This is a genomic window from Serratia sp. NGAS9 (genome assembly GCF_009905295.1).
GTDB classification, from domain to species: domain Bacteria; phylum Pseudomonadota; class Gammaproteobacteria; order Enterobacterales; family Enterobacteriaceae; genus Serratia; species Serratia bockelmannii.
In genome coordinates this window covers 1088041-1997880 of sequence record NZ_CP047605.1, presented here as the reverse complement: position 1 = coordinate 1997880, position 909840 = coordinate 1088041, and the positions used below count along the sequence as shown (strand labels likewise).

The 909840-nt window shown below is 58.6% G+C and carries 885 protein-coding genes, 21 tRNA genes, 7 other RNA genes, 4 pseudogenes, 2 riboswitches and 1 other annotated feature (2 of these 920 cut by a window edge); of the genes and pseudogenes, 408 read left to right on the top strand and 509 right to left on the bottom strand.

Annotated elements, in window-relative coordinates; all coding sequences use genetic code 11:
- Nucleotides 1–46, bottom strand: the start of a protein-coding gene (locus tag GUC32_RS09685; RefSeq protein WP_025302471.1) for a hypothetical protein. Its footprint begins 473 nt before the window's first position; 46 of the gene's 519 nt are visible here — the first part of the coding sequence; the start codon lies at nt 44–46; its stop codon lies off the left edge, out of view.
- 236 nt (nt 47–282) lie between these two features.
- Here GUC32_RS09685 and metQ point away from each other — a divergent pair, with 236 nt between their 5' ends.
- A complete protein-coding gene (metQ, locus tag GUC32_RS09680; RefSeq protein WP_141969388.1) occupies nt 283–1098 on the top strand; it encodes a methionine ABC transporter substrate-binding lipoprotein MetQ in 816 nt (271 codons plus the stop codon).
- A gap of 46 nt (nt 1099–1144) precedes the next feature.
- Here the strand turns inward: metQ and GUC32_RS09675 are convergent, their stop codons facing one another.
- The 5 genes from GUC32_RS09675 to GUC32_RS09655 form a co-directional block, all read right to left on the bottom strand.
- A complete protein-coding gene (locus GUC32_RS09675; protein WP_369435699.1) occupies nt 1145–1909 on the bottom strand; it encodes an SDR family oxidoreductase in 765 nt (254 codons plus the stop codon).
- A gap of 139 nt (nt 1910–2048) precedes the next feature.
- On the bottom strand, nt 2049–2969 hold the full coding sequence (locus tag GUC32_RS09670) for a sugar ABC transporter substrate-binding protein (RefSeq protein ID WP_043141597.1): 921 nt from the start codon (nt 2967–2969) through the stop codon (nt 2049–2051).
- A gap of 65 nt (nt 2970–3034) precedes the next feature.
- A complete protein-coding gene (locus GUC32_RS09665) occupies nt 3035–4075 on the bottom strand; it encodes an ABC transporter permease (RefSeq protein ID WP_049204184.1) in 1041 nt (346 codons plus the stop codon).
- A gap of 15 nt (nt 4076–4090) precedes the next feature.
- Nucleotides 4091–5575: a sugar ABC transporter ATP-binding protein gene (locus GUC32_RS09660; RefSeq protein ID WP_025302466.1), complete on the bottom strand. Its 1485-nt coding sequence runs from the start codon at nt 5573–5575 to the stop codon at nt 4091–4093.
- Nucleotides 5576–5650: 75 nt separating this feature from the next.
- Nucleotides 5651–6580, bottom strand: a complete 930-nt coding sequence (locus tag GUC32_RS09655) for a sugar ABC transporter substrate-binding protein (protein WP_141969395.1) — start codon at nt 6578–6580, stop codon at nt 5651–5653.
- A 484-nt stretch (nt 6581–7064) separates the two neighbouring features.
- Between GUC32_RS09655 and GUC32_RS09650 the strand changes: the two genes are divergently transcribed.
- From GUC32_RS09650 to dcuR, 3 genes are all read left to right on the top strand, one after another.
- Entirely contained in the window at nt 7065–7907 is an 843-nt protein-coding gene (locus GUC32_RS09650; protein ID WP_173888617.1) for a class I fructose-bisphosphate aldolase, read from the top strand.
- A 125-nt stretch (nt 7908–8032) separates the two neighbouring features.
- Nucleotides 8033–9646 (top strand): sensor histidine kinase, encoded by a 1614-nt coding sequence (locus GUC32_RS09645; protein ID WP_369435698.1) that lies wholly within the window; start codon nt 8033–8035, stop codon nt 9644–9646.
- The gene (gene dcuR / locus GUC32_RS09640; RefSeq protein ID WP_033642727.1) at nt 9639–10358 is read left to right on the top strand and encodes a two-component system response regulator DcuR; all 720 of its coding nucleotides are present in this window, start codon (nt 9639–9641) and stop codon (nt 10356–10358) included. The genes GUC32_RS09645 and dcuR overlap by 8 nt, the downstream gene beginning before the upstream one ends.
- Before the next feature lie 37 nt (nt 10359–10395).
- Here dcuR and GUC32_RS09635 read toward each other — a convergent pair whose 3' ends face one another.
- From GUC32_RS09635 to fabV, 6 genes are all read right to left on the bottom strand, one after another.
- Nucleotides 10396–10731 carry a hypothetical protein gene (locus GUC32_RS09635; RefSeq protein ID WP_160204183.1) on the bottom strand — a complete coding sequence of 112 codons (336 nt, stop codon included), beginning with the start codon at nt 10729–10731 and terminating at the stop codon, nt 10396–10398.
- 33 nt (nt 10732–10764) lie between these two features.
- Nucleotides 10765–11190 (bottom strand): hypothetical protein, encoded by a 426-nt coding sequence (locus GUC32_RS09630; RefSeq protein ID WP_050440156.1) that lies wholly within the window; start codon nt 11188–11190, stop codon nt 10765–10767.
- A 61-nt stretch (nt 11191–11251) separates the two neighbouring features.
- Entirely contained in the window at nt 11252–11551 is a 300-nt protein-coding gene (locus GUC32_RS09625; RefSeq protein WP_033642724.1) for a hypothetical protein, read from the bottom strand.
- Between the two features lie 637 nt (nt 11552–12188).
- Nucleotides 12189–12404, bottom strand: a complete 216-nt coding sequence (locus GUC32_RS09620) for a helix-turn-helix transcriptional regulator (protein ID WP_025302459.1) — start codon at nt 12402–12404, stop codon at nt 12189–12191.
- Between the two features lie 7 nt (nt 12405–12411).
- The gene (locus GUC32_RS09615; protein WP_033642723.1) at nt 12412–12975 is read right to left on the bottom strand and encodes a DUF2975 domain-containing protein; all 564 of its coding nucleotides are present in this window, start codon (nt 12973–12975) and stop codon (nt 12412–12414) included.
- A gap of 157 nt (nt 12976–13132) precedes the next feature.
- The gene (fabV, locus tag GUC32_RS09610; RefSeq protein WP_025302456.1) at nt 13133–14332 is read right to left on the bottom strand and encodes an enoyl-ACP reductase FabV; all 1200 of its coding nucleotides are present in this window, start codon (nt 14330–14332) and stop codon (nt 13133–13135) included.
- 200 nt (nt 14333–14532) lie between these two features.
- Here fabV and GUC32_RS09605 point away from each other — a divergent pair, with 200 nt between their 5' ends.
- On the top strand, nt 14533–15369 hold the full coding sequence (locus tag GUC32_RS09605) for an aminoglycoside phosphotransferase family protein (RefSeq protein WP_369435697.1): 837 nt from the start codon (nt 14533–14535) through the stop codon (nt 15367–15369).
- Nucleotides 15370–15407: 38 nt separating this feature from the next.
- On the opposite strand, the gene GUC32_RS09600 is transcribed toward GUC32_RS09605, so the two are convergent.
- The 4 genes from GUC32_RS09600 to GUC32_RS09585 all read right to left on the bottom strand — a co-directional run bounded on the left by GUC32_RS09600 (nt 15408) and on the right by GUC32_RS09585 (nt 19646).
- The gene (locus tag GUC32_RS09600) at nt 15408–15758 is read right to left on the bottom strand and encodes a DUF4377 domain-containing protein (protein WP_025302454.1); all 351 of its coding nucleotides are present in this window, start codon (nt 15756–15758) and stop codon (nt 15408–15410) included.
- Nucleotides 15759–15893: 135 nt separating this feature from the next.
- A complete protein-coding gene (locus tag GUC32_RS09595; protein WP_197828404.1) occupies nt 15894–16313 on the bottom strand; it encodes a hypothetical protein in 420 nt (139 codons plus the stop codon).
- A 365-nt stretch (nt 16314–16678) separates the two neighbouring features.
- Nucleotides 16679–17911, bottom strand: a complete 1233-nt coding sequence (locus tag GUC32_RS09590) for a hypothetical protein (RefSeq protein ID WP_164067610.1) — start codon at nt 17909–17911, stop codon at nt 16679–16681.
- Between the two features lie 676 nt (nt 17912–18587).
- Nucleotides 18588–19646 carry an acyltransferase family protein gene (locus GUC32_RS09585; protein ID WP_369435696.1) on the bottom strand — a complete coding sequence of 353 codons (1059 nt, stop codon included), beginning with the start codon at nt 19644–19646 and terminating at the stop codon, nt 18588–18590.
- Between the two features lie 77 nt (nt 19647–19723).
- Here GUC32_RS09585 and GUC32_RS09580 point away from each other — a divergent pair.
- A pseudogene (locus tag GUC32_RS09580) lies at nt 19724–19915 on the top strand (tyrosine-type recombinase/integrase); the annotation flags it as partial.
- Between the two features lie 352 nt (nt 19916–20267).
- Here GUC32_RS09580 and GUC32_RS09575 read toward each other — a convergent pair.
- The 4 genes from GUC32_RS09575 to ftnA all read right to left on the bottom strand — a co-directional run bounded on the left by GUC32_RS09575 (nt 20268) and on the right by ftnA (nt 22789).
- Nucleotides 20268–20609, bottom strand: a complete 342-nt coding sequence (locus GUC32_RS09575; RefSeq protein ID WP_025302452.1) for a YebY family protein — start codon at nt 20607–20609, stop codon at nt 20268–20270.
- A gap of 69 nt (nt 20610–20678) precedes the next feature.
- Complete coding sequence (gene copD, locus GUC32_RS09570) at nt 20679–21560, bottom strand: copper homeostasis membrane protein CopD (RefSeq protein ID WP_025302451.1); 882 nt, start codon at nt 21558–21560, stop codon at nt 20679–20681.
- Nucleotides 21561–21562: 2 nt separating this feature from the next.
- Nucleotides 21563–21946: a CopC domain-containing protein YobA gene (gene yobA / locus GUC32_RS09565; RefSeq protein ID WP_025302450.1), complete on the bottom strand. Its 384-nt coding sequence runs from the start codon at nt 21944–21946 to the stop codon at nt 21563–21565.
- A 324-nt stretch (nt 21947–22270) separates the two neighbouring features.
- Nucleotides 22271–22789 (bottom strand): non-heme ferritin, encoded by a 519-nt coding sequence (ftnA, locus tag GUC32_RS09560; protein WP_369435695.1) that lies wholly within the window; start codon nt 22787–22789, stop codon nt 22271–22273.
- Between the two features lie 344 nt (nt 22790–23133).
- Here ftnA and GUC32_RS09555 point away from each other — a divergent pair, with 344 nt between their 5' ends.
- A complete protein-coding gene (locus GUC32_RS09555; RefSeq protein ID WP_043141621.1) occupies nt 23134–23364 on the top strand; it encodes a DNA polymerase III subunit theta in 231 nt (76 codons plus the stop codon).
- Nucleotides 23365–23394: 30 nt separating this feature from the next.
- Here the strand turns inward: GUC32_RS09555 and pip are convergent, their stop codons facing one another.
- Both pip and GUC32_RS09545 read right to left on the bottom strand, forming a co-directional pair.
- Nucleotides 23395–24348 (bottom strand): prolyl aminopeptidase, encoded by a 954-nt coding sequence (gene pip / locus GUC32_RS09550; protein ID WP_025302447.1) that lies wholly within the window; start codon nt 24346–24348, stop codon nt 23395–23397.
- Between the two features lie 156 nt (nt 24349–24504).
- On the bottom strand, nt 24505–24900 hold the full coding sequence (locus GUC32_RS09545; RefSeq protein ID WP_049203470.1) for a RidA family protein: 396 nt from the start codon (nt 24898–24900) through the stop codon (nt 24505–24507).
- A gap of 148 nt (nt 24901–25048) precedes the next feature.
- On the opposite strand from GUC32_RS09545, the gene GUC32_RS09540 reads away from it, so the two are divergent.
- Nucleotides 25049–25945, top strand: coding sequence for a LysR family transcriptional regulator (locus GUC32_RS09540; protein ID WP_043141627.1), 897 nt, complete (start codon nt 25049–25051; stop codon nt 25943–25945).
- Between the two features lie 4 nt (nt 25946–25949).
- Here the strand turns inward: GUC32_RS09540 and dksA are convergent, their stop codons facing one another.
- Complete coding sequence (gene dksA, locus GUC32_RS09535; RefSeq protein ID WP_049203468.1) at nt 25950–26375, bottom strand: RNA polymerase-binding protein DksA; 426 nt, start codon at nt 26373–26375, stop codon at nt 25950–25952.
- Between the two features lie 369 nt (nt 26376–26744).
- Here dksA and GUC32_RS09530 point away from each other — a divergent pair, with 369 nt between their 5' ends.
- Nucleotides 26745–27491 (top strand): carbon-nitrogen hydrolase family protein, encoded by a 747-nt coding sequence (locus GUC32_RS09530; protein WP_049209422.1) that lies wholly within the window; start codon nt 26745–26747, stop codon nt 27489–27491.
- Nucleotides 27492–27517: 26 nt separating this feature from the next.
- The gene (gene exoX / locus GUC32_RS09525) at nt 27518–28186 is read left to right on the top strand and encodes an exodeoxyribonuclease X (RefSeq protein ID WP_004928833.1); all 669 of its coding nucleotides are present in this window, start codon (nt 27518–27520) and stop codon (nt 28184–28186) included.
- Between the two features lie 35 nt (nt 28187–28221).
- On the opposite strand, the gene GUC32_RS09520 is transcribed toward exoX, so the two are convergent.
- From GUC32_RS09520 to GUC32_RS09495, 6 genes are all read right to left on the bottom strand, one after another.
- Entirely contained in the window at nt 28222–30255 is a 2034-nt protein-coding gene (locus tag GUC32_RS09520) for a S9 family peptidase (protein WP_049209421.1), read from the bottom strand.
- A 68-nt stretch (nt 30256–30323) separates the two neighbouring features.
- Nucleotides 30324–30977 carry a tellurite resistance TerB family protein gene (locus GUC32_RS09515; protein WP_346421572.1) on the bottom strand — a complete coding sequence of 218 codons (654 nt, stop codon included), beginning with the start codon at nt 30975–30977 and terminating at the stop codon, nt 30324–30326.
- A gap of 158 nt (nt 30978–31135) precedes the next feature.
- The gene (locus GUC32_RS09510) at nt 31136–31714 is read right to left on the bottom strand and encodes a molecular chaperone (RefSeq protein WP_048322934.1); all 579 of its coding nucleotides are present in this window, start codon (nt 31712–31714) and stop codon (nt 31136–31138) included.
- A 42-nt stretch (nt 31715–31756) separates the two neighbouring features.
- On the bottom strand, nt 31757–32494 hold the full coding sequence (locus GUC32_RS09505; protein WP_025302439.1) for a phosphatase: 738 nt from the start codon (nt 32492–32494) through the stop codon (nt 31757–31759).
- A gap of 90 nt (nt 32495–32584) precedes the next feature.
- Nucleotides 32585–33526 (bottom strand): glyoxylate/hydroxypyruvate reductase GhrA, encoded by a 942-nt coding sequence (gene ghrA, locus GUC32_RS09500; protein WP_043141640.1) that lies wholly within the window; start codon nt 33524–33526, stop codon nt 32585–32587.
- Between the two features lie 126 nt (nt 33527–33652).
- Nucleotides 33653–35119 (bottom strand): peptide MFS transporter, encoded by a 1467-nt coding sequence (locus tag GUC32_RS09495; protein WP_049203463.1) that lies wholly within the window; start codon nt 35117–35119, stop codon nt 33653–33655.
- Nucleotides 35120–35566: 447 nt separating this feature from the next.
- Here GUC32_RS09495 and GUC32_RS09490 point away from each other — a divergent pair.
- The 5 genes from GUC32_RS09490 (at nt 35567) to GUC32_RS09470 (ending at nt 37346) form a co-directional block, all read left to right on the top strand.
- Nucleotides 35567–35656: transfer RNA gene (locus tag GUC32_RS09490), tRNA-Ser, on the top strand.
- Nucleotides 35657–36018: 362 nt separating this feature from the next.
- Nucleotides 36019–36108, top strand: a tRNA-Ser gene (locus tag GUC32_RS09485).
- Nucleotides 36109–36154: 46 nt separating this feature from the next.
- A non-coding RNA gene (locus GUC32_RS09480) (RtT sRNA) lies at nt 36155–36274 on the top strand.
- Between the two features lie 46 nt (nt 36275–36320).
- Nucleotides 36321–36440: non-coding RNA, RtT sRNA (locus GUC32_RS09475), on the top strand.
- A 219-nt stretch (nt 36441–36659) separates the two neighbouring features.
- Nucleotides 36660–37346 carry an FRG domain-containing protein gene (locus tag GUC32_RS09470; protein ID WP_089196927.1) on the top strand — a complete coding sequence of 229 codons (687 nt, stop codon included), beginning with the start codon at nt 36660–36662 and terminating at the stop codon, nt 37344–37346.
- Between the two features lie 108 nt (nt 37347–37454).
- On the opposite strand, the gene GUC32_RS09465 is transcribed toward GUC32_RS09470, so the two are convergent.
- Nucleotides 37455–37811: a helix-turn-helix domain-containing protein gene (locus GUC32_RS09465; RefSeq protein WP_025302436.1), complete on the bottom strand. Its 357-nt coding sequence runs from the start codon at nt 37809–37811 to the stop codon at nt 37455–37457.
- Between the two features lie 299 nt (nt 37812–38110).
- Between GUC32_RS09465 and sdeA the strand changes: the two genes are divergently transcribed.
- Both sdeA and sdeB read left to right on the top strand, forming a co-directional pair.
- Nucleotides 38111–39298, top strand: a complete 1188-nt coding sequence (gene sdeA, locus GUC32_RS09460) for a multidrug efflux RND transporter periplasmic adaptor subunit SdeA (RefSeq protein WP_043141656.1) — start codon at nt 38111–38113, stop codon at nt 39296–39298.
- A 24-nt stretch (nt 39299–39322) separates the two neighbouring features.
- Nucleotides 39323–42466 carry a multidrug efflux RND transporter permease subunit SdeB gene (gene sdeB / locus GUC32_RS09455; RefSeq protein WP_043141659.1) on the top strand — a complete coding sequence of 1048 codons (3144 nt, stop codon included), beginning with the start codon at nt 39323–39325 and terminating at the stop codon, nt 42464–42466.
- A gap of 65 nt (nt 42467–42531) precedes the next feature.
- Here the strand turns inward: sdeB and GUC32_RS09450 are convergent, their stop codons facing one another.
- The 9 genes from GUC32_RS09450 to hinT all read right to left on the bottom strand — a co-directional run bounded on the left by GUC32_RS09450 (nt 42532) and on the right by hinT (nt 49702).
- Nucleotides 42532–43011 carry an Rrf2 family transcriptional regulator gene (locus GUC32_RS09450; RefSeq protein WP_025302433.1) on the bottom strand — a complete coding sequence of 160 codons (480 nt, stop codon included), beginning with the start codon at nt 43009–43011 and terminating at the stop codon, nt 42532–42534.
- A gap of 264 nt (nt 43012–43275) precedes the next feature.
- Nucleotides 43276–43812, bottom strand: a complete 537-nt coding sequence (locus tag GUC32_RS09445) for a glycine zipper 2TM domain-containing protein (protein WP_167325016.1) — start codon at nt 43810–43812, stop codon at nt 43276–43278.
- Nucleotides 43813–44169: 357 nt separating this feature from the next.
- On the bottom strand, nt 44170–45474 hold the full coding sequence (locus GUC32_RS09440) for an NAD(P)/FAD-dependent oxidoreductase (protein ID WP_004928794.1): 1305 nt from the start codon (nt 45472–45474) through the stop codon (nt 44170–44172).
- Between the two features lie 332 nt (nt 45475–45806).
- Nucleotides 45807–46349: an alpha/beta hydrolase YcfP gene (gene ycfP / locus GUC32_RS09435; RefSeq protein WP_015377468.1), complete on the bottom strand. Its 543-nt coding sequence runs from the start codon at nt 46347–46349 to the stop codon at nt 45807–45809.
- Between the two features lie 79 nt (nt 46350–46428).
- The gene (gene nagZ, locus GUC32_RS09430) at nt 46429–47448 is read right to left on the bottom strand and encodes a beta-N-acetylhexosaminidase (RefSeq protein ID WP_043141667.1); all 1020 of its coding nucleotides are present in this window, start codon (nt 47446–47448) and stop codon (nt 46429–46431) included.
- 38 nt (nt 47449–47486) lie between these two features.
- The gene (gene thiK, locus GUC32_RS09425; RefSeq protein WP_060432874.1) at nt 47487–48353 is read right to left on the bottom strand and encodes a thiamine kinase; all 867 of its coding nucleotides are present in this window, start codon (nt 48351–48353) and stop codon (nt 47487–47489) included.
- Nucleotides 48334–48924 carry a penicillin-binding protein activator LpoB gene (gene lpoB, locus GUC32_RS09420; RefSeq protein ID WP_025302429.1) on the bottom strand — a complete coding sequence of 197 codons (591 nt, stop codon included), beginning with the start codon at nt 48922–48924 and terminating at the stop codon, nt 48334–48336. Before lpoB ends, thiK begins: the two co-directional genes overlap by 20 nt.
- 26 nt (nt 48925–48950) lie before the next feature.
- The gene (locus tag GUC32_RS09415; protein WP_369435694.1) at nt 48951–49340 is read right to left on the bottom strand and encodes a YcfL family protein; all 390 of its coding nucleotides are present in this window, start codon (nt 49338–49340) and stop codon (nt 48951–48953) included.
- Nucleotides 49341–49351: 11 nt separating this feature from the next.
- On the bottom strand, nt 49352–49702 hold the full coding sequence (hinT, locus tag GUC32_RS09410; protein WP_004928776.1) for a purine nucleoside phosphoramidase: 351 nt from the start codon (nt 49700–49702) through the stop codon (nt 49352–49354).
- A gap of 221 nt (nt 49703–49923) precedes the next feature.
- On the opposite strand from hinT, the gene GUC32_RS09405 reads away from it, so the two are divergent.
- Nucleotides 49924–50829 (top strand): transporter substrate-binding domain-containing protein, encoded by a 906-nt coding sequence (locus tag GUC32_RS09405; RefSeq protein WP_025302427.1) that lies wholly within the window; start codon nt 49924–49926, stop codon nt 50827–50829.
- Here GUC32_RS09405 and GUC32_RS09400 read toward each other — a convergent pair.
- Nucleotides 50826–51203 (bottom strand): helix-turn-helix domain-containing protein, encoded by a 378-nt coding sequence (locus GUC32_RS09400; protein WP_072271517.1) that lies wholly within the window; start codon nt 51201–51203, stop codon nt 50826–50828. The genes GUC32_RS09405 and GUC32_RS09400 overlap by 4 nt on opposite strands.
- 99 nt (nt 51204–51302) lie before the next feature.
- Between GUC32_RS09400 and GUC32_RS09395 the strand changes: the two genes are divergently transcribed.
- On the top strand, nt 51303–52052 hold the full coding sequence (locus tag GUC32_RS09395) for an SDR family oxidoreductase (protein ID WP_043141680.1): 750 nt from the start codon (nt 51303–51305) through the stop codon (nt 52050–52052).
- 51 nt (nt 52053–52103) lie between these two features.
- Here GUC32_RS09395 and GUC32_RS09390 read toward each other — a convergent pair whose 3' ends face one another.
- Nucleotides 52104–52622, bottom strand: coding sequence for a DUF4440 domain-containing protein (locus GUC32_RS09390; RefSeq protein WP_025302424.1), 519 nt, complete (start codon nt 52620–52622; stop codon nt 52104–52106).
- 158 nt (nt 52623–52780) lie between these two features.
- Between GUC32_RS09390 and GUC32_RS09385 the strand changes: the two genes are divergently transcribed.
- Nucleotides 52781–53704: a LysR family transcriptional regulator gene (locus GUC32_RS09385; RefSeq protein WP_369435693.1), complete on the top strand. Its 924-nt coding sequence runs from the start codon at nt 52781–52783 to the stop codon at nt 53702–53704.
- Here the strand turns inward: GUC32_RS09385 and GUC32_RS09380 are convergent.
- Nucleotides 53696–55000 (bottom strand): Nramp family divalent metal transporter, encoded by a 1305-nt coding sequence (locus tag GUC32_RS09380; protein ID WP_369435692.1) that lies wholly within the window; start codon nt 54998–55000, stop codon nt 53696–53698. The two genes, GUC32_RS09385 and GUC32_RS09380, sit on opposite strands and share 9 nt — an antisense overlap.
- Nucleotides 55001–55230: 230 nt before the next feature.
- On the opposite strand from GUC32_RS09380, the gene mntR reads away from it, so the two are divergent.
- The gene (mntR, locus tag GUC32_RS09375) at nt 55231–55701 is read left to right on the top strand and encodes a manganese-binding transcriptional regulator MntR (protein WP_060447392.1); all 471 of its coding nucleotides are present in this window, start codon (nt 55231–55233) and stop codon (nt 55699–55701) included.
- 14 nt (nt 55702–55715) lie between these two features.
- The gene (locus tag GUC32_RS09370) at nt 55716–56081 is read left to right on the top strand and encodes a DUF4180 domain-containing protein (protein ID WP_089180771.1); all 366 of its coding nucleotides are present in this window, start codon (nt 55716–55718) and stop codon (nt 56079–56081) included.
- A 56-nt stretch (nt 56082–56137) separates the two neighbouring features.
- On the opposite strand, the gene ptsG is transcribed toward GUC32_RS09370, so the two are convergent.
- The 14 genes from ptsG to yceD all read right to left on the bottom strand — a co-directional run bounded on the left by ptsG (nt 56138) and on the right by yceD (nt 68448).
- On the bottom strand, nt 56138–57571 hold the full coding sequence (ptsG, locus tag GUC32_RS09365) for a PTS glucose transporter subunit IIBC (RefSeq protein WP_141997763.1): 1434 nt from the start codon (nt 57569–57571) through the stop codon (nt 56138–56140).
- 343 nt (nt 57572–57914) lie between these two features.
- Entirely contained in the window at nt 57915–58691 is a 777-nt protein-coding gene (locus tag GUC32_RS09360; protein WP_043141693.1) for a metal-dependent hydrolase, read from the bottom strand.
- Nucleotides 58692–58710: 19 nt separating this feature from the next.
- Nucleotides 58711–59718 carry a DNA polymerase III subunit delta' gene (holB, locus tag GUC32_RS09355; RefSeq protein ID WP_025302416.1) on the bottom strand — a complete coding sequence of 336 codons (1008 nt, stop codon included), beginning with the start codon at nt 59716–59718 and terminating at the stop codon, nt 58711–58713.
- The gene (gene tmk / locus GUC32_RS09350; protein WP_025302415.1) at nt 59718–60356 is read right to left on the bottom strand and encodes a dTMP kinase; all 639 of its coding nucleotides are present in this window, start codon (nt 60354–60356) and stop codon (nt 59718–59720) included. Before tmk ends, holB begins: the two co-directional genes overlap by 1 nt.
- Nucleotides 60346–61371, bottom strand: coding sequence for an endolytic transglycosylase MltG (gene mltG / locus GUC32_RS09345; RefSeq protein ID WP_043141697.1), 1026 nt, complete (start codon nt 61369–61371; stop codon nt 60346–60348). The genes tmk and mltG overlap by 11 nt, the downstream gene beginning before the upstream one ends.
- Before the next feature lie 13 nt (nt 61372–61384).
- Nucleotides 61385–62182 carry an aminodeoxychorismate lyase gene (gene pabC / locus GUC32_RS09340; protein WP_025302413.1) on the bottom strand — a complete coding sequence of 266 codons (798 nt, stop codon included), beginning with the start codon at nt 62180–62182 and terminating at the stop codon, nt 61385–61387.
- A 145-nt stretch (nt 62183–62327) separates the two neighbouring features.
- Nucleotides 62328–63569 carry a beta-ketoacyl-ACP synthase II gene (fabF, locus tag GUC32_RS09335; RefSeq protein ID WP_060432867.1) on the bottom strand — a complete coding sequence of 414 codons (1242 nt, stop codon included), beginning with the start codon at nt 63567–63569 and terminating at the stop codon, nt 62328–62330.
- A gap of 82 nt (nt 63570–63651) precedes the next feature.
- The gene (acpP, locus tag GUC32_RS09330) at nt 63652–63888 is read right to left on the bottom strand and encodes an acyl carrier protein (RefSeq protein ID WP_004719003.1); all 237 of its coding nucleotides are present in this window, start codon (nt 63886–63888) and stop codon (nt 63652–63654) included.
- Nucleotides 63889–64042: 154 nt separating this feature from the next.
- Nucleotides 64043–64777 (bottom strand): 3-oxoacyl-ACP reductase FabG, encoded by a 735-nt coding sequence (gene fabG, locus GUC32_RS09325; RefSeq protein ID WP_016928193.1) that lies wholly within the window; start codon nt 64775–64777, stop codon nt 64043–64045.
- Between the two features lie 11 nt (nt 64778–64788).
- Nucleotides 64789–65718, bottom strand: coding sequence for an ACP S-malonyltransferase (gene fabD / locus GUC32_RS09320; RefSeq protein WP_049208450.1), 930 nt, complete (start codon nt 65716–65718; stop codon nt 64789–64791).
- Nucleotides 65719–65736: 18 nt separating this feature from the next.
- Nucleotides 65737–66690, bottom strand: coding sequence for a beta-ketoacyl-ACP synthase III (locus GUC32_RS09315; protein WP_025302411.1), 954 nt, complete (start codon nt 66688–66690; stop codon nt 65737–65739).
- Nucleotides 66691–66696: 6 nt separating this feature from the next.
- Nucleotides 66697–67731: a phosphate acyltransferase PlsX gene (plsX, locus tag GUC32_RS09310; RefSeq protein ID WP_025302410.1), complete on the bottom strand. Its 1035-nt coding sequence runs from the start codon at nt 67729–67731 to the stop codon at nt 66697–66699.
- Between the two features lie 11 nt (nt 67732–67742).
- The gene (rpmF, locus tag GUC32_RS09305; RefSeq protein ID WP_004927778.1) at nt 67743–67910 is read right to left on the bottom strand and encodes a 50S ribosomal protein L32; all 168 of its coding nucleotides are present in this window, start codon (nt 67908–67910) and stop codon (nt 67743–67745) included.
- A 16-nt stretch (nt 67911–67926) separates the two neighbouring features.
- Nucleotides 67927–68448, bottom strand: coding sequence for a 23S rRNA accumulation protein YceD (yceD, locus tag GUC32_RS09300; RefSeq protein WP_004927780.1), 522 nt, complete (start codon nt 68446–68448; stop codon nt 67927–67929).
- Nucleotides 68449–68589: 141 nt separating this feature from the next.
- Between yceD and GUC32_RS09295 the strand changes: the two genes are divergently transcribed.
- The gene (locus GUC32_RS09295) at nt 68590–69171 is read left to right on the top strand and encodes a nucleoside triphosphate pyrophosphatase (protein ID WP_141997760.1); all 582 of its coding nucleotides are present in this window, start codon (nt 68590–68592) and stop codon (nt 69169–69171) included.
- A gap of 6 nt (nt 69172–69177) precedes the next feature.
- Here GUC32_RS09295 and rluC read toward each other — a convergent pair whose 3' ends face one another.
- Nucleotides 69178–70137, bottom strand: a complete 960-nt coding sequence (gene rluC, locus GUC32_RS09290; RefSeq protein ID WP_025302408.1) for a 23S rRNA pseudouridine(955/2504/2580) synthase RluC — start codon at nt 70135–70137, stop codon at nt 69178–69180.
- 552 nt (nt 70138–70689) lie between these two features.
- Between rluC and rne the strand changes: the two genes are divergently transcribed.
- Nucleotides 70690–74070 (top strand): ribonuclease E, encoded by a 3381-nt coding sequence (gene rne, locus GUC32_RS09285; RefSeq protein WP_369435691.1) that lies wholly within the window; start codon nt 70690–70692, stop codon nt 74068–74070.
- A gap of 60 nt (nt 74071–74130) precedes the next feature.
- On the opposite strand, the gene GUC32_RS09280 is transcribed toward rne, so the two are convergent.
- Entirely contained in the window at nt 74131–74418 is a 288-nt protein-coding gene (locus GUC32_RS09280; protein ID WP_025302406.1) for a putative quinol monooxygenase, read from the bottom strand.
- Between the two features lie 213 nt (nt 74419–74631).
- Here GUC32_RS09280 and pyrC point away from each other — a divergent pair, with 213 nt between their 5' ends.
- The 8 genes from pyrC to GUC32_RS09240 all read left to right on the top strand — a co-directional run bounded on the left by pyrC (nt 74632) and on the right by GUC32_RS09240 (nt 80204).
- Nucleotides 74632–75678, top strand: coding sequence for a dihydroorotase (gene pyrC, locus GUC32_RS09275; RefSeq protein ID WP_043141719.1), 1047 nt, complete (start codon nt 74632–74634; stop codon nt 75676–75678).
- A gap of 75 nt (nt 75679–75753) precedes the next feature.
- Nucleotides 75754–75993, top strand: a complete 240-nt coding sequence (gene dinI, locus GUC32_RS09270) for a DNA damage-inducible protein I (RefSeq protein ID WP_043141722.1) — start codon at nt 75754–75756, stop codon at nt 75991–75993.
- 130 nt (nt 75994–76123) lie between these two features.
- Nucleotides 76124–76402, top strand: a complete 279-nt coding sequence (locus tag GUC32_RS09265) for a hypothetical protein (RefSeq protein ID WP_004927809.1) — start codon at nt 76124–76126, stop codon at nt 76400–76402.
- A 201-nt stretch (nt 76403–76603) separates the two neighbouring features.
- Nucleotides 76604–76858, top strand: a complete 255-nt coding sequence (gene bssS, locus GUC32_RS09260) for a biofilm formation regulator BssS (RefSeq protein ID WP_004927812.1) — start codon at nt 76604–76606, stop codon at nt 76856–76858.
- A 140-nt stretch (nt 76859–76998) separates the two neighbouring features.
- Nucleotides 76999–78114 (top strand): N-methyl-L-tryptophan oxidase, encoded by a 1116-nt coding sequence (solA, locus tag GUC32_RS09255; protein ID WP_049295373.1) that lies wholly within the window; start codon nt 76999–77001, stop codon nt 78112–78114.
- A 216-nt stretch (nt 78115–78330) separates the two neighbouring features.
- Complete coding sequence (locus GUC32_RS09250) at nt 78331–78957, top strand: LuxR C-terminal-related transcriptional regulator (RefSeq protein WP_025302402.1); 627 nt, start codon at nt 78331–78333, stop codon at nt 78955–78957.
- Nucleotides 78958–79079: 122 nt separating this feature from the next.
- Entirely contained in the window at nt 79080–79196 is a 117-nt protein-coding gene (locus GUC32_RS09245) for a DUF2770 family protein (protein WP_004927822.1), read from the top strand.
- 3 nt (nt 79197–79199) lie between these two features.
- Nucleotides 79200–80204: a zinc-dependent alcohol dehydrogenase family protein gene (locus GUC32_RS09240; protein WP_193402868.1), complete on the top strand. Its 1005-nt coding sequence runs from the start codon at nt 79200–79202 to the stop codon at nt 80202–80204.
- On the opposite strand, the gene GUC32_RS09235 is transcribed toward GUC32_RS09240, so the two are convergent.
- Nucleotides 80152–81210 (bottom strand): AI-2E family transporter, encoded by a 1059-nt coding sequence (locus GUC32_RS09235; RefSeq protein WP_151428778.1) that lies wholly within the window; start codon nt 81208–81210, stop codon nt 80152–80154. The genes GUC32_RS09240 and GUC32_RS09235 overlap by 53 nt on opposite strands.
- 442 nt (nt 81211–81652) lie before the next feature.
- Here GUC32_RS09235 and GUC32_RS09230 point away from each other — a divergent pair, with 442 nt between their 5' ends.
- Both GUC32_RS09230 and GUC32_RS09225 read left to right on the top strand, forming a co-directional pair.
- Nucleotides 81653–82207 carry a cytochrome b gene (locus GUC32_RS09230; RefSeq protein WP_004927830.1) on the top strand — a complete coding sequence of 185 codons (555 nt, stop codon included), beginning with the start codon at nt 81653–81655 and terminating at the stop codon, nt 82205–82207.
- Between the two features lie 23 nt (nt 82208–82230).
- Nucleotides 82231–82809, top strand: a complete 579-nt coding sequence (locus tag GUC32_RS09225; protein WP_060443335.1) for a YceI family protein — start codon at nt 82231–82233, stop codon at nt 82807–82809.
- Nucleotides 82810–82856: 47 nt separating this feature from the next.
- Here the strand turns inward: GUC32_RS09225 and GUC32_RS09220 are convergent, their stop codons facing one another.
- Nucleotides 82857–83924 (bottom strand): rhodanese-related sulfurtransferase, encoded by a 1068-nt coding sequence (locus tag GUC32_RS09220; protein ID WP_025302399.1) that lies wholly within the window; start codon nt 83922–83924, stop codon nt 82857–82859.
- Between the two features lie 119 nt (nt 83925–84043).
- Entirely contained in the window at nt 84044–84199 is a 156-nt protein-coding gene (locus GUC32_RS09215) for a histidine kinase (RefSeq protein ID WP_225735595.1), read from the bottom strand.
- 264 nt (nt 84200–84463) lie between these two features.
- Between GUC32_RS09215 and GUC32_RS09210 the strand changes: the two genes are divergently transcribed.
- From GUC32_RS09210 to GUC32_RS09195, 4 genes are all read left to right on the top strand, one after another.
- The gene (locus GUC32_RS09210; RefSeq protein WP_025302397.1) at nt 84464–85384 is read left to right on the top strand and encodes a Kdo(2)-lipid IV(A) acyltransferase; all 921 of its coding nucleotides are present in this window, start codon (nt 84464–84466) and stop codon (nt 85382–85384) included.
- A 101-nt stretch (nt 85385–85485) separates the two neighbouring features.
- Entirely contained in the window at nt 85486–85770 is a 285-nt protein-coding gene (locus GUC32_RS09205) for a YciI family protein (RefSeq protein WP_025302396.1), read from the top strand.
- A 199-nt stretch (nt 85771–85969) separates the two neighbouring features.
- A complete protein-coding gene (gene mdtG, locus GUC32_RS09200; RefSeq protein ID WP_025302395.1) occupies nt 85970–87208 on the top strand; it encodes a multidrug efflux MFS transporter MdtG in 1239 nt (412 codons plus the stop codon).
- 475 nt (nt 87209–87683) lie between these two features.
- The gene (locus tag GUC32_RS09195) at nt 87684–89237 is read left to right on the top strand and encodes a peptide MFS transporter (RefSeq protein WP_043141745.1); all 1554 of its coding nucleotides are present in this window, start codon (nt 87684–87686) and stop codon (nt 89235–89237) included.
- Between the two features lie 49 nt (nt 89238–89286).
- Here the strand turns inward: GUC32_RS09195 and GUC32_RS09190 are convergent, their stop codons facing one another.
- From GUC32_RS09190 to GUC32_RS09175, 4 genes are read right to left on the bottom strand one after another with little or no spacing between them, the layout of a single operon-like run.
- Nucleotides 89287–89685, bottom strand: coding sequence for a VOC family protein (locus GUC32_RS09190; protein ID WP_025302393.1), 399 nt, complete (start codon nt 89683–89685; stop codon nt 89287–89289).
- A complete protein-coding gene (locus GUC32_RS09185; protein ID WP_369435690.1) occupies nt 89676–90104 on the bottom strand; it encodes a DUF6691 family protein in 429 nt (142 codons plus the stop codon). The genes GUC32_RS09190 and GUC32_RS09185 overlap by 10 nt, the downstream gene beginning before the upstream one ends.
- A gap of 2 nt (nt 90105–90106) precedes the next feature.
- On the bottom strand, nt 90107–90541 hold the full coding sequence (locus GUC32_RS09180) for a YeeE/YedE family protein (protein WP_049208439.1): 435 nt from the start codon (nt 90539–90541) through the stop codon (nt 90107–90109).
- Nucleotides 90531–90848: a helix-turn-helix transcriptional regulator gene (locus GUC32_RS09175; protein ID WP_033638023.1), complete on the bottom strand. Its 318-nt coding sequence runs from the start codon at nt 90846–90848 to the stop codon at nt 90531–90533. Before GUC32_RS09175 ends, GUC32_RS09180 begins: the two co-directional genes overlap by 11 nt.
- A gap of 136 nt (nt 90849–90984) precedes the next feature.
- Between GUC32_RS09175 and GUC32_RS09170 the strand changes: the two genes are divergently transcribed.
- On the top strand, nt 90985–91785 hold the full coding sequence (locus tag GUC32_RS09170) for a helix-turn-helix transcriptional regulator (protein ID WP_167325007.1): 801 nt from the start codon (nt 90985–90987) through the stop codon (nt 91783–91785).
- On the opposite strand, the gene leuA is transcribed toward GUC32_RS09170, so the two are convergent.
- Nucleotides 91736–93424: a 2-isopropylmalate synthase gene (gene leuA / locus GUC32_RS09165; protein ID WP_197826294.1), complete on the bottom strand. Its 1689-nt coding sequence runs from the start codon at nt 93422–93424 to the stop codon at nt 91736–91738. The genes GUC32_RS09170 and leuA overlap by 50 nt on opposite strands.
- 210 nt (nt 93425–93634) lie before the next feature.
- Between leuA and GUC32_RS09160 the strand changes: the two genes are divergently transcribed.
- Both GUC32_RS09160 and GUC32_RS09155 read left to right on the top strand, forming a co-directional pair.
- On the top strand, nt 93635–94012 hold the full coding sequence (locus GUC32_RS09160) for a MysB family protein (RefSeq protein WP_043141761.1): 378 nt from the start codon (nt 93635–93637) through the stop codon (nt 94010–94012).
- Nucleotides 94013–94045: 33 nt separating this feature from the next.
- The gene (locus GUC32_RS09155) at nt 94046–94591 is read left to right on the top strand and encodes a GNAT family N-acetyltransferase (RefSeq protein ID WP_025302387.1); all 546 of its coding nucleotides are present in this window, start codon (nt 94046–94048) and stop codon (nt 94589–94591) included.
- Nucleotides 94592–94597: 6 nt separating this feature from the next.
- On the opposite strand, the gene GUC32_RS09150 is transcribed toward GUC32_RS09155, so the two are convergent.
- The 3 genes from GUC32_RS09150 to mdoG all read right to left on the bottom strand — a co-directional run bounded on the left by GUC32_RS09150 (nt 94598) and on the right by mdoG (nt 99126).
- Nucleotides 94598–94843 (bottom strand): YceK/YidQ family lipoprotein, encoded by a 246-nt coding sequence (locus GUC32_RS09150; RefSeq protein WP_025302386.1) that lies wholly within the window; start codon nt 94841–94843, stop codon nt 94598–94600.
- 163 nt (nt 94844–95006) lie between these two features.
- Nucleotides 95007–97565: a glucans biosynthesis glucosyltransferase MdoH gene (mdoH, locus tag GUC32_RS09145; RefSeq protein WP_025302385.1), complete on the bottom strand. Its 2559-nt coding sequence runs from the start codon at nt 97563–97565 to the stop codon at nt 95007–95009.
- Nucleotides 97558–99126, bottom strand: a complete 1569-nt coding sequence (mdoG, locus tag GUC32_RS09140) for a glucans biosynthesis protein MdoG (RefSeq protein WP_025302384.1) — start codon at nt 99124–99126, stop codon at nt 97558–97560. Before mdoG ends, mdoH begins: the two co-directional genes overlap by 8 nt.
- Before the next feature lie 259 nt (nt 99127–99385).
- Here mdoG and mdoC point away from each other — a divergent pair, with 259 nt between their 5' ends.
- From mdoC to GUC32_RS09120, 4 genes are all read left to right on the top strand, one after another.
- On the top strand, nt 99386–100516 hold the full coding sequence (gene mdoC, locus GUC32_RS09135) for a glucans biosynthesis protein MdoC (protein ID WP_043141764.1): 1131 nt from the start codon (nt 99386–99388) through the stop codon (nt 100514–100516).
- A gap of 303 nt (nt 100517–100819) precedes the next feature.
- Nucleotides 100820–101044 carry a hypothetical protein gene (locus GUC32_RS09130; RefSeq protein ID WP_033633376.1) on the top strand — a complete coding sequence of 75 codons (225 nt, stop codon included), beginning with the start codon at nt 100820–100822 and terminating at the stop codon, nt 101042–101044.
- A 281-nt stretch (nt 101045–101325) separates the two neighbouring features.
- A complete protein-coding gene (locus GUC32_RS09125; RefSeq protein WP_015377414.1) occupies nt 101326–103047 on the top strand; it encodes a potassium/proton antiporter in 1722 nt (573 codons plus the stop codon).
- A gap of 248 nt (nt 103048–103295) precedes the next feature.
- Entirely contained in the window at nt 103296–103424 is a 129-nt protein-coding gene (locus GUC32_RS09120) for a hypothetical protein (protein ID WP_016928228.1), read from the top strand.
- Between the two features lie 62 nt (nt 103425–103486).
- Here GUC32_RS09120 and GUC32_RS09115 read toward each other — a convergent pair whose 3' ends face one another.
- The 5 genes from GUC32_RS09115 to cho all read right to left on the bottom strand — a co-directional run bounded on the left by GUC32_RS09115 (nt 103487) and on the right by cho (nt 105856).
- Nucleotides 103487–103618 (bottom strand): hypothetical protein, encoded by a 132-nt coding sequence (locus GUC32_RS09115; RefSeq protein WP_256376330.1) that lies wholly within the window; start codon nt 103616–103618, stop codon nt 103487–103489.
- 69 nt (nt 103619–103687) lie between these two features.
- Nucleotides 103688–104191, bottom strand: coding sequence for a YlaC family protein (locus GUC32_RS09110; protein ID WP_043141770.1), 504 nt, complete (start codon nt 104189–104191; stop codon nt 103688–103690).
- A gap of 123 nt (nt 104192–104314) precedes the next feature.
- Nucleotides 104315–104614 carry a sigma-S stabilization anti-adapter protein IraP gene (locus GUC32_RS09105; RefSeq protein WP_025302380.1) on the bottom strand — a complete coding sequence of 100 codons (300 nt, stop codon included), beginning with the start codon at nt 104612–104614 and terminating at the stop codon, nt 104315–104317.
- 184 nt (nt 104615–104798) lie between these two features.
- Nucleotides 104799–104895 (bottom strand) — tRNA-OTHER (locus tag GUC32_RS09100).
- Nucleotides 104896–105007: 112 nt separating this feature from the next.
- The gene (cho, locus tag GUC32_RS09095) at nt 105008–105856 is read right to left on the bottom strand and encodes an excinuclease Cho (protein WP_049208464.1); all 849 of its coding nucleotides are present in this window, start codon (nt 105854–105856) and stop codon (nt 105008–105010) included.
- Between the two features lie 216 nt (nt 105857–106072).
- Here cho and GUC32_RS09090 point away from each other — a divergent pair, with 216 nt between their 5' ends.
- The 8 genes from GUC32_RS09090 to GUC32_RS09055 all read left to right on the top strand — a co-directional run bounded on the left by GUC32_RS09090 (nt 106073) and on the right by GUC32_RS09055 (nt 115935).
- Nucleotides 106073–107278, top strand: coding sequence for an efflux RND transporter periplasmic adaptor subunit (locus tag GUC32_RS09090; protein ID WP_080271250.1), 1206 nt, complete (start codon nt 106073–106075; stop codon nt 107276–107278).
- On the top strand, nt 107275–109212 hold the full coding sequence (locus tag GUC32_RS09085; RefSeq protein ID WP_369435689.1) for a MacB family efflux pump subunit: 1938 nt from the start codon (nt 107275–107277) through the stop codon (nt 109210–109212). Before GUC32_RS09090 ends, GUC32_RS09085 begins: the two co-directional genes overlap by 4 nt.
- A gap of 3 nt (nt 109213–109215) precedes the next feature.
- Nucleotides 109216–110583 (top strand): TolC family protein, encoded by a 1368-nt coding sequence (locus GUC32_RS09080; protein ID WP_038629170.1) that lies wholly within the window; start codon nt 109216–109218, stop codon nt 110581–110583.
- Between the two features lie 414 nt (nt 110584–110997).
- Nucleotides 110998–112500, top strand: a complete 1503-nt coding sequence (gene proP / locus GUC32_RS09075; protein WP_025302375.1) for a glycine betaine/L-proline transporter ProP — start codon at nt 110998–111000, stop codon at nt 112498–112500.
- Nucleotides 112501–112599: 99 nt separating this feature from the next.
- The gene (locus GUC32_RS09070) at nt 112600–113526 is read left to right on the top strand and encodes a LysR family transcriptional regulator (protein WP_025302374.1); all 927 of its coding nucleotides are present in this window, start codon (nt 112600–112602) and stop codon (nt 113524–113526) included.
- Nucleotides 113527–113636: 110 nt separating this feature from the next.
- Nucleotides 113637–115265, top strand: coding sequence for a GMC family oxidoreductase (locus GUC32_RS09065; RefSeq protein WP_025302373.1), 1629 nt, complete (start codon nt 113637–113639; stop codon nt 115263–115265).
- A gap of 169 nt (nt 115266–115434) precedes the next feature.
- Nucleotides 115435–115563, top strand: a complete 129-nt coding sequence (locus GUC32_RS09060; protein ID WP_256376329.1) for a hypothetical protein — start codon at nt 115435–115437, stop codon at nt 115561–115563.
- Between the two features lie 102 nt (nt 115564–115665).
- On the top strand, nt 115666–115935 hold the full coding sequence (locus GUC32_RS09055) for a hypothetical protein (RefSeq protein WP_025302371.1): 270 nt from the start codon (nt 115666–115668) through the stop codon (nt 115933–115935).
- Between the two features lie 67 nt (nt 115936–116002).
- Here the strand turns inward: GUC32_RS09055 and GUC32_RS09050 are convergent, their stop codons facing one another.
- The 3 genes from GUC32_RS09050 to GUC32_RS09040 form a co-directional block, all read right to left on the bottom strand.
- Entirely contained in the window at nt 116003–116554 is a 552-nt protein-coding gene (locus GUC32_RS09050; protein ID WP_025302370.1) for a hypothetical protein, read from the bottom strand.
- Nucleotides 116520–116801 carry a hypothetical protein gene (locus tag GUC32_RS09045; protein WP_025302369.1) on the bottom strand — a complete coding sequence of 94 codons (282 nt, stop codon included), beginning with the start codon at nt 116799–116801 and terminating at the stop codon, nt 116520–116522. The genes GUC32_RS09050 and GUC32_RS09045 overlap by 35 nt, the downstream gene beginning before the upstream one ends.
- Nucleotides 116802–116941: 140 nt before the next feature.
- The gene (locus GUC32_RS09040) at nt 116942–117394 is read right to left on the bottom strand and encodes a PaaI family thioesterase (RefSeq protein ID WP_025302368.1); all 453 of its coding nucleotides are present in this window, start codon (nt 117392–117394) and stop codon (nt 116942–116944) included.
- Between the two features lie 237 nt (nt 117395–117631).
- Here GUC32_RS09040 and GUC32_RS09035 point away from each other — a divergent pair, with 237 nt between their 5' ends.
- Nucleotides 117632–118972 carry an anaerobic C4-dicarboxylate transporter gene (locus GUC32_RS09035; RefSeq protein ID WP_025302367.1) on the top strand — a complete coding sequence of 447 codons (1341 nt, stop codon included), beginning with the start codon at nt 117632–117634 and terminating at the stop codon, nt 118970–118972.
- A gap of 176 nt (nt 118973–119148) precedes the next feature.
- On the opposite strand, the gene GUC32_RS09030 is transcribed toward GUC32_RS09035, so the two are convergent.
- The 3 genes from GUC32_RS09030 to GUC32_RS09020 form a co-directional block, all read right to left on the bottom strand.
- Nucleotides 119149–119234: transfer RNA gene (locus tag GUC32_RS09030), tRNA-Leu, on the bottom strand.
- A 10-nt stretch (nt 119235–119244) separates the two neighbouring features.
- A tRNA-Cys gene (locus tag GUC32_RS09025) sits at nt 119245–119318 on the bottom strand.
- 539 nt (nt 119319–119857) lie between these two features.
- Nucleotides 119858–120760 carry a LysR family transcriptional regulator gene (locus GUC32_RS09020; protein WP_149570397.1) on the bottom strand — a complete coding sequence of 301 codons (903 nt, stop codon included), beginning with the start codon at nt 120758–120760 and terminating at the stop codon, nt 119858–119860.
- A gap of 104 nt (nt 120761–120864) precedes the next feature.
- On the opposite strand from GUC32_RS09020, the gene GUC32_RS09015 reads away from it, so the two are divergent.
- Nucleotides 120865–122052: an isochorismatase family protein gene (locus GUC32_RS09015; protein ID WP_369435688.1), complete on the top strand. Its 1188-nt coding sequence runs from the start codon at nt 120865–120867 to the stop codon at nt 122050–122052.
- Between the two features lie 1003 nt (nt 122053–123055).
- Here GUC32_RS09015 and GUC32_RS09010 read toward each other — a convergent pair.
- From GUC32_RS09010 to uvrY, 4 genes are all read right to left on the bottom strand, one after another.
- A tRNA-Gly gene (locus GUC32_RS09010) sits at nt 123056–123131 on the bottom strand.
- Between the two features lie 144 nt (nt 123132–123275).
- Nucleotides 123276–123824: a CDP-diacylglycerol--glycerol-3-phosphate 3-phosphatidyltransferase gene (pgsA, locus tag GUC32_RS09005; protein WP_004927937.1), complete on the bottom strand. Its 549-nt coding sequence runs from the start codon at nt 123822–123824 to the stop codon at nt 123276–123278.
- 58 nt (nt 123825–123882) lie between these two features.
- Nucleotides 123883–125715 (bottom strand): excinuclease ABC subunit UvrC, encoded by a 1833-nt coding sequence (gene uvrC / locus GUC32_RS09000; RefSeq protein WP_025302361.1) that lies wholly within the window; start codon nt 125713–125715, stop codon nt 123883–123885.
- Nucleotides 125708–126364 carry a UvrY/SirA/GacA family response regulator transcription factor gene (uvrY, locus tag GUC32_RS08995; RefSeq protein ID WP_004927947.1) on the bottom strand — a complete coding sequence of 219 codons (657 nt, stop codon included), beginning with the start codon at nt 126362–126364 and terminating at the stop codon, nt 125708–125710. The genes uvrC and uvrY overlap by 8 nt, the downstream gene beginning before the upstream one ends.
- Before the next feature lie 702 nt (nt 126365–127066).
- On the opposite strand from uvrY, the gene GUC32_RS08990 reads away from it, so the two are divergent.
- Together GUC32_RS08990 and GUC32_RS08985 are read left to right on the top strand one after the other, a co-directional pair.
- Nucleotides 127067–127291, top strand: coding sequence for a DUF2594 family protein (locus GUC32_RS08990; protein ID WP_004927950.1), 225 nt, complete (start codon nt 127067–127069; stop codon nt 127289–127291).
- 121 nt (nt 127292–127412) lie between these two features.
- Nucleotides 127413–127754 (top strand): GlpM family protein, encoded by a 342-nt coding sequence (locus GUC32_RS08985; RefSeq protein WP_025302360.1) that lies wholly within the window; start codon nt 127413–127415, stop codon nt 127752–127754.
- A 17-nt stretch (nt 127755–127771) separates the two neighbouring features.
- On the opposite strand, the gene GUC32_RS08980 is transcribed toward GUC32_RS08985, so the two are convergent.
- Nucleotides 127772–128203, bottom strand: coding sequence for a hypothetical protein (locus GUC32_RS08980; RefSeq protein WP_025302359.1), 432 nt, complete (start codon nt 128201–128203; stop codon nt 127772–127774).
- A 170-nt stretch (nt 128204–128373) separates the two neighbouring features.
- Nucleotides 128374–128688, bottom strand: coding sequence for a hypothetical protein (locus GUC32_RS08975; RefSeq protein WP_033633390.1), 315 nt, complete (start codon nt 128686–128688; stop codon nt 128374–128376).
- A gap of 542 nt (nt 128689–129230) precedes the next feature.
- Here GUC32_RS08975 and GUC32_RS08970 point away from each other — a divergent pair.
- The gene (locus tag GUC32_RS08970; RefSeq protein WP_025302358.1) at nt 129231–129590 is read left to right on the top strand and encodes a hypothetical protein; all 360 of its coding nucleotides are present in this window, start codon (nt 129231–129233) and stop codon (nt 129588–129590) included.
- Between the two features lie 40 nt (nt 129591–129630).
- On the opposite strand, the gene GUC32_RS08965 is transcribed toward GUC32_RS08970, so the two are convergent.
- Genes GUC32_RS08965 through GUC32_RS08950 form a run of 4 tightly spaced genes read right to left on the bottom strand, consistent with a single transcriptional unit; the run spans nt 129631 to nt 133220 of the window.
- Nucleotides 129631–130899 (bottom strand): FAD/NAD(P)-binding oxidoreductase, encoded by a 1269-nt coding sequence (locus tag GUC32_RS08965; protein WP_025302357.1) that lies wholly within the window; start codon nt 130897–130899, stop codon nt 129631–129633.
- On the bottom strand, nt 130892–131152 hold the full coding sequence (locus tag GUC32_RS08960; RefSeq protein ID WP_025302356.1) for a (2Fe-2S)-binding protein: 261 nt from the start codon (nt 131150–131152) through the stop codon (nt 130892–130894). The genes GUC32_RS08965 and GUC32_RS08960 overlap by 8 nt, the downstream gene beginning before the upstream one ends.
- A complete protein-coding gene (locus tag GUC32_RS08955; RefSeq protein WP_369435687.1) occupies nt 131149–132273 on the bottom strand; it encodes an NAD(P)/FAD-dependent oxidoreductase in 1125 nt (374 codons plus the stop codon). The genes GUC32_RS08960 and GUC32_RS08955 overlap by 4 nt, the downstream gene beginning before the upstream one ends.
- Complete coding sequence (locus GUC32_RS08950) at nt 132273–133220, bottom strand: 4-hydroxyproline epimerase (RefSeq protein WP_238969226.1); 948 nt, start codon at nt 133218–133220, stop codon at nt 132273–132275. Before GUC32_RS08950 ends, GUC32_RS08955 begins: the two co-directional genes overlap by 1 nt.
- Nucleotides 133221–133609: 389 nt before the next feature.
- Here GUC32_RS08950 and GUC32_RS08945 point away from each other — a divergent pair, with 389 nt between their 5' ends.
- The 5 genes from GUC32_RS08945 to GUC32_RS08925 all read left to right on the top strand — a co-directional run bounded on the left by GUC32_RS08945 (nt 133610) and on the right by GUC32_RS08925 (nt 139907).
- Entirely contained in the window at nt 133610–134464 is an 855-nt protein-coding gene (locus GUC32_RS08945; RefSeq protein WP_025302353.1) for an AraC family transcriptional regulator, read from the top strand.
- 208 nt (nt 134465–134672) lie between these two features.
- Entirely contained in the window at nt 134673–135593 is a 921-nt protein-coding gene (locus tag GUC32_RS08940; RefSeq protein ID WP_043141796.1) for a dihydrodipicolinate synthase family protein, read from the top strand.
- 54 nt (nt 135594–135647) lie between these two features.
- Nucleotides 135648–137264: an aldehyde dehydrogenase (NADP(+)) gene (locus GUC32_RS08935; RefSeq protein ID WP_099817372.1), complete on the top strand. Its 1617-nt coding sequence runs from the start codon at nt 135648–135650 to the stop codon at nt 137262–137264.
- Between the two features lie 44 nt (nt 137265–137308).
- On the top strand, nt 137309–138874 hold the full coding sequence (locus tag GUC32_RS08930) for an APC family permease (protein ID WP_025302350.1): 1566 nt from the start codon (nt 137309–137311) through the stop codon (nt 138872–138874).
- A 19-nt stretch (nt 138875–138893) separates the two neighbouring features.
- Complete coding sequence (locus tag GUC32_RS08925; protein ID WP_025302349.1) at nt 138894–139907, top strand: Ldh family oxidoreductase; 1014 nt, start codon at nt 138894–138896, stop codon at nt 139905–139907.
- Nucleotides 139908–139952: 45 nt separating this feature from the next.
- Here the strand turns inward: GUC32_RS08925 and GUC32_RS08920 are convergent, their stop codons facing one another.
- The 3 genes from GUC32_RS08920 to GUC32_RS08910 all read right to left on the bottom strand — a co-directional run bounded on the left by GUC32_RS08920 (nt 139953) and on the right by GUC32_RS08910 (nt 142136).
- Nucleotides 139953–140633 (bottom strand): hypothetical protein, encoded by a 681-nt coding sequence (locus GUC32_RS08920; protein WP_025302348.1) that lies wholly within the window; start codon nt 140631–140633, stop codon nt 139953–139955.
- A 177-nt stretch (nt 140634–140810) separates the two neighbouring features.
- Nucleotides 140811–141239 (bottom strand): universal stress protein, encoded by a 429-nt coding sequence (locus GUC32_RS08915; RefSeq protein ID WP_025302347.1) that lies wholly within the window; start codon nt 141237–141239, stop codon nt 140811–140813.
- A 180-nt stretch (nt 141240–141419) separates the two neighbouring features.
- A complete protein-coding gene (locus GUC32_RS08910) occupies nt 141420–142136 on the bottom strand; it encodes a LuxR family transcriptional regulator (RefSeq protein ID WP_025302346.1) in 717 nt (238 codons plus the stop codon).
- Between the two features lie 334 nt (nt 142137–142470).
- On the opposite strand from GUC32_RS08910, the gene GUC32_RS08905 reads away from it, so the two are divergent.
- The 7 genes from GUC32_RS08905 to GUC32_RS08875 all read left to right on the top strand — a co-directional run bounded on the left by GUC32_RS08905 (nt 142471) and on the right by GUC32_RS08875 (nt 149563).
- Nucleotides 142471–144000, top strand: coding sequence for a 3-hydroxyacyl-CoA dehydrogenase NAD-binding domain-containing protein (locus GUC32_RS08905; protein ID WP_148123305.1), 1530 nt, complete (start codon nt 142471–142473; stop codon nt 143998–144000).
- Nucleotides 144001–144009: 9 nt separating this feature from the next.
- Nucleotides 144010–145221 carry an acetyl-CoA C-acyltransferase gene (locus GUC32_RS08900; RefSeq protein WP_346419679.1) on the top strand — a complete coding sequence of 404 codons (1212 nt, stop codon included), beginning with the start codon at nt 144010–144012 and terminating at the stop codon, nt 145219–145221.
- A gap of 15 nt (nt 145222–145236) precedes the next feature.
- Nucleotides 145237–146448 carry a 5-aminolevulinate synthase gene (gene hemA / locus GUC32_RS08895; protein ID WP_015377390.1) on the top strand — a complete coding sequence of 404 codons (1212 nt, stop codon included), beginning with the start codon at nt 145237–145239 and terminating at the stop codon, nt 146446–146448.
- Entirely contained in the window at nt 146445–147617 is a 1173-nt protein-coding gene (locus GUC32_RS08890; RefSeq protein ID WP_043141814.1) for an MFS transporter, read from the top strand. Before hemA ends, GUC32_RS08890 begins: the two co-directional genes overlap by 4 nt.
- A complete protein-coding gene (locus tag GUC32_RS08885) occupies nt 147610–148329 on the top strand; it encodes an enoyl-CoA hydratase-related protein (RefSeq protein ID WP_025302341.1) in 720 nt (239 codons plus the stop codon). Before GUC32_RS08890 ends, GUC32_RS08885 begins: the two co-directional genes overlap by 8 nt.
- 123 nt (nt 148330–148452) lie before the next feature.
- Entirely contained in the window at nt 148453–149019 is a 567-nt protein-coding gene (locus GUC32_RS08880; protein ID WP_049204278.1) for a GNAT family N-acetyltransferase, read from the top strand.
- Nucleotides 149003–149563 carry a hypothetical protein gene (locus tag GUC32_RS08875; protein ID WP_151428768.1) on the top strand — a complete coding sequence of 187 codons (561 nt, stop codon included), beginning with the start codon at nt 149003–149005 and terminating at the stop codon, nt 149561–149563. The genes GUC32_RS08880 and GUC32_RS08875 overlap by 17 nt, the downstream gene beginning before the upstream one ends.
- Before the next feature lie 111 nt (nt 149564–149674).
- On the opposite strand, the gene GUC32_RS08870 is transcribed toward GUC32_RS08875, so the two are convergent.
- Complete coding sequence (locus GUC32_RS08870) at nt 149675–149977, bottom strand: putative quinol monooxygenase (RefSeq protein WP_025302338.1); 303 nt, start codon at nt 149975–149977, stop codon at nt 149675–149677.
- Between the two features lie 384 nt (nt 149978–150361).
- On the opposite strand from GUC32_RS08870, the gene GUC32_RS08865 reads away from it, so the two are divergent.
- Nucleotides 150362–151675 (top strand): MFS transporter, encoded by a 1314-nt coding sequence (locus GUC32_RS08865; RefSeq protein WP_369435686.1) that lies wholly within the window; start codon nt 150362–150364, stop codon nt 151673–151675.
- A 74-nt stretch (nt 151676–151749) separates the two neighbouring features.
- On the top strand, nt 151750–152253 hold the full coding sequence (locus tag GUC32_RS08860) for a DedA family protein (RefSeq protein ID WP_025302336.1): 504 nt from the start codon (nt 151750–151752) through the stop codon (nt 152251–152253).
- Nucleotides 152254–152473: 220 nt separating this feature from the next.
- Here GUC32_RS08860 and GUC32_RS08855 read toward each other — a convergent pair.
- Nucleotides 152474–152549, bottom strand: a tRNA-Lys gene (locus tag GUC32_RS08855).
- A gap of 349 nt (nt 152550–152898) precedes the next feature.
- Between GUC32_RS08855 and cycA the strand changes: the two genes are divergently transcribed.
- Complete coding sequence (gene cycA / locus GUC32_RS08850) at nt 152899–154299, top strand: D-serine/D-alanine/glycine transporter (RefSeq protein WP_043141829.1); 1401 nt, start codon at nt 152899–152901, stop codon at nt 154297–154299.
- 48 nt (nt 154300–154347) lie between these two features.
- Here the strand turns inward: cycA and GUC32_RS08845 are convergent, their stop codons facing one another.
- The gene (locus GUC32_RS08845; RefSeq protein WP_025302334.1) at nt 154348–155271 is read right to left on the bottom strand and encodes a DMT family transporter; all 924 of its coding nucleotides are present in this window, start codon (nt 155269–155271) and stop codon (nt 154348–154350) included.
- A gap of 67 nt (nt 155272–155338) precedes the next feature.
- On the opposite strand from GUC32_RS08845, the gene GUC32_RS08840 reads away from it, so the two are divergent.
- Both GUC32_RS08840 and GUC32_RS08835 read left to right on the top strand, forming a co-directional pair.
- On the top strand, nt 155339–155914 hold the full coding sequence (locus tag GUC32_RS08840; protein WP_025302333.1) for a helix-turn-helix domain-containing protein: 576 nt from the start codon (nt 155339–155341) through the stop codon (nt 155912–155914).
- A 128-nt stretch (nt 155915–156042) separates the two neighbouring features.
- A complete protein-coding gene (locus tag GUC32_RS08835; RefSeq protein WP_369435685.1) occupies nt 156043–156516 on the top strand; it encodes a helix-turn-helix domain-containing protein in 474 nt (157 codons plus the stop codon).
- On the opposite strand, the gene GUC32_RS08830 is transcribed toward GUC32_RS08835, so the two are convergent.
- Nucleotides 156500–157423: a LysR family transcriptional regulator gene (locus GUC32_RS08830; protein WP_043141837.1), complete on the bottom strand. Its 924-nt coding sequence runs from the start codon at nt 157421–157423 to the stop codon at nt 156500–156502. The genes GUC32_RS08835 and GUC32_RS08830 overlap by 17 nt on opposite strands.
- A 68-nt stretch (nt 157424–157491) precedes the next feature.
- On the opposite strand from GUC32_RS08830, the gene GUC32_RS08825 reads away from it, so the two are divergent.
- From GUC32_RS08825 to GUC32_RS08810, 4 genes are all read left to right on the top strand, one after another.
- On the top strand, nt 157492–158109 hold the full coding sequence (locus GUC32_RS08825; RefSeq protein WP_369435684.1) for a LysE family translocator: 618 nt from the start codon (nt 157492–157494) through the stop codon (nt 158107–158109).
- A gap of 78 nt (nt 158110–158187) precedes the next feature.
- Nucleotides 158188–158787 carry an NAD(P)H:quinone oxidoreductase gene (gene wrbA / locus GUC32_RS08820; protein WP_025302329.1) on the top strand — a complete coding sequence of 200 codons (600 nt, stop codon included), beginning with the start codon at nt 158188–158190 and terminating at the stop codon, nt 158785–158787.
- A gap of 236 nt (nt 158788–159023) precedes the next feature.
- Nucleotides 159024–159338, top strand: coding sequence for a hypothetical protein (locus tag GUC32_RS08815; RefSeq protein ID WP_016928271.1), 315 nt, complete (start codon nt 159024–159026; stop codon nt 159336–159338).
- A gap of 192 nt (nt 159339–159530) precedes the next feature.
- The gene (locus tag GUC32_RS08810) at nt 159531–160331 is read left to right on the top strand and encodes a DNA/RNA non-specific endonuclease (RefSeq protein WP_015377376.1); all 801 of its coding nucleotides are present in this window, start codon (nt 159531–159533) and stop codon (nt 160329–160331) included.
- Between the two features lie 49 nt (nt 160332–160380).
- Here the strand turns inward: GUC32_RS08810 and GUC32_RS08805 are convergent, their stop codons facing one another.
- Both GUC32_RS08805 and GUC32_RS08800 read right to left on the bottom strand, forming a co-directional pair.
- Nucleotides 160381–163461 carry a MexW/MexI family multidrug efflux RND transporter permease subunit gene (locus tag GUC32_RS08805; protein ID WP_281041557.1) on the bottom strand — a complete coding sequence of 1027 codons (3081 nt, stop codon included), beginning with the start codon at nt 163459–163461 and terminating at the stop codon, nt 160381–160383.
- A 10-nt stretch (nt 163462–163471) separates the two neighbouring features.
- Complete coding sequence (locus tag GUC32_RS08800; RefSeq protein ID WP_025302327.1) at nt 163472–164557, bottom strand: efflux RND transporter periplasmic adaptor subunit; 1086 nt, start codon at nt 164555–164557, stop codon at nt 163472–163474.
- Between the two features lie 145 nt (nt 164558–164702).
- Between GUC32_RS08800 and soxR the strand changes: the two genes are divergently transcribed.
- Nucleotides 164703–165176: a redox-sensitive transcriptional activator SoxR gene (gene soxR / locus GUC32_RS08795; RefSeq protein WP_025302326.1), complete on the top strand. Its 474-nt coding sequence runs from the start codon at nt 164703–164705 to the stop codon at nt 165174–165176.
- Nucleotides 165177–165223: 47 nt separating this feature from the next.
- Here the strand turns inward: soxR and GUC32_RS08790 are convergent, their stop codons facing one another.
- The 8 genes from GUC32_RS08790 to GUC32_RS08755 all read right to left on the bottom strand — a co-directional run bounded on the left by GUC32_RS08790 (nt 165224) and on the right by GUC32_RS08755 (nt 172774).
- Nucleotides 165224–165739 (bottom strand): LuxR family transcriptional regulator, encoded by a 516-nt coding sequence (locus GUC32_RS08790; protein WP_197538605.1) that lies wholly within the window; start codon nt 165737–165739, stop codon nt 165224–165226.
- 91 nt (nt 165740–165830) lie between these two features.
- Nucleotides 165831–166355 carry a hypothetical protein gene (locus GUC32_RS08785; protein WP_025302324.1) on the bottom strand — a complete coding sequence of 175 codons (525 nt, stop codon included), beginning with the start codon at nt 166353–166355 and terminating at the stop codon, nt 165831–165833.
- Between the two features lie 136 nt (nt 166356–166491).
- Nucleotides 166492–167556, bottom strand: coding sequence for a fimbrial protein (locus GUC32_RS08780; RefSeq protein ID WP_025302323.1), 1065 nt, complete (start codon nt 167554–167556; stop codon nt 166492–166494).
- A 14-nt stretch (nt 167557–167570) separates the two neighbouring features.
- On the bottom strand, nt 167571–170066 hold the full coding sequence (locus tag GUC32_RS08775) for a fimbria/pilus outer membrane usher protein (protein WP_025302322.1): 2496 nt from the start codon (nt 170064–170066) through the stop codon (nt 167571–167573).
- 14 nt (nt 170067–170080) lie between these two features.
- Nucleotides 170081–170776 (bottom strand): molecular chaperone, encoded by a 696-nt coding sequence (locus tag GUC32_RS08770; protein WP_089180750.1) that lies wholly within the window; start codon nt 170774–170776, stop codon nt 170081–170083.
- Nucleotides 170777–170830: 54 nt separating this feature from the next.
- Entirely contained in the window at nt 170831–171415 is a 585-nt protein-coding gene (locus GUC32_RS08765; RefSeq protein ID WP_025302320.1) for a fimbrial protein, read from the bottom strand.
- Nucleotides 171416–172245: 830 nt separating this feature from the next.
- Nucleotides 172246–172458, bottom strand: a complete 213-nt coding sequence (locus GUC32_RS08760; RefSeq protein ID WP_025302319.1) for a hypothetical protein — start codon at nt 172456–172458, stop codon at nt 172246–172248.
- A 228-nt stretch (nt 172459–172686) separates the two neighbouring features.
- A tRNA-Ser gene (locus GUC32_RS08755) sits at nt 172687–172774 on the bottom strand.
- Between the two features lie 228 nt (nt 172775–173002).
- Between GUC32_RS08755 and yccA the strand changes: the two genes are divergently transcribed.
- Together yccA and tusE are read left to right on the top strand one after the other, a co-directional pair.
- The gene (gene yccA, locus GUC32_RS08750; protein ID WP_004928091.1) at nt 173003–173662 is read left to right on the top strand and encodes an FtsH protease modulator YccA; all 660 of its coding nucleotides are present in this window, start codon (nt 173003–173005) and stop codon (nt 173660–173662) included.
- A 111-nt stretch (nt 173663–173773) separates the two neighbouring features.
- Nucleotides 173774–174103: a sulfurtransferase TusE gene (gene tusE / locus GUC32_RS08745; protein WP_004928095.1), complete on the top strand. Its 330-nt coding sequence runs from the start codon at nt 173774–173776 to the stop codon at nt 174101–174103.
- Between the two features lie 34 nt (nt 174104–174137).
- On the opposite strand, the gene yccX is transcribed toward tusE, so the two are convergent.
- The 3 genes from yccX to GUC32_RS08730 form a co-directional block, all read right to left on the bottom strand.
- Nucleotides 174138–174416, bottom strand: a complete 279-nt coding sequence (yccX, locus tag GUC32_RS08740) for an acylphosphatase (protein ID WP_060432835.1) — start codon at nt 174414–174416, stop codon at nt 174138–174140.
- A gap of 158 nt (nt 174417–174574) precedes the next feature.
- Nucleotides 174575–175537 (bottom strand): acyltransferase family protein, encoded by a 963-nt coding sequence (locus tag GUC32_RS08735; RefSeq protein WP_260515224.1) that lies wholly within the window; start codon nt 175535–175537, stop codon nt 174575–174577.
- A 365-nt stretch (nt 175538–175902) separates the two neighbouring features.
- Nucleotides 175903–176283 carry a hypothetical protein gene (locus GUC32_RS08730; RefSeq protein WP_197770820.1) on the bottom strand — a complete coding sequence of 127 codons (381 nt, stop codon included), beginning with the start codon at nt 176281–176283 and terminating at the stop codon, nt 175903–175905.
- A gap of 379 nt (nt 176284–176662) precedes the next feature.
- On the opposite strand from GUC32_RS08730, the gene rlmI reads away from it, so the two are divergent.
- Both rlmI and hspQ read left to right on the top strand, forming a co-directional pair.
- Nucleotides 176663–177847 carry a 23S rRNA (cytosine(1962)-C(5))-methyltransferase RlmI gene (gene rlmI / locus GUC32_RS08725; RefSeq protein WP_197770821.1) on the top strand — a complete coding sequence of 395 codons (1185 nt, stop codon included), beginning with the start codon at nt 176663–176665 and terminating at the stop codon, nt 177845–177847.
- Between the two features lie 60 nt (nt 177848–177907).
- On the top strand, nt 177908–178225 hold the full coding sequence (gene hspQ / locus GUC32_RS08720) for a heat shock protein HspQ (protein WP_004928104.1): 318 nt from the start codon (nt 177908–177910) through the stop codon (nt 178223–178225).
- Between the two features lie 60 nt (nt 178226–178285).
- On the opposite strand, the gene GUC32_RS08715 is transcribed toward hspQ, so the two are convergent.
- Nucleotides 178286–178699, bottom strand: a complete 414-nt coding sequence (locus GUC32_RS08715; RefSeq protein ID WP_025302316.1) for a CoA-binding protein — start codon at nt 178697–178699, stop codon at nt 178286–178288.
- A gap of 256 nt (nt 178700–178955) precedes the next feature.
- Here GUC32_RS08715 and GUC32_RS08710 point away from each other — a divergent pair, with 256 nt between their 5' ends.
- Complete coding sequence (locus tag GUC32_RS08710) at nt 178956–179621, top strand: DUF2057 family protein (RefSeq protein ID WP_025302315.1); 666 nt, start codon at nt 178956–178958, stop codon at nt 179619–179621.
- Between the two features lie 123 nt (nt 179622–179744).
- Entirely contained in the window at nt 179745–180203 is a 459-nt protein-coding gene (locus GUC32_RS08705) for a methylglyoxal synthase (RefSeq protein ID WP_016928284.1), read from the top strand.
- A gap of 33 nt (nt 180204–180236) precedes the next feature.
- Here the strand turns inward: GUC32_RS08705 and helD are convergent, their stop codons facing one another.
- Nucleotides 180237–182291 (bottom strand): DNA helicase IV, encoded by a 2055-nt coding sequence (gene helD, locus GUC32_RS08700; protein WP_049208049.1) that lies wholly within the window; start codon nt 182289–182291, stop codon nt 180237–180239.
- Between the two features lie 166 nt (nt 182292–182457).
- Between helD and GUC32_RS08695 the strand changes: the two genes are divergently transcribed.
- A complete protein-coding gene (locus tag GUC32_RS08695) occupies nt 182458–182910 on the top strand; it encodes a YccF domain-containing protein (protein ID WP_025302313.1) in 453 nt (150 codons plus the stop codon).
- A gap of 26 nt (nt 182911–182936) precedes the next feature.
- The gene (yccS, locus tag GUC32_RS08690; protein WP_197818979.1) at nt 182937–185072 is read left to right on the top strand and encodes a YccS family putative transporter; all 2136 of its coding nucleotides are present in this window, start codon (nt 182937–182939) and stop codon (nt 185070–185072) included.
- A 4-nt stretch (nt 185073–185076) separates the two neighbouring features.
- Here the strand turns inward: yccS and GUC32_RS08685 are convergent, their stop codons facing one another.
- A complete protein-coding gene (locus tag GUC32_RS08685) occupies nt 185077–185733 on the bottom strand; it encodes a TfoX/Sxy family DNA transformation protein (RefSeq protein ID WP_369435683.1) in 657 nt (218 codons plus the stop codon).
- A 229-nt stretch (nt 185734–185962) separates the two neighbouring features.
- On the opposite strand from GUC32_RS08685, the gene sulA reads away from it, so the two are divergent.
- Together sulA and ompA are read left to right on the top strand one after the other, a co-directional pair.
- On the top strand, nt 185963–186469 hold the full coding sequence (sulA, locus tag GUC32_RS08680) for an SOS-induced cell division inhibitor SulA (RefSeq protein ID WP_025302310.1): 507 nt from the start codon (nt 185963–185965) through the stop codon (nt 186467–186469).
- 356 nt (nt 186470–186825) lie between these two features.
- Nucleotides 186826–187905, top strand: a complete 1080-nt coding sequence (ompA, locus tag GUC32_RS08675; protein ID WP_015377358.1) for a porin OmpA — start codon at nt 186826–186828, stop codon at nt 187903–187905.
- Between the two features lie 102 nt (nt 187906–188007).
- Here ompA and matP read toward each other — a convergent pair whose 3' ends face one another.
- Nucleotides 188008–188466 (bottom strand): macrodomain Ter protein MatP, encoded by a 459-nt coding sequence (gene matP, locus GUC32_RS08670; RefSeq protein ID WP_004928138.1) that lies wholly within the window; start codon nt 188464–188466, stop codon nt 188008–188010.
- A gap of 210 nt (nt 188467–188676) precedes the next feature.
- Between matP and GUC32_RS08665 the strand changes: the two genes are divergently transcribed.
- From GUC32_RS08665 to fabF (GUC32_RS08650), 4 genes are all read left to right on the top strand, one after another.
- Entirely contained in the window at nt 188677–190425 is a 1749-nt protein-coding gene (locus GUC32_RS08665; RefSeq protein WP_162495999.1) for a Lon protease family protein, read from the top strand.
- A gap of 68 nt (nt 190426–190493) precedes the next feature.
- Nucleotides 190494–191012, top strand: a complete 519-nt coding sequence (fabA, locus tag GUC32_RS08660; RefSeq protein ID WP_004928144.1) for a bifunctional 3-hydroxydecanoyl-ACP dehydratase/trans-2-decenoyl-ACP isomerase — start codon at nt 190494–190496, stop codon at nt 191010–191012.
- A gap of 400 nt (nt 191013–191412) precedes the next feature.
- Nucleotides 191413–191940 (top strand): helix-turn-helix domain-containing protein, encoded by a 528-nt coding sequence (locus tag GUC32_RS08655; protein WP_025302308.1) that lies wholly within the window; start codon nt 191413–191415, stop codon nt 191938–191940.
- Nucleotides 191937–193214 (top strand): beta-ketoacyl-ACP synthase II, encoded by a 1278-nt coding sequence (gene fabF, locus GUC32_RS08650; RefSeq protein ID WP_025302307.1) that lies wholly within the window; start codon nt 191937–191939, stop codon nt 193212–193214. Before GUC32_RS08655 ends, fabF (GUC32_RS08650) begins: the two co-directional genes overlap by 4 nt.
- A gap of 64 nt (nt 193215–193278) precedes the next feature.
- Here fabF (GUC32_RS08650) and rmf read toward each other — a convergent pair whose 3' ends face one another.
- From rmf to rlmKL, 6 genes are all read right to left on the bottom strand, one after another.
- Nucleotides 193279–193449, bottom strand: a complete 171-nt coding sequence (rmf, locus tag GUC32_RS08645) for a ribosome modulation factor (protein ID WP_004928150.1) — start codon at nt 193447–193449, stop codon at nt 193279–193281.
- 270 nt (nt 193450–193719) lie between these two features.
- Nucleotides 193720–194280, bottom strand: coding sequence for a membrane integrity-associated transporter subunit PqiC (gene pqiC / locus GUC32_RS08640; RefSeq protein WP_043137613.1), 561 nt, complete (start codon nt 194278–194280; stop codon nt 193720–193722).
- Entirely contained in the window at nt 194277–195923 is a 1647-nt protein-coding gene (gene pqiB / locus GUC32_RS08635; protein ID WP_369435682.1) for an intermembrane transport protein PqiB, read from the bottom strand. Before pqiB ends, pqiC begins: the two co-directional genes overlap by 4 nt.
- Nucleotides 195910–197154: a membrane integrity-associated transporter subunit PqiA gene (gene pqiA, locus GUC32_RS08630; protein ID WP_260677722.1), complete on the bottom strand. Its 1245-nt coding sequence runs from the start codon at nt 197152–197154 to the stop codon at nt 195910–195912. The genes pqiB and pqiA overlap by 14 nt, the downstream gene beginning before the upstream one ends.
- Before the next feature lie 145 nt (nt 197155–197299).
- A complete protein-coding gene (locus tag GUC32_RS08625; protein WP_060421706.1) occupies nt 197300–199204 on the bottom strand; it encodes an ABC transporter ATP-binding protein in 1905 nt (634 codons plus the stop codon).
- Between the two features lie 5 nt (nt 199205–199209).
- Nucleotides 199210–201336, bottom strand: coding sequence for a bifunctional 23S rRNA (guanine(2069)-N(7))-methyltransferase RlmK/23S rRNA (guanine(2445)-N(2))-methyltransferase RlmL (gene rlmKL, locus GUC32_RS08620; RefSeq protein WP_025302302.1), 2127 nt, complete (start codon nt 201334–201336; stop codon nt 199210–199212).
- Between the two features lie 103 nt (nt 201337–201439).
- Here rlmKL and GUC32_RS08615 point away from each other — a divergent pair, with 103 nt between their 5' ends.
- Nucleotides 201440–202543: a YcbX family protein gene (locus GUC32_RS08615; RefSeq protein ID WP_016928298.1), complete on the top strand. Its 1104-nt coding sequence runs from the start codon at nt 201440–201442 to the stop codon at nt 202541–202543.
- A 6-nt stretch (nt 202544–202549) separates the two neighbouring features.
- Here GUC32_RS08615 and GUC32_RS08610 read toward each other — a convergent pair whose 3' ends face one another.
- Complete coding sequence (locus tag GUC32_RS08610) at nt 202550–203098, bottom strand: cell division protein ZapC (protein WP_004928171.1); 549 nt, start codon at nt 203096–203098, stop codon at nt 202550–202552.
- A 176-nt stretch (nt 203099–203274) separates the two neighbouring features.
- Nucleotides 203275–204285, bottom strand: coding sequence for a quinone-dependent dihydroorotate dehydrogenase (pyrD, locus tag GUC32_RS08605; RefSeq protein ID WP_019454516.1), 1011 nt, complete (start codon nt 204283–204285; stop codon nt 203275–203277).
- 258 nt (nt 204286–204543) lie between these two features.
- Between pyrD and ssuE the strand changes: the two genes are divergently transcribed.
- From ssuE to ssuB, 5 genes are read left to right on the top strand one after another with little or no spacing between them, the layout of a single operon-like run.
- Nucleotides 204544–205122, top strand: a complete 579-nt coding sequence (gene ssuE / locus GUC32_RS08600; RefSeq protein ID WP_043137622.1) for an NADPH-dependent FMN reductase — start codon at nt 204544–204546, stop codon at nt 205120–205122.
- Between the two features lie 24 nt (nt 205123–205146).
- Nucleotides 205147–206112 (top strand): sulfonate ABC transporter substrate-binding protein, encoded by a 966-nt coding sequence (locus GUC32_RS08595; protein WP_369435681.1) that lies wholly within the window; start codon nt 205147–205149, stop codon nt 206110–206112.
- A 19-nt stretch (nt 206113–206131) separates the two neighbouring features.
- Nucleotides 206132–207280: an FMNH2-dependent alkanesulfonate monooxygenase gene (gene ssuD / locus GUC32_RS08590; RefSeq protein WP_060447461.1), complete on the top strand. Its 1149-nt coding sequence runs from the start codon at nt 206132–206134 to the stop codon at nt 207278–207280.
- Between the two features lie 11 nt (nt 207281–207291).
- A complete protein-coding gene (gene ssuC, locus GUC32_RS08585; RefSeq protein WP_049204257.1) occupies nt 207292–208086 on the top strand; it encodes an aliphatic sulfonate ABC transporter permease SsuC in 795 nt (264 codons plus the stop codon).
- Entirely contained in the window at nt 208083–208856 is a 774-nt protein-coding gene (gene ssuB, locus GUC32_RS08580) for an aliphatic sulfonates ABC transporter ATP-binding protein (RefSeq protein WP_025302296.1), read from the top strand. The genes ssuC and ssuB overlap by 4 nt, the downstream gene beginning before the upstream one ends.
- Nucleotides 208857–208908: 52 nt before the next feature.
- On the opposite strand, the gene pepN is transcribed toward ssuB, so the two are convergent.
- The gene (gene pepN, locus GUC32_RS08575; protein WP_049208033.1) at nt 208909–211527 is read right to left on the bottom strand and encodes an aminopeptidase N; all 2619 of its coding nucleotides are present in this window, start codon (nt 211525–211527) and stop codon (nt 208909–208911) included.
- A 337-nt stretch (nt 211528–211864) separates the two neighbouring features.
- Between pepN and GUC32_RS08570 the strand changes: the two genes are divergently transcribed.
- Entirely contained in the window at nt 211865–213565 is a 1701-nt protein-coding gene (locus GUC32_RS08570) for a GGDEF domain-containing protein (protein ID WP_025302294.1), read from the top strand.
- A 255-nt stretch (nt 213566–213820) separates the two neighbouring features.
- A complete protein-coding gene (pncB, locus tag GUC32_RS08565; protein WP_369435680.1) occupies nt 213821–215026 on the top strand; it encodes a nicotinate phosphoribosyltransferase in 1206 nt (401 codons plus the stop codon).
- A gap of 124 nt (nt 215027–215150) precedes the next feature.
- On the opposite strand, the gene tnpA (GUC32_RS08560) is transcribed toward pncB, so the two are convergent.
- Nucleotides 215151–215609 carry an IS200/IS605-like element IS1541B family transposase gene (gene tnpA / locus GUC32_RS08560; protein WP_141997679.1) on the bottom strand — a complete coding sequence of 153 codons (459 nt, stop codon included), beginning with the start codon at nt 215607–215609 and terminating at the stop codon, nt 215151–215153.
- A gap of 339 nt (nt 215610–215948) precedes the next feature.
- Between tnpA (GUC32_RS08560) and asnS the strand changes: the two genes are divergently transcribed.
- The 3 genes from asnS (at nt 215949) to GUC32_RS08545 (ending at nt 220213) form a co-directional block, all read left to right on the top strand.
- On the top strand, nt 215949–217349 hold the full coding sequence (gene asnS, locus GUC32_RS08555; protein ID WP_004928205.1) for an asparagine--tRNA ligase: 1401 nt from the start codon (nt 215949–215951) through the stop codon (nt 217347–217349).
- A 301-nt stretch (nt 217350–217650) separates the two neighbouring features.
- Nucleotides 217651–218778 (top strand): porin OmpC, encoded by a 1128-nt coding sequence (gene ompC, locus GUC32_RS08550; RefSeq protein WP_025302292.1) that lies wholly within the window; start codon nt 217651–217653, stop codon nt 218776–218778.
- 244 nt (nt 218779–219022) lie between these two features.
- Entirely contained in the window at nt 219023–220213 is a 1191-nt protein-coding gene (locus tag GUC32_RS08545) for an amino acid aminotransferase (protein ID WP_049204255.1), read from the top strand.
- A gap of 77 nt (nt 220214–220290) precedes the next feature.
- Here the strand turns inward: GUC32_RS08545 and GUC32_RS08540 are convergent, their stop codons facing one another.
- The 7 genes from GUC32_RS08540 to cmoM all read right to left on the bottom strand — a co-directional run bounded on the left by GUC32_RS08540 (nt 220291) and on the right by cmoM (nt 231019).
- The gene (locus GUC32_RS08540) at nt 220291–220938 is read right to left on the bottom strand and encodes an MBL fold metallo-hydrolase (RefSeq protein ID WP_025302290.1); all 648 of its coding nucleotides are present in this window, start codon (nt 220936–220938) and stop codon (nt 220291–220293) included.
- Between the two features lie 64 nt (nt 220939–221002).
- Nucleotides 221003–221551, bottom strand: coding sequence for a YcbK family protein (locus GUC32_RS08535; protein WP_025302289.1), 549 nt, complete (start codon nt 221549–221551; stop codon nt 221003–221005).
- A gap of 180 nt (nt 221552–221731) precedes the next feature.
- Nucleotides 221732–223540: a L,D-transpeptidase gene (ldtD, locus tag GUC32_RS08530; RefSeq protein WP_197818971.1), complete on the bottom strand. Its 1809-nt coding sequence runs from the start codon at nt 223538–223540 to the stop codon at nt 221732–221734.
- A gap of 220 nt (nt 223541–223760) precedes the next feature.
- On the bottom strand, nt 223761–228209 hold the full coding sequence (mukB, locus tag GUC32_RS08525; protein ID WP_025302287.1) for a chromosome partition protein MukB: 4449 nt from the start codon (nt 228207–228209) through the stop codon (nt 223761–223763).
- Entirely contained in the window at nt 228206–228934 is a 729-nt protein-coding gene (gene mukE, locus GUC32_RS08520; RefSeq protein ID WP_004928226.1) for a chromosome partition protein MukE, read from the bottom strand. The genes mukB and mukE overlap by 4 nt, the downstream gene beginning before the upstream one ends.
- Nucleotides 228915–230237 (bottom strand): chromosome partition protein MukF, encoded by a 1323-nt coding sequence (gene mukF / locus GUC32_RS08515; RefSeq protein WP_004928228.1) that lies wholly within the window; start codon nt 230235–230237, stop codon nt 228915–228917. The genes mukE and mukF overlap by 20 nt, the downstream gene beginning before the upstream one ends.
- Nucleotides 230234–231019 carry a tRNA uridine 5-oxyacetic acid(34) methyltransferase CmoM gene (gene cmoM, locus GUC32_RS08510; protein ID WP_025302286.1) on the bottom strand — a complete coding sequence of 262 codons (786 nt, stop codon included), beginning with the start codon at nt 231017–231019 and terminating at the stop codon, nt 230234–230236. The genes mukF and cmoM overlap by 4 nt, the downstream gene beginning before the upstream one ends.
- A 151-nt stretch (nt 231020–231170) precedes the next feature.
- Here cmoM and elyC point away from each other — a divergent pair, with 151 nt between their 5' ends.
- On the top strand, nt 231171–231944 hold the full coding sequence (elyC, locus tag GUC32_RS08505) for an envelope biogenesis factor ElyC (protein WP_025302285.1): 774 nt from the start codon (nt 231171–231173) through the stop codon (nt 231942–231944).
- Nucleotides 231945–231951: 7 nt separating this feature from the next.
- On the opposite strand, the gene GUC32_RS08500 is transcribed toward elyC, so the two are convergent.
- From GUC32_RS08500 to GUC32_RS08475, 6 genes are all read right to left on the bottom strand, one after another.
- Entirely contained in the window at nt 231952–232848 is an 897-nt protein-coding gene (locus GUC32_RS08500; RefSeq protein WP_025302284.1) for a YcbJ family phosphotransferase, read from the bottom strand.
- A gap of 149 nt (nt 232849–232997) precedes the next feature.
- Entirely contained in the window at nt 232998–233747 is a 750-nt protein-coding gene (kdsB, locus tag GUC32_RS08495; protein ID WP_043137652.1) for a 3-deoxy-manno-octulosonate cytidylyltransferase, read from the bottom strand.
- Entirely contained in the window at nt 233744–233926 is a 183-nt protein-coding gene (locus GUC32_RS08490; protein ID WP_004928237.1) for a Trm112 family protein, read from the bottom strand. Before GUC32_RS08490 ends, kdsB begins: the two co-directional genes overlap by 4 nt.
- A 296-nt stretch (nt 233927–234222) precedes the next feature.
- A complete protein-coding gene (locus GUC32_RS08485) occupies nt 234223–235449 on the bottom strand; it encodes a winged helix-turn-helix domain-containing protein (RefSeq protein ID WP_049204253.1) in 1227 nt (408 codons plus the stop codon).
- Nucleotides 235450–235562: 113 nt separating this feature from the next.
- Nucleotides 235563–235784 (bottom strand): cold-shock protein, encoded by a 222-nt coding sequence (locus tag GUC32_RS08480; protein ID WP_004928241.1) that lies wholly within the window; start codon nt 235782–235784, stop codon nt 235563–235565.
- Between the two features lie 222 nt (nt 235785–236006).
- Nucleotides 236007–236216 (bottom strand): cold shock domain-containing protein, encoded by a 210-nt coding sequence (locus GUC32_RS08475; RefSeq protein WP_004928244.1) that lies wholly within the window; start codon nt 236214–236216, stop codon nt 236007–236009.
- A 525-nt stretch (nt 236217–236741) separates the two neighbouring features.
- Here GUC32_RS08475 and GUC32_RS08470 point away from each other — a divergent pair.
- Nucleotides 236742–238148 (top strand): VOC family protein, encoded by a 1407-nt coding sequence (locus GUC32_RS08470; RefSeq protein ID WP_167324981.1) that lies wholly within the window; start codon nt 236742–236744, stop codon nt 238146–238148.
- A gap of 2 nt (nt 238149–238150) precedes the next feature.
- On the opposite strand, the gene lpxK is transcribed toward GUC32_RS08470, so the two are convergent.
- The 9 genes from lpxK to ansB all read right to left on the bottom strand — a co-directional run bounded on the left by lpxK (nt 238151) and on the right by ansB (nt 250454).
- Nucleotides 238151–239131, bottom strand: a complete 981-nt coding sequence (gene lpxK / locus GUC32_RS08465) for a tetraacyldisaccharide 4'-kinase (RefSeq protein WP_060447467.1) — start codon at nt 239129–239131, stop codon at nt 238151–238153.
- Nucleotides 239131–240879, bottom strand: coding sequence for a lipid A ABC transporter ATP-binding protein/permease MsbA (gene msbA / locus GUC32_RS08460; protein WP_025302279.1), 1749 nt, complete (start codon nt 240877–240879; stop codon nt 239131–239133). The genes lpxK and msbA overlap by 1 nt, the downstream gene beginning before the upstream one ends.
- Nucleotides 240880–240914: 35 nt before the next feature.
- Nucleotides 240915–243146: a ComEC family protein gene (locus tag GUC32_RS08455; RefSeq protein ID WP_369435775.1), complete on the bottom strand. Its 2232-nt coding sequence runs from the start codon at nt 243144–243146 to the stop codon at nt 240915–240917.
- A gap of 315 nt (nt 243147–243461) precedes the next feature.
- Entirely contained in the window at nt 243462–243746 is a 285-nt protein-coding gene (gene ihfB / locus GUC32_RS08450) for an integration host factor subunit beta (RefSeq protein ID WP_004928264.1), read from the bottom strand.
- A gap of 62 nt (nt 243747–243808) precedes the next feature.
- Complete coding sequence (gene rpsA / locus GUC32_RS08445; RefSeq protein ID WP_004928267.1) at nt 243809–245482, bottom strand: 30S ribosomal protein S1; 1674 nt, start codon at nt 245480–245482, stop codon at nt 243809–243811.
- Between the two features lie 184 nt (nt 245483–245666).
- Nucleotides 245667–246356 carry a (d)CMP kinase gene (cmk, locus tag GUC32_RS08440; RefSeq protein WP_028127992.1) on the bottom strand — a complete coding sequence of 230 codons (690 nt, stop codon included), beginning with the start codon at nt 246354–246356 and terminating at the stop codon, nt 245667–245669.
- A 262-nt stretch (nt 246357–246618) separates the two neighbouring features.
- A complete protein-coding gene (gene aroA, locus GUC32_RS08435) occupies nt 246619–247905 on the bottom strand; it encodes a 3-phosphoshikimate 1-carboxyvinyltransferase (protein WP_369435679.1) in 1287 nt (428 codons plus the stop codon).
- A gap of 114 nt (nt 247906–248019) precedes the next feature.
- Nucleotides 248020–249105: a 3-phosphoserine/phosphohydroxythreonine transaminase gene (serC, locus tag GUC32_RS08430; RefSeq protein ID WP_033633446.1), complete on the bottom strand. Its 1086-nt coding sequence runs from the start codon at nt 249103–249105 to the stop codon at nt 248020–248022.
- 302 nt (nt 249106–249407) lie between these two features.
- Nucleotides 249408–250454 (bottom strand): L-asparaginase 2, encoded by a 1047-nt coding sequence (ansB, locus tag GUC32_RS08425; protein ID WP_043137688.1) that lies wholly within the window; start codon nt 250452–250454, stop codon nt 249408–249410.
- Nucleotides 250455–250602: 148 nt separating this feature from the next.
- Between ansB and ycaO the strand changes: the two genes are divergently transcribed.
- The 4 genes from ycaO to pflA all read left to right on the top strand — a co-directional run bounded on the left by ycaO (nt 250603) and on the right by pflA (nt 257045).
- On the top strand, nt 250603–252366 hold the full coding sequence (gene ycaO / locus GUC32_RS08420; RefSeq protein ID WP_043137692.1) for a 30S ribosomal protein S12 methylthiotransferase accessory factor YcaO: 1764 nt from the start codon (nt 250603–250605) through the stop codon (nt 252364–252366).
- A 460-nt stretch (nt 252367–252826) separates the two neighbouring features.
- The gene (focA, locus tag GUC32_RS08415) at nt 252827–253687 is read left to right on the top strand and encodes a formate transporter FocA (RefSeq protein WP_019454548.1); all 861 of its coding nucleotides are present in this window, start codon (nt 252827–252829) and stop codon (nt 253685–253687) included.
- A 54-nt stretch (nt 253688–253741) separates the two neighbouring features.
- Nucleotides 253742–256024 (top strand): formate C-acetyltransferase, encoded by a 2283-nt coding sequence (gene pflB / locus GUC32_RS08410; RefSeq protein WP_049208015.1) that lies wholly within the window; start codon nt 253742–253744, stop codon nt 256022–256024.
- Between the two features lie 280 nt (nt 256025–256304).
- The gene (gene pflA, locus GUC32_RS08405) at nt 256305–257045 is read left to right on the top strand and encodes a pyruvate formate lyase 1-activating protein (RefSeq protein WP_016928325.1); all 741 of its coding nucleotides are present in this window, start codon (nt 256305–256307) and stop codon (nt 257043–257045) included.
- Nucleotides 257046–257094: 49 nt separating this feature from the next.
- Here the strand turns inward: pflA and GUC32_RS08400 are convergent, their stop codons facing one another.
- Entirely contained in the window at nt 257095–258246 is a 1152-nt protein-coding gene (locus GUC32_RS08400; protein ID WP_004928291.1) for an MFS transporter, read from the bottom strand.
- Nucleotides 258247–258409: 163 nt separating this feature from the next.
- Here GUC32_RS08400 and GUC32_RS08395 point away from each other — a divergent pair, with 163 nt between their 5' ends.
- Nucleotides 258410–258775: a DUF1801 domain-containing protein gene (locus tag GUC32_RS08395; protein WP_025302271.1), complete on the top strand. Its 366-nt coding sequence runs from the start codon at nt 258410–258412 to the stop codon at nt 258773–258775.
- Nucleotides 258776–258826: 51 nt separating this feature from the next.
- Here GUC32_RS08395 and serS read toward each other — a convergent pair whose 3' ends face one another.
- The 5 genes from serS to lrp form a co-directional block, all read right to left on the bottom strand.
- Nucleotides 258827–260119 carry a serine--tRNA ligase gene (serS, locus tag GUC32_RS08390; protein ID WP_025302270.1) on the bottom strand — a complete coding sequence of 431 codons (1293 nt, stop codon included), beginning with the start codon at nt 260117–260119 and terminating at the stop codon, nt 258827–258829.
- Between the two features lie 109 nt (nt 260120–260228).
- The gene (locus GUC32_RS08385; RefSeq protein ID WP_049208098.1) at nt 260229–261515 is read right to left on the bottom strand and encodes a replication-associated recombination protein A; all 1287 of its coding nucleotides are present in this window, start codon (nt 261513–261515) and stop codon (nt 260229–260231) included.
- Between the two features lie 67 nt (nt 261516–261582).
- Nucleotides 261583–262194 (bottom strand): outer membrane lipoprotein chaperone LolA, encoded by a 612-nt coding sequence (gene lolA / locus GUC32_RS08380; RefSeq protein WP_004928303.1) that lies wholly within the window; start codon nt 262192–262194, stop codon nt 261583–261585.
- A gap of 197 nt (nt 262195–262391) precedes the next feature.
- Nucleotides 262392–266051: a DNA translocase FtsK 4TM domain-containing protein gene (locus GUC32_RS08375; RefSeq protein WP_369435678.1), complete on the bottom strand. Its 3660-nt coding sequence runs from the start codon at nt 266049–266051 to the stop codon at nt 262392–262394.
- Nucleotides 266052–266171: 120 nt separating this feature from the next.
- The gene (lrp, locus tag GUC32_RS08370) at nt 266172–266666 is read right to left on the bottom strand and encodes a leucine-responsive transcriptional regulator Lrp (protein ID WP_004928318.1); all 495 of its coding nucleotides are present in this window, start codon (nt 266664–266666) and stop codon (nt 266172–266174) included.
- A gap of 654 nt (nt 266667–267320) precedes the next feature.
- Here lrp and trxB point away from each other — a divergent pair.
- The 7 genes from trxB to infA all read left to right on the top strand — a co-directional run bounded on the left by trxB (nt 267321) and on the right by infA (nt 274728).
- Complete coding sequence (gene trxB, locus GUC32_RS08365; protein ID WP_049204246.1) at nt 267321–268292, top strand: thioredoxin-disulfide reductase; 972 nt, start codon at nt 267321–267323, stop codon at nt 268290–268292.
- Between the two features lie 74 nt (nt 268293–268366).
- Nucleotides 268367–269254, top strand: coding sequence for a LysR family transcriptional regulator (locus tag GUC32_RS08360; protein ID WP_060432812.1), 888 nt, complete (start codon nt 268367–268369; stop codon nt 269252–269254).
- 93 nt (nt 269255–269347) lie between these two features.
- Entirely contained in the window at nt 269348–269965 is a 618-nt protein-coding gene (gene gstA / locus GUC32_RS08355) for a glutathione transferase GstA (RefSeq protein ID WP_099817602.1), read from the top strand.
- Between the two features lie 175 nt (nt 269966–270140).
- A complete protein-coding gene (gene cydD, locus GUC32_RS08350) occupies nt 270141–271907 on the top strand; it encodes a cysteine/glutathione ABC transporter permease/ATP-binding protein CydD (RefSeq protein ID WP_049208004.1) in 1767 nt (588 codons plus the stop codon).
- Between the two features lie 2 nt (nt 271908–271909).
- Nucleotides 271910–273649, top strand: a complete 1740-nt coding sequence (gene cydC / locus GUC32_RS08345) for a cysteine/glutathione ABC transporter ATP-binding protein/permease CydC (protein WP_043137717.1) — start codon at nt 271910–271912, stop codon at nt 273647–273649.
- Between the two features lie 29 nt (nt 273650–273678).
- Complete coding sequence (gene aat, locus GUC32_RS08340) at nt 273679–274404, top strand: leucyl/phenylalanyl-tRNA--protein transferase (protein WP_060432809.1); 726 nt, start codon at nt 273679–273681, stop codon at nt 274402–274404.
- Between the two features lie 105 nt (nt 274405–274509).
- Nucleotides 274510–274728, top strand: a complete 219-nt coding sequence (gene infA, locus GUC32_RS08335; protein ID WP_002211347.1) for a translation initiation factor IF-1 — start codon at nt 274510–274512, stop codon at nt 274726–274728.
- A gap of 206 nt (nt 274729–274934) precedes the next feature.
- Here the strand turns inward: infA and clpA are convergent, their stop codons facing one another.
- Both clpA and clpS read right to left on the bottom strand, forming a co-directional pair.
- Nucleotides 274935–277214 carry an ATP-dependent Clp protease ATP-binding subunit ClpA gene (clpA, locus tag GUC32_RS08330; RefSeq protein ID WP_025302261.1) on the bottom strand — a complete coding sequence of 760 codons (2280 nt, stop codon included), beginning with the start codon at nt 277212–277214 and terminating at the stop codon, nt 274935–274937.
- 27 nt (nt 277215–277241) lie between these two features.
- On the bottom strand, nt 277242–277562 hold the full coding sequence (clpS, locus tag GUC32_RS08325; RefSeq protein WP_004928347.1) for an ATP-dependent Clp protease adapter ClpS: 321 nt from the start codon (nt 277560–277562) through the stop codon (nt 277242–277244).
- A gap of 355 nt (nt 277563–277917) precedes the next feature.
- Between clpS and cspD the strand changes: the two genes are divergently transcribed.
- Complete coding sequence (gene cspD, locus GUC32_RS08320) at nt 277918–278139, top strand: cold shock-like protein CspD (RefSeq protein ID WP_004928349.1); 222 nt, start codon at nt 277918–277920, stop codon at nt 278137–278139.
- Between the two features lie 87 nt (nt 278140–278226).
- Here cspD and macB read toward each other — a convergent pair whose 3' ends face one another.
- Entirely contained in the window at nt 278227–280173 is a 1947-nt protein-coding gene (gene macB, locus GUC32_RS08315) for a macrolide ABC transporter ATP-binding protein/permease MacB (RefSeq protein WP_099817605.1), read from the bottom strand.
- Nucleotides 280173–281240, bottom strand: a complete 1068-nt coding sequence (gene macA / locus GUC32_RS08310; RefSeq protein WP_237651463.1) for a macrolide transporter subunit MacA — start codon at nt 281238–281240, stop codon at nt 280173–280175. Before macA ends, macB begins: the two co-directional genes overlap by 1 nt.
- Before the next feature lie 242 nt (nt 281241–281482).
- Here macA and GUC32_RS08305 point away from each other — a divergent pair, with 242 nt between their 5' ends.
- Nucleotides 281483–282436: a VirK/YbjX family protein gene (locus tag GUC32_RS08305; protein ID WP_369435677.1), complete on the top strand. Its 954-nt coding sequence runs from the start codon at nt 281483–281485 to the stop codon at nt 282434–282436.
- A 14-nt stretch (nt 282437–282450) separates the two neighbouring features.
- Here GUC32_RS08305 and GUC32_RS08300 read toward each other — a convergent pair whose 3' ends face one another.
- Nucleotides 282451–284109, bottom strand: coding sequence for an ATP-dependent endonuclease (locus GUC32_RS08300; protein ID WP_033650660.1), 1659 nt, complete (start codon nt 284107–284109; stop codon nt 282451–282453).
- Nucleotides 284110–284296: 187 nt separating this feature from the next.
- Between GUC32_RS08300 and GUC32_RS08295 the strand changes: the two genes are divergently transcribed.
- The 5 genes from GUC32_RS08295 (at nt 284297) to ltaE (ending at nt 291097) form a co-directional block, all read left to right on the top strand.
- Nucleotides 284297–285193: a lysine exporter LysO family protein gene (locus tag GUC32_RS08295; RefSeq protein ID WP_033642544.1), complete on the top strand. Its 897-nt coding sequence runs from the start codon at nt 284297–284299 to the stop codon at nt 285191–285193.
- A gap of 181 nt (nt 285194–285374) precedes the next feature.
- On the top strand, nt 285375–287024 hold the full coding sequence (hcp, locus tag GUC32_RS08290) for a hydroxylamine reductase (protein WP_089180732.1): 1650 nt from the start codon (nt 285375–285377) through the stop codon (nt 287022–287024).
- Nucleotides 287025–287080: 56 nt separating this feature from the next.
- Nucleotides 287081–288082: an NADH oxidoreductase gene (gene hcr, locus GUC32_RS08285; protein WP_060447481.1), complete on the top strand. Its 1002-nt coding sequence runs from the start codon at nt 287081–287083 to the stop codon at nt 288080–288082.
- 199 nt (nt 288083–288281) lie between these two features.
- Entirely contained in the window at nt 288282–290003 is a 1722-nt protein-coding gene (poxB, locus tag GUC32_RS08280; protein ID WP_025302253.1) for a ubiquinone-dependent pyruvate dehydrogenase, read from the top strand.
- Nucleotides 290004–290080: 77 nt separating this feature from the next.
- Nucleotides 290081–291097, top strand: a complete 1017-nt coding sequence (gene ltaE / locus GUC32_RS08275) for a low-specificity L-threonine aldolase (protein WP_164062691.1) — start codon at nt 290081–290083, stop codon at nt 291095–291097.
- A 29-nt stretch (nt 291098–291126) separates the two neighbouring features.
- On the opposite strand, the gene GUC32_RS08270 is transcribed toward ltaE, so the two are convergent.
- Nucleotides 291127–291822, bottom strand: coding sequence for an N-acetylmannosamine-6-phosphate 2-epimerase (locus GUC32_RS08270; RefSeq protein ID WP_369435676.1), 696 nt, complete (start codon nt 291820–291822; stop codon nt 291127–291129).
- Nucleotides 291819–293375, bottom strand: coding sequence for a PTS transporter subunit EIIC (locus tag GUC32_RS08265; RefSeq protein WP_369435675.1), 1557 nt, complete (start codon nt 293373–293375; stop codon nt 291819–291821). Before GUC32_RS08265 ends, GUC32_RS08270 begins: the two co-directional genes overlap by 4 nt.
- A 167-nt stretch (nt 293376–293542) precedes the next feature.
- Between GUC32_RS08265 and GUC32_RS08260 the strand changes: the two genes are divergently transcribed.
- Entirely contained in the window at nt 293543–294370 is an 828-nt protein-coding gene (locus GUC32_RS08260) for a MurR/RpiR family transcriptional regulator (RefSeq protein ID WP_197822795.1), read from the top strand.
- On the opposite strand, the gene GUC32_RS08255 is transcribed toward GUC32_RS08260, so the two are convergent.
- The gene (locus GUC32_RS08255) at nt 294371–294718 is read right to left on the bottom strand and encodes a DUF1294 domain-containing protein (RefSeq protein WP_043137745.1); all 348 of its coding nucleotides are present in this window, start codon (nt 294716–294718) and stop codon (nt 294371–294373) included.
- Nucleotides 294719–294868: 150 nt separating this feature from the next.
- Between GUC32_RS08255 and GUC32_RS08250 the strand changes: the two genes are divergently transcribed.
- Nucleotides 294869–296308: a DUF2867 domain-containing protein gene (locus tag GUC32_RS08250; protein WP_025302247.1), complete on the top strand. Its 1440-nt coding sequence runs from the start codon at nt 294869–294871 to the stop codon at nt 296306–296308.
- Nucleotides 296309–296466: 158 nt separating this feature from the next.
- Nucleotides 296467–297477, top strand: coding sequence for an NAD(P)-dependent oxidoreductase (locus GUC32_RS08245; RefSeq protein ID WP_004928393.1), 1011 nt, complete (start codon nt 296467–296469; stop codon nt 297475–297477).
- Here the strand turns inward: GUC32_RS08245 and GUC32_RS08240 are convergent, their stop codons facing one another.
- Complete coding sequence (locus GUC32_RS08240) at nt 297478–298314, bottom strand: N-acetylmuramoyl-L-alanine amidase (RefSeq protein WP_049205968.1); 837 nt, start codon at nt 298312–298314, stop codon at nt 297478–297480.
- Between the two features lie 185 nt (nt 298315–298499).
- Here GUC32_RS08240 and GUC32_RS08235 point away from each other — a divergent pair, with 185 nt between their 5' ends.
- Nucleotides 298500–300014 carry a DUF3300 domain-containing protein gene (locus tag GUC32_RS08235; RefSeq protein WP_369435674.1) on the top strand — a complete coding sequence of 505 codons (1515 nt, stop codon included), beginning with the start codon at nt 298500–298502 and terminating at the stop codon, nt 300012–300014.
- 49 nt (nt 300015–300063) lie between these two features.
- Here GUC32_RS08235 and GUC32_RS08230 read toward each other — a convergent pair whose 3' ends face one another.
- Entirely contained in the window at nt 300064–300387 is a 324-nt protein-coding gene (locus GUC32_RS08230) for a heavy metal-binding domain-containing protein (protein WP_004928400.1), read from the bottom strand.
- A 159-nt stretch (nt 300388–300546) separates the two neighbouring features.
- Between GUC32_RS08230 and GUC32_RS08225 the strand changes: the two genes are divergently transcribed.
- The 6 genes from GUC32_RS08225 to artJ (GUC32_RS08200) all read left to right on the top strand — a co-directional run bounded on the left by GUC32_RS08225 (nt 300547) and on the right by artJ (GUC32_RS08200) (nt 305174).
- A complete protein-coding gene (locus GUC32_RS08225) occupies nt 300547–301089 on the top strand; it encodes a lipoprotein (protein ID WP_049205965.1) in 543 nt (180 codons plus the stop codon).
- A 264-nt stretch (nt 301090–301353) separates the two neighbouring features.
- Nucleotides 301354–302082, top strand: a complete 729-nt coding sequence (gene artP / locus GUC32_RS08220) for an arginine ABC transporter ATP-binding protein ArtP (RefSeq protein ID WP_311272044.1) — start codon at nt 301354–301356, stop codon at nt 302080–302082.
- Nucleotides 302083–302114: 32 nt separating this feature from the next.
- The gene (gene artJ / locus GUC32_RS08215; RefSeq protein ID WP_311271877.1) at nt 302115–302846 is read left to right on the top strand and encodes an arginine ABC transporter substrate-binding protein; all 732 of its coding nucleotides are present in this window, start codon (nt 302115–302117) and stop codon (nt 302844–302846) included.
- 9 nt (nt 302847–302855) lie between these two features.
- Entirely contained in the window at nt 302856–303572 is a 717-nt protein-coding gene (gene artQ / locus GUC32_RS08210; RefSeq protein WP_025159684.1) for an arginine ABC transporter permease ArtQ, read from the top strand.
- Complete coding sequence (artM, locus tag GUC32_RS08205) at nt 303572–304240, top strand: arginine ABC transporter permease ArtM (protein ID WP_025302241.1); 669 nt, start codon at nt 303572–303574, stop codon at nt 304238–304240. Before artQ ends, artM begins: the two co-directional genes overlap by 1 nt.
- 199 nt (nt 304241–304439) lie before the next feature.
- The gene (artJ, locus tag GUC32_RS08200; RefSeq protein WP_015377297.1) at nt 304440–305174 is read left to right on the top strand and encodes an arginine ABC transporter substrate-binding protein; all 735 of its coding nucleotides are present in this window, start codon (nt 304440–304442) and stop codon (nt 305172–305174) included.
- 32 nt (nt 305175–305206) lie between these two features.
- Here artJ (GUC32_RS08200) and rlmC read toward each other — a convergent pair whose 3' ends face one another.
- From rlmC to GUC32_RS08155, 9 genes are all read right to left on the bottom strand, one after another.
- Nucleotides 305207–306337 carry a 23S rRNA (uracil(747)-C(5))-methyltransferase RlmC gene (rlmC, locus tag GUC32_RS08195; RefSeq protein WP_049207976.1) on the bottom strand — a complete coding sequence of 377 codons (1131 nt, stop codon included), beginning with the start codon at nt 306335–306337 and terminating at the stop codon, nt 305207–305209.
- A gap of 69 nt (nt 306338–306406) precedes the next feature.
- Nucleotides 306407–306886, bottom strand: a complete 480-nt coding sequence (locus tag GUC32_RS08190; protein ID WP_049205956.1) for a YbjO family protein — start codon at nt 306884–306886, stop codon at nt 306407–306409.
- Between the two features lie 104 nt (nt 306887–306990).
- Complete coding sequence (potI, locus tag GUC32_RS08185; RefSeq protein WP_151428723.1) at nt 306991–307836, bottom strand: putrescine ABC transporter permease PotI; 846 nt, start codon at nt 307834–307836, stop codon at nt 306991–306993.
- Nucleotides 307833–308795, bottom strand: coding sequence for a putrescine ABC transporter permease PotH (gene potH / locus GUC32_RS08180; RefSeq protein ID WP_038629107.1), 963 nt, complete (start codon nt 308793–308795; stop codon nt 307833–307835). The genes potI and potH overlap by 4 nt, the downstream gene beginning before the upstream one ends.
- 24 nt (nt 308796–308819) lie before the next feature.
- Nucleotides 308820–309953, bottom strand: coding sequence for a putrescine ABC transporter ATP-binding subunit PotG (potG, locus tag GUC32_RS08175; RefSeq protein ID WP_043137773.1), 1134 nt, complete (start codon nt 309951–309953; stop codon nt 308820–308822).
- 122 nt (nt 309954–310075) lie between these two features.
- Nucleotides 310076–311185 carry a spermidine/putrescine ABC transporter substrate-binding protein PotF gene (gene potF / locus GUC32_RS08170; protein ID WP_043137777.1) on the bottom strand — a complete coding sequence of 370 codons (1110 nt, stop codon included), beginning with the start codon at nt 311183–311185 and terminating at the stop codon, nt 310076–310078.
- Nucleotides 311186–311591: 406 nt separating this feature from the next.
- Nucleotides 311592–312071 (bottom strand): YbjN domain-containing protein, encoded by a 480-nt coding sequence (locus tag GUC32_RS08165; protein ID WP_004938666.1) that lies wholly within the window; start codon nt 312069–312071, stop codon nt 311592–311594.
- Between the two features lie 136 nt (nt 312072–312207).
- A complete protein-coding gene (rimK, locus tag GUC32_RS08160; protein ID WP_025302234.1) occupies nt 312208–313110 on the bottom strand; it encodes a 30S ribosomal protein S6--L-glutamate ligase in 903 nt (300 codons plus the stop codon).
- 54 nt (nt 313111–313164) lie between these two features.
- Nucleotides 313165–313479, bottom strand: a complete 315-nt coding sequence (locus GUC32_RS08155) for a YbjC family protein (RefSeq protein WP_025302233.1) — start codon at nt 313477–313479, stop codon at nt 313165–313167.
- Nucleotides 313480–313709: 230 nt separating this feature from the next.
- Here GUC32_RS08155 and GUC32_RS08150 point away from each other — a divergent pair, with 230 nt between their 5' ends.
- Entirely contained in the window at nt 313710–313973 is a 264-nt protein-coding gene (locus tag GUC32_RS08150) for a GrxA family glutaredoxin (RefSeq protein WP_004938676.1), read from the top strand.
- 39 nt (nt 313974–314012) lie between these two features.
- On the opposite strand, the gene GUC32_RS08145 is transcribed toward GUC32_RS08150, so the two are convergent.
- The gene (locus GUC32_RS08145) at nt 314013–314402 is read right to left on the bottom strand and encodes an inner membrane protein YbjM (RefSeq protein WP_025302232.1); all 390 of its coding nucleotides are present in this window, start codon (nt 314400–314402) and stop codon (nt 314013–314015) included.
- Nucleotides 314403–314696: 294 nt separating this feature from the next.
- On the opposite strand from GUC32_RS08145, the gene GUC32_RS08140 reads away from it, so the two are divergent.
- Nucleotides 314697–316385, top strand: a complete 1689-nt coding sequence (locus GUC32_RS08140) for an aspartate:alanine antiporter (RefSeq protein WP_025302231.1) — start codon at nt 314697–314699, stop codon at nt 316383–316385.
- 292 nt (nt 316386–316677) lie between these two features.
- On the opposite strand, the gene GUC32_RS08135 is transcribed toward GUC32_RS08140, so the two are convergent.
- The 14 genes from GUC32_RS08135 to GUC32_RS08070 all read right to left on the bottom strand — a co-directional run bounded on the left by GUC32_RS08135 (nt 316678) and on the right by GUC32_RS08070 (nt 329441).
- Nucleotides 316678–316896: a DNA-binding transcriptional regulator gene (locus tag GUC32_RS08135; protein ID WP_369435673.1), complete on the bottom strand. Its 219-nt coding sequence runs from the start codon at nt 316894–316896 to the stop codon at nt 316678–316680.
- A 99-nt stretch (nt 316897–316995) separates the two neighbouring features.
- Nucleotides 316996–318144, bottom strand: coding sequence for a phage late control D family protein (locus GUC32_RS08130; RefSeq protein WP_369435672.1), 1149 nt, complete (start codon nt 318142–318144; stop codon nt 316996–316998).
- Entirely contained in the window at nt 318141–318617 is a 477-nt protein-coding gene (locus GUC32_RS08125) for a phage tail protein (protein WP_346402119.1), read from the bottom strand. The genes GUC32_RS08130 and GUC32_RS08125 overlap by 4 nt, the downstream gene beginning before the upstream one ends.
- Nucleotides 318617–321466 carry a phage tail tape measure protein gene (locus GUC32_RS08120; RefSeq protein WP_369435671.1) on the bottom strand — a complete coding sequence of 950 codons (2850 nt, stop codon included), beginning with the start codon at nt 321464–321466 and terminating at the stop codon, nt 318617–318619. The genes GUC32_RS08125 and GUC32_RS08120 overlap by 1 nt, the downstream gene beginning before the upstream one ends.
- Nucleotides 321459–321581 (bottom strand): GpE family phage tail protein, encoded by a 123-nt coding sequence (locus tag GUC32_RS08115; protein ID WP_026142543.1) that lies wholly within the window; start codon nt 321579–321581, stop codon nt 321459–321461. The genes GUC32_RS08120 and GUC32_RS08115 overlap by 8 nt, the downstream gene beginning before the upstream one ends.
- Nucleotides 321582–321613: 32 nt before the next feature.
- Complete coding sequence (locus tag GUC32_RS08110) at nt 321614–321895, bottom strand: phage tail assembly protein (protein ID WP_046687834.1); 282 nt, start codon at nt 321893–321895, stop codon at nt 321614–321616.
- 53 nt (nt 321896–321948) lie between these two features.
- A complete protein-coding gene (locus GUC32_RS08105) occupies nt 321949–322458 on the bottom strand; it encodes a phage major tail tube protein (protein WP_023447563.1) in 510 nt (169 codons plus the stop codon).
- 15 nt (nt 322459–322473) lie between these two features.
- A complete protein-coding gene (locus GUC32_RS08100) occupies nt 322474–323643 on the bottom strand; it encodes a phage tail sheath protein (RefSeq protein WP_086556876.1) in 1170 nt (389 codons plus the stop codon).
- 276 nt (nt 323644–323919) lie between these two features.
- Nucleotides 323920–324441, bottom strand: coding sequence for a tail fiber assembly protein (locus GUC32_RS08095; RefSeq protein WP_265260405.1), 522 nt, complete (start codon nt 324439–324441; stop codon nt 323920–323922).
- A 1-nt stretch (nt 324442) separates the two neighbouring features.
- Complete coding sequence (locus tag GUC32_RS08090; RefSeq protein WP_369435670.1) at nt 324443–327016, bottom strand: phage tail protein; 2574 nt, start codon at nt 327014–327016, stop codon at nt 324443–324445.
- Nucleotides 327017–327025: 9 nt separating this feature from the next.
- Nucleotides 327026–327559: a phage tail protein I gene (locus GUC32_RS08085; RefSeq protein ID WP_015379109.1), complete on the bottom strand. Its 534-nt coding sequence runs from the start codon at nt 327557–327559 to the stop codon at nt 327026–327028.
- Nucleotides 327552–328460 carry a baseplate assembly protein gene (locus GUC32_RS08080; protein WP_033649046.1) on the bottom strand — a complete coding sequence of 303 codons (909 nt, stop codon included), beginning with the start codon at nt 328458–328460 and terminating at the stop codon, nt 327552–327554. The genes GUC32_RS08085 and GUC32_RS08080 overlap by 8 nt, the downstream gene beginning before the upstream one ends.
- 4 nt (nt 328461–328464) lie before the next feature.
- The gene (locus tag GUC32_RS08075; protein ID WP_033639346.1) at nt 328465–328815 is read right to left on the bottom strand and encodes a GPW/gp25 family protein; all 351 of its coding nucleotides are present in this window, start codon (nt 328813–328815) and stop codon (nt 328465–328467) included.
- Nucleotides 328812–329441, bottom strand: coding sequence for a phage baseplate assembly protein V (locus GUC32_RS08070; RefSeq protein ID WP_346402100.1), 630 nt, complete (start codon nt 329439–329441; stop codon nt 328812–328814). Before GUC32_RS08070 ends, GUC32_RS08075 begins: the two co-directional genes overlap by 4 nt.
- Before the next feature lie 115 nt (nt 329442–329556).
- Between GUC32_RS08070 and GUC32_RS08065 the strand changes: the two genes are divergently transcribed.
- Nucleotides 329557–330360, top strand: a complete 804-nt coding sequence (locus tag GUC32_RS08065) for a hypothetical protein (protein ID WP_346402099.1) — start codon at nt 329557–329559, stop codon at nt 330358–330360.
- Here the strand turns inward: GUC32_RS08065 and GUC32_RS08060 are convergent.
- The 11 genes from GUC32_RS08060 to GUC32_RS08010 form a co-directional block, all read right to left on the bottom strand.
- Nucleotides 330332–330784, bottom strand: coding sequence for a phage virion morphogenesis protein (locus GUC32_RS08060; RefSeq protein WP_369435669.1), 453 nt, complete (start codon nt 330782–330784; stop codon nt 330332–330334). The genes GUC32_RS08065 and GUC32_RS08060 overlap by 29 nt on opposite strands.
- A complete protein-coding gene (locus GUC32_RS08055) occupies nt 330771–331244 on the bottom strand; it encodes a phage tail protein (RefSeq protein ID WP_369435668.1) in 474 nt (157 codons plus the stop codon). The genes GUC32_RS08060 and GUC32_RS08055 overlap by 14 nt, the downstream gene beginning before the upstream one ends.
- Nucleotides 331216–331446: an Rz1-like lysis system protein LysC gene (gene lysC, locus GUC32_RS08050; protein WP_245398307.1), complete on the bottom strand. Its 231-nt coding sequence runs from the start codon at nt 331444–331446 to the stop codon at nt 331216–331218. Before lysC ends, GUC32_RS08055 begins: the two co-directional genes overlap by 29 nt.
- Complete coding sequence (gene lysB, locus GUC32_RS08045) at nt 331340–331768, bottom strand: Rz-like lysis system protein LysB (protein ID WP_369435667.1); 429 nt, start codon at nt 331766–331768, stop codon at nt 331340–331342. Before lysB ends, lysC begins: the two co-directional genes overlap by 107 nt.
- Nucleotides 331765–332277 (bottom strand): lysozyme, encoded by a 513-nt coding sequence (locus GUC32_RS08040; RefSeq protein WP_369435666.1) that lies wholly within the window; start codon nt 332275–332277, stop codon nt 331765–331767. Before GUC32_RS08040 ends, lysB begins: the two co-directional genes overlap by 4 nt.
- Nucleotides 332261–332470, bottom strand: a complete 210-nt coding sequence (locus GUC32_RS08035) for an HP1 family phage holin (protein WP_015379117.1) — start codon at nt 332468–332470, stop codon at nt 332261–332263. The genes GUC32_RS08040 and GUC32_RS08035 overlap by 17 nt, the downstream gene beginning before the upstream one ends.
- 2 nt (nt 332471–332472) lie before the next feature.
- Nucleotides 332473–332676 carry a tail protein X gene (locus GUC32_RS08030; RefSeq protein WP_015379118.1) on the bottom strand — a complete coding sequence of 68 codons (204 nt, stop codon included), beginning with the start codon at nt 332674–332676 and terminating at the stop codon, nt 332473–332475.
- Nucleotides 332676–333164: a head completion/stabilization protein gene (locus GUC32_RS08025; protein ID WP_369435665.1), complete on the bottom strand. Its 489-nt coding sequence runs from the start codon at nt 333162–333164 to the stop codon at nt 332676–332678. Before GUC32_RS08025 ends, GUC32_RS08030 begins: the two co-directional genes overlap by 1 nt.
- 93 nt (nt 333165–333257) lie before the next feature.
- The gene (locus tag GUC32_RS08020) at nt 333258–333917 is read right to left on the bottom strand and encodes a terminase endonuclease subunit (RefSeq protein WP_369435664.1); all 660 of its coding nucleotides are present in this window, start codon (nt 333915–333917) and stop codon (nt 333258–333260) included.
- A 2-nt stretch (nt 333918–333919) separates the two neighbouring features.
- A complete protein-coding gene (locus tag GUC32_RS08015) occupies nt 333920–335104 on the bottom strand; it encodes a phage major capsid protein, P2 family (RefSeq protein WP_369435663.1) in 1185 nt (394 codons plus the stop codon).
- Between the two features lie 42 nt (nt 335105–335146).
- Nucleotides 335147–335962: a GPO family capsid scaffolding protein gene (locus GUC32_RS08010; RefSeq protein ID WP_369435662.1), complete on the bottom strand. Its 816-nt coding sequence runs from the start codon at nt 335960–335962 to the stop codon at nt 335147–335149.
- Between the two features lie 142 nt (nt 335963–336104).
- On the opposite strand from GUC32_RS08010, the gene GUC32_RS08005 reads away from it, so the two are divergent.
- Both GUC32_RS08005 and GUC32_RS08000 read left to right on the top strand, forming a co-directional pair.
- Entirely contained in the window at nt 336105–337877 is a 1773-nt protein-coding gene (locus tag GUC32_RS08005) for a terminase ATPase subunit family protein (protein ID WP_369435661.1), read from the top strand.
- Nucleotides 337877–338905 carry a phage portal protein gene (locus GUC32_RS08000; RefSeq protein ID WP_369435660.1) on the top strand — a complete coding sequence of 343 codons (1029 nt, stop codon included), beginning with the start codon at nt 337877–337879 and terminating at the stop codon, nt 338903–338905. The genes GUC32_RS08005 and GUC32_RS08000 overlap by 1 nt, the downstream gene beginning before the upstream one ends.
- A gap of 46 nt (nt 338906–338951) precedes the next feature.
- Here GUC32_RS08000 and GUC32_RS07995 read toward each other — a convergent pair whose 3' ends face one another.
- Both GUC32_RS07995 and GUC32_RS07990 read right to left on the bottom strand, forming a co-directional pair.
- Nucleotides 338952–339740 carry an MAE_28990/MAE_18760 family HEPN-like nuclease gene (locus GUC32_RS07995; protein ID WP_369435659.1) on the bottom strand — a complete coding sequence of 263 codons (789 nt, stop codon included), beginning with the start codon at nt 339738–339740 and terminating at the stop codon, nt 338952–338954.
- A gap of 4 nt (nt 339741–339744) precedes the next feature.
- Nucleotides 339745–340890, bottom strand: a complete 1146-nt coding sequence (locus GUC32_RS07990; RefSeq protein ID WP_369435658.1) for a DUF262 domain-containing protein — start codon at nt 340888–340890, stop codon at nt 339745–339747.
- A 663-nt stretch (nt 340891–341553) separates the two neighbouring features.
- Here GUC32_RS07990 and GUC32_RS07985 point away from each other — a divergent pair.
- The 3 genes from GUC32_RS07985 to GUC32_RS07975 are packed head-to-tail and all read left to right on the top strand — an operon-like array spanning nt 341554 to nt 343272.
- Nucleotides 341554–342228 (top strand): hypothetical protein, encoded by a 675-nt coding sequence (locus GUC32_RS07985; RefSeq protein WP_351006028.1) that lies wholly within the window; start codon nt 341554–341556, stop codon nt 342226–342228.
- Nucleotides 342229–342244: 16 nt separating this feature from the next.
- Nucleotides 342245–342685 (top strand): DUF488 family protein, encoded by a 441-nt coding sequence (locus tag GUC32_RS07980; RefSeq protein ID WP_117187412.1) that lies wholly within the window; start codon nt 342245–342247, stop codon nt 342683–342685.
- Nucleotides 342682–343272 (top strand): DUF4326 domain-containing protein, encoded by a 591-nt coding sequence (locus GUC32_RS07975; protein ID WP_369435657.1) that lies wholly within the window; start codon nt 342682–342684, stop codon nt 343270–343272. Before GUC32_RS07980 ends, GUC32_RS07975 begins: the two co-directional genes overlap by 4 nt.
- A gap of 199 nt (nt 343273–343471) precedes the next feature.
- Here GUC32_RS07975 and GUC32_RS07970 read toward each other — a convergent pair whose 3' ends face one another.
- The 8 genes from GUC32_RS07970 to GUC32_RS07935 form a co-directional block, all read right to left on the bottom strand.
- Nucleotides 343472–343669 carry a hypothetical protein gene (locus GUC32_RS07970; protein ID WP_060442994.1) on the bottom strand — a complete coding sequence of 66 codons (198 nt, stop codon included), beginning with the start codon at nt 343667–343669 and terminating at the stop codon, nt 343472–343474.
- A gap of 47 nt (nt 343670–343716) precedes the next feature.
- A complete protein-coding gene (locus GUC32_RS07965; RefSeq protein WP_258922549.1) occupies nt 343717–343908 on the bottom strand; it encodes a hypothetical protein in 192 nt (63 codons plus the stop codon).
- Between the two features lie 71 nt (nt 343909–343979).
- Nucleotides 343980–346196, bottom strand: a complete 2217-nt coding sequence (locus GUC32_RS07960) for a replication endonuclease (protein WP_369435656.1) — start codon at nt 346194–346196, stop codon at nt 343980–343982.
- The gene (locus GUC32_RS07955) at nt 346193–346474 is read right to left on the bottom strand and encodes a DUF5405 family protein (RefSeq protein WP_130018831.1); all 282 of its coding nucleotides are present in this window, start codon (nt 346472–346474) and stop codon (nt 346193–346195) included. Before GUC32_RS07955 ends, GUC32_RS07960 begins: the two co-directional genes overlap by 4 nt.
- A gap of 122 nt (nt 346475–346596) precedes the next feature.
- Nucleotides 346597–346821, bottom strand: coding sequence for a TraR/DksA family transcriptional regulator (locus tag GUC32_RS07950; RefSeq protein WP_197667054.1), 225 nt, complete (start codon nt 346819–346821; stop codon nt 346597–346599).
- A complete protein-coding gene (locus GUC32_RS07945; protein ID WP_369435655.1) occupies nt 346821–347063 on the bottom strand; it encodes a DUF2732 family protein in 243 nt (80 codons plus the stop codon). Before GUC32_RS07945 ends, GUC32_RS07950 begins: the two co-directional genes overlap by 1 nt.
- A gap of 63 nt (nt 347064–347126) precedes the next feature.
- Nucleotides 347127–347429 (bottom strand): hypothetical protein, encoded by a 303-nt coding sequence (locus tag GUC32_RS07940; RefSeq protein ID WP_130018834.1) that lies wholly within the window; start codon nt 347427–347429, stop codon nt 347127–347129.
- 11 nt (nt 347430–347440) lie between these two features.
- Nucleotides 347441–347620, bottom strand: a complete 180-nt coding sequence (locus GUC32_RS07935; RefSeq protein WP_130018835.1) for a phage filamentation protein Fil family protein — start codon at nt 347618–347620, stop codon at nt 347441–347443.
- A 146-nt stretch (nt 347621–347766) separates the two neighbouring features.
- On the opposite strand from GUC32_RS07935, the gene GUC32_RS07930 reads away from it, so the two are divergent.
- Nucleotides 347767–347955, top strand: a complete 189-nt coding sequence (locus tag GUC32_RS07930) for a hypothetical protein (protein WP_037432527.1) — start codon at nt 347767–347769, stop codon at nt 347953–347955.
- A 27-nt stretch (nt 347956–347982) separates the two neighbouring features.
- Here the strand turns inward: GUC32_RS07930 and GUC32_RS07925 are convergent, their stop codons facing one another.
- From GUC32_RS07925 to GUC32_RS07915, 3 genes are read right to left on the bottom strand one after another with little or no spacing between them, the layout of a single operon-like run.
- Complete coding sequence (locus GUC32_RS07925; RefSeq protein WP_369435654.1) at nt 347983–348183, bottom strand: hypothetical protein; 201 nt, start codon at nt 348181–348183, stop codon at nt 347983–347985.
- A gap of 17 nt (nt 348184–348200) precedes the next feature.
- Nucleotides 348201–348710, bottom strand: a complete 510-nt coding sequence (locus tag GUC32_RS07920) for a phage regulatory CII family protein (protein WP_130018836.1) — start codon at nt 348708–348710, stop codon at nt 348201–348203.
- A gap of 29 nt (nt 348711–348739) precedes the next feature.
- On the bottom strand, nt 348740–348970 hold the full coding sequence (locus GUC32_RS07915; protein ID WP_130018837.1) for a regulator: 231 nt from the start codon (nt 348968–348970) through the stop codon (nt 348740–348742).
- Nucleotides 348971–349111: 141 nt separating this feature from the next.
- Here GUC32_RS07915 and GUC32_RS07910 point away from each other — a divergent pair, with 141 nt between their 5' ends.
- The 3 genes from GUC32_RS07910 (at nt 349112) to GUC32_RS07900 (ending at nt 352183) form a co-directional block, all read left to right on the top strand.
- On the top strand, nt 349112–349684 hold the full coding sequence (locus GUC32_RS07910) for a phage repressor protein CI (RefSeq protein WP_130018838.1): 573 nt from the start codon (nt 349112–349114) through the stop codon (nt 349682–349684).
- Nucleotides 349685–349713: 29 nt separating this feature from the next.
- Complete coding sequence (locus GUC32_RS07905) at nt 349714–351057, top strand: P-loop NTPase fold protein (RefSeq protein WP_369435653.1); 1344 nt, start codon at nt 349714–349716, stop codon at nt 351055–351057.
- 91 nt (nt 351058–351148) lie between these two features.
- Nucleotides 351149–352183, top strand: a complete 1035-nt coding sequence (locus GUC32_RS07900) for a tyrosine-type recombinase/integrase (RefSeq protein WP_130017511.1) — start codon at nt 351149–351151, stop codon at nt 352181–352183.
- A 407-nt stretch (nt 352184–352590) separates the two neighbouring features.
- On the opposite strand, the gene GUC32_RS07895 is transcribed toward GUC32_RS07900, so the two are convergent.
- From GUC32_RS07895 to eco, 4 genes and pseudogenes are all read right to left on the bottom strand, one after another.
- Nucleotides 352591–353334, bottom strand: coding sequence for an ankyrin repeat domain-containing protein (locus tag GUC32_RS07895; RefSeq protein ID WP_369435652.1), 744 nt, complete (start codon nt 353332–353334; stop codon nt 352591–352593).
- A gap of 89 nt (nt 353335–353423) precedes the next feature.
- Nucleotides 353424–354197, bottom strand: a complete 774-nt coding sequence (locus GUC32_RS07890; protein WP_025302229.1) for an ankyrin repeat domain-containing protein — start codon at nt 354195–354197, stop codon at nt 353424–353426.
- A pseudogene (locus GUC32_RS07885) lies at nt 354194–355674 on the bottom strand (phospholipase). Before GUC32_RS07885 ends, GUC32_RS07890 begins: the two are co-directional and overlap by 4 nt.
- Before the next feature lie 402 nt (nt 355675–356076).
- Nucleotides 356077–356589 carry a serine protease inhibitor ecotin gene (gene eco, locus GUC32_RS07880; RefSeq protein ID WP_033642514.1) on the bottom strand — a complete coding sequence of 171 codons (513 nt, stop codon included), beginning with the start codon at nt 356587–356589 and terminating at the stop codon, nt 356077–356079.
- A 291-nt stretch (nt 356590–356880) separates the two neighbouring features.
- On the opposite strand from eco, the gene GUC32_RS07875 reads away from it, so the two are divergent.
- Both GUC32_RS07875 and ybjG read left to right on the top strand, forming a co-directional pair.
- Nucleotides 356881–357615, top strand: a complete 735-nt coding sequence (locus GUC32_RS07875) for a phosphatase PAP2 family protein (protein ID WP_049205939.1) — start codon at nt 356881–356883, stop codon at nt 357613–357615.
- Nucleotides 357616–357620: 5 nt separating this feature from the next.
- The gene (gene ybjG, locus GUC32_RS07870) at nt 357621–358226 is read left to right on the top strand and encodes an undecaprenyl-diphosphate phosphatase (RefSeq protein WP_025302225.1); all 606 of its coding nucleotides are present in this window, start codon (nt 357621–357623) and stop codon (nt 358224–358226) included.
- Between the two features lie 36 nt (nt 358227–358262).
- Here ybjG and GUC32_RS07865 read toward each other — a convergent pair whose 3' ends face one another.
- The gene (locus GUC32_RS07865; RefSeq protein ID WP_089180724.1) at nt 358263–359096 is read right to left on the bottom strand and encodes a hypothetical protein; all 834 of its coding nucleotides are present in this window, start codon (nt 359094–359096) and stop codon (nt 358263–358265) included.
- 213 nt (nt 359097–359309) lie between these two features.
- Between GUC32_RS07865 and deoC the strand changes: the two genes are divergently transcribed.
- From deoC to GUC32_RS07845, 4 genes are all read left to right on the top strand, one after another.
- The gene (gene deoC, locus GUC32_RS07860; protein ID WP_025302223.1) at nt 359310–359990 is read left to right on the top strand and encodes a deoxyribose-phosphate aldolase; all 681 of its coding nucleotides are present in this window, start codon (nt 359310–359312) and stop codon (nt 359988–359990) included.
- Between the two features lie 152 nt (nt 359991–360142).
- Nucleotides 360143–360907 carry a DNA-binding transcriptional repressor DeoR gene (deoR, locus tag GUC32_RS07855; RefSeq protein ID WP_025302222.1) on the top strand — a complete coding sequence of 255 codons (765 nt, stop codon included), beginning with the start codon at nt 360143–360145 and terminating at the stop codon, nt 360905–360907.
- 979 nt (nt 360908–361886) lie between these two features.
- Nucleotides 361887–363185: an HAAAP family serine/threonine permease gene (locus GUC32_RS07850; protein ID WP_004938697.1), complete on the top strand. Its 1299-nt coding sequence runs from the start codon at nt 361887–361889 to the stop codon at nt 363183–363185.
- A 93-nt stretch (nt 363186–363278) separates the two neighbouring features.
- The gene (locus GUC32_RS07845) at nt 363279–364646 is read left to right on the top strand and encodes an L-serine ammonia-lyase (protein WP_025302221.1); all 1368 of its coding nucleotides are present in this window, start codon (nt 363279–363281) and stop codon (nt 364644–364646) included.
- Nucleotides 364647–364700: 54 nt separating this feature from the next.
- Here GUC32_RS07845 and GUC32_RS07840 read toward each other — a convergent pair whose 3' ends face one another.
- The 9 genes from GUC32_RS07840 to GUC32_RS07800 all read right to left on the bottom strand — a co-directional run bounded on the left by GUC32_RS07840 (nt 364701) and on the right by GUC32_RS07800 (nt 373074).
- Nucleotides 364701–365366: a helix-turn-helix transcriptional regulator gene (locus tag GUC32_RS07840; protein WP_049295312.1), complete on the bottom strand. Its 666-nt coding sequence runs from the start codon at nt 365364–365366 to the stop codon at nt 364701–364703.
- Entirely contained in the window at nt 365363–366751 is a 1389-nt protein-coding gene (locus GUC32_RS07835) for an FKBP-type peptidyl-prolyl cis-trans isomerase N-terminal domain-containing protein (protein ID WP_193403096.1), read from the bottom strand. Before GUC32_RS07835 ends, GUC32_RS07840 begins: the two co-directional genes overlap by 4 nt.
- Nucleotides 366748–367170, bottom strand: a complete 423-nt coding sequence (locus tag GUC32_RS07830) for a hypothetical protein (protein WP_060447509.1) — start codon at nt 367168–367170, stop codon at nt 366748–366750. The genes GUC32_RS07835 and GUC32_RS07830 overlap by 4 nt, the downstream gene beginning before the upstream one ends.
- A 24-nt stretch (nt 367171–367194) precedes the next feature.
- Entirely contained in the window at nt 367195–367749 is a 555-nt protein-coding gene (locus GUC32_RS07825) for a fimbrial protein (RefSeq protein WP_060447510.1), read from the bottom strand.
- 50 nt (nt 367750–367799) lie between these two features.
- On the bottom strand, nt 367800–368438 hold the full coding sequence (locus GUC32_RS07820) for a fimbrial protein (protein WP_038629099.1): 639 nt from the start codon (nt 368436–368438) through the stop codon (nt 367800–367802).
- A gap of 71 nt (nt 368439–368509) precedes the next feature.
- Nucleotides 368510–369259, bottom strand: a complete 750-nt coding sequence (locus GUC32_RS07815) for a fimbria/pilus periplasmic chaperone (RefSeq protein ID WP_089180519.1) — start codon at nt 369257–369259, stop codon at nt 368510–368512.
- Between the two features lie 96 nt (nt 369260–369355).
- Nucleotides 369356–371890: an outer membrane usher protein gene (locus GUC32_RS07810; RefSeq protein WP_369435651.1), complete on the bottom strand. Its 2535-nt coding sequence runs from the start codon at nt 371888–371890 to the stop codon at nt 369356–369358.
- Between the two features lie 47 nt (nt 371891–371937).
- On the bottom strand, nt 371938–372474 hold the full coding sequence (locus tag GUC32_RS07805; RefSeq protein ID WP_025302213.1) for a fimbrial protein: 537 nt from the start codon (nt 372472–372474) through the stop codon (nt 371938–371940).
- 78 nt (nt 372475–372552) lie between these two features.
- The gene (locus GUC32_RS07800) at nt 372553–373074 is read right to left on the bottom strand and encodes a fimbrial protein (protein ID WP_142590598.1); all 522 of its coding nucleotides are present in this window, start codon (nt 373072–373074) and stop codon (nt 372553–372555) included.
- Nucleotides 373075–373739: 665 nt separating this feature from the next.
- Here GUC32_RS07800 and GUC32_RS07795 point away from each other — a divergent pair.
- The 3 genes from GUC32_RS07795 to GUC32_RS07785 all read left to right on the top strand — a co-directional run bounded on the left by GUC32_RS07795 (nt 373740) and on the right by GUC32_RS07785 (nt 375634).
- On the top strand, nt 373740–374072 hold the full coding sequence (locus GUC32_RS07795; protein WP_025302211.1) for a hypothetical protein: 333 nt from the start codon (nt 373740–373742) through the stop codon (nt 374070–374072).
- A 187-nt stretch (nt 374073–374259) separates the two neighbouring features.
- On the top strand, nt 374260–375123 hold the full coding sequence (locus tag GUC32_RS07790) for a fimbrial protein (RefSeq protein WP_230203387.1): 864 nt from the start codon (nt 374260–374262) through the stop codon (nt 375121–375123).
- Between the two features lie 19 nt (nt 375124–375142).
- Complete coding sequence (locus GUC32_RS07785) at nt 375143–375634, top strand: fimbrial protein (RefSeq protein WP_225735588.1); 492 nt, start codon at nt 375143–375145, stop codon at nt 375632–375634.
- 97 nt (nt 375635–375731) lie between these two features.
- On the opposite strand, the gene GUC32_RS07780 is transcribed toward GUC32_RS07785, so the two are convergent.
- Nucleotides 375732–376937, bottom strand: a complete 1206-nt coding sequence (locus tag GUC32_RS07780; RefSeq protein WP_043137823.1) for a serine hydrolase — start codon at nt 376935–376937, stop codon at nt 375732–375734.
- 466 nt (nt 376938–377403) lie between these two features.
- Between GUC32_RS07780 and GUC32_RS07775 the strand changes: the two genes are divergently transcribed.
- Both GUC32_RS07775 and GUC32_RS07770 read left to right on the top strand, forming a co-directional pair.
- Nucleotides 377404–378771: a cystathionine beta-synthase gene (locus GUC32_RS07775; protein WP_127146385.1), complete on the top strand. Its 1368-nt coding sequence runs from the start codon at nt 377404–377406 to the stop codon at nt 378769–378771.
- A gap of 12 nt (nt 378772–378783) precedes the next feature.
- Nucleotides 378784–379929 carry a PLP-dependent aspartate aminotransferase family protein gene (locus tag GUC32_RS07770; RefSeq protein WP_025302206.1) on the top strand — a complete coding sequence of 382 codons (1146 nt, stop codon included), beginning with the start codon at nt 378784–378786 and terminating at the stop codon, nt 379927–379929.
- A gap of 59 nt (nt 379930–379988) precedes the next feature.
- Here GUC32_RS07770 and GUC32_RS07765 read toward each other — a convergent pair whose 3' ends face one another.
- Nucleotides 379989–381011 (bottom strand): isopenicillin N synthase family oxygenase, encoded by a 1023-nt coding sequence (locus GUC32_RS07765; RefSeq protein ID WP_164100086.1) that lies wholly within the window; start codon nt 381009–381011, stop codon nt 379989–379991.
- On the bottom strand, nt 380956–381192 hold the full coding sequence (locus GUC32_RS07760; protein WP_072008235.1) for a hypothetical protein: 237 nt from the start codon (nt 381190–381192) through the stop codon (nt 380956–380958). Before GUC32_RS07760 ends, GUC32_RS07765 begins: the two co-directional genes overlap by 56 nt.
- Before the next feature lie 107 nt (nt 381193–381299).
- On the opposite strand from GUC32_RS07760, the gene GUC32_RS07755 reads away from it, so the two are divergent.
- Together GUC32_RS07755 and GUC32_RS07750 are read left to right on the top strand one after the other, a co-directional pair.
- Nucleotides 381300–381956: an HAD family phosphatase gene (locus GUC32_RS07755; protein ID WP_025302204.1), complete on the top strand. Its 657-nt coding sequence runs from the start codon at nt 381300–381302 to the stop codon at nt 381954–381956.
- Nucleotides 381957–382045: 89 nt separating this feature from the next.
- Nucleotides 382046–382666: a glutathione S-transferase family protein gene (locus GUC32_RS07750; protein ID WP_043137833.1), complete on the top strand. Its 621-nt coding sequence runs from the start codon at nt 382046–382048 to the stop codon at nt 382664–382666.
- Nucleotides 382667–382679: 13 nt separating this feature from the next.
- On the opposite strand, the gene GUC32_RS07745 is transcribed toward GUC32_RS07750, so the two are convergent.
- Nucleotides 382680–383780 carry a PQQ-dependent sugar dehydrogenase gene (locus tag GUC32_RS07745; RefSeq protein ID WP_197837512.1) on the bottom strand — a complete coding sequence of 367 codons (1101 nt, stop codon included), beginning with the start codon at nt 383778–383780 and terminating at the stop codon, nt 382680–382682.
- 130 nt (nt 383781–383910) lie between these two features.
- Between GUC32_RS07745 and GUC32_RS07740 the strand changes: the two genes are divergently transcribed.
- Both GUC32_RS07740 and GUC32_RS07735 read left to right on the top strand, forming a co-directional pair.
- Complete coding sequence (locus tag GUC32_RS07740; RefSeq protein WP_025302201.1) at nt 383911–384330, top strand: GNAT family N-acetyltransferase; 420 nt, start codon at nt 383911–383913, stop codon at nt 384328–384330.
- Between the two features lie 11 nt (nt 384331–384341).
- Entirely contained in the window at nt 384342–385325 is a 984-nt protein-coding gene (locus tag GUC32_RS07735; protein ID WP_025302200.1) for a magnesium and cobalt transport protein CorA, read from the top strand.
- A gap of 74 nt (nt 385326–385399) precedes the next feature.
- Here GUC32_RS07735 and GUC32_RS07730 read toward each other — a convergent pair whose 3' ends face one another.
- From GUC32_RS07730 to speB, 4 genes are all read right to left on the bottom strand, one after another.
- Nucleotides 385400–386212, bottom strand: coding sequence for a nitrilase-related carbon-nitrogen hydrolase (locus GUC32_RS07730; RefSeq protein ID WP_149570447.1), 813 nt, complete (start codon nt 386210–386212; stop codon nt 385400–385402).
- A complete protein-coding gene (locus tag GUC32_RS07725) occupies nt 386209–387636 on the bottom strand; it encodes a cytosine permease (protein WP_369435650.1) in 1428 nt (475 codons plus the stop codon). Before GUC32_RS07725 ends, GUC32_RS07730 begins: the two co-directional genes overlap by 4 nt.
- A gap of 16 nt (nt 387637–387652) precedes the next feature.
- Nucleotides 387653–389038 (bottom strand): sodium:solute symporter, encoded by a 1386-nt coding sequence (locus GUC32_RS07720; RefSeq protein ID WP_369435649.1) that lies wholly within the window; start codon nt 389036–389038, stop codon nt 387653–387655.
- A 77-nt stretch (nt 389039–389115) separates the two neighbouring features.
- The gene (speB, locus tag GUC32_RS07715; protein WP_043137848.1) at nt 389116–390048 is read right to left on the bottom strand and encodes an agmatinase; all 933 of its coding nucleotides are present in this window, start codon (nt 390046–390048) and stop codon (nt 389116–389118) included.
- A gap of 249 nt (nt 390049–390297) precedes the next feature.
- Between speB and GUC32_RS07710 the strand changes: the two genes are divergently transcribed.
- Nucleotides 390298–391203 carry a LysR family transcriptional regulator gene (locus GUC32_RS07710; RefSeq protein ID WP_025302195.1) on the top strand — a complete coding sequence of 302 codons (906 nt, stop codon included), beginning with the start codon at nt 390298–390300 and terminating at the stop codon, nt 391201–391203.
- Here GUC32_RS07710 and GUC32_RS07705 read toward each other — a convergent pair.
- Nucleotides 391194–392384, bottom strand: coding sequence for an MFS transporter (locus tag GUC32_RS07705; RefSeq protein WP_025302194.1), 1191 nt, complete (start codon nt 392382–392384; stop codon nt 391194–391196). The two genes, GUC32_RS07710 and GUC32_RS07705, sit on opposite strands and share 10 nt — an antisense overlap.
- A 137-nt stretch (nt 392385–392521) precedes the next feature.
- Here GUC32_RS07705 and GUC32_RS07700 point away from each other — a divergent pair, with 137 nt between their 5' ends.
- Nucleotides 392522–393406: a LysR family transcriptional regulator gene (locus tag GUC32_RS07700; RefSeq protein ID WP_346419498.1), complete on the top strand. Its 885-nt coding sequence runs from the start codon at nt 392522–392524 to the stop codon at nt 393404–393406.
- Between the two features lie 15 nt (nt 393407–393421).
- On the opposite strand, the gene GUC32_RS07695 is transcribed toward GUC32_RS07700, so the two are convergent.
- A complete protein-coding gene (locus GUC32_RS07695; protein WP_043137858.1) occupies nt 393422–394246 on the bottom strand; it encodes an SDR family oxidoreductase in 825 nt (274 codons plus the stop codon).
- A gap of 229 nt (nt 394247–394475) precedes the next feature.
- On the opposite strand from GUC32_RS07695, the gene hisL reads away from it, so the two are divergent.
- The 9 genes from hisL (at nt 394476) to hisIE (ending at nt 401762) form a co-directional block, all read left to right on the top strand.
- Entirely contained in the window at nt 394476–394523 is a 48-nt protein-coding gene (hisL, locus tag GUC32_RS07690) for a his operon leader peptide (protein WP_100396937.1), read from the top strand.
- Nucleotides 394499–394625, top strand: a sequence feature (His leader region). It overlaps the preceding gene by 25 nt.
- A 71-nt stretch (nt 394626–394696) precedes the next feature.
- Complete coding sequence (gene hisG, locus GUC32_RS07685; RefSeq protein WP_015377256.1) at nt 394697–395596, top strand: ATP phosphoribosyltransferase; 900 nt, start codon at nt 394697–394699, stop codon at nt 395594–395596.
- A gap of 4 nt (nt 395597–395600) precedes the next feature.
- Nucleotides 395601–396908, top strand: a complete 1308-nt coding sequence (gene hisD / locus GUC32_RS07680; RefSeq protein WP_089180715.1) for a histidinol dehydrogenase — start codon at nt 395601–395603, stop codon at nt 396906–396908.
- A complete protein-coding gene (gene hisC, locus GUC32_RS07675) occupies nt 396905–397993 on the top strand; it encodes a histidinol-phosphate transaminase (protein ID WP_033640854.1) in 1089 nt (362 codons plus the stop codon). The genes hisD and hisC overlap by 4 nt, the downstream gene beginning before the upstream one ends.
- The gene (gene hisB, locus GUC32_RS07670; protein WP_015377254.1) at nt 397990–399057 is read left to right on the top strand and encodes a bifunctional histidinol-phosphatase/imidazoleglycerol-phosphate dehydratase HisB; all 1068 of its coding nucleotides are present in this window, start codon (nt 397990–397992) and stop codon (nt 399055–399057) included. Before hisC ends, hisB begins: the two co-directional genes overlap by 4 nt.
- Nucleotides 399057–399647 (top strand): imidazole glycerol phosphate synthase subunit HisH, encoded by a 591-nt coding sequence (gene hisH, locus GUC32_RS07665; RefSeq protein ID WP_049205880.1) that lies wholly within the window; start codon nt 399057–399059, stop codon nt 399645–399647. The genes hisB and hisH overlap by 1 nt, the downstream gene beginning before the upstream one ends.
- 5 nt (nt 399648–399652) lie before the next feature.
- A complete protein-coding gene (gene hisA, locus GUC32_RS07660) occupies nt 399653–400390 on the top strand; it encodes a 1-(5-phosphoribosyl)-5-[(5-phosphoribosylamino)methylideneamino]imidazole-4-carboxamide isomerase (protein WP_025302188.1) in 738 nt (245 codons plus the stop codon).
- Entirely contained in the window at nt 400372–401148 is a 777-nt protein-coding gene (hisF, locus tag GUC32_RS07655; RefSeq protein WP_033637764.1) for an imidazole glycerol phosphate synthase subunit HisF, read from the top strand. Before hisA ends, hisF begins: the two co-directional genes overlap by 19 nt.
- On the top strand, nt 401142–401762 hold the full coding sequence (gene hisIE, locus GUC32_RS07650; protein ID WP_015377251.1) for a bifunctional phosphoribosyl-AMP cyclohydrolase/phosphoribosyl-ATP diphosphatase HisIE: 621 nt from the start codon (nt 401142–401144) through the stop codon (nt 401760–401762). The genes hisF and hisIE overlap by 7 nt, the downstream gene beginning before the upstream one ends.
- A 73-nt stretch (nt 401763–401835) precedes the next feature.
- Here hisIE and gndA read toward each other — a convergent pair whose 3' ends face one another.
- The 30 genes from gndA to galU form a co-directional block, all read right to left on the bottom strand.
- Nucleotides 401836–403242, bottom strand: coding sequence for an NADP-dependent phosphogluconate dehydrogenase (gene gndA, locus GUC32_RS07645; RefSeq protein ID WP_025302186.1), 1407 nt, complete (start codon nt 403240–403242; stop codon nt 401836–401838).
- Nucleotides 403243–403463: 221 nt separating this feature from the next.
- Nucleotides 403464–406838, bottom strand: coding sequence for a hypothetical protein (locus GUC32_RS07640; protein WP_197770845.1), 3375 nt, complete (start codon nt 406836–406838; stop codon nt 403464–403466).
- 8 nt (nt 406839–406846) lie between these two features.
- Nucleotides 406847–408163, bottom strand: coding sequence for an ABC transporter ATP-binding protein (locus GUC32_RS07635; RefSeq protein ID WP_049205871.1), 1317 nt, complete (start codon nt 408161–408163; stop codon nt 406847–406849).
- Entirely contained in the window at nt 408153–408986 is an 834-nt protein-coding gene (locus GUC32_RS07630) for an ABC transporter permease (RefSeq protein WP_049205867.1), read from the bottom strand. Before GUC32_RS07630 ends, GUC32_RS07635 begins: the two co-directional genes overlap by 11 nt.
- Nucleotides 408987–409107: 121 nt before the next feature.
- Nucleotides 409108–409950 carry a glycosyltransferase family 2 protein gene (locus GUC32_RS07625; RefSeq protein ID WP_369435648.1) on the bottom strand — a complete coding sequence of 281 codons (843 nt, stop codon included), beginning with the start codon at nt 409948–409950 and terminating at the stop codon, nt 409108–409110.
- Between the two features lie 166 nt (nt 409951–410116).
- Nucleotides 410117–410977 (bottom strand): dTDP-4-dehydrorhamnose reductase, encoded by an 861-nt coding sequence (rfbD, locus tag GUC32_RS07620; protein ID WP_049205861.1) that lies wholly within the window; start codon nt 410975–410977, stop codon nt 410117–410119.
- Complete coding sequence (gene rfbC, locus GUC32_RS07615) at nt 410977–411510, bottom strand: dTDP-4-dehydrorhamnose 3,5-epimerase (protein ID WP_049205859.1); 534 nt, start codon at nt 411508–411510, stop codon at nt 410977–410979. Before rfbC ends, rfbD begins: the two co-directional genes overlap by 1 nt.
- A gap of 371 nt (nt 411511–411881) precedes the next feature.
- A complete protein-coding gene (gene galE, locus GUC32_RS07610; RefSeq protein WP_049205858.1) occupies nt 411882–412901 on the bottom strand; it encodes a UDP-glucose 4-epimerase GalE in 1020 nt (339 codons plus the stop codon).
- Between the two features lie 371 nt (nt 412902–413272).
- On the bottom strand, nt 413273–414646 hold the full coding sequence (gene cpsG, locus GUC32_RS07605) for a phosphomannomutase CpsG (protein ID WP_043142826.1): 1374 nt from the start codon (nt 414644–414646) through the stop codon (nt 413273–413275).
- A 12-nt stretch (nt 414647–414658) separates the two neighbouring features.
- Complete coding sequence (locus GUC32_RS07600) at nt 414659–416083, bottom strand: mannose-1-phosphate guanylyltransferase/mannose-6-phosphate isomerase (RefSeq protein ID WP_043142822.1); 1425 nt, start codon at nt 416081–416083, stop codon at nt 414659–414661.
- Between the two features lie 274 nt (nt 416084–416357).
- Nucleotides 416358–417734: a TolC family outer membrane protein gene (locus tag GUC32_RS07595; RefSeq protein ID WP_025302177.1), complete on the bottom strand. Its 1377-nt coding sequence runs from the start codon at nt 417732–417734 to the stop codon at nt 416358–416360.
- Between the two features lie 2 nt (nt 417735–417736).
- Nucleotides 417737–419068: an HlyD family type I secretion periplasmic adaptor subunit gene (locus GUC32_RS07590; RefSeq protein ID WP_025302176.1), complete on the bottom strand. Its 1332-nt coding sequence runs from the start codon at nt 419066–419068 to the stop codon at nt 417737–417739.
- 52 nt (nt 419069–419120) lie between these two features.
- The gene (locus GUC32_RS07585) at nt 419121–420893 is read right to left on the bottom strand and encodes a type I secretion system permease/ATPase (RefSeq protein ID WP_369435647.1); all 1773 of its coding nucleotides are present in this window, start codon (nt 420891–420893) and stop codon (nt 419121–419123) included.
- A gap of 390 nt (nt 420894–421283) precedes the next feature.
- Nucleotides 421284–424289, bottom strand: coding sequence for a DUF4214 domain-containing protein (locus GUC32_RS07580; protein ID WP_197812788.1), 3006 nt, complete (start codon nt 424287–424289; stop codon nt 421284–421286).
- Nucleotides 424290–425657: 1368 nt separating this feature from the next.
- Nucleotides 425658–427487: a hypothetical protein gene (locus GUC32_RS07575; RefSeq protein ID WP_197823930.1), complete on the bottom strand. Its 1830-nt coding sequence runs from the start codon at nt 427485–427487 to the stop codon at nt 425658–425660.
- A gap of 67 nt (nt 427488–427554) precedes the next feature.
- Nucleotides 427555–428721 carry a hypothetical protein gene (locus GUC32_RS07570; protein WP_197823929.1) on the bottom strand — a complete coding sequence of 389 codons (1167 nt, stop codon included), beginning with the start codon at nt 428719–428721 and terminating at the stop codon, nt 427555–427557.
- A gap of 56 nt (nt 428722–428777) precedes the next feature.
- Nucleotides 428778–430172 (bottom strand): undecaprenyl-phosphate glucose phosphotransferase, encoded by a 1395-nt coding sequence (gene wcaJ / locus GUC32_RS07565; RefSeq protein WP_049205980.1) that lies wholly within the window; start codon nt 430170–430172, stop codon nt 428778–428780.
- 156 nt (nt 430173–430328) lie between these two features.
- Entirely contained in the window at nt 430329–431423 is a 1095-nt protein-coding gene (locus GUC32_RS07560; protein ID WP_080287164.1) for a glycosyltransferase, read from the bottom strand.
- A gap of 21 nt (nt 431424–431444) precedes the next feature.
- Nucleotides 431445–432494: a glycosyltransferase family 1 protein gene (locus GUC32_RS07555; RefSeq protein WP_049205847.1), complete on the bottom strand. Its 1050-nt coding sequence runs from the start codon at nt 432492–432494 to the stop codon at nt 431445–431447.
- A 55-nt stretch (nt 432495–432549) separates the two neighbouring features.
- Nucleotides 432550–433668 carry a glycosyltransferase gene (locus tag GUC32_RS07550; RefSeq protein ID WP_235211398.1) on the bottom strand — a complete coding sequence of 373 codons (1119 nt, stop codon included), beginning with the start codon at nt 433666–433668 and terminating at the stop codon, nt 432550–432552.
- A gap of 43 nt (nt 433669–433711) precedes the next feature.
- Nucleotides 433712–434728, bottom strand: a complete 1017-nt coding sequence (locus GUC32_RS07545; protein WP_049205843.1) for a polysialyltransferase family glycosyltransferase — start codon at nt 434726–434728, stop codon at nt 433712–433714.
- Nucleotides 434729–434780: 52 nt separating this feature from the next.
- The gene (locus GUC32_RS07540) at nt 434781–435287 is read right to left on the bottom strand and encodes a DapH/DapD/GlmU-related protein (RefSeq protein ID WP_072008281.1); all 507 of its coding nucleotides are present in this window, start codon (nt 435285–435287) and stop codon (nt 434781–434783) included.
- Nucleotides 435284–436522 carry an oligosaccharide flippase family protein gene (locus GUC32_RS07535; protein ID WP_043143733.1) on the bottom strand — a complete coding sequence of 413 codons (1239 nt, stop codon included), beginning with the start codon at nt 436520–436522 and terminating at the stop codon, nt 435284–435286. Before GUC32_RS07535 ends, GUC32_RS07540 begins: the two co-directional genes overlap by 4 nt.
- Complete coding sequence (locus tag GUC32_RS07530; protein ID WP_049205839.1) at nt 436523–438763, bottom strand: N-acetylneuraminate synthase family protein; 2241 nt, start codon at nt 438761–438763, stop codon at nt 436523–436525.
- 3 nt (nt 438764–438766) lie between these two features.
- Nucleotides 438767–439456 carry an acylneuraminate cytidylyltransferase family protein gene (locus tag GUC32_RS07525; RefSeq protein WP_043142452.1) on the bottom strand — a complete coding sequence of 230 codons (690 nt, stop codon included), beginning with the start codon at nt 439454–439456 and terminating at the stop codon, nt 438767–438769.
- Nucleotides 439457–439546: 90 nt separating this feature from the next.
- Complete coding sequence (gene wzc, locus GUC32_RS07520; protein WP_049205834.1) at nt 439547–441700, bottom strand: tyrosine-protein kinase Wzc; 2154 nt, start codon at nt 441698–441700, stop codon at nt 439547–439549.
- Between the two features lie 12 nt (nt 441701–441712).
- Nucleotides 441713–442147 (bottom strand): protein tyrosine phosphatase, encoded by a 435-nt coding sequence (locus GUC32_RS07515; RefSeq protein ID WP_072008271.1) that lies wholly within the window; start codon nt 442145–442147, stop codon nt 441713–441715.
- 10 nt (nt 442148–442157) lie between these two features.
- Nucleotides 442158–443294, bottom strand: coding sequence for a polysaccharide export protein (locus tag GUC32_RS07510; RefSeq protein WP_043142459.1), 1137 nt, complete (start codon nt 443292–443294; stop codon nt 442158–442160).
- A gap of 415 nt (nt 443295–443709) precedes the next feature.
- Complete coding sequence (locus GUC32_RS07505; protein WP_043142447.1) at nt 443710–444612, bottom strand: sugar phosphate nucleotidyltransferase; 903 nt, start codon at nt 444610–444612, stop codon at nt 443710–443712.
- Between the two features lie 53 nt (nt 444613–444665).
- Nucleotides 444666–445562, bottom strand: a complete 897-nt coding sequence (galU, locus tag GUC32_RS07500; RefSeq protein ID WP_049205978.1) for a UTP--glucose-1-phosphate uridylyltransferase GalU — start codon at nt 445560–445562, stop codon at nt 444666–444668.
- Between the two features lie 609 nt (nt 445563–446171).
- On the opposite strand from galU, the gene GUC32_RS07495 reads away from it, so the two are divergent.
- Nucleotides 446172–447755, top strand: a complete 1584-nt coding sequence (locus GUC32_RS07495; protein WP_025302162.1) for a TerC family protein — start codon at nt 446172–446174, stop codon at nt 447753–447755.
- Nucleotides 447756–447786: 31 nt separating this feature from the next.
- On the opposite strand, the gene dcuC is transcribed toward GUC32_RS07495, so the two are convergent.
- The 4 genes from dcuC to udk all read right to left on the bottom strand — a co-directional run bounded on the left by dcuC (nt 447787) and on the right by udk (nt 452537).
- Nucleotides 447787–449139, bottom strand: coding sequence for an anaerobic C4-dicarboxylate transporter DcuC (dcuC, locus tag GUC32_RS07490; RefSeq protein ID WP_099817592.1), 1353 nt, complete (start codon nt 449137–449139; stop codon nt 447787–447789).
- Nucleotides 449140–449311: 172 nt separating this feature from the next.
- On the bottom strand, nt 449312–451144 hold the full coding sequence (asmA, locus tag GUC32_RS07485; RefSeq protein WP_151429150.1) for an outer membrane assembly protein AsmA: 1833 nt from the start codon (nt 451142–451144) through the stop codon (nt 449312–449314).
- A 44-nt stretch (nt 451145–451188) separates the two neighbouring features.
- Nucleotides 451189–451770 (bottom strand): dCTP deaminase, encoded by a 582-nt coding sequence (gene dcd, locus GUC32_RS07480; protein WP_019454407.1) that lies wholly within the window; start codon nt 451768–451770, stop codon nt 451189–451191.
- 125 nt (nt 451771–451895) lie between these two features.
- On the bottom strand, nt 451896–452537 hold the full coding sequence (gene udk, locus GUC32_RS07475) for a uridine kinase (RefSeq protein WP_004938922.1): 642 nt from the start codon (nt 452535–452537) through the stop codon (nt 451896–451898).
- A gap of 230 nt (nt 452538–452767) precedes the next feature.
- Between udk and GUC32_RS07470 the strand changes: the two genes are divergently transcribed.
- Entirely contained in the window at nt 452768–453397 is a 630-nt protein-coding gene (locus GUC32_RS07470; protein WP_025302159.1) for a phosphatase PAP2 family protein, read from the top strand.
- A 44-nt stretch (nt 453398–453441) separates the two neighbouring features.
- On the opposite strand, the gene apbC is transcribed toward GUC32_RS07470, so the two are convergent.
- The gene (gene apbC, locus GUC32_RS07465) at nt 453442–454554 is read right to left on the bottom strand and encodes an iron-sulfur cluster carrier protein ApbC (RefSeq protein WP_043142439.1); all 1113 of its coding nucleotides are present in this window, start codon (nt 454552–454554) and stop codon (nt 453442–453444) included.
- Between the two features lie 159 nt (nt 454555–454713).
- On the opposite strand from apbC, the gene metG reads away from it, so the two are divergent.
- From metG to sanA, 8 genes are all read left to right on the top strand, one after another.
- Nucleotides 454714–456741, top strand: a complete 2028-nt coding sequence (gene metG / locus GUC32_RS07460) for a methionine--tRNA ligase (protein WP_043142437.1) — start codon at nt 454714–454716, stop codon at nt 456739–456741.
- 221 nt (nt 456742–456962) lie between these two features.
- Nucleotides 456963–458030: a sugar ABC transporter substrate-binding protein gene (locus GUC32_RS07455; protein ID WP_043142433.1), complete on the top strand. Its 1068-nt coding sequence runs from the start codon at nt 456963–456965 to the stop codon at nt 458028–458030.
- Between the two features lie 131 nt (nt 458031–458161).
- Nucleotides 458162–459373, top strand: coding sequence for an MFS transporter (locus GUC32_RS07450; protein ID WP_025302155.1), 1212 nt, complete (start codon nt 458162–458164; stop codon nt 459371–459373).
- 138 nt (nt 459374–459511) lie between these two features.
- Entirely contained in the window at nt 459512–459919 is a 408-nt protein-coding gene (locus tag GUC32_RS07445) for a CidA/LrgA family protein (RefSeq protein WP_025302154.1), read from the top strand.
- Nucleotides 459916–460611 (top strand): CidB/LrgB family autolysis modulator, encoded by a 696-nt coding sequence (locus tag GUC32_RS07440; RefSeq protein ID WP_019454415.1) that lies wholly within the window; start codon nt 459916–459918, stop codon nt 460609–460611. The genes GUC32_RS07445 and GUC32_RS07440 overlap by 4 nt, the downstream gene beginning before the upstream one ends.
- 137 nt (nt 460612–460748) lie before the next feature.
- Entirely contained in the window at nt 460749–461633 is an 885-nt protein-coding gene (gene cdd, locus GUC32_RS07435; protein ID WP_025302152.1) for a cytidine deaminase, read from the top strand.
- A 221-nt stretch (nt 461634–461854) separates the two neighbouring features.
- Nucleotides 461855–463552, top strand: coding sequence for an NAD-dependent malic enzyme (locus GUC32_RS07430; protein ID WP_025302151.1), 1698 nt, complete (start codon nt 461855–461857; stop codon nt 463550–463552).
- 169 nt (nt 463553–463721) lie between these two features.
- On the top strand, nt 463722–464465 hold the full coding sequence (gene sanA, locus GUC32_RS07425; RefSeq protein ID WP_004938948.1) for an outer membrane permeability protein SanA: 744 nt from the start codon (nt 463722–463724) through the stop codon (nt 464463–464465).
- Between the two features lie 126 nt (nt 464466–464591).
- On the opposite strand, the gene GUC32_RS07420 is transcribed toward sanA, so the two are convergent.
- The 8 genes from GUC32_RS07420 to GUC32_RS07385 form a co-directional block, all read right to left on the bottom strand.
- On the bottom strand, nt 464592–464984 hold the full coding sequence (locus GUC32_RS07420) for a tautomerase family protein (protein ID WP_043142430.1): 393 nt from the start codon (nt 464982–464984) through the stop codon (nt 464592–464594).
- Between the two features lie 235 nt (nt 464985–465219).
- On the bottom strand, nt 465220–466230 hold the full coding sequence (gene mglC / locus GUC32_RS07415) for a galactose/methyl galactoside ABC transporter permease MglC (RefSeq protein ID WP_004938953.1): 1011 nt from the start codon (nt 466228–466230) through the stop codon (nt 465220–465222).
- A gap of 11 nt (nt 466231–466241) precedes the next feature.
- Nucleotides 466242–467750, bottom strand: coding sequence for a galactose/methyl galactoside ABC transporter ATP-binding protein MglA (mglA, locus tag GUC32_RS07410; RefSeq protein ID WP_004938959.1), 1509 nt, complete (start codon nt 467748–467750; stop codon nt 466242–466244).
- Nucleotides 467751–467849: 99 nt separating this feature from the next.
- A complete protein-coding gene (gene mglB, locus GUC32_RS07405; protein WP_025302149.1) occupies nt 467850–468842 on the bottom strand; it encodes a galactose/glucose ABC transporter substrate-binding protein MglB in 993 nt (330 codons plus the stop codon).
- Between the two features lie 264 nt (nt 468843–469106).
- Nucleotides 469107–470144: an HTH-type transcriptional regulator GalS gene (galS, locus tag GUC32_RS07400; RefSeq protein WP_049205814.1), complete on the bottom strand. Its 1038-nt coding sequence runs from the start codon at nt 470142–470144 to the stop codon at nt 469107–469109.
- A gap of 126 nt (nt 470145–470270) precedes the next feature.
- The gene (gene yeiB, locus GUC32_RS07395; protein ID WP_049208870.1) at nt 470271–471443 is read right to left on the bottom strand and encodes a DUF418 domain-containing protein YeiB; all 1173 of its coding nucleotides are present in this window, start codon (nt 471441–471443) and stop codon (nt 470271–470273) included.
- A gap of 79 nt (nt 471444–471522) precedes the next feature.
- On the bottom strand, nt 471523–472188 hold the full coding sequence (gene folE, locus GUC32_RS07390) for a GTP cyclohydrolase I FolE (protein ID WP_004938969.1): 666 nt from the start codon (nt 472186–472188) through the stop codon (nt 471523–471525).
- A gap of 243 nt (nt 472189–472431) precedes the next feature.
- On the bottom strand, nt 472432–473589 hold the full coding sequence (locus GUC32_RS07385) for a YbfB/YjiJ family MFS transporter (protein ID WP_369435646.1): 1158 nt from the start codon (nt 473587–473589) through the stop codon (nt 472432–472434).
- 105 nt (nt 473590–473694) lie between these two features.
- Here GUC32_RS07385 and GUC32_RS07380 point away from each other — a divergent pair, with 105 nt between their 5' ends.
- Genes GUC32_RS07380 through fghA form a run of 3 tightly spaced genes read left to right on the top strand, consistent with a single transcriptional unit; the run spans nt 473695 to nt 476627 of the window.
- Nucleotides 473695–474615 (top strand): LysR family transcriptional regulator, encoded by a 921-nt coding sequence (locus GUC32_RS07380; RefSeq protein WP_025302145.1) that lies wholly within the window; start codon nt 473695–473697, stop codon nt 474613–474615.
- A 30-nt stretch (nt 474616–474645) separates the two neighbouring features.
- The gene (locus GUC32_RS07375) at nt 474646–475770 is read left to right on the top strand and encodes an S-(hydroxymethyl)glutathione dehydrogenase/class III alcohol dehydrogenase (RefSeq protein WP_043142415.1); all 1125 of its coding nucleotides are present in this window, start codon (nt 474646–474648) and stop codon (nt 475768–475770) included.
- A gap of 14 nt (nt 475771–475784) precedes the next feature.
- Complete coding sequence (gene fghA / locus GUC32_RS07370) at nt 475785–476627, top strand: S-formylglutathione hydrolase (RefSeq protein ID WP_015377214.1); 843 nt, start codon at nt 475785–475787, stop codon at nt 476625–476627.
- 39 nt (nt 476628–476666) lie between these two features.
- Here fghA and GUC32_RS07365 read toward each other — a convergent pair whose 3' ends face one another.
- The 8 genes from GUC32_RS07365 to GUC32_RS07330 all read right to left on the bottom strand — a co-directional run bounded on the left by GUC32_RS07365 (nt 476667) and on the right by GUC32_RS07330 (nt 484496).
- Entirely contained in the window at nt 476667–476975 is a 309-nt protein-coding gene (locus tag GUC32_RS07365) for a CcdB family protein (protein ID WP_025302144.1), read from the bottom strand.
- A 2-nt stretch (nt 476976–476977) separates the two neighbouring features.
- Nucleotides 476978–477214: a type II toxin-antitoxin system CcdA family antitoxin gene (locus GUC32_RS07360; protein WP_025302143.1), complete on the bottom strand. Its 237-nt coding sequence runs from the start codon at nt 477212–477214 to the stop codon at nt 476978–476980.
- Between the two features lie 87 nt (nt 477215–477301).
- A complete protein-coding gene (gsiD, locus tag GUC32_RS07355) occupies nt 477302–478210 on the bottom strand; it encodes a glutathione ABC transporter permease GsiD (RefSeq protein WP_169540348.1) in 909 nt (302 codons plus the stop codon).
- Between the two features lie 9 nt (nt 478211–478219).
- On the bottom strand, nt 478220–479140 hold the full coding sequence (gsiC, locus tag GUC32_RS07350; protein WP_025302141.1) for a glutathione ABC transporter permease GsiC: 921 nt from the start codon (nt 479138–479140) through the stop codon (nt 478220–478222).
- A 52-nt stretch (nt 479141–479192) separates the two neighbouring features.
- Nucleotides 479193–480728, bottom strand: a complete 1536-nt coding sequence (gene gsiB / locus GUC32_RS07345; RefSeq protein ID WP_025302140.1) for a glutathione ABC transporter substrate-binding protein GsiB — start codon at nt 480726–480728, stop codon at nt 479193–479195.
- 23 nt (nt 480729–480751) lie between these two features.
- Complete coding sequence (locus tag GUC32_RS07340; protein ID WP_369435645.1) at nt 480752–482626, bottom strand: dipeptide ABC transporter ATP-binding protein; 1875 nt, start codon at nt 482624–482626, stop codon at nt 480752–480754.
- 19 nt (nt 482627–482645) lie between these two features.
- The gene (locus GUC32_RS07335) at nt 482646–483602 is read right to left on the bottom strand and encodes an isoaspartyl peptidase/L-asparaginase family protein (protein ID WP_025302138.1); all 957 of its coding nucleotides are present in this window, start codon (nt 483600–483602) and stop codon (nt 482646–482648) included.
- A gap of 357 nt (nt 483603–483959) precedes the next feature.
- Entirely contained in the window at nt 483960–484496 is a 537-nt protein-coding gene (locus GUC32_RS07330) for a DUF924 family protein (protein WP_038629078.1), read from the bottom strand.
- A 157-nt stretch (nt 484497–484653) separates the two neighbouring features.
- Between GUC32_RS07330 and moeA the strand changes: the two genes are divergently transcribed.
- Together moeA and moeB are read left to right on the top strand one after the other, a co-directional pair.
- On the top strand, nt 484654–485892 hold the full coding sequence (gene moeA / locus GUC32_RS07325) for a molybdopterin molybdotransferase MoeA (protein WP_369435644.1): 1239 nt from the start codon (nt 484654–484656) through the stop codon (nt 485890–485892).
- A gap of 2 nt (nt 485893–485894) precedes the next feature.
- Nucleotides 485895–486650: a molybdopterin-synthase adenylyltransferase MoeB gene (gene moeB, locus GUC32_RS07320; RefSeq protein WP_049295269.1), complete on the top strand. Its 756-nt coding sequence runs from the start codon at nt 485895–485897 to the stop codon at nt 486648–486650.
- A gap of 51 nt (nt 486651–486701) precedes the next feature.
- Here the strand turns inward: moeB and GUC32_RS07315 are convergent, their stop codons facing one another.
- The gene (locus tag GUC32_RS07315; protein WP_025302134.1) at nt 486702–488294 is read right to left on the bottom strand and encodes an ABC-F family ATPase; all 1593 of its coding nucleotides are present in this window, start codon (nt 488292–488294) and stop codon (nt 486702–486704) included.
- Between the two features lie 181 nt (nt 488295–488475).
- Between GUC32_RS07315 and GUC32_RS07310 the strand changes: the two genes are divergently transcribed.
- The 5 genes from GUC32_RS07310 to GUC32_RS07290 all read left to right on the top strand — a co-directional run bounded on the left by GUC32_RS07310 (nt 488476) and on the right by GUC32_RS07290 (nt 493604).
- Nucleotides 488476–488943 (top strand): hypothetical protein, encoded by a 468-nt coding sequence (locus tag GUC32_RS07310; RefSeq protein WP_235614436.1) that lies wholly within the window; start codon nt 488476–488478, stop codon nt 488941–488943.
- A gap of 172 nt (nt 488944–489115) precedes the next feature.
- Nucleotides 489116–489331, top strand: a complete 216-nt coding sequence (locus tag GUC32_RS07305) for a hypothetical protein (RefSeq protein ID WP_369435643.1) — start codon at nt 489116–489118, stop codon at nt 489329–489331.
- 771 nt (nt 489332–490102) lie between these two features.
- Nucleotides 490103–491212 carry a hypothetical protein gene (locus tag GUC32_RS07300; RefSeq protein ID WP_369435642.1) on the top strand — a complete coding sequence of 370 codons (1110 nt, stop codon included), beginning with the start codon at nt 490103–490105 and terminating at the stop codon, nt 491210–491212.
- Nucleotides 491209–491682, top strand: coding sequence for a three component ABC system middle component (locus tag GUC32_RS07295; protein ID WP_369435641.1), 474 nt, complete (start codon nt 491209–491211; stop codon nt 491680–491682). Before GUC32_RS07300 ends, GUC32_RS07295 begins: the two co-directional genes overlap by 4 nt.
- Entirely contained in the window at nt 491682–493604 is a 1923-nt protein-coding gene (locus GUC32_RS07290; protein WP_089195684.1) for a DUF3732 domain-containing protein, read from the top strand. The genes GUC32_RS07295 and GUC32_RS07290 overlap by 1 nt, the downstream gene beginning before the upstream one ends.
- Before the next feature lie 173 nt (nt 493605–493777).
- Here GUC32_RS07290 and GUC32_RS07285 read toward each other — a convergent pair whose 3' ends face one another.
- A complete protein-coding gene (locus GUC32_RS07285) occupies nt 493778–494689 on the bottom strand; it encodes a S9 family peptidase (RefSeq protein WP_089195683.1) in 912 nt (303 codons plus the stop codon).
- Between the two features lie 91 nt (nt 494690–494780).
- Between GUC32_RS07285 and GUC32_RS07280 the strand changes: the two genes are divergently transcribed.
- Nucleotides 494781–495212 carry a hypothetical protein gene (locus GUC32_RS07280; protein ID WP_025302130.1) on the top strand — a complete coding sequence of 144 codons (432 nt, stop codon included), beginning with the start codon at nt 494781–494783 and terminating at the stop codon, nt 495210–495212.
- Here GUC32_RS07280 and cynR read toward each other — a convergent pair.
- Nucleotides 495136–496086 (bottom strand): transcriptional regulator CynR, encoded by a 951-nt coding sequence (gene cynR, locus GUC32_RS07275; RefSeq protein WP_025302129.1) that lies wholly within the window; start codon nt 496084–496086, stop codon nt 495136–495138. The genes GUC32_RS07280 and cynR overlap by 77 nt on opposite strands.
- Nucleotides 496087–496200: 114 nt before the next feature.
- Here cynR and GUC32_RS07270 point away from each other — a divergent pair, with 114 nt between their 5' ends.
- The 4 genes from GUC32_RS07270 (at nt 496201) to GUC32_RS07255 (ending at nt 498404) form a co-directional block, all read left to right on the top strand.
- A complete protein-coding gene (locus GUC32_RS07270) occupies nt 496201–496854 on the top strand; it encodes a carbonic anhydrase (protein ID WP_025302128.1) in 654 nt (217 codons plus the stop codon).
- A 19-nt stretch (nt 496855–496873) separates the two neighbouring features.
- Nucleotides 496874–497344, top strand: coding sequence for a cyanase (cynS, locus tag GUC32_RS07265; RefSeq protein ID WP_025302127.1), 471 nt, complete (start codon nt 496874–496876; stop codon nt 497342–497344).
- A gap of 233 nt (nt 497345–497577) precedes the next feature.
- Nucleotides 497578–497835, top strand: coding sequence for a YjhX family toxin (locus GUC32_RS07260; RefSeq protein ID WP_004939031.1), 258 nt, complete (start codon nt 497578–497580; stop codon nt 497833–497835).
- Nucleotides 497836–497897: 62 nt separating this feature from the next.
- Nucleotides 497898–498404, top strand: coding sequence for a GNAT family N-acetyltransferase (locus GUC32_RS07255; RefSeq protein ID WP_141997597.1), 507 nt, complete (start codon nt 497898–497900; stop codon nt 498402–498404).
- 32 nt (nt 498405–498436) lie between these two features.
- Here the strand turns inward: GUC32_RS07255 and GUC32_RS07250 are convergent, their stop codons facing one another.
- The gene (locus GUC32_RS07250; protein WP_369435640.1) at nt 498437–498934 is read right to left on the bottom strand and encodes an AAA family ATPase; all 498 of its coding nucleotides are present in this window, start codon (nt 498932–498934) and stop codon (nt 498437–498439) included.
- 168 nt (nt 498935–499102) lie between these two features.
- Nucleotides 499103–499999, bottom strand: a complete 897-nt coding sequence (locus GUC32_RS07245; protein WP_273830460.1) for a LysR family transcriptional regulator — start codon at nt 499997–499999, stop codon at nt 499103–499105.
- A 132-nt stretch (nt 500000–500131) separates the two neighbouring features.
- Here GUC32_RS07245 and GUC32_RS07240 point away from each other — a divergent pair, with 132 nt between their 5' ends.
- The gene (locus GUC32_RS07240) at nt 500132–500863 is read left to right on the top strand and encodes an isochorismatase family protein (protein WP_025302123.1); all 732 of its coding nucleotides are present in this window, start codon (nt 500132–500134) and stop codon (nt 500861–500863) included.
- Between the two features lie 32 nt (nt 500864–500895).
- On the opposite strand, the gene GUC32_RS07235 is transcribed toward GUC32_RS07240, so the two are convergent.
- The gene (locus GUC32_RS07235) at nt 500896–501243 is read right to left on the bottom strand and encodes an antibiotic biosynthesis monooxygenase (protein ID WP_025302122.1); all 348 of its coding nucleotides are present in this window, start codon (nt 501241–501243) and stop codon (nt 500896–500898) included.
- 174 nt (nt 501244–501417) lie between these two features.
- Here GUC32_RS07235 and GUC32_RS07230 point away from each other — a divergent pair, with 174 nt between their 5' ends.
- The 5 genes from GUC32_RS07230 (at nt 501418) to GUC32_RS07210 (ending at nt 507147) form a co-directional block, all read left to right on the top strand.
- Nucleotides 501418–502101, top strand: a complete 684-nt coding sequence (locus GUC32_RS07230; RefSeq protein ID WP_049203424.1) for a helix-turn-helix transcriptional regulator — start codon at nt 501418–501420, stop codon at nt 502099–502101.
- 74 nt (nt 502102–502175) lie between these two features.
- Nucleotides 502176–502883 (top strand): glutathione S-transferase N-terminal domain-containing protein, encoded by a 708-nt coding sequence (locus GUC32_RS07225; protein WP_025302120.1) that lies wholly within the window; start codon nt 502176–502178, stop codon nt 502881–502883.
- A 130-nt stretch (nt 502884–503013) separates the two neighbouring features.
- A complete protein-coding gene (gene phoA / locus GUC32_RS07220; RefSeq protein ID WP_025302119.1) occupies nt 503014–504441 on the top strand; it encodes an alkaline phosphatase in 1428 nt (475 codons plus the stop codon).
- 461 nt (nt 504442–504902) lie between these two features.
- Nucleotides 504903–506483: a malate dehydrogenase (quinone) gene (gene mqo / locus GUC32_RS07215; protein WP_025302118.1), complete on the top strand. Its 1581-nt coding sequence runs from the start codon at nt 504903–504905 to the stop codon at nt 506481–506483.
- Between the two features lie 205 nt (nt 506484–506688).
- Entirely contained in the window at nt 506689–507147 is a 459-nt protein-coding gene (locus GUC32_RS07210; protein WP_025302117.1) for a helix-turn-helix domain-containing protein, read from the top strand.
- Nucleotides 507148–507222: 75 nt separating this feature from the next.
- On the opposite strand, the gene GUC32_RS07205 is transcribed toward GUC32_RS07210, so the two are convergent.
- From GUC32_RS07205 to GUC32_RS07190, 4 genes are read right to left on the bottom strand one after another with little or no spacing between them, the layout of a single operon-like run.
- Complete coding sequence (locus GUC32_RS07205) at nt 507223–508296, bottom strand: fimbrial protein (RefSeq protein ID WP_050505126.1); 1074 nt, start codon at nt 508294–508296, stop codon at nt 507223–507225.
- 8 nt (nt 508297–508304) lie between these two features.
- Nucleotides 508305–510899, bottom strand: coding sequence for a fimbria/pilus outer membrane usher protein (locus GUC32_RS07200; protein ID WP_043137171.1), 2595 nt, complete (start codon nt 510897–510899; stop codon nt 508305–508307).
- 12 nt (nt 510900–510911) lie between these two features.
- Nucleotides 510912–511598 carry a molecular chaperone gene (locus GUC32_RS07195; RefSeq protein WP_033650575.1) on the bottom strand — a complete coding sequence of 229 codons (687 nt, stop codon included), beginning with the start codon at nt 511596–511598 and terminating at the stop codon, nt 510912–510914.
- A gap of 48 nt (nt 511599–511646) precedes the next feature.
- On the bottom strand, nt 511647–512189 hold the full coding sequence (locus GUC32_RS07190) for a fimbrial protein (RefSeq protein WP_033647475.1): 543 nt from the start codon (nt 512187–512189) through the stop codon (nt 511647–511649).
- Between the two features lie 514 nt (nt 512190–512703).
- Between GUC32_RS07190 and GUC32_RS07185 the strand changes: the two genes are divergently transcribed.
- The 3 genes from GUC32_RS07185 to GUC32_RS07175 all read left to right on the top strand — a co-directional run bounded on the left by GUC32_RS07185 (nt 512704) and on the right by GUC32_RS07175 (nt 515844).
- Entirely contained in the window at nt 512704–513420 is a 717-nt protein-coding gene (locus tag GUC32_RS07185) for an EAL domain-containing protein (protein WP_016928483.1), read from the top strand.
- A gap of 21 nt (nt 513421–513441) precedes the next feature.
- On the top strand, nt 513442–514032 hold the full coding sequence (locus GUC32_RS07180; RefSeq protein ID WP_004939094.1) for a LuxR family transcriptional regulator: 591 nt from the start codon (nt 513442–513444) through the stop codon (nt 514030–514032).
- 186 nt (nt 514033–514218) lie between these two features.
- Nucleotides 514219–515844, top strand: coding sequence for an FMN-binding glutamate synthase family protein (locus GUC32_RS07175; protein WP_313246187.1), 1626 nt, complete (start codon nt 514219–514221; stop codon nt 515842–515844).
- 109 nt (nt 515845–515953) lie between these two features.
- Here the strand turns inward: GUC32_RS07175 and betA are convergent, their stop codons facing one another.
- The 3 genes from betA to betI form a co-directional block, all read right to left on the bottom strand.
- Entirely contained in the window at nt 515954–517621 is a 1668-nt protein-coding gene (betA, locus tag GUC32_RS07170) for a choline dehydrogenase (protein ID WP_049295261.1), read from the bottom strand.
- A gap of 134 nt (nt 517622–517755) precedes the next feature.
- Nucleotides 517756–519228 carry a betaine-aldehyde dehydrogenase gene (gene betB, locus GUC32_RS07165; RefSeq protein ID WP_025302110.1) on the bottom strand — a complete coding sequence of 491 codons (1473 nt, stop codon included), beginning with the start codon at nt 519226–519228 and terminating at the stop codon, nt 517756–517758.
- 14 nt (nt 519229–519242) lie between these two features.
- Nucleotides 519243–519845 (bottom strand): transcriptional regulator BetI, encoded by a 603-nt coding sequence (gene betI / locus GUC32_RS07160; RefSeq protein ID WP_025302109.1) that lies wholly within the window; start codon nt 519843–519845, stop codon nt 519243–519245.
- A gap of 400 nt (nt 519846–520245) precedes the next feature.
- Between betI and GUC32_RS07155 the strand changes: the two genes are divergently transcribed.
- Complete coding sequence (locus tag GUC32_RS07155) at nt 520246–522285, top strand: choline transporter (RefSeq protein ID WP_004939112.1); 2040 nt, start codon at nt 520246–520248, stop codon at nt 522283–522285.
- A gap of 44 nt (nt 522286–522329) precedes the next feature.
- On the opposite strand, the gene GUC32_RS07150 is transcribed toward GUC32_RS07155, so the two are convergent.
- From GUC32_RS07150 to GUC32_RS07135, 4 genes are read right to left on the bottom strand one after another with little or no spacing between them, the layout of a single operon-like run.
- The gene (locus tag GUC32_RS07150; protein ID WP_049203419.1) at nt 522330–522800 is read right to left on the bottom strand and encodes a YkgB family protein; all 471 of its coding nucleotides are present in this window, start codon (nt 522798–522800) and stop codon (nt 522330–522332) included.
- Nucleotides 522801–522851: 51 nt separating this feature from the next.
- Nucleotides 522852–523142 carry a pentapeptide MXKDX repeat protein gene (locus GUC32_RS07145; protein WP_049203418.1) on the bottom strand — a complete coding sequence of 97 codons (291 nt, stop codon included), beginning with the start codon at nt 523140–523142 and terminating at the stop codon, nt 522852–522854.
- 59 nt (nt 523143–523201) lie between these two features.
- Nucleotides 523202–523978 (bottom strand): molybdopterin-dependent oxidoreductase, encoded by a 777-nt coding sequence (locus GUC32_RS07140; protein ID WP_049295259.1) that lies wholly within the window; start codon nt 523976–523978, stop codon nt 523202–523204.
- 10 nt (nt 523979–523988) lie between these two features.
- Nucleotides 523989–524600 carry a cytochrome b/b6 domain-containing protein gene (locus GUC32_RS07135; protein WP_099816781.1) on the bottom strand — a complete coding sequence of 204 codons (612 nt, stop codon included), beginning with the start codon at nt 524598–524600 and terminating at the stop codon, nt 523989–523991.
- 150 nt (nt 524601–524750) lie between these two features.
- On the opposite strand from GUC32_RS07135, the gene GUC32_RS07130 reads away from it, so the two are divergent.
- Together GUC32_RS07130 and GUC32_RS07125 are read left to right on the top strand one after the other, a co-directional pair.
- A complete protein-coding gene (locus GUC32_RS07130; RefSeq protein ID WP_369435639.1) occupies nt 524751–525464 on the top strand; it encodes a winged helix-turn-helix domain-containing protein in 714 nt (237 codons plus the stop codon).
- Between the two features lie 3 nt (nt 525465–525467).
- Complete coding sequence (locus GUC32_RS07125; protein ID WP_149570218.1) at nt 525468–526934, top strand: ATP-binding protein; 1467 nt, start codon at nt 525468–525470, stop codon at nt 526932–526934.
- Between the two features lie 13 nt (nt 526935–526947).
- Here the strand turns inward: GUC32_RS07125 and GUC32_RS07120 are convergent, their stop codons facing one another.
- Together GUC32_RS07120 and GUC32_RS07115 are read right to left on the bottom strand one after the other, a co-directional pair.
- Nucleotides 526948–528366 (bottom strand): heavy metal sensor histidine kinase, encoded by a 1419-nt coding sequence (locus tag GUC32_RS07120; RefSeq protein ID WP_369435638.1) that lies wholly within the window; start codon nt 528364–528366, stop codon nt 526948–526950.
- Nucleotides 528363–529034 (bottom strand): heavy metal response regulator transcription factor, encoded by a 672-nt coding sequence (locus GUC32_RS07115; RefSeq protein WP_021504273.1) that lies wholly within the window; start codon nt 529032–529034, stop codon nt 528363–528365. Before GUC32_RS07115 ends, GUC32_RS07120 begins: the two co-directional genes overlap by 4 nt.
- Nucleotides 529035–529174: 140 nt before the next feature.
- Here GUC32_RS07115 and GUC32_RS07110 point away from each other — a divergent pair, with 140 nt between their 5' ends.
- The 4 genes from GUC32_RS07110 to GUC32_RS07095 all read left to right on the top strand — a co-directional run bounded on the left by GUC32_RS07110 (nt 529175) and on the right by GUC32_RS07095 (nt 531554).
- Nucleotides 529175–529801 carry a hypothetical protein gene (locus tag GUC32_RS07110; RefSeq protein WP_025302101.1) on the top strand — a complete coding sequence of 209 codons (627 nt, stop codon included), beginning with the start codon at nt 529175–529177 and terminating at the stop codon, nt 529799–529801.
- A gap of 13 nt (nt 529802–529814) precedes the next feature.
- Nucleotides 529815–530420, top strand: a complete 606-nt coding sequence (locus tag GUC32_RS07105) for a cytochrome b/b6 domain-containing protein (RefSeq protein WP_049203409.1) — start codon at nt 529815–529817, stop codon at nt 530418–530420.
- Nucleotides 530413–531180, top strand: coding sequence for a molybdopterin-dependent oxidoreductase (locus GUC32_RS07100; RefSeq protein ID WP_049203406.1), 768 nt, complete (start codon nt 530413–530415; stop codon nt 531178–531180). Before GUC32_RS07105 ends, GUC32_RS07100 begins: the two co-directional genes overlap by 8 nt.
- A 179-nt stretch (nt 531181–531359) precedes the next feature.
- Nucleotides 531360–531554, top strand: coding sequence for a hypothetical protein (locus tag GUC32_RS07095; protein ID WP_154219752.1), 195 nt, complete (start codon nt 531360–531362; stop codon nt 531552–531554).
- A 13-nt stretch (nt 531555–531567) separates the two neighbouring features.
- On the opposite strand, the gene ygbI is transcribed toward GUC32_RS07095, so the two are convergent.
- Entirely contained in the window at nt 531568–532338 is a 771-nt protein-coding gene (ygbI, locus tag GUC32_RS07090; RefSeq protein WP_025302098.1) for a DNA-binding transcriptional repressor YgbI, read from the bottom strand.
- 283 nt (nt 532339–532621) lie between these two features.
- On the opposite strand from ygbI, the gene ltnD reads away from it, so the two are divergent.
- From ltnD to GUC32_RS07060, 6 genes are all read left to right on the top strand, one after another.
- The gene (ltnD, locus tag GUC32_RS07085; protein WP_049203403.1) at nt 532622–533536 is read left to right on the top strand and encodes an L-threonate dehydrogenase; all 915 of its coding nucleotides are present in this window, start codon (nt 532622–532624) and stop codon (nt 533534–533536) included.
- On the top strand, nt 533536–534795 hold the full coding sequence (gene otnK, locus GUC32_RS07080; protein ID WP_080352616.1) for a 3-oxo-tetronate kinase: 1260 nt from the start codon (nt 533536–533538) through the stop codon (nt 534793–534795). Before ltnD ends, otnK begins: the two co-directional genes overlap by 1 nt.
- A gap of 2 nt (nt 534796–534797) precedes the next feature.
- Entirely contained in the window at nt 534798–535424 is a 627-nt protein-coding gene (locus tag GUC32_RS07075) for an aldolase (protein WP_049203439.1), read from the top strand.
- Nucleotides 535425–535427: 3 nt separating this feature from the next.
- Nucleotides 535428–536204, top strand: coding sequence for a 2-oxo-tetronate isomerase (gene otnI, locus GUC32_RS07070; RefSeq protein WP_025302094.1), 777 nt, complete (start codon nt 535428–535430; stop codon nt 536202–536204).
- A 106-nt stretch (nt 536205–536310) separates the two neighbouring features.
- Nucleotides 536311–537681, top strand: coding sequence for a GntP family transporter (locus GUC32_RS07065; protein WP_049295251.1), 1371 nt, complete (start codon nt 536311–536313; stop codon nt 537679–537681).
- A gap of 63 nt (nt 537682–537744) precedes the next feature.
- Complete coding sequence (locus GUC32_RS07060; RefSeq protein WP_025302092.1) at nt 537745–538275, top strand: GNAT family N-acetyltransferase; 531 nt, start codon at nt 537745–537747, stop codon at nt 538273–538275.
- 4 nt (nt 538276–538279) lie between these two features.
- Here the strand turns inward: GUC32_RS07060 and GUC32_RS07055 are convergent, their stop codons facing one another.
- The gene (locus GUC32_RS07055) at nt 538280–539152 is read right to left on the bottom strand and encodes a LysR family transcriptional regulator (RefSeq protein WP_369435637.1); all 873 of its coding nucleotides are present in this window, start codon (nt 539150–539152) and stop codon (nt 538280–538282) included.
- Between the two features lie 91 nt (nt 539153–539243).
- Here GUC32_RS07055 and GUC32_RS07050 point away from each other — a divergent pair, with 91 nt between their 5' ends.
- On the top strand, nt 539244–540227 hold the full coding sequence (locus tag GUC32_RS07050) for a nitrilase family protein (protein WP_025302090.1): 984 nt from the start codon (nt 539244–539246) through the stop codon (nt 540225–540227).
- Between the two features lie 86 nt (nt 540228–540313).
- Here GUC32_RS07050 and ompX read toward each other — a convergent pair whose 3' ends face one another.
- Nucleotides 540314–540832: an outer membrane protein OmpX gene (gene ompX, locus GUC32_RS07045; RefSeq protein ID WP_019454480.1), complete on the bottom strand. Its 519-nt coding sequence runs from the start codon at nt 540830–540832 to the stop codon at nt 540314–540316.
- Nucleotides 540833–541232: 400 nt separating this feature from the next.
- Here ompX and rhtA point away from each other — a divergent pair, with 400 nt between their 5' ends.
- A complete protein-coding gene (gene rhtA / locus GUC32_RS07040; RefSeq protein WP_025302089.1) occupies nt 541233–542120 on the top strand; it encodes a threonine/homoserine exporter RhtA in 888 nt (295 codons plus the stop codon).
- Between the two features lie 132 nt (nt 542121–542252).
- Nucleotides 542253–542720 (top strand): N-acetylneuraminate anomerase, encoded by a 468-nt coding sequence (nanQ, locus tag GUC32_RS07035; RefSeq protein ID WP_060432710.1) that lies wholly within the window; start codon nt 542253–542255, stop codon nt 542718–542720.
- Here nanQ and GUC32_RS07030 read toward each other — a convergent pair.
- Nucleotides 542702–543253 carry a shikimate kinase gene (locus GUC32_RS07030; protein ID WP_025302087.1) on the bottom strand — a complete coding sequence of 184 codons (552 nt, stop codon included), beginning with the start codon at nt 543251–543253 and terminating at the stop codon, nt 542702–542704. The two genes, nanQ and GUC32_RS07030, sit on opposite strands and share 19 nt — an antisense overlap.
- Before the next feature lie 356 nt (nt 543254–543609).
- Between GUC32_RS07030 and dps the strand changes: the two genes are divergently transcribed.
- From dps to ybiO, 6 genes are all read left to right on the top strand, one after another.
- A complete protein-coding gene (dps, locus tag GUC32_RS07025) occupies nt 543610–544113 on the top strand; it encodes a DNA starvation/stationary phase protection protein Dps (protein ID WP_025302086.1) in 504 nt (167 codons plus the stop codon).
- 142 nt (nt 544114–544255) lie between these two features.
- Complete coding sequence (locus GUC32_RS07020) at nt 544256–544522, top strand: DksA/TraR family C4-type zinc finger protein (protein ID WP_025302085.1); 267 nt, start codon at nt 544256–544258, stop codon at nt 544520–544522.
- A gap of 338 nt (nt 544523–544860) precedes the next feature.
- On the top strand, nt 544861–545604 hold the full coding sequence (gene glnH, locus GUC32_RS07015) for a glutamine ABC transporter substrate-binding protein GlnH (RefSeq protein ID WP_004939223.1): 744 nt from the start codon (nt 544861–544863) through the stop codon (nt 545602–545604).
- Between the two features lie 103 nt (nt 545605–545707).
- A complete protein-coding gene (gene glnP / locus GUC32_RS07010) occupies nt 545708–546367 on the top strand; it encodes a glutamine ABC transporter permease GlnP (protein ID WP_019454487.1) in 660 nt (219 codons plus the stop codon).
- Entirely contained in the window at nt 546364–547086 is a 723-nt protein-coding gene (gene glnQ / locus GUC32_RS07005) for a glutamine ABC transporter ATP-binding protein GlnQ (RefSeq protein ID WP_004939230.1), read from the top strand. Before glnP ends, glnQ begins: the two co-directional genes overlap by 4 nt.
- A 153-nt stretch (nt 547087–547239) precedes the next feature.
- Nucleotides 547240–549459 carry a mechanosensitive channel protein gene (gene ybiO, locus GUC32_RS07000; protein ID WP_053085973.1) on the top strand — a complete coding sequence of 740 codons (2220 nt, stop codon included), beginning with the start codon at nt 547240–547242 and terminating at the stop codon, nt 549457–549459.
- Nucleotides 549460–549461: 2 nt separating this feature from the next.
- Here the strand turns inward: ybiO and GUC32_RS06995 are convergent, their stop codons facing one another.
- The 5 genes from GUC32_RS06995 to rlmF form a co-directional block, all read right to left on the bottom strand.
- Nucleotides 549462–550472, bottom strand: a complete 1011-nt coding sequence (locus tag GUC32_RS06995; protein WP_350430524.1) for a S9 family peptidase — start codon at nt 550470–550472, stop codon at nt 549462–549464.
- On the bottom strand, nt 550460–551098 hold the full coding sequence (locus tag GUC32_RS06990) for a GNAT family N-acetyltransferase (protein WP_049295249.1): 639 nt from the start codon (nt 551096–551098) through the stop codon (nt 550460–550462). The genes GUC32_RS06995 and GUC32_RS06990 overlap by 13 nt, the downstream gene beginning before the upstream one ends.
- An 11-nt stretch (nt 551099–551109) precedes the next feature.
- Nucleotides 551110–551679 carry a TetR/AcrR family transcriptional regulator gene (locus GUC32_RS06985; RefSeq protein ID WP_025302081.1) on the bottom strand — a complete coding sequence of 190 codons (570 nt, stop codon included), beginning with the start codon at nt 551677–551679 and terminating at the stop codon, nt 551110–551112.
- A gap of 182 nt (nt 551680–551861) precedes the next feature.
- Complete coding sequence (locus GUC32_RS06980) at nt 551862–553166, bottom strand: PAS domain-containing methyl-accepting chemotaxis protein (RefSeq protein WP_043137084.1); 1305 nt, start codon at nt 553164–553166, stop codon at nt 551862–551864.
- Between the two features lie 294 nt (nt 553167–553460).
- The gene (gene rlmF, locus GUC32_RS06975) at nt 553461–554426 is read right to left on the bottom strand and encodes a 23S rRNA (adenine(1618)-N(6))-methyltransferase RlmF (RefSeq protein ID WP_167325058.1); all 966 of its coding nucleotides are present in this window, start codon (nt 554424–554426) and stop codon (nt 553461–553463) included.
- 118 nt (nt 554427–554544) lie between these two features.
- On the opposite strand from rlmF, the gene GUC32_RS06970 reads away from it, so the two are divergent.
- The 3 genes from GUC32_RS06970 to GUC32_RS06960 all read left to right on the top strand — a co-directional run bounded on the left by GUC32_RS06970 (nt 554545) and on the right by GUC32_RS06960 (nt 556524).
- Nucleotides 554545–555174, top strand: coding sequence for a flavin reductase family protein (locus GUC32_RS06970; RefSeq protein WP_043137081.1), 630 nt, complete (start codon nt 554545–554547; stop codon nt 555172–555174).
- A 167-nt stretch (nt 555175–555341) separates the two neighbouring features.
- Nucleotides 555342–555602, top strand: coding sequence for a YdgH/BhsA/McbA-like domain containing protein (locus GUC32_RS06965; RefSeq protein WP_025302077.1), 261 nt, complete (start codon nt 555342–555344; stop codon nt 555600–555602).
- Between the two features lie 286 nt (nt 555603–555888).
- Nucleotides 555889–556524 carry a carbonic anhydrase gene (locus GUC32_RS06960; RefSeq protein ID WP_025302076.1) on the top strand — a complete coding sequence of 212 codons (636 nt, stop codon included), beginning with the start codon at nt 555889–555891 and terminating at the stop codon, nt 556522–556524.
- Between the two features lie 63 nt (nt 556525–556587).
- On the opposite strand, the gene GUC32_RS06955 is transcribed toward GUC32_RS06960, so the two are convergent.
- Genes GUC32_RS06955 through GUC32_RS06940 form a run of 4 tightly spaced genes read right to left on the bottom strand, consistent with a single transcriptional unit; the run spans nt 556588 to nt 561600 of the window.
- On the bottom strand, nt 556588–558444 hold the full coding sequence (locus tag GUC32_RS06955) for a M3 family metallopeptidase (protein WP_350430525.1): 1857 nt from the start codon (nt 558442–558444) through the stop codon (nt 556588–556590).
- 46 nt (nt 558445–558490) lie between these two features.
- On the bottom strand, nt 558491–559450 hold the full coding sequence (gene ybiB, locus GUC32_RS06950; RefSeq protein ID WP_167324949.1) for a DNA-binding protein YbiB: 960 nt from the start codon (nt 559448–559450) through the stop codon (nt 558491–558493).
- A gap of 38 nt (nt 559451–559488) precedes the next feature.
- Complete coding sequence (locus tag GUC32_RS06945) at nt 559489–560118, bottom strand: FMN-binding negative transcriptional regulator (protein WP_260515353.1); 630 nt, start codon at nt 560116–560118, stop codon at nt 559489–559491.
- A 57-nt stretch (nt 560119–560175) separates the two neighbouring features.
- A complete protein-coding gene (locus GUC32_RS06940) occupies nt 560176–561600 on the bottom strand; it encodes an MFS transporter (protein ID WP_350430526.1) in 1425 nt (474 codons plus the stop codon).
- Nucleotides 561601–561699: 99 nt separating this feature from the next.
- On the opposite strand from GUC32_RS06940, the gene GUC32_RS06935 reads away from it, so the two are divergent.
- Nucleotides 561700–562539: a helix-turn-helix transcriptional regulator gene (locus tag GUC32_RS06935; RefSeq protein ID WP_164068356.1), complete on the top strand. Its 840-nt coding sequence runs from the start codon at nt 561700–561702 to the stop codon at nt 562537–562539.
- On the opposite strand, the gene GUC32_RS06930 is transcribed toward GUC32_RS06935, so the two are convergent.
- The 4 genes from GUC32_RS06930 to prpB form a co-directional block, all read right to left on the bottom strand.
- Nucleotides 562536–563165 carry a LysE family translocator gene (locus GUC32_RS06930; RefSeq protein ID WP_025302070.1) on the bottom strand — a complete coding sequence of 210 codons (630 nt, stop codon included), beginning with the start codon at nt 563163–563165 and terminating at the stop codon, nt 562536–562538. The two genes, GUC32_RS06935 and GUC32_RS06930, sit on opposite strands and share 4 nt — an antisense overlap.
- A gap of 79 nt (nt 563166–563244) precedes the next feature.
- Nucleotides 563245–564696, bottom strand: coding sequence for a bifunctional 2-methylcitrate dehydratase/aconitate hydratase (locus GUC32_RS06925; protein ID WP_369435774.1), 1452 nt, complete (start codon nt 564694–564696; stop codon nt 563245–563247).
- 50 nt (nt 564697–564746) lie between these two features.
- The gene (prpC, locus tag GUC32_RS06920) at nt 564747–565910 is read right to left on the bottom strand and encodes a 2-methylcitrate synthase (RefSeq protein ID WP_049203923.1); all 1164 of its coding nucleotides are present in this window, start codon (nt 565908–565910) and stop codon (nt 564747–564749) included.
- A gap of 33 nt (nt 565911–565943) precedes the next feature.
- Nucleotides 565944–566834, bottom strand: coding sequence for a methylisocitrate lyase (gene prpB / locus GUC32_RS06915; RefSeq protein WP_043137053.1), 891 nt, complete (start codon nt 566832–566834; stop codon nt 565944–565946).
- Nucleotides 566835–567079: 245 nt separating this feature from the next.
- Between prpB and prpR the strand changes: the two genes are divergently transcribed.
- Nucleotides 567080–568681, top strand: a complete 1602-nt coding sequence (prpR, locus tag GUC32_RS06910) for a propionate catabolism operon regulatory protein PrpR (protein WP_025302066.1) — start codon at nt 567080–567082, stop codon at nt 568679–568681.
- 3 nt (nt 568682–568684) lie between these two features.
- Here prpR and GUC32_RS06905 read toward each other — a convergent pair whose 3' ends face one another.
- Entirely contained in the window at nt 568685–569593 is a 909-nt protein-coding gene (locus GUC32_RS06905; protein WP_197770463.1) for a DMT family transporter, read from the bottom strand.
- 136 nt (nt 569594–569729) lie between these two features.
- Here GUC32_RS06905 and GUC32_RS06900 point away from each other — a divergent pair, with 136 nt between their 5' ends.
- The gene (locus tag GUC32_RS06900) at nt 569730–570164 is read left to right on the top strand and encodes an Lrp/AsnC family transcriptional regulator (protein ID WP_025302064.1); all 435 of its coding nucleotides are present in this window, start codon (nt 569730–569732) and stop codon (nt 570162–570164) included.
- Here the strand turns inward: GUC32_RS06900 and dinG are convergent, their stop codons facing one another.
- From dinG to GUC32_RS06880, 4 genes are all read right to left on the bottom strand, one after another.
- Nucleotides 570165–572363: an ATP-dependent DNA helicase DinG gene (gene dinG, locus GUC32_RS06895; protein WP_025302063.1), complete on the bottom strand. Its 2199-nt coding sequence runs from the start codon at nt 572361–572363 to the stop codon at nt 570165–570167.
- 66 nt (nt 572364–572429) lie between these two features.
- Nucleotides 572430–572822 (bottom strand): tautomerase family protein, encoded by a 393-nt coding sequence (locus GUC32_RS06890; protein ID WP_025302062.1) that lies wholly within the window; start codon nt 572820–572822, stop codon nt 572430–572432.
- Entirely contained in the window at nt 572812–573144 is a 333-nt protein-coding gene (locus tag GUC32_RS06885) for a carboxymuconolactone decarboxylase family protein (RefSeq protein WP_025302061.1), read from the bottom strand. The genes GUC32_RS06890 and GUC32_RS06885 overlap by 11 nt, the downstream gene beginning before the upstream one ends.
- A 124-nt stretch (nt 573145–573268) precedes the next feature.
- Nucleotides 573269–573925, bottom strand: a complete 657-nt coding sequence (locus GUC32_RS06880; protein ID WP_025302060.1) for a glutathione S-transferase family protein — start codon at nt 573923–573925, stop codon at nt 573269–573271.
- A 241-nt stretch (nt 573926–574166) separates the two neighbouring features.
- On the opposite strand from GUC32_RS06880, the gene ompC (GUC32_RS06875) reads away from it, so the two are divergent.
- The 3 genes from ompC (GUC32_RS06875) to GUC32_RS06865 all read left to right on the top strand — a co-directional run bounded on the left by ompC (GUC32_RS06875) (nt 574167) and on the right by GUC32_RS06865 (nt 577143).
- The gene (gene ompC / locus GUC32_RS06875; RefSeq protein WP_025302059.1) at nt 574167–575264 is read left to right on the top strand and encodes a porin OmpC; all 1098 of its coding nucleotides are present in this window, start codon (nt 574167–574169) and stop codon (nt 575262–575264) included.
- 179 nt (nt 575265–575443) lie between these two features.
- The gene (locus tag GUC32_RS06870) at nt 575444–576295 is read left to right on the top strand and encodes an N-acetyltransferase family protein (protein ID WP_369435636.1); all 852 of its coding nucleotides are present in this window, start codon (nt 575444–575446) and stop codon (nt 576293–576295) included.
- Between the two features lie 17 nt (nt 576296–576312).
- Entirely contained in the window at nt 576313–577143 is an 831-nt protein-coding gene (locus tag GUC32_RS06865) for a 5'-nucleotidase, lipoprotein e(P4) family (RefSeq protein WP_025302057.1), read from the top strand.
- 3 nt (nt 577144–577146) lie between these two features.
- On the opposite strand, the gene GUC32_RS06860 is transcribed toward GUC32_RS06865, so the two are convergent.
- From GUC32_RS06860 to GUC32_RS06835, 6 genes are all read right to left on the bottom strand, one after another.
- Nucleotides 577147–577665: a GNAT family N-acetyltransferase gene (locus GUC32_RS06860; RefSeq protein WP_043137032.1), complete on the bottom strand. Its 519-nt coding sequence runs from the start codon at nt 577663–577665 to the stop codon at nt 577147–577149.
- Between the two features lie 2 nt (nt 577666–577667).
- Nucleotides 577668–578237 carry a helix-turn-helix domain-containing protein gene (locus GUC32_RS06855; protein ID WP_369435635.1) on the bottom strand — a complete coding sequence of 190 codons (570 nt, stop codon included), beginning with the start codon at nt 578235–578237 and terminating at the stop codon, nt 577668–577670.
- A gap of 69 nt (nt 578238–578306) precedes the next feature.
- A complete protein-coding gene (locus GUC32_RS06850) occupies nt 578307–578618 on the bottom strand; it encodes an AzlD domain-containing protein (RefSeq protein WP_043137027.1) in 312 nt (103 codons plus the stop codon).
- On the bottom strand, nt 578615–579325 hold the full coding sequence (locus GUC32_RS06845; protein ID WP_043137025.1) for an AzlC family ABC transporter permease: 711 nt from the start codon (nt 579323–579325) through the stop codon (nt 578615–578617). The genes GUC32_RS06850 and GUC32_RS06845 overlap by 4 nt, the downstream gene beginning before the upstream one ends.
- A 71-nt stretch (nt 579326–579396) precedes the next feature.
- Nucleotides 579397–580245 carry an AraC family transcriptional regulator gene (locus GUC32_RS06840; RefSeq protein ID WP_369435634.1) on the bottom strand — a complete coding sequence of 283 codons (849 nt, stop codon included), beginning with the start codon at nt 580243–580245 and terminating at the stop codon, nt 579397–579399.
- 30 nt (nt 580246–580275) lie between these two features.
- On the bottom strand, nt 580276–581730 hold the full coding sequence (locus GUC32_RS06835; protein ID WP_025302051.1) for an MFS transporter: 1455 nt from the start codon (nt 581728–581730) through the stop codon (nt 580276–580278).
- 103 nt (nt 581731–581833) lie between these two features.
- Between GUC32_RS06835 and GUC32_RS06830 the strand changes: the two genes are divergently transcribed.
- The 4 genes from GUC32_RS06830 (at nt 581834) to GUC32_RS06815 (ending at nt 584472) form a co-directional block, all read left to right on the top strand.
- Nucleotides 581834–582487: a metalloregulator ArsR/SmtB family transcription factor gene (locus GUC32_RS06830; RefSeq protein ID WP_025302050.1), complete on the top strand. Its 654-nt coding sequence runs from the start codon at nt 581834–581836 to the stop codon at nt 582485–582487.
- A gap of 176 nt (nt 582488–582663) precedes the next feature.
- Complete coding sequence (locus tag GUC32_RS06825) at nt 582664–583158, top strand: DUF2878 domain-containing protein (RefSeq protein WP_025302049.1); 495 nt, start codon at nt 582664–582666, stop codon at nt 583156–583158.
- A gap of 110 nt (nt 583159–583268) precedes the next feature.
- Nucleotides 583269–584192 carry a drug/metabolite exporter YedA gene (yedA, locus tag GUC32_RS06820; RefSeq protein WP_025302048.1) on the top strand — a complete coding sequence of 308 codons (924 nt, stop codon included), beginning with the start codon at nt 583269–583271 and terminating at the stop codon, nt 584190–584192.
- Between the two features lie 103 nt (nt 584193–584295).
- The gene (locus tag GUC32_RS06815; protein WP_162837922.1) at nt 584296–584472 is read left to right on the top strand and encodes a hypothetical protein; all 177 of its coding nucleotides are present in this window, start codon (nt 584296–584298) and stop codon (nt 584470–584472) included.
- On the opposite strand, the gene GUC32_RS06810 is transcribed toward GUC32_RS06815, so the two are convergent.
- Complete coding sequence (locus tag GUC32_RS06810; RefSeq protein ID WP_025302047.1) at nt 584460–585371, bottom strand: LysR family transcriptional regulator; 912 nt, start codon at nt 585369–585371, stop codon at nt 584460–584462. The two genes, GUC32_RS06815 and GUC32_RS06810, sit on opposite strands and share 13 nt — an antisense overlap.
- 134 nt (nt 585372–585505) lie before the next feature.
- Between GUC32_RS06810 and GUC32_RS06805 the strand changes: the two genes are divergently transcribed.
- Nucleotides 585506–586225, top strand: coding sequence for an SDR family oxidoreductase (locus GUC32_RS06805; RefSeq protein ID WP_043137011.1), 720 nt, complete (start codon nt 585506–585508; stop codon nt 586223–586225).
- Between the two features lie 6 nt (nt 586226–586231).
- Here the strand turns inward: GUC32_RS06805 and GUC32_RS06800 are convergent, their stop codons facing one another.
- The 9 genes from GUC32_RS06800 to GUC32_RS06760 form a co-directional block, all read right to left on the bottom strand.
- Complete coding sequence (locus tag GUC32_RS06800) at nt 586232–586993, bottom strand: phosphate/phosphite/phosphonate ABC transporter substrate-binding protein (protein ID WP_080271245.1); 762 nt, start codon at nt 586991–586993, stop codon at nt 586232–586234.
- A gap of 28 nt (nt 586994–587021) precedes the next feature.
- Entirely contained in the window at nt 587022–587795 is a 774-nt protein-coding gene (locus GUC32_RS06795; RefSeq protein ID WP_043137004.1) for an ABC transporter permease, read from the bottom strand.
- Nucleotides 587792–588727 (bottom strand): ABC transporter ATP-binding protein, encoded by a 936-nt coding sequence (locus tag GUC32_RS06790; protein WP_049208912.1) that lies wholly within the window; start codon nt 588725–588727, stop codon nt 587792–587794. The genes GUC32_RS06795 and GUC32_RS06790 overlap by 4 nt, the downstream gene beginning before the upstream one ends.
- Nucleotides 588724–589884, bottom strand: a complete 1161-nt coding sequence (locus GUC32_RS06785) for an ABC transporter permease (RefSeq protein WP_369435633.1) — start codon at nt 589882–589884, stop codon at nt 588724–588726. The genes GUC32_RS06790 and GUC32_RS06785 overlap by 4 nt, the downstream gene beginning before the upstream one ends.
- 61 nt (nt 589885–589945) lie before the next feature.
- The gene (locus GUC32_RS06780) at nt 589946–590875 is read right to left on the bottom strand and encodes an ABC transporter substrate-binding protein (protein WP_025302041.1); all 930 of its coding nucleotides are present in this window, start codon (nt 590873–590875) and stop codon (nt 589946–589948) included.
- 40 nt (nt 590876–590915) lie between these two features.
- Nucleotides 590916–591947 carry a fatty acid desaturase gene (locus tag GUC32_RS06775; protein ID WP_197823915.1) on the bottom strand — a complete coding sequence of 344 codons (1032 nt, stop codon included), beginning with the start codon at nt 591945–591947 and terminating at the stop codon, nt 590916–590918.
- 89 nt (nt 591948–592036) lie between these two features.
- Entirely contained in the window at nt 592037–592513 is a 477-nt protein-coding gene (locus tag GUC32_RS06770; protein ID WP_043136993.1) for an OsmC family protein, read from the bottom strand.
- A gap of 140 nt (nt 592514–592653) precedes the next feature.
- Complete coding sequence (locus tag GUC32_RS06765) at nt 592654–593028, bottom strand: cell envelope integrity TolA C-terminal domain-containing protein (RefSeq protein ID WP_049208916.1); 375 nt, start codon at nt 593026–593028, stop codon at nt 592654–592656.
- A 41-nt stretch (nt 593029–593069) separates the two neighbouring features.
- Entirely contained in the window at nt 593070–593981 is a 912-nt protein-coding gene (locus GUC32_RS06760; protein WP_025302038.1) for a LysR substrate-binding domain-containing protein, read from the bottom strand.
- Between the two features lie 140 nt (nt 593982–594121).
- Between GUC32_RS06760 and GUC32_RS06755 the strand changes: the two genes are divergently transcribed.
- From GUC32_RS06755 to GUC32_RS06745, 3 genes are read left to right on the top strand one after another with little or no spacing between them, the layout of a single operon-like run.
- A complete protein-coding gene (locus GUC32_RS06755) occupies nt 594122–594766 on the top strand; it encodes a hydrolase (protein ID WP_004939390.1) in 645 nt (214 codons plus the stop codon).
- Nucleotides 594767–594814: 48 nt separating this feature from the next.
- Entirely contained in the window at nt 594815–595360 is a 546-nt protein-coding gene (locus GUC32_RS06750) for an antibiotic biosynthesis monooxygenase (protein ID WP_043136985.1), read from the top strand.
- Between the two features lie 21 nt (nt 595361–595381).
- On the top strand, nt 595382–597253 hold the full coding sequence (locus tag GUC32_RS06745) for an amidohydrolase (protein WP_369435632.1): 1872 nt from the start codon (nt 595382–595384) through the stop codon (nt 597251–597253).
- A 101-nt stretch (nt 597254–597354) separates the two neighbouring features.
- Here the strand turns inward: GUC32_RS06745 and GUC32_RS06740 are convergent, their stop codons facing one another.
- From GUC32_RS06740 to GUC32_RS06730, 3 genes are all read right to left on the bottom strand, one after another.
- Nucleotides 597355–598485, bottom strand: a complete 1131-nt coding sequence (locus tag GUC32_RS06740; protein WP_043136982.1) for a Gfo/Idh/MocA family protein — start codon at nt 598483–598485, stop codon at nt 597355–597357.
- Nucleotides 598486–598713: 228 nt separating this feature from the next.
- A complete protein-coding gene (locus GUC32_RS06735) occupies nt 598714–599337 on the bottom strand; it encodes a glutathione S-transferase family protein (RefSeq protein ID WP_025302034.1) in 624 nt (207 codons plus the stop codon).
- Between the two features lie 15 nt (nt 599338–599352).
- Complete coding sequence (locus tag GUC32_RS06730) at nt 599353–599535, bottom strand: DUF1127 domain-containing protein (protein WP_016928567.1); 183 nt, start codon at nt 599533–599535, stop codon at nt 599353–599355.
- Nucleotides 599536–599715: 180 nt separating this feature from the next.
- Between GUC32_RS06730 and GUC32_RS06725 the strand changes: the two genes are divergently transcribed.
- The 3 genes from GUC32_RS06725 to GUC32_RS06715 all read left to right on the top strand — a co-directional run bounded on the left by GUC32_RS06725 (nt 599716) and on the right by GUC32_RS06715 (nt 602921).
- Nucleotides 599716–601152 carry a PLP-dependent aminotransferase family protein gene (locus GUC32_RS06725; RefSeq protein WP_025302033.1) on the top strand — a complete coding sequence of 479 codons (1437 nt, stop codon included), beginning with the start codon at nt 599716–599718 and terminating at the stop codon, nt 601150–601152.
- A gap of 81 nt (nt 601153–601233) precedes the next feature.
- Nucleotides 601234–602259: an AraC family transcriptional regulator gene (locus GUC32_RS06720; protein WP_369435631.1), complete on the top strand. Its 1026-nt coding sequence runs from the start codon at nt 601234–601236 to the stop codon at nt 602257–602259.
- Nucleotides 602256–602921, top strand: coding sequence for an epimerase (locus GUC32_RS06715; RefSeq protein ID WP_089195648.1), 666 nt, complete (start codon nt 602256–602258; stop codon nt 602919–602921). Before GUC32_RS06720 ends, GUC32_RS06715 begins: the two co-directional genes overlap by 4 nt.
- A gap of 7 nt (nt 602922–602928) precedes the next feature.
- On the opposite strand, the gene GUC32_RS06710 is transcribed toward GUC32_RS06715, so the two are convergent.
- Nucleotides 602929–603354, bottom strand: coding sequence for an NUDIX hydrolase (locus GUC32_RS06710; protein ID WP_369435630.1), 426 nt, complete (start codon nt 603352–603354; stop codon nt 602929–602931).
- Nucleotides 603355–603460: 106 nt separating this feature from the next.
- On the opposite strand from GUC32_RS06710, the gene sseA reads away from it, so the two are divergent.
- Complete coding sequence (sseA, locus tag GUC32_RS06705) at nt 603461–604306, top strand: 3-mercaptopyruvate sulfurtransferase (protein ID WP_151429122.1); 846 nt, start codon at nt 603461–603463, stop codon at nt 604304–604306.
- Here the strand turns inward: sseA and GUC32_RS06700 are convergent.
- Nucleotides 604303–605172 (bottom strand): LysR substrate-binding domain-containing protein, encoded by an 870-nt coding sequence (locus GUC32_RS06700; protein ID WP_025302028.1) that lies wholly within the window; start codon nt 605170–605172, stop codon nt 604303–604305. The two genes, sseA and GUC32_RS06700, sit on opposite strands and share 4 nt — an antisense overlap.
- A 105-nt stretch (nt 605173–605277) precedes the next feature.
- Between GUC32_RS06700 and GUC32_RS06695 the strand changes: the two are divergent.
- The 3 genes and pseudogenes from GUC32_RS06695 to GUC32_RS06685 form a co-directional block, all read left to right on the top strand.
- Nucleotides 605278–605427: pseudogene (locus GUC32_RS06695) on the top strand (DUF4865 family protein); the annotation flags it as partial.
- 398 nt (nt 605428–605825) lie between these two features.
- Complete coding sequence (locus GUC32_RS06690) at nt 605826–606032, top strand: hypothetical protein (RefSeq protein WP_072269808.1); 207 nt, start codon at nt 605826–605828, stop codon at nt 606030–606032.
- A 15-nt stretch (nt 606033–606047) separates the two neighbouring features.
- Nucleotides 606048–606335 carry a colicin Z C-terminal domain-related protein gene (locus tag GUC32_RS06685; protein WP_072269807.1) on the top strand — a complete coding sequence of 96 codons (288 nt, stop codon included), beginning with the start codon at nt 606048–606050 and terminating at the stop codon, nt 606333–606335.
- Between the two features lie 45 nt (nt 606336–606380).
- On the opposite strand, the gene GUC32_RS06680 is transcribed toward GUC32_RS06685, so the two are convergent.
- The gene (locus tag GUC32_RS06680) at nt 606381–606779 is read right to left on the bottom strand and encodes a hypothetical protein (protein WP_049203899.1); all 399 of its coding nucleotides are present in this window, start codon (nt 606777–606779) and stop codon (nt 606381–606383) included.
- Nucleotides 606780–607066: 287 nt separating this feature from the next.
- Between GUC32_RS06680 and GUC32_RS06675 the strand changes: the two are divergent.
- The 5 genes and pseudogenes from GUC32_RS06675 to GUC32_RS06655 all read left to right on the top strand — a co-directional run.
- Nucleotides 607067–607375: pseudogene (locus tag GUC32_RS06675) on the top strand (DUF4865 family protein); the annotation flags it as partial.
- A 76-nt stretch (nt 607376–607451) separates the two neighbouring features.
- Nucleotides 607452–608687, top strand: a complete 1236-nt coding sequence (locus GUC32_RS06670) for an FAD-dependent oxidoreductase (RefSeq protein ID WP_369435629.1) — start codon at nt 607452–607454, stop codon at nt 608685–608687.
- 68 nt (nt 608688–608755) lie between these two features.
- Nucleotides 608756–609016 carry a type II toxin-antitoxin system Phd/YefM family antitoxin gene (locus GUC32_RS06665; RefSeq protein ID WP_016928576.1) on the top strand — a complete coding sequence of 87 codons (261 nt, stop codon included), beginning with the start codon at nt 608756–608758 and terminating at the stop codon, nt 609014–609016.
- A gap of 1 nt (nt 609017) precedes the next feature.
- Entirely contained in the window at nt 609018–609323 is a 306-nt protein-coding gene (locus GUC32_RS06660) for a type II toxin-antitoxin system RelE/ParE family toxin (RefSeq protein ID WP_028127915.1), read from the top strand.
- 24 nt (nt 609324–609347) lie between these two features.
- Nucleotides 609348–609860 carry a GNAT family N-acetyltransferase gene (locus GUC32_RS06655; protein WP_151429119.1) on the top strand — a complete coding sequence of 171 codons (513 nt, stop codon included), beginning with the start codon at nt 609348–609350 and terminating at the stop codon, nt 609858–609860.
- A gap of 22 nt (nt 609861–609882) precedes the next feature.
- On the opposite strand, the gene GUC32_RS06650 is transcribed toward GUC32_RS06655, so the two are convergent.
- On the bottom strand, nt 609883–610395 hold the full coding sequence (locus GUC32_RS06650; RefSeq protein ID WP_004939438.1) for a DUF2165 family protein: 513 nt from the start codon (nt 610393–610395) through the stop codon (nt 609883–609885).
- Between the two features lie 134 nt (nt 610396–610529).
- Between GUC32_RS06650 and GUC32_RS06645 the strand changes: the two genes are divergently transcribed.
- Together GUC32_RS06645 and GUC32_RS06640 are read left to right on the top strand one after the other, a co-directional pair.
- Nucleotides 610530–610793 (top strand): type II toxin-antitoxin system ParD family antitoxin, encoded by a 264-nt coding sequence (locus tag GUC32_RS06645; protein ID WP_004939442.1) that lies wholly within the window; start codon nt 610530–610532, stop codon nt 610791–610793.
- A complete protein-coding gene (locus GUC32_RS06640) occupies nt 610778–611077 on the top strand; it encodes a type II toxin-antitoxin system RelE/ParE family toxin (RefSeq protein ID WP_049295232.1) in 300 nt (99 codons plus the stop codon). Before GUC32_RS06645 ends, GUC32_RS06640 begins: the two co-directional genes overlap by 16 nt.
- Before the next feature lie 7 nt (nt 611078–611084).
- Here the strand turns inward: GUC32_RS06640 and urtE are convergent, their stop codons facing one another.
- From urtE to trpS, 15 genes are all read right to left on the bottom strand, one after another.
- Nucleotides 611085–611783 (bottom strand): urea ABC transporter ATP-binding subunit UrtE, encoded by a 699-nt coding sequence (gene urtE, locus GUC32_RS06635; protein WP_046686646.1) that lies wholly within the window; start codon nt 611781–611783, stop codon nt 611085–611087.
- A gap of 12 nt (nt 611784–611795) precedes the next feature.
- A complete protein-coding gene (urtD, locus tag GUC32_RS06630) occupies nt 611796–612602 on the bottom strand; it encodes an urea ABC transporter ATP-binding protein UrtD (RefSeq protein ID WP_015377102.1) in 807 nt (268 codons plus the stop codon).
- Nucleotides 612599–613675 (bottom strand): urea ABC transporter permease subunit UrtC, encoded by a 1077-nt coding sequence (gene urtC / locus GUC32_RS06625; protein WP_025302022.1) that lies wholly within the window; start codon nt 613673–613675, stop codon nt 612599–612601. The genes urtD and urtC overlap by 4 nt, the downstream gene beginning before the upstream one ends.
- Nucleotides 613675–615255, bottom strand: a complete 1581-nt coding sequence (gene urtB / locus GUC32_RS06620; protein WP_319869005.1) for an urea ABC transporter permease subunit UrtB — start codon at nt 615253–615255, stop codon at nt 613675–613677. The genes urtC and urtB overlap by 1 nt, the downstream gene beginning before the upstream one ends.
- A gap of 56 nt (nt 615256–615311) precedes the next feature.
- Entirely contained in the window at nt 615312–616580 is a 1269-nt protein-coding gene (urtA, locus tag GUC32_RS06615; protein WP_025302020.1) for an urea ABC transporter substrate-binding protein, read from the bottom strand.
- Nucleotides 616581–616615: 35 nt separating this feature from the next.
- Nucleotides 616616–617326, bottom strand: coding sequence for a GntR family transcriptional regulator (locus GUC32_RS06610; RefSeq protein ID WP_265527268.1), 711 nt, complete (start codon nt 617324–617326; stop codon nt 616616–616618).
- Between the two features lie 14 nt (nt 617327–617340).
- Entirely contained in the window at nt 617341–620961 is a 3621-nt protein-coding gene (gene uca / locus GUC32_RS06605; RefSeq protein WP_369435628.1) for an urea carboxylase, read from the bottom strand.
- A gap of 2 nt (nt 620962–620963) precedes the next feature.
- Nucleotides 620964–622793: an allophanate hydrolase gene (gene atzF, locus GUC32_RS06600; protein ID WP_261439050.1), complete on the bottom strand. Its 1830-nt coding sequence runs from the start codon at nt 622791–622793 to the stop codon at nt 620964–620966.
- A gap of 253 nt (nt 622794–623046) precedes the next feature.
- Entirely contained in the window at nt 623047–626190 is a 3144-nt protein-coding gene (locus tag GUC32_RS06595) for a right-handed parallel beta-helix repeat-containing protein (protein ID WP_261439051.1), read from the bottom strand.
- A gap of 188 nt (nt 626191–626378) precedes the next feature.
- A complete protein-coding gene (locus GUC32_RS06590) occupies nt 626379–626843 on the bottom strand; it encodes a DUF1456 family protein (protein ID WP_004939471.1) in 465 nt (154 codons plus the stop codon).
- A gap of 232 nt (nt 626844–627075) precedes the next feature.
- Nucleotides 627076–627975, bottom strand: coding sequence for a phosphonate ABC transporter, permease protein PhnE (gene phnE, locus GUC32_RS06585; RefSeq protein WP_025302015.1), 900 nt, complete (start codon nt 627973–627975; stop codon nt 627076–627078).
- Nucleotides 627972–628835 carry a phosphonate ABC transporter, permease protein PhnE gene (phnE, locus tag GUC32_RS06580; RefSeq protein WP_369435627.1) on the bottom strand — a complete coding sequence of 288 codons (864 nt, stop codon included), beginning with the start codon at nt 628833–628835 and terminating at the stop codon, nt 627972–627974. The genes phnE (GUC32_RS06585) and phnE (GUC32_RS06580) overlap by 4 nt, the downstream gene beginning before the upstream one ends.
- Before the next feature lie 78 nt (nt 628836–628913).
- Entirely contained in the window at nt 628914–629846 is a 933-nt protein-coding gene (gene phnD / locus GUC32_RS06575) for a phosphonate ABC transporter substrate-binding protein (protein WP_025302014.1), read from the bottom strand.
- A gap of 47 nt (nt 629847–629893) precedes the next feature.
- On the bottom strand, nt 629894–630727 hold the full coding sequence (gene phnC, locus GUC32_RS06570; protein ID WP_019454697.1) for a phosphonate ABC transporter ATP-binding protein: 834 nt from the start codon (nt 630725–630727) through the stop codon (nt 629894–629896).
- Between the two features lie 117 nt (nt 630728–630844).
- Nucleotides 630845–631852 carry a tryptophan--tRNA ligase gene (trpS, locus tag GUC32_RS06565; protein ID WP_369435626.1) on the bottom strand — a complete coding sequence of 336 codons (1008 nt, stop codon included), beginning with the start codon at nt 631850–631852 and terminating at the stop codon, nt 630845–630847.
- Nucleotides 631853–632142: 290 nt separating this feature from the next.
- Here trpS and GUC32_RS06560 point away from each other — a divergent pair, with 290 nt between their 5' ends.
- Nucleotides 632143–633018: an NAD(P)-dependent oxidoreductase gene (locus tag GUC32_RS06560; protein ID WP_369435773.1), complete on the top strand. Its 876-nt coding sequence runs from the start codon at nt 632143–632145 to the stop codon at nt 633016–633018.
- Between the two features lie 32 nt (nt 633019–633050).
- On the opposite strand, the gene GUC32_RS06555 is transcribed toward GUC32_RS06560, so the two are convergent.
- From GUC32_RS06555 to GUC32_RS06545, 3 genes are all read right to left on the bottom strand, one after another.
- The gene (locus tag GUC32_RS06555) at nt 633051–633578 is read right to left on the bottom strand and encodes a cysteine hydrolase family protein (protein ID WP_043136914.1); all 528 of its coding nucleotides are present in this window, start codon (nt 633576–633578) and stop codon (nt 633051–633053) included.
- Nucleotides 633579–633603: 25 nt separating this feature from the next.
- Nucleotides 633604–634707 (bottom strand): suppressor of fused domain protein, encoded by a 1104-nt coding sequence (locus GUC32_RS06550; RefSeq protein WP_025302009.1) that lies wholly within the window; start codon nt 634705–634707, stop codon nt 633604–633606.
- A 163-nt stretch (nt 634708–634870) separates the two neighbouring features.
- A complete protein-coding gene (locus tag GUC32_RS06545; RefSeq protein WP_033652666.1) occupies nt 634871–635743 on the bottom strand; it encodes an oxygenase MpaB family protein in 873 nt (290 codons plus the stop codon).
- 242 nt (nt 635744–635985) lie between these two features.
- Between GUC32_RS06545 and GUC32_RS06540 the strand changes: the two genes are divergently transcribed.
- From GUC32_RS06540 to GUC32_RS06525, 4 genes are all read left to right on the top strand, one after another.
- The gene (locus GUC32_RS06540) at nt 635986–636429 is read left to right on the top strand and encodes an acetyltransferase (RefSeq protein ID WP_016928596.1); all 444 of its coding nucleotides are present in this window, start codon (nt 635986–635988) and stop codon (nt 636427–636429) included.
- A gap of 262 nt (nt 636430–636691) precedes the next feature.
- Nucleotides 636692–637717, top strand: coding sequence for a methionine ABC transporter ATP-binding protein (locus GUC32_RS06535; protein WP_025302007.1), 1026 nt, complete (start codon nt 636692–636694; stop codon nt 637715–637717).
- The gene (locus GUC32_RS06530) at nt 637710–638378 is read left to right on the top strand and encodes a methionine ABC transporter permease (protein ID WP_004939505.1); all 669 of its coding nucleotides are present in this window, start codon (nt 637710–637712) and stop codon (nt 638376–638378) included. Before GUC32_RS06535 ends, GUC32_RS06530 begins: the two co-directional genes overlap by 8 nt.
- A gap of 19 nt (nt 638379–638397) precedes the next feature.
- Nucleotides 638398–639216, top strand: coding sequence for a MetQ/NlpA family ABC transporter substrate-binding protein (locus GUC32_RS06525; RefSeq protein WP_043136906.1), 819 nt, complete (start codon nt 638398–638400; stop codon nt 639214–639216).
- Nucleotides 639217–639251: 35 nt separating this feature from the next.
- Here GUC32_RS06525 and GUC32_RS06520 read toward each other — a convergent pair whose 3' ends face one another.
- Nucleotides 639252–639896 (bottom strand): TetR/AcrR family transcriptional regulator, encoded by a 645-nt coding sequence (locus tag GUC32_RS06520; RefSeq protein WP_049203879.1) that lies wholly within the window; start codon nt 639894–639896, stop codon nt 639252–639254.
- A 176-nt stretch (nt 639897–640072) separates the two neighbouring features.
- Between GUC32_RS06520 and GUC32_RS06515 the strand changes: the two genes are divergently transcribed.
- The 3 genes from GUC32_RS06515 to dapF all read left to right on the top strand — a co-directional run bounded on the left by GUC32_RS06515 (nt 640073) and on the right by dapF (nt 641808).
- Nucleotides 640073–640330 (top strand): DUF1471 domain-containing protein, encoded by a 258-nt coding sequence (locus GUC32_RS06515; RefSeq protein WP_033637578.1) that lies wholly within the window; start codon nt 640073–640075, stop codon nt 640328–640330.
- Between the two features lie 192 nt (nt 640331–640522).
- Entirely contained in the window at nt 640523–640780 is a 258-nt protein-coding gene (locus tag GUC32_RS06510; protein ID WP_016928601.1) for a YdgH/BhsA/McbA-like domain containing protein, read from the top strand.
- A gap of 113 nt (nt 640781–640893) precedes the next feature.
- Nucleotides 640894–641808 (top strand): diaminopimelate epimerase, encoded by a 915-nt coding sequence (gene dapF / locus GUC32_RS06505; RefSeq protein ID WP_369435625.1) that lies wholly within the window; start codon nt 640894–640896, stop codon nt 641806–641808.
- Here the strand turns inward: dapF and GUC32_RS06500 are convergent.
- Both GUC32_RS06500 and GUC32_RS06495 read right to left on the bottom strand, forming a co-directional pair.
- The gene (locus GUC32_RS06500; protein WP_043136891.1) at nt 641744–643042 is read right to left on the bottom strand and encodes an SLC13 family permease; all 1299 of its coding nucleotides are present in this window, start codon (nt 643040–643042) and stop codon (nt 641744–641746) included. The genes dapF and GUC32_RS06500 overlap by 65 nt on opposite strands.
- Nucleotides 643043–643126: 84 nt before the next feature.
- On the bottom strand, nt 643127–644032 hold the full coding sequence (locus tag GUC32_RS06495; RefSeq protein WP_043136888.1) for a helix-turn-helix domain-containing GNAT family N-acetyltransferase: 906 nt from the start codon (nt 644030–644032) through the stop codon (nt 643127–643129).
- 480 nt (nt 644033–644512) lie between these two features.
- On the opposite strand from GUC32_RS06495, the gene GUC32_RS06490 reads away from it, so the two are divergent.
- From GUC32_RS06490 to GUC32_RS06470, 5 genes are all read left to right on the top strand, one after another.
- Nucleotides 644513–645184 carry a CsgG/HfaB family protein gene (locus GUC32_RS06490; RefSeq protein ID WP_016928605.1) on the top strand — a complete coding sequence of 224 codons (672 nt, stop codon included), beginning with the start codon at nt 644513–644515 and terminating at the stop codon, nt 645182–645184.
- 18 nt (nt 645185–645202) lie between these two features.
- A complete protein-coding gene (locus GUC32_RS06485) occupies nt 645203–645559 on the top strand; it encodes a DUF4810 domain-containing protein (RefSeq protein WP_369435624.1) in 357 nt (118 codons plus the stop codon).
- Entirely contained in the window at nt 645556–646212 is a 657-nt protein-coding gene (locus GUC32_RS06480; protein WP_089180664.1) for a DUF799 domain-containing protein, read from the top strand. Before GUC32_RS06485 ends, GUC32_RS06480 begins: the two co-directional genes overlap by 4 nt.
- Before the next feature lie 112 nt (nt 646213–646324).
- Nucleotides 646325–647815 carry an alpha-amylase gene (amyA, locus tag GUC32_RS06475; protein WP_197819315.1) on the top strand — a complete coding sequence of 497 codons (1491 nt, stop codon included), beginning with the start codon at nt 646325–646327 and terminating at the stop codon, nt 647813–647815.
- Between the two features lie 120 nt (nt 647816–647935).
- Nucleotides 647936–648784 carry a PA4780 family RIO1-like protein kinase gene (locus GUC32_RS06470; protein ID WP_025302000.1) on the top strand — a complete coding sequence of 283 codons (849 nt, stop codon included), beginning with the start codon at nt 647936–647938 and terminating at the stop codon, nt 648782–648784.
- Between the two features lie 9 nt (nt 648785–648793).
- On the opposite strand, the gene GUC32_RS06465 is transcribed toward GUC32_RS06470, so the two are convergent.
- On the bottom strand, nt 648794–649012 hold the full coding sequence (locus GUC32_RS06465; RefSeq protein ID WP_025301999.1) for a hypothetical protein: 219 nt from the start codon (nt 649010–649012) through the stop codon (nt 648794–648796).
- 69 nt (nt 649013–649081) lie between these two features.
- Here GUC32_RS06465 and GUC32_RS06460 point away from each other — a divergent pair, with 69 nt between their 5' ends.
- Nucleotides 649082–649909: an AraC family transcriptional regulator gene (locus GUC32_RS06460; protein WP_025301998.1), complete on the top strand. Its 828-nt coding sequence runs from the start codon at nt 649082–649084 to the stop codon at nt 649907–649909.
- On the opposite strand, the gene GUC32_RS06455 is transcribed toward GUC32_RS06460, so the two are convergent.
- The 3 genes from GUC32_RS06455 to lsrG form a co-directional block, all read right to left on the bottom strand.
- Nucleotides 649885–650475, bottom strand: coding sequence for a LysE family translocator (locus tag GUC32_RS06455; RefSeq protein WP_043136876.1), 591 nt, complete (start codon nt 650473–650475; stop codon nt 649885–649887). The genes GUC32_RS06460 and GUC32_RS06455 overlap by 25 nt on opposite strands.
- 83 nt (nt 650476–650558) lie before the next feature.
- Nucleotides 650559–651464: an EamA family transporter gene (locus GUC32_RS06450; RefSeq protein ID WP_025301996.1), complete on the bottom strand. Its 906-nt coding sequence runs from the start codon at nt 651462–651464 to the stop codon at nt 650559–650561.
- 87 nt (nt 651465–651551) lie between these two features.
- Nucleotides 651552–651845, bottom strand: a complete 294-nt coding sequence (lsrG, locus tag GUC32_RS06445) for a (4S)-4-hydroxy-5-phosphonooxypentane-2,3-dione isomerase (protein WP_369435623.1) — start codon at nt 651843–651845, stop codon at nt 651552–651554.
- A 193-nt stretch (nt 651846–652038) separates the two neighbouring features.
- Here lsrG and lsrK point away from each other — a divergent pair, with 193 nt between their 5' ends.
- The 6 genes from lsrK (at nt 652039) to GUC32_RS06415 (ending at nt 657589) form a co-directional block, all read left to right on the top strand.
- Nucleotides 652039–653604, top strand: coding sequence for an autoinducer-2 kinase (gene lsrK, locus GUC32_RS06440; RefSeq protein ID WP_025301994.1), 1566 nt, complete (start codon nt 652039–652041; stop codon nt 653602–653604).
- Between the two features lie 220 nt (nt 653605–653824).
- The gene (locus GUC32_RS06435) at nt 653825–655009 is read left to right on the top strand and encodes an MFS transporter (protein WP_089180663.1); all 1185 of its coding nucleotides are present in this window, start codon (nt 653825–653827) and stop codon (nt 655007–655009) included.
- 59 nt (nt 655010–655068) lie between these two features.
- Nucleotides 655069–655986: a LysR family transcriptional regulator gene (locus GUC32_RS06430; RefSeq protein WP_043136865.1), complete on the top strand. Its 918-nt coding sequence runs from the start codon at nt 655069–655071 to the stop codon at nt 655984–655986.
- Nucleotides 655987–656040: 54 nt separating this feature from the next.
- Complete coding sequence (yajD, locus tag GUC32_RS06425) at nt 656041–656382, top strand: HNH nuclease YajD (RefSeq protein ID WP_004939576.1); 342 nt, start codon at nt 656041–656043, stop codon at nt 656380–656382.
- Between the two features lie 272 nt (nt 656383–656654).
- Nucleotides 656655–657290, top strand: coding sequence for an AAA family ATPase (locus GUC32_RS06420; RefSeq protein WP_025301991.1), 636 nt, complete (start codon nt 656655–656657; stop codon nt 657288–657290).
- On the top strand, nt 657287–657589 hold the full coding sequence (locus GUC32_RS06415) for a hypothetical protein (RefSeq protein WP_025301990.1): 303 nt from the start codon (nt 657287–657289) through the stop codon (nt 657587–657589). The genes GUC32_RS06420 and GUC32_RS06415 overlap by 4 nt, the downstream gene beginning before the upstream one ends.
- A 38-nt stretch (nt 657590–657627) precedes the next feature.
- On the opposite strand, the gene GUC32_RS06410 is transcribed toward GUC32_RS06415, so the two are convergent.
- From GUC32_RS06410 to GUC32_RS06390, 5 genes are all read right to left on the bottom strand, one after another.
- On the bottom strand, nt 657628–659871 hold the full coding sequence (locus tag GUC32_RS06410; protein ID WP_369435622.1) for a molybdopterin cofactor-binding domain-containing protein: 2244 nt from the start codon (nt 659869–659871) through the stop codon (nt 657628–657630).
- Nucleotides 659872–659873: 2 nt separating this feature from the next.
- Nucleotides 659874–660326, bottom strand: a complete 453-nt coding sequence (locus GUC32_RS06405; protein WP_043136855.1) for a (2Fe-2S)-binding protein — start codon at nt 660324–660326, stop codon at nt 659874–659876.
- 16 nt (nt 660327–660342) lie between these two features.
- The gene (locus tag GUC32_RS06400; protein ID WP_369435621.1) at nt 660343–661674 is read right to left on the bottom strand and encodes a cytochrome c; all 1332 of its coding nucleotides are present in this window, start codon (nt 661672–661674) and stop codon (nt 660343–660345) included.
- A complete protein-coding gene (locus GUC32_RS06395) occupies nt 661671–662195 on the bottom strand; it encodes a MarR family winged helix-turn-helix transcriptional regulator (RefSeq protein WP_273830483.1) in 525 nt (174 codons plus the stop codon). Before GUC32_RS06395 ends, GUC32_RS06400 begins: the two co-directional genes overlap by 4 nt.
- A gap of 168 nt (nt 662196–662363) precedes the next feature.
- Complete coding sequence (locus tag GUC32_RS06390) at nt 662364–663119, bottom strand: CDP-diacylglycerol diphosphatase (protein WP_043136850.1); 756 nt, start codon at nt 663117–663119, stop codon at nt 662364–662366.
- Nucleotides 663120–663357: 238 nt separating this feature from the next.
- On the opposite strand from GUC32_RS06390, the gene GUC32_RS06385 reads away from it, so the two are divergent.
- Entirely contained in the window at nt 663358–664158 is an 801-nt protein-coding gene (locus GUC32_RS06385; RefSeq protein ID WP_080350744.1) for an alpha/beta fold hydrolase, read from the top strand.
- A gap of 28 nt (nt 664159–664186) precedes the next feature.
- Here the strand turns inward: GUC32_RS06385 and GUC32_RS06380 are convergent, their stop codons facing one another.
- The 8 genes from GUC32_RS06380 to GUC32_RS06345 form a co-directional block, all read right to left on the bottom strand.
- A complete protein-coding gene (locus tag GUC32_RS06380; protein WP_025301983.1) occupies nt 664187–664912 on the bottom strand; it encodes a substrate-binding domain-containing protein in 726 nt (241 codons plus the stop codon).
- Complete coding sequence (locus GUC32_RS06375) at nt 664905–665684, bottom strand: ABC transporter ATP-binding protein (protein WP_369435620.1); 780 nt, start codon at nt 665682–665684, stop codon at nt 664905–664907. The genes GUC32_RS06380 and GUC32_RS06375 overlap by 8 nt, the downstream gene beginning before the upstream one ends.
- A complete protein-coding gene (locus tag GUC32_RS06370) occupies nt 665677–666678 on the bottom strand; it encodes an iron ABC transporter permease (protein WP_049295215.1) in 1002 nt (333 codons plus the stop codon). The genes GUC32_RS06375 and GUC32_RS06370 overlap by 8 nt, the downstream gene beginning before the upstream one ends.
- Complete coding sequence (locus tag GUC32_RS06365; protein ID WP_025301980.1) at nt 666675–667724, bottom strand: ABC transporter substrate-binding protein; 1050 nt, start codon at nt 667722–667724, stop codon at nt 666675–666677. The genes GUC32_RS06370 and GUC32_RS06365 overlap by 4 nt, the downstream gene beginning before the upstream one ends.
- Before the next feature lie 186 nt (nt 667725–667910).
- The gene (locus GUC32_RS06360) at nt 667911–668303 is read right to left on the bottom strand and encodes a hypothetical protein (protein WP_369435619.1); all 393 of its coding nucleotides are present in this window, start codon (nt 668301–668303) and stop codon (nt 667911–667913) included.
- Between the two features lie 971 nt (nt 668304–669274).
- The gene (locus GUC32_RS06355) at nt 669275–670198 is read right to left on the bottom strand and encodes a haloacid dehalogenase-like hydrolase (RefSeq protein WP_369435618.1); all 924 of its coding nucleotides are present in this window, start codon (nt 670196–670198) and stop codon (nt 669275–669277) included.
- A 75-nt stretch (nt 670199–670273) separates the two neighbouring features.
- Entirely contained in the window at nt 670274–672571 is a 2298-nt protein-coding gene (bglX, locus tag GUC32_RS06350; protein ID WP_089195635.1) for a beta-glucosidase BglX, read from the bottom strand.
- A gap of 112 nt (nt 672572–672683) precedes the next feature.
- Nucleotides 672684–673604 (bottom strand): LysR substrate-binding domain-containing protein, encoded by a 921-nt coding sequence (locus GUC32_RS06345; protein WP_049208943.1) that lies wholly within the window; start codon nt 673602–673604, stop codon nt 672684–672686.
- A gap of 118 nt (nt 673605–673722) precedes the next feature.
- On the opposite strand from GUC32_RS06345, the gene GUC32_RS06340 reads away from it, so the two are divergent.
- Together GUC32_RS06340 and GUC32_RS06335 are read left to right on the top strand one after the other, a co-directional pair.
- Entirely contained in the window at nt 673723–674877 is a 1155-nt protein-coding gene (locus GUC32_RS06340; protein ID WP_369435617.1) for a methionine aminotransferase, read from the top strand.
- 34 nt (nt 674878–674911) lie between these two features.
- The gene (locus GUC32_RS06335) at nt 674912–675691 is read left to right on the top strand and encodes an ABC transporter substrate-binding protein (protein WP_033633826.1); all 780 of its coding nucleotides are present in this window, start codon (nt 674912–674914) and stop codon (nt 675689–675691) included.
- Nucleotides 675692–675725: 34 nt separating this feature from the next.
- On the opposite strand, the gene ddlA is transcribed toward GUC32_RS06335, so the two are convergent.
- Complete coding sequence (gene ddlA, locus GUC32_RS06330) at nt 675726–676829, bottom strand: D-alanine--D-alanine ligase (RefSeq protein WP_015377061.1); 1104 nt, start codon at nt 676827–676829, stop codon at nt 675726–675728.
- Nucleotides 676830–676998: 169 nt separating this feature from the next.
- On the opposite strand from ddlA, the gene GUC32_RS06325 reads away from it, so the two are divergent.
- The 5 genes from GUC32_RS06325 to GUC32_RS06305 all read left to right on the top strand — a co-directional run bounded on the left by GUC32_RS06325 (nt 676999) and on the right by GUC32_RS06305 (nt 682008).
- Complete coding sequence (locus GUC32_RS06325) at nt 676999–677202, top strand: ParD-like family protein (RefSeq protein WP_006324220.1); 204 nt, start codon at nt 676999–677001, stop codon at nt 677200–677202.
- Entirely contained in the window at nt 677199–677993 is a 795-nt protein-coding gene (gene map / locus GUC32_RS06320; protein WP_311271907.1) for a type I methionyl aminopeptidase, read from the top strand. Before GUC32_RS06325 ends, map begins: the two co-directional genes overlap by 4 nt.
- 125 nt (nt 677994–678118) lie before the next feature.
- Complete coding sequence (dld, locus tag GUC32_RS06315) at nt 678119–679825, top strand: D-lactate dehydrogenase (protein WP_043136819.1); 1707 nt, start codon at nt 678119–678121, stop codon at nt 679823–679825.
- Nucleotides 679826–680053: 228 nt separating this feature from the next.
- Nucleotides 680054–680479, top strand: a complete 426-nt coding sequence (locus GUC32_RS06310) for a PAS domain-containing protein (protein ID WP_023447580.1) — start codon at nt 680054–680056, stop codon at nt 680477–680479.
- A gap of 5 nt (nt 680480–680484) precedes the next feature.
- Nucleotides 680485–682008, top strand: a complete 1524-nt coding sequence (locus GUC32_RS06305; RefSeq protein ID WP_025301972.1) for a sulfite reductase flavoprotein subunit alpha — start codon at nt 680485–680487, stop codon at nt 682006–682008.
- A 13-nt stretch (nt 682009–682021) separates the two neighbouring features.
- Here GUC32_RS06305 and GUC32_RS06300 read toward each other — a convergent pair whose 3' ends face one another.
- From GUC32_RS06300 to GUC32_RS06290, 3 genes are read right to left on the bottom strand one after another with little or no spacing between them, the layout of a single operon-like run.
- Entirely contained in the window at nt 682022–683029 is a 1008-nt protein-coding gene (locus GUC32_RS06300) for an iron ABC transporter permease (RefSeq protein WP_060432641.1), read from the bottom strand.
- A complete protein-coding gene (locus GUC32_RS06295) occupies nt 683026–683982 on the bottom strand; it encodes an ABC transporter substrate-binding protein (protein WP_025301970.1) in 957 nt (318 codons plus the stop codon). Before GUC32_RS06295 ends, GUC32_RS06300 begins: the two co-directional genes overlap by 4 nt.
- A gap of 16 nt (nt 683983–683998) precedes the next feature.
- Nucleotides 683999–684715 carry an ABC transporter ATP-binding protein gene (locus tag GUC32_RS06290; protein WP_049203840.1) on the bottom strand — a complete coding sequence of 239 codons (717 nt, stop codon included), beginning with the start codon at nt 684713–684715 and terminating at the stop codon, nt 683999–684001.
- A gap of 600 nt (nt 684716–685315) precedes the next feature.
- On the opposite strand from GUC32_RS06290, the gene GUC32_RS06285 reads away from it, so the two are divergent.
- The gene (locus tag GUC32_RS06285) at nt 685316–686167 is read left to right on the top strand and encodes a DMT family transporter (RefSeq protein ID WP_323712106.1); all 852 of its coding nucleotides are present in this window, start codon (nt 685316–685318) and stop codon (nt 686165–686167) included.
- A gap of 53 nt (nt 686168–686220) precedes the next feature.
- Here the strand turns inward: GUC32_RS06285 and GUC32_RS06280 are convergent, their stop codons facing one another.
- Nucleotides 686221–686811, bottom strand: a complete 591-nt coding sequence (locus GUC32_RS06280; protein ID WP_019453944.1) for a Yip1 family protein — start codon at nt 686809–686811, stop codon at nt 686221–686223.
- Between the two features lie 205 nt (nt 686812–687016).
- On the opposite strand from GUC32_RS06280, the gene GUC32_RS06275 reads away from it, so the two are divergent.
- From GUC32_RS06275 to GUC32_RS06245, 7 genes are all read left to right on the top strand, one after another.
- Nucleotides 687017–687484: an acyltransferase gene (locus tag GUC32_RS06275; RefSeq protein ID WP_099816722.1), complete on the top strand. Its 468-nt coding sequence runs from the start codon at nt 687017–687019 to the stop codon at nt 687482–687484.
- Nucleotides 687484–688026, top strand: coding sequence for a GNAT family N-acetyltransferase (locus tag GUC32_RS06270; protein WP_043136785.1), 543 nt, complete (start codon nt 687484–687486; stop codon nt 688024–688026). The genes GUC32_RS06275 and GUC32_RS06270 overlap by 1 nt, the downstream gene beginning before the upstream one ends.
- Nucleotides 688027–688130: 104 nt before the next feature.
- On the top strand, nt 688131–688982 hold the full coding sequence (locus GUC32_RS06265; protein ID WP_049208950.1) for a DUF1460 domain-containing protein: 852 nt from the start codon (nt 688131–688133) through the stop codon (nt 688980–688982).
- Between the two features lie 129 nt (nt 688983–689111).
- Nucleotides 689112–689924 (top strand): MetQ/NlpA family lipoprotein, encoded by an 813-nt coding sequence (locus GUC32_RS06260; RefSeq protein ID WP_025301963.1) that lies wholly within the window; start codon nt 689112–689114, stop codon nt 689922–689924.
- Nucleotides 689925–690076: 152 nt separating this feature from the next.
- Entirely contained in the window at nt 690077–690526 is a 450-nt protein-coding gene (locus GUC32_RS06255; RefSeq protein WP_049208951.1) for a type II toxin-antitoxin system PemK/MazF family toxin, read from the top strand.
- Nucleotides 690527–690759: 233 nt separating this feature from the next.
- On the top strand, nt 690760–691785 hold the full coding sequence (locus GUC32_RS06250) for a MerR family transcriptional regulator (protein WP_025301962.1): 1026 nt from the start codon (nt 690760–690762) through the stop codon (nt 691783–691785).
- Between the two features lie 112 nt (nt 691786–691897).
- Nucleotides 691898–692437: a GNAT family N-acetyltransferase gene (locus tag GUC32_RS06245; protein ID WP_025301961.1), complete on the top strand. Its 540-nt coding sequence runs from the start codon at nt 691898–691900 to the stop codon at nt 692435–692437.
- 229 nt (nt 692438–692666) lie between these two features.
- On the opposite strand, the gene GUC32_RS06240 is transcribed toward GUC32_RS06245, so the two are convergent.
- The 5 genes from GUC32_RS06240 to GUC32_RS06220 all read right to left on the bottom strand — a co-directional run bounded on the left by GUC32_RS06240 (nt 692667) and on the right by GUC32_RS06220 (nt 697256).
- Nucleotides 692667–693587 carry a DUF808 domain-containing protein gene (locus GUC32_RS06240; protein ID WP_025301960.1) on the bottom strand — a complete coding sequence of 307 codons (921 nt, stop codon included), beginning with the start codon at nt 693585–693587 and terminating at the stop codon, nt 692667–692669.
- Between the two features lie 121 nt (nt 693588–693708).
- Nucleotides 693709–694626 carry an AEC family transporter gene (locus GUC32_RS06235; protein ID WP_025301959.1) on the bottom strand — a complete coding sequence of 306 codons (918 nt, stop codon included), beginning with the start codon at nt 694624–694626 and terminating at the stop codon, nt 693709–693711.
- Nucleotides 694627–694637: 11 nt separating this feature from the next.
- The gene (locus GUC32_RS06230) at nt 694638–695423 is read right to left on the bottom strand and encodes a TauD/TfdA family dioxygenase (RefSeq protein WP_204275824.1); all 786 of its coding nucleotides are present in this window, start codon (nt 695421–695423) and stop codon (nt 694638–694640) included.
- Nucleotides 695424–695826: 403 nt separating this feature from the next.
- Nucleotides 695827–696732 (bottom strand): alpha/beta fold hydrolase, encoded by a 906-nt coding sequence (locus tag GUC32_RS06225; RefSeq protein WP_311271911.1) that lies wholly within the window; start codon nt 696730–696732, stop codon nt 695827–695829.
- A 119-nt stretch (nt 696733–696851) separates the two neighbouring features.
- Nucleotides 696852–697256, bottom strand: a complete 405-nt coding sequence (locus tag GUC32_RS06220; RefSeq protein ID WP_049203833.1) for a VOC family protein — start codon at nt 697254–697256, stop codon at nt 696852–696854.
- A 76-nt stretch (nt 697257–697332) separates the two neighbouring features.
- On the opposite strand from GUC32_RS06220, the gene GUC32_RS06215 reads away from it, so the two are divergent.
- Entirely contained in the window at nt 697333–697788 is a 456-nt protein-coding gene (locus GUC32_RS06215) for a GNAT family N-acetyltransferase (protein ID WP_016928647.1), read from the top strand.
- Nucleotides 697789–697822: 34 nt separating this feature from the next.
- Here GUC32_RS06215 and pbpG read toward each other — a convergent pair whose 3' ends face one another.
- The 3 genes from pbpG to GUC32_RS06200 form a co-directional block, all read right to left on the bottom strand.
- Nucleotides 697823–698752, bottom strand: coding sequence for a D-alanyl-D-alanine endopeptidase (gene pbpG / locus GUC32_RS06210; protein ID WP_025301951.1), 930 nt, complete (start codon nt 698750–698752; stop codon nt 697823–697825).
- Nucleotides 698753–698903: 151 nt separating this feature from the next.
- Complete coding sequence (locus GUC32_RS06205) at nt 698904–700007, bottom strand: adenosylhomocysteinase (protein WP_369435616.1); 1104 nt, start codon at nt 700005–700007, stop codon at nt 698904–698906.
- Between the two features lie 44 nt (nt 700008–700051).
- Complete coding sequence (locus tag GUC32_RS06200; protein WP_197826219.1) at nt 700052–700996, bottom strand: GlxA family transcriptional regulator; 945 nt, start codon at nt 700994–700996, stop codon at nt 700052–700054.
- 91 nt (nt 700997–701087) lie between these two features.
- Here GUC32_RS06200 and GUC32_RS06195 point away from each other — a divergent pair, with 91 nt between their 5' ends.
- The gene (locus GUC32_RS06195; RefSeq protein ID WP_025301948.1) at nt 701088–701765 is read left to right on the top strand and encodes a DJ-1/PfpI family protein; all 678 of its coding nucleotides are present in this window, start codon (nt 701088–701090) and stop codon (nt 701763–701765) included.
- A 50-nt stretch (nt 701766–701815) separates the two neighbouring features.
- Nucleotides 701816–702379, top strand: a complete 564-nt coding sequence (locus tag GUC32_RS06190; protein WP_025301947.1) for a DedA family protein — start codon at nt 701816–701818, stop codon at nt 702377–702379.
- Between the two features lie 16 nt (nt 702380–702395).
- Here GUC32_RS06190 and GUC32_RS06185 read toward each other — a convergent pair whose 3' ends face one another.
- Nucleotides 702396–703289 carry a LysR family transcriptional regulator gene (locus GUC32_RS06185; RefSeq protein ID WP_025301946.1) on the bottom strand — a complete coding sequence of 298 codons (894 nt, stop codon included), beginning with the start codon at nt 703287–703289 and terminating at the stop codon, nt 702396–702398.
- A 112-nt stretch (nt 703290–703401) separates the two neighbouring features.
- Here GUC32_RS06185 and GUC32_RS06180 point away from each other — a divergent pair, with 112 nt between their 5' ends.
- Both GUC32_RS06180 and ansP read left to right on the top strand, forming a co-directional pair.
- Nucleotides 703402–703839, top strand: coding sequence for a PACE efflux transporter (locus GUC32_RS06180; RefSeq protein WP_004939694.1), 438 nt, complete (start codon nt 703402–703404; stop codon nt 703837–703839).
- Nucleotides 703840–704276: 437 nt separating this feature from the next.
- The gene (gene ansP, locus GUC32_RS06175) at nt 704277–705743 is read left to right on the top strand and encodes an L-asparagine permease (protein WP_025301945.1); all 1467 of its coding nucleotides are present in this window, start codon (nt 704277–704279) and stop codon (nt 705741–705743) included.
- Between the two features lie 37 nt (nt 705744–705780).
- Here ansP and GUC32_RS06170 read toward each other — a convergent pair whose 3' ends face one another.
- Nucleotides 705781–706560, bottom strand: coding sequence for a 2OG-Fe(II) oxygenase (locus GUC32_RS06170; protein ID WP_025301944.1), 780 nt, complete (start codon nt 706558–706560; stop codon nt 705781–705783).
- A 116-nt stretch (nt 706561–706676) separates the two neighbouring features.
- On the opposite strand from GUC32_RS06170, the gene GUC32_RS06165 reads away from it, so the two are divergent.
- Complete coding sequence (locus tag GUC32_RS06165) at nt 706677–707576, top strand: LysR substrate-binding domain-containing protein (RefSeq protein WP_197758569.1); 900 nt, start codon at nt 706677–706679, stop codon at nt 707574–707576.
- 197 nt (nt 707577–707773) lie between these two features.
- Nucleotides 707774–709594: a hypothetical protein gene (locus GUC32_RS06160; RefSeq protein ID WP_369435615.1), complete on the top strand. Its 1821-nt coding sequence runs from the start codon at nt 707774–707776 to the stop codon at nt 709592–709594.
- A 32-nt stretch (nt 709595–709626) separates the two neighbouring features.
- Here the strand turns inward: GUC32_RS06160 and GUC32_RS06155 are convergent, their stop codons facing one another.
- Nucleotides 709627–710379: an SDR family NAD(P)-dependent oxidoreductase gene (locus GUC32_RS06155; RefSeq protein ID WP_060447604.1), complete on the bottom strand. Its 753-nt coding sequence runs from the start codon at nt 710377–710379 to the stop codon at nt 709627–709629.
- 151 nt (nt 710380–710530) lie between these two features.
- Between GUC32_RS06155 and GUC32_RS06150 the strand changes: the two genes are divergently transcribed.
- From GUC32_RS06150 to GUC32_RS06115, 8 genes are all read left to right on the top strand, one after another.
- Nucleotides 710531–711295: an arylamine N-acetyltransferase gene (locus GUC32_RS06150; RefSeq protein ID WP_369435614.1), complete on the top strand. Its 765-nt coding sequence runs from the start codon at nt 710531–710533 to the stop codon at nt 711293–711295.
- Nucleotides 711296–711417: 122 nt separating this feature from the next.
- Nucleotides 711418–712047 (top strand): response regulator transcription factor, encoded by a 630-nt coding sequence (locus GUC32_RS06145; RefSeq protein WP_049203928.1) that lies wholly within the window; start codon nt 711418–711420, stop codon nt 712045–712047.
- On the top strand, nt 712047–713588 hold the full coding sequence (locus GUC32_RS06140; protein ID WP_049203816.1) for an MASE1 domain-containing protein: 1542 nt from the start codon (nt 712047–712049) through the stop codon (nt 713586–713588). Before GUC32_RS06145 ends, GUC32_RS06140 begins: the two co-directional genes overlap by 1 nt.
- Nucleotides 713589–713672: 84 nt before the next feature.
- Nucleotides 713673–714977, top strand: coding sequence for an MFS transporter family glucose-6-phosphate receptor UhpC (gene uhpC / locus GUC32_RS06135; RefSeq protein WP_127146444.1), 1305 nt, complete (start codon nt 713673–713675; stop codon nt 714975–714977).
- Nucleotides 714974–716005 carry an ABC transporter substrate-binding protein gene (locus tag GUC32_RS06130; protein WP_043136733.1) on the top strand — a complete coding sequence of 344 codons (1032 nt, stop codon included), beginning with the start codon at nt 714974–714976 and terminating at the stop codon, nt 716003–716005. The genes uhpC and GUC32_RS06130 overlap by 4 nt, the downstream gene beginning before the upstream one ends.
- A gap of 67 nt (nt 716006–716072) precedes the next feature.
- Nucleotides 716073–718151: an iron ABC transporter permease gene (locus GUC32_RS06125; RefSeq protein ID WP_141997499.1), complete on the top strand. Its 2079-nt coding sequence runs from the start codon at nt 716073–716075 to the stop codon at nt 718149–718151.
- A gap of 11 nt (nt 718152–718162) precedes the next feature.
- The gene (gene fbpC / locus GUC32_RS06120; RefSeq protein ID WP_060432622.1) at nt 718163–719209 is read left to right on the top strand and encodes a ferric ABC transporter ATP-binding protein; all 1047 of its coding nucleotides are present in this window, start codon (nt 718163–718165) and stop codon (nt 719207–719209) included.
- A gap of 247 nt (nt 719210–719456) precedes the next feature.
- Nucleotides 719457–719723 (top strand): hypothetical protein, encoded by a 267-nt coding sequence (locus GUC32_RS06115; RefSeq protein ID WP_369435613.1) that lies wholly within the window; start codon nt 719457–719459, stop codon nt 719721–719723.
- A 41-nt stretch (nt 719724–719764) separates the two neighbouring features.
- Here the strand turns inward: GUC32_RS06115 and dusC are convergent, their stop codons facing one another.
- The 4 genes from dusC to rhlE form a co-directional block, all read right to left on the bottom strand.
- Nucleotides 719765–720697, bottom strand: a complete 933-nt coding sequence (dusC, locus tag GUC32_RS06110; RefSeq protein ID WP_127146446.1) for a tRNA dihydrouridine(16) synthase DusC — start codon at nt 720695–720697, stop codon at nt 719765–719767.
- Nucleotides 720698–720781: 84 nt separating this feature from the next.
- Nucleotides 720782–721741, bottom strand: coding sequence for a D-2-hydroxyacid dehydrogenase family protein (locus tag GUC32_RS06105; RefSeq protein WP_043136722.1), 960 nt, complete (start codon nt 721739–721741; stop codon nt 720782–720784).
- Between the two features lie 175 nt (nt 721742–721916).
- On the bottom strand, nt 721917–722375 hold the full coding sequence (tnpA, locus tag GUC32_RS06100) for an IS200/IS605-like element IS1541B family transposase (protein ID WP_141997679.1): 459 nt from the start codon (nt 722373–722375) through the stop codon (nt 721917–721919).
- 189 nt (nt 722376–722564) lie between these two features.
- Nucleotides 722565–723944: an ATP-dependent RNA helicase RhlE gene (rhlE, locus tag GUC32_RS06095; RefSeq protein WP_025301932.1), complete on the bottom strand. Its 1380-nt coding sequence runs from the start codon at nt 723942–723944 to the stop codon at nt 722565–722567.
- A 297-nt stretch (nt 723945–724241) separates the two neighbouring features.
- On the opposite strand from rhlE, the gene cecR reads away from it, so the two are divergent.
- The 5 genes from cecR to GUC32_RS06070 are packed head-to-tail and all read left to right on the top strand — an operon-like array spanning nt 724242 to nt 729960.
- Nucleotides 724242–724940 carry a transcriptional regulator CecR gene (cecR, locus tag GUC32_RS06090; RefSeq protein ID WP_049203806.1) on the top strand — a complete coding sequence of 233 codons (699 nt, stop codon included), beginning with the start codon at nt 724242–724244 and terminating at the stop codon, nt 724938–724940.
- Nucleotides 724941–724958: 18 nt separating this feature from the next.
- Nucleotides 724959–725945 carry a secretion protein HlyD gene (hlyD, locus tag GUC32_RS06085; protein WP_089195622.1) on the top strand — a complete coding sequence of 329 codons (987 nt, stop codon included), beginning with the start codon at nt 724959–724961 and terminating at the stop codon, nt 725943–725945.
- A gap of 8 nt (nt 725946–725953) precedes the next feature.
- Nucleotides 725954–727690 carry an ATP-binding cassette domain-containing protein gene (locus GUC32_RS06080; RefSeq protein WP_369435612.1) on the top strand — a complete coding sequence of 579 codons (1737 nt, stop codon included), beginning with the start codon at nt 725954–725956 and terminating at the stop codon, nt 727688–727690.
- Entirely contained in the window at nt 727687–728841 is a 1155-nt protein-coding gene (locus GUC32_RS06075; protein ID WP_197823895.1) for an ABC transporter permease, read from the top strand. The genes GUC32_RS06080 and GUC32_RS06075 overlap by 4 nt, the downstream gene beginning before the upstream one ends.
- A gap of 12 nt (nt 728842–728853) precedes the next feature.
- Nucleotides 728854–729960 carry an ABC transporter permease gene (locus GUC32_RS06070; protein WP_049208965.1) on the top strand — a complete coding sequence of 369 codons (1107 nt, stop codon included), beginning with the start codon at nt 728854–728856 and terminating at the stop codon, nt 729958–729960.
- Between the two features lie 70 nt (nt 729961–730030).
- Here the strand turns inward: GUC32_RS06070 and GUC32_RS06065 are convergent, their stop codons facing one another.
- The 6 genes from GUC32_RS06065 to moaA all read right to left on the bottom strand — a co-directional run bounded on the left by GUC32_RS06065 (nt 730031) and on the right by moaA (nt 733593).
- Nucleotides 730031–730741: a Bax inhibitor-1/YccA family protein gene (locus tag GUC32_RS06065; protein WP_033637508.1), complete on the bottom strand. Its 711-nt coding sequence runs from the start codon at nt 730739–730741 to the stop codon at nt 730031–730033.
- A 130-nt stretch (nt 730742–730871) separates the two neighbouring features.
- Nucleotides 730872–731339, bottom strand: a complete 468-nt coding sequence (moaE, locus tag GUC32_RS06060; RefSeq protein ID WP_004939764.1) for a molybdopterin synthase catalytic subunit MoaE — start codon at nt 731337–731339, stop codon at nt 730872–730874.
- Nucleotides 731340–731341: 2 nt separating this feature from the next.
- Nucleotides 731342–731587 (bottom strand): molybdopterin synthase sulfur carrier subunit, encoded by a 246-nt coding sequence (gene moaD / locus GUC32_RS06055; RefSeq protein WP_004939768.1) that lies wholly within the window; start codon nt 731585–731587, stop codon nt 731342–731344.
- Nucleotides 731584–732063, bottom strand: a complete 480-nt coding sequence (gene moaC, locus GUC32_RS06050; RefSeq protein WP_048794855.1) for a cyclic pyranopterin monophosphate synthase MoaC — start codon at nt 732061–732063, stop codon at nt 731584–731586. The genes moaD and moaC overlap by 4 nt, the downstream gene beginning before the upstream one ends.
- 3 nt (nt 732064–732066) lie before the next feature.
- Nucleotides 732067–732582, bottom strand: a complete 516-nt coding sequence (gene moaB, locus GUC32_RS06045; protein ID WP_025301928.1) for a molybdenum cofactor biosynthesis protein B — start codon at nt 732580–732582, stop codon at nt 732067–732069.
- 24 nt (nt 732583–732606) lie between these two features.
- A complete protein-coding gene (moaA, locus tag GUC32_RS06040) occupies nt 732607–733593 on the bottom strand; it encodes a GTP 3',8-cyclase MoaA (RefSeq protein ID WP_025301927.1) in 987 nt (328 codons plus the stop codon).
- Nucleotides 733580–733724, bottom strand: a riboswitch (molybdenum cofactor riboswitch). (Overlaps the previous gene by 14 nt.)
- A gap of 260 nt (nt 733725–733984) precedes the next feature.
- On the opposite strand from moaA, the gene yvcK reads away from it, so the two are divergent.
- The gene (gene yvcK, locus GUC32_RS06035) at nt 733985–734902 is read left to right on the top strand and encodes a uridine diphosphate-N-acetylglucosamine-binding protein YvcK (protein WP_025301926.1); all 918 of its coding nucleotides are present in this window, start codon (nt 733985–733987) and stop codon (nt 734900–734902) included.
- Nucleotides 734903–734908: 6 nt separating this feature from the next.
- Here yvcK and GUC32_RS06030 read toward each other — a convergent pair whose 3' ends face one another.
- The 3 genes from GUC32_RS06030 to GUC32_RS06020 form a co-directional block, all read right to left on the bottom strand.
- Nucleotides 734909–735175 (bottom strand): VF530 family DNA-binding protein, encoded by a 267-nt coding sequence (locus tag GUC32_RS06030; protein ID WP_043136696.1) that lies wholly within the window; start codon nt 735173–735175, stop codon nt 734909–734911.
- A gap of 100 nt (nt 735176–735275) precedes the next feature.
- Nucleotides 735276–737288: an excinuclease ABC subunit UvrB gene (gene uvrB / locus GUC32_RS06025; RefSeq protein ID WP_043136693.1), complete on the bottom strand. Its 2013-nt coding sequence runs from the start codon at nt 737286–737288 to the stop codon at nt 735276–735278.
- A gap of 531 nt (nt 737289–737819) precedes the next feature.
- Nucleotides 737820–737942 (bottom strand): hypothetical protein, encoded by a 123-nt coding sequence (locus tag GUC32_RS06020; protein ID WP_255703093.1) that lies wholly within the window; start codon nt 737940–737942, stop codon nt 737820–737822.
- Nucleotides 737943–738400: 458 nt separating this feature from the next.
- Between GUC32_RS06020 and GUC32_RS06015 the strand changes: the two genes are divergently transcribed.
- Nucleotides 738401–739123 (top strand): ATP-binding cassette domain-containing protein, encoded by a 723-nt coding sequence (locus tag GUC32_RS06015; RefSeq protein ID WP_164062875.1) that lies wholly within the window; start codon nt 738401–738403, stop codon nt 739121–739123.
- A gap of 26 nt (nt 739124–739149) precedes the next feature.
- Here GUC32_RS06015 and bioD read toward each other — a convergent pair whose 3' ends face one another.
- From bioD to bioB, 4 genes are read right to left on the bottom strand one after another with little or no spacing between them, the layout of a single operon-like run.
- Entirely contained in the window at nt 739150–739824 is a 675-nt protein-coding gene (bioD, locus tag GUC32_RS06010; RefSeq protein ID WP_043136683.1) for a dethiobiotin synthase, read from the bottom strand.
- The gene (bioC, locus tag GUC32_RS06005) at nt 739817–740584 is read right to left on the bottom strand and encodes a malonyl-ACP O-methyltransferase BioC (RefSeq protein WP_043136679.1); all 768 of its coding nucleotides are present in this window, start codon (nt 740582–740584) and stop codon (nt 739817–739819) included. Before bioC ends, bioD begins: the two co-directional genes overlap by 8 nt.
- A complete protein-coding gene (gene bioF, locus GUC32_RS06000) occupies nt 740568–741719 on the bottom strand; it encodes an 8-amino-7-oxononanoate synthase (RefSeq protein ID WP_043136675.1) in 1152 nt (383 codons plus the stop codon). Before bioF ends, bioC begins: the two co-directional genes overlap by 17 nt.
- On the bottom strand, nt 741719–742756 hold the full coding sequence (gene bioB / locus GUC32_RS05995) for a biotin synthase BioB (protein WP_025301918.1): 1038 nt from the start codon (nt 742754–742756) through the stop codon (nt 741719–741721). The genes bioF and bioB overlap by 1 nt, the downstream gene beginning before the upstream one ends.
- Nucleotides 742757–742844: 88 nt before the next feature.
- On the opposite strand from bioB, the gene bioA reads away from it, so the two are divergent.
- Nucleotides 742845–744119: an adenosylmethionine--8-amino-7-oxononanoate transaminase gene (gene bioA, locus GUC32_RS05990; protein WP_025301917.1), complete on the top strand. Its 1275-nt coding sequence runs from the start codon at nt 742845–742847 to the stop codon at nt 744117–744119.
- 4 nt (nt 744120–744123) lie between these two features.
- Here the strand turns inward: bioA and GUC32_RS05985 are convergent, their stop codons facing one another.
- Together GUC32_RS05985 and GUC32_RS05980 are read right to left on the bottom strand one after the other, a co-directional pair.
- Complete coding sequence (locus GUC32_RS05985; RefSeq protein ID WP_025301916.1) at nt 744124–744525, bottom strand: YkvA family protein; 402 nt, start codon at nt 744523–744525, stop codon at nt 744124–744126.
- Nucleotides 744526–744527: 2 nt separating this feature from the next.
- Nucleotides 744528–744803 (bottom strand): metal/formaldehyde-sensitive transcriptional repressor, encoded by a 276-nt coding sequence (locus GUC32_RS05980; RefSeq protein WP_025301915.1) that lies wholly within the window; start codon nt 744801–744803, stop codon nt 744528–744530.
- A gap of 78 nt (nt 744804–744881) precedes the next feature.
- On the opposite strand from GUC32_RS05980, the gene dmeF reads away from it, so the two are divergent.
- Nucleotides 744882–745850, top strand: coding sequence for a CDF family Co(II)/Ni(II) efflux transporter DmeF (dmeF, locus tag GUC32_RS05975; RefSeq protein WP_369435611.1), 969 nt, complete (start codon nt 744882–744884; stop codon nt 745848–745850).
- Between the two features lie 32 nt (nt 745851–745882).
- Nucleotides 745883–746365, top strand: a complete 483-nt coding sequence (locus GUC32_RS05970; protein ID WP_369435610.1) for a kinase inhibitor — start codon at nt 745883–745885, stop codon at nt 746363–746365.
- Nucleotides 746366–746432: 67 nt separating this feature from the next.
- Here the strand turns inward: GUC32_RS05970 and pgl are convergent, their stop codons facing one another.
- Nucleotides 746433–747428 (bottom strand): 6-phosphogluconolactonase, encoded by a 996-nt coding sequence (gene pgl, locus GUC32_RS05965; RefSeq protein ID WP_025301912.1) that lies wholly within the window; start codon nt 747426–747428, stop codon nt 746433–746435.
- Nucleotides 747429–747606: 178 nt separating this feature from the next.
- Between pgl and GUC32_RS05960 the strand changes: the two genes are divergently transcribed.
- On the top strand, nt 747607–748425 hold the full coding sequence (locus GUC32_RS05960; protein ID WP_043137190.1) for a pyridoxal phosphatase: 819 nt from the start codon (nt 747607–747609) through the stop codon (nt 748423–748425).
- Nucleotides 748426–748456: 31 nt separating this feature from the next.
- Here GUC32_RS05960 and modC read toward each other — a convergent pair whose 3' ends face one another.
- From modC to GUC32_RS05910, 10 genes are all read right to left on the bottom strand, one after another.
- On the bottom strand, nt 748457–749524 hold the full coding sequence (modC, locus tag GUC32_RS05955) for a molybdenum ABC transporter ATP-binding protein ModC (RefSeq protein ID WP_049203786.1): 1068 nt from the start codon (nt 749522–749524) through the stop codon (nt 748457–748459).
- Entirely contained in the window at nt 749525–750214 is a 690-nt protein-coding gene (modB, locus tag GUC32_RS05950; RefSeq protein WP_015377003.1) for a molybdate ABC transporter permease subunit, read from the bottom strand.
- The gene (gene modA / locus GUC32_RS05945) at nt 750211–750984 is read right to left on the bottom strand and encodes a molybdate ABC transporter substrate-binding protein (RefSeq protein WP_197835229.1); all 774 of its coding nucleotides are present in this window, start codon (nt 750982–750984) and stop codon (nt 750211–750213) included. The genes modB and modA overlap by 4 nt, the downstream gene beginning before the upstream one ends.
- 158 nt (nt 750985–751142) lie before the next feature.
- Complete coding sequence (locus GUC32_RS05940; RefSeq protein ID WP_004939813.1) at nt 751143–751292, bottom strand: AcrZ family multidrug efflux pump-associated protein; 150 nt, start codon at nt 751290–751292, stop codon at nt 751143–751145.
- Between the two features lie 146 nt (nt 751293–751438).
- Nucleotides 751439–752227, bottom strand: coding sequence for an ABC transporter ATP-binding protein (locus GUC32_RS05935; RefSeq protein WP_089180642.1), 789 nt, complete (start codon nt 752225–752227; stop codon nt 751439–751441).
- Entirely contained in the window at nt 752224–752871 is a 648-nt protein-coding gene (locus tag GUC32_RS05930) for a FecCD family ABC transporter permease (RefSeq protein WP_369435609.1), read from the bottom strand. Before GUC32_RS05930 ends, GUC32_RS05935 begins: the two co-directional genes overlap by 4 nt.
- Nucleotides 752823–753248 (bottom strand): iron chelate uptake ABC transporter family permease subunit, encoded by a 426-nt coding sequence (locus GUC32_RS05925; RefSeq protein WP_369435608.1) that lies wholly within the window; start codon nt 753246–753248, stop codon nt 752823–752825. The genes GUC32_RS05930 and GUC32_RS05925 overlap by 49 nt, the downstream gene beginning before the upstream one ends.
- A 1-nt stretch (nt 753249) precedes the next feature.
- A complete protein-coding gene (locus tag GUC32_RS05920; protein WP_049208977.1) occupies nt 753250–754005 on the bottom strand; it encodes a trans-aconitate 2-methyltransferase in 756 nt (251 codons plus the stop codon).
- Between the two features lies 1 nt (nt 754006).
- Nucleotides 754007–755002, bottom strand: a complete 996-nt coding sequence (locus GUC32_RS05915; RefSeq protein WP_369435607.1) for an ABC transporter substrate-binding protein — start codon at nt 755000–755002, stop codon at nt 754007–754009.
- Between the two features lie 4 nt (nt 755003–755006).
- Nucleotides 755007–757169, bottom strand: a complete 2163-nt coding sequence (locus GUC32_RS05910) for a TonB-dependent siderophore receptor (protein WP_369435606.1) — start codon at nt 757167–757169, stop codon at nt 755007–755009.
- Nucleotides 757170–757357: 188 nt separating this feature from the next.
- On the opposite strand from GUC32_RS05910, the gene modE reads away from it, so the two are divergent.
- The 9 genes from modE to gpmA all read left to right on the top strand — a co-directional run bounded on the left by modE (nt 757358) and on the right by gpmA (nt 766415).
- Nucleotides 757358–758149, top strand: coding sequence for a molybdenum-dependent transcriptional regulator (modE, locus tag GUC32_RS05905; RefSeq protein WP_043136636.1), 792 nt, complete (start codon nt 757358–757360; stop codon nt 758147–758149).
- Nucleotides 758150–758239: 90 nt separating this feature from the next.
- Nucleotides 758240–759727: a molybdate ABC transporter ATP-binding protein ModF gene (modF, locus tag GUC32_RS05900; protein WP_351164407.1), complete on the top strand. Its 1488-nt coding sequence runs from the start codon at nt 758240–758242 to the stop codon at nt 759725–759727.
- Between the two features lie 95 nt (nt 759728–759822).
- Complete coding sequence (locus GUC32_RS05895) at nt 759823–760395, top strand: cysteine hydrolase family protein (RefSeq protein WP_049208980.1); 573 nt, start codon at nt 759823–759825, stop codon at nt 760393–760395.
- 167 nt (nt 760396–760562) lie between these two features.
- Complete coding sequence (locus tag GUC32_RS05890) at nt 760563–761381, top strand: CPBP family intramembrane glutamic endopeptidase (protein ID WP_025301900.1); 819 nt, start codon at nt 760563–760565, stop codon at nt 761379–761381.
- 283 nt (nt 761382–761664) lie between these two features.
- Nucleotides 761665–762717: a galactose-1-phosphate uridylyltransferase gene (gene galT / locus GUC32_RS05885; protein ID WP_060432606.1), complete on the top strand. Its 1053-nt coding sequence runs from the start codon at nt 761665–761667 to the stop codon at nt 762715–762717.
- On the top strand, nt 762714–763865 hold the full coding sequence (gene galK, locus GUC32_RS05880) for a galactokinase (RefSeq protein WP_025301898.1): 1152 nt from the start codon (nt 762714–762716) through the stop codon (nt 763863–763865). Before galT ends, galK begins: the two co-directional genes overlap by 4 nt.
- A complete protein-coding gene (gene galM, locus GUC32_RS05875) occupies nt 763859–764902 on the top strand; it encodes a galactose-1-epimerase (RefSeq protein ID WP_369435605.1) in 1044 nt (347 codons plus the stop codon). Before galK ends, galM begins: the two co-directional genes overlap by 7 nt.
- A 197-nt stretch (nt 764903–765099) precedes the next feature.
- On the top strand, nt 765100–765447 hold the full coding sequence (locus GUC32_RS05870; protein WP_025301896.1) for a PsiF family protein: 348 nt from the start codon (nt 765100–765102) through the stop codon (nt 765445–765447).
- Between the two features lie 215 nt (nt 765448–765662).
- Nucleotides 765663–766415: a 2,3-diphosphoglycerate-dependent phosphoglycerate mutase gene (gene gpmA / locus GUC32_RS05865; protein ID WP_004939834.1), complete on the top strand. Its 753-nt coding sequence runs from the start codon at nt 765663–765665 to the stop codon at nt 766413–766415.
- A 49-nt stretch (nt 766416–766464) separates the two neighbouring features.
- Here the strand turns inward: gpmA and GUC32_RS05860 are convergent, their stop codons facing one another.
- The 3 genes from GUC32_RS05860 to aroG form a co-directional block, all read right to left on the bottom strand.
- A complete protein-coding gene (locus GUC32_RS05860; protein ID WP_197819334.1) occupies nt 766465–767508 on the bottom strand; it encodes a M48 family metallopeptidase in 1044 nt (347 codons plus the stop codon).
- Between the two features lie 7 nt (nt 767509–767515).
- Nucleotides 767516–768706 (bottom strand): YjgN family protein, encoded by a 1191-nt coding sequence (locus GUC32_RS05855; protein ID WP_025301894.1) that lies wholly within the window; start codon nt 768704–768706, stop codon nt 767516–767518.
- 257 nt (nt 768707–768963) lie between these two features.
- A complete protein-coding gene (gene aroG / locus GUC32_RS05850; protein WP_025301893.1) occupies nt 768964–770016 on the bottom strand; it encodes a 3-deoxy-7-phosphoheptulonate synthase AroG in 1053 nt (350 codons plus the stop codon).
- Between the two features lie 212 nt (nt 770017–770228).
- On the opposite strand from aroG, the gene GUC32_RS05845 reads away from it, so the two are divergent.
- Genes GUC32_RS05845 through zitB form a run of 3 tightly spaced genes read left to right on the top strand, consistent with a single transcriptional unit; the run spans nt 770229 to nt 774993 of the window.
- Entirely contained in the window at nt 770229–770834 is a 606-nt protein-coding gene (locus tag GUC32_RS05845) for a response regulator transcription factor (RefSeq protein ID WP_025301892.1), read from the top strand.
- Nucleotides 770831–774031: a transporter substrate-binding domain-containing protein gene (locus GUC32_RS05840; protein WP_025301891.1), complete on the top strand. Its 3201-nt coding sequence runs from the start codon at nt 770831–770833 to the stop codon at nt 774029–774031. Before GUC32_RS05845 ends, GUC32_RS05840 begins: the two co-directional genes overlap by 4 nt.
- Complete coding sequence (gene zitB / locus GUC32_RS05835; protein WP_025301890.1) at nt 774031–774993, top strand: CDF family zinc transporter ZitB; 963 nt, start codon at nt 774031–774033, stop codon at nt 774991–774993. The genes GUC32_RS05840 and zitB overlap by 1 nt, the downstream gene beginning before the upstream one ends.
- Nucleotides 774994–775028: 35 nt before the next feature.
- Here zitB and pnuC read toward each other — a convergent pair whose 3' ends face one another.
- The 24 genes from pnuC to cydA all read right to left on the bottom strand — a co-directional run bounded on the left by pnuC (nt 775029) and on the right by cydA (nt 787893).
- Nucleotides 775029–775754, bottom strand: a complete 726-nt coding sequence (pnuC, locus tag GUC32_RS05830) for a nicotinamide riboside transporter PnuC (protein WP_060432602.1) — start codon at nt 775752–775754, stop codon at nt 775029–775031.
- Nucleotides 775755–775774: 20 nt separating this feature from the next.
- Nucleotides 775775–776836 carry a quinolinate synthase NadA gene (gene nadA, locus GUC32_RS05825; RefSeq protein WP_015376982.1) on the bottom strand — a complete coding sequence of 354 codons (1062 nt, stop codon included), beginning with the start codon at nt 776834–776836 and terminating at the stop codon, nt 775775–775777.
- 324 nt (nt 776837–777160) lie between these two features.
- Nucleotides 777161–777285, bottom strand: a non-coding RNA gene (locus tag GUC32_RS05820) — RtT sRNA.
- 75 nt (nt 777286–777360) lie between these two features.
- A non-coding RNA gene (locus GUC32_RS05815) (RtT sRNA) lies at nt 777361–777485 on the bottom strand.
- Nucleotides 777486–777560: 75 nt separating this feature from the next.
- A non-coding RNA gene (locus GUC32_RS05810) (RtT sRNA) lies at nt 777561–777685 on the bottom strand.
- A gap of 76 nt (nt 777686–777761) precedes the next feature.
- A tRNA-Lys gene (locus tag GUC32_RS05805) sits at nt 777762–777837 on the bottom strand.
- A 6-nt stretch (nt 777838–777843) separates the two neighbouring features.
- Nucleotides 777844–777919 (bottom strand) — tRNA-Val (locus tag GUC32_RS05800).
- 35 nt (nt 777920–777954) lie between these two features.
- Nucleotides 777955–778090, bottom strand: a non-coding RNA gene (locus GUC32_RS05795) — RtT sRNA.
- 69 nt (nt 778091–778159) lie between these two features.
- Nucleotides 778160–778235: transfer RNA gene (locus tag GUC32_RS05790), tRNA-Lys, on the bottom strand.
- Between the two features lie 151 nt (nt 778236–778386).
- Nucleotides 778387–778511, bottom strand: a non-coding RNA gene (locus tag GUC32_RS05785) — RtT sRNA.
- 15 nt (nt 778512–778526) lie between these two features.
- Nucleotides 778527–778602: transfer RNA gene (locus GUC32_RS05780), tRNA-Lys, on the bottom strand.
- Between the two features lie 7 nt (nt 778603–778609).
- Nucleotides 778610–778685 (bottom strand) — tRNA-Val (locus tag GUC32_RS05775).
- A 29-nt stretch (nt 778686–778714) separates the two neighbouring features.
- Nucleotides 778715–778790 (bottom strand) — tRNA-Lys (locus GUC32_RS05770).
- A 178-nt stretch (nt 778791–778968) separates the two neighbouring features.
- On the bottom strand, nt 778969–779763 hold the full coding sequence (cpoB, locus tag GUC32_RS05765; protein WP_149570307.1) for a cell division protein CpoB: 795 nt from the start codon (nt 779761–779763) through the stop codon (nt 778969–778971).
- Nucleotides 779764–779772: 9 nt separating this feature from the next.
- Nucleotides 779773–780282 (bottom strand): peptidoglycan-associated lipoprotein Pal, encoded by a 510-nt coding sequence (gene pal / locus GUC32_RS05760; protein ID WP_025160033.1) that lies wholly within the window; start codon nt 780280–780282, stop codon nt 779773–779775.
- Between the two features lie 44 nt (nt 780283–780326).
- Nucleotides 780327–781619 (bottom strand): Tol-Pal system beta propeller repeat protein TolB, encoded by a 1293-nt coding sequence (gene tolB / locus GUC32_RS05755; RefSeq protein ID WP_004939856.1) that lies wholly within the window; start codon nt 781617–781619, stop codon nt 780327–780329.
- Between the two features lie 136 nt (nt 781620–781755).
- Nucleotides 781756–783006: a cell envelope integrity protein TolA gene (gene tolA / locus GUC32_RS05750; protein WP_369435604.1), complete on the bottom strand. Its 1251-nt coding sequence runs from the start codon at nt 783004–783006 to the stop codon at nt 781756–781758.
- Between the two features lie 81 nt (nt 783007–783087).
- Entirely contained in the window at nt 783088–783516 is a 429-nt protein-coding gene (gene tolR, locus GUC32_RS05745; protein ID WP_004939859.1) for a colicin uptake protein TolR, read from the bottom strand.
- A 12-nt stretch (nt 783517–783528) separates the two neighbouring features.
- Complete coding sequence (gene tolQ / locus GUC32_RS05740) at nt 783529–784212, bottom strand: Tol-Pal system protein TolQ (RefSeq protein ID WP_004939862.1); 684 nt, start codon at nt 784210–784212, stop codon at nt 783529–783531.
- Nucleotides 784209–784613, bottom strand: a complete 405-nt coding sequence (gene ybgC, locus GUC32_RS05735; protein ID WP_004939863.1) for a tol-pal system-associated acyl-CoA thioesterase — start codon at nt 784611–784613, stop codon at nt 784209–784211. The genes tolQ and ybgC overlap by 4 nt, the downstream gene beginning before the upstream one ends.
- Before the next feature lie 130 nt (nt 784614–784743).
- Complete coding sequence (gene ybgE, locus GUC32_RS05730) at nt 784744–785040, bottom strand: cyd operon protein YbgE (protein ID WP_025301885.1); 297 nt, start codon at nt 785038–785040, stop codon at nt 784744–784746.
- Complete coding sequence (gene cydX / locus GUC32_RS05725; protein WP_004939868.1) at nt 785040–785153, bottom strand: cytochrome bd-I oxidase subunit CydX; 114 nt, start codon at nt 785151–785153, stop codon at nt 785040–785042. Before cydX ends, ybgE begins: the two co-directional genes overlap by 1 nt.
- Nucleotides 785154–785170: 17 nt before the next feature.
- A complete protein-coding gene (cydB, locus tag GUC32_RS05720) occupies nt 785171–786310 on the bottom strand; it encodes a cytochrome d ubiquinol oxidase subunit II (protein WP_019454033.1) in 1140 nt (379 codons plus the stop codon).
- A gap of 14 nt (nt 786311–786324) precedes the next feature.
- Nucleotides 786325–787893 (bottom strand): cytochrome ubiquinol oxidase subunit I, encoded by a 1569-nt coding sequence (gene cydA / locus GUC32_RS05715; RefSeq protein WP_019454034.1) that lies wholly within the window; start codon nt 787891–787893, stop codon nt 786325–786327.
- Nucleotides 787894–788576: 683 nt separating this feature from the next.
- Between cydA and GUC32_RS05710 the strand changes: the two genes are divergently transcribed.
- Complete coding sequence (locus GUC32_RS05710; RefSeq protein WP_369435603.1) at nt 788577–790475, top strand: bifunctional UDP-sugar hydrolase/5'-nucleotidase; 1899 nt, start codon at nt 788577–788579, stop codon at nt 790473–790475.
- 72 nt (nt 790476–790547) lie between these two features.
- Here GUC32_RS05710 and sucD read toward each other — a convergent pair whose 3' ends face one another.
- From sucD to sdhC, 8 genes are all read right to left on the bottom strand, one after another.
- Complete coding sequence (sucD, locus tag GUC32_RS05705; RefSeq protein WP_004939878.1) at nt 790548–791420, bottom strand: succinate--CoA ligase subunit alpha; 873 nt, start codon at nt 791418–791420, stop codon at nt 790548–790550.
- Nucleotides 791420–792586 (bottom strand): ADP-forming succinate--CoA ligase subunit beta, encoded by a 1167-nt coding sequence (sucC, locus tag GUC32_RS05700; protein WP_025301883.1) that lies wholly within the window; start codon nt 792584–792586, stop codon nt 791420–791422. The genes sucD and sucC overlap by 1 nt, the downstream gene beginning before the upstream one ends.
- Nucleotides 792587–792708: 122 nt before the next feature.
- Nucleotides 792709–793926: a 2-oxoglutarate dehydrogenase complex dihydrolipoyllysine-residue succinyltransferase gene (gene odhB, locus GUC32_RS05695; RefSeq protein WP_060447623.1), complete on the bottom strand. Its 1218-nt coding sequence runs from the start codon at nt 793924–793926 to the stop codon at nt 792709–792711.
- Between the two features lie 63 nt (nt 793927–793989).
- Nucleotides 793990–796797 carry a 2-oxoglutarate dehydrogenase E1 component gene (gene sucA, locus GUC32_RS05690; RefSeq protein WP_025301881.1) on the bottom strand — a complete coding sequence of 936 codons (2808 nt, stop codon included), beginning with the start codon at nt 796795–796797 and terminating at the stop codon, nt 793990–793992.
- 275 nt (nt 796798–797072) lie between these two features.
- Nucleotides 797073–797789, bottom strand: a complete 717-nt coding sequence (locus tag GUC32_RS05685) for a succinate dehydrogenase iron-sulfur subunit (RefSeq protein WP_025301880.1) — start codon at nt 797787–797789, stop codon at nt 797073–797075.
- A 16-nt stretch (nt 797790–797805) separates the two neighbouring features.
- On the bottom strand, nt 797806–799572 hold the full coding sequence (gene sdhA / locus GUC32_RS05680) for a succinate dehydrogenase flavoprotein subunit (RefSeq protein WP_015376974.1): 1767 nt from the start codon (nt 799570–799572) through the stop codon (nt 797806–797808).
- Nucleotides 799573–799920 (bottom strand): succinate dehydrogenase membrane anchor subunit, encoded by a 348-nt coding sequence (sdhD, locus tag GUC32_RS05675; RefSeq protein ID WP_004939891.1) that lies wholly within the window; start codon nt 799918–799920, stop codon nt 799573–799575.
- Nucleotides 799914–800303 carry a succinate dehydrogenase cytochrome b556 subunit gene (sdhC, locus tag GUC32_RS05670; protein ID WP_004939893.1) on the bottom strand — a complete coding sequence of 130 codons (390 nt, stop codon included), beginning with the start codon at nt 800301–800303 and terminating at the stop codon, nt 799914–799916. Before sdhC ends, sdhD begins: the two co-directional genes overlap by 7 nt.
- A 729-nt stretch (nt 800304–801032) precedes the next feature.
- On the opposite strand from sdhC, the gene GUC32_RS05665 reads away from it, so the two are divergent.
- Nucleotides 801033–802325, top strand: coding sequence for a citrate synthase (locus tag GUC32_RS05665; protein ID WP_016928730.1), 1293 nt, complete (start codon nt 801033–801035; stop codon nt 802323–802325).
- Nucleotides 802326–802382: 57 nt separating this feature from the next.
- Here GUC32_RS05665 and nei read toward each other — a convergent pair whose 3' ends face one another.
- From nei to GUC32_RS05605, 12 genes are all read right to left on the bottom strand, one after another.
- Complete coding sequence (gene nei / locus GUC32_RS05660) at nt 802383–803174, bottom strand: endonuclease VIII (RefSeq protein ID WP_089180628.1); 792 nt, start codon at nt 803172–803174, stop codon at nt 802383–802385.
- Nucleotides 803175–803228: 54 nt separating this feature from the next.
- The gene (pcp, locus tag GUC32_RS05655) at nt 803229–803873 is read right to left on the bottom strand and encodes a pyroglutamyl-peptidase I (RefSeq protein ID WP_016928732.1); all 645 of its coding nucleotides are present in this window, start codon (nt 803871–803873) and stop codon (nt 803229–803231) included.
- A gap of 8 nt (nt 803874–803881) precedes the next feature.
- Nucleotides 803882–804901, bottom strand: coding sequence for a DUF979 domain-containing protein (locus GUC32_RS05650; protein ID WP_033641071.1), 1020 nt, complete (start codon nt 804899–804901; stop codon nt 803882–803884).
- Nucleotides 804898–805629, bottom strand: a complete 732-nt coding sequence (locus GUC32_RS05645) for a DUF969 domain-containing protein (RefSeq protein ID WP_049205779.1) — start codon at nt 805627–805629, stop codon at nt 804898–804900. Before GUC32_RS05645 ends, GUC32_RS05650 begins: the two co-directional genes overlap by 4 nt.
- A gap of 62 nt (nt 805630–805691) precedes the next feature.
- Nucleotides 805692–806432, bottom strand: coding sequence for a 5-oxoprolinase subunit PxpA (gene pxpA / locus GUC32_RS05640; RefSeq protein ID WP_025301876.1), 741 nt, complete (start codon nt 806430–806432; stop codon nt 805692–805694).
- The gene (pxpC, locus tag GUC32_RS05635) at nt 806422–807354 is read right to left on the bottom strand and encodes a 5-oxoprolinase subunit PxpC (RefSeq protein WP_369435602.1); all 933 of its coding nucleotides are present in this window, start codon (nt 807352–807354) and stop codon (nt 806422–806424) included. Before pxpC ends, pxpA begins: the two co-directional genes overlap by 11 nt.
- Nucleotides 807348–808004 (bottom strand): 5-oxoprolinase subunit PxpB, encoded by a 657-nt coding sequence (pxpB, locus tag GUC32_RS05630; protein ID WP_025301874.1) that lies wholly within the window; start codon nt 808002–808004, stop codon nt 807348–807350. Before pxpB ends, pxpC begins: the two co-directional genes overlap by 7 nt.
- A gap of 159 nt (nt 808005–808163) precedes the next feature.
- Nucleotides 808164–808907 carry a type 2 GTP cyclohydrolase I gene (locus tag GUC32_RS05625; RefSeq protein WP_025301873.1) on the bottom strand — a complete coding sequence of 248 codons (744 nt, stop codon included), beginning with the start codon at nt 808905–808907 and terminating at the stop codon, nt 808164–808166.
- 18 nt (nt 808908–808925) lie between these two features.
- The gene (locus tag GUC32_RS05620) at nt 808926–809906 is read right to left on the bottom strand and encodes an MBL fold metallo-hydrolase (protein ID WP_025301872.1); all 981 of its coding nucleotides are present in this window, start codon (nt 809904–809906) and stop codon (nt 808926–808928) included.
- A gap of 22 nt (nt 809907–809928) precedes the next feature.
- Nucleotides 809929–811359 (bottom strand): deoxyribodipyrimidine photo-lyase, encoded by a 1431-nt coding sequence (gene phrB, locus GUC32_RS05615; RefSeq protein WP_369435601.1) that lies wholly within the window; start codon nt 811357–811359, stop codon nt 809929–809931.
- 15 nt (nt 811360–811374) lie between these two features.
- Nucleotides 811375–812331, bottom strand: coding sequence for a DUF523 and DUF1722 domain-containing protein (locus tag GUC32_RS05610; protein WP_049208639.1), 957 nt, complete (start codon nt 812329–812331; stop codon nt 811375–811377).
- 142 nt (nt 812332–812473) lie between these two features.
- A complete protein-coding gene (locus GUC32_RS05605) occupies nt 812474–812683 on the bottom strand; it encodes a YbfA family protein (protein ID WP_004939916.1) in 210 nt (69 codons plus the stop codon).
- A gap of 441 nt (nt 812684–813124) precedes the next feature.
- On the opposite strand from GUC32_RS05605, the gene GUC32_RS05600 reads away from it, so the two are divergent.
- The 6 genes from GUC32_RS05600 (at nt 813125) to kdpE (ending at nt 821062) form a co-directional block, all read left to right on the top strand.
- A complete protein-coding gene (locus GUC32_RS05600) occupies nt 813125–813214 on the top strand; it encodes a K(+)-transporting ATPase subunit F (RefSeq protein WP_369435600.1) in 90 nt (29 codons plus the stop codon).
- The gene (gene kdpA, locus GUC32_RS05595; protein ID WP_099816694.1) at nt 813214–814902 is read left to right on the top strand and encodes a potassium-transporting ATPase subunit KdpA; all 1689 of its coding nucleotides are present in this window, start codon (nt 813214–813216) and stop codon (nt 814900–814902) included. The genes GUC32_RS05600 and kdpA overlap by 1 nt, the downstream gene beginning before the upstream one ends.
- A 26-nt stretch (nt 814903–814928) precedes the next feature.
- The gene (kdpB, locus tag GUC32_RS05590; protein ID WP_060432596.1) at nt 814929–816998 is read left to right on the top strand and encodes a potassium-transporting ATPase subunit KdpB; all 2070 of its coding nucleotides are present in this window, start codon (nt 814929–814931) and stop codon (nt 816996–816998) included.
- Nucleotides 816999–817016: 18 nt separating this feature from the next.
- Nucleotides 817017–817586, top strand: a complete 570-nt coding sequence (gene kdpC / locus GUC32_RS05585; RefSeq protein WP_025301867.1) for a potassium-transporting ATPase subunit KdpC — start codon at nt 817017–817019, stop codon at nt 817584–817586.
- 73 nt (nt 817587–817659) lie between these two features.
- A complete protein-coding gene (gene kdpD / locus GUC32_RS05580) occupies nt 817660–820356 on the top strand; it encodes a two-component system sensor histidine kinase KdpD (protein WP_369435599.1) in 2697 nt (898 codons plus the stop codon).
- A gap of 16 nt (nt 820357–820372) precedes the next feature.
- Nucleotides 820373–821062 (top strand): two-component system response regulator KdpE, encoded by a 690-nt coding sequence (gene kdpE / locus GUC32_RS05575; RefSeq protein ID WP_016928747.1) that lies wholly within the window; start codon nt 820373–820375, stop codon nt 821060–821062.
- A 27-nt stretch (nt 821063–821089) separates the two neighbouring features.
- On the opposite strand, the gene GUC32_RS05570 is transcribed toward kdpE, so the two are convergent.
- From GUC32_RS05570 to seqA, 4 genes are all read right to left on the bottom strand, one after another.
- Nucleotides 821090–821389: a DUF3861 domain-containing protein gene (locus GUC32_RS05570; protein WP_004939927.1), complete on the bottom strand. Its 300-nt coding sequence runs from the start codon at nt 821387–821389 to the stop codon at nt 821090–821092.
- Nucleotides 821389–822030 (bottom strand): PadR family transcriptional regulator, encoded by a 642-nt coding sequence (locus GUC32_RS05565; protein ID WP_025301865.1) that lies wholly within the window; start codon nt 822028–822030, stop codon nt 821389–821391. The genes GUC32_RS05570 and GUC32_RS05565 overlap by 1 nt, the downstream gene beginning before the upstream one ends.
- A gap of 190 nt (nt 822031–822220) precedes the next feature.
- Entirely contained in the window at nt 822221–823864 is a 1644-nt protein-coding gene (gene pgm / locus GUC32_RS05560; RefSeq protein ID WP_016928750.1) for a phosphoglucomutase (alpha-D-glucose-1,6-bisphosphate-dependent), read from the bottom strand.
- A 77-nt stretch (nt 823865–823941) separates the two neighbouring features.
- Nucleotides 823942–824484: a replication initiation negative regulator SeqA gene (seqA, locus tag GUC32_RS05555; RefSeq protein ID WP_025301864.1), complete on the bottom strand. Its 543-nt coding sequence runs from the start codon at nt 824482–824484 to the stop codon at nt 823942–823944.
- A 224-nt stretch (nt 824485–824708) separates the two neighbouring features.
- Between seqA and ybfF the strand changes: the two genes are divergently transcribed.
- The 4 genes from ybfF to fur all read left to right on the top strand — a co-directional run bounded on the left by ybfF (nt 824709) and on the right by fur (nt 827606).
- The gene (gene ybfF, locus GUC32_RS05550) at nt 824709–825482 is read left to right on the top strand and encodes an esterase (RefSeq protein WP_025301863.1); all 774 of its coding nucleotides are present in this window, start codon (nt 824709–824711) and stop codon (nt 825480–825482) included.
- Between the two features lie 256 nt (nt 825483–825738).
- Nucleotides 825739–826026 (top strand): LexA regulated protein, encoded by a 288-nt coding sequence (ybfE, locus tag GUC32_RS05545; RefSeq protein ID WP_004939936.1) that lies wholly within the window; start codon nt 825739–825741, stop codon nt 826024–826026.
- Between the two features lie 264 nt (nt 826027–826290).
- On the top strand, nt 826291–826830 hold the full coding sequence (gene fldA, locus GUC32_RS05540) for a flavodoxin FldA (protein ID WP_025301862.1): 540 nt from the start codon (nt 826291–826293) through the stop codon (nt 826828–826830).
- Nucleotides 826831–827159: 329 nt separating this feature from the next.
- Complete coding sequence (fur, locus tag GUC32_RS05535) at nt 827160–827606, top strand: ferric iron uptake transcriptional regulator (RefSeq protein ID WP_019454058.1); 447 nt, start codon at nt 827160–827162, stop codon at nt 827604–827606.
- A gap of 246 nt (nt 827607–827852) precedes the next feature.
- On the opposite strand, the gene GUC32_RS05530 is transcribed toward fur, so the two are convergent.
- The 5 genes from GUC32_RS05530 to nagE form a co-directional block, all read right to left on the bottom strand.
- On the bottom strand, nt 827853–830510 hold the full coding sequence (locus GUC32_RS05530; protein ID WP_369435598.1) for a beta-N-acetylhexosaminidase: 2658 nt from the start codon (nt 830508–830510) through the stop codon (nt 827853–827855).
- 13 nt (nt 830511–830523) lie between these two features.
- On the bottom strand, nt 830524–830850 hold the full coding sequence (chiQ, locus tag GUC32_RS05525; protein ID WP_025301860.1) for a ChiQ/YbfN family lipoprotein: 327 nt from the start codon (nt 830848–830850) through the stop codon (nt 830524–830526).
- A gap of 45 nt (nt 830851–830895) precedes the next feature.
- Nucleotides 830896–832299 carry an OprD family outer membrane porin gene (locus tag GUC32_RS05520; RefSeq protein WP_148123189.1) on the bottom strand — a complete coding sequence of 468 codons (1404 nt, stop codon included), beginning with the start codon at nt 832297–832299 and terminating at the stop codon, nt 830896–830898.
- A 577-nt stretch (nt 832300–832876) separates the two neighbouring features.
- Nucleotides 832877–834541, bottom strand: a complete 1665-nt coding sequence (gene glnS, locus GUC32_RS05515) for a glutamine--tRNA ligase (RefSeq protein ID WP_025301858.1) — start codon at nt 834539–834541, stop codon at nt 832877–832879.
- Nucleotides 834542–834781: 240 nt separating this feature from the next.
- Entirely contained in the window at nt 834782–836818 is a 2037-nt protein-coding gene (gene nagE / locus GUC32_RS05510) for an N-acetylglucosamine-specific PTS transporter subunit IIBC (RefSeq protein WP_025301857.1), read from the bottom strand.
- Nucleotides 836819–837152: 334 nt separating this feature from the next.
- Here nagE and nagB point away from each other — a divergent pair, with 334 nt between their 5' ends.
- From nagB to GUC32_RS05450, 12 genes are all read left to right on the top strand, one after another.
- Nucleotides 837153–837953, top strand: coding sequence for a glucosamine-6-phosphate deaminase (gene nagB / locus GUC32_RS05505; protein WP_004939952.1), 801 nt, complete (start codon nt 837153–837155; stop codon nt 837951–837953).
- Between the two features lie 18 nt (nt 837954–837971).
- Entirely contained in the window at nt 837972–839111 is a 1140-nt protein-coding gene (nagA, locus tag GUC32_RS05500) for an N-acetylglucosamine-6-phosphate deacetylase (protein WP_049208648.1), read from the top strand.
- 27 nt (nt 839112–839138) lie between these two features.
- Nucleotides 839139–840359: an N-acetylglucosamine repressor gene (locus GUC32_RS05495; RefSeq protein ID WP_004939956.1), complete on the top strand. Its 1221-nt coding sequence runs from the start codon at nt 839139–839141 to the stop codon at nt 840357–840359.
- A 67-nt stretch (nt 840360–840426) separates the two neighbouring features.
- Nucleotides 840427–841179: an HAD-IIA family hydrolase gene (locus GUC32_RS05490; RefSeq protein WP_369435597.1), complete on the top strand. Its 753-nt coding sequence runs from the start codon at nt 840427–840429 to the stop codon at nt 841177–841179.
- 190 nt (nt 841180–841369) lie between these two features.
- Nucleotides 841370–842812, top strand: coding sequence for a glycosyl hydrolase family 18 protein (locus tag GUC32_RS05485; RefSeq protein WP_060447626.1), 1443 nt, complete (start codon nt 841370–841372; stop codon nt 842810–842812).
- A 283-nt stretch (nt 842813–843095) separates the two neighbouring features.
- Nucleotides 843096–844760: an asparagine synthase B gene (asnB, locus tag GUC32_RS05480; protein ID WP_004939961.1), complete on the top strand. Its 1665-nt coding sequence runs from the start codon at nt 843096–843098 to the stop codon at nt 844758–844760.
- 218 nt (nt 844761–844978) lie between these two features.
- Nucleotides 844979–845055: transfer RNA gene (locus GUC32_RS05475), tRNA-Met, on the top strand.
- Nucleotides 845056–845071: 16 nt separating this feature from the next.
- Nucleotides 845072–845156: transfer RNA gene (locus GUC32_RS05470), tRNA-Leu, on the top strand.
- Between the two features lie 30 nt (nt 845157–845186).
- Nucleotides 845187–845261 (top strand) — tRNA-Gln (locus tag GUC32_RS05465).
- A 44-nt stretch (nt 845262–845305) separates the two neighbouring features.
- Nucleotides 845306–845380 (top strand) — tRNA-Gln (locus GUC32_RS05460).
- 41 nt (nt 845381–845421) lie between these two features.
- Nucleotides 845422–845498 (top strand) — tRNA-Met (locus tag GUC32_RS05455).
- A 4-nt stretch (nt 845499–845502) separates the two neighbouring features.
- Nucleotides 845503–845577: transfer RNA gene (locus GUC32_RS05450), tRNA-Gln, on the top strand.
- Between the two features lie 87 nt (nt 845578–845664).
- Here the strand turns inward: GUC32_RS05450 and ubiF are convergent.
- The gene (gene ubiF, locus GUC32_RS05445) at nt 845665–846846 is read right to left on the bottom strand and encodes a 3-demethoxyubiquinol 3-hydroxylase (RefSeq protein ID WP_147823475.1); all 1182 of its coding nucleotides are present in this window, start codon (nt 846844–846846) and stop codon (nt 845665–845667) included.
- Between the two features lie 197 nt (nt 846847–847043).
- Between ubiF and miaB the strand changes: the two genes are divergently transcribed.
- The 12 genes from miaB to GUC32_RS05385 all read left to right on the top strand — a co-directional run bounded on the left by miaB (nt 847044) and on the right by GUC32_RS05385 (nt 858727).
- Entirely contained in the window at nt 847044–848468 is a 1425-nt protein-coding gene (gene miaB / locus GUC32_RS05440; RefSeq protein ID WP_025301853.1) for a tRNA (N6-isopentenyl adenosine(37)-C2)-methylthiotransferase MiaB, read from the top strand.
- Nucleotides 848469–848587: 119 nt separating this feature from the next.
- On the top strand, nt 848588–848923 hold the full coding sequence (locus GUC32_RS05435; protein ID WP_004939967.1) for a zinc ribbon domain-containing protein YjdM: 336 nt from the start codon (nt 848588–848590) through the stop codon (nt 848921–848923).
- Between the two features lie 234 nt (nt 848924–849157).
- Entirely contained in the window at nt 849158–850213 is a 1056-nt protein-coding gene (locus tag GUC32_RS05430) for a PhoH family protein (RefSeq protein ID WP_025301852.1), read from the top strand.
- Nucleotides 850210–850683 carry an rRNA maturation RNase YbeY gene (gene ybeY / locus GUC32_RS05425; protein WP_016928766.1) on the top strand — a complete coding sequence of 158 codons (474 nt, stop codon included), beginning with the start codon at nt 850210–850212 and terminating at the stop codon, nt 850681–850683. Before GUC32_RS05430 ends, ybeY begins: the two co-directional genes overlap by 4 nt.
- A gap of 85 nt (nt 850684–850768) precedes the next feature.
- The gene (corC, locus tag GUC32_RS05420) at nt 850769–851647 is read left to right on the top strand and encodes a CNNM family magnesium/cobalt transport protein CorC (protein ID WP_025301851.1); all 879 of its coding nucleotides are present in this window, start codon (nt 850769–850771) and stop codon (nt 851645–851647) included.
- Between the two features lie 7 nt (nt 851648–851654).
- The gene (lnt, locus tag GUC32_RS05415; RefSeq protein ID WP_369435596.1) at nt 851655–853184 is read left to right on the top strand and encodes an apolipoprotein N-acyltransferase; all 1530 of its coding nucleotides are present in this window, start codon (nt 851655–851657) and stop codon (nt 853182–853184) included.
- A gap of 392 nt (nt 853185–853576) precedes the next feature.
- Nucleotides 853577–854473 (top strand): amino acid ABC transporter substrate-binding protein, encoded by an 897-nt coding sequence (locus GUC32_RS05410; protein WP_025301849.1) that lies wholly within the window; start codon nt 853577–853579, stop codon nt 854471–854473.
- Between the two features lie 213 nt (nt 854474–854686).
- The gene (locus tag GUC32_RS05405) at nt 854687–855427 is read left to right on the top strand and encodes an amino acid ABC transporter permease (RefSeq protein ID WP_019454074.1); all 741 of its coding nucleotides are present in this window, start codon (nt 854687–854689) and stop codon (nt 855425–855427) included.
- The gene (gene gltK, locus GUC32_RS05400) at nt 855427–856101 is read left to right on the top strand and encodes a glutamate/aspartate ABC transporter permease GltK (protein WP_025301848.1); all 675 of its coding nucleotides are present in this window, start codon (nt 855427–855429) and stop codon (nt 856099–856101) included. The genes GUC32_RS05405 and gltK overlap by 1 nt, the downstream gene beginning before the upstream one ends.
- On the top strand, nt 856101–856826 hold the full coding sequence (locus GUC32_RS05395) for an amino acid ABC transporter ATP-binding protein (protein ID WP_025301847.1): 726 nt from the start codon (nt 856101–856103) through the stop codon (nt 856824–856826). The genes gltK and GUC32_RS05395 overlap by 1 nt, the downstream gene beginning before the upstream one ends.
- A gap of 115 nt (nt 856827–856941) precedes the next feature.
- Nucleotides 856942–857874 carry a pyrimidine-specific ribonucleoside hydrolase RihA gene (rihA, locus tag GUC32_RS05390; protein ID WP_369435595.1) on the top strand — a complete coding sequence of 311 codons (933 nt, stop codon included), beginning with the start codon at nt 856942–856944 and terminating at the stop codon, nt 857872–857874.
- A 148-nt stretch (nt 857875–858022) separates the two neighbouring features.
- The gene (locus GUC32_RS05385) at nt 858023–858727 is read left to right on the top strand and encodes an FMN-dependent NADH-azoreductase (RefSeq protein ID WP_049206176.1); all 705 of its coding nucleotides are present in this window, start codon (nt 858023–858025) and stop codon (nt 858725–858727) included.
- Nucleotides 858728–858767: 40 nt separating this feature from the next.
- Here the strand turns inward: GUC32_RS05385 and GUC32_RS05380 are convergent, their stop codons facing one another.
- A complete protein-coding gene (locus tag GUC32_RS05380; protein ID WP_025301844.1) occupies nt 858768–859250 on the bottom strand; it encodes a zinc ribbon-containing protein in 483 nt (160 codons plus the stop codon).
- Nucleotides 859251–859535: 285 nt separating this feature from the next.
- On the opposite strand from GUC32_RS05380, the gene leuS reads away from it, so the two are divergent.
- From leuS to lipA, 13 genes are all read left to right on the top strand, one after another.
- Nucleotides 859536–862118 carry a leucine--tRNA ligase gene (gene leuS / locus GUC32_RS05375; protein WP_141970419.1) on the top strand — a complete coding sequence of 861 codons (2583 nt, stop codon included), beginning with the start codon at nt 859536–859538 and terminating at the stop codon, nt 862116–862118.
- A gap of 14 nt (nt 862119–862132) precedes the next feature.
- Nucleotides 862133–862693, top strand: a complete 561-nt coding sequence (gene lptE / locus GUC32_RS05370) for an LPS assembly lipoprotein LptE (RefSeq protein ID WP_049242706.1) — start codon at nt 862133–862135, stop codon at nt 862691–862693.
- Nucleotides 862690–863724 carry a DNA polymerase III subunit delta gene (gene holA, locus GUC32_RS05365; RefSeq protein WP_033651150.1) on the top strand — a complete coding sequence of 345 codons (1035 nt, stop codon included), beginning with the start codon at nt 862690–862692 and terminating at the stop codon, nt 863722–863724. The genes lptE and holA overlap by 4 nt, the downstream gene beginning before the upstream one ends.
- Entirely contained in the window at nt 863714–864376 is a 663-nt protein-coding gene (gene nadD / locus GUC32_RS05360; RefSeq protein ID WP_049295160.1) for a nicotinate-nucleotide adenylyltransferase, read from the top strand. Before holA ends, nadD begins: the two co-directional genes overlap by 11 nt.
- Before the next feature lie 194 nt (nt 864377–864570).
- A complete protein-coding gene (gene rsfS / locus GUC32_RS05355) occupies nt 864571–864888 on the top strand; it encodes a ribosome silencing factor (RefSeq protein WP_025301839.1) in 318 nt (105 codons plus the stop codon).
- 3 nt (nt 864889–864891) lie between these two features.
- Nucleotides 864892–865362 (top strand): 23S rRNA (pseudouridine(1915)-N(3))-methyltransferase RlmH, encoded by a 471-nt coding sequence (gene rlmH / locus GUC32_RS05350; RefSeq protein ID WP_004940002.1) that lies wholly within the window; start codon nt 864892–864894, stop codon nt 865360–865362.
- A 38-nt stretch (nt 865363–865400) separates the two neighbouring features.
- On the top strand, nt 865401–867296 hold the full coding sequence (gene mrdA / locus GUC32_RS05345) for a peptidoglycan DD-transpeptidase MrdA (RefSeq protein ID WP_025301838.1): 1896 nt from the start codon (nt 865401–865403) through the stop codon (nt 867294–867296).
- Nucleotides 867297–867304: 8 nt separating this feature from the next.
- Entirely contained in the window at nt 867305–868417 is a 1113-nt protein-coding gene (gene mrdB, locus GUC32_RS05340; protein WP_004940006.1) for a peptidoglycan glycosyltransferase MrdB, read from the top strand.
- 10 nt (nt 868418–868427) lie between these two features.
- The gene (gene rlpA, locus GUC32_RS05335) at nt 868428–869513 is read left to right on the top strand and encodes an endolytic peptidoglycan transglycosylase RlpA (RefSeq protein ID WP_369435594.1); all 1086 of its coding nucleotides are present in this window, start codon (nt 868428–868430) and stop codon (nt 869511–869513) included.
- 180 nt (nt 869514–869693) lie between these two features.
- Nucleotides 869694–870905 (top strand): D-alanyl-D-alanine carboxypeptidase DacA, encoded by a 1212-nt coding sequence (gene dacA / locus GUC32_RS05330; RefSeq protein WP_004940010.1) that lies wholly within the window; start codon nt 869694–869696, stop codon nt 870903–870905.
- Nucleotides 870906–871009: 104 nt separating this feature from the next.
- Nucleotides 871010–871276: a DUF493 family protein YbeD gene (ybeD, locus tag GUC32_RS05325; RefSeq protein ID WP_004940012.1), complete on the top strand. Its 267-nt coding sequence runs from the start codon at nt 871010–871012 to the stop codon at nt 871274–871276.
- A gap of 134 nt (nt 871277–871410) precedes the next feature.
- Nucleotides 871411–872079 (top strand): lipoyl(octanoyl) transferase LipB, encoded by a 669-nt coding sequence (gene lipB, locus GUC32_RS05320; protein WP_301479755.1) that lies wholly within the window; start codon nt 871411–871413, stop codon nt 872077–872079.
- A complete protein-coding gene (lipA, locus tag GUC32_RS05315; RefSeq protein ID WP_025301835.1) occupies nt 872072–873037 on the top strand; it encodes a lipoyl synthase in 966 nt (321 codons plus the stop codon). Before lipB ends, lipA begins: the two co-directional genes overlap by 8 nt.
- Nucleotides 873038–873130: 93 nt before the next feature.
- Here lipA and tatA read toward each other — a convergent pair whose 3' ends face one another.
- Complete coding sequence (tatA, locus tag GUC32_RS05310; RefSeq protein WP_025301834.1) at nt 873131–873346, bottom strand: Sec-independent protein translocase subunit TatA; 216 nt, start codon at nt 873344–873346, stop codon at nt 873131–873133.
- Nucleotides 873347–873564: 218 nt separating this feature from the next.
- Between tatA and GUC32_RS05305 the strand changes: the two genes are divergently transcribed.
- On the top strand, nt 873565–874632 hold the full coding sequence (locus GUC32_RS05305) for a diguanylate cyclase (RefSeq protein WP_049206181.1): 1068 nt from the start codon (nt 873565–873567) through the stop codon (nt 874630–874632).
- A 1-nt stretch (nt 874633) separates the two neighbouring features.
- Here the strand turns inward: GUC32_RS05305 and GUC32_RS05300 are convergent, their stop codons facing one another.
- Nucleotides 874634–875011 (bottom strand): GNAT family N-acetyltransferase, encoded by a 378-nt coding sequence (locus GUC32_RS05300; protein WP_369435593.1) that lies wholly within the window; start codon nt 875009–875011, stop codon nt 874634–874636.
- Between the two features lie 133 nt (nt 875012–875144).
- Nucleotides 875145–875207, top strand: a riboswitch (Fluoride riboswitch).
- 79 nt (nt 875208–875286) lie between these two features.
- Between GUC32_RS05300 and crcB the strand changes: the two genes are divergently transcribed.
- The 3 genes from crcB to GUC32_RS05285 all read left to right on the top strand — a co-directional run bounded on the left by crcB (nt 875287) and on the right by GUC32_RS05285 (nt 877752).
- A complete protein-coding gene (crcB, locus tag GUC32_RS05295; protein WP_016928782.1) occupies nt 875287–875670 on the top strand; it encodes a fluoride efflux transporter CrcB in 384 nt (127 codons plus the stop codon).
- A gap of 288 nt (nt 875671–875958) precedes the next feature.
- Nucleotides 875959–876555 (top strand): TetR/AcrR family transcriptional regulator, encoded by a 597-nt coding sequence (locus GUC32_RS05290; RefSeq protein WP_025301831.1) that lies wholly within the window; start codon nt 875959–875961, stop codon nt 876553–876555.
- A 6-nt stretch (nt 876556–876561) separates the two neighbouring features.
- Nucleotides 876562–877752: a multidrug effflux MFS transporter gene (locus tag GUC32_RS05285; protein WP_089180615.1), complete on the top strand. Its 1191-nt coding sequence runs from the start codon at nt 876562–876564 to the stop codon at nt 877750–877752.
- A gap of 57 nt (nt 877753–877809) precedes the next feature.
- On the opposite strand, the gene cspE is transcribed toward GUC32_RS05285, so the two are convergent.
- Entirely contained in the window at nt 877810–878019 is a 210-nt protein-coding gene (gene cspE / locus GUC32_RS05280) for a transcription antiterminator/RNA stability regulator CspE (RefSeq protein ID WP_004940030.1), read from the bottom strand.
- A gap of 346 nt (nt 878020–878365) precedes the next feature.
- Here cspE and GUC32_RS05275 point away from each other — a divergent pair, with 346 nt between their 5' ends.
- From GUC32_RS05275 to GUC32_RS05250, 6 genes are all read left to right on the top strand, one after another.
- Nucleotides 878366–879529: a M20 peptidase aminoacylase family protein gene (locus tag GUC32_RS05275; protein ID WP_043135741.1), complete on the top strand. Its 1164-nt coding sequence runs from the start codon at nt 878366–878368 to the stop codon at nt 879527–879529.
- A gap of 189 nt (nt 879530–879718) precedes the next feature.
- On the top strand, nt 879719–881044 hold the full coding sequence (locus GUC32_RS05270) for an LLM class flavin-dependent oxidoreductase (protein ID WP_369435592.1): 1326 nt from the start codon (nt 879719–879721) through the stop codon (nt 881042–881044).
- 26 nt (nt 881045–881070) lie between these two features.
- A complete protein-coding gene (locus tag GUC32_RS05265) occupies nt 881071–881991 on the top strand; it encodes an ABC transporter substrate-binding protein (RefSeq protein ID WP_049206184.1) in 921 nt (306 codons plus the stop codon).
- A gap of 9 nt (nt 881992–882000) precedes the next feature.
- Nucleotides 882001–882528 (top strand): GNAT family N-acetyltransferase, encoded by a 528-nt coding sequence (locus GUC32_RS05260; RefSeq protein ID WP_043135734.1) that lies wholly within the window; start codon nt 882001–882003, stop codon nt 882526–882528.
- 30 nt (nt 882529–882558) lie between these two features.
- Nucleotides 882559–883446, top strand: coding sequence for an amino acid ABC transporter permease (locus GUC32_RS05255; RefSeq protein WP_019454099.1), 888 nt, complete (start codon nt 882559–882561; stop codon nt 883444–883446).
- Between the two features lie 9 nt (nt 883447–883455).
- Complete coding sequence (locus tag GUC32_RS05250; protein ID WP_025301825.1) at nt 883456–884283, top strand: amino acid ABC transporter ATP-binding protein; 828 nt, start codon at nt 883456–883458, stop codon at nt 884281–884283.
- A gap of 36 nt (nt 884284–884319) precedes the next feature.
- Here the strand turns inward: GUC32_RS05250 and GUC32_RS05245 are convergent, their stop codons facing one another.
- The gene (locus GUC32_RS05245) at nt 884320–884829 is read right to left on the bottom strand and encodes a VOC family protein (protein WP_043135732.1); all 510 of its coding nucleotides are present in this window, start codon (nt 884827–884829) and stop codon (nt 884320–884322) included.
- Nucleotides 884830–884995: 166 nt separating this feature from the next.
- Here GUC32_RS05245 and GUC32_RS05240 point away from each other — a divergent pair, with 166 nt between their 5' ends.
- Together GUC32_RS05240 and GUC32_RS05235 are read left to right on the top strand one after the other, a co-directional pair.
- Complete coding sequence (locus GUC32_RS05240) at nt 884996–885475, top strand: cold-shock protein (RefSeq protein WP_025301823.1); 480 nt, start codon at nt 884996–884998, stop codon at nt 885473–885475.
- Between the two features lie 81 nt (nt 885476–885556).
- Entirely contained in the window at nt 885557–885718 is a 162-nt protein-coding gene (locus tag GUC32_RS05235; protein WP_015376921.1) for a YnfU family zinc-binding protein, read from the top strand.
- A 6-nt stretch (nt 885719–885724) separates the two neighbouring features.
- On the opposite strand, the gene GUC32_RS05230 is transcribed toward GUC32_RS05235, so the two are convergent.
- The 8 genes from GUC32_RS05230 to GUC32_RS05195 all read right to left on the bottom strand — a co-directional run bounded on the left by GUC32_RS05230 (nt 885725) and on the right by GUC32_RS05195 (nt 891729).
- Nucleotides 885725–887173, bottom strand: coding sequence for a GGDEF domain-containing protein (locus tag GUC32_RS05230; protein WP_038628979.1), 1449 nt, complete (start codon nt 887171–887173; stop codon nt 885725–885727).
- A gap of 630 nt (nt 887174–887803) precedes the next feature.
- Nucleotides 887804–888355: a flavodoxin family protein gene (locus tag GUC32_RS05225; RefSeq protein WP_004940045.1), complete on the bottom strand. Its 552-nt coding sequence runs from the start codon at nt 888353–888355 to the stop codon at nt 887804–887806.
- Between the two features lie 327 nt (nt 888356–888682).
- Nucleotides 888683–890215, bottom strand: coding sequence for a glycosyltransferase family 39 protein (locus GUC32_RS05220; RefSeq protein WP_049209324.1), 1533 nt, complete (start codon nt 890213–890215; stop codon nt 888683–888685).
- 125 nt (nt 890216–890340) lie between these two features.
- Entirely contained in the window at nt 890341–890484 is a 144-nt protein-coding gene (locus GUC32_RS05215; protein WP_016928795.1) for a hypothetical protein, read from the bottom strand.
- 109 nt (nt 890485–890593) lie between these two features.
- The gene (locus GUC32_RS05210; protein WP_049206185.1) at nt 890594–890920 is read right to left on the bottom strand and encodes a gamma-glutamylcyclotransferase family protein; all 327 of its coding nucleotides are present in this window, start codon (nt 890918–890920) and stop codon (nt 890594–890596) included.
- A 133-nt stretch (nt 890921–891053) separates the two neighbouring features.
- Nucleotides 891054–891130: transfer RNA gene (locus GUC32_RS05205), tRNA-Arg, on the bottom strand.
- Between the two features lie 96 nt (nt 891131–891226).
- Nucleotides 891227–891523, bottom strand: coding sequence for a hypothetical protein (locus tag GUC32_RS05200; protein WP_043135724.1), 297 nt, complete (start codon nt 891521–891523; stop codon nt 891227–891229).
- On the bottom strand, nt 891520–891729 hold the full coding sequence (locus GUC32_RS05195) for a hypothetical protein (RefSeq protein WP_025301819.1): 210 nt from the start codon (nt 891727–891729) through the stop codon (nt 891520–891522). The genes GUC32_RS05200 and GUC32_RS05195 overlap by 4 nt, the downstream gene beginning before the upstream one ends.
- Before the next feature lie 205 nt (nt 891730–891934).
- Here GUC32_RS05195 and folD point away from each other — a divergent pair, with 205 nt between their 5' ends.
- The gene (gene folD / locus GUC32_RS05190) at nt 891935–892801 is read left to right on the top strand and encodes a bifunctional methylenetetrahydrofolate dehydrogenase/methenyltetrahydrofolate cyclohydrolase FolD (RefSeq protein ID WP_016928798.1); all 867 of its coding nucleotides are present in this window, start codon (nt 891935–891937) and stop codon (nt 892799–892801) included.
- A 10-nt stretch (nt 892802–892811) separates the two neighbouring features.
- Nucleotides 892812–893024, top strand: a complete 213-nt coding sequence (gene ybcJ / locus GUC32_RS05185; RefSeq protein ID WP_025301818.1) for a ribosome-associated protein YbcJ — start codon at nt 892812–892814, stop codon at nt 893022–893024.
- A gap of 61 nt (nt 893025–893085) precedes the next feature.
- Here ybcJ and cysS read toward each other — a convergent pair whose 3' ends face one another.
- Nucleotides 893086–894471, bottom strand: coding sequence for a cysteine--tRNA ligase (cysS, locus tag GUC32_RS05180; protein ID WP_025301817.1), 1386 nt, complete (start codon nt 894469–894471; stop codon nt 893086–893088).
- A gap of 309 nt (nt 894472–894780) precedes the next feature.
- Here cysS and ppiB point away from each other — a divergent pair, with 309 nt between their 5' ends.
- The 4 genes from ppiB (at nt 894781) to purK (ending at nt 897746) form a co-directional block, all read left to right on the top strand.
- On the top strand, nt 894781–895275 hold the full coding sequence (ppiB, locus tag GUC32_RS05175) for a peptidylprolyl isomerase B (RefSeq protein ID WP_025301816.1): 495 nt from the start codon (nt 894781–894783) through the stop codon (nt 895273–895275).
- A 10-nt stretch (nt 895276–895285) separates the two neighbouring features.
- Nucleotides 895286–896008: a UDP-2,3-diacylglucosamine diphosphatase gene (locus tag GUC32_RS05170; RefSeq protein ID WP_043135719.1), complete on the top strand. Its 723-nt coding sequence runs from the start codon at nt 895286–895288 to the stop codon at nt 896006–896008.
- A gap of 149 nt (nt 896009–896157) precedes the next feature.
- Nucleotides 896158–896682 (top strand): 5-(carboxyamino)imidazole ribonucleotide mutase, encoded by a 525-nt coding sequence (purE, locus tag GUC32_RS05165; protein ID WP_025301815.1) that lies wholly within the window; start codon nt 896158–896160, stop codon nt 896680–896682.
- Nucleotides 896679–897746: a 5-(carboxyamino)imidazole ribonucleotide synthase gene (gene purK / locus GUC32_RS05160; RefSeq protein ID WP_004940189.1), complete on the top strand. Its 1068-nt coding sequence runs from the start codon at nt 896679–896681 to the stop codon at nt 897744–897746. Before purE ends, purK begins: the two co-directional genes overlap by 4 nt.
- Before the next feature lie 63 nt (nt 897747–897809).
- Here the strand turns inward: purK and GUC32_RS05155 are convergent, their stop codons facing one another.
- The 3 genes from GUC32_RS05155 to ybbA all read right to left on the bottom strand — a co-directional run bounded on the left by GUC32_RS05155 (nt 897810) and on the right by ybbA (nt 902689).
- Nucleotides 897810–899216, bottom strand: coding sequence for a sugar porter family MFS transporter (locus GUC32_RS05155; RefSeq protein ID WP_043135713.1), 1407 nt, complete (start codon nt 899214–899216; stop codon nt 897810–897812).
- A gap of 357 nt (nt 899217–899573) precedes the next feature.
- Nucleotides 899574–902006, bottom strand: a complete 2433-nt coding sequence (gene ybbP, locus GUC32_RS05150; RefSeq protein ID WP_025301813.1) for a putative ABC transporter permease subunit YbbP — start codon at nt 902004–902006, stop codon at nt 899574–899576.
- Nucleotides 902003–902689 carry a putative ABC transporter ATP-binding protein YbbA gene (gene ybbA / locus GUC32_RS05145; RefSeq protein WP_369435591.1) on the bottom strand — a complete coding sequence of 229 codons (687 nt, stop codon included), beginning with the start codon at nt 902687–902689 and terminating at the stop codon, nt 902003–902005. The genes ybbP and ybbA overlap by 4 nt, the downstream gene beginning before the upstream one ends.
- Between ybbA and tesA the strand changes: the two genes are divergently transcribed.
- The 3 genes from tesA (at nt 902660) to GUC32_RS05130 (ending at nt 905033) form a co-directional block, all read left to right on the top strand.
- Complete coding sequence (gene tesA / locus GUC32_RS05140; RefSeq protein WP_161800806.1) at nt 902660–903298, top strand: multifunctional acyl-CoA thioesterase I/protease I/lysophospholipase L1; 639 nt, start codon at nt 902660–902662, stop codon at nt 903296–903298. The genes ybbA and tesA overlap by 30 nt on opposite strands.
- 26 nt (nt 903299–903324) lie before the next feature.
- Nucleotides 903325–904101, top strand: coding sequence for an SDR family oxidoreductase (locus GUC32_RS05135; RefSeq protein ID WP_004940195.1), 777 nt, complete (start codon nt 903325–903327; stop codon nt 904099–904101).
- A gap of 77 nt (nt 904102–904178) precedes the next feature.
- The gene (locus GUC32_RS05130; RefSeq protein WP_025301810.1) at nt 904179–905033 is read left to right on the top strand and encodes a co-chaperone YbbN; all 855 of its coding nucleotides are present in this window, start codon (nt 904179–904181) and stop codon (nt 905031–905033) included.
- Nucleotides 905034–905145: 112 nt separating this feature from the next.
- Here GUC32_RS05130 and cfa read toward each other — a convergent pair whose 3' ends face one another.
- Nucleotides 905146–906297, bottom strand: coding sequence for a cyclopropane fatty acyl phospholipid synthase (gene cfa, locus GUC32_RS05125; protein ID WP_025301809.1), 1152 nt, complete (start codon nt 906295–906297; stop codon nt 905146–905148).
- A gap of 320 nt (nt 906298–906617) precedes the next feature.
- On the opposite strand from cfa, the gene GUC32_RS05120 reads away from it, so the two are divergent.
- On the top strand, nt 906618–907523 hold the full coding sequence (locus GUC32_RS05120; protein ID WP_004940203.1) for an SPFH domain-containing protein: 906 nt from the start codon (nt 906618–906620) through the stop codon (nt 907521–907523).
- Between the two features lie 2 nt (nt 907524–907525).
- Entirely contained in the window at nt 907526–907987 is a 462-nt protein-coding gene (locus GUC32_RS05115) for an NfeD family protein (RefSeq protein WP_025301808.1), read from the top strand.
- On the opposite strand, the gene cueR is transcribed toward GUC32_RS05115, so the two are convergent.
- A complete protein-coding gene (gene cueR / locus GUC32_RS05110; RefSeq protein ID WP_025301807.1) occupies nt 907984–908385 on the bottom strand; it encodes a Cu(I)-responsive transcriptional regulator in 402 nt (133 codons plus the stop codon). The two genes, GUC32_RS05115 and cueR, sit on opposite strands and share 4 nt — an antisense overlap.
- Before the next feature lie 107 nt (nt 908386–908492).
- Here cueR and copA point away from each other — a divergent pair, with 107 nt between their 5' ends.
- Nucleotides 908493–909840, top strand: partial view of a copper-exporting P-type ATPase CopA gene (gene copA / locus GUC32_RS05105; RefSeq protein WP_369435590.1) — the 5' portion only. The gene runs 1364 nt beyond the window's last position; the window shows 1348 of its 2712 coding nt (coding positions 1–1348); it begins with the start codon at nt 908493–908495; its stop codon lies beyond the right edge, outside the window.

Here is a 909840-nt window from a genome sequence, read left to right as displayed (position 1 = left end):
ACACCACCAGCGGCAGCAGCGCCTTGCTCCAAGTGTTCAATCGCATTGTCTTTTCCTTCGTTTCAGTACCCAGTCTGCCCTTGCGGGCCAACGGCTATCATAATAAGCCCGTCGATTCGCCGTCAAAGCAATCCGCACCGCGCCGGGCAGCGGCCGCTCATAGCTAATCGCTATGAGTCATAGTGAATCAGTATTTTGTTTTAGCCCAGCGATTACCTACAGTCACTGCCACTATTCTGCCCGCCAAAATTAGCAGGCAATGTTGACAAGGACCCTGGGAAAATGACATTTACGCTGAAAAACCTCACCCTGGCGCTGGCCGCCGCCGGCACGCTGCTGCTGACCGCCTGCGGCCCGACGGCACAGGACGATCACCACATCAAGGTCGGCATCAGCGCCGGCATCGATCAGTCGCTGTGGGCGGTGGTGCAGAAAGTGGCCAAGCAGAAATACGATCTGGACGTGGAGGTGGTGACCTTCAACGACTACGTGCTGCCGAACGAAGCGCTGAACAACGGCGATCTGGACGTCAACGCCTTCCAGCACAAGCCGTATCTGGACAAGCAGATGCAGGAGCGCGGCTACAAGCTGGCGGCGGTGGGCAACACCTTCGTCTACCCGATCGCCGGCTATTCGAAGAAGATCACCGCACTCAGCCAGTTGCCGGACGGCGCGCAGGTGGCGGTGCCGAACGATCCGACCAATCTGGGCCGCTCGCTGCTGCTGTTGCAAAAACAAGGGCTGATTACCCTGAAAGACGGCGTCGGCCTGCTGCCGACCGCGCTCGACATCGTCGGCAACCCGAAAAAGCTGAAGATCGTCGAAATTGAAGCGCCGCAGCTGCCGCGCGCGCTGGACGATCAGAAAGTGACGCTGGCTGTCATCAACACCAACTACTCCAGCCAGATTGGCCTGTCGCCGGCCAAGGACGGGCTGTTTGTCGAAGACAAAAACTCGCCGTACGTCAACATCTTCGCCAGCCGCATCGACAATAAAGACAGCGAGAAAGTGAAGGATCTGGTCAAGGCCTATCAGACCGACGAAGTGGCGGCCAGCGCCGCCGACATCTACAAGGGCGACGCCGTCAAAGGCTGGTAACGCCTCGCGTAGGGCCCGTGGCGCCCGGCCACGGGCCATGCCAACCTCAGCCGCGCTGGATGGATACGCCGCCGTCCACCAGCATCGCGGTGCCGGTGACGAATGAGGACGCGTCAGACGCCAGATACAGCGCCGCCTGCGCGATCTCCTCCGGCATCGCCAGCCGCTTCAGCGCGTGCAGTGCGGCCACCTGCGCCAGCGCCTCCGGGGTATTGCTCATCTGCCGGCCCATCGCCGTATCGGTGCCGCCCGGCAGCAGCGCGTTCACCCGAATGCCGCGCCCGCCGAACTCCACCGCCAGCGCCTGCGTCAGGCCGATCAGCCCCGACTTGCCGGCCGCATAGGCCGCCGTGCCGGGAAACGCCGCGGTGTGGCCGACGAACGTGGAGGTGAAGATCACCGAGCCTGCGCCGCGCGCCAGCATGGCGGGGATTTGATATTTGGCGCTGTAGTAAGCGCTGGATAGATTGGTTTCCAGCACGTCGCGCCATTCTGACGCGCTGAGCGCCAGCGACGGCCCCAGCGGCCCCAACGTGCCGGCGTTGTTGAAAGCGATATCCAGCCCGCCGAACTCATCGACGGCCGTCGCCGTCAACCGTTCGGCGAAGGCTTCGTCGCGCACGTCACCGGCTACCGCCAACGCCCGGCCGCCCTCGCGCCGAATGTCCTCTACCAGCTCGGCCAACAGCGGCGCGCGCCGCGCGCCCAACACCAGCGCTGCGCCCTGCCGGGCAAACAGCAGCGCCGCCGCTTTGCCGATCCCCGAACTGGCGCCGCCGATCACCGCCACCTTGCCGTTTAATGCGTTCATCGCTCATCCTCACGCGGTTTAAAGATCCTCAGTGTGAGGCAAGATTCGGCGCCGCGCTGGCCGCAAGCGGACATGTAACTGACGCCAATAAGAAAGGCGCTGCAAGCAGCGCCCCGGCAACGCGAACCTGGCGGTTAACTTACGGCCTGGCCGCATATTTCCCCTGATTGGCCGGCGTCACCAGCTCGAACGGGATCCAGTAATACGGCTCGAGTTTTTCACCGTTGATCATGCGCTGCGCCACATCGACCGAGGCCTTGCCCTGGCCGACCGCGTCCTGGAACACCGTGACCTGCATCTTGCCGGAGGCCAGTGCCTTGAGGCCGTCCGGCGTGGCGTCGATGCCGCCGATCAGCACTTTCTTATCCGCCTTGCCCGCCTGCTGCAGCGCCATGATCGCACCAATCGCCATCTCGTCGTTGTTAGCGGCGACGATGTCGATCGCTTCGCCGTTGGTCAGCCAGTTCATCATCAGATCCATGCCTTCACTGCGTGAATAGTTGGCGCTTTGCTTCTGCACCACCTTCATTTTCGGGTACTTGGCCACCACCTGCTCCACGTCTTTGGTGCGCTGCAGCGCGCCGGCGTCGGTCAGGTTGCCGATCATTACCGCCACGTTGCCCTGATAGTTGGCCAGCCGCGCCAGCTCTTCCATCTGCAGCGTGCCGGACTCCCGCTCGTCGGAGCCGACGAACACCACGCCCTGCGGCAGTTTGGCGTCGCCCGGCGTGCGGTTCACGTACACCAGCGGCACGCCGGCGGCCTGGACCATTTTGGTCATGACCGGGGTGCTGGCCGAGTTGACCGGATCGACGATAATCGCGTCCACCCCGGCGCTGATAAAGCTCTGCACCTGATCGGTCTGGCGGCCGACGTCGCCGCGCGCGTCTTCGAACTGTACGGTAATGCCGCGCGCCTTAGCCTCCTTGTCGATCGCCTGGCGGATAATGGTGAGGAAGTTCTGGTCAAAATAGGCCATCGATACGCCGATGGTTTGCGCCCATGCCGAAGTGGACGCACACAGCGCCACCGCCAGCCACAGCCCTTTCAGGTAATTCATCATGTGTTCCCCCGGGTAAAAAAACGCCGCCGGCCCACCTTGGCGCCGGCGGCAATTCACGGCAATCAGTGTTTTTTGCGGTTGCGCCGCATGTCGATCGACACGGCGGCGACGATAATCACGCCTTTGATGATGTCCTGAATGTAAGAATCGACGCCGATAAAGGTGAAGCCGCTTTTGATAAGACCGAGGATCACCGCGCCGATCAACGTGCCGGTAATGCGCCCGACGCCGCCCATCAGGCTGCTGCCGCCGATCACCGCCGCGGCGATGGCGTCCAGCTCATACGACATCCCCATGCTCGACTGGCCGCTGCTGACGCGCGCCGCCAGCACCACGCCCGCCAACCCCGCCAGGCCGCCGGCGATGGTGTAAACCGTCACCAGGTACTTATTGACGTTGATGCCGGAGACCCGCGCCGAGGTCATGTTGCCGCCGATGGCGTAGATGTATTTGCCGTAGCGGGTGTGTTTGAGCGCGATATGGAAGATCACCGCAATCACCAGGAAGATGATCACCGGCATCGCGCCCTGGCCGATTGACGTGAAGCCGTCCGACAGGAAGCTGACCGGGTTCCCCTTGGTGTAGTACTGCGCCAGGCCGCGCGCCGATACCATCATCCCCAGCGTGGCGATGAACGGCGGAATGCCGGTGCGGGTGATCAGGAAGCCGTTGATAAAGCCGCAGACGATGCCCACCCCAATCCCGGCGCCGATCGGGATCGCCGCCGGCAGATCGAGCAGCCCCGGATACATCGGCGAGATGCTGTCCGAGGTCTGCGCCAGGCTGGCCGCCACCACCGCGGTCAGCGCAATCAGCGAGCCGGAGGAGAGATCGATGCCGGTGGTGATGATCACCTGGGTGACGCCCACCGCGATGATGCCGATGATCGCCACCTGCAGCACGATCAGCAGCAGGCGGTTCGGGTTCAGCAGGAACGACTGATCGCGCATGTACCAGCCGAGGATTTCGAAGATCAGCGCGATGCCGATCATCACGATGAAGATACCGGTGTCTTTCGGCATTTTGCCGCTCAGCCCGGAGAACAGCCCTCCCTTGCCCGTTGAATCGGCGGAGAGCGGCTTCTCAATCTTTACGTTACTCATGATGTTCACCCTTCGTTATTCTGAGGCCAGCGCCAGGATCTTCTCCTGGTCCGCGTCGTCTTTGTCCAAAATGCCGGTGATGCGGCCGCCGTGCATCACCATCACCCGGTCGCTCATGCCGAGGATCTCAGGCAGCTCGGAGGAGACCAGAATGATGGCGACGCCGCGGTTGGCCAGCTCGCTGATCAGGCGGTAGATTTCCGCTTTCGCCCCCACGTCGATGCCGCGCGTCGGTTCGTCGAGGATCAGGATTTTCGGCTGCGCCAACAGCCAACGCGCGATCAGCACCTTCTGCTGGTTGCCGCCGCTGAGGTTATTGATGATCTGATCCATGGTCGGCGTTTTGATGTTGAGCTTTTTGATCTGATCCATGCAGTCTTTGGCCATCTGCACATGGCTGACGAAACCGTTCTTGCCGATGTATTCCGACAGGTTGACGATGCTCATGTTCTCGACCACCGACAGCACCAGAAACAGGCCGGATTTCTTGCGGTCTTCGGTGAGAAACGCCAGCCCGCTCTCGATCGCCTTCGCCGGGGAATCCACCTTCACCGCCTGGCCTTCGATAAAGATCTCGCCGCCGTCCGCCGGGTGCATGCCGAACAGGCTTTCCATCACTTCGCTGCGCCCGGCGCCCACCAGCCCGGCGACGCCGAGGATCTCGCCGCGCTTGACGCTGAACGACACGTCGTGGAACCAGCCGCTGCGGCGCAGCCCCGCCACCCGCAGCACTTCCTCGCCGATATTGTTGTTGAATTTGGGGAACATCTGCGTCAGTTCGCGCCCCACCATCATGGTGATCAGCGACTGTTTGGTCAGGTTTTCGGTTTTGTCGCAGGCGATGAAGGTGCCGTCGCGGAAGATGCTCACTTCGTCGGTGATGGCAAAGATCTCGTCCATCTTGTGGCTGATATAGATGATGCCTTTGCCCTGCTCGCGCAGTTCGCGGATGATGGCGAACAGGTGCACCACTTCGCCTTCGGTCAGCGCCGAGGTCGGTTCATCCATGATCAATACGTCGGCGTTGTAGGACACCGCCTTGGCGATCTCCACCATCTGCTGGTTGGCGATGCTCAGCTCGCCCACCAGCGTATCCGGCTGCAGTTTGATGTTCAGCCGCGCCAGCAGTTCGCGGGTCTGTTCATTCAGCTGCTCGTGGTTGACGAACCCCAGCCGCGCCGGCTCGCGCCCCAGCCAGATGTTTTCCGCCACCGTCATGTCAGGCACCAGGTTCAGCTCCTGGTGGATCATGGAAATGCCCGAATGCAGCGCCTGCAGCGTGTCGCTGAAGGTGACCGGCCGGCCTTTGATTTTGATCGAGCCTTCGTCCGGGTGGTAGATGCCTATCAGGCATTTCATCAGCGTCGATTTGCCCGCGCCGTTTTCCCCCATCAGCGCGTGCACGCTGCCGGGTTTGATTTTAATCGAGACCTTATCCAGCGCTTTGACGCCGGGGAACTGCTTGCTGATGCCTTCGGCCTCAAGAACATAAGGGTACATACCGCTTACCTCCGCACTGACCCACGTTTTCCGCCGCGCTCGCCCCACACCGGCGCCCGCGGCGGGCTTCAAGGCTTATTTCTTGTTTTTATCGGCGAATTGCTGGTAATTGGCCTGGGTGATCAGCTGGTAAGGGATCAGCACGTTGCTCTCCACTTTCTCGCCTTTCACCAGCTGAACGGCGGTCTGCACCGCGCCCTCGCCCTGGCCTTTGGCGTCTTGGAATACGCTCAGCGCCAGATCGCCCTTCTTGATGAACTCCAGCGCGTCCGGCGTGCCGTCAACGCCGGCCACCAGCACGCCGGATTTCTTGGCCTGCTTCAGCGCCAAAATAGCGCCGATGGCCATTTCGTCGTTGTTGGAAGCGATAGCGTCAATCTGCTGGCCGGACAAAATCCAGTCGGTGGTGACGTCCACCGCCTCTTTGCGGAAGAACTTGGCGGTTTGCTTGTCGACTATTTTGATGCCGGGGTAGTTGGCCGCTACCTCTTCCACGCCGCGGGTGCGGTCGCGCGTGGCTTCGCTCGACAGCTCGCCCATCAGGATCATCACGTTGCCCTTGCCGTTCATCAGCTTGGCCAGCGCCTCCATCTGCAGCTTGCCGGCCAGTTTGGAGTCGGAGCCGACGTAGGCCATACCTGCCGGCAGCGCCACTTCCGGCTTGCGGTTGACGAACACCAGCGGGATCTTGGCCTTCTCGGCCAGCTTGATCATCGGCTTAACGCCCTGGGTATCCACCGGGTTGAGGATGATGGCGTCGACGCCCTGGCTGACGAAGTTTTCGATTTGTTGAATTTGCTGCGCGATGTCGCCCTTGGCGTCTTCGAACTGGCCGCTGACGTTGCCGTCGGCCTTCATTTTGCTTTGCATCGACTGGCGCAGAATGGTGAGGAAGTTGTCATCGAAGTAAGCCATGGAAACGCCGATCTTGATGTCTTTCGCCAACACGCTGGCCGGCAGCATACACATCAGTACCGAGGCGGCGATCAGTTTCTTCAGCTTCATGTTCGTTACCCTTTAATCGTTAGAATGAAGAGGTCTGTTGGTTGACAGCTAATGAAAAATATTTTTTACATTCAAACAACATTACGGTCGGTGTTATCCCTTTGATACGGCGAATTTACCGTGTAATCACCGTATTAAGGCCGTAGAAAAAATGGTGATCGATATCTCAAAACAGATTAAAAACAACCAATTGAAATAAACCCCTGGCACAACAAACGGCGTCTTTAGCACGTTTTTAAATGTTTATTTCATAATTTAGATTATTGAAACTTTTTAACCCAAACAAGCGAAACATGCATTTTGGAATGGCTTATTAACAAAAACATGACACGGATCTAACAAATGAAATGCAAGCCGCCGGCAAGCGTTCCCCTTTCGTGCGCCGGCAAAAACTGCGAGCGGCCACGCAGTTTGCGGTTTCCGCGTTTCCCGACCATCCTTACTCGGCAATAATGGACATATCCCTATCTCAGGAGGACCTGACATGCAGCTCAGCAGTAAGGTGCGGATGAACCGCCTGTTCAATAACGGCAAATGCCTGGATGTGGCGATCGATCACGGCATCGCCAACGAACCGGATTTCTTAATCGGCTTGGAAGATATCGAACGGGTGATGGGCAACCTGATCGCCGCGCGCCCCGACGCCATTCAGGTCAACTACGGTCAGGCGGATCTGCTGCAGCGCGCGCCGCAGCGCGAAAAACCGGCGCTGGTGATGCGCACCGACGTCGGCAACGCCTATAACGCCGCGCGCCACCGTGAGATGTGGGCGGTGTTGCACAACCCGGAAGCGCCGATCCTCGCCGCGCTGCAAATGGACGCCGCCGCGGTGGTGGTCAATCTGTATATGATCCCGGATGAACCCGGCATTTTCCGCCAATGCGTGGAGAACATCGGCCGCCTGCGCCACGCCTGCGATCGCTACGCCATGCCGCTGATGATCGAACCGCTGGTAATGGCGCCAGCCGGCCAGGGCGCCGCCTACGGATCTCTGGGTGACGTGGAGAAGATCGTGCCGCTGGTGCGGCTGGCGCGCGAGCTGGGTGCCGACATCATCAAGGCCGATCCGACCGATCGGGTGGAGGATTTTCACCGCGTGGTGGAAGCGGCGCGCTGCCCGACGCTGGTGCGTGGCGGCGGCAAGGGGGAGCTGGGGCCGGTGCTGGAAAAATCCGCCGCGCTGATGGCCCAGGGCGCTTCCGGCATGGTCTATGGCCGCAACGTTTACCAACACAGCAATCCGTCGCAGGTGGTGCGCGCCCTGATGGCGATCATCCATCAAGGTGCCAGCGGCCAACAGGCGCTGGAGCTCTACCACCAGCAATGACCCGCTTTTGTAACTAAAATAACCCCTCCGCACCCCGGCAGCATGCTATAACCTGCTGCCGGTAACTGCAGCTTGCCTCATTCCTCGCTAGAATATGCCGTGAAATCGCCATTCGGAGAACCGCCATGCCAAAACAACGGGTGCCGCTCAAGCTGAGCACCTCCATCACGCTGATGGTGTCCGCCATCATCGCTTCGGTGCTGCTGGTGGTATTCGCGCTGTTTTTCGTGCAGATGAGCCGCGAAGGGCAAGATCAGCTGCAGCAAAAAGCCATCGCCGTCGCCAACACGCTGGCGCTCTCCAACACCGTGATCGACGGCTTGCAGCGGCGCGATCAAAGCGGCGCCATTCAGCGCTTCGCCGAGCAGGTGCGCCATCAAAACGAGCTACTGTTCGTGGTGGTGGTGGATATGCAGGGCATCCGCTATTCGCACCCTAAACCCTGGCTGATCGGCAAGCATTTTATCGGCGACGATCTGGCGCCCGCGTTGCAAGGCAACGTCAACAGCGCCATCAACCGCGGCACGCTGGCCCCGGCGCTGCGGGTGTTCGTGCCGGTGTATGACGATCAGAAAAAACAAATCGGCGTGGTGGCGCTCGGCATCGCGCTGGACACCGTGCAGCGGGTGGTGGCGGAGAGCCGCTGGATCATCTATTGGACCATCGCCTTCGCCGCGCTGGTCGGCAGCCTGGGCACCTTTTTCCTGGTCTCCGCGCTCAAACGCATCATGCTGGGTTTCGAGCCTTACGAAATCTCCAACCTGTTCGAACAGCGCAACGCCATGCTGCAGTCGATTAAAGAAGGCGTGATCGCGGTCGATAATGAATCCCGCATCACCATCGTCAATGACGAAGCCAAGCGCCTGCTGCGCCAGAGCGGGCCGGTGGAAAACCTGCTGCTGGAAGCCGCCAGCAAGCATTGGCCGGCGCAGCTGCATCTGGCGGAGGTGCTGGCCAGCGGCGAACCGCTGCGCGATCGGCAGATCAGCTTCAACGGCAGCGAACTGCTGACCAATACCGTGCCGGTGATCGTCAACGGCAAGGTGACCGGCGCCATCGCCACCTTCCGCGACAAAACCGAGGTCAGCCGCTTGCTGCAGCGCCTGAGCGGCATGGCACACTACGCCGACGCCCTGCGGGTGCAGTCGCACGAATTTATGAACAAGCTGCATGTGATACTCGGCATGCTGCACATGAAGGCCTATCAGCAGTTGGAAAACTACATCATCAACACCGCCAGCAACTACCAGGAAGAGATCGGCGCGTTGCTGCGCAAGATCCATTCGCCGGAAGTGGCGGGCTTCTTCATCGGCAAGATCAGCCGCGCCCATGAGGCCGGCATCGAACTGACCATAGAGGAAACCAGCCTGCTGCCGGAAACCGACGACGCGGAAACCACGCACGTGCTGATCAGCGTGCTCGGTAACCTGATCGAAAACGCCATCGACGCCATCGACGGCGTTGAAGGCCACGAGATCGGCCTGAGCTTCCATCACCACGACGATCAATTACACTGTATCGTCAGCGACGACGGCCCCGGCATCGATCCGGCGATCGCCGCGCACATCTTTGAACACGGATTTTCCACCAAGGGAACGGGACGCGGCATCGGCCTGGCGCTGATCCGCAGCCATCTGGAGAAACTGGGCGGCGGCATCGATGTCGAGTCCGAACCGGGCGAGCTGACCCAATTTTTCGTGCACCTTCCCTATCAGGCCAAGAGCGAAACCCATGATTAACGTACTGATTGTCGACGACGACCCGATGGTGGCGGAGCTGAACAAATACTACCTGAGCCAGATCGGCGGTTTTCACTGCCAGGCGACGGTCGCCACCCTGGGCCAGGCGCGCGCCCTGCTGGCCGACGCCAGCGTCAGCATCGATCTGGTGCTGCTGGATATCTACATGCAGCAGGAGAATGGGCTGGATCTGCTGCCCGGCCTGCGCGAGCTCGGCGAGAAGACTGATGTGATCATCATCTCTTCCGCCAGCGATGTGAACACGGTGCAAAAGGCGCTGCACTACGGCGTGGTGGATTACCTGATCAAGCCGTTCCAGTTCAGCCGCTTCAAAGAGGCGCTGAGCCACTATCGACAACAGTCGCAGCTGCTGGCGCAGCGCGAGTTTTCGCAGGCTGACGTCGACAGTCTGCTGCGCCGCCAGCCCGGTGGCCAGGAGAGCAAAAAGCTGCCGAAGGGCCTGACCAGCATCACCCTGAGCACGGTCTGCGAGTGGATAGAACAGCAGCACGACAGCGAATTCTCCACCGACAACCTGGCCAACGCCATCGGCATTTCGCGGGTGTCCTGCCGCAAGTACCTCATCTATCTGGCGGAAAGCGGCATTCTCGGCACCCGCATTCTGTACGGCGCGACGGGCCGCCCGGTTTATCTGTATCAGCTGAAGCCGGACGCGATCGCCATGCTGAAAGAGCATTGCCGCCCGGCATAAACGACGCCGGGCGCAGAAAGCGCCCAGACGTTGAAAGCTAGAAGTTGTACATGTAACACCTCGCCTCGCGGTGAGGATCTTTCGAATGTATCCGCAGGCAGCGCTGCTTTTTCTGCTGTTGCTCCAGGTGACGCTGCTGCCGCTTGGCGGCTTCTGCGGCCTCGCGCTGCTGTTCGCGTGCAATCGCCTGCTCATTGGCCTGCGTCAGGCTGTCGACATTCCACACCTTGTGGCGCAGCGCGCTGCGTTTTTTCTGGTACTCCTCGGGGACTTTATTGTCCTTCGGCGGCGCCGCGTGGTATTCCAAATCCACCCGCGCCTGCGCAAAGCAGGCGCAACACAGGGCCACGCCGGCCAACACTAGCCTTTTCATCGATAAACTCCTGACAAATCCCTGTTCTCATCTTTAGCAATTCAGCGGCCGGCCATTCAGCCAGGCGCGGCAATAAACGCCGACAAACGGCCGATGCGGCCCCGTCAGAGACGTCCGCCGCAGACGCAGCGACAGGCAGCGGACGATATCGGCACCCTGCTCACAGGCCGATCGGGCGCTCTGATGCCCCTGCGCGGAAGGTCTCGCCGCTTCCTGCGTTTGCAACCGGATTTCCAACGCTTCCCGCTCCGCACGCAGCAGCGCCAGCTGCATGCGCTCCGCCTGAATCTGTTCAGCCAACCAAATATGCTGCAACAAGCCATCCAGCCGCGCCGGACACCCCGCCGCAGAGGGACTTTCCGTCGAGGCGCCGGGCGAGGAATGGCGATCGATGAACGCCTGACTGCAAAATGAGGCCAGCAGCGCCAGCGCCGCAGCGATTAACGAAGGTAGTTTCAATACACAAGCTCCATGAATAAGCCGACTGGGGCGCGCCGCGAAAAACGACGCAGAGAACCGTTCAACAGCCGTTGAGTGAAGACACCTGAGGCTCCGCGGGATCGGGCGCATGTTGCCCTCCCGTCGCCGGCGCTTTCGCGTTTTCGGCATCGCATTCCGCCAGACGCGCCAGGGTTTCGGCCTCATTCTCCGTGGGCGGGGTCGGCTCAGCCATCTCTTGTCGCAGGCCATGCGCCAGCTCTTTCAATTTCTTCTGAAACAGCACGGGAGAAATTCCCTCGCATTGCCGATCGTAACGGGCCGCATTTGCTTGCAGACTCAACAACGACATTATCAACATGGCGACAATACGCTTTGCCATTGAAAACTCCTGTAAGGATGTCTGGGTATGTTGATATATATTCAACAAGCAGAGATTCATCGTTTAAAGATAAATAACGCATCGGAAAAACAGAGTAGCGAATTAATAATAAACCGTTCCACAATATCTTTGAGATAACGTCTGCCGCCCCGCCGAATAAAGAGCGGCGGTTAGCGTCCCCCTATTTTCGACCAGTCCAGCGTACCGCCGATACCGACCCGGCCTTCATTCAGCACGGCAGCGGCGGATTCGCCGGCGATAATGCGCTGTTTCTGTTCTCGCGTTGCGGGCTGCGGTGTTCCCCAATTCCCCCAGTGAGTGGAGGAGGATGAGGATGAAACAGTGGGGTGAATGGCACTGCATCCGTTTAATACAAGACACAATGCCAGAAGAGAATTACGCCATGTCATACTATTTCCCTTAAAATAACGCTATTGGTAGTGACGGTAAATGAAAAACGAGTTTATTTAGTTTAATAACTTTCGCCGCATGCAATCGCCTGCGACAAAAAGAATACGCAAGTGTTAATCACCCGTTATTTTAATTAACCTGAATCAAACAAATATCGTTCAATAAGACAACGCTAATCGCAGAAATGGGCCAGCAGGCTCAGCGCACTTCCGAGTGCGCTGGGATCTTACTCTTCGCCGTCCGGCTGCCAGGCCAGCAGATCGCCAGGCTGGCAGTCGAGAATGCGGCAGATCTTGTCCAGCGTTTCCAGCCTGACTCCCTTGACCTTGCCGTTTTTCAACAGAGACAGGTTTTGCTCGGTGATCCCCACCTGCTCCGCCAGCTCCTTTGAACGCATCTTCCTTTTGGCCAACATGACATCAAGACTTACGATTATTGCCACTCTATTCTCACACGAAAGAAAGCTGTTCTTCATTCAGCCGCAACGCTTCCAGAAATACCCGGCTAAATACCAGGATTGCGCAGCCTACGATCAGCGAGCGCACCGACTCGCTATTGACGCCATAATAAAGGATAAACAGCATTTTTTCATCGGCGGTCAATACCATCACCTGCAGCAGACCGGCTAACGACGGGAACAACACATCGACGATCAGCAAAATGCCAATGATCTGCAACAGCACCATATTGTTGCGATGCCACACGTTGCCGCGGAAGAATTGATAAAACAGCCCGGCGCCGCACAGCAGCGCGCTGTAATAGGGCAAATAACCGAGCATGTCGATAACCAGCGTGGCGAACAGCGCCCAGCGTTGCTGCGGGATCGCGTAGGCGAGCAGCTCCGGGTAATATTCCCGGTAAGAGGCGACGATATCGCGATAGGCTACGCCCTGCAGCCAGTCCCGCACGATGATGAACATCTCAACGCCGGTGCTGACGATCAGCATCGCCATAATGAGCAAACACAGACAACGCACGTACAGCGGCAGATGGATCCTTGGCGCAGCGCCCATAATTTTCTATCCCTTAATCAACAGCAATAAATTATCGTAAAACGATAATTTATTGCTGTCAATGATCAAGTGGACTGATGAGTCAGACGGTGGGCGCCAATGCGCGGGCAATAAAAAAGGCCGGGCTAACCCGACCTTGTTTGACTGCTCGACGCGCTTAGACCAGTTCGATCACGTCGAAGTTGGCTTCGCCGCTCAGATCGGCATCGTAATCAACGCCCTGCAGACCGAAGCCGAACAGGCGCAGGAATTCCGCCTTGTAGCCCTGGTAATCGGTCAGTTCGTTGATGTTATTGTCGTTCAGCTGCTGCCAGATTTCACGGCAGGTTTCCTGCACGGCATCGCGCAGTTCCCAGTCATCCAGGCGCAGACGGTGTTTCTCGTCGGTGTCCGGCGCCGCACCGCTGTACAGCTTGGTCGCGAACAGACGCTGGATCTGCTCGATGCAGCCTTCGTGAATGCCCTGCTCCTTCATGATTTTGAACACGATGGAGATATACAGCGGCATCACCGGAATGGCGGAGGAGGCCTGAGTTACCACCGACTTGAGCACCGCAACGTAAGCCGCGCCGCCTTTGGCCTGCAGCTTCTGGTTGATGGCCTGCGCCGCGCGATCCAGATCTTCTTTCGCCTTGCCCAGCGTACCGTGCCAGTAGATTGGCCAGGTCAGATCGGTACCAATGTAGGAGTAAGCGACAGACTGCGCGTTATCCGCCAGCACGCCCGCTTCGTCCAGCGCGTCCATCCACAGCTGCCAGTCCTGGCCGCCCATCACCTTCACGGTGTCGGCGATTTCTTGCTCGTTGGCCGGCTCGACCACGGCTTCAACCAGCACGTCTTTGTTGGTGTCCAGCGCAACGGATTTGTACGGCTCGCCGATCGGCTTCAGTGCGGAACGCACCACTTCGCCGGTTTCCGGCATTTTACGCACCGGCGAAGCCAGCGAGTAAACCACCAGGTCAACCTGACCCAGGTCTTTTTTGATCAGATCGATCACGGTTTGACGGCACTCGTTGGAGAATGCGTCGCCGTTGATGCTTTTCGCGTACAGGCCTTCTTCTTTAGCTGCCTTGTCGAAACCGGCGGAGTTGTACCAACCGGCGGAACCGGTTTTGCCTTCGCTGCCAGGCTTCTCGAAAAATACGCCGATGGTGGCCGCACCGCTGCCGAAAGCGGCATTGATGCGCGAGGCCAGACCGTAACCGGTGGATGCACCAATGACCAGCACCTTTTTAGGCCCGTTTTTCAGTTCGCCGCGCGACTTAACGTAGGCGATTTGCTCACGGACGTTGGCTTCACAGCCTGCCGGGTGAGCGGTGGTGCAGATAAAACCACGAATTTTAGGTTTGATAATCATAGTAATTTTTTCTTGGTAGCTAAAAACCGAAGAACAATATACCTGATTTTCTCGATATACTTAAGAAAGTGCGAAAACAAGCGCAGTGAACAGACCAGTCGGGGCAGCCCCCTGCGCCAGTGAAGGAGCCGTACCGGGTGAATGCCATTCCCAAAATACATGCCGATGAGGCCGAAATCTCTCTCCCCCATGTCCGAGCTATGCTCGCCGAACAGTTCCCGGCCTGGGCGGCGTTACCCATCGAACTCGTCACCACCGGCGGTACCGACAACGTGATGCTGCGGCTCGGCGACGCGCTGTTCATTCGCCTGCCGCGTACCGCCTCGGCGGCCGAAGCGCTGGCGCGCGAGAACCGCTACCCCGCGTTGCTGGCCCCTCATCTGCCGGCACCGATTTCAGCGCCGTTAGCCCAGGGCAAGCCGGATGACGCCTATCCTTTCGCCTGGAGCATCGGCCGTTGGATCAGCGGTCGCACGCCCGCCTGCGGCGAATGCAGCCCGGCGCTGGCGACGCAGTTGGGCGAATTCGTACGCACGCTCCATACCATCCCGACCGCAGACTATGAGATCACCGCCTATCGCGGCGGCCCGATCAGCGCCAGAGATGCCCTCACGCGCGAGTCTATCGCCCAGTGCGCCCCTCACCTCGATGCCGCCGTCCTGCTGCGGACGTGGGACAATGTGAGCCAGGTGCGTGAAAACACCGCCGGCGCATGCTGGCTACATACGGACATTCAACCCGGCAATTTGCTGGTCGACAACGGTGAACTGGCGGCGGTGATCGACTGGGGCGGCATCGCCATCGGCGATCCGGCGGTCGATCTGATCGTCGCCTGGAACCTGATGGGGCCGGAAGCCCGCGAACATTTCCACCGAGCGGTGAAGGTGGACGATGAGACCTGGCGTCGCGGTCGCGCCTGGGCACTGTCGATTGGCGTTATCGCTTACGCCTACTATGTCGATAAGGAACCTTTGCTGACGCGCACGTCACGCTACCAGCTGAAGCAGGTCGCGGCGGAGATGGGATTGACGCTATAAAACAGCAGACCGGACGCACTTCGCCCGGTCTGCAATCATTACGCCTTGTTCTTTTCCAGCTGCTCAATCAGCGTATAACGCAGCGATGAGGCATCGGCCGGCACGTTCTCCACCGGGGTAACAAGCACTTTCAGCCGATACTGATAACCCGGTTCGAAGGTGAAACCCTCGATGCCGGTATAGAACAACTCCCACGGCTGCTGCGCGGAGCGACGCACCTGCATGCACTTCATCGGGCCGACGCCCACGCAGTCCACCAGCGCGCTGTTCACCAGCAACACTTCCGTTTGGCCGCCTTTCTCATTTGCGGGCTGATTCATCGAGGTTCCCTCCTGGCTGCAGCCGGCCAATGCGGCCAACGCAACAAATAACAACGCTTTGATTTTCAATGTACTGCACCAATAGTCATGTAGGTCAGACGATCCTAACAAATTGACTGGATGAATTGAACCTTGCTCCGTATCACAGAGGCGACATTATTCGCTCGCGCTTATTCTCCAAACTCATGCGTTACAGGACAGAGGTCATGACGGTACGCTGTCGTTTTTATCATCGCAGTCAATGAGAAAACCGGCATCGCGAATCGCCGCCTTCACCTGCCTGGCGTCCATCACCGCCGTTTTCACATAGCCAAAAAAGGCCACCCGCGCGCCGGGCAAACGGACTGGCGTCGCCAGTTGGGCACTGAGTTCGCGATTGCGCTGCGCCATCAACTCGGCACGCGTCTCGGCACGCGTCTGCCAAAATGCAGCCGGTTCGGAGGGAGTTTCAGTGGCGGTTTCGAACCGAGACGTCAATTCGCTTAGCGCCTCCCACTCCGCCAACAGGGCGGCAACCACTTCAGGATTAGCCACCTGCCCCCAGTCAGAGGGTAAAATCCCCTCACGCCACGCCTCGAGATAGCCGGGCAACGCCCTCTTCAACCGACTCAGCCGATCGTTCAACGCAGGTGTCCTTTTACAACGCCTAATGTCTTGATATTCCCCATAATGCCGCTCTCGCTTAACCGGTGATGGGAGCAATGACCGGAGCTTATCAGCGCCATAGATGACGTAATGACTTTTAGTGCGGCTAAATTAGCGATATGTGCGGGTGGGGATGGAGATCGGGTTGGTGGCTGTGATTCGAAAGAGGAGCGGGGATTGTTGCTGGAGGATCAAGAGGAATTTAATTATAAATTAATCACAAACAAAAACGAATACGATACCTATATGTACAAAAGAATGAACACATCTCTATAAAAATACAAAAAACCCCGGATTCTCCGGGGTGAATTATTAAATCAATAGTAAATTAATAGGAGGGAAGGTTATTTTATGGATTCTTTTATCCCATACATGTTCCGATCGCTATCCATCGAAATCCCACCGGGGAACTGCTGAACAGCGTTGGGCCCAGACGTTGCCACATAGTCAGTATTTGAGGGGCTCCCCTCAAAGTACCTCTGGCTAGAGTCATTAGGAAATACAACAGCATTAATCATATTATGGCCTGCGTTATTCCCCCATTTGAGTTGTGCTATTTTATTGTTATGGAGTTGAAGATTGAGGTTATTAACACCAGAATAAGACTCATCATCACCTATTTGAACACCATAAGTTCTGTTGGCATAAAATGTTCCTTGTACGATAGAATCATTAGAACGCAGCAGCAAACCTACACCTTTATTGGCCTCACTTTCAATCCCATAAGCAAGAATATTTGCCCCTGACTCAGTCCTCATGCCATTACCGTTAGCATACAGATGGGTATTAGTAAGCATTAAACCTCCGCCGCTATAAAAGCCCTCCTTATGCAGAACATCAATCCCCCACCCTCCATTGTTAGCAGCAATCATCCCAGAAACAATCGAATCATGCGGTCCTCGCATCGTCCATCCATTACCTTTATTGCTAATTAATTTTACTCGAGTAAAGTAAGACTCCATTGCATCATTTTCATCTGGATGAACAGAACCGCTTGGAATAAATTGAGTAACTAATGCATCTCCAGAGAACCGCTCGATTGATACATCTTCTAGCCAGAACCATAAACCATATATTTCAACACCATTAACGCTGGCTTTTTTTCCATCACCACCATCAATAGTAATGTCTTTAATTTTTATGTATTTAACACCTGGAAGGCTTTTTCTATCACCATCTAATGGTGATGCAATTTTCAATGCATTTTTTTCGCTCAGGCTTGATAGTTTTTCATAGTCAGCACTTTGAATAATGGGCCCAGAAGAAGCCGAGGCTAATTTCAACTGAGTTCGATAGATTCCAGAGCCGATAACTTGGGATGCATTATCAATTACAATGCAAGGTGACGCACTGCAAGTCCACACGCCTGGCGAAAACTCAATTACTTGCCCAACACCAAGCTTTATTGTAGATTTAATCTCACCCGGTTCATTGACTTTGATAGTGATTTGCTTGCCATTGGCGGCAATTATCTCTTTGTTAATAATGTCGCCAACATCTGCCGTAGAAAATGCACATGCATAATTAGCCACCATAAATGGAATAATTGATAAAAAAGACACATACCCTTTTGTCATTGTTAGATATCCTTTTAACTTAAATTTGAGATTCAATAATTGAATGATAGATAACCAAATGTCAACTTCAAAATACTTCAAGCGTCACATTTATCGAGGTGTTAGCAACACATCACCATTACTAGCATGGCCTGTCTATCCGAAATTTGCTCGTCCCCAAATACACCATTACGAGAATTATTTCCTGGTGATGTGATGCTAAGGTTTCCTGTGCATCCGTGGTTACAGTTGACCGTCCCCATTGCTGTACTAGTTCTAATGCGGGTTCCCGATAACCATTGACCCTATCCCAAAATCAGTGTAGTGCTAAATCAGAGAGGAGATCAAAAGTAGGTATTGGCGTCCGCGATGTTCTTAGCAATTTTGCGCCCCCCTCAGCGCGATCTGCATCGTCAGATACTCCCACTGCTACTACTTTCGCCTCACGACTAAACTTAAACGCGGCATCAGTCGACTGAGCTGCGCTATCTGCAGACTAGCTACTCTTTGCTTCGTCTGTTGCTTGTTGCGTACTGCGGGCTCCCAGCACAATGTTTTTGCCAACGACGCCATCCACGGGCAATCCTTCAGATGACATAGATGGCCCCCGAAATAATTCAGATTATGAACTGGTTGTTATAATTGGGGCGCGGACAAAAAAGCCCTGAATTACCAGGGCTTACATTGAAGTTATTATTTATTGCACTGCAAATTTAACCTCTGCCTTTCTTATGGTTTTTTTTCTTAATTTCTCTGATTGCCTTTCAACGGCTAGATACATTAAGATGCCAAATCCTATCACGAAAGCAAAAGCCATAAATAACTTAACCGGGGTTAAGTCGGTTCTGTCTAGCGCCCAGAAAATATAGTTATACAAATAAATAGAAAACGAGCACTTCCCTACAAATGCTACACTGCGCACAACGTGCGGCACACGCTTTCCTGAGAACCGATTAATAAGTGATGCCATTAATAATGCAAAAACCGATGAAATCAACACTTCATATAGTTTAATCTTGTTATTAAAACCATGCCCTTTGTAGAAAAGAAGCAATACAAATAACGCGATCAATATCCATTGAGCTTTCAATTTTCTTATAAATGAACCTATTCTGTTTTGATATATGGCGCAAAGCCACCCCAAAACGAAAAGTGAAAGGTAAGATGGAATGCCCCATGTTAACAATTGATTCTCACTGTAAACATTAATCAAAATACTAACAGCAAACACACTGACCAACAAAACAACTCTTCCCAAAGCAGTGGTAAATAAAACAACCAGAGCAGGGAGAATTAAATAAAACTGCATCTCAACAGCGAGCGACCAATAAACCCCACTAATTGAGAAAAATGTCTTTTCTGAAAAATTGTGAATAAATAAAGCATGGGATATTACATCAAAGACCCCTGTAGGTTTTGTTGCAATGCCAAAACCTCGAATTAGAACAAACCAAACCGCGATTGATATGTAAAATGGAATAGCTATCCGCAAGTATCTTTTTAAAAAATAGATGCCATACTTCTTTGCTGAAAAGCCACTTGAAAATGCTTTTCCACTTGACCCAGCCATACAATAGCCTGAAATTACAAAAAACATTCCAACGCCGATCCACCCGTTACCAAAAAGCCCCATCACATCGAAGCCGAATGGTAGCGGTCGGCCTAAAGAACCGGACCATAGGAAAAGGTGAAAGGCGGTAACGAGCATAACCGCTACACCTCTAAAAAAGTCAATAATATCATTGCGCTGAGACATGTCATTTCCTTTAGTTATTGACGCAATGATAAGCCACCTACCAGCAGATTACCAACCTATCGGAACATAGGAGTAACTCAATCCATCCCGACGGGCTAACGAAAAAATTTGTCGCCGCGCGGAAAGCATCAGGTTTGGAATTTCAAGAAAGCCCGCCGACGTTCCACGAGATCCGAAGCCTGTCCGGCCGCCTGTACGAAAAGCAGAACGACAAGGCATTTGCCCAAAAGCTGCTGGGGCATACAACGGAAATGAAGACGCTGAAATAGCTTAAAACGAGGGGGAAGGAGTACGTGATGCTCTAAAAGAGCCGAATATCAAAATTCGAGTAAATTTCGAGTAATTCCGATTTTTTCAAAAAAAGACTTATAAATCAATCACACAAAAAAAGACCGAATACGATTCCTATATTCGGTCTAGGGAAATGGCTCTTGGGAGAGAGCCGTGCGCTAAAAGTTGGCATTTAATGCAGGGCTTGTTCAGCCGTGCACTTTAAGAGTAGCCTACCGCGCCAGTTTTGCCAGCCGCCCGGCGGCCGCGTGATAGTTTCGTGACGAAATAACTATGCGGCAAATGCGCATCAATCCGCGCACGTTGGGCAAGGCGTTGGCAAACAAGCGGTTAGTCAGCGCACAGCTTCTCGGCGCGTTCAATGAACGGCGCCAGACTCATTTTTTTCCCCGGTTCGGCAGGGTCGTCCAGCAGGAGCACCTCCAGCGGCTGCGCACGCTGATGGCCCTTCTTCACCTGCTGCTCCGCTGCATCGTTGAGCGGGTATTGCATCAAGGTGCTGTTGTTGAGCACGAACAGCGCGCCGCCGCTGCGGCATTGCAGCGTCACTTCTTCCTTGGTGAACGCCCACTGTTTGCCGTACTCCAGTTTAGTGATGTTCACCAGTTTGTCTGCCGCCAGCGCGCCGGTCGCGGTTGCCAGCAGCGTAATGCCGAGTAATACCGATTTCATGTGTTGGCCTTAAGGTTGCTATTCGCGTCGATTTTCCCGCAGCTTGCCGGCCTGCGGCAAGCTGAAATGTCATACCGGCGCATAGGTTGCAAATAAACTGACCAGCAGCAGCACCGCCATCCCCAGCCCGACTTCGAGCCAGCAGGCCAGCACCACGCCGCGCTGCGCCAGCGCCGGCACGCGGCTCATTGCCGGCACGATAGCGTAGCGATTGGCCAGCGCCACCATCACCATCAGCGCCACCAGTGCGGTTTTAATCAGCAGCAGGCGCTGATAAGGCGAGCTGAGGTTAAGCGGCCAACCACCGAGAATGATCAGGCTGTTGACGATGCCGGTGACGATCACCGCCGCCACCGCCAGGTGCCCCCAGCGCGAGAAACGGATCAGCGTGGTGATGGCGTCGCTGCGCCACTGCGGCGGCTGCAGGTAGCGCAGGCAAACCAGCAGCGGCACCAGGCTGCCGAACCAGTAACCGGCGGCCAGCAGGTGTATCGCATGGTTGGCGCGGTGCAGCGCGCCCAACGTGCCTTCGTGCATCGCCGCGTGGCCGATAAACGCCAGGCTCACCAGCAGCAGCGCCGAACACAGCGCCAACGCCTGCGCGCGCGGCCGCTCCGGCAGCAGCAGGCTCAGGATCGCCAGCAGCGACAGGCCCAGATGCCAGCGCCACACTTCGCCGAAGGTGGTGCCGAGCACCGCCCACCAAATCTCCAGCCGCCAAGCGTCTTGCCAACCGTCGCCCATCTGCCCGGCCTGAATAGCCAGCAGCGCCACGGCGGAAAGCCCGGCAGCCCAGGTGCCGGCAAGCAGCAGCGGGCGCACATCGCGGGAGAGGATCGGGGAGAGGCGCTGCGGTGACAATAAGGCGGTGAACAGACTGATGCCGAACATCAGCATCACCGCCGCAAAGTGCACCAAGCGACACAGAACGAACAGGGTCGCCAGAGTCACGATCAGTTTACGGTGAAGCTGTACTGGCCTTTGGTTTTATGCCCGTCGACCGACACCACATGCCAGCTGACGTTGTATTTGCCCGCGCTCAGCTCGCCGTCGATCGGCACGTTGACCTGGGTGTTATTGTTCGGATCGAGCTGCAGTTTGCCGGTTTTCACCACGGCGTTGTCCGGGCCGGTGATTTTCACGCCGCTGAAGTTCGGCTCGATGCCTTCGGAGAAGCTGAGAGTCAGCGCCTTCGGCGCCGGGCTGACGCTAGCGTCGGCCTTCGGCGTTTCCACTTTCAGGTGAGCGTGCGCCAAGGCTTGCTGTGAAGAAAGGCCAACGAACAGGACGAAAACGGTGGAAAGCAGGCGACAGGAGGAACGAATTTTACCGATCACAGTGGTATCCCTTAACAGTAAAAGAGGGTCATAAGGGTTAAGGCCACAGCCAAGGCGATGTATCAGCGGCCCCAACCCACCGCAAGTGATTGCGCCACGGGTAAACAGAAAAACGGGTTATATCGGCTAACCCGCTGTTTTGACTCTACCATCCCTGTAGCGTATCGCGGTAAATCATAACGACCAGGCTGCGGCAAGTCGAGCGCATCACTGGCATTTTGCGATCCGGCAGCACGTATCGCCGCATAACCGCGATAAACGCAGGGTAAAAAAAACCGCGCGTCAGGCTCGCCCGCGCGCGGTTTTTCGATGTTCTGGTGCAGATTAAGCCTGGCCGTTGCCGCCCTGGCCCATCGAGCCCATTTTCTTCAGATCTTTGTCGATGAAGAACAAGCCTTTGCCGCTGGTGCCCACCAGCGCCAGCTTATCCAGCACGGATTTGAACAGTTTCTCTTCTTCATGCTGCTCCGCCACGTACCACTGCAGGAAGTTGAAGGTGGAGTAATCGTGCGCGGTCATGGCGGCGTGCGCCAGTTCGTTGATCTGACGGGTGATCAGCTGTTCGTGTTCGTAGGTCTGCTGGAACACGTCCGCCAGCGATTCGAACGCCACCGGCGGCGCGGCGATGCTGCCCAGCAGCGGTAGAGAACCGGTGTCGCTCAGGTAGTCGAACAGGCGTTGCATATGCTGCATCTCTTCCTGAGAGTGCTCTTTAAGAAATGCGGCGGCGCCTTCAAAGCCTTTATCGCTGCACCATGCGCTCATCTGCAGGTACAGGTTGGCGGAGTAGAACTCCAGATTCAGTTGCTCATTCAGCTTTTGAGTCATTTCTTGCGTCAGCATAATGATTCCTTTTATTTTGCAGGTCATGAATTTAATTTCCGCGCATTATGCCCTGCTGCCGTAAAAATAAAAACACCTTATTTACACTCAAATCACATTAATTATAAAAACCATAAATATCAATAAATTAAAATATCACCAATACATTGAGAATTAACATGATAATTATTTTCATCTTTTATTTTAATCATAAAGCGAATCATTCTTATTTAAAAGAATAAATAGATTGCATTACTGCTGGATAAATATCGCCCGCGACGGCGGCGCAACGGGCTTGCCAAGCGCCGCCGGGTGGATTACCTTCTGCGCAGATTCAATGCGGCAAAGTAAGTAAGGAGCATAGCGTGGGTTACAATCTGGCCGAGTTGTCCAAAGAAGAGATGGACAGGGTGAACGTGGATCTCGCCGCCTCAGGCGTGGCGTACAAAGAGCGCTACAACATGCCGGTGATCCCGGAAGTGGTAGAGCGCGAGCAGCCGGAGCCGCTGCGCGACTATTTTCGCGAGCGCGTGGCGCACTACCGCGCGGAATCCCACCGATTTTCGCGCCTGCCGTACGAGCCGAAGGTCAAATAACAAAACCCGCCATTACGGCGGGTTTTTGCGTCACTTGCCGGCGAACCGGTCGGTGGCGATCATCAGCTGGTGCAAAATACCCGGCTCATCATACGAATGCCCCGCCCCTTCCACGATATGCAGTTCCGCCTCCGGCCAGGCCTTGGCCAGATCCCAGGCGTTCTGCACCTGGCAGGCCATGTCATAGCGGCCGTGGACAATCACCGCCGGAATATGGCGGATCAGCGGCACATTACGCAGCAGCTGGTCATCGCTCTCCAGGAAGCCCAGATGCGTGAAGTAGTGGTTTTCAATACGGGCGAACGCCAGCGCGAAATCATCCTCGCCAAACGAAGCAGATTCACGGCTCGGCAACAGCGTGACCGTCTCCCCTTCCCACACGCTCCACAGCTTGGCCGCTTCAAGCTGCACCTGCGGATCGGCCGAGGTCAGCCGCTGCCGGTAGGCGGCGATCACGTCTTGACGCTCGTCATCCGACAGAATGGACAGCACGCGCTCCCATTTGTCCGGGAAGAAGCGCGAAGCGCCGTCCTGGTAATACCAATGCAGCTCCTGCTTGCGCAGGGTGAAGATGCCGCGCAGCACCATTTCACTGACGTGCTCCGGGTGGGTCTGCGCATAGGCGAGCGCCAGCGTAGACCCCCAGGAGCCGCCGAACACCAGCCACTGCTCGACGCCGGCCATTTCGCGCAACCGCTCGATATCGGCCACCAAGTGCCAGGTGGTATTGTTGTCCAGGCTGGCGTGCGGGCGGGAACGGCCGCAACCGCGCTGATCGAACAGCAGCACCTTGTAGCGTTCGGGATCGAACAGTTGACGATGATGCGGGGAGATACCGCCACCCGGTCCACCGTGAATGAAGACCGCCGGTTTACCGTTCGGGTTACCGCTCAGCTCCCAGTAGATCCGGTGGCCATCCCCAGTGTCCAGCCAACCGCTGTCGTATGCCGCTAACGGCGGGTACAAACCTCGTAATTGTTCCATGGCGCTTTCCGTCTCTCTGTGAGTCATGCTTTCATCAAAGCGGAAGCCGCACGGCAGGTCAACGGTAAAACCCGAAAACTCGAACGCGCGCCGAGAACTCGGCGCGCGTTTGCTCAAAATCACATCGACCTGCCTGCAAAACGCCCACAGGCCCGATCAGTTAAGGTGCGCGATCGCACTGATCTCCACCAATTGCTCGGGCGAAGCCAACCCGGTGACGCCGATCAGCGAACCGGCGGGCCGGTGATCGCCGACATAGCGCTTGAACAACGCAACGCACGGTTCAAAGTGCGCCAGTACATCGGTCAGGTAGATCTCCACATACGCCAGGTTCGAACGTTCGGCACCGAATCCCGCCAATACCCGATCCAGATTGTCCAACGTCTGTTGGGTTTGCCGTTCGATATCGCCCGCACCGACAAACTCCCCCTGCATATCATGGGAAAACTGCCCAGAGATGTAGAGGGTATCCTTGACGCGATAGCCTTGGGACACGCCATTCTCCTCTTCCCAAATGACCCCGTGGTGGTAGTGCGTGATGCCATTTTTCATGCTGTTTCTCCAACCGTTTATCGTTTCAATGACGACTATAATCGTTTGATTGGCGAATGGATGTCGTCACTGAAACGACGTTGACAATGCATTTAATATATTGAATATGTTAAATTTATTGTCTTTTCACCGGTTCTCGGAGGGCAGCATGCTACGGGCGAATCTCAATGACATTCAGGTTTTCATGGCCGTCGTCGACGCCGGCAGTTTTGTCGCCGGCGGACAGACGATGGGGCTATCGCGTTCGGCGGCGGGCAAGGCCATCGCGCGTCTGGAGCAGCGGCTGAGCGTGCGGCTGTTGCATCGCACCACGCGTTCGCTTGGCCTGACCGACGAGGGACGAGAGTTTTATCGACGTGGCCTGCAGATCCTCGCTTCGGTCGACGATGCCGAGGCCAGCGTGGCCGGCGACAAGGGCACCGCACGCGGAGTGCTGCGGTTGACCGCCCCTTCCGCCTTCGGCAGACGGATCCTGTTGCCGCTGGTGCCGAAATTTCTCGTCGCCTGGCCTGAGGTGCAGGTGGAGATCAGTTTTTCCGATCGCCTGGCGGATGTCGTGGAAGAAGGATTTGATTTGGCAGTACGGATCGGCGTCACGGCGCCGGATACCCGGCTGGTGTCCAGAACCCTCGCCAGGTATCGCGCCCTGCTGTGCGCCTCCCCCGCCTACCTCGCCGCCCGTGGCGAACCGCATACCGTCGAGTCGCTCGCCGGGCACGAGGCTCTGCTGTTCAGCAGCCGCAACCAAAAACAGCCCTGGCGGCTGCGTGACGAGCGCGGCGAATGGGTCAAGGCCCCAGTTCGCGGCCGCCTGCGGCTGGACAGCGGAGAAGCGCTGCACGATGCGGCCTTGGCCGGGTTGGGCATCGCGTATCTGCCGGAGTTTATGATTGCGGAGGATTTGGCCGCCGGTCGTCTGCAGCAGGTGCTGCGCGCCGTGGAGGGTGAAGAAGTCAGGATTGTGGCGCTCTATCCGAATAAGCGCCTGCTGGAACCCCGCGTCAGGCGCTTTCTCGATCTCTTGGTGGATACGCTCGGCGGCTGAAACCTTACCCGCCTTTACGCATATGCGGCTCGCGCATCTCCTGTGCGGTTTTCGCCTCGATGCTCAGTTCCGCCGTCGGGCGCAACATCAGGCGTGCCAAGCCGATAGGTTCGCCGGTTTCCCGGCAGTAGCCGTACTCGCCGTTCTGCAACCGCGCCAGCGCCGCATCGATTTTCGGCAGCAGGCGGCTTTCGCGATCCAACTGGCGGAACAACAGGCGCAGCTCTTCTTCGCGCGCCGCCTTGTCGGCTTCATCGCCCGTCGCTTCGCCGCTGTCGATCGCCTTCTTCAGCTCATCGATGTGCAGCAGCAGTTTTTGCCGCTCATCCTGCAGCAGCTGGCGGAAAAAAGCCCGTTGAACCGAGTTCATGTAATCAGAATCCGGCATGGCCAGCAGTTGCTGCGCATCCGGTAATGTCATCACTGTCATTGCGTTCTCCGAACCCTAAAGGTGTAATATTATAACATAATAATTATTTTAAGCACCCGGTCATCCAAAAACAAAATTTCACGTACAAACAGCCAGTTACACACTACTGGCACTTTGTCGCTTGCATCCTGTCGGCTTTAGGCGGTTAATGGCTGAGCAAGCCACCCAATCATAGGTAACGAGAGGCCATCATGAGTAAGGGAATGGATAGCAAAAAAAATGCGAAGAAGAAGCCGTTGAAAACCCCAGCAGAGAAACGTGCGGAGAAACGCGCCAAAAAAGCGCATCCGTCTGGTGAGTAAGCGTCCTTCCATCCGTCATTAAACCCGCCAAGGCGGGTTTTTTATTGCCTCACTGGAGAGATGGCCAATGCCCTGCTTTACCCTCGCCGCAGCCCAATACCCCGCCGCTGCGGCCAATATCGCCTGCAACCTTGAACGTCACCTTGAATTTGTCGCGCAGGCAGCCGAACAGCAGGTGCAACTGCTGGTTTTTCCCGAACTGTCGCTAAGCGGCTATGAGCTGGCCGATGCTGCCGAACTGGCGCTGACGCTGGGCGATCCGCGTCTGCAACCGCTCGCTGCGGCGGCGCAATCGCATCAGATGACGATCATCGTCGGCGCGCCCTTGCGCAGCGGCCAGGCGCTGCATATCGCCGCCTTGATCTTTCACCCCAACGGCGCGGTGGCCGCCTATACCAAGCAACATCTGCACGGCGCGGAACAACAACGGTTCTTGCCCGGTAATGGCGGCACGCTGCTGGAAATACATCGGCAACGCATCGCGCTGGCTATCTGCGCCGACACCTCGCAAGCCGGCCACGCAAGCGCCGCCGCGCTGGCGGGTGCGCAGATTTATGCCGCCGGCGTGCTGGTATCTGAAGCCGGTTACGCGAAAGACAGCGCCGCGCTGGCAGGCTATGCCCGTCGTTATGGCATGGTCACGCTGATGGCCAACCATGCAGCGCCAACCGGAGGCTGGATCCCGGCAGGCCGCAGCGCCATCTGGGATGAAACGGGAGCGCTTTTGGTTGCCGCACCGGATGACGCCCCTGGTCTTATCATCGCCGACAAGACCCGCGACGGTTGGCACGGCCGCCTGTGCCGGTTAAGCTGAAGCCTGACGGCAACGCGGAGGAAAACATGACGTTACGCGTAATAGATACCGAGACCTGCGGGCTGGACGGCGGCGTGGTGGAAGTGGCCTCCCTCGATCTGCTCGACGGCCAGTTAACCAACCCGATGAGCGATCTGGTCAGCCCGGATCGCCCCATCAGCCTCGACGCGATGGCGATTCATCACATCACCGAACAGATGGTGGAAGGCAAACCGCGCATTGCGGTGGCGATCGGCCGCTATCAGGGCAGCCCATACTATGTGGCGCACAACGCCGCCTTCGATCGCGGCGTGCTGCCAGAGATGAACGGCGCCTGGATCTGCACCCTCAAGCTGGCGCGCACGCTGTATCCGGACATCAAGTACGGCAACCAGTATCTGCGCTACGCGCTGAATCTGGACGTGCAGCTGCCGGCAGACGCCACGCTGTACCCGCACCGCGCGCTGTATGACTGCTACGTCACCGCCGCGCTGCTGCAACGCATCATCAAGGATTCGGGCTGGACGCCGGAGCAAATGGTGCAGATCACCGAACAGCCGGTGCTGCTGAAGAAGTTCAAGTTCGGCAAGTATCGCGGGCAGGAGATTGATCGCATCGCCCAGGAAGATCCTGGCTATCTGCGCTGGATGCTGAAATCCATCGACGATCTGAGCCCGGACATGAAGCACACGCTGAAATACTATCTGATTGGCTAACACGGCGGGCGGCGCAGGCCGCCCGCCGAACGCTATTATTCCGCCAGCGCCAGAATGAAGGCGTACTCTAACGCAATATCCTCATAGGCCTTGAAGCGGCCGGATTTGCCGCCGTGGCCGGCATCCATGTCGGTATACAGCAGCAGCTGCCGATCGTCGGTTTTCAGCTCGCGCAGCTTGGCCACCCACTTGGCCGGCTCCCAATACTGCACCTGCGAATCGTGCAGACCGGTGGTCACCAGCAGATGCGGGTACTCCTGCGCCTTCACCTGATCGTACGGGCTGTACTGTTTGATGTAGTCGTAATAGGCCTGCTCGTTCGGGTTGCCCCACTCGTCGTATTCGCCGGTGGTCAGTGGGATGGACTCATCCAGCATGGTGGTCACCACGTCGACGAACGGCACCTGCGCCACCACGCCGTGGAACAACTGCGGCGCCTGGTTGATCACCGCGCCCATCAGCAGACCGCCGGCGCTGCCGCCCATCGCGAACACCCGCTTACCGTCGCCGTACCCCTGGGCGATCAGCGTTTCGGTCACGTCGATAAAATCGTTGAAGGTGTTCTGCTTGTTGAACAGTTTACCGTCTTCATACCACAGCTGCCCCAGCTCACCGCCGCCGCGAATGTGCGCCAGCGCGAACACGACACCGCGATCCAGCAGGCTCAGGCGGCTGGCGCTGAACGCCGGATCCATACTGCTGCCGTAAGATCCGTAGCCATACACCATCAGCGGGTTGGTGCCGCGCTGGAAGCTGTCCTGGCGATACACCAGCGAGACCGGCACTTCGACGCCGTCGCGCGCCTTCACCCACACCCGCTCGCTGCGGTAGTTTTCTGGCGTGAAGTTCTTCACTTCCTGCTGTTTGAGCATCGTCCGCTCGCCGCTGTCCATGTTCAGCTCGTACAGCGTGGTCGGGGTGGTCATCGACGAATAGCCGTAGCGCAGCAGCGCGGTCTCCGGATCCGGGTTATACGCCAGCCAGGTGGTGTAAGTCGGATCGTCGAAGGCGATGCGCTTCTCTTCGCCGCTTTGCCAATGGATCTGGCGTAGCAGCGTCAGGCCGGCATTGCGCTCTTCGACCACCAACCAATCACGGAACAGGCTGAAGCCCTCCAGCATCACGTCGCCGCGCGGGGCGATCAGCGTCTGCCACTGCGCTTCATCCGCCTGTTCGCTTTGGTACAGGCCGAAGTTCTTGCCGTCCTTGTTGGAGCGGATATAGAAATGCTGGTGATAGTGATCGATGGCGTACTCGTGATCCTTGCGGCGCGGCACGAACAGCTGCGGCTTGGCGTCCGCGCGATCGGCATCCAGCAGCAGGATCTCCGAGGTGGTGGTGCTGCTCAGGTGGATCAGGATAAAGCGCTCGGAGGTGGTCTTCTCCAGCCCGACGTAAAAGGTATCGTCCCGCTCTTCGTAAATCAGCTCATCCTGTTGCGGATCGCTGCCCACCACGTGACGATAGACCTGATACGGCAACAGCGTCTTGGCGTGCTTGCGCACGTAGTAGACCGTCGAGGAGTCGTTGGCCCACTCGAAGCTGCCGGAGGTGTTTTCCAGCACTTCGTCCGCCCAGCTGCCGTCGGCCAGGTTCTTGAAGCGAATGTCATACTGGCGGCGCGACAGGAAATCCTCCGCCACCCCCAGCCGCTGGTTGTCTGGGCTGACGTCCAGCCCGCCCAGGGTATAAAACTCGTGATTCTCGGCGCGCTGGTTGCCGTCAATAAGCACCTCCCAGTGCTCACTCTCGGCCTGAGGCTGGCGCACGGAAATCGCGTATTCGTTGCCCGGCTCGTAGCGCGTCTGATAGCGATAGCCATGGCGCACGTAAGGCACCGAATGTTCCTGCTGCGGAATACGCGCCACCATCTCTTCGTACAGGGTTTCACGCAGCGCCTGCTGTGGCTTCAGCATCGCATCGGTATAGGCGTTCTCCGCCTGCAGGTAGTCCAGCACCTGGCGGTCTGCGCGCTCGTCGTCGCGCAGCCAGTAGTAGTCATCCACGCGCGTGTCGCCGTGGATAGTGATGGGATAAGGACGTTTTTCCGCTTTCGGTGGGGTCATCATTGCTAAATCATCCGCTTACATAGATTGCGGCAAGAGTGACACGATTCCCCCCGGCTTGCCAAGCGGCGCTACGCCAGCTCGCGCTTTTTCTCGTTGACGTCGCTCTCGATGCCCTGCTTGACGTCCGCCGGGATCTTCAGCGCCTGTGCCAACGCATCGAGATAGCCGCGCTCCATAAAATGATCGACGTCGATCACCAGACAGCTCAGGTAATAAACCTCCAGCGCCTCGTCTTCGTTTTGCACGCTGCGGGCGATCAATGCCGGGTTGAGCGGCTGATCGAGCGCTTCCTGTACCCAACCCTGCGCCTCTTCCCCCACCTGCAACTGCGCCAGGCTGTGATCGATGGCACGCTGCTCGTCGGCATCGATATGGCCGTCGCTCTTGGCGGCAAACACCAGCGCCTGCACCAGGCGTTTGGCGCGCAGATCCACCGGCGTGGTTTGCAAACCGAACTGCGATTCGTCCTGATGGGTCTCTTTCACCCGCTGTTTGTACTTGTTCCACAGCACTGCGCCCACCGCCGCGCTACCACCGATAATCAGCGCATTCTTGCCGAACTTGCCCACCAGCTTGCGCGAGGACTTGTTGGCCAACAGCACGCCGACCAGGCCGCCCAGCGCCGTGGGCGCCAGCAGCTTGCCGATGCCTTCCGCCCCGCCCATCGCGCCGGCCTTCTGCCCGATCAACGTTTGAATCTGCTGCATCCAGTTACTTTTCATCATCTACCCCTTGCGTGAAAAAACGCGGCGCGCAGGCGCGGCCGAACCGACGGTAAACCGCCAGATTAGGGGATCTTTTGTCAATTTACGTCTGGGGGATGCAAACCTGTGTTTAGCGGATCGGCGGGCCGGACGGCCCGCCGGGATAAGCTGCGGCGTTACGCGTCTTCGTCGCCCGCTTCGTCGTCCTGCTCGTACTCCGCCAGCTCGTCGCGCATCGCCTGGATGGCGTCGCGAGTCATCAGCGCCAGCGTGCGGTAGAAACCGGTGGTGGCGTGCGCTTCCACTTTACCGAGGAAGCGGCCGCACCACGGCAACAGGAACTCGTCGAACAGCGCGATCTGCGCCTGTGCTTCATCTTCCTGCGACTGATCTTCCAGCCAGGACGCCGCCAGCAACAGCTGGCCGAAATGGTCGGCCGGCGCCTCCGCCAGCGGCATGCCGCGCTGCTGCAAGAAGGCCCGCACTTCCGCTTCGCTGGCGCCTTCGACGTAGTCGGAGCGGAACGGCGACACGCTGCACTCGCTGCCGACGAACATCGCGTTGAAGTCAGTCGCCAGTTGGTTGACGTCGCAGCCCTGCTGCAGGCGCTTCAGCAGGTCATCCTGCTCCAGCGGCCAGTGCTGCTGCAGCTTGCCCTCTTTGATCAGCGCAAACAGCGGCACCAGCAGCGGATCCTGCGGCTGGCGGTAGAACAGCGTACCCAGCACGCGGCAGACAATCGAAAACTCATTCATGATAAAGCCTTATTCAATACGGAAAATTTTGCCGGGACGATGTCACAAATCGGCCAATTCCGCAATCGCCGGCTTGCCGCGCCGTTCGAGAAAATCCAGCAGCCGGCGCGGGCTGACGTTGAGAATGCGCTCCTGCGGGAAGCCCACCTCGTCGATGATGCGCTCGCAGTGCTCAAAGTTACCCAGCGAAAAGGCAACGTGCGAATCCGAACCCAGCGCCAACCAACCGCCGGCATCGCGCACGGCGGCGGCGATCGCCCGGCAGTTGGCCTCGCTGCCCTTGCGGGAGTGGGTGAACGACGAGTTATTCAGCTCCAGCGCCACCTCGTATTTGGCCGCCGCCGCCGCGACGGCGGGAATGTCGATCGGATAACGTGGGTTGCCGGGGTGGCTGATGATATGCACGTCCCCCTGCGCCATCGCGGCGATCATCGCTTCAGTATTGGACGCTTTATCCTGCGGCGCAAACACCGGCTCGTGGAAACCGGCGATGATCACGTCGGTGGCGGTCAACATCGGGCCGGTGCAGTCGATGTCGCCCTGTAGGTTTTTGATGTTGGCTTCGATACCGCGCAAGATGCCCACGCCGTTCACCCGGCGCGGCCAGACGTGCATGTTCATAAAGTGCCAGTAGTGCGGCGCATCGGCCATGTCCGGGCCGTGATCGGTGATGGCGAACAGCTTGATGCCCTTCTGCTGGGCTTCGGCGATGTAATCGTGCAGCGTGCTGTAAGCGTGGGTGCTGGCGACGGTGTGCATGTGCAAATCAACGGGGTACATTGTTTCTCCTTCCAGAGGGCCCGCCCGCAAAGGTACGGGCAGGCGCGATGACGATAACAGCTTATCAGTTACCGAACGGCGGCTGAAGGATCAGTAACCCCGCTGCCTGTCGACCACGCCGGCCGGGGTGTGCCCCGCCTCCAGCGCGCGGATGTTGGCGGCGATCTGATCCATCGCCTGCTGCGGCAACGTGATGGCAGCAATATGCGGGGTTATGGTGACACGCGGATGACGCCAGAACGGGTGATCCTGCGGCAGCGGCTCGCGGGTGAACACGTCCAGCGTGGCGGCGGCCAGCTGCCCCTGCTCGAGCGCCGCCAGCAGATCGGCCTCCACCAGGTGTGCGCCGCGCGCGATGTTGATGAGATAAGCGCCCGTGCTCAACTGCGCGAACAGCTCGCGGTTGAGGATGCCGACGGTCTCCGGCGTATTGGGCAGCAGGTTGATCAGCAGTTTGACGCCGTCGAGGAAGGCCGCGCGCTGCGCCTCCCCGGCGAAACTTTGCACGCCGTCGATCTGTTTGGCGCTGCGGCTCCAGCAGCGCACGCGAAAGCCAAACTCGGTCAGCTTGCGCGCCACGCTCTGCCCCAGCACGCCGGCGCCGAGGATGCCGATGGTGAAATCATCCAGCGAGTGAGGATCGAGCGGCTGCCATTCCTGCCGCTGCTGCAGCGCCTGATACTCGTCGAAACGGCGGAAATAGCGCAGTACATAGCTCAGCGCATATTCCTGCATCTGCTGCGCCATGCCGGTATCCTCCAGCCGCAGCAGCGGCACGCCGGCGGGCAGCGTGCCGGGGTGTTTGCGCTCCTGATCAAGAATGGCATCGACGCCGGCGCCGAGGGCGAACACCGCTTTCAGATCGCGGCGGTTGGCCAGCATTTCGTGCGGCGGGCGCCACACCAGCGCGTAATCGGCTGGCCGCTCGTCGCCGCGCTGCCACTCGCGGATCTCGGCCTGCGGTAGGCGTTGCTTGATGCCGGCCAGCCATTCCTGGGCGTTAAACAAGGGGTGGTAATAAATGATGTTCATACTGCGGGCTCCCGTTTGTTTTTATTGGTTTTCCTCCAGCCTTCCGCGATTCGCCGCCGGATGCAAGCGTTAAAGCCCAAAATAAAAACAGCCCCGACCAGTGGGGCTGTTGCGCATACTCGCCAATCAGGCGGCAGACGGGCCGTCGCGCCGGATAAGGCGCCGCAGCAGCGGAATGAGAATCAGCATCGCCACGCCGACGCCCGTCGCCCCCCAGCCCAGCGCGCTGAAGATTTCGCTGTAGCCGGGATTGGTTTGCAGCGGCGTGTTGCCGCTGTTTTCCGGCATCAGGCCGGAGACGTAGCCCGCCAACACCGAAGCGACGCCGGTCACCATCATCCAGCAGCCCATCATCACGCCCTGATAGCGCGGCGGCGCCAGCTTGCCGATCATCGCGTAACCGATCGGCGAGATCATCAATTCGCCAACGCTTTGCAGCACATAGCTGATGACGATCCATTTAAACGCCACCAGCCCGTCGCCGCCCGCCATGCTGATGCCCAGCGGCAGCACCAGCATGCCGAGCCCGATACAGAACAGCGATCCGGAGAACTGCAGCGGAATGTCGATGTTGCAACCGCGAGCGCGCAGGCGATTGAACCACCAGGCCAGCAGCGGGCCGCCCACCACGATCACCAGCGTGTTGATGTTCTGGATCCACTGCGGCGCCACCTGAATGCCGTAAACGTTCAGATTGATGTTGTGCTCGGAGAACAGCATCAGCCCCATCGGCGCCAGCTGGTACAGCGCCCAGAACACCAGCGAGCCCAGCGCCAGGATCAGATAAGCCGCCATTCTGCGGCGCTCATCGCGCGGATGGTGGCGCAGCGTCACGACGCACAGCATCAGGAAGATCAGCGCGCCGAGCACAATCACGAAATGGCCGCTGAACTCGGCGTGGGTCAGCATCACACGGATGATCGGCACCAGCGCTACCAACACCGCCAGCCCGACCAGCATGCGCCAACGGTATTGGCTGCGGCTGGCATCGTGCAGCGGCGTATTGAGATCGGCCAGAATGCGCCAACGGCAGACGGCGACGATAATCGCCGCCGCGTTGCCCAGCGTGGCAAACAGGAACAGCGCGCGGTAGTTTTCCGTCAGTTGGAAATAACCGGCGACGGTAAAGCCGACGAAGAACCCGAGGTTCATGCCGGCGTAGTTCCACAGGAAGGCCGATTCGCGCCGATCATCGTCCGGCTTGAAACGCTGAGTCAGCATCATATTAATGCAGGTCACGTTAAGGCCGCTGCCGGTCAGGAACATCGCCAGCCCCCAGTACAGCCCCCACACGCCCGCGACGGCAATCAGCGCGCAGCCGATCACCTGCAGCACCATGCCGAGCACGAACAGGTTGCGGTTGCTGAGGAAACGGCCGCCGAGATAGCCGCCGAACATGTGCAGGCCATAGTTGAAGGCGCCGAACACGCCCATCATGGCGTTGGCGCTGCTTTCGTTGAAGCCCAGCCGCTTGGTGGCGTACAGCACCAGCGTGGAATAGAGTACGGCGAAACCCAGCGTGGCGAAGATCTGGATGAAGAACAGCGCCCCCGCACCGGGGGGAATGGCATGGCGCGCTTGCGGCGCCGGCATGGCATCTGAAGGAGTCAAAACGAACCTCTACTGCATTATTATGTAATGAGTCTGTCCCTGTCTGCGATATCGCCGGCCTGTCACCCGGCAATCTGCGCGGCGTTGTGATGTTCCTTGCCAAAAACGCCGCGCCGACACAATTCCATTTAGCGACACATCTGACTAATAATCCAGTATTAATGCATATAACAGCAGACAACCTAACGTCAGTGGCGATATATTGAGCTACCTGTACAGAAAAAGGTCAAACAATCGTCTTTTATGGATTCCGACTGCGGTCTACCCTGCCCACGTGTGGCCACGAGTGGGAATATCGTTCGGTAAATCAGCAAATTGCTGCAAGTTTGGCTAAACAGTCATGAGAATGAAATAAGAGGGTTGACGCTGAGATCAGATTCTCCTACATTAGCGCCCGTCGACAGCGCAAAGCGTTATCGACAACAAAACGGTGAGGTGTCTGAGTGGCTGAAGGAGCACGCCTGGAAAGTGTGTATACGCGAAAGTGTATCGAGGGTTCGAACCCCTCTCTCACCGCCAAATTTAAAGAGAAAGCCTGGATTCGCGTCCAGGCTTTTTTTGCATGGCGCACCGCCGAGAGGGGTGAGAAGCCTCGACAGGGTTCGACAAAACGCCCGCGTTTTGGACCGCCAACGGCGGCCCGCCGCGAACGCCTCCCGCCTTACGCTACCGAGGTTCCCCTTTTTCTCGGTTCTCCTCGAACCGCCTCTCTGATTTTCTCGCCCTTTCATGACTTCTGACGTGTAGTTCGCCGCAGTTTTCAACAAAGTGAACACGGCTTGAGCGGACAAGCAAAAACACAGAAATTATTCTTGACCGGATCGGCCCCACTCCCTATAGTAGCGCCCCGTTGCAGCGATGATTTCGCAACAAAAAAATATGGTGAGGTGTCCGAGTGGCTGAAGGAGCACGCCTGGAAAGTGTGTATACGCGAAAGTGTATCGAGGGTTCGAATCCCTCCCTCACCGCCATATTCTACGAAGAAGCCTGAACTCGCGTTCAGGCTTTTTTGTTTGCATAGCGCATCGACCGGGAGGGTGAGAATCCTCGACAGGGTTCGACAAAACGCTCGCGTTTTGGACCGCCAACGGCGGCCCGCAGGGTGAGCGTAGCGAATCAATCCCTCCCTCACCGCCATATTCTACGAAGAAGCCTGAACTCGCGTTCAGGCTTTTTTGTATGCATAGTGCACCGAGCGGGAGGGTGAGAATCCTCGACAGGGTTCGACAAAACGCTCGCGTTTTGGACCGCCAACGGCGGCCCGCAGGGTGAGCGCAGCGAATCAATCCCTCCCTTACCGCCATATTCTACGAAGAAGCCTACCATCACTTTCCTGATGGGTTTAATTTAAAAACCACTTAAATTAAACTCTATTTTCTTGAGAACGTCTCGGCAATCACGTCAAACGTATTTACTTAGAGTAAATGTAGAGATATATTTATCCCCATTAGCATCTTTCTACTTAGATGATTAGATAAATATATGCATTATCAACTCAACAAAAAATAAAAATAGGTTAAAAATGAAATCACAAACAGCAAAAAATTTTTCTGAATTTGTCGATATAGTGGAGAGACTTGGCAATGACTCGGAGCTGATGCTATTCAGGGGGCAAGCAGAAAAAGGTAATTTACTGCCAAGTATAGCGCGAAAAAATCCAAAAACCGACTCAACAAGTGCTGAGCAAGAATTAATAAAAGAGTTAAAGCGAATGGGCGCATCGATTCTACCTAAAAATGATCTTGATGATTGGGATCTCTTAGTAATAGCACAACACTTCGGCATGAAGACTCGGTTATTAGATTGGACTAGCAATCCACTTGCAGCCTTATTCTTTGCATGTAATGATTGGAAAAAAGGGGATGTTTATGTTTATGCACTGGATGCAAATCGATATCTGAAAGAGCCGCAAAAAGGACCATTTGACACAGGAAGAACACAGGTTATAAGGCCAAAGTTAAATAACCCTAGAATTATCGCGCAGCATGGTTGGTTTACTGCACATAAGTACTCAAAATCCTCTAAGAAGTTCGTTCCCCTGGAAAAAAACAATGAAATATCAGAGTCAGTTCAAGAAATAAAAATCCCAGAAGATACCAGGGAAAAACTATTAAAATCTCTAGACAGACATGGTGTCAGTAGCCGAACCTTATTCCCTGATCTGGAAGGGCTCTGTAAATATATAAACTGGAAAAACGAGACAAACTAATATCAAAACTTAACTGTAAAAATTTCGAGTTACTCAAAAAGTCATTTAGATGCTAACAAAAAAGCCCGAACGCAAATTCAGGCTTTTTTATCCCCACTGCCCAACCGATCAGTGGTGCGTGCATCTCACCGACGTTGGCTGCGCCAACGCACGGCGCCAGTCGCCCGGCGTTTGGCCAAACTGGCGTTTGAAGCTGCGGTTGAATGACTGCTGTGAGTCGAAGCCGAGTGAGATCGCCACGCTGACGATCGGTTCGCCGCTGTTGGCCAAACGCTCCGCCGACACCTTCAATTTTTGCATACGGATATACTCCCCCAACGCGTAGCCGGTCTGGCGCTTGAACATGCGCTGCAGATGCCATTTGGAGTAGCCCGCGCGGTCCGCTACGGTGTTGATATCCAGTTTTTCTTCCAGATTGTTGTCGATCCACGTCTTCAAATCGGTAATGAAACCCGTCGTGTTCATGCTGATGCTCCCATCATTCGGCAGGGTCCCCCTCTGCCCGATGCACATACGTTGCAACAGTTTCGCTTTAAATGCAATTTTTATTATTGCATTTACCAGAAAGCCGCCTCTATACTCCACCCAATTAATGTAACCGATATTGATACATTAATGTGACACCAATATGTTTCAAAACCTAACGTTGGGCCATAACAAGGCACAACGCCCCTTCCGCCGAACGCAGGCATACATGAAGGGAAAGCCCGGAAAACAGGGCTGGGTATGGGGCCAGACAGCGCTTACTTATCGGAATAAAAATAATGGCAAATCAACCAAACTCATCGTTCAACGCCGGCGGCCGCACGCGCGCCTTCGCTCTGGGCCAGCGGCTCTCCGGGGTGGCGCTGCTGGCCGCCCTGCTCGCCGGGTGTGACAACAGCGTCGCGCACAACGCCCCGCCACCGCCGCCGGTGGTCAGCGCCGCCAGCGTGGTGGTCAAACCGATCAGCCAGTGGGATGCGTTCAATGGCCGGGTCGAAGCAGTGCAAAGCGTACAGCTGCGCCCGCGAGTTTCCGGCTACATCGAGCGGGTCAACTACACCGAAGGCGACGAGGTGAAGAAAGGCCAGGTGCTGTTCACCATTGACGATCGCACCTACCGCGCCGCGCGCGAACAGGCGCAGGCCGAGCTGGTGCGAGCGCGCAATCAGGCAACCCTGGCGCGCAGCGAATCTTCGCGCACCGAGAAGCTGATCGGCACCCAGGCCATCTCGCAAGAGGTGTGGGAACAGCGTCGTTCGTCCGCCGCACAGGCGCAAAGCAACGTGCTGGCGGCGCAGGCTCAGCTCGATATGGCGCAGCTTAATCTCGACTTTACTCGCGTCACCGCGCCGATCGATGGACGCGCCAGCCGCGCGATGATCACCGCCGGCAACCTGGTCACCGCTGGCGACAGCGCCAGCGTGCTGACGACGCTGGTGTCGCTCGATAAGGTTTACGTCTATTTCGACGTGGATGAAGCCACCTTCCTGCGCTATCAGCAGCAGGGCCGGCACGATGCCCGCCTGCCGGTGAAAGTTGGCCTGGTGGGTGAAGACGGCACCCCGCATCAGGGGCTGGTGGATTTCACCGATAACCAACTGAACGCCGGTACCGGCACCATCCGCATGCGCGCCCTGCTCGACAACCGCGATCGTCGCTTCACGCCGGGGCTGTTCGCCCGCGTGCAGATGCCCGGCAGCGCCGAGTTCAACGCCATGCTGATCGACGATAAAGCGGTGATGACCGACCAAAACCGCAAGTTCGTTTACATCGTCGATAAAGACGGTAAGGCACAGCGCCGCGACATCGACGTGGGCCGCATGGCCGAAGGATTGCGCATCGTGCAGAAAGGGTTGGCAAACGGCGATCGGGTGATCGTCGACGGCATGCAGAAAGTGTTTATGCCGGGCATGCCGGTCGACGCGAAAAGCGTCGCGATGACCACTACCGCTTCCGCACTTAACTAAGCTCCCAGCCGAGACTTCTGACCCATGGACTTTTCCCGTTTTTTCATCGACCGGCCGATCTTTGCCGCGGTGCTGTCGATACTGATTTTTGTCGCCGGGGCGATCGCCATCCCGCTGTTGCCGATCAGCGAATACCCGGATGTGGTGCCGCCCAGCGTGCAGGTGCGCGCAGAATACCCGGGCGCCAACCCGAAAGAGATCGCTGAAACGGTGGCCACGCCGCTGGAAGAAGCGATCAACGGCGTCGAAAACATGATGTACATGAAATCGGTCGCCGGCTCCGACGGCGTGCTGGTGACCACCGTCACCTTCCGCCCCGGCACCGATCCCGATCAAGCGCAGGTGCAGGTGCAAAACCGCGTGGCGCAGGCCGAAGCGCGCCTGCCGGAAGACGTACGCCGCCAGGGCATCACCACTCAGAAACAGTCTCCGGCGCTGACGCTGGTGGTGCATCTGGTCTCGCCTTCCGGCAAGTACGATTCGCTCTACCTGCGCAACTACGCCACCCTGAAGGTCAAGGACGAGCTGGCCCGTCTGCCGGGCGTCGGCCAGGTGCAGATCTTCGGCGCCGGTGAATACGCGATGCGCATCTGGCTCGATCCGAACAAGGTTGCCGCGCGCGGGCTGACCGCCTCCGACGTGGTGAGCGCCATGCAGGAGCAGAACGTGCAGGTCTCCGCCGGCCAGCTGGGCGCGGAACCGATGCCGACGCGCAGCGACTATCTGCTGTCTATCAACGCCCAGGGCCGCCTGCAAACCGAAGAAGAGTTCGGCAACATCATCCTCAAAAGCGGCGACAACGGCGAGATTGTGCGGCTGCGCGACGTGGCGCGCATCGAAATGGGTTCCGGCAGCTACGCGCTGCGCGCCCAGCTCAATAACAAGGATGCGGTTGGTATCGGCATCTTCCAGTCGCCGGGCGCCAACGCCATCGAGCTGTCGGACGCGGTGCGCGGCAAGATGGCCGAGCTGGCAACCCGCTTCCCGGACGGCATGAGCTGGAAAGCGCCGTACGATCCGACGGTGTTCGTGCGCGATTCGATCCGCGCGGTGGTGGATACCCTGCTGGAAGCGGTGATCCTGGTGGTGCTGGTGGTCATTCTGTTCCTGCAGACCTGGCGCGCGTCGATCATTCCGCTGTTGGCGGTGCCGATCTCCGTGGTCGGCACCTTCGCCGCACTGTATCTGCTCGGCTTCTCGCTCAACACCCTCAGCCTGTTCGGGCTGGTGCTGGCGATCGGTATTGTGGTGGATGACGCCATCGTGGTGGTGGAGAACGTCGAGCGCAATATCGAAGAGGGGCTGTCGCCGCTGGCGGCGGCGCACCAAGCGATGCGCGAGGTCTCCGGCCCGATCATCGCCATCGCCGTGGTGCTGTGCGCGGTGTTCGTACCGATGGCGTTCCTTTCCGGCGTCACCGGCCAGTTCTACAAGCAGTTCGCCGTCACCATCGCCATCTCGACGGTGATCTCCGCCATCAACTCGCTGACCCTGTCGCCGGCGCTGGCGGCGCGCTTGCTGAAACCGCACGGCGCGCCGAAAGATATGCCGTCGCGCCTGATCGACCGGCTGTTCGGCTGGCTGTTCCGGCCGTTCAACCGCTTCTTCGCCAGCGGTTCGCAGCGTTACCAGCACGGGGTGTCCCGCGTGCTGGGCCGACGCGGCGCGGTGTTCGTCGTTTACCTGCTGCTGCTGGCCGCCGCCGGGGTGATGTTTAAGACCGTGCCCGGCGGCTTTATCCCGACGCAGGACAAGCTGTATCTGATTGGCGGCGTGAAGATGCCGGAAGGCGCCTCGCTGGAGCGCACCGATGCGGTGATCCGCAAGATGAGCGCCATCGGTATGAGCGTGGACGGCGTCACCGATGCGGTGGCCTTCCCCGGCCTGAACGCGCTGCAGTTCACCAATACGCCGAATACCGGCACGGTATTCTTCGCGCTGGAGTCATTGAGCACCCGTACTCGCACCGCGGCGCAGATCAACGCCGAGATCAACGCGCGCATTTCGCAGATCCAGGAAGGTTTCGCCTTCTCGATCATGCCGCCGCCGATCCTCGGCATCGGCCAGGGTTCCGGCTATTCGCTGTACGTGCAAGATCGCGGCGGACTGGGTTACGGCGCGCTGCAGACGGCGATCAACACGATGTCCGGCGCCATTATGCAAACGCCGGGCATGGGGTTCCCGATCTCCTCCTATCAGGCTAACGTGCCGCAGCTGGACGCCAAAATCGATCGCGACAAGGCCAAGGCGCAGGGGGTGCCGCTCAATGCGCTGTTCAGCACGCTGCAAACCTACCTCGGTTCGTCTTACATCAATGACTTCAACCGCTATGGCCGCACCTGGAAGGTGATGGCGCAGGCCGACGGCCAGTTCCGCGACAGCGTGGAAGACATCGCCAACCTGCGTACCCGCAACGACAAGGGCGAAATGGTGCCGATCGGCAGCATGGTCAGCATCGGCACCACCTACGGCCCGGATCCGGTGATCCGTTATAACGGCTTCCCGGCGGCGGACCTGATCGGCGATGCCGACCCGCGCGTGCTCTCCTCTACCCAGGCGATGGGTGCGCTGACGCAGATGGCCGATAAGCTGTTGCCGAACGGCATGAACATTCAGTGGACCGATCTGAGCTATCAGCAATCGACCCAGGGCAACGCCGCGCTGGTGGTGTTCCCGGTAGCGGTGCTGCTGGCGTTCCTCGCGCTGGCGGCGCTGTATGAAAGCTGGACGCTGCCGCTGGCGGTGATCCTGATCGTGCCGATGACCATGCTGTCGGCGCTGTTCGGCGTATGGTTGACCGGCGGCGACAACAACGTGTTCGTGCAGGTCGGGTTGGTCGTTCTGATGGGGCTGGCCTGTAAGAACGCCATTCTTATCGTCGAGTTCGCCCGCGAGCTGGAAATGCAGGGCAAAGGCATCGTCGAAGCGGCGCTGGAAGCCTGTCGCCTGCGGTTGCGCCCGATCGTGATGACCTCCATCGCCTTCATCGCCGGCACCATCCCGCTGATCCTCGGCCACGGCGCCGGCGCCGAAGTGCGCGGCGTCACCGGCATCACGGTGTTCTCCGGCATGCTGGGGGTCACGCTGTTCGGGCTGTTCCTGACGCCGGTGTTCTACGTCACCCTGCGCCGCCTGGTGGCACGCAAGGCACAGCCGCAGACGGCGTAATCATCGTCTTAACATGCAAAAAGGTCGGGCATTGCCCGACCTTTTTTTATGCATGCGAACCGCGATTATTTATCGGCGGTTTCAGCCTCTTGCGCAGCGGCGTACTCCGCACAGGCGCGCTTGTCGCCCCGCTCCAGTTCGGCCAGCGAATCGGCCACGGTGTGGCGCGCCAGCACCGCAAGCGAAGCCTGTTCGGCCTCGTTTACCACCGACTTGAAATACCAGCAGGCGTTGGCGCTCACCAGGCAGCGAGCCGGCACTTCAGGACGGGAAGCCCAGATGCGCTTGTCGTCGATCACCGCCAGGTAGATGTCCCGCAGGGTGATCTCTTCCGCCGGGCGGCCGAGGTGGATAGAGCCGTTTCGGCCCAGGGTGGAAACGATGATGCCGTCTTTGGTCAGCGGGACCATCAGTTTGCGGATAAAGCTGGGGTTGGCTTCCAGAGCGGCGGCGAGGGTGGCGCTTGTCGAACGCATGCCCTGCTTTTCAGCTACGGCGACGCTAAGGACCATTTGCAACGCTGTCGGAAAGCGAAAATCTAACATGTCGTTATCTCTGCGAGACGAAATACTCGGGTTTGACCGGTGTGGCGATTGGCGCCGATAACACCGCTTAATTGCACAATAATATAACAAACGCGGGGGCTTTTTTGAAGTTTTGCCCAGTGATATCGCACGCAGACATTAGAACGATCGCAAATTCTTAGACAGGCAAAAAACAGAAACCCGCGTCAATGTTAACGCCACTCGCTTAACCGGGTTAAACGATCAGAACTAACACTGCCCGCGGGTTTAATTCGAATGTGGCGATCAGGCTCTGTTCAGCACCAGCTGGCCGTTTTTATCCAACGGGATTTGCGTGCCCGGATCGTGATCCATGCGGATCTTGCCCTGCTGATTGCCGATCTTGTAGGTCACGTCATAGCCCAGCATTTTCTGGGACTTGTCGTAGACCGTTTTGCAACGCTGCTGAACGCTGGTGCTGACGTCGTTGTTCTGCATCGCCCCTTGCACCTGGTTACCGGCATAGCCGCCACCCAGTGCGCCTACCACGGTCGCCACGTCGCGCCCGCGACCGCCGCCGAACTGGTGGCCGATCACGCCGCCCGCCACTGCGCCCAACACAGAACCGGCGATGCGGTTTTCATCCTGCACCGGTGCACGGTGCGTCACGGTGACGTTGCGGCATTCCTGACGCGGCGTTTTGATGGTTTCTTTTATCGGCGTTGCGGCGAGCACCTGCGCATATTGCGGACCGGCAGAAAAGACGTCGAGGCTGGCTACCGCGGCAATCCCCAGAGCGGCAGCGACACCAATTCCAACACCGGCTAACATTGACTTGTTCACAGGAAACCTCCTGAAAGTGTTACCACGCATTTTTTCCGGGGTCTGTTACCGGCATGGCACCGCGCTTATTATTTTGCGCATGGGCGGCTTGCGGTATCCCGGTTTACGGCGTGCGCGACGCGCCGTCTGTAAACGAGATAAAGTCTGCACAATGATCTGAGGACCCGCAATAAGACAAGGGGACCAAAAATGCGGGAAAACGGCTGTTTTCCCGTTGTTTAGGAGGAATCTTAAGAATTTTACCCATATCGGCGACAGCTTATGCTGAAGAATCAAGCAACCGCCGCCGCTCGCCTCGCGCTGCCATAAAAAAACCCGCGCGGGCGAACCGGCGCGGGTTGGTCGACAAAGGCGGGATCAGTGCATCTTCAGACGCGGACGGATCACCCGGTTAATGCCGCCCACCAGCATCATCAGGCCGGTTTTGATGTAGCCATGCAGCGCCACCTGGTGCATGCGGTACAGCGAGATGTAAACGAAGCGCGCGATGCGCCCTTCCACCATCATCGAGCCGCGCATCAGGTTGCCCATCAGGCTGCCGACGGTGCTGAAGCGCGACAGCGACACCAGCGAACCGTGGTCTTTGTACACGTAAGGCTTCAGCGTCTGGCCGTTCATCAGCGCCAGGATATTGGTGGCGCAGCGCGAGGCCATCTGGTGCGCCGACTGGGCGCGCGGCGGCACGAAACCGCCGCCCTCTTTCGGGCAGGAGGCGCAGTCGCCGATGGCGAAGATGTTCGGATCGCGCGTGGTCTGCAGCGTCGGCTCCACCACCAGTTGGTTGATGCGGTTGGTTTCCAGGCCGCCGATATCCTTCATGAAGTCCGGCGCCTTGATGCCGGCCGCCCACACCATCAGATCGGCGTCGATAAACTCGCCGCCCTTGGTGTTCAGGCCTTTGGCGTCCGCGCTGGTCACCATGGTGTTGGTCAGCACGCGCACGCCAAGTTTGATCAGTTCCTGGTGCGCAGCAGCGGAAATGCGCGGCGGCAGCGCCGGCAGAATGCGCTCGCCGGCTTCCACCAGCGTCACGTTGAGCGCGCTGTTGTCCAGGCCTTCGAAACCGTAGCTGTGCAGCTGCTTCACCGCGTTGTGCAGTTCGGCGGACAGCTCAACGCCGGTGGCGCCGCCGCCGACGATAGCGATGTTGACCCGCTCTTTTTGCCCCGGCTGCGCCGAGAACTTCAGGAACAGGTTGAGCATTTCGTTGTGGAAACGACGTGCCTGATGTGGGTTATCCAGGAAGATGCAGTGCTCTTTCACGCCCGGCGTACCGAAATCGTTCGAGGTGCTGCCCAGCGCCATCACCAGGATGTCGTACGGCAATTCGCGCGCCGGCACCAGCTCGCCGCCCTGCTCGTCGCAGATCTGCGCCAGCTGCAGCGTTTGCGTTTCGCGGTTGATGTTGGTCAACGACCCCAGCTGGAAGCTGAAATGGTGATTGCGCGCGTGCGCCAGGTAGCTGAGCGCATCCACGCCGTCATCGAGGGAACCGGTTGCCACTTCGTGCAACAGCGGTTTCCACAAATGGCTGTGGTTGCGATCCACCAGCGTGATCTCCGCTTTGTTCTTGCGGCCAAGTTTATGGCCCAGGCTGGTCGCCAGCTCCAGACCACCGGCGCCGCCGCCAACAATAACGATTTTCTTCTTTGGCGTTGTCAAAATAACCCCCTAAATGTGAACCATTTGTTATCCCAGGGTAAATAAATAATATCCTTAGAATACATAGGGTTCGCGTAAAATAAATCGGCTCTCTGAAGCCAGAATAGCATGTGAGGTTATTTGGTCATACCAAAATTGACGTACATCAATTTTTTTTGGTTAAAGGCTGGACGAGGGGATTTTTTGGGGATTGTGATTCAAATAGTTAGCGCTGAGTCACAGTTTTAAATTTTGCCGATTGCCACGCCAAATCTGGCTTTGTCGCACAAAAAAGCCGCACTTTCCGTCGGTGAAAAACGGGGAGAGCGGCTCGCGGCAGCGTTATGAAACTGTTAACCCAGCGCCTTGAACGCCTTGAGCCGCTGCAGATGCGGCGAGATGTTTTTGAACTTGTGCGTCTGCTGTTCATCCCAGACGATTTCGTAGTAGTGATGCAGCAATTCGGCACTGCGCCGGTTATCCAGCACCTCGTCGTGACGCGACAGCACCACCAGACAGCGATCGCGATTTTTCTCGCGGAAATCCTCCACGCACTTGGTGGCGATATCGCGATACTCTTCCGGCCGGTCTATCTTGCCGTGCATGTGTTCTTCCGGGTACAGATTGGGATTGAACATCGCCTGGCGAATGCCGCACAGGAAGCCGATGCGCTCTGCCCAGAAACCGCCGAGGCCGACCCCGCAGATCAACGGATGCGCGTCGCCGCCCTGCTGCACCGCCTTGTCCACCTCTTTCAACAGATGCTGCATGTCGTGACGCGGATGCAGCGTGCTGTAGCTGATAAAGCGCACGTCCGGATCGATAAACTGCAGCTGTAACACCTTTTCATGATTGCCGGGGCTGGTGGAATCGAAGCCGTGCAAATAGATAATCATGTGGATCCTCGCAACAAGCCAAGGGCCGCGGGCGCGGCCCTCATCATTTCCGCTCTGCGCCGCGGTGCGGCACCTGGATTCACCCTTGCGAACGCTGCTTGTGCTCCTCCCAGCGTTCGCTCAGCGCGCTGAGCGCCTTGTGCGCCTGCTGCCAGCGCTCGGAGTCGCGCAGTTCCTGACGGGTGAACTGACCGCGATGATATAACCGCTTCACCTTCTCTGCTTTGACCGGGGACAGGTTATCCAACACGCTGACCGCGCCTTCGCGGTGGTTGCACACCAGGATCATGTCGCAACCGGCATCCAGCGCCGCCTGGCCGCGTTCGGCATAGCTGCCCATGATGGCGGCACCTTCCATCGACAGATCGTCGGAGAAAATCACGCCGTCGAAGCCCAGCTCCTGACGCAGGATCTGCTGCAGCCAGTAAGGCGAGCCGCTGGCCGGACGCGGGTCCGCTTCAGTATAGATGACGTGAGCCGGCATGACGGCGTCCAACAGCTGACGGTTGATCAGCTCGCGGAAGATCGCCATGTCGTGCTCGCGGATCTGCGCCAGCGGCCGCGGATCGCGCGGCGTTTCCTTGTGCGAATCGGCGCTGACGGCGCCGTGCCCCGGGAAGTGTTTACCGGTGGTTTTCATGCCGGCGCTGTGCATGCCGAGGATGAAGCGTTCCGCCATCGCCAACGCCTGCTGCGGATCGCTGTGGAACGAACGTTCGCCGATCGCCGCGCTGCCGTGGCCGATGTCCAGCACCGGCGCAAAGCTGATGTCGATATCCTGCGCGATCATTTCCGCCGCCATCAGCCAGCCGGCCTCCTGCGCCAGACGGCCGCCTTCCTGCGCATTGTGCAACGCGGCAAACGACTGCGCCGCCGGCAGACGGGTGAAGCCCTCGCGGAAGCGCTGCACGCGCCCGCCTTCCTGATCTACCGCCACCACCAGCCGATCGTGCGATTCGGCGCGGATCTGGCGCACCAGCTCACGCAGCTGCTCCGCATCGTGGAAGTTGCGGGTAAACAAGATCAATCCACCAACCAGCGGATGTTTCAAAATCTCGCGTTCTTCTGCATCCAGCTCGTAGCCGGCGACATCTAGCATTACTGGGCCCACGGGCACCTCACTTCATTATTGTTCGTTCAGAATTCGGATGATGATAAACAGAATCGCCGGCGCAGCGCCGCGCCCCAGCGCAAAAATTCGGCGTCGCCGCTCTGCTGCCAGCGCACTTCAAACCACAGCAGCATCAGATAATCCACCCACGGCAGCCAGCGCTGCACCTGCGCCTGCAGCCGGGCGACGTCGTGATAGCCCTGACGCGCGTAGTGCTGCAAAAAGCGCTGCTGCGCCTCCGCCGCCCAGCCGTTGCCGCGAAACAGCGCGGCGATATCCAACGCCACATCGCCGTCGGCGGCATACTCCCAGTCGATCAGCCGCAGCCCCTCGCCGGTCGCGAGCAAATTGCCCGGATGGATGTCCATGTGTAGCGGCGCCAGGCGTAATGGCCGCGGCGGCGCGCAGCGTAAGAAATGACGCTGCCAACTCAGCCAGGCGGGGGTTAAACGCCGCGTATCCAGCTGCTGCCAGTAGCGGCGGAACTGCCGCCGCAGATCCAACCGGTAACCACTGAGCGGCCGCCGGTGCAGCGTCGCCGCCATCGCCGCCAGCTCGCCGCGCTGATTCAGCCTGTCAAACTCAGCTTCTGTGACGACGTCACCTTCGAGCCATTCGAGGACAAGCCACTGATTATTCTGCGCGAAAACCCGTGGCCCCAGCCCCGGCGCGCAGCGACGCAAGACCTGCGCTTCCCGCCGCCTGCTCACGCCCAGCGTGCGTTTCTCCGCGCTGTTTTGCCGCGCCAGCAGCGTGATGCCCGAACCGTCGATACGCCAGCTCTCGCCGGTCAGCCCCTGCACCGGGCTGAAATGACAACCGGCGGTATTCACCGCCGGCAGTCTGGTTTCCATCAATCGTCGCAGCGCGGCCTCAGCGTTTAACGGCGCCATTGCCCGACCAGACGATCTCGCCGGTTTGCACCAGCATCAGCTGCATATCCAACGCCGGCGACTTCACGTCGCCGCTGACGTCGCTGTACAGCACGTACTGCGCACCGACGATGCGCGCCAGGCCAATCGCCTTGCTGCGCGAGCCGAAGCTGTCATCCGCCGACAGGCCCAGCGTTTGTCTGGCGCTGGTCAGCTTCGCTTCCGGCACCACGCTGAAGGTGGAGTTCGACGCCAGCGCCTTATACAGCGCCGCGGTGGCTTTGCCCATCTGCAGCGAGCCGTTGGTGTTGTTCTTGACGCTGTCCAGCAGCAGCACGCTGCCGGCCGTGACGCCATCGGCCTTCAACATCTGATTCACCAGCGGCTGAACGCTGCCCAGCCAGTCGAGCTGCTGGATTTTCGGCGGCTGCGGCACCGGCTCGGTAGTTGGCGGCTGCGGCTGCTCGACCGGCGGCGTCGGCTGTTCTGGTTCGACGGTGACCGGCGGCAACGGCTGATCCGGCTCAGGCGGACGCGACAGACAGCCGCTCAGGGTGAATGCGGCCAGCGCCACTAAGACGTACTTTTTCATGCTTTTTCTCCAAACCTGGCAAGCGCTTACAGGTACAGATACAGACGCGCGCTTTTAGCTTCCAGATTACCGTTAATCGAGTAGATTTTGGCGTCCGAGTTAGGCGCCACGACGAGCTCACGCGGTTTCTCGAAGGGGCGAATATCCAGCCCCTGCGCGTCGTACCAATAGAAACGATAATGCACGGTGACCGGCGTCGGTTGGCTGTTATTGAGCACCGAAGTCGCCATCACCCGGCCGGAAGCGTTCGAGACAGAGGGCGTATCGGCAAAAATGCCGGCGGTCAGCACCGAAGGATCCATCACCACCGTTTGCCCCCGGTTAACCGCGATGCCGGATGGCGAACTGCACCCCATCAGCAACGCGGCGGGCAGCGCCAACGCCATCAGACAACGCAGAGTTTTTTTACCGCGCATGATTTCCTCGCTTAACGTGACAGCAGCGGCCCCAGCGAGCGGCCACCGACCAGGTGCATATGAATATGATAGACCTCCTGACCGGCGTGGCGGTTACAGTTGACGATCAGGCGGTAGCCGTCCTCGGCGATGCCTTCCTGTTCGGCGATCTTCGCCGCGGCGGTGATCATGCGGCCCAGCGCAGCTTCGTGCTCGACGGTCACGTCGTTGACGGTTGGGATCAGCACGTTGGGAACGATCAGCACATGGGTAGGCGCCTGGGGGGAGATGTCACGGAAAGCGGTGACCAGTTCATCCTGGTAAACCACATCAGCAGGGATTTCGCGGCGGATAATTTTACTGAAAATCGTTTCTTCGGCCATCTGGCGTTCCTTGTTTTACACAATTAGCTGTACGCAGTATGAGTGACAAATTCTACTGCTTTCAACCTGATTGCGCACTTTCCACGTCGAGTGCTGCAGATTCGCGCAGGCCGTCGCCCCGCTTGTGCATCTTTTCACTTTGGTTATTCACTATTGTTGCTTTACTTGCCCCGCGCCGCCGCCAATAGTAACCCCATGATTAACAAAGGATAGAGGGCACTATGCCACTGAAGATTGCGGCGCTGTGCGCGCTGTTGCTGAGCGCTGCCGTGCAGGCGGCCACGACGGGCGGTATCGACCTGCAGGCTAACCGAGAGCCGATACGCACGGAGAAAAACCCGGCGGCTATCGCGCTGATCCCGGCGAACTTTCACTTCGCGGTGCCCGGCAAGCTGACGGTGGCGGTAGCATTCGAGAACTCCCCGCCGCTGGCGCTGTTCGCCGAAGACAATAAAACGCTGATCGGCAGCGATCCGGACATCGCCCGCCTGGTGGCCGACAGCCTCGGGCTGGAGCTGAATCTGGTGCCCACCTCCTGGGAAGATTGGCCCTTGGGCATCAGCGCGGGCAAATACGATGCGGCGATCTTCAACATCGCCGTCACCAAACAGCGTAAAACCAAATTCGACTTCGCCACTTACCGGGTGGACACGCTGGGCTTTTACGTCAAATCCACCAGCCACATCACCTCGATCAACCGCCCGCAGGACGTGGCCGGGCTGCGGATCATCGTCGGATCCGGCACCAATCAGGAAAACATTCTGCTGGGATGGGATAAGCAGAATCGCGCCGCCGGGCTGCCGCCGGTACAGCCGATCTACGTGACCGACGACGCCGCCACCAACCTCAGCATTCAGTCCGGGCGCGCCGATGCGTTCTTCGGCCCCCACTCCACCGGCGCCTACAAGGCGGCGCTGACCGGCAAAACCAAAATGGTCGGCATCGGCCCCAACGTGGCCTACGTCGCGGTCACCACCAAAAAAGGCAACGGGTTGGTGAACGCCGTCAACGCCGCGATCAATGGCGCGATCGTCAGCGGCGAATATGCGCAGGTGCTGGAACGCTGGGGCGAAGGCGACGAAAAGGTCGAGCGCTCAACCATCAACCCGCCGGGCATCGGCGACTAGCTACCGATCAGCTGCGGGGCATGTCGGCGCATCCACTCGGCCAGCGAGTCCAGCGTCGGCCGCAGCGATTTGCCGAGCGTGGTGACCTGGTACTCCACCCGCGGCGGCACTTCGGGATACACCTGCCGCGTCACAAGACCGCGCTGCTCGAACAGCCGCAGCTGGCGCGTCAGCTCTTTTTGCGCAATGGGCGCCACCGCCCGCTGCAGCTCGCTGAATCGCACCGGGCCATCGATCATAATCAGCCGATACAGGATGGGTATCGCCCATTTGCCCGACACCAGATTGACAAAGTCCACCATCGGGCAGGATTCGCCCGCCGTCGGCAACGCCGACAAATTATTTTTCGCCGCTAAGGGCGCGCGCGCCGTCATTTCATCCCACCTCGTCCTTTAGTATCCAAAAGGTGCCTACTATGCAAAAGGAACTATAGCGCAAATAATGCCGTAACAGACGTTAAAGAGGAATCGGTTATGTCACGACTGCAAGGCAAATACGCATTGATCACCGGCGGCACCAGCGGCATCGGGCTGGAAACCGCCCGCCAATTCATCGCCGAGGGCGCAACGGTGGCGATCACCGGCCGCAGCCAACGTGCCCTGGACGCGGCGGGCCAGGCATTGGCGGGCAACGCGCTGTTGCTGCTGAGCGACGCCGGCGACATCCCACAGCAACGTGCGCTGGCGCAGCAGTTGGAGCAACGGTGGCCGCGGCTGGACGTGCTGTACGTTAACGCCGGCGACGTCACGCACCGCCCGCTGCAGGAGTGGGATGAGCAGAGCTACCAGCGGCTGATGGACATCAACCTGAAGGGGCCGTTCTTTCTGATCCAGGCGCTGCTACCGCTGCTGGCCACCCCTTCCTCGGTGATCCTGTGCGGTTCGGTCAGCGCCCATATCGGTCTACCGCAAAGCAGCGCCTACGCCGCCAGCAAAGCCGGTTTGTTATCTCTGGCCAGAACGCTCTCCGGCGAGCTGCACGCGCGCGGCATTCGCGTCAACGGCCTCAGCCCCGGCCCGACCGAAACCCCGGCGCTGGGAAAATTGGGGCTGGCGGAAGCGGATGAACGGGCATTGCGCGACGATATCCGCGCGCTAGTGCCGATCGGCCGCATGGGCAGCGCACTGGAGCTGGCCAAAGCGGCGGTGTTTCTGGCGGCGGATGAGTCGGCGTTTATGGTCGGCGCGGAGCTGCAGATGGATGGCGGCGTGGGCAACCTGTAACCGCGCGCGACACCCTAAGAAGGCCGCTTGCGCGGCCTTTATCTGTCCCTCTCAGCTCACCCCTTGAATCGGGTTGGTATTAAAGGTGTAGACCACGATCTTCCATTGGCCCTGCTGTTTCTCCAATACAAATACTTCACGGTTTAAATCGATCAGGGTGGCACCGTCGCTTATTCGGGTAACCGTTGCCCCGCGATGATGGTGCGTGCGCACATAGGCCATATTACCGCTCACTCTGACGCTGTCATAAGCAAACTCGGTTTCAAATTTCTCGTTTTTAAATAAGTTGTCATATTGTTGGCGGCGCTTTTCATTGCTGTCCGCCGTCGGTTTTTCGTTCCATTGTGAGTAACTTTCTGGCGCAAAAAGTGACAAAATCGTTTGCGTATCGCCGGCGTTAAGCGCTGTCTGGTAGCGGTTTATCAGCTCATACACCGCCTTCTGTTCGGCCGCGACGCCCGCCTCTGCGGAAACCCTGTAACTTTGCGATGCGGCCTCGCTGCTTGCGGCATAAGTTTGGCCGCACAAGCCCGCACCCGCCAATAACAATACGGCAGTTAATTTTTTCATATAAATATCCTCTTCGGCATTATTTCATTATGGCAATACAGGATGCGATTTCAGATAAATAAAAACGCTGAAAATAAATTATCCAATGCTGCGTCAAATTGACAGCCGGCATATTTAAAAATACTCTTTTAATAATTTAAATAATGGAAGCCGTTAACATGAATGAACTGCACGCGCTGCGCGTATTCTGCCAGGTGGTGGAAATGGAGGGGTTCAGCCAGGCGGCCACCAAAATGGGGCTCTCCCCGGCCAGCGTCACATACAGCATCAATCAGCTTGAAAAACAGTTCGGGCAACCCCTGTTCAAGCGTTCGACCCGGCGCTTCTCGCTGACCAGCGCCGGGGAGCGTTGCTATCGCACCGCACAAGACATCCTGCAGCAGTTTGACCGGCTGAAAAACGACATGTCGGGCGATTTTGAACAACCGCGAGGACCGCTGCGGGTCGAGATAGCCACGATGCTCAGCAGCATGCATATCGCTCCGGCGCTCCCGGCTTTTTTGGCGCAATACCCGGAATTGCAGCTCAGCGTGTCGGTTAGCGATCGCCTGGTCAATCCGGCGGAAGATCGCGCCGACGTATTTATTCGCATCGGCGCCGGCCACATACCCGAGATGGTCAGCCGTCAATTGCTGCAACCACGCTATTTGTGCTGTGCGTCTCCCGATTATTTTGCGCGCCATGGCCGGCCGGAACACCCGGAACAGCTGCAACAGCATCAGCGGCTGGGATTTATCCGTTCAGGCGCGGCGGCGGCGGACGACTGGCAGTTCATTCGTGGTGACGAGCGCTACCGTCTGGCGCCCAGCCCGCTGCTGAGTTTCAACCATTCACAATCGCTGTGCGAGGTGGCCAGGAACCACCTCGGCCTGGTTTACTTGCTGGACTGCACGCTGGAAAACTATCTGAAGGCAGGCGAACTGGAACCGATACTGCAGGAGTGGGCGCCCACAGGGGCACCGATCAATATTCTCTATCCACGCCTGCGGGATCGCAGCCATAAAATTCGGGTTTTCGTCGACTTCATCAGCGAACTGTTCGCCAACAAATTCGCAGGGCCCCGATCCCGCGCCTCACCCTAACCCAGGGATATCGACGCCGAAAGTCTGCAACAGCAACACCACGTTAAGCAGCACGATCACCACCGTGCCGACCACTGCCGCCAGGCTGGTCCAGCGGCCGTTGGCAAACTCGCCCATGATGTCACGGCGACGGGTGAACATCACCAGCGCGATCATCGGCGCCGGCAGCGCCAGGCTCAGCACCACTTGGCTGTAGACCAGCGCGTCGGTGGCGTTGACGCCCATCGCCACCACGATAAACGCCGGCACCATGGTGACCAGGCGGCGCACCCACACCGGAATGCGGAAACCGACGAAGCCCTGCATGATCATTTGCCCGGCCATGGTGCCCACCACCGAGCTGGAAATGCCAGAGGCGATCAGCGACGCCAGGAAGATACCGGCGGCGGCCGCGCCGAACAGCGGCGTCAGCGTATGGTAGGCGGTGCCAATTTCGGCCACGTCGCTGTTACCGGCGTGGAAGGCGCTCGAGGCCATGATGACCATCGTGATATTCACCAGCCCGGCCAGCGCCAGCGCGATCACCACCTCAATATTGGAGAAACGCAGCAGCTTGCGCCGCTCGCCGTTATCACTGGCCGGGCTGCGGTGCTGGGTCAGCCCCGAGTGCAGGAAAATGGCGTGCGGCATCACGGTGGCGCCGATAATGCCGACGGCGATGGTCAGCGCCTGGGCATCCGGCAGTTGCGGCGTCACCATGCCGATCCCGGCCGCCTGCCAGTCCACCGGCACAATGAACATCTCCACCAGGTAGCACAGCGCGATGATGCCTACCAGGCCGCCGATCATCAGCTCAACCGGGCGAAAACCTTTCTTTTCCACCATCAACAGCGCATAGGTGATCACCGCCGTCACCCCCATCCCCGCCAGCAGCGGCATGTGGAACAACAGCGCCAGCGCAATCGCGCCGCCGAGAAACTCCGCCAGATCGGTGGCCATCGCCGCCACTTCGCTAAGCAGCCACATGCCGATCACTACCGGCCGTGAAAACTGATCGCGGCACATCTCCGCCAGATTGCGGTTGGTGACGATACCCAGCTTGGCCGACAGCGCCTGGAACAGCATGGCGATCAGGTTGGCCATCACCACCACCCACAGCAGGCTGTAGCCGTATTTCGCCCCGGCCTGGATGTTGGTGGCGAAGTTACCGGGGTCCATATAGGCAATAGAGGCAATCACCGCCGGGCCGGCGAACAGCAGCGGCGTAAAAGCGCCGCGCTTGCGCCCGGCAAGGGCGGCACCAATCGCAATGTTGGTCCGTTCGGTTAACGATGAGGGAGTTGCCGCGTCTCGCATGAAGTACCCTTAATCTTTTGCTGGTTATTTTTCCACCGATCATGCTGACAATGTAGCATCGGCTACACTTTATGCAACAGGCGAAATTAATGGGCTTTGTGTAGAGATATTTCTAACTACCACAATGCGTGGCATCGAATTGATAATGTGTGCTATTTGGACTAACTTAGGGCAACCCTCCCCGCATTGCCGGGAGATGCCATTTTTATGCTTACAGGACGCCCCACGCTATGGTTACCCGCGCGCCAGATAACGCCGACCGCCCCGCCCAGACCGACATGCCGGACGAGGCCGAGCACGCCCTGCGTTTTAGCCGCGCCCGCGAAGCGCAGTCCAATGCGCTGATCGAAGATTACGTTGAGCTGATCGCCGATTTGCTGCAAAGCACCCGTGAAGCCAGAACCACCGATATCGCGCGCCGCTTCGGCGTCTCTCACCCGACGGCGATCAAAAATATCGCGCGGTTGAAAAGCGCCGGGCTGGTGGAATCGCGCCCTTATCGCGGGGTGTTTTTAACCGAGGAAGGCGAGCTGCTGGCGCAGAAGGTGCGCCGCCGTCACCGCATCGTGGTCGATCTGCTGATGTGCCTCGGGGTGCCGAGCGAAACTGCCGAGCTGGACAGCGAAGGGATTGAACACCATATCTCGGACGAAACGCTGGCGGTGTTCGAGCATTATTTGCAGCAACACGTCAAACCCTGACTCCCGGGGCGCCGATGAGCTACGCCGTGCAGCACGTTCATGGCCTGCGCCTGGTGGTTTTCGCCGAAGCCGGGCCGCTGTTGAAAGACGAAAACGACGTCAGCCTGTTTATCGCGCCCGCTTTTGAACACGAGGCCGGGATGATTGCCCTCCCCGTCAACCGCCTCGACGCCGCCTTCTTCCAGCTAAGAAGCGGCGTGGCCGGCGCCGTATTGCAGAAATTCATCAACTACCGCCTGCGCGTGACGCTGCTGGGTGATATCACCCCCTGGCTGGCGCAAAGCTGCGCGCTGCAAGATTTCGTGCGCGAAGCCAATCGCGGCGAACAGATCTGGTTCCTTCCTTCTCTCGCCGAGCTCGAACAGCGGCTTGGTACCTGACGGCAGGCAATAAAAAAGGGAGGCTTTCACCTCCCTTGGTAACTCCCCTTCCTGAATCAGTGATTACGGATGTATTCGTCCATATCGGTTTTCAGGTTGTCGGACTTGGTGCCGAAGATGGCCTGCACGCCGGAGCCAGCGACGACTACGCCGGCTGCGCCCAGTTTCTTCAGGCCCGCCTGGTCAACTTTGGACACGTCGGCCACGCTGACGCGCAGACGGGTGATGCAAGCATCCAGGTTAGTGATGTTTTCTTTACCGCCGAAGGCCTGAACCAGTGCCGCGGACATTTCGGAACCGCCCTGCGCAGTCTGCTCGGCAGCGCTGTCTTCACGGCCAGGGGTTTTCAGATCCAGTTTGGCGATCAGCACGCGGAAGATGGTGTAGTACACCAGACCGTAGACGATGCCGACGATTGGGAACAGCCAGATTTTGCTGCTGTTGCCGCTCAGTACGATAAAGTCGATCAGGCCGTGCGAGAAGCTGGTGCCGTCACGCATGCCCAACAGGATACAGATTGGGAACGCCAGACCGGCCAGGATAGCGTGGATCACGTACAGGATCGGCGCGACGAACATGAAGGAGAACTCGATCGGCTCGGTGATACCGGTCAGGAACGAGGTCAGCGCGGCGGAGATCATGATGCCGCCGACTTTCGCGCGGTTTTCCGGCTTGGCCGAGTGCCAGATGGCGATGGCCGCAGCAGGCAGACCGTACATTTTGAACAGGAAGCCGCCGGACAGTTTACCCGCGGTTGGGTCACCCGCCATGTAGCGAGGGATATCACCGTGGAATACCTGGCCCGCCGCGTTGGTGAACTCACCAATTTGCATTTGGAATGGTACGTTCCAGATGTGGTGCAGACCGAACGGCACCAGAGCACGCTCAACCACGCCGTAAATGCCGAAGGCCACGACCGGGTTCTGATAAGCCGCCCACTGCGAGAAGGTCTGTATAGCCGTACCAATCGGTGGCCAGATGAAGGACAGCACTACGCCCAGAACGATCGCCGCCAGACCGGAAATGATCGGCACGAAGCGCTTACCGGCAAAGAAGCCCAGGTATTCCGGCAGTTGAATGCGGAAGAAGCGGTTGAACATATAGGCCGCGATGGCACCGGAGATAATCCCCCCGAGCACACCGGTATCCGCCAGGTGTTTGGCCGCAATCTCTTCAGCCGGCAGGTGCAGCACCAGCGGCGCAACCACCGCCATGGTTTTCACCATGATGCCGTAAGCCACCACCGCCGCCAGCGCGGAAACGCCGTCGTTGTTGGTGAAGCCCAAGGCGACGCCGATGGCGAAAATCAGCGGCATGTTGGCGAAGACCGAACCGCCCGCTTCCGCCATCACGTGGGAGACTACCGCAGGTAGCCAGCTAAAGTTGGCGGAACCGACGCCCAGCAGGATACCTGCGATAGGCAACACGGACACCGGCAGCATGAGCGATTTACCTACTTTTTGCAGGTTTGCAAATGCGTTCTTGAACATAGTTGAGTGTGCTCCTGAGTAATAATGCTTTGCTACTTCTTGTCGCGATTGGTCGCGCTGCAAGGGGGGGAGAAAAACCCCTGCAATTCAGGGTGTCTGAGCACCCCTTGAATTTATTACGCAGAGTAAAATAAATAGCCTGCGCAATGTTTGATGACAATCACGTTTCGATGATCGAGCCGCGGCAACTTTGCATAAACCGGCCGTTTTTTGGCAAAACCGGCCAAAAAACACGCACCAATCCCCCTGAAACGGGAGGGAACCTTACCCGTTTCAGTGATTAATTACGAGCTTAAAAAAAATTACGCAGACAATGACCTACCGCTATAGCCTAGGTCAAAGATCACAGATCGAGGTGAAATAAGCGTGAAAAGTTGGCGGTGGTGGCTTCGGCCAGTTGTTCCAGGCTGACGCCCTTCAATACTGCCATGTATTCAGCCACATCACGCACATAGGCGGGTTGGTTTTCTTTGCCGCGATGCGGCACCGGCGCCAGATAAGGCGAATCGGTTTCCACCAGGATGCGATCCAGCGGCACGTAGCGTGCCACTTCGCGCAGCTGTTCGGCATTGCGGAAGGTGACGATGCCGGAGAAGGAGATGTAGAAGCCCAGATCCAGCAAAGCTTCGGCCGTGGTCAAATCTTCAGTGAAGCAGTGCAGCACGCCGCCGCAGTCCTGTGCGTTCTCTTCACGCAGGATCGCCAGCGTGTCCGCGCGCGCCTCGCGGGTGTGGACGATCACCGGCTTGTTCAGATCCCGGCCAATGCGGATATGTTCGCGGAAAGAGTCCTGCTGCAGCTCAAGATTGTCTTTCTGGTAGAAGTAATCGAGCCCGGTCTCTCCCAGCGCTACCACCTGCTCCGCCGCCGCCAGGCGACGCAGCTCGGCGTAATCATACCCCTCTTCCAGATTGAGCGGATGCACCCCGCAGGAGAAAGCCACATCGTTGCGCTCGCCGATCAGTTCGGTCATGGAACGGTAACCCGGCAACGTGGTGGCGACCGCCAGCACATAGCCGACGTCGCGCGCTTTGGCTTTGGCCAGCGCATCGTCCACATTCTGATGCAGCGTTTGATAATCCAGACTGTCAAGGTGGCAATGAGAATCGACTAACAACATAATTTTTAACTCTTTTACTTTACAGCGAATGAGGGTGGGAATAGCCGGCGGCGCCAAGCATCTGTTCCCAGCGAAGTAACTGTTCGGTCAGCAGCAGCTCGCGATTGACACCCACCACGCTGAGCAGCTGATGGCGGCAGGTCAGCCACTGCTGCACGATCTGCTGCAGCGAAGCGCTGCTCAGCACGCTGGCCAGCTGATGCACCAGTGGTTGCTGATCCTGATTCAATACATAGTGATGCGCGCCCTGCTGCCACTTCATCGCGTCCACCAGCAGCGCGCACAACCAGTGCAGGCGCTCGGCGACATCTTCATGGTTCAGCACCGGCAACAGCGACAGCATATCGCGCTGCGGCAGCGCGGCGCTCAACGCGGTGCACAGGGCGCTGCGCTGTTGCCACTGCTGCGGCTGCAACAGCTGTTCGGCGGCCAGCGGCGCGCCGTCGTGCAGGCGCAGCGCCGTGAGGCGGTCTGTCTGAGAACCGGCCGCCTGCCGGCCCAGCCACTGCAGGCTGAGCTGCTCATCCGGGCTGGCCAAATGCCAATAAAGACAGCGGCTGCGTAGCGTCGCCATCAGCCGCGACGGCTCACGGCAACCCAGCAGAAAATAGGTTTTCTCCGGCGGCTCTTCCAGCGTTTTAAGCAGTGCGTTGGCCGCCGCCTCGGTCAACTGTTCCGCCTGCGGCAGCCAAATCACCTTGGCGCCGCCCTGCTGCGCGTGGGCGTACAGCGTTTCAATCACCTGGCGGATCGGTTCGATACCCAGGTTGCTCTTGCCCTTTTCCGGCGCCAGCACGTGATAATCCGGGTGATTCCCCGCCAGCATCAGCCGGCAGCTGTGGCACTCGCCGCAGCTTTTTTCGCCGTTGCGCTGTTGGCAGATCAACCAACGGCTCAGGCCGTAGGCCAGCGCATCGTCACCATTGCCCGCCGCCGCATGCAGCAGCAGCGCATGGTGGCCGCGACCGTCGGCGTACTGCCCAATCAGCTGGCGATAAGGGCCATTCAGCCACGGGTACCAGTTCATTATGCGCCTTCCTGCTGCCGCAGCCAGTGGCCGACGCAGTCGCGGATCGCCGCGGTCACCTGTTCCAGCGGCTGGGCGGCGTCAACGGTAACGATCGTTTCATCCTGCGCCGCCAGCTCAAGATAGCGAGCGCGGGTGCGTTCGAAGAACGGCAGCGCCTCCTGTTCGATGCGATCCAGCTGGCCGCGCGCCTGTGCGCGTTGCAAGCCGACCAGCGGAGGCAGATCGAGATAAACCGTCAAATCCGGGCGGAAATCCCCCAGTACGGTGTCGCGCAGCGAGCTCATCAGCTGTGGGTCCACACCGCGGCCGCCGCCCTGGTAAGCCTGTGAAGAGAGATCGTGGCGGTCGCCCACCACCCAGGCACCACGCGCGAGGGCGGGTTTGATCACGGTTTCCACCAGCTGCACGCGCGCAGCGTACAGCATCAAGACTTCGGCCTTGATGGTCGGCAATTCGCCGTCGATGCCGCGTTTGAACAGTTCGCGCAGCTTCTCCGCCAGCGGTGTGCCGCCCGGTTCGCGGGTGAAAACGATGTCGTTGATGCCATGTTCGCGCAGCACATTGACTACCGTGTCACGCGCTGTGGTTTTGCCCGCGCCTTCCAGCCCTTCGATTACAACGAATTTACTTTTCATTCTTTTCCTTTAACGCCTGACGGTACACACGCACCGCCTGGTTATGGCTCGCCAGATTGGTGGTGAAGGTATGCCCACCCTTGCCGTCGGCGACAAAATAGAGATATGGCGTTTTGGCCGGATTGGCGGCCGCTTGCAGCGAGGCCTCGCCCGGCATGGCGATCGGCGTTGGCGGCAGGCCGGCGATCACATAGGTGTTGTAAGGCGTCGGCGTCTCCAGATCCTTGCGCGTGATGTTGCCATTATAGCTTTCGCCCATGCCGTAGATCACCGTCGGATCGGTCTGCAGGCGCATGCCGATGCGCAAACGGTTGACGAACACCGACGCCACCTTGCTACGCTCTTCCGGCACCGCGGTCTCTTTCTCGACGATCGAGGCCATAGTCAGCAGCTCTTCCGGCGTTTTATACGGCAGGCTGGTGTCGCGGCCGGCCCAGGCGGCCTGCAGCGCTTTATTCATGCGCACGTGCGCGCGTTTGAGCAGCGCGATATCGCTCATGCCGGCGGTATACTGATAGGTATCCGGGTACAAATGCCCTTCCGGGGTTTCTCCCGCAGGAATGCCGAGCGCTGTAGCGATCTCCACTTCGCTCTTGCCCGCCAGGGTGTGTTTCAGGTATTTGGACTGCAGCAATACCTGCTGCCAGTCACGCAGGCGTGAGCCTTCGATAAAGCGTGCGGTGAACTGCGCCTCTTTGCCGCTGGCCAACAGTTTCAGCATCTGGCGCACCGTCATGCCCGGCGTGAACCGGTAGGTACCGGCTTTAAACTCCGCCAGCTCCGGCTCCAGTTTCAGCAGCCACTGGAACCAGCGGCCGCTGCGCACCAGTTTATCGCGCACCAGTAACCCTTCCAGCGCCACCCGGCCGGTGCCGGCAGGCAGTTTGAAGATGGTTTCTTGCTGGATAGCCAGCGGCGTATCGGCAAAGCGTTCGATCTTCTGGTAGCCCCAAAACAGCAGCGCCAATACCAGAACAACAATAACAGACAGGACCTTCAGCTTTCTTTTCTTCATCAATCAGCCATGGTTAACAGTGTGGACGCAAAAAATCATACAGCTGGCGCGAATGATAACGCCATGATTGAGCAACGTTTACCGGCAGCAGCGGCATCAGCGCGTTGCTCACCAGGACTTCGTCGGCATCGGCCAGCGTCTCCAGCGGTTCGCTGACGCAGTGCAGACGGTATTCCGAGCCCGCCAGCAGCGCGATCACCCGCCGCCGCATCAGGCCCGCGACGCCCGCCTGGCTCAGGTCCGGGGTAAACACCGCTTTTCCCTTACGCCAGAACAAATTAGCCGCACAGCATTCCACCAGCATACCGGCAGTGTCAAGCACCAGTGCCTCGTCGGCGGCCGTCTGGTCAAGATGCGCGCGGATCAGCACCTGCTCCAGGCGGTTCAAATGCTTCAACCCCGCCAGCAGCGGATTGCGCGCCAGCGCCACCGGGCTGAGCGCAAGCGTGATGCCCTGCTCGCGCCACTGCAAATAGTGCGCAGGGTAGCTGCTGCGGGCGACGATGCGCGTTGGATTTTCGCACCCCGTCGGGCTGTAGCCCCGCCCGCCGCTGCCGCGCGTCAGTATCGCTTTGACCACGCCGAGCGGAATTGATTCGGCCGCCTGAGCCATCTCGCGCTCGAAAGCGGCCCAATCGGTAGTGGGCAGCATCAGCCTCTGTGCCGCTTGCTGCAGCCGCTCCAGATGCCAGGGCAGCAGCTCGATTTTACCGTCGATAACCCGGGCGGTAGTAAAGCAGCCATCGCCGAACTGCAGGCCACGATCGCTCGGCGCCAGCGCATCGTGGCGTTGTCCGTTAATCCAGTACATGCTTCCTCCTGTTGCCGGGTGATTTCATTACGCTCGCAGAATAGCAGGCGACGAGGCAATACGCAGCCCTGCTGACGGCCGGACGCCAGGCGTAAAAAAGCCCGGTTAAAAAACCGGGCTTTTCATCAGCGAACAACCGCGCGAGTTACACTCGGCGGAAGATCAGCGAGCCATTGGTGCCGCCGAAGCCGAAGGAGTTGCACAGGGTGAACTCCATATTGCTGACCTGGCGCGCTTCGTGAGGCACGAAGTCCAGATCGCAACCTTCATCCGGGTTATCCAGGTTGATGGTTGGCGGTACCGCCTGATCGCGCAGCGCCAGCACGGTAAAGATGGACTCGATCGCGCCCGCCGCACCCAACAGGTGGCCGGTCATCGATTTGGTCGAGCTCACCAGCACGCGCTGGGCATCAGCGCCGAAGACGGATTTCACCGCCTGCGCTTCCGCCTGGTCGCCCGCCGGCGTAGAGGTGCCGTGCGCGTTGATGTAACCGATTTGTGACGGGGTCACACCGGCATCAAGCAAGGCATTCTCCATCGCCAGCGCAGCGCCTGCGCCGTTTTCCGGTGGTGACGTCATGTGATAAGCATCGCTGCTCATCCCAAAGCCAACCACTTCGGCATAGATTTTTGCGCCGCGTTTTTTCGCGTGTTCGTACTCTTCCAGCACCATCATGCCGGCGCCGTCGCCCAGCACGAAGCCGTCGCGGTCTTTATCCCACGGACGGCTCGCCGCCTGCGGGTTGTCATTACGGGTGGACAGGGCGCGCGCTGCGCCAAAGCCGCCGACGCCCAATGGGGTGCTGGCTTTCTCTGCCCCACCGGCCAGCATCACGTCAGCATCATTGTAAGCAATGATACGCGCTGCATGGCCGATGTTGTGCACACCTGAAGTACAGGCGGTGGCGATGGAAATGCTTGGGCCACGCATGCCGTACATGATTGTCAGGTGGCCTGCAATCATATTCACGATGGTGGAGGGCACGAAGAACGGACTGATTTTCCGTGGGCCACCGTTAACCAGTGAACTGTGGTTTTCTTCGATCAAACCCAGGCCGCCGATGCCGGAACCGATCGCGGCTCCAATACGGCTGGCGTTAGCCTCGGTGATATCCAGACCTGCATCCTGCATGGCTTGCATGCCGGCAGCGATACCGTACTGGATAAAGGCATCCATCTTGCGCGCATCTTTGCGGGAGATGAAATCCTCAGAATTAAAATTCTTTACCAGGCCAGCAAACTTGGTCGCATAGGCAGTGGTATCGAAATGGTCGATCAGGCTGATGCCACTCTGACCGGCAAGAAGAGCGTTCCACGTGGACTCTACCGTATTGCCGACAGGAGACAACATGCCCAGTCCGGTCACAACTACTCGACGCTTAGACACGTTTGTCCTCCAGGGAGGGAAAAATATGACACTAGGGATAGAAAAAACTTAGGCGGTCGAACGACCGCCTAGATATGTTCTCTTACTGCTGGCTGGCGTTGATGAAATCAATAGCTGCCTGAACAGTAGTGATCTTCTCAGCTTCTTCGTCTGGAATCTCGGTGTCGAATTCTTCTTCCAGTGCCATTACCAGCTCAACGGTGTCAAGAGAATCAGCGCCCAGATCTTCAACGAAAGAAGCGTTGTTCAAAACTTCTTCCTGTTTAACACCCAGTTGCTCAACAATGATTTTCTTAACGCGTTCTTCGATAGTGCTCATACTCTTAAATTTCCTATCAAAACTCGCTTTCGCGATGGTTTTCGTAGTGTATAAAATGCTGAAAAAGATGCAACTAAATCCCGGCTGGTCAAACCACGATTTTACGCTATTTTGCGGTTTTTGCCTCAAATAACGCAAATGGTTTTCACATTTTTTAAATCATGTACATGCCGCCATTGACATGTAACGTTTCACCGGTGATGTAGCCGGCCTCATCAGAGGCCAAAAATGCAACAGCGCTGGCGATTTCTTTAGCATCGCCCAGCCGGTTGGCTGGAACTGATGACAAAATGCCTGCGCGTTGATCATCTGTCAACGCCCGTGTCATGTCCGTCTCAATAAAGCCAGGTGCCACGACGTTGACCGTAATGCCACGTGAAGCAACTTCACGTGCCAAAGATTTGCTAAAACCAATCAGGCCGGCTTTAGCCGCCGCGTAGTTCGCCTGCCCTGCGTTCCCCATGGTGCCGACGACGGAACCGATGGTGATGATACGGCCAAACCGCTTTTTCATCATAGCGCGCATTACCGCTTTTGACAGGCGGAATACGGAAGTCAGATTGGTGTCGAGGATATCCTCCCACTCGTCATCCTTCATACGCATCAGCAGGTTATCACGCGTAATGCCGGCATTATTCACTAAAATGTCGATTTCGCCAAATTCGGCGCGAATCGATGCCAGCACGCTGTCGATAGATTGCGCATCAACAACGTTCAACATAAACCCTTTGCCGTTTGCGCCCAGGTAGCTGCTGATCGCTTCAGCGCCGCTCTCGCTGGTCGCGGTACCGATCACTTTGGCGCCGCGTGCCACAAACGTTTCTGCAATAGCTCGGCCAATACCGCGGCTTGCGCCGGTGACCAGAACGATTTTACCTTCGAAGCTCATCATTTTCCTCTTTATTGTTCAAGCGCCGCCGACAGGCTGGCGGTGTCGTTCACCGCCGCAGCCGTCAGGGTGTCAACAATACGTTTAGTCAGACCGGTCAGCACTTTGCCCGGCCCTACTTCCAGCAGCGACGTCACTCCCTGTGCTGCGATAAACTCTACGCTTTCGGTCCAACGCACCGGGCTGTACAGCTGACGCACCAGCGCGCTGCGGATCGCTTCCGGATCGTTTTCGGTGCGCACGTCGACGTTGTTCACCACCGGCACCTGCGGCGCGTTGAAGGTGATGTCCTGCAGCGCCACGGCCAGCTTGTCGGCGGCCGGCTTCATCAGCGCGCAGTGCGAAGGCACGCTCACCGGCAGCGGCAGCGCACGTTTGGCGCCGGCAGCTTTACAGGCGGCGCCTGCGCGTTCAACCGCTTCTTTGTTGCCGGCGATGACCACCTGGCCCGGCGAGTTGAAGTTGACCGGAGAAACCACCTGCCCCTGCGCAGACTCTTCGCACGCCTTGGCGATCGCGTCGTTGTCCAGACCGATGATGGCGTACATCGCGCCGGTACCTTCCGGCACTGCTTCCTGCATCAGCTTGCCGCGCAGCTCGACCAGACGGATCGCCGCCTTGAAGTCCAGCACGCCGGCGCAGACCAGCGCCGAGTATTCGCCCAGGCTGTGACCCGCCATCAGCGCAGGCGCTTTACCGCCCTGCTGCTGCCAAACGCGGAAAATCGCCACCGAGGCAGCCAGCAGAGCCGGTTGGGTCTGCCAGGTTTTGTTCAGTTCTTCCACCGGGCCTTGCTGCACCAGCTGCCACAGGTCGTAACCCAGGGCGGAAGAAGCCTCGCCAAAGGTTTCTTCGACGATCGGGAACTGTGCGGCCAACTCGGCCAGCATGCCAACGGTCTGCGACCCCTGGCCCGGGAAAACAAAAGCAAATTGCGTCATTTTTTCTTCCTGTCCAAATCAGAAACGAACCAGCGCCGAGCCCCAGGTAAAGCCGCCGCCAAAGGCTTCCAGCAGCACCAGTTGGCCACGCTGAATTCGCCCGTCACGCACCGCTTCGTCCAGTGCGGAAGGCACCGAGGCGGCAGACGTGTTGCCGTGACGATCGAGCGTCACCACCACTTTGTCCATCCCCATGCCCAGTTTTTTCGCCGTTGCGCTGATGATGCGCAGGTTGGCCTGGTGCGGCACCAGCCAATCCAGCTCGCTGCGGTCCATGTTGTTGGCCTGCAGCGTCTCGTCGACGATGCGCGCCAGCTCGGTAACCGCAACCTTGAAGACTTCGTTGCCCGCCATGGTGACATAGGCCGGCTTGTCTTGATTCTGACGATCCTTGTACGGCAGCGTCAGCAGGTTGCCGTAGCTGCCGTCGGCATGCAGATGGGTAGACAGAATGCCCGGCGCTTCAGACGCCCCCAGCACCACCGCACCCGCACCATCGCCAAACAGAATGATGGTGCCGCGATCTTCAGGATCCAGCGTGCGCGACAAGACGTCCGCGCCGATAACCAGCGCATGTTTGACCGCGCCGTTTTTCACGTACTGATCGGCCACGCTGAGCGCATAAGTAAAGCCGGCGCAGGCCGCAGCCAGATCGAACGCCGCGCAGTCTTTGATGCCCAGCATTTGCTGCACCAGGCACGCCGCGCTCGGGAATGCGTGAGTCGTGGTGGTGGTCGCCACGACGATAAGCCCAATGTCTTCTTTAGCCACACCTGCCATTTCCAGCGCTTTCTCAGCGGCCTGGAAGCTCATCGTCGCGACGGTTTCATCCGCAGCGGCGATGCGACGTTCGCGGATACCGGTACGCGTGACGATCCATTCGTCAGAGGTATCCACCATTTTTTCCAAATCAGCATTGGTGCGCACTTGTACGGGCAAATAACTCCCCGTACCGAGAATCTTTGTATACATGTACGATCAGTCACTCTTAGGTAATACAGCCTCAAGGCGCGCAGCAATCCTTTCCGGGACTTGCCGCTGCACCGCCTGCACAGCCTGTTCGATTGCGACTGCAAACGCGTGAGGGTTCGCAGCGCCGTGGCTCTTGACTACGGTGCTGCGCAATCCTAACAGACATGCGCCATTATACTGGTCGGGGTTCAGGTGGCCGAACCGCTTAACCACCCGTTTTTGCAACCAACGGCCCAACAATTTCAGCCACCACGCTTGCTTGTTTCCGTCGCCGGACGATTTCAGCAGCGATAAGAATACCCTGACCACCCCTTCCATGGTTTTCAGGGTGACGTTGCCCACGAAGCCATCGCAGACCAACACGTCGGTCTTGCCGGTGAGCAGTTCGTTTCCTTCCAGGTAACCAATATAGTTGATTGCCGGAGTATTTTTTAGCACAGCGGCCGCTTCGCGGATATTATCCAGGCCTTTGGTCTCTTCTTCGCCAATATTCAGCAGCGCCACCCGCGGTTGCGCAATGCCGATCACCTCTTCCGCCATCACCGCGCCCATCACGGCAAACTGCACCAGCATGGTACTGTCGCACTCGACGTTGGCGCCCAGATCCAGCACCACGGTTTTACTGCGTTGCTGATTCGGGATCGCCGTCATCAGCGCCGGGCGCTCGATGCCGTCCAGCGGCTTGACCAACAGCTTCGCCAATCCCATCAGCGCACCGGTATTGCCGGCGCTGACGCAGCCCTGCGCATTGCCGCTGCTGAGCTGTTCGAGCGCAATGCGCATCGACGTGCCGCGGCTGGCGCGTATCGCTTGTGAAGGTTTGGCGTCGCCGGCGATCACAGACTCGGCGGGCACGACTTGCAGACGCTCCAGAAGAACCGGATCGGCATGGGCAAGCAAAGGGGAGATGACGTCGGGATTGCCGACCAGCAGGAGATGAAGCTGTAAATTAGAGGCCAGTGCCTGCAACGAAGCAGGCACTGTGACGCAGGGACCGAAGTCCCCGCCCATTGCATCTAACGCCAGGGTTAGACGAGTCAAGGTATCGCTACTTAGCCGATAACCTTGCGACCGCGGTAGAAACCGTCGGCAGTGATGTGGTGACGACGGTGAGTTTCACCGGATACTTTGTCTACAGACAGAGTAGTCGTGGTCAGAGCATCGTGAGAACGACGCATGCCACGCTTGGAACGGGTTGGTTTATTCTGTTGTACGGCCATGGACCTTACTCCTCAATTACTTACGCTTTAAACTGGCTAATACGGCAAACGGATTCGGTTTCTCCGCCTCGGGAGGCAGTTGGCCAAATACCATGTCCGCTTCGGACACTTCACAGTGTTCAGATTCATGTACCGGAACGACAGGCAGTGAAAGAATAATTTCGTCTTCAATCATTGCCAACAGATCGACTTCGCCAAACTCGTCAACTTCGATCGGTTCGTACGCTTCCGGTAATGCCTCAGCCTGCTCATCATTGACGACCGGGCTAAAACAATATGTTGTGTGAACCTGATGTTCAAACGGGACTCCACAGCGTTGGCACATCAACGTTACCGTGACGTCCGCATGCCCTGTTATCACCGCGAGGCGTTGATTGTCGATATTAAACGACAACGACACCTCGACATCACTGTCCACACTGACCACGGAGTCGGCAACACGAGTAACCTGCTCAGGCGCATAGACACCAGCATAGTCCAGGCGTTTCTGAGCGGTACGTACCGCATCAATGGTCAAGGGTAATTTTACCTTTTGCATAGGGCGCGCATATTAACTTTGTAACGACATAGAGTCAAAGAAAAAGGCCGTAAAACGGCTCCTTTCACCAATATTCGCTTCCACAGCGGCCGACAGTTTAAAATGCCGTACCCATTTACGCTACGGTTTGCGAAAAAAATTATGCAGAGATTGCTTTTAGCCTCCACCTCCCCCTATCGAAAAATGCTGCTGGAGAAGCTGCAACTGCCGTTCGACTGCGCCGCGCCGCAGGTGGATGAAACCCCACTGCCGGGTGAAAGCGCCGAAGCGCTGGTGCTGCGCCTGGCGACAGCGAAGGCTCAGGCGCTGGCCCTCGCCTACCCCGAGCATCTGATCATCGGTTCCGATCAGGTCTGCGTGATCGATGGCAGCATCACCGGCAAGCCCCATACCGAGGTGAACGCCCGGGCGCAGCTGCGCCAGGCCAGCGGCCAGGCCGTGACCTTCTATACCGGCCTGGCGCTGTACAACAGCCGCAGCAAGCAGCTGCAGGCCCTGTGCGAGCCTTTCCACGTGCATTTTCGCGCGCTGAGCGAGGCGGAGATCGCCGCCTATGTGCGTCTAGAGCAACCGCTGAACTGCGCGGGCAGTTTCAAGAGCGAGGGATTGGGGATCGCGCTGTTCGACAGGCTGGAAGGCCGGGACCCGAACACCCTGATCGGCCTGCCGTTGATCGCGCTGTTGGAGATGTTGCGGGCTGAAGGCATCAACCCGCTGGTCTGACGCGGATTATTTGGCGGCCTGCCGGCGCAGCACTTGCAGGCAGTGACGCAGTTCTTCATCCATCGGCGCTTCGATGCGCATCGTTTCGCCGGTGGACGGATGCTCGAAGCGCAGCGCCGCGGCGTGCAGGAACAGTCGCTTCAGGCCGGTACCCGCCAGTTGGCGATCGAACTCGCGGTCGCCATAGCGATCGTCAAAGGCGATCGGGTGCCCGGCATGCAGAGTGTGCACGCGGATCTGGTGAGTTCGCCCGGTGATCGGGCTGGCCTTCACCAAGGTGGCAAATTCGTAACGCTCTTCCACCTTGAAGCGGGTTTCCGAGGGCTTGCCTTCGCTGTTGACACGCACGATACGTTCGCCGCTTTGCAGAATATTTTTCAACAGCGGCGCCTGTACGGCCTTGCAGTGGGACTGCCACTGGCCGCGCACCAGCGCCAGATAATCTTTCTGCATGCCTTTCAGGCGCAGTTGCTCATGCAGCGAACGCAGCGCGGAACGTTTTTTGGCGACCAACAACACGCCGGAGGTGTCGCGATCCAGGCGATGCACCAGCTCCAGGAAGCGTGCTTCCGGGCGCAGCGCGCGCAGCCCTTCAATCACGCCGAAGCTCAGGCCGCTGCCGCCGTGCACCGCGGTGCCGGAAGGTTTGTTAAGGATCAACAGATGATCGTCTTCATACAGGATGCAGTCTGCCAATGCGGCCACTTTATCCAGCTTCGCCGACACCGGCGCCTCTTCGCGCTCGGCTACGCGCACCGGTGGTACGCGCACCACGTCGCCGGCCGCCAATTTGTATTCGACCTTGATGCGCCCTTTATTAACCCGCACCTCGCCTTTACGCACGATGCGATAAATCATGCTCTTCGGCACGCCTTTCAGGCGAGCGAGCAGAAAGTTGTCGATTCTCTGACCGGCTTCGTCGTCGGAAATCGTGATGAATTGTACTGCTGGATTGTTCGTTTTCATGGTGCGGGATTCTAAATAGAGCGCGTGAATAGCGCCACATCTTTTTCTGTGCTTAACTGTCTCTCTGACGGCGGGCGAAACCCCAGCGGACAATAAGGCAGCAAGCCGATTTGAACGTTTGCGATTTCTTCCGCAGTTAAGGAAAAGTCACCTTGCTATAACGGCATCAGCAGTGGAATAATGCAGTCACTTTCCGCGTTGATTCTCGTTAAACAGGGAAAACGGTGGAATTATAAAATTTGTCTGATTGCGCAAAAACGCAGCAATGGCGTAAGACGTAATGCGAAATCAAACAATTAGCGGGCTGCGGGTTGCAGCTTGGCCGGCAAATGGAATCAGATCTGTCGACGTAAATCAGAGGCTATTCCCCTAGTAAAAGTGCTGCCTTTCACAAAGAAAAGCAGGCTTACCGAGATAATGCGCCCCTATGCAGGCGACAACCGTGAGGTTGACGGCTTTGCGAGAAGACACGGGGCTTTCGGTTTAACTCCGGCCATGAGGTTATTTTGCCCGCAGCTTTGTCGATAATGTAAAAATAACGAGTAAGTTAAGATGAAAAGAATGTTGATTAACGCAACTCAGCAGGAAGAGTTGCGTGTTGCCCTCGTAGATGGACAGCGGCTGTATGATTTGGATATCGAAAGTCCGGGTCATGAGCAGAAAAAAGCGAATATTTACAAAGGCAAAATCACCCGCATTGAACCAAGTCTTGAAGCAGCGTTCGTGGACTACGGCGCAGAACGACATGGTTTTCTCCCTCTTAAAGAAATCGCCCGCGAATACTTCCCTAGCAATTACTCTTCCCATGGCCGCCCGAACATCAAAGATGTGCTGCGCGAAGGCCAGGAAGTCATCGTTCAGGTAGACAAAGAAGAACGTGGCAACAAAGGCGCCGCCTTGACCACCTTCATCAGCCTGGCGGGCAGCTATCTGGTGCTGATGCCGAACAACCCGCGCGCCGGCGGTATTTCTCGCCGCATCGAGGGTGACGATCGTACCGAGCTGAAAGAAGCGCTCTCTTCGCTGCAACTGCCAGACGGCATGGGCCTGATCGTTCGCACCGCGGGCGTAGGCAAATCCGCCGACGCGCTGCAGTGGGATCTCTCCTTCCGTCTGAAGCACTGGGAAGCGATTAAAAAAGCCGCCGAAGGCCGCCCTGCACCGTTCCTGATCCACCAGGAAAGCAACGTTATCGTGCGTGCCTTCCGCGATTATCTGCGCCCGGACATCGGCGAAATCCTGATCGACAACCCGAAAATTCTCGATCTGGCCAAAGAGCACATCGCTGCGCTGGGCCGCCCGGATTTCAGCAGCAAAATCAAACTGTACAGCGGTGAAATTCCTCTGTTCAGCCACTATCAGATCGAATCGCAGATCGAATCCGCCTTCCAGCGCGAAGTGCGCCTGCCGTCCGGCGGCTCGATCGTCATCGACAGCACCGAAGCGCTGACCGCCATCGACATCAACTCCGCACGCGCAACCCGCGGCGGCGACATCGAAGAGACGGCGTTCAACACCAACCTGGAAGCGGCGGACGAGATCGCTCGCCAGCTGCGCCTGCGCGACCTCGGCGGCCTGATCGTCATCGACTTCATCGACATGACGCCGGTACGCCACCAGCGCGAAGTGGAAAACCGCTTGCGCGACGCCGTGCGTCAAGACCGCGCGCGCATCCAAATCGGCCGCATCTCCCGCTTCGGCCTGCTGGAAATGTCACGCCAGCGCCTCAGCCCGTCGCTGGGTGAGTCCAGCCACCACGTGTGCCCACGCTGTAACGGCACCGGTACCATCCGAGACAACGAATCGCTGGCGCTGTCCATCCTGCGCCTGATCGAAGAAGAAGCGCTGAAGGAAAACACCAAAGAAGTTCACGCTATCGTGCCGGTTCAGGTCGCTTCGTACCTGCTGAACGAAAAGCGCGAATCCGTCAGCGCGATCGAAAAACGTCAGGGTGGCGTGAAAGCCGTCATCGTGCCGAACGATGAAATGCAAACCCCGCACTACTCGGTGCTGCGCGTGCGCAAGGGCGAGGAAACCTCTACCCTCAGCTACCTGCTGCCGAAACTGCACGAAGAAGACATGGAGCGTCCGCTGGAAGATGCGCCGATGGAACGCAAGCGTCCGGAGCAACCGGCCCTGGCTTCCTTCTCCCTGTCCGCCGATGTGCCGCCGCCGGCTGAAGAACCCGTCGCCGTTGCCAAACCTGTCGCTGCAGCCGCCAAGGCTAAAGCCGCAGCGCCGGCCGCCGCTAAACCGGGCTTCCTGGGCCGCCTGTTCGGTGGTCTGAAGAACTTGTTCGCCGGTGAAGAACAACCTGCCGTCGAAGAAGCCAAACCGGCCGAAACGCCGAAGGCGGAAGGCAACGGTGAGAACCGTCGTCAGGATCGTCGCGGTCAGCGCCGTCAAGGCACCGGCCGTAAAGAGCGCGGTGAGCGTAGCGACCGTGGCGATCGCCCGGAACGCAGCGAGCGTAAAGAGCGCGGTGAAGGCCGTGACAATCGCGAGCGCGATAACCGTGAACCGCGTGAGAACCGTGAAGGCCGTGAATCGCGTGAATCCCGCGATGAACAGCGCCGTAACCGCCGCAACCAGCAGCAGAACGCGCCGGTAGCGGAGGAAACCGCTTCGGAAGAAGGTGCTAAAGCGCCGCGCGAAGATCAGCAGCAACGCCGTGAGCAGCGTGCTGAACGCCAGCGTCGTCGTCAGGAAGAGAAACGTCAGGCTCAGCAGGAAGTGAAAGCGCTGGAAAGCGTTGACGCAGTCGAGAGTACCGACGAAGAGCAGGAAGAGCGCCAGCAGCAGAACATGCAGCGCCGTCAGCGCCGCCCTCTGTCGCAGAAAGTGCGTATCCTGTCTGCGGAAGAAGAGCTGCAGCGTGCAGCGGAAGAGCTGTTGGCGCCGAAAGCGCCGGTAGCGAAAGCCGAAGACGCGCAGCCGACCGCCGACGACAGCGTCAAGCTGTTGCCGGAAACCGTTGCCGCACAGCCGGAAGACGATGCCCAGGGCGAAAGCCGCGGCAACGGCGAAGGCATGCCGCGTCGTTCCCGTCGTTCACCGCGTCACCTGCGCGTCAGCGGCCAGCGTCGCCGTCGTTACCGCGATGAGCGTTACCCGCTGCAATCCCCAATGCCGTTGGCGGGCGCGTTCGCTTCGCCGGAAATGGCATCAGGCAAAGTATGGGTAAGCTACCCGGTCGCTCAGGTTGAAGAAGCCGAAGTGCAAACCGAAGCCGTAGAGCAGGCGCCGGTTGTCGCCGCAGCGGTTGAACAGCACAGCGTTACCGTGGAAGACACTCAGACCACGGCCAGCGTCAACGAACCGGCACCCGAAGCCGCCGTTGAGACTGCTAGCGTTACCGTAACGGAAGAAGCTGCAGTCGTAGCACCGGTTGTAGCCACTCCGGCCGAGGAAATCCCGGCGCCGGTGGAAACCGCCCCGGCAACTGTTGCAGTTGAACAGCCGAAAGTGGAAGAGACTGCCCCTGCAGTGGAAGCCGAGCCGGTAGCTGAAACCGTAGCTGTAGAGCCAGTGGTTGAACCTGCGCCAACGGAAGACGAGCCTGTGGTCGAAGTTGCACCGGTGGTAGAAGCCACGCCAGCGGAAGAAACGCCAGTGGTAGAAGCCGCACCTGCGGCAGCCTCCGTGGAAGTTGCTCCGGTCGAAAAAGCCCCAGCGCCAATCGCCGCAGAACCTGCACCTGCAGTTGCGCAGCAGCCGGCGCCGGTGAAAGCCGTGCAGAACGCGCTGTACAAACACATCGCCACTGCGCCGATGACTAAAGCGCCTGCGCCAGCCTACGTGCCGGAAGAACGCAAGCACAGCAACTGGCAGCGCCCTTCCTTCAACTTTGAAGGCAAAGGTTCAGCCGGTGGTCACTCGGCAGTGAGCCAGGCCACCGCGCCTGCCACAAAGCCGCAGCCGGTTAACGAATAAGTTAATCTGCAACCCTAAAAAAACCCGCCATCGGCGGGTTTTTTCTTGCCTGTAAAAAGCTCAGGCGATCTTTTTCAGTTTCTTGATGTCCAGAACATCCAACTTGCCGTCAAGTCGACTGACGAACTGCTGAAAATGCGCCGTCTCATTATGCTTATCCAGCGCTTCGCTGCTGGCCCAACGCTCAAAGAACACGAAGGTGCCCGGCTTTTCCAGATCGCGATGCAAATCATATTGCAGGTTGCCCAGCTCCTGGCGGCTCGGCTCGAGAATGTCGTGCACCGCTTCACTGACTGCGGCCTCAAATCCCGCTTTCGCTTGCAGGGTGGCGATAACGCGTACTTCCATTGTTTTCTCCCTTTCCACTTGATGAAAGTCGACGGTATTGGCGTCGGCATCGTTGAAATCCTTGTCACTATGCGCCTGCTGCGCCGTTGATTTCAACTTGTCGCCAACAAACAGATGCATCTGCGGCACTTTCCGCTTATCCTTACACCCCGGCGTGAATAAACCCATTATTCGCTTTTCATTAGACGTATTTGACCGCCGGAGCCTAGCTAGATGACCGCACAACCTCAAGTTCTGAAAATCCGCCGCCCAGACGACTGGCATATCCACCTGCGTGACGATGAGATGCTGAAAACGGTGGTGCCCTATACCAGCCAGGTATTTGGCCGGGCGATCGTGATGCCGAACCTGGTTCCGCCCGTGACGACCGTGGCCGCCGCACGCGCCTACCGCGATCGGATTCTGGCGGCGGTGCCGCAGGGTCACAACTTCACTCCGCTGATGACCTGTTACCTGACCAACTCTCTGGCGGCCAGTGAACTGGTCAGCGGTTTCGAGCAAGGGGTGTTTACCGCCGCCAAGCTGTATCCGGCCAACGCCACCACCAACTCCAGCCACGGCGTCAGCGACGTGACCGGCATTTACCCACTGTTCGAGCAAATGCAAAAAATCGGCATGCCTTTGCTTATCCACGGCGAAGTGACCGATCCTGCCGTGGATATCTTCGACCGCGAGGCGCGCTTTATCGAACAGGTGATGGAGCCTATCCGCCGTCACTTCCCGGAACTGAAAATCGTCTTCGAGCACATCACCACCAAAGAAGCGGCACAGTACGTGCAGGCAGGCAACCGTTTCCTCGGCGCCACCATCACGCCACAACACCTGATGTTTAACCGCAACCACATGCTGGTCGGCGGCATTCGCCCACACCTGTTCTGCCTACCGATCCTCAAGCGCAACGTCCATCAGGAAGCGCTGCGTCAGGCGGTTGCCAGCGGCTCGGACCGTTTCTTCCTCGGCACCGACTCCGCGCCGCACCTCAAGCATCGCAAAGAGTCCAGCTGCGGCTGCGCCGGCTGCTTCAATGCGCCGAATGCGATCCCGGCTTACGCAGCGGTCTTCGAACAGCTCGGCGCACTGGAGCACTTCGAGGCTTTCTGCTCGCTCAACGGCCCACGCTTCTATGGCCTGCCGCTCAACGAAGACTTCATCGAACTGCAGCGCGTGCCAACCACCCAACCGGAAGAGATTACCCTCGGCAATGAATCCGTGATCCCCTTCCTGGCGGGTGAAACCCTGAACTGGTCGCTGAAAGACTGATATTTTTGCATCGCCCTCTTGCCCTCGCACTCGGTTAACTGTATAAATAAACAGTAAATCGCTTCGGGGGCAATTATGCGTGTTGAAGTCACTCTAGATAAAACCCGGCCGCTGCCGTCGGGCGCCATTGAGGCGCTGACCGGTGAACTGGGCAAACGGGTCAATCGCCAGTTTCCAGACGCCGTCGTTCATGTACGTTATGCCGGCGCCAACGGGCTCTCCGTGCTGGGGGGCGCCAAAACCGATCGGGATCTGATCGAGGAAATCCTTCAGGAAACCTGGGAAAGCGCGGACGAATGGTTTAGCGCAGAATAACACTGCAATGCTGTTTTTGCCGGGGGTCGCTCTCCGGCTTTTTTGTTTCTGGCGCCCTGCCCATTCATCGCTTACCCTTACTCTGAAACAAAATCTGCCTCAGCGCTGTATTTAACGCAAAGGAGTAAGCATGGCCCCGGACAAGGTGAAATCCGAAGACGCAATGACGTTTGGCGAACTGCTGGCGCTGATTGCCGATCAGAAAAGGCGCTTGAACGTACTGGAAGTAGCTTTCTCTTATCTGGCCTTCAGCCTGGATGACAAAGCCAACCAACGGCTGATCCACAGCCTGAAGCTGGAATCGCACAGCCAGAATCGTGATGCCGAAACGCAAAAGCATTTCGCCCATTTGGCCGAAGAGCTGGAAAAATGTCTGCATGGTGCATCGCCACCTGCCGACGCGGAATAACGCGCTGCGCTTGACTCGTCCACTGCTGCACCTGCAAATTTGTAGAATAATTGTTCAAATAAATATTTATTTTGCAAATTTCGGTGACAACCCCCTCCACCGATGAAAGCGGATGCGTATACTGTAATTGCTCTCATGATGATGAGCCGCATTGATCCTCGTTAGTCACTCACGGTAGTTACTACTCAATAAGGGGTCTTTATGGACAGAAATGATGAAGTAATTCAGACGCACCCGCTTGTCGGTTGGGATATCAGTACTGTCGACGTTTACGACGCCATGATGATACGCCTTCATTACCTGTCTTCACTAGACCAAACGCCCGAAGAAGCCCAAGTAGACCGAACGCTTTGGCTGACTACAGATGTCGCCCGTCAATTAATCAATATCTTAGAAGCCGGCATCGCCAAGATTGAAGCTACGGATTACCAGGATCTTGATCGCAGAAAACATTGATTTATCGTCTCCTACCCCCTAAGGCGCCGCGACCTTTCCCGGCGCCTTTTTCTTTGCCTTTCATCGTTCAATCAGTGCATTGCGCCCGCCAACCTTTTATCATGGGGCGATAAGAAATCGCTATCAGAGAGGGTGGGTACGTGGAATATGATTTGATTGTGGTGGGCAGCGGTTCCGTCGGCGCAGCGGCAGGCTATTACGCCACGCGGGCCGGCTTGAAAGTGCTGATGATCGACAGCGCCATTCCCCCGCACCGCAACGGCAGCCATCACGGCGATACCCGCATTATCCGTCACGCTTACGGCGAAGGCGAAAAGTACGTGCCGCTGGTGCTACGTGCCCAGGCGCTGTGGAATGCGCTGATTCAACAATCCGGCGAGGAACTGTTCCAGTCGTGCGGCGTGCTCAACCTGGGGCCACAGCACTCCGACTTCATTCGCAATGCTCAGCAGAGCGCGCAAACATTCCGCCTGAACGCGCAAACCCTTAGCGCCGAACAGATCGCTCAACGCTGGCCGGAATTCCGGGCCCCGCAAGGTTATGTCGGCGTGTTCGAGCCCGACGCCGGCTTCCTGCATGCTGAGCTGGCGATAGCCACTCTGATCAAGCTGGCAAAAGAAGCCGGCTGCAGCCAGTTGTTCAACTGCCCGGTCAGCGCGGTGGAGCCTATCGAGGGCGGCGTTGAGGTCATCACCGGCGAAGGGCGTTTCACGGCGCGAAAAGCGGTGATCACCGCCGGTACCTGGGTCAAAGCGCTGTTGCCGCAGTTACCCGTCGCGCCACTACGCAAAGTCTTCTCCTGGCATCAGGCAGATGGCCGCTACAGCGTGAACAATCGTTTCCCGGCCTTTACCGTCGAAGCGCAAGACGGCACGCACTATTACGGTTTCCCGGCGGATAACGACGGCCTGAAAGTAGGCAAGCACGACGGCGGCCAGCCGATGGATGCCCCCGAGCAGCGCAAACCCTTCGGCAGCTACGCCAGCGACGGCACGGAAGTTTTCTCCTTCCTGCGGCAATTTTTACCGGGTGTAGGCGTATGTTTACACGGCGAAGCCTGCAGTTATGATATGAGCCCCGACGAAGACTTTATTATCGATACGCTGCCGGATTGCGATCGCCTGATGGTCATCAGCGGATTGAGCGGCCACGGCTTCAAGTTCGCCAGCGCGTTGGGTGAGATTGCCGCGCTGTTCGCGCAGGACAAAGCGCCGCCGGTCGACGTCTCCAGCTTTGGTCTGAAACGATTTAGCTAAGCGAAGGATTTCTCTGTCCAGGTTGCCGTCGTGCCCTGGACAGCAAAATTTAGCGGTTACAATTTATTAACCTGCTAACTCTTTTAAATACCAAGTAAAAATCCTGATAACGGAAATTTCTTATATTCAGCATTTGAATTTCCGAATTGAACACTTGCAGTGTAAGTCCTATTTTACAGAAGATATGCTCCATCGGCTTTCAACAAGGACGTCACCATGAAACTACTTGTCGTGGACGAATGCTGCTTCACCCGGGTCGGTATAGCCAGCTACTTTGCTGATAGTGGGATTACGACGATCAAGTGCTGCCACAGCATTGAATACGCTACGCCGCTGTTGGCCAGCTTTCAGCCGAGCCACATTCTGGTGAACCTCAGCAACCAGTGCCGTTATAACGAAGCAGACGCGCAGCTGCTGGCGTTTATGGAAGCCAGCCAGTCTGCCTTGCTGTTTATCTATCTCGATACGCCTTACCCTTACAGCGAAACGCCAATGCGCATCGCCGATAACGCCTTTCTGTTCAATAAAAGCATTCTGCCACTCACTTTACGCACGCTGCGCGAAAATCCGCTGGCGCTGGCCGATGACGGCGAAGAGCGTTCCTTGTTCAGTCCGCAGGAACTGACGGTGATGAAATATTGGATGGCGGAGATGCCCAACTACCGCATCGCGAAAAAGCTGCAAATCAGCTCGCATACGGTGTACGTGCACAAGCGTCACATCACGGAGAAGATCAACGCGCGCAACCGGCTGGAGTTCTACTCGCTGTATAACGTGCTGCGCTATTTCTACCCGCCGAGCACGCCAACAAATTCGACGCCGCTGGCGCTGCTGGCCGTGTAACCTCAAGCCTGCGATAACGCAGGCTTTTTTATCGCCTCTCTTCCCGCACTCACGCGCGGCGCGCTGTAAAAGACGCCGAGAAAAGGACTATAATCAAAGGTCCCTTTCTTCAGGCAGCTGAAATGTTAAACCGAATACTGGCGGCTATCGTCAACAACGTGCGTGAGCACCTGGTGCTGTACCTGTGTCTGTGGCTAGTGCTGCTGGCGTTGGATGTCTATTTCTTCTTCGTCATGTAATCCATGCCGCCGTTATTTCCCCGATTGAGCTTCAACCGCTTCGGCGATCCTGCCCAGGTGCTGGAATTGCAGCAGATGAGCAGACCGCTGCTGCGCCCCGGACAGCGGTTATTGCAGATGCGCTATGCCCCGATCAACCCTTCCGATCTGATCCCGATCCACGGCCAATACGCGCACCGCATCGCCCTTCCTCAGGTGCCGGGATATGAAGGCGTGGGCGTCGTCGTCAACCCGCAGAATGGGCATTCAACGGGCCGCCGCGCGCTGGCGGTAGCGGGTAACGGCAGTTGGCAAACGTTCGTCACGCTGCCTGAAGATCGGGTGATCTGGGTGCCGGACGACATCGACGACGCCTGCGCAGCGCAAATCTATATCAACCCGCTCACCTGCTGGGTGCTGTTGACGCAATGGCTGCCGCTCAACGCCGGCGACTTACTGCTGCTCAACGGCGGCGGTTCCGCCGTTAGCCTGCTGTTGGCGCAGATGACGGCGCTGCGCGGCATTCGTCTGGCGGTCGTGGTGCGCAACACCGCTCATCGCCAGGCGTTACTGGCCGCCGGCGCCTGGCGCGTTATCGAAGCGTCGCAGCTGGTGGAAATGACGAATTTTGGCGCCCGTGCGGCCATCGACTGCATCGGCGGCGAAGACGGATTGCAGTTGGCGCGGGCGGTCCGCACCGGCGGCGATTTTGTGGCGCTGGGCCTGCTTAGCGGCCGCCAGGTAGACTGGCGGCGCGTGGTGGACGAGTTAAAGCTGCGGGCTTCGCTGTTCCACTTGCGCAAATGGAACGCACAGGCGGCACCGGCGCAATGGCAGACGGCGTTTTATCAGTTATTCCAGCTGTTGCGACGCGGCCAGCTGGCGCTGCGCCCACCCGCCGCGATTTATCCTTTGCGTCAGTACGCAGCGGCGCTGCACCACGCCGCCCAGCCCGGCGTGAATGGCAAAATATTCCTCACTTCGGCGCCGCTGGAGGCTGGCGCGGCGGGCGACCGTCCCCCAGGATAACCGCCAGCCGATAGCCGCCTTCGGTAGTCTCCAGCGCGATGCGCGCCACGATCGTCAGCGGCACCGACAGCAGCATGCCTACCGGGCCGAGCAGCCAGCCCCAGAAGATCAGCGACAGGAACACCACCAGCGTCGACAGCCCCAGCCCGCGCCCCATCACGCGCGGCTCGAGGATATTGCCGATCACCATGTTGACAGCGATAAAGCCACCCGCCACCACCAGCGCATCACCCAATCCGTTGAACAACAGCGCCTGAATCAGCGGCGGAATGGCGGCCAATACCGAGCCAATGTTGGGAATGTAGTTAAGCAGAAACGCCAACAGCCCCCAGATAAAGGCAAAACGCACGCCGACCGCCGCCAGGAAGATCCAGACGATCACCCCGGTGGCCAGGCTGATGATGGTTTTAATCACCAGATAACGTGTCACGCCGTCCAGCGCCCGCCGCACCGCGGCGAGCCCCTCGTTCGGCTTATCCAGCGCCTGCTGCAGCTTATACGGCAGCAGCTGCACTTCGAACAGCATAAACACCACGGTCATCAGCAGCAGGAAGACGTTGGTCATGGCGCCAGACAGGTGCCCCAGCATGCGGGTGACCAGATTCATCGCCGCGCTGGGATCGACATACTGCAGCATCGCTTCGCTGGAGAGACTGATATTGAAGCGATCGGCGTAATGCTGCAGCTCGCGCAGCTTCTCGATCATCATGCCGCGGTACTGGGGCAGCGAGCGGGCGAACTCGTTCAGCGAAGCACCCAGCATGCCGATAAACAGCATCACGACCACGATCACCGCCGTCACCAGCAGCGTCACCCCGACGATACGCGGCACTCGTCGGCGTTCCAGCATCGCCACCAGCGGGTTCAGCACCATGGCGAGGAACACCGCCAGCAAAAACGGCACCACGATGTCGGCGGCGGCTTTCACCCCGGCCAAAATGATCACCAACATCGCCAGCAGGACGGCCAGACGCAGGCTACTGTCGGTCACACGGGTTCGGCCCATGACGTTTCCTTGTTATTTCACTGGGTTAACCGGCCACCAAGAGCCGACTCTTGGCGCTAATGGTAGCAAAGTCCACCGTCACGCCGCAGAGGATTTCGCCTAACCGTTCGAAAAAATTAATCTTTCCGCCCTGCTCTTTGCCGCAAGAAATAGGCATAACGTTTGCCAACAAATAATTCCACCGAGCAACTCATGGACGATTTACGTAAAATGACAAAAGCTGACATTAATAGATAATAAGCCTAATTTTCAACAACTAGCACAACCGCCCCATGAGGGAAATAATATCATCTTCAACGATTTATCTGATGAAGCCCGAACATCTCAAACAAATTCACTGACTAATATTTCTAAGAAGTAACATAGTTAAATTTATTATTGATTTTATGTTTCCTAAAGTTTAATTATTGCAGCCAGCCAATCGGTAATCGAAGGAAACAGGATGCTCTGGAAAAATACCGCCGATCGTTTCGGCCATGTGTCAGTGTTAATCCACTGGCTGGTGGCGCTGACGGTGTACGGCATGTTCGCACTCGGTCTGTGGATGGTTACGCTGGGCTATTACGACGTCTGGTACCATCAGGCGCCGGAGATCCACAAAAGCATTGGCACGCTGCTGTTCATCGTGATGGTGATCCGCGTGATCTGGCGCTTTGTCTCGCCGCCACCCAAGCCGCTGGCCAGCTATGGTCGCCTCACTCGCGTCAGCGCTATTCTCGCGCATCTGGCGCTGTATGCCGTGCTGTTCGGCATTCTGATCAGCGGCTATCTGATCTCGACCGCCGACGGCCAACCGATCAGCGTATTCGGCTGGTTCGACGTGCCCGCCACCGTCACCGGCATGGCGGAACAGGCCGACACCGCCGGCGCCATACACCTTTACCTGGCCTGGGCCGTGGTAGTGCTTTCGGTACTGCACGGGCTGGCCGCGCTTAAACATCACTTTATCGATCGTGATGTCACTTTGAAACGGATGCTGGGTAGCAGCGCCGATTAACCTTTGGATTTATGGAGATTGCTATGTTGAAAAAGACCGTATTGGGCCTGACCGCAGGCGCCCTACTGCTGAGCACCGGTTCCGCACTGGCGGCGGACTACAAGATCGACAAACAGGGCCAGCACGCCTTTATCGAGTTCCGCATCCAGCACCTGGGCTACAGCTGGCTGTATGGCAGCTTTAAAGACTTCGATGGCGGCTTCACCTTCGACGAAAAAGATCCGTCCAAGGACAAGGTCAACGTGACCATCAATACCGCCAGCGTCGACACCAACCACGCCGAGCGCGACAAGCACCTGCGCAGCGCCGAGTTCCTCAACGTGGAGAAGAACAAGCAAGCCAAGTTTGAATCCACCGAAGTGAAGAAAAGCGGCGACGGTTATGCGGTGGTCGGCAACCTGACGCTGAACGGCGTGACCAAGCCCGTTACGCTGGACGCCAAACTGATTGGCCAGGGCAACGATCCGTGGGGCGGCTACCGCGCCGGCTTTGAGGCCAACGGTAAGATCAAGCTGAAAGATTTCGGCATCACCACCGATCTGGGCCCGGCGTCGCAAGACGTTGAGCTGATCATCTCCGTAGAAGGCGTACGCGAGAAATAAATAAAAAAAAGCCCGGTTTGGCGGCCGGGCTTCTCATGTCCTCAGGCTCAGCGGGCTGGGCCTTCTTCTTCCGGTGCCGGAATGTGCATCGTAGTCTGCAACAAGCCTTTTGACTTATTGAAGATCTTGACGCCGTTTTCACGGCCGGCACGGCGCGCGCGTTGCTCTTCGCGCGGCAGCTTCAGCTCTTCGCGGCAAATCTCGCTACAGCACCCTTCAAATTTGGCGGCGCAGCTCGGGCACTGAATGAACAGCAGATGGCAACCGTCGTTCTTGCAGTTGGTATGGGTGTCGCACGGCGCTCCACACTGGTGGCAGTTGGCGATCACATCGTCGGAGATGCGCTCACCCATACGCTCATCGAACACGAAGTTTTTGCCGATAAACTTCAGCGGCAACCCCTGTTCTTTCGCTTTGCGGGTGTACTCGATAATCCCGCCTTCCACGTGGTAGATGTTTTTAAAGCCTTTGTGCAGCATATAGGCGCTGGCTTTTTCACAGCGAATGCCGCCGGTGCAATACATGACAATATTCTTGTCTTTACTGTCCTGCAGCATCTCCACCGCCATCGGCAGCTGATCGCGGAAAGTATCCGACGGCACCTCAATGGCGTTTTCGAAATGGCCGACTTCGTACTCATAGTGGTTGCGCATATCGACGAATACCGTATTCGGATCGTCTATCATCTGATTGACGCGATCGGCCTGCAGATACTCGCCGACGTTGCTTGGGTCGAAGCTCTCGTCATCGATGCCGTCGGCCACGATGCGCTCACGCACCTTGAGGCGTAGTACCCAGAAGGATTTGCCATCGTCTTCGAGCGCAATATTCAGGCGTACCTGATCCAGCGCCGGGTGCGAGGCGAACAGCGCGGCTTTGAACGCGTCGAAGTGATGCTGCGGCACGCTGATCTGCGCGTTGATGCCCTCTTTCGCCACGTAGATGCGGCCGAACACCTTCAGTTTTTCGAACTGAACGTACAGGCTGTCGCGAAACGCTTTGGGATCGTCGATGGAGAAGTATTTGTAAAAAGAAACTGTGGTGCGCGGCTCGGTTTCCGCCAGCATGCGCGCCTTCAGTTCCTCATTAGAAATTCGGTTATGTAACACTGGCATGGTGTACTTTCCTGTCTTTCGGGAGGTGACTGATTATCGCGCGCCGCCTGCCGGCCCGCGCGCGGCGCATATCATACCCGAAAAACCGCCGCCGCGCAGCCCTGGCGCCAGCGCCCCGTTCAGTGTCCGTCGCCTTCGGTAAACGCAGAAGCCACTATGCCGAGCGCCATCATCACGCCGGCGAGCGCCAATATCGCGTTCACCTGCAGATGCGCGCCAACGCTGCCGACCGTCGCGCCCAAAACCAGCAGCCCCGCACTGATCCATGGTGCCAAAATATTTACCCTCTGAATAATTACCAGTAATAATATCGCCATTATCTTTGGCAGGAAAGATTGTGGAAAAATTCGGCATTCGATGCATATTTAACGCCCAAAGAGGGATTTTAATGCGTTGTGTTTTCCCGGATCGCCAGAAAAATGCCACAATAGTCGCAAACAAACGGCAGAAACGAACCTTGCCGCCGAGCTCACCCGGCTGCCAGACCATGCGATGACTCTGTCATTACACTTAAACAACCGTATTCAAACAGAGAACCCATGACTCAAGTTCCTACTTTCAATCGTTCCTTATTGCATCCGCGCTATTGGCTGACCTGGGTCGGCATCGGCTTGCTGTACCTGCTGGTGTTGCTGCCTTACCCCGTCATCTACTGGCTCGGCACCTCGATTGGGCGATTTTCCATGCGCTTTCTCAAGCGACGCGTCGCTATCGCCCAACGCAACCTCGAGCTCTGTTTTCCCGACATGCCGCAGGCCGAACGCGATGCGCTGGTGGTAAAGAATTTCGAATCGGTCGGCATGGGGCTGTTTGAAACCGGCATGGCGTGGTTCTGGCCCAACTGGCGCATCGAGCGCTGGTTCAAGGTCAGTGGCCTGGAGCACATCCAACAAGCGCGCGACAACCAGCAGGGCGTGTTGCTGATTGGCCTGCACTTTTTGACGCTGGAGCTGGGCGCGCGCATCTTCGGCATTCACAACCCGGGCATCGGCGTTTACCGCCCGCACGACAACAAGCTGATGGACTGGCTGCAAACCTGGGGCCGCATGCGTTCCAACAAATCGATGCTGGACCGCAAAGACATCAAAGGCATGATCCGCGCCCTGAAACAGGGTGATATCATCTGGTATGCGCCGGATCACGACTACGGCCCGCGCAGCAGCGTTTTCGTGCCGCTGTTCGCGGTGGACAAAGCCGCCACCACCACCGGCAGCTACGTGCTGGTGCGGATGGGTAAACCGGCGATCGTTCCGTTCACCCCGCGCCGCCTGCCGGACGGCAAAGGGTATGAGCTGATTATGCAACCGGCGGTGGAAAACTTCCCGCTGGATAACGAACTCGAGGCCGCCGCCTTCATGAATAAGGTGGTGGAGAAAGAGATCCTGATGGCGCCGGACCAATACATGTGGCTGCATCGCCGCTTCAAGACCCGCCCGGAAGGCGAGCCTTCGCTCTACTGATCAAGCCAACCCGCCACCGGCGGGTTTTTTATTGCGCGCCTCTTGAGAATCGACGGCGAGGGTGGGATGGTAAAGCCTTTGCCGCCCACCCTGGAGCCGTTATGTACATTGTCAGCCTGACCTACCATCGCCCAATCGCCGACGTAGACAGCCACCTTGAAGGCCACATCGCCTGGCTTAAAAAATATTTTCAGGACGGTACCTTCATCGCCTCCGGCCGTAAGAATCCCCGCACCGGCGGCGTGATCCTGGCCAAGGGCATTGACCGTGCGCAGTTAGACGCCATCCTGGCCGAAGATCCCTTCAACGCCGTAGCCCACTACGAGGTCACCGACTTTAGCGCCACCACCACCGCCGCCGGTTTCGAGGCGCTGACCGGACTATAAAACGCTGTAAATTCCGCGCGCTAAGCGCGGAATAAGGTTTAAACGTCATTTTTAAAACTTTATTTCATTTTTCGCCCAATCTTTGTCCCCTCGTTTGCCGTCGCTGCGCTTGCGGCGCATACTTACCAGGCTAACTTTCACGTTTTGCCCCTTCATCTTGCCGCTGGCAAAACGCGTCACCTTTCGGCAGTGGACATTTATGGCTTCGGCAGCAGAACCCGTTAACTGGAAACGCAACCTTTTCGTCGCCTGGCTGGGATGTTTTCTCACCGGCGCCGCCTTCAGCCTGGTGATGCCGTTTCTGCCGCTGTACGTAGAGACGCTGGGCGTTACCGGCCATCAGGCGCTCAACATGTGGTCCGGTCTGCTGTTCAGCATCACCTTCCTGTTTTCCGCTATCGCCGCGCCGTTCTGGGGCGCCCTGGCAGACCGACGCGGCCGCAAACTGATGCTGCTGCGTTCAGCGCTCGGTATGGCGATCGTCATGGCGCTGATGGGCATGGCGCAAACGGTCTGGGAGTTTCTCGCGCTGCGTGCGGTGCTGGGGCTGCTCGGCGGGTTCATTCCCAACGCCAACGCGCTGATCGCCACCCAGGTGCCGCGCAACCGCAGCGGCTGGGCGCTCGGCACCCTGTCTACCGGCGGCGTCGGCGGTGCGCTGATAGGCCCATTGATCGGCGGTTTGTTAGCCGATCTGTACGGCCTGCGCCCGGTGTTTTATATCACCGCCGCAGTGTTATTCGTCTGCTTCGTACTGACGCTGCTGTATGTCAAAGAACAATTTACCCCGGTGCAAAAACGCGACATGTTGCACGCAAAACAGGTGTTCGCCTCGCTGAAGAACCCGAAACTGGTGCTCAGCCTGTTTGTCACCACCATGATCATCCAGATCGCCACCGGCTCGATTGCGCCGATCCTGACGCTGTATGTGCGCGATCTGGCCGGCGCCACCCACAATCTGGCGTTTATCAGCGGGCTTATCGCCTCGGTGCCCGGCGTCGCGGCATTAATGAGCGCCCCGCGGCTGGGCAAGCTGGGCGATCGCATTGGCCCGGAGCGCATTCTGGTCTTTATGCTGATCGTCTCGGTGCTGTTGCTGATCCCGATGGCGTTCGTGCAGACGCCGTGGCAGCTCGGGGTACTGCGTTTTCTACTGGGGGCAGCCGACGGCGCGCTGCTGCCGGCGGTACAGACGTTGTTGATTTACAACTGCACCAATCAGGTGGCCGGCCGTATTTTCAGCTACAACCAGTCGTTCCGCGATGTTGGCAACGTCAGCGGCCCGCTGCTCGGCGCCGCAATCTCCGCCGGCTACGGTTTTCGCGCGGTCTTCGCGGTCACCGCGCTGGTGGTGCTGTTCAACGCCGGTTATTCCTGGTGGTGTCTGCGGCGACGGCCGGGCTATAGGCGGGAAGACACGCTGCAGGAAGAGTCATAGCTGCATTTATCGCCACTTTCCGCCGTTGGTCAGATCAACGGCGCGTTTCCCCTACTTTTAATAATGCTTCCTTCAGGCCTGTGAACTTTCGCCCCGCTCAGAACATTCTTATCTCAACATCTTGTTTATCAACAATTAATTAACTTTCAGCGCATAAAACCCGCTGTCAATCATATTCCTGTCATAACCAACAGAAAAACCAGAAAAGGAGATGCTTGTCGACTTTTCGTCTAAAAAATGGGATACAGGTACTAGACAAAACCAACGACCAGTTATCAAATGGTTAAATAATATCACGCCAGATGTGAAGCATCGGCCAAGTGAAGAAAAGGTCAGCACGCTTTCCACGGTTTATCAGCGTTGCAGCCGCGGTGTTTGTCGGGTAATCCGCATTGGGCGGATCGCCTTCATTAAATACACATACATACCACAGTACGGGCTGCAGCCTTGCAGCGCCTTTTATTGGGAAATCGTTATGCAATCCTCTGTCAATAAGTCAGAAAGCCGGACCTTCTTCGGCCATCCCTATCCACTGGGTTCTTTGTTCTTCACCGAAATGTGGGAGCGCTTCTCGTTCTACGGCATCCGTCCGCTGCTGATCCTGTTTATGGCTGCCACCGTGTACGACGGCGGCCTGGGCCTGGCGCGTGAGAACGCGTCGGCGATCGTCGGCATCTTCGCCGGCAGCATGTACCTGGCGGCGCTGCCGGGCGGCTGGCTGGCAGATAACTGGCTCGGCCAACGCAAGGCCGTCTGGTACGGTTCGATCCTGATCGCGCTCGGCCACCTGTCGATCGCCCTGTCCGCAGTGATGGGCACCAACCTGTTCTTCATCGGTCTGATGTTCATCGTGCTCGGTTCAGGCCTGTTCAAGACCTGTATCTCGGTGATGGTCGGCACGCTGTACAAGAAAGGCGATGCACGTCGCGACGGCGGTTTCTCGCTGTTCTACATGGGCATCAACATCGGTTCGTTCATCGCCCCGCTGATCTCCGGCTGGCTGATCAAGTCACACGGCTGGCATTGGGGCTTCGGCATCGGCGGTATCGGGATGCTGGTGGCGCTGGTGATCTTCCGGGTGTTCGCCGTCCCGGCAATGAAACGCTATGATCGCGAAGTGGGTCTGGACTCCACCTGGAACAGCCCGGTCGCGAAGAAAAAAGGCGTCGGTGCCTGGTTGCTGGCGTTGGCGGCCATCCTGGTGGCGGCCATCGTGCTGATCGCTCAGGGCACGATCGTTATCAACCCGGTCGAGGTGGCCAGCGTGCTAGTGTACGTCATCGCCGCCTCGGTCACCCTGTACTTCATCTATCTGTTCGCCTTTGCCGGCCTGAGCCGCAAAGAGCGCGCACGCCTGCTGGTGTGCTTCATCCTGCTGATCTCCGCCGCGTTCTTCTGGTCAGCGTTTGAACAGAAACCGACCTCGTTTAACCTGTTCGCCAACGATTACACCAATCGCATGATCGGCGACTTCGAGATCCCGGCGGTGTGGTTCCAGTCGATCAACGCCCTGTTCATCATCCTGCTGGCACCGGTCTTCAGCTGGGCCTGGCCTGCGCTGGCGCGCAATAACGTGCGTCCGAGCAGCATCACCAAGTTCGTGATCGGCATCCTGTGCGCCGCCGGTGGTTTTGGCCTGATGATGTTGGCCGCGCAGAATGTGCTGAGCAACGGCGGCGCCGGCGTATCGCCGATGTGGCTGGTAGGCAGTATCCTGATGCTGACGCTGGGTGAGCTGTGCCTGAGCCCGATCGGGCTGGCCACCATGACGCTGCTGGCGCCGGAGAGAATGCGCGGGCAAATGATGGGGCTGTGGTTCTGCGCCAGCGCGTTGGGCAACCTGGCGGCCGGTCTGATCGGCGGTCACGTCAAGGCCGACCAACTGGATATGCTGCCGAATCTGTTCGCTCGCTGCTCCATCGCGCTGCTGATCTGCGCCGCCGTGCTTATTGTGCTGATCGTGCCGATTCGCCGCATGCTGGAAAATACCCAGTCCAAGAGCGCGCAAAAACCGGCGACCAACGTCTGACGGATACCCCGTTTTATCTCGCAAACCGGCGCTCGATGCGCCGGTTTTTTTATGCCTGCCAAGCCTGATGTTGCAATACCACCCGATAGCCATCAGGATCTTCAAAGGTTTGCCCCGCCCGATCCCAATAGGGATTATAGGCGGCGACCGATAAAAACCCTGCCGCCTGCATCCGCTCACACGCAGCCCGCCATTCGTTCTCATCCGGCAGATAAAATACCAGCAGATGATCCTGCGTCGGCGCCTGCCCGACCCGCACCCCACGATGCTGCGTGAACTCCAGATGGTAGGCATGCTGCGGATGCCCAATCATCATGCCGTCAAACCCCTGATGATCGACAAACTCACCCAGCTTTTCGAAACCCAACCCGCGGCAATACAGCGTAGCAATCTCTTGCAACCGATCGGTCGGGCGCGCGATGCGCAACACCGCTTTGGCTATCGACACGAACTCCTCCTCCTCATGATAACGTCATACAGCGCCATACCCGCCAGCATCGCCAGCAGGAACGGCCATACCCGGCTTATCTCCGCCCCGGCCAACACCCAGGCTGGACCGGGGCAAATACCCGCGATACCCCACCCGATGCCGAACAGTGCGCTGCCCACCAGCAAACGACGATCCAGACGCCCGGCGGCCGGGATCTGCAGCGTTTCCCCCAACAGGCTACGCTCGCGTCCCCTCGCCCACAGGAAGGCCGGCGCCGCCACCGCGATCGCACCCGCCATCACCAACGCCAGCGAGGGATCCCACACGCCGGTAACGTCGAGAAACGCCAACACTTTGGCCGGATTGGCCATGCCGGCGACGATCAGCCCCAGACCGAAAATGATGCCGCTCAGCAGCGCCAACAGCGTTTTAAGCATTCTCAACCTCCCGCCAGGTAGCGCATCAACCACACGGTCATAAAGCCCAGCAGCATAAACACCGCCGTGGCGGCCAGCGAACGCGGCGCCAACCGTGCGACGCCGCACACGCCGTGCCCGCTGGTGCAACCGCTGCCCAATCGAGTGCCCAATCCCACCAACAGCCCTGCGGCCGCCAGCCCGCCGTTGCCGATCGCGATCTCACCGGACGGCAAAGTCGCAGCGGCAGCATACAGCCAAGGCGAGAGCAGCAACCCGCCAATAAATGCGGCGCGCCAGCCCCGCTCCCAGCCAGCGGCACTCAAGACACCGCCGGTAATGCCGCTGATGCCAGCGATCCGGCCGTTGAACAGCAGCAGCAGCGCCACCGCGCCGCCGATAATAGCCCCTCCCGCCAGCGCGGAATAAGGCGTGAAGTGTGGCCAGTCAATGGTCATCGCGGTTCTCCGGTTGCGGGCAATAAAGTTGATACAGGGTGTGGAGCAGCGCCAACGCTTTAGCATCGGCCACCGCATAGTAAATCTGCTTGCCGGCGCGCCGGGTGGACACCAACCCTTCCTCCCGCAGTACGCCAAGCTGCTGGGACAGCGTCGGCTGGCGGATATCCAGCGCCTGCGCCAGCTCGCTCACCGCCATCTCGCCCTGACTGAGCCGGCACAGCAGCAGCAGCCGATCTTCGTTGCCCAGAGTGCGCAGCATCGCGCCGGCCTGCGCCGCCGCCTTGCGCATCGCGTCAATATCCATTGCCCCTCCATCAATATATAAGATTATATAATATCATTTTATAAACTATTTTGCCGTACCACGCCACAGACTGGTGTGAAACAGCGCCGCATGGCATCCTGTCATTTCCCCTTTTGCCGTGCGGAGACTGCTTACAATGCTGTTGTTTCACGACGTTCTGCCGCCCGATCAGCCCATCCGGCCGTTAGCCAGGGATTATCGCCACGGCGACAGCGAGCCGGAGCACTACCATAACTGCGCGCAGCTGATCCACAGCCTGAGCGGCGTGGTGCAGGTCACCACCCGGCTCGGCAGTTGGGTGGTGCCACCCGGCCGCGGCGTCTGGGTACCGGCGAAAGTGGTGCACAGCCTGCGCATCACCGGCCAGGTGGCGGCCAGGACGCTGTTTGTCGATCCGCTGGCGCGCGCCGATCTGCCGGCTCAGTGCCAGGTGGTGCAGGTGTCGCCGCTGCTGCGCGAGCTGATTATCAGCGCGATGGAGATTGCGCCCGGCTATCCCAGCGGCGGGCGCGATGAGCGCGTGATGGAACTGATCCTGGATGAGTTGCGAATGCTGCCGAGCCTGCCGCTGCACTTGCCCGAACCGCGTGAGGCCTCACTGCTTGCCCTGTGCCGCCATATTCAGACTACGCTGGTACAGCCCTGGACGCTGGAACAGGCGGCCGCTCAGCTCAGCGTCAGTGGACGCACCCTGTCGCGGCGCTTCCAGCGAGAAACCGGGCTGCATTTTAGTGATTGGGTGCGACGCGCCCGTTTGTTGGCGGCGTTGAACGCGCTGGCGACCGGCCGCTCGGTGTTGGAAGTGGCGCTGGATCTCGGCTATGACAGCCCCAGCGCGTTCAGCGCCATGTTCCGCCGAGTGCTGGGGGTCGCGCCCAGCGACTATTTCAGCCGGGCCGCGCCGACGTTGACACCAGATAGCGCCCGGCAACGTTGAACAGCGCCTGCAGCGAAGCACTGGCGGAGTCGACGTCGATGCCAACGCCGTAGCTCGCCTCACCGTGCGGCAGCGCACAGCGGATATAGGCCACCGCTCGACTGTCGCTCTGATGCCCCAACGTGTGCTCGTGGTAATCCTCGATCGCCAACGGCAAGCCGAAGCGTTGGCGCAGCGCATCCACCGCGCTGGAAAGCAGGCCGTTGCCAGCGCCCTGCAACCGCAGTGTCTCCCCCTGCCAGGCGACTCTCGCGTTGAAACTGTAGGCCTCTACCCCGTGACTTTCCGTCTGGTAGCTCAACAGCTGCAAGCACGGCTGCTCCACCAGCCCGTAAGTGTCGCGGAATAAGCGCCACAGCTGCGCAACGCTCATTTCCTTACCGCTGCCGTCGGTCGCCCGCTGGACCACCTGGCTGAAATCAATCTGCAAACCGCGCGGCAACGCCAGCCCATGGTTCTGCTCCAACAGCCAGGCGGCGCCGCTTTTGCCGGACTGGCTGTTAACCCGGATCACCGCCTCATAGCTGCAGCCGACATCGGCGGGATCGAGCGGCAGGTAAGGCACCTGCCACCAGCCATCTTGTCGCTGGCGTTGCGCGGCGAAACCTTTCTTGATCGCATCCTGATGCGAACCGGAGAAGGCGGTAAACACCAATTCGCCGGCATAAGGATGGCGAGGATGCACCGGCAGCTGATTGCACTGTTCCACCACTTCCACCACCTGTTTCAGGCGGCTGAAGTCCAGGCCCGGCGCCACGCCCTGGGTATAAAGATTCAACGCCAGCGTAACCAGATCGACGTTGCCGGTACGCTCTCCGTTGCCGAACAGGCAGCCTTCGACCCGATCGGCGCCGGCCAACAGCGCCAGCTCCGCGCAGGCCACGCCGGTACCGCGATCGTTATGCGGATGCACGCTGATCGCCACATCGGTGCGACGGCTGAAATGGCGGCAGAACCATTCAATCTGATCGGCATACACGTTGGGTGTACTCACTTCCACCGTCGCCGGCAGGTTGATAATCATCGGCCGCTGCGGCCCCGGTTGCCACACCTCCGCCACCGCTTCGCAGATCTCCAGCGCGAACTCTAATTCCGTAAAACAAAAGGTTTCCGGCGAATACTCGAAGCACCAGGCGGTATCGGGCTGAGCCTCACAATGCCGGCGAATGCGCCGCGCGCCGTTCACCGCCAGCGCCACGGTAGCGGCCTTATCCTGGCGGAACACGATGTCGCGAAACATCGGCGCCGTGGCGTTGTACAGATGCACAATAGCCCGTGGCGCACCCTGCAGCGCCTCGAAGGTACGATCGATCAGATCGTCGCGCGACTGCGTCAGCACCTGAATCGTGACGTCGTGCGGGATCAGTTGCTTGTCGATCAGGGCACGCACAAAATCGAAATCCGTTTGCGACGCCGAAGGGAAAGCCACCTCAATCTCTTTGAAACCGCACTGCAACAACAATTGATAGAATTCGCGCTTGCGCGCGTTATCCATCGGCTCCGCCAGCGCCTGGTTGCCGTCGCGCAGATCGCTGGAGCACCAGCGCGGCGCCTGCCGCAGGGTACGCGCAGGCCACTGGCGATCCGGTAACGTCACCGGCGGGAACGGTCGGTATTTGCTTGAAGGGTCGATTAACATGGGCTTCTCCTGATGCCTGAGTGAACGATACCGTCATTATTTCCCGTCTCCGCGCCTGCTTCTCCCGCTTTGCGGACAACCGTCGTCGCAGAGCGGACAACAAAAAAATTTGCATCCTGCGCCAGTGAGACAACAATTAGTTTTGACGTTTTTCCCCACCGCGCCGGCAGCACGCCGGACGCTTTATTCTCATTGTCAACGGAGGCGAACATGAGCCTGTATGCAACCCTGGAAGAAGCCATCGAGGCCGCACGCGAAGAGTTTCTCGACACCGCCGAAGGCGGCAGCGGTGACGAACCGCCGGTGCCGCAGCAGTTCAATCTGCAAAAGTACGTGATGCAGGATGGCGACACGATGTGGCAGGCGGAGTTCTTCGAAGAAGAGGGTGAAGCGGTGGAATGCCTGACGCTGCGCAGCGGTGCGGCGGCACAGGCGATCTTCGACGGGGACTACGACGAGGTGGAAATTACCGCCGAGTGGATAGACGAAAATACCCTGTATGAATGGGAAGAAGGCGACTTCCAGCTCGAACCGCCGCTGGATACCGAAGAAGGCCAGGCCGCGGCCGATGAATGGGATGAACGTTAACCCGTACCACGTTTTTATCGCCAAGGAGGCAGCATGATTATCCGCCGGGCCCGCTCTACCGACTACCCCGCCATTTTGCAGCTGCAGGGGGAAAACGTGCCGGAAGCGCTCGACGAGCGCCAAAAACGGCAGGGATTTATCGTATCGCGCATGAATGAGGCGCAGCTGACGGCGATCAACCGCGGCATCGGCATACTAGTGGCCGAACAGGAGAACCAACTGGCAGGGTTCGTTTGCCTGATGCCTGCCGACGTGCAACCGCGGCCGCCGGTGGTGGATGCGATGCTGGCGACGCTCGCCACGCAGTCCTTCGCCGGGCGGGCGCTGAGTGAGCAGCGGGTGTTTCTCTACGGCCCGGTTTGCCTCGACGCCGCCTGGCGCGGCAAAGGCGTGCTGAAACGCCTCTACGCCGCCGTCAAAGCGCACACCAGTCATGACTACGACGTGGGCGCACTGTTTATCGACGACGACAATCCGCATTCGTTGGCCGCTCACGTGCAAGGGTTGGGCATGACGGCGCTGGCACCTTTCCACTGTGGGCAGAAAGGCTATCAGCTGGTGGTGTTCGCCACCCGCTGAGCAGGTTTATTCATAGGGGCCGTGCTGCGCATCGAACGGCAGCATAAAGGTGTCCACCACCATCGACAACGGCACATCTATCACCGTGACGTAACGCCAGGGCGTATCGCGCAAATCCCACTGCACGCCGGGATAGTACTGGTGGCCATGCCCCGCGCCGGGCATGGTGCGGCTGATGATGCTGCCGCAGCCGGTTAAGACCATCACGCCGGCCGCCACGCAGGCCAGCCGAAGGTAGGAAGAGAGCTTCACGACATTGACTCTGAGCAAAGGGTTGTTTCGCGAGTGAACAACGCATCGGCCGCAGTCTATCACAGTTCCCTTTCTCCACCGGCACCGGCGCGCGTAAGCAAAAGGTAAAAAAAACGGGGAACGCGCCATGCGCATTCCCCGTTTGAGCGTTGCCGTTCAGCGATTAACGCCGGCCCGTTGGGTGCGCCAGCGGGTTGTGCGGCAACTGCTGATAGTGCTCACGCCAGGCGGCGCCTTCCGGCAACAGCCAAACGCGCTGGTGCAAACGAGCCAGCGTAACCGGATCGCTCAGCAGCTCCAGACGTTTGCCCTTCACCAGTTTCTCCGGCCCCAGCTGCAGCGCTTCGTTCACCCGCTCCTCGCGGTTGCGATCGAGCGTCGCACGCAGATGGTGACGCGCCGTCGCCAACGCCGTCGCCAGCGCGTTGAAGGATGGGTTGACCACCGCATGCATAAAGCCGTTGGTCAGCGCGCGGTTGCGGTTGAGATGCAGATATTCTTCCGTCGCCAGCAACTCGCGCGGCGGGTTGTACTCTTCCGGGATCAGGAACAGCTTGGCGCGTTTGCTCTTCATGCCCAGCGTTGCGCGGCTCGACAGCACCGACACGAACGGTGACAGGATCAGCGAGAACACGATCGGCGCCAACCACCACAGGAAGCGCAGATCCAGCCACGCCATGCCGCCGGCCCACACCAGGCCCAGCAACATCTGCGAGCCATGGCGGCGGAACGCTTCACCCCAAGGCGTATCGTCATCGTCACGCTGCGGAGAATTCCACACCACTTCCCAACCGAGGAAGGCGCTCACTACGAACACGGTATGGAACAGCATGCGCACCGGCGCCAGCAGCACCGAGAACAGCATTTCCATCAGCATCGAAATGAACAGGCGGAACGCCCCACCGTACTCTTTCGCGCCCTTGGCCCAGATCAGCACAATACTGAGCAACTTCGGCAGGAACAGCAGCACCAGCGTGGTGGAGAACAGTGCAATCGCCAGCTCGGGCCGCCACTGTGGCCAGACCGGGAACAGCTGCCGCGGCTGCAGGAAGTATTGCGGTTCCATCAGCGTATGCACCACCTGCAATGCGGTGGAGAGCGCCAGGAACATGAACCACAGCGGCGCCGACAGGTAAGACATCACGCCGGTCAGGAACACCGCACGGTGCACCGGGTGCATCCCCTTCACCAGGAACAGGCGGAAGTTCATCAGGTTGCCGTGGCACCAGCGGCGGTCGCGTTTCAGCTCGTCCAGCAGGTTTGGTGGCAGCTCTTCGTAACTGCCCGGCAGATCGTAAGCGATCCACACGCCCCAGCCGGCGCGGCGCATCAGCGCCGCTTCAACGAAGTCGTGCGACAAGATTGAACCGGCGAAGGAGCCCTCGCCCGGCAACGGCGCCAGCGCACAGTGCTCGATAAACGGCTTCACGCGGATGATGGCATTATGGCCCCAGTAATGCGACTCACCCAGCTGCCAGAAATGCAGGCCGGCGGTGAACAACGGCCCGTAAACGCGTGTGGCGAACTGCTGCACACGCGCATACAGGGTATCCATACCGGACGCCTTCGGCGCCGACTGGATAATGCCGGCGTTCGGGTTGGCTTCCATCAAACGCACCAGCCCGGTGAGGCATTCGCCGCTCATTACGCTGTCGGCATCCAGGATCACCATGTAACTGTACTCACCGCCCCAACGACGGCAGAAGTCGTCGATGTTGCCGCTCTTGCGTTTTACGCGGCGGCGGCGGCGGCGATAGAAGATGCGGCCGTGGCCGTCGACATCGCGGCACAGCTCCATCCACGCCTTTTGCTCCGCCACGCAGATGTCCGGATCGTAGCTGTCGCTCAGCACGTAGATATCGAAGTGTTCCAGCTGACCGGTCGCGGCGACGGACTCATAGGTCGCACGCAGGCCGGCGAACACGCGTTCGACGTCTTCGTTGCAGATCGGCATGATCAGCGCGGTGCGGTGCGCCGGGTTGATCGGCTCATCGCCCTTGATGGTAGAGGAAATACTGTATTTGTCCTTGCCGATCAGCAACTGCAGGAAGCCCATCAGCGCGGTCCAGAAACCGGCCGAGACCCAGCAGAACAGCACGGCGAACAGGATCAGAATGCCGGTTTGCAGCACATACGGCAGCAGCTGCAGCACCGACTGCATCAGATCCTGATCCAACATGGCGATAGGATCGATCAGCGCCCAGCCCTGATAAGGCAAGATGGTTTTCATGTACCAGGTGGCGATGCCGGTCTGCACCAGCATCAGCACCAGCAGCACATAGCGGCGCATGGAGCCGACGACACGCCAGCGGTTTTCGGCCGCGGCTTCCTCTTTGGTGGCGTGCCGATTGTGCGGTGAACGCCCCAGCAGAGAATCCCAGAAGCGCGCCACCGGGTTGGTGCGCCAGGCTTCCGGGAACATGGTGGTGCGTTTGATCGGCGGCGTCGCCTTCAGAATGGCACGCCCTTCGGCGTCGGTATCGAAGTCGTCATCGCTGACCGCATCCGGCCAGGCGTTTTCGATACGCGGTTTGACCGAGGCCAGCGCCACGTCATCCGCCGACAGGCTATTGACGTTGGCGTCGGCGGCGCCCATCTGCCGATGGAGCGCCTCCAGAGCCTGAGCGTCATCCGCCGTTTGAGGGTTGAGCGCCTCTGACCGCTCAGCGGTCAGAGGCAACGCCGCAAGATAATCCTGGGCGGGTTGAGTAGGCTTATTCATTGGCAGGTAGCTGATAGCTCCAGGTTTCCGACAGAGTCTTATCGCCATTGACCAGCGCCGCACGCATTTCTACCGGCTTCTTGTCGTCTTTCACTTTCAGACGCACCGTCAGGCGCCAGCCTTTGGTCACTGGGTTATAGCGGACGTTGTTTTCTACCATTTCACCATTGTCGCCGATGCTGATCTGAGAGGCGACCGGGGTATTGGCATCCAGTCCTTTCAGCACCGGGCCAACGAAGTCGACCAGGAAAGCCACGCTGCCGTCTGGCTCGCGAATCAGGTTGGACTGCTTCACGTCACCGGTCGAACGCATGGTCCGCGCCACATAGGCGATGTCTTGCGAATGCAGCTTGTCTTCATCGCGGGTGAAGTTCAGGCGGTAGCTCAGCGTCAGCGGCTTTTTGGCTTCCGGCAAGGTATCCGGCGTCCAGAACGCGACGATGTTGTCGTTGGTTTCATCCGCCGTCGGGATCTCCACCAGCTCGACCTTGCCTTTGCCCCAGTCGCCCTTCGGTTCGATCCAGGCGCTCGGACGCAGATCGTAACGATCGTCCAGATCTTCATATTCTTTGAAGTTGCGACCGCGCTGCAGCAGACCGAAGCCTTTCGGATTCTCAACGGTATAGGTGCTGACGGACAGGTGTTTAGGATTGTTCAGCGGACGCCAGATCCACTCGCCGTTGCCGGCATGGATAGACAGACCGTTGGAATCGTGCAACGCCGGGCGGTAGTTCAGCGTCGGTGACGGCTGGTTCGGCCCGAACAGGTACATGCTGGTCAGCGGCGCCAGCCCCAGTTTGCCCACCTTGTCGCGCAGGAACACTTTAGACTCGACGTCCACGGTGGTGTCGCGGCCCGGGATCACCGTGAAGCGGTAAGCGCCGGTGGCACGCGGGGAATCCAGCAGCGCGTAGATCACCAGGTGCTTGTCGCCCTGCTTCGGACGTTCAACCCAGAATTCGCGAAAACGCGGGAACTCTTCGCCGGACGGCAAAGCGGTGTCGATAGCCAGGCCGCGAGCGGAAAGCCCGTAAACCTGCCCTTTACCCACCACGCGGAAATAGCTCGCGCCCAGCAGGCTCATGATCTCATCGTTTTTGTCGGCGCTGTTGATCGGATAAAGCACCTTGAAGCCGGCAAAACCGAGATTTTTCACCGATTCAGGGTCGTGTTTGACCGAACCGAAGTTGAAGTAATCTGGGCTGTACTTGATCTGTTTTACGCTGGTGGAGGTGACTTCGTTGATTTTCACCGGCGTATCGAAGTACATCCCCTGATGATAAAACTCAAGCTTGAAAGGGGTTTTCAGCTTGCTCCAATAGGCTTTATCGTGATTGAACTGAATCTGCTGATAGTCTGCGAACTTCATCTCGCGGAACTGAGAAGGAAGGTTGCTCTTCGGGGCTTCGAAACCTTTCGCCGCCAGATCCTGCGCCTGCTTGGCGACATCATCAATAGAAAAGGCCCATGCCGGCGAACTGAACAGCGTGAACAATACGGTAGCACCTAACCAACGAACGCTCGCGGCGCGTGGTTGTCCGGATAATATATTAACTAGCACATCCCCCCCTATTCGTGTGCTCAAATCATTTAAATCCATATTAATGGATTACTCAGCTTTCCGACAACATGATAAATGGATGGTTCATGTTTACGGCTCATTGTTTAAGCAGCTGATGGAACACCAGCGTAGCAAGCCGCGCAACAAGACGCTATGGAAAAATGCGGGGGGCTATAGTAGGGTTCCGGATAACAATTTAACGTTTGACGACTTATTAAGCGTGTTAATGAACTCTCGATTAAATCACCAGCGGTAATCTATGACTAAAGGCAGCAAACAGCGCGAGTTTTTCCTCGATTCGATCCGAGCCTATTTGATGTTGCTCGGCATTCCGTTTCACCTCTCCCTGATTTATTCCAGCCACGCCTGGGCGGTGAACAGCGCGTCGCCCTCCTTCTCGCTCACGGTGCTGAACGACTTCATCCACGCTTTCCGCATGCAGGTGTTCTTCGTGATCTCCGGCTACTTCTCCTACATGCTCTACGAGCGCTACGAGCGCCATCAGTGGTTGAAGGTCAGGCTGGAGCGGGTGGCGATCCCGCTGTTGAGCTCCATCCCGCTAATTACGGTGCCGCAATTTTTCATGCTGAAATATTTCACCGATAAATTAAACGGCTGGGACGAGTTTTCTCTCTATCAGAAAATAAATGTAACAGTTTGGGAATTGGTGTCTCATCTGTGGTTCTTATTGACCCTGTCATTGTTGACCTTCGCCTGCTTTTATCTGTTCCGCAAAATCAAGCGTCAAACCCGCGATCCTATTCCACCGTTAATAAACAGAATGCGTGGATTAGGAAATGTCTCACTGTGTTTCTTTATTTATGCGGTATGCTATTCGGCCGCGCACCGTATTATTTTAATTTTCGCGCCGCAGCTATTATCCAATGGCCTGTTCAATTTCGTGGTGATGGAGACGATGTTCTACCTGCCGTTCTTCATCCTTGGCGCCTATGCGTTTAAGTATGTGTGGCTTAAAGAGATTTTTCTGCGTCGTTCGCCGCTGGCGCTGCTCGGCTCGCTGCTGCTGTTTATCGCATATATGCTGAACCAGAAACTGTTGGCGCACAGCAGCTATATGTTCGAGCTGGAAGTGGTGATCAAAACCCTAATGGGGATCCTGATGACCAATGTGGTGTTCTCTTTCGGGCATAACCTGCTGAATTATCACTCGCCGCGCATCACCTATCTGGTCAACGCCTCGCTGTTTATATATCTGGTGCACCACCCGTTGACCCTGATATATGGCGCTTTCGTGACGCCGTATATCGGCAATAACCTGTTGGGATTTTTGCTGGGCCTGCTGTTTGTGTTCTCGCTGGCCTTCGCGTTATATGAGCTGCACAAGCGCATTCCGGTGCTGCGTTTCCTGTTCTCCGGCAAGCCGCAATAACCTTGTTCCCTGTAATCCTGACCGTTCGCAGGGGTTTTCTGTCATATTAACGCCGCGCAGAAAGCCTATACTGGTTGTTTGCATACAGAGCACACATTGCTCAGCCTGGCGTCGCCCGTTAGGGCACAGTGATACGGCAGCATAGATTACCTAGTCGTTATAACTGCAATGCATAAGTAAAAATCCATATCCCTGCCTTACGGTAGTGATTGGGCTCGACACCCCCGAAGGGCTGCGCGATCGTTTAATTCATTCGATGGCGTTAGCTGCATCTCCCTTCCGTCACGACAGAGAGGATTTTGAATGACCGATAAGAACACCCCGGCTCAGGAAGCCGTAGCGGAAAACGCTACCCTGCTGAAGATCCTCGGCAGGCTGCTGTCCGCGCTGGACGCCTCAATCAGCGGCAAAGAACGCAGCGTTTTGGTCGCTGAGCTCTCCAACTTTAATCTCGACGGCATTTCTGAAGCAGAAAGCAAGCTGGCCACCGAGCTGATCAAACGGGCGCTGGAATCGCTCGACCACTAACCCTACCGCGCCTGCAAACCATTAAGCCTGCCTGCGCGGGCTTAATGGTTTTTCCTCCGAGCCGCTCGATCATTGTTGCCACAGCAAAAATACAGCAGCCTGATAATGTTGGATAAAAGGCAGAATTTCCCCTCTTCTCCTCACTTTCTTAGTTTAATCGTACCAAAGGGCAATAATTGATCGATTGTTTTCACAATCAGCCTTGGCGTTTTACCCACTAAACACGTTATCATCGGCACACGCGCAGTGCCCCCTATCCCCAGCCTCAGGAGAGCGAAATTTTGGATGCCAGCACCATTAACAGCTTGTTCGTCATCGGTGCCGTGCTGGTGGGGGCAAGCATTCTGCTCAGCTCATTTTCTTCCCGACTCGGCATTCCGATCCTGGTGATCTTCCTGGCGATCGGCATGCTGGCCGGCGTCGACGGCCCCGGCGGCATCGTCTTCAGCAATTACCCGGTCGCTTATCTGGTCAGTAACCTCGCGTTGGCGGTGATCCTGCTCGACGGCGGCATGCGCACCCGGGTCAGTTCGTTCCGCGTGGCACTGTGGCCAGCACTGTCTCTCGCCACCGTCGGCGTGGTGATCACCGCCGGCCTAACCGGCATGGCCGCCGCCTGGCTGTTCAACCTCGATCTGCTGCAGGGCTTGCTGATCGGTGCCATCATCGGTTCCACCGACGCCGCCGCAGTCTTCTCGTTGCTGGGCGGCAAAGGGTTGAACGAACGCGTCAGCGCTACGCTGGAGATCGAATCCGGCAGCAACGATCCGATGGCGGTATTTCTCACCATCACGCTGATTGCGATGATCGCCGCCGGGGAAACCGCGCTAAGCTGGACCTTCCCGCTGCATCTGATGCAGCAGTTCGGCATGGGCATCGTCTTCGGTCTCGGCGGCGGCTGGCTGCTGCTGACGCTGATCAACCACATCAAGCTGGCGGACGGTCTCTACCCGCTGCTGGCGGTGAGCGGCGGCATTCTTATTTTCGCGCTGACTACCGCGCTGGACGGCAGCGGCATTCTGGCGGTGTACCTGTGCGGTCTGCTGCTGGGCAACCGTCCAATCCGCAACCGTCACGGCATCGTGCAAACCTTCGATGGCCTGGCCTGGCTCAGCCAGATCGGCATGTTCCTGGTACTCGGCCTGCTGCTCAACCCGCATGAGCTGCTGCCGATCGCCATCCCTGCCCTGCTGCTGTCGCTGTGGATGATCCTGTTCGCGCGCCCGCTGTCGGTGTTTATCGGTTTGCTGCCGTTCCGCAGCTTTACCCTGCGCGAACGCGGCTTTATTTCCTGGGTTGGCCTGCGCGGCGCGGTGCCGGTGATCCTGGCGGTGTTCCCGATGATGGCCGGGCTGCCCAACGCCCAACTGTTCTTTAACGTGGCGTTCTTCGTGGTGCTGGTTTCCCTGCTACTGCAAGGCACCACGCTGTCATTCGCCGCCAAAAAGGCCAAGGTGATCGTGCCGCCGGCGCTGACGCCGATCTCCCGCGTTGGGCTGGACGTACACCCGGAAAACCAGTGGGAACAATTCGTTTATCAGCTTTCGGCGGAAAACTGGTGCGTCGGTGCTGCGCTGCGTGAACTGAAAATGCCGCCTAATACCCGCATCGCCGCCCTGTTCCGCGGCAAAGAGCTGTTGCACCCTAGCGGCAGTACCCGGCTGCGCGAGAACGATATTTTGTGCGTCATCGGCCATGAGCACGACCTGCCGATCCTCGGCAAGCTCTTTAGCCAGGCACCGGCAGTGACGCTCGACGAGCGCTTCTTCGGCGACTTTATCCTGCAATCCGACGCCCGTTTGAGCGACATCTCACAGGTTTATGGCCTCAACCTGCAAGACGACGTGGACGAGCAGCAGACGCTGGGGCAGTTCGTCATTCAGCTGATCGGCGGCGAACCGGTGATCGGCGACCAGGTGGAGTGGGACGGCCTGACCTGGACCATTGCAGAAATGGACGGCAATCAAGTCAGCAAGATAGGCGTCAGGATCGTGACCGACTGACGCTGCCGCACAGCGGCGCTATCAGATGAGGGAACTTCTGGCCTTAAGAACGTTCTTAATCACTATCACGATGTATGCGATTCGGCGCCGCTGAATTATATCCCTTTGATATAAAAACTTAACAGCGGCGCCCACAGGGATTAAGGGTGTGAACGGCAAGACTCGATTTCTTTCGGTGATGATGCTCATGGCGCTGGGTGTAGCGGCAGCCGATCTCAGCATCGCCGGTTTGGTCCATAGACTTTTAATTGGATAATTTTAACGTGACGCAGCAGGAACAAGAAAAAGACATTCTGGGGAAAATACTGGTGACGGTGTCCGCGCTTTGCCTGATTCTGGTGGCGGCGTTCCTGATCTGGGGATTCGTGCTGGATTGATGCCACGCGACGCTCAGACATAAAAAAAACCGCCGCGGCGGTTTTTTTTATGGGTCAGGCGATCAGATCTTGCAACCTTCGCAGTCCGCTTCGTCTTCGAGGATTTCAGGGACCTCTTTTACCTTCTGCGCCGCTTTTTCTTCGGCTTTCGCCAGTTCGGCATCGATATCAAAATCGAAAATATCATCACTCATCGCTTGGTCCTTATTCTGCTTCATGTTCAAACGCTGAGTATAATCGACATGCCGCCGGCCGGAAACCTTTCAGTTTGCCGCCGCCAGCTGCGGTGGCTCATCCTGCGGCTTTTTTCCGTATGCCATATCGTACACGTCGTAGAAGTCGATTTCGCCCTTGTTGCCGATGATGACTCGCATCTTCTGTTTCAGCGCGGCGCCGATGGAGGGCTCATCCAGCAATTGCTGCACCGCATAAGGCGACAGCGCGCGGGTGAAGTACCATTCGCCATTGTAGCAAACCCGCAGATCCAGCACCCCGATGTCCTCGAAACGGTACACCGGCCGGATCTCGATCAGCAGCATGGCGAACATGAACAGCACGAAGGCGGTGAAGCCCAGGAAGGCATACACTCCCATGTACGGCACCTGATACATCACGGCGATCACCGCGAAGTAACCGGCGAACATGGCAAGGCACAAATAGCGGTGAGTACGGGCGAATTCGCTGTTGAAGCGCGGCTTGCCGTCACGCCCTTCGCGCCGATTGATCTGCTCAATCTCTTTAACCAAGATGCTTTTAATCGCGTCCATCGTTACAACCTTAAGCTGGAAACAGCATTGCCATCAAATCTCGCTGCTAAAAGTAACACAAGTACAGTTTTGCCGGGTAGATCAGTTAGCCAACTTAATGACGGCAACTGTTATAGTTCGGCTTCAGCGCGGCTGAGCGGCCTTGCCTTGCGCAAACATGAACATGCGCTGGGCCACATCGTCGGCCTGCTTGATTTTCTGCTTTTGCGGTTCGTTGCTGCGCTGAATGGCGCGGGCGTAGGCGATTTCATGGGCCTGATCGATCATCGCGATGATCCGATCACGTTCGGTCTTCTCCATATTGCCTAACATGGTGGTGATAATCGCCTGATAAGCGTTGGACGCGGCGGTCAGCGCTTTCTCTCTCGCCTCGAGGGCGGCGACGCGTTGCAAGAGTTCCTGCAGTTGATCGGAGTGAGACATATCGACCTCCTGTTGCCGGGCAGCAAGCCTGCCTGATTACAGTTTAGCAAAGGATCGAAAGAGAAAGAGGAAGGAAAGCCAGCGGTTACGGTAAAGCACACCCGAAAATCCCAACGAGGAGCCGATAGTGCAAATCAACCCGGGTGCGCTTTACGGTAAGCGCGATGAGACGAAGGAAGAAAGCTGGCGCGCTATGCAGGACTCGAACCCGCGTCTATCAATTTTCAAGCCAAAACAAGCCATTATAAAACCAATCACTCTGCCAACTGAGTTAATAGCGCGTTCCTTCGCTTCGGGGCGCCATTATCCATAACAACATTATGGATTCAAGCTTTTTTAGCATAATGCCCTGACTTTACGGATAAATCTTAGGTTATCACCAGCATGATGGCCTTACGGCAGCTCAATAATCGGGTAATCGCCAGCGATGAGCGGCTTGCACAAAATCTTGTAGCCATCGCTGTCGAAATGGCTGGCCGCGCTCTGTAGCCGCTCCGCCTGCGCCAGATCGCCGACCGAGCCCAGATAAAACCAATTGTGGATCACATGGTACTGACGCAGCGTCTCGCCCTGCTCCTCCAGCGCCACGCGCCCGGCGAACGGCCAACAGGCGATGCGTAACTGCTCAAGCGCCGCGCCGAGCCGCAGCGCATGCTCCTGCGCCGACTCCACGCCACAGCAGGCGCCCGCGCACTTGCGCAGGCTGTAGCGGAAACAGGCTCGCCCTGCCGGCAGCTTGTCGATCCCCAGCTTGCCGTAACATAAACGATGCTCGTCGGCGATGGCGCGCAGCTTTTCCAGCGCGGCGTGGCGATTGGCAAACAGCCCGTAGAGGTGGGGCGTGACGGCGAAGTCGATCTCTTTGGCGTGAGCAATCGTCACCGCATCTGCCTGCAAGCGCAGCGCGCACAGCTGTTTCGAACGCCGCAGACGTTTGTTGAACAGCGGCTGTTGCTGTTTGATCAATTGCGCCTCCAGCAGCAATGCCCCCAACTCGCCTGCGGTCTCGATAAAGCTGATGCGCCGGGTTTGGCGCAGCATTTTAGCCTCGTCCTGCGCGCGGAAGTGCGCCATCACCCGGCTGCGTATATTGACGCTTTTACCGATGTAAAGCGGCAGGCTCTCGCTTTGACCGTGAAACACATACACGCCCGGCCCTTTGGGCAACGGCGCCAAGCAGGCGCGCAGGTGCTCCGGGTATTGGTAAATGTCGAGTTCTGGCTCGAGGCGGTTTGGCATCATGGCGGTGGTGTTATCCTGCTGATGAATGAATACTGGTTTTTTACCCAGTATAACGCCCAACGCAGCCGGTTGCACACGTGGTGGATAATAACTCGCCGTGATCTTTAGCGGGAAAGCCTTTACTATCCCCTTTCCAGCGGGAAAGCGCCTCACGTTTAGCGCCAGTTCAAGCTGGCGCTGCCATGATGGCAGACTGGAACCGCCGCTTTTATCGTTATGGAAAACCTGGGTATGTCATCACTGAAACTCCCCTCCCGCCGTCTGGCGTTGATCGCCGCCATCGTTTTCATCGCCGTCGCCGTCGCGCTGGCCATTTTTTGGCAACGCCCGCCTCAGCAGGATTACGTTACCGCGCCGGCCCGCCTGGGCGATATCGAAAACGCTGTGCTGGCCACCGGGCGGCTGGATGCCATCGAACGCGTCAACGTCGGCGCCCGCGTCTCCGGCGAAGTCAAATCGCTGAAGGTCAAGCTGGGCGATCGCGTCACCAAAGGGCAACCGATCGCCGACATCGACGATCTGCAACAGCGCAACGATCTGCGCAACGCCGAGGCAGCGCTGAACGTAGTCAAAGCCAATATGTTAGCCAAACAGGCCTTGCTGAAACAGGCGGAGTCGCGTTTTAAACGCCAGCGCCGCATGCTGAACGACGAAGCCAGTTCGCGGGAAGACTTCGAGACCGCCGAAGCCTCGCTCGCCACCACTCGCGCCGATCTGCAGGCGCTCAATGCGCAGTTGGTGCAATCGCAGATCGAAGTCGAAAAGAAAAAAATCGATCTGGGCTATACCCGCGTGGTTGCGCCGATGGACGGCATTGTTATCGCCGTGGTCACGCAGCAGGGACAAACGGTCAACTCCAGCCAAAGTGCACCGACCATCGTCAAGCTGGCGCGGCTGGATATGATGACCATCAAGGCGCAGATCTCCGAAGCCGACATCACCCGCATTTCGCCGGGACAAAAGGCGTACTTCACTATTTTCTCCGATCCGGATAAGCGGTACGACGCCACGCTACGCACCATCGAGCTGGCACCGGAATCGGTGATGAAAGACGACTCGCTCGCCGGGACCAGCTCTGCTTCCGGCTCCGGCACCTCGAACGCCTCGGTCTATTACAACGCGCTGCTGGACGTGCCCAACCCGGAAAACCGCCTGCGCATCGCCATGACCGCGCAGGTGTCCTTGCTGCTCGGCGACGCGAAGAACACCCTACTGGTGCCGATCCAGGCGGTGCATAAAATCGATGGCCAAGAGCAGCAGGTGCAGGTGCTGACCCAAGACCAGCGGCTGGAAACGCGCAAAGTGACCACCGGCATCACCAACAACGTCGACATTCAGATCCTCAGCGGCCTGAAAGCCGGTGAAACCGTGGTGCTGTCGCAGCCCGCCGCCAAATCGGCTGAGGATGGCATCTTCCTGTGAACGCGATCATCGAACTAAAAGGCATCAGCCGAACCTACACCAACGGCGGCCAGGCGCTGACGGTATTGAAAGACATCGATCTGACCATCGCCGCCGGCGAGCTGGTGGCGATCATCGGCGCCTCCGGTTCCGGCAAATCGACGCTGATGAACATCATGGGCTGCCTCGACGTGCCGGATCGCGGCGATTACTACATCAGCGGCCAGAACGCCGCCCACCTGTCGCCGGACGAACTGGCCCGCCTGCGCCGCGAGCATATCGGCTTTATTTTCCAGCGTTACCACCTGATGCCCGATCTCAGCGCGCTGGGCAATGTCGAAATCCCGGCTATCTACGCCAACGCCCGGCGCGATCAGCGGCGGCAGCGGGCGGCGCAATTGCTGGCGCGGTTGGGGCTTGAGGGACGCGAAGACCACAAACCCGGCCAGCTTTCCGGCGGCCAGCAGCAGCGCGTCAGCATCGCCCGTTCGCTGATCAACGGCGGTGAGATCATCCTGGCGGACGAACCGACCGGCGCGCTGGACACCCAATCCGGCCAGGAAGTGCTGGCGATCCTGAGCGAACTGAATCAGCGCGGCCACACCGTGGTGATCGTCACCCACGATATGAAAGTGGCGCAACATGCGCAGCGCGTCATCGAACTGCAAGACGGCAAGATCATCGCTGACAGTGGCCGCAAGTCGGCGCCCGGCACATCGCTGCCGCCGCCGAACCGCAGCCGGCAAAGCGGCTGGCAACGCCTGATCGACCGCACTCGCGAATCGCTGCACATGGCGTTGAAGGCGATGAACGCTCATCGTCTGCGCACCGCGCTGACCATGACCGGCATCATCTTCGGCATCGCCGCCGTGGTCACGGTAGTGGCGCTGGGCGAAGGCGCCAAACAGCGCACGCTGGAAAACCTCAAAGATCTCGGCACGAATGTGGTAAGCATCTATCCGGGCCGCGATTTCTTCGACGACGCCATCGACAGCATCCGCACCCTGGTGCCGGCCGATGCCGACGCGCTGGCACAGCAAAGCTTCGTCGACAGCGTCAGCCCGGAAGTAGACGCCTCCGACAGCATCCGTTTTCGCAGCAAATCCGCCACTGCCTCGATCACCGGCGTCGGGCGCGACTATTTCCGCGTTAACGGCGTCGAGCTGTTACAAGGCGTGACTTTCCGCGACGATCGTAATGCGCTGCAGGAAGTGATCATCGACGACAATGCGCGCCAGGCGCTATTCGGCGATTTCGGCGTCGAGCCGCTCGGCCAGATCGTGTTTCTCGGCTCGGTGCCGGCCCGGGTGATCGGTGTGGCTAAAAGCAATCGCAATTACGCGCCCAATCGCATCACTGTATGGATGCCCTACAGCACTGTCATGTATCGCATGGTAGGCAAACCGACGCTCAGCGGCATCACCGTTCGCCTAAAGGACAATGTCGCCAGCGAATCGGCCGTCACCGCTATCACACAGCTGTTGACCCAGCGCCACAGCGTAAAAGATTTCCGTTTGTACAACTTCGATAAAATCCGAAAGTCCATCGAACGCACGTCAATGACTTTTAGCCTGCTGATCCTGATGGTGGCATCAATCGCGCTGGTGATCGGCAGCCTGGGGGTGATGAACATCATGTTGGTCTCGGTGACCGAACGCACCCACGAAATCGGCGTGCGCATGGCGGTCGGCGCGCGACGCAGCGACATCATGCAACAGTTCATGATAGAGGCGGTGCTGGTCTGTCTGATCGGCGGCGCATTGGGCATCGCGCTGTCGTTCGCCGCCGGGTCACTGTTCACCTCGCTGGCGGGCGGCATGTTCACCGCCATCTATTCCTGGCAAGCTGCCGCGACGGCGTTTTTCTGTTCAACTTTAATCGGCATGATCTTCGGTTATCTCCCCGCCCGTAAAGCGGCAAGGATGGATCCGGTCGTTTCATTGGCCAGCGAGTAACCCATGAAAATTTTATCTCCCCTGGCGCTAAGCCTCGTCGCCTTGCTCACCGCCGGCTGCGGCAACGCCCTGAAAAGCGACTACCGGGCGCCGCAGGTCAACTATCCGACGAGCTGGCAGCACGACGCCCACAACGCCGCGCCCACGCCGTTCGACTGGCGCGATTTCCACGATCCTGAGCTCGATCGCTGGCTGCAACAGGTGATGGCGAGCAATAACGATCTGGCCGCCGCTGTACTGCGCGTTTACCGCGCGCAGCTCGAGGCGGAACGCGTCGGCATCAGCACCGCGCCCGGCATCAGCGCCTCATTAGGCAGCGGTATCAATCGCCCGCTGTCCGAGTCCTCCGCGTGGAATAAAACCAGCAACGCGTCGCTCACCACCAGCTATGAAGTCGATCTGTGGGGCAAGCTGGCGCGCCAGCGCGACGCCGCCGAGTGGAGCAGCCAGGCTTCCGTGCAGGATCTGCAGGCGGCGCGCCTGAAACTGTTGGCCGACGCCGCCACCAACTACTGGCGCATCGGTTTTCTCAATCAACAAATCAGCGTCAGCCAGGCGAGCATCGCCTATGCCAAAACGACGCTGCGGCTTGCCAACGCCCGTTATCAGGCCGGCAGCATCTCGGCGCTGGACGTAGTGAACGCGGAACAAAACTTGCTGGCGCAGGAACGCAGCCTGCTGGCGTTACAACACGATCGTCAACAGGCGCTGAACGAGCAGGCGGTGCTGCTGGGCGCGCCATCAGGCCAGGCCACCATCGCGCCCGTGCGCCTGCCGACGACGGCGATGCCGCAGATCAACACCGGCATTCCCGCTAGCGTCCTGAGCCGTCGCCCGGATCTCAGCGCTCAAGAGCTGCGGTTGCGCGCCGCCCTGGCCAACGTCGATGAAAAACGTCTGCAATACTATCCTGCGTTCAGCCTGACCGGTTCACTGGGCGCCAGCAGCGGCGCGCTGCTGGAATTCCTGCGCAACCCGACGGGCAGCCTCGGCGCCGGCCTGACGCTGCCGTTCCTGCAGTGGCGGCAAATGGGCGTGGAGATCAAGATCGCCCGCAACGATTATGAACAGCAAGTTCTGGCCTTCAAGCAGGCGCTGTACAAAGCGATGGGCGATGTGAACAACGCGCTGTCACTGCGCACGCAGCTGCTGGCGCAGGAGACGCAGCTGCGCGCCTCATTAGCGTTGGCGCGTAAATCGGAACGGCTGAACGAGGTGCGTTACCGACAGGGCGCCGTCACCATTACCGACTGGCTGAATGCTCAGGAACAACGCCGTCAGGCGGAACTGTCGGTGGATGAAAACCGCTTCGCGCAGTACCAGAATCTGGCGAAAATCTATCTCGAATTCGGCGGTTCATCGGTACCTTAATCCAAACTGCCTGGCCAGTGGGTCAGGCGTTTTTTTGACGGCAAACACATCAATTTTTCCTGTTTTATCTCCCGTACTCTCTATACTTAAAACATGACCAATTAGACGAAAAATCGTCAAATCGCACATTTATTAGACCATTCTCGCACCAAATCGGTGCAAACACTTAAGTTAAACTGCTGGATTTGATCGCCGCAAGATATAACGTTAAGCTATAGATGCAAAATAATTAGTCACCTAAATGACATAACCTCGGCATAAACGACGGTATTTTGTGATCCACATCCCAACTTAAATGTGGATAATGAATCGTCTTGAACCGCGATTCGATTAGCCGATTTGATAACTCGAAAACAACAGTGAACGGAGATTACGCTTTCACGAACAACGAATAATTCATTAAGGGATGATTATATGAAGTTAAGAAAAAAACGACATAAACCGATGCACATTAACGACATCACCATCATCGATGACAGCAAACTCAAGAAGGCGATCACCGCGGCGGCCCTGGGTAACGCGATGGAGTGGTTCGACTTCGGCGTATACGGCTTTGTCGCCTATGCGCTTGGCCAGGTCTTCTTCCCCGGCGCCTCTCCCGGCGTGCAAATGATCGCCGCACTGGCAACCTTCTCCGTGCCCTTCCTGGTGCGTCCACTCGGCGGTCTGTTCTTTGGTGCCATGGGCGATAAGTTCGGTCGCCAGAAGGTTCTCTCGGTCACCATTATCATTATGGCGGTCAGCACCTTCTGTATCGGCCTGATCCCGTCCTATGCATCGATCGGCATCTGGGCCCCGATCCTGCTGCTGCTGGCCAAACTGGCGCAGGGCTTCTCCGTCGGCGGTGAATATTCCGGTGCGGCGATCTTCGTCGCCGAATACTCGCCGGACCGCAAACGCGGCTTTATGGGTAGCTGGCTGGACTTCGGCTCCATCGCCGGCTTTGTGATGGGCGCAGGCGTAGTGGTGCTGATCTCCAGCATCGTCGGCGAAGCCAACTTCCTCGACTGGGGCTGGCGTATCCCGTTCTTCATCGCCGCGCCGCTCGGCCTGATCGGCCTCTACCTGCGCCATGCGCTGGAAGAAACCCCGGCGTTCCAGCAGCACGTGGACAAGATGGAGAAAGAGGATCGCAACGCCATCGAAAATCCGCCAAAGACCTCGTTCAAAGAGATCGCGGCCAAACACTGGAAAAGTTTGCTGGTGTGTGTCGGTATCGTGATTTCCACCAACGTGACCTATTACATGCTGCTGACTTATATGCCGAGCTACCTCTCGCATAACCTGCACTACTCGGAAGATCACGGCGTTCTGATCATCATCGCCATCATGATCGGCATGCTGTTCGTGCAGCCGGTGATCGGCCTGACCAGTGACCGCATCGGCCGTAAGCCGTTCATTATCGGTGGCAGCATCGGCCTGTTGGCGTTGGCGATCCCGTGCTTCATTCTGATCAACAGCAACGTCATCGGCCTGATTTTCGTCGGCCTGCTGGTGCTGGCGGTGCTGCTCAACTCCTTCACCGGGGTGATGGCCTCCATCCTGCCGGCGATGTTCCCGACGCACATCCGTTACAGCGCGCTGGCGATTTCGTTCAACATTTCGGTACTGATCGCCGGTGCGACGCCGACCGTTGCCGCCTGGCTGGTGGAAGCGACCGGCAACCTGTACATGCCGGCCTACTACCTGATGGTCGTTGCGGTGATCGGTCTTATCACCGGTCTGTACATGAAAGAAACCGCCAACAAGCCGCTGCGCGGCGCGACGCCGGCCGCCTCTGACCGCTCCGAGGCAAAAGAGCTGCTGCAGGAAACCTACGACAACATCGAACAGAAAGTCGAGGACATCAACGCGCAGATCGCCGAACTGGAAAAGAAAAAACAGATCCTGATCGACCAGCACCCCAAACTGGACTGATTCGCTCTGACAAGCAAAAAACCACCCATCCGGGTGGTTTTTTTTGCCTGGCGTGCAGAGAGTGGTAACTTGACCCGGCGGATGCCGAAGGAGAGATGAATGAATCAGTTTCAGGAGATGGCGACCTATATCGCCGTGGTCGAGGCCGCCAACATCAGCGCCGCCGCCCGCCGCTTGGGCACCACCAAGTCGGTGGTCAGCAGACGCATCCAGCAGTTGGAGACGCGCCTTGGGACTGTGCTGTTCGAACGCGGGAAAACGCTTGGGCTGACCGACGCCGGCCACCTGTTCTATCAGCGCGCCGTTCTTATATTAAGCGAAGTGAGTGATGCCGAAGAGTCGGTGCGAACACTGCACGGCCAACTGCAGGGCCCGCTGCGGTTAACCGCGCCGATGGCGTTCAGCATCCGCTATCTGGCACCGCTGTTATCCACCTTTATGGCACAGTACCCGAGCCTCAATCTGGACGTGGAGTACAGCGATCGCCTGGCCAATCTGAATCAGGAGAATTTCGATGTCGCCATCCGTATCGGCCCCTTGGCGGATTCCGACCTGATCGCGCAGCGCATCTGCGCCAACCGCCATTTGATTTGCGCCAGCCCAGCCTATCTTGCCCAGAAAGGCACGCCGATGCACCCGCAACACCTGCAACAGCACCAGGGGTTGCTGTATATTCAGCGCGAACCGACCGGCATGCTGCAGCTCCCCATCGAGGGCGAAATCCGGTCGTTTCGTATCGGTAAACGGCTGCGCACCGATAACGCTTTTCACCTGTTGGCGGCGGCTAAAGCCGGTTTGGGCCTCGCCATCCTGCCCGCATTTATCGCCGCCGACGCGATACGCGCGGGGGAACTGCGCATTGTGTTGGCCGCCTATTCACCCGACGGCGGCGACATTTCCGCCGTCTATCGCCGTTCAAAACGCGCATCCCCCAAGATCAAGGCGCTGGTGGACTTTCTGAGTGAACACATTGGCCATACGCCCAGTTGGGAAACCGCACTCTCCTCTTTCCTGACGTCAACCTGAAAGGTTCGCAGAACGCGAACCCGAGGTTCGAATTTCGCCTGCTTGTTGCTTGTGCTTCAGGGTTTTAGTCTGCAGAACACACACTTTCTGCCCGCTCTGGAGACTCTGCCATGAAAGACTTATCACGCCGTCAGCTGATATCAAAAACGCTTGTCGCTTCAGCCGCCGCCACGCTCGGCGCTTCCACATCGGTTTCCGCATTATCGGCGCAATCACAACCGGCCCAACGGACCAGAGAGACATCCCCTACTTTCGACGTAGTCATCGTCGGCGGCGGTTCCGCCGGCGCGGTGATGGCGGCTCGCCTCAGCGAAAACCCTGCGCGCCGGGTCCTGCTGTTAGAAGCCGGGCACAGTTACGCGCCCTACGATTATCCGCGCCTCATCGCGGACAGCGACGTCCTCGGCGCCAATGGCAACCCGGAGTTCGAATGGGGATACCGGACAGAACCCGGCTATGTCAGCCACGCGATCGGCGCTATCCGCGGTAAAGTCTTGGGTGGCAGTTCAGGCGTCAACGGTGCCGTGGCGATCCGCGCCCGTCCGGAAGATTTCAACCGCTGGGATCTGCCGGGATGGGGCTATCAGGACCTGCTGCCCGCCTTCAAAAAACTGGAGACTCGTCATGGCCTGCACGACCGCGCAATCCATGGCGATAGCGGCCCTTTTCCCGTCGTGCAACTCACATTGGATGACATCACGCCAATGCAACGCGCTTTCGTCGCCGCCACGCGCGCCAACGGCTATGACGCGATTGACGATTTTGATGGCCCTTCAGCCAATGGCGTCGGCCCCTACCCGATGAATATCGTCAACGGCGTACGCGTTAACACCGGCATGGCCTATCTGGATGAGAAAACCCGCGCCAGAGACAATCTTACCCTCCGTGCAGATACGCTGGTCGACCGCGTGATATTTGACGGGCAGCACGCGATCGGCGTCCGCCTGGCCAGCGGCGAAGAAATCCATGCCGCTGAAGTGATCCTGAGCGCGGGAACCTACGGTAGCGCCGCCGTTTTGATGCGATCCGGCATCGCGCCTGCGCAACAGTCGAAGCGTCTGGGGATCCCCGTCGTCGCCGATCTCCCCGTCGGCGAAAACCTGGTCGATCACCCCTTTTATTACAATGCCTACGCCGCCCGCCCCGATGTCATCGGCAGCCAATCGCCGGTTATCGGTGCCAAGCTGTGGACCCACAGCAGCCAGGCGGAACCGGGAGAGCTCGATCTGCACATTACCGCGACGCATCTGTTTCCTCATGACCAAAGCCCTACCGGCGTCGGTTTTGTCTTGGCGGTGGCGCTGACTCGGCCACAATCCACCGGACGAGTCTGGCTGGAAAGCCGCGATCCAGCGGCAGCCCCTCACATTGACCTTAACTTCCTGGCGCAAGAGAGCGACCGCGTTCGCTTGCTGGAGGGGGTTAAACTGGCGCGAAAAATAGGGCAAACCGCTCCGCTGTCTACGCTTATCCACAGCGAGCTTGCGCCCGCTGCAGACAGCGACGAGGCCATTCTTGCCTCGATGGCGGCGACGTTGGATACCTATCATCACCCGACCTCTTCCGCGCCGATGGGAAATGCCGGCGAACCGAAGGCGGTCGTCGACCTTCAGGGCCGCGTACACGGCGTATACGGGCTTCGGGTCGTCGACGCATCCATCTTCCCCGACGTTCCCTCCGTCGCCACTAATGTGACGACGATCGCCACCGCCGAACATATCGCCCGACACTACGCCTGACCGTTTGGCGGCAAGATAGGCTGTTGAAACCCGGCCGGTCATCCTGATGGCCGGCCTTCGCCATTCCGCAGCGGCACAATCGAAATAACGGCGGCACATTTTATCCTGCCGGGAAACGATGTTACCCTTGTGGCCACCGTCACCTCTGCAAAACATTCTCATGGGCAAAATGGATCTTCCCGTCATCATCGGCATCCTGGTTATGCTAACCCTATGGCTCGGCGCGCTCTTCAACATCGGCGATCTCAGCCTCACCATTTCGCGCCTGTTTCACTGGTTCGAAAGCCAACGTGGATAACCTGGGTTCGCGATAACGCAGGCAGCGAGCAAACATCGGCTATGATTGAAAGACGTTACGTCATTTTCCGAGACTGTCGCACGCGATAAAGAGGACCGCATCATGACCGACTATGGGTTCTACAATCAAATCCTGACCCGGCTGGCCGCCAATCACCCCGGCACGCTGGATGAGAAAACCTACGAACTGTGGAAGCAGGACGCCACCAGCCCGCACGCCTTCGCCGATCCCTTCGCCTATCTCAAAACCAAGGGGTTGATACAGGCCTATGTGATGAGCGACATCGACGAGAACAACTATGATATCGACCCGCATCAAACGCGGATCACCGCCGCCGGCCTTGAATTCATTCGCAACGGCGGGTTTAAATAAGGGGGATTCGCGCCAACAAAAAACCGCCAGACGGCGGTTTTTTTACTCTAAAAGCATCCGGACCAGCTCAGGCGGGGAAAGGCCGATAAAAAATGCGCAGCACTTCGTTATCACCCTGGCGTAAAAAACCGCCTTCCGGCTGCCAGCGCAGATCGCGCGCCAGATTGAGATTTTCCCAGCCGACCGCGCCCCCCACGCCGATGCAAAGATTTTTATTGCCTGCGGCAAATCCCGCACCGGTACCGATCATGGCATGCAGCAAACGGGGCGCAGCCGCGTCGCGCAGGGAGAATATGCCGATAAAACATCCCTGCGGCGCGCGCAGCATATCGGCCATAGTGCGGATCTCGGTATCATCCGGGCTAACGAAATGTTTGTATTGCTTATCGAACACCGTCTGCCACAACTGCTTGTATTTCGCCTTGCTGAGCGCGCCAGAACGGTGAGCACAAAGCACCACCGCATCCCAGCACATCTCCCCGCTGAGCGAAAGATACTCTTCCGTATCGGTTTGCGGCTTATCGGCGTAATGCCGTGCAAATTCGGCCGCATTCAAATGCGGCGGCACGGCCTGTTTGGCAACGTCACTCTTGTAGCGCTTGAAATTCAACCAATGCATGGGGACTGTCCTCTTCACCCTCTAGATTAATGAACCTGAAGCCGTGGATGAGACGAGCCATCAAATCCAGAGCGTCGTCGGCGATGGCGGTTTCGTCGTCATTCAGCCCCTGTTCCACCGAGCGCTCAATCGCGTTCATCACCGCCGGAGCGCTGGTTTCTTCCCCCTGCGCCACCACGTCTAATACGGCTTTGCCGATCGCCAGACAAAGCTCATGATCAAACTCAACCTCTTTATACGGCTGCATAACCACCCCGATAAATTTTTACCCAAGAATACTAGACCACAATGGCGTATCGCGCCTGTCATCGTAGCGCAGCAAGGTATGCAGCCGAAGAGAAATGCATCAGGCCCCGGGTTGATAGCCCGAAGCCCGATAAAGGCAGGTTATTGCGGGGCTTGATCGGTAGGACGAATGATAAAACACGTGGCGGTTGCCGAGGCCAGCAGCTTCCCTTCCGCCGTTTTGAGCGTGCCTTCGGCGAAAGCGACATTTTTCGACGCATAGACCAGACGCCCCTCGGCGATCAGATCACTCTCCTTTGGCACCGGGCGCAACATTTTAACCTGCAGATCGACGGTGCCATAACCAATCCCTGCGCCCAGCGTACTGTGCACCGCGCAACCGGTCACCGAGTCCAATACCGTAGCGGCGAAACCGCCATGTACGCCCCCCAACGGATTCAGATGGCGCCCGTCTGCTCGCGCCACAATACGGATATACCCCTCTTCAACCGCGTCCGGTTTCATGGGCACCGTTTCAGCGATTGAAGCCGGTGGAATTTTGCCGGCCATCGCAGCCTGTAATAACGCCAACCCCGTCATTTTTGTCGGATCCATTGCTCTCTCCTCTGGTGGTGAACCGGTTATATAGAAGAGGTCTGACCTCTTAACTTGCTTTTTCGTGCTGATGTCGTCAGCCGCCTGCTCTTCAGATTCTCTGAACGTGACCGCCATCACTCTTTAGAGTTAATAACCATAATTTTTTAGCGCCTTTAGATTTAAAACAACTTTCTGCTGTAAACGCCGCCGGAAACTGAACGCAGTTAAGTTCAACATTATTAAGGCGTATCTATCATGGATTTCTTTCTGCAATTAGCGGTTATATTGGCATGCTTGCTGTATGGGGCGCGTAAGGGCGGCATTGCGCTGGGGTTACTGGGCGGTATCGGTTTGATGATCCTGGTGTTCGGCTTTCACCTGCAGCCCGGCAAACCGCCGGTAGACGTGATGCTGGTGATCATCGCGGTGGTGGCGGCCTCCGCCACCCTGCAGGCCTCAGGCGGGTTGGACGTCATGCTGCAGATCGCCGAGCGGATGCTGCGGCGCAACCCGCGTTATGTCTCGATCATCGCACCGTTCGTCACCTGCATTCTCACGATCCTGTGTGGCACCGGCCATGTGGTCTACACCATCTTGCCAATCATCTATGACGTGGCGATCAAAAATAACATCCGCCCGGAACGGCCGATGGCGGCCAGCTCGATCGGCGCGCAGATGGGCATTATCGCCAGCCCAGTCTCAGTGGCGGTCGTTTCACTGGTGGCGATGCTCAGTAGCTACACCTTCAATGGCCGCCATCTGGAATTCCTCGATCTGCTGTCTATCACCATACCTTCCACCCTGTGCGGCATTCTGGCGATCGGCATCTTCAGTTGGTTCCGCGGCAAAGACCTGGACAAAGATCCCGAGTTCCAGAAATTCATCTCGGTGCCGGAGAACCATCGCTACGTCTATGGCGACGCCGCCACCCTGCTGGACCGGGTATTACCGCGCAGCAACTGGATCGCCATGTGGATTTTCCTCGCCACTATCGCCCTGGTGGCGGTGCTGGGAGCCTTTTCCGACCTGCGGCCCAGCTTCGGTGGCAAGCCGCTCTCCATGGTCCTGGTGATCCAGATGTGTATGCTGATGGCCGGGGCGCTGATCGTCATCATTACCCGCACCAACCCGGCATCTATCTCTAAAAACGAGGTGTTCCGTTCCGGCATGATCGCCATCGTGGCGGTGTATGGCGTCGCCTGGATGGCGGAAACCATGTTCGGCGCGCACCTGGCGCAGATAGAAGCCACGCTGGGCGTGCTGGTGAAAGAGTACCCTTGGGCCTATGCGCTGATCCTGCTGCTGGTGTCGAAATTCGTCAATTCGCAGGCCGCCGCACTGGCGGCGTTGGTGCCGGTGGCGTTGGCAATCGGCGTCAACCCGGCCTATATCGTCGCTTCGGCGCCGGCCTGCTATGGCTACTATATTTTGCCAACCTACCCCAGCGATCTGGCGGCGATCCAGTTCGACCGCTCCGGCACCACCCGCATCGGCCGCTTCGTGATCAACCACAGCTTTATTCTGCCCGGCCTGATCGGCGTCAGCGTCTCCTGCGTCTTCGGTTGGATCCTCGCCGCGGCGTTCGGTTTCTTATGAGTTGTACTTCGGAGCCCTGCGGGGCTCCCTGCAAGCAGGATGACAATCCAAGGGGATGGGTATGATAAGAAAGGAAAAATGCAGGTGTAATACGAATTCCAGAAACAAAAAAACCGCCTCTCGGCGGTCTACGACATTACTACTTATTGCTTTGATTATTCGGTATTTTTATTCCCTGGTACCCGGGGCGGGACTTGAACCCGCACAGCCATAAGCCGAGGGATTTTAAATCCCTTGTGTCTACCGATTTCACCACCCGGGCTCGGGAAAGTTGGAGGCGCGTTCCGGAGTCGAACCGGACTGGACGGATTTGCAATCCGCTACATAACCGCTTTGTTAACGCGCCTTTATTCTGTTTGCCTTTTCAGGCCAAAGCCGGTGATTCACCCACTTCGTTTTGTTCTTTTGGTTGGCGATGTTGAAATCGCTTATCCTAATCATCTGATTCTTAAGTAATTTATTTCGTTACCGCCGAATCGATGGACTGCATTATGGACTAAACCCCCCACCTTGGCAACCCCCCGAAATAGCAAAAAGTTCTCTAACGCTTTCAACTGCTTATTTTGTGGGCGCACTGTTCACAATGCCGACGGAAAGGCAAGCGGAATGTTGATTTTATATGCGTCGGCTCGGGAGTTCACGGGCAAATCGGATCTTTTTTTCTCTACAGGAATCGCTTACCCGCGCCCTCCCCGGCTTTTCATTTGCTTATGATCATAGGGTAGCGTGCAAAGCATCATCATGGGGACATCGCGCAATCTTCGGCCCACACGCATAGAGTCGCCGGCAACAGTGAGACAGACTATCTGCCCGTCACACCTTCTGCTTTCCCTGACCGCAATTCCTCGCCCCTGACAGCGATTGCCGCATCGTTCGACAGATACATCAAGTCGGCAAAAGCCGGCTACCGAGTTCGAGTAAGAAATCGACAGCCAGTCTGTTTCGGGCAGAAGCATGACGCGCCTTTTCATACACTACAGACAACGGCGCGCCGACGCTGTCAAACTCGTTCAGCACGGTGACAAGCCTACCTGCAGCTAACGCCGGTGCCACAACGTAATGCGGCGCCTGGAGAATGCCCTGCCCACCTTCGGCCAATGCCAGCAGCACGGCGACGTGATCGCTGGCCAGTGGTCCGATAGGAAAGTGGCGATATGCTTCCCCGGATCGGGAGAATGTCCAGGTACGAAACTGGCCGCTATTGGCCATGATATAGCGTAGGCAAGCATGTTCGCCAAGATCGCTGGGGAAACTGGGTGCACCATGCCGCTGCAGATAAGCCGGTGCCGCAACGGTCAGGAAACGATGTGGCGGCAAAGCGCGCGCAACCAGACGAGAATCCGGCACTTCGCCCAACATAACAGCCAGATCGAAACGTTCGGCCGTCATGTCAACATGTCGGTCGGTCAATGTCAGCTCGATATCTAGTCCCGGATGGGCAACCAGCCACTCGCTGAGTGCCGGCGCAACCACGCATTGACCAAAACTCACCGGTACACAAATCCGCAGTTTTCCGCGCCACGGTTGGGCGCTACCACCCAGCAGACTGCGTCCGTCTTCAATGGCCGTCATGCCTTGCCTGCAAACGTCGAAGAAAACTTCGCCATCGCCGGTCAATGTGATCTGCCGCGGTGAGCGGTGGAATAATTTCACGCCAAGTTCTGCTTCCAGACGCGCCACCGACTTGCTCACCGCAGAAGGCGTAATACGCAGCACACGTGCAGCGCGCGTGAAGTTACCGGCTTCGGCGGCTCTGACAAAGGTGCTGATATCACTGAATGGATCCATTCTTATTATTCCCTTAATTCACAGTAACTTTGATTATAAAGGCATTATCATTCCTGTTCATCATCCATATAGTTATTCCTCCACTAACTGATGAGGGATACAACATGTTGAAATTTACCAACGGTCTGTTTTCGCGACTATGTTTGCTTTCTACTATGGCTGTAACGGCAAGCCAAGCCGCAGCAGCTGTGGCTACCACAGCGCAACACTTAATACCGCAACAGCAGCCGAGAGAAGAGCGTGCGGCGCTGGTCATGATCGAGTTCGTCAATGAGTGGCTGGATCCGCAAGGTAAGTTGCATGGTTTGATCCAGGACAAGCGATCGCTCGCCCGTTCCCAGGAAGCGGGCAAACGCGCCCTGGAGGCTGCTCGCCAGGCGGGGATGCCGGTCATTCACGCTACGCTGCAACTGTCGCCAGACTACCGTGAACTCGGGCGCAAACCATTTGGGCTACGCGGCGCCATCCCCAAAGCCGGCACCTGGCAAAAACAGGATAAAGGCTGGCTGTTCTATCCACCATTCGCTCCGCGATCAAATGAGTTTGTCATCAGCGGGCGTGCGGGTGCCAGCGCATTCGCCGCCTCCGATTTGGACAACTATCTGCGCGGGCAAGGCATTACCCGGCTGTACCTGGCCGGTTACGCCACCCACGTCTGCATCGAGTCCACATTACGCGCCGCACACGATCTGGGCTATGAGCCAGTGATCCTCAGCGACGCGACGGCCGCTTTCACCACTCAGCAACAGCAACACGTTCTGAACGACGTAGTGCATCATTTTGGCTGGGCCATGATGACACAAGCGTTTATCGAAACTCTGTCTTTCGGCGATCAGACAGCACTGAAAGCGAGCTCCACCACTGCCCCGGCGCCCGCACCGGAAAGAGCCCAATCGCTACGTCTGCTGACGGCCCCAGGCCAGAAAATCCCCGGCGTCTCCGGCGCTGTGCAAACACAGAGTGGCCTGCTGTTTCTCAGTGGCCATGTCCCAGTAACTGCTGACAACAAAGTCCCTTTAGGGCTGGAGAAGCAATTGGAATTGGCATTCAAGAATTTGAACGACACACTGCAGCATGCGGGCAGTTCACCCGAAAATATTGTCAGAATGACGCTGTACGTGCGCAATTATCGTCCCGATCAGTTGGCCACAATTCGCAAGATCCGCGATCGTTGGCTCAAAGGGCATGAATCCGCCAGCGCCTTGATCGGCGTAGAAACTCTGTTCCGACAAGATGTGCTGGTCGAAATCGATGCGGTTGCTGTACCCGCCGCGTCTCAAACCGCAGTCTGACCTCGTTCGTTGACAAGTTGGAGGGAAGAAGTTTATCGCACCGCCGTTTTATTAAATACAGCGGCGCGATAAAATGACGGTCACCTCCAAACTCACCGTAGATAAGAGTCCTCTGTGTATCCCCTGTTATACACTGCCTCTGGCGATGGGCCTGGCCACCTGGTGACCTATGATGTCCCCACCGACATTCGCAAAAAAGCGCAGCCTCTTGAGGTGGCAACACCACTATAAGCGATGAGACGTGCCATAGCCGAGGTTTGGCGGTGGCCCGGCCAGAAGGAATTACAACTTGCATGAACGAGTATTCTCGTCAACGCAGGAGGAATATTGATCCCAGAGCTTGCTGAGACATAATGTGGCCGTTCATGGACCCATTGCGAAATGACCAAGAAGTCAAATCGGTTACGCACTCAGTCCTCCGCAAGCAGGGAGCCTCAGCGCATCAGCAATCGTTCTCCATCGGCCGACACCGCCATGAAAGTTCGCGATAATCTCATTGGCGTCCGCAGACCTCGATCGGAAATAATGAGCGACTTCACGAACCAACTCAAGATCCAAAGCGTTGTCTGCATCAGTAATACTGAGCTTCATACCATTGACGAAAGGCACAGGGTTCATATTGTAAGCTTCAGACAGCCGCCACCCGCTCCCCGGAGCCAGAAGACACCATGGTTGCGCAAGTGATCTTCTGTGTTCGAGACAAGGATATTGAGAACGATCGGCGGCCAACGTTCACACAGGTCGACATAGGTCTGCAAACCCTGCTGAATAGGGATTTCGGCCACTTCCAGAGGCCGCCCCGAGCCAACATCGTCACCATCAACATGCCTGCTTCTGGGTATCGCCGGACAGTAAAAACGGCAGCACAGGCTTCGCGCTCGCATCGATAGACTAAAAGTGTTGGCTGGGACTGGATCCAAGCGAGTGGATTTAGAGTGCAAAAAAGGGGCCGAAGCCCCTTTCTCATACCTGCCGAATCACGGGGATTCAACAGGCTAATGTTTGGAGCGGGAAACGAGGCTCGAACTCGCGACCTCAACCTTGGCAAGGTTGCGCTCTACCAACTGAGCTATTCCCGCATTACCAGAACTGACTGATTTCTTTGCTATCTTTCGGCAATTCATCGTTGTCGTCTGATGCGATGCATTCTACTTACCTGACGTGATGAGTCAATAAAATTGTTGGCGCATCACGATCGTTTGCCGATTTTTGCAGCGTATCGATCACGGTTCCAGCAGATCGTTGCGTGCCGCGTTCAAATATTGGAACATCGACCAGAAAGTCAGCACCGCCGCGATATACAGCAAACCAATCGCCACATACTCTACGGAGCGATCCGGCCGCCACAGCAAGCCCACCAGCGACATCATCTGCGCCATGGTTTTCACTTTGCCAATCCAGGACACCGCCACGCTGCTGCGTTTGCCAATTTCCGCCATCCACTCACGCAGCGACGAAATGATGATTTCACGGGCGATCATGGTGGCCGCCGGCAGCGTGATCCACCAGCTGTGGTAGTGCTCCGCCACCAGCACCAGCGCCACCGCCACCATCACTTTGTCCGCGACCGGATCCAAAAACGCCCCGAAGCGCGTTGTTTGTTTCCAGCGGCGTGCCAAGAAGCCGTCAAACCAGTCGGTGACGGCGGCAAACACAAAGATAACGGCGCAAACCATCGGAGCCCAGTTGAACGGCAGATAAAACGCCAGCACAAAGAATGGGATCAGAACTACGCGAAACAGGGTAAGCCAAGTCGGTATATTCAATTGCATAATGCTACGGTAACTATCTGGCTAGAGTGGAAATTAAGAGTATGTTGCTACATTGCCCTCAGTGTTTCAATGCATTGTAGATCTTTTCTGCCAATGCTTGTGAAATACCCGGCACTTTTGCAATTTCCTCCACGCTGGCGTTCAACAAAGGTTGCAGTCCGCCCATATACTTCAACAGCACCTGGCGCCGTTTCGGCCCTACGCCTTCAATCAGCTCCAATGCGCTGGTATTTCTGACTTTCGCCCTTCTCTGCCGGTGACCGGTAATCGCATGATTGTGCGAATCGTCGCGGATGTGTTGGATCACATGCAGCGCCGGCGAATCCGGCGGCAGAGAAATTCCCTCGCCTTCCGGGACGAAGAACAACGTTTCTAACCCGGCCTTGCGGTCGGCGCCTTTGGCGATGCCGATCAGCAACGGCTTATTCTTGTCCCAGGTGACGTTCAGCGATTTGAATACCTCGATCGCCATGCCGAGTTGCCCTTTACCGCCGTCGATGAAGATGACATCCGGGATCTTTTTCTCTTCCAGCGCCTTGCCGTAACGGCGCTTCAGCACCTGCGTCATCGCCGCGTAGTCATCACCAGGAGTAATGCCGCTGATATTATAGCGCCGATACTCCGCTCGCACGGGGCCGTTACCGTCGAACACCACGCACGAAGCCACGGTCTGCTCGCCCATGGTATGGCTGATATCGAAGCACTCCATGCGGTTGATTTCCGTCAGGTTCAGCACCTTGGCCAATTCCGCCAGCCGCTGATGAATAGTCGACTGCTGCGACAGCTTGGTCGTCAACGCCGTTGCCGCGTTGGTGCGCGCCAGCTTCAGATAACGGGCGCGATCGCCGCGCGGTTTGCTTTGAATTTGGATCTTGCGCCCCGCCAACTCGGAGAGCGATTCCGCAAGCAGGTCTTTTTCCGGCAGGCTGAAATCCAGCAGGATCTCGCCGGGCAGCGTGCGCGCCTGGCTGCCTTGCAGATAGAACTGACCAACAAAGGTCTGCACCACCTCGCTCATCTCCGTACCACCCGGCACTTTAGGGAAATAGCTGCGGCTGCCCAGCACCTTGCCCTGTCGGATGAACAGCACGTGCAGGCACGCCATACCGGCATCGAACGCCACGCCAATCACGTCCAGATCGTCGCTGTCGCCCGACACGAACTGCCGCTCCGTGACGCGGCGTACGGCCTGAATTTGATCGCGAATGCGCGCCGCCTCTTCGAAATTAAGCAGTTTGCTGGCTTCTTCCATGCGCGCAATCAGCTGGTGCAATACCTGTTGATCTTTGCCTGAAAGGAACAGCCGCACGTAGTCCACCTGCTGCCGATATTCTTCTTCACTCACCAGGCCGGCGACGCAAGGCCCCAGACAGCGGCCGATCTGATACTGCAGACACGGACGTGAACGGTTGCGATACACGCTGTTTTCGCACTGGCGGATCGGGAACAGCTTCTGCAGCAGCGCCAGCGTTTCGCGTACGGCGTAAGAGTTGGGAAAAGGCCCGAAATATTCGCCCTTGGCGTGTTTGGCGCCGCGATGCACCGCCAAACGGGGATGGGTATCCGCGCTGAGAAAAATCAGCGGATAAGATTTATCGTCTCGCAAAAGAACATTATATCGCGGTTGGTACAATTTAATGTAGTTATGTTCCAACAACAGCGCTTCCGTTTCGGTATGGGTAACCGTTACGTCTATTTGTGCGATATTTTTAACCAGCGTCTCGGTCTTACGGCTGCTGACTTGCTGCCGAAAGTAGCTGGCGAGACGCTTTTTCAGGTCTTTGGCTTTACCGACGTAGATCACCGTCCCCGTGGCGTCGTACATACGATAGACGCCGGGTTGGCTGGTGACGGTACTCAGGAAGGCTTTGGCATCAAAACGATCATTCACTGCTTAACAACGTCTCCGCATTGAACAATCCATGTCGGATGGCCAGGTGAGTCAATTCGACGTCGCCGCTGATATTCAGTTTGCTGAACATGCGGTAACGGTAGCTGTTCACCGTTTTTGGGCTGAGACTCAGTTGCTCCGAGATCTCATTCACTTTTTTGCCTTTGGTGATCATCAACATGATCTGTAACTCGCGTTCAGACAGGCAGCTGAACGGCGTTTCAGCCTGCGGCTCCAGCTGACTCAAGGCCATCTGCTGAGCGATGTCAGACGCGATATAGCGCTGCCCCGCATGCACGGAACGCAAGGCGTTAATCACTTCTTGCGGCGCGGCGCCCTTGCTCAGGTAACCGGCGGCCCCCGCCTGCATCACCTTCGCGGGCAAAGGATTTTCAGTATGGATGGTCAACATGATGACTTTGACGTCGGGCGCATAACGCACAATCTTGCGCGTGGCTTCCAGCCCGCCAATGCCCGGCATATTCATGTCCATCAGCACGATATCGACAGCGTTGCCACGGCACCATTTTACGGCGTCTTCACCGCACTGGGCCTCACCGACAACTTTTATACCTTTGATATCTTCAAGAATGCGTCGTATCCCTGCGCGCACCAGTTCGTGGTCATCAACAAGAAGAACGCTAATCAAGGAAAAATCTCCAAAAAAAGGGAGTAACGCAATCGGCCTCTGTTTTCGCCAGAGATATTACTTGTTTTTCAGACAAGAATGAACACAGATTAATACATACTTTCGAATAACTTTGCGGAGCAGAGCTGATTTTTCAATTTTAGCCGTCTATGCCGCCGATAAATCGTCACGTCGGAAAACATCAGGCGACGAAAATAATTCCGCGGCGCTGTACCCGACACAGGATAGCGCGACAATCATGCTGCGAGTGAGAAATCTGTGTAAGCAATCACGACATGAATAATATTAACACGGCTATTGGCTATTTGTAATCATTTGATATTTAAAGGCGTAGCAAAATCCGCTGCCAACGCGGGTCTGGCAACCCACGGTCGAAACTATTATTCCCGGCAAACGCCGCTAAAATCGGTGTACTACGCTCCAAATAATTATAATAACCCCATCGTTCAACAATAACGTGCCGGACAAATACTTGTTAACCACCTCGAAATAACTTGCCGATAGAGGATGATTCGGACAAGCAATGAGCGAACGTTGCCCACCCGCGTGACCGGAGCAAGCCCGGTGCAGATGATGGACGCATGCTATGCTATACTCCGCGCCCAGTTAAATTCGCCACCGCGCGCGACAACTGTTTAGCCCACGCGCGGTGCGCCAAAGCAGCTTGTATCAGGCTACGGCCTCAAAAAATCAGGAGAGAAAATGAGCAACGTTGATTTCACTACGTCTGCAAACCCGGAAATCTTGGCGACCGAGGTTGCCTGCCTCAAAGCTACGCTGACGCTGATCCTGAAGTCGATCGGCCAGGCCGACGCCGGGAAAGTCATCATCAACATGGAACGTTTCATTGCCCAGATTGAAGATCCGACTCAGGCGGAAATCTTCAAGAACAGCATTCAGCAAATCAAGCACGCTTACCGCCAGTAAACGTTGCCTCTCAGACCCGCGTTTCATGCGGGTCTGTTTTTCCCCGCGCTACGCAACACGCCATTGATCTTGCACAGACTTTCGGGCAGTGTGTTGACTTTCCCCCACACCCGAGACCGTTATGGGCATCCTTGTCAAAGCGCTGATCGGCGCGCTGGTCGTGGTTCTGATTGGCCTGTTGGCCAAAACGCGCAACTATTATATCGCCGGTTTAGTCCCGCTCTTCCCCACTTTTGCTTTGATTGCGCATTATGTTGTCGGCAGCGAACGTTCAATAGCGGCGCTAAAAACGACGCTGATTTTCGGCATGTGGGCGGTGTTGCCCTACCTGGTGTATTTGATTTCGCTGTATTTCCTGATTAACAGTCTGCGGCTGTCGTTAGCGCTGGGTGCGGCGGTACTGTGCTGGATTGCAGCGGCGTGGCTACTCATTACGCTGTGGGGATGGTGGCAAGGGCGTTAACGCCCTTGCCGGAAATGTTACGGCCGCCCTGCCTGCAAAACGAAGCCTCTCTGCCGATCGCCGGCGATACGCAGATAGCGGCTTTCACCGGCGCGCAGCGTCATCGGTACACTGCCGCCGGTCTCACGCCAAATACACAGATTATTCTCGATCATATCTTGCCCGATACTGACCGTAATATTGCCTGGCGGCACGCGAAATTCTGCTTTCTCTTTCGACCCCAGCGAAGCGGCGAACTCCCCATTCACATAGACGCCGGTGCGACAGCTCCCCGCTAGCATTCCGCTGTCGCGCACCACCACCACCGTAGCGTAAGGCGTATCCGGGATATTCTGATAGAGCATCAGACGGCTTGGGGGCGGCAATTCAGCCTGTTGCGGCGGTACGACTTGAGTCGCACATCCCGTCAACAGTGCAGAGGCAAATAACAACGCGGCGTAATGCTTCATCCTTGGCTCCTGAAGAAAATAATGCTTATCGTAACAAGAGAATAGCTGTCTCCAGTAGCATTCATACTGCAGAGACGAAAAAATCGGATAACTTCCCACTCACCCACAAACCGGCAGGAATAAGAAGATTCTGCATTAAAGCTATTGAAATAAAGGCGATTCTTGCAGATTTAAAACTTGATCATGCCACGTTGGATATCTGCCGCAAAAGCACCACTGACGTAACTGAAACCATCCTGCGTGACGTAAACTCGGGTATGACCGGTCTCTGATAACACCGCCACCATATATCCCAGGCTGATCATTTCATGTGATGGAACGTTCATTGGGGTTAGAAATCCGCGTCCGCGGCACCACTGATAAAAGCGAGTTCGCCCATATCCCAACACGGCCCCCACATCGGAGAGGTGCTTGAAAGTATCATAATCCTCTGATGGTGAAGGTAAACCGTCATGACTTTCAGGCGTTTTCTTTATCCCAGACAAAATAAACTCCTTTTTTGACGCTGTCGCGTACGATTACCCTTCCTCTAAAATGAATTTAAAAAATCCAAATTTAAAATGCAAATGAATTCCCTATAACTAAAAGCCTTCCCCAGAAAAAACCCGGAAATAAAACCCCAATAAAAAAACAGAAATAAAAAAATAGAGTATTAATACCGAGTATTAAATCCTTGGCATGGGTAAATATCCTAAATAAAAATAATAGCCAGGCCAGATAAGAATATACTTAGCATGCATATTATTTCACTCATCAAAACGATGCAATTGCGCTCGGATCATTACGGCATAAAAAGAATGAATAAAACCAGCACCACATCGACCCACCTTCGTCGTGTGGTCGCAGATCCCTACTGACTTCCCCAATGTGCCACATCCTCTCTCAACGCGGCACTTCCTCAATCATACCTAAACAATAACCATTATCATTTCCAATTATTCCGCCAGTTTATTACACTTTCCTACCTCGCCAGTTAGGAACATTCCTAGTCGGAGAGCCTCAGGACAGAGAAAGAGTTAGGGACACCATGAAGAATTACCGTTGTTTGATTGTTTTGCCGCTTTTGATGATGACCGCCTGCACCCAATGGGAAAGGCCCGGCGCGGTCGAGAGTACCCGGGATGCCGAATATGCCGAATGCCGCAGCCGCGGCTACGATCGTTTTCCGCCGGACGTGGTGCGGGACGTGGAGTTCAGCTACGAAAACAAATACATCCCTTGCGAGAAAAATAAGAAAGATTGCCCATCGGGATACCGCTATGACAAAGAGCCGTCGATTAAGACGGTGCAGACCGACCGCAATCAGTCCGCCCGAAACGCCACCATCGAAGCCTGTATGTACAGCAAAGGTTGGCGAGAGAAAACCTACTATTGGCCGCAATGGTGATGTGGCGGCGTTTGCCTAGGGTGACATGCCGCTAATCCATTCAGCCGTCGTCATCACTTCGGTTCAGCCCCAGCGCAACCAGTGTTTCCGCCCTGACCGGCGTTAAAGGCACACGCGGCGGTGGCAAAGGCCAGCCCAAAAGCTGCCTCGCCGCCGCCGCGCAGACTTTACCCTGGCATGCCCCCATGCCACAGCGGCTACTTAGCTTAGCCGTGTTCCAATCCGGCTGATGGCGGACCTGTTCCAGCGCGACGTCTTCGCAGCGGCACAGCAGCGTCTGCGGTTTGGCCAGAGAATTCATGCGTTCATCGAGCGTAAAAGCGGCCGCTGTCGCCGTGGCGAAACGCCGCCACCGCTGCCGCTGCGCCATCATAAAATCGGCTTTTTCCTTCTGACCGGTGGCGGCATAACCGGCGATGGCGCCTTCGGTGAGCGCCAATTCACTGCCGCCGATGCCGGTACATTCCCCGGCGGCATAAATTTGCGCCTGGCTGGTTTGCTGACAATGATCCACCGCTACGGCACCGTGTTCTATCCGACACCCCAGCAGCATGGCCAACTCAATGTTCGCCACCAATCCAAAACCGCAGGCTAACCTGTCGCAGGCGATCGTTCTTTGCCGCCCACCGTTATTGACGTGCACCGAGGTTAAACGGTCTTGCCCCAACGCCGCCAGCACCCGGCTACCGGCACGATAACGATGCGGCATCAGAGAAAACGCCTGATGCAGCTTGGCTGGCCAGCGCCACAAGCCGCCCGCAAACGCCGCCAACCGCCAAAGCGGTGCCTGCTCAGCCACCAGCACCACCTCGCCGCCGGCCTGTTTTACGCTGTTCGCCACCGCCAACAGCAGTGGACCACTGCCTGCTATCACTACTCGCTCACCGCGGATTGTCAGCCCTTGCTTGATTTGCGCCTGTAGACCACCGGCGCCGGTCACCCCCGGCAGCGTCCAGCCGGGAAACGGCAACAGGAGTTCACGAGCGCCATTGCATAAAATCAACTTTTGATAGCGAATCACGCCGCAGCCTTCGGCATCTTCATATGCCAATCGGTTAGCGCCACACTGCGCCACCAGCTTGCAGCCGGACTGCAGCGCAATATTTTCCTTCGTCACCACCGCCTGCCGATAGCGGTTCGCCATTTCAGGCAATGCCACCTGCGGTCCATCGCGCCAGATTTGTCCGCCTGGATGTGGATTATCATCAATCATTCGTACCTGACCACCACTTTCCGCAGCGGCCAGCGCCGCCGCCATGCCGGCCGGCCCAGCGCCGACGATCAGCACCTCACAGTCGAAGTTACTCATCATCGCTCCTCTCGATGCGCATGCCGGCTTGGCACAGCGTCTGGCACGCCAGGCGACGCAGACCGTTAATGGTCACCCGGCACTCCTGACAAATGCCCATGCCGCAAAAGGGGGCCCGTGGTTGGTGTGAAATCGACAACCGGCAACGATCGTCACCGCACAGGCTGAGTGCCGCAGCAACGCTGAGGCCAACCGGCACCCGCCGGTGCTCTCCATCGATACTCAACGAGAGCGTATTTTGTCTTTCATTCATACAGGCAGCTCCTCGACGGCAAACGCGCGCGCCGCCAAATAGGGGGAATCATCAATCTCCGGCGTTTGCCGGCCGATCCGCGCAGTAATCAGCGCGGCACTACCAAGGGCGGTTGTGACACCCAATCCCTCGTGCCCCAGCGCCAACCACAGCCAGGAATGCCGCGGATGTGCGCCCAACAACGGCAGCCCGTCTGCAGAGGCAGCGCGCAGCCCGGCCCAGCAGCGAATGATGTTCATCTGCGCCAGTGCGGGCAAGAAATGCTGCGCACGCTTGAGCATCGCCGCCAACACTGGCATGTCCAACGCCGAATCGACGGCGTCGAACTGGCGGGAAGAGCCGATCAGCCATTGTCCGGTGGGCCGTGCCTGCACATTGAATGCCACCGACGTACCGTCGCTGGCATGCGCGCTGGCGCCATATCCCAACTCCACCAGTTGATGCCGCACCCGCGGCGGGTAGCGATCGGTGATCGCCAGATGGCCCTTCTTGGCGTGCAGCAAAGCCTGCGGCAATAGGCTATTGGCCCTAAGGCCACAGGCCAGGACTACCAGTGGCGCAGCCAGGCGCCTGCCATCCGCCAGCCTCACTGCCCCTTCCTCCAGTGCTGTCGCTTCACCATGTACCACGTCGATCGCCGCACTACCGTCGTCCAACAGCCAGCGAGCCACGAGCGGCGCATACACAATGCCGTCGGCCGGCACCCGCAGCCCACCGGCCAGGCCGTGCCGCAGCATCGGCTCCACGGCGGCGATCTGCTCCGCCGTCAGCAGTTCCGCAGTCACACCCTGCTCCGCCAGCCGCGCCCGCTTTTGTTCGGCAATGCCCATTTCATCCGTTTTATCCGCCAGCCATAGCGTTCCGCAGCCGCGCCAGGCACACGCTTGCGGCATCCGCCCCGTCACTTCACGCCATAACCGCAGCGAATAAGCGCTCAACGCCAGCTCAGCCGGATTATCGTCCATGCATACCAGATGCCCCATGCCGGCGGCGGTCGCACCGGCGCGACGATCGTCCACTACCGAGACACGATACCCTTCCCGCGCCAACCGCCAGGCACAGGCAGCGCCGATGATGCCGGCGCCGATCACGATGACATCGGCTTTCAGTCCTGTGCCCATCAGCGTATTCCCCAGGCAAAGGGATCGCGTTCGTCGAGCAGCAGTTGGCTATCGGCACACACATAGGCCTGCCCGCGAATAAAAGGAGTAATACGTTCGCCATTCCAGCGGTAATAGGCCTGGAATTCGCTACCGATCACGCTGACCTGCCGCCACTGCGTTTCCGGTGGCAGTTTGCCGTCCGCCGCCAGACACGCCAGTTTGGCGCTGGTACCGGTACCGCACGGAGAACGATCATAGGCTTTGCCGGGGCACAACACGAAGCTTCGGCTGTCGGCCTGCGGATCGTCACCGAACAGTTCGATATGGTCTATCACTCCGCCGTCTTCACCGCAGATGCCCGCCTGTTCCAATGTCTGCCGCACCGCCCAGGTGAACGCGGTCAATGCCTCCAGATTTTGTCTATCGATAGGTAACGGCGACTCGCCGATCAGGAAGAACCAGTTACCGCCCCAGGCGATATCCCCCGTCACCGGCCCGTATCCCCCAACCTCAAGCCGCACCTGGCGACGGTAACGATAAGCCGCCACGTTCTCCACCGTGACGCTGCCGTCGTCATGCAGCGTGGCGTTTACCGTGCCGACCGGGGTCTCGATGAGATGGCTCCCGGCGTGGATCCGCCCCAGGTGCGCCAGCGAAGCGATCAGCCCGATAGTGCCGTGCCCGCACATACCCAGATAGCCGCTGTTGTTAAAGAAGATCACCCCAGCGGTGGCCTGCGGCGAGCAGGGGCGACACAGCAGCGCCCCCACCAGCACGTCATTGCCGCGCGGTTCGAGCATCACCGCGCAGCGCCAATCGTCATAATGTTGCGCGAAACGCGCCCGCCGTTCCGCCATGCTGCCCTCGCCGAGATCGGGAAACCCTTCCACGATCAGACGTGTCGGCTCTCCGCCGGTATGAGAATCGATCGCCCGCAAAGCGGTGATATGCGCAGAAAGTGCCATCGGCGTCTCCTGAGTTAATGAGATGTTACCAATGGCATTAGCCTGAACGAATGTGAGCATGGCGGCTTGATGCGTTTCGGCGCGGCGAATGAAGAAATCAGCACAGTGATAAAAGTCAGGTCTGACGCGGCGCGGGTATACGCTTAACGAATGCCATAATAATGACTTATTTATCATACTTTTATTTCCATGCTAAACCTTTATGTAGCGAGAAACACCGCAGTTTTCAAGCAACTGCCAAACACCGCCCGGCAAAAGTATGCGGCAATCCGCATATTTAGCAGCCGGCCGGAAATAGCGCTTGCTTCGTTACAGAAAAGTTAATATTGATGCGAAAGTGCCAATCTGGCCCGCCTGTTTTTCCGGCTAACGACCGAAAAGGGACTGTTATGCGATCCACTTCAGACTATCAGCCTCCGGTTTCTCTCTCGCCGCCTTCGCTTGTTGGGTTGCCGGAGCAGGAGGACGTTTTTGCCGTCGAACATCTATCGCGTCTGTGCGACGGACTGGCGCAACAGCGCCCGAACAACCTGCGCGATCTGCTGAATACGCTGGCGCTGATCGCGCCGTTGCTGAACGCGATCCCGAACGTGGTGTTCTTTATCAAAGACGCCCAGGCTCGCTACCTGCTGGCCAACCTCACGCTGGCCAAGCGCTGCGGTTTCAAAACCGTCACGCCGCTGCTGGGCAAGACCTCCGCCGACGTTTTTCCCGCTCAGCTCGGATCCGGCTACACCGAGCAGGATCTGCGGGTATTGCGCCACGGCGTGCTGATCCAGGATCAACTGGAGATGCACCTGTACAATGGCCGAGAAACCGGCTGGTGCCTGACGCAAAAGCTGGCGCTGTATGACGCGCAGGGAAGAATCATCGGTATGGCGGGTATTTCTCACGACCTGCAGGAGGCCAGGGCCAATCACCCGGCCTACCAACGGCTGGCGGCGATCGACGTGCATATCCGCCGCCACTACGCGCGACCGATCGCGCTTGAAGAGCTGACGGCGCTGACCGGGTTGTCGGTGGCGCAGATCGAACGCTACTGCAAACGTATCTTCCACCTCACCCCGCGCCAGATGATCCATAAAGTGCGGCTGGAAAAGGCCACGGAACTGCTGGCCGGCGATCTGCCAATCACCGACATCGCGCTACAGTGCGGCTATACCGATCACAGCGCCTTCAGCCGTCAGTTCAAAGCGATGACCGGCTCCACGCCGCGCGATTTCCGCCTGACGCTTTCCGCTTAACGCGCTGATTTACCTGGTTACCTCCCTCTCCTCACGGCGCACCGGCGCCTGGTTTTTTTCATGCCACTTTCCGCCGCCATTGTGCCAATTTCGTCGCGGCAATCGGCGAAAAGCGTCAAGCCTCCCTGCGCAATACCGGTCAATCTGTCGGTGAGCCTTACTAAAGATTCACTTTTCATTAACACTTTCGGACGACAGGACAAACACTATGAGCCATAAAGCCATAAGCTGGAGCGGCGTATTCCCGGCGGTGACGACCCAGTTCCGCAACGATTTCTCTCTGGACCTCGACGCCACCCATACGGTGATCAAAAACCTGGTGCGCGACGGCGTCTCCGGTCTGGTGGTGTGTGGCACCGTCGGTGAAAACACCTCGATGACGATGCAGGAAAAGTTGGCGGTGATCGAAGTGGCGAGAGACGCCGCCGACGGCAAAGTGCCGGTGATCGCCGGCATCGCCGAGTTCACCACCGCCTTCGCGCAGAACATGGCGCGTGAAGCGCAAAAGGCCGGTGTCGATGGCATTATGGTGATGCCGGCGCTGGTTTATTCCGCCAAGCCGCACGAAACCGCCGCACACTTCCGCAGCGTCGCCGGCGCGACCGATCTGCCGATCATGGTCTACAACAACCCCCCCATTTACAAAAATGACGTCACACCCGACATCCTGACCTCGCTGGTCGACTGCGAGAACATCGTGTGTTTCAAAGACTCCTCGGGCGATACGCGCCGCTTTATCGACCTACGCAACGAAGTCGGCGATCGCTTCGTGCTGTTCGCCGGGTTGGACGATGTGGTGCTGGAAAGCATCGCCGTCGGCGCGCAAGGCTGGATCTCCGGCATGTCCAATGCTTTCCCGCGCGAAGGGGAAACCCTGTTCCGTCTGGCTAAGGAAAAGCGCTATGAGGAAGCATTGGCGCTGTACAGCTGGTTCATGCCGCTGCTGCACCTCGATGCCCGCCCCGATCTGGTGCAATGCATCAAGCTCTGCGAACAGCGGGTTGGCCGCGGCAGCGCCATCACTCGCCCACCGCGCCTGGCGCTGCAGGGGGAAACGCTCACCGAGATCAATGCCGTGATCGATAAAGCGCTGGCCACTCGTCCGGCGCTGCCGAACGTCGGCCTGTAACGCCTTCACCGCCCGGCCAGGCCGGGCGTCGCTCTTTATTTACCGGGGGAATCCATGCCCAACGAACGCCACGTCGCCATCAGCGGCCAACAATTTATCGGCGGCCAGCGCCGCGCCGCAGGGGAAGCTGCGCTGCTCAGCCTGCGCGCCGACGACGGTCAGCCGACCGGCTACCGCTTCCACCAAGCCACGGCGGCTGAAACCGCCGCCGCCGCCGAAGCCGCTGCCACGGCCTTTGTGCCCTATTCGCAACTCAGCGCCGAGCAACGCGCGAACTTTTTGGACACCATCGCCGAGGAGCTAGATGCCTTGGACGAAACCTTCTTCGCCCTCGCCACACAGGAAACGGCCCTGCCGCCGGCGCGCTTGAGCGGCGAACGCGCCAGAACCAGCGGTCAGATGCGGCTGTTCGCCACGCTGCTGCGGCGCGGCGATGTCGAGGGCGTACGCATCGACTGCGCGCTGCCGCGGCGTTCCCCCCTGCCGCGCCCCGATCTGCGTCAATACCGCACGGCGCTCGGCCCGGTGGCAGTATTCGGCGCCAGCAACTTCCCGCTGGCGTTTTCCACCGCGGGCGGCGATACCGCCGCCGCGCTCGCCGCCGGCTGCCCGGTCGTGTTCAAAGCACACAGCGGCCATATGATCACCGCCGAGCTAACCGCTCAGGCGATCGAGCGCGCACGGGAACGCACGGGGATGCCCTCTGGCGTCTTCAACATGCTCTTCGGCAACCGCGTGGGGGCCGATTTAGTACAACATCCGGCGATTCAAGCGGTGGGATTCACCGGCTCGCTGCAAGGCGGCCGGGCGCTGTTCGATCTGGCGATGCAACGTCCCCAACCTATTCCGGTCTTCGCCGAAATGTCGAGCATCAACCCGGTAGTGATCCTGCCCAAGGCGCTGGCGCGGCGCGGGCAGCACATCGCGCAGGAACTGGTCTCTTCCTTCACGCTCGGCTGCGGTCAGTTCTGCACCAAGCCCGGCGTGATCGTCGCGCTGCGCGGCGCCGCCTTCGATCGGTTAACCGAAACGATGAGCGCCCTGGTCAACGCCGCCGAGCCGCAGCCGATGCTGAATGCCGGCACCCTGGAGCACTACCGTCACGGGCTGGCGGCCCTCGATGCCCACCCGGGTATGCGGCGGCTGGCAGGCCGAAGCGAAACGCCTGCTCTTCGGGCGGCGGCGCAGCTTTATCAGGCGGAGGGGGCGCTGTTGCTGCAGGCCGACCCGCTGCTGCAACAGGAGGTCTTCGGCCCGGCCAGCATCCTGGTGGCGATGGATAACGAAGCGCAGCTGCATGCGGCGCTAACGGCATTGCAAGGCCAGTTGACCGCCACGCTGCTGGCGGACGACGACGATCTCGATATGGCCGCCGGGCTAACGGCACTGTTGGCGCGCAAAGCCGGTCGGGTGCTATTCAACGGGTACCCGACCGGGGTGGAAGTGTGCGACGCCATGGTGCACGGCGGCCCTTACCCGGCCACCAGCGACGCACGCGGCACCTCGGTAGGCACGCTGGCGATCGAGCGTTTCCTGCGGCCAGTTTGTTTGCAAAACACCCCTGCAGCGCTGTTGCCGCCGGCGCTGCAGGACGCCAACCCGCTCAACCTGCTGCGACTGGTTAACGGCGCTTACACCCGAGATCCCCTGGTTTCACCTGCCCAACATTAGCCCGGCCGCATCTGCCTGCCACTCAATAACAAAAGGGTAATACCATGACAACCCAAGGCAAATTCAAGAAGCAGCTTACGCTCACCGATCTGACGTTCATCGGTCTGGGCGCCATCTTCGGCTCCGGTTGGCTGTTCGCCGCCAGCCACGTCTCCTCCATCGCCGGCCCGGCCGGCATCTATTCCTGGCTGATCGGTGGCCTGGCGGTGCTGCTGCTCGGCATCGTCTACTGCGAGTTGGGCGCCGCTCTGCCGCGCGCCGGCGGCATCATTCGCTATCCGGTATTCTCGCACGGTGAACTAATGGGTTATCTGCTGGGGTTTATCACGCTGATCGCCTTCTCCAGCCTGATCGCCATCGAAGTCGTCGCCGCCCGGCAGTACGCTGCCGCCTGGTTCCCGTTCCTCAGCCAGCCGGGGTCCGGCGATCCAACAGCGATCGGCTGGCTGGTGCAGCTGGCGCTGCTGTGTTTTTTCTTCGCGCTCAACTACTACAGCGTCAAAACCTTCGCCAAATCCAATAACCTGATCAGCGTGCTGAAGTTTCTGGTGCCTCTGCTGGTGATCGTGGTGTTGTTCAGCTTTTTCAAACCGGAAAACCTGCACAGCCAGGGCTTTGCCCCTTTCGGTTCCGCCGGGGTTGAGGCCGCCATTTCCGCCGGCGGCATCATCTTCGCCTACCTAGGCCTGACGCCGATCATTTCGGTCGCCAGCGAGGTGCAAAGGCCGCAGCGCACCATTCCTATCGCGCTGATCCTGTCGGTGGTGCTGTCCACCATCATCTATGTGCTGCTGCAGATAGCGTTTCTCGGCAGTATCCCTAGTGAGATGCTAAGCGGTGGCTGGGCCGGCATCAGCCAACAGTTCTCCCTGCCGTTCCGCGACATCGCCATCACGCTGGGCATGGGATGGCTGGCGTTTCTGGTAGTCAGCGACGCGATCGTTTCGCCGAGCGGCACCGGCAACATCTATATGAACGCCACGCCTCGCGTGATCTACGGTTGGGCGCGCGCCGGCACCTTCTTCAAACTGTTCACCCGGGTGGATAGCGAGTCCGGTATCCCGCGTCCGGCGCTGTGGTTGACCTTCGCTCTCTCGGTATTCTGGACGCTGCCATTCCCGTCCTGGGAAAAGCTGATCGGCGTGGTGTCCGCCGCACTGGTGTTGAGCTACGCCATCGCCCCGGTCACCGCCGCCGGGCTGCGGCGCAATGCGCCCGATATGCCGCGTCCGTTCCGGGTGCGCGCTTTCTGCGTGCTCGGCCCGCTGTCGTTTATCATTTCGGCGTTGATCGTCTTCTGGTCCGGCTGGGACACCGTCTCCTGGCTGCTCGGCTTGCAGATCCTGATGTTCTTCATCTATATCCTGTTCAAAAATCAGGTGCCGACCCACGCCGTTAGCCTTCGGCAGCAAATTTGGTCCTCGTTGTGGCTGATCGTCTTCTATGCGCTGGTGATCGGGCTTTCCTACCTCAGCAGCTTCGGCGGCATCGGCGCTATTGCCCATCCGTGGGACACCTTCACCATGGCGGTGATTGCGCTGGCGATTTACTACTGGGGCGCCTATACCTGTTTACCCCAGGCCAATTTTATCGGCGATGAAGAAGAATGAACCCAGGGGGGACATCGAGATGACATCCATGCACGTTCTGTCGTTGGAACAGGCTTATCAACTGGCGCTGCGTACGCTGCGCAGCAACGGTTTCAATCAGGCACATGCCGAAGCGGTGGCGCAAAATGTCACCCAGGGCGAACGCGACGGCTGCGCTTCTCACGGCTTATACCGGCTGTTGGGCTGCGTGCGATCGCTGCGGGTAGGCAAGGTCTCTGCCGATGCGGTACCCAAGTTGTTCGACCAGGCGCCGGCCATCTTGCGTGCCGACGCCGGCGGCGCGTTTTCCCTGCTGGCCTACCGCACCGCTCTGCCGGCCTTTATCGGTAAGGTGCGCGCCAATGGCATCGCCGCGCTGGCGATCAACCGCTGCGTGCATTTCTCCGCGCTGTGGGCCGACATAGAACCGCTAACCGAACAGGGGTTGGTGGCCTTAGCCTGCACACCCAGCCACGCGTGGGTGACGCCGGCCGGCGGTTCGCGTCCGCTGTTTGGCACCAACCCCATCGCCTTCGGCTGGCCACGCCCGGATCGGCCGCCGTTTTTATTCGATATGGCCACCAGCGCGGCGGCGCGCGGCGAAATCGAACTGCACCACCGCGCTGGCACCCCGCTGCCTGAAGGCTGGGGCATTGATAAGGCAGGCAATCCGTCCACCGATGCCGCCAGCGTGTTGGAGGGCGCGATGCTGACCTTCGGTGGGCATAAGGGCTCGGCGCTGGCGGCGATGGTTGAATTGCTGGCAGGGCCGCTGATCGGCGATATGACCAGCAAGGAATCGCTGGCCTATGACAACGGCACCGGTTCGTCGCCTTACGGCGGTGAGTTGATCATCGCGTTGGATCCCGAGCGTTTTCTCGGTGCGGATAAGGCGAAATATTTCGCCGGAGCAGAAGCGATGTTTGCCGATATGCAGGCGCAAGGCGCACGCATCCCCGGCGAGCGGCGTTATCGACAACGGCGGCAGAGCGAGCAATACGGCGTGGAAATTCCCAGGACATTGTACGACGAAATAATGGCGCTGTGCGATTAGCGCCGGATTGATGCCCCGCGCCGGCAACCCGGCGCGGGGAAAGGCTTATCCAGCCTGAGCCAGATCGCTGTGCAGGCGCTTGCGCCACACCGGTTTGGTGTCCCAACGGGCGAAGTGTTTCGCCTCTTTACCCGGCTGCACCTGATGCCACATGTCTTCTTGCCACCGGATCGGTTCCTTTCCTCGCAACGTTGGACGGGTCTGTTTAATCGTCCGTTGCAAGACGCTCGCTTCTTCCGCAGAAATGTTCGGCGCCTGTCTGGCGGCGTCCAGCGCACGACTTCCCAGCGGCGCCATCACCTGATACAACACGTTGACCTGCTGCAGCGTCGCTTGCTGATTAGTGCTCATCCCCTTACCCGACCAACCGTCGAAGTTTTCACCGGGATCGTCCCCCTGCGCACGATACTCATTACCAGGCCCCTCGACGATGTTCCATCCTTGCCAGGTCACCAGAGTGTGTAATCCATCGCGATCCTGCAGGTTTTTATTCTTGATCTGTGTGATCACCTCGGCACGGTTTGGCACACCGATCAGGTTCATAAACTCGTCCAGCGCGTTCCAATGCTGCCCCGCCACCAGACCATTCCAGACATTACGCAAACAGTTCCAAGGAATGGTGTGATGCCAGGTCAGCGTGATAAGCGGTTTGGTTGACGCATGTTGCCAACGGCTCGGTTCACTGCCCCGATCGCCTCTAATGATCCCATCGACTTCTAATGGCATAGCTGCCCCTCTTCTGCCTGAGATGAAGAATATGCGCAAGGCCGGTGGCCCGGGTGGCATAAAAACGTCAGCTAAAATCGTAGCAGCTCACACTGAGATGGCAATAAAACGCAAGGCACGCTCTGCCGCAGACCGGCAACCGCAGAGCGCGCCCGAAAACGGTGGGCTTAAGAGGGATTATCTGACCACCATCACCGAAATATTGGCATGGCGAACGATGGCGGCGGCGTTAGATCCCAGCAGATAGGTTTTCACGCTCGGGCGCCGTGAACCGATAATGATCAGGTCGGCGTCGATCTCTTCCGCCAGTTCCAACACCTGATCGCGCGCAGAACCGAAGCTGACGGTGTAATTAAGGCGATCCAACGGCAGATCGATTTCCGACATGATTTTCTTCAGTTTGTCCACCGCCTTCACCTCCGCCTGATTCTCAAATTCCTTGAGACCGAACGAATAGGCAGTAACAAAAGCCGAGGCATCCGGCAGCGCATGGAAGAAATGCACTTTAGCGCCGGACATCTTCGCCAAATATTCCACATGCTTCAGCGCATGCTCGGTCAACAGATCCTCTTCAATATCGATCGGCACTAAAATAGTCTTGTACATATCACATCCTTTCTATGTAAACCGGGTGCCAACAGAATACTGCCGCGCACGGGCGCGGTGAATCGCTTTATCACGCTTTTGTGATCGGGGGGTAAATACTGATAAGGATAGCTTTTAATTTAACAAAATATAAACATCACACCGATAACGGATAGGCGATTAATTATTTATTTCTCGAGATTAAATCAGCTGTAAATAAACCGCTTTGGCGGTGGCGGCGGTCTTATTGGCGACAGAAAGTTTTTTAATCGAGTTGCCTATGTGGAAATTGATCGTGCGCTCGCTCACCCCCATCAACAGCGCGATCTCTTCCGCCGTTTTCCCTTCGCTGCACCAGCGTAAAATGTCTTTTTCGCGCAGCGTCAGCACGTCTTTTATCGCGTCGTCGTTCACCGATATCAAGGCTTCACGCAGCGTTTTATGGGCGGTTTGCGCCAGCCAAAGGAAAAAGGTTTCATTTGCCGCACGCGCTTGTGGCGTTTGCTCCGGTAGCGCTGTGCCGGCAAACGTCAGGATCCCCAGCCTGCCATAGCAATCCTTGACCGACTGCGACCAACCGGCGCACAGGCCAAACTGCGCCATACGTCGCCAAAGCGTCGGCCGATCGTGATAAAAACGTTCGTCCCACTGGAACTGCAGCGTGGAATGGTGAGCGCGCTCAATGACCGGATCCTGCAAATACACCCGCTGCCGCCGATAATCTTCGAGATACTCTGCTGAAAAATTACCTTCGATCAGCATCTTGGGGCGGCTGGCCGGATAACAGGAAAACACGATGTAGGAGAAATAATCAAACCCCAACGCCTCGGCGCAGGGCCCCAGTTGCGTCAGAAAGCATTCGCGATCGGCCAGGCTGCCAATCACCTCCGCCATGAGCCGTTGAGTGCGGGTATCCATAACGCAGGTTCTCCAGATAGCGATGCCGATTATCGATAGGTCAGACTCACTATAGAATATCGCCGCCCGGCGCAAGTAGCCGTTTCATATAATAAAAAATACCAACGCTATAACGAAAACAGCTATTCCCCTCAAAATAAGCCTTTTTATTGCGCCGAACAGGAAAACTACGCGAATAGCATAATCCCTTCAGGACGTAAACCTGTCATTTCTACCGTTAGACAGCCAGGACACCGCCAATTACTTTCCAAACAGGCACCCGGTGCCGCCGTAAATCCAAAGAGATAATAAGCATTTGCGAATTTCGCATGGCATACAGTGACGGGGATTTTCTATGGCAGAAAGTAATGCGGCAATTCAATCGGCTGCGATTATCGGCGCGGGAACGATGGGCAGAGGCATCGCTTATCTTTTCGCGCAAAAAGGCATTCGTACGGTGCTTTATAATCGCAACGGCAATACCCTCAATCAGGCTCGCGAATATATCGCGCAAGACCTGAACAAGAAAGTCGAACAGGGCAAGATCGCGCTGCAGGATAAAAGCTCAGTGCTGGCCAATCTGGTGTTCTCGACGGCGCTTGAGGCTATCGCCGACAGCGAGTTGGTGATAGAAACCATCGCCGAGCATGAACAAACCAAACTTGAGGTGTTGGCGGCCATCGCCGCGGTGGTCAAGCCCGATACGCTGATCGCCACCAATACCTCCTCACTGTCGCTTAACAAGCTGGCAACCGCGGTGACGCACAGCGAGCGGTTTATCGGTTTGCACTTTTTCAACCCTGCGCCGCTGATGAAACTGATTGAAATCATCCCGGCCTACTTTACCGCACACGCCACCACGGAACGTTGCCGTCAACTGGTGGCCGCGTTGGGGAAACGCGATGTCGTCTGTCAGGCCACGCCGGGGTTTATCGTTAACCGCATGGCCCGCCCCTACTACCTGGAAGGGTTCCGCCTGTTGGAAGAACACGTGGCGCGCGCGCCGCAGATCGACCGTGCCCTCAAGGCCGGCGGACACTTCCGCATGGGGCCGCTCGAGCTGACCGATTTTATCGGCCAGGACATCAACTATCAGGTCAGCCGGCAAATCTGGCAGGACATGCAATACGACCCGCGCTATACCCCCGGCCATCTGCAGCGTTCGCTGGTCGATGCCGGTCTGTTGGGGAAAAAGAACGGCCGCTCCTATTTTGCCGCCGAAGAAACCGCCCCGCCAGTGACGGCCGCCATCGATGCAGACGTCGAGACGCTGCGCGTTTACGGCGAACACCCTTTTTTTACCCTGTTGCAACAGCGAGCCGCACGTCAGTGGCCACAGCTGCGCGTGGAACAACGGCCGGCCTTACCGAGCCTGGGGCCGGCCGTCCAGATCAATGACGCATTCACCGTCAGCATCACCGATGGCCGCACGGCGAGCCAGTTATCCGAGCAGACGACGGCTGACGCTTTTGTGGTCGACATCGCCCTGAACTACGCCGACACGGCGTATCTGGTTGCGGCGCACAATCGCTATGCCTCTGCGGCCAATAAGGCGCTGTTTTTACGCCTGCTGCACACTGCGATCCCGCAGGTTGAATTTATCAAAGACTCCCCGGCGCTGATCGTCGCTCGTGTCCTCAGCAGCCTGATCAATGAGTCGGTGATCATGGTGGAAAGCGGCGTTTGCAGCCGGGAAGACATTGATGTCGCCGCCGTCGCGGGCGTTAACTACGCCGGCGGCATTTTCGACTGGCTCGGCAAACTGGGGGAGAAAAACGTCAGGACGACGCTGAGCAATCTGGCGCAGCTGCTGCACGCAGCGCGCTATGCGCCGCATTACACCCTTCTGCACGCCGCGCAACCGGCGCTGACGACCACGCCTTGAGGAGCCATGATGAACATTAACGATGACGGCGTTTATCTGATCGACGGCACGCGCACGGCGATCGGCGCCTATGGCGGCAGCCTGGCGCATACCCGCCCCGACGACATGGCGGCGACGATCCTTCGCGGCCTGCTGCAGCGCCATCCGGCGGCGGAAGCGAATCTGGACGAAGTGGTTCTGGGCTGCGCCAACCAGGCCGGCGAAGACAACCGCAACGTCGCTCGCATGGCAACACTGCTTTCCGGGTTAGACCCGTCGGTGCCGGCCATCACCCTCAACCGCCTTTGCGCATCCGGGTTGGATGCGGTGATCTACGCCGCGGCGAAAATCCGCAGCGGTCTTAGCGAACTGGTTTTGGCCGGCGGTGTGGAAAGCATGAGCCGCGCACCCTATGTGCTGAGCAAGGGCGAAACGCCGTTCGACAAAGGCGTGAAGCTGTATGACACCACGTTGGGATGGCGCTTCGTCAACCCGCGGCTGGCGGAGCGCTACGGCAGCGACCCGCTGGGCATCACGGCGGAAAACGTGGCCCAACGGCAACATATCTCACGCGAGGAACAGGATCTGTTCGCGCTGGGCTCGCAGCAAAAAGCCCGCCGGGCGATCGACAGCGGCCGGCTGACGCGGGAAATCACGCCCGTGGACGTGCCGGCGGATCGTAAAACCACCCGCACATTCGCGCAGGATGAATTTCCTCGGCTCAGCACGTTGCAACAGCTGCAGGCGCTGAAACCGGCGTTCTCCGCCGGCGGTTCGGTCACGGCGGGCAATGCTTCCGGCATCAACGACGGTGCCGCCGCGCTGCTATTGGCTTCCGGTCGCTACGTGAAACGCCAGGGTTGGCAACCGCTGGCGGAGATCGGCGACAGCGCGGCCGCCGGCGTTGAACCGGCGCTGATGGGGCTGGGGCCGATCGCCTCCACCGAGCGCTTACTGCAGCGCGGCGGGTTCACCTTGAACGACTTCGACATCATCGAGATTAACGAAGCGTTCGCCTCACAGGTTCTGGCGGCGCTGAAACACTGGCGCATCGACGCCAACGACGCGCGGGTCAACCCGAACGGCGGCGCCATCGCGCTCGGTCATCCGCTGGGGATGTCCGGTGCGCGCCTGGTGCTGTCGGCGGCGCTGGAATTACGCGACCGACAGGCAAGCAACGCATTGGTGACGATGTGCGTCGGCGTCGGTCAGGGCCTGTCATTAAACCTTAAAGCCGTTTAACACAAGGAACATACGATGAGCGTACTGAACATTCTTGAAGAAAAGCTGGCGGAAACCAAAAAACAGGGGCGTTTTCGCGAGTTTCTCAACCTTGAACGCGGCGTGCAGGACAAACCCTGGGCCACCAGCCACGGGCACCACGGTGAGCGCCGTCTCAACGTCTGGTGCTCGAACGACTATCTGGCGATGAGCCACCACCCCAAAGTGCTGCTGGCCACCACCGACGCGGTTAACCGGGTCGGGCTGGGCACCTGCGGCGCCCGCAGTATTTCCGGCACTTCGGTCTACCACAGCGAGCTGGAAACGCTGCTGGCCAGCGCCTACGGCAAAGAGTCGGCGCTGCTGTTCACCACCGGTTTCGGCGCCAACGACGCCACCTTATCCACCCTGTGCGACGCCATTCCCGATCTGATCGTGTTCTCCGACGAATTGAATCACGCCTCGATGATTTACGGAATTCGCTACAGCAAAGCGGAGAAAAAAATCTTCCGCCACAATGATGTAGCACACCTCGCCGAGCTGCTGCAGGCCGCCGATCCGGCGCGGCCAAAGCTGATTGCCTTCGAGTCGCTGTATTCCATGGACGGTGACTTTGCCCCCCTGGCGCAGATCGTGGCGCTGGCGGAGCAGTATCAGGCGCTGACCTATCTCGACGAAATTCATTCGGCCGGCGTGTATGGCGAACGGGGATTGGGCTATGCCGAACAGCTGGGCCTGTTAGATAAAATCACCATTATTCAGGGCGGATTCGGCAAGTCTTACGGTGCGGCGGGCGGCTATATCGCCGCGCCCCGCTCGGTGGTGGAGGCAGTGCGCAGTTGGGCCCCAGCATTCGTCTTCAGCACCTCGTCACCGGCGCCGGTGGTGGCCGCCGCGTTGGCCAGTTTTAAATACAACCTCGAGCACGACACCCAGCGCAAGCACCTGCTGGCGATCGTCGATCACCTGAAGACCGGCCTGCGCGCCGCCGGCATCCCGCTGGTGTCGGCAGACAGCCATATCCTGCCGCTGCTGGTCGGCGATCCGCACCGCAACAAACACATCAGTAAAGTGCTGCTCGATGAGCATGATATTTACGTGCAACCGGTCAATGCCCCGACGGTGCCCGCAGGCAGCGAGCGACTGCGGGTAACGCCGACCTCGGCACATTCCCATGCCGACGTGGAGACCTTCCTGGCGGCACTAGGCCGGGTCTGGGCAGCGAACGATCTGCGGAGGGCAGGATGAAGTTAGCGGATTATAACGGCCATCTGATCACGCTCTGCCTGATGGCGACCGGTACCTTCGCCATCGGCACCGACGCTTTTATCGTCGCCGGCGTACTCAGCGATATTTCCGACACCTTTGCCGTCAGCCCCGCGCAAGCGGGGCAGTTGATATCGGTATTCGCGCTGGCCTATATGCTGTTCGCCCCCCTCACCGCCTGGCTGCTGGGCAACGTCAACCGCAAGCATATCCTGCAGTTGGCGCTGGTGCTGTTCATCGCCGGCAACCTGGCCTGCGCCTGGGCCACCAGCTATCTGCAGATCGCGTTCGGCAGAGTGCTGGCGGCATTGGGGGCGGCCTGTTACACGCCGCAGGCCGCCGCCGCCGCGGTGGGGCTGGTGGCGGAAAAACGCCGCGGCCTGGCTATTTCCATCGTCTATGGCGGCATGACGTTGGCTATTGCGCTCGGCATTCCGTTCGGTACCTTTCTCGCCAAACTGATTGGCTGGCGTGAAATCTTTCTGTTCATCGCCCTGCTGGGGGCGATTGCGCTGCTGGGCCTGTCGTTGGCGCTGCGCGCCATTGCGCCATCGGGCAAGCATTCGCTGAAAGAGCGGCTCGCCCCGCTGCGGCAAAAGGCGGTGCTGACTACGCTGCTGATCACCTTTTTTGCCGTTTGCTCGGAACACATCGTCTACAGCTACGTCAGCGTGTTGCTGAAAAACACCCAGTTCGGCCCTGAGGCGATCCTGCCCCTCGCGCTGCTGGTGTTCGGCATTGGCGCGGTGATCGGCAATTTTGCCTCCGGCGCGTTAACCGATGCCCTCGGCAGCAAGTTCGTGCTGCTGTTTTCCGTGGCGATCCAGACGCTGTCTCTGTTTCTGCTGGCCTTTTATGTCACCTCGCCCTGGTGGGTACTGGCCATCTTCCTCGTCTGGGGCATTACCGGCTGGATGTACCTGGTACCGATCCAGCATCACCTGTTGTCGCTATCGAAACGCTTTGGCGCGCTGACCGTGTCGCTCAACAGCTCGGTGTTGTACGCCGGCATCGCGGCGGGCGGGATGCTGGGCGGCCTGACGCTCTACGCGCTGCCGGCCTATTACCTGCCGCTGTTTTCGCTGCCGCTCGGCGCCATCGCCCTGCTGCTGACGCTGTTGTTTTTCCGGGGAGAAGCCAGCGATGAGTGAAGTTCTTCCGGTGCTTTATGAGCGCCATGGCGCGCAGGTTGCGGTCATCACCCTTAATCGGCAGGAAAAAAAGAACGCCATCAACCTGCAGATGGCCGAGTTGATCCGCACCTACCTGCGGCAGGCGGATAACGATGACTCGGTGCGAGCGATCGTGCTGGCCGGCCAACCGGCGGTATTTTCCGCCGGCATGGATATCAACGCCTTTCATCAGGGTGAACTGCCCATCGTCACGCCGGAGGGGTTTGGCGGGCTGATCCATGCACAGATTGCCAAGGTGATCATCGCCGCCGTTGACGGCATCGCGTACGGAGGCGGATTTGAGCTGGCGCTGGCGTGCGATCTGATCGTCGCCGGCCAGAACGCACGCTTCAGCTTCCCCGAAACCGGGCTCGGGTTAGTCGCCGCACAAGGTGGGTGCGCGCGCTTGCCGACGCGTATCTCCCCCTATGTCGCGCTCGACTGGCTGCTGACCGGCAGAACCGTCGGCGCACAGGAGGCGCTGTCACACGGCGCCATTTCCCGTATCAGCGAGGGGACGGCCCGGGAAGAAGCGCTGCGCATCGCCGAACAGATCGCCGGAAAAGATCTTGCTGCCAGCCAAGCGGTGAAGGCCATCGTGCGCCAGGGGCTGGCACGGCAAGAAGCCCCCTCATTCGATTTTCAACAAGGCCCGGTCGAGCGCCTGCGTCAGGCCGCCGCCCGCCGATAATGCCCCTGCCGGTTCGTCTGAACCGGCATTTACCGTTTGTCCTCCACCGCTCATTTTACGCAGCCCGCTTCTCGGTGCTGGGTTACACTGCCGGTAGTCCTAATGCGCTGATAAGGAAAAATAATGCGCCTTTTGCCTCTGCAGACCCCCAGACTGATCCTGCGCCCGTTCACGGCCGACGATCTGCCCCACTTTACCGCCTACCGCAGTCACCCTGACGTGGCGCGCTATCAAAGCTGGAGCGACTACAGCGCCACCGATGCGCAGGCCTTTTTCGAACGGCAACGGCAGCTCGCGTTCAACCGTGACGATAGCTGGTTCCAGCTGGCGGTCGAGCGCCGTGAGGACGGCGCGTTGCTCGGCGATGTTGCGGTGCATTTCTTCGATGAGGGGCGCCAGGCTGAACTGGGCGTGACCTTCGCGCCCAGCCACCAGCGGCAAGGGCTGGCGCGCGAGGCGCTGAGCGCCGTCATCGCTCTGCTGTTCGGGGCGCTGGCGAAGCACCGTATTACTGCGGTGGTGGACACGCGTAATCTTGGCGCCGCCACACTGTTCGGCAAGTTGGGTTTTCGCCGCGAGGCCTATTGGCGGCAAAACGTGTTTTTCAAAGGCGCATGGGGCGACGAATTCGGCTTTGCCCTGCTGCAAAGCGAATGGCGGGAGAATGCAAGGCATGACGCTGCTGAATAAATACCTTGGGCAATACCAGTTCTCGGAACGGCATGCGATCGCCATCGCCGCGCCGCAGGCGCGGATCCTGGCGGCCGTGGCCGCCTACGATCCCAAGCACGATCGTTTCTTCCGCAGCATGATAGCGCTGCGCGAATTGCCCGCGCGGCTGATGCCACGCGATAAGCCCAGCCCGCCGCCGTTTGGCCTGCATAACTTTTGCCTGCTTGAGCAAGATGACAGCGCGTTGGTCTATGGCCTGATCGGCCGCTTTTGGCAGGCTGAATACGGTCTGGAGCAGGTCGCTGACGGAGCGGGCTTTCTGGCCTTCGCTCAGCCCGGCGTCGCCAAACTGGCGCTGGGGTATGTCGTGAGTCCCCTCGAGGGTGGGCGCTGCCGTCTGGTGACGGAAACGCGCATCTTCTGCCCCGACGACGCCAGCCGGCGGCGGTTTACCCCGTATTGGTATGCTATTCGCCTGGTGAGCGGGTTGATAAGACGCCGCATGCTGCGCGCCATTAAAACCGCCAGCGAAAAGCAGACGGCGAATCATTCACCTGATTGATTAATTTAAGAGCATTCTTAGAGAATGAAAATCATTATCAGCCTATTTTTTAATCACAACAAGATAGTGTTGAGAAGCCATTAACCCCGCCCCCTGCGGGGATTTTTTCGCCTATTTATCGCCTGTTTCAGGAAACACCTGCATAAACAAGAAGGTGCAAGGCTTGCGCTGATACTGATTGATCTGCGGCACCAGCCGGGTGAAATGCTCGGTCTGACAATGCACGTCCAGGGCGGCGCGGTCCGGCCAGCTTTCGATAAAAATAAAGTGCCCGGGATCCTGCTGGTCGATGCACAGTTCATAACTGATGCACAGCGGCTCTTGACGGGTTTTCGCCACCAGCTCGCGATACCATGGCATAACGGTGTCAATGTGTTCCGGCTGGATAAAATCTTCAGCGATGACCTTCAGCATGTTGCGCTCCTGCATTCTGTTTTGCCGTGCTTCACCTTATCGTCCTCACTCCCGAGATGAAAGCGCCCTACTCCAGGTCTATCACCGGGTTGCCAATTCGGTGATAACGCACACAGATCTCGATCAAAACGCTTGAACGCGCCATAGCCCTGTGTGAACGTTTTATTAACAAAAAAGCAACACACCATTCACTATGGTGATGTCTGCATCAACCTGCCGACCCGATACGCGGCATTTTTTTCGCCCTTAAAGGCCTGACCATTAGTCCTTTAGACCTTTATATCTCACGAAGAAAATCCGCTGTGACCGTCGTGTTGAGGGCAACGGCGCCAGGACGGTCCTTATGACCGACGCTTGTCATTCTCAGAAGAGAGGTTATCGCCAGTGAATCACGCCACCTATGCCGTTCCAGCGCTCAACGCCGCCATCCGCAAAACCTGGCGCAGACTGGTGCCCTTGATGTTCGCCATGTACTTCATCGCGTTTATCGACAGGGTTAACGTCGGCTTTGCCAAGGACGCGATGGCTATCGACATCGCGCTGTCGCAATCCGCCTTCGCATTGGGCGCCGGGATATTTTTTGCCGCCTATGCGCTGTTCGGCATCCCAGCCAACCTGCTGATGAACCGCTGGGGCGCCAAACGCTGGCTTAGCGCCACCACAGCACTGTGGGGGGCGCTGTCGGCCTGTACCGGGCTGGTGACCAACGAACAGCAATTTATCATCCTGCGGTTTCTGCTGGGGATCGCCGAAGCCGGCTTTTACCCTGGCATCCTGTTGCTGGCGTCGATCTATTTTCCCAATAAGGTGCGCGCCTCGGTCATTGGCATTTTCGTGCTCGGCGTGCCGGCGGCCCTGACGCTCGGCTCACCGCTGTCGGGGGCATTGCTGGAGATGCACGGCGTGTTGGGTAAACCCGGCTGGTTCTGGATGTTCGTGCTGGAAGGGCTGCCGGCCGTCGCCCTCGGCGTCTTCGCCTTTTTCTATCTCGACGATAACCCTCGGCAGGCTCGCTTTTTGACCGAGGAAGAACGCACGGCATTGGTCACACAGTTGGCTGACGAACAGCAGCAGACCGAAACCAGCAGCGTCAAAGCGGCAATGAGAAGCGGCACCGTTTGGCATCTGGCGTTGATCTACGGCACCCTGCAAATCGGCGTGTACGGCCTGATGTTTTTCCTGCCGTCGCAGGTCGCCTCGCTGATGGGCACCCATCTCGGTTTCAAGGCCTCGCTGGTGGCCGCCATTCCCTGGGCGTTCTCCGCGCTGGGCGTCTATTTCCTGCCGCCCTATGCCGACAGAAAAACCGCCAGAAGATTACCGATCGCCGTGGGGTGCATGGTCGCGGCAGCGCTGGGGTTGGTCGTTTCTTCCTATGCCGGCCCTCTGCTCGCTATCGTCGCCCTGAGCTGCTGCGCAGTCAGTTTCCTGGCGGTACAGCCGATTTTCTGGACGTTTCCCGCGCAGGTGCTCACCGGCCCGGCGCTGGCGGCCGGCATCGGTTTTTGCACCACGCTCGGCGCCGCATTCAGCTTCTTAGCCCCGCTGATCCGCACGGAGGCGGAACAGCGTTTTCACAGCCCGCATGCCGGGCCACTGGTGCTGGCCGCCTTTTCACTGCTGTGCGCCACGCTGTTGTGGGCGCTCAGAAACCGGCGCGCCGACGTGAGCAAGCAAGACGCAGAGATTGCCGGATAGCGGCGCGTTATTTAGCCATTATTGAACCTGCGGATGGGACACTGGCACTCAGCCCTCTCCCCCGCAGGTATTAAATGGATGAATTGACGCACATTATCGCTAAATACAGCCCGGAACCGGAGATGTTGCTGCTGCTGATTTTCCTGTTCGCGCTGGGAAAATCCGTGATCGTGGTGTCTTCCGCCTTGCCGCCCGCCTCGGTGACGCTGCTGGTAGGCATCCTTGCAGGCAAACACACGCTGCCCCTCGGTGCCGTTTGGGCGGCCATCGCCCTCGGCGCCACGTTGGGATCGATCTTGTCGTTCCACGGCGGCGCGCTGCTGTGCCGCCACGATCTTGGCCGCCGGCTGCCGGCACGCTTTCACACTCCGCTGCACAAAGCGCAACGTTCCTTGCAAAAGCGCGGGCTACCGCTGCTGTTCGCCTCGCGTTTCCTGGCGGTGATGCGCTACACCGTGCCGCTGATGGCCGGCATGCTGCAACTGCCGGCGAGGCACGTCTATGCCACCGCCGCGCTTTCAGCCGCCGTTTGGGCACTCCTCTTGATGTCGGCCGCGCATTTATTCCCCGCTTCTTGACCTGAAAGATTCTTGGGCAAATACCCCATCCCTGCGCCGACGTTGCGCCAGCGCACAGCCTCCCTTGCCGTATAAAGTACGGTGCAACATCGCAGTTTGCGCCAGATCACCTTTCTGAACATCAGTCGAAAAATGCGAATTTTTTTGCAGAATGCGCGCTTAAAACGGCGCCATGAGGGAAAAAACAGAGAAAAGTCTGTGCGTAACACGCTGATTTGGTTGGTGGGTCGTACAGGGTTCGAACCTGTGACCAATTGATTAAGAGTCAACTGCTCTACCGACTGAGCTAACGACCCAACGCGATAAATTGTCCTCCTCGCCAGTGCCGCTGTCAAACGCTTCCACTCATTACTTTTTCTCATGCGAGTTTTACAACTCTTTGTTTAATCAACGAGATAAGCCGCATAAGGTCTGTTAATTCCACCTTTTGAAGAGTAATCTTCCGCTCCCTGAACGTCCGATTTGCCTCCTCCGTGTAAAGATTGATCGACTTTTATCCCACGTATAAATGTTGTAAACATGTTGCACAAAGGTGGCGTTATTGCACTACCTTACTAAAGCCGGACCAACCGGATAAATGTATAAAAAAGAGCCACTTCAGAGCTCACGACTTCACTAATGACAGGTAAAACAGGACATCATCAGATGGTAGATCACTCTAAAATAGCGACTGACGCGACGCCCGCTTCAGAAGATCATCTACGGCGAAACCTTACTAACCGACATATTCAACTGATCGCCATCGGCGGCGCCATCGGCACCGGTCTGTTTATGGGCTCCGGTAAAACCATCAGCCTGGCCGGCCCTTCGATCATCTTCGTGTACATGATCATCGGCTTTATGCTGTTCTTCGTGATGCGCGCCATGGGTGAGCTGCTGCTGTCTAACCTGGAATACAAATCGTTCAGCGATTTCGCCGCGGATCTGCTCGGCCCGTGGGCGGGTTTCTTCACTGGCTGGACCTACTGGTTCTGCTGGGTGGTCACCGGCATCGCCGACGTTGTGGCGATCACCGCCTACGCCCAGTTCTGGTTCCCCGGACTGTCACAGTGGATTGCTTCACTGCTGTGCGTGCTGTTGCTGCTCGGCCTTAATCTGGCGACGGTGAAAATGTTCGGCGAAATGGAGTTTTGGTTTGCGATGATCAAAATCGTCGCCATCGTCGGGCTGATCGTCGCCGGGCTGGTGATGATCGCCATGCAGTTCCAATCGCCGACCGGCACCGTGGCCTCATTCACCCATCTGTGGAATGACGGCGGCATGTTCCCGAAAGGCATCAGCGGTTTCTTCGCCGGCTTCCAGATCGCAGTATTCGCCTTCGTCGGCATTGAGCTGGTGGGCACTACCGCCGCGGAAACCAAGGATCCGGAGAAGTCATTGCCGCGCGCCATCAACTCGATTCCGATCCGCATCATCATGTTCTACGTGTTCGCCCTGATCGTCATCATGTCGGTGACGCCGTGGAACTCCGTGGTGCCGGACAAGAGCCCGTTCGTTGAACTGTTCGTGCTGATTGGCCTGCCGGCCGCGGCCAGCGTGATCAACTTCGTGGTGCTAACCTCCGCCGCCTCCTCCGCCAACAGTGGGGTGTTCTCCACCAGCCGCATGCTGTTCGGGCTGGCGCAGGAAGGCGACGCGCCGAAATCGTTCGCCAACCTGTCCAAGCGCGCGGTGCCGGCCAACGGCCTCACCTTCTCCTGCATCTGCCTGCTGGGCGGCGTGGTGCTGATTTACCTGATCCCGAACGTGATGACGGTCTTCACCCTGGTGACCACCGTATCGGCGATTCTGTTCATGTTCGTCTGGACCATCATCCTGTGCTCGTATCTGGTTTACCGCAAACAGCGCCCGGCGCTGCACCAGAAATCGATCTACAAGATGCCTGCCGGCAAGCTGATGTGCTGGGTATGCATGGCGTTCTTCGTGTTCGTGCTGGTGCTGCTGTCGCTGCGCGAAGACACCCGCCAGGCGCTGATCGTCACCCCGCTGTGGTTCATCGTGCTCGGCCTGTCTTACGTGTTCCTGCGCAAGAAGAAAACCGCGTGATGCAAAAAGGGGCGGATCTCTCCGCCCCTTTCTTTCTACGCCTCTGCGCTAATCCGCTTCCGTCGCCACCGCTGCTTTCCCCTTGCGCCGTATGCGCAGCTCGCTGACTACCACCCCAATCACGATCAACGCGCCCCCCAACAACGCCACGCCCGGTAAACGTTCACCGGCGAGCCGCCCGACAATGCCCGCCCAGACCGGTTCGCCGGCGTAAATCACCGTGGCCCGCGTCGGCGAAACGCTGCGCTGCGCCCAGTTCATAGTCAGCTGAATCAAGGCGCTGGCCAGCCCCAGCCCAATGGCGCTGTACAGCAGGTAATCCGAATACGGCGGCGGCGACTCGCCGGTCGGCGCCATCATCAAAAAGGAGGCCAGTGAGGCGGTCGCCAGCTGCACAATGGTCACCCGGCGGATATTGACCTTACCGGCGAAGGCACCGATCAGAATGATCTCTGCCGCCATGCCCAGCGTGCCGGCTAGCGTCAGCATTTCGCCAAGGCTCAGCGTCATGTCCGTGCTGCTCGGTGCCGCCAGCAGCATCAGGCCGGTAAAGGCCAGCAGAATACCGATCCACGACATGATGCCGGGGAACCGCCCCAGTACCAGCCATTGCAATAGCGGCACGATCGGCACGTACATGGCGGTGATGAACGCCGATTGGCTGCTGGTAATCGTCTGCAGACCGACGGTTTGCATGCTGTAGCCGAACATGATCGCCAGCCCGATCAGTACGCCCGCCTTCAGTTCATACAGGGTCAGGCCGCGCAGAACGCGCAGCGAAAACAGCGTCAACGCCAGCGTGGCGGTGGCGAAACGCAGACCGACGAAAAAGAACGGCCCGCTGACTTGCATCGCGTGATGCACCGCCAAAAAGGTGCCGCCCCAGATCATGGTGATGAAAATCAACACCGCTTCCGGCAACCTGATTTGCGGAACCACGGCGGAAATAAAGGATTTTTTTGCTGCTGACACCGGCTTGCCCTTCCTGCTGAGTGCAATATAATGCACAGATCCTGCCAGTATGAGATAAAGTCCGGCGATGAGCAATACGGCGCATAACGCGAAAACCGATCCCCCCAAGGTGCTGCAGTACCTGAGCAGCAATCTGCGCGGCTACCGCCAACAGGCGGGCCTGAGCCAGATGGCGCTGGCCGAACTTTCCGGCGTCAGCCGCCGCATGCTGGCGGGCATCGAGGCCGGCGATCGCAACGTCAGCCTGGCGGTGCTCGACAAGATCGCCGCTGCCCTGACGATTTCGTTCACCGATCTGATCCAGGCGCCGGAAGCGCGCGGCGACCATCTGGTGGGGGAACTGGCCTGGCAAGGCGCGCAACCGGGCAGCCAGGCGCTGTTCGCCGCCAGCGTGCCGGCGCGCCAACGGGCCGAGCTGTGGGAATGGACGCTGATGCCGGGCGAGCGCTATGACTCTGCGCCGGACGCGGAAGGCTGGAATGAAATGATCTACGTGATTGCCGGTACCCTGACGCTGGAGTTGGAACAAGGCACGCTGACGCTCAGCGCGGGCACCGCACAAACCTTCAACAGCGATCAACGCTACGCCTACGCCAACCACGGCGATCTCCCGCTGCGCTTTATCCGCAACGTCGCCTTCTGACTGCTCGCCAGTCCGCGCCGGCGGCGGGTGTCGTGTCGCTGTCGTGTCGCTGTCGTGCCGCTGTCGTGGCGCAGCTACCCCGCCCGCCCTACACTGAATGGCAGTGACAGCGAACTCAGGAGTGCACCATGCAAAAGTATCGCATCAGGCCATTACGTCTGGAAAAAGGCTGGTCGCAGGAGCAGCTGGCGACCATCGCCGGCCTCAGCACCCGCACCGTACAGCGGATTGAAAACGGCGAACAGGCCAGCCTGGAAACCTTGACCGCGATCGCCGCCGCGCTGGGCGTGCAGGTCAGCAATCTCAACGCACAGCCGCAACAGACGACAATGGGGGAGGAGACGCCTGACGAACAACGTCTTCGTCGCCAGGTCGCGGCAGAAGGCAAACCGCTGAGCATGGCGGTGCGTTTCGCCGTCATCGGTGCGATATTGCTCGCTGTCAACGTCTTTACCCATCCGCACTATCTCTGGTCGCTGTGGGCGATCGGCGGCATGAGCCTCGCGCTGGTCATGCGGGCGGTGCGCACTCTGCTGCTTCGTAACGTCTTCAGCCGCTGGCAGGAACAGCGGCTGGCGCAAAAACTCAGGCGTCTGCCGTGAGCCTCAACCACTCGGCCAGCCGAGCCAGCGCGCTGCCGGGCACGATCGGCTGCGGCGACAGCAGGTAATAGCCGCTGCCGTCGGGCATAAAACCGAACGGCGCGCTCAACAAGCCGGCGGCCAGATCGTCTCGCACTTGCAGCCACGGGCCCATCGCAATGCCAAGACCGGCGACCGCCGCCTGCAGGCTGAAATAGAAATGATCAAAGCGCTGCTCTGGATGCCCCACCAAGGCCATCCCCTGTTGCTGCGCCCAATGCCACCAGGCATCCGGCCGGGTGGCGGCATGCAGCAGCTTCGCGCCGGGCCGCAAACTCAGCAGGCTGCCCTCAGCGATCGTCATCCTTGCCAATGCCCCGGGTTGGCACACCGGCCCAACCTTTTCACTGAACAGCGCCAGGCTATGCACCTCCTTTCCCCAATCGAAGTCATTGCGCCTGATCGCCGCCGTAATGCCGTCATGGAACGAAAACGGCCCGCCACCGGCCACCAGCTGTAAGTTGATGTCCGGATGCGCCTGCTGAAAAGCCGGCAGACGCGGGATCAGCCAACGCATCAATAAGGTCGGTTCACAGGACAAGACCAGCGGCGCGTCGAGCGCCTGCTGACGCAGTTCCAGCGCGGTATGATCCAGAATGCCGAAGGCCTGCTGCGTCGCCTGAAACAGCTTGCGCCCCGCCGCCGTGAGCAGTACCCGCCGATGGCGGCGCTCAAACAACGCCACGCCCAGTTCCTCTTCCAGCGCCCGCACCGCCCGGCTGACGGCGCCATGCGTCAAATTCAGCCCCTGCGCCGCCTGCGTAAAACTTTCCAGCCGCGCGGCGGCCTCGAAGCAGCGCAGTCCGCCCAACGGCAACGGCCTGCCGGTTTTGCGTGAGTTTTTCTCACCGATATTGTCACTATTCATCGTTTGTCACCGAGAAAAATTACTCTTATAAATCAGTCACTCTATTGTTAAACATCGCAAGGATAACTATGACTGAACTCATCGCTGTCGTCACCATTACTTTACTCGCCGTGATAAGCCCAGGGCCGGACTTCGCCATGGTCTCGCGCAACAGTCTGCTGCTCTCACGCCGCGCCGGCATATTGACCGCCTGTGGCATCGGCGCCGGCGTACTGGTTCATGTCAGCTATACGCTGATTGGCGTCGGCGTGTTGATTCAACAATCGCCCTGGTTGTTTAACCTGCTCAAAGGCATCGGCGCCGCTTATCTGATCTATCTCGGCTTTACGCTGCTGCGCAACGCGGCGCATCAGGATGCCACGCCCAGCACCGCGCCGGCCGCCATCAGCGATTTCGGCGCGCTGAAAACCGGCTTTTTCACCAACGCGTTAAACCCGAAAACCACCATTTTCATCGTCAGCCTATTCATGCAGGTCGTCTCTCCGCACACCCCGTTCGGTGTACAAATCGGCTATGGCCTCTTTATTGCCGCCGTCCATGTGTTCTGGTTCGCTGCCGTTGCGTTGCTGTTTTCCGCGCCTGGCGTCAATGCGCGCTTTTTGCGTTTACGCCGCGGCATCGACCGCACCTTTGGCGGGCTGCTGATTGTCTTTGGCGCCCTGTTGGCGATCGCCGGCATCAGGTAACGCCACGACGCCAAGTTCGTCATTCGCTTCTATGCTTATCAGGGGTTTTTGTTAATCATCTGAGCGGGAGTACGAAACATGACGAAACTGTTGGTGCTTTATTACTCAATGTACGGCCACATCGAACGCCTGGCGCAGGCGGTGGCTGAAGGGGCGAACCGTGTCAACGACGTGGACGTGACGATTAAACGCGTGCCGGAAACCATGACGCCGGAGGCCTTCGCCAAAGCCGGGGGCAAGCAACACCAGCAGGCGCCGGTCGCCAGCCCGCAAGAACTGGCGGACTATGACGGCATTATCTTCGGCACGCCAACCCGCTTCGGCAATATGGCCGGGCAAATGCGCACCTTCCTCGATCAAACCGGCGGGCTGTGGGCTTCCGGCGCGCTGTACGGCAAGGTAGGCAGCGTCTTCTCCTCCACCGGCACCGGCGGCGGCCAGGAACACACCATCAGTTCGACCTGGACCACGCTGGCGCACCACGGTTTCATCATCGTACCGATCGGCTATGCGACGCAGGAGCTGTTTGACGTTTCGCAGGTGCGCGGCGGCACCCCGTATGGCGCCACCACCATCGCCGGCGCCGACGGTTCGCGGCAGCCGAGTAACGAAGAGCTGACCATTGCCCGTTATCAGGGCGAACACGTGGCTAAAATCACCGCCAAGCTGAAAAGTTAAGCACCCTCCAGCCCCCGTGATCCAAAGGGCCGCGCATTCGCACGGCCCCATCTTGTTGCCAACCCGCCGCAAGGTTAGAATGCCCCTCCCCCGGCCATTCAGCGTCTGAAGGCCAGGCCCGAATTCGTTCTGCCCGTCGCTCATCCGCTTTCAGCCCGAGGACGGGCGTTCTGTTTTTTGCGCACAGCGAAGGGAATAAGTCAGTGTCTAAAGATTTTGATGAACTAATAAGAGACATGGATCTTATTATTGAAAATGTAGACAGCTTCAAGGCTCTGGCTCCGCGCGCGCCCGAGCCGGCTCCGGCCCCGCCGCCGCCGGTTCATCACTACGACTCGTTCTGCGAAAACATCGCGCTGAAAGTCGTCTTGAAGGTGCTGCTGTCTTCGGTGGACAAGATAGTCAAAGTACAGATCGCCAACAAGGTCGAGCAGGAAATCGCGCAGATCGAACAGCAGGTGGTGCGCGCCGGCGGCGGCCCGGTATCACCGGACGATCTGGCGCAGATGACGCATTACGTTCGCCGCACGGTCAACGACCTGCTGGAGTAATCCTCCCCCCCTTTGAAACGGCGTCTGTTGGACGCCGTTTTCATTTCTGCCGCATTTCACGTGCGGCTTGGCTGTACCATGACTGACACATTCACAACATGAATATGTTGCATTGTTGTATTCGTTTCACTGCGATAAGTTTAATTTACTGTAAATATATACAGTGCTTTTTAACTTATTGAGGATATGAATATGCGCTTTAACAACAAGATGTTGGCCCTGGCCGCCCTGCTGTTCGCCGCTCAGGCGTCGGCCGACACGCTCGAATCCATCGACAACTGCGCGGTCGGCTGCCCGACTGGTGGCAGCAGCAACGTGTCTATCGTGCGTCATGCTTATACGTTGAACAACAACAGTACCACCAAGTTCGCCAACTGGGTGGCTTATCACATCACCAAAGACACGCCGGCCAGCGGCAAGACGCGCAACTGGAAAACCGATCCGGCGCTCAACCCGGCGGACACGTTAGCGCCCGCCGATTACACCGGCGCCAATGCGGCGCTGAAGGTCGATCGCGGTCATCAGGCGCCGCTGGCTTCGCTGGCGGGCGTTTCCGACTGGGAATCGCTGAACTACCTGTCCAACATCACGCCGCAAAAGTCCGATCTTAACCAGGGCGCCTGGGCGCGGCTGGAAGATCAGGAACGCAAGCTGATCGATCGCGCCGATATCTCCTCGGTCTATACCGTGACCGGGCCGCTGTATGAACGCGATATGGGCAAACTGCCGGGCACCCAGAAAGCGCATACCATCCCCAGCGCCTACTGGAAGGTGATTTTCATCAACAACAGCCCGGCGGTGAACCACTATGCCGCCTTCCTGTTCGATCAGAACACGCCGAAGGGCGCCGATTTCTGCCAGTTCCGCGTGACGGTGGACGAGATCGAGAAGCGTACCGGCCTGATCATCTGGGCCGGTCTGCCGGACGACGTGCAGGCTTCGCTGAAGAGCAAGCCCGGCGTCCTGCCGGAGTTGATGGGCTGCAAAAACTGACGAAAAAACCCGCCGAGGCGGGTTTATTTTTCATACGGGCGCCGGCGGTTTATTCCGTCAGCGCCTTTTGCGCGGCGGCCAACTCACGCTGCCGGGGCGACGCCACCGCATGATCGCGCGCCAACAGCGTGTACACCGTCGGCAGCACGAACAGGGTAAACAGCGTGCCCACCAGCATGCCGGAGACGATCACCAGCCCCAGCCCGAAGCGGCTGGCGGCACCGGCGCCGCTGGCGAACAGCAGCGGGATCAAACCGAACACCATCGCCCCGGTGGTCATCAGCACCGGCCGCAGGCGAATTTGCGCCGCCTGCAAAATCGCGTCGCGCCGCGTCAGCCCCTGATGCATCTGCAGTTCGTTGGCGAACTCCACCATCAAAATACCGTGCTTACTAATCAGCCCGATCAGGGTCACCAGCCCGACCTGGGTATAGATATTCATCGTGGCGTAACCCAACGCCAGCGGCAGCAAGGCGCCGCAGATCGACAGCGGCACGGTGATGAGGATGATCAGCGGATCTTTCAGGCTCTCGTACTGCGCCGCCAGTACCAGGTAAATGATCACCAACGCCGCCAGGAACGCGAACGCCAGCGCGCTGCCTTCCTGGGTATATTGGCGCGAATCCCCCTGCCAGTCATGGCTAAAGTCGGCCGGCAACGCATTCGCCTGCCGTTCGAGGAAGGCCACCGCTTCGCCCATCGAAACGCCGGGGGCGGGAATGGCCTGCAGGGTGGCGGCGTTCTGCTGGTTAAACTGAGTCAGCTTGTTCGGTTCGACCTTAACGGCCACCGATACTACGGTGGAGAGCGGCACCAGCGTATTGTCCTGGGTGCGGACGTACTGCCGCGCCAGCGCCTGCGGCGTCAGCCGCTGTTCGCGCAGACTTTGCGGGATCACGTCATAGGCGCGCCCGTCCATGCCGAAGCGATTGAGGTAGTTCTCCCCCACCAGCACCGCCAGCGATTCGCCGATGTCGCTCATGCGGATCCCCAGACTGTTGGCCTTGGCGCGGTCGATATGCACCTCCGCCAGCGGGTTGTTGTAGTCCAGATCGCTGTCCACCACCATAAACAGGCCGCTGTTTCTGGCGTTCTGCTTCACCTCTTCCAGGGTGCGGTACAGCTGCGGGTAGTCCTGCGGCGTACGCAGCACCATCTGCACCGGCAGCCCTCCAGTGGAACCCGGCAAGGCGGGCAGTTGGAAGGCGAAAATGCTGGTGCCTTCGACATCGTTCACCGCCCGTTGCAGATCGGCCTGCACCACCGACGCCGAGCGCTGGCGCGCCTGCCACAGCGTCAGGTTGATACCGCCAATGCCGGACGCCGTGCCGTCGCTGCCGTTGATGATCCAGCGGCTTTCGGTTTCCGGCATGCGGTTGTAGACCTCATCCAGTTTGTAAGCAAAGCGTTCGACATAGTTCAGGTTGGCGTGCTGCGGCGCCTTGATGGCGGTCAGTACGATGGCCTGATCCTCGGTCGGCGCCAGCTCGCGCTGCGGCATCAGGTACAACAGCGGCAGGCTGATCATCACCAACAGCGCCAGCGTCCCAGTCAACCAACGGTGGTGCAGCGAGAAGTCCAGCGCGCGCGCATAACGCCGCGTCAGGCCGCCGAAGAACCACTCGGCGGCGTGCGCCACGCGCCCTTCGCTCTGTTTGGCCGGCAGCAGGAGCGAGCTCATCACCGGCGACAGCGTCAGCGCCACCACGCCGGACACCACCACCGCCCCGGCCAGCGTCAGCGCGAACTCGCGAAACAGCGCGCCGGTCAGCCCGCCCATCAGGCCGATCGGCGCATAGACCGCCGCCAGCGTCAGCGTCATGGCGATCACCGGCCCCGCCACCTCGCGTGCGCCGATCATCGCCGCCGCCAGCGGCGTTTTCCCCTCTTCGATATGGCGATGTACGTTCTCCACCACCACAATGGCGTCGTCCACCACCAAACCGATCGCCAGAACCATCGCCAGCAGCGTCAGCAAATTGACGCTGAAGCCGAAGGCCAGCATCAGCCCTGCAGCGCCAAGGATCGACAGAGGAATGGTCACCACCGGGATCAACACGGTGCGCAGCGACCCCAGACACAGATAGATCACCGCCACCACGATCGCCAGCGCTTCGAGCAGGGTATGCACCACTTCATCGATCGAGGCCTGAATAAAGCGCGCGGTCTCGAACGCCAGCGCCATCTTCACGCCCGGCGGCTGCATCTTGTCGATCGCCGGCATCAGGTGACGAATGCCGTCGACGATCACCAGCGGGTTGCCGGTCGGCGTAGGGAAGACGCCGAGGAACACCGCCGGTTCGCCATCCATCAGGGCACTGGTTTCGCTGGCCGCGGCGCCTAGCTCCACGGTGCCAACGTCTTTCAAGCGCACCAGGCCGTTGCCGTCGTTGCGCACCACCAGATTGCGGAACTCTTCCACGCTGGTGAGATCGGTATTCACCCGCACGTTGGCAACCACGTACTGCCCTTTTACCTTGCCCGGCGCCGCCTGGTAGTTGTTGCGCCGCACCGCGTCGGCCACGTCGGCAGCAGTCAGGCCGCGGCCGGCCAGCCGATCGCTGTCCAGCCACAGGCGCATCGCCATTTTTTGCCCGCCAAACACTTCCACCTTGGCGACGCCGTCGATGGTGGTGAACATCGGCTCCACCACCCGCGTCAGGTATTCGCTCAGCGCCGGTGTGGACAGCGTTTTACTGGAGAAACCGACATAGGCCACGGCAGTAGCTTCACCCGCGGACCGCTCAATCACCGGATCGTAAGCCTGCTCCGGCAGCTTGTAGCGCACCTGGTTGACCTTGGCCATCACTTCGGTCAGCGCCTGGGTGGAGTCGCGGTTCAGCGCCATACGCACCGTCACCACGCTGCGCCCCTGAACCGACGAGGAAGAAAGGTAGTCAACGCCCTCGACGGACGACACCGCCTGGGCGATTGGCTGCGTGACAAAGCCCTGCATCAGCTCGGACGACGCGCCGGGATAGTCGGTGCTGATGGTAATGGTAGAGTTTTCCAGCAGCGGGTATTGGCGGATCGGCAGTTTGCTGAGCGCCAGCGCGCCGAACAGCAGGATCAGGGTGCTGACCACCAGCGCCAGCACCGGCCGGCGCACGAACAGATCGGTAAATGTCATCGGTCTCTCCTCAGGAACCGGCCGGGGCGGCGTTCAGGGTATCCTGCGCCACCGGCTCGGCCGCCATGCCGTCGCTCAGCTTGAGCTGGCCCGAAGTCACCACCCGATCGCCTTCCTGCAGGCCGCTGACTATCTCGACGCGCCCGTCGTTGCGCTCACCCACGGTGACCGAGGCGCGCTTGACCGTCATGCCCTTTTCACCCTGCTGCGCCAGAAACACGGTATCGCCGTACGCCGTATAGGTCAGTGCCGTTTCCGGCACCGTCAGCACCGCCACGCGTTGCCGCTGCGTGACGCGAATGCCCGCGTACATGCCCGCCTTCAGCAATCCCTCACGGTTGCTCAACGTCGCCTGTACCTGCACGGTGCGGGATTTGCCGATCATCGGGTCGATAGCGGTAATGGCGGCGGGGAAAGCGCGATCGGGATACGCCCCAACCTGCACCGACACCGCCTGCCCCAACGCCAGCCCGGCGCTGCTTTGTTCGTCCAGCGAGAAATTGACGCGCAGCGTATCGGCGTCCACCAGGTTCGCCACCGCCTCGGCGGCGTTGAGGTATTGCCCTTCATGCACGCGGCGAATGCCGATGGTGCCGGAGAACGGCGCTCGGACCGCCTTTTGCGCAATTTTGGCCTGCGTTTCCTGCACCGCACCGAACGCCATATCCCGCTCGGCCAGCGCGTCGTCCAGCTGTTGCCGCGCGGTAGCGTTGAGGTTCATCAGCTTGCGCATGCGCGCCAGCAAGAGATCGGCATTGCGCAATTGCGCCTGCAGGCGCACCAGCTCAGCCTGTTCAACCGCATCGTTAAGCTGCACCAGCAGTTGCCCCTGCCGCACCGTTTGGCCGGATTCGAACAGAATGCGCGTGATGCGGCCGCTGGTCTCTGCCGCCACTTCCACCTGGCTGGCCGCCTCCAGCTCGCCCACGCCGGCATAGCTGCGTGCCGCCTGCTCACGCAGGGCGGGCGCCAGCGCCACTTTAACCGGCGGATAGGCCGGTGCGCCTTCGCTTTGTCGCGCGGTGGAACGCATCGCAACGGCGGCGACGGCGAGTGCCGCCAGCAGTGCGGCAATAATGAGGTATCGTTTCATCATGTAACGGTTTCTTCCTGATTTTACAGCCAAAGCCATCCTTCCCCCGACGCAGCGCAGGGAGGTGACGAGAGATACCGGTTGCCAAGCCCGGCTGGCTGCACTATAAAACCTCAGGTTAACTTGAGGTCAAGTTGAGGAAGACAAAATGGCAAGAAATGAACCGATTGACGCCAATCGGCTATTGACCGTTGGGGAAGTGGCGAAACGCAGCGGCGTGGCGGTATCCGCGCTGCACTTTTACGAAAGCAAGGGGCTAATTCAGGCGATGCGCAACGCCGGTAACCAGCGCCGCTACACGCCGGTGGTGTTGCGCTACATCGCGGTGATCAAGATCGCGCAAAGCGCGGGCATTCCGCTGGAGGAGATCCGCGCAACGCTGGGGCGTTTTCCCACCGGCAGCAAGCTAACCGCCGAACAATGGGGAATTTTGTCCTCCTCCTGGCGCAAAACGCTGGATGAACGCATACAGCGGCTGACGGTGCTGCGCGATCATCTCGACAGCTGTATCGGCTGCGGCTGCCTGTCCCTCGCCGACTGCCCGCTGCGCAACCCAAACGATATTTGGGGCCAACAGGGTGCCGGTGCGCATATTTTCGAACGCCCGGCCGATCATGGGTGAGCAGACGCTCTCCCTGCGGGCCAACGCACCCGCCTGTGGAATAGCGATTACACTCGCTCATCCGCTGCCAAAATGAACTGATGAAAACGTTGAATCTCCAGCTTACGCATGGCGTTCATTTTATGCTGGCTGACGGTTTTCTCGGAAATACCCAACGCCTTAGCGACGCCGGTATTCGGTTTTCCCGCCAGCAGCATGGCCAACACCGAAAGCTCGCGCGGCGACAGGCTCTGCCCTTTGCAGCTCGCGGTGAACATTTTTATCGCCTCAACGAACGTCGTAAGACCGATGTTTTTTTTCAGACAGTTAAAATTCGCCAGGCGCGGCGTTTCCACGCCGGTTAAGACGATCGTATTGTCAGGCCTGTCGATAATATGCGATAAGAAATTCATAACCCGACAGATAGACGAGAAAGAGACGATGACCACTTCTGCATGACAAGACATGGCATGTAATCCACGGCGTGCAGATGAATGCAGACCAATAACTTCAACGCCCTCCAACGACTTCAAGATCTGCGATATGCCATAGAATAAATAGTAATCATCAGAAAATATAGCCACTCGCACAGGATCACCCCATTGCTATTTGTCATGGGCGCGTTTTTAACAACGCCCCCATGGCAGTCATGCCAATTAACTTTATTGGTTCGACTTACTTAAGTGAAGAACATAATGAGATCAGCAATGCAGACAGCGATGAAAGATATTTTTCATCCAAATTCATAATGCCATCTTCACTGTACTTTACGTTATTATCTAGAATTTCATGAATACTCTCGACCGCGCATACGGCATCCTTCCAAATTACACGCCGCCCGAAAGGCGAAGCGCCGAGATATTGCGCGCTTTGGCGAAAAGCAACGATAAAATCGCGCAGTATATCGAGCACAATCAATACTTCCTCCCTGCTGACACACCGCTTCATTTGCACTTTATCCAAGAAAACGCTGAGCGTGCTTTGTAAGGAAAACAGGCTCTTGAACAACCCGCCGGCGATATCCTTCGGTGTTTTCACGCTGGTTGATATGACAAAAGGGAGCTCTCCATGCTGTGAAATATATTGATAAAGCCCATTTATCGCCGTCGTCGGCTTAATATCCAAACCGCGAAGAATGACGTCAACCTCATCTTTTAGCGATTTTTCCACTTTGACACCGATCTGGATTTGTTCCGTCATACAATTCATCCTCAACATAGAGATCCGGATTAAACACCAATATTATTCAAGTAAATAATATTCGCCACCAATTACCATGTTAAGATTTTTCTTATATGTGGCAACCTGTTTTTTATTATTAAAAATAACAAAAGAATCATTTATATATAATGTTAAGCATGGCCGATGTATTAATTCCCCCACTGCTCATTGTGGTGGGGCTGTAAGGATAATAATAGGCCGCCATACCGATGGAAAATTGCGCATCCAAGGCATTGCCGGTTCCCACATGAAATAATGAAGTCGCCGCACCTGGTGCCACGCTGGAAAGCGACAGCGTGACGGGATTATTAGGCGAAGCCGTCTTGACCAGCCGGATGCCAATGCCTTTTGCCGCCTCAGGGCTTTTATCTATCAAAACCGTATTATCCGAAGCCAACAGATTATTGCTGGATAAAAACATATTGATATCCCGATCGGCCGTGCCGCCGCTTTGCCGATTCTGACAGCTGAAATTCAGTGTAAAGGGCGTCAGGCCATTTTGCGCCCCCTGAGTAATCTGCGATATCCCCAACGTCGGCAACTTCACTGCCAGGCCGGCATTGTCGAAAGTGCAGGTCGTCATCTTGGGCGCATACTTGATGGTCATCGGCTGTCCGTACATGTCGCGCTGATCGTAAGGCCAATTGAAGCCGTTGAGCAGCCAGGTCAAGATCTTCACCAACTGCTTGGCGGGCCACAAAATGATCTCCAGCAAAGACATCCCGCTCAGATCGGTCACGAACATCACGTCCTTAAGGCTAACCGTGTCGCCGGGTATCGATGTGCCCGTCTTGCTGACCAGACTGAAACGGATATTCATCGGCTGATTCAATTCCGAAGCGGAGTGCGATCCCCAACCGCTAAGCTTTTTGTTGGCGATGTCGTTGGTTATTTCCGCGCGTATCCAATATTTACCGCTGTTGAATCCCAGAATGGTCGCCTTCGTGCTGTCGGTTGACAGGATACGCGTATAGCCGAATTCGCTGCTCGAGGTTGAACAGCTAAATGAACCGCTGTATTGCGTATAAAAACTGCCTTCCCAGACCGGTGTCTTATCGCTGAGCTTATCCGACAAATCGACGTAGATCGGCGGCGCATATTGGATGCCATTGCCGTAGCATGAAGCGTAACTGTAACCGCTGAACAATAGGGACAGCGTCAGTGCGAGTATCCTGAGCATGGTGTAATTATCCTTTATCGACATGTGTTGGCTGCGCTGTCCATCGATATTTTCGGGCGTTCAATCTTGCAGACACCGTCATTCAGCCTGACTTCCAGCGACGTTGGCTGCTGTTCAACCCGTAGATACAGGACGCTGGCCTGCCCGACGAAGCCAATGGCATTCCCACTTTGATCCGCCACCTCCGCACCAAATGGCAGGGGTTTATTGCCGCGCTTAAAGGCGCGCAGCGTATAAGGCCGACGCTGATCGGTTTCAAATCTCAAATAGTTGACGGCGCCGGCATAGGGCACACTGTTGGCGATATTGCCGACGATCTCGGCGCCGGAGCTGTTGCCGGTATCCGACAATGTCACGGAGTTTTGCCGGTAAGGCGTGGCGTAAGGCACCAAAGCCAGCCCTTCGTCGTTAGTGACGATGCTCTCGTCGCCGTTCACCATCAGCCCTTTGGCCTTGGGCGCGTCCACCACCATCATGGTGTTGCCCATTTCGTTGGACGCTAGCAAATGCCAAGGGATCGCCACCAGGCTGCCGCGGGCGCTCATGCCCAACTGTCGATAGTCTGATGATTCACTGTAGGAGCCGCCGACAGTCGTCGCGTTGGCGCGATAGGCGGCATTCACGCTCGCCATGCTGTTGCCGCCGCTTTGGTTGCTGCCGGCAAGCGCATAACTCAGACGGTTTGATTCCAGCGCATTGCCGCTCAGGCTCAGCGAGCTTTGCTGATAGTGCGAATCGGTGGCGGATAAGCTGGTGCTGAGATAGGCATTGTTGTCGAACATCGACAGCGGCACGCTCAGAGAGAGATAAAACCGCGTCTCTTCTTTGCGATCGGAATTTCTCACGCGACTCGCGGAAATGTTGTAACTGACGCGCGAGAAGGCGTTTGAATACCCGAGCTGGTATTCCCGGCTTTTATTCGTATCCGACCAATAATCGCGTTGGGTGCCGGAGAAATAGAGCGTGCCCCACCCGTCTGCGAGCCTCTGGTTCAGGTTCAAATTGAAGGTATTGCGTGGACGAGCGGCGCGAACGGCGTCCCAGGTATTCAAATCCAACGGGGCAAGCTCATCGTCATCCCGATCGTTCCAATAATCGTGAAAACGCTTGTCACGCTCGCGGTAACCTTGATGGGTGTAGATGGCATCGTTAAAGCTGTAATAACCTTTGGTCGAATAACGGTATGCCGCCAGCGTGAAGTTTGTTGCGGTAGCGTCCAAAAACTTGCTGTAGGCGATCCGAAAACTTTGCCCATTTTCATTGCGATCCTGCAAATGCGTCGAGGCCTGAGTCACATCGACGGATACCGCGCCGAACGGCAGATTCCAGCCACTGCCCAGCAGCCAGGCGCGATAGTCCTCGCTGAGGATCGTACCGACGTAACCGGTGACCAGGTTATTGAAGCCATACTGCAGCGTGCCCTGCGCGAAAGCGGGCGCATAGTCGGTATCCGCCTGATTGACCTTACCGGCCACCAGGCCGTATTTGCTGACCCCCTGCTTCAACATGTTGGGAACGGCGGAAAACGGTACGGTAAAGGATTGTTCCCGCCCGTCGGCTTCCTTGACCACGACCAACAGATCCCCCGCAGAGCCGGTCGGCAATATGTTATCCAGCGTAAAGGAGCCCGGCGGCACATTCTCCTGATAGATGAGGTTGCCGTTTTGCAATACTTTCACCAGGGCATTGCTCTGCGCCACGCCCCGCACTATCGGCGAAAAACCCTGCTGCGAATTGGGCCGCATGTTGATATCCGAGGCTAAAGCGCCGCCCCGCACCCGAATCGAGTCGAACAAGTCCCCCGGCGAATAGAAATCGCCCATCGTCAGGTTCGATTTGATGGCGGCGAAGCCACGCTGCACATAGCGAGTATTATTTTGCCAATCGCTGCCCTGTCGCGAACTGCTGCGGAAATTGCTGCTGTCTCTGAATTGCCAACCCGCCAGATTGATCCCCGATTCCAAACCGGTGTAGAAATCGTCGTTTGACGCCTTGTCGCCCTGCAACGACTGCACGTGGTAATAGGTGGCGTTATAGGCCAGCAGCAGCGCAGGCACGCCGCGATCCCAAAATTTGGCGTCAACATAGCCGGCCTCTGCGCGAATCACTCGCGACTGAGGCACCGTCAGCTTAAGGCTCAACGTCCCCACGTCGAAGTCGGCCCTTCCTCCTTGCACCAACGTTTGGACGGGGATCGGTTCCTTGTCTCCCCCGATGGACAAACTACTCATATCGATGCCCAACAGGGCGGCGTCACGATGGGCGATGCGAATATCGCCTTTATGTTCGCCGAACTGCAACGAGAACCGCCCTTTCCAACTCTGGTTGACATACACGTCGACCGTTTGCGTGCCTGCCGGCATGTCATTATTGAGGTAAAAACGCGACAGGTCGGATTCGCTGGACGCGCCGGCCAATAGAGAAGTGTCGAATTTCATCGCCGAGACTTTATTTAACGGAATGAATACAGATGCGGTCAGTATCGAAAGCAATTTTAGTTTAAGCTTCATGGCCGTTCTTCACGTTAGCGGGCTGTAATGGCTTTAGATTTATAAGCCCCCAGGTCGTCGATATAGAGCAGGGTGTAGGGAATGTTCCGGCTCACACCAACTTTGGTCGGAACAAAGAGGCTGGAATATGGCCCGACCATCACTGAGTCAATCAACAGATTCTTTTTGCCTTTCTGATCAACATTGGCCAACGTAAAAAAGTAAGGACCTTTGTTGATAACCTTAAATCCCTTCCCTGCCGCCTGGAGTTCAATGAAGTCGGTGATGTTATTTGCGCTGCCGGTTAACCCTGCCGGGCGATAAAATAGCTTGATGCGCGATTTGATGGCTAATTGCAGCGTATTGACCCCTTGCAAATTTTCCGGCGTAGGCGGGATATCCAGCACATTCAAATAAAATACCGACTCACGACCGCCGGGGAGCTCCGCGCCCATTTTTTGTATGCGTAATTGCTGGCCATTATTTCCGGCAACTTTTACAACCGGCGGGGATAACAAGAACGGCACGTTTGCCGTTTCAGGCGTCGAGTTGATATCACCATCATCAATCCATGCCTGCACCAGTGCCGGATCGTCACCATTGTTGACTAACTGAACGATAACATCCTTGTTTTTTTCCGGATAAATAACGCGCGTTCCATTAATTACAATATTGGCATCGGCGCAAAAGCTGCTGAGAAACAATCCAGCAAAGATTAAGCACTGTTTCATAGTCACCCCAGATGCCAGGCCTTTGCCTTGGGCACAGGCCTGGCTTAATTGCAATTACAGGTAAGAAATGGTGTACGTCACGTTGGAACTCAATTCCCCCACTTTTGCTTCCAACGCATTGGTCTTGTAGTAATAGGCATCCAGCGTCAGCGTTTCGGCATCTGGCGCCGTTTTATCGCCTTTGATCTTGGTGACATAAGGCACGTTCAACGGAATCGGCGTGGATGAACCCGGCTCGGCCAGAGAAAAACCGACGTTTTTCGCTACGGCGGCGTCGCTTTCATTCACGGAGCTGTTCAGCAGATATTTTCCGTCGGTAGAGATATTATTCGCCGAAGAGAAGTAGATCTTCAGCGGCGTACCGGCCGTTCCCGCCGCCGGCGTGCAGCCGGAGAACGTCAGCGAGAAAGATTTCTTGTTTTTGGTGATGGGGCCGACAACGGTGCCCGCATCCGTCACGGAAATCGGGCTGAGCGCAACGGTAAAATCGGCGCTTTTCCCGCCATTGATGGTACAAGTGGTATCCGTAACGGCACCGCTAAACGAAATAACGCCACCGGCGGAATTATCTGCCGCCGTTGCGCCCACAGATGTTAACGCGGCAGCCAATACCGCCAAAGAGATGCCTTGCTTAATCATAATAAACCCCATTACTTTCTTCGCTGAGAGAGCATATATAAAATGACCTACACCATTAAACCGTTTAGAGGCTAACGAAGCTTAGGCAATAGCAGAGTATTGACAGCATCCTGCCATCTAAAAGTTTATATGTGGCGGTATATATTTATATATATCCAAGTGTATTCTAAAAGATATCCGGCAATGGGAAAAATCTCATTCACCGCCAGATGCAGAACATATTAATTCCAAAGACAAAAAAAATGCAACATCGAATCAAATAATTTTCATGACCATAAAAAAACGAATCGCGCAATGAGCGGAAAGATACGCGCCTTAAAAGAGTGAGTACGACAGGATACTTGCTGCGCAGGTTAAATAAATGTCGCCGTTTCCTCATAAAGCGCTTGTGGCATAAAAACAAAAAACCATTGAAATAAAAAGAAAAAAACACATAAAGAAAAATCTTAGATTCCTTCCCCCCTTATCCTCCCACGTAAAGTTTAGTTTTCCTCTACCTTAAAAATTTTCCGACCCACCGCTATAGGAGCAGCCCGAAAATGCGACACTCTTTGCATATCAATATCCAGACACACAAAAAACAGCGCCCACACTTTTCTTCGTTCAGTCGATAAGGCTGAATTCTTTCAGAGAAAAATATACCCTCCCATATAAATATAAATCCCACTTTTAAAGTAGATTTTAAAATATACCGAAAGGTAATTCATTTAAATAAATCGCCGTAAGGGTAAAACAAGATAGGGGAAAAGGGATGCATCTCAAGTAACGGCAGGAATAAAAAAACCCGAGCGCCACAGGCTCGGGTTTATAGCAAAACACACATTTGACGATCAGAGCGGCTTTTCAGTCCGTACAATGCCATGATTCTTCATCACTTCTTCCATCGTAAGGCTATCGTCATACGGCGTCTCATCCACCACGACGTCTTGCGGACGCACATAAGGTTTGGTCGCACGTTTGAACATCCACCACCACACGAATACTAGGAAAGCGCCGGACTTCAGAAAGATCATGGTCCATAAGGCGACTTGATACCAGTTCATCTCTGTCTCCATAGAGCATTAAGCGAAAATAGATAAGGCGGCGTTGATTATCGCGCCGGTCACGCCTGACACGAGCAGGCACCCGAGCAGCCGACCTTGATAAACGCATAATCTCACCGATGCGTAGCCCTTATCAATAGCCGATCGCGTTTCCTGGAAAGGCTTGCCGTTTTCTCCGCACGCAAAAGCAAAAAACCCCGTGCTCAGAGAGCACGGGGTCAGAATGTATGGCGGAGGAGCAGAGATTCGAACTCTGGAACGGTTTCCCGTCGACGGTTTTCAAGACCGTTGCCTTCAGCCACTCGGCCACCCCTCCGCAACGACGCGCACTATAAACAGACCTTATTCGCTTGTAAAGCCCGGGCGCGTTCAACCGCGCGAAAAATCAGCGAAGGCGCGGCAAACGGCGAACAAACACGCGTCCGCATCCCCGCTGTTGCCGTAATGATAACTAAGGGTAAAGATTGGTAAACAAACTTTAATCAACCGCTTGCGCTGCCTATTATCGGGATTATTTTGTGATGGCTTGATAAGAGAGAGCATTATGGACCGCATTGTCGTCTCATCTTCTTCGCGCGACTCGCTGCTCAGCACGCATAAAGTCCTGCGCAACACCTATTTCCTGTTATCCCTGACCCTGGCCTTCTCAGCCCTGACCGCCACCGCCAGCACGATGCTGGGGCTGCCGGCGCCGGGCTTGCTGCTGATGCTGGTTGGCTTCTACGGCCTGATGTTCCTGACCCATAAACTGGCCAACAGCCCAGCGGGCATCTTGGCGGCGTTCGCGCTGACCGGTTTCATGGGATATGCCCTCGGCCCAATCCTCAGCTCGTTCCTGAACGCCGGCGCGGGCGACCTGATCATGCTGGCACTGGGCGGCACCGCAGCGGTGTTCTTCTGCTGCTCGGCGTATGTGCTGACCACCCGTAAAGACATGTCGTTCCTGTCTGGCATGATGATGGCCGGTTTTGTGGTGCTGCTGGTGGCGGTGATCGCCAACCTGTTCCTGCAGATCCCTGCCCTGCACCTGGCTATCAGCGCGCTGTTCATCCTGTTCTCCGCCGGCGCGATCCTGTGGGAAACCAGCAACATCATTCATGGCGGCGAGACCAATTACATTCGCGCCACCGTTAGCCTGTACGTGTCGCTCTACAACATGTTCATCAGCCTGTTGAGCATTCTGGGCTTCGCCCGCAGCAACTGATCGCGTGTTACACCTGCCTTCCAGGCCCCGCTCCGGCGGGGCTTTGTTTTTTGCGGCTGAAAAAATTTGCTAAACTGGCGGCCGTTCCGAATTATCCGTTATCGAGGCAGTATGTTGGAGTTTGAAGGTCAGGTTATTGACACTGACGCGCAGGGCTATCTGAAAAACAGCGCCGACTGGCATGAAGGCCTGGCGCCGCTGCTGGCCGCGCAGGAAGAGATCGTGCTCACCGAAGCACACTGGGAAGTGGTGCGCTTCGTGCGCGACTTCTATCAGGAATTTAATACCTCACCGGCTATTCGCATGCTGGTCAAAGCGATGGCACAGAAATATGGCGAAGAAAAAGGCAACAGCCGCTATCTGTATCGCCTGTTCCCGAAAGGACCGGCCAAACAAGCCACCAAGATCGCCGGGTTGCCCAAACCGGTAAAATGCATCTGACCGCACCGCCCGCAGCGCCGCTGCAGGCGAGCGTTTAATAGCGAATGCCGAACCCATCGTAGTCAGCCACGCCCTGCGGCTCCACCAGCACGCGTTCGACGCGCGCGCTGCGCGGGCCGCCCTGTTTCAACCACTCCACCAGCCTATCCACCTGCGCCTGTGTGCCGCAGGCCACCACCTGGACACTGCCGTCATCAAGGTTGCGCGCATAGCCGGCCACCCCCAACGCCTCGGCCTGCCGCTGAGTGGAATAGCGAAACCCCACCCCCTGCACCACGCCATACACATACGCAGCAATGCAAACTTGTGTCATAATCGCCCCCTGTTATCTTCTCTAAAGAATAAAGGTGTATTGAGTATAGAAACTCAATACAAAGGATAAAGAGACAAGCGAGCGGAGAACAACAATCTGTCTAATAGAGGCCTGCATAAAAAGCAGACAGCCGAGTCCCCTCGGCCAGGATAGACCTTCTATTTTTCAGTCGGTGGCCAATTGGCCCTTTCCCCGTAAAAGAAAGAGTCGATAAATCTGCTTTTGCCACGTAAGCGGATAAATATGATGACAAGAGCGAAAATAATGGCCGTTACGCCGAGATAAAAACCTAACGAATCCTTAGCGACCATTGCTCCGACAAGCAAAATGGGCAACACATGCCAAAGATAAATAGGCAGAGATACCTGCCCCACTTTGACCACAAAGCCCTCATCTCTCAGCTTCAGACGCTTACACAAACTCACCATCAATAACAATAGTGCAGCATTAAATACAAACCATGAGGCGGCATCCAGCAGTGTCCCGTTCGGTTCATAGTACCCCAATATGCCTACAGATAACGCGATAGCGAACAACGCCAGCGGGTTACCGTAAAAATTCTTATCCCCGACCAGGAAACCTAATAAAAAGAAGGAGTAGTAATAATAGAAACGCTTATCACCAATGAATTTCAGCCAGGCATATTGGTTTTCCAGCGTGTCGGCGTAACAGTACCAGACAATAGACAATACGGCGGAAGTGAACAGAAAGAAACCGAGTAAGAAATTACTCTTGTAAATGACCATAGTATATAGCACAAATATGACCACTGCTGGGATATACCAAAGATGATAGTAGGGGTAGAGAAACAGACCGATGAGTTGCTTTAAACCTACTTCTTCTGAGGAGTAAAGAGAATAAACACTGTAAACAATGAACGCAAAAAAATAAGGGATAATCATGCGCCACTGATACTTTTTCAGCACGCTAATCACGCCGCCATCAATAAAATGACGCCGAACAAAGTAGCCCGTCACCCCGAGAAAAAGCGGCATGTGGAAATAATATATTGCCCCACGTAATCCAACATCAGCACTGCCAGGCAATACATGTCCCACGATGACGAGCAAGATAAGCAACCCTTTCAAAAAATCAAACGATAAGCTTCTTTCTTTAGTCATTTAAGAAAAATCCTAACATCTAAATAATAAACATCAGGTGCTCAATAACAGATTAAGTTAAGATTTTTGTCAATGCGAAAAAACCTAAAAATCACAAAAAACTTACAAAAAACTTACAAACCCATCGCCCGGAGGATAGGCTTTCCTCCGTGAGGCAAACGACAGTCTGAAGTCAATTACTACGATAATAAAAACTATAATAATCAATTAATTAACAAATTACCCCTCTTGAATGATAGGCTCTGCTTGCTCAAAACAAAGCGACCCGGTGTCGTTGTTCAAACATGACGTCGAGCTGCCAGACAACCGCGCTATCTCGATGTCGAGTAAAGCCGTCTGCTCTATCGTCAAGGATGGAAGAAACGTTAATGGCTTTTATTTTTCAATTTATCGAGCGACGTTGTAATGTTAGAAAAATCAACCGACTTGCGAACGACCTTCGTTTTATAACGATCATCATATTCAATCTGAGCACTCTTTACCTTTAAGAGCATCTCAATCACTCTGTCCGCTTGTTCACCATCGAAGCCAAAAGAACGGTTGCCGTAAAACCGCTCACCGTTGATCGACACTGCACCTGAATTTGGGTTCGCTGTGGGTGGGAATGAAATCTTATAATGCCCAGCCTGAATAGAAACCTTTAATATCCCATCACTTATAGCATTTTCATCCTCACTAAAAACCCACTCATTAGCTAATACTGTGTTAGCCGACATCAAAAAAATTAAAAATAAAAACAACCTCACTGGTGAACTCCCTTCAACTTATATTGTGCAAACAGTCAACAACACTATTAATTAAAATAAAAACATCACTCTCAGCCTTATTTACTATAAAGCTTAACGCCCCTGTCGAATACCGACGTCTACAGATAACGAGGCGCCTTCGCACGCTGTTCGACGTGCTTTCATCTCTTCCTCACTATAATACACCTATTTAAGTCGCCATTTCTTCCGTTTAAAGACTGCACTTTCTCTCTCTTCGGTGTGACGCCAGCAGAGATAACGCGATACAATCCGCACCAACTCGGTAGTGAACACCGTAGGATTCAGCTATGATGACGAACTTATTTTGGCAACTTTTTAAACCAGCCAATTAACCCATTGAATAAAAAGTAGTTTAACCATGCGCTTATATCTCGCCAAAGGACGTGAAAAGTCCTTACTCCGCCGTCACCCTTGGGTGTTCTCCGGTGCCGTTCAACGCGTTGAGGGCAAAGCCCACTCCGGTGAAACCATCGATATTCTCGACAGCCAGGGCAAATGGCTGGCTCGCGGCGCCTATTCGCCCGAGTCGCAGATCCGCGCACGCGTCTGGACTTTCCAGCAGGATGAAGAGATTAACATCGATTTCTTCATTCGCCGCCTGCAGCAAGCGCAAAGCTGGCGCGATTGGGTCGCACAGCGCGACGGTCTGGACGGATACCGTCTGATCGCCGGCGAATCCGACGGCCTGCCGGGCATCACTATCGATCGCTTCCAGAATTTCCTGGTGCTGCAGCTGCTGTCCGCCGGTGCCGAATACCAGCGCCCGGCCCTGCTTTCCGCCCTGCAGCATTGCTACCCGGAATGTTCGATTTACGATCGCTCCGACGTTGCGGTGCGTAAAAAAGAAGGCCTGCCGCTGGCGCAGGGCCCGGTGCTGGGCGATCTGCCGCCGGAACTGCTGCCTATCACCGAGCACGGCATGAAGCTGCTGGTGGACATTCAGCAAGGGCACAAGACCGGTTTCTACCTCGACCAGCGCGACAGTCGCCTGGCGGCGCGGAACTACTCTGCCGGCCGCCGGGTGCTGAACTGCTTCTCCTACACCGGCGCCTTCGCCGTTTCCGCTCTGATGGGCGGCTGCGCACAGGTGATCAGCGTGGATACCTCGCAGGCAGCGCTGGACATCGCCAAACAGAACGTCGAGCTCAACAAGCTCGATCTGAACAAGGCGGAGTTCGTTCGTGATGACGTGTTCCAACTGCTGCGCAACTACCGCGCTCAAGGCGAAAAATTCGATCTGATCATCATGGATCCGCCTAAATTCGTCGAGAACAAGAATCAGCTGGCCAGCGCCTGCCGCGGTTACAAGGACATCAACATGCTGGCGCTGCAGTTGCTGAATCCAGGCGGCATTCTGCTCAGCTTCTCCTGCTCCGGCCTGATGCCGACCGACCTGTTCCAGAAAATTTTGGCCGATGCCGCTGTAGATGCCGGACGTGATGTACAATTTATAGAACAGTTCCGCCAGGCTGCCGATCACCCGGTGATCGCCACGTATCCTGAGGGGCTGTATCTGAAAGGCTTCGCTTGTCGGGTGATGTAACTTGAAATGCGCTGCCTTGCCCCCATATATGAGCAAGGCATTGTTTCTCAGGAGGTCATCATGATTGCCAGCAAATTCGGTATCGGACAACAGGTTAGGCATAAACTGCTGGGGTATTTGGGCGTCGTGATCGATATCGACCCGGAATACTCTTTAGAACAACCCAAAGCTGACGAGATAGCGGCGAACGACGAACTGCGTTCCGCCCCTTGGTACCACGTGGTGATGGAGGACGAGGAAGGCCAACCGGTGCATACCTATCTGGCGGAAGCGCAGCTGGATGGCGAGCCCCAGGAAGCGCACCCCGAGCAACCATCGCTGGATGAACTGGCGGAATCCATCCGTCACCAGTTACAGGCGCCACGTTTGCGCAATTGACCGCGCCAAGACCTGAGAAACCCCGAGAGGGCCCGGCATCGCGCCAGGCCCTTTTTTTATTTAGCGCTCCAGCCCTAAACGCGGGATTTCGATTTTCGGGCAGCGATCCATCACCACCTGCAGCCCGGCCTGTTGCGCCAGCTCCGCCGCCTGATCGTTAATCACGCCGATCTGTAGCCACAGCGCCTTGGCGCCGATCGCTATCGCCTCTTGCGCCACGCCGTAAGCCGCCTCCGAATTGCGAAACACATCAACCATATCCACCGGCTGTGGGATAGCGGCCAGCGTGGCATAAACCGGCTGCCCCAGCAGCGTCTGCCCCGCCAGTTTTGGGCTGACCGGGATCACTTGATACCCTTGCGCCAACAGATACGCCATCACCCCATAGCTGGGCCGCGACGGGTTATCGCTGGCGCCCACCAGCGCGATGGTTTTCACCTGCTGCAACAGCTCAACAATCTCTTGATCTTGCATCTTCAACTCCCGTTTATCACTGCGTCACTTTCCATTTCGAGTGTAACCGATCGGCATTCGCTCGGTTAAACGCTAATGCGAAGGAAACTTCACCGCAATCTTATGGTCAGAGGCTGTCGCGGTTCAGCTGCGCACGGTCGTGTCTAAACGCGATAAAATATGTAAAAATGTAAACAAAATACCCGATTGAAAAATTTTGACACAACCTATGCCGTGTTCAACACTTAGAGCTACGTCACTTTATAAGGAGATAATGATGAAATTTGGTCTGGTGGTTGCGGCGTTGCTCAGCATCAGTATGCCTGCCGCGGCTACGACCCTGAAACTCTCCCCGGACATCGACCTGCTGGTGGTCGACGGCAAGAAAATGACAGGTTCGTTGTTAAAAGGCGCCGACAGCCTTGAACTGGACGGCGGGCAGCACCAGCTGCTGTTTAAAGTGACCAAAACCGTACGTTCCGGCCAGCATACACAGGCCTATACGTCCCTGCCGCTGGTTGCCACCTTCAATACGCAAAAGATTAGCCAAGTGGCGATCGAACTGCCGCGCATCGAGAACGATCGTGATGCGCAACGCTTTGACAGAACGTTGAATTATCTGGTGGTCGATAAAGACGGCAACGCCCTGCCGTTCCGACATGATGCGCTGCATCCCGACAGCGTCACCTTCAATACCGATTTGGAAAAGGTGATGACCGATTACAACCGCCAGAACCGCCCGGCCTCCGTTCCGGCCTTTGTTCAGGCGAACGCAGGCAATCCCTCAGCCCTCGCGTTGGCCGGCGCGCCGCTGAACGCCCCGACGGTAACGTTGAAAGGTGAAAACGTGTCGGAACAGATGTTGCAATACTGGTTCCAACAGGCCGACAAGGAAACACAGAAACGTTTTCTACGCTGGGCCAATAAACAACCGATTCGCTGATCCCTTCCGGCGTCTTTCCCCGTAAAGGCGCCTTTTCTTCGCATTTTCAGGCGCAAACGCTAGGCAGTGAAAAACAGTTTCAGTAATCTGTCGCACATCCCCCGATGAGCGAAGGACACCGAGATGGAATTGACTACCCGCACTATCGCCGCGCGCAAACACATTGCGCTGGTGGCGCACGATCACCGCAAACAAGCCCTATTGGAGTGGGTAGAAAGCCACAAGACTATTCTGGCGCAGCACCAGCTGTACGCCACCGGCACCACCGGTAATCTGATCCAGCGCGCCAGCGGCATTCCCGTCACCAGCATGCTGAGTGGCCCGATGGGCGGCGATCAGCAGGTTGGCGCACTGATTGCGGAAGGCAAGATAGACATGCTGATCTTCTTCTGGGACCCGCTGAACGCGGTGCCGCACGATCCGGACGTGAAGGCGCTACTGCGGCTGGCGACAGTATGGAATATTCCGGTGGCCACCAACCGCTCGACCGCCGATTTTCTGATCGACTCTCCGCTGTTCAAAAACGAGGTGGAGATCGCCATCCCCGACTATCAGCGCTACCTGCAAGACCGCCTGAAATAATCCTCACGGCCTGGCTGGCGCCAGGCCTGATGCCTACGGTTTTTTCTGCACCGGTACGCCAAGATCCTGCAGGTGTTCGACGAACACCGAAGGGCGTTCACGATCCTGCAACAGCCATACCTGATGTTTGGCGCGCGTCAACGCGACATACAATAGACGGCGCTCTTCGGCATCCGGGAAATCCTCCGGCTGCGGCAGTAGCACCTCTTCCAACACCGACTCGCGCGCCACGGCGGGGAAGCCGTCACGCCCCTCATGTAAACCGGCAATGATGACGTATTCCGCCTGCTGCCCTTTGCTGGCGTGGATGGTCATAAACTCCAGATCCAGCTTGGGCCAGCGGGTGCCCGCCTTCGCCAGCGCTTCCGGTTTCAGATGATGGTAACGCGCCAGCACCAGGATGCGCTCATCCGGCTTGGCGTAGCCGCTCAGTTTATCCAGCAAGGGCTCCAGCTGCTCGTGCGGCAGGATCGCCACCGACTTTTTATTGCCCTTGCTCAAGCTGTTGAGCGGTTTTTTCAGCTGGTGCGGGTTTTGCTGCACGAACCGGTTGGCCACCTCGCCGATACGTTCATTGAAGCGATAGGTGGTATCCAGCGCGCACTGCGCGCCTTCGCCGAAGTTCGTGGCGAAGGCCGTGGTTAACGTCAATTCTGCGCCGCTAAAGCGATAAATCGCCTGCCAGTCATCCCCCACCGCAAACAGGCAGGTCTGCTTGTTCTGTCGGCGCAATGCCGCCAGCAACAGCGCACGCTGCGGTGAGATATCCTGAAACTCGTCGACCAGAATATGTTTCCACGGGCTGACGAAGCGCCCCTTGTCGAGAATGTTGACCGCCTGATGGATAAGGCCGGAGAAGTCCACCGCCCCTTCCTCTTTCAAGGCGCTTTTCCAGGCTTTCAGCAGCGGCGCCATCAGCCGGATACGTTTTGAGAACAGATCGCGGATGTCTTCATCCGCCTGCTCAATCATTTCCGACTGGCTGCCGCCGTGCATGCGCATCAGCCCCAACCAGCGTTCCAACCGGCTTGCCAGGCGATCCGCCAGGCGCTTATCCTGCCAGAAGTCGCCTTCCGGCACTTCCCATTCCAGCTCTTCGGTCAACCATTGACGCCACCCCTTGGCCTGCGCTTTCTTCTCCGCGCACTGTTGGCGCCAATGGGTAATCAGCAGCTCTTTGCGCGCTTTGGCATCGGTTTCCAACCGGCTGATGGCCGGGGCCTTGCGGCTGCCTTGTTGAATGATTTGCAGCGCCAAGGCATGGAAGGTCTTGGCCTGAATGCCGACATCACCCAAACGTTCTTTGATGCGGTCGTTCATCTCGCCAGCGGCCTGGCGGCCGAAAGCCAACAGCAAGATTTGGCCCGGCTGCGCTTCCTGACGGCGCAGCAGCCAGCCGGCGCGCGCCACCAGCACCGACGTTTTGCCGCTGCCGGCCCCCGCCAATACCAGAACGGAATCCTCGCCGTTGACCACCGCGCGGCTCTGGGAGTCATTGAGCGGTGAGCTTTCGACGGTCTGGAAGAAGTCGTGATGTTGCTCCAGCATGCGATCGGTCCACTGCCGGTTGCGTTGTTCGACGCTGCGTAACCCCTGCTGCAGCCATTGCAGACACAGTTGGTAATCGGCCCGGCAGTTATCGAATTCCTCCAGACGCGTCACCGGCATCGGCAGCGCGGAGAAAGCCTCACGGATTTGCTGTTGCAGCTTGCCCAGCTCAGACTTTTTGAACCATTTATCTTGCTGCTCTATGCGCTGAATCTGTGCCACCTGCTGCTGCAACACGCCGGCACTGACCTCACTCATTTCGGCGCTCCACTGCTGCCACGCCTGCTGCAGATAGTGATAAAAACGCTGCGTTTCCTGCCATTCGGTGCCGTGCAGCCGCACCACTTTTTCGTCCGGCAATTCAAATTCCAGCTCGCCCCAGACGATGCCGCGCTTGCACCTGACCTGAATCAGTTGATTGAAGGGGATCAGGTATTCATGTTTTTCCCCGCTCACCTCAACGCCGGCGTGCAGCAACCGCACGCGGTTATAAGGGTGCTGAGCCAGGTGTTTCCCCAGCGATGTCGCTTTAAGTTCCATATCGTCGCGCCATGACTATGTTGAGATTAAATAACGGATATCTGCCAGTTTACCTGCGATAAGCAGTGGCACTCTAGCGCTAAAAAAAGGGTAGAATAGATTTTGCGTTTTTATCGTGAATACGCCCGCATCGCGGTTTGGCTATCATTAGAGCAGAATGACGTCTATGCGTACTGTACTGAATATTCTTAATTTTGTGTTGGGCGGTTTCTTCACCACGCTAGGCTGGCTTATTGCTACGGTGTTCAGCGTGCTGCTTGTCATCACACTGCCGCTTACCCGCTCCTGTTGGGAAATCACCAAGCTGTCGCTGGTGCCGTTCGGCAACGAAGCGATACACGTCGATGAACTGTATCCGGAAAAAAGCAATGCGCTGCTCTCCGCTGGCGGCTCGCTGCTCAACATTATCTGGCTGGTGCTGTTCGGCTGGTGGCTGTGCCTGTCACACATCGCCGCCGGTATCGTGCAATGCGTTTCAATCATCGGCATTCCAGTCGGCATCGCCAATTTCAAAATAGCCGCCATCGCGCTGTGGCCGGTGGGACGCCGCGTCGTCTCGGTAGAAATGGCTCAGCAAGCCCGTATTGAGAATGCTCGCCGCCACTATCAACAGCGTTAATTTTTTCTCCGTTTGAGGAGTTTTTCGTGCGCTCTTTTGCACCCGCAGTTCGTCGTTATACTTACAACAGCAACCTGCTGTATCACTTGCGCATCCTCATTGCGCTGATCGGCACCACCGCCGTTCCCTGGTGGCTCGGCATTCCCAAGCTGACTATCCCGTTAACGCTGGGCGTGGTGGCAGCCGCCCTGACCGATTTGGATGACCGCCTGGCCGGCAGGTTACGCAACCTGCTTATCACGCTGGTGTGCTTCTTTGTTGCCTCCGCCTCGATCGAGCTGCTGTTCCCTTATCCCTGGTTGTTCGCCCTTGGCTTAACCACGTCGACCTGCGGTTTTATCCTGCTCGGCGCCTTGGGGCAGCGTTATGCCACCATCGCCTTCGGCGCGCTGCTGATCGCGGTTTACACCATGCTCGGCACCTCGATGTACGATGCCTGGTATCAGCAACCGCTGCTGCTGGTGATCGGCGCGCTGTGGTACAACCTGCTGACGTTGGCAGGCCACCTGCTGTTCCCGATCCGGCCGCTGCAAGAGAACCTGGCGCGCTGTTACGATCAACTGGCCAACTATCTGGATGCCAAAGCCAATCTGTTCGATCCCGACGCCGAACGCGACGCCGACCTGCCATGGATGGATGTCGCAATGGCCAACAGCGCCTTGGTCGCGTTGCTTAACCAAACCAAAGCCTCGCTGCTGACGCGCCTGAAAGGCGATCGTGGCCAGCGCGGCACCCGCCGCACCTTGCACTACTATTTTGTCGCGCAGGATATCCACGAGCGTGCCAGCTCTTCCCACGTTCAGTACCACGCGCTCAGCCGGCAATTTCGTCACAGCGACATTTTGTTCCGCTTCCAGCGTCTGCTGAGCATGCAGGCACGCGCCTGCCGCCAATTGGCACAATCGATCCTGCTGCGGCAAAAGTACCAGCACAATCCGCGCTTTGAACCGGCTTTCAGCCGCATTCAGGAGGCGTTGGCGCGCATCGCCGAAACCCAGGGCAATAACGAGCAGACCAAGGCGCTGGCGCATCTGTTGAAAAACCTGCATGCGATCGATGCGCAGCTGGCCAATATCGAATCAGAGCAGACGCTGGCCAGCGGGCAAGCGGAAGAGAACAGCCTGGCCGACGACCGCTTAACCGGCTGGAGCGATATTCGGTTGCGCATCAGCCGCCATTTGACGCCGCAGTCGGCCCTGTTCCGCCATGCGATCCGCATGTCTGTGGTACTGTGCGTGGGTTACGCCTTCATCCAGTTCACGGGTATGCAGCACGGTTACTGGATCCTGTTGACCAGCCTGTTCGTCTGTCAACCGAACTACAACGCTACCCGCCGACGCCTGGCGCTACGCATCATCGGTACCCTGGCCGGTATCCTGATCGGCCTGCCAATCCTCTATTTCGTGCCGTCAATGGAAGGGCAACTGGTGTTGATCGTCATCACCGGCGTTCTGTTCTTCGCTTTCCGCACCGTACAATATGCCCACGCGACGATGTTCATCACGCTGCTGGTGCTGTTGTGTTTTAACCTGTTGGGCGAAGGATTCGAAGTGGCAGCCCCGCGCGTTTACGATACCTTGCTGGGCTGTGCCATCGCCTGGGCGGCAGTCAGCTTTATCTGGCCGGACTGGAAGTTCCGCCAACTGCCGGCGGTGGTGGATAAAACGCTGAATGCCAACTGCCGTTATCTGGACGCCATTCTGGTGCAATACCACCAGGGTAAGGATAACGGCCTCGCTTACCGCATCGCGCGACGTGATGCCCACAACAGCGATGCCGAACTGGCTTCGGTCATCTCCAACATGTCCGCCGATCCCAAAGCCGACAAAGCGCTGCAGGAAGCCGCCTTCCGCTTGCTCTGTCTGAACCACACGCTCCTGAGCTATATCTCCGCATTGGGGGCGCACCGCGAGCGGCTGAATACCCCGGCCACGCTCGATCTGCTCAATGACGCCGTGTGTTACGTGGACGGCGCCTTGCATCAGGAAGAACGGAACAGCCAGCGCATTGCGCAGGCGTTGGAACAGCTGGCGGAGCGCATCAGCAAAGCCGTTCCGGAACCTGAAAGCAAAGAACAATTGGTCTTGCAGCAGGTGGGATTGGTGCTCGAGCTGCTGCCAGAGCTCACCGCGCTGCATGCCCAAATCAATAAGGCAGCCTAACTATTCAGGGCCCGTTCGATGGGCCCTGAATAACCGGCTCATGCCCATGGCGGCGCATCGCCATCGTATGATCGAACCAACGCACTAGCTCGCTGCGTAATTCGGCCGGCAACGCCGCCTGATGATAACCGGCTATCGCCCCGCCCAGCGACAGCAGCACTCGTAGCCCCAAATTAGTCTGCTGTTTCAATAAACGGAGATAGCTGCGTTTGGCGCCATGCAGCCGCAGGTCATAAGCGTTGCGAATGCCCGCTCGCCACAGCAGACGTTCCATATTAACGTCAATATTCGGCAATGCCTTCAGTCGGCCGTGATCGCCAGCCTTAAGCCGCTGCTCCCGGCGCGCCTCCCTGACAGCCTGCCAGGCCAGCCCCACCAGCTCGTTGCGTTCCCGCCACAGCGACTCGTCAACCCAGTAATAACGCAAAGTGATGGGCGCTCCACGCTTGGAGTAGACCATATTGACCATCCCTCTGGCACGAAAGGCCGGTTCCATGCTCGCCGTAGCCCGCAAGTACAGCTCGCCGTCCGCTATCACCGCAAACATTACCCCCTCGGCCAGCAGGCCGTAGCCACCAAACTGTGACCGTGTTGTGATGGCTCCCAGCACCGCAAAGCAATTTTTAGCCTGCGCGATTCTTCTCGTCGACATCCTTTTCATAGCGTTCCTCCTTTTTAGGTTCTGGCCGTATTATTTCTCTCATCAATGAAAAAAGTAACGTGAACAACTAATTAGAAAAATACGCACTATCCGCCCGCCTGCCAATCACAAAAATCATCGGTACAAAAAATGATCGCAATTATGCGAGCCGCTACGAAAATTTGGGTTGATCTTATCCTAAATCAGGGATACTGTATAAACATACAGTAACACGACGGGCGGGAACTTTATGCGTACTCAATCACTCTACCAACCTCATTTCGGCCATGGCTCTTATACAGCGCGCAATGTTGCGAAGAACACAGATGTCGGCAAAGAAAATGGCTTGATCAGTGAACTTGTTTACAACGAGCGCCAGCCCGCAGTGGCCCAATTGCTGTTGCCCCTGCTGCAACAACTGGGCAAACAGTCTCGCTGGCTTCTGTGGCTGACGCCGCAGCAAAAATTAAGCAAACAATGGCTGCAGCAATCCGGCCTGCCTGTAGATAAGATGATGCAATTGAGCCAGATCAGCCCGGTGAATACGGTCGAGGCAATGGAAAAAGCGCTGCAAACGGGAAATTACAGCGTGGTTCTCGGCTGGTTGCCTGAGCTAACGGAGGAGGATCGTCTAAAATTAAGACGTGCGGCAGAATTGGGTAATGCCTATGGGTTTATCATGCGGCCTCAACGTGACATTAACCCGACTCACGGACACTGTTCCACCCTAAAAATTCACTCTTCTTTGTATCATTAAGTAAATTTAGGATTTTTCCCATCATTTTCGCACCCCCTAAGCGGAACCTTTGCGTGGGAAGGCACAAAGCTAGTCCGGCTGCGGTTTGGCAAGCAAAAATGCTCGATGAATCGCCGTTTTTTTAGGCAAAGAATGTTAGCAAATATGTACGATTCCGCGTTTTTTTTTAGAGCCTTATCACATCACACTTGTAACTTTCGCGCCACGTTGTAGACTTTACATCGCCAAGGTTGCTCTATAACGTCAGAAAAACTGGCGAGTAACAAACGAGGGCTTAAACCTTGGCGAAGGAATTTAACCAAGGGCTTAAACAGCTTTAAAGCTCATTGCCTATTTGGATGATAACGAGGCGCAAAATGAAAAAGACAGCTATCGCATTAGCAGTGGCACTGGCAGGTTTCGCTACCGTAGCGCAAGCCGCTCCAAAAGATAACACCTGGTACACCGGTGCTAAACTGGGCTGGTCCCAGTACCACGACACTGGTTTCTACGGTAACGGTTACCAGAACGGTATCGGCAACGGCCCAACCCACAAAGATCAGCTGGGTGCCGGCGCGTTCCTGGGCTACCAGGCAAACCAATACCTGGGCTTCGAGCTGGGCTATGACTGGCTCGGCCGCATGCCTTACAAAGGCAGCGTGAACAACGGTGCTTTCAAAGCGCAGGGCGTTCAACTGGCCGCTAAACTGAGCTACCCAATTGCTGACGATCTGGACATCTACACTCGTCTGGGTGGTATGGTATGGCGTGCAGACTCCAAAGCTAACTACGGCCGTACTGGCCAGCGCCTGAGCGACCACGACACCGGCGTTTCTCCGCTGGCTGCTGTTGGTGTTGAATACGCACTGACCAAAAACTGGGCTACTCGCCTGGATTACCAGTTCGTAAGCAACATCGGTGACGCAGGTACCGTTGGCGCACGTCCAGACAACACCATGCTGAGCCTGGGCGTTTCTTACCGCTTCGGTCAGGATGACGTAGTTGCTCCAGCACCAGCTCCAGCTCCGGCTCCAGTTGTTGAAACCAAGCGTTTCACTCTGAAGTCTGACGTGCTGTTCAACTTCAACAAGTCTACTCTGAAAGCAGAAGGCCAGCAGGCTCTGGATCAGCTGTACACCCAGCTGAGCTCCATGGATCCTAAAGATGGTTCTGTAGTTGTTCTGGGTTACACCGACGCTGTTGGTTCTGACCAGTACAACCAGAAACTGTCCGAACAGCGCGCACAAAGCGTTGTTGACTACCTGGTCTCCAAAGGCATCCCGTCAGACAAAATCTCTGCACGTGGTATGGGTGAAGCAGATGCAGTTACTGGCAACACCTGTGGCTACAAATCTGGCCGCGCTACCAAAGCTCAGATCGCTTGCCTGGCACCAGATCGTCGCGTAGAGATCGAAGTTAAAGGTATCAAAGACGTTGTAACTCAGCCTCAGGGCTAAGTTTACTCGCCTAATAAAAAACCCCGCCTAGCGGGGTTTTTTTTCGTCCTATTGTTGCCACAACCTTTCAAGGTCAAACGCCACAAAGGCGCTCTCACGCACTTACTTGGGATCTTTGCCAAGAATCGCCTTCAAGTCTTCTTTCAACGATGACATCTGGTTTGCATACTTTTCTTTGCGTTCAGCGTCTTCGATAAGTTGCACGACGGTTTCCGAAAGCGTAACGCCACGGCGGCGCGCCAGAGCAGCTAATCGTTGCCAAACCAAAAACTCCAGATCGATAGATTTTTTACGCGTATGCTGATGTTCTGCGTTAAAATGACGTTTGCGGCGGGCGCGGATTGTTTGCTTCATCCGGTTATCCAGTTCCGGATTCATATGAGCGGCAATCCATGCAAGTACCTTTACCGGCTCATTTTCCAGCTTCAGCAGCTCGTTAACCGCTTCCTGAGCAGCGCTGTTTTCAATGTAGCGGGTAATAAGCTCCCCTTCCCGGTGCTTCTTCACCAGGTACTTCCATTTCCAACCGCTCTCTAGATTTTCCAGTTGCTGATATTTCATCTTGAGCTCTTCAGTGACCGCGTAACTTCAAATAAGCATAACAGCTTTGCGCCGAATTTCCCCGGCAATTAAGCCGTCTTTTAGACTGTTTTTTGCACAGTCACCGCGTGATGTCAAACTCCCTGATGCCAACTGGCACTCCGCATGTATCAAGCCGCCGTTATTCTTGTATAATCGCCCTTTCCCTTTTTAACGATTGCATCTAACACTTTGACCAATAACCGACTTGAATGGCAATCTTTATTGCCGGACGTAACGCCTTATCAGGCGATATTTGATACCGCCGCTCAGTTGGCACCCGTGCCCTTTTCCGCCATTCAGCCTCGGCTGGAAAATGCCCTGACGCTATTTTGCCACCCTCAATCGCCACCGCGATTCATGCTGTTGAAAGCGCAAGAAACGCGAGAATACCTGGAACTGATCGCTAACGCCGTCAAACCGCTGCTGCCGCAAAACACGGCATGCCGCGGCAGCCACTATGTCATTCAGGATGGCAAGGTCAGCGTAGAGCCTGCCAGCCATGGCGATGAACCTTTCGCTGCCGGCGGTGCTTGCGTGTTCCAAGAGTGGATTGAACCGGAGCAGCTGTTTGGTTGCGTGCGGATCCACAATGGCGACATCACTCTGCAGCCCGGCCTGGTGCACCAGGCCAACGGCGGTATTCTGATCCTGTCAGCCCGGGCGCTGCTGGCCCAGCCGTTGCTATGGCTGCGGTTGAAGCAAATGATCGGCCAGCGTCAGTTCCATTGGGTTTCGCCTGACGAAACCCGCCCGCTGCCGGTTGCTATTCCGCCGATGCCGCTGGATCTGCGGCTGATTGTGGTCGGCGACCGCCACGGCCTGGCCGATTTCCACGATATCGAGCCAGAACTGAGTGAACAAGCGGTCTATGGCGAATATGAAGACGATCTGCAACTGACTGAAGTTGATGATATGGCGCAGTGGTGCGGCTACGTCAACGGTGTGATCGCCGAGCGGCAGTTACCGATGTTGGCGGCCGATGCCTGGCTGCCGCTGATCGTTCAGGCGGTGCGTTATAGTGGCGATCAGGGCATCCTGCCACTCTCGCCGGTTTGGCTTGGGCAGCAGTTGTCCGAAGCTGCACTGTACGCCGAAGAAGACCGCATTACGGCCAAAGCGTTTGAAGCGGCATTGAATGCCCGCGAATGGCGTGAAAGCTATCTGGCCGAGCGTATGCAGGATGAGATCGAGCTGGGTCAGATCCTGATTGAGACCGAGGGCGAAGTGGTCGGGCAGATCAACGGTCTGTCAGTCCTGGATTATCCGGGCCATCCACGCAGCTTTGGTGAACCGTCGCGCATCAGTTGCGTTGTGCATCTCGGCGACGGCGAGTTCACCGACGTCGAGCGCAAAGCCGAACTGGGCGGCAACCTGCATGCTAAAGGCATGATGATCATGCAGGCGTTCCTGATCGCCGAACTGGATCTTGATCAGCAACTGCCCTTCTCCGCTTCCATCGTCTTTGAGCAATCTTATGGTGAAGTGGACGGTGACAGCGCCTCGCTGGCTGAGCTGTGCGCATTGATCAGCGCCCTGTCACAGCAACCGATCACCCAACAGATCGCCGTCACCGGCTCCGTCGACCAATTTGGCAACGTACAGCCGATAGGTGGCGTTAACGAAAAGATCGAAGGTTTCTTCGAGGTTTGTTTACGCCGCGGCCTGACGGGCAAACAGGGTGTCGTCTTGCCCGCAACCAACGTGCGCCACCTGTGCTTGCGCCAGGATATCGTCGACGCGGTACGCGAAGGGCAATTCCATCTGTGGGCGGTAGAGAGCGCGGCGGAAGCCTTGCCTTTACTCACAGGTTGCCTCTACTCTGACGAACAACAGCCGAATTTGTTGGCGGCCATTCAGGAACGGATTGCGCAGGTGAGCCTGCAGGAACGCCGCCGTCCGTGGCCGCTACGCTGGCTCAACTGGTTCAACCACGGCTGATCGGACTTGTTCAGCGTACACGTGTTAGCTAACCTGCGTCCTTCATTAAAATAAGGCTTACTGAGAACATGGTAGATAAACGCGATTCCTATACGAAAGAAGACCTCGAAGCATCCGGTCGTGGCGAGCTGTTCGGCGCCGGTGGCCCACCGTTGCCGGCGGGTAACATGTTGATGATGGACCGCGTGGTCAAAATGACCGAAGACGGCGGGACTCACAACAAAGGTTATGTGGAAGCGGAGCTGGATATTAATCCGGACCTATGGTTCTTCGGTTGCCACTTTATCGGCGATCCGGTCATGCCTGGCTGCCTGGGCCTGGATGCGATGTGGCAGCTGGTCGGTTTCTACCTCGGTTGGCTGGGTGGCGAAGGCAAAGGCCGCGCGCTGGGCGTCGGTGAAGTCAAGTTCACCGGCCAGGTGCTGCCAACCGCGAAGAAGGTAACCTATCGTATTAACTTCAAACGCGTCATTACCCGCAAGCTGATCATGGGCGTCGCCGATGGCGAAGTGCTGGTTGACGGTGAAGTGATCTATACCGCCACCGATCTGAAAGTGGGCCTGTTCAAAGATACCACCGCATTCTAATCACGCTGGCGGGAAGGCGGCCACTGCCTTCTCTTCTAACGCTCTTCGCATGCCATCACGTCGAAACGTGATGGCATTTCTTTCTCTTACTTCCCGACTTTCAAAGACCATCCGCATCTTCTTTTAGCCGCCGTCGGCGTTATGGAATATCTCATCACGTTGGCATTGATGCTGGGTGTACCTTATTTCATCGCCCTTCACCGAAATGTCTTCCCCCATAGGTCTTTACCCTATTCTTACCCGAAGCGGCCAAAGCAATAGGCAGCCTGAAAGGCGGCCTCCCTCACTACCCGCATCAGTGCAATAGCGCTTTTTTTGCATCCGGTTATTCTCTTGCCCCTCAAGATCCTCTAACATGACTAGCATAGTAACTACAATTATTGTACTTAGTGAGAAAGGTATGCAAAAAACCCGCTTTAGCGATGCACCTTGCCCCGTCGCGCGTTCATTAGATCGCGTCGGGGAATGGTGGAGCATTCTGATCCTGCGTGATGCCTTTCAGGGGTTGTCCAAATTCGACGAATTCCAACAAAGTCTGGGTATGTCACCCACGCTACTGGCGCGTCGCCTGAAGGATTTGGTGGCCCACGGCATTCTGTATAAAGAACGTTATCAAACGCGGCCGGTGCGCTATCACTACCTGCTTACTGAGCGCGGCAACGATTTTCTCCCGGTGTTGGCGGCGCTCTCACAATGGGGCAACAATCATCTGACCGACGGGGACGTCAGCGCCCTGTTGGTCGACGGACGCAACGATCGGCCGATCCAAGTCCAGTTGGTCAATCGTGATACCCAACAGCCGGTGCCGCCGCAGTTCATTACGCTGGCGCCAGGGCCGGCGGCAAGCGATGGCATATATCAACGCGCCGAACTGATGCGGCAGCGGCGCCTCGCCGATTTACCCGAATTTACCAAGGAGCCATCATGAGCAATTGTCGTATCGTCATTACCGGCATGGGCGCCGTTTCACCGCTAGGGTGCGGTATTGAAGCCATCTGGCAACGTTTGTTAAAAGGAGAATCCGGCATTCGAGCGTTGCCTGACGAGATCGTTGCAGATTTACCGGTCAAGGTCGGAGGACAAGTCCCGGCGCTGGCGCAAGATGCTGAAGCGGGCTTCAACCCCGACGCCTCCGTCGCCCCCAAGGACCAAAAGAAAATGGACCGCTTTATCCTGTTTGCTATGGCGGCGGCGGATGAAGCCATTCGTCAGGCCGGCTGGATAGCCGATACGGACGAAAAACAAGAGCGCACAGCCACCGTCATTGCCTCGGGTATTGGCGGTTTCCCGGCGATTGCCCAGGCGGTGCGCACAACCGACAGCCGCGGAGCCAAACGGCTGTCGCCGTTCACCATCCCCTCATTCCTGGTCAATCTGGCGGCCGGCCACGTTTCAATCAAACACCACTTCAAGGGGCCGATTGGCGCGCCGGTCACCGCCTGTGCCGCCGGCGTGCAAGCCATTGGCGACGCAGTGCGTATGATCCGCAATGATGAAGCCGATATCGCCGTGTGCGGCGGTACCGAAGCCGCTATAGATACCGTCAGCCTGGGCGGGTTCGCCGCCGCGCGCGCCATGTCCACCGCTCCGGCCGAATTGGCGCAACAGGCCTCTCGGCCCTTCGACAGCGCCCGGGACGGATTTGTCATGGGGGAAGGCGCCGGCATGCTGGTGATTGAAACGCTGGAACACGCGCTGGCGCGCGGCGCCACCCCGCTCGCGGAAATCGTCGGCTATGGCACCAGCGCCGACGCCTACCACATGACATCCGGCGCTGAAGACGGCAACGGCGCCTATCGGGCGATGAAAATCGCGTTGAAGCAGGCGAACGTCGTTCCCGAGGAGGTACAGCATTTAAATGCGCACGCGACATCGACACCCGTAGGGGATTTGGGCGAAATCAACGCCATCAAACACCTGTTTGGCACGGCCGGGACTGTCGCCGTAACCTCAACAAAATCAGCGACGGGGCACCTGCTGGGCGCCGCCGGCGGGCTGGAAACCATCTTTACCGCCTTGGCTCTGCGCGATCAGATAGCCCCTGCCACGCTAAATCTGGATAACCCCGATCCGGCGGCGGCAGGCTTGCATCTGGTCGCGAAACAGGCGGAATCGATGAATATGACCTACGCCTTATCAAACGGCTTCGGCTTTGGCGGCGTGAATGCGAGTATTTTGCTGAAGCGCTGGCAGGATAAATAAACGCCTGAAACAAAAACCTCCGCCAAAGGGCGGAGGTTATTCCTTTTATTTGACAGGGAGCCGCTTAAGCGGTCACAGCCCTGTCTTCCATGGCTTCTCGCCAACCTCCCAGCCATTGAGACCGGGCGTCCACCGATGATTGGTAGGGACAATGTTCCCTGGAACGCCCTAAAATACCTGCCTGATACCCTCTCGAATGCGCCCTTTCCAGACGATCGCGTTTCTGTCTCTTCATGCCTCGTTTCCCTCATTTTGGTCTGGTGGAAAGAAAACAATGGCTGCTTTTTGCGCAGCCACGAGTAATCAATAGCGCTAAAAGAAGAGAAGATCAATGCGCAAAATTCACGCCAATGTCATATTTGTGAGCTACGCCCGAGGAAAGTGCTAAGTGGCTGATCTGCCGGGGAAGGAGTTAACCAATTGAAATGAAATAGAAATCCCTGCCAGCGAGAAAAAACGAATTTCCACGGCGACAGGGATTAGACGATTTTAGACCAAATTATGACTAAATGCCGCCCATCTGTGCGGCGATAGCCTGGGCTTCCTGCTGCCACCCCTGCGCCAGAGTGCGCACCAGGGCATCATAGCCGTCTTCACCCTGTTTCAGCTCCAGGCTGAAAGGCCGTTTGATCAAGCGCCCCTGGCGGTTCAGCACCCACTCGCCGCGAATGATCGCCTTGCCGTCAAAACGGCCGTGGAAGCCGCTGATGGTCACGTTCAGCACATCCTGATCGCTGCTCATCGGCTGCGAAGAGACCACCCAACCCGGCAGCGCGCTGCTCAGGTTGGTGACCAGCGTTTGCTGCAGCTGCTGGTCGAGCGGGCTGGCCCACAGGTTGTTCTGGGCTATCACATACTGCACGTCGTTGGTCTGATACACCACGCCGCTCTGCGCCAGATAATCCGCCACGCTCACGTGCTCCAGCCACAGCTGGCGCGTGGAGGCGCCGCTGCTGCTGGCCGCGGCCGGCGCGCCCAGCGCCGGCAACTGATAGTAAGTCTTCTGTGGCGAACTGCTGCAGGCGCTAAGCAACAGCGCCAGGGCTACCGGGATCCATTTCATCATTTCGTGGCCTTCTTCGGCTGAGGGTCATTACTGCCGGCGGCTTCAAACACCAGCGCGTTACTCTTCTCATTCAGGGTGCGCAACACCGGTTGCAGCTCACGCAAGACCTGATCGAGGCGCTGCATGTCGCCCACCATCTTGTTGTAAGCCGGCGAACCTGGCTGGAACCCTTTCATGCTGCGGTTCAACTCCAGCAGCGTTTTCTGCATGTCCTGCGGCAGCGCCTGCATCTCTTTGCTGGCGATGATGTCGTTCAACGACTTCATGGTCTGCTGCGTCGACTTCATGGTTTTCTGACTTTCCGCCAGCGTCTTGGTCGCCTCGTTGATCATCGGATTGATCGGCATCGCGTTGATCTTGTCCAGCGTCTGCATCAGTTTCTGCTGGATCTGCGCCAGACCGCCGCTGGTGGTTGGCATCAGCGGATAACCAAACAGCTCGCGCGGCCCTTTCCACGGTTTCTCCTGCGGATAGAAGTCGAGATCGATATACAGCGAACCGGTCAGCAGGTTGGCGGACTTCATCGAGGCGCGCATGCCGCGGGACTCGGCGTCTTTCAAGTGCCCTTCGATATCGAAGTTGCCGCCCAGCTGTTTCTGGAAGCGATCCGGCTCGATGCGGATCAGCACCGGAATGCGGTAATCATTATCCAGACGCTGCGCCATGCCGTCTTTATAGAACGGCACCTGCGCCACCGTACCCAGACGGATGCCGCGGAACTCGACTGGCGCGCCCGGCTGCAGGCCGCGTACCGAGTCGGAGAAGAACAGCAGGTAATCCTTATGCACGGTATACAGCGAATCCTGCGTGCTGCGCTGGTTGTCGAACAGCTGGTACTCCGCCTTCTCTTTCGCCAGTTCGCCGCGATCCCAGCCGTCCGGCACGTCGAAGCTGACGCCGCCGCTGAACAGCGTGGTCAATGATCCCATCTCTACCCGCATGCCCTGCGCCGACATGTCAAACGCCACGCCGCTGTCTTTCCAGAAGCGCACGTTGGTGGTGACCAACTGATCGTAAGGCGCGGTGATGAACAGCTGATAGCGCATGGCGCGCGCTTTAGGATCGAAATAGCTGGTTTCCACCGACCCGACGCGATAACCGCGGAACAGCACCGGATCGCCGGCGTTAAGCTGGCCTGATTTCTCGCTGTCCAGCACGATACGCAGCCCTTTGGCATCCGGAGAGGCCAGCGGTGGCGCGTCGAGCAGCTGGTAGTTGTCTTTACCGTCTTTGCCCTTGTTGCCCGGCTGCAGTTCGATATAGGCGCCGGAGAGCAGCGTCCCCAACCCGGAAACGCCTTCACGGCCGATCTGCGGCTTCACCACCCAGAAGGCGGAATCCTGGCGCAGCAATTTCTCCATGCCGGAATTAAGACGCGCCTGCACCATCACCTTGCTCAGGTCATCGCTCAACGTGACGGTTTCCACCACGCCGACGTCAACGCTGCGGCTTTTGATTTTGGTTTTACCCGCTTCCAGCCCTTCCGCCGTCGTAGTCACCAGCGTCACTACCGGCCCCTGATGGCTAAAGTGGTAAAACAGGATCCAGGCGCCGATCAGCGCGGTCACGATGGGAATGATCCACACCGGCGACCAGCGTTTGATCTTCTCGACGCCCGCGACGCTATGATTATTTTCCGTCACCTTGCGGCTCCTTGTTGATTGTTTCACTTGCGCGATCCCAGGTCAGCCGGGGATCAAATGTCATGGCGGCGAACATGGTGAGGATCACCACCAGCGCGAACAGCACGGCGCCCGTCGCGGGATAAATACTCATCAACTGCCCCATTCGCACCAGCGCCGACAATACGGCGATCACAAACACGTCGATCATTGACCAGCGGCCAACGAACTCGACCACTTCATAAATCAGGTGCATGCGCTCGCTGTCGGCGCGCGGTTTCTTCCTGCCGTTGGCGTCCCAGCACAGCCAGCCGATCGCCAGCATTTTCAGCGACGGCACCATGATACTGGCGATGAAAATCACCATCGCCACCGGATAAGAGCCATCCCCCCACAGCAGGATCACCCCCGCCATGATGGTGGAGTTCATTTTGTTACCCAGCGCCTCGGTCACCATGATGGGCATCAGGTTGGCCGGGATATACAGCATGATGGAGGTCACCAGCAGCGCCAGCGTCCATTGCAAGCTGTGGCGGCGACGCACGTAGCCGTTGGTGTGGCAGCGCGGGCAGCGCACCTGGTTAGCCGGCAAGATCGCCGTGCAGCAGGCGCAGGAGCGCACGCCCTGTCGCATGCCGGTACGCCCCACCGTCAGCGGGCGATCGAGACGCGGCGCCGGTTCGATGTCCTGCCACAGCCAGCGCCGATCCACGCATTGGAAAGCGCGCACCTGCAGCAGGCAGAACAGGCAATAAGGCACGAAGCTGCTGCCGATACCGATATCGCCATAAGCCATCAGCTTGACGAAGCTGACCAGCACCCCGGCGAGGAAAATTTCCACCATGCACCAGGTTTTGAACTGGAACAGCACCCGGGCCATCCACTCTTTGAGCCCCAGCGGCAAGCGCACTTTGGCGCACAGCAGAATGATCGCCAGCATGCAAAACGCCGGGATCAGCTGCACGAACACCATAAACAGCGTGGCCATGCTGGCGTAGTCTTCCGCCACCATCACTTCCGGGATTTGAATCAGCCGGATTTCATTGCCGAGACCGGCGACGCGCATATTGATAAACGGGAAAATGTTGGCCAGCACCAGCATGAACAAGGCACTGAGCGCGTAACCGATCGGCCGCTTGCGCGGTTCGTCCCAGCGGGAGCTGAGCGTGGTTTTGCAGCGCGGGCATACCGCTTTGCTGCCATAGGCCAGCGGCGGTAGCGCCACCAGCATGTCGCACTGCGGGCACAGCATCAGGTTATCCTGCTGCGCCGCCGAGGGTGCGGAATGACTATGCTGCTGATGATTGTTGTGGGAACACACCATATTCCTCCTCAATAACGTTGCTCACCGGCACGTCGATACCGCCCGCAGCAGCGCGCGGGCGGTATCGCAACGGTCAGCCGTTTTTCATCGCTTCCAGCTCTTCCCAACGGGCGAAGGCCTGCTCGAGCGCCTGCTCGGCGTTAGCCAGCGCCGTCAGCACTTGCTGTGTTTCGCTGTGCGGCCGCGTGAAGAAGTCGGCATCGCTCATTTGCGCCTGCAACGCTTCGATTTCCGCCTCCAGCTGTTCGAGCCGCTGCGGCAACTGTTCCAGTTCGCGCAGCAGGTTGTAACTCAGCTTCGCCGCCGCTTTCTTCGGCTGTTCGGCCTTTTTCTCCGCCGCCGGTTTGCTCGCGCTCGGCGCCGCCTGACGAATCGGTTTCGCCGTGGCGCGCTGGTGATGCGCATCGTAGTAACCGCCGACGAAGGCGTTGATCACGCCATTGCCTTCGAAGATCCAGCACTCGGTCACCGAGTTGTCGACGAACTGACGATCGTGGCTAACCAGCAGCACGGTGCCCTGATAGCCGTCGATCAGCTCTTCCAGCAACTCCAGCGTTTCGACGTCGAGATCGTTGGTTGGTTCATCGAGGATCAGCAGATTGCTCGGTTTCAGAAACAGCTTAGCCAACAGCAGGCGGTTACGCTCACCGCCCGACAGCGCCTTCACCGGCGTCATCGCACGCTTCGGGTGGAACAGGAAGTCCTGCAGGTAGCCCAAGACGTGGCGAGGGCGGCCGTTGACCATCACTTCCTGTTTGCCTTCCGCCAGGTTGTCCATTACCGTGCGCTCCGGATCGAGATCGGCGCGGTGCTGGTCGAAATAAGCCACTTCCAGCTTGGTGCCGCAGTGCACGCGGCCGCTGTCGGCTTTCAGCTGACCGAGCATCAGTTTCAGCAGCGTGGTTTTGCCACAGCCGTTCGGCCCCACCAGCGCAATCTTGTCGCCGCGCTGCACCTGAGCGGAGAAACCGCGCACCAGCACTTTTTCGCCAACCTGATAATTGACGTCTTCCAGCTCGAATACGATTTTGCCGGAGCGGGTCGCCTCTTCCACCTGCATCTTGGCGGTGCCCATCACTTCACGGCGCTCTGAACGCTCGACGCGCAGCGCCTTCAGCGCACGCACGCGGCCCTCGTTACGGGTACGGCGCGCTTTGATGCCCTGACGGATCCAGACCTCTTCCTGCGCCAGCTTGCGATCGAACTCGGCGTTTTGCAGCTCTTCCACCCGCAGCGCTTCTTCTTTGCTCTGCAGGTACAGATCGTAGTTGCCCGGCCAGGAAACTAGCTTACCGCGATCCAGATCGACGATGCGCGTCGCCATGTTGCGGATAAACGAACGGTCGTGCGAGATGAAGACGATGCTGCCGTCGAACTCTTTCAGGAAACCTTCCAGCCAGTCGATGGTTTCGATATCCAGGTGGTTGGTCGGTTCGTCGAGCAACAATACGCGCGGCGAGCTCACCAGCGCACGGCCCAGCGCCGCTTTACGCAGCCAGCCGCCGGACAGCGAGGAAAGTTCTGCGTCGCCGTTCAACCCCAGCTGCAGCAGCACTTCGCTGATGCGGCTGTCGAGCTGCCAGAGTCCCTGGTGATCGAGGATCTCCATGATTTGCGCCATGCGCGCCAGGTTTTTCTCGCTCGGATCGCTCTCCACCAGGTGGGAAATCGCATGATACGCCTTCAGGTGTTCTGCCTGCTCCGCAACGCCTTCCGCCACGAAGTCGAACACGCTGCCGCCGATATTGCGCGGCGGATCCTGTTGCAGGCGCGCCACGATCAGATCCTGTTCGTAGATCACCCGGCCGTCATCCAGCGGGATCTCTTTGCCGAGGATCTTCAGCAGCGTAGATTTACCGGCGCCGTTGCGCCCCACCAGACACACGCGCTCGTTGTCTTCGATATGAATTTCGGTGTTGTCTAACAGTGGCGCATCGCTGAAAGAAAGCCAGGCGCCGGACATGCTGATTAACGACATAGTAATTATTTTCCTTCGCCGGCGTGAGTCACCAGCCAGCAGTTGTGGATCTGACGGTTACGGGCAAAGTCCTGCGACAGCGTCTTGGCGGTGATCTCTTTCGCCTCCAGGCCCAGCGCACTCAGCCCTGCCATATCCATTTGGAAACCGCGCTTGTTGTTCGAGAACATGATGGTCCCGTTGCGGCGCAGCAACCGTTTCAAATCTTTCATCAGCGCCAGGTGATCGCGCTGCACGTCAAAGGTGTTCTCCATCCGCTTGGAGTTGGAGAAGGTCGGCGGATCGATGAAGATCACGTCGAACTGTTCGTTGGCGTTGCTCAACCACGACAGGCAGTCGGCCTGGATCAATCGATGCTGACGGCCGGTCAGGCCGTTGGCGCGCAGGTTCTTCTCCGCCCATTCCAGATAGGTGCGCGACATGTCCACCGTGGTGGTGCTGCGCGCGCCGCCCAGCCCGGCATGCACGCTGGCGGTGCCGGTATAGGCGAACAGGTTGAGGAAGTCCTTGCCATTGCTCATCTCGCCCAGCATACGGCGCGCGATGCGGTGATCGAGGAACAAGCCGGTATCGAGATAGTCGGTCAGGTTGACCCACAGCTTGGCGTTATACTCTTCCACCAGCAGGAACTCGCCCTTCTGCGCCAGTTTCTCGTACTGGTTTTTGCCCTTCTGCCGCTCGCGCGTTTTCAGGATCAGCTGATTCGACGGCAGCTCCAGCACCGCCAGCGTCGCGTTGATCACATCGAACAGGCGCTGACGCGCTTTCTGTGCATCGACGGTTTTCGGCGGCGCATACTCCTGCACCACCACCTTGCTGCCGTAGCGGTCCACCGCGACGTTGTATTCTGGCAGATCGGCATCGTACAGGCGGTAGCATTCAATGCCTTGTTGCTTCGCCCACTTGTCGAGCTTCTTCAAATTCTTGCGCAGACGGTTGGCGAAATCTTCCGCCACCTGCACGCCGCCGGTAGCGGCACCGGCCGGGCTTGCCGCCAGCTGATAATTTTTCTGCACGCACTCCAGCGGGCCGTTCTTCGCCTTAAACTGGCGCTCGGCGCGCAGCTGCAGGCAGCTCAACAGCTCCGGTGAGGCGCTGAACAGCGACAGCTGCCAACCGCCGAAGGCGCTTTTCATCACGCGGCCCAGCATGTTGTGCAGCGCGATCAGCGCCGGTTCGCTTTCCAGACGCTCGCCATACGGCGGGTTGCTGATCACGGTACCGTGCGGGCCTTCCGGCAGCGGGTTGGTCAACCGCGCGACGTCGCCGACGTTGAAGGTGATCAGTTCGGCGACGCCGGCGCGGCGGGCGTTGCCGCGCGCCATCTCAATCACCCGGCGATCGATATCGGAACCGAAGAAGCGAGAGGCGGTTTCCTGCAGACCGCGGCGGGCACGAACCTGTGCTTCGGTGGTGACCTCACGCCACAGTTCGGCGTTGTGACCATTCCAGGCGCTGAATCCCCAGTGTTGACGGTGAAGACCCGGCGCGCGATCGGCGGCGATCATCGCCGCTTCGATCAACAGCGTGCCGGAGCCGCACATCGGATCGAGCATCGGCGTGCCCGGCTGCCAGCCGGAGCGCAGCACGATGGCGGCCGCCAGGTTTTCCTTCAGCGGCGCCTGGCCGGTGAGATCGCGGTAGCCGCGCTGGTGCAGGCCTTCGCCGCTCAGATCGAGCGCCACGCTGGCCATATCGCGTTGCAGGAAGACGTTAACGCGAATATCCGGCTGCTGCTTGGCAACCGTCGGGCGTTGGTCAAGTTTACGGGTGAAGCTGTCGACGATGGCGTCTTTCACCTTCAGCGCGCCATATTGGCTGTTGCGGATCTCTTCGTTCACGCCGCTGAAATGCACGGCAAAAGTTTTATCCACGCCAAAAATGCTCGGCCAGTCGATCGCCTGCACCCCAAGGTACAGATCCAGGTCGCTGTGCACGCGGAATTCGTTCAGCGGCAACAGAATGCGCGAAGCCAGGCGGCTCCACAGCAGGCTTTGGTACAGAAGACGATCGTCACCCTGAAAATGTACCCCGCCCTGCACCACTTTGCAGTCGTGAGCGCCAAGCGCTTCCAGCTCGCTTTTTAACAGTTCTTCCAATCCACGCGCCGTGCTGGCAAACAGAGAGTTCATATCGTACTTATCACCAAAAAGAAAATTGTTGCGCATTATAGCTAATCCGCACCGCTTGTCATAAAGTTGCTCCCTTCTATTTAATCATCGCACGGAGATAAGGGTGATCACGCTTTCCAAACTCTACGTTCATCCGGTTAAATCACTGCGCGGCCTGCAGCTTTCTTACGCCCAGGTCGGCAGCAGCGGTCTGGCCTTCGACCGCAACTTTATGATCACCGAGCCGGACGGCACCTTTATTACCGCGCGCCAATATCCGCAGATGGTGTTGTTCACGCCGGCGCTGTTGCCGGATGGGCTGTTTCTGACCGCGCCGGACGGTGAAAGCGCCGCCATTCGCTTCAGCGACTTCGCCGCCGCGCCGCAGCCGACCGAGGTATGGGGCAACCATTTCACCGCGCTGACTGCGCCAGATGAGATCAACCGCTGGCTGAGCGGCTATTTCCAGCGCGACGTGCAGCTGCGCTGGCTGGGGCCGGAGCTGACCCGCCGGGTCAAGAAACACCCTGAAATCCCGCTGACGTTTGCCGACGGCTACCCTTATCTGCTGATTAACCAGGCTTCGTTCAACGATCTGCAACAGCGCTGCCCCGGCAGCATCAAGCTAGAGCAGTTCCGCCCCAATCTGGTGGTGAGCGGCGCCACCGCCTGGGCCGAAGACGGCTGGCAGGTGATCCGCGTCGGTGACGTGATGTTCGATCTGGTGAAACCCTGCAGCCGCTGCGTGCTTACCACCGTCAGCACCGAGCGTGGCCGCAAGCACCCGAGCGGCGAACCGCTCAGCACGCTGCAAAAATTCCGCTCCGCCGACAACGGCGACATCGATTTTGGCCAGAATATGATCGCGCGCAACAGCGGCATCATTCGCGTGGGCGATACGGTGGAAGTGCTGTCGACCAAGCCGCCGCGCCCTTATGGCGCAGGGAAAGTGGTGGAGAGCGTACAGGCGCCACAAGACAGCGCGCACAGTGTCACGATCGAATATGAAGGCAAGGTGTTTACCGGCAATAACCAGCAGATCCTGCTCGAGCAGTTGGAACAGCAAGGCATCCGCGTACCTTACTCCTGCCGCGCTGGGATTTGCGGCAGCTGCCGCATTACGTTGTTGAGCGGTGAAGTCGCGCCCCTGAAGAAAAGCGCGCTGGGCGACAACGGCACCATCCTGTGCTGCAGCTGCATCCCGAAAAGTGATTTGACGTTGGCGTAATCCGCCTTATACCGCCCTGTCGTAAGCCGGGGCGGCGCTTTCATCCTGCGCGCAGGGTTTCAGCCGATCGTGCATCACCTTGATGGCGTCACCCAATACCATGGTACGGCCAGCGACCGTCAGCTGATTTTGCGCCAGCAGGCACAGGCTGGCGTTATCCCCGGCCTCCACCACCAGCAGGCGCGCTTCCGCGCCGCTCTCCATCACTTTCACCGCCGCCAGCTCGCCATTTTTCGGCTGCAGCGGGTAATGCTGCTGCGAGAAATGCCAGCTCTTTGGCATCAGCGGTTTCAGGAAGCGATAGGCGACCAGCGCATTCAACACCAGCTCGGCGCGCTGTTCATGGCTCAGCTTGACCTGCTTGCACTGTTCTTCATAGGTGAAATAAAGGGCGGCGTCATCCACGCAAAAAGCGCATTCATCAAAGGCGTCCGGCGTTAACATTTTGGCCGGGAAACGTGAACGAAAGATCATACCATTAGCTAAATCCAGCATTAGCCGATCGTGTTCGGCATCAAAATACCAACGCCAATTATCGTCAGGTTTTATCTTCATTTCGTATCCTTCTCGCTGCCTATGCCAATGCCGCACTCACCCTAAAAGGCGATTTTATCACCGATAAAATAGCTTAAACATCGGATAATTCCGCGAACGATATTTATGCTAACGAACAAAATATAGACGAGCCGGGGGCAGAAATAAACCCCCGGAATAAAATGAGAGGAAAAATATTAGATATGGGTAACGATATCTTTAATCAAACGCGGGCCGTGATAGATAAATCCGGAATAAATTTGCAGCAGGCTCGCGCCGGCCTCCATTTTTTCGCGCGCCGCCGTCAGCGAATCAATGCCGCCTACGCCAATAATCGGCAAGCGCCCCTGCAGTTCGGTGGAGAGGCGACGGATCACTTCGGTGCTGCGTGATTGCAACGGACGCCCGCTTAACCCACCCGCTTGTTCGCAGTAATTCAGCCCTTGGATCAATTTTCGATCCAACGTGGTATTGGTGGCGATCACGCCATCGATATTATGCCGCACCAGGCTATCGGCAATTTGGATCAATTCTTCTTCAGAAAGATCCGGCGCGATCTTTACCGCTACCGGCACATATTTGTGATGGCGCGCATGTAATTCCTGCTGCTTATTTTTAATCGCAGCCAAAAGATCGTCCAACGCTTCGCCATACTGTAAGGATCGTAACCCCGGCGTATTCGGTGAAGAGATGTTAATCGCGATATATCCGGCATACGGATAAACTTTATCCATGCAGATCAAATAATCGTCTTTTCCCTGCTCGACCGGCGTGTCTTTATTCTTGCCGATATTGATCCCAAGAATGCCGCCGAAATGGGATTTCTTAACGTTTTCAACCAGATTGTCCACGCCATGGTTATTGAACCCCATGCGGTTAATCAGGCCTTCCGCCTCAACCACGCGGAACAAGCGCGGCTTGTCGTTGCCCGGTTGCGGACGCGGCGTCACGGTGCCGACTTCCACATGGCCGAAGCCCATCGCGCCGAACGCATCGATGCATTCGCCGTTTTTATCCAGACCGGCGGCCAATCCCAGCGGGTTTTTAAACGACAGCCCCATGCAGCTGACCGGTTTGGTCGGCACGGACTGACGGACAAGAAACGCTAATGGGGTGCCGGTAATACGGCTGAGCTGACGAAAGGTCACTTCGTGCGCGCGCTCCGGATCGAGCTGGAACAACGCTTTCCTGATGAGGGGGTAGTACATGGACTCTCCTGATTTCCCGGTTGCAAACCGGGGGCGTATTATCCGGTATCCCCCGCCTAATTGGAATTGATTAAAGGCAAAAAAAGCCGTTTTTACGCAATCGTTTTCCCACTTCACCGCCAAATCGGCGCCAATCCGCTTTTGCGCATATCCAAATCAAAAAATGAGATTTAAACAACGCGCCCGGTTGCTGGTAGGTTTAAAACACTTCCCATTGATTTTCTAATTAAACCTAACTTTTAGTTATAAGGAGTGGCAATGCGCGTTATATCACTGGCCGGTAGCCCACGTATCCCATCACGTTCCGCCGCGCTGCTCTCGCTGAGTCAGAACTGGCTGAGGCAGCAAGGGGTGGAAGTGACGGCCTATACCCTGCACGACTTTGACGCCGAAGACCTGCTGTACGCCAACTTCAACAGTCCGGCGATCAAGGCGTTTGCCGAGCAGCTGGCGCAGGCCGACGGCCTGCTGATTTCCACGCCGGTTTATAAAGCGTCGTTCTCCGGCGCGCTGAAAACCCTGCTGGACCTGCTGCCGGAACGCGCGCTGGATCATAAGGTGGTGCTGCCGCTGGCGACCGGCGGTTCCGTCGGTCACATGCTGGCGGTGGACTATGCGCTGAAACCGGTGCTGGCGGCGCTGAAAGCGCAAGAGGTGCTGCACGGCGTGTTCGCCGACGACAGCCAGATCCAACTGACCGGCGAAAGCGCCACGCTCACCGACGCCGTGGCCGCCCGGTTGGAAGAGGCGCTCGCCAGTTTCTATTTGGCGCTTGGCCGCCGCAAACCGCCCGCGCTGCGCGTCGCCTCGCCGCTGACGGCGCGTCAAACCGCCTGACATGCCTGGAAAAGGAGGGCCTGAATGAAACAACGCAACGCTTTGCGACGTTGGCTGAGCGCCGCGGCCTTCACCGGCCTGCTGCCGCTGGTCTGGGCCAACGCCGCCGTCGCGCAGGATCCGGCGCAATTTCGCATCGGTTACCAGAAAGGATCGGTGAGTCTGGTGCTGGCGAAAAGCCACCGGCTGCTGGAGGAACGCTTCCCCGCCACCCGCATCAGTTGGATTGAATTTCCCGCCGGCCCGCAGATGCTGGAGGCCTTGAACGTCGGCAGCATCGATCTGGGCAGCACCGGTGATATTCCGCCGATCTTTGCGCAGGCCGCCGGCGCGGATCTGCTGTATGTCGGCGTTGAGCCGCCCAAACCGAAGGCCGAAGTAATCCTGGTGCCGGAAAATAGCCCGATCAAAACCGTCGCCGATCTGAAAGGCCATAAGGTCGCGTTCCAGAAAGGATCCAGCTCACATAACCTGCTGCTGCGATCGCTGCAAAAGGCCGGACTGAAATTTACGGATATCCAGCCCGCCTATTTGACGCCCGCCGATGCGCGCGCCGCATTCCAGCAGGGCAACGTCGATGCCTGGGCTATCTGGGATCCTTATTATTCCGCCGCGCTGCTGCAGGGCGGCGTGCGGGTGCTCGGCGACGGCACCGATCTGAACCAGACCGGTTCCTTCTATCTGGCGGCGCGCCCCTATGTCGAAGCCAATGGCGCCTTTATCAGCCAGGTCCTGACGGTGCTAACCCAGGCCGATGCACTCACCCGCAGCGAGCGGGCGCAAAGCGTGACCCTGCTGGCCAACGCCATGGGGCTGCCGGAACCGGTGATCGCCAGCTATCTGGATCACCGCCCTCCGACCGCCATCACACCGCTAGATGCGCATACGATCGCCGCGCAGCAGCAAACCGCCGACCTGTTTTACGCCAACCGGTTGGTGCCGGTGAAGGTCGACATCTCGCAACGCATCTGGCGCCCAAGCGCGCAATAAATACGGGGGAACATTGACGATGAGCCTGAACGTTTTCTGGTTTTTACCCACCCATGGCGACGGCCACTATCTTGGCAGCGCGCAGGGCGCTCGCAGCGTCGATCACGGTTACTTGCAGCAGATCGCCCAGGCGGCGGATCGGCTGGGATTCGGCGGTGTGCTGATCCCCACCGGTCGCTCTTGCGAAGACTCTTGGCTGGTGGCCGCCTCGCTGATCCCGGTCACCCAGCGGCTGAAATTTTTGGTCGCGTTGCGGCCGGGCATCATCTCCCCTACGCTGGCGGCGCGTCAGGCGGCGACGCTGGATCGCCTGTCCAACGGGCGCGCGCTGTTCAATCTGGTCACCGGCGGCGATCCGGAAGAGCTGGCGGCGGAGGGGTTACATCTCAGTCATGAAGAGCGTTACGAGGCCTCGACCGAGTTCACTCATATCTGGCGCCGGGTACTGGAAGGCGAAACCGTCGATTTCGACGGCAAGCATATTCAGGTGAAAGGGGCCAAGCTGCTGTTCCCACCGGTGCAGCAACCGCGTCCGCCGCTCTATTTCGGCGGATCCTCCGCCGCCGCGCAGGAGCTGGCCGCCGAACAGGTAGAAATGTACCTCACCTGGGGAGAGCCGCCGGCGCAGGTCAAAGAGAAGATCGAGGAAGTACGCGCCAAAGCGGCGGCGAAGGGCCGACAGGTGCGTTTCGGCATCCGTCTGCATGTCATCGTGCGGGAAACCACCGAAGAGGCCTGGCGCGCCGCCGATCGGCTGATCGCCCACCTCGATGAGGAAACCATCGCCAACGCGCAGCAGGCCTTTGCGCGCTTCGACTCCGTCGGCCAACGGCGCATGGCGGCGCTGCACGGCGGCAAGAAGGACAACCTGGAGATCAGCCCGAACCTGTGGGCCGGCATCGGCCTGGTGCGCGGCGGCGCCGGCACCGCGCTGGTGGGCGATGGCCCGACGGTCGCCGCACGCATGCAGGAATACGCCGATCTGGGCATCGACACCTTTATTCTCTCCGGCTATCCGCATCTGGAAGAGGCCTACCGCGTCGGAGAACTGCTGTTCCCTCACCTCGATCTGGCGCAGGAAGAAACGCCTGCGCGCCTTCAGCCGGTGCGCCCGCAGGGCGAAGTGGTGGCCAACATTTATGTTCCGCAAAAAGTGTCGCAGAGCTGAGGAGCACCCCGATGGCAAATAACGTACAACGCATCCTGTATCGGCTGGCTCCCTGGGCGCTGCCGTTGGCGCTGGTGATCCTCTGGCAAATCGCCGTCGAAACTGGCTGGCTGTCCAACCGCATTTTGCCGGCGCCGAGCGCGGTGCTCGCCGCCTTCTGGCGCCTGAGCCAAAGCGGCGAGCTGTGGCAGCACCTGAGCATCAGTAGCCAGCGCGCGTTGATCGGCTTTGCCATCGGCGGCAGCATCGGACTGATCCTCGGTTTTATTACCGGGTTGTCGCACTGGGGCGAACGTCTGTTGGACAGCTCGGTGCAAATGATCCGCAACGTGCCGCACCTGGCGCTGATCCCGCTGGTGATCCTGTGGTTCGGCATCGATGAGTCCGCCAAGATCTTTTTGGTGGCGCTCGGTACGCTGTTCCCGATTTATCTCAATACCTATCACGGCATCAAAAACATCGATCGCGGCCTGCTGGAGATGGCCCGCAGCTACGGTCTGAGCGGTTTCCGCCTGTTTACACAGGTGGTGCTGCCAGGCGCGCTGCCGTCGATTATGGTCGGCGTGCGTTTCGCTCTCGGCTTCATGTGGCTGACGCTGATCGTCGCCGAAACCATCTCGGCCAATTCGGGCATCGGCTACCTGGCGATGAACGCGCGTGAATTTCTGCAAACCGACGTGGTGGTAGTGGCGATCGTGCTGTACGCCCTGCTCGGCAAGCTGGCGGACGTGGGCGCGCAGCTGCTAGAGCGCGTCTGGTTACGCTGGCATCCGGCCTATCAACTGAAACAGGGAGAAGCGCTATGACCCTTCCCGCTCGCCTTGCCCAAGGCACGCCGGTGACGCTGGAATCCATCGGCAAACGTTACGGCAACCGCACCGTGCTGGACAATATTCAGCTGCGCATTTCCGCCGGGCAGTTCGTGGCGGTGGTCGGCCGCAGCGGCTGCGGCAAGAGCACCCTGCTGCGCCTGTTAGCCGGCCTGGAACAGGCCAGCAGCGGCGCGCTGCTCAGCGGCAACGCGCCGCTTGCCGCCGCCAAAGAGGATACCCGGTTGATGTTTCAGGATGCGCGCCTGCTGCCGTGGAAAACGGTGATCGACAACGTGGGCCTGGGGCTGCGCGGCCACTGGCACGACGCGGCGCTGCAGGCACTGGACGCGGTCGGTTTGGCGGATCGCGCCCGCGACTGGCCGGCGGCGCTGTCCGGTGGACAAAAGCAGCGGGTCGCCCTGGCGCGCGCGCTGATCCACCGCCCCCGCCTGCTGCTGCTGGACGAACCGCTCGGGGCGCTGGATGCCCTGACGCGCATCGAGATGCAAGGGCTGATAGAGACACTGTGGCAGCAGCACGGTTTTACCGTACTGCTGGTGACGCACGACGTCAGTGAAGCCATCACGCTGGCGGATCGGGTGATCCTGATTGAAGAGGGCCACATCGGACTGGATCTGAGCATCGATCTGCCGCGGCCACGCCGCAAAGGTTCGGCCAGGCTGGCGGAACTGGAAGCTGAAGTGCTGGAGCGGGTATTATCGCCGCCGGTCACCGCGGCCAGCTCACGCCAGGCGGCGAATTGAACGAAAAAAGGGACGGCGCAGGCCGTCCCTTATCTATATCAGCGTGAAAAGATCAGGCGTCGAGCGCCTTACTGATCTTCTCGTACAGATCGCCGGACAGGTTTTCCAACCCTTTCAACTGTTCCAGCGCCTTGCGCATCAGCGCCTGGCGACCCGCGTCGTAACGCTTCAGGCGAATCAGCGGTTCAATCAGGCGCGCGGCGATCTGCGGGTTGCGCTGGTTGAGATCGCTGAGGATCTCCGCCAGGAACTGATAGCCGCTGCCGTCCGCGGCATGGAACGCCGCCGGGTTGCCGGAAGCGAAGCCGCCAATCAACGAGCGGGTGCGGTTCGGGTTGCTCAGGCTGAACGAGCGGTGTTGCAGCAGCGCGCGCACCTTGCTCAACACGTCTGCCGATGGGCTGCTGCCCTGCAGCACGAACCATTTGTCCATCACCAGGCCATCCTGATGCCAGCGCTCGTCGAACGCCGCCAGCAGCGCATCGCGGCACGGCAACTGGGCCGCGACCGCAGCAGACAGCGCCGCCAGCGAGTCGGTCATGTTGTCCGCCTGGCGATACTGTTCGCTCACCAGCTGGTCCGCCAGCACCACATCTTCGCCGAACGCCAGATAGCCCAGGCACACATTACGCAAGGCGCGCTTGGCGATCTCGCCATGCTCCACGCGGTAGCCGTCGGTCTTGTTGGCGTGATACACCGCCAGCCACTCATCGGCCAACTCCCGCGCCAGGCAGCGTACGATCGCTTCATGCACCGCGGCGATCGCTTCCGGATCGATAGTGGCGAACAGCTCGGCGATTTCGTTCTCCGACGGCAAGGTCAGGATCTGCGCCGCCAGCGCCGGATCCAGTTTTTCGTCCAGCAGCACCGCGCGGAACGCATCGGCCACGTGCAGCGGCAGCGACAGTGGCTGCTTCTGCTGGTGCCGCGCCACGTTCAGTTTGATGTAGGTCGCCAGCAGGCTCTGTGCCGCATCCCAACGCGCAAATTCATTGCGTGCGTGCTGCATCAGGAAGGTCAGTTGCTGATCGCTATACGGATAGTCCAGTTTCACCGGTGCGGAGAACTCGCGCAGCAGCGAGGGCACCGGCTTGTGCGCCACGCCGTCGAACACGAAAGTCTGCTCCGCTTCGGTGACGTTCAGCACATTGTTGACCGGCAGCCCCCCCTTTTGTAAGGGGATGACGTTGCCTTCACTGTCGTACAGTTCGATATCCAGCGGGATATGCAGCGGCAATTTCTCCGGCTGATCGGCGGTCGGCGCGGTTTTCTGACTGACATGCAGGCGATATTGCTGGATTTCCGCATCGTACTCGTCGCGCACCGTCAACAGCGGTGTGCCGGACTGGCTATACCAACGGCGGAAGCGCGACAGATCCACGTTGGACGCGTCTTCCATCGCCTGCACGAAGTCATCGCAGGTGGCGGCGCTGCCGTCGTGGCGTTCGAAATAGAGCTGCATTCCTTTCTGGAAGTTCGCTTCCCCCAGCAGGGTGTGCATCATGCGGATCACTTCAGAACCTTTTTCATACACCGTCAGGGTGTAGAAGTTGTTCATCTCGATCACTTTGTCCGGGCGGATGGCGTGCGCCATCGGGCTGGCGTCTTCGGCGAACTGCGCGCCGCGCATTACGCGCACGTTATCGATGCGGTTGACCGAGCGCGATCCCAGATCGGAACTGAACTCCTGATCGCGGAACACCGTCAGCCCCTCTTTCAGGCTGAGCTGGAACCAGTCTCGGCAGGTCACACGGTTACCGGTCCAGTTGTGGAAGTATTCGTGGCCAATCACCGCTTCGATGTTCAGGTAATCCTTGTCGGTGGCGGTTTCCGCCTTCGCCAGCACATATTTGGAGTTAAAGATATTTAACCCTTTGTTCTCCATCGCGCCCATATTGAAGAAATCGACCGCCACGATCATATAAATGTCGAGATCGTATTCCAGACCGAAGCGGGTCTCGTCCCACTTCATCGAGTTCTTCAGCGACGTCATCGCCCAGTCAGCGCGATCCAGATTGCCGCGATCGACGAACAGCTCCAGTGCGACCTTACGGCCGGAACGGGTGGTGAAGCTGTCGCGCAGCACGTCGAAGTCCCCCGCCACCAGCGCGAACAGGTAGCAAGGTTTCGGGAACGGATCCTGCCATTGCACCCAGTGGCGGCCATCGGCCAATTCACCCTGGCCAATGCGGTTGCCGTTTGACAGCAGGAACGGATAGCGCGCCTTGTCGGCCACGATACGGGTGGTAAAGCGCGCCAGCACGTCCGGGCGATCCTGGTAATAGGTAATGTGGTGGAAGCCTTCGGCTTCGCATTGCGTGCACAGCGCATCGCCGGACAGGTACAGCCCTTCCAGCGCGGTGTTTTTCGCCGGGTGAATGTCGTTGACGATGGTAAGAGTGAATTGTGCCGGCAACTCATCGATGATCAGCTGGTTATCCTGCTGACGGTAGGCGCTCCACGGTTGGCCGTCGACCTGAATGCTCACCAGCGTCAGATCTTCACCATCCAGCACCAGCGGTGCACCGACCGTGCCCTGACGTTTGATTTTACTGACGGCGGTCACGCGCGTGGTTTCCGCGTCCAGACTGAAGTCCAAATCGATATCGGTCGTGGTGTAATCGGGCGCGCGATAGTCGTGGCGGTATTTTGCCTGTGGCTGTTGTGTCATAAAAACCCTTAAACATCTCAGTGAGTTATAGGTGCCAGGCCGCTCTTCCCCTTCGTACCGCAGCCGGTGTGTTTCCCGGCAGCGCGCGGCGGGCCTGAATTGTGAATAAACTGTATCACAGCTGGCCGAAAAGCCCAGAGCCGCCGGGCGACCACGATAGAGAAATCAGAGGCAAATCATAAATCGTCCGTCTGGCGGCAGCGCGGGTGACCAATGGCTAAATAAAAATCAGCATTTAATGCTAAAAAACCACCATCGGGGGGCGCCGGCATAGTTGAGGCGGCTCAGGCGGCATGGTGGTATAATTGCGGCATCAGGCCCAGGGATGACTCGCACTATGAAAATCAAATACGCAATCTATTTTTTTACCCTGTGCCTGATGACCTCCTTCTCTCTGTTCATCGTCGATGAGCTGCTTGAAGCCCATACCGATTACCGCGACAACCAACTCAACCTGTACAAAATTGATCGCGCCAAAGAAATCTCCGAAGCCTTCCAGGCGGCGCTGCAGGCTCACCGTCTCAAACGATTGAGCCTGATCGATCCTCAGATCACCCGCGCGCAATGTTTGGCCGCCGATCGGGTGGCGCGCGAGAGAATCACCCGGATCCGCGAACATCTGGACGATGAGGTCGCCAGACAGCTCGGGGTTCGGCAAAAAATTGCCGCGCTGTCGATGATCGGCCTGATGGAACAGTTGCTGGATAATGACAACCTGCAGCTTTCGCAGATCAATAACACCAACGCTAATCTGTTCAACATCAACAGCGCCTATTACATCTCGCAAACCAGCAAGAGCTATTACCGTTATACCTACGATACCCGGATGGTGGATACCGACTCCTTTATGTTTCTCGAGGCCATCCGTCTCAATAACCGGCTGAATATGTCACTGACGGAATTGAGCGACCAGATTATCGACGTCAATGTAAGCCCGCTGGTTCGCAAAGACGCCTATCTGAAGTCCATTCAACTGACCGGCGTGCTGAACGCCCTGAGTACCCGATTGATCTTCATGAAGATCAACTACGACGATGGACAAATCACCGACATCGTCAATGCGTTGCTCGCCCAGGTGTCCGCTGAACGCCTTCAACAGATTACCGATGGGCTGTACACCGCTATCGATACCCACAAGCCCTATCCCACAGCGCTTATTTCGCGCTATGTCGACGATGTGAGCGGGCTTTCGCAGGCGCTGTATCAGCGCAGCTTCGAATTGGAAACCCTCGCCTCGCGCCACAAGATTTACGACAGCCAGACGACCATTTACGGCATGATCGCACTTGCCGGCCTGGTGGTATTGCTGTTCATTTTGCCGGCGCTGGTGTTCTGCACCAGCATCAACCGTTGGCTGACCAAGACCCACAACAATATCGTACGGCTGTCGCGCGGTGAGATGAATATCGATCGCAACGACGCCTTCTACAGCCAGGAACTGATCGCCATCAGCGACGCCATTCAGCAGCTCAGGCAATACCAGTTGGACAAGGTCTCGCTGGAGAGCGAGAAACAACTGCTGATTAAAGAGCTCGAGGCCTCTTCCTTCCTCGATCCGCTCACCAATATCTACAACCGTCGTAAATTCTTCCTTGAATCTCAGCTGCTGGGCGACGGCAGCTACCCGCAGGCCTTTTGCCTGATCGATATCGACAACTTCAAACAGCTCAACGACAGCTACGGCCACGACGTGGGCGACCGGGCGCTGGTGGCATTCGGACACCTGCTGCAACGCGCGTTCCGTGCCAGCGACATTTTCTGCCGCTACGGCGGCGAAGAGTTTGCGGTGCTGCTGGGTAACTGTTCGTTGGACAACGCGCGGGACATCATGGAGCAATTGCGCGCCCGCACTCATCGCCTGACGCTACACCTGGCCGACGGACGGCAAGTGCATTTCACCACCAGCTGCGGCATCGCGCCGGTCAACGCGTTCACCGCACTGCAGGCGGCGATCAAACAGGCGGACGAAGCGCTCTATTTTTGCAAAAAGAGCGGCAAGGATCGGGTCAGCGTGCATACCGAAGCCGGCTTTATCTGATTCGCTGTTTAAAATAATTAACATTATAATTTTTATGACTAATTAGGCTAAGTCATTCACCTTACAGGCATATCTGGCTTTTTTTTCTCCCCGTCGCCGCCAGGCCGTCATAAAGGCACGTTTAATCCTCGACCCGCTTTGGTGATTTATGGTGTGATGCAGCTTCAATAACAGGATAATCCGGGTATACTCCACCCCCACTTTTATGATTATCCGGATTTGGACACGCGCCTGACGAGGATGCTGTAACGCGCTATGACTCAATACGCTTCCCCGATTTTGACATCACTGCTTGATACCGATGCTTATAAGCTTCATATGCAGCAAGCAGTGTTCCATCGCTATCCCGCGATCAGCGTGGCGGCGGAATTCCGCTGCCGCGGCGACGAACTGTTGGGCGAATATGCCGACGAGATCCGCGCGCAGGTGGCGCTGATGAGCCGGCTGGCGCTGACCGACGCCGAATTCGCTTTTCTTTCGGGTCTGCCCTTCTTCCGTCAGGATTACCTGAACTGGCTGCGCACGTTCCGCTACGATCCGCAGCAGGTCACCATCGACAACCGCGACGGAAAACTGCACATCCGCATCGCCGGCCCCTGGCGTGAAGTGATCATGTGGGAAGTGCCGTTGCTGGCGGTGATCAGTGAAGTGGTGCACCGCCGGCGCTCGCCGCTGGCGACGCCGGAACAGGCGGTGGCGCATCTGCAAACCAAGCTGGCGCAGTTCAAGGCGCTGGCGGGCGATCTGGACCTTTCGCGCTTCAAGCTGATGGACTTCGGTACCCGTCGCCGTTTCTCTCAGGGCGTGCAGCAGGCCATCGTCAGCACCTTGCAGGCCGAATTCCCGTACCTGTCGGGCACCAGCAATTACGATCTGGCTCATCAGCTCGGCCTGGCGCCGGTCGGCACGCAGGCGCATGAATGGTTCCAGGCGCATCAGCAGATAAGCCCGGTGCTGGCCAACAGCCAGCGCGCCGCATTGCAGGCCTGGCTGGATGAATACCCGGATCAGCTCGGCATCGCGCTCACCGACTGCATTACCATGGATGCTTTCCTGCGCGACTTCGGCCCGCAGTTCGCCGAGCGTTATCAGGGGCTGCGCCACGATTCGGGCGATCCCGTCGAGTGGGGTGAGAAAGCCATTGCCCACTATCAGAAACTGGGCATCGATCCGATGAGCAAAACGCTGGTGTTCTCGGACAACCTGGATCTGGAAAAAGCGCTGGCGCTCTATCGCCACTTCTATCAGCGCATCAATCTCAGCTTCGGTATCGGCACGCGCCTGACCTGCGATATTCCGGGCGTTAAGCCATTGAATATCGTGATCAAGCTGGTCGAATGCAAAGGCAAGCCGGTGGCTAAACTCTCCGACAGCCCCGGCAAGACCATCTGCCAGGACCAGGCCTTCGTCAGGGCCCTGCGCAAAGCCTTCGATCTGCCGCTGGTGAAGAAAGCCAGCTGAACCGCCTCTATATAGAAATAAATATCCTCCGGCATAGCCGGAGGTTTTTCATATGCGCCTATAAGGCTCTCTTGCCAGCTGCGCCCTAACAGGCGCATCGCGATCTGACATTTGCTTCTATCGGTTACTTACGACCCGTAAACGGGCTACCTGGATAGGGGATCGACAACTGCTCACCCATCTTATCCTCTTCCAGTTGGTGCTTTATGTATTCTTGTATCTTGGCTGTATTTTTACCCACCGTATCAACGTAATACCCTCGACACCAAAACTCCCTGTTACGGTATTTGAACTTCAAATCCCCAAACTGCTCATAAAGCATCAGGCTGCTCTTGCCCTTCAGATACCCCATAAACCCCGATACACTCATCTTGGGGGGAATTTCCAGAAGCATATGGATGTGATCCACACAACATTCCGCCTCCAGAATATTCACGCTTTTCCATTCACAAAGCTTTCTTAAGATACTGCCAATTGCTCTGCGCTTTTCCCCGTAGAACACCTGTCTTCGGTACTTCGGCGCAAATACTATGTGATATTTACAGTTCCAGCGCGTGTGCGCTAAGCTCTTTTCGTCCCTCATAGGGACCCCCTTTTGATTTCTTGTTGAACGTTCGCAGTTGCCAGACCGCAAACTGTTTTAACAAATCAAAAGGGGTCTTTATAACTGGCTCAAAGCTGAAAGCTTTACGGAACCCCCAGCCTAGCTGGGGGTTTTTGCATACAAGAAAGCCGGCCTGGTTCACGCGCCGGCTTTTTTGTTTTTATCCCGACCGCCCTCTTTTCAGTCAGCCGCAATAAATGTTGCGCCAATCCGATGATTTCTGCTTGTGCTCTGCACCGCGGCAAGTAACATAGCCATTACCCCCATATTCTTGGGTTGTAAGCTATTTCTAAACCAAATTATTAAAGAGAGAAATCTATGAGCGTAGTGCCTGTAGTCGACGTACTGCAAGGTCGTGCTGCGGTTGACAGTGAAGTCACCGTACGCGGCTGGGTACGTACCCGGAGAGATTCAAAAGCTGGTATCTCCTTCCTGGCCGTCTATGACGGTTCCTGCTTTGATCCGTTACAGGCCGTCGTTAATAATTCTCTGCCGAATTATCAGGATGAAGTGCTGCATCTGACTACCGGTTGTTCGGTTGAAGTCACCGGCAAAGTCGTCGCTTCACCGGGCGAAGGCCAGAGCTTCGAACTGCAGGCTACCGCGATCAAAGTGGTCGGCTGGGTCGACGATCCGGACACTTACCCGATGGCGGCCAAACGTCACAGCATCGAATACCTGCGCGAAGTGGCTCACCTGCGCCCGCGTACCAACCTGATCGGCGCCGTGGCGCGCGTGCGTCATACGCTGGCGCAGGCGATTCATCGCTTCTTCCATGAAAATGGCTATTTCTGGGTGTCCACCCCGCTGATCACCGCCTCCGATACCGAAGGCGCCGGCGAGATGTTCCGCGTGTCCACGCTGGACCTGGAAAACCTGCCGCGCACCGACAAGGGCGCCGTCGACTTCAGCGAAGACTTCTTCGGTAAGGAAGCCTTCCTTACCGTTTCCGGCCAGCTGAACGGCGAAACCTACGCTTGCGCGCTGTCGAAGGTTTACACCTTCGGCCCAACCTTCCGCGCCGAAAACTCCAACACCAGCCGCCACCTGGCGGAATTCTGGATGATCGAGCCGGAAGTGGCCTTCGCGACGCTGGACGACGTTGCCGGCCTGGCCGAAAGCATGCTGAAGTATGTGTTCCAGGCGGTGCTGGATGAACGCGCCGACGATCTGAAATTCTTCGCCGAGCGCGTGGATAAAGACGCTATCGCTCGTCTGGAGCGTTTCGTTTCTTCCGATTTCGCCCAGGTGGACTACACCGACGCCATTGAGATCCTGCTGGCCTCGGGCCAAACCTTCGAAAACCCGGTTTCCTGGGGTATCGATCTCTCTTCCGAACATGAACGTTACCTGGCTGAGAAACACTTCCAAGCGCCGGTGGTGGTGAAAAACTACCCGAAAGACATCAAAGCGTTCTATATGCGCATGAACGAAGACGGCAAAACCGTTGCGGCCATGGACGTGCTGGCACCGGGCATCGGCGAAATCATCGGCGGCTCGCAGCGTGAAGAACGCCTCGACGTGCTCGATCAGCGTCTGGAAGAGATGGGTCTGAATAAAGAAGACTACTGGTGGTATCGCGATCTGCGCCGCTACGGCACCGTGCCGCATTCCGGTTTCGGCCTGGGCTTTGAACGTTTAATCGCCTATGTCACCGGCGTGCAAAACGTGCGCGATGTGATTCCATTCCCACGCACGCCACGTAACGCAAGCTTCTAATTTATACGATCACTCGCTTTTTAAACGATTTCGTTACAAAACAAAGGCCAGCCTCGCTGGCCTTTCGCATTTTTTAATATTGACGCACGTCACAAAGTTCCCGAAAAATTACATTTGGTTACACATACTTTCCTTTTGCAACCTGATTGGGACATTGGTATCATTTTCGTCCTAGATTAACCCGCCTGTGAATGGAACACTGCGTTCAGACACAGGACGACACCAATCTATCAACAATAGTTCCCAAAGAATTATTGGCGGCAGTGGCAAAGGTGTCCGAATAACACCAATGAGGGTAATAATGATGAAGCGCAACATTCTTGCAGTGGTTATCCCGGCTCTGTTGGCTGCTGGTGCAGCAAACGCAGCTGAAATCTACAACAAAGACGGCAACAAGCTGGATCTGTACGGCAAAGTTGACGGTCTGCACTACTTCTCCGACGACAAAGGTAACGACGGCGATCAGACCTATGTTCGTTTCGGCTTCAAAGGTGAAACTCAGATTACTGACCAACTGACCGGTTACGGCCAGTGGGAATACAACGTCCAGGCTAACCACTCCGAATCTCAGGGCACCGAAGGCACCAAAACCCGTCTGGGCTTCGCCGGTCTGAAATTCGCTGACTACGGCTCCTTCGACTACGGCCGTAACTACGGCGTACTGTACGACGTGGAAGGCTGGACCGATATGCTGCCAGAGTTCGGTGGCGACACCTACACCTACACCGACAACTTCATGACCGGCCGTACCAACGGCGTTGCGACCTATCGTAACAACAACTTCTTCGGTCTGGTTGACGGTCTGAACTTCGCTCTGCAATACCAGGGCAAAAACCAGAACGACGGTCGTAACGTCAAGAAACAAAACGGCGACGGCTGGGGTATCTCCTCTACTTATGACATCGGCGAAGGCGTAAGCTTCGGCGCTGCATACGCTTCCTCCAACCGTACCGACGACCAGAAACTGCGTTCCAACGAGCGTGGTGACAAGGCTGATGCATGGACCGTGGGTGCGAAATACGACGCCAACAACGTTTACCTGGCGGCGATGTACGCAGAAACCCGTAACATGACCCCGTTCGGCGGCGGTAACTTCGGCCCAGGCTGTGCAGCTACCGATGACAAGTGCGGTGGCTTCGCGAGCAAAACTCAGAACTTCGAAGTGACTGCTCAGTACCAGTTCGACTTCGGTCTGCGTCCAGAAGTGTCTTACCTGCAGTCTAAAGGTAAAAACTTGAACGTCCCAGGCGTAGGTTCTGACCAGGATCTGGTTAAATATGTTTCTGTTGGTACCACTTACTACTTCAACAAAAACATGTCCACCTACGTTGATTACAAAATCAACCTGCTGGATGACAACGAGTTCACCAAAGCAACCGGCACCGCTACCGACGATATCGTAGCTGTTGGTCTGGTGTACCAGTTCTAAGTTGTCTCGCTTAACGGCGGTATACCGTCGGCTAAGTTAAAAAACAGGGCTTCGGCCCTGTTTTTATTTGTGTCTTCCGGTAACGTTTTATCCTGCAGATTTCCCCTTCCCCATCATTTTTTCTGTCGAATCCTTCCCGTTCACAAGATCGCGGTGTTTTTATCGCAAACGGTTGGCAAAGCCGATAACTGGCGCTACCCTGATGCTTCTGTCTGCTTAACTCCGAGATTTGGAAGCACCTGACATGTTTGAAAAAATCACCGCCGCACCCGCCGACCCGATCCTGGGCCTGACCGACATTTTCCGCGCCGACGCCCGCCCGAATAAAATCAATTTAGGGATTGGCGTTTATAAAGACGAAACCGGTAAAACCCCGGTGTTAACCAGCGTAAAGAAAGCTGAACAATATCTGCTGGAAAATGAGACCACCAAAAACTATCTCGGCATTGAAGGCATCCCGGCGTTTGCCAGCTGCACGCAAGTGCTGTTGTTCGGTAAAGAGAGCCCGATCGTCGCCGATCGTCGCGCGCGCACCGCACAGACGCCAGGCGGCACCGGTGGCCTGCGCGTGGCGGCAGACTTTATCGCCAACCAGACCAGCGCCAAGCGCATCTGGATCAGCAACCCAAGCTGGCCGAACCACAAGAACGTCTTTAGCGCCGTGGGCCTGGAAGTCCTGGAGTACGCCTACTACGACGCCGCCAACCACGCATTGGATTTCGACGGCCTGCTGAACAGCCTGAAACAGGCCCAGGCCGGTGATGTGGTGCTGTTTCACGGCTGCTGCCATAACCCGACCGGTATCGATCCAACGGCGGAACAGTGGGCACAGCTGGCTGAGCTTTCCGTGGCCAATGGCTGGCTGCCTCTGTTCGACTTCGCCTACCAGGGCTTCGCCAAGGGTCTGGAAGAGGATGCGCAGGGCCTGCGTATTTTCGCCGCCAAACATCAAGAGCTGATTGTCGCCAGCTCCTACTCAAAAAACTTCGGTCTGTACAATGAGCGCGTCGGCGCTTGCACCATTGTAGCTGCCGATGCCGAAACCGCCGATCGCGCCTTCAGCCAGGTAAAAGCGGCTATTCGCGCCAACTACTCCAACCCGCCGTCACACGGCGCCGCCGTTGTCGCCACCATTTTGGGTAACGATGCGCTGCGCGCGATGTGGGAGCAGGAGCTGACCGACATGCGCCAGCGCATTCACCGCATGCGTCAGCTGTTCGTGAACACCCTGCAGGAAAAAGGCGCCCAACAGGACTTCAGCTTCATCATCCAGCAGAATGGCATGTTCTCCTTCAGCGGTCTGACCAAAGAACAGGTGCTGCGTCTGCGCGAAGAGTTTGGCGTCTACGCCGTGAACTCAGGCCGGGTGAACGTGGCCGGCATGACGCCGGACAACATGGCACCGCTGTGTGAAGCCATCGTCGCCGTGCTCTAAATGCATCGACACAGGTCATAAATCATAAAAAAAGGGCGCTCTATGCGCCCTTGATTATTTCTGCCGGGAAATAATCGCTACCACACTGCCGGCTCTTCGCGCAGGAACGGGTTGGTCTGGCGCTCGTGGCCAAAGGTCGACATCGGGCCGTGGCCAGGAATAAAGCGCATATCGTCGCCCAATGGCAGCAGCTTGGTGCGAATAGAGGCGATCAGCGCCTGATGGTCACCGCGCGGGAAGTCGCTGCGCCCTACGCCACCGTTAAACAGCACGTCGCCCACCAGCGCCAAACGCGCTTGCTCATTGATAAAGACGATGTGGCCCGGCGTATGCCCGGGGCAGTGCAGCACCTTGAGCGTCATTTCGCCCACCTGCATCTCATCACCTTCTGACAGCCAGCGAGTCGGCGTCAGCGGCGCACACTCTTCCAGCCCGAACATCCGGCTCTGCGCCGGCAAACCATCCAGCCAAAAAGCGTCTTCTTTATCCGGGCCGTAAATCGGCACCTGATAATGGTCCGCCAGCTCCGCCGCCGCACCAACATGATCCAAATGGCCGTGGGTCAGCAAGATCTGAGTGATCATCACCCCCTGCTGCGCGACTTCCGCTTTGATTTTTTCCGCTTCACCGCCGGGATCGACCAACGCCGCTTGCTGCGTGTTTTCACACCAAATCAGGCTGCAGTTCTGGCTAAAAGCGGTAACGGGAATAAGATGGTATTTCATAAGGCTCCAACGACAATAACGCCGCTTCCGCAAGGGACGGCGTTATTCACTGACGGCACAGCGGTTACCAGGTCCGAACCGGGCCGGTATCGATGTGTACGAAGTTGCTACGTGGGTAATATCCTACACCACCGGCGCGCATTTTTAACGCCGCTTTACGGATATTACTCAATTGGATACCTTCGATATGGAAATCCATCGCCTGGCCCTTGGTGTGGTAGCTGTGCTTGGCCACGCCGCGGCTGTGTGCGCGCAATTCGTTGTTGGTATCTACGGAACGGTATCCGGAGATCAGCTGCACCGGCTTGCTGGTGCCCAGCAGCCCCTGCAGACGATAAAGGTGATCAAACAAGCGGGGATCGATCGATTTAACCTTGTTGGCGCGATAATCGCGGAACAGATGATTTAACCGCACCAACTCTTCTTTATTGTAACCTTTGCCGTCAAAGAACTCGGCTTTAATAGATTCACCGGTATTCAGGTTATTCAGCACTAAAATACGCGGTCGAGCGGTGGAAAGACTGGCAAACGCCTGCCCTGGAAGCAGCGCTATGCCCATAGCAGCGCCACCTAGCGCCAGCCATTTACGGCGGTGATGATCAATTTTGTCCATGACTCTGTTAAACCCGGCAAGAATGTCAAAATAAATGCACAAAGCAGCGCACTGTCCGAACCATAACCGCCTGCGTATGCTGAGTCAACCCGCGATACGCCTAGGTTTACAGGCCCCCGGCTACGGGGGCCTGCGGTATAGCCAAACATTCTGACCGTTATTTATTTATAATTACTGCATTTACTGCATTAATTTTTTGGCCTGAGCCAAAATTTGTGCGCCCGATCGCACCGTATTATCATAATTGTAAATATCTGTACGGAATTGCGGTTGGCCGTCATCCGAAACCCAGGCGGTCAGATAATACAGTTTTACGGGAATACGTTGGCGAATATTCACATAAGTGGTATTCCCCTCTTTCAGTGTGGAAGACACGCGGCTGTTGTTCCAGCCGGCGTCCTGCAGCAGCATATTCGCCAAATCGGACGCCTTGTTCACCCTCACGCAGCCGGAGCTGAGCGCGCGGATGTCTTTCTGGAACAGGCTGTGGTTCGGGGTATCGTGCAAATAGATAGCGTCCGAGCTCGGCATATTGAACTTGAAGCGCCCCAGCGAGTTGGTCGCTCCCGGCGCCTGACGGACGCGATACGGGAAGTTACGCGCAGAGACCATGCTCCAGTCGATCATAGACGGGTTGATCACTTCTGCATCGTTGCTCCAGCCCGACAGCACGGTATAGCCGTGTTTCTGGAAATAGTTACCGTCGCGCATCGCCTTCGGCACGATATCCTCACGCACCAGCGTGGTCGGCACGTTCCAAGGCGGGTTGACCACCACGTTGTTCAACGCGCTGCTCATCAGCGGCGTCTTGCGGCTCGGCCGCCCGACGATAACGCGGGAGGACAACACTTCGTTGCCGTTCTGATAGTAGGTCAGCGAGTAATTGGGAATGTTCACCATAATGCCGGTGCCGACATGCCCCGGTAAAATTCGCAGACGTTGGATATTCAACGCCAACAGCGCGGCACGGGTTTTCGGTGACACGTTGAGCCACTCGCGAGTGCGTACGCCGATCACGCCGTCCGCCGTCAGCCCCTGCCATTTCTGGAAGCGCTTGACGCCCTCCGCCAGCTCGTCGGTATAGAGATTGTCGCTCACCACGCTGCCGATCTGCGGCGGCGTCTGTTCCGCGGTCAGCTCCGTCACCGGCGCCGCCGATGGGCTGACCGTCACGCGGCTTTTCTCTTCGTCTACCGTCAGCCCGCCGTCGTCGGGCTCATTGCTCTTCGCCGAGACCACCGCCGGTTCCGCTTCCGCTTCCGGCGCCGAGGTGGCCAGCATACCGGTGCGCGTCAGGATCTCACGCAGCGCCGGGATATCATTGCTCATTTGGCCTGGGCGCAGGCTCGGGCCACTGCCCACCTGGGGCCAAGGGCGATTGTCCGCCAGCAAGTCGCGCAGCGCCTGATGCATCTTGGCGTATTGCGGATGTTGCGGCGCGAGCGAATTCACGTAGCTCAGGGTACGCGCCTGGCGCACCGCCAGCTGCCACTGATTAATCACTGCGGTGGGCGGCAAGCCAAGCTTGTAGGGAATATTGCTGTACAGCCAGTTGTTGCCGTTGGCGCCGATCGCGGACACGAACTGCAAATAGCCCAGCATCGCATCGGACAACACCACATCGCGGCCCACTTCATTGAGCGCCGGATCGGTCAACATCTTCACCCACTGGGTGAACTGCGGCTGCACGCCGGACATCGCCAGCTCGGCCAGCTGCTGCTGAAACTGCTGAACGGCTTCGCGAGCCTGCCACATCGGCTGCATATGGTTCGCCGCATACAGCGGCGCCAGCGTGGACAGGTAGTGCAAATCCATGCCGCGCGGCAACGCGGCCAGCAGTTCAGAACGGCTCTGCGCAACGGACATGCCTGCTGATGCCACTGGTAACGCCGCTACGGTGGCCGATGCGGAAAACGACGACACAAGACTACAGGCGATAGCGCCACTCAGCGCCAAACGTCGTAGAGAGTTTCCCTTTTTAAGCAACATCCCTTGCCCCCTGTATGCTCACAAAAAAAACGTCAAAAACTGCATATAGTTTCAGTATACAAACAGAAAGGCCGTTTCGCCCTGCGGGCGTCGAATTACTGTTTATCTGATTAAACTAACCGCTTTTCAACGGATAAAAAAGCAGGACTATCATCCACGCGTACAAAAAAATAGCCACCCTACGGCGGCTATTTTCGGATTTTTAGGGCGTTTTTCTGCCTTACTGCGTTTCAACCGACGCAGTACCCAGCGCCGGCGGCTCGCCGGCAAAACCGCGCAGCCCCACCACGTGCACATGCTCGTGGTTCTGGAACACCTTACGCACCAGTTTATAGGTGGTGCCCTTCTCTGGACTGATGTTTTCCGGCGCCGCAATGATAAGCTGCATCTCCAAACGGTCGCACAGTTCGAACAGCGTGGCGATCGACTTGGCATCCAGACGCGCCGCTTCATCGAGGAACAGCAGGCGACACGGCGAGATGTCTTTGCCGCGCAGACGGCGGGACTCTTCTTCCCAGCTCTGTACCACCATCACCAGAATTGACATCCCGGTACCGATGGCCTCACCGGTAGACAACGCGCCGCTTTCCGCACGCAGCCAGCCGTCGGAGCCACGGTACACTTCCACTTCCATCTCCAGATAGTTGCGGTAGTCCAGCAACTCCTCGCCGATGGTCTGTGGCGTGCGCTGCCCCATGTCGATCTGCGGATTCAGGCGCTGGTAAAGCTTGGCCAACGCTTCGGAGAAGGTCAGGCGGTTACTGTTAAACAGATCCTGATGTTGTTCCTGTTGCTCAGAGAGCACGTCCAACAGGGTGGCGTGCGCTTCTCGCACATTGACGTTCAGGCGCACGCTCTTCACCTGGCCGAAGGAAACGGCCTGCAGCCCCTGGTTCAGCATGCGAATACGGTTCTGTTCGCGCTGAATGGTTTTGCGAATGATGTTGGCCACGCTTTTCGAACTGATCGCCAGCTTCTGCTCGCGCGCGGTCAGCTCTTCGGTTAGACGGCCCAGCTCGATCTCCATCTGCTCGATGGCCTCGACCGGGTCGTCGGTGCGAATGATGTCCTGGCGGATACGCTCGCGCAGGTGTTGGTACACCGCGATATAGAACTGAATCTTGCGCTCCGGCCGCTTCGGATCTTCCGACAGGCGCAGCACGTCTCGCAGGTGTTCGTTGTCCGCCACGGCCAGACGCAGCGCACCGAGCGCCTTATCCGACATCGAACGCAGCTCGTCGCCATCCATATACGCCAGCTCGCGGCGATGCAGGCGGCGTTCCACGCCATTGTCTTTCACCAGACGCATCACCGCGCACCAGCCCGCCTTGGCGGTCACCACCTGCTCGCGCAGCTGATGATAGTCGCGTTCCAGCTTGCGCAGTTTCTTCTGCAGGCCATCCATTTCGGCTTCGCAGAAGGTCAGCTGTTTCTCCAACTGATTGCGACGAGCACGGTTGTTGCTCAACGCCGTATGCAGCTCGTCGCGGCGCTGGCGCGCACGCGCTTCGGCGTTGGCGTCGGCCTGCACGCCGATATCTACCAGCTCCTGGCTCAGCTCTTTCAGCATGTCGCGCTTGGCGTCATACGAACTTTTCAGCGAGGCCAGCACCTGGCTGTACTGGGTGAACTGGGTTTGATACTGACGCAGCTGTTCACGGGCACGGGCGCGTTCGGCTTCCGCCTGCTCCAGGCGCTGACGCAGCTTGTCGTTGAGATCGTTGTTGGCATTCTGCATGCCGGCGGAGTCGGTATAGCTGAAATGCGCGCGGCGCTGCACCACTTCCGTCAGCGCGAACGCCTGCTGTTTGGCCTGGCGCTGCACGCTTTGCGCCTGCGCGTAGTCCTGCTGCAGCTGTTCATGCTGCTGCGGATCGCTCTGCAGCACCGACAGCAGCGGCTCCAGCTTGGTCAGCGACACGCCGTGCTGCTGAATATGACGCGCGGCGTCCTGCGCCTCTTCCAGCTCTTCGCGGATCTCGTCGACACGATCCTGCAGCGTTTCATCGTTCAGCAACGATACCAGCGGCATCAGGCGGTTGAGCGCGGAAATGCCCTCTTTGGCCTGATCGTACTGCTGACGCTGCTGCTGGTTCTGCGCTTCGTGATTGTTCAGCGCGCGTTCGATTTCGCCACGGCGGGCGCTCAAACCGCGGATCTCCGCTTCCGGGTCAGCGTCGAACGCCACCGCCAGATGAGTGCCGATAAAGCGGCTGAAGGCCTGGTGTGAACGCTGGGTTTTCTGCACGTCGAACGACAGCGTGGCGTAGCGCTCCGCCAGCGTTTCACGCTCGGCATGCAGCACTTCCAGACGGTTTTCGCGCGCCGCGCGGCCGAACAACGGCACTTCCGGATAACGAGAATAACGCCACTGGCGATCGGCGATCTTCACCACCACCGCTTTGTCCTGCTCTTCGACGGCGAACACGCTGTCATCGAACGACTGCGGATCCCCTTCGATCAGGTAAAGATCTTCCGGGCAATCTTCCAGCCCTTCAAGCATTTCGCGCACCAGCGACAGATCCGGCACCACGATGGCGTGGCGCGAAGGGCCGTACAGCGCCGAGAAGTAAGGCGCGTCGTCGATGGTGACATCATCGTAAATTTCCGACAGCAGCACGCCGCCGAAACGTTCGGCCAGCGTGACCAGGCGTTGATCTTCCGCGCCGCCCGGCTGGCTGAGACGTTCGATCTGCGCTTCCACTTCACGTTTGCGGGCCGCCACTTCGTCGCGCTCGACGGTGGTTTCACGCTCGCGCTCCAGCAGCTGCTGCATGTATTCGGTCACCTGCTGGCTGTTTTCCAGCGGCTCTCCGCTCTGATCGCTGAGCTGGCCCAGGGCGTCCTGCGCCGCCAGCCACACCGGGGCACGCGCCGTCAGCTCACGGATGCGCTGCTGGATCTGCTCCAGTTCCTGGCGCATCTCCATACGGCGTTCACCGGCTTCGCTGACATTCTGCGACAGCGCTTCCAGGCGCTCTTCCAGCTCCTGTTGCAGCATGTCGAGATCGTCCGGCTGGTACTCTTGGCCATGGCGTTTGCAAAATTCGTTCAGCAGGCGTTCGGCGTCCTGCTGCGAGCGCAGGCGCTGTTCCAGTTCGCTCAGGCGCAAACGCAGCGGCTGAACGCGCTCGGCGAGGTGTTGCTGCGAAGGCCAGTCGCGCAGCAATTCGCGCGCGCACTGCCAGGCTTCGCTGCGGCTGACCTGACCGGCAATTTTACCCACCAGCTGATAGGCCTGTTCAAACTGGCCGTGTGCGGCGTCGGCCACGCTCAGCTTCTGTTCCAGCATCAGCAACGCTTCGGTCGCTTCCTGCTCGCGGGCCTGGAAGGTGTCCAGCCACTGTTCGGCGTTGTCGGCGGTCAGGTTCGGCAGTTGGCACAGCGCGCGCGCGCGCTCCAATGCCTGCAGCGCCTGTTGGTACTGAATGGCACGGGTCTGCTGCACGTCGAGCGCCTGCTGGTAGTCGGCCAACTGGCTCTTCAGTTCGTCCACTTCCAGCTCGGCCGCTTCGGCGCGCGCCTCGTTTTCGGCCTGCTGCTCGCTCGCCTCGGCCACCACTTCGTTCTGCTCTTCCAGACGGTAGGTCAGCTCTTCCAGATCGGCTTCATAGCGTTCGATCTTCTCCTGCTGACGCATCGCCGTCTGCACCAGATTTAGGTGGTCGCTGGCGGCCTGGTAATCGGTTTCCAGATCGGATTCGGCGCCGCTCTGTTCGCTCAGCTCGCGCGCCATTTCCACATGGCGATACTGTTCGGCGGCCAGCTGCTTGCGGCTGCCCAACAGATCGCTGCGCAGCGCCAGCGCGCCGTCCAGATGGATGCGGCGTTCGTTGGCGTGGCGCATATAGTCCGCCGCCACATAGGAGGTGGCCTCGGAGATCAAATGCTTGAACAGGTCGCGATCCGACTGGGTGACGCGGATTGCTTCCAGCGTCATGCGGTTTTCGCGCAGCGCCGCTTCCATGTCCTGGAACGCCTTGCGCACGCCGCTGTTTTCCGGCAGCAGGTAATCGCGCAGCGAGCGGGTGATGGCGCTGGAGATACCACCGTACAGCGACGCTTCAATCAGACGGTAGAATTTGCTGCGATCGGCGGACGAACGCAGGCGTTTCGGGATCACGCCCAGATCGAACATCAGCGAGTGGTAATCGGTGATGGAGTTGAACTGTTTGAACTGCACGCCCTCCATCTCTTCCACGCGCTCTTTCAGCTCTTGCAGCGACAGCACGCGCGCCTGGCGATCGCCCACGGTCTGGGTCAGCAGTTCGGTCGGCTGTACCGCGGTCGGCAGGCCCTGGATGGTGAAAGGTTTGATGTCGACCTTACGATCGCGCCCTGCCACCTGCTGCAGGCGCACACCGACCACCACGCGCTGGTGGCGCGAGTTGACGACGTCGAGGGTGGAGTAACACACGCCGGCACGCAGCTTGCCGTGCAAGCCTTTGTCGCGCGAACCGCTGGTGGCGCCCGCTTCGGTGGTGTTACGGAAGTGCAGCAGCGTCAGGTCGGGGATCAGTGCGGTGACGAAGGCCGCCATGGTGGTGGACTTCCCCGCCCCGTTACCGCCGGACAGCGTGGTCACCAGCTCATCCAGATCAAAGGTACGGGCGAAGAAACCGTTCCAGTTAACCAGCGTCAGCGAGCGAAATTTACCGCGTTCAATCATTCCTGTTCATCCTCTGCACCGTCAGGAGCGTTATCAACCTGCTGATCCTCAGCGTCATTCTCATCGTTCAGCGACAGGCTGGTTTCAACCGGCATCGCCTCGCCGTCGCGAATCATGCGCAGCTGCGCTTCACGCGGATCGTCGCCGCTGCGCACGTCGGCGCCGAAGCGGAACACCGCCTCGGTAATGCGGAACTTGCTGCTGTCATTGCCCATGAAATAGACCATGCCGAGGCGGCGCAGGCGGTTCAGCGAGGTGCGCACCTTCTCGTGCAGCTTCTGCCGATCGAGATCCGAACCGGTGGAACGCTGGTTGACGAACTTCAGCAGCTTGTTCTCATCCGCCAGGCTCAGCAGCTCGTCGTACAGCTCCTGATGGCTGAAAATGCCTTCGTGCGCCAGGCGCTCGGGGCTGAGATACAGGTAGCACAAGATCTTGCCGACCATCATATCCAGCTCGGACAGCACCGAACGCGGGATCAGCGTGGTGGAGCGCGGGCGCAAATAGAAGAAACCTTCCGGCGCCCGAATCAGCTCGACGCTGTAACGGTTGTAAAATTCTTCCAGCTCATCCTGGAAATCCATTAAAAAGGCGTGGTTGTCCAGTTCATCGATACCGATGTGACGACCCGCGCGCAGTTGGCTATCCAGCGCCGGGAACAGCGAGTTGGACAGCGCCTTGGCCAGCTTGACTGGCATTACTTGTTCAATATTTGTCGATGACATGGGCCTGGACCTTGGCTCCGTAATCATTGATTGCCTGCCATTCCGCCGGCAACCCTGAGAAATCTGCTTCAGCCACACCGAGGCGCACTGCCTGGTCGACCACTAAACGTGCCACGTCGAAATGACGCGCACGCGGATATTGCGCCAGGTAATCGCGCATCACCGCTGCAAGATTGAGCGGCATCTGCTGTTCCTGGTACACCTTCAGCGCCTCTTCGATCATCGCCGCCAGCTGTTCGCGAATTTCGCTGAACTCTTCGAACTCCAGATCCGGCGGCAGTTCCCCGGTCACTTCCTCGCTGCGCAGCGCCAGTTCTTCGTCGCGCATGTCCAGCAGACGATCGGCATTGGCATGGGTCAGCGCCCACGGGTGGTCGAAATAGGTTTGCACCGACTGGCGCAAGCGTTGGGCGAACACGCGGTTTTTATCCATATCGATAGCGGTACGAATAAATTTATGGACGTGGCGATCGTAGCCGATCCACAGGTCGATCGCCTGCTGACCCCAGCTGATGATGCGATCCAGCTTGCTCTGCAGATCGAACACCAGCTTGTCGACGAAGCCGAGCTCCACGTTGCCGAGGGTTGCGTCCTGGATGCGCAGCAGATTGGCCTGCAGCTTGTCGCCCGCCGCATCCAGCGTATCCTGCAGTTCGCGCAGGGTGCCCGAGGTTTCCGACAGCAGCATTTCGCAGCTGGAGATCGCCGCCCGCCAGTCTTTGCTCAGCAGCGCCGCGATGTCGTTTTTCACGCTCTGCTGCTGCTCGTCCATCACACGTTGCGTCATGTCGATGCTGTCGAAGATTTCCGCCACCGAATATTTCAACGGCGCGAACACGTTGCGATGCCAATGGAAATCGTCGCCGCCCTCGTCGGCGGCATCGGCGGCGCGTTTGAGTTCCTGCGCCACGATCGACAGCTGCATCGACAGACGCAGCGTGGAGAATTCGCGTTGGCGAATATAGTAATCGGTAATGCCGATACCCAGCGGCGTCAGGCGGTAAATCGCGTTGCCGTCCGCCAGTTCGCTGGTAAAGCGGTTCAACAGGCGCTGGCGCACCATGTCGTTGATCGCATTGTTGGCGCGCATCGCCACCGTTTCATGCGTCTGTTCAAAACCCTTGCTGACATGGCGAAATGCATCAACCAGCTCACCTTCGCTCATCTCGCCGTCCAGCCGTTCGCCGTTCAGGGTGGCGATGGCGAGCAGAAATGCGAGACGCTCCGTAGGGAGCGAAATAGAGAAATCATTTTTCCGTGCCCAGGCGACCAGTTCGGGTACTGTCTGGGAAAATTCACTCATAGTTCGTCCTTCAGGTTTGGTTTATGCGCCATGACGTGAATATAGCGCCCCAAACTCACGTACGGCTCCTGCCGGCAATAGTGCTGTTCAAGCGCCAGTAACTCTTCAAATTTTTGTGTTTGCAGCTGTCTGCTCTGCAGGTAGTCGTGAAACACCCGCACGCCGGTTTTGCCGCTGATGCGCATGCCCAGCTGTTCCAGCCAGCCGTAGACCAATAGCGGATCGTGCGGATATTGTGGCGACAGCGAACGCTTGCGGCGCCGTCTGACTTCGGGATCCACCAGTTGGAAGTTACCCAACACCACGTTACGCATCAAGAGGCCGTTAGCGTTGAAGAACATCAGCGACAGCGCGCCACCCGGCGTCAGACAATCACACAATGCCTGCAGTGCCGCTTCGGGTTCTGCGATCCATTCAAGCACTGCATGAAACAATATCAGATCAACCGGCTGTTCCAAATGTTGAGCGATATCCTGCGCAGAACTTTGTACGAATTGCATGTTCTGGCTCACACCTTTCTGCTCCGCCAGCTGCGCGGCGCGCTGGATCATCTCACCAGAAAGATCGCACAACAACACCTGATGTCCTAATTCTGCCAGTTGGCAGGCCATATGGCCTTCCCCGCCCCCGGCGTCAAGGATGCGCAGCGGCCGCTGCGGCAACTGCGCCAGCAGCCCGGTCAGATCCTGCCAAACCACCGCCTGGCGGATTTTTCCTTTCGTGGTGCCGTAAATATTACGCGCAAATTTTTCAGCAATATCGTCAAAATTGCGATCCTGCATGGACAACGGCTCCGCTGATCTCATTCTTGCGGCGGCAAAGCGCACGCCCATTCAAACCTGCTATTTTGGCACAGACTGGCTTAGAATGTATCTTCTTGCGGCCTGTTTATGCCTGGATGCCGCTTTTTCACCCAAAAGGATCTGATTTTCGATGCTGTTCAACCTGAAAAAGTTCTTTGGCGCCCTGCTGATGCCGCTACCGCTGTTGATGCTGCTGATGGGGCTGGCGCTGTTACTGCTGTGGTTCACCCGTTGGCAAAAAAGCGGTAAGACGATTTTCACGCTGAGCTGGCTGTTTTTACTGCTTTTCAGCCTGCAACCGGTGGCCGACCGACTGCTGCGGCCGATCGAAGCCGAATACCAGACTTATCGCGGCAACGATCCGGTCAGCTACATCGTGGTGTTGGGCGGGGGCTATACCTACAATCCCGACTGGGCACCTAGCTCGAACCTGCTCGGCAACAGTCTGCCGCGCGTGACGGAAGGCGTGCGGCTCTACCTTGCGCATCCCGGCGCCAGGATGGTGTTTACCGGCGCGTCCGCCGGACGCATGCAAAGCAACGCCGCCACGGCGGCGCTGGTAGCCGAAAGCCTGGGCGTGCCGCGCAGCGATATGGTGATTTTGAGGGAACCGCGCGATACCGAGGAAGAAGCCGCTCAGGTCGCCAAGTTGGTCGGCGAGCAACCGTTCATTCTGGTGACCTCCGCCAACCATCTGCCGCGTGCCATGCGTTTCTTCAAGGCTAAAGGCCTGCACCCGATCCCAGCACCGGCCAACCAGTTGGCGATCGACTCGCCGCTGAATATCTGGGATCGCGCCACACCGTCGTCGATGTTCCTCGGCCATACCGAACGTGCCTGGTATGAAACGCTGGGCAGCCTGTGGCAGTGGCTGAAAGGCGCGGATAGCGCCGGCGCCGAGTAAAACCCGTTCAACCGGCCAGCCAGGGCAGCAGCTGTTGCGACGCATAGTCGAACGGCCGCCGCTCCAGCTTGCCGGTATGGATCAAACGCCCTACCGCTTCCCACACCACGTATAGCCAGCGCCGCGCAAGGAAAGCGTCGGCGACCGGCGCCCGCTGCAGATAGCTGAACAGCAGTTGGCTGGGCATGCCCGGCTCGCAAAGGCGGAAAAGATCGTATTCGCGCGGCGCCCACAGCACCACACCGGGATTGAGCATCGCCAGCAGTTGATCGCTTTTGGGATCTTTCAGCATACTGCGCAGCGACAGGTTGCCGTGCACCAGGACGCAGGGATCGTCGAAGCCGACGAAGAAATGAGTCAGCGCTTCGCGCGTGCGATACAGCAAACGCCGATCCGCCATGGTCAGCTGCGGGGTAGTGAGATTGACCACCGTCGCCCACAGCACTTCAACCCGCTGTTGATACCAACAAAACCAGTCGTTCTCCTGCGTGCTGTCAACGCTGCCGACGCTGCCGTGACTGTCGATGCGGTGCCAGGCCAATACCCCGTCGACGATCTGCTCCATCAACATGTTCCAGCGATCCGGCGAACGCGTTGGCGCTTCGGCCGACACGCCGCGCAGGCGTTCGATCAGCAGGATTTCCGTATACGGCGCCTGGTGGGTGCACACTACGCCGTACACCGTCGGCAGGCGAATATCCCCGTCGCGCGCCAACATCGACAACTTATACGCCTCCTGTTGGGCAATACCCTGACAGATAAAACTTTTCGCCATCAGCGGGATGGCGTTGCCCTGCCGATCGTACAGCGAATACATATGCGCATAAGGCTGCTCGCTCACCCGCTCCAGCCGGCTGATGGACTCACCCAGCACAATGCTCAGTTCTGCGCGTAACTGCTCCATAAGGCATTCACCTCAGGCTAATATGGGGGATGCGTAACATCATCGAACGGTGAGCGGAAAAATTCTTCAACGCAGATCAACAAAACGGGGATCAATATGGGAGGTATTACATCGTCGGCGCGTTGCGCGCCGCGCCGACGAAATCAGGCTCAGGGTTGAATGCTGTCGCGCACGCGCTGGAGATCTTCCGGCGTATCGACCCCCACGCTCGGGATCGCTTTCGCGACCGCCACGTGGATTTTTTCACCGTACCACAGCACGCGCAGCTGTTCCAACAGCTCGATCTGTTCCAGTTGGCTCGGCGCCCAGCTGACGTAGCGGCGCACGAAACCGGCACGGTACGCATAGATGCCGATGTGACGCAGCAGGCTGTCGCCGATGATCTCTTTCGACGCAGCGAAACGTTCACGATCCCACGGAATGGTGGCGCGTGAGAAATAGAGTGCGTAGCCCTGTGCGTCCATTACGACCTTCACCGCGTTGGGGTTGAAAGCCTCTTCCGCGCTCTCGATCGGCACTGCCAACGTCGCCATGCCGGCCTGGCTGCCCGCCAGATTCTCTGCGACCTGACGCACGATCACCGGTGGGATCAGCGGTTCGTCGCCCTGCACGTTAACGATGATCTGGTCGTCGGCAAAGCCGTAGTGCGCGATCACTTCCGCCAGACGCTCGGTGCCGGAATGGTGATCCGGGCTGGTCATGCACACTTCGCCGCCGGCGGCTTCCACCGCTTTGGCGACCTCAAGGTGATCGGTCGCCACGATGACGCGGCTGGCGCCGGACTCACGGGCACGCTCCATCACGTGCACCACCATCGGCTTACCGTGAATATCGGCCAGCGGTTTGCCCGGCAAACGGGTTGAGGCGTAGCGGGCGGGAATAATAGCGATAAAACTCATGCGTGCTTCTCGTCCAGCGACAGCGCACGCGCTTCATTTTCCAACAGCACCGGGATGCCGTCGCGCAGCGGGTAAGCCAACCCGTCCGCTTTGCACACCAGCTCCTGGTTTTCTTTATTGAAATAGAGTTTGCCGTTGCATACCGGGCAGGCAACGATTTCGAGTAAACGGTGGTCCATGCATCCTCCGCAAGGGGATTGGTCATCTGGGAAAGGCAGTGAGGATAGCATAACGCCCGGCCTCAGGTTAATCATCGGCGGCACCAACCCGCCGATATTTCCTCACCGCGCCGGCGCAACAGCTTGAACTGCGGCGCATCCCGGCGTAGAATTTTGTGATACAAATCACAAAAAGGTAGTCATACGTGATCAAACGTCTGCATAAAATCATCGCTCTGTTCGCTAACTTCAGCCACTGAGCCCCTTTGTAACGAGCGACGCTTAACTTCGTTTTACCCCACCGACGGCGTCGCTCGTTATCCCACTTCCCAGCCGGCACCCCATTCAGCGGCCAACACCGCCGGAATGTCGCCCAGCGCGACGCGTTGTGCACCGTGCCATTTGGCCGTGCGCGCGATGGCCTGTCGGATATCTTGCGTTCTCTGTTTGCCGAAGCGCACCTGCGGCTCCGCATGGAAGCTGATGATCTCGAAGATGCCCTGGCGACGGTGCGCCTTGGCGTCAATCCGCCCCACCAGCTCGCCACGATGCAGCACCGGCAAGGTGAAGTAGCCATAGCGACGTTTTTCTTTCGGCGTGTAACACTCTAGCCGATAGTCAAAGTTGAACAGCTCGAGCGCCCGACGGCGATCCCACACCACCGGATCAAAAGGCGAAAGCAGGCTGGTGACCGTCGATTTGAGTTTGCCCTGCTCCGCCAGCGGCAGCAATTCCGCCAGTGATTCATGCACATAGAATTGTCCTTCCAGCCCCTCTACCTGCACCGGCGTAATCTCGCCCTGTTCCTGCAGCGCTGCCAGCAAGGCTTTTGGCGCCACGCGCTTCAGCCGATAGTAGTCCGCCAACCACTCGGCGCGGAAAATGCCCAGATAGCGGCAGGTGCGGCACAGCATCTGCCGGCGCGCCTGCTCCACAGGCAGCGTATGGCGCGCATCGTCCCAGGCCGGCAGCAGCCTTTCGGTCAGATCGTAAACCCGGTGGAAGTTGCGACGTTCGGCCACCATCAGCTTGCCGGCGGTAAAAAGAATTTCCAGATGACGTTTCTCCGGTTTCCAGTCCCACCACCCGCTGTTGCCCTTCTTCTCGGCGCTGAAATCGGCGGAGCGCACCGGCCCCTGTTGTTCGATGTGCCGCAGCAGGTTGTCCATCGCGGCCTGGTGCTGCTGCACCCAGGCGGCGGAGTATTTCCAGCCCATATCATGCGGCGCCAGCATGCGGTGGCGCAGCAGGCCAAAATCTTCGATCGGCAGGAAACAGGCCTCGTGCGCCCAATACTCGAACAGCTTGCGGCCGGCGAGCGCCTGCTCAAGCCACTCCGGCTGATAGGCTCCCAAACGGCTGAACAGCACCAGATACGGGCTGCGAGCAACGACGCTAATGGTATCGATTTGTAACAACCCCATGCGCTGGATCGCACTCAAGACGTCATCGGGCCGAGCCTGGCGTTTAAGCGGAGAAAGCAGCCCCTGGGCGGCAAGGTGCAGCGCGCGAGCGGCGGTAAGGGAAAGGGTCGGGATGGTCATCCTGATATCCGTGGCGAGTAGGCAATGGCCTGATAATAGTGGATATCGCGGGATTTATCTTCGCCAGTGCTTGCGGGTGGCGACACCGGCACTGGCGAGGAAGGTGGGTGCGATCAGAACGCGATAACGTCTGCCGCGGACAGCCCATGCGAGCTGCGATAGATCGAGAACTCAACGTTCTGACCTTCGTTCAACGACTTATTTTTGGTGTTGGCGATAGCGTTGCGATTGACATAGATTTCGTCGCTGCCATCTACCGGTGAAATAAAACCATAGCCTTCGGCCTGATTAAACCATTTCACACGGCCCATTTTTAACACAGTATTTTTAAACATAACTTATATCCTTTTACTTGAGCATCCTTGACAACGTCATTTTTTATATTGTCTGGACGCTACCAGCCCATCCTAAAGTTTTTCGTAACAAACCTCTCGTGAGCAAAAAATTAAAAAACCCGCACGAAGGCGGGCTTGTTGAACTTAATATCTTCCGCATGATTCAGCGCTGAGGCATCACCATGGTTGTATTAAGATCTCTTATACGCGTTCCCTGTCTTCTTACAGAGCAACTACGTTAGCGGCAGCCGGCCCGCGCGGGCTGTCCTGGATGGTGTACTCGACACGCTGGCCTTCAGCCAGGGTCTTGAAACCGTCGGTCATAATAGCGGAGAAGTGTACGAATACATCTTTGCCGCCGTCGTGCTGCTCAATGAAACCAAAACCTTTGCTTTCGTTGAACCACTTAACTTGACCCGTCTTCTTAGACATTACTTTTACCTTTAAATATATTTACAAAACCTGCCATAAGAGGCAATTGTGGCCATGTCAGAAACATTACTTATGGGAGGTACTTAGAAGGTTCGTCTTTGAAGCGGAATCGGATGATAACGTTTTTGGAGGAACTGCTTAACTCTAAACTCGAACATAAATAGGTCTGGATTACAGGCCGACTTGCATTTACTCATAAAAATGACGAATGCACAAGAGGTTTATTGCCTTTAATTCATAAATACGCCGAATTTATTTTTATCCCCATGAATATACATGACTTAATTTAACGCTCGCCGCGGCCGATCCACCGCGTTCTTCTCCTCACCGGGGCATCGTTTGCCCGTCCGTGCGCTACAAATGAGAGCTAACGCATAAAACTCTAATATGCTTGCCACGTCTATAACAAATCCCAAATCAGATGGCTAAACTTGAGGGGAAAACAAGGCAGACGGCTTTTTCGCCAGCACTTTTGCCGCTAAAAACACGATTTTTCAGATTATGCTGAATCAAGGAGCTATGCGCATGACCGCCCAGCAGTTCGTTTCACCTAATGAAATCCGCGCCAGATTCTCTCACGCGATGTCGGACATGTACCAAAAGGAGGTACCGCTGTACGGCGATCTGCTGGAGCTGGTGGCGGAAACCAACCGACAGGTTCTGCGCGAAGATGCCGCACTGGCTCATCAACTGCAAATCACCGGCGAGATCGAACGCCTCGCGATGGAGCGCCACGGCGCGATCCGGGTCGGCACTGCTGGCGAACTGGCCACCCTGCGCCGTCTGTTCCGGGTGATGGGCATGGCGCCGGTCGGTTACTATGATCTGTCTGTGGCGGGCGTTCCCGTGCACTCGACCGCCTTTCGCGCCGTACACGAAGACGCGCTGCAGGTCAGTCCGTTCCGCGTATTTACCTCCTTGCTTCGCCTGGAGCTGATAGAAGACCCCGCGCTGCGTGAGCTGGCTGAGCGCTTGCTGGCGCGCCGCCGTATCTTTACCGATCGCGCGTTGGAACTGATCGCGCTGCAGGAAGCGCAAGGCGGGCTGAATGAGGTGCAGGCGCAAGAATTTGTCGAACAAGCGCTGGAAACCTTCCGCTGGCACAACCAGGCGACGGTCAGCGCAGAAGAATACCGGCAGCTACACGATCAGCATCGACTGATCGCCGACGTGGTGGCGTTTAAAGGGCCGCATATCAATCATCTGACACCGCGCACGCTGGATATCGATCGCGTTCAACAGGCGATGCCCGCCCGCGGTATTACGCCCAAAGCGGTCATCGAGGGCCCGCCGCGCCGCCGTCGCGCGATCCTGCTGCGCCAGACCAGCTTCAAGGCGTTAGAAGAACGCGTCGATTTCGTTGAGCGCGACGGCCACGCTATCGCCGGTCACCACACAGCGCGGTTCGGCGAGATCGAACAGCGTGGTGTGGCGCTGACGACGAAAGGACGCGAACTTTACGATCGTCTTCTGCAGGCCACCAACGATGCGCTGCAGGCGCCGCCGAGCGAGAAAAATGCCGAACGCTATTATCAGTTGCTGGAAGAAAACTTCCGGGCGTTTCCGGATGATTACGCCACGCTGCGCGAGCAACAGCTGGCCTGGTTCCGCTATTTCCCGACCGAGTGCGGCCTGGCGGCCAAAGAATCACTGGATAAGCACAGCACCCTGGAGCAACTGATCGAGAAAGAACACGTTCGCTTCCAGCCACTGGTGTATGAAGATTTTCTGCCGGTCAGCGCGGCGGGGATTTTCCAATCGAATCTGGGGGACAGCCGCCATACACAGTACAATGCGGCGTCAAGCCGGGCAGCGTTTGAACACGCGTTGGGCAGTGAGGTGATCGACGAGCTGGCGCTGTATCAGCAAACCCAGCAGCGTTCGCTGGAAGCCTGCGCGCAAGCCCTGGGGCTTGTCACGCTGGCGTCCTGAGGTTACTTAGCCAGTAGAGACTCGATATCCTGCAGCAGTTGCTCAGCCTGAGCGGAAGGTAGCACCGCATCAACCGGTAAATACCACCAATTAGGCTGGGCAAAGGCGCGGCATTTCACCGCGTCCTTCTCCGTCATCAGCAGCGTTTGCTCTGCATTAACCAACGCCGCCAGCTGCGCCTGCTGATATTCCTGATGATCGGCAAACGCCACTTCCTGCACCACCTCGACGTTCAGCTTTTCCAACGTCGCGAAGAAACGCGGCGGATGGCCGATACCCGCCATCGCCACCACGCGCGGCAGCTCGGCCGCCGGACGACGTTCACCGCTCAGCAGGTTCACTGCGTCACGCGCCTGCAGACGCATAGCAATTTCTCCGGCCTGCGCCACGCCGCCATTGGCGACACGCGCATCGACGCTGCCAAGCCGCGCAGCACGCTCACGCATCGGTCCGGCTGGTAACCACCAGCCGTTACCGAACCGACGCACACCGTCGATGACCACCAGCTCGAAGTCACGCTGTAAAGCATAGTGCTGCAAGCCGTCGTCGGTGATGATCACATCCAGCGGCTGTTGTTGCAGCAGAGCCTGCACCGCCTCGGCGCGCTTGGGCGCGATCGCCACGGGCGCCCCGGTACGCTGATAAATCAGCACCGGCTCATCCCCCGCCTCGCGGGTCGATGTATTCTGACCCAGCACCAGAGGATAGACCGCCGACTTGCCGCCGTAGCCGCGCGACACCACCCCAACGCGGTAGCCCCGCTGCTGCAGGTGTTCCACCAGCCAGATCACCATCGGCGTTTTGCCGTTGCCGCCGGCGGTGAGATTACCCACCACCACCACCGGCACCGGCGAACGCCAACTTTTACGCAGGCCGCAGCGGTAACTGAGGCGGATCAGCCAACTGAGCAGACCATACAGCCACGAGAGCGGCAATAGCGCCAGATAAAGCAACGAACCGCCGGACCAGATGCGCTCAATCATTATTGACCAAACTGCATACGGTGCAGCTGCGCATAAGCGCCCTGCCGCTCAAGCAACTCGGTGTGTTCGCCGCGTTCGACGATGCGACCATCTTCCACCACCAGGATCTCATCCGCCTTCTCAATCGTCGACAGGCGGTGCGCGATCACTAATGAAGTACGGTCTTTCTGCAACTCGTCCAGCGCAGCCTGAATGGCCCGCTCGGACTCGGTATCCAGCGCAGAGGTCGCCTCATCCAGGATCAGGATCGGGCAGTCGCGCAGCAACGCACGCGCGATGGCGATACGCTGACGTTGGCCGCCGGACAGCATTACGCCGTTCTCACCGATCACCGTATCCAGGCCGTTCTCCATCTTGTTGATGAAGTCCATTGCGTACGCCATTTCGGCCGCTTTCTCAATCTGCTCGCGGCTGTATTCACTCTCGCGTGCATAGGCAATGTTGTTGGCGATGGTGTCGTTGAACAGGTGCACGTTTTGCGAGACCAGCGCTACCTGATTGCGCAGCGAGGCCAGGGTATATTCGCGCAAATCGTGGCCATCCATCAGGATTTCGCCTTCTTGGATATCGTAGAAACGCGTCAACAGGTTGGCGATGGTGGATTTACCCGAACCGGAACGGCCCACCAAGGCGACGGTCTTGCCTTCGGCGATTTTCAGGTTGATATCACGCAGCGCCGGCGTTTCCTTAGATGGGTAGTAGAAAGTGACGTTACGGAATTCGATATCGCCTTTCGCACGCTTCACTTCGCGGGTGCCGGTGTCTTTTTCCTGTTCCATATCCAAAATGGAGAACAGCGTCTGGCATGCCGCCATCCCGCGTTGGAACTGGGCATTGACGTTGGTCAGCGACTTCAGCGGGCGCATCAGCGCGATCATCGATGAGAACACCACGGTAATGGTACCGGCGGTCAGGGTTGCCATCACGCTTGGGAAGCTGGCGGCAAACAGCACGAACGCCAGCGCCAGCGAAGCGATCAGCTGAATGATCGGATCGGAAATCGAAGACGCGGAAACCAGTTTCATGCCCTGTTGACGCATGCGGTTGCTGACAGAGTTAAAGCGCTCGGTTTCCACCTGCTGGCCACCGAAGATCAGCACTTCTTTATGGCCTTTCAGCATCTGTTCGGCGCTGGTGGTCACCTGCCCCATCGTGTTCTGCATGTTCTTGCTGATGTTGCGGAAACGCTTGGAGACCAGGCGAATAGCGATGGAGACGATCGGCGCCAGCACGATCAGGATCACCGACAGCTGCCAGCTGTAGTAGAACATCATGATGAACAGGCCAATGATCGAAGCCCCTTCACGCACCACGGTCACCAGCGCGCTGGACGAGGAGGAAGCTACCTGCTCGGAATCATAGGTAATGCGCGACAGCAAAGTCCCGGTGGACTGCTGATCGAAGAAGGCCACCGGCATTCTCATCATGTGGCCAAACAGGCGGCGACGCATCTGCATCACCACCATGCCGGAAACCCAGGAAATGCAGTAGCTTGAAACAAAGCTGGTTACGCCGCGCATCAACATCAGCGCGATGACGGCCAACGGCATCCACACCAGCACGCTGCTGTCGGTTTTTCCAAACCCATCGTCCAATAGCGGTTTAAGCAGAGACAGCATCAGCGTGTCCCCCGCTGCGTTCATAATCAACGCAATGGCGGCCACAATCAGCCCGGTCTTAAAAGGAGTGATCATCGGCCAGAGTCGACGGAATGTCTGCCAGGTCGAGAGATCTTTATCATTCATCATGCAAATACCAGCATCGGAAGAAATAGCGGCCTATTTTACTCATTATCACCCTCTACGCCAAACCGCTGATGGTACCAACGGGGCATTAATTGTTCGCGAAAGCCTTTAATTTGCCAATCATTGTCGAAAAAAAGTACCGATAACTGGCCGGAGCGCGTCGTATCGCGCCATATAATGCCATTTGCCCGGTATCTGGCGACCACTTTGCGCGCCGGCAAACGCCATTTGTTGTAACGAGATGCTGACGCCAATGCCGCCTGAGGATTGATCGCGCGCAGAAACGGCGGCGTGGAGGAGGTTCTGCTGCCATGGTGCCCCACCTGCAGCACCGTAGCCGCCAAGCGATCGCGCCGTAACCGGAGCAGCTGCGCCTCCGCTTTTTTTTCCGCATCGCCGGTGAGCAACAGGCTGTATTTCCCGTCGTCGATACGGATCACGCAAGAGTCGTCATTGCCCGGCTTTTTACGCGTTTTCGGCGGCCACAGCACCTCGAATTGCAACGCCTGCCAGCGCCAGCGCTCACCGGCGACGCAGGGCAAGTGCCCCTCCCCGCGCATCGGGCTGCGCACCGTAGCCTGTGGAAACACCCGCCGCACAGCAGGCACCCCACCGGTATGATCGAGGTGGTCATGGCTGATAATGATCTGTTCCAGTTCAATACCCCGCCAGTTCAGCATTGGCAAAATATGCCGCTCGGCGGCACTGCCACCCGGCCAACGATCGCCGGTATCATACAGTACTCCCTTACCGTTTTGTTCAATGACCACCGCCAAACCGTGCCCGACATCAAGCATATCGACTCGCCAGCGGTAAGTCGGTTCTTTTTCCCGCCACAGCACGCAGCATATCGCTATCGTCGCCAGTCCCGACGCATAACGCCACCACCAATGAAAGCGCCAACAGACGACGATGAGCCATCCCGCCGCGCTGGCCAACAGCGAAGCCGCCCCCAAATCCACCCAACCACGTTGCAGGTAATTCAGAGGTACAAATACCCACTGCAGCGTGAAGTCCGCCAGCCACCATAGTCCGTAGCTTAACGAGGGAAAGAAACCGAACATCACCGCCAGCAAAATCAGCGGCACCGTCACCAATGAGACAATCGGTACCGCCCACAAATTGGCCGGCAGCGAGGTCAGCGTCAGGCCCAGAAACAGCGCGGCCTGCATCGGCACCAGCAGCAACGTCATACCGAGCTGAATATGCAGCCAACGCACCGGTGCCCAATACCAGGCCGATCGGAATCGCTCGCCGAGCGGTGCCCATTCGAACCAAAAAATCAGGCACCCCACCGCCAGTACCGACAGCCAGAAACTGTCTGACAAGACCGCCAGCGGATCGCACAGTAAAATAAGCCCGACACACCACAGCCACACTTGCCAAGAAGAACAATGGACGCCGCGCAAGCGCAGCAGCATCCAAAGCGTCATCGCCAACGCGGTGCGCACCGCCGGCGGCTGGGCGCCTACCAACCAGACATAGATCAGCGTCGCCAGCCAGCCCGCGACCAGCGGAAAGCGATAGCCAATTAGATGAGAAGGAAGAAAAAGCTGCAGCGCACGCAATGTAACCCAGAACAAGATGGCGACCATCGCCACATGCAACCCTGAGATTGCCATCAAGTGCGCGATGCCGGTTTTCAACATCAGCATGCGTAAAGCCTGCTCCAGTGCGGTTCGCTCCCCAAATGCCAACGCCAGCAATACTGCCTTGTAACGCAGCTCGCCGATATTGGTTTCCGCATGGCTGATTATACGCTGGCGTAGGCCGCAATCGCCATCCAGCAAACGAGCCTGCCTGACTTGGCCAGTTAACGGCTGGCGCTGCGCGATCGCCCAACGTTGGCTGTCGAAGCCGCCTTCATTGAGTTTGCCATGCACCGGCCGCAAACGCAGTTTCAATTGCCAACGCTGCCCGGCGCACAGGCGCTGCTGTTCCGGGGCCCATAGCGTGGTAAACGTCAATGCAGGTACCAACCAATGACCATCTATCCGCTCGATGCGCATCAGCGCCTGTTTACTGGCGGCGGGCTTCAGCGCGATGCTGCTAACCTGCACCACCGCCGTCACATCCGGCCCGCGACTTAAGCGCTCCACTTGTCCAATCAGGCTTCCGGCGTTGAAAACCGCCCACGCGAACCCCAATCCCAGGCAGGCCAAATAACGGCAAAACGGCCAACGGATGCGCAGCAGTAAACCGGCAACAAGCAGCATCGGCCACAGCTGCCATTGCTCAGGCAACTGCGGTAAAACCAGCAGCGGCAGGATGCCGCAGATAACGGCGAATATCGCCAGATCCAGCGAAATTTTGATCGCTCTTCTCCCATCGGCTCCGCCATGAGCAAAAGCGCGTCATGGCAAGCAAGCAGGATCATTCAGCCGACATGTCACCGCCAGCGGGCTTTAATGAAGATGCGGTGAACATGGCAGGATAAGAGAGATCTATGCAGGAGCCACATCGTAAATGCGGCGCGGTGCGCAATTCCTAAGCGGAGCAGGGAGAACCGCAGGCGAAAAAAAACGGCGCCTTAAAGGCACCGTTTTATATTCTTTTCAAGCAACAACGCTATGAGCAGTCAGCGACTAGCCATAGATATTGGCGCGGTCACGCAACTCTTTACCTGGTTTGAAGTGAGGAACGTACTTGCCGTCCAGCTCAACTTTGTCACCGGTTTTCGGGTTGCGACCTACACGCGGGGCACGGTAGTGAAGAGAAAAACTGCCGAATCCGCGGATCTCAATGCGTTCGCCCTCGGCCAGCGTAGCGGCCATGTGCTCAAGCATCTCTTTCACTGCATCCTCAACGGCCTTCGCCGGAATATGAGATTGCTGGCCAGCAAGTCTTTCAATAAGTTCAGACTTGGTCATAGTACCTCCAAGCTTTGCAGCTAAACTACCGTATCGGGGCGGTCAGAAACCGCCCCCCGTCATTACTCGCCTTTAGCCGCTTTGAAAGCTTCAGCCATTGCGTTAGAGAAGTTGCCTTCTTCCTGTTTGTTGTTAACAGTTGCGATGGCGTCTTTCTCGTCAGCTTCGTCCTTAGCACGTACGGACAGGCTTACAACGCGGTTCTTACGGTCAACGCCGGTGAATTTAGCTTCAACTTCGTCACCTACGTTCAGAACCAGAGTTGCATCTTCAATGCGGTCGCGAGAGGCTTCAGATGCACGCAGGTAACCTTCTACGCCGCCTGCCAATTCAACTGTAGCACCTTTGGCGTCAACTGCAGTGACTTTACCAGTAACAATAGCACCTTTCTTGTTCATAGACAGGTAGTTATTGAACGGGTCTTCAGCCAGCTGCTTCACGCCCAGGGAGATACGCTCGCGCTCTGCGTCAACTTGCAGAACAACCGCAGCGATTTCGTCGCCTTTCTTGTATTCACGTACTGCTTCTTCGCCTGCAACGTTCCAGGAGATGTCAGACAGGTGAACCAGGCCGTCGATGCCGCCGTCCAGGCCGATGAAGATACCGAAGTCAGTGATAGACTTGATTTTACCTTCAACGCGGTCGCCCTTGTTGTGGGTCTCTGCGAACTGCTGCCATGGGTTGGATTTGCACTGCTTCAGGCCCAGGGAGATACGACGACGTTCTTCATCGATGTCCAGAACCATCACTTCCACTACGTCGCCCACGTTAACAACTTTGGACGGATGGATGTTTTTGTTGGTCCAATCCATTTCAGAAACGTGTACCAGACCTTCAACGCCTTCTTCGATTTCTACGAAGCAGCCGTAATCAGTCAGGTTGGTTACACGACCAGTCAGCTTGGTGCCTTCTGGGTAACGTTTCGCGATAGCAACCCATGGATCTTCGCCCAGCTGTTTCAGGCCCAGGGAGACACGAGTACGCTCGCGGTCGAACTTCAGCACTTTAACAGTGATTTCATCGCCAACGTTGACGATTTCGCTTGGGTGCTTAACGCGTTTCCAAGCCATGTCAGTGATGTGCAGCAGGCCGTCTACGCCGCCCAGATCAACGAATGCACCGTAGTCAGTGAGGTTCTTAACGATACCTTTGACTTCCATGCCTTCCTGCAGGTTTTCCAGCAGTTGATCGCGCTCAGCGCTGTTCTCGGATTCGATAACCGCACGGCGAGAAACGACAACGTTGTTGCGCTTCTGATCCAGCTTGATGACTTTGAACTCAAGCTCTTTGCCTTCCAGGTGCAGAGTGTCACGTACCGGACGCACGTCAACCAGGGAACCTGGCAGGAACGCGCGGATGCCGTTCAGCTCGACGGTGAAGCCACCCTTCACTTTGCCGTTGATAACACCGGTTACAGTCTCAGCTTCTTCGTAGGCTTTTTCCAGCGTGATCCAAGCTTCGTGACGCTTAGCTTTCTCACGGGACAGCAGGGTTTCACCGAAGCCGTCTTCAACAGCATCCAGAGCAACGTCAACTTCGTCACCAACCTGGATTTCCAGCTCGCCCTGGGCGTTTTTGAATTGCTCAGCCGGGATGGCAGACTCAGATTTCAGACCGGCGTCAACCAGTACGATATCTTTGTCGATAGCAACAACGACGCCACGAACGATGGAACCCGGGCGGGTTTCGATTTCTTTTAAGGATTCTTCAAAGAGTTGAGCGAAAGATTCAGTCATGTTGTTAATCTTCAGGGTTCTTTAGTTTAACGTCCATTTAGCGTCCCGCCGAATGGGGTTGTTTCACATACCCCGCCATTGGCTCCATGCCGACAGGGTTTAAGGTTACAGGGGTAAAATTTTACCCGATATATTGCGATACCGCTATGACAAATATGACAAAAAGCCAATAGCGCCGCCGCGCTTATTGCTGCGGCAACGCCAACACTTTCTGTGCATACGTCAACGCCTGCTGGATCACTTCTTCGATCGACATGCTGGTAGAATCCAGCACGAGGGCGTCAGAAGCAGGCACCAGAGGCGCGATAGGCCGATTACGGTCACGGTCGTCCCGTTCCTTTATCTCGGCTAAAAGACGTTCAAAGTTAACATTAAAGCCCTTCTCCTGCAACTGCAGCATGCGGCGGTGCGCGCGCTCCTCCGAGCTGGCGTCGAGGAAAATCTTGACCGGCGCGTCCGGGAACACCACCGTGCCCATGTCGCGGCCATCGGCAATCAGGCCGGGCGCCTCGCGAAACGCGCGCTGGCGGCGCAACAGCGCCTCGCGCACGCGCGGAAACGCCGCCGCTTGCGACGCGGTGTTGCCAACGGTTTCGGTGCGGATCTCGTTGCTGACGTCCTCACCTTCCAAAATCACCTGCAGCTTGCCGTCCTGGGCAACGAAGCGAACATCGAGATGTGCGGCCAGCGGAACCAGCGCTTCCTCAGAAGTGATATCCACCTGATGATGCAACGCAGCCAGCGCCAGCACGCGATAGATCGCGCCAGAATCCAGCAAACGCCAACCAAGGGACTCGGCCAACGCTTTACACAGCGTGCCTTTGCCTGCGCCACTTGGTCCATCAACGGTTATCACCGGGGCTGTAGCCGTCATTTCTCTCTCCTTCAGGTAGAAAACCTCACAGAGACACGGCGCGCTTCGACTCGAAGCCCGTGTGCTCTGCCACCTGCCCAATCAGGGGCAAATACGGTGGCGTATTATACGCTGCCCTACGGCAATCTGTTACCCTGGAACTGTCCGGTTGTTGAAAATAAGCGCACAACCGCGAAAAAGTATAGAAGAAACGCCGGTCGCCGAAGGTTAAAAACGATAAAGGCCCACAAAGGGGCCTTAAAATAAACGATTTTACGGGTTACTACGCCGGCTGGCTGATGCGCGCCAACTGTTCGAAATAATCCGGGAAGGTTTTCGCGGTGCATTTCGGATCGAGAATGGTGACCGGGGTATCCGACAACGCCACCAGCGAGAAGCACATCGCCATGCGGTGATCGTTATAGGTACCGATCTCGGCGAACTGCAGTTTGGCCGGCGGCACGACGTGAATGTAGTCCTCACCCTCGTCCACTTCCGCCCCCACTTTACGCAGCTCGGTGGCCATCGCCGCCAGACGATCGGTCTCCTTCACCCGCCAGTTGTAGATATTGCGGATGGTGGTCGGTCCCTCGGCGAACAACGCCGCGGTGGCGATAGTCATCGCCGCGTCCGGAATGTGGTTCATGTCCATGTCGATGCCGCGCAGTTCACCGCGGCTGCACTCGATGAAATCGTCGCCCCAGGTGATGCGCGCGCCCATTTTCTCCAGCACATCGGCGAACTTGGTGTCGCCCTGCACGCTTTTGCGGCCGATGCCGGTCACGCGCACGGTGCCGCCTTTGATCGCCGCCGCCGCCAGGAAGTAGGAGGCGGAAGAAGCGTCGCCCTCAACCAGGTAATCGCCCGGCGCGATATACCTCTGGCGCCCCTGGATATGGAACACCCGGTAGTTGTCGTGGCTCACCGATACCCCGAAGGCACGCATCAGATGCAGCGTGATGTCGATGTACGGCTTGGAAACCAACTCGCCCTTGATGTGGATCTGCGTATCCTGCGGCGCCAGCGGCGCGGTCATCAGCAACGCGGTCAGGAACTGGCTGGAGACGCTGCCGTCAACGGTGACGTCGCCGCCCTGGAAGCCGCCGCGCAGGCGAATCGGCGGATAATCGGTCTGTTCGAGGTAATCAATCTGCGCCCCGCCCTGGCGCAACGCGTCCACCAAATGGCCGATCGGACGTTCTTTCATGCGGGGTTCCCCGGTCAGCACCACGTCGCCTTCGCCGAGGCACAGCGCCGCCGCCAATGGGCGCATCGCGGTGCCGGCGTTGCCGAGGAACAGTTCCAGCGGCTGGTCGGCCACCAGCGGCCCGGCCACGCCGGTCACTTCGCACACGGTACGATCGGCGGAAAGTTGATAGTCCACACCCAACGCCTGCAACGCGTTCAGCATATGACGCACGTCGTCGCTGTCCAGCAGGTTAGTCAGCCGGGTCGTGCCTTTCGCCAGCGCCGCCAGCAGCAGAGCGCGGTTAGAAACGCTCTTCGAGCCGGGTAAGTTGACGGTGCCATTGACCAGGGCGACCGGTTGTAACGTCAGGGAATCCACCATGTGAACAAAACTCTCCAATTCTGATAAACGAAACGGCTCCGGAATAATGCCGGAGCCGCTTTAATGCAAAAGGACAACAGCCTGAGGCAGCCCGCGCCTGGCGGGCTGACGGAATCAACCGTGACGACGTTCGAAGTCGGCCATGAAGTCGGTCAGCGCCTGCACGCCGGCCAGCGGCATCGCATTGTAAATAGAAGCGCGCATGCCGCCAACTACCCGGTGGCCTTTCAGCGCCTGCAGGCCGATGGCCTCGGCTTCGCTGAGGAACACTTTGTCCAGCGCCGCATCGGCCAGTTGGAACGGCACGTTCATCCACGAGCGGTTGGCGATGGCCACCTGGCTGCGGTAGAAGTCGGATTTATCGATGGTCGCGTACAGCAGCTCGGCCTTGGCCTGATTGCGTTTTTGCATCTCCACCAGGCCGCCCTGCTCTTTCAGCCATTTGAACACCAGCCCGGACAGGTACCAGGCGAAGGTCGGCGGGGTGTTGAACATCGAATCGTTCTCGGCCAGCACGGTGTAGTCGAGGATCGACGGCACTTCTTTGCGCGCCTTGCCCAGCAGATCGTCACGCACGATCACCAGCGTCAGGCCGGCCGGGCCGATATTTTTCTGCGCGCCGGCGTAAATCACGCCGAAGCGGCTGACGTCGAGCGGGCGGGACAGGATGGTCGAGGAGTAATCGCCGATCACCACTTTGTCGCCGAAGTCCGGCGTTTCATCGATGGCCACGCCGTCGATGGTCTCATTCGGGCAATAGTGCACATAAGCCGCGTCGGCGCTGAGTTGCCACTCTTTCATCGGCTTGATGCCGCTCAGGCCGTCGATGCGGGTTTTCACGTCGATGACGTTGGGAGCGCAATACTTTTCCGCTTCCTTGATGGCGCTGTGCGCCCAATAGCCGCCGTCGATATAGTCGGCGGTAGCCTTGTCGCCCAGCAGGTTCAGCGGCAGAGCGGCAAATTGTGCGCGGGCGCCGCCGTGGCAAAACAGCACCTTATAGTTGGAGGGGACTTTCAGCAGATCGCGCAGATCCTGTTCCGCCTGCTCGGCAACGGCGATGAATTCTTTGCTGCGGTGACTGATCTCCATCACTGACGTGCCCAGGCCGTGCCAGTTGCACAGTTCCTGTTCCGCACGACGCAACACTTCCACCGGCAGCATCGCCGGGCCAGAGCTAAAATTATAAACCTGAGTCATTTCCCCTCACCACATTCACTGTTCGCCGCAGAAAAGCGACCTGTCGAAAAGATGCCCGAAGTTAACGCTCGCGTTAACCAACCCATCGGTTTTATCACTCACGCCCCATGGCTGCAACGCTTATTCGCCCGCCGGCGGCAAACGGTCGCGCCGGGTGATGACAGGCTCTGCGGCCATCGCGATTGTTTGGACGATAAAACCCTGCGACATGGGGAAATTCAGCGGGTTAACGCGGTGCTTTATGCTGTATTCAGCCGAGATGGCTGCGGGAACCCGGTCGGCCCCCGCAGGAGAGAAAACGATCAGTACTGATTGAACATCTGCTGGATTTGCTTCGCGTCTTTGGCTTGCGTCAGCGCGAGCTGCAGCAAAATGCGCGCTTTTTGCGGATTCAGCGTGCCGGCGGCCACGAAGCCGTACTTGGCGTCGTCCACTTCCGCATCTTCGGTAGTGGCGCCGGTCGGTACGCGCGAAGAACGCACCACCGCCACGCCGTTGTGTGCCGCCGTCGCCAGTGTGTCGAACACCGTTTTATACAGGTTGCCGTTGCCGACCCCGGCGCTGACGATGCCCTGGTACCCTTCGGCGATCAGCGCCTTGACCGGCGCATCGGAGGCGTTGGCGTAGTTGTAGACGATACCGACCTTCGGCAGTTCGTTCAGCTTGCTGACGTCGAACGGCGTATCACGGGTATGCTTGCGCTGCGGTGAGCGCTGGTAATCGACCTTGCCGTTGTGGATATACCCGAGCGGGCCAAAGTTCGGCGACTGGAAGGTCTGCACGGCGGTGGTATTGGTCTTGGTGACGTCGCGCGCGTCCAGCACGGTGTCGTTCATCGCCACCAGCACCCCGCGGTTGGCCGATTGCGGATCTGCCGCCGTCACCACCGCATTATACAGGTTGAACGGGCCATCGGCGCTCATCGCCGTCGCCGGCCGCATCGCCCCGACAAGCACCACCGGCTTGTCGCACTTCACCGTCAGATCGAGGAAATAGGCCGTCTCTTCCAGCGTATCGGTGCCGTGGGTGATGACGAAGCCGTCGGTTTTGCCGCAGTCGGCGTCAATTTTCTTCACCAGCGTCAGCCAGACCTGATCGTTCATGTCCTGCGAGCCGATGTTCACCACCTGCTCCCCCTGCACGTTGGCGATATCTTTCAGCGCCGGCACCGCATCGACCAGCGCCTCGACACCCAGCTTGCCCGCGGTATAGTTAGATTTCGTCGCCGAATCGCCGCCACCGGCGATGGTGCCGCCTGTCGCCAGCAGGGTGATGTTGGGCAGCGCCAGCGCCGAGGCGCTGACGCCGGTCAACAAGAGGGTTAACACGCTGAGTTTCACTGATTTCATTAGATTTCTCCGTGACAGATAACTCGCTGAATTATGGCCTTTATCCTTAAAAAAACTGTGACTTTGCCACCGCTTTAGGAATACGTGGAGCTCCAGCGTAAAACCCCGTATCATTGCGCGTTTTTAGTACGCGCAAAAAGTGAAGACAATGACGCAAACTTTTATCCCCGGTAAAGACGCCGCTCTGGAAGACTCCATCGCCCGTTTCCAGCAGAAACTGAGCGACCTCGGTTTCAACATCGAAGAAGCCTCCTGGCTGAATCCAGTGCCGCACGTGTGGTCGGTGCACATTCGCGATCGCGATTGCCCGCTGTGCTTCACCAACGGCAAAGGCGCCAGCAAAAAAGCCGCGCTGGCCTCTGCGCTGGGTGAATATTTCGAGCGCCTGTCCACCAACTACTTCTTCGCCGATTTCTATCTGGGCAAGCAGATCGCCGAAGGCGACTTCGTGCACTACCCGAATGAGAAATGGTTCCCGATCCCGGCGGACGATACGCTACCGGCCGGCATCCTCGACGAGCGTCTGCACGCCTTCTACGATCCGCAACAAGAGCTGAGCGCCAGCGATCTTGTCGATCTGCAATCCGGTAACGCCGATCGCGGCGTGTGTGCGCTGCCGTTTACCCGTCAGTCCGACCAGCAAACCGTGTACATCCCGATGAATATCATCGGCAACCTGTATGTTTCCAACGGCATGTCCGCCGGCAACACCGCCAACGAAGCGCGGGTGCAGGGCCTGTCGGAAGTGTTCGAGCGCTATGTGAAAAACCGCATCATCGCCGAATCCATCAGCCTGCCGGCGATCCCGGACGAAGTGCTGAATCGCTATCCGGGCGTGGTGGAAGCCATCGCCAAACTGGAAGAGGAAGGTTTCCCGATCCTCTCCTATGATGCCTCGCTGGGCGGCAACTACCCGGTAATCTGCGTGGTGCTGTTCAACCCGACCAACGGCACCTGCTTCGCCTCGTTCGGCGCGCACCCGGACTTCGGCGTGGCGCTGGAGCGCACGGTAACCGAGCTGCTGCAGGGCCGCAGCCTGAAAGATCTCGACGTGTTCACCGCACCGACCTTCGATGACGAAGAAGTGGCGGAACACACCAACCTGGAAACGCACTTCATCGACTCCAGCGGCCTGATCTCCTGGGATCTGTTCAAGCAGGATGCGGACTATCCGTTCGTTGACTGGAGCTTCAGCGGCAGCACGCAGGAAGAGTTCGCCACCCTGATGAGCATCTTCGACAAAGAAGACGCGGAAGTGTACATCGCCGACTACGAGCACCTGGGCGTCTACGCTTGCCGCATCATCGTGCCGGGCATGTCCGATATCTATCCGGCAGAAGACCTGCTGCTGGCCAACAACAGCATGGGCGCGCACCTGCGCGATACGCTGCTGGCGCTGCCGGGCAGCGAGTGGGAGCCGGAAGAATACCTGGCGCTGATCGAGCAGTTGGACGATGAAGGGCTGGACGATTTCACTCGCGTACGCGAACTGCTGGGTATTGCCAGCGGCAAAGACAACGCCTGGCATACCCTGCGCGTGGGCGAGCTGAAGTCGATGCTGGCGCTGGCGGGCGGCGATCTGGATCAGGCGCTGATTTGGACCGAATGGACGCAGGACTTCAACGCCTCGGTGCTGAGCCCGGCGCGCAGCAACTACTACCGTTGCCTGCAAACGCTGCTGCTGCTGGCGCAGGAGCCTGAGCGCGAAGCGGCGCAATACTACACCGCGTTCGTGAAAATGTACGGCCAGGAAGCGGTGGACGCGGCCTCGGCCGCCATCAGCGGTGAAGAGCGCTTCAACGGGCTGTTCGCCGTCGATGCCGATCTGAAGGCGCTGCCGGCCCATCAGGCGCTGCTGGCGGCCTACGAGAAGCTGCAGGCGGCCAAGCGCCGTCACTGGGCCAAGGCCTAATCGCCATTGGGGGTACCGCCACTTTTGGGGTACCCTCCCCGGTCAAACGCCGCACTCCGCTGCGGCGTTTTCATTTTGCGGTTTATTTCAACGCATTCTGTTTTATTTTCCCGCAGGAAAATAGGCGGTTAAACGAGCATAAGAATAAATAAACCGGCGATTGTTGCCGGACGGTGAAATAATAATTAACCGATAATTAAACTTTCAGCGACGAACGGCGACAAAACGCCTAAAAATTTAACTTTGACACCCTCGGCACATCGGGTGGATTCAAAAAAAATTGCAAACATTAAAAAATTGTTTTTTGTTTAAATTCAATAAATTAACCATAAAAACCACACAGAAAACATGCCTTTTTGGCGCTCTACTTCCCCGCCTTATGATCCAAATCAAATTTTCCCCTATACTGCTTTGCTAGTATCTCATTGCGTTGTTTTAACCCTTAAGAGCGAGAGTTAGTTTGAAAACTGACAGCCCATTCGATCTGATTTTACCTGCGGCAACGGCGAAAATCGCTGAAGATGCCGGCGTGTATAAAGCCACCAAACATCCGCTGAAAACGTTTTATTTGGCGATCACCGCCGGTGTCTTCATTTCCATCGCCTTCGTTTTCTACATCACGGCGACCACCGGCACCGCCGGCGTGCCTTTCGGGCTGGCGAAACTGGTCGGCGGCATCTGCTTCTCTCTCGGGTTAATGCTGGTGGTGGTATCGGGCGCCGACCTGTTCACCTCTACCGTACTTATCGTCATCGCCAAGGCCAGCGGCCGCATCAGCTGGGGCCAACTGGGCGCCAACTGGCTGAACGTTTATCTCGGCAACCTGGTCGGCGCGCTGTTCTTCGTGGCGCTGATCTGGTTCTCCGGCGAGTATATGGTCGCCAACGGCCAGTGGGGCCTGAATGTTCTGCAAACCGCAGACCACAAGCTGCATCACACCTTTATCGAAGCCGTCTGCCTCGGCATTCTGGCTAACCTGATGGTCTGCCTGGCGGTCTGGATGAGCTACTCCGGCCGTACCCTGACCGACAAGATGCTCGCCATGGTGCTGCCGGTCGGTATGTTTGTCGCCAGCGGCTTCGAACACAGCATCGCCAACATGTTTATGATCCCTATGGGCATCGTGGTCAAACACTTCGCCACGCCGGAGTTCTGGCAAGCCGTAGGGGCGGTACCTGAGCAATTCGCTCATCTGACAGTAAGCAACTTCATCATCGACAACCTGATTCCGGTCACCATCGGCAACATCATCGGCGGCGGCCTGTTGGTTGGGTTGACTTACTGGGTAATTTATCTGCGCGGGGGTCGCGAACAGCACTAAGCTGTGAGTTACCGCGTGCAGAGTTAGAAATCCACAATCAAAGGTAGGTGTACAATGACCGAACTTAACGAGAAATTAGCCAACGCTTGGGAAGGTTTCAGCAAGGGTGACTGGCAGAATGAAGTCAACGTTCGTGACTTCATCCAGAAAAACTACACGCCTTATGAAGGTGACGAATCCTTCCTGGCTGGCGCAACTCAAGCCACCACCACCTTGTGGGACAAGGTTATGGAAGGGATCAAACTGGAAAACCGCACTCACGCGCCGGTTGATTTCGACACCAACGTTGCTGCAACCATCACTTCTCACGACGCGGGTTACATCGCCAAAGAGCTGGAAACCATCGTAGGTCTGCAGACCGACGCGCCTCTGAAACGCGCGCTGATCCCGTTCGGCGGCATCAAAATGGTCGAAGGTTCGTGCAAAGTGTACGGCCGCGAACTGGATCCGCAGCTGAAAAAAGTGTTCACCGAATACCGTAAAACCCACAACCAGGGCGTATTCGACGTTTACACCAAAGACATCCTGAATTGCCGTAAATCCGGCGTGCTGACCGGTCTGCCAGATGCCTACGGCCGCGGCCGCATCATCGGCGACTACCGCCGCGTGGCGCTGTACGGTATCGACTTCCTGATGGCCGACAAACTGAACCAGTTCAAATCGCTGCAGGAAAAACTGGAAAACGGCGAAGATCTGGAAATGACCATCCAGCTGCGTGAAGAGATTGCTGAACAGCACCGCGCTCTGGCTCAGATCAAAGAGATGGCCGCCAAATACGGTTACGACATCTCCGGCCCGGCCACTAACGCGCAAGAAGCGGTGCAGTGGACCTACTTCGGCTACCTGGCCGCGGTGAAATCCCAGAACGGCGCCGCCATGTCCTTCGGCCGCGTATCCACCTTCCTCGACGTGTTCATCGAGCGCGACATCAAGGCGGGCAAACTGACCGAAGAGCAAGCGCAGGAACTGATCGACCACTTGGTGATGAAACTGCGTATGGTGCGCTTCCTGCGTACCCCTGAGTACGATGAGCTGTTCTCCGGCGACCCAATCTGGGCGACTGAATCCCTGGCCGGTATGGGCGTCGACGGCCGTACCCTGGTCACCAAAAACAGCTTCCGCTTCCTGAACACCCTTTACACCATGGGGCCGTCTCCGGAGCCGAACATGACCATCCTGTGGTCTGAGAAGCTGCCGCTGAACTTCAAGAAATTCGCGGCGAAAGTGTCCATCGACACATCTTCCGTACAGTACGAAAACGACGACCTGATGCGTCCTGACTTCAACAACGATGACTACGCCATCGCCTGTTGCGTCAGCCCGATGATCGTCGGCAAGCAAATGCAGTTCTTCGGCGCCCGCGCTAACCTGGCGAAAACCATGCTGTACGCCATCAACGGCGGCGTTGACGAAAAACTGAAAATGCAGGTCGGCCCGAAAGAAGCGCCGATGATGGACGAAGTGCTGGACTATGACAAAGTCATGGCCCGCATGGACCACTTTATGGATTGGCTGGCCAAGCAGTACGTGACCGCGCTGAACATCATTCACTACATGCACGACAAGTACAGCTACGAAGCTGCGCTGATGGCGTTACATGACCGTGACGTTTATCGCACCATGGCTTGCGGCATCGCCGGTCTGTCCGTTGCGGCCGACTCCCTGTCCGCCATCAAGTACGCGAAAGTCACCACCATTCGCGACGAAGACGGCTTGGCTATCGACTTCAAAGTGGAAGGCGAGTATCCGCAGTTCGGTAACAACGACGCACGCGTCGATGACATCGCCTGTGACCTGGTGGAACGTTTCATGAAGAAAATTCAGAAACTGCGCACCTATCGCAACGCGGTACCGACCCAGTCCGTACTGACCATCACCTCCAACGTGGTGTACGGCAAGAAAACCGGTAACACCCCGGATGGCCGCCGCGCAGGCGCACCGTTCGGCCCAGGTGCCAACCCGATGCACGGCCGCGATCAGAAAGGCGCAGTAGCCTCCCTGACCTCGGTAGCCAAACTGCCGTTTGCCTACGCGAAAGACGGGATCTCCTACACCTTCTCCATCGTGCCTAACGCGCTGGGTAAAGACGACGACGTGCGGAAAGCCAACCTGGCGGGCCTGATGGATGGTTACTTCCATCATGAAGCCTCCATCGAAGGCGGTCAGCACCTGAACGTCAACGTAATGAACCGCGAAATGCTGCTGGACGCGATGGAAAACCCTGAGAAATACCCTCAGCTGACCATCCGCGTCTCCGGTTACGCCGTGCGCTTCAACTCGCTGACCAAAGAGCAACAGCAGGACGTCATTACTCGTACCTTCACTCAAACGATGTAATACGCCAACCGGGCGGGAAACCGCCCGGTGCCAACGTCAGGGCCGGTTCTGCCGGCCCTTTTCTCCCACCGCTCTCCCCTGACTCTGTGCGAGTCTGTTTTGCCGGACATCTATACTGAATGGATAGCCGGCAAAACAGTTATCCGGCAACTGACCGGCCGACAGGCATCATTACCCCCGGTGGCGGCTCCACCCGCTGCTGCATCGCAGATACCTGGCCGGCGGCCACGCGCCTATTTTTAGACTGCGTTTGACAGTCAATATTGGAGAAAACCCCGCAATGTCAGTAACTGGTCGCATCCACTCCTTCGAATCCTGCGGCACCGTCGATGGGCCCGGGATCCGCTTTATCGTCTTCTTCCAGGGCTGCCTGATGCGCTGCCTCTATTGTCATAACCGCGACACCTGGGACACCCACGGCGGCAAAGAAGTGACCGTCGAAGAGCTGATGAAAGACGCGGTGGCCTACCGCCACTTCATGAACGCTTCCGGTGGCGGCGTCACCGCGTCCGGCGGCGAGGCGATCCTGCAGGCTGAATTCGTGCGCGACTGGTTCCGCGCCTGCCATGCCGAAGGCATCAATACCTGCCTGGACACCAATGGCTTCGTGCGCCGCTACGATCCGGTGATCGACGAGCTGCTGGACACCACCGATCTGGTGATGCTGGATCTGAAACAGATGAACGACGATATCCACCAGAATCTGGTCGGCGTCTCCAACCACCGCACGTTGGAATTCGCCCGCTACCTGGCGAAACGTAACCAACGCACCTGGATCCGTTACGTGGTGGTGCCGGGCTGGTCAGATGATGACAAATCGGCACACCTGCTGGGCGAGTTCACCAAGGACATGACCAACATCGAGAAAATCGAGCTGCTGCCCTACCACGAACTGGGCAAGCATAAATGGATAGCGATGGGGGAAGAGTACAAACTGGACGGCGTACATCCGCCGAAGGCCGAGACCATGGATCGCGTCAAAGGCATCCTGGAAAGCTACGGTCACAAAGTGATTTACTGATTGGCGCACGCCAAAAGAAAAAACCGGCTCATGGCCGGTTTTTTTATGCTCAGGCGGCGGCGAACGGCGTGTGGTGGTGATCCGGCTTCTGCTTTTTCAGCAGCATCAGCAGGTAAACCAGCGCTACGGCGGCGATCATCACGAACAGCACACGGTCGGAGTAGTTTTGCATCAGCAGCGCCGTCATCGACGGGCCCAGCAGGCTGCCGATGGTGTAACTCATCAACAGCGCCTGGTTCATCGCCACCAGTTCGTGCGGCAGCGCCTTCTCGCAGGCCCAGGACATCGCCACCGGATACAGGGTAAAGCCGGCGCAGCCGAGGATGAACAGCGAAGGCGCCATGGCGTAGTTGCCGAGCATCGCCACGCTGGCGAGGATCACCACGAACACCTGAATGCGCAGCACCAGCAGGCGCCCGTAACGATCGGCCAGGCGCCCGACCGGCCATTGGCCGACGATGCCGGAGCTGACCAACAGCGCCATCCAGTAACCGACGTTAGCGTCGCTCATGCCCTGATGAGAGAGATACAGCGGCATCAGGCCATACAGCGAACCGAGCACAATGCCGGAGATGATGCAGCCGTTGATGCCCAGGCGCGCGCTGCGGCGTCTCAACATTGTCCATACCGCCGCCTGCTGCGGCTCGTCTTCATGGCGGTTTACCCGCGCGAACAACATCGGCAACATGGCGCTGATCACGATCGCGGTCACCCACGGCACCACATGCAGCAATTCGGTCGAGGTCATGCTCAACAGTAATTGGCCGGTCACCGTACCGAGGTAATAGACAATCATATAGGCCGCCAGCAGCTGGCCGCGGTTGCTCAAATTGCCGCTGCGCAAAAGCGCGCTCTCCACGATCACCCAGATCCAGGCGCAACCGACGCCGGCGAAGAAGCGCCAGCCCAGCCAGCTCCAGAAATCGATCGACAGCACCATGCCGGCGGTCGCGGCGGCGAACAGCAAACAAGAGAGATGATAGCTGCGGGTGAAGCCGACGCGCTGGATCAGTTTGCCCGCCACCAACGTGCCCAACAGGTTACCGCTGAAATAAGAGGAGCTGACCATTCCCACCTGCCAGGTTGACAGCTGAGCATGGGTTAACCAAAGCGGCACTAACGTATTCAAAACGGCAATGGATACCGTGAGCAGCAAAAGGCCGCAGAGCAATAGGAGCACTGGGCGGGAGTATGCGGACATAGTGAAATTGTGACCGAACGCGCAATGAGAGTGCGCGCATCATGCCACTGGCGATAAAAAAGTCAATCGCCTCTTATCATTCCACCGCACGATTTGTTTCCGGCTAACCGGCTGAAAAAGCGCTATGCTCAGCGCAGAGCGAATTTGACGACGGAGAAGCAAGATGAGTCAGGCAAATGATGCGGCGGTAGAGGCCCTGCTGGCGGACATCGGCAGCACGCAAGGTGACCTGCTGGCCATTATGCAGCAGGTGCGGCGGATTGCTGCGGCGAGCGGCAACGGCGTAACCGAATCGGTCAAATACGGCGGCATCATGTTCTCGCATAGCCAATTTTTCTGCGGCGTTTTCGCCTATCGCCACCACGTCACGGTGGAGTTCGGCCACGGCTACCGATTGGAAGATCGTTATCACCAGCTCGAAGGCAGCGGCCAGTATCGGCGGCACATCAAGCTCCACTCGCCCGACGAGGTGAAAAGCAAGCATCTGGCGGACTACATTCAACAGGCTTATGCGCTGGCGACGGGCTGAATTCTCGACATAAAAAAAGCGCCCGCAGGCGCTTTTTTCGTGGTTTGCCGTTTAGCCGATATATTCCAGGCCGCCCATATAAGGACGCAACACTTCAGGCACCTGAATGCGACCGTCGGCCTGCTGGTAGTTTTCCAGCACCGCCACCAGCGTACGGCCGACCGCCAGGCCGGAACCGTTCAGCGTGTGGACCAGACGCGGCTTCTTGTCGGCCTTGCTGCGGCAGCGAGCCTGCATGCGGCGCGCCTGGAAGTCCCACATGTTGGAGCAGGACGAGATCTCGCGGTAGGTGTTCTGCGCCGGCAGCCACACTTCCAGATCGTAGGTCTTGCAGGCGCCGAAGCCCATGTCGCCGGTGCACAGCAGCACCTTGCGGTAAGGCAGGTTCAGCAGCTGCAGCACTTTTTCCGCATGGCCGGTCAGCTCTTCCAGGGCATCCATCGAATCTTCCGGACGGACGATCTGCACCATTTCGACCTTGTCGAACTGGTGCATGCGGATCAAACCGCGGGTGTCACGGCCGTAAGAACCGGCTTCCGCACGGAAGCATGGCGTGTGCGCGGTCATCTTCAGCGGCAGAGTTTCCTCTTCGACGATCTCGTCGCGCACCAGGTTGGTCAGCGGCACTTCCGCCGTTGGGATCAGCGCGTAGTTGCTGCTGTCGGCTTCTTCTTCCAGCGGACGGGTATGGAACAGGTCTTCGCCGAACTTCGGCAGTTGGCCGGTACCGTACAGCGTGGCGTGGTTGACCAGGTAAGGCACGTAGGCCTCCAGGTAGCCGTGCTGCTCGGTGTGCAGATCCAGCATGAACTGGGACAGCGCGCGGTGCATGCGGGCGATTTGCCCCTTCATGACCACGAAGCGCGAACCGGTCAGCTTAACCGCGGCGGCAAAATCCAGCCCGCCGGCCATTTCGCCCAGATCGACGTGATCGCGCACCGCGAAGTCGTACTGGCGCGGTTCGCCCCAGCGGGTGACTTCCAGGTTTTCACTGTCGTCTTTACCATCCGGCACGGCGTCGTCCGGCAGGTTAGGCAGCGTCAAGGCGTAATCGCGGATCTCGCTCTGCAGCGTGTCCAGCTCTGCCTTGGCGGCATCCAGCTTGTCACCCAGCTCGTTCACTTCGCGACGCAGCGGCTCGATGTCTTCCCCACGCGCTTTGGCTGCGCCGATGGATTTCGATCGGGAGTTGCGTTCCGCTTGCAGCGTTTCAGTTTCTACCTGCAGAACTTTGCGGCGTTCTTCCTGCGAACGCAGCAGATCCAGATCGAGTTTAAAGCCTCGGCGAGCCAGTTTGACGGCGACTGCGTCTAGCTCATTACGCAGCAGATTGGGATCGAGCATGCTAATCCTGTGCTTGTTGTTATTGAAAGAAGTGTTGTTGTTCTATGCGGCTGATTTATAGCCGCATAAAAGAAGAGTGATACCCGCTAACCTTACCGCAACGGCCTCGCTAGCGGTAGCGTTTTGTCGGGCTATTTTGATCCTGCTCAGCCAGCCATGCCAACTTTTCGCCGATTTTCCCTTCAAGCCCACGCGAGGTCGGTTGATAGTAGCGTGTCTTGGCCATTTCGGGCGGGAAATAGTTCTCGCCGGCGGCGTAGGCGTTGGGTTCGTCGTGGGCGTAACGGTACTCCGCCCCCAGCCCCATCTCCTTCATCAGCTTGGTCGGCGCGTTGCGCAGGTGCTCCGGCACGTCATAATCGGCCTGCTCTTTGGCGTCGCGCATGGCGGCCTTGAACGCGGTGTAAACCGCGTTGCTCTTCGGCGCGCAGGCCAGGTAAACAATCGCCTGCGCGATGGCGCGCTCGCCCTCTGCCGGCCCCACGCGGGTGAAACAATCCCAGGCGGCGATCGCCACCTGCATGCCGCGCGGATCGGCGTTGCCCACGTCTTCAGAGGCAATCGCCAACAGACGGCGCGCCACATAGAGCGGATCGCCGCCGGCGGTAATAATGCGCGCATACCAGTACAGCGCGGCGTCCGGCGCCGAACCGCGCACTGATTTATGCAGCGCGGAAATCAGGTCGTAATAACGGTCGCCCTTGTTGTCGAAGCGCGCGCTGCGCTCGCCTGAAACCTCTTTCAGCAGCTCCGGCGTCAGCACCCGCACGCCTTTGGCATCGATCTCCGCCATGTCCGCCATCATTTCCAGGCTGTTCAGCGCCCGGCGCGCATCGCCGCCCACCAGCTCGGACAGCAGGCGGCGCGTTTCCGCCGGCAACTCGACGTTCTGATTGCCAAAGCCGCGCGCCTTGTCGCTCATCGCCTGATCCAGCACCTGGCCGATATCTTCGGCGGTCAGCGCCTTCAACAGGTAAACGCGGGCGCGGGACAACAGCGCCGAGTTCAGTTCGAACGACGGGTTTTCGGTGGTGGCGCCGATAAAGGTGATGGTGCCGTCTTCGATGTGCGGCAGGAAAGCGTCCTGCTGGCTCTTATTGAAACGGTGCACTTCGTCGACGAACAGGATAGTGCGGCGGCCGGCGTCGCGATTTTGCCGCGCCCGCTCGATCGCCTCGCGGATCTCCTTGATACCGGAGGTCACGGCGGAGATCCGTTCGACATCCGCCTGACCGTAACGGCCGATCAGCTCTGCCAGCGTCGTCTTCCCGGTGCCCGGCGGCCCCCATAAAATCATCGAGTGCAGCTGCCCGGCCTCGATGGCGCGCGGCAGCGGCTTGCCGGCGGCCAGCAGATGCTGCTGGCCGATATACTGCGCCAGCGTGGTCGGGCGCATACGCGCGGCCAGCGGCTGGAACTCATTCTGGGAAAAATCGAGCGACAGATTATTACTCACTTGCACCTCACTGGCGCTGGTCGTCCAGCGTCACCCCCTTCGGCGGGGTAAATTTGAATTTGGCCGGATCGGCGGCAACGTTCTGCTGGCTTTTCAGCGTGTAGGAACTGCGCTGACCGTCCTGCTCCACCGCGGCAAAGCTGCGGATGGTGCCGCTGTTGGTCACGCTGATGGCGAATTGCTTCAGGTTGCCGCTGGCGGATTTTGGCGTCAATTCGAAATCATCGCCCTTTTGCTTCACGTTGTACTGCTTCCAGTCGCTGGCGTTATTGCGGGTGATCAGCATAAACGGCGTATTGCCGGTGGCGTTCTTCAGCCAGGTCGCCGTCACCTGCTCGACGAACGGGTTGTAGAACCACAGGGTCTGGCCATCGGAAACCAGCACGCTCTCATCGGGTGACGTCATGTGCCAGTTGAACAGGTTCGGCCGCTTCACCCACAGCTCGCCTTCACCCTGTTGCACCGCGGCGCCTTCAGCGCTGGTCACGGTTTGCGAGAAGCTGGCGTGGAAACTGTTCACCTTCGCCAGGCGACTTTGTAGATCCTGTGCAGCATCGGCCAGCACGGAGGTAGAAGCGAATCCCGAAAGCAGACAGCAGGCAACTAACAGTTTTTTCATTATTCCAGATACCTTATGAAATGCGTTAACCGCAGGGCGACGCCGTGCGGGTCAATCAACCCTTTACTCCGTTACTTTACCTGAAGCCGGCGATCGGCCGGTAGGCCAATGTTCCGAGAAGAAACGGGTTTACGCTTCTTTGCACAAGGGCCGCTTAAGCGGCCCTTTCTTATTGAATTGCAATGGCTAAGCGAGCATCAATCGTGCCGCGGCGGCGCCAGCACCTCGCGGTTGCCGTTGTGCCCCTGCTCACTGACGATGCCCTGCGCCTCCATCTGTTCGATGATGCGCGCGGCGCGGTTATAGCCGATGCGGAACTGGCGCTGTACGCCGGAGATGGAGGCGCGGCGTTTATCCACCACGAAATCCACCGCCTGGTCAAACAACGGATCCAGCTCTTCGTCGCCGTCCATCCCGCCACCGGCACCGCCCTCGCCATCTTCGCCGCCGCTGAGAATGCCCTCTTTATATTGGGGCCGCTCGCGCGCTTTCCAATCCTTGACCACCGCGTGCACTTCCTGATCGCGCACGAATGCGCCATGTACACGCACCGGGATCGAGGAGTTCGGCGCCAGATAGAGCATGTCACCCATACCCAGCAAGGACTCGGCCCCCCCCTGATCGAGGATGGTGCGGGAGTCGATCTTGCTCGACACGGTAAAGGCGATACGCGTCGGAATGTTGGCCTTGATAAGACCTGTGATCACATCTACCGAAGGACGCTGGGTCGCCAGCACCAGGTGGATACCCGCCGCACGCGCTTTTTGCGCCAGGCGAGCGATCAACTCTTCAACCTTCTTGCCAACCGTCATGATCAGGTCGGCGAATTCGTCGACCATCACCACGATGTACGGCTCCTTCTCCAACACCGGCGGCGTGATGTCCATGCTGTCGGTCGGTTTCCAGAACGGATCCGGGATCGGACGCCCCATCGCTTCGGCCTGATCGACACGCTCGTTGTAGCCGGCCAGGTTACGCACGCCCAGGGCAGACATCAGTTTGTAGCGGCGTTCCATCTCACCCACGCACCAGCGCAGCGCGTTGGCGGCGTCTTTCATGTCGGTGACCACATCGGTCAACAGGTGCGGAATACCTTCGTAAACCGACAGCTCCAGCATTTTCGGGTCGATCATGATAAAGCGCACTTCTTTCGGCGTGGCTTTATACAGGATGCTCAGGATCATGGCGTTGACCCCGACCGACTTACCGGAACCGGTGGTACCGGCGACCAGCAAGTGCGGCATTTTGCCCAGATCGGCCACCACCGGTTCGCCGGAGATGTCCTTACCCAATACGATGGACAGCGGCGACGGGTTGTCGCGGAAGGCCGGGCAGTCCAGCACTTCGCGCAGGTACACCGTTTGCCGCTTGGCGTTCGGCAGCTCCAGACCGACATAAGGCTTACCGGGGATCACTTCCACCACGCGCACCGCCGAAGTCGACAGCGAGCGCGCCAGATCGCGCGACAGGTTGGAAATGCGCGCCGCTTTAACGCCCGGCGCCAGATCCAGCTCGAAGCGGGTGATGACCGGCCCCGGCAGGATATCCACCACGTCGGCTTTTACGCGGTAATCGGCCAAACTGGCCTCCACCAAGCGCGCTTTCTGTTCCAGCGCGAAGGAGTCGACCGGCTCCACCTCTTTCGGCGCTTCGGTCAGCAGATCCAGCGTCGGCAGCGGCGTGGTCGGCTTCTGCAGCGGCTGATCGTTGCGCATCAGGAACGGGTGAATCAGGCTGTCCATCGCCGGGTGCGGCTCAGCCGGAGCTTGCTGAGGCTGCTGCTGAACCGGTTGCTGTGGCTGCTGATATTGCTGCTGCGACGGCTGTTGATACTGCTGTTGTTGCTGCGGCTGCTGATAAGATTGCTGCTGCGGCTGTTGGTATTGTTGCGGCTGCGTATGCGGTTGCTGGGCAGCCGGCGCCGCAGGCTCAAACTGGCCAAACGGCACGTCGTCCTCTTGCTCGCTTTGCTGTTCAATGCGCTCTTCAAGCTGTGGGGACAGCGTGAACATCGGCTCGCTCGGGCCATCGTCCACTAAATCCGCCATCGGCGAGAAGCTGAAAGCATTACGGGTATCGACCGGGCTGGCGGCCGGCGCCTGCGGGGCAGTCTCTTGCTGGCCATAACGCGCCTGCTGCTGCTCGGCGAAAGCCTGACGCAGCGCAGCCTCTTGCCGCGCCTCTTCATCGTCCTGTTGGACTTCACCGTAACGTTGGTTCTGTTGTTCGGCGAACGCTTTACTCAGCTCGGCTTCCTGCTGAGCCTGTTCATCATCCTGCTCCGGCGCGTAGCTTTCGCCATAGCGCTGGCTTTGCTGTTCGGCGAACGCCTGGCGCAGCGCGGCTTCTTGCTGCGCCTCTTCTTCCTGCGGGCTCACCGCCGTCGGCTGTTGAGGCTCCGCCTGGCGCTGTTCCTGTTCGGCAGCACGCTGCGAAGGCAGCTTGATGCCGTAGGAAGCCAGCTCACGACGGGTCGGAATACGCACCGGATTCGGCCGCGGCAACTCAGGGCCGATACCCTGTTTAACCTGAGAATTGCCGTCGCTGGTCGCCGTGAAGGCCGGCATAAAGGTCGCCGCCGCGGCGCCCACAGCGGCAGCGGCTGCCGTATCCAGTTGTGGCTTGGCGCCGGTGGCGCTGAAACCACCTGCTCCGCTGACGTCGGCACTGTCGCGCTGCGCGGCGGTAAAATCAAAGGGAGAACGCGCTGCCGGCTGCGGGGCCGGCTCTTGCCAATTGCCCAGGCGCGGCTCATCGTCATCCTGATAAGGATCGATAGGGCGCGTCGCCTTAGGCGCTGGTGTTTCTTCCGGGATTTCGAAGGAATACAGCGGCGGCGTGGCGTCTTGCGCCGGGGTGCTCACCGGGTGCTGATTGACCGAGGCCGGCGCGGCCGGCGCCACCGTTATCGACGGCGCCTGTGTGGCGATCGGCGCGGCAACGGGCTCGTGGATCTCTGCCTTCACCGCTGGTGCAGGCGAAGCCGCCGGCGCGATTGGCGCGGCGTCGGCTTCAACCTCACTATCGTCGGCTCGCAGGCCGCTGAGCAACGGATCGGCGGCGTCTTCCCCCGCCTCTTTGGCGCTTTCGGTGACCGAGGGTGCGGAGAACAGCACGTCGTCATCGGCAGCCGCGGCTCCGGCGGCGGTCGCCGCAACCGCTGCAGCGGCGCCCTTCCCTGCCTGCTCAGGCTCGTCGTCAACGTAACGCTCGTCATCCTCGAAATAGCGATCTTCGCGGCGTGAGCGATTGGTCATCACCGTCGCGACGCCCAACACCGCACCGCCGATCTTCTCGGCGATCACCAGCCAGGACCAGCCGGTAAACAGCGTCAGCCCCGCCGCCCACACGCACAGCAGCGCCAGCGTAGCGCCGATGCCGTTGAACCACGGCAACATGGCGTTGCTCAGCAGGCTGCCGATCACGCCGCCGGAAGCGAAGTAATAGAGATCGTCAACGTTCAGCGCCGCCAACCCGCAGGAGGTAAGCACTAACGCCAAGGTACCGATCAGGCGCAGGGAGAGCGCGAAATAGTCGACGTAGTCTTTGTTGCCGCGTTGGCGATAGGCTGCCCAGCACAGGATCAGCATGATCGGCGGTATCGCGTAGGCGAGCACCCCGAAGGTGAAGAACAGCGTGTCGGCCAACCAGGCCCCAACACCGCCGCCCAAATTGTGAATCGGCTCATGCCACGCGGTCTGCGACCAGCTTGGGTCAGACGGATTGAAACTGACCAACGCAGCCATGAGGTAAACGGCAAAAATCGCTACCACGATAAGCGCAGCCTCCAGCAAACGCCGGCCACTGCTGAGTCTTTTCAGGGTAACTTCTTTATCTTCTGTATATTCCTGGCTCAAGAAAGGCTCTCCAGGTTCCTGTTAGCTGACATAGCAACAGCGCCGAGAAGCTTCCCCGGCGCCGAAACTGTATGAATAAACAGGAGTGTAACCAATTTAATCAGGTTTTGCACCTGCACCTTACCGTGTTTTGATAACCAGACGGTTACTCTGTTTCACTTCTTCCATCACTACGTAGGTACGGGTGTCGTTAACCCCCGGCAAACGCAGCAAGGTTTCGCCCAGCAGTTTGCGGTACGCCGACATGTCCGGTACGCGGGTTTTCAACAGGTAGTCGAAATCACCGGAAACCAGATGACACTCCTGAATCTCTTCAAGCTTCTGCACTGCCGAGTTGAATTGCTCAAACACATCCGGCGCGCCACGGTTCAGCGTGATCTCCACGAAAACCAGCAGGGACGCATCCAGATAATGCGGGTTAAGCAATGCGGTATAGCCATGAATGAAACCCTGGCGCTCGAGACGGCGCACGCGTTCTAAACATGGTGTCGGGGATAACCCCACGCGCTTCGAAAGCTCGACGTTCGAAATACGCCCATCCTTCTGCAGCTCATTCAGGATGTTGCGGTCGATACGGTCGAGATCTTTACCCGGGCGTTTCTTGTTGTCTGCCATTATTATTGTCTCTCTTATTTTCTTCCGTGCACTTGCCACACCCTAGCCAACGTCAATGTGTAAGGGTTCGTTCCAAGCGAAGACCCGATGCCTGTCATATGCTTCTTCACTACCATCATTCCACGCCGCGCAGCCTGTCTGTCCAACCCCGCGCGACGCCGGCAACGACGTTTAGGTCGAGAAAAAATCAGCAAACGCTTGCGCGCCCTGCTCCGCACATCCACCGCGCATTGCCGCCTCGCGGCGCAAATACGTACGATTTGCTGGTGTTACGGGGATAATTTCTTCTTCCTATGATGTTTTCGCAAATGCGCAGCGGATTGTCAAAGTAAAAGAAGCAAAATCAGAACAACGTACCGTCATGAAAAGTCTGCATCCCATTTTTGGTTATGAATCGCTGGCAGATAAACCCCGGTAGGGAGCGGCTGAAGTCGCAGAATGCGCCGTTTTTGCGCGGTTGGCGATTCGGTAGCCGAATGCGGCTTTGATAAGGTAAATTTCTGCGTTCGGCGTACGATTTGCCGACAGCGGGCGCATTAATAGGCGACAACTATCATACAAATCGTTAACAACGTCGCCCGGCGCTTTTTTTACTGCGCCATTTTCCCTACAATCGGCTTCATTGTCCGCCATTGTGGAATAAAGAGGTTATTCATGGGCACGGCTAAACATAGCAAATTACTGATTCTGGGCTCCGGCCCGGCCGGTTACACCGCAGCCGTCTACGCGGCGCGCGCCAACCTGAGCCCGGTGCTGATCACCGGTCTGGAGCAAGGCGGCCAGCTGACCACCACTACCGAAGTGGAAAACTGGCCGGGCGACGCCGAAGGCCTGACCGGTCCGGCGCTGATGGAGCGCATGCGCGAACACGCGGAGAAGTTCCAGACTGAGATCGTCTTCGATCATATCAACAGCGTCGATCTGCAGCAGCGTCCGTTCCGCCTGTTCGGCGACAGCGGCGAATACAGCTGCGACGCGCTGATCATTGCGACCGGTGCCTCCGCCCGCTACCTTGGCCTGCCTTCCGAAGACGCCTTCAAGGGCAAAGGCGTTTCCGCCTGTGCGACCTGCGACGGTTTCTTCTACCGTAACCAGAAAGTCGCCGTGGTCGGCGGCGGCAACACTGCCGTTGAAGAAGCGCTGTACCTGTCCAACATCGCCGCCGAGGTTCACCTGATCCACCGCCGCGACAGCTTCCGTTCAGAGAAGATCCTGATCGACCGGCTGATGGAAAAAGTGAAAAGCGGCAACATCGTGCTGCACACCGACCATACGCTGGACGAAGTGCTGGGCGATGAAATGGGCGTGACCGGCGTGCGTATCCGCAGCACCAAAGCGGAAAACGAAACCCGTGAACTGGAACTGGCCGGCGTGTTCATCGCCATCGGCCACAGCCCGAACACCGGCATCTTCGGCGGCCAACTGGAGCTGGAAAACGGCTACATCAAGGTGCAGTCCGGCATTCACGGCAATGCGACCCAAACCACCATCCCCGGCGTCTTCGCCGCTGGCGACGTGATGGATCACATCTACCGTCAGGCGATCACCTCCGCCGGCACCGGCTGTATGGCGGCGCTGGACGCAGAGCGTTACCTGGACGGCATCGCCGGCGCAGAAGTCTGCTAAGACGTTCTCTTCATCAGCAAAAAGCGGCTCTCGAGCCGCTTTTTTTGTCTTCAGCCCCAGGAGGATGCACGCCGATGCATAATCTTCTTCACTGGCGCCTGCTGGTTGCCGTCGCCGACAACGGCACCATCACTCAGGCTGCGGCGCTCTGCGGCATGACGCAGTCTGCCGCCAGCCAGGCCATCGCTCAACTGGAGACGATGCTGAGCACCCGGCTTTTGGTGCGCCAGCCACACAATGTCGTCCTGACCCAAAGCGGCCTACAGATCGTCGCCCATGCCCGCACGATGTTGGAAGGACTGCGGGCCATTCAACAATGCGCGCAACAAGCCGGTAACGCGCACGCGGGCAAAATACGCCTGGCCAGTTTCCCGTCGGCATTTAGCAAGCTGTTGCCGCCGCTGCTGCGCAAGTTTCGCCGTCTGTATCCCGACATTGAGCTGATTACGCTCGAGGGCACCGACCACGAAGTGGAGAGCTGGTTAACATCGGCAACGGCAGACATCGGCGTGGTGCTCAATCCGGCACCGGAGCGGCTGTGTTTCCCTTTGGGGGAAGACACCTGGTTGGCGGTCGTGCCCAGCGCGCACCCGCTGGCGCGAGAACGGTGGCCGGTGGCACTCGATGCCCTGTTCCGGCTGCCTTTCATCCTGGCGACCGGCGGATGTGATGTGAATGCGCAAAGTTTGGCGCAGCAGTCGGGCCTGGCACTGGCCGATATCCGCGCCACCGTCAGCGATTGGCAAACGGCGTTGACGCTGGTCAGAGAAGGCACGGGCGTTGCGCTGATGCCCGCGTCGGTGATCCCGCCCGATGCGCTCGGAGTTTGCGCTCTACCGCTCGTTGCGCCGGTTTATCGTCGTTTCGGCCTGGCCTGCTCATCCGAGGCGGCGGCCCTACCGCCCGTCCAAACCCTGCTGAATTATCTGCGCGAACAGGAGCAAACCCTGGCCAGTCGCTGAGCTAATAGCGGCTTTCTGAAATTTCCATTTTCCCACCGGCATCCGCGTCGGCATGCTGTGGCAAGCGCTCTCATTGACCCACAAGGAAATAGCATGAAGCTGTATTTTGCTCCCGATGCCTGCTCGCTGGCCCCACATATCGTCCTGCGGGAATTAGCGATCCCTTTCACCCTGGTCAGGGTAAACAATCGCAGCAAGCGCTGCGCCGACGGTGAGAATTTCTATCGCATCAACCCAAAAGGTTACGTCGCCGCCCTGCAGCTGGACGACGGCAACGTGATCACCGAAGGCCCCGCCATCGTTCAATACCTCGCCGACCAGCGCCCAGAGAGCCGGCTGGCACCGCCACCGACGGCCTTTGAGCGGGTAAGGCTGCAGGAATGGCTTAATTTCATCACCAGCGAGATCCATGCCGGTGCCGCCCCCTTGTTCAATGATGCCCTGCCCGAAGATGCCAAGGCGTTGCTGCGCGACAAGTTGAGACGGCGATTGGGTTATCTCGCACAAGCGTTGGCACAACAAACTTACCTATTGGGAACGTATTTCAGCGTCGCTGACGCTTATCTGTTTACCGTGTTGCGCTGGATGGCGCGCTTCGAGATTTCGCTGAGCGAGTGGCCACCGCTCCAGCATTATGTGACGCGGATCGCAGAGCGAGCGTCGGTGCGCGCCGCTCTGGAAGCCGAGGCCACGAGTGAGCAAGTCAAATAGTCGGTAACGCGTCTGTTATAGCCACATTTGGCCGCTTTATTATTTTCAGTCTGCCGGGTGACGAGGTAACATGGGACCTCGCTTGTTTGTCGCCGATTGCGCCAAACACTATTATTTAACAGTACGTTAACCCAGCCTGTAACAAACGGGCACCGGCGACGCAGACGCATATCTGATGAAAAAAAACAGACAGCAACAGTTAACCCGTTGGCTTAAAACCCAGAGTTCGTTGGCGCAGCGTTGGCTGCGCCTTTCCATGCTGTTGGGGCTGTTCAGCGGCCTGCTGATCGTGGCGCAGGCGTGGCTGCTGGCCAGCCTGCTGCACGCCCTGATCATCGAACATACCCCGCGCGAACAGCTGATCCCTTCGTTTATCTGGCTGGCCGTCGCGTTCGCATTGCGGGCGCTGTTGAGCTGGCTGCGGGAACGGATCGGTTTCCTGTGTGGCCAGGTGATCCGTCAGCGCATGCGCCAGCAGGTGCTGGATAAACTGCAGCAGCTCGGCCCGGCCTGGATCCAGGGCAAACCGGCGGGCAGTTGGGCCAGCATCATCGTCGAGCAGATCGAGGATATGCAGGACTATTACTCGCGCTATCTGCCGCAGATGTATCTGGCAGTCTTCATCCCGCTGCTGATCCTGATCGCCGTCTTCCCGATCAATTGGGCCGCAGGCATCATTTTGCTGGCGACCGCGCCGCTGATCCCGCTGTTCATGGCGCTGGTCGGCATGGGAGCCGCCGATGCCAACCGCCGCAACTTCGTGGCGCTGGCGCGATTGAGCGGCAACTTCCTCGACCGCCTGCGCGGCCTGGACACCCTGCGGTTGTTCGACCGCGCGCAGGCCGAAACGGCGCAGATCGCCAAATCCTCCGAAGACTTCCGCAGCCGCACCATGGAAGTGCTGCGTATGGCCTTCCTCTCTTCCGGCGTGCTGGAGTTCTTCGCTTCGATTTCCATCGCCGTGGTGGCGGTGTACTTCGGCTTTTCTTACCTCGGCGAACTCAACTTCGGCAGCTACGGCCTCGGCGTAACGCTGTTTTCCGGTTTTCTGGTGCTGATTCTGGCGCCGGAGTTTTTCCAACCGCTGCGCGATCTCGGCACCTTCTACCATGCCAAGGCGCAGGCGGTCGGCGCGGCGGAAGCGCTGGAAACCTTCCTCAGCGCCGAAGGCGAGCAGATGGGCAACGGCACGCGGCAACTGCCCGCCGATCAACCGCTGACGCTGCAGGCGAACGCATTGGAAATCCTGTCGCCGAACGGCGTACTGCTGGCCGGGCCGCTGAGTTTCACCCTGCAACCGCAGCAGCGCGTAGCGCTGGTCGGGCTGAGCGGCGCCGGCAAAAGCTCGCTGCTCAATCTGCTGCTCGGCTTCCTGCCCTACCGCGGCTCGTTGACCGTCAACGGCATCGAGCTGCGTGAACTGTCCGCAGAAAACTGGAGGCAACAGCTGAGCTGGGTCGGTCAGAACCCACACCTGCCGGCGCAAACCTTGCGCGCCAATATCCTGCTGGGCTGCCCGCAGGCCGACGAAGCGCAGCTGCAGCAGGCGGTGGAACTCGCCTACGTCAGCGAACTGTTGCCGTATCTGCCGCAGGGGCTCGACACCGAAGTGGGCGACAACGCCGCCCGCCTGTCGGTCGGCCAGGCGCAGCGCGTGGCGGTCGCCCGGGCGCTGATCGGCCCGCGCCGCTTGCTGCTGCTGGATGAACCGGCCGCCAGTCTCGATGCCCACAGCGAACAACGGGTGATGCAGGCGTTGAATGCCGCTTCGCATCAGCAAACCACCCTACTGGTCACGCACCAGTTGGAAGACACCGAAGACTACGATCAGATCTGGGTGATGGATAACGGGCGCATCGTGCAACAGGGCGATTACGCCACCCTCAGCGCCCAGCCGGGCCTGTTCGCCACTCTGATCGCCCATCGCCGCGGGGAGCTTTAATCATGCGCGTTTTGCTGCCGTTTTTGGCGTTGTATCGCCGCCATAGCCTGCTGATTAGCCTGGGCATCCTTTTGGCGATCGTCACCCTGCTGGCCAGCATCGGCCTGCTGGCGCTTTCCGGCTGGTTCCTGGCCGCCTCTTCGCTGGCCGGATTGGCGGGCCTGCTGACCTTCAACTACATGCTGCCGGCCGCCGGCGTGCGCGGCGCGGCGATCTTCCGCACCGCCGGGCGCTACGCCGAGCGCGTGGTCAGTCACGACGCCACCTTCCGCGTGCTGTCGCACTTGCGAGTGTTCACCTTCAGCAAGATCCTGCCGCTGGCGCCGGGCGGCATCGCTCGCTTTCGCCAGGCCGACCTGCTCAACCGCCTGGTGGCGGACGTGGACACGCTGGATCACCTTTATCTGCGGGTGATCTCGCCGCTAATCAGCGCGGCGGTGGTGATCCTGGTGGTCACCTACGGCCTGAGCTGGCTGGATCCTGCGCTCGCCCTGACGTTGGGCGGCATTCTGTTGCTGCTGTTGCTGCTGGTGCCGCCGGTGTTCTACCGCGCCGGCAAACCGATCGGCGGCCAACTCACCGCGCTGCGCGGCCAATACCGTACCGACCTAACCGCCTGGCTGCAGGGGCAGGCGGAGCTGGTGGTGTTCGGCGCCGTCAACGACTTCCGCCAGACGCTGAACGCCACCGAACAGCGGTGGCAACGCCGCCAGTGGCAGCAGGCCTCGCTGAGCGGCAAGGCGCAGGCGCTGATGATCCTCGCCAGCGGGCTGACGGTGACGCTGCTGCTGTGGCTGACCGCCGCCGGCATCGGCGGCGATACCCAGCCCGGAGCCCTGATCGCGCTGTTTGTCTTCGCCGCGCTGGCGTCGTTCGAAGCGCTGATGCCGGTCGCCGGCGCCTTCCAGCATCTCGGCCAGGTGATTGCCTCCGCCACGCGGGTCAAACAGATCATCGATCGCCAGCCGGAAGTCACCTTCCCTGCCGTCGGCCCGGCCGCGGCCGATCGCGCTCAGCTCAGCCTGCAGCAGCTGAGTTTCACCTATCCCGATCAGCCGCAGCCGGTGCTGCGCGACGTCACGCTCGAGGTCGCGGCCGGCGAACACATCGCCTTGCTCGGCCGCACCGGCTGCGGCAAGTCCACCCTGCTGCAGCTGCTGACCCGCGCCTGGCGCACCGACGGCGGCAAAATTCTGCTCAACGGCGAACCGCTGGAGGATTATGATGAAACCACGCTGCGTCGGATGACCACGGTCGTCAGCCAGCGAGTGCATATCTTCAGCGATACGCTGCGGGAAAACCTGCGGTTGGCCGCACCGAATGCCGACGACGCTCGCCTGAGTGACGTACTGCAGCAGGTTGGGCTGGGCAAATTGCTGGACAGCGACGGCGGGCTGAACGCCTGGTTGGGCGAAGGCGGCCGGCAGCTGTCCGGCGGCGAACAGCGCCGACTGGGTATCGCCCGCGCGCTGCTGCATCCGGCCCCGCTGCTGCTGCTTGACGAACCGACCGAAGGGCTGGACGCCGAAACCGAACAGCAGATCCTGGCGCTGCTGCGCCGGCATTGTCAGGGCAAGACGCTGATCCTGGTGACGCACCGTTTGTACGGCCTGGAACATCTCGACCGCATTTGCGTAATGGATGACGGCCAAATTGTCGAACAGGGCGATCACGCCACCCTGATGCGCCAGCAGGGCCGCTATGCACGCTTTCGCAACCGTATCAGCAACCTGGCGCCGTAATCGGCCCGTAGAGGACGCAGAGACCTTGTATGCGCATCGTTAAGCTTTCCCCCCAGTCGCTGGCGTTTCCCTCGCCTGAGGGCGCCCTGCGCGATCCCAACGGCCTGCTGGCGATCGGCGGCGACCTCACGGCGCCGCGACTGTTGGCAGCCTACGAGCGCGGCATCTTCCCCTGGTACTCGCCGGGGGAAGCGATTCTGTGGTGGTCACCCGATCCGCGTGCGGTGCTGTTCCCTGCCGAATTTCATCTTAACCGCAGTCTGAAACGCTTTTTGCGCCACGATCCGTTTCGCATCACGCTCAATCACGATTTCGCCACGGTGATTGCCGCCTGCGCCCACCGGCCGGATGAAGGCACCTGGATCGGCCCGGAGGTGCAGCGTGCCTATCAGCATCTGCATCGCCTCGGCTACGCGCACTCGGTGGAGGTATGGCAGGATGATCAACTGGTCGGCGGCATGTACGGCGTGGCGCAGGGCGCGTTGTTCTGCGGCGAATCGATGTTCAGCCGCGTCACCAACGCCTCAAAATGCGCATTGATGGCCTTTTGCCGCCATTTTGCCGCTTATGGCGGGGAATTGATTGACTGCCAGGTGCTGAACGCTCACACTGCCCGCCTTGGCGCGCGTGAAATTCCGCGCCGTCAATTTTTGCAGCAGCTCAGCACCCTTCAACGGCGGCCTTTGACGTCGGCGTGCTGGGCGCCGCAAGTCATATCCCCACAGCCGGTTGAACCGCCCTCTCCAGTAAACTAATTGATGGAAACGGTGCAATGTTCACCGACACATCTTTACATAATGGGGGTTTTTCGGCATTATCTTGCCGGTTAAAAACTAAGGTAGTTAGACCTAGAGGATTCGATGGCCAAAGAAGACAATATTGAAATGCAGGGCACCGTTCTTGATACGCTGCCGAACACCATGTTCCGCGTTGAATTGGAAAACGGGCACGTGGTAACCGCACACATCTCCGGTAAAATGCGTAAAAACTATATCCGCATCCTGACGGGCGACAAAGTCACTGTAGAGCTGACCCCGTACGACCTGAGCAAAGGCCGCATTGTCTTCCGTAGCCGTTAATCGGCTCACCGCGCGCCACATGCTGGCGGCATCGAGGATGTAATCCCTCGGGAGCCCTTTCCGTTTACCCCCGCAGCGACGTTACACAACGGGTTGCAGGTGCGCAGGTAAACTGAGAGGGCTCACTCGTTTCTGTTGTACGGTGAATCTCACCCATAAAAAAAAAGCGATGTCGAAGCATCGCTTTTTCTTTGCCTGAAGCGGCCTTAATGCACCGCACCCTCGTCCGCCTTGCGCTTGGCGGCACTGAGGAAGTGGTAGGTCAGCTGTTTCTTGTCCTTGTCCAGCTCGACCTTCACGGAACCGCCGTCCACCAGCGAACCGAACAGCAGCTCGTTGGCCAACGGTTTCTTCAGGTTTTCCTGCATGACGCGCGCCATCGGACGAGCGCCCATCGCACGGTCGTAGCCCTTCACCGACAGCCAGTCGCGTGCTTCGTCGCTCACTTCCAGCGAGACGCCCTTCGCATCCAGCTGCGCCTGCAGTTCGACGATAAACTTGTCGACCACCTGCTGGATCACCTCGGTAGACAGATGGTTGAACCAGATGATGTTGTCCAGACGGTTGCGGAACTCTGGCGTAAACACCTTCTTGATCTCTTCCATCGCGTCGGTGCTGTTGTCCTGCTGCACCAGACCGATCGATTTGCGTTCGGTTTCCCGCACCCCGGCGTTGGTGGTCATCACCAGGATCACATTGCGGAAGTCCGCCTTGCGGCCGTTGTTGTCGGTCAGCGTGCCGTTGTCCATCACCTGCAGCAGCAGGTTGAACACGTCCGGGTGCGCCTTCTCGATCTCATCGAGCAGCACTACCGCATGCGGATGCTTGATCACCGCATCGGTCAGCAGCCCGCCCTGATCGTAACCGACATAGCCCGGAGGCGCGCCGATCAGACGGCTGACGGTATGCCGCTCCATGTACTCGGACATGTCGAAACGCAGCAGCTCGATATCCATCGCCTTGGCCAACTGTACGGTGACCTCGGTTTTCCCGACCCCGGTCGGCCCGGCGAACAGGAAGGAACCGACCGGCTTGCGCTCGTGGCCCAGACCGGCGCGGCTCATCTTGATGGCTTCCGTCAGCGCTTCGATCGCCTGATCCTGGCCGAATACCAGCATCTTCAAACGATCGCCCAGGTTTCTCAGCACGTCGCGATCGCTGGCCGACACGGTTTTCTCCGGGATACGAGCGATGCGCGCCACCACGGATTCGATATCGGCCACGTTGACGGTTTTCTTGCGCTTGCTGGCCGGCATCAGTCGGCTGCGGGCGCCCGCCTCGTCGATCACGTCGATCGCTTTGTCCGGCAGATGACGATCGTTGATGTATTTCACCGACAGCTCCACCGCGGCGCGGATCGCCTTGGCGGTATAACGCACGTCGTGATGCGCTTCATATTTGGTCTTCAGGCCGTTGATGATCTGAACGGTCTCTTCCGCCGTCGGTTCAGTGATATCGATCTTCTGGAAACGGCGCGCCAAAGCGCGATCCTTTTCGAAGATGTTGCTGAACTCCTGGTAGGTGGTCGAGCCGATCACCCGGATCTTGCCGCTCGACAGCAGCGGTTTGATCAGGTTGGCGGCATCCACTTGCCCGCCGGAAGCCGCACCGGCACCGATGATGGTGTGAATTTCATCGATGAACAGGATGCTGTTCTGATCCTGTTCCAGCTGCTTGAGCAGCGCCTTGAAGCGTTTCTCGAAGTCGCCGCGGTATTTGGTGCCGGCCAGCAGTGAACCGATATCCAGCGAATACAGCGTGCAGTCCGCCATCACTTCCGGCACGTCGCCCTGCACGATACGCCAGGCCAGGCCTTCGGCGATGGCGGTCTTGCCCACGCCGGATTCGCCGACCAACAGCGGGTTGTTTTTACGACGACGGCACAGCACCTGAATCGCGCGCTCCAGCTCACGATCGCGGCCGATCAACGGATCGATGCCGCCCACACGGGCCAACTGATTGAGGTTGGTGGTGAAGTTTTCCATACGGTCTTCCCCTCCGGACTGCTCTTCGTTCACCGGGTTTTCCGCATTCGGCGCTTGGCCCGGCTCGTCTTTACGCGTGCCATGTGAAATGAAGTTCACCACGTCGAGACGGCTGACGTCGTGCTTGCGCAGCAGATAAGCCGCCTGCGACTCCTGCTCGCTGAAGATGGCCACCAACACGTTGGCGCCGGACACTTCGCTGCGGCCGGAAGATTGCACATGGAAGACCGCGCGCTGCAACACGCGCTGGAAGCTGAGCGTCGGCTGAGTGTCGCGCTCTTCTTCGCCGGCGGGCAGCGTCGGTGTGGTTTGTTCGATGAAGGCTTCCAGCTCCTGGCGCAACGCGGCCAGATCCACCGTACATGCCTCAAGCGCTTCTCGCGCGGCAGGGTTGCTCAGCAACGCCAGCAACAGGTGCTCCACGGTCATAAACTCGTGTCTGTGCTCACGCGCCCTGGCGAAAGCCATGTTGAGACTGAGTTCCAGTTCTTGATTGAGCATAAGCACCTCCCCAATAGATTGCCTTATTCAGGCTTTTTCCAGCGTACAAAGCAACGGATGCTCGTTCTCCCTTGCGTACCGGTTCACATGGACGACTTTGGTTTCCGCCACCTCGGCGGTAAAAACACCACAGATCGCCTTGCCTTGATAGTGGACCGTGAGCATCAGTTGCGTTGCGCGTTCAATATCATAAGAAAAGAACTTTTGCAGAACGTCAATCACAAATTCCATCGGTGTGTAATCGTCGTTGTTAAGTATAACTTTATACATAGACGGCGGTTTTACCGCATCGATTTGTTTTTCTTCGGCCAAGTGTTCAAAATTTAGCCAGTCGTTGTTATTGCCCATCGCTGCTCATCTTCTCTGCTCTGCCCTCTGATATGGGGGCAGGTTTCGGTTATTCAAAGTGGGGATAGTTACTATTTTATCATCTTCGGCATCGTCCCGCCGCACTGTAACGTGCGCAAAAAAACGGGCCAATTGTGACTGAATCGTGGCAATAGCGTTACCTGCTTCAAACTTTGGTGAACTGCTCCCCGCCGACAAAAGCCGATCCCTTGACGCCCCGATCATTTGCTCTAGAGTGTAAATTCGTGGCTGGTGGTCTTTTAACCACCCCTTGTCCACCCTGCTACCCGCCTACGGCGGGTGCGAATTCAGTTATTCATCTCACTTAAAATAGCGTTGCGAGGGATGTAAAAGCATGGAGACGGGTACTGTTAAATGGTTTAACAACGCCAAAGGCTTTGGCTTCATCTGCCCAGCCGGCGGTGGCGAAGATATTTTCGCGCATTACTCCACCATCAAGATGGATGGTTACAGAACGTTGAAGGCAGGCCAGCAGGTCAGCTTCGACGTGCATCAAGGGCCAAAAGGGAACCATGCCAGTCTTATTGTGCCGGTGGAAAGCGAGGCGCTGTCCTAAACGCTTCCGGCAGCGTCGCGCTGCATTGACCCTGACTGCGATAAAAATGCCAGCCGCCGTGTGACTGGCATTTTTTATGCCTTTTACTTACTCGCGCGCCAGCGCATCGATCGGATTCAGCCGCGCGGCATTGCGCGCCGGCAGATAGCCGAACACCACGCCGATACCGGTGGAACAGAGGAACGCGCTCAGCAACGCCGCCGGCGGGAAGCTGATCTGCCAGCCCGGCAATACCAGCTGCACCGCCAGGCCGATGGCGAACGACAGCGTAATCCCCAGCGCGCCCCCCACCAGGCAAACCAACACCGCCTCGATCAAGAACTGCTGCAACACGTCGCCGGAACGGGCGCCCACCGCCATGCGGATGCCAATCTCGCGCGTGCGCTCGGTCACCGACACCAGCATGATGTTCATCACGCCGATGCCGCCGACCACCAGCGAAATCACCGCCACCAGCGTCAGGAACAGCTGCAGCGTGCGGGTGGTTTTCTCTGCGGTTTGCACCAGGCTGTCCATGTTATAGGTGAAGAAGTCCTTTTTGCCGTGGCGCAGCGTCAACAGGCGTGACAGCTGCTGTTCCGCTTCCTTGCTGTCGTAGCCGTCGCGAATGCGCACGGTGATCGAGTCGAAATAATTGTTGCCCATCAGCCGGTTGGCCATGGTGCTGTAAGGCACCCACACGTTCAGCGTCTTGCTGCTGCCGAACATCGACTGCTTCTCTTTAGCCACGCCGACCACCGTCGCCGGCATGTTGCCCACCAGGATCACCTCGCCCACCACGTTTTTCTGGTGCGGGAACAGCCGCCGTTGGGTATTGGCGTCGATCACCACCGTCTGCGCCTGAGACTGCACCTGCAGCGGATCGATGCCGACGCCCTGGGTAAAGCTCATACCGTACACGCGGAAGAACTGTTCGCTGACGCCGTTGACATTGGCCGCCGCGTCGACGTTACCCAGCCGCAGCCGCATGCTGCTGCTGATGCTCGGCGACAGCGCGCTGATATACGGCTGTTCGCGCAGCGCATCGAGATCGCCGTATTTCAGCGATTGCCGGTAGGTTGGATCGTCGTCGCCGAAGTCCTTGCCGGGGTAAATGTCGACGGTGTTGGTGCCGATCGATTTGATGTCCGCCAGCACCATCTGCTTGGCGGCGTCGCCGATCACCAGGATCGATACCACCGAGGCGATGCCGATAATGATGCCGAGCATGGTCAGCGCGGTGCGCATCTTGTTGGCCGCCATCGCACGCCAGGCCATCACCAGCGCTTCGCGAAAGCGGCCGCCCATCTGCCGCCAGGAAGGCGCCGCGGCGGCCAGCGCCAGCGGCTTGGCCTGGGTATCCTCCGGCGGCGCCGGACGCGAGTCGGCAATGATTTCGCCGTCGCGGATCTCGATGATCCGCTCCGCCTGGCGCGCCACCGCTGGATCGTGGGTCACCAGGATCACCGTGTGGCCCTGGGCGCACAGCTGTTTGAGGATCGCCATCACCTCTTCGCCGGAGTGGCTGTCGAGCGCGCCGGTCGGTTCATCCGCCAGGATCACCTGCCCGCCGTTCATCAACGCGCGGGCGATACTGACGCGCTGCTGCTGGCCACCGGAAAGCTGGCTCGGCCGGTAGTTGACGCGCTCCCCCAGCCCCAGGCGCCGCAACAGCGCCTCCGCCCGTTCGCGCCGCGCCGCTTTGCCCAGCCCCGCGTACACCGCCGGCACCTCGACGTTATGCGCCGCACTCAGGTGCGGCAGCAGATGATAACGCTGGAAAATAAAGCCAAAATGTTCGCGCCGCAGCTGCGCCAGCGCATCGTCGCTCAGCGTCGCCACATCCTGTCCGGCCACCCGATAGACCCCGGCGCTCGGCTTGTCCAGACAGCCCAGAATGTTCATCAGCGTCGATTTGCCGGAGCCGGAGGCCCCCATGATCGCCACCATTTCCCCGGCGTCGATGCTCAGACTGATCCCCTTCAGCACCTCCACCGTCTGCTCGCCGGAACGGTAGCTGCGGCGAATGCCGCTCAGCTGTAACAGCGCCGCCATCAGCCGGCCTCCACGCCGCCGCGGCTGACAATCACCTCATCGCCCGCCTCAAGCCCGCTGAGGATTTGCACATCGATATTGTTGCGCAGACCGATAGCCACCTCACGCTTCTCTTCCTTGCCCTGTTTCAGCACCGAGACGTGGTAGCGATTGTCGGCGATCTGGTCACCCAACGCCGCCAGCGGGATCACCAGCGCCTGCTCGACGCCGGCCAGCTGAATATGCACCTGCGCCGTCATTTGCAAGCGCAGCAGCCTTTCCGGGTTGGGCACTTCGAAACGCGCATAATAGAAGATGGCATTATTGACCTTTTCCGGCGTCGGCTGAATGTCTTTCAGCACGCCGTCGAAGCGCCGAGTCGGATCGCCCAGCACCGTGAACCAGGCCTTCTGACCCGGCTTGAGGTTAATGACGTCAGCCTCCGAGACCTGCGCCTTCACCAGCATGGTGCCGAGATCCGCCAACGTCAGAATGTTCGGCGCCTGTTGCGCCGCGATCACCGTCTGGCCCTGCAGCGTGGTGATCTGCACCACGTCGCCGTCCATCGGGGCTTCGATGCGGGTGTAGGCCAGGTTGATCTTGGCGGTATCCAGGCTGGCCTGGTTGCGGGCGATCTGCGCATTGATGGTGCCCACCTGCGCTTTCTTCACCGCCAACTGCGTCGCCGCCTGATCCAGATCCTGACGCGATACCGCCTGCAGTTTGGCCAGCGCCTGGTTGCGCTGCAGCGTGACCGCCGCCAATTGCTGCTCGGCCTGTGCCTGCAGCAGCTGCGCGTGCAGCTCGCGCAGCGTCGCCTCGCCTTCGCGAATGCTGTTCTGCGCCTGTTGCGGATCGATAACCCCCAGCAACTGGCCTTTTTTCACCTTGTCGCCGATCTCGACATACAGCTTTTCCAACTGCCCGCTGACCTGCGCGCCGACGTCAACCTTGCGCACCGCGTCCAGCTGGCCGGTCGCCAACACGTTCTGCTGCAGATCGCGCTTGGTGACCTTTACCGTTTTGAAAGCGGTTGGCGCCGGATGGCGGAAGTGCCAAACGGCCGCCGCGGCAATCGCCGCAATCACCGCCAGTGCGAGTATCCAGCGGCGTTTGTGTCCTTTAAACCCTGTCAAAATTGACCTGCCTGTGCTTGTGAATATCGACCGCCCATTGCGGCGGCGGAGCTAAATTAGCACGCACCGTAGGGAATAACTAAACCTTAGCTCAACACAATGTGGAGACACGCCTGGTTACAGTTCAGCATTGAACTCTCGTTTAGTGAAGCCTTGATGAAATAGCGCCATTCAACACAGCCAAGGATTTCATCATGTCACAGCTCAGCTACCCACTCACCTCCGCCCGGCCGCTTAACGGCTGGCAACTGATGACGGCGCTGATCAATGGCGAAAAGGCGCCAAGCAACGCCTGGAAAAAAACCTCGTTTCGCCTGAAGTTTCTCGGCCGCTCGCTGCTCAACTGGCGCACCACCAGCGGCCTGCTCAGCACCCTGGCCAGCAACCCGCTGCTGGAGGAGATCCTGAGCGCGCAGCCGAACCTGCCGTGCAAGCTGCATCGCCCCTACCTGGCAGCCAACATGAGCAAGATCGAATGCCTGTTCGCCCTGCGCGATCATTACGATCTCATCGTGCAGCGCATGCCGCTAAAGATGCGTCTCGGCCACCTCGGCCCACATCCTTTCGTGCTGGCCCGCGCGATGGGCAAAAACGAAGCGCCGATCACGCTGGAACTGGCGGCGATCGACAAACTGAATAAGGAAGGGGAAGCCACGCTGCTGCTGCGCAACGCCAACGGCGTGATGCTGGCGGAGATCACCTTTGCGCTGATGCATTATCAGCAGCAGCCGACGCTGTTCATCGGCGGCCTGCAGGGCGCGAACCATGAGGTGCCGCACGCCGAGATCCAGCACACCACCAAAGAGTGCCACGGTCTGTTCCCCAAACGGCTGGTGCTGGAAGGCATTTGCACGCTGGCGCGGCACCTCGGCATACGCCAGATCGTAGCCGTCGGCAATGCCACCCATATCTATCAAAACTGGCGTTACCAGAGTAAGAAGAAGGATCAACTGCACGCCGATTACGATCAGTTCTGGCTGTCGATGGGCGCCAAACCGCTCGACAGCGGCTATTTCCTGCTGCCCGAACGCATCGCCCGCAAACCTATCGAAGAGGTTGCCAGCAAGAAGCGCGCCGAGTATCGCCGCCGCTATCAGTTGCTGGACGAGCTGGAACAGGGATTGGCGGCGCATTTCTGCGCCCGATAACGCCCGGCGGGCCGTCAGTCCGCCCGGCCGCGCGCCAGCCAGATCACCCGTGAGAACATTTTCTTCAGCAGCGGCGGCACCGAGTCCGTGCCCCATTCGCCGGCCTGCATCGCGACCTCGATCGCCAGATCCGGCTTCGACGAGTGGTGGACCGCTTTCAGGATCACCTTGCGCACCGGCATCTGCGCGTTGATCGGCACCGACGCCATTCGGTGATAGACCGGGGCGAACCCTTCGCGGAACATGAAGTGTTCCATGTCCGGCGCCGGCAACGCGGTCAGCCGATCGCGTTCGTTGTCTTCATGATTGTCCAGCAGGCTGCGTACGGTGTTGGCGTACTTTTTGCCCGCCTCATCGCCGTCCACCAGCGCATGCCACTCGATGCCCATGCGGCGGGCGAAGCGCAGCAGCGGCTTCAGGCCGCACTGAGCGAACTCGATGACCCTCACCCCTTCCGCCTCGAAATGGTAGCCGCACTGGCGCGCCAGCTCGTTAAGCAGCCACACTTCGGTCTCGCCTTCCACCAGCAGCCAGCAGCGGGCGAACAGCGACGACGGCCGGTTGAAACGGATGTGAAACGCGATGCGCCGCCCGTCTTCGGCGCTCAGCCCGCGCGGCCCGAGACGGTAGGTCGCGACCCGGCCCGACTCGCGCACCAGCCGGCAGACGTGCTCCACCGGCACCAGCGACACCAGTTCGCTGGAGTTGGTGGTGGTGATGCGCTGCAATGGCAGCTGATTGAGCAGCCCCCAGGCCACCGACAGCATGATCGGGTGCAGGCGAGTTTCCGGGTCTTCCACCAGCAGCAGCGGCCGGGCGTGCGGATCCAGCTTGACGTCGCCCTTGGCCTGCAACAGGGTGGAAAACATCCCGAGCAGGATCAGGCGCATGCTGCGGCTGTTCGGTTCGGCCACCATGCGGTTGATGCCGTCCAGCGCACGCCAGGCGTCCTGCTCCGGTTCACCGCCGCGGCGGCGTGGCCGCGCCACCTGCGAACTCTGCTCGGCAAAATAGTGCTCCAGCAGCTGCTGCATCGCCGCCAGCCCCTGACGCAGCTCGCCGTTGGTCAGCTTCTGCGGATTGCGCACCAGCTCGCGCGTCAGCTGATCCAGCTGCTGCGCCAACGCCTGCGTATCGGGTTTGCGTTCATCGCCGAGGCTGCTGGGGCGCAGGCGGCGAATAAAGCGCGCGTCGCGCAGGCGCAGTACCGGATGAATGCGGATGATGGCGTGGGCCAGCTGTTCGATATGGTGCAATTGAAAGGCATTGCCGTCGGCGTCGAGAAAACCGCGCCAGGTGCACACCGTGCCGTCGTCGGCCAGCTCGCCCTCGCAGCGGTAGTGAATGCGGCTCAGGCCGTCTTCCCCCTTGACCCACAACGGCGTCAGATGGCGGTAGCGCGGCAGGTGCGCGTGGCCGATGTCTTTCTCGCAGAAGGTGAATACCACCTGCAGGTGGCGCTCTTTGGCCGCCTCCTCACCGGGGGGAAAATGGAAGTCGTGCGCTTCAAATCGATACAGTTTCTGCTCCGGCGCCAGCAGCAGCGTCAGCGCATCCAGCAGGCTGGATTTACCCCAGGCGTTTTCGCCGAGCAACAACGTGTTATCGTCCAGCATCAGGGACAGCCGATTAATACCGCGAAAACCTACAATTTCGATACGCTCCAAGAACATCCGCCGCCTCCCGTGCGCGCCGTCGCCTCTTCAATGAGGCGACTTTCACAGAGCATGGTCAAAAAACCCCTTGCAGGTCAAGCGGCCAGCGTCAAATCTGCCGCTTTACTCCGGCCGGGCTTTTGGTTAGCGTGTGCTCCTCGCCGCCGTTCGTCGCGCATCAAAACTCAAGGACACTCGTTGCACCATGTACTCAGGACTGTTGATTATTCTGTTACCGTTGATTGTCGGTTACCTCATTCCCTTACGCCATCGCCCGCTGCTGGTGCTGATCAACCGCCTGCTGAGCTGGATGGTGTATGTGATCCTGTTTTTCATGGGCATCAGCCTGGCGTTTATGGAGAATCTCAGCAGCAATCTGATGCTGATCTTCCAGTACAGCGCGGCGTTCTTCTTCTGCATTCTCTGCGCCAATCTGCTGTTGCTGGCGCTGCTGGAGCGGCGCATGCCGTGGCGCAGCAGCCATAAACAGGAAAAGCTGCCTTCGCGCGTGCATATGGCGCTGGAGTCGCTCAAGCTGTGCGGCGTGGTGCTCGGCGGCTTCCTGCTCGGCCTGACGCAGTGGCAATGGCTGCAGTTCGCCCATAAAGGCAGCGAATATGCGCTGATCTTCCTGCTGTTGCTGGTCGGCATTCAGCTGCGCAACAGCGGCATGACGCTGCGCCAGATCGTGCTCAACCGCCGCGGCACGCTGGTGGCGCTGGCGGTGGTCGTCGCGTCGCTGGCCGGCGGCGCGCTGGCGGCGCAGCTGCTGGGGCTGCCGGTCAAGGCCGGGCTGGCGATGGCCTCTGGCTTCGGCTGGTACTCGCTGTCCGGCATTCTGATCACCGACGCCTACGGCCCGGTGATGGGCAGCGCCGCGTTCTTCAACGATCTGGCACGCGAGCTGGTGGCGATCATGCTGATCCCGACGCTGGTGCGCCGCAGCCGCTCCACCGCCCTCGGCCTGTGCGGCGCCACCTCGATGGACTTCACCCTGCCGGTGCTGCAGCGCAGCGGCGGACTGGACATGGTGCCGCCCGCCATCGTGCACGGCTTCCTGCTGAGCCTGCTGGCGCCGGTGCTGATCGCCCTGTTCTCCTGATCCTTTCCCCTTGGGGGCCACCCGGCCCCCAAAGCGTAATCATTCCCATCCGCACGGCAAAATTGCGCTAAATCAAACTTGCCCGCAGTAGTCGCACAAAAGCCTTTTGCAACCCCGATCGCCGATCTATGCTTTTAAACAGGCATTATAAATGCAACTTTAAAAATAAAAGGAAGCGACTATGTTCTGTGTGCAATGTGAACAAACCATCCGTACCCCGGCAGGCAACGGCTGCTCGTATGCTCAGGGCATGTGCGGCAAAACGGCGGAAACCTCCGATCTGCAGGATCTGCTGGTGGCGGCGCTGCAGGGACTCTCCGCCTGGGCGCTGCAGGCGCGTTCGCTGGGCATCGTCGACCACGAGATCGACAGCTTCGCCCCGCGCGCCTTCTTCTCCACCCTGACCAACGTCAACTTCGACTCCCAGCGCATCATCGGCTACGCGCGGGAAACCCTGCTGCTGCGCGACTCGCTGGCCGCCCGTTGCCGGCTGCTGGATGCCGGCGTGCGCGTCGATCACCCGATGGCGGCGCTGCAGCTGGCCGGCAACGATATGCCTGCGCTGCTGCTGCAGGCGGCGCAGTTTGCCCTCAACAGCGACAAGGCCGAGGTCGGCGACGACGTACACGGTTTGCGCATGCTGTGCCTGTACGGCCTGAAAGGCGCGGCGGCCTATATGGAACACGCGCACGTGCTCGGCCAGTTCGACGAGCAACTCTATGCCGACTACCACGCCTTTATGGCCTGGCTCGGCACCCGGCCGCGCGACGTCGACACCCTGCTGAACAACGCCATGGGCATCGGCAAGATGAACTTCAACGTGATGGCGATCCTCGATCGCGGTGAAACCCAGGCCTACGGCGATCCGCAGCCCAGCGCAGTCAACGTGCGCCCGGTGGCCGGGAAAGCCATTCTGATTTCCGGCCACGATCTGAAAGATCTGCGCATGCTGCTCGAACAAACCGAAGGGCAAAACGTCAACGTCTACACCCACGGTGAAATGCTGCCGGCGCACGGCTATCCGGAACTGAAAAAATTCAAACATCTGGTGGGCAACTACGGCAGCGGTTGGCAGAACCAGCAGACGGAATTCGCCAAATTCCCCGGCCCGATCGTGATGACCTCCAACTGCATCATCGATCCTAACGTCGGCAACTACGGCGATCGCATCTGGACCCGCAGTATCGTCGGCTGGCCGGGCGTCAACCATCTGGAAGGCGACGACTTCGGCGCCGTGATCCGCCAGGCTCAGGGCATGAACGGCTTCCCTTACACCGAGATTGAGCACCTGATCACCGTTGGCTTCGGCCGCCAGACGCTGCTGAACGCCGCCGACACGGTCATCGACCTGGTGTCGCAGAAAAAACTGCGCCACGTCTTCCTGGTGGGCGGCTGCGACGGCAGCCGCGACGAGCGCAGCTACTTCACCGACTTCGCCCGCAGCGTGCCGCAAGACTGCCTGATCATGACGCTGGCCTGCGGCAAGTACCGTTTCAACAAGCTGGACTTCGGCACGCTAGAAGGGTTGCCGCGCCTGCTGGACGTCGGCCAGTGCAACGACGCCTACTCCGCCATCATGCTGGCGGTCAAGCTGGCGGATACGCTCGGCTGCAGCGTCAACGAGCTACCGCTCAGCCTGGTGCTGTCGTGGTTTGAACAGAAGGCGATCGTCATTCTGCTGACTCTGCTGTCGCTGGGGGTGAAAAACATCGTCACCGGCCCGACCGCGCCGGGCTTCCTGACCGACAACCTGATGGCGATCCTCAACGAGAAATTCGGCCTGCGTCCGATCACCACCGTCGAGCAGGATATTGCAGCGCTGCTCGCCTGATGCCGTTACGTTATGGGGCCGCCTACGCCGGCCCCTTTGTTTTTTGAGGTGCCTCGATGACTCAACCCACTCCGCTTTGCCCGAACCGCATGCAGGTGCATTCCATCCAGCGTGAAACCGCCGACGTCTGGACGCTGAACCTGATCTGCGACGTTTTCTACCCTTACCAGGCTGGCCAGTTCGCGCTGGTCAGCATTCGCAACAGCGAGGAGACGTTGCGCGCCTATACGCTCTCCTCCTCGCCCGGCCAGAGCCGCTTTCTCAGCATCAGCGTGCGCTGCCTGCCGGACGGCATCGGGTCGCGCTGGCTGACGCAAGAGGTCAAGCCCGGCAACACGCTGTGGCTGTCCGACGCGCAGGGCGAATTCAGCTGCGAGCGCCACCCGGCCGATCGTTATCTGATGCTGGCCGCCGGCTGCGGCGTGACGCCGATCGTCTCGATGTGCCGCTGGCTGACCGCTAACCGTCCGGCCTGCGATATCGCCGTGATCTTTAACGTACGCACCCCCGCCGACACGATTTTCGCCGATCAATGGCGCGCGCTGTGCGCCGCCCATCCGCAGCTGCGCCTGACGCTGATGGCCGAGCAGGATCTGCAACCCGGCTACCTCAGCGGCCGTATCGATGAACAGACGCTGCGGCAGGCGGCGCCGGATATCGCCGAACGCACGGTGATGACCTGCGGCCCTGCGCCCTACATGGATCAGGTGGAGCAGCTTTGTCGCCGGCTCGGCGTGCCGGCCGAGCATTTCCATAAAGAGCAGTTCCACACGCCGACGGCGCAGGCCGACGCCACCGAAGGACTGACGCTGCGCGCCGCGCGCCCGCTGCGCGAATTCCGCGTGCCGGTCGGCAGCACGCTGCTGGCGGCGATGGAGGCCAATGCCCTGCCGGTCAACGCCGCCTGCCGCGCCGGGGTGTGCGGCTCGTGCAAAACCCGCATCCTCGAGGGCGACTACACCACCACCAGCACCATGACGCTGAGCGCGGAAGAGATAGCGCAAGGCTACGTGCTGGCCTGCAGTTGCCAGTTGCAGGGTGACGTCACGCTGGCGTGATCCCCTGGCCCCATCGCCGCGATGGGGCATTTATCGGCAAGTTCCCCGTGGCCAGCCCAGTTACACTGCTTCCCGTCCTACGCTCTTTACCCTTCCTGACCGCATCTCGTTCACAGCCGGTAAGCTATGCTTGCAGTTGTTCTGCTGCCACTCACCGGATCGAGTCCACATCGTTTTTCAAACCATGTTTGGGGGAACCATGAAGCAAACCGTAGCCACACTGATCGCCAAAACGCTGGATCAAGCCGGCGTAAAACGCATTTGGGGCGTAACCGGCGATTCGCTCAACGGCCTCAGCGACAGCCTGCACCGCATGGGCACCATCGAATGGCTGGGCACCCGCCATGAAGAGGTGGCCGCCTTCGCCGCCGGTGCCGAAGCCCAGCTCACCGGCCAGTTGGCGGTGTGCGCCGGTTCCTGCGGCCCCGGCAACCTGCATCTGATCAACGGCCTGTTCGACTGTCACCGCAACCATGTGCCGGTGCTGGCGATCGCCGCACACATTCCTTCCAGCGAAATCGGCAGCGGCTACTTCCAGGAAACCCATCCGCAGGAGCTGTTCCGCGAATGCAGCCACTATTGCGAACTGGTCTCCAACCCGGAACAGCTGCCGCGCGTACTGGAGATCGCCATGCGCAAGGCGATCCTCAATCGCGGCGTCTCGGTGGTCGTCTTACCGGGCGACGTGGCGCTGCGCATGGCGCCGGAAGACGCGACGCTGACCTGGCATACCCCGGCGCTGCCGCTGGTGCAGCCGCCGATGAGCGAGTTGAACAAGCTGGCGGAAACGCTGAACAAGGCGAAGAACATCACCCTGATGTGCGGCAGCGGCTGCGCCGGCGCGCACGATGAAGTGGTCAAGCTGGCCGAGCTGCTGCAGGCGCCGGTGGTGCACGCGCTGCGCGGCAAAGAGCATATCGAATGGGACAACCCCTACAGCGTCGGCATGACCGGGCTGATCGGTTTCTCTTCCGGCTACCACGCGATGATGAACGCCGACACGCTGGTGCTGCTCGGCACCCAGTTCCCCTATCGCGCGTTCTACCCCACCAACGCCAACATCATTCAGATCGACATCAACCCCGGCAGCATCGGCGCGCACTGCCCAGTCAATATGGCGCTGGTGGGCGATATCCACACCACCCTCACCGCCCTGCTGCCGCAGCTGGAGCCCAAGCGCGACCGGGCGTTCCTCGACAAGGCGCTGGAGCATTATCGCAACGCGCGTAAGGATCTCGACGGGCTGGCGACCGCCAACGACGACCAGCCGATCCACCCACAATATCTGGCGCAGCAGCTCAGCCAGTACGCCAGCGACGACGCCATCTTCACCTGCGACGTCGGCACGCCGACGGTGTGGGCCGCCCGTTACGTGAAAATGAACGGCAAGCGTCGCCTGCTCGGCTCGTTCAACCACGGTTCGATGGCCAACGCCATGCCGCAGGCGATAGGTGCCCAGGCCACCGCGCCGGATAAACAGGTGATCGCCATGTGCGGCGACGGTGGCTTCACCATGCTGATGGGTGATTTCCTGTCGCTGGCGCAGCTCAAATTGCCGGTGAAAATCGTGGTGTTCAACAACAGCGTGCTGGGGTTCGTGGCGATGGAGATGAAGGCCGGCGGCTACCTGACCGACGGCACCGATCTGCATAATCCGGACTTCGCGGCGATCGCCAACGCCGCCGGCATCAAGGGCATCCGCGTGGAAAAAGCGTCGGATCTGGACGGCGCGCTGCAGGAGATGTTGGCGCATCCCGGCCCGGCGCTGCTGGACGTGGTCACCGCCAAGCAAGAGCTGGCGATGCCGCCGCAGATCAAGTTCGAACAGGCGAAAGGCTTCAGCCTGTACATGCTGCGCGCCATCATCAACGGCCGCGGCGACGAAGTGGTCGAGCTGGCGAAAACCAACTGGCTGCGCTAAGCCAGCTGCCCCGGTGAAATAAAGGGTATATGATGCCATGTACCCTTTTCCTCTCCCTTATATTCTCCAGGAACCCTATGCTTATCGATCTACGCAGCGACACCGTCACCCGCCCCAGCGCCGCCATGCGCCAGGCGATGGCTCAGGCAGAGGTCGGCGACGACGTCTACGGCGATGACCCGACGGTCAACGCGCTGGAGGCCGAGGCGGTGCGCCTATCGGGCAAAGAGGCGGCGCTGTTTTTGCCCAGCGGCACCCAGGCCAACCTGGTGGCGCTGCTGAGCCACTGCCAGCGCGGCGACGAGTATCTGGTCGGCCAACAGGCGCACAACTATAAATACGAGGCCGGCGGCGCAGCGGTGCTGGGCAGCATTCAGCCACAGCCGATCGAGGCTGACGCGGACGGCACGCTGCCGCTGGACAAGCTCGCCGCCGCCATCAAACCCGACGATATCCACTTCGCCCGCACCCGGCTGCTGAGCCTGGAAAACACCATTAGCGGCAGAGTCTTGCCGCAGACCTACCTGCAGCAGGCGTGGCAATTTACCCGCGAGCGGCAGTTGGCGCTGCATATCGACGGCGCGCGCATCTTCAACGCGGCCGTGGCGCTGAACCTGCCGCTAAAAGAGATCGTGCAATACTGCGACACCTTCACCATTTGCTTGTCGAAAGGACTGGGTGCGCCGGTCGGATCGCTGCTGTGCGGCAGCGAGGCTTTCATCCAACGCGCGCTGCGCTGGCGCAAGATGACCGGCGGCGGGCTGCGCCAGGCCGGCATCCTGGCGGCGGCCGGTCTTTACGCTTTGGAGCATAACGTCGCGCGGCTGCGCGAAGACCATGACAACGCGGTCTGGCTGGAGCAACAGCTGCGGCAGATCGGCGTAGAGATCGCCGAACCCGGCGCGCAGACCAACGTGCTGTACCTGCACCAACCGCCGGCGCTGGCGGCCAAACTCGGTCCGTGGATGCGCGAACGTGGCGTGCTGATCAGCAGCGGCCCGCTGACACGCATTCTGACCCACCTCGACGTCAGCCGTCAGGATCTGCAGCGGGTGGTCGAGCTGTGGCGGGAGTTTCTTCAGCAGCACGCCTGATTTCCCTCCCCGGTGCGCCGAGGAGCCTCTTATCGCCCGCCGATGGCGTCGACAAAGCGGCGGGTGATCTGTTGCGGGCGGGTAATGGCGCCCCCTACCACCACCGCATGCGCCCCCAGCGACAGGCAGCGCGCGGCCATCGCCGGCGTTTCGACATTGCCTTCGGCGATGACCGGCACCGATACCGCCGCCAGCACCGCACGCAGAAAGCCGAAATCGTTATCCGCCAGTCGGGCGCCCCGGCTTTCGGCGGTATAGCCATACAGCGTGGTGCCCACGCAGTCGAAGCCCAATCTGGCGGCCCCTTGCGCCTCCTCCAGGGTGGCGATGTCCGCCATCAGCAACAGCCGGGGATACCTGGCACGGATCGCGGCGACCAATGCCGCCAGCTGCAGCGACCCCGGCCGCGAGTGGCCGGTGGCGTCCAGCGCGATCATCTGCGGCGCCGCCGCCATCAACTCATCGATTTCACGCAGGGTCGGCGTGATATACACGTCGCTGCCCGCATAATCGCGCTTTATGATGCCGATGACCGGCAGCGCCACCGTGCGCATGATAGCGTTGACGCCTTCGACGCCGTTGGCGCGGATCGCCGCCGCGCCGCCTTGCTCGGCCGCCAGCGCCATGCGCGACATGATAAAATCGCTGTGCAGCGGCTCGTCGTCCAGCGCCTGGCAAGACACCACCAGGCGCCCCTCAATCTGCTGCAAAATGGAAAGCGTCATAAATCCAACAACTCCTCGACTTCGTTTTTAATGATGGTGACGTGCGGGCCGTAGATCACCTGAACACCGTTGCCGCGAACGATAACCGCCCGTGCGCCGCTGGCCTTCAGCCCGCTTTCGTCCAGCAACCGGCTCTGCTTCACCGTCACGCGCAACCGCGTGGCGCAACAATCCAGTTCGACGATATTCTCTTTGCCGCCCAGCGCCGCCAGCACCTGCTGCGAGCGTTCGGTGCCCGTCATCACCGCTTCCGGCGCAGTTTCCGCCTCGCGCCCCGGCGTTTTAAATTTGAAACGCAGGATCAGGAAACGGAACGTGAAGTAGTACAGGAAGAACCAAGGCACACCGACCAGCGGGACGTACATCCAGTGGGTTTTCGCTTCACCCTGCAGCACGCCGAACAGCATGAAATCGATAAAGCCGCCGGAGAACGTCTGGCCGATGGTGATATGCAGGATGTGAGCGATCATGAACGCCAGGCCGTCGAACAGCGCGTGCACCACGTACAGCGCCGGCGCGACAAACAGAAACGAGAATTCGATAGGTTCGGTGATGCCGGTCAGAAACGAGGTCAGCGCCGCCGACAGCAACAGTCCGCCGACGCGTTTGCGGTTCTCGGGACACGCACTCTGGTACATCGCCAGGCAGGCGCCGACCAGGCCGAACATCATGGTGATAAAACGGCCGGACATGAAACGCGCCGTGCCAATGTAGAACTGCTGAGTATTCGGGTCGGCCAACTGGGCGAAGAAAATGCGTTGTGTGCCTTCCACCAGCTGTCCGTTGATCACTTCGCTGCCGCCAAGCGCGGTGGTCCAAAACGGTAGATAGAAGATGTGATGCAGGCCGAACGGCCCGAGCATGCGCAATACGAAGCCGTAGATAAAGGTCCCGAGATAGCCGCTGGCGTCTACCAGACCGCCCATGCCGAAGATCAACTGTTGGAAATGCGGCCACACCACCGTCATCAGGGCACCGACCGCCATCGCCGCCAGCGAGCTGACGATCGGCACAAAGCGCGAGCCACCAAAAAAACCCAGGAACGGTGGCAGCGCTATCTTGTTATAGCGGCCGTGCAGATACCAGGTCACCAAACCGATGACCACTCCGCCGAACACCCCGGTCTCCAACGTCTGGATCCCGAGAATCGTTCCCTGCCCCACCGCGCCCGCGTTCTGCGTGGCCAGCGTACCGTTGATTTTCAACAGCGCATTGATGGTGGCGTTCATTACCAGATAGGCGATCAGCGAAGCCAGCCCCGCCGTGCCCTTGTCGCTTTTGGCCAGCCCCACCGCCACGCCGACCGCGAACAAGACCGCCAGGTTGGCGAACACGATAGCACCGGCACTGGCCATCACGGTAAATATACTTTGCAACCAGCCGACATCGAGGAAGGGATACGCCTCGACGGTATTGGGATTGGACAGCGCACCGCCGATCCCCAACAGCAGGCCGGCCGCCGGCAGCACGGCGATCGGCAGCATGAACGACTTGCCGAACAGCTGGGCTTTTTCGAACCAACCGCCGGAGCGCGGCAATTCTGGTGTTGACATAAATTTTCCCCCGACATCATTTTTATGATGAAAATTTTTACCACATTAAAATTAATTTAATGAAAATTTTATTCATAACGATGATCGGCTTCACAATCCGTCGATTTCACTGGCGAGCCGCGGCGTCTTTCCGCCACAATAGAAACGGGAATACTCAGAAAGGTAACGTGATGAATACAGGCAACTTGTTATTGCGGCTGCGGCAGGATTTGGCGGGGTACAGCCCCACGCTGCAAAAGCTCGGCAACTATCTTCTTGCGGAGCCTTCCCGCGCCGTTTACCTGACCATCACCGAACTGGCGCGTGAAAGCGCCACCAGCGAAGCCAGCGTCACACGGCTGTGCCGCCATCTCGGCTGCAAAGGCTATACCGAATTTAAAATGGCGCTGGCCCTCAGCTTGCAACAAAGCCAGCCGGAAGCGGCGACGCGCCAAAGCGCGGCGGAAAATTTGGTGGAAGAGAGCGTACAGGCGCTGCGGGATACCGGCGCGCTGTTGGATCCGCAGGCGCTGCAACAGGCGGCGGATAGCCTGCAGCGTTGTGCTTCGGTGCAGATTTACGGCGTCGCCGCCAGCGCCATCATCGGCGACTTCCTGCACTACAAGCTGTTGCGCCTCGGCAAACCGGCGCAGCTGTTCAGCGACATGCACCGGGCGGCGATGAATGCAGCCTCGCTGAGTGAGCGGGATCTGCTGATCGTCATCTCCAGCTCCGGCTCAACCAAGGACGTGCTGCATGCGGTGACGTTGGCCAAAGGGCGCGGCGCACTCGTGATCGCCGTCAGCAATACCCAACGCAGCCCGCTGGCCAAGATGGCGGATACGCTGCTGGTGGCGGCTAAACCGGAAGGGCCGCTGACCGCTGGCGCCCTGCCGGCCAAGGTCGGCGCCATGCTGCTGGTGGAGTTGATGATCGCCGAACTGACTCAGCGCGATCCCGCCTACGCTCAGGCGATGCAGGCCACCGCCAGCGCGACTCTGCCGCTGCTGCTGTAGTCAGAAGATCCAGCGGCCGTAAACCCAGTACCACAGCCCCAGCACCGCCGCCAGATTGAGCGCCACGCTGAGGATGAACCAGGTTTTAAACGGCTGCTTCTGGGTTTTGTGGCGAAACAGCTGCTGTGCCGCCAGTGCGCCCAACCAGCCGCCCAGCGCGCCGAACAGCAACAGCGTCGCCTCCGGCACCCGTCGCCACCCTTTGCGCGCCGCCAGCTTATCGCCGCCGTAGATCAGAAACGTCAGCAGGTTGGCCAGCAACAACCACATCCACACCGGATGCGGCGAGAACAAACTGGCGATCAGCGCCAGGCCCAGCAGGGCGTAACAAATCACATTGAGCTTCATGGCATCCGGTTTTTCGTGCGATAAGGGGCGCGTAGTGTGAACCTGCGTCAGGATGGATGCAACCGACTTATACCCATACAAAATGTGCATTTAAACCCTGAATTTGGCATCCTGTCGTTCTGCCAATCCTCTACCGCACAAGGCGGCCCGATGACACCCCAACGCGTACTGGTTCTTGGAGCCAGCGGCTATATAGGCCAGAACCTGATCCCGCACCTGATCGAACAGGGGCACCAGATTACCGCCGCCGCGCGGCGCATCGAGTGGCTGCAGGAGCAGAACTGGCCGCAGGTCAACTGCCTGTATGTCGATCTGTACCGCCCGGAAACTCTGAGCGCGGCGCTGTGGGAAATCGATACGCTTTACTATCTGGTGCACGCGATGGGCGACGGCGACGACTTTATCGAGAAGGAACGCCAGGCGGCGGAAAACCTGCGCGACGCGCTACGCAATGCCTGCGTCAAACAGGTGATCTTTCTCGGCGCGCTGCAGCCGAACGACGACAGTTCGCCGCACCTGGCGGCCCGCCGCCTGACCGGCGAGATCCTGCGCCAGAGCGGTGTGCCGGTGACCGAGCTGCGCGCCGGCATCATCGTCGGCCCCGGTTCGGCGGCGTTCGAAGTGATGCGCGACATGGTCTATAACCTGCCGGTGCTGACGCCGCCGCGCTGGGTGCGCTCGAAGTCCTCGCCGGTGGCGCTGGAGAACCTGCTGGTTTACCTTGCCGATCTGCTGGCGCACCCGGCGGAGGAACACCGCATCTTCGACGTCGCCGGGCCTGAATACCTCAGCTATCAGGATATGTTCAAACGCTTTATCGCCATCAGCGGCAAGCGGCGCTGGCTGATCCCGATCCCCTTGCCGACGCGACTCATTTCAGTGTGGTTCATCAGCCTGATCACCTCGGTGCCGACGCCGATCGCGCGCGCGCTGATCCAGGGCCTGAAGCACGATCTGCCCGCCGACGGCAAACCGTTGCAGGCCCTGATCCCGCAACGTCTGCACACCTTCGATCAGGCGGTCACCGCCACGCTGCAGCGCGAACTGGAGGTGGTCGATTCCGCCGACTGGGGCTACGATCCGGCGGCGCGGGCCCGCTGGCGCCCCGGCTACGGCTATTACCCGAAACAGGCGGGGTGTTCGCTCGACACCGCCGCTTCCAGCCAGGCGCTGTGGCAAACGGTGCAGCAGTTGGGGGGCGAGGAAGGCTATTTCTACGCCAATATCCTGTGGCGGATCCGCGCCCGCATGGACGACATGATCGGCAACGGCGTGGTCTATGGCCGCCCGGCGCGCGCGACCCTGGCGCTGGGTGACGAGATTGACGGTTGGAAAGTCATCACGCTGAAACCGCTGCGGCAACTGGCGCTGTTGTTCGGCATGAAGGCGCCGGGGCTGGGGCGGCTGAGCTTCACCATTACCGATCGCGGCGATCGCCGCACGCTGGACGTGCGCGCCTGGTGGCATCCGGCCGGCTTCAGCGGGCTGCTGTATTGGTTCGCCATGATGCCCGCACACCTGTTCATTTTTCGCGGCATGGCGAAGCGCATCGCGACGTTGGCCGAGAACCTGGACCGCCAACAGCGCTGAATGCCGTTCATTTGTCGATCAACCGCACAGTTTGCCGCTGTGCTTCGGGGCTTTCCGATTGCATAGCGCACGAAATCACGGAAGAATGGCATCTTATTTGCTGGGAGCGCCGCAAGCGCCCGCCGGTATTCCGATTTTGGGTGAGAATAGAGTCCGTTATGAAGGTATTGGTCACCGGTGCAACCAGTGGGTTAGGCCGTAACGCCGTTGAATATCTGCGCCGCCAGGGCATCAAAGTGCGCGCCACTGGCCGCAACCAGGCGATGGGCGGCCTGCTGGAAAAAATGGGCGCTGAGTTCATTCATGCCGATCTCACCAACCTGATCTCTTCGCAGGCCAAAGCGATGCTGGCGGACGTCGATGTGCTGTGGCACTGCTCCAGCTTTACCTCGCCCTGGGGCACCGAAGAAGCCTTCGAACTGGCCAACGTCCGCGCTACCCGCCGCCTCGGCGAATGGGCGGCGGCCTATGGCGTGGCGCAGTTCATTCACATCTCTTCCCCGGCGATCTATTTCGACTACCACCATCACCGCAACGTAACCGAAGACTTTCGCCCGCAGCGTTACGCCAACGAGTTCGCGCGCAGCAAGGCCGCCGGCGAGCAGGTGATCCAGCAATTGGCGCTGTCCAATCCGCAGACCCATTTCACCATTTTGCGCCCGCAGGGCCTGTTCGGGCCGCACGACAAGGTGATGCTGCCGCGGTTGCTGCAGATGATCAAACGCTACGGCAACCTGCTGCTGCCGCGCGGCGGCGCGGCGATGGTGGACATGACCTATCTGGAGAACGCGGTGCACGCCATGTGGCTGGCGACGCTAAAAGAAGATACGCCGTCCGGCCGCGCCTACAACATCACCAACCAGCAGCCGCGTCCGCTGCGCACCGTGGTGCAGCAGTTGATCGACGATTTGGGCATGAAGTGCCGCATCCGCTCCGTCCCCTACCCGATGCTAGACATGATGGCGCGCGGCATGGAGCGCCTGGGCAGCAAAAGCGAAAAGGAGCCGGTGCTGACCCACTACGGCGTCGCCAAACTCAACTTCGACCTCACGCTCGATACCACCCGCGCGCAGCAAGAGCTGGGCTATCAGCCGATCGTCTCGCTGGAAGAAGGCATCGCGCGCACCGCCCGCTGGCTGAAAGATCACGGCAAACTGCACGGCCTGTAATCAACGCGCCGCGCCGTACTTCACCAGCAGCGCATCGATAATCGCCTCACTCTCTGCATCCGGCTTACCGCGAACATCGTCGGGCCGGAAATGCATCTGAAATGCCGCCAGCACATTGCGCTGCTGCCGTGCATCCCACGACGGGTCGATCGCGTAGCCGTAACGCGCCAGCTTTTCGAGCAGCGGCGCCATCGGTACCGGCGCATGGCGATCGCGCCCCGCCAGCAACCGCTGCACGTCCCGTTCATCCGGCCAGGCGCCGATGCCGGCCTGCGCCAGCTGCCGCCAGGGGAACAGCGGGCCGGGATCCTGTTTGCGCTGCGGCGCGATGTCGCTGTGCCCCACCACGTCCTGCGGCTGAATGCCATAGCGTTGGATGATGTCGCGGCTCAGCGGGATCAGCACGGCGATCTGCTCCGCCGTATAAGGCTGCCAATGGGTGAACAGCATGCTGCGGGTGAACCCCTTGTTGACGATTTCGATGCCGATCGAGGTGTCGTTGAGGTTGCTGCGGCCGCGCCAGACGCTGGCGCCGGCATGCCAGGCGCGCATCGCTTCCGGCACCAGCCGGTACACCGTCGGTTTGCCGTGTTCGCGCTGCGGGTGCGCCGGCAACAGGTAGTGTGCGCTGACGTGTTCATCGGTCAGCGTTTTCAGCGATGAATGAAAGTCTTCCGCCGTATAGTGCATCACCAGAAACCGAATGCGCTGATCGGCGCCCTGCGCCTGATGCAAGGTTTCGAGCTGGTAAGCGCCACGATCGACGAGCGTGTCCTGCTGCGGATTTTGGCATCCCGCCAACAGCGCGGCGGCGATGATCCCTGGCCAAATTTTCACTTATCCTCCTGATTGACGTCCGTGAGATGTAACGCGACGCGATTGACCTGTATCCAATCATCACGTTCGTCGAGAAATGATGACAGACAACGCCGATGTGCAAGCGAGTGTTGCTCCCGACTGGCGGCCTTTCCCGCCCATGATAGTCTCAAAGTATCATCTGCGCCGAAAGAGCGGAGTCGAACATGTTGACGCCACGCTATCTGTCCTGGTTGCTCTGTGCCGCCATGCTGCCGCTCAGCGGCTGTGATCGGCAAAAAGTCGCTGACGCGATGGGGGCAAGCGCACCGTCCCCGGCCGCGCCCATCGCGAGTGCCAGTACGCCGGCCTATACGCCGCTGACTGCCGACCAGCTGTACCAGTTGGTCAGCCCGGTGGCGCTGTTCCCCGACAAGCTGCTGGCGCAGGTGTTGGCCGGCGCGGGTTATCCTGACCAAATCAACGCCGCGGATGCCTGGCTGGCGCAAAACCGCGGGTTGCAACCGGCGGCGCTCAGATCGGCGGCCGACGCTCAGCCCTGGGATCCCAGCGTGCGCGGCCTGGTGCAATTCCCCGACGTGCTCGATCAAATGGCGAAAAACATCCCCTGGACCACCGCCCTGGGCAGCGCCTACCTGAACGATCCCACCGACGTGATGAACGCCATTCAGGTGATGCGTCAACGGGCGGCCAGCCAAGGCACGCTGAAAAACACCCCGCAGCAGCGCATCGTCGTGGCCCCCACCACCCGTTACGTTGAGCAGCAGCCCGATCGCCAGCGCGTGGTAGCGGCGCCGGGCGAAACCATCGTCATCGAACCCAGCCAGCCGGATACGGTTTACGTCCCGCATTACGATCCCTGGGTGGCCTACGGCACGCCGATCCCAGCCTATCCGAGCTATCGGTATCAACCTTCGGGCTACAGCGGCGGCGACATGTTGGCGGCCGGCGTGATCAGCTTCGGTGTCGGCATTGCGGTCGCCTCATTGTTCAATCAGCACAACAGCGGCTGGCACAGCTGGGATATGCGCTGGGACGATCGACGCCAACCGGTGGTCTACCGCGATGCGCCCTACGTATCGCATTCCACCACCGTGGTGAATCGCGTCACCAACATCAACCAATATAACAACGTGAACAATGTGAATCGCAGCACCCATACAGTGAATAACTACAACAATACGACCGCCGCACCGACGCCGCATTTCAACCCGCCGACGCCTAACGCGCAGCCGCACGTCGCGCCTGCGGCCCATGCGCCGATGACCCTGCCGACCTTTGCGCACACCCAGCCGGTAGCGGCCGCGCCGCACGTGCAACAATCGGTCAACGCGCCCCATGTACAGCAGCCGATGAGCATGCCAACGTTCACGCATGCCGTGCCGGCAGCGCCTCACACGCAGCAGCCGATGGCCGTGCATGCTGCGTCGGTACGGACGCCTCCGATGCAGACCGCCGCGCCAGTGCATCCATCCGCCGTGCGGCCACAGGTTCAGGTCGCGCCGCACGCTGCGCCGCCGATAGTTCGTGAACCGGCAGCGCCACAGCATCCGACGATAGAACGCCCGTTGGCAGTGCCGCAAGCGCGCATCATGCCGCATCCTGCCCCGGCGCCGCAGATCCATCAGCCGCCCGTTCAGCCGATGCCGCATCGCCAAGCGCCGGCGCCGGTGAAACCGCAGGAACACCGCCCGATCGTCGATCAGCACAAGGTGGGATGAACCTACAGGATGTCGCCCCGGCGGAACGGCCGGGGCGCAGGGAATGGCGTTAGCGGCTGACTTTCACCGCGGTGCCGCTGACGGTCACCATCAGCATGCTGCCGTCTTTACCTACGGTTTCATAATCGATATCAATGCCGACCACCGCGTTGGCGCCCAGCTCTTTTGCCTGATCTTCCAGCTCTTCGAACGCAATCAAGCGCGCCTTGCGCAGCTCTTTCTCATAAGCGCCCGAGCGGCCACCGACGATATCGCGCACGCCGGCGAAGAAATCACGAAAAATGTTGGCGCCGAGGATCGCTTCGCCGGTGACGACGCCGCAGTATTCGGTGATGGTGAACCCTTCCAGGGTCGGGGTAGTTGAAAGCTGCATCAGAACTCCTTGTTTGATTAATTCAACGTATCTATGACCAGAAGATTGGCGTTATGTTCGCTTAATCAATGGCACGCAGTACGAATGCAAGGCCAAAAAACGCATTTATACTGTAAGCTATCGGTCTTCATGGTAGAGACTTTCACATAAGGTAATAAGATGAAAACAAAAACGATTGCGGCTGTTTTACCCTTAGCGCTGTTGCTGAGTGCCTGTACCACGGTGGAACCGGCATACAAGGATATCGGCACCCGCAGCGGCAGCTGTGTGGAAGGCGGCCCGGATACGGTCGCGCAAAAGTTCTATGACCTGCGCATCCAGCAAGGCTCCAGCCTGCCGGACAGCAACCGCCTGGCGCAGCTGCAGCCTTATCTGAGCAAAGTGCTGTATCAGGATCTGGTCAGCGCCGCTCAAAATCCGGGCAAGCATCAGATAACCGGCGATCTGTTCTCCGGCAATGCGCAAGGGCCAAGCAGCGCCTCCGTCGCCAGCGCCTCGACCATTCCTAACACCGATGCGAAAAATATTCCGCTGCGCGTCGACTTAAGCTATCAAAAAGACGCCAACAGCACCGTGAACTGGCAGGACGAAGTGCTGATGGTGCGCGAAGGTACCTGCTGGGTGGTTGATGATATTCGCTACCTGAATGTTCCAGCACACGCCACCAACGGCAGCGTGCGCCAGGTGCTGGAAAACCAGTAACCCGCGATACCCCGGCCGACGCGGGCTTGCCGCGTCGGTCATCCCCGCCGTCAGTCAACAGCTCAAATTTCGTCCAATAGAAAAAATTTCGCTACCGATATCACAGCCTGCGCCACAAATCCCCTCCCTCGGCCTGAGTCGCGGTATCTTGTGCTAATCTTTTACTTTCCCGCCGCACACTCATAAATTTTAACGCACAAAGATTGCATAAGTATTCTGTGGAAGTTAACATTTGCGGCATCAATGTCTATTCAATTCTGGCGCATGAGTATTCAACTTAACGGTATCAATTGCTATTACGGCGCTCACCAGGCGCTGTTTGACATCACGCTGGATTGTCCAGCTGGGGAAACCCTGGTGCTGCTTGGCCCAAGCGGCGCCGGGAAAAGCTCATTGCTGCGGGTGCTAAACCTGCTGGAAATGCCGCGTTCGGGCCAACTGCAGATCGCCGGCAACCAATTCGACTTCAAACAGGCGCCGGGCGAGAAAGCCATTCGCGAACTGCGTCAAAACGTCGGCATGGTTTTCCAGCAATACAACCTGTGGCCTCACCTCACCGTGGTCCAGAACCTGATCGAGGCGCCTTGCCGCGTACTGAGTCTGACCAAGGCTCAGGCGATGGAGCGCGCCGACAAGCTGCTCAAGCGTCTGCGCCTGACCGACTTCGCCGATCGCTTCCCGCTGCACCTTTCCGGCGGCCAGCAGCAGCGCGTGGCGATCGCCCGCGCCCTGATGATGGAACCGCAGGTGCTGCTGTTCGATGAACCGACTGCGGCGCTGGATCCGGAAATCACCGCTCAGATCGTTAGCATCATTCGCGAACTGGCCGGCACCGGCATCACGCAGGTGATCGTCACCCACGAAGTGGAAGTGGCGCGCAAGACCGCCAGCCGCGTGGTGTACATGGAAAACGGCCACGTTGTGGAGCAAGGCGACAGCAGCCACTTTGCGCAGCCACGGACCACCGAGTTTGCCAACTACTTATCACACTAACAATTAACTTGCTGTAATTTGGGGATTTTGCGATGAAAAAACTAATAATCGCCGCCGTTCTGGCCGGCATCAGCGTTTCCGCCTCCGCAGCCGAAACCATCCGTTTCGCTACCGAAGCCTCCTATCCTCCATTTGAATTTATTGACGCCAGCAACAAGATTCAGGGTTTTGATGTCGATCTGGCCAACGCACTGTGCAAAGAGATGCAGGCCGAGTGCACCTTCACCAACCAGGCGTTCGACAGCCTGATCCCTAGTCTGAAGTTCAAGCGTTTTGATGCGATCATGGCCGGCATGGACATTACACCGGAACGTGAAAAGCAGGTGCTGTTCACTAAGCCGTACTACGATAACTCGGCGCTGTTCATCGCGCAGAAAGGCAAAATCGCCGACGTGGCGGCGCTGAAAGGCAAGAAGGTGGGCGTGCAAAACGGCACCACCCACCAGAAATACCTGACCGACAAGCACCCGGAAATCACCACCGTGCCTTACGACAGCTACCAGAACGCCATTTTGGATCTGAAGAATGGCCGCGTTGATGCGGTGTTCGGCGATACCGCGGTGGTCAACGAGTGGCTGAAGCAGAATGACGCGCTGGCGGCAGTGGGCGCCAAAGTGACGGATAAAGACTACTTCGGCACCGGCCTCGGCATCGCGGTGCGCCAGAAGAATACCGATCTGCAGGGCAAGTTCAATGCCGCTCTGGACAAGATTAAGCAGGATGGGACCTATGAAACCATCTACAAAAAATGGTTCCAGCAGTAATACGCCCCGATGAATGAATTACAACCTTTAGCAAGCGCCGCCGGCATGACCGTCGGCCTTGCCGTTTGCGCCCTGATCCTCGGGCTGATTCTGGCGATGCTGTTCGCCGTATGGGAATCGTCCCGCTGGAAAGCGGTCAGCTGGCTCGGCACCGCCTGGGTGACCGTGCTGCGCGGCCTGCCGGAAATCCTGGTGGTGCTGTTTATCTATTTCGGCTCGTCGCAGTTGCTGCTGATGCTCTCCGACGGCTTTACCCTCAACCTCGGTCTGTTCCAGTTGCCGATTCAGTTGGCGATAGACAATTTCGAAGTCAGTCCGTTCCTGTGCGGGGTGATCGCTCTGGCCCTGCTCTATTCCGCCTACGCTTCGCAGACGCTGCGCGGCGCGCTCAAAGCGGTGCCGCAGGGGCAGTGGGAATCCGGCCAGGCGCTGGGACTGGGCAAGGCGGCGATCTTCTTTCGCCTGATCATGCCACAGATGTGGCGCCACGCCCTGCCCGGCCTCGGCAACCAGTGGCTGGTGTTGCTGAAAGACACCGCGCTGGTGTCGCTGATCAGCGTGAACGATCTGATGCTGCAAACCAAGAGCATCGCCACCCGCACCCAGGAGCCTTTTACCTGGTATGTGATCGCGGCGGCCATCTACCTGCTGGTGACGCTGTTCAGCCAATACGTCATCAAACGCATTGAGCTGCGCGCCACGCGCTTTGAGCGGGGGCCGGTCTGATGATTGAGTATTTACCGGAAATCCTCAAAGGGCTGCACACCAGCCTAACCCTGACCGTCGCCGCGCTGATCGTCGCGCTGCTGCTGTCGCTGCTGCTGACGGTGATCCTGACGCTGAAAACGCCGATCCTGACGCCGCTGGTCAAGATCTACGTGACGCTGTTCACCGGCACGCCGCTGCTGGTGCAGATCTTCCTGATCTACTATGGCCCCGGCCAGTTCCCGGCGATCCGCGACTACCCGTGGCTGTGGAACCTGCTGTCGCAGCCCTGGCTGTGCGCGATGATTGCGCTGGCGCTGAACAGCGCGGCCTACACCACGCAGCTGTTCTACGGTGCGGTGCGCGCCATTCCCGCCGGGCAGTGGCAGTCGTGCGAAGCGCTGGGCATGTCGCGCCGGCAAACGCTGCGCATCCTGTTGCCGTTCGCCTTCAAACGCGCGCTATCGTCTTATTCCAACGAAGTGGTGCTGGTGTTCAAAAGCACCTCGCTGGCCTACACCATCACGCTGATGGAAGTGATGGGCTACAGCCAGCTGATGTATGGCCGCACCTACGACGTCATGGTGTTCGGCGCCGCGGGCCTGGTGTACCTGTGCGTCAACGGCCTGCTGACGCTGCTGATGCGGCTGGTGGAGCGCCGCGCGCTGGCGTTTGAGCGCCGCAACTGAGACCGCCTCTCCCCATGAGCCCCGCCATCGTGCGGGGCTTTTTTTATCTCTGCGGCAATATTTAATCATTTATATTGCATTTTAATTCACTCAATGGCAGGGTTATCAGCAGGCGCACACGCAAAAAACTCTGGCGATTACCAGTAAAAACAAACGATAGCGAATAATCACTTTCAGGATCCAGACAGGAGCTCTACGCATGAAAAAACTGCTGCTTGCCGCGACGATGTTGGCCGGGATGACCTTTAACGCCACCGCGGCCGAGACCATCCGCTTCGCCGCCTCCGCCACCTACCCGCCGTTCGAATCGCTGGACGCCAACAACCAGATCGTCGGCTTCGATATCGATCTGGCCAACGCGCTGTGCAAACAGATGCAGGCGCAGTGCACCTTCACCAACCAGGCGTTCGACAGCCTGATCGCCGCGCTGAAATTCAAGAAATACGATGCGGTGATTTCCGGTATGGACATCACGCCGGAACGCAGCAAACAGGTCGCTTTCACCCAGCCTTACTACGCCAACTCGGCGATCGTGATCGCGCAAAAAGGCAAGTTCAGCTCGCTGGCGGATCTGAAAGGCAAAAAGCTCGGCATGGAAAACGGCACCACCCACCAGAAATACATGCAGGACAAGCACCCGGAGATTAACACCGTCTCTTACGACAGCTACCAGAACGCCATTCTGGAGCTGAAAAACGGCCGTATCGACGGCGTGTTCGGCGACACCGCCGTGGTGAACGAGTGGCTGAAAACCAACCCGCAGCTGGCGCCGGTCGGCGAGCACATCACCGATGCACAATACTTCGGCACCGGCCTCGGCATCGCGGTGCGCCCCGACAACCAGGCGCTGCTGGCCAAGCTGAACGCCGCGCTGGACGCCATCAAGGCCGACGGCACCTACAAGGCCATCAACGACAAATGGTTCCCGCAATAAGCAATAAGGCCCGGATAACCGGGCCTTATGTTTTATAAACGCCGCACCAGCAGCGTCAACACTTCGTAGTGCGCGGTATGCGGGAACATGTCGAACAGCTGCACCCGTTCGATGCGGTACCCCGGCAACGTCTCGATATCTTTCGCCATGCTCTCGGCGTTGCAGCTGGAATAGAGAATATAGTCCGGCGCCATCCGGCTCAGGTAGTCGCACAGCGCCTGGCCAATGCCGCGCCGCGGCGGGTTAACCAGCACCAGCTGTGGCACCTGGCCTTCGGCGGTGGCGAAGCGGGTGGAGTCGAGCGCCTGAAAATCTACGTGCAACAACCCTAACCGCTGCGCCGACTGGCGCGCGCAGGCGATAGCTTCCGCGCTGATTTCGATGCCGGTCAGCCGCGTTTGCGGCTGCGCACAGTGCAGGCCGAAACCGCCGACGCCGCAGAACAGATCCCACATGCTGTCGATACCCAGCGCGCGCACCCAGTCGCGGGCGGTGGCGTACAGATCGGCGGCCACCTGCGGGTTGGTTTGGAAGAAGCTTTGCGGGCGGATGAACAACGGCACCTGATTGAACTGTTCCTCGAGCGCCTGCTGTTCGGTCAGCGCGATCTCGCGCTCCCCTTCCATGATCGCCATGTGCACCGGCTGAATATTGGCGGAGATCACCTTGAGCTGCGGCAGCTGCTGCTGCAGCCACGGCAGCGCAGCGCGCAGCTGCGCCAGCTTGGTTTCCGAGCGCAGCACGAAACGCAGCATCACGCCGCCGTCGAGCGTGCTTTCGGTCAGCAGCAGGTATTTCAACTCGCCGCGTTTGCGCGCCACGTTATACGGCGTCAGGCCGGCGCGGGCGATGAAGCTTTTCAGCACCGCAAACATCGGCGCAAAGCCGGCGGGATAGAGCGGGCAGTCGCTCAGATCGACCGGCGTGCCGTCGCGGTGCAGCATGCCGAGCAGCGGGCGCTCCACGCTGCCGCTGACCACCATCTTGGCTTTATTGCGAAATGCGCTCAGCTCCCCCGCCATCGGCTGCAGCCACTGCGCGACGTCGCGCCCGGCCAGCAGCGAGTGCAGGTGATGCTGTTTGTCAGCCAGTTGCTGCGGATAGGGCTTTTCCAGCCACTGACAGGAACGGCAGGTACCCGCCGTATACAAAGCGCAATGCATGAAGATTACCGTGAAGTTCAGGATGACGAATTAAGGGCGCAGAGTTTACCACTCCGCACGCCTAAAATCTCACTTGCGCACGGTGAAGAAGCGGCGGCTGGCGGCAGGAACGAACAGCAACGCCAGGATCACCGCGTCGGGGATCTTTTGCAGGATCAGAACGTGCAGGATTTGGCCGCTGGTTTCCCCCTCCACGGTGAACACCTCGGGGAAGACGCTGCCAATGGTGGCCAACAGCAGGTAAAGCACCACGATGCACTGGCAGACCACATAGCCCCAGCGTCCCCAGTTGCGGCCGCGCATCACCGCAAAGCCACAGCTGATTTGCAGGCACAGCAGCATCAGGCCGGCCAGAAAGATAAAGGTAGAATCCCACGCCTGCGCGCTGGTGTTAACGAACTCCTGTGCGCCGTCGACGCCCAGTTCGCCCAACAACAACACCACGCTGATACACTTGATCGCCACCATGGCGGTGCCCGCCACCATCACCGGCACCGGCGCATCCGAAGTCGATCTCATTCCCTGCCCGCTTTTCAGCATGTCTGACATATCCGTGTTCCGCTACGACGCGCCACCAATACAGATGGCGCATGTAAAGTCAGGTAGTTAGTTGCAATACTTATTGATTGCAAAAATAGCAGGTTTGTTACGATTCAGCTACGGGCCGCCCGCTGCAATTCACGCGATCGCTGTTTTTCCGAGCGCGCCATAAACCACCAGGCGATCAGGCCGAGAATGCCCACCACCAGCAGGATCAGGCTGGCCAGCGCGTTAATTTCCGGATTCACCCCCATACGCACGCTGGAGAACACCAGCATCGGCAGCGTAGTGGCGCCCGGGCCGGAGACGAAGCTGGCAATCACCAGATCATCCAGCGACAGGGTAAACGCCAGCATCCAGCCAGAGATCAGCGCCGGCGCAATCATCGGCATGGTAATAACGAAGAACACTTTCAGCGGCGGCGCCCCCAGATCCATTGCCGCCTCTTCAATCGAGCGATCCACCTCGCGCAGACGCGAGCTGATCACCACCGCCACATAAGCGGTACAGAAGGTGACGTGCGCCAGCCAGATGGTGAACATGCCGCGCTCCGACGGCCAGCCGAAAGCGTGCCCCATCGCTACGAACAGCAGCAGCAGCGACAGGCCGGTGATCACGTCCGGCATCACCAGCGGCGCAGTCAGCATAAACGCAAAGCCGGTCGAACCGCGAAAGCGGCCGAACCGCACCATCACCACGGCGGCGATGGCGCCCAGCACCACCGCGGCGGTGGCGGAGGCGGCGGCGATGGTCAGGCTGAGCCCCACCGCGCTGATCATCGCCGAGTCGTGAAACAGTTCGGTATACCAGCGCGTGGACCAGCCGGCCCACACCGTCACCAGCTTGGAACTATTAAAGGAGTAGATCACCAACATCAGCATCGGCGCATACAGGAAGGTAAAGCCGACCGTCAGGATGGCGATGCGCCACGGTGAACGCACTACCGGCAAGTTGTTCATTCCTGCCCCCCCATTTCCTTGTTCTGGTGTTTGTGAAACCACAAAATTGGCACGATCAGCAACAGCAGCATGATGGTGGCGACCGCCGAAGCCACCGGCCAGTCGCGGTTATTGAAGAACTCCTGCCACAGCACGCGGCCGATCATGATGCTGTCTGGCCCACCGAGCAGCTCCGGGATCACGAACTCCCCTACCGCCGGAATGAATACCAGCATCGAACCGGCGATGATGCCGCCGCGCGTCAGCGGCACGATTACGCTGAAGAAGGTTTTCAGCGGCCGGGCGCCCAGATCCAGCGACGCCTCCACCAGCGAGTAATCCAGCCGGATCAGTGCCGTGTAGATCGGCAGCACCATAAACGGCAGGTAGGAATAAACGATGCCGATATACACCGCCAGGTTGGTGTGCAGGATCACCAACGGTTGGTCGATCACCCCCAGCCACATCAGAAAGTTATTCAGAATGCCGTTGTTTTTCAGGATCCCCATCCAGGCATAGACGCGGATCAGGAACGAGGTCCAGGAAGGCAGGATCACCAGCAGCAGCAGAATGTTGCGAGTCGACGCCTTGCTGTGGGCCACCGCCCAGGCCAGCGGATAGCCGATGATCAGGCAGCACAGCGTCGAGACCGCCGCCACGCGCAGCGACTGCAGATAGGCGTCGATATACAGCGGATCGTCGGTCAGTTGCAGGTAGTTGGCGAAGTTGAGCGCGATGTTCAGCTTGCCGTCCACCCAGCTCATCAACTCGGTGTAAGGCGGCACCGCCAACGCCAGCTCCGCCAGGCTGATCTTGAACACGATCAGGAACGGCAGCATGAACAGCAGCGTCAGCCATAAATACGGCAATGCGATCACCAGCTTGCGGCCGTGAGCCATCAGCAGGCGGTGGAACAGCGCCTTGAGGGTGCCGGGCGTTTTGGCCGGCGGCTCCGGCGTGCGTTCAGAAAGCAGGGTCATATGGGTTACTCCTCAGCGGCTCCGCTACACCGTCAACACGACACAGCTGTCGGTTTCCCAGCATAGACGCACTTCATCGCCCCAGGTGGGCATCCCCTTGCGGAAACGGTGGCCGTTTTGCAGCTGGGCGCTGATAATCTGCCCGCTGTGCAGCTTCACGTGATAAATGGACAGATCGCCCAGGTAGGCAATGTGCGCCACTTCCCCTACCGCGAAGTTGCAGCCGTCTTCCGGCACCTGTTCGCACAGCAGGATCTTTTCCGGCCGCAGCGCGACCTGGATCGGCACGCCGTCCACCACCGAGGCGTCCGGATCGACCTTGATCGCATGGCGCAATCCGGGGCTTTGCAGGATCAGCGCATCGTCGTGGCGCTCCTGCAATACGCAGTCGAAGACGTTGACCGAACCGATAAATTCGGCGCTGAAGCGGCTATTCGGATGCTCGTAGATCTCTTCCGGCTCGCCGATCTGCACGAACTTGCCACGGTTCATGATGGCGATGCGCCCCGCCATGGTCATCGCCTCTTCCTGATCGTGCGTCACCATCACGCAGGTGACGCCGACGCGCTCGAGAATATCGGTCACTTCCAACTGCATGCGATCGCGCAGCTTCTTGTCCAGCGCGCCCATTGGCTCATCCAGCAGCAGCAGCTTGGGCCGCTTGGCCAGGCTGCGCGCCAGCGCCACCCGCTGCCGCTGGCCGCCGGAAAGCTGGTGCGGTTTGCGTTTGGCGTACTCCTGCATGTGCACCAGCGCCAGCATTTCCGCCACCCGCTCGGCGATTTCTGCCCGCGGCATTTTGTCCTGCTTCAGGCCGAAGGCGATGTTCTGCTCTACCGTCATGTGCGGGAACAGCGCGTAAGACTGAAACATCATGTTGATCGGCCGCTGGTACGGCGGCACGTGCGACATATCCTGCCCGTCGAGCACGATCTGCCCTTCCGTCGGCTGTTCAAAGCCGGCCAACATGCGCAGTAAGGTTGACTTGCCGCAGCCAGACGGCCCAAGCAGCGCAAAGATCTCGCCCTTGTAGATGGTGAGGCTGACGTCTTCGACCGCATTCTGCCCGTCGAAGGTTTTGGTGAGGTTACGGATTTCCAGCAGAGGGGTGAAGACCTTCTGCGACTTGGCTTGAGGACGAGGGATGGCGTCGTTCAATCGGGGTGCTCTCCGGCGTAAAGCGGCACAAAACCACGGCGAGTGCCGTGGCCCAAAACGGCAGTGCAGGCGGGGAGCGCCCGCCTGCCGGTTTACCGACGATCGGGGGTATCCCCCCATCATCACTTCCCGCTTTTAACTTTAGTCCATGCGCGGGTAATGACACGATCCAGCTTCGGCGACTGCACGTTGAGCGTGAACAGCTTGGCGCGCAGATCGGCCGGCGGATAGACGTTCGGGTTCTCGCGCACCTCGGCCTTCACCAGCGGCGTGGAATCTTTCACCGCATTGGCGTAATAGACATAGTTGCTGATGCCCGCCATCACGTCAGGTTTCATCAGGAAGTTCAGGAACTGGTACGCGGCGTCTTTGTTCTTGGCGTCCGCCGGCATGGCGAACATGTCGAAGTAGGTCAGCGCCCCTTCTTTCGGGATCGCATAGGCCACGTTCACGCCGTTCTTCGCCTCTTTGGCGCGGTTGGCCGCCTGCATCACGTCGCCGGACCAGCCGATCGCCACGCAGATATCGCCGTTAGCCAAATCGTTGATGTACTGTGAAGAGTGGAAGTAACGAATGCTCGGCCGCAGCTTCAGCAGCAGATCGTTGGCCGCGCCGGTATAGTCCGCCGCATTGGTGCTGTTGGGATCCTTGCCCAGGTAGTGCAGCACGGTGGCGTAAACCTCACTCGGCGCATCGAGGAAGGAGACGCCGCAGCTTTTCAGCTTCTCGAGGTTTTCCGGCTTGAGGATCAGATCCCAGCTGTCGACCGGCGCGTCTTTGCCTAATGCCGCCTTCACCTTGTCGACATTGTAGCCGATGCCGGTGGTCACCATCAGGTATGGGATGCCGTATTTGTTGTCTTTGTCATTATGTGCAACCAGCTTCAGCATCTCGGGATCGAGATTCTTGTAGTTGGGCATTTTGCTCTTGTCGAGCGGCTCGAAGATGCCGGCCTGCGACTGGCGCTCGAGGAAGTTGGATGAAGGAACCACCAGATCATAACCGGTGCTGCCCGCCATCAGTTTGCCTTCCAACACTTCGTTGGAGTCAAAGACGTCGTACACCACTTTGATGCCGGTTTCTTTCTGGAATTTGGCCAGGGTATCCGGCGCGATATAGTCGGACCAGTTATACACGTGCAGCGTTTTCTCTTCGGCTGACGCCGTGACGGACGCGGCCATCAACAGACCGGCAACCACACCCGATAACCACTTTTTACGTTGGGTGACCATCCGTAACTTCCTCCAAAACAGGGTAAATCATAGAATTGAACTTGTATCTGCAGCGATACAAAACCTTTCCTGATTGAGCGCAATCGTTGCAACCGCGAAATGAATGGCTATGCATATGATTGCATGCGCCTTTTTGCACTGCCCTGCTCGCGTGGTTACAAGGGAAATCGCAAGCCCTTTGCAGAATCAGCAGCATAGCCGCTGCCATCGCAACCCGCCAGCCCCCAGGGTAAAAAACGCCATTTATCGATTTTTTATGCAGTTTTTCTCTATGTGATACGCCATTAACGGCACAAAAGACGAGAAAGATCGGGCGGCAAAGGCCAAAGTGCAGAATATTTTATTGCGGAAGGGAATAACGGCAGCATGCCGCCGGAGCGACGGCATGCTTAAGGTACGGCGAGGATCAGTGCAGCATCGGCTGACGCACGGCGCCAGCGGGGATCTCTTCTTCGTCACCCATAAACAGCAGATCGTTCGCCCGCGCCTCGAGGATCACCATCGAGACCTGCTCTTCGCCCTGCTGCATGAAATGAGTGAACTGCTCGTAGGTGATGCCCACCGCCACGCTCAACGACTGGCAGACGATCAGCTTCGGCAGGTTGTCGTCCTGAATGTCGACAAAGGCCTTGATGGTCAGCGAACTGGCGTTGATCTGGCTCAGGTCCGCCACCAGCGGGATCAGCGCGGTCGGTTTCACCTCGGCCAGCGCGGAGAACAGGATGACGTTGTCCACCAGATCTATCTTGGCGTCGAACACGCCGTCGAAGTTCTGCATGTGCGGCAGGTGCAGCGCCTGGCAGGAATCGCACTCAAAGAAAGAAATGCCCGACTGATCCAGCCAGCGCCGCAACAGCGCCAAATCGGGGACAATGAGTGAATCCATAATAACCAGCCTCACAATATTCAAAACGCGAAAAGGCGCATAGCTTACGGAATATTCACCCGATACGCCACGATCAATGCGGCTTAATTCACTAATTAAGATATTGCTCGGCGGGAAAAGCGCAACGCGCGTACCGTCAGCCGCCCGATTTCAGGCGGAACCCCGGCCGGCCGCGCTGCTCGATGTATTCGATCATCATGCCGGCAATGTCCAACCCGGTGGTGGTCTCCACCCCTTCCAGCCCCGGCGACGCGTTGACCTCCATCACCAGCGGGCCGCGCTCGGCGCGCAGGATATCCACCCCGGCGACGTCCAGCCCCAGCGTGTTCGCCGCTTTGACCGCAATCGCCCGCTCCCTGGCGGTGATGGTCACTTTGCGGGCGGTGCCGCCGCGATGCAGGTTGGAGCGAAACTCGCCGGGCTTCGCCTGCCGCTCGATGGCGGCCACCACCCGGCCGCCCACCACCAGGCAGCGCACGTCGCGCCCCTGCGCCTCGCGCACGTATTCCTGCACCAGGATATGGGCATTCAACCCGCGAAAGGCGTCGATCACGCTTTCCGCCGCCTGGCGGGTTTCCGCCAGCACCACCCCGATACCCTGCGTGCCTTCCACCAGCTTGACCACCAGCGGCGCGCCGCCGACCAGCTCGATCAGGTCGCCAGTGTCGTCCGGCGAATGGGCAAAGCCGGTGATCGGCAGATCGATGCCCTGCCGCGCCAGCAGTTGCAGCGAACGCAGCTTATCGCGAGCTCGGGTAATGGCCACGGATTCGTTGAGCGGGTAGCTGCCAAGCAGCTCGAACTGGCGCAGCACCGCGGTGCCGTAAAAGGTGATGGCGGAGCCGATGCGCGGGATCACCGCGTCATAGCGTTCCAGCTGGCGGCCGCGATAGTGAATGGTCGGCGCCGCCGGGTTGATGTTCATATAACAGGAAAGCGGATCGATGATATCGATGCTGTGCCCGCGATCTTCCGCCGCTTCACGCAGCCGCTTGCATGAATAGAGCGTTCCGTCGCGAGAAAGAATGGCAATTTTCACTCGTCACCCCAAAAGCCAACGCCTGCCCGGCAGGCGGGTTAGCGGCCGCGGCACTCAGGCGCGCGGATCACGGTCCTGATTATCTTTCGATGCATCCGCATCTCGCGGTTTGCGGCGATCGTTTTCCGGCGGCAACCCGCCGCGCATCAGCGGGCCAAAGCCCTGCACCACGCGCCACACCAGAAATGCCGCCGCCGGCACCATCAACGCCACGCCGAGGAAAATCATGCCGACCGCCGCCTGCTGCGATGCCAGCCAGCCAGGCAGCTGCAGGTGGCCGTGAATGCTGAGGTAGGCCAGCACCAACATCACGATACCCAGCCCTTCCAACACCAGCACCGGGCGTGGTAAGTCACCGAATGAACGCATATTTTTCTTCTCCAGAAGGTCTGCCCCCAGTGTAGTGAATTCCCGCCGACGGCGACAGCCCCGGCTGACTAATTGGTTACATGAATCAGATTAACAGGTAATTCCTGCTTTTTTTTCATGGCCTCAACGGGCATAGTAGGCGCCATCTGACGCAGGTAATGACTTTTTCGGTGACGGGATGTCGTTGCAATAGCGAACCATTTATTGAAAATCCAATTAAGGAGCGTTGCATGTTTGCAGTAATCTTCGGGCGTCCTGGCTGTCCTTATTGTGTCCGCGCTAAAGAACTGGCGGAAAAACTGACTGAAGAACGCGACGATTTCAACTTCCGTTACGTTGACATCCACGCGGAAGGCATCACCAAGGCCGATCTGGAAAAAACCGTCGGTAAACCGGTTGAAACCGTGCCGCAGATCTTCCTGGATGAGAAGCACATCGGCGGTTGCACCGATTTCGAAGCTTACGCCAAAGAACACCTGAACCTGTTCCAGTAAGTTTTTGAACGACAAAAAAGGCGCTTAACGCGCCTTTTTTTATTGCCGCTGCCGCCGGTGCAGCTGCTGCAGCGTCTGCAACAGGCCGAGGGCGAACAGCATCAGCATCGCGCCGAACACGCACCAGAACACCGCGCTGGTGGCATAAGCCAACTCCTGCCAGAATGAATAGGACGGCGTCAGCCAGAAGTGGCGGATCAGCAGACACAGCGGCAGCGCATACAGCGCGCCAAGCAACGGGCAAAGCAGCCGCTTGCGGCTCGACAGATAGCTGGCGATCGCACCGGGGACAACGAACAGCAGCAGGCCGGTTTCCCCGTGGTGCTCATGATCCGTGCTGCCGAACAGGCCGGTTTGCTGGCCGAGAAACACCAGGCTGAACAACAGAAAACAGCTGAGAATGCCCAGCCAATATCGATAACTCGTCATGCGAATTCTCCCCCGCCCAATTACCGCATCAATAGAAATCGGTCCGGCCACCCGTCAGGTGACGCTGAACCGAATTTTTTCCTTGGTCAAAAGAGAGTTAAATGCGCACGGCGGCGCAGGAAATCAGCTTTCTGTGCTGGCTGTCATCGGTCATAGCGTCTAGAATGAACGCCGCCGAACGATGGTTCGCTTCGCTTTCTGCTGGTGGTGATTTATGACGTCGTTTTAAGGCTGAATTTATCTCTTATAGTTATCTATATCAAGCACTTACTGGTAAACAATAAGTTATCCTCCGTGAACATAAACGTCGCTAGTTTGTTAAACGGTAACTACATTCTGTTACTGTTCGTGGTACTCGCACTGGGGCTGTGCCTCGGTAAACTCCGTCTGGGCTCCGTCCAACTCGGTAATTCCATTGGCGTTTTGGTGGTTTCCCTGCTGCTCGGCCAGCAACACTTCGCCATTAACACCGAGGCGCTGAATCTCGGCTTCATGCTGTTTATTTTCTGCGTCGGCGTAGAAGCCGGGCCCAACTTTTTCTCGATTTTCTTCCGCGACGGCAAAAACTACCTGATGCTGGCGTTGGTGATGGTCGGCTCGGCGATGGTGCTCGCCATCGGTCTCGGCAAGCTGTTCCACTGGGACATCGGCCTGACCGCCGGCATGCTGGCCGGCTCGATGACCTCCACGCCGGTGCTGGTGGGCGCCGGCGACACGCTACGCAACACCATCGTCAACGGCCCGGCGCTGCTGGCGGCGCAGGATCATCTGAGCCTCGGCTACGCCCTCACCTACCTGATCGGTCTGGTCAGCCTGATCTTCGGCGCGCGCTACCTGCCGAAGCTGCAACACCAGGACCTGTCCACCTCTGCCCAGCAGATCGCCCGCGAACGCGGCCTGGACACCGACAGCCAGCGCAAGGTCTACCTGCCGGTGATCCGCGCCTACCGCGTCGGCCCCGAGCTGGTGGCCTGGGCCGACGGCAAGAACCTGCGTGAACTGGGCATCTACCGCCAGACCGGCTGTTACATCGAACGCATCCGCCGCAACGGCATTCTGGCCAACCCGGACGGTGACGCGGTGCTGCAGGTGGGCGACGAGATTTCGCTGGTCGGCTACCCGGACGCCCACGCGCGGCTGGACCCGAGCTTCCGCAACGGCAAGGAAGTGTTCGATCGCGATCTGCTCGACATGCGCATCGTCACCGAAGAGATCGTGGTGAAGAACAGCAACGCGGTGAACAAACGCCTGAGCCAGCTAAAGCTGACCGACCACGGCTGCTTCCTCAACCGCGTGATCCGCAGCCAGATCGAAATGCCGATCGACGACAGCATCGTGCTCAACAAAGGCGACGTGCTGCAGGTGAGCGGCGACGCACGCCGGGTGAAGAGCGTGGCGGAGAAAATTGGCTTTATCTCGATTCACAGCCAGGTGACCGATCTGCTGGCGTTCTGCGCCTTCTTCATCATCGGCCTTTTGATCGGCCAGATCACCATACAGTTCAGCAACTTCTCGTTCGGCATCGGCAACGCCGCCGGCCTGCTGATGTCCGGCATCATGCTCGGCTTCCTGCGCGCCAACCACCCGACCTTCGGCTACATTCCGCAGGGCGCGCTGAACATGGTGAAAGAATTCGGCCTGATGGTGTTTATGGCGGGCGTAGGCCTGAGCGCCGGCGCCGGCATCGGCCACAGCCTGGGCGCGGTCGGCGGCCAGATGCTGATCGCCGGGCTGATCGTCAGCCTGGTGCCGGTGATTATCTGCTTCCTGTTCGGCGCCTATGTGCTGCGCATGAACCGCGCCCTGCTGTTCGGCGCCATCATGGGCGCCCGCACCTGCGCGCCGGCGATGGAGATCATCAGCGATACCGCGCGCAGCAACATCCCGGCGCTGGGTTACGCCGGCACCTACGCCATCGCTAACGTGCTGTTAACGCTGGCGGGTTCACTCATCGTGGTGCTATGGCCGGGCATACTCGGCTGATCGATTAGCGGGAGAGATGGATCGGCGATAAAAATATTTTGATTTTTTTGTCGCCGGCCAGAACTTTCGTTGGGGGCCGCAGTCTGAATTAGTGCCACTGCTTTTCTTTGATGTCCCCATTTTGTGGAGCCCGATAATCCCGCCTTTTAGGTTCAAGATTATCGGGTTTTTTGTTGCCTTGAAAAAATATCCTTATAAAACAATGCCAAGAAAAACACATAACTACCCTGTGGCGACAAAGTGGCGACAGCCATTTTACGGGCATAAAAAACCTGCTTTCGCAGGCTTCTTGTTAAATCCAAAGTGTTCCCTGATTGCTTCGCGTTGGGTGTGGCGGAACGATATCAACTTTGCCCGGTGAAACGATCTGCCGCTGAATAGATTCCAGCGTCACAAAAGTACAACTGCAGTTTATGTTTTGGCATTGATGATAACACTCTTTAGTGTTCTCACTTAGATAGCGGCTTGTGCGGGCATGGGCGGCAGTTCGGCAAAGCGGGCAATGCATCATGTTGATATTCCCTTCTCAATCTCTCATTTGTCGCGATAATACTCCGCCCGATCGAGAACAAAACTACCTTTAAGTGAATTTACAAAAAATCAATTCACATTACGAGACTTCATAAATCACATCCGACAGCAAAACCTCAAACTCCAGCGCCGTCGTAAAGCCGCTATTGCTGAGACTGTGCGTGACTTTGCTCACTATCCAGTCTTGCGCATCGATCGCCGCTTTAAACCCGCTGACGCGTACCGGCGTTTCCGGCGTGATGTTAGCCCGGCCCACCGCCAGCGACAGTGAGAACTCAGCCACACCGCGCTGAAGCTTTTCCCACTTTGCCTGTGCTGCCCGCATCGCGGCGGCCTTTGTGGCGTAAATTTTGGTGATCGCAAACACGTTATCGTCAGCCCCCACCAGATAGTCGCCTTTCGCCGCCTCCGCCGGTTTCCCCGGTTTTTTACAGCTGCCCGGCTTCGCTTTCGGGTGTTGCAGCGCGCGCAAATGCTGCTCTTTTGGCTTGCGCTGCAGCTTCACTTTCTTCGGCTTCGGCTGTTTTGTATTGAGCCAGCTCGCCGTTACGCCGGTGTAGGCATCCCGATCGGCAATGCTGAAACTGTGCTGATCGCCATCCTGCCGGGTGATGGTATACACCGGCAATGGCTTCCCACCTACCGTGGCGCCGTTCCCCGGTCGCAACAACAGCAGAACGCCATTTTTCACCGCCGCCACCGCGCCGTTGAGCGTTGCGAGTCGGGTAATAAATGCCGCGTCCGTCTCCTGCGTCTGGTCGATATGGCTGATTTTGATGGTGCCCAGACCGGCGGGCAGCGAGGCTTTCAGCTTATTGCGCGCAGCCACCTTCTGCACAATGTCGCCCAGGGTGGTGTCGTGGTAGGACTCATCGCGCCGGGTGTTCAGCGAACCGCGAAAATCCGCACTACGCGCGCGAATAGTCAACGTGTCCGGCGCGCCCCGGTGTTCGACCTCATCGACCGTAAACTGGCCTTTTGGCGTCAATGGCGAGCCTTGCCAGCCGAGCGCCAGCGACAGCACCGCATTGCGCTGAGGCATCGCCATCAGTCCGTCGCTGTCGTCCAGTTCGATGTCGAGCTGGTCGGCCTCAAAGCCCCGGTTATCCGTCAGCGATAAAAAAATCAGCCGCTTGCGGATGTTCTGCGTGATGTCGTTATCCTGCAGCAACAGCGAAAAATCCGGGGCAACTCGCGCCCCGGCTGTCAGGCTTACGCCGCTTTTCATGATAACAACCCTCCCATAGCACCGGCGGCCATCTCTCCGGCTTTATCGTACAGTTCCCCGGCCTGCTGGCGCAGATCGCCAAACATCGCCGACAGGGATTCATCGACCCGCTTCAGGTTGAGCGTGAACTCTGTGCGGCGCGGGCTGCCGTCGGCGAAAAACTCAGAGTGCGTTTCAGAAATCGACTCGATCACAAACATGCCGTAAATCGTACCGGTGCCTTCAATCAGCGGCCACGCCCGGCCCTGCTCAGCCATCAGTTGCAGCGTCAGCAGTGACCAGCGGCCGCCGGTGATCTCCGGCAGCAGCACCCCGGACAGCGTGATTTTTTCCTCATCCATTCCCAGAAATTGCGCCGCCGGGCGCAGGCCAACGCGGGCGTTGCTCGGCCAGCGATATTCCGCGTTGCGGCTCATGGATTGATAAGGCAGCGTCTGCAGCATAAAAACAAACAGCCCCAGCGTTAACATCATCATGAATCTCCGTAAGTCATGCGGCTACGCGCGGCGGCCGCGTGTTTGCGTCGTTCGGCCTCGAGCTGGCGCGAGACTTCGCGCGCAATGGAGGCCGCGTCTTGGCCGGGGGCGCCGTACACCTGAATCGTGATCGGGGCTGGCGCCGTGGCAAGTGCAGCAGCCGGGGCCGACGCCATCACCGGCGTTGACAGCGATAACATCGCCGCCGACAGCGCCGCCGTTTTCCGGCGCCCGGTGACGTTGACCGGGCCGTTGACAATCTCCGGGCCTCGCTCGCCGACGATGCCGAACTGGCCGCGCGGGATGATGCCGCCCTTGTCGAATGCCCCCGCATAACCCGGCCCCGGCATCAGCTCAGGCGCCGGGCGATTGTATGAAATCGCCGGGTTAACCTCCGCCTCATCGTCGCCAAACTTCATCCAGTCCGGCAGCATATCCGTGAGGCCGGAAAACTTGTCTTTCAGCGCCTGCCAGCGCTCGCTAATGCCGTCAATGACCCCGTTAATCATGTTCATCCCGGCTTCTTTGAACTGCCCCGGCAGCGCTTTAGCCCCGTTTACCAGCCCCTCCCATTTGCCATTAAGCCAGCCAGTCAGCCGATCCCATGCCTGAACCGTGGCGGCGCTCAGCGCCAGCCATGCCGCGTTAACACGCTCGCCGATGGTGTCCCAGACGGCGGCGGCACGCTCTGCAATGCCGCTCGCAACGCCCCAGATGCCGGTCAGCAGACCGGGCAATCCGCCCAACAGCTGCAGCGGCAGGCTCAATCCGGCCGCGATCCATTCACCGAACATGCGCCCATAGCGCGCGGCCGTCTGGAGTTCGGCCTGTGAAGATTTCACCGGCTCGATCAGCTTGCCGAACCACTGCCAGACGTTGCGCACCATGTTCAGCAGCGGCGTAAATGCGCCAGCCAGCGGGACAAACGCGGCGCGCATCGGCGCGAAAGCGGCGCTGAAGCCTTCGCCGATACCCGTTAAAAAGGCGCTGATAGATTCCCAATATTTACGGATAGTCAACGCCACACCGGCAATTACCGCCGCCGCCGCGACCACCGGCAGGGTGATCACACTGAATGCGGCCGCAATCCCGGCGCCAACGGTGGTAAAGAGCGTTCCCAGCAGCCCGGCCCCGGCGATCAACATATTGACCCCGGCCATCACCGGCCATGCGATAAGGCCCAACGCAGCGAGGCCGCCGATCAGGGCCGTGACGCCCGCCGTGACTTTCACCAGCGTGCCGACCAGCTCAGGATTGGCCTTCACCCATGCCCCGGCCTTGGTCAGCCATTCGGTGGCGGAAACCGTGAGTTTGCGCAGCGCTGAGTTCTGGCCGTCGAACACCTCAATGCGAACATCTTCCCACGCCGAAAACAGGTTTTTCAGGTCGCCGTCGAGGTTGTCCACCTTCACTCGGGCAATCTGGGCCGTAGCCCCTTTTGACTGGGTGACGGTGCTGTGTTTTTCGCTCAGCTTGCCGTTACCGGCGGCGTCAATCAGCTTGATAGCGCCTTTCATCGCCTCTTCGCCGAAAATGACTTTCAGGTATTCGGCCTGCTGCGCGGTGCCGAGCTTGTTGGTTTTAAACGAGCCGTTAATTTTCTTGAGGATGTTCGCGATCGGCAGCATGTTCCCTTTGCCGTCCTTGGTTTTTACGCCCAATTCTGACAGCGCATCCTGCGCCTGACCGACCGGCGCTTGCAGACGGGTAAACATGGCGCTGGCCGATGTCCCGGCCATGCTGCCCTTGATGCCGTTATCTGCCAGCACGCCCAACAGCGCGGTGGTGTCCTCTATGCTGGCCCCGGCCGCCTCGGCGATCGGCGCGACGTACTTCATCGCCTCGCCAAAATCCATCAGGTTGCTGTTCGAGCTGGTGAAACCTTTGGTCATCACGTCCGCGACGCGCTGGATCTCGTCTATCGGCATGTTAAACGCCGATTGCATGTTGGTGATGATGTCGGCCGCGTCGGCGATGTCCAGATCGGAGGCCAGCGCCAGATTTACCGTTGACTCGGTCGATTTCAGAATGGCATCGCCGTTAAAGCCGGACTTGGCGAGCACCGATTGCGTGCGGGCGACGTCCGTCGGCGAAAACGCGGTCGTGGCGCCAATATCCCGCGCCTGCTGGCGAATGGCGGCCAGCTGCTGGTCATTCTTCGCCAGCCCTAACGTGGCTTGCGTGTCTGACATCTGCCTGTCGAACTGCACCCCCGGCGCAATAAACGCTCCTTCAGCGACCAGCCCGGCGGTAGCGATACCCAGCCCGGCCGCGCTGGTATTACGGACAGCCGCGGTTGCCGATTGCCCGGCCCGGTAACGCGCGCCGACGCGGTTAACCTGTTCTTGCCTCTTGCTCAGGCGTTCCAGCTCGCCGCGCTGGCGGCCCAGCGCTGTCGTGGCTTCGCTGGCGCTGGCCTTCAACCGGCGCTGTTCTGCGCTCAGGTTCCGGGTAGCGATGCCGTCAGCGTTGAGCGCGTCACGCTGGCGCTGCACCGACTGGCGCAGGCCGTTGTATTTCGTCTGCAGCTCGGCGGCGGCGCGCTTTGATGCCGCCAGCAAGCGCGCTTGCTGCGCCGTGGGCTTTTCCGTCGCCTTGAACTGGACGGCCAACGCGGCCGCCTCTTCCTTGGCTTTCTTCAGTGCCTTGCCGGTAACGGCAAGCTGCCCCTGCGCCTTGCGAAACCCCTCAATCCGGGCGCTTTGCGCGTCCAGTGCCTTGAGGGTTTGTTGCGTGGTTTTGATGTCACCGGCAAGCTGTTTGCTTGCCTGTTGGATACTCTTTAGCGGGCGGGTGGCTTGGTCTACGGCCTTCAGCAAGACCTGAAGCTGCAGGCTTTTACTCATCGTGATTAACTCCGCTGCGTTGCAGTGCCTTGTGGCGCCAGTTCAACAGCTCCGTGAGCGTCATTCCGGCCATTTCAGACGGCGGCCAGTGGAAGATCACCGCGATGTCCGCCATCAGGTCATCAACGCCCAGCCGGGCGTCGGGGATTACGCTGCCGAGTTCGGCGACAAAAAACCGACCACTTTCCCGGCCAGCGCCACCAAATCCGGCAGCTCAAGGCGCGCGCATTCTTCTTTTGTCAGGTTCGGCACGGTCACACGCGGCAGCACAACCAGCAGCGCGTCAACGTCGGCGTTGGCGATCGCCGCCAGCCCGACGCCGCGCAGCGCGCCCGCGTTCGGTTTAATCACCTGCACATTGGTGATGGTTGTTTCACCGCGCTGGATCGGGGTGTCGAGGGTAACGGTATTTTCGTTTACGTCTTTCATGATGTTCTCTCAAATCAGGGGGAAAGGGCCAGCCCAGCGGGCTGGCGCAAAAATTACAGGCCGATCGCCTTGCGATGCTCGGCCAGCCGGTCAACGCCGTTGACCTTTTCGACCATGTTCACGGTATCGACCTCGATCAGCTCTTTGCCGTCCACGGTCAGCTTGAAGTAAGTACACTCGGTGGAAACCTTGGTTTCGGTATCCTCGCCCTGCTTGTACTCGCCAAAGTCAATTTCTTTGTGGCGGCCACGCATCACCACTTCCACAGCAGACACCTCGCCGGTGTCGTCACGCTGGAAGGAACCGGCAAAGCGCAGCGGCACGGCATCGACGGCGCCCCACTGTTTCAGCACCAGCTCATCAATGCCGCCCATCGACCACTCAACGGCCAGCGCGTCATCGTCCAGCCCCATATCGATGGAGGCCGCGCCGTTCATGCCGCCGCCCCGGTATTTCTCCAGCTTGCGGGTGAGCTTCGGCAGCGTCAGCGAGGACACGACGCCCATATAGCTGTAGCCGTCGTTGAACAGGTTCAGGTATTTCAGTTTTTTCGGTAGTGCCATGTTCTAACGTCTCCTTTAGCGGTTCACGGATGCCGCAAACGTCGCCAGATAGCGATCGGTGATACGCTGGCGCAGGGTTAAATCTTCCAGCGGCGGCACCGGCGTGTAGTCGTAATCGATAAACAGCTTGCCCGCCTTCAGGGTTTCCTTGGTGTTGGCGCTTTCGTCGTACCAACAAGTGCCGTCGATAATCAGCCCGGCGGATTTCAGCTCGCGGAATTTCGCGTTGATACCGTCAATCATGTCGCGCACCAGCGTAGGCGTTACCGGGCGGTCAACGGCCCATAGGTGCGCCTCGGCCATGGTGTCGGCCAGCACCTGCGCGGTGCGGGTGTAGTTCTCGAACATGAACAACGGATCATCGGAACAGGTGCGGGAACCCCAAAACTTGAAACCGTCTTTGCGGATCAACGTTGTGACGCACGCTTGGTTTAACAGGTCGGCATCGGTGCCGGGCGCCTGCAAATCCCAGAACACGCTGGCGGTGATGCCGGTCACGCCGTTAACGCCGACGTTTGAAAGCGTCTTATGCCAGCCGGTTTCCGTGTCGATTTTGGCACGCAGGCCCAGCGCGCGGGCGGTGGCATAGGCGATGTCGCTCTGGTTTGCGGTGGTGTTCCAGCTGACAAAATCCGGCCAGATCAGCATCAGCTCGCGCTGGCTGAAATTGTCGCGGTACTTGGTAGCCTCCTGCACGGTTTTGCAGCCGTGGGCGCTGATATAGCCGAACGCGCGCAACTGCTGACAAATCCCTGCCAGCGCCGTCGCGACTTCCTGATTATCCAGCCCCGGCACGCCGAGGATACGCGGCTTAACGCCCAGCTCAGCCTGTGCAGATAACAGCGCTTTCATGCCGGTGTAACGGCCTTCAGCGTTCGCGCCGCCGATGATATTGGAGGTGGTTTCCGCCGCGTCTTTGCCGGTGGCAACGCGAACAACCACCGTGACCGGCTTAGCTTGTTCGGCGATCGCCCGCAGCGACGCCGCCAGCGTGCCTTTTTTACCGGCCTTGCCGGAGGCGGCCAGCACGTCAGTGATAAGTACCGGGGTATCAAGCGGGAAAACCGACGCGTCGGCATCCTCCGCCGTGCAGACCATGCCGACGATTGCCGTCGATACGGTGGAAATAACGCGGGTGCCGTCGTTGATTTCGACGACGCGCACGCCGTGATGATAATCGCCCATTAATTTGCTCCGGGTGGTGAGTAGGTGCAGGCATGATGACGCCCGGCGCGCCGGGCCGCACGCGGTGGGTGCTGGAAGGCCGACCAGACAACAGGCGGGGCCGGATTGGGGGGATTTTGAGGAAATAACGATCGCTTGCGCCGATCAATAACGCTGTATTGATCTATGCAATCAATTGGACGGATTTTAGCCGGGCGGGGTAATGTCGAAAGGTAGATGCGGCAACATCAGGGAATACCGCAAATACAAAAGCCCGCATCGCTGCGGGCTTTTTTCTTAGGCGGCGGGCGCCACCGGCCAGTCAATTTCCGGGGCTGACATATCAAGACGATTCAGCGTCACGCGGTATTTTTTCCAGTCCGCCAACAGCGCTTTTTCTGCCTCGGTCGCCATATCCAAATCAACAGCATCCTGAAGCGGCGCAACAGCCTTACCCGCGATCGCCAGTAATTCATTTTTTCTGGCTTCCGCCCTCGCCATCATTTCTTCGGCAGAATAGGCGCGCTGGCTCACCTTCTTACCGTCAAACACCCACTCACCATTAGCCAGACAGCGCTTTGGTAGTTTCGTTGGGTTCAGCTCAATAACCGATAAGCCAATCGGCCACAGCATCGACACATCGCTGTTAATCGCGCAGATAATGCCGCTTTCGTCATAAGCCAGTTTTACGGTGTCCGGCGAAAACAATTTTTGCGCAGCGTACCAGTCAATACCGTTATCATCCTGAAGATAAATCACGTTCTCGCCGAGGAATAATTCTTCCGGCGTGTATCTTTTCAAATTCTTAATGTGTTGCATTTTACACCGTTCCAATTGTTGCCCATGTGCCGTTAATCAGCACCTGAACCGCTGAATAAGCGCCCCAGATTGAGGGGTTGTAGTTTGAGCCGGACATGCCGGTATAAACACAGCCCGACGGTAAATCGATGCGCCCGCCGGTATCCGCGATAACCGTGCGCCCGGCCATGCGCACACCCTGAACCAAATTCTGATAGGCCCAGTTCTGCGCATTGTTCTGCGCAGCCGAGATATTTTGATTAAGCCAGTTGCTGAGGTAGCCGCCCCATACTGACCCCTGTACGTTTCCGTCAGGGTGCCACGTCGTCCCGCTGGAGGTGGTGATCGCAGGCCATTTACCGCCGATATGAATACCCGACTCAAAAGCGGCGGCGCCGGTTCTGACATCCACAGAGAACGGACGCAGGGCGTTGAATGTGCCGTATTGGTCATTTTCGTTTGTCAGCAGCAGATAAAGCCGGTTGCCGTCATTGCGCCAGAAGGAACCGAACCCGCCGCCGACCATGCGATAATTATCAATGTGGGTAGATTGGATCTCCGCGCTGGTCTTTAGCGTCCCGGTTAGCTGCCCGCCAGTCTTCGCCAGATAGCGGCCATCTGCTTCGGTTTTATTCCAGGCGTTAACGTCACCGGCCAACAAATTCACATCGGCGGACAACGGCTTACCGTTCACCTTGATAGAGCGCAGCGCGTATTTCTGGGCCGCCTGCGCGTCGGTCAGCGCGCCGACATCTGCCGCCGTCGGTTTGTAGTCCGTGGTGTATACCTGCGCCCACTTCCGGGCTGTTTCCGGGGTGTCATCACGCATCGAGCGTAACCAGAAATCCGTATTGCCGGAGCCGATCGCAAACTGCACATTGCGATAACGATTTAATTTGAAGGTCAGCAGATTGCCGACCGCTCCATTCATCGGATAACCCTTCGATTGGGCCGCCAATTGCTCCAGCGTGAATCCGTTCGGCCGCGTCAGGTCATCGTCGGCATTTACCGGCGGCGCGGACTCGCTGGGGAATGCCACGCGCGGCAGGTTTAGCGTGTTGCTCATTGTGTCGCCGGTGCGCTTCACATAGCGGCCGTCAGCTTCGGTCTTATTCCATGCGTTGACATCACCGGCCAACAGGTTAACGTCCGTAGACAGCGGCTTGCCGTTCACCTTGATAGAGCGCAGCGCGTATTTCTGCGCGGCCTGTGCGTCCGTCAGTGCGCCGACATCTGCCGCCGTCGGTTTGTAGTCCGTGGTGTACACTTGCGCCCAACGCATTGAGGCAGGGCTATCTTTTCGCAGTGATCGCAAGTAAAACGCCAGATCGCCGGAGCCGACCGCAAACTGAACGTTGCGGAATTCGTTCACTTTCCCGGTAAACAACACCCCCATGCCGCCCGGCACGGGATAGCCTTTGTTGGCCGTGGCAACCAATGATTCAACGGTAAAACCGTTCTCACGGTTCACATCAGTATCGGCGTTAGCGGTATTTTCGTTCGGGAACACGACACGCGGCAGCGCTAACGGGCCGCTCATTGTGTCGCCGCTCTGTTTCACAAATCGGCCATCGGATTCTGTTTTACTCCATGCGCCAACGTCTGCCACCGTCGGTTTAAACTTCGTCGTGTAAGCCTGAAACCACACCACCCCATTACTGGGGATATTCGAACGGCCAAAGAATGCGTTGCCGTTGTTTTGTACCGCCATATACGCCCCCGACGGCCCACCGTCGCAGGGCAAACTCAGCACGCCATAAACATCGCCGCCCGGCGTATTCTTTGACGAACTATTAACCCGGTAGATTTCAGCCTGATTGCAATACGCATCTTCCCGGTGACGTGAGCCGCTTCCCAATCCAAATGCGCCGACCTCCATCAGTTGCCCGCCCTCTACCCCGACGTTTTTCGTCGCGGCCGTACCTAACGCCAGATTGCCACGCGCGGCGGCCTTGTCGGTCAGGTCTGAGAGGTTCGCGGCCTTTTTCATGCTGGCATCACTGACAGCTTTAAGCGCCTTCGGGGTGCTGGCTTTCGTTTCGTCGGTGCTTGTCGTTGCGCTGCTCAGCTGTACCAGCCCTTTCGCCGTGGTGCTGGCGTCCGGGTGGTTTCGGGTTTTCTCATGCGCGGCGATCGCGTCGGCCACAAAATCCTTGGTCGCCAGCACGGTGTCGCCACCGGCGATCACCTGAATCGCCTCGGTGCTGCTGACAATCAGGATCATGCGCAGCGTCTGCGTGCGGCCGCTGCCCTCTTCCAGCTTCGGCTTGTAGCTCTCCGCCATGTTGCTGACGGCAATCAGCGTCCCAGCCTCGTCATAGAGGCCCATTTCACGCAACCACCACCCGCCGACGTTCGCCGGAATAATCATCTCGGCCAGAATGTGATTTTTCAGCGCCTTATCGATAGTCAGCCCGTTGAGCGCCGCGCGGTATTTCTCGTTGACCAGCTTGGTCTGGGCCGGGTTGGGCGTCGGCAGCGTGCCGTTCCCGTCGCCGACGGCCATAGAGACGATTTTCAACTGCGTGCCGCCCGCGCTGGCGGCGGCAATCTTGGCCGCCCCGGCGGTGGTAATAATCGCTTTGTATTTATTCATTATTTTCTCTTATCCGGGGTAAACGGTAATGACATCGCCATCAATGGCGGCCGCGCCGGTGTAAATCCGGCCGGGGATGTCTTGCAAAATGTTGAGGCCGATCAGGTGTCGGCTCAGGGGCTTGGCGTCGGCGATCAGGCGCTCCATTTCCTGATACATTTCCTCGGTAATGCCGGTTTCCAGCACGCCAATATCCAGCCGGAAGGTGCCGGGCGGATCGGCGCCGTCGGTGTGGAACCATTCGATAACGTTAATCAGGTAGCCGAGCGGCTCCACCACGCGGCGCACGGCGCCGATGGTGCCCTTGTGCCGGTGAATGTAGAACGCAGCCGAAACCACGCCCCGCTTGACGTCCTCCGGCCACGCCTCATCCCAGCGATCGACAGAGAACGCCCACGCAAGATAGGGCAGCAGATGCACCGGGCAGGTTTTCGGGTTCCACAAATCACGCAGAGGAACCGGCACGCGCTCCAGCTCGGCACACGCGGCGGCGGCGGCAACTTCCAGCGGTGATGAGCCGACAGGCAATAGACGGTTAGTCATCGGCGCGCCCTGGGGTAATGTTCACGCCAGTGCAGTAACCCGCCTGCGTTTTATCCAGCACGATGTCGGTGGCCGGTTGAGCAACCTCAACACGTTCAACACCTTCCACGGTCAGCGCCGCGATGATGCCGGAGCGCCGGATACTGCGGCCTAAGCGGCGCATGGTCAGTACATAATTTTGCAAACGTTGTTTGGCCTCCGTGAGGATCGGCGCAACCTCCGGGCCGGGATAGAGAAACAGCGTGGCAACAATGCCATAGCGGGTTATTTTTGCCGCTTGCACGATGACGCGATCGGCAACCGGGCGCACGTCCTCATCATTCAGCGCATCGCGGACAACCTGCAGCAGTTCGGGGCTGGCGGTGCCGTCGCCGTCTCGTGACAACACGGTGACGGTCACGTTAGCCGGTGATGGGCTGATTGCCGTCACATCGGCCACCCGGCCATCAGCCGAGCGGGCGTGAAAACGGTAGGAACCGGCCGAACCCGCTGTGCTCATGCCTTCAAAAGCATCCTGCAGGCGCAGGCGGTAATCTTCATCCGCTTCCATGACTGCAGGTGTCGGCGGAATGGTGCTCTCATCCGCCGGGGCGATCACCAGTCGCGGCGTGTTGAAGTTGGCGCCGAGCTGGTCGAGGTCTTCGCCGGTGGAATACGCCAGCATCACCGCTTTCGCGGCATCGTTGACGCGCTGGCGCAGAATCACCTCGCGGTAGGCGTTTTCCTGCAACAGCTTAACGATCGGCTCCGACTCCAGCGCCAGCGTGCGCGCGACGGCCTCCCGCTGTTCCTCCGGGTAAAGCGAAATCAGCGTCGCCTTACGCTCTGCCAAAATGTCTTCATAATCCAGCACCTCAACGACGATCGGCGCGGGCAGCTGTGAAAGGTCAATCGTTGCCATGGTTTCAGCTCACAGGAACAGACAGCGACAACGCGCCGGGGGCATCGGTGCGGGTGCCGGTGATGTCGATCACCATCTTGCCATCATAGGTGGTATTAAAAGCGATGCCGGTCAGCTTGACGCGCGGCTCCCACGCCAAAATCGCGCTGTAGCAGGCGGCCATAATCTGCAGGCGCAGCGCGTCGTTCTGCGGCTGGTCGAGCAGCTCAGAGAGCAACGAGCCATAAGCCCGGCGCATCGGGCGCGAACCCTGCGGCGTGATCAGGATGTCCGCCACGGACTGGCGAATATGCTCGATGTCCGTCAGCGTGCGGCCGGTGCCTCGGTTCATGCCGATATATTTGGCGCTGTTCATGTTGGTTTCCCCGTTTGGCCGCCGCCGGTCTGGACGCCGCCGTGGGTGTGCTTATCAACAACAATGCCATTCGACGAGAACGAGCCGCCGCTGTGCTCGATGTTCCCGCGCATCTCCCCGCCTTTTTGCACTTCCAGCGTGCCGGTGGTGAGTTTGTTGGTGCAAACCACCTCCGGCGCATCGAGCGTGATTTTGTCAGCCGTAACGATCACCACTTTGGTGTTGGCGGTGATGGACTCCGACGCCTGCACGTCGGCGGTTTTAATACCTGACACGCTCAGCGCGCCGGTTTCTGGTTCATACTCGATAACTGCGCCATCAGGGAATGCGATATGCAGCGCATCCGCCGACGCAGACGGGGCCGGGAAGTCATCGGAGAAAATGCCGCACAGCACAAACGCGGTATCGAGTTCGCCACCCAGCGCAAAGATCAGCACCTGCTCACCGACCGAGGGCGCCGACCAGCTGCGAGTACGCCCGGCGCGACAGGTTAGCCAATTCAGCCAATCGGTAAGATTGCCGCCGGTTTCGACGCGGCACAGGCCGTTATCGAGGTCAACGGTGCTCACGGTGCCGATGCGGATCAGGTTGCGCAGCAGGCGCAAAATGTCGTGTTGATTGTTCATGCTAGAAGGATGCCGCCCGGCGCGGGCGGCGACAATGAGGAGAGGTTGGAAGGCTAAAGACACAACAAGCTAAAAATTTGCTAATATCGTTTCGGATTTATTTAAGGAGAGAATAATGTTTGGAATAGAGCAGACGTTCCCAGAAACATTCAGATTTTTCTTTTCATTAATTTGCGCTGCAATTATCATTTGGCGCTGTGGTGGGGTTTCCGCACTATTCCGAATTTTATTAAGAATTGCCGGATTGAATTTCAAAAAAGGAGTCTTAGGCAGGGCTGACGATGAGATATTCTACACTCAGAAGTTCATGTTATTAAATGGCGTTAAAGTTGCAAACACCAAGGATGCAAAGTTATTATCTAATGGATTACTTACTGGCGAGATTTCAAAAAAAAATTTTTACTTCACCTCTTTCTTCGGAACCGTAGGAAAAAGCAAGTCATCTCCTCATGATACCGCCCTCTTAGTTGCCATAATCATCATCATAATAGCATTCTCCATATCACTATTAAGTAGCTTCCCAAAATCGGGTTATACAAACTTCAACTATAAAGACACATCACTTTTAGTTTCCCAAAATGATGTAATCATCCCGACAGGGATATTCAAGAAAAACAAAACATTAAACATTAGTGCTTGCACGAGAATCATTAAAACACATCCATATGATGCATATCGTGCAGCATGCGAATACATTGCATTAAAGGATGAGAAAAAAAACCAAGAGTTAATTGATGCAATAAACTCTTGGGATGACATGAGAAAAATATCATTTATTATATTCATGTCCCTATTGATTTTTTCCGCATGCTTAATCTGGGGAATAACCAACCATAAAAAACTAAATGAACACATATTTAAATGTAGAGAGCAAGAACATAAGTTTAGTATCAATTCAAATCAAGAAGGTGGTAAATAATTACTTCCTCTATAGCTTTAATGTCGCTGATTGAATACCCAAGTAAAGGACGGGCCTCATATATTACCTCCTCGCTGTGCGGCGTCGGTCGATCGCGCAGGCCGTAATGATGCACATTGGCCATACGCTGAACCCGTCCGACAAACTCAACCACGGCCGCATCGCTGTTGCCCTGGGCTTTCAGATAGCGCGCGGTGCGCAGCTTCGAGAACATCGCCCGATCACGCAAGCGCTTTTTGCTGCGAAGCCGAGTTTTGCGCGGCGCGTAGGGTGTACCGTCCGGCGCCTGCTGGCGCTTGATATGTTGCTGTTGACCGGCGCGCAGGCGCTTTGACACGGCAACGGCCAGCGACTTTCGCGACTGCGGCGACAGCTTGGCAATCAGCCCGGCCAGCCGGGCGTCGAAAGGGTTAAGCTCGCTCATGCCATTCACTCACTAATTCACCGTGAACAAAGAGCTGCATCGGCCGCGTGATGTCCTCCGGTAACGGCGGTTCCGGCAGGTGCTTAACGTGTAGTGCGCCGTTCTGTTCGCTGACCACGACACGCTCGGTCAGCTGCAGCGATACGCTGAAATCGTAAGAGCCGTTGTTGTTGAAGTCGCTCGCGAAGGTGATCCCGGTGCGGCGCTTTTCCTCGGTTGCCATGATGTCCGGCTGGTTCTCCCGTAGCCATGCCTGAATCGGCACCATAATTAAATCCAGATCGCCGGTATAGTCCAAAAACAGCAGGTTCAGCGTATAGCGATACTCATGGGACAGCGAGGTAGCAAGAGTAGCGGCCACATTGCCGCGCTCTACCCGCACTTGCAGATTTTCAGGGTTGCGCTGTATCCACGGCAGGCAGCTGGTCAGCTCAGCGCGGAGCTGTTGCGGTTTTATCATCGTGTTGTTCCTGACAGTGTTTTATCGTTTCGACCTGCACCGCGCAGGCCGCCAAGGCGTTTTCAAGCTGGCGAATATCGGCGCTCAGATCGCCGTTAGTCGCCGGGCGGCTGGCCGGGATTTGGCACAGACTCACTTTCGGACAGCCAACGTAGATAATCCGCGGCGCCGGTGAAGCCGGGGCGCTGGTGCAGCCGGGCAACGTCAGCAGGCAAAGCAGTGTTAAACCAGTCCCGTAATTGCTGATTTTCATTGAGTAACCTCTGTATCTTCTGCTCGCGCGTCAGTGCCAGCCGGTGCGCGGAGGCGAGATCGTCCCTTAACTTTTCCTCTTCCTGCGCCAGCCGACCGGCCGCCGCCTGCAGCGTGTCGATCGCCGCGCGGGTATCCGCCAGCGCCGCCGCTATCCGGCCATTTTCTTGCCGGGCGCTTTCCAGCCGCTCACCCAACGTGACAACCTGCCATTTCATCCAACCGGCGACGACCAGCGCCAGCACCAGAAACCACCCGATCGCGTGGCTCATGGCGCGGCGCCGATCAGGCAGTGGGCCAGCTCCGCCGCCCGGCGCCGTTCCAGCCCCGGCGATTTGACGCCGTTGACGAACACCCAGCGCGGCAACTGCTGGCAGGCGCTGCGCCAGTCATGCCGCTTGATGAAACCGGCCAGCGTAGAGCCGCAGGCGGCCGTGACACCGACGTTAAAGGCAAAGGACACCACCGCGTCATATACCGGCGGCGGCATCGTGACAGGCATACAGCGGCCTATGCCGCGCTCCACGCGATACACGTCGGCGATGAGGTTAACGGCGGCTTGGCGCTCGCTGATAACCGCGCCGGGCTTTACCCCGGCCGTGTGGCCGATGCCGCTTGTCCAGACGCCCGCCTGACACTGGTAAGGGGATAAACGGCAGCCCTCGAAATCGGCCAGCAGGCGCAACCCGGCCTCAGAGATCTGCAGCGCGCTGAATTGTGGCAGTAGCACCGCCAGCGCCAGCACGGCGGCCACGCTGCAGCGTTTAGCGATTGAGTTCATCGTAAACCCTCCGGCTAACGCCTAACTTGTTCAACAGCTGGTAGCTTTTGCGGCGGTAGTACCAGTTGACGAGGAACGTCCCAACGCCAACGGCGGCGCCGACCATAAAGGCGATATCCTGAGGACTGTATCGGCCAATCCAAGCGAGAAAGGCCGCTACGGTATAGGCCACCCACGACGTAATTTTCTCCATTGCTAATCCCATAAATTGACGGTTTCACGCTGCGGCGCGGCGGTCACGTCCGGCAGCTCGACCGGGTGGCCGTGGGGCAATATTGCCCCAGCAGCGGCCAGCCCTTCATTTAGCGAATAGACCTGCTCAACCACGCCCTGCGTGCGCCCGTAGTAGCGCCAGCAAATCGCGTCAACGGTGTCGCCCTGCAGGGCGTAGACTCTCATCAGAGCAGCCCGATGATGCAGTGGCTACGCTCGGCCACGTTACTGATCGCGTTGCGAGCGTTGCGCCACAGCTCACCGATCGAGGCTTCAACCACATCAGCCTTGCGGCCGCCGGTGGCGGTGGTGTCGAAACTGCGGTATTGCTCCGAGAGCTTCGCCAGGGTCATTGCACTGACCGCGTTGCGGTATTCGCTCACCCGCACGCTCTCACCGTCGAGCTGTTCGCCCGGCACATCCTCAAGCCGCTGATAGCCGTCGGCCATCTGGTCGCGGCGGAAGGTGAACAATTCGGCGTTCACCTCCGCGATCGCGCTTTTAATTGCCAGCCGCAGGCGCGGGGCGGTGATTGTGCCTTCAATGCGCATCACGTCGCGCACGTCCGCCGGGTCAATGTCCGGCCAGAAAAAGACGTTTTTAACGATCGGCTCATCCTCCGGGCGCGGTGCTGGCGCGTCCGGGCGTGGCCGTTGGATCACAACGGTGCTCATATGACCTCAGAAAGTTAGGGGGCGGTGGACGACGGCGTTGACGAGGTGAAACCTGTCGCGGCCGTCGTGCCGCCCGGCGCGGGGCGCGTTCTGTCAGCGGCTGGCGGCGGTGCGTATTGCCCGCTCCAGCCGTTCAATGTCCTTTTTCACGCCGCAGCCGTTATGCAACTGCAGCGCACGCTTAAGGTGGTTCAATGCCAATTCAGCCCGGCCCGCCGCGCGCAAGACGTACCCGGTGATCTTGTGCAGCTTGGCGCGCACTTGGTCGGGCATGTCTTCTGCGTCGGTGAGTTCCATCGTCTGCATGAGGTGGCCAATCTTGACCGGCTCCCCGGCCTCAAAGGCGCGGGTGGCAGACTCGGCGACGTCTTCTGCGATGAGGTATGGCGTGGAGCGCGCGAAATTGCCCGGCGGCGCCAACTGGTAGCGCAGCGCATAGCGGGCGATGTCCAGCGCGCCGGGAATGTCCCCGGCATCCAGACGCCAGATCATGACCGTCATCAGAATGGCGTCCTGCGCGCCGCGACCTTCGGCCAGCACACCGGCAACCCAGGGGGCATAGTCCGGCAGCAGTTGGCGCTTGAGCTCGGCCTTACGCTCTTGTGAGCGCACCTGTTTGAGCTTTCGCTTATCTTCATTGAGTTTAAGCATCATCCGTTCATAGCCGTTGGCGTGGCGCAGCGGGTCATTCTCCCGCTGCGCGGCCAGGGCCGCTGACTGGCGCATAAGGTGACGGCGGGCAGGGCTGGTCATGGTTATTTACCGCCTTTCGCTTTGTCGTCTGCCGATGCTTCCTCCCGAGCTTTCACCTCGGTATCAGCGGCAGGCTCCGCTGGTGCGGCGGCTACTTTGACCGCCTTAACAATGGCCTCGGCCAGCTCGGCGATTTCATCTTTTTTTGGCTCCGTCGGTAACAGCTTAATGTTCTCCACCAGACAGCCGCAGGCGTAATCCTCCACCACATAATCCTCATTGATGGATTCATAGTTTTCGATGCGGTCACGCTTCGAGTTTTCCACCATATGGCGGCGGTGCGTGTCCTCTTGCCAGTAGATAGACAGGTTATCCATGCGGGTGATCAACAGCGCATCCGCTGGGAAGTACGGCACACGCACGGCGGGCAGGTTGCCGATGCGCTTCTGGCTGATAATCAGATCGGCGGCCATCGCTTCGGTGTTGGGCTGTTCCTGATTGACCAGCGGGAAATACTTGTCGGCCAGCAGTTGACGACCGCAGATCACCACCAGTTCTGGGTCTTCCTGATACCACGGTGCAATCAGGGTGTTGGTGGCATCCATCACCAGCGCGTCGAGATTGGCGTAATCGCCACCGGCGCCCACGCGGACTTTTTCAGACACCACGCTGCCGTCCTCCCCCACGACTTTATTCATCACGCTGCCCGGCGCATTCTCGCGGTACTTCTGCAACCAGCCCGGCCCGATGTCTTGCAACAGCGGGAATTTGACGCGGTTGGAGGTTTTGGCGCGGTGCGTACCGTTAAAGCCAATCATGATGCGGTCAAGCGCCTGACGTTCAACAATTGCATCGCGTAAACGGGTCTGGAAATCCTGATAACGGGCCCACAGGTCAAGGGTGTTGTAGCGGATGTGGAAATCGTAATTCACCTGCTGGCAGAAATAGCCTTCTGCATCCAGCGAGGCAAAGTCGGCCGTTTCGCGTTCATCGCCGCCGGCGGTGTCGGTGGTGCTGGCGATGGAGCCGCTCACACCTAAACCGACTTTCTCTCCCTTCATTTCCTTAACCGGCACGATATTGATGCGGGTCAGGAACGTCGAGGAATCCTGTACCCGGGTCATGATGGTTTGCGTGACGGACGGCTCAACGCTGAATTTTTTATCCAGATCGCCGGTAGCGACACCGTTCAGTTCGGCGAGGCGGGACATAAACGCATTAAATTTAAAACGAGTTTGCTTGCGCATTTTTCTTCCTGTTTTTGTTCGGTTTTATCGGGGAAGACTGCCTTAGCAGTCGGTCAACACGTCTTGCGCGCTGTTGCCGCCGGTGGCGTCCGGCCGCGCCGGTTGGCTGAAATCTTCCGAGGTGGAAAGCTGAGCTTGCAGCGCGCTGAACGCATCGCTACCGATTTTTACCTGTTGCTTGAGGTCGGCTACCTGCTCGCTCAGTGCAGCGAATTTCTCGGTAAAGCGGGTGTCCGCTTCCTGCAACTGCTCGGCCACGGTCATCACGGCACCTTCCATCTCACCAAATCGCACATCGTCGGTGGCCTGCTTGCGGCTAAACATCGCTTTGATGCGGGCAGAGAATGAGGTTTCCGGGTCAGCGACCGGCTCAAAATCGAAGTGGACTTCCAGCGGCGCGGAGAACTCGACGTTCTCGTGGCGGCGGCTGAACTCCAGCATGTCAGTGCCGAGGCTGGCCGGATCATCGGTGACGGCCAGCCCGACCAGATACGACTTGCCGGTTTTGGCGAAATCGCGGCGGATCTCCATCGAGGTAAACACCTTTTGGCCCGCGCCGACCATCGACACCAGATCGGCGGTCGGGGCCAGACTGGCATACAGCGCCCACTTGCCGTGCAACAGCGGTTCGTCCGGCTCGTCGATTTTCTCGGCCTTCAGCTCAACCACGCCGCCGTAACGACGAAAATAGCCGTCCGGCAAAATCCCCTTGATGTGCTCCATATTGATACGGGCGCCGTACACCTTGGGGCTGTAGGTCGCGGCCATCTGCTGAATATCCGCAGCGCCGATCTCGCGGCCGTCAACGGTGTCGCCTTCAACGCCGATGCGGAAAAACTTAGTAACTTTCTTTGCCATGTAAACGACTCCGGTTGTGGTGATTGGGTTCGGGGCTAGTTTCGGGGGAATGGCGGCGAGTCTCAACGCGTTGCGGTTGGAAGATCTGAGGCACAACAATGGCTTAATGCGAGTCGCCCGGCGCTTTCGTAGCCTTGGCAGCATGAATACGACACCGGCAACAACCATCATCAGCGATCCGCGCCGCCAAGCTGCCTTGCTCTACTGGCAGGGCTTCTCTGTGCGCCAAATTGCGGAAACGCTGAACCTCAAGGGGCCGACCGTGCAGAGCTGGAAACTGCGCGATAAATGGGACGACATCGCGCCCATTTCCCGCGTGGAGCAAAGCATGGAAGCGCGGTTGATTCAGCTCATCATGAAAGACGTCAAGGAGGGGAAAGACTTCAAAGAAATCGACCTGTTAGGCCGCCAGATTGAACGGCTGGCGCGGGTCAATCGCTATTCAGCGACCGGCAACGAGGCGGACTTAAACCCGAACGTCGCCAACCGCAACAAAGGCGAGCGCAAGCCCGCCGAGCGCAACGTGTTCAGCGATGCCGCCGTGGAAAAACTGCAAAGCATCTTCACGGAAACCACCTTCGAGTATCAAATGGGGTGGTATCGCGCCGGGTTACAACACCGTATCCGCAATATCCTGAAATCACGCCAGATCGGCGCCACGTTCTTCTTTGCCCGCGAGGCGTTGCTCGATGCGCTGAACACCGGCCGCAATCAGATTTTCCTGTCGGCCAGTAAGGCGCAGGCGCATGTGTTCCGCAATTACATCATTGATTTTGCGCGGCTTGTCGAGGTTGATCTGAAAGGCGATCCGATGGTGCTGCCGAACGGCGCCCGCCTGATGTTCCTCGGCACCAACGTGCGCACCGCGCAGAGCTACACCGGCAATCTGTATCTTGATGAGTATTTCTGGATACCGAAGTTTCAGGAGCTGCGCAAAGTCGCCAGCGGGATGTCGCTGCACAAGCGGTGGCGCACTACCTACTTTTCCACGCCGTCGAGTCTGGCGCACTCCGCTTATCCGTTCTGGTCGGGGGAACTGTTCAACAAAGGCCGCCGCAGTAAAGCCGATCACGTTCAGCTCGACCTCAGCCACAGCCACCTGTCAAAAGGCGTGCTGTGCGGTGATGGGCAATGGCGCCAGATTGTCACGGTTGAGGATGCGCTGACCGGCGGCTGTAACCTGTTCGACCTCGATCAGCTGTCGCTCGAATACAGCCCGGCAGAGTATCAGAACCTGCTGATGTGTGAATTTGTGGACGATACCGCGTCGGTATTCCCGTTCGCCGAGCTGCAAGGCTGCATGGTCGATACGCTGGAAGAATGGGAAGACTTCAACCCTTACGCCGTGCGGCCGTTCGGCTATCGCCCGGTGTGGATCGGCTACGACCCATCGGAAGCCAACGGCGGCGACAGCGCCGGATGCGCGGTGATCGCGCCGCCAATGGTGGCCGGGGGCAAGTTCCGCGTGCTCGAGCGCCACCAGTGGCAGGGCATGAACTTTGCCGCTCAGGCCCAGAAGATTAAAGACCTTACCGAAAAATATTGCGTGGAGTACATCGGCATCGATGCGACCACCGTCGGCCAAGGTGTTTTCCAACTGGTGCGCGAGTTCTTCCCGGCCGCGCGGGAAATCAAATACACCCCGGAAATCAAAACCGCCATGGTGCTGAAGGCAAAAGACACCATCGGGCGCGGCTGTCTGGAATACGACACCAGCCACACCGACATCACCGCCGCCTTTATGGCGATCCGCAAAACCATGACCGCCAGCGGCGCGCGCTCCACCTACACCGCCAGCCGCAGCGAAGAAGCCAGCCACGCCGATGTCGCGTGGGCAATCATGCACGCCCTCTTAAACGAACCGCTGACCGCAGGCAGCGGCCACAGCAGCCCGAACATTTTGGAGTTTTACTAATGAGCAAGCGCAAAGGCCGCAAGGCATTTACCCCCCCGGCGCCAGCCCCGGCAGCAGAGCAGAAGCAGGATTTTGAGGCGTTCACCTTTGGCGAGCCGTCAGCTGTGCTGGATAAGCGGGAAATTCTGGATTACATCGAGTGCACGACCAATGGCAAGTGGTACGAGCCGCCGATCAGCTTCGATGGGCTGGCACGCAGCGTGCGCGCCGCCGTGCATCACAGCTCGCCGATGTACGTTAAGCGCAACATTTTGGCGTCTACGTTCATTCCACATCCACTATTAAGCCAGCAGGAATTTAGCCGCTATGCGCTGGATTATCTGGTATTTGGAAACGCTTTTTTAGAGGTCAGGAAAAATCGACTCGGAGAACCACTGCGCCTGCAGTGCTCACCGGCAAAATACACCCGCCGGGGTGTTGAACCTGATACGTATTGGTTTGTGCAAGACTGGAAAGAGCCTCATCAGTTTGCGCCAGGGAGCGTGTTTCATCTGATTGAGCCGGATATTAACCAAGAGCTTTATGGGCTACCGGAGTACCTCAGCGCGTTGAATTCAGCGTGGTTGAATGAAGCGGCGACTCTATTCCGCCGTAAGTATTATCAGAACGGTGCACACGCTGGTTATATCCTGTATATGACCGACGCGGCGCAGAGCACCAGCGATGTCGACAGAATGCGCCAGGCCATGCGAGATACCAAGGGGCTGGGTAACTTCCGCAACCTATTCATGTACGCCCCGAATGGTAAACCAGACGGGATTAAAATCTTGCCTCTGAGTGAGGTTGCTACCAAAGATGATTTTTTCAATATCAAGAATGCGACTAGGGACGATCTACTGAGTGCTCACCGCGTGCCGCCGCAAATGATGGGGATTATTCCAAATAATACTGGCGGGTTTGGTGATGTGGAAAAAGCCAGCCAAGTATTTGTCCGCAATGAATTATCACCGCTACAGGAAAGAATGAAGGAGATTAATTACTGGATCGGCGAGAAATTAATAAAATTCACAAAATATAAATTACCTTAATCAAATAAACGCCGTCAAAATAGACGGCATTATTAAAGACAAACAATCACTGAGCTGGCTGATTTAATAGGAGTTGTAACTTAGAGTCCAACTTCACCTCTAAACTTATACTCAAAATAGATATTGTTTCTACTGCATCGCTTAATTCTGTCGGTGTAACAACAGGATTACTTTCACCATGCGCTATTCTATTTCTCACCTTTAAAAGTTCATCGATAAAACCGACATAGCCCACTCTTCTTCTTTTTCTTTTTGACACCCACTTCCTTTCAATTTCAGCCAGCACCGCCCCCCTAGCAGTATCATCACCGCCAACAGCCAGATGAATTTTATTTAACATAGAAGCATTAACCTGTGACTCTACATTATACATTGAGTCAAAGTTGTAATCTTCTATACTTATAACATCTAGAATCAATGGCATATCAAAAGCCTCAAACAATCTTTCAATATTATCAACAGTAGGGTTCGCATTGGTTGCTGAGAATTTATCAGCATTCAGCTCCACTTTGTTCGACTCTGAAATAGCAGAAATTAGATCACAAAATAGAGTTTTATTTTTTATTTTATACTTTTCCACACAATGGAGAGTGTGCTCATACATAACCGAGTCTGGCAACCCTCTTGCAGTTAGCGAGCTATCATTTATTTCATTAACAAACTCCTTACAGATATCTCTAAGGAAACCTTCAAAGTAACCACAGAGAAGAACTAAACCAGAACTGCACATTGTGTTTTTTTGAGTCAAGCTTATGTTGCCACTTGTAGTTTCAGCAAGCGCAGCTAGCTCTCTGACCTCTTCAAACTTACTTAAATAGCCACTAGTGCAATTCATATAGTTAGTCCTGAAGGATACTAGTTAATACAGAACTTCTTTTCAATGCTTTGTTCTTTTTCGATGTTCCCTGGAAAAGGCTATCCCAATATTCAGCAGTAGAAAAAGCATTGAAGCTTTTAAGCGAAAGGTCCTGCCCCCCCCCGGCCTCTACAACTCTAGAGAATGCCACCATTTGAGATTCAAAAATGGCACCATTAATTAGATTTTTATAAAAACCGGCTGTGATATCATTTCTGTCTTTAGGTTTTCGAAAAGCGACTCCAGGCCCCAGACTTGAATGAATTAAATCGATAGTATCGTTAAACAAAATCTCTAATTGTTTTTCTTTGGAAGACGATATTTCTCTATATTCCTCCATATATAAATTTAGATATTCAGCATAATTATCAGAGTAATCTGAATGAACAGTTAAGTCTCTATATGCTAAAAATCTGAGCACCAACTCAACGCCTTTCATTGACTTCTCATCTGCTGGAGGGAGTGCAATTAACTCTCGGAATTTTTCGTTTTCAGACAACTTTTTTATCAGCTTATTAAAGCTTCCGCGATGTACACAGTTTCTTATTTCTTGTGCAGTTAGTTCTGCACTACCGGTATTTAGCCTTTCAAAAACTTCAAATTTCAATGTTTCATCAGAATCATTGAGCACAACTATGCAACGAATTGGCCTTTTCGATATTGATGATTTGAAAGTTCTGTCAATTTCCGCATATGACTTACCATTTAGATCCGGTAATATTTTCAACCCTTCAATAACTAAAGGAGTAATTCCAGCATTGGGGAAAATATTATCAAGCTCATCATGCTTTATGAATCTAAACAGTGAAGTTAGTCTTTGCTGCCCATCAATAACACTAAAGCTACCATCCTTTTCCTCAGCCAAATAAATTACTGGCACTGGAATATTCAAACATATAGACTCAATAAATTTAGACGCTTTTATAGAGTCCCATTGATATTTCCTTTGATAGTCAGGTTCTAAAACCAAATCTTCATCAATGATCATATCCATTAGAGTCCTAACGGCATAATCATAAGGTTGAATCACGACTTTTCTTTCTTTTATATGCTCATAAGGTTCATTTCCTTGTTCAACATCATCCACAGAAGCACCCTCTTCCTGAATCAAATCGATATCTTCGCTCATGAAATCCACCATAAATCAATAGAAATAAAATTTAATTTACCAAATTAGCCTGAAAATGCCAACTATTTTAAATTCATAGATATTTACCGCACCTTACTATTTCACGGCCATTAATTTTATTAGTAATTAAAGCAACTTAGGTATAGTCAAAGCACTAGCAGTTCATTATATAACCACCGACGGCTTGAAATGAATATATAAATGATACACGCGCAATGCTATCCCCTCCTCGCCTGCCCGCTTCATGTGTCGCTTTTAATGCAGTTGCTTGATCCATCGCGATCCGCGCCAGCGCGGGCGCTGCAGGGATAAAACTCACACCGAATCATAATGCAAATTCATGCACCTAATACATGCACAGGGTATTTAGACTTGAGCTGGCAATATTCCCTTGCAGCGCACAATCAATCTTGACAGTCCGCTCTGAGCAGGAGCGGACGCTTCTTGATTCTAGAAACATTCTCATGTCGTGGCCAGTTTTTGTTGACCACTTCAGATATGATTATTTGAAGATAACCATAATTATATATTCGGTGCAAAACTGCCAGATATATAGGCGGACACAGAAAACCCAACGTTATAACGTAACACTATAAATTCATTGACAATTTCACCACCTGGATTTATAAGAACATTCTCATTTACTTAAAGATAATTTTGAAAATGCCATCTAAAACATTTGTCGTTCTTGCTAAATCAATTAAACATAAAAAGTTTTGTGTTGCAGGGAAAATTTATTCTAAGGGGACTATCGGTGAATGGGTTCGTCCAATAAATCCTTTGGTTGATAGTGATGCACTAACCTTTAATAACATTGAATATTCATCCAAGAAGCAACCTGAACTGCTTCATATAACTTCATTTAGCTATTTGAAGAAAGAATCACATCAAATTCAATGTGAAAATTATTCAATTGATCCATCCTTTTATTGGGGGGAAGTGGGTATCTTCGATAAGAGAAACATTAATGAGCTTTTAGATTACCCAACCACTCTATGGGTTAACGGTTACTCATCATATCATGGTGAAAATGATAGGTTCCTAATATCATCAGTCACAGCCCCTATTCAGTCGTTGTTTTTTGTCTATGTTGCCAATTTAAAAATAAGAGTTAAGAGAGAAGGAATTGATTTTGGGAATGATTTAAAAAGATTTAGAGCTTTCTTCTCATATAATAACATTGATTACGCGTTCATTATTACTGACCCAAAGGTATATAGTGAATATGGCCAATTGAAAGAAGATACCTATGATGTAGGTGGGTGTTATATTACTTTGAGCACAGCACCACATAGTGACGGTTATTGCTACAAATTTTTGACAGCAATCATTAATTAAACAAGAGAGTGATCATATGAAAGTGTTTTCAATTGGTTTCACTGAAAAACCTGCCGAAAAATTCTTTAGCCTAATCAAATCTGAACCTGACTTGAAAACCTTAGTTGATGTACGTCTTAATAATGTTTCTCAGCTTGCGGGTTTTGCTAAGAAGAACGATTTGATGTACTTCTTGAAGGAACTTTGCAACGTTGATTATGTTCATCTACCGGATCTTGCACCAACTAAAGAGATCTTAGATCAATACAAAAAAGGTCATGTCTCATGGGAGGTTTACGAGAGTAACTTCATGAATTTAATGGCGAAAAGAAACATTGAGCGAATAGATAAGTCAGTGATTGCAGATAGCTGTTTGCTCTGCAGTGAGCACAAATACCATCACTGCCACCGCCGTCTTGTGATAGAGTACTTAAACAGCCATTGGGATACTGACTTTGAGGTTAAACACTTGATATGATGAAAGTAATGATAATATATCATCCTGACTTTGTATCCAAGGGAAAGTTTGAGCGTAAGCTCTCACGGATTTTTTCCAAGTCAAATGACTATCAGATATTTTACTTTGTCGATCATAATAACTTATTAATTCAATATTTCAAATCTGATGTATTGAATAAACTTGATCCTGAGATATTAGCAGACCCTTTTTCAATTGATTTAACTCATGCTGTTATTTTTGACTCAGCTAATACACCCGAATTCATCACGACTAACGAAGTTTTATCCAAGAAGATTCCAGTTCGCTACATCAAAGATAAGATCACCTCAGTATCAAATAAAGATAGAGGTGAACACTTTGATACCTATTGTGGTAGAGGAACGCTTTGGGGAAATCCTTATGCGATAGGTGCAGATGGTGATCGTGATGAAGTTATAAGGAAATTTAAATACGATTTTGATCGTGACTATCTCAAAGGTGGTTCAGAGTTTAAAGAAAAGCTGAAAGCACTGAGAGGACACACTTTAGGATGCCACTGTAAACCATATGCTTGTCATGGGGATGTGCTGGCACAGTATTTGAATGAATTGGATGATGGTGAGTAATGCACCATCATCAGTTTCAGAAGTCATCTTTTATATGATTGTAAGTATTCCAGCTTCATTTCCAGGCACTTTTTTAGGGGGTAAGTCACGGTGTTCTTCCGTAGATGCTCTCGAGAGACTGCTTCTATCACAGAGCTGCCCTGTTAGGTTAAGTTCTGTGCTGTGACAATGTCAGACCAAGTGTGAGATAATACTATTTTTAGCCCAGATAAAGGTATGTATTGTGCTGATAACGCCCCTCGTCAATCAACCTGAAAACGTGGCCGGACTGGTGCTTGATGTAGTAATTCGCCTCTTCAGGCGTTAGGTGTGTGCCGAGCCGGTTTGCGGCATGAATGAAATCAACGGTCTTTATGCGGCGGCCCTTGCCGTTCTCGTTGAAGTTCAGCGCCTCCATAAACGCCCCGGCTAAGTTTAAATCTCGTCTCATACGTCACCTATGGATTAAGAGATCGCGGCAAGCTGCCTGATCACTTCTGCTTTTTCAGGGGCAATGCTGGTTTTCATCTCCCCCGCCAGTTCTGAAATCCATATCAGTGCAATGTCTTTGTCTTTCGCTTGGCTCTCATAACAAACCCCCAGACGGGCGATGAGTTCAATTCTTTCTAAAACAACCACTTCATCCACTTCTTGCACCCTTTCCCTCCGATGCTTAATCACTGTATGCATGTACAGCATATGCCTATCGGATTTGATTTCGCAAGAAATTATTGGAAGCCAGTCCAATCGCTAACCGCTGGATAGTGCATTGAAATATCACCAAATTTGACTTTAGCGCCTCGCGCCAGTGCCTCAAGTTCCCTGCGCGTCGGCTCGATGCCATGTAGTGCCAGCTCTGAGTAAATTCTGGGAACGCGATCACGTTCAGCAGCGGTTAATCTTGCTGAAGGAGCTGGCTCCGGCCGGCTATATGGGTCAATGCTTCTCTGTTGCCTGCTTATCTGCGGGGCATCTGCCCGTAAACGCGCCATAACAGACCGTGTAACGGTCATGTCATCCCAGTCAATCTGAGTTTCCGGTGCATGTTCCATCACCGCCACGGCCTCTACAGGCTCCCCGTCCTGCGTATTTTCGGCGCCACCGCTACCGACCAACCCACAGTTATTGACAGGACTCCGAGGCGCGCCGGAGGCGCTTTTCAAAATCAAAGGCTCAACGGCAACGGCTTTAGCGACGATGCGCCATTGCGTGGTGCGGGTTTCATAAACGCGATCGGCACCGATATGCGGGGCAAAAATCCCCGCTATTTTCTGCACTTCTTCGTCATAGGCGTTGCGCTCGTCGGCAACCCGGCGGGCTACACGCACAGTCTGATCGTCGCGGGCAACGTTAGGGCCACCCTGCGCCAGAATGTAAGCGGCAAAGTCACCGGCATCAGCAGCAGCGCGCACAGCCTCAACGGTTTCGTCAAACTCATCGGCCAGACTGACAGAGCGGATCTTGCGGCACTCACGCCATGCGCCGCGCGACGGCAGGCCGATAAAGTGGAATTGAGGGATACGCCATGTTGACGCCCACGCGGTGACGGCGGCCGCCGTATCAGTCAACAGCTTGCCGGTTTCATGATCGCGTTCGCCGTCCAGCGCGTAGCCGTCGATGTTTTTTGCAATGTATTTGGCGATATAGCCCGCCGCACCGCCTTTGTTCAGGTGCTTGCAGTCAAACCGGTTTTTGGCGGCGCCGCGCTCGTCCCCATCTTCAGCCATGGCATAACGGCGCATGATGTCGATCACCTGCTGGCGCTGCTCTTTGGAGGTAAACAGCATCATATGCCAGTGCGGCGTCGCATCATGGTGCGGTTCGACAACGCGCACGCCGTAGACCTGCAGGCCCGCATCTTTAAACGCTGTGCGGACCTTGCTAAACAGCTTCACAAGATAGCGCTGGCCGTCTTTTGGCGTGTACGCCTCTTCATCCCATTTGTGATTAAAATGCACCTTCGGGCTGTTCTTGCCGACGGCGCGCGTCGGGTGATATTTGGATGGGGTGGTGATGGTGATAAACATCCCTTTATCGCCACGGATAGCGGCGGCCTGCTCAACACCGGCGATCATCGCCATTAACTCCATACGACGAATTTCCGGGTTAGAGATACTTGCCATCACCTTGTTGATGAGGCTGAAGCGTTCGCCGGTTTCGACGTTCTCTAGCTCGCGGCTGTTGAGGTAATCAAAGTTTGACTGGCGGCGGGCTTTCACATCCCGGATTGCCTGCCGACTGGCGTATGACGACGCCCCGCGATTCACATTACCGACGGCGATCAGCAATGCCTCGCGCCAGCGCGTGCGCTGGGCCTTCAACTGACGTTCCCACCATTCGGAATTAACCAACCGCTGCAAACTGGCAATCGCTGACCGGGCATCCAGTTTGCCTTTGCGGTATTTGCGCCAGTGCATCGGGGTGATATTGAAGGCGCGGGCCATACCGGCAATGCGGCCATAAAATTCTGATTGGGTGGCATCTTCGAAAAGCCCGGCATTGTCGCCGCCGTTCTCCGCCACAAACTCATCACAGTAATCTGCGTAATTCTGCAGAAGTTGACCTGCCACCCGATCGGCAAGGCGGCGGATCTCTTTGTCATCCATACCGGGCAGAGCTGCGTAATTATCGACTTCAGCAGAAAACCGCATTGACGCGGCGAGGTTCATCGCATTCTTGGCGCTCACCGTTTGCAGGCGCGGCCAGATGCGGCGATCGAACTGGAATACCAGCCAATTGTTGGCGTCGTGCAGCCCTTTGCTCTTGAGCAAGTTGGTGTAACGCGTCAAGAACATGGCGCTGAGGAAGCGCGGCAGACGCCGGATATTGGTTAAAACAGCTTGCCCCTGAGCAAGTTCCTCACGGGTAAGCGGTCTCACCGGCCCGGCAATTGCCGGGCGCGGTCCGTTCCATGGATAAGCGTAGGCGGTAGCCGCTTGGCTCATTGAACTTTCGCCGCCTCACATGCAGCAAAAGCCTCTTGGCACAAATTGCCAATGCGGCCTATCTCCGCGCCCAGTGATGCAATGCTATTAACACCGGAATTACGAACGCTGTGATGAATAAGGCCGTTCACAAGCTGGTTAATCGTAGGGTAATAGCCGATAGCCTCGTAACGCTCTTGACCTTCGCTTTTTCCTGTTTTCCCTACCTTCACCGTATTAAGAATGAATTGCAGGTTATCGCTGGTGATAACAAACTCAGAGCCGATTTTAATTTCCATGTTATTTCCTTAATCGTAATTTTGGTTTTCTGGTCTGCGTACAAATTCTGAATCGCTCAAATCAGCCGCAATAAAATGACCTGCCAGCAACGCCAGCAGGCCGAACAAAATAGAGAACTCTGTCATGCCTTCCCCGCGTAAAGGTGACTTTGCGTCTCGCGGATCTGCTGACAACTTACGCAGGTATCAACGCCGGGAACGGCAGCGCGGCGCGCGGCAGGAATCGGAGTGTCACATTCTTCACAAACAAAGGCAGAAGACAGCGTGGAGGATTTGCGGGCGTTGGCGATCTGCGCCTCCAATACCAGCGCTTGCCGCTCTTGTTCGTAGTCCATCAAGTCGGCCATTAGTGCGGCTCCTGCGCTTGATGCTCGATGGCTTCAGCCTCTTGGCGGAGCAGCTCAACAGCTTCAATAGCCGTTAAACCGTCCTTAGAGATATGTGCAGCCAAACGCACCAGACGAGCAGCGGCGAGATCGGCTTGATTCTTACGCTCATCAAGGCGGGCGTGGTCAAGCAACACAGCCACTTGTGAAATATCGCTACCTTGCTTTGCCGGGTCTAAACCCATAAAAATCACATTCGACATATTTAATCCTTATTTCAGACAAAGCGATGCCCGGCGGGTTAACGCCAGAATTACGCAATGCGGTTAATTAACGTTTAATTCGCAATCATCATCACTGATAAATCGCGGTAAGGTTTTTGATAAATCAATCAGGTCATTCAGCGCCCACACGATTTGTTTACGCTCTGAATAACGCATTTCTGCAAACTTCATTTTTATATGCCGCTCTTTGAGCCCGGCATGAAAACAAACAGTTCTGCGGATATGTTCCGGCGACTTATCAAAAGCCTCTTGCGCCTGATTCCGCTTATGCGGGAACAGCTCACGCTTAATCTGTGAAATGCGCTTAATGCCGATCGCTTTTTGTGTTTCAGTAGCCAACAACATGACAGCCCCAATTAACGACAAAACAAACGGCGCAGCGGTGAAACAGGCTTAGCCGCTGACAGGCCACGCAGTAAGGCCGCCTGATCGTGACATGGGCGCCAGCGCTTTCCGCCCGGCAGTTCAATAAAACCGTGTTCAAAATGCCGCGACGGGCTTTGTTGCTTCAATAGCGGGGCTATAGAGATAGGCATATATTTTCCCTCCTAATTAATCCATTCTCAACAGTCCACAATGTAGGCAGTTGAGAATGAAAACCGAGTTTTAGTCATGCCCGGTACATGGTTGCTGTGGTAGGATCGAATCGCCAAAAACAACCAACCAACAACGGAGTTATTGCATGTTAGATAGTGATATCGATGATGTTAAATCTTTACTTTCCGGATTAAATAGAATTCTCGACAACATTGAGAAACCAATTCAAAACAGCCCTCACGCTGAAGAGCTGAAAGAATTGCATATAGCACTTGGTGTCAAGCTTAATGAAAAAATACCCGTAACCCACAAAACCATTATCGAATTTTTCTGAATACAACCCACGAGGCCTGAAATGGCCTCACTCTTTTATTTCACCAAGACAAATAAAAGCGTCGAACACCTGCTTAACCTCCTCCATTGGAACTCCTTTCAACTCCATTTTTTTAACTTCTTTGCCTAAAGATTTTTGCATCACTCTTAAGAGTCGAGTACGCTGTTTTGCAGTTGTAATTTGCTGTTTAAGTGCCGCCTCAATACGATCCTTTTTAGCTTCCCGCATAAACTCTCCTTTCATTGTCAAGCCAATCCCGCCACAGCCCCCAAGCCACCGATAACATCTACGGTTGTGGCTAGAGCCGGATTGGATTGAATACGATTTTGAACGGTCAGGCCGATTAGCGACAAATGACGGATCGCCGTGTTAACGCTATCGAGTAGAGCGGATTTACGAGATGCCGTTTTGTGATCGCCTTCTACCGCCGCCGCCGCAACTGAACCTACTGCCGCTGTTGCTTTCAGCGCGTATGTAGATATGTTGCCAGAGCATGCCTCATTAATTGGCACTGAAGGCAAACAGTTCAACTGTGCCAGCAAGGCATCTACTAAGCTGGAATCTTCCGTTGCATCAGTGATTGCCAACAGTTCGGTGCAACTCAGCTGATGCGGTTGTTCTGGGTTCAGCTTGTTACGGAGCATCTGCGGCTTCATTTCAATCTGTTCAGCAACGCGCACAAGGTTTTGCCGAACAGCAAACTGGCGACACGCCATCTCAAAATGTGGATGTTTTGAAACTTCAAAATCAAACATTCCTCTCCCCTTTTGCGTCTGGCAACATCTCAAATCGTTACCGAGAATTCACATTCCGAGAGTGCATTAAGCGTAAGCTTCACCATGTTGATTAGTACTTTCTCTCGTTTTGCACCAGTGCCTAAGCGATGACGATATGAAGACAGACGCCCATCGGCGAGCATGTCATCAACGGTATTTTTAGATAACCCCGTGAGTTCACAATACTTTTCTATAGTGACGTGCGGTGTAGGAACCGTGATTGAAATGTTTTTACGCATAGTGCAAGATCCTCCGATGACCTGTGGCGGGTCGCGTTAAGTGGTGATAAGCGGTTACAAAGGTGTTCCCTTCCAAATTGGAAGTGAATTTAGTACCACAAAATGACAATGTCAATTTAAAAATTGGCAAAATGGAAGTTTATGGAATTCAATCAAGACGCAAAAGCTGCTATCGAAAGGATGGTAAAGGCCTATGGAGTCAAAACGAAACTAGCTTTATGTGAAGCCTTAGGTATCACAGCTAGTGCTCTTGCGAACAGACAAAACCGCAACGCTTTTCCTGCGGAGTACGTTTTGAAATGCGCCTTAGATACAGGTGCATCTGTACGTTGGTTAACATATGGTCATGGTGACATGTTTGAACAGAGCATTGTTACAGCACCAAACACAATAGCTATCCCCAGTAAAGAACTAGTAGATCGAAAACTATATGACAGAGACACACTATTACTCGATAAAAACTTACTGCCTTATGAAATAGAAAAATCAACAATTATAATTGAAGGTAATGTAAAGTACTTAGTAACAAGTAAATATGCTGACGTTTATGACGGAAAATGGCTCATTGACATAGATGAGAACATAAGCATTAGAAATTTAATACGAGCACCAAATAAAAAAGTAATAGTTTCCGATGGAGATAGCACTTTTGAATGCCCAATCGACGACTTAAAAATAATCGCAAAAGTATTAATGATATTTTCTACCTTGTAGGCTTTTAATATAAACATTGAGGCACAGCAATGAACACAGTCAATGAAGAATTATTATTTAAAACTCGCGACGAGTACAATAGAAAACCAATTGCCGAAAAAATAATAAAAATATTAAAATCAGAAATGTCTATATCACCGATGATAATCGATGGAAGTTGGGGCACAGGGAAAACTGAGTTTTGCTTCAAACTTATAAACTTGTTTAAAGAAGAAAATCAAAAACAAGAAATAATTTATATCAATGCATTCAATGAAGATCATACTGATGAGCCAATATTGACTTTACTAGCAGCAATAATAAATTTAATACCCGAATCAGAGCGACCATCATTAATAGAAAAAGCTTTACCTGCAATACGTTTTGGACTAAAAACAACCCTTAAAGCTGGTGCCGCTTGGGTATTAAAGCAAAACACTGATAACCTAGCCGAGGAATTTACAGAAGCGGTACAAAAAACCAGTGATGCGGCTATAGATAGCACTATAACTTCACTAATAAAAGATCATGTAGATTCTGACAAGAATATTAAAGCATTAAAAACAGCCCTTACTGAAATATCCAGTAAATCACCTATATATATTTTTATAGATGAATTAGATAGATGCAAGCCCAGCTTCGCCATCTCAATCCTAGAAAATATAAAACATGTATTTGATGTTGAAAATGTTAAGTTTATTTTAATTACAAACACCCAGCAATTACAAGCATCAATTAATCACATATACGGCATTTCAGTTGATGCAAAGCGCTATCTAGATAAATTTATAAAGTTCTCATTCTTACTCCCTGACACATACAGCCCAGACAACTATACACAAATACATACATCCATAGATCATTGGAATTATGTATCTAGTCATTCTGAATTATTAAAAACCATCGAAAGGCCAGTAATAGAAAGCATTAAGGAATTAATTAGGAAAAGTAAATTATCCTTACGCGAAGTCGAAACCTTCGCCCGATACATTGAAATTTATCAGTCATTGAGCGGAGACGGTCTTGGTAAGGATACAGTTTTTGGTTATTCGTTATATCGATTGATAGGTGTATTTTTCTACTGCTTCTACAAAGAAATAGCATTAAACTTATCAGGAGAAAGAGTTGATTTAAACTCTATTTCATCTGCATTAAAAATCAAACAATTAAACTACAGCCAAGGATCTTACCCAGATCATTTAGACTTGGCTTTTTATGGTATAATTTCAGACTCTAACTCTGGCGAAGGGGATTTTTTAGATCCGCTGCGCGGACAAGAACAAGAACAGCATTGGGAACAATTATTACACAATCTATTCCGTTATGGCCATGGAAAACCTAATAATGTTATTAAAATAGTTACTTCTGCAATTGATGTGATGCAATTGAAATAAAAATTCATAATAAATATGTTTTTATTAAAACAAACATTGACCACTGTAATTGCATACAGTTAAATACTCCCCACTTTCAATAGGGGGCCCAATGGCAGTTCGGAAACAATCATCCGGTAAGTGGTTATGTGAATGCTACCCTGCTGGCCGCGAAGGCCGCAGGGTACGTAAGCAATTCGCAACCAAAGGTGAAGCCTTAGCGTTTGAACGCTTCACTATGGAGCAGGTAGACAATAAACCGTGGTTAGGCGAAGCGATCGATCGCCGCAAGCTGAGTGAGGTTGCCAAACTTTGGTACAACCTGCACGGTCAATCCCTTACCGCTGGTGAACGTACCTACAAAAAACTATGCCTTGTCATTGAAGCTCTGGGCGATCCCCCTGCTACCACCTTCACCGCAAAAGACTTCGCGCATTATCGTGATAAACGTTTGTCCGGTGAAATCTACTTTTCCGAGAAGTGGAAGAACGGTGCCGAACCCGTAACCGTCAATCTTGAACAAAGCTACCTAAGCGGTATGTTCAGCGAGTTGGCCCGGCTTGGCGAATGGAACCAACCCAATCCGTTAGAGAACATGCGCAAATTCACCGTCGCAGAAAAGGAAATGGCGTGGCTGACGCACTCACAAATCACTGAGTTGTTAGCAGCCTGCAGTAGAGGCGATTCTGATTTGCCGCTTGTAGTCGAGGTGTGTCTCAGCACCGGCGCTCGTTGGCGAGAAGCGGAAAACCTCACCCGGTCACAGATAACACCGCATAAAATCACGTTCATCCGAACCAAAGGCAAAAAGAACCGCAGTGTTCCGATCAGTAAAGCACTGTACAAGAAGTTGATAACGCGGGGTGATGATCGTCTATTCAGCGAATGCTATTTTCGCTTTATGGCCGCGCTAGAAAACACCAGCATTCAATTGCCCAAAGGCCAGCTAACCCATGTGCTACGCCATACCTTTGCGGCGCACTTTATGATGTCTGGCGGCAACATTCTGGTATTGCAACGCATCCTCGGCCATCATGATATTAAGATGACAATGCGCTATGCTCACCTTGCGCCGGAGCACCTCGAAACCGCCCTGCAATTCAATCCGCTGGCGACCATGCCAGGTGGCGACAAAGTGGCGGCATAGGTTGGCAATCCCCGTATTTCCTCCCCCTTCATCGGTATAAAAACTCTTTATAAAACAAATAACTTATTGATTTTATTATTGTAGTGAGGAAATCGGGTTTTTTGTTACCTGAAACAGCCCGCAACACCAGTTGTCGCTGCCTCGTCGTCAGGCATAAAGCATCCTGCCTCTGAATGTCGCTTACGCCAGCATCCCATCAATGTGCAGGTTTCAACATAGAAACGCTGCTTGTGGGTTCGCCACTGTTCAAAGAGATGGCGTCACAAACGGTACTTAACAACAGCACTCTCGTCGCTGTCGGCTGGGTGCTCTTTGGTGGCTCATTCCATCATCTTCCTGTATATCATAACGTCATGTTACCGCACTGGAAGAAGACCAGCATTGTCCCCCATGATAGTCGAGACTATCTAATTCACCTGTTTTATTTTTTCTTTAATTTTAATTAGTTTCTTTATATACGCATTGCTCTTATCCCCTTTAGCTATTTCCGCAGAAATCAGCGAGAGGAAGCTGTCATTAAAATCATCTTTGGCTAAGGGGTTAGCGCCATGAGCCAAAAGAACCTCAATGTGTTCTGGGCAACTGTTATACAGCGCATTAATTAATGGCGTTCTGTTCATAGCGCCTTTGATATTAACATCAGCTTTGTAAGCTATTAGAGTACTCAATGTCTCTGTATTAACCGCTTGAAAACTTTTGAAAATTATTGGCTGATTGTTTATTTCATCCCTTGCATTAGGCGATAGTCCGCCTTCAAGCATAGCCTGTATCCAGACGCCTTTATCCGCTTTCATGACATACTCAGCCGGGCTACTTCTCCCTTCCGGCCTTGGCTGCAATGGGTCTGCTCCCGCCTTGACCAAATCCGTAATGATCTTGAGCCGCTCTGGCGTGTTCTTATCAAAGATAGCGTTATTGATCGCCCAGAATAGCAACGTCATATCCGCCTTAGCCGGCCGATTTAACGTTTCTTTGCTTACCGTCGGTAAAACCTTATCCAGCTTTTGCCTGTCCCCCTCGTAGATGACGTTGGCGATGTCCAGCGGCTTCCCTTCAAAGTAATCCTGTGGTTGTAGATCCCTACCTTGTTCGCATCCCTGCATCATGAGCATTGACAGCAACATGATAATGATAAGAGCGCTGTGCCTCATGCCATCTCCATTTTTAACATAACCACGGCCCAACTTTGCTTTATTACCGTATCAGTATCCCTCTACCCCCTTGGGATACTGAGAACGGCCTATTGACTGACAGGAGCAGGCGGCCATTTCCCGCCACGCTTAATTAGCTCGTCTCTGATGCGCTCAAGAGACTCTTTCGCCTCACTGCCGTCCTGACTCCTATTAATCAGCCGTTGAAGTTGATTGCCCATCGTCCAACCCGAGTTGCCTCTTATATCGCTATCGGCGCCTTTTTCTAATAAAAGAATGACGTGGTCATAGGAGTGATAGTCTAAAGCATCGATGAGCAGCGTATCACCCAGTGAATTTCTTATATTTATATCAGCACCATGCTCCAACATGACCTCTAATGTTTCTGTGTTTTTTGCAAAGATGCTATTAAATATAATGGGTTGATTATGAACCTTATCCCTAGCATTTGGAGAAAGTCCGCCCTCTAACATAGCCTGTATCCAGATGCCTTTATCCGCTTTCATAACAAATTCAGCTGGGCTACCTGGCGTGTTGGGTTGAGGCTGTAAAGGATCTGCGCCGGCTTTTACCAAATCAGTGATAATTTTCAGCCTTTCAGGTGTGGTTTTATCATAGATGGCATTGTTTATTGCCCAGAACAATAAGGTCATTTCTTCCTTAGCTGGACGATTTAAGATCTCTTTGTTTACTGATGATAACTGTTTATCCAACTGCGGCCTATCACCATCATAAATGGCTTTGGCAATGTCCAATTGCTGACCGTCAAAATAATCCTGCGGTTGTAAATCCATACCTTTTTCGCACCCTTGCATGATGAGCGTAGACACTACCATCGTGATAATGAGAATAAGTTTTTTCATATTCTTCCCTTGATTGTGGCAATGTCATCGTCTTTTTCATTTTCAATGCATTGTATCGCCTGGTCTATACCGTGCTTATCCAGCAGTGAGCCTGTTCCACCGGAAAGCGTGTGTTTTACTCCCACGGCGTCAGGCGCCAACATGGACAACCGTTCTTTCGCCATCACCGCCGGCGGATAAAATTTGAGGTCTTTGGCATCCTCCCACAAATCAACCTCCTGCAGCTTGGTCAATAGCTCCCCCTTCACGCGATACGCCTGAATATTATCGACACTGCCTATTATAGAGCCGCCGTATTTTTCTACGGTTCCCGCATGCAATCCAGCGGCATTAAACGTCCAAGCTGGCTTGCCGCTGGCCATGGAGGCAGCAGACGCCATGCCACCGCCTAATGAGTGACCTGCAACGTCGATATTGGATACCTTTGAAATTTTATCGCCAATACCAACCGCTTTTTGTAGTATTCAGAATTAAGCCCTATTCCCTGAGCACCGTTGTTTTTCCAGTCACTGAGATTTTTAATGCCTGATAAGTCACCCCTTATTAAGGCTTTTTGGGTTGCGCGGCTTATTCCCTCCGGGAATTCTGGTGCCCGCGATCCGCGGAATACCACCGTCGGGTTCATCGCCTTGCCAAAGATACTTTCGTCTGGCTGATAAACTCGGGCTAAAAAGTCAGGATTCATTGGTTTGTCATAAAGCATGTTACTGCTCAAACCAAGCCGGCCCAGCGCCCCATCATTGTTACTGATATCCTTCCAGCCTTCAGGGATGTCTATCGTGTCCTTGAGCGGATTAGTGGTCTTGTAAACATTCTCAGCCAACTTCGCCTTTTCGACCGCGACGTTGTTCTCCGCCAGGCGCTGTGCCGCCATGCGCGCATCCGGGTAAATGCTGCGGTTGCCTCGCCCTATCAGGTACTGGCGTTCTTGCCAGCGTTCTGCCTTGGTCAGCGGACGGATGGCCTGCACCGTGGCGGCAACGGTTGCTACTGCGGTCGCGATGGCTTGCTGCGGAGGGGGATTCCGGGTCGTATTCTGCCTCGCCGGCAGCACCGTCGGTTTTGCCCGGTGGCCATAGCGGCTGACCATTTCTTCATAGCGGGCGATCACGCGCCCGATAGGATAAAAGGCGGGAAGAGAGCTGCCTGGGTAACGCTGTAATCGGCCTTCCGCGTCGACGTAAAAAGCATATTTCGTCGGCGTCCAGGTGCCCATTCCCTGATCAATCGCCAGCAAGCCGCCCCGGTTGATCTCATCGAGCACGCTGCGCTTCACAGCCACGTCCTCACGATAACCGGTGACGCCAATCCCGGATTGAGTATTGCGGGTAATCGGATACCGGCTGCTTATCGATATGCCGGCTGCGCCGCCGAACAGATAATGCCGTTCCAGCTCATACCGCGCTGCTGTAGGGTTAAGTATCCTGGAAAAGCTTTCCGGCGCCGTGTGTTCAGAGGAGAAATGAATCAGTTTCATACGGCGCCTGCCCACTCGTAAGGTTCCGTGGTCGGCACAGACGCGCCATCGCAGTGCAGCTCGCCAGATGGGCGACTTTTTCTGGTTTCGTCGAGCGTTAGCGAACGATAACGCATTGGATATCCTTATCTTCTGTGTCACGCCTAAATAGGGTATGGGCAAAATTATCACAATTCAGTAAAGATTTCTTTGCTCTATTTCTATACGCGCGCATCCTCTCCCATCCATGCAGCTGCGTGCTTCCTGTGCCATGTGAAGAGCGTATTTCGTTGCCATGTTGCGGCTAAAAGCCACGTCCGAAAGCAATCAGTCGAGTGTCAAAGATGCGGGAATGATAAGGAGACAGGAAGGAGAAAGGCTCCGCCAACCGGGAATGGCCAGCGGAGCGGCGTCAGGCGGCGGTTATTTCTGCTCAGCCTGACTTACGGTATCTTCGGCTTTCCAGATGCGGTATTTCACTTCCGCGTCTTTCGGCGCATACACCACGATCGGCAGGCGGCTGTTGTAACGCTGCATCGCGGCGTCGCCCAGGTTGGCGGCGATGAATTTCTTGGTCTTGGTGTTGTCCGGGCAGGCCATCATGGTCGAGGCCGGTTCAGACAGCTTCTCCAGCACCAGGTAGTCGTAACCCCAGCCGGACAGGGTTTTGGTCTCCAACGTGCCACCAATCATATGGCGGTTGCAGTCCACTTCCAGCGTCTTGCCGATCAGCAGCTCTACCTTGTAGTTCTCTTCGTGCTCTTGCTTCGGCAGGTAGATCACCTGGCGATTCATACCCTTCTCGGCTTTCGGGTAAGGCGCGACTTTTTCCAGCGGCTGTTTGCTCATGTCTGCGTCATCGCCAGAGGTCGCCGCCATAGCGCCAGCGGAAACGGCCATCAGCAGGCCGGAAAATACAACGGATGCCTTGTTCATGTTTTATCCCTACACTTTGTCAAATAATCCGTCTATAAACTAATACACTACCGCTAAGCTCGCCACAGGTTTAATCTTCTTTACAATAGGCAATCAATAGTGACAATCGCCTAATATAAACCGTTAACTGGAGCAATTAGCCAGCGCACCCTCGGGTTAAGACGAGAAAAACCAGTGATTACCTTCGTACAAGCAAGTGTATCAGATAGGGTTTTCTTACCGGCGGACTAAGGTTTTCTTAAGACAGAATTATTACAGTAACGTCATTCAATCCTGTCACTGAGCCTGCGCGTGAATCCAGAATCGTCATTAAATCAATCCTCAACGACACCGCAAATTAAGACAACCGCCCTTTACTCCCTGTCGGCATCCTTTTACCGTTGGCAAGTTTTTGGCCTGCTGATCAGCGGTTTGGTGTTTCTATGGCTCTCCCGTAACGAACAGCTGGACTGGGCGATCAGCAATTATTGGTACGATGCCGCCAGCGGGCATTTCCCGTGGCAAAACAATTATTGGCTGGATCTGATCAATCACCGCCTGTTGAAGCAGATAGTGATCGTAGGGGCGGTGCTGACACTGTTTTGGGGCCTCTATCGCCGCAGCGCGCGCCTGATCGTAACCATGCTGCTGATTGGTATCGGCCCGCTGGTGGTGGGCATTCTCAAAGCCACCAGCGCGCACTCCTGTCCGTGGGATCTGATTGAGTACGGCGGCAAGGCGATGTCCTTCCCGCTGTTCGGCACGGTACCGGCGCTGCCGGGCCCCGGTCGCTGTTTCCCCGGCGGGCACGCCTCGAGCGGTTTCGCGGTGATGGCGTTGTTTTTCCTGTTTTATCCGCAGCGCCCGCGCCTGGCCTGGTGGTGCTGGTGCGGCGGCATTGCGCTCGGCATGGTGATGGGCTTTGGTCAGATCATGCGTGGCGCACATTTTCTTACCCATAACCTGTGGGCGGGTTGGTGGGTTTGGTTAAGCCAGTTGGCTATTTATTGGATGATTAGCGGCTATTGGCGCCGCAAGATGAGGTAACGGTTATGGAGCAGCTAAACCATGTTCTTTTCGCCTGGATCAATGCGACCCCGGCGTCTCCCGAATGGATGATCGATTTCGCCACCTTTTTGGCGCGCGATCTTATCATTATCGTGCCGCTGCTGATCGTCGGCCTGTGGCTGTGGGGGCCGCAAAGCCAGCTGGTTTCACAGCGCGAAGTGGTGGCGAAAACCACGATCGCGCTGTTGTTCGCCATGCTTGCCGCCTCCGCTATCGGCGCGCTGCTGCCGCATGAGCGTCCGTTCGTCGCCGGCGTGGGTTATACCTTCCTGGCGCACGCGCCGGACAGCTCGTTCCCCAGCGATCACGGCACCGCCATCTTTACCTTTGCGCTGGCATTCCTGTTCTGGCACCGGGTCTGGTCCGGCGCGCTGCTGATGATTGTCGCCGCCGGCATCGCCTGGTCACGCGTTTACCTCGGCGTGCACTGGCCGCTGGATATGGTTGGCGGTTTCCTGCTCGGCCTGGTCGGCTGCCTGTTCGCGCAGCTGGTATGGAATCTGTTCGGCGATGTCCTCGCCGACAAGCTGTCGCGCCTGTATCGCTTCCTGTTTGCCTTCGCCATTCGACGCGGCTGGGTGAAAGAGTAACCGCACAACATGACAGGGGCGTTACCGCCCCTGCTTTCACACCACGCCAGTAGTCACACAGAACGTCCGCGTTTTTCCCGCTCCCAGCATCACTCCCTCACCCTCTGGCGCATTCGGGCGGCAGTTTGCCGGCTGGATAAAGGAAAGCAACTGCCTGTTGCCCTGGACAGCGATGCGCCGGAAACCATAGTTGAATTGTTCGGTGGCAAAACGCGTCACATAACGCCGGCCCTGCGGCGCCAGCATAAAGAATTCGGCCTGATCCACGTAGCGCGTCAGATCGTCGGAGCACAACAGTTCCTGCCCGATCGTATCCCCTAACAAAGCCGGCGTCGGCAGGTTCTGGCGGAATACCGCATCAGGAATGCAGTCATAGTTGAGGCCGCAAACATAGCGCAGCGGCTGCGGCCGCTCGGCCTGATTGGTGACCTTCATCTCTATGGCGAATTGCGCGCTCTGGGCCGCCAGACGCAGCGCCGGGCCGATGCGCCAACGCCCGCCCGCCCGCTCCCCCTCGCCGTGCAACGTCAGCTCATCGCCCGCCAGCTGGATCCACACGCGTTGCATCTGCAGCGGCTCACCGTCCTGATGCGGCCAGGCGGGATAGAACGCAGCGTCGTCAGCGCGCTTTCTGCCGGCGCCCCGCACGCTGCGGCGGCCCGACTTCAGCGAGTAACCGTCAAACTCAGCGTCCCAGATCGCGAGGCCCTGATACGGTAAAACCGTCAGCGCGCCACGGCAGTTCGCCAGCGTTAACATCGGCCCACGTTCTGCGCAGCGATGCGCGCTCACCGCAAAATCCGCATTGCGGAACAGTTCCTGCCGATGCGCCCCGAAAGCTTCAGGAGCCAGATCGATGTTGATCTTCATCTTTTTTCCCTCGACGTTTCGCCCGCGCAGGCCGCGAGCCACAAAATGTTATTTAAATAACAAATGAAACGCCTTTAAGCTATACCTATAACAGCATTATAGCGACGATCGGATCGACATTTTTTAAACAGCACTAGGTTTATCGGCATCGGAATGTTATTATTTTCACATTCCTCACTCCGTTTACTGTCTTAACCTCACTAAGGAACCGCGATGACCACCGAAAACATCGATTACGCCAGCTATGTCGACCACACCCTGCTGGCCATGGACGCCACCGAAATGCAGATCGCCAAACTGTGCGAAGAAGCACAGCAGCACAACTTTTATGCGGTATGCGTCAACTCCGGCTACGTGCCGCTGGCGGCCCAGCTGCTGCAAGAAAGCACCGTGAAAGTCTGCTCGGTGATCGGTTTCCCGCTGGGTGCCGGCCTGACCGTCGCCAAGGCCTTTGAAGCCAAAGCGGCGATCGCCGCCGGGGCGCAAGAGATCGATATGGTGATCAACGTCGGCTGGTTGAAAAGCGGCCTGCTGGACGAAGTGAAAGCCGATATCGCCGCCGTGCGCGAGGTTTGCGCGGCGATCCCGTTGAAGGTAATATTGGAAACCTGCCTGCTCAGCGATGCGCAGATCGTCCAGGTTTGTGAAATGTGTCGCGAACTCGATGTCGCCTTCGTGAAAACCTCCACCGGCTTCAGCACCGGCGGCGCTCGGGAAGAGCACGTCAAACTGATGCGTGAGACTGTGGGCAGCGAAATGGGCGTGAAAGCTTCCGGCGCCGTGCGCGATCGCGCCACCGCCGAGAAGATGATCAAAGCCGGCGCCACGCGCATCGGCACCAGCTCCGGCGTCGCCATCGTATCCGGCGCCCAGCCGGCGGCGGGCAGCTACTGATCGTCGGCTTGCCCTGACGGGCATGGCCATACACTCCGATGCGGGACAATACGGGCGGCTGATGCGGCCCGATATTGCCCCGCATTGTTGTGTTTAGCGCCGGAAATGCCGGCACGCCCCTTTACCTCTACTACCTGTGGGAAGACGGATCTATGGAAACGCGGCGCGAAGAACGTATTAACCGGTTAGTTCAGGCGTTAAAACGCGCTGACAAGATCCACCTGAAAGAAGCCGCCGCGCTGCTGGGGGTCTCGGAGATGACCATTCGCCGCGATCTGAGCGCCGAACCGGCGGCCGTGGTGTTGCTCGGCGGCTACGTGGTGACCGATCCACGCAGCAACGGCGTGACCAACTACTTCGTTTCCGATCAAAAAGCCAAACAGGTCACGGAGAAACGGCGCATCGGCCTGCTGGCAGCGCCGCTGATCAATGAAAACGACACGGTGTTTTTTGACTGCGGCACCACCACCCCGGCGATCATCGACGCCATCGCCGACGAACTGACCTTCACCGCCGTGTGCCATTCGCTGAACACCTTCCTGGCGCTGCAGGACAAACCGAACTGCAAAGTGGTCCTGTGCGGCGGTGAGTTCAAGCCGAACAACTACATCTTTTCCAGCGTCAGCGGCCGTAACGAGCTCGATCATATCTGCCCGAATATCGCCTTTATCTCCGCCGCCGGCCTCAGTCTGCAGCACGGCGCCACCTGCTTCAACTTCGACGAACTGGAGATGAAGCATCGCGCGATGGCGATGGCGCAGCAAAAGATCCTGGTGGCAGACCACAGCAAATTCGGCAAAACCAAACCGGCCTGCATCGGCCCCCTGACACAATTCGATCGGGTGATCACCGACCGCCAACCGGCCGCCGACTTCCTGGCATTCTTCAACGACAACGCCATCGCTATCCGCTATTAATCCGCCTTCAGCGCCGTCATAACCGACGGCGCACCGTTTCGATATCCCTCTTTCCTCACCCAAAAATGAACAAATAATGCGCAATCAATTCGCGTTTTTCGCTTATCCGCACGCAACATCAGGTTAATAAAATGCAACAGCTCACCCGCGTGATTATTTTTTCGCAGGCTAAACACGCGCTCAGCTGGGTGAATTAACGGCTATTTATGGCTTTTATATGATAAATCGTACCAAAGGCCAGGAAGTTTAAATAAACGGCGGTTTACGCGATTGCAGCAAATCTCACCAATACCTGTTAGCTATCTGTTATTTATATGATGAATGGTTACGCATTTTTATCCGCTAACCACGTAAGTAATTTCCCTTCGTTACTAGCGGTGAATTTTAAATAAAAATCATTAAAAACAAAAAGATAAATTCAATTTACCTTAAAAACATAATGTGATCCACATCACTAAAACTGCTTAATCCGGGTTTTTCGCTAGATCCAAAACCACGCATAAAATATATTGCTCGGCTTGCTGCTGAGCACAGCGCTTTATCCGGCTAATTATTGTACAAGCCGCATAATCGCAGAAAATTTTATGAGAGCGTTCTCAGCACAAAATCTTACACAAATGTGCAACAAATGCGCGAAAAATCGATAAAAAAGCATATAACTGCACATATTACGCATTTGAGAGCAGGATCACGGTTGTTTCTACTGTAAATCGTTATCTTGCCGCCAACAAAAATCGACAGGCAATGACCTGTCGGCAGCGGTAACGACTTTTATCACCCGTGACGGTGGAAAGTCTTTAGTGAATTACCCGGCGCTGTGCCTTGGTAATGAACACAATAAACAACCAGGGGGTCGCCAAAACATCCCCGCAAGCAACACCTGATTCTTACCGCAAGCGTTGCCTGAATAGGACGTTTGACGGTTTAACCTTAAGTTTTGCCTTTTAATTTTAAATTCGTGTTCACTTCGGAGATATTTATGGACACTACACAGACCGGCACAATTGCCTCTGCGGCCTCGGGCTCCAGCAGTACCTGGCGTAAAACGGATACCATGTGGATGTTGGGCCTGTACGGCACCGCCATCGGCGCAGGCGTCCTGTTCTTGCCCATCAACGCCGGCATCGGCGGTTTGATTCCTCTGATCATCATGGCCATCATCGCTTTCCCGATGACCTTCTTTGCCCACCGCGGCCTGTGCCGTTTCGTGCTGTCCGGCAAAAATCCCGGTGAAGACATCACCGCTGTAGTGGAAGAGCATTTCGGCATCACCGCCGGTAAACTGATTACCCTGCTGTACTTCTTCGCCATCTACCCGATTCTGTTGGTTTACAGCGTGGCGATCACCAATACCGTCGACAGCTTCATTACCCACCAGTTGGGCATGACGTCGCCGCCGCGCGCCATTCTGTCACTGATCCTGATCGTCGGCCTAATGACCATCGTGCGTTTCGGTGAGCAGGCCATCGTGAAAACCATGAGCATTCTGGTCTTCCCGTTCGTGGCGGTGCTGATGCTGCTGGCGGTATACCTGATCCCTAACTGGACCGGCGCCATCTTCGAAAACGTGTCGCTGTCCGGCAGCGGTACCGGCATGGGCCACGGCCTGATCATGACCCTGTGGCTGGCAATCCCGGTAATGGTGTTCTCCTTTAACCACTCGCCGATCATCTCCGCTTTCGCCGTCGCCAAACGCGAAGAGTACGGCGCAGATGCCGAGAAGAAATGCTCCCGCATTCTGGCTTATGCACACATCATGATGGTGCTGACCGTGATGTTCTTCGTGTTCAGCTGCGTGCTGAGCCTGACGCCGGAAAACCTGGCGGAAGCCAAGGCGCAGAACATCTCGATTCTGTCTTACCTGGCTAACCACTTTAACAACCCGATGATCGAGTACATCGCGCCGGTTATCGCCTTCGTCGCCATTACCAAATCGTTCCTGGGCCACTACCTCGGCGCTCGTGAAGGTTTCAACGGTCTGGTTGCCAAATCGATGAAGAGCCGTGGCAAAACCGTCAGCACCGCCAAGTTGAACCGCATGACCGCTATCTTCATGCTGGTGACCACCTGGATCGTCGCCACCCTGAACCCAAGCATCCTGGGCATGATCGAAACCCTGGGTGGCCCAATCATCGCCATGCTGCTGTTCCTGATGCCGATGTACGCCATTCGTAAAGTGCCTGCCATGCGCAAGTACAGCGGCCACATCAGCAACGTGTTCGTGGTTGTGATGGGTCTGATCGCCATCTCTGCTATCGTGTTCAGCCTGCTCGGCTAATCACGCCCGGCCGGCGCCGCTTGCGCGCCGGCCCTCCCGCACTCCCCCATTTCCCGTATTCACCGCCTGAAACCTGAAGAAGGAGGCGAGACCATGGTCAGCGTTTTCGATATTTTCAAAATTGGCATCGGCCCATCCAGTTCCCACACCGTTGGCCCGATGAAGGCCGGCAAACAGTTCGTCGACGATCTGATCGCCCACCAGCAGTTGCAGGACACCACCCGCGTGGTGGTCGACGTCTACGGTTCGCTGTCGTTGACCGGTAAAGGTCACCACACCGACATCGCCATCATCATGGGCCTGGCCGGCAACCTGCCGCACGACGTGGACATCGACAGCATTCCGGGCTTTATCCGCGACGTGGAACAGCGCGGCCGCCTGCCGCTGGCCAACGGCCACCACGAGGTGGATTTTCCGCTGCACGGCGGCATGAATTTCCACAGCGACAACCTGCCGCTGCACGAAAACGGCATGCGCATCCGTGCCTTCGCCGGTGAACGCCTGCTGCACAGCAAAACCTATTACTCGATCGGCGGCGGTTTCATCGTCGACGAAGAACACTTCGGCCAGTCCGCCGAGGGCGCCACGCCGGTGCCCTACCCGTTCAAATCAGCGCACGATCTGCAGCAGCATTGCAAAGACACCGGGCTGTCGTTGTCCGGCCTGGTGATGCAGAACGAGCTGGCGCTGCGCAGCAAGGCGGACATCGACGCGCATTTCGCCGACGTCTGGCAGGTGATGAGCGCCGGTATCGAGCGCGGCATCAACACCGAAGGCCTGCTGCCTGGCCCGATGAAAGTGCCGCGCCGCGCCGCCGCGCTGCGACGCATTCTGGTGACCGGCGACAAGAACAATATCGATCCGATGAACGTGGTCGATTGGATCAACATGTTCGCGCTGGCCGTCAACGAAGAGAACGCCGCCGGTGGCCGCGTGGTCACCGCGCCGACCAACGGCGCGTGTGGCATTATCCCTGCGGTACTGGCCTACTACGACAAGTTCATCCGCCCGGTGAACGCCAACTCCTACACACGCTACTTCCTGGCGTCCGGCGTGATTGGCGCGCTGTACAAGATGAACGCCTCGATCTCCGGCGCCGAAGTGGGTTGCCAGGGGGAAGTGGGCGTGGCCTGTTCGATGGCGGCGGCCGGGTTGACCGAGCTGCTCGGCGGCAGCCCGGCGCAGGTGTGCATCGCGGCGGAGATCGCCATGGAGCACCATTTGGGACTGACCTGCGATCCGCTCGCCGGCCAGGTTCAGGTGCCCTGCATCGAACGCAACGCCATTTCCGCCGTTAAGGCGGTCAACGCCGCACGCATGGCGATGCGCCGGACCAGCGAACCGCGGGTTTGTCTGGATAAGGTGATCGAAACCATGTACGAGACCGGCAAAGACATGAACGCCAAATACCGCGAAACCTCACAGGGCGGGCTGGCGATCAAGGTCGTGGCCTGCAACTGATCGCCACGGCGAGGTACTTAAGGCGCCAGCCGGTGTGACTTGGCCGGCGCCGTTTCAATAGCGATCCTTTCCTGCCGCAACGCCGGGCTGAATACCCGCGCGAAGCCCCACAGCCCCGGGACGAGCGCTGTGCCGCAGCCAGCCGTAAAGTTCGGCATTACGCCGGAATCCCATTTTGCGCATGACGCTCATCTTGTGATTGCTGACCGTCTTCACGCTAATGTCCAGCATCCGGGCGATTTGCGTGACTCCCATCTCCCGCGTCATGCAGCGCATGATCTCTTGTTCGCGCAGCGTCAGGCCCCGGTGTTGGCATACGCAGCTCCTGCCACAGCGCAGTCTGCCCGGCCATTTGCTGCGCCGCTCCAGCTCGGCGCTCACCTGATACAGCGCCGAAACCAACGGCATATCGTGGTAGATGACGCCAGCCTCCAGCGAGCAGCGGTTACCGACGGTGCGTTTATGCCGTCCCTCCGGCGTTCGCAACGAGAAATACAGCGTTTTACGCCCCGCGGGCTGCGCCTCAGAGAGGTGACAAAAACAGCTTTGCACGCCGGGAGGAAAATAGCAGAACACCAAATCGGCTTCGTGAACCTGCCGCGCATCCACTAACAGCGTGCGCTTGCCGTAAGTGCTGAAATGCAGCGCCAGGGCCTCTTGCCAACCGGCGCTGAAGTATCGATTCTCATCAAATAGCGCGATTTTTATCATCGTGTTCATCCCTGTTCTCCCGCCGTGTCGGCTTCCCGTTTAACCGCCTGGACGCCCTTCGCCGGCGCCTGGCTGTTGTCGATGCGCAATTCATAAACCATGGTGGCGTTGGGCGGCACCTTCGGCGGGTAGCCGGTTTCACCGTAGGCCAGCGCCGGCGGCACGACCATCGTCAACGAGCCGTGGTTGTGCAGATGACCTATCGCCTCCCGGAACAGCGGCGGGTATTCGGACAGCGGTTGCGACAGCACCTTGCCGCTCAGATCCATATCCTGGATCACCGTGCCGTCGGTCAGCTTCTCTTTCACCACGACATCGACCACCGCCGTTGGCGCCAGCGCGCCCTCCCCGGCGTAATCCACCCGATACCAGAAGCCCATCGCCGACTGCTTTACGCCCTTTTGTTGACTGAACTGCGCCAGATAATCTTCATCGCGCCGCCGCTGCTGGTTAACGCGTTTCTCACGCGCGGCCACGGCGGCGGCATCCGCCTGCGCCGTCAGCGTATTCAGTTCATCCGGCGGCAGCTGCAAACGCCCCGCCACGCTGTCGATAACGCCCGCCAACAGGCTGTCGCGGTCCACCGGTACCCCCCAGCTTTGACGCTCCGTCATCAACCCCTGAATATCCCGCCCCAGCGCACTGCCCGCCGCATAGGACAACCGTTTCCGTTCATCCTTCAACTGCTCCGGCGTCATCTCCCATTGCAGCCGCTTACGCAACGCCAGCAGGTCTTCGCGCGCCTGCTGAGTCGCCTTCTGCTCACCGGCCCGCTTCTGCTCGCTTTCTTCCAACGCGGCGCGCAGAGCGTGCAACGCCTCCTGGTGCTCGCGTTGACGTTGTGCAAGCGTCTGTGCCGATGCCTGCGCGGCAGACTCAAGTTCGGTGACGCGCCGTTCGGCCTGCGCCGCCGTCGTTCTGCTTTTGGCGGTTTCCTGCGTCGCCTGACGCAACAGCGCCTCGGCGCGCTGCGCGTCGGGCGAACCTCGCCAGGCAGCGCCCAGCCCGGCAATCCACTGTTGAAGCGTCGACGAGTCCGGCAACGCTGCGACGGGTGGCGCCGCTTTCTCCGCCCGCAGCGCAGTAAGTTCCTGGCGCAACATCGTCAGTTCCATTCGCTGGCGCGCCAGCTGTTGGTCACGCGTCAATAATTCCTGGCTCAGCGTAAAAGCTTTGGCCGATGAAGCAGGCTGGTGGGTGTCCGGCGGACGCTTTGCCGGCTCACGCTTTTTTTGCCCCGCCTCGCGGTCGGCGGGCGCCGTGTTTTCGCTCTTCGGCGCGGTGTTCTGCCGTTGATACTGCTCGGCAAACTGCAGCAGCGCCGGCACGCCGTCGTCCGCCTGCGCGACGCCGGTGAACAGCAGAGCCGCACAGCCCAGCAGGCGCAGCCTCATTTAACCTGCTCCCCGCGATCCGCCAAGCCGGTCAACACCGCCTGATTCACCCCGGCGCACAGATAGTTGACCTTGTAGCGATACAGCGCATCCACCGTCTCCTGCGTGTCGCCGTTTACCCTGGCGCGCAGGTTGGCGTACTGCGAAGCGCCGCTCATCAGGCTGTCGAAGGCCTGTTTGTAGCGCTGATACTGTTTCTCGTCGATCGTGCGCAATGCACCCAGTTGCTGCTGGCACTGCCGCAGCTGCTCGGCCTCACGCTGCTTGCGCAAAGCCTCTTCTGACGGAGCTTGCACAGCCTGATTTTTGGTGTTCACGGCGGGCTTGCCCGACTTTTGGTTTTGACAGGCGGCGGCGCTCAACGCCAACAGGCACAGCAGGCCCATGCGCAGGGCGCGATTGAGGAGCTTTATCATCATTGCGTTTTTTGTCCTTGTAGACGCTTATTCGTATTCCAACGTAAAGGTGGCCACCGCGCTGAAGGTGCCGCGGCCGATGGACTTCGTTTGGATGGCCTCCGGCTCCCCCTGCACATAGGCCTGCAGCGTGAGCGTGGTGTTGCCGGCATTCAGGCGGAATTTATCGCTGGCGCGATTGAGCGGCAGCGCCTTGCCGGTGCTGTCCTCCAGCCCGATGCCGATCCCCGAGGCCAGGCTGCCGGCATCCAGCGCCAACAGGCCGGGCAGTTTGGCGTTCTCGGTGCCGGTAAACGTAATGGCCACCGTATTGCCCAGGCTGAGATCGCATTCAGTCAGGTGCAACGCGAAGGTTTGGCTGTGGGTGCGGGTGTTCAGGTACAGGTATTTGTCGACGATGGTGCCGAAATCCAGTTGGATGTCCTCATCCCCCGGCTGAATGACGCACGGCTCGGCCACCAGCGTACCGTGAAAGCGCATGTTTTCCGCCGCAGCCGCCGGCTGCGCCATCATGCCGGCCGCCATGACCATGCCTGCCCCCAACAGCGCGCTTCGGCGCCGGTTCGTCTCTGTTGCGCGCATGACGCCACTCCCTTTGGTTGTGCTTGCGCCTACCAGGCGCAAGCGGCGTATTAGTCGTAATAAAGACGGAAATCGATCGCCGCGCGGTAAGCGCCGGCGCTCAGCGTCGCCGGGGTGCGCACCGGCGTCACCGTATACGTCAGGGTGTTTTGCCCCGGCGTCAGCAAGATCGGTTTGTTGCGCGCGCCGAGGCGGACCGGCAGGCCGCGGGCATCCGCCAACTGCAACCCCAATCCGGTGACGCCGGCCACCCTGACCAGACCCGGCGCGTCGTCATCCGTCGGCGCGGAAAACGCGACGGACACCGCAGGCTGGCTGCCGCTCCAGGCCAGAACCCCAGTCCAGGCGTCGCGGTTGCTCGCCGGCGCCCGCAGACAGTCTTTCAGCGTCAGCTCGAAGGCGACCGGCGTGCCGCGATCGCCCGGACGCTGGAAGTGCGCCGTTCCGGTCTCCCCCAGCCAAACCTCCTGACGAGCGGTGGTCATTTCCAGGCTGCAGGCGCTTTCCGTTAACGCGCCGTAGACGTGGAGCGTGCCATTCGCGCCCTCCACGTCCCAGTTGTCCACCGCGCGGGCCGGCGGCATCAGCATCAGCATCGTGCCTGCCGTCAGCGGTACCATCAGCGCGGCCAACACCGTCAGGCCGATAGTGCGTCGCTGATGACGTTCATAGGCCTTTCCCAACAGCATGGGGATCTTTCGTTGCATGATTCGTTCACTCCGCTGTGTTCACTCTGTCTTCCCTGCTTGCGCGCGGATCGTCATTTGGCGACCGGTACGACCTGGCAGGCATTGCCGCCGCAGCGGAAGTTCAACTGCGGCCGACCACCGTAATCGTTGATGTACGCCAGCGACGGGCCGCTACCGAGGCTCGCGGCGGAGACGTTCAGCGGGGCGCTGGCCTTCGGCGCCACCATCAACGGTTCAAAGCCGGCGGCCCCTTTCCCGCCCTTGCCGGCGCTCGCCTCAACGATCGTCACGTAATAAGGGGTCGGGTTGTTCACCACGTACTTGTCGCCCTGCCGGGTCAGCGTCAGCTGCTCCTGCCACGGTGCGGCGTTCTTTTTCGGGGCGAGCGCCGCCGGGCGATAAAACATTTTGATGCGCGTCTGCAACGCTATCTGCAGCGTGTTCGGCTTATTGCTGCGCGGCGGGATCTCGCGCAGATTGAAGTAATACAGCGTCTCCCTGTCCTGCGGCAGCTGACGTGCTGCCGGCAGCGACTGGATCTTCACCTGGCTCGGTTTGCCCGGCTCCACCCGCTGCACCGGCGGCAGCACGGTAAAAGGGTTTTGGATTTTGTTGCCGCGATCGTCTTCGATCCATCCCTGCGCCAGATAAGGCAACTGTTTGTTCTGGTTACTGATGTTGAGACTGACCGTTTTCAGGTCGCCGTCGAAAATCACACGCGTGCGATCCAGCGCAATGGCCGCATGAGCGGGCAGGCTGACCGCGCCGATCGTCAACGCGGCGACGAGCGGGCCCACAAGGAAAACGGTCTTTCTGGTCATAGTCAGATTCATCATGTCTTCACGGTTCCAGTCGGCCGGAAGCGGGCGAGCCCGCCCCGGCGGTTTAGCGGCGGAGCGCACTCCGCCGGGTGTATGTCAGTTGGCGTTCTCCGCCGGCTTGTTACCGGTGAGAGGACGGCAAGGCAGCAGCAGCGTATTCATCAACATTTCGGCCGGCAGCGGCGCCGGCAGCTGGATTTCACACTGCGCCGCGCCGTTCCAGTGCACGCTCATGCGCTCGCCGGGGTTGAGGCCGGACAGGTAAACGCTGCCGCCGTCATTGATGATGCCGGTCTCCTGCTTACGGGCATTCAGCACCGTGGCGCCGAACGGCGGCTCGCTGCCGTCCGCCAGCTTGACGATCGCCATCGCCTTCTCGCCGGCAATCACTTCAAACTTGCGGTAGCCGATAGCCCCCTCGGTCAACGTGGCCTGCACCACCGAACGCGTCGCCTCGACGTTGTCGCTTAGGCTGTTGAGATCGATGCTGGCCTTATTGCGGTAGTAGCTGTTCACATCCGCCACCACCGCCTTGCCGTAACGGTTGGTCAGCACCGTACTGCCATAGCCACGTACCGGTACACCGGCGACGCCTTCGGTATCGAGCAGCAAGCGCGTGCCGCCCGGCGTATTGACGCGGTGCAGCACCGCTCCTTCCGCCGCCATCGTCAGGCCGCCCTGCGCGCCGATGCCGACGGCGCTGTACCGGCCGGCCTGGTAGCTGGCGTTGGCATTGATCTGCGCCATATCGCCCTGATGGCTGTAATACCCGCTGGCCGTCGCCCCACTGCGCGCGGCGCCTGCGCTGATCTGATAGTTGTTGTGTTCATCAACCCGGTTGTAGTACCCGACCCGATGGGCGTTCTCTTCGCGATCGAGCGTCATGTTGTAACTGAGCGTCCCGGCGCTGCCCCAGGGCAGCGACAGCGACAGGTACATCCCGTCGTCGTTGCGCTCGTTGTAACGGTTGCGATAGGCCGACAGCGAAACGCTGACGTTCTTGAAATCGCCGATATCGAAGTAGCGCGATACCATCAGGTTGTAACGATCGTTCGGCGCCCGATCCCAGTAGGTTTGGTGGCTGTAGTTGAGATAGGTGCTGAGCCCCAGATCGCGGAACTGTTTGTTGAAGGTGATGGTGTACATCTCCTTGCTCTTGCCGCTGCGTCCCCCTTCGTAACGCGCATCGAGGTAGTCCCCCATGCTCATGAAATCTTCCTGGGAGAAGCGGTAACCGGCAAAGGTGACCTGGCTGTCGTATTCATCGAAGTTCTTCGAATAGCTCAGCCGGTACGAACCGCCGGTCAGCGTGCCATCCTGCGGCAAACGCGCACGCGACTGCGTGGCATCGAACGACAGCGCCCCCAGCGCCATCAGATCGCGCCCGACCCCCAGCGACAGCGCGTTATAATCGCCGCCGGCGATGCCCCCACCGTACAACGACCAGCCGTTGCTGACCCCCCAGGAGAACTCGCCGGTGCCAAACATCGGCCCGCGCAGATGGTGCCCCCACTCCGACGGTTTGCCCGTCGCCAGCTTGTAACGCACCGTACCCGGGCGCGTCAGATAAGGGATGTTGGCGGTGTTCATCTTGAACTCCTGCACGCTGCCGTCTTGCTCTTCGACGCGCACGTCCAGCTCGCCGGAAACGGCGTCATTGATGTCCTGAATGCGGAACGGCCCCGCCGCCACCTGCGTTTCATACAGCACGCGCCCCTGCTGGCTGACCACCACCTTAGCGTTGGTTTTCGCCACGCCGGTCACTTCCGGCGCATAGCCGCGCAGGTTGGGCGGCAACATGCTGTCGTCGGATCGCAGACTGACACCGGTAAAGCGCAGACTGTCGAAAATGTCGGAGTTCAGGTAATCCTCACCCATCGTCAACCGCGAGCGCAGCGCCGGGATCGCCCGGTAGGCGTAATAGCGGCTCCAGTCGAACTGTTTATCGGTAGGCTGAGAAGAACCGGTCTGATGGTTGAGGTTGGCCTGCCAGTCGGCGCGCAGACGCCAGGCGCCCAGGTTGGCGCCGCCGGTGCCGTTGCCGCTCAGGCTGTAACTGCTGCCGCCTTTCTGGTGTTTTTGCGTTTGGGCGTTAACGTTATAGTCAAACAGCAGCCCAGGAATACCGTCATCCCAGCGCGAAGGCGGGTCCCAGTTTTCCGAGCTGTATTCCAGATAGGCCTGAGGAATGTTGAGATACAACGAGGAGCTGGCAAGATCGCCGCGGGCTTCCATCCCCGCCAGACTCGAGGCGTCAAGGCAACGGCCGCCGTGCGTCCAGTTCAGCGTGCTTAACAGTTTTTCTTTCAGCCCCAGTTGGTTGACCAATTCCGGCGAAAGACAGGCTTCGCTGCCTTTAGGATCGTTCTCAGGTGCCAAAAACGTCACCGGCTGTTCCGGCAGGTCGTTCTTATTGACGTGCACCACCATGGTATAAACGCCCGGCATGATGTAGCCGCTGCGCGTAAATTGGCTCAGATCGATATTTTTACGATCGTTGATGTCTAATACGTCAGTATTGAATTGAATAACGTCGGCGGCATAGACCAACGCGATCGGATTTCCCAGAGAAAGGGCAACACAGAGCCCCAAAGCTTGAAGACGAAATAACTTCCCTGCCGGTGAAAGCATAATAAAAGTCCTTTCAATAACGAATTAACCGTCAGTACGAGAAAAAATCAAAAATAATCCAGCTTAAAACGCACTGTGGAAAAATACGCTCCCGCCTTCAACGGCTGATGATTCGGCATCAACGTCATGGAATAATTCAGCACTCTATTTCCCGGTATTATTCCTTCCATCGGTAAGGGTTTCCCTGGAATAACCGGCGTGCCGTTGCTGTCTTTTATCTTCAATGCGACGCCGCGCGCCTCGCCCTGTACGCCAAACAGAGCGCCTTCCGCATAACCATCAAACGTGACCTGAAAGAATTTCCAATCAGGTTTGTTTTCCGGCCGTTCCAAAATGCAGTTGACCAATTCAATACTGAAAGGTTTGGTCATCCCCTGGCCGTCACGAATGATCTGCCCGAGAGGAAGAGTGTCCATATCGATCGTCTGATCGCGGCTGCCGGCGGCAATGGCGCAGGCGGTGTCGATAATGGCGCCGTGCATGTTGACTTTGCCCCACCCCTGCGCGGCGGAAGTTGCATAGCCGGGCGCAAACGCCAACGACGCCAAAAGAACGGCACCCGCTCGATTCCTTGGTAAAAACATCGCGACATTCCTTTGACAGGGAGATTCACCAGGCATGTGGCGAGCCCCATGCCTGGTTGATTAAGCCTTCGGACTCACTTACTGATAAGCCAGGGTGAAATCGGCTACGGCGGTGAAGTCGCCCGGAACGATGGCGGCGGAAGCGCCTTCGCCCTGCAGGTAGGCGGCGAAATGCAGGGTGTTGTTGCCGGTGTTCAGAGTCTGCGCGGTAGTCGCTTCACCCAGTTTGATCGGCTGGCCGTTGTAAGAGATAGCTACGCCGGCGCCGCTGGCGGTGCCCGCGATGCCCAGCAGATCCTTATCGGTAGACGATGCTACGCCGCTAAAGGTGGTTTTAACGGTTTTCAGGGTGGTGATGTCGCACTGCTCCAGCTTGATTTCAAACGGACGCGGGTTGGATTTGCCGCCGTTTTTCAACGCCACGTTGGACACCTGGCCCAGATCTACGGTCTGATCGATCGACTCAGGCGCAATAGAGCATGGCGCATCAATAATAGAGCCCGTGAAGGTGACCTTACCGTGTCCCTGATCGGCTGCCTGTGCAAAAGAACTTGCGCCAAATGCAATCACTGCAGCCATCATGATTTTGTTAATTTTCATAGAACCTATATTCCTTATAAGAAAAAATGCATATTCCAATCAAGAAAAAGAGCCACAGGAAACCTGCTCGCGCTTATATGTGCGCAGCCCTAATTCTTTAGCATCTTGCTAGTTGGTTAACTGCCAAACCCCAAAGGCACCGACAATAAAAAAGTCGATAACGGCAAGTCTGCAGCGGCCCGCCCATTAATGAATTCGCCCTATAAAAATAAACGAAATCACAACGAGCAGGGGCCAATACTTTCTAATCCGCCCTTCTTGTTCGGCGATGAATATTCTGGCAAATGCCTCTCAGCAAAAAAAGGCTTTTTTTGATCAAGGCGAACATTCGCAATTTATTTCCTAATTGAAGTTAATTTACTGTTATTTTTAGGCTCATAGATCGTAAAAAATACTTTTATAGAGCAATATCCTGTTTTTGCGAAATTCACAAGTAATCAGATCGCAAAGTGGCGCTTTGTGAATATAATAAACCAAAATTTTAGGTTTCTGCGTGACGCCACCCCTGCCTGAACATAGGTAAAAACGGGGCGGGCAACGCCTTTTTTTTCAATCCTGATAAATAGATAGGAATTTTCTTTGTTCGCGTTTTACCTCGTTGTTGGTAGGCGGCGAATGTTTGTTTTTTCTTAGGAATACGGCAATCGGAATACAGAGGAAGTGCTATGGAAGCGTTATCTCCGAAACAAAAGGAAATACGGCAATTGCAGCACGATCTGCTGCAAACATTATTCGCGCAATCGCCCCGTCAATGTCCCGTCGCCGGGCCGCCGCCACAGCAGCAGTGGCTCTCGACGCGGCAACTGGCCAATGCCGTCAACGTCGGTGTTTACCGGGCTCGACGGCTGTTATTGGATCTTGTCGCCCGACAAGAAGTGATTGTGACGGACGGCTCCATCAACAACTCGTTGAGGTGGTATCCCACCGCGTTGCTGGACGGTGGTGATAACAACGGCATACCCAACAAAGATGCATCTCACTCTCCTTTAACGGAATAAATAGGGCCAGCCGGCCTGATTGGCAATATTTCATTGCGGAGTAACGCCGCACACCATTTATATATATCGGGATATTATCGTGAGAAAAACAGCCCTGCTATTTTTACGTTGCTGCCTGGCACTCTCTTTCTTCCTGCTGCTTGGCAACGCCAACGCATTTACCTGCCGCACGTCCGATGGCGGACTGATTCCACCCGGGGGCTCGACCACGCCGGTTGACGTCCGGGTTCGCATCGGGCCGCAGCTTTCTTATGGCAAAAACGAAATCGTCAACGTCAGCCAGGTCACCTGTAAAAACGACGTCGCGAGCTGGTATGACTATCTCAAAACCGACAGTCCGGCGCTGTCGATGAACAGTGCGATTTTTGGCGCCATCGGCAGCGGTACCACCATCAACGGCAGCGACTATAACTCCCCGGTGCCTGCCGGCATCAGCGTACTCAGCCTCACCGGCTTGCAGACCCAGTCTGTCGCCATCCGGGTCTATATCGTGTTGAATCGTTTCCCAACGCCGGACATCAAGGTGAATAAGGGCGACGTCATCGGCCAAATCAACTTTATTCAGACCAACGATCAGCCGGGTTGTCCGCAGTGCGGCGTTTATCGCTGGCGCCTGATCGCCGACAACGACGCCTACTTCGTCACCACCAGTTGCACCATTAACAACGGCCAGCAGATTAATGTCGATTTTGGTCAGATCCGCCAGGACTTTCTGACTCAAAGCGCCAGCGATGCCCAGATCAAACAGGACAAAGCGCTCAGCTACCAGTGCGACGATCAGAGTGCGACGCAGGATATTCTGATCCGCATGGTCAGCGACGCCAGCGGCTTCTCCAGCGATTTTATCAAGACCACCAATCCTAACGTCGGCGTGGCGATGGTGTATAACGGCGCGGTGGTGAAACCCAACAATGCCTTCAGAACACGCATCGTCAACGGCCTAGGTAACGATACCGTGACCTTTGTGCCGGTGAAGAACAATGTCCCTTACACCAGTATCGCCACCGGTCCGCTGTCGGGCTCGGCTACGCTGATCTTCAGCGCACCTTGAGACGGGAGCCAGAATGAACATGACGATAAAAACGGGCTGCGCCCTGCTGTTGGCGCTGGAATTGATTAGCTCGGCCGCTCAGGCCGCCGATCAGGGCACCAAAGTCAACATCACCGCCACCGTAGTGGCGCCTCCGCCTTGCGTGATCAACGACGGGCGCACCATCGATATCGACTTCGGCAAGGTCGGCATCAAGCGCATCGACGGCAACCGCTATATGCAACGCATCGATTACAGCATCAAATGCGAGTTTCTGGATAACAGCCGCCAGCTGAAAATGAAGATCATGGGCGGCGCGGCGGCCTTCGACGGCAGCGTGTTAACCAGCAGCGTCAATGGATTGGGCATCAAGCTGTTGGCCAACGGTAAGGCCTTCGCCATCAATACGCCGCTGGACATCGACTACGCCAATCCGCCGACGCTTGATGCGGTGCCGGTAAAAAACAGCGCCGTCACCCTGGCGGAAGGCGATTTCACCAGCGGCGCCACCATGCTGGTGGACTACTTTTAATCACCGCGCCGCAGAAACTCGCGAAAAAAAGCCGCAACGTCTCCGTTGCGGCTTGGTCGAGGATGGTGCGCCCGGGGCGCTCCTTACATCAGGCTATTCAGCCGAAGATCCCGCCGAACCACTGGCTCAGCTTCATCATCACCATATCCCAGATGCGGCTGAAGAAGTTGCCCTCTTTCACCTCTTGCATCACCACCAGCGGGTGCTGTTCGATGGTTTTGCCGTCCAGCTGGAAATCGATGGTGCCGACCACCTGGTTTTTCGCCAGCGGCGCTTCCAGCGTCGGTTGGGTCAGCTTGTAGCTGGCCTTCAGGTTTTTCATCTGCCCTTTCGGAATGGTGACCGAGGCGTCTTTCGCCACGCCAAGCGGCACTTCGCTGACGTCGCCGAACCACACTTTCTGGGTGACGAACGGTTTATCGGCCTTGATTGGCGTCGCGGTTTCATAGAAGCGGAAGCCCCAGGTCAGCAGCTTTTCGCTTTCGCTAAAGCGCACGCGATCGCTCGGCGCGCCTAAAACCACCGAGATCAGACGCATCGGTCCGTCGGTAGCGGACGCCACCAGGTTGTGGCCGGCGCCGCTGGTGTAACCGGTCTTGATACCGTCGACGTTCAGGTTGCTGCTCCACAGCAGACGGTTGCGGTTAATCTGGCGGATCTTGTTGAAGGTGAACTCTTTCTCTTTATGCAGCGCGTATTCGTCCGGCACGTCGCGGATCAGCGCCTGACTCAACAGCGCCATGTCACGCGCGGTGCTGTACTGCCCTTCCGCATCCAGGCCGTGCACCGTCAGGAAGTGGGTATTCTGCAGGCCCAGGGATTTGGCATAGTTGTTCATCAGGCCAACGAACGAATCCTGGCTGCCCGCCACGTAGTCTGCCAGCGCGATGCTGGCATCGTTACCCGACTGGATCACGATGCCCTTATTCAGTTCCAGCACCGGCACCTGATCGCCAGGCTTGATGAACATCAGCGAAGAGCCGCGCAGCGCCGGGTTACCGGGCGCCCAGGCGTCTTTGCCGACGGTGACCATGTCTTCCGGCTTGATCTTGCCGGCCTTGATCGCCTGGCCGATCACGTAGCTGGACATGATCTTGGTCAGGCTGGCGGGATCGAGACGGGTGTCGGCATTGCCTTCGGTCAGCACCTTGCCGCTGTTGTAATCCATCAGAATGTAGGCCTTGGCGTCTACCTGCGGCGGCGCCGGCGGCTCGGCGGCGCGCACGGCCGGGGCAGCCAGCAACAGGATGCCTACGCTGAAGGTCAGTTTTTTCAGGGAAGTGGATAAGTTTTTTTTCATCATGACGTCGCCAGAGTGTCCATTCAAACCATTGAAATAGCGTTAACTTTCAAACATGTTCACGTTTTAAGCCAACCAGCGAGAGTGGCCCGGTGCGCGCATGGCGGCCGCAACCCCCTGCGGCGCCCATAGCGGGTAACACAACGCACCGAAAATGCCCTTGCTGTGAGTTTATGTGATTTATCTTATTTTTGCAGGGTTTAGCGTGAATTTTCAGCATTTTTACATAACTGTACGCAGGCCCCTGCTGATCGTTTAAAAAAACATCGTGACGCGCATTTTTGCACCCACCCACGGCTAAACGGCCAAGCATCTGCACCGCTAAACATCTGCGCTTCCATACGTCCAAAAAAGATTAATATATTCCATAATGGCATATAGAACCGTTATTTGTTCTTTTTAAAGCGCTTATCCTCAGCGCTATCATCCGCACAACGACTTTTATACCGAATAATCCTGGAGATGAGTCATGGCGATCCCCCATTCCGTCATCGAGATGATTGGCAATACCCCGATGCTGGAACTGACCCAGTTCGATACCGGCCCATGCCGGCTGTTCGTCAAGCTGGAGAACCAAAACCCCGGCGGTTCGATCAAAGACCGCGTCGCGCTGTCGATGATCGAACAGGCCGAGCGCGACGGCAAACTGCAGCCGGGCGGCACCATCATCGAAGCCACCGCCGGCAATACCGGCCTGGGGTTGGCGCTGGTAGCGGCGCTGAAAGGCTATAAGCTGCTGCTGGTGGTGCCGGACAAGATGAGCCGCGAAAAGATCTTCCACCTGCGCGCACTGGGCGTGGAAGTGCTGCTGACCCGTTCGGACGTCGGCAAAGGGCACCCGGCTTACTATCAGGATTACGCCAAACGCCTCGCTGGAGAGATCCCCGGCGCCTTTTATATCGATCAGTTCAACAACCCGGCCAATCCGGCGGCCCATACCACCACCACCGCGCCCGAACTGTGGCAGCAGATGGAGCATGACGTGGACGCTATCGTCGTCGGTGTCGGCTCCGGCGGCACGCTGGGCGGGCTGAGCCACTATTTCGCCGACGTTTCGCCGCAGACGGAATTTGTGCTGGCCGACCCTGCCGGCTCTATCCTGGCGGACTATCTCGACAACGGCCACATCGGCGAAGCGGGCAGTTGGTTAGTTGAGGGCATCGGCGAAGACTTCGTCCCACCGCTCAGCGACTTTGACCAGGTCCGCAACGCTTACCGCATCGGCGACGCGGAGGCCTTCACCACCGCGCGCGATCTGCTGCGCAAGGAAGGCGTGCTGGCGGGATCGTCCACCGGCACCCTGCTGGCCGCCGCTCTGCGTTACTGCCGCGCGCAAACCGAACCCAAGCGGGTCGTGACCTTCGTTTGCGACAGCGGCAACAAATACCTGTCTAAAATGTATAACGACCACTGGATGCTGGAGCAGGGCCTGCTGAGCAAACCGCAGCACGGCGATCTGCGCGATCTGATCGCCTATCGCCACGACGAAGGCGCCGCCGTTTCCGCCGCGCCGGACGACACGCTGGCGATCGTGCACGCCCGCATGCGGCTGTACGACATCTCGCAGCTACCGGTGCTGGAAGGCGATCGGGTGGTCGGATTGATCGATGAGTGGGATCTGCTGAACGCCGTCCAGGCCGACGCCGCCCACTTCAGCCTGCCGGCCGGCAGCGCGATGACCAAGCAGGTCCAGACGCTGCAAAAGGAAGCCGGCTACGACGAATTACAGGCCACCTTCAACCATGGCCACGTCGCGGTGGTGCTCGACGGCGAGCGCTTCCTCGGCCTGATTACCCGCACAGACGTGCTTAACGCCTGGCGCCAAAAATTACGTTAATAAGGACCCATTATGGCCAAGTTTGATACGTTGACCGTTCACGCCGGTTACACCCCGGACGCGACCGGCGCAGTTATGCCGGCGATTTACGCCACCTCCACCTACGCCCAACCGGCACCGGGCGAGCATACCGGCTACGAATACTCCCGCAGCGCCAACCCGACGCGCACAGCGCTGGAAAGCGCCATCGCCGAACTGGAAGGCGGCAGCCGCGGCTACGCCTTCGCCTCCGGTCTGGCGGCCTGCTCCACGGTGCTGGAGCTGCTCGATAAAGACAGCCACCTGATCGCGGTAGACGACCTGTACGGCGGCACCTATCGCCTGCTGGAAAAAGTGCGCAGCCGCACCGCCGGCCTGCGCGTGACTTACGTGTCGCCGGCGGATCTCGCCGGGCTGGAACAGGCGATCGAACCGGATACCAAAATGATCTGGGTCGAAACGCCGACCAACCCGCTGCTCAAGCTGGCGGATCTGAGCGCCATCGCCGCGATAGCCAAAAAGCATCAGCTCATCAGCGTGGCGGACAACACCTTCGCCTCGCCGTATCTGCAACGTCCGCTGGATCTAGGTTTTGACGTGGTGGTGCACTCCGCCACCAAATACCTCAACGGCCACTCCGACGTGGTGGCGGGCGTCGCGGCGGTGGGGGATAACCCGGCGCTGGCGGAACAGCTCGGCTTCCTGCAAAACGCGGTCGGCGGCATTCTCGATCCGTTCAGCAGCTTCCTGACGCTGCGCGGCATTCGCACCCTGGCCCTGCGCATGCAGCGCCACAGCGACAGCGCGCTGCGCATCGCCCAGTGGCTGGAGAGCCAGCCGCAGGTGGAAAACGTCTACTATCCCGGCCTGCCGAGCCATCCGCAGCATGAGCTGGCGGCACGCCAGATGACGCGCTTCGGCGGCATGATCTCGGTACGGCTGAAAGGCGACGACGCCTATGCGCGTCGGGTCATCCAGCGTTCGCGCCTGTTCACCCTGGCGGAAAGCCTGGGCGGCGTGGAAAGCCTGATTAGCCAGCCGTTCAGCATGACGCACGCCTCCATTCCGCTGGAACAGCGCCTGGCAACCGGCATCACGCCGCAGCTGGTGCGCCTGTCGGTAGGGATTGAGGATGTGGAAGATCTGATCGCCGATCTGCAGCAGGCGCTGGCGGAATAATCGCCTGAATCAATCGCCATCAGCCCGGCCGGCGCGCCGGGCTTTTTTGTGCCTGATGTTCAGACGCCGATGACGTCCCGATAAAAGCGCTGTGCCACATCGGGGTGGGAACGGATGCGACCTTTCAGGTAGTTATACCCCACGTCGCGCAGCAGCGGGTTGAGCGGATCGCTGGCCGGGCCCCGAGCCTGCGCCGCCAGCGGCGGCGGCAGTTGATACAGCGGCACCACCGCGTCCAGCCGTGCGCCGAGGAAGAACGCGATCGACAACCTGTCGCGCCCCGCCGGCGGCGTCTCCACCCGGTGCACCGTGGCGCGCAGATAGCCGTTGGTCGCCAGCTCCAGCAGCTCGCCGATGTTCACCACGAAAGTGTCTTCACGCGGCTGCGCGTCTATCCACCGCCCTTCGCTCACCTCCACCTGCAGCCCTTTTTGCGCGTCCTGCAGCAGGAAGCTGAGAAACCCGGAGTCCTTGTGCGCGCCAACGCCCTGTGCGCTGGTGGTAGTATCCCGCCCCGGATAGCGGATCAGTTTGATGTGCTCATTGGGCTTCTCGCCGTACAAGCGATCGAACGCCTGCTCCGGCAGCGACAGCGCCAAAGCGAAAGCGCGCAGCAGCCGCAGCGACATGGCGGTCATCGCCTGTTGCCACTGCAGCAGCAGCGGTTTCAGCGTCGGTAGCGCTGCCGGCCACTGGTTTGGCCCCTGCAGGCGCGCCCAGCGTGGCGTGTCGTCAGACAACGTCAGCGCCGGGCGTTCGGCGCCGATATCGAACTGCTCGCGCCAGTCAGGCTGCCCGCGCGTGAGCTCCGCCGCCGCCCGGTTGTAACCGCGAAAGTGCGGCGAATGCACCATCTGCACCGCCAGCTTGTCGGCTTCCGGCAGGGCGAAAAATTGCCGCGCGGCGTGCTGCAGTCGCGCATTCAACGCGCCGTCTACGCCGTGCCCACGCAGATAGAAAAAACCGACATCGCGGGCCGCCGCGCGCAAATCGTCGAGAAAGGCGCGCCGCTGGCGCGCATCACCGTCAAGCTGCGAAAGATCCAGCAGCGGCAGCGTCTTCAGCGTCGTCAGATGCGTCATCATGCGGTTCCTCTTCTTCCCCGATCACGATCGGGCTGCCATACAGACGAATAATCAACATTGTCACTCCCCAGCGGGTAGCTGCATTTGCCCCATAGTTATCACCGCGCTCGCCGGAGCGGCCAATATTGTTGCGTTCTAAGTTATGCAAACGTTCAACAAACTGTCGCAAAACCGTCATCAATGTTTCTTATGCTCTGCGCAATTTCGCCGACGCCGCTGGCTGGCGATGGGCGCTATCCGCTATCCTGTAAACGACTTCATACCCTGCCTGCCGGAGAAATACTGATGGATTTAGCCTTATTCGACCTGGATGAAACCCTGATTGACGATGACAGCGCCAGCCTGTGGATCCGCTGGCTGGTCGGCCAGGGCTTCGCGCCGGCGGAGCTGGAACTGCAGGAGCAGCAGCTGATGCAGCTCTATTATCAGGGCAAGCTGTCGATGGAGGACTACATGCAGGCCACGCTGGCGCCGCTGACCGGCCTGAGCGTGCAAACCGTGGCCGGCTGGGTGCAACGCTACATTCGCCGCGATATCCTGCCGCGCGTCTATCCCGCCGCCCGTGAGCGCCTGCAGTGGCACCGCGAACGCGGCGACTGCATCCTGGTGATCTCCGCCACCGGCGAGCACCTGGTGGCGCCGATCGCCGAACAGCTCGGCGCCGACGATGCGCTGGCAATCGGCGTGGAAATCAGCGACGGTCGCTTCACCGGCCACACCTACGGCACCATGACCTACCAACAGGGCAAGGTGATCCGCCTGCAGCACTGGCTTGCGCAGCATCCGCACCTGAAGTTCGAGCACAGCCACGGCTACAGTGACTCCCTCAACGACAAGGCGATGCTGCAATTCGTCGACAGCGCCACGGTGATCAACCCCGACAGCGAGTTGAGCGCGCTAGCGGCGGAGCACGGCTGGGAAGTGTGCCGCTGGGAGCGTTGATCGGCAGACAAAAAATGCCCTGCGGTGTGACAAAAAGCGCATTGTGGCGTAGGTATTAAGGGTCTTTAATCCGCTAACGGAGTTATCCCATGCTGACCATTTGGGGTCGTGAGAATTCGAACAACGTCAGGAAGGTGCTGTGGTGCGCCGCCGAACTGGGGCTGAGCTATACCCACATCAACGCCGGCGGCGCATTCGGCAAGGTCAACGAAGAGAGTTACCGCGCGCTGAACCCGAACGGCCTGGTGCCGCTGCTGCAGGACGATGACTTCGTGCTGTGGGAGTCCAACACCATCGTGCGCTACCTGGCAGCGAAATTCGGCGACGCGACGTTCTATCCGCAAGATCTGCAGGCGCGCGCCGCCGCCGAGAAATGGATGGACTGGACCACCTCAACCATCGTTCCGGCCTTCACCATCGTCTTTTGGGGCCTGATCCGCACCGCACCGGAGCTGCGCGACATGGCGAAAATAGAAGCGGCGACCGCCACGCTGGAAAAACACTTCGATATCATTGAACAGACGTTGGCGCACCAGCCTTACCTCTCCGGCGACGCGTTCGGCTTCGGCGATATCCCGCTCGGCAGCTTCGCCTACGGCTGGTTCGAGATGCCGATCGCCCGCCGCCCACGGCCGAACATGGAGCGCTGGTATCAGCAACTGCGCGCTCGCCCGGCCTATCAGCGCGGCGTGATGAGCGAGCTCACCTGATGCGTGCGGGGCGTTACGACGCCCCGACCTTCAGCAGCTTGCCGTCCCGTTCGTCCGTCAACAGATACAGGTAGCCATCCGGCCCGCTGCGCACCTCGCGAATGCGTTCGCCGCGATCGCCCAGCAGCCGCTCTTCCGCCACCACTTTGTCACCCTCCAGCGTCAGGCGAATCAGTTCCTTTTGCGCCAGCGCGCCGATGAACAGCGAGTGACGCCAGGCAGGGAAGCGCTGCCCGTCATAGAACGCCATGCCGCTGAGGCCGGGCGAGACTCGCCAATAGTGCAGCGGTTGTTCGGTGCCGGGCACCCGCTCTCCTTTCGCCTCCGGGATCGGCTGGCCGGAATAGTTGATGCCGTAGGTGGCCAGCGGCCAGCCGTAGTTTTTACCCGGCAGCGGGATGTTGAGCTCATCGCCGCCGCGCGGGCCGTGCTCGTGTTCCCAGATCGCGCCGCTCCACGGGTTCAACGCCAGCCCTTGCGGATTGCGGTGGCCGTAAGACCAGACCTCCGGCCGTTTGCCGGCCTGGCCGACCCAGGGATTGTCCGGCGGTACCACGCCCTCGGCGGTCAGCCGCACCAGCTTGCCCTGCAGCTTGTCAGTCTCCTGCGCCGTCGGCCGCTGGTTGTTTTCGCCCAGCGCGATAAACAGGTAGCCCTGCCGGTCGAACGCCAGCTTGCCGCCGAAGTGATTACCGACCGACAGCTTGGGCTGCTGACGGAAGATCACCTTAAAGTTCTCCAGCCGCGCGCCATCGTCGCTCAGGCGGCCATAGCCGACCGCCGTGCCGGCTTTGCCGCCCTCGCCCGGTTCGGCGAAGCTGAGGTATACCCGGCGGCTGGCGGCGAAGTCGGGGGCCGGCAACACCTCCAGCAGGCCGCCCTGCCCCTCGGCGTAGACCTGCGGCACGCCGGCGATCGGTGCCGACAGGCCTTTGCCCGGCTGCCATAGCCGCAGCCGACCGGGCCGTTCAGTGATAAGCAGGCCTTGATCCGCCGGCAAGAAGGCCAGCGACCAGGGGTGTTCCAGGCCGTCCTGCAGTTGGCTGACCGTCGGCGCGGCGTGCAGCAGGCCGCTGCACAGCAGCAAACCGGCCAGCAGAGTCAATCGGGGCATGGTGTCCTCCTGGGGTGAAATGACCCGTTTAGTGTAGCCCACTCAGCGGATGTGGTCGTTTGCATTACATTTCAATAGGTTGCCTTTTGGCCGTAGTGTGCTTAAGTTAACGCATCACCCAGGAGGAAAAATGGACATTACCGTTACCGACGCGATTGACGAACAAACCCTCGATGCGATCAGGCAAGGGCTGCGCGCTTACAACCTGCCGCATATCGACGCCAGCCACCGCAAGCCGCTCAGCGTCTATGCGCGCGACGAAGCCGGTACGGTGATCGGCGGCCTGACCGCCGAAACCTGGGGCAACTGGCTGAGCGTCGAGTGGCTGTGGGTGGCGGATACCCAGCGCGGCAGCGGCCTCGGCGGCCGGTTGATGCGCGCCGCCGAACGCGAGGCGCAGGCGCGCGGCTGCCGCTACGCTCGCCTGGATACCTTCAGCTTCCAGGCGCGGCCGTTCTACGAAAAACTCGGCTATCAGTTGCAAATGACGCTGAAAGATTATCCGGTGGAACATGAGTGTTATTTTCTCACCAAAACCCTGACTGATTAATGGATGGACGGATGGACAGCAAAAGCATGGTGGTGAACTGTGTAGCGTACAAAGCCGGCCAACGGCTGGGCGAAGTGACCATCGACGATATCAGCGAGGTGGTCAAACAGCCGGACACCTTCGTCTGGCTGGGGCTGCGGCAGCCGGAGCCGGCGTTTATGCGCAAGGTGCAGGAGGAGTTTGGCCTGCACGATCTGGCGATCGAAGACGCGCTGTGCGCGCATCAGCGGCCGAAGCTGGAAACCTACGGCGACTCGCTGTTCATCGTGGTGAAAACCGCGCAGTGGGGCGAACACGACGAAATCGAATACGGCGAAACCCACTTCTTCGTCGGCAAAAACTTTCTGGTGACGGTGCGCCACGGCGCCTCGCCCAGCTACGCGCCGATCCGCGCCAAGGCGGAAGAGAACCACAAGCAGATGTGCCGCGGGCCGGGCTTTGCCCTCTATTCGGTGTTGGACTTCGTAGTGGATAACTACCGCAGCGTGGTGACGCGCTTCGAGAGCACCATCGAGAACATCGAAGCCAACATGTTCCAGTCGGAGTTCGATCAGGCGGCGATCGAGAACGTCTATACCCTGCGCCGCCACCTGTTGGCGCTGCGCAACGCCGCGCTGCCGATGGATGAAATCTGCAATCAGCTGATCCGCCTGCACGAAGAGGTGATCCCGAAGGAGCTGCGCGCCTACGTGCGCGACGTGCAGGATCACGCGCATCAGGTGGTCAGCAACATCGACGACATGCGCGAAATGCTGACCAACGCCATGCACGTCAACCTGGCGCTGGTGACGGTCAAACAGAACGAAGTGGTGAAACGGCTGGCGGGCTGGGGGGCGATTTTGGCTATCCCGACGGTGGTCTTCAGCCTGTATGGCATGAACTTCGCCGACATGCCGGAACTGAAATTCCCGTGGGCCTATCACGCCACGCTGGGAGTGACCGCCGTCGGCTGCATTTTCCTGTATCAGAAGCTGAAGAAATCGGGCTGGCTGTAGCGCCCAAACGGCGGCTTTTCCCGCCGGCAAAGACGCTCTGCGGGGCAGCCGGGTCCACCGACCGCCCCGCCGCTTCAATACAGCATCGGCCGCCGATCGCGATGCACGTGATTGTGGCGGCCAATGTGCTTGTCATCGGCTGTGCCGAGATCCATCGATGCCAGCACCATGCCTTCGCCCTCCAGGCTCTGCGTCAACGGATAACCATCGGCGTCGACGATCACCGATCCGCCGATCCACGCAACGCCGCGCTCCGTTTCGCAGCGATCGCACACCGCAATGAACAGCCGATTGACGGCGGCGTTGGCCTGCGCCTTCACCATCTCCGCCGGCCGTTCACCCTGCGGGCGCGGCGCCAGCGGCCAGTTGACCGGCGCGCACAGCAGTTGAGCGCCGGCCAACGCCGGCAGCCGCACCCACTCAGGGAATTCGAGATCGTAACAGATCATCACCGCCAAGCGGCCAAAGCGGGTCTCGACGACCGGCGGTGGCCGATCGCCGGCGGTAAAGATCGTGCTCTCTTCATGCCACAGGTGGGCCTTGCGATAAATCGCCCTCACCCCCTGCGCATCGATCAATGCCGCGCTGTTGGCCACCTCACCCTCGGGCAGGCGCTCGCAGAAACCGGCGACGATCGCCACATCCAGCTCACGCGCCAGTCCCCCCCACAGGCTGAGGCTAGGCCCGTCTTCGGCCTCGGCCAACGCCAGCGCCTCCGCCTTATCGCGCAGCACGTAGCCGCTGTTCACCAACTCCGGTAACACGATGACGTTGGCGCCGTGCTGCGCCGCCCGGCGGATAGCCTGGGCGGACAGCGCCCGATTGTGCTCCGCTTCCCCTACCCGCAACGCTAACTGGCAGCATGCGACGCTGATTTTTTCCTTCACTCCGGTTCTCCTTCCAATAACCCCTCGCAGCGCAACGCCACCCGCCGTTCGGCTTCAAGATCGAGCTTACGGCACATTGCGACATAAACGCTCCCGGCCACCAGCAGGCCGATCAGAAAAGCGATATCCGCGCCGCCCAGTAAAACAGCAAAGGGACCGGTGTAAAAGCCCAACGTCATGAACGGCACCATCGCCAGCAGACCGACCGCGTAAGCCGTCAGACCGGAGCCGCCCCAGCGGCCATAGATCCCCGACGGGTTGAAGATTTCACCTATCGCGTAATGCCCGCCGCGCACCACGTAAAAGTCCATCAGGTTCACCGCCGTCCAGGGCACCAGAAAATACAGCATCAGCAGCACGAAGGTATTGAAGCTGGCGAGATAGCTCGCCGGAATAGCCAACGCCACCGCGAACACCGTCAGAGCGACGACGCCGATGCCGGCCATGCGTAATTTCAACGTTGGCGTCACTTTGCAAAACGCGTCAATCGCGCTGAGGCTGGTCAGCATTGCGCCATAACAGTTGACCGCCATGATACCGACCAGCGAGGGCACGGCGATCAGCACGGCCAACGTACCAAACCCAGGATAGACGGCATTACCCACCGCCTGTACGCTGCCGATCGCATCGGGAGCCGGTAAGGCTGAAGCCAGAAACGCGCCCAGCGACATCAGCCAAAGCGCCGATCCGGCCGCCCCCAGGTAAGTCCAAAAGATCACGTTGGCAGACGGCGTTTCATGCGGTAAATAACGCGAGTAGTCGGACACGTACACCGCGTAGCTGATTTGATAGCCGGCGGCGGCCGACAGCTGAATCAAAAAGGCCGCCCACGAAAAATGCCCGGCGCCGACGACGGCGTCCATCCGCAGCGACAACACGGCGCCGACCGTCAGCACGCCGAACACCGCCATCATCACATAGGTCAGCCAGCGCTGCACCGCATGCAGCATATCGTGGCCGACGATCGCCAACAGCACGGCCACCGCGATCAGCAACGCATACCAGGGCAGACGGTGCCCCGGCAACACCGTGTTGATCGCATCGGTCGCGAGAATAACGTTGAACACGTTGAAACCGATGTAAACAAACACCACGGCGGCAAAGGGAACGATGGCGCCACGCAGGCCGAATTGGGCCCGCGACTGGATCATCTGCGGCAGCCCCATGCGCGGCCCCTGATTGGCATGACACGCCATGAAGAACGTGCCGAACCCCACGCCGACGGCAATGGCCAGCATCGAATAAAGCGCGCCCAACCCCAACGCCGGGCCGGTGAAACCGACCACCATCGTCGTCAAAACGAAATTACCGGTAAACCAAAACGGCGCCTGATGCCAAACCTTGCCATGCCGCTCGTGACGGGGCACATAGTCTATCGAGCGCACTTCAATTTTTGGGCGTGACGCCACATTGCGATTGTTCATGTCCCACCTCGTCGTTTCAACGCTCGGTTTGCGGCTGCAGCTGCGGCGCCGGGCGGCTCAGCAAGCTCCCCAGCACAAAGGCGACGCCGCCGCCCAGCAGACCGCCGTAGATCGGGCTGTTGGCATCGATGCCGTGCCAGATCATCAGCCCCACCACGCACAGGCTGCCGGTCAGCATGCTGGCGATGGCACCGGCGCTGGTAGCGCGCGGCCAGAAGATCGCCCCCACCAACGGAATCAGCATGCCGCCCACCAACAGGTTGTAAGCCAGCGTCAGCGCCGCCAGCACGTCGCGCACCACAAACGCCAGCCCCAGCATGACCACGCCCATGAAAAGCGTGGTGAAGCGCCCGGCGGCCAGCCCGCCGGAAGGTTTGCGGCGGATGGCCGGCAATACGTCCTCCAGCGCGATGGTGGAAGACGCCAGCAGGCAGGCGCTGGCGGTAGACATCAGCGCCGCCAACGCCGCGGCGGCCACCAGCCCGCTGACGCCGACCGGCAACACCGCCTGCGCGATAGCGGCGAAGGCGCCGTCGGTGTTGCTGAGCGACGGCAGCACGATCTTGCCGGCCATGCCGATCAGCGCGCCGGTCACGCCGTACAGCACGCAATAGACGCCCGCGCCCAGCCCGGCGAAGCGCGCCACATTGGCGCTGCGGGCGGTGAACACCCGCTGCCAGATGTCCTGGCCGATCAGAATGCCGAAGAAGTAGATCAGGAAGAACACCAGAATGGTGTCCAGCCCGATCGACGACAGCTGGTAGTAACCGGCGGGCAGCAGGCTGGTGAACGCCTCCCAGCCGCCGGCCTTGACGATGCTCATCGGCATCAGCACCAGCATCATGCCGACGGTCATGATGATGAACTGAATGATGTCGGTCAGCGTCAGCGACCACATGCCCCCCAGCGTTGAATACAGCACCACCAGCCCACCGCCAAGCAGGATAGACGCGCTAAACGACAGGCCGAACATCACCTGCATCACGCTGCCGATGGCGATGATCGAGGTCACCGCCACCATCAGGTCATACGCCAGCATGATCGCGCCGCTGGTGACCCGCGCGGCCGGGTGATAACGCCGCGACAGCACCTGGCTGACGGTATACAGCTTCAGTTTGAGCAGCGGCTTGGCCAGCACCAGGCTCAACACCACGATGCCCAGCCCGAGCGCGCCGCACAGCCAGACGCCGGAGATGCCGTAGGTGTAGCCGAGCTTGACGCTGCCGATGGTCGACGCGCCGCCGAGCACCACCGCCGACAGCGTGCCCAGATACAGCCCCGGCCCCAGGTTGCGCCCGGCCACCAGATACGCCTCTTTGGAATTGGCGCGGTGAATGCCCATCCATCCCACCGCGCCTATCACCAGAAAGTAAATCACCACAACCAGCAGATCGAGATTCATGGGTACCTCCACTCCGTTGTTATTGTTATCAGGGGGCCCGACGCAACCGCTCCGCCGGTAGGGTCAGTACGCCGGCCTCAGCGGGCCGGCAGCACGCACAACATTTCAAACAGCAGGTTGGCGGCCAGCAGCGCCGTGTTACCGGAGCGATCGTAAGGCGGCGACACTTCCACCACATCGCCGCCCACCAGGTTCAGCCCGCGGCAACCGCGTACGATCTCCAGCCCCTGCCAAACCGACAGCCCGCCGACCTCCGGCGTGCCGGTACCCGGCGCAAAGGCCGGATCCAACCCGTCAATATCGAAGCTGAGGTAAACCGGCGCATCGCCCATCTGCTCGCGGATCTCCGCCATCAGCGGCGTCAGCGACCGGTGCCAGCAGGCCTCGGCCGGCACCACGCGGAAGCCCTGGCGCCGTGACCAATCGAAGTCATCCGCCGCATAGCCGCTGCCGCGCAGGCCAATCTGCACCACCTTTTCGGGCGCCAGCAGCCCCTCCTCAAACGCGCGGCGGAAGGTGGTGCCGTGCGCCAGCTGTTCGCCGAACATCTCCTCATTGGTATCGGAATGCGCATCGACGTGGATCAGCCCGACCGGGCCATGTCGGCGGGCGACGGCGCGCAGCACCGGCAGCGTCAGGGTGTGGTCGCCGCCGAGCGTCAACGGCATGCAGCCGTGTGCCAGGATCTCGTGATAAGCCGCCTCGATGCGCTGCACGCTGTCCGCCAGGCTGTAAGGGTTGATGGCGACATCCCCCAGATCGGCCACCTGCAGCCGTTCGAACGGGGCGGAACCGGTGCCCATGTTGTAGGGACGGATCATCACCGATTCCTGGCGGATCTGGCGCGGGCCATAGCGGGTGCCACTGCGGTTGGAGGTGCCGATATCCAGCGGAATGCCGACAAAGGCGGCGTCCAGACCGTGCGCCTGTTCGGCGGCGGGCAGGCGCATCATGGTGGGAATACCGGCAAAGCGCGGCATGTCGTTACCGCTTTGGGGTTGGTTCAGCATGGCGTATCCTTGTCTTGATCTGCGATGAATTGAAACATTTGAGCAACATTCGCAGACTACCCCGTTGGCCGCCTCGGCTACCATTCCCGCTTTTGCATGTAAACATCGGAAAACGCGATGCAACTAACCTATTGAAGTATTGATTTTTATTTCAAATTCATGCCATAAGGAAGACCATATCTTCAGCGCCGCACCTATTTCTTCGATGTTAAAAATGGGTTAACCGGCCGACGTTCTGCGGAGGGGGCGATGCTCACCAACCTAAGCGATATCGATCTGAAACTGCTGCGGGTGTTCGTCGCGGTGGCGGAAGCCCAGGGCGTCAGCGCCGCACAGGAAGCGCTGTTGATGAACCAATCCACCATCAGCACCCACCTGGCCTCGCTGGAAACCCGGCTGGGTTTTCGCCTGTGTCAACGCGGCCGCTCCGGCTTCCGGCTGACGCCCAAGGGCGAACGCATGCTGATCGCCTGCCGCTCGCTGTTCAACGCCGCCCGCGACTTCACCCGGGTCAGCCAGTCGCTGAACGGCCTGCTGACCGGCGATCTGCAGATCGGTCTGGTGGATAATCTGGTTTCGCTGCCGGGCAATCCGTTCAGTCAGGCCATCCAACACTTCCAACGCCGACATCAGGACGTGCAATTGCAGTGCCGCATCTGTTCGCCGAACGAGATTGAACAAGGGTTGCTGCACCGGCAGCTCGATCTGGGCATCGGCTACTTCGGCCAGCAGCTGGAGGCGTTGCGTTATCAGCCGTGGCTGGAGGAGACGCAGGCGATCTACTGCAGTAGGGATCACCCGCTGTTCGCGGTAGAAGAACCGGGGCGCGAGCAGATTGAAAACGCGCGCTGGGTCAAGCGCGGCTACCTGCTGGCACAGCAGCTGTGCCCGATCGCGCCGCCGCATCTGGCCGCGGTGGCCCACCATATGGAAAGCGTCGCCCATCTGGTGCTGAGCGGCACCTGTCTCGGCTATTTGCCCACCCACTACGCGGCGCGTTGGGTGGAACAGGGGCTGCTTCGGCAGTTGGGCGGTACGGCGCTCTCATACCGCGCCACGCTCAGCCTGGTCAGCCGCCCCGTCCAGCCCGACGAGGCGCTGAACGCGCTGCTGGAGGATTTGGCGCGCGCCGCACGCCCATCACCTCATCGCTGAGAGGCCAGCGCCCGATTCATGGCAAACAGCGTGCCGGTTAAAGACAGGACGAGTAATCCGATGATGGCCCAGGCGAAAGAGGGCGCCCCGCCCTTGTCGAGCAACATGCCGCCGACCGCGCCACCGGCTGCCACGGCGGTATTCCAGCCCGTCGTATACATGGACTGCGCCACGTCGGCCGCGCGACCGGAAAGGCGTGACAATGCCGTCTGCGTGAGGGTGGCGAAACCGCCGAAAGCCAAGCCCCAACAAGCCACGGAGAGATAGACCATCGGGATCATCCGTCCCCCACTCCCCAGCAGCACGGCAGCGAGAGCAAAGATGACGATACTCATCACCGTAAGAGATTGGACTCGCCGATCGACCAGCATCCCGGCGACGCCCAATCCGGCAATCGCGCCCAGCCCGAAGATAAACAGAACGATATCGACCCGCTCGGACAACCCCGACGGCTTGAGAAAAGGCTCCAGGTAGATATACAGAATGTTATGGGCAACGATAAAGGTGAACACCACGAACAGCACGGCGCGGATCCCCCGTTGCAAGAATACGCCGCTCAGAGACGGCCGATGCGCCTTAGCCTGGCCGGGGAAATCCGGCACGATGGCGATGATCCACACCACGAGCACCAGCGCCATCAACGTCATCAGACCAAAGGCGCCCTGCCAGCCGATGGCTCGGCCAAGCAACGTGCCGAGCGGTACGCCAAGCACCAACGCCAGAGTGGCGCCGGCGCCGGAGATCGCAATAGCGCGGCCGCCAAGGTGGGCCGGTGACATGCGCACCGCATAACCGGCCAGCAAGGACCAAACGATGCCGCCGAAAACGCCGGCGAAGAAACGCGTCGCCAAGGAGACGTGATAATCGTTCGACAGCGCCGTGACGAGGTTAACGATGGCAAAACCGCCGATCGCACTCAAGAGCAAGGGGCGGCGCCGCATACCTTGCGTCAATGCGGTGAGCGGAATAGCGGCGACCAACGCGCCCACCGCATAGGCGGTGATGAACTGCCCCGCCAGGCTTTCAGATACGTTCAAATCGCCCGCGATCGAAGACAGCACGCCCGCCGGCATGATCTCGGTCAGCAGCGTGATGAAAGCGGCCATTGCCAACGCCAGCAGGCCGCCCAGCGGCAACCGATCGATGCCCTCGGCAGGCGCAGATATCGTCGTTTGATTCATTAATCACTCCCCATTCAAAGATGTTTCCGCCCATCGCGGATGACGTTTGCATCATGCTGCCCACTCGCTGATAAAAGAAAAACAGGCTAAAGTGAACAACACTCATGACATAAAGTTCATCAATAGAATGGAAGCCTATGGAAAGTCTGGGTTCTCTCGACGTTTTCGTGCGGGTCAGTGAAAGCCGCAGTTTCACGGCGGCCGGGCAACAGCTGGGGATCTCCGCCTCGGCGGTCAGCAAGACCATCGCCCGGCTGGAGGAACGGCTCAGCGTGCGCCTGTTTCACCGTTCTACCCGCACGGTCAACCTGACACCGGAAGGGGCCTTGTTTCTGGAAAGGTGCCGACGCATTTTGAGTGAGGTGAAAGAGGTGGAAGCCGAACTGTTGCAAACGCGGGGAACACCTCAGGGCAAGCTGCGCATCAGTCTCCCGTCGCTGGGCACGCTTTTCATGCCAAAACTGGGGGACTTCAAGCGCCGCTATCCTGAGATCGAGCTGGATATTGATTATTCGGATCGGCTGGTTGACGTGATTGAGGAAGGTTTCGATGCCGTTATCCGCAGCGGAACCCCGAGCGATTCACGGCTGGTTGCCCGCCGGCTGGGTACCTGCCGCAAGGTTTTCGTTGGCGCACCGGGTTATTTCAGCAAAGTGGGTATGCCGCGCAAGCCCGAGGATCTGACAAGCCATGCCCGTTTGCATTATCGCTTTCCCAGCACCGGCAAACTGGATGTCTGGCCGCTGGGAGACAAGACGGAGATGATCCCCGAACGGCCGGCCAGCATGGTGACAAATACCCTCGATCCGCAGGTATGCTTCGCCGAACAAGGGCTGGGCATCGCTTATTTGCCGGAGATCGCCGTGCGCAGACAGCTGGAACAGGGCAGCCTGGTGACGGTTTTGGATGACTACGACCGCGAGAACATGGTTTTTCATGTCCTCTGGCCGTCGGGCCGCCACCTGTCAGTCAAAATCAGGCTGTTCGTCGACTTTGTGACGAGCCACCTTTTCCCGCTTTAAACAACGTATGCCGCCTTAACTGACCGGCATACGCGCCGGATCGGGATACTGGTACTCAAAACCCAGCTCGTTGCAGATGCGGTTGCCGTCCACCAGCCGCTCATCCTGATCCGCTTCGTCGGCGAACTGCGGCGGCGCCAGGTGCAGCTGTTCGGCCAGCGCAGGATAAAATTCGCGTTTGGCCGGATGATGCGGCGCGCACAGGTTGTACACGTGACCGCCCCTCGGCAGCTTCAGCAGCAGTTGGATGGCGGCGATGACGTCGTCCTGGTGCACCAAATTCACCCCCTGCGACCCGCCCTTCACGTCGAGTTTGCCCGCCAGGAAGCGGCCGGGGTGACGATCGGCGCCCACCAGCCCCGCCAGCCGCAGAATGTCCACCGAGGTGTTCGGCAATTCATGCAGCCAGCGCTCCAGCTCGGCCAACACCCGGCCCGACGGCGAGACCGGCCGCAGCGGCGACTCTTCGCGCAGCGTGCCGGCAGTTTCGCCGTACACCGAGGTGGAACTGGTAAAGATCACCCGCGGCACGCCAAAGGCCATCGCGCTGTCCACCAGCATGCGCACCGCATTGAAATAGTTCTCGCTGCCTTCGACGGTACGGCGAGCGGGCAGCGTCACCACCAGCGCATCCACGCGCAGCAGCGATTCCAGATCGTCCGGATCGCACACCAGCTCCGGCGTCAGCTCCAGTTGATAGCATTCAATGCCGCTCATGCGCGCGGCCTCGACGCCGTCCGGCGTGGTTTTGCTGCCGACCACATCATACCCGCGGCCCATCAGCGATAACGCCAACGGCATGCCCAGCCAACCTAAACCAATAATGGCTACCTTTTTCATCCTCTTCCTCTCCTGAAGATCGCAGCGCCCTGCCCCTAAGGCTACGCCACTGTACACGGCGATACAATCTGCCCGGCTTAAGGTTAGGTAAAGCCGTGTGTGGCTAATAACTCAACCTGTTTCAATAAATTAAATTTATGACGTTAAAAAAGGGTTGCACGGTGGACAGCGGATAGTTTAGCTTAATTGGCATACGGTTTTTACCGGCTTTTGATTAGAGAAAAACACCATGACACGCGTTCAGTTCAACCACCATCATCACCATCACCCTGACTAGTCTTTCAGGCGATGTGTGCTGGAAGACGGTTTGTTAATCTTCCAGTGGCGCGCAGAACGCAAGAGAGAGCCCTCGGAAGATTTCTTCCGAGGGTTTTTTTTTGGCTCCGGACAGACAGAAAAGAAAGTTTTTTACAATAAATTCATAAAATTACAGATTAAACAGAGGTTACCATGCTGGACAAGACACGTTTACGGATCGCAATGCAGAAGTCGGGCCGCCTGAGCGATGAATCCCAGGAACTGCTGGCACGCTGCGGCATCAAGATCAACCTGCAGCAGCAGCGTCTGATCGCCTTCGCCGAAAACATGCCGATCGATATCCTGCGCGTGCGCGACGACGACATCCCGGGCCTGGTGATGGACGGCGTGGTCGATCTCGGCATCATCGGCGAGAACGTGCTGGAAGAAGAGCTGCTCAGCCGCCGCGCCCAGGGTGAAGACCCGCGTTACTTCACCCTGCGCCGCCTCGATTTCGGCGGCTGCCGCCTGTCGTTGGCCACCCCACTCGACGCCGAATACGCCGGCCCGCAAAGCCTGCAGGACGCCCGCATCGCCACCTCTTATCCGCACCTGCTGAAGCAATACCTCGACAAACAAGGCGTGCGCTTCAAATCTTGCCTGCTGAACGGCTCGGTGGAAGTCGCGCCGCGCGCCGGCCTGGCCGACGCCATCTGCGATCTGGTCTCTACCGGCGCCACGCTGGAGGCCAACGGCCTGCGCGAAGTGGAGGTGATCTACCGCTCCAAAGCTTGCTTGATCCAGCGCGACGGCGAAATGCCTGAAGCCAAACAGCAGCTGATTGACCGCCTGATGACCCGCATTCAGGGCGTGATCCAGGCGCGCGAATCCAAATACATCATGCTGCACGCGCCGAGCGAGAAGCTGGACGAGATCGTCGCGCTGCTGCCGGGCGCCGAACGCCCGACCATTCTGCCGCTGGCCGGCGCGCAGAATCGCGTGGCGATGCACATGGTCAGCAGCGAAACCCTGTTCTGGGAAACCATGGAAAAACTCAAAGCGCTCGGCGCCAGCTCGATTCTGGTGCTGCCGATTGAAAAGATGATGGAGTAACGCCATGTCGACCTTCAACACGCCGATCGATTGGGCAACGTGCAGCGCCGAACGCCAGGCCGAGCTGCTGATGCGCCCGGCGATTGCCGCCTCCGACAGCATCACCCGCACGGTGAGTGAGATCCTCGACAACGTGAAGGCCAATGGCGATCGGGCGCTGCGCGACTACAGCGCCCGTTTCGACAAGGCGGAAGTCTCGGCGCTGCGCGTCAGCGCCGAGCAGATCGCCGCCGCCGCCGCGCGGTTGGGTGATGACATCAAACAGGCGATGGCGGTGGCCGTCGCCAACGTGGAAACCTTCCACAACGCGCAGCGACTGCCGCCGGTGGACGTCGAAACGCAACCGGGCGTGCGCTGCCAACAGGTGACCCGCCCAATCGACTCGGTGGGCCTGTATATTCCCGGCGGATCGGCGCCGCTGTTCTCCACCGTGCTGATGCTGGCGACGCCGGCGCGCATCGCCGGTTGCCGCCGGGTGGTGCTGTGCTCGCCGCCGCCGATCGCCGATGAGATCCTGTATGCGGCGCAGCTGTGCGGCGTGCAGGAAGTGTTTCAGGTTGGGGGCGCGCAGGCGATCGCCGCCCTGGCGTTCGGCACCGAAAGCGTGCCGCGCGTGGCGAAGATCTTCGGGCCGGGCAACGCCTTCGTGACCGAAGCTAAGCGGCAGGTCAGCCAGCGCCTCGACGGCGCGGCCATCGACATGCCGGCCGGCCCTTCTGAAGTGCTGGTGATCGCCGACGCCGGCGCCACCCCGGCGTTCGTCGCTTCCGATCTGCTGTCGCAGGCCGAACACGGCCCGGATTCGCAGGTGATCCTGCTGACGCCGGACGCGGCGATGGCGCAGGCGGTGGCCGAAGCGGTGGAAAGCCAGCTGGCCGAGCTGCCGCGCGCCGACACCGCACGCCAGGCGCTGGCGAGCAGCCGCCTGATCGTAGCGCGCGATCTGACTGAGTGCGTGGCGATCAGCAACCGCTACGGCCCGGAGCACCTGATTATTCAGACCCGTAATGCGCGCGAACTGGTGGACAGCATCACCAGCGCCGGTTCGGTGTTCCTCGGCGACTGGTCGCCGGAGTCCGCCGGCGATTACGCCTCCGGCACCAACCACGTGCTGCCGACCTACGGCTACACCGCCACCTGCTCCAGCCTCGGGCTGGCCGATTTTCAAAAACGCATGACGGTGCAGGAGCTGACGCCGCAGGGCTTCAGCAACCTGGCCGCCACCATCGAGACGCTGGCTGCCGCCGAGCAGCTGATCGCCCACAAGAACGCCGTGACTCTGCGCGTCGCCGCCCTGAAGGAGCAAGCATGAGCATCGAAAAACTGGCGCGCGCCAACGTTCGCGAGCTGACCCCTTATCAATCGGCGCGCCGCCTCGGCGGTAAGGGCGACGTGTGGCTGAACGCCAACGAATACCCGATCGCACCGGAATTCCAGCTGACCGCGCAAACCTTCAACCGCTATCCGGAGTGCCAGCCGGCGCAGGTGATCGAACGCTACGCCGCCTATGCCGGGGTCAAGAAAGAGCAGGTGCTGGTCAGCCGCGGCGCCGATGAAGGCATCGAGCTGCTGATCCGCGCCTTCTGCGAGCCGGGTAAAGACGCCATTCTGTTCTGCCCGCCGACCTACGGCATGTACGCCGTCAGCGCCGAAACCTTCGGCGTGGAGCGCCGCACCGTGGCCGCCAAAGAAGACTGGCAGTTGGATCTGCCGGCCATCGCGGACAGCCTGGACAACGTAAAGCTGATCTACGTCTGCAGCCCGAACAACCCAACCGGCAACCTGATCGATCCGGACGATCTACGCAGCCTGCTGGAGCTGGCCAAAGGCAAGGCGATCGTCGCGGTGGATGAAGCCTATATCGAGTTTTGCCCGCAGGCTTCGGTGGCCGGCTGGCTGAGCGACTACCCGCACCTGGCTATTCTGCGCACGCTGTCGAAGGCCTTTGCGCTGGCCGGCCTGCGCTGCGGCTTTACGCTCGCCAATGAAGATCTGATTGCCCTGCTGCTGAAGGTGATCGCGCCTTACCCGCTCTCGACGCCGGTGGCGGATATCGCCGCGCAGGCGCTGAGCGAAGAAGGTATCCGCACCATGCGCCAGCGCGTCACCGACATCGCAGCCACCCGCAGCTGGCTGCAGCAACAGTTGGAGAAATGCGCCTGCGTCGAGCAGGTTTTCGCCAGCGACAGCAATTACCTGCTGGCCCGCTTCACCGCCTCAAGTAATGTGTTTAAAAGCTTGTGGGATCAGGGCATTATCTTACGAGACCAAAACAAACAGCCCGGGTTGTCCGGCTGCCTGCGCATCACCATAGGCACCCGCGACGAATGTCAACGCGTGGTGGACGCCTTGTCCGCCCTGCCCGGCGCCAACCAGACTCGCCAGGAGCCAATGTGAGCCAAAAAATCCTCTTTATCGATCGTGACGGCACGCTGATCGCCGAGCCACCGGAAGATTTCCAGGTTGACCGCCTGGACAAGCTGGCGCTCGAGCCAGACGTGATCCCTTCCCTGCTGGCGCTGCAACAGGCGGGGTATCAGCTGGTGATGATCACCAATCAGGATGGGCTCGGCACCGCCAGTTTCCCTCAGGAAACCTTCGATCCGCCGCACAACCTGATGATGCAGATCCTCAGCTCGCAGGGCATTCAGTTCGCCGATGTGCTGATCTGCCCGCACCTGCCGGCGGACAACTGCGACTGCCGCAAGCCGAAAACCGCGCTGGTGAAGGGCTACCTGGAACCCGGCGTGCTCGATACCGCGCACAGCTACGTGATCGGCGATCGGCCGACCGATGTGCAGTTGGCGGAAAATATGGGCATCCAGGGGCTGCGTTACCAGCGCGGCGTGCTAGGCTGGAAAGAGATCGTGCGCCAGCTGACTCTGCGTGACCGTCACGCGCGGGTTAACCGCGTGACCAAAGAGACGCAGATCGATGTCAACGTCTGGCTGGATCGCGAAGGCGGCAGCAAAATCAAAACCGGCGTCGGCTTCTTCGACCACATGCTGGATCAGATCGCCACCCACGGCGGCTTCCGCATGGAGATCGACGTCAAAGGCGACCTGTATATCGACGATCACCACACCGTAGAGGACACCGGCCTGGCGCTGGGCGAAGCGTTGAACAAGGCGCTGGGCGACAAGCGCGGCATTGCCCGCTTCGGCTTCGTGCTGCCGATGGACGAGTGTCTGGCGCGCTGCGCGCTGGATATCTCCGGCCGCCCGCACCTGGAGTACAAGGCCGAGTTCAACTATCAGCGCGTCGGCGATCTCAGCACCGAAATGGTCGAGCACTTCTTCCGTTCGCTCTCTTACACCATGGGCTGCACGCTGCACCTGAAGACCAAGGGCAAAAACGACCACCACCGGGTCGAAAGCCTGTTCAAAGTGTTTGGCCGCACGCTGCGCCAGGCGATCCGCGTCGAAGGCAATACCCTGCCGAGCTCGAAAGGAGTGCTGTGATGAACGTGGTGATTTTGGATACCGGCTGCGCCAACCTGGCCTCCGTCACCTACGCGGTGCGGCGCCTGGGTTACCAGCCGGCGGTGAGCCGCGATCCAGAGATCGTGCTGCGCGCCGACAAGCTGTTCCTGCCGGGCGTCGGCACCGCGCAGGCGGCGATGGATCAGCTGCGCGAACGCGATCTGATCGAACTGATCAGGGCCTGCACTCAGCCGGTGCTGGGCATCTGCCTCGGCATGCAGCTGCTGGCGGCCAGCAGCGAAGAGAACGGAGGTATAACGACGCTCGGCCTCATCGATACGCCGGTAAAGCAGATGACCGACTTCGGCCTGCCGCTGCCGCACATGGGTTGGAACCAGGTATCCGCACAGGCGGGCCACCATCTGTTCCGCGGCATCGATGACGGCGCCTACTTCTATTTCGTACACAGCTATGCGATGCCGATATGCCCCAGCACCATCGCCCAGGCGAACTACGGCGAGCCCTTCACCGCCGCCGTGCAAAAAGACAACTTCTTCGGCGTGCAGTTTCATCCAGAACGATCTGGAGCGGCCGGCGCGCAACTGTTGAAAAACTTTCTGGAGATGTAGGCAGCATGATTATTCCGGCTTTGGATTTGATCGACGGCAACGTGGTGCGCTTGCATCAGGGCGATTACGGCCAGCAGCGCGACTACGGCAACGATCCGCTGCTGCGTCTGCAGGACTATCAACAACAGGGCGCGCAGGTACTGCACCTGGTCGATTTGACCGGCGCCAAGGATCCGGCCGCACGCCAGATCCCGCTGCTGCGCAAGCTGTTGGCGGGGGTTAACGTGCCGGTGCAGGTCGGCGGCGGCATCCGCAACGAGCAAGACGTCAGCGCCCTGCTGGAGGCCGGCGCCACACGCGTGGTGATCGGCTCTACCGCGGTGAAACAACCGCAGTTGGTGCAGAGCTGGTTCGAGCGCTACGGCGCCGACGCGCTGGTGCTGGCGCTGGACGTGCGTATCGACCCGCAGGGCGTGAAACGCGTGGCCATCAGCGGCTGGCAGGAAGATTCCGACGCCACGCTGGAACAGGTGGTGGAGCAGTTCCTGCCCTACGGGCTCAAGCACGTGCTGTGCACCGATATTTCGCGCGACGGTACGCTGGCCGGTTCCAACGTGGCGCTGTATCAGGCGATCAGCCGCCGCTATCCGCAGGTGGCCTTCCAGGCCTCGGGCGGCATCGGCAATCTGGACGACATCGCCCAGCTGCGTGGCAGCGGCGTTGCCGGCGTGATCGTAGGGCGCGCCCTGCTGGAAGGTAAATTTAGCGTTGAGGAGGCGATCGCATGCTGGCAAAACGGATAATCCCGTGCCTGGATGTTAAAGACGGGCAAGTGGTAAAAGGCGTGCAGTTCCGCAACCACGAAATCATCGGCGACATCGTGCCGCTGGCGCAGCGCTATGCGCAAGAAGGTGCGGACGAGCTGGTGTTTTACGATATCACCGCCTCGAGCGACGGCCGGGTGGTGGACAAAAGCTGGGTATCGCGCGTGGCGGAGGTGATTGATATTCCGTTCTGCGTCGCCGGCGGTATTAAAAGCGCCGAGGACGCCAGCCAGATCCTGTCTTTCGGCGCCGACAAGATTTCGATCAACTCACCGGCGTTGGCCGATCCTGAGCTGATTAGCCGCCTGGCGGAACGCTTCGGCGTGCAGTGCATCGTGGTAGGCATCGACACCTGGTTCGACAGTGAAACCGGCAAGTATCACGTCAACCAATATACCGGCGATGAGAGCCGCACCCGCATCACCCAGTGGGAAACCCTCGACTGGGTACAGGAAGTGCAGCGCCGCGGCGCCGGTGAGATCGTGCTGAACATGATGAACCAGGACGGCGTGCGCAACGGTTACGATCTGCAGCAGCTGCGCCGGGTGCGCGAGGCCTGCAAGGTGCCGCTGATCGCCTCCGGCGGCGCGGGCACCATGGAGCATTTCCTGGAAGCGTTCCGCGATGCGGACGTCGACGGCGCGCTGGCGGCATCGGTGTTCCACAAACAAATCATCAATATCGGCGAACTGAAAAGGTTCCTGGTCGAACAAGGCGTGGAGATTCGCGTGTGCTGACAGAACAACAGAGAAACCAGCTGGACTGGGAAAAAACCGACGGCCTGATGCCGGCCATCGTGCAGCACGCCGTTTCCGGCGAAGTGCTGATGCTGGGTTACATGACGCCGGAAGCGCTGGCGACCACCGAGCAGAGCGGTAACGTCACCTTCTTCTCACGCACCAAGCAACGCCTGTGGACCAAAGGCGAAAGTTCCGGCCACTTCCTCAAGGTGGTCAGCATCACGCCGGACTGCGATAACGACACGCTGCTGGTATTGGCCAACCCGATCGGCCCGACCTGCCACCTCGGCAACAGCAGCTGCTTCCACCCGGCCGCCAGCGACTGGACGTTCCTCTATCAGCTGGAGCAGCTGTTGGCGGAGCGCAAGCACGCCAGCCCGGACAGCTCGTACACCGCCAGCCTGTACGCCAGCGGCACCAAGCGCATCGCGCAGAAGGTCGGGGAAGAAGGTGTGGAAACCGCGCTGGCCGCCACGGTCAACGATCGCGAAGAGCTGACCAACGAAGCCTCGGACCTGATCTATCACCTGCTGGTGCTGCTGCAGGACCAGGATCTGGATCTGAGCGCGGTGATCGGCCGGCTGCGCGAAAGGCATCAGAAAAAAGCGTGACGTTAAATCACGCGCAATAAAAAGCCGCCGGGCGTTAACCTCGGCGGCTTTTTTTATCGTTCAACGAGCGGGCTTATTCCATCCATTCGGTATGGAACACGCCTTCCTTGTCGATACGTTTGTAGGTGTGCGCACCGAAGTAGTCGCGCTGCGCCTGGATCAGGTTCGCCGGCAGTACCGCAGAACGGTAGCTGTCGTAGTAGGCGATCGCGGCGGAGAAGGTTGGCGTAGGGATACCGTTCTGCACGGCGTAAGCCACCACGTCACGCAGCGCCTGCTGGTACTCGTCAGCGATTTGCTTGAAGTATGGCGCCAGCAGCAGGTTGGCGATATCGGCATCCGCCGCGTAAGCGTCGGTGATCTTCTGCAGGAACTGGGCGCGGATGATGCAGCCGGCGCGGAAGATCTTGGCGATTTCGCCGTAGTGCAGATCCCAGTTATTTTCTTTAGAAGCGGCTTTCAGCTGTGAGAAGCCCTGTGCGTAGGACACGATCTTACCCAGATACAGCGCGCGACGCACTTTCTCGATGAATTCGGCTTTGTCGCCGCTGAACGGCGCCACTTTCGGGCCAGTCAGCACTTTAGACGCGGCAACGCGCTGGTCCTTCAGCGAGGACAGGTAGCGTGCGAACACCGACTCGGTGATCAGCGACAGCGGTTCGCCCAGATCCAGCGAACTCTGGCTGGTCCACTTGCCGGTGCCTTTGTTGGCGGCTTCGTCCAGGATCACATCGACCAGGTATTTACCCTCTTCGTCTTTCTTGGTGAAGATGTCTTTGGTGATGTCGATCAGGTAGCTGTTCAGTTCGCCCTTGTTCCATTCGGCGAAGGTTTCGGCCAGCTGCTCGTTGCTCAGGTTCAGCGCCTGCTTCAGCAGGGAATAGGCTTCGGCAATCAGCTGCATGTCGCCGTATTCGATGCCGTTGTGCACCATCTTCACATAGTGGCCGGCACCGTCAGCGCCGATATAAGTCACGCAAGGCTCGCCTTCCGCGACCGCAGCGATTTTCTCCAGGATCGGTGCCACCAGCTCGTAAGCTTCTTTCTGGCCGCCAGGCATGATGGAAGGCCCTTTCAGCGCGCCCTCTTCACCGCCGGAAACGCCGGTGCCGATGAAATTAAAGCCCTGGTCGGACAGTTCGCGATTGCGACGGATGGTGTCCTGATAGTAGGTGTTGCCGCCATCGATCAGGATATCGCCCTTGTCCAGGTGCGGAGTCAACGAGGCAATGGTTTTATCCGTCGCTTCGCCCGCTTTCACCATCAGCAGGATGCGGCGCGGTTTTTCCAGCGATTCGACAAACTCTTCTACGGTGTAATACGGCGCCAGATTCTTGCCCGGGTTCTCAGCGATCACTTCGTCAGTTTTGTCGCCAGAACGGTTGAAAATGGAAACGGTGTAACCACGGCTCTCGATGTTCAGCGCGAGGTTGCGGCCCATTACCGCCATGCCGACAACGCCGATTTGTTGCTTGGACATTTAGGAACTCCTGTCTGAGGATGACCCTGCCGGCAACGTCGGCCAGCAGGTTTTGTGATGTGGCACACATGTTAACTCAGGATTGAGCCGCGTGGGTAGTGATTGGTGCGATAGGTCACATGATGTCGCAATATATTCATATCCTCCCCACAAAAAACCACGGCACCCTAAGGTGCCGTGGTCTGCGGTTCAGTCAATCAGTACGAAACGAGGGGCTTGAGTCACCGCACCTGGGCCGCCTTGAACGCGTCTACTTTTTCCTTCAATAAACGCTCACTTTCACTGATCATATCCAGATATTGAGTATTTACGAACCCCCACAACGTGGAGGTTTGATCCTCAGCATGCCCAACCTGGAAAGGTAGAGTGGTCACCACAACCAGATTTGGCACTGACTCCAAATAGCGATCTATGGTATTGGTTTGAGCATCAACGTTACGTTCATCCCAGTGGCTAACTGCCTCTATCCCACGACGTGAGTAAATATTCATCACCGTGCTTGTCATGCGATTGATATAAATATACTCAATGCCATCGACCTCCTCGACAGCCAGAATCTCCGTATCTTCATTCAAATGCGCAATAATGCCCGAGAAAATGTGCCAATCCCAATTGCTGCGTTCCAGATAAGCAACAATCTTCTCAAGTTTAATGTCAAAGTCGTCAGGGAATAACGCATCGTCCTCGCAGATCATAGCCATTTCGGTATTACGATCGGCAAGCACGGACAGCATGTATTTATAACTCATGCCACATCCGATCCAGCCAATACGGTGTCTAACCCCCTCAATGACCTTGAAACCATGGGTAGGCTTACTGAGGAAATCTTGCTTCCGTACCGGTGTTTCCGTCAGTGAGAGGCAGAGTTTTGGAATATCCGCCTCTATCGCAGGGATAAAATCAACGCCATTTTTATAAGTTTCGAAATCAATCAAATCATTCGCCAAAAGATAGCGTTTGAAATAGCCTTCAAAGTTGTTGTCGCTATGAGTAAACAACGCAATATTTTTCTTACGGCTAGCATGATAATCTTGATCGTTCAAGAGACGATCAATTTTTTTCGCCATTGCGTCAATATCGCCAATAGGAGCAAAATCAATAACATCAATGAGAGACGTATGCTCCGCGATATCCACACTTTCTTCACTAACAATTGGCGTTCCCAACGATAGCACTTCGTAAATACGTGTGGTCTCAAGCAACGCATTCTCATAGTAATGCAGGTTAATAACCAGTTTGGCATTTTTCACCAGCCGGGTCAGCTCATCGCCGAATACACCAGAGGCAATATGAATATTAAAACGTTGTCCCAATTGTTCAAGATAATGACGACGACGCTCACAATTCGTATCACCATAGAAGAGAACGTCAATTTGCTCCTCATTGCCGTTCAACTTATGACCTTTCTGGGTCAATTTTGAGCTGTAGTCTGCAAAAGAAGCAATTGGGAGGTAGAACAATTTCTGATAAGGGATACCATGTTCTAATAAGTAATTAATGTTAGTCAGGGAATAGTCAAATATAGCCATTGCACGTTCGAGAATCGCAAAATACTCTGGCGTAAACCAACGTGGGTTAATAGATTGTTCCATTTGGAACGCAACAAAGTTTTGCGGCAGCTCAGCAAAAATTTGAGGGCAAATAACAATATGCAGTTGCCCACTGTCCGCCGGCGCTGAGTATGCTTCAATTATGGTAACGCCGCGCCCCACCTCTACAAGCGTTTTCTCAAGCAAATGGGCCACAAACAGTGTATGCCTAGTAGTGAGAATAACAATATGGTCGGTATCTATATTAACTAGCGGCATCGGCGTATTAGCGGTATTTTTCGCCACACGTAGAAGACTGCTACGCAACTCACCGAAACGGCCGGTTAGCAATAGTTTGCCTGCCACTTTAGTTTTGCGCAGCAAAGCCTTATAAGGATGCGGACTTGCACGAAACGCTTGCCAACCTTTCCCAACCAAAGAGGTCGATTTTGTCCCTTTACGCTGTCGCATGTAGTGTCTGGATATATCCCTGATTACCCCAAACTCACCGCGAATGGCCCGACCAAGCATACGAACAGGTACCGTTAGTCGCCACGACAGACTTTTTCGCATATTGTTCATGTCGGACTGACTTTCACTAAGTTGTTGACTCAGTGTTTCAATCTTTAATTTAAGAGGTTCGTCTTCAACATAATTATTATTTAAAAGAAGAACTTCTTTTTGCGCATTCTCCAACAATTGCTGAGTAACCAGCTGTTGCTCTCGCTGTTGTATAAGCGTTTCCTGAAGCAACAGCAATTGCTCTTGCATAGAAGAAATCATTGCCTGCTTTTCTTCGTTATCGATCATCAGATGATGCTCAGCAACACGAATTTTTTGTTGCATATCATCCTGCTTTTCATTTTCTTGCTTAACCTGTTTTGATAGCAACTCACCCAGAGTCAACCCCTGCATTTTTAAAAATCCTTCCTTCTCAGTAGAATAATATTCAATATGGCGACTGACTATCGCCTGTTCACTTGGCCGAGATAAACGGAATCGCAGATAATCAATATCGAAAATCAATTCGAATGGAACTAAGTATGAAAATAGATAAAATGCCAAACGATTAGTTCTTTCTTGTTCATCGTCTGCCAAGGTTATATATTTATATGAACTGTCACCAACGACTGTCGTTGGTATACCAGCGAAAATTCCTTCTAATCCCACACTAGAATTAATCGTTAAAATCTCTCGACAACGCTGGACGAAAGACAAACTGGTCGGTGAACTGTCGATCTCATACTCACCCTCCTTGAGCTGGAACTGACTACCAGGATGAGTGCGAATTAATAATTTTTTCTCTGGAAAACGTGTACGCGCATAGGAAAGCAACGTCAGATTAGTGAATTCTTCACCATAAGCAACGAGATTTGAATCGTCTTCAACCTGTAATGCGATCCCCAGATCGGCATCACACTGCTGCTCATGAGTATTTGGCACACGCAGGAAGTAACGATGCAACTCTTCTATGGAAAGATCGACCTGGCACTGTTCCTGAACCGCCAAATAGCGCTTCTCTGCCTCTGTGTGACCGTTAACACCTGAGAAATCCAAATACCCTGTACTATAATAAGAGGGCATTCTCAACGGCCCTACTTCAAAGTGCATGACAGGAATAGATAAAGACTCGGCAACGGCCTCCAGAGAAGGGCAATTGCAAATTGACAATATCCCCTCTATTTTTCCAGACTCATAGCCTTGGAGATGGTTTAGCAGCTCAGCTTCCAGCTCGGGGATTCGCTGGGTCAGCATTTTCTTGAACGCCAACATCGGATTGTAGTTTGAAGAGTCTAATAAACTCTCAAATACACTCTCTCTCAAATGGTAATAATCATGACTGGCCAATAGCTCATCAGACGGAATGCTGTAACCCAAATTATTCATTGTAGGTACATCAAATTCCCAACGTTCTGACTTGCGCCACTCTTCCGGAGACAACAAGTAATCATTACCGGCGATAAAAAGTGAACGCTGCTGCAATGAGTTAAGCAGGCGATAAAATATCCATAAATAGGGAGCTTTCACTCCCCTAAACGGATATGGCGGTAAGAATACAGCAATCATTGCTCTAATTACTCCTCGCTTAAAACACTGATAGGGGCATAAACAACCCCCCCGAGTTCACGAGAGGACCAAAACTTCAATCTCATCATTGGTCTGCGTTGATCCAACTCTTCTCGCTCGCCGCCTTGCAGCGATGCCAAGCCGCAATGAACCAGGTAATCTCCTGAGTTAATTGGCAATTTAACCTTATAAATCACATGCTGCTCACCAGCCTTGAGGATTAAAGGTTTGCCGGCTCCAATGTTGCTGTCCCCCCAAATATCTCCCCCCTGCGCTTTAGAGATGGAGATTCCCAAGGCAACATCTCGAATCTCTTCTGAAGCAAGGATAGTAAAATCCAAGGTCAGTTCATCACCAGAACGTACCAAAGGCTTATCGGAGAGTGAAGTGCCATCCGATTTTATCACTTCGAGATTTTGAATAATCGCTCGAGCACTGCCAAAGCGCTTTTCTCCCACTTCGGTATTCAACTGCCCCTGTTGCAAACCCTGCAAGTCAGATTGATTCATCACAACAGACGAGGAGATCTTGCCCGTATTCTCTCGTTTCACTGCTTGCGACAACAGCATTCCTTTCTCATAAGCCAGAACAGCAGCCAGTACGTCATAGGTGTCGCCCACTAACTCCCCATTGTTCATAACCAAACAACGGTCAGCGTATTCCAGAATACTACCGGTAGAGTGGGTCACCATGATAATAGTGACCCCCTTAGCACGAAGAGCCTCCATGCGTTTATAGCATTTATATTGAAAACCGATATCGCCTACGGCTAACGCCTCGTCCACGATAAGGATTTCAGGTTCGACACAGGCTTGGACAGCAAAAGCCAGACGAATATACATCCCGCTTGAGTATGTTTTAACGGGTTGATCGATAAACTCGCCAATATCTGCGAAGTCAGTAATCTCCTGAAAACGCTCATCGATCTGTTCACGGGAAAAACCTAGAACAGAGCCATTAAGATAGACATTATCACGCCCCGTGAACTCAGGATTGAACCCTGCGCCTAACTCAAGTAGGGCCGCAATACGGCCATTGACTTGTATTTCTCCCTGAGTTGGAGTCAGCGTACCGCATATCATCTGTAATAACGTTGACTTACCTGCACCATTTCGTCCGATAATACCTACGGTCTCACCTTTCTTAATAGAGAATGAGACATCGCGAAGTGCCCAAAACTCGCGGAAATAGCGGCGAGACTCACGTCGTACTACACGTTGTAACCTCGGAGCAAAAAACTGTTTTAAACGATCTCGTGGACGATCATAAATTTGATAACATTTGCTCAATGCAGTCACTTGGATCGCGATTTCATTAGAGGACATCAGCAAACCCCTTTCTGGTTTTCTGGAAGAATACAAAACCGAACCATGCAACTAATGATGCCGCCAGGGTGTAAACAGCTAAACCTTGCCATTCAGGTAAACGCCCCCAAATTAAGACATTCCGTGATTGCTCAATAATAAATGTTAGGGGATTAAGCATTATCCAAATGCGATATTTTTCCGGTAACGACGTGATAGGGAAAAATACTGGTGACAAAAACATCATAACCGTTGTGATAATGACAGTCGTCTGACCAACATCGCGTATAAAAACACCCAGGGATGCCAATATCCATGCCAATCCAAGGCAAAAAACGACCAGCGGCAAGAAAACTAACGGTATAAAAACGACGGTCCAGTGCAGAAAACCGTTGAATAAAAAGAATGCACATAGCAGTACAACCAAGCTGATCAGGGTATGGAACAACGCAGCGCATAACCCAATCACTGGCAACGTTTCCAAAGGGAAAACCACTTTCTTCACATAGTTGGTATTCCCTAGGATAATTTGCGGTGCCCGATTAACCACCTCGGCAAAAAAACCATGCACAATCATGCCAACAAAGAGGATTACAGCAAACTGCGTACGGCTTTCATCGCCACCGACGGACCAACGTGCTTTAAAAACAACCGAAAAAACAAATGTATAGACCGTCAACATAAACAAAGGATTGAGGAACGACCATGCCAGTCCCATAGTGGAACCCTTGTATCGCCCAACAACCTCACGTTTTGTCATTTGCAAGATCAGCGATTTGAACCCCCAAATGTTACGGATCAGAGCTAGGGGTGACAGAGGTTGCGATTTATGAGGATTACTCATTACCCCACCCCGCTGCCATACCAACATTTTGCGCTTCGAAATTGCATCCAGTCATAACAAACATAATCAATACCTTAGATGTAATTGAACTCATAAAACATAGACATCATCTTCAATCATGTTACCGCTTGATTTCAGGAGAAGTCATGGGAATAGTCTTCAAACAGGTAGTATTCACCTTGGATCTCTGTGGATCGTGCCACCATCCCCATTTATTGAAATATAAGACAACTGATTTCATGTGATAAATGAATAAATTAAGGTTTTTATAAGAACCTTTACCAAAAACATGGATGATAGTAGCACCAGGGAAGTAGACAATATCGCTCATTGACAAAGCCCGGCGGCACAAATCCACATCTTCTAAATACATAAAATACCGTTCATCAAATCCTCCCAAGCTCGCTAACAACGTGGATTCAACCAGCATAAAACAACCAGAAACTGAAGGAACTGCGAAGGATTTAGTGTAATCAGCACGCTGGATTTCATAAGTGGCATCCAGCTTAGCTCCCCATTTAGGGAAAAAGCGCCGAAGAAACAAATTGGCAGGTGTAGGCAGTAAGCGGCAACTGTATTGGAATCGCCCATCGCTATATTGAATGCGAGGAGAAACAAAGCGGTGTTTTTGGTTCCGCGCAAAATTGTAGAGACTCTCGAGCGCCCCCGAGGTAAAACTGATATCTGGGTTACAAATCAAAAAATATTCACATTCATTCAGATAACGCTTCATTGCCAGATTATGGCCGTAGCCAAAACCGTTATTGGCTTCCGCACAAATATAACTAATGCGATGATTATCTAGTTTTGCAGCCCATTCAGAACCACCGTTATCAACCAAAACTATTTTTTGAACACATTTTTCGCTAAGCAAAGAAAGTAACGTGTCTTCTAGTTGGGCATAGCTATGGTTATACAATACGATTGAAGCAACAATTTGGTATTGTTTTTGTTTTGAAAACATGCCGTATGAAGTTCCTAACCAATAATCATTTAAAAACAATCAGTTACAAGAGTGTGATGGCTGATGTATTATCACTCGTCTATTGGAACGCAAACCGTCACCAATAAACAAAAACATCAAAGGGGATAAAATTATCCCCTTTTATTCCATGCAAACCAAGATCCACCTACTGCAACAGTTTGCGAATCACAGCATGTAACTGCTGGCGCCAAGCGCTAGGTTTAAGATTCAACGCGCAGATCTTATCAGTGTTAAGAACAGAGTATACAGGCCGGGACGCAGGTGTAGGATACTCTTGCGTAGTAATCGGATTCACGATGACCTGATGTGGGTATAGCCCACTTTCAGTAGCCTGTTGGAAAATTATCTGCGCAAACTCATACCAAGAAACCATTGAATCACCACAAAAGTGATAGACACCGTATTCACCTGGTTCTTGCAGCATGGAGATTATGGCATCAGCGATATCACCGGCATAAGTCGGGCAGCCTTGCTGATCGCTTACCACGCCAAGTTCACCCCTTTGTGACCCGACGCGCAACATCGTTTTAACAAAATTATTGCCGTACTCGCTAAACACCCAAGCCGTTCTTATTACAATAGTTTTTGGATTAGCCTTCAGCGCAGCAATCTCACCTTCAAGCTTGGTTTTACCATAAATGTTTTGTGGCGAGCAGGGAGCATCTTCGCAGTAGGGTTCTTCCGAACGGCCATCAAAAACATAGTCGGTTGATACGTGTACAAAAGGAATATTTCGTGCAGCAGCAGCTGCTGCCAGGTAGCCAGGCCCGTAGGTATTGATTGCTTTAGCTACATCTGGTTCAGATTCAGCCTTATCAACAGCAGTATAAGCGGCGGCGTTTACGATAACATCGGGCTCAAATTCCGTCACCGCTTGCTCAATCGCATCAGAATCACAGATGTCAAGTTGCTTGCTGTCCAGTGCTAGCAGGCTCCAATCGGTAGGAAACCTATCGCTGAAACAGCGTCCCAGTTGCCCCATAGAACCTGTCAAAAGTACACGCATTAAAAAAGCTCTCTAAGTAATTTACCTTGTAGATCCTTTGGCGATAGCAATGGCTGATCGACTGGCCAATCAATGCCAATTTCAGGATCATTCCAAAGCAAGCATGCTTCGCTAGCAGGATCATAGTACTCTGTGCACTTGTATTCGAAATCAGCAATGTCTGAAATCACTAAGAAACCATGTGCGAGACCTGGCGGAACCCAAAGTTGGTGGTGGTTATCTTCCGACAAGTGAACACCAACCCATTTTTTGTACGTCGGCGAATCGACCCTGATATCCACTACAACATCATAGACCTCCCCACGTACAACTCGGACTAGCTTGCCTTGGGGTTTGATTCGCTGGAAATGCAAACCACGCAATACTCCTTTAGAAGAACGCGAATGGTTGTCCTGAACAAAATCCACATCAATATCTAACATTTCTTGATAGCGGTTTTTTTGAAACGTTTCGACGAAAAAACCACGATGATCACCGAACACTTTCGGCTCAATCAACTTCACACCTGCGACTGGTGTCTCAATCACTTTCATTAGGTAACCTGCTAACTAATACGCTCACCTCAGAGGCCCAAAGGATGGCCGCCTGAACATGCATCCCCAGCAGTCTATCACTACCCACTCGCCCAGTTTTCGAACAGAAACTAAACGAGAATAAATTTTGGATAGCTCAATGAACGCACCGTAGACGAAGGTATCGGAGATTAGCACAATTAATCAAAATATCCGACACTCATCCACAAAAAATAGTCAAAAATTATGTGACTCATTGAAGGATGAATCATGATATATCATTGTTATTAAACATATTTTAATTGCAACCAACATAGAAATGGTCAATCGAGCCCTCGTTGGTTACAATTAATTTACATTATGCCATATTTTGTCATTAACGAACTTCGCTATCAACCGGGACGATAACCCCGAGGATTGTTCTTCTGCCAATTCCACGCATCACGCATCATGGCATCCAAATCACGGGTAGCCTTCCATCCCAATTCTTTGAACGCCAATTCTGGAGCGGACCAGCATTCTGCAATGTCGCCCTCTCGACGTGGTACAATTTGGTAAGCTACATTGCGACCTGAAGCCTTTTCAAAAGCATGGAGCATCTCCAACACAGAATACCCTACCCCAGTCCCCAGATTATAGACCGTAAAACCTTGGTGTTCATCGATGTGTTCAATCGCCTTGAGATGACCTTCAGCCAAATCCATGACATGAATGTAATCTCTGACACCCGTGCCATCCTGTGTCGGATAGTCGTCACCAAAAATTGACAGTTTCTCCAGTTTTCCGATTGCCACCTGAGCAATATAAGGCATCAGATTGTTAGGAATACCATTTGGATCTTCACCGATCATGCCAGATTCGTGCGCACCGACCGGGTTGAAGTAACGTAAGGCGGTAATGGAGAATTGCGGTTCTGCTTTAGCGAAATCTTGCAGAATTTGTTCTACCATCAACTTCGACGTGCCGTAAGGATTCGTCGTACCGCCAACGCGTGACGTCTCAGTCAAAGGAACTTGCTCTGGAGTACCGTACACCGTGGCAGAAGAACTGAAGATAAACTTATGCACACCCGCACGACGCATTTCCTCCAACAATACCAACGTGCCAGTGACATTGTTCTGATAATACTCTAGCGGCTTGCGCGTCGACTCTCCGACAGCCTTTAGCCCAGCAAAATGGATCACGGCCGAAATGGCGTGAGCCTCGAAGATACGGTGCAGACACTCAGCATCCAAGATATCGCCTTGGTAGAATTGAGCACTTCTGCCCGCGAGTTTCTCAACGCGACGCAGAGACTCATCGGAAGAGTTCGATAAATTATCTAACACTACGACATCTTCGCCATGTTCCAACAAAGCCAGAACAGTGTGAGAACCGATATAACCGGCCCCACCGGTGACTAAAACCGCCATAAAAACTCCTTACTCGCGCCCCTGGCGCTCAAGATGAACTATCTTCTTTAAGCAATCAATTGATTTTAAACGAAGCTTGGACTCACGCACGCCTTTTCGATCATAATTGACCATCCATATGTCCCCAGAGTTCCCTTGGTACACTCGTTTTTGGCCAGCAAGTAAACAATCGGCCTGCCAGGAGGCTTTGACCTGGCTCCCTACAAAGAGGCTAAAATATTTAGCCGCGTTCTTGGTTATATCAAGAGAAAACCTCACTGCCTTTCTGAAGCATCCCAAGTGTGTGTGAGACAGAACATGGGGAGTTTAAGCCTTACAAAAAAAAAGAGCTGTTCAAGACAGCTCTACAGTGTGTTCCTTACGCGTCGCACTCAGTTTGACAACAGCGCCAAAATCTCGTCGGTTTTCTCTTGCATCAGCGCAACATCGGCACGAGATTCGACGTTAAGACGCACAACCGGTTCCGTATTGGAGGAACGCAGATTGAAACGCCAGCCTGCGAACGCCATGCTGATGCCATCGGTGTAGTCCACCTCATCGGCATGCGGTAAATAGTGTTGTTTAACGCTTTCGATTGACACGACAGGCTGAGCCAGCTTGATATTGATCTCACCGGAAGACGGGTAGGCGGCAATGCGATCCTGTACCAGTTGCCCCAGAGTTTGTCCCTTCACACTGACCAGCTCAGCGACCAGCAGCCATGGGATCATGCCACTGTCACAATAAGCAAAATCACGGAAATAGTGGTGAGCACTCATCTCGCCGCCATAAATGGCGTCTTCCGCACGCATGCGTTCTTTAATGAAAGCATGACCGGTTTTCGACATCACGGGTACGCCCCCGGCACCGGTGACCACATCGACGGTGTTCCAACTCAGGCGTGGATCGTGGATTATCTTCGCGCCCGGCTGTTTCTGCAAGAAGGCCTCCGCCAGCAAGCCGACGATATAATAGCCCTCAATGAAATCGCCTTTTTCATCGAACAGGAAGCAGCGATCAAAATCGCCGTCGAACGCAATGCCCATATCAGCGCCATGCTCTCGCACCGCATCGGCGGTATCCGCACGACACTCAGGCAGCAGTGGATTTGGAATGCCGTTGGGGAAAGAGCCGTCCGGCTGGTGATGCACCTTGATAAACTCCAGCGGCACACCCCGCGCCTTCAGTTGCGCTTCAATAGCATCGATCACATGCCCCGCAGCACCGTTGCCCGAGTTGATCACTAGCTTCAACGGTTTGAAATTTTTCACGTCTACATAGGACAGAATGTGTTCTACATAAGCCCCTAATACGTCCTGGCGTACGTAGCTGCCGCGCGTTGCTGTCGCTGCTAGCGCCTGAAACTGGTTTTTCTCCGCCAGCTCTTGGATCGCCCGTAACCCGGTATCGCCGCTAATCGGGCGAGAGCCCTCACGCACTAACTTCATGCCGTTGTAATCAATAGGGTTATGGCTGGCGGTGACCTCTACGCCACCATCAGTTTTTAAATAGGTTGTGGCGAAATAGATTTCTTCGGTACCGGTTAAACCGATGTCTATCACATCAGTACCCGCATCCTGTAAACCCTTCGCCAGCGCCAACTTCAGGCTTTCACTGGTTAACCGCACATCGCTGCCCAACACGATATTTTTGGGCTTTAAAAACTCGCCATAGGCGCGTCCAATACGATACGCGATGTCCTCATTCAGCTCTTCGCCCAGCTTTCCCCGAATGTCATAAGCTTTAAAACACGTCAATTTTTGCATTACCAAACCCTATTAAACTCTGCCATAGCGATCTTGCAAACGCTCAATATCATCTTCTTCCAGATAGTGCCCCGACCTGACCTCGATCATTTCCAAATCGATTTTTCCCGGGTTTTCTAGCGTATGGACACTGCCCGCAGGAATGAAGGTAGACTGATTTTCCGACAAGAAGAACTCTTGGTCATCAACGTTAACTCTTGCTGTCCCACTCACGACGACCCAATGTTCAGCACGGTGGAGATGGCGTTGTACTGACAAGCCTTCACCTGGCCGGACAATGATTTTCTTCACCTGGAAGTGCGTGCCGCTGTCGATGTCGCAAATCTTGCCCCAGGGACGATATGCGGTGGAATGCTGGCGAAAATGATGAAGATTGCGCTTTTTAAGCTCATCAACCACTTTCTTCACATCCTGCACTTTGTCCTTGTGAGCGATCAGCAAGGCATCATTGGTGTTGACCACGATCAGGTTTTCCAACCCAATGGTCGCCACCAACGCGGATTCAGAGGAAATGTAGTTGTCATTGGAATCGATCGAGATAATGTCGCCCACATTGACATTGCCCAAATGATCTTTCTTAGAAACGTCCCACAGCGAGGACCAAGAACCAACGTCACTCCAGCCAGCATCAATGGGAATCACTACAGCATCACGCGTTTTTTCCATCACCGCATAGTCGATGGAGTCGCTCGGACAGTGTTTGAAGATCGCTTGTTCAACCCGAATAAAGTTCATGTCGCGTTGGCTTTTAACCACAGACTGCTGGGTTGTGTTAAAGATGTCTGGGCTAAACTGCTGCAACTCTTGCAAAAACTTGGCGGTTTTGAACATGAACATACCGCTGTTCCAGCTATATTCACCGCTGGCGAGGTATTCTATCGCTTTCTCCAAACGTGGTTTTTCCACGAATGAATCAACCTTAAAGCAATCATGAGACAAGTGACTGCCGCGTTTGATGTAACCGTACCCGGTTTCCGGATGCTCCGGAATAATGCCAAACGTGACCAGTTGGTTGTTGACCGCAAAAGAGATTGCCGTCTGAATCGCCGCGTGGAAATTATCTACTTTCGTGATCAGATGGTCTGCAGCCAGCACCAAGAGCATGCTGTCTTCGTCTTCTTCCGCTGCAAGATGAGCGGCTAACGCCACTGCCGGCGCGGTATTGCGCCCTACGGGCTCTAAAATAATGTTGGTCGCTAATTGCCCAATTCCGCGCAATTGCTCGGCAACCAAAAAACGGTGTTCCTCGTTGCAAATGACCAGAGGAGCAGCAACTTCGATACCGGTCAGACCCGACAAACGCTGTAACGTTTGTTGCAGCAGGCTCACCCCGCTGTCATCAATAGATAAAAACTGTTTAGGAAACGATTCTCGCGACATCGGCCACAGACGACTCCCAGTACCGCCGGCCATAACCACAGGAATTAGTTTGGACATTATCTACCCTTTACTCAGCCATCGTTCTTACAAGGACGACGCCGCACGTCAGCAGCATCATTCTAAAATTCGTTCGATCATTAACCAATAGTTACACTTTGCGAAAAGCATGTATCCCTCTAACCTACCGTTCCTTAACAGAAAATTATGTATAGAAATAAACCAGGCAAGTATAAATACAGAAGGAACCACCAGCCGATAACATAACGTATTAACGCAAAAAAGAGCAGCATCGTGCTGCTCTTTCAGATTAATGCTCATAGTGAATATATTGCTAACGACTGCGGGCAAAATACTGCGCCACGCGCAGCACATCCTTCTCGTCCAACGTCCCTGAGTCGCTCAGCAAGGTAATCCAGGACTTGATGTAGGCGTACTTGGCGGAGGCCAGATCGCGCTGAGCGCTATAGAGCTGCTGTTCGGCGTTGAGCACGTCAACGTTGACACGTTGCCCGGCCAGCACGCTTTGCCGGGTCGCCGTCACCTGTGTGGTGGCAGACTGTACCGCCAGCTCATAGGCCGCCACCTTGGCGCGGCTGCTGATGCACAGATTGTACTGCTTGCGCAGATCGTTGAGCGTGGTGCCCGTCTGCGCATCCATTTCATACATCGCCTGGCCATAGCGCGCCGCCGCCTGCCGGGTCGACGCCGAAACGCCGCCGCCGGAATAAATAGGCATACTGACCTGCACGCCGATACTGTCGGTACGGTATTTCTGGTTAACCGTGTTATCGCTGCTGGAATCGTTTTCCGAATGCGAAGCATACAGCTGAACCTGCGGCATAAAGCCCGCCCGATTCCTTTCGACGTCATACTTAGCGGCATCCACGCCATGACGCGAGGCGGCTAGCACCGGGTTGTTCTCCAGCGCGATCTTTTGCCACTCTTCAAATTTGGACGGGATCAGCGGCGCCACCTTAAACTTGCCCGGCCGCAAAACCTGCAATTCATCCAGTTGGTTCAGCGGTATGCCGATAATCACTTCCAATTCGCGCTGCGCGGCGTCCAGCGCATCGCGCGCTTCGATTACCTGCGCTTCGGCCAGGCTGTAGCGCGCCTGGGTTTCTGATACGTCGGTAATGGTGCCTTCACCGGCGCTCATCAGGCGATCGTTCAAGGTCAACTGTTCCTTGTAAGCCGCCTTTTGCGCTTCGGCCAACGCGATTTGATCCTTGGAATAGGCCACTTCGACATAGGCGTTAATCACCCTAACAGCAAGATCCAGCAACTTACTGCGATAGCGCTCGTCCGACATCATCGTCTGCGCTACGCCGGCTTTGTAACGCGCGTACGCTTCATAATCGAACAGCGGCTGCGTCAGCGTGATCGAACTGGAATAACTGCGATATTGTTGCCGCCGGGTGACCTCCGAAACATTGCCGAAAAAGTCGCTCTGCGGATATTTTTGCGTCTGCCAATTGCGCGGCGAATTCTGATAGTTCAACGACACTTTCGGCAGCAGCCCCGCCCTGCCGATGTTTTCGTTCTCATCTCCCGCTTCTTTCTCTTTTATAGCCGCCCGGAAGGTCGGGTCCTTTTCTAATGCCAGCGAATATGCGTCTAAAATCCCTATCGAATAAACCGGCGCAGATATCGCAAACAAAAGGGTGCCGATAACCAGACCGGCAGCCTGTCGTTTTGATTGAATCAAAATTATTCCTCGGTTAATGAAGTATGAGCGCGATCCAAAATAGGTTTAAACAGATAACTCAGCAGTGAGCGCGACCCCGTTTTCACGAACACCTCTACCGGCATCCCCGGCTTGATGTCCTCGCCACTGAGCATCTTCATGCCCTCCGGTGAGACCGTAACCTGCATCTGGTAGTAAGGCTCACCGTTGGCTTTGTCGACCAGACGGTCGGCGGAAACCAACGTGACCGTTCCCGGAATTTTCGGGGTTTTGTTTTGGTTGAAGGCGGTAAACATCAGATCCACCGGCAACCCGTTGTACACCTTATCGATCAGGTCGACTTTCAGGCGAGAATCCACCACCAGCGTCGCCTGGCTGGGTACAACGTCCATCAGGTGGTCACCCGCTCCCACGACGCCCCCCTGAGTGAAGATATTCAATCCGACCACGGTGCCGTCCACCGGTGAGGTGATGGCGGTGTTGCCCAGATCGAAATCGGCCATTTGCAGCTTATTGCGAAACTCACTGGCGTCCATTTGGGTTTGTGCCAGTTGCGTTCTGACCTCGCGTTGATAGTCGGCGAAACGTTGATCGATACGCTGCTGAGATTCTTGCAGCTGCTTTTGCAATTGGCCAATCCGCCCGACAGTTTCATCGATGCTGCTATTCACTTCGGCGAACTGACGCTGAACTTCCAGATAGCGATTGCGTGGCAGGTAGCCGTCCGCAGCCAGCTGCTTCATGCTGTTCATCTGTTCACGCAGGCTGGAAAGTTGGATCTGCTTGTTGACGCGTGAATCCTGCAGGCCTTTCAATTGGAAACGAATCCCGTCCATCGACTGCTTATAACCGTCAATTTCACTTTGCAGCCCCTGGCGGCGGGAAGCGAACAGCTGCGTTTGCAACGCGATAATTTCAGCCACACGCGGCTGATCCTTGATCTGGGTAAAAATGGGAGAAAAAGTGACGCTACTCAGACCATCGCGTTCGGCGAGTAAACGCCCTTCGGTGGCCAGCGTGGTGTAGTACTGGTCGCGCAGGGAATCGACCTGCGCCTGTGCCTGCACCTGGCTCAACTGCACCAGGACTTCACCGGCTTTCACCTTGTCGCCCTCTTTCACCGCGATATTTTTGATGATGCCGCTGGCCGGTGCCTGCACCGTTTTGCGGTTGCCGGAAACGGTTACCGATCCCGGTGATGCCACCCCTTTATCCAGGGGCGCAAACGCTGCCCAAGCCAAAAATCCGAACAGACCAATTCCCACGACCAGCCAGCCCATCCGGGTAAACCGCCGTTCATCCTGTGGGATCTCTTCAATATACGAGTCTTGCGGCTCGCCAATGTGCGTCGACATACCAACTCCTTTAAACTGCGGACGGCAATAAAGCCATCAGGCAATTCACGGCTTAATTAATTTGCGTTTTTGGGATATTGCCTTCATCTGGCTCAGAATTTACCGCCCTCACCGCTTGCTGAGGCTGTTGCGTCTGCGCTTTTTGCGCATTGGCTAACGCCTGAAGCACTTGTTGAGTCGGGCCGAACGCGTTGACGTTGCCATTCACCAAGAGCAACAGCTTGCTGGTCATCGACAGCAAATTGGTGCGATGGGTAATCAGAACCACCGTTTTATTACGTTGCTTGAGGAACATAATGGCCTGGTTCAACGCTTTCTCGCCCGCATCATCCAGATTGGAGTTAGGCTCATCCAAAACCACCAGCGAAGGGTCGCCGTACAGTGCGCGCGCCAGGCCGATACGCTGTTTCTGCCCACCGGACAGCCCAGCGCCACCGTTGCCGAGCACCGAATCGTAGCCGTTCGGGAAACGCAGGATCAGTTCGTGCACACCGGCCAACTTAGCGGCTTCAATGACCTTCTCTGAGTCGATCTCGTTAAAGCGAGCGATATTCTCGGCGATAGTCCCGGCAAACAGCTCAATGTCCTGCGGCAGATAGCCGATATACGGCCCCAACTCATCCTTGTTCCACTGATAGATGTCAGCATTATCCAACCGAACAATCCCTTCACTGACCGGCCAAATGCCGACCAGCAAACGAGCCAGCGTCGATTTCCCCGACGCGCTCGGGCCAATGATCCCCAGCACGTCACCAGGCTGAATGGCAAAACTCACGTTATGCAATACCGCATCGCCTTTGGATCCCGGCGGCGTGGCGGTGACGCCTTCTACGGCAAGCACCCCTTCCGGACGCGGCAAGGACATACCGGTACCACGTTGCGGGTGCGTTTCCAGCAGCTTGACCAACCGGCCATAAGAAAGCTTCGCCGCGCTGTAGCTCTTCCAGACGTTAATAACCTGCTCAATCGGCGCCAGCGTTCGCCCCATCAGAATGGAGCCGGCAATCATCATACCGGGTGTGATGTGCCCATCGATAGCCAGCCACCCCCCCAGCCCCAACACCAGTGATTGCAGTGACATGCGCACAAACTTGGTGATCGACGTGACCCGCGATGCGCGTTCGCTGGCGATGCGTTGGCTGTTCAAGAATCGCTGGTGCAGACCGAACCACCGGCGTTTCAGGTTAGGCAACATCCCTAAAGCCTCGATCACTTCGGCATTTCGCAGATTGGTGCTGGCCAACGTACCGGACATAATCGACAGCTTGCTGGCTTCCGCCAGCGGCTTTTTCGACACCATTTCGTTGATCACCGCCAATGCGATCAACAACAGTGCACCGACCAGGGCGAACAGCCCCAACCAAGGGTTAAAGAGGAATATCACCAACAGATAGATCGGAAACCACGGTGCATCAAAGAAGGCGAACAGCGCGCTGCCGGTGAGGAATTGGCGCAGATTGGTCAAGTCGCTCAGCATCTGGCCGGCGTCAGAAGAACCGTTTTTCAGATTCGCCTCGTAGGCCGCAGTGTAGACTCGCGTGTTGAGACGCATATCCAGCTGACTGCCGATACGGATCACCACCATGCTGCGCACGTATTCCAACAGCGACATCATGCCGAACATGCCCAGCATGATCAGCGTCAGCATCAACAGCGTGATTTCATTACGCGAAGGAAGCACCCGGTCGTAAACCTGGAGCATATAGATAGAAGGAACTAGCATTAATAAATTAATAAATGCGGTAAATATGCCAACGGTCCAAAAAACCTTACTGCGAGTCCGTATAACATCCGCAATTTCATTGCTCGGTATAAATTGATTCACTTTCTGCCCTTACATCATGTGCACTGTCAGTCAAAATCCGCATTGGACTCTTATAAGGAAAATCCTAAAAAGGGAAAAATAAAATAAATCCTAAAGAACCCCCACCCCAGACATGCTCGAGACTGCAGATACTTTTTCTAACTATAGGTAGAGAAAGCGGATATCAGCAAGGCCGTAAGCAAAAAAAATCGCCTCACGAACTACAGAAAAAAACAAATGAAAACAGTGAGGTAAATAGTAGACAGGGCAACGCGAGTTTAGTACGAAAGGGAATAAATTAGAGATAATGACGTAGTTCACAATTTTCAAAGAATACGGGGTGTTTACACACCCCGTATTATTGATTGACTAACAGTTTCAATGGGCATTATAACCCACTGGAATTCATACTTACGCGTAGTGCAGAGTATCCACCAATTGCTGGTGGTTTTGCCCTGTCAGGTATACCACGGTATCGTTGAGGTCCAGCGTGTGGTTATCGTTGTTGTCGATAATTACATACGAGCTTGCAGTGTTACCGCCACCGCTGAATACAACGGATGCCACACCCACTTTCGCCGTCAGCGAGTTGCTGCTATCCAGACCCAAGATACCACCCAACAGGCCGATAACGCCGTTGGTCAAACCGCCCACCAGTGTCCCCAACAACGCATCCAACGTGTCGGCAGAGCGCGTACCGTAGTTCGCTACCGCAGTGCCGCTGGCGTCATCGGAAATAGTCAGGCCGCCATGGTTCACGTCGACAATCGAGTCCTTGAGGCTATTAAAGTCCTTGATGGTCACACCCGCCTGCGTGTTACTCGCCTTGATGTCATAGGTGTTGGCACCTGCGCCACCGGTCAGCGTGGTGTTGCCAATCACGCCCAGGGTATCGGCAGCACTGGAGCCTTCTACGGTCATCTGGTAACCGTTCAGGCCCAACGCCGTCAACACCGGCGCCAACAGGTTGGTGGTAATGACACTCAGCGGCAGAATGTTCAGCAATTGAACGATGATACCGTCACCGGTACCGCCATGGCTGGAGTCGAGATTCAGCCCCCCGGTGTTGGTGGACGCATTGATATCACGCACGTTGCTGAAACCGCTGCCCAACGTCAGATCCAGCGCGTGATCACCGGTCACGTTGATGGTCTGAACCTGCGCATTGGTGCCGGCCAGTGACAGAATGTTGTCAAAGCTGCCGGTACCGCCTGAGGCCACGTTCACCGTGGTCAGAGCGGTGCCCAACAAGGCGCTGCTGCTGCTGTTAAGGGTAATGGCGCCGGCATTCACATTGGAAGAACTCACCGCATCAAAGTTGATATTGAAATGATCGGTGGCGTTCTGCACGAAGGTGAAGTTCAGCGTACTGGCGGAAGTCGCGTCCCCTTTCACTTCCAACTGCGCGGCGTTGCCGCCGGCGGCGTTAATGACGTTGACGTTAGCCAGACCGGAGATCACAAAACCTTGTGAGCCCAGGTTGGTGGCCGCCGCGTTCTGCGTAACCGTGCCGCCCGTGGTGCCTTCCACCGTAGATGTGCCGTTGGTCAGGCCAAAGTCAAAGGTGTGGGTCGGCGTTGTGACGCTGGTGGTGGTCGGTGAACCGATTAGCGGAGTCGTAATCAGCGTACCGACGGACTTGCCGATATAGCCGGTCAGGTCAATTTTCTCAAAGTTCGAGAAGTTGTTAGCGTTGCTGGTCACGGTACTGGTGCGAACGCCCAGGGCGTTTTGGTTGGTTACTACAGTTTTGGTGATGAAGTTGGCGGAGATGGAGTCCGTACCCGCACCACCATCAGCCTTAACCGTGTTCGCGACAGTGTTCGCCCCACCGGAAACCCCGTTGCCCACCCAGTGCAGGCTGTCGTTGCCGGCGCCGAGGTTGAACTGTGCGGTACCGGTCGCGATGTTGGCCGTCGATGTGACAACTACGTCATCCGCACCCGAACTGGCGTTCAGGATGACGTTGCCGTTATTCACGGTGATATCTACACCTGGATTAACACCATTGTCAGACAAGTTGACCGTTGCTGCGCTGGTGCCGTTGATGGTCAGATTCGCCAGATGGTCGGCGAACTTCAGGTTCACGATGCTAGCGGCATTGGCGTTCAGTTGAACATTCGTCAGTACCGCTGTTTCGGCGTTGCTGATTTGATGCGATGTGCCGGTGTTGACGGTGCCGGTTGCGTTACCGCCGGCGGCTGTTGCCGTCAGAGACGCAGCGGTTTTGTACAGCAAGCTGGTACCGATGTCGTATTCAAAACCATGCTGTTGAGTTACGGTTGTGACGTCAGTGGCCGTCGAGTTGCGCAGGTCATTGATAATAGCCTGAGTAATCAGTGCCTTATCCGTCCCAAGCGAGCTATACGCCAAAAGCTGTGCGGCTGTCGCAGCGACACCGTGTACCCCAGTGTAGACATGTTGTATAAAGTCATCACCCGTTAGTTGGGCACCTTTCTTCTGAAACTCGCTTGACTTCAATATGGTCCCAATAAATCCCTTATAAGTCATCGCTCCTTTCGATAAATACTTACTCCAATCATCTAATCCACGAGCATCAATATCACGCTGCGGAACTGCGAGATAAACGGCAGAAACCTGCTCTTGATAACTTAATGAAGGCAGCTGCCCTGGTTGATAGCTGATAGTCGCGCTATTGAAATGTTGCTGCGCGGTAGTATCGCCTGAAGCAACAGTACCACGAAGAGAATCAATAACTTGAATCAGAACTTCTGCACGAGAAGTCCCTCCTGTCAGTTCAGTGACATAGTTAGATAATTCGGTCGCTGAGGGAGACCTTTCGTAACCCCATTTAAATAAACGAATCACATAATCGGTATTGCTAAGAGAAGTCAGATTTGCAGAGAAAATTATTTCTTGCGCTACCTGGACAAAGGTTTTCGTACCGGCATTAATCGCCGCCCCATAGTTGTTTATGCCAAGTGCTGATTGAGCCGCACCCGTAACATAATAGATAGCCTGCACGTCTGAGGCGCCTTGCCCAAGGGCAGCGGCGCTTACCGACGGGAACAGAACAGCATTTACTTGCTGATCAAGACTAGTCTGCGCAGCGGATAGAGTAGAATCAAATCCCGAATAATCAAGAACCTGATTTACAACTTTAGCCATAGCCTCTGCAAGAGTACTACCCGTCAGGTAATCTTGCAGGGTTGAGGTGGGTGCAGCAGAGCCAAAAATTTTTGTATAAACAATTTGTAAAGCATTTAAATCTGACAAGCCGTTAAAGAGGGCTACACCATCCGCAGAAGTCAATAACGTAGTGACATATGCTGAGGCTGAAAGTTCACCTCGCTGCAATTGCGCACCTATTGAGTCGAACGTAGCGTGTGACGCGCTTTTCCCTAAAACAGCGTATAAAATAGCTGCTGCTTCTTTCTGATACGCCAATGAAGCCATAATTCCCCCCTTAGAGGACTAACTTGAGAAGCCATAAAAAAATCGGAAGCATAAAATAGATATAACTCATTAATAATGCAGCTAAACATGCATTCCGACTGGTTATACCCAAACAAAGACAGCAAAGCTGTCTGAATTAAAAGAAAGGATAAGATTCAGGTTATGTCAAGGTAGGCGACGAAAGGTTTTAGCAAAAAAAACCATACAAAGACAACGGATAAAACTTTTCGCACAAAATTCCTATAAATTAAAAATCTATAGAAAACACTGAGATCACATAAAAAACAACAAAATAGTTATAAAAAAAATTAGAAAGAATTTAAGAAGAAATTGAAACCATAGGACTATGCAAATACACAAAAAAACTGAGCATCAACCCCCTGAAATCAGCACAATGAATTACTCCTAAGGAATTATACTCAAGTTATATTTTAGATATAGAAGAGGAATAATTCATAACCTTCACTGAAAAACAAGTAGCAAGTAAATAATTAGTAAGCATAGAAAAAATTCATTATTATAATTCAGGGGCAGAAACACAGAACCCCACGGAAACGAACTTGACCTTCTGCCATGCTACCGCAAGGAGTGAACACTGCGCCGAGAATATACTTTTATCGATGACATAACCCCCACGAAACTATTTAACGACGGAAAGAGTGTCGCTTCCCGCCTAGTTCCAAAGAAATTGCCTGCTCCTCTCTGATAGAGGAGTGAACACCTAAAGGGTTATATAAATAACTTTTGACAAAACTTTGTTATCAGCTTAATTACGGTGAGCTGTTGCCTCTCTCTAAAAGCATGTAATATATGGCATTAAATCATGAACAGAATTTAAATAGAAATGGAAAATAGTAAAAAATGGATGGGCAATAACATCTCTATTGAGATAAAACAAAGGAGGGGCTAAAATAAATAAATTGCAAACGCTAACCGACGATTCGTCTCGTATACAAAGTAAATCTTGATAAATTTATGGGTAGCTTAGAAAAATGATCACAACAGAGAGGAGATACATCATCAGTATCAAGGGGAAACCGCTATCATTGGGGATGGCGAAACACAGGAAATATATTATAACTTACGAGGGGGGGCGGAATAGCGCTATCAATCTTGCCATAGAAATATACGAGAGAACAATGCGTTAGCAGGAACATTCTCTCGTCAAATTAGCATTGGATAATCTTTAGCGACAACAAAATGTAACAAGCCCATTAATTCAGCATAAACTTAAACAAGCAGAAATCAATCTTCAACGTATTCCTCCGTATTGAATTGCCTTACACATCGCTCAACTAATAAAAAATCATAAAACACAGGGATGTCGGGAAATTAGATAATATTTAATATCACTAAAAATGAAAATATTTACTCATCTATTTTACCAAAACCTTTCCAAATCCCCGGACTACCAGCTTCAACACAAACCCACCCCATGAAACTACCACTCTGTGGTAAGGAGTTATCGATAACATCACCAACAGAAAAGTGGCCGTTCTTTGGAGGCCCAGGCAGTAATAAGCGTCTTATCGGTGGGATAATTACGCGTGACTCTACGCCAAGAACGGTAAATCTACCGAAGACGTTATTATTTAGCCACATCCCATCTTTTGAACCAAATTTGACATCACCTGCAACCATGCAGTCATCAATTAGCACATTCGGTGCTTTTGAATCAATAAAAATATCCCCCTCAATAATAGAAGAAATAACTCTTAGCCTCAATTTCTTTGAGCCAGACTTGGCAAAAAATGACTTTTTGATACGGCAGTTCTCAAGAGAAACGTCACCATCAAGGTTTGACCAGTTAATTGAATTAAAGATGCAATCTTTGAAAATTTTAAACCCCGAGGTGGATATTGCATCAACCGTATCAATAGTTACATCTTTGAAAGTGAACCTGCTATTAGTCCCTGTTTTTATTTGTATATTTTTCGCCGGGCTGCACCTATGCGAATCAATATAAAATTCACCATAAACATGCTTCAAAAGATATTTAATTTCATCACTTCCTCCGCCACTAACTTTAATTGTCCCTTTTCTCTGCATAAATAGAGTACAGCCCTCAGTACCAGAGACATCCCAATGTGCATTATATTCAGCATGCAAGTTAACGAAATAGTTTTCTATGCCGCCGGCAAAGTCACAAATAGGTGAAACAGGGTTATCTTCCCATTGGCAATCATTAAAACGAAGATAATTGCAATCATCTTTAAGTGATGACATTATAACAATTGGACTAACCAGCGTTTTAGACTCATCAAAGCCATCTTTTAAATTGGCTCTATCGCCAGATGTTCTTCCACAATTGAAAACATCAACTTGTTCAAAAACAGAATCTTGGCATTTATCGATAAATAGTCCCGCACCATCAAACCCCTCCAGAGTAACCTGCTCTAGACGCATTGCATATTGATATTGCAGAAAAAAACCATGACACTTGCTCAAATTTCCAATGAGTTGAATATTGCTAATGGACACAGCACGAAAGCCAGGACTTTTAACAGATTTATCAGATTTCCCAGGAAAATGAAAAACACCGAAATTTTCGTAGCCTTCATTCATGCGAACATCAATGACCGTGCCCCCTTTCTTGCCAAACCCATCTATCTTGGCCCCAGAGTCTAAAGGAAAGATAATTGGTGTTTTAACTACCAATTTTCCTCTCGGCAAAACGATTCTACGATTGCTGGAAAAATTAATAGCGCGAGTAATCGCCGGTCCATTATCATCTTGTATATCGCTAATCCCAAAATAACTGCCTAAGATAGGCTCATCGTTTGAAAATACTCTTTTCCAACGTTTACCATCATCTGTAACAATTACCATCCCTCCATCATCAGGAGAAGTGTTGTCATCTGCATCGTAATAGAACTCCCCACCTCCTGAATGTTGAGATTGCACGGACGGCTTATGGTTAGCGACTACGCTTTTCATCACGGAATTAACTGCAGTAGTACCTGACGATGAATAATAGCTGAGTACATTTATTCGTTGACCAGGACTGATTGGAGACAGTTTCTTTAAGCTTCCAATATCAGGGCAATTACCAGCTGAAGAACCGGCACTTGCATTTTTTATTGAATCATCAGCAAGGGCATTTTCTGTCCTTGAAATAGCAACAATGGAAGCCAATGCCATAACGACACCGCTCTTGAGTGATTCTCTCTTAGAAAAATCAGGGTTACTTTTCTTCATTTTCTGACTCCAGAATAAATTTATTGGTCTTGTCCCCAGAGAGATATCAACATACTAACAAGCAGCTTTAAATGAGATCACTCCTACTTTTTGTGTGATTTGAGTATATATAGTAATAGGTCAGTATTATAAAACTATCAACAGTAAAGAATGTTACAGTGGCAGTAAAAAGAACCAAGATAACAACATCATAACTATCTAACTTCAAATACATACAGAAAAATATTATTGCGATGAGACCAATAACCCCCATCTCCATGGCAACACCTAGAAGTCCAACATTTGGCTTGAAACCGAACCCCCCCAAATAATCCACAATAGGCTGATAGTTGGTAAAACATTCGTATTCTTTTCCACACCCAATTAAGAAGCTCGGTACATTCATATTCAAGACTAAATATGATGCAGAAAAGCGATGTGCTATAGATTGATTTTCGTAGAAAAAGGCAGGAACACCGACATTGAGATAGTTGGCGATCGAAACGAAAACGACAATGAAAAGTGAAAAAGTGAGCACAACAGGAATTTTAGCCAATATACGCCGAAAAGGGTAAACAGCTGCTATAAGAAAAAGTATAACTGAGGCCTTAGACAAGCTGAAAATATATCCTAATGCAAATAATACAATCTCCCAAGCCCTTAATTTAAAATCTCTTAGTCTTATCATAAACGAGATGATTAATAGGGAAACAAAAAAACCAGCCTCTCGTGATAACCCCGACATTCTTGGCAACAGAAAAACTTCATATTGGTTAGTAAAAGTTTTAGTTGCATAGTCACCCCATATTGCAATCGATATTGCCTTTGGTCCTATTGCAGCAGAATAGTTTGTACCAGCGAATTCATATAAGGAAAATTGTAAAATACACCAGAGAACGGAAATGAGCATACAGACATATATTTTACTAAAAACAGGCTTTCCTATTTTATGAATATATGCAACACCCAATACAAGAGCAAATGTCTTGATGACTAAATCGTACCGCCAAAATGCCAAGCACAAGACAGTCCACACACAAAAAAACAATAAAATCTTTAAAGATACTGTAGACAATTTTCTTATAAACTCATAATCCATGAAAACCAAAGGAATCCAAAGATACAAAGTCACATCGCCCACGTAAGGGTTGAAAGGTGTAGCGATGAAAAAGAAGGCAATCCCCCACCTCAGAATATTTAGGAAAAATCTTTCCTTTTCGCTACTATCAACGATAGCGTGTGTTGTAATACTCATTGATTCTTGCTCTCATAAAGAAAATTTTCTTATAATATACTAACCACAAATCACAATCAATAAGCTGATTTATTTATAAATCCTTTAAAGACTGTAAGAAAAATAATTCGAATGTCGAACCAAACGCTCCAATTCCTAATGTAATCGAGATCATATTCAACTCGGCTCTGCATTTTGTCTAGAGTGTCCGTTTCACCTCTCCATCCATTTATCTGGGCCCAGCCAGTGATTCCTGGTTTAACTTTATGACGCAGCATATAACCTTTAATTAGCTTTCTGTATTGTTCATTATGCGCTACTGCATGTGGACGAGGTCCAACAATAGACATGTCCCCCATCAAGACATTTATAAATTGCGGAAGTTCATCAAGTGATGTTCTACGTAAAAAACCACCAACAGCAGTAACCCTAGCATCACCTTTTTTTGCCTGGACAACTTTATCTCCATTTTCCATAACACTCATGGATCTAAACTTCCAAACCATTATAGATTTCCCATCCATGCCATAACGTCTCTGTTTGAAGATAATCGGTCCTGGAGACGTGAACTTAACAAATATCGCAATCAATAAAAGAACGGGAGAAATAAAGATTAATATTGCAAGCGAAAGTAAAATATCCTCGACGCGTTTTATTATTTTATTGACACCGCTGATTGGCGTATCAAAAAGGGAAACTACAGAAACTCCGTTTATTTCTTCGCTACGCGACTGTAGAATATTAAAAGTAAAAACATCTGGTATAAGCATAACCGAGCAAGTTGTATCAGATAATTCAGCCACAGTATCCTTGATTAAACGTTCTTGCTCCATTGGCATCGCAATATAAATTCTATCAATCCGGCCATCTTTTGCATCCCTGATAAGCTGTTCTAAATCACCACATTTTTCAACTTTCGTGTCTATAGAGTCATATTCGTCATCATATATTCCGAGAACTTTGAAGCCCATCCAATGAGCATCATTTAAAGTTTCAGCTAGCTTGATACCTACAGGGAGTGATCCCATGATCGCAACATTACGGGTGTTAAACCCCATATTGCGCATATAGCCAAGCAATAAACGAATAATCGAGCGAGAAATTATCAAACCACAACATGCTAAGAGGTACCATTCAGCATATAGCGTTAAATCACTATAAAAACCATCGATAAAAGATATAATACCAATAGTCAATAAAACACTTAAAGACCAGTTTTTTATGATAAGTTGAATCTCTAAGGCAACACGGACCCCACGCCACGAGCGATAAAACTCGGTTATACCACCTGCCATTTGAAATATGACGATTGATATCAATACTACAACCCAATGCTGCATGGTAAATACATTGCCTGACAGCTTGCATGCTAAATAGAGACAGAGGCTTATAATGATAATATCTGAAAACCGCTGTATCATTGAAGTTAGAGATGCATTAGATTGTAGAGCACCACGACGAAAACCATTCATAGCTGTTTGCCTATTAACCAACATAGTATAACTCCTGCCCAGTACCTGTCAGATTAAAAATATAATTTTTACAAAACAGAAGAATACATTGTATATCAGAAGAATCGCGTTCAATCTTTCTATTACAGGAAAGATATCTTCGTTGCGCTTTAAATATCATGCACCAAGATCAAGGTACACTTTTTTGGTTGCTGCAATCATCTTGTCCGCCGTAAATCTCTTACTAAACGTATCTCTTGCTGCATTCCCCATTCTCTGCCATTCCTCTCTTGATGTACTTTCGAGTATATGACATAGCTCCTCCGTTTGCTCAGGAGAAAATAACCGACCATTTATGTGATCGTCAACGACCTCGGGGAAAGAACTACAGTTACTCGCTAAAATAGGTAATCCATAGCTCATTGCTTCCAATGGAACCATTGCAAAACCTTCCCATCGGCTTGGTATTAGCAATACATCAGCGCGACAGAAATGTGGTGCCAATTGTTCAGCGGATAACCAGCCGGCATATGTGGTCTGCGGAAGATCTTGAATCTTATCATTTTCATTTTCAAGCACAAAATCGCCGACAACTGTCAAATGGAATGCTTTTCCTTCTAATTGGCGCATAGCTTTGGATAAAATATCAAAACCTTTTTGGTAGTCGAACCGACCAACAAAAAGAAGTTGAATAAGCTCATTACTTTCAAAGGAATTGACTTTTTTAGCGTAATTGTCATTACTCGGAACGCCATTATGAACGACGACCAGTTTATTCTCATTAAGCCCCGCATCAACAGCTATTTTCTTTTCACAATGACTGACACAAATGACCACATCAGTTATAGGAAGCAATAGTTTTTCGATGACAGTATATATACGTGATTTAAATCGAGATACTGTCATCATAAATGCGAAAGCATGCGGGCAATATATTACTTTTGGGCGATAGATTGGCCAGAGAAGAATCAACGACAATCGTCCTAAAGCACCAGCAAAACTACTATGCAAATGAACCACCTTTGGTCGATGTTTCAATACAACTCTCGTAAATATAAAGAAAAACTGTAGAAAACCGCGAATCCCACGCCCTAATCGAGGAAAAGATTTTATCGACCTAGAGTCAACACCATATAGTTCTGAAGCTTGGTCAGCAGGAACTAAACAACAAATGTTTTCCTGCCCTTTATCAGCAATCTGACTTTTTGCCAACTGACGAAGGACCGTAGCCACTCCCCCCTTGATTGTTTCTGCTGCATGAAGAACTCTCATCAAATCTCCCAGTAATATTTATTATAAATATTGTGAAATTATTTTATCAACTGCTTGTGCCGATTTCCCCCATGAGAAGCGACGTGTGTTTTCAAAACCCAGCCTTATGAGCTCCTCGCGGACAGAATCATTGCAGACGATCGTTTCCATTGCAGTAGCGATTTCATCAATTTTGTAGGGATCAAAATATAAGGCACTCGTCCCTAGAACCTCAGGAATCGACGCAGAAGAAGAAGCTATAACTGGACACCCGCAAGATTGAGCCTCGAGAGGAGGGATCCCGAACCCTTCATAGAAAGATGGGAAAACAAATGCTGTAGCATTCTGATATAATTTAACAAGTTCCAGGTCATCGACACGTCCCAAAAACTCTATATTTGAATTAGTATTCTCGGCGCTCGCATACATCTGCTTATTGAAGTTATCAGCAGAGCGTCCAATAATCTTTAATTTAATATCAATTTTATCGTCTAACATGGCAAAGGCTTTTAACATGCCATGAAAATTTTTATGGTAATTAGGGGAGGATACAGCAAGAAGGTATTTTTCTTGTCTATCTGAATCAGTCGTCTTAAATTTGTCAGATGACGCATTATAAACAACTGATATTTTTTCCTTTTCCACATTGAAAGCTTTGGCTATCTCACCCTTAGAAAACTCACTAACCGTAATAATCTTCCGGCTATTTTTTAGCATAATAGGAATGATTAAGTTATAAATATAACGGAATTGTCTAGAAAAACTCTCAGGATATCTCTTGTAGGTAATATCGTGGTGTGTGACGATTTGATTTCTATAGAATAAGGGGGCAGTACTGCACAGGTTAAGTAACGGTGGAGAGCCAATACTTTTAAGATATTTTGGGAGATCGATTTGTTCCCATAAATGACCATGTTTTTTTCCAATCACCTTGAGTTCAAAAGAAGGATCAGCCTCAATCTTCAATTTCTCATCAGGAACGAGGAAAACCACATCGCCTCTGATTGCATTCAAACTTCGAGATATCTGTTCTGCGAAACGCTGTACGCCCGTCATATCCTGCGTAAGAAACCTTGCATTAATATAAAGCATTAAAGGCACCAATTATTAATCATTATTAAGGGAGGTTTAAATATCACGGTTGACATCAATATAGTTCGATATATTTCCCTGCAATATATTTTATATCAAAATCCAGAACCGGATTTACATTAAATGTAGGATGAGTCATAAGGTAGCTAATATTAAAGTCTTGGATGGGGAATATATTATCATAAAGTTTTGCTATTTCAGCCACCCCTCCCGTAAAATTAGTATAAACAACTTTCCCTGCATTGGCGGATTCAGCAACTGCCCGTCCAAATGGTTCGTTCCATTTATTAGGCAGAACCACAACATCAATCGACGCCATAAAATCCTCTACCTTAATAAAACCCATCGTTTTTATATTGCTGGCAGATGCTAATATTTCTAATTCATTACCTTCAGTATCATTACCGAAGCGCCCTGCGGCATAGAAATCAATACCTTTGGTATTTCTATATTTTGCAGCTAACGAACAATAATCATCAAACCCTTTGTCTCTAGTCAATCGTCCAATGAAGCCCACCCGCACATTTTCATGATTCTTTTTATCGCTTTTAAAATCAATACATGAAATAGGATTATAGATATATGCATGAGTAGAGTTAATGCCAAATTTATTTGACCTATGAAGCTTAGAAATATACTCACTGATACCCACAAAACAATCAACATTTCTACTGCATATTTTTTTCACAGCAGAAAGTAGTTTTACTCCGATACTATTAACATCAACATTATTACCCGACTTAAACAATGTACTGTTCGGATGAAAAAGATAGTAATCTCGCGTGGTGTGGACTATTTTTATTTTTTCTTTTTTAGCTGCTTTCCAAACAGAAACTGAAAAGCCACTTAAGTTGTTTGTATGTACAACATCAGGTTTTATCCTGGCCAATTCTTTACCAACAAGTGACATCATCCAAGGGTTGTACATGTCAATGATATGCCATGCGAGTTTTATTAATCGCCCTTTCCTACCATTGGAAAATGGCCAGTAAATATTTTTTAGAGGAAAATAAAAAACACGAACACCATTTAGAGTATCTTTCAATATATCACTGTGGTCGTGCAAACAAAAGATAGTCACATCGTGACCATTACGGATTAACTCCTCTGCCAGCAGTTGAACAGAAACTTCAGCACCACCTACTTTATAAGGAGCATAAAGTGTATTGATCATGACAATTTTCATAGCCTACCTATTTAAGCGTGGAAGAGTTTAATCAAAGCACCTTGTTAATCAGTTCAATGTTGGCATTATTATATCGAGAATAATTATCGTATATACAGCCGACAAAAGACTTCCACTCTGGGGACAAATTAGCCTCATTGATAACGTAAGACGTTATTTTTATCTTATCCCCGTAGATCATGATCAAATTGTCGTATAAAGAAGAATAAAACCCAGCAATCGAAGACACATTCTCTTTTTCCATTAAAGGATACACTTCGAAAGGAAAGTCAAATCTTTTCACTTTGACAAGCTCCGATATCCTTTTTATTTTTTCAGCTCTTTCTCTACGATGTGGGACATAATAAAAAACAGATTCAGGCTTTGAATTCAATAAGTCTTTTATCATATTTAATGTTAATTGAATATCATCAACTGATGTTACTCCGGCCTCAAAAAGCGGTGACCCAATAATAAACACTTTATTATCGTTACTGGGTAAGCTTGCTAGCTTTCTTTTATAATTTTCGTAACAGTGCCTTATGACAACATCACTCTTCTTGACTTTTTCTTCAATGTTATATACGGAAAAGAATGTGATTTTTTCGAACTCATTGTTAACCATACCAATGGATTTCAAGAAGAAAGACTTGATAATTTTTCGCGGACTAATTCCCTCCTCTCGGTTTATTCTTAGCGTCGCCGTCCCATCATCAAGAAGAACAATGTTTCTTTTTTTAAATTTTCCGGCTAGCATCCAGAAAACACGCGCACGGTATTCTCCTGCAATAAGAGTGACTCTGTTTTTATTTATTGAATTTTCACCAATTCCTTTAAGAACACTTTTGATCTTAAATGAGTTTTTTAGAGTTCCTTCCACATCAATAGTAACCAATTTTTTGTACTTAATCATATCCACTATATTCATGATCTGATTATAATTAAGTGCAGAGTTTTCGGTTTTTTTATTGATAATCAAGATCTCCAGACTTATATTTTTAGCATCCAAAAACTCTATTAAATTAAACGCCTGCAATGGCGATTCGATATACGCAATATAAGCATCCATAATTATTTCACCATAGCACTCATTCAATTGTTATTTTTAGCCTTAAGATATATCAGTGGAATTTTTTTTCATCACGTAATTTTATATAATGCTCAACATCTCGTTGAGAAAACACTTTTGCCGGATGTCCTCCTGCAATAGCAAACGCAGGAACATGCTTAGTTACGACACTGCCTGCCTGTATGATCGCACCTTCACCAATTGTAACACCTGGAAGTATAATCACATTGACTCCAAGCCAAACATTATCACCGATAATAACATCCTTGATAATATAAGTACTATCGTATGGGATAGCATTGCCGTGGTGATTATGATTTTCCGTAATTAAAATGCATCCAAATCCACAATGAAAATTATCTCCGATGGTAACATTCCCTTTACCAATAACAGTAAGACCATTAGAGTTAAAATTATCACCCAATTTTGTTTTATTATTGACAATCGTCAAATAATTAACCTTCGGATTTTTACCGCAACTTTCCACCATGTTTACAACTTTTTGGCGATATATTGCTTTTTTTCTATTCCTAAGCCAACGTTTTAGAACTGCTATCATTTTATCTGAGACCTCCGTAACTCTCGCCTTCCACAAACAATAGTGACAACGCAGGCGAAAAGACTTGATAACGTGTATACCAAGCAAAAATACTCTACTCTTATCTCTGTCACAGTTATGATGAAGATACCAATCAAATGTGTAATCATCGACCCCATAGTGATAATTGAAATGATTTTATTTTTGCGGTAATAAAATAAAGAATGAGTAAAAACATAATAGATAGATAAGAATGCAGTTCCCGGAAGAAGAATATTAAAGTAATAAATCGCGCTGTTAAACTCAGTTTCAAATAGGTAAGGAAAAACAAACGGCAAAATGACAAAATACGCTACACAAGCGATAATCACCAAGCCTGTATAGCCATACTGAATTAATTCCACGCCTTTAAAATCATTCGCTTTAAGCTTGCGATAAATGAAAGGTTGGAAAGCCTGGTTGATTACGCCGAAAAAGAGCATAACGATAGAGGTTAGCTGAAACGCCAAACCATAAACCCCGACTACCGCTGTACTCATGTAGTGGGCTATGAAGAACCGATCTACAGAGGATTTAATCCAATAACTGCCGTGATGCGGCAATAGGGATACCCCGTAGCTAATGATTTCCTTATAACGCTTGCGCACCGGTTGGAACACACTGCGCTCAACCGCTATTTTTCTGTAAACAAAGAACTCATAGGCCAACTGAATACTGAAAAATGATGCCGCTATCGCTATCAAACGTTGTCCTGGCGTCGCCGCTATCATCTCAAAAAGAGCGATCGTGAATAAAACGTTGAATGCGGAAAGCAAAAATTGTCCGATAGCAGCAACTTTATAGGTCTGACTAATGCGCAAATGCGATAAATTGATAAAGTTCAGCGCCTGTGCCAGAGAGGCTAAAACAACCAGAAAACCATCGCTGAAAGAAACTGATATCTTGGCGACCAGTGTGACAATGTAGAATATAGCCATCAATAGCACGCTCGAAGCGAAAGCTAAGGTGATGTTATCTCTACGAAACACCAGGGAGCTCCCTTCCCCCTCCTGAATGTATTTGACCGGCAACAGACCTTGACCACTGAACGAAATGAAAATGATCAAGATCTGAATAACGGACAAATAAAGAGTCAGCGCGCCGTACCCCGACGCGCCAAGGTGTGCTGTCAAATAAGGCAATATGATGAAGCCGATGACCTTGCCGAGAATATCCCCTACCGACAAGGCCGCAGCCCCCATAATGGCTTTACTCATTTACAGATACTTTTCCAGGAAGTTAAGCGCATGCCAAAACCCTTCTCCTTGGTTTTTGTGCCCCTGCCACACTTCAGGAATAAACTGCGCTCCCGGCGCATGACAACGCAGATCATCAGCCAGCTCGTCAAAGTTCACATCGCCTTTACCGATCTGTACCCCTTCACCGTCCACTCCCAAAGCATCAACAATATGCATATGTGCGGTGTAAGGACCGACCTTCTGGGTAAAGTCATGCAGATCCCATTGGTAGTAATTGCAAGCCATCATAGAATGCGACGTGTCATAGCAGATGCGATAACCGTATTTTTCACAGAACGCTTTAATCTCGTCCGGATCAACAAACAGGTTATGATAGCTCTGACCACCAAAGTGCCATGGGAACGGAGGCATCGTCTGGATGATGATTTCAACGCCTTCTTGATTGATTTCACCCAAAGCCGCGCCAATGCGGTCGTACATCGCCTGGCGTGACTCTTTTGGCAAGAATCCGGTGGTATTGAAACCGCCCGCATTAACCACGATGACAGGACGCTCAGTTTTCGGGAAATATTGCTTCAACGCGCGAGTCACATCACAGACACGCTGCAACTGTTTGATCGAATGAGCAAGATAAACTGGATCATCCGTCGCCAAGTCTAAAATGTGATCGTTGGCGAACAGCTCAGGGCTATGTACCGCAAAACCGATATTTTCAGCGCCGGAGAAGAATTCAGTCAAATCCAGCTCCATGTCCTGATAGCTCAAATGGAACTCGACGAAATCCAGATTGGATTTATTCTTCAACTTGCCGTAATCGTGATAGCGCACAGGAATGCCGAACGGACGATTGAAATCATAGTCCTTGGCTTCTATCGCCACGTCATTCAGATCCGACTCGTAGAAATACCCTCCTTTTTCGTGGTCACGATTGGCTTTCTTACCGACCAATTGCTCCAGATATAGAGGCTGCAGGCCCTGGCCCGGACTCTTCACTTCAACCATCTCGCGAGTGATGATTTCACCTTTTTTCAGATCGCGATTGATAATCAAACTTTTTGCCAGAGTTTCGCGGTTGATCATTTCCCCTTGGGTAATAGTACGTTCGCCGGCGTTGCCCATGGACTCTTCAACTTCGCGGATACGTACGACCATCTCTTTGAACTCAGGAGGTAACAACGACACCTTGTGGTCGTTGCCTTCCATGGATTTGTCGATAGTGAAGTGTTTTTCGATCACTCTGGCGCCCAATGCGGTCACGGCGATCGGCACTGAAATGCCTCGCTCATGACCAGAATAACCGACCAGACAGCCCGTCACCTGCTGCAGACGCTTGATATAGGCCAGGTTGACGTCTTTAAACGGGGTCGGATAAGTAGAGTTGCAATGCAGGATCACAAACTCGGCACCTTTCGATTTCAAGAAGTCCACCGAGCTTTTAATTTCAGCTTCGCTGCACATGCCGGTAGAACAAATCAGCGGTTTGCCCGTAGCGGCCAACGCGGCCAACATTTCGTGGTTAGTGAAGTCTGCGGAAGCAACCTTATAACCTTCCATGCCATAGTCTTCCAACACTTGCAAGCTCTTCAGATCCCAAGGGGTACACAGCGGGGTCAGCCCCTTCTCCTTGCAATAATCGAACACTTCAATCAATTCTTCATTGCTAAGCTGGAATTTTCTCAGCAGATCCAGCGTGTACTGCGCGCCAAGATCGGCGGATTTGTCTTTATCGTTGCCGCCCTTATACAAAGAACTCAGATCGCGCATTTGGAATTTGACGCAATCGGCGCCTGCGTCAACCGCCAGGTCAACAAGATGCTTAGCCAGCTTAATGTCGCCATTATGGTTGTTGCCAATTTCAGCAATAATGTAAGTCGGCGAGGTCTCCGTGATAGTGTGTCTGCCAATCGTCAGACCTTTTTCGCTTTGCAGAGCAACGGCGACCAAACGACGATAATCGTCAACCAGCGGCAGAACGTCAACGCCATTCGAAAACAGCGATTCAATCTCATTACGTGGCGCATCCACTTTTTTATAGCGGACATTCTGATTCATCACTTCCGAAATTTCGCGGCTCAGGTCGAAATCGCCGTTAGTTATCCAACGGCGGAAATCGCCGTCCGAGAAAGAGCCGCACAGCTTGCCGTCTTCGGTGACGACAAAAATAATGCGTTTTTTATTCGAGTTGATTTTTTCTAAGGCTTTAATGATTGATTCGGTTTCAAACACTAAAAAGTCAGATATTTTTTTCTGAATTAACATGAATTATCTCCCACTCCAATTTTTCAAAATCACTTCAACAACCGCCCAGTCCAGCATGGTGTCAATTTCAAAACTTTCCTCTTCAGACATCTTATGCGCTACAACTTTGCCACCAAGACGATTACCGGTGCTGAGGAGAATTTCGCTTTTCGTAACGTAAATTGAACCATTTTCTTTGAGTTTAATACTTTCAGGCTTAATATCTTGCCGGCGCGGACGGTTTAAGTAATCGTAATAGGCTTTCGGATTATCTTCATTTTCCCACAAGAAATGCCAAAACTCACAAACGCTCAGCAATGAATCGGCTTTCTTTTCAAGAATCTTTCCGATTGCAGAATCAATCGCATCATCTTTGCGAACAGGAGAGGTAGCCTGCAACAAGACGGTGTACTCAGGGTGATAATTCTCATTTTCAGCCAACCACTCCAGCGTATGCAAAAGTGCGGGCTCAGTCGCAGCGGTATCGTTCGCCAGATGGGCCGGACGCATAAAGGGGACTTCCGCGCCATATTCTCTTGCTATCGCAGCGATATATTCACAATCTGTTGAAACAATGACACGATCAATACTCGAAGAATTTAATGCCTGCTCTATGCTCCAAGCGATTAATGGCTTACCTGCAATTTCTTTAATATTTTTTTTGGGAATACCTTTCGACCCACCCCTTGCTGGAATAATTGCAAGATTACTCATTTTTTCTCCAAATATTCTGTATTATTAATTCTTCATTGAACTAAAAGCTCCTCTATATGAGGAGCTTTATTAATTTAAGAGAAGAAGAAATTACTTATACTCGTAAGCGTAATAGCCGTAAGCGTCACCGGATTTATTTTCAACGGCATTAAGAATAACACCTTTAATCTCGGTACCATTCTGTTCGAAACGACGAATACTCACTTCAATTTCTTTCAGTGAATTTATACCATGACGCGCAACAAGCAATGTTGTGCCTATGTTTCGCCCAACAATAGCTGCATCCGTAACCGCAAGGATAGGCGGCGTATCAACAAGCACTATGTCATAGTGTTCGCTTGCCCATGTTAAGAGTTCGGTTAACCGTTTATGCATTAATAGCTCAGATGGGTTTGGTGGGACTTTACCCCGAGAAATAAAGTCTAGACTAGATAACTCTGTCTTTTTAATTACGCTTTCGACAGACGTTTGACCTGATAAGAAATCTGAGAGCCCCATACCTAACTCACAACCTAACAGGCTATGTGCATAACCTTTACGCATATCAGCATCTATAAGGAGGACTTTTTGCCCAGCCTGTGAAACAACAGCAGCTAAGTTTAAACTTACAAACGTCTTACCGATATTCGGGCTAGCACCACATATCATCAACACATTATTTTTAGCTTCAATCATCGCAAAATGCAGGCTAGTACGTAGACTACGTACAGCCTCAATCGCAAGGTCTGCTGGGTTGCCTACAGCAAGCAACGAGTCAACATTAGCTTGATTCTTTCTTTGTCCTTTATTGAGGATAGAGCTATCTTTCTTCTGTTGCCATTCAGAAAGAGGAATACTCGCGTACACATTAATGCCTTGCTGTTCAAGTTCCTCAGGACTTTCTATCCCTCTGTGAAGCATATTTTTCAAGACTACTACAACAACTGAAAGCACACCGCCAAATAAAGTAGCAATAATGATGATTAGCACTTTTCTTGGTTTTACCGGTTTAGGGGCAGCCTCCGCAGAGTCAATAATGCGGACGTTACCAACGGTACTGGCTTTAGTGATCGAGAGCTCTTGCTGTTTATTCAGCAATTGCATATAGATTTCTTTCCCAGCATCAACATCTCGTGTTAAACGAAGTATTTCCTGCTGGGTTTGAGGCATCTTGCTAACACGTTTATTCAACTTATCTTTTTCTTGCTGCAATGTCGAGCGCTTCTCCATCAACGCTCGATATGCTGGGTGCTCTTTCGTATAAAGCTTGGATATTTCAGCCTCTTTGAAAGTAAGCTCATTCAATTGAGCTTCCACACCAACAATTGTATCCAGAACAGATTTTGCCTCTAAAGACAAATCGACAGAATCATTCTTTTGGCGAAAACTATTAAGTTTATCCTCTGCAGAATTTAACGACTCTCTGACTAATGGTAATTGATCTTTCAGAAATGCCAAACTACGAGCGGCTTCTTCTGATTTTCTTTCTACGTTTTGTTCAAGATAATTACGACTTATGCTATCTACAATTTTTTTAATTTGAACAGGATCATCACCATTATAACTTATTGACAGAACACCTGTGTCTTTCCCTTTATCTTCAACTGTCAGATTGTCTAAAAGGTTTAATGTTGCAGAAAGTTTTGACAGTTTTTCAATTTCAAAAACAACTCCCGGAGCGGATTCTATCCCACTGACAAGTAGAGATATATTACCACCTGACGCCAACTGCCCTACTCGGCCTTTAAATAAAAAATCACCATTCTTTGAAATGGTATAATTTTCTTTATCGACTACTGTCAATTCGATGTCAGCATCAGATAGTTCAGGTGGTACACTTAACCGCGATAATGCGATTTGCCCTGGTTCTTCCCCCATCAGCCTAGCCCAACCGCGTCCGAATATAGGGAAATATTTCTGATTCGCGATCGTATCTAGATGCAGATCACTTACCGTTTTACCCAAAATCATCCGTGAAGTTATCAGCTCGATTTCCGTTGACGACGCAGGTTGTGCATCAGGAAGCATTTGAGTCAGGTCATTAACAAGCGAATTACCATCACTCCTTTCCACCTGAATTAATGCGTCGGCTCTATATATTGGAGTGGCAAAAAGACTATACAGGATTCCCAATACACAAAACAAAGTTGTGAACCCTAAAATCAACCAGCGATGATCAAAAAGGATACTAATCAATCTGGCTAAATCTATCTCATCATTGCTTTGGCTAGCTGGAAGCTGGCCAGCTTTACTGTTGTTAGTCATGTTGTTCTCTATTCAACGGTTTAAAGCATCAGCCCATTTCTGAGCTGATTCTGCAAGCAAATTGTAGGCATATTCAAACGCCTCAGGACTTTTCCTATAAGGATCAGGAATATCTTTTTGCCCTTGCCAGTGTGCAAAAAGCATTGTCTTCCCTCTTACTTCAGGAATGAGCCTACATACAGCATCTACATGTCCCCTTTCCATTACAAGAATGAGAGAATATTCTTGACACATACTCTTTGTAAGCTGCCGAGCCACATGACCCTCAAGAGAAATACCGTTCTTACTGGCTATCAGTGCCGCTTGATTATCAGCACTGTGTCCAACTAAAGCATGTATACCTGCGGAGGCAATATTTTTAGCCGGACACAGTTTTTTAAGCAAAGCCTCGGCCGTCGGCGAACGACAGATGTTGCCTACACAAACTACCAAAATGGAATCAAACATACTCTATGCCCTATGGCCAATTACGAATGCGCAATGTACCTTCAGTCAGGTCATTGAAGCTCGATATTGTAGGTGCCAGCTGACTGATAACACGGTTCCAACGGACAATCGGTGCTGCAGTAACATAGACGATATCATAAGGCTGAAGTTGGAATTCCGCCCCCATAACCATGGCTGTCGCATCAGCCATGTTCAACTGATAGATATCAGCTAATTTGCTACCCTGTGTACCATGGAGAGGTCGGATGACAAACACACCGGTTGCATCTGCAGTCGTTTGGCTTATCCCATTGGTATTACCTAAGGCCTCTGTGAGTGTCATACCACTCCGATCCATTTTCAGTGTCGCTGGTGTTTTGACTTCACCCATAACAAATATCTTAAGATCGTCATTTCGAGGAATATAAAGAATATCACCCGGGTACAATAATCTGTTCTGCGTAAGATCGCCGTTTTGCATCATTTTCTGCAAAGACAGGCGCTCTTCTTTACCATTGTGAGTGAGCACAATATTACGCCAATCAGCATTTTCCGTCAGGCCACCCGCGACGTTAATTGCATCAAGTACCGTCAAGGGAACATTAGTGATAGCTTGTTGCCCTGACTTCGATACCTCACCAGTAATGTAAGCTTTCTGCGAACGAAACGCAGCTATATTGACATCGACCTGAGGGCTTTCAATATATTGAGAAAGCCGACTTGCTATTTCAGAACGAACCTGGGTCGCAGTTTTTCCCGCTACACGAACTTTACCAATATAAGGATAAAAAATTGTACCATCCGATTGGACCCAGTTCCCCGTATCGCTAGCGCTTCGGTATTGGCCTGCTGGTGTAGTCAACTCCGGGTGATCCCACACAGTCACATTAAGGACATCACCAATACCGATATGATATTCGTAGCTACGAAGTGCTTGTTCAAGCAACGCGTTCGGCTGAGCGACTACTCGTGGGGGACGAAGCTTGTCAATTAACTTTGGCGTAACCGGATATACATTCACCAGTTCATCGATATTAAAATCACTATCCTCTTGTTTTACCGTGTCTTTTCCTGATGTGTGTAAATGCTGTCCGGGAAGGATAGTACAACCACTGAGGATACCGACGGATACAAGTATCGATATAATTTTCAATTTTCTTTTTGCCATCGAGTTATCATCACTTTCAAGTATGTGTTTCAACAAAGCTGACAAGATAATCCTATCTAACCTTGTCAGAGCTGATTTGCAATCTAACGAAAATTCCAAGTACAAAGTCATGTGAATACTGGTCTGTAGCATTCGTCAAGACGTGCACTCTCCCGTCATTGAGCTATCGTTGAAGTGTCAGAAGATAGTATTAGGATGGGAAGAGTGGTCGCCATCCTGGCAAATCAATTACCACGTCTAACACTGACATTCGCATCCAAAGTCTACGAACTGCCGTCTGGCCGTTATCTCTTTCAATCTGGTGCAGACTCAGGGTGAAAAAAATCTAAACAATACCGGCCACTGGAGGATTTTAATATAAAAACCACTCATGCGAAATGCTGGCGTTTAAGGCTAAGCCCCTCACTATGAGGATTTATAACCTCTGAAACGCCAACTTTTCTGCCCACTCGCGGAAGGCTTTACCCTGCGTAGGATGGCGCAATCCGTAAGTCACGAATGCCCGCAGATAGCCCATCTTCTCACCGCAATTGAACGACTCACCAACCAATTCAGTGGCCTCTACTATTTGCTGCTGAGTCAGCTCAGCAATAGCATCTGTCAGCTGAATGCGTCCCCAAGCGCCCGGCTCAATTTTCTCGAGAATAGGCCAAATATCCGCAGATAGCACATATCGCCCAACGGCTGAGTAGTTTGATTTTAGCGGAACATCGCGGCCCGGCTTCTCGATTATTGAACTGATACGTGAAGAATCGCCAGGTTGCAGTGCGTTATTCTCACATTCGACAACAGAATACTCACGCAGAGTATGCTCGTCGACCGTTTGAACCAGTATCTGGCTATGGCCCGTTTCTTCGAAACGAGAAATAAGATGCGGCAAATTATCTTTTCTCAGGTCAGCCTTGGCATCGTCAAGCAAAACATCTGGCAACAGAACAACAAATGGCGAATCACCGACCAACGGTTTAGCGCAGAGAACGGCATGTCCCAGTCCTTTTGGTTGCCCCTGGCGAATGTGCATCAGCGTCACGCCTTTTGGCGTTATCGACTGCACTTCATCCAACAGCTGCCGCTTCACACGGGCCTCCAGCATCGCCTCCAGCTCGAATGAGGTATCGAAATGGTTTTCGATGGCGTTCTTGGAAGAATGCGTCACCAGGATGATCTCTTTGATCCCTGCCGCGACGCATTCGTTGACAATGTATTGAATCAACGGTTTATCAACGATTGGCAACATCTCTTTCGGAATCGCTTTGGTCGCCGGCAGCATGCGCATGCCCAATCCGGCAACGGGAATAACCGCTTTCAACTTCGTCATGGTAAACCTCATTCATTCTCGTGTTCGCTCTCAGCCGCGGTGGCGACAACCTGTTACTTTCCCAACGTCTGCTTCAACCAGTGGCTGAAATTCTCACCTTCCGAACCGTGACGCAGACCATATTGCACAAACGCCTTCATATAACCAAGCTTGTCACCGCAATCATGGGATTTACCGCTCATATGGAACGCTTCCACCGTTTGCTCTTTCATCAACATCGCGATCGCGTCGGTCAGTTGAATCTCGTCGCCTGCGCCAGGAGCGGTCTTTTCAAGCAGCGGCCAAATTTCTGCTGAAAGTACATACCGGCCGACAACCGCTAAATTGGAAGGTGCATCCTCACGGGCCGGCTTCTCAACCACCGCCGTCATCGGTGCGCTTTCTCCAGCAGCTATCGTCGCGCCTGCGCAATCTACCACACCATATTTGGACACATCTTGTTCCGGCACCGGTTCAACCATGATTTGGCTATAACCCGTATCATCAAAACGTTGAATCATTTTAGCCAGATTTTCTTTACGCAAATCCGCCGTAGAATCATCCAATAAAACATCGGGTAACAGCACAACGAAAGGAGAATCACCCACCATTGGTTTGGCGCAAAGCACCGCATGCCCCAACCCTTTCGCCTGTCCCTGACGCACCTGCATCACGGTAACATCCGGCGGACAAATACTTTGCACTTCACTCAGGAGCTGACGCTTTACGCGCGCTTCGAGCATGGCCTCCAGCTCAAAAGAAGTGTCAAAATGGTTTTCAATCGCGTTTTTCGATGAATGCGTGACCAATACGATATCTTTAATCCCCGCCGCGACGCATTCAGCAACAATGTACTGGATTAAGGGCTTATCGACCACGGGCAACATTTCTTTAGGAATAGCCTTGGTCGCTGGCAACATACGGGTTCCCAAGCCCGCAACGGGGATCACTGCCTTAAGTCTTGTTTGCATTTTCATTCCAATTCATCGTAGCGCTGCACTCATCTGTGCAGCGTGAACAAGGGGATTCAATCAGGCACGCTACCGCCCTTGGCTTGCAGCTACCAAAGTACTGTATTGACGCATCCAACCACGTCATTGTATGAGCCAGTAATTTTTATGCAAAACGGCACTCATTCTTCGTTTGAACTGTCATGCTGTTCACAAAAAAATAAAAAAATCGGTGCCTTTATAACCAAACGATGCTAGTTACTGCCGTTATATGACTAAGATTCTTATACTAATGCCTAAGTGATACAAGCCTTAGATCCCCCCAGTCAGCCGTTTTCAGAATAAGACTACTCATGCCACATACCGATAAGAATCATAGTTGAAGAAAATTGTTTTAATATTTTGATTTAAATATATTTAATAAGACGTTTCTTTTCTGAGCGCATGGCATCCCGGCAGATATTTGCTCCCTCGGCCCTTGATTCCTTGGGCCACTCGGCGCCGATCGATGTTTACGGCAATACGCCTGTGCTGATCCACGTCCTCCCGATTAAAGTTGAATTTTGCCGCCTCAACGCCCATCATTCCCGTGCGGCATAAGCCGTAGAACTTACAGGTGAAATTGGGCGTATGGAATGGATCGCTGATCCAACAATTTGGGCCGGCCTGGCCACTTTGGTCGTGCTGGAAATCGTGCTGGGTATAGACAACCTTGTCTTCATCGCCATTCTGGCGGACAAACTACCGAAACAACAACGAGATAAGGCCCGTGTCGTCGGTCTGTTGCTGGCGCTGGTCATGCGTCTGGCTCTGCTCGCCTCCATATCGTGGCTGGCGACGCTGACCAAACCGATGTTCATCGTCGCGGAGCACCCCTTCAGCGGCCGCGATCTGATCATGCTGGTCGGCGGGATATTCCTGCTGTTCAAAGCCACCATGGAGCTCAATGAGCGGCTGGAAGGCAAGGATGAAGAGCAGCATGGCGCGCGCAAAGGCGCACGTTTCTGGCCGGTCGTGGCGCAGATCGTGGTGCTGGACGCCGTCTTCTCGCTCGACTCGGTGATCACCGCGGTCGGCATGGTCGATCATCTGGCGGTGATGATGATCGCGGTCTGCATCGCCATCGGCCTGATGCTGCTGGCCAGCAAGCCGTTGACGCGCTTCGTCAACGCTCACCCGACTATCGTTATCCTGTGCCTGAGCTTCCTGCTGATGATTGGCTTTAGCCTGGTGGCGGAGGGCTTCGGCTATCATATTCCGAAAGGCTACCTCTACGCAGCGATCGGCTTCTCGGTAATGATCGAGGCGCTCAACCAGCTGGCGCAGTTCAACCGCCGTCGCTTCCTGTCAAAGGTGCGGCCACTGCGCGAACGCACCGCCGAGGCGGTGTTGCGTATGCTGAGCGGCAAACATGAAGAAGCAGAGGTCGACAGCCATTCCGCCAACCTGCTGGCCGATAGCGACAGCGAAAGCGGCGAGATCTTCAATCAGCAGGAACGGCGCATGATCGAACGCGTACTCGGCATGGCGCAGCGCACGGTCAGCAGCATCATGACCTCGCGTCACGACGTCGAATACCTTGAACTGAACGATCCGCAGGAGAAGCTGACGCAGTTGCTGGAACGTAATCAGCACACGCGCATCGTGGTGGTGGAAAGCAGCGCCAGCGACGAACCGCTGGGCGTTATCCATACTATCGACGTCCTCAAACAGCAATTGGCGCAGGCGCCGCTGGATCTGCGCGCGCTGATACGTCAACCGCTGATCTTCCCGGAGCAGCTCACGCTGTTAAGCGCCCTGGAACAATTCCGTCAGGCGCAGACGCACTTTGCCTTTGTGGTTGATGAGTTCGGCTCCGTCGAAGGCATCGTCACCCTGACGGACGTGATGGAAACCATCGCCGGTAACCTGCCGGAGGCCGGCGAAGAGGTGGACGCACGCCACGACATTCAGCAAAACGAGGACGGCAGCTGGATCGCCAACGGCTATATGCCGCTGGAAGATCTGGTGCTGTACCTGCCGATGCCGCTGGAAGAAAAGCGCGAATACCACACGCTGGCGGGGCTGCTGATGGAGCACAGCCAGCGTGTGCCGCAAGAAGGCGAGCAAATCAGAATCGGTGACTACCTGTTCGAACCGCTGGAGGTCAACAGCCACCGTATCCTGAAGGTGAAGATCACCCCGCCGCCTCCACCGGAGGACTACGAGGTTTAGCATTGAGGCCGGGCATCCCCCGGCCTTTCTTTTACTGGGGAACCAGCAGTTCCGTCGCCACGATCACCACCACCAGCCCGACAATCACTGGCACCGAAGTGCGTTTTACCACGTCGAACGGCGAGATTTTCGCCATGCCGGAAACCGCTACCACCACACCGGAGACCGGTGACAGCGTGCGGCCGAGGTTAGACGCCTGCAGCATCGGGATCACCAGATAGGCCGGATTCACGCCCATCTGCGCCGCCAGTTTCGGGATCAGTTCGACAAACGCATAGAACGGCGCATTGCCGGAACCGGTGGTCATGGCCGCCAGCATGGTGATCACCACCAGCACCAGCATCATGATCAAACCGCCGGTGCCAAACGACTGCGCAAGGCCAATCAGCCCGCTGATAAAGCCGACGGTACTCAGCCCCTGCGCGAAGACACCCGCGGCCACCAGCAACATCACCACGCTGGCAAAAGCATCCGCCATGCCGCGATAGGCTACCTCCAGGCCGCTGAACACTTGTTTGGCGCTGAAGCTGCGCGCAAACTCGATCACGGCCGCCAGCAGCATGCACCCTACCAGCACGGTAATGATGTGCAGCTCCGGCCCCCATTTTCCGTCGAAGATCAGCACGCCAAGGATCGGCGTAAACGGCAATATCGCGTAGAACCCCGGCGCATGCGTTTTGATTTCGCTGACATCCATGATGTGATGCTGTTCATTGTTCTTTTTGTCGAGATAGCGCTGCCAGAAAAAGTGCGCAACGGCCATACAGACGATGGCGGCAATCGAGATAGGCAGCGTGGTTTTGAACGCAAAGTCCACCAGCGGCATCTCCGCCGCCTTGGCTGCCAGCACCACGTCGCCGGAGGTCGGTGCCAGAATAATCGCCGCCGGCGAAGCACAAATGGCCGCCGCCGCCCCGCGGCTAATGCCGACGTTCACCATCAATGGGAACAGCGTCGCCATCAGCAATACGCCGAGGCCGGTGGCGGAAGAGACCGCCAATGACATCAGGCAAGCGACAAAGTATGCCGCCACCATCAGCAGATAAGGCGAGTTGATCATCTGCAACGGGCGTGAGGCCAGCTTGACCACCACGTCGTTGGCGCCGATATGCGTCATGTAGGCGGCAAAGCCGCACAGCATCATGATCATCATGCCCAGATCGCCGCCACGGCTCATCAGCAAAATCTTGACGTATTCGATCATGTCGGTCGCGCGCCAGCCGGTTGAGGTGGCGCCGGACGGCAACAGCGTTTTCCCCATCAGGGCACTGATGCCGAGCAGCAGCAGCCCCCCCACCAACAAAACGCCGGTAGCGGAATATCCCTTGATGATGTAACGGCCCACGCCCGCCGCGACTGCGGCGCCAATAAGAAGCTCTATCATGTTTCCTCAACTCGTCATGTTTTCGCGCTCAGGCGCATAGTCATAGCAGAACAGCCCTTACTCTGCACAAACTGCGCGCGTGCCTTCATGACCTTCATCAAGGTAACGGAGAGAAATTACCGCGGGAATCTCGATATTGACGCGGGCCACAATGTGGCCCGCGTCGTAGGGATTACAGTTTGTCGAGCAGCTTCTTCAGATCCTGGCCTTCGCGCGAATCCTTGTTCTTTTCAGCCCACTTGTTCAACGCATCCTTGGCCCGATCCTGCAGCGTTTTTCGCAGCACTTGATCGACTTGCAGTTGATAATTCAGCTGTTGCCAAGGCCCGTAAACCCGCAGCGGAATCGGCGTTTTTTGCAGTTGTTCGATCAGCTCGCCGCGCCCTTGCCATCCGCCGGTGACGCGCACGTTAAGCGCCATATCGCACTGCTTGCCCGGCATATCGATGCTGCCGGCGCCGGTCAGCGCCAGCAAAGGAGAATCCGCCGTCAGACCGCTGAGCTTGACCGTGCCTTGATTCAGGCTGGCCTGCGCAGAGACGCTTTTGACCTCGGTATAGCGCTGATAGCTGTCTTGCCCGCGCACGCTGTTATCGTTGCGCGCCACCGCCTGTTGGATCAGTTGCTGAATGTTCAGGCCGTGCAACTGCGCATCCTGCATCGCCAGCTGCGCCGTACCGCGCCAGCGGTGCTCAAATGACTGTGAAGAAAGACGATCGCCGGTCAGATCCCCTTTCATGCTGAATTTGCCGGTCAGCATCTGCGGCATGTCGAAGGCTTTGAGCACCGTGCCGAGTTCAACCTGGTTCAACGTCGGCTGCACGCTGATCACCGGTTTATTACCGCGCGCGTCCAGCGAGCCCGGCAAGGAGAAATCACCGCCGGCCAATTGCCCGACAAGTTTATGCAGCGTCAGTAGGCCGCGTTGATTATCCGCCGCGACGGCTAACTGGGTAACGTTCATACCGCGGTAGGTCAACTGCGCCGCCTGCAGATTCAACTGTGCATTGAAATTGCGCAGCGCTTCCAGGTTCTGCTGCCGATCGTCAACCTGGCTGGCGATCACCGGCGCGGCGGTCACGGCGGGCTGCTCGGCGGTATTAGTGCTGGATTGCCAACCGGAAAGCGCGTCGAGATCGAGATTAGCCGAATTCAGATTCACCACATAGCCAGGCACCGTCCCGAGGCTGGCGCTGATATCGCCGGCCAATTGGCTGTTATTGGCACTGACGTTCAGTTGGCTGATGGCAATCTGCGCTGGCGTGTGCTGATAGACCACCTGTGCATTGCCCTCTCCCTGAATACCGCCATTAAGAATATCCGCGCCCACCAGTTGGTAATTGAACTGAGTCACTTTGGCGCCGATCTGGCGTGGGAACTGCTGTAGATCGACATCGGCCGCCATGCTGAAGGTCAGGTCACGCTGATCGCGGTTAACCCGACTGGAAAGTTCCAGCTGCGCCTGCCGTTTCTCCGTTTGTTGCAGAGTGAGATTGATATCCCGGACATTGATTTGCTCGTTGTCGGCGCGCTGCCAAACCAGCAGGCTGTCCACGACCCGTAGGTTGTCGATATCGAACTTCCAGGCCGCGTCTGCCGCGTCAGTACCGCTACCGGCGGGTGCGATCGGGGCGTCCACCTGAGAGTGCTCTTCACTGTCGGGCGTGAGGCGAATGACGGCATTTTTCAGCATCACCTGTTTAACAAACAGCTGATGCGACAATAGAGGCAATAGTTTGACATCGAGGCGCATGTTTTCCGCGCTCACTACCGGCGCCTTGGCACCCGGCGCGGTCAGCGTCATGCGCCCGGCCAGAATGCTGAGCTGTGGCCAGATATGCCAACGTAGGTCGCCTTCGAGCGTCAGTTGGTAGCCGCTCTTCTGTTCGACCTTTTTGACCATGTAACCGCGAAAATCATTCGGATTGACCAGCAGTACCAGCGCGGACATCCCCGCCACCACGACCACCAATAAAATCGCCAATGTCGTCAGTAATCTTCTCATGCCACCCTCTTGTCAGCGCCACACCGACGGTGCATCCCGCGCCGTTAGTCCTTGTCGATTCGACTGGCTACTGCGCCCTGCTGATCGCGATATTTTGCGTCCTGCCGGCTGTTATAAGGCCGGGCCGCCGGGCCGGACAACGGCTCAAAGCTCAAGGCGCCAATCAGCATCCCCGGCCGCAGCGCCAGCGGCAGCTTGCCGGAGTTGTAAAACTCCAGCACGATGCGCCCATGCCAGCCCGGATCGATACGGTGCGCAGTGACGTGTACCATCAGCCCCAGGCGCGCCAGAGAAGAACGGCCGTCGAGCCACCCCACGAGATCGTCCGGCAACGTCACGGATTCGAACGTCACCGCCAGGGCCAGCTCGCCGGGATGAAGGAAGAACGCTTCGCCTTCCGGCAGGACAATCTCGTCGCTCATCACGCGATCCAACGCGGCGCTGACTTCGTCTTTCGGTCCGCTAAGATCGATAAAAGGCGCGGTATGGCCACTGAACACGCGGAACTGATTGCCCAAGCGGACATCTACTGTGGCCCCGTTGATGCGTTCGAGCGGCGGGCGCGGGGAAATCACCAGTTTCTCGCTATCCAGCCAGGCTTCTATATCGCGGTCACACAGTCTCATGTCTCTCTTCTCCATCAAAACGCATAACTAAACAAAAATTGCCACACAACGGGCGAAAGGTCTACGCCGGGGTGCAAATAGTTGGCCGCCGGCCGGAAATGCACATTTCCGGCCATTAAGGGGCATTATTCAAAGAATTGGCTGATTTTGGCTTTCAGAATATCGATCGCGATGCGGTTTTTGCCACCGCGCGGGACGATGATATCGGCGTATTGTTTGGAAGGTTCGATAAATTGCAGGAACATCGGGCGCACGGTCTTCTGGTATTGCGCCATCACCGAATCCATCGAGCGGCCGCGCTCGTTGACGTCGCGCTTCATGCGGCGCATCAGGCAAATATCCAATGGCGTGTCGACAAAGATCGAGAAGTTCATTTCCTGGCGCAGGCGGATATCCGTCAGCAGCAAGATCCCTTCCAGAATAATGACTTTTTTAGGTTCCAGGTGGACAGTTTCTTTCTTGCGCGTGTGTTCGGTGTAGCTGTACAGCGGCAGCTCGATCGCCTTACCGGCCTTCAGCATCTGCAGATGCTGGAACAGCAGGTTGTGATCCATGGCGCTCGGGTGGTCGTAGTTGGTTTTGACCCGTTCTTCCATGGTCAGGTGAGTCTGGTCTTTATAGTAACTGTCTTCTGGAATAACGCCGATGTGCTCATCGCCGACCTGCTCGCGGAGTTCGCGGTACAACGTGCTGGCGATAAGGCTTTTTCCGGAGGCAGATGCGCCAGCTATACCAATAATGACGCACTGATGCGGATTGTCAGTCATAAAATTAAAGACCTGATTTCATAGTGTGAAGGGGGGAACTAAAACGCGACAATTATAGGGAGTCGCCGGGGTTTGCGCCACTGTATATTGCGCAACGGCGGGCGAATTCGGGCTGTCACGCCACGGGCAAGCGGCATTTTAAGAATCTCACGCCTAGGGCAACGCGCCGTAACGGGTTACACTCCACGGCGCTGACTTTTGCTCCCCGTCCCCTTTCATCGGAGATTGATGTGCTGGATTGGTATTTTCTGACTTTTTTCGGCGACAGCATGCTGCTGCTGCCCTGCGCGCTGATTCTGTTTTTGTTGCTGATCGCGTCTCCCGCCACTCGCGCGGCAGGCTGGCAATGGGCGCTGATCTTCGGTTTCACCGGCGGGCTGGTCTGCCTGTCCAAACTGGCCTTTATGGGCTGGGGCATTGGTAGCGCAAGTTATGACTTCACCGGATTCAGCGGCCATTCAGCCCTCGCGGCAAGCATCTGGCCGCCATTGCTTTGGACGTTGACCGGTCGCTTTTCCCACCCCATACGTAGCATCGCTTTACTGACCGGGTGGATATTACCTTTCGCCATCGGCGTTTCGCGGCTGGAAATTCGCGTGCACTCGGTATCTGAGGTGATCAGCGGGCTGATTTTAGGCTACCTGGCCAGCGCACTGTTCCTGTGGTTGCAGCGGAGCAAAACGCGCCCGCATCTCTCTTGGCCGCACTTCGCCATCGCGCTGGCCTTGCCATTGGCGCTTATGGGACAGCGGCAGCCGGCTCCCACCCAGGGATTGCTGGAGCATATCGCCAAAACGCTGGCACAGATCGAACGTCCTTATACCCGGGCAGATTTGCACAACCCTGCCCGCATCCTATAAAAAACCCGGCGTTTAAGCCGGGTTCTTGCATTGCGATAGGCTGATTACAGCGCGCGGAACGCAATCTCTGTCGGGATCGCCTCGCCCTGCCAATACATCTGCGCAGCCACACGGCCGGCCAATTGACGATACATGTCGGCGAATTCGCTGTCCGGTCGGCTGATCACCGTCGGCGTACCGCGATCCAGATCTTCACGCAGCGAAATATGCAACGGCATCTGCCCCAGCAGACGACTGTTGTATTTCTGCACCAGCTTCTCGGCGCCACCGGTGCCGAAAATCGGCTCATGGTGACCGCAGTTGCTGCAGATATGCACGCTCATGTTCTCCACGATGCCCAGCACCGGCACATGCACTTTCTCGAACATCACGATGCCCTTGGCGGCATCCAGCAAAGCGATATCCTGCGGGGTGGTAACCACCAGTGCGCCGGTCACCGGAATGTTCTGCGACAGCGTCAGCTGAATGTCGCCGGTACCCGGCGGCATGTCCAGCACCAGATAATCCAGATCCGGCCACAGCGTATCCTGCAACAGCTGCATCAGCGCCTTACTGGCCATCGGTCCGCGCCACACCATAGCATTGTCGTCGGTCACCAGATAGCCGATAGAGTTGGTCGCCAGGCCGTGCGCCATGATTGGTGCCATATGTTGACCGTCCGGCGAAGTCGGCCGCTCGTGTTCGGTGCCCAGCATATTGGGGATCGACGGGCCGTATATGTCGGCGTCCAGAATGCCGACCTTGGCCCCTTCGGCGACCAGCGCCAGCGCCAGGTTGACGGCGGTGGTGGATTTCCCCACCCCGCCTTTACCGGAGCTGACGGCGATGATATTGCGCACGCCTTTGATACCGGCCTGGCCGTTGGCACGCTTCAGCGTCGTGATATCGTGTTTAAGCTTCCAATCGATGGCGCTGGCGCCGGTCACGCGCAGCAGCTCGGGGCCAACGCTTGCCTGCAGCGCTTCAAAGCCGCTCAGCCAGGCAAACGGCATCGTCAGTTCGATATGCAGCACATCGTCCAGCAACGCGCAGTGATGGATAGCCTTCAATGCGGTCAGGTTGTTTTTCAACGTCGGGTGTTCAAAGGCGGCCAGTACACCGGTCACCAGGGCGCGCAGAACTTCGGGGTTGGTCTGCTCAGGGGATTTTGCGTTCATCCCGGCTCCTTGATTTTGAATGGGTAGCTTCCGGCTAAGCATATCAGAACTGCCCGGCGGCTGGCGCGTATAACCTGCAAGAAACCGCCCTAGCAGCGAAGAGCGCGATCGGTTAACATCGAAGGCCCTTTTATTCATTACAGAAAGCAAGTTCTCACTATGGCTCAAGTCGCGAAAAAATTATTGGTGACGTGCGCGCTACCGTACGCAAATGGTTCCATCCATCTCGGCCACATGCTCGAGCACATCCAGGCGGATATCTGGGTGCGTTACCAACGAATGCGCGGCCACGAAGTGCATTTCATTTGCGCGGACGACGCGCACGGCACGCCGATCATGCTGAAAGCGCAGCAGCTGGGCGTAAAACCGGAAGAAATGATCGCGCAGATGAGCCAGGAGCACCAACAGGATTTCGCCGGCTTTGGCATCAGCTATGACAACTATCACTCGACCCATAGCGATGAAAACCGTGAGCTGTCCACCCTGATTTACAGCCGCCTGAAAGAAAACGGTTTTATCAAGAACCGCACCATTTCTCAGCTGTACGATCCGGAGAAAGGCATGTTCCTGCCGGACCGTTTCGTGAAGGGCACCTGCCCGAAATGCAAATCGCCGGACCAATACGGCGACAACTGCGAAGTGTGTGGCGCCACCTACAGCCCGACGGAACTGATCGATCCGAAGTCCGTGGTTTCCGGCGCGACGCCGGTAATGCGCGACTCCGAGCACTTCTTCTTCGATCTGCCGGCCTTCAGCGAAATGCTGCAGGCGTGGACGCGCTCCGGCGCGCTGCAAGAGCAAGTGGCGAACAAGATGCAGGAGTGGTTCGAATCCGGCCTGCAGCAGTGGGACATCTCCCGCGATGCGCCTTACTTCGGCTTCGAAATCCCGGATGCGCCGGGCAAATACTTCTACGTCTGGCTGGACGCACCGATCGGCTACATGGGTTCCTTCAAGAACCTGTGCGACAAACGCGGCGATCTGGACTTCGACGAGTTCTGGCGCAAAGACGCCACCACCGAGCTCTATCACTTCATCGGCAAGGACATCGTCTACTTCCACAGCCTGTTCTGGCCGGCGATGCTGGAAGGCAGCAACTTCCGCAAACCGACCAACCTGTTCGTACACGGTTACGTGACGGTGAACGGCGCCAAGATGTCCAAGTCGCGCGGCACCTTCATCAAGGCCGGCACCTACCTGCAGCACCTCGACGCCGACTGCCTGCGCTATTACTACGCCGCCAAGCTCTCTTCACGCATTGATGACATCGATCTCAATCTGGAAGACTTCGTGCAGCGCGTGAACGCCGACATTGTCAACAAGGTGGTGAACCTCGCTTCGCGCAACGCCGGCTTTATCAACAAGCGCTTCGGCGGCAAGCTGGCCGACAGCCTGGCCGATCCGGCGTTGTACCAGACCTTCGTCGACGCGGCGCAGAGCATCGCCGAAGCTTACGCCAGCCGCGAGTTCAGCCGCGCGATCCGCGAAATCATGGCGCTGGCCGATCTGGCCAACCGTTACGTGGATGAGCAGGCACCTTGGGTGGTGGCGAAGGAAGAAGGCCGCGATGCCGATCTGCAGGCCATCTGCTCGATGGGCATCAACCTGTTCCGCGTGCTGATGACTTACCTGAAGCCGGTACTGCCTTCACTGACCGAACGCGCCGAAGCGTTCCTCAACGCCGAGCTGAGCTGGGACGCAATCCCGCAACCGCTGCTGGGCCACCAGGTGAACGCATTCAAAGCGCTGTTCAACCGTATCGATCTGGATAAGGTCAGCGAGATGGTCAACGCCTCGAAGGAAGACATGGCCGCCGCCAAACCGGTGACCGGTCCATTGGCCGATGATCCTATTCAGGAAACCATCACCTTCGACGACTTCGCCAAGGTAGACATGCGCATCGCTCTGATCAAGAGCGCCGACTTTGTCGAAGGCTCCGACAAGCTGCTGAAACTACAGCTGGATCTGGGCGGCGAACTGCGCCAGATCTTCTCCGGCATTCGCTCCGCTTACCCGGATCCGAAAGCGCTGGAAGGCCGTCTGACCATCATGGTCGCCAACCTGGCGCCGCGCAAAATGCGTTTCGGCGTTTCGGAAGGCATGGTGATGGCGGCGGGCCCTGGCGGGAAAGAGATCTTCCTGCTGAGCCCGGACAGCGGCGCGCAGCCTGGTATGCAGGTCAAATAACCGCACCGGTGCGTAACATCGAGGGTCGAGCTTGCTCGGCCCTTTTTTAATGTCTCAAACCCGACGTTATAAGCAGTAAGAAAAAGTCATAACCGCTCTGATTCCCTCGCCTGCCGCATCTCGCTATGATGCTCCGCAACAACAAATAGACGTCCAGACAGAAAGACTGCTATAACAGACCTTCACCGGGATCGTTTCCCTGCTTTTTGGAGCCTATAATAATGAAAAACGTCAAGACTTCGCTGCTCGCCCTCAGCCTGCTGGCTGCCCTGCCGCTGCAGGCAGCGGAAAACGCCGCCGTGCCAGCTGCCATCGCTCAGCATCAGGGGTCGGTGCGCATCGCGGTGATCCGCAACCTTGGTTCCGACGACAACACCACGCAATTTTTGGCGGGTGCCATCCAGGAAGGACGCAAGCTGGGCTTCAAGGTTGACACCTTCCTCAGCAACGGCGACGACGCGCGCTTCCAGGACTTCGTCAACCAGGCTATCAGCCAGAAATATGACGGCATCATTCTCTCACAGGGGCGAGCCCCCTATTCCACCGAGCTGGTTAAACGCATCGCGGCAGCCGGCATCGCCGTCGCGGCGTTCGATACCGACGTCAGTGGCAGCGTTCCCGGCGTCACCGTCTCGCAGCAGGACGACGCTTCGCTGGCCAACGCCTCCTTCGGCCAGTTAGTGAAGGATTTCAACGGCCAGGCCAACATCATCAAACTCTGGGTAGCCGGCTTCCCACCAATGGAACGCCGCCAGGCCGCCTATCAGCAGCTGCTGAAACAGCATCCGGGCATTCACGAGCTGGAATCGATTGGCGCGGTTTCATCCGACGTGCAGGGCGATACCGCCAACAAGGTGGGCGCGGTGCTGGCGAAATACCCGAAAGGCAAGATCGACGCCATCTGGGGCACCTGGGACGCCTTCACTCAGGGCGCTTACAAAGCGTTGAAAGAGAACGGCCGCACCGAGATCAAGCTGTACAGCATCGATATCTCCAACCAGGACTTGCAGCTGATGCGCGAAGCCGGCAGCCCGTGGCAGGTCAGCGTGGCGGTGGATCCGAAGCTTATCGGCGCAGTCAACGTGCGCCTGGTGGCCAACAAGATCGCCGGGGAAAGCACGCCGGACAGCTATCAGTTCAAAGCGACGGTCATTCCGCAGGCGCTGCTGCTGGCGCAGCCGGGGCCGGTCAACGTCGCCGGGCTGGCGAAGATCATCCCCGGCTGGGGCAGCAGCAGCGACTTCGTGCAACCGTGGTTCGCCACGCTGCAGGCCGAACACGGTAAATAATGCTGTTTTTGACGAGGCTGCCGACGCAGCCTCTGTTTTTAAACTAATTTTCGGCTTCCCCCTTCCGTCCTCGCCAAAATACGCTATGTTATCTGCATCGCCCAATAACTGTATGCATAAACAGGCTTCGAATGAAGGGATTCCCCTCGCTGATTAACATGCTGCTGGCCAGTTCGCTGGTGTTGACCATCGGCCGCGGCGTGACGCTGCCGTTCATTACCATCTACCTCACCGAGCATTTCCATCTGCTGCCGAAGAGCGTGGGCGTGATCCTGGGCGTCAGCCTGACCCTCGGCATCCTTGCCAGCCTGTACGGCGGCTATCTAGTGGACAAATTCAGCAAGAACCGCCTGATCCTGCTGTCGATTGTATTGTTTGCGCTGAGCTTCTTCGCCATTCCCTGGATCCCGCGCCCCGGCGGCGTGATCGTGGTGCTGGCCATCTTGCATACCTGTTATTCGGTGCTGAGCATCACCATTAAGGCCTGCTTCGCCGACGGGTTGCCGGTTGAGCAGCGCATCAAGGCTTTTTCAATCAACTACACGCTGGTCAACGTCGGCTGGGCGATCGGTTCTGCGCTCGGCGTTCTGGTGGCCGGGCTTAGCCCGCTGCTGCCGTTTTACCTGTCGGGCGGGTTGGCGCTGGCGACGGTGGCGGCGCTAAGCCTGCGCTTGCGCGGTCGGCAACAGCGCGCAACGCCAGCCGCCGCACCGGCCGCGCTCCCCAACTTCCGCCAGACGCTGACTATCCTGCGGAGCGATCGGCGGCTTATCTACTTCACCCTCGGCAGCACCCTGGGCGCCGTGGTGTTCGGTCAGTTCACCGGCTATCTGTCGCAGTATCTGATCACCGTCTCCAGCGCCGAGTTCGCCTACAAAATCATCGGGCTGGTGATGATCGTCAACGCCAGCATCGTTATCGCCCTGCAATACCTGCTCAGCCGCGGTATGCGCCAGGAAAACATGCTGCGCTGGCTGGTGCTGGGCACGCTGTTTTTCATCGTCGGGCTGCTCGGTTTCATGGCGGCCGGCCAGGCGGTCTGGCTGTGGCTGGCGGCGATGGCGGTGTTTACCCTCGGCGAAATCATCGTGATCCCGGTGGAATACATGTTCATCGACTTTATCGCGCCCCCGCACCTGAAAGGCAGCTACTATGGAGTACAGAATCTCAGCGCGCTGGGCGGTGCCATCAACCCGGTACTGTGCGGAGTGCTGCTCAGCTATGCCGCGCCGCCGTTAATGTTCGTGATGCTGGTCGGCGCCGCGCTGCTCAGCCTGCTGTTTTTCTTCCTCGGCCACCGGCTGGCAGAACACGCGGCGGCAGCGGCCGAAGACACGCGCTGAACCCGCGCGTGGCAGCCATTGCGGGCTGTCAACCCGCCGATCGGGTATGGCACCCATAGCGATAATTCATGGTGCGATCTGTGGCATGGCTCACAGTTTAATTGTATGATGAATGCAGCAATTAAACGGGGAAAGACAATGGCCAACGTGCTCACACTGTGCTGGAAATACCTGAGAGCCCTGCTCCTCATCTACCTGTGTCTGTTCGTCGGCAATGCAGTGGCGGCGCTGCTGCCGTTCGCCATTCCCGGCAGCATTCTCGGCATGCTGCTGCTGTTCGCCCTGCTCTCGACCCAGATTATGCCGGCCAAATGGGTTAAACCCGGCTGCCATTTGCTGATCCGCTATATGGTGCTGCTGTTCGTGCCTATCGGCGTCGGGGTGATGAAATACTACGATCAGATCGTCGCGCATCTGGGCCCGCTGGTCATCTCTTGCCTCATCAGCACGCTGATGGTGCTGGTGGTGGTCGGCTATACCTCACACTATTTTCACCGCGAGCGCCGCATCGCCGGTAAGCCCGACGACACGGAGGGCAACCCATGATCCATGAAATCTGGTGGTCGCTGCCGCTGACGCTGGCGGTCTATTTCGCCGCGCGCTGGCTGGCGCGCAAGCTGAACATGCCGCTGCTCAATCCGCTGCTGGTTTCCATGGCGGTGATCATCCCGCTGCTGCTGCTCACCGGCATCCCCTATGAGCGCTACTTTCAGGGCAGCAAAATCCTCAACGATCTGCTGCAGCCGGCGGTTGTCGCACTGGCCTTCCCGCTGTATGAACAGCTGCACCAGATCCGCGCGCGCTGGAAGTCGATTATCGCGGTGTGCTTCATCGGCAGCCTGACCGCCATGATCAGCGGCGGCGCCATCGCCCTGTGGCTGGGCGCCACGCCGGAAATCGCCGCCTCTATCCTGCCGAAATCGGTCACTACGCCAATCGCCATGGCCGTCGCGGACTCGCTCGGCGGTATTCCGGCGATCAGCGCAGTCTGCGTCATTTTCGTCGGTATCCTCGGCGCCGTGTTCGGCCATACGCTGTTCAACCTGTTGAAAATCACCACCCACTCTGCGCGCGGCCTGGCGATGGGCACCGCATCCCACGCGCTGGGCACCGCACGCTGCGCGGAGATGGACTACCAGGAAGGCGCATTCGGCTCGCTGGCGCTGGTGATCTGCGGCATCATCACCTCACTGCTGGCGCCGTTCCTGTTCCCGGTGCTGCTGCATCTGTTCGGCTGAATACGACGAAACTTGCGATACATCTCGCATTTATTTATTTCATTGCATTAATTTCACCAATTAAGAGACATTAATCACACTTTAATGTCTCTGGCCTGCCTAGAATGTTACCCCGTTAACTCGTAGAGAGACCTTCTATGCATCCGCGTTTTCACACCGCTTTCAGCGCACTGCCCGCGACACTGCAATCCGCCCTGCGGCCCTATCTGGACGCGCCTGACTTTCCGGCGATGTTCACGGCCGAGCAAGCGGCGGCGATCCGCACAGGTTGCGGGCTGGACGATGATGCGCTGGCATTCGCGCTGCTGCCGCTGGCGGCGGCCTGCTCGTTAACCCCGATATCGCATTTCCACGTCGGCGCCATCGCGCGCGGGCAAAGTGGCAACCTCTATTTCGGCGCCAATATGGAATTCAGCGGCGCACCGCTGCAGCAAACCGTGCATGCGGAACAGTGCGCGGTTACCCATGCCTGGCTGCGCGGTGAATCGGCGCTGGCCTCGGTCACCGTCAATTACACGCCGTGCGGTCATTGCCGCCAGTTTATGAATGAGCTGAACAGCGGCGGCGAACTGCAGATCCGTCTGCCGGGCCGCGCGCCGGCTACGCTGGCGGACTATCTGCCGGACGCCTTCGGCCCGAAAGATCTGGATATCGCTTCGCTGCTGATGGACAAGGTCGATCACGGTCACCAGCTGGCGCTGGACGACGCACTGACACAGGCGGCACTGGCGGCGGCCAATCAGAGTCACGCACCGTACAGCAACGCCCACAGCGGCGTGGCGCTGGAAACGACAGACGGCATTATCTATGCCGGCCGTTATGCGGAAAACGCCGCCTTCAACCCTAGCCTGCCGCCGCTGCAGGCCGCGCTGATCCTGCTGAACCTCTCCGGCGGCGATTGCCTGAACATTCGCCGCGCCGTACTGGTCGAGCCGCAGGAGGCGATCCTCAGCCAGTGGGACGCCACCCGCGCCACTCTGGCAGCGCTGGGCTGCCAGAACGTCAGCCGCGCCACTTTCTAAGCGCACCGCGGCGGGGCCATCCGGTTCCGCCGTTAACAGCCCCGCCCGCCAAATACAATGCCCCGACGCCGCAAGAAACACTTTCTTTAGTTAAAAAATCATTTGATTGTCGATAATTACGCCAACCTGGTTCATCATCTGGCAACAAATGCTGTACATCTTCTCTTTATCTCTTAGGATCGTCGGCAATAAAGTTATCTGATACGTGAAGAGTAAAACTGATGGAACTAGAATACGAAAGCAAACGCCCGCTCTACATCCCTTACGCCGGCCCGATTCTGCTGGAATTTCCGCTGCTGAACAAAGGCAGCGCTTTCACCGAGGAAGAACGTAGCCACTTCAACCTGCACGGCCTGCTGCCGGAAGCGGTGGAGACCATCGAAGAACAGGTGGAACGCGCCTACCGTCAGTATCAGGATTTCAAGAACGATAACGATAAGCACATCTACCTGCGCAACATCCAGGACACCAACGAAACCCTGTTCTATCGCCTGCTGGACTCGCACCTGAGCGAGATGATGCCAATCATCTACACCCCGACCGTCGGCGAGGCCTGTGAGCACTTCTCCGATATCTATCGCCGCGCGCGCGGGCTGTTCATCTCCTACCCGAACCGCGATCGCATCGATGACATGCTGCAAAACGCCACCAAGCAGAACGTCAAGGTGATCGTGGTGACCGACGGCGAACGCATTCTCGGCCTGGGCGACCAGGGCATCGGCGGCATGGGCATTCCCATCGGCAAGCTGTCGCTGTATACCGCCTGCGGCGGCATCAGCCCGGCCTATACCCTGCCGGTGGTGCTGGACGTCGGCACCAACAATCCGCAGCGCCTCAACGATCCGCTGTACATGGGCTGGCGCCATCCGCGCATCTCCGGCGAGGAGTACCACGCCTTCGTCGAAGAGTTTATTCAGGCGGTCAAACGCCGCTGGCCGAACGTGCTGCTGCAGTTCGAAGACTTCGCACAGAACAACGCCACCCCGTTGTTGAACCGCTATCGCGACGAGATCTGCTGCTTCAACGATGACATTCAGGGCACTGCCGCGGTGACCCTCGGCAGCCTGATCGCCGCCAGCCGCGCCGCCGGCAGCCAGCTGCGCGATCAGACCGTCACCTTCCTCGGTGCCGGTTCCGCCGGCTGTGGCATCGCCGAGCAGATCATCGCGCAGATGAAGTCCGAAGGGTTGAGCGAAGACGAAGCGCGCGCCCGCGTATTCATGGTCGACCGCTTCGGCCTGCTGACCGACAAACTGCCGAACCTGCTCGATTTCCAGAGCAAGCTGGTACAGAAGAGCGACAACCTGACCGGTTGGGAAACCGCCAGCGACGCCATCTCGCTGCTGGACGTGGTGCGCAACGCCAAGCCGACCATTCTGATCGGCGTTTCCGGCCAGCCGGGGCTGTTTACCGAAGAGCTGATCCGCGAAATGCACAAACACTGCGAACGCCCTATCGTGATGCCGCTGTCCAACCCGACCTCGCGCGTGGAAGCCCGCCCAGAAGACATCATCAACTGGACCGACGGCGCCGCCCTGGTCGCGACCGGCAGCCCGTTCGCACCGGTGAGCTATAAAGAGCAGCTGTACCCGATCGCCCAGTGCAACAACTCCTACATCTTCCCGGGGATTGGCCTCGGCGTGCTGGCCTCCGGCGCCACCCGCGTCACCGACGCTATGCTGATGGCCGCCAGCCGCGCGCTGGCGGACTGTTCGCCGCTGGCCACCGACGGCCACGGCGCACTGCTGCCGAATATCGACGATATTCAGGGCGTGTCGAAGTGCATCGCCATGGAAGTGGGTAAAGCGGCGCAGCTACAGGGTGTGGCGATCGTCACCTCCGAAGACGCGCTGTCGAAAGCCATCGAGCACAACTTCTGGCGGCCGCAGTACCGCAGCTACAAACGCACCTCGTTCTGATCAACGCGCTGAAATGACCCAGCCCGGCTCCGCCGGGCTTTTTTGTGCGGCAAAACCGCCGAAAAATGCGGCGTTGCGCGTGCTTCAGGCGGTTCGCGTCTTGCGTCGATCGGTCAGGTAAAGTAGCCTTGATCCATCTTTTTCAGCCCGGCGCGCGTAAGGCAACAACATGTGGAAACGCCTGATCATCAGCCTGTTCATCATCATTGCGGTGTTGATGGGTTCGGCTATTGCGCTCGATCGCTGGATCAGCTGGAAAACCGCGCCTTACGTCTACGACGAACTGCAGGAGCTGCCGCACCGCCAGGTTGGCGTGGTGCTCGGCACGGCCAAGTATTACCGCACCGGGGTGATCAACCAGTACTACCGTTACCGCATTCAAGGGGCGATCAACGCCTATAACAGCGGCAAGGTGAAATACCTGCTGCTGAGCGGCGACAATGCCCAGCAAAGCTACAACGAACCGATGACCATGCGTCGCGATCTGATCGCCGCCGGCGTGGCGCCGAGCGATATCGTGCTGGACTACGCCGGCTTCCGCACTCTAGACTCCATCGTGCGCACCCGCAAAGTGTTCGACACCAACGATTTCATCATCATCACCCAGCGTTTCCACTGCGAGCGCGCGCTGTTCATCGCCTTGCACATGGGCATTCAGGCGCAGTGCTACGCGGTGCCGTCGCCGAAGGACATGATGACGGTGCGCGCCCGCGAGATCTTCGCTCGCCTGGGTGCGCTGACCGATCTGTACATCCTCAAGCGCGAGCCGCGCTTCCTCGGCCCGCTGATCCCGATCTCCGCCATGCACACCGTGCCGGAAGACGCCCAGGGTTATCCCGCCGTGTCACCGGAACAGTTGGTTGAGCTGGAGCACAAGCTGAAAGAAGAGAAACAGAAAGCCAAACAGCCTTAATCATCCGGCAGAGGGTTTTACACGCGTCCCCAGCAATACGCTAAAAGGGCGTATTATCCGAGAAATACGCAGTGTTAACGAATACCGGATGATTTGCGTAAAGCACTCTCTACGTACGTTGACAGCTTATTGCGACATAGAAAGCGGCGATGCCCTTCTGCCTCCGCCGAATGAACTATTCAAACGATCCAGTTCAATGAAAAGGACCATCAAATCATTGCTGTCCAGTCCAATCAGGGCGAGTTCCTGTACCAGTGATTGCAAGAGCAATTGTTTGCGGGCATCAGGGGAACCAGAGGAAAGCATGGCTTCAATCAACACGAAGTTAGCGCTGCGGGGGGATTCCAGATCGGGATAAGTGGGGTCCACATATAAATCGTCTTCCCCAAGACGGATAAAGCGCTGGAATTGATCGTTCGCAGGATAGCCGGTTTTTACTACCGCCGCGTGAATAGCTGATGAAATTCTTTTCTTATCAAGCGTATTACGACTTTTCAGCGTAATGGTAAATACAGGCATAGTTTGCTCCCTGAGAACGGTAGATAAAAGCAGTTTACTGGCTTCATGTCATGTGGGTAGCCCGAAAACTGTGTCACGCTGTAACCAACCCAACCTCAAGATCGGGCAATTCCCTTACCCGAAACAACCCAGCCAGCCATTGCCAAATAATGCCTTACTGTTTTGCTGCGCCCTGCCTCCTAGAATGCAACAAGGCCGGCAATAGGCCGGCCTTGTTGTCTGTACTGCGGTAAACCTACTTCTTCTTGGCGTATTTCAACGAGTCCAACGCCACGGCGAAGATGATGATGCTGCCCTTGATGATGTATTGCCAGTACGGGTTGATGCCGATATAGGTCAGGCCGTAGTTGATGACGGTAAAGATGATCACCCCGGTCACCACGCCCCACACCGTACCCACCCCGCCGGCAAATGAGACGCCCCCCACCACGCAGGCGGCGATGGCATCCAGCTCATACATAAAGCCGAGGTTATTGGTGGCGCTGCCGATGCGCCCCGCTTCCAGCAAGCCGCCGAAGGCGTAGAACACGCCGGACAGCGCATAGATCATGATCAGGTTCAACGGCACGTTGACGCCGGACACCTTAGCCGCTTCCGGGTTGCCGCCGATGGCGAAGATGTTCTTGCCGAAGCGGGTCTTGGTCCACAGGATCCAGACGAATATGATGGCGATCAGCGCGTAAAAAGTAATGTACGACAGCTTAAAGTCGCCGAAGCGCAAGAAGCCCTGGGCAAAGGTGGAAAACTTCGGATCGAAACCCGCGACCGGCGACGCGCCGACCGAATCGTAATACAGCGAGTTGATGCCGTAGACGATGATCATGGTGCCTAAGGTGGTGATGAACGGCGTCACGTTGAGATAGGCGATAATCAGGCCGTTAACCAGGCCGATCACCGCGCCGACCGCACACACCAGCAAGATGACCAGGGGAATCGACCAGGTTTCCATGTGCGGGAATACCTTGTTGACGTTATCCATCGACTGCAGCAGCGTGGCCGCCACCACCGCCGCCAGCCCCACCTGCCGCCCGGCGGACAGGTCGGTGCCCTGAGTCACGATCAATCCCGCCACGCCCAGCGCGATGATGATGCGCACCGAAGACTGCGTCAGGATGTTGCTCAGGTTCATCAGGCTAAGGAAGGTAGGATCCTGAATGATGATGATGGCCAACAGCACCAGCAACACCACGTAAATGCCGCCTTCCTTGAAATAGGTAAATAAGGTTTTTTTATTTAGCGCGTTCATAATTCCGATCCTTAAAGGTGCAGGGAGGCGAGACGTAAGATTTCATTTTGCGAGGTCTGTTTGGTGTTAACGATGCCCGCAACCTGACCATTGCTCATCACCAAAATACGGTCGGTGATCCCCAAAAGCTCCGGCATTTCGGACGAGACGATAATGATCCCCTTGCCCTTCTTCGCCAGTTCGGTCATCAGCTGATAAATCTCGAACTTGGCGCCCACGTCGATGCCGCGCGTCGGTTCATCCAGCATCAGGATCTCCGGCTGCGTCAGCAGCCAGCGGCCGATGATCACCTTCTGCTGGTTGCCGCCGGACAGCGAGCCGATATGGGTGTGATGCCCCGGCGTTTTCACCCGCATGGCGTCGATCACCCACTGGGTGTCGCTCTTCATCCGCGCGTTATCCAGCAGGCCGAGCTTGTTTTTATAATTGCGGATATTGGAGATCAACGAGTTGAAACCCACATCGAGGTAAGCGTAAATCCCGGTGGATCGGCGCTCTTCGGTCACCAACGCAAACCCGTGGTTGATCGCTTCGTTGGCACTGTGGTTGTCGATCGCCTTGCCGTGCAGCTTTATAGTGCCCGCCACCTTTTCACGAATGCCGAACAGCGTCTCGACGATGTCGGTGCGCTTGGCGCCCACCAGCCCGGCGATGCCGAGGATCTCGCCCTGGTGCAGATCGAAGGAAACATCGCGGATCGAAGGCTGGCGCAGCGATGTCAGGTTCTTCACCTCAAGGATCACCTCACCCGGCGTGTTCTGCCTGTCCGGGAAGCGCTGGCTCAGCGAGCGGCCGACCATCATGGCGATGATCTTGTCCATATCCAGCCCTTCCAGCGGCTGGGTGGCGATCCACTGGCCGTCGCGCAGCACCGTTATCTCGTCGCACAGCTGGAAGATCTCTTCCATCTTGTGCGAGATATAGACGATGCCGCAGCCGCGTTCTTTCAGCTTGCGGATGATGGTGAACAGATGATTGACCTCTTTCTCCGTCAGCGAAGAGGTCGGTTCATCCATGATGACGATCTTGGCGTCGTAGGAAAACGCCTTGGCGATCTCGATCATCTGCATCTGCGACACCGACAGGTTGCCCACCTTTTCGCGCGGGTTGATGTCGATATCCAGCTCGTCAAAGATCGCCTGGGTGTCTTTGAACATCTTGTCCTGATCGACGAACAGGCCTTTGGTCGGATAGCGCCCCAGCCACATGTTGTCCATCACGGTGCGTTGCAGCACCAGGTTCAGCTCCTGATGCACCATCGAAACGCCGTGTTCCAACGCTTCCTTCGAGCTCTTGAAATCGATTTCCCGGCCCTGAAACACAATGCTGCCGCTGTCTTTTTTATAAATGCCGAACAGGCATTTCAGCAACGTCGATTTCCCCGCCCCGTTCTCCCCCATCAGGGCGTGAATCGAGTGCGGACGGACGCGTAAATTGACATTGTCCAAAGCTTTGACGCCGGGAAATGACTTACAGATATCCGTCATTTCCAGCAAAAATTCGCGTGAGCTATCGGCCATAAATACACCTGGCTTAACGATCTTGCAGTCGTAAACATCCCCGCCGGCGGTATCCCTGGTGTTGGCGCCGCAGGCGGGGTCTTAGCGGGATCTCAATTCTTATTTAACGAACTGAGACAGGTTGTCTTTATCTACGCCGACGTAAGGGATACGCACGACTTTATTTTCGACTTTATATTGGGTGCCTTCGGTGGCCGGTTTGCCTGCCGCCAGGTTTTTCGCCAGCTCGAAGGTGGCTTTCGCCTGGTTGTCGGCGTCGTTCAGCACCGTGCCCGCCATCGCGCCGGATTTCACCAGCGCCAGCGCTTCAGGCAGCGCATCGACGCCGAACACCGGGATACTGGTCTTGTTGTGCGCTTTCAGCGCTTCCACTGCGCCCATTGCCATAGCGTCGTTGTTGGCGATCACCACTTCAATCTTGTTGGCATTCGGGCCGGAGAGCCAGGCGTCCATCTTGTCTTTCGCCTGCGCGGTATCCCACATCGCGGTATCCATCTGCAGCTGCTGGGTCTTGATGCCTTTTTCGTTCAGCGTCTTCACCACGTAGGTAGTGCGCGCTTCGGCATCCGGGTGGCCCGGTTCGCCCTTCAGCAGCACGAACTGGATCTGGCCGTCTTTGTTCAGATCCCAGGCCGGGTTGGCTTGCCAGTGTTTGGCGATCAGCTCGCCCTGGATCACGCCGGACTCTTTGGAGTCGGTGCCGACGTAATATGCCTTGTCATAGCTGTCCAACGCCTTGCGGGAAGGTTCTTTGTTGTAGAACACCACCGGGATATCGTTTGCGCGCGCCTTATCGATAACCACCGGTGCCGCGGCCGGGTCGACCAGGTTGATCGCCAGCGCTTTCACGCCCTTGGCCAGCAGCACGTCGATCTGATCGTTCTGCTTGGACTGGTCGTTCTGCGAGTCATTCATCAACAGGGTAACGTCCGGCGAAGCCTTGGCGTCTTTCTCGATCGCCTTGCGCACCACCGACATGAAGTTGTCGTCGTATTTGTAAATCGTGACGCCAATACGGGTATCAGCATGGGCTGCGGCGCCAAACATCATGGCTGCGGCCATGGCGGCCAGGGTGAAAACCTTCTTATTCATTGTCAGTCTCCGGTTCTGTGTAGGGTATTACTCGTCTTTGAGCCAATGGTCACCGGCAGTGCGCACACCCCAGGCCAGGCGATTTCCACTCAACACCTGTCGTCCGTGGATCTTGTTATTTCCGAGAAATGCTGTGTCAGCGCGAGATAAAGGTTGCAGCGGCAAGGGCCTTTGCGCCGGAAAACGCCTAGAGCATAGACGGCGTGATGTTAATATTCTGTGAATTTTCTCACAGATTGAAAACGGTTACACAGGATTAAATCGTCAGAGAGTGACCGTCGCCTCACTTTGCCAGGGGGCGACAGAATGGCGCCGCACCAGCGTCGGCATGAACAGATGAGCGGCCTGCGGCTCCGCCAGGCCTGCTGCGCCCTGCAATGCTAGCTCGGTGGCCAGCGTGGCCATCGAAACGATCGGGTAACGCACCGTGGTGAGTTTGGGGCTGGTGTAACGCGCGATGGGAATGTCGTCGAAGCCGATCAGCGAGAAATGCTGCGGTACCGTGATACCGTTTTCTTTCAGCACCGCCATGGCGCCGGCGGCCATGGCGTCGTTGTAAGCGAACACCGCGCTCAGCTGTAGATTACGCCCCAGCAGTTCCACCATCGCCGCCTCGCCGCCCTGCAGATCCGGCGAACCGTACGCGCGCCAGTTGTCCGGCGTGGCCAGCCCGGCGGCGGCCATCGCCTGCGCATAGCCCCGCTGGCGCAGCGGCCCGTCTTCGATCGGGTGATTGGAGCCCAGGTAGCCGATGCGCCGATGGCCCTGCGACAGCAAAAGACGCATTGCCATTTCCGCGCCGCAGACGTTATCCAGCCCGACGCAGCGTGGCTCATAGCCGGGGATAATCCGATTGATCAGCACCATGCCCGGCACCTGCTCCAGAAAGCCGATCAGCTCGGCGTCGCTCAGGGCTTTGGCGTGAACAATCAGGGCATTACAGCGCTGACGGATCAGCACTTCGATCGCATGGCGCTCTTTGTCCGCCTGATGATAGCTGTTGCCGATCAGCAGGTATTTGTGGTGTTTCTGCGCCACCGTGTCAACCGCTTTCACCAGCGCGCCGAAGAACGGATCGGAGACGTCCATCACCACCACGCCCAGGGTATCGCTGCTTTGGGTCGCCAGCGCCTGCGCATTGGCGTTGGGGCGATAGCCCAGATCCGCCACCGCCTGCAGCACCTGCTCGCGCGTCTCCTTGCTGGTCAGCGCGCTGTGGTTCAACACGCGGGAGACGGTCGCCACGGAGACCCCGGCGCGTTTCGCCACGTCGCGAATGGTGATCGGATGAACTGGAAGCATGCGGGATCCTGAAATCGGGGTAGTGGCCGGTGGCGCTATCCTACCCCGATTGGCCCGCTGCTCGCGTGAATTACGTCACAGGAAAGAAAACGTTTACATACATTTTTTTAACCTGCCGATGGGCACTCACTTCAGCGTTTTGGGCTCCGCTTCGCCGGCGGCCAGCTGCGTCAGCTTGCGCCACAGCCACTCCATCGGCCCCTGAGCGAAATAACGCAGCCACAGTACGGAAAACGCCAGGTTGGCCAGCCAGACCAGCGGCACGAACGCCAACAGCTGCAGCCGGTCGAACTGCTCATAGAGACCGAAGCGATAAAACAACGTGGTACAGATCAGCGTTTGCAGCAGGTAGTTGCTCAGCGCCATGCGCCCCACCTGGCTCAGCCAGTGGGCGATGCGCAGGCGCGACAGTGCGGGCCAGAAACCGTAACACAGCGCCAGATAGCCCATCGCCTGCAGCGGGGCGCCCAGCTCACGCGGCACCTGCAGCAGGAAACCGCTCCAGCGATAGTCCCACTGCACCTGCCATTGCAGCGCCACCGCCGGCAGCTGGATCAGCACCGAAAGCGGCAGCAGCCACGCCGCCTGCCTCAGGTAATAGCCGGATGAGTAGCTGCCGCGCAGCCAGCCGCTGCGCATCAGCCCGGCGCCGAATAGCATCAGCCCCGCCAGCTCCCAGCCATACTGCGCGCCGATGGCCAGCAGGCTGGACGAGAGCAGATCGGCGCGGCTGCGCCAGGCTTCGAAACCGCCCTGCAGCTTCCAGAACTTCTCGTACTGCAACTCCGCCACGCCCGGCTGCCAGAAGCTGCCCGGTTCACCGTGCGAGATAAAACCGAGCAGCAGCAGCACCGCCACGCCGATCAGGTAGAGCACCACGCCGGTTTTCAGCAGTTGGAAAGTTTCTTTGGCCTCACGGATCATGCGCCAGCACACCAGGCCGATCAGCCCGTAGGCCAGCAGAATATCGCCGTCCCACAGGAAGATGGCGTGCGCGAGGCCGAACAGCACCAACCACGACAGCCGCGCGCGGATCCAGCTTTTGCCGCGCCGCAGCAGCATTTGCAACCCGGCGCCGAACAACAGCGCGAACATCGCCAGGAACTTGGCCTGGGCGAAGAGATCCAGCAGCGCCCAGGTCCAGGCATCGCGCGACGACGGCATCCCCAAATAGGCCGGGTTGAGATAGGCGGCCTTCGGCAAGCCGAAGGCGCTGATGTTCAGCAATAAGATGCCGAGGATGGCGATGCCGCGCACGCAGTCCAGCGTAGCGATGCGCGGCAGAGGATGACTGTTCATTTTTTATCGCTGTCTTCCGCTCATGAAAAAGGCGCCCGCAGGCGCCTGTTATGCTATTGCGAGTCGCCCCGCAACGCCATCACCCCTGGTGATGACGCACCGCGCGCAGGAACTCCTGGCGGGTATTCTGGCTGGACTTGAACAGCCCCCCCAACGAGGTGGTGGTGGTGGCGCTGGTCGCGTCGCGAATGCCGCGCGCCTTGACACAATAATGGACCGCGTCGATCGATACCGCCACGTTATTGGTGCCGAGCAGGGTCTGCAGCGCGACCAGGATCTGCTGGGTCAGGCGCTCTTGCACCTGCGGACGCTGGGAGAAGAACTGCACGATGCGGTTGATCTTCGACAGACCGATCACCGAGTCTTTCGGGATATAGGCCACGGTAGCCTTGCCGTCGATGGTGACGAAGTGGTGCTCGCAGGTGCTGGTCAGCGTGATATCGCGCACCGTCACCATCTCATCCACTTTCATCTTGTTCTCGATGACGGTGATTTTCGGGAAGTTGGCGTAGTCCAGCCCGGAGAAGATCTCGTCGACATACATTTTGGCGATGCGATGCGGCGTTTCCGCCAGGCTGTCGTCAGACAGATCGAGATTCAGCAGCTGCATGATTTCAGTCATGTGCTCTTTGATGCGACGCTTGCGCGTTTCGCGATCCAGCACTTCCCCGCGCAGCGGTGTCTCCAGACCACGCTCTTCCAGTGCCGCATGCACCAGCGCGGCTTCTTTACTTAATGATGTCATGTATTTGTTCTCCTGCGGACGGAACCCGCCGGCGGCCTGGTAGGGCGTGCGGCCGGCGAATTGCTTGCTCTCGTGACGGCAGAGTTTTCGTGATGGATAACGTGAACCCGGTCAAGATTTTGCCCCACTGTAGATGAGAGCGCGGCGATTATCCAGTGATTGTGCTTCATCCGCAGGTGAAATATTCGCATTTAGCACAATCAGGCCGGCTGCGGGATCCCGCTTTTTTTGTATGGATTTTAATCAGCGCATCGCCGTTTTTTGCGCCAATCGCCGCGCCGGGGTATTCACTACCAGCGCACCGGCCACCAACAGCGCCGCCACCGCCACGTACAGCGCCGGCTCCAGCCGATGAGTCATGGCGGTCGACAGCGCCGACAGCATCGGCCCGACCAGTTGGCCGATCGCATAACCGGTGGTCAGCAATCCAGCCATGTAGCGCGCATGGCGCGGCGCCAGTTCACGGCCGTGCTGAAGGGCGAGCTGCACCACGCAGAGGAAGCCGCCGCCGGTCAGCACCGCCCCGAGCGCCAGGCCGGCCACGCCCGGCACCGCTTCGGCGCTCAGCACGCCCAACGCCTGTATCCACAGCGTGATCGCCAACCGGGTCTGGGTAGTTAGCCGATGGCGGGTCAGAATGCCGATGACAATCCCCAGCACCGCCGCACCACCGAACACCGGCCAGACAAACTGCGCGAACAGGCTGGCGGGAAAGCGCGCCGCCGCCATCTGCGACAAAAAGGTCGCCGGCAGGATGTAGCCGAAGCCGGCCAGGCTATAGCTCCACACCAGGCGTTTGAGCGCCGGCGTCAGCAGCAGCGGCTCCGGGGCCACGTCCGGGCGATGCAGCTCGCCGCTGCGCGGCAGAAAGGCGCTAATCCCCCCGACCAGCACCAGCGCCAGCCCGCCATACACCAGCCAGGCCTGCGCCGCCGTCAGCCCCAGCGTGTTGATGCCCACCGCCAGCATGCCGCTAAGGAAGATGCCGGCGCCCGGCCCGGCGAATACCGCCGCGCTCAGCGCCGGCCGGCCGTAGTGCGCCAACCGCTCGTTGGTCCAGGCCGCCACCAGCACCATCGCCCAGCCGCTGGCCCAGCCGATGACGAAGCGCAGCGCGCCGTGCGTCCATGCATCCTGCGCCAGCGCCGACAGCAGCGTCAGCGCCATCGCGCCCCATACGCCCAGCCACAGGCGCCGCTCGACGTGGCGCGTGGCGCGCATCGCGTCGTAGGCGCCGCACAGGTAGCCCAAATAGTTGATCGCCGCCACCAGCCCGGCGCCGGTGAGGCTGAACTGATGTTCCGCGATCATCAGCGGCACCTGCGGGGTGAAAGCGAAGCGGCCAATGCCCATTGCGACGATCAGCGCGGCAAAACCGCTCAAGGCAATACGTAAAGCCATACCGGTATCCAAAAGGTTAAAAGAAAGTTGCCAGTATCATGCCGCAGTATTAAACTCACAAAAACTGAATAATAGTTATCAAGTTCATCACGAAACGAGAATATTATGGATCTGACCCAGCTTCGCATGTTCTGCTGCGTAGCGGAAACCGGCTCGGTCGCCCGCGCCGCCGAGCAGCTGCACCGCGTGCCGTCGAACCTGACCACCCGGCTGCGCCAGCTTGAGCAGGAGCTGGGCGCCGATCTGTTTATCCGCGAAAAACAGCGCCTGCGCCTGTCGCCGATGGGCCATAACTTTCTGTGCTACGCCAACCGCATCCTGGCGCTGAGCGACGAGGCGATGAGCATTACCCACGCCGGCGAACCGGCGGGCAACTTCGCCCTCGGCTCGATGGAGAGCACCGCCGCCACCCGCCTGCCCTCGCTGCTGGCGGCTTACCACCAGCGTTTCTCGCAGGTTTCGCTGTCGTTGACCACCGGCACCTCCGGCGAAATCGCCGATCGGGTGCGCGCCGGCACGCTGGCGGCGGCGCTGGTCGACGGCCCGGTGCCCTATGACGAGCTGAACGGCTGCATCGCCTATCCTGAACATATGGTAGTGATCTCCTGTCTCGATCACGCGCCGATCCACAGCGCCAAAGACGCCAACGGCGAAACGCTGTTCGCCTTTCGCGCCAGCTGCTCCTACCGCCTGCGGCTGGAGGCCTGGTTCAAGCGCGAAGGCGCGCGGCCGGGGCAAATTATGGAGATCCAGTCCTATCACGCCATGCTGGCCTGCGTCGCCAGCGGCGCCGGGCTGGCGATGATCCCGCATTCGGTGCTCAGCCTGCTGCCGGGCCATGAGCGGGTCCGGGTTCACACTCTGCCGCCTGACGTGGCCGACACCGCCACCTGGCTGCTGTGGCGCCGCGACGCGTTCGGGCCGAACGTGCGCGCGCTGAAAGAATTGATTATTGAACAGACGGAAATCGCCGCTGTTGATGAAAGCACCCCCAACGATTTATCAGACGTTATCGATATCGCCTGATTTAAAAAGAAAACCACTGAGGAGACTATGATGGAGATGATCAAAACCCGCGCCGCCGTTGCCTGGGGCCCGAACCAGCCGCTGAAGATCGAAGAAGTCGAGCTGATGCCACCACAAAAAGGCGAAGTGCTGGTGCGGATCGTCGCCACCGGCGTTTGTCACACCGACGCCTACACCCTGTCCGGCAAAGATCCGGAAGGCGTGTTCCCGGCAATCCTCGGCCACGAGGGCGGCGGCGTGGTGGAAGCGGTCGGTGAAGGCGTCACCAGCGTGGCGGTCGGCGATCACGTGATCCCGCTCTACACCCCGGAGTGCGGCGAGTGCAAATTCTGTAAATCCGGCAAGACCAACCTGTGCCAGGCGATCCGCGCCACCCAGGGTAAAGGCCTGATGCCGGACGGCACCACCCGCTTCTTCAAGGACGGCAAGCCGATCTTCCACTACATGGGCACTTCCACCTTCTCCGAATACACCGTGGTGCCGGAGATTTCACTGGCGAAAATCAACAAGGAAGCGCCGCTGGAAGAAGTGTGCCTGCTGGGCTGTGGCGTCACCACCGGCATGGGCGCGGTGATGAACACCGCCAAAGTGCAGCCGGGCGACACCGTGGCGATCTTCGGCCTGGGCGGCATCGGCCTGTCGGCGATCATCGGCGCGCAGATGGCCGGCGCGGGCCGCATCATCGGCATCGACATCAACACCAGCAAGTTCGATCTGGCGCGCAAGCTGGGCGCTACCGATCTGATCAACCCGAAAGACTATGACAAACCGATTCAGGACGTGATCGTCGAGCTGACCGACGGCGGCGTCGACTTCTCCTTCGAGTGCATCGGCAACGTCAACGTGATGCGTTCCGCGTTGGAGTGCTGCCACAAGGGCTGGGGTGAATCGGTGATCATCGGCGTCGCGGGCGCCGGCGAAGAAATCTCGACCCGGCCGTTCCAGCTGGTCACCGGCCGCGTCTGGCGCGGCTCGGCATTCGGCGGCGTCAAGGGCCGTTCGCAGCTGCCGGGCATCGTCGAGCGCTATCTGGACGGCGAATTCGCGCTGAACGACTTTATCACCCACACCATGGGGCTGGAGCAGATCAACGAAGCGTTCGATTTGATGCACGAAGGCAAATCGATCCGTTCCGTCATCCACTTCGACAAATAAGCCAGGAGGCAGAGATGACGCTGTCATTGGAACTTCTCGAAGAGCACCGCATGTTCGGCGGCTGGCAACAGCGTTATCGCCACGCGGCGCAGAGCCTGAATTGCAACATGACATTCAGCATCTACCTGCCGCCGCCGCGCGATGACAACCCGCCGCCGGTGCTGTACTGGCTGTCGGGGCTGACCTGCAACGACGAGAACTTCACGTTGAAAGCCGGCGCGCAGCGCATCGCCGCCGAGCTGGGCCTGGTGCTGGTGATGCCGGATACCAGCCCGCGCGGTGACGAGGTGCCGAACGACGAAGGTTACGATCTGGGCCAGGGCGCCGGGTTCTACCTGAACGCCACCCAGGCGCCGTGGGATCGCCACTTCCGCATGTACGACTACATCAGCGCCGAACTGCCGGCGCTGATCGAACAGCACTTCAGCGTCAGCGATCGTCAGTCGATCTTCGGCCACTCGATGGGCGGCCACGGCGCGCTGATGATGGCATTTCGCAATCCGCAGCGCTTCCGCTCGGTATCGGCGTTCGCGCCGATCGTCAACCCGTGCCAGGTGCCGTGGGGCCGCAAGGCGTTCACCGCCTATCTGGGCAGCGACGAGAGCCAGTGGCTGCAGTACGACAGCTGCCATCTGCTGGCCAGCGGCGCGGAAAAAATGCCGGTCCTGATCGACCAGGGCGATGACGACCAGTTCCTGGCCGATCAGCTGCAGCCGGCGCGGCTGGCCGAGCTGGCGCGCCAGCGCGACTGGCCGCTGACGCTGCGCATTCAGCCGGGGTACGATCACAGCTACTTCACCATCGCCACCTTCGTGGAAGATCACCTGCGCTTCCACGCCGAGCACCTGTTCCGCTAATAAAAAAATCCGGGCGGTTATTAACCCGTCCGGATTTATTCAAAAGCCATCAATCAGAAAATCGATAGCGGCTTTAATTTGATTCCTGTGCTCATTGACATTACCAACGGCCTTCCCAATCTGCGAAATACGTACGGCAGCCATCTCATGCGTCATAACAAGAAACTTTTCGCCGTTGACCTCAATCTCCGGGCATAAACGTGCAGAAATTTTAACCCTGACGTTATCCAAAGCATAAAGGGGGATCATTAACCGGGTCGAGAGGACATCAATAAGATCGCTTTGAACGTCCAGTAAGTAGGGATAGGCTGATGCCGGATACGTATTGTCATATACGGTAAATTGCATATTTAAAATGTCCGATATTCATCAGACAACAAACCATTTTCTTCAGTGATACGATTAAGTTCTTCTAACGCCGCGCGATTTTGCTCGCGCCACTGTTGAATCTCAATATCCCTGACGCGGACGCTCAATGCGTCCGTCAATACGGATGACACATTGACGCCCAGGGATTTTGCGCGCTGGAAAAGATCGCGATCGATGGTTACGTTGACTGTCTTTTTCGTCACATTGCTATTTGCCATATCCATACCTCATCCCTGTAATATACACGGGTCAAATTTTCATCAATTATACTCGTAAAACAGGGGTATGCCAATTCAGCGATGCCCTCACCCCTTCAATTTGGGATCGAGCGCGTCGCGCAATCCGTCGCCCAACAGGTTGAACGCCAGCACGGTGATGAATATCGCCAGGCTGGGGAAGATCGCCACGTGCGGCGCGATCACCATATCGGCGCGCGCTTCGTTGAGCATCGCCCCCCACTCCGGCGTCGGCGGCTGGGCGCCCAGGCCCAAAAACGACAGGCTGGCGGCGGTGATGATCGAGGTGCCGATGCGCAGGGTGAAATAGACCACGATCGAAGACAGGGTGCCTGGCAGGATGTGCCGCAGGATGATGGTCCAGTCCGAGGCGCCGATGCTGCGCGCCGACTCGATATAGGTCAGGTGCTTCAGCACCAGCGTATTGCCGCGCACCAGGCGGGCGAAGGCCGGAATGCTAAAGATCGCCACCGCGACGATCACGTTGGCCATGCCGCTGCCCATGATCGCCACCACGCCGATCGCCAGCAAAATGCCGGGAAACGCGAACAGCACGTCGCAGACGCGCATGGTGAGGCGATCCCACCAGCCTTCATAGTAACCGGCCAGCAGCCCCAGCAGGGTGCCGATCGCCCCGCCCGCCAGCACCGAGAACACCCCGGCCGCCAGCGAAATGCGCGCGCCCATCAGGATGCGGCTGAAAATATCGCGTCCGAGGGAATCCACCCCCAGCCAGTGCATCAGCGAAGGCCCTTCGTTCAGCCGGTCGTAATCGAAATAGTTTTCCGCATCGAACGGCGCCAGATAAGGCGCCAGCAGCGCCGCCGCAATCAGCAGCAGCACCAACAGGCCGGCGACCAGCGCCGCCCGCTGGCGGCGAAAACGCCGCCAAAACTCGCCCCACGGCGTGCGTACCGCGTTGGGGTCGATAAGCGGCATCGCCTTCAGTGCGGCGTTGCGCCGCCAATGCTTAATCATGCCGCCTCCTCATTGGTAACGAATCGCCGGGTTGATCGCCGCGTACAACATATCCACCAGCAGGTTGATCAGGATGAACTCCAGCGAGAACAGCAGCACCTCGGCCTGGATCACCGGGTAATCGCGCATCTCCACCGAGTCCACCAGCAAGCGCCCCAGCCCCGGCCAGTTGAACACCTTCTCCACCACGATCGAACCGCCGAGCAGGAAGCCGAACTGCAGCCCCATCATGGTCACTACCGGGATCATCGCGTTGCGCAGGCCGTGTTTCATCACCACCACGCTTTCCCGCACGCCCTTGGCGCGCGCGGTGCGCATGTAGTCCTCCTGCAACACCTCGACGAACGAAGCGCGGGTGAAACGCGCCATCACCGCCGCCACCGCCGCCCCCAAGGTGATAGAAGGCAGAATGTAGTGCCGCCAGCTGTCGGCGCCCACCGTCGGCAGCCACCCCAGCTCGACCGAGAACACCTGCATCAGCAGCATGCCGAGCGCAAAGGCCGGGAACGAGATCCCCGATACCGCCAGCGTCATGCCGAGACGATCCGGCCAACGGTTACGCCACACCGCCGACACCACGCCGATCGCCAGGCCGAACGCTACCGCCCACAGCATGCTGGCGACGGTCAGCCAGAAGGTCGGCATAAAGCGCGAGGCGATCTCTTCGCTCACCGGGCGCTTGGACACCATCGAGATGCCGAAGTCGCCCCGCAGCGCGTTGACGAAAAAGTGCGCGAACTGCTGCGGCAGCGGCTTATCCAACCCCAGATCCTTGCGCACCAGCTGCACCACTGCCTCGTCGGCCTCCGGCCCCGCCGCCAGCCGCGCCGGATCGCCCGGCAGCAGGTGGACGAACAGGAACACCAGCACCGCCACGATCAGCAGCGTCGGGATCAGGCCCAGCAGTCGTTTCAGAAAATAATTGAGCATCTCATTCCTTCCCCCACCTGCCGCCGTCTGGCCGCAGGCGGGGATGGGCGCCTTATTTCAGATCGGCGTTATCAAAGTTGAACGAGGTATCCGGCATCACGTAGAAGCCGCTCAGCTGTTTGCTGTTGGCCGACAACAGACGTTCGGTTGCCAGGAAGATCCAGGGCGCGTCGGCCCAGATGCGATCCTGTGCATCCTGATACAGTTTCTGCTTCTCGGCGCGATCGGTGGTCGCCAGCGCGTCGGTCAGATCCTTGTCCACCTGCGGGTTGCTGTAGAACGCGGTGTTGAACTGCTTCGGCGGCGCCGCCTGGGTGGAGAACAGCGGCGACAGCGCCCAGTCCGCTTCCCCGGTCGAGGCCGACCAGCCGGTGTAGAACAGCCGCACGCCGGTGTCTTTCACCCCGACGCTCTCCACCTGCGCCGCGCGCTGCCCGGCATCCATCGCCGTCACCGTCACTTTCACCCCCACCTGCGCCAGCTGCTGTTGGGTGAACTGCAGCACTTTCTGCGCGGTGCTGTGGTTGTGGGACGACCACAGCGTGGTGGTGAAGCCGTTCGGGTAGCCGGCCTCTTTCAACAGCTCGCGCGCCTTGGCCGGATCGTACGGCCACGGCTTGTAGCGGGCGGCGAAATCGATGGCCGGCGGCACCGGCCCTTCCGCCGGCACCGCATAACCGGCGAACGCCACCTTGATCAGCGCGTCCTTGTTAATCGCGTAGTTGAGCGCCTGGCGCACCTTCGGGTTGTCGAACGGCTTTTGAGTGACGTTCATGCTGATGTAACGCTGCAGGATCGACGGCGCAGCCACCACGTCCAGCTTGGCGTTGCCCTCCAGTACCTTGGCCTGCTCGTAAGGGATCGGGAAGGCGAAGGTCGCCTCGCCGGTCTGCAGCATCGCCGCGCGGGTGTTGTTATCCACCACCGGGCGCCAGGTGATGCTGTCGAGCTTCGGCAGCCCCGGCTGCCAGTAGCCGTCGAACTTCTTCACCTTGACGAAATCGGTCTGGTTCCAGGTCACGAACTGATACGGCCCGGTGCCGACCGGGTGGAAACCGATCTCTTTGCCGTATTGCTTCAGCGCCGCCGGGGAGATGATCGCCGCCGCCGGGTGCGCCAGATTGTTGACGAACGCCGAGAACGGCGCCTTCAGCACGATCTTCACCGTATTGGCGTCCACCGCCTCGGTTTTGTCGATCATCTTGAACAGGTTGTAGCGCTTGAGGTGGCTGTCCGGGTTACTGGCGCGATCGAGGTTGGCCTTCACCGCCTCGGCGTTGAACGCGGTGCCGTCGTGGAATTTAATGCCCTGACGCAGTTTGACGGTATAGGTCAGGCCGTCTTTGCTGACCTCATAGCTGTCCGCCAGCACGTTCACCAGCTTCATGTCCTTGTCGAAGCCGAACAACCCCTGATAGAAAGACTTGGCCACCGCCTGCGACAGCGTGTCGTTGGCGTCGTAAGGATCAAGAGTGGTGAAATTGGACGCCACGGCAATCACCGCGTCCTTCGCCGCCCAAACCGGGCCGGTTCCCGCCGCCAGCAGTATGGCGGCCAACAGCGCATTGCGTTTGAATGTGTGCTTCATGTCGCTTGTCTCTCCTGAGGTCTTTAAAAAGCACCGGCGATCGGGTGGCGGGCGACAAAGTGCCCGGCGCCAACCTGCACCAGCGGTGCGGTAACGGGTTCATCGCCCAGTGCGCGCACTGGGCTCGGGATCTCATCGGCCGGCAGCGGCTGCCGTTTGTGGGCATGAGCGGGATCGGCTACCGGCACCGCCGCCATCAACTTGCGGGTATAGGGGTGCTGCGGATTGTCGAATACCGCCTGCCGCGGGCCGATCTCGACAATTTGCCCGAGGTACATCACCGCCACCCGGTGGCTGATACGCTCCACCACCGCCATGTCGTGTGAAATGAACAGAAAAGCGATGCCGAACTCACGCTGCAGATCGAGCAGCAGATTGACGATCTGCGCCTGAATCGACACGTCCAGCGCCGAGACCGCTTCATCGGCGATCACCACTTTCGGGTTCAGCGCCAGCGCGCGCGCGATGCAGATGCGTTGGCGCTGGCCGCCGGAAAATTCGTGCGGATAGCGGCGCGCATGCGCCGGCTGCAGACCGACGCGTTCCAGCAGCCAGGCCACCCGCCGTTCCGCCTCACGGCCGCGCATCACGTTGTGCACCAACAGCGGCTCCATGATGGAGAAACCGACCGTCAGGCGCGGATCGAGCGAGGCGTAAGGATCTTGAAAGATGAACTGAATATCGCGCCGCAGATGCTGCAGCGCCGACCCCTTCAATTGGTCTATCCGCCGCCCGGCGAAGGTGATGGTGCCGCTCTGGCTGTCCACCAGCTTCAGCAAAGCGCGCCCGGTGGTGGACTTGCCGCAGCCGGACTCGCCCACCAGCCCCAGCGTCTCGCCAGGGTAAAGATCGAAACTGACGTTTTCTACCGCGTGCACCCGGCGAGTGACCCGATTGAACAACCCCCCGCGCAGATCAAAACGCGTGACCAGATGCTCCACCCGCAGGATCGGCGCAGCGTCTGGCGGCACGGTATCCTGCGGCGCCGTATCCCCCTCGCCATCCGCCAGCGGAAACTTCGCCGGCAGCGGCCGATCGGCCATCTCCCCCAGCTTCGGCACCGCCGCCAGCAGCGCCCGGGTATAGGCCTGTTGCGGCGCGGCGAATAATTCACGCACTCGATTCTGTTCCACCTGCTCGCCGCGGCGCATCACCAGCACCCGGTCGGCTATCTCTGCCACCACGCCCATGTCGTGAGTGATGAAGATCACCCCCATCTGCATCTCCTGTTGCAGCACGCGGATCAGCTGCAGGATCTGCGCCTGAATGGTGACGTCGAGGGCGGTAGTGGGTTCATCGGCAATCAGCAACGCCGGCTTGCAAGAGAGCGCCATAGCGATCATCACCCGCTGGCGCATGCCGCCGGAAAGCTGATGCGGGTAGCGCCCCAGCACCTCTTTGGCCTCCGGAATGCGCACCAGATCGAGCATGCGCAGCGCCTCCTGACGCGCGCTGCGGTGGTCCATGCCCTGATGCAGGCGCAGCGATTCGGCGATCTGCTCGCCGACCGGAAATACCGGGTTGAGCGAGGTCATCGGCTCCTGGAAGATCATCGCCATGTCGGCGCCGCGCACCGTGCGCAGCGTGCTCTGCGAGGCGTGCGCCAGATCGAGCAACGCGCCGTCGCGCCGGCGCAGCGTCATGGCGCCGCTGACGATGCGCCCACCGCCCTGCTCCACCAACCGCATCAGCCCCAGCGAAGTCACCGATTTGCCAGAGCCGGACTCACCGACGATCGCCAGCGTCTCGCCGCGATCGAGATCGAACGACAGGTTGCGCACCGCTTCCACGGCGCCGTCCACTTGAGGAAAACTGATGCTCAGATCGCGCACCGTCAGCACCCGCTGCGGCGGCAATGACAATTCGTCGCCGGCGGGCCGGAATGAAACGTCGGTCATACACCCTCCCGGTGAACGCTTAGCGATAAATCCCGACGGACGGCGCATCGCCGACATAACCAAAACCGCGATACATCCCCTCGCAGTTAAACGGCAGCGCGATATTGCCGTGGCGATCGACGGCGATCATGCCGCCGCTGCCGCCCAGTGCAGGCAGTTTCTCCATCACCACCCGATCGCTGGCCGCCTGCAGACTGAGGCCGCCGTATTCGATCAGGGCGGAGACGTCATAGGCCGCCACGCCGCGCATGAAAATCTCGCCGGTGCCGGTGCTGGAGACCGCCACGGTGGCGTTGTTGGCATAGCAACCGGCGCCGATAATCGGCGTGTCGCCCACTCGCCCTGCCTGCTTGTTGGTCATGCCGCCGGTGGAGGTGGCGGCGGCAAGGTTGCCCAGCGCATCCAGCGCCACCGCGCCGACGGTGCCGAATTTGCGATCGGGATCGAGCGGATCGCCAGCCTGTGCCGCGCCGTCGTGATCGAGCAATACCCGGCCCTGCTCCGCCTGGGCGCGGTGCAGCTGATCAAAGCGTTCTTGGGTAAAAAAGAAGTCGGGGGTAACCATTTCCAGGCCGTGGGCGGCGGCAAACTTCTCGGCGCCTTCGGCGGCAAACAGCACGTGTTCGCTGTTTTCCAGCACCGCGCGCGCCGCCAGCACCGGGTTGCGGATATGGCTGACGCCGGCGACAGCGCCGGCGTCGCAGGTGCGGCCGTCCATCACGCAGGCGTCCAGCTCGTGGGTGCCCTGATGGGTAAACACCGAGCCTTTGCCGGCGTTGAACAGCGGGCACTCTTCGAGCAGCCGCACCGCTTCGGTCACCGCATCCAGCGCGCTGCCGCCCTGTGCCAATACCGCCTGCCCGGCGGCCACGATCTCGGACAGCGCCTGGATATACTGCCGTTCTTTTTCCGCACTCAGCGCCGCCCGGGTAATTGCGCCCGCGCCGCCATGAATGGCAATCACTGGTTTGCTCATTTGCCTGACACCCTGTGTTAATCCCGCCGTTGCGCAGCGAATAAGCTGAGCGCGGTATCATTATTATTCAGTCTTTTTCGACTCTATTTAGTCCTACAGTGGAAGTACAGCATAACGTCCACGCCCCGCTTTTAGCGTAGCGCGCTTAGACCATTTCGCACCTTGAAATAGCTTATTGGAATAAAAACAGCAGGTTATAAAAAGCAGTAAACCGCTGGTAGTGCGGCCGGGATTATTGGTAATTTCGCGAGAGGAAATAGCGGTAGAGCGTAATGAAATAAACGTTCGCGCTGAGTCACGCTTATTGCGGCGCCCGGCCTGCTGTTTTTACCCGGCCGGGCGCAGATAATCCAACGATTAAAAACCCGATCCTGGCTGCTGTAAAAAGGCCTCTTCTTCCGGCGTGCTGGTGCGCCCCAATATCGCATTGCGATGCGGGTAGCGGCCGAAACGATCGATGATCGCCTTATGCCGCAGCTCGAACTCCAACTGGTCACCGTTATTGAGCTCGGTATACAGCACCAGCGCCTGCTGGTGGATCAGCGGCGATTCCGAATGCATGAACGGCAGATAGAGAAAACCTCGCTGCTCGCGGCTCAGCCGTTCGCACTCGCCGCTGCGGATCGCCTCCTGCGCCAGGACCAGCGCCATGCCGTCGCAGGCAAACGACTGCGGCGTGCCGCGGAACAGGTTGCGGCTGAACTGATCGAGCACGATCACCTCCGCCAGGCGTCCTTCGATGGTGTCGCGCCAGTGCGCCAGCTCCCCCGCCGCCGCCGCCCGCCAGATTTCGCCGAAACGGCTGTGCAGCAGACGATCGAAATCGTCGTCCTTTTTAAACCACATCACCGGTTCGATCTCGTCGAACCAGAACTCGATAACCTGTTTATGCATCATGATTCTCCTCTGTTTTACCCAGTTTATACCCGTTCGCGCTTCCGGCGCAGTGCGAAAGATGGCGGGCATAACCCGTTCTCCCCCCCGGCGTTCTCTGCCATAATACCCGCACTTTGTCGCTATCAATGCGCACCCTGATTACGGAGTTCCCCTTATGGATCATTGCCATACTTCCGATCTCATCTCCCTGGAGCAAGCGCTGGAAAAAATGCTCGGGCAGATCGCCCCTCTGCAGCAGACCGAATCCGTCGCCCTGACCGCCGCCGCCGGCCGCATCACCGCCGCCCCGGTGGTCTCGCCGCTCGACGTGCCGCCGTTCGCTAACTCGGCGATGGACGGCTATGCGGTGCGCCTCGCCGATCTGGCGGCCAATGCGCCGCTGCCGGTCGCCGGGAAAGCCTTCGCCGGCACGCCGTTCGACGGCCAATGGCCGGCCAACAGCTGCGTGCGCATCATGACCGGTGCGCCGATCCCGGCCGGGGCGGACGCGGTGATCATGCAGGAGCAGGCCGAAGTGAGCGACCAGGGCGTGCGTTTTACCGCCCCGGTAGAAGCCGGCCAGAATATCCGTTTGGCGGGTGAAGACATTCGCCAAGGCGCCAGCGTGTTGCCGGCCGGCGTGAAGCTGGGCGCCGCGCAGCTGCCGCTGCTGGCCTCGCTCGGGGTCGCCGAAGTGCAGGTGATGCGTAAGCTGAAGGTCGCGGTGTTCTCCACCGGCGACGAACTGCAGCCGGTCGGCCAGCCGCTGCAGGCGGGCCAGATCTATGATACCAACCGCTTCGCGGTACGCCTGATGCTGGAGCAACTGGGCTGCGACGTGCTCGATCTCGGCATTATCCGCGACGATCGCGATGCGCTGCGCGCCGCCTTCGAACAAGCGGACAGCCAGGCCGACGTGGTGATCAGCAGCGGCGGCGTCTCGGTCGGCGAGGCCGACTATACCAAACAGATGCTGGACGAGCTGGGCCAGGTCAGCTTCTGGAAGCTGGCGATCAAACCCGGCAAACCGTTCGCCTTCGGCAAACTGGGCCACGCCTGGTTCTGCGGCCTGCCGGGCAACCCGGTTTCCGCCGCCCTGACCTTCTACCAACTGGTGCAACCGCTGCTGGCGAAGCTGGCCGGTCACAGTGACTGGCGCCTGCCGCCGCGCCTGCGCGCACGGGCGCTAACCCCGCTGAAGAAATCGCCGGGCCGCCTCGATTTTCAGCGCGGCGTGTTCAGCAGCAACGCCGCGGGTGAACTGGAGGTCAGCACTACCGGCCACCAGGGCTCGCACGTCTTCAGCTCCTACAGCCAGGGCAACTGTTTCATCGTGCTGGAACGCGAACGCGGTTCGGTGGCGGTAGGCGAAACGGTGGAGATCGAGCCGTTCAACGCCCTGCTGAGGAGCTGAACATGCTGCCGGAATTGACCGACGCCGAAGCGCTGCGCTACAACCGCCAGATCGTGCTGCGCGGCTTTGACTTCGACGGCCAGGAGAAGCTGAAGGCCGCCCGCGTGCTGATCGCCGGGCTGGGCGGGCTGGGCTGCGCCGCCGCGCCATATCTGGCGGCGGCCGGCGTCGGCCATCTGGTGCTGGTGGATTTCGACACCGTCTCGCTCTCCAACCTGCAGCGCCAGATCCTGCACCGCGACGATCGCATCGGCCAGAGCAAAGTCGCCTCCGCCAGGCAGGAACTGAGCGCCATCAATCCGCATATTCGCATCGACGCCATCGACGGCCGTCTGGAAGATGACGCGATCGCGGCAGAGATCGCCGCCTGCGATCTGGTGCTCGACTGCACCGATAATGTGGCGGCGCGCGACGCCCTGAATCGCCTGTGCCACGCACAGCGCAAGCCGCTGGTTTCCGGTGCGGCGATCCGCATGGAAGGCCAGCTCAGCGTGTTCACCTATCAGCCGGGCGAGCCCTGCTACCGCTGCCTGAGCCGGCTGTTCGGCGACAGCGCCCTCACCTGCGTCGAAGCGGGCGTGATGGCGCCGCTGGTCGGCACTATCGGCACCCTGCAGGCGATGGAAGCCATCAAGCTGCTGGCCGACTATGGTCAGCCGCTGCGCGGCAAGCTGTTGATGTTCGATGCGATGAGCATGCAGTTCCGCGAGATGAAACTGCCGAAGGATCCGCACTGCGAAGTGTGCGGCGGGGCGTGACGGATAAAAAAAGGGCGGGATAATTCCCGCCCTGATGCGTTACCGCGAGGGTTACACGATGCCCTGGCTGCGCAGATAGTCTTCGTAGTTGCCGGTAAAGTCGATCACCTTGTTCGGGGTGATTTCCAGAATCCGGGTCGCCAGCGAGCTGACGAACTCACGGTCGTGGGAGACGAAGATCAGCGTGCCTTCGTACATCTCCAGCGCCATGTTCAGCGATTCGATGGATTCCATATCCAGGTGGTTGGTCGGTTCGTCCATCACCAGAATATTCGGGCGCTGCATCATCAGCTTGCCGAACAGCATGCGGCCCTTCTCACCACCGGATAGCACCTTCACGCGCTTCTTGATGTCGTCCTGGCTGAACAGCAAACGGCCCAGCACACTGCGCACCGCCTGCTCGTCGTCTTTTTCCTGCTTCCACTGGCTCATCCAGTCGAACACAGTCAGGGTGTCGTCGAACTCGTATTCGTGATCCTGCGCGTAATAACCGATACGGGCATTTTCCGACCACTTCACGGTGCCGCTGTCCGGCTGCGCGTCGCCCACCAGCGTTTTCAGCAGGGTGGTTTTACCGATGCCGTTGGCACCCAGCACCGCGACCTTCTCGCCCACTTCCACCATCAGGTTCAGCTTGTTGAACAGCGGGCCTTCGTCGAAGCCCTTGGTGAGCGCTTCCACTTCCAATGCGTTACGGAACAGCTTTTTGTCCTGCTCGAAACGGATGAACGGGTTCTGGCGGCTGGAGGCTTTCACCTCTTCCAGCTGGATCTTGTCGATCTGGCGGGCGCGCGAGGTGGCCTGCTTGGATTTGGAGGCGTTGGCGCTAAAGCGGCTGACGAACGATTGCAGCTCGCTGATCTGCGCTTTCTTCTTAGCGTTGTCCGCCATCAAACGCTCACGCGCCTGGGTGGCGGCGGTCATGTATTCGTCGTAGTTGCCCGGGTAGACGCGCAGCTCGCCGTAGTCCAGATCCGCCATGTGGGTGCAGACCATGTTCAGGAAGTGACGGTCGTGCGAGATGATGATCATGGTGCTGTTGCGTTCGTTCAGCACCTGCTCCAGCCAACGAATGGTGTCGATGTCCAGGTTGTTGGTTGGTTCGTCGAGCAACAGGATTTCCGGATCGGAGAACAGCGCCTGCGCCAGCAACACGCGCAGCTTGAAGCCCGGCGCGATTTCGCTCATCGGGCCATAGTGCTGTTCCACCGGAATGCCCACGCCAAGCAGCAGTTCGCCGGCACGCGCTTCGGCGGTATAACCGTCCATTTCGCCGTAGGCCACTTCCAGGTCGGCTACTTTATAGCCGTCTTCTTCGCTCATCTCCGCCAATGCGTAGATGCGGTCGCGCTCTTCCTTCACCGCCCACAGTTCGGTGTGACCCATGATCACGGTGTCCAGCACGCTGTACTGCTCGAAGGCGAACTGATCCTGACGCAGTTTACCCAGGCGCTCGTTCGGATCGAGGAACACGTTGCCGCCGCTCGGCACCAGATCGCCGCCGAGGATTTTCATAAAGGTGGACTTGCCGCAGCCGTTGGCGCCGATCAGGCCGTAACGGTTGCCGCCGCCGAATTTAACAGAGATGTTTTCAAACAACGGCTTACTGCCGAACTGCATGGTGATGTTGTTAGTGCTTAACACAGCGCTCGCTCTTTATACATAGGGAATGTGATTTGGCGCGCATTATGCCACAACGGGGTGCAGAGATCGCGGGAAGTTTCGGTGACATTTTGAGCGTCAGGCTGGTGCCGTTTGCCGGTGGGCATTGGCTTGCGTACAAAAAGTCTGCTAGATTCGGCGGTTCATATTGAAAAGGATTTCTATGAAAAGCGTAAAGCAGATAGCCAACGACATGGCGGATGCCGTAAACATTGACAGCAATTTAGTGCGCGGGTTTGCACAAGGTTTTATCAGCGTACCGGTCGATTTCTACTACCTGGGCTACGACTATATTGATACTGAAAACAGATGGTTAAACTCGCAAGATAAAGAGCGATTTATCAGACTCATCAAGTCAGGCCTGGCCAATAAAGCAAGCATCGAGAAAGTGGCTCATATCTTCATCGAAAACTTCGCCAGTAAGGTCAAGTTTGAAGATGTTAAGGACATGACCATAAGAACATCAGGCAAACTCATCGGAAAATTCGCCTTTAATCAGTTAGCCACCGCAAACATGGATATATATTCTCTAAACAAATCATCCCACGGCTTGTCTCCGGTGTTGCCGTTGGCTCAATTCTCACCGCTGGGGCAAGCATATCGCGCTCTGTCTATACATCACGCGACTTGAGGGCAAGAAACTCACGGATGTATGATCAACTCAGACGCCTGGGAAACCTCGATCTGCTGTACTTTCTGTTAGAAAACAAAGTCCGACCATTCGAGGATGCCGTCTCGGTTTGGGAAAAAGATCGAAAGAAATTCAGCCAAATTTGTCAGTACTTTTTTGCAAAGGTTAACGTATGAAGAACTTTATGCTGGCGGCTTTATCCAGAATTATTCAGGGCATTGGGTGCGGCGTTGTGGCCCTCTCGCTGTTAGCCATTGTCTGGTTCATGTTTTATTCCGACGACAGTTTTAAGTATCTGTGGGTTGCGACCTCCATAGCTGGAATTTTCTTAGGGTATTTCATTTTCAGGTTTGCAGTTAAAAAAGTATACGATAAAAGTCCTGATTGAATGGTGTAATTTAAATTGAGAAAAGACAGTTATAATATTGTTTTCAATGATAATTACTGGCTCTCTAGTCGATGAGCTGTAATTAACTCAGCTACATTCCGCACGCAGACTACTATTTTTCCGACGTATTTACCCCAGATGATCAGCTGAGCCAAAGCTACGAAAGTCGCGGAAACCCATTGAGACCTATCTGTACCATTGTTATAGAAGGGAGATAGTTCGAATGGGTTTCTTCTTGTTCCACTCACTTAGGTTGTAATACTCGCCAGGGGACTTGAGGAGAGCATGCCAAAATTCACGCAGGAAATGCCAGTTTAATGGCAAAGTACATCCCCTAAAAATAACTAACCAGACAAATTAATAGCATTGCTAATAATAAATAATTGTAGCTAATGGCATAGTCCGTGGTCTGATAAGCAACAAAATATGATGCTTGTTAGATGAAAAATTAACTTCAAATCAAATTTGGCCAACGTGTTTGAGAGTTACGCAAAAAGCGTGGCAGGCCATAGGAAAAGCTCGCTGATAAGTGTGGGCCAGACCTGGGATAGAACGTGGGGTGAGGAATCCGGCGTTAGAAGTGATTAACGGGCTGGCAATAGGCTTGAAAGTAGGTATTTGTAATTTATTTTCCTAGTAATAATAACAGATAGTTACTAATAACACCATGGATATAAACACAGTACAAAAACTGTTCTTATTTAGTTATTATCTGGTATATCGCGTATATGTTGTAAAATTTCAAAATTAATTAAAACAAGGACTCAATGTATGGATGGTGCATCCAATAATGCAACGAAGAAACTACTTGGTTTTGATTATCAAAAGCTTCTAGCATTAGAGTCTTGTTTAAATGCTAAAGAAAACGAAACAATCTGGATTGAGTGCTATGGAGATATAGCTAATTCAGATAAAAGTACAGAGGTGAAACATCATTTATCTCGTGGTATTTTAAATGATGCCCATATAGATTTTTGGAAAACATTATACAATTTACTAAATGAATATAAAATACTTTATAACTTTAATAGATTTGAGTTACTAACCACATCAGAAATAAACTCATCCTCTATATTTTTAAACTGGAATGATATTTCAAAAGAAGACAAGCTCAATAAAATAGCCTCAGTTAGCCCCAACAAAACCATATCAAAATATTATGATTTTGTTTTTAAACATAACCGCGAAGAATTACTTAGTGTATTGGAAAAGTTAACTATTATTGGCTCTCAACCAACAATAGATGAGAAATACGAGGAATTAAAATCACACTCATCATTCCTCACCATACCGGACCAGCATGTTGATAATTTTATGCATAAAATGTTAGGGTATATTTCAATGAAAGCCATAAATGATATGGACCGCTGGCATATAGAGCGGAATGAATTTAAAAGAGAAATGGAAGGCTTTGCGAAAGCATTCATTGATAAAGACTACCCATTCCCATTAGTAGCTAAAAGAGAGGTAGATAAAAGTAATTTATCTAATTTCAATTTCATCGATGAGCTAAGGAAAATCGACCTCGATGAGATTACAATAAATAATGCTGTAGTAGATTTTCTCCGTGCAGAAAGGAGTAGTTTACAGATATTAAAACTTCATACATCTATGGCTGACAACCTTGAGGACTTTGATGATACACTTAGCAACAACCTATCTCTAGTCAAACTAAAGCACTCTGCAATAATCTCTCGTGAAAAGCAGAGAAAATTAGAGACAATATCAACATCAAAGAAAATGTACTCAGAATGCTTATTGCTAAATGATAAAAAAATTTTAGGAATACAGGAAATTGCAGGTTATTATCAAAAAGGGAGAATACACTCAATTGTCGACAGGAAGGAATTCTCCTGGCTTTTTTCGGAGTATGGAAAATGAGACCAAAAGAAATATCTGCATTATTAAACTCTCCCCTATGGATTGCTTTATTGTTAAGGTATTTTTTAATCGGGGCTCAGAAAATAAAAAAAGACGGGATAGATCTAGAGGTAGTCTATCTATCCATACCATTTATATTAAATGAATCGGTTGTGAATGAGTTATCACACGGAAATAAAAGTTCAAACCTAAGCAAAATAACCACAAGTCCGATGCTAAGAGGGGAGTTTATAGCATCCCGTGACTTAATAAATTTCTATAGACCCATAATAAAAACTGGCTTAATAGTTTTATCCTCATCTTGTAATATGAAAATAAAAAACAAGATACATTTAGAGGATACCTCTATCAACTTTAATTCATTAACAGATTCATATATTAAGAAACACTGTAAAGCTGCGTATAACTTAGGCGCAATTTTTGCCAAAGAAGAATCCGTTGAACTACTGATTAGGTTCGGAGAAAAATAATGAAAGCTATCATAGAATCAATAAACATTTTTAGTGAGTCCGGAGAGCATCGCTTCATTGAATTAACAAGTGGGCTTAATGTAATTACTGGAGATTCTAAAACAGGGAAAAGTGCTTTATTGGAAATCGTTGACTACTGTCTATTTTCTAAGACATCAAGCATTCCCAAGGGAGTAATTACTACATTTGCATATTTTTACAGTGTAGTTTTTAAGTTACAAGATAGTTATATAGTAGTTGGTAGACATGCGCCTAAAACCAATCTAGGGTCAAAAGCTTTCATAAAATTAGAAACTAGTAAAGAAAACATATCGCCTTTGAGCCTTGGATATTTTGAAAACCAATCTCCAACAACGATAAAATCAGCTCAATCTAAATTTGAGACATACCTAGGTCTATCTGTATTGGATATGAAAGATGAAGTGAATAGTTTTCACCATGGTAAAGCTTCAATTAGGAATGCAGTATCACTATTATTCCAACATCAGAATCTGATAGCAAATAAGCACGCCCTATTTTATAGATTTCATGATTTTGTGAAAAGAGATAGAACAATAAAAGAACTTCCTATTTTCCTTGGATGGGTAGAGGGAAATTACTATAGACTAATCAGAGAACGTGATGACACATTAAAAAAAATACGTACACAAGAAAAAATAGAGATGTACGCAAAAAACTCTCAAGAAGAAAATAAGAAAATAATAAAAAATCTTGTTGAGGAGTATCTTGCTACTATTGATTATAAAATCGAAGATAACATTGCCTACCCAAAACTATTAACGTTAGCTAAAAATTTACCCCCAGTGCCTGATATTCCGTATGGATCTCCTCAAACGGAGAAAAACTATCAAGATGAAAACAACTTACTTTCAGAGTTAAATTCAAAACTTATTGAGGTAAATAAAAAAATTGCAATATTAGATAACTGCTCAGACATATCTATTCATCACGCAATTGATTTAAACAGAATAAAAAGCACTTTCGATATCTTTGAACCTGGAGAGAAAATAACTTGCCCTTTATGCTCTAGTGAACAACCACAACTCACCGATGAGTTAAAAGAATTAGAAAACCATCAGAAAAAACTAATTTCAGACCTAAATAAATTACAATATTTTCAAGAGGATACATCTCAGGAACTAGAACGCCTAATTAGACTAAAAGATAGCATAAAGAAAGACATAAGGGTTTCCAATGCAAAAATAAAAGATTATGAAAAAAACAAGGCTGAACTAACTAAATTTAAAAACTTCAGAGAAAAAGCTAGTTTCATGCGAGGGAAAGTAACTTCTCTAATATCTTCATTTTTTAAAAACAATGACATAATCAATTCAAGTGATAACTTGAAAAGCTTAAAGTCCAGGCTAACAAAAATAGAAATAGAACTATCACAATATGATTTAGAAAAAAAATACACATCCAGTGAAGTTCTAATATCTAACGTGATGACTCAAATTTGTAATAAATTAGACTTTGAAGACGAATTAAAACCAGCTGAGTTACACTTCTCGTTGAGGGATTTTAATTTTTATCACTCTCACGCTGGAGAAAAAATAAGTTTACATGAGATGGGAAGCGGTGCTAACTGGCTAGCATGTCATTTATCTCTCTTCTTAGGGATACTATTCTTATTATCAATAGAGAAAAAATCTTGCATACCTGCATTTTTATTTTTAGATCAGCCAAGTCAAGTTTACTTCCCTTCTGATGCAGATCGAAAATCAGCAAAAGATACCGACATCAAACAAGTCGAGAATATATTCAACACTATAAATTCCGTTTTAGTACATATAAAAAACAAATCTAAATTCATGCCCCAAGTTATAGTTCTTGAACATGCTGACAATCTACAATTAAAAGATATTGAATTCGAAGACATAGTTAGAAAACGCTGGAGAGAGAACGGTGACAAGTTAATCTAAGATAACTAACACACATTAAAAACATGACTATGCATTCATTCTGACTTTCATCAAAGGCAATCAGGTAACTTCTTCATTCCCTGGTTGCCTAATGATATTTTAAAAAACATTGAAGTCGGCATACATAAATCAGAAAGTAAATTTAAAAAAATTTTTGTGATCGGAATAACCACTCAGCGCAGCTGCTTCTCCAGCCACGCGCGCATATCCGCCGCCACCCGCGTCATCTCGCTGTCGCCGTTCTCACGCCGCATCACATGGTCCAATGTCGAATAATTAAGGTAGGTGATATTCGTTTTACCGTCGGCCCGCAGCTCGGCGATCATTTTCCCGACCGCCCCCGGCGAAACGGCGCGATCCTGGTCACCCTGCACGATCAGCACCGGCGTCTTGATGCTGCGCAGGGAGGCAAGCTGATCGATGTTCAGCATGCCATGCCACCAGGCATAGCCATGATCGCTGGCGTTCAGGGGGAACGGCGGCGCCGTCAGCACCTGTTGTAAAAATGCGTTCAGCCCGGCTTTCTCTTCTTTTGGCGCGTCGGCCACGCTGTGGCGCACATCGTCAATAAACCAGCGTCCGCCGCCGCTGAACGCGAGGGTGGCGTCAACCAGGCCCGAGGAGGCCGTCACCAGATTGGCGATCACCGCCCCTTCGCTGCCCCCCAGCACCGCGACCTTTTGATAGCCGTTGCGCGCACTCACCGCCTGCAGCACCTGGGTGACATCGCTCACCCGCCGCTGCGGCGTATCATGCTGCACGAAAGCGTCCGGGCAATCCTGCCGCGGCACCTCTTCGCGGTACGGCAAGGTGTCGTCGATGCCGTATTTCTCCACCGTCAGCAGGTCTGCGGCGGGTAACACCTGCCGCATCGGCGTGACCAGGCGGATATGCCGCACGCTGTTGCAATCCGAACCTTGCAGGATCACCAACAGCGCCGCCGACGATTGCCCGGGCACCGCAGCGTCCAGATAGTAATGAATACTCGAACCATCCTCCCGCGGCAGCGTCAGCGCTGCAGATTGCGCCATCGCCAACCCGCTCCACAGCGCCAATACGCTCAGCATGCCTGTCGCCACTCTCATCACTTGCTCCTCTTCCCTGTTGCGTTCGGTTAATTCGTCTTTTCTGGTCTACGCTTCATGCCAATCACGTTTCTGACAGGGAAGCCTTACCATGCCACACCTCTATAACACCGCACTGCTGATCGGCGCCGCGCTGAGCACCATCGCCGCCCTGCTGCATATTTGGGTGATCGCCGCCGGGCCGCGCGGCTATCGGCTGTGCGGCGCCGGCGATCGCTTCATTAAGGCGGCGGAAGCGGGTAAAAAGTTCCCGGCTGTCGTCACCGCCGGTATCGCGCTGATGCTGTTTATTTGGGCGCTGTATGCGCTTTCCGGCGCGGGCCTGATCGCGCCGCTGCCACTGCTGCGGCCCGTGCTGTTTATCATTACCTTCATCTACCTGTTGCGCGGCGTCGCCGGCCCCTTCGCCCTGCGCGATACCGGCCGCAGCCAGCGTTTTATCGTCGTCAGCTCGCTGATTTGCCTCGGCTTCGGGCTGGTGCATCTGCTGGGGATGACGCAGCGCTGGAGTGCGTTGGCGTAACGCCCTGTTGCTGCAAAACGGCGATAAACGCCTGCGCGGCGGCGCTGCGGTAAGCGCCTTTGCGCTGCAGCCATACCGCCTGTCGCACCGGCATGGCGTTGGCCAACGCCACTTTTTTCAACTGCCGGTTCTCGCGTGCAATGGCGGCTGGCAGCAGCGTGGCAAGCTGCCCGCGCCGCACGATCTCGACGATGGCGCCCAGCGCATTGGCCTCTACCGCCACCTGCGGCCGAAACCCCTGTTGCGTGCAGTAGCGATCGATAAACTGCCGCGTGGCGAAGTCGCCACTCAGCAAAGCCAGCGGCAGATGTTGCCACTCTGCCAGCGTCAGCGGCCGGCGATGCGCCGCCAGGGGATGATCGGCGCCGACCATCAGCTCCAGCGTCTCGCTGAACAACGGCGTGGCTTCTACCTCCGCCGACTGCGCCATCTCGAAGGCGATCCCCAGGTCCAGCCGATCCTGCGCCAGCAGCGCCTCGATCCGCTCTTGCGCCATCTCCTCAATGCTCAGGGTAATCCCCGGGTAGCGGCGGTAGAACGCATCGATCGTCGGCCCCACCAGATAGGCGGTGAAGGTTGGCGTCATCGCCAGCCGCAAATGGCCGCGCGCCAGCGTCGCCACGTCATGGATCGCCCGCGCGCCGGCGTCCAAATCCTGCAGCGCCAGCCGCGCATAGCGCATCCACGCCTCACCGGCGTCGGTCAGGCGCACGGCTCTGCCACTGCGATCGAACAACGGCGCTCCCAGTGCGTCTTCCAACTGCTTGATCTGCTGGGACAACGTCGGTTGCGAGACGTGCAACGCTTCGGCGGCGCGGGTGAAGTTGCCCTGTTCGGCAACGGCCAGAAAATAACGGATGTGTCGCAGCAGCATAGCACCCCAGCTATTAGTAAAACCTATAGCCAGCATTATAAATGGGTCTTAGACCCTATAGCCAGAAGCGTTCATCATGCCGCCATCGCATAACGACACCCAATGGAGAAACGGATGAAAGAGGTGATTGAAGGCTTCCTGAAGTTCCAGCGCGAAGCCTTTGTTGAACGCACGGCGCTGTTTCAGCAGTTGGCGACCCGCCAAAACCCGCGCACCCTGTTTATCTCATGTTCCGACAGCCGCCTGGTGCCGGAGCTGGTCACCCAGCGCGAGCCGGGCGATCTGTTCGTGATCCGCAACGCCGGTAACATCGTGCCTTCTTTTGGCCCCGAACCCGGCGGGGTGACCGCCTCGGTCGAGTACGCCGTCGCTGCGCTGGGCGTAGAAGACATCGTGATCTGCGGCCATTCCGACTGCGGCGCGATGACCGCCATCGCCACCTGCCAGTGTCTGGATCACCTGCCGACGGTCGCCGGCTGGCTGCGTTACGCCGATTCCGCCAAGGCGGTCAACCAGGCTTATCCGCACGCCTCCGACGCAGCCCGGGTCGCATCGATGGTGCGCGAAAACGTCATCGCCCAGCTCAACAACATCAAAACGCACCCTTCCGTCGCCCTGGCGCTGGATCAGGGCCGCCTGGCGCTGCACGGCTGGGTCTATGACATCGCCAGCGGCGCTATCGAGGCGCTGGACGGCGAAACCCGCCGCTTCGTGCCGCTCGCCACCCATCCCGACGTGACCGCCACCCCGGCGATCGCCCGTTTTTAAGCCCACAAAAGGAGTCAACATGACACACTCTCTGCACAACGCCGCCCCGCGCGAAGCGCTCACCGACACCATCATGGCCGCCAAGATCCGCCATAATCTGACGTTCGAAGCGCTGGCCGAGGGCACCGGTCTCAGCCTGGCGTTTGTCACCGCCGCCCTGCTGGGGCAGCATGCGCTGCCGGAACCGGCGGCGCGCACGGTAGCGGCCAAGCTGGGGCTGGACGAAGAAGCGGTGCTGCTGCTGCAAACCATCCCGCTGCGCGGCAGCATTCCCGGCGGCGTGCCAACCGATCCGACCATTTATCGCTTCTATGAAATGCTGCAGGTTTACGGTTCCACGCTGAAAGCGCTGGTGCACGAGCAGTTTGGCGACGGCATCATCAGCGCCATCAACTTCAAGCTGGATATCAAGAAGGTCGCCGATCCGGACGGCGGCGAACGCGCGGTGATCACCCTGGACGGCAAATACCTGCCAACCAAGCCTTTCTAATTGGCCTTTCGCCGGCGGCCCGCGCTGCCGGCAAATTGACAGCCAACCGGCCATTGGCTACATTAACTGCGCTTAAACGCCGCCCTGGCGTTTTTCACTGCCCGAGGCCTGTATGTTGGAGATTGTAACCACCCGATAGTCGCTTCCTTGCCGTATGGCGAGGGACTCTGACGTATCCGACGCGCGTTTGCGCGGGGATGCGCGTATCTGGGGTTATTACAGGATCTCCCAACATGAACATTTCCAAAGCGGAACAACGCGTGCTGCACGTGTTGGCCAAAGGCGGCTATATCGCCTTCACCCGCAACGACGCCGGTCGCGTCACCCACGTCGAATGCTACACCCGCGAAGGGCTCGGCCTGGCCGACTGCTCGCTGGCCGTCTTCACCAAGCTCAAAACCAAACGCCTGATCCTCTCTCGCCAGGGGCGCCCTTATCGCGTCACCTTTGCCGGGCTCAAGGCCGTGCGGGCGCAGCTGGATAACCGTTAATCATCGATGCCGGCCGGGCAGGCAGCCCGGTTGGCACAGCCTTATTTAATCAGGATACAACCATGAACATCACGTTACGCCACGAAACGCCGGCCGACGTCGGCGCCATCGCCACCCTGACCGCCGCCGCGTTCCTGCATGCCGAACACAGCAGCCACACCGAGCAGTTTATCGTCAGCGCGCTGCGCGCGGCAGGCGCTCTCACCCTGTCGCTGGTCGCCGAGCACAATGGCACACCGATCGGGCACGCGTCCATCTCGCCGGTCGTACTCAGCAACGGCGCCGCCGGGTGGTACGGGCTGGCGCCGGTATCGGTGCTGCCGGCCTGTCAGGGCCAGGGGATCGGCAGCCGACTGATCCGCCGGCTGCTGGCCGAGCTGCAGGAACGCGGCGCCGCAGGCTGCGTAGTGCTAGGCGATCCGAACTATTACGGCCGTTTCGGCTTCCAGGCGCAGTGCGCGCTGGCCCTGCCGGGCGTGCCGCAAGACTACTTCCGCGCCATCGCCTTCCAGGGCGCGCTGCCGTGCGCGGAGGTCACCTTCCACAACGCGTTTAACGCCGAAGCCTAACCCTGTTGCCGGCGCCGTCATGGCGCCGGTTTTCAGTCCCGTTCGCCATAACGCAAGACGGTCATCCCTTCCTCTTCCGCCGGGGGAACAAAGTACTGCGCCAGGCGCTCAAACTCCGCTTCGCTCAGGGCAAACGGGTGCTCGCCGCGCGCATTTCTCAGCGTTATCCGGCTCAGGCACTGCGCATGGCTGACATCGAGAAAGTGCAGGCAGTGTGCGACGCCGGCCTCCTCCGCCAAGGCTTTGGCCCAGCGCCGCCTGTCCGGCGTATTCACCGGAAAATCGAGCGCCACGGACCAACCGCCGCGCAGCAGCTGAACGAGGTGCCCGCCCAGCGCCCGCCGCAACAGGTCGGAACAGCGCGCGTAGTCTTGCAGACTGGCCATCTCCTGTTCATACAGCGTCGCCAGCCACGCATCTTCGCTCAGCAACAGCGTTTGCGGTTGCTGCGCCAAACTCTGCGCCAGCGTCGATTTGCCTGCGCCGGCCTTGCCGCACATCAGGTGTAAAACTGCAGGGTAGGTTTGCATGACGTTCTCCGGTCGTTGCCGGAAGGGGATAAAAAAACCCGCCTGCCGGCGGGTTTTTATTGGCGACACACGCGCTATCCCACCCTCTGGAGAAGGGTGATAATAATTTGCGCGAATGGGCGGTAGGATTTTTTCATAGCTAATGAATATGACAACCGTGCACCGTTGTCAATTCGCCGTCATCAATCCCTGTTCTCGCACAAACTCGGTGAATAAACTCACTTTCTGCTGCACATGCCGGCGCGTCGGGTAAACCGCGAAGACCTGATGCACGTCGGCAATCTGTTCAGGGAACAGCTGCACCAGTCTGCCGGCAGCAATCTCGGGATCCGCCACAAACGACGGCAGCGAACCGATGCCCAGTCCCGCCACCAGCATATCCCGCAGCATCAGGCTGTTGTTGGCGATCAGCCGGGGAGTGAACGTCACGCTCAGGCTCTCCTCGCCGGCGGTGAACTGCCACTGCCCCGGTTTTTCCGCCAGGGAATAGGCCAGACAGCTGTGCCGCGGCAATTCATTGGGCGTTTGCGGCACGCCGTGCTGCGCCAAATAGCCGGGCGCGGCGCAAATTCGCTGGTGCACGTCACCCAGCGCCCGGGCGCTGAGGGAAGAATCCGGCAGTTGGCGGCGAATGCGCAAGGAAATATCGAAACCGGCCGCCACCACGTCCAATACCCTGTCGTCCAGCGTCAGTTCCACCTGCAGCTGCGGATAACGTTGCATAAACGGCGGCAGCAGCGGCGACAGCACCGCCAGGCCGAACGAGAGCGGCGCATTGACCCGCAGCGTGCCGGAGACCTGCTGCGCGCTGGCGGCAACCGTCTGCTCCAGCGCGTCGAACTCGCCAAGCAACCGGCAGGCTTCCTGGTAATAGAGCTGCCCGGCTTCGGTCAGGCTCATGCTGCGGGTGGTGCGCACCAGCAACAGCGTCCCCAACCGACTTTCCAACTGCTTAATCTGCTTGCTCAATGCCGCCGGCGTGATCGCCAGATCCTCCGCCGCCCTATAGAAACTGTTGCGCTCAACCACGCGGCGAAAGGCGCGCATCGTCAGTAGCACGTCCATATTACGTCCTTCAGGTTAATTATTAATTCAATAAACCATAGATTATTAACCAAATAAATATCAGTAGACTTCATTCAACCGCTTCCCTGAGTGGGACGTGAATTTAATCTACTAATAATCATGGAGTTAATAATGAAAAAGACCCTAATCGCCCTGATGCTCGGCCTGAGCGCCGCCACCGCTCCCGTCGCCGCGCTGGCGCAGTCCCCCGCCGCCGATAGCCGCCAGGCGGGTTATGTGCAACCGCTGACCGCCGACAACAGCCTGTTGCTGCTGGTCGATCTGCAGGACATGTTCGGCATGACCATTTCCTCTATCGATCAAACCAACCTGGTGAATAATGCCGCCGGCATCGCCAAGGCCGCCAAGGTGTTCAACGTGCCGACCATTCTGGCCTCGGCCAACGCCAAAAGCTTCGCCGGGCCGGTATTCCAGCAGGTGACGCAGGCACGCCCGGATCTGCAGGTGTACGATCGCACCGCCATCAACGTCTGGCAGGATCGGCGCGTGGTGGATCTGATCAAACAATCCGGCCGCAAGAAAATCATCATCGGCGGGCTGTGGACCGCCAGCTGCGTGATGCTGCCGGCGCTGTCCGCTCTGGGCGAGGGGTATGAGGTCTACATATTGTCGGACGTCACCGGCGACATTACGCCAGATAGTCAAAACAACGCCATGCAGCGCCTGGTACAAGCAGGCGCCACCCCTATCAACTGGGTGGCGTTGATGCTGGAATGGCAGCAGGACTGGAGCCGCAAGGCCACGGCGGGGGGCGTATTGCAGATCGCCCGCGACCACGGCGCCGCCTGGGGAATGGGCGCCCGCTACGCCGGGGCGATGAAGGTGGGCAGCGAAGCGAAATAAACGGGTGAAAGCCCGCCGTCAGCGGGCTTTTTTCAGGTGCGGTGATAGCAACGGCTATCCTGCGGCGCCTGGTCGCGTCTCTCCAGCCCGTAATCCCGCACCACCTCCGCCACCCGCAGCCGGTACTGCGCCAGCACCTCGCCACGGCCGCGCGCCTGTGCCGCGCGATGCTGCTCGAGATTGCGCCACTGCTGCACCGCCGCCTCGTCGCGCCAGAAGGAGAGCGACAGCAGGCGCGCAGGATCGGCCAGGCTTTGAAAGCGCTCGATGGAAATGAATCCGTCGATCTGCGCCAGCAGCGGCTTCAGCTCCGCCGCCAGCGCCAGATAGGTATCACGCTGCCCATCAGCGGCCTGCAGTTCAAAAATCACGGCGATCATTATCGTCTCCTCTCACGGTAAAATTCCGGTACGCGCGCATGGTAAGAATGGCGCCACCGCACCGATTCCAACGCCCGCTCATCAATATCCAGCGAACGCAGACGCACTGCACCAGAGTGCGATAACCACAGGTTAGCGATGGACGCGCAGTCATACTTCGTCTAACCTCGAAGTATGCATAACATCGACATTGAAGATCGTTTAGCGGCGCTGAGCGCCGCCATCGCCGACCGCACCCGGGCGCGCATGCTGTGCCTGTTGATGGACGGGCGCGCCTACACCGCCACCGAGCTCAGCGCGGCGGTCGAGGTTGCCCCGTCCACCGCCAGCGCGCATCTGGCGAAACTGCTGGAGCAGCGGCTGATCGCCTGCGTCAAACAGGGGCGCTACCGCTATTTCCGGCTGGCCGGTCAGCCGGTGGCCGACGCGCTGGAAGGCTTGATGGCGCTGGCGGGCGTACCGCGCCCGTCGGTGAAAAGCAGCACGCCCACCACGCTGCAATATGCCCGCACCTGCTACGACCATATGGCGGGCGAGGTGGCGGTGAAGCTGCACGATCGGCTGCATGCGCTGAACTGGCTGACCGGTGAAGAAGACTACCGATTAAGCGACGCCGGTCAGGCCGCGCTGACGCGGCTGGGCGTCGATTGCTCCCCCGCGCCCACTCGCCGCCGTTTCGCCTGCGGCTGTCTGGACTGGAGCGAGCGCCGATCTCACCTCGGCGGCGCGCTGGGCGCCGCGCTGTTGGCCGCCTTTATCCAACGCGGCTGGATCCTTCGCCGGCTCGACAGCCGCGAGCTGCAGCTGACCCCCGCCGGTAAAAAAGCGCTGGCCGCACATTTTGACCTCACGGTGTAACCCGGCGACAGGGTAGTTTTACTGCAATACTCTAGGGGTACGCTTAAGCGACCCCGCCAACCCGAGGAGTTTCCATGCTCGATTCCACCCAATTCCCGATCGTCAAACGCTGGCCGGCTCAGCATCCGGAATGGCTGCAGCTCTACTCTCTGCCGACGCCGAACGGCGTCAAAGTCTCCATCATGCTGGAAGAGATCGGCCTGCCTTATGAAGCGCACCTAATCGACATCGGCAACAACGAAACCTGGACGCCGGAATTCCTGGCGCTGAATCCGAACGGCAAGATCCCGGCGATCATCGATCCCGACGGCCCCGGCGGCCGGCCGCTGCCGCTGTTCGAATCCGGCGCCATTCTGCTCTACCTGGCGGAAAAGAGCGGCCGCTTCCTGCCGCAGGATCCAGCCCAGCGTTATGAAACCATTCAGTGGGTGTTCTTCCAGATGGCCGCCGTCGGCCCGATGTTCGGCCAGCTCGGTTTCTTCCATAAATTCGCCGGGCGCGAATATGAAGACAAGCGGCCGCTGGAGCGTTACAAAAACGAATCGAAACGCCTGCTTGGTGTGTTGGAAACGCGCCTGGAGGGCCGTGACTGGATCATGGGCGCAGACTACACCATCGCCGATATCTCGCTGCTGGGCTGGGTGCGTAACCTGATCGGCTTCTATGAGGCGCGCGATCTGGTGGAGTTCGACAGTTTCCCGCGCGTCGCGCAGTGGCTGGAGCGCGGTTTAGCGCGGCCGGCGGTGCAGCGTGGGCTCGCTATCCCGGCGCGCGCGGCCTGATCGTCACACGGGATGGCCGTCAGACCGTCCCGTCTTTCATTGTCATAAAATTGTCATCCCTCTGCTCTACTCTCCTTTCGTAACAATTTGATGTTATTTACATTGTTGTATTACGACAAGGAGCTTACCCATGCAACCTGCTGTATCCCTGATCGCCGGCGCCGTGCTGTCCGCCCTGCTCTGTTCCTCCGCCATCGCGGCGGAAACCTCGGCCAATGCCGATGGCCTGACCGAGCGCGCCGCGCGCGGCACCCTAACCGAGCCGGGCGGCGCCCGTCGCCTGGCCGGCGATCAGACCGCCGCGCTGAAGGCGTCGCTGTCGGACAAAACGGTGAAAAACGTGATCCTGCTGATCGGCGACGGCATGGGGGATTCCGAGATCACCGCCGCGCGCAACTACGCTGAAGGCGCAGGCGGTTACTTCAAGGGCATCGACGCCCTGCCGCTGACCGGGCAATACACCCACTACTCGCTGGACAAGAAAACCCACAAGCCGGATTACGTGACCGACTCCGCCGCCTCGGCCACCGCCTGGGCCACCGGGGTGAAAACCTATAACGGTGCGCTCGGCGTGGACGTGAACGGCAAAGACCAGCCAACGCTGCTGGAGATCGCCAAGGCGGCCGGCAAGGCCACCGGCAACGTCTCCACCGCCGAGTTGCAAGACGCCACGCCGGCGGCGCTGGTGTCGCACGTCACCTCGCGCAAATGCTACGGCCCGGAAGAAACCAGCGAGAAATGTGCCGCTAACGCGCTGGAAAACGGCGGCCGCGGCTCGATCACCGAGCAACTGCTGAAAACCCGTGCCGACGTCACGCTGGGAGGCGGTGCGAAGTCCTTCAACCAGCTGGCGAAAAGCGGCGAATGGCAAGGAAAATCGCTGAAGGACCAGGCGGCGGCACAGGGTTATCAGTGGGTGAGCAACGCAGATGAACTGCAGGCCGTTACCCTGGCCAATCAGCAAAAACCGCTGCTGGGCCTGTTCGCCGACGGCAACATGCCGGTGCGCTGGTTGGGGCCGAAAGCCAGCTATCACGGCAACCTCGACAAGCCGGCGGTAACCTGTGAAAACAACCCGGCGCGCACCGCGGCCACGCCAACGCTGGCGGCGATGACCGACAAAGCGATCGCGCTGCTGAAAGACAACCCGAACGGCTTCTTCCTGCAGGTCGAGGGGGCGTCGATCGATAAGCAAGATCACGCCGCCAACCCGTGCGGGCAGATTGGTGAAACCGTCGATCTGGACGAAGCGGTGCAAAAAGCGCTGGCCTTCGCCCGCGCCGACGGCAACACGCTGGTGATCGTCACCGCCGACCACGCGCACTCCAGCCAGATCGTCGCCGCCGACGCCAAAGCGCCGGGCCTGACCCAGATACTGACCACCAAAGACGGTGCGCCGATGACCCTCAGCTACGGCAACTCGGAAGAAGAGTCGCAGGGGCATACCGGCACTCAGTTGCGCGTCGCGGCCTACGGCCCGCACGCCGCCAACGTGGTGGGATTGACCGATCAGACCGATCTGTTCTTCACCATGCGCGATGCGATGGGCATCAAGTAACCGCCAGCTGAACGATGGCCGCTCGCCACGGCGGCCATTTATTATTGGTTACCGATAGGTATTTGCAATTTAACCGCAATTATTGTGTGATAACGAAATAACGTTTAATTGCGTGACAATTAACCCCTTAAAATAACGCGGTTATACAGCCTTTCTTCCCTCTCTGTTTATTCCTGCGACAGCAACCGCCCTATTTTTGCTTATATTCATTTTTTTTAGTTACAAAAGTAGTTTTTAACATTCTCGCAAACAATAATACCCCGCCAGTAACGTGAACCGATCAATTTGCATCCGGACGGCCTGCAATAGTTCACTTTTCGTTAAATACCCTATTAACAAAAAGGCATTATCGCTGCCTATCGGCTCACGCCGGGCGGTCGGCTTCATTATTTTCCAGGGTAACTCCCGCTAAATTCTTTCACCTGCAATGAGTAGAATTTACACACAAGAGATTTAATTCAATGAGAAAATTACTCGTCCTGATTTTCAGTCTCAGCCTGTTTAGCGTTACGCAGCAGGCGGCGGCTGAAGAGAAGAATAAAACCGTCGACGTGGTGTTGATCGGCGGCGGCATCATGAGCGCCACTTTGGGTACCTATCTGCATGAGCTGGAGCCGACCTGGACCATCGACATGTACGAGCGCATGAACGGCGTGGCGGAAGAGAGCTCCAACGGCTGGAACAACGCCGGTACCGGCCACTCCGCCTTTAGCGAAATGAACTACACGCCGGAAAAAGCCGATGGCACCATCGACATCAGCAAGGCGGTGAAGGTCAACGAGTCTTTCGAAATCTCTCGCCAATTCTGGTCTTATCAGGTGAAAAACGCTGTCCTGAAAGATCCGAAATCCTTCATTAACAGCGTGCCGCACATGAGCTTCGTGTGGGGTGACGACAACGTCAACTTCCTGCGTAAACGCTACGCGGCGCTGCAGCACAGCACCCTGTTCCGCGGCATGGAATATTCCGAAGACCCTGCGCAAATCAAGCAGTGGGCGCCGCTGGTGATGAACGGCCGCGATCCGGCGCAGAAAATCGCCGCGACCCGCATGCCGCTGGGTACCGACGTCAACTTCGGCGTGATCACCCACCAGTTGGTTGACGCGCTGAGCGCCAGCGACAAGTTTAAGCTGAACCTGAGCCACGAAGTGCGCGACATTAAGCGCAACGCCGACCAAACCTGGAGCGTGACCGTTGCCGATCTGAACCGCGACGGTAAAGAAACCACCGTTAACGCCAAGTTCGTGTTCATCGGCGCAGGCGGCGCGTCCCTGACCCTGCTGCAGAAATCCGGCATCCCAGAAGCCGACGGCTACGGCGGCTTCCCGGTCGGCGGCCAGTTCCTGGTCACTACCAACCCGGCGATCGCCAACCAGCACCTGGCCAAAGTGTATGGCCTGGCCAGCGTAGGTTCGCCGCCGATGTCCGTGCCGCACCTGGATACCCGCATGCTGGACGGCAAGCGCGTGCTGCTGTTTGGGCCGTTCGCCACCTTCTCCAGCAAGTTCCTGAAGAACGGTTCGCTGTTCGATCTGATGCACTCGCTGAGCACCTCGAACCTGATGCCGATGACCCACGTCGGTCTGGATAACTTCGATCTGGTGAAATACCTGGTCGGCCAGCTGATGATGAACGACGACGATCGCTTCGCCGCGTTGAAAGAGTACTTCCCGGACGCCAAGCAGGCAGACTGGAAGCTGTGGACCGCAGGCCAGCGCGTACAGATCATCAAGAAAGACGCGGATAAAGGCGGCGTGCTGCAGTTCGGCACCGAAGTCGTCAGCTCTGAAGACGGCAGCATCGCCGCTCTGCTGGGTGCTTCGCCGGGCGCTTCTACCGCTGCGCCGATCATGCTGCATCTGATGGAAACCGTGTTCAAAGACAAAGTGGCGACGCCGGAATGGCAGAGCAAGCTGAAAGAGATCATCCCGTCTTACGGCCACAAGCTGAACGGCGATATCGAGATGACCAACAAGATCCGCGGTTACACCAGCAGCGTGCTGGGTCTGAACTACATTGAAGTGAAACCGGAAACTAACTGATTTTCCATCGCTTCCTACTGATAAGGCCGCTTTATGCGGCCTTTCTTTTATCCCCCTGCCGTTCAAAGAGCATTTTTGGCCACCTTTTTACCCCCGGTTTACCCTTGCGTAACGGCGCACTCACGCCTATTATCAAAGTATATTCTTGGATAATTAAGCTAAGTCACTGTGACCTGAATGTCGTTTTTGCGGGAGAACTAAAACCATGGATCGCGTCAATATCATTCACGATTTACTAGACTGGATTGAAACTCATCTGGACCAACCGCTGCTGCTGGATAACGTCGCCGCCAAGTCGGGCTACTCCAAATGGCACCTGCAGCGCATGTTCCGCAGCACCACCGGCCACGCGCTCGGCAGCTATATCCGCGAGCGGCGCCTGTCGCAGGCGGCGCAGGCGCTGCGCTCCACCCCGCGTCCGATCCTGGATATCGCCCTGCAATACCATTTCGATTCTCAGCCTTCGTTCTCACGCGCCTTCAAGAAACAGTTCGGTAAAACCCCGGCGGTGTATCGCCGTACCACCCGCTGGGATGTTGCGGAGTGGCCGGCACAGCCGATAGAGGCGCAGGCTGAATCGCACCATGATGCCCCCACGCTGCCACGCTGGTACGCCGGCAAACCGCCGGAAGGCGTTTGCACCAGCTGGATGGGGCTGCGTTAACCAGCGCGGTATAAGGCACAGAAAAGGGCTCGGTTCTTCACGAACTGAGCCCTTTTTTATTGACGAAACTGCGGATTATTTGAAAGTGACGTCGACGTTGGCAGTGGCGTTGAACACCCCGGTCTTCGGCGTATTTTTTGTCCACTTGAGATTGGCGATAAAGGTCTCTTTCACTTCGTTCTGCTTATCCTGCAGCACGCCGCCGAAATCCACGTTGGTTTGCAGTGGGATCGGTTTTTTACTGGTGTCGCGCTGCTGCGTCAGGAAGATCGCCACACCCGGATCTGTCGTCGGCAAGATCTGCGTATTATCATTCGGATCCGCGTTGGTGCTGCTGAAACTGGCCTGCAGAGATTGGCCGGCACATTCGCCGCCGCTCAAGGTAGCCTTGATATCAAACGGCACCTGCTTGGCGATAGTACCGATTTTGGCGCTGGAGCTGGTTAGCACGCCGAAATCGACGCTGGCGCCGTTGTTGGCCAACACGGTGATCTGCGGGTTGCACTGGATCACGCGGATCTTGTCCAGCCCCTTGATGTAGGCGTTAAAGTTACTGTCTTTGGTGGCGTTCAGCCCCAACTCACCATCGATCTGGAACAGCGAAGCACGCGCCAACGGCGGGAAGTTACCCGCCGGCGGTTTCACCCCGGTGGCTTTGATATACACCGAATAGGTGGCAGTCACCGCCTGAGGATCGGCTTTTCTTCTGTTACTACCCGGTTTGGTGCCCGGCCCCAAATCAGGGCCGGTTGGCCGGTTGGAGCTTTGCTTCAGGTTGATCGCATCATAATCACGCCCATTGATCGACACCCCAATCTCCAACGACTTGTCCAGTGCGCCGAACGAGTTCTGCGGGTTCCAATAGATGTAAGCGTTCTCTCCGCGCGGGTAGTTATCCGTATCCCAGCAGGTAAAGGTGGAGGTAAAGTTCTGCGAACGCCAAATCAGGTTGCCTTTGACGAAGTCGCTAGCGGCCAGCACGATCGGGCGGCCGACGTCGATATCCTGCGTCACGCTGCCGGTTGGTCTACTACTGCCGGTCGAGTTGCCGAAGCGGCATTGCATCGCCGCCGCCTGTTGCGCCATCGCCAACCCCGCCAGCCCCACCACCGACAGAAGTGTGTTACGTGCTAATTTGCTCAAGTTCATGGTGTACCTTACAGTTTTTGGCATTGCAGGGTCAGTTCCTGATATCCCATGGCCGCTTGTTTGTCGCCCACGTCCGCCGGAATCGGCAGTACGCATTGCTGATCGGCTTTCGGACCCCATTTGATCGTCAGTTTTTCACCCGCTTTCACGCCGGAAACATAGGTTGCGCCCTCCAGACCCACGGTGCCGCTGTTGCGGCCGGACTCGTTGAACACGCCGGCGCCGATGGCCGGATAACCGTTATCACCCAGACGAGCGTGAATCAACAGGCTGACGCCCTTGAAGGTATCGAAGCTCACCTTCACCACCGATTTCTCGGTCGGCACCACTTGCTTACTGGCCACCGGCACATCCAGCCCCGGGCCGAAGTCTTCGGTACGCAGCGCGACATAGTTGTAGCGGTACGGGTTGGCCGACGGCACCACCGCGTAACCGAAGCGGTCGATGGTCACGCCCGGCTGGTTTTCCAGACGCACGCCTTTGGCGTCTTTCGCCTCCACCAGCAAGATAGTGTTCTGCAACGGCTGAGTCAGGGTCGCGCCGCCGGAGTGCACCAGCAGACCACCGGAAAGGCCCAGCCCTTCCTGGCGGTATTTCGAACTGTAGGCATAGCTACCGTCGATGTTACCGATGCTGCTACTGTAGCCCAGGTTCAGGTTGCTGCTCTGACCGGAGGACTGCGTATGCCCGGTGGAAACCGAGTAGTTCATGCGACGGTCATCCAGCATGGTGCCGCTGATGCCGGTCGAGTAACTGTCGCCGCTCTGTTTGCTGTGCGCCGCGCTGAAGTTGGCGGTGGTCGAGTTATTGCTCTGGCCCCAATCCAACGGGATCGACATCGTGAAGTTCACGCTGCGATCGGAATAACCGTACTGACCGCGCGTATCCTGCAGATACACGCCGTAGGAAATACGTTTGAAGCCGTCGTTGTAACCCAGCTGAATCGTGCGATCGTTGCCGGACACGCCCCAGTAGTTCTGGTGGCTGACGTTGGCGTACAGGCTAGCCCCCGCCCACAGCTGCTGGCTAAGCGACAGCTCGACGCGCTCGCGTTTGTTGCCGTAACGCGCGGTGTATCGGGTGCGTTTCTGGTTGTTGCTCCAGGAAGGCTGACCCGGCTGCAGATCGTTCGGATCCCAGTAATCATTGGCATAAATGCCGTTACGCCAGCTGTTGCGCTCCTGGACCGCATCGCTGAGATCATAGTAACCGGACGTCGCGTAGCGATAGCCCGCCAACTGGAAGTTGGTACCCATCTGGTTGAGCGACTTGGAGTACAGGAAACGGAAGCTCTGTCCCTGCTTGCGATCGCCGTTCGCCAGCTCGGTATCGGAAATAGAACCATCCACGGAGATGGCACCCCATGATCCCAGGCTCTTACCGATACCCACGGCAGCGGAACGGTAGTGCTCGGCGATGATAGCGCCACCGAACGGCGTCAGGCCATAGTTCATGCCGTATGCCGCAGTACCCTGAATCAGTTTCGGCTGATAGCCGCCGTTACCGTTGTGGTATTTACCGGCGGTCAGCTGGAAGTTCCAAATACCTTCGCGCAGCATGTTGGCCACGGAGGAGTAGGCGACGCTGAACGTTTTATGCGAACCGTCGGCCTCGTTCACGGTCACCTGCAGGTCACCGTTATTGGTATGCGGATAGACGTCGTGAATCTCGAACGGACCCGGCGCGACGTTGGTGCTATAAATGACGTAACCGTTCTGGCGGATCTCGACGCGGGCGTTGGTCGCCGCCACGCCGCGCACTACCGGCGCATAACCGCGCAGGCTGTCCGGCAGCATGTCGTCAACGCTAGAGAGTTGTACCCCGCGGAACTGGAAGCTGTTAAACACGCTGTTGTTGGTGCTCGCCTGCCCCATCACCAAACGGCTGCGCCATGGCACGATGTCGGTCTCGGCCCAGGAGGAGACGTTGGTCCAGTTGCTGCTGCTGCCACTCTGTTTGTCCCAGGTGGAGTTGTTGCGCAGGCGCCATCTGCCCAGGTTGAGGCCACTGTTCAACGCGAGGAACATGTACTCGCTGTCGTCGGCGTCATCTCGGCGATAGCTGTTCTTGTTGTAGTTGAAGTTATAGTTGGCGAACAGCGCGTTGATGCCTTCATCGTACATGCTTGGCGGGATCGCGCCGATGGCACTCAGATCCATCATGGTCTGAGGCACGGAAATATTGATCTGCTGCACCGCCGCGTCATAGCTGACGGTGGCGTCTTTAACCAACGCAGGCAGATCAACGCAGCTGCCGGCCTGCAGCGTTTCCGGCAGTTTGATGCCGTAGTTGCGCAGGTCTTCAACTTTCAAGCAGGGTTGAGACGCGGTCTGACCTTTAACCTGACGAAAAGTAACATCTTTGTGATCGACCTGAGTCAGGTTGACGTAGATGTCGAATGGGTAAACGCCCGGTTGCAAAGCATCGCCCTGAGCGACCGCTTCCGCGTTGCTCAGGTTTTCATCGCCGTGAATAAACGACATGTTAAACTCTGCCAGCGCCGTTTCACTCCATAACATCGGTGCGCTGGCGGCAATGATTGCAATACGGATCAGCTGCGTCAGCCGCGTCGTTCCGCCTGCTACTTTTCGTTGATTTGCCATTCCCTGTCTCTCTTATTGTACTGGAACGTCCTTGACTTCCGTTCTACCGCCAAAATCGTTGATATAACTGAAAGCAATCTTGTTGCCGACGCTGACGCCCGCCGGGATGTTGATCGATAAGCGATCTTTCGGGCTCACCATGTTGGCGTCCACATCCACGGTCTTGCCCGCGCTGTTTTTCAAATGCAGCGCCCCAAAGGTAATATGCAGCGGGCCATCGTTAATCACTTGCAGACGTGAACCTTCACGCTGCCAACGCAAGTTTTGTACTTGCTCGTCCAGCGTCGTTTTCAACGCCACCGGCCGGTAAAAAAGTTTGATTCGGGTACGCACCGCAACCTGCAGCACGTTTTCTTGCTTCGGCGCCGGTGGAATTTCCTGCACGTTAATCCACAGCAGGGTTTCTTTATCCTGAGGTAAGCCATTACCGGAATAGATAAAGCGCAAAACCGCGGTTTTGGCAGCGTCCAATTTCAGAATCGGTGGAACGACAACGACAGGCAGATTTTTCGGCACTTGGTTTCTATCGCCGGTGTCCAGCCAGGTCTGCACCATATAAGCTTCTGAAGCATCGTTATGAATTGGCAGAGAGGCGGATTTGTCATCGCCTTTATAGATCACGCGAGTGGCATCTACCTGGATACCGGCGTAGCTGTTAAAGGTGCCCAGCATCAGCAGAGCAGCAAAGAACTTTTTCATCGGTTTCCTCTATGGGCCATCCTTGGCCGTATGTGTCCTGAAAGACGATTATTTGTATTCGATAGTGAACGGGCTGGTGGCGTTAGCCAGACCTGCAGTTACGTTGCTATCGAATGAACGGTAACGAGCCTGCAGGTTGAAGGTCGCTTTACCGTCAGCAGCGATGGTGACTTTCGCTACGTCGTCGTTGATGTTGGAACCGTCGCCGATAGCGAATGGCTTGCCGTTGTTATCGGTGATTTCGATACCCACGCCGGTAGCTGCAGCGCCGGTGCCGCCAACGTTGCTTACGGACAGCAGGTCTGGGTTGCCGGCAACGGTGTTACCGTCGAAGCGCAGGCTGTAATCGCCGGCATCACATTTTTCCAGAGAGATCTGGAAAGCTTTAGAAGCGGATTTAGAACCCACAGTTGGGAAAGCAGAAGTTGGGTAAGTACCCAGGTAAACTTCTTTATTTTGAGTATCGCTAGTTACCTGGCAGGTAGACTGTTTGATTTCACCGGTGAATTTAACAGTGCCGTTTGCTGCCATTGCGTTGGAAGCAGTTGCAGACAATACCAGGGCAGCCAAAGGCAATAATACTTTTTTCATTTCCAGCTCCATAGAACAATAAAATAATCGATTCAGTGGCGGGCTTATATATATATTGCCGCCACTGAGCATACACTCAGCGATAGCACTCCCTTGCTGAAAAGGAGCGTTGCCTCGATGAACTCATTGCCGGACGAAATATAGACTAAGCATATTCTTAATGTTAAATCGTTTAAAACATTCATAAGGCCCCTCTTGATAGGAATAAACTATCGGCGGATACCTATCGATCGATGTTGACGATTCATATGAATAGGAATAATCTGTGTTTGGGAAAGCTGCAGAGTTCAAGATTTTGCATTAAGGCCTGAAAATCAGAATATTATCCCGAATATTTACATTTAGTAACAAATTGCGACGTTTGGAATTTGGCACGAATTACGCGTTAAATGGTCTGTCGACACGCTTCGGCCATTCTGACGTTTTAAATAAGAAATTTACCAATAAACCTGGAGTAACTTTCTTTTTAAGCATTTAAAATCAACAAGTTAAATATCAATCCAAGGATTGGGAAATGAGCGGTTCTTTCAGAGAGAAAAATAACGGCATTAATTATGTTTTTCAGCCAATGTTCGCGAAATCGGGACAATTGCTGGCCGTTGAATGTCTGTCTCGCTTTACGTTTAATAGCGAATACGCCCATTTTTCTCCTGAACAGTTCTTTCGTCACGCCGACAGCGCAACCCGGATTGAGATTTTGATGGATCAGATCAATCTGATCGATAAATACAAACACTGGTTTCATGAAAACCAAGTGATAGCCACTTTGAATGTTGACGATTATTCCCTGCAATCGCTGGCGAATACTCACTTTGCCGAAAGAATTAATGCCCTGCGCTGTATTCATTTTGAGATCAGCGAGAATTCAACCCGGCTGGTGAAAGATCGCGTGCACGGCGATCCGTCATTGAATAGTTATTCATTTTGGCTCGATGATTTTGGTTCTGGCTATGCGGGTTTTTCCGCGTTGTACAACAGCCAGTTCCGCTTCGTTAAGCTCGACCGTTTTCTGCTTTGGGACTTCATGAAAAAGTCCGGCGGCGAGGGCTTGATGCGCGCGTTACTGCGCTTTTTTTACCTTAATCATTACAAGGTAATTATCGAAGGAGTTGAAACTCCCGAACACAAGAAATGGCTGGATGAAATGCCATATTACGCACTGCAGGGAAAGCTGTGGAAGGAATCCAGCATCAAGGATTTGAACTCGCTTCTTACAGCTGAATACTTTTAACTCGGTATTGGTGTTTGCCCTATGTCTAAAAACAACGTTCTTGTGATTAGTGAGTGTAAGTACAGCTATGTTGGCCTGTCGGTGCTGCTAAAGAAACACTACGGCGCGTACGATATCCGCCTGTTTTCCGATTTCATGCACGGCGGCGCCAAAGCAGAGAAGATCACCAAGCACGATATTGCGCTGATTTTCACCTCGCAAAACCTGGAACAGAGCGTCAACGTGATCGAAAGCCTGGTGTCCCTGCATCAGCAGTACAACAGCAAGACGCGCCTGCTGGTGTTTTATGACGACGAGCGGGTAGTGAAACTGTTGTCGATCCTGGGGATTTCCGTCGAGTTGGTCTCCACCCGCATTCCGCTTTATTCGCTGCAGGAAAAAATCCAGCGGCTGCTGGAAAGCAAGGAACCGGGCGGTATCCGGGTGCAGAAAACCCGCGAGCTCAGTCCGGCGGAAAGCGACGTGATCTTCAACCTGCTGCGTGGCGACAGCCTGCTGCACATTGCGGAAAAGCGCGGCACGCACCCGAAAACCATCTTCTCGCAGAAATACAGCGCGATGAAAAAACTGCGGCTGCGCAGCATGAGCACCATCTTCGTCGCCGGCAAATAAATACCCAGGCTTGTTGCGCGGTTCGCCGCGCGGCAACCCGCCCCCCCTTCCGTCACGTTAAATTAATGTAACAACTGGCGACAAAGCAGCAACAGACACACAACATCCCCTCCTGTTGGTTACGATTTGCACACGGATTATCCGTGAGTCATGTCGTGTGGATTAAAATAAACATCAGGAGATGTTATGAAGTCGTCCTTATTCAGCCGCTATACCTGCTTTGTGCTGAGCATCTTGCTCACCCTGGTTTTCTTGATCATGATGCACAATCATCCGTGGTTCTGGCTGCCGGCCCTGGCCTGCGGTTGCCTGATGGTGCTGGGTATCTACGATCTCACGCAGCAACGCCACGCCATTTGCCGCAACTACCCGATCATCGGCCGCTTGCGCTTCTTCTTCGAGTTCATCCGCCCGGAACTGCGCCAGTATTTCCTCGAGCAGGACAATGAAGAAATCCCGTTTTCGCGCACCCAGCGCACGCTGGTGTATCGCCGAGCGAAAAACGAGATGGGCGACAAGCCGTTCGGCACCCTGCTGGATGTGTACCAAACCGGCTATGAGTGCATCGGCCATTCCATGCGGCCGGTGGAAGCCGCCGATCCGACCAGTTTTCGCGTCACCATCGGCGGCGCCGACTGCCGCCAGCCCTACTCCGCGTCAATCTTCAACATTTCGGCGATGAGCTTCGGCGCGCTCTCCGCCAACGCCATCCGCGCGCTCAACCTCGGCGCGGCCAAAGGCAACTTCTACCACGACACCGGCGAGGGCAGCATCAGCCGCTATCACCGCGAAAACAAAGGCGATTTGGTGTGGGAGCTGGGCAGCGGCTATTTCGGCTGCCGCACCGCCGACGGCCATTTCGATCCGCGCCGCTTTGCCGAACAGGCGCAAAGCCCGCAGGTGAAAATGATTGAAATCAAGCTCAGCCAGGGCGCCAAACCGGGCCACGGCGGCATTCTGCCGGCAAAAAAGGTGGATGCGGAAATCGCCGCCACCCGCGGCGTGCCGGAAGGCGTCGATTGCATCTCGCCGGCTTCGCACAGCGCCTTCACCACCCCGCTGGAAATGATGCATTTCATCCAGCAGTTGCGCGAGCTGTCAGGCGGCAAACCGGTCGGTTTCAAGCTGTGCATCGGCCACCCGTGGGAGTTCGTCGCCATCGTCAAGGCGATGCTGCACACCCGCATTCTGCCGGACTTTATCGTGGTGGACGGCAAGGAAGGCGGCACCGGCGCCGCGCCGCTCGAACTCTCCAACTATATGGGTATGCCGCTGCGCGAAGGGCTGCTGTTCGTGCATAACACGCTGGTGGGCTGCGGCCTGCGCGACCAAATCAAGATTGGCGCCAGCGGCAAGATCATCAGCGCCTTTGACATCGCCAGCGTACTGGTGCTCGGCGCCGACTGGGTGAACTCGGCGCGCGGCTTTATGTTCGCCGTCGGCTGCATCCAGTCGCAAAGCTGCCACACCAACCACTGCCCGACCGGCGTCGCGACGCAAGATCCGCTGCGTCAGAAGGCGTTGGTGGTGCCGAACAAGGCGGAGCGCGTCTATCACTTCCATCAAAATACGGTGAAAGCGCTGGCGGACATGCTGGCGGCGGCCGGCGTCAGCCGCCCGGAGCAGCTGACCTCGCACCATATGCTGCGCCGCATCACACCGACCGAGATCAAGGTATACGCCGATATCTATTACTACCTGGAGCCGGGCGCGCTGCTGCAGCCGGAGATCAAAAGCGAGTTCTACGCCCGCATGTGGCGCATGGCGACGCCCAACAGTTTCGATCAGGCGATCTCGCTGCCGGCGGCATGATGGGATAAGGGATAAAAAGAGAGTTGCCCCCTCGCCTTGGGGAAGAGCATATGGAGAGGGGTTGCTTGCTACGGCGGCCCTCCCCCTCAACGGCGAGAGGGCGTGTCGGTTACTGCTTGCGCACCGGCGCATCGCCGGCGACGTAGTAGTCGGCGGTGCTACGCGGCAGCGGCGCACGCTGGCGAATGCGATCGGCGATCTTCTCGGCGATCATGATGGTGGTGGCGTTCAGGTTGCCGGTGATGATCAGCGGCATAATCGACGCATCCACCACCCGCAATCCTTCCATGCCGTGCACCCGGCCCTGGCCGTCGACCACCGCCATCTCATCCTCGCCCATCTTGCACGAGCAGGACGGGTGGAAGGCGGTTTCGGCGTGCTCGCGCACAAAGGCGTCCAGCTGTTCGTCGGTCTGCACGTCCGGCCCTGGGCTTATCTCGCGGCCGCGGTATTCGTCCAGGGCCGGCTGCGCCATGATTTCGCGCGTGATGCGGATAGCGTCGCGGAACTCCTGCCAATCCTGTTCAGTCGCCATGTAGTTGAACAGAATGCTCGGGTGCTGACGCGGATCTTTCGATTTCACCTGCACCCGGCCGCGGCTCGGCGAACGCATCGAGCCGACGTGCGCCTGGAAGCCGTGCTCTTTCACCGCGTTGCTGCCGTTATAGTTAATCGCCACCGGCAGGAAGTGATACTGAATGTTCGGCCAGGCGAACTCTGCGCGGCTGCGGATGAAGCCGCCGGCCTCGAACTGGTTGCTGGCGCCGACGCCGGTGCCGTTGAACAGCCATTCCGCGCCGATCTTCGGCTGGTTAAACCATTGCAGCGCCGGGTACAGCGATACCGGTTTCTTACAGGCGTATTGCAGGTACATCTCCAGGTGGTCCTGCAGGTTTTCCCCGACGCCCGGCAGATCGTGCACCACGTTGATGTCCAGGCTTTTCAGCAGCGCCGCCGGGCCGACGCCCGAACGCTGCAGAATTTGCGGCGAGGCGATGGCGCCGGCGCACAGCAGCACTTCGCGGCGCGCTGTGGCGTGAGTCAGCTGATTGCTGTCGCCCTGCAAATACTTGACGCCCACCGCACGCTTGCCGTCGAACACGATATGGTCGGTCAGCGCATGGGTGACGATTTTCAGGTTCGGCCGCGAACGCGCCTGATCCAGATAACCGCGGGCGGTGCTAGCGCGGCGCCCTTTCGGGGTCACGGTGCGATCCATCGGGCCGAAGCCTTCCTGCTGGTAACCGTTCAGATCGTCGGTGCGCGGGTAGCCCGCCTGCACGCCGGCTTCCACCATCGCGTGGAACAGTTCGTTGTTACCGGCCTTCGGCGTGGTGACGCTCACCGGGCCATCGCCGCCGTGGTAATCGTTCGGGCCGATATCGCGCGTTTCCGCCTTGCGGAAATACGGCAGGCAGTCCAGATAGGTCCAGTCTTCCAGACCCGGCGCCTTGGCCCAGTTGTCGAAATCCATCGCGTTGCCGCGAATATAACACATGCCGTTGATCAGGGACGAACCGCCCAGCCCTTTGCCGCGGCCGCATTCCATCCGGCGGTTGTTCATGTGCGGCTCAGGATCGGTTTCATACGCCCAGTTATAGCGGCGGCCCTGCAGCGGAAACGCCAGCGCAGCCGGCATCTGAGTACGGAAATCCATCCGGTAATCCGGGCCGCCGGCTTCCAGCAGCAGCACGCTGACGTCGGCGTCCTCGGTCAATCGGGTGGCTAACACGTTGCCGGCGGAACCGGCACCGATAATGATGTAGTCAAATTCCATTCATTATCTCCTTACTTTATAGGCCTGCACGATGCGAAAACGCGAAGCGCTGATCCGCAGCAGGCGGTGTATTTGGCTCTCGAGGAGTGTCGGCCGCAGCCAACGCGGCTGCGGCTCGAAAGGCGACGGGAAGATCAGAATACCGAGGCGTATTCGCCCAGCTCGACCTGCACCGATTTGATCTGGGTGTAGTGCTCCAGCGTGGTCAGGCCGTTTTCGCGGCCGACGCCGGACTGCTTATAGCCGCCGACCGGCATTTCCGCCGCCGACTCGCCCCAGGTGTTGATCCAGCAAATGCCGGCTTCCAACTGATGAATCACGCGGTGTGCGCGGGCCAGATCGTGGGTCACCACACCCGCGGCCAGGCCGAAGGTGGTATCATTGGCGCGGCGCACCACTTCCTCTTCACTCTGGTAGCTGAGAATGCTCATCACCGGCCCGAAGATCTCCTCGCGCACGATTTCCATCTCGTCGCGGCAGTCGCTGAATACCGTCGGCGCCACATAAGCGCCCTTGCCGAATTCGCCATGGGTGACGCGTTCGCCGCCGCACAGCAGGCGCGCGCCGCTGTTCTTGCCGCTTTCGATAAAGCGCAGCACCGACTCCATGTGCGCGAAGCTGACCAGCGGCCCGAAGTTGGTCTGCGGATCGGTCGGATCGCCGAGGCGAATGCGCTTCACGCGTTCGAGGATCTTCGCCTCAAACTGCGCCTGCAGCGCCGCCGGCACAAAGACGCGGGTGCCGTTGGTGCACACCTGGCCGGAGCTGTAGAAGTTGGCCATCATGGCGATATCGGCGGCGCGATCCAGATCGGCGTCGTCGAAGATAATCAGCGGCGACTTGCCGCCCAGCTCCATGGTGACTTCCTTCAGCGTCGAACCCGACGCGTTGGCCATCACCTTCTTGCCGGTTTTCACCCCGCCGGTGAAAGAGACTTTGGCAATGCCCGGATGATCGGTCAGGTACTGCCCCACCTCCGCACCGCTGCCGGTCACCACGTTGAACACGCCGTCCGGCAGGCCGGCTTCGGTGTAGATTTCCGCCAGCTTCAACGCCGTCAACGACGTAACTTCACTCGGCTTGAAGATCATCGCGTTACCCGCCGCCAGCGCCGGCGCGGACTTCCACAGCGCGATTTGAATCGGGTAGTTCCAGGCGCCGATGCCGGCCACCACGCCCAGCGGTTCGCGGCGGGTGTAAACGAACGAAGTGTCGCGCAGCGGGATCTGCTCGCCTTCAATGGCCGGGATCAGGCCGGCGTAGTACTCCAGCACGTCAGCGCCAGTGACGATATCCACCGCGGTGGTTTCCGACATCGCTTTGCCGGTATCCAGCGTTTCCAGCGCCGCCAGTTCATCGTTACGCTCGCGCAGAATATCCACCGCGCGACGCAGGATGCGCGAACGCGCCATCGCCGTCATCGCCGCCCACACCTTCTGCCCGCTGGCCGCGCTGGCCACCGCACGATCGACGTCTTCAGCGCCGGCGGACTGGACTTCAGCCAGAACTTCGCCGTTCGCCGGGTTAATGGCGTTGAAGGTTTTTCCAGCGGTGCTGTCTACATAGGCGCCATGAATATAGAGCTTCTGCAAGCCAAAACGGGACATAGGATCTCCTTGAGTTAGCCTCCGGGCGGCGTTTGCCCCCGGAGTTGGAACGTGATGTATTCGGTCGTGAGCGTCAACGCCTGCGACTGATTGAACGCCGAGCCGCGCAGCGCGCTGCGCAGCCACAGCCCATCGATCAGTGCCGCCAGCCCCTTGGCCGCCAACCGCGCCTGCGGCTGCGGCATAACGCGGCGAAACTCGGCGCACAGGTTGGAATAAAGCCGGCGGCCGTTCACCTGTTGCAGCCGGTTGAGCTGCGGCTGGTGCAGGCTGCTGGCCCAAAAGGCCAGCCAGGTCTTCATCGCCGCGCTGTTGATCTGGCTGTCGTCGAAGTTGCCGGCGACGATCGCCTGCAGCCGCGCCGCCGGGCTGTTATCGGTCAGCGCCTGCAACCGCAGCTTCACCGCCTCGCCCAGATGGCTGATCAGATAGCGCATCGTGGCTTCCAGCAGGCCGTTCTTGTCCTTGAAATAATGGCTGATGATGCCGTTGGAAACGCCGGCCCGCCGCGCGATCTGCGCGATGGTGGCGTCATGCATTCCCACTTCGTTTACCGCGGCGAGCGTGGCATCAATCAACTGCTGCCTTCTGATTGGCTGCATTCCTACCTTTGGCATATTTCGACTCTCACAAAACCGACTTCGGCCTTATCTCAGCGGGCAAATTTCACTGCCGTTTCGCCCGTGATTCAGGTCATCATGAGGACTATTAAACTTTTTTTTGATTGAACGTTCAATAAAAATTGCATATATTTTATTGCCGCCTGGTTAAAAATTTGTACTATCTGGTTGTGGAACTGGCTGATTTTTGTGAGGTAATTAACGAATCTGACCAAAATCAGTGGCTGTAAGCGGTTCCCGCCACGAAGCGCTCCGGTGCTTCAGCAACAGGCGAAAGCGGCGTTTTTCAGGCCATTCCCATGGGGATGGTCGCCGCCTTCATTCGCCCGTTTTCCGGCGGCGCCAACGCGCCCCGAAATGCGGAGCGGCACGATTTTACTCAGTTCAGAGGATGACGATGACAACACGCGAAACCTCCTCCAAACCGCAGCAGGACCGCCTCAACCCTGTGGTTTTCTTCACCTCGGCGGGGCTGATCCTGGCCTTCTCGCTGATGACCATCTTTTTCACCGACTTCTCAGGGCAGTGGATCACCCGCACGCTGAATTGGGTGTCGACCACCTTCGGTTGGTACTACCTGCTGGCGGCGACGCTGTACATCGTGTTCGTGGTGTTTATCGCCGCCTCGCGCTTCGGTTCCATCAAGCTCGGGCCGGAACAGTCCAAACCGGAGTTCAGCCTGATGAGTTGGGCGGCGATGCTGTTCGCCGCCGGCATCGGCATCGACCTGATGTTCTTCTCGGTCGCCGAGCCGGTGACCCAGTACATGATGCCGCCGGAAGGCGACGCGCAAACGCTGGAGGCCGCGCGCCAGGCGATGGTCTGGACGCTGTTCCACTACGGCCTGACCGGCTGGTCGATGTATGCGCTGATGGGCATCGCCCTCGGCTACTTCAGCTATCGCTACAATCTGCCGCTGACCATCCGCTCGGCGCTGTACCCGATCTTCGGTAAGCGCATCAACGGCCCGATCGGCCACAGCGTGGACATCGCCGCGGTGCTCGGCACCATCTTCGGCATCGCCACCACGCTGGGCATCGGCGTGGTGCAGCTCAACTACGGCCTTAAGGTGCTGTTCGAGATCCCAGAAAACCTGACGGTGCAGGGCTCGCTGATCCTGCTGTCGGTGATTATGGCCACCATCTCGGTGACTTCCGGCGTCAACAAGGGCATCCGCATCCTGTCCGAGCTAAACGTGCTGCTGGCGCTGGGCCTGATCCTGTTCGTGCTGTTCTTCGGCGACACCGAGTTCCTGCTCAACGCGCTGGTGCTCAACGTCGGCGATTACGTCAACCGCTTTATGGGCATGACGCTCAACAGCTTCGCCTTCGATCGGCCGGTGGAGTGGATGAACAACTGGACGCTGTTCTTCTGGGCCTGGTGGGTGGCGTGGTCGCCGTTCGTCGGCCTGTTCCTGGCGCGCATCTCGCGCGGGCGCACCATTCGCCAGTTCGTGGTCGGCACGCTGATCATACCGTTCGTGTTTACCCTGCTGTGGCTGTCTATCTTCGGCAACAGCGCGCTGTACCAGATCATCCACGGCAACGCCGAGTTTGCTCAGGAAGTGATGCAGTTCCCGGAACGCGGCTTCTACAGCCTGCTGGCGCAATACCCCGGCTTCACCTTCAGCGCCTCGGTGGCCACCATCACCGGCCTGCTGTTCTACGTCACCTCGGCGGACTCTGGCTCGCTGGTGCTGGGTAACTTCACCTCGCGCCTGGCCGATATCAATAATGATGCACCGAACTGGCTGCGGATTTTCTGGTCGGTGGCCATCGGCCTGCTGACGATCGGCATGCTGATGACCGACGGCGTACCGGCGCTGCAGAAAACCACGGTGATCATGGGCCTGCCGTTCAGCTTCGTGATCTTCTTTGTGATGGCCGGGCTGTATAAATCGCTGCGGGTGGAAGACTACCGCAAGGCCAGCGCGCTCAGCACCCTGGCGCCGGTGCCGGTCTCCAGCCACGATGTGCTCAATTGGAAACAGCGTCTGTCGCGGGTGATGAACTACCCGGGCACGCAGTACACGCAGAAAATGCTGGATAAGGTTTGCCGCCCGGCGATGCAGGACGTGGCGCGCGAGCTGGAGTTGCGCGGCGCGAAAGTGGAGTTCAGCGAAGTGCCGCCGACCGAAGACGAGCGCCTGAACCACCTGGAACTGCTGGTGCACCTGGGCGAGGAACAGAACTTCATCTATCAGATCTGGCCGATGCGCTACTCGGTGCCGGGCTTCACCTACCGCGCCCGCTCCGGTAAATCGCACTACTACCGGCTGGAAACCTTCCTGATGGAAGGCACCCAGGGCAACGACCTGATGGACTACAGCAAGGAACAGGTGATTGGTGACATTCTCGACCAGTACGAGAAGCACCTGAACTTCCTGCACATTCATCGCGAGGCGCCGGGGGGCACCCTGACCTTCCCGGATATGTGATGGCCGAGAAATAACCACAGGGCGTAGCCAGGCTACGCCCTTTTTTATGCCTGCTCAGCCGGTAAATCGGCCTTCAGCAGCACCAGGGAACCGGCCAGCAACACCAGATCCTTAATTAAAAAACTGGTGGCCCCGGCCATGGCGGGAAAACCGCCGGCGGAGGGCTCCCAGGCACCCGGCGTGGAAAAGATCAGCGTCAGCGTGGTCAGGTAGGTCACCGTCGATCCGATCGCCCCCAGCAAACCCAGCCGCCGCGACCAGAACCCCGCCAGCAACAGTAAACCGAAGCTCCATTCGGCGACGCCCAATGCATAACTGGCGCCGCGAATGCCGAACGCCTGATGCATCCAGCTCAGCAGCGGGCTGTTACCGATCAGAGGCACTAACCCCTGCGCTTCGTAATCAAACCATTTGGCGTAGCCGAAGGCGGCGAAGATCACCACCAACGCCGCACGCATAAAGATAACGTCCCCGTTCGAGCGCCGAAAGCGCCACAGCCATGTCGCCAGCATCATCCTCTCTCCTTATGTTGCCCGCAGCCGCTTGCGGCCGCGGGGTGAGGCGGCTTAGTGCCCCATCGCATCCTTTTTCATCTCGTCTTTCTTCATACCGTCTTTGGCCATACCGTCTTTCGCCATGCCATCCTTTTTCATGGCGTCTTTCCCCATCTTGTCTTTCTTCATGCACGCCTTGCCCATGCACTCTTTCTTCATCCCATCTTTCGCCATGCCGTCGTGCGACATCTGGCTCATACCGTCCTTTTTCATCGCGTCTTTGCTCATGCCGTCCGCGGCGTTGGCGCCGGCCACACCCAGCATCAGCGCGCTGCACATCATCATTGCGAATAACTTTTTCATGGTATTTCCTTCCGTCATGTCAAAGGCACCGGAGTGCCGGAGAATGGCCGGCGGCCGCCTCAGCTGCCGCCAAACCAGTTGTAACCCTGATCTTCCCAGTAACCGCCCGGGAAGTGGTTGGTGACCTCGATCACCTGAATGTGCTTCGGATTCTTGTAGCCCAGCTTGGTCGGCATGCGCAGCTTCATCGGATAGCCGTACTTGCGCGGCAAGATCTGGCCGTCGTAGGTCAGCGCGATAATCGTCTGCGGATGCAGCGCGGTGGCCATGTCGATGCTGGTGTAGTAGTCATCGGCGCATTTGAAGCTGACGTAGCGGGCGCTCAGATCCGCGCCGATCGCCTTGAGAAAGGTGGCGAACGGCACACCGCCCCACTTGCCGATGGCGCTCCAACCCTCAACGCAAATATGGCGCGTCACCTGGCTGACCTGCGCCATCCGATGCAGCTGCGGCAGGCTCCAGGCGCGCTTGTCCTGCACCAACCCCGCCACTTCCAGCCGATAGTCGTCGCCGTTGATATCCGGCGCGTCCTCCTCGGCGTAAAAGGCGTTGAACGGGAACGGCCGGGTGATCATCGATTCCGGGTAGACCGGCGCCAGGCGATCGCCGTTGAACAGCCAGCCCTGCACCCGATCATTGAGGCGCGACATGCGGCTTAGCGCCTGCTCGACGTTGGCGTTGTCGCTGAGATCGCAGCCGGTGAGCATGGCGATGCCGCCCAGCGTCAGACCATTGCGCAAAAAGCGGCGGCGCGAAGGCGCGCTCAACAGCCGCTGCGCTTCTTTGACGATCGCCTGCCCTTCGCCGATCGTCATGATCTGTTTATCCTTTTTCATCGTGAACTCCTTAACGTCCGCGCAGCATAGCCAGCAGCGTCCGCGGCACCAGCGCCACCATCACCAGGTGGATCGCGACGAAGGCCACCAGCGCCGACATGGCGAAAAAGTGGATATAACGCGCCGCCTCATAGCCACCGAGCAGCGTGCGCAGCAGCGGAAACTGCACCGATTTCCACAGCACCAGTCCGGACAGCGCGCTTATCACGCCGAGGAGCATCACCGACAGATAGGCCACGCGCTGTACCATGTTGTAGTGGCGCAGATCGGCGTGCTGCAGCCTGCCGCGCAGCGCCGCGCCGACATCGGCGAGAAACTGCTTCGGGCTGAGCGGCCAATATTTGCGTTTGAAGCGCCCGCTGGTGAGGTTCAGCAGCAGGTAGCACAGCCCGTTGATGCCAAACAGCCACATGCCGGCAAAGTGCCACTGCAGCGCGCCGCCCAACCAGCCCCCGAGCGTCAGCTCGTTGAAAAAGCTGAAGTTGAACAGCGGCGAAGCGTTGTAGATGCGCCAGCCGCTGGTCACCATGATCAGCATCGCCAGCGCATTCAGCCAATGCGTCAACCGCAGCCACAGCGGATGTACGGTCTGTCGTTGTTCCGGAGTGAGAGTGAGGCTCATAACGATTCCTGCCAGCTAACGATGCGATGAGTCGAGTATTCCCCGGATTTGTTCCCCAAGACCTCACGCAAAGTTAAATAAAATGTGATAACTCCACCGGTGGGGGTTGTGTAGACTTCAGAGAGGATCGGGCAATCAGCGGTAATGAGAATGGACAAGCCAAAACGAATTTTGATCGTCGAGGACGACGGCGACATCGCCGAGCTGCTGCAGCTGCATCTGCGTGACGAGGGTTACGCCATCAGCCACGCCGCCGACGGCAATCAGGGCATGGCGATGCTGGAACAGGGCGGCTGGGATGCCCTCATCCTCGATCTGATGCTGCCGGGCGTGGACGGATTGGAGATTTGCCGCCGGGCGCGCACCATGACGCGCTACACACCGATCATCATCACCAGCGCGCGCTCCAGCGAGGTGCACCGAGTGCTGGGGCTGGAGCTGGGCGCCGATGACTATCTGGCCAAACCCTTCTCCATGCTGGAGCTGGTGGCACGAGTCAAGGCGCTGTTTCGCCGCCAGGAGGCCATGAGCCGTAACCTGCGCATGGACGCCGGCGTGCTCAGCTTCAACGATCTGACCATCGACCCCATCGCCCGCGAGGTGCACCTGCACCAACAACCGGTCGAGCTGACGCCGCGCGAATTCGACCTGCTGTATTTTTTCGCCCGCCATCCGGGCCAGGTGTTCTCGCGCCTCAGCCTGTTGAATCAGGTTTGGGGCTATCATCACGAAGGGTATGAGCACACCGTCAACACCCATATCAACCGGCTGCGCATCAAGATCGAGCGCAACCCGGCAGAACCCGAGCGCATCCTCACGGTGTGGGGCATGGGCTATAAATTCGCGGCCACGCCGCATGAGTGAGCCATGAAAAACCTTACGTTAGCGCAACGCCTCACGCTGATCTTCACGCTGCTGATCGTCATCGGCTGCGCCTTTTCCGGCTGGATGCAGGTACGCAGCAGCACCCAGTACAGCCAGGCGGTGATCCAGCGCCTGTCAGGCAACCTGGCGCAACATATCGCCGACAGCAATCCGCTGCTGGGAGTGAACGGGCCGGATCCGCAGGCGGTGCATACCCTGTTCGACCAGCTGATGGCGGTGAACCCCAGCGTGGAGGTTTACCTGCTCGACAAACAGGGCGCGATTATCGGCAACGCCGCGCCGGCCGGGCATCTGAAGCGGCAGCGGGTCGCGCTGGCGCCGCTGCAGGCGCTGCTCGATGGCGCGCAGATGCCGATGTATGGCGACGATCCGCGCAGCGCGGACGGGCGCAAGGTATTCAGCGTCGCGCCGCTGAAGGTCGACGGCCGGGTCGAAGGCTATCTGTACGTGGTCTTGCTCGGCGAAGAGTACACGGCGCTGGCCAGCAACGCCCAGTTCAACTCGGCGGTCAGGATGGCGCTGTGGACTTCTGGGTTGATGGTGCTGTTCAGCCTGCTGGCCGGCGGTTTCGCGTTTTATTGGGTAACGCGCCCGATCCGTCGCCTGACCCGGCAGGTCAGCGCGCTGGACAGCGGCGGCATCGAAGCGGTGCAGGCCTACGCGGCGCTGCCGGCGGTACGGGCCGGGCGCGACGAAGTCAGCCAGCTGCAACAGGCCTTCCACCGCATGGCGCAGCGCCTGGCCGAACAGTGGCAAACGCTGGCGCAGCAGGATCGGCTGCGGCGTGAATTCATCGCCAACGTCTCGCACGATCTGCGCACCCCGCTCACTTCGCTGCATGGCTATCTGGAGACGCTGTCGGTTAAGGCCGCCACCCTGAGCGAAGCCGATCGGCGGCGCTATCTGGAGATCGCGCTGGCGCAAAGCCGCAAGGTGGGCAAGCTGGCGCAGGAGCTGTTCGAGCTGGCTCGATTAGAGTATGGCGTGGTGAAGCCGCAGAAAGAGCCCTTCTCCCTCAGCGAGCTGTTGCAGGACGTGTTCCAGAAGTTCGAGCTGGCGGCAGAGGCGCGCAACCAGCGGCTGCACGCCGACATCGCTCCCGGCATTCCGCCGGTGTTCGCCGATCTCAGCATGATTGAGCGGGTGCTGACCAACCTGTTGGACAACGCCATTCGCCATACGCCGCCCGGCGGCGACATCGGCGTGCGGCTGTGGCGGCAGGACGATCGGGTCATGGTCCAGGTCAGCGACAGCGGCCCCGGCATTCCGCAGACGCTGCGCGCCGATCTGTTCGTGCGCCCGTCTGTTCTGAGCGGCGCCCGGCGCCCTTCCGGCGGACTGGGGTTGATGATCGTGCGGCGTATTCTGCAGCTGCACGACAGCGATATTCAGCTGATCGAACAAGCGCAAAGCGGCGCCTGCTTCCGCTTCGCCATTCCGCCGCGTTAACACGGCACAACGGTTATTGTGCGATCGGGAACCGCAGGCTGAAGAGGATGCTGGCGACAGGCGCGCGCCCGATACATTCGGCGCGCACCTCACCGCCGTGCAGCGTCATGATGGCGCGCACGATAGACAGCCCCAGCCCACTGGCATGATTGCCGGCGCTGCGTGCGGGATCGGCGCGATAGAAACGATCGAACAGTTTTTCCAACTGTGCCGGCGCGATCGCCGGCCCCTGATTGATGACCTGCACCCACCAGGCATCGGCGCGCCGTTCAGCCCGCAGGACGATCAGGCTGTTTTCGTCGGCATAACGTACCGCGTTGGCCACCAGGTTGCTCAGCGCCCGCTGGAACAACATCGCGTCCGCCTCCAGCGCGCCTTCCCCTTCGCAGCTCAACGCAATGCCGCGCTCTTCCGCCAGCCCTTCGAAATAATCCGCCACCCGCCGCAGCTCCAGCGCCACCTCCAGGCGGCTGTAGTTCAGCGCAGACTGCGCTTCGCCGGCGCGCGCCAGAAACAGAATGTTTTCCACCATGCGGGAAATGCGCTCCAGCTCATCCATATTGTTCGACAGCAGGGTTTCGTACTCCTCAACGCTGCGGGGCTGGTAAAGCGCCACCTGGCACTGGCCCATCAACGCCCCTACCGGCGTGCGGATCTCATGGGCCAGATCGGCGGAAAATTGCGTCAGCCGCTGATAGCCTTCATTCAACCGATCGAGCATCGCATTGAACGAACGGGTCAGCTGCTGCAACTCCTTCGGCGCCCCCTGCTCGCTGAGGCGTGTCGACAGCGTATTGGGCGCAATCTGCGACGCCTGCGCCGCCATGCGCCATAACGGCTTCAATCCCCGCCGCATGACCCCATAGCCCAGCAGCGCAATCAGCAGGAAAGCCACCGCGACCGCCGCGACGATGCGCCACAGGTAACGCGCCAGCATCTTCTGCTCGTTGGCCATCACATGCGCGGCGGAGATCTGCAACAGGCTGCCGTCTTCCAGACGCACCATCGCCGAAGCGGCGCGCAGCGGCACCCCCTGCGCCGTTTCTCCGCCACGCACGGCGGCCAGCGTCTGCGCCTGTTCAGGCGGCGTCGGCGCGATCGACGGCAGGGCCACCCTGGCGGGGTTCACGTTGATGAGCGGTTTTTGCCCCGGGATTTGGAAAATCAGCACGTCCTGTTCATTGCCCAGCATGTTTTCAAACAGGCCGTTATTGGCGGTCAGGCGCGCCAAAGGAAAGCGCTGCCCCAGTAAATGGCGGAAATACTCTACGCGCCCGGTCACCTGCAGATCGCTGCGCAGCGTCATTTCCTGGCGCATGGCGCTAAACAGATACCCGCCTGTCCCGCTCACCACCAACGCGGCCACCAGCGCGAACAGCGTAGCGGTGCGCAGCGTCAGCGACACCGGCCGACGTGACGTGCGCCCGCTCACGAGCGTGGCTCGCAGACATAGCCGATGCCGCGCACGCTGTGGATCAGCTTGACGTCGAACGGCCGGTCGATTTTGGCGCGCAGGCGTTTGATCGCCACGTCAACCACATTGGTGTCGCTGTCAAAATTCATGTCCCACACCTGAGAGGCGATCTGCGTACGCGACAGCACTTCGCCCTCGCGCCGCACCAGCAGGTGCAGCAGCATGAATTCCTTGTTGGTCAACGGGATCACCTGATCCTGGCGCACCGCCCGGCGGCGCAGCACGTCCAGCTGCAGATCGGCGATAGCATAATGATCGGCTTCGCGCGCCGGCCCGCGGCGCAGCAAGGTGCGTAAGCGCAGCACCAGCTCGGTGAACGAGAACGGCTTGATAAGATAGTCGTCCGCGCCCAGCTCCAGACCGTGAATGCGATCCTGTACGCCATCGCGGGCGGTGAGAAACAGGATTGGCACGTCGCTTTTCTTGCGTAATACCTCGATGATCTGCCAACCGTCCAGCCCCGGCAGCATCACATCGAGCACGATCGCATCGTAGTCCTGCTCCAACGCGCGAAACAGCCCGTCGGTGCCGGTGCGCGCCAAATCGACGCCGTAGCCCGCTTCCCCCAGCCCTTTCTTCAGGTAATCCCCTGTGCCGATATCGTCTTCAACTACCAGTATTCGCATGCTTGCCACCTCGTTACGCCTGCAAAAATACTAGCAGCTTCGGCAGACAAACTTGATGACATTAATGTCATCAAACGGCCATGGCGCTGACCCAGTAGGTCAACCATGCTTAACCGGCAAACTCATTTCAGGAGAACGTTATGATTACCCGTCATCGTATAGCCGGTTTACTGTTGTCCACGTTACTGCTTTCCAGCGGATTGGCCGCCGCCGCCCAACCGCCGGGCAAGGTGATTGCGCCGCTGCGCGGCACCATCACGCAGGTTGCCGACGGCAATCTGCAGCTGACCGACCGCAAGGGCGAGACACTCAGCGTCAAGCTGAACGATCAGACCAAAGTGCTCAGCGTTTCCAAAGCCACGCTGGACGATATCAAACCGGACAGCTTTATCGGCACCGCCGCCGTGCCGCAGCCGGACGGCACGCTCAAAGCGCTGGAAGTGCACGTGTTCGCCGCCAGCCTGCGCGGCACCGGCGAAGGGCACTCGGCCTGGGAATCCGCCGACGGCAAAGTGGACACCATGACCAACGGCACCGTCGGTAAACTGGTGAAATCCAACGGCCGCACCCTGACCGTCACCTACGGCAACCAGCAGAAAACCGTCGTCGTGCCGGAGGACGTGCCGATCGTGACGCTGGATCCGGGCGATCTGAGCCTGCTGAAACCGGGCGTGCACATCGTGCTGTTCTCCGCCGCCGACGATAAGGGCGAACGCATCGCCACCCGCATTTCCGCCGGCAAAGACGGCACTGTGCCGCCGATGTAACCGGAGGAAAGCCATGAAGACCAACGCGTCGCCGCCGGTGCATCGCTGGCCGGTTCGAATCACTCATTGGATCAACCTGTTCGCCATGGTGTGCATGTTCATGAGCGGTTGGGAAATCTACAACGCCTCGCCGCTGTTCGATTTCCGCTTTCCGCCGCAGATGACGCTGGGCGGTTGGCTGGGCGGCGCGATTGGTTGGCATTTGGCGGTGATGTGGCTATTGGCGCTCAACGCCGTCTGCTATCTGTTGTGGAGCCTGTTCAGCGGCCATTTTCGCCGCGATCTGTTGCCGCTTCGCCTCGGCGCGCTGCGGCAGGATATCTGGCTGGCGTTGACGCTGCGCCTGCGCCACCGGCATGGCCGCTATAACGCCATTCAGAAACTGATGTACCTCGGCGTACTGGCGCTGGGGCTATTACTGGTGCTGTCCGGCCTGGCGATTTGGAAGCCGGTTCAGCTGCAGGGATTGGTCGCCCTGTTTGGCGGCTTCGATTTCGCGCGCTACGTGCATTTCTTCGCCATGGCCGGCATTGGCCTGTTTGTGGCGATCCACGTCTTTATGGTGGCTGTCGTGCCCAAAACCCTGTGGGCGATGATAACGGGTGGCAAACATGAATGAGAAAAAACCGCGGGCAGCCGCGCCAAAACTGGAACCGGACCAAAAAAAGCAGTTGGTCAATCTGCAGCGCCGCCTGATGTTGCGCTCCGGGCTGACACTGGGCGGCATCGCCATGCTCACCGGTTGCAACCTGCAAGACGGCGATCGGGTGGATAAGGTGCTGTGGGCCATGTCACGCTGGAACGACCGGGTGCAGGCCTGGCTGTTCAGCGGCCAGCGGCTGGCGCAAACTTACCGGCCGGACCAGATCACCCACCCTTTCCCCTTCAACGCGTTTTACCCGGAATACAACGTCCCCGAGATCGATCTCGCCGGCTACCGGCTTGAGGTCGCGGGGAAGGTGGAGAAAAAAGCCCCCTGGACGCTGGAACAGCTGCAGCGGCTGCCGCAGCAAAGCCAGATCACGCGTCTGATCTGCATTGAGGGCTGGAGCGCCATTGGTCAATGGGGAGGCGTGCCGCTGCGCACCTTTCTGCAGCACGTCGGCGCGGATCTGAATGCCGGTTACGTCGGCTTCAAATGCGCCGATCGTTACTACGCCAGCCTCGACATGGCCACCGCGCTGCACCCGCAGACCATCTTGGCGCTGGATTTCGGCGGCAAGGCGCTGCCGGCTGACTATGGCTACCCGTTGCGGCTGCGCGTGCCGACCAAACTGGGGTTCAAAAACGCCAAACATATCGCCGCGATCTTCGTCAGCGACGTCAATCCAGGCGGGTATTGGGAAGATCAGGGCTACAACTGGTTCAGCGGCATTTAGTTTTGCGCGGCGCTGCGCACAACTTTCATCGGCGGCTGGAGGATCGTCTCCGCCGCGGTTATTGGTTTTCAGCGTACCGCTCAGGCCAGCGCTAGCCAGAATTTACGACTCGCTCTTGAAAAAACACGCGCATCGCGTACATTATTTGTACAACCAAGCGCTTATTGAGGACGGATTATATGTCATCGAAATCCCGCCTGTTAACGGCAGAATCCCACCCAATCCCTATGAGCATGAAGGAACGGCACCAAAAAGAGATGCAAGCCTTCCACGAAGAATGGGCTGAACAAAGGCGCCGCGAATGGCGTGAACGCGGCGGCGTTGAAGCCAGTGAACCGCCCGCACGTAGCATCGATACCGAACTTTCATCCTGATTCCGGTTCGTCCTTATTCTTCTTCTCCCGCCGTCAGCAATGCAATCCCCGCTTGCTCAATGGCCTCCCGCGCGGCGGCGGGCAACCCCTCGTCGGTAATGACAGCGTCAAAGGCAGCAATCGGCAGCGCCAGGTAGGTCGCGACCTTGCCGTATTTGGACGTATCGCTGAGCAGAATGCGGCGGCGGCTGGCCTCGACGATGGCCTTCTTCACCATCACCTTGTCTTCGTTCGGCGTCGACAGGCCGCGCATGCTCCACGAAGAGGCGGAGATAAACGCCAGATCGATAAACAGACCGCGCAGCGCCTGCGCCGCCGCTTCGCCAACGCAGGAACGGTTTTCCCGGCACACGGTGCCGCCGGTGTGGATGATTCGGCACTGGCTATGCTCTATCAGGAACCCGGCGATGACAAAGTCGTTGGTCACCACCGTCAAATCTTCACGTTCACCGATCTGTTTCGCCAGCGCCAGCGTGGTGGTACCGGCATCCAGATAAATACAGCTGTTGGCGGGAATTTGCCGCGCCGCCAGCCGGCCAATGGCGATTTTCTGCCGGCTGAACATCCCTTCTTTGGCCTGGTGCGAAGGTTCGCTTGCCACCCGCTCAGGCGCCTGCACGCCGCCCGAGACCGACTGCACCGCGCCCTGTTCCTCCAGCTTTTGCAAATCGCGGCGGATCGTCATGTGCGACACCCCCAGCCGTTCGGTCAGCTCGGCAATGCTGACGACGCCGCGTTCGGATACCAGCGCAAGAATTTGTTGATGGCGTTCTACAGGTATCACGGTTCCCTCTCGTTGCTGCGGTGATAATAATTGTGATTTTACGTCAATTTTCGTTCGCCGATAGCCCTAATTTTTCGCGGCGTGACGGCGAGCGCAGTTAGGTCAGGTAAACATAATCTTATTTAAAAACATAATAGTAATGTTGATACGGACCAGAAATCACCCGAAAAATTCGTTTCACACATTGTTAATTATTGTGATATCGATCGCGGATAAACGGCCACTAAGCGCTTACATTTAACACAACAAAACAAATTATCACCAAAATTAACAGGAGTGCAGTATGACACACCCAGGGAATTATGCCGTTTGCGTCATCGGGCTGGGGGCGATGGGCATGGGCGCGGCGCGCTCGTGCCTCCGCGCCGGATTGACCACCTACGGGGCGGACCTGAATCCGCAGGCGCTGGCGGCGCTGCAACAGGCCGGCGCGAAGCAAACGTCCCCCAGCGCGTGCGACTTCGCCGCCGAGTTGGACGCCGTGCTGCTGCTGGTGGTGAACGCCGCCCAGGTGAAGCAGATCCTGTTCGGCGAACAAGGCCTGGCGCCAAAGCTCAAGCCAGGCACCGCGGTGATGGTCTGTTCGACCATTTCCGCTGATGACGCCAAACAGATCGAGCAACGGCTGCTGGACTACGGGCTGCCGATGCTGGATGCGCCGGTTTCCGGCGGAGCGGCCAAGGCGGAGGAAGGCCAGATGACGGTGATGGCCGCCGGCGCAGACGCCACCTTCGAGCGCCTGCAACCCGTGCTGGACGCCATCGCCGGCAAGGTTTACCGCATCGGCGAAACGATCGGCCTGGGCGCGACGGTAAAAATCATCCACCAGCTGTTGGCTGGCGTACACATCGCCGCCGGCGCGGAAGCCATGGCGCTGGCCGCCCGCGCCGGCATCCCGCTGGACGTGATGTACGACGTGGTCACCCACGCCGCCGGCAACTCCTGGATGTTCGAAAATCGCATGCGCCACGTGGTCGACGGCGACTATACGCCCAAATCGGCGGTGGATATCTTCGTCAAGGATCTGGGGCTGGTGGCGGATACCGCCAAGGCGCTGCATTTCCCGCTGCCGCTGGCCTCCACCGCCTTCACCATGTTTACCGCCGCCAGCAACGCCGGCTACGGTAAAGAAGACGACAGTGCGGTAATCAAAATCTTTGCCGGCATCGATTTGCCGCAAAAAAAGGAGGCGCTCTGATGCTGCTTGGCGTAATCGCGGATGACTTTACCGGCGCGACCGACATCGCCAGTTTTCTGGTGCAAAATGGCCTGCCGACGGTGCAGCTGAATGGCGTGCCGCAAGACGAAACGCAAATAAACGCACAGGCGGCGGTCATTAGCCTGAAATCGCGTTCCTGCCCGGCAGAGCAGGCGATCGAACAGTCGTTGCAGGCGCTGGCCTGGCTGCAAGAACAGGACTGCCGTCAGTTCTACTTCAAGTACTGCTCCACCTTCGACAGCACCGCACAGGGCAATATCGGCCCGGTGACCGATGCTCTGCTCGCCGCGCTGGGAGAAAATTTCACGGTTGTCTCACCGGCGTTGCCGGTAAACGGCCGCACGGTCTATCAGGGCCACCTGTTTGTCGGGGAACAGCTGTTGTCTGAATCCGGCATGCGTCATCACCCGGTCACGCCAATGACTGACAGCAACCTGCTTCGCCTGATGGAATCCCAGGCCACCGGACGCTGTGGGCTGGTGACGGCGGCAGAAATGGATCGCGGCGCCGAGGCGGTCAGCGAGAAGCTGCAGCAATTGGCGCAGGACTGCGTGCGCTACGCAGTGCTGGATACGCTCAACGAACGGCATCTGCTCACCCAGGGTGAAGCGTTGAAAACGATGAAGCTGGTGACCGGCGGTTCGGGCCTGGCGATCGGCCTGGCGCGTCAATGGGCGCAGAATGGCGAACGTTCGGCAGAGGCGGCCGGTGCGCCGCAGGGGGAAAAAGCGGCGGTGCTGTCGGGCTCGTGTTCTGTGATGACCAACCGGCAGGTGGCGCACTACCGTGAACGCGCGGCGGCGCAGGCCATCGATATCGGCCGCTGTCTCGATCCGCAGGCGCGAGCGGCCTACGCCGCCGAGTTGGCGCATTGGGCGCAGCGCCATACCGGGGAAGCGCTTGCCCCGCTGATCTACGCCACTGCATCGCCGGAGTCGCTGCAGCAAACGCAACAACGGCATGGCGCCGCCGCCAGCGAAGCGGTAGAAGCCTTGTTCGCCGAACTGGTGGTGCAACTGCATCAGTTGGGGTTCAGCCGCTTTATCGTCGCCGGCGGCGAAACCTCCGGCGTGGTCACGCAGGCGCTGGGCATTCGCGGCTTCCATATCGGCCCCAGCATTTCCCCCGGCGTTCCCTGGGTGCGCGCCAGCGATCGGGCCATTTCCCTGGCGTTGAAATCAGGCAATTTTGGCGATGAAGCCTTCTTCTCACGCGCGCAAACGGAGTTCCCGGTATGAGCATGACGATTGAACAGCAGGCGCGTGAAGAGATGGTGCGCCTGGGCGCCTCGTTTTTCCAACGCGGCTACGCCACCGGCTCCGCCGGCAACCTCTCGCTGTTGCTGCCGGACGGCGCGCTGCTGGCGACGCCGACCGGCTCCTGTCTCGGCGAGCTGCAGGCCGATCGCTTGTCTAAAGTGAGCCTGAACGGCGACTGGCTCTCCGGCGACAAACCGTCGAAAGAGATCAGCTTTCATCGGGCGCTCTATCTGAACAACCCGGAATGCAAAGCGGTAGTGCACTTGCATTGCACCTACCTCACGGCGCTCTCTTGCCTGCAGGGGCTGGACGCCGACAACGCCATCAAACCGTTCACCCCCTATGTGGTGATGCGCGTCGGCAAGGTGCCGGTGGTGCCTTACTACCGGCCCGGCGACGAAAGGCTGGCACAGGATCTGGCCCGCCTGGCGCCGACCCACCGTGCCTTTTTGCTGGCCAACCACGGGCCGGTGGTGACCGGTAAAGACCTGCGAGCGGCGGCGGACAATGCCGAAGAGATGGAAGATGCGGCGCGACTGATCTTCACCCTCGGCGATCGTCCGATCCGCTATTTGACCGATGATGAAATTGCCGAATTACGGAGCTGAACCATGCCTAAATTTGCCGCCAATTTGTCGATGATGTTTACCGAGGTGCCATTCCTCGATCGCTTCGCCGCCGCTGCCGCACAGGGCTTCAACGCGGTGGAATTCCTGTTCCCTTACGAGCATCCCGCGGAGCTGTTGGCCGAGAAGCTGCGCGAACACGGCCTGCAACAAGTGCTGTTCAACACCGCGCCCGGTGATGCCGCCACCGGTGAGTGGGGGCTGGCGGCGCTGCCGGGCCGCGAGCGGGATGCGCGCGCCGATATCGATCGCGCGCTGGCCTACGCCATCGCTCTTTCCTGCCCCTGCGTGCACCTGATGGCCGGCGTAGTGCCCGCGGGCGCTGATCGACAGCGTTATCTCGACACCTTTATCGCCAATGCGCGCTATGCCGCCGACGCCTTCGCCCCGCACGGCGTCAAGGTGCTGATCGAAGCGCTCAGCCCGCCGGTCAAGCCCGACTACCTGTTTGCCAGTCAACATCAGGCGGCGGAAGCGGTGGCGGCGATCGAAAGACCGAACGTGTTCATTCAGTTCGACTTTTTCCACGCGCAGTTGGTGGACGGCAATATCAGCGGGCTGCTGGAGACGCTGGCCGGGCGCTACGCGCATATCCAGATAGCCTCGGTGCCGGATCGCCATGAGCCTGACGAGGGCGAACTGAATTACCCGTGGCTGTTCGACAAGCTGGATGCGCTCGGCTATCAGGGCTGGATCGGTTGCGAATACCGCCCGCGCGGCGACACCGCCGCCGGGCTCGGCTGGCTGAAGCCTTACCGCTAAAGCCGCACGCCGACACCAGGAAATCGATTTTATAACAATGAAACGCACCCGTATCGCCACGCGGCGATCGCGGTGCCCAACGCTTACCCAACGAAAGGCTTTTTTCATGTCTACCTCTCTGCTGTTGCTGATTGCCGTACTCGGCGTGGTGCTGCTGTTATTGATGGTGATTAAGGCGAAGGTGCAGCCCTTTGTCGCGCTGTTGGTGGTCAGTCTGCTGGTGGCGTTGGCCAGCGGCATTCCGACCGGTGAAGTGATGAAAGTAATGACCGCCGGGATGGGCGGCGTGCTCGGCTCGGTGACCATCATCATCGGTCTGGGGGCGATGCTCGGGCGCATGATCGAACACTCAGGCGGCGCCGAGTCGCTGGCGCAGCGCTTCAGCCAGGGGCTGGGGCCGAAACATACCGTCGCCGCGCTGACCCTCGCTGCATTTATCCTCGGCATTCCGGTGTTCTTCGACGTCGGCTTTATCATTCTGGCGCCGATTATTTACGGCTTCGCCAAGGTCGCCAAAGTGTCACCGCTGAAGTTCGGCCTGCCGATGGCCGGCGTGATGTTGACGGTACACGTCGCGCTACCGCCACACCCCGGCCCGGTCGCCGCCGCCGGCTTGCTCAACGCCGACATCGGTTGGCTGACCATCATCGGCCTCGCGATCTGTATCCCGGTCGGCGTGATCGGCTATTTCGCCGCCAACTACCTCAACCGCAAAACCTATCCATTATCGATAGAGGTGCTGGAACAGCTGCAGCTGGCGGCGCCGGAGCCGCGTCCGGAAGGGCATGCGCCCCTCAGCGATCGCATCAACCCGCCTGGCGCCGGCCTGGTGGCGGCGCTGATCGTCATCCCGATCGCCATCATCATGCTCGGCACCGTCTCCGCCACGCTGTTGCCGGCAGGTTCGGCGCTGCGCGATGCGCTGTCTCTGCTGGGCTCGCCGGCGGTGGCGCTGATGATAGCCCTGCTGCTGGCCTTCTATTTCCTGGCGCTGCGCCGCGGCTGGAGCCTGCAACACGCCAGCGACGTGATGGGCGCCGCGCTGCCAACCGCCGCGGTGGTGATCCTGGTGACTGGCGCGGGCGGCGTGTTCGGCAAGGTGCTGGTGGAATCCGGCGTCGGCAAGGCGCTGGCCGAAGTACTGACGGCCATCGGCCTGCCGCTGGTACCCGCCGCCTTTATCATTTCGCTGGCGCTGCGCGCTTCACAGGGTTCCGCCACCGTGGCGATCCTGACCACCGGTGGCCTGTTGTCGGAAGCGGTCAGCGGGCTGAATCAGCTGCAGCTGGTGCTGGTGACGTTGGCGACCTGTTTTGGCGGGCTGGGGCTTTCCCACGTCAACGACTCCGGTTTTTGGATCGTCACGCGCTATTTGGGGCTGTCGGTGGCCGATGGCCTGAAGACCTGGACGGTGCTGACCACCCTGCTCGGTCTGAGCGGCTTTCTGTTCACCTGGCTATTGTGGCTGGCGGTGTGATTTCTCTGGCATACTGAACGCCGTTGTTTTTCATCGCCTTTCACCCTGTGCAGGAGCAGCAACATGACCGTAATCAACACCGCGCCAACGCTTGTCACCGAACGCCTGCGGCTGGACGCACACACGCTGGACGACTTCGACTCGCTGGCCGCTCTGTGGGCCGATCCGCTGGTGGTACGCTATATCGGCGGCACCCCGCGCGACCGAGAAGACTCCTGGGGGCGCCTGATGCGCTACGTCGGCCACTGGGCGCTGTTGGGGTACGGGTATTGGGCGGTGCGTGACAAACAGAGCGGCGAGTATCTCGGCAGCATCGGCTTCTCCGACTTCCTGCGCGACATCACCCCAGCGCTCGATGCGCCGGAGATGGGCTGGACGCTGGTGAGTTCGGCGCACGGCAAAGGCTATGCCACCGAGGCGCTGCGGGCGGCGCTGGCCTGGGGGAAAACGCACCTGCCGGGGGAAAAAACCGTCTGCATCATCTCGCCTGAAAACCAGGCTTCGCTGGCGTTGGCGAAAAAGGTCGGCTTCAGCGAAAGCCACCGCAGCGAGTATCACCAGAGCCCGATCGTGGTGATGCATTGCCCGCTTTGAATGCCTAAGCGCGTTGCACCGCCAACGCCGTCTGAATGAAGTTGTCCCGCAGCGCGTCGGTGCGCTGCGGATCCCAGGCGATACCGACCTGCCACTCCGTCTCCTCGCCGCTCAGCGGTAAAATGTCGATGCCGGCCGGCGCGATATGCGTGATGCTGTGCGGCAGCAGCGCGACACCGACGCCGGCGGCGACCAGCGCCAACAACGTTTGGATATCACCGGCCTGCTGCACCACGTTCGGCGTCAACCGGTGAGCGGCGATAAACCGCAGCGACTGATCGCTCAGCCCGCGCCCGCGTTTCGGCGTCAACTGCAACAGCGGCAGCAGATTGAAACGCGCCATCAGATCGTCGGCACGTAGCGCCAGCGCACCCGGCGCAGCCAGCACCAACCGATCGCTCAACAACGCGACGCCGCACAGCGGCGTATTGACCGGCAAGCGCACGAACCCCGCCTGCAACTCTCCCTGCAGCAACAGCTGATACTGGCGTTCGGACGGCAAGTCTTCCAGGTCGATCGCTACCTCGGGGAACCGTTGGCGAAAGGCGGCCACCAGCTGCGGTGCCAGATGAAAACTGGAAAGGCCAAATCCCAGCGACAGCCGCCCCGCTTCCCCGAGCGCCACCCGCCGAGCGCGCTGCTGAAACTGCTGGTACTGCGCCACCAGCACCTGCGCCTCCGGGTAGAGCCGCTGCCCGCCGGCGGTGAGCACCGCCCCCTGTCGGCCACGCTCGAACAATCGAACGCCGAGCTGGGTTTCCAGCGCCTGAATTTGCTTGCTCAGCGCCGGTTGGCTGATGCATAGCCGGCTCGCCGCCTGACGATAGTTGCTCTGTTCGGCCAGCGCCACCAGGGCGCGCAGTTGTTTTATATCCATTCCATTAAGTTATCGAATAGGGAATTTAATTGATTATACAGTAATCAATTCGCCTGCTGTAATCAACGCAGACCCTAACCGGAGAGACACCATGACCATCTCATTACGCGCCGCCACGGTGCAATTCCAGCATCGCGCCAACGATAAAAATTACAACCTGTCGACCATGGAGCGCTTTATCGCTCAGGCGGCCGAGCAGCAGGTACAGCTGCTGGCCTTCCCGGAAATGTGCGTCACCGGCTATTGGCACGTGCGCCATCTGTCCGACGCCGAAGTGCGGGCGCTGGCGGAACCGATCGTGAGCAGCCCCTCGCTGGCGCGCATTCGCCCGCTGGCTGAGCGTTACAACATGGCGATTGGCGTCGGGCTGATCGAGCTGGGCGATGATGGCCGGTGTTACAACGCCTATGCCGTTTGTCTGCCGGACGGCGAACTGCATGTGCACCGCAAACTGCACGCCTTCGAGCACCCGGCTATCGCCAGCGGCGACCGCTATACGGTGTTCGATACCCCCTGGGGCGTACGCGTGGGCGTATTGATCTGCTGGGACAACAATCTGGTGGAGAATGTGCGCGCAACGGCGCTGCTGGGCGCGGACGTGCTGATCGCCCCGCACCAGACCGGCGGCACCCATTCGCGCAGCCCGCACGGCATGAAGCCGATCCCGCAGGCGCTGTGGCAGCGGCGGGTGGAAGATCCGCAGGCGATAGAAGCCGCCTTTCGCGGCGAACACGGCCGCGGCTGGCTAATGCGCTGGCTGCCGTCGCGCGCTCACGACAACGGGCTGTTCTTGCTGTTCAGCAACGGCGTGGGCCGCGATGACGATGAAATACGCACCGGCAACGCGATGATCCTCGATCCTTACGGCCGCATCGTAGCGGAGACCTGGGCGGCGGAAGACCGGCTGGTCAGCGCCGATCTCGATCTGACGCTGATCCCGCTCAGCACCGGCCGCCGCTGGATTTACGGACGCCGCCCCGAGCTGTACGGGTTGTTGACCGAACCGCAAGGCTATGAACGCGATGCCCGCAGCGCGCGCTTTTCGACACAGCCGACGGGGCGCGGCAGCCGATAACAGATAAAAAAAATCCGCCCGGAGGCGGATTTTTTATCGGTGCGACAAAAGCTGCCGCAGGTTCATGCCCTCAGGCACGAACACACTTAGAAGCGGTAGCCTACGCCAACGTTCCAGGTGCCAACGTCAACGCTACGAATGCGGTTCTGCTCGTAACCGACATCCAGGGCAACGTTCTCGATTGGGTTGAACTGCAGACCGGCACCGTAGGTGAAGCCGTAGTCAGCGGTATCGTGACGAGAAGTACCGTTCTGAGCGTTGGTAGTGAATTTACCGTAACCCAGGCCAACCAGACCGTAGATGCTCGCCCAGTCATTGATGCGGTATGCTGGACCGGCAGAGATAGAGTTGTACTGAGCTTTGTTGTAGAAACCGTCCTGAGAACCGTCCTTTTCCAGGTGGGTAAAGGAACCGATTACGCCCAGTGGGTTGTTGTCGAACTCGTAACGGTATTTCAGGTTGAAACCGTCGGCCTTGTTAGCAACGCCTTGGAAATCACCCTGCGCATAGCCAGCGGATACGGTGCTCTGACCAGCGAATGCGGTACCTGCGCTAACTGCTAATACGCAAGCTGCTACTGCGGAAAGACATGCAATTTTTTTCATAACCACCTCAAACGCGTTTTATTATTAAGTACATCCATTTGTTCATGCTTTGAAAATATAACAAAAATTAGCGTGAAACTCTGCCTTGAAATGAGTGTCTAATGCTTTATATCGTGTAACAGAAGATTTCAAGAACAGTGTATCTGCTTCTTTTCGCTCTATTTTCGGCCATATTCTACGGCTTTCTGTGACAAAAATCACCAATTTAATATCCAGATAATTCTTAAGAAAAAGCGCACTTTTTGACCAAATTCACCCCATCTCATCCGAGGATCGGTGGATTTCACCGCGATGCGCGCTTTTCTCAGACAGATTTTCGCCATTTCATTTACACTGCTCGCATCCCCGTTTCGACCGTTTTCTCAAGGCTGAGGAACGGCGCATAAAAGGCCCGTTAAGGATGTCGTTATCTACTTCCGGCAGAGCGCCCTCCGCGCTGCTGCCTATCTGTCTGTTAATCATCGCCATGGTGTCTATCCAGAGCGGTGCCTCGTTGGCCAAAAGCCTGTTCCCGATCGTGGGTGCGGAAGGCATTACGACGCTGCGTCTTTTCATCGGCACCCTGATTCTGTTCATTATCTTCCGCCCATGGCGTATGCGCATCGCCGCCGGTAGCCGCTTGCCGCTGCTGATTTACGGCCTGTCGCTCGGCGCGATGAATTACCTGTTCTACCTGTCGCTGCGCACCGTGCCGCTCGGCATCGCCGTGGCGCTGGAGTTTACTGGCCCGCTCGCGGTGGCCATGTTCTCCTCGCGGCGGCCGATCGACTTCCTCTGGGTGGCATTGGCGATCGCCGGATTATGGTTCCTGCTGCCGCTCGGCCACGGCGTGGGCGGGATAGACCCCTTCGGTGCCGCCTGCGCGCTCGGCGCCGGCGCCTGCTGGGCGGTCTATATCATCTTCGGCCAGAAGGCCGGCGGCGATCACGGCCCCGGCACGGTGGCGCTCGGCTCGCTGATCGCCGCGTTGGTGTTCTGCCCGATCGGCGCCTGGCAAACCGGCAGCGTGCTGTTCAACGTTGAGATTCTGCCGATAGCCCTGGCGGTAGCCATCCTCTCCACCGCGCTGCCTTATTCGCTGGAGATCATCGCGCTGCCCAAAATTCCGGCGCGCACCTTCGGCACCTTGATGAGCCTGGAACCGGCGATGGCGGCGTTATCCGGCATGCTGTTCCTCGGCGAACACCTGAGCGGCGTGCAATGGCTGGCGCTGGCGGCGATCATCGCCGCCTCCATGGGCTCCGCCCTCACCATTCGCCCCAAACCTCGCCTCGAAAGCCTTTCCTGATCGCCCGACCCGCCTGCAGACCGCAACGTCGGAATGCAGGCGGGTTAACTGTTTTCCTCGTGACAAGTCGGCATACTTCCCCTTAGCCTGTATCGCAGGCTCTTTGGACTTTCGCTCACATGGAGAATAACAGTGATTCACAACAGCCTGTTCAACCCACGCTTCGGCCGCGGACTCGCGCCGGCGCTGGTTTCAACCCTGACCGAGTTGCGCCGATGCGACCTGCCCGAGCTGGCGCTGGGGCATCACCCGATAGACGGCGACAACATCTTTATGGACGTGATGACGCTGACCACCGCGCCGGCGGCGGAAAAGCGCGCCGAAATGCATCAGGAATACATCGCGCTGCATCTGCTGATCAGCGGTGAAGAGCGAATCGAATACGGCCTGGCGGGCAACGGGCATCGTGAACACCCCCACGCGGAAAATAGCGATCTGCTGCTGCTGGACATCAAACGCCACCCGCAAACGCTGCACATGACGCACGGTATGTTCGCGATCTTTTTCCAGATGGAACCGCACAAGACCGGCTGCCTGTGGCAGCGCCCACAGCACATCAAGAAAGCGGTGGTGAGGATCCATCACCGCCTACTGCTGTGACCCTGCGGCAGCGCCCGTAGAAAATCGGCGGCCTGGCGGGGAGAGCGCAAGCGCTTGAAATGGCGCCCTACATCGGTACGGGCCATCTCCGCCAGGTATTTTCGCCGGTTCTTCGAGTAAGTGCGGATCGTCCACAGCACGATCGACTCACGGCTGAAGAAAGAACGGCGGAAACTTTCACGATTGCCGGTGCCCGGCCACAGCTCACGTTTGCTGGCCGCGCGTCGGCACGCCCGGCGCACGGCCTGCCACAGCGTGCGGCAGAAGCCGTAGTCCAACCACAGGATATAATCGACTTCGCGCCACTTAATCGGTTGCGTGCGGCTGTAGTTGCCGTCCAGCACCCAGCCTCCTCCCGCTTCGGCCAGCGTCTGCTCTAACCGCGCCAGGAACGCGTCATCGGGCGTACCCTGCCACTCGGGCCGCCAATACAGGCTGTCCATCTCGATATAGGGAACGTCAAGCCGTTCCGCCAATTGACGCGCCAGGGTGCTTTTACCGCTGCCGCTGGTGCCGACGACGTTAATTTTCATCACTCGCCAATAAAAACTGGGATAATTCCCTTACTTTAACCGCATCAATTACGGCTATCAATCTGAATAGGCTTACAATTAACAGCACGATAACAATATGGATATTTAGTCGAATCAGCCTATCCGCAGAAAATAAGATAACAGGGATAAATCGTCACTAACCAAAACAATAACAAAAAAATAAAAACAGCAATTAAATTCATTGCATTACATAGAAACACAAACCAAATTAAAATATTGACATTAGACCAAGCCTATTTGTGCAATAGCCATTTTCGTACGGCAAAAATAAATACCCCTGCTATAATTGATCCCGTAACGAAATAGGACAACGACTAATCAAGAGGATATCTGATATGAGTACCGCTAAACTGGTGAAAACGAAATCTTCTGATCTGCTGTATACCCGTAACGATCTGGACGAAAAAGTCAAACTGGCCGCCATCAAGGCGCTGAACCATCAGGTCGTGCAATTTATCGATCTTTCGTTGATCACCAAACAGGCGCACTGGAACATGCGCGGCGCGAACTTCATCGCGGTTCATGAAATGCTGGACGGCTTCCGTACCGCCATCATCGAGCATCAGGACACCTTCGCCGAGCGCGTAGTGCAACTGGGCGGCGTGGCGCTGGGCACCGTACAGGTCGTTAACGATCAGACGCCGCTGAAAAGCTATCCGACCAATATCCACAGCGTGCAAGAACACCTGAAAGCGCTGGCCGATCGCTACGGCGCGGTGGCGAATGACATCCGTAAGGCCATTACTGAAGTGGAAGATGAAGACACCGCCGACATGTTCACCGCCGCATCGCGCGATCTGGACAAGTTCCTGTGGTTCATCGAATCCAATATCGAATAACGCCGCAACGCGTTGCAGACCGCCCGTCGTGCCGGGCAGAACAGGCTGGGCTTCGCCCGGCCTGTTTTCTTTTGCGCGGTCGTTGAATTGTGCAAAAAACGGCCCATATTAAACGGTAGGGTTCCCTTGTTAGGAGGTGATGATGGCCAGCGGCTGGGCGGCAGACGGCGCCGTACAAGATCAGATTGACTCCACCATCGACGATGCGGTGCAGCGTGCGCGTGATGCGCTCGGGCATGGCGAGAGCGAACGCTATTGCCAGGAATGCGGAGAACCGATCCCCGAGGCGCGCCGCAAGGCGTTAACAGGCGTGCGTTTTTGTCTCGCCTGCCAGGCAGAACAAGACAAAAAACACGCGGCCAATAGCCTGTACAACCGGCGCGGCAGCAAAGACAGCCAGTTGCGTTAGCATTATCTGCTCCCCTTTTTCTCCTCTCGCGGCCCCGCTTGCACCGTCGGTGCATCATGAAAGTTAGAGTTAGTTATCAATATTGAAGCAAAAACGTTAAAGAACGGTTGTTTCACAGCCAAAATTTGGTTAATGATAGCCCCGTGCACCAAAATAATTCTTACGCACCATTTCGGTGCCTCATTGTGGTGCACAACCATAACAATTCGCCTTTTCGGCACAACATCACGAAGTAACTCTTTGTTTTTATAGTAGTTGAAAACATGGCACGATTTTTTCATGGCACCAACTGCAATATAAAAAATGGGTAATCCGCAACCTGTACAGGAATTCCTCTCATGAAGTCGATTTTTAAAGTCTCCCTGGCCGCACTCTCTCTGGCCTTTGCCGTAAGTTCCCACGCAGCAGACAAACTGGTGGTTGCCACCGACACCGCTTTCGTTCCTTTTGAGTTCAAACAAGGCGACAAATACGTCGGCTTCGACATCGATCTGTGGGCCGCTGTCGCCAAAGAGCTGAAGCTGGACTACACCCTGAAACCGATGGACTTCGGCGGCATCATTCCGGCGCTGCAGACCAAAAACGTCGATCTGGCGCTGGCCGGCATCACCATCACCGATGAGCGCAAGAAAGCTATCGACTTCTCCGACGGCTACTACAAGAGCGGCCTGCTGGTAATGGTCAACGCCGACAACAACAGCGTGAAAAGCATCGACGATCTAAATGGTAAAGTGGTGGCGGTGAAGAGCGGCACCGGTTCGGTGGATTACGCCAAGCAGCACATCAAAACCAAGGATCTGCGTCAGTTCCCTAACATCGACAACGCCTACATGGAGCTGGGCACCAAGCGCGCCGATGCGGTGCTGCACGACACGCCAAACATCCTATACTTCATCAAGACGGCCGGCGCCGGCAAGTTCAAAACCGTCGGCGATTCGCTGGAAGCGCAGCAGTATGGCATCGCCTTCCCTAAAGGCAGCGACGAGCTGCGCGAGAAGGTGAATGGCGCGCTGAAAACCCTGCGCGAGAACGGCACCTATAACGAAATCTACAAGAAGTGGTTCGGTACCGAACCTAAGTAAGCTGTGAATTTGGCAAGCTATTAACTTAAGCACAGGGGGTCGCTTAACCCCCTGCGCTTCGTTGTATCTGATACCCACGTTTGGGATCACCGGGAGAAATATCATGCAGTTCGACTGGAGCGCCATCTGGCCCGCCATTCCTATCTTGTTAGAGGGCGCCAAAATGACCCTGTGGATTTCGGTCCTCGGTCTGATTGGCGGCCTGATCATCGGCCTCGTCGCCGGCTTTGCCCGCACCTACGGCGGATGGATCGCCAACCACATCGCGTTGGTGTTTATCGAAGTGATCCGCGGCACGCCGATCGTGGTGCAGGTGATGTTCATCTACTTCGCCCTGCCGATGGCATTTAGCGACTTGCGTATCGATCCGTTCACCGCGGCAGTGGTGACCATCATGATCAACTCCGGCGCCTACATCGCGGAAATCACCCGCGGCGCGGTGCTGTCGATTCATAACGGTTTCCGCGAAGCCGGCCTGGCGCTCGGCCTGTCGCGCCGCGAAACCATCCGCTACGTCATTATGCCGCTGGCGCTGCGTCGCATGCTGCCGCCGCTGGGCAACCAGTGGATCATCAGCATCAAAGACACCTCGCTGTTCATCGTGATCGGCGTGGCGGAGCTGACCCGTCAGGGTCAGGAAATTATTGCCGGTAACTTCCGCGCGCTGGAAATCTGGAGCGCCGTGGCGGTTATCTACCTGATTATTACCCTGGTGCTGAGCTTCGTGCTGCGTCGTCTGGAAAGAAGGATGAAAATCCTGTGATTGAATTTAAAAACGTCTCCAAGCATTTTGGCCAAACCCAGGTGCTGCACAACATCGATTTGAAGATCGACAAAGGCGAAGTGGTGGTGATCATCGGGCCATCCGGCTCTGGCAAATCCACCCTGCTGCGCTGCATCAACAAGCTGGAAGAGGTGACCAGCGGCGATCTGATCGTCGATGGCCTAAAAGCCAACGATCCGAAAGTGGACGATCGGTTGATCCGCCAGGAAGCCGGCATGGTATTCCAGCAGTTCTACCTATTCCCGCACCTGACGGCGCTGGAAAACGTCGCCTTTGGCCCGATCCGCGTGCGCGGCGCGAAGAAGTCCGATGCGGAAAAGCTGGCGCGCGAGCTGCTGGCTAAGGTCGGTTTGGCGGAGCGCGCCCACCACTACCCGTCCGAACTGTCGGGCGGCCAGCAGCAGCGCGTGGCCATTGCGCGCGCGCTGGCGGTGAAGCCGAAAATGATGCTGTTCGACGAGCCGACCTCTGCGCTCGATCCGGAGCTGCGCCACGAAGTGCTGAAGGTGATGCAGGATCTGGCCGAGGAAGGCATGACGATGGTCATTGTCACCCACGAAGTCGGCTTTGCCGAAAAAGTGGCGTCGCGCCTGATCTTTATCGATAAGGGCCGGATTGCCGAAGACGGCAACCCGCACGACCTGATCAACCATCCGCCAAGCCCGCGTCTGCAGGAGTTCCTGCAGCACGTTTCCTGATCCTGGCGGTTTAACGGCGGGCGCGTGGCGCGCCCGCCGCTTTCATTCCGCACGCGTTCCCACGCCCCATCGCGTTTCCTTTCCTACTATATTCATTGTTTTCATCGTATTGCTCTGACATCCGCCGATCACAGAACGCCAAAGAGAGGAACAATGCCGCCAAACGCATACTCCCGACGAGGTTCTCATCTGCGAGAACACCTGCTTTTCCTGCTGCTGTTGCTGACCTTGAGCGTCTTCGCACCACCGGCGCTGGCGCAAAACGCGCCGCCTGCGCCCGCCGACAAGAGCGAGCAGCAGAAGGCCGCCTACGCCGCGCTGGCCGATCTGCTGCAAGACGACAAAGCGCGCGCGGAACTCATCAATCACCTGAAACAGACCGCCGGCGACGCCCCCGCCGCAGCGCCGGCAACGTCGGAGGAATCGACGCCAGCCACGCTGAGCGACAGCCTGAACTCGCTGGCGCAGGAAGGCATCGGTACCTTTAACCAGAAGCTCGGCGCGCTGCAAAAGCTGATCGACTCCGGCCCGAAGCGCGTTTTCAATCCCGCCGGCTTTTTCCGCGCGCTGGGCTACTTTCTGCTGACGGTGGCGGTCACCTTTGCGCTGTTCCACCTGATCCGGCGGTTGATCGCGCCGCTGTACAAACGCATGGGCAGTTGGGGGCACAATGCGCGGCTGCAGCGCGGCCCGTGGTATAAGCGCCCCGCCGCCATTCTCGGCGCTTTCGCCGTCGATCTGCTGGTGCTGCTGCTGGCGCTGGCGGCGGGCAATCTGTTCGCCCGCCACGTCCACGCCGACAGCGCCACCATTCTGCGGCTGCAGACCCTGTTTCTCAGCGCCTTCGCGGTGATTGAATTTTTCAAGGCGGTGCTGCGGCTGATTTTCGCCCCTAACTTCGACTACCTGCGTCCCTTCCCCTTCAGCGACCGGAGCGCACGCTACTGGAACACGCGCCTCGCCTGGCTCAGCGGCCTGATCGGCTATGGCCTGATGGTGGTGGTGCCGGTGGTGGCGGTACAAATAAGCTACCCGGCCGCCGCCGCCGTCAACCTGGTGGTGATGCTGGCGCTGACGCTGTACGCCATTTGGCTGATCCTGCACAACCGCAAACCGATACAGCAACAGATCAACCTGCTGGCCGAACGGTCGATGGCGTTTTTCAGCGTGATCCTGCGCGGCCTGGGGCATATCTGGCACCTGCTGGCGATCGCCTATTTTCTGGTGTTGTTCGTGCTGTCCCAGTTCGACATCGGCAACAGCCTACGCTTTATGATGAGCGCCACGGTGAAAAGCCTGCTGGTGGTCGGCGTCGGCGCCCTGCTGTCCGGCATGCTGACCCGCTGGATTTTCCGCCGCATTTCGCTGCCGACCGACGTCAATCTGCGCTATCCGATGCTCGAGCGGCGCATCAACTCCTACATCCCCAACGGGTTGAAGATACTGCGGGTGATGGTGGTGCTGGCGGTGACGCTGTTTCTGCTCGACGCCTGGCACCTGATCAACCTGTACCAGTGGGCGGGCAGCGAAAATGGCCAGCGGACGCTCGGCGGGCTGGTGCATATCCTGCTGATCCTGCTGATCGCCGTCTTCAGTTGGACGCTGATGGCCAGCATCATCGAACACCGCCTGGCGCTGGAACTGAGCAACGGCGTGCGGCCGAGCGCGCGTGAACGCACGTTGCTGACGCTGTTTCGCAACGTGCTGGCTATCGTTATCAGCACCATCACCGTGATGATCGTACTGTCGCAGGTCGGGCTGAACATCGCGCCGCTGCTGGCGGGCGCCGGCGCGTTGGGGCTGGCCATCAGCTTCGGTGCCCAGACGCTGGTGAAAGACGTGATCACCGGCGTGTTCATCCAGTTTGAAAACGGCATGAACACCGGCGAATATGTCACCGTCAGCGGCATCACCGGCACCGTGGAGCGCATGACCATCCGCTCGATCGGCCTGCGCGACGACTACGGCGTCTATCACATCGTGCCGTACTCTTCGATCACCACGCTGGCCAACTATGCGCGTGAGTTCGGGGTGTATCGCGCCAACTACACCGTCAGCCGCGACGAGGACATCGATCGGGTCAATGAGGTGCTGCATCAGGCCATCGAGGCGCTGAAGCAGGATGAACAGGTGAAGCATTTCCTGATTGGCGAGCCGGTCTTCAACGGCGTGGTGGCGCTGGGCGATCGCTCGTTCACCACCCGCGTGACGGTGCGCACGCAGGCGCTGAAACAGTGGGTGGTGCAATACGCCCTCGACCGGCTGGTGAAAATCCATTTCGATCGGGCCGGTATCGGCATGCCGCAACAGGCTATGCAGATCTCCCGCGCGCCGCAGCCGCACGAAGAACAGGCGCCGCCCGCGGCGATCTGAGGTTAGCGCCCGCGCCCGCAGGGCTGAGCGGCCAGGAAGGCCGCCACGTCCTGTCGGTAGGCATCGTATTGCACCGAGCGCGGCGCAAACAGGCCCACCACGTTGATCAGCCACGGATGGCGCGCGAACAGCGGTTTGATCATCACGTGGTCGGCTTCGTCGATGCGCGTCACCGTCAACAGCGAGGCCGGGACCGTTTGCCGATAAACGCGCTCGGTTTCGTCCGCGTCCACGTTGACGTCACGCCCGCCCAGTATCAGGTGTACCGGCGTGTTGAAATTTCGTAATCCCGCCGTCGCATCGCTGGCCATGTTGGCGCGAATAAAGCGCCAGCGGTCGGCGCTCAATGCGGCGGTGGCGCCAGACTCACGGCGGTACTGCGCGTAGCCGTCCGGTTGTTCGAGCAGCGTTTGAATGTGACGCCAGTGCGCCTCGCGCGCGGCGATCGACGCTTCATTGTCCCCTGCCGCCACCATCGCTGCCCGGGTGTTATAACGCCCTTGCCGCAGCCAGTTGATCGCCGGCGCCAACGCCAGCGTGAAGGCGATGTCGGGGCGCAAACGCGCCACCTCCGGCATCACCCACCCCGCCTGGCTGGTGCCCCAGAGCCCCACGCAGCGCGCATCGAAGCGCCCGTCCCGCCGGGCCCAGTCGATGATATCGGCGGTTTCCCGTGCGCGATCCGCCATGGTCTGATGCAGCCAGTTGCCGCCGGAGCCGCCAACGCCCGGCTTATCGAAGGATAAAACCGCATAGCCCTGCTGCGCCATCGCCTCCCAAATGCCGTAATAGCCTTCGTCGCGGCTGGCGTTAGCCGGCCCATCGCCGTGCACGAACACCACGATACCGGGCTTGATCGGCGCATGCTGCGGCAACACCAGCGTGCCGGTCAACCGGTTGCCGCCGGCGGTCACCACGACCGGTTCGGTGACAAAGCGAAAGTCGTTGACGTAAATCACCCAGCCAAACGCCGCCAAAACCAGCGCCACGAGGCACAGCCCTATTTTGCGCACGTCGCCTCCCCGTTGCGTTTCTCCATCAATATCCAATCGGCCTGGCCGAACAGTAAGCCCAGCGAGGCGTAATGCTCTTCGCGCCGCACCTGAAAGCCGCAGCGCCGGTACAGACGCTGCGCATCCACGTTGCGCCGGCTGACGTGCAGGCTCAGACGCCGGCCTGTGCCTTGTTCGGCGGCGTAGTCGTTCATCCACTGCATCAGCCGCCTGCCCACCCCTTTACCGCGCTGGTTCTCGGCCACCGCCAGGTAAGAGAGATACAGCTCACCGGCCGCCGGAGTGTGCTGCAGCACCGCAATTTGCAGATACATGCGCCAAACGTTCAGCCAGCCATAGCGGCGGCACAGCCGCCAAATCGGCAAGGTGCGCGGACGCAGCCCGACGTTGTTCTCGCCAGCGGCCGCATTGAGCGCAAAGGCCGCCACCACCTGTTCATCTTGCTTCACCACGAAGCTGCGCTCCCGGCTGCCGCTTTGCTGCCAACTCCACAGCCGATAGAACAGACGCCACTGAAGGCGGGCGCTGAGACGGCGCGCGCGCTGAAACTTGTCGCTGAACGCGGCGTAGATCAGCGCCGCCGTTTGCAGGCGATCAGCGTCGCGATAAGGATCAATATGCAACATATCAACCTCGTCTAGGGTTGGCGGTAGAGCAGCTGCTCCAACAGCCGCACCGGCGCGGTCTCCTCCGGCGCAGGCGACGCAAAGATCGCCTGCCGCCAGGCCTGGCTTTCGATCACGTCCAGCACCAGCTGCGCGAGCGGTAACGGCGCTATCGCCGCTGCGATCTCACCGGTTTGCTGAGCCTCGGCGATCGTCGTCGCCAGCGCCTCAATCAGTTGCCGCTGGTTGGCGCTGAACGGCTCGGCCAACGCCGGGTTGCGTGCCACCTCCGCCACGATCTCCGCCGACAGTTGCACATTGGCCGGCTCGGCGACAAAGGCGTGATAGGCGGTGAAAAAGGCCGACAGCGCCTGTTTCGGCCGCGTTCTGTCGGCCCGCAATCCGGCGGCGAACTCGGCGAATATGCCGTTTTCCAGCAGCGCAATTTCGCCGATCAACGCCTCCTTGCCGGAAAAATGGTTATAGAGGTTGCCGACGCTGACGCCCGCTGCCTGCGCGATATCTCGCATGCTGGTCTGGTGAAATCCCTTATGGGTAAAGCTGTGCAGCGCGGCCTCGACAATCTTTTCTCGATTTCCCATCGTCAGTTCCCGAAACGGTGAAGGGGCGCCTGGCGCCACAAATTGACATCAACAAATGAACGAACGTTCGTTCATTTTCAAGTCTAGCATAGACCGATAAAATTGAACCGCAGCTCAACGGCGCAGGAATCGGTAAGAAGAGGCAAACGCCGCCCCGCTTTTAGGGGCGGCGCCCGGCACACTCAGTGCAGCGCGTCGCCCTGCTTCACCGACGTAAACGCCTGCATCAGCTTCACGACGTCGTGCATGCCAATGTTGACCTGGTTGATCACTTCTCCGGCGTCATGGGTCAATGCCACGCCGCCGCCAGCCTGTTCCACGCAGGTCGCCATGCCGGCGATCGCCGCCGCCACGCCCTGCTGGATAGACTTGGTCATGCGTTCGATCTCGGTCGCCGCCTTGCGCGACTGCTCCGCCAGCGTGCGCACTTCGTTGGCCACCACGGCAAAACCGCGCCCGTGCTCACCGGCGTGGGCGGCTTCGATGGAGGCGTTAATCGCCAGCAGGTTGGTTTGGGAGGCGATTTTACGAATGGCTTCGACGATAGTGCCGATCTGCTGAGAGCACTTACCGAGCTCGGTGACCACGTCTGAGGTTTCGCGCGCCGCCGCTTCGACCTGCTGCATGCCCTTCACCGCCTGCTGCACGATGATCGCGCCCTGCGCCGCCTGCCGATCGGTATCGAGCGACAGATGATGCGCGTTGCGCACCATCTCTTCTTCGTGCTGCTGCTGTTGCATCAGCCGGGTGATGTCCTGGGCGATCTTCACCACTTTCACCACCTGGCCGTCGTTGTCGAGGATCGGGTTATAGCTGGCCTCCAGCCATACCCGTTCACCGCGCCGGTTGACGCGCTCAAAACGCCCGGTGATGAACTCGCCGCGCGCCAGGCGCTGCCAATGCCGCCGATAATCGTCGGAAGCGGCGAACTCCGGCGGGCACAGCACCGCATGCGACTGCCCACACGCCTCTTCCAGCCGATAGCCCATCAGCGCCAACATATTGTCGTTGGCGCTGACAATGGTGCCCTGCGGCGTGAAAGAAATCATCGCCATCGAGCGATTCAACGCCGCCAGCAGGCTGCGGTGTTCCTGCGCCTGCGTCACTCGCTCGGTCACTTCGCTGGCGATCTTGACGATTTCCACCACCTTACCCTGTTTATTCAGCACCGGCGCATAGGTGCCCTGCAGCCACACCGCCTCGCCGTTTTTCGCGATGCGCTTTATGGTGTCCGTGATGGGTTGGCCTTTATTCAGCGTCTCCCAATGTTTGCGATATAACGGGCTGGCGACATAGTTCGGATCGCAGAAAATACGGTGATGCTGACCTATCACGTCATCGCGTTGAAATCCCAGCGTGCTGAGGAAAAGATCGTTGGCGCGCAAGACCGTGCCGTCGAGCGAAAATACGATCATCGGAACGGCGTGTTCTATCGCGCTCAGCTCGGCGCCTTTGTGGGTAGTTAACTGACTGAATCGTAACAGCATAAGGTGTAGTCCTTGTGGCAGATGATGGCGCTTTTCTTATTTTTCCTGGCCACATGCCGCGCCCACACGCAGACGTGCCATCGCGGAAGGAACGGGCAGCGCCGCTCCTTCTGGTTATTGCTCTTAACCGGATTAAATTTATTTATTCAGTAAAGTAATTATTCGAATTTAAATAAACCAACAACCTAAGATTTTTATTATGAAAACTGTATTGAGAATAACGTAAGTGATGAAAATTGAAAGGTAAAATGCGGATTTTTGTCGGCGCCGGCAGGATAACCGGCGCCGGGAAGATTAACGCCAGCGTTCGGCTGCCCAGGCGGCCTGTTGCTCGGCGTCGTGGAAGGTCCAGGCGACGAAGCGGCTGATCTTCTGCCCTTGCGCCATCTCGATGGTGCGTACCTCGGCCGCCCCCGCCACTTTCAGCGCATGGTAGATGGCCGGCAACGTGGTGTTTTTCGAGATGAGCGAGGTGAACCACAGGCAGTTGTTGGCCTTGCTGACGCTCTCTTCCACCATCTTGCGCACAAAGGCTTCTTCGCCGCCTTCGCACCACAGCTCGTTGTTCTTGCCGCCGAAGTTTTGCACCGGCTTGTCGGCCACTTCCCCTTTGCCCAATTTATGCAGCTTGCGGCGGGTGCTGGCGCGCGCTTCCTGCTCGGACGCGTGGAACGGCGGGTTGCACAGGGTGGCGTCGAATTTCTCGGCCGCGCCGATGATGCCGCTAAAAATCAGCTCAGGCTGTTTTTGCAGCCGCAGACGCACGCTATTGCGCAGCGTCGGGTTCATCTCGACGATCATCTTGGCCGCGTTGAGCGACACCGGATCGATTTCAGACCCGGTGAAACGCCAGCCGTATTCGCGCAGGCCGACGATCGGGTAGATGCAGTTGGCGCCGACGCCGACGTCGAGGATCGCCACGCCCTTGCCGCGCGGGATCTCGCCGCCGTTGCTGGTCGCCAGCAGATCCGCCAGGTGGTGCAGATAGTCGGCGCGGCCGGGGATCGGCGGGCACAGGTAGTCCGCCGGAATATCCCAGTGTTCGATGCCGTAAAAGTGTTGCAGCAACGCACGGTTGAGCATTTTCACCGCCGCCGGATCGGCGAAATCCACCGATACATCGCCCCAGGCGTTCGGTTTCACGAACGGCGCCAGCGCCGGGCAGCTGGCGATCAGCGCCGGGAAGTCGTAGCGCGAACGATGACGGTTGCGCGGATGCAGGCCGCTTTTCTGCTGCGGGAAGGTTTTCTTTTTTTCCACCGTGACGGGCTCTCTTGAAGGGATTTCCGGCGCGTAAGATAACACATCCGGCCCGCAATGGCGCAGCGGCGGGAAACCCGGCACAATGAAAGCTTCATCGATTGCCGCAGGGTCCCCCATGAACCGTGAATCTCGCTATTATTATGAACCCGCCGCCGGCCACGGCCTGCCGCACGATCCGCTGAACGCCATCGTCGGCCCGCGCCCCATCGGCTGGATCTCTTCCCGTAGCGCCGCCGGCTTGCGTAATCTGGCGCCCTACAGCTTTTTCAACTGCTTCAACTACCGTCCACCGATCATCGGTTTCGCCAGCACCGGCTGGAAAGACAGCGTAGCGAATATCGTAGAAACCGGCGAGTTCGTTTGGAACCTGGCGACGCGCCCGTTGGCGGAAGCGATGAACAATAGTTCCATCACCCTGCCGCGCGGTGAGGACGAATTCGCCTTCGCCGGCGTTACGCCGCTGCCCGGGCGCCGGGTCAAAGCCGAGCGCGTGGCCGAAAGCCCGGTGAACTTCGAATGCCGGCTGACCCAATGCATCCAACTGCAAACCGCCGCCGGGGAACAGGTGGAGACCTGGCTGGTGTTGGGCGAGGTGGTGGCGGTGCATCTCGATCCGGCGCTGCTGGATGAACACGGCGTCTACCAGACCGCCGCCGCCGAACCTATCCTGCGCGCCGGCGGCCCGACCGCCTACTACGGCATTTCCGAACAGCACCGTTTCGATCTGACGCGCCCGTCACGCTGATCGTTTCCCCCGTTTATGCAGAAGATAAACGGGGGGAATTAATAATCAAAAATTCTGAATAAAACTATCAACACTCTCCGATTTCATCCCGCCTGTCACTGCGCAATAATCTTCCCATCGAAAGGCAAACCCTTTCTCCCTAATTCACTTTGACAGGAATGACGAACATGAAAACCATCAAAACTTTTGCTGCTGCTATTGCTCTGGCCACCGTTTCTTTCACCACTTTTGCCGCTGAACACGTCAGCGCCCAGGATGCCGCCCAATTCGAAAAAGCCGGCGTGATCGTCGCCAGCGGCGCAACCGACCTGAGCAGCCTGACCTCTCAGCTGGCCGCCAAAGCCGATGCCGTAGGCGCCAAGGCTTTCACCATCACCTCTACCAGCGGCAATAACCTGATGCACGCCACCGCGGTTATCTACAAATAATCGCCGCCCCAGACGTCAAAAAGCCCGCCGGATATCATCCCGGCGGGCTTTTTTTATGTTCGCGTACGTCAGCGCTGAATGGGTACGACAGCAATTTTCCTATCGTCCGCTTTGTCAGCAACCCACGCGTCAACGACCCGGAAAATACCGTCGCCAACAGGCAGAAACCCTTTATTTAATGGGGTTTGCAGGCAGTTAAGCACACATTTTTTTACCACCCCATTGCTGGACTAACGGGAGAGGATGATTATCATGTTACGCAGACTACAGATGCAGAGAGCGTTGTATGCAACATATCATTGAAGGTTTCCTCAGTTTCCAGAAAGAGATTTTCCCGCAGCGTAAGGAACTCTTTCGCAGCCTGGCCTCCAGCCAAAATCCTAAAGCGCTTTTCATCTCCTGTTCTGACAGCCGTCTGGTGCCCGAGCTGGTGACGCAGCAAGAACCTGGGCAGCTTTTCGTTATCCGTAACGCCGGTAACATCGTCCCTTCCTTTGGCCCGGAGCCGGGTGGGGTTTCTGCGACTATCGAATACGCGGTGGTGGCGCTGGGCGTGACTGATATCGTGATTTGTGGCCACTCAAACTGTGGCGCCATGAAGGCTATCGCATCCTGTCAGTGCCTCGATCCCATGCCTGCCGTTGCCCACTGGCTGCACTACGCGGATGCGGCCAAAGCGGTGGTCGAGAAGAAAACCTGGGATAGCGAAACAGACAAAGTGAACGCTATGGTCGAAGAGAACGTTATTGCTCAGCTAAATAATATCAAAACCCACCCTTCTGTGGCGGTGGGTCTGCGCAACAGTGGGCTGCGCCTACACGGCTGGGTATACGACATCGAAAGCGGCGAAATTCGCACGCTGGATAGAAACACCAAGAGCTTCGTGTCTCTGGCCGATAATCCCGACGTCTATTTCGAATAAAATAACGCCCGGTTTTTATCATTAAATAAAATCCACGCCGCGGCGTGGATTTTATTGTCAGCCTTAAGGCAAGCGCGCCTCTATCGCCGCAGCAAAGTCGCGGCACATCCGCTCGTCACCCTCGGCGTTGTCCGCCAATACCGTCTCGCCATCCACCACCCGGATGTGCGCCTGCAAATCGAAATCTGCCGGCGGCTGCGGGCGCTTGGCTGCGGCGGCCATCGTCTGCTGCGCCTCATGCCACGCCTGTGCCACCGTCTGGTTGCAGGCCTGCGCCAGATAGTCAGGATTAAACCCTTCGCCGGTCAGGCTGCGCAGCGTGTCGTCATGGCTGACGCTGTTGCCCGGCAACCAGTAGTGTTGCGCCAGATCCGGGCCAATGGCCGCGTTGTCCGTCAGGTAACCGTCGCGCTGCAGGAAGAAGTGACGGGTTTGCTCTACCGCCATCATCGCCAGCAGATAGCCCTGGTAGGAACAGGCGGATTCTAGCGACAGCAGGTGCGGGATCGCCAACGTCGGACGCGGGCTGCCGCTGATGCCGAGGATCTTTTGCTCGACCTCGCGCGCCAGCGCGGTAATGGCTTCCGGCGTGCGCTGCTCGTCATCCCACTGGTACAGCGCCCACTCGAAGTACGGCACCAGCAGGATGTGGCGTTCGTTGAACGCACGCATCGGCTGGCGCGCCGCGATGCCGGCCTCGATCAGCGCATCAGGCACCGCTTCGCCGGCGGCGTTTTTCGCATAGCGTTTCAGCCAGTCGGCGTCGTCCAGCAGGCTGTCGCAGAACATCGACTGGGTTTCGGCATAGGCCATCGAGGTCGGCGGGAACTCCTGCGAGAAGCACGGCGCATTCTGGCGAATGTTGGCGAAGTGCGCCGCGTGGCCGCCCTCGTGGAACAGGGTGTTGAGCCCGTAAGCGCCGCTGCCCACCTGCCCCGGCTGCGCCAGGCTGGTGAAGTTGATGCGCGCCGGCACCCATTCCCCCTGGCGCACAAACGGCGGCACCGGGCCGTGCATAAAGCCGTTCTCATACTTGCCTTTGCGCACCAGCAGATCGAGGTTCATCTCGGCGCCGCCAAAGCCGATGTGCAGGCGTTTGAAGCTGTCGACCCAGCGTTCCAGCGAACGAGAAAACGGGAAGTAAGGATCCAGTTGACGGGTGACGTCGCCGGCGCTGGCGAAGCGTACGTTCCACGGCTCCAGCGCCTGGCCGCCCTTGTCGGCCGCCAGCTGTTGCAGGCTGCGCGCGTTGGCCTCGCGGGTTTCCCGCTCGAAACGATCCAGAATGGCGAACAGCTGCTCCGGCGTCATGCGCTCGGTTTTGTTCACCTTGTAGTCGAAATAGTTGCGATAGCCCATCTGGCGCGCAAAGCGGTTGCGCAGGCCGATCAGCTCCGGCAGGCCGTTATGCAGCAGCCATTGCTCCAGGTCGCGCAGCGCCTGCTGCGAACTGCGGCGGTAGTCTTCGTTCGGGTTGGTCGCCTGGTTGGTCAGCAGCTCGCCGAGCGAGGCCGCCACCCGCTGGCCGTCGGCGTTCAGGTGTGTGACCTGATAGCCCTTGCGGCGCGAGTAGAGATCGGACTCGGCATGGATGATCTGATCCAACAACACCTGCGCCTGCGGATCTTCAATGGCGTTACAGTCGAAGAAACGCAGCCAGCCTTGCAGGCCGTGGATCAGCGCATCGCGCTGCGCCTCCTGCGGCAGCGTTTCCAATCCGGCCAGCAGATTGCGGATCTCGGCCAGCCGGCGCGGTTCGGCGATAAAGCGCTTATAGGCGCTTTCCGCGGCGGAAAAGCGCGCCGACACGCCTTCATCGCCGGTGCCCATGTAGTTTTGCCAGAACAGCTCTTCTTTGGCGCGGTGAACGTCGAGGTAATCCTGGTTCAATTGATTGAAGTAATCGAGAGCCTGTTGCATAACCGTCCTTCTCAGCCGATGAGGAAATATCCCAGTATAGTCGCGCTTAGGCCTGACGCAGGCGCTGCAGCCCCTGCTCAAGCGTCTCGCTCTCGCCGGCGGCCACTAGGCAACAGGCGACCTGCCGCTGGATGGCCTGCGGGATCGCCACCTCGCCCGCCAGGCAGCGCTCGGTCCAGCGTGCGGTGGTTTCCGCGTCTTTCGCCGCCGGCAATGCCGGCGTTTCATCCTGCAAGGTGCGCTCCAGCAATACGTGCTGTTCGCCGCCGACGATATGGTGAATCTGCGGGCAGCGCTGCGGGTTGGCGTAGGCTTCGCCTTCGGTGCCGTGCATCAACAGCCCGCGGGCGCCGATCTGGCGGAAAAACGACGCCACCCGGCCAACATACTCCGGGTGAGAGACGCTGGCGAGGCGCAGCGCATCCTGTTCGCCGAACGGCGTCGCCAGCTTGGCCAGCGTATGGGCGCTGTTGCGCACCCCCATGCGCCAACGCAGCCCAAGCTGCTGCGCCAACGGCGCCGACAGCGCGGAAACCGGCATGAATACCGCCTCGCCGTTATCGAGGCGCTGCTGGGCATGAGCGGCCTGTTCCGACCACGGCAGCCCCAGGGCACGGAAAATCTCGGCGCTGGTCACACGGGTGCTGTCGTCCAGGATGCCGTGCACCACCACCGGCAGGCCCACTTTCGCGAGCAGCAGCGCCAGCAGCGGCGTCAGGTTGGCCTGCTTGCGCGCGCCGTTGTAGCTCGGCAGCACCACCGGCAGTGGCCGCCCCTGCGGCGCCTGCAGCGGCAAGACCTGCTGCTGCATCGCCTGATAGAAGCCCAGCATCTCCTCTTCGGCTTCGCCCTTGATGCGCAGCGCGATCAGAATGCCGCCCAGCTCCAGCTCGGGGACCTCCCCGGCCAGCATCGCCTGATACAGCTCAAAGGCGGTCTGCCGGTCCAGGTCGCGCGCATGATTTTTGCCGCGGCCTATTTCTTTGATAATTTTGGTGTAATCCATCCGAAGGTTCCCTCAGCTCACTCTTCGGTTAGCATACCCTATCCGCGCCGCCGCTCAACCTCCGCCGCCAGTCGCCGCTGCGCGTCATCGCCCTCGCGCAGCCCGGCGATCACCCCGCCGGCATCGTCGGCGCTGCGGTTTTGGCTCATTTTCCATTTGCCTTCGCGCCGGGTGACGGCAATCTCGATACCGACGATGCCTTTAAGCTGTGCGGCGATATAGTTGGCCGGCGCGTCGTCGAGCCGCCAGGGCGCCGGGCGGCGCCCTTCCTGTTGTGCCGTCAGGTCGATCAGCTGGCGGCGCAGCCAGGCCGGGTCGTCCATCACCGTCGGCACGCCATACAGCTGCACCATGCTGTAATTCCAGGTCGGCACCACTTTGCCGGTCTGGCGCTTGCTCGGGTACCAGCCGGGGGACACATAGCCCTCCACGCCCTGAAAAATCACCAGGCATTCCGCCGCGTGCTGCAGCCGTCGCCAGTGCGCGTTGGCGCGCGACAGGTGCGCCCGCAGCCGGATCTGCCCCTGTTCGACATCGGCCAGAAACGGCAGCGGATCGGCCGTCAATCCCTGCTCGCCGTGGCTGACCAATAGCCCCAACGGGTGGGCCCGCACCAGCGCCAGTTGGGCATCCAGATTGTCTTCGCGAAATGTGGCGGGTTGAAACATCAGTGTGGCTCCTTATCGCTCTCTCATGATGACAACAGTAAAGCACCCGCCGGCGGCCTACTTAAGATCCGCTTTCTGAGTATTTCGAGTGATCCGGTTTAACAACAGCAGGGCGATGCCCATCGCCAACAGATTAAATACCATGGCGCCGGCAAAGGCCTGGACATAGCGTTCCGCTGCGCCGCCGCTCGCCAACAGCGGCACAAAACCGACGCCGCTGCCCACGATGCCCAGCGCGCCCCCCACCTGCTGCACGGTGGCAACCAGACCCGCCGCCATGCCCGCCTGCCGCTCCGGCGCCAAACCGAGCACCAGATTCAGCAGCGGCGTCATGCTCAGCGCCTGACCGAACCCCAGCACCACTAACCCAGGCAGCAGCCGCAGCGGATGCGCCAGCGCCTCACCCCACAGCGCCTGCGCCATCAATAGCGCCAACCCGGCGGCGTAAATCGCCACGCCCACGCTCAGTACGCCATTACCCCAACGCAGCGCTAACCGGGGCGCCAACATCGAGGCCAGCATGAAGGCCGCGCTGGCCGGGGCGAACAGACTGCCCGCCTGAAAAGGCGTCAGCCCCGCCCCCGCCTGCAGCAGCAGTGCGAAACACAAGAAAAACGAGGAAGCGGTGGCATAAATCGCCAGCACCACCGCCATACCCGGTGCGAAGCCCGCCTGACGGAACAGCGCCGGATCGAGCACTGCATCGCCGCCGCGCTGCGCCAGACGGCGCTCCCAACGCAGGAAGCCCCACAGCGTCAGCATCGCTAACGCCAACATCGGCGCTATCCACCACGGCCAGCCGCGCGCCGGCCCCTCCAGCAGCGGCAGCAGCAACAGCGACAGGCCGGTCGCCGCCAGCCACAGGCCAACGCCGTCCAACCGCTGCGCCTGCGCCACCCGCGATTCGGGAATGCACCGCGCCGCCCACAGCGCCAGTGCGCCGATCGGCAAATTGATCAAAAAGATCATGCGCCAGCCGCTGCCGAACAGGTTAGCCTCGATGATAAATCCGCCGAGGATCTGGCCGAAGATCGCCGCCAATCCCAGCGTCATGCCCAGCCAAGCGAAGGCGCGCCGCCGCTGTTGCGGCGCGTACAGGACCCGCATCAAGGCGTAAATTTGCGGGAACAACAGCGCCGCCGTCGCCCCCTGCAGAATACGCGCGGCGATCAGCAGGCCGAGCGATCCCGCCAGCCCGCACAACAGGGAGCTCAGCGTGAATCCCAGCATGCCGAGGCTGAACAAGCGCCGACGTCCGAAGCGATCGCCCAGACGCCCACCGGCGATCAACAGCACCCCAAACGCCAACTCATAACCGGCGACGATCAAACCGATCCCGGCGAAATCGGCGGCGAACTGCCGCTGGATCACCGGCGCCGCCACGTTGACCACGAACAGATCGAACACCGTGACGAACCCGCCCAACAGCAGCACCGGCAGGCCGGGCAGCCCTCGCCGCTCACGAGATAATGAATGTTCCATACCACCTCCAGAGATTATGATGGCCGCAGTATGGAACAAGGTTTAAACTGTTACTATATAGCCATTTATACTATTACTGACAGCAACAGGACGGCCGACATGCCCCCACGCACCCTCGAACGCACCCGCCACGAACTGGGGGATTTTCTGCGGCAAAAGCGAGAACAACTGTCACCAGAGTCAGTCGGCTTGCCAAGCGGCAGCCGCCGCCGCACGCCGGGATTGCGGCGCGAGGAGGTGGCGGCGCTGGCCGGCGTCGGCCTCACCTGGTACACCTGGCTGGAGCAAGGCAGGGAAATCAATGCGTCGGTGACGTTTTTGGAAAATCTGGCGCGGGTGCTGCAGCTCGACGCCGCCGGCCGCTACCACCTGTTCTTATTGGCGCATCAGCGCCCGCCGGTGCCGGTTGGGCATCAGTGGTGCCAGGTTTCGCCGTTGGTGCGGCGCCTGCTGGACGATTTGACGCTGCGGCCGGCCTACGTCATGAACCTGAGTTGGGACATCATCGCCTGGAATCCGGCGGCGCAGCAGCTGTTCGCCATCGGCGAGCGCCCGGCGCAAGAGCGCAACATGTTGTGGATGCTGTTTGCCGATCCGCAGCTCAATGCGCGCCTGCTGGAGTGGCGGGCGCAGGCGCCGCAAATCCTGGCCAGCTTCCGCCGCGACTACGCCCGTGCGCCGGAGGATGAGGTGATGCGCCAACGGGTACAGGCGCTGGAGCAGGTATCGCCGCAATTCCGCCAGCTCTGGCGGCAGCATGACATTCACGGACGTTGCCAGGGGCGGCGCAGCTTCATCGTCCCAGCAATCGGCCCGGTCACCTTTGACCACGCCTCTTTCATCGTCGACGAAGAGAACCACCTGCGGCTGGTGATGTACAGCGCGCTGCCGGACGAACCGGCCAGCGCGGCGTTTGAAGCGCTGCTGCGCGAGGGTTAGCGGCGGCTGTCGAAAATGAGTTTGCAGGCCAGCCCGGCGAATACGCCGCTCAGCAGGTAGTTCGGCCAGCGGGCGCTGAAGCGGCGGCCGGCGAAGCGGCTTTTCATGCCGCTGACCGCCAGGATCACCCCGCCGTTAATCAGCAACCCCACCAGATTCAGCACCGTCGCCAGCGCCAGCATCTGTACCACCACCGAGCCGGCACGCGGATCGATAAACTGCGGGAACAGCGCCAGCACGAACAGCGCCATTTTCGGGTTGAGGATGTTGGTGAACAGTCCCTGCCGGAAAATTCGCGCCGTCGGCACGGCCTGCAACCCGGCAGAAGCCTGCAGACTGCTGCCGGATCGCAGCGTTTTCCACGCCAGGTAGAGCAGATAGGCGGCGCCCAACATTCTCACCGCGTCGTAAGCCAGCGGCACCGCGACGAACAGTTGCGACAACCCCAGCGCCGCCGCCAGCGCGTGGCAGTATGTGCCGAGCTGAATGCCCGCCAGCGAAGCGAAACCGGCGCGCCGCCCCTGGCTGACGCTGCGCGAAGCGATCAGCAGCATATCCGGGCCGGGGGTCAGCGCCAGCGCCACGCAGGCACCGGAAAACAACAACAACGTTGCGGCATCAATCATGAATCACCTGATAAGAAGACGGACGGGGATGGAGCGTCCATCATAGCGACGCCGACGTGGCTTGTCAGCGCCGCTCACCTCAGATCACCCACAAATCGAGATACTCGTTGACCGGCATCTGCGCCAGCCGCTGGCGGTCCAGCGACACCTCGAGAATGCGCTGCTGCTGCAGGGCTGGGAACTGGCGCGCCAGGTTGATTTTGAACTTCTCGATCAGCAGCGGGATGCCCTCTTCGCGCCGCCGCGCATGGCCGATAGGATACTCCACCGCCACCTCATCCAGACGGCTGCCGTCGGCGAACTCCACCGTCAGCGCATTGGCGATCGAGCGCTTTTCCGGATCGTGATAATCACGCGTGAAAGCGGGATCTTCATGGCAGTGGATCTTACTACGCAATGCGTCGATACGCGGATCTTCGGCCACCCGGTCTTCGTAATCCGCCGCCGTCAGCCGGCCGAACAGCAACGGAATCGCCACCATATACTGAATGCAGTGATCGCGATCCGCCGGGTTATCCAGCGGCCCCTGCTTGTCGATAATGCGCAGGCAAGCCTCGTGGGTGCGGATGCTCACCCTGGCGATGTCGGCGGCGGTTTTGCCGGCGGCCTGCATCTGGCGGTGCAGCGTCATGGCCGCCTCCACGGCGGTCTGGGCATGGAACTCCGCCGGGAACGAAATTTTAAACAGCACGTTCTCCATCACATACGCGCCGTACGGCCGCTGGAAGCGGAAAGGTTTGCCGTTAAACGAGACGTCGTAGAATCCCCAGGTCGGTGCCGTCAGCGCCGAGGGGTAGCCCATTTCGCCGGTGGCGGCCATCAGCGCCAACCGCACCGCGCGGGCAGTCGCATCCCCCGCTGCCCAGGATTTGCGGGTGCCGGCGTTCGGCGCGTGGCGATAGGTACGCAGCGACTGCCCGTCCACCCACGCCAGCGACACCGCGTTCAGGATCGCCTCGCGGCTCAGGCCGAGCAGCTGCGCCACCACCGCGGTGGACGCCACCTTCACCAGCAGCACGTGATCCAACCCTACCCGGTTGAAGGCGTTTTCCAGCGCCAGGCAGCCCTGGATCTCATGCGCCTTGATCATGGCGATCAGCACCTGCCGCATGGTCAGCGGCGCTTTGCCTGCCGCCACCGCCTGGCGCGAGAGCCAATCGGCCACCGCCAGGATCCCGCCCAGGTTATCCGACGGGTGGCCCCACTCCGCCGCCAGCCAGGTGTCGTTGAAGTCGAGCCAGCGGATCATGGCGCCGATATTGAACGCCGCCTGCACCGGATCCAGCTGGAAACGGGTGCCGGGCACCCGGCTGCCGTTTAGCACCTCGGCGCCCGACACCACCGGCCCCATCAGTTTCTTGCAGGCCGGGTAGCTCAGCGCCTCCAGCCCGCAGCCGAGGGTGTCGAGCAGACAATAGTGAGCGGTGCGGTACGCCGCCGGGGTATCGACGGCCTCTTTCATCACATAATCGACGATATCGACCATTTCGCGATCGAACGGCGGACGGCGGGTATTGGCAGACTCAAGCATCATGATTTCCAAAGGCTCCAGAGTGAAAACGACACGATAACGACCGGCGCTCAGCGCTGATCCAGCGGTACGAACGCCCGCGCTTCCGGCCCGGTATAGTTGGCGGACGGGCGAATGATTTTGTTGTCCTGCCGTTGCTCGATGATGTGCGCCGACCAGCCGCTGACGCGCGCCATGACAAACAGCGGCGTGAACATTTCGGTGGGCACCCCCAGCTGGTGGTAAGACACCGCCGAGAACCAGTCGAGGTTGGGGAACATCTTTTTGGTGTCGTGCATCACGCTTTCCAGCCGATCGGCGATGTCATATAGCTTCATCGCCCCCGCTTCCTGCGACAGGCGCAGCGCGATCTCTTTGATCACCTGATGGCGCGGATCGGAGACGGTGTACACCGGGTGCCCGAAGCCAATCACCACCTCTTTGTTGTCGATGCGGCGGCGAATGTCGGCTTCCGCTTCGTCCGGCGTTTCATAGCGTTGCTGGATCTCCAGCGACACCTCGTTGGCGCCGCCGTGCTTCGGCCCGCGCAGCGCGCCAATGGCGCCGACGATCGCCGAATAGACGTCGGATCCGGTGCCGGCGATCACCCGGCCGGCGAAGGTCGAGGCGTTGAACTCATGCTCGGCGTACAGGATCAATGACGCGTGCATCGCCTGCTCCCAGCTGGCAGAAGGCGCCTCGCCGTGCAGCAGGTGCAGAAAGTGGCCGCCGATGGAATCGTCGTCGGTCTCCGGCTGAATGCGCTCGCCGTTGTGGCTGTAGTGATACCAGTAGAGCAGCATCGATCCCAACGACGCCAGCAGCCGATCGGCAATGTCGCGCGCGCCGGCCGCGCCGTGCTGCTCTTTTTCCGGCAGCGTGCAGCCAAGGGCCGAAACGCCGGTGCGCATCACGTCCATCGGATGCGAAGCCGCCGGCAGCGCCTCCAGCACCGTGCGCACGCTGGCGGGCAGGCCGCGCAGCGCTTTGAGACGGTGTTTATAGGCCTGCAGCTCGTCGCGGTTGGGCAACTTGCCGTGGATCAGCAGATGGGCGACCTCTTCAAACTCGCAGTGGCGCGCGAGATCGAGGATATCGTAACCGCGGTAGTGCAGATCGTTGCCGCTGCGCCCTACGGAACACAGCGCGGTATTTCCGGCGGGCACGCCGGATAACGCCACGGATTTTTTCGGCTTAACGCCAGTCGGGCTTTGCGGGGGGATCGCTTGGCTCATACTGTCCTCATTTGGCTTCTGCGTGAATGGCGCCTATTCGTCGCGTTGGCGAGCGAACAGAGCGTCGAGTTTCTCTTCGAACAAATAGTAGTTGATGCTTTCATACAGCTCGTTGCGGGTCTGCATGGTGTCGATGACGTTTTTCTGCGTGCCCTCTTCGCGCAGGGCGCGGTACACCCGCTCCGCCGCCCGATTCATCGCCCGGAAGGCCGACAGCGGATACAGCGCCATATCCACCCGGGCGCTGCGCAGCTCCTCGGTAGTGAACAGCGGCGTCGCGCCGAATTCGGTGATGTTGGCGAGGATCGGCACCTGCGTCGCTTCGGCGAAACGGCGGTACATGCCCAGCTCGGTGATCGCCTCCGGGAACAGCATGTCGGCCCCGGCCGCCACGTAAGCCTGAGCGCGCTCGATGGCCGCCTCCAGCCCCTCCACCGCCAGCGCGTCAGTGCGCGCCATGATCACGAAGTCCGGATCGCTGCGCGCATCCACCGCCGCCTTGATGCGATCCACCATCTCTTCGGTGGAGACGATGGCCTTATTGGGCCGATGGCCGCAGCGCTTGGCGCCGACCTGATCTTCGATATGCAGCGCCGCCGCCCCGGCCTTGCTCACCGAGCGCACCGTGCGGGCGACATTGAACGCCGAAGCGCCGAAACCGCTGTCGACATCCACCAGCAGCGGCAGCGGGCAGACGTCGGTGATGCGGCGAATATCGGTCAACACATCGTCCAGCGTCGAAATGCCCAGGTCCGGCAATCCCAGCGAACCGGCCGCCACACCGCCGCCGGAAAGATAGATGGCCTGGAATCCGGCCCGCTGAGCCAGCAAGGCATGGTTGGCGTTGATCGCGCCGGCGATTTGCAGGGGTTTTTCTTTACTCAGGGCCTGACGAAAGGCGAGCCCGGGTGAGCGCAGCGTCATGACGTTTTCTCCGATTAGCCAGATGAAACAGACAGAGCAAGGAGCGGGCCAGGTTTCACTTCGGTGAGGGGAAAAATTAAAAACGATAAAAATAAGTGAGTTACAACATATTCAGCGCCATTGGCCTGGCAAAGGGATAAAAAACGTTTCAGTTAACGTTTCAATCGTTGTTTCACATAGTAAATTTGAAACATAACTGAAACCGGGCTACACCTAATGCAGCCACTTCCATTCGGTAACCCACCATGAGCGATCACATCACGCCATCCCGCGCGCCGGACAAACCGGTGATCTGGACCGTCTCCATCACCCGCCTGTTCGATCTGTTCCGGGACATCAGCCTCGAGTTCGACCATCTGGCGACCATCACCCCGATCCGTCTCGGCTTTGAGGAGGCGGTGCAGCACATCCGCGCACGCCTGGCGACCGAACCGTGCGACGCCATCATCGCCGCCGGCTCCAACGGCGCCTACCTGAAAAGTCGCCTGTCGGTGCCGGTCATCCTGGTCAAGCCCGGCGGCTTCGACCTGCTGCAGGCGCTGAGCAAGGCGCGCAGAACCGCCGATCGGATCGGCGTCATCACCTATAAAACGCCTTTGCCCGCACTGATGGAGTTCCAGCAAACCTTCGATCTGCCGCTGGAACAGCGCAGTTACGTCACCGAAGAGGACGCCCGCGGCCAGATCGCCGAGCTGAAAGCCGCCGGTATTCAGGCGGTGGTCGGCGCCGGCCTCATCAGCGATCTGGCGGAAGAGGCCGGGCTCACCGCCATTTTTCTCTATTCCGCCGCCACCCTGCGCGCCGCCTTCAGCGATGCGCTGGACGTAACGCGCCTGATGCTGAGCGGCGGCAAACGCGGCGGCGATTACGCCGCACGCGATACCCTGCAGCCACGCTATGGGCTGGGCGATTTGCAGGGCGACTCCCCGCAGATGGAGCAGACCCGGCGCACCATCATGTTGTACGCCCGCTCGCCGGCGGCGGTATTAATTGAAGGAGAAACCGGCACTGGCAAAGAGCTGGCGGCGCAGGCAATCCACCGCGAATACTTTTCCCGACGCGGCGCACCGTCCAGGGGGGCGACGCCGCCGTTCGTCGCCATCAACTGCGGCGCCATCGCCGAATCGCTGCTGGAGGCGGAACTGTTCGGCTATGAGGAAGGCGCCTTCACCGGATCACGGCGCGGCGGCCGGCGCGGGCTGCTGGAAACCGCCAACGGCGGCACTCTGTTTCTGGATGAGATCGGCGAAATGCCGCTGCACCTGCAAACGCGACTGCTGCGCGCGCTGGAAGAGAAAACCATCACCCGGGTGGGCGGGCAACAGCCGGTAACGGTCGACTTTCGCGTCATCAGCGCCACCCACACCCGCCTGGAGCAGGCGATTCAACGGGGCGGTTTTCGCGCCGATCTGTTTTATCGCCTGAGCGCCCTGCGGCTGCAGCTGCCGCCATTGCGGGCGCGCGGCGACGATATTGCGATGCTGGCGGAACACTTTCTGAAACAGTCGCTGGCGGCGCTCGATGTGCCGCTGACGGAGCCGCTGCGCACCGCCCTGGCCGGCTGTTACGCCGCGCTAAGCCATTACGCCTGGCCCGGCAACCTGCGCGAACTGCGCAACATGATGGAACGGGTAGCGCTGATGCTGAGCACCGGCGCAGCGCCGAGCGGTGAAACGCTGCAGTGGCTGTTGCCGGAGCTGGCGGCGGTCACGCCGCCCGAGACGCAGGCGGCGCCCATCTCCGCCCACGAAGCCCTGGCGCGGTGCGGGGGCGACCACGCCGCCGCCGCCCGGTTGCTCGGGATCAGCCGCACCACCTTATGGCGCCGGCTGAAAAAACCGAACTGAGCATCAGCCGGCGCGCCGGCCGTCCGAGGCCGGCAGCAGTCGCGCTCGCCGATCGCCCAGCAGGTTCATGCCCGCCGCCGCCAGCAGGATGATCGCCGCGCCCAGCAGCTGCCACGCCGACAGGCGGTGGCCAAACGCCAGGCGATCCACCAACATGGCGGCGATCGGGTAGATGAACGACAGCGAGCCGATCAGGTTGGTCGGCAGCTTCTGCAGCGCACCGTACATCAGCACGTACATCAGGCCGGTGTGCAGCACGCCGAGCGTCGCCAGCATCCCCCACTGCCCAACGCTGGCCGAAACATGGAAATCCACCAGCGGCAACAGCATCACCGCCCCTACCGTCACCTGGATCAGCGCAATGAGATGCGGCGGCGTGCCCTTCAGCCGCTTGGCCGCCAGCGCCATCAGGGCGTAGAAAAACGCCGCGCCGAGCGCCAGCGCGATGCCAGCCAGATAATGGCTCTGCTCCCCCGCCTGCCGCGGCTGCGCCAGCACCACCAGCATCATGCCGCCGAACGCCAGCCCCAGCCACAGCAGCTTGCGGGCGGTCAGCCGTTCCCCCAAAAACAGCGCCCCCAGCCCCACCAGCATAAACGGCTGGGTGTTGTACACCGCGGTGGCGATGGAGATAGAGGCATAGGAATAGGCGGCGAACAGCAGCAGCCAGTTGATCACCAGCGCGACGCCGCCGGCGATCGCCAGCAGCAGCGTGGCGCGCGTCAGCGCATCGCGGCGCAGCTGGCCCAGCGCGCCGCACACCGCCAGCAGCACCAGCGCGCCTACCGCGCAGCGCCAAAACACCACGTTGATAACCGGCTGGCCGGACATCAACACAAACCAGCCGATAGAGCCGGAAATCAACATCGCCGCCGCCATCTCCAGCGATCCGCGTTTTATCTCTGCATTCATTCTGCATTCCTCGAAGCTTGCCCAGAGACATAGCTTGCGGCTTCGCGGGGCGGCTTTCCATAGCATAAAAAAGGCAGATATGCTTAACTGCCTTTTTCTCGCAGCTATAATAAAGAAAATACCTAACGGAGGCGTTATGGATGATATCGATCGCCAAATCCTGACCATTCTGGCGGAAGATGCGCGTGCATCGTTGAAGACGCTGAGCGCGCAGGTGGGGCTGTCGTCGCCGAGCACGTCGGAAAGACTGCGGCGGCTGGAGGAAAGCGGCGTGATCCAGGGTTATACCCTGAACGTCAATCTGCAGGCGGTAGGCTATGCCTTCGAGTCGCTGGTGCGCATCAAGCCGCTGCCGGGCATGCTGAAGAAGGTCGAGCAGCTGATTCAGGCGATCCCGGAAGTGGTCGAATGCGATAAGGTGACCGGCGAAGACTGCTTTATCGTGCGGCTGGTGGCGCACTCGATGGAACAGCTCGACCATACCCTCGATCGGCTGGCCGAGCATGCGCAGAGCAACACCTCGATCGTGAAAACCACGCCGGTCAAGCGCCGCCTGCCGCCGCTGCTCTGATCAACGCCGCCGTTTGCGGGCGAACGGGTTGCCGCGCTTCTTCTCTTTTTTGGCCGCGTCGGCGGCGGATTTCAGCGCCGCCAGATGCGCCTTGTCGGCCTCCGGCACCGCGCGCTGCTCAATCGGGAACACCGGCAGCGACGCCAACAGCCGCGAACCGTAGTTTTTGGTCAACAGCCGGCGATCGTAGATCACGATCTCGCCGTAGCATTGGTTACTGCGGATCAGTCGGCCGACCTGCTGGATCAGGTTGAACGAGGCGCTCGGCAGGCTCTGCACTTCGAACGGATAGCGCTTCAGTGATTTCAGCCACTCGCCTTCGGTGATGATCACCGGGCTGTCGATCGGCGGGAACGCGATTTTGTGAATATGCACCTGGGTCAGCAGTTCGCCTTTCAGATCCAGCCCTTCGGCGAACGATTGCAGCCCCACCAGCACGCTGGCGACGCCCTTCTCCACCCGCTTGCGGTGCTCTTCCACCAGCCGGTAGCGCGGCTGGTCGCCCTGCACCAGCAGCATCAGCCGCAGATCGGTCACGTAGCTGAGGAAAGTCTGCATCGCCCGGTGGCTGCTGAACAGGATCAGCATGCCTTTGTGCTTGCCGCTCGCCTGCTCGGCGCGGAAAAACCGCGCCATCTCCTCGAGGTGCTCCGCCTCGTTGGCGAGCGCCGGTTCATAGCGCATCTGCGGAATGACAATTTTGCCCTGTTCGACGTGATTGAACGGCGAAGAGAGCGTTTCGAAGCGATCGCCGGCCTTCTCGCTCAGCCCGCTCATCTCCTGCAAACGCGCGAAGCTGTTCAGTGAACGCAGCGTGGCCGAGGTGACCACCACGTGCGGCACCTTGCGCCACAGCAGCTTCTCCAGCTGGTCGCTGACGCGGATGCCGACGCAGTGCAAATACAGATGGGTAACGTTATCGCGCAGCTCGCGCGTGACCCATTTGGAGATCGGCGCGTTGGACGACTTGTCGAGCGCCGCCAGCCGCCACAGCTTGCTCATCGCCTCCAGATAGCCCAGCGTGCGGCTCATCTGAATGATCGCGCGATGCAGACGCACGATGTCGTGCTTGCCGGTCTGCTCGGTAAGATCGTTAAGCACGAACTCCGCCAGCCCGCGTAATGCATCGGTCAGTTTAAACAGCCGCGCGCAGCTCTCCACCATCTCCGCGGGCAGCTCGCCCATTTCAAAACGGTGCTCGGCCGCCACGCTATCGCCGGGCAGGTAGGCGCTGACCTGATGCTCGAAGATCTGCACCAGCTCGCGCAGCTCTTCGCAATGGTTTTTCAGCCGTTCGCTGTTGGCCAGCCCCGGCGGATTCTTCGGCCGGTACTGCGTCATGCACTGCTCGACCTGGCGCACGATCATGTCCAACTGCAGGTTGGTCGACAGCGCGGTGATTTCCCCGTCGATCTCCAGCGCGTCGCGCGCCACCTCAGGCAAATGATGGCCTTCGTCCAGCACCAGCAGCAGCTCTTTCGGGTTCGGCAGCACCGATTCCGTCTCCAGCGCCGCCATCACCAGCGCGTGATTGGCCACCACCACGTCGGCGCTCTCGATCTCTTTGCGGGCAATATAGAACGGGCATTCGCGAATGTAGTGGCAGTTGCGCCCCAGGCAATTGGCCTTGTCGGTGCTCAGCTTGGCCCACAGCGGATCGTCGATGCTCTGCTGATAGTGATCGCGCAGCCCGTCCCACTCGAAGCGAGCCAACGCCTTGGTCAGTTTCTGGCACAGCGCCTGCTCTTCGCCGCTGGACGGCGCCAGTTCGTCGTCGAGGAACAGCGTCAGATCGCCCTGTTGACTGACGTCGGTGCTCATCGCCGCCAGGTTACGCGGGCAGACGTAACGCCCGCGGCCAAAGGCACCGGTAAATTTCAGATCGGGGATAATCTTCTTCAGCAGCGGCAAATCTTTGCTGTAGATCTGGTCCTGTAGCGCCACGTTGGCGGTGCTCACCACCAGCGGCTTGCTCTCCGCCCGCCCGACGGCGATGCCCGGGATCAGATAAGACAGCGTTTTACCGACGCCGGTCGGCGCCTCGATCGCCAGATGGCGCGGGTAGTCACCGGCCAACGTCTTCGCCACCTCGGCGATCATCTGACGCTGGGGCGCGCGGGAAATGAAATCCGGTATTTGCTGCTGCAGGGCTTTGTACCACTGGCCAATCTGATCTTTAACTGCGGAGGAGAGCGCCATTCAACTCTTATCTAAACGAAATGATGGCGCTATTGTCCCACAGACCGCCGGCGACGTCAGCCCGAGTTACGCCTGCGGATCGATCATCGAGGCGCGACCTCCGCCGAACGACCACTCGTCCAACTGGGTGGTGGCGATCACCACCATCACATCCTCGGGGTTCAGCCGCAGCTTTTCCATCAGCAACGCCGCCAGCCGTCGGTAGAAACGCCGCTTGGTGTCGCTGTCGCGCGGCCGCCCGGCGGTGATGTAAAACAGCACGAAATCCGCGCTGCGCGGCCCGCCGAGATAATCGCGATCGTAGATAAGCTCGCCGGGGCGGTATTGATCGATCACCTGAAATTTGTCCGTCGGCGGCACCTCGAACGCCTCTACCAGCGCCTGATGCAGGCTGTCGGACAAGGTTTGCAGGTAGTCAGCGGATTTGCCCTGATGCAGGGCGATGCGGCTAAACGGCATGGGGCGCCTCCGGTTCCAGCTCGCGCAGGCGCGCCACGGCCGATGCCGCTGCAGGCCAGCCGGCGTAGAACGCCAGATGGGTGATGAGCTCGGCCAGTTGCTGACGCGCCACGCCGTTGCGCTGCGCCAGCTGCAGGTGAAACGGCAGCTGTTCCACGCGGTTGAGCGCCACCAGCGCGGCGACGGTGATCAGGCTGCGCTCGCGCGGGCTCAGCTCTGGCCGCTGCCAGACATCGTCAAACAATATGTTGTCGCTGAGCTGCGCCAGCTTGGGGGCAATATCGCCGAACGCCTGTTGCCCGGCCTGGGATTCTGATGGCATCACACTCTCCTGTCAGTTACGGATAGCCTTACGCTACCCGCCGCCGCAGCGAGTGAAAATCGGGATTTTCGACAGTCTCGGTTCAGAAAAACGGGAGGGTTCCCCGCCGGGCAGCGGGGAGGTTTCACGATTCCAGTGGGGCAACGCCGTCGAAATGGGCGCTCAGCAGCGCATTCAGCTCCGGCCGCTGCTCCACCCGTTCGGCGATGGCGTACAGCCGCGGGCAGTGCTGCCGGAACCACGCGCGGCCCGGCCGCCAGTTGCACATCACCGCCACGTACAGATCCAACGCGCTGAAGCTCTTGCCGAGAAACCACGGGCCCGCTGCGCCGGCGGCGGCGTTCAGCTGCTGCAATAAACGCTCGCGATAATCCATCACCGCATTTTTCAGCTGCTCCGCCCCCGCCGCCTGCGGCTGCCAGCGCTGCGGATGGTCGGCATAGGTGAAGGTGGGGTAAATCTCCGCGTTAATGAACAGCAGCCAGCGCAGAAAACGCGGCAACAGCGGTGAGCCGCCGGGCGGCGCCAGTTCAGCATGCGGTGCGCGATCGTGCAGCAGCAGGATAATCGCCGCGCTCTCCGTCATCACTTCGTCATTGGGCAACACCAAGGTAGGCACCTGGCCCAGCGGGTTTAGCGCCAGCAGGCGATCGCGCTCCGGGCCGTCCTGCGTGTAGTCCACCTCCTCATAGCCCCAGGGGAACGCGGTCAACGCCAACGCGGCGGCCACGATCGTCGAACCGCAACCCTGCGTGCCGAACAAAGTATAAGTATCGTGCATGATTCCTCCCGCAGCGGAACAAGGTATCGATAACTGTAGACCAGCCGCCGACCGTCGGCTGAAGAAAAAATTCACCCTTTGCGCGACTTTTTTAATCGTTCGACATGAAAATGAATTTTTTGTCATAAATGGATCACATTACTACGGTAAAAATTCTCCGCCGCCAACAATCAGGCGGCACAGTGAAACAGCAATGCAACTGATGATAAGCGTCTTTCAATCGAATAAAGCAGGGTAACCCATGAAACGTAATCTTCTGGCCGTTATTATTCCGGCACTTTTACTTGCGCAAGCGGCACAGGCAGCAGAAATCTACAATAAAGACGGCAACAAGCTCGATTTTTACGGCCGTGTAAAAGCCCTGCATTATTTCTCCGATGATGCCGGCAACGACGGTGATAAAACTTACGTCCGCATCGGCTTTAAAGGCGCGACTCAGATTAACGATATGCTGACCGGCTACGGCCAGTGGGAATATCAGATCGCCGCCAACCATACTGAATCCGACGGCACTAAAGACACCAAAACGCGTCTGGGCTTCGCCGGTCTGAAATATAAGGATCTCGGCTCCTTTGACTACGGCCGCAACTACGGCATCATTTACGACGTCGGCGCCTGGACGGATATGATCCCTGAATTCGGCGACGATGCTTATATCAAGACCGACAACTTCATGAACGGCCGCACCAACGGCGTCGCCACCTACCGTAATAACAACTTCTTCGGTCTGGTTGACGGCCTGAAATTTGCCGTGCAGTACCAGGGCAAGAACGAAAACGACGGCCGCTCCGCCAGCAAGGCGAACGGCGACGGTTGGGGCCTCTCCTCCAGCTACGAAATCATCGACGGTCTGAGCGTGGGTGCCGCCTATGCCTCTTCCAACCGCACCGCCACGCAAAAAGCGGGCACCTTCGGTAAAGGCGACAAGGCCGATATCTGGGCCGGTGGTCTGAAATACGACAACAACAACGTCTACCTGGCCGCGACTTATTCGCAGAGCCGCAATATTGCGCCTATTTCCGGCACCGCCACCATCAATAACAATTCGACTTCCGTTAGCGGCTTCGCCAATAAAGCGGAAGGGATTGAATTGGTCGCGCAATATCAGTTCGACTTCGGTCTGCGCCCATCGCTGGGTTACGTTCAGCAGAAAGGCAAAGATATTGAAGGCATCGGCGATGTCGATCTGGTGAAATATTTCGACGTGGCGGCGACCTATTACTTCAACAAAAACATGTCCACTTATGTCGAATATAAAATCAACCAGCTCGATGACGACAACAAGCTGGGCCTGAAAAACGACGACGTCGTTGTTCTCGCCCTGACCTACCAGTTCTGATGTGATGAATGAATAACCACCACTGCAAACTTTAGCGTCACTTGATACCCAGAGTTTTATTTCGCCGGGCGGCTGCGTCCGGCTTTTTTGTTTTTATTTTCCCCGCCAACGAATCCCCCCGCTTGCCTTGCAAAACAAACGGGTCTACATGTATAGCTTTCCCCCGAGCGGAATCAGCCATGCACAACGACGGACGCTTCGACTTCCACAACGCCGTGCGCTACAGCAGCGACGAGCTGGCCAATATCCTCACCCACTGTTTTGAAAACTACATTGTACGCTTCGTGCTCGACGGGCCGGCCTTCGCCGCCCGCTTCGGCGCCGAAGACCTCAGCCTGAACGACAGCCTGATCGTCACCCATCGCCAGGAACCGGTGGCGGTGGCGCTGATCGCCCGTCGCGGCCGACACAGCCGGGTCGCGGCCTTTTCCATACGCCCCGAGATGCGCGGTCAGGGGCTGGGTAAGGCGCTGATGCAGCGGGTGGTGGCGGATGCCCGTCAGCGCGGCGACCATCGGCTGTCGCTGGAAGTGATCGAAGGCAACGAAGCCGCGCTGGCGCTGTACCATCGCGCCGGGCTGCGCATCGTGCGCACCCTGACCGGCCACCAGGCGCCGGCGGAAGTGCCGCCAGGCACGGCGGTGCTGCAGGCGGTCGATCCGTTGACCGTCAGCCATCGCCTGACGGCGGAAGGCGCCACCGACCTGCCCTGGCTGATTGCCCCCGAATCGCTGTTCAAGCTGCCGGGCACACCGCGAGCCTATACGCTCAATCGTCAGGCCTACGCCGTGGTGATACCCGGCGCAGAGCACTGCTGGCTGCGCCTGATCTACGTGCCCCCGCAGCACCGCGGTCAGGGGCATGCCCGCGCCTTGCTGGCCGCCCTGCAAGCGCAGTTCGCCCCTTTGCCGCTGACCGCCAACGTCTTTGTGCCCGAGGTGGCCGCCCCCTTCTTTACGCATCTTGGCTGGCGTCAGGAGCCCCTGCGCCAGTTCGAGATGGATATGCTGCTGGACAGCCCACAAGACTAAAACCGAGAGAGAGAACGATGGCAGGAAAACAGGCAAGGAAACTCACCCTTGGCGCGGCAGTTGGCGTCGCGCTGCTGACGCTGGCCGGTTGCGCGCAGCCGCCGCATACCGACGCTCAGGCCCAGCAGCGGCTGGCGGATCAGTCGGTGCTGGCGGTGAACTGGTTCCAACAGTCCGGTGAATACCAGGCGCTGGCGCATCAGGCGTTCAACAGCGCGCAGCGCGCCTTCGATCAGGCCAAGGCCGCACCGGGCCGCAAAAAGGCGGTGGTGGTCGATCTGGATGAAACCCTGCTGGACAACAGCGCCTACTCCGGCTGGCAGGCGCAGCAGGGCCAGCCGTACGACGGCACCACCTGGGCCCAATGGACGCAGGCCGAACAGGCCGGCGCGGTGCCGGGTGCCGTGTCGTTCGCCCGCTACGTTAACGCTCATCAGGGAACAATGTTCTACGTCTCGAACCGCAAGCAGAGCGAATACGCTGCCACGGTGGCCAACATGCAGAAGCTCGGCTTCACCGGCATGTCGGAAAAGACCGTCTTGCTCAGTACCGACACTTCCAATAAGCAGGCGCGCTTCGACGCCATCAAACAAGCCGGCTATGACATCGTGGTGTACGCGGGCGACAACCTGAACGACTTCGGCGCCGCGACTTACCACCAGGATAATGCGCAGCGCCGGGCGTTCGTCAGCGAGAACCAGAACAAGTTCGGCACCGAATTCATCGTGCTGCCCAACCCGCTGTACGGCGATTGGGAAAGCGGCCTGGCCCGCGACTACAACAAGCTGACGCCACAGCAGAAGCTGCAGGTGCGCCAACAGGCGATCAAAGCCTGGCGCGGGCGCTAAGCCTCACAGCAGTTTGTACATATAGCAGGTGGCCTCCAACGCCCCGCCGTCGCTGGCGCGGGCGTATTGCGGGATATCGCCCGCCGCCTCGAACCCCAATTGACGGTACAATCCCTGCGCCGCGCTGCCGCTCAGGGTGTCCAGCACCAACAGGCTGCGCCGATGACGCGCCGCCAGCGCCTGCACTTCCTGCATCAACAGCCGGGCGATGCCCTGCCGCCGCGCCTGCGGATGCACCATCAGCTTGACCACTTCCGCCCGGTGACGGCCGTTGTCCGGCATCGCCAACAGCAGTTGCACGGTGCCGACCGGCCGACCGTTCTCGAGCGCCACCAGCATCGCACGCTCTCCCCGCACCAGGGCCGGCAGCAGCCCCAGCCAAAACGCCTGCGCCTGTTCCAACGTAAAGGGCATGACAAAACCGATGCTGGCGCCGTGCGCCACGCTGGCGTGCAGCATCTCGGCCAACTCGGCCATGGCACTTTGCGCCGCATCGGCGTCCCACTGTTGCAATTCAATCATGGCTATGGCCTGCAGATAACGAGCGTGTAATGGGCCGGCTCATCGCCGGGGACATGGAAACAGGAGGCGCCGAACAGGCGGTAGCGCAGGCAGTCGCCGGGCGACAGCCGGAAAACGCGCCCTTCCAGCGTCAATTCCAGCTGCCCGGACAACAGCCAGAGGTGATGCTCCAGCGCTGGAATCGACGGCAGGTCGTAATCGATCTGCGCGCCGGCATCCAGCCGGGCTTCGATAAACTCGGCCTTATACAATGCGCCGGGCGGGGAAACGGAGCGACGGTGAAAACCGCTGGCCCGATCGACCCACACCGGCTGTTGCGGCGGCCGCAGCAGCTCCGGCGGTTCGTCTTCGATTTCGCTCAACAGGCGCGACATGGTTAACCCGTAGGCGGCGCACAGCCGGTTCAGCAACGATGCCGTCGGGCTGGTCTCGGCGCGCTCCACCCGCGAGAGCGTCGCCCGGCTAAGGCCGGTGCGCTGCGCCAACTCCTCCAGCGACCACGCCCGCTGCTGGCGCAAATCCGCCAGCCGCTGCGCCAACCTCAGGTCGGCCATCTCCAAACCGTTATCCATCGTTCATACTCCGCTTAAAAATCCCATATAAGAGAAATAATCTCAAATTAGAGATATGGCAAGCGAATTTTAGAAAATGCCGCGCAGCGCGATGAAAATCAGCATGCTCAGCAACACCACCGCCAGCATATTGCGTAGAAAGAACGCCAGTATCACCGCAAACACCGCCCCCCACAGGTAAGGGTTATCCGGCGCGGCACGCAGCTGGTCGCCGCTGAAGGCGACAATCGGCCCGCAGATCGCCGTCAGCACCGCCGGCACGGAAAAGCTCAGCAGGGTTTTAACGCGCGGCGACAGACGCAGCGGCAACCCGGGCGCCAGAAAACAGTAGCGGTTGAAAAACACCACCAGCCCCATCAAAACGATCGTCAGCCAGATCATCGGCGTCCCCCGCTGCACAGCAGCCCGACCAGCATCGCCGCCACGGTGGCGATCACCAATGCGCCCGGCGTCTGGAAATGGTGCAACACGATGGAAAGCAGCAGCGCGGTCAGCACGCAGGCCAACACCGGCAGGCTGCGCACCAGCGGCACCACGATGGCGATAAAGGTGGCGGCGATGGAGAAATCCAACCCGTAACCGTCCAGATCGCCGGCGCTGCCGGCGGCCACGATGCCAAGCAGCGTGGAGAGAAACCAGCACAGGTAAAAGGTCAGCCCGGCGCCCAGCGCATACCAGCGGTTGAAACGCGCCGGCGTCTGTTCGCCGGTCAGCGCGAACAGTTCATCGGTGAGCAAGAATCCCAGCGCCAGCCGCCAGCGCAACGGCAGCGGCGCGATACGCTCCCGCAGCCGCAGCGCGTAAAGAAAATGCTGGGCGGTGACGAAAAAGGTCGACAGCAGGATCGCCAGCAGCCCGGCGCTGCCCTTGATCATGCCCATCGCCACCAGCTGCGACGCTCCGGCGAACACGATGGCCGACATGCCCAGCCCCTGCGCCGGCGTCAGGCCGCTTTGCAGGGCCATCGAGCCCGCCAGTACTCCCCACGGCACCACCGCCAGGCACAGCGGCAAGATAGCCACCCCGCCCTGCAGCGCGGGGCGCAGGCGGGCGGAGGGCGGCGTGATGAGGGGGATTGAATCAGTCATGGGCTTCTCCTTGAGTTGAAGAAGCCAGCTTACGGCGCAGGCGTACACGGGTATTGCACCCGATTGCCCGGCTATTTCAGCGATTTGACGTAGTCGCCCGGCGTGACGCCCATCGACTTGCGAAAATGGCGGTGGAAATGGCTTTGATCGTGAAAGCCGCAGCTCAACGCACTTTCCAGCACGCTGTTGCCGGCCTTCAGCATGCCGCGCGCCTTGCGCAGCCGCGCCTGAATTTGATAGGCGTGCGGCGGCAGGCCGGTGGCCTGCTGAAACTGCCGCAGCAGGTAATAAGGACTGAGCGCCACGCGATCCGCCAGCTCCAGCAGCGAAATGTCCGCCTCGGGGAAATCGTCGAGAAAGGCTTTCACCCGCGCCACTTGGCTTTGCGCCCGGCTCTGCGGCGCAGGATCGATACGGCTTTTGCCGTGCCGCAGCATCAGCCAGGTCAGCGCCGAGAACACCATGGTCTCCTTCATCAGCCGGTTCTCATCGCTGCGCAGCAGGCTGAACGCCATGCGCAACTGGCCAGCCAGGCCGACGTCGTGCACCACCGGGTTGGGAAAATAAGGCGTCGCGCCGGCGCCGGTTTTCAGATCGCGCGATAAAAAGGCCAGTAGCTCCGGCGCCGGGTACATCGCCTGATACGACCAGCCCTCTTCGGTGGCGGAACTGCCAGTATGAATATCGTCGGCGTTGACCAGAATGATGCTGCCCAGCGGCGCCACGTGTTCGCCGCCGGTGCGGTAGAAGCGCTGGGCGCCATCGTCGATGACGCCCACGCAGAAGCCTTCATGGCTGTGGCGCGAGAAGGTTTGGCGGCGGTAGGTGGCCTGCAGCACTTCCAGCCCGCCAAGATCGTCGACGTGCATAAAATGAGCCTGCTCCCGGGATGCTTTGCGCGCTATGCCTTCCGCCTTCATCTTGCCTACCTCCGCTGAATGAGAGGCATTCTAGCACTCGCGCGAGGGCGGGTTTTGTACAAAATTGCCCGTCTCGGCCCCCGGCGGCGCGATCGCCGCGCAGCGCCAGGCGCTGAATACCGCCAGCAGCGGCGCCAGCGCGAACGCCAGGAACAGCCAACGCGCCGCCGATGCCGCGCCCGTCGCGCCACCCGGATCGTTCAGCCCCGCCAGGTTGGCGATCATCCCGGCCAGCGCCGCACCGAATGCGGTGGCGAACAGCTGCACCGTGGTAATTGAAGCGCCGGCGATATCTTTGTCCGCTTCAGGTGCCACCTGCAAAATGCGCGTCAGCAGGTGCGGCCAACCGAAGCCGATGCCGAATCCCACCAGCAACAGCGCAATGACGATCGGCGCCAACGCCTGCCAGTGGCCGCCGGACGGCATCGGCATCAGGATCGCCAGCGCCAGCAAGCCCACCAGCACGAACAGCGGCCCGCTGACGATCGCCCGGCGAATGCCCGCTCCGCGCCAGCCGGAGCTGAGGATCTCGGACAACGTCCAACCGGCGGCCATAGCGGCGGCGATATAGCCGGAGATCAGCGGCGACTGGCCGTGCAGCAGCTGCAGGAAATAAGGCACGAAGATTTCGCTGGTCATGCCGATCACCAGCAACGCGGTCGTGATGTACAACGCCGCCAGCGATGAGCCGCGCCTCAGTGCGCCGTGCGGCAACAGGCGGGCGCGCGAGTGCGCTTCGCGCTTCAGCAACCAGGCCATCAGCACCAGCGAGAGCGCGATGCCCGCCAGGTTGATCCAGGCACTGTGCGCCAGGCTGCCGGCGGACACCACCAGCACCGCCACGGTCAGCAACAGCAGCTGTGCGGTCGGCAACGGTGCGGCCGCCTGCTGCGCTTTGCCCTTGGGCAGGATCAGGAAGGTAAACGCGGCGTACAGCGCCATGATCGGCAGCAGAATGCCGAAGGCCCAGCGCCAGGCGTTCAGTTCGGCGAAAATACCGCCTACCGCCGGCCCCACCAGGGTGGCGATGCCCCACATCGCCGAGATGAGCGCCATGGCGCGCGGCCACAGCCGCTGCTCGAATACCAGATTGATCATCGCGTAGGAGAGCGCAAAGATCAGCCCGCCACCAAAGCCCTGCACCGTGCGGCCGATCAGCATCACCGGCATGCTCGGCGCCAGCGCGCACAGCGCCGCCCCGGCGATGAAGAACAGCGAAGCCACCAGATAGGCGCTGCGCGCACCGTAGCCGCTGAGCAAGCGGGCCGACAGCGCGGAGCCGAGGATAGACGCCACCACGAACAGCGTGGTGTTCCAGGCATAGAGATCCAGCCCGCCGATATCCTGCACCACCGAGGGCAAGATGGTGGTGGCGACCAGAATATTGATGGCATGCAGCGCCACGCCGAGCGAGAGCGCGATCGCACTGGCCGCATTTTTGCCAGAGAAAAGGTCGCTCCAGCGGCTATCGTCATGGGTTATCACGGTTGTCGTCCTGTTTTCAGAGGAATGGCATTGAGTTGATCATAAGATTGCGTTAAATTTAACAAGAGTTATCTTGGAATAAGTTAGGGCGAGGCGGAGAAATATGTCAAGAATAAACTTGGAAAATAGCGGAAAGACCGCACAATCGGTCAGTGACCGCTTGCTGACGCTATTGAAAACCCGCGGCCCGCAGCAAGCTTCTGACGCAGGAAAGGTGCTCGGCACCACCGGTGAGGCGGCCCGCCAGCAGTTCGTCAAGCTGGCGAAAGAGGGGCTGGTCGAAGCGGTGGCGGAAACGCGCGGCGTAGGCCGCCCGGTACAGCTGTGGCATTTGACCTCGGCCGGCAATGCGCGCTTTCCCGATACCCATGCGGACCTGACGGTTCAGCTGCTGCGCACCGTGCGCGACAAGCTGGGCGAACAGGCGCTCGACGTGCTGATCGAAACCCGCGAGCAGGAAAACCGCATCAACTACAAGCAGGCGATGATTGGCGCCGCCGATCTGCAGGAGCGCGTGGCGCGCCTGACCGAGATCCGCTGTCGCGAAGGGTATATGGCCGAATGGCGCCAGGAGGAGGACGGTGCCTATCTGCTGGTGGAAAACCACTGCCCGATTTGCGCCGCTGCCACCGTCTGCCAGGGCTTCTGCCGGGCGGAGCTGAGTATCTTCACAGAAGTGCTGCAGGCGCAGGTGGAGCGCGCCGAACACATTCTGGCCGGCTCGCGCCGCTGCGCCTACCGGATTTCGCTCCTGTAACACCGGTTTTTGCCCACGTTTTCAACCGGTACAGATTATTCTGCTTGTGCACCCCACACCTTCCCTTCTAAGGTTGAATTAACGAACATTCAGGCAAACAGCGGGCTTCGCGCCCGCTTGGCAAATCCGTCGGCGCTAAGCGCGCAGCGGCAGAGTAACCCCACGGGAGTTGAACGATGAAGAAGCCGCATGCCGGATTCTGGCTGGCGACGCTGGGACTGGGCGTTTGCTGGCTGCTGGCGCTGCTGACTCGCGATCGGCTCAACGGCCTACTGCTGGCCGGCGCGGCGCTGGCGCTGATCTTTACCCCTGCCACCCGCCGTAAGGGCGCGGCTCTGGCTGCCCTGGGCGGTATCGGCATGGATGGGCTATGGAGCTACAGCGGCGTGCTGCACTACAGCGGGCAACACGGCCTGCCGCTCTGGACCCTCGCGCTGTGGATCGGCTTCGGCTGCTGGTGGTATTGGCTGCTGGACGTGGTCAGAGCGGCGCCCTGGCCGCTGGCGGTGCTGGGCGCCGCCGTCGGTCCTTTCGCCTACGCCGTCTCCTGGAAGCTGGGCGTGTTACTGCCCGGCGTGCCGCCGGAGTTCATGCTGCTGTTGCTGGCCGTCGGCTGGTCGATTTACCTGCCGGCCGTCAGTTGGCTGCAGTGGAAGCGGCGGAACAGCTGAACGGCTTGCGGCAGTCGGGAAAAATAATGCCGAAAGCCATTGCTTATCGGTTGCCCAATCGGGTTTACTGAGCGTTCTAATAATAATCATCCCTGCAAAAACACATCCCTATGCTTAGCCAACAAAGCCGTAGCGTCCTGCCGTTGATCGGGGCGTTGTTCACGTTATATATCGTTTGGGGTTCCACCTATTTCGTCATTCGCCTCGGCGTCGCGCAGTGGCCGCCGCTGATGATGGCCGGGATTCGCTTTCTGATTGCCGGCATCGTGCTGTTCAGTTTCCTGGCCTGGCGCGGCCACGCGCTGCCGACGCCGAAGCAGTGGCTGGCCGCCGGCGCCATTGGCATTCTGTTGCTCGCGGTAGGCAACGGCCTGGTGACGGTGGCGGAACACCAACATGTGCCGTCCGGCATCGCCGCGGTGATGGTGGCGACGGTGCCGCTGTTCACCCTCTGCTTCAGCCTGCTGTGGGGCATGCGCAACACCAAACTGGAATGGGCCGGTATTGCGCTCGGGTTAGTGGGCATCGTGCTGCTCAACACCGGCAACAACCTGGTGGGCAACCCGACCGGCGCGCTGTTGATCTTGCTGGCGTCGGCCAGTTGGGCCTTTGGCTCGGTATTGGGATCGCGCATCTCGCTGCCGGCCGGGCCGATGGCCGGCGCGGCGGAGATGCTGGTCGCCGGCGTGGTGTTATTGGTCGCCAGCCGGCTGAGCGGCGAGCACCTGGCTCAGATGCCGAGCACCGGCGGCTTTCTGGCGCTCGGGTACTTGATTGTCTTCGGCTCGATGCTGGCGATCAGCGCCTATATGTTCTTGTTGAAGAATGTGCGCCCGGCGGTCGCCACCAGCTATGCCTACGTCAACCCGGTGGTGGCGGTGCTGCTCGGCATCGGCTTTGCCGGCGAATCGCTGGCGCCGCGCGAGTGGCTGGCGCTGGTGATCATCGTGGCGGCGGTGGTGCTGGTGACGCTGGGAAAATACCTGTTCGCCCGCCCGGCCAACGTACAGGCCATCGACTGCGAACGGCGGTGATCACAAAGGGCGGTCTGCGGGCCGCCGTTAAAAACGATTCTTGTTTCACCCGGCGAAGGGGCTATAATTCCCGCTGTTCCAAGCAACCTGCGAAATTATTCCTATGCTGAAAAAAGCGTTCCTCATCGTCATCGCCCTGTGCGCCTTCGGTTCTCTGGGCGGCGTATTCCTCGCCGGGCTGAACATCTACACCCGTTCCACCACCCCGCATGAAGAAAGCGCGCCTGCCGGGGATACCGCCGCCACGCCGGCGCAAACCGAAACCCTTCAGGCCAAGTGATCGTCCATCCAACGCTGACAGCGCTGCTGTAAAAAGCGCTGCAGCTGCCTGACGCGTTCCGACACCTGCGAGCGATGCGGGCAGACCAGATTGATCGGCACCGCGTCGCTGCGCCATTCCGGCAACAGCTGCACCAGCCGCCCGGCGCGAATGTCGGCCACCACGTCGATCGCCGACTTGCGCACCACCCCGTGGCCAGCCAGCGCCCAGCGCCGCGCCACCTCGCCATCATCGGTAAAATAGCTGCCGTTCAACGGCACTTCGATCAGTTCCTCACCGCGCCATAGCCGCCATTCCACCTGTCGTTTGCCGCTGGGCTGATACACCAGAATGCTGTGCCGAACCAGATCGGCCGGCGTTTGCGGCGCGCCATGCCGCCGCAGGTAATCGGGGCTGGCGCAGATCAGCCGCCGGTGCTGCGGCAAAATGGGCAGCGCCACCAGCGAAGAGTCGGCCAACGGCCCGAAACGGAGCGCCACGTCCACCGGTTCGCGAAACAGATCGGCCTGCCGATCGTTGATCAGGAGCTGCAGCTGAATATGCGGGTGCTGCAGGCGGAACTCATCCAGCCAGCAGAGCAGCAAATTGCGGCCAAAATCCGACGGCGCGGAAATCTGCAGTACCCCGGACAGCCCCTGATGCTTCTCGCGGATCGCCTGCTCTCCTTCGGCCAACGCGCCCAGCGCCAGGCGCGCGCTGTCGAGATAGCGGGCGCCCTCCTCCGTCAACCTCAGGCTGCGGGTGGAACGCACCAGCAGCCGCGCGCCCAGCTGCTGCTCCAGCCTTTTCACCGCGATGCTGGCCGCCGCCGGCGTCATGTCCAGCGCGCGCGCCGCGGCGGAAAAACTGCCGCCGTCCACCGTGCGGACAAACACCTCGAGATCGACAAATGAGGTCATGTATTTCCCCTCTTTTTAGCCCAATCAATTATTAATATTAATTTACAAGTGTTTGCTATTAGGCGGGCTTTTTTCCTCATTTTCAATCAGGAAAGATAGATCCCGTTGAAACTTACCTAAAAAGAGGCCTTAACATGACGATTCCCGACTCCCCCCTGAAACGACAAAAGCTGGTGATCCTGGGCGGCACCAGCGGCATTGGCGCCGCGGTGGCCTACGCGGCGGCGGCGCGCGGCGCTGAAGTGGTGCTGGCTTCGCGTCGCCTTTCCCACGCCGGGGAGAAAAACGACGCGCTGCATCTGATGCAGGCCGACCTGACCGATGAAGCATCACTGCATGCGCTGTTTGCCGCCGTCGGCGCTTTCGACCATCTGGTGATCACCGCCGGGCCGTTGGTGGACGCGAAGCCGCTGGCGGAGACTGTCCTTGAACAGGCGCAGGCCGACTTCAACGTCAAATTCTGGGGCAGTTTGCGCGCGGTGCAGGCGGCGCTGCCGACGCTGGCGCCGCAGGGCTCGATCACCCTGACCTCCGGCCAGCTGTCGCGGAAATACCTCAACGGTCAGTTGGTCAAAACCGCCATCAACGCCGCGCTGGAAGCGGTCGGCAAACAGCTAGCGAAGGAGCTGGCGCCGCGGCGGGTGAACGTGGTCAGCCCCGGCATCACCGCCACCGAAGCCTACGACGGCATGAGCGCCGCGCAGCGTCAGGCGCTGTTCGAGCGCGTAAGCGGCAGCCTGCCGGTCGGCCGGATCGGCCAGGCGGCCGACGTCGCGGCGGGTTACCTGCTGGCGATGGAGAACGGTTTCGTCACCGGCAGCGTGATCGACATCGACGGCGGCGGCCTGCTGTAACGGCGGCTAGAGCGCCGTCACGCCCTGCGCGGCGGCCTGCTGTTCCAGCACGGTGATAATCTGGTAGGCCGAACGCGGCACCAGGCTGAAATCGCCGATCAGCAGGCGGTCGCTGACCGCCTCATCCAGCATCGCTCGGGCGCCGGCGCGCAGGATGTCCACCTGTTCCGGCGGCGTGCCGGCTGCGGTGATCAGCGGCAAACCGGGCACCGCCGCCGTGCGGCCGATGATTTTCAGCCCCTCCAGCGCCTGTGGCTGCGCGCGGCGCAGCAGTTCCATGCTGATGGAATCGATGGCGGCGATATCCGCCTGCCCGCTGCGGATCAGCTTCAGCGACTGGTAATGCGCCCCGGAGGCGATAGCCGCACCGAAGAATTTCCCGTCCTGCGCCAGCGGCGCGATCAGCGCGCGCAAGCCGTTGTAGCCGGACTGGGAATCGGTGCTGTTATACGCCACCGTCCGGCCGCGAAAATCCGCCAGCCGTTCGCCGGAGTCGCCCGCGCGCACCACCAGCCAGCTGCGGTAATTTGGCCCGTCGCACCCTTCCACCCGATAATGATAGGTTCCGATCAGCTGCACCTGCGGCAGGCTGCTGACCAACGGATAACCGCAGGTTTGGCTGAGCAAGAGATCCTCGCGCCGCCAATGCTGCGCCAGATCGTCCGGCCAGCTAAGCCGTTCCGGCGCCGCCGGCAACCCCAGCCGCAGCAGCTTGCCGCGCAAGACCTGCCAGAAGGATTCGGCCTGCTCCCGGCCAACGCCGTACATCGGTAGAGACACCTGCATCATTTCCCCCTTACCCCGCCGGAGTGGTCGCCAGCGTCTGCTGGCGCCAGGCGGTGAGATAACGCACCCAACGTTCGAACAGCATATCGGTGATAATAGCCAACAACGCCACGACCGCCGCGCCCTGGATCACATAGGCGGTGTTAAACCCGCTCAGGCCGATGATGATCGGCGAGCCGAGCGTCTTGGTGCCGACGGTGGAAGCGATGGCCGCCGTACCGATGTTAATGATCACCGACGTGCGGATCCCGGCGACAATCACCGGCGCCGCCAGCGGCAGTTCAACCCGCCACAGAATTTGCCAGGCGCTCATCCCCACGCCGCGGGCGATCTCGCGCGTGGCGGGCGGTACCGATTCGATGCCCGCCAGCGTGCCCTGCAGGATCGGCAGCAGGCCGTACAGCACCAATGCAATGATCGCCGGCTGCTCGCTGAAGCCCATCACCGGCACCGCTACCGCCAGCACCGCCACCGGCGGGAAGGTCTGCCCCACCGCCACTACCGTTTCCACCAGCGAACGAAACTCCCGGCCGCTGCGTCGGGTCACAGCGACGCCCGCCGCCACGCCGATTACCACCGCGATCAGGCTGGAGATCGCCACCAGCGACAGGTGCGCCCCCACCAGCGCGATAAAGCTGTCCTGCTGATAAATGGGCCGCTCCAAATCAGGGAACCAGGCGGCGAACAGGCCGCGCAGATGATCCATGTCGAACACCAGTGCCAACAGCAGCGCCAGCGTCCAGGGCAGCGGATCGCGCAGCAGGCGCCCGATGCGCCCGCTCATGACAGCGCCTGCCCGGCGATCAGATCGTTGAAATGCAACACCCCCAACGCTTCGCCCCGTTCATCCACCACCGGCAGGCAGTCGCTGCCGCGCGCCACGAACACCGACAGCGCCTCGCGTAGGCTCATGGCGGCGGCGATCGGCTCGCCCCCAGCGACGCCGGGCCGCACCCGCTCCGCCACCGTACCCAGCGACAGCAGCTTGATGCCGCGATCGCTGCGCCCGAAGAAATCGCGCACGAAATCGTTGGCCGGGGCGGTCAACAGCGTCAGCGGCGTGCCCTGTTGCACCACCCGCCCCTGATCGAGCAGCACCAGGCGATCCGCCAGGCTCAACGCCTCGTCGATGTCGTGCGTCACCAGCACAATGGTGCGGCCCGAGATCTGATGAATACGGGCGATCTCCGCCTGCAGCGCCGCGCGGGTGACCGGATCCAACGCGCCGAACGGTTCGTCCATCAACAACACCTCGGGATCGGCGGCGAGCGCGCGCGCCACTCCGACCCGCTGCTGCTGCCCGCCGGAAAGCTGGTGCGGGTAGCGACGGCGAAACAGATCCGGCTCCAGATGCAACAGCTCCAGCAACTCGGTAACCCGATCGCGGATGCGCGCACGCGGCCATTTCAGCAGTTGCGGCACGGTGGCGATGTTCTCCTCCACCGTCCAGTGCGGGAACAGGCCGATCGACTGGATCGCATAGCCCATGCGTCGCCGCAGATCCTGCGGTTTGAACGACTGGATCTCTTCGCCGGCAAAGAGGATCTTGCCCCGATCGTGTTCGATCAGGCGATTGATCATTTTTAACGTCGTGGACTTGCCAGAACCCGAGGTGCCAATCAACACGGTGAATTCGCCCTCGGCGATGTGCAGCGTGAGATCGTCGACCGCCGGCTTGCCCTGAAAAATTTTGCTGACTTGCTCAAAGTGAATCATCGGCGCGATACGTCCAGGATTGAAACCCAAAATTTAAACAGCGAATCGACGATGACCGCCATCATGACCACCGGGATCACCCCCAGCAAAACCAGATCCAGCGCGCTGCTGAGCAGCCCCTGGAACACGATGGCGCCAAAGCCGCCGGCGCCAATCAGCGCCGCTACCACCGCCATGCCGACGGTTTGCACCGCCAGGATGCGCACGCCGGTCAGGAACAGCGGCAACGCCAACGGCAGCTGCACGCGCAGGAAAATCTGCCCGCGCGTCAACCCCATGCCGGTGGCGGATTCGATCACCCCGGCCGGCACGCTCTGCAGCCCCGCCACCACGCTGCGCACCAGCGGCAACAGCGCGTACAGCACCAGCGCCACGATCGCCGGCGCCATGCCGATGCCGCTGACGCCGTGCTCCGCCAGCCAGGGCACCGCCGCCGCCAGCCCCGCCAGCGGCGCAATCAGCAGGCCGAACAGCGCGATGGAAGGCACGGTCTGGATAATGTTCAGCGCGGAAAAAATCGGCCTCTGCCAGCGCTCGGAGCGAAAACACAGCACCCCGAGCGGCACGCCGATCGCCAGCGCCGGGGCCATCGTCGCCAGCAGAATGGTCAGGTGCTGCAACAGCGCGGCGTCAAACACCTCCTGACGATTGTGGTACTCCTTCAGCAGCGACAGCTGATCGAGCTGATGCCCGAACAGCAGCAGCGCCGGCGGCACCAGCACCAGCGCGTTGCCCAGCATGCGCCACAGGTGCGACGCGGTGAGGCGCGCCATGGCGTCGGCAGCGATCAGCAGGCTCAGCGCCATCGTCAGCCAGCAGCCGCTGCCCCAAGAGGTGCGCGCCAGGCGCGACCCCTCCTGCGCCAGACGCCCGGCGGCCTGCCCGCTGATCCAAAAGGCCAGCGTCAACACCCCGCAGGCGGCCAGCGCCGCCAGCAGCGCCCGCCCCCGCGTCGGCGGCAACAGGCTGAGGATCGCCAATGCCGCCAGCGGCAACAGCAGCCACAGCGCCGGGCCGTGCAGCAGGGAGAACAAGGAGAGGCTTTTGCCCGACAACAGGCGATTGGGGGCATAACTGAGGAACGGCAGGCCGAACGCGGCCAGCAGCAACAGCATGAACAGCGTCAACAAGACGCGATGTTTTACGGCGATAGTCAAAGAAACGCTCCGGCTCCCTCGGTTAACCCCCTCTCCCGACGGCAGAGGGGGCACCTCGGCATTATCCCTTAACAAACCCTTTCTCTTTCAGATAAGCGGCCGCCACCTGTTTGGCGTCCTGGCCTTCCACGGCGATCTGGGCGTTGAGTTTTTGCAGCGTCGGCCCGTCCAGCGAGGCGAACACCGGCTTCAGCAGCTCAGGCAGATTGGCGTGCGCTTTCAGCGCCGCTTCGCGCACGATCGGCGCCGGCGCGTAGATCGGCTGTACGCCTTTCGGGTCCGCCAAGGTCTGCAACCCCAGCGCCGCTACCGGGCCATCGGTGCCGTAGGCCATCGCCGCGTTGACGCCGGAGGTCTGCTCCGCCGCCGCCTTGATGGTCACCGCCGTATCACCGCCGGCCAGGGACAGCAGCTGATCCTGATTCAGTTTGAAACCGTAGGCACTCTGGAACGCCGGCAGCGCATCCGGCCGTTCGATAAATTCCGCCGAGGCCGCCAGCTTGAACTTGCCGCCACCGTTGATCCACTTGCCGAGATCCGACAGCGTTTTCAGATGATTGGCCTCCGCCACGTCCTGGCGAATAGCGATGGTCCAGGTGTTGTTGGCCGGCGCCGCGTCCAGCCAGACGATTTTGTTTTTGTCGTAGTCGAGCTGTTTCACTTTCTCGAAGCCGGCCTGGGCGTTCTTCCACGCCGGATCTTTCTCATCGGAGAAGAAAAACGCGCCGTTGCCGGTGTACTCCGGGTAGATGTCGATCTCACCGGAGGTGATGGCGCCGCGCAGCACCTTGGTGGTGCCGAGCTGCAGCTTGTTGGTGGTCTTGATGCCGTTGGCTTCCAGCACCTGCACGATGATGTTGCCGAGCAGCGAACCTTCGGTATCGATCTTGGAGCCGACGCGCACCGAGTCGGCCGCCTGCGCCAGGCCGCCGGTGGCCAGCAGAGCCAGCGCGACGGCAAAGGAACGTCCGCGTGATAAGGTGATTGCCATACTTTTCCTCTGGTTATACGTTTTCCGGCTCATGGGCCAGTTAGGTTGGAAAATCCTGAGAAACGCGCTTCCAGCGCGCAATAAATTTTTCCGTCGGCAGGGCATCGCCTCCCCCCTGCGGTTCACCGGCGCGCAACGGATGCACGCCGACGTCGATCGGCGTCAGGGCGTAATCGCGCAGCCACTCGCCGTAACCTTGCGCGACAAATCCCTGACTGCGCCGCTGATACGCCTCACGCTCCGCCAGATAGACTTCGCGCAAACCATACCAGGGCAGGCCGGGCAGATCGTGATGCACTAAATGGTAGTTCAAATTGAGAAACAACAGCCGCCACGGCCAGCCCGCCTCATTAATAATAGAACGTGCCTGCGGTGCGTCCACGGCGCGATGCTCAAAAAACGATCTCACCTTGGTCAGCGCCAACGCCGGATAGCTGATGGCCAACAGGTAAAACGCCGTGCCGATACCCTGCATCTGCAACCAGTGCAGCAGTACCGCCAACAGCGACAGGTGCGCTAACCACCTCGCCCAGGCGCGCCACTCCCCTCCGGCGAGCGCTTTCACCGCCCCGGCCAGGGTCGCGGCAATATCCAGCGCCGGGCCGAGGAGCACCCGGCCGATCAGCGTATTGCGCACGTCGGCCAACAGCGGCAACAGGCGGGGATAACGCCGCCACTGCGCGGCGCTGAAGTAATAGCTTTCGGGATCTTCGTGCGGATCGGTCAGGTGGTCGTTGCGGTGGTGGCGCAGATGCGAATCGCGATACAGCCCATAGGGATACCACACCGCCAGCGGCAACAGGCCGAACAGCTGATTGACGCGCGGCCAGCGCGTCGGGTGGCCGTGGATCAGCTCGTGTTGCAACGACAGGTACCAGGTGGTCAGGAGGATCAGCAGCGGTGCGCCAAGCCACGGGCCCAGCGCCTGCCAAGAATACGCCACGCCGAACCAGCCGCCGTACACCGCCGCCATGATCCCCCAGGTGGGCAGCTCCAGCCGCCAATGCCGGCGCCGATAAAGCTGCCTGATTCGTTCGCGCTGTTCGGGGTGCAAATAGTGGGCGTGGGACATGCTGCGGCTCGCGGTAAGAGATTTTCTCTCAGTATCCGTGAGCCGTTGCGGCGTTCAAAATAACGAAAATGGCAAAGCTAAGTGAAAATTCAGCGGGTTGCGTACGCGGCATGCGGCTCACACGCCACCGGGAAATTCACCGAGTTGGCGATAAAGCACAGGTGATGCGCCTTCTCGTGAAGCTGTTGCGCCAGCTGCAGATCGTCGCCGTCGCGCACCGTGACCTGCGGCCGCAGCGTCACCGAGGTGAAAAAGCCGCCGCGCGCGGCGTCTTCGCGCATCACGCCCACGGCATCGTCCTGATAGGCCAGCACCGAAATCCCCGAGGTGGCGCACAGATGCAGGTACCATAATTTGTGGCAAGCGCTGAGCGATGCCACCAGCAAATCCTCCGGATTCCAGCGCGTCGCGTCACCGCGGAAGGCCGGATCGGCTGAGCCGGCGATATCTGCCTTGCCCACGGCGCCGATCCTGTGATCGCGTCCATAAGCGCGATAATCTTCCGTGCCTGCGCCTACATTCCCCTGCCAGGTCACCGAGACCTGATAATGATGCTCGCCTTTCATGTCTTTTGCTCCCGTTGGCCGGCCAATGAAAAATTGTCTGGGTGCATGCCCGGAGAACACTATTGGCGGAAAAGCGTGAATACGCAAACGGCGAAACGAGAAAAAACGGGCCGCGCAGGCGGCCCGTCGGTCACATCCCTTCAGGGAACGAAATCGAGCACCACGGCGTTGAACAACGCGTATTCAGTGGCGCTGGCCATCGGCGGAAACTGCGCGCGCTGCACCGCCGCGTTGGCCGCCGCGCACAGCGGCGCATCGCCTCTTACGATCTTGCTGCTCGCCAGTTTCCCGTCCGGCCGCAGCCGTATGCTGATGGTGCAGCGTTGGCCGCGCGCGTGCTCCGGCAAACGCAGCTCGCGGCTCACCGCGTTATGCACCCGCACCGGATAGCTGAGCGGCGCCGCAACCGGCGCCTCGGCCTGCGGCGACGGCAAGGGGGTGCCGGCCTGACGCCCGGCACCCGCGCCGCAGCCGCTCAACAACAACAGCGCCAACAGGCCTAGTGTCTTTTTCATTCCCGATGTCCTTATTGGGGATTAATCTTTATCGAGCGCCCTTACTGCGCCGCTGGGTAAGCCTCACCGTCATCCGCGTAACGCTGCAGGCGCTCGCGCCACCACTTGGCCGCCAGGCCGCTGGCGCTTTCACGCCAGCCGAAATAGGCAGCGTCGCTGCAGCGCTCAGATTCAACGCGTTTCGCCACCAGTTCGCCGCTGTTCAGGTAAGGTTCCGCCAGAGAACGCGGCAGATAGCCACAGCCCAGCCCGGCCAACTGCGCCTGCAGTTTGGCGTCAAAGCCGAAGACCGTCAGCGTATCCTGTTCTTCCAGCAGGTTCAGGCTCTGCGGCGCGTTGACGCGCGAGGTATCGCGCACCACCACCGCCCGGTGCTGACGGATCTCATCCTTCGGCAACGGTTCCGGCAGCGCCGCCAGCGGATGCTGCGGCGCGACGGCGAACACGTAATCCAGCTGCCCCAGGCGGCTGAACGCATAGCCCACCCGCGACGGCGGCTCGCAAATGGCGCCGATGATAATGTCGGCGCAGCCGTAAACCAGCGACTCCCAGGAACCGGCCAGCACCTCGTGGCTGAAGCGCAGCCGGGTATGGTGATGCTGCCGATAGAACTCGTCGATCAGCGGCAACAGGCGGGCAAACGGGAAGGAGGCGTCGATCCCGAGCGTGATCTCGCTTTCCCAGCCGTTCTCCACGTAGCGCGCCTGCTGTTCCAGATCCTGCGCCGCGCGCAGCAACACCCGCCCTTTTTCCAGCATCAGCTTGCCGGTATCGGTGAACTTCGCCCGATGGCCGGAGCGATCGAGCAGGGTGATGTCAAGATCGTTCTCGAGCTTTTGCACCATATAGCTCAGTGCCGAAGGGGTTTTAAACAGTGCGGCGGCCGCGGCGGCGAAAGATCCGTGCCGGTCCAGCGCGTCCAAAATCAGCAGCGCTTCCAGGTTTAATCTCATGCTTTCTCCCGTGTATAAAAAAACTCAACAAGTCGGCAAAAATTCTGCGGTATCTTTGAAATCGCCCTCTGCCTACCATGGGTTTTATCGGCGTTACACTCATCAGATGTTCAACCGAAATATCACTGGGAAGGTAAATTATGTCCAAGTTTCAACTGCTTGATAAAGACAACTCCGCACTGATTTTTATCGATCATCAACCACAAATGGCCTTCGGCGTGGCTAATATTGATCGTCAGCAACTGAAAAACAACGTTGTTGGTTTGGCGAAGGCAGGCAAAATTTTCAACGTCCCCACCCTTTTCACCTCGGTCGAAACCGAAAGCTTCAGCGGCTATATCTGGCCGGAACTGCTGGCGGTACACCCTGAAATCACCCCGATTGAACGTACCTCGATGAACTCCTGGGAAGACGCGGCCTTCGTTAAAGCCGTGGAAGCCACCGGCCGCAAAAAGCTGGTGATCTCCGCGCTGTGGACCGAAGTTTGCTTGACCTTCCCAGCGCTGATGGCGCTGGAAGCCGGCTATGAAGTGTATGTGGTGACCGACACCTCCGGCGGCACCTCCGTCGATGCGCACGAACGCTCGATCGATCGCATGGTGCAGGCCGGCGCCGTACCGGTGACCTGGCAACAGGTGCTGCTGGAGTACCAACGCGACTGGGCACGCAAAGACACCTACGACGCGGTGATGGCGCTGGTGCGCGAACACAGCGGCGCGTACGGCATGGGCGTCGACTACGCTTACACTATGGTGCACCACGCACCGGCCCGCACGGTGAAATAATTCCCCCTGCCCCGGCCCCGCGCCGGGGTATTTTCAGGAGTCGGTTTTATGGCCCATCCGCAGCATGTCACGCTGGTGATCACCCACCGTTTGGCGCCGGGGAACGAGCAGGCCTATGAGGCCTGGCTGAACCGCATCATGCCGGACGCCGCGGGCTTCACCGGCCATCTGGGCGTCAACGTCATCCGCCCATCCGACAGCGAACAGGCCTATACGGTGCTGGTCCGCTTCGACAATGTCGACAATCTCTACCGCTGGCTCAACTCGCCGCTGCGCAAGCAATACATCGAAGAAGTCACTCCGTTGTTGCTGGAGAACGACCATATCGAGATCCGCCCCGGCGCGGAGTTCTGGTTTACCCCACCCAACCCCAACGTGCGCCAGCCGCCCCAGTGGAAGCAGTTCATCATCACCCTGCTGGTGATCTTCCCTTCCACCAATCTGGTGCCCTGGTTTTGGGGGCTGGCGCTGCCGCAGCTGGACGGCACGCTGCTCGGCCATTTTCTCAATGACGCCACCGTGGTCGCCCTGGTGGTGTACCTGTGGATGCCCATCGTGACTCGCGTCTTTCATCAATGGCTGATCCGCCGCTAGGCGGTTCGCCGGGAGAATGTTATGAACCACCACGCTTCATTGATCATCACCAACGGAAAGTTTCACACCGTCGATCGCCAAAATCCTACCGCACAGGCGGTCGCCATCCGCGACGGCAAGTTTCTGGCGGTCGGCAGCGAAGGCGAAGTCATGCAGCACGCCGGGCCGGAAACCCAGGTGATCGATCTGCACGGCCACACCGCCATTCCGGGCCTGAACGACTCGCACCTGCACCTGATCCGCGGCGGCCTGAACTACAACCTGGAGCTGCGCTGGGAAGGCGTGCCTTCGCTGGCCGACGCGCTGCGCATGTTGAAAGAGCAGGCGCTGCGCACGCCGAGCCCGCAATGGGTGCGGGTGGTCGGCGGCTGGACCGAATTCCAGTTTGCCGAACGCCGCATGCCAACGCTGGACGAAATCAACCAGGCGGCGCCGGACACGCCGGTATTTATTCTGCATCTCTACGATCGCGCGCTGCTCAACCGCGCGGCGCTGAAGGTGGTCGGCTACACCAAAGACACGCCGAACCCACCGGGCGGCGAGATCCAGCGCGACGCCAACGGCAACCCGACCGGCATGCTGATCGCCAAACCCAACGCCATGATCCTGTACGCCACGCTGGCGAAAGGGCCGAAGCTGCCGCTGGAACAGCAGGTCAACTCCACCCGCCAGTTCATGCGTGAGCTGAACCGCCTCGGCCTCACCAGCGCCATCGACGCCGGCGGCGGTTTCCAGAACTACCCGGAGGATTATCAGGTGATCGCCGAGCTGCACGAGAAAAAGCAGCTGACCATCCGCATCGCCTATAACCTGTTCACCCAGCGGCCGAAGCAGGAACTGGAAGACTTCGAGCTGTGGACTGATATGCTCAAGCCAGGCCAGGGCACCGATTTCTATCGCCACAACGGCGCCGGCGAGATGCTGGTGTTTTCCGCCGCCGACTTCGAAGACTTCCTGCAGCCGCGCCCGGATCTGCCGCCGGGCACCGAAGACGAGCTGGAGCGGGTGGTGCGCCATTTGGTCGAGCACCGCTGGCCGTTCCGCCTGCACGCCACCTATGACGAGTCCATCAGCCGCATGCTGGACGTGTTCGAGAAGGTGAACCGCGACATTCCGTTCAACGGGCTGCACTGGCTATTCGACCACGCCGAAACCATTACCGAACGCAATATCGAACGGGTCAAGGCGCTGGGCGGCGGCATTGCGGTGCAGCATCGCATGGCGTTCCAGGGCGAATATTTCGCCGATCGCTACGGCATCGAAGCCACCAAACATACGCCGCCGGTAGCGAAAATGCTGGCGGCTGAGCTGCCGGTCGGGCTGGGCACCGACGCCACCCGCGTCGCCAGCTACAACCCGTGGACGGCGCTGTACTGGCTGGTCTCCGGCCGCACCGTCGGCGGCATGGCGATGTACGACGACAGCGCCCGTCTGGATCGCGAAACGGCGCTGATGCTGTGGACGCAAGGGAGCGCCTGGTTCTCCACCGAACAGGGCAAGAAAGGCCAGATCAAGGTCGGTCAGTTGGCGGATATGGCGGTGCTGTCGCAGGACTATTTCAGCGTGCCGGAAGAGCAGATCAAAGGCATCGAGTCGGTGATGACGGTGGTGGATGGCAAAGTGGTCTACGCCGCTGGCAGCTTCTCGCCGCTGGCGCCACCGCCGCTGCCGGTGCTGCCGGAGTGGTCACCGGTCACCCAAGTGCCGGGCCATTACCGCTCCGCGCCGCCGTCGGCGGTGGCCCGCGTCGGGGTCGTGAGCCAGGCGCACCAATGCTGCGGCCCGTGCGGCGTACACGCGCATCAGCATGACATTGCGCGCCGCTCCAGCATCCCGGTGTCGGACGAGAATGCCTTCTGGGGCGCGTTCGGCTGTTCGTGCTTCTCGTTCTAAGTTGCCAGCCCAGCAACTTATTACGTAACTAGCTTAATAAGATACTAAGTTAGTAAAGCAGCAAATTAATGGCGCTGTCCGCGGAGAGCGCCATTTTATTGTCAATCGCGGTTGATCTCCAGCCAGCACCGCTGCTCGGCGGAGGCGGCTATCGCATCCAGCACGCAAGACACCTTCCAGCCTTCTTCAAAGTCCGGCCACATGCGATCGCCCGCGGCGATGCCGTTGACCAGATCGCGGATCTCCACCGTCTTCTGATCGTTAAAACCAATGCCGTGCCCGGCGCTGATGCAAAACGCCGCATAGTCCGGGTGCTTCGGCCCCACCAGCAGCGTCTTGAACCCCTGCCGCTCCACCGGTTCATCGTGCCGATACAGCTTCAGCTCCGCCATCCGTTCCTGGGTATAGCTCAGCGTGCCTTTAGTGCCGGTGACCACATAGGTCAGCCCCATCTTGCGCCCGCAGGCGATGCGCGACGTTTCGATCGTGCCCATCGCCCCGCCGGCGAAACGCAGCAGTGCACTGGCCTGATCTTCGTTTTCCACCGGCAGCAGGCGCGCCGGGTCTTGCGGGTCCGGGCGCTGCTTGATCACGGTCTGCATATCGCCAGAGACCGCCACGATATCGCCCACCAGGTAGTGCGCCATATTGACGATATGCGCAGCCAGATCCCCCAACGCGCCCAGCCCGGCGCTGGCGCGGCGGCAGTGCCAGTCGATCGGCGTGCGCGGGTCGGCCAGGTAATCCTCATTGTGGGTGCCGTAAAAATGCACCACCTCGCCGATTTCGCCGTTGGCGATGATCTCGCGCGCCAGCTGGCTGGTCGGGTTCTTCATGTAGTTGAAACCGACCAGCGTTTTCACGCCCTTGGCGCGGGCGGCCTGCACCATCTCCGCCGCGTCGGCGGCGTCCAGCGCCAGCGGTTTTTCCGAATATACGTGCTTGCCGTGGCGGATCGCCTCCAGCGCCATCTCTTTGTGCAAGAAATTAGGGGCGCAGATGTCTACCACGTCGATCGCCGGATCGGCCACCAGCTGCCGCCAGTCGCCGGTCGAACGCGCAAAGCCGAACTCGGCCGCGCGCTGCGCCGCCAGCTCGGGCGTCACCTCCGCCAGCATCTCCAGCACCAGATCCCCTTTAAGGGGAAATACCGTGGGGGCCTGCGCATAAGCGATAGCGTGACAACGCCCGATATAGCCGGTGCCGATTAACCCAACGCGTACCTGTTTCATCATTTTCTCCCGTGACCGAAATTCTGTGTAGAACCAGGCGCGGCTCAATGAAACGCGCCGATTGATAACGGGTTTATATGGAATATAAATTTCAATAACAAGCACGCGGGAAAATAAAGTTCATATTCGTGATGCCGTTCATGAAACGTTGACGGGATGATGCAATGAGGAAAGCCCGGACGCGGCTGGTCGTATCCGGACGGGATAAAATGAACCATTTATTTCATATTACGGCAAACCGTTGGCACCGTGTTGCACGTAGCCAGGGCGTTGCAGCAGGCGCTGCTGATAGGCCGCCAGCGCCGCATAATTCGGCCGCTCGAACGGCGTCATCAGCCAGCGGTTCAGCGACAGCCCCAGCACCACGTCCGCCAGCGTGAAGGTGGCGCCGGCGGCATAAGGGCCGTGCTGCGCCAAATGCCTGTCCAGCAGCCCCATCAGCCGATTCCACTCGCGTTCGGCGGCGGCCAGGCTGGCGGCATCCTGGTAATCCGCATGCCCGCGCACGCGCGACATGAACACATAGCGCCAGGCGCCGTTCAGATCGGTGGCCTGCCAGTCCATCCACATCTCCACCGCCGCGCGCGCGCCGGGTTCCTGCGGCAGCAGATCGCGGCGCCCTTCCCGCCCCACCAGATAGCGGCAAATGGTGTTCGACTCCCACAGCACCCGCTCGCCGTCAATCAGCACCGGCACCAGGCCGTTGGGATTCAGCGCCAGAAACGCCGGCTCCTGCGTGGAGCGAAAGCCGCTGCCCCAGTCTTCCCGTTCCAGCGTCAGCCCCAGCTCCTGACAGGTCCATAACACTTTGCGCACGTTGATTGATGAAGCCTTGCCCAAGACTCTCAGCATCGGTTTTCCTCTTATCTATTCTTTCCAGAAAGGTTTACATCCTTCACGCAGCGCTTCTGCACGCGACAAACCAATATCGATCAGCCGCGCATCGTCCAGCAATAATAATTCTTTTCGCGTCCTGTAGCGTTGCAGATACAGACGCCAGCGTGACCCACCGAATGAGCGCCGCCGCGGCGCGCCAGTAAACAGAGCCATCTTGTTATTCTCCCTGATGTTTTCGCGTTGCAGTCATCATGCTCGCCGAGAGAAAAACAATACAGATTCACGCTGGCGCTATTTTTTTCATACAGCTGCACCAAAAAACCCACTGAATGGTTTACTTTGAAAGCATCTGTACCGGTTTTTTAATTCTTACCGCCGATGAGAGGCCTCTGTATGACACGCTACGCCACGCTGGCCGCCATTCTCAGCCAACGCATTCAGCAAGGGTTGTATCCGGCCGGCCATCGCCTGCCTTCGGTGCGCGCATTGAGCCAGGAGCACGGCGTCAGCATCAGCACGGTGCAGCAAGCCTACCGGCTGCTCGAGGAACAGCGCCTGGTGGAAGCGCGGCCGAAGTCGGGCTACTTCGTGCATACGCGGCGCGCGCAGGCCGAGCTGCCCGCTATGACGGCGCCGGTGCAGCGGCCGGTGGACATTTCGCAATGGGAGCAGGTGCTGGAGCTGGTGCGCAACCGGCCGCGCGAAGGCCTGATCCAACTGGGGCGCGGCATGCCGGACGTCGCCGAGCCGACGATGAAACCGCTGATTGTCGCCCTGCGCAACGCCGCCCGCCACGGCGACCTGCGCAGCCTTTATTACGACAGCATTCAGGGCGTGACCGCGCTGCGTGAACAGGTCGCTCGTCTGCTGCTGGATTCCGGCTGCCATATCGGTGCCGATCAGTTGCTGATCACCACCGGTTGCCAGGAAGCGATCTCCGCCGGGCTGCGCGCCGTTTGCCAACCCGGCGACATCGTGGCGGTCGATTCCCCCTGCTTCCACGGCACCATGCAAACGCTGAAGGGATTGGGCATCAAAGCGCTGGAAATCCCCACCGATCCGCTCACCGGCGTCAGCCTGGCCGCGCTGGAGATGGCCCTTGAACAGTGGCCGATCAAGGCCATTCTGCTGACGCCCAACTGCAACAACCCGCTGGGCTACATCATGCCCGACGCCCATAAACAGCGGCTGCTGACGCTGGCGCAACGCCACGATGCGGCGATCATCGAGGATGACGTTTACGGCGACATCGCCTATCACTACCCGCGGCCGCGCACCATCAAGTCGTTCGACGACGACGGCCGCGTGCTGCTGTGTAGCTCGTTTTCCAAAACGCTGGCGCCGGGGCTGCGCGTGGGCTGGATCGCGCCCGGCCGCTATCTGGAGCGGGTGCTACACATGAAGTTCATCGGCTCCGGCGCCACCGCCACCCAGCCGCAGCTGGCGATCGCCGAATTTATCCGCAGCGGGCACTATCTGCAGCACCTGCGGCGCATGCGCGCCCGCTACCAGCAGAACCGCGATCGCATGACCGATTTGATCCTGAAACACTTCCCGGTCGGCACCCGCGTCAGCCGGCCGCGCGGCGGTTTTATGCTGTGGATCGAATTGGACGAAGCGTTCGATACCCTGCGGCTAAACCGCCATCTCGAGCAGCAAGGCGTACAAATCGCCGTCGGCAGCATTTTTTCCGCCGCCGGCAAGTACCGCAACTGTCTGCGCATCAACTATGCGCCGACGCTGACGACGGAGATCGAACAGGCGGTACAACGGGTCGGCGCCACCATCCAGGCGCTGATGCCAACCGACAGTTTGGCGCAATCGGATTAAATCTTGACGCGATCGGATTATCGGCGCACGGACGGGCTGTTTTAGAGTAATGCCTTCTCTTACCACTGGCAGGCAACAACCATGAGCAGCGATCAAATTCCGGTTTCCAACGCGTTGGCGGTGCGCCTCGCGGCGCAAGGCGTCGATCTCGAACGGGTCGGTCAGTTAGCCGGCTTGCCCGCCGGGCTGCTCAGCGAGCGGCGCGTAAAAGTGCGGTTGACCACCCACCAGTTCTTCGCCGTCTGGCGCGCCCTCGCCCAACTGAGCGACGATCCCGCCTTTGGTCTGCGGCTGGGCGGCGACGTCGCGCCGGAGCATTACGATATCGCGTCAGTCGCCGCACTGCACTCCGCCACGATGGGCGAGGCCCTGCGTAAAGTCGCGCGCTACAAACGGTTGGTGTGCCCGGAAGAACTGATGCTGGAGGAAGATGGCGACAGCGTTCGGCTGCATACGCGTTGGACGATGATCGAGGACCATACGCCGGAATTGCTGATAGACACCATGTTCGCCTCTATCACCACCCTGTGCCGCCGTGGCACCGGTTTACCGCTGCAGCCCAAGGCGCTTGAGGTGACCCGCCGTCGCGATCCCCACTCACCGCTGCTGCGCCACTTCGGCTGCCCGGTGCGATTCGACGCGCCGCTGGACGTGCTGGTATTTGACCGTGCGCTGATGCAGCAGCCGCTCATCACCCACGACCAGGACATGTTGGCGCTGCTGCTGCCGGAGCTGGAGGCCGAGTTGGCCGAAGCACGCGCCGAGCAAGACTTGCCCACACAGGTGATGACGATCCTCGGCCGCAGCATGCGCGGCCAGCGCCCCAGCGTCAACAGCGTGGCCGCGGAGCTCTATCTCAGCCCGCGCACGCTGCAGCGCCGTCTGCAACGGCACGGCTACAGCTACCAGCAGTTGCTGGACAAAACCCGCCACCGCACCGCCTGCCGCTTGTTGGCGGATACCGATCTTGAGCCTGGGGAAATTGCCTTTGTGCTGGGATTCGAAGAGCTGAATTCGTTCAGCCGCGCCTTTATTCAGTGGGAAGCGCTGACGCCCAGCCGCTGGCGCACTCAGCGTGTAGCCGACCATCGGGAGGACAGAGCATGAAAGTGATTATCTTCGGCGCCAGCGGCATGGTGGGCCAGGGCGCGCTGCGAGAATGCCTGCGCGATCCGCGGGTCAGCGAAGTGCTCAGCATCGGCCGGCGCCCGTTGGCGCAGAGCCACGCCAAACTGCGCCAGCTCTCCCTGCCCGACCTGCGTGACCTGTCGGCGCTGGAGCCGCAGCTCGCCGGCTACGACGCCTGTTTCTTCTGTCTGGGGATTTCGTCCGCCGGCCTGAGCGAAGTCGAGTATCGCTCGGTAACTTACGACCTGACGCTGGCCGCGGCTCGCCCGTTGGCGACGCTGAACCCGACGATGGTCTTCATCTACGTTTCCGGCGTCGGCACCGACAGCAGCGAACGCGGCCGCAGCATGTGGGCCAGGGTCAAGGGCGCCACCGAAAACGCGCTGCTGGCGCTGCCGTTCCACGCGGTGATGTTCCGCCCCGGCGCCATTGTGCCGCTGCACGGCATTCGCTCCAAAGTCCGTACATACGATCTGATTTATCGGCTGTTCAAACCGCTGTGGCTCGGCGCATTGCGGCTGTTTCCCTCGCAGGTGAGCAGCACCGAACGAATCGGGCTGGCGATGCTGGCGGTGGCGCGCCGGGAAACCGCCTTGCGCATCCTGGAGCCGCCGCAGATCAATCAACTGGCGACGCGCTGAAATACCGTCATCCACCGCGCCACCGCCAATACGCCGCCACCCGGCGGCGCAGATGCTCGATGCCCTGCGGATGCTCAATAAACTGCGCCACCGGCATCATCCGCCAGCGCTGGCCTTCGTCGCCAAAGCGAATGGCGGCGATCTGCGCCGGGGCGATCTCGCCGGCCATAAACCAGGTCGGCGGGGAGCCGGGCAGAACGCCATCGTAGCGCCGCCGCCAGACAACCTGACATTCCGCGATCGTCACGCCGAACTCTTCCTGCGTTTCCCGCTGCACGCACTGCAGCGGCGTTTCGCCGTTTTCCCGCCCGCCGCCAGGCAGATCCCATTGACCGGGCCATGGAATGCCCGGCTTGTCGTCCCGTTGGTAAACCAGCAAGCGATCGTCGCACAGCAGCGCGATCTTGGCCCCGCCAAACGCCTCGTCCGTCATGATTTCTCCGCTCCCGGCCCATCGCCTTTGACCGAACATCATACTTCATCCCCGCGCGGCCTGGTGTATAGTGAAAATCCGTTTTCACAACAGGCGAACAATAACGATGAACTCTCCGTTTCTGGTGACTCCCCAATGGCTTGCGCAACATATCAACGATGAAAATCTGGTGGTGATCGACGTTCGGATGTCGCCGGTGGGGCTAACGCCGAAAAAGGACATGCTTGCCGAGTTCGAACGCGGCCATATCCCCGGCGCGGTCTATTTTGATATCGACGACGTGGCGGACAAAAACACCGCGCTGCCGCACATGCTGCCGACGGCGGCGGAGTTTGGCGCGGCGGTGGGCAAGCTGGGCATCAGCGAGCGCGATACCCTGGTGATTTACGACGAGGGTAACCAGTTCTCCGCGCCGCGCGGCTGGTGGACCTTCCGCAATTTCGGCGCCCAGCATGTTTACGTACTGGACGAAGGGCTGAACGGCTGGACCGCGCAAGGCCAAGCGCTGGCAACCGGCCCGGCGCAGCCTGCCCCGCAGACGTTCAACGCCCGGTTCAACGCCGACGCGGTGGTGGATATGCGGCAAGTGGAACAGGCGCTAGGCACGCCGGTGCAAATTCTCGACGCGCGCGCCGCGCCGCGTTTTCATGCCGAAGCGCCGGAGCCGCGTCCCGGCCTGCACCGCGGCCACATTCCGGGCAGCATCAATATTCCGTACGGCGAGCTGCTGGAGAACGGCCGTTTCAAATCGCTGGAGGCACTGCGCCAAACCTTCAGCGACAAGGGGGTGGACATCAACGGCCCGATCATCACCAGCTGCGGCTCCGGCGTGACGGCGGCGGTGCTGGCGTTTGGCTTGTTGTCGCTCGGCGCGCCGCAGGTCAAGCTGTATGACGGTGCCTGGAGCGAATGGGGCCAGCTGAGCGGCAAGCAGCCAATCGCCCAAGATTAGGTTTCGATCCGCTCGACCACGATCTGCGCCAGCCGCTGCACGGCGGCCGAAGGCTGATCCTCGGCGCGGTGCAGCACCACGCCGAGTTGGCCAAGAGCGGGCAGCAGATCGGGGGCCAGCGGTGACAGGCCGGGCGGTAAGCCCGCCGCCGTGCGCACCGTGACGCCCAACCCGGCGCTCACCGCCGCCCAAACGCCATTCAGGCTGCGGCTGGTAAAGGCGATGCGCCAGGGAATACCGGCGCGATCCAGCGCCTGCGTCGCCGCGCTGCGCATCAGACAGGGCGCGTCGAACATCACCAACGGCAAGGGCTCATCCCCTTCTCGCCACGGCGCCAGCGCGAAGCCGGGCGAGGCGATCCAGTGCAGCTGCCGCTGCCCCAGCGCCTGATGAAACGGCGTGCTCAAACCGCCATCCCACGCCAGCGACAGGTCCAGCTGGCCTTTCAGCACCCAGTCGATCAGCTCGGCATTGCGGGCGATGCGCGCCTCGATGCGCACCTTCGGATTGGCGCGCGCGAAGCTGCCCAACACCTGCGGCAGAAACGTCTCGCCGAAATCCTCCTGCAACCCCAGCCGCACCGTGCCCTGCAGATCCAACCCGCGCACCGCGGCGGCGGCTTCGTCATTGAGCTCCAGCAGACGGCGCGCGTAGCCGAGCAGGGTTTCCCCCGCCTCGGTCATCACCATGCCGCGCCCGGCCTTGCGCAGGATCGGCGCGCCGACCTGCTGTTCCAGCTTTTTCAGGTGGGCGCTGACCGCCGACGTCGAACGCCCCAGCCGTTCAGCCGCCTTGGCGAAGCTGCCCAGCTCGACGCCGGTGACGAAGCTGCGCAAATCCTCGAGATCGAACGTTATTCGCCCCATGCTGACCATCCTGATTTTCTGAACCATCAATCAAAATAATACCGATTTTACTGATAAAGATGGCGTGTCACGCTCTCCCGGTCAATGTCTTTCAGGAGAATCCTTATGCTCGCGATGCAATACCGTTTCACCCTGCCCGCCGATTACGACATGGCGATCGTCCGCCGCCGCATCGCCGATGTCGGCCATCGGCTCGACGCCTGCCCGCAGCTGATCGTCAAAGCGTATCTGTACGCACAGCGCAGCGAAGGCAGCGCCACTGCGAGGCGTGCATGCCACCAACCGGTTGTCAGACAAGCGCCATCTGATGGAGAAAAAAGATGACTGCAGCTGTCAGCATTGGATAAATGTGCCTGAAAAATGGTTTTTAGGTTAAAAAACACATCGAAACTGGCATTTTCATACATTATGTATCGTTAGTTCACGCCAGCCGCGGATAGGTCACGCTACGTTTCATGGTTAGAAACCCCAAAAAGTCGATTGACCTTCTTAATCATCAAGAATGCTATGCTGACCTAATTTATAAGTTTTACTACACTTTCTGAGTCGACCTGTAATGCTCAGGTTGTGCCATCTCTGACAAGGTCTATATAAGGTGATAACAATAGTTATTTATCTTAAATTCAGTTCCTCTATTAAAGGCAGGAGGTACTATGGAAAACGAAAATTCAGTTTTAACACAACGCATTCTCTTTTCTTATAAAAATGAGAATGGCACCGAAATTAGTTGCCAGTCAGATATTGTTGCAACAAAAGAACAAGCACTAGACTATTTCTTCAAGGCTTTTGAAGGTGCCGATGTTTCAATTATAGATGTATCTAATGACAAACAATGGCAACAGCACTCACATGAACATTAATTAATTGGAGGTATTATGATTTCTCAAAACGTCTGGGCACCGCCAGGTGCCTTTGGACCCTGGGTTAATCTTGAAAGTCATATTGGTGATATAGCATACACTGTTTACTTTGAGTCTATCTCTCAACTTGAAGGTCCCTTTGTGGCATTTATTTGGTATGCGCCAAACGGCCCTAAAACAGTGACGGTTATTGGCCCTGCATCGTTTCAAATTGCCTGTCGAGGCGCTGGGCAAGATAAAATCAAATTTAAGAGCATTAGCGGGACGGGACAAGGTGTTCACGTTTATACTAATTTAGCTTGATATCATAAAGCAACCTTATTATAAATAAGGTTGCTATTCTATACCTTATTGGTCGTAAGCACTGAGTATGTCGATAGCGAGTTCTTTGTTGGTGACAGACTGATAATATCCGTTGCCAACATCTATTTTAGAATGAATTCTTACAGGAGATGTTACTGGTGTTTCGTTAAAATAAACGGAAACATCCTTACCCTCGTTGCTGTTTATCAAATTGTTTAACTTTTTCTTACACTGGTCATTGTCACTCAAATTTATAATCACACCGGTTTGATTAGTCTTTTTATTATCTTGTAACTTTGCTGTGGCGACACATTTATGACTTAGGGTAAAACTATCCTGCCCAACTACATACTTTAGCTGATCTTTTTCTTTGTAACTTGAGCAGCCTAATAATAACAATGCAGGTACGCTTAACAATAAGGACTTCGTCTTAAATCTTTTCATATCAACTCCTTTTGTGGGGGCTTAGCGTTAGAATAAGCTACAATCTTATTGTAGTACGTTAATAAGTTCGATGCATCTCAATGTTCTCCTTATAACCTACATAAATCAACATACGGTCATCTGACATATTTTATAAATGTTCTTACATTCCCACCTCCGCACTGAGCCAGAAATTATCAAAATTCTATAAAGAATTATCTGCTGGTGCTGGCCACCCCCTGCCTTTAATGATTAAAAAGCGAGCTGCCGTCTACCCTGTGCATGTTGATTCAGGTACTGGCGACGTTTGGCCGCGCGTCAATCACTGGCTGACGCATTTCGATCGCCCTCATTTGGCCGAGGCCGCCTGGGCGACCTGTCAGGAGCAGGTTATCGCCCCCTACAGCGATCTGCCTGCGCTGCGGCGCCAACAGCAGGTGGCGCCCGGTGCGCTAGCCTCCATCGTGGCGTTCGATCCCGCCGAGTGGCGGTTAGTGCGGCTGGATGTCTGGCGTGAACCCCCGCTGGCAGGGCCGCAAAACGGCCAACTGTTCCGCGTCGGCCATCTGTCCGCCCCCTTTGACCACACTGCGCCGCGGGTTGACAGTCAAACTTGATATTGATAATCATTATCAACATTAAACATTCACTTGCGGCTCGCGGGATGCGGGCCGCTCTCCGGGGTCAACCGCCATGCCGTCATCACCAATCACACCTTACGCCACCACCTGCTGCATCGTGGGGGGCGGCCCCGCCGGGCTGATGCTCGGCTATCTGCTGGCGCGGGCGGGGATCGACGTGACGGTGCTGGAGAAGCACGCCGATTTCCTGCGCGATTTTCGCGGTGACACCATTCACCCATCGACGCTGGAAGTCATGCATCAATTGGGCCTGCTCGACGAACTGCTGACGCTGCCGCATCAGCGCGCGGAATCTCTGCACGCCGAAGTCGCCGGACGCGACATCAAGCTGGCGGATTTCACCCGCCTGCCGACGCGCTGCAAATTTATCGCCTTTATGCCGCAGTGGGAGTTCCTCAACTTTTTGGCCCAGCAGGCCGCCGCCTTCCCCAACTTCAGGCTGCTGACCTCAACGCAGGTTCACCAGCTGCTGTACGACCGCGGCCAGGTGTGCGGCGTGCTGGCCGACACGCCGGAAGGCCCGATCCGCGTGCGCAGCCAGTTGGTGGTCGGCACCGACGGCCGCAACTCGGTGGTGCGCGAACAGGCGGCGCTCAGCAGCCGATCCTTCGGCGCGCCGCGCGACGTAGTGTGGATGAAGCTCAGCAAGCAGCCGGGCGATCCGGCCTGGTCGATGGGCCACACCGGGCCGAAACAGAACTTCATCATGATCGATCGCGGCGACTACTGGCAGTGCGGTTATTCGATCGACAAAGGCAGCTTCGATGCGATCCGCCACAGCGGGCTGGAGAAATTTTTACTGCACCTCGCCGAGGTGGCGCCATTCCAGGACGATCGCCTGCAGGAGATCGTCGAGTGGGATCAGGTCAAACTGCTGAGCATTCGCATCGATCGTCTGGATCGCTGGGCCAAACCGGGGGTGCTGTGCATCGGCGACGCCGCGCACGCCATGTCGCCGATCGGCGGTGTGGGCGTCAACCTGGCGATTCAGGACGCGGTGGCCGCCGCCAACGCCCTGATCCCGCCGCTGCGCCAGCATCGGCTGCAGCTGAAGCATCTGCTGAGCGTGCAGCGCCGGCGCGAATTCCCCACTCGCGCCATCCAGTTTTTGCAGATCAAAATGAGCCAGCGCAAGCCGGGCGAACGCCGCGCGGCGGGCGGCTCGCGCTTGATCGCCCGCGTCGGCAACAGCCGCTGGCTGCCGCGCCTGTTCGGCCGCATCATCGGCCTGGGTTTTCGCCGTGAAACACCGCGGCATCTGTCCAACGAAACCTGCCCGCCGGAATAGCATTGGTGATTTTTTCATCGCGCCGTATAATGGTTAAATCGAACGATTTAATTAACTGGAGCGATTAAATGTACGCACTCACCGCGAACGAGGCCAAAACCCAATTCGGCGATTTGCTGCTCAAGGCGCAGCGTGAACCGGTGCAAATCAATCGCAACGGCAAACCGGTCGCCGTCGTCATGTCTGTAGAAGATTACCAGGCGCTGGAAGATCTCAAATTAAGCGCACTGCAGCAAAAAATCGCGCAGGCTACCGCCGAGGAAGACGCCGGTAAAGCGGTAGACGGCGATGCCTTCTTCAACCGTCTGCTCACCGATGAAACAGACTGAGATGCCCGCGTTTCGCCTCACCCCGCAGGCCCAACAAGATCTGCTGGCTATTCGTCATTTCACCATCGAGCACTGGGGCCAAGCGCAATCTCGCCGCTATCTTGAGCAGTTGAGAGAGGTCATGCATCATTTGGCAGATATGCCGGAAGCGGGTAAAGCTCACTTCCACGATCTGGGCGAAGAGATACGCAGTTTTCCTTACGCCAGCCATAGGATCTACTACCGCAACCGCCCTGCCGGCATCACCGTTCTCGCCATTCTGCATCAGGCGATGGTGCCTCACCGGCATCTGGAACAACGGCTGTAATTTTTCTTACTCAAAGGGGCACTGATGTTCACCGTTCGTCAGGCATTGCTGGAAGATTTAACGCAAGTGCGCGATATCGGCATCCGCACCTACCGCGCCCACTTCGGTGAGCTGTGGCACTACCCGCACGAGCTGGAGGCCTTTTTGGCCGAGGATTTTTCCGTCTCCGCGCTGGAACAGACGCTGCGCGATCCCGACGTGTGCTGGCTGTTGGCCTATGAGAATGACGCCCTCGTCGGCTATGCGCGGGTGAACTTCGACAGCCTGCTGGCACCAACCGAGCACATCGGCGCAGAGCTGCAGAAAATCTATTTCCTGCCGGGCCATGCCGGCAATGGCTATGGCCAGCGCCTGTTCGAACAGGTGCAACAGCGGGCCATCGAGCGCCGGCAAAAGACGCTGTGGCTGGAGGTGCTGCAACGCAACACCGGCGCCCAACGCTTTTATCAGCGCCAGGGATTGAACATTTGTGGCGAGACCTGCTACACCAGCGCCCAGGGCTCGATAGGCATCTGGTATATGAGCAAGGCGCTGTAACCGCGCCCCGCTCCGCCGTCGTTTAGCGCGGCTCCCGCTGCAGCATCAGGAACAGCAAGGCAAACGCATTGGGCGCCAGGTAGATCAGCGCCCCCAGCTGCACCGCCAGCGGATCCTTCTTGGCCTGCCAGGCCATAAACCAGTCGCCGGCGACCACCATAAAGCCGACGCCCCACACCGCAATTGCGCAAAGCGCCCCCAGCATCGCCCAGGCTTTGCCCTTGGCGAAGGCGGCGTAAGGGCCTTTCAATCGCCCGATCATCAGCACCACGCCCGCGGCCGCGAATAGGCCGGCCAGCGTTTCCAGCGTGGTGATGACCGCCAACCCCAACATGCAGGCCCAGTCGGCGCGGATCGCGCGCCACATCAGCCCCGGCGTTTGATAAGTATCCTGCATGGCAAGCAGCGGCCCCACCGCATTGCGCGCGGTGCCGGCGAAATCCGCCGTATTGTTCAACAGGCTGAACAGCCCCCACAGAGCCGGAAACAGAGACAGGACGATGCAACCGAGGCGTGACACAGTGATTTCGTTCATGGTTATCCTTAATGAATAAACGGGTGGCTCCCGTCCTCATGACGGGACCGCTATTGAGATCCTGATAGTTTGACATGCACAATGTAAGAACTAATCTTACAATGACGCAGCATAGCCGAAAGTGAGGAGGAACAATGGGCAGAACACTAACGGTAGATCTGGGTGACGAACTGCGTAGCTTCGTCGAAGACCTGGTGGCCAGCGGCGATTACCGAACGCCCAGCGAAGTCATCCGCGAATCCGTGCGCACTTTGCGCGAACGTACCGCCGCCTCAAAACTGGAAGAGCTTAGGCGCTTGATCGCCGAAGGAGAGAACAGCGGCGAAGCCGTCGAATGGGATCGTGATGTGTTCATGGAAAGAATACGGAGCAAAGCAAAAGGATGCGCAGGAGAGTAACCGTTCGTCCAAAAGCGTTGGACGATATGGAAGAGATCTATTTTTACGGGTTGGCGCACTTTGGCTTGCAGGTGGCCGAAGATTATCTGCGCCGCCTGCATCAGGCTTTCGATAACCTTAGCCACCACCAACTCGGCAGAAACATCGATGCAATCGGCCCCGGCCTATGGGTATTGCCCGTCGCCAACCACCTGATTTATTTTCGACAGCACAGGCGGGAGGTGAATATCATCAGAGTGCTGCATCATTCCCGCGATCCGCTCAGCCAATCCTTTTTCAGCTGACCCAACGTTAAATCGCCACCAGCGCGCGGACGCCGTCCTGTTCCATAGCGCTGCCGGCGCCGCGCTGCACGATGCTGCCGCGCGACATCACCAGATAGCTATCCGCCAGGTCAGCGGCGAAGTCATAGAACTGCTCCACCAGCAGGATCGCCATATCGCCCCGCGCCGCCAGCTGTTTGATCACCGCGCCGATCTCCTTGATCACCGAAGGTTGGATCCCTTCCGTCGGTTCGTCGAGGATCAACAGCTGCGGCCGGCAGGCCAGCGCCCGGCCAATCGCCAGCTGCTGTTGCTGCCCGCCGGAGAGATCGCCGCCGCGCCGATCCTTCATCTGCCGCAGCACCGGAAACAGTTCATAGATCGGATCCGGCACCGCGCGCGCGTCGGCGCCGGAAAAACGCGCCAGCCCCATCAGCAGATTTTCCTCCACCGTCAGGCGCGGAAAAATCTCCCGCCCCTGCGGCACATAGGCGATACCCGCCTGCACCCGCTGATGCGGCTTTTTACCGGTGATGGTTTCGCCCCGCCAACGGACGCTGCCGCTGCGCGCCGGGATCAGCCCCATCAGGCATTTCAGCAGCGTGGTCTTGCCCACGCCATTGCGCCCCAGCAGGCAGGTCACCTCGCCGATGCGCGCCTCGAACGACAGGCCGCGCAAAATGTGGCTGCCGCCGTAATACTGATTCAATTCCTCTACCTGCAGCATGATTACGCCTCCTCAGCGCCCCAGATATACCTCAATCACCCGTTCATCGGCCTGCACCTGCGCCAGCGATCCTTCCGCCAGCACCTGTCCCTGATGCAGCACCGTCACGCGATCGGCAATGGTTTCCACAAACCCCATGTCGTGCTCCACCACCATCAGCGAATGCTTGCCCGCCAGCTCGCGGAACAGTTCGGCGGTGTAGTCGGTTTCAGCGTCGGTCATGCCGGCCGCCGGCTCGTCGAGCAGCAGTAGGTGCGGCTCCTGCACCAGCAGCATGCCGATCTCGAGAAACTGTTTCTGCCCGTGGGACAGCAGCCCGGCGGGCCGGTGGCGCTCATGCCCCAGCCGCAGGGTCTTCAGCATCTCGTCGATGCGGTCGCGCTGTTCGCTGCTTAGGCGGGCGCGCAGGCAGGCCCACACCGACTTACGGGTTTTCTGCGCGATCTCCAGATTTTCGAACACCGTCAGCGCCTCGAACACCGTCGGTTTTTGAAACTTGCGGCCGATGCCGGCGTGGGCGATCTGCATCGGCGCCAGCCGGGTCAGATCGACGGTCTGATCGTAAAACACCCTGCCGCTGTCCGGCCGGGTTTTGCCGGTGATCACATCCATCAGCGTGGTCTTGCCGGCGCCGTTGGGGCCGATCACGCAGCGCAGTTCGCCGACGCCAATGCGCAACGACAGATCGGTCAGCGCGCGAAAACCGTCGAAGCTGACGTTGACGTTGTCGAGCTGCAGCACCGGATCGGTTTGCTGCCGGTATTTGTCCGCCGGCAGCGGATGAGTAAACAGTTCGTCGGTCACTTGCATCGCCTTCATGAGGATTTCCTCCGCCGCAGCAGGCCAATCACTCCTTTCGGGAGAAACAGCGTGACGACGATAAACATCAGGCCGAGAAAAAACTGCCAGTATTCGGGAATGGCCATGGTGAACCAGCTCTTGGCGCCGTTGACGATGCCGGCGCCGAGCAGCGGCCCCACCAGGGTGCCGCGCCCGCCGAGGGCGACCCAAATGGCGGCCTCGATCGAGTTGGTCGGCGACATTTCGCCGGGGTTGATGATGCCGACCTGCGGCACATAGAGCGCGCCGGCCAGCCCGCACAGCACCGCCGACAGCGTCCAGACGAACAGCTTGAAGCCCTTCGGATCGTAGCCGCAGAAGGTCAGGCGGTTTTCCGCATCGCGCACCGCGGTCAGCACCCGGCCGAACTTGCTGCGCGCCAGCGCAAAGCCGATGGCCAGGCTGGCGGCCAGCAGCAGCACCGTCGCCAGGAACAGCGCCACCCGCGTGCCGGCGGCGGTGATGGGAAAGCCGAGCAGCGTGGTGAAACCGGTAAAGCCGTTATTGCCGCCGAAACCGGTCTCGTTGCGAAAGAACAGCAGCATGCCGGCATAGGTCAGCGCCTGGGTCATGATCGAGAAGTACACCCCTTTGATTTTCGAGCGAAAGGCGAAGTAGCCGAACAGGAAAGCCAACAGGCCCGGCACCAGCACGATCAGGCACAGCGCCCAGGCGAAATGCTGGGTGCCGCTCCAGAACCACGGCAGCTCGTTCCAGGAGAGGAACGCCATAAACGCCGGCAGCCCGTCGCCCGCCGCCTGCCGCATCAGGTACATGCCCATGGCGTAGCCGCCGAGCGCGAAGAACAGCCCGTGGCCGAGCGACAGCAGCCCGGCATAGCCCCACACCAGATCGAGCGCCACCGCCACCACCGCGTAGCACAGGATCTTGCCCGCCAGCGTCAGGGTATAGGTGGACACCGCCAGCGGATGATCCGCCGGCAACAACGTCATGAACGGCATGACCAGCAGCGCCAGCAACGCCAGCCCGCCGATGCTCAACGCCAGCCGGGGCGCTTTCTGCACGCCGGTTACGGTCAATGGTTGGCTCATCAGTCAATCACCCTGCCCTTGAGGGCGAACAGCCCCTGCGGACGCTTTTGAATAAACAGAACGATCAGCACCAGGATCAGGATCTTGCCCAACACGGCGCCGATCTGCGGCTCGAGGATCTTGTTGACGATGCCGAGGCCGAAGGCCGCCGCCACCGTCCCCGCCAGCTGGCCGACGCCGCCGAGCACCACCACCAGGAACGAGTCGATAATGTAACCTTGCCCCAGCTCCGGCCCGACGTTGCCCAACTGCGACAGCGCCACCCCGCCAAGCCCGGCGATGCCGGATCCCAACCCGAAGGCCAGCATGTCCACCCGCCCGGTGGGCACGCCGCAGCAGGCCGCCATCGCGCGGTTTTGCGTCACCGCGCGCACGTTCATGCCGAGCCGAGTCTTGTTCAGCAGCAGCCAGGTCAACGCCAGCACCAGCAGCACGAACGCGATCACCGCGATGCGGTTCCACGGCAACACCAGGTTCGGCAACAGCTGCACGCCGCCCGACAGCCACGCCGGGTTGGCAACCTCGACGTTCTGCGCGCCGAACAGCACCCGCACCAGCTGGATCAGCACCAGGCTGATGCCCCAGGTGGCCAGCAGGGTTTCCAGCGGCCGGCCGTACAGGTGGCGGATCACCGTGCGCTCAAGCGCCATGCCGATCCCGGCGGTGATGGCGAACGCCACCGGCAGCGCCGCCAGCGGATAGAGCGCCAGCCACTGCGGCGCAAACTGCTGAAACAGCCCCTGAACCAGATAGGCGGAATAGGCACCGAGCATCAGCATTTCGCCGTGCGCCATATTGATGACGCCGAGCAGGCCGTAGGTGATCGCCAGGCCGAGCGCTGCCAACAGCAGGATCGAGCCGAGCGACAGGCCGCTGAACGCCTGGCCGAGCAGATCGCCGATCATCAGGCGGTGCTGCACGCGCTGCAGGCTGCGCTGCGCCTCGGCGCGCACCGCGGCGTCCGGCTCATTGGCCGCGTCGGTCAACGCCTGCAGCCGCGCGCGGGTTTCCGGCTCGCCCGATTCCCCCAGCAGCCGCACCGCATTGAAGCGCACCTGCGGGCTGGCGTCGGCCAATTGCAGGTTCGCCAGCGCAATGCTCAGCGCGTCGCGTACCTGCGGGTCTTTCTCCTGCGCCAGCCGCCGGGTCAACAGCGGCAACTGCTCGCCCTGCGCCTCGCGCTGCAGCGCGGTCGCCGCCTGCAGCCGCACCGCCGCGTCCGCGCTGACCAACCGCTGCGCCGACAACGCGTTGGCAATCAGAATGCGCAGCCGGTTGTTCAGCCACACTTTCTTCGGCTCGCCAACCGGGGCCGCCTCACCTTCAAGCGGCAGATAGCGGTCGCCCTGGCGGATAAAGGCGCGTTTCGCCCCGTCGATCGCCACGGTTTCCTGCTGCAGCCCCTGCAGCAGCGGCAGGCGAGCGGCGTCCGGCTCGGCCGCCCACGCCTGCAGCAGTTTGGCCTGCTGCGCGCGATTGGCCGCCGCGAACTCATCGGCCGGCCCGGCCTGCGCCAGCAGGGGCCAGGCGCACAACAGCCACAGCCCGGCGCGCAGAGAGGATAAAAACGGAGATTGCATCAGCTGCCTCTTCTGTTGGGCCGGCGCGCGTCGAGCCGCGCCGGCGCTGAGTGACGTTACTTGCCGCCTTTCACCGGGTAATCCGGCTTTTTGTCGTTGCCGGCGATATACGGACTCCACGGCTGCGCGCGCACCGGTGCCTCGGTCTGCCACACCACGTTGAACTGGCCGTTGCCCTCGATCTCGCCGATCATCACCGGCTTGTGCAGGTGGTGATTGGTCTTGTCCATGGTCAGCGTGAAGCCCGACGGCGCGGCGAAGGTTTGCCCGGCCATCGCCGCGCGCACCTTATCGACGTCGGTGGTGCCGGCCTTTTCCACCGCCTGCGCCCACATGTGGAGGCCGACGTAGGTGGCCTCCATCGGATCGTTGGTGACCGCAGTGGCGTAATTCGGCAGATTGTGCGCCTTGGCGTAGGCTTTCCACTGGCTGACAAACTGTTTGTTGGTCGGGTTATCCAGCGATTCGAAGTAGTTCCAGGCCGCCAGGTTGCCCACCAGCGGTTTGGTGTCGATGCCGCGCAGCTCTTCCTCGCCGACCGAGAAGGCGATCACCGGCACGTCGGTGGCCTTGACGCCCTGGTTGGCGAGTTCTTTGTAGAACGGCACGTTGGAATCGCCGTTGATGGTGGAGATCACCGCGGTGTTGCCGCCGGCGGCGAATTTCTTGATGTTGGCGACGATGGTCTGGTAATCGCTGTAGCCGAACGGCGTATAGACCTCTTCGATATCCTTGTCCTGCACGCCTTTGCTGTGCAGGAAGGCGCGCAGGATCTTGTTGGTGGTGCGCGGATAGACGTAATCGGTGCCCAACAGGAAGAAGCGCTTGGCGCCGCCACCGTCCTCGCTCAGCAGGTATTCCACCGCAGGGATCGCCTGCTGGTTCGGCGCCGCGCCGGTGTAGAACACGTTCGGCGACATCTCTTCGCCTTCGTATTGCACCGGATAGAACAGCAGCCCGTTCAGCTCCTCAAACACCGGCAGCACCGACTTGCGCGACACCGAAGTCCAGCAGCCGAACACCGCCGCCACCTTGTCCTGGCTCAGCAGCTGGCGCGCCTTTTCGGCGAACAGCGGCCAGTTGGAGGCCGGATCCACCACCACCGGCTCCAGCTTTTTGCCGAGCACCCCACCTTTGGCGTTGATCTCGTCGATGGTCATCAGCGCCACATCCTTCAGCGGCGTCTCGGAAATCGCCATGGTGCCAGAGAGCGAACTCAGAATACCGACCTTGATGGTGTCGGCGGCCTGCGCGCTCCAGGCCAGGCCCAGGCCGACAGCGGCGGCGGACAGCGCAAAAGCTTTGATAAAACGACGACGTTGCATAGTTCAAACTCCTGATGTGTGTGAAATCAAAATCGTTACGCCGAGCGCGCGGGCGGCTGAGCCCGCGCCTGGTGCAACATGTGCAGCGTTATTTTTCGCACTTCTGCCTTGCTGACGGCGATATGCTCGCCGAGCAGCGTTTGCGCCTCCTCGCTTTGCCGCCGCAGGATCGCCTGCAAAATGGCGGCGTGCTCGCGGTAGGTGGCGTCCACCCGCGCCTGCTGGGTGAAATCCAGCCGGCGAATGATGCGGATCTTTTCGGTCAGTTCGCGGTGAATGCGCGCCATTTCGCCGTTGCCCGCCGCGGCCACCAACGCCTGATGAAACTGCTCATCGTGCTGCGACACCGCCTTGCCGTCAGCCAGGCGCGGCGCTTCGGTCCAAAAACGGCTCAGCGCCGCCAGCGCGTCCGGCGTTTCCCCGGCCGGGCGTTCGCACAGCCGTTTCACCGCCTCTTGCTCCAGCACGATGCGCAGGTCGTACAGCTCTTCGAAGTAGGCGAAATCGAACGGCCGCACCTGCCAACCGCTGCGAAACAACACCTCGACATAGCCTTCGCGCTCCAGCCGAAACAGCGCCTGACGCACCGGCGTGCGGCTGGCCGCCATGCGCTGCGCCACGTCGCTTTCGCTGAAGCGATCGCCCGGCAGCAGGCGAAACTCGAAGATGTCGGCCTTGAGCTGCAGATAAATGCGCTCCGCCAACCCTTCCGGGCGCGCCTTGTGCTCTCCGTTGGTGATTTGCATCATCGCCCCTCCGTTCAGACCGCTTTTTCCAGCCACAGCAGGGCGTCGCCCGGCCCGACCGGCCGCCCCTGCCGGCAGCTGATGCGTTTAACGATCCCGGCGCGCGGCGCGGTGACCGCCAGCTCCATTTTCATCGCCTCGACCACGATCAGCGGCTGCCCGGCCGCCACCGCCTGCCCCGGTTCCACCAGGATCTTCCACACGCTGCCGTTCAGATCGGCGCTGACCAAATCGCCGTCGATGGCGTCTTCTTCCTCCGGCGGCAACAGCTGCGCCTCGGCCTCGTCGTCATCGCTGCGCCAGCGCGCCACTTCGGCGCTGAACGCCTGCTGCTGGCGATGCTGGAAGTCGGCGATCGCCTCGGCGTTGTCGGCCAGGAAACGGGTGTAGGCGGCGAAGTCGAACTCGCTCTCTTCGATGCGCACCTGCATGCGCCCTTCACGGAACGCTTCGCGCTGCTCGTCCAGCTCTTGCTCGCTGACCGGGTAGAAGCGCACCTGATCGAAGAAGCGCAGCAGCCAGGGCTCACCGGCAGTGAACTGCGGGTTTTTGAGAAACTTGTTCCAGATCGGCAGCGTGCGCCCCACCAGCTGGTAACCGCCCGGCGAATCCATGCCGTAGATGCACATGTACATGCCGCCGATGCCGACCGTCCCTTCGGCGGTGTGGGTGCGCGCCGGGTTGTATTTGGAGCTCAGCAGGCGATGGCGCGGATCGAGCGGCACCGCGCAGGGCGCGCCGAGGTAGACGTCGCCCAGCCCGAGGATCAGGTAGCTGGCGTCGAACAGAATGTCGCGCACCTGCTCGCGTCGGCTCAGGCCATTGATGCGCTGAATAAAATCGACGTTGTTCGGCAGCCAGGGCGCCGAGGCGCGCACCGTCTGTTGATAGCGATCCACTGCCCCCAGCGTGGCCGAATCCTCAAACGCCATTGGCAGCCACACGGTGCGCGTCGGCACCTTCAGGCGGCTGACGTCCCCCAGCGCCCGTTCGCGCGCCAGCAGGCGCTGCAGCAGGTCGGCCTGGCTAATCTGCCGGCTGTCGTAGCGGATCTGCAGCGAACGCACGCCCGGCGCCAGCTCCGCCACGCCCGGTATCGCCACCTCACGCAGCGACTGCATCAGCAGATGAATGCGCAGCCGCAGCGCCAGATCGAGCACGTTGTCGCCGTACTCCATCAGGATGTAGCCGTCCCCCGCCTGGCGATACGCCACCGCCGGGCGCCCTTCCGCCGCCGGCAGCGCCGCCAGCACCGCGGCGGAAACGGTCTCCGCCGGGGCCAGATCCGGCGGCGGCAGGGTGATGGCCTTCACCGCCGCCAGCGCTTCGATGCTGCCGAGCTGCGCCTGCTCCAGCGACTGCGCCTGCCGGAAGCCGATCGGATGGAAACGGATGCGGTCGCCCGGCTTCACCTGCCCCACTTTCCACAGTTCGGCCTTGGCGATGGTCACCGGGCAGACGAAGCCGCCAAGGCTCGGCCCGTCGCGGGTTAGGATCACCGGGAAGTCGCCGGTGAAGTTGATGGCGCCGATGGCGTACTCGCAATCGTGCACGTTGGAAGGATGCAAACCGGCCTCGCCGCCGTCCTCCCGCGCCCACTCGGGCTTCGGCCCCGCCAGGCGCACCCCGAGGCGGTTGGAGTTGTAATGCACCTGCCAGTCGGTGGCGAAAAAGGCCTCTATCGATTCAGCGGTGAAAAAGTCCGGCGCGCCGTGCGGCCCGTACAGCACGCCGATGTGCCACTGGTCGCCGTAGTGCGGGATCAGGCTGTCGTCCATCGCCTGCGGCGCGGCGATCGGTGCCGGCGTAGTGCTGGCCGCCAGCGCCGGTTGGGCGATCGCCAACATGTCCGCCACCCGCAAGGTGCGCCCGGCGTGGCCGCCGAACTGGCCCAGCGCGAAGGTGGAGCGGCTGCCGAGATACACCGGCACGTCAAAGCCGTTACGTACCGCCAGATAGGTGCGGCAGCCTTGCGTGGCGCGCCCCAGCGTCAATACCTGCCCGGCCCGCACCGCGATCGGCCGCCAATACGCAACCGCTTCACCGTTCAGATCGGCCGGGCAGCTCGCGCCCGTCAGCGCGATGGTGGCGTCGCAGTGAAAGCGCAGCGTCGGCCCCTGCAGGGTAAACTCCAACCCGGCGGCCGCCGGGTGGTTGCCGACGATGCGGTTGGCCAGCCGAAACGCGAAGTCGTCCATCGGGCCGGACGGCGGCACGCCGATGTCCCAATAGCCGAGGCGGCCGGGATAATCCTGCACGCTGCTGTAGGTGCCGGGTTGCAGCACTTCGAGGCAGTGCGGCTGGAAACGCACATCGTCCAGCAGGCGCGTCCAGACGTCGCCGCGCTGAAATTGCGGCGTGGCGATCACCTGCCGCAGATAATCGAGGTTGGTGGCGATGCCGTGCAAACGGGTCGCCGCCAGCGCCACGCGCAATTTTTCCAGCGCCTGCGCCCGATCGGCGCCGTGCACGATCAGCTTGGCGATCATCGGGTCGTAAAACGCCGACACTTCGCTGCCGGTCGCCACCCAACCGTCGAGGCGCACGTCGTCAGGGAAATGCACCTCGGTCAGCACGCCGGGGCTGGGCTGGAAGTTTTTCAGCGGATCTTCGGCGTAGAGGCGCACTTCGATCGCCGCGCCCTGCGGCGCGCGTTGCAACGCCGCCCAATCCAGCGCGTCGCCCGCCGCCACCTGCAGCATGCATGCGATCAGATCCAGGCCGGTGACCATTTCTGTAACCGGGTGCTCGACCTGTAAGCGGGTGTTCACTTCCAGGAAATAAAACTCGTCGCGCGCGGCGTCATAGATAAATTCTACGGTGCCGGCGCTGCGGTAATTCACCGACTCGCCCAGCGCCACCGCCGCCCGGTGCAGCGCCTGGCGGGTCGCCGCCGGCAGATGCGGCGCCGGGGTTTCCTCCACCACCTTTTGGTTGCGCCGCTGCAGCGAACAGTCGCGCTCGCCGAGCGCCGCCACCCGCCCCTGGCCGTCGCCGAAAATCTGCACCTCGACGTGGCGCGCCCGATCGACGAAGCGTTCGATAAAGGCGCCGGCGTCGCGGAAGAACTGCTCTCCCAGCCGTTTGACGCTGTCGTACGCGTCGCGCAGCGCCGCCTCGTCGTCACAGCGCGTCAGACCGATGCCGCCACCGCCGGCGGTGCTTTTCAGCATCACCGGGTAGCCGATGCGCGCAGCGGCGGCGACCGCCTGCTCAACGCTCTCCAGCAAGCCGGTGCCCGGCGTCATCGGCACCCCGGCCAACGCCGCCAGCTCGCGCGCCCGGTGCTTGAGGCCGAACTCGCGCATCTGCGCCGCCGTCGGGCCGATAAAGGCGATGCCCGCCGCCTCGCAGGCGTCGGCAAACTCGGCGCTCTCGGACAAAAAGCCGTAGCCGGGGTAGATCGCCTGCGCGCCGGTGGCCGCGGCCGCCGCGAGGATCTTGTCGATGCGCAGGTAGCTGTCGGCGGCCTTGTCGCCGCCAAGCGCCACCGCCCTGTCGGCCTCGGCGACGTGCGGCGCATTGCGGTCGGCGTCGGAATAGACCGCCACGCTGGTTACGCCCAGGCGTTTCAGGGTGCGAATGGCGCGGCAGGCGATTTCGCCGCGGTTAGCGATCAGTACGGTAGTAAACATGTTCATGCCCCCTTAACGCTGGCGAGATAGTCGCGCCAGCCGCCAAACTCAGTGATATCCGTCGCGTCTTCCAGCGCCCAGGCTTCGCAGATAAACCCCTTCACCCGCCGGCCGTCCGCCAGCAGCAGCGTGCCGATGCCCAATGGCGCCGGAATTTCCGCCACAAACTCGCCGAAACGGGCCAGCGGGATGTCCCACAGCTCAACGCGGATCGCCGCCCCCTGCGCCGCGCGCGCCAGCCCCGGCTTCGGCGGCTCGGTATCGGCCAGCGCATACAGGCGATAGCAGGGGGCGGTAGCGGTTTGCTCCACCTGCACCGCGTCGCGCTGTGTCAGCTGGACGTTGAGCGGCATGCCGCTAAGGTGAGCGCCCACTACCGCCAGACGCACGTGCCCTGTGGACGGCGCAGGCACAGGCTGCGGCGGCAATGCCCGGCCGATAGCGCCGAGCGGCAAGGCGCTTTGCCGTTGCCAGCGCAGGCCAAACGCCGCCAACGCCCGGTCATGCCAGGCGGGCGCAATCAGGGTGATGCCCGCCGGTAGACCGTCTTCGCGCTGCGGCCCCGGCAGCGCCAGCGCGCTCAGATCGGCCAGGTTGGTGAAATTGGTGTAAGTGCCGAATTGCGAATTGAACAGCACCGGCTCCTGCGCCATCTCCGCCAGGGTGCGAATAGTGGGCGCGGTCGGCACCACCAGCGCGTCGAACGGCGCCAGCCGCTGGGCGATTTGCCGCGCCAGCTCGGCGCGCAGGTATTCCGCCTTGTAGGCGTCGCAGGCGCTGTAGCCGAGGCCGTTGCCGACGATGCCGCGCACCACCGGATCGATGGCCTGCGGGCTCGCTTCCAGCACCTGCTCAATGGCTACCGTGCGCTCCGCCACCCAGGGGCCGTAATACAGCTGTTCCGCCAGAGTGCGAAACGGCGCGAAATCGAGGGGTTCCAGCGTCGCGCCGCCCGCCTGCAGCTGCGCCAGCGCACGGTGAAACGCCCGCTCGGCCTGAACGTCGCCGAAAAACTCCAGCTGGGCGGGAACGGCGAAACGCGGTGCGGCGGGGATATCCGCCGGCGCGGTATGCGGATCGGCACGGGAATACGGGTCTGCCGCGTCAAAGCCGCTCGCCAACTCCGTCACCTGCGCGGCGTCGGCCACGGTCAGCGCGAAGACCGACACCGTATCGTTCAACCGACAGGCCGGCACCACGCCGCGGTTGGACAACCGCCCCTTGGTCGGCTTCAGCCCGACGATGTTGTTGAACCCGGCGGGCACGCGCCCCGAACCGGCGGTGTCGGTGCCGAGCGCGAACGGCACCAGGCCGCGTGCCACCACCGAGGCGGAGCCGGAGCTGGAACCGCCGCTGACGTAGCGGCTGTCGAAGCTGTTGACCACCGCGCCATACGGTGAGCGAGTGCCTACCAACCCGGTAGCGAACTGGTCGAGGTTGGTTTTACCGAGGGCGATCGCCCCGGCGGCGCGCAGGCGGGCGACCACGGTGGCGTCCGCCGCGGCCTGATAGGTGAACGCCGGGCAGGCGGCGCTGGTCGGCCAGCCGCCGACGTCGATATTGTCTTTGATGGCGAAGGGCACGCCGAACAGCGGCAGGCGGGTGAGATCGCCGGCGACTGCTTCCAGCCTTTGCGCCAGCTGTTGATACTGCTGCTCGCGCTGCGCCGGCGTGGCGAGATACAGCCAGGCGTTATCGTCTGGGCTCAGCCCGGCGACCAACGTTTCGATCGTCGCACTGACGCAGGCAAGGCGCTCGCCCGCCGGGCGGGTTTGGTAATGGTGTTGCCATTCACTGAGGGTAAAACCGCACGCTACAACAGATTCGCTCATCGGCTGAATTCCATCTGGTACACAAGATGGGATTCAACAGAGCAACCGGCGTGCCAATTTTTAATCTCATGATTTCAATGAATTATAATTAAAACTTATGACGGCGGCGGCAAACGGGCTGCACCAGCGGCGCGCAGCGGGAGAACAAAAAGAGTGCAATGGCGGGATGACGCAGAGGAAAAACCGGGGCGACGACACTCGCCGCCCCGCAGGCCGATGGGGATAGGTCAACCGCCAGCCGCAAGCTCAGTACCTACCATGTGGTGAGCGCTACCCTTCTCCAGGTATTGGCCGCCGTGCAAATATAAAAGAACGTGGAGTCTGCCGACCATTGGCCTATTTTACCGGGCGCAACGGCCGAAGCGGGGACAGCAACTCTGACACCTACAGGATCTCCGTTCACGTTCGCTGAATCATAAATATTCAACACTTTTATGTGGCCGGAGGAGAATTGGTTATTCGGCCCACCAATAGGATAAGCGCCGTTACCGGCCGGATAGATGCCATTATCCGCAACCGTTAACTGCTTGGTGTACAACCCGCTCCATTTAAATGAGGGTTGTCCTAAGGCGGTCGCGATATCCTTCTGCGGCGAAAAATCCGCCGGGGAGATGGATACGCCGCTGCTGGTCGTATTGTTATTAGCGCCAAGCGTAAACTTAGGTGAAAAACTAATTAAAGAAGCCCCGTCCTGAGCCAACCTGACGCCCGGTTCAAACCCCTGAAGGTTATTGCCTGGAGAAATGCCGCCAAAGTAATGGTAGCTGGTACTCCCTCCTTTGGCGGCATAGAACAGGTTATCGGAGCCGTCCTTGATACCATGGAAAATGGCCGGATAAGCGCCATGGCTGGCCCTGTCCGCCAAGGACCACGGAAGTTGCCTAGGAGCCATATCGGCGATTGCCGCGTTGGCGAATCTTGTCGTATTGCTCAGCATGTTATCAAACACAAATGCCGCCGCGATGCCGTTTACCGGTTCTGCAGCCACATTGTAAGTGGTATTACCTACGTTATAGAAACCGCCCCGACATTCAAAGGTGCTTCCATCACTCTGAAGAATGGTTTCACCTTCGCAAGTAAACTGCCCCAGGATGTTATCGGTGTTGGTTCGGGTGAGTTTGATCGCCGTAGCGCCGACGCCGCCGAACAGGTGGATATAGCAGAAACCGTTGTACCACGTTACGCTGTTGGCGTTTCCTCTCAACTCCAGCCCCACGCCGGCATCCGTATTTGTGCCACCATCGCCCGGATTGCCGGAGACCTTGATCTGACATTGAATTTCATGGAACCCCACGCCGTGGAAGGAGCTATCCCCGCCATTGCTTTCCATCAAGATGTTCGACAAGCCACGGTGGAACCGGCAAGAGTGAAAACTGACGAACTCGGTAAACGCACCGGCATAGCCGTTCAACAGATGTAAGTTCACAAAAAACTTCATAATCAGCAATCTTTCATGCCGCATGAAACAGGAACCATTGATCCGATAGCCGGTGCCCGTATATAACGCGCCCTTGGCCGGCGTAATCGTCACATCGCTGATATATCTGTTGGTATGGATCCCGGAACCGCCTTTCGACTCAAAACACGCATGATCATTAGACGTCGGCTTAAAGAAGAATTTCGTACTAATCCAATTTTCACCCTCTATCGCAATGCCTTTATCTCCGGTGTAGTTTTCTCCCCCTAAATTTAAGGTATCTGTAATGTAATAGTTGCCGGCAGGAACATAGAGCTTCTTGCAGCCTTGGCTAATCGCATAAGCGATAGCCTGTTTAAACGCCTGCGTATCATCCGTACCAACGCCAGCTGTATCATTCCAATCGCCCTTCGCGCCGAACATCTGAGGGGTAATGTGGGGCACGCCTTCATTCGGGAAGGAATACTGAATGAGTTGATTGCCCGTTACCCCTACAAGCGTAGAGATAATCGGTTTAAAAGCGCAATCCCAGACGTTCTTGCCAATGAGAGTCGTTTCGTCAAATGCCCCGCCTAACTCCAGCGCCCGAGCGGGAGAAGCAAGTTTAATCACATTTCCTTCAATAATGGCGTTTTTCCCATTCAAGAAACGGATATAACCAAACCCAGAGTCCGTGACCCGATTGCCGGAAAACACCGTACGGTCGCCGTACAGCTTGATCCATACCTGGCTGCTGGTCCATCCGGAGTTGGTTATCTTGTTGCCGGTCATCACGCAGCTATTGGTGAACAGGGCAACCTTGCAATTATTGATAATATTGCCTGAGAGGGTCGCCTCCGTTGCGGCAATGCCATTGAAGGCCGAGGAATTGGAGGTGCCGCAGAAATTTAAAAAATTATCTGCGATAACGGACTCAGCGACAGAAATATCGTTATTGCCGTGATAGTCGATGCCATTCTCAACGGTATCTTCAACGTGATTCCCGATAATTCGTGAATTATTCGTAGGGATTTTGGTGGGGTTATTCACTAAGGAATAGTCGATCTGAATGCCGAACCTTTCGATCGTTTTGATGTAGTTATTAGAGATATTAATGTCACTGATTCCACCCAGCGAGATGCCATAGCTGGTATTAACAATATGGTTATTGGCAACGGTCAGGTTAGTGAATGAATGAGGCGTGCCGGTCACTTCATTATTCAATGTCACCCCGCCCCCTCTTTGCGTATGCCCGGCCCCAGCGGGTTTAGCGGGTTTATGTCCATCATGAATATGATTGTTCACAATCAAGATGTCATAAGCATCTCGGTTCACGCCCGTTTTCAGCAAGATCCCGTCACCCTGGTGATTCGTCAGTTCGTTATTCTGGATTGTAATATGGCGTCCGCCACGAACGGCGATAGGTTCTTCACCCAGATCTTTAAGTAAATTGTTCTCAAGGGTAACTGACGTACAGTCAGAAAGGCCCAAAGCATCGGTATGCATGCTGATGGCGCAATTTCTCACGGTGAAGTGTTCACAACGGGTGAAAGCCATGCCGGTACACGCGCGAGTGGCATACCACCAAATAGGATCTGCATCTTTCTGAGTCACCTTTCTCGTGATCCTCAGATCTTCCACGATGAAATTCGACTGTTCCACGGTATTAAAAATATTGATTTGAGGCGTATCGTCATCCAGGTGAATTTCACCACCGCCATAAATATGGCAGTTGCTAGGGATCTGCAGAGGCTGCCAAGCCGAACCCAACGTCAACCGATAGACATTCGCCATTCTGACCTGGCGTTTTTTCATCGAGCTAGCGGCGTCAATCGCCACTTTAGCGAACATGGCGCTGACGGCATCTCTATCGTCAGCCAGGCCATCGCCTACGGCGCCGAACTGTTCAGGGGTATATTCAGCGAATTCGCCGCCATCATTGACCTGAGCGGCGGCATTTTTTGTGTTGAACTGTGGATCTTCTTTTGACATTTGAGCCATTGAATTACTCCTCTGGATTTTACGTTTCAATCGACATTGAACGAACCCTAGAAAAGTAACCGGACGGGCGGCACGCCCTCCATCGATGACGGGTGGCTGAGGGCCAGTACAACAACGGCGAGCGGGAGAGCGGCAATAAAAAAGGCGCAACCTTGCGATTGCGCCTGATGTTCGGTGAACGCTGCGCGTTACTCGCCGCGAACGCGCTGCGCCAGCCCTTTGAGGAAGTAGCGCAGCATCTGATCGCCGCACGGGCGGTAGTTCTTGGTGCCCTCTTTGCGGAACAGCGCACTCAGCTCCGGCTTGGAGATGCGGAAGTCCACCGCTGTGAAGATCTGGTGCATGTCGGTGTCTTTCAGCTCGAACGCCACGCGCAGCTTTTTCAGCACCAGGTTATTGGTGATCGGCAGTTCAACCGCCGGCGCCGGGAACTTGTCGTCCTTGCCGCGCTTGAAGAACACCAGGCCGTTGAGGAAGTGCGCCATCACTTCGTCAGGGCACTTCTCGTAGCCCGGCTCGCCTTCTTTGATCACGTAAGCGTCCATCGCCGACACCGCCACCTCGAAATCGTCCAGTTTGATAATCTCGACCATTTTGGCGTTGTTAATGCTCAGCATATAGCGCACGCTGCGCAGCACGTCGTTGTTCATCATGGGATTGCATTGCCTTTACTTGTCTAACGGGGACGTGCGCATTGTAAAAAAATGCCCCATACCCAAAATAATTGGAGTTGCATCGCGGCGGCAAATTTGTAAGCCCCCCGGAGCATAGTTAACTATGTGACCGGGGCGCGCAAATGCAGCCAACAAAGAGGCAGCTCCAAGTATGACGGGTATGGCCGCACACCTTGAATGTGCGGCAGTATAGGGATCGGCAAGGGGTTTCTCAATCGATTTGGCTTTTTTGCTGATACAGCGGGATGTCTTCACCGATGATGTACTTGTTGCGCAGCATCGACGAGACCTTGTCCATGATCATCACCACCACCACCAGGATCAGGGTGATGAACATCACCACGTCCCAGTTCCACAGCCGCATATTCTCCGCATACACCAGGCCGATGCCGCCGGCGCCGACGAAGCCCAGCACCGCCGCTGAGCGGGTGTTGGACTCGATCTGGTACAGGCTGAGCGCCAGGAAGGTGGGGAACGACTGGGTGAAGATGCCGTAGCGGTGCTTCTGCAACCCGTTGGCGCCCACCGCCGTCAGGCCGCGGCTGGGGGACTTGTCCACCGCCTCATGGCCTTCGGCGTACAGTTTGCCCAGCAGCCCGACGTCCTGCATCACGATAGCCAACACCCCGGCCAGCGGCCCCATGCCGACGGCGCGCACGAAGATCAGCCCCCAGATCGCCATGTCGATGCCGCGCAGCACGTCCAGCAAGCGGCGCACCAGCACCGAAATCGGCCGCAGCAGCGGCGTCGACATCACGTTGCGCGCGGCGAAGAACGACAGCGGCAGCGCGATCAGCGACGCGGTAATGGTGCCGGCGAACACGATGGCGATGGTGATGCCGATCTGCTGGAAGTAGTACATGAACGGCCAATTGGCGAAGTCGTGCCAGACGAACATGCGCAGGAAATAACGCCCCAGCTGCTGGCAGCCGTTGATAAACTGCGGCCAGCTAATGCCGAAGACCAGGAAGAAGAACACGTAGTACAGCACGATCGCCAGCGCGATCAGGCCGACGGTGCGCAGGTAGCGCCCCTGCTGCGCGAAGATCGCCGGATGCTGCTGTTTCAACTGGCGCAGCGTTTCCGCCGATGCCGGAGTGCCCGCTATCATTTTGCCCCCTCCACCACACGCTTGCGCAGCTCGCCCGACACGTAGTCGAGCACGGAAACCACCACGATGATCAGCAGCAGCGTCATGCTGACCTGATCGTAGCGGTCGAGTTTAATGTTGGTCATCAGCTCCTGGCCGATGCCGCCCGCGCCCACCAGCCCCAAAATGGTCGACTGACGAAAGTTGATCTCCAGCCGCATGAAGCTGTAGGAGAGAAACACCGGCTTCACCTGCGGCCACAGGCCAAAGCGCATGCGCTGCAGCGGCGTGGCGCCGCAGGCCGCCAGCCCGCGCACCGGCTTGTTGGAGGCGGTTTCGATCGATTCGTAGAACAGCTTGGTCAGGCTGCCGATGGTGTGCAGCGCCAGCGCCAGGAAGCCGGGAATGGCGCCGATGCCGAACGCCATCACGAACATCACCGCCCACGCCAGCTCCGGCATGGTGCGCAAGAACGCCACCAGCGTGCGGATTGCCAGCCGCACCGAGCCCGGGGTATAGGTATTGCCGGCCGCCAGAAACGCCAGCACGGTCGCCACCAGCACCGAAAAAATGGTCGCCGCCAGCGCTAGCTGCAGGGTCTCCCAGATCAGCGGCAGCTGGATATTCAGGCGGTAACCCCAGTAGGCCAGCGAACCTTCGGTGCGCCCATCGGCGAACAGCAGGTGCCAGTGCAGCGTCGGAATGGTTTCGGCCAAGTAGTCGAAGAAGTGCGGAATAGACACCCAGACGGTGTGCAGGTTGAACTCGGCGAGGTTGCCGGCGCCCAGGTACAGCACCACCAGCCCGAGCGACCACAGCAGCGCTTCGCGTTTTTGCTTGCTGCGGATCCGTTGGTAATAGTGTGCGAAATCGGTATTCAAAGCAGGTCTTCCATCTTGATGGAACAAGGGGTTCAGCACGCTGAACCCCTTCATTCGGACGGCCGAGGCAGCCGGGAATTAACGGTCGCCTTTGGTCAGCTCGCGCTTCATATCGATGATGGTCTGGTATTCCGCCAGGGTGGTGTCGCCGATGTGCTGTTTGCCGCCCATCGCTTTGATAAAGCACTGGTGATCGTCTTTATCCAGCTTCTTGATGGCGGTGACCACTTTGGCTTTGAAGTCGGCCGGCAGCGAGTTGCTCACCAGGATCGGGCCGTTCGGGATCAGCGGCGACTGCCAGATGATGCGGATCTGTTTCATCAGGTCCGGGTGATCCATGCGGATCATGCGGGTGAACGCGCCGCTGGTGTAGCCGGTGTTGTAGTCGCCGATCATCGACGCCCAGGTCACCGCGCCTTCGAACTGGCCGTTCAGCACGCCAAGGATATCCTGCTCGTGGCCGCCGGAGAAGGTGACGCTGGAGAAGGTGTTGTTGTATTTGTTGTCGACCGTGCCGCCGAACAGCTTTTTAAACGCCTGATTCGGGATCAGGAAGCCGGAGGTGGAATCCGGATCGGCGAAGCCGATGGCCTTGCCCTTCAGATCTTCCAGTTTCTGGTACGGGCTGCCGGCCTTCACCACCACCACCGAGTGGTAGCCGCGCGACTGGTCGACGTCGTCGACCGCGATGCCAACGATGTCCACCGCTTTCGGATCCTTGATGTAGACCGAAGCGAATGACGACGGCGACATGCTCAGCACCAGGTCAATCTTGCCGCCCAGCAGGCCCTGGATCACACCGGAATAGTCGGACGAGTTGCGCAGCTTGGTATCGACATTCAGTTCCTTGTCCAGGAACTGCTTCACGCACTGGTTATCGCCGATCTGCTGGGTGGCGTTCTGGCCGCCGAGAATGCCCAGGTTCAGCTCTTTCGGCGCATCCGCTGCGGCAGCATTAAATACCATCATCGCGCCGGCCATCAGGGTGGTCAGACTCAATACTTTTTTCATTAGGTGTGCCTTGTGTGTAAAGGTAAAGGGTAAAGGTCAAAAGTGCTTCAATGGATCTGATTGGCTTCTTCGCCATACAGCTGGTGCAGGATCCGTTCGTTCAGTTGCGAAGGATGCCCGTCAAACACGATCTTCCCGTGGGCGATGCCGATCACCCGCGAGCAATACTCTTTCACCAGTTCGACCGAGTGCAGGTTCACCATCACCGCGATGCCGTCTTCGCTGATTTTCTGCAGCGCGTCCATGATGCGGCGGGTGTTTTTCGGATCGAGCGACGCGACCGGCTCATCGGCCAGCAGGATTTGCGGGTTTTGCATCAGCGCGCGGCAGATGGCGACGCGCTGCATCTGGCCGCCGGAGAGGTGCTCGGCGCGCTGCAGCGCGTGCGGCAGCATGTTGAGCCACTGCAACAGCTCGATGGCGCGAGCGCGGTCGGCGTCATCGAACAGTTTGAAGAAGGATTTCAGGGTGGAGGTGTGGCTCAGGCGCCCCAGCAGCACGTTGGTCATCACGTCCAGCCGCGGCACCAGGCAGAAGTCCTGGAAGATCATGCCGCAGCGCGCGCGCCATTGGCGCATCTGGCGGCCGGCAAGCTGGGCGATATCCTGCGCCACGCCATCGTCTTCGAAGTGCAGCATCTCGCCGCAGCTGGAAGGAATGGTGCCGTTGAGGGTATGCAGCAGCGTGGACTTGCCTGCGCCGGAGCGGCCGATCACCGCCACGAACTCGCCGGCGTGCAGATCGAAATTGATGTCATCCAGCACGCGCTGCTGCGCTTTATAGGCCTTGCCGAGTCCCTTTACCGATAATACTTTGCGGGATGCGGCGGCGTGCTGCCCTGGAAAGTCGTGCTGTGCCAATTTTAACAGTGCCTGAGCCATATGATTTCTCTGGTTTCAGTGGCTAATCATTATGGGCACCTATTAACGGATAAGTTTATGACAGTGGGATGATCGTTTTATGGCCGGGGCGTGACGCGTGCCGCCCCGGCGTGCGCATCATTCCAGGCTAAAGAAGTCCAGCCCCAGCGCCATCTTGACCTGCTGCAGCGTCTGCTGGCTGACCTGATGCGCGCGGCGGCTGCCGTGCTGCAGGATACGCGTTAGCTCGCCTTTATCGGCAATGAATTCGGCGCGGCGGGTGCGGATCGGCTCGAGCAGGCTCTGCAGGCAATCCTCCAGCAGCCGTTTGATTTTCACGTCCCCCAACCCGCCGCGCCGATAGTGCGCCTTCAGCTCCGCCACCAGTGCGGCGTCTTCGCAGAAGGCGTCCAGATAGGTGAACACCATGTTGCCCTCCACCCGGCCGGGATCGCTGACGTTGAGATGGCCAGGATCGGTGAACATGCTCATCACCGCCTTGTGAACCTCGTCGGCGCCGGCGCCAAGCGGGATGGCGTTGCCGCGCGATTTCGACATCTTGCCCTGCCCGTCCAGCCCCGGCAGACGCCCGACGTTGCTCAACAGCGGCTGACACTCCGTTAATATCGGTTGGCCAACGATGTGGTTGAAGCGCCGCACGATCTCGTTGGTTTGCTCCAGCATCGGCAGCTGATCCTCGCCGACCGGCACGTGGGTGGCGCCGAAGGCGGTGATGTCCGCCGCCTGGCTGACCGGATAGATCAGAAAACCGGCCGGCAGGCTGCGGGCGAAATCCTTCTCGGCGATTTCGTTTTTCACCGTCGGGTTGCGTTCCAGCCGCGCCACGCTGACCAGATTGAGGTAGTACATCGTCAGCTCGGCCAACGCCGGCAACGCCGACTGCAGGCAGATCGTGGTCTTGTGCGGATCGATGCCGACCGACAGATAGTCGGCCACGACGTTGAGCACGTTGGCGCTGATTTTTTGCGGGTTGTTGCCGTTGTCGGTCAGGCCCTGCAGATCCGCCACCATCACCGTTTGGTTATGCTGGTGCTGCAGTTCGACGCGTTGGCGCAGCGAGCCGACAAAGTGACCTAAATGCAGTGGGCCGGTAGCGCGATCGCCGGTAAGAATGGTGTAGCTCATGACAGTGCTCCTGAAGGTCTGTAGACCGCCGGATCAACGCCACAAAAGATAATGCCGCCAAACCGGCGGCATTAAAAAGAGATGTGAATACTCGTGCCGCCTCAGAAGAGGCGCCACCATGACTGATTGTGGGTGGAGTGCATCGATATATTCATGCCATCAAGGTATACCCGCAGCGGCAATGCGTCAATAGCCCGCCGCCGGCGCGTAAGACGGCGTTACACTCCAGCATTTGCGTTCCTGGCCCGGCGCGCTAGGGTAAAACCTTCAACCTGAAAAAGGAGCGCATGATGAAGATCGGATTTGCCGGACTGGGTGGGATGGGCAGCGCCATGGCAACTAACCTGGTGCAGGCGGGCTTCGCGTTGACGGTATGGAACCGCTCGCCGCAGGCGGCGCAGCCGCTGGTAAACGCCGGCGCGCGGCAGGCCGAACGGCCGGAGCAGTTGGCCGATGCCGACGTGCTGATCACCATGCTGGCCGACGATGCCGCCACGCAACAGGTGGTGGTGGACAGCGGATTGCTGCAGCGGATGAAACCGGGCGCGCTGCATATCAATATGGCGACCATCTCGGTCGAGCTCGCCAAACGCCTGACGACGCTGCATGCGGAACACGGCATCGGCTATCTCGCCGCACCGGTGCTGGGGCGGGTCGACGTGGCCGCCGCCGGCAAGCTGAATATTCTGGCGGCCGGCGATAGCGAACGGCTGAAGCAAGCGCAACCGCTGTTCGATGCCCTCGGCCAGAAAACCTGGCACTTCGGCGCCGACCCGGCGCAGGCCAACGTGGTCAAAATCGCCACCAACTTTACGCTGGCCAGCGCCATTGAAGCGATGGCGGAAGGCAGCGCGCTGGTGCGCAACTACGGCGTTTCCGGCGCCGACTACCTGCAGATGCTGAGCAGCACCGTCTTCGCCGCCCCGGCTTACCAGGGCTATGGTGCGCTGATCGCCGCCGAGAAGTATTCACCCGCCGGATTCCGGCTGGCGCTGGGGCTGAAGGACGTCGGGCTGGCGCTGGCCGCCGGCGCCGACAGCCATACGCCGATGCCGTTCGCCGGAGTGCTGAAGGACAACTTCCTCGACGCGATGGCGCAAGGGGATGCGGATCTGGACTGGGCCGCGCTGGCCAAGGTGGCGGCGCGGCGGGCGGGCCTGAAATAACGAACGGGGGCGCTGGCCCCCGTTTTCCGTTCTCAGAACACGATGTCCGCTGCGGGCACTGCGCGGATCGGCACGCCGAAGCTGTCGATATTCGACAGCGTCTCGTTATGGTGGGTACGGATCAGCAGGCCGTCGGCATAGGATTTGTCGTGGCAGGTGTGGGCATCCGCCGCCAGCGTCACCGGATAGCCGTGCGCCGCGGCGCTGCGCACCGTGGAATCTATGCAAAACGGCGTGGAGTAACCGCAAACCACCAACTGCGATACGCCGTTGGCGATCAGCAACGCGCCAAGCGAAGTGCGCAGGAACGAGTCCGGCGTGGTTTTATCCACCCGATGGTCGCTTGGCGCCACCTTCAGCGCCGCGAGCACTTGCCAGGCGGCGCTGCCGTGCGGCAGCTCGTCGTCCGGCGTATGGTGCTGAATGACGACAACCGGCACGCCCGCCCGGCGGGCGCGCTCGCTCAGCTGATTAATGCGCGTAACGGTGCCCGTGGCATCCGCCGGCGGCGGCGTAAACAATCCTTCCTGCACATCGATAATCAACAGCGCGGTGGTCATGGCGGCTCCCGAAGATTAAGCCGCGTCAGCACACCGGCTGGCGCGGGCGGAAAATATGATCGACGCCCTGCTCACGCAACCGGTTCACCAGATCGTGCCCGCCGTTCGGCGTGGCGTGCGCCAGCTGGCGCTCGGCGGTAAACACCGGGCTGGCCCAAAACAGGTTCACCGGGTCGCCGTACTGCTGCGGTAGAGTCAGGTGCGCGTGATGCGGGTAGAAGGACGACGATAAAATATAGCCCTCGTAGCCCAGCGGCGCCACGTCCGACTCCAGCGTATGCCCTTCGCCGATCCAGGTCAGCCGCGCCCAAGGCGCGTGCGCGAAACCGGCCAGCGCGCTGGCCATCTGCACCGCGTTGTCTTCGGTCATGTATTGGCTGTCGATGGCGATCGCCATCTCCATGCGGCGATAGCGCGAAGCCTCGTCGTTGAACAGAATCTCCACCCACGGCATCGGCCGAATGCTGACGCCCATGGTGAGGAAGTAATAGATGCCGTCGCGCTCGTGCTGGGTGATGGCCATCGGCGGCCACTTGCCCTGATCGATGGCGTAGTATTTTACCGAAGGGCCGAAATGCGGCTCATAGCGCGCCTGAAAATCGCGCTGCATCTTCGGCCACGGGTTGCCCTCTTCACGCTGCCAGCTGCGCCAAAACTGGCGGGTGCTTTCCGCCTGCGCATATTGCGTGTTGGTCGAGGCCGAGCCGAGCGGATAGGCCAACGGGCTCTCCTTGATGCAGCTGGCCGAATAGCACACCGAATGGTCGATATACAGGCTCCAACCGGGGATCACCGCCAGCAGCTGGCCGTAATACCACAGGGCCGCGCCGTCGTCGCTTTCGCTCCACACCACCATCAGCCCTTCCGGGTTCAGCGGCGCTTCCCCTTCCAGGTTGCGGCAAAATTCCGCCGCCAGCATCGGCGGTTGCCCCTGCTCCAGCGCGGCGCGGTCTTCCTGCAGCGGCGCGGCGGCCAGATTGCGCAGCCAGCAGGCGCGCACCTGATAGCGATCGCTGTAGGCTTCGGCGGGATAGATGTAAAAATAGGCTGCCCGGTGATCTTGCTGAACCACCGCGACCAGCGTCTGGTTCTCATTGCTGACTTCAGCAAGTACGTATGACTCGTTCATATCACCTCAATAGGGTCAGGGCGCGGCAGAATCGGCTGCGCGCAAAAAATGGAATGTGGCTTTGCCCTCAAGTGTAAAACGCATTACTGGCCGGATCACCCGTAAAAGTCTCAAAAACGGCCGTAAACGAAGATAAACAAAGGTTAATTATAGCGGCTGCGGCTCATGACGGCTGAGTGATGCGCCGCACCGCGCGCTGATAGGAACCGTTGCGCATCGACGCGCCCAGCACTTTGCCGAGGCCTGCAGCCCCCGTTCGCACCAACCGCCGCCGCAACGCGCCCGGATGAAAGCCGAACTGCCGCTGCGCCCAATCGGGCAACAGATCGATGCCCGCCTGCATCACCACCCCGCCGAGCGGGCGCGCCAACGCGCTCGGCGCCGGCGCCTTCAGCAGAATGCGCGCCACCTCTTGGGTGCGTTCGTCACAGACCAGCTGCGGCCGCATCGCCTGCAGATAGTCGTCTACCTCCGCGCAGGACTGAGGGATAGCTGTCGCCCCCAGCGCGGCGGCCACGCGCGCCGCTTCGCGGTAGTATTGATCCTGCAAATCGCGGGAAAGATGCGGGTTGCGGTAGCGCAGGTGGCTGGCCAGAAAACGGCTGCTCTCCGCCACGTGCACCCAGGTCAGCAGCGCCGGATCGCTGGCGGCATAGGGCGTGCCGTCGCTGCCGACGCCGGTCACCCGCAGGTGGATGGCTTTGACTTTGGCGATCAGCCGCTCCGCCTCGGCGGTCGGGCCGAAGGTGGTAACCGACACGAACTGGCTGGTGCGGCGCAGGCGGCCAATCATATCGTCGCGGAAGTTGGAGTGATCCCATACGCCGGCCAGCGCCAACGGGTGCAGCATTTGCAACAGCAAGGCGCTGACGCCGCCGCACAGCATCGGGGTGAAATCACGGTGTACCTGCCAGATGACCGACTGCGGGCCGAACAGCCCCGGATCGCCGGGCGGATTCTCAAAATCGACGCCGCCGAGCGCCAACCCGGTCAGGCTGAGCACCTGTTTTTCTATCGCTGCACGTACCGCTTCCATCCTGCCGCCCTCTTGCTCATTCAGCGGCCAGTGTATCACGCGGCGAGCGCCTCATTGCGCCCTGCGGCGGTTGAAAGCATTAACTTACTGAATTACAGTTGTTATACCGCTTGCAACCAGGCGGGCCTATTCGATCCACTGCAGAGGCGCTTTGCTGGGCGTTAACCCACGTTAATTCGGCACTAACCCCACAAAACCTCTATCTAGTTTCTTTTCCTTCAACTTAGATAGCAGAGAGTTCGATGATTACCATCAGAGCACGCGCGGCGGAAGACAACGCGCAATTGGCAGATATCTGGCTGCGTTCGGTGCGCGCCACTCACCACTTTTTAACCGAAGACAACATCGCACAGCTGTTCCCGCTGGTGCTGAACGACTACCTGCCGGCGGTCAACGTTTGGGTGGCCGAAGAGCGGCCGGGGCATCCCTGCGGCTTTATCGGTCTGAACGGCAACAAGGTGGAGATGCTGTTTATCGACGCCGATCAGCGCGGCAAAGGGGTGGGCAAAGCGCTGCTGACCCACGCGGAAACGCTGCACGATGAGCTGCAGCTGGACGTGAACGAGCAAAATCCGCAGGCCAGCGGCTTCTACCGCCACTACGGTTTTGTCATCACCGGCCGCTCGCCGCTCGACGGCCAGGGCAACCCGTTCCCGCTGCTGCACATGAAGCTGGAAAAACGCTAGCCCTCCACCGGCCGCCCAGCGGCCGGTTTTCTCCCCCCATGGCGCCCGCCGTTTAATATATCAAATCAGAATAAGTAATAGATTTTACATTCTTCCTGTCACTATCAACCCTCGGTAGGATTGCCCGGTATTCACCCGCAACAGAGGTTCCGTCCGCCACTTCCCGCCGGGTCGTGCCCCGCCGAAAAGCCGAACGATCCCTGTCCGGCGCAACGCGCTCCGGACGGAATGCTGTGATGTATCGATAAGGATCCGCTTCGTTATGATCGTTCTTTCGAACGTTTGCAAAACTTTTGACAGCGCACAGGGCCGCGTCGTGGCGGTAGACGACGTCAGTCTGGCGGTGGACGCCGGGCAAATTTACGGCATCATCGGCTACAGCGGCGCGGGCAAAAGCACGCTGATCCGCCTGCTCAACGGCCTGGAAACGCCCACCAGCGGCCGCATTGACGTGGGCGGTTTCGATATTGCCCGCGCCAAAGGCAGCCATCTGCGCCAGGCACGCCTGAAAATCAGCATGGTGTTCCAGCACTTCAACCTGCTGTGGTCGCGCACCGTCAGCCAGAATATCGCTTTTTCCATGCAGATCGCCGGCGTGCCCAAGGCGCAGATTGCGCCGCGCGTGGCGGAACTGATCGCGCTGGTCGGCCTGCAGGGGCGCGAAAACGCCTATCCGTCGCAGCTCAGCGGCGGCCAGAAACAGCGCGTCGGCATCGCCCGCGCGCTGGCCAATAACCCGAGCGTGCTGCTGTGCGACGAAGCCACCTCGGCGCTCGATCCGCAAACCACCGACGCCATTCTCGACCTGCTGCTGGACATCAATCGCCAGCTGAAATTGACCATCGTGCTGATCACCCACGAGATGCACGTGGTGCGCAAAATCTGCCACCGCGTGGCGGTAATGGAAAACGGCCGCATCGTCGAAGAAGGCCCGGTGCTTGACGTGTTCACCCGGCCACAACAGCCGATCACCCGGCAATTCGTCAAACAGGTGTCGCAGTATGCGGACACGGAAGAGAGCTTCAATCCGCTGCTCACCGCTCATCTGCCGGGGGCGATTTTCAAGCTGACCTTCGTGGGCGTGCAAACCCATCAGGCGGTGATCTCCGAAGTGATCCGGCGCTACGCCCTGACCGTCAACATTCTGCACGGCAAGATCAGCCACACCCTCAACGGTTCGTTCGGCGAACTGTACATTCACGCCGAAGGCAACGAACAACAAGTCGCCGACATGCTCAGCCTGCTGCACGAAAGAGATATCGCCGTCGAGGTTATCCAACATGATTGAATCCCTGTTCCCCCACCTGCGTCTGGACCAACTGTGGGACGCCACCTGGGAAACGCTGTACATGACCGGCATCGCCGGTTTGGCCACGCTGGTGCTGGGCATCGTGCTCGGCGTGCTGCTGTTTTTAACCTCGAAGGGCCAGCTGCTGCAGAACCGGGCTGTCTACTCGCTGATCTCCGTACTGGTCAACGTCTTCCGCTCCATTCCGTTCATCATTCTGATCGTGCTGCTGATCCCGTTCACCAAATCGCTGATCGGCACCATTCTCGGCGCGGACGCTGCCCTGCCGGCGCTGATCGTTGGCGCGGCGCCGTTCTACGCCCGGTTGGTGGAGATCGCGCTGCGCGAGGTCGACAAAGGGGTAATCGAAGCGGCGCGGTCGATGGGCGCCAAAAACCGCACCCTGATTTTCCGCGTATTGCTGCCGGAGAGTTCCCCGGCGCTGGTTTCCGGCATCACCGTCACCCTGATCGCGCTGGTGAGCTACACCGCGATGGCCGGGGTGATCGGCGCCGGTGGCCTGGGCAACCTGGCCTATCTGGAAGGCTTCCAACGCAACCACAGTGACGTGACGCTGGTGGCGACGCTGACGATTCTGCTGATCGTTTTCGTCATTCAGTTCATTGGCGACACCCTGACAAGAACGCTCGATAAACGTTAATTAACCAAGGAAAACGATGATGAAAAAGCACTTACTGATGTTGGCTTTCGCCTCTGTCGCCACCCTCGCCTCTTACGGCGCCGCCGCGGCGACCAAGCTGGTGGTCGGCGCCTCCAACGTGCCGCACGCCGAGATCCTCGAACAGGCCAAACCGATACTGGCGAAGGAAGGCATCGATCTGCAGATCAAGCGCTTCCAGGATTACATTCTGCCGAACACCGCCTTGGCCAGCCACGACATCGACGCCAACTACTTCCAGCACGTGCCTTACCTGAACTCGGTGCTGAAAGACCACGCCGACGACAAGAGCTACGACTTCGTCAGCGCCGGCGCGATCCATATTGAGCCTATCGGCATCTACTCGAAGAAGTACAAGAGCCTGAAAGATCTGCCGGAAAACGGCAAAATCATCATGCGCGACGCGGTGGCGGAAGAAGGCCGCATCCTGTCAATTTTTGAGCAGCAAGGCGTGATCAAGCTGAAGCCAGGGGTGAGCAAGGTGGACGCGCGCATCACCGACGTGGTGGAAAACCCGAAACACCTGAAGTTCCAGGCGAACGTTGAAGGCGCGCTGCTGCCGCAGATGTACAACAACAACGAAGGTGACGCGGTGGTGATCAACGCCAACTACGCCATCGACGCCGGGCTGAATCCGACCAAGGATCCGATCGCGGTCGAAAGCGGCGAAAACAACCCGTACGCCAACATCATCACCGTGCACAAAGCCGACGTGAACAAGCCGGAGATCGTGGCGCTGGTGAAAGTGCTGCACTCCAAGCCGATTCAGGACTTTATCCGCGAGAAGTACCAGGGCGCGGTGATCCCGGTCAATCAGTAGTAGGTTATACGGCCCGGTGAAAACCGGGCCTGTTTCTACACCTTATTGCCAATCTGGCTGAGCCGCGGCCACACCAGCATCAGCGCCTCCAGCAACCGCAACAGCTCGCTCCGGCTTGCCCCTTCTCGCGCCTGCACCGACATGCCTTCAATGGTGCAAATGACGTATTTCGCCAGCAGCGCGGTATCGGTTTTCGCCAACAATTCGCCCTGCTGCACCTTGCGATCGAAGCAGACTTTCAGCGCCGCTTCCTGGGCATGATGTTTTTTGCGCAGCATCTGGGCGACGTCGTCGGAAGCAGACGACAGTGCCGCGGAGGCGCACACCATAAAACAGCCTGACGGCGTATCGGGGTCGGTAAACACTTCGACGGAAGAGCGCACGTAGGCCTCGACGATCTCGGCCACCGGCACATCCTGTTCCAACAGCTGGTTGGTGCAGGTGGTGTATTTTTGCAGATAGCGTTCCACCGCCGCGCGGAACATCCCCTCTTTGTTGCCGAATTCCGCATACAGCGTCGGCGCCTTGGCGCCGGTCACTTCCACCAGATCGGCCAGCGAGGTGGCTTCATAACCGTGCCGCCAGAACAGATCGAGCGCGCTTTCCAGCGCCCGGTCGCGATCAAATTGTTTTGGTCTGCCACGGCTTTTCTTGCCGCAGACCGCTTCATTGATGCTCATCGTTCCTCTCCTATCCCGCTCCACGGCAGGCTTAGCACAAATAACTTAACGATCATTATAAAAAAATATTGCGCGTTCGTCGAGAACCGATTAGCATTTAGTTATCGATCGTTAAGATAATTTAACGAAGCAGATTAAAACCCTCTATTGACCGTTATCAGAAAGGAATTAACATCATGAAAAATTTAAAATTAACCTTAGCAGCTCTCACTCTGGCCAGCGTTTCCTTCGGCAGCTTCGCCGCCGATTTAGTCCAGAACCAACCGGCAGATCAACAGAAAGTGGGCGTCATCACCGTCAGCGGCGCATCCGATCTGACCTCGCTGGAAAGCAGCCTGGCCGCTAAAGCCGATCAGGCAGGCGCAAAATCCTTCCGCATCATCGGCGCCGGCGGTAACAACCAGCTGCATGGTACTGCAGAAATCTATCAATAACAAAGCATTAATCCTGTGGACTGCATACCCTTATTGCTCACAGCGCCAGGGCGTAAAAAAAATTAATTAACGAGCATTAAAAAATACTTGCAATCCGTCAAACCGGCATCTAACATTAAATTATCGATCGTTAATCAATTTAACGACCTTACAAAACAAACATCGTAAAGAACAAAGATAGGAAATAAGACCATGAAAAACCTGAAAATGACCATCGCAGCCATCGCACTGGCTTCCGTCTCCTTCGGCAGCTTCGCCGCCGATCTGGTTAACGCACAACCCGCCGACCTGCAAAAAGCCGGCGTCGTCACCGTCAGCGGTGCGTCCGACCTGAGCAGCCTGGAAAACAAACTGGCGGCCAAAGCCGACGCGGCGGGCGCCAAATCCTTCCAGATCATCGCCACCACCGGTGACAACAAACTGCACGGCACCGCGATCATCTACAATTAATGGCCAGATAGGCAATCGTGCAAAAGGGCGGCTCAGGCCGCCTTTTGTTTGTTTTGACGCCAACATTCTGTTGTAAGCTGTAGCCACCTTTTCTTGCTGAGCCGAGCAACGCCATGACTCCCCTGCTGTTTCACAAATATCACGGCCTGGGCAACGACTACCTGGTCTGCCACCGTTCGGTCGCCGATCGTCTGAGCCAGGAACAGATCCGCCTGTTGTGCCACCCGCATTACGGCATCGGTTCCGACGGCCTGCTGATCGACAGTGGTGACGCCGTCAATCCCACCCTGCGCATCATCAACCCGGACGGCTCCGAAGCGGAGAAAAGCGGCAACGGCCTGCGTATCTACGCGCGCTATCTGTTTGACAGCGAGCGCGTAGGGCATCAGCCGTTTCTGGTGCACACCGCCGGCGGCGACGTGCGTTGCCAGGTGGCGGAAGACGCGCATCAGATAACCGTGGAGATGGGGCGCGCCAATTTCAGCCCGGCGGCGCTGCCGGCCTTGATCGATCTGCCGGAGGCGCTGAACTATCCGCTGCCCCTGAAGGAGGAGACGTTAAGTGTTTCGCTGGTGTCGATGGGCAACCCGCACTGCGTGGTGCCGGTGGAAAAACTGGATCTGGCGCAGGTGCATCGGCTCGGACCGCTGATTGAACGCCATCCGCTGTTCCCGAAACGCACCAATGTACAACTGGTGGAAGTGGTCGATCGCCAGACGCTGCGCATCGGCATCTGGGAGCGCGGCGCCGGCTTTACCCTCGCCTCCGGCAGCAGCAGCTGCGCCGCCGCCAGCGTGATGCGCAAGTTGGGACGAGTCGGCGATCGGGTTAGCGTGCGGATGCCGGGCGGCGAACTGCAGATCGCCTTCAGCGGCGATTTTCAGGTCAGCATGCGCGGGCCGGTGCACAAAATCGCCACCCTGACGCTGGACGAAGATTGTTTTGCCGGCGGTGCGGGGCTGTTTACGGGATCCACCCCAGCAGCCGGAACCACAGATAATCCAACGGCACCAGCAGCGCAAAGCTGAGCGCGGCCAACAGCAGACACAGCTTTAGCCCTTCACGCGCCGGCACTTTGCCCATCCCCATCGCCACCACGATCGGCGAGGCCTGATACGGCAACAGCGGCGTGGCGTAACCGATCACCTGGGTCATCAGCACCGTCAGCAGCGGCAGGCCGCTGCCTGCGGACAGCGCCTGCGCCAGCGGAGTAAACAGCGCCGGCACGCCGTTGGCGGTCACCACAAAATTCAGCAACGCCGTGATCCCCACCAACGAACCGAATGCGGTAAACGGCTTGCCGTGCAGATCCGGCATCATCGCCAGCAGCGCACCGCCCAACCGATCGCCGAGACCCGAGTGGCTGACCAACGCGGTCAGCCCCAGGATCCCCGCCACGTAAATACAGGTGCGCACGTTAACGCCGGCGGCGAACTGTTCGCCGTTGAGAAAACCGAGGCGCGGCAGCAGGCAGACGCAGGCCGCCGCCAACCCGATCCAGGCGGGGGCGATGCCGTGCCAGCTGTCGGTCATCCACAGCAGCACCGTAATGCCCAACAGCGCGATCAGTCGCCACTCGGCGGCACTGAGCGGCGTTTGCCCCGCCTCGGCCACCACCGGTTGCGGCCGCGCCCGGAACAGGCCGCAGATGCACAGCGTCAACAATGCGCCTTTGGCCACCCCGAGCACCGGGGCATGCAACAGCAGATAAGAGAGATAAGCGAAGTGGCTGCCGTAGGCGCTTTCCGCCGCACCGCTCATCACCAGGTTGGGCACGTTGGCCGGCAAAATGCTGGCGGAGAGCTGGAAGGTGCCGAACCCCACCGCCAGCGCCAAACCGATGCGGCCGCGCGAGCCTTCCGCCAGGCCGGCGCGCTCGGCCAACGCCATGACGATCGGCATCAGCAGCGTAATCCGCCCCATGTTCGAGGGCATGACAAACGCCAACGCGTAGCTTATTGCCACCACGCCGCCCACCAGGCGCGGCCAGGAACCGGCCAGATGCGGCAAGAGCCGGTTGGCCAGACGATCCGCCAAGCCGGTGCTGCGGATGGCGCTGCCCAACACGAAACCGCTGAGCACCAGCCAGAATGCGGAGGACGCGAAACCGGAAAAGGTCACCGCGGCGGGCGCCAGCTGCAATACCATCACCGCCGCAAAGAACAGCAGCGCGACCAAATACTCCGGCAAGCGGGCGCTGGCCCATAGCGCGATGACCACCAGCGTGACCAGCGCGGACAGCGCCATCGGATCCCCCAACATAGTTTCCTCCCTGATAAAACGTTGTGATTGTTATCAAACGGTTAACAGGGTGACACAAGGCGCAGGCGTTAACCTTGAAACCGCTCACATATCGTCGTTCTGCAGATTTTTCAGCATGCACACATTGCAGCCGTGGTGGCCGGTATTGCCGCGCCGTTCCGTCAACAGCGTGAAACCCAGCGCGTAATACAGCCCAATCGCCTCTTTCAACTGTTCGGTGGTTTCCAGATAGCAATAGCGATACCCTGCCGCCCGCGCCGCCTTCATCGCCTGCACCACCATATAGCGCGCCATGCCCAGCCCGCGCGCGCCGGGTTTGAAGAACAGTTTTTGCAGTTCGCAATAGCCGGGCTCTTCGCCGGCCAGCGGCGCCATGCCGACGCCCCCCACCACCTGCCCGTCCCGCTCCAGCACCCAGTAGCGGCCGCCGTTGTCGTGATACAGGCCGGTCAGCCGATCGAGATCCGGATCGTGCAGGCTGACCCCTTCCATCTTGCCCATGCCGTACTCGCGAAACACGTCGCGAATGATCGCCGCCATCGCCGCATCGTCGCGCGCGGCGATCGGCCGCACCCGCAGGTTGGCGTCGCGCTGTTTGCGCGCGCTGCGCAGCGCCGCGGCCATCTTTTTCATCGCCGCAGTGGTGCTCGCCAGCTCATCGTCATCCAACTGCGCCAGCGCCGCCTGCATAAAACCGTCGGCGTCGCTCTCGATGCCGGCCAGCGCCTTGCCGCCCTGTTTACTCAGCCGATGCAGGTTGTGCCGCTTGTCATCCGGATGATCCACCGTTTCTATCACGCCGGCGGCGACCAGGCTGCGCAGCGCCCGGCTGGCGCTGGCCTTGTCGATGCAAAGTCGGGCCGCCAGCTCGGTGACGCCCAGCGGCTGCTCGCTGACTTCGATCATCAGATGGATCTGCAGCGGCGAAAAGCGCGAGCCGTTGCTCTGCTTGTTCAACATGCCGAATTCTCTGACCAAACTGCGCGCCAATGCCCTGAAATCCCTGATGTTCACAATTGATATCCCCAATTAGCTACCGATAAAAAATGAGATTTAGTTGATAGTGTTACCTAATTCTCACTACCTTAACGGATCATCAAGCCGCCATGAACCCCGGTATAACAGAGGAGCTGATGCAAAACGTTACATCACCCAATACAGTAAACTGATTAATTAAAAAAATTAGAATAAAAATTCATTAATTTAATGTTTATAAAATAATAAACCAGTTAAAAAACATACAATCGTGAAAAAATCTGAGGGTAAAAGAGAAAATCGATATCAATCCATTGTATTACAATAGGTTACAACAATGTTAATAGCGACATTAATGCCGATATCTTGTTGTAATTTGTTACATATTCATGGCAGGATCGCGGCGTTTCTATAACGGCGACAGCGCTCGTTATATCAACGTCGGGCGCGGGTTGCTCCCGCGCTGTTTTATGCTCATGGAGAGATTGCACACCAATGAAAAAATCACTCGCCGTCTGTTCCGTCGCCCTTTCCGTCACTTTGCTGGCAGGCTGCGCGACCGAATCCTCCCGCTCTTTGGAAGTGCCGAAAGTGGCTTCCTACAACACCACTTATCAGGGCCCACGCAGCCCTATCGCCGTCGGTAAATTCGACAACCGCTCCAGCTACATGAATGGCATCTTCTCCGATGGCGTCGATCGGCTGGGCAATCAGTCCAAGACTATCCTGATCACGCATTTGCAGCAGACTGGCCGTTTCAACGTGCTGGATCGCGCCAACATGGAAGAGCTGAAAACTGAAGCCGGCATTAAAGGGAAAGCACAAACGCTGAAAGGCGCCAACTATGTGATTACCGGCGATGTCACCGAATTCGGCCGCAAAGAAGTCGGCGATCATCAGCTGTGGGGCATTTTGGGCCGTGGTAAATCACAGGTCGCTTACGCCAAAGTCAATCTGAACGTGGTGAACGTACAGACCTCAGAAGTCGTCTATTCCTCTCAGGGCGCCGGTGAATACGAACTGTCCAATCGCGAAATTATCGGTTTCGGGGGCACTGCCAGCTACGACTCCACCCTTAACGGCAAGGTACTGGATCTGGCCGTGCGTGAAGCCGTCAATAACCTGGTTACCGGTATCGAAAACGGCGCATGGCGCCCTGCTAACTAACGGACTAGAAGCAGAAAGATGATAACTAAAAAAATGGGCGGGGCGCTGTTTGCAGCGACCCTGCTGGCCGGCTGCGCCGCGCCGAAAACGCTTTACAATTGGGATGGCTACCAAACTTCTCTCTATCAATACTACCAGCAGGAGGGGCAAAGCCCTGAGCAGCAGATCGCTACGCTGAAAGAGATCGTCGAGAAATCCCGCGCCAAGGATAAAGCCGTACCGCCGGGGCTGCATGCGCAACTGGGGCTGCTGTACAACAAAACCGGCAACGACGGACAAGCCATAATTGAATTCAACACGGAAAAAACGCTGTTCCCGGAATCGGCACCGTTTATGAATTTCCTGATGGCCAAGGATAAGGGGAGCTTTAAATGAAGCGTGTACTCACTTTCCTCAGCGTTGCCGCCACCCTGTTGCTGAGCGGCTGTGCCAAGCAAACGCCTTATGACTATGCGGCATTCCATGAGAGCAAGCCGAAGTCGATCCTGGTCTTGCCGCCGGTTAATCAGTCGCCGGATGTCAAAGCCAGCCACAGCGTGCTCGCCAGTGCAACCTTACCGCTGGCCGAGGCCGGTTACTATGTGCTGCCGGTCGCTGTAGTGGAGGAAACCTTCCTGCAAAACGGTCTAACCAACGCCAACGACATCCGCGCCGTCAGTCCGAAAAAACTGCACCAGATTTTCGGCGCCGACACCGTGCTGTACCTGGATGTCACGCAATACGGTACCAGCTACATGGTGATCAGCAGTGAAACTCGCGTTACCGTAGCCGCTCGCCTGGTTGACCTGCGCAACGGCAAACAGCTGTGGGCCGGCACCGCTACCGCATCCAGCAACGAAGGCAACAACAATTCCGGTGGCCTGCTGGGCATGGTGATCAGCGCCGCGATTTCACAAATCGCGGATACCATCAGCGACAAAGGGTTCGACATTGGCGCCATCGCCAACACTCGCCTCCTGTCGGCAACAGGTCAGAACGGCGCCATTCTTTATGGCCCGCGCTCGCCTCATTACGCCAGCCAGCGTTAAGCAGTCTCTCGGGCGGCCTTCTCGGGCCGCCTATGTCAAACTTGTCCCTTTTGCCAAAAGTAGCCCATGCTTTAACTGCTCCTTTCCTTCTGGCTAACCGGGACGCTGGCTCATGACGAAAAAAACCACCCTGCTGCAATTCTTCCACTGGTACTACCCCGACGGCGGCAAACTGTGGCAGGAGGCCGCCGAGCGCGCCCCGCACCTTGCCGAACTGGGCATCACCGATCTGTGGCTGCCCCCCGCCTGCAAGGGCGCTTCCGGCGGCTACTCCGTCGGCTACGACACCTACGATCTGTTCGATCTGGGCGAATTTGACCAGAAAGGCAGCGTGGCCACCAAATACGGCGACAAGGCGGCGCTGGAACATGCCGCCACTACGCTGCGCGAACACGGCGTGGGGGTGATCTACGACGTGGTGTTCAACCACAAGCTCGGCGCGGACGAAAAAGAACGGGTACACGTGTTCAAGGTGGACGCCAACAACCGCAACGACATCGACGACCAGGGCTTCGACGCGCTGGCCTACACCCGCTTCACCTTTCCCGGCCGCCAGGGCGTGCATTCCGAGTTTATCTGGGATTACAAATGCTTCAGCGGCGTCGATTACGTTGAGCAGCCGGACGACAAAGGGGTGTTTAAAATCGCCAACGACTACGGCGACGACGGCTGGAACGATCAGGTCGACGACGAGAAAGGCAACTATGACTATCTGATGGGCGCCGATGTGGAGTTCCGCAATACCGCCGTGACGGAGGAGCTCAAATACTGGGCGCGCTGGCTGCTGGACACGCTGCCGTGCGACGGCTTCCGCCTCGACGCCGCCAAACACATCCCCGCCTGGTTTTTCAAAGAGTGGGCGGATCACGTGCGCGACAGCGCGCAGCGCGATCTGTTTATCGTTGCCGAATACTGGTCGCACGACCTCGGCGCGCTGCAACAATACATCGAGTTGGTGGACGGCAAGGTGATGCTGTTCGACGTGGCGCTGCACCTGAAGTTTCATCAGGCATCGAAACAGGGCGACGGCTTCGACATGGCGCAGATCTTCACCGATACCCTGACCGCCGCCGATCCGGCCCACGCGGTGACGCTGGTCGCCAACCACGATACCCAGCCGCTGCAATCGCTGGAAGCGCCGGTGGAACCCTGGTTCAAACCGCTGGCCTACGCGCTGATCCTGCTGCGTGAACAGGGCGTGCCCTGCGTGTTTTACCCCGATTTGTATGGCGCCAGCTACCGCGACAAAGGGCGCGACGGCGGCGAGTACCAGATTGACATGCCGGCGATCCCGGGGTTGGAGAAGCTGATCGCCGCCCGCCAGCGCTTCGCCAACGGCCCGCAAACCGACTACTTCGACGACAGCCACTGCGTGGCCTTCAGCCGCGCCGGCACCGCCGAGGCCCCCGGCTGCGTGGTGGTACTGACCAACGGCAGCGAGAGCGGCAAGACGGTCGCGCTGGGCGCCGATTTGGCGCACACCGCCTGGCGCGATTTCCTCGGTAACCGCCAGGAGGAAATCACCACCGACGACCAGGGCAGCGCCCATTTCCCGGTCAACGCCGGCAGCGTCAGCGTCTGGGTGCCGACAGGCAGCCTGTGAACGCCCGCCGCCGTGCAATGATGCCGCGGCGGCAAAACTAATGTTTGCCTTTCGGGTCTAACTTACGCTATCAACTGCGCAAGCCATTCACACCGGAGCCTAAATAGGGTACAAGGCTGCATGAAAATTCCAAAACGACTCCAGCCGCTGGTAGATGACGGGTTAATCGACGATGTCATCCGCCGGTTGAAAAGCGGCAAAGAAGCCGACGTGTTTATCGTGCGCTGCGGCGATGAGATCCGCTGCGCCAAAGTGTACAAAGAGGCCGAGAAGCGCAACTTCAAGCAGGCCGTTCACTATCAGGAAGGGCGCAAGGTGCGCAACAGCCGCGACGCGCGCGCCATGAGCAAAGGCTCCAAATTCGGCCGCCAGCAGCAGGAAGAAGCCTGGCAAAACACCGAAGTGGACGCGCTGTATCTGCTGGCCAAGGCCGGGGTGCGGGTGCCGCAGCCGGATATCTGCCTGGACGGCGTGCTGCTGATGGAGCTAATTACCGACGAAGAAGGTCTGGTGGCGCCGCGCCTGAGCGATGTCATCCTGACGCCGGAACAGGCGCGGGCCGATCACGCCCTGATGATGAACTACGCGGTGCGCATGCTGTGCGCCGGGCTGGTGCACGGCGATCTGTCGGAATTCAATGTGCTGATGGATAAAGACGGGCCGGTGATCATCGATCTGCCGCAGGTGGTGGACGCCGCCGCCAACAACCACGCCAAAAGCATGTTCGAGCGCGATATCAACAATTTGGCGGAATATTATGGCCAATTCGCGCCGGAACTGCGCGACAGCCAATACGCCAAAGAGATTTGGGCGCTGTATCAGGAAGGCAATCTGACGCCGGACAGCGCCCTCAGCGGCCGGTTCAGCGAAATCCAGAAGCGCGCCGATGTCGGCTCGGTGCTGGAAGAGATCCAGGCCGCCAGCGAGGAACACCAGCGCCGCATCATGGCGCGCAACGCGGAAGAGTAACGCGCCGCGCTATTCGACGCGAAACACGTCCGGCCGCTGCGGCGTCGCGGCCTCGTGATAAATATCCCCCAGATAGCCGGCGATCTCCTCTTCGCGCAGATCGGCCGGCAGCACGATATCGTGGCTGGGGGCATACTTGCGCTCCGGCAGCGTCACGCGGAACAGCCGCCACTCATCCCCGATGCGCTTCACGCCCAGCAGACGGCCGAACACGTTAAAAATCATCATCCGCCATTCCCCCTCTCGTCGCTTTCAGGCTATAACACTGTGATGCCACCGCAGTGAAAAGGAAAGCGTATGAGTGAAAAAACGCCGCAGTTCTGGCGCGATCCGCAGTTGCCGTTCGTCGAAGCCCGCGCCATCGCGGATGGCCGCCAGGCGTGTTACAGCCTGCACAGCCACGAATTCTTTTCCATCGGTGCCATCACCGGCGGCGTCAGCACCTATGTCAACGGCGAGCGGCGCATGCAGGTTAGCGCCGGCGATCTGGTTGTCATCAACCCGCAGCAGGCGCATGCCTGTAATCCGATCGCCGACCGCCGTTGGTCATACATCATGTTCTATCTCGATCTCGCCTGGATCGGCGCGCTGCAGCAGGAGCTGCTCGGGGGCGAAGGCGAGCGTTTTGTTCCCTTCAGCCAGCCGCACAGCCGCGATCCGGCGCTGTTCCACGGCCTGAATCGGCTTTATGCGCTGCTGACGGATCCGCTGTGCAGCGCGCTGGAAAAACAGATCGCCATGGTGGAGTATTTCAGCGCCCTGCAGCTCGGGCTGGGCAGCGGCCGCCAGCCGGAGACACCGCCGCATGCCCGGCTGGAAGCGGCGGCGGCGTTTATCGACGCGCACTGTACCCGGCCGCTGACGCTGGACGATATTTGCCGCGCCGCCGCGCTCTCGCCCTCTTACCTGATCCGCGCCTTCCGCCAGCGTTACGGCATGACGCCGCACGCCTATCTGGTCAACCGCCGCGTGCAGCACGGCCATCGGCTATTGAAAAGCGGCCTGCCGATCGCCGCGGCCGCCAGCGAAAGCGGCTTTGCCGATCAGGCGCACTTTCAGCGCACCTTCAAACAGCTGCTGGCCGCCACGCCCGGCCAGTATCAAAAACCCTCCGCCAACAGATAGCAGGCGCTGGCCGCCAGCAACGCCGCCATCACGCGGTTGAAACGCTGTACGTTGCGCGCCTGCCTGAGCAGGCCGCGCAGCATCGCACCGACATAGGCCCAGCAGGCCACTGAGGCATAGCAAATCACGAAGTAGAGCCCGGCGAATTGCCACAGCAGCCGGATGTCGCCGTCGCCGACAAAAGCGCCGAGGCTGGCCACCGACGCCAACCATGCCTTGGGATTCAGCCATTGCATCAGCGCGCCGTACCAACAGGAAGGCGCCTGCGCCGCGCCGTTGCCCAGCCTGCCGTCGTCAAACGCCAGCCGGTAGGCCATAAACAGCAGGAAGGCCACGCCGGCCCACTGAATCAAGCGGGTCAGCGCCGGCCACAGGATCAGCAGTTGGTGCATGCCCAATCCCAGCAGTAACAGCAACAGGGTAAACCCCAGCGTGGCGCCGAATACGTGACGCTGGGTCGCGCCAAAGCCGAATTGCGCCCCGGCGCTCAATGCGACGATGTTGACCGGGCCGGGGGTGATGGAGGCCGCCAGCGCGAACGCGGCCATGGAAAGGTAGATATTCATGATGGGCACCTGAGAAAATATTCACAGGTGCCAGAGTGCCGGGCCGCGCCGACAACGTATTGAACAGAATTGCCCTGTTCAATTTAGCGCACGGCGACGGCCCGGCGGCGCGGCAGCCCAAAGGTGTTGACCGCCATGCCGGCCAGCACCAGCAATGCGCCGCCGAACTGCGCCGGCGACAGCGCTTCGTCCAGCAGCAGCCAGGCGGCAAACAGCCCGACCAACGGTACCAGCAGCGTCAACGGCGCGACGCGCCAGGTTTCGTAGCGCCCCAGCAGGCTGCCCCACACAGAATAACCGAACAGCGTGGCGGCGAACGCCAGATAGGCAATCGCCAGCCAGGTGCCGACCTGCACATGGCTCAGGCTGGCGAGCACCACCTGCGGGCCGTCGAACAGCCAGCTGCAGACCAGGAACGGCACGACCGGGATCGGCGCGCTCCACACCACCAGCGACAAAATGTTGCGCTGCGGGAAACCGGCCAGGATCTTCTTGTTGGTCAGGTTGCCCAGCGCCCAGGAAAACGCCGCCGCCAGGGTCAGCAGCAGGCCCGCCAGGGGGACCGCGCCGCTGCCCGGCTTATGCAGGCTGGCCTGCGCCAGCACCAGCATGCCGCCGCTGGCGATAGCAATGCCGACGAAATGGTTGACGCGCAGCTTTTCGCCCATCAGCACGACACCCAACAGCAGGGTGAAAAACACCTGCGCCTGCAGCACCAGTGAGGCCAGCCCCGCCGGCATGCCCACCTTGATGGCGACGAACAAAAACGCGAACTGCGCGAAGCTCATGGTCATGCCGTACAGCAACAGCCATTTCCACGGGATCGTCGGGCGCGGAATAAAGAAGATCGCCGGCAACGCCACCAGCAAAAAGCGCATCCCAGCCAGCAGAAACGGGGGCATGCCCTGTAAACCGAACTTGATGACGACGAAATTCACACCCCAGATCACCACCACCAACAGCGCCAACAGCCGATCGCGCAATGTCATCCTCGCCCCGCTTATCCCATTGAAAATTCGCTTTACCTTGCAGATTACAACCAAACCGGGGACATGGACACCGGCAAACGCCGGCGCTTATTCCGGCATCAGGCCGATAAAGGTGGTTTTCTTGCGCGGGCCGGTCATCAGCGCTTTCAGCTTCTCCACGCACTGCAGGTAATGCGGGGTCTGCTTATGCGCCGCCACCGCCTGCTCGTCGCGATAGGCTTCGTAGATGTAAAACCGCGTCGGAATATGCTCATCCTGCAGCACGTCGAAGCGCAGGTTGCCCGGCTCTTCGATCGCCCCCAGATGATTGGCGCGGAAAACGTCGATAAATTCGTCGATTTTGTCCTGTTTAACGTTGATCTCTACCAATGTGACGTGCATGACAGCTCCTTGTTTGAACGGCGCGCCGTAGCATGGCGCTTTCCAACCATAGGTTCATTCCCGTCGATTGCCCTGCCGCAACGGCAATTTTGCCGCCTGGCTCACAAATCGCACCGGCGATGCCCACCCCACCCCCGGCGAGGGAAGACGGCGGCATCTATAGTTAACACTCCTCCCCCTGAGAGCATAGGCTATGGATAACTACTTGATGGCGCTGGATGCAGGAACAGGCAGCATTCGCGCCGTGATCTTCGATTTGGCGGGTAACCAGATCGCGCACGGCCAGGCGGAGTGGCAACACCTGGCGGTGCCGGGCGTACCCGGCTCAATGGAGTTTGACCTCAACCGCAACTGGCAGCTGGCCTGCCAGTGCATCCGCCAGGCAATGCAACGCGCTGGATTGAGCGCTCAGGCGATCCGCGCGGTGGCCTGCTGCTCGATGCGCGAAGGCATCGTTCTGTACGATCGCAACGGCGTGCCGATCTGGGCCTGTGCCAACGTCGATGCGCGCGCCAGCCATGAGGTCAGTGAACTGAAAGAGCTGCACAACCACGGCTTCGAACGCGAGGTGTATCAATACTCCGGCCAGACGCTGGCGCTGAGCGCCATGCCGCGCCTGCTATGGCTGGCGCACCACCGCCCGGACATCTATCGCCAGGCGGCGACGCTGACCATGATCAGCGACTGGCTGGCCAACATGCTGAGCGGCGAGCTGGCGGTCGATCCTTCCAACGCCGGCACCACCGGCATGCTGGATCTGAGCAGCCGTGACTGGCGGCCGGCGCTGCTCGATATGGCCGGGCTGCGCGCCGATATTCTGTCGCCGGTGAAAGAGACCGGCAGCGTGCTGGGGTGCGTCACCGAACAGGCGGCGCAGGAAAGCGGGCTGCTGCGCGGCACCCCGGTGGTGATGGGCGGCGGCGACGTGCAGCTCGGCAGCCTGGGGCTTGGCATCGTGCGCGCCGGGCAGACGGCGGTGCTCGGCGGCACCTTCTGGCAGCAAATCGTCAACCTGCCGGAGCCGGCCATCGATCCGGAGATGAACATCCGCATCAACCCTCACGTCATTCCCGGCATGGCGCAGGCAGAATCCATCAGCTTCTTTACCGGCCTGACCATGCGCTGGTTCCGCGACGCGTTCTGCGCCGAAGAGAAACTGCTGGCGGAGCGGCTGGGCGTCGATGCCTATAGCCTGCTGGAAGAGATGGCGGCCAGAGTGCCGCCGGGCGCCTACGGCGTGATGCCCATCTTTTCCGACGCCATGCATTTCAAAACCTGGTATCACGCGGCGCCGTCGTTCATCAACATGTCTATCGATCCGGAGCGCTGCAACAAACAGACGCTGTTCCGCGCGCTGGAGGAGAATGCCGCCATCGTCTCCGCCTGCAATCTGGAGCAGATCGCCGCCTTCTCCGGCGTGCAGGCGCGCTCGCTGGTGTTCGCCGGCGGCGGTGCCAAGGGCAAACTGTGGAGCCAGATCCTCAGCGACGTCACCGGGCTGACGGTACGGGTACCGGTGGTGAAAGAGGCCACCGCGCTGGGCTGCGCGATCGCCGCCGGCGTCGGCGCCGGGTTATACGAGTCGCTGGCCGAAACCGGCGAGCGATTGGTGCGCTGGGAGCGCGAGCATCAGCCGGACATGACCCACCACGCGCTGTATCAGGAACAGAAAGAAACCTGGCGGCGGGTCTACGCCGATCAGCTGACGCTGGTGGACAACGGCCTGACCACCTCGCTGTGGAAAGCGCCGGGGCTATAAGCGCCACGCGGCATTCGGTCATAACCTTATGCCGTTTTATTCCTTTCTCTTAGGCGCGGCGCGAGCCGCGTTTTCACTCGCCGCCGCGATTGTTTCCCTTCAGAAACAGTGTAACCACCGCAGATGGATTTATCTGCGCCTTCGGCCTGCCGTAGATTGTGACTTTGATCACACCGCGCCCCGAGCGCGGCCTGCGCATTCACCTGAGACGAGCGGCATTATGCTGAATAATAAAGATAACTCTGCATCATCCCCGTGGCCGGCGATCTTCTCGCTGACGGTCGCCTGTTTTGTCATGGTCACCACCGAGTTCTTGCCGATCGGCCTGCTGACCAACATCGCCCCTTCGCTCGGCGTCAGCACCGGCACCGCCGGGCTGATGGTCACCATGCCCGGCATCGTGGCGGCGGTGGCCGCTCCCGCATTGAGCCTGATTTCCGGCCGTCTGGATCGGCGTTTACTGATGCTGGGGCTGTCGCTGCTGCTGATGGTGTCCAACCTGGTGGCGGCGCTGGCCGTCAACTTCCCGATGATGCTGCTGGGCCGCGTGCTGCTGGGCATCTGCGTCGGCGGTTTCTGGTCGTTCGCCGCCAACTACGGCCGCCATCTGGTGCCGGAAGCCAGCCAGGGCCGCGCCACCGCGCTGATCCTCAGCGGCATCTCGGTCGGCGCGGTGTGCGGCGTGCCGGCCGGGGCGCTGATCGGCGATCTGTTCGGCTGGCGCGCCGCCTTCTTCGGCGGTGCGGCATTGGCGGTCGGCGTGCTGTTGGCGCAGCTGCGTTTGCTGACCTCGGTACCACCGTCCCGGCCGGTCACACCGCGCGATCTGGTACTGCCGCTGCGCCTGCCGATGGCGCGCATCGGCCTGATCGCCATCGTGCTGTTGTTCATCGGCCACTTCGCCGCCTACACCTACCTGCGGCCCCTGCTGCAGCAGGTGTTCGTCCTCAGCCCATCGGCTATCTCACTGCAGCTGTTGGCCTATGGCGCCATCGGCCTGCTGGGCACCTTCCTCGGCGAGCGTCTGGGGGAATACAGCCTGCGCGCCACCTTCATACTGATCGCCGCCATGCTGGCGGGCATTTTGATCGTTTCGCCGCTGCTCAGCGGCCTCGCCGGCGCCACGCTGATGGTGCTGGTATGGGGGCTGGCCTTTGGCGCCGTGCCGGTCTGCGCCACCAACTGGATGTTCGCCGCCGTGCCGCAGGCGCCGGAGGCCGGTCAGGCGCTGTTGGTGTGCGTCATCCAGATCGCGCTGGCTTCCGGCGCCCTGCTGGGCGGCGAGGTGGTGGACTGGCAGGGCGTCAGCAGCGCCATGCTGTTCGGCGGCGCGCTGATCCTTTCCGCCACGCTGGTATTCGGCCTCAGCTTGCGCTCCGGCGCGATTGGCGCTAAACAGTGTTAATCATTATCTATCTGCAGAAACATGCCCCGGCCGTCGCCGGGGCATGGCGTTGAGAACCTATGGACCATCATTTGCTCGCTATCCGGGTATTTAACCGCGTGGTGGAAACCGGCGGCTTTACCCGCGCCGCCGAGTCGCTGGGCATGCCGAAAGCGACGGTCACCAAGCTGATCCAGAATCTGGAGGATCACCTGCAGACCAAGCTGTTCCAGCGCACCACCCGCAGCGTGTCGGTCACCCGCGAAGGTGAATGCTATTACCAGAATACGGTGAAATGGCTGGCGGATTTGGAGCAGATGGAAGGCTGCCTGACCGAATCGCAAAGCTCTCCGCAGGGCGTGCTGCGTATCGACACCGGCGGTGGCACCGCACGTCGCTTACTGCTGCCGGCACTGCCCGACTTTCTGGCACGCTATCCGCAGATACAGATCGATCTGAGCGTCGGCGACCGCGTGATCGATCTGATCAGCGACAGCACCGACTGCGTGATCCGCAGCGGTCCGTTGGCCGACTCCAGCCTGATCGCCCGGCGCCTGTTCGATTTGGACTGGGTCAGCTGCGCCACCCCAGCCTACCTGGCGCTTCACGGTACGCCGCGCCACCCGTGCGATCTGGAACAGGGTTTTCCGATGGTGCACTATCGCCACCCGCTTAACGACCGCATCCACCCGCAGCGCTATGCCGAACACGGCAAAGAGATCGCCATTCAACAGCGTTCCCCGGTCAGCATCAATGAAGGCAACGCGCTGCTGGCGGCGAGCCTGGCCGGATTGGGCATCATCCAGATCTATCGGTTTATGGCGCAGCCGCACCTCGACAGCGGCGAGCTGGTCAGTCTGCTGCACGATTGGCAGCCGCCGCCGGAGCAAATGTACGTGGTCTACCCGTCCAATCGCCACCTCAGCGGCAAGCTGCGGGCGTTTATCGACTGGGCGGTGGAGACTTTTGACAACGGCAAGATGAGCCGCACGTTGTAGCCGCACGCAGTGTGGTATTATTTGCCGCATAGCGATTCACGACGGACAACCACCATGGCCTATATCCCCAAAAACTATGCGAAGCTGGAAACCGGCTACCGCGAAAAAGCGCTGAAACTGTTCCCCTGGGTGTGCGGGCGCTGCTCACGCGAATTCGTTTATTCCAACCTGCGCGAACTGACGGTGCACCATATCGATCACGATCACAGCAACAACCCGGAAGACGGCAGCAACTGGGAAATGCTGTGCCTGTATTGTCACGACCACGAACACTCGAAATACACCGAGGCCGATCAATACGGTTCAACGGTGGTGGCCGGTGAAGACGCTCAGAAAGATATCGGCGTCGCCACCCACAACCCGTTCGCCAACCTGAAGGCGATGATGAAGAAGTAACGCCATCGACAGCTTAATGAGCCACTAACTTATTAAGCTGTTAAATTAACAAAAACTCTCTTCCGTTCCGCCACTTCCCAGAGAATTCCTACTTACCCACCCGGCCGATTCACCGCAAAATAAGCTGCGCAGTTAACAACATACTGGCTTGGCAAGCCGCCGCAGTTGGTGCATATTGTTCGCGAGTTGTTCTTGTTAACCTGTTTGATTATCAACCTAATAAGCATATTAACTTAATAAGTTATCAGCTTAATAACTTGAGAGATGGCAGCATGATTGTCCTGATTGGCTCGCAAAAAGGCGGCGTCGGCAAGTCGACGAAAGCGGTGAACATCGCCGGGTATCTGATTCTTAAGCAAGGCAAGACGGCGATCATCGTCGATGCCGACGACCAGAAGTCGATCATGACCTGGTACAACGACCGTCAGAACGTCGAGGGGCTGCCGCACATTCCGGTGGTGGCCGCGTCGGGTAAAATCAAGGAAACGCTGCTGGAGCTCGATCGCCATTACGACTACGTGATCGTCGACACCGCCGGCCGCGACAGCGCCGAACTGCGCTCCGGCCTGCTGGCCGCCGATCTGTTCCTCTCGCCGCTGCGCCCTTCGCAGATGGATCTCGACACCATTGGCTATCTGTCGGAGATGTTCTCCACCGCGCAGGAATACAACGAGAAGGTCAAAGGCTACATCGTGTTGAACATGTGCCCGACCAATATCTTCATTAATGAAGCCAACGAAGCGGCGCAGGTGCTGAGCGAATACCCGGAGTTCACCCTGGTGAGCAACCGCCTGTGCGACCGCAAGATTTACCGTGACGCCTGGGGTGAAGCCATCACCGTGCACGAGGCGAACAACGAAAAGGCGCAGAGCGAAATTGAATGCCTGGTGAAAGAGGTGATCCTGTGAAAAAACGCACCCCCACCCACCGCATGTCGGAAGACGAATTCATCAACAGCGCCACCTCGCACACGCTGCCGGTCGCGGCGCCCGCGCCAGAAGCCAAACCGGCCGGCCGCAAGCGAACCTATAAGGCGATCTCCGTCAGCCTGACGGACAACCACATTGAGGCTATCGATGAAGTGATCGTGCAGGCGGCGCGCAACGGCATCGTGCGCATCACCCGTTCCGACATCATCAAACTGGCGATCGACGGATTGGCGGAGAAAAGCGAAGCGCAACTGCTGGAACTGCTGAAAAAGCTCTGACCGCACGGCCCGCCGGCTGGCCAAACCGGCGGCTGCCGTTACACCGACGAGAACTCGCGTGGGAACGGCATAGTACGATAGGTTTTGCCGGTGGCCTTATGCAGCGCGCTGGCTATCGCCGGGGCGACCACCGCAGTCGATACTTCCCCGCATCCCTGCGGTGCACGCGCGCTATCGAGCACCACGACCTCCACCTTGGGCATTTCGGCGATCGCGAGCAGCGGATAGCGATCGAAATTCCCTTCCACCACGCCGCCCCGTTCAAAATGCAGCTCGCTGTGCAGACAGGTGGTCAGCGCAAAGCCGATGCCGCCCTCTACGTTGGCACGCACCAGGTTCGGGTTTATCACCTTGCCACAGTCAATCGCACATACCGCGCGCAGCACCCGTAGTCGCCCCCCCTGGATGGCGATTTCAACCACCAAACCGACGTAGGTGGTGAAAGCGTTATTGCGGCCGACCCAAATATTGCACGCCATACCGCGATAAACGCCCAGCGGCGGCTCATGCTGCCAACCGGCCGCCGCCGCGGTGGCGTCCAGGACGCGCAACGCTTCCGGGCTGTCTTGCAACAGATGCCGCCGATACGAATATTCGTCCCGGTTGGCCTTATGGCTGAGTTCGCTGATAAAGCTTTCCAAAAAGAACAGGCTGGCGACGCTGCCGACACCGCGCAGATAGCTCAGGGAGATCGGCTGTTCGACGATGCCGGCCTCCACCTTCAGGTGTGGGATGCGATACGGCGTGCTGTAAACGCACTCCACCATACTTTCATCCCATCCCCCGGCCTCGTTGACCGTTTCGCGCCGCATTTGCCAGAAGAGAGACTGCCCGGCATAGCGCGCCCACAGCGCCTGCGGATAGTCGTTTTCATCCAACAGCGCCCGATAATGGCTGATACAGGCCGGACGATAGTATTCATGCCGCATGTCGATCTCGCGCGGATAGATCACTTTGACCGGTTTCCCCACCACCCGGGAGGCGGCGGTAGCATGCATCACGGCATCCGGCAGATATTTGCGCCCAAAGCTGCCCCCCAGATAGGTCGTATTCACCACCACATCCGTCGGCTTCAGCCCGAACATTTTCGCCAGAACGTTGCGTACCATGTCCTGGCCCTGGAAAGGGCCCCAGGTTTCGATACGGCCCTCGCCGTAATGGCTGGTGGCATTGCAAGGCTCCAGAGTGGCGTGCGCCACATAAGGTGCGCTGTAACGCGCCTCATGCAAGCGTGAACCTTGTTCAGCGCCACGAATCAACGCCGACGCCTCGCCGCGATCGACCGCCGGCACCAGCGTATCGCCATCCAGCATCGCCAGATTCTCTGCCGCAATCGCACTATCGGTCAGCGCTTTTCCTACGCCCGGCAGCCAGTCGACCTCCAGCAAATCCGCCGCCTTTTTGGCCTGCCAGTAGCTCGCCGCCACCACGATCACCGTATTGAGCGACATATCGTGATCCAATCCGACCATGTTGTTCATCGACCACTGCCGGGTCAGCACCAGATCCACCACGCCCGGCATGGCCCGAATCTGCCGTTCATTGCGCACGGCGACCAGCTTTCCGCTGAGATCGGGCACCATCCAGGGAACGCCGATCAGCATCTCCGGCAAGTCGATATCGATACCGTAAATCGCACTGCCGTCCACTTTCTCCGGCGTATCAACCCGCAACAGCGGCTTGCCAATGACACTCTCTCGCTCTTGCGCCTCACTCTTTAAACCAGGCTGCGGATCCAACGGCAGCTCGGCGGCATAGCGCACCAGATCGCCGTAGGCGACCTTGCGCTGTCCGCCTTTCTCAAGCACCCAGCCTTTCTCCGTGCGGCACTGCGCCGGTGAAAGCGCGAAATGTTTTGCGCCGGCCCGCAGAAAAAAATCTCTCGCCTGTGCGCCGGCCAGCCGGGCACGCTGATAAAATTTGGTCATGGAGGTTGAGGCGGCGACAAACTGTGCGAAAGCCTCGCCCCCGGCAACCTGACGGTAAGCGTCACGGCCGGTGACGAATTTCACCGTCACCTGCGCCCAATCGGCATCCATCTCCGCCGCCACCACTTCGGCCAGGCCGGTGTAAATCCCCTGCCCGACCTCACATTGCGACACGCCGATAACGATGCGCCCATCGCGATCGATCCAGATCCAATCGTTCAATTCATGCTGACCGTCCGGTGGCGCCACGTCCTGTGAAACCACGGCCGCCAGGCTACGCGTCGATATCGGCAGCAGCATGGCGGCCACTGCCAACGCGCTGCCTTTTATCAAGGCTCTGCGGGTGATCGCCATACTCAAGATCCTCCCTTGTCCGCGGCGCGGTGCACCGCCGCACGGATCCGGTGGTAGGTGGCGCAGCGGCACAGATTGGTCAGGCCCGCATCTATCTGCCGATCGTCCGGCCTCGGGTGTTCCGCCAGCAGCGCGCTGACCGCCATGATCATGCCTGATTGGCAGTAGCCGCACTGCGGCACATCCTCCGCAATCCAGGCCTGCTGCACCGGATGACGGCGATCGAGGGACAGCCCTTCGATGGTGGTCACCTGCCGATCGCGCACCAATTGCAGCGGATAGCAACATGAACGCACTGCCTTACCGTCGACATGTACCGTACAGGCGCCACAGGCGCCAATACCGCAGCCGAACTTGGTGCCGGTTAACTTAAAATGTTCTCGGATCACCCACAGCAGCGGCGTATCCGGCTCGCCGTTAAATTCGACCGCCTGGCCGTTCAAATTGAACTTCATGCCATCCTCTCTTGGATCAATGCTTCACCCGACGTTTCACCCACGCCCCAATGACGATCAATACCAGCAATACGCCGCCCCAGAACACATAAGGCAATGACGTAATCAACAGCGGTTTTTCACCGCCCGCCCGCTGCCGAGCCACTTGCTCCGGCGTTATCCTGACCGCCGGATTGCCGAATTGCTGCAATACGTAATTGCCCAACTCGGCCAGTTGCCAGTCATCCAGGCTATCGGCAAATCCCGGCATCCAGGTCTGCAGCGCCTCTCCCTGGCGCTGCACGCCATGCAGCATCACCATGATCAGATTATTGGCCTGCTCGCTGCCTACGGTGGAATTGTGCGTCAAAGAAGGGAAATGGCCGTCGTAAGCCCCCTCGCCGCCCAGACGATGGCAGCTGGCGCAGGCAGCGGCATACAGCGCCTGGCCGGCGGCGCGGCCTTTACCGCCCCCCTGGTATTGATAGGCCGCTTTCGTTCCTTGCACGGTGACGATCGGCGGCGTTTGTTTGAGCCAATCGGCGATGGCGCCGAGATCGTCGTCACTCAGGAAACGCAGGCTATGCTCCACCGCCTCCGCCATGCCGCCGGCCGCCTGAGCTTTATCATTGCGCCCGGTACGCAGATACTGCACCAATTCTTCCCGGCTCCAGCCGCCGATGCCGCTCACGGGATCCGAGGTGATATTCGGCGCGATCCAACCGCCTGCCTCCCCGCCCGCCAGGTAGCGATCGTCGCGTTCAGCCATCATCCCATTACGTGGGCTGTGACACGCCGAGCAATGCCCCAACACATCCACCAGATAGCGACCACGCGCCTTCTTCTCGTCTGCATCGACGGGCGTTTTTTTCAGAAACAGCCAGTTCCAGCCGTGGATCGCATAACGCCAGGAAAAAGGGAACCTCAGTTGGGTCTCAGGCACCGCACGATCGACCGGTGCGACCCCGGCCATAAAATAGCGATACAACGCGTGCAGATCGTCATCGCTCAACCCCTGATAAGCGGTATAGGGCATGGCGGGATACAAGGGTTGACCGTCCCGCCGAATGCCCTGCGTTAAGGCGCGGCGAAACTCCGGTTCACTGTAGTCGCCAATGCCGGTTCCTTTGGCGGGCGTGATATTACTGGCGATGATGTCGCCCATCGGCGAAGCGATGGCATAACCGCCGACATAGGGGGCGTCCTGTTGGGCGCTGCCGCGGTGACAAGCCGCGCAATCTGCGGCGGTAGCCAGATATTTTCCCCGTGCGATGACCTGTTGGTCATTCTGGCTGGCGAAGACCGAGCAGGAGAAGATCCCCAACGCGATAACGCACCGCTGTTGTGCTCTCCGCCAGCGGCCGTTCACGCTTCACCTTCCGGCTTCATCGCCCCCGCTCGCTCCTCCGCCAACAGCGCAAACTCGTCCGGCAACAGATTGTCCTGTTCGAGCATCGCTATCGCGTTATGTTTGATGCCAAACAATACGCGGTAAAAAGCCTCCAGATCGTCGGCCGAAATACCGTTGAGCAGTTTTTCCCGCGCTTGCTGGCTGGAATGATCCAACTGCGCCAACATCTCCTGCCCGGCCTCGGTCATTCTCACGCCTTTGGCGCGCTTATCTTCGGACAGAGCATCGCGAGCGATAAGCCGATTTTTTTCCAGAAACAGCAGCGCGCGCGACATCGTCGAGACTTCGGCGTTCAAATGCTGCGAAACGTCTTTCAACGTGCAGCCCTCCCCCAAGTCGGCAATCGCACTTAGCGCCAGCCAGTGCGGACGCGTCAGATTGGTCATTTTCACCGACTGGTCCATCGCCGTGCGCCACAGGCGATTGGTCACATCCAGATGGATGCCCAGTGCAGCAGGAAGTTTACGTGGTTGTGGCATATCGGATTGCTCTCGATTATTTATTTGCTTGTGCAAACAAATAGTAGATCGAACATGAGAACAGGATCAAGCAGATGAGGGAAAATAAAGTAAAAACGAGTTAATACAATTGGTTAGTTCGTATCGCACGGCATACGCTCCCCCACGACGGGGAGCGATAAGAAAAATTCAGTTCCCCGCCACCTTGCACCGGTAGTCCTGAATTTCACCGGCCGAGCCCAGGTTGAGATCGGTCAACTTCAAACGGTTTGCCAACAGCAGCATCTCGCCCTGCGGGCTGACCGCCAGCGCCAGGCCGTAATTGCCTATGCTGTCGCCCTGCTCGACCACGTAGTTTTGCAACAAGCGGAAAGGATCTTCCTGGGTTAAATCGGTGCCCGCCAATTTTCTGGCCAGATAGTGATGGCCGACTAATTTCACCGCCAGCGGCCGCCACTGTTGATCTAATTGCTCCGCCTGTTCCCCCAGCGCGTTATAGACATCCTGGCGCAAGCAGGCAACGTGAATATGCAGCTGATTTTGAGAGCGGCCATATTTCGAATTGACCGCCAGAGAAACCCATGCATCTTTTAACGGTTTACCCAGCTCGCCGGATATATGTTCCCTATTATTCCAGGCCTGGGAGAAATAAGGCGGCGTCCGATCCGCTTGCAATATCGGGCTCTCGATGCCGCTGACCTTTTCGGTCGGCATCACCAGATCGTGATAGGGGCCTTTGCTGTCCTTAAACAGCACATAACCCTCGGTTAAATCAACCTTTAAACAGGGCGCCGGATCGTGGTTTTGCTGCTGATTGGGCACGCACTGTTGGCTGACGATTTGCCACAGCGCATTCGGATTGCCGCGCCCAAAGAACCACCACAGCACCGCCGCCAGCAGCAAAATGACAAGCAAAATAATTAATAGTCTGAAAAGTCTTTTCATCGCGACGCCCTGTTTATCTATTCCATACCGAAAGGAGCGCCAGCATAAACCAAGGCTCTGGCATCGACCAGAATATTATCCTTAATGTCACCTTTCATTGACGTCTTGTTAGCAATGGATAATTAAAAATAAGCCTCCACCTGAGTAATTTAAGGTAAATTAATACCGCAGGTTGAATATGAGTGTGATATAAGCAGCCGGGACTCTCTTTATATAAGGAACCGATAAGATGCCAACGATGGGCAAATCCCTCCATTACCTCGACGTAGGGTCGGGCTTTCCGTTGCTGCTGGGCCACAGCTATCTGTTCGATCTGAATATGTGGGCGCCGCAGTTTGAAGCGCTGGCTAAACGCTACCGCCTGATCGTGCCGGATCTCTGGGGCCACGGCGATTCACCGGCGCTGCCGCCCGGGCGAAATAGCCTGTCGGATATCGCCGCCGACCATTTGGCGCTGATGGATCGTTTGGATATCGAAGAGTTCGGCATCGTCGGCCTGTCCGTCGGCGGCATGTGGGGCGCCGAACTGGCGGCGCTGGCGCCGGAGCGGGTGAAAGTGCTGGCGCTGCTGGACAGCTACCTGGGCGACGAAACCCCAGAAGCGCGGCAGCGCTATATGGGCATGTTGGCCGCCGTGGAGCAGGCCGGCGCCATCACGTCGCCCCTGCTGGAACATGTCGCGTCGCTGTTTTATTCCGATGATGTCCCCGATGCCTTATTGCAATCGCTGTTGTGTCAGCTCCAGAGCCTGCCTGCCGATCGCCTGCGCGAGAGCATCGTACCGCTGGGCCGGATGATCTTTGGCCGCCCCGACAAGCTGGCGCTGCTGGAACACATCACCGCCGCCAGCATCGTCATTACCGGCGCACAGGATAAGCCGCGCCCACCGGCAGAGGGCCAGCGCATGGCGGATCTTCTCGGCTGCCAACATGTGCTGATCCCCAACGCCGGGCATATCAGTAACAAGGAAAACCCGGCGGCGGTCAACGAAACGCTGCTGGCATTTCTGGCTGAAAACACCACGCCGCTGTTCTGGTAAGATTCTCCGGGCCGCCAGGCCCGGCGAGTCATTCCGTACGCCGCATAAATCCGTGTCGGCTCAGTATGCCCTGCCCTTGTTCGCTCAAGATAAATGCTGCCAACCGCTGCGCACCGTCATCCAACAGGCATAAACCATAATCCGCCTCGATATCCAACGGTGGCGCCAGCGGCCGCACCGCCAACGCCGGGTAGGCCGCCAACGCCGGAGCATAGCTGGCGTAGCCGAGAAAAATATCTGCCTGCCCGCCGGCTATCAGATATTCCGCCGCCAGTCGGCCTGCCGGCACCGGGGCAGAATCTATCCCGCCGACTAACGGTAACGCCCGGCGGCGTAGCGCTTCCCCCTGCCCTGGCCAGTATTGCTCGCAGCGTTCAAAAAGCTGCAGCGCATAATCGCCGGAAGGATCCGCTCCCGGTGTCGAAGTGGCCAGCCGCCAGCGCGGATCGCACAATACCTCAGGAAGCGGACGCTCGGTTAATGCCGGCACGTTGCGAACCGTCACGCAGAGCCGATTGCGCGCAAAAACCTGTACCGCCCCCGCCATCCCGAGATCCGCCAATCTTTGCGGGTGCGCCACGTTGGCCGAGGCGAACAGCTGTGGCCGCTCGCCGTTCTCTATCCGTTGGCGCAACAACCCCGCCGGGCCGAATTCCGCCGAAACCTTTTGCCCGGTGTCGCGCTGAAATGCCGACAGCAGCGGCGTAAACGCCAGCCGCAGGCTGCCGGCGGCAAACAGCAGGATATCACTCATCATGTCGCTCCAATTGGCTGCGATACAACGGCACCAGCGTCGCGTAACGGCGGCCCGCCACCGTCAACGGCACCCGTTCGATCGCCAGGCCAAACAAGGGTGACAGGGAGAGTGCCGTTAACACCTCGCGGCAGGCACCGAGCTGGCTGCGCCCTTCCTTGCCCAGCAGCAAAGCCCGATCGGCCACCGCATGTGCATGGTTGGGCTGATGCGTGGAGAACACCACCGCCAACTGCTGTTCCCGCGCCAGGCGCGCCATCAGGCTCAACACCCGATCCTGGTAATGCAGATCCAGCGCCGAAGTCGGTTCATCCAGAATCAACACCTCGCAGCGCATTGCCAATGCGCGGGCGATCATCACCAACTGGCGTTGGCCGCCGGACAGGCTGCCAAACTCGCGCTCTGCCAGGTGCTGCAAATCCAACGACTGCAACGCTTCTCTGGCCAGCCGATGATCCTTGGCTGACGGTGAACGGAACAGGCCGACATGGCGTGCCCGCCCCATCAACACGATATCCAGCACCCGGTAGGCAAACGGCGGCGAAAAGTGCTGCGGGACAAAGCCCATCTCGCCGCAGCGCTCAATCTCGCCGGATTGCGGCGTCAGGCTGCCTAACAGCAGCTGCAGCAGCGTGCTTTTACCGCGCCCATTCGGGCCCAATACCGCCAGCACTTCACCGCGCCGCAGCTGAATATCCAGGTGTTGGAACAGCGGGGGCCCGCCAGGCCAGGCAAAATTCACGCCCCTGGCGGCCAATAACGCGTCAGTCATGCCAGCCTCTTACTTGCGCGCGGCGCAGCAGCAGTGCGAACAATGGCGCGCCAATCAGCGCGGTCAGGATGCCCAGCGGGATTTCGCTGCTGCTCAACGTGCGCGCCAAATCGTCGATCAACAGCATGTACAGGGCGCCTAGGCAAAGCGAAGCCGGCAACAGGCGCCGGTGATCCGGCCCCACCAGCCGTCTTGCGACGTGCGGGATCACCAAGCCGACCCACCCGATGCTGCCGCTGACCGCCACCTGAGCGGCCACGATGGCGGCACACAGCGTCAGTATCAGCCAGCGGGTACGCTCAACGTTGATGCCGAGCGCACCGGCATCTTCATCGCCTAACGACAGCAGATTGATGCGCCAGCGCAGCGCCAGCAGCAGACCGCCGGCCAACAGTAAAGGTAAAAACAGCATCAGCAGCTTTTGCCGATCGGCGGTGGCAAAGCTGCCGAGCAGCCAAAACACGATGCTCGGCAGCTTCTCTTCGGTATCCGCCAGATATTGCATCAGGCTAACGCAGGCGGAGAAAAAACCGCTGAGGATCACCCCCGCCAGTACCAACGAGAGAATATTGCGCCGTGCAATGGCGCTGGTGAGGGTGAAAATCAACAGCAGTGCCGCCATGCCGAAAACAAAAGCCGACAGCAGCAGCGCCGCCAACGGCAGGCTGAGCAGGATAGCCAGCGTACCGCCAAAGGCCGCGCCGGAAGACACGCCGATAATATGCGGATCGACCAGCGGATTGCGAAAGACGCCTTGCAAAGCCGCGCCACACAGGGCCAGCGCCGCGCCGGCGCCCATCGCCAACAGCACCCGCGGCAAGCGCACCCCCAGGATCACCTGGCGTTGGACAGCATCGATGCCGGCATAATGCTGCCCGGTGAATGGCTCCAGCAAAATCATCAGGCTGTGCGTAATCGGCACCTGAAAGCGGCCAACACCGAGCGAAAACAGCGCGCAGCACAGCGTCAGCAGCGCCAACCAACCCAGCTTCATTGCCCGCTCTGGCAACAGGTGGCGCGGTAATAGCGTTGATAGTAAGTATCGACCCGCTGCTGCAGATGGATATCGGCAAAACGCTGCGGGTAAAGTTTTTTCGCCATCCACAACTCACCCAACGCCATCGCCTCCGGCATCGGATATCCCCAGGCCTTGGCGTACTCCGGCATCAGGTAGACCCGCTTATTCTTCACCGCGTCAATCGGCTGCCACTGCGGTGACGTCAGGATCTGTTTCACCACGTCCGGGTAGCGTTCTTGCACGAAAATCACCGCCGGATCCCACTTCAGGACATCCTCGATAGAGACCTGTTTAAACCCCTGGATCTCTTTCGCCGCCACGTTGAGCGCACCCGCGTGCCGCATCATCAACCCGGTATATTTGCCGGCACCGTAGGTGGTGAGATCGGGGTTGGCCATATACACCCGCACCCGCCGATCGTCCGGCAGCGTGCCCAGCCGTTCGGCGACCAGGGCACGCTGCTGAGTGACGTCCTTAATCAGCGCTTCGGCCTGAGGCTGACGCTCCATCACCTCGCCAATCAGCCGAATACCGTCCTGCAGCCCCAGCGTATAGGCCCGATCTTCATCGCTCAGTTGAGGGTTCATTTTGCCCGCCTGATCGGCCGCCTCGCGGCGCAGCGAGATAGCCACCACCGGAATGCCCACCCGTTCGATCTGTGCAATCATTTCCGGCGGCGCATAGTTGGCCACAAACACCACCTGTGGATGCAGGCCGAGCAGGCTTTCAATATTCACCGAAGTCAGATCGCCCGGCATCGGCAGGGTTGCCAGCGTCGGTGCCAGCCGCAGGTAGTTTGGCCCCAGCTGCTTTTTCCAACTGCTAAGCACGCCGACCACTTGCGGCATCGCATCAAGCTGCACCAATAGGTTCAGCGTCTGGTGTTGCAACACCACGGCACGGGTAATGTGATCGGGCAGCGTGACCTGACGGTTGAGCTGATCGGTGACCTGGCGATCCGCCAGGGCGGCGGTAGAGAACAACGCGAGCGCCAGCATCAGGCGCGGGAGAAAGTTAAACATGGCAGTGACCGGTTGATTATCGTTATATATCTAATAATATAGCGATGAGCATGGCGAAACAATCAGCGAGATCAAACCCTATGCCATGTATACAGAAAGAAAAACGAGGAGATAACGATGGGAAAGAAACGGATCCGCCGGAACGCCGGCAGATCCTGAGCACCAGAACGAGCGCGTGAAAAGCGCTTATTGGCCGATAGACGTCAGGCCCTGGCGGATCCCTTCGTCAGCCTGCTGGCACCACGCCTGCAGCCCCTGCGGTGCTTCCTTCTTCAACGCGACCACTTTGCCGTCGTCGTTCAGCACATTGCCTTCACGCCCCATCGCTTCACGCTTGTCGCCGTCGCGGGTATCAACGCCGCCCGGAATAGCCGCCACGTAGGCCACCATTTTCTTGGCATTGTCGATGCTCTCCGCTTTCAGGAAACCTTTATCGACGCAGTAGGACATCAGCCCGGCGGTATTACGCGTGATGTCATAGACGTTCTTCAACGCGGCAGGATCCATCCCTTCGGCATTGGCGGTGTTAAACAGGCCCAGAGTCGCGGCAATCATGCCGGTCAGAATGCTCTTTTTCATTGTTATCTCGTTTTAATAATGAAGTAGTTAATTTTTAATTATTCACAAAAAAATGTGAATACCGCTACGATATAACGGCGGCCTAGATTAACACAACACTAACGCGTTAATAACTGTGGTTAAGTTAGCGCCTAATAAAATAAAAACGCATGGTGGGGTTATTACTTCCTCCCGGCGTCAGTTTTTTACGTTCGACATTGACCGCGCTCAATTCAAATTTAAAATAGTCTCATCATGGAATTATTCGTAACGAAATCGTTGGCCCGCGGTCAATCACGTTCCGCACTTTGCCAACCCGCCCCGTCGTGGCATAGCCTGTTAAGACGCGCCATGCCATAGTGGAAGGGGATTCGCTTGAACCCTTCCGTCCGGCCGCCGCAATGCGACGATAAAACCCTTCTCGATATCACGATGAATTTATATCTTTATCCGGCGGTGCTTATTGCGTACCGCTTGGGCATCTTTGAGTTTATTGCTCAGCCCCCCGCAGCCTGGCCAATATATGCACTCAGGCCAATCTGGAAAGACGCCCAGCGGAAACGTTGGCCATGGCGCTATTGGCATTGAAATTGATCGCCAGAGACGGCGATACATTCTCTCTCTAGCCGGAAGCGGAAACCTTTTTGTTAAAAAACAACCCGCATTACTTCGGTTATTTTTGGGATTTGATGATTGAAAACAGCGAGATTTTCTCGCTGAAAAACCTGGAAAACGCCATCAGAAAAAATACCTCGCCGATCTACGACGAGCAGGAGCTGTTCGAAGCGCATACGCTCGACGCCGACAGAATGCGGCGTTTTACCCACGCCATACCCAGCCTGAGCGTGGGATCGGCCAGCGTTTGGCCGCGCTGCCCCCCCTCGCTCGGCGCTGGATATCGCCGACCAACTGCTCGACGTCGGCGTCGGGCCTGCTCAATTACTGCCGTCGCTCGGCTACTACAGCATCGTGACGGCGCAAAAAACCCAGGCTTAGCGGTTCACCGAACGCGCCATGCGGCTGTAGGTGTGGCGCACGCCGCGAATCGCCACGCTGTAGGCGAAGATGTTTTCCGGCAGCGCCAGCCCCAGATAGCCGGTATCGCCGATATGGTGCAGGTCCGCGCCGGCCATTTTGCTCATCAGCGCAATCTGCCGCACGGTCTGCACGTCGGCCCCCTCTTGCGAGGTGCCGATCGCCGTCATCGCCAGCGCTCCCTGCCGCTGGGCATAGGCGATCAGCGCCGCCACTTTTTCCTGCGACATGCCGGGAATGGTGCCCGGCGCCGGCAACAGCACGATGTCGGCACCGTTTTCCACAAACAGCGTGATGTCCTGCTCGCCGATCAGCTGGCTGCCGCTTTCGCGCACAATGCCGGCGCCGTGCATCTTGCCGGTCACCAGCACCATCTCGTCGCCCACTTCATCGCGAATCGCTTTCAGCGCGGCGGCGATCGCCTGATTGCTGACGCCGTTGTTCGGGTTGCCGGTCAGCACCAGCATGCGCGCGCCGAGCTGATACAGCTTGCGGGCATTCTCGGCGGTGGCGGCGCGGCCCGCCGTCATCTGCCAGAAGTCGTTATGTTCGGTGGCGAAAGCCGGATCGACGGCCTCCAGGTTCACCCCGATCACCCGCCCGGTCAGGCGCTGCAGCGTGCGCAGCGCCTCCTGCGGCGGCACGTCGGCGGGCAGGCCCGCGATATGCGGACGATCGACGTCGAACAGGTTCAACAGCAGCAGGTCGGCGCCCTGGCTGGCCGCCAGTTCGGCGTTGGTGACGTTATTGAGCAGCGGCTGAGTGACCGCGATGGTTTCGCTGACCAAGATGCGCCCTTCGCTGGCGCGGATGGCATAGAGCAGATCGGCTTTGCCGATATCGGCCAGATCGCTGGCGCTGCAGTCCAGATAGCGTTTCATGAGGCAAGCTCCGGTGACGTTAGCGGAAAGGGATGGATGCCCCCTCTCCCACCGCAGTGAAAGAGGGGGAAAAGGTTACTTCAGCGTAAAACTTTGCGCCTGCACGTTGTCGGAATCCAGGCCGACGAACACGTTGAATTTGCCCGGCTCCGCCCCCCATTTCAGGCTGGCGTTGTAGAACTTCAGATCGTCTTCGCTAATCGGCAGCTCAACCTGCTGCGACTGACCGGCCTTCAGCGTCACTTTCTTGAAGTTGCGCAGCTCTTTCACCGGGCGGCTGACCGAGGCGGTCACGTCCTGCAGATACAGCTGCACCACCGTGGCGCCGTCGTACTTGCCGGTATTCTTCAGCGTGACGCTGGCGGTTAACTTGCCGTTGCGCGCCATCGTCGGGCTGGACAATTTCAGGTCCGACAGGCTGAAGGTGGTGTAGCTCAGGCCGTAGCCGAACGGATACAGCGGGCCGTTCGGCGAATCGAAGTAGCGCGAGGTGTACTTGCCCGGATTCTCCTTGCCGAACGGCCGGCCGGTGTTCAGGTGGTTGTAGTACATTGGGATCTGGCCGACCGAGCGCGGGAAGGTCATCGGCAGCTTGCCCGACGGGTTGTAATCGCCGAACAGCACGTCCGCCACCGCGTTGCCGCCCTCGGTGCCGCTGTACCAGGTTTCCAGCATCGCGTCCGCCTGCTCGCTCTCCCAGCTCAGCGCCAGCGGCCGGCCGTTCATCAGCACCAGCACCAACGGCTTGCCGGTGGCTTTCAGCGCGGCAATCAGATCGCGTTGGCTCTGCGGGATCGTGATGTCGGCGCGGCTGGAGGCCTCGTGCGCCATACCCTGCGATTCCCCCACCACCGCCACCACCACGTCGGCCTTGTTCGCCGCCTGTACCGCTTCGTCGATCATTTGCTGCGGCGAACGGGTATCGAACGCCACCGCCGGCTCATACTCGTTCAAATAGTCGATGATGCCTTTATCCTGCGTGACGTTGGCGCCCTTGGCGTACAGAATGCGCGCCTTGTCGCCCACCGCCCGCTCCAGCCCCTCACGCAGGGTGACCGACTGCTTGACCACCCCGGCGGCCGACCAACTGCCCATCACGTCACGCTGGCTGTCGGCCATCGGCCCGACCAGCGCGATGGTCGCCTGCTTGCTCAGCGGCAGCGTCTGCTTATCGTTCTTCAGCAGCACCATCGTCTTGCGCGCCACCACCCGCGCTTCGGCGCGGTGCAGGCGGCTTTCGGCGTTGGTGTCCTGCGGATCGGAACCCGCCGGGCCCAAATGCACGTAAGGATTGGTGAACAGCCCCATGTCGTATTTGGTGTTCAGCACGTCGCGGCAGGCGCGGTCGATATCGCTTTCAGACACCAGCCCGTCTTTCACCAGGCCCGGCAGGTATTTGTCGTAAAACTCGTCGCTCATGCTCATGTCGACGCCGGAGGTGATCGCCAGGCGCACCGCGTCGCGCGCATCGGCGGCCACGCCGTGTTTAATCAGCTCTTTGATCGCGCCGTGGTCGCTGATGGTGATGCCTTTAAAGCCCCACTGCTCGCGCAGCAGATCTTTCAGCAGCCACGGGTTGGCGGTGGCCGGCACGCCGTTGATCGCGTTGAGCGACACCATTACCCCGCCGCTGCCGGCGTCCACCGCCGCTTTATAAGGCGGCAGATAGTCCTGATGCATGCGCAGCGGGCTCATGTCGACGGTGTTGTAATCGCGGCCGCCTTCGACGGCGCCGTACAATGCAAAGTGCTTGACGCTGGCCATCACCGAACCGGGTTTGGCCGGATCGCCGTTCTGGAAACCGTCGACCATCACCTTGGCGATTTTCGAGACCAGCCAGGTGTCTTCGCCGAAGCCTTCGGAAACCCGGCCCCAGCGCGGATCGCGGGTGATATCGACCATCGGCGCGAAGGTCATGTTCAGGCCGTCGTCGCTGGCCTCTTGCGCCGCGACCCGGGCGCTGAGCGCGATGGCTTCCAGATCGAAGCTGGCCGCCAGCCCCAGGCTGATCGGGAACACGGTGCGCTGACCGTGCACCACGTCATAGGCGAAGAACAATGGGATTTTCAGGCGGCTGAGCTGCATCGCCTGATCTTGCATCACCCGGATATCCGGCCGGGTGACGGTATTGAAGATGGCGCCGATCTGCCCTTTGCGAATTCCCTCGCGGATCGCTTCTTTCGGGTTATCCGGCCCGACGCTGATCAGCCGCAGCTGGCCGATCTTCTCTTCCAGCGTCATCTGCTTCATCAAATTGGACACGAAGGCGTCGCGCTGCTGGGCGTGAATGCCCTGCGTTATCGGCGTTTCCTGCGCAAAAGCCGGACTGAGGGCCAGACCGGACAACATACTCACCACACAAAGCCATTTCATCTTGTTTTATCTCAGGCGTGTTTCCGCCGCTAAAGCCGCGGGGTTTAATCGGAGTGAAGAAACAGTTTGCCACACTCTGTTTCATCGCCAAGGGAATTCGCATCGCTAATGTTTACAAAGCATTACAGGTCATCGGCAGGTAATTCTGTAGCCGGGCGCGGCTGTCGGCGGCCTCCGCCGCCAGAAAATCGACCAGCGCGGTTAACGTCGGCGGCGCCACCGTGCGTTCAGGATAGACCAAATAATAGGCCGCGCCGCTGCTGACGCAGAGCGGGAACGGCGTCACGATACGCTGCGCCTGAATATCCTCCTCCAGCAGGCACAGATCGCCGATGGCGATGCCAAACCCCTGCAGCGCGGCGCTCATCGCCAGATCGAGGGTATCAAAATGCTGGGCCTTGCCGGACGGCAACGCATCGGCGCCCGCCGCCTTCAGCCAGCGCAGCCAGTCGCGCCGATCGCGCGTCGGGTGCAGCAGGGTTTTGTCCGTCAAATCCGTCAGCCGAGGCGCCGGCGGCAGGAACGTCGGCGTGCAGACCGGCGTGAGGATTTCATCGAACAGCAAGTGCGCGGTCAGCTTTTTACCCGGCGGCCGGCCGAATACCACCGCGGCGTCAAACTGCTCGGTACTGAAATCCAGGCCGTGCGACACCGAGGCGGTCAGCTCGATATGCATGTCCGGCCGTTCATTTTGCAGGCGAATGATGCGCGGCAGCACCCAGCGCATGGCGCAGGTCGGGCATTTGATGCGCAGCGCCCCCGGCGGGGCGGCGGCCCGCGTCAGGGCTTCATCCAACTGCCCCAGCGCTTGCTGCACCGGCGCCAGAAGCTGCGCGCCCTGCGGCGTCAGCGCCAAACCGCGCGCCTGACGGCTGAACAGCGGATAGCCCAGACGCTGTTCCAGCCCGAGAATTTGCCGGCTGACCGCCCCCTGCGTCAGGTGCAGCTGCCGGGCGGCATGGGTAAAGTTGAGGCGTTGCGCCACCACCACAAAGGTTTTCAATACGTCGAGCGACGGTAGGGATATCGGCATAGCGTGCCTCGATTAGGTATGATCGTAGTGCATGGCAAGTATGACAAACTTTCCCTTGTCCGCCTACGCCGGCTGATGCTTAATCGCTCAACACTTCCCTGTTTGCCTGGAGCCCATCATGCAGAGCGCCTGCTCATCCCGCTCGAAGCTGCCGGACGTCGGCACCACCATCTTCACCGTCATTGGCCAACTCAGCGCCGAACACCAGGCCCTCAATCTGTCGCAGGGCGCGCCCAATTTCGCCGGAGACCCGCAGTTGATCGAGGCAACGGCACAAGCCATGCGCGCAGGTCATAACCAATACGCGCCGATGAGCGGCGTGGCGGCATTACGTGCTGCTCTGGCGGAAAAAGCTGAACGATTGTATGGCGCGCGCTATGACGCCGACGAAGAAATCACGGTGATCGCCAGCGCCAGCGAAGGGCTGTACTCGGCGATCAGCGCGCTGGTGCATCCCGACGACGAGGTGATCTATTTCGAACCGGCGTTCGACAGCTATGCGCCGATCGTGCGCCTGCAGGGCGCCACGCCGGTGGCGATCAAACTGTCGCTGCAGGACTTTCGCGTCGACTGGGACGAAGTGGCCGCCGCCATCAACGGCAAAACGCGCATGATCATCGTCAACACGCCGCACAACCCGACCGGCGCCGTGTTCGACGCGCAGGATATCGACCGCCTGACCGCCCTGACCCGCGACACCGATATCGTGATCTTGTCCGACGAGGTCTACGAGCATGTGGTGTTCGACGGCGATATTCACCACAGCATGGCGCGCTATCCGCAGCTGGCCGAACGCAGCGTGATCGTGTCGTCGTTCGGCAAAACCTACCACGTCACCGGCTGGCGCGTTGGCTATTGCCTGGCGCCGGCGGCGTTGATGGACGAGATCCGCAAGGTGCACCAGTTCATGGTGTTCTCCGCCGATACGCCGATGCAGTACGCCTTCGCCGCCGCGCTCGCCAATCCGCAGAGCTACCTGGGGCTGGCGGCGTTTTACCAACAAAAGCGCGATCTGCTGGCCAGCGCCCTGCAGGATTCGCGCTTTGAGCTGCTGCCCAGCCGCGGCAGCTTCTTCATGCTGGCCCGCTTTAGCGGCTTTAGCCACGAAAGCGACAATGATTTCGCCGTGCGCTTGATCCGCGAAGCGAAGGTAGCGACGATCCCGCTGTCGGCGTTCTACAGCGACGGCACCGATACCGGCCTTATTCGGCTGAGTTTTTCCAAAGATAACGAGACCCTGCTGGAAGGCGCGCGCCGTCTGAGCCAGGTGTAATTTTTTGTCCGACCATGGGAAAGGGGCACTGCCTATGAAAGCTTTGAAAACGCTGTTCGCCGCCGGATGCCTGCTGGCCGCCGGCTCTTCTCTGGCGGCGGAAAACAGCCTGCGTTTCGGCCTGGAAGCGCTGTATCCGCCGTTCGAATCCAAATCCGCCAGCGGCAAACTGGAAGGGTTCGACATCGAGCTGGGCGACGCGGTGTGCGCCGCCGCGCAGTTGCAATGCAGCTGGGTGGAAACCTCGTTCGACAGCCTGATCCCGGCGCTGCAGGCGCGCAAGTTCGACGCCATCAACTCGGCGATGAACGTGACCGAACAGCGGCGCCAGGCGATCGCCTTTACCGACGCCATCTATCAGGTGCCGAACCGCCTGATCGCCAAGGCCGACAGCGGCCTGCTGCCGGACGCCAAAGCGCTGGCGGGCAAACACGTGGGCGTGCTGCAAGGCTCGATTCAGGAGATTTACGCCAAAACCCATTGGGCGCCGGCGGGCGTGGACGTGGTGTCTTATCAGGATCAGAATCAGGTTTACCTTGACCTGGCGGCCGGTCGGCTCGACGCTACGCTGGTGATGGCACCGTCGGGGCAAAGCGGCTTCCTGTCGCAGCCGGACGGCAAGGGCTTCGCCTTCGTCGGCGAGGCGGTGCGCGACGACAAGATCCTCGGTGAAGGCATTGCCTTCGGCCTGCGTAAAGGGGATGAGGCGCTGAAGAAGAAACTGGATGCCGCCATCGCCAAAGTGAAACAGCAAGGCACGGTGACGGCGCTGTCGAAGAAGTATTTCGGCGATATCGACGTGACGGTGAAGTGATGGACGGGGGCGGCACCGCCGCCCCCTGCCGCGTTTAGCGATCGAACACCGAACTGTTCAGCGCGCGATCCTGCTGGTGGCGCTCCAGCGCCAATTCGATCAGGCGCGTGATCAGCGCCTGGTAGCTGACGCCACTCGCGGCCCACAGCTTGGGATACATGCTGATGTTGGTGAAGCCCGGCAGCGTGTTGATCTCGTTGATCACCACCTGGTTATCCGGCGTCAGGAACACATCCACCCGCGCCAGCCCGAAGCACTCCAGCGCGCGGAACGCCTTCAGCGCCACCTCACGGATGTGGTCGCTCACTTCCGGCGCGATCGCCGCCGGCACCACCACCTGAGCACCCTGCTCATTGATGTATTTGGTGTCGTAGGAGTAGAAAGCGTCGCTCAGCACGATCTCGCCGCACACGCTGGCCTGCGGATCGTCGTTCCCCAGCACCGCGCACTCGATCTCGCGGCCGACGATCGCCGACTCCACCAGCACTTTGTGATCGAAGCTGAAGGCCAGTGCCACCGCCGCGTCAAACTCGGCGCGGTTTTCCACCTTGCTGACCCCGACCGACGAGCCCTGGTTGGCCGGCTTGACGAACAGCGGCAGGCCGAGGCGCTCGCTCAGTTGCTCAAATGTGAACCCGGCGCGGTTGGCGCGGGTCAGGGTGACGAAAGGCGCCACCGCCAGCCCGGCGTCGCGCAGCAGGCGCTTGGTCACGTCTTTATCCATGCTGACCGCCGAGCCGAGCACGCCGGCGCCGACGAACGGCATATTGGCCATGCGCAGCAGCCCCTGCAGCGAGCCGTCTTCCCCCAGCGTGCCGTGTACGATCGGGAAAATGACGTCGAGCTGGCCCAGCGCACCGGCGCTGCCCGCTTCGATCAGCTGCTGTTTTTCCTGGCCCGGGATCAGCGCCACGTTCTTGTTCGAGCGGTTCAGCGCGATCAGCGCCGGGTTCTCGGCGTTGAGCAGGTAGTTGGAGGCGTCGTTGATGTGCCACTGCCCCTGTTTGTCGATCCCCAGCAGCGTGACGTCAAACTTCTCTTTGTCGATTGCATCCACAATGTTTTTGGCCGACTGCAGCGACACCTCATGCTCCGCCGATTTACCGCCAAAAATCACCCCAACACGTAGTTTAGTCACGCCTTAAATCCTTCTGAAAAAATCATGGCAAAAAAGTCGTTCATCACAATAAACGCATTGCCTGGCGGCGGCAATCGTTGTTGCCAGAATCTTCTTACGCCACGGAATGCCACATCGCGACCATCCTAAACGTATACACTTCATATATTGTTTACTTATGGAGACGCCGATGGGCATCGTAAAAATTTCGGACGCGCTGCATGACGATCTGCGCCTTGCCAGCCTGACCATGACGCGTTCGATCAACGCGCAGGCCGAGTACTGGATCAAGATTGGCATGCTGGCGGAGTTCCATCCGGAACTGACTTACCCACAACTGGTAAAAAAAATGATGAAAGATAACGCGCTGACGCTGAAGGAGATTGTCGGGTGAAAGAGATTGTGATTAAAACGCCGGAAGAGATTGCCAAAATGCGCCATTCCGGCGCCCTGCTGGCCAAAGTGTTTGCTATGCTCGATGAGGTCATCGTCGAAGGCATCTCCACCATGGAGATCAACGACCGCGCCGAGGCGTTTATCGTCAAAGAACTGAAATCGCGCCCGGCCAGCAAGGGGCAGTATGATTTCCCCTATGTGCTCAACACCTCAATCGACGACGTGGTGTGCCACGGGGTGCCGTCGGCCAGCAAAATCCTGCGTTCCGGTATGATTGTCAACGTAGATATCACGCTGGAAAACGGCGGCTACATCGCCGACTCCAGCAAGATGTACTGCATCGGCCAGGTGACGCCGCTGGCCAAACGGCTGGTGAACAACGTCTATGAATCGATGTGGCAGGGCATTCGCGCGGTGAAACCGGGCGCCACCCTGGGTGATATCGGCCACGCCATCCAGCGGCATGCCGAGCAGGCCGGCTACAGCATCGTGCGGGAGTATTGCGGCCACGGCATCGGCCGCGACATGCACGAAGAGCCGGCGGTATTGCACTACGGTCAACCCGGCAGCGGTCTGGTGCTGCAAGAGGGCATGGTGTTCACCATCGAGCCGATGATCAACCAGGGCGACCGCCGCATCAAGCAGAAGAAGGACGGCTGGACCGTGGTGACGCGCGACAAAAAACTGTCGGCGCAGTGGGAACATACCGTGGCGGTCACCGCCGACGGCGTGGAGATTCTGACGCTGCGCGACGAAGAGCGCCGCGCCAGCTACGCCGAACGCTACTAAATACGCAAGCCATTAGCTTAACAAGCTGATAGCTTAATAAGTTATTCACTTGATAACCTCTTAGCTTATGTGCGGCACTCCGGCGCCGCGGTTAAAGCGACGGAGATGACAGGGAGACAGGCAGTATGCAGTCAGGCAATCAGACGTTTATCAATCAGCTCAAAGACATCGTCGGCGGCCCGCAGCTGTTGACCGGCGATCGCAACACCGAGCGGTATCGCAAGGGGTTCCGCTCCGGCGAAGGCCAGGCGCTGGCGGTGGTGTTTCCCACTAGCCTGCTGCAGCTGTGGCGCATTTTGCAGGCCTGCGTGGCTGCTGACAAAATCGTCATTATGCAGGCCGCCAATACCGGCCTGACCGAAGGGTCAACCCCCAGCGGCAACGACTATGACCGCGACATCGTCATCGTCAGCACTCTGCGCCTCGATCATATTCAGGTGCTGGACAACGGCAAGCAGGTGGTCGGCTTCCCCGGCAGCACCCTGCACCACCTCGAGAAATTGCTCAAACCCTACGGCCGCGAACCGCATTCGGTGATCGGCTCCTCCTGCATCGGCGCCTCGGTGATCGGCGGCGTATGCAACAACTCCGGCGGCTCGCTGGTGAAACGCGGCCCGGCCTATACCGAAATGGCGCTGTACGCCCAGTTAGGGGAAGACGGCCAGCTGCGCCTGGTGAACCATCTGGGCATCCGGCTTGGCGACACGCCGGAAGAGATCCTCACCCGGTTAGAAAAAGGCGACTATCGCCCGACAGACGTCGAGTACGGCGAGTTGCGCGCCTCGGATAACGAATACGCCAGCCGGGTGCGCGACGTCGATGCCGACACCCCTTCCCGCTTCAACGCCGACAAACGCCGCCTGTACGAAGCTTCCGGCTGCGCCGGCAAGCTGGCGGTGTTCGCGGTGCGGCTCGACACCTTCGAGAAAGAAGGCAAAGAGCAGGTGTTCTATATCGGCACCAACGACACCGCGGTGCTGACCGAACTGCGCCGCCACATGCTGAGCAAATTCGAAAACCTGCCGGTGGCCGGTGAATACATGCACCGCGATATCTTCGATATCGCCGAGGTGTACGGCAAAGACACCTTCATGATGATCGACAAGCTCGGCACCGATCAGATGCCGCGCTTCTTCACCCTGAAAGGCCGCATGGATGCCAGCCTCAACAAGCTGCCGCTGCTGCCGCACAACCTGACCGATCGGCTGATGCAGGGCCTGAGCCATCTGGCACCGAGCCACCTGCCGAAGCGCATGAAGGAATACCGCGAACGTTTCGAACACCACCTGCTGCTGAAGATGGCCGGCCCCGGCGTAGACGAAGCACAGCGCTACCTGACCGACTATTTCGCCCAGGCCGAAGGCGCCTTCTTCGCCTGCACTCCTGACGAAGGCAAAAAGGCCTTCCTGCACCGCTTCGCCGCCGCCGGTGCCGCCGTGCGCTACCACGCGGTGCACGCCGACAAGGTGGAGGATATTCTGGCGCTGGATATCGCCCTGCGCCGCAACGACACCGACTGGTTTGAAACGCTGCCGCCGGAAATCGACAGCCAGCTGGTGCATAAGCTGTATTACGGCCACTTTATGTGCCACGTCTTCCATCAGGACTACGTGGTGAAAAAAGGCGTGGACAGCCATGCGCTGAAAGAAAAGATGCTCGAGATCCTCAACCGGCGCGGCGCCGAGTACCCGGCGGAGCATAACGTTGGCCACCTGTACCACGCCAAACCGGATCTGCAAACGTTCTACCGCACCGCCGATCCAACCAACAGCTTCAACCCTGGCATCGGCAAAACCAGCAAACGCAAAGGCTGGGCCGAAGACCCCCGCTAAACGCCTCACGATCGGCCCGCCGCCGCACCCGGCGCGGGCCTCATCTGCCCTACCTGCCTCATCGCGATCTTTCTGCGCCTTTAAAGATGCATTTTTATTGCAACTTATAAAATTCCCGATTACCATTCACCCCATCATCGCAAATGAGAATTAATTACAAAGCTGTCATGACGGATACATGACATCCGCCGTGGCATTCACCGCGAAGTTAATGAGAAGGAACCTACCATGAGTCAAACCCTCGATTCCGCCCAGCTGCTGGCCGCGCTCGATAAAGTGATGGTGATCTCCACCACCGATCTGCAGGGCACCATCACCTACGTCAATGACCTGTTCTGTCAACTGACCGGTTTTTCCCGGGAAGAGCTGGTGGGCCAGCCCCACAGCATCGTGCGCCACCCTTCCGTGCCGAAAGCCGTTTACAAAGCGATGTGGGACACCATCAAGGCGGGCGGTATCTGGACCGGCATCATTCCGAACGTCGGCAAGGGCGGCGTGCTGTACGTGGTCGACACCACGGTGCAGCCGCTGTATGACGCCCAGGGCAATATCGAGGCCTATATCAGCATCCGCCGCGTGATCAACGATCTGATGACCGACTTCGAATCGGTGGAATTCGCCAAAGAACAGTTCGACAACCACTACGACAAGTAACCGCTATGGCCGACATCATCGAACGCATCCTGATTGGTTACGGTTCGGAGTCGGGCAACGCCCGGGCGCTGGCGATGCGCCTGGGCGAGCAAAGCAGCCTGCAACCCTACCGCCCCATGGTTAAAGAACTCAACGCCATCCAGCCCGCCGATGTGGGCGAGCGTGACATCCTGTTGATCGTCTCGAGCTCATTTGGCGACGGCGAACCGCCCGCCAACGCCGAGCGTTTTTCCGACGCGCTGGCGCAATGGCCGGATCCCCCTCGGTTGCGCTACGCCATCTTTGGTCTCGGCGACACCGCGTACCCGCATTTCTGCGGCTTCACGCAGGCGCTGGATGCGCGCCTGACGCAATACGGCGCCCGCGCCATCGTCAATCGCGTCGACGCCGACGTTAACTTCGAACCGTTCTTCACCACCTGGCTGACGACGCTGGGTAAGGTGCTGGCCGGCGATGCCCAGGCGGGTCGCGACTTGCATCTGCGCGTGACCGCCTACGGTGAAGACCATGCGTTCAGCGCCGCCCTCCTCGAACGACGGCCGCTCAGCGCTCGCACGCCGCAAGCCTGGCATCTGCGGCTGAATATCGCCGGAAGCGGCATCGTTTACCGGGCGGGAGATACCGTCTATCTGTTGCCGGAGAACGACGAAGGATTATTGTCCCGGCTGGCAGACTGGCTCGGCAGGCCGGAGGCCGTCGACGCGCTGCGGCGCCGGGAGCTGCGCCAGCTCAGCAAAACGACGCTGCGCGAACTGGCGCAGTTGGCCGACAGCGAAGAGCTCAAAGGCCTGCTGAAGATCCGTCAGCGCAAAGCCCTGGAGAGTTATCTGTACGGCGCCGATCTGCTGGACGTGCTGCACGATTTTTGCCCGCCGCACGCGATCACGCTGGAGAACCTGTTGGCGCTGCTGCCCGTTTGCCTACCGCGCGCCTACTCCATCGCTTCGGCAACGCGGGAAGAGAGCCTCGATCTGTGCGTTCGCGACGTGCGTTATGAACGCGGCGGCCGCACGCGGCGCGGCACGGCAACCGGCTGGCTGCTCAAGCATCCCGGTCCTTTCCGCCTTTTCTGCCGCGCCAACCCCGGCTTTTACCTGCCGCGCGACACCGCCTTGCCGGTGCTGCTTATCGGTACCGGTACCGGCATCGCACCGTTGATTGGCTTACTGCGCGAAATGGCCGCCCAGGGCGAACGGCGTGAAACCGTCCTGATCTTCGGTGAGAAAAGGCGCGATGAAGACTTCCTGTATGGCGAGGAGTTGGTCACGCTGAACGCGACGGGCGTACTCACACGGCTCATCACGGCATTCTCGCGCGACGCCGCCGACAAGTATTACGTGCAACACGCCATCGACGATCGCGCCGATGTCGTCAGCGGCCTGCTGCAGCGGGGCGCGCATGTCTACCTGTGCGGCAATCGTCAGTATCTGGAACATGCCGTGGCGACGGCGCTGGAGCAAGCCTGCGGGGCGGAAAACCTGTGGCAGACGCTGATCGAGCAGCAGCGCCTGCACCTGGAACTCTATTGAAACAGGACGGCGTTCATCGTTCCGCGCGCAGCAGCAAGGAAACGATGAACGCGCCCCCCAGCCCCGCCGTAATGATGCCGATGGGCAGCTCCTGATGGGGGATCAGGCTGCGGCTGAGCATGTCGCCGCCGGTCAGCAGCATCGCCCCCAGCAGGCCGCACATCGGCACGGACAAGCGATGGCGCACACCCACCAGGCGCCGGGCCAGATAAGGCACCATCAGCCCGACAAACCCAATCACGCCCGTCAGCGAAACGAGAAACGCCGTAGACAATGCGCAGCACAGAAAGGTCTCGGTGCGCAGGCGCGCCACATTGACCCCCATCGAATGGGCGGTTTGCTCGCCCGCCAGCAGCGCATCCAGCGCCCGCCAACGCAGCGCCGTAAACCCGGCCAGCAGCACAAAACTCGCCAGCGGAATGAACAGATTATCCCAACGCGCCAACCCCAGCCCGCCCAGCGACCAGAACAACACCGAACCGGCCGCCCGCTGATCGCCGGAAAACACCAGGTAGCTGGTGAGCGCGCTGAACAAAAACGAGACCGCCAGACCGCAGACGATCAGCTGCTCGGCGCGCCTGACCCGGCTGACGCGAAACAGGATCATCACCGCCATCGCCGACAAAATACCGCCGGCGAAAGCGGACAGCGGCAACGTCAGCGCGCCCAGCGCATCGCCAAAGCGCGTGATGACCAGCACCGCGCCGGCGGAGGCGCCGGAGGAGAGCCCAAACAAAAAAGGATCGGCCAGCTCATTGCGGGTGGTGGTCTGCAGCAGCGCGCCGGTCATCGCCAGCCCGGCGCCGGTTAACGCCGCCAACAAGGCCCTGGGCACCCGCAGTTGCACGACGATGGTGTCCAGCATGCCGGAAAGCGGCGCCGAACCGAGCCCTAACGCCGCAAACGCCTGCCGCCATGACAACGCGACGCTGCCCAGCTGCAGGCTCCAGATCATTAACCCGCACAATACCGACAGCGCCAACGGCGCGAGCAGCATAAACCGCCGGGTCGGCGAATTCATTCAGCCTCCGGCGCGTACAGCGCCCGCGCCAGCTTTTCCACCGCGCCGATGTTGGCCGGCCCCGGCGTCAGCTCCGCATACTGCAGTTTCAGATAACGGTGGTGCCGTACGGCGGGGGTCAATTTCATCAACGGGTGAGACTCGAGGAAGCGCCGCAGCGCATCGGCGCCCGACCCGGTCTGGTAATCCAGCAGAATAATGAAGTCGGGCTCGGCCGCCGCCACCGCTTCCCAGGACGCCGTCGTCCAGCTCGCCGGCAAATCGTCCATCACGTTGCGGCCGCCCGCCGCTTCGACGATCGCCGTCGGCATAGCGTATCTGCCGCTGGTGAAAGGCTTCTCCTCCCCCGAGTCATAGACGAACACTTTAAGCGGCGGCTGGCCCGCCGGCCTGGCGGGAAGCGCAGCCAACCGGCGCTGCCAGCCCGCAACCAGCGCGGTGGCCTCTTGCTGCTTGCCGAAAATCTTGCCGAGCTTCAGCTCATCGTCATACAGCAGGTTCATATCGGCCTTTTGCGGCCGCCCGCCGGCCTGTACGCAGCTCTCGCTCAGCACCAGCGTTTTGATGCCGAACGGGGCGAGCGTCTCCGGTGTGACGTCACCGCCGATCTTCATGCCGTAATTCCAGCCGGCGAAGAAGAAATCCGGCTGCGCTGCCAGCAGCGTTTCCAGAGCAGGATATTTCGGCGCCAGTTCGGGAATGGCGCCCATCGCGGCCTTGAAGTCGGGCGTCAGTTTGTACCAGCCGGTGATGCCGGTCAGCCCGACAATGCGATCCTGCAAATGGAGCGCAAAGGCCATCTCGGCCATATTGATGTCGTTGATGACGGCGCGTTGCGGCGCCTGGTTGAAGGTGACCGGCGTACCGCAGCTTTCTACGGTGACGGGAAATTTTTCGGCCGCCGCCGCCCCGCCGGCCAGCAGCAGGAGCAGGGGGAATACGCGTGTGTTCATGTTTCTCTCTGGTTTATCAAGCGCAATGGGGAACGTCAAAAATACGCAGCGTTTTCCCGCTGACGGGGTGCGCCACCTTGAAACTGTTCATGCCGAACACCGGCAAAATCACCGGGGTCTGCAACACCGCCTCGGGCGTACCACAGGCTACCTGGCGGCTTTCGTTGAGCACCAGGATCCGATCGGCAAACGCCTCTGCCACGGGCAAATCGTGCAGCACTGCAATCACGGCAATGTCTTTATTTTTCACTAACGACAGCAGCGCCGAGCGCCCGGGCGGATCGAGGTGATTGGTCGGTTCATCCAGCAACAACAGATCGGGAGACTGCGCCAACGCCCGGGCCAGTGCAGCACGCTGACGCTGACCGCCCGAGAGCCGCCCCAACGGGCGGTGCCTGAGCGGCGCCAGCCCGGTTTCCCCGATGGCCTCGTCAACAATGCGCTTTCCCGTCGCAGAGCGTTCGCCATGCGGTAAACGGCCCAACGCCACGTAGTCCTCAACCGACAGCCGCAAATCCGGCAGATCGTTTTGTGCCAGAAAGGCGATGCTTCTGGCACGTTCCGCCGCCGGCCACTCGGACAAGGCGCGCCCTCGCCAGTAAATGCCGCCGCTGTCCGGCCGCGTTTCGCCGATCAGGGCGCGCAACAGGCTGGACTTGCCGCTGCCGTTAGGGCCGATCACCGCCAGCTTTTCACTGGAACGGAGCGCGAAATGGATGTTGTCGAGTATCAATGCCCCGCCGTGGCCGGTCAGGCTAACGCCATCAACGCGGAGGATGTCGTGAACTGAATTCATTATGCGTCAATTGTTATATTATAACATATCAATATTTTTACCACGATTCCGCGCCTTCTGCAAAAGCGAATCGCAACCTCTTTTGCCGCACGCGCTGCGTGAACTGAGGTAGGGAGCAAGCCGCGCCCCCCTGCTTCAACACTGCGCGGCAAAAGCAACATAGCATACCTTTTAATTAATGATAATGATTTACATTATCATTTAAATCATTGTGATTTCCGATTGCACGCCCCGCTGAACTTGGTTATGTTTGAAGCGATAAGTTTTATTCCCGGTTTGCAGGACCCCCTATGACTCCGTTGGCGCACAGCACAGATCCGACAAACGCGACCGTTCCGGCCGTCGTTTTGCTGTGTGCTTCCTCTGCCCCACCCGCCGTTTCCTCTGTCGTTTCAGCGGTTGCCGCTTACCCGCCACGCATTGTGGTTGTGCGCTAAGCCACACCGACTTTTACCTCCGGCTTATTGATCTGTTGCGTTCAGGCGTAGACCGCCGCGCGCGCCGGAGCCTGTAATTTTCACGACAGGTGAAATTGATATGCGATTACCTTCTCTCTGGGCCAATGCCGGCCTGGCTACGCTGTTCGTCCTGCTTTGGAGCAGCGGCGCGATCTTCTCCCGTTGGGGGTTGGAGCACGCCTCCGCCTTCGCTTTTCTGTTCTTCCGCTGCGCCATCGCGCTGGCGGTGCTGTTGGTCATCGGCCTGTGGCAGCGCCAGTGTCTCCCCGCCCCCGGCACCCGCTGGCGCGTCGTGCTGATCGGCGTGCTGATGATCGGCAGCTATCAAATCTGCTATCTGCTGGCGCTGGAACAAGGTATTACGCCCGGCGTGCTGGCGACGCTGCTCGGCGTACAGCCGATCCTCACCCAGTTCATCACCGAGCGGCGTTGCACCAGGCTGCGGGCACTCGGCCTGGCGCTGGCGATGGTCGGGCTGACGCTGGTGGTGTACCAAAGCCTGATGGTGGCCCACTTCTCGCTGAGCGGCATGCTGTTCGCCTTTATCGCGCTGGGCTGCATGACCGCCGGCACCCTGCTGCAAAAAGGCATGACGCAGCCGCCGCTGGCGGTCTTGCCGCTGCAGTATGCCGTCGGATTATTGATGTGTACGCTGGCACTGCCGTTTGAGCCGCTGCGGGTCGAATGGAGGCCTGAGTTCGTGCTGCCCCTGCTGTGGATGGCGGTGGTGATCTCGGTGCTGGCGACGTTCTTGCTGTATCGCCTTATCCAGCGCGGTAATCTGGTGCAGGTGACCAGCCTGTTCTACCTGATCCCGGCGGTGACCGCCCTGCTGGATTACCTGCTGCTCGGCCACGCGCTAGCCGCGCTGAGCCTGCTGGGCATGGCGGGCATCGTGCTCGGCGTGATGCTGGTTTTCCGCCGCGTATAAAGCAAAAGCCCCCGCGCCGTTCCACCGGCGCGGGGGCAACAACAGCCGTTAACTCAGAACAACCAGGAACCGTACCCCCACAGCAGCACCGTCACCCCAAGCAGCAGCTCGAGCAACAGAATGCCGATGGCGAAGGTCGAGCTGGAGAAGATGAACCCTTCCTTACTGTCGATATTCAGGAAGTGCGGGATCCCCAGATTCAGCAGATAGCCCGAATAGCACAGGCCGATAATGCCGACAAACAGACACAGCCAGACGACCGGATAGAGCGCCACTACCCCGCTGAGGAACATCGGGGTCGCCACGTAGCCGGCGAACACCATGCAGCGGTGCAGGCTGGGGCGCGATTCATAACGCCGCGCCATCCAGTGAATGACTTTCCCCATGGCCGCTACGCCCGCCAGCATCAGCAGGTAGAACGCCACGGCGGTATAAAACGCGGTAAACATGTCGAGCCTGATGGCATGTCCCTCGCCGGAGAGCCAGCCCAACTGGGTGGTGCCGATAAAGGCGCAGACCACCGGGATGGCTGCCAAGAGCAACACGTGATGGGTGTATAGGTGCGAGACGCTTTCATTCTCGCTTTTGATCTGTTCGAACTCGGCGCTGGGATGCGCCAGAAGTCCCCAAACATGACTGACCATGAGACACCTCCTATCTCGCCGTAGGCCGCGATCGGCGAACGAATTTCACACCTCCGACGGACTGCTACCCGTGCGAGGATTGCGGCCACGGGGCTCTCTCCCCTGTACTAATTATAGTCTTTCGGCGAAAAAACGTGCGGAAAGCGCAACGCCGCAGCGCTTTGTCTTATACTCCCACCATAAAAACCAGGCTGCGAGGAAGGTCATGTCATCCGTAATCACCACCCGTCAGGCGGGGATCGTCGACGTCGACGCCGGGCGCAACGTTACCGTTGTCGAGCCCTGCAATCTTTACGGCTGCCGGCTCGGCGACGATGTCTTCGTCGGCCCGTTCGTCGAGATCCAGCGCCACGTCAGCATCGGCGCGCGCAGTAAAATTCAGTCGCACAGCTTTATCTGCGAATACGTCACCCTCGGCGAAGCGTGCTTTGTCGGCCACGGCGTTACCTTCGCCAACGATCTGTTCCGGGACGGCGCGCCCAACGCCGATCCGGCCAGTTGGGGGCGCACGCGCATCGGCGATCGGGTGTCCATCGGCTCCGGCGCCACGATCCTGGCGGTAGAGATCTGCAACGACGCGGTGATCGGCGCCGGGGCGGTGGTGACCCGCGATATCACCCGCAAGGGGATCTACGCCGGCAACCCGGCGCGTCTGCTGCGGGAGCTGCCGTAATGAACCCGGCCATCCGCATCGCGGCCATTGAGGCGTTGCCCGACGATTATCTGGCCCGCGGCGATTTCAGCTTCACCATCGCCTGTTACGCCCTGCCGCAGTTCGACAGCCCGGTGGACAGCTGGCCAACCCGCCCGGTGGCGCCATTTCGCAAACGGTATCCGCTGGCGCCGTTCGCCAACGAAGACAGCGTGACCTTCCTGGCGTATCGTCAGAACGACGCCGTTGGCCATATCACGCTGAGCAAAAACTGGAACGGTTACACCCTGATCGACGAGATCGCCGTCAGCGCTCATGCGCGCCGTCAGGGCATCGCCGGGGCACTGCTGGACTGCGCCAAACGGTGGGCGCGGCAGCAGGAAACCTCAGGTATGATGCTCGAAACGCAGAACAACAATCTGGCGGCCTGCCGCTGTTACCAGCATTACGGGTTTATCCTCGGCGGCATCGACCGTTTGCTGTACCGCGCCGAACCGGAGATCGCCGATCACGAAATCGCGCTGTTCTGGTATTTGCCGTTCAATAGCGAAATCGGTTACTGATTTATCGATTGCCATTGAGGTGATGTTTACTTTTTAACCCCTACCATCGGATGAGAACTGTTATCACTTACTCTGATAAGCCAGCGACACCCAGGGAGGGCCGTATGAACAAGAACAAGGCTGTTTTACTGATGTTAGCTATCGCTATGAGCGGATGCGCCGAACGCTCCACCGCCGTCTCCCCCGCGACGCCGCCGACCGACGTCACCGTTTCGCCGCCGGGCGTGCAGCCGGAGATGGACGCCAGCACCCGCAGCAAGCTGCGTGAGATCCTCGCGCTGCGCGCCGGTTGGCCCGCCGCGCAGCCGCATGGTCGCACCGTCGATTTGATTTCGCGCGAGTTTCTCGGCACGCCGTATCTCGCCAACCGTCTGATCGGTTCGCAGAACACGCCCGAGCAGCTGGTGATCGACTTCCGCGGACTGGATTGCTTCACCTACATCGATTATGTGGAAGCGCTCAGCACCGCCCGCAGCGAAGCCGAGTTCGTTCAGCGCCTGGTAGACATTCGCTACGTCGACGGCAACATCGCCTTCCCGCAGCGCAAACACTTCTTCACCGACTGGGCGCAGCGGCCGAAAAAAGTGGCCGAAGACATCACCGCCCAGCTCAGCCCGCACGCCGTCAGCCTCGTGAAAAACCTCAATCAAAAGGCGGACGGCAGCAGCTACCTGCCCGGCTTGCCCAACGTGCAGCGCAGCGTCACCTACATTCCCAGCGACAACGTCGACGACAAGGTGCTGGCCCAGCTGCGCACCGGCGACTACATCGGTATTTACACCAACCTCGCCGGGCTGGACGTGACCCACACCGGCATCTTCGTGATGACCGACCATGGCCCGGTGCTGCGCAACGCCTCCTCGCGCAAGGCCAACATGCAGGTCGTCGACTCACCCTTTATGGATTACGTGATGGCTACGCCGGGCATCGTGGTGCTGCGTTCGCTCAGCCGATAATCACCGCCGCATAACGGCTATAAGCTATAGCCGTTTATGCTGAACGAGCGTTTGACTTCGCCGGCGGTTCAGGCTTAGCTGTAAGGACAAAAACCAACTGATTTTATTGTTTTTTTCAGGGAGACTTCGATGACCTTACGCTGGCGTATCACCCCTCTGGCGGCGGCCTTCGCCGCCGTATTGGCGCTTCAGGGCTGCGATCAAAAAACCGACCAAAACCATATCAAAGTCGGCGTCATCAACGGCGCGGAACAGGACGTGGCGGAAGTCGCCAGGCAGGTGGCGAAAGAGAAATACGGGCTGGACGTCGAGCTGGTCGGCTTCAGCGGTTCGCTGCTGCCGAACGACGCCACCGACAAAGGCGAACTGGACGCCAACGTGTTTCAGCACCGCCCGTTCCTCGAACAGCAAAACAAAGATCACGGCTATAAGCTGGTGGCGGTCGGCAATACCTTCGTGTTCCCGATGGCCGGCTACTCCAAAAAGATAAAATCGCTGAAAGAACTGCCGGACGGCGCGGTGATCGCCATCCCGCTCGATCCGACCAACCTGGGGCGCGCCCTGCTGCTGCTGGAAAAAACCGGGCTGATTAGCCTGAAGCCTGGCAAAGGGTTGCTGCCCACCGCGCTGGATATCAGCGCCAACCCGCATCATTACCAGATCATGGAGCTGGAAGGTGCGCAGCTGCCGCACGTGTTAGACGATCCGAAAGTCACCGTCGCCGTCATCAGCACCACCTACATCAACCAGACCGGCCTGTCGCCGACCAAAAACGGCATCTTCATCGAGGATAAGGACTCGCCGTACACCAACATCATCGTCACCCGCGAAGACAACAAGGACGCGCCAAACGTACAGAACTTCATCAAGGCCTATGAGTCGGACGAAGTCGCCAAAGCCGCCGAGAAAATCTTCAACGGCGGCGCGGTGAAAGGCTGGTAAATTCGGCCACCATCAAGGCGGATTCTGCGCACGAATCCGCAATATTTCACTTTCATTCCCCGTTTCCTTACGCCACACCTTTCTCTAAAAGCAAAACGCCCGCATGCTCATTCCTCCATAACACGGATTGTTCACAACAAAGGAGTGTATCGATGCCGATCAAATTTGCCCCCAAGGTCGGGGAAATTCTCGAGTGCAACTATGGCAACTATCCCCTATCAGTCTGCCAACCGCATGAAGCCGGCTTTTATGATGGCCACATTCCACCAGAAATGGTGAAGAACCGTTTAGTTGTTGTGTTAAACGGCAAAATTAACGGCAACGCCTGCATTATCGTACCGCTGTCGACCACCAGAGATTCGAACAAGATCGAACGGGGATTGCACATCGAAATCACGCGTGAACTCATCGAAGATATGAGATTCCTTCATCCGCAAACGCGCTGGGCAAAGGGCGATCTGGTGCAGCAAGTCAGCCGCCAACGGCTGAACAGAGCCCGTAAAGAGAGAGGCTTTCTTACCCAGTGTCTGTCGCGCGAGCTTGTTGCTGACATACAACGCGCCGTCATTAAGTCGATCAATGCCAAAAATATGCTGTTCTGACCAGTACGCTGTTGTTGACAAAACAGACAAATCAGGTGAAATTGTCGCCGTAGCCGATAAAGGCCCTTATGCTATACCCTCCCTTTCAGGGACCTGCGAAGCCCAGCCATCCAGCTGGGCTTTTGCCTCTCTGGCGCCTACCGATTTTTAAAACGTCATCTTTTCTTCCCGCTCTTGACCCTTACGTGGCGTCAGGCTTTAGTATCCCGGCACGCACAAGGGAGGAGCTACATATGTTATTGAAAGTCGGCGAACTGGCGCGCCGTTCCGGCATTACCGTTCGCACACTGCATCACTATGACAGCATTGGTTTGCTGGTCCCTTCTGCGCGTTCCGACGCTGGTTATCGTTTATACAACCGGGCTGACATCACCCGCTTGCACCACATCCAGGCGCTGCGCCGGATGGGCGTTTCGCTGGCGGAAGTCGGGGCAATTCTCGCGCGTTCAGGGCCAGCGCTTCCGGCGGTGATTGAGCAGCAGATCGCCATGTTGGAGCAGCAGTTGGCACAGATCGCCGCATTGCGCGGCCGGCTGCAGCACATGCATGCCCAACTTTCCGCCGGGCACGAACCGGAACTGAACGACTGGCTGACTACGTTGGAGTTAATGACCATGTACGATAAATACTTTACCGCCGATGAGCTGATGCAACTACCATTCTACCAAGCTGATCCCACCCGCAATCAGGAATGGGCTGCATTGGTGAGCAGCGTGGGACAACTGATGGCGGAAGGCATCGAACCTCAGGCGCCACAGGCTCAGGCGATGGCACGCCGCTGGATGCTGATGCTGGAACGCGACACCGCCGGCAACCCGGCCTTTCTCACCCGGCTTAACGCCATGCACGCCGACGAACCGTCGATGCGCGAACAGACCGGCATTACACCGACGATGACGGACTACATCACCCGCGCCTTTGCCGAAACCAAGCTGGCTGTCTATCAAAAATACCTGTCGGTGGAAGAGTACGCCTACGTGCGTCAACACTATTTCACCCGCCTGCAGGAGTGGCCGGCTCTGATCGCTCAATTCCATCAAGCAATGAACGACGGCATACCTGCCGATTCGCCGGAGGCGGTGCGATTGGCGGCCGATTGGCTGGCGCTGTTCCAATCCTATGCCGGCACCAACCCGGCGACGCAGATGAAGATCCGTGAAGCGATGGAACGGGAACCCTCGCTGACCGAGGGCACCTGGCTGACTCCGCCGTTGCTGGCCTATCTGCGCCAGGCCGTGGCCCGGCTGATGCGCGGCTGAATAGCTCATAGGATTTTCTTATCTCACCATAAGAAAACCCGATTTATCCCGGCGGCGAGCGGCGCGCATAATGGCGTTTATCTGCTGATTTCCAAGGTAAACAGGCATTACCATGACGCTCTCCGCTCCCGTACTCAGCCTCCTCGATGCCACGCCGGACGATATGGCCGCCGTGCTGCAAATTTACACTCACCACGTGCTGTACGGTGCCGCCTCGTTTGAAGAACAGCCGCCGACCTTGGCGGAAATGCAGCTGCGGCTAGGCAAGGTGCGGGAAGCCGGGTTGCCCTGGCTGGTGGCGAAAAGCGAAGGCCGTGTTATGGGCTACTGCTATGCCACGCCATATCGCCCCCGGCCGGCCTATCGCTTTACCGTAGAAGACTCGGTGTATATCGCCGAAGGGCAACAGGGGAAAGGCGTCGGCAAGGCGCTGCTGAGCGCGCTGATCGCGCGCTGCGAGCAAGGCCCCTGGCGCCAGATGCTGGCGATCGTCGGCGATTCCGCCGCCAACCACGGCTCGCTGGCGCTACACCAGTCGCTCGGCTTTACCAGCGCCGGAACGTTAAAGGCCGTGGGGTTCAAACTGGGGGAATGGCGTGACACGCAGATTATGCAGCGCGCGCTGGGTGACGGCGACAATCGGCATCCTTGAATGCATGGCGACGCACGATAGGAAGTTAGCGTCTATAGTGAAGAGGGATTTCATTGAGTTAGCGCCAATCGCGCACGCCATCTAACCGGTAAGGGAGAAGTGAATGAAAATTATTCTGTGGATTGTCGCCATCATCTTCATCGTGGGTTTGTTGACGATTACCGGCGTTCTCAAACTGATCTTTTAATCCGTCTCATACGTCCCGCCCCTTCCGGGGCGAGACTTTTCATCATGCCTTGAAACGCGCGCGTACCGCGCCCAGCGCCGACACCACCGCCAGCACCACGCCGCCGGCCACCAGCCCGAACGCCACGTTCAGCAGTGCCGGAACCACACCCTGCAAAAGATGGCCAAACGTCGGCACCACGGTGGTGTACGAGGCCCAGTCTTCGAACAGGTGATGCACCGGCGGCAGGCCGTGGGTCAGGATGCCGCCGCCGACCATAAACATGGCAACAGTGCCGACGATCGACAGCGTTTTCATCAGATAAGGCGCGGCGCGCACGATGCCGCCGCCGAGGGAGCGCGCCACTGCGCTGCGTTTGCGGCTCAGATATAGCCCCAGATCGTCCAGCCGAACGATGCCGGCGACGATGCCGTACACGCCGAGCGTCATCACAACGGCGATGCCGCACAAGACGATCACCTGCTGGCTAAAGGTGGCGCCGGCGACGGTGCCCAAGGTAATGGCGATAATCTCGGCGGACAGCACGAAGTCGGTGCGTATTGCCCCCTTCACCTTGCGCTTCTCATAAGCCGCGGCGTCCTCATTGGCGCCGGGCCCGTCCGATTTTTCCTCCTGCGCCGCCTTGCCGTGGCTCAGGCTGTGAAACACCTTTTCGAACCCTTCGTAACACAGATAGGCGCCGCCCACCATCAGCAACGGCGTAATCGCCCAGGGCGCGAAGGCGCTGATCAGCAGCGCCAGCGGCACCAGGATCGCCTTGTTGATCAGCGAGCCTTTGGCGACGCTCCACACCACCGGCAGCTCGCGGTCGGCTTTAACGCCGGTGACCTGCTGCGCGTTGAGCGCCAGATCGTCCCCCAGCACCCCGGCGGTTTTTTTCGCCGCCATCTTGCTCATTAACGAGACATCGTCCAGCAACGAGGCAATGTCGTCGATGAGGGTAAGTAAGCTACTTCCTGCCAAAATAATTCATCCTTTTCATATTCACGGGCCATTCTATGTTTAGCATAGCGGTAAAGCATCATGAAAGGATATGGAGGATCTCGGAAAATGCCGGGCGGGCGATTGCCGCCCGGCGCCGACGTTAAAGCGCTACGCTGCCCAGGATGAAGGTGACGGTAATCACCGACAGCAGCGTCGTCCAGGTGATGATGGAGGCCATCGCTTCATGATCGCCCCCCATTTGCCGCGCCAGAATATAGGCGTTGCCGGCACAAGGCACGGCGGAGTAGAGAATGGCGATGCTGGCCGGCACGCCGGTGGCGCCGAAATAGTGCACCAGCGCAATGGTAATCAGCGGCATGGCCACCAGTTTCAGCACGGTCGCATAAGAGATGGAAACCAGCTTGCGAATATGCATGCTGACGATCAACCCTGCGCCGACCGACATCAGGCTCAGCGGCGTGGCGGCGTTGGAGAGATAAACGAACAGCTGTTTAAGCGCGCCGGTGATGTGCAGGTTGCACAGGTTCATCAGCACCCCGAACAACGCGCCGATGATCAGCGGGTTTTTCGTCAGCGCCAGCAGCGCGCCGCTCAGGCTTTTCTTGCTGCCGGTGCCGTAATGGTTCATCACCAACACGCTCATGATGTTGGTCAGAATGATCATATAGGCCACGAAGAAACCGGACAGCGCCACCCCCTCGCTGCCGAACAGCGATTGCGACAGCGCGATGAATACATAAGAGTTATATCTGACTCCGCCCTGAAAAATGGAGGTAAACAGATCGGCCGACGTATTGAAAAACAGTTTGCCAACGAAAATAATCAACGCGATGGCCAGCGTGGAAACTATGGTCGCCACAACGGGATAAAAGCTGTCCGCGCCGCTAAAATCCGCCTCGCTGATATCCAATATCAACAGCGCCGGAAAAAACAGGTAATAAACGAATTTGTCTGAGAAGCCCCAAAATACGGCAACGTCTTTAACATAGAGCTTTGACAAATAGCCCAGCACGATTAACAAAAAAATCGGCAATATAGAAAGAAAAACGTTCAGCATGAATAATAACCTTAAATCGAGAAAATGCGCTCTTCAACCTGATTGAGGTTGCGGTGATTCCACAAGCTTGCCGAAATGAAGACGCGTTGCACCCAGCGCAACGGCGTATCTCTTTCATCGAAAGATGGCGTGAATTTATCGCGTGAATGCAGCGCAAAACGGTTATCGATATACACCAAATCGCCCGGGCAAATATCGATGCCGATGGCATTTTCTTTCACCAGCCCGTAGAAACGCTCCAGCGCGGCTTCCGCTCGCGGCGTGCTGGCGGCAATCATGCCGGGATAGAAAACGGCGCTCACATCCGGCAGAACATGGTTTTGCGAAATCAGCGGCACCAGCGCGGTTTCTTCGCGCCCGGCCTGCGTGGACTGGCGCCAACGGTATGGCAGCTTGATGCTGTACAGCGGGCTGGCCAGCGTTTCGACGTCCTCGCGGCTCAGTTGAGCGATAGCCAAACGCGAATCGGAGATACGCGTCATCGGGCTGTGCGGATCGCGGCGCACGCCGGCTAACAGCAACCCCATCGGCGAGACGTTGAACTGCTCCAGGTGTTTCAGGGCCGCATTTTCAATATGGAAATCCAATTCAACATCGAACCCCAGACCGGTATATTCTTTTTTGGCTTCGCGTTTGGGGATCAGATTATTGATCAGTTCTTTCCCTTCGAAATACATCGAATAGGGTTCACCAATTAGCGAAGAGATGCCGACCAACAGGTTTTCACTGATATTCCCTGATTTGGCCGAAGGCGTATATTGGTTCGGACAAGGGGAAAAGAACACTTCTTTATCCACCGGCACATTTTTTAAAATAAGATAAGGCCGTGGTTTGATTGACGCCTTTTGCTGGCCTAATGCGGCGCTTAATCTGTGGGGTAAGTGGGTGATCATGGCCGAACGTATGGCGTGAATATACGCATCACCGCCGGCGGGATCGTAAGCAATTTTATCTAATGCCGAAAATAACTCGTTTCTTTCCTGATCCGTCAATTGAAAGACGTTTTGGTAATCCATCCTGAGCATTCCTTGACAATAAGAATATCATTAGCAAGCCTAATGAAAGCGGCAGGATGTTAACATTACGCAATCAAATTCATAAAGATTTATTAACTAATTTCGTGATCTTAATCACCACTCCTCCGTCCAGTTAGCGGTGGAGAAGAAGTGATTAATAAACAAACAGCTACGCGCATACGTCTCAATCGGATGCGATAGCGAATACGCCCGAGAGATAGCGCAGGACATGACCGTGGGCCTCAAATACGCACGATAAATGCGTGCTGCCCTCAAGCAAGCCAAAGGCAACATGCGCACTGCCATGCTGTTCGACGAAGCGCTGCATCGCTTGCGCATTGAACAACTCGTCCTGCGCGGCCGCCAGCAGCAAAGTCGGTAATCGCAGCGCCGCCAGTTGCTTGGCCGGGGTGCGTGGCGTCAACGCGTTAGCCATATTGACGCTGTATTGACAGACAAAATCGGGGGCGGCGGCCAGCACGGCTGGGGGAAAATTCAGGCTGACCGCCCGAGATTGCCCAAACCAGCGCCCGCCGCTGAGCGCATTGGCCACAAAGGGCCATTGGCGCACCTGAGCAAAACGGGCCGCCGCCGTCAGATCGCGGGCTATGCCGGAAAATGGCCCCAGCTCCGGCGCCAGCATGATCAGGCTGTCCGCCTGCTGCTCGCAAGGATAACGGGTCAAGTAGTTGAGCAACATCCCGGCGCCGCTGGAATGGCCAAGCAGGTGCCTGCGCGCCAACGGAAAACGCAGGCGCATTTCCGCCAGGATGACATCGACATCGCGCCAAATACGCTCAGGCCGCTCAACCGTTCCCCGCTCTCCCGTGGAATCGCCATGTCCGCGAATATCGACCAGGCACACCGCGAGCGTTGGCTCGGCCGCCAACTGGCGCGCCAGGACGTCATACCCGGCAGCGCTGTTAACCCCGCCGCCGTGATACACCACCATCACGTCTGCACTCGCGGCAGTTTGCCGATACAGGCGATAGCTCAATCCCTCAACGCGACCGGACGACATCTCCACATGCCCGCCCGGCCACTCGCCGTAAGACTTCGCTTGCTCAACATAGCGGTCAAAATCAATCAAAGCGCACCTTTCCATGAATATTGTCGGTATTTCCTACGGCAAAGCTCCTCGCCAGAATGGTTATAACAATATGAAATAACAGCAGTAATTACCATTCTTTTGCACATTCTCCCTTAGCGTCAGGGCAGATCGCCCGCCGGCACATTGAGCTGCCAGGAAAGGCCGAAACGATCGTTGAGCCAGCCGAAACGGGCGCTGAAGCCGTAGTCATCGAGCGGCATCAGCACCTTGCCGCCCTCCGCCAGCCGGTGGAACGCCCGCTCCAACGCTTCTTCGTTAGGCAGGTTGATGAACAGCGACACCGCCGGGGTGAAGCTAAAGTCATGGCTGATCGGGCTGTCGATAAACACCAGGTTCTGCCGATCGAAATCGATGGCAGCATGCTTGATCAATCGCCGGCCGTCCGGCGTCGGGTCGTAATGCTGTACCTGCATGAGCCGAAAACGCTCGAACACCTGGCTGTAGAGATCGATCGCCCGCTGCGCCTCTCCCTGGAACATGACAAAGGTCGAAACCTGACTCATAACATCCCCTCCGGCAAACGTTGTGGTATTAATGGAGGATAGCGGATTACCGTTGAAGCGGCGGAAAGGAGCAACCATGAGCATCATTCATCGCCTGGCGCAGCCGGACGATCTCAACGGCCTGTTAGCCTTGTATCGCGAGCTGCGCCCGCAGGACGCGCCGCTGCGCGCCGACGATGCGCGCCGAACCCTGCAACGTCTGCTGGACGATCCGGCGATCCGTCTGGTGGTGGCAGCGGACGAGGAACAACCGATCGCCACCTGCATGCTGGCGCTGATCCCGGGGCTGGCACACCAGGCGCAGCCGTTCGGTGTTATTGAGCATGTGGTGACGGCGGAGCCCTATCGCGGCCACGGCGTGGCGCTCGCGATGATCGAATACGCGCTGCAGCTGGCCTGGCGCAAGGGCTGTTACAAGGTGATGCTGCTGTCGGGGCAGCAACGCACCGGCGCGCACCAGCTTTATCTCAAAGCAGGTTTCGACGGCGATCGCGAGCGGGGATTTGTCATCAGGCGGCCCGAGGGCCGATAGCGGCCTGCTGCAAATGAGCAGGCCGCCAGGCGGGTCATTCGGTGGCGTTTTTCGCCAGGCTGGCGTCTTTTTGGCGACGATAGTCGCGGGCGGCGGCCGGGATCGGCGTCACCTTGCCGGTTTCGATCCAGCTGCGCAGACGGTTGGCGTCGGCGAAGTGGGTATATTTGCCGAAGGCGTCCAGCACCACCAGCGACACCGAGCGGTTACCGATCATGGTGCGCATCGCCAGGCAGTGCCCCGCCTGGTTGGTGAAGCCGGTCTTGGTCAGCTGAATGTTCCATTTCGGGTTGTACACCAGGTGGTTGGTGTTGCGGAACGGCAGCGTGTAGTTGGGATCCTTGAAGCTGGCCATGCGTTCGGTGGTGGTACTGAGCTGGCCGATCAACGGGTATTGTTTGGTGGCGATCAGCAGCTTGGTCAGATCGCGCGCCGTCGACACGTTATGAATAGAGAGCCCGGTCGGTTCCACATAATGGGTATTGGTCATGCCGAGCGCCCTGGCCTTGGCGTTCATCGCTTTGATGAAGGCGTTGTAGCCCCCCGGATAGTGGTGCGCCAGGCTGGCGGCCGCGCGGTTTTCCGACGACATCAGCGCGAGCAGCAGCATGTCCTTGCGGCTGATTTCGCTGTTCAGCCGTACCCGCGAATACACCCCTTTCATCTCCGGCGTCTGGTGGATGTCCACTGACAGCATCTCGTCGAGCGGCAGGTGCGCGTCCAGCGTGACCATGGCGGTCATCAGCTTGGTGATCGAGGCGATCGGCACCACTTCATCCGGGTTGCGCGCGTACATCACCTTATGGGTTTGCATATCGACAACCATCGCGCTGCCGGAGGCCAGCTCCGGCTGGGTGGCGTGTACGGCGGCGGCGTTGTCGCTGGCCAGCGCGCGCGGCGCAAAGCCTGCGCCCGCCTGCAAAGCGAGCAGGGTCAGAACCAAAACACGTATTTTCACAGGCATTACTCTGAAATGGGGGCTTGAACTCAGCGAATTATATGTGAGGGTTCAGCGCTTGGCACTGGGATTGTATGGCGGATTTGTGACAAATTCTGTCGGCCGAAAAACGACGCAGCCCGCGGGCGCTCTGGGATGAACGCCCGCGTAGAAAAAGTTACAGCGCCGGCTGCCAGGCCGACTGAGGCAGCAGGTACAGCCCCGGCGTTTGCCGCGCCCCGGCGCCGACGATATGGCCGATGCCGGCCGCCATCACCGCCAGCGTCACGTCGAAGGCGTTGAGGCTGTCGCCATAGCCGGCGGTCAGGTTGAACATCGAGCCATTGGCCAGCAAATAGACCGTCTTTTCATTAAGTTGGTAAGCGTTCACATAAGGCATCGGCTCGTGGTGCGGCAAGCCCTTGAGGAAGCCGACGTCGATCTCTTCCGCCACGTGGCCGACGTTGAGGATAAACACGCCGTCCTGCGCCTGTTGCAGATGCTGCGCCGAGAGCACGTTTTTCGCGCCGGTCGCGGTGGCGATCACGTCCGCCTGCGCGATCGCGCTCGCCAGATCCACCACCTGCCAGCCGTCATAACGCGCCTGCAGCGCGCGCGCCGGATCGATTTCCGCCACCATCACCTGGCCACCGTAGGCCCTGGCCGCCGCTGCCGTCCCCTGCCCGACCAGGCCGTAACCGATCACCAGCACGCGCTTCTCGTGCAGCGTCAAATGGGTGGTCTGGAAGAAGGTATGCCAGGCGGTCAGCCCAACCATATGCCGATTGTGCAGCCCTTCTTTCACCGGCAGATCGTCCCAGTTGAAGATCGGATAGCGCGGCGCCACGCCGTTCAACCGGCTGATGCCCGAGCCGGTGGCCTCCAGCCCGGCGACGATCTGCGGGCCACCCGGCGACTGGTGCAGACGGGTGGTCAGATCCGCCCCCATTTCGCACAGGTGGGTCGGCCGCCAGGCCAGCGCGCGGTCGAAAGATTCCGACCATTCGCCGGCGCTCATGTCACGCCTGGCATAGGCCTGCGCGCCCCGCCGTTCCAGCCAGGCCACCACATCGTCCTGCACCGTGGTGGGATTGCAGGTGGTCAAGAAGATCGCCGCGCCCTTGTCCAGCAGGCCGGCCACCAGCGGCGCCATTTTCAAATCCAGGTGCATGTTGCACGCCAGCCGCACCCCGTGCAGGTCCGGCAACGCCGCCATCGCCGCCCGGGTGCGCGGCATATGACGCGTCGCCCAGCTCAATTCGCTCTCGAAGTCCTGATACATCCGTTGCTCCTCTGATGTGCCCCGCCGCCAGGCGTGGCAAAAAATTATCCCGCGCGGCCGAGCCGGCGGATCGCCTGCGGCGACAGGCCAAAGACGCGGATAAACGCCCGTCTCATGCGTTCTGGATCGCTGAACCCCACCGAACGGGCGATCGCCTCCAGCGGCTCGGCGCTCTCTTCGACACGTACCCTGGCCGCCTCTACCCGCAGCTGCTCGATCACCTTGGCCGGCGTCTGCCCGGTTTCGGCGCGGAACAGCCGGCCGAACTGACGCTCGCTCAGGCAGGCGGCGTCAGCCAGATCCGCTACCGACAGCGGCAGGTGCAAATGTTCGCGCGCGAACGACAGCGCTGCACGCATGCGATCCGACGACGGATTCAGCGCCAGCAGCAGCGAGTACTGCGACTGCCCGCCGGGGCGTCGGTGGTAGACCACCAGCTGCCGCGCCACGGCCGCCGCCAGGGTGGCGCCCAAATCGTCTTCGATCAGCGCCAACGCCAGATCGATGCCGGCACTGATGCCGGCCGAGGTCCAGATATCGCCATCGCGAATGAAAATGCGGTTGCTGTCGACACGGATACGCGGATAACTCTGCTGCAATCGCGCCGCGTGATACCAGTGGGTGGTGGCGCGCTTGCCGTCCAGCAAGCCGCAGGCCGCCAGAATAAACGCGCCGGTGCACACGCTGGCGATGCGGCGCGCACGCCGGCTGTGGATTGTCAGGAACCCCGTCAGCGCCGGTGACTGCGCCGCCATCACGTTGCCGCTGCCGCCAGCCACCACCAGCGTATCGAAACGCTCGTCACCGCATGGCTGCGTGGCGATCTCCACCCCGGCCGAGCTGGCGACCATGCCACCCTGCGGCGAAATCGCCACGCAGCGGTAGGCCGGCGGATCGGTAAACTGGTTGACGTTATCGAACGCCGCCAGCGGGCCGGCAAAGTCCAGCAGGTTGAAACCGGGAAAGACCACAAAACCGATCGTTTTCATGATGGCGCTTTTTGAGGGTTATCTGTCATATCAGCCAAAAACAGGGCGGCTATTATGGCCCAGGTCCAACGATAAAAATGAGGCGAATGTCATGTCTGAACCACTCGTGATTGTATTTCCCATCTATCAAGGCGTCACCCAACTCGACTTCACCGGCCCGCTGCAGTTTCTGCGCCGCATGCCGGGCGCGGAAATCATCGTCGCTTCGGTAGACGGCGCGGATGTCGAATCGGAAGGCTTGCACTTCACTCAGCTGCGCCCGCTGCCGGAGATCGCGCGCTGCGACGTGCTGTGCGTGCCGGGCGGCAGCGGCTGCACCCAGGCATTACAGGATGAAGCATTCATGCGGCAAATCCGTCGGCTGGGCACCGATGCTCGCTACCTGACCTCGGTGTGTACCGGTTCGCTGATCCTAGCCGCCGCCGGGCTATTGCTGGGTAAACGCGCCGCCTGCCACTGGTCTATGCGCGATAGCCTGAAGCTGTTCGGCGCCATACCCAGCGCTGCTCGCGTAGAACGCGACGGCAACGTAATCAGCGGCGGCGGCGTCACCGCCGGCATCGATTTCGCGCTGGCACTGATCGCCGAACTGCACGGCGAAGACACCGCTCAGACGATCCAACTTTATCTGGAATACGCCCCGGCCCCGCCGTTCGAGGGCGGCACGCCGGAACTGGCCCCGCCGCACATTTACGCCAAGGTACAGGCACAAATGGCGGAAAGCCTGGCGCGGCGCAGAGCGTTGGTGGCCCAAATCGCCCAAGGCTAGCGATCGGGCGTATACTTGCCCTTATGCGTCAGCCACATAAGGAGTAAGGAATGACCGATTTGGCCCACTACATTACGGACTACGGTTACTGGGCGTTGTTTATCGGCTGCCTGGCGGAAGGGGAGACCATCACGCTGCTGGGCGGCATCGCCGCCCACGAAGGGCTGCTGCACTGGCCGTGGGTGATCGCGGTGGTGGCGCTGGGCGGCATGATGGGAGACCAGTTGCTGTACTTCGCCGGCCGCCGGTTTGAAGGCCGCGTCATCTCGCGGCTCAAGGGACAGGAAAAGCGCATCGCGCGCGCCAGAAGGCTGATCGCTCGCCACCCGATGCTGTTCGTTATCGGGGTGCGCTTTATGTACGGTTTCCGCATCATCGGCCCGGTGCTGATCGGCGCCAGCCGCCTGCCGCCGTCGCGCTTCGTACCGCTCAATATCCTCGGCGCTATTTTATGGGCGACGATCTTCGTCATGCTCGGTTATTTTGGTGGCCAGGCGATCGAACGCTTCGTTACCGGCTTCGACAAAAAACTCTCCGGCCTGCTGTTTGTCGCGCTGGCGATCGCCGCCATCCTGCTGGTGCGTTTCTGGTGGCGTAAACGCCACCCGGAGTAAGCAAACGCAGCGGGCGTCAGCTTTCCTGCGGCGCCGTGCGCATCAGCTCGACCAGCTCGCGCGCCGCCTTGTCCAACGGGCGGTTCTTCAGCCAGATCAAATGCATCGGCAAGCGCAGCTCGTTCTTGGTATTTTTGAATTTCAGCCGCACCAGCCGCCCCTGCGCCAGCAGCGGCTCGGCCAGCGACAGCGGGAAATTTCCCCACCCCAGCCCCGCCTCCACCATGTTCAGCGCCATCGGTAGGCTGTCGGTGCGCCAATACGCCTCCGCCACCTGCGGACGCAGATCGCCGATCGGCAGATCGCGGCTGGCCACCATGATCTGCCGCACGTTGACCAGATCTTCGAGAAACAGCTCACCCGCCGCGCCGTCCAGCGCCGGATGCTGCGGCGACAGCATCGCCACCAGCGATTCCGCGCCGACGAAGTGAAACTGTTCCGCGCTGTTGACGTTCAGCCCGCCGAACGCCAGACAAACGCCGATGCGCTCCTGATGCAGCATGTGCAGCACGTCGTCCTGCGGCGCGCTGAGCACTTCAATGTTCAGCAGCGGATAACGCTGCGACAGCGTTTTCACCGCCGCCAGCAGGCCGGCGCCGTTAATATCCGACGCCACGCCGATCGAAAGCCGGCTCTCCAGCCCCTGGGATAGCTCGATGGCGTGCACCTGCAGCTGCTTGAGCTGCCCGGCGATCAGGCGGGCGTGCGGCGCCAGGGCCAGCGCCAGCGCGGTCGGCGTCGGTTCGCGGTGAGAACGGTCGAACAAGGCGAAACCGAGCTCCGCCTCCATGTTGGCGATGCCCATGCTGACCGCAGACGGTACGCGCCGCAACGCGCGGGCGGCGGCGGAAAATGAGCCGCGGTCGAGCACCGCCAAAAACAGTTCGATGTTGTCGCTGGAAAAATTCATCGCTCAACCTGTCAGAAAAACTGACAGCTCCTGACTTTTTCTATCAATGTGATTGACGTTATCTTAGCCGCCGTCGCCACAGAGGCAACTAAAAACAGATCGGGAGAAAACGATGCAAGGCGTCAAACGCAAACTGGTGTATGTCACCGCTTATGAAATCATCGGCATGGCGATCTCGGCGCTGGGGCTGGCGCTGCTGTCGGGCCATGCGCCAAGCAGCACCGGGCCGCTGGCGGTGGTGATCACCACCATCGCGGTAAGCTGGAACTTTATTTACAACTATTTATTCGAGTGGTGGGAAAGCCGCCAGGTGTCGCGCACCCGCACGCTCAAACGCCGCATTTTGCACGCCGTCGGCTTTCAGCTGACGCTGGTGGTGTATCTGATCCCGCTGATCGCCTGGTGGATGGGCATCACGCTGTGGCAGGCGCTGCTGCTGGATATGGCGCTGATCGTCATCATTCCTTGCTACACCTTCCTGTTTAACTGGGCGTTCGACAAGCTGTTCGGCCTGCCGGCTTCGGCTCTGCCGGCCGGTGAATCCGCCTAAGCCTGCTCCTCGTCCGATTCGCCTGCGCACGCTCATTGCCGCGCAGGCGCCATCGCTTTATTTTCCGCCCGCCTTCCCCCCTCACGCGAAATAACCTCCAAATCCCTTTAATTTGCACGGTAATTATTATTCTGTGATTTCAATCACTTTTATCGTTCGATATTTCCGTGTTGATAATGAGACTCATCTTACTGAATAATATGCGCTTTTGTTTTCAGTTTAAAAAATACACACCATTGTTCACACTTTGTACGCAGGTTTTTTTGCCACATTTATCGGGAAACGGTAGCATGCCACGCCGTTATTTAATGGCGGCTGTATACACAATAAACAGCGGAATGATGCCACGACCTCATTCTCATTACGATTGTTAATGGCAATCGTTTGCTCTGCAGCTCAGAGCGGAGTTCATCATAGACAGGTAAACAGGACGGATAATGCACTCACAAAAAAAGTCGGCGGATGACAAACACGCCGCCAGAAGACGCTGGCTAGACTCTCATGAATCCGGTTATCACAAAAGCATGGGCAACCGGCAAATCCAAATGATCGCCATCGGTGGCTCCATCGGTACCGGCTTGTTCCTCGGTACCGGCGGCCGTCTCGAGTTGGCCGGGCCGGCGCTGGCGCTGGTCTACCTGGTGTGCGGGATTTTCTCTTTCTTCATCCTGCGCGCGCTGGGCGAACTGGTGCTGCATCGCCCTTCCAGCGGCAGCTTCGTTTCTTACGCCCGCGAGTTTCTCGGTGAGAAAGCCTCTTACGTCGCCGGCTGGATGTATTTCCTCAACTGGGCGATGACCGGCATCGTCGACATCACCGCGGTGGCGCTATATATGCACTACTGGGGCACCTTTGCCGACGTGCCGCAGTGGCTGTTTGCCCTCGGCGCGCTCGGCATCGTCGCCACCATGAACATGATCGGCGTGAAGTGGTTCGCCGAGATGGAGTTCTGGTTCGCGCTGATCAAGGTCGTCGCTATCGCGCTGTTCCTGATTGTCGGCGTCGTCTTCCTCGGCACCGGCACCCCGGTCGCCGGCCACACCACCGGCATGCACCTGATCACCGAAAACGGCGGCATGTTCCCGCACGGCCTGCTGCCGGCGCTGGTGCTGGTGCAAGGGGTGATCTTCGCCTTCGCCGGCATCGAGCTTATCGGCACCGCCGCCGGCGAGTGTAAAGATCCGGCTAAAATGATGCCCAAAGCGATCAACAGCGTGATCTGGCGTATCGGTCTGTTCTACGTCGGCTCCGTGGTGCTGCTGGTGCTGCTGCTGCCGTGGAACGCCTATCAGGCCGGCCAAAGCCCGTTCGTGACCTTCTTCAGCAAGCTGGGCGTGCCTTACATCGGCACCATCATGAACATCGTGGTGTTGACCGCCGCGCTGTCCAGCCTCAACTCCGGCCTCTATTCCACCGGCCGCATCCTACGTTCACTGGCGATGGGCGGCTCCGCGCCGAAGCTGATGGCTAAAATGAGCAGCCAGCAGGTGCCTTACGCCGGCATCCTGGTTACCTGCGGCATCTACGTGATCGGCGTGGTGCTCAACTACCTGGTGCCGTCGCGGGTTTTCGAGATCGTGCTAAACATCGCTTCGCTGGGCATCATCGCCTCCTGGGCGTTTATCATCGTTTGCCAGATGCGCCTGCGCAAAGCCGTGCGCGAAGGCCGTGCGCAGCCGGTATCGTTCAGAATGCCGGGCGCGCCGTTCACCTCCTGGCTGACGCTGGCGTTCCTGCTGGTCGTCGTGGTGATGATGGCGTTCGATTATCCGAACGGCACCTGGACCATCGCCACCATTCCGGTGCTGGCGGTGCTGCTGACGCTGGGCTGGTTCGGCCTGCGCAAGCGCGCGCAGGAAGTGAAGCGGGAGCAGCAGGCTCACGAAGAGCAGAACCCGCACTGAATCGACAAACCGCCCTCCGGGGCGGTTTTTTTATCCGCTATAACCGGCCGTAAAACGTCATTCTGGCGCTTTCCGACAGCATGACATCCGGCTGCGCATTGTAGGCCAGCACCACCAGCATGCGCGTGGTGTCGCCTTCGGTCGGCGTCACCCGGTGCATGGCGTTGCGCCCGCGAAACAGCACTAAATCCCCCTCCTCCATCGCCAGCTGTTTGACCGCCCGCTCACCGTCCAGCACCTGCGTGACCCCGGCATAGTTCATCTCGCCGCGGTCGGCGTCGCGCAGGTTCTCCACGTATTCGAAACGGCCGCCCCCCTGCGGTTTCTGGATCAGCAGCGTGATGGCGAACGAGGAGTTGTCAAAATGCCAGCCCAGTTCCTGACCGGTGTGGGCGTAATGCAGGTTGATCGACGACAGCCGATCGGCGTAGGGATACAGCTGCGCCTCATCCAACACCGCGCAGAGAAACTCGCGAAACGCCGGAGCATCGTACAGCGCACGCAGCGGCGACTGCGATGGGATATCCTCGTCGGTAATGCAGCCCTTGGATGACACCACCAGCCGGTTGCGCGCATGGTCGGCCGGCAGCGCGTCGTCCTGCGGCCGTAGATACACGTTGTGTTTGCTGCTGGCGTAAAACGCCGCGTGGTGCTGTTCGGCACCTTCCAGCCTTACCGTCGCCAGCGCGGCGGGGCGCAGAAATCCCGGCAGCACCAGCGCGCCGGCGCGCGCCAGCGTTTGCCTGCAACGGGCGCGGAATGCGGCGTCGTCGATGGGATGGGCGGACAGATCGATAATATCGGCAAGTTGCGGCATGACGTTCCCCTCGTGTGCGATAGCCGGATGCTTCTCACTGTAGCGAATGGCGCATTGCCGCCATAACAAAAATACGTTATGGATAAGCTAACGAATTCTTAGCGATAGTCCTGCCCATGCCGCCACCGTCCCGTGCTCGCCTGCCCAAGCTGAGCGCCATTCTGGCGTTCGAAACCGCCGCTCGCACCGGCAGCCTGGCCCGTGCGGCGGATGTGCTGGCGCTGACCGCCGCCGCCGTCAGCCAGCAAATCCGCCAGCTCGAACAGCATCTGGGCATCACGCTGTTCATTCGCGCCAAAAGCGGCGTCACGCTGACCGAACAGGGCGCGGACTACCTGGCCTACGTGCAGGAGGCGTTCGAAACGCTGCGCGTGGCGCAGCAGCACGTCGAACGCCAGCGCGGCAAACAGGCGCTGACGGTGTTCGCCCTGCCGGCGCTGGCGTCTAAATGGCTGAATCCGGCGCTGGGCGACTGGCTGGCGCAGTGCCCCGACGGCGATTTGCGGCTGCACGCCACCCATGCGGCGGTCGATTTCGCCCATTCGGCGGCGGATTTCGCCCTGTGCTTCGGCGCTCAGGATTACCCGCTGCTGGAAAAGGTGCAGCTGTTTCAGGATTGGGTGCAGCCGGTGTGCAGCCCGGCGCTGCGCGAGTGCGGCGACTGGACGCAGCTGCCGCTGATCCACGTCGACTGGGGCAAGGAGAGCCAGTTTTTGCCGGGCTGGCACGAGTGGTTCACCGCCGCCGATCGGCCGCCGCCGCCGCGGCGCGGGCTAACCTATAACCTGACCTCGCTGGCCATCGACGCCGCCGTGCAAGGGCGCGGGGTGCTGCTCGGCCAGCGGCGGCTGATCGCCCGTGAACTGGCGGAAGGCCAGCTGGTCACCCTGGCCGAACCGGCGCTGCGGCTCAGCAAACCCTACTACGTAGTTTACCCACCGCGCACGCTGGAAAAACCCGGCGCAGCGGCGTTTCTGGCCTGGTTGCAAACCCTCGTATCTACAGACCAAACCTGAACCCCGGCGGCGATGTTTGCTGGCGTCAGGCACAACCCTGAACGCTTAAGCCTCTCACCTCAGCCTGTTAATTTATCTCTGCCGACCGGGATCGCGAACCGATTCGCCCTTCGGCCACAATGTCATTTCCCTATGCCGCCGCCCCTGCAATCGCCATATTGCATCGGCCTCTTATTGTCCAAAACGAGGGCTATTCCATGATTTCATTAAATGATTACGCCAACCTGCGCAGCTATGCCGGTAGCGAAACCGCGGTGATGCTCGAAAACCGCTACCATCACGGCGTATTTACCCGAGACGATACGGATACCACCAGCCAGGACAACGGCGTCACCCTGCTCGTCGACGCGCAAAACCGCCGCTGGAAGCGCATCATCAATGACGGCGATTACAGCATCGATTGGTGGCACCTGCCGGGCGATGAACTGGATTACTCGCTGACCATTACCCGCGCGTGCAACTTCTTGCAGGTCAAAGGCGAAGAGTGGTGGCAGTTGCCTATCCCAACGACCCCGGCGGGGATTACTCTGGTTGGCCCCGGCGGCGTTCGCTCTTGTAAAACCACCGCGAACCTGAAGCTGTGGAAAAACGCCGTCGATTTTAAGGGCACCATTCTGGACTTCAGCGGCGCCACCAACATCGAGTGCGTACGCGTGCAATATTCGCTGGGAGCGCCGGCGATTTATAACCTGCGCATCGTGGGTGCCCCTGGCGCGGCGGCCAACCTGCGCGGCCTGTGCGTCTACAGCGATGCCTCAAACATGCACGGCCTGCCGGCCTGCCAACTGCTGGTGCAAAACGTCTGGCTGACCAACCTGTATAAAGGCATCGTCTTTGGCAATAACGCCTATATTCAGAGCTGGCATAGCATCATGGTGCGCGGCTGCTTCTGGCCGATCTGGTCTGAAACCACCGCTAACGCCGGCGAAAAAATCGTCTTCTACAAATGCCTGTTCGGCGACAGCAGAAACTATTATCAGGGGGTGCATGCCTTGGCCTTCCGCGATTGTTCATTCGACTACAGCGGCTTTAGCAATGAAACCGAACAGTTGGCCAATACCGACTATGGTTTGTTCGACCTTAAGGGCGGCACGCTGGACTTCAAAAATTGCCACTTCGAATGGGGCAACGCCAATTGCCGCAACTACCGGCCGGTCTTTACCAGCAACAACGGCGGTACGGTAAAAATCAAAGACAGCCAATGGCACAGCGTGATGACCAACAACACCGATGCCGGCAGCAACGTGCCCTACCAATACGTCGAGTATTTCTTCTTCGATAAGTCCAGCGATCTGAGCGGAAAATGTTATATCGACGGTTTCGATCTGGTGAACGCCGACATTAAAAAAGGCTGGTCCAACAACCATATTGAGATGAAAAAGATCGTCGCGCCCGGCTACATCAACATGTGGCGCCTGCTCTATCTGGGCGATGGCGTCAACCATCTGCCGGAGCCGAGCTGGAAAGAGAGCGGCGCGCTGGCATTGAATAACGTCTATGCCTTCGGCGGCGCACGCCTCTCGCAAACGGAGACCGCCGATCTGGCGGTGACGCTGCAAAACGGCGTGCTGACCGCCACCACCAAAACGGCGACGACAACGGACAAACGCGTCGAGATCTACTTCCCAATCGCGAAAAACGATCTGGTACTGTGGCGCGCCACGCTGGCAAACCTGAAAGGCCAGAGCAGCCTTGATGTCACCATCGGCACTTACCAAGGCAAGTATATCCTGAATGGCGATGCCGGCGTCACTACCCTACTTGAAAAAGCTTGCCAGTGGGGGCGCACCGGCACGGTAACGCCGGCCGCTTCGGCAACGATGACCTCGGATCGCATCACTGCGCTTAACTCGTCGGAATATTTGCCGTTGCCTGAGGGCTATGTCAATTATGCCCGCATCGCCATCGTGCTGAAAAACTTTGTCGGCAGCGCCGCTCAGCCCACCTCGGTGGACATCACCCAACTGTTGTGTCAAAAGATCGACATCGTCTCCCGCAACCCGCGTAAATCCTGGTAACCGAACGGGCCCCGTCAGGGGCCTGTTTGCCATTAACGCGCGGTATAACCGCCGTCGATGCTGTAAAACGCGCCGGTGGTGAAACTGCTGTCGTCCGAAAGCAGGAAAGCCACCGTTTTCGCCACCTCTTCCCGCGTCGCCATCCTCCCCATCGGGTGCGAAGCGGCCATCTGCGCCCGCGCCGACGCTGGCAGTTTCCCCATCGCTGGCGTATCCACATAGCCCGGCCCGACGGCATTAACGCGCACGCCGCGCGTGGCGAATTCCAGCGCCGCCGAGCGCGTCAGGCCCAGCACGCCATGCTTGGCGGCGGTATAAGGTGCGATCCCGGCAATGCCCACCACGCCGTTGGCGGAAGAGAGGTTCACCACCGCCCCGCCGCCGCCGGCGACGATCGCCGGCAGGCCGTACTTCATGCCGAAAAACGTGCCGCTCAGGCAGGTGGCGATCACCTCATGCCAATCGTCGACCGCGTACCGATCGATATCCACCTCGTGCGGGCCGGTGATCCCGGCGTTGTTGACCAGCAGATGCAGCGCGCCGCAGCGCCGCACGATCTCTTCAATACCCTGCCGCACCGACGGCGCATCGCGCACGTCCATCCGCAACGTCATCACCCGTCGGCCGTCGGGATCGAGCCGCGCGGCGGCGGCGGCGAGAGGCACTGCGTGGCGGCCGGTCATCACCACCGTGGCGCCGCGCCGAAACAGCTCGCCGGCGATCGCTTCGCCAATGCCGGTGGACGCGCCGGTCACCAGCGCCACCCGATGTTTGAAATCTTGCATAGCCGTTCTCCTGCAACGTTGAACTCAGGGGAACAGGCTAGCGCCGGCAAGTGACAGTTTGCGGCAGCAGCGACAGCGCAGCACGTAATGCGCTCACAAACGCCGCAAAGCCCGCTATTTTATGCCTACTTTTTCTCATGCGAGACACCCTGTGGATACCCAACGCTACCTGCAGCATATCGGCTTTGCCGGCACCGCCCGCCCTGACCTCCCCACGTTGCAACAGCTGCACCATCGCCACATGCTGAGCGTACCGTTCGAGAACCTGAGCATTATTTATCATCAGGGTATTCAGCTGACGCCGGAGGCACTGTTCAGCAAGGTGGTCGAGCGTAACCGCGGCGGTTTCTGTTATGAGCTGAACACGCTGTTTGCCCTGCTGCTGCGGGAGATCGGTTTCAAGGTGAGCTTCATCTCCGGCGAGATCCGCGCGCGCGACGGCCATTTCGGCCCGCCCTACGACCATCTGGCGCTGCGGGTGGATCTGGCGGGCCAGGCCTGGCTGGTGGACGTCGGTTTCGGCGATTCCTTCCTGACGCCGCTCAAAATCGTCGTTGCCGAGCCGCAACCGCAGGCCAGCGGCACTTTCCACCTGGAGCAGGAAGGCGAGTATTACCTGCTGGAGCGCCGCAACGGCGACCAACGCTCGCATGCCAAAACCCTGTATCGCTTTACCGTTCAGCCGAGCGAATTGCCTGAATTCGACGAGATGTGCCACTTCCACAGCACCTCGCCGCAGTCGCATTTCACCCAACGCCTGGTGTGCTCACGGCCGACGGAGCACGGCCGGGTGACCCTCAGCGACATGAAGCTGATCGTGACCGAAGATCACCAGCGCCACGAAACGACGCTGCATTCGGAAGAGGAACGCCGCGCCGCGCTGTGGCAGCATTTCGCCATCGATTTGGATCGTTGACGACGCCGGTGGCGCCCTTTTATTACGATTCTGTTACATCGATTGCATAACCGCGCTTGGCTGATTGCCAGCACCGCGGCGGCAGGCATCATAGGGTCATGATTCGGCAACAGAGTGCGAAAATGATCCGTGTGATACTGGTGGATGACCATGTGGTGGTGCGCTCCGGCTTTGCGCAATTGCTCAGCCTCGAGGACGATATCGACGTGGTGGGGCAATACAGCAGCGCGGCGGCGGCCTGGCCGGCATTGCTGCGCGACGACGTCAGCGTCGCGGTGATGGACATCGCCATGCCGGATGAAAACGGCCTGAGCCTGTTGAAACGCCTGCGGGCGCAGAAGCCGCAGTTCCGCGCAATCATCCTCAGCATCTATGACTCCCCCACCTTCGTGCAGAGCGCGCTGGACGCCGGCGCCAGCGGCTATCTGACCAAACGCTGCGGGCCGGAAGAACTGGTGCAGGCGGTGCGCTCCGTCGAGATGGGCGGCCATTACCTGTGCGCCGACGCGCTGCGGGCGCTGCGCGGCGGCGAGCAGCCGGCCACGGCGCTGGAAGTGCTGACCCCGCGCGAGCGTGAAATATTCGATCTGCTGGTCAGAGGTGACAGCGTAAAGGAGATCGCTTTCAAGCTCGATCTCAGCCATAAAACGGTACACGTACATCGCGCCAACGTCCTGGGCAAGCTGCAGTGCAACAGCACCATTGAGCTGGTGCATTTCGCCCTCGAACATCAGCTGCTGGCGGGGCATTGATGTCACTCCGCTCACGGCGCTGGGTTATCTCGCTGTTTATCCTGTTGGCCTGGGGCAGTGGCTGGCTGATGCTGTGGACGCTCGGCTTCTATCTGACCCACAACGGCAATCAGGCAGCGCTGTTTCTGTCTCACGGCGTCTATCTCGCGCTGCTGATCTTGCTGGCGCGCCGCTATTGGCCCGCTCTGATAATACCGCCGGTGCTGCTGCTGTTCTGGCTGCACGGCGAACGCCTGCTGAGCGGCTACGGCCTGCTGGCCGCGCCGTTCATCACCCTGCTCCCGGCCGCGCTCGCGCAGCGATTCTGGCGCCGTTTTCCGCTCTACTGGCAGCGGCTGACGCTGCTGCTGGCTACCGTGACCGCCGCCTCGCTGCTCAATACCGCTCTGCTGTCGCCTTTCGCGCACAGCCCGGCGATGTTGCTCGGCCTGGCGTCGTTTACCGGCGGCGTTTTGCTGACCCCGTTCGTCTACCTGATCTTTGAATTTCTGCGCCAACAGCACCGTTACCACCTGCTGGGGCTGGACACCACCAACCCGCCGCTGCGCGCGTCCTTAATCATCTGGTGCAGCCTGTTTTTCGTTATCGGCATCGGTACGCAGATGGTGCTGTCGCCGGAAATCGAGCGCCTGCTGCTGATCGTGGTGTTTTTGCCGAACGTGGTGATGGCGTGGAAGTTCGGTTGGCAGGGCGGCGTGTTGTCCGGCCTGCTCGGCAGCATGATGATCACCCTCGCCCGGCAGGTCGGCGTGGGGTTCGGCAATCTGGTCGAGCTGGAAATCTTTCTGGCGACGCAGGCGCTGCTCGGCATCGGCCTGGGCATCGCCATCAGCCGCCAGCAACACCTGGCGCAAAACCTGCACCATTATCGCCGACGCCTGGAAGAAGAGCTGGCGGCGCGGCGGGCGCTGACCGAAAAACTGATCCACACCGAAGAAGACACGCGAAAAAACCTGGCGCGCGAGCTGCACGATGAAATCGGCCAGAACATCACCGCGATTCAAATCCAGTCGCAGCTGGTCAAGCGGGCGCGCGATCCGGCGCAAACCCAGGCCGCCGCGAACCAGATAGCCGATCTCGCCCGGCGCATTCATCACTCCACGCGCCAGCTGCTGCGCCAGCTTCGCCCGCCCGCGCTGGACGAGCTGGCGTTCAAAGACGCGCTTCACCACCTGCTGAATGAATTCGCCTTTAGCGAACGGGGCATCCGTTGCCATTTCGACTACCGACTCATCGACACGCCCGCCGGCGAGACGGTGCGCTTCACCCTCTACCGGCTGCTGCAAGAGCTGCTCAACAACGTGTGCAAACACGCCGAAGCCAGCGAAGTCGCCATCGTCTTGTATCAACAGGGTGAGCTTTTGCACCTCGAGGTGCGGGACAACGGCATCGGCATCCGTGCGGACAAGGTGCCTGGCTTCGGCATTCAGGGGATGCGCGAACGGGTCAGCGCACTCGGCGGCGAACTGACGCTGGAAACGCAGCGCGGCACCCGGGTAATTGTTAACCTGCCCACAAATTTGCAACAAACCGCCGACTAACTAGGAAAAAGTCTTAGCCACTCCGGACTTTCTCTCATCCCCTTTCCCTTTCACCTTCTTATAGTCAGCACCAGGGAGGCGGCTATGCAAGCACGCTCGGCATCTGAAATCGATCATCGTTACCGCGCGCTGCGCCCGCGACTGCTGCTGTATATGGTCATCGGGTACGCCGCCTTTTACCTGACGCGCAAAAGCGTGAATTACGTGCTGCCGGCGCTGCAAACGGATTTGGGGCTGGATAAAGGGGACATTGGCCTGCTCGGCTCGCTGTTTTATCTGAGCTACGGCCTGTCGAAATTCGCCGCCGGGTTGTGGCACGACGGCCATGGGCAGCGCGGGTTTATGGGGATCGGCCTGTTCGCCACCGGTTTGCTGAACGTGGCGTTCGCCTTCGGCGAATCGCTGACGCTGCTGCTGGCGGTCTGGGCGCTGAACGGCTTCTTTCAGGGCTGGGGCTGGCCGCCCTGCGCGCGGCTGCTGACCCACTGGTATTCGCGCAATGAGCGCGGCTTCTGGTGGGGCTGCTGGAATATGTCGATCAACCTCGGCGGCGCGATCGTGCCGTTGATCAGCGCCTTCGCCGCCCAGCGCTGGGGCTGGCAGGCGGCGATGTTGATCCCGGGGGTCGTCAGCATGGTGCTGGGCATCTGGCTCACGCGGCAGCTGACAGGCACGCCGCAGGAAGAAGGCCTGCCGTCGGTCGGCCAGTGGCGCCACGATCCGCTGGAGCTGCGCCAGGAACAGCAAAGCCCGCCGATGGGGCTGTGGCAGATGTTGCGCACCACGATGCTGAAGAACCCGATGATCTGGCTGCTCGGCGTCTCTTACGTGCTGGTCTACCTGATCCGCATCGCGTTGAACGACTGGGGCAACCTGTGGCTGACGGAAAGCCACGGCGTCAACCTGCTCAGCGCCAATGCGACGGTGATGCTGTTCGAGATAGGCGGCCTGCTCGGCGCGCTGTTCGCCGGCTGGGGTTCGGATGTGCTGTTCGGCGGGCAGCGCGCGCCAATGATTTTGCTGTTCACGCTCGGGCTGATGGTTTCCGTCGCCGCGCTGTGGCTGGCGCCGGTGCATCACTACGCGCTGCTGGCGGGCTGTTTTTTCGCGGTGGGCTTCTTTGTCTTCGGCCCACAGATGCTGATTGGCCTCGCCGCCGTGGAATGCGGGCACAAAGGCGCCGCGGGCTCCATCACCGGCTTTCTCGGCCTGTTCGCCTATCTGGGGGCGGCGCTGGCGGGCTGGCCGCTGTCGCGGGTTATCGAAGGCTATGGCTGGTCAGGCATGTTCAGTTTGCTGTCGATCGCCGCCGTTCTTATGGGTTTATTGCTGATGCCGCTGCTGATGGCGAGCGTTACCACCTCTACCGAGAGAAGGATAAAACAATGAAAAAAACGTGGGTCACTACCCTGATAGCATCCGGCATCGCGCTGGCCACGCTGAGCGGCGCCGCGCACGCCAAGGGCCGCCTGGTGGTTTACTGCAGCGCCACCAATGAAATGTGCGAAGCGGAAACCAAAGCCTTCGGCGAGAAATATGACGTGAAAACCGCGTTTATCCGCAACGGTTCCGGCAGCACGCTGGCAAAAGTGGACGCCGAGAAGAAGAACCCGCAGGCGGACGTCTGGTACGGCGGCACGCTCGATCCGCAATCCCAGGCCGGTGAAATGGGGCTGCTGCAACCGTACAAATCGCCCAACCTCGAACAAGTCATGACGCAATTCCGCGATCCAGCCAAGCTGAAAGGCAACTACTCCTCGGCGGTCTACGTCGGCATTCTCGGCTTTGGCGTCAATACCCAGCGCCTGAAAGAGAAAAACCTGCCGGTGCCCAAGTGCTGGAAAGACCTGACCAAACCGGAATACAAAGGCGAGATTCAAATCGCCGATCCGCAAAGTTCAGGCACCGCCTACACCGCGCTGGCGACCTTTGCCCAACTGTGGGGAGACGATCAGGCGTTCGATTACCTCAAGCAGCTGAACGCCAACGTTTCGCAGTACACCAAGTCCGGCATTGCCCCGGCGCGCAACGCCGCCCGCGGCGAAACGGCGATCGGCATCGGTTTCCTGCATGACTACTCGCTCGAAAAAGAACAGGGCGCGCCGCTTGAGCTGATCTCGCCGTGTGAAGGCACCGGCTACGAAATCGGCGGCGTCAGCATCCTCAAAGGCGCGCGCAACCTCGATAACGCCAAACTGTTCGTGGACTGGGTGCTGTCGAAAGAGGCGCAGGAGCTGGCGTGGAAGAAAGGCAAATCCTATCAGATCCTGACCAACACCACCGCCGATACCTCGCCGAACTCGCTGAAGCTCGACGATCTGAAACTGATCAACTACGACATGGACAAGTACGGCTCGACCGAGGTCCGCAAGGCGCTGATCAATAAATGGGTCAGCGAAGTCAAGATGGGTAAATAAACCCACATTCTGCGCCTGTTGCCGGGTAAGCTTCACGCCTTACCCGGCCTGAACATCCGGGAAACTTATGTCACATACACATGCACTCCATCTCGTGAAAAAACGAGATGCAATATTCCTTTGGGTTTTGCTTGGCTGGCTGGCGTTCGCCCTGCTGCCGAGCTGGAGCCTGGATTACGGCCTGCTGGAGTCCACCGGCGATGAAATCCTCGCGGCCTACGGCTGGTCACACCGCAATATCAGCTGGCTTTGGTGCCTGCTGCCGAGCCTGCTGCTGCTGCGTCCTTACGCTGCGGCGGGCCGTGAGCAGCGGCGCCGCCACGCGTTCGATGCCGGCTGGGCACTGCTGTGCATGGCCTTTATCGTCGTCAGCGCCACGGTGGCAGGACGCGGTTTAGGCTACGCCCCCCTGGTGCAATTGACCTCGCTGGGCGCCATCATGACGCTGGCGCTGACCCGCCTCGACTGGCTGGGCGGCGACCGTTTCGTTATCGGTGCGCTGGTCACCATCGTGGCGCTGATCGGCGTCTTCATCGTCTGGCCGAGCATCGCGATTTTCATTCCGATGTTCACCGACCAGACGGGGGCATTCGCGCCGCTGGCGTTTATGAACGTGCTGTCGCAGGCGCATATCGTTCAGGTGATCCTCAACTCCATCGCCCTGTCGATCGCGGTGGGCGCCGGCTGCACCTTCTTCGGCCTGGTGCTGGCGATTTACACCACCCGCATCGCCAAGCGCAGCGCCATTATCGGCCGCATCTTCTCCATCCTGCCCATCGTCACGCCGCCGTTCGTCGTCGGCCTGGGCGTCACGCTGATGATGGGGCGTTCCGGCTACGTCACCGAGTGGATGGTGGCCTGGTTCGGCCTGACCAACACCAACTGGCTGTACGGCTTTACCGGCATCTGGCTGGCGCAGGTGCTGGCATTCACGCCGATGGCGTTCATGATCCTCGACGGCGCGATCAAGACCATTCATCCTTCGCTGGAAGAGGCCTCTTACACCCTGCGCGCCAGCCGTTGGCAAACCTTTAACGGCGTGTTCGTGCCGCTGCTGAAACCGGCGCTGGCCAACGCGTTTCTGATCGTGGTGGTGCAATCGCTGGCCGACTTCAGCAACCCGCTGGTGCTCGGCGGCAACTTCGACGTGCTGGCGACGCAAATCTATTTCTACATCACCGGCTCGCAGCTCGACTATCAGGCCGCCAGCACCCTCGGCGCCTTCCTGCTGCTGTTCTCGCTGCTGGTGTTCTGCATCCAGTACCTGTGGATCGGCAAGCGTTCCTACGTCACCGTGTCCGGCAAATCCTACCGCGGCGACGTACAGCCGCTGCCGGTCACGCTGGTATGGGGCGTGATCGCGCTGCTGGCGGTGTGGGTAGCCTTTAATGCCCTGCTTTACGGCAGCATTTTCTACGGCAGCTTCACCGTCAACTGGGGAGTGGACTACACGCTGACGCTGGATAACTTCATCAAGCTGTTCGGCCAGGGCATGAGCGACGGCGCGTGGCCTTCGCTGCTCGACACGCTGCTGTACGCCGGGATCGCCGCGCCGATCACCGCCGCGTTCGGCCTGCTGATCGCCTGGATCGTGGTGCGTCAGCAGTTCAAGGGCAAAAAGACCATCGAATTCACCACCATGCTGTGCTTTGCGGTGCCGGGCACCGTGGCGGGCGTCTCTTACATTCTCGCCTTCAACAGCGCGCCGGTGTACCTCACCGGGACGGCCGCCATCGTGATTATCTCGATGGTGATGCGCAACGTGCCGGTAGGCATTCGCGCCGGGATCGCCGGGCTGGGCCAGATAGATAAATCGCTGGACGAAGCCTCGCTCAGCCTGCGCGCCGGCTCGCTGCGCACCATCACGCACATCCTGCTGCCGCTGCTGCGCCCGGCGATCCTGTCGGCGCTGATCTACAGCTTCGTGCGCGCCATCACTACCGTCAGCGCCATCGTCTTCCTGGTCACCCCCGATACCCGCGTGGCCACCGCCTACATCCTCAACCGCGTGGAAGACGGCGAATACGGCGTGGCGATCGCCTACGGTTCAATTCTGATCGTGGTGATGCTGGCGATTATTTTCCTCTTTGACTGGCTGATCGGTGAGGCACGCATCTCCCGTTCAAAAGCCAAAAACCAGGCGTAATGGAGCCCATGATGAGCCAGAAAAATTTCGTTGAACTGCGTAACGTCTCCAAACGGTTCGGCAGCAACACGGTAATCGATAACATCACGCTCACCATCCCACGGGGGCAAATGGTGACGCTGCTCGGCCCTTCCGGCTGCGGCAAGACCACCATTTTGCGCCTGGTCGCCGGGCTGGAGAAACCGAGCGACGGGCAGATATTCATTGATGGTGAAGACGTTACCCATCGTTCCATCCAGCAGCGTGACATCTGCATGGTGTTTCAGTCTTATGCCCTGTTCCCGCATATGTCGCTGGGGGAGAACGTCGGCTATGGGCTGAAGATGCTCGGCATTCCGCGCGCCGAAGTGAAAGCGCGCGTGCAGGAAGCGCTGGCGATGGTGGATCTGGCGGGGTTCGACGATCGCTATGTCGATCAGATCTCCGGCGGCCAACAGCAGCGCGTGGCGCTGGCGCGCGCGCTGATCCTCAAGCCGAAAGTGCTGCTGTTCGACGAGCCGTTGAGCAATCTCGACGCCAACCTGCGCCGCAGCATGCGCGAAAAGATCCGCGAGCTGCAAAAGCAGTTTGATATCACTTCGCTGTACGTTACCCACGATCAGAGCGAGGCTTTCGCGGTCTCCGACACCGTGCTGGTGATGAACAAGGGCCATATCATGCAGATGGGCTCGCCGCAGGATCTCTATCGGCAGCCGGCGTCGCGCTTTATGGCGAGCTTTATGGGGGACGCTAACCTGTTCCCGGCCAACTTCAGCGCCGATCATGTCGATATCAGCGGCTACCGCCTGCCGCGCCCCGCGCATTTTGCCGCCGAAGGCGCCGGCACGGTGGGCGTGCGACCGGAGGCGATCACGTTGAGTGAGCATGGCGATGAAAGCCAGCGCTGCGTGATCCAACATGTCGCCTACATGGGGCCGCAGTATGAGGTGACGGTGGCATGGCACGGGCAGCAGATTTTGCTGCAGGTTAACGCCACCCGCCTGCAGCCGAACGTCGGCGAGCACTATTATCTGGAAATTCATCCCTACGGCATGTTTATGCTGGCGGACGCGGCATAATAAGCATCACCCTTAAGCGTTAGAATAACGGTCATTCCGTATGGAATGACCGAAAATAACTGCCAAAAAAAACCGTATTTATCTATTTTTACAATTCCGCCCAAGTCCTTGTTCAGCCGAGAAATAAATACATCCGCATTCATTAAAAAATAACCAATAAGGCCACCGAGGGTGATATTTTTATTTGGATAGGGTAAGCTTAATCCCGCAGTCGAAATTATTTAACGGCCAACTCAAGGAGAAATTCATGAGCAACAATGCAAACGCACAGGCGCAGCTGGATAATTTACGCAACGTCGCTTCCCAGCTGAAGGAAATGCGCCACTATGCGCAGGCGAATACCGAGACGCTCTCCGCACACTGGCTGGCCTTCGATCATGGGGAATGCAAAAATAAGGCATTCGCCGAAGCCATTAACGACCTGTTGAATAAACAGGGCGCCTGCCTGGAAGGGCTGGAAAAAACCATTCAGGATATCGAGATAGAATTAAATCGTCTTGATAAAGCCGCCTGATAATACATATTTAAATAAACCCGCCGCGTGCGGGTTTATTTTTAGCTGCGGCAGATGACGCGCGCAATATCTCCCGAGGTCGTCAGCGCGCGTATTTCGCTGAACAGTTCAGTTGCTTCGTCATATTCTTTGCGCAAATAGCCCAGCCACTGTTTGATGCGCGCCACGTGATACAGGCCGGTGTCGCCCTGCTTTTCCAAATGAACGTATTTTTGCAACAGCTCAGCCACCTGCGGCCAGGGCATGCGCGGTTCGTTATACTTCACCACCCGGCTCAGGTTCGGCACGTTGAGCGCGCCGCGCCCCAGCATGACGGCGTCGCAGCCGGTCGCCTGCAGGCAATCCTGCGCGCTCTGGTAATCCCAGATCTCGCCGTTGGCGACAACCGGGATGCTCAGCCGCTGACGGATCTGGCCGATCGCCGCCCAGTTGATGCGATCCGCCTTGTAGCCGTCCTCTTTGGTGCGGCCGTGCACCGTCAGCTCGCTGGCGCCCGCCTGCTGCACCGCATCGGCGATTTCAAAGCTGCGGTTGGAGGAGTCCCAGCCCAGGCGCACCTTCACCGTGACCGGCAGATGGGCCGGCACCGCCGCGCGCATCGCCTTGGCGCCCTGGTAGATCAATTCCGGATCTTTGAGCAGCGTCGCCCCGCCGCCGCTGCCGTTCACCAGCTTGGACGGGCAGCCGCAGTTGAGATCGACGCCGTAAGAGCCCAGCTCTACCGCACGCGCGGCGTTCTCCGCCAGCCACTGTGGGTACTGCCCCAGCAGCTGTACCCGCACCTGCGTGCCCGACGGCGTGCGGCTGGCGTGACGCAGCTCCGGGCACAGCCGGTAGAACGACTTGGCCGGCAGCAGCTGATCGACCACGCGCAAAAATTCGGTGATGCACAGATCGTAGTCGTTCACTTCGGTGAGCAACTCACGCACCAAAGAGTCGAGAACGCCCTCCATCGGAGCCAATAATACGCGCATGACCAATCCCAGCTAAAAAAAGACCCGCAATGATACGGGTGAATGCCCGCGCCAGACAAGCCTCTGCGGGCATTAAAAATGCCGTCAGCCTAGCCGGCGAATCGGTTGACCCGCGAGGAACGCCGCTATGTCCTCGACCGCCTCGGTGAAGTAGGCGCGATAGTTGTCGTCCGCCACGTAACCCACATGCGGCGTCGCCAGCACGTTGGGCAATTGACGGAATGCATCGTCGGCCGGCAGCGGTTCCGTCTCGAACACGTCCAGCCCGGCGCCGGCAATCTTCCGCTGTTGCAGCACGTCCACCAGCGCCACCCGATCGACGATCCCCGCTCGCGAGGTGTTGATCAGGTAAGCAGTGGGCTTCATCGCCATCAATTCGTCGCGCCCAACCAACCCGCGGCTGCGATCGCTCAGCACCAAGTGAATGGAGACAAAATCGCTCTGCTCAAACAGCGCCCGCTTGGACGGCGCCAGCAAAGCGCCCTCCTGCGCCGCCCGTTCCGCCGTCAGGTTCTGGCTCCAGGCCAGCACCCTCATGCCGAACGCCTGTGCCACCTTGGCCATTTGGCCGCCGATCTTGCCCAACCCCAGCAGCCCCAGCGTCTTGCCCTGCAGGGTGACGCCGAGATCCCGTTGCCACGGACCGTTGTTTTGCAGCCCGACGCTTTCCGGCACGATATGCTTCGCCAACCCGAGCAGCAGCGCCCAGGTCAGCTCCATCGGCGCCGCCGATCCGCTGCTGGTGCCGCATACCACCACGCCGCGCTCGGCGGCGGCGGCCAAATCGATAGAAGCGTTGCGCATGCCGGAGGTGATCAGCAGCTTCAGCTTCGGTAGCCGCGCCAGCAGCGAGGCAGTCATCGGCGTGCGTTCGCGCATGATGACCAGAATGTCGCACTCCTGCAGATGCACCGCCAGCTCCGTCTCATCGGTAAAGTGCGCGCTGATGGCGGACACCTCCACCCGATCGGCCAGCGCCGACCAGTCCGCCATCTTGAGCGCCACCTGCTGGTAATCATCGAGAATTGCGCACTTCAATTTCATCTCCGTCTCCTGGAATGTAGGGTTAGCCACCGTCCAGCCTAGTACGAAAATGCCGTTCCGCCAGGCAAATAAATATCCTCCGGCATAGCCGGAGGTTTTTCATATGCGCCTATAAGGCTCTCTTGCCAGCTGCGCCCTAACAGGCGCATCGCGATCTGACATTTGCTTCTATCGGTTACTTACGACCCGTAAACGGGCTACCTGGATAGGGGATCGACAACTGCTCACCCATCTTATCCTCTTCCAGTTGGTGCTTTATGTATTCTTGTATCTTGGCTGTATTTTTACCCACCGTATCAACGTAATACCCTCGACACCAAAACTCCCTGTTACGGTATTTGAACTTCAAATCCCCAAACTGCTCATAAAGCATCAGGCTGCTCTTGCCCTTCAGATACCCCATAAACCCCGATACACTCATCTTGGGGGGAATTTCCAGAAGCATATGGATGTGATCCACACAACATTCCGCCTCCAGAATATTCACGCTTTTCCATTCACAAAGCTTTCTTAAGATACTGCCAATTGCTCTGCGCTTTTCCCCGTAGAACACCTGTCTTCGGTACTTCGGCGCAAATACTATGTGATATTTACAGTTCCAGCGCGTGTGCGCTAAGCTCTTTTCGTCCCTCATAGGGACCCCCTTTTGATTTCTTGTTGAACGTTCGCAGTTGCCAGACCGCAAACTGTTTTAACAAATCAAAAGGGGTCTTTATAACTGGCTCAAAGCTGAAAGCTTTACGGAACCCCCAGCCTAGCTGGGGGTTTTTGCATACAAAAAAAAGCCGCCCGTATCGGCGGCTTACTCTTTGAGCAATCAGGCTTATTCGGCCGGCTTGCGACTACGTGGACGACGCGAGGCCGGCGCGCCGGAACGGCGTTGACCGTCCCCCTGCGGGCGAGCGTTACCGTTACCGTTGCCACGGTTTTCACGCTGGCCGCCGTTCGCGTTACCGCTGCGCTGACCGCCGCCGTTACCGGAACGCTGGCCACCGCCGTTGCCGCGCGGCGCGCCGCGTCCGCCGCCCTGGCGGCCGTTGATGATCGGCTCGGCCTTGATGGTCGGATCCGGCTCGTAGCCCGGCAGCGCAATGCGCGGAATTTCACGCTTCAGCAGACGCTCGATGTCGCGCAGCAGCTTGTGTTCATCCACGCACACCAGCGAGATAGCTTCACCGGTGCGTTCCGCGCGGCCGGTACGGCCGATACGGTGCACATAGTCTTCCGGCACGTTAGGCAGCTCATAGTTCACCACGTGCGGCAGCTGGTCGATATCCAGACCGCGCGCCGCGATATCGGTTGCCACCAGCACGCGGATGCGGCCATCTTTGAAATCGGCCAGCGCACGGGTACGGGCGCCCTGGCTCTTGTTGCCGTGGATCGCCGCAGCGGTGATGCCATCTTTGTTCAGCTGTTCCGCCAGGTGGTTGGCGCCGTGCTTGGTGCGGGTAAAGACCAGCACCTGTTTCCAGTCGCCTTCGCCGATCATCTGCGACAGCAGTTCCCGCTTACGCTTCTTGTCGACGAAGTGCACGCTCTGCTCGATCTGCTCGGACGCGGTATTGCGGCGCGCCACTTCCACCGAGGCCGGGTTATGCAGCAGTTTGTTGGCCAGCGCCTTGATGTCGTCGGAGAAGGTTGCGGAGAACAGCAGGTTCTGGCGCTTGGCCGGCAGCTTGGCCAGCACGCGACGGATGTCGTGGATAAAGCCCATGTCCAGCATGCGGTCCGCTTCGTCCAGCACCAGAATTTCGATTTTGGACAGGTCAACCGCGTTCTGATGTTCCAGATCCAGCAGACGGCCCGGCGTCGCCACCAGGATATCGACGCCGCCGCGCAGCTTCATCATCTGCGGGTTGATGCTCACGCCGCCAAACACCACCAGCGAACGCAGGCGCAGGTGTTTGCTGTAGGCCTCGACGTTTTCGCCGATCTGCGCCGCCAGCTCACGGGTTGGCGTCAGGATCAGCGCGCGCACCGGGCGACGGCCTTTGACCGGATGGTCATGCTTGCTCAGCAGCTGCAACAGCGGCAGGGTAAAACCGGCGGTTTTACCGGTGCCGGTCTGGGCGCTGGCCATCAGGTCACGACCTTCCAGCACGACAGGGATAGCCTGACGCTGGATTGGCGTCGGTTCGCGATAGCCCTGTTCTTCAACAGCGCGCACAATTTCAGCACTTAAGCCGAGGGTTTCAAATGACATAAAGAGAAAAACTCCAGATCCCCCCTAACCTAACGGTGTTCGGTGCAGTTTCCTGGGAGGATGATCAGACGGGGCATTAAGCATGACCACGAGGGATTGGCACAAACTGCAGTGCACCAGGCGCCGATTGTAACAGAAGTCGCGCAATAAAAAGCACTTTTACGCACCTAGAGCACAATCTGCCGTAAATTCAGCATTGTCTGAAGCCGATCACATAACTCATTGTGGTTAGAGGTTGCGTTTTAGACAATCTGGCATAAAGTTAATCATATGATTGATTAACTTCGAGCGTGACCCATGCCAGCTTCCGTCCCTCATCAGGCCGCCGGCCGGGCGCGCGGCGAGCAAACGCGCCGGCAACTGCTCGCCGCGGCGACCGAACTGTTCGGTGAATATGGCCTGGAAGGCGCCACCACGCGCGATATCGCCCAGCGCGCCGGCCAGAACATCGCCGCCATCACCTACTACTTCAGCTCCAAAGAGGGGCTGTACCTGGCCGTGGCGCAGTCGCTCGCCGATTTCATTCAGCAGGCGTTCGCCCCGCTGGTCGCGGAAGTCGATCGCTTCCGGCAAGAACCAGCCGCACAACGGTCACCTGACGCGGCGCTGCGCTTGTTGCAACGTGGCCTGCTGGCCTTCAGCGAGCTGATGACCCAACCGCACACGCTGAACCTGAGCAAAATCATGTCGCGCGAACAGCTCGCCCCGACCGAGGCCTATCCGCTGATCCACAGCCAGGTGATCGCGCCGATGCACGAGCGGCTGTGCCGCCTGCTGTCGGCCGCCACCGGCATCGACGAACACGCCCCCCGCCTCGTATTGCATACCCATGCGCTGATCGGCGAGGTGCTGTCGTTCCGCGTGGCGCGCGAAACTATCCGCCGTCAGGCAGGTTGGCAAGACATTGGCGAGGGCGAAGCGGCGCAAATCGCGGCGGTGCTGAGCGAACATATTGAGATTCTGGTTACTGGGCTGCGCCAACGTCATGGCGCGTAAATTCAGGCAGGGAGTGTTATGAACAAAAAACGCAGTGCCTTGATCGTGTTGTTAATTCTGCTGATCGCGGCCGTCGCATACGGGGTTTGGCATTACCAGCAGCAGCAGGATCGGCCGCTGACGCTGTACGGCAACGTCGATATTCGCACGGTCAACCTCGGCTTTCGCGTCGACGGGCGCCTGGCGTCGCTGACGGTGGATGAAGGCGATACCGTTCAGCCGGGCCAGCTGCTTGGCAAGCTGGACGATGCCCCCTACCGCAACGCACTGCAGCAGGCCGAAGCCAACGTCGGCAGCGCGCGCGCCAAACTGTCGCTGCTGCAGGCCGGCTACCGCAGCGAAGAGATAGCCCAGGTGCAGTCAGAAATGGCGCAGCGCCAGTCCGCCTTCACCTATGCCGACAGCTTCCTGAAACGCCAGCAGGGGCTGTGGGCGAAAAACGCCACCTCCGCCGACGCGCTGGAGGATGCGCGCACCGCCCGCAATCAGGCGCAGGCCAACCTGCAGGCGGCGAAGGACAAGCTGTCGCAATACCGCAGCGGCAACCGCCCGCAAGAGATTGAACAGGCCAAGGCCGATGTGGCGCAAAGCGAAGCGGCGCTGGCGCAGGCGCAGTTGAACCTGCAAGACGCCACGCTGATCTCCCCTTCCGCCGGCACGGTGCTGACCCGCGCGGTGGAGCCGGGCACCATGCTCGGCGCCGGCGGCACGGTGTTCACCCTGTCGCTGACCCGGCCGGTGTGGGTGCGCGCCTACGTCAACGAAACCAGCCTGAACCAAGCGGTGCCCGGCACCGAGCTGGAGATCTACACCGACGGTCGCCCCGGCAAGCCTTACCACGGCAAGATCGGTTTCGTCTCGCCGACCGCGGAATTCACGCCGAAAAGCGTTGAAACGCCGGACCTGCGCACCGATCTGGTATACCGCCTGCGGGTGATCGTCACCGACGCCGACGACGCGCTGCGCCAGGGCATGCCGGTCACCCTGCGCTTCGCCAAACCCTGAGGCCGGCCATGGAACAGGCGCACACCATCGAGTTGGAAGGGCTGGAAAAGCGCTTCCCGTCACTTGAGAAACCGGCGGTCGCCAGCCTGACCACCACCCTGCGCAGCGGCGCGGTCATCGGACTGGTCGGCCCGGACGGCGCCGGTAAAACTACCCTGCTGCGCATGCTGGCCGGGCTGCTGCAGCCCAGCAGCGGCAAGCTGCGGGTCGCCGGGCTGGATCCGATCGCCCAGGATCGTCAACTGCACGCGATCCTCGGCTATATGCCGCAGAAGTTCGGGCTGTATGAGGATCTGACGGTGATGGAGAACCTGACGCTGTACGCCGATCTGCGCGGCGTCACCGGCGATCTTCGCCGCCAGACCTTCGAACGGCTGCTGAAATTCACCGATCTGACCCGCTTCACCGAGCGCCTGGCGGGCAAGCTGTCCGGCGGCATGAAGCAGAAACTCGGCCTGGCCTGCACGCTGGTGGGCGAACCTCAGGTGCTGTTGCTGGATGAACCGGGCGTCGGCGTCGATCCGATCTCGCGCCGCGAGCTGTGGCGCATGGTGCACGAGCTGGCCAACGACGGCATGTTGATCTTGTGGAGCACCTCTTACCTCGATGAGGCCGAGCAGTGCCGCGAAGTGCTGCTGCTCAACGAGGGCGAGCTGCTGTTCAGCGGCGCGCCGCAGGCGCTGACCCGCCGTATGGCCGGGCGCACGGTGTTGATCGCCGCGCCCCCCGGCAGCCATCGATCGTTGCTGCAGCGGGCGATCTGCCTGCCGGCGGTCACCGACGGCGTGATCCAGGGCAAGTACCTGCGCCTGATCCTGAAAGAAGGCGAAGATCACCGGCAGCTACTGCAGGCGCTGGATCTGCCGGACGCCGAACTGAACGAAGCGGATCCGCGCTTCGAGGATGCGTTTATCGATCTGCTCGGCGGCGGCCCCAACCATCGCTCGGCGCTGGCGGAGATCATGCCGACCGTTGACGGAGAAAGTGGTGAAACGGTGATCGAAGCGGTGCAGTTGACCAAGAAATTCGGCGATTTCGCCGCCACCGATCACGTCGATTTTCAGGTGCGGCGCGGCGAAATCTTCGGCCTGCTCGGCCCGAACGGCGCCGGCAAGTCCACCACCTTCAAAATGATGTGCGGCCTGCTGGTGCCGTCCGGCGGCAAGGCGCTGGTGCTGGGGATGGATCTGAAGACCAGTTCCGGCAAGGCGCGCCAACGCCTCGGCTACATGGCGCAAAAATTCTCGCTGTACGGCAACCTGACGGTGGCGCAGAACCTGAAGTTCTTCTCCGGGGTCTACGGCCTAAGCGGCAAGGCGCAGCGCGACAAAATCGACGAGATGTCCCGCGCCTTCAACTTCGCGCCGATCCTCGATCAGACGCCGGATGCCCTGCCGCTCGGCTTCAAGCAACGCCTGGCGCTGGCCTGCGCGCTGATGCACGAACCGGATATTCTGTTCCTCGACGAACCGACCTCCGGTGTCGATCCGCTGACGCGGCGCGAGTTCTGGCTGCACATCAACGGCATGGTCGACAAGGGCGTCACGGTGATGGTGACCACCCACTTTATGGACGAGGCGGAATACTGCGACCGCATCGGCCTGGTGTATCGCGGCAAGATCATCGCCGCCGGCACGCCGGACGATCTCAAACAGCAGGTAGCGCGCGACGACAACCCCACCCCCTCGATGGAACAGGCGTTTATCGAACTGGTGCAGGGCTACGACGAGGAGGAACCACGGTGAGCGACAACCGAGCCCCAATCGACGACGGCGGCTTCTCCTGGCGCCGACTGCGCGCGCTGTGCCTGAAGGAGACGCGGCAAATACTGCGCGATCCCAGCAGCGGCCTGATCGCCTTCGTTATCCCGCTGATGCTGCTGTTTATCTTCGGCTACGGCATCAACCTGGACTCCAGCAAGCTGCATCTGGGCATTCTGATGGAGCAACAGAGCGAAGACGCGCGCGATCTGGCCCACGCCTTCGCCGGTTCGCCCTATATCGAACCAACCATCAGCGACAACCGCCAGCAGCTGATCCAGCAGATGCAGGCCGGCACGATCCGCGGCCTGGTGGTGATCCCGGTGGATTTCGACCAGCGCATGGCGCGCCCGCACGACAGCGCCCCCATCCAGGTGATCACCGACGGCAGCGAGCCGAACACCGCCAACTTCGTGCAGGGCTATGCCCAGGGCGTATGGCAAGTTTGGCAGCAGCAACGCGCCGCCGATCGGGGGAGCAACGACAAGCCGCTGATTGACGTGCAGATGCGCTACTGGTTCAACCCGGCGGCCATCAGCCGGCACTACATCATCCCCGGCGCCATCACCATCATCATGACGGTGATCGGCGCCATTCTCACCTCGCTGGTGATCGCCCGCGAATGGGAGCGCGGCACCATGGAAGCCCTGCTGTCCACCCAGGTGACGCGCAGCGAGCTGCTGCTCTCCAAGCTGATCCCGTATTACTTCCTCGGCATGATCGCCATGGCGCTGTGCATGGCGGTGGCGGTGTGGGTGCTCGGCGTGCCCTATCGCGGTTCGCTGCCGATCCTGCTGCTGATCAGCAGCCTGTTCCTCGCCAGCACCCTCGGCATGGGCCTGCTGATCTCTACCCTCACCCGCAACCAGTTCAATGCGGCGATGGTGGCGCTGAACGCCGCCTTCCTGCCGTCGATCATGCTGTCCGGCTTCATCTTCCAGATCGACAGCATGCCAGCCATCGTGCGCGCGGTGACCTACATCATTCCGGCGCGCTACTTCGTCAGCACGCTGCAAACGCTGTTCCTGGCGGGTAACGTCGGCACCGTGCTGGCGATCAATCTGTTGTTCCTGATTGCTTCCGCCGTGGTGTTCATCGGCCTGACGGCCTGGAAAACCCAGCGCCGGCTGGATTGAGGAGAAAGAGCGATGTTTCATCGTCTGTTGACGCTCATCATCAAGGAAATGCAGGCGCTGCTGCGCGATCCGCAAACCCGTGCCATTTTAATCATGCCGGTGATCCTGCAGGTGCTGCTGTTCCCGTTCGCCGCGACGCTGGAAGTCACCAACGCCACCATCGCGGTCTACAGCGAAGACAGCGGCCAGGCCTCGGTGGAGTTGACCCAGCGCTTCGCCAAGGCCAAGGCCTTTCAACACGTGCTGCTGCTGCGCAGCCCGCAGGAGATAAAGACCACCATCGATAACCAACGGGCGCTGCTGCTGATCCGCTTCCCGGCGCAGTTCTCGCGCGATATCGCCACCGGCAACACCGCGCCGCTGCAGCTGCTGCTCGACGGGCGCAACTCCAACAGCGCGCAGATCGCCGCCAACTACGTACAGCAGATCGTGCAGGAATATCAGAAGGAGCTGCTCGGCAACCGCGCCAAACCCAACAACAGCGAACTGGTGGTGCGCAACTGGTATAACCCGAATCTGGACTACAAATGGTTCGTGGTGCCGTCGCTGATCGCCATGATCACCACCATCGGCGTGCTGATCGTCACCTCGCTGTCGGTGGCGCGCGAACGCGAACAGGGCACGCTGGAACAGCTGCTGGTCTCGCCGCTCACCACCTGGCAGATCTTTATCGGCAAGGCGGTGCCGGCGCTGATCGTCGCCAGCTTCCAGGCCAGCATCGTGCTGTTGATCGGCATCTTCCTGTATCAGATCCCGTTCGCTGGATCGCTGCTGCTGTTCTACGCCACCATGTTGATCTACGGGCTGTCGCTGGTCGGTTTCGGCCTGCTGATCTCGTCGCTGTGCGCCACTCAGCAGCAGGCGTTTATCGGCGTGTTCGTGTTCATGATGCCGGCGATCCTGCTCTCGGGGTATGTCTCGCCGGTGGAGAATATGCCGGTGTGGCTGCAGGATCTGACCTGGGTGAACCCGATACGCCACTTCACCGACATCACCAAGCAGATCTACCTGAAGGACGCCAGCTTCAGCATTATCTGGCGCAGCCTGTGGCCGCTGCTGGTGATCACCGCCACCACCGGCAGCGCCGCCTACGCGCTGTTCCGCCGCAAGATCGCATAAAAAAAGCTCTGCATGTCACATGCAGAGCTTTTTGATCGCCAGATACCCTAAGGCTTGAAAGACAAGGGATTTAGCGGCGGTTGCCGAAAATGCGCAGCAACATCAGGAACAGGTTGATGAAGTCGAGATACAGCGTCAGCGCGCCGACGATGGCGTACTTGCGGAAGCTGTCTTTATCATCGGCGTTCAGCTGCTCACCCATCGCCTTGAGTTTTTGCGTGTCGTAGGCGGTCAGACCGACGAACACCACCACCCCGATGTAGGTAATCGCCCACATCAGCGCGGTGCTTTTCAGCCAGATGTTCACCAGCGAAGCCAGCACGATGCCGATCAGCGCCATGAACAACATGCTGCCGAAGCCGCTCAGATCGCGCTTGGTGGTGTAGCCGTACAGGCTCATCGCGCCGAACATGCCGGCGGTGACTACGAAAGTGCTGGCGATCGAGCTGTAGGTGTAGGCGATGAAGATGCTCGACAGCGTCAGCCCGGTCAGCGCCGAGTACAGCATGAACAGCGAGGTGGCCACCGCGCCGCTCAGGCGGTTGACCATGCCGGAAATCACGAACACCAGCGCCAACTGGGCGATGATCAGACCGAAGAAGGTGATCTGGCTGGAGAAGATGAAGTTGAGGATCGCGGGCGTATTGGCCGCATACCAGGAAACGAACGCCGTCAGCAGCAGACCGCAGGTCATCCAGCCGTAAACCTGCGCCATGTAGGCCTGAATGCCGCTGTTGGCACGTTCGACGATTGAACCATTAGAGCGTGGATATCGGTCCATGACGGTTACCTTTTGCGTTATAAACAAGATTCCGAAGCCCCGCGAACGGGGCTTCGCCTGCTATAAGCGTACCACAGAATAGGCCGCGCGAAAGCGGCAAAGGTCTTGATTTGTTTCCGCTGTTGACGCGTTATTTAGCCGCGTCGTGCCAGCGTTGCGCGGCCTCGCGATCGCTGTCGCGAGCGTCCACCCAACGATCACCCTGGCCCGTGGCTTCGCGCTTCCAGAACGGGGCGCGGGTCTTCAGATAGTCCATGATGAATTCGCTGGCGGCGAACGCCATGCTGCGGTGTGCGCCGGTCACGCCGACGAACACGATCTCGTCGCCGGGATACAGCGCACCGACGCGGTGGATCACCGTCACGCGCTGCAGCGGCCAACGGCTGCGCGCCTCGGCCACGATCTCCGCCAGCGCCTTCTCGGTCATGCCGGGGTAGTGTTCCAGCGTCAGCGCGCTGACGTCGTCCCCAAGGTTATGGTTGCGCACCTTGCCGGTGAAGGTCACCACCGCGCCATCGGCGTCGCACTGCGCCAGCCACTGGTACTCATCGCCGACGTTGAACGGCGCTTCGCCCACGCGAATGCGGGTATTTTCCATGCTTACCCCCCGGTAACCGGCGGGAAGAAGGCCACTTCATCGCCGGCGCGCAGCGGGTGATCCGCCGCCACCAGCGACTGATTGACCGCCGCCAACAGCTTGCCGGATTCCAGCGCCAGCGCCCAGCGATCGCCGCGCGCGCACAGCGCCTGGCGCAGCGCCTCGACGGTCGGGTAATCCGCCGGCATCGACAGCGCGCCGGTGCCCACCAGTTCGCGCACCTGCGCGAAGAAAAGAATATCGATCATGCGTTCACCTTAAAATCACCGGATTTGCCGCCGCTTTTCGCCAGCAGGCGCACCGGGCCGATCACCATGTCTTTCTGTACCGCTTTGCACATGTCATAGATGGTCAATGCCGCCACCGAGGCGGCGGTCAGCGCTTCCATCTCGACGCCGGTTTTGCCGGTCAGCCGGCAGCAGGTTTCGATGCGTACCCGGCTGTGCTGCGTCTGCGCCTCTAGCTGCACTTCGACTTTGCTCAACATCAGCGGGTGGCACAGCGGGATCAGTTCCCAGGTGCGTTTGGCCGCCTGAATGCCGGCGATGCGCGCCGTGGCGAACACGTCGCCCTTGTGATGGCTGCCGTCGACGATCATCGCCAGCGTGGCGGGCAACATCTCGACGAAGGCTTCGGCGCGCGCCTCACGCACCGTTTCGGCCTTGGCGGATACGTCGACCATATGGGCTTCGCCGGCGGCGTTAATGTGGGTTAGCTGTGTCATGACTCAGGGCTTCTTCAAATGGGGCTGGAAGTTGCACGGGCGATGGCGCGCGTCCAACTGCTCTTCGATAATCCGCTCCCAGGCGGTGCGGCAGGCGCGGGTGGAGCCCGGCATGGCGAAAATCACCGTGCGGTTCGCCAGGCCGGCCAGCGCGCGCGACTGGATCGTCGCGGTGCCGATCTCTTCGTACGACACCATGCGGAACAGTTCACCGAACCCTTCCACCTCTCTGTCGAACAGCGGCAACAGCGCTTCCGGCGTGTTGTCGCGCGCGGTAAAACCAGTGCCGCCGGTGATCAGCACCGCCTGCACGTTGTCATCGGCGATCCACGCGGAAACCCGTGCGCGGATCTGGTAAATGTCATCTTTAACGATGGCGCGATCCACCACCTGATGGCCGGCTTCCTGCGCCGCGTCCTGCAGATATTGGCCGGAGGTGTCTTCCGCCGCGCCGCGGCTGTCGGACACGGTCAGGATGGCGATATGCGCCGGAATAAACTCGCTGCTCGCATGGCTCATGGTTCAATAAGCTCCTATTGGCTGTCAGCCGCCGATAAACGACAGGTTCTGGGTGATCCCGCTGTTGCCCTGATGCAGGAAATGGGTCTGCTTCTTGCTCAGCAGCCCACTCTGGATGCGCGCCTTCAGCGCGTCGAGCTGGCCGTCATCCGCCAGCAGATCGCGCAGAGGCACCCCCTGCTCGCCGAACAGACACAGGTGCAGATTGCCGATGGAAGAAACGCGCAGCCGGTTGCAGCTGGCGCAGAAATCTTTTTCATACGGCATGATAAGACCCACCTCACCCTGGTAGTCCGGGTGGCTGAACACCTGCGCCGGGCCGTCGCTGCGGCCGCGCGCCTGGCGCTGCCAGCCCTGCTGCTCCAGCTGCAGGCGAATCACTTCGCCGGAAACGTGGTGTTTGCGAAACAGCTCGCCGCCCTCGCCGGTTTCCATCAGTTCGATAAAGCGCAGCTGGATCGGCCGATCCTTGATCCAGGCGAGAAAGGCGCCAAGTTGCTGGTGGTTGACGTCGCGCATCAGCACCGCGTTGACCTTGACCTTGCTGAAACCGGCGCTGAAGGCGGCGTCGATGCCGTCCATCACCTGGCGGAACTTGTCCTGGCCGGTGATGGCGTGAAACTGGCGGGGATCCAGGCTGTCGACGCTGACGTTGATCGCCGTCAGACCGGCGTCACGCCAGGCGGCGACGTCGCGCGCCAGACGGTAGCCGTTAGTGGTGACCGCCAGGGTACGGATGGCCGGGTTTTCCCGCACGGCGGCGATGATCTCGGTAAAATCGCGGCGCAGCGAAGGCTCGCCGCCGGTCAGGCGCACCTTTTCGGTGCCCAGTTCGGCAAACGCGCGGCTGACGCGGCGGATTTCATCCAGCGACAGGAAGCTTTTCGGGCTGCCGCTCGGCTTGTAGCCGTCGGGCAGACAATAGGTGCAACGAAAGTTGCACACGTCGGTGATCGACAAACGCAGGTAATAGAACTTGCGCTCATAAGCATCAATGAGTTGCGGTACCATAACACCTTTCCAAAGTCGGGAGATGCGAGCGTTTCCCCTCTGCACCCTGGTGGCTAACTTCGCCACGGCCCAGGCGCCATATCGTTCCGGATGAACAACGTAGGCGCAGGGGCTAGGAGTTTGATTTCTCTTCCCGCTACCTTGAGTAGCCGGAATGAAACCGTGGTTTTCAGCAGAATTCTAGCGCTAATCGGCAACGATAGCCAACGCGTTAATTCGCTATATAATTGTCTATACAGCGTTTTTAGACGCCGCCTATTCGGGTAAACCATGATAAACATCGCTTGCGTGGACGAATTGACCAGAATCACGCAAATGACACTCTTTATCGCGTTTTTATGCCGGATCCGCTACCTTATGCGGGCAGTTCAGACCCTTTGTAAGGAAATTTATGCGTAATCGTACCCTGGCCGATCTCGACCGCGTGGTGGCGTTGGGCGGCGGACACGGCCTGGGCCGTGTGATGTCGGCCCTGTCGTCCTTAGGCTCCCGCCTGACCGGCATCGTCACCACCACCGACAACGGCGGTTCCACCGGCCGCATCCGCCGTTCGGAAGGCGGCATTGCCTGGGGCGATACCCGCAACTGTCTCAACCAGCTGATCACCGAACCGAGCGTCGCCTCGGCGATGTTCGAATACCGTTTCAGCGGCAACGGCGAACTGGCCGGCCATAACCTGGGCAACCTGATGCTGAAAGCGCTGGATCACCTGAGCGTGCGCCCGCTGGAAGCGATCAATCTGGTGCGCAGCTTGCTGAAGGTGGACGCGGCGCTGATCCCGATGTCGGAGCAGCCGGTGGATTTGATGGCGCACGATCACGAAGGCAATCACGTTTACGGTGAAGTGAATGTCGATCAACTGGCCCACATGCCGCAGGAGCTGATGCTGTCGCCCCCGGTCAACGCCACGCGCGAAGCGCTGGACGCCATCGCACAGGCCGACGTGATCCTGATTGGGCCGGGCAGCTTCCTCACCAGCCTGATGCCGCTGCTGCTGCTGGACGATCTCACCCAGGCGCTGCGCCGCAGCAGCGCCAGCATGATCTATATCGGCAACCTCGGCCGCGAGCTGAGCGTGGCCGCCGCGGCGCTGTCGTTAAAGGATAAGCTGACGCTGATGGAAGAGAAGATCGGCCGCAGGATGATCGATGCGCTGATCGTCGGCCCGGCGGTGGATGCCAGTGAAGTGCAGGATCGGGTGGTGATTCAGCAACCGCTGGAAGCGAGCGACATCCCCTACCGCCACGATCGCCAGCTGCTGCGCCAGGCGCTGGATCACGCGCTGGTGGAGCTGGCCGCGCGCCGCTGACCGAATTTAACCGTCTCGCCCGCGCAGCCAGGGATTATCGCTGGCTGGGGCGGGCTGGCTGACCATATCGATATACAGATCTTCTACCTCTTTGCGCGCCCAGGGCGTGCGACGCAAAAACTTCAGGCTGGACTTGATGCTCGGATCGCTGCGGAAGCAGTTGATGCGAATGCGCGCGCCCAGTTCGGACCAACCGTAGTGATCCACCAGTTTATTCAGCAGTTGCTCCAGCGTTACGCCGTGCAGCGGGTCTTTAGACTGGTGTTGGCTCATGTTCGGTACTCTTCGTGGTCAAATCGGGCCGCACACCATAACAGCTTTGGCGCGGCCGACAAGGAATTTTGACGCCCACGGCGCGGGCGCCGTCCAACGGTCAGGAAATCGCGATGAACTGCTCGCGCAGCTGGTGGATTTCGTCGCGCAGCGCAGCCGCCTGCTCGAACTCCAGGTTTTGCGCGTGGGTGTACATCTGCGCTTCCAGATCGCGAATTTTCTGATCCAGCGCTTTCGGCGTGAGGTTCTGCAGCTGAGCGCCGCCCTCCACCGCCTTGCCCTTGCCTTTGCTCTTGGCGCGGTTGACCGGTTGGCCGATCTGCAGAATGTCGCCGATCTTCTTGTTCAGCCCCTGCGGCACGATGCCGTTGGCTTCGTTGTAGGCCTGCTGCTTGGCGCGGCGCCGCTCGGTTTCACCGATCGCCTTGGCCATCGAATCGGTGATGCGATCGCCATACAGGATCGCCTTGCCGTTCAGGTTACGTGCCGCGCGGCCGATGGTCTGGATCAGCGAACGCTCGGAACGCAGGAAGCCTTCCTTGTCGGCGTCCAGAATCGCCACCAGCGACACCTCAGGCATGTCGAGCCCCTCACGCAACAGGTTGATGCCCACCAGCACGTCGAACTCGCCCAGACGCAGGTCACGGATGATTTCGACCCGTTCCACGGTATCGATGTCCGAGTGCAGGTAGCGCACGCGCTCGCCATGCTCTTCCAGGTATTCGGTCAGGTCTTCCGCCATGCGTTTGGTCAGGGTGGTCACCAGCACGCGCTCGTTGATCGTCGCGCGCTTGCGGATCTCGGAGAGCAGATCGTCCACCTGGGTGGCGACCGGCCGCACTTCCACGATCGGATCCAGCAACCCGGTCGGCCGCACCACCTGATCGATCAGATCGCCGCCGGATTTCTCCAGCTCATATTTGCCCGGCGTCGCGGAAACATAGATGGTCTGCGGTGCCAGCGCCTCAAACTCCTCGAAGCGCAGCGGGCGGTTGTCCAGCGCCGACGGCAAACGGAAGCCGTACTCCACCAGCGTTTCCTTGCGCGCGCGGTCGCCCTTGAACATCGCGCCGATCTGCGGAATGGTGACGTGGGATTCGTCGACCACCAGCAGGCCGTCCGCCGGCAGGTAGTCGAACAACGTCGGCGGCGGCTCGCCCTCGGCGCGCCCGGACAGATAGCGCGAGTAGTTTTCGATGCCCGAGCAGTAACCCAGCTCGTTCATCATCTCCAGATCGAACTGGGTGCGCTGCGTCAGGCGCTGCTCTTCCAGCAGCTTGCTGTTGGCCAGCAGCACCTTGCGGCGGTCCGCCAGATCAACCTTGATCTCTTCCATCGCCTGCATGATCCGCTCACGCGGCGTCACGTAGTGCGATTTCGGGTAGATGGTAAAACGCGGCACCACCTGCTCAATCTGCCCGGTCAGCGGATCGAACAGCGACAGCCGTTCCACTTCTTCATCGAACAGTTCGACGCGCAGCGCCAGCTCGTCTGATTCCGCCGGGAAGATATCGATCACCTCGCCGCGCACGCGGAAGGTGGCGCGCTGGAAAGCCTGATCGTTGCGGGAATACTGCAGCTCCGCCAGGCGGCGCAAAATGGATCGCTGATCGATGATCATGCCCTGAGTCAGGTGCAGCATCATCTTCAGGTAAAGATCCGGATCGCCCAGGCCGTAGATCGCCGACACCGACGCCACCACCACCACGTCGCGCCGCTCCAGCAGCGCCTTGGTGGCGGAAAGACGCATCTGCTCGATGTGCTCGTTCACCGAAGCGTCTTTTTCAATGAAGGTGTCGGAACTGGGCACGTAGGCTTCCGGCTGGTAGTAGTCGTAGTAGGAGACGAAGTACTCCACCGCATTCTCCGGGAAAAACGCTTTCATTTCGCCGTACAGCTGCGCCGCCAGCGTCTTGTTCGGCGCCAGCACCATGGTCGGCCGATTCAGATCGGCTATCACGTTGGCGATGGTGAACGTCTTGCCCGAACCGGTGACCCCCAGCAGCGTCTGGTGCGCCAGGCCGTCTTCCAGCCCCTCTTCCAGCTTGCGAATGGCTTCCGGCTGATCGCCGGCCGGTTTGAACTCGGAATGCAGTTTGAAAAGTTTACTCATTGCTCGGCTACCCTGTGGAGATGCGCGCGCTCAGGCGGCCAGCCGGCTCTGCGCCGGATATGGCCCCTAATTATGGAAAGTGTCGGCGATTTGCGCCAGTGCCCATGATACTGGATATAAAACCAGCTTCAAGCGGATTCGTCGCTGCACCCGGCACTGCGGCAATGTCGTTGCACCGTGACGTTACAGCCGGGTGACATTTTTATTGTCAATAACAGATTTATCCCCAGAACTTGCCGCGAATTAACTTATTGATAGCACCGCGTCGAAAAATCATACATAGAGACCTGATCAATACCCTTGCGTCTTGATTTTAGTTAATATATTGATATATAACAGTTTTAATAAAAAGACGAGAATGCGGGCAAAGCGAACACAACCCGCGTCCGCTCTCGCTTTACAGCGTTTTTCTAAATCTAATACACAAGGTTATCCACAGGAATAGTGGATAACTCTCACCGTCCCGCCCGGGGCGGGAGTTACGGAAAGAAAGCTTTTCGCCCTTTACACCCGCTAAAATGGCTTTTTTAGTTATTTTTTCATAAAAATATCGCTTTGTTTATGCCGATTAATACTAAAAATCCCCATTGCCAAAATCGCATCGGCCCCTTTCTCGCGGATCGCTCTTGACGGCGGCGCAATGCCTTGCACCATGTCCTCACCAAAGGGCACCACAAGAGTGCAAAAAACGTCCGGGTTAACTTCTCGGCGTATTTTCAGGCCACCGCGGCAGAGCGCGTCAGGCCTGGCAGAGGGTTAACAAAGCGATAACATCCCCCCTTTTCGGCCAGTAGCAAAACTGGCCTGGGAGTTGCTTTATCTTTCAGCGTGCGAACGAGGCGCGACAGCATAATGCGCTGCCGAATGCGGCGTGCAACCGCCGCCTGGCTACCCCTCGTAAAAGCACGAGAACGACACCAAGTCGTCATAAACGTCGTTTTTCACGACATACTGACTGTCTTTCCGTCCACCGCAGACATTGCTCAGATGAATCGGATGGACGGCATTTTGTTCCAGACATTGCCACACTCGGGAAATCAACCGCCAATGCTGCCTTTGTTGCACCCCACCAACGAGTGGATGGGCGCCTGTGTCTATGAGGAGAATGCCAAATGCTGAGCCTGAGATCAGTCAATCAATTTTACGGGCAAAATCATACCCTGTGGGACATCAACCTGGAGCTGCCGCGCGGCCAGTGTACCGTGCTGCTTGGGCGCAACGGCGTGGGCAAGACCACGCTGGTCAATTGCATCATGGGGCATGTGCCGGTGGTGAGCGGCAGCATGACCTGGCAGCCCGCGGATCAGCCGCCGCAAAATCTGCTGCTGCAACCGATGGAGCGCCGCGCCGCACTCGGCATCAGCCACGTCCCGCAAGGGCGGCAACTCTTCTCGCAGCTGAGCGTGGAGGAGAATCTGCAGGTGGCGCAGATGGCCGGGCGCGGCGCCCCCCGCCGCATTCCGCCGCTGATCTACAGCCTGTTTCCCAATTTGCGCCAGATGCGTACCCGCCGCGCCGGCGATCTGTGCGAAGGCGCTCAACGCCAGTTGGCGATCGGTCGTGCGCTGGCGCAGGAGCCGGCGCTGCTGATCCTCGACGAACCGACGACGGGTGTGCCCCCTTCAATCGCCGCCGACATCGGCAACGTGATCCGCAGGCTCAACTATGAGTTGGGCATGACCATTTTGCTGGTAGAGCATCAGCTGCCGTTCGTGCGCCGGGTGGCGGATCGTTTTTGTCTGCTCGATAGCGGGCGCACCGTGGCGCACGGCGCGCTGACGCAGTTGGATGAGGCGCTGATCGGCGCCGGGCTGGCAGGGCAAGAAGAAGGATGAGGGAGAGAACCCCCCTCATTGAGCGTTTATAGCAGGCTGATATCCAGATACTCCCCCAGCGGCGCCCGTTCGGCCTGCGGCAGGTGCGGTATTTCGCCCAGCAGCGGCGCGGGCAGCATGCGGCGCAGCGTGGCCAGGTATTCCTGATGCCGCCGCCCCGGGGGCGCCACGTCGTTGGCGATCCAACCGGCCAGCGTCAACCCCGCCTGTTGCACCGCCAGCGCCGTCAGCACTGCGTGGTTGATGCAGCCCAGTTTAATGCCCACCACCAGGATCACCGGCAATTGTTCCTGCTGCACCCAGTCGGCGAAGGTGTACTCCGCCGACAGCGGGGTAAACCACCCGCCGGCGCCTTCGACCAGCACCCAGTCGGCGCGCTGCTCCAGCCGGCGCAGGCCGTCGGACAGCCGCGCCGCGTCGATCGGCCGACCTTCATCGGCGCTGACGATATGCGGCGAGGTCGGTTCGGCAAAAACGTATGGGTTCACTTCGTCGTAACGGAGCGCCACGCCGCTGTTGGCCTGCAGCGCCAGCGCGTCGCCGTTGCGCAGCCCCTCGGCGGTCATCTCGCTGCCGGAGGCCACCGGCTTATAGCCGGCGCTGCGGTAGCCCGTCCGGTTGGCGGCCTGCAGCAAGGCGCTGCTGGCAACGGTCTTCCCCACTTCGGTGTCGGTGCCGGTCACGAACCAACGTTTAATCACGATAAATCACTCCATAAGCCAGATGATAGCTGAGGGGGAACTGCCCCTGCCGGCACGGGTAAACCGCCTGCAACGCGGCGAGACGGCCTCGCGACATCAGGCCGCCCTCGCGTCCCTGATGCAGATGCGTCGCCCCGATGCCCTTGAGCGAACGCATCAGCGTCATCACGTCCGGGTAGTTCAGGGTGCGTAACTCCGTGACCAGCTCGTGCCGGTATTCAGCACAGGCGGCGCGGATCTGCGCCAGCGGCAGGAAGGCGTTCACGTGGCGCTCGCCGTCCACCTGTTGCCAGGCGTCCCCCAATTCCTGCAGCGATCCCGCCGCCAACGTGGAAAACAGGATCACGCCGCCGGGGCGGGTCACGCGATACAGCTCTGCCAGCACGGCAGGCAGATCGCTGCACCACTGCACCACCAGGCTGCTGAAACAGATGTCCATCGCCGCATCGGGCAGCGGCACCTGTTCGATATCGCCCAGCAGATAATGATGCGCCGCCTGCCGTTGGCGGGCGACGTCCAGCATGCCCGGCGCCAAATCGAGCGCGGTCACCCGTTTGCCGCGCTCACGCCACATACGGCTGAAATAGCCGGTGCCGCAGCCGGCGTCCAGCAGCTGTTCGCCCGGGTGGGAACTCCCCATCCCCAGTAAGCGCTCGCCAACGTCACGCTGCAGCGCGGCGGCGGCGTCGTAGCTGCCGGCCGCGCGGCTGAAGGCCGAGGCGACCGCCTGTTTGTTCACCGTGTCATTGGCTGACGTCATTCAGCACCTCCAGCAGGCGATCGATATCCTGCGGCTGATGCGCCGCCGTCAGGGTAATGCGTAGCCGCGCGCCGCCCGGCGGCACCGTCGGCGGGCGAATGGCGCTCACCCACAGTCCGCACTCGCGCAGGCGGGTCGCCAGATCGAGCGCGCGCTGATTATCCCCCACCAGCAGCGGCTGGATGGCGGTGTCGGAATCCGTCAGGGTCAGCGCCAGCGGCGCCGCGCCCTGACGGAAACGCCGAATGTTGTCCTGCAGCCGGGCGCGCAGTTCATCGCCCTCGCGAATGCAGGCCAGCGCCGCCTGCAGCGCGCAGGCCTGCGCCGGCGGCATTGCGGTGCTGTAGATTAGATGGCGGGCGAACTGCAGCAGATACTCGGCGGTCGCCTCATCGCACAGCACTGCTGCGCCGCTGACGCCGAACGCCTTGCCGAAGGTCGCCACCAGCAGTTCAGGGCGCACGCCCTGCTGCCAGCAGCTGCCGCGGCCTTGCTCACCGCGCACACCGACGCCGTGGGCATCGTCCACCATCAGCCAGGCGCCCGCCGCACGGGTTAAGCGATGCAGCTCCGCCAACGGTGCGCCGTCGCCGTCCATGCTGAACACCCCTTCGGTCACCGCCAGCCGCTGCCCGTCGCAGGGTTTGGCCAGCAGATCCGCCAAGGCCTGCGGCTGATTGTGCTGGAACCGGCGCAGCTCGGCCGGCGACTGCGCCGCCGCCTCCAGCAGCGAGGCGTGGCTGAGGCGATCGGCCAAAATGCGATCGCCCTTCTGCATCAACGCCGCCAGCACCGCCTGATTGGCGGCATAGCCGGAGATGAACAGCAGCGCGCGCGGATAGCCGAGCCACGCCGCCAGTTGATCTTCCAGCGCCTGATGCGCCACGCTAAAGCCGGTGACGTGGCCCGACCCGCCGCTGCCGACGCCGTAACGCTGCGCGCCCTGCTGCCAGGCGGCGATCACCCGCGTATCCTGGCTCAGTCCCAGGTAGTCGTTGCCCGAGAAGTTCAGATAGAGACGATCGCCGAGCCGGATCTGGCGGCCGTTGCCGCCCTCGGTGGTCTGTCGCCGACGGTAGGCGGCGTTGAGACGCCGTTCTGCCAGCGCCTGTTCGATACGTTGTTGCCAGCTCATCACAGCGCCGCGTTGTAAAACTCGGCGGTATCGGCGTTCAGCAGCTGCTTAGCCAGCACCTGCTGTTGCTGGTTGTCGCCATGTTCGGTGGCGGTCTGCTGCGGGTTCAGCCCCAGCTTGCGGAACAGCTGCAGATCCTTGTCTTCTTCCGGGTTCGGCGTGGTCAGCAGCTTGCAACCGTAGAAGATCGAGTTGGCGCCGGCCATAAAGCACATCGCCTGCGTCTGTTCGTTCATCTGTTCACGGCCGGCGGAAAGGCGGACATAAGAGGACGGCATCATGATGCGCGCTACCGCGATGGTGCGGATGAAATCGAACGGATCGACGTCGTCGTTATCCGCCAGCGGCGTGCCTTTTACCTTCACCAACATGTTGATCGGCACGCTCTCCGGCGGTTTCGGCAGGTTAGCCAGCTGCACCAGCAGCCCGGCGCGATCGCGCACCGTTTCCCCCAGCCCGACGATGCCGCCGGAGCACACTTTGATGCCGGCGTCGCGCACCTTGTCGAGCGTATCCAGGCGTTCCTGGTAGCTGCGGGTAGTGATGATGCTGCCGTAGAACTCCGGCGAGGTGTCGAGGTTATGGTTGTAGTAATCCAGCCCGGCCTCCGCCAGCCGTTCAGCCTGAGTGCCGTCAAGCGTGCCCAGCGTCATGCAGGTTTCCATGCCCATCGCTTTCACGCCCTGCACCATCTGCTGCAGATAAGGCATATCGCGCTCGTGCGGGTTCTTCCACGCCGCGCCCATGCAAAAACGGGTCGAGCCGTTCGCTTTGGCCTTGCGTGCCGATTCCAGCACCTGCTCGACCTGCATCAACCGCTCCGACTCCAGGCCGGTCTTGTAGCGTGAGCTCTGCGGGCAGTATTTACAGTCTTCCGGGCAAGCGCCGGTCTTGATCGACAGCAGCGTGCTGACCTGCACCTGACGCGGGTCGAAGTGCTGGCGGTGTACGGTTTGCGCTTCGAACAGCAGTTCCAGCAGCGGTTTATCAAACAGGGCCTGGGCTTGCCCTACTGTCCAGTGAATGCGGTCGGCCATCATGGCGTCTCCAAAACGAAAAAGTGTCGCCAGTTTAAATATTGTGGATATACTGTCAACCAATCTTAATTCAATTTGGTTTACAAGTATGTCTGTGACCGCTTCCGACCTGGCGTTTGACCAACGCCATATCTGGCACCCCTACACCTCCATGAGCCGCCCGTTACCCTGTTACCCGATCGAATCGGCCAGCGGCGTCGAACTGCAGCTGGCGGACGGCCGGCGTCTGGTGGACGGCATGTCCTCCTGGTGGGCGGCGATCCACGGTTACAACCATCCGCGCCTGAATCAGGCCGCCAGCCAGCAGTTGGAGAAGATGTCACACGTGATGTTCGGCGGTATTACCCATCCGTCCGCCATCTCGTTGTGCCGTCGGCTGGTGGAAATGACGCCAGAGGCGCTGCAGTGCGTGTTCCTGGCAGACTCCGGTTCGGTGGCGGTGGAAGTGTCGTTGAAGATGGCGCTACAGTACTGGCAGGCGCGCGGCGAGCGCCGGCAGCGCATCCTGACGCTGCGCCACGGCTATCACGGCGATACCTTCGGCGCGATGTCGGTCTGCGATCCGGACAACTCGATGCACAGCCTCTATCAGGGCTATCTGGCGCCGCACCTGTTCGCGACCGCGCCGCAGTGCCGCTTCGACGAAGAATGGCGTGAAGAAGATATTGCACCGTTCGCCGCGCTGCTGGAGCAGCACGCCGGTGAAGTGGCGGCGGTGATCCTGGAACCGGTGGTGCAAGGCGCCGGCGGCATGCGCATCTACCACCCAACCTACCTCAAGCGGGTGCGCGAGCTGTGCGATCGCCATCGGGTGCTACTGATCGCCGACGAGATCGCCACCGGCTTCGGCCGCACCGGCAAGCTGTTCGCCTGCGAGCACGCGCAGGTGGTGCCGGACATTCTCTGCCTGGGCAAGGCGCTGACCGGCGGTTACATGACCCTGTCCGCCACCCTGACCACCCGCCATGTGGCGGAGACCATCAGCAACGGCGCGGCCGGCTGTTTTATGCACGGCCCGACCTTTATGGGCAATCCGTTGGCCTGCGCGGTGGCGGACGCCAGCATGGCGCTGCTGGCGGAAAATCGCTGGCAGGCGCAGGTGAGCGCCATCGAAGCCCAGCTGAAACAGGAACTGCTGCCGCTGGCGGCGCTGCCGAAGGTGGCGGACGTGCGGGTGCTGGGGGCGATTGGCGTGGTGGAGATGCGCGAACCGGTGAATGTCGCCGAGCTACAGCGTGGGTTCGTCGAGCGCGGGGTATGGATCCGGCCGTTCGGCAAGCTGATTTACCTGATGCCGCCTTACATCATCGAAGCGGAACAGCTCAGCCGCCTGACCGCCGCCGTGGCCGCCGCCGCGCGTTAATGCCTTACCAATGCTGGTCCAGATAGCGGGCCAGCAACCCCAGGCACAGCAGCCAGAGTAAAATGATCATCGCCGCCGCCATGCGGCCGGTGGGGTTGTCGACGCGTTTTTGCGCCTTCTCGCGCAGCTCGGCCATCAGCGGCTTGGGGATCAGGCGAACCGCCAGCATGATGCCCAACGGCACGATGATCACATCGTCCAGATAGCCCAACACCGGAATAAAATCCGGGATCAAATCGATCGGCGAGATCGCATAGCCGGCCACCAGCAGCGCGATCAGCTTGGCGTACCACGGGGTGCGCTTATCACGGGCGGCCAGCCACAGCGCGTAAATATCGCGCTTGATGCCTTTGGCCCAACGGCGCAGCCAGCCGAACCACGGCGTGCGTTTTTTCAGTGAAATCATGATTACTTCATATAAGAACGTAAAACGGTCATCAATTGCTCGATGTCCTGCTCGCGCTGCTGCGGCGTAGCGTCCGCGGCAGCCAGATGTTCGCGCACATGCCCTTCCAGCACCTGCGCCATCAAACCGTTGACCGCGCCGCGCACCGCCGCGATCTGCTGCAGAACAGCCGAACATTCGCCGCCGCTCTCCAGCGCGCGTTCCAGCGCTTCGGCCTGCCCTTTAATGCGGCGCACCCGCGCCAACAGCTTCTTTTGATCTCTGTGGGTATGGCTCATCATTTCCGCCTGATTGTTATTTACTATACTGGGGTATAGTATATTTCAGCACACTATCTTTTGCTGAGGAACTTCACCATGACGTCTCACGCGCCCGTTTTGCACCGCGAACACAGCCACGTTTTTGACGATGGTAACCCATTGGCCGAAAGAAACACCAGATGGGCGGTGATACTCACCGCCAGTATGATGGCTATCGAGATCGCCGGCGGCTGGCTGTTTAACTCGATGGCGCTGCTGGCCGACGGCTGGCACATGAGTTCGCACGCGCTGGCGCTGGGCCTGTCGGTGCTGGCTTACGGCGCCGCACGCCGGCTGGCCAAAGATCGCCGCTTTAGCCTCGGTACCTGGAAGATCGAAGTGCTGGCCGGTTACACCAGCGCGGTGTTGTTGGTGCTGGTGGCGGCGCTGATGCTGTTTCAGTCTGGGCAGCGGCTGCTGAATCCCAGCCCGATTCATTACAACGAAGCCATCGCCATCGGCGCGATCGGGCTGGCCGTCAACCTGCTCTGCGCCTGGCTGTTGCGCGGTGGCGGCCATCATCATCATCACGGGGATGACCACGACGACACTCATCATGACCTCAACCTGCGTTCCGCCTATGTTCACGTGCTCGCCGACGCCGCCACCTCGGTACTGGCGCTCATCGCGCTGTTCGGCGGTAAGCTTTGGGGCGCCGCCTGGCTCGATCCGCTGATGGGCATCGTCGGCGCGGCGATGGTGGCCGCCTGGGCCTATAGCCTGATGCGCGATAGCGGAAAGATTTTGCTGGATGCCGAAATGGACGCCCCCGTGGCGCAAGACATCCGCCAGGCCCTGGCCGCTTCCGGCCACGCGCTCACGCTGACCGATCTGCATGTAGGCCGCATCGGCAAAGGAAAATATCATTGCGTCCTCGCCCTGAGCAGCGCCGATCGCGGCCTCACCGCCGATCGGGTGCGCCAACTGTTGGCCACACATCCCGAACTGGTGCATGTCACCGTCGAGATCAACCGTCCGCCGTTGGCGCAAGGGGTTGTATTGTTCCACCGAAAAGATCTAGCTTAAGGGTCCGCGTTTATCGACAACTGGGAGTCATTATGGCTTTTCGTTTGTACAGCAACGATCTGCAGGACGGCGGCACAATGCCGCAGACGCAGGTCTTCAACGGCATGGGCTACCACGGCGATAACCTGTCGCCGCACCTGGCCTGGGACGGCGTGCCCGCCGGCACCAAGAGCTTCGTCGTCACCCTGTACGATCCCGATGCCCCGACCGGCTCTGGCTGGTGGCACTGGGTGGTGGCCAATATTCCGGCCGACGTGCGTGAGCTGCCGCAGGGCGCAGGCTCCGGTAAAGCGCCGCTGCCGAGCGCCGCGCTGCAAACCCGTACCGACTTCGGCTCAGCCGGTTACGGCGGCGCAGCGCCGCCGAATGGCGAAAGCCACCGCTATCAGTTCACCGTGCATGCGCTGGACGTAGAAAGCATTGAGGTGGATGAAGATTCCAGCGGCGCGCTGGTGGGCTTTAACGTGCATTTCCACAGCCTCGGCAGCGCCACGCTGACAGTGATGTTCAACTGATCTCCCACCCATAAAAAAGCGCGGCTCAACCGAACCGCGCTTTTTCCATACTCGTCTGACCGCCGAATTACTTCGCCAGCACGCTGACCCACATCGGGCCTTTGCCCACCGGATAACGTGCCAGCGTGGTCAGCTCGCCGCTGGCCTGGTCAATTTCATGCACCGCGATGTGATCGGACTTCTGGCCGGACGAAATCACGAAGCGGCCGCTGTGATCGATATTGAAACCGCGCGGCTGCGTTTCGGTCGGATAATAGCCGACCACGCTCAGCGTGCCGCCGTCTTCGGAAACGCTGAAGAGGGTCAGAATGCTGGCGGTGCGATCGCTGGTGTACAGGAAACGGCCGTTCGGCGTGATATGAATGTCCGCCGCCCAGCGGGTGCCGTCGAAGTCGGCCGGCATGATATCCAGTGTTTGCGTCACGGTGTATTTGCCGCCGTTTTCCGAAATGGCCAGCACGTCCACCGTGCCGTTCAGCTCATTGACACAGTAGGCGAACTTGTCGTTGTGGTGGAATGCCATATGGCGCGGACCGGCGCCGGCGGCGATATCCACCGCCTCCTGCACGTGCGGCGTCAGCTGGCCCGCCAGGCTCAGGTTGAACAGGCGGATGCGGTCCTCTTTCAGACACGGCACCAGCACCAGTTGGTTGGTCGGGTCGATGTTCGCCGAGTGCGGCGCGTTCAGGCCGTCAATCTGCTGAATAGGCGCCGTCACCACGCCGTCGTGGCCGATCGGGCTGATGCTGGCGCAGTTGCCGCTGTAGGAGGCGGAGAACAGGTAACGCCCCTGCAGATCGGTGGAGATATGGGTCGGGCTGCCCGGCAACGGCGCCATGCCCGCCTGCTGCAGCGTGCCGTCCGCCTCGATGCGGTAGCTGACGATGCCGAACGCCGGACGCACGCCGACGTACAGGTGGGTCTTGTCCGGATGAAGGGTCATCGGCTGCACCTGGCCCGGCACGTCAACGGTTTGCAGCAGCGCCAGCGCGCCGGCGTCGTCCAACTGCCAGACGTGGATCTGCTGGCTCTCCGGGCTGGCGACATAAACGATTTGCTTCATGTGTTCTCCTTGCAAAGGGTAAAAGAGGAACCGGTTTCAGGCCGTTCGATTGCTCCTAGCTTACCGCACATCCGTCGCATGGCAACCCTGCTTAGCACCGGATGTTCACGCGGTTTTCTCCGTTGGCTATCCGGTGTACCATCGGATTAATTTTATGGCTAACGATAACGAGAACCCTATGAGCTACCGCGTCATCGCCCTCGATCTTGACGGCACCCTGCTGGACAATCAAAAACGCATCTTACCGCAGTCGCTGGAAGCGCTGGCGCAGGCGCGCGCCGCCGGCGTCCAGGTGGTGGTGGTCACCGGCCGCCATCACGTCGCCATCCATCCGTTCTACCAGGCGCTGCAGATAGACACGCCGGCCATCTGCTGCAACGGCACCTACCTGTATGATTTTCAGCAGAAAAAGGTGCTGGCCGCCGATCCGCTGGCGAAAGATCAGGCCAAACAGGTGCTGCAGATGCTCAAACAGACCGACATTCACGGGCTGATGTACGTTGACGACGCCATGCTGTATCAGGAACCGAGCGGCCACGTGACCCGTTCGCTGGCCTGGGCGGAAACCCTGCCTGCGGCGCAGCGCCCAACGCTGCTGCAGGTCGGCAGCCTGGCGCAGGCGGCCGACGACGCTCAGGCGATCTGGAAATTCGCCACCTCGCACGCCGATATTCCGGCGCTGCGCGAGTTTGCCGACACGGTGGAAAAAGAGCTGGGGTTGGCGTGCGAATGGTCCTGGCACGATCAGGTGGATATCGCCAAAGGCGGCAACAGCAAAGGCAAGCGCCTGCGCCAATGGGTGGAATCGCAGGGACTGAACATGGATCAGGTGGTGGCGTTCGGCGACAACTACAATGATATCAGCATGCTGGAAGCGGTCGGTTTGGGCGTGGCGATGGGCAACGCCGATGACGCGATCAAGGAACGCGCCGATCTGGTGATCGCCGATAACCTGCAGCCGGGCATCGCCGAGGTGATCCGCACCCGCGTACTCTAGTCTTTTCGCCCTCCCGCCGGGAGGGCCTGTCTTAGCGGCTCTCGCGGCTGATCGACACGCTCTTCACCTGCGCGTACAGCCACTGCCCGGGGCGGATCGCCAGTTCGTCTCGCGCCCACGGCGTGATCCGCGCCCACAGCACGTGTTCCCCGACCGCCAGCTTCACTTCCACCTGCCCGCCCACGTCCAGACACTCGCTGACCTTGGCCGGCAAAACGTTGCGAATGCTGCTGTTGACCGGCGGTTGCAGCACCAGCGAGACGTCGGCGGCATTGATGCGAATGCGCAGCTGAGTGCCCAGTTCGGCGTCGATGCCGCTGACCCACAGCCGCTGATCGCCGAGCGCCAGCGCGGTCATGGCATAGCGTTGATGATGCTCAATCACGCTGACGCGCAGCACGCTGCTCTGATCTTCACGCTGCAGCCACGGCCGCAGCGCGCTGCTGGCCCAGACGGCTTCCAGCCCGCCGAACGCGCGCACCTCGCCGCGATCCAGCACCATCACCTGCTCGGCCAGACGCAGGATCTCGTCCAGGCTGTGGCTGACGTAGAGGATAGGGATGTTGACATCCTGCGCCAGCCGCTCCAGATACGGCAGCAGCTCGCGTTTGCGCGGCAGATCGAGCGAGGCCAGCGGTTCGTCCATCAGCAGCAGTTCCGGCGCGGTCAGCAGCGCGCGGCCGATCGCCACCCGCTGTTTTTCACCGCCGGAGAGCGTCAGCGGCAGCCGATTGAGCAGTGGCCCGATGCCCAACAGCTCGACAATGGTATTGAACTGCGCGCGCATGCCGGCCGCCATGCCGTACTGCAGGTTGCCGCGCACCCGATAATGCGGGAACAGGCGCGCATCCTGAAATACATAGCCGATACGGCGCTTTTCCGGCGGCAGGCAGAGACCGGTGGCGGTATCCACCAGCGTGCGGCCATTGAGCGCGATGCGCCCCTGTTGCAAACGGGTCAGGCCGCCGATGGCGTTGATCAGGGAAGTTTTGCCCGCGCCGGACAGGCCGAAAATCGCGGTGATGCCCTGCGCCGGCAAATCGGCGCGGACGTTGAGATTAAGGTCGCCCAGCTGCTGCGAGAAATCCAGCTCCAGCATTTACACCCCCATCCGTTTGCGGCCCCAGCGGGCCAGCCATTCGGACACCATCAGGGAAGCCAGCGACAGCACGATGGCGATCACGCACAGACGCGCGGCGGCGGCTTCCGCCCCCGGCGTTTCGATCAGCGTATACATCGCCAGCGGAATGGTGCGGGTTTCACCGGGAATGTTGGAGACAAAGGTGATGGTGGCGCCGAACTCCCCCAGCGAACGGGCAAAGGCCAGCACCACGCCGACAATGACGCCGGGCAGCGACAGCGGCAGCGTGATGGTGAAAAACACCCGCCACGGGTTGGCGCCCAGCGTGCGCGCCGCCTGCTCCAGCCGGGTATCCACCGCCTCCAGCGCCAGCCGGATGGCGCGCACCATCAGCGGAAACGCCACCACCGCCGACGCCAGCGCGGCGCCGCGCCAGCTAAAGCTGAAGCTGAAGCCGAACCAGTCGTACAGCCACTCGCCGATGACGCCGCGCCGCCCCATGGCGATCAGCAGCAAATAGCCGACCACCACCGGCGGCAGCACCAGGGGCAGGTGAATGACGCCGTCCAGCAGCGCCTTGCCGGGAAAGCGGCAACGCACCAGCACCCAGGCCATCAGAATGCCGAACGGCAGGCTGCAGACCACCGCCAAACCGGAGACTTTCAGGCTCAGCTCAACCGCCTGCCACTCGTACTCACTCAGGATCATTTACGCGGGGTGAATCCATAATGTTCAAAAATAGCGGCCGCTTCCGGGCCCTTCAGATAGGTATAGAAAGCGCTGACCGTCGGATTTTGACGATCTTTCACCATCGCCATCGGATATTCAACCGGTTTGTGGCTGTCTTCCGGGAACACGCCTACCACTTTCACCTTGTCGCTGGCGACCGCGTCGGAGCCGTAGACGATGCCGAGCGGCGCTTCACCGCGCTCCACCAGCGCCATCGCGCTGCGCACGTTGTTGGCGCGCGCCAGTTTCGGCTCCAGCACGCTCCAGGCGCCCAGATGCTCCAGCGCCTCTTTGGCGTAGATGCCGGCCGGCACGTGATCCGGATCGCCTACCGCCAGGCGGCCGCCGCTGAGCAACTTGGCCCAGTCGGTCTGCTTGTCGATGGCGATCTTGTCTTGTTTATCGCTCTTGGCGGCGATCAGCACCAGCTCGTTGCCCAGCAGCGTGTAACGGGTGTCTTTCACCATCTGCTGCTTGTCGATGGCGTAATCCATCCACTGCTGATCGGCGGAGATGAACAGATCGGCCGGGGCGCCCTGCTCAATTTGGCGCGCCAGCGTAGAAGACGACGCGAAGGAGGAAACCACCTGCACGTCCTTGCCTTTTTGATATTGGGTGGCGATGTCCTGCAGCGCGTTGGTCAGCGACGCGGCGGCGAACACGGTGATCTTTTCCGCCGCCGAGGCCTGAGCCACCAGGCCCGATGCCAACACGATCCCGCCAACCCATTGGGTCCATTGCTGTTTCATTGTTTTTCTCCGCAAGTTAACGTGCATTATCACTCTTCGTTATATAAAAAATAATATAACGTGGCGCGAAAGCTTGTCATGCGGTTTATCGGCAAAGCGTGAGATAACTTGAGGAATGCCCGCCGGGCGATGCCGACGGGTATCGGGATAGGGAACGGTCAGTGCTGGGTGCGGTTTTCTTTCGAACGGCCCACTTTGGAGAAGACGTTGAACACTTCGCCAAAACCGTAGATCAGACCGAGAATGAGCGCCATGACCACCGGCACCATCACCACGGCGAATAACAGACTTTTCAATAATTCCAACATGATAGCCTCGCTTAACTGCCCATTGAGCGGCAAATGCCTTTCACCGCATATCGGGTTATTCTAACCCAAAAAAATCGCTAAAACCGGAGTTATTTTAGCCAGCGAGGCGAAATTGTGATCGGCCAAACGTGCCCTTTTGACCGATCTCATCCTGCCGCGGGGTAATAGATCAGCGGCGGCGCATAGCCGTCGGGCGCCGCCAGCCGGGCCTCCACCCCGTATACCGCGCGAATGTGCTCCGGCGTCAGCGCCTGCTGCGGCGTGCCCGCCGCACAGATCCCGCCCCGCTGCAGCAGCGCGACCCGATCGCAATAACAGGCCGCCAGATTCAGATCGTGCAGCGTCACCACCACGCTGAGCTTCAGCCGCCGCAGCAATGCCATAAACTGCTGCTGATGAGCGATATCCAGGTGGTTGGCGGGTTCGTCCAGCAGCAGCCACGGCGTTTGCTGCGCCAGCGCGCGCGCCAGGTGCACCCGCTGCTGTTCACCGCCGGACAGCCGCTGCCAATCGCGATCGGCCAGGTGGCTGATGCCCACCTGCTCCATCGCCTGCCCGGCGAGGCGGCGATCCTCGGTACCAAAACCGCGCCAGCGGCCGATATGGGCCAGACGCCCCAACAATACCGCCTCCTTCACCGGCAGCGCGAAGGTGCCGGGGGCGGATTGCTCGAGAAAAGCGATGCGCCTGGCGCGTTCCCGCGCGGAAAACGCGGCGATCTCGCGCCCTTCCAGCCAAACGCGGCCGCCGGCGGCGGGCTGCAGCCCGGCCAACAGCTTGAGCAGCGTGGATTTACCGCTGCCGTTGACGCCGAGCACGCCGGTGATCTCACCGGGCAAGGCGCAGAAACTGAGGTTTTCCAGCACCGTGCGCGCGCCCACTCGCCAACTTACCCCCTCGGCGCACAGACCGGATTGCGTTTTTTCAACCGTCATGCATTGACCTTCCGATACAGCAACAGCAGGAATACCGGCACTCCCAATAGCGCCGTCAACACGCCGACCGGCAGTTCGCGCGGAGCAAACAGCGTTCTGGCCAGCGTGTCCGCCGCCACGGCGAACAAAGCGCCGCACAGCGCGCTGGCCGGCAACAGCTGACGATGCCGCGAGCCGACCAGCCGCCGGGCGACGTGCGGCACCGTCAACCCGATAAACCCCACCGCGCCGCTGAACGCGACGATCGCCGCCGTTAGCGCGGTGGTCGCCACATACAGCAGCAGCTTCAGCGGGGCCACCGCCACCCCCAGCGAAGCGGCGGTCACGCCGCCGAACGCCAGCGCGTCCAGCTCACCCGCCCGCAGCCAGCAAAGCAGCAGCGTCGCCGCCAGCGCCAGCCCGCACAGCCCGACCTGTGGCCAGCGCGCGTCGCTGAACGATCCCAGCAGCCAGAACATCACGCCGCGCGTGGCGTTGGCGTCTGCCTGCCAGAGGGTGATCAGCGAAGTCAGTGCGGAGAGCAGTTGCGTCACCGCCACCCCGGCCAGAATAAACAGCGTGGACTCCCCCTGCAGCGAACGCCCGGCCAGCAACATCACCAGCGCAAATGCCCCCAGCGCGCCGCTAAACGCCCCGCCGGACACCGACAGCAGGCCGCCCCCAGCCCCAATACCAGCACCGTCACCGCCCCCACGCCCGCGCCGGAGGAGATCCCCAGCACCCAGGGATCGGCCAGCGGGTTGCGGGTCAGCGACTGCAGCACGGTGCCCGCCAACGCCAGCCCGGCGCCGGCCACCGCCGCCAGCAGCGCGCGCGGCATCCGCAGCGACCAGATGATGCGCTGATACACCTCGGCATCGGTCGCCGCGCCGCCGCTGACGCCGAATACGATGCGCCAGGCGTCGTGCCACGCGATCGGCGCAGGCCCCGACAAGGTGGCGCTCAGCAGGGCCATCGGCAGCGCCGCCGCCAGCAACAGCAGCCAGCCGGCCTCACGGCCGGGCAGTAACCGCCGGCTCATGCTATTTCCAGCCTGCGATCACATAGTCGTCCAACAGCTGCCACACCGTCCCCGCCTCGCTGAAACCGGCCTGCCTGAGGGCCGCGAGCTGGAAATCCACCGGCGTCGGCGGCGGCACAGGGCGGCCGGCGAACAGCGCCTCACGCTCGGCCTGATAAGCGGCCAACGCCGGCAATTGCAGCGCGCTGGCGAACCAGCGATCCCAATCCTCGACGCCGTTGTCCCAGGCGCGTTGCTGGGTCTGCTCATCGTGCCGCTCGGCCAACGCCTTCAGCCGTGGCTGACGGTGGTCATAGCGCTGATGATCGGCATTGAGGAATACGCCGCCGTCGGCCAACAGCCCGGCGACGTTGCGGTACAGCGCCAGTTGCTGCTCCGGCATCAGCCAGTGCAGCGCCGTGCTGGACACCGCCGCCTGCGGCGCGGGGCCGGACAGCGCGGAAAAACAGGCAGGATCCGCCAGATCGGCCTGCAGAATGCGGATCCGATCGCCATACTCCGCCAGTGCGCCGCGCGCCACCGCCAGCAGCAACGGATCGAGATCGATGGCGGTTACCCTGGCCTGCGGAAAGCGCTGCAAAATGCGCAGGCTCAGCGATCCCGGGCCACAGGCTAGATCCACCACGTGAAAATCCTGGCCGGCGGCCAGCGCCAGCACCTCCAGCTGGGCGTTAAAACGCGCTTCCCGCTCGGCGATGTAGGCCGCCTGCTGGCGATCCCAGGAGTCCAGCAGCGAAGATAATGAAACGGCAGTCATATCAAGGTTCCTTGTTGGAAAAAGTCGCAGCCTGCGGCGGCAAGGCCGCCAGGCCCCGAATCAAACGGCCCAGCGCCGCCACGGTGCGGGCGGAAGGGTCCATGTCGTAACCGGGGAGGATCACGTAGCGCCGCTGACGCACGGCGCGCAGCGTAGCGGTCAGCGGGTGATGCTCCAGAAAGGCGATCTTGTCGGCCGCGCTGTCGCCGAAGCCGCCGCGCGGCAGATCGCCAAGCACGATCGCATCCGGATCGCGGGCGGCGATAACCTCCCAGGATACCGTCGGCCACAGCTCGGGCAGATCGCCGAACAGGTTCTCGCTGCCGACGCTTCGGCTCAGCAAACCTGGTGCGCCGCAGCAGCCCGCCACGTAGGGCGTCTGCGTGCCGGCATACCACCACAGCAGACGTAAATGCGGCAGCGGCGCGCGCTGCGCCTCAAACGCCTGGAGTTGCCCACGTAGCCGCGCGATCAGCGCTTCACCGCCGCGGCTGACGTTGAAAATGCGCGCAAGCTCCCGCAGCTCGGTGAAGATGTCTTCAAACGTCAGCGCAGCGGCGATCGCGCTTTGCTGGCCGCTGCAGGCGCCGGGAGAGAGGTAAGTGCCGATGCCCCATTCCGCCAGCCGCGCCCGATCGGGCGTTTCCGGGCTGTGCAGCCAGTAATAGCTGGCCGAATAGACAAAATCCGGCCGCATCAGCAGCAACGCTTCCGCCGTGGGCGGCGCCGGGCTGGCGGGCGCCCGCAGCGCATCGGCCGACGCCGTCGGCGCGGGATCGCGCATGCGGTCATACCCGACCACGGCGATCGCACGGCCAGCCAGCCCCAGCGCCAGCAGGTTTTCCAGCGCCGGATTGGCGTAAACCAGCACCCGCTGCGGCGGCTGCGGGTAATCGCGCGTTACCCCGCAATTTTGCAGGCTGACGGCATCGACCGGCAGCGGCACGCCCCCGCCCAATCCCAGGGCGCACAACAACGGATAAAGCGATCGTTTCACGCCGTCAGAACCTGACCGACACGAAGGTTTCATAGCTGCGCGGCGGCGCGATCAGCGCCTGATCCGGGTAGGTGCGCTGATAGGCGTACAGCTGGTTGGTGGCGTTGCGAATGCGAAAACCGACATCGACGATCGGCGTCAGCTGATAGTCTGCCGCCAGATCGAGCGTGGTGTACGCGCGCATCTTGCGCCGGTTGGCGTCGTCGTTGTAGCTGCTGCCGACGTAGCGCAGCGAAGAAGCCAGCCCCAGGCGCGCCGTCGCCTGATAATGCACGCTGAGGTTGGCGGTCCAGTCCGGGATATAGGCCGGGCGATTGCCGTTGTAGCTGCGCAGCGGGCTGCCGCCGCGATAGTCGTCGTAGCGGGCATGCGTGTAGGCGGCGTTGCCGGCCAGCTCCCAGCGCTCGTCGGGACGCAGCACCACGCCAAGCTCGATGCCGCGCGACGTCTGCCTGCCTACCGCGTTCAACGCATCCGGCCGCTGCGCGTCGGGCACAAACAGGTTGTCCTTGCGCAGTTCGTACAGCGCCAGCGTCGCCTCGCCCTTGTTCCCCCAGAACTGCCCTTTGGCGCCGGCCTCCCACTGGCGCGCTCGCGTCAGCGGCAGATCGGTCTGCGTTGGGCTGAGGAAGAACAGATCGTTGCCCGGCTCCTGACCGGTGGTGTAGTTGGCGTAGAGCGTGAGGTTATCGGTCAATGCATAGCTGGGGCCCAGGCTCCAGGTGCTGAAAACATAAGTGTGGGCGCGGCTCTCTTCCTGCGGCCCCTGGAAGCGCCAGTCCATGTTCATATGGTTGTAGCGCAGCTGGCCCAGCAGCGCTAAACGCTCGGTCAGGCTGAAGCGGTCTTCAATAAAGGCGGCGTACTGATTCTGGGTGACGTGGCGCACCGGCGCACGCTGGCTGGCGGTGCCCTGAGCGAACGGCTCTCTGGGCGGCGCGCCGAGCGGTACGTCTTCGGAGCCAGGGAAACCGTTCGAGTAGTACTGAAAATGCCGCTTACTCAGATCGAAGCCGACCAGCAACCGGTTATCGAAACCGGCGATGGCCCGATCGAACACCAGCGAACTGCGGTTGCCGATCAGATCGTCGTCGTGCGCCAGGGCGCCAAAGGAGTCGCGGTTGACGTCGCCGGGCCGGGCCGCCGCCGCGACGCGGAAACGCTCGACGTTGCGCCATTCGCGAAAGCCGCTGTAGTAATAGAATTGGTTATGCCACTCCACTTCGGGCGTCATAAACCAGTCCAGACTGGCCTGAAATGCGGTGGCGTTGCTCTGGATACGGCTGTCGGTCAGGTTGTTGTAATTGATGTCGCGCAGCTCGCCGGCAATGCGCCCATTCAGCAGCGGCGTGCCGTAGTAAGGGTTGTTGGTGCGGTTGAGCATGCGGTCCAGGCTCAGCGTCAGCAGCGCATCGTCCGTCAATTTAAACAGCAGCGAGCCGGATACCCGCTTCTGCCGATCGCGTTCATACTGCACGTTGCTGCCGCTGTCGTTGCCGCTGACGTCCAACCGGTACGCCATCACATCGTCCACCAGCGCGCCGCCGGCACCCAGATGCAAACGCTGGCTGCGGTAGCTGCCGAGGCCATAATCGAGCTCGAACGGCTGCCGGTTGAAGGTCGGCCGCCGCGAGATCAGGTTGACGCTGCCGCCTGCGGCGCTCAGCCCGTTCAAGGCCGACCCCGGCCCACGCAGCACCTCGATGCTGTCGTAATGCGCCGGATCGCCCAGTTGCAGCGTACTTCCGGGCATCTCTACGCCGTTATACAGCCAGGCGATCGGCCGAAAACCGCGTGCGGAAAAGTTGTTGGACAACGTTGGCGAAGCGACGCCGGACAGACCGGTAGCGTGCTCGACGGCGGCGGCCAGCGAACGATCGCCCCGCTGTTGGATCGCCCGCGCGCTGATAATATCGACGCTGCGCGGCGTCTCCCGAGCGGTCAGCCCGATCTGCGAAGCGCTGCGGCTCACGGCGTTCAACGCATCGTAACGCCCGGCGGGGGCCGCCGCCTCCACGGTGAGCTGTTCTTCACACCCCGTGGCATTGCGGGCTTTATCGCAGTCGGCGGCGAAAGCCAGCGGCGCTGTCAGTGCGCCGCCGATCCATGCGGCGGCAAGGCATAAAGGTTTTTTGGGCGTGCCAAGACGCCGGCGTGTCGTACTCATGTGGAGCATCCCTGTGGTGAAATAAACACCGGCCGCAGCCGGCGTAAAGCCTTATCGTTTTTCTGTTATGTTATATTATAACAATATTACAATACCAGTCTTTATTGCCCCACTCTCCCACGCACGGCGTTTGGCGCTTTGCCGCCAAATCGGCGACAATACGGTTTTTGCCGTCGACAGGATGCGCTATGCAGGCCGAAATTCTTCTGACTCTCAAACTCCAGCAAAAGCTGTTCGCCGATCCGCGCCGCATCGCGCTGCTGAAACAGGTGCAGCACACCGGCTCCATCAGCCAGGGCGCCAAACTGGCGGGCATCAGCTACAAAAGCGCCTGGGACGCCATCAATGAGATGAACCAACTGGCGGAACACACGGTGGTGGACCGCGCCACCGGCGGCAAAGGCGGCGGCGGCGCGCAGCTGACGCACTACGGCCAACGGTTGATCCAGCTGTACGATCTGCTGGGCCAGGTGCAGCAAAAGGCCTTCGACGTGTTGCAGCAGGACGATCTGCCGCTCGACAGCCTGCTGGCGGCCATCTCGCGCTTCTCGCTGCAAACCAGCGCGCGCAATCAGTTCTTCGGCACCGTGATCGAACGCGATCATCAGCAGGTGCAGCAGCACCTGGCGATTTTGTTGAACGACGGCACCACTCGCCTGACGGCGGCCATCACCCAGCAAAGCGCCGACCGGCTGCAGCTGGTGCCCGGCAAAGAGGTGCTGGCGCTGATCAAAGCGCCCTGGGTGCGGTTAAGCGTCGAGACGGGGGAGCATACCGGTGCGGATAACGCGCTGGCGGGCGTGGTAGCCGGCATTCAGCCGGGGGCCGAACACAGCGAGGTGCTGGTGACGCTGGCGGGGGGCGAAACCCTGTGCGCCACCCTGACGACGGCGGAGTTGCAGCGCCTGCAGCTGAGCGTCGGTACCGCCGTACACGCCCTGTTCAACGCCGACCACGTGATTATCGCCACGTTGTGTTAAGCGCAACGTAACGTTGCGTTTTTGCTGATTGACATCACCGTGCAATGCGCCTATTTCTAAGGCAAATAATTGCAAAAAAAGGAACAGGTGATGTCGTCGTTGCACATTTCGCAAGGTTCATTCCGCTTAAGTGATACCCGTACCCTGACGCTGGATGCACTGGCGATCCAGGCCGGCGACAGCTGGGCCTTCGTCGGCGCCAACGGCAGCGGCAAATCCGCCCTGGCGCGCGCGCTGGCCGACGAACTGGTTCTGCTGAGCGGTGAACGCCGCAGCGACTTTCAGCATGCGGTGCGCATCTCCTTCGAACAGCTGCAAAAAATGGTCAGCGACGAGTGGCAACGCAACAACACCGACCTGCTCAGCGCGGACGAGGACGATACCGGCCGCACCGCGGCGGAGATCATTCAGGAAGAGGTGAAAGACGCCGCGCGCTGTGAGCGACTAGCCGCGCAGTTCGGCATCACCGCCCTGCTGACCCGCCGCTTTAAATACCTCTCCACCGGCGAAACGCGCAAGACCCTGCTGTGCCGGGCGCTGATGCCCGAGCCTGACCTGCTGATCCTCGACGAACCCTTCGACGGGCTGGACGTGCACTCGCGCGCACAGCTCGCCGCGTTGCTGAGCGAGCTTTCCTCCCAGGGCCAGACCGTGGTGCTGGTGCTCAACCGGTTCGACGAAATACCGGATTTTGTCCGGCAGGTGGGCGTGCTGGCGGACTGCACCCTAACCAGCCGCGGGCCGCGCAGCCAGGTGATGGCGGACGCGCTGGTGGCGCAGCTGGCGCACAGCGAAAACCTCAGCGGGCTGGCGCTGCCGGAAACCGAGGATCCGACGCAAAAAGTAGCCCTGCCGACGGACCGGCCGCTGATCGTCCTGCGCGACGGCGTGGTCAGCTATAACGATCGGCCGATCCTCAATCACCTCAACTGGCAGGTTAACCCCGGCGAGCACTGGCAAATCATCGGCCCGAACGGCGCCGGAAAATCCACGCTGCTCAGCTTGATCACCGGCGATCATCCACAGGGCTACAGCAACGATCTGACGCTGTTCGGCCGCCGTCGCGGCAGCGGGGAAACCATCTGGGAGATCAAGCGCCATATCGGCTACGTCAGCAGCAGCCTGCATCTGGATTATCGCGTCAACACCAGCGTGCGCAACGTGGTGCTGTCGGGGTTCTTCGATTCGATCGGCATTTATCAGGCGGTCTCGGATCGTCAGCGGCAGCTGACCGAGCAATGGCTGGCGCTGCTCGGGCTCGACGGCGCGCGCGGTGATGCCCCGTTCCATAGCCTTTCCTGGGGCCAACAGCGGCTGGCGCTGATCGCCCGTGCGCTGGTGAAACACCCGGCGCTGCTGATCCTCGACGAACCGCTGCAAGGGCTGGATCCGCTCAATCGCCAGCTGGTGCGCCGCTTCATCGACGTGCTGATCGGCCAGGGCGCCACCCAGTTGCTGTTCGTTTCGCACCATGCCGAAGACGCGCCGCAGTGCATCACTCACCGCCTCAGCTTCGTGCCCGACAGCGAGGGCGGCTACGGCTATCAACACCAGCGGCTGGAGGCGGCCTCCGCCTGAAACGCGGCGTAAACATATCCGGCAACACTTCACCGCAGCACATCACATTTGGCCTTTTATCATAGAAAGAAAGAAGGCCATTTTCTGGAGACGCCATGTCCGCTGCGTTGATTATCATCGACCTGATCGAGGATCTGATCGGGCCCAAAGGGCGCGCCAACCACTGCCGTGAACAGGTGGTGGCAACCCACCTGCTCGCTAACGTCAATGCCGCCACGGCCTATGCCCGGGTGCGAAAAATTCCGGTGATCTGGGTGCGGGTGGGATTCGCCGACGATTATCATGATATCCCGCCCCACTCGCCGTTGTTCAACCATCTCAAGCAGATCGGTGCGCTGCGGCTAAATGGCCCGGGCTGCCGCTGGGTGCCCGAACTGCATCAGGAAGAGACCGATCTGCAGTTTGAAAAAACGGCGGTTAGCGCCTTCTCCGGTAACAATTTGTTAGCCTGGCTGCGGCAACATCGGTGCCACCATTTGCTGCTGGCGGGTATCAGTACACCGCTCGCCATCGAGAGCACCGCGCGTCAGGCGCACGACGCCGGCTTCCAGGTGACCGTACTGCACGATCTGTGCGCAGCCCCTACGCAGGAGATCCACCAGCAGAGTCTGGATACCCTGCAAAACCTGGCCGAAATCACCCGTTCGCAGGCATGGATGAAAGGCTGACCCGCATCGCCGCCGATCGTGTGGGCCGGCATCATGCACGAATGCATCACTGCCCCGACCTTTAGCGTCATCCTGGTGTGCTACTATCCGCTCTAGCGCTCAATTTCGCCATCATCGCACGCCGCAAAGGCGCTGAGCGCCGTGTACATATTTTAAAGGGACATATTATGTGGGGCGTACTGGCTGCTTCGTTATTTTTCTTGCCGTTTAACCGGCTGATAGCCTGGGTGATCCTGGCCGCCTCAGCGGGTATGGGGCTTTATCATGGGGTACTGACGCCGCTCAGCCTGAGTTATCTGCTGGCGATCGTAGCGCTAGCGGGGTTGCGTCACCATTTTCGCGCGCAGCGCAATCTGGCGATCGCGCTCGAAGGATTGGTGGTCGCCGGCTGCGTGGCGCTGTTCTTGCATCTGGTGCCGGGCATCCACAACCAGCTGATGATCGACGGCGAAAGAGCTGGCCCGCTCAGCGCGCCGTTCACCATGTATTACAACTTCGATAAGGCGATGGTGCCCTTCCTGCTGTTCGCCTGCTTACCCACGCTGTTTTCCGCCGAACCCGGCGGCAACGCCGGCAAAGCGGGCTGGATTGCGCTGCTGCTGGCCGTGCCGGCGCTGTTGCTGCTAGCCGTGGCGCTGGGCGGCTTAAAAATCGAGCTGCATGCGCCCGCCTGGATCCTGCCCTTCGTCATGGCGAACCTGTTTTTCGTCTGCATGGCCGAGGAAGCGCTGTTTCGCGGCTACCTGCAGCAGCGCCTCAGCCAGTGGCTGGGCGCCTGGCCGGCGCTGATCGTCGCCTCCCTGGTGTTCGGCGCCGCACATTTGGCCGGCGGTACGCTGATGGTGATCTTCGCGACGCTGGCCGGGGTGATCTACGGCCTGGCGTGGATGTGGAGCGGCCGTCTGTGGGTGCCGATTCTGTTCCATTTCGGGCTTAATCTGACCCATCTGCTGTTCTTCACCTACCCGCTGTATCAGCATTCTTAACGGCTGACGCCGGCAGAGAGCCCTTTTCTGCCGGCTGGTCGGGTGAAAGCGCTATCACTAGCACCTCACCGTATGACCTCAATCATGCTGCCCCCTGCTTTTCTCCGCCCGTCCAGTGCTTTTCAATGAAGTGTAAACGATTCCATTTTTCGCGTTAGATCACCTTTTTACCGTCGCGAGCGTGCTATCTTTTTGCGCAATGACTTCTCCCTGTTCAGCAACGGGCGTATTAAAACGGTAATTGGAAGCGATTACACCCTTGTCGACGCCAATAAGGAACCGTATGACGGAATTTAACCCTATCGACCATCCGCACCGCCGCTTTAACCCGCTGAGCGGCCAGTGGGTGCTGGTCTCACCGCACCGCGCCAAGCGCCCCTGGCAGGGCCAGCAGGAGACTGTCCCCACGGAAACGCTGCCGGCGCACGATCCCGACTGTTTCCTGTGCCCGGGCAACGCGCGCGTCACCGGCGATCGCAATCCGGAATATCGCGGCACCTATGTCTTTACCAACGATTTCGCCGCACTGATGAGCGATACGCCGCCGGCGCCCGACAGCCACGATCCGCTGATGCGCAGCCAGAGCGCGCGCGGCGTCAGCCGGGTGATCTGCTTCTCTCCCGATCACAGCAAGACTCTGCCCGAACTGACGCTGCCGGCGCTGGAGCAGGTGGTCACCACCTGGCAGGCGCAAACCGAGGAGCTGGGCAAGCACTACCCCTGGGTGCAATTGTTCGAAAACAAAGGCGCGGCGATGGGCTGCTCCAACCCGCACCCGCACGGGCAGGTCTGGGCCAACAGTTTTCTGCCGAACGAGGCCGAGCGCGAAGATCGCCTGCAACACGACTATTTCCGGGAACATGCCTCCCCGCTGCTGCTGGATTATGCGCAGCGCGAGCTGGCCGCAGGCGAACGCATCGTGGTGAACACCGAACACTGGCTGGCGGTGGTGCCCTACTGGGCCGCCTGGCCGTTTGAAACGCTGCTGCTGCCGAAAACGGCGGTGCAGCGCATCACCGATCTCAGCGCGGCGCAGAGCCGCGATCTGGCGCTGGCGCTGAAGAAGCTGACCAGCCGCTACGACAACCTGTTCCAGTGTTCTTTCCCCTATTCGATGGGATGGCACGGCGCGCCGTTCAACGGCGCCGACAACCGACACTGGCAGCTGCACGCCCATTTCTATCCGCCGCTGCTGCGTTCAGCCAGCGTGCGTAAATTTATGGTCGGTTACGAGATGCTGGCGGAAACCCAGCGCGATCTGACCGCCGAACAGGCCGCAGAGCGTCTGCGCGCCGTCAGCGATATTCATTACCGTGAAGCCGGAGCCCAAGCATGAGCCTGAAACCGCTTACCCATTCCCTGTTTACCGAACACTTCGGCTACGCGCCAGCGTTGACCATCCAGGCGCCGGGGCGGGTGAATTTGATCGGCGAGCATACCGATTACAACGACGGCTTCGTGTTGCCCTGCGCCATCGATTACCAAACCGTCATCGCCTGCGCCAAGCGCGACGACCGCCAGATCCGCGTACTGGCCGCCGATTATCAGAATCAGCAGGATCAATTCTCGCTCGACGAGCCGATCGTCAACCATCCCGATCAGCGCTGGTCCGACTATGTGCGCGGCGTGGTGAAACATCTTCAGCGACGCAACCCCGATTTCGGCGGCGCGGATCTGGTGATCGCCGGCAATGTGCCGCAGGGCGCGGGGCTCAGCTCCTCCGCCGCGCTGGAAGTGGCGGTAGGCCAGGCGCTGCAGGCGCTCTATCAGCTGCCGCTGGACGGCGTGGCGCTGGCGCTGAACGGCCAGGAGGCGGAAAACCAGTTCGTCGGCTGCAACTGCGGCATCATGGACCAGCTGATCTCCGCGCTCGGCCGGCGCGACAGCGCTCTGCTGATCGACTGCCGCTCGCTGGAGACCCGTGCGGTGCCGATGCCGGACAGCGTCGCGGTGGTGATCATCAACTCCAATGTGCAGCGCGGGCTGGTGGACAGCGAGTACAACACCCGCCGCAAACAGTGTGAAGAAGCGGCTCGGTTCTTCGGCGTCAAGGCGCTGCGTGACGTCAGCCCGGAACAGTTTGAAGCACGTCAACATCAGTTGGATCCGTTGGTGGCCAAACGCGCGCGCCATGTCATCAGCGAGAATGCCCGCACGCTGGCGGCGGCCGATGCGCTGGCGGCCGGCGATCTGCAACGCATGGGCCGGCTGATGGCGGAGTCCCACGCCTCGATGCGTGACGACTTCGAAATCACCGTGGCGCCAATCGATCGGTTGGTCGAGATTGTCAAAGCGACGATCGGCTCGCGCGGTGGCGTGCGCATGACCGGCGGCGGCTTTGGCGGTTGCATCGTCGCGCTGATGCCACAGGATCTCGTGGAGACGGTGCGTGCCGCCGTGGCGCACGAGTATCCGCGGCAAACCGGCGGATTACAGGAAACGTTCTATGTCTGCCAGGCTTCGCAGGGGGCCGGTACATGCTGACGATGAGCACGGCAGCGGCGCCCGATGGGGAGCCTTATCAGCTGACGCAGCTGCAAAACGCCGCCGGCATGACGGTGACGCTGATGGACTGGGGCGCCACCTGGCTGTCCGCCGTCTTGCCGCTCAAATCCGGTGAAAAACGCGAACTGCTGCTCGGCTGCCGCAGCCCGGCAGACTACCCGCGCCAGGGCGCCTATCTGGGCGCCACCGTCGGCCGTTACGCCAACCGCATCGCCAACGCCAGCCTGCCCATCGATGGGACTCCCCATGCGCTGGCCGCCAATCAGGGCCTCCACCAGCTGCACGGCGGCCCCGACGGTTTTCATGCCCGCTGCTGGCGCCGGGTCCAGCAGGATGCGCAACAGGTCTGCTATGCGCTGCACTCGGCGGAGGGCGATCAGGGTTTCCCCGGCAATCTCGACGTGCAGGTCTGCTACCGTCTGACCCCGGATAATCGTTTGGAAATCAGCTATCTGGCACAGGTCGATCGCCCCTGCCCGGTCAACCTGACCAACCACGCCTATTTCAATCTGGACGGCGCCGGCACCGACGCCCGCGCCCAGCGGCTGCAGCTGTTCGCCGATCGCTATCTGCCCGTCGACGCCGAGGGCATTCCCTGCGCCGATCTGACGCCGGTGGACGACAGCGGCATGGATTTTCGTCAGCCGAAAACGCTGCTGCAGGATTTCCTGCGCGATCGCGACCAGCAGCGGGTAAAAGGCTACGATCACGCATTCTTGCTGCACCGCACCTGCGGCGCGCTGGAGAGCCCGGCAGCCCATTTGTGGTCCGCCGACGGCCAGGTGCAAATGAGCGTGTTCACCGACGCGCCTGCACTGCAACTCTACAGCGGCAATTTTCTGGCCGGCACGCCGGCGCGCGATGGCGGCAGCTACGCCAACCATGCCGGCGTGGCGCTGGAGAGCGAGTTTTTGCCGGACAGCCCGCACCATCCCGAGTGGCCGCAGCCGGACTGCTGGCTGCAACCGGGGAGTCGCTACCGCAGCGCCACGCATTATCAGTTTTATCCTATCTGACCCGCTACGCCCCTCGCCGTGCGGCCGGGGGCAATTTGTTATAAATGCTTACCTTTTAGCGCTATCCCCCTACCGGCGCCCACCTTCCCTTATTCCAAAGCGCGCACTACACTCAGGCTACCGTGATAAGCACAACGCCTTGTGCAACGTCACCATTTTCGGCCGATGGCGGCCAATCAATAGCTGAAGGAACACCTATGCGTCTGATTACTGCACTTCCATTGCTGGCGGGCTTAATGCTGAGCACCAATCTGATGGCGGCCGACGCGACGACGGCGACGAAAACGCCTTCTCCGGCGCAGGCCGCCCAACAGAAACGCATGACCGATTGCAACCAGCAGGCATCCACCAAATCGCTGAAAGGCGCCGATCGCTCCACCTTCATGAGCACCTGTCTGAAATCCGAAGGCTCCGCCGCGGCGGGCAAAACCCTGACGCCGCAGCAGCAGAAAATGAAAAGCTGCAACGCCGACGCCAAGACCAAGGATCTGAAGGGCGACGCGCGTAAAACCTTCATGAGCAACTGCCTGAAAAAATCGGCCTGATTTCCCCCACGCCACGGCGCGCCCGGAGCGATTTCGGCGCGCCGTTTCCCCCTCACAGCGCCAGCCTGAACGATTCAGCTTTTTCCTTTCGCCAGCCCTTACTTTGCGGCAAGAAATTGGCTATGGTTAGACACTATCGATTGCCGAGCCCCGGCCCGCGGCAATATAATGATTTTCGTTATCATTGAAATGTCAGATTATTAAGGAGTTAAGCTATGGCTGTAACTAAGCTGGTTCTGGTGCGTCACGGCGAAAGCCAGTGGAACCAAGAAAACCGCTTCACCGGTTGGTATGATGTTGATCTGTCCGACAAGGGCCGCACCGAAGCGAAAGCAGCAGGCAAGCTGTTGAAAGAAGAAGGTTTCACTTTCGACTTCGCTTACACCTCCGTACTGAAGCGCGCGATCCACACCCTGTGGAACATCCTCGACGAGCTGGATCAGGCCTGGTTGCCAACCGAAAAATCCTGGAAGCTGAACGAACGTCACTACGGTGCGCTGCAGGGTCTGAACAAAGCCGAAACCGCTGAAAAATACGGCGACGAGCAGGTGAAGCAATGGCGTCGCGGCTTCGCGGTGACCCCACCTGAGCTGACCAAAGAAGACGAACGTTACCCTGGCCACGATCCGCGCTACGCCTCCCTGACCGAACAAGAGCTGCCGCTGACCGAGAGCCTGGCGCTGACCATCGATCGCGTTATCCCTTACTGGGACGAAGAGATCCTGCCACGCATCAAGAGCGGCGAGCGCGTGATCGTTGCAGCACACGGCAACTCGCTGCGCGCGCTGGTGAAATACCTGGATAACCTGAGCGAAGACGAAATCCTCGAACTGAACATCCCAACCGGCGTGCCGTTGGTGTATGAGTTCGATGAGAACTTCAAGCCAACCAAACGTTACTACCTGGGTAACGCCGACGAAATCGCTGCAAAAGCGGCCGCCGTGGCGAACCAGGGTAAAGCGAAGTAATTTCGCCCGTTAACGAAAAAGCCCCCGGTTTTCACCGGGGGCTTTTTTATTACTGTCGCGGCTGCTGCGCCATCGCCTCGTTCACCGCGTCCAGCCGTTCCTGCATCGCCGGATGGGTGCTGAGCCAGGCAGGCAGCGCCCAGTCATCGGTCTTTTCTCGTTCAGGCACCTGCGCCAACGCGCGATAGATCGCCGCCATTTCCGCCAGCGAACGCCCCTGGCGCTGCATTTCCGCTATCGCAAACGCATCGGCCTCACGCTCCATCCCGCGAGAAAACTGCATCTCATTCACGAAGGACGCGGACTGCAGCAACGTGTCGCCGATGCCGCTGACGTCACCCGTCATCCACATCAGCGTCAACGCCACCAGTGACGAACGCACCAGCATGCGCATCGGATGACGATAAGCGTGATGCCCCATTTCGTGCAGCATCACCGCCGCCAAGCCATCGTCGTTTTTCGACAAAGTGACCAGCTCATCGCTGAGCACCAGCGTGCCGTCTGGCAACATAAAGGCGTTCGGCGCACCGGGCACCGCCATCAACTTCAGCGACAGCGGCGTGCGCTCCTGGCGCATCTCAGGCGGCATCACCTGCCGGAACAGCTGTTGCAACGCCTGCTGCCTCTCGACCGGGAGTGCGGAGGGCGCGAAGCCGCTCTGGTCCAAAAACGTCTGTGTATGCTCGCCCAGCGTCTGTTCCACCGAGGTGGGGATGCGCATGGCGATCTCGCTGCTCGCCCACGGCAGCACCACGTAAACGTAAGCCACTACCGCCAGCAGCGTCATCAGCAGCGCCAGGGCAACGCCGCGTTTATGGCGTTCCAGCCGATGTACCCACCCCGGCGAACGGCGCTGATAGAACCAGCGGCGAAAGGCCGCATCGTCATCCGGCACAAAGCGCGCACCGTCGCTAAAGGTGAGCGTCAGCGGAATATTGCCCAGCGCGGCAGAAACGGTGATGTCCGCCAGCGGGATGTAACGCTGTTCATCCTGCCGCTGCAGCGTCACGCCTTCGCCGCTTTCGTTCACCAGTAAACGGGCCGCCTCACGTGCGGCCCGCCCCGGCAATTGATAAGCGCCTTCAAGGATCATCGGCGCCTCAGAAGCTGCCGCCCAGATCCAGCGCCTGCACCGCTTCTTCGGCCACCGCGCTGTTGGCAGTTTCCTGATGCGCAGTAATGTTCAGCAGCGCCAAATCGCCTTCAACCGCCGTGCAAGCCGCCAGATAACGGGCATGGCGCACTTCCGCCACCGGCGCCGCCAAACCGAGCGAGAACAGGGTAATCAGGGTATTGGTGATCAACAATCCCATGTACGGCATCGTTTTCATTGAGGAATGCAGCTTGATGTCGCCGTTCAGCCTTGCCTGGTTAAACAGGTAGTTGCGTTGGGCGACAACCTGGTAACTGCTGGCCACCAGGGCGCCGATCAGCAGCACCACCATCATCAGCAGCAGGCTGCTGATATTGTCCAGCACCAGCACATCAATGGCTTCATTGGTCAACATGCCCATCAACACCATCTGATAGAGGGTAAGGAAGAACGAACCGATGCACACCAGCGCGACCAACATGAACGGCAGGAATATGAGCAGGCCAACCAAGGCAAATTTGATAAAGGCCGATTTCTTCAGTTCGGCAATAAACGGTGTCTTCCCGAAAAACAGGTTATTAACGTACAAGTCATGCTGCAGTGCGCTAATAATGCCGTTTACCGCCGCAAATGCCGGCACGGCCAAAATCAGCGTCAGCACCAGCATAAAAGCAATGGCGTTGATGCTGCCAAGACCGCTGCCAATGCCGAGCAAGACGATCAGACCGACATACAGCCCGATAATCAGCAATAACGGGCAGAACAGTAAAGCCCAATAGGCGCGCCCGGTGCGGCAGACATAATTAAAACGCACGCCGCGATAGCTCGACATAATCGCATTGTAACGCCAGCTGCGGATAACGATCCACGGCAACAGGGCAAGCAACACCAGCAAAGCCAGCAGCCCCAGCAGAGGCGTTATCGCCAGCAAGATATAAAACACGATGATGCCGCCGATCACCAACAGCCGCCCTTTCAGAATTTGCAGCGGTTGTGCATGATAATCGAAACGATCGCCGTCCAATTCCGTGTTGCCGTAAAAATAGCGACGACGACGCACCGTCGCCCAGGCGGAATAGATGCCCAGGGTCAGAGCCGTCAATAACGCGTTGACTAACCAAATAGCGAAGTACTCACCACCTTTCCCATGGAATTTAATCCGGTGCAGCCCCAGCGGCTGCGAGGTATTACTTGTCATAATTCTTTCGTCCTGAAAGGAATAGGTCATACCACTCCCCGCTTATTCGTCATGCGGAGTTTGTGGAATAAAAAAGCGTCTTATATAAGCACAATGCCGAGAGCGGTGACAATTATTCTTTTATTAAATAGGAATAATGCGAAGACGGTCGCTTAATGATTTAATAAGCCTATTAACTGTAGGCCTTAAATTGACAGGAGATATAAAAATTTAAGATAAATAGAAAAGGGCCCGCTGGCGAGCCCTTCTTTACGCGATTAACCGCGGCGCGCTTTCACCGCCGCCGCCAGATCGCGCAGCACGGTTTCGGTATCCTGCCAGCCGATGCAGCCGTCGGTGACGCTCTTGCCGTAAACCAGCGGTTCGCCGCTTTCGAGGCTCTGGTTGCCTTCCACCAGATGGCTTTCGATCATCACGCCGATAATCGCTTTTTCACCGCCGCCAATTTGCCCGCAAACATCGGCGCTCACGTCCATCTGCTTTTTGAACTGTTTGCTGCTGTTGGCATGGCTGAAGTCGATCATCACCTGCGCCGGCAGCCCGGCTTTGCTCAGACCGGCTTTGACGTCCTTCACGTGCGCCGCGCTGTAGTTCGGCTCTTTGCCGCCGCGCAGGATAATGTGGCAGTCGCCGTTGCCGCTGGTGTTAACAATCGCCGAGTGGCCCCATTTAGTCACCGAGAGGAAGCAGTGCGGCGCGCCGGCGGCGTTGATAGCGTCGATCGCCACCTTGATGGTGCCGTCGGTGCCGTTCTTGAAGCCGACCGGGCAAGAAAGGCCGGAAGCCAGCTCACGGTGCACCTGCGATTCCGTGGTGCGCGCGCCGATGGCGCCCCAGCTCATCAGATCCGCCAGGTACTGCGGCGTGATCATGTCGAGGAATTCGCCGGCGGCCGGCAGGCCGCTGTCGTTAATCTCCACCAGCAGCTTGCGCGCCAGGCGCAGGCCGTCGTTGATGTTGAAGCTGTTGTCCATTTGCGGATCGTTGATCAGGCCTTTCCAGCCCACGGTGGTGCGCGGTTTTTCGAAGTACACGCGCATCACCACTTCCAGCTCGCCGCTCAGTTCTTCACGCAGCGCCAGCAGGCGCCCCGCGTACTCTTTGGCGGCTTGGGTATCATGGATGGAGCAAGGGCCAATCACCACCAGCAGGCGATCGTCGCTGCCGCGGAGGATATTGTGAATTGCGCTGCGGGCCTGGGACACCGTCTTTGCCGCGCGTTCAGTGGCCGGGAATTTCTCCAGCAAAGCCACCGGCGGCAGGAGTTCCTTAATATCATTAATGCGTAAATCGTCGTTTTGGTAATTCATAGCTTTTCCATTCGGTATCGTGGGGTATTTCGCAGTGCGTAACGGTGTAGATCCCAACAATCTAGCCTGTGAGAATGGCGCTGTAAATCACCTTTGCCCCCCACCGCTGGAACCGCCAAATTAACAGCAGATTGTGCTGTTTCATCTGGCGAGCGCAGAGCCTCCTTTTTCGCTATGCTAGCGATCAGAATATAAAGTGACCCGAGTTGAACATGCCCTCTCTGCTATTAGTTGATGACCACCCGGTGGTTCATGTCGCACTGGAAGCGGCGCTAATGAAATCATCCCGCCCCTACCGCCTGCAGGCGGCACAGGATGACGTACAGGCGCTGGCCCTGCTGGCCGAGGCCGCTTTTGGCCTGGTGATCCTGGATATCGGCCTGCCGCAGGCCGACGGGCTGCAGCTGTTGAAAAAAATCCGCCGCCGCTATCCGCAACAAAAAATCCTGATCTATACCGCGCAGGAAGCCGATGTCTATGCGCGCATGGCGCATGCCGCCGGCGCCGACGGTTTCGTCAATAAAGGCAGCTCGCTGGCGGAGTTGGTGCAGGCGATCGAGCAGGTGCTGGACGGTGAAACCCGCTTCCCCGCCGCCGCGCTGGCCGAAGAGCCGCCGACGGCGGACGGCGGGCAGCTCACCCCCAAGGAGCTCGAGGTGCTGGGCTTGCTGAGCCAGGGGCTGTCCAACCTGCAGATCGCCGACCGGCTGCACATCAGCAACAAGACCGTCAGCACGCACAAAAAAAACATCCAGCGTAAAACCGGCGCCGGCAACCTGCTGGAGCTGGTGGCGGTGTTTAAAGAGCTGGCGCCATGATGCGCCGCGCCCTGCTGCTGCTGATCCTGTGGTGCGGCCTGGCGCAGGCGGCGGAGCCGGTGCGCTATCAGTTGGTCAGCAACCTGAATACCCCCGAGAACATGCTGATCGTCGGCGAGAAAAATCCCTGGCGCGATCGCACGCTGCGCGTCGGCATCATCAGTGAGAACACCAGCCCATACAACATCATCGTGGACGACGATCTGTATGGGCTGAACGCCGACTACCTCGGCTATATTCAGCAGGTGACCGGCATCCGCTTCGCCATTTACGGCTTCGCCGACCTGACGCAGCTGGAGCAGGCGCTGCACGACGGCAAGGTCGATCTGCTGTACGGCATCCCGCAGAGTGAAGCGCTGCACGGGCTGGAGATCTCTCAGCCCTACTACGTCAGCAATCTGCGCGTATTGCGCGATCGCAGCAACGATCGGCCGGTGATGCTCAATTCCGCCAACGCCCGCGTCGCGATCGGCGCGCTGACCGACATGCAGTCCGGCGGCGCCCTGCAGGCGGTGGCATCGCAGATCCAGCGCTACGACAACAACCTGCAGGCGGTCTATTCGCTGCTCAACGGCAGCAGCGACTATTTTATCGCCGACGAGGCCAGCGCCAGCTTTATCATCGACCAGCTGCAGCTCGGCCAGCTCTATCAGATTGAAAGCAACGAGAACCTGGGCAACCTCTCCTTCGTGTTCGCCGCCGCCGATCCGCGCCTGATAGACACGCTGGACACCGCCATCGCCGACGCGCCGATGGAGCTGATGAATGCCCTGCAGAGCCGCTGGAGCAAAAAGATCCCCAGCTACCTCGACACCGGCAATGCCGATCTGACGGCGATGGAGAAAAACTGGGTGGCGAGCCACCGCGTAGTTTACTACGCCGCCATCGAGAACAACTTCCCGTTCGCCTACCGCGGCTCCGACGGCCAGCCGCGTGGCTACGCCATCGACATTCTCAACATCATCGCGCAAAACACCGGACTGCGTTTCGCGCCACTGTGGGCGCGCAACGCCGAGCAGGCCGATGAGCTGGTGCAGTCCGGCCAGGCCAGCTTCCGCGCCGCCCTGCCGCTGGCGCGCGGCGTCAAGGCGCGCTACGGCGCCAGCATGCCGATCCACCGTTCGCTGTGGGGCGTTTACGTCGGCCAATACGCCAACGGCATCTCAACCTGGAGCGATTTGGCCGGTAAGCGCATCGGCGTGCTGCAGGGCGATTTGGCGCAGGGGCTGGTACCGGAACAGGAGCAGACCGTCAGCTTCGCCGACAGCAAGTCGATGTACGACGCGCTGGCCAACGGCCAGTTGGATGCGCTGGTGGATAACGTCATTTCCGCCAACTTTTTGGCGCTGTCGCGCTATTCCGGCGCCATCAAACTGGCCTTCGCCGCCAACAATATCCCCTATCCGGTGGCCTTCGGCGTGCGTCGCGATCAGACGCTGCTACTGGCAATCCTCGATAAGAACCTGATGCAGATCCCGGCGGACACCCTGCAATCGCTGCGCGACGAGTGGATCGTCGATCGCAGCAACCTGATCGATGCGGTGAACGATAACCGCATGCCACCGCAGACTACCTGGCTGCTGGCGCTGCTGGCCGCCGCCACCGTGCTGCTGTTGGCGCTGACGCTGCGCCGTTTCATGCTGCAGCGCCGTGAAAAACGCGAACGCGAAGAGCTCGAGCAGGCGCGCCGCCGCGCCGAAGCGGAAAACCGCATGAAGAGCAAATTCCTCGCCACCGTCAGCCACGAGTTGCGCACGCCGATGCACGCCATCCTCGGCCTGCTGGAACTGGAGCTCAAACGCCAACCCGCGCAGGAAGGCCTGCCGGTGATATACAGCTCGGCCTCTTCGCTGCTCAACCTGCTCAACGACCTGCAGGATCACGCTCGGCTGGAAACCGGTTCGCTGACGCTGGCGCCGAAACCGGTGGCGCTGCGCCCCTGGGTCGCGCGCATCGACGCCCTCTACCGGCCGCTGATCGGCGAACGGCCGTTGACGCTGAGCGTAGTGGCGGATCCGGCGCTGCCGGAGGCGGTGATTATTGATGGTGAGCGTTTACTTCAGGTGGCTAATAACTTGATAAACAACGCGATAAAGTTCACGCCGCGCGGCACCATTCAGGTCGAGGTCGGCTGGCACGCGCAGGATGAGCGGCAGGGGGAATTGCATCTGACGGTGAACGACAGCGGCTGCGGCATCGCCGCCGATGAGATAGGCAAGCTGTTCCAACCGTTTTACCGTGCGCGCGGCGCGCAACGCATCTCGGTGCAGGGCACCGGTTTGGGGCTGTCGATCTGCAAAGAAATCGTCGAACAGATGGGCGGCCGCATCGAACTGCACTCGCAGCCGGGCGTCGGTACCCGTGTCAAGGTCGCGATACCGGTCGAGCTGAGCGGCGCGCTGCCGGCTGTCGCCCCGGCAGAGCGCACCTTTGCTCTGCCGTCTTCCGCCTTACGTACCGCGCTGATCGACGATCATCCCACCAATCTGTTGCTGATGGAACGCCAACTGCGCCACTTCGGATTACAGCCAGCCCGCTTCGAACAAGGCTATCCGCTGCTGAAGGCCCAGCGCCGACAGCCGTTCGATCTGCTGTTTATCGACTATAACATGCCGCGCCCGGACGGCCTGACGCTGGCCAGACTGATCCGACGCGACGAACAGCGGCTGCAGCGCCCGCCTTGCCGCATCGTGCTCTGCTCGGCAGACGTGCAGGAGTTTACCCGCATCCCGCCGGGGCTGGTGGCGATCGACCACTTCCTGACCAAACCGATTTCACTGGCGGCGATCGGCCAGGTATTGGCTCAACAGCCGCAGGCTCAGGAAGAAAAGTCAGTCCTTACTGACTTGCGGCAAACGCTGGCCGAAATGGCGGGTGGCGATCGCGCCATGCTGCAGCGGCTGGCGCAGACGCTCGGCGATACGCTGCGGCAAGACCGGCAGCGGCTCGCGGACGCCGTCGACGCGCACGACTGGCCGCGCCTGGAGCAGGCGGCGCACCGCATCAAGGGCAGCCTGCTGATGCTGCAGCTGCCGGAAGCCGCGCAGCTGTGCCAGCAGCTGGTGGATACCGCACGTCGGGGCGAGCTTGCCGCCGCCGCTTATACTAAATTAAAGGCGTTAGTGGCGCAGATAGAACCGGAGCTGGACGCTCTGCTCGCCGCCGCCCCCTCTTTCGCTATGCATAAGGATGAATAATGTCGGACACTCCACACGTACACCTGCCGAAAGACAGTAATAGTAAACGCCTACTGACCGCTTTTTTAGTCACCGCGGTCTTTATGGTGGCCGAGGTGGTCGGCGGCCTGTTGTCCGGCTCGCTGGCGCTGTTAGCCGATGCCGGCCACATGCTGACCGATGCCGCCGCGCTGCTGGTGGCGCTGATGGCGGTACATTTCTCCCAGCGCAAGCCCAACGCGCGCCATACCTTCGGCTATCTGCGCCTCACTACCCTGGCGGCTTTCCTCAACGCCGCGGCGCTGCTGGTGATCGTGGTATTCATCCTGTGGGAGGCGATACGGCGTTTCTTCGAACCACAGCCGGTGATGGGTACTCCGATGCTGATCATCGCCATAGCGGGGCTGCTGGCGAACCTGTTCGCCTTCTGGCTGCTGCATCGCGGCAGCGAAGAGAAAAATATCAACGTGAGGGCGGCCGCGCTGCATGTGTTGGGCGACCTGCTCGGCTCGGTGGGCGCCATCGTCGCCGCCATCGTCATTCTCGCCACCGGCTGGACGCCGATTGACCCGATCCTGTCGGTGCTGGTCTCCTGCCTGGTGCTGCGCAGCGCCTGGCGGCTGCTGAAGGAGAGCTTCCACGAGCTGCTGGAAGGCACGCCGCAGGAGGTCGACATCGCCAAGCTGCAAAAAGACCTGTGCCTGAACATCCCGGAAGTGCGCAATATCCACCACGTACACGTCTGGCAGATTGGCGACCAGAAGCTGATGACGCTGCATGCGCAGGTGATCCCGCCGCATGACCACGATGGGCTGTTGCAACGCATTCAGGCTTATCTGTTGGAACACTACAAAATTGGCCACGTGACCATTCAGATGGAGTACCAGCACTGCGAGACGCCGGACTGCGGTATCAACCGGGCGCCGGAGCCGAGTGAACACTCACATGCCGAAGCGCATTCCCATCTGGGACATCGCCACTAAGCCAAGAGGGCGCCACCACGGCGCCCTCTGCGTTGTTACGGAGCGGAAGATAACGGATTGGAATGGTTGCGCCCGGCGCTCTTGATCCACAGCCAGGAGCCGTTCAGGGCGATCAGCGTCAGAATGACGTACTCCAGCGCCATCGCGTACACCCCTTGGTAGGCGAAGATCGCCACGCTGATGACATCAATAACCACCCACAGCAGCCAGTTTTCCACGTACTTGCGCGTCATCAGGATCATCGCCACGATGGAGAGCACCATCATCGCCGAATCCCAGAACGGGAAGGCGTCCGGCTGCAGCGTCGGCATCTGTACGTTCAGCCCCAGCCCTTGCATCACCGCCACCGCAACCTGCGTCAGCCAGGCGAACACGCGGTCGATGTTGAAGGTCATCAGACCGATGCCGATGACGCAGACCGCCGCCCAGGCCAACGCTTTCGGCAGCGGCAGCCAGCGGATCTGCAGCTCGGCCTGATTATCCTGGGTCTGGCGGCTCCAGGCATACCAACCGTAAATATTGGCGCCGAAGAAAAACAGCTGCAGCAGCAGGCTGGCGTACAGCTGGATCTGGAAGAAAATCACCGCGAACAGCGTGACGTTGATCAGGCCGAACAGGTAGTTGATGATTTTTTCCTTGCTGGCGTACCAGATGCACAGCAACCCGAACAATGTGCCGATAGCTTCGATCCACGACAGATCGTAACCGCCTGCACCAAGCGGAATGTGCACCAGAATATTGCTGGTACTGAAGAAGCTCATGAAGTCATCCTTTTAAACGGTTAAGCGTTGCCTTTAACCTGCATCTTAAGCTGAGCGGCGAAATCCAGCATGCGATTCAGCGGCACCAGCGCCTTCTCACGCAGCGCGGCGTCCACGTGGATCTCATGCTGCGCGCCCCCCTGCTCCAGCCCTTCGGCAATTGCCTTCAGGCCATTCATCGCCATCCACGGGCAATGCGCGCAGCTGCGGCAGGTCGCGCCTTCTCCGGCGGTCGGTGCTTCGAATAACTCTTTGTCCGGGCAGGCCTGCTGCATCTTGTAAAAGATACCGCGATCGGTGGCGACAATCAGCTGTTGATGCGGCAATGTTTTCGCCGCCTGGATCAGTTGGCTGGTAGAGCCCACCGCATCCGCCAGCTCGACCACCGCCTGAGGCGATTCGGGATGCACCAGGATCGCCGCCTGCGGATAAAGCGCCTTCATGCGCCGCAGCGCCTGGGTCTTGAACTCGTCATGGACAATGCAGGCACCTTGCCAACACAACACGTCAGCGCCGGTCTGCTTCTGCACGTAGCTGCCGAGATGACGATCCGGCGCCCAGATGATCTTCTCGCCCAGGCTATCCAGATGCTCGATCAATTCGACGGCGATGCTGGAGGTCACCACCCAGTCAGCGCGCGCTTTGACCGCCGCCGAAGTGTTCGCATAGACCACCACGGTGCGATCGGGATGGCTGTCGCAAAACGCATGAAACTCCTCTTCCGGGCAGCCCAGATCCAGCGAACATTCGGCAAACAGCGTCGGCATCAGCACCTGCTTTTCCGGGCTGAGGATTTTGGCGGTTTCCCCCATGAAACGCACGCCGGCCACCAACAGCGTGGAAGCCGGATGGGCGCTGCCGAAGCGCGCCATTTCCAGCGAATCCGCCACGCAGCCGCCGGTTTCTTCCGCCAGCGCCTGGATTTCCGGATCGGTATAATAGTGGGCGACCATCACCGCATTGCGCTGCTTGAGCAGGGTTTTGATCTTCTCGCGATAAAAGGCTTTTTCGGCTACGTCCAGCGGTACCGGTTTAGGCGGGAAGGGATACACCGCCGCATTGACATCAAACATTTCACTCATCGCTGCAATCTCATGCTAGGCTGGGCGCCTGCCGCGTGAATATCGCCTACCGCAACGCCCTTCGTTTTATATACTAAACAAAATACCTAAAATCGCGCGAAAAGTCCGCTGATATTTTCAATTTTGCGCGCTCAATGTTTAATAGATTAAAAATATAGGCATTAGCCGCGCAGTTCACAGCGGATTAACAGCCTGAGGAGAACGTATAGCCGTTCAGAAAAGAGCGGGATGATAGTCGGTGTCATGTTGAAACGAGAAAGCAGCGGATTCAGATTGCGGTGATGCGGATACGAAAAAAGCGCTAAAAGGCGCTTTTTTCTGAATGGGTGGGTCGTGCAGGATTGATTCGGCCTGTGGCCTCACCCTACGGGCAACGCTGCGCGTTGTCGTATCGCTGCGCGATGCTCGAACCCGAACGCAGGATCTCACCCGCACGACTCAGAGGGCTATGTCAGCAAGAAGATAAAGGTAGAGTCAGGTGGCGCAGATGCGAAAAAAGCGCCAAAAGGCGCTTTTTTCTGAATTGGTGGGTCGTGCAGGATTGATTCGGCCTGTGGCCTCACCCTACGGGCAACGCTGCGCGTTGTCGTATCGCTGCGCGATGCTCGAACCTGAACGCAGGATCTCACCCGCACGACTCAGAGGGCTATGTCAGCAAGAAGATAAAGGTAGAGTCAGGTGGCGCAGATGCGAAAAAAGCGCCAAAAGGCGCTTTTTTCTGAATTGGTGGGTCGTGCAGGATTGATTCGGCCTGTGGCCTCACCCTACGGGCAACGCTGCGCGTTGTCGTATCGCTACGCGATGCTCGAACCTGAACGCAGGATCTCACCCGCACGACTCAGTGGGCTATGTCAGCAAGAAGATAAAGGTAGAGTCAGGTGGGCGCAGATGCGAAAAAAGCGCCAAAAGGCGCTTTTTTCTGAATTGGTGGGTCGTGCAGGATTCGAACCTGCGACCAATTGATTAAAAGTCAACTGCTCTACCAACTGAGCTAACGACCCGCAGTGTGGTGGGTGATGACGGGCTCGAACCGCCGACCCCCTCCGTGTAAAGGAGATGCTCTACCAACTGAGCTAATCACCCACTGCTGTGGTACTGCTATTTTCACTCTCAAAGAGTGGTGGGTCGTGCAGGATAACTCGGCCTTGGGCCTCGCCCTTCGGGCCATCACCGGAGTGATGTTGTCTCGCTTCGCGAGACTCGAACCTTTACGGCTATCCGTCTATTTCATAGACGGCCCCTTCGGGCCAGCGCAAGCGCTGTTCAAAAGCGTAAACGCTTTTGTCTCATCCTGACGATTTAACACCTTGCTCTATTAAAGAGTGGTGGGTCGTGCAGGATTCGAACCTGCGACCAATTGATTAAAAGTCAACTGCTCTACCAACTGAGCTAACGACCCACTGATGTGGTTTACTGCTGATGGCGAATAGGTTATTGGAACCGACTCGCGGAAAACAAGGATGGGGATGTTCAGGACAACTCGACGGGTACTCGACTCGGACCTTTACTTGCCACATCAAACCGATTCTGAAGCTGCCATTCTTAAAGAATGGTGGGTCGTGCAGGATAACTCGGCCTTGGGCCTCGCCCTTGCGGGCCATCACCGGAGTGATGTTGTCTCGCTGCGCGAGACTCGAACCTTTACGGTTCTCATCCTTTACGATTCTCTATCGCAGCCATTCGCGAAGAATGGTGGGTCGTGCAGGATTCGAACCTGCGACCAATTGATTAAAAGTCAACTGCTCTACCAACTGAGCTAACGACCCATAACAGTGGTGGGTGATGACGGGCTCGAACCGCCGACCCCCTCCGTGTAAAGGAGATGCTCTACCAACTGAGCTAATCACCCACTGTTGTGGTTACTGCTACTTCAGAAATTGGTGGGTCGTGCAGGATTCGAACCTGCGACCAATTGATTAAAAGTCAACTGCTCTACCAACTGAGCTAACGACCCAATTTCCCTGCCGCTTTAACATCTTGCAAGATGTCTTGGCAACGGCGGCATATATTACTAATTTATCTTGGCAGCGCAACCTAAATTTTTTACCGATGCGTTCAACTGCTTGTTCTTCACGCGAATGAGCCCAGAAATCGGTCAAATCGACTAACTTCTGGGCTCATTTTTCTGACTGTTAACCGCCTACGCGACTTTTCGCCTGTTTGGCCGCCGCACTGGTTGGGTATTGTTTAATCACCTGCTGGAACACGGCTTTGGCTTTATCGGCCTGCCCTTTCTCCTGCATGATGATACCCACCTTGTACATGGCGTCCGGCGCCTTCGGTGATTTAGCGTAATTCTTCACCACCACCGCAAAATAGTAGGCCGCGTCGTCTTTTTTACCCTTGTTGTAGAACAACTGACCCAGCCAATAGTTGGCGTTGGGCTGATAGGTAGACTTCGGGTACTGTTTTACGAAGGACTGAAAGGCAGAAATCGCCTGGTCATACTGTTTTTTTTCCAGCGCCAGAGAAACAGCGGCGTTGTAGTCGCTGTTCTCATCACCGCCGCTCGGCGTTACAGACGCGGCTGCAGGCGCGCTGCTGCCCGCATCGGAAGATGCGCCTGCGGCTGCCCCACCGGCAGCGCCCGCGGCCGCAGAGGCGCTCTGAGCGCCGCCCTGGCTGAGGCTATCCATCTGCTGATAGATTTGCTTCTGGCGTTCAACCACCTGATTCAACTGATACTGACTTTCCTGGATTTGCCCACGGAGAGAATCAATGTCGCGTTGGTTATCAGAGAGTTGTTGCTGGAGTTGGTTTAAAAGCTGGCCTTGAGCATTGCTGATGCGCTCAAGCGAGGTGACGCGGTCTTCGACCGAGCCGGAGCCGACATTACTGATTGGCGCTTGGGCAGTAGCGGCCCAGGGGGCCGCTACGCCAACCAGTAACGACAGACTCAACAGGTGACGTCTGAAGTTACTGTTCATGCGATTCTCTTAGTAAACCAGAACGGCACGACGGTTTTTAGCATAAGCCGCTTCGTCGTGGCCCAGTACTGCTGGTTTTTCTTTACCGTAAGAAACGATAGAGATCTGGTCAGCGGAAACGCCTTTACCCTGCAGGTACATTTTAACGGCGTTAGCACGGCGCTCACCCAGAGCGATGTTGTATTCCGGCGTGCCGCGTTCGTCAGCGTGGCCTTCAACGGTCACTTTGTAAGACGGGTTGTTACGCAGGAATGCAGCGTGCGCGTCCAGCATCTGAGCGAATTCGGAGCTAACGTCATACTTGTCCAGGCCGAAGTAAACGATGTTGTTCTTCTGCAGTTCTTGCATCTGCAGACGAGCTTGTTCTTCGGAAGACAGGTTGCTGCTGCCGTTTTCCATACCAGTGCCAGCGCCCATACCAGATTGGTCGTTGTTCGCGCTTTTGTTAGAACTACAAGCTGCTACAGCCAGAACTGGCAGTGCCAGCAGAAGCCCTTTCAGCACTTTGTTCAGTTGCATTTCTTTGATCCTTTTATAGTTTGCCATACATATTTACACATGCATCACAGATACGGCGACCAGGCAGGGAATTTGACCTGTCCATCAGTTGCCGGAAGACGCGCTTTGAAACGCCCATCAGTTGACACCAACTGCAGCACGGAGCCCATACCTTGCGTGGAGCTATAGATCACCATGGTGCCGTTTGGCGCAATACTAGGCGTTTCATCCAGGAAGGTGCCGGTCAAAACCTGAACGGCGCCCGATCCAAGATCTTGTTTGGCGATGTGTTGTGCACCACTGTTGGTGCTCACCATCACCAGGAATTTACCGTCGGAGCTGACTTCAGAATCCTGGTTCTGAGAGCCTTCCCACGTCAGACGCTGTGCGGCACCGCCGCTGGCGCTGATTTTATAAATCTGCGGACGCCCGCCCTGGTCGGAGGTAAACGCCAGCGACTGGCCATCCGGGAACCAGGTCGGTTCGGTGTTGTTGTTGCGACCATCGGTCAGCTGCGTGATTTGGCCGGAGCCGAGGTTCATCACGTACAGGTTCAGGCTACCGCTCTTGGACAGCGCGAACGCCAGCTTGCTGCCGTCCGGAGAGAACGCCGGCGCACCGTTGTGGCGCGGGAACGAGGCGATCTGGCGGATAGCGCCGTTAGCCAGGGTCTGTACCACCAGCGCGGAACGGCCGCTCTCGAAGGTCACGTAAGCCAGTTTGCTGCCGTCCGGCGACCAGGCCGGCGACATCAGCGGCTCAGGCGAACGGTGCACCGTGAACTGGTTGTAACCGTCGTAATCCGCTACGCGCAGCTCATACGGGAATTTCCCCCCGTTGGTCTGCACGACGTAGGCGATACGGGTACGGAACGCGCCCTTGATGCCGGTCAGCTTCTCGAACACTTCGTCGCTGGCGGTATGGGCAGAATAACGCAACCACTGTTTGGTCACTTTATACTGGTTCTGCGCCAATACGGTGCCCGGCGAACCCGAGGTGTCCACCAGCTGGTAGGAGATCAGGTAGCTGCCGTCGGCGCCAGGCTGAACCTGGCCGACAACCACGGCGTCGATGCCCAATGCAGTCCAGGCCGCCGGCGTCACTTCAGACGCGGAGGTCGGTTGCTGCGGCATGCGCGCCACGTCGATCGGGTTGAATTTGCCGCTGTTGCGCAGATCCGCGCCGACAATCTTGCCGATATCTTCCGGCGGCGTGCCTGGGCCCGCCCACTTAAACGGCACCACGCCAATCGGGCGAGCGGAGTCGACCCCTTGGGTGATTTCAATGCGAACTTCCGCGTGCAACACGGACGCCCACAGAATTAAAAAACCTAGCGCTACTCGAAATGCCTGCTTCATCTCATCTCCCTTATCCAGGCGGGATGCCTGCGATAAATTAGCAGAATTTTAACAAACCAACTTACGTAAAACTACATAATCCCTGTTGGTTACCTTAGTACATCCCTGTGATCTTACTCAGCTCAAACAACCATTATTAAGGTTTGAATTCAAGGGTAGCATTCTTAACATGCTGATAAACGGCATCGCTCGGCGGCTTCGGTATATGCGCCAACTTGGCGGCAGATACCGCGGCCTGGCACAATGCCGGATCGCCTCCCGCCGGTTGTACACTTATCAGCAGGCCGTCCGGCGCCAGCTTGATACGCAGGTCACAGGTTTTTCCGGCGAACGAACTGGCGTCATAGAACTTGCTTTCAATCGCGTTTTTAACCTGCCCAATATAACCATTGATATCCGCCCCGCTGGCGCCTGCCGCCTTGGCATTGCCCTGCCCGGCCGGTTTACCATCACCTTTCGATTTGGCACCGCCGCCCTTCGGCGCGTTCTTGCCGTCCGCCAGGCCGCCAAACAGATCGCTAACTTCATCCGATTGTTTCGCAGCCTCGGCGGCGGCCTTCTTCTTGGCGTCCGCAGCGGCTTTCTTGGCTGCCGCAGCTTTCTCAGCGGCGGCCGCTTTCTTCTCTGCCTCAGCGGCAGCCTTCTTCTCGGCTTCCGCTGCGGCTTTTTTCTCGGCTTCAGCGGCCGCTTTCTTCTCCGCGGCCTCTGCGGCTTTTTGCTCTGCGGCCTCTGCGGCTTTTTGCTCTGCGGCGGCAGCTGCGGCTTTCTTCGCCTCTTCCGCCTGTTTCTTGGCGGCGGCAGCGGCGGCCGCTTCTTTCTTGGCTTCCGCTTCGGCTTTCTTCTGCGCGTCCGCCTGTGCCTTGGCGACCTTTTCCGCTTCGGCCTTCGCCTTGGCGGCGGCGGCTTCGGCGACCTTCTGTTGCTCTTTGGCCTTGGCTGCGGCGGCTTCCGCCGCTTTTTGCTGCTCGGCGGCCTGTTTCTGCTGCTCCGCTGCCTTCTGCTGTTGCTCAGCCTGCGCCTTGGCGTCCTGCGCAGCTTTCTCCTGCGCCGCCAAACGCTCTTTCTCCAGCTCCTTCAGGCGCTGCTGCTGCTCCGCCTGCTTCTGCTGAAGCTCTTCGGCCTGTTGCTCCGCCTTTTTCTGGCGCTGCTTCTCGGCACGCTGCGCATCGTTGCTCTGCTGCTGCTGGCGGTTGTATTGCTCCACCACCGCGCCAGGATCGACCATCACTGCGCCCACCACGGTGCCATCACCGCCACCGCCGGCGCCCATGTCGACCTTTTCCTGCAGCGATCCCCAAATCAGCAGGGCAATCAATATGAAGTGCAGAACGACCGAAACAATAACGGCGCGGTTCAGCTTATCGTTTTGCTCAGTTGCCTTTACCAAAATAGATTCCCAAAAACTGGTGTTGCTTATACGGGGTTCCTGGGCCGCAGCGCAGGAACCGGGTTGCCGTTCGCCTTACGGTCAGATCGGCTGGGTCATCAGCCCCACGGAAGCTACGCCCGCCTGATGGAGAATATTCAATGCCTTGATAATCTCATCGTAAGGGACTTCCTTCGCACCGCCGATCAAAAAGACCGTTTTCGGGTTAGCCGCCAAACGCGACTTGGCTTCGGCCGCGACTTGCTCAGGCGGCAGCAGCTCCATACGGTTGTGATCCACCACCAGGGTGTATTGACCTACGCCGGAAACCTCAAGGATCACCGGCGGATTGTCATCGCTGGACACCGTTTTGGAATCGGTGGCGTCCGGCAGGTCAACCTCCACGCTCTGCGTGATGATTGGCGCGGTTGCCATAAAGATCAGCAGCAGCACCAGCAACACGTCGAGCAGCGGAACGATGTTAATTTCGGACTTCAGCTCGCGCCGACTACGTCCACGTACTCTCGCCATGCTACCTCCTACTTATTTGCTGTCGCTGGAGAAGGCCTGACGATGCAGAATAGCGGTGAACTCTTCCATAAAGTTGTCGTAATTCTGCTCAAGCTTGTTGACGCGCTGGTTGAGACGGTTGTAGGCCATTACCGCCGGGATAGCGGCGAACAGACCGATCGCGGTGGCGATCAGCGCTTCGGCGATACCCGGCGCTACCATCTGCAGCGTGGCTTGTTTCACCGCGCCCAGCGCGATAAAGGCGTGCATGATCCCCCACACGGTGCCGAACAGGCCGATGTACGGGCTGATCGAACCGACGGTGCCGAGGAACGGAATATGGGTTTCCAGCGTTTCCAGCTCGCGGTTCATCGAAATGCGCATCGCGCGCGACGCCCCTTCGATCACCGACTCCGGCGCATGGTTGTTGGCGCGGTGCAGGCGGGCGAACTCTTTGAAGCCGGAATGGAAGATCTGCTCGGAACCGGTCAGGCTATCGCGACGCGCCTGACTTTCCTGGTACAGACGGGAAAGCTCGATACCGGACCAGAATTTGTCTTCAAAGGCTTCGGCGTCACGCGTCGCCGCATTGAGGATGCGGGTGCGCTGAATGATGATCGCCCAAGAGGCTACCGAGAAGCATATCAAAATCAACATGATAAGCTTAACCAGCAGGCTCGCCTTCAAGAATAAATCTAGGATGTTCATGTCAGTCACTGCTTAAACTCCGCGACAATAGACTTAGGAAGCGCTCTTGGCTTCATTTGGTGTGGATCAATACAGGCAATCAGGACATCTGCCTGGCTCAGTAGGGCCCCGTCAGAATTGACAATGCGTTGAGCAAACGTGAGAGAAGCCCCGCGCAGAGAGGTGATTTCACTCTGGACTTCCAGTTGCTCGTCGAGACGAGCCGGAGCCAGATAATCCACCGTCATGCGCCGGACGACAAAAGCGACTTGTTCACTGAGCAGCTGCTGTTGATGAAAGTTGTGCTGACGCAGCATCTCTGTGCGCGCTCTTTCAAAAAAGGCGACGTAGCGGGCGTGATAGACCACACCACTGGCATCGGTATCCTCGTAGTAAACGCGAACCGGCCATCGAAACAACGTATTACTCACTCTACTTCCCAGCAATGCAATTTAACGCTGCTACTATACGCAAGACGGATCGGGTTGGGAATGGGTTACAAGATGGGAATGAAAATAATTATGGGCCGTGAGGGCCCATAACAAGGGGACATCGGGGAGATTATAAAGAAACGTAAAGTAATCCTGCGAACAAGATCACAATGGCGGGAAGCGGCGCGAAAAAAGCGCGCCAGACGCTGCGCTGCGGGCGGAATCCGAAACCGTGGATCACCCCGGCGCACACCGCCCAAATCAGCAACAGCCCTTCCCAAATCTCCAGCGAGCTGGTTTTGGCGGCGAAACGCGTCGGATCCCAGAACACGCACCCCGCCAAAATCAACGCCAGCACCAGGGAAAGGGCCCGGATCGGGCCCTTGTCGGTGACAGCGTACAGCTTGTCAATCACGGACGAGCTCATCACTTACCGTCTTGCTGAGCTTTGGTCGCTTCGCTCTGCTCAAGCGCCAGCGCCGTGATAATGCCGAAGGCGCAGGCAAGAAGCGTTCCGAGAATCCAGGCAAAATACCACATGGTTTAGCTCCTTATCCTTAGTACAGCGAATGCTTGTTGTTTTCGATGTAGTTCTTGTCGAGGCGACCGAACATTTTGTAGTACGACCAGCTGGTGTACGCCAAAACGATAGGCACGAAGATCGCAGCCACGACGGTCATCACTTTCAGCGTCAACAGGCTCGAGGTCGCATCCCACATGGTCAGGCTGACGTTAGGCACAGTGCTCGACGGCATCACGAACGGGAACATGGTGACCCCGGCGGTGAGGATGACGCAGGCGATGGTCAACGACGAGGTGACGAACGCCAGCGCGCCCTTCTCCAGACGCGAGAACAGGATGGTGAACAACGGCAGCACTACGCCCAGTGCAGGCAAGGCCCACAGCAGCGGATACTTGTTGAAGTTGATCAGCCAAGCACCGGCCTGATGCGCCACTTCTTTACGCATCGGGTTGGATTCCGCCAGGGTGTCCAACGCCGACGTCACAACGAAGCCGTCGATGCCTTTCACCAGCCATACGCCCGCCAGCAGGAAACATACCGCCATGATCAGCGTCGCGATCTGTGCCGCAGCGCGTGAACGCAGGTGGATCTCGCCGGTGGTGCGCATTTGCAGGTAGGTCGCGCCCTGAGTGACCAGCATGGTCAGGCTGACCACGCCCGCCAACAGACCGAACGGGTTCAGCAGTTGGAAGAAGTTGCCGGTGTAGAACAGGCGCATGTACTCGTCCATGTGGAACGGCACGCCCTGCAGCAGGTTACCGAACGCCACGCCGAATACCACTGCAGGCACGAAGGAGCCGATGAAGATGCCCCAGTCCCACATGTTGCGCCAGCGGCTGCTCTCCAGCTTGGAACGGTAGTCGAAACCGACCGGGCGGAAGAACAAGGCGGCCAGCACCAGGATCATGGCGACGTAGAAGCCGGAGAAGGCCGCTGCGTAGACCATCGGCCAGGCGGCGAACAGCGCGCCGCCGGCGGTGATCAGCCACACCTGGTTACCGTCCCAGTGCGGAGCGATGGAGTTGATCATCACCCGGCGCTCGGTGTCGGTTTTGCCGATGATGCGCACCAGAATGCCGACGCCCATGTCGAAACCGTCGGTGACGGCGAAGCCGATCAGCAGAACGCCAACCAGGACCCACCAAATAAATCGCAGTACTTCATAGTCAAACATACGTGGACTCCTGTTTAGCGCGCTTCCTGCACGGCGGCAGTCGGTTGTTCAAAGTGATAGCGGCCGGTTTTCAGGCTGCTTGGACCCAGACGCGCAAACTTAAACATCAGGTACAATTCAGCCACCAGGAACAGGGTGTACAAGCCGCAGATCAGCCCCATTGAGAACAGAATGTCGCCCGCGGTCAGCGAAGAGTTGGCGACCGCCGTCGGCAGCACCTCACCAATCGCCCACGGTTGACGGCCGTATTCCGCCACGAACCAACCCGACTCGATCGCGATCCAAGGCAGCGGCAAACCGTACAGCGCCGCGCGGTGCAGCCATTTTTTCTGGCCGATGCGGCCGCGGATCACGTTCCAGAAAGACAGGCCGATGATCAACAGCATGATCACGCCACAGGCCACCATGATGCGGAAGGCGAAGTACAGCGGCGCCACGCGCGGAATGGAGTCCTTGGTCGCCAGCTGGATTTGCGCTTCCGTCGCGTCGGTGACGTTCGGGGTATAGCGCTTCAGCAGCATGCCGTAGCCCAGGTCTTGCTTGGTTTTGTTGAATTCGGCACGCACCGCAGGATCGGTATTGCCGCCGCGCAGCTCTTCCAGCAGCTGGTAGGCTTTCATCCCGTTGCGGATACGCACTTCATGCTGCGCCATCAGATCTTTCAGGCCGGTGACCTGAGTGTCCGTGGAGCGGGTGGCGATCAGGCCAAGCGCATACGGGATCTGAATAGAGAAGGAGTTTTCCATCTTGTCCTGATCGGGAATGCCGAACAGGGTGAAGGAGGCCGGCGCCGGCTGAGTGTCCCATTCCGCTTCGATAGCGGCCAGTTTGGTTTTCTGCACGTCGCCCATTTCGTAGCCGGATTCATCACCCAGAACGATAACGGACAGAATGGCAGCCATACCAAAGCTGGCAGCGATGGCGAAGGAGCGCTTGGCAAAGGCGATGTCGCGGCCTTTCAGCAGATAGTAGGAACTGATACCCAGCACGAACATCGCGCCGCAGGTGTAGCCGGAAGCCACGGTGTGAACGAATTTCACCTGCGCAACCGGGTTAAGCACCAGTTCGGAGAAGCTGACCATCTCCATGCGCATGGTTTCGAAGTTGAAATCCGAAGCGATCGGGTTCTGCATCCAGCCGTTGGCGACCAGGATCCACAGCGCGGACAGGTTGGAGCCGAGAGCCACGAACCAGGTTACCGCCATGTGCTGCACCTTGCTCAGACGATCCCAGCCGAAGAAGAACAGGCCGACCAGCGTCGATTCAAGGAAGAACGCCATCAGACCTTCGATAGCCAGAGGGGCCCCGAAGATATCGCCGACGTAGTGAGAGAAATACGACCAGTTAGTCCCGAACTGGAACTCCATGGTCAAACCGGTGGCCACACCCAGAGCAAAGTTAATCGCAAATAACTTTCCCCAGAATTTGGTCATGTCTTTATAAATTTGTTTGCCAGACAGGACATATACCGTTTCCATAATTGCCAGCAAGAACGCCATACCGAGCGTTAATGGGACAAATAAGAAATGGTACATCGCCGTTAAAGCAAACTGTAAGCGCGACAGTTCGACAATATCAAACATCTTGACTCCTTGCTCCTCGCAGGAAGACTCCGACACGCGGTTATCGGCACGCTTCTTTCAAAGCTGCCAGTAACGCCCCGCAGTGAATGCCCTTAAACACAACAAATTTGATCCAGCTTCTCCGCTTTCAACCGCACACTCGGCCAATAGCCCCTCGGGCCCTCGACAAGCACGCCACTGAAAACCGACAACGGGTAACAAATGCAACAAGATCAACCATCCATAATCACAACATGGATGATACTCGCCCAATCCCACACAATAAATAGGTTTTTACGTGACGTGGGTTAGACTTTTGGTTACAGGTCAAATCTTAGCCGAAAGAGGTACTTCGGGCTAATTTGATCTGAGACAATTTAAGCCTATCCGCATCTTATTTCCATATTCATCAGCACATTTCGCGTAATTTTCTTAGGGTCATGTTGCGCAATGGTTTAATTGTTTTTTAATGATATTTTTGTGTTAAATAAATGTAATTTAAAAGAGCCGCCATTGTATTATTACGCGCTTATTATGCGACATAATTAACCTTTTATTTCCAATAAGCCGTGACAGTGATAGCAGTCACAAAACAACAAATCTCTCTCCAATATTAGTCTATTTCTCGCGATGGGATCGTAAAGGTTGCGATTTTGTAGCAAAATGACCAATTATGTTAAAATTACATTGAGTGACAATAACTTATGAAAAAAATCATCTTTGCCTCTGTCTTGGGACTCTCGGGAAACGTCATGGCCGCCGAAACGGTAAATATCACCTTGCTGGGTACTTCCGATCTGCACGGCACTTTCGTGCCCTGGGACTACGCCAGCGACACGGAAAATCTGGCGGGCAGCCTGAGCCAGATAGCCACTCAGGTCAAAAAGGTGCGGGCCGAGCAGCCCAACCTGATCCTGGTGGACGCCGGCGACACCATTCAGGGCAACTTCGTCGAAACCTTCAAGCATGAGGCCGTCAGCCCGATGATGCTGGGCCTCAACGCGCTCAATTATGATGTCTGGGTGATGGGTAACCACGAGTTCGACTTCGGCCTGCCGGTACTGGCTACGCCGCTCAAGCAGTTCAAAGGCGCGGCGCTGGCGGGCAATATCGTCTGGGACAACGGCAAGCCTTACCTGCCGGCCTACACCATCGTCGAACGCCAGGGCGTGAAAATTGGCATTATCGGTATGGATACGCCGATGACCGCGGAATTCGCCAAGGGCACCGATCGCATCAAAGGGCTGAACTTCACCGATCCGGTGCAGGCGGTGAAACAGGTCATCAGGCAAATCGACGGCCAGGTCGACGCCATCGTGCTGGTGGCGCATATGGGCATCGACAACGAGAACCAGCGCCCCGGCACCGGCGTGGCCGACATCGCCAACGCCAACCCAGAGCTGGCGGCGATCGTCGCCGGCCACATGCATGTGAAGATCGATAAAGCGGTGGTTAATGGCGTCATCATCACCGAGCCGGATAAATACGGCCGCGCACTGTCGCGTATCGACCTGCAGTTTGAACACCGCGACGGCAAATTCACGCTGATCGACAAAAACAGCTACACCTACCCGATCAAAGGGCTGGCGCCGGACAGCGCCATGCAAGCGCTCTACCAGCCGTACCATGACATTTTGCGCGCCAACGCCAACCGGGTCGTGGCGAAGCTGAGCGGCAGCGATCTGGTGCCCGCCGACGAGTTTCGCGGCATTCCTCAAGTACACGTGCAGGATACCGGCATCAGCGCGCTGTTCCAGCAGGCCGCCCGCCACTATGCGCCGCTGGCGCAGGTGATTGCCCTGCAGATCGACAACGATCGCGCCAAATTGGACGTCGGCGACATCAAGGCCAAGGATATCGCCTTTAACTACCAATACGCCGGCGGCGAGATCACCGTGTATCAGCTCAACGGCAAAGCGCTTAAACGCTACATGGAGTGGTCCGCCGGCTATTTCAATCAGCTGCAGCCTGGCGACGTCACCTACAGCTTTAACCCGGCGCGGCGATCGTCCAAATATTCCACCAACGATTTCTTCGACGGCGTCACTTACACCATCGATCTGCGCCAGCCCGCCGGTTCGCGCATCGTCGATCTGCGTCTGGCGGACGGCACGCCGGTCACCGACGACATGCCGATCCGCCTGGGCATGAACAGTTACCGCATGGGCCACCTGACGCAAAAGGGCGGCGCGCTGGAGGGGCAATCCTTCCCGGTGCTGTTTGACAGCAAAGCGCAATACGGTGAAGAAGAAGGCACTATTCGCCACCTGGCTCTGCGCTACCTGACGGAAGTGAAACACGGCCAGTATCAGGGCGTGACGCCGCAGCGCTGGAAGCTGGTCGGCCTGGAGGGGTACGAACCGCAGCGGGCGATCGTCAAACGGTTGCTCAATGAAGGCGTTATCCAAGTGCCGACCACCGACGATGGCCGCTACACCAACGTCGCCTCGATCAACGTCAAAGACGCGCTGTTCCGCAACGCCGACGATTACCGCACCGCCCTCACCTCGCTGGAAAAACAGCGGCAAACTACCGTGGATCCGGTACAACAGCGCCGCCTGCAGGATCGGATCGCGCTGATCAAAGCACTCAACGATTTCTGATCTTCGCCCATAAAAAAGGCCACCCAATGGGTGGCCAAACATGTCGAGATATTATTATTTCGTACTAAGATCTTAGCGCTTCAGCACCGCTTTTACCGCATCGCCGATGTCCGCCAGGCTGCGAACGGTTTTCACGCCCGCCGCTTCCAGCGCAGCAAACTTCTCGTCCGCTGTGCCCTTGCCGCCTGCGATGATGGCGCCCGCGTGGCCCATACGCTTGCCTTTCGGCGCGGTTACGCCGGCGATGTAGCCGACAACCGGTTTGGTGACGTGTTCTTTGATGTAAGCTGCCGCTTCTTCTTCAGCGCTGCCGCCGATCTCACCGATCATCACGATCGCTTCGGTCTGCGGATCCTGTTGGAACATCTTCAGGATATCGATGAAGTTGGAGCCCGGGATCGGGTCGCCGCCGATACCCACGCAGGTGGACTGGCCCAGACCGGCATCGGTGGTTTGTTTCACCGCTTCATAGGTCAGGGTACCGGAGCGGGAAACGATGCCCACTTTGCCCGGCAGGTGGATGTGGCCAGGCATGATGCCGATTTTGCACTCGCCCGGGGTGATCACGCCAGGGCAGTTCGGCCCGATCATGCGCACACCGGCTTCGTCCAGCTTCACTTTCACGGTCAGCATATCCAGGGTCGGGATGCCTTCGGTGATGGTGATGATCAGTTTGATGCCGGCATCGATCGCTTCCAGGATGGAGTCTTTGCAGAACGGCGCTGGAACGTAGATGACCGAGGCAGTCGCGCCGGTCGCTTCAACCGCTTCGCGCACGGTGTTGAACACCGGCAGACCCAGATGCTGAGTGCCACCTTTGCCCGGAGTGACGCCGCCAACCATTTTGGTGCCGTAAGCGATAGCTTGTTCGGAGTGGAAAGTCCCCTGGCTACCGGTGAAGCCCTGGCAAATTACTTTGGTGTTTTTATCGATTAAGATGGACATTATTTACCCTCCACTGCTGCAACAACTTGCTGAGCCGCATCAGTCAGGCTGGTCGCAGCAATGATATTCAGGCCGCTGTCCGCCAGTTTCTTGGCGCCCAGTTCGGCATTGTTCCCTTCCAGGCGCACCACGACCGGGACGTTAACGCCCACTTCGGCCACTGCGCCGATGATGCCGTCGGCGATCAGATCGCAACGTACGATACCACCGAAGATGTTAACCAGAACCGCTTTCACCTTGTCATCGGACAGGATGATTTTGAACGCTTCGGTCACGCGCTCTTTGGTCGCGCCGCCGCCAACGTCCAGGAAGTTGGCCGGTTCGCCGCCGTGCAGTTTAACGATGTCCATAGTGCCCATCGCCAGACCGGCGCCGTTAACCATGCAGCCGATGTTGCCGTCGAGGGCAACGTAGTTCAGCTCCCACTGAGCAGCACGGGATTCGCGCTCGTCTTCCTGCGAAGGGTCACGCATTTCACGCAGTTCCGGCTGGCGGAACAGGGCGTTACCGTCGGCGCCCAGTTTGCCGTCCAGGCACACCAGATCGCCCTGCTTGGTGATCACCAGCGGGTTGATCTCAACCATCGCCAGATCGCGCTCCAGGAACAGCGTCGCCAGGCCCATGAAGATCTTGGCGAACTGGCTGACTTGCTTACCGGTCAGACCCAGTTTGAAGGCCAGCTCACGGCCCTGATAAGGCTGTGGACCCGCCAGCGGATCGATGGTCATTTTGTGGATCAGTTCTGGGGTTTCTTCCGCCACCTTCTCGATTTCCACGCCGCCTTCGGTAGACGCCATGAACACCACGCGACGGGTAGAACGATCCACTACCGCGCCCAGGTACAGCTCTTTATCGATGTCGGTCGCCGCTTCTACCAGGATCTGGTGAACCGGCTGGCCCAGCGCGTCAGTCTGGTAAGTCACCAGACGCTTGCCCAACCAGGCTTCCGCGAAAGCACGGATATCTTCTTTGCTGTTGACGACTTTAACGCCGCCCGCTTTACCGCGGCCGCCAGCATGAACCTGACATTTCACCACCCACGGGCCGGAGCCGATTTTGGATGCGGCTTCTTCTGCTTCACGCGGAGTGGTACAGGCGTAACCGGTTGGTGCCGGCATGCCATACCGAGCAAACAGCTGTTTTGCCTGATATTCGTGTAAATTCATGATGTTCTATCCATTCAGTTCTGAAGGTTTTTAGCCGGACCATTATTACGCGGTAAACCGCATGGTTTTCCGGCCACATAGCACAGAGTGCGGGCGCGGCACGCCGCGCCCGGCAAGGGTTACTAGACGTCCAGCAGCAGACGAGCCGGATCTTCCAGCATCTCTTTGACCGTCACCAGATAGCCGACGGATTCTTTACCGTCGATCAGGCGGTGGTCATAAGACAGCGCCAGATACATCATCGGCTGGATCACCACCTGACCATTGACCGCCATTGGGCGATCTTTGATGGCGTGCATGCCCAGGATGGCGCTCTGCGGCGGGTTGATGATCGGGGTAGACATCAGGGAGCCGAATACGCCGCCGTTGGTAATGGTGAAGTTACCGCCGGTCAGCTCTTCAACGGTCAGTTTGCCGTCGCGGCCCTTAACGGCCAGCTCTTTGATTTTCTTCTCGATGTCAGCCATGCTCATGGCGTCTACATCGCGCAGTACCGGCGTCACCAGGCCGCGCGGGGTAGAAACCGCGATGCTGATGTCGAAGTAGTTGTGGTAAACCACGTCGGAACCGTCGATCGACGCGTTCACTTCCGGGAAGCGCTTCAGCGCTTCAACCACGGCCTTGATGTAGAAGGACATGAAGCCCAGACGCACGCCGTGGCGCTTCTCGAAGGCTTCGCCGTACTGCTTGCGCAGGTCCATGATCGGCTGCATGTTGATTTCGTTGAAGGTGGTCAGCATCGCGGTGCTGTTCTTCGCCTCCAGCAGACGCTCGGCAACGCGTTTGCGCAGGCGGGTCATCGGCACGCGTTTTTCGCTGCGGCCGGCCAGAACAGGCTGCGGTGCGGCTTCAGCGGCGGCGGCCGGTTTGGCAGCGGCGCCGCCTTTGGCCAGGTGCGCTTCCACGTCTTCACGCGTGATGCGGCCACCCACACCGGTGCCTTTGATGGCGCCAGCATCGAGATCGTGTTCAGCAATCAGGCGGCGAATCGCCGGGCTGAGCGCGTCATTGCTTTCTTCTTCCAGGCTCGCGGTAGCGCGCTGTGCAGGCGTGGCTTCTTTCTCTTGGCTCTTCTCAGCGGTCGGCTTGCCGGAGCTGTCGCCCGGACGGATGCGGCCGAGCAGCTGGCGAGACAGCACGGTCGCGCCCTCTTCTTCCACGATAGCATCGAGAATACCCGCTTCACTGGCCGGCACTTCCAACACCACTTTGTCGGTTTCGATTTCAACCAGGACTTCATCACGCTGCACGCTGTCGCCCGGTTTTTTGTGCCAGGTGGCTACGGTCGCATCGGCAACCGATTCAGGAAGGTCAGGAACCAGAATATCTACGCTACTCATTTAGCTTTCCCTTAAGTTTTTTATCATCTGCTTGCCGGCCCTCGGCCAGCAAGCGAGCGAACATTAGTCAATATTCAGCGCGTCGTTCACCAGAGCCTGCTGCTGCTTCTGGTGTACGGACATATAGCCCACCGCCGGAGAGGCGGAGGCCGGACGTCCTGCGTAACGTAAAGAAGCCCCGAACGGCACCACTTCACGGAAGTTGTGTTGGCTGCAGTACCAGGCGCCCTGGTTCAGCGGCTCTTCCTGACACCAGACGAAATCATGCACGTGCGAGTATTGTTCCAGCACGGCCTGCACGGCCTGATGCGGGAACGGATACAGCTGCTCGATACGCACGATGGCCACGTCTTTCTGCTCGTTCTTGCGACGCTGTTCCAGCAGGTCGTAGTAGACCTTGCCGGAGCACAGCACGACGCGCTTGACCGCTTTCGGATCCAAGTCGTCGATCTCGCCGATCGCCGGCAGGAAGGTGCCGTTGGCCAGCTCGTCCAGCGAAGAAATCGCCAGCGGGTGACGCAGCAGCGACTTCGGCGACATCACCACCAGCGGACGGCGCATACCGCGCAGCGCCTGACGACGCAGCATATGGTAAACCTGCGCCGGCGTAGACGGGACGCACACCTGCATGTTCTGCTCTGCGCACAGCTGCAGATAGCGTTCCAGACGCGCGGAAGAGTGCTCAGGGCCCTGGCCTTCATAGCCGTGCGGCAGCAGCATCACCAGGCCGCACATACGGCCCCATTTTTGCTCGCCGGAGCTGATGAACTGGTCGATAACGACCTGTGCGCCGTTGGCGAAGTCACCGAACTGCGCTTCCCAGATGGTCAGCGTGCGCGGTTCCGCCGTGGCGTAGCCGTATTCGAACGCCAGCACCGCCTCTTCAGACAGCACGGAGTCCCAGACCTTGAATTCGCCCTGGCCGCTGTGAATATTCGCCAGCGGAACATAGACGGAACCGTTTTTCTGGTTGTGCACCACCGCGTGACGGTGGAAGAAGGTGCCGCGGCCGGCGTCTTCACCGGAGATGCGGATCGGGATGCCTTCATCCGCCATGGTCGCGTAAGCCAGCGTTTCGGCAGCGCCCCAGTCGAACGGCTTGTTGCCCGCCGCCATCTCGGCGCGGTCAGCGTAGATTTTCGCCACGCGCGACTGCATTTCAATCGCTTCCGGCACGGTGCTGATGCGACGTGCCAGCTCTTGCAGGCGCTTCATCTCAACCTTGCTCGGGTACTCCTCGTCCCACTCATGGTTCAGATACGGTGACCAGGTGAAGGAGTGCAGGTTCATCGGACGCCACTCTTCAACCACGCAATCGCCGCGGTCGAGCGCGTCGCGGTACAGGTTGACCATTTCCGTGGCATCTTCCAGACTGGCCACTTTCTGCTCGGTCAGCACGTCAGCGTAGATTTTGCGCGGCGTAGGGTGTTTCTTGATCTTCTGATACATCACCGGCTGGGTAGCGCTCGGCTCGTCGGCCTCGTTGTGCCCATGGCGACGGTAGCAGACCAGATCGATCATCACGTCACGCTTAAAGGTGTTACGGAAATCCAACGCCAGGCGGGTGACGAAGGCCACGGCCTCCGGATCGTCCGCGTTAACGTGGAAGATCGGCGACTGAACCATTTTGGCGATGTCGGTGCAGTATTCGGTAGAGCGCGCATCCAGCGGGTTGGAGGTGGTGAAGCCAACCTGGTTGTTGATGACGATACGCACGGTGCCGCCCACTTCGTAACCGCGAGCCTGAGACATGTTCAGGGTTTCCTGAACCACGCCCTGGCCGGTGATGGCGGCGTCGCCGTGGATGGTGATCGGCAGCACCATGTTGCTGCGCGCTTCGTCCAGACGATCGCGACGGGCACGTACCGAGCCCATGACCACCGGGCTGACGATCTCCAGGTGCGACGGGTTGAACGCCAGCGCCAGGTGAACCATGCCGCCTTCGGTTTCCACGTCGGAAGAGAAGCCCTGGTGATATTTCACGTCACCGGTGCCGAGGTGTTCTTTATGCTTACCGGCGAATTCGTCGAACAGATCGGCCGGCTTTTTGCCCAGCACGTTGATCAGCACGTTCAGACGGCCGCGGTGGGCCATGCCCAACACCACTTCGCGCGTGCCGTTCTTACCGGCGTGGCGCACCATCTCTTTCAGCATCGGCACCAACGCGTCGCCGCCTTCCAGCGAGAAGCGTTTGGCGCCCGGGAATTTGGCGCCCAGGTAGCGTTCCAGGCCTTCCGCCGCAGTCAGCTCGTTCAGGAAACGGCGTTTTTCGTCGGCGGTAAAGCTGGCGCGCCCCACCACCGATTCGATACGCTGCTGGATCCAGCGTTTCTCTTCGGTGTTGGTGATATGCATGTACTCAGCACCGATCGACCCGCAATAGGTCTGCTTCAGCGCGGCGTACAGATCGCCCAGCTTCATGGTTTCTTTGCCGATGGCGAAAGAGCCCACGTTGAAGGTTTCCTGGAAATCGGCTTCGGTCAGGTTGTGGTAAGCGGGATCAAGGTCAGGAACTTGCTCGCGCTGCCACAGGCCGAGCGGATCGAGGTTGGCATGCTGATGCCCGCGGAAGCGGAAGGCGTTGATCAGCTGCAGTACCTTGACCTGTTTGGCGTCGGTTTCCGGATCGGTGATGGTGGTATTGTAGCGCGCGGAGTCTTTCGCCAGGCGGCGGAAGTAATCGCGCGTTTGAGAGTGAAGCTGATCGGGTTTGACACCCGCGGTTGGTAGCTGTTGAAAAATGGAACGCCAGCTATCTTCAACGGAACCCGGATCGGTTAAGAAGTCTTCATAGAGCTGCTCTATGTAAGACTGGTTCGCGCCCGCCAGATAGGAGGAATCCAGCCAGGCCTTCATTGCGCCGTTCTGCATCATGATCCCTTAAGCTTTGAAGCTTTAGTTTTCGCCGTGGTTAACATAATTACCGTGATGAATACGGTTTGCCGTAAAACGGTTCACTCGACGTACTTGCGGCCATGACGGCCCGATACGTTCTGTTATGGACCTTGCGGTCCCTTACAAGGAACCTCTAAAAACCGGCGGAAGAACCAGGCTGCATAGCGCCGCAGCCGCGGGTCAGTTTTTAGAGGTTCCCTCCCCTATGGGATGTGCGCCGGAAAAGAGCCCGGCGCAGCATCTCATTCCGTTTATGCGCCGCGTTGCAGCAGCATGGACTTGATATGCCCGATCGCACGCGTCGGGTTCAAGCCTTTAGGACATACACTGACACAATTCATAATGCTATGGCAGCGGAAAACACTAAAAGCGTCGTCCAGATCATCTAAACGTTCTTGCGTTTCCGTGTCACGGCTGTCGATCAGGAAGCGATACGCCGCCAACAGACCGGCTGGGCCAATGAACTTGTCCGGGTTCCACCAGAACGATGGGCAAGAGGTCGAGCAACAGGCGCACAGGATGCACTCGTACAGACCGTCCAGCTTGGCGCGTTGGTCCGGCGACTGCAGGTGCTCGCGCGCCGGCGGGTTCTTGCCGTCGTTCAGCAGGTATGGCTTGATCTTTTCATACTGGGTATAGAACTGGCCCATATCCACCACCAGATCGCGCACCACCGGCAGGCCCGGCAGCGGACGGATCACGATCTTGCCGTTGCCTTTGCGCAGCGACGAAATCGGGGTGATGCACGCCAGGCCGTTTTTACCGTTCATGTTCAGGCCATCGGAACCGCATACGCCTTCACGGCATGAGCGACGGAACGACAGGGTCGGGTCTTTTTCTTTCAACTGGATCAACGCATCCAGCAGCATCATGTCGCGACCTTCTTCCGCTTCCAGGGTGTAATCCTGCATGTGCGGCGCGTCATCGACATCCGGGTTGTAGCGATAAATGGAAAATTCGAGTTTCATCTGTCGATCTCCGCAATTAGTAAGAACGCACTTTCGGCGGGAATGCCGGGCGCAGCTTCGGTTGCATGTTCACTTCACGACGCGTCATGCTTTCCGATTGCGGCAGATACAGCGAATGGCACAGCCAGTTGGCGTCATCGCGTTCCGGGTAGTCGAAGCGGCTGTGTGCGCCACGGCTCTCGGTACGGAAGTTGGCCGACACAGCGGTGGAATACGCGGTCTCCATCAGGTTATCCAACTCCAGGCACTCGATGCGCTGGGTGTTGAACTCGCTGGAGGTATCGTCCAGGCGTGCGTTCTTCAGACGTTCACGGATCACTTTCAGTTCTTCCAGGCCCTTGGCCATCGCATCGCCTTCACGGAATACCGAGAAGTTGTGCTGCATGCAAGACTGCAGCGCTTTGCGAATTTCGACCGGGTCTTCACCGGAACGGGTGTTGTTCCAACGGTTCAGACGGTCCAACGAGGCTTCCACGTCGGAGTCGCTGGCGTCACGGCTCACGCCCTGCTCTTCCAGCGATTCCTGCAGGTGCATGCCGGCGGAACGGCCGAACACCACCAGGTCGAGCAGCGAGTTGCCGCCCAGGCGGTTGGCGCCGTGCACCGATACGCAGGCGATTTCGCCCACGGCGAACAGCCCCGGGATCACCACGTCTTCGCCCTTCTCGTTCACGGTCAGCGCCTGGCCGGTCACCTTGGTCGGAATCCCGCCCATCATATAGTGACAGGTTGGGATAACCGGGATCGGCTCTTTCACCGGATCGACGTGCGCGAAGGTGCGGGACAGCTCCAGAATGCCCGGCAGACGGGATTCCAGTACCTCTTTGCCCAGGTGATCCAGCTTCAGCTTGGCGTGCGGGCCCCAAGGACCGTCGCAACCGCGGCCTTCGCGGATTTCGATCATGATCGAACGGGCAACCACGTCGCGGCCCGCCAGATCTTTGGCATTCGGCGCATAACGCTCCATGAAGCGCTCGCCGTGTTTGTTCAGCAGGTAACCGCCTTCGCCGCGGCAGCCTTCAGTCACCAGTACGCCCGCGCCAGCGATGCCGGTCGGGTGGAACTGCCACATTTCCATGTCCTGCACCGGCACGCCAGCGCGCAGCGCCATGCCGACACCGTCGCCGGTGTTGATGTGGGCGTTGGTGGTGGACTGATAAATACGGCCTGCGCCGCCGGTCGCCAGCACGGTGGCCTTGGCTTTGAAGTAAACCACTTCACCGGTTTCGATGCAGATAGCCGTGGTGCCGACCACCGCGCCATCCTGGTTTTTCACCAGATCGAGCGCATACCACTCGGAGAAGATGGTGGTGTGGTTTTTCAGGTTCTGTTGGTACAGGGTGTGCAACAGCGCGTGACCGGTACGGTCGGCTGCGGCTGCGGTACGCGCCGCCTGCTCGCCGCCGAAGTTCAGCGACTGACCGCCGAACGGGCGCTGATAAATGCGGCCGTCGTCCAGACGAGAGAACGGCAGGCCCATGTGTTCCAGTTCCAAAATTGCTTCCGGGCCGGTTTTACACATATATTCGATGGCGTCCTGGTCACCGATATAGTCGGACCCTTTCACCGTGTCGTACATATGCCATTCCCAGTTGTCCTCGTGGCTGTTGCCCAGCGCGACGGTAATGCCGCCCTGTGCAGACACGGTATGGGAACGGGTCGGGAAAACTTTGGACAGCAGGGCACAGGTCGAGCCCGCTTGGGAAATTTGCAGCGCGGCACGCATGCCCGCACCGCCGGCGCCGATTACGACGGCATCAAACTCTCTGACTGGCAGTTTCATTTAAGCACCCCACACTACGATTGTTCCGTACAGTAAATAGACCAGCAACGCGACCACGACAGCCAGCTGCAACACCAGGCGAACCGCCAGCGGCTTGACGTAGTCCGTCAGCACCTGCCACAGCCCGATCCAGGCGTGCACCAGAATCGACAGCAAGGTCAGCAGAGTGAACACTTTCGTAATGGAAGTGGCGAAGAAACCGCGCCAAATGTCATAAGTGAGTTCCGGAGCCGTGACGAAAAAGCCCAGGATATACAGGACGTACAGGGTGATGATGATCGCGGAAGCACGCAGCAGCAGCCAATCGTGCACGCCGTTGCGCCCTAATGCAGAAACGTTGTTTACCATACGAGGACTCCAGCCAGAACTGACAGCACGACGGTCAGACCGATCGCCACCTGGGCGGAACGGGTACCGGCGGCCAAACTCTCTTCGATGTAGCCAAAATCCATTAACAAGTGACGGATGCCACCGCAAATGTGATAGGCCAGCGCCGTGAGGATGCCCCAGAATATGAATTTGACGATGAAGCTATTCATGATGGCGGCCGCCTGCAGGAACCCCTCTTGGGAAGAGAGTGACAGGCCCAGCAGCCAGAGGAGGATACCCACGGCAACGAAGGTAATTACGCCAGAGACTCGGTGTAAGATAGACGCTATCGCAGTTACGGGGAACCGGATCGTTTGCAGATCCAAGTTGACAGGTCGTTGTTTTTTCACGTATTTGCCCACACAGCTCTTATTATTTTCCTTCCTCCGGGCCTGGGCGGGGATCAGACAGCGTTAAGAGCCTAAAACCCTTACACGTCACGCGCTCAAACATCAACATCCTCTGTGCTCAAACGGCGCGCATTTATAACGCTGGGTGCTCCTACTTCAGGGTAATCCGGAGACCTGGCGGCAGTATAGGAGGATCACATTCTGATTACAATTCTCATACAACCGCTTTGATAACATTTCCCCCGAACAGTGATTCAGATCACGGATTTCACAATTAGTGCAAAATTAATTATCTGATTTGACAAGAGATCAACATTTCCATTACATATAGGGGCACAAACGGTCCTATGATGCGCTATGGGTCAGCAGATACACTTCCTCCCGGGTTCGAGTTATGCAACAGTGTATTTGGCGAACCTATCCCAATAGACGTTGTTTCCCGCTCGAGTTTGCCGGCGTCAAAAGCAAATAAAGCACATAAAAACAGATTATTGGGATAGGTTCACATCTCTTCGAACAGCTCATAGGTAAGATTAACAGACTATAACGAATTACTCTGAATCGTTAACAACTGGTCACCCGTCTCGTTCGCCTGGTCAGCACTCTGTACCCTACCCGCGCACAGTTGCGCAGTCGCTCACAGAGTTAGCGTCCGCACCATTTTTTGCGGGCAACCTGCAGAGATTTAAGGTATTTCAGTTGTTAGTGGTTTTTTAAAATAAGGCGCTAAGGAGACAGTAAATGACTGATAAGAAAGCGACGCTAACCATTAACGACAGCGAAGCTCCGATCGAACTGGGCGTATTGACACCGACACTGGGCCCTGATGTCCTCGATGTCCGCGCTCTGGGTTCCAAAGGTTATTTCACATTTGATCCCGGCTTTACCTCCACCGCTTCTTGCGAATCCAAGATTACCTTCATCGACGGCGACAAAGGCGTGCTGCTGCACCGCGGCTTCCCTATCGAGCAGCTGGCGAAAGAATCTTCCTACCTGGAAGTGTGCTACATCCTGCTGTACGGCGAGACCCCAACGCCGGAAGAGTTCGAAACCTTCAAGACGACCGTAACCCGTCACACCATGATCCACGACCAGATCACCCATCTGTTCCGTGGCTTCCGTCGCGACTCGCACCCGATGGCGGTGCTGTGCGGCGTGACCGGTGCGCTGGCGGCGTTCTACCACGATGCGCTGGACGTCAACAACGAACGTCACCGCGAAATCACCGCGTTCCGCCTGCTGTCCAAAATGCCGACCGTGGCCGCGATGTGCTACAAATACTCCCTGGGCCAGCCGTTCGTTTACCCGCGCAACGATCTGTCCTATGCCGGCAACTTCCTGCACATGATGTTCGCCACCCCGTGCGAAGAGTACGTGGTGAACCCGGTGCTGGAACGCGCCATGGACCGCATCCTGATCCTACACGCCGACCATGAGCAGAACGCCTCTACCTCGACCGTGCGCACCGCCGGCTCTTCCGGCGCCAACCCGTTCGCCTGCATCGCGGCCGGTATCGCCTCCCTGTGGGGGCCGGCACACGGCGGCGCCAACGAAGCGGCGCTGAAAATGCTGGAAGAGATCAAGACCGTCGAGCACATTCCAGAGTTCATCAAGCGCGCCAAGGACAAGAACGACTCTTTCCGCCTGATGGGCTTCGGCCACCGCGTGTACAAGAACTACGATCCGCGTGCCACCGTGATGCGCGAAACCTGTCACGAAGTGCTGAAAGAGCTGAACAAGAAGGACGACAACCTGCTGCAGGTCGCGATGGAGCTGGAACACATCGCGCTGAACGACCCGTACTTCATCGAGAAGAAACTGTACCCGAACGTCGACTTCTACTCAGGCATCATCCTGAAGGCGATGGGCATTCCTTCTTCCATGTTCACCGTGATCTTCGCCATCGCACGCACCATCGGCTGGATCGCCCACTGGAACGAAATGCACGACGAAGGCATCAAAATTGCCCGTCCGCGTCAGCTGTACACCGGCTATGCCGAGCGTGATTTCAAATCCCAGCTGAAAAACAAGTAAGCCGCTTTCCTGGCTGAAACCGCACAGCGCCGCCCCTTCGGGCGGCGTTTTTTTTGGTTATTTCTGGCAGCCCGGGCACCAATAAAACGGCCGCGATGACAGCTCGGTGCGCACAATCATCGCGCCGCAGCGTTCGCAAGGCTCACCGCTGCGATGAAATACCTTGAAGCGAAACAGCGCGCCGTGATGCCGGTTGTCATCCGCCTGCCCGCGCGTCTGGTAGGAAAGGCGCGGCACTGCCAGCAACGCCTCCGCCAGACGGCGCAGCGCCTCTGGCGTCAGATCCTGCGGTTTATGCTGCGGCGCCAGTTCGGCCTGCCACAGGATTTCGGCACGCAGATAATTGCCCAATCCGGCAAGAAACGCCTGGTCGAGCAGCATGCCGCCCAGCTGCCTGCGACGGAAACGCGGCGTCAGCAACCGCTCCGCCACCTCGTCTACCGTCAGCGACATGTCCAACACGTCAGGGCCGATGCGTTGCAAAAACGGGTGTTGTTCTATTTCCTCGCGCGGCCCGACGGTAATGTCGGAAGCGCTGTAGAGCAATATCGCGCTGCGGGCGGTTTCCAGTCGCACCCGCAGATCGCGTTTGGTCTCCGGCGTCTCTCCTGCCGCCGCCACTTTCCACACGCCATACAGCTGGTTATGGCTGTACATCGTCAGCCCATTGGAGAAATGGGTCAGCAGCGCCTTGCCGCGCGGCTCGATGGCGACGATACGCTCGCCGATCAGACGCTGGCGATAGTGTTTCAACTGAGGAAAAGCGAAATCGACGGCGGTCAACGGCTGATCGATCACCGCCGCCGCCAGTTTGTCCGCCGCCCGGCGAATCTCCGGTCCTTCCGGCATAGACCACTCCTTGCGTAGGCCCGGCGCAGCCCGGTGCGCCGGGAGTGTTCTTGATTAATGCGTCGCGCCGCCCACCACTTTCAGATCGTGTTCCACCTGCAAAGCAATGGAAACGGCCAGCTCCAGCGCAAACAGCACCGTCGAAGCCGCCATGCTCGGCGCACCGGGGTGGGCCGCCGCCTGTTCCGGCAGGTACGGAATATGGATAAAGCCGCCCTTCACCTCACGCTGGCCGCTCAAACGGTGCAGCAGCCCATACATCACATGGTTGCACACGTAGGTGCCGGCAGTCTGCGAAACGGCGGCCGGAATGCCAGCTTCGCGCATCGAACTGACCATCGCTTTGATCGGCAAGGTGCTGAAATAGGCCGCCGGACCGCCGGCGACGATCGGCTCGTCCACCGGCTGCTGCCCCTGATTGTCGGGAATGCGCGCATCGTCGACGTTGATCGCCACCCGTTCAATCGTGATATCGGTGCGGCCGCCGGCCTGGCCGATAGCCAGCACCATCACCGGCTGCACCTCATCGATCGCCGCATTGAGCGCCTCCAGCGCCGCGCCGAACACGCACGGCAGCTGGCGCGCCACGATGCGTGTGCCGACCAGCTCCATATCATTGAGCTGCTTCACCACTTCCCAGGAGGGGTTAAGGCGTTCTCCGCCAAACGGCTCAAAGCCGGTAATCAATACTTTTTGCATCCTTACTCCTACAGGAACATCAGGAAATACAGCAGGAACACGTTAACCAACAGCAACAGCACGCCGGTCGGCACCTGCGCCTTGATCACCGCATTCTTGTCCGGCAACTCCAGCAGCGCCGCCGGCACGATGTTGAAGTTCGCCGCCATCGGCGTCATCAGGGTGCCGCAATAGCCGGAGAACATACCGATCGCCGCCATCACCGCCGGGTTGCCGCCATGCTGCAATACCAGGATCGGAATGCCGATGCCGGCGGTAACGATCGGGAAAGCGGCGAAGGCGTTGCCCATCACCATGGTCAGCACCGCCATACCGATAGCGTAGACCGCCACGGCGATAAAGCGGTTATCGACCGCCAGATACTCCTGGGTCAAATGCGAGATCGCAGTACCAACGCCAGCGACGGTAAACAGCAGCCCCAGCGTGGCGAGGATCTGCGGCAGAATGAACGCCCAGCCGATCGAATCCAGCAGGCGCCGCGCTTCCTGCACCGGCTGCAACGCCTTCTCATGGGTCATTTTCACCGCGATCGCCAGGCCAATCAGGCAGCCGACGGTCATCGAGAACAGCGTGATCAGCGTCGCGTGGTTACCGCTGCCGAACACCGCGCTTTGCAACGCCGGAATGTTGTTGAACAGCAGCACGCCGATCACCGTCACCACCGGGATCGCCAACGCGGGGATAAACAGCTTGTTGCCCAAACGCTTGGCGCTGGTCTCGCGCTCCTGCGGCGTTCGCTGATGATAGCTGCCGAGGCGCACACCGCCGAAGCCGGCGATCAGGGCCATCACCACCACCACCCCGCCAACGATGATGTGCAGCATGCGTTTCTCGTTACTGCCCTCGCCCAGTACGTCGCCCAGCAGGCGGTAAGTCCAGTCGCCGACCAGGAATACCAGGCCGTACAACCCCCAAAACAGCCCGGTGGTGATGCGGCGCGGGTTGGCGCGATCGCGGAAGGACATCACCGCCACAATCAGCAGCACCGCGCCGGCCAGCCAGTAGAGATATTGTTGCTGGAAGTTCATCGCGCCTCCCCCTTCGCCTGCAGCGCCGCCTGATTCAGCTGCGCCAGCTCGGCGCTCAGCTGTTTATCCATCCGATACAGCCGGCACGCGTGGATCAGGAAAGCGAAAATCGCGGTCGGAATGCCCCACAGCGCGATATGCAGCGGCTCGGTCTGGATGCCGCCGGACTCCAGCATAAAGTTGTGCATGAAGATGATCGCGCCGAAGGCCACGAAGATATCTTCGCCGAAGAACAGCCCGACGTTGTCGGTCGCGGCCGACATGGCGCGCAGGCGGTGGCGCGTACGCTCCGGCAGTTCGCCATAGCGGTTTTCCGTTGCCCCTTCCGCCATCGGTGCCAGCAGCGGCCGCACCATCTGCGGATGCCCGCCCAGGCTGGTCAACCCCATCGCCGCGGTGATCTCGCGCACGAACAGGTACACGATCAGCAAACGGCCGGCGGTGGCGCTTTTGATCTTGGCGATCCATGCCTGCGCCCGCTCCTTCAGCCCGTGGCGCTCCAGCAGGCCGATCACCGCCAGCGGCAGCAGCAGGATCAGCGGCAGGTTGCGGGTGTTGAGAAAGCCCTCGCCGAGCTTTTCCAGAATGACGTCCAGCGGCATCAGCGCCGCCAAACCGGTGATGATACCGGCGGCGATCACCACCAGCACCGGGTTGAAACGCAATACAAACCCGACCACGATAGCGGCGATGCCGATCAGTGGCCAGAGATTCACAGCCTGTTCCATAGTCTTCCCTCGATATTTTCTAATAGTTTTTTGCTTGTGATGTTGTGTCTTGCTTTACGGCTTTATTGCTCCGCGCTGACGCGAATACCCTGTTGAACAAAACTGTCCCGCAGCTTGCGCGCATACGCCAGCGCATGCTCGCCGTCCCCGTGCAGGCAGACAGTTTCCGCCTGAACGGCGGCCCAGACGCCATCCACGCTGCGCACCCGGTGATGGCGCACCATCTCCAGCGTTTGCGCCAGCGCCTGTTCGTCATCCTCGATCAATGCCCCCGGCAAACCGCGCGGCACCAGCGTGCCGTCGGCCTGATAACCGCGATCGGCGAACACCTCCTGCCGGGTGGTCAGACCGAGTTTTTCCCCGGCGCGGATCAGCTCGCTGCCGGCCAGCCCCACCAGCCGCAACGCCGGATCGACCGCCTGCACCGCCCGGGCGATCGCTTCCGCCAGCGCCGGTTCAACCGCCGCCTGGTTATACAGCATGCCGTGCGGCTTAACATGTACCATCACCCCACCCTCGGCGCGTGCGATCGCCGCCAGCGCCCCGAGCTGATACACCACCTGCGCGTACACCGTTTCCGGCGGCAGCTGCATGCGGGTGCGGCCGAAGTTCTCCCGATCGGGAAAACTCGGGTGGGCGCCGATCGCCACGCCGTACTGCAATGCCCAGCGCACCGATTGACGCATGGTCTGCGCATCGCCGGCGTGGAAGCCGCAGGCGATGTTGGCCGAGCTCACCAATTGCAACAGCGCCTGATCGTTGGCGCAGCCTTCGCCGAGATCGGCGTTCAAATCAACGATCATGTAACCCCCAGGCAATCTGTCGAAGGAAGAGATCCTGCTCGGCTTTGGCGCGCTGCGCCTCCGTCAGTGAGCAGAGAACGAAGTGGATCGGTTCGCCGAGACGGATCTGCGCCAAGTGGTAGAGATCGGCTTCGATCACGCAGGCGATACGCGGGTAACCGCCGGTGGTTTGCGCATCGGCCATCAGCACGATCGGCTGGCCGTTATGCGGCACCTGCACCACGCCGGGCATCAGGCCATGCGACAGCATCTCGCGGTCGGTGGTGCGCTCCAGCGGCGTACCGCCGTGCAGGCGGTAGCCCATGCGGTTGCTCTGCGGGCTAAGCTGCCAGGCGGTGCGCCAAAACGTATCCTGCGCCTCTTCGCTGAATTCGGCGTACTCCGGCCCCGGCAGCGCGCGGATGCGGTTGGTGAACAGCAGCTGTTTCACGCCGCAGCGATGTTGCGGTTGAGCGGCTGATTTGCCCAGCGGCAGCCGATCGCCGTCTTTCAGATTACGGCCTTCGTGGCCGCCAAAGGCGGCTTTCATGTCGGTGCTGCACGAGCCCAGCATTTCCGGCACGGCGATACCGCCCGAGATCGCCAGGTAGCTGCGCATGCCGCGTTTCGACGTGCCTAGCGCCAGCCGCTGCCCCTTTTTCACCGGGTAGCGCCAGCCGGTCCACAGCGGCTTGCCGTCCAGCTGCGCGTCGCAGCCGGCGCCGGTCAGGGCAATCCAGCCAGAGCGGGTAAACTCGGCGCTGAACTGGCCGAGCGTGATCTCCAGCCCGGCGGCCTCCGGCGCGTTGCCCACCAGCAGGTTGGCGATCTTCAGCGCCGGTTGATCCAAGGCCCCGCCGGTGCTGATGCCCAGGCGGCGGAATCCCTCGCGGCCCAAATCCTGCACCGTGGTATAGATGCCGGCACGCAGAATAATCAGCATACGCCCTCCTTCTGCGGCACGAAGCGCACGCTATCGCCCGGGCGCAGCAGCGTCGGCGGCATTTCATGCGGATTGAACAACGCCAGCGGCGTGCGGCCAATCAGTTGCCAGCCGCCGGGTGTCACCAGCGGATAGATGCCGGTCTGGCCGCCGCCGATGCCGACGGAGCCGGCCGCCACCGCCAGACGCGGTTCGGCGCGGCGCGGCGTCGCCAATTTTTCCGGCATGCCGCCCAAATAGGAGAAGCCCGGCTGAAAGCCGAGGAAATAGACCACATAGGCCGCCGCCGCGTGGCATTCCACCACCTGCCGCGGGGTCATGCCGGTATGGCGCGCCACGTCATCCAGATCGGGGCCTTGCTCCCCGCCGTAGACCACCGGAATATCCACCTGGCGCGACTCCGGCGTCAGGCGCTCTTTGCTTTCCCAACCCTGCTGCAGCAACGCAAGCATCGCTTCGGCGTCGGCCTGCGGCGTATGCAGCAACAGCGTCAGGTTGTTCATCCCCGGCACCACTTCCCGCACGTCGGGGTGGTGATTCAGCTTTTCCGCCAGCGCCCAGATGCGCTGCTGGCTCGGTAACGTCACCGGCGGCGACAGTTCAAGCACTACCGCTCTTTCACCCAACAGGTAATAACGTGCTTGTTGCACCCTTATTCTCCTTATTATTATCGCGATGAAAAACACACCAGTTATGCGTGACGCGGCCCCGGCTGTCAATAGAACGCAACCATAAGGAAAATAAGGAAATAGCGCGATAAAAGGATTCAGCCGGCGCACAGGCCGGGCTGGATCCGGGGAAGAAAAAAATCAGGCGGGATTCGGGATATCGATAAAGGTCACATCAAAGCCGTGGTGCTGGGCCAGCCAGTCCCCCAACGCTTTCACGCCACCGCGCTCGGTCGCATGGTGACCGGCGGCGAAGAAATGCACGCCCATTTCGCGCGCGCTATGAATGGTCTGTTCAGACACTTCACCGCTGATGAACGCATCGACGCCGAAGCGCGCCGCGCTGTCGATAAAGCCCTGGCCACCGCCGGTGCACCAGGCCACCCGGCGAATGTGCTCAGGCGCGTTATCGCCGCAGTGCAGCACCGCGCGCCCCAGCCGGCTTTCGATACGCTGCTGCAGCGCCTCGCCGGTCAGCGGCTGTTCAAATTCGCCGTGTGGCACCAGCGGCTCGACGTCGCCAATCACCCGAATGCCCAGCGCCTGCGCCAGCTGCGCGTTGTTACCCAGCACCGGATGCGCGTCCAGCGGCAGGTGGTAGCCGTACAGGTTAATATCGTGAGTCAACAGCGTTTTCAGACGATTGCGCTTCATGCCGCGCACCGCCGGCGCCTCATTTTTCCAGAAATAGCCGTGGTGCACGATAATCGCGTCGGCCTGATGCGCCACCGCGGCATCCAGCAGCGCCTGACAGGCGGTGACGCCGGTCACGATGCGCTGCACGTGCGGGCGGCCTTCTACCTGCAATCCGTTAGGGGCGTAGTCCTGAAACGCCGCGGCGTTCAGTTCCGTATTGATCAGTTGTTCCAGATCGAGGTTACGCATTCTCTTCTCTCTTCATAGTCAAAATGTCTGCCGGTCGCCCTGCGCCATCAGGATGAATTTCACGCCCAGATCGTTGCCCTGCGCCAGCTGCTGCGCAATGGCGGCGCGCGTGTCTTCGCCCTGCTTCAGGCTGGGCTTGATGTGGCTGATCACCACCGGCAGACCGTTCAGCGAACCTTCACCGCCGCTGTACTGCGTCAGGTTCTTCAACTCCTTCAGCAGCCAGGCCGGCGTCAAATGGCCGTACAGATGTTTATCCTCCATCCCATTGGGGTACGAGGTTTCGATAATCATGCCTTTGAGCTTTTTCTGCTCGACAAGCGGCCCCAGCGTGCGCCAGACGGTATCGAGATCGCGTGATTGCTCCACCTTATCCGGCCCGGTATCGCCGAAGTAGGCGAAGAACTCGCTGCCGTTGGAAATCAGCAGCATCGACGACGGGTAGCGATCGTGGCTAAGCGGGTACATCACGCCGGTCAACCCGGTCAGGCCGAGGGTAAAGCGCTGCTGCGGCCGCACCGTTTGCAGCCGGTAAGTGCCCAGCCGCGAACCGTTGCCGGCGTCGGTAAAGTTCGGCCAGGCCTTCCAGTTGAAGTAGTGATTACGCAGGGTCAGCACGGTGTCCGCCTGGGCGTAAACGGTTTTTTTATTGTCCTCGGGCGAGCCGACGATCAGCCCCGCCACGTGGTCCAGATGGCCATGGCTGATAAAGTAACTGCCGATCAACTGCCGGAACACATAGCCCTGCGGCGTGTAAGGCGCGGCCAGCTCGGGGGTCACCTGCGGGAAACTGCCCTTCTCCAACCCTTTGGCGATGCCTGGTAGCAGCGAGCCGGCGTCCAGCGCCACATACTGCGGCTGATTATCGCTGCGGATCAGATAAGAGGTCAGGTTGCCGTCGCTAACGCCGCCGTCGACGCCCAGCGCCACCACGTCAAAGCCGGCTATCGCCAGCGCCGAATAGCCGCTCAGGCACAGGGCCAGCACCTTTTTCATCATTGCGTCGCTCCTTGCAGTTGCCTCAAGACTTTCCCCGTTTCGCCGCCTCGAACGCCGCCAACGTCTCCATGCGGGCTTGTTTGTGATCGACGATCGGCAGCGGGTAGTTCAGCGTGCATCGCTGCTTTTCCGCCCAGCGATGGGGATGATGGATGTCATTGTCGGGCACATCCGCCAGTTCCGGCAACCATTTACGGATAAAAGTGCCTTGTGGATCAAAACGTTCACCCTGGGTGGTCGGGTTGAAGATGCGGAAATACGGCGCGGCGTCGGTGCCGGTGGAGGCCGCCCACTGCCAGCCGCCGTTGTTGGCCGCCAGATCCCCGTCCAGCAGTTGCGACATGAAATAGCGCTCCCCGGCGCGCCAGTCGATCAGCAGATCTTTCACCAGAAAACTGGCGCTGATCATGCGCAGCCGGTTGTGCATCCAGCCGGTGGCATTCAGTTGGCGCATGGCGGCATCGACGATCGGATAACCGGTTTCGCCCCGCTGCCAGGCCTGCAGCTTCGCCGCGTCATCGCACCAGCGCACCTTGTCCGTCCAGGCGATAAACGGCCGATGGCGACACAGCTCGGGATAGGCCACCAGCAGATGGCGGTAGAACTCGCGCCAAATCAGCTCGTTCAGCCAGGCGAAAGCGCCGCTCTCGCGATCTTCCAGCAGCTGCGGGCATTCGGCGCACAGGCGGTTGAAGCACTGGCGCGGCGACAGCGCACCGATCGCCAGATAGGGCGACAGGCTGCTGGTGCCGGCGATGGCGGGCAGATCGCGCTGCCGAAGGTAATCCTGCACCTGCTCACGACAAAAGGCGCGCAGCCGCTGCAGCGCGGCCTCCTCGCCGGCGGGATAGTCATCCCCAATTTCCGCCGCGGGATAATCGAACGCCGCCGGCGCCTCAGGCGCAGGCAACGCGCCATCGGCACGGATCTTCGGCGCCGGCAGGCAGCTCACGTCGGACTCGGTCAGGCGCTGAATAAAGGCGTTGCGAAACGGCGTATAAACCTTGTACATCTCGCCGCCGCCGGTGAGCACGCTGCCCGGCGGCAACAGCAGGCTGTCATCAAAACCGTGGCACGTTACCCGTCCATTCAACTGCTGCTCCAGCCGCACATCGCGTCGCCGTTCATTCAGTTCATACTGGCGGTTGTAAAACAGCGCATCTACCTGCTCTCGCTCGCAATAGTCCGCCAGCCAGTCGATCGACGCGGCAAAGTCCGCACAGACATGGCAATGCAGCGCAATGCCCTTTTGCGCCAGCGCCTGTTGCACCGCCTGCAGGCTGGCGTGGATCAGCGCCGCCTGCCGCGGCGCCATCTCATGTTGCCGCCACTGCTCCGGTGTGGCGATAAACACCGCCAGCACCCGGGCTTTCGGATCGCTGCAGGCGGCGTGCAGGGCTTTGTTGTCGGTGATACGCAGATCGTTACGCAACCAGACCAGATGCGTGGTCATAAAACTCCTTGTCAATCAATGGCCGTAACGCAAACGCAGCGCCTCCGGGTAAGGTTCGAAATAGCGTTGTTCCGCCAGATAGCGATCGGGGTATTCCGCCATGTAATGCTTGAGCAGCGCGATCGGCGCCAGCAGCGGCTGCATGCCCTGCCGGTAGCGATCGATCAGGTGCGCCAGCTCCTGGCGCTGCGCCGCGCTAAGCTGACGACGGAAGTAGCCCTGCACGTGCATTAACACGTTGGTGTGGTTGCGCCGCGTCGCTTTGTGCGCCAACAGCGCCATCAGGCGGCTGCGGTATTCCACGGCGAAGGCCTCCAGAGAGTCCCAACAGTGAATATCGGCGACGAAGCGCCCCAGCTCGCGGTACGCCGGCTGCGAATGCGCCAGCAGCGACAGCTTGTAGCGGCTGTGAAACGCGATCAGCCCGCCGCGGGTCAGCCCCTGACGCCACAGCATGTTCAACTCATACAGCGCGTACACTCGCTCGATAAAGTTTTCCCGCAGCGCCGCATCCTGCAATCGTCCATCTTCTTCCACCGGCAGCCACGGCATCTGACGCAGCAGCTCGGCGGTAAACAGCCCAACGCCGTTTTTACGCGAGTCCTTGCCGTTCTCGCTGTAGACCCGCACCCGTTCCAGGCCGCAGCTCGGCGACTTGGCGCAGACGATATAGCCGCACAGGTGCTGCAACGCGGCCACGCGCTGCGCGGAGAAACTGCGCATCTCCTCGGTCAGATCCACGCCGGCGTCGTTGCTGTAGCGCATCGCCGGCCACGGCTGCGCCTGTTTCACCAGGCGCAGCGCCGGGCGCGGCGTGGGCAGGCCGATCGCCATTTCCGGGCAAACGGGCTCAAAGCGCACATAGGGCGCCAACTGTTCCACCGCAAAAGCCAGCCGCTTGTGGCCACCGTCGAAACGCACCGCGTCGCCCAGTAAACAGGCGCTGATGCCGATAGGGATCTTGTCGCTCATACCGCTCTCCCATGTTGTTGACCGATGAGGAAAGTGTAGAAGAATGGCTTGCCAAATACGACCTTGCGCTTGATAGGGGTGGCCAGAGGCATAAAAAAACCCCCGCCACAGGGCGAGGGTTTTTTCGTGAATCGGCAGCGACTCAGTAGAAATCGCAGGACGCCAGTTCCGCCTGCTGCAGCCAGACCGGCTTATCGCTGGTTTTTGACCAGACGCGGTGCAGGTAGCTGTAAAAACGCCCGCGATCGCTGCGGAACAGCATCACCGGCAGGGCCAAAATGCCCGCGATAACCACTGCGCTGCGGCGCAGGAGAATCCGATGCAGTGAATAAGCGTGATAGGTCGTAGACATGCGAACCTCCTTAAAAACGCCTGCCGTTGATTTGTCAGGGAAAACGGCGTGGGCGTATCAAATGAACAATCGGTAATTTGGTAACTGAGCAAAATTTTAGCGCACTTGATGAAAGTTTACTACTCATCCGACCACTAAATCGCACAAAAAATCGCTAATCACCGCAGCGATTCGTAATTTTGTTACAGCCAGGTTAATTTTTAACTTATCATGGGTTACATTGTGGTTATTATCCGGTTCCTGCTTCCACGCCTCTGCCCTTGCTTATTCACTCATCAGGCGCAATCTCGCCGCCAACCTGCTGCTTGAAATGCTCAATTTCCGCTGAAATTTCAGCCATTTTTATACTTTTTTTACACCCGCCCGCGCGATTTTTTCATCTTCTTTCTACCCCGCTCCCTACACTGCCTCTATCAAAAACAACACCTCTGGAGGTGTCCCGTGAGTTTCAGCGTTATTGGTGGTGCGCTGTTGGTCCTGCTGCTGTTGTCCTATCTGGTCTACGCCCTGTTTAACGCGGAGGATTTCTGATGGCGGCTTCAGCCTTTTTACTGATCGCCAGTTTCCTGCTGGTGCTTCTGCTGCTGGCCCGGCCGCTGGGCGGTTTTATGGCGCGCCTGATCGAAGGTGAGCCGCTGCCTACGCTGCGCGGGGTGGAAGCCGGCGTCTGGCGCGCCTGCGGCATCCGCGCCACCGAGATGAACTGGTGGCAGTACGCGCTGGCGATCCTGGCGTTTAACCTGCTCGGCCTGGCGCTGCTGTTCGCCCTGCTGATGGCGCAGGGCTCGCTGCCGCTCAACCCGCAAGGCTTCCCGGGCCTCTCCTGGGATCTGGCACTCAACACCGCCGTCAGCTTCGTCACCAATACCAACTGGCAGGCCTACAGCGGTGAAAGCGCTCTCAGCTATTTCAGCCAGATGGCCGGGCTGGCGGTGCAGAACTTCGTCTCCGCCTCCACCGGCATCGCCGTGGCCTTTGCGCTGATCCGCGCCTTTACCCGCCGCGCCGGCAAGACCGTCGGCAACGCCTGGGCCGATCTGTTCCGCATCACGCTGTATGTGCTGCTGCCGATCGCGCTGCTGATCGCCCTGTTCTTCGTCAGCCAGGGCACGCTGCAAAACTTCCTGCCTTACCTGCACGTCACCACGCTCGAAGGTGCGCAGCAGACGCTGCCGATGGGGCCAGTGGCCTCGCAGGAAGCGATCAAGATGCTCGGCACCAACGGCGGCGGCTTCTTCGGCGCCAACTCAGCGCACCCGTTCGAGAACCCAACCGTGCTGACCAACTTCGTGCAGATGCTGGCCATCTTCCTGATCCCCTGCGCGCTGTGCTTCTCCTTCGGCCAGTTGGCCGGTGAAAACCGTCAGGGCCACGCGCTGATCTGGGCGATGGCGCTGATCTTCGTGGTGGCGGTGGTGGTGGTGATGGTCGCCGAGCTGGCGGGCAACCCGCACCTGAGCGCGCTGGGCGCCGACAGCAACATCAATATGGAAGGCAAAGAGTCGCGCTTTGGCATTCTCGCCACCAGCCTGTTCTCGGTGGTGACCACCGCCGCGTCCTGCGGGGCGGTCAACGCCATGCACGACTCCTTCACCGCGCTGGGCGGCATGGTACCGATGTGGCTGATGCAGATCGGTGAAGTGGTGTTCGGCGGCGTAGGCTCCGGCCTGTACGGCATGCTGCTGTTCGTACTGCTGACGGTATTTATCGCCGGCCTGATGATCGGCCGCACCCCGGAATATCTGGGCAAGAAAATCGACGTTTACGACATGAAGATGACCGCGCTGGCGATCCTGGTCACGCCGACGCTGGTGTTGCTGGGCAGCGCGCTGGCCATCGGCACCGACGCGGGCCGCGCCGGCATCCTCAACCCGGGCGCTCACGGCTTCAGCGAAGTGCTGTACGCCCTGTCCTCCGCCGCCAACAACAACGGCAGCGCCTTCGCCGGGTTGAGCGTCAATACGCCGTTCTACAACCTGCTGCTGGCCTTCGCCATGTTCGTCGGCCGCTTCGGGGTGATCCTGCCGGTGCTGGCGATCGCCGGTTCGCTGAGCGCCAAACAACGCCAGCCGGCGGGCAACGGCACCCTGCCGACCTATGGGCCGCTGTTTATCGGTCTGCTGATCGGCACCGTATTGCTGGTGGGTGCACTGACCTTCGTGCCGGCGCTGGCGCTAGGCCCGGTGGCCGAGCATTTGCAGCTTTGGTTGGCAAACTAACCGACGTCACAGAGAGAGAATAAGAGATGACTCGCAAACAACGCGCGCTGTTTGAACCGGCCCTGGTGCGCACCGCGCTGATCGATGCGGTGAAAAAACTGGACCCTCGCGTTCAATGGCGCAACCCGGTGATGTTCGTGGTGTATATCGGCAGCCTGCTGACCACCGCCATCTGGCTGGCGATCCTCGCCGGCCAAACCGACGGTGCCGCCGCCTTTACCGGCAGCGTCGCCCTGTGGTTGTGGTTCACCGTGCTGTTCGCCAACTTCGCCGAGGCGCTGGCCGAAGGCCGCAGCAAGGCCCAGGCGGAAAGCCTGAAAGGCACCAAGAAAACCAGCTGGGCGAAAAAGCTGGCCGGCCCGCGCCGCGACGGCGCCACGGAGAAAGTGGCCGCCGAAAGCCTGCGCAAAGGCGATATCGTACTGGTGGAAGCCGGCGATACCGTCCCGTGCGACGGCGAAGTGCTGGAAGGCGGCGCCTCGGTAGATGAAAGCGCCATCACCGGCGAATCCGCCCCGGTGATCCGCGAATCCGGCGGGGACTTCTCCTCGGTCACCGGCGGCACCCGCGTGCTGTCCGACTGGCTGGTGGTACAGTGCAGCGTCAACCCGGGGGAAACCTTCCTCGATCGCATGATCGCCATGGTGGAAGGCGCCAAGCGCCGCAAAACGCCGAACGAGATCGCGCTGACTATCCTGCTGGTGGCGCTGACCATCGTGTTCGTCCTGGCCACCGCCACCCTGTTCCCGTTCTCGCAATACAGCGTGGAAGCGGCCGGCAGCGGCAGCGTGGTCACCATCACCGTGCTGGTCGCCTTGCTGGTTTGCCTGATCCCCACCACCATCGGTGGCCTGCTGTCCGCCATCGGCGTGGCCGGGATGAGCCGCATGCTCGGCGCCAACGTGATCGCCACCAGCGGCCGCGCGGTGGAAGCCGCCGGCGACGTGGACGTGCTTCTGCTGGATAAAACCGGCACCATCACGCTGGGCAACCGCCAGGCTTCAGAGTTCCTGCCGGCGCCGGGCGTGAAAGAGCAAGAGCTGGCGGACGCCGCGCAGCTGGCCTCGCTGGCGGACGAAACGCCGGAAGGCCGCAGCATCGTGGTGTTGGCCAAACAGCGCTTCAACCTGCGCGAACGCGATCTGCAGGCGCTGAACGCCACCTTCGTGCCCTTCTCCGCCCAGACCCGCATGAGCGGCGTCAACGTGCAGGAGCGCATGATCCGTAAAGGCGCGGTGGACGCCATTCGCCGTCACGTCGAATCCAACCAGGGGCACTTCCCGCGGGCGGTGGACGATCTGGTGGAAAGCGTGGCGCGCACCGGCGGCACGCCGCTGGTGGTGGCGGAAGGCGCCCGAGTGCTGGGCGTGGTGGCGCTGAAAGATATCGTCAAGGGCGGCATCAAGGAACGCTTCAATGAGCTGCGCAAGATGGGCATCAAAACGGTGATGATCACCGGCGATAACCCACTGACCGCGGCGGCGATCGCCGCCGAAGCCGGGGTGGACGACTTCCTGTCGGAAGCCACGCCGGAAGCCAAGCTGGCGCTGATCCGCCAGTACCAGGCGGAAGGCCGCCTGGTGGCGATGACCGGCGACGGCACCAACGACGCCCCGGCGCTGGCGCAGGCCGATGTGGCGGTGGCGATGAACTCCGGCACCCAGGCCGCCAAAGAGGCGGGCAACATGGTCGATTTGGATTCCAACCCGACCAAGCTGATCGAAGTGGTACACATCGGCAAACAGATGCTGATGACGCGCGGCTCGCTGACCACCTTCAGCATCGCCAACGACGTGGCCAAATACTTCGCCATTATTCCGGCGGCGTTCGCGGCCACCTATCCGCAGCTGAACGCGCTGAACGTGATGCACCTGCACTCCCCTGCCTCCGCCATCATGTCGGCGGTGATCTTCAACGCCCTGGTGATCGTGTTCCTGATCCCGCTGGCGTTGAAAGGGGTGAGTTACAAACCGATGAGCGCCGCGGCCTTGCTGCGCCGCAACCTGTGGCTGTACGGGGTCGGCGGCCTGCTGGTGCCGTTCGTCGGCATCAAACTGATCGACCTGATCCTGGTCGCGCTGCACGTCGCCGGTTAACCATTGAGGGAAATGAACATGACGTATTTACGACCTGCGCTGGTGATGTTGATCCTGCTGACGCTGATCACCGGCATCGCCTATCCGCTGCTGACCACCGGGCTGGCGCAGCTGCTGTTTTCGGGCGCGGCCAACGGTTCGCTGCTGTACCAGGGCGACAAGGCGGTCGGCTCCGCACTGATCGGCCAGAACTTCACGCGCGCCGACTATTTCTGGGGCCGCCCATCGGCCACCGGCGATTCGGCCTATAATTCGCTGGCCTCCGCCGGCAGCAACCTGGCGGCCACCAACCCGGCGCTGGATAAGGCTATCGCCGAGCGCGCAGCGCAGCTGCGCCAGGCCAATCCTGCGATGAGCGGCCCGATCCCGGTCGATCTGCTGACCGCCTCCGGCAGTGGGTTGGATCCGCAGATCTCGATCGCCGCGGCGCGGTATCAGCTGGCGCGGGTCGCGGCGGCGCGTCATTTGCCGCCGGAACAGGTCGCCAAACTGATCGAAGACAACACCGATCGGGCCACGCCCAACTTCATGGGCGAATCGGTGGTGAACGTGCTGAAGCTGAACCTGGCGCTGGATGCGTTGAAGTAACGCGCCGTATTCAGCATAGTGATAGGGTTCGGCATGCCGAACCCCTTTTTGCTTGGTAACACAAGGAATTGTCATGGTCGAAGAAGAACAGCAGCGTCCCGATCCCGACAGCCTGCTGGCGCTGGCCAATGAAAAACCGCGCGGCCGGTTGAAGGTATTCTTCGGCGCCTGCGCCGGCGTCGGCAAGACCTACGCCATGCTGCAGGAGGCCCAGCGCTTGCGCGCTCAGGGGCTGGACGTGTTGGTCGGCGTGGTGGAAACCCACGGCCGCAGCGAGACCGCCGCCCTGCTCGACGGCCTGCCGCTGCTGCCGCAAAAGCGCATCCAGCATCGCGGGCGACTGGTGCATGAATTCGACCTCGACGCCGCGTTGGCGCGCCACCCGGCGCTGATCCTGATGGACGAACTGGCGCACAGCAACGCCCACGGTTCGCGCCACCCCAAACGCTGGCAGGATGTGGAAGAGCTGCTGGACGCCGGCATCGACGTGCTGACGACCGTCAACGTGCAACATTTGGAAAGTCTGAACGACGTGGTGGGCGGCGTGACTGGCGTGCGGGTGCGCGAAACGGTGCCCGACCACGTGTTTGACGAGGCCAGCGAAGTGGTGCTGGTCGATCTGCCGCCGGACGATCTGCGCCGACGGCTGCACGAAGGCAAAGTGTATATTCCCGGCCAAGCCGAGCGCGCCATCGAGCACTTCTTCCGCAAAGGTAACCTGATCGCCCTGCGCGAGCTGGCGCTGCGCCGCACCGCCGATCGGGTCGATGACCAGATGCGCGAATTTCGTGACACTCAGGGACGCGAGAAAGTGTGGCACACCCGCGACAGCATTCTGCTGTGCGTCGGCCACAATAGCGGCAACGAAAAGCTGGTGCGCATCGCCGCCCGGCTGGCGGCGCGGCTTGGCTGCCACTGGCATGCGGTCTACGTGGAAACCCCCAAGCTGCACCGGCTGCCGGAAAACCAGCGCCGCGCCATTCTGCGCGCGCTGCGGCTGGCGCAGGAACTGGGTGCCGAAACCGCTACCCTGGCCGATCCGTCCGAAGAGCGTGCGGTGCTGCGCTACGCCCGCGAGCATAACCTCGGCAAAATCATCATCGGCCGCCGCAGCGAGCAGCGCTGGAAGCTGCGCGGCAGCTTCGCCGATCGCCTCGGCCGGCTGGGCCCGGATCTCGATCTGGTGATCGTCGCGCTGGAGAGCGACGCCGCACCGCCGCCGCCAGGCAAGGAGCACGACGGCCGCAGCTTCAATGAGAAATGGCGCATGCAGCTGCGCGGCTGCGCGGTGGCGGTGGCGCTGTGCGCGCTGATCACCCTGCTCTCGCAGTGGCTGCTGCCGGGCTTCGATCAGGCCAACCTGGTGATGGTCTACCTGCTCGGCGTGGCGATCGTCGCACTGTTCTTCGGCCGCTGGCCATCGGTGCTGGCAGCGGTGATCAACGTCGCCAGTTTCGATCTGTTCTTCGTTCAGCCCGAATGGTCGTTCGCCGTCAGCGATATGCAGTATCTGCTGACCTTCGGCGTGATGCTCGCCGTCGGCATCATCATCGGCAACCTGACCGCCGGGGTGCGTTATCAGGCCCGGGTGGCGCGCTATCGCGAGCAGCGGGCGCGCCATCTGTACGAAATGTCGCGCGGGCTGAGCCGCGCGCTGACCGTGGCCGACATCGCCAACACCAGCCGTCATTTCCTCTCCAGCAGCTTCCAGGCGAAAACCGTGCTGCTGCTGCCGCAGGAAGGCGGCCGGCTGCAGCAAATGGTCGGCGAGGAGGGCGGGCTGCTGTCGGTAGACGAAGCCATCGCGCGCTGGAGTTTCGATAAAGGCTTGCCGGCCGGCGCCGGCACCGACACCCTGCCCGGCGTGCCTTACCAACTTCTACCGCTCAATACCCCCAAGCAGACCTTCGGCCTGTTGGCGATCGAGCCCAATAACCTGCGCCAGCTGATGGTGCCGGAACAGCAGCGGTTGCTGCAAACCTTCGCAGTGCTGATCGCCAGCGCGCTGGAACGACTGCACCTGGCGCGCAGCGCCGAAGAAGCCAAGCTGGACGCCGAACGCGAACAGCTGCGCAACTCGCTGCTGGCGGCGCTGTCGCACGATCTGCGCACGCCGCTGACGGTACTGTTCGGCCAGGCGGAAATCCTCACGCTGGACCTGGCGGCCGAAGGCTCCAATCACGCCACCCAGGCCAGCCAGATCCGCCAGCAGGTGCTGAGCACCACCCGGCTGGTGAACAACCTGCTGGATATGGCGCGCATCCAGTCCGGCGGTTTCAGCCTGCGCAAAGAGTGGCAGTCGCTGGAAGAGATCGTCGGCGCTTCGCTGCACATGCTGGAGCCGCTGCTCAGCCAGCATCCGATCGAGGTCGAGCTGCCGCCGGAACAGATCCTGGTCAACTGCGACGGTAGCCTGCTGGAACGGGTGTTCACCAACCTGTTGGAAAACGCCAATAAATACGCCGGCGCCGAGGCCACCATCGGCATTCGCGCCCGCACGCTGCCCGAGTGGCTGGAAGTCGAGGTCTGGGATAACGGCCCCGGCATCCCCGCCGATCAGCTGCAGCTAATTTTCGACAAGTTTTCACGCGGCAATAAAGAGTCGGCGATCCCCGGCGTCGGCTTGGGGTTAGCGATTTGTCGTGCCATTATTGAAGTGCATGACGGCCGCATCTGGGCGGAAAACGGCGCCAACGGCGGCGCCAGCTTCCGCTTCGTGCTGCCGCTGGAAAAACCGCCCGAGATCGACGGCGACGCCTTCGATCTGTAATCAACGCAGGGGAAACGTGAGCATAACGCCAACCAACATTCTGATTGTTGAAGATGAAAAAGAGATCCGCCGCTTCGTGCGCACCGCGCTGGAGAGCGAAGGTCTGCGGGTATTTGAAAGTGAAACGCTGCAGCGCGGGTTGATTGAAGCCGGCACGCGCAAACCGGATCTGATCATCCTGGATTTGGGCTTGCCGGACGGTGACGGGCTGAGCTACATCCGCGATCTGCGGCAGTGGAGCGCCATTCCGGTGATCGTGCTCTCGGCGCGCAACGCCGAAGAGGACAAGATCGCCGCGCTGGATGCCGGCGCCGACGACTACCTCAGCAAACCGTTCGGCATCGGCGAGCTGCTGGCGCGGGTGCGGGTCGCACTGCGCCGCCACTCAGCTAACCAACAGGAAAGCCCGCTGGTGAGCTTTTCGGCGATTACCGTCGATCTGGTGAATCGCCGGGTGCTGCGCAACGACGAAGATCTGCATCTGACGCCGATCGAGTTTCGCCTGCTGGCGGAGCTGCTGGCCAACGCCGGCAAGGTGATCACCCAACGCCAGCTGTTGAGCCACGTCTGGGGGCCGAACTACGTGGAGCACAGCCACTATCTGCGCATCTACATGGGCCATTTGCGGCAGAAGCTCGAAGCCGATCCGGCCCGGCCCAAACACCTGCTGACCGAAACCGGCGTCGGCTATCGCTTCATGCCTTAACCCCGGTGGGCGCGGTTTGCCGCGCCTTTACGCCGCCGGGCCCTTCTTCAATCCGACCATAAATTCCTTAAACGCCTCGCGCAGCGGAGCGAACACCGGGTGTTTGCGGTTTTCGATCATCACTTCGGAGAACAGCTTCAATCCTACGGCGAAGGCCGCGCTCTGCTCGGGGCCGAAGTTCAGATCGTCACGCGCCCGAATGCGCTCGACGATCTCGAGAATATCGTCGTGGTTGGTCACCTCAAAACTCAGCGGTGCTTTCTCGACGGGGTTGCCCTGGCGATCGCTCAGGGCTTCAACGGTAATGTTAAAACGGTGGCCGGGCATCAGTTCTTCTCCTGCTGCGTGGGTTGAATATGCATTTCGCTTTCGATCGCCGCCACGGCGGTCAGCAACGCGGCGTTGATGCGCTCCACCTGCTGCGGCGTGAGATCGGCGCGCATCACGTTGCCGCGCAGCAGGCTGCGCAGACGGTTCATGGCGTCGTAGATGCCTTCCGCCAGGTTGCCGTGCCGATGATGCTCGCGGCCGGCGCCCGCCAGGCGCGCCAGAATGACGTCAACCACCTGTTGATGCTTTTGCAGCTCGCCCTCGCCCGCCACGGTGATACGGTAGCTTTTGCGGCCGTTGCCGGTGGTGAGCGGCTCAAGGAAATCCTGTTCTTCCAGCAGCGTCAGCGTGGGGTAAATCACCCCCGGGCTCGGCACGTACAGGCCGGATGACGCTTCCTCGATCGCCTTGATCAATTCGTACCCGTGGCTGGGCTTGCGCGCCACCAACGCCAGCAACACCAGGCGCAGATCGCCGTGTTCGAACAGACGATGACGCCCGCCCCGGCCACCACGCCCACCTCGGCCGTGTTCTTCGCCTTCGCCGCCGAAGTGATGGCGCCCGCCGCGATGACGGCGGCCCTCTTCGCACTCATGATGGTGGTGGTGATGCCGGTGTAAACCTAATCGATGAAACATAAGGTGATACCTCGCTTAACAGTGAACATCAATACGAGGTTGTTTAGATATATCTAAACAGCGTCGATAGCGCTAATCTAGATCGATATATCTAAATGCGCAAGCACGTACCGTGAAAAAGATATATCTAAATTACAGGCATAAAAAAAGCGCTGTAAAAACAGCGCTTTTTATCCATCATGAAAAGCGATTACTTGGCGGAAGCCAGCACTTCGCTGACGATCTCGACCGCTTCGTGCTCAATCTTCTCGCGGTGTTCCGCCCCGAGGAAGCTCTCGCAGTAGATCTTGTAAGCCTCTTCAGTACCGGAAGGACGGGCCGCGAACCAGCCATTGTCAGTCATCACTTTCAAGCCGCCGATCGACGCGCCGTTGCCCGGCGCCGCGGTCAGACGTGCGGTGATCGGATCCCCGCCCAGCGTACTGGCCTTGACCATCTCCGGCGACAGTTTGGACAGCGCCGCTTTCTGCGCATGGGTTGCCGGCGCCTGGATGCGGTTGTAGCTCGGCGCGCCGAAGCGCTTGGCCAGATCGTCATAATGATGCTGCGGGTTCTCACCGGTTACCGCGGTGATTTCAGCCGCCAGCAGGCACATGATGATACCGTCTTTGTCGGTCGACCACGGCTGGCCGTTGAAGCGCAGGAACGAGGCCCCGGCGCTTTCTTCGCCGCCGAAGCCCAGGCTGCCGTCGAACAGGCCGTCCACGAACCACTTGAAGCCGACCGGCACTTCCACCAGCTTGCGCCCCAGGTCAGCCACCACGCGGTCGATCATCGCGCTGGATACCAGCGTTTTACCTACCGCCACATCGGCGCCCCACTGCGGGCGATGTTGGAACAGGTAGTTGATGGCTACCGCCAGATAGTGGTTCGGGTTCATCAGGCCCTTCGGCGTGACGATGCCGTGACGGTCGTAATCCGGATCGTTGGCGAACGCCAGATCGAATTTGTCGCGCAGCGCCAGCAGGCCGGCCATCGCCGACTCGGACGAGCAGTCCATGCGGATGATGCCGTCATGGTCCAGGTGCATAAAGCGGAAGGTCTGATCGATGGAGTCGTTCACCAGCGTCAGATCCAGCTTGTAGTGTTCCGCCACCCGCTGCCAATAGGCGATGCCGGAGCCGCCGAGCGGATCCACGCCCAGCTTCAGGCCGGCGCGTTGAATGGCCGGCATGTCGACCACGTCAACCAGGCCTTCGACATAAGGCTGCACCAGATCTTTGGCATGCAGGTGGCCGCTGTTCCAGGCCTTATCCAGCGACTGACGCTGAACGCCTTTCAACTGCTGCGCCAGCAGTTCGTTGGCGCGCTTCTCGATCACCGACGTCAGGTTGGTGTCAGCCGGGCCGCCGTTCGGCGGATTGTATTTGATGCCGCCATCTTCCGGTGGGTTATGGGACGGCGTAATGACGATGCCGTCGGCCTGAGCGCCGCCGCGGCGGTTGTGGCACAGAATGGCGTGCGATACCGCCGGCGTTGGCGTGAAGCCGTTGTTTTCCTGCACGATCACATCGACGCCGTTGGCGGTCAGCACTTCCAGTACGGAAATGAAGGCCGGCTCGGACAGTGCATGGGTGTCTTTGCCCACGTAGCACGGGCCGGTAGTGCCTTGCTGATGACGAACTTCGGCGATCGCCTGAGCGATGGCGAGGATGTGCGCTTCGTTGAAGCTGTGGCGCTGCGCGCTGCCGCGGTGGCCGGAGGTACCAAACTTCACCGCATGTGCGGCATTGCCGGCTTCCGGTTGCAGCACATAGTACTGCGACGTCAGCTGGGCTACGTTGATCAGATCGCTTTGGCGGGCGGGCTGCCCGGCACGTGGATTATTCGCCATCGACATATCTCCCTCATCCCTGTCGGTGACCGGGCAAATACGTCGCGCACGGCCATCATGACGGGCTGTTCGCTAAATTAGACGGTACCGCAAACTTTCTCGATCAGTTCCGCCGGGAACTGCATCGCCTGCATGATGTGTTCGATCATGCTGCGCTTGCGGCCGGTATTGGTATTGGTGATCACCCAGTAAGGGGTGCCCGGTACATGCTTCGGCTTGGTGTGCGTGCCGTTGGCCAGCAGAGTCTGCTGATCGCCGGCGAAATAGGTGCGGGTACGGCCGGTCAACGCCTCGGTAGCGGCGGCGAAACCGGCGGCATCGAGGGTGTACAGCGTGGACAGCACCAGCATGAAACGGTTGACCGCTTTGTTCTGCTCGGCGTATTCATCCGACAGCAGCAGTTCACGCACGGCGCGTACGCGATCGCGCGGACGCTGAGCCGGCACCGCTTTTTCCAGCTCGACGGACTGTGACGCACTGGCGGCAGGCAACGCGCGCACCGGTTGCCCGGCGGTGAATTTCAACATGCGGCGTAAAATATCGGACGCGCTTTCACCGATGTGTTGCGTGTGGCTGGCAATATAACGGTAAAGCTCTTCGTCGACTTCAATAGTTTTCATCTTTATCCAATACTGTTTTTTCTACTTAGAACCTGAAGCCAGATCCTGCATTCAAGCCATGGGATTATAAGGTTAAAAGCGCTGGGGCGAACACAACAATGTGCCTCCGGACGGCAAATGCAGACTAATACCTATAGCCGGCACTGCCAAGCCCGCGCCGCGAAAATTCCGCATGATTCATCGTGCGATTCAATCATGATACCCTAATCTGAATCTCTCTCAGTATGAACTTCGCCATGAAATTACATTATCAACTGCTGGCCGCCGAGTCAGACGCGCTGCCGGTGCTGCTGATCCACGGGCTATTCGGCAATCTGGACAACCTGGGCGTGCTGGCGCGCGATCTGCATAAACAGCACAGTGTGATCAAGGTCGATCTGCGCAACCACGGCCTCTCCCCGCGCGCCGACGACATGAACTACCCCGCCATGGCGCAGGATCTGCTGGCGCTGCTCGACGAACTGCAGCTGGAAAAAGCGATCGTCATCGGCCACTCGATGGGTGGCAAAGCGGCGATGGCGCTGACCGCCATCGCGCCCGAGCGCATCGCCAGGCTGATCGTCATCGACGTCGCGCCCGTGGATTACCAAACCCGCCGCCACGACGAGATCTTCGCCGCGCTGAAGGCCGTCAGCGCCGCCGGCATTACCCAGCGCCAGGCGGCTGCCCAACTGATGCGCGACTACCTGCAGGAAGAAGGCGTGATCCAGTTCCTGCTGAAGTCCTTCCATAACGGTGAATGGCGCTTCAACCTGCCGGTACTGATCGAACGCTACGCAGACATTACCGGCTGGCAGGAAGTCCCGGCCTGGCCGCATCCGACTCTGTTCATTCGCGGCGGCCTGTCGCCGTACGTGCAGGACAGCTACCGTGCGGATATCGCCCGCCAGTTCCCGCAGGCCCGCGCACACGTCGTCGCCGGCACCGGCCATTGGGTGCACGCCGAAAAACCGGAAGCGGTGCTGCGCGCCATCCACCGTTTCCTCGGCGAAGCCTGAAAAACGCACTCACCTGGCGAAAAAACGCGCTAAAGATAACGGCTTAGCGCGTTTAGCCCGCAGTTAGGCATTGTCGCCGCTCCATCTGCTGGGGTAATATGGCGCGCTATAATTTTGCCGCCGCGCCAGCGCGTTCGCGAACGCCGGTTCGGAGGTGAATTTGGGTTAGGGTTTATTGGCCCGAAGTGTGTTAACCGATGCCTCCGGAAGCGTGCGAGCGCTTTTTGATGCAAACTCCCTTGCAGTACCGCTACCTATGGCAAAAGAACAAACGGATCGCACGACGCTGGATCTGTTCGCAGATGAACGCCGTCCGGGGCGCCCGAAAACCAACCCGCTTTCCCGCGATGAACAGCTTAGAATCAATAAGCGCAATCAGTTACGGCGCGATAAAGTGCGTGGATTGCGACGCGTAGAGCTGAAAATCAACGCGGACGCGGTGGATGCCCTGAACAAACTGGCGGAACAGCGCAACATCAGCCGCAGCGAACTCATCGAGCAGATGCTGTTGGCACAACTGGCGGAAGAACAGCCGGAACATTGATCTCTTCGGCCGCACGCGCGGCGCGGCGTTAAGGACAACGCCGGATCGACCCCGCTTTTCTTCATTCTCCGGCATCGCATAAATGCGATAAAACCCCGGCGCCACTTTCTGGCATGATACGCATTTACCGGTAAGAGACTGCGCCTGTCGGCGCCCGCCCCGGAGGCGAAAGGCTCTTGCCATGGCATCATTTTAATCGGCGTCAGCGGCGGCAGTGCTGGCATCGAGTAATGCAATTACTTGAATTTAAAGGTTATACGCGATATGGCTACTGTAGGCATTTTCTTTGGCAGCGACACTGGCAATACCGAAAACATTGCCAAAATGATCCAGAAAATTCTCCAGAAACAGTTTGGCGACGACGTCTCTGAAGTGCATGACATCGCTAAAAGCAGCAAAGAAGACCTGGAAGGGTTCGATATCCTGCTGCTGGGTATCCCGACCTGGTACTACGGTGAAGCGCAGTGTGACTGGGATGATTTCTTCCCGACGCTGGAAGAAGTCGACTTCAACGGCAAACTGGTGGCGCTGTTCGGCTGCGGCGACCAGGAAGACTACGCGGAATACTTCTGTGACGCGATGGGCACCATCCGCGACATCATCGAACCGCGCGGCGCAGCCATCGTGGGCCACTGGCCGACCAAAGGCTACCACTTCGAGGCCTCCAAAGGCCTGGCGGACGACGATCACTTCATCGGTCTGGCGATCGACGAAGACCGTCAGCCGGAGCTGACCAACGAGCGCGTGGACGCTTGGGTCAAACAAATTGTCGAAGAGCTGAGCCTGGCCGATATTGTCGGCTAAACCCCGGCACTGGCGAAAGGTTGAACAAAGGCCCTGTAAAGTGCATAGTGTGCCGACAGGGCCGTCATCGGCAACAGGGATTGCTGCGATAGAAGCTACAGATTTGTAACTTCCCACCCCGTCACGGTAGACTGAGATATCGGTTTATCCCATCCATCAAGGCGTTGCATGCAAAACATGCAATAGTGCAATTATATCTTTGTTAACAACCGGCGGTTTCCATTTAGTACAACCGGTTCTATAATGAGACGCATTAACTCTTTGTGCCGACCGATGCCACAGGCGAGTACGCCTCAACTTGATTAGCATAGTAACAGGACTGAATTCGCATGACCGACAACAACATCGCATTGAAGAAGGCCGGCTTAAAAGTCACGCTTCCGCGACTCAAAATCCTGGAAGTACTGCAAAATCCGGAATGCCATCACGTCAGTGCGGAAGATTTGTACAAAAAACTGATTGATATGGGCGAAGAGATCGGGCTGGCAACGGTTTATCGCGTACTGAACCAGTTTGACGATGCGGGCATTGTGACACGTCACAATTTCGAAGGCGGCAAGTCCGTGTTCGAGCTGACCCAACAGCATCACCACGATCACCTGATTTGCCTGGACTGCGGCAAAGTGATCGAATTCAGCGACGAATCCATCGAAGTGCGCCAGCGTGATATCGCCAAGCAGCACGGTATCAAGCTCACCAACCACAGCCTGTACCTGTACGGCCACTGTGAAACCGGTGACTGCCGCGAAGACGAAACGCTGCACGACAAGAAGTAAGCCCTGACCGGCTATGAAAAACCGCCTCACACCGAGGCGGTTTTTTTATGCCCGCCGTACAGCAGACAAAAAAATCCCCGGACAAGCCGGGGGAAAATCATGTCATGAAATATCACAATTGCAGCGGCACAGCGACTCCACGTACTACTCTCACTACAACGTCCGCCCTACGCCGACACGCGTGGGCGAACGCATTCCCCCTTCGTTATACGGCCGCCGCCAGGGCAGCGGGCCGTTGCACCGGGCTTAGACCTTCTCGGCGCGGCTGTAGCGTTTGCCGTCCGGGCTGACTGAACGCACCTGCACGTCACCGGAGATCGCCGGCTTGGCCTTGGCGTCATAGCGCTGCCACTGCTTGCCACCGTCGGTGGAGTACTCGATGCCCAACCCCGGCAGCGCGATATTCGCCTCCAGCTTGCCGCCCGCTACGCGTGCGCCCGGCACCGGCAGACGGTAAGCGACGCCGCCCTTGTCCAGCTTGGCCAGTTCACGCTGGCCCAGGATATTGGCAAAGCGCAGCCAGTCTTTCTCCAGCGTCTTGGTATCGACAAAGTGGGTTTCCCCGCCTTTGTATTCGCGGCCGGCGCGATAGTCCTGCTCCCAACCGGCGCGGTGCCAGGCACGTTCTGCCACCGAGAGCGCGCGTGGGAAGATCATGTATTCCATCTGCGGGTCGGTGCGCTGGGTTTCGCTCCACAGCTGAGCGGACAGCCCGTAGGCGCCCGGCCACGGCTTGTCGCTCTTGGCGTTGAAGTGGTTGCCGTCTCGGTCAACCGAGGTTTCCGCGTTCTGCGGCATGTTGTCCGGCGCGAAGCTGAACACCTTGCGTTCGTCGCTGAAGCGGGTACCCCAGTAGTAACCGCGCTCGTCCGGGTTCACCTCGTAAGGGAAGTCCATATAGACGTAGTCCGGGTTGGAGACCACCACTTCATACCCTTTATTGGCCCAGTCGTTGACACTGTCGAAACCGCCCCAGTACAGGGTGTCCCAGAAGTTGACGCCCACGCGCGAGGTGGCGAACGCCTTCGAACTCTCGGCGTCTTTCAGGCCGTCTTGCCAGGCCTGCATTCTGTCGATGCCGTGCGCTTTCACCAACTTGCTGACCTCTTGGCCAAAGTAGCTCGGCAGGTGCTCCATGTCGGCCACCTTGCCCTCTTTGATCATCGTCTGGCAAACCTGCGACTTGGCCCACGGCTTATCTTCGTTGCTCTGATCGATGATGCCTTTGCCCGGCTCCGGTTTCGCCTTGTCGGTATAGCCGGCGCCCAGGCGAATGTTTTTCGCTTCGTCGCCGCCGAAGTGCCAGGTCTTGATCGGCTGGCCGGCCTCTTTATGCATCTGGGCGATCTCGCCGATCACCTTGTCGACAAAGCGCTGGGAAGAGTCCAGGCACGGGTTCAGGTAGCTCTGGCGGTTAAAGAACTGCACGGAGGTGGTGTTGGAGGTATCGGTCGGATCCACCAGGCGGAATTCGTTGGCCTCCTGCTCTTTCCCGGCGGCATGCAGCTTTTTATAGCGCGCTTCCATCGAGACCACCGCGGCGCGGGCGTGTGCCGGCATGTCGATCTCCGGGATCACCTCAATCTGGCGCGCCTGAGCGTATTTGATGATGTCGATATAGTCCTGACGGCTGAAGAAGCCGCCGTAGACGTCCGGCCCCTGGCCGTACTGCGGCAGCAGGCAGGTGGTTTCGCTCAGATCGTGGCAGCGCTGGCCGCCGACTTCCGTCAGCTCCGGCAAACCGGGGATCTCGATGCGCCAGCCTTCGTCATCGCTCAGGTGGAAGTGGAATTTGTTGAGCTTGTAGGCCGCCATCTGATCCAGCAGGCGCAGCACCGCATCCTTCTTATGGAAGTTGCGCGCCACGTCGAGGAAAATGCCGCGATACTGGAAGCGCGGCGCGTCGCTGGCGTCCAGCGTGGCGATCTTGCCGCTGCCGTCGCTCGGCACTAACGACAGGATCGACTGCAGCCCGTAGAACACCCCGGCCTGATCGAAGCCGATCACCCGCGCCTCTTTCTTGCCAATTTTCAGCTCATAGGCACCCGGCACCGCCATCGCGCCTTTAAATTTGCCCGGCTGGATGTCGGTTTTGATCGGGTAACCGTTGGCCTGAACCGGCACGCCCAGCAGCGCGAAGCGCTGGTTGACGACGTCCGCCGCCGGCTTAACCAGCGTGCTCAGATCCGGCGATACCCCTTTGCGCAGATCGACGTCCTGCGCGTGAACCTTCACCTGCATCGGCGTCGGCACGATCTGGCCGCGCAGCGCACCGGCAGGCAGCGTCTGCAGATCGGCATTGCTGACAAAGCGCGAAGCCGGCGTCATCAGAATGTTTTTGTCGTCCTTGGTGCGCTTCCACTGGTCGCCGGTGAACGGCGCCACAAACTGATCCAGGTTTTCGGTGTCGGTATTCGCCAGCATTTTCGGCTTAGCGTCGCCGGAGGTGGCATACCAGCGCGGCAGGAAGTCGTTTCTGAACAGCTGCCAATATTCGGCGACCACCGGGATTTCCACCGCCTTACCGGCCGGGAAGCCGCTGAATTTGGCGGTCGGCTCCAGCTTGTACAGATCGCCGGTGAGGTGAGCGATCTTGAACTGGTCGTTGTCTACCCGCAGGGTCTGGCGCGGGCTGTGGAAATAGATGACCCAGTCTTTGCCGTCGATCGCCTGGCCGTCGTTGCTGAGGGTGAACAACACCCGGTTGCAAGAGGCCCAGTCAGCGCCCAGCGCCGCGCAATCCACGCCGTTTTCGCCGGCGCGGTTATCCAGCATTTTCACGTTCAGCTTCAGCTGGCTAAGCTGATCCACCAGCTGTTGATCGGCCATGGCGCTCCCCATGCCGCCCAGGAATCCCATCGTTGCCGTCAAGGCGGCAAGCGCGCTCAGTTTGAATGCGTTCATCTTCTTATCCTTCTTAATTATTGTTATCGCGAATTTCTTGCCACAGCTTGCCGCACTTGGCGTCGTAAGCCTGACCGTTACCGCTGTGCACCGCCATAATGCAGTTCTGATAATCCATCACCCGCACCGTTTCCTGCGCGGCGAACTGCTGGTGCTGCTTCTCTTGTTTCAGCACGTTCAGCACCGCCTTACAGGGCTGCAGACGCTCCGGCGAGCCTTCGGCAGTGTTGATGCAGGCGCTGTAAGCCTGCTTCAACTTGGCGTCTTCCGGCGGCGCGGTGGGTTGCGCGCAGGCGCTCAGGGCCGCAGCGGCCGCCAACATCAGCATGATTTTTTTCATCGTTGAATTCCCTTAACTGCCCCGGCGGCGAGGCCGGGGAACGCATCAGAAGATGGTGAATGGCGCGATGACCATGAACTTGACGTCTTTCTCGTCCTGGAAGATGTTGCCGTAACCGCCGCCCCAGCTAGGAATGTTGGTGTGGTTGTCATACTGGGTGTAATGCAGCTTGAGCAGCGTGCCCTTGGCGCGCCCTTCCTGGATGGTATACATCGCGTCCAGGCTCCAGGCGCTCTCTTTCAGGCGCTGGCTCTGATCGTAGATCGGGTTGGTGCTCGGCTTGGCGTCCCAGGCGTAAACGTAAGAGCCGCCGACCGCCATGCCCGGCAGGTTCCAGTTGCTGAGGTCATACATCACGCCGGCATACACCGCTTTTTCGCCGTTGGCGTTAAAGTCGGAGCGGTTATCCCACCACACGTCCAGGCGACCGTTTGACGAGGCGTAGGTCGGGGTCATACGTTGCAGGAAGAAGCCCTGATTGCCTTCCGCCTTGACCATGGTGCCTTCCAGACGCCAGTTGAACTGGCCGGTGGTGTAACCGAAGGTCAACGCCTGCAGCCAGGCCAGGCCGTCGTAGATGCTGTTCGGATCGTTCTTGTTGCTGATGCGGTCTTCCGCGCCATAGAACTGGTAACTGGTGGTCAGCGGGTTGCCCAGCAGATCGAATTTGTAAGACGCCTTGGTGAAGTACTGATTCACGTACCCCTGGGCCTGGCCGTAAGCGGCTTCCAGCACCAGATCGTTTTTGAAATCGTACTTGGCGCCCAGCGAGTGCAGGTAGGAGACGCGGGTTTTCTTGTCGTTCTGACGGAAGTCATCCACCTCGATATGCCACGGCGCTTTGTATTTGTCGGCCCACATGTAGGAGAAGCTCAACGCGCCGGCATCGCCGTAGTCGAACTTGGCACCGGCTTCAGCCCCCTGATAGGTGCCCGGCATAAAGCTCCAGTGCGGCGCCAGCAGGGTTTGGCCGCTCGGCTGAATGTAACCGGCGCGCGCCCAGACCGGGCCGTATTTGAATTTAGCGGCGGCTTTGTACAGGCTGACGCCACCTTTGTCACCGGAATAGTCTTCGTCGTAGGTACGGTTTTTAGAGGAGAACGCGATCTCGTTCGGGTGGCCGCTGGCGCTGGATTCCGCCAGCTCGATGGCGGTAAAGGCGCCGACGTCCAGACCGAACATGTCCCAGGCGTAGCCCGACGCGAAATCCAGGCTCAGGTTGGCGGTGGAGTGCGACAGGTTGGTGGTGTATTGGTTGTAATCCTTGCTGTCCGGATTGAGATCTTTACGGTCGCGCTCACGTTGCCAGTAATAAATACCGCCGGTCAGCGTGGAATCATCGATAAACCCTGCGGCTTTCGCCTCAGGCGCCATGGCAAACCCTGTTCCCAACAGCGCGCCCGCGACTGCGAGCGCCAGCGTTTTACGCTGAGCACCGTGCGTACCCATAGTGAAATTCCTCTTTGACTTAACTTAAAAGTTGCAGCCGCCTGTGTTCACCACTGCCCTGCACGACTGCCAATAAAAAACCCGAACGGGTAAAAAATATTGCCGACGAGATGTTATTCCCACAGCACTAATTGCTACAGACAGACTATTTTTCGCGACGCGAATTATCAAATGAAAAATGCGGAAGATTTGTCAAAGTATGACAAGGAGCACATATCAGTGATATTTTGTTACGCCGGCGATCATGGAAGGTGTCGAATAAAAAATTCAATTAAATCAGAATAAATTGAGATACAAGGTCAACCAGAGACGATTAATGGTTTCAGCCTGACTAAATTCGTCAGGCAGACGATAAAAATTGAGAGCGCTCTCTAAATGAAATTAATTCGCATCACGAATATATAAGTGAAAATTAAGATTAATAAGGCCAATATCAGAAAACTTATGGCCTCACGCGCTGCGATTAATTAAACGCAGCCCAGATAAATGTGAGAGGAACAGATTATTCGCTAAATCGCAGGTATAAAAAAGCGCGGCCTAAGCCGCGCTGATTCATTAATTTTCGAGGCGAATAAGATTAGCCTTCGATTTTCGCCCAGGTGTCACGCAGGCCGACGGTGCGGTTAAACACCAGATGCTCGGCCGACGAGTAACGGTTGTCGGCGCAGAAGTAGCCTTCACGCTCGAACTGGTAGGCTTTCTCCGGCTGTGCGGCCGCCAGGCTCGGCTCAACGAAGCCGTGCTTGATCACCAGCGATTCCGGGTTGATGGTGGAGAGGAAGTCCTCCGCCGCGCCCGGGTTAGGCACGCTGAACAGGCGATCGTACAGGCGAATTTCCGCCGGCAGCGCGTGCGCCGCAGACACCCAGTGGATCACGCCCTTCACCTTGCGGCCGTCGGCAGGATCTTTGCTCAGCGTTTCCGCATCGTAGCTGCAGAAGATGGTGGTGATCTCGCCCGCTTCGTCCTTCTCGACGCGCTCGGCCTTGATCACGTACGCATTGCGCAGACGCACTTCTTTGCCCAGCACCAGACGCTTGTACTGCTTGTTGGCTTCCTCCCGGAAGTCGGCGCGATCGATATAGATTTCGCGGCTAAACGGCACATCGCGGCTGCCCATTTCCGGTTTGTTCGGGTGGTTAGGCATGGTGACCATTTCCACCGCATCGCCCATGTTCTCGATGACGATTTTCACCGGATCCAGCACCGCCATGGCGCGCGGGGCGTTCTCGTTCAGATCGTCACGGATGCAGGATTCCAGCGCCACCATCTCGACGTTGTTGTCTTGCTTGGTCACGCCGATGCGCAGGCAAAACTCGCGGATAGAGGCGGCGGTATAACCGCGACGGCGCAGACCGGAAACGGTCGGCATACGCGGATCGTCCCAGCCCTCAACGATCTTCTCGGCCACCAACTGGTGCAGCTTGCGCTTCGACATGATGGCGTATTCGAGGTTGAGGCGCGAAAACTCGTACTGACGCGGGTGGCAAGGAATGGTGATGTTATCCAGCACCCAGTCATACAGACGGCGGTTATCCTGGAATTCCAGAGTACACAGCGAGTGGGTGATCCCTTCCAGCGCATCGGAAATGCAGTGGGTGAAATCGTACATCGGATAGATGCACCATTTATTGCCGGTCTGGTGGTGTTCGGCGAACTTGATGCGGTACAGCACCGGATCGCGCATCACGATAAACGGCGAAGCCATATCGATCTTGGCGCGCAGGCAGGCGGCGCCTTCGGCAAACTCGCCGTTGCGCATCTTCTCGAACAGCGCCAGGTTCTCTTCCACGCTGCGATCGCGGTACGGGCTGTCTTTGCCCGGCGCGGTCAGCGTGCCGCGATATTCACGGATCTGCTCCGGCGACAGCTCATCGACGTAGGCCAGGCCCTTGGAGATCAGCTCAACCGCATACTGATGCAGCTGATCGAAATAGTCTGAGGAGTAACGAACGTTGCCGCTCCACTCAAAGCCCAGCCACTCCACGTCGTGCTTGATTGACTCCACGAACTCGATGTCTTCTTTCACCGGGTTGGTGTCATCGAAACGCAGGTTGCACTGGCCCTGATAGTCCTTGGCGATGCCGAAGTTCAGGCAGATGGACTTGGCGTGGCCGATATGCAGATAGCCGTTAGGCTCCGGCGGGAAGCGGGTATGTACCGACGTGTGTTTCCCCGACGCCAGGTCTTCATCGACGATCTGACGGATAAAATTGGTTGGGCGGGCTTCAGCCTCACTCATTTCACTGTTCCTCAATGCAAAGCGCTACACATAACCGCCTATGATCCAACAAGCCACGTCTGGAAACAACCGTTTGTTTCACGAAAAATGCGGCGCGTTGCACCATCGGCGCGCAGCGCACCGCCATGGGGCGAAACGGAATAAAAAAAGCGGGAAGAGATCGCTCTCTTCCCGCCAAGTCGGGGCAAACTCCGCCATGATGCGTGACCGGCCCCGGATACTACTCAGGTAAAAACGGCCTTACTTTTGGATCTCGTACAGCTTGGTCTGACCGGCGACCACCGAGCCGCTGGCCAGCGCCGCCAGGCCGGCGTAGTCGTCAGCGTTGCTGACCACCACCGGGCTTATCATCGAGCGCGCGTTAGCGTTCAGGTAATCCAGATCCAGTTCCAGAATCGGTTGACCGGCTTTCACTTCCGCGCCCTCTTCCACCAGGCGTTTGAAGCCCTGGCCTTCCAGCGCGACGGTGTCGATCCCCATGTGTACCACGACCTCAGCGCCCTTGTCGGTTTCCAGGCAGAACGCGTGGTTGGTATTGAAGATTTTCACCACGGTGCCATCCGCCGGCGCCACCACGATCTTGTCGGTCGGGCGAATCGCCAGGCCGTCACCGACCGCCTTGCTGGCGAAAGCTTCGTCCGGCACCTGATCGAGCGCCACGACTTCACCCGTCACCGGCGCCACCAGCGTTTCAAACGCGACTTTCGGTGCGTTCGGCACCGCCTGCGGTTTGACTTCCGCGGCAGGGGCCGCCGCCGGAGCCGCCGCAGCCGCTACCGGGCCGGCCGCAATTACGTTGCGCATTGCGCTGGCAATCAGCTCGGCACGGGTGCCGACGATCACTTGTACGCTCTGCTTGTTCAGACGAATAACGCCCGACGCACCAAGGCGTTTCGCCAATGCGTCGTTCACCAGCGCAGAGTCCTTCACGTTCAAACGCAGGCGGGTGATGCAGGCGTCGATGCCGGTCAGGTTGTCGGAGCCGCCGATCGCGCCGACGTAGCGACGGGCCAGCGTGGTGGTTTCGTTCTCGTCTTTACCGGCGCTGCTGTTGACGTTGACGTCATAACCGTCGGTTTCGTCACCGGCAACCGCCAGCTCGCGGCCCGGGGTCATCAGGTTGAACTTGTTGATGGTGAAGCGGAACACCACATAGTAGATAACGAAGAACACCAGGCCCTGCGGGATCAGCATGTACCAGTGGGTCGCCAGCGGGTTACGCACCCACAGCATCATATCCACCAGGCCGGCGCTGAAACCGAAGCCTGAAATCCAATGCATGTTAGCGGCGATGAACACCGAGATACCGGTCAGTACGGCGTGGATCACGTACAGCACCGGTGCCACGAACATGAAGGAGAACTCCAGCGGTTCGGTGATGCCGGTAAAGAAGGCAGCGAATGCCCCTGCCATCATGATCCCCAGCACCTTCGCCTTATTCTCAGGACGCGCGCAGTGATAGATGGCCAGCGCCGCGCCCGGCAGACCGAACATCATGATCGGGAAGAAGCCCGCCTGATAACGGCCGGTGATGCCAACAACCGCTTTACCCGCGTCAATCGACTGCTGGCCGCCGAGGAAGTTAGGGATATCGTTGATGCCGGCCACGTCGAACCAGAACACCGAGTTCAGCGCGTGGTGCAAGCCGACCGGGATCAGCAGGCGGTTGAAGAAGGCATAGATACCCGCGCCGACGGAGCCCAATTTTTGGATGTGTTCGCCGAAGCTCACCAGAGCGCCGAACACGACCGGCCAAACGAACATCAGGATGTAAGCGACCAGGATCATCAGGAAGGAAATGAGGATCGGCACCAAACGGCGGCCGCTGAAGAACGACAGCGCCTTAGGCAACTCGACACCGCTGAAGCGGTTGTACACTTCGGCGGAGATGATACCCACCAGAATACCAACGAACTGGTTCTCAATCTTGCCGAACGCGGCAGGCACCTGATCGAGCGGGATCTTCTGAATCATCGACACGGCGGCCGGTGAACAGAGGGTCGTCAGCACCAGGAAACCGACGAAACCGGTCAGTGCGGCAGAGCCGTCCTTATCTTTGGACATGCCGTAGGCGACACCAACGGCGAACAACACCGCCATATGATCGATAATCGCAGAGCCAGACTTAATCAATAAGGCAGCGAAAGCGTTGTCGCCGCCCCAACCAACAGGGTCAATCCAGTACCCGACGCCCATCAAGATGGCGGCGGCGGGCAGCGTGGCGACCGGCACCATCAGTGCCCGTCCCACCTTTTGCAAATAACTAAGAATGTTCACCTTTTCCCCCTATGTTGTCCGCGGACGGACCCTATTAGTAGTTTATTTGGAGCTCTCACTACCTTTTTAGAAACAATGCTTGGCACGTATCACTCATGCCGAGTGTAAAAAATTTATTTTGTATCGCAAATTAAAACCTCCTTTTTTGTGATAAATATCACCAAAAAGTAGTCTTTCCTTCCCAGATTGCTGGCCATCACACAAAACTTATTTTATCATTCAAAAAATCAACCGGACGGACGATTCACGCGAGAATCATAAAGCTGGGTTACGCTTAGGACTCCCGCAGGCCCGTACAGTATAGCTTTAGTTTACTTATCCCAAGAGGTGTTAGATGAGACTTATCCCACTGAAAGATACCGCACAAGTCGGCAAATGGGCCGCGCGTCATATCGTTCAACGCATCAACGCATTCAAGCCAACCGCAGAGCGCCCGTTTGTCCTCGGCCTGCCTACCGGCGGCACGCCGCTGGAAGCCTACAAACATCTGATTGCGATGCACAAAGCAGGTGAAGTAAGCTTTAAGCATGTTGTGACTTTCAACATGGACGAGTACGTTGGCCTGCCGCAGGAACACCCGGAAAGCTACCACACCTTCATGTACCGCAACTTCTTTGACCACGTTGATATCCCTCGTGAAAATATCAACCTGCTGAACGGCAACGCCGCGGATGTCGACGCCGAGTGCCGCCAGTACGAAGAGAAGATCAAATCTTACGGCAAAATTAACCTGTTCATGGGCGGCGTGGGTATCGACGGCCATATCGCGTTCAACGAGCCGGCTTCGTCCCTGGCTTCGCGCACCCGCATCAAAACGCTGACCGAAGACACCCGCATCGCCAACTCGCGCTTCTTCGGCGGCGACGTCAGCCTGGTGCCGAAATATGCGTTGACCGTCGGCGTGGGCACGCTGCTGGATGCCGAAGAAGTGATGATCCTGGTGACCGGCCATGCCAAGGCACAGGCGCTGGAAGCCGCAGTGGAAGGCAACATCAACCACATGTGGACCATCAGCTGCCTGCAGCTGCACGCCAAAGCGGTGGTGGTGTGCGACGAACCGGCCACCATGGAACTGAAAGTCAAAACCGTCAAATATTTCCGCGAGTTAGAAGCGGAAAGCGTGAAAAGTCTTTAATCTTTGCAGGGGGCTACGATGTTCGCTTTAACCCACGGCCGAATCTATACCGGCCACGACGTACTTGATGACCATGCAGTCATTATCGCTGATGGGCTGATCGAGAGAGTCTGCCCGGTGGCTGAATTGCCCGCCGGCATCGAAACGCGCGACCTGGGTGGCGCCATCCTGGCCCCCGGGCTTATTGACGTGCAGCTGAACGGCTGCGGCGGCGTCCAGTTCAACGATTCGCTGGAAGCAATCTCGGAAGAAACGCTGGAGATCATGCAGCGCGCCAACGAGAAATCCGGCTGCACCAGCTATCTGCCGACGCTGATCACCAGCAGCGACGAATTCATGAAGCACAGCGTCGACGTGATGCGCGCTTATCTGAAAAAGCACCAAAACCAGGCGTTGGGCCTGCACCTGGAGGGGCCGTACCTCAGCCCGGTAAAAAAAGGCACTCACAACCCGGCGTTCATTCGCAAGCCAACGCAGGACATGATCGATTACCTGTGCGCCAACGCCGACGTGATCACCAAGGTGACGCTGGCACCGGAAATGGTTGAGCCGCACGTTATTAAACAGCTGACCGAGGCCGGCATCGTGGTCTCCGCCGGCCACTCGAATGCCACCTACGATCAGGCGCGCACCGGCTTCGCCGCCGGCATCAGCTTCGCCACCCACCTGTACAACGCCATGCCGTATATCACCGGCCGCGAACCGGGGCTGATGGGGGCGATCTTCGATACGCCAGAGGTCTATACCGGCATCATCGCCGACGGCCATCACGTAGCCTGGGCGAGTATCCGTAACGCCAAACGCCTGAAAGGTGATAAATTGGTCTTGGTCACCGACGCGACCGCACCGGCGGGTGCAGATATTGACCAATTTATTTTCGCCGGTAAAACAATATACTATCGGGATGGGCTGTGCGTGGATGAGAACGGCACCCTGAGCGGTTCCGCGCTGACCATGATCGAAGCGGTGCAAAACAGCGTCGAGCATATCGGCATCGCGCTGGACGAAGCGCTGCGCATGGCGACGCTGTACCCGGCGCGCGCCATTGGCGTCGAGCAGCGTCTGGGCACCCTCGAAGCCGGCAAGGTGGCTAACCTGACCGCCTTCACCCGTGATTTCAAGATCACCAAAACGCTCGTTAACGGTAACGAGGTTTAATTCAATGAACAGCGAGTAACATTATTGATGAGCACTGGCGGACAAGCACAAATAGGGAACGTTGACTTAGTCAAACAGCTTAACGGCGCGGCAGTTTACCGCCTGATCGACCAGCAGGGCCCGATCTCGCGCATTCAAATTGCCGAACTCAGCCAGCTTGCTCCCGCCAGCGTCACCAAAATTACTCGCCAGCTGCTGGAGCGCGGGCTGATCAAAGAAGTCGATCAGCAAGCCTCCACCGGCGGCCGCCGCGCGATCTCCATCGTGTCGGAAACCCGTCATTTTCATACCGTCGCGGTGCGCCTCGGCCGCCACGACGCCACCATCACCCTGTATGACATGAGCGGTAAATCGCTCAGCGAAGAACACTATCCGCTGCCGGAACGCACCCAGGAAACGCTGGAGAATGCGCTGTTCGCCGCCATCGCCCAATTCATCGAAGCGAACCAGCGCCGCCTGCGCGAACTGATCGCCATCGCGGTGATCCTGCCCGGCCTGGTGGATCCGGCGCTGGGCGTGGTGCGCTACATGCCGCACATCAGCGTCAGCAACTGGGCGCTGGTGGACAACCTGCAGCAGCGCTTCAACGTCACCAGCTTCGTCGGCCACGACATCCGCAGCCTGGCGCTGGCGGAGCACTACTTCGGCGCCACCCGCGACTGCGAAGACTCGATTCTGGTGCGCCTGCACCGCGGTACCGGCGCCGGCATCATCGTCAACGGGCAGATTTTTCTCGGTAATAACGGCAACGTCGGCGAAATCGGCCATATCCAGATCGATCCGCTGGGTGAACGCTGCCACTGCGGCAACTTCGGCTGCCTGGAAACCGTGGCCGCCAACGCGGCGATCGAACAGCGCGTGCGCCAGCTGCTGAGCCAGGGCTACCCGAGCAAATTGACGCTGGAAGACTGCGGCATCAACGCCATCTGCAAGGCCGCCAACCGTGGCGATCTACTGGCCAGCGAAGTGATCGAACACGTCGGCCGCTATCTGGGCAAGGCAGTGGCCATCGCCATCAACCTGTTCAATCCGCAGAAGGTGGTGATCGCCGGTGAGATCACCGAAGCGGATAAGGTGCTGCTGCCGGCGATCCAGAGCTGCATCAATACCCAGGTACTGAAGGACTTCCGCAAAAATCTGCCGGTGGTGACCTCCGAACTCAATCATCGCTCGGCGATCGGCGCTTTCGCCCTGGCCAAACGCGCGATGCTCAACGGCGTGCTCTTGCAGCGATTGCTGGAAAGCTGATCCGCCGCTTCTGGCAGGTGTGTTATCGTCACCTCTTGCCTGCCGTAATCATGAGAAACAGCGACAAATGAAAATCAAAAACGTTATATGCGATATCGACGGCGTGCTGCTGCATGACAATACGCCGGTGCCCGGCGCCGATCAGTTCCTGGCGCGCATCCAGGAACAAGGCATGCCGCTGGTGGTGCTGACCAACTACCCGTCACAGACCGCGCAGGATCTGGCGAACCGCTTCGCCGCCGCCGGTCTGGAAGTGCCGGAGAGCGCGTTCTATACCTCGGCGATGGCCACCGCCGATTTCCTGCGCCGGCAGGAAGGCAAAAAGGCCTACGTGGTCGGTGAAGGCGCCCTTATCCATGAGCTGTACAAAGCCGGTTTCACCATCACCGACATCAACCCGGATTTCGTGATCGTCGGTGAAACCCGCTCTTACAACTGGGACATGATGCACAAAGCCGCCTATTTCGTGAGCAATGGGGCGCGCTTTATCGCCACCAACCCGGATAGCCACGGCCACGGCTTCTCGCCGGCCTGCGGCGCACTGTGTGCCCCCATCGAGAAGATCACCGGCCGCAAGCCGTTTTACGTCGGCAAGCCCAGCCCGTGGATCATTCGCGCCGCACTGAACAAAATGCAGGCGCACTCGGAAGAAACGGTGATCGTCGGCGACAACCTGCGTACCGACATCCTGGCGGGTTTCCAGGCCGGCCTGGAAACCGTTCTGGTGCTGTCCGGTGTCTCCACGCTGAGCGACATCGAAACCATGCCGTTCCGCCCGAGCTATGTCTACCCTTCCGTCGCCGATATCACTATCTTCTGATGCGGCCATGGCGGCCGCCCGGCCGCCATTATTTCCTTCTCCCTCAGCGTCAGTTTGAATTTAATTCGTTCATGGCAGCAAAAGGTTTCAGCCTGCCTGCATTAAAAATCCTCATTATAACTTTACGCCCCGCCAATAGCTGATATTGCCGGCGAGCGGAAAACCCTTACCCCTTATCAATGAGGCTACCATGAGCACAAATAACATTATTAATGCCGTCGCCGCCGATGACGCAGCCATTATGCCGTCTATCGCCAATAAAAAGATCCTGATGGGTTTCTGGCACAACTGGGCCGCCGGCGTCAGTGACGGCTATCAGCAAGGCCAGTTCACCAATATGAACCTGACCGACATTCCCGCCGAGTACAACGTGGTGGCCGTCGCCTTTATGAAAGGCCAGGGCATCCCGACCTTCAAACCTTACAACCTGTCCGACGCCGAGTTTCGCCGCCAGGTAGGCGTGCTGAACAGCCAGGGCCGCGCGGTGCTGATCTCCCTCGGCGGCGCAGACGCGCATATCGAGCTGAAAACCGGCGACGAAGACAAGCTGAAAGACGAGATTATTCGCCTGGTGGAAGTCTATGGCTTCGACGGCCTGGATATCGATCTGGAACAGGCGGCGATCGGCGCCGCCAATAATAAAACCGTCTTGCCTGCGGCGCTGAAAAAAGTAAAAGACCATTACGCCGCCCAGGGGAAAAACTTTATTATCAGCATGGCGCCGGAATTCCCGTATTTGCGCACCAACGGCACCTACCTGGATTATATTAACGCCCTCGAAGGCTATTACGACTTTATCGCGCCGCAATATTATAACCAGGGCGGCGACGGTATTTGGGTGGATGAACTCAATGCCTGGATCACGCAGAATAACGACGCCATGAAAGAGGACTTCCTCTACTACCTGACGGAAAGCCTGGTTACCGGCACCCGCGGCTATGCGAAGATCCCGGCGGCGAAATTCGTCATCGGCCTGCCGAGCAACAACGATGCCGCCGCCACCGGCTACGTGGTCAACAAACAGGCGGTGTATAACGCTTTCTCGCGTCTCGACGCCAAAAACCTGTCGATCAAGGGCCTGATGACCTGGTCAATCAACTGGGATAACGGCAAGAGCAAAGCCGGCGTCGCCTACAATTGGGAGTTCAAAACCCGCTATGCGCCGCTGATTCAGGGCGGCGTCACCCCGCCGCCGGGAAAGCCTAATGCGCCGACGGCGCTGACGGTCTCCGAGCTGGGCGCCACCTCGCTGAAACTGAGCTGGGCCGCCGCCACCGGCGCCTCACCGATCGCCAGCTACACCGTCTACCGCAACGGCAACCCGATCGGCCAAACCGCCGGTCTGTCGCTGGCCGACAGCGGTCTGACGCCGGCAACCCAGTACAGCTACTTCGTTACCGCGACCGACACCCTGGGCAATACCTCCCTGCCGAGCAGTGCGCTGGCGGTCAAAACCGCCAACGACGGCACGCCGCCCGATCCGGGCGCGCCCGAATGGCAGAACAACCACAGCTACAAAGCCGGCGACGTCGTGAGTTATAAAGGCAAGAAATACACCTGTATTCAGGCGCACACCTCCAATGCCGGCTGGACGCCGGATGCCGCGTTCACCCTCTGGCAGCTCATCGCCTAATCGCTAATCGATTGCCGGTCAAACTGGCCGGCAATCCCGCCATCACGCTAAAAATTGCATAATCGACAATTTTTTACGCCGATAACTGAAAATCCGTTAAAAACCTCAGCCACGCAAACAACTATTTCTCAGCGCATGGCTAAAACGCTTGCATCCTCCGCAGCTTTTGGCGCATTTTCATAACCACAGCGCAGCAAAACCGCGTTATCGCTGATAAATCGGCAATGCTGCCCATAACAGTAAAAACAACATCACAGTCATAAAAGCCCGTTAGGAGAGTTGTATGTGTTCTATTTTCGGTGTGCTCGATCTGAAGTCCGATCCCGTTGAACTGCGTAAGAAAGCGCTGGAGCTGTCACGTCTGATGCGCCACCGCGGCCCGGATTGGTCCGGCGTTTACGCCAGCGACAAAGCCATTTTGGCCCACGAACGCCTGTCGATCGTCGACGTCAACAACGGCGCTCAACCGCTGTACAACGCTGCGCACACCCACGTTTTGGCGGTCAACGGCGAAATTTACAACCACCAGGCGCTGCGCCAACAGCTGAGCGACCGCTATGCGTTCCAGACCGGCTCCGACTGTGAAGTAATCCTGGCGCTGTATCAGGAGAAAGGACCGGACTTCCTCGACGATCTGCAAGGCATGTTCGCTTTTGCCCTGTATGACACTGAAAAAGACGCCTACCTGATCGGCCGCGATCACCTGGGCATCATCCCGCTGTACATGGGCCATGACGAACACGGCAACCTGTACGTTGCCTCGGAAATGAAAGCGCTGGTGCCGGTGTGCCGCACCATCAAGGAATTCCCGGCCGGCAGCTACCTGTGGAGCCAGGACGGTGAGATCCGCGAATATTATCGCCGCGACTGGTTCGATTACGACAGCGTCAAGGACAACGTGACCGACGCCGCCGCCCTACGCACCGCGCTGGAAGAGTCGGTGAAAAGCCACCTGATGTCCGACGTGCCTTACGGCGTGCTGCTGTCGGGCGGGCTGGATTCCTCGGTCATCTCGGCGATCACCAAGAAGTACGCTGCGCGCCGCGTGGAAGATCAGGAACGCAGCGAGGCCTGGTGGCCGCAGCTGCACTCCTTCGCCGTCGGGCTGGAAGGCTCGCCGGATCTGCGCGCCGCGCAAGAGGTGGCTAACCACCTGGGCACCGTGCACCATGAGATCCACTTCACCGTGCAGGAAGGGCTGGACGCCATCCGCGACGTGATTTATCACATCGAAACCTACGACGTCACCACCATTCGCGCCTCGACGCCGATGTACCTGATGTCGCGCAAAATCAAGGCGATGGGCATCAAGATGGTGCTTTCCGGCGAAGGCGCGGACGAAGTGTTCGGCGGCTACCTGTACTTCCATAAGGCGCCGGACGCCCGCGAATTCCACGAAGAGACCGTGCGCAAACTGCTGGCGCTGCACATGTTCGACTGTGCGCGCGCCAACAAGGCGATGTCCGCCTGGGGCGTCGAAGCCCGCGTGCCGTTCCTGGACAAGAAATTCCTCGACGTGGCGATGCGCATCAACCCGAAAGATAAAATGTGCGGCAACGGCAAAATGGAAAAACACATCGTTCGCGAATGTTTCGAGTCCTATTTGCCCGCCAGCGTGGCCTGGCGCCAGAAAGAGCAGTTCTCCGACGGCGTCGGCTATAGCTGGATCGACACGTTAAAAGAGGTGGCTGCGCAGCAAATTAGCGATCAACAGCTCGAAACCGCGCGTTTCCGCTTCCCGTACAACACGCCAACGTCGAAAGAAGGCTACCTGTACCGCGAAATCTTCGAAGAGCTGTTCCCGCTGCCGAGCGCCGCCGAATGCGTACCGGGCGGCCCGTCCGTCGCCTGCTCGTCCGCCAAGGCCATCGAGTGGGATGAATCGTTCAAGAAGATGGACGATCCTTCCGGCCGCGCCGTTGGCGTGCACCAGGCCGCCTATAAATAATTGCGCGGCATTTCCCTCAGGGCGGGCCTTTTGGCCCGCCTTTTTGTTGCCTTTTCCCCCCGCCAACTACCTGAATTGCCGATTTTATCGCCATAATGTTCACAACCCAGACAAACGGCGCTTCCGGGCGCTTTTTCGGGAAAAAACTTGTTGACGCAAATCGGTCATATACGCATAATGCGCCCCGCAACGCCGATGAAGGCAAAGCAAAAAAAGAGGGCTACGTAGCTCAGCTGGTTAGAGCACATCACTCATAATGATGGGGTCACAGGTTCGAATCCCGTCGTAGCCACCATCTCTTTTTTGTATTTGCGGGAGTGGCGAAATTGGTAGACGCACCAGATTTAGGTTCTGGCGCCGCAAGGTGTGCGAGTTCAAGTCTCGCCTCCCGCACCATTTCTCTTCATCGTCGGCGCAGTATGTTGATGGGGTATCGCCAAGCGGTAAGGCACCGGTTTTTGATACCGGCATTCCCTGGTTCGAATCCAGGTACCCCAGCCATATTCTTTCGGGAATGGGGTTTCAACATAAGATTTGTTTGCAGGTGGGGTATCGCCAAGCGGTAAGGCACCGGTTTTTGATACCGGCATTCCCTGGTTCGAATCCAGGTACCCCAGCCATAACAAACTGCTTGCAAATCAAAGAAGTAAAAAGTAACATCGGCTACGTAGCTCAGCTGGTTAGAGCACATCACTCATAATGATGGGGTCACAGGTTCAAATCCCGTCGTAGCCACCATAATTGGGGTGTCGCCAAGCGGTAAGGCTCTGGTTTCTGATACCAGCATACCCAGGTTCGAATCCTGGCACCCCAGCCATATTTAGAAAAGCCCGCTTCGGCGGGCTTTTTGCTGTCTGGCGTTCAGCCAATCCTAACGGGCCCAGCCACCGCTGAGCCCTGTCGGTTACAATCCCAAGGCGTACTTCAACGCATGCTCTTTCAGCTTGCCCGCCCGCTGCGCGGCCATCAGCGCCAGATTGCGCGCCACGGTCAGCGGCGCCAGGTTATTGCTGAAGGCGGTATAGAACAGATCCATGCCGCTCTGCATCAACAGATTGTCGGTACGGCGGCGGCGTTGATAGCGCAGCAGCACCGCCTCGCCGCTCCAGTCTTCTCCCTGCTCTCGCGCCTCGCTCAGCACGTTCAGCAAGGCATCCACATCGCGATACCCCAGATTGACGCCCTGCCCGGCCAGCGGGTTGATGGTATGCGCCGCATCGCCCACCAGCGCCAGCCCCGGCAGCACGTAGCGCTGCGCATGACGCCGCGTCAGCGGGAACGATCCGGCAGCGTGCACCTTGACCGGGCCCAGTCGTGCCGGGAAAGCGGTAGCGATTTCGCGCTCCAGCTGCGCCGGCGGCATCGCCTGCAGTTGGCGAATGCGCTGCGGGCTGTCATACCACACCAGCGACGCCCAGCTGTCGTACAGCGGCAGGAAGGCGCGCGGCCCGGACGGGAAGAAGCGCTGCCAGGTCACATCCTGCTGCGGCGCGCCGGTATCGACGGTGATCAACATGCACGCCTGACGATATTGCCAGCCGTTGGTGCCGATCGCCGCCAGCTTGCGCACCTGCGAGTTGGCCCCGTCGGCACCGACAACCAGCCGCGCTTGCAGCGTCTCGCCGCTGTCCAGCGTCAGCTGCCAGGCATTGTCCGCCCGCTGCAGCGATTGCAGCCTGGCGGGGCACAGCAGCGTCAGGTTGGCGCACTGCGCGAACTGTTGCCACAGCCCCAGCTGCAGAATGCGGTTTTCCACCATAAAGCCCAGCTCGGGCAGCCCCAGGGACACCGCGTCGAACGCCACGCGCGACGACGCCCACTCCCAGGTCTCCAGCCGGCGATACGGCGCCGTACGCATCGCCGTCACGGCCTGCCAGGTGCCGAGCTGTTTCAGCAGCCCCACCGAGGTGCAGCCGATCGCGGAAATGCGCAGGTCCGGCGGGCTTTGCGCCTCGAACGCCTGCGGCGCCTGATGTTCCAGCAACGCCACCGACCAGCCCGCCTGCGCCAGCCCCAGGGCCGCCGCCGCGCCGACCATGCCGCCACCCACCACCACCGCGTCATACCGATTTTGAGATGTCTTCATATTGGCTATGTTTTCTATGTGAATGCTCGCCATCCCACCCGACATGGCGTTTTGCGCAGTGTACCGGATTTTCGCTTCGGCTTCAGGTTGCGTGCCATTTTCCCCCGCGCTGGTCACAACGGCGGCAAATGATTACAATACGCGCCCTGCATGTCGCGTAACGCAACTTTCGCTCCGCACTGAGTAATGGCAAGTCAATGACGAAAAAACTACATATCAAAACCTGGGGCTGCCAGATGAATGAGTACGATTCATCGAAAATGGCCGACCTGTTGAACAGCACGCACGGCTTCGAGTGGACCGACAACGCCGAGGAAGCGGACGTGCTGTTGCTGAACACCTGCTCGATCCGTGAAAAAGCGCAGGAGAAAGTTTTCGCCATGCTGGGGCGCTGGCGCTTGCTGAAAGAGAAGAACCCGTCTGTCATCATCGGCGTCGGCGGTTGCGTGGCCTCGCAAGAAGGCGAACTGATCCGCAGCCGCGCGCCTTGCGTCGACGTGGTATTCGGCCCGCAGACCCTGCACCGCCTGCCGGAAATGATCAATCACGTTCAGGGCACCCGCAGCCCGGTGGTCGATATCAGCTTCCCGGAGATCGAAAAATTCGACCGCCTGCCGGAGCCGCGCGCCGAAGGCCCGACCGCCTTCGTGTCGATCATGGAAGGCTGCAACAAATACTGCACTTTCTGCGTGGTGCCTTACACCCGCGGCGAGGAAGTGAGCCGCCCGAGCGACGACGTGCTGTTCGAAATCGCCCAGCTGGCGGCGCAGGGCGTGCGCGAGGTCAACCTGCTCGGCCAAAACGTCAACGCTTACCGCGGCGCGACGCATGACGGCGATATCTGCTCGTTCGCCGAACTGCTGCGCCTGGTGGCGGCCATCGACGGCATCGATCGCATTCGCTTCACCACCAGCCACCCGATCGAGTTCACCGACGACATTATCGCGGTGTACGAAGACACGCCGGAGCTGGTCAGCTTCCTGCATCTGCCGGTGCAGAGCGGTTCGGACCGCATCCTGACCATGATGAAACGCGCGCACACCGCGCTGGAGTATAAGGCGATTATCCGCAAGCTGCGCAAGGCGCGGCCGGCCATCCAGCTGAGCTCCGATTTCATCGTCGGTTTCCCGGGCGAAAGCCAGGCCGACTTCGAACAGACCATGAACCTGATCGCCGACGTCAACTTCGACGTCAGCTTCAGCTTCATCTATTCGTCGCGCCCCGGTACGCCGGCGGCGGACATGGTCGACGACGTCAGCGAAGAAGAGAAAAAGCAGCGGCTGTACATTCTGCAGGATCGCATCAACCAGCAGGCGCTGCAGTTCAGCCGTCGCATGCTCGGCACCGTCCAGCGCATTCTGGTGGAGGGCACCTCGCGTAAAAGCGTGATGGAGCTGGCCGGGCGCACGGAGTGCAACCGTGTGGTAAACTTCGAAGGCACGCCCGACATGATCGGCCAATTTGTCGACGTGGAAATTACCGAGGTGCTGACCAACACCCTGCGTGGCGCAGTGGTGCGCACCGAACAGCAGATGGATCTGCGCGTACATGAATCCCCGCAGTCGGTGATCGCCCGTACCCGCAAAGAAAACGCGCTGGGCGTCGGCATTTACCAGCCCTGACGCCGCGGCGGCCGCCTTATCGCCGCCCGTTCGCGCTACTCCTTACCGTTTCTCCGCCGGGCGTCCGCGCCCGGTGATGTTCTTTTTTTATTTTTTTATTGTTGAAGAGGCGACATAACATGCAACTCCCACACTGCCCGAAGTGCAACTCCGAATACACCTACCAGGACAATGCCCTATTCATCTGCCCTGAGTGCGCCCACGAGTGGAGCGACAGCGCCCCGGCGGAAGATCAGGACGCGCTGATCGTCAAAGACGCCAACGGCAACCTGCTGGCGGACGGCGACGCGGTCACCGTGATCAAGGATCTGAAGGTCAAAGGCAGCTCCTCGATGCTGAAGATTGGCACCAAGGTGAAAAACATTCGCCTGGTGGAAGGCGATCACAACATCGACTGCAAAATCGACGGTTTCGGCCCGATGAAGCTGAAATCCGAGTTCGTGAAAAAGAACTGATTCCCAGCGGCCTTGTTCTGTGATGACGCGGCGGGCTTTGCGCCCCGCCGCGTTTTTTCCTTATCTTCCCTTGAATTCCGCCGACGGCGCACAGATAGATCAGCGGTAAACTTGCGCCGTTGCGGCGCACCATGAATAATTCAAGAAAGAGAGTATTCAGGCTCGCCCTGAACGCGCGCGTCCCGGACGCGCTATGTGACATCAACCAGGCCCGATGTGACCTAGAGGAATAGTTTGAACGTCGCAACACAAGAAATTTTGTTAGAGCCCGCAGACAATAAGCGTTTGCTCAGCCTGTGCGGCCCGTTTGATGACAACATCAAGCAACTCGAGCGCCGATTGGGCATCGAAATCAATCGCCGCGACAACCGTTTCAAGCTGGTCGGCAAAAACCTGTGCGTGGTTGCCGCCGCCGATATCCTGCGCCATCTGTACGTGGATACCGCGCCGATTCGCGGCGTGATCCCGGATATCGATCCGGAGCAAATCCATCTGGCGATCAAAGAGAGTCGGGTGCTGGAACAGGTGGCGGACAGCGTGCCGGATTACGGCAAGGCGGTCACCATCAAAACCAAGCGCGGTATGGTGAAACCGCGCACGCCTAACCAGGCGCAGTACATCGCCAATATTCTCGATCACGACATCACCTTCGGCATCGGCCCGGCGGGCACCGGCAAAACCTACCTGGCGGTCGCCGCTGCGGTGGATGCGCTGGAACGCCAGGAAATTCGCCGCATACTGCTGACCCGCCCTGCGGTCGAAGCCGGCGAAAAGCTGGGCTTCCTGCCCGGCGATCTGAGCCAGAAGGTCGATCCTTATCTGCGCCCGTTGTACGACGCCCTGTTCGAAATGCTGGGCTTCGAGCGCGTGGAGAAGCTCATCGAACGCAATGTGATCGAAGTCGCGCCGCTGGCCTATATGCGCGGCCGCACGCTGAACGACGCCTTTATCATCCTGGATGAGAGCCAGAACACCACCATCGAGCAGATGAAGATGTTCCTGACACGCATCGGCTTCAACTCGAAGGCGGTCATCACCGGCGACGTCACCCAGATCGACCTGCCGCGCAACCAGAAATCCGGCCTGCGCCATGCGGTGGAAGTGCTGTCGGACGTGGAGGAGCTGAGCTTCAACTTCTTCCACAGCGAAGACGTGGTGCGCCACCCGGTGGTGGCCCGCGTGGTCATCGCCTATGAGGCCTGGGAAGCCGCCGAACAGAAACGCAAAGACGCGATTGCCGAACAACGTAAGCGCGAGGCGCTCGCCGCCTCCGAGCAGGAGACACCATGAGTCAGGTGATTTTGGATCTGCAGATTGCCTGTGAAAGCAGCGACGGCCTGCCGGATGAGGCCACCTTCCAGCGCTGGCTGGAAGGCGTGCTGCCGCAATTTCAGGAAGAGGCCGAGGTGACCGTGCGTCTGGTGGACGAAGCGGAAAGCCACGAGCTGAACCTGACCTACCGCGGCAAAGACAAGCCGACCAACGTGCTCTCTTTCCCGTTCGAAGCCCCGCCGGGCATCGAGCTGCCGCTGCTCGGCGATCTGATCATCTGCCGCCAGGTGGTTGAGCAGGAAGCGATTGAGCAAGGCAAAACGCTGGAGGCCCACTGGGCGCATATGGTTGTCCACGGCAGTCTTCATCTGCTAGGGTATGACCACATCGAAGACGATGAAGCCGAAGAAATGGAGTCTTTGGAAACCGAAATCATGCACGGACTGGGTTATCCTGATCCGTACCTGGCGGAAAAAGACCCCGTCTGACGTCAGCCGTTTACCCCACAGCCCCCATGCGGGGCTGTCGCTGACGCCCCTTAACTCTGACATGAGTGACAGTAACTAAAACGCCATGAGCGACGACCATTCACAAAGCAATGACAGCCCCAGTCCCAAGAAGGGGTTCTTTACTCTTATCCTTAACCAGCTGTTCCACGGCGAGCCCAAAAACCGTGGCGATCTGGTCGAGCTGATCCGTGATTCCGAACAAAACGACCTGATCGATCCCGATACCCGCGACATGCTGGAAGGCGTGATGGATATCGCCGAACAGCGCGTGCGCGACATCATGATCCCCCGCTCCCAGATGGTGACGCTCAAGCGCAACCAGACGCTGGAAGAGTGCCTGGACGTGATTATCGACTCCGCCCACTCGCGCTTCCCGGTAATCAGCGAAGATAAAGATCACATCGAAGGCATCCTGATGGCCAAGGATCTGCTGCCGTTCATGCGCGCAGACTCCGAGCCGTTCAGCATCGACAAAGTGCTGCGCACCGCGGTGGTGGTGCCGGAAAGCAAGCGCGTCGACCGGATGCTGAAAGAGTTTCGCTCCCAGCGCTATCACATGGCGATTGTCATTGACGAATTCGGCGGCGTGTCCGGCCTGGTCACCATCGAAGATATCCTGGAGCTGATCGTCGGCGAGATTGAAGACGAATACGACGACGAAGACGATCTGGATATCCGCCAGCTCAGCCGCCACATGTACACCGTGCGCGCGCTGGCGCCGATCGAAGACTTCAACGACGCCTTCGGCACCCATTTCAGCGACGACGAGGTCGATACCATCGGCGGTCTGGTGATGCAGGCCTTCGGCCACCTGCCGGCGCGCGGGGAAACCATTGAAATCGAAGGTTACCTATTTAAAGTTGCCATGGCAGACAGTCGACGTATCATCCAGGTTCATGTAAAAATTCCGGACGACTCTCCACCACCGAAACTGGAAGATTAAATCCAACATGGCTAAAGCCTCATTACTTGAACGCCAGTGGGTTCGCGCCCTGCTGGCGCTGTTGTCAGGTGCCGGCGGGACGCTGGCGTTCTCGCCCTACGATTTCTGGCCCGCGGCCATCGTCTCCCTGTTCGGCCTGCTGGCCGTTACCCTCAATCGCACCACCAAACAGTCTGCCCTGCTCGGCTTTGTCTGGGGCTTCGGGTTGTTCGGCAGCGGGATCAACTGGGTGTATGTCAGCATCGCCGATTTCGGCGGCATGCCCTTCGCCGTCAACATCTTCCTGGTGGCGCTGCTCGCCGCTTACCTGTCGCTGTATACCGGGCTGTTCGCCGGGCTGCTGACGCGCCTGTGGCCGGCCACCCGCTGGTGGCGGCTGGCCATCGCCGCGCCGGTGCTGTGGCAGGTGACCGAATTCCTGCGCGGCTGGGTGCTGACCGGCTTCCCGTGGCTGCAGTTCGGCTATAGCCAGATCAACGGCCCGCTGAAGGGCATCGCGCCGCTGCTGGGCGTCGACGCCATCACCTTTGTGCTGATGGCCATCGCCGGCCTGCTGGTGTACGCCGTCAATCAGCGCCGCCCCTCGGCAGCCGTGATTGCCGCCGCGCTGCTGCTGTTGCCGTGGCCGCTGCGCCAGCTGCAGTGGTTTACCCCGCAGCCGGAGAAAGCGGTGAACGTCGCCATGGTGCAAGGCAACATCGCTCAATCGATGAAATGGGATCCGAAAGCGCTGGTCAGCACGCTGCAAACCTATCTGGACGAAACCCGTCCCTACATGGGCAAGGCGCCGATCGTCATCTGGCCGGAATCCGCCATTCCGGATTATGAAGCCAATCAGAACGGCTTCCTGACGATGATGGACGACCTGATGCGGGCGAAGAACAGCAGCCTGATCACCGGCATCGTCGACGTGCGTGCCACGCCGCAGGGCCAGCAAATCTACAACAGTGCCATCGTGCTCGGTGAACCGACGCCGTACAGTTACCCGGCCAACGATCGCTACAACAAGCACCACCTGGTACCGTTCGGCGAGTTCGTGCCGCTCGAGACGCTGCTGCGGCCCCTGGCGCCGTTCTTCGACCTGCCGATGTCCTCCTTCAGCCGCGGCGACTACGTACAACCGCAGCTCAGCGTACGCGGCTACAACCTGACGGCGGCCATCTGCTACGAAATCGTGTTGGGCCAGCAAGTGCGCGATAACTTCCGCCCGGACACCAACTTCCTGCTGACCATCTCCAACGATGCCTGGTTCGGCCACTCCATCGGCCCGTGGCAGCACTTCCAGATGGCACGCATGCGGGCGCTGGAGCTCGGCCGACCGCTGCTGCGCAGCACCAATAACGGCGTCACCGCCGCGGTGGACGCGAATGGCGAGGTGATCGCCGAGATCCCGCAGTTCACCCGTCAGGTACTCGAAGTGAAAGTCACGCCGACCACCGGCCTCACGCCTTATGCGCGCTTCGGCGCCACGCCGCTGTGGGTGATCACCCTGTTGCTGGGCGGCTGGGCGCTGATGTTGGGCCTGCGCCGCAAATAGCCCTCTTCGTCGGGGCGCACCCGCTGCGCCCCGCTTTCCCGTCAAATCTTCCCTCAGTCAGAAAACGCCGTTAAATCAACGCGGCTGGCACACTCCTTGCTTTTATCTATGGCGACATCGCGCGCCGGTTTACTTTTGCTGACGTTTTGTCGCACCTGCGCACATTTTGGGTGCATTGAACGCACCACACGGGTGCACCGACGTTTTGTTGCATTGATTTGGTGCGCGCGGCGTCTCAAAAAATGAAACATTTTAGTTTCAAGGTGTTCACAATCGGTTATTTTTTAACAGCGTTCAGTTCATAAGACTATCTTTATAGCTTGAGCAATAAACAGTCGATTTAACCTGACGCTCTTTAGTCAGAGCCACAACAACAGTAAAGGAGTTGGACCATGCAAATGCGTAAATTGGCGTTATCGTTACTGCTGCTCGGTGCGGCAGGTAGCGTGGCGCACGCGGAAGACCTGACCGGTACGCTGAAGAAAATCAAAGACAATGGCGTGATCGTTGTCGGCCACCGCGAATCGTCAGTGCCGTTCTCCTACTACGACAACCAACAAAAAGTTGTGGGCTACTCTCAGGACTACTCCAACCAAATCGTTGAAGCCGTTAAGAAAAAGCTGAATGCACCGAATCTGCAGGTGAAAATGCTGCCGATTACCTCGCAGAACCGCATCCCGCTGCTGCAAAACGGCACCTATGATTTCGAGTGCGGCTCCACCACCAATAACCTCGAGCGCCAGAAACAGGCCGCCTTCTCCGACACCATTTTCGTGGTCGGCACCCGCTTGCTGGTGAAAAAAGGCTCCGACATCAAAGACTTTAAAGACCTGGCCGGCAAACCGGTGGTGGTCACCTCCGGCACCACCTCTGAAGTGCTGCTGAACAAGCTGAACGACAGCGGCAAGATGAACATGCGCATCATCAGCGCCAAAGACCACGGCGACTCCTTCCGCACTCTGGAAAGCGGCCGCGCGGTGGCCTTTATGATGGACGACGCCCTGCTGGCGGGCGAGCGCGCCAAGGCCAAGAAGCCGGATCAGTGGGAAATCATCGGCACACCGCAGTCGAAAGAAGCCTACGGCTGCATGCTGCGTAAAGACGATCCTGCGTTCAAGAAACTGGTCGATGACACCATCGCCCAGGCGCAAACCTCCGGCGAAGCGGCCAAGTGGTTTGATAAATGGTTCAAGCAGCCGATTCCACCGAAAAACCTCAACATGAACTTCGAACTGTCGGACGACATGAAGCAGCTGTTCAAAGAACCTAACGACAAGGCATTGAACTAAATAGAATGACAGCCGGGGCGGCCGCCAGGCCAAACCGGCCCAGTTGATGACTGGGACAGACAGGTATGAGGGGGGCCGTTCCCCTCCCTCATTTTCCCCAAGGCGCATCACCGACATCCGCACACAATAAGCCAGCCAGACTGGCCGCGCGGCGATCGGCGCTCATCAAGTCATCAATCTTCGGCGCTCTGCGCCCGTTTACCGGAGTTTGTTATGTCAATAGATTGGAACTGGGGTATCTTCCTGCAGCAGGCCCCGTTTGGGAACACCACTTACCTCGGCTGGATCTGGTCCGGCTTTCAGGTCACGGTGGCCCTCTCCGTCTGTGCATGGATTATCGCTTTCTTCGTCGGTTCGCTGTTCGGTATCTTGCGTACCGTACCCAACCGCTTTCTTTCCGCCCTCGGCACCTGTTACGTCGAACTGTTCCGCAACGTGCCGCTAATCGTGCAATTCTTTACCTGGTATCTGGTGATCCCCGAGCTGCTGCCGGCCAATATCGGCACCTGGTTTAAAAGCGAGCTGGATCCCAACGTGCAGTTCTTCGTCTCTTCCATGCTTTGCCTGGGATTGTTTACCGCCGCCCGCGTTTGCGAACAGGTGCGCGCCGCCATCCAGTCCCTGCCGCGCGGCCAGAAAGCGGCCGGGCTGGCGATGGGCCTGACGCTGCCGCAAACCTACCGCTACGTGTTGCTGCCGAACGCCTACCGGGTGATCGTGCCGCCGATGACCTCGGAGATGCTCAACCTGGTCAAAAACTCCGCCATCGCCTCTACCATCGGGCTGGTGGACATGGCCGCGCAGGCCGGCAAGCTGTTGGATTACTCCGCACACGCCTATGAATCCTTTACCGCCATCACGCTGGCTTATATCGGCATCAACGCCGTTATCATGCTGTTTATGCGTCTGGTCGAAAAGAAAGTGCAGTTGCCTGGCAACCTGGGGAGTAAATAATGTACGAATTTGACTGGGCGTCGATCGTCCCAAGCTTCCCGTTTCTGCTGCAGGGCATGGTAATCACGCTGAAGATCACCGTGACCGCCATCGTGGTCGGCATTCTGTGGGGTACCGTGCTGGCGGTGATGCGCCTGTCGCCGTTCAAACCGATCAGCTGGTTCGCCACCCTGTACGTCAACCTGTTCCGCTCGGTGCCGCTGGTGATGGTGCTGCTGTGGTTCTACCTGGTGGTTCCAAGCTTATTACAACAGGTTCTAGGCTTATCGCCGAAAACCGATATTCGCCTGATCTCGGCTATGGTAGCCTTTTCCCTGTTTGAAGCGGCCTATTACTCGGAAATCATCCGCGCCGGCATCATCAGCATCTCGCGCGGCCAATCCTCCGCCGCGCTGGCGCTGGGCATGACCCATTGGCAATCCATGCGGCTGGTGATCCTGCCGCAGGCGTTCCGCGCCATGGTGCCGCTGCTGCTGACCCAGGGCATCGTCCTGTTCCAGGATACCTCGCTGGTTTACGTACTGAGCCTGGCCGACTTCTTCCGCACCGCGTCGACCATCGGCGAACGCGACGGCACCCAGGTTGAAATGATCCTGTTCGCCGGCTTTGTCTATTTTGTTATCAGCCTCGCCGCCTCGGCGCTGGTAAGCTATTTGAAGAAAAGGACTGTTTGATGATATCCCTGAAAAATGTTTCTAAGTGGTACGGTCACTTTCAGGTGTTGACCGATTGCACCACCGAAGTGAAAAAAGGCGAAGTGGTCGTCGTCTGCGGTCCTTCAGGTTCCGGCAAGTCCACCCTGATCAAAACCGTCAACGGCCTCGAGCCGATCCAGCAGGGCAATATCCTGGTGAACGGCACGCCGGTCAACGACAAGAAAACCAACCTGGCGCAGCTGCGTGCCAAGGTAGGCATGGTGTTCCAACACTTTGAGCTGTTCCCGCACCTGTCTATCATCGACAACCTGACGCTGGCGCAGGTGAAAGTGCTCAAGCGCGACAAATCCGCCTCACGCGAGAAGGGTCTGAAGCTGCTGGAGCGCGTCGGCCTCTCCGCCCATGCCAACAAGTTCCCCGGTCAGCTGTCCGGCGGCCAGCAGCAGCGCGTCGCCATCGCCCGTGCGCTGTGCATGGATCCTATCGCCATGCTGTTCGATGAGCCGACCTCTGCGCTCGATCCGGAAATGATCAACGAAGTGCTGGACGTGATGGTCGAACTGGCGAACGAAGGCATGACCATGATGGTGGTAACCCACGAAATGGGCTTCGCCCGCAAGGTGGCGAATCGAGTGATCTTTATGGACGAAGGCAAAATCGTCGAAGACCGCAACAAAGACGATTTCTTCAACAACCCCGAGTCCGATCGCGCCAAGGATTTTCTGGCCAAGATCCTGCACTAAACGCTCTGCCTATGCGCCCCGCCAGGGGCGCATCTTTTCCCCCGGCACTAAAAGCGCTTGTTTCTCCCCGGTTTTGATCCGATGCTCGCTGGATAACAAACAGAGGAGAAAGAACATGCCCCGCCCTATTATCATCGATTGCGATCCTGGCCTCGACGACGCCATCGCGCTGGCTATGGCGCTGCGTTCGTCAGAACTGGACATCAAAGCCATCACCACCTCCGCCGGCAACCAGACGCCGGAAAAAACCCTGCATAACGCGTTGGGCCTGTTGACCCTGATGCAGCGCGAGGACATCCCGGTCGCCGCCGGCGCCAGCGGCCCGCTGATGCGCGAACTGGTGATCGCCGACTATGTCCACGGCAAAACCGGCATGGGCAACACCCACCTGCCGACGCCGACAATCAAACCCGATCCCCGCGGCGCCGTCGAGCTGATCGCCGACTTGCTGCGCGCCAGCCCGCAGCCGATAACCCTGGTGGTGACCGGCCCGATGACCAATATCGCCCTGCTGCTGGCCCAGCATGCCGAGCTGAAAAGCCATATCGAGCGCATCGTATTCATGGGCGGCGGTATGAACGCCGGCAATACTACGCCTGTCGCGGAGTTCAACATCTTCGTCGATCCCGAAGCCGCCGAAATGGTGCTGAAATCCGGGGTGCCGCTGACCATGGCCGGGCTGAACGTCACCCATCAAGCGCTGGTGTTGCCGCAGGATATCGAGCGCATTCGCCAGATAGACAATCCGGTCGCGCAGGCGGTCGCGGAGATGCTCGATTTTTACCTGCCGTTGTACCTCAGCCATCCGCGCGGCCTGCCCGGCGCTGCGATGCACGATCCCTGCACCATCGCCTGGCTGCTGGCGCCGCAGCTGTTCACCGGCATAGAACGCTGGGTCGGTGTGGAGACCAAAGGGGAATACACCGTCGGCATGACGGTGGTGGACTATTTCCAGCAAACCGGCAACGCGGCCAACGTGGAAGTGCTGACCGGCATCAACCGCGAAGGCTTTATCGATCTGCTGGCCGAGCGCCTGGCGCGTTATTGATCCCATCGGGGCGCGCTCGCGCCCCTCATTCAACTTTTTTGATTTAACTCAGCGAATTTTTGCGCTATCACTGTTCATGGCTTGCCTCTACCATGCGTTTACACCGACTGACATCGTCACCGATTAAACTTCGCCTGGAGATAAGCCAATGAGCCGCGTACTGGTCCTGAAATCAAGTATTCTGGGTGAATATTCCCAGTCTGGAAAATTAGTCGATTTTTTTGTTGAACAATGGCGTGAAGCTCACCCAGAAGACACGTTCACCGTGCGCGACTTGGCTAACCCAACGCTGCCGGAGCTGGATGGCGAAGTGATGGCTGGCTTTACCGCCGGCGACAACCCGCTGACGCCGCATCAGCAGAGCACCCTGGCGCTGTCCGATGAGCTGATTGCCGAGCTGAAGTCGCACGACACGCTGATCATCAGCGCCCCGATGTACAACTTCAACATCCCGACGCAGCTGAAAATCTACTTCGATCTGATCGCCCGCGCCGGTCAGACGTTCCGCTACACCTCCGCCGGTGCCGAAGGGCTGGTGACGGGCAAAAAAGCGATCGTCATCTCCAGCCGCGGCGGCATCCACGCCGACACGCCGACGGATCTGATCACGCCGTACGTGAAGCTGTTCCTGGGCTTTATCGGCATCACCGACGTTGAATTCGTGCTGGCGGAGGGCTTCGCCTACGGCCCGGAAGCGGCGGAGAAAGCCGCCCAGGACAGCCGCGTCGCGGTCGCGCAGAAAATCCCGGCCGGCGTCGCCGTACCGGCCAGCGCACCGGCGCAGGCGCAAGCCGCCCCAGCAGCCGTCAGCGGCGGTTTCCTGAGCAACCTGCTGAAGAAACTGTTCCGTTAAACGCCGGCCTTAGTGTTCCCCGCCCTGGCGGGGAACGTCATCAAGGCTCAAACGGCCGACGCTGGAACTGGTCGTGACCGCATTTCGGGCAAAGCGGCAGCACCTCCGGCGTGTAAAACGCCAGATGGTAGTGACACTGCTCGCACACCAGATTGCCCAACCCCACCACTTCACCGCTGTGATAAACGCCGTGATGGCTGACATCCTTGAACACTTCACGCCACTCCAGCTGGGTTTTGTCGGTGATATCCGCCAGTTCCTGCCACAGGCTCTCTTTGATCACCCGCATAAACACGCTGTCGGTAAACTCGTCCCGGCTTTCCTGATAGCTGCGGGCGAACTCTTCCAGATCGCGCCGCACCGCCTGCGTCACCTGCCGCACCTCGTCGCGGGTCAGATCTTCGGCCTCGTTCAACCGCCGCTCCGCGCTGGCCACCAGTTCGTCGATATCGCGTTCACCGTTTTTCAGGCGTTCGGTCAGTGATGCCACCAATTCGCGGTAATACTGAGCAACCTTGTTCATAGACTCTCCTCGATAAACGCTGCGCCGGGCTTGGCTGTAGGGATACCCCTAAGCTACTTGTTCTTATTTTAGCCGTAAATGACTGATGTCACTTGGCAAGACGCGGGATCCGCAGGTTGTGAGCCGCGTCATGGCGGCGTTTTTTTTAAATGCGCCGAGTCAGGCGCTTGGAGTTGTTGCCGAGAGGTCTTATCAGCTATGCTATGCGGATCTACGAATACTAAATGTTCATTGCGTTGCCTCTGACCGGGGCAACGGTTTACACCTACAGGACCACCGGCCGCCATGCAAGAGCAATACCGTCCAGAAGACATAGAATCGAACGTACAGCTTCACTGGCAAGAGAAGCAGACTTTCAAAGTTACCGAAGACGACAGCAAGGAAAAGTACTACTGCCTATCCATGCTGCCTTACCCGTCCGGCCGACTGCACATGGGCCACGTTCGTAACTACACTATCGGCGACGTGATCTCGCGCTATCAGCGCATGCTGGGTAAAAACGTACTGCAGCCGATCGGCTGGGATGCGTTCGGCCTGCCGGCGGAAGGTGCGGCGGTGAAAAACAACACCGCACCGGCCCCGTGGACCTACGACAACATCGAATACATGAAGAACCAGCTGAAACTGCTGGGCTTCGGCTACGACTGGGATCGCGAAATCGCTACCTGCCAGCCGGAATATTACCGCTGGGAACAGTGGTTCTTCACCAAGCTGTATGAAAAAGGCCTGGTCTACAAGAAGACCTCGGCGGTGAACTGGTGTCCGCACGATCTGACCGTGCTGGCCAACGAACAGGTTATCGACGGCTGCTGCTGGCGCTGCGACACCAAGGTCGAGCGTAAAGAGATCCCGCAGTGGTTCATCAAAATCACCGCTTACGCCGATCAGCTGCTGAACGATCTGGACACGCTGGAAAGCTGGCCGGAGCAGGTGAAAACCATGCAGCGCAACTGGATTGGCCGCTCCGAAGGCGTGGAAATCACCTTCGACGTGGCGGACAGCGAAGAGAAGCTGACGGTTTACACCACCCGTCCCGACACCTTCATGGGCGCCACCTACGTGGCGGTCGCCGCGGGCCACCCGCTGGCGCAACAGGGCGCGCGCAACAATCCGGCGCTGACCGACTTCATCGACGAATGCCGCAACACCAAAGTGGCCGAAGCCGAAATGGCGACGATGGAGAAGAAAGGCATGCCAACCGGCCTGTTCGTTGTCCACCCGCTGAGCGGCGAGAAGCTGCCGGTGTGGGTCGCCAACTTCGTGCTGATGGAATACGGCACCGGCGCCGTGATGGCGGTACCGGCTCACGACCAGCGCGACTGGGAATTCGCCACCAAATACGATTTGCCGATCAAACCGGTGATCCTGAACCTCGACGGCAGCCAACCTGACGTGAGCGCCGAAGCGATGACCGACAAAGGCGCGCTGTTCAACTCCGGCGAGTTTGACGGTCTGGACAACGAAGCCGGCTTTAACGCCATCGCCGACAAACTGGTCGCCAAGGGCGTGGGCCAGCGCAAGGTCAACTACCGTCTGCGCGACTGGGGCGTCTCCCGTCAGCGTTACTGGGGCGCGCCAATCCCGATGGTGACGCTGGAAGACGGCACCGTGATGCCGACGCCGGAAGATCAGCTGCCGGTGATCTTGCCGGAAGACGTGGTCATGGACGGCATCACCAGCCCGATCAAGGCCGACCCTGAGTGGGCGAAGACCACCGTTGACGGCCAGCCGGCGCTGCGTGAAACCGACACCTTCGACACCTTTATGGAGTCTTCCTGGTACTACGCGCGCTATACCTGCCCGCAGTACGACCAGGGCATGCTGGATCCGGCCGCCGCCAACTACTGGCTGCCGGTCGATCAATATATCGGCGGTATCGAACACGCCATCATGCACCTGATGTACTTCCGCTTCTTCCACAAGCTGATGCGCGATGCGGGCCTGGTGGATTCCGACGAGCCGGCCAAGCGCCTGCTGTGTCAGGGCATGGTGCTGGCCGACGCCTTCTACTACACCGGCAACAGCGGCGAGCGCGTCTGGGTATCTCCGGTTGACGCCACCGTCGAGCGTGACGACAAGGGCCGCATCATCAAGGCCACCGATCCGCAAGGCCGTGAACTGGTCTATGCTGGCATGAGCAAAATGTCGAAGTCGAAGAACAACGGCATCGACCCACAGGAAATGGTGGAAAAATACGGCGCGGACACCGTGCGTCTGTTCATGATGTTCGCTTCACCGGCAGAAATGACGCTGGAGTGGCAGGAGTCCGGCGTGGAAGGGGCTAACCGCTTCCTGAAACGCGTGTGGAAACTGGCCTACGATCACGTGGCAAAAGGCGCGGTACAGCCGCTGGACGTGGCGGCGCTGAACGAAGATCAGAAAGCGCTGCGCCGCGATCTGCACAAAACCATCGCCAAAGTGACCGACGATGTCGGCCGCCGTCAGACCTTCAACACCGCGATCGCCGCCGTGATGGAGCTGATGAACAAGCTGGCCCGCGCGCCGCAGGAGAGCGAGCAGGATCGCGCGCTGCTGCAGGAAGCGCTGCTGGCCGTGGTTCGCATGCTGTATCCGTTCACCCCGCACGTGTGCTTCACCCTGTGGCAGGCGCTGGGCGGCGAAGGCGACGTGGACACCGCGCCATGGCCGGTTGCCGACGAACAGGCGATGGTCGAGGACTCCAAGCTGGTGGTGGTGCAGGTGAACGGCAAGGTTCGCGCTAAAATCACCGTATCTGCCGATGCGACCGAAGAGCAAGTGCGCGCGCGCGCTGCCGAAGAGCATCTGGTGGCTAAATATCTGGACGGCGTCACGATTCGCAAAGTGATCTACGTTCCGGGCAAACTGCTTAACCTGGTTGTGGGTTAACACAAGGAGGAGTTGTGCGACAACGTATTCTGACGCTGTTGCTGGGGTTGGCGGTGCTGGTCACCGCCGGCTGCGGTTTTCACCTGCGTGGCACCACGCAGGTGCCTAATGAAATGAAAACGCTGATCCTGGACAGTTCGGATCCTTACGGACCATTGACGCGCGCGGTGCGTGAGCAGCTGCGTTTGAACGCCGTGACCATCGTCAGCGATCCGAAGCGTAAAGACGTGCCTTCCCTGCGCATCGTCGGCGCGACGGAAAGCCAGGATACCGCCTCGATCTTCCAGGACGGTAAAACCGCCGAGTACCAGCTGGTGCTGACCGTGCAGGCCCAGGTGCTGCTCCCGGGCCACGACCTGTACCCGCTGTCGGTAAAAGTGTTCCGTTCGTTCTTCGACAACCCGCTGACCGCGCTGGCCAAAGACTCCGAGCAGGAGATCATTCGCCAGGAAATGCGTGAGCAGGCGGCGCAACAGCTGGTGCGCAAACTGCTGACCGTGCACGCGGCGGAAGAAGAAAACCGGCAGAAAGCCGCTGCCGTCGGCGAACGAGCGGCAAGCCAAACCGCACAATGATCCGCATTTATCCGGAACAACTTGCCGCGCAGCTCCGAGAGGGGCTGCGCGCTTGTTATTTATTGAGCGGCAATGAACCGCTACTGCTGCAGGAAAGCCAGGATCTGCTCCGGCAGGCTGCGCAACAGCAGCAGTTCAGCGAGCACTACAGCATTTCCCTCGACGCCCATACCGACTGGGACGCCATCTTCGGCATCTGCCAGGCGATGAGCCTGTTCGCCAGCCGCCAGACGCTGCTGCTGATCTTCCCGGAAAACGGCCCGACGGCGCCGATCGGCGAACAGCTGACCAAGCTTGCCACGCTGCTGCACGAGGATATTCTGCTGATCCTGCGCGGCCCGCGCCTCACCAAAGCGCAGGAAAACAGCGCCTGGTTCAAGGCGCTCAGCCCGCACGGCGCCCTCGTCAGTTGCCAGACGCCGGAACAGGCACAGCTGCCGCGCTGGGTCGCCACGCGCGCCAAGGCGATGAAGCTGGAATTGGACGACGCGGCCAATCAGCTGTTGTGCTACTGCTACGAAGGCAACCTGCTGGCGCTGTCGCAGGCGCTGGAGCGGCTGTCGCTGCTGCACCCGGACGGCAAACTCACGCTGCCGCGCGTCGAACAGGCGGTGAACGACGCCGCCCACTTCACGCCGTTCCACTGGCTGGATGCCCTGCTGGCCGGCAAAAGCAAGCGCGCCTGGCATATCTTGCAGCAGCTGCAGCAAGAGGACGTGGAGCCGGTGATCCTGCTGCGCACCTTACAGCGCGAACTGCTGCTGTTGCTGACGCTGCAGCGCCGCATGGCGTCCGCGCCGCTGCGCACGCTGTTCGATCAGCACAAGGTTTGGCAGAACCGCCGCCCGCTGGTGACCCAGGCGCTGCAACGCCTGTCCGGCGCCCAGCTGCAGCAAGCGGTACAGCTGCTGACGCAAATCGAGCTGACCCTCAAGCAGGACTATGGCCAGTCGGTCTGGCCGGAACTGGAAACCCTGTCGATGCTGCTGTGCGGCAAACCCCTGGCCACGAGTTTTACCGATGCCCACTAATCCGGAACACCCCACCGTTTTGCACGCGCTGTTCGGCGGCACCTTTGACCCTATCCACTATGGCCACCTGCGGCCGGTGGAGGCGTTGGCCGCCGAAGTGGGCCTGAATCGCGTCACGCTGCTGCCTAACCACGTGCCGCCGCACCGCCCGCAGCCGGAGGCCAATGCGCAGCAACGCCTGAAGATGGTCGAGCTGGCGATCGCCGGCAACCCGCTGTTTGCGGTCGACGATCGCGAACTGCACCGCACCACCCCCTCCTACACCATCGAGACGTTGGAAACGATTCGTAAAGAGCGTGGCGCCGCCCAGCCACTGGCGTTTATTATTGGCCAGGACTCGCTGCTGACATTGCATAAATGGCATCGCTGGCAGGCGCTGTTGGACGTCTGCCACCTGCTGGTGCTGGCGCGCCCGGGCTATAACGATCGCATGGACACACCGGAACTGCAGCAGTGGCTGGAACGTCATCGCACCGCCGATCCGGCGATGCTCAGCCGCCGCCCGCACGGCCATATCTATCTGGCAGATACGCCGGAACTGGAAATTTCCGCCACCGAGATCCGCCAGCGCCGCCATCAGGGCCTCAACTGCGACGACCTGCTGCCACGCCCGGTGCAGCGCTATATCGAGTTGCAGGGTTTATATCGCTAGCGAAAGGTGCGTGATATACTGCGCCGCTATTTTTCAGGTATCCGCTGAAAACCCCGGAAACCTTAGCTGGCCGGGCAGTCACCAGTTAGCTGGCTTTCAGCGGCAGCCTGCCGAAACCATTATCCGGTTACGCCGCGGCGTGCGCATGTTGCCCGCTGCAGCCGACTGAACAGAACACACCCGAGGGGGAACCTTTGCAAGGTAAAGCGCTCCAAGATTTCGTCATCGATAAAATCGATGACCTGAAAGGCCAAGACATTATCGCTCTGGACGTACAGGGCAAATCCAGCATCACTGATTGCATGATCATCTGCACCGGCACATCGACTCGCCACGTGATGTCGATCGCCAACCACGTGGTACAGGAATCCCGTGCCGTAGGCATGGAGCTGTTTGGCATGAAAGGCCAGGAAGCCTCCGACTGGATCGTGGTCGATCTGGGCGAAGTGATCGTGCACGTGATGCAGGAAGAAAGCCGTCGCCTGTACGAGCTGGAAAAACTCTGGAGCTAAGCGGTGAAACTGCAATTGGTGGCGGTCGGCACCAAAATGCCAGACTGGGTGCAAACCGGCTTTATGGATTACCTGCACCGCTTTCCCAAAGATATGCCGTTTGAGCTGACCGAGATCCCGGCGGGCAAACGCGGCAAAAACGCCGACATCAAACGCATTCTGGACAAGGAAGGCGAACAGATGCTGGCGGCGGTGGGCAAAGGCAACCGCATCGTTACGCTGGATATCCCAGGCACGCCGTGGGAAACGCCGCAGCTGGCGCAGCAGCTTGAGCGCTGGAAGCAGGATGGCCGCAACGTCAGCCTGCTGATCGGCGGCCCGGAAGGGCTGGCGCCCGCCTGCAAAGCCGCTGCCGAGCAGAGCTGGTCGCTTTCTCCGTTGACGCTGCCGCATCCTTTGGTGCGCGTCCTGGTGGCCGAAAGCCTCTACCGCGCCTGGAGTATTACAACAAATCATCCTTACCACCGGGAATAGCCGGTGGTGACCGTGACAGAGTGAAATAAAGCAGCGGGATGAAAATAGAACGTAACCCTTTTCGCGACTATACGGCTGAATCCGCCCTGTTTGTACGCCGCGCCCTGGTGGCGTTCCTGGTCATCCTGGTGCTGTCCGGCATCCTGATCGCCAACCTGTATAATCTGCAAGTGGTCCGCGTCGAGGATTACCGCACCCGCTCCAACGAAAACCGCATCAAGCTGGTGCCCATCGCGCCCAGCCGCGGCATTATCTACGATCGCAACGGCACCCCGCTGGCACTCAACCGCACCATTTATCAGCTGGAGCTGATGCCGGAGAAGGTTGACGATCTCAAAGCCACGCTGCAGGCGCTGCGCACGGTGGTCGATCTGACCGACGACGACATCACCAATTTCGAAAAAGAGCGCAAGCGTTCGCGCCGTTTCGTCTCCATTCCGGTGAAAACCGCGCTAACCGAGGTGCAGGTCGCCCGCTTTGCGGTCAATCAGTTCCGCTTCCCCGGCGTGGAAGTAAAAGGCTACCAGCGCCGCTACTACCCCTACGGTTCCGCCCTCACCCACGTCACCGGCTATGTGTCGAAGATCAACGACCGCGACGTCGAACGCCTGGATAAAGACGGCAAGCTGGCCAACTACGCCGCCACCCACGATATCGGCAAGCTGGGTATCGAACGCTATTACGAAGACACGCTGCACGGCAAAACCGGCTATGAAGAGGTCGAGGTCAACAACCGTGGCCGGGTGATCCGCCAATTGCACGAACAGCCGCCTTCCGCCGGTCAGGACGTTTACCTGACGCTCGATCTTGATTTGCAGCGCTATATCGAGCAGCTGCTGGTCGGCAGCCGCGCCGCGGTGGTGGTGAGCGATCCACGCACCGGCGCCATCCTGGCGATGGTGTCCAACCCGAGTTACGATCCGAACCTGTTCGTCGACGGCATTTCCAGCAAGGACTACCAGGGGCTGTTGAACGATCCGAATCGCCCGCTGATCAACCGCGCCACGCAGGGGGTCTATCCGCCTGCATCAACGGTGAAGCCTTACATCGCGGTGTCGGCGCTGAGCGCCGGAGTGATCACCAAAAACACCGTGGTGTTCGATCCCGGTTGGTGGCAACTGCCCGGCTCGGAAAAACGCTTCCGCGACTGGAAAAAATGGGGCCACGGCCGCCTGAACGTCACCAAGGCGCTGGAAGAGTCCGCAGATACCTATTTCTATCAGGTCGCCTATGACATGGGGATCGATCGGCTGTCGACCTGGCTGACCAAATTCGGTTACGGCCAGTACACCGGCATCGATCTGTCCGAAGAACGATCCGGCCTAATGCCGACGCGCGAGTGGAAGCTCAAACGCTATAAAAAGCCGTGGTATCAGGGCGACACCATTCCGGTGGGTATCGGCCAGGGTTACTGGACCGCCACGCCGATCCAGATGGCCAAAGCACTGAACACCCTGATCAACGACGGCACCGTCAAAACGCCGCACCTGCTGCAGAGTACCCGCGTCAACGGCGCGCTGGTGCCGTTCAAACAGGAAGAGAGCACGCAGATCGGCGATATTCACTCCGGCTTCTGGGAAATCGCCAAAGACGGCATGTATGGTGTGGCCAACCGTCCGAACGGGACGGCGCGCAAATACTTTGCGGACGCACCTTATAAAGCCGCGGCGAAATCGGGTACCGCACAGGTATTCGGCTATGAAACCTACAACGCCCACAAACTGGCGGAGCACCTGCGCGATCACAAACTGATGACCGCCTTCGCACCGTTCAACAATCCGACGGTGTCGGTCGCCATCATTCTGGAAAACGGCGGCTCCGGTCCGGCGGTGGGAACCATCACCCGCCAGATCCTCGACCACATTCTGCTGGGCGACAACAATACGCAATTGCCAAGCGAGGCCCCGCTGCCGCCTGGCGTAGAAGGTGACTAAGGTAGAACATGACTGAAAGCCAACAAAAAGGCTCGATCTGGACCAAAATCCACATCGACCCGACGTTCCTGCTGCTGATCCTGGCCCTGTTGGTCTACAGCGCCTTCGTGATGTGGAGCGCCAGCGGCCAGGACATCGGCATGATGGAGCGCAAGATCGGGCAGATCGTCATGGGGCTGATCGTGATGGCCGTCATGGCGCAAATCCCGCCGCGCGTGTACGAAAGCTGGGCGCCCTATCTGTATATTTTCTGCGTGATTTTGCTGATCCTGGTGGACGCCTTCGGCCAGATAAGTAAAGGCGCGCAGCGCTGGCTGGATCTCGGCGTGGTGCGCTTCCAGCCGTCGGAAATCGCCAAGATCGCCGTGCCGCTGATGGTGGCGCGCTTTATGAACCGCGACGTCTGCCCGCCTTCGCTGAAAAACACCGCCATCGCGCTGGTGCTGATCTTCCTGCCGACGCTGCTGGTGGCCGCGCAGCCGGATCTGGGCACCTCTATCCTGATCGCCGCTTCCGGCCTGTTCGTACTGTTCCTGTCCGGCATGAGCTGGAAGCTGATCGCCGTCGCCGCCGTCGCGCTGGCGGCCTTCATCCCGGTGCTGTGGTTCTTCCTGATGCACGGCTATCAGCGCGACCGCGTCATGATGCTGCTCGATCCGGAGAGCGACCCGCTCGGCGCCGGTTATCACATCATTCAATCCAAGATCGCCATCGGCTCCGGCGGCCTGTCCGGCAAGGGCTGGCTGCACGGCACCCAGTCGCAGCTGGAGTTTCTGCCGGAGCGCCATACCGACTTTATCTTCGCCGTCCTGGCCGAAGAGCTGGGGCTGATCGGGGTGCTGGTGCTGCTGGCGCTTTACCTGCTGGTGATCATCCGCGGGCTGATGATCGCCGCCAAGGCGCAAACCACCTTTGGCCGCGTCATGGTCGGCGGCTTGATGCTGATTTTGTTCGTTTATGTCTTTGTTAACATCGGTATGGTCAGTGGCATTTTGCCGGTAGTTGGCGTACCTTTGCCTCTGGTCAGTTACGGGGGTTCGGCGCTGATAGTATTGATGGCCGGTTTCGGCATCATCATGTCGATCCACACGCATCGGAAAATGCTGTCTAAAAGTTTATAAGAGGTGAGTAATGCGTAAGGAATGGCTTTGGATCGGCGTCGCGGCGGTGTTGCTCTCCGCCTGTACCGCCCCGACCACGGAACAGCAAGCACCACAGCAGCCGTACAACGGCCCGGTGGTGGAGATCGGTGGCGTCGAGCCTCAATATGAACCCTATAACCCTAATAACATGCAGGATTATAAGGTTAATGGCGATACTTACCGCATCGTAAAAGATCCGCAGAACTTCTCGCAGACCGGCCTGGCGGCCTGGTATGGCGAAGAAGCCAACGGCAACACCACGGCGCTGGGCGAGCAGTTCGACCCCAACGGTCTGACTGCGGCGCACCCGACCTTACCGATCCCAAGCTATGTGCGCGTCACTAACCTGGCCAATGGCCGTCAGTTGGTGGTGCGCGTCAACGATCGCGGGCCTTACACCAAGGGCCGTATTATCGATCTGTCGAAAGCCGCCGCCGATCGCCTCAACCTGTCGAACAACACCAAGGTCAAAGTCGATTTCATCAACGTGGCGCCGGACGGCACGCTGAGCGGCCCAGGCACCATCGGTACCATCGTGGCGAAGCAGAGCTATGCCCTGCCGTCGCGCCCGGATCTCGGCGCCAGCGGCATGGGCACCCCCATCCAACAGGACGTGCCGGTCGCCAGCGGCGCGGCGGTACGCCCGATCGATAACAGCACCCTGCGCACCGACGACGACAACGCCCCAGCAACCGGCGGCAACGCCGGTAGCGGCCGCAGCGGTTTCCTCGGCGCGCCAAGCGCATTGCCGGCCGGCGTGCTGGAAGGTTCGGAGCCTGAAGCCGCCGCCGTGGCTGCACCGGTCGCGGCCGGCGCCGCAGCTGCCGGCATGGCTGCCGCTTCGTCCTCCGGCGGTTACGTGGTGCAGGTCGGTGCGCTGAGCAGCGCCGAGCGTGCCCAGAGCTGGCAGCAAAGCCTGAGCCAACAGTTTGGCGTCCCGGGCAAAGTGGCGGCCAACGGCAACGTTTATCGCGTCCAGCTCGGCCCGTTCAGCAGCCGTCAGCAGGCGGCCCAGCTGCAGCAACGCCTGGCGAACGAAGCGCAACAACAGTCTTTCGTTACTGCTGCACCCTGAGCATTAAGCCCGGTGGGCATTCACGGCCGATAAGCGGTTATTTAGCTGAAACATTTTCTTGCAGCTAAAAGGGCACTAACCGCAATTAGTCAGATGAATGGGTAATGCCTGCCGGGATCGCATCTGCTATAGTGTGGCTCGTTTTTTAACTTTACTTTCACGGATGTTGTAGTCCCGATCATGAAACAAGTAACTTCTTTTCGCTTAATCAAAAGCATCGCCCTCGGCACCGTTATCGCAATGAGCGCAGCCTCCGTTGCGCACGCCGATGACGTTAACATCAAAACCATGATCCCAGGTGTCCCGCAGATCGATGCGGAAGCGTACATCCTGATTGATTACAACTCCGGCAAGGTGCTGGCCGAGATGAACGCCGATGCGCGTCGCGATCCGGCCAGCCTGACCAAAATGATGACCAGCTACGTCATCGGCCAGGCGCTGAAAGCGGGTAAAATCGGCCAGGACGATCTGGTGACCGTCGGCCAGGACGCCTGGGCGACCGGCAACCCGGTGTTCAAAGGCTCCTCGCTGATGTTCCTGAAGCCGGGCGATCGCGTGCCGGTCTCCAAACTGACCCGCGGCATCAACCTGCAGTCCGGTAACGACGCCTGCGTGGCGATGGCCGACTACGTCGCCGGCAGCCAGGACGCGTTCGTTAACCTGATGAACACCTACGTCAGCAAGCTGGGCCTGCAGAACACTCACTTCCAGACGGTACACGGCCTGGATGCCCAGGGCCAGTACAGTTCGGCGCGCGACATGGCGCTGATCGGCCAGGCGCTGATCCGCGACGTGCCGGAAGAGTACGCGATCTACAAAGAAAAAGAGTTCACCTTCAACAATATCCGCCAGATGAACCGCAACGGTCTGCTGTGGGATAACAGCCTGAACGTCGACGGCATCAAAACCGGCCATACCGACGCGGCGGGTTACAACCTGGTGGCTTCGGCGACCGAAGGCCAAATGCGCCTGATCTCCGCCGTGATGGGCGGCCGCACCTACAAAGGCCGTGAAGCCGAAAGCAAGAAACTGCTGACCTGGGGCTTCCGCTTCTTCGAAACCGTGGCGCCGCTGAAAGTCGGTAAAGAGTTCGCCTCCGAGCCTGTCTGGTTCGGCGATGCCGACCGCGTTGAGCTCGGCGTGGACAAAGACGTCTACCTGACCATTCCGCGCGGCCGCATGAAAGATCTGAAGGCCAGCTACGTGCTGAACACGCCGGAAATTCACGCGCCGCTGGCGAAAAACCAGGTGGTGGGCAGCATCAACTTCCAGCTGGACGGCAAAACCATCGATCAGCGCCCGCTGGTGGTGATGAACGAAGTGAAAGAAGGCGGTTTCTTCAGCCGCATCGTGGACTACATCAAACTGATGTTCCACCACTGGTTCGGTTAATGGTTGAAACGGGCGAAATTGCCCCCATATACTGAATAACATTAACTCCCGCCCCGGCGGGAGTTATAATTTATAGATTAGCTAGCACTCTGGAGCGCACGCACATGCAAAAAACTAAACTGAACGAACTGCTCGAATTCCCTTGCTCGTTTACCTACAAGGTGATGGGCCTGGCGCAGCCTGAGCTGGTTGACCAGGTAGTTGAAGTGGTGCAGCGCCATGCGCCGGGCGATTACAACCCGCAGGTCAAGCCAAGCAGCAAAGGCAACTACCACTCCGTCTCCATCACCATCAATGCCACTCACATCGAGCAGGTCGAAACCCTGTACGAAGAGTTAGGCAACATTGAAATTGTTCGCATGGTGCTGTAATTCCAGCATAAACCCCTGCTTATCAACCCGGGATGGCGCAGCGTCTTCCCGGGTTGCGCATTTTTGGTCAGCGAAAGGCTGGCCGCAAGCCGGAGCGCCCGGTATAATGGCTTTACCACTTCTGTAACCTGACGATGACTCTTTTGCAACCAGACAAGATTATTTTGCGTCAGCTGGGGTTGCAGCCCTACGCGCCTGTATCCCAAGCCATGCATAACTTCACCGACAGTCGTACCGAGACTACGCCGGACGAACTGTGGCTGGTACAGCATCACCCGGTGTTCACCCAAGGCCAGGCCGGCAAAGCCGAACATGTGCTGATGCCCGGCGACATCCCGGTTGTCCAGAGCGATCGCGGCGGCCAGGTGACCTACCACGGGCCGGGTCAGCAAGTGATGTACGTGATGGTCGATCTGAAACGCAGCAAGGTCGGCGTACGTCAATTGGTCACGGCGATAGAAGATACGGTTATCAACACTCTCGCCCACTTTCGCCTCGCATCGCGCGCCCGTCCGGATGCGCCTGGCGTGTACGTGGGGGAGCAGAAAATCTGTTCGTTGGGTTTGCGGATCCGCAAAGGCAGCTCATTCCACGGCCTGGCCCTGAATGTGGCGATGGATCTCAGCCCCTTCCAACGCATCAACCCTTGCGGTTACGCCGGCATGCAGATGACGCAGGTCAGCGCGCTGGCGCCCGGCGTTGGCCTTGAAGACATACACCCAATCCTGGTACAGGAATTTGTTCATTTACTCGGCTACCAGACGGTCGAGCTTCGTAACTGGAACCTGCACGATTATGAGTAAACCAATTCAGATGGAACGCGGCGTCAAATACCGCGATGCTGACAAAATGGCGCTGATCCCGGTCAAAACGGTGGTCACCGAACGGCAGGAGCTGTTGCGTAAACCCGAGTGGATGAAGATCAAACTGCCTGCCGACTCAACGCGCATTCAGGGCATCAAAGCCGCGATGCGTAAAAACGGCCTGCACTCCGTCTGTGAGGAAGCTTCGTGCCCTAACCTGTCCGAGTGTTTCAACCACGGTACCGCCACCTTTATGATCCTCGGCGCTATCTGCACCCGTCGCTGCCCGTTCTGCGACGTGGCCCACGGCCGCCCGATCGCGCCAGACGCTAACGAGCCGGAAAAGCTGGCGCAAACCATCGCCGACATGGCGCTGCGTTACGTGGTGATCACCTCGGTTGACCGCGACGACCTGCGCGACGGCGGTGCTCAGCACTTTGCCGACTGCATCTCGGCCATCCGCGCCAAGAGTCCGAACATCAAAATTGAAACGCTGGTGCCGGACTTCCGCGGCCGTATGGATCGCGCTCTGGAGATCCTCACCGCCACGCCGCCGGACGTATTTAACCACAACCTGGAAAACGTGCCGCGCGTCTACCGCCAGGTGCGCCCGGGCGCCAACTATGAGTGGTCGCTGAAGCTGCTGGAGCGCTTTAAAGAAGCTCACCCGGATATCCCGACCAAATCCGGCCTGATGGTCGGCCTGGGCGAAACCAACGCGGAAATCGTTGAAGTGATGCGCGATCTGCGTCGCCACGGCGTGACCATGCTGACGCTGGGCCAGTACCTGCAGCCGAGCCGTCACCACCTGCCGGTGCAGCGCTACGTCAGCCCGGCCGAGTTTGACGAGATGAAAGAAGAAGCGATGGCGATGGGCTTCACCCACGCCGCCTGCGGCCCGTTCGTGCGTTCGTCTTACCACGCCGATCTGCAGGCCAAAGGGATGGAAGTGAAATAACGCGTAATAGTTTGTTACGCTAAAGACGGCGGAAACGCCAAAAAACGGATGTCCGCAAGGCATCCGTTTTTTATTGCGCGCAGTCAGACGGAATTAAACGTCTTTCTTTTCGACGCTCTGCTGAGCGGACTGGCTCTCGGCGGTGCTGTTGCCGGCGGCCGGCGGCGTGCTGTCGTCGCCCACCGCTTTTTTAAAGCCTTTCAGCGCCGCGCCAAGATCGGCGCCGAGCGTGCGCAGTTTGCTGGTGCCGAACAGTAAAATCACCAACACCGCAATCACCAGAAGTTTGGTAATGCTGATACCTTCCATACTCACCTTCTTATCATAGAGCGCTGTGTGAACAGCGAGAAAAACTGACCTTGCCTGCGAATATTTAGCGACTTTCCTTCGGCTCACACAACCGCAACATGTAACAGAGTGAGATCCGTTGCAGGAATGTCACGCAACCTCGCGGCGTGAATCCCAGACTATTCTTAGTTTATCACCCGCATGATACGCTGCCGTGATACTCATCAGGGAGATGCCGGATGTATATTGCCCCATCCATTTTCGATGCCCGAAAATCCGGCCTCAGCTTCGCCAAACGCACCTATCTGCCCCGCGTCGCCGGTCTGGGGCTCGGGTTTATCTGCGTTTGCGCCGCGCTCTATCCCTTGGCTCCGCCCGCGGCGGTCTGGCTATTGCTGGCCTTTCACGGCTTTCTCTGGCCGCATCTGGCCTATCGCCTGGCCTACCGCGCCAAAGATCCGTTCAAAGCCGAGATCCGCAACCTCTTGATCGACTCCGCCTTCGGCGGCTTCTGGGCAGCGATGATGGCATTCAATGCCCTGCCGGCGATCGTCATCCTGTCGATGATGAGCATGAACAACATCGCTTCGGCCGGCAAAGCGCTGTTTGTCAAAGGATTGGCGATTCAATTGGCCACGGCGATGCTCACCGGCGCGCTGCTCGGCTTCCCGTTTCATCCATACAGCACGCCGCTGCAAGTCTATCTGTGCCTGCCGATGATCTACCTTTATCCGACGTTGCTGGGGCTGGTGACCTACCGCACCGCCAAACGGCTGGCGGAAAAAAAACAGGAGCTGCAACGCATCAGCACCCGCGATGGGCTGACCGGCTTATATAACCGTCGCCACTGGGAACATCTTCTGCATCGCCAGTTCGATAGCTGCCGCCGCTACCAGGACAACGCCACGCTGATCCTGATGGACATCGACCGCTTCAAAACCATCAACGACACCTTCGGCCATGCGCTGGGGGATGAAGCCCTGGCGGTATTGGCGGAAGAGCTGCTGATCGGCTTGCGCAACGTGGATATCGTCGGGCGCTACGGCGGCGACGAGTTTGGCGCGGTGCTGCCGAACACTAACGCCGAACAGGCGGAAATCGTCCTGCACCGCATCCAGCAGCGGCTGGACGCGGTCAGTTTCAAGGAGGCGCCGCAGCTGCGGCTGCAGATCAGCGCAGGCATCGCTAACTACCACCCCGCGCTGGGCGGCTATCTTGACTGGCTGAAAGCGGCCGACGGTGCGCTCTATCGGGCGAAGCATAATGGCCGCAACCGGCTGGAAACGGCAGTGCCGCCAGGGGAGTAACTTACTGACTTAATAACTTGGCAAAATACTTCGGCGCTTCGACAAAGCCTTCGCGCCGGTAAAACGTATGCGCTCGCTCGCGGCGACTGTGGCAATGGACCTCTAACCGATCGCAGCCGCGACGGTGCGCCAGCGCCTCGCCCTCCGCCAGCAGCCGCCGGCCTACGCCCGCGCCGCGCGCTCGGTCATCGACGCAAAAATAGCTGATGCGGCCAATGTCGCCGGCCAACGCCAGCTGCGGCAGGAAATGCAGCGACAACACGCCCAACACCTGCTCCCCGTCCGTCGCCACCAGCAGCGCCTCATCCGGATGCGCCAACAGTTGCTGCATGCGCTGCGTCAGAAACGCCTCGGTGCCGGGATAATCCAACGCCGTCATTAATTAGGCGATAGCATGGCGATCGCTCAGGCGCGCCGTTCTGATTTGCATAGGGTGACCTCGCAGAGTGTCGATACTACAAAATAGATGGCGTTAGGTGTAACATCCACCGGGTACGGCAAAAAAGGCCGTGCGGCACGCTGGAGATGACATTCCTCCCTAACCGCCTTCACAGGCTGATGATGTCTACGTAACCTCTCGGAGAGAGGCGCGTAGCGTTACGCCTGTCCCTTTCCGAGTCCCGTGAATTTCTCTGATTGAAAGGTAGTTGCCCCATGTTGAGTTCTTTACTGGCCGTATTTATCGGCGGCGGCGTCGGCAGCGTTTTGCGCTGGGCGGTAAGCATGAAAATGAATCCGCTGAATGCCCACATTCCGCTCGGTACGCTGATGGTCAATCTGATCGGTGGTTTTATCATCGGCCTGGCGATGGCGATTTTCACCCGCATGACGCATCTGGATCCCACCTGGAAATTACTGATTACCACCGGGTTCTGCGGCGGCCTGACTACCTTCTCCACCTTTTCGCTGGAGGTGGTATACCTGATGCAAGATGGCCGCTTCGGCTGGGCGCTGGCCAACATGCTGCTCAACCTGGCCGGCTCGCTGGCGATGACGCTGCTGGCCTTTATGCTGGTGATGTGGCTCAACGGGCGCTAAGCCCTTAATGTTTCCTTAATCTTGCATGCGCATAATCTCATCCAGTACTCCTGACTGGATGAGAAACCGCTATGTTTAGCCTGCCGAAAACCGCCGCCGAAGCGATTGCCATTGCGCTGTGCGTCCTGATCGTCGCCGCCTTTATCAAATCCTACCTGTTCGCTTAAGCGCCCTTACCCGCAGCACGCGTTCATCTTGCGTCTTTCCGGCCGTTTACACTACAATTGAGAATGAACGTTCACACCCAAAAATGTGAACCCGGCTCACGCGTAGCAAAGGATCGGGCAGATGCTCTCCCCCAACGACAGTAAACAGGCCAAGGTGCAGGCGCGCCGCGATCAGATCGTCGAAGCGGCGAAAATCAGTTTCCGCCGCCACGGCTTCCACGCCGCCAGCATGGCGGAGATCGCCCAAGGCTCGCAGCTCAGCGTCGGGCAAATCTATCGTTATTTCGCCAATAAAGACGCGATTATCGAAGAGATCGTCAACCGCATCATCACTAACAAGATGCAGCGGCTGGAAAACCTTGGCGATCACATCAACCTGATCGCCGGCACGTTGGCGGCGCGCACGCTGTTTCAGCAGCCGGGCGAGAGCGAAACCGATCACATGCTGATGCTGGAAGTGACCGCCGAGGCCACGCGCAACCCGGTGGTGGCCAAACTGCTCAGCGATGCGGAAGCGCGGCTGTTTCGCCACGTGTGCCACAATCTGCAGCGGCTGTATCCCCATTTCAGCGCGGAGGAGATCGCCGCCCGGGTGGAATTTATCGCCGTCATGAGCGAAGGCACCGGTTACCGTATCCTTACCACGCAAAAAGCCGATGCGTCCCTGCTGCGCGATCTGTATCAGCAGGCCATTTCTCACCTGTTCAGGAAACTCTAATCTCCCATGACCAAACACTTAGCCAGACAGCGTCTGGTGTACGCCGTCGTGCTTGGCCTGCTGGCCGCGCTGGGGCCGCTGTGCACCGATCTCTACCTGCCCGCCCTGCCGGAAATGGCGGGTGAGCTGAATACCTCTACCGCCGCCGCGCAGCTCAGCCTGACCACCGGGCTGCTCGGCCTGGGCGTCGGCCAGCTGATTTTCGGCCCTTACAGCGACAAACTGGGCCGCATGCGCCCGCTGCTGCTGTCGCTGATCCTGCTGCTGGGCGCTTCGCTGTGGTGTGCCCTCGCGCCCAGCATCGACCAACTGCTGATCGCCCGCCTACTCCAGGGCATCGCCGGCGCCGGCGGCGCGGTGATTTCCCGCGCCATTGCTCGCGATCTGTACGCCGGCCATGAGCTGACCCGTTTCTTCGCCTTGCTGATGCTGGTTAACGGCCTGGCGCCGATCGTCGCACCGGTGCTGGGCGGCGTGATGCTGCAGGTAATGAATTGGCGCGGTATCTTCGGCGTGCTGGCGGCCATCGCCGTGCTGCTGTTCAGCCTGTCGGCGCTGAAGCTGCGCGAATCCCTGCCGATCGAGCGCCGCAGCCAGGGCGGTATCCTGGCGATGCTGATGTCGCTCGGCGGGTTGCTGACCCAGCGCTATTTCATGGGCCTGTGCCTGACACAGGGCTTCGTGATGGCCGGCATGTTCGCCTATATCGGCGCCTCGCCTTTCGTCTTGCAGCAGATCTACGGCCTCAGCCCGCAGATGTTCAGCCTATGCTTCGCCATTAACGGCGTCGGCTTGATCATTGCGGCACAGCTGGCCAGCCGTCTCAGTGCGCGTTGGGGGGAACGCCGGGTGTTGAGGGGCGGGTTAACGCTGGCGGCCGTCGCGTCGCTGTTGCTGCTGTTGGCCGCCGCGCTGCATGCGCCGCTGGTCGTGTTGCTGGTGCCGCTGTTCTTCTCGGTAGCGGTGATCGGCATCGTCGGCCCGACCGCCTCTTCGCTGGCGATGCAAAGCCAGGGAGACAAAGCGGGCAGCGCCTCGGCCTTGATCGGCGTGTGCATGTTCGCCCTCGGCGCCTGCGCCGTGCCGCTCACCGGGCTGGGCGGCACCTCGGGCCTGTCGATGGCGCTGACCATCGTCGGCTGTTACGCCATCGCCATCCTGCTGTTCGGCCTGTTGGCCCGCCGCAACGACGCATAACGCGCCCAATAAAAAACCCGCTCAATGAGCGGGTTTTAAGAAATTCAGCTACGCAGCTTAGATAGCAGTAACGTTAGCGGCAGATGGGCCCTTGGCACCGTTCGTGATTTCAAATTCTACACGCTGGCCTTCAGCAAGCGTTTTGAAACCGTTGCTAACGATGGCAGAGAAGTGGACGAAAACGTCCTTGCTACCATCTTCCGGAGTAATGAAACCGAAGCCTTTGGATTCATTAAACCACTTAACGCTACCTTTAATCTTAGACATCAAACTTACCTTTAACGTGAATGAAAGACACAAAACCTGTGTCGATTACAGTACAGCAAGCAGGCAGGATTTTGTCCACCACCGCGATCACAGAAATCCGATAAAGAGTGAAAAAATCCGTGTTGTCCGGTGTAAATGGATTGCACCGGTTGCGATACGTTACCGTTCCAGGCCAAACCTCTCCCTGCGCCGGCGAACAACGAGCGAACGCCCAAACTCGCCCGCTTCCCCCAGCGTTGACGCCCCCATGCAGACGCAATCGCTATGAAATATAACCAGATGGTCTTTTTGCTTCGGCGGTCCCTGCACTAGGGTTAGGGTTTATTTCCCACTGTGAGCCAAGCCTATGACCAGCCAATTGGCAGACAAAATCATCGCCTATCGGCGTGAGCTGCACCAAAACCCGGAACTTTCCAATCACGAATTCGCCACCACCGCCCGGCTGACCCGCTGGCTGGAAGAGGCAGGCATCCGTCTGCTGCCGCTGGCGCTGAAAACCGGCGTCGTGGCGGAGATCGGCAGCGGCAAGGGGCCGATTATCGCGCTGCGCGGCGACATTGATGCTCTGCCGATCGACGAAATCGCCGACGTGCCCTTCAGCTCGCAAAACAGCGGCGTAATGCACGCCTGCGGCCACGACTTTCACACCTCGGTGATGCTCGGCGCCGCGCACCTGCTCAAAGCGCGTGAGGCCGAGCTGCCCGGCACGGTGCGCATCTTCTTCCAGCCGGCGGAAGAGACCTTCAACGGCGCCCGGCACCTGATCGACGCCGGCGCGCTGGATAACGTTGCGGCGGTATTTGGCCTGCATAACGCGCCGGAGCTGCCCACCGGTACCTTCGCCACCCGCGCCGGGCCGTTCTACGCCAACGTCGATCGCTTCCAGATCCTCATCACCGGCAAAGGCGCCCACGCCGCCAAACCGGAACAGGGCGTCGATACCATCGTCACCGCCAGCCAGATCGTCGGCGCGCTGCAGACGCTGCCCAGCCGCAGCTTCAGCTCGCTGGAATCGCTGGTGGTGAGCGTGACGCGCATCGAAGGCGGCAATACCTGGAACGTGCTGCCGCAAACCGTGGAGCTGGAAGGCACGGTGCGCACCCACAGCGACGCGGTGCGCCGCCAGGTGCCTGATAAAATTCGCCAGGTGATCGACGGCGTTGCCGCCGCGCTCGGCGCGCAGGCCGAACTCCACTGGCAGCCGGGGCCGCCGGCGGTGATCAACGACGCCCATTGGGCGGCGTTCAGCAAAACCGTCGCCGCCGAGGCCGGCTACCGGGTCGAAGAGGCGGAGCTGCAAATGGGGGGTGAAGATTTCGCGCTGTATCTGCATCACGTGCCGGGCGTCTTCGTCAGCATCGGCTCCGCCAGCGAGTTCGGCCTGCATCATCCGCGTTTCAATCCCGATGAACGCGCCCTGTTCCCCGCGGCACAATATTTTACGCTGCTGGCGGAACGCACGCTGCAACAGCTCACTACCGCGCCAGAAAAAGCCCTCAGCAACGCCTGAATAACGTGAAATAGTATTTCCCCGACGCCGCAGATACCGCGCCGGGGATTATTATTTTCGCTCGCCGTGATATTTGCAGTTTTCAACATTTGAATATGCTGTTTTGTTGTTTTACATCCCGTTGCCGCTCATCAATAGTGGACACATCAGACACCGCGCGCCTTTGCGGCGCATGACAGGATAATCACGATGAGCGACAACGCGAATAATCAACGGCAATTACGGCTGGGCGCCATTCTGCACGGCGCATCGGGAAATATGTCCGCCTGGCGCCACCCGGATGCCACCGCCGACGCCAGCATCAACCTCGAATTTAATATCGCCTCGGCGAAAAAAGCCGAACAGGGGAAATTCGATTTCGTGTTTGTCGCCGATGGGTTATATATCAACGAAAAATCCATTCCGCATTTTCTTAATCGTTTCGAACCGCTCACCCTGCTGGCCGCGCTGGCCGCCGCCACCGATAAAATCGGCCTGGTAGGCACCCTTTCCACCTCTTACAGCGATCCGTTCACCGTCGCCCGCCAGTTCGCCAGCCTCGACCACCTGAGCAACGGCCGCGCCGGCTGGAACGTGGTGACGTCGCCGCTGGAAGGCTCGGCCAAAAACTTCTCGCGCGCCGAACACCCGGAACACAGCCTGCGTTACCGCATCGCCGGCGAATTTCTCGACGTCGCCAAAGGGCTGTGGGATTCCTGGGAAGACGATGCCTTTGTGCGCAACAAGGCTAGCGGCGAATTCTTCCGCACCGGCAAGCTACACACCCTCAATCACCAGGGAGAGTTCTTCTCGGTGCAGGGGCCGCTGAACATCGGCCGCACGCCGCAGGGGCGCCCGATCCTGTTCCAGGCCGGCGCCTCCGAAGACGGCAAACGGCTGGCGGCTCAACACGCCGATGCGATCTTCACCCATCACGACACGCTGGAACAAGCGCAGAATTTTTATCAGGACGTGAAGCGGCAGCTGGTGGAACAGGGGCGCGAGCCGGACGACCTGCGCATCTTCCAGGGCGTCAGCGTGATCGTCGGCGACGACGACGCGGACGTCGAGCGCCAGTACCAGGAGACCGCCCGCCTGGTCAGCATTGAGAACGCCCTCAACTATCTTGGCCGCTACTTCGAGCATTACGACTTTTCCCGCCATCCGCTGGACGCCCCCTTCCCGGACATCGGCGATCTGGGGCAAAACAGCTTCCGCAGCACTACCGACGCCATCAAGCGCAGCGCCCGCGAACGTAACCTCACGCTGCGCCAGGTGGCGCTGGAAGCCGCCTCGCCGCGCCCGGTGTTCAGCGGCACGCCGGAAGCGGTGGCGGACGGCCTGCAACGCTGGTTCGACGGTGAAGCCGCCGACGGTTTCATCATCAGCGGCGGTACGCCCAGCGCCTTCGGCCACTTCGTCGATCGGGTGGTACCCATCCTGCAACAGCGTGGCCTGTTCCGTCAGGCGTACCACGGCGATACGCTGCGCGAGCACCTGGGCCTGAAGCGCCCGTTGAACAGATTCACCCAATAATAAGATCGTTTTCAGGGATATCCGCTATGCAGAAAACCGTTACCGCCGCCCTCGTGGCGGCCTTGCTGAGCCTGACCGGCGCCGCGCAGGCGGGCACCGGCATCGATTTACAGGCCAATGAAATCCCGATCCACGCGCCGAAAAACCCGCAGGCGATCGCCAAACTGCCGGCCGATTTCCACTTCGTGAAGCCGGGCCAATTCACCGTTGCAATCGCCGCGCTCAACACGCCGCCGCTGGCGCTGTTTGCCGCCGATAACCGGCGGCTGATCGGCAGCGAAGTGGATATCGCGCAGCTGGTGGCCGACAGCCTGGGGCTTGAATTAAACGTGGTGCAAACCTCGTGGGAAGACTGGCCGCTGGGGGTGGTTTCCGGCAAATATGACGCAGCCATCACCAACGTCACCGTCACCAAAGAGCGCAAAACCCGCTTCGACTTTGCCACCTACCGCATCGATTCGCTCGGCTTTTACGTCAAAACCGGCGGCAAGATCGCGACGATCAAACAGCCTGCCGATATCGCCGGATTAAAGATCATCGTTGGCTCCGGCACCAATCAGGAAGCAATTTTGCTGGCGTGGGACAAACAGAACCGGCAGCAGGGGCTCAAACCCTTCCAGCCGATCTACGTGACCGACGATGCGGCCGCCACGCTGGCGATCCAGTCCGGCCGCGCCGACGCCTACTTCGGGCCGAACGTGCTGGGCGCCTATAAAGCGGCGCTGAACGGCCGCACCCGGCTGGCGGGCACGGTGGAAGGCGGTTGGCCCAAGGCGGCACACATCGCCGTCACCACCCGTAAAGGCAACGGCCTGGTGCAGGCGGTGAACGAAGCGCTGAACGGCGCGATCCGCGGCGGGCAGTACGATCGGGTGCTCAACCGCTGGGGCGAGAGCGTCGAACGCCTTGCGCAGTCGGAAATCAACCCGCCCGGCCTGGGCGATTAGGAGCGCGCGATGACGCAAGACACTTTCATTCAGACGCTGCCGACCGACCCGCTGATCGCCCCGGTGATCGAGGGGCTGTTCGGCGAATATCGCCAGCGTTACGGCGACTATTTTGGTGACCAGGAACCGGAAGCGCTGGACCTGTACGCGCCGCCGCAAGGGGCCTTCATCGTGCTGCTGCGCGCCGGTGCGCCGATCGCCATGGGCGCCTTCAAACGCTATGACGCACAGACCGCCGAGCTGAAGCGCATCTGGACGCGAGGCGATCTGCGCCGCCAGGGCCTGGCACAGCGGGTGTTGCAGCAGTTGGAAACGCTGGCGCTGGCGCAGGGATATCGCCGGCTCTATCTGACCACCGGCTTTCGCCAGCCCGAAGCGGTGGGCCTGTATCTGAACAACGGGTATCAGCCGCAGTTCGATCCCACCGTCGACAGCGAGGTTTACAGCCGGCCGCCCTACGATGGCCGCCTGCCGTTCCGCAAAAGCCTGATTGCAGAGGACGCGTGTTGTTGCGCGTCGGAAAGGAAAATCGCCTAAGACCCCTTTATCTGTATCGGGAGACATGACATGTCCAAACAAGAAGTCTTGAAAGTGGTGCCCGCCCGCTATCCGCTGCGGCTGATCGGCGCGCTGTTTTCGCTGTTTATTCTGGCCGCCATCGTGCAATCGGTGGCGGGTAACGCGCGCTGGGAATGGGGCGTGTTCGCCGAGTGGTTCTTCGCGCCGGCGGTACTGGCGGGGCTGGGGCAAACCCTGCTGCTGACGCTGCTCGGTACGCTGTTCAGCATCCTGTTCGGCACCCTGTTGGCGCTGGCGCGCCTGTCGCGCTCCTACCTGCTGGCGTCGCTGGCCTGGGGCTATATCTGGCTGTTTCGCTCTCTGCCGCTGATCCTGGTGCTGATCATTCTGTACAACTTCTCCTATCTGTATGACGCCATCTCGCTGGGCATTCCCTTCACCTCCGTGGTGTTCGCCAGCTTTCCCACCATCGACATTCTCGGCCAGTTCGCCGTGGCGGTGCTGGGCCTGACGCTGGTGCAGTCCGCCTACACCGCCGAGATCATCCGCGGCGGCATCCTGGGCGTGGATTACGGCCAGCACGAGGCGGCGGCGGCGCTGGGCCTGCCGGGCTATCGTCGCACCTTCCGTATCATTCTGCCGCAGGCACTGCGCTCCATTATTCCGACCGGCTTCAACGAGATCATCAGCCTGGCGAAAGGCACCTCTATCGTTTACGTGCTGGCGCTGCCGGAGCTGTTTTACACCATTCAGGTTATCTATAACCGCACCCAGCAGGTGATACCGCTGCTGATGGTCGCCACCGTCTGGTACCTGTTCATCACCACCGCGCTGTCGGTGATCCAATACTATATCGAGCGCTATTTCGCCCGGGGCGCGGTGCGCGAATTGCCGCCGACGCCCTGGCAGAAACTGGCCGGCTGGCTAAAACGTTAGGAGACCAACATGTCTGAAGCCATTGATTATTACGCCTTGCCCGAGCAGCCGGTACGCAATCTCACCCCGGTGCCGGCACGCGGCCTGATCGAAATCAGCAACGTTAGCAAGTTCTTCGGCAAACACAAGGCGCTGGACGACGTCAGCCTGACGCTGCAGCCGGGCACCGTGACCGTGATCCTCGGCCCTTCCGGCTCCGGCAAATCGACGCTGCTGCGGGCGATCAACCACCTGGAGCGCGTCGACGAGGGCTTTATCCGCATCGACGGCGACTACGTCGGCTACCGCCGCAAGGGCAACCGGCTGTACGAGCTGAAGGAAAAGGCCATCCTCCGGCAGCGCATCAACGTCGGCTATGTGTTCCAAAATTTCAACCTGTTCCCGCACCTGACGGTGCTGGAAAACATCATCGAAGCGCCGGTGGTGCACAAAATTCACTCCCGCGAGCGGGCGAAGGCGGTCGCCTATGAGCTGCTGGATACCGTCGGGCTGCGCCACAAGGCGGATGCCTACCCGCGCCACCTCTCCGGCGGCCAACAACAACGCATCGCCATCGCGCGCGCGCTGGCGCTGAACCCGAAGGTGATCCTGTTCGATGAACCGACCTCCGCGCTCGATCCCGAGCTGGTCGGCGAAGTGCTGGACGTGATTAAGGGGTTGGCGGATCTGGGTGTCACGCTGGTGGTGGTCACGCATGAAATCGGCTTTGCACGCGAAGCGGCGGATCGGGTGGTGTTTATGGTCGACGGGCAGATCGTCGAACAGGGCGACGCCAGGCAGGTGCTGTCCCAACCGCAGCATCCGCGCACCGTTAACTTCCTCAACAAAGTGCTGTGATCGTCGGGGCGCCGTGGCGCCCCACACCTGAGCCGCTTATAGGCCGGCGAAACGCCGCTTCTCGGCGGCGAAATCCAGCGGGCGGATCCCCTGCTGGTTTTTATCCTCGTCGGTCAGCAACGCCGGCGGAATAAACCAGGTCACCTCGAACAGCAGCCCGTCCGGATCGTGACCATAAATACTTTTGTGCACGCCATGATCCTCTTCCAGCCCGAGAATACCGCGTTCGGCCAACTGGTGACGAATGCGCTCCAGCTCTTCCAGACTGTCCACTTCCCAGGCCAGATGGTACAGCCCGGCCGGTGGCTCATGCTCCGCCGGCGGCTCGTTGTTGGCGCGAAACACCCCGGCGCGCTGCTGGCCCAGATTCTTGCTGAACAGTGCCAAATCGTGATCGTTTTCCGAATCGGCGGCCTGGGTAAATACTGCGCGATCGGGGCTGTCGGACGGCTTCAGCTTGAAGCCCAAGACCTGATGATAAAAGTCGGCGCTCTGCCGCACATCGCTGACATACAGCACGGCGTGATTGAGACGTTTGATGCCCATCGATATTCCTTTTTCGCATTGAATGAAGTCAGCATGAACATAGCATGTGGCCAGGAAGCCGCTAAATGCCGTTATCGCATGACTAAATGCCGCCCGCGCAATCTGTCGCTGCAAGGCATTCCGCGCTATCATAAGCGCTGTATTGAACCCTTTTGTGAGAATAGCGATGAACGGCAAGATAACGACTTTTTTTGAAGACAAAGGCTTCGGCTTTATTACCGACGAGAACGGAGAAAATCGTTATTTTCACGTGATTAAAGTGCAGAACCCGGAGCTGATTAAGAAAAACGCGGCGGTCACCTTCGAGCCAACCAACAACACCAAAGGCCCGTCGGCTTATGCGGTAAAAGTGTTGGCGCCCAGCAAATACATCATCATCGCCAATGAAAGAATCAAGATCACCAGCATCAAGTCTTTTAATACCTTCACCAAGGAAGTGCCGGTCAAAGCCGACGTGGATAAAGAGAACACCGTGCTGTCGGTCGGCCTGCTGATGAACCGCATTCGCCCACAGTCCGAAGATCAGGCGCAGACCATGCAAACGCTGCGCATGCTGACCATTACCACCTTCCAGAACACCACCCATACCTTCTCCGAGCACGAGATCGATATGGATGAAACCATCAAGGCGCTGAAAAGCCTGTAAGTATCTGCGTACGGAAAATAACCAACGAAATTTGTCGTTGCCTGTGTTAGCGTGAGTTTTCACCTGACACAGGCTATTGATATGTCCGATTCCAGCAGCGTCAAAGGTTTTATCAACCGCTCCACCCAAATCGTCTGCCCTAAATGCGGCTATGTTACCCGGCAAAAATGCGCAGCAATGCTGCAAGATGTGATACTGATTTGCCCTAATTGCGAAACCCGCTTCGAGCCCAGGCAAGGCTGAAAACGGTTAACGGAACAGGATATGCTCGACGCTGTTGCCGTTGATCACGTTGAACGACTCCACCCGATTACGCCCCTGCGATTTGGCGCGATACAGCGCGATATCCGCCATATTCATCAGCTGTTCCAACGATTTCACCTCATTCATCGCCAGGCTGGCGACGCCGACGCTGATGGTGATTTTCAACGTCTGCTTGCCTTCCGCCTGCAGCTCCGTCTGCTCCACCAGCCGGCGCAAATGTTCCCCCAGCGCCACGCCCTGCGCCGCCAGCGCGCGCGGCAGCATGATAGCAAACTCTTCCCCGCCCAAGCGGCCGAACAGCTGATCGTGACGCAGCTCGCGCCGCACGATGTGCGCGAACGACGCCAAAACCTGATCGCCGGCGCTGTGGCCGTGCGTATCGTTGATCTGCTTGAAATGATCAATGTCGATCAGCAGCAGCGACACCGCCTCTTTGGAACGGTGTTTATGCTCCAGCAACTCGCCCGCTTTGCGGGTCATCGCGCTGCGCGCCAGCACCCCGGTCAGAAAATCGTGGTTGGCACTGTGCTCCAGACGTCGCATCAGCTTGCGGTTGGCGGCGATGGAGCTGGCGAGGATCAGCGGCCCCATCACCAGCATGGCGATGCCCAATCGGGCGGACATCAGGGTATCGAGGAAGGCGTTGTGGTTGTTCGGCGTTTCATAAAGCACCAGGTTGGCAGAAATGCTGCTGATCTCGGTCATGCCGGTCAACAGCGTCAGCAACGTCACGGGGAACAGCGGGTAGCGTACCGCGCACCACAGCAGCGCCGGGATCGGGAAGGCGATGGCGCCCGGCCCGCCGATATAGACGCTGAACGCCAGCGACAGCAGCAACGCCAGCAACGGCAGGCAGCCTTTCAGGCGCCAACGTACCTGCATGCGCAGCAGTTGCTTCAGCCGCGGCGCCGCCATCAGCACCGGCAACAGCAGCAAGGTCGTCGAGAATTGCTCACTGAACCAAGCCAGCCAGGCGATCACCACCGTGTTGTTATAGAGGCTATCATTACGCAGCACCGACAGCGTCGACGCCACCGCCGCGCCGGCCAAACTGGCGCTGAACATATAGAGTATCGCCTGGGGCTTGCCCATGCGCCGTTGAGATTGTGGCAGCATCAGCATGATGCCGTAACCGACGGCGATCAGCGACATGTTGCAGGCGTTCAGCCACAGCGCCAGAGACCAACCTTCGCCGGTGCTGAGATCGGCGGCGACCATGCCCAGATAGGTGGTAAGCCAGCCGAGCGGCGTGCCGTAAATGGGTTTGCGCAGCAGCAGACCGAGCAGAATCGCATTCACCGGCCAAAATAAGGAAAGCGAGCCAATCGGCCGGCTAAGAATACCCACCAGGGAAAGCAAAAAAGCCAGCATGAAAAGATTGATCAGCTGAACCGTTAGCGGCAGGCCATGCCTGGCGTTTATTCTGGCGTTCATCGCCTTGCCCATATTTTGCTAATAACCAGAATAATAATGTGCATACTCTCTCGCCCGGCCAGTGAGGGATAGTCAACCCGGATTTCAACCAAAAAAGCCAGACAAATCAATAATAAAAAACGTTAACATTTAATTAACAGACTTTTCTTAGCCCCGTTCGGCTGCGGCGGGCACACCCGCGTAGCGTCAGCAAATAATGGCTACTCTGCTGTCAGCATAGCGCATAGCGTAATAGGTCGCCGACGGCGTCAATTACATTAATAAGCTTGTGGTTATTGGTCGTTGAATGATGTTTGAATAACTGCGCGATTATTTTCCTGCAACTGGGCCGCCCGTGCAATAACAACCCAAAAAAAGCCCGCATGAAGCGGGCTTGCTTGAACAACAGCAAATCGACAGTTACAACACGGCCATGCCTTGAATGCCCGTGTTGCCACGCAGTATAGCGGTGAAAGCTTAAGCAGACCTTAGCAACAAAAAACCCGGCCTAGGAACCGGGAATATTTGTACGAAATGCAGTGTTAGCCCAAGCAGGCTAATAACATTTCGCAGCCTACACGCCAATTGTGCAGAGAAAATGAACGCGGCATCCGTTCAACCGCACCGCCACCCCATCTACACGGTAAGGCCTTACGCCAGTTTGGCGGCAAAGCCCGCTACGCGCTGGCCATAGAGCTTGGCGGTCGCCAGATCGCCCGACAGCATCTCATCCACGCCGGCATCCGCCGGGGTCTGCACCAGCAGCCCCACCGAACCGCCCAGGTTATTGACGTCGGTACGCTGCGCCGATTTGGTGTTGGCCGGCAGCAGCCCCAGACTGACCCACAGGCCGCCATGTTGCGAAGCCAGCGTCTGCAGCGCGATCAACGTGACCTGCTTGTCGCCGTTCAGGCTGGCGCTGTTGGTAAAGCCGCCGAACACTTTGTCCTGCCACTTGCGGCCGAACCAGGCTTTGGAGCTCGCGTCGGCGAATTTCTTGAACTGCCAGGACGGGCCGCCCATATAGGTCGGCGAGCCAAAGATGATGGCGTCCGCCTCATCCAACGTCTGCCAGGCTTCGTCGCTGATGTCACCGTTCTGATCGATGGCGATCAGTTCCGCCCCCGCACCTTCCGCCACGACTTTCGCCAAACGCTCGGTATGGCCGTAGCCGGAATGAAACACCACTACTGTCTTCGCCATAGAAATTCTCCACTCATTGCACAAAGGCACCGACGGCGCCCCCTCTCGCGTTCAATCTAATCAAGCGCGCAGCGGCTGAATACCGAATAAAACTGACGGTGTTATTCAAAAAAATCGCGTTACGCACCGCCGGGTATGCGCAGATAAAAAAAATCCCGCACAAGGCGGGATAAACTTAACAGGGATGGGGTAATACACTACAGGGAATGGATAACACACAACATCATCGGGTAGAGCTACAGTACCAATCCCAATGTATAGAACTGTCATCCCCGCGTAAGTTTGCTCGGCCAGATGTAACGCCGAATGGGAAATATGACATTTTGCTCAACGCACCACGAACAGGCGCGATTCGAAACCGCCGCTTTTGAAGGTGCCGGTATTGACCCATCCCGGCGGCGAACGGCCGAAGTCCTGATTGAAATCGCCGCCGCTGACCAGCCAGACCCGGCGATGGCCTTTCGCTAACGCGCTGAGATTATCGACGTAAGTCTGCGCCGCCCGATCGTGGAAAAAGGTGCCGAAACCATAGGCATTGGGCTTGCCCGAAATGCCGTTGGGCCTGGCCGGGGTATACAACAGGGCGCGATAGCCCTGCTTGTTGTAATACACATAGCTCAGATAGTTGAACATGTTGCTGACCACCACTGCATCGTTAGGCTGATAGAGACTGTTGATGTAGTGCACCATCACTTTGAACTCATCTTTCTCGACCGGGTAATCGTTACGCACGCCGCAGCCGAACAGCAAACTGAAGAACAGCAGCAAAGAAATCCCGCGCACCCGGCTTTTCGTGCCGGCGATCAGCACGCCCAACACCAGCGGAATGCCCAGCGCGGCCGAATAGAGGTAGCGATCGACAAACAGCGGCGAGCGCCAGGAAATGGCGAATACCAACGTCACCGGGATCAGAATGCCGCCGAGCAGCAGCAGCGAGAATGTTCTCGGCGTCTCCCGCCGCCACAGTAGCAATGAACATAAGGCGATAAACATCGCCGGCAGCAGCCAGAGAATGACCGTCGGATAATTGCTGCCATCATGCCCAGTGAGAAAACGCCAATACATCGCCGGCAGATCGCCCCAGGAAACCTGAGGGATCCAACCGACGTCGCCGCCGACCCGCAGCTCGGCGATATGCGCCAGCAGATTGAACAGCACCAGCAGCCAGGGAATGTAGGCCACCCCGATCGCCACATTGGCCAGCCACCACGCCGGCTGCTTGATGTAACGTACGCCTTCGCGGCGGCACGACAGCGCCAGCAGCACCAGCCAGTGAGCGATCAGCGTAAAAATCGTGAAGTAGTGGGTATAAAAGCTCAGCGTCATCAACAGCGCATACAGCGCCAGATAGCGGCGGTTATCCGGTGTTTTCAGCCATTTTGCCAGCACCATGGCGGCGGCGATCGCCAGCAGCCCCATCAGCGCATACATGCGCGCCTCCTGGCTGTAACGCACCGCCATCGGCATGATTGCCATCAGCCACCCCGCTATCAGCGCCGCCCGCTCATTGGTCAACCAACGGGTAAAACGCATCGCCAGCGCCACCGTCATCACGCCGAACACCAGGCTCAGCGAGCGGGCCGCCATGATGCCGTCGCCAAACAGCGCCATCCAGCCATGCAGCAACAGGTAATAAAGCGGCGGGTGAACATCGAAAGAAGCGTGGTACAGCAAAGCGCCCACGTCATAGCGGCTGGTCAGTACGCTGGAGGCTTCATCGCACCAAAAATACCGATCTGATAAGGAAATAAATCGCACGATCGCCGAAAACGCCACGATCGCCAACGCGTAATGTTTGTAACCGATGCCCTTTAAGCCGTTGTTGCTCAAAGAAACATTCGATACCTGCTGCAGTGACATAACGGCATTCCGCCCAAGAGAACCACACCGTGTGGAGACGCAGCGTCATCATTGCCGACGGCGGGTAAATGGCGGGTAAATCAGTGCGAAAAAGTCGGTGCAATCACCGCGGCGCCGCACGGCCCTCAGCGGATTTCAACGCTGATATCCGGGTAGGCTTTCTCCCCGTCGCTGAGGTAATGCCCCAACGCCCGGTAAGCCATGACGTACAGCACGGCGGCGGCGCACAGGCACAGCAAGGTCACGAGCAGGAATCTGGATTTGCGCACGATAGGCTCCATGGGGAAATTTTCGCCTATTGTAGCGCGGCAAAATAAACGAAAGTTCAATTGCCGGCGGGTCAAGCGCCTCGCACTCACTCGGCGAGGCGGCTTCATCTCATTTCTTCAACATGTAGATAAACGAATCGACGGTTTCGCCGCCGGCGGTGGAGACGCTGACCGCCACCCGTTCATACCCCTCACCTTCGAACGCATCGAGAGTCGGCCAGTGGTTGACGAGATTAGCTGAACGGAACAGAAAACCGTTCACCCGATTGCCGCTGTTATCCAACACGATGCCTGGGTAGCCCATCTCGGCGCCCCAGCCTTCGTTAAGCAGCGATCCGCCGACGCTGCCTTCTTCCCAGCTGCCGCCGATGGCTTCCATAATGTGCGCGTTGGGTCTGCCCGGCCCCAGGGTGCCGTAAACGAATAAGCTTTGCATGTTGCTCTCTGCCACTGACTAAAAGTTAGCGAACGAACATAGCATGGCGCTCAATGGCGAGCCAACGAGAGTATGGATTACGCAGTCGAATTTTTGAGGGAACAAGTCGGGGGGAAGAAAATCAAGGAAGTAATGGCACGCCCTATAGGATTCGAACCTATGACCTACGGCTTAGAAGGCCGTTGCTCTATCCAACTGAGCTAAGGGCGCATTGAGATGCGGCAACCTGTGGTTGCGGGTTGCGATTATACGGTCAGAGGTTAGCGAGTCAATGCCTTTTCATGACGTTACGGCGGCGACGGCGCTTTATGGCGTTTTTTCCGCCAGCGCCCGCGCTATGTTACGGTGCGCCAGGCCGACCGCGGTATCGCCTGGTGTGCGCTCAGCCTCTTGCCGCCCACCGCCCCGCCGCAGACAAAGGCGCGTAGACTGTACCACTGCGGCAATATCCCCCCAATCGGCATGCTCAACCACCTGCATATTGCAGGTCGCTTCCCCCCTTTCCCCCAATGCGGAGTCAGGGCGTGCGCTGTTTAAGGATGCCTGGCTCCACGGCGCCCAAGCCAGCAATAGCGCGCAACCTCCCCATGCGCTGCCGTTCATGCGCACAGCTTCCGCCACAGCGCGCTCAGGCGCGCCCGCCACGACGGCGCTGCCTGGTGCTGGCCGAGCTGATGCAGCGCGGTGAGTTGCGCACTGCCCGCCGGATGCCGTGAAGAATCGAACACCGTCTCCCCTACGTGTTTAGGCTCCGCCGGTTGCTGATCAGGTTGATGATGCAACGGATAAAGCCGGGTTATCGCTCTCATGATCCTGCCCTCTTTCGCCCTGTGTATGGCCCCAGCGTATGCAAATGCAGGTAAAAATGGCGTAGAGGATCCTGAGGCCGATATAAAAAAAGCGTAAATCGCCGTCGGCAACGGCGGCGAGGGTGATTCTGCGCCTGACAGCGCGCTCAGCTTCTGCCAGAATAGCGGCATCCCCGCTTTTCTTAATTGATGGATTTCCACACTGATGTCAGCAAAGATTATTGATGGTAAAACGATTGCGCAGCAGGTTAGAAACGAAGTGGCTGAGCAAGTGAAACAACGTCTGGCGGCCGGCAAGCGCGCCCCAGGGCTGGCGGTTGTGTTGGTCGGCGAGAATCCGGCTTCGCAAATTTACGTCGCCAGCAAGCGCCGCGCCTGCGATGAAGTCGGCTTCCTTTCCCGCTCCTACGACCTGCCCGCTGCCACCAGTGAAGCCGAGCTGCTGGCGTTGATCGACCAGCTGAACGCCGACGCAGAAATCGACGGCATTCTGGTGCAGCTGCCGCTGCCGGCCGGCATCGATAACGTCAAGGTGCTGGAACGCATCCACCCGGACAAAGACGTCGACGGCTTCCACCCGTACAACGTCGGCCGCCTGTGCCAGCGCGCGCCTAAGCTGCGCCCGTGCACGCCGCGCGGCATCGTCACCCTGCTGGAGCGTTATAACATCGATACCTACGGCCTGAACGCCGTGGTGGTCGGCGCGTCCAACATCGTCGGCCGCCCGATGAGCATGGAGCTGCTGCTGGCCGGCTGCACCACCACCGTCACCCACCGCTTCACCAAAAATCTGCGTCATCACGTCGAGAACGCCGATCTGCTGGTGGTGGCGGTCGGTAAGCCGGGCTTCATTCCGGGCGACTGGATCAAACCGGGCGCCATCGTGGTGGACGTCGGCATCAACCGTCTGGAAAGCGGTAAAGTGGTCGGCGACGTCGATTTCGACGCCGCCAGCGAGCGCGCCGCCTACATAACCCCAGTACCGGGTGGCGTCGGCCCGATGACCGTTGCTACACTGATCCAAAATACCTTGCAGGCCTGCGAGGAATATCACGACGTTCAACCTAAATAAGTAAGGCAGTATGGAAATTTTCAATCTGGACAATCATCCCCACGTCGAACTGTGCGATCTGCTGAAGTTCCAGGGCTGGTGTGAAAGCGGCGGCGGCGCCAAAGAAGTCATCGCCGAAGGGCGGGTGAAAGTCGACGGCAAGGTCGAAACCCGCAAACGCTGCAAGATCGTCGCCGATCAGGTCGTGGAGTTCAACGGCGGCAAGGTCATGGTTAAACCCTAACCCGCAGCCATAGAAAAAGGCGCTGAATTCAGCGCCTTTTTTGTTTTTCCCTGCGGCCGGATTACTTACGGCGCCAGGTGGTGCCCTGCGGGCCGTCTTCCAGCACGATGTTCATCTCGTTCAACCGATCGCGAGCGGCATCCGCCAGCGCCCAATCCTTCGCGGCGCGCGCTTCGTTACGCTGTTTGATCAGCGCTTCAATCTCCGCCACTTCGCCGTCGTCAACCTGAGCGCCCCCTTGCAGGAACTGCTCCGGCTCCTGCTGCAGCAGGCCGAGCACGTTCGCCAGCTTGCGCAGTTCCGCCGCCATGCCGTTGGCCGCCGCCATGTCTTCACCCTTCAGGCGGTTAACTTCGCGCGCCAGATCGAACAGCGCCGAGTAGGCTTCCGGGGTGTTGAAGTCGTCGTCCATCGCTTCGCGGAAGCGGGCTTCGAACGCTTCGCCGCCGGCCGGTGCGGCATCGGCGTCGGTACCGCGCAGCGCGGTATAGAGGCGCTCCAGCGCGGTGCGCGCCTGTTTGAGGTTCTCTTCGCTGTAGTTCAGCTGGCTGCGATAGTGGCCGGACATCAGGAAGTAACGCACCGTCTCCGCATCGTAATGGCCGAGCACGTCGCGGATGGTGAAGAAGTTATCCAGCGATTTGGACATCTTCTCTCTGTCGATCATCACCATGCCGGAGTGCATCCAGTAATTGACGTACGGCCCGTCGTGGGCGCAGCTCGACTGTGCGATCTCGTTCTCGTGGTGCGGGAACATCAGATCGGAACCGCCGCCGTGAATGTCAAAGTGGGTGCCCAGCTGCTTGCAGTTCATGGCGGAGCATTCGATGTGCCAGCCTGGACGGCCCGGCCCCCACGGCGACTGCCAGCTCGGCTCGCCCGGCTTGGACATCTTCCACAGCACGAAATCCATCGGGTTGCGCTTCACGTCGTCGATTTCCACGCGCGCGCCGGCCTGCAGCTGATCCAGATCCTGGCGCGACAGCAGCCCGTATTGCGGATCGCTGTCGATGGAGAACATCACGTCGCCGTTGCTGGCCACATAGGCGTGATCGCGATCGATCAGGCGCTGGGTGATCTCGATGATCTCGGCGATATGCTGGGTCGCGCGCGGCTCTTGATCCGGGCGGTCGATCAGCAGCGCGTCGAAGTCGGCGTGCATTTCCGCCAGCATGCGTTCGGTCAGCTGGTCGCAGGTTTCATGATTTTCCGCCGCGCGGCGGATGATTTTGTCGTCCACGTCGGTGACGTTGCGCACGTAGTTCAGCGAATAGCCGAGGTAGCGCAGGTAACGCGCCACCACGTCGAAAGCGACAAAGGTACGACCGTGGCCGATGTGACACAGGTCATAGATGGTTACCCCGCACACGTACATGCCCACTTTCCCGGCATGAATGGGTTTGAATTCCTCTTTTTGACGACTCAGGGTATTAAAAATCTTTAGCATCGGGAGATTCCGTGGTGTGCGTGATAACAAAAAAGATAACCGGGCTTCAGGTTTTCCGCCCGGTAGCGTATTGAAACCTGAAGCCTGATCTATTGCAAGGTTAAGGCCATGCTTTGCTGATTTCACGCGAATAAAATGCGCGAAATTCGGCGGTCGGCGTAATTGTTATAATATAACATAAATGCAATTACCACAGACAGTGCGCGGTTGAGCCGCTGCTGACTCGCTGGGGCGGATATGTTATAAGGGCGGTCTGAATGTTCACTCGCTTTACGTGACGTCTCACTTCACCTTGTTAGGATTAAAACTATGGTTACTTTCCACACCAATCACGGCGATATCGTTATCAAGACCTTTGCTGACAAAGCGCCGGTTACCGTTGAAAACTTCCTGAACTACTGCCGCGCCGGTTTCTACGACAACACCATCTTCCACCGTGTGATCAACGGCTTCATGATCCAGGGCGGCGGTTTCGAGCCGGGCATGAACCAGAAAGCGACCAACGCGACTATCAAGAACGAAGCCAACAACGGTCTGAAAAACACCATCGGCACCCTGGCAATGGCACGTACCAACGATCCGCACTCCGCCACCGCACAGTTCTTCATCAACGTGGCTGACAACGACTTCCTGAACTTCCGCGGCGAAAACGCGCAAGGTTGGGGCTACTGCGTGTTTGCAGAAGTGGTTGAAGGCATGGACGTGGTCAACAAGATCAAAGGCGTGAAAACCGGCCGCAGCGGCATGCACCAGGACGTACCGGTAGAAGACGTCGTGATCAACAGCGTGACCGTCAGCGAGTAATCGCGGCTGCATGAGTACGCTGTTCATCGCAGATCTGCACTTGTGCGCACAGGAACCGGCAATCACTGCCGGTTTTCTGCGTTTTTTACGGCGCGAAGCGGTGCACGCCGACGCGCTGTACATCCTCGGCGACCTGTTTGAAGCCTGGATCGGCGACGACGATCCCGAGCCGCTGCATGCGGAGATCGCCGCGGCGCTGAAAACGTTGCAACAGGCCGGCGTGCCCTGCTATTTCATCCACGGCAACCGCGATTTTCTGCTCGGCAAACGCTTCGCCCGCGCCAGCGGCATGCAGCTGCTGCCGGAAGAAAAAGTGCTGGAGCTGTACGGCCGCAGGATCCTGATCCTGCACGGCGACACCCTGTGCACTGACGATCAAGCCTATCAGCAATTCCGCCGTAAAGTGCACAACCCGCTGATTCAAAAACTGTTCCTCGCGATGCCGCTGCGCTGGCGACTGAAGATCGCCGCCAAGATGCGCGCCCGCAGCCAGCAATCCAACCAGTACAAGTCGGACGCCATCATGGACGTCAACCCGCAGGCGGTCGAGCAAACCATGCTGCGCCACGACGTGCACTGGATGATCCACGGCCATACCCATCGCCCGGCGGTGCACCGGCTGGCATTGAGCAACGGCGAAGCCCATCGCGCGGTGCTGGGTGCCTGGCACGTCGAAGGATCGATGATCAAAGTCAGCGCCGACGCCGTCGAGCTGATCTCATTCCCATTCTGAATTCCGCACTGGCGCGCGAGTAAAAATTCGCGCTTTCGACGGTGAAAACCGGCGACGCAACCGTTTTCCTAGCCGTGCGCTCATGGTATGCTCTACGCCCTCATTCGGCCCTCAGCCGACGCCAGAAAAATCACAGGAGCCTTACACCCATGGGAGCCAACGCCGCTTCAGCCGCCACTACCGGGGCTAAAATCGCAATTGTAATGGGATCGAAAAGTGACTGGGCCACCATGCAGTTCGCCGCCGAAGTCCTGACCCAGCTCGATGTCCCCTTCCATGTCGAAGTCGTTTCCGCTCACCGCACGCCGGACAAGCTGTTCAGCTTCGCCGAGCAGGCTGCCGCCAACGGCTTTGACGTGATCATCGCCGGCGCCGGCGGTGCGGCGCACCTGCCGGGCATGCTGGCGGCGAAAACCCTGGTGCCGGTGCTGGGTGTGCCGGTGCAAAGCGCCGCGCTGAGCGGCGTAGACAGCCTGTACTCCATCGTACAGATGCCGCGCGGCATTCCGGTGGGCACGCTGGCGATCGGCAAAGCCGGCGCCGCCAACGCCGGGCTGCTGGCGATGCAGATCCTGGCGCTGCACGACGCCGCGCTGGCGCAGCGTTTGGCGGACTGGCGTCAGGCGCAGACCGAAGACGTCTTGAACCACCCCGATCCGCGGGAGGACGCATGAAGCCGGTTTGCGTACTGGGCAACGGCCAACTGGGGCGCATGCTGCGCCAGGCCGGCGAACCGCTGGGCATCGCCGTCTACCCTGTCGGCATCGATGCCGAACCTGAAGCGGTGCCGTATCAGAACAGCGTCATTACCGCCGAGATCGAACGCTGGCCAGAAACCGCGCTGACGCGCGAGCTGGCGACCCACAGCGCCTTCGTCAACCGTGACATCTTCCCGCGTCTGGCGGATCGCCTGACGCAAAAACAGCTGCTCGACCAGCTCGGCCTGGCGACCGCGCCGTGGCAGCTGCTGGCGAGCGCCGCCGAATGGCCGCAGGTGTTCGCTGCGCTGGGCGAGCTGGCGATCGTCAAACGCCGGGTCGGCGGCTATGACGGCCGCGGTCAATGGCGCTTGCGCCCGGGCCAGGAAGCCGAACTGCCGGCCGACGCCTATGGCGAGTGCATCGTCGAGCAAGGCATCAATTTCTCCGGCGAAGTGTCGCTGGTGGGCGCGCGCGGCCACGACGGCCGTTCGGTATTCTACCCGCTGACCCACAACCTGCATGAAGACGGCATCCTGCGCACCAGCGTGGCGCTGCCGCAGCCCAACCCGGCACTGCAGCAACAGGCCGAGCAGATGCTGGCGGCGATCCTGAACGAGCTGAACTACGTCGGCGTGATGGCGATGGAGTGCTTTATCGTCGGCGATCGGCTGCTGATCAACGAACTGGCGCCGCGCGTGCACAACAGCGGCCACTGGACGCAAAACGGCGCGTCCATCAGCCAGTTCGAATTGCACCTGCGCGCGATTCTCGGCCTGCCGCTGCCGCAGCCGGTGGTGAGCACGCCGTCGGTGATGGTCAACCTGATCGGCACCGCCGTCAACGAACAGTGGCTGTCGCTGCCGCTGGTGCATCTGCACTGGTATGAGAAAGAGGTGCGCCCGGGCCGCAAGGTCGGCCACCTCAATCTGAACGACCCGAGCGCCGCCGATCTGCGCCAGGCGCTGCAGGCGCTGGCACCGCTGCTGCCGGGTGAATACCAAAGCGGGCTGGCCTGGGCACAGCAGAAGCTGGCTTAACGGTTTATACCGCCGAAAAGAAGAAGGTTCAGCCCAGGCTGAACCTTTTTTTTGCCGCAAAGATCAACGCGAGCCGATGTTACGCAACGGTTTGCCGGCCATCAGATTGCGTTCAATATGTTCCAGAGAAATATTTTTCGTTTCCGGGATCAGCGCCAGCGTGATGAAAACAAACAGCACGTTAAGCCCCGCATAGACCCAAAAGGTGTGAGCGCTACCCAACGAATTCAGCATGGTCAGGAATGTCGCCCCCACGATCATATTGGCGATCCAGTTAGTGGCGGTGGAACAGGTGATGCCGAAATCGCGGCCTTTCAATGGCTGGATCTCTGAGCACAGCACCCAAATCAGCGGGCCGGCGCTCATGGCAAAGCCGACGATAAACATCAGCAGCATGACGATGGCGAAATATTGCTCCGCCGCCGAGTTCATGCCGATGTTCATCATGGTTCCCAGCGCCCCCATGCCGACGGCCATCACGATAAACCCAAGGATCAAAGTGGGCTTGCGGCCCCAGCGGTCTACCAGCCCAATAGCGATAAAGGTGGCCAGCACGTTGACCAGACCGACGATCACCGTGCCCCACATCTGCTGTTCCGTACTGGCGAAGCCCGCCAGACCGAAAATCTTCGGCGCGTAATACATGGTGACGTTCATCCCGGTGAACTGCTGCATCACCTGAAGAAGAATGCCAAGGAAAACCGCGCGGCGGAAATTTTTATTGCCTTTGAACAACGCCCAACCGCTTTGCTTCAGTTTGAGGCTTTCACGAATTTCATTCAGTTCATACTGCGCCTGGGCACTGCTGTCGCGCAGCTTCTCCAACACCTGACGCGCCTGCTCATGACGATTGCGCGAGGCCAACCACCGCGGGCTGTCAGGTAAAAAGAACACGCCGACCAACAACAGCCCGGCCGGGATGGTGATGACGCCCAACATCCAGCGCCAGGCACCGGTATAGCTGAATGCCGTATCAGACAGGTAAGCGGCCAGAATGCCGATGGTGATCATCAATTGATACATCGAGATCATGCTGCCACGGATTTTCTCCGGCGCGATTTCAGAAAGATAAATCGGCGCGGTATAAGAAGCGATCCCCACCGCCAATCCCAGCAGAATACGTGAAACGATCAACACCTCCACGTTGGGGGCGAACGCAGAACACAGCGATCCCGCCACGAAGAGGATAGCGCCGATCATCAAACTGTATTTGCGCCCCAGCCGGAAGTTCATCCAGCCGCTGCCGATAGCGCCGACGGCGGCGCCAAACATCATTGAGCTGACCACCCACTCCTGCTGAGAGCTGGTGATCTGAAAAGTCTCGGTAATAAACGGCAGGGCGCCGGCGATCACGCCGATATCAAGACCGAACAGCAGGCCGGCCAAGGCGGCTAAAAAACAGACGAAAAAAGTCATGCCGACATGAGTCGGGCTTTTCTCCGCCGGTGTCACTTTGACGGTATCGCTCATACAGCCTCCAGGAGAAAACGGTCATCAGTGTGCGACATGATAGGAGGCAATGCGTCGAAGATAAGTGAGTGCGATCACATTAGTGAAAACGGTTACATTCCATTAAAAATGGATATGCTGTTTTTCAAGGTGGATAAAGTCGCTTAATTTATGCATAACCCTATAAATTAATGCATATAATAGGCGAAACCGACCTGATATCCGTTGCACCGATTATCAAAGGTAGCCGTATTGACACAACATAAGTGTAATCGATTTCACTCAAGGTAGGCATGAAGAGGAATAGCGCCAGTAACGCGCCCAAGAAAAACGGCAGGCCCGGCCACGCTTGGCGGCAACGGACCTGCGACAGCAAGATCAGCCCTCATAACTGCGGAACAACGCCCGGCCGCGCAGCAGGCGCACGCCCAGCCAGCCGCCGCACAGCGACAGCAGCAGCGCGCTGGCCAGCGGCAGCGCCCACCACAGCACCGGCGTCGGCGTCCACGGGAAGTCAAACACCCGGCTCTGCAGCAGCCACAGCGCCGCCTCGGCGCCTACCGCCGCCGCGATGCCCGCCACCAGCCCCAGCAGGGCGAACTCGCACCACAGCGTGCGGCGCAGCAGCCGTTTGCCGGCCCCCAGCGTGCGGTACACCACCAGCTCCTGGCGGCGCTGACGCATGCCGACCTGCACCTGTGCCAGCAGCAGTAGGCCGCCGCACAGCACCACCAGCACCACCATCACCTCCAGCGCGCGGCTGACCTGTTGCAGCACGCCGCCGACCTGTTTCAGGATCGCGCCGATGTCCAGCAGGCTGAGCGTTGGGAACTGGCGGTTGAGCTGGGTCAGCATCTGGCCGTCGCCGTCGTAGCGGAAGCTAGTGAGCCAGGTCTGCGGCTGGCCGTCCAGCGCGCCCGGCGGGAAGATAAAGTAAAAGTTCGGCTTCAGGCTTTCCCAATCCACCTGGCGCAGGCTGGTGACTTTGGCGCTGAACGCCTGGGTATCGCCGCTGAAGGTCAGCGTGTCGCCCAGCGTGATCTTCAGCCGCCCGGCGATACCTTCATCCATCGAGACTTCGCCGCTTTTCGGCGGCCAATTGCCCGCCACCAACGGATTGTGATCCGGCAGTTCGGCCAGCCAGGTCAGGTTCAGCTCACGGTTCACCGCCTCGCCGCCCGGATCGTCTTCATGCACCCGTTCGGTCGCCACCTGCTGGTTTATCTCGGTCAGGCGCACCCGGACGATCGGGTAATAGGTTTCCGGTTTGATCTGGTGCTGCTGCAGGAAGGTTTTCACCTGCGGCACCTGCGCCTCGGTCATGTTGAGCAGGAAATAGTTCGGGCTGTCCGGCGGCAGCTGTTGCTGCCAGCGTTCGAGCAGATCGCCGCGCAGCACCAACAGCAGCGCCAGCAGCATGAACGACAGCGAGAACGCCGCCAGCTGGCTGATGGTCACCCACGGCTGATGCAGCAGGCGGTTGACCGCCAGCCGCAGCGCCAGGCTCTTGAGCGTGATGCGGCGCAGCAGCAGCAGGCTGCCCCAGCCGATGCCGCCCAGCAGCAGCGCCAGTACCGCCATACCCGCCAGAATCGCCCACAGCAGCGTGCTGGCCCCCATCAGCGTCACCAACAGCGCCACCACGATCGCCACCGTCACCGGCAGGAAGTAGCGCAGCGGCCAGACGTTGGCCACCACATCGCGGCGCAGCACCCGCAGCGGCTGGGTAGCCAGCAGCTGGCGATACGGCCGCAACCCGACCAGCAGCGAAATCAGCACCAGCGCGCCGAGCGCCCACAGCCACGGCCAGGCGCCGGCGGCGGGCAATGCAGCCGGCAACACCGGTTTCAGCAGGCGAATCAGCAGCGCTTCGAACGCCAGCCCGATCGCCCCGCCGCACACCGCCGCCAGTGCCATCACCGCCAGCCACTGGCCGACGATCAATTTACGCAGCGCGCCGCGCCCGGCACCAAGAGTTTTCAGCACCGCAATCAGATCGTAGCGGCTGCGGCAATAGTGGCTCATCGCCACCGCCACGGCAGCGATCGACAACAGCAGCGTCAGCAGAGCCGACAGCAGCAGGAACTGTTGGGAGCGCTGCAGCGACTTGCCGAGCGCGCTGCCGGACTCCTGTAGCCCGAACCAGCGCTGATCCGGCGTCAACTGCGGCGTCAACCGCGCTTCGTAACGCTGAATATCCGGCTCGGCGCCGGCGAACATGTAGCGGTAGGTCAGCCGGCTACCCGGCTGCACTGCGCCGGTCTTATCGACGTCCGCCAGGTTGATCATGATGCGCGGCGCGGTCTGGAACGGATTGAAACCGGCGTCCGGCTCCTGAATGATTTCACCGGCGATGCGCAGCGTGGTGTCGCCCACCTCGAGCGAATCCCCCACTTTCACGTTCAGCAGCGCCAGCAAACGCGGCGCCACCAGCACGCTGCCCGGTTCGGGCTGGATGTTGGCCGGGCGCGTTTCCAGCTTGCCGTACAGCGGATAGGCCAGATCGGTGGCTTTCACGTCCGCCAGCTGCGGCCGATCGCCGGCATAGGTCATGGTGGTGAACGACAGCTGACGACTCACCTTCAGCCCCTGTTGCTGCGCGTCCAGCAGCCAGCCTTCCGGCACCGGATGCGCGCTGCGCAACACCCGATCGCCGGCGATAAAGTCACGGCTCTGCTGGCTGAGCCCTTTGTCCATGCGATCGCTGATGCTGCCCAGCGCCAGCACGCAGGCCACGGAGAGCGTCAACGCCAACCAAACGATCAGCAGCGACGGCGAGCGCCATTCGCGCCAGAACCAGCGCCAGATCATGCTTCCTCCCACAGCTTGCCTTCACGCAGCCGCAGCCGCCGCTGGCAGCGCGCCGCCAGGGTTTCGTCATGGGTCACCAGGATCAGGGTAGTGTCAAAATCGCGGTTGAGGGAAAACAGCAGGTCGGCGATGCGATCGCCGGTCTGACGATCGAGGTTGCCGGTCGGTTCATCGGCGAACAGCACCCGCGGTCGGCCGCTGAAGGCGCGCGCCAGCGCCACGCGCTGCTGCTCGCCGCCGGACAGCTGCGCCGGCAGGTGATCGAGCCGTTTCCCCAGCCCCAACTGATCGAGCAGTTGCACCGCCTGCTCGCGGCTCTGTCTGTCGCTCTCGCCGCGCAACAGCGCCGACAGCTGCACGTTCTCCAGCGCGTTCAGCGTCGGCACCAGCATGAACGACTGAAACACGAAGCCGACATTCCTGGCGCGCAGCGCGGCGCGCCCCTCTTCGTCCAGCGCGGTCAGCGACTCGCCGAGCAAGCGCACCTCGCCTTCGCTGCCGTCATCCAGCCCGGCCAAAATGCCCAGCAAGGTCGATTTCCCCGATCCGGATTCGCCGATCAGGGCGATCGTCTGCGCGGGTTTGACAAGCAGCTCGACTCCGGTAAGGATGGTGAGCTGATGCTCACCCTGACCAACGTGTTTACTAAGATGATGAACTTCAAGAACGTTTTCCGCTGGCATCTTCCCTTCCTTTTGCTGTTGGGATTATTCAGTTTACGCGCTGCCGCCGCCGATACCTTGTTGATTTTGGGCGACAGTTTAAGCGCCGGCTACCGCCTGCCGATCGAGCGGGCGTGGCCGACGCTGTTGGCCGAACAGTGGCAGAAAAAATCGGGCGCGCCGCAGCTGGTCAACGCCAGCATCAGCGGCGACACCGCCGCGCAGGGGCTGGCGCGTCTGCCCGCGCTGCTGAAACAGCATCAGCCGCGCTGGGTGCTGATCGAGCTGGGCGCCAACGACGGCCTGCGCGGCTTCCCGGCGCAGGACGTACAGCGCGATCTCGGCCAAATCATCACGTTGGTGCAGCAAGCCGGCGCGCAGCCGCTGCTGATGCAGATCCGCATCCCGCCGAACTACGGCCGCCGCTATACTGAAGCGTTCAGCGCCGTCTACCCGGCGCTGGCCAAACAGTTCAACATTCCGCTGCTGCCGTTCTATATGGAACAGGTGGTGGTGAAGCCGGAATGGATGCAGGATGACGGATTGCACCCCAATGGGGATGCCCAGCCGTTTATCGCCACCTGGATGGCGGAGCGCCTGGAGCCTCTAGTAAAGCATGAGTCTCACTAAATTAGGGTCGTACACTAGGTAAAGTTATGCAAAAAGCGGTATTGATAACCGGCTGTTCCAGCGGGATTGGCTTGATTGCGGCGCAGGATCTGCGCAACCGCGGCTACCGGGTGCTGGCTGCCTGCCGCAAACCGCAGGACGTGGAAAACATGCGCCAGCTCGGGCTGGAAGGCATCGAGCTGGATCTGGACGACAGCGCCAGCGTCGAGCGCGCCGCCGCCGAGGTGATCGCGCTGACCGACGGCCGCCTGTACGGCCTGTTCAATAACGGCGGTTTCGGCGTTTACGGCCCGCTCAGCCGCATTTCGCGCAGCCAGCTTGAGCGGCAATTCGCCACTAACCTGTTCGGCACCCACCAACTGACCCAACTGTTGTTGCCCGCGATGTTGCCGCACGGCGAAGGGCGCATTATTCAGACCAGTTCGGTGATGGGCCTGGTTTCCAGCGCCGGGCGCGGCGCCTACGCCGCCAGCAAGTTCGCGCTGGAAGCCTGGTCGGACGCGCTGCGCATGGAGCTGCACGGCAGCGGCATTCAGGTCAGCCTGATCGAACCGGGGCCGATCTCCACCCACTTTAGCCAGAACGTCAACCAGGCGCAGAGCGACAAGCCGGTGCACAATCCCGGTATCGCCAAGCGTCTGACGCTGCCGCCGGAGGCCATTCTGCCCAAATTGCGCCACGCGCTGGAAAGCCCGCGCGCCAAATTGCGCTACCCGGTGACCCTGCTGGCGCACGCCATGAGCGTGCTGCGCCGCATTTTGCCGGGCCGCTGTCTGGATTGGCTGCTGCGCAGCAACGCTTAATTCGCCCGCCGGGGTTGAAGAATGGCGGCGCGCCCCCATCTACACCCCATGGCTCCGCACGATCAGAGAGAAAAAAGATGCTAGCTCAAGCTGTTGTTGATATTAACGAAACTAACCTGCACCAGACGCTGGAACAATCGATGTCCATTCCGGTGCTGTTCTACTTCTGGTCCGAGCGCAGCCAACACTGCCTGCAGCTCACGCCGGTGCTGGACAAGCTGGCGGCGGAATACGCCGGTCAGTTCATTCTGGCCAAGGTGGACTGCGACGCCGAACAGATGATCGCCTCGCAATTCGGGCTGCGTTCCATTCCGACGGTCTACCTGTTCAAAGACGGTCAGCCGGTCGACGGCTTCCAGGGCCCGCAGCCGGAAGAAGCGATTCGCGATTTGCTGCAGCGTTTCCTGCCGAAGGAAGAAGATCTGAAACTGGCACAGGCGCAGGAGCTGCTGGCCGCCGGCAACGCCGCCGAAGCGCTGCCGCTGCTGAAAGACGCCTGGCAGAGCAGCCAGCAGCGCAGCGACATCGGTCTGACGTTGGCCGAAACCCAGATCGCCCTCAGCCGCAGCGAAGATGCCGAAGCTGTGCTGGCGACCATCCCGCTGCAGGATCGCGATACCCGCTATCAGGGCCTGGTGGCGCAGATTGAACTGTTGAAGCAGGCGGCGGACACGCCGGAAATCCAGCAGCTGCAACAACAGGTGCAGCAGCAGCCGGACAACGTCGAACTGGCGGTGCAGCTGGCGCTGCAGCTGCATCAGGTCGGGCGTAACGAAGAAGCGCTGGAACTGCTGATGGGGCATCTGAAGAAGGATCTGGCCGCCGCCAACGGCAGCGCGCGCAAAACCCTGATGGACATTCTGGCCGCGCTCGGCACCGGCGACGCGCTGGCCGCTAAATATCGCCGCCAGCTGTACTCCCTGCTGTACTGATATCCGTCATACTTGAAGCTGCATCCAGGCGGCAAATGTGAAAAGCCCTGGGAGCTTAGATAACTAAGTGACCAGGGCTCGAACGTGCAGCCAGCTTGAAATATGACGGGGATTAGCGATAGACCCGCACCCCGCCCTCCACGCCCGCCGGGCTGAACAACACCTGCCACAGCTGAATGTTGCGCGAACGGAACGCGCCGGCGCAGGCGTTCAGGTAATAGGTGAACATGCGTTCGAAGCGCTCGGAATAACCGCCCATCAGATCCGGCCACGCCCGTTTGAAATTCTCCAGCCAGGCCATCAGCGTGCGATCGTAATCGGCGCCAAAGTTGTGCCAATCCTCCATCACGAAACGCCCTTCGCTGGCCTCGGCGATATGCCGCACCGAAGGCAGGCAGCCGTTGGGGAAGATGTATTTGTCTATCCAGGCGTCGACGTTGAGATCGGTTTGATTGGAACCGATAGTGTGCAACAGGAACAGACCGTCGGGCTTCAGGTTGCGCGCCGCGACGCTGAAGTAGGTCTCGTAGTTTTTCGGCCCGACGTGCTCGAACATGCCGACCGACACGATGCGATCAAACTGACGATCCAGATCGCGGTAATCCTGCAGCAAGATCTCGACGTCCAGCCCGGCGCAGCGTGCCTGCGCCAGCTTCTGCTGCTCGGCCGAAATGGTCACGCCGTGCACCGAGACGCCGTAGTTTTGCGCCGCAAACTGCGCCAATCCGCCCCAGCCGCAACCGATATCCAGCAGCGTCATGCCCGGTTTCAACTGCAGTTTTTCGCAGATCATCCTGAGCTTGGCCTGCTGCGCCTGCTCCAGCGTCTGCGCCTCTTTCCAGTAGCCGCAGGAGTATTGCATATAAGGATCGAGCATCGCCCGGAACAGGTCGTTGCCGATGTCGTAGTGCTCTTTGCCCACCTGCCAGGCACGCTTGCGCGATTGGCGATTGAACAGCCGGGCATAGGCGATGCGCGCGATGTCGCTCAGGCTTTTCGGCAACCGTTCATCGACGCCGGCCTGCAGAATGCGGGTGAACAGCATGTCCAGCCGTTCGCACTCCCACCAGCCGTCCATATAGCTTTCGCCGAAGCCGAGCGAGCCTTCCTGCAAAATGCGTTTGAACAGCGCCGGGTTATGCACCCGGATATCCCAGGCGCGCGGGCCGTTGATGGCGACGCCGGCTTCCGCCAACATCTCCTCCACAATGCGATACCAACGATCCTTCTTCTGGGCGAGTTCATCAACACTGAGCGAATCCATAACAATCCTTGGCCGAAATGTCATTTCAAAAAGCATAGTCGCAAATAAAAATGACAACTTTTTGACGGTAAATACAGGGGGTGTTTTTACTCTAGCCAAGGCGAGCAACAGCATGAAATGAATAAAAATTATTGAAATCATGCCATTTAGGCATACTTATTTTTCAGCTGTGCCACACTTGTCGTGACAACACTCTGTTCCAGACGCGGGATCCACCGCTCGCGGGTTGCGTCAGCGCCCTGGATTAAGTCGCGGTATCAGTAGGCATTTTTCCGGCGCTGACGTAATATCTGTTTACATATGTCTGACAGGAGGTTTGCATGCTTACTTTTATTCCCATCGTGATCGTCGTCGCGCTGATTGTGGTGTTCGCCGGCGTCAAAATTGTGCCGCAGGGGTTCCAATGGACGGTAGAACGCTTCGGCCGCTACACCAAAACGCTGATGCCGGGGCTGAACCTGGTGGTGCCGTTCATGGACCGCATCGGCCGCAAAATCAACATGATGGAGCAGGTGCTGGATATCCCTTCCCAAGAGGTGATTTCCCGCGATAACGCCAACGTCGCCATCGACGCGGTGTGCTTCATCCAGGTGGTCGATCCGGCGCGCGCCGCCTACGAGGTTAGCAACCTCGAACAGGCGATCGTCAACCTGACCATGACCAACTTCCGCACCGTGCTCGGCTCGATGGAGCTGGACGAAATGCTGTCGCAGCGCGACAGCATCAACAGCCGCCTGCTGCACATCGTCGATGAAGCGACCAATCCTTGGGGGGTGAAAATCACCCGTATCGAGATCCGCGACGTGCGGCCGCCGGCGGAACTGATCGCCTCGATGAACGCCCAGATGAAGGCCGAGCGCACCAAGCGCGCCGACATCCTGGAGGCAGAGGGGGTGCGTCAGGCGGCCATTCTGCGCGCCGAGGGGGAGAAACAATCGCAGATCCTGAAGGCCGAGGGCGAACGCCAGTCGGCGTTCCTGCAGGCGGAAGCGCGTGAACGCGCCGCCGAGGCCGAGGCGCGCGCCACCCAGCTGGTATCCGACGCCATCGCCAGCGGCAACATTCAGGCGGTGAACTACTTCGTGGCGCAGAAATACACCGACGCGCTGCAAAAGATCGGTTCCTCCAACAACAGCAAAGTGGTGATGATGCCGCTGGACGCCAGCAGCCTGCTCGGCTCGATCGGCGGCATTACCGAACTGCTGAAAGAAAGCAAAGGCAAATAATCATGCTCGAACTGATCGCGGCGAATCCGCTGTGGTTCTGGCTCTCTCTCGGGGGCGTGTTGCTGGCGGCGGAAATGCTCGGCGCCGGCGGCTACCTGCTGTGGAGCGGTGTGGCGGCGCTGTTGGTCGGCGCCCTGATCTGGCTACTGCCGCCGCTTTCCTGGGCATGGCAAGGCATGATCTTCGCCGTCCTGACCGTCGTCGTCGCTTACCTGTGGTGGTACTGGCTGCGTCGGCGCCCGGCAGCCGCATCCGGCGGGTCGCCGGTGCTCAACCAGCGCAACCGCCAGCTGATCGGCACCCGCGCCACGCTGACGGAGCCGATGCACAACGGTATGGGGCGCATTAATATCGGCGACAGCAGCTGGCGCGCGCAGGCGGCGGAAGATCTGCCCGCCGGCACCGAGGTGGAAGTGGTGGCGGTGGAAGGGGTCACGCTGGTGATCCGCGCCATCAGCCGTTAATTAGAACGACAACACCCCGCCAGGTTATTGATGATGGGGCACTCCGCCCCCTCATCGCCCGGGCATTGTTCCGCCAGCGTCAGCAGGCGCTGGCGCATGTTCCCCAGCTCGCTGATGTGCTTTTCGATCTCCGCCACCTTCTGCAGCGTGCGTGCCTTCACGTCGGCGCTGTGGCGGGCCGGATCGTTGAACAACGCCACCAGTTCGCGGCACTCGTCCAGGTTGAAGCCCACCTGCCGCGCCTGACGCAGCAGCGTCAGCTCTTCGACATGCTTGGCGGAATAGTGGCGGTAACCGTTGTCGCTGCGGATCGGGGCGGTAATCAGCGCTTTCTCTTCGTAAAAACGAATCGTCTTGCTGGTTAACCCGGTTTTTTTCGCGACGTCGCTAATATTCATTTTCCCTCCTTGACCTTACCCTTGCTGGAAGGTTTAAGCTCCATTCTTAGTGAAAACAGGTCAGGCGGTCAACCTTTAAACACCGCCTCTACGCAAGGAGTTCAATCATGTCACACACCACTATGCTGGCATTGCAGGGGTTGTCCTGCATGAACTGCGCGCAGCGGGTGAAAAAAGCCCTGGAAAGCCGCAGCGATGTCGAACAGGCGGAGGTTAACGTTCATTACGCCAAAGTGACCGGCGAAGCGCCGGACAGCGCATTGATCGACAGCGTGATCGCCGCCGGCTATCAGGCCGAAGTCGCGCCGCGCGCCGACACCAAACTGCAGCTGAGCGGTCTGAGCTGCATGCACTGCGTCGGCAGCACCCGCAAGGCGCTGGAAGCGGTGCCGGGGGTGTTCGCCGCCGAGGTCGAGATCGACAGCGCGAAAGTGTACGGCGATGCCGATCCGCAGGCGCTGATCGCCGCGGTGGAACATGCCGGTTATCACGCCAGCGTGGCGGGTGCCGTCGTCCCAAAAACTGAGCCGTTGACTGACGCAACACCTTCGTTGCCGGACGTTCAGCCAGCGGCGCAGCCTCCCCTTCCGGCAACCGACAACGCGGACGACAGCGTACAGCTGCTGCTCAGCGGCATGACTTGCGCCAGCTGTGTCAATAAAGTGCAGCATGCGCTGCAAAGCGTCCCCGGCGTTGAACACGCGCGCGTCAACCTGGCGGAGCGCAGTGCGCTGGTCACCGGCGCCGCCGATGCGCAGGCACTGGTAGCGGCGGTGGAAAAAGCCGGCTACGGTGCCGAGATGATTCAGGACGAGACCGAACGTCGCGAACGCCAACAGCAGACCGCACGCGCCAACATGAAGCGCTTTAGCTGGCAGGCAGCGCTGGGGCTGGCGTTGGGTATCCCGCTGATGGCCTGGGGGCTGTTCGGCGGCAGCATGACGCTGACGCCGGAAACCCAGCGCCCCTGGCTGCTGGTCGGCGTCATCACCCTGGCGGTGATGGTGTTTGCCGGCGGGCACTTCTACCGCAACGCCTGGCGCGCGCTGATGAACGGCAGCGCCACCATGGATACCTTGGTGGCACTCGGCACCGGCGCCGCCTGGCTTTACTCGATCGCCGTCAACATTTGGCCCGATTTCTTCCCGACGGAAGCGCGCCACCTCTATTACGAGGCCAGCGCGATGATCATCGGTTTGATCAACCTCGGCCATGCGCTGGAGCAGCGCGCTCGTCAGCGTTCTTCACAGGCGCTGGAGCGGTTACTGGATCTGACACCGCCCACCGCGCGGCTGGTGACCGACGACGGCGAACGCGATATCCCGCTGGCGGAGGTGCAGCTCGGCATGACGCTGCGGCTGACCACCGGCGATCGCGTGCCGGTCGACGGTGAAATCGTGCAGGGCGAAGTCTGGCTCGATGAAGCGATGCTGACCGGCGAAGCGGTGCCACAGC

What these genes read in the sequence shown, in the direction of transcription:
- metQ (WP_141969388.1), top strand. Translation starts at nt 283, where the DNA reads ATGACATTTACGCTGAAAAACCTCACCCTGGCGCTGGCCGCCGCCGGC.
- GUC32_RS09675 (WP_369435699.1), bottom strand. Translation starts at nt 1,909, where the DNA reads ATGAACGCATTAAACGGCAAGGTGGCGGTGATCGGCGGCGCCAGTTCG.
- GUC32_RS09670 (WP_043141597.1), bottom strand. Translation starts at nt 2,969, where the DNA reads ATGAATTACCTGAAAGGGCTGTGGCTGGCGGTGGCGCTGTGTGCGTCC.
- GUC32_RS09665 (WP_049204184.1), bottom strand. Translation starts at nt 4,075, where the DNA reads ATGAGTAACGTAAAGATTGAGAAGCCGCTCTCCGCCGATTCAACGGGC.
- GUC32_RS09660 (WP_025302466.1), bottom strand. Translation starts at nt 5,575, where the DNA reads ATGTACCCTTATGTTCTTGAGGCCGAAGGCATCAGCAAGCAGTTCCCC.
- GUC32_RS09655 (WP_141969395.1), bottom strand. Translation starts at nt 6,580, where the DNA reads ATGAAGCTGAAGAAACTGATCGCCGCCTCGGTACTGATGTGTATGCTG.
- GUC32_RS09650 (WP_173888617.1), top strand. Translation starts at nt 7,065, where the DNA reads ATGCAGCTCAGCAGTAAGGTGCGGATGAACCGCCTGTTCAATAACGGC.
- GUC32_RS09645 (WP_369435698.1), top strand. Translation starts at nt 8,033, where the DNA reads ATGCCAAAACAACGGGTGCCGCTCAAGCTGAGCACCTCCATCACGCTG.
- dcuR (WP_033642727.1), top strand. Translation starts at nt 9,639, where the DNA reads ATGATTAACGTACTGATTGTCGACGACGACCCGATGGTGGCGGAGCTG.
- GUC32_RS09635 (WP_160204183.1), bottom strand. Translation starts at nt 10,731, where the DNA reads ATGAAAAGGCTAGTGTTGGCCGGCGTGGCCCTGTGTTGCGCCTGCTTT.
- GUC32_RS09625 (WP_033642724.1), bottom strand. Translation starts at nt 11,551, where the DNA reads ATGGCAAAGCGTATTGTCGCCATGTTGATAATGTCGTTGTTGAGTCTG.
- GUC32_RS09615 (WP_033642723.1), bottom strand. Translation starts at nt 12,975, where the DNA reads ATGGGCGCTGCGCCAAGGATCCATCTGCCGCTGTACGTGCGTTGTCTG.
- fabV (WP_025302456.1), bottom strand. Translation starts at nt 14,332, where the DNA reads ATGATTATCAAACCTAAAATTCGTGGTTTTATCTGCACCACCGCTCAC.
- GUC32_RS09605 (WP_369435697.1), top strand. Translation starts at nt 14,533, where the DNA reads ATGCTCGCCGAACAGTTCCCGGCCTGGGCGGCGTTACCCATCGAACTC.
- GUC32_RS09590 (WP_164067610.1), bottom strand. Translation starts at nt 17,911, where the DNA reads ATGACAAAAGGGTATGTGTCTTTTTTATCAATTATTCCATTTATGGTG.
- GUC32_RS09585 (WP_369435696.1), bottom strand. Translation starts at nt 19,646, where the DNA reads ATGTCTCAGCGCAATGATATTATTGACTTTTTTAGAGGTGTAGCGGTT.
- GUC32_RS09575 (WP_025302452.1), bottom strand. Translation starts at nt 20,609, where the DNA reads ATGAAATCGGTATTACTCGGCATTACGCTGCTGGCAACCGCGACCGGC.
- ftnA (WP_369435695.1), bottom strand. Translation starts at nt 22,789, where the DNA reads ATGCTGACGCAAGAAATGACTCAAAAGCTGAATGAGCAACTGAATCTG.
- pip (WP_025302447.1), bottom strand. Translation starts at nt 24,348, where the DNA reads ATGGAACAATTACGAGGTTTGTACCCGCCGTTAGCGGCATACGACAGC.
- GUC32_RS09545 (WP_049203470.1), bottom strand. Translation starts at nt 24,900, where the DNA reads ATGAAAAATGGCATCACGCACTACCACCACGGGGTCATTTGGGAAGAG.
- GUC32_RS09540 (WP_043141627.1), top strand. Translation starts at nt 25,049, where the DNA reads ATGCTACGGGCGAATCTCAATGACATTCAGGTTTTCATGGCCGTCGTC.
- dksA (WP_049203468.1), bottom strand. Translation starts at nt 26,375, where the DNA reads ATGACAGTGATGACATTACCGGATGCGCAGCAACTGCTGGCCATGCCG.
- GUC32_RS09530 (WP_049209422.1), top strand. Translation starts at nt 26,745, where the DNA reads ATGCCCTGCTTTACCCTCGCCGCAGCCCAATACCCCGCCGCTGCGGCC.
- exoX (WP_004928833.1), top strand. Translation starts at nt 27,518, where the DNA reads ATGACGTTACGCGTAATAGATACCGAGACCTGCGGGCTGGACGGCGGC.
- GUC32_RS09520 (WP_049209421.1), bottom strand. Translation starts at nt 30,255, where the DNA reads ATGATGACCCCACCGAAAGCGGAAAAACGTCCTTATCCCATCACTATC.
- GUC32_RS09515 (WP_346421572.1), bottom strand. Translation starts at nt 30,977, where the DNA reads ATGAAAAGTAACTGGATGCAGCAGATTCAAACGTTGATCGGGCAGAAG.
- GUC32_RS09510 (WP_048322934.1), bottom strand. Translation starts at nt 31,714, where the DNA reads ATGAATGAGTTTTCGATTGTCTGCCGCGTGCTGGGTACGCTGTTCTAC.
- GUC32_RS09505 (WP_025302439.1), bottom strand. Translation starts at nt 32,494, where the DNA reads ATGTACCCCGTTGATTTGCACATGCACACCGTCGCCAGCACCCACGCT.
- ghrA (WP_043141640.1), bottom strand. Translation starts at nt 33,526, where the DNA reads ATGAACATCATTTATTACCACCCCTTGTTTAACGCCCAGGAATGGCTG.
- GUC32_RS09495 (WP_049203463.1), bottom strand. Translation starts at nt 35,119, where the DNA reads ATGCCGGCGCCGCAAGCGCGCCATGCCATTCCCCCCGGTGCGGGGGCG.
- GUC32_RS09470 (WP_089196927.1), top strand. Translation starts at nt 36,660, where the DNA reads ATGAAATCACAAACAGCAAAAAATTTTTCTGAATTTGTCGATATAGTG.
- GUC32_RS09465 (WP_025302436.1), bottom strand. Translation starts at nt 37,811, where the DNA reads ATGAACACGACGGGTTTCATTACCGATTTGAAGACGTGGATCGACAAC.
- sdeA (WP_043141656.1), top strand. Translation starts at nt 38,111, where the DNA reads ATGGCAAATCAACCAAACTCATCGTTCAACGCCGGCGGCCGCACGCGC.
- sdeB (WP_043141659.1), top strand. Translation starts at nt 39,323, where the DNA reads ATGGACTTTTCCCGTTTTTTCATCGACCGGCCGATCTTTGCCGCGGTG.
- GUC32_RS09450 (WP_025302433.1), bottom strand. Translation starts at nt 43,011, where the DNA reads ATGTTAGATTTTCGCTTTCCGACAGCGTTGCAAATGGTCCTTAGCGTC.
- ycfP (WP_015377468.1), bottom strand. Translation starts at nt 46,349, where the DNA reads ATGATTATCTATTTGCACGGCTTCGATTCCACCAGCCCCGGCAATCAT.
- nagZ (WP_043141667.1), bottom strand. Translation starts at nt 47,448, where the DNA reads ATGCTAGATGTCGCCGGCTACGAGCTGGATGCAGAAGAACGCGAGATT.
- thiK (WP_060432874.1), bottom strand. Translation starts at nt 48,353, where the DNA reads ATGGCGCCGTTAAACGCTGAGGCCGCGCTGCGACGATTGATGGAAACC.
- lpoB (WP_025302429.1), bottom strand. Translation starts at nt 48,924, where the DNA reads ATGAAAAAGTACGTCTTAGTGGCGCTGGCCGCATTCACCCTGAGCGGC.
- GUC32_RS09415 (WP_369435694.1), bottom strand. Translation starts at nt 49,340, where the DNA reads ATGCGCGGTAAAAAAACTCTGCGTTGTCTGATGGCGTTGGCGCTGCCC.
- hinT (WP_004928776.1), bottom strand. Translation starts at nt 49,702, where the DNA reads ATGGCCGAAGAAACGATTTTCAGTAAAATTATCCGCCGCGAAATCCCT.
- GUC32_RS09405 (WP_025302427.1), top strand. Translation starts at nt 49,924, where the DNA reads ATGCCACTGAAGATTGCGGCGCTGTGCGCGCTGTTGCTGAGCGCTGCC.
- GUC32_RS09400 (WP_072271517.1), bottom strand. Translation starts at nt 51,203, where the DNA reads ATGACGGCGCGCGCGCCCTTAGCGGCGAAAAATAATTTGTCGGCGTTG.
- GUC32_RS09395 (WP_043141680.1), top strand. Translation starts at nt 51,303, where the DNA reads ATGTCACGACTGCAAGGCAAATACGCATTGATCACCGGCGGCACCAGC.
- GUC32_RS09390 (WP_025302424.1), bottom strand. Translation starts at nt 52,622, where the DNA reads ATGAAAAAATTAACTGCCGTATTGTTATTGGCGGGTGCGGGCTTGTGC.
- GUC32_RS09385 (WP_369435693.1), top strand. Translation starts at nt 52,781, where the DNA reads ATGAATGAACTGCACGCGCTGCGCGTATTCTGCCAGGTGGTGGAAATG.
- GUC32_RS09380 (WP_369435692.1), bottom strand. Translation starts at nt 55,000, where the DNA reads ATGCGAGACGCGGCAACTCCCTCATCGTTAACCGAACGGACCAACATT.
- mntR (WP_060447392.1), top strand. Translation starts at nt 55,231, where the DNA reads ATGGTTACCCGCGCGCCAGATAACGCCGACCGCCCCGCCCAGACCGAC.
- GUC32_RS09370 (WP_089180771.1), top strand. Translation starts at nt 55,716, where the DNA reads ATGAGCTACGCCGTGCAGCACGTTCATGGCCTGCGCCTGGTGGTTTTC.
- ptsG (WP_141997763.1), bottom strand. Translation starts at nt 57,571, where the DNA reads ATGTTCAAGAACGCATTTGCAAACCTGCAAAAAGTAGGTAAATCGCTC.
- GUC32_RS09360 (WP_043141693.1), bottom strand. Translation starts at nt 58,691, where the DNA reads ATGTTGTTAGTCGATTCTCATTGCCACCTTGACAGTCTGGATTATCAA.
- holB (WP_025302416.1), bottom strand. Translation starts at nt 59,718, where the DNA reads ATGAACTGGTACCCGTGGCTGAATGGCCCTTATCGCCAGCTGATTGGG.
- tmk (WP_025302415.1), bottom strand. Translation starts at nt 60,356, where the DNA reads ATGAAAAGTAAATTCGTTGTAATCGAAGGGCTGGAAGGCGCGGGCAAA.
- mltG (WP_043141697.1), bottom strand. Translation starts at nt 61,371, where the DNA reads ATGAAGAAAAGAAAGCTGAAGGTCCTGTCTGTTATTGTTGTTCTGGTA.
- pabC (WP_025302413.1), bottom strand. Translation starts at nt 62,182, where the DNA reads ATGTACTGGATTAACGGACAACGCCACGATGCGCTGGCGCCGAGCGAT.
- acpP (WP_004719003.1), bottom strand. Translation starts at nt 63,888, where the DNA reads ATGAGCACTATCGAAGAACGCGTTAAGAAAATCATTGTTGAGCAACTG.
- fabG (WP_016928193.1), bottom strand. Translation starts at nt 64,777, where the DNA reads ATGAGCTTCGAAGGTAAAATCGTTCTGGTCACCGGCGCAAGCCGCGGT.
- fabD (WP_049208450.1), bottom strand. Translation starts at nt 65,718, where the DNA reads ATGACGCAATTTGCTTTTGTTTTCCCGGGCCAGGGGTCGCAGACCGTT.
- GUC32_RS09315 (WP_025302411.1), bottom strand. Translation starts at nt 66,690, where the DNA reads ATGTATACAAAGATTCTCGGTACGGGGAGTTATTTGCCCGTACAAGTG.
- rpmF (WP_004927778.1), bottom strand. Translation starts at nt 67,910, where the DNA reads ATGGCCGTACAACAGAATAAACCAACCCGTTCCAAGCGTGGCATGCGT.
- yceD (WP_004927780.1), bottom strand. Translation starts at nt 68,448, where the DNA reads ATGCAAAAGGTAAAATTACCCTTGACCATTGATGCGGTACGTACCGCT.
- GUC32_RS09295 (WP_141997760.1), top strand. Translation starts at nt 68,590, where the DNA reads ATGCAGAGATTGCTTTTAGCCTCCACCTCCCCCTATCGAAAAATGCTG.
- rluC (WP_025302408.1), bottom strand. Translation starts at nt 70,137, where the DNA reads ATGAAAACGAACAATCCAGCAGTACAATTCATCACGATTTCCGACGAC.
- rne (WP_369435691.1), top strand. Translation starts at nt 70,690, where the DNA reads ATGAAAAGAATGTTGATTAACGCAACTCAGCAGGAAGAGTTGCGTGTT.
- GUC32_RS09280 (WP_025302406.1), bottom strand. Translation starts at nt 74,418, where the DNA reads ATGGAAGTACGCGTTATCGCCACCCTGCAAGCGAAAGCGGGATTTGAG.
- pyrC (WP_043141719.1), top strand. Translation starts at nt 74,632, where the DNA reads ATGACCGCACAACCTCAAGTTCTGAAAATCCGCCGCCCAGACGACTGG.
- dinI (WP_043141722.1), top strand. Translation starts at nt 75,754, where the DNA reads ATGCGTGTTGAAGTCACTCTAGATAAAACCCGGCCGCTGCCGTCGGGC.
- GUC32_RS09265 (WP_004927809.1), top strand. Translation starts at nt 76,124, where the DNA reads ATGGCCCCGGACAAGGTGAAATCCGAAGACGCAATGACGTTTGGCGAA.
- bssS (WP_004927812.1), top strand. Translation starts at nt 76,604, where the DNA reads ATGGACAGAAATGATGAAGTAATTCAGACGCACCCGCTTGTCGGTTGG.
- GUC32_RS09250 (WP_025302402.1), top strand. Translation starts at nt 78,331, where the DNA reads ATGAAACTACTTGTCGTGGACGAATGCTGCTTCACCCGGGTCGGTATA.
- GUC32_RS09245 (WP_004927822.1), top strand. Translation starts at nt 79,080, where the DNA reads ATGTTAAACCGAATACTGGCGGCTATCGTCAACAACGTGCGTGAGCAC.
- GUC32_RS09240 (WP_193402868.1), top strand. Translation starts at nt 79,200, where the DNA reads ATGCCGCCGTTATTTCCCCGATTGAGCTTCAACCGCTTCGGCGATCCT.
- GUC32_RS09235 (WP_151428778.1), bottom strand. Translation starts at nt 81,210, where the DNA reads ATGGGCCGAACCCGTGTGACCGACAGTAGCCTGCGTCTGGCCGTCCTG.
- GUC32_RS09230 (WP_004927830.1), top strand. Translation starts at nt 81,653, where the DNA reads ATGCTCTGGAAAAATACCGCCGATCGTTTCGGCCATGTGTCAGTGTTA.
- GUC32_RS09225 (WP_060443335.1), top strand. Translation starts at nt 82,231, where the DNA reads ATGTTGAAAAAGACCGTATTGGGCCTGACCGCAGGCGCCCTACTGCTG.
- GUC32_RS09220 (WP_025302399.1), bottom strand. Translation starts at nt 83,924, where the DNA reads ATGCCAGTGTTACATAACCGAATTTCTAATGAGGAACTGAAGGCGCGC.
- GUC32_RS09210 (WP_025302397.1), top strand. Translation starts at nt 84,464, where the DNA reads ATGACTCAAGTTCCTACTTTCAATCGTTCCTTATTGCATCCGCGCTAT.
- GUC32_RS09205 (WP_025302396.1), top strand. Translation starts at nt 85,486, where the DNA reads ATGTACATTGTCAGCCTGACCTACCATCGCCCAATCGCCGACGTAGAC.
- mdtG (WP_025302395.1), top strand. Translation starts at nt 85,970, where the DNA reads ATGGCTTCGGCAGCAGAACCCGTTAACTGGAAACGCAACCTTTTCGTC.
- GUC32_RS09195 (WP_043141745.1), top strand. Translation starts at nt 87,684, where the DNA reads ATGCAATCCTCTGTCAATAAGTCAGAAAGCCGGACCTTCTTCGGCCAT.
- GUC32_RS09185 (WP_369435690.1), bottom strand. Translation starts at nt 90,104, where the DNA reads ATGCTTAAAACGCTGTTGGCGCTGCTGAGCGGCATCATTTTCGGTCTG.
- GUC32_RS09180 (WP_049208439.1), bottom strand. Translation starts at nt 90,541, where the DNA reads ATGACCATTGACTGGCCACACTTCACGCCTTATTCCGCGCTGGCGGGA.
- GUC32_RS09175 (WP_033638023.1), bottom strand. Translation starts at nt 90,848, where the DNA reads ATGGATATTGACGCGATGCGCAAGGCGGCGGCGCAGGCCGGCGCGATG.
- GUC32_RS09170 (WP_167325007.1), top strand. Translation starts at nt 90,985, where the DNA reads ATGCTGTTGTTTCACGACGTTCTGCCGCCCGATCAGCCCATCCGGCCG.
- leuA (WP_197826294.1), bottom strand. Translation starts at nt 93,424, where the DNA reads ATGTTAATCGACCCTTCAAGCAAATACCGACCGTTCCCGCCGGTGACG.
- GUC32_RS09160 (WP_043141761.1), top strand. Translation starts at nt 93,635, where the DNA reads ATGAGCCTGTATGCAACCCTGGAAGAAGCCATCGAGGCCGCACGCGAA.
- GUC32_RS09155 (WP_025302387.1), top strand. Translation starts at nt 94,046, where the DNA reads ATGATTATCCGCCGGGCCCGCTCTACCGACTACCCCGCCATTTTGCAG.
- mdoH (WP_025302385.1), bottom strand. Translation starts at nt 97,565, where the DNA reads ATGAATAAGCCTACTCAACCCGCCCAGGATTATCTTGCGGCGTTGCCT.
- mdoC (WP_043141764.1), top strand. Translation starts at nt 99,386, where the DNA reads ATGACTAAAGGCAGCAAACAGCGCGAGTTTTTCCTCGATTCGATCCGA.
- GUC32_RS09130 (WP_033633376.1), top strand. Translation starts at nt 100,820, where the DNA reads ATGACCGATAAGAACACCCCGGCTCAGGAAGCCGTAGCGGAAAACGCT.
- GUC32_RS09115 (WP_256376330.1), bottom strand. Translation starts at nt 103,618, where the DNA reads ATGAGTGATGATATTTTCGATTTTGATATCGATGCCGAACTGGCGAAA.
- GUC32_RS09110 (WP_043141770.1), bottom strand. Translation starts at nt 104,191, where the DNA reads ATGGACGCGATTAAAAGCATCTTGGTTAAAGAGATTGAGCAGATCAAT.
- GUC32_RS09105 (WP_025302380.1), bottom strand. Translation starts at nt 104,614, where the DNA reads ATGTCTCACTCCGATCAACTGCAGGAACTCTTGCAACGCGTCGCCGCC.
- cho (WP_049208464.1), bottom strand. Translation starts at nt 105,856, where the DNA reads ATGATGCCAAACCGCCTCGAGCCAGAACTCGACATTTACCAATACCCG.
- GUC32_RS09090 (WP_080271250.1), top strand. Translation starts at nt 106,073, where the DNA reads ATGGAAAACCTGGGTATGTCATCACTGAAACTCCCCTCCCGCCGTCTG.
- GUC32_RS09080 (WP_038629170.1), top strand. Translation starts at nt 109,216, where the DNA reads ATGAAAATTTTATCTCCCCTGGCGCTAAGCCTCGTCGCCTTGCTCACC.
- proP (WP_025302375.1), top strand. Translation starts at nt 110,998, where the DNA reads ATGAAGTTAAGAAAAAAACGACATAAACCGATGCACATTAACGACATC.
- GUC32_RS09070 (WP_025302374.1), top strand. Translation starts at nt 112,600, where the DNA reads ATGAATCAGTTTCAGGAGATGGCGACCTATATCGCCGTGGTCGAGGCC.
- GUC32_RS09065 (WP_025302373.1), top strand. Translation starts at nt 113,637, where the DNA reads ATGAAAGACTTATCACGCCGTCAGCTGATATCAAAAACGCTTGTCGCT.
- GUC32_RS09060 (WP_256376329.1), top strand. Translation starts at nt 115,435, where the DNA reads ATGGATCTTCCCGTCATCATCGGCATCCTGGTTATGCTAACCCTATGG.
- GUC32_RS09055 (WP_025302371.1), top strand. Translation starts at nt 115,666, where the DNA reads ATGACCGACTATGGGTTCTACAATCAAATCCTGACCCGGCTGGCCGCC.
- GUC32_RS09050 (WP_025302370.1), bottom strand. Translation starts at nt 116,554, where the DNA reads ATGCATTGGTTGAATTTCAAGCGCTACAAGAGTGACGTTGCCAAACAG.
- GUC32_RS09045 (WP_025302369.1), bottom strand. Translation starts at nt 116,801, where the DNA reads ATGCAGCCGTATAAAGAGGTTGAGTTTGATCATGAGCTTTGTCTGGCG.
- GUC32_RS09040 (WP_025302368.1), bottom strand. Translation starts at nt 117,394, where the DNA reads ATGGATCCGACAAAAATGACGGGGTTGGCGTTATTACAGGCTGCGATG.
- GUC32_RS09035 (WP_025302367.1), top strand. Translation starts at nt 117,632, where the DNA reads ATGGATTTCTTTCTGCAATTAGCGGTTATATTGGCATGCTTGCTGTAT.
- GUC32_RS09020 (WP_149570397.1), bottom strand. Translation starts at nt 120,760, where the DNA reads ATGGATCCATTCAGTGATATCAGCACCTTTGTCAGAGCCGCCGAAGCC.
- GUC32_RS09015 (WP_369435688.1), top strand. Translation starts at nt 120,865, where the DNA reads ATGTTGAAATTTACCAACGGTCTGTTTTCGCGACTATGTTTGCTTTCT.
- pgsA (WP_004927937.1), bottom strand. Translation starts at nt 123,824, where the DNA reads ATGCAATTGAATATACCGACTTGGCTTACCCTGTTTCGCGTAGTTCTG.
- GUC32_RS08990 (WP_004927950.1), top strand. Translation starts at nt 127,067, where the DNA reads ATGAGCAACGTTGATTTCACTACGTCTGCAAACCCGGAAATCTTGGCG.
- GUC32_RS08985 (WP_025302360.1), top strand. Translation starts at nt 127,413, where the DNA reads ATGGGCATCCTTGTCAAAGCGCTGATCGGCGCGCTGGTCGTGGTTCTG.
- GUC32_RS08980 (WP_025302359.1), bottom strand. Translation starts at nt 128,203, where the DNA reads ATGAAGCATTACGCCGCGTTGTTATTTGCCTCTGCACTGTTGACGGGA.
- GUC32_RS08970 (WP_025302358.1), top strand. Translation starts at nt 129,231, where the DNA reads ATGAAGAATTACCGTTGTTTGATTGTTTTGCCGCTTTTGATGATGACC.
- GUC32_RS08965 (WP_025302357.1), bottom strand. Translation starts at nt 130,899, where the DNA reads ATGAGTAACTTCGACTGTGAGGTGCTGATCGTCGGCGCTGGGCCGGCC.
- GUC32_RS08960 (WP_025302356.1), bottom strand. Translation starts at nt 131,152, where the DNA reads ATGAATGAAAGACAAAATACGCTCTCGTTGAGTATCGATGGAGAGCAC.
- GUC32_RS08955 (WP_369435687.1), bottom strand. Translation starts at nt 132,273, where the DNA reads ATGGGCACAGGACTGAAAGCCGATGTCATCGTGATCGGCGCCGGCATC.
- GUC32_RS08950 (WP_238969226.1), bottom strand. Translation starts at nt 133,220, where the DNA reads ATGGCACTTTCTGCGCATATCACCGCTTTGCGGGCGATCGATTCTCAT.
- GUC32_RS08945 (WP_025302353.1), top strand. Translation starts at nt 133,610, where the DNA reads ATGCGATCCACTTCAGACTATCAGCCTCCGGTTTCTCTCTCGCCGCCT.
- GUC32_RS08940 (WP_043141796.1), top strand. Translation starts at nt 134,673, where the DNA reads ATGAGCCATAAAGCCATAAGCTGGAGCGGCGTATTCCCGGCGGTGACG.
- GUC32_RS08935 (WP_099817372.1), top strand. Translation starts at nt 135,648, where the DNA reads ATGCCCAACGAACGCCACGTCGCCATCAGCGGCCAACAATTTATCGGC.
- GUC32_RS08930 (WP_025302350.1), top strand. Translation starts at nt 137,309, where the DNA reads ATGACAACCCAAGGCAAATTCAAGAAGCAGCTTACGCTCACCGATCTG.
- GUC32_RS08925 (WP_025302349.1), top strand. Translation starts at nt 138,894, where the DNA reads ATGACATCCATGCACGTTCTGTCGTTGGAACAGGCTTATCAACTGGCG.
- GUC32_RS08920 (WP_025302348.1), bottom strand. Translation starts at nt 140,633, where the DNA reads ATGCCATTAGAAGTCGATGGGATCATTAGAGGCGATCGGGGCAGTGAA.
- GUC32_RS08915 (WP_025302347.1), bottom strand. Translation starts at nt 141,239, where the DNA reads ATGTACAAGACTATTTTAGTGCCGATCGATATTGAAGAGGATCTGTTG.
- GUC32_RS08910 (WP_025302346.1), bottom strand. Translation starts at nt 142,136, where the DNA reads ATGGATACCCGCACTCAACGGCTCATGGCGGAGGTGATTGGCAGCCTG.
- GUC32_RS08905 (WP_148123305.1), top strand. Translation starts at nt 142,471, where the DNA reads ATGGCAGAAAGTAATGCGGCAATTCAATCGGCTGCGATTATCGGCGCG.
- GUC32_RS08900 (WP_346419679.1), top strand. Translation starts at nt 144,010, where the DNA reads ATGAACATTAACGATGACGGCGTTTATCTGATCGACGGCACGCGCACG.
- hemA (WP_015377390.1), top strand. Translation starts at nt 145,237, where the DNA reads ATGAGCGTACTGAACATTCTTGAAGAAAAGCTGGCGGAAACCAAAAAA.
- GUC32_RS08890 (WP_043141814.1), top strand. Translation starts at nt 146,445, where the DNA reads ATGAAGTTAGCGGATTATAACGGCCATCTGATCACGCTCTGCCTGATG.
- GUC32_RS08885 (WP_025302341.1), top strand. Translation starts at nt 147,610, where the DNA reads ATGAGTGAAGTTCTTCCGGTGCTTTATGAGCGCCATGGCGCGCAGGTT.
- GUC32_RS08880 (WP_049204278.1), top strand. Translation starts at nt 148,453, where the DNA reads ATGCGCCTTTTGCCTCTGCAGACCCCCAGACTGATCCTGCGCCCGTTC.
- GUC32_RS08875 (WP_151428768.1), top strand. Translation starts at nt 149,003, where the DNA reads ATGACGCTGCTGAATAAATACCTTGGGCAATACCAGTTCTCGGAACGG.
- GUC32_RS08870 (WP_025302338.1), bottom strand. Translation starts at nt 149,977, where the DNA reads ATGCTGAAGGTCATCGCTGAAGATTTTATCCAGCCGGAACACATTGAC.
- GUC32_RS08860 (WP_025302336.1), top strand. Translation starts at nt 151,750, where the DNA reads ATGGATGAATTGACGCACATTATCGCTAAATACAGCCCGGAACCGGAG.
- cycA (WP_043141829.1), top strand. Translation starts at nt 152,899, where the DNA reads ATGGTAGATCACTCTAAAATAGCGACTGACGCGACGCCCGCTTCAGAA.
- GUC32_RS08840 (WP_025302333.1), top strand. Translation starts at nt 155,339, where the DNA reads ATGAGCAATACGGCGCATAACGCGAAAACCGATCCCCCCAAGGTGCTG.
- GUC32_RS08835 (WP_369435685.1), top strand. Translation starts at nt 156,043, where the DNA reads ATGCAAAAGTATCGCATCAGGCCATTACGTCTGGAAAAAGGCTGGTCG.
- GUC32_RS08830 (WP_043141837.1), bottom strand. Translation starts at nt 157,423, where the DNA reads ATGAATAGTGACAATATCGGTGAGAAAAACTCACGCAAAACCGGCAGG.
- GUC32_RS08825 (WP_369435684.1), top strand. Translation starts at nt 157,492, where the DNA reads ATGACTGAACTCATCGCTGTCGTCACCATTACTTTACTCGCCGTGATA.
- wrbA (WP_025302329.1), top strand. Translation starts at nt 158,188, where the DNA reads ATGACGAAACTGTTGGTGCTTTATTACTCAATGTACGGCCACATCGAA.
- GUC32_RS08815 (WP_016928271.1), top strand. Translation starts at nt 159,024, where the DNA reads ATGGATCTTATTATTGAAAATGTAGACAGCTTCAAGGCTCTGGCTCCG.
- GUC32_RS08810 (WP_015377376.1), top strand. Translation starts at nt 159,531, where the DNA reads ATGCGCTTTAACAACAAGATGTTGGCCCTGGCCGCCCTGCTGTTCGCC.
- GUC32_RS08805 (WP_281041557.1), bottom strand. Translation starts at nt 163,461, where the DNA reads ATGACATTTACCGATCTGTTCGTGCGCCGGCCGGTGCTGGCGCTGGTG.
- GUC32_RS08800 (WP_025302327.1), bottom strand. Translation starts at nt 164,557, where the DNA reads ATGATGAAACGATACCTCATTATTGCCGCACTGCTGGCGGCACTCGCC.
- soxR (WP_025302326.1), top strand. Translation starts at nt 164,703, where the DNA reads ATGGCAAGAAATGAACCGATTGACGCCAATCGGCTATTGACCGTTGGG.
- GUC32_RS08785 (WP_025302324.1), bottom strand. Translation starts at nt 166,355, where the DNA reads ATGACGGAACAAATCCAGATCGGTGTCAAAGTGGAAAAATCGCTAAAA.
- GUC32_RS08780 (WP_025302323.1), bottom strand. Translation starts at nt 167,556, where the DNA reads ATGCTCAGGATACTCGCACTGACGCTGTCCCTATTGTTCAGCGGTTAC.
- GUC32_RS08775 (WP_025302322.1), bottom strand. Translation starts at nt 170,066, where the DNA reads ATGAAGCTTAAACTAAAATTGCTTTCGATACTGACCGCATCTGTATTC.
- GUC32_RS08770 (WP_089180750.1), bottom strand. Translation starts at nt 170,776, where the DNA reads ATGAAACAGTGCTTAATCTTTGCTGGATTGTTTCTCAGCAGCTTTTGC.
- GUC32_RS08765 (WP_025302320.1), bottom strand. Translation starts at nt 171,415, where the DNA reads ATGATTAAGCAAGGCATCTCTTTGGCGGTATTGGCTGCCGCGTTAACA.
- GUC32_RS08760 (WP_025302319.1), bottom strand. Translation starts at nt 172,458, where the DNA reads ATGAACTGGTATCAAGTCGCCTTATGGACCATGATCTTTCTGAAGTCC.
- yccA (WP_004928091.1), top strand. Translation starts at nt 173,003, where the DNA reads ATGGACCGCATTGTCGTCTCATCTTCTTCGCGCGACTCGCTGCTCAGC.
- tusE (WP_004928095.1), top strand. Translation starts at nt 173,774, where the DNA reads ATGTTGGAGTTTGAAGGTCAGGTTATTGACACTGACGCGCAGGGCTAT.
- yccX (WP_060432835.1), bottom strand. Translation starts at nt 174,416, where the DNA reads ATGACACAAGTTTGCATTGCTGCGTATGTGTATGGCGTGGTGCAGGGG.
- GUC32_RS08735 (WP_260515224.1), bottom strand. Translation starts at nt 175,537, where the DNA reads ATGACTAAAGAAAGAAGCTTATCGTTTGATTTTTTGAAAGGGTTGCTT.
- rlmI (WP_197770821.1), top strand. Translation starts at nt 176,663, where the DNA reads ATGCGCTTATATCTCGCCAAAGGACGTGAAAAGTCCTTACTCCGCCGT.
- hspQ (WP_004928104.1), top strand. Translation starts at nt 177,908, where the DNA reads ATGATTGCCAGCAAATTCGGTATCGGACAACAGGTTAGGCATAAACTG.
- GUC32_RS08715 (WP_025302316.1), bottom strand. Translation starts at nt 178,699, where the DNA reads ATGCAAGATCAAGAGATTGTTGAGCTGTTGCAGCAGGTGAAAACCATC.
- GUC32_RS08710 (WP_025302315.1), top strand. Translation starts at nt 178,956, where the DNA reads ATGAAATTTGGTCTGGTGGTTGCGGCGTTGCTCAGCATCAGTATGCCT.
- GUC32_RS08705 (WP_016928284.1), top strand. Translation starts at nt 179,745, where the DNA reads ATGGAATTGACTACCCGCACTATCGCCGCGCGCAAACACATTGCGCTG.
- helD (WP_049208049.1), bottom strand. Translation starts at nt 182,291, where the DNA reads ATGGAACTTAAAGCGACATCGCTGGGGAAACACCTGGCTCAGCACCCT.
- GUC32_RS08695 (WP_025302313.1), top strand. Translation starts at nt 182,458, where the DNA reads ATGCGTACTGTACTGAATATTCTTAATTTTGTGTTGGGCGGTTTCTTC.
- GUC32_RS08685 (WP_369435683.1), bottom strand. Translation starts at nt 185,733, where the DNA reads ATGAAAAGGATGTCGACGAGAAGAATCGCGCAGGCTAAAAATTGCTTT.
- sulA (WP_025302310.1), top strand. Translation starts at nt 185,963, where the DNA reads ATGCGTACTCAATCACTCTACCAACCTCATTTCGGCCATGGCTCTTAT.
- ompA (WP_015377358.1), top strand. Translation starts at nt 186,826, where the DNA reads ATGAAAAAGACAGCTATCGCATTAGCAGTGGCACTGGCAGGTTTCGCT.
- matP (WP_004928138.1), bottom strand. Translation starts at nt 188,466, where the DNA reads ATGAAATATCAGCAACTGGAAAATCTAGAGAGCGGTTGGAAATGGAAG.
- fabA (WP_004928144.1), top strand. Translation starts at nt 190,494, where the DNA reads ATGGTAGATAAACGCGATTCCTATACGAAAGAAGACCTCGAAGCATCC.
- GUC32_RS08655 (WP_025302308.1), top strand. Translation starts at nt 191,413, where the DNA reads ATGCAAAAAACCCGCTTTAGCGATGCACCTTGCCCCGTCGCGCGTTCA.
- fabF (WP_025302307.1), top strand. Translation starts at nt 191,937, where the DNA reads ATGAGCAATTGTCGTATCGTCATTACCGGCATGGGCGCCGTTTCACCG.
- rmf (WP_004928150.1), bottom strand. Translation starts at nt 193,449, where the DNA reads ATGAAGAGACAGAAACGCGATCGTCTGGAAAGGGCGCATTCGAGAGGG.
- pqiC (WP_043137613.1), bottom strand. Translation starts at nt 194,280, where the DNA reads ATGATGAAATGGATCCCGGTAGCCCTGGCGCTGTTGCTTAGCGCCTGC.
- pqiA (WP_260677722.1), bottom strand. Translation starts at nt 197,154, where the DNA reads ATGCTGTGCCCGCAGTGCGACATGCTGGTGGCGCTACCGCCGCTGGCC.
- GUC32_RS08625 (WP_060421706.1), bottom strand. Translation starts at nt 199,204, where the DNA reads ATGTCGTTAATCAGCATGTCCGGCGCCTGGCTTTCTTTCAGCGATGCG.
- rlmKL (WP_025302302.1), bottom strand. Translation starts at nt 201,336, where the DNA reads ATGAACTCTCTGTTTGCCAGCACGGCGCGTGGATTGGAAGAACTGTTA.
- GUC32_RS08610 (WP_004928171.1), bottom strand. Translation starts at nt 203,098, where the DNA reads ATGAAGATAAAACCTGACGATAATTGGCGTTGGTATTTTGATGCCGAA.
- pyrD (WP_019454516.1), bottom strand. Translation starts at nt 204,285, where the DNA reads ATGTACTACCCCCTCATCAGGAAAGCGTTGTTCCAGCTCGATCCGGAG.
- ssuE (WP_043137622.1), top strand. Translation starts at nt 204,544, where the DNA reads ATGCGCGTTATATCACTGGCCGGTAGCCCACGTATCCCATCACGTTCC.
- GUC32_RS08595 (WP_369435681.1), top strand. Translation starts at nt 205,147, where the DNA reads ATGAAACAACGCAACGCTTTGCGACGTTGGCTGAGCGCCGCGGCCTTC.
- ssuD (WP_060447461.1), top strand. Translation starts at nt 206,132, where the DNA reads ATGAGCCTGAACGTTTTCTGGTTTTTACCCACCCATGGCGACGGCCAC.
- ssuC (WP_049204257.1), top strand. Translation starts at nt 207,292, where the DNA reads ATGGCAAATAACGTACAACGCATCCTGTATCGGCTGGCTCCCTGGGCG.
- ssuB (WP_025302296.1), top strand. Translation starts at nt 208,083, where the DNA reads ATGACCCTTCCCGCTCGCCTTGCCCAAGGCACGCCGGTGACGCTGGAA.
- pepN (WP_049208033.1), bottom strand. Translation starts at nt 211,527, where the DNA reads ATGACACAACAGCCACAGGCAAAATACCGCCACGACTATCGCGCGCCC.
- GUC32_RS08570 (WP_025302294.1), top strand. Translation starts at nt 211,865, where the DNA reads ATGAAAATCAAATACGCAATCTATTTTTTTACCCTGTGCCTGATGACC.
- pncB (WP_369435680.1), top strand. Translation starts at nt 213,821, where the DNA reads ATGACTCAATACGCTTCCCCGATTTTGACATCACTGCTTGATACCGAT.
- tnpA (WP_141997679.1), bottom strand. Translation starts at nt 215,609, where the DNA reads ATGAGGGACGAAAAGAGCTTAGCGCACACGCGCTGGAACTGTAAATAT.
- asnS (WP_004928205.1), top strand. Translation starts at nt 215,949, where the DNA reads ATGAGCGTAGTGCCTGTAGTCGACGTACTGCAAGGTCGTGCTGCGGTT.
- ompC (WP_025302292.1), top strand. Translation starts at nt 217,651, where the DNA reads ATGATGAAGCGCAACATTCTTGCAGTGGTTATCCCGGCTCTGTTGGCT.
- GUC32_RS08545 (WP_049204255.1), top strand. Translation starts at nt 219,023, where the DNA reads ATGTTTGAAAAAATCACCGCCGCACCCGCCGACCCGATCCTGGGCCTG.
- GUC32_RS08540 (WP_025302290.1), bottom strand. Translation starts at nt 220,938, where the DNA reads ATGAAATACCATCTTATTCCCGTTACCGCTTTTAGCCAGAACTGCAGC.
- GUC32_RS08535 (WP_025302289.1), bottom strand. Translation starts at nt 221,551, where the DNA reads ATGGACAAAATTGATCATCACCGCCGTAAATGGCTGGCGCTAGGTGGC.
- ldtD (WP_197818971.1), bottom strand. Translation starts at nt 223,540, where the DNA reads ATGTTGCTTAAAAAGGGAAACTCTCTACGACGTTTGGCGCTGAGTGGC.
- mukB (WP_025302287.1), bottom strand. Translation starts at nt 228,209, where the DNA reads ATGATTGAACGCGGTAAATTTCGCTCGCTGACGCTGGTTAACTGGAAC.
- mukE (WP_004928226.1), bottom strand. Translation starts at nt 228,934, where the DNA reads ATGTCATCGACAAATATTGAACAAGTAATGCCAGTCAAGCTGGCCAAG.
- mukF (WP_004928228.1), bottom strand. Translation starts at nt 230,237, where the DNA reads ATGAGTGAATTTTCCCAGACAGTACCCGAACTGGTCGCCTGGGCACGG.
- cmoM (WP_025302286.1), bottom strand. Translation starts at nt 231,019, where the DNA reads ATGCAGGATCGCAATTTTGACGATATTGCTGAAAAATTTGCGCGTAAT.
- elyC (WP_025302285.1), top strand. Translation starts at nt 231,171, where the DNA reads ATGCTGTTCAACCTGAAAAAGTTCTTTGGCGCCCTGCTGATGCCGCTA.
- GUC32_RS08500 (WP_025302284.1), bottom strand. Translation starts at nt 232,848, where the DNA reads ATGGAGCAGTTACGCGCAGAACTGAGCATTGTGCTGGGTGAGTCCATC.
- kdsB (WP_043137652.1), bottom strand. Translation starts at nt 233,747, where the DNA reads ATGAGTTTTATCGCTATTATTCCCGCCCGCTACGCCTCAACCCGTTTG.
- GUC32_RS08490 (WP_004928237.1), bottom strand. Translation starts at nt 233,926, where the DNA reads ATGGACCACCGTTTACTCGAAATCGTTGCCTGCCCGGTATGCAACGGC.
- GUC32_RS08485 (WP_049204253.1), bottom strand. Translation starts at nt 235,449, where the DNA reads ATGACCATCCCGACCCTTTCCCTTACCGCCGCTCGCGCGCTGCACCTT.
- GUC32_RS08480 (WP_004928241.1), bottom strand. Translation starts at nt 235,784, where the DNA reads ATGTTTAAAAATACTGTGTTAAAAATGGGCCGTGTGAAATGGTTTAAT.
- GUC32_RS08475 (WP_004928244.1), bottom strand. Translation starts at nt 236,216, where the DNA reads ATGTCTAAGAAGACGGGTCAAGTTAAGTGGTTCAACGAAAGCAAAGGT.
- GUC32_RS08470 (WP_167324981.1), top strand. Translation starts at nt 236,742, where the DNA reads ATGACCGCCCAGCAGTTCGTTTCACCTAATGAAATCCGCGCCAGATTC.
- lpxK (WP_060447467.1), bottom strand. Translation starts at nt 239,131, where the DNA reads ATGATTGAGCGCATCTGGTCCGGCGGTTCGTTGCTTTATCTGGCGCTA.
- msbA (WP_025302279.1), bottom strand. Translation starts at nt 240,879, where the DNA reads ATGATGAATGATAAAGATCTCTCGACCTGGCAGACATTCCGTCGACTC.
- ihfB (WP_004928264.1), bottom strand. Translation starts at nt 243,746, where the DNA reads ATGACCAAGTCTGAACTTATTGAAAGACTTGCTGGCCAGCAATCTCAT.
- rpsA (WP_004928267.1), bottom strand. Translation starts at nt 245,482, where the DNA reads ATGACTGAATCTTTCGCTCAACTCTTTGAAGAATCCTTAAAAGAAATC.
- cmk (WP_028127992.1), bottom strand. Translation starts at nt 246,356, where the DNA reads ATGACGGCTACAGCCCCGGTGATAACCGTTGATGGACCAAGTGGCGCA.
- aroA (WP_369435679.1), bottom strand. Translation starts at nt 247,905, where the DNA reads ATGGTGGATTCCCTGACGTTACAACCGGTCGCCCTGGTCAATGGCACC.
- serC (WP_033633446.1), bottom strand. Translation starts at nt 249,105, where the DNA reads ATGACTCAGGTTTATAATTTTAGCTCTGGCCCGGCGATGCTGCCGGTG.
- ansB (WP_043137688.1), bottom strand. Translation starts at nt 250,454, where the DNA reads ATGAAATCAGTGAAACTCAGCGTGTTAACCCTCTTGTTGACCGGCGTC.
- ycaO (WP_043137692.1), top strand. Translation starts at nt 250,603, where the DNA reads ATGACGCAAACTTTTATCCCCGGTAAAGACGCCGCTCTGGAAGACTCC.
- pflB (WP_049208015.1), top strand. Translation starts at nt 253,742, where the DNA reads ATGACCGAACTTAACGAGAAATTAGCCAACGCTTGGGAAGGTTTCAGC.
- pflA (WP_016928325.1), top strand. Translation starts at nt 256,305, where the DNA reads ATGTCAGTAACTGGTCGCATCCACTCCTTCGAATCCTGCGGCACCGTC.
- GUC32_RS08400 (WP_004928291.1), bottom strand. Translation starts at nt 258,246, where the DNA reads ATGTCCGCATACTCCCGCCCAGTGCTCCTATTGCTCTGCGGCCTTTTG.
- GUC32_RS08395 (WP_025302271.1), top strand. Translation starts at nt 258,410, where the DNA reads ATGAGTCAGGCAAATGATGCGGCGGTAGAGGCCCTGCTGGCGGACATC.
- serS (WP_025302270.1), bottom strand. Translation starts at nt 260,119, where the DNA reads ATGCTCGATCCCAATCTGCTGCGTAATGAGCTAGACGCAGTCGCCGTC.
- GUC32_RS08385 (WP_049208098.1), bottom strand. Translation starts at nt 261,515, where the DNA reads ATGCGCCCGACCACGCTGGCGCAGTATATCGGCCAGCAGCATCTGCTG.
- lolA (WP_004928303.1), bottom strand. Translation starts at nt 262,194, where the DNA reads ATGAAAAAACTGTTAGTTGCCTGCTGTCTGCTTTCGGGATTCGCTTCT.
- lrp (WP_004928318.1), bottom strand. Translation starts at nt 266,666, where the DNA reads ATGGCAGACAACAAGAAACGCCCGGGTAAAGATCTCGACCGTATCGAC.
- trxB (WP_049204246.1), top strand. Translation starts at nt 267,321, where the DNA reads ATGGGCACGGCTAAACATAGCAAATTACTGATTCTGGGCTCCGGCCCG.
- GUC32_RS08360 (WP_060432812.1), top strand. Translation starts at nt 268,367, where the DNA reads ATGCATAATCTTCTTCACTGGCGCCTGCTGGTTGCCGTCGCCGACAAC.
- gstA (WP_099817602.1), top strand. Translation starts at nt 269,348, where the DNA reads ATGAAGCTGTATTTTGCTCCCGATGCCTGCTCGCTGGCCCCACATATC.
- cydD (WP_049208004.1), top strand. Translation starts at nt 270,141, where the DNA reads ATGAAAAAAAACAGACAGCAACAGTTAACCCGTTGGCTTAAAACCCAG.
- cydC (WP_043137717.1), top strand. Translation starts at nt 271,910, where the DNA reads ATGCGCGTTTTGCTGCCGTTTTTGGCGTTGTATCGCCGCCATAGCCTG.
- aat (WP_060432809.1), top strand. Translation starts at nt 273,679, where the DNA reads ATGCGCATCGTTAAGCTTTCCCCCCAGTCGCTGGCGTTTCCCTCGCCT.
- infA (WP_002211347.1), top strand. Translation starts at nt 274,510, where the DNA reads ATGGCCAAAGAAGACAATATTGAAATGCAGGGCACCGTTCTTGATACG.
- clpA (WP_025302261.1), bottom strand. Translation starts at nt 277,214, where the DNA reads ATGCTCAATCAAGAACTGGAACTCAGTCTCAACATGGCTTTCGCCAGG.
- clpS (WP_004928347.1), bottom strand. Translation starts at nt 277,562, where the DNA reads ATGGGCAATAACAACGACTGGCTAAATTTTGAACACTTGGCCGAAGAA.
- cspD (WP_004928349.1), top strand. Translation starts at nt 277,918, where the DNA reads ATGGAGACGGGTACTGTTAAATGGTTTAACAACGCCAAAGGCTTTGGC.
- macB (WP_099817605.1), bottom strand. Translation starts at nt 280,173, where the DNA reads ATGGCGGCGCTGTTACAGCTGAGCGGCATTCGCCGCAGCTACCGTTCC.
- GUC32_RS08305 (WP_369435677.1), top strand. Translation starts at nt 281,483, where the DNA reads ATGTCACAGCTCAGCTACCCACTCACCTCCGCCCGGCCGCTTAACGGC.
- GUC32_RS08300 (WP_033650660.1), bottom strand. Translation starts at nt 284,109, where the DNA reads ATGTTCTTGGAGCGTATCGAAATTGTAGGTTTTCGCGGTATTAATCGG.
- GUC32_RS08295 (WP_033642544.1), top strand. Translation starts at nt 284,297, where the DNA reads ATGTACTCAGGACTGTTGATTATTCTGTTACCGTTGATTGTCGGTTAC.
- hcp (WP_089180732.1), top strand. Translation starts at nt 285,375, where the DNA reads ATGTTCTGTGTGCAATGTGAACAAACCATCCGTACCCCGGCAGGCAAC.
- hcr (WP_060447481.1), top strand. Translation starts at nt 287,081, where the DNA reads ATGACTCAACCCACTCCGCTTTGCCCGAACCGCATGCAGGTGCATTCC.
- poxB (WP_025302253.1), top strand. Translation starts at nt 288,282, where the DNA reads ATGAAGCAAACCGTAGCCACACTGATCGCCAAAACGCTGGATCAAGCC.
- ltaE (WP_164062691.1), top strand. Translation starts at nt 290,081, where the DNA reads ATGCTTATCGATCTACGCAGCGACACCGTCACCCGCCCCAGCGCCGCC.
- GUC32_RS08270 (WP_369435676.1), bottom strand. Translation starts at nt 291,822, where the DNA reads ATGACGCTTTCCATTTTGCAGCAGATTGAGGGGCGCCTGGTGGTGTCT.
- GUC32_RS08265 (WP_369435675.1), bottom strand. Translation starts at nt 293,375, where the DNA reads ATGTCAACACCAGAATTGCCGCGCTCCGGCGGTTGGTTCGAAAAAGCC.
- GUC32_RS08255 (WP_043137745.1), bottom strand. Translation starts at nt 294,718, where the DNA reads ATGAAGCTCAATGTGATTTGTTACGCCCTGCTGGGCCTGGCGCTGATC.
- GUC32_RS08250 (WP_025302247.1), top strand. Translation starts at nt 294,869, where the DNA reads ATGACACCCCAACGCGTACTGGTTCTTGGAGCCAGCGGCTATATAGGC.
- GUC32_RS08245 (WP_004928393.1), top strand. Translation starts at nt 296,467, where the DNA reads ATGAAGGTATTGGTCACCGGTGCAACCAGTGGGTTAGGCCGTAACGCC.
- GUC32_RS08235 (WP_369435674.1), top strand. Translation starts at nt 298,500, where the DNA reads ATGTTGACGCCACGCTATCTGTCCTGGTTGCTCTGTGCCGCCATGCTG.
- GUC32_RS08230 (WP_004928400.1), bottom strand. Translation starts at nt 300,387, where the DNA reads ATGCAGCTTTCAACTACCCCGACCCTGGAAGGGTTCACCATCACCGAA.
- GUC32_RS08225 (WP_049205965.1), top strand. Translation starts at nt 300,547, where the DNA reads ATGAAAACAAAAACGATTGCGGCTGTTTTACCCTTAGCGCTGTTGCTG.
- artP (WP_311272044.1), top strand. Translation starts at nt 301,354, where the DNA reads ATGAGTATTCAACTTAACGGTATCAATTGCTATTACGGCGCTCACCAG.
- artJ (WP_311271877.1), top strand. Translation starts at nt 302,115, where the DNA reads ATGAAAAAACTAATAATCGCCGCCGTTCTGGCCGGCATCAGCGTTTCC.
- artQ (WP_025159684.1), top strand. Translation starts at nt 302,856, where the DNA reads ATGAATGAATTACAACCTTTAGCAAGCGCCGCCGGCATGACCGTCGGC.
- artM (WP_025302241.1), top strand. Translation starts at nt 303,572, where the DNA reads ATGATTGAGTATTTACCGGAAATCCTCAAAGGGCTGCACACCAGCCTA.
- artJ (WP_015377297.1), top strand. Translation starts at nt 304,440, where the DNA reads ATGAAAAAACTGCTGCTTGCCGCGACGATGTTGGCCGGGATGACCTTT.
- rlmC (WP_049207976.1), bottom strand. Translation starts at nt 306,337, where the DNA reads ATGCATTGCGCTTTGTATACGGCGGGTACCTGCCGTTCCTGTCAGTGG.
- GUC32_RS08190 (WP_049205956.1), bottom strand. Translation starts at nt 306,886, where the DNA reads ATGTCAGACATGCTGAAAAGCGGGCAGGGAATGAGATCGACTTCGGAT.
- potI (WP_151428723.1), bottom strand. Translation starts at nt 307,836, where the DNA reads ATGAACAACTTGCCGGTAGTGCGTTCACCGTGGCGCATCGCCATCCTG.
- potH (WP_038629107.1), bottom strand. Translation starts at nt 308,795, where the DNA reads ATGACCCTGCTTTCTGAACGCACGCCGGAGCCGCCGGCCAAAACGCCC.
- potF (WP_043137777.1), bottom strand. Translation starts at nt 311,185, where the DNA reads ATGGTCACCCAACGTAAAAAGTGGTTATCGGGTGTGGTTGCCGGTCTG.
- GUC32_RS08165 (WP_004938666.1), bottom strand. Translation starts at nt 312,071, where the DNA reads ATGGATTCACTCATTGTCCCCGATTTGGCGCTGTTGCGGCGCTGGCTG.
- GUC32_RS08155 (WP_025302233.1), bottom strand. Translation starts at nt 313,479, where the DNA reads ATGCGTTCATTCGGTGACTTACCACGCCCGGTGCTGGTGTTGGAAGGG.
- GUC32_RS08150 (WP_004938676.1), top strand. Translation starts at nt 313,710, where the DNA reads ATGTTTGCAGTAATCTTCGGGCGTCCTGGCTGTCCTTATTGTGTCCGC.
- GUC32_RS08145 (WP_025302232.1), bottom strand. Translation starts at nt 314,402, where the DNA reads ATGACGAGTTATCGATATTGGCTGGGCATTCTCAGCTGTTTTCTGTTG.
- GUC32_RS08135 (WP_369435673.1), bottom strand. Translation starts at nt 316,896, where the DNA reads ATGATGCATTGCCCGCTTTGCCGAACTGCCGCCCATGCCCGCACAAGC.
- GUC32_RS08130 (WP_369435672.1), bottom strand. Translation starts at nt 318,144, where the DNA reads ATGAAAAGCGGCGTAAGCCTGACAGCCGGGGCGCGAGTTGCCCCGGAT.
- GUC32_RS08125 (WP_346402119.1), bottom strand. Translation starts at nt 318,617, where the DNA reads ATGATGTTAACGCTGGGGCTGTTTGTTTTTATGCTGCAGACGCTGCCT.
- GUC32_RS08120 (WP_369435671.1), bottom strand. Translation starts at nt 321,466, where the DNA reads ATGAGTAAAAGCCTGCAGCTTCAGGTCTTGCTGAAGGCCGTAGACCAA.
- GUC32_RS08115 (WP_026142543.1), bottom strand. Translation starts at nt 321,581, where the DNA reads ATGGCGGACATCGCGGTGATCTTCCACTGGCCGCCGTCTGAAATGGCC.
- GUC32_RS08110 (WP_046687834.1), bottom strand. Translation starts at nt 321,895, where the DNA reads ATGAAAGACGTAAACGAAAATACCGTTACCCTCGACACCCCGATCCAG.
- GUC32_RS08105 (WP_023447563.1), bottom strand. Translation starts at nt 322,458, where the DNA reads ATGGCACTACCGAAAAAACTGAAATACCTGAACCTGTTCAACGACGGC.
- GUC32_RS08100 (WP_086556876.1), bottom strand. Translation starts at nt 323,643, where the DNA reads ATGGGCGATTATCATCACGGCGTGCGCGTCGTCGAAATCAACGACGGC.
- GUC32_RS08095 (WP_265260405.1), bottom strand. Translation starts at nt 324,441, where the DNA reads ATGCAACACATTAAGAATTTGAAAAGATACACGCCGGAAGAATTATTC.
- GUC32_RS08090 (WP_369435670.1), bottom strand. Translation starts at nt 327,016, where the DNA reads ATGAATAAATACAAAGCGATTATTACCACCGCCGGGGCGGCCAAGATT.
- GUC32_RS08085 (WP_015379109.1), bottom strand. Translation starts at nt 327,559, where the DNA reads ATGACTAACCGTCTATTGCCTGTCGGCTCATCACCGCTGGAAGTTGCC.
- GUC32_RS08080 (WP_033649046.1), bottom strand. Translation starts at nt 328,460, where the DNA reads ATGGCAACGATTGACCTTTCACAGCTGCCCGCGCCGATCGTCGTTGAG.
- GUC32_RS08075 (WP_033639346.1), bottom strand. Translation starts at nt 328,815, where the DNA reads ATGAACAGCGCCAAATATATCGGCATGAACCGAGGCACCGGCCGCACG.
- GUC32_RS08070 (WP_346402100.1), bottom strand. Translation starts at nt 329,441, where the DNA reads ATGAACAATCAACACGACATTTTGCGCCTGCTGCGCAACCTGATCCGC.
- GUC32_RS08065 (WP_346402099.1), top strand. Translation starts at nt 329,557, where the DNA reads ATGTTTGGAATAGAGCAGACGTTCCCAGAAACATTCAGATTTTTCTTT.
- GUC32_RS08060 (WP_369435669.1), bottom strand. Translation starts at nt 330,784, where the DNA reads ATGAGCGAGCTTAACCCTTTCGACGCCCGGCTGGCCGGGCTGATTGCC.
- GUC32_RS08055 (WP_369435668.1), bottom strand. Translation starts at nt 331,244, where the DNA reads ATGATAAAACCGCAACAGCTCCGCGCTGAGCTGACCAGCTGCCTGCCG.
- lysB (WP_369435667.1), bottom strand. Translation starts at nt 331,768, where the DNA reads ATGAGCCACGCGATCGGGTGGTTTCTGGTGCTGGCGCTGGTCGTCGCC.
- GUC32_RS08040 (WP_369435666.1), bottom strand. Translation starts at nt 332,277, where the DNA reads ATGAACTCAATCGCTAAACGCTGCAGCGTGGCCGCCGTGCTGGCGCTG.
- GUC32_RS08035 (WP_015379117.1), bottom strand. Translation starts at nt 332,470, where the DNA reads ATGGAGAAAATTACGTCGTGGGTGGCCTATACCGTAGCGGCCTTTCTC.
- GUC32_RS08030 (WP_015379118.1), bottom strand. Translation starts at nt 332,676, where the DNA reads ATGAGAGTCTACGCCCTGCAGGGCGACACCGTTGACGCGATTTGCTGG.
- GUC32_RS08025 (WP_369435665.1), bottom strand. Translation starts at nt 333,164, where the DNA reads ATGAGCACCGTTGTGATCCAACGGCCACGCCCGGACGCGCCAGCACCG.
- GUC32_RS08020 (WP_369435664.1), bottom strand. Translation starts at nt 333,917, where the DNA reads ATGACCAGCCCTGCCCGCCGTCACCTTATGCGCCAGTCAGCGGCCCTG.
- GUC32_RS08015 (WP_369435663.1), bottom strand. Translation starts at nt 335,104, where the DNA reads ATGCGCAAGCAAACTCGTTTTAAATTTAATGCGTTTATGTCCCGCCTC.
- GUC32_RS08010 (WP_369435662.1), bottom strand. Translation starts at nt 335,962, where the DNA reads ATGGCAAAGAAAGTTACTAAGTTTTTCCGCATCGGCGTTGAAGGCGAC.
- GUC32_RS08005 (WP_369435661.1), top strand. Translation starts at nt 336,105, where the DNA reads ATGAATACGACACCGGCAACAACCATCATCAGCGATCCGCGCCGCCAA.
- GUC32_RS08000 (WP_369435660.1), top strand. Translation starts at nt 337,877, where the DNA reads ATGAGCAAGCGCAAAGGCCGCAAGGCATTTACCCCCCCGGCGCCAGCC.
- GUC32_RS07995 (WP_369435659.1), bottom strand. Translation starts at nt 339,740, where the DNA reads ATGAATTGCACTAGTGGCTATTTAAGTAAGTTTGAAGAGGTCAGAGAG.
- GUC32_RS07990 (WP_369435658.1), bottom strand. Translation starts at nt 340,890, where the DNA reads ATGAGCGAAGATATCGATTTGATTCAGGAAGAGGGTGCTTCTGTGGAT.
- GUC32_RS07985 (WP_351006028.1), top strand. Translation starts at nt 341,554, where the DNA reads ATGCCATCTAAAACATTTGTCGTTCTTGCTAAATCAATTAAACATAAA.
- GUC32_RS07980 (WP_117187412.1), top strand. Translation starts at nt 342,245, where the DNA reads ATGAAAGTGTTTTCAATTGGTTTCACTGAAAAACCTGCCGAAAAATTC.
- GUC32_RS07975 (WP_369435657.1), top strand. Translation starts at nt 342,682, where the DNA reads ATGATGAAAGTAATGATAATATATCATCCTGACTTTGTATCCAAGGGA.
- GUC32_RS07970 (WP_060442994.1), bottom strand. Translation starts at nt 343,669, where the DNA reads ATGGAGGCGCTGAACTTCAACGAGAACGGCAAGGGCCGCCGCATAAAG.
- GUC32_RS07960 (WP_369435656.1), bottom strand. Translation starts at nt 346,196, where the DNA reads ATGAGCCAAGCGGCTACCGCCTACGCTTATCCATGGAACGGACCGCGC.
- GUC32_RS07955 (WP_130018831.1), bottom strand. Translation starts at nt 346,474, where the DNA reads ATGGAAATTAAAATCGGCTCTGAGTTTGTTATCACCAGCGATAACCTG.
- GUC32_RS07950 (WP_197667054.1), bottom strand. Translation starts at nt 346,821, where the DNA reads ATGGCCGACTTGATGGACTACGAACAAGAGCGGCAAGCGCTGGTATTG.
- GUC32_RS07945 (WP_369435655.1), bottom strand. Translation starts at nt 347,063, where the DNA reads ATGTCGAATGTGATTTTTATGGGTTTAGACCCGGCAAAGCAAGGTAGC.
- GUC32_RS07940 (WP_130018834.1), bottom strand. Translation starts at nt 347,429, where the DNA reads ATGTTGTTGGCTACTGAAACACAAAAAGCGATCGGCATTAAGCGCATT.
- GUC32_RS07935 (WP_130018835.1), bottom strand. Translation starts at nt 347,620, where the DNA reads ATGCCTATCTCTATAGCCCCGCTATTGAAGCAACAAAGCCCGTCGCGG.
- GUC32_RS07930 (WP_037432527.1), top strand. Translation starts at nt 347,767, where the DNA reads ATGTTAGATAGTGATATCGATGATGTTAAATCTTTACTTTCCGGATTA.
- GUC32_RS07925 (WP_369435654.1), bottom strand. Translation starts at nt 348,183, where the DNA reads ATGCGGGAAGCTAAAAAGGATCGTATTGAGGCGGCACTTAAACAGCAA.
- GUC32_RS07920 (WP_130018836.1), bottom strand. Translation starts at nt 348,710, where the DNA reads ATGTTTGATTTTGAAGTTTCAAAACATCCACATTTTGAGATGGCGTGT.
- GUC32_RS07915 (WP_130018837.1), bottom strand. Translation starts at nt 348,970, where the DNA reads ATGCGTAAAAACATTTCAATCACGGTTCCTACACCGCACGTCACTATA.
- GUC32_RS07910 (WP_130018838.1), top strand. Translation starts at nt 349,112, where the DNA reads ATGGAATTCAATCAAGACGCAAAAGCTGCTATCGAAAGGATGGTAAAG.
- GUC32_RS07905 (WP_369435653.1), top strand. Translation starts at nt 349,714, where the DNA reads ATGAACACAGTCAATGAAGAATTATTATTTAAAACTCGCGACGAGTAC.
- GUC32_RS07900 (WP_130017511.1), top strand. Translation starts at nt 351,149, where the DNA reads ATGGCAGTTCGGAAACAATCATCCGGTAAGTGGTTATGTGAATGCTAC.
- GUC32_RS07895 (WP_369435652.1), bottom strand. Translation starts at nt 353,334, where the DNA reads ATGAGGCACAGCGCTCTTATCATTATCATGTTGCTGTCAATGCTCATG.
- GUC32_RS07890 (WP_025302229.1), bottom strand. Translation starts at nt 354,197, where the DNA reads ATGAAAAAACTTATTCTCATTATCACGATGGTAGTGTCTACGCTCATC.
- eco (WP_033642514.1), bottom strand. Translation starts at nt 356,589, where the DNA reads ATGAACAAGGCATCCGTTGTATTTTCCGGCCTGCTGATGGCCGTTTCC.
- ybjG (WP_025302225.1), top strand. Translation starts at nt 357,621, where the DNA reads ATGGAGCAGCTAAACCATGTTCTTTTCGCCTGGATCAATGCGACCCCG.
- GUC32_RS07865 (WP_089180724.1), bottom strand. Translation starts at nt 359,096, where the DNA reads ATGAAGATCAACATCGATCTGGCTCCTGAAGCTTTCGGGGCGCATCGG.
- deoC (WP_025302223.1), top strand. Translation starts at nt 359,310, where the DNA reads ATGACCACCGAAAACATCGATTACGCCAGCTATGTCGACCACACCCTG.
- deoR (WP_025302222.1), top strand. Translation starts at nt 360,143, where the DNA reads ATGGAAACGCGGCGCGAAGAACGTATTAACCGGTTAGTTCAGGCGTTA.
- GUC32_RS07850 (WP_004938697.1), top strand. Translation starts at nt 361,887, where the DNA reads ATGGACACTACACAGACCGGCACAATTGCCTCTGCGGCCTCGGGCTCC.
- GUC32_RS07845 (WP_025302221.1), top strand. Translation starts at nt 363,279, where the DNA reads ATGGTCAGCGTTTTCGATATTTTCAAAATTGGCATCGGCCCATCCAGT.
- GUC32_RS07840 (WP_049295312.1), bottom strand. Translation starts at nt 365,366, where the DNA reads ATGAACACGATGATAAAAATCGCGCTATTTGATGAGAATCGATACTTC.
- GUC32_RS07835 (WP_193403096.1), bottom strand. Translation starts at nt 366,751, where the DNA reads ATGAGGCTGCGCCTGCTGGGCTGTGCGGCTCTGCTGTTCACCGGCGTC.
- GUC32_RS07830 (WP_060447509.1), bottom strand. Translation starts at nt 367,170, where the DNA reads ATGATGATAAAGCTCCTCAATCGCGCCCTGCGCATGGGCCTGCTGTGC.
- GUC32_RS07825 (WP_060447510.1), bottom strand. Translation starts at nt 367,749, where the DNA reads ATGCGCGCAACAGAGACGAACCGGCGCCGAAGCGCGCTGTTGGGGGCA.
- GUC32_RS07820 (WP_038629099.1), bottom strand. Translation starts at nt 368,438, where the DNA reads ATGCTGTTGGGAAAGGCCTATGAACGTCATCAGCGACGCACTATCGGC.
- GUC32_RS07815 (WP_089180519.1), bottom strand. Translation starts at nt 369,259, where the DNA reads ATGACCAGAAAGACCGTTTTCCTTGTGGGCCCGCTCGTCGCCGCGTTG.
- GUC32_RS07810 (WP_369435651.1), bottom strand. Translation starts at nt 371,890, where the DNA reads ATGCTTTCACCGGCAGGGAAGTTATTTCGTCTTCAAGCTTTGGGGCTC.
- GUC32_RS07805 (WP_025302213.1), bottom strand. Translation starts at nt 372,474, where the DNA reads ATGTTTTTACCAAGGAATCGAGCGGGTGCCGTTCTTTTGGCGTCGTTG.
- GUC32_RS07800 (WP_142590598.1), bottom strand. Translation starts at nt 373,074, where the DNA reads ATGAAAATTAACAAAATCATGATGGCTGCAGTGATTGCATTTGGCGCA.
- GUC32_RS07795 (WP_025302211.1), top strand. Translation starts at nt 373,740, where the DNA reads ATGGAAGCGTTATCTCCGAAACAAAAGGAAATACGGCAATTGCAGCAC.
- GUC32_RS07785 (WP_225735588.1), top strand. Translation starts at nt 375,143, where the DNA reads ATGACGATAAAAACGGGCTGCGCCCTGCTGTTGGCGCTGGAATTGATT.
- GUC32_RS07780 (WP_043137823.1), bottom strand. Translation starts at nt 376,937, where the DNA reads ATGATGAAAAAAAACTTATCCACTTCCCTGAAAAAACTGACCTTCAGC.
- GUC32_RS07775 (WP_127146385.1), top strand. Translation starts at nt 377,404, where the DNA reads ATGGCGATCCCCCATTCCGTCATCGAGATGATTGGCAATACCCCGATG.
- GUC32_RS07770 (WP_025302206.1), top strand. Translation starts at nt 378,784, where the DNA reads ATGGCCAAGTTTGATACGTTGACCGTTCACGCCGGTTACACCCCGGAC.
- GUC32_RS07765 (WP_164100086.1), bottom strand. Translation starts at nt 381,011, where the DNA reads ATGACGCATCTGACGACGCTGAAGACGCTGCCGCTGCTGGATCTTTCG.
- GUC32_RS07760 (WP_072008235.1), bottom strand. Translation starts at nt 381,192, where the DNA reads ATGACGGTTTTGCGACAGTTTGTTGAACGTTTGCATAACTTAGAACGC.
- GUC32_RS07755 (WP_025302204.1), top strand. Translation starts at nt 381,300, where the DNA reads ATGGATTTAGCCTTATTCGACCTGGATGAAACCCTGATTGACGATGAC.
- GUC32_RS07750 (WP_043137833.1), top strand. Translation starts at nt 382,046, where the DNA reads ATGCTGACCATTTGGGGTCGTGAGAATTCGAACAACGTCAGGAAGGTG.
- GUC32_RS07745 (WP_197837512.1), bottom strand. Translation starts at nt 383,780, where the DNA reads ATGCCCCGATTGACTCTGCTGGCCGGTTTGCTGCTGTGCAGCGGCCTG.
- GUC32_RS07740 (WP_025302201.1), top strand. Translation starts at nt 383,911, where the DNA reads ATGGACATTACCGTTACCGACGCGATTGACGAACAAACCCTCGATGCG.
- GUC32_RS07735 (WP_025302200.1), top strand. Translation starts at nt 384,342, where the DNA reads ATGGACAGCAAAAGCATGGTGGTGAACTGTGTAGCGTACAAAGCCGGC.
- GUC32_RS07725 (WP_369435650.1), bottom strand. Translation starts at nt 387,636, where the DNA reads ATGAACAATCGCAATGTGGCGTCACGCCCAAAAATTGAAGTGCGCTCG.
- GUC32_RS07720 (WP_369435649.1), bottom strand. Translation starts at nt 389,038, where the DNA reads ATGAATCTCGATCTGCTGGTTGTGGTGATTTACTTTCTGGTGATAGGC.
- speB (WP_043137848.1), bottom strand. Translation starts at nt 390,048, where the DNA reads ATGCTGAACCAACCCCAAAGCGGTAACGACATGCCGCGCTTTGCCGGT.
- GUC32_RS07710 (WP_025302195.1), top strand. Translation starts at nt 390,298, where the DNA reads ATGCTCACCAACCTAAGCGATATCGATCTGAAACTGCTGCGGGTGTTC.
- GUC32_RS07705 (WP_025302194.1), bottom strand. Translation starts at nt 392,384, where the DNA reads ATGAATCAAACGACGATATCTGCGCCTGCCGAGGGCATCGATCGGTTG.
- GUC32_RS07700 (WP_346419498.1), top strand. Translation starts at nt 392,522, where the DNA reads ATGGAAAGTCTGGGTTCTCTCGACGTTTTCGTGCGGGTCAGTGAAAGC.
- GUC32_RS07695 (WP_043137858.1), bottom strand. Translation starts at nt 394,246, where the DNA reads ATGAAAAAGGTAGCCATTATTGGTTTAGGTTGGCTGGGCATGCCGTTG.
- hisG (WP_015377256.1), top strand. Translation starts at nt 394,697, where the DNA reads ATGCTGGACAAGACACGTTTACGGATCGCAATGCAGAAGTCGGGCCGC.
- hisD (WP_089180715.1), top strand. Translation starts at nt 395,601, where the DNA reads ATGTCGACCTTCAACACGCCGATCGATTGGGCAACGTGCAGCGCCGAA.
- hisC (WP_033640854.1), top strand. Translation starts at nt 396,905, where the DNA reads ATGAGCATCGAAAAACTGGCGCGCGCCAACGTTCGCGAGCTGACCCCT.
- hisH (WP_049205880.1), top strand. Translation starts at nt 399,057, where the DNA reads ATGAACGTGGTGATTTTGGATACCGGCTGCGCCAACCTGGCCTCCGTC.
- hisA (WP_025302188.1), top strand. Translation starts at nt 399,653, where the DNA reads ATGATTATTCCGGCTTTGGATTTGATCGACGGCAACGTGGTGCGCTTG.
- hisF (WP_033637764.1), top strand. Translation starts at nt 400,372, where the DNA reads ATGCTGGCAAAACGGATAATCCCGTGCCTGGATGTTAAAGACGGGCAA.
- gndA (WP_025302186.1), bottom strand. Translation starts at nt 403,242, where the DNA reads ATGTCCAAGCAACAAATCGGCGTTGTCGGCATGGCGGTAATGGGCCGC.
- GUC32_RS07640 (WP_197770845.1), bottom strand. Translation starts at nt 406,838, where the DNA reads ATGATTGCTGTATTCTTACCGCCATATCCGTTTAGGGGAGTGAAAGCT.
- GUC32_RS07635 (WP_049205871.1), bottom strand. Translation starts at nt 408,163, where the DNA reads ATGTCCTCTAATGAAATCGCGATCCAAGTGACTGCATTGAGCAAATGT.
- GUC32_RS07630 (WP_049205867.1), bottom strand. Translation starts at nt 408,986, where the DNA reads ATGAGTAATCCTCATAAATCGCAACCTCTGTCACCCCTAGCTCTGATC.
- GUC32_RS07625 (WP_369435648.1), bottom strand. Translation starts at nt 409,950, where the DNA reads ATGTTTTCAAAACAAAAACAATACCAAATTGTTGCTTCAATCGTATTG.
- rfbD (WP_049205861.1), bottom strand. Translation starts at nt 410,977, where the DNA reads ATGCGTGTACTTTTGACAGGTTCTATGGGGCAACTGGGACGCTGTTTC.
- rfbC (WP_049205859.1), bottom strand. Translation starts at nt 411,510, where the DNA reads ATGAAAGTGATTGAGACACCAGTCGCAGGTGTGAAGTTGATTGAGCCG.
- galE (WP_049205858.1), bottom strand. Translation starts at nt 412,901, where the DNA reads ATGGCGGTTTTAGTCACCGGTGGGGCCGGTTATATCGGTTCTCACACT.
- cpsG (WP_043142826.1), bottom strand. Translation starts at nt 414,646, where the DNA reads ATGCAAAAATTGACGTGTTTTAAAGCTTATGACATTCGGGGAAAGCTG.
- GUC32_RS07600 (WP_043142822.1), bottom strand. Translation starts at nt 416,083, where the DNA reads ATGTCCAAACTAATTCCTGTGGTTATGGCCGGCGGTACTGGGAGTCGT.
- GUC32_RS07590 (WP_025302176.1), bottom strand. Translation starts at nt 419,068, where the DNA reads ATGTCGACGCACATTGGCGAGCCGCAAGACTCGTATATTGAAGAGATC.
- GUC32_RS07580 (WP_197812788.1), bottom strand. Translation starts at nt 424,289, where the DNA reads ATGGCTTCATTGGCGTATCAGAAAGAAGCAGCAGCTATTTTATACGCT.
- GUC32_RS07575 (WP_197823930.1), bottom strand. Translation starts at nt 427,487, where the DNA reads ATGAAGAAAAGTAACCCTGATTTTTCTAAGAGAGAATCACTCAAGAGC.
- GUC32_RS07570 (WP_197823929.1), bottom strand. Translation starts at nt 428,721, where the DNA reads ATGAGTATTACAACACACGCTATCGTTGATAGTAGCGAAAAGGAAAGA.
- wcaJ (WP_049205980.1), bottom strand. Translation starts at nt 430,172, where the DNA reads ATGAATGGTTTTCGTCGTGGTGCTCTACAATCTAATGCATCTCTAACT.
- GUC32_RS07560 (WP_080287164.1), bottom strand. Translation starts at nt 431,423, where the DNA reads ATGAGAGTTCTTCATGCAGCAGAAACAATCAAGGGGGGAGTGGCTACG.
- GUC32_RS07555 (WP_049205847.1), bottom strand. Translation starts at nt 432,494, where the DNA reads ATGCTTTATATTAATGCAAGGTTTCTTACGCAGGATATGACGGGCGTA.
- GUC32_RS07550 (WP_235211398.1), bottom strand. Translation starts at nt 433,668, where the DNA reads ATGATCAATACACTTTATGCTCCTTATAAAGTAGGTGGTGCTGAAGTT.
- GUC32_RS07545 (WP_049205843.1), bottom strand. Translation starts at nt 434,728, where the DNA reads ATGGATGCTTATATTGCGTATATCGAATCGCCATTGCAGGCGTTTAAT.
- GUC32_RS07540 (WP_072008281.1), bottom strand. Translation starts at nt 435,287, where the DNA reads ATGATAGCAGTTCTAAAACGTTGGCTTAGGAATAGAAAAAAAGCAATA.
- GUC32_RS07535 (WP_043143733.1), bottom strand. Translation starts at nt 436,522, where the DNA reads ATGAGTAAAGCCATTATGGGGGCTGCGGCCTTGTCGGTAGGGGATATT.
- GUC32_RS07530 (WP_049205839.1), bottom strand. Translation starts at nt 438,763, where the DNA reads ATGTTAATTCAGAAAAAAATATCTGACTTTTTAGTGTTTGAAACCGAA.
- GUC32_RS07525 (WP_043142452.1), bottom strand. Translation starts at nt 439,456, where the DNA reads ATGAGTAATCTTGCAATTATTCCAGCAAGGGGTGGGTCGAAAGGTATT.
- wzc (WP_049205834.1), bottom strand. Translation starts at nt 441,700, where the DNA reads ATGACTAACAACAGTAAAGCTGGCCAGCTTCCAGCTAGCCAAAGCAAT.
- GUC32_RS07515 (WP_072008271.1), bottom strand. Translation starts at nt 442,147, where the DNA reads ATGTTTGATTCCATTTTGGTAGTTTGTGTAGGCAACATCTGTCGTTCG.
- GUC32_RS07510 (WP_043142459.1), bottom strand. Translation starts at nt 443,294, where the DNA reads ATGGCAAAAAGAAAATTGAAAATTATATCGATACTTGTATCCGTCGGT.
- GUC32_RS07505 (WP_043142447.1), bottom strand. Translation starts at nt 444,612, where the DNA reads ATGACGAAGTTGAAAGCGGTTATTCCCGTTGCCGGATTGGGCATGCGC.
- galU (WP_049205978.1), bottom strand. Translation starts at nt 445,562, where the DNA reads ATGCAAACAAGACTTAAGGCAGTGATCCCCGTTGCGGGCTTGGGAACC.
- GUC32_RS07495 (WP_025302162.1), top strand. Translation starts at nt 446,172, where the DNA reads ATGGAATGGATCGCTGATCCAACAATTTGGGCCGGCCTGGCCACTTTG.
- dcuC (WP_099817592.1), bottom strand. Translation starts at nt 449,139, where the DNA reads ATGATAGAGCTTCTTATTGGCGCCGCAGTCGCGGCGGGCGTGGGCCGT.
- asmA (WP_151429150.1), bottom strand. Translation starts at nt 451,144, where the DNA reads ATGAGAAGATTACTGACGACATTGGCGATTTTATTGGTGGTCGTGGTG.
- dcd (WP_019454407.1), bottom strand. Translation starts at nt 451,770, where the DNA reads ATGAGACTGTGTGACCGCGATATAGAAGCCTGGCTGGATAGCGAGAAA.
- udk (WP_004938922.1), bottom strand. Translation starts at nt 452,537, where the DNA reads ATGACTGACAATCCGCATCAGTGCGTCATTATTGGTATAGCTGGCGCA.
- apbC (WP_043142439.1), bottom strand. Translation starts at nt 454,554, where the DNA reads ATGAACGCAAAATCCCCTGAGCAGACCAACCCCGAAGTTCTGCGCGCC.
- metG (WP_043142437.1), top strand. Translation starts at nt 454,714, where the DNA reads ATGGCTCAAGTCGCGAAAAAATTATTGGTGACGTGCGCGCTACCGTAC.
- GUC32_RS07455 (WP_043142433.1), top strand. Translation starts at nt 456,963, where the DNA reads ATGAAAAACGTCAAGACTTCGCTGCTCGCCCTCAGCCTGCTGGCTGCC.
- GUC32_RS07450 (WP_025302155.1), top strand. Translation starts at nt 458,162, where the DNA reads ATGAAGGGATTCCCCTCGCTGATTAACATGCTGCTGGCCAGTTCGCTG.
- GUC32_RS07445 (WP_025302154.1), top strand. Translation starts at nt 459,512, where the DNA reads ATGGCCAACGTGCTCACACTGTGCTGGAAATACCTGAGAGCCCTGCTC.
- GUC32_RS07440 (WP_019454415.1), top strand. Translation starts at nt 459,916, where the DNA reads ATGATCCATGAAATCTGGTGGTCGCTGCCGCTGACGCTGGCGGTCTAT.
- cdd (WP_025302152.1), top strand. Translation starts at nt 460,749, where the DNA reads ATGCATCCGCGTTTTCACACCGCTTTCAGCGCACTGCCCGCGACACTG.
- GUC32_RS07430 (WP_025302151.1), top strand. Translation starts at nt 461,855, where the DNA reads ATGGAACTAGAATACGAAAGCAAACGCCCGCTCTACATCCCTTACGCC.
- sanA (WP_004938948.1), top strand. Translation starts at nt 463,722, where the DNA reads ATGTGGAAACGCCTGATCATCAGCCTGTTCATCATCATTGCGGTGTTG.
- GUC32_RS07420 (WP_043142430.1), bottom strand. Translation starts at nt 464,984, where the DNA reads ATGCCTGTATTTACCATTACGCTGAAAAGTCGTAATACGCTTGATAAG.
- mglC (WP_004938953.1), bottom strand. Translation starts at nt 466,230, where the DNA reads ATGAACGCGCTAAATAAAAAAACCTTATTTACCTATTTCAAGGAAGGC.
- mglA (WP_004938959.1), bottom strand. Translation starts at nt 467,750, where the DNA reads ATGGCCGATAGCTCACGCGAATTTTTGCTGGAAATGACGGATATCTGT.
- mglB (WP_025302149.1), bottom strand. Translation starts at nt 468,842, where the DNA reads ATGAATAAGAAGGTTTTCACCCTGGCCGCCATGGCCGCAGCCATGATG.
- galS (WP_049205814.1), bottom strand. Translation starts at nt 470,144, where the DNA reads ATGCTTCCAGTTCATCCGATCACCATTCGCGACGTGGCGAAACGCGCC.
- yeiB (WP_049208870.1), bottom strand. Translation starts at nt 471,443, where the DNA reads ATGAACAGTCATCCTCTGCCGCGCATCGCTACGCTGGACTGCGTGCGC.
- folE (WP_004938969.1), bottom strand. Translation starts at nt 472,188, where the DNA reads ATGACATCATTAAGTAAAGAAGCCGCGCTGGTGCATGCGGCACTGGAA.
- GUC32_RS07385 (WP_369435646.1), bottom strand. Translation starts at nt 473,589, where the DNA reads ATGGCTTTACGTATTGCCTTGAGCGGTTTTGCCGCGCTGATCGTCGCA.
- GUC32_RS07380 (WP_025302145.1), top strand. Translation starts at nt 473,695, where the DNA reads ATGGATCTGACCCAGCTTCGCATGTTCTGCTGCGTAGCGGAAACCGGC.
- GUC32_RS07375 (WP_043142415.1), top strand. Translation starts at nt 474,646, where the DNA reads ATGGAGATGATCAAAACCCGCGCCGCCGTTGCCTGGGGCCCGAACCAG.
- fghA (WP_015377214.1), top strand. Translation starts at nt 475,785, where the DNA reads ATGACGCTGTCATTGGAACTTCTCGAAGAGCACCGCATGTTCGGCGGC.
- GUC32_RS07365 (WP_025302144.1), bottom strand. Translation starts at nt 476,975, where the DNA reads ATGCAATTTACCGTATATGACAATACGTATCCGGCATCAGCCTATCCC.
- GUC32_RS07360 (WP_025302143.1), bottom strand. Translation starts at nt 477,214, where the DNA reads ATGGCAAATAGCAATGTGACGAAAAAGACAGTCAACGTAACCATCGAT.
- gsiD (WP_169540348.1), bottom strand. Translation starts at nt 478,210, where the DNA reads ATGATTAAGCATTGGCGGCGCAACGCCGCACTGAAGGCGATGCCGCTT.
- gsiC (WP_025302141.1), bottom strand. Translation starts at nt 479,140, where the DNA reads ATGCTCAATTATTTTCTGAAACGACTGCTGGGCCTGATCCCGACGCTG.
- gsiB (WP_025302140.1), bottom strand. Translation starts at nt 480,728, where the DNA reads ATGAAGCACACATTCAAACGCAATGCGCTGTTGGCCGCCATACTGCTG.
- GUC32_RS07340 (WP_369435645.1), bottom strand. Translation starts at nt 482,626, where the DNA reads ATGACCGACGTTTCATTCCGGCCCGCCGGCGACGAATTGTCATTGCCG.
- GUC32_RS07335 (WP_025302138.1), bottom strand. Translation starts at nt 483,602, where the DNA reads ATGAGCAAACCAGTGATTGCCATTCATGGCGGCGCGGGCGCAATTACC.
- GUC32_RS07330 (WP_038629078.1), bottom strand. Translation starts at nt 484,496, where the DNA reads ATGCATAAACAGGTTATCGAGTTCTGGTTCGACGAGATCGAACCGGTG.
- moeA (WP_369435644.1), top strand. Translation starts at nt 484,654, where the DNA reads ATGGATCATTGCCATACTTCCGATCTCATCTCCCTGGAGCAAGCGCTG.
- moeB (WP_049295269.1), top strand. Translation starts at nt 485,895, where the DNA reads ATGCTGCCGGAATTGACCGACGCCGAAGCGCTGCGCTACAACCGCCAG.
- GUC32_RS07310 (WP_235614436.1), top strand. Translation starts at nt 488,476, where the DNA reads ATGAAAAGCGTAAAGCAGATAGCCAACGACATGGCGGATGCCGTAAAC.
- GUC32_RS07305 (WP_369435643.1), top strand. Translation starts at nt 489,116, where the DNA reads ATGAAGAACTTTATGCTGGCGGCTTTATCCAGAATTATTCAGGGCATT.
- GUC32_RS07300 (WP_369435642.1), top strand. Translation starts at nt 490,103, where the DNA reads ATGGATGGTGCATCCAATAATGCAACGAAGAAACTACTTGGTTTTGAT.
- GUC32_RS07295 (WP_369435641.1), top strand. Translation starts at nt 491,209, where the DNA reads ATGAGACCAAAAGAAATATCTGCATTATTAAACTCTCCCCTATGGATT.
- GUC32_RS07290 (WP_089195684.1), top strand. Translation starts at nt 491,682, where the DNA reads ATGAAAGCTATCATAGAATCAATAAACATTTTTAGTGAGTCCGGAGAG.
- GUC32_RS07285 (WP_089195683.1), bottom strand. Translation starts at nt 494,689, where the DNA reads ATGAGAGTGGCGACAGGCATGCTGAGCGTATTGGCGCTGTGGAGCGGG.
- GUC32_RS07280 (WP_025302130.1), top strand. Translation starts at nt 494,781, where the DNA reads ATGCCACACCTCTATAACACCGCACTGCTGATCGGCGCCGCGCTGAGC.
- cynR (WP_025302129.1), bottom strand. Translation starts at nt 496,086, where the DNA reads ATGCTGCTGCGACACATCCGTTATTTTCTGGCCGTTGCCGAACAGGGC.
- GUC32_RS07270 (WP_025302128.1), top strand. Translation starts at nt 496,201, where the DNA reads ATGAAAGAGGTGATTGAAGGCTTCCTGAAGTTCCAGCGCGAAGCCTTT.
- cynS (WP_025302127.1), top strand. Translation starts at nt 496,874, where the DNA reads ATGACACACTCTCTGCACAACGCCGCCCCGCGCGAAGCGCTCACCGAC.
- GUC32_RS07260 (WP_004939031.1), top strand. Translation starts at nt 497,578, where the DNA reads ATGAACATTTCCAAAGCGGAACAACGCGTGCTGCACGTGTTGGCCAAA.
- GUC32_RS07255 (WP_141997597.1), top strand. Translation starts at nt 497,898, where the DNA reads ATGAACATCACGTTACGCCACGAAACGCCGGCCGACGTCGGCGCCATC.
- GUC32_RS07250 (WP_369435640.1), bottom strand. Translation starts at nt 498,934, where the DNA reads ATGCAAACCTACCCTGCAGTTTTACACCTGATGTGCGGCAAGGCCGGC.
- GUC32_RS07245 (WP_273830460.1), bottom strand. Translation starts at nt 499,999, where the DNA reads ATGGACGTGCTACTGACGATGCGCGCCTTTCGCCGCGTGGTTGAGCGC.
- GUC32_RS07240 (WP_025302123.1), top strand. Translation starts at nt 500,132, where the DNA reads ATGAAAAAGACCCTAATCGCCCTGATGCTCGGCCTGAGCGCCGCCACC.
- GUC32_RS07235 (WP_025302122.1), bottom strand. Translation starts at nt 501,243, where the DNA reads ATGATCGCCGTGATTTTTGAACTGCAGGCCGCTGATGGGCAGCGTGAT.
- GUC32_RS07230 (WP_049203424.1), top strand. Translation starts at nt 501,418, where the DNA reads ATGCATAACATCGACATTGAAGATCGTTTAGCGGCGCTGAGCGCCGCC.
- GUC32_RS07225 (WP_025302120.1), top strand. Translation starts at nt 502,176, where the DNA reads ATGCTCGATTCCACCCAATTCCCGATCGTCAAACGCTGGCCGGCTCAG.
- phoA (WP_025302119.1), top strand. Translation starts at nt 503,014, where the DNA reads ATGCAACCTGCTGTATCCCTGATCGCCGGCGCCGTGCTGTCCGCCCTG.
- mqo (WP_025302118.1), top strand. Translation starts at nt 504,903, where the DNA reads ATGAGAAAATTACTCGTCCTGATTTTCAGTCTCAGCCTGTTTAGCGTT.
- GUC32_RS07210 (WP_025302117.1), top strand. Translation starts at nt 506,689, where the DNA reads ATGGATCGCGTCAATATCATTCACGATTTACTAGACTGGATTGAAACT.
- GUC32_RS07205 (WP_050505126.1), bottom strand. Translation starts at nt 508,296, where the DNA reads ATGAACTTGAGCAAATTAGCACGTAACACACTTCTGTCGGTGGTGGGG.
- GUC32_RS07200 (WP_043137171.1), bottom strand. Translation starts at nt 510,899, where the DNA reads ATGGCAAATCAACGAAAAGTAGCAGGCGGAACGACGCGGCTGACGCAG.
- GUC32_RS07195 (WP_033650575.1), bottom strand. Translation starts at nt 511,598, where the DNA reads ATGAAAAAGTTCTTTGCTGCTCTGCTGATGCTGGGCACCTTTAACAGC.
- GUC32_RS07190 (WP_033647475.1), bottom strand. Translation starts at nt 512,189, where the DNA reads ATGAAAAAAGTATTATTGCCTTTGGCTGCCCTGGTATTGTCTGCAACT.
- GUC32_RS07185 (WP_016928483.1), top strand. Translation starts at nt 512,704, where the DNA reads ATGAGCGGTTCTTTCAGAGAGAAAAATAACGGCATTAATTATGTTTTT.
- GUC32_RS07180 (WP_004939094.1), top strand. Translation starts at nt 513,442, where the DNA reads ATGTCTAAAAACAACGTTCTTGTGATTAGTGAGTGTAAGTACAGCTAT.
- GUC32_RS07175 (WP_313246187.1), top strand. Translation starts at nt 514,219, where the DNA reads ATGAAGTCGTCCTTATTCAGCCGCTATACCTGCTTTGTGCTGAGCATC.
- betA (WP_049295261.1), bottom strand. Translation starts at nt 517,621, where the DNA reads ATGGAATTTGACTACATCATTATCGGTGCCGGTTCCGCCGGCAACGTG.
- betB (WP_025302110.1), bottom strand. Translation starts at nt 519,228, where the DNA reads ATGTCCCGTTTTGGCTTGCAGAAGCTCTATATTCATGGCGCCTATGTA.
- betI (WP_025302109.1), bottom strand. Translation starts at nt 519,845, where the DNA reads ATGCCAAAGGTAGGAATGCAGCCAATCAGAAGGCAGCAGTTGATTGAT.
- GUC32_RS07155 (WP_004939112.1), top strand. Translation starts at nt 520,246, where the DNA reads ATGACAACACGCGAAACCTCCTCCAAACCGCAGCAGGACCGCCTCAAC.
- GUC32_RS07150 (WP_049203419.1), bottom strand. Translation starts at nt 522,800, where the DNA reads ATGATGCTGGCGACATGGCTGTGGCGCTTTCGGCGCTCGAACGGGGAC.
- GUC32_RS07145 (WP_049203418.1), bottom strand. Translation starts at nt 523,142, where the DNA reads ATGAAAAAGTTATTCGCAATGATGATGTGCAGCGCGCTGATGCTGGGT.
- GUC32_RS07140 (WP_049295259.1), bottom strand. Translation starts at nt 523,978, where the DNA reads ATGAAAAAGGATAAACAGATCATGACGATCGGCGAAGGGCAGGCGATC.
- GUC32_RS07135 (WP_099816781.1), bottom strand. Translation starts at nt 524,600, where the DNA reads ATGAGCCTCACTCTCACTCCGGAACAACGACAGACCGTACATCCGCTG.
- GUC32_RS07130 (WP_369435639.1), top strand. Translation starts at nt 524,751, where the DNA reads ATGGACAAGCCAAAACGAATTTTGATCGTCGAGGACGACGGCGACATC.
- GUC32_RS07125 (WP_149570218.1), top strand. Translation starts at nt 525,468, where the DNA reads ATGAAAAACCTTACGTTAGCGCAACGCCTCACGCTGATCTTCACGCTG.
- GUC32_RS07115 (WP_021504273.1), bottom strand. Translation starts at nt 529,034, where the DNA reads ATGCGAATACTGGTAGTTGAAGACGATATCGGCACAGGGGATTACCTG.
- GUC32_RS07110 (WP_025302101.1), top strand. Translation starts at nt 529,175, where the DNA reads ATGATTACCCGTCATCGTATAGCCGGTTTACTGTTGTCCACGTTACTG.
- GUC32_RS07105 (WP_049203409.1), top strand. Translation starts at nt 529,815, where the DNA reads ATGAAGACCAACGCGTCGCCGCCGGTGCATCGCTGGCCGGTTCGAATC.
- GUC32_RS07100 (WP_049203406.1), top strand. Translation starts at nt 530,413, where the DNA reads ATGAATGAGAAAAAACCGCGGGCAGCCGCGCCAAAACTGGAACCGGAC.
- GUC32_RS07095 (WP_154219752.1), top strand. Translation starts at nt 531,360, where the DNA reads ATGTCATCGAAATCCCGCCTGTTAACGGCAGAATCCCACCCAATCCCT.
- ltnD (WP_049203403.1), top strand. Translation starts at nt 532,622, where the DNA reads ATGACACACCCAGGGAATTATGCCGTTTGCGTCATCGGGCTGGGGGCG.
- otnK (WP_080352616.1), top strand. Translation starts at nt 533,536, where the DNA reads ATGCTGCTTGGCGTAATCGCGGATGACTTTACCGGCGCGACCGACATC.
- GUC32_RS07075 (WP_049203439.1), top strand. Translation starts at nt 534,798, where the DNA reads ATGACGATTGAACAGCAGGCGCGTGAAGAGATGGTGCGCCTGGGCGCC.
- otnI (WP_025302094.1), top strand. Translation starts at nt 535,428, where the DNA reads ATGCCTAAATTTGCCGCCAATTTGTCGATGATGTTTACCGAGGTGCCA.
- GUC32_RS07065 (WP_049295251.1), top strand. Translation starts at nt 536,311, where the DNA reads ATGTCTACCTCTCTGCTGTTGCTGATTGCCGTACTCGGCGTGGTGCTG.
- GUC32_RS07060 (WP_025302092.1), top strand. Translation starts at nt 537,745, where the DNA reads ATGACCGTAATCAACACCGCGCCAACGCTTGTCACCGAACGCCTGCGG.
- GUC32_RS07055 (WP_369435637.1), bottom strand. Translation starts at nt 539,152, where the DNA reads ATGGATATAAAACAACTGCGCGCCCTGGTGGCGCTGGCCGAACAGAGC.
- GUC32_RS07050 (WP_025302090.1), top strand. Translation starts at nt 539,244, where the DNA reads ATGACCATCTCATTACGCGCCGCCACGGTGCAATTCCAGCATCGCGCC.
- ompX (WP_019454480.1), bottom strand. Translation starts at nt 540,832, where the DNA reads ATGAAAAAAATTGCATGTCTTTCCGCAGTAGCAGCTTGCGTATTAGCA.
- rhtA (WP_025302089.1), top strand. Translation starts at nt 541,233, where the DNA reads ATGTCGTTATCTACTTCCGGCAGAGCGCCCTCCGCGCTGCTGCCTATC.
- GUC32_RS07030 (WP_025302087.1), bottom strand. Translation starts at nt 543,253, where the DNA reads ATGAAAATTAACGTCGTCGGCACCAGCGGCAGCGGTAAAAGCACCCTG.
- dps (WP_025302086.1), top strand. Translation starts at nt 543,610, where the DNA reads ATGAGTACCGCTAAACTGGTGAAAACGAAATCTTCTGATCTGCTGTAT.
- GUC32_RS07020 (WP_025302085.1), top strand. Translation starts at nt 544,256, where the DNA reads ATGGCCAGCGGCTGGGCGGCAGACGGCGCCGTACAAGATCAGATTGAC.
- glnH (WP_004939223.1), top strand. Translation starts at nt 544,861, where the DNA reads ATGAAGTCGATTTTTAAAGTCTCCCTGGCCGCACTCTCTCTGGCCTTT.
- glnP (WP_019454487.1), top strand. Translation starts at nt 545,708, where the DNA reads ATGCAGTTCGACTGGAGCGCCATCTGGCCCGCCATTCCTATCTTGTTA.
- ybiO (WP_053085973.1), top strand. Translation starts at nt 547,240, where the DNA reads ATGCCGCCAAACGCATACTCCCGACGAGGTTCTCATCTGCGAGAACAC.
- GUC32_RS06990 (WP_049295249.1), bottom strand. Translation starts at nt 551,098, where the DNA reads ATGTTGCATATTGATCCTTATCGCGACGCTGATCGCCTGCAAACGGCG.
- GUC32_RS06985 (WP_025302081.1), bottom strand. Translation starts at nt 551,679, where the DNA reads ATGGGAAATCGAGAAAAGATTGTCGAGGCCGCGCTGCACAGCTTTACC.
- GUC32_RS06980 (WP_043137084.1), bottom strand. Translation starts at nt 553,166, where the DNA reads ATGCTGTTACGATTCAGTCAGTTAACTACCCACAAAGGCGCCGAGCTG.
- GUC32_RS06970 (WP_043137081.1), top strand. Translation starts at nt 554,545, where the DNA reads ATGAACCGTGAATCTCGCTATTATTATGAACCCGCCGCCGGCCACGGC.
- GUC32_RS06965 (WP_025302077.1), top strand. Translation starts at nt 555,342, where the DNA reads ATGAAAACCATCAAAACTTTTGCTGCTGCTATTGCTCTGGCCACCGTT.
- GUC32_RS06960 (WP_025302076.1), top strand. Translation starts at nt 555,889, where the DNA reads ATGCAACATATCATTGAAGGTTTCCTCAGTTTCCAGAAAGAGATTTTC.
- GUC32_RS06955 (WP_350430525.1), bottom strand. Translation starts at nt 558,444, where the DNA reads ATGCAACAGGCTCTCGATTACTTCAATCAATTGAACCAGGATTACCTC.
- ybiB (WP_167324949.1), bottom strand. Translation starts at nt 559,450, where the DNA reads ATGGATTACACCAAAATTATCAAAGAAATAGGCCGCGGCAAAAATCAT.
- GUC32_RS06945 (WP_260515353.1), bottom strand. Translation starts at nt 560,118, where the DNA reads ATGTTTCAACCCGCCACATTTCGCGAAGACAATCTGGATGCCCAACTG.
- GUC32_RS06940 (WP_350430526.1), bottom strand. Translation starts at nt 561,600, where the DNA reads ATGGAACATTCATTATCTCGTGAGCGGCGAGGGCTGCCCGGCCTGCCG.
- GUC32_RS06935 (WP_164068356.1), top strand. Translation starts at nt 561,700, where the DNA reads ATGCCCCCACGCACCCTCGAACGCACCCGCCACGAACTGGGGGATTTT.
- GUC32_RS06930 (WP_025302070.1), bottom strand. Translation starts at nt 563,165, where the DNA reads ATGATTGATGCCGCAACGTTGTTGTTGTTTTCCGGTGCCTGCGTGGCG.
- GUC32_RS06925 (WP_369435774.1), bottom strand. Translation starts at nt 564,696, where the DNA reads ATGCTTGAGTCTGCCAATACCCGCCGTCCGCCGTTCGATCGCGAAATG.
- prpC (WP_049203923.1), bottom strand. Translation starts at nt 565,910, where the DNA reads ATGAGCCAAGCGATCCCCCCGCAAAGCCCGACTGGCGTTAAGCCGAAA.
- prpB (WP_043137053.1), bottom strand. Translation starts at nt 566,834, where the DNA reads ATGACGCTGCGCTCACCCGGGCTCGCCTTTCGTCAGGCCCTGAGTAAA.
- prpR (WP_025302066.1), top strand. Translation starts at nt 567,080, where the DNA reads ATGAGCGATCACATCACGCCATCCCGCGCGCCGGACAAACCGGTGATC.
- GUC32_RS06905 (WP_197770463.1), bottom strand. Translation starts at nt 569,593, where the DNA reads ATGAATGCAGAGATAAAACGCGGATCGCTGGAGATGGCGGCGGCGATG.
- GUC32_RS06900 (WP_025302064.1), top strand. Translation starts at nt 569,730, where the DNA reads ATGGATGATATCGATCGCCAAATCCTGACCATTCTGGCGGAAGATGCG.
- dinG (WP_025302063.1), bottom strand. Translation starts at nt 572,363, where the DNA reads ATGGCGCTCTCCTCCGCAGTTAAAGATCAGATTGGCCAGTGGTACAAA.
- GUC32_RS06890 (WP_025302062.1), bottom strand. Translation starts at nt 572,822, where the DNA reads ATGCCGTTTAGCCGCATCGCCCTGCATCAGGGCAAATCCGCTGACTAC.
- GUC32_RS06885 (WP_025302061.1), bottom strand. Translation starts at nt 573,144, where the DNA reads ATGCCATCAGAATCCCAGGCCGGGCAACAGGCGTTCGGCGATATTGCC.
- GUC32_RS06880 (WP_025302060.1), bottom strand. Translation starts at nt 573,925, where the DNA reads ATGCACGATACTTATACTTTGTTCGGCACGCAGGGTTGCGGTTCGACG.
- ompC (WP_025302059.1), top strand. Translation starts at nt 574,167, where the DNA reads ATGAAACGTAATCTTCTGGCCGTTATTATTCCGGCACTTTTACTTGCG.
- GUC32_RS06870 (WP_369435636.1), top strand. Translation starts at nt 575,444, where the DNA reads ATGCACAACGACGGACGCTTCGACTTCCACAACGCCGTGCGCTACAGC.
- GUC32_RS06865 (WP_025302057.1), top strand. Translation starts at nt 576,313, where the DNA reads ATGGCAGGAAAACAGGCAAGGAAACTCACCCTTGGCGCGGCAGTTGGC.
- GUC32_RS06860 (WP_043137032.1), bottom strand. Translation starts at nt 577,665, where the DNA reads ATGATTGAATTGCAACAGTGGGACGCCGATGCGGCGCAAAGTGCCATG.
- GUC32_RS06855 (WP_369435635.1), bottom strand. Translation starts at nt 578,237, where the DNA reads ATGGATAACGGTTTGGAGATGGCCGACCTGAGGTTGGCGCAGCGGCTG.
- GUC32_RS06850 (WP_043137027.1), bottom strand. Translation starts at nt 578,618, where the DNA reads ATGATCTGGCTGACGATCGTTTTGATGGGGCTGGTGGTGTTTTTCAAC.
- GUC32_RS06845 (WP_043137025.1), bottom strand. Translation starts at nt 579,325, where the DNA reads ATGACTGATTCAATCCCCCTCATCACGCCGCCCTCCGCCCGCCTGCGC.
- GUC32_RS06840 (WP_369435634.1), bottom strand. Translation starts at nt 580,245, where the DNA reads ATGAAGGCGGAAGGCATAGCGCGCAAAGCATCCCGGGAGCAGGCTCAT.
- GUC32_RS06830 (WP_025302050.1), top strand. Translation starts at nt 581,834, where the DNA reads ATGTCAAGAATAAACTTGGAAAATAGCGGAAAGACCGCACAATCGGTC.
- GUC32_RS06825 (WP_025302049.1), top strand. Translation starts at nt 582,664, where the DNA reads ATGAAGAAGCCGCATGCCGGATTCTGGCTGGCGACGCTGGGACTGGGC.
- yedA (WP_025302048.1), top strand. Translation starts at nt 583,269, where the DNA reads ATGCTTAGCCAACAAAGCCGTAGCGTCCTGCCGTTGATCGGGGCGTTG.
- GUC32_RS06815 (WP_162837922.1), top strand. Translation starts at nt 584,296, where the DNA reads ATGCTGAAAAAAGCGTTCCTCATCGTCATCGCCCTGTGCGCCTTCGGT.
- GUC32_RS06810 (WP_025302047.1), bottom strand. Translation starts at nt 585,371, where the DNA reads ATGACCTCATTTGTCGATCTCGAGGTGTTTGTCCGCACGGTGGACGGC.
- GUC32_RS06805 (WP_043137011.1), top strand. Translation starts at nt 585,506, where the DNA reads ATGACGATTCCCGACTCCCCCCTGAAACGACAAAAGCTGGTGATCCTG.
- GUC32_RS06800 (WP_080271245.1), bottom strand. Translation starts at nt 586,993, where the DNA reads ATGTACGGCGTTGGCCGGGAGCAGGCCGAATCCTTCTGGCAGGTCTTG.
- GUC32_RS06795 (WP_043137004.1), bottom strand. Translation starts at nt 587,795, where the DNA reads ATGAGCGGGCGCATCGGGCGCCTGCTGCGCGATCCGCTGCCCTGGACG.
- GUC32_RS06790 (WP_049208912.1), bottom strand. Translation starts at nt 588,727, where the DNA reads ATGATTCACTTTGAGCAAGTCAGCAAAATTTTTCAGGGCAAGCCGGCG.
- GUC32_RS06780 (WP_025302041.1), bottom strand. Translation starts at nt 590,875, where the DNA reads ATGGCAATCACCTTATCACGCGGACGTTCCTTTGCCGTCGCGCTGGCT.
- GUC32_RS06775 (WP_197823915.1), bottom strand. Translation starts at nt 591,947, where the DNA reads ATGTCCCACGCCCACTATTTGCACCCCGAACAGCGCGAACGAATCAGG.
- GUC32_RS06770 (WP_043136993.1), bottom strand. Translation starts at nt 592,513, where the DNA reads ATGAAAGGCGAGCATCATTATCAGGTCTCGGTGACCTGGCAGGGGAAT.
- GUC32_RS06765 (WP_049208916.1), bottom strand. Translation starts at nt 593,028, where the DNA reads ATGAAAAAGACACTAGGCCTGTTGGCGCTGTTGTTGTTGAGCGGCTGC.
- GUC32_RS06760 (WP_025302038.1), bottom strand. Translation starts at nt 593,981, where the DNA reads ATGAGATTAAACCTGGAAGCGCTGCTGATTTTGGACGCGCTGGACCGG.
- GUC32_RS06755 (WP_004939390.1), top strand. Translation starts at nt 594,122, where the DNA reads ATGTCCAAGTTTCAACTGCTTGATAAAGACAACTCCGCACTGATTTTT.
- GUC32_RS06750 (WP_043136985.1), top strand. Translation starts at nt 594,815, where the DNA reads ATGGCCCATCCGCAGCATGTCACGCTGGTGATCACCCACCGTTTGGCG.
- GUC32_RS06745 (WP_369435632.1), top strand. Translation starts at nt 595,382, where the DNA reads ATGAACCACCACGCTTCATTGATCATCACCAACGGAAAGTTTCACACC.
- GUC32_RS06740 (WP_043136982.1), bottom strand. Translation starts at nt 598,485, where the DNA reads ATGAAACAGGTACGCGTTGGGTTAATCGGCACCGGCTATATCGGGCGT.
- GUC32_RS06735 (WP_025302034.1), bottom strand. Translation starts at nt 599,337, where the DNA reads ATGCTGAGAGTCTTGGGCAAGGCTTCATCAATCAACGTGCGCAAAGTG.
- GUC32_RS06730 (WP_016928567.1), bottom strand. Translation starts at nt 599,535, where the DNA reads ATGGCTCTGTTTACTGGCGCGCCGCGGCGGCGCTCATTCGGTGGGTCA.
- GUC32_RS06725 (WP_025302033.1), top strand. Translation starts at nt 599,716, where the DNA reads ATGACACGCTACGCCACGCTGGCCGCCATTCTCAGCCAACGCATTCAG.
- GUC32_RS06720 (WP_369435631.1), top strand. Translation starts at nt 601,234, where the DNA reads ATGAGCAGCGATCAAATTCCGGTTTCCAACGCGTTGGCGGTGCGCCTC.
- GUC32_RS06715 (WP_089195648.1), top strand. Translation starts at nt 602,256, where the DNA reads ATGAAAGTGATTATCTTCGGCGCCAGCGGCATGGTGGGCCAGGGCGCG.
- GUC32_RS06710 (WP_369435630.1), bottom strand. Translation starts at nt 603,354, where the DNA reads ATGACGGACGAGGCGTTTGGCGGGGCCAAGATCGCGCTGCTGTGCGAC.
- sseA (WP_151429122.1), top strand. Translation starts at nt 603,461, where the DNA reads ATGAACTCTCCGTTTCTGGTGACTCCCCAATGGCTTGCGCAACATATC.
- GUC32_RS06700 (WP_025302028.1), bottom strand. Translation starts at nt 605,172, where the DNA reads ATGGGGCGAATAACGTTCGATCTCGAGGATTTGCGCAGCTTCGTCACC.
- GUC32_RS06690 (WP_072269808.1), top strand. Translation starts at nt 605,826, where the DNA reads ATGGAAAACGAAAATTCAGTTTTAACACAACGCATTCTCTTTTCTTAT.
- GUC32_RS06685 (WP_072269807.1), top strand. Translation starts at nt 606,048, where the DNA reads ATGATTTCTCAAAACGTCTGGGCACCGCCAGGTGCCTTTGGACCCTGG.
- GUC32_RS06680 (WP_049203899.1), bottom strand. Translation starts at nt 606,779, where the DNA reads ATGAAAAGATTTAAGACGAAGTCCTTATTGTTAAGCGTACCTGCATTG.
- GUC32_RS06670 (WP_369435629.1), top strand. Translation starts at nt 607,452, where the DNA reads ATGCCGTCATCACCAATCACACCTTACGCCACCACCTGCTGCATCGTG.
- GUC32_RS06665 (WP_016928576.1), top strand. Translation starts at nt 608,756, where the DNA reads ATGTACGCACTCACCGCGAACGAGGCCAAAACCCAATTCGGCGATTTG.
- GUC32_RS06660 (WP_028127915.1), top strand. Translation starts at nt 609,018, where the DNA reads ATGCCCGCGTTTCGCCTCACCCCGCAGGCCCAACAAGATCTGCTGGCT.
- GUC32_RS06655 (WP_151429119.1), top strand. Translation starts at nt 609,348, where the DNA reads ATGTTCACCGTTCGTCAGGCATTGCTGGAAGATTTAACGCAAGTGCGC.
- GUC32_RS06650 (WP_004939438.1), bottom strand. Translation starts at nt 610,395, where the DNA reads ATGAACGAAATCACTGTGTCACGCCTCGGTTGCATCGTCCTGTCTCTG.
- GUC32_RS06645 (WP_004939442.1), top strand. Translation starts at nt 610,530, where the DNA reads ATGGGCAGAACACTAACGGTAGATCTGGGTGACGAACTGCGTAGCTTC.
- GUC32_RS06640 (WP_049295232.1), top strand. Translation starts at nt 610,778, where the DNA reads ATGCGCAGGAGAGTAACCGTTCGTCCAAAAGCGTTGGACGATATGGAA.
- urtE (WP_046686646.1), bottom strand. Translation starts at nt 611,783, where the DNA reads ATGCTGCAGGTAGAGGAATTGAATCAGTATTACGGCGGCAGCCACATT.
- urtD (WP_015377102.1), bottom strand. Translation starts at nt 612,602, where the DNA reads ATGAAGGCGATGCAAGTGACCGACGAACTGTTTACTCATCCGCTGCCG.
- urtC (WP_025302022.1), bottom strand. Translation starts at nt 613,675, where the DNA reads ATGAGCCAACCATTGACCGTAACCGGCGTGCAGAAAGCGCCCCGGCTG.
- urtB (WP_319869005.1), bottom strand. Translation starts at nt 615,255, where the DNA reads ATGCAATCTCCGTTTTTATCCTCTCTGCGCGCCGGGCTGTGGCTGTTG.
- urtA (WP_025302020.1), bottom strand. Translation starts at nt 616,580, where the DNA reads ATGCAACGTCGTCGTTTTATCAAAGCTTTTGCGCTGTCCGCCGCCGCT.
- GUC32_RS06610 (WP_265527268.1), bottom strand. Translation starts at nt 617,326, where the DNA reads ATGCAAATCACCAACGGAGAGCACAAGGCGCGCCCGGAAGGGTTGGCG.
- uca (WP_369435628.1), bottom strand. Translation starts at nt 620,961, where the DNA reads ATGTTTACTACCGTACTGATCGCTAACCGCGGCGAAATCGCCTGCCGC.
- atzF (WP_261439050.1), bottom strand. Translation starts at nt 622,793, where the DNA reads ATGAGCGAATCTGTTGTAGCGTGCGGTTTTACCCTCAGTGAATGGCAA.
- GUC32_RS06595 (WP_261439051.1), bottom strand. Translation starts at nt 626,190, where the DNA reads ATGGCTCAAATGTCAAAAGAAGATCCACAGTTCAACACAAAAAATGCC.
- GUC32_RS06590 (WP_004939471.1), bottom strand. Translation starts at nt 626,843, where the DNA reads ATGATGAACAACGACGTGCTGCGCAGCGTGCGCTATATGCTGAGCATT.
- phnE (WP_025302015.1), bottom strand. Translation starts at nt 627,975, where the DNA reads ATGATAGCGGGCACTCCGGCATCGGCGGAAACGCTGCGCCAGTTGAAA.
- phnD (WP_025302014.1), bottom strand. Translation starts at nt 629,846, where the DNA reads ATGAAAAAAGTATTGAGTCTGACCACCCTGATGGCCGGCGCGATGATG.
- phnC (WP_019454697.1), bottom strand. Translation starts at nt 630,727, where the DNA reads ATGGCTCAGGCACTGTTAAAATTGGCACAGCACGACTTTCCAGGGCAG.
- trpS (WP_369435626.1), bottom strand. Translation starts at nt 631,852, where the DNA reads ATGAGCTACACCATTCTTACCGGCGATCGCGCTACCGGCCCACTGCAT.
- GUC32_RS06560 (WP_369435773.1), top strand. Translation starts at nt 632,143, where the DNA reads ATGAAGATCGGATTTGCCGGACTGGGTGGGATGGGCAGCGCCATGGCA.
- GUC32_RS06555 (WP_043136914.1), bottom strand. Translation starts at nt 633,578, where the DNA reads ATGACCACCGCGCTGTTGATTATCGATGTGCAGGAAGGATTGTTTACG.
- GUC32_RS06550 (WP_025302009.1), bottom strand. Translation starts at nt 634,707, where the DNA reads ATGAACGAGTCATACGTACTTGCTGAAGTCAGCAATGAGAACCAGACG.
- GUC32_RS06545 (WP_033652666.1), bottom strand. Translation starts at nt 635,743, where the DNA reads ATGGAAGCGGTACGTGCAGCGATAGAAAAACAGGTGCTCAGCCTGACC.
- GUC32_RS06540 (WP_016928596.1), top strand. Translation starts at nt 635,986, where the DNA reads ATGATTACCATCAGAGCACGCGCGGCGGAAGACAACGCGCAATTGGCA.
- GUC32_RS06535 (WP_025302007.1), top strand. Translation starts at nt 636,692, where the DNA reads ATGATCGTTCTTTCGAACGTTTGCAAAACTTTTGACAGCGCACAGGGC.
- GUC32_RS06530 (WP_004939505.1), top strand. Translation starts at nt 637,710, where the DNA reads ATGATTGAATCCCTGTTCCCCCACCTGCGTCTGGACCAACTGTGGGAC.
- GUC32_RS06525 (WP_043136906.1), top strand. Translation starts at nt 638,398, where the DNA reads ATGAAAAAGCACTTACTGATGTTGGCTTTCGCCTCTGTCGCCACCCTC.
- GUC32_RS06520 (WP_049203879.1), bottom strand. Translation starts at nt 639,896, where the DNA reads ATGAGCATCAATGAAGCGGTCTGCGGCAAGAAAAGCCGTGGCAGACCA.
- GUC32_RS06515 (WP_033637578.1), top strand. Translation starts at nt 640,073, where the DNA reads ATGAAAAATTTAAAATTAACCTTAGCAGCTCTCACTCTGGCCAGCGTT.
- GUC32_RS06510 (WP_016928601.1), top strand. Translation starts at nt 640,523, where the DNA reads ATGAAAAACCTGAAAATGACCATCGCAGCCATCGCACTGGCTTCCGTC.
- dapF (WP_369435625.1), top strand. Translation starts at nt 640,894, where the DNA reads ATGACTCCCCTGCTGTTTCACAAATATCACGGCCTGGGCAACGACTAC.
- GUC32_RS06500 (WP_043136891.1), bottom strand. Translation starts at nt 643,042, where the DNA reads ATGTTGGGGGATCCGATGGCGCTGTCCGCGCTGGTCACGCTGGTGGTC.
- GUC32_RS06490 (WP_016928605.1), top strand. Translation starts at nt 644,513, where the DNA reads ATGAAAAAATCACTCGCCGTCTGTTCCGTCGCCCTTTCCGTCACTTTG.
- GUC32_RS06485 (WP_369435624.1), top strand. Translation starts at nt 645,203, where the DNA reads ATGATAACTAAAAAAATGGGCGGGGCGCTGTTTGCAGCGACCCTGCTG.
- GUC32_RS06480 (WP_089180664.1), top strand. Translation starts at nt 645,556, where the DNA reads ATGAAGCGTGTACTCACTTTCCTCAGCGTTGCCGCCACCCTGTTGCTG.
- amyA (WP_197819315.1), top strand. Translation starts at nt 646,325, where the DNA reads ATGACGAAAAAAACCACCCTGCTGCAATTCTTCCACTGGTACTACCCC.
- GUC32_RS06470 (WP_025302000.1), top strand. Translation starts at nt 647,936, where the DNA reads ATGAAAATTCCAAAACGACTCCAGCCGCTGGTAGATGACGGGTTAATC.
- GUC32_RS06465 (WP_025301999.1), bottom strand. Translation starts at nt 649,012, where the DNA reads ATGATGATTTTTAACGTGTTCGGCCGTCTGCTGGGCGTGAAGCGCATC.
- GUC32_RS06460 (WP_025301998.1), top strand. Translation starts at nt 649,082, where the DNA reads ATGAGTGAAAAAACGCCGCAGTTCTGGCGCGATCCGCAGTTGCCGTTC.
- GUC32_RS06455 (WP_043136876.1), bottom strand. Translation starts at nt 650,475, where the DNA reads ATGAATATCTACCTTTCCATGGCCGCGTTCGCGCTGGCGGCCTCCATC.
- GUC32_RS06450 (WP_025301996.1), bottom strand. Translation starts at nt 651,464, where the DNA reads ATGACATTGCGCGATCGGCTGTTGGCGCTGTTGGTGGTGGTGATCTGG.
- lsrG (WP_369435623.1), bottom strand. Translation starts at nt 651,845, where the DNA reads ATGCACGTCACATTGGTAGAGATCAACGTTAAACAGGACAAAATCGAC.
- lsrK (WP_025301994.1), top strand. Translation starts at nt 652,039, where the DNA reads ATGGATAACTACTTGATGGCGCTGGATGCAGGAACAGGCAGCATTCGC.
- GUC32_RS06435 (WP_089180663.1), top strand. Translation starts at nt 653,825, where the DNA reads ATGCTGAATAATAAAGATAACTCTGCATCATCCCCGTGGCCGGCGATC.
- GUC32_RS06430 (WP_043136865.1), top strand. Translation starts at nt 655,069, where the DNA reads ATGGACCATCATTTGCTCGCTATCCGGGTATTTAACCGCGTGGTGGAA.
- yajD (WP_004939576.1), top strand. Translation starts at nt 656,041, where the DNA reads ATGGCCTATATCCCCAAAAACTATGCGAAGCTGGAAACCGGCTACCGC.
- GUC32_RS06420 (WP_025301991.1), top strand. Translation starts at nt 656,655, where the DNA reads ATGATTGTCCTGATTGGCTCGCAAAAAGGCGGCGTCGGCAAGTCGACG.
- GUC32_RS06410 (WP_369435622.1), bottom strand. Translation starts at nt 659,871, where the DNA reads ATGGCGATCACCCGCAGAGCCTTGATAAAAGGCAGCGCGTTGGCAGTG.
- GUC32_RS06405 (WP_043136855.1), bottom strand. Translation starts at nt 660,326, where the DNA reads ATGAAGTTCAATTTGAACGGCCAGGCGGTCGAATTTAACGGCGAGCCG.
- GUC32_RS06395 (WP_273830483.1), bottom strand. Translation starts at nt 662,195, where the DNA reads ATGCCACAACCACGTAAACTTCCTGCTGCACTGGGCATCCATCTGGAT.
- GUC32_RS06390 (WP_043136850.1), bottom strand. Translation starts at nt 663,119, where the DNA reads ATGAAAAGACTTTTCAGACTATTAATTATTTTGCTTGTCATTTTGCTG.
- GUC32_RS06385 (WP_080350744.1), top strand. Translation starts at nt 663,358, where the DNA reads ATGGGCAAATCCCTCCATTACCTCGACGTAGGGTCGGGCTTTCCGTTG.
- GUC32_RS06380 (WP_025301983.1), bottom strand. Translation starts at nt 664,912, where the DNA reads ATGAGTGATATCCTGCTGTTTGCCGCCGGCAGCCTGCGGCTGGCGTTT.
- GUC32_RS06375 (WP_369435620.1), bottom strand. Translation starts at nt 665,684, where the DNA reads ATGACTGACGCGTTATTGGCCGCCAGGGGCGTGAATTTTGCCTGGCCT.
- GUC32_RS06370 (WP_049295215.1), bottom strand. Translation starts at nt 666,678, where the DNA reads ATGAAGCTGGGTTGGTTGGCGCTGCTGACGCTGTGCTGCGCGCTGTTT.
- GUC32_RS06365 (WP_025301980.1), bottom strand. Translation starts at nt 667,724, where the DNA reads ATGTTTAACTTTCTCCCGCGCCTGATGCTGGCGCTCGCGTTGTTCTCT.
- GUC32_RS06360 (WP_369435619.1), bottom strand. Translation starts at nt 668,303, where the DNA reads ATGAAAAAGAGCATTCTGACCGGCATGATTGCCGCGACTCTGGGCCTG.
- GUC32_RS06355 (WP_369435618.1), bottom strand. Translation starts at nt 670,198, where the DNA reads ATGAAACGCTATCTGGACTGCAGCGCCAGCGATCTGGCCGATATCGGC.
- bglX (WP_089195635.1), bottom strand. Translation starts at nt 672,571, where the DNA reads ATGAAATGGCTTTGTGTGGTGAGTATGTTGTCCGGTCTGGCCCTCAGT.
- GUC32_RS06345 (WP_049208943.1), bottom strand. Translation starts at nt 673,604, where the DNA reads ATGCCGATATCCCTACCGTCGCTCGACGTATTGAAAACCTTTGTGGTG.
- GUC32_RS06340 (WP_369435617.1), top strand. Translation starts at nt 673,723, where the DNA reads ATGCAGAGCGCCTGCTCATCCCGCTCGAAGCTGCCGGACGTCGGCACC.
- GUC32_RS06335 (WP_033633826.1), top strand. Translation starts at nt 674,912, where the DNA reads ATGAAAGCTTTGAAAACGCTGTTCGCCGCCGGATGCCTGCTGGCCGCC.
- GUC32_RS06325 (WP_006324220.1), top strand. Translation starts at nt 676,999, where the DNA reads ATGGGCATCGTAAAAATTTCGGACGCGCTGCATGACGATCTGCGCCTT.
- dld (WP_043136819.1), top strand. Translation starts at nt 678,119, where the DNA reads ATGCAGTCAGGCAATCAGACGTTTATCAATCAGCTCAAAGACATCGTC.
- GUC32_RS06310 (WP_023447580.1), top strand. Translation starts at nt 680,054, where the DNA reads ATGAGTCAAACCCTCGATTCCGCCCAGCTGCTGGCCGCGCTCGATAAA.
- GUC32_RS06305 (WP_025301972.1), top strand. Translation starts at nt 680,485, where the DNA reads ATGGCCGACATCATCGAACGCATCCTGATTGGTTACGGTTCGGAGTCG.
- GUC32_RS06300 (WP_060432641.1), bottom strand. Translation starts at nt 683,029, where the DNA reads ATGAATTCGCCGACCCGGCGGTTTATGCTGCTCGCGCCGTTGGCGCTG.
- GUC32_RS06295 (WP_025301970.1), bottom strand. Translation starts at nt 683,982, where the DNA reads ATGAACACACGCGTATTCCCCCTGCTCCTGCTGCTGGCCGGCGGGGCG.
- GUC32_RS06285 (WP_323712106.1), top strand. Translation starts at nt 685,316, where the DNA reads ATGCGATTACCTTCTCTCTGGGCCAATGCCGGCCTGGCTACGCTGTTC.
- GUC32_RS06280 (WP_019453944.1), bottom strand. Translation starts at nt 686,811, where the DNA reads ATGGTCAGTCATGTTTGGGGACTTCTGGCGCATCCCAGCGCCGAGTTC.
- GUC32_RS06275 (WP_099816722.1), top strand. Translation starts at nt 687,017, where the DNA reads ATGTCATCCGTAATCACCACCCGTCAGGCGGGGATCGTCGACGTCGAC.
- GUC32_RS06270 (WP_043136785.1), top strand. Translation starts at nt 687,484, where the DNA reads ATGAACCCGGCCATCCGCATCGCGGCCATTGAGGCGTTGCCCGACGAT.
- GUC32_RS06265 (WP_049208950.1), top strand. Translation starts at nt 688,131, where the DNA reads ATGAACAAGAACAAGGCTGTTTTACTGATGTTAGCTATCGCTATGAGC.
- GUC32_RS06260 (WP_025301963.1), top strand. Translation starts at nt 689,112, where the DNA reads ATGACCTTACGCTGGCGTATCACCCCTCTGGCGGCGGCCTTCGCCGCC.
- GUC32_RS06255 (WP_049208951.1), top strand. Translation starts at nt 690,077, where the DNA reads ATGCCGATCAAATTTGCCCCCAAGGTCGGGGAAATTCTCGAGTGCAAC.
- GUC32_RS06250 (WP_025301962.1), top strand. Translation starts at nt 690,760, where the DNA reads ATGTTATTGAAAGTCGGCGAACTGGCGCGCCGTTCCGGCATTACCGTT.
- GUC32_RS06245 (WP_025301961.1), top strand. Translation starts at nt 691,898, where the DNA reads ATGACGCTCTCCGCTCCCGTACTCAGCCTCCTCGATGCCACGCCGGAC.
- GUC32_RS06235 (WP_025301959.1), bottom strand. Translation starts at nt 694,626, where the DNA reads ATGCTGAACGTTTTTCTTTCTATATTGCCGATTTTTTTGTTAATCGTG.
- GUC32_RS06220 (WP_049203833.1), bottom strand. Translation starts at nt 697,256, where the DNA reads ATGAGTCAGGTTTCGACCTTTGTCATGTTCCAGGGAGAGGCGCAGCGG.
- GUC32_RS06215 (WP_016928647.1), top strand. Translation starts at nt 697,333, where the DNA reads ATGAGCATCATTCATCGCCTGGCGCAGCCGGACGATCTCAACGGCCTG.
- pbpG (WP_025301951.1), bottom strand. Translation starts at nt 698,752, where the DNA reads ATGCCTGTGAAAATACGTGTTTTGGTTCTGACCCTGCTCGCTTTGCAG.
- GUC32_RS06205 (WP_369435616.1), bottom strand. Translation starts at nt 700,007, where the DNA reads ATGTATCAGGACTTCGAGAGCGAATTGAGCTGGGCGACGCGTCATATG.
- GUC32_RS06200 (WP_197826219.1), bottom strand. Translation starts at nt 700,996, where the DNA reads ATGAAAACGATCGGTTTTGTGGTCTTTCCCGGTTTCAACCTGCTGGAC.
- GUC32_RS06195 (WP_025301948.1), top strand. Translation starts at nt 701,088, where the DNA reads ATGTCTGAACCACTCGTGATTGTATTTCCCATCTATCAAGGCGTCACC.
- GUC32_RS06190 (WP_025301947.1), top strand. Translation starts at nt 701,816, where the DNA reads ATGACCGATTTGGCCCACTACATTACGGACTACGGTTACTGGGCGTTG.
- GUC32_RS06185 (WP_025301946.1), bottom strand. Translation starts at nt 703,289, where the DNA reads ATGAATTTTTCCAGCGACAACATCGAACTGTTTTTGGCGGTGCTCGAC.
- GUC32_RS06180 (WP_004939694.1), top strand. Translation starts at nt 703,402, where the DNA reads ATGCAAGGCGTCAAACGCAAACTGGTGTATGTCACCGCTTATGAAATC.
- ansP (WP_025301945.1), top strand. Translation starts at nt 704,277, where the DNA reads ATGCACTCACAAAAAAAGTCGGCGGATGACAAACACGCCGCCAGAAGA.
- GUC32_RS06170 (WP_025301944.1), bottom strand. Translation starts at nt 706,560, where the DNA reads ATGCCGCAACTTGCCGATATTATCGATCTGTCCGCCCATCCCATCGAC.
- GUC32_RS06165 (WP_197758569.1), top strand. Translation starts at nt 706,677, where the DNA reads ATGCCGCCACCGTCCCGTGCTCGCCTGCCCAAGCTGAGCGCCATTCTG.
- GUC32_RS06160 (WP_369435615.1), top strand. Translation starts at nt 707,774, where the DNA reads ATGATTTCATTAAATGATTACGCCAACCTGCGCAGCTATGCCGGTAGC.
- GUC32_RS06155 (WP_060447604.1), bottom strand. Translation starts at nt 710,379, where the DNA reads ATGCAAGATTTCAAACATCGGGTGGCGCTGGTGACCGGCGCGTCCACC.
- GUC32_RS06145 (WP_049203928.1), top strand. Translation starts at nt 711,418, where the DNA reads ATGATCCGTGTGATACTGGTGGATGACCATGTGGTGGTGCGCTCCGGC.
- GUC32_RS06140 (WP_049203816.1), top strand. Translation starts at nt 712,047, where the DNA reads ATGTCACTCCGCTCACGGCGCTGGGTTATCTCGCTGTTTATCCTGTTG.
- uhpC (WP_127146444.1), top strand. Translation starts at nt 713,673, where the DNA reads ATGCAAGCACGCTCGGCATCTGAAATCGATCATCGTTACCGCGCGCTG.
- GUC32_RS06130 (WP_043136733.1), top strand. Translation starts at nt 714,974, where the DNA reads ATGAAAAAAACGTGGGTCACTACCCTGATAGCATCCGGCATCGCGCTG.
- GUC32_RS06125 (WP_141997499.1), top strand. Translation starts at nt 716,073, where the DNA reads ATGTCACATACACATGCACTCCATCTCGTGAAAAAACGAGATGCAATA.
- fbpC (WP_060432622.1), top strand. Translation starts at nt 718,163, where the DNA reads ATGAGCCAGAAAAATTTCGTTGAACTGCGTAACGTCTCCAAACGGTTC.
- GUC32_RS06115 (WP_369435613.1), top strand. Translation starts at nt 719,457, where the DNA reads ATGAGCAACAATGCAAACGCACAGGCGCAGCTGGATAATTTACGCAAC.
- dusC (WP_127146446.1), bottom strand. Translation starts at nt 720,697, where the DNA reads ATGCGCGTATTATTGGCTCCGATGGAGGGCGTTCTCGACTCTTTGGTG.
- GUC32_RS06105 (WP_043136722.1), bottom strand. Translation starts at nt 721,741, where the DNA reads ATGAAATTGAAGTGCGCAATTCTCGATGATTACCAGCAGGTGGCGCTC.
- tnpA (WP_141997679.1), bottom strand. Translation starts at nt 722,375, where the DNA reads ATGAGGGACGAAAAGAGCTTAGCGCACACGCGCTGGAACTGTAAATAT.
- rhlE (WP_025301932.1), bottom strand. Translation starts at nt 723,944, where the DNA reads ATGTCATTTGAAACCCTCGGCTTAAGTGCTGAAATTGTGCGCGCTGTT.
- cecR (WP_049203806.1), top strand. Translation starts at nt 724,242, where the DNA reads ATGCCAGCTTCCGTCCCTCATCAGGCCGCCGGCCGGGCGCGCGGCGAG.
- hlyD (WP_089195622.1), top strand. Translation starts at nt 724,959, where the DNA reads ATGAACAAAAAACGCAGTGCCTTGATCGTGTTGTTAATTCTGCTGATC.
- GUC32_RS06080 (WP_369435612.1), top strand. Translation starts at nt 725,954, where the DNA reads ATGGAACAGGCGCACACCATCGAGTTGGAAGGGCTGGAAAAGCGCTTC.
- GUC32_RS06070 (WP_049208965.1), top strand. Translation starts at nt 728,854, where the DNA reads ATGTTTCATCGTCTGTTGACGCTCATCATCAAGGAAATGCAGGCGCTG.
- GUC32_RS06065 (WP_033637508.1), bottom strand. Translation starts at nt 730,741, where the DNA reads ATGGACCGATATCCACGCTCTAATGGTTCAATCGTCGAACGTGCCAAC.
- moaE (WP_004939764.1), bottom strand. Translation starts at nt 731,339, where the DNA reads ATGGAAAATACCCGCATTCGCGTGGGCGAAGCGCCGTTCAACGTCGGC.
- moaD (WP_004939768.1), bottom strand. Translation starts at nt 731,587, where the DNA reads ATGATCGATATTCTTTTCTTCGCGCAGGTGCGCGAACTGGTGGGCACC.
- moaC (WP_048794855.1), bottom strand. Translation starts at nt 732,063, where the DNA reads ATGACACAGCTAACCCACATTAACGCCGCCGGCGAAGCCCATATGGTC.
- moaB (WP_025301928.1), bottom strand. Translation starts at nt 732,582, where the DNA reads ATGAGCCATGCGAGCAGCGAGTTTATTCCGGCGCATATCGCCATCCTG.
- moaA (WP_025301927.1), bottom strand. Translation starts at nt 733,593, where the DNA reads ATGGTACCGCAACTCATTGATGCTTATGAGCGCAAGTTCTATTACCTG.
- yvcK (WP_025301926.1), top strand. Translation starts at nt 733,985, where the DNA reads ATGCGTAATCGTACCCTGGCCGATCTCGACCGCGTGGTGGCGTTGGGC.
- GUC32_RS06030 (WP_043136696.1), bottom strand. Translation starts at nt 735,175, where the DNA reads ATGAGCCAACACCAGTCTAAAGACCCGCTGCACGGCGTAACGCTGGAG.
- uvrB (WP_043136693.1), bottom strand. Translation starts at nt 737,288, where the DNA reads ATGAGTAAACTTTTCAAACTGCATTCCGAGTTCAAACCGGCCGGCGAT.
- GUC32_RS06020 (WP_255703093.1), bottom strand. Translation starts at nt 737,942, where the DNA reads ATGGTGCAAGGCATTGCGCCGCCGTCAAGAGCGATCCGCGAGAAAGGG.
- GUC32_RS06015 (WP_164062875.1), top strand. Translation starts at nt 738,401, where the DNA reads ATGCTGAGCCTGAGATCAGTCAATCAATTTTACGGGCAAAATCATACC.
- bioC (WP_043136679.1), bottom strand. Translation starts at nt 740,584, where the DNA reads ATGACGTCAGCCAATGACACGGTGAACAAACAGGCGGTCGCCTCGGCC.
- bioF (WP_043136675.1), bottom strand. Translation starts at nt 741,719, where the DNA reads ATGAGCTGGCAACAACGTATCGAACAGGCGCTGGCAGAACGGCGTCTC.
- bioB (WP_025301918.1), bottom strand. Translation starts at nt 742,756, where the DNA reads ATGGCCGACCGCATTCACTGGACAGTAGGGCAAGCCCAGGCCCTGTTT.
- bioA (WP_025301917.1), top strand. Translation starts at nt 742,845, where the DNA reads ATGTCTGTGACCGCTTCCGACCTGGCGTTTGACCAACGCCATATCTGG.
- GUC32_RS05985 (WP_025301916.1), bottom strand. Translation starts at nt 744,525, where the DNA reads ATGATTTCACTGAAAAAACGCACGCCGTGGTTCGGCTGGCTGCGCCGT.
- GUC32_RS05980 (WP_025301915.1), bottom strand. Translation starts at nt 744,803, where the DNA reads ATGAGCCATACCCACAGAGATCAAAAGAAGCTGTTGGCGCGGGTGCGC.
- dmeF (WP_369435611.1), top strand. Translation starts at nt 744,882, where the DNA reads ATGACGTCTCACGCGCCCGTTTTGCACCGCGAACACAGCCACGTTTTT.
- GUC32_RS05970 (WP_369435610.1), top strand. Translation starts at nt 745,883, where the DNA reads ATGGCTTTTCGTTTGTACAGCAACGATCTGCAGGACGGCGGCACAATG.
- pgl (WP_025301912.1), bottom strand. Translation starts at nt 747,428, where the DNA reads ATGAAGCAAATCGTTTATGTCGCCAGCCCGGAGAGCCAGCAGATCCAC.
- GUC32_RS05960 (WP_043137190.1), top strand. Translation starts at nt 747,607, where the DNA reads ATGAGCTACCGCGTCATCGCCCTCGATCTTGACGGCACCCTGCTGGAC.
- modC (WP_049203786.1), bottom strand. Translation starts at nt 749,524, where the DNA reads ATGCTGGAGCTGGATTTCTCGCAGCAGCTGGGCGACCTTAATCTCAAC.
- modB (WP_015377003.1), bottom strand. Translation starts at nt 750,214, where the DNA reads ATGATCCTGAGTGAGTACGAGTGGCAGGCGGTTGAGCTGAGCCTGAAA.
- modA (WP_197835229.1), bottom strand. Translation starts at nt 750,984, where the DNA reads ATGAAACAGCAATGGACCCAATGGGTTGGCGGGATCGTGTTGGCATCG.
- GUC32_RS05940 (WP_004939813.1), bottom strand. Translation starts at nt 751,292, where the DNA reads ATGTTGGAATTATTGAAAAGTCTGTTATTCGCCGTGGTGATGGTGCCG.
- GUC32_RS05935 (WP_089180642.1), bottom strand. Translation starts at nt 752,227, where the DNA reads ATGACGGTTGAAAAAACGCAATCCGGTCTGTGCGCCGAGGGGGTAAGT.
- GUC32_RS05925 (WP_369435608.1), bottom strand. Translation starts at nt 753,248, where the DNA reads ATGAGCCGGCGGTTACTGCCCGGCCGTGAGGCCGGCTGGCTGCTGTTG.
- GUC32_RS05920 (WP_049208977.1), bottom strand. Translation starts at nt 754,005, where the DNA reads ATGACTGCCGTTTCATTATCTTCGCTGCTGGACTCCTGGGATCGCCAG.
- GUC32_RS05910 (WP_369435606.1), bottom strand. Translation starts at nt 757,169, where the DNA reads ATGAGTACGACACGCCGGCGTCTTGGCACGCCCAAAAAACCTTTATGC.
- modE (WP_043136636.1), top strand. Translation starts at nt 757,358, where the DNA reads ATGCAGGCCGAAATTCTTCTGACTCTCAAACTCCAGCAAAAGCTGTTC.
- modF (WP_351164407.1), top strand. Translation starts at nt 758,240, where the DNA reads ATGTCGTCGTTGCACATTTCGCAAGGTTCATTCCGCTTAAGTGATACC.
- GUC32_RS05895 (WP_049208980.1), top strand. Translation starts at nt 759,823, where the DNA reads ATGTCCGCTGCGTTGATTATCATCGACCTGATCGAGGATCTGATCGGG.
- GUC32_RS05890 (WP_025301900.1), top strand. Translation starts at nt 760,563, where the DNA reads ATGTGGGGCGTACTGGCTGCTTCGTTATTTTTCTTGCCGTTTAACCGG.
- galT (WP_060432606.1), top strand. Translation starts at nt 761,665, where the DNA reads ATGACGGAATTTAACCCTATCGACCATCCGCACCGCCGCTTTAACCCG.
- galK (WP_025301898.1), top strand. Translation starts at nt 762,714, where the DNA reads ATGAGCCTGAAACCGCTTACCCATTCCCTGTTTACCGAACACTTCGGC.
- galM (WP_369435605.1), top strand. Translation starts at nt 763,859, where the DNA reads ATGCTGACGATGAGCACGGCAGCGGCGCCCGATGGGGAGCCTTATCAG.
- GUC32_RS05870 (WP_025301896.1), top strand. Translation starts at nt 765,100, where the DNA reads ATGCGTCTGATTACTGCACTTCCATTGCTGGCGGGCTTAATGCTGAGC.
- gpmA (WP_004939834.1), top strand. Translation starts at nt 765,663, where the DNA reads ATGGCTGTAACTAAGCTGGTTCTGGTGCGTCACGGCGAAAGCCAGTGG.
- GUC32_RS05860 (WP_197819334.1), bottom strand. Translation starts at nt 767,508, where the DNA reads ATGATCCTTGAAGGCGCTTATCAATTGCCGGGGCGGGCCGCACGTGAG.
- GUC32_RS05855 (WP_025301894.1), bottom strand. Translation starts at nt 768,706, where the DNA reads ATGACAAGTAATACCTCGCAGCCGCTGGGGCTGCACCGGATTAAATTC.
- aroG (WP_025301893.1), bottom strand. Translation starts at nt 770,016, where the DNA reads ATGAATTACCAAAACGACGATTTACGCATTAATGATATTAAGGAACTC.
- GUC32_RS05845 (WP_025301892.1), top strand. Translation starts at nt 770,229, where the DNA reads ATGCCCTCTCTGCTATTAGTTGATGACCACCCGGTGGTTCATGTCGCA.
- GUC32_RS05840 (WP_025301891.1), top strand. Translation starts at nt 770,831, where the DNA reads ATGATGCGCCGCGCCCTGCTGCTGCTGATCCTGTGGTGCGGCCTGGCG.
- zitB (WP_025301890.1), top strand. Translation starts at nt 774,031, where the DNA reads ATGTCGGACACTCCACACGTACACCTGCCGAAAGACAGTAATAGTAAA.
- pnuC (WP_060432602.1), bottom strand. Translation starts at nt 775,754, where the DNA reads ATGAGCTTCTTCAGTACCAGCAATATTCTGGTGCACATTCCGCTTGGT.
- nadA (WP_015376982.1), bottom strand. Translation starts at nt 776,836, where the DNA reads ATGAGTGAAATGTTTGATGTCAATGCGGCGGTGTATCCCTTCCCGCCT.
- cpoB (WP_149570307.1), bottom strand. Translation starts at nt 779,763, where the DNA reads ATGAACAGTAACTTCAGACGTCACCTGTTGAGTCTGTCGTTACTGGTT.
- pal (WP_025160033.1), bottom strand. Translation starts at nt 780,282, where the DNA reads ATGCAACTGAACAAAGTGCTGAAAGGGCTTCTGCTGGCACTGCCAGTT.
- tolB (WP_004939856.1), bottom strand. Translation starts at nt 781,619, where the DNA reads ATGAAGCAGGCATTTCGAGTAGCGCTAGGTTTTTTAATTCTGTGGGCG.
- tolR (WP_004939859.1), bottom strand. Translation starts at nt 783,516, where the DNA reads ATGGCGAGAGTACGTGGACGTAGTCGGCGCGAGCTGAAGTCCGAAATT.
- ybgE (WP_025301885.1), bottom strand. Translation starts at nt 785,040, where the DNA reads ATGAGCTCGTCCGTGATTGACAAGCTGTACGCTGTCACCGACAAGGGC.
- cydX (WP_004939868.1), bottom strand. Translation starts at nt 785,153, where the DNA reads ATGTGGTATTTTGCCTGGATTCTCGGAACGCTTCTTGCCTGCGCCTTC.
- cydB (WP_019454033.1), bottom strand. Translation starts at nt 786,310, where the DNA reads ATGTTTGACTATGAAGTACTGCGATTTATTTGGTGGGTCCTGGTTGGC.
- cydA (WP_019454034.1), bottom strand. Translation starts at nt 787,893, where the DNA reads ATGTTTGATATTGTCGAACTGTCGCGCTTACAGTTTGCTTTAACGGCG.
- GUC32_RS05710 (WP_369435603.1), top strand. Translation starts at nt 788,577, where the DNA reads ATGAAAAAAATCATCTTTGCCTCTGTCTTGGGACTCTCGGGAAACGTC.
- sucD (WP_004939878.1), bottom strand. Translation starts at nt 791,420, where the DNA reads ATGTCCATCTTAATCGATAAAAACACCAAAGTAATTTGCCAGGGCTTC.
- sucC (WP_025301883.1), bottom strand. Translation starts at nt 792,586, where the DNA reads ATGAATTTACACGAATATCAGGCAAAACAGCTGTTTGCTCGGTATGGC.
- odhB (WP_060447623.1), bottom strand. Translation starts at nt 793,926, where the DNA reads ATGAGTAGCGTAGATATTCTGGTTCCTGACCTTCCTGAATCGGTTGCC.
- sucA (WP_025301881.1), bottom strand. Translation starts at nt 796,797, where the DNA reads ATGCAGAACGGCGCAATGAAGGCCTGGCTGGATTCCTCCTATCTGGCG.
- GUC32_RS05685 (WP_025301880.1), bottom strand. Translation starts at nt 797,789, where the DNA reads ATGAAACTCGAATTTTCCATTTATCGCTACAACCCGGATGTCGATGAC.
- sdhA (WP_015376974.1), bottom strand. Translation starts at nt 799,572, where the DNA reads ATGAAACTGCCAGTCAGAGAGTTTGATGCCGTCGTAATCGGCGCCGGC.
- sdhD (WP_004939891.1), bottom strand. Translation starts at nt 799,920, where the DNA reads ATGGTAAACAACGTTTCTGCATTAGGGCGCAACGGCGTGCACGATTGG.
- GUC32_RS05665 (WP_016928730.1), top strand. Translation starts at nt 801,033, where the DNA reads ATGACTGATAAGAAAGCGACGCTAACCATTAACGACAGCGAAGCTCCG.
- nei (WP_089180628.1), bottom strand. Translation starts at nt 803,174, where the DNA reads ATGCCGGAAGGACCGGAGATTCGCCGGGCGGCGGACAAACTGGCGGCG.
- pcp (WP_016928732.1), bottom strand. Translation starts at nt 803,873, where the DNA reads ATGCAAAAAGTATTGATTACCGGCTTTGAGCCGTTTGGCGGAGAACGC.
- GUC32_RS05650 (WP_033641071.1), bottom strand. Translation starts at nt 804,901, where the DNA reads ATGAACTTCCAGCAACAATATCTCTACTGGCTGGCCGGCGCGGTGCTG.
- GUC32_RS05645 (WP_049205779.1), bottom strand. Translation starts at nt 805,629, where the DNA reads ATGGAACAGGCTGTGAATCTCTGGCCACTGATCGGCATCGCCGCTATC.
- pxpA (WP_025301876.1), bottom strand. Translation starts at nt 806,432, where the DNA reads ATGATCGTTGATTTGAACGCCGATCTCGGCGAAGGCTGCGCCAACGAT.
- pxpC (WP_369435602.1), bottom strand. Translation starts at nt 807,354, where the DNA reads ATGCTGATTATTCTGCGTGCCGGCATCTATACCACGGTGCAGGATTTG.
- GUC32_RS05625 (WP_025301873.1), bottom strand. Translation starts at nt 808,907, where the DNA reads ATGCGTAACCTCGATCTGGAACAACTGATCAATACGGAACTGAACGCC.
- GUC32_RS05620 (WP_025301872.1), bottom strand. Translation starts at nt 809,906, where the DNA reads ATGATGAAAAAGGTGCTGGCCCTGTGCCTGAGCGGCTATTCGGCGCTG.
- phrB (WP_369435601.1), bottom strand. Translation starts at nt 811,359, where the DNA reads ATGACCACGCATCTGGTCTGGTTGCGTAACGATCTGCGTATCACCGAC.
- GUC32_RS05610 (WP_049208639.1), bottom strand. Translation starts at nt 812,331, where the DNA reads ATGAGCGACAAGATCCCTATCGGCATCAGCGCCTGTTTACTGGGCGAC.
- GUC32_RS05605 (WP_004939916.1), bottom strand. Translation starts at nt 812,683, where the DNA reads ATGTCTACGACCTATCACGCTTATTCACTGCATCGGATTCTCCTGCGC.
- kdpA (WP_099816694.1), top strand. Translation starts at nt 813,214, where the DNA reads ATGGCGGCTTCAGCCTTTTTACTGATCGCCAGTTTCCTGCTGGTGCTT.
- kdpB (WP_060432596.1), top strand. Translation starts at nt 814,929, where the DNA reads ATGACTCGCAAACAACGCGCGCTGTTTGAACCGGCCCTGGTGCGCACC.
- kdpC (WP_025301867.1), top strand. Translation starts at nt 817,017, where the DNA reads ATGACGTATTTACGACCTGCGCTGGTGATGTTGATCCTGCTGACGCTG.
- kdpD (WP_369435599.1), top strand. Translation starts at nt 817,660, where the DNA reads ATGGTCGAAGAAGAACAGCAGCGTCCCGATCCCGACAGCCTGCTGGCG.
- GUC32_RS05570 (WP_004939927.1), bottom strand. Translation starts at nt 821,389, where the DNA reads ATGCCCGGCCACCGTTTTAACATTACCGTTGAAGCCCTGAGCGATCGC.
- GUC32_RS05565 (WP_025301865.1), bottom strand. Translation starts at nt 822,030, where the DNA reads ATGTTTCATCGATTAGGTTTACACCGGCATCACCACCACCATCATGAG.
- pgm (WP_016928750.1), bottom strand. Translation starts at nt 823,864, where the DNA reads ATGGCGAATAATCCACGTGCCGGGCAGCCCGCCCGCCAAAGCGATCTG.
- seqA (WP_025301864.1), bottom strand. Translation starts at nt 824,484, where the DNA reads ATGAAAACTATTGAAGTCGACGAAGAGCTTTACCGTTATATTGCCAGC.
- ybfF (WP_025301863.1), top strand. Translation starts at nt 824,709, where the DNA reads ATGAACTTCGCCATGAAATTACATTATCAACTGCTGGCCGCCGAGTCA.
- ybfE (WP_004939936.1), top strand. Translation starts at nt 825,739, where the DNA reads ATGGCAAAAGAACAAACGGATCGCACGACGCTGGATCTGTTCGCAGAT.
- fldA (WP_025301862.1), top strand. Translation starts at nt 826,291, where the DNA reads ATGGCTACTGTAGGCATTTTCTTTGGCAGCGACACTGGCAATACCGAA.
- fur (WP_019454058.1), top strand. Translation starts at nt 827,160, where the DNA reads ATGACCGACAACAACATCGCATTGAAGAAGGCCGGCTTAAAAGTCACG.
- GUC32_RS05530 (WP_369435598.1), bottom strand. Translation starts at nt 830,510, where the DNA reads ATGAACGCATTCAAACTGAGCGCGCTTGCCGCCTTGACGGCAACGATG.
- chiQ (WP_025301860.1), bottom strand. Translation starts at nt 830,850, where the DNA reads ATGAAAAAAATCATGCTGATGTTGGCGGCCGCTGCGGCCCTGAGCGCC.
- GUC32_RS05520 (WP_148123189.1), bottom strand. Translation starts at nt 832,299, where the DNA reads ATGGGTACGCACGGTGCTCAGCGTAAAACGCTGGCGCTCGCAGTCGCG.
- glnS (WP_025301858.1), bottom strand. Translation starts at nt 834,541, where the DNA reads ATGAGTGAGGCTGAAGCCCGCCCAACCAATTTTATCCGTCAGATCGTC.
- nagB (WP_004939952.1), top strand. Translation starts at nt 837,153, where the DNA reads ATGAGACTTATCCCACTGAAAGATACCGCACAAGTCGGCAAATGGGCC.
- nagA (WP_049208648.1), top strand. Translation starts at nt 837,972, where the DNA reads ATGTTCGCTTTAACCCACGGCCGAATCTATACCGGCCACGACGTACTT.
- GUC32_RS05495 (WP_004939956.1), top strand. Translation starts at nt 839,139, where the DNA reads ATGAGCACTGGCGGACAAGCACAAATAGGGAACGTTGACTTAGTCAAA.
- GUC32_RS05490 (WP_369435597.1), top strand. Translation starts at nt 840,427, where the DNA reads ATGAAAATCAAAAACGTTATATGCGATATCGACGGCGTGCTGCTGCAT.
- GUC32_RS05485 (WP_060447626.1), top strand. Translation starts at nt 841,370, where the DNA reads ATGAGCACAAATAACATTATTAATGCCGTCGCCGCCGATGACGCAGCC.
- asnB (WP_004939961.1), top strand. Translation starts at nt 843,096, where the DNA reads ATGTGTTCTATTTTCGGTGTGCTCGATCTGAAGTCCGATCCCGTTGAA.
- ubiF (WP_147823475.1), bottom strand. Translation starts at nt 846,846, where the DNA reads ATGAAGACATCTCAAAATCGGTATGACGCGGTGGTGGTGGGTGGCGGC.
- miaB (WP_025301853.1), top strand. Translation starts at nt 847,044, where the DNA reads ATGACGAAAAAACTACATATCAAAACCTGGGGCTGCCAGATGAATGAG.
- GUC32_RS05435 (WP_004939967.1), top strand. Translation starts at nt 848,588, where the DNA reads ATGCAACTCCCACACTGCCCGAAGTGCAACTCCGAATACACCTACCAG.
- ybeY (WP_016928766.1), top strand. Translation starts at nt 850,210, where the DNA reads ATGAGTCAGGTGATTTTGGATCTGCAGATTGCCTGTGAAAGCAGCGAC.
- corC (WP_025301851.1), top strand. Translation starts at nt 850,769, where the DNA reads ATGAGCGACGACCATTCACAAAGCAATGACAGCCCCAGTCCCAAGAAG.
- lnt (WP_369435596.1), top strand. Translation starts at nt 851,655, where the DNA reads ATGGCTAAAGCCTCATTACTTGAACGCCAGTGGGTTCGCGCCCTGCTG.
- GUC32_RS05410 (WP_025301849.1), top strand. Translation starts at nt 853,577, where the DNA reads ATGCAAATGCGTAAATTGGCGTTATCGTTACTGCTGCTCGGTGCGGCA.
- GUC32_RS05405 (WP_019454074.1), top strand. Translation starts at nt 854,687, where the DNA reads ATGTCAATAGATTGGAACTGGGGTATCTTCCTGCAGCAGGCCCCGTTT.
- gltK (WP_025301848.1), top strand. Translation starts at nt 855,427, where the DNA reads ATGTACGAATTTGACTGGGCGTCGATCGTCCCAAGCTTCCCGTTTCTG.
- GUC32_RS05395 (WP_025301847.1), top strand. Translation starts at nt 856,101, where the DNA reads ATGATATCCCTGAAAAATGTTTCTAAGTGGTACGGTCACTTTCAGGTG.
- rihA (WP_369435595.1), top strand. Translation starts at nt 856,942, where the DNA reads ATGCCCCGCCCTATTATCATCGATTGCGATCCTGGCCTCGACGACGCC.
- GUC32_RS05385 (WP_049206176.1), top strand. Translation starts at nt 858,023, where the DNA reads ATGAGCCGCGTACTGGTCCTGAAATCAAGTATTCTGGGTGAATATTCC.
- GUC32_RS05380 (WP_025301844.1), bottom strand. Translation starts at nt 859,250, where the DNA reads ATGAACAAGGTTGCTCAGTATTACCGCGAATTGGTGGCATCACTGACC.
- leuS (WP_141970419.1), top strand. Translation starts at nt 859,536, where the DNA reads ATGCAAGAGCAATACCGTCCAGAAGACATAGAATCGAACGTACAGCTT.
- holA (WP_033651150.1), top strand. Translation starts at nt 862,690, where the DNA reads ATGATCCGCATTTATCCGGAACAACTTGCCGCGCAGCTCCGAGAGGGG.
- nadD (WP_049295160.1), top strand. Translation starts at nt 863,714, where the DNA reads ATGCCCACTAATCCGGAACACCCCACCGTTTTGCACGCGCTGTTCGGC.
- mrdA (WP_025301838.1), top strand. Translation starts at nt 865,401, where the DNA reads ATGAAAATAGAACGTAACCCTTTTCGCGACTATACGGCTGAATCCGCC.
- mrdB (WP_004940006.1), top strand. Translation starts at nt 867,305, where the DNA reads ATGACTGAAAGCCAACAAAAAGGCTCGATCTGGACCAAAATCCACATC.
- rlpA (WP_369435594.1), top strand. Translation starts at nt 868,428, where the DNA reads ATGCGTAAGGAATGGCTTTGGATCGGCGTCGCGGCGGTGTTGCTCTCC.
- dacA (WP_004940010.1), top strand. Translation starts at nt 869,694, where the DNA reads ATGAAACAAGTAACTTCTTTTCGCTTAATCAAAAGCATCGCCCTCGGC.
- ybeD (WP_004940012.1), top strand. Translation starts at nt 871,010, where the DNA reads ATGCAAAAAACTAAACTGAACGAACTGCTCGAATTCCCTTGCTCGTTT.
- lipB (WP_301479755.1), top strand. Translation starts at nt 871,411, where the DNA reads ATGACTCTTTTGCAACCAGACAAGATTATTTTGCGTCAGCTGGGGTTG.
- lipA (WP_025301835.1), top strand. Translation starts at nt 872,072, where the DNA reads ATGAGTAAACCAATTCAGATGGAACGCGGCGTCAAATACCGCGATGCT.
- tatA (WP_025301834.1), bottom strand. Translation starts at nt 873,346, where the DNA reads ATGGAAGGTATCAGCATTACCAAACTTCTGGTGATTGCGGTGTTGGTG.
- GUC32_RS05305 (WP_049206181.1), top strand. Translation starts at nt 873,565, where the DNA reads ATGTATATTGCCCCATCCATTTTCGATGCCCGAAAATCCGGCCTCAGC.
- GUC32_RS05300 (WP_369435593.1), bottom strand. Translation starts at nt 875,011, where the DNA reads ATGACGGCGTTGGATTATCCCGGCACCGAGGCGTTTCTGACGCAGCGC.
- crcB (WP_016928782.1), top strand. Translation starts at nt 875,287, where the DNA reads ATGTTGAGTTCTTTACTGGCCGTATTTATCGGCGGCGGCGTCGGCAGC.
- GUC32_RS05290 (WP_025301831.1), top strand. Translation starts at nt 875,959, where the DNA reads ATGCTCTCCCCCAACGACAGTAAACAGGCCAAGGTGCAGGCGCGCCGC.
- GUC32_RS05285 (WP_089180615.1), top strand. Translation starts at nt 876,562, where the DNA reads ATGACCAAACACTTAGCCAGACAGCGTCTGGTGTACGCCGTCGTGCTT.
- cspE (WP_004940030.1), bottom strand. Translation starts at nt 878,019, where the DNA reads ATGTCTAAGATTAAAGGTAGCGTTAAGTGGTTTAATGAATCCAAAGGC.
- GUC32_RS05275 (WP_043135741.1), top strand. Translation starts at nt 878,366, where the DNA reads ATGACCAGCCAATTGGCAGACAAAATCATCGCCTATCGGCGTGAGCTG.
- GUC32_RS05270 (WP_369435592.1), top strand. Translation starts at nt 879,719, where the DNA reads ATGAGCGACAACGCGAATAATCAACGGCAATTACGGCTGGGCGCCATT.
- GUC32_RS05265 (WP_049206184.1), top strand. Translation starts at nt 881,071, where the DNA reads ATGCAGAAAACCGTTACCGCCGCCCTCGTGGCGGCCTTGCTGAGCCTG.
- GUC32_RS05260 (WP_043135734.1), top strand. Translation starts at nt 882,001, where the DNA reads ATGACGCAAGACACTTTCATTCAGACGCTGCCGACCGACCCGCTGATC.
- GUC32_RS05255 (WP_019454099.1), top strand. Translation starts at nt 882,559, where the DNA reads ATGTCCAAACAAGAAGTCTTGAAAGTGGTGCCCGCCCGCTATCCGCTG.
- GUC32_RS05250 (WP_025301825.1), top strand. Translation starts at nt 883,456, where the DNA reads ATGTCTGAAGCCATTGATTATTACGCCTTGCCCGAGCAGCCGGTACGC.
- GUC32_RS05245 (WP_043135732.1), bottom strand. Translation starts at nt 884,829, where the DNA reads ATGGGCATCAAACGTCTCAATCACGCCGTGCTGTATGTCAGCGATGTG.
- GUC32_RS05240 (WP_025301823.1), top strand. Translation starts at nt 884,996, where the DNA reads ATGAACGGCAAGATAACGACTTTTTTTGAAGACAAAGGCTTCGGCTTT.
- GUC32_RS05235 (WP_015376921.1), top strand. Translation starts at nt 885,557, where the DNA reads ATGTCCGATTCCAGCAGCGTCAAAGGTTTTATCAACCGCTCCACCCAA.
- GUC32_RS05230 (WP_038628979.1), bottom strand. Translation starts at nt 887,173, where the DNA reads ATGAACGCCAGAATAAACGCCAGGCATGGCCTGCCGCTAACGGTTCAG.
- GUC32_RS05225 (WP_004940045.1), bottom strand. Translation starts at nt 888,355, where the DNA reads ATGGCGAAGACAGTAGTGGTGTTTCATTCCGGCTACGGCCATACCGAG.
- GUC32_RS05220 (WP_049209324.1), bottom strand. Translation starts at nt 890,215, where the DNA reads ATGTCACTGCAGCAGGTATCGAATGTTTCTTTGAGCAACAACGGCTTA.
- GUC32_RS05210 (WP_049206185.1), bottom strand. Translation starts at nt 890,920, where the DNA reads ATGCAAAGCTTATTCGTTTACGGCACCCTGGGGCCGGGCAGACCCAAC.
- GUC32_RS05200 (WP_043135724.1), bottom strand. Translation starts at nt 891,523, where the DNA reads ATGAACGGCAGCGCATGGGGAGGTTGCGCGCTATTGCTGGCTTGGGCG.
- GUC32_RS05195 (WP_025301819.1), bottom strand. Translation starts at nt 891,729, where the DNA reads ATGAGAGCGATAACCCGGCTTTATCCGTTGCATCATCAACCTGATCAG.
- folD (WP_016928798.1), top strand. Translation starts at nt 891,935, where the DNA reads ATGTCAGCAAAGATTATTGATGGTAAAACGATTGCGCAGCAGGTTAGA.
- ybcJ (WP_025301818.1), top strand. Translation starts at nt 892,812, where the DNA reads ATGGAAATTTTCAATCTGGACAATCATCCCCACGTCGAACTGTGCGAT.
- cysS (WP_025301817.1), bottom strand. Translation starts at nt 894,471, where the DNA reads ATGCTAAAGATTTTTAATACCCTGAGTCGTCAAAAAGAGGAATTCAAA.
- ppiB (WP_025301816.1), top strand. Translation starts at nt 894,781, where the DNA reads ATGGTTACTTTCCACACCAATCACGGCGATATCGTTATCAAGACCTTT.
- GUC32_RS05170 (WP_043135719.1), top strand. Translation starts at nt 895,286, where the DNA reads ATGAGTACGCTGTTCATCGCAGATCTGCACTTGTGCGCACAGGAACCG.
- purE (WP_025301815.1), top strand. Translation starts at nt 896,158, where the DNA reads ATGGGAGCCAACGCCGCTTCAGCCGCCACTACCGGGGCTAAAATCGCA.
- purK (WP_004940189.1), top strand. Translation starts at nt 896,679, where the DNA reads ATGAAGCCGGTTTGCGTACTGGGCAACGGCCAACTGGGGCGCATGCTG.
- GUC32_RS05155 (WP_043135713.1), bottom strand. Translation starts at nt 899,216, where the DNA reads ATGAGCGATACCGTCAAAGTGACACCGGCGGAGAAAAGCCCGACTCAT.
- ybbP (WP_025301813.1), bottom strand. Translation starts at nt 902,006, where the DNA reads ATGATCTGGCGCTGGTTCTGGCGCGAATGGCGCTCGCCGTCGCTGCTG.
- tesA (WP_161800806.1), top strand. Translation starts at nt 902,660, where the DNA reads ATGAACTTCAAGAACGTTTTCCGCTGGCATCTTCCCTTCCTTTTGCTG.
- ybbA (WP_369435591.1), bottom strand. Translation starts at nt 902,689, where the DNA reads ATGCCAGCGGAAAACGTTCTTGAAGTTCATCATCTTAGTAAACACGTT.
- GUC32_RS05135 (WP_004940195.1), top strand. Translation starts at nt 903,325, where the DNA reads ATGCAAAAAGCGGTATTGATAACCGGCTGTTCCAGCGGGATTGGCTTG.
- GUC32_RS05130 (WP_025301810.1), top strand. Translation starts at nt 904,179, where the DNA reads ATGCTAGCTCAAGCTGTTGTTGATATTAACGAAACTAACCTGCACCAG.
- cfa (WP_025301809.1), bottom strand. Translation starts at nt 906,297, where the DNA reads ATGGATTCGCTCAGTGTTGATGAACTCGCCCAGAAGAAGGATCGTTGG.
- GUC32_RS05120 (WP_004940203.1), top strand. Translation starts at nt 906,618, where the DNA reads ATGCTTACTTTTATTCCCATCGTGATCGTCGTCGCGCTGATTGTGGTG.
- GUC32_RS05115 (WP_025301808.1), top strand. Translation starts at nt 907,526, where the DNA reads ATGCTCGAACTGATCGCGGCGAATCCGCTGTGGTTCTGGCTCTCTCTC.
- cueR (WP_025301807.1), bottom strand. Translation starts at nt 908,385, where the DNA reads ATGAATATTAGCGACGTCGCGAAAAAAACCGGGTTAACCAGCAAGACG.